Origin of the sequence: Lysobacter niastensis, from assembly GCF_031457115.1 — a bacterium.
Lineage (GTDB): Bacteria > Pseudomonadota > Gammaproteobacteria > Xanthomonadales > Xanthomonadaceae > Lysobacter_J > Lysobacter_J niastensis_A.
The window spans coordinates 546,224-1,457,175 of sequence record NZ_JAVDVY010000001.1; the positions used below are offsets into that span (position 1 = coordinate 546,224).

Below are 910,952 nucleotides of genomic sequence, written 5' to 3' on the forward strand. Positions count from 1 at the left end.
ACGATGACAGCAACAACCAGCGCGGTCCGAACTATTGGCTTTGACGTTTGCATGCTGGCGCCTAAGGCCTGAATTAAGCCGAGCCGAGAAGCGGCTTCAGCTTGAATGAATTGTCAGGCCGCAGCTAGTTAGCCTGGCAATCGCAGCCTGGCCCAGTGATCCTCTTGCAGCTATCCGGGGCCAGCCATTCCTCCCGGTACCCCTCGGCGCTCGGAGTCAGGCGGATGACCGCGCGACGTGCACCAATCAGCCATGAGTTGCCGAGCGGTGCGATGGAGTTTCCATACAGCAACCACCAATTCCCGTTACGGTAGATCTGCTGTTTTGTAAGAGCAGAGAGATCAACTCTTGTCACGCCGTTGGTAGTTAGGACGATCCAGGTTGTCTCGTCTTTTCGGAAGGCTGCATTTGGCGCTTCGCCAAGATCAATTACCTTCGAAAGTTGCCAAGAATCATCGTCCGATCGCCTTAGCCTAAGGACCTCACCTGAGTTGAGAGTCAGGTGCGCGAGCCCGGTTGCAACGAAGACATCATTACCTCGTCTGGTCAACGCGACTGGATTGGCGCTGGCAACCAGTACGCGGCGCAAGGAGCCGCGCGCTTCCCATTCAACTCTTCCTCCGAACTCGCCATGGTTGGTGCCGATAAGCCTCCCCCCTGCAAGTTCAAGCGTCACCTCTTTAGCGTGCTCGTAGGGCGAGATCACAGCGTCATGCACGGACTTCCCGTCCACAGCCCACTCGTCTTGGGAATAGTTGGAACAGCGCCATTCGTCCTCGTTCCTCGGCTGATCTATAACCGTCCAGCCTTTGGGTGGCGGCCCGAGGCCATCAACAACCACGGATTGCGGACCAGAAGTGGCTAACGCGGCGGCAAAGATAGCTTCTATCAACATGCCGACATCTCCCTTGCGGCCTAACGCCTGAATTAAGCCGAGCCGCGAAGCGGCTTCGGCTTGAATGAATTGTTAGGCGGCACGCCCGAAAACTCCGTGCATGACCTCTTCATATATCTCGACCAAGCGTTCATGCGTGATGCCATTGCATTGTTCGATGTGTAGAGGGTGATCTGACTGTGACACCTCAATGTACGGTCGGATACCGTTGTCCCGCAGATGCATTACGACGCGATGGTTGAATGTGTCCGGATAGCAAGGGAGAGCGGTCCCAAGATATCCGGGGAAGGGACCGATGTGGGATCGCTCTTTCTGGTTAAAGGCCTTGACCCACTGGTCAAAGTTGTCCTGGCTGATGTCGACCCACACGCCCCACACGAAAGGGTCCGCTTCGTCCGCAACAGGAATCTCCAGACAGCCGCGGACTAGAAAGCGCTCTCCGTCAACGACGCAATCGTCGCTGCCCAGGTCAACTCGGCTTTGACGCTCTTCAGGCGGGATCCATTGGGCAATCGCCGGCATGTCGGCCCCGAAGGTGGGTACACCCTCATGGATTTCCTCGCAGGTATTGCATCGGAAGCGAAACGTCATCTTGTGCCCCCTAACGCCTAGTAGACCCCACAACCGGCACCGGATGTTCAGTTTTCGCCTCGGCAGCGTCAAGCCGGAGCGGCCGTCCATATCAACGGGTTACATGAAAACGGATCGGCATGTAGCACGCCGCTGCCGCTCGGATCCGAAGGGATATCGGATATCCCCCGGGATTCGTCGGATAACAAAACAGCTTCTTGTGTTGCCACCGCATCGACCGGCAATCGGGGAGGCGCGCCCTCACCCGATGGGATGGTCGCGTATCCGGCTTATTCGACGATGATCGTTGCGCTACCCGAGAACGTCTCGACCGAAATATCGCCGCTGCCCTGGCCGTAGCGGTGCGTGAAGCTCGCGCCCGGGCCGTGTTCGGCGTGCTCGATCTTCGCGCCGGTCGCTTCGAGGTCGCCGCTGAAGGTTTCGCCGCGGACGTTGGCCGAGACCGACTTGGGCAGGGTCAGGCGCAGCGATCCGCTGACGGTGTCCAGAGAGATCTTGCCGGCTTCCGCGAGCGCCGTGGCGACGCGCATGTCGCCGGACACGGTCGAGCCTTCGAGCCGGCGCAGTTGGGTATCGAGCGTGCTCATTTCGATGTCGCCCGACACGCTCGTTGCCTCCACCTCGCCGTTGATGCGGCCGCGCAGGCGGATCACGCCGCTGACCGTTTCGGCCTGGATGTCGCTGCTGTTGAGCGTCAGGTTGAGATCGCCGCTGACGCTGTTGATGTCGGCCTTGCGCGGGGCAGCGGCCACGGCGACGTCGCCGCTGACGCTGTCGATGGACAGCTCGCCCGCCGCCAGGCCCTGCACGTCGACATCGGCGGCCACGGCACTGACGTCCAGGCTGGCCCGCAACGGCACCATCAGGCGCAGCTCGGTCGGCTCGCCACGGCCGCGGTTGAACATGCCGTATTCCTTCGGGTACTTGACCCGTACTTCCAGTCGCGAGCGGTCGCCTTCGATCTCCAGCTTCTCCGCGCCTTCGCCGAGGCTGCCTTCGATCTTCACTTCGGGTCGGTCCCAGGCGCGCACTTCGATGCGGCCCTTGAGGTTCTCGATCTCGACTGTGCCCGTCGGGTCGAGTGGACGGGTCTGGTCGATGGGGGTGGCTGCGATTGCCGGTTGGGCGGCCAGCAGCGCGACGCACAGCAGCAGGGGGCGGTTCATGGTCGTCTCCGGATCAGGTGTAGGCCCGACGCATCAGTTCGATGCGGCGTTCATAGGTGCGACGCAACTGCTTGAGCAGTCGCGGGGAAGTCGGGTCCTGGCGCAGCGCGTCCAGGATGATGCCGGCGTTGCGGTCGAGCTCGTCGAGCGTGGGCGCCAGCGCGGGAGGCAGCGGTTGGGTGTCGAGCTCACGCACGGCGGCCTGGTACTCGCGGCTCATATGCTCGGCTTCGGCGAGCATCAGGCCGTCGCGTAATGCGGGATTGGCCGGGCGGCCCTGCGTAGCGACTACCTGCGGATTCGTGCCCATTTGGGCCGGCTTGAGCCAGACCGCCGTGGCCACCACCAGCAGCAACGAGGCCGCCAGTGCCAGGCCGCCGACCCAGCGAGGTTGTCGCCGCGGACGAACGTCGCGTGGTTGCAGTCGCTCGGCGATGCCCGGCCACAGGTCGGTGGTCGGCGCCTGGTCCTGGCGCAGGGCGCGCAATTGCCAGCGCAGCGAATCGGGGAAAGAGTTCTGGTCGCTCATGGGGTGTCTCCCAGTCGAGTGCGCAGCAACTGGCGCGCGCGATGCAGTTGGGCTTTGGAACTTCCGACCGCCATGCCGAGCGACGCGGAGATTTCCTCGTGGGTCCATCCTTCGATGTCGAACAGCACCAGCACCGCGCGGGCGCGTGGCGGCAGCGATGCGACGGCGCGGCCCAGGTCCATCTTCAGGGCCGGGCTGTGGTGGGAATCGGAGCCTGAGCCGCCGACCTCGTGGAATTCGAGCAGCTCGTCGCTCTCTTCCTGCGGACGGCTGCGCCGGCTGCGCAGTTCCATCAGGGCGGTGTTGACCGCCAGGCGATGCAGCCAGGTGGAGAAGGCCGACTCGTGGCGGAAGCTGGGTAGCTGCTGCCAGGCGCGGACGAAGGCTTCCTGGGTCAGGTCGTCGGCGCGGTCGCCGTGCCGGCCCACCAGGCGCGAGATCACACCGTGCACGCGACCGGCATGGCGCCGGTACAGGCGCTCGAAGGCCGTCACGTCGCCGGCGACGGCGTCCTGGACCAGTGCGCGGTCCTCCGCGCCGGGTTCGGCGGAGGTGGTGTCGGGCAACCAGGCGGTCATGGCGGTCAGCATGACATCATGGATGCGCCGAGGCGCGGCAGCGTTTAAAGGCCCGTGGGGATGGGCTTCCGGGCTCGGTCCGATGACGCATGCACGCGGCTGGCGTGGCGGGCGTCGGCGGGCCGCAACCTCTCTCCCGCGTCGTTGATTCCTCTGGACCTGACGGATGGGCTGCCATGACCGACCGACCCGCAACAGTGCTGGCGACCTTCCTGCGTTGGGAGCAGGAGCAGCCGGACAAGGTGTTTCTCACCCAGCCCCATCCGGACGGCCGGGTGGTCGACACCACCTGGGCCGAGGCCGGCGACCAGGCCCGGCGCTTGGCGGCGTATCTGCGCTCCCTGCAATTCCCGCCCGGCAGCCGCATTGCATTGCTCGGCAGGAACAGCGCGCATTGGATCATCTCGGACATCGCGATCATGATGGCCGGGCACGTCAGCGTGCCGATCTACGCGACCATGGGCGCCGAGCAGGCGCGCTACATACTCGACCATTCCGAATCGAAGCTGCTGCTGGTCGGCAAGCTGGATGGCACAGCCGACAACTGGCCGAATATCGAAAAAGCGTTGCCTGACGACCTGCCGTTGCTGGCGCTGCCGATGTCGCCGCGGCGGGACATCCCGCAATGGGATGACGCGATCGCAGGGCATGAGCCACTGTCGCACATCCACGATGGCCAGCCTGATGAGCTGAGTTCCATCATGTACACGTCTGGCAGCACCGGAAAGCCCAAGGGCGTGATGCACAGCTACGGCGCCATGCAGGCGATCTGCCCGGCTATGATCCAGGTCATCGGTGGCGGTTCGCCACAGGATCGGGCTGTGTCGTACCTGCCGCTGGCCCACGTGGCGGAGCGGGCGTTCGTGCACTGCCTGTTGTACGTGGGCGGACGGATTTACTTCTGCAACAACCTGTCCACCTTTGCCGAAGACCTGCGGCGTGCGCGTCCGACGCTGTTCTTTTCCGTGCCGAGGTTGTGGACCAAGTTCCGGTTGGCGGTCAACGCCAAGCTCCCCGCGCACAAGCAGCGGCTGCTGTTCGCTCTGCCGCTGGTGTCGCATGTGGTCAAGCGCAAGATCCTGCGCGAACTGGGTTTGGATCATGCGCGCATCTGCTTTACCGGCTCGGCGCCGCTGTCGCCGGAAATCGTCGCCTGGTATCGCAGCCTTGGACTGGAGATGCTCGAAGGCTATGGCATGACCGAAGCCTACATCACCCATTGCTCAACACCGGGCCATGCGCGGCCAGGTTATGTCGGCACGTGCACCCCAGGTGCCCAGGCGCGCATCGACGGGAATGGCGAAATCCTGATCAAGAGCCCGAGCCAGATGATGGGGTACTACAAGGACCCGGAGCTGACATCGCGCGTCACGTCGGCTGATGGATTCTTCCTCACCGGGGATCGGGGCGAGCTCGACGCCGAAGGGCGCCTGCGTATCACCGGACGCACGAAGGAGCTGTTCAAGACCGAGCGCGGAGAGTACGTCGCGCCCGCGCCCATCGAGAACCTGCTTGGCGCCCACCCGAGGCTGGAGGGAGTGTGCGTGACTGGCGCCAATCATCCGCGGCCGTTTGCCTTGCTTATGCTGTCCGCCGATACGCAGCAGGCCATCAGCGACACGACGCTGGCGCGCGCGGACCTGGAGGCCGAACTCGGGACGCTGGTGAACCACGTCAATGCCACGTTGGCGAACCACGAAAAATTGAGTTGCGTCGTAGTGACCCGGCAGCCTTGGACGGTCGAGAACGGCATGCTCACGCCAACGTTGAAGATCAAGCGCGAGGCGATCGAGAGCCGTTACTTGCCCGGTGCCGATGCATGGTTGGCGACCGAGCGGGCGGTCGTTTGGGAGTGAGCTGATCGCATCGCGCGATCAGTCTTCCGCGCTGCCCTCGGCTGGCGGCGCCAGCATCGAGCGGGCCTGCTTCGACACGCTGCGCAGGTGCAGGTCCTGTTGCGGGTAGGGGATTTCGATGCCGGCTTCGACAAGCGCGGCGTGGACCCGCGTCAGCAGGGTGCTGCGGACTTTCACCCAGTTGTCGTAGTCGTGCGTCCAGGCGCGGATGGAAAAGTTGAGCGAGCTCGCGCCCAGGCCCGTGAACAGCACCGCCGGTGCCGGTTCCTTCGCCACCTGCGGCGTTTCGCTGGCCACGTGCGTCAGCAGCTCGACGACCCGATCCGGATCCGATCCGTAGGCCACGCCGAAATCGACGTCGAGTCGACGGTTCATGTCGAGCAGCGTCCAGTTGGTCACCTTCTCCGACAGCAGCGTGCCGTTGGGCACGATCACGTCGGCGCCGTCGAAGGTCTTGATGGTGGTGGCACGCATGCCGATTTCGCGCACGCGCCCGGAGGTGCCGGTGATGTCGATGACGTCGCCGGGCTGGATCGGTCGTTCGAACATCAGGATCAGCCCCGACACGAAGTTGTTGACGACGTTCTGCAGGCCGAAGCCGATACCGACGCCGAGCGCCCCGAAGACGATCGTGAGCTGGCTCACCTTGAAGCCCGCCGCGGACAGCGCGACCAGCAGGCCCAGCAGCAACAGCGCGTAATAGCTCAGCGAGGCGATGCTGTTGCCGACGCCGCGCGGCAGCGCCATCTTCGGCAGCAGTTCGTCCTGCAGCAGGACGCGGACGGTCCGGGCAGCCAGTGCCGCGATGTACAGCGAGATGAAGAACACCAGGACGTGGCCGAGGGTGATGGAGATCTCGCCAAACCCGAACTCATGCGTCAGCGCCGATTCGGCCACGGCGTAGGCGGGGCGGAAGACGCGGAACCGGGTCATCGTGAATACGACCCAGGCGATGACCGCGCCGAAGGCCAGCAGGCGGTAGACGCCTTGCAGGATGGGGGCGGCGTGGGTGCGGGTGAGCCGGAAGCGCGCGACGCTGCGCTGGGATACCAGCAACTGCAGCAGCGCGGAGATGACCGTGACGCCGGCGTACAGCACCAGGCCCATGTAGCCGCTGTCGATCACACCGCTCAGCAGCATTTCCGCCAGGGACACATTGCCGACGATATTGGAAACGGCCGACACGGCCAGCAACACGACGCTGACCATGGCGACCACATGCACGGCCTTGCCGAAACGGCCGGCGAGTCCCGAGTAATCCATGTGGCGCGCGCGCCAAAGCAACCACAGCACCAGAAACAGGGAAACGACGGCCAGGCCCAGGTAATACGAGCGATACAACACGTTGTTGGCGAGGAACAGGAAGCCCAGCCGTTCCAGGACATACAGGATCGTGGCGACGTATGGCCACGGCCCGAGCAGCCGGAAACCGTGTGGCGGCAGCAGGCGGAGCACCGGCACCAGCGCCACCAGCATCGCGAACTGCTGCAGCAGCAGCGGTGCATCGGGCTCGAACACCATCACGCCCATCATCGACAACAGCAACCACGACGACAGAGGCCGGCGCAGCACCCGCGCCGACGCCTCGCTTTGCGCAACGACGGGAACGGTCCTGCGGCTTCGGAAGCTGAGCCAGAGCAGCAGTGGAAGCAGCAGAAGCTGCAGCACGTTCAGCGCGCGCTGGTTACCGAGATTGGCCGCGCTGTATTCCTTGAGAAATCGCGTCTCGATCTCCAGGCCGGTGCGCACCGAGTCCAACGCGCCTTCCGGGGGGCCGGGCTGGTCCTTCAAATCCCACAGCACAGGTGCATCGAGACGCACCAGGCGACTGTCGATGTAGTCGATGGCGATGGCGACGGCTTTCTGGCCGCCCTCGATCCTGGATTCCAGGGCATTGGCGCGGCGGCCGAGTTGGATCAGTTTTTCGAGGGGGGGCGACAGCGCCCGCTCGGCGAGGTCGAGTTGCCTGGTGACCGCGTCGATCCGGTCGGAAAGCGCCGTGGCCATGCCACCCGTCGCCGCGGCCTTTTTGGTGGCCTCCCAGTCGGCGCGGCGTCGGGCCAGTTCGGCCGCGTCCTGCGAATAGGGTGCGCCGGCCTGTCGCATGTCCTGCTGCCAGCGATCGAACTGCCTGGCGTCGAATTTCCAATGACGCTCCAGGCTCTCCAGGCGCATCACGGGTAAGGTCTTGAGGTCGGCAGACCGGGACAGCTTCGCCTTCTCGTCGACCGAACGCTCGATCGCTTCCAGGCGCGGTAACAGGTTCCGGCTCGACGCGACAATCCGCGAGCGCTCGATCACCTCTTCGGCGAAGCGTTCATCGTCGTCGGCCCGGACCGGGATCTCCGCCATCGCAATGGCGCCCGGCCCCCTCTCTTTTTCATCGAGCAGGGCGGGCGCCTTCTGGGCCTGCGCCGACGGCACGCCGAGCAGGACCGCCAGGCACAGGACGCAGGCAAGCAATCCAAGGGGACGATGCATCCTGGCTCCGAACGGTCATTGCGGGCTGGCCACCAAGCAAACGAAAAACGACAGCCAAACATGCTCGTGTTGTCGCGGCGCACATCATGGCGGGATGCAGGGGCGCAACCGCTTCACGGGTTCGTCACGGGCCGCGAGCGACGCCGTCGGGCACGCCGGTGCCCAGTGGCGGGGGCGTGCAGCATGCATAGGGCCGGCATTCCAAGGTGTGGCCGCATGGTTTTCGGGAGACGGGCTTGACTCAGGTCAAGGGAATTCCTGCGGGTTTGCCTAACCTGTCCATATGGAAACGTCACGCCTTGCGTTCGAACCCGACCTGCTGCGCCGCTACGACCGGCCGGGCCCGCGCTACACCTCGTATCCGACAGCGCCGCAGTTCCATCTGCATTTCGGCGAAGCTGAATTGCGGCAGGCCGCCATCGCCAGCAATGGAGATCCGATCCCGCGCCGGCTGTCGCTGTACGTCCACGTGCCGTTCTGCATGAGCCCATGCTTCTACTGCGGCTGCAATCGCGTCATCACCCGCGATACGTCCCGTTCCGACGGCTACCTGGCGCGGCTGTACCGCGAGATCGACCTGACCGCGCAGCTGTTCGACCGCGATCGCGAAGTCATCCAGCTGCACTTCGGAGGCGGCACGCCCAACTTCCTGACGCCGGCACAGCTGCGCGAGGTCGTGGACACGCTGCGCCGGCAGTTCCATTTCTCCGATTCCCCCGACCGCGACATCTCCATCGAGATCGATCCGCGCTTCATCTCGCCGGACGATATCGCCGAGCTGGCCACCATCGGGTTCAACCGCGCCAGTTTCGGCGTGCAGGACTTCGACCCGGCCGTGCAGGTCGCGGTCAACCGCATCCAGAGCGTCGAGGAGACGCGTGCGGTGATCGATGCCTGCCGCGCCAGCGGATTCCGCTCGGTCAACGTGGACCTGATCTACGGGCTGCCGAAGCAGACGACGGCCGGATTCGACAAGACGCTCGACACGGTCGCGGCGATGCGCCCGGACCGCATCGCGGTGTACGGCTATGCGCACCTGCCGCACCTGTTCAAGCCGCAGCGTCAGATCGTTGCCGCGGACCTGCCGGATGCGGAGACGAGGCTGGCTCTGCTGCAGCTGGCCATCGCGAAGCTGACCGCCGCCGGCTACGAGTACATCGGCATGGACCACTTCGCCCTGCCCGACGACGATCTGGCGCGGGCGCAGGCGCGCGGCGGACTGCATCGCAACTTCATGGGCTACACCGTGCACGCAGACAGCGACCTGGTGGGACTGGGGGTGAGCGCGATCAGCCACATCGGCGACAGCTTCAGCCAGAACCCGCGCGACCTGCCGAGCTGGCAGGCCGCGCTGGACGATGGCCGCCTGCCGGTGCTTCGCGGCATGCGCCTGGACGAGGACGACCGGCTGCGCGCCGACCTGATCCAGGAGCTGATGTGCCAGGGCGAGATCCCGGTGTCCGCGCTGGAGCGGCGCTACGGCATCGACTTCGACAGCTACTTCGCCGATGCGCTCGCAAGGCTGGAGCCGCTGGTGGCCGACGGCCTGGTCCGCCGGGAGCGGGACCGGATCAGGGTGACGCCGCGCGGGCGCCTGCTATTGCGTAATATCGCGATGTGCTTCGACCGCTATCTCGACCAACCCGCCGCCGTCGCCGCGCCGAACTTCTCGCGCACGGTCTGAGCCTGTCGTGGACAAGGCTATGGAACGCGCCATGACGCAGGTGTTCCCGCGCACGGACAAGAGCATCGTGGCCGATGACGGCGACGCGCTGCATTTCTGCTCGACCTGCGCGTTCTCCCGCGCCTGCCTCGATGAGGGCATGGACAAGAGCGCGCTGATGGACCTGCACGTGCTGGTCGAGCACGTCGGGCCGTTCCACGCCGGCGAGCACGTGTTCCGCGAGGGCGATCCTTTCGACGCCATCGCCGCGGTGCGAGCCGGCACGGTCAAGACCTACGTGATCGACCGCGACGGGCGCGAGCACGTGCTCGGCTTCCACCTGCCGGGCGAGGTGATCGGACTCAACGCGATCGACGGCGATCACTACCCCTGCAACGCCGTCGCGCTGGACACGGTGATGCTGTGCCGCTTCTCGTTCCCGAAGATCGCGGTGCTGGCCACGCGCGTTCCCGGCCTGCAGCGGCAGCTGTTCCGGCTGCTCAGCCGCGACATCGGCCGCGCTGCCTTGCTGGCCGGCGACTGGTCGGCGGACCAGCGGCTCGCGGCGTTCCTGATCGGCCTGTCGCGGCGACTGGCCGCGCGCGGGTTCTCGCCCAACCGCTTCCAGCTGACGATGGCGCGTACCGACATCGCCAACTACCTGCGCCTGGCGCCGGAAACCGTCAGCCGCGTGCTGAAGCGATTCCAGGCGGACGGCCTGCTGAAGGTCGATCGCCGCGAACTGGAACTGGCCGGTCGTCCGGCGCTTGAAGCACTCGCCGCGCCCGTGCTGCGCGACTGATCAGTACCCCTAGTGGCGCTGCGCGCCGCATGCGGTTCTGCTTGACCTGAATCAAGGTGCACCGACCGGCGTCGGCCGGAACATGAGCGGGTCTAAAGGAGACTCGCCATGGGTAGTACCCGCAAGCTTTGGCTGGGCCTGGCCGCCCTGCTGATCGTTTCATTCTCGATATTGCTATGGGCCGGCGGCGAGATATTCCGCGCCGCGCCCCCCATGCCCGATGCGGTGGTCACGCAGGAAGGCAAAACCCTCTACACACGGGCCGACATCGAACGCGGCCGCCAGGTGTGGCAATCGATGGGCGGCATGCAGCTGGGCTCCATCTGGGGCCACGGCGGCTACGTGGCCCCCGACTGGAGCGCGGACTGGCTGCATCGCGAAGCCACCGCGGTGCTCGACATCTGGGCACGGGCCGATGGCGGCATGGCCTCGTACCAGGCGCTTCCGCCGGAAACGCAGGCCGCCCTGCGCGGCCGCCTGGAAGCATCGATGCGGCGCAATACCTTCGATGAGGCCACGCGAAAGATCGTGGTGGACCACGATCGCGCGCTGGCCATGTCCAACGTCGCCGCCCACTACGAAAGCCTGTTCGGCAACGACCCGGCCACGCAGGAGTTGCGCGAGGCCTATGCGATGAAGGAGGGCACGGTGCCCGACGCCGAGCATCGGCGCGCGCTGACCGCATTCTTCTGGTGGACGTCGTGGGCCGCGGGCACCGAACGACCGCGTGAGGAAGGCGATGCGGCGGCGGGTGCGAACGGCACGGCCAACAAAGGCGTGACCTACACCAACAACTGGCCCAGCGAGCCGCTGATCGGCAACACGCCGCCCGCGCCGTTGTGGACGTGGTCGGTCTTCAGCGCGCTGTTCCTGATCGCGGGCATCGGGTTGCTCGGCTGGTACCACGCGCGAACGCACGACAACGAGAGCCCGGTGAAGCTGCCGGCCTCCGATCCACTGGCCTCGCTGCGCATCACTCCCTCGATGCGCGCCACCGCCAAGTACTTCTGGGTCGTGCTGGCGCTGTTCCTGACGCAGATTCTGCTCGGCGCGATCACAGCGCATTACCAGGTTGAAGGCCAGCAGGCCTACGGCTATGCGCTGTCCAACGTGCTGCCGTACTCGATCACCCGCACCTGGCATACCCAGCTGGCGGTGCTGTGGATCGCGGTGGCGTGGCTCGGCACCGGCCTGTACATCGCGCCGGCATTGTCGGGGCATGAACCGAAGTTCCAGAGGCTCGGCGTCAATTTCCTGTTCGTCTGCCTGCTGGTCATCGTGGTCGGCGCATTCGCCGGACAGTGGCTGGCAGTGATGCAGAAGCTCGGCCTGGCCAACAACTTCTGGTTCGGCCACCAGGGCTGGGAATATGCCGACATGGGGCGCTTCTGGCAGTGGTTCCTCTTCATCGGCCTGCTGTTGTGGCTCACGCTGGTCGGTCGCGCGTTGTGGCCGGTGTTGCGCGCTCCGAAGAACGAGACCAAGGCGATCGTGGGCCTGTTGTTCCTGTCCACCGTCTGCATCGGCCTTTTCTTCGGCGCGGCGCTGATGTGGGGCGAGCACACGCATATCTCCGAGGTCGAGTACTGGCGTTGGTGGCTGGTGCATCTGTGGGTGGAAGGATTCTTCGAGGTGTTCGCCACCGCGGTGATGGCGCTGATCTTCGTCAAGCTCGGACTGGTGCAGGCGAAATCGGCTACGACCGCCGTGCTGTTCGCGACGATCGTGTTCATGTCCGGCGGGGTGCTCGGCACGCTGCACCACCTGTACTTCGTCGGCACGCCGACGGCGGTGGTGGCCCTGGGCGCGAGCTTCAGCGCGCTGGAAGTGGTGCCGCTGGCCTACATCGGCTTCGAGGCGCATCACACGTGGAAGCTTGGCAAGTCGACGCCGTGGATGGCCCGTTACCGCTGGCCGATCCTGTTCTTCCTCGCGGTCTCGTTCTGGAACCTGGTGGGCGCGGGGCTGTTCGGCTTCCTGATCAACCCGCCGCTGTCGCTGTACTTCATGCAGGGCCTGAACCTGACGCCATTGCACGGCCACACTGCCTTGTTCGGCGTGTACGGCATGCTCGGAATCGCGCTGATGCTGTTCTGCATGCGCGGCCTGCGCGGGCAGATGCATTGGGACACCCGCGCGCTGAAGACTTCGTTCTGGTGTCTCAATATCGGCCTGGCGCTGATGGCGCTGCTCACCTTGCTGCCGCTGGGAACGATGCAGCTGCTGGCGGCGATCGAGCACGGTTATGCCTACGCGCGCTCCGCCGAGTTCATGCAGCAGCCCATCGTCGACATGCTGATCTGGATGCGCGTACCGGGCGATACGATCTTCAGCGTCGGCGCGATCGCGATGGCCTGGTTCGTGTTCCGGCTGTGGGTGGCGCCGCGGCCCGCAGCCGAACTGGACGGCGTGAAGGCGCCCGAGCACTGAAGCGTCACTCCCACGCAAGGATGAGCCCCCGAAGCCTCCGGCCTTGTGCCGGAGGTTTCCCTTTGTATCCTGCCCGTGTCCCCGGCCTGACCTGGATCAAGGCAACGAACTCGCGCCGGCCGGACACTGCCGGCATGAACAGGCTCCCCGCTCCGTCGATCGCATCGCTCTCGCCCCGGCTTCTCGCACAGGCACCGCATCGGCTGTTGTTCTTCATCGGTGCCAGCAACCTGTTGCTGGCGATGGCCTGGTGGGCGGCCTGGTTGGCCGGCCAGCGTTGGCCGGCGTTGTCGATGCCGCAGCCGGCTCAATACGCAGGCTGGTTGCATGCGTTCGTGATGCAGTACCAGGTGCTGGCCAGTTTCATATTCGGCTTCCTGCTGACCGTGTTTCCACGCTGGATGGGGCTGCGCGAACTGGAGCGATGGCGCTACCTGCCGGTCGGGATCGGCGTGTTCGGCGGGCAGTTGGCGACGCTGCTCGGCGCGATGGGTTGGGAGGCCGGCATCTTCGTGGGACTGGTGATGACGCTGGCGGGATGGATCGCGGTCATCGCCACGATCGGGCCGTTGTTGTGGCGTGAGAAAGGCACGACCTGGCACGCGCGCGCCTGCTTCGCGGCGCTGTGCATGGGCCTGGCGGGATTGCTGGCGTGGACCGCGTTCGTACTCGGCGCGTCGCCGTTGTGGGCCTTCGCCAGCATGAAGATCGGCGGGTACGGTTTGCTGCTGCCGGTCTATCTTTCCGTCGCGCATCGGATGTTCCCGTTCTTCGCCAGCAATGTCGTGCCGGGCTACAAGCCGTGGAAACCGCTGTGGGTGCTCGCGCTCGCGCTGGCGTTGTGCCTGGCGCATCTCGCGCTGGAGCTGGTGCATGCCTATGCGTGGCTGTGGATGGTCGACGTCGCCTTGCTGGCGCTGACCGGCACCATGTTGTGGCGCTGGTGGCCACAAGGACCCAAGCCGGCGCTGCTGACGGTGCTGTTCCTGGGAATGGCGTGGTTGCCGCTGGCCTTCGCGCTGTACGCGACGCAGAGCATCGCCTATTCGCTGACCGGGGTGTTCGTGCTCGGCCGCGCGCCGGCGCATGCCTTGTTCATCGGATTCTTCGGCAGCGTGCTGGTGGCGATGGTGACCCGTGTGACGCAAGGACATTCGGGACGCGCGCTGGTGATGCCGGGCGTGGCCTGGTTCGCGTTCATCGCGATCCAGGTCGTGGCGGTGCTGCGCGTGTTCGCCGAGGTGGCGCCCGATCCGATGCGTTGGCATGTGATCGCCGCGCTCGGCTGGCTGCTGGCACTGACGCCGTGGGTGGCGCGGCTGGGCTGGATCTATCTGAGCCCGCGCACCGACGGCAAGCCGGGTTGAGGTGACACGGGAATGCTCGAGTTCTACGCGCAGATCAAATGGGCCCACGTTGCGGCCGTGCTCGCCAGCGGAAGCCTGTTCCTGTTGCGCGGCCTGCTGGTGCAGTTGAACCAGCCGCGCCTGGCGATGGCCGCGCCGCTGCGTTACCTGAGCTATTCCATCGACACCGTGCTGCTGACCGCGGCGCTGATGCTGCTGACGATCCTGCCCGGCGCGATGTTCGCCAACGGCTGGCTGGCGGTGAAGCTGTCGCTGCTGGTGGTGTATGTCGGGCTGGGCACGTTTGCGCTCAAGCGCGGACAAACGGTGCAGACGCGCCGCACCTGCTACGTGCTTGCGTTGCTCGTGTTTGCTTTCATGACGACCGTCGCCCGTGCCCACCATCCACTGGGCGCCGTATGGCTGTGGCTCGCCTAGCGGCTTGACGCACGTCAAGCGCACCGAAGGTTCCTGCCCAGGCCAAATGGCCATTTGATCTCGGTCAATCCGTTGGAAGTTCCGTAGGAACACCCTACGCCCCAAGCCGGCCACGACGGCCGGGACAACGAGAACCGAAGGGGTAATGCGATGCGACGTGCCAGCCGCAATCTAGTCATCGCCACCGCCGTCGCCATCGCCCTGGCTCTGCCAGGCTGCCGAGACGCCGGGGATGCCGAAACTTCCACAGACAAAGCCGCCGCCGCAAGCGACGAAACCGGCGGCTCCGCCAAGGGCGACTTCGGGCCACCGCAGGGCCAGCCAGTCGATGCGGTGCTGACGCAACCGCCGCAGGTGCCTCCGGCGACCGGCCGCAAGGCGCCGGCAAAAGTGATCGTCAAGCTAGACGTGATCGAGAAGGAGATGCCGATCTCCGAGGGCGTCACCTATACGTTCTGGACCTTCGGCGGCACGGTGCCCGGCAGCTTCATCCGCGTGCGCCAGGGCGACACGGTGGAATTCCACCTGCGCAACATGCCCGAGTCGAAGATGCCCCACAACATCGACCTGCACGGCGTCACCGGTCCCGGTGGCGGCGCGGCATCGAGCTTCACCGCGCCGGGACATTCTTCCCGCTTCACGTTCAAGGCGCTCAACGCAGGCCTGTACGTCTATCACTGCGCCACCGCGCCGGTGGGCATGCATGTCGCCAACGGCATGTACGGCCTGATCCTGGTCGAACCGCCGGAAGGCTTGCCGCCGGTCGATCGCGAGTACTACGTGATGCAGGGCGACTTCTACACGACCGGCAAATATCGCGAGAAGGGCCTGCAGCCGTTCGACATGGAGAAGGCGATCGAGGAGCACCCGACCTACGTGCTGTTCAACGGCAGCGAGGGCGCGCTGACCGGCGACAAGGCGCTGACGGCGAAGACGGGCGAGACCGTGCGCCTGTTTGTTGGCAACGGTGGCCCCAACCTGGTGTCGAGCTTCCACGTGATCGGCGAGATCTTCGACAAGGTCTGGTTCGAGGGTGGCACCCGCTTCCAGGAGAACGTGCAGACCACGCTGATTCCGTCAGGCGGCGCGGCAATGATGGACTTCCGCCTCGAGGTCCCCGGCAGCTACGTGCTGGTCGACCACAGCATCTTCCGCGCCTTCAACAAGGGGGCGCTGGCGATCCTCAAGGCCGACGGCGCGGACAACAAGGCGATCTACTCAGGCAAGGAAGTCGACTACGTTTACCTGGGCGACCGCGCCCAGCCCAACATGAAGGCCGTTGCCACGGCCGCGGCATCGGCCAAGGTGGGCGAGTTGACGGTCGAGGAGCAGATCAAGGCGGGACAGGCCTTGTTCGCAGGCACCTGCTCGACCTGTCACCAGCCCAACGGCGAGGGACTTGAAGGCGTGTTCCCGCCGCTGGCGGGCTCGAGTTACATCAAGGCCGACCCGAAGGCGGTGCCGCGCGTCATGCTCCATGGCCTGCAGGGGCCGGTGAACGTCAACGGCAAGGATTACAACTCGGTGATGCCGCCGATGACGCAGCTCACCGACGACGAAGTGGCCAACATCGCCACCTACGTGCTCAACAGCTGGGGCAACCCGGGCGGCAAGGTGACCAATGCGGAAGCCGCGCAGATCCGCCAAGCCAAGCCGGCCAACGCGTCGGAAGGTCACTGACCGATGCGCCGCCTGGCCGCCACGCTGATGGTCTTGCTGCCGATCGCCGGCATTGCCGGCGGCGTCACGGCCAGCCGCTACGTCGGGCTGCCAGGCGGCACGTTCCGCTCCGCGCTGCAGTACGAGGATGCCAAGGCAGGCGTGCGCATCGCGCCGTTCGCGCTGATGCGCGAGCCGGTGACCAACGCGCAGTTCCTCGCGTTCGTGACGAAGCATCCGCAATGGCGACGCGATCGCGCCGCCAGCGTGTTCGCCGAGTCGCGCTATCTCTCACACTGGCGCTCGGCCACCGAGTTGGGGCCGGCCGCGCTGCCGCAGCAACCGGTGACCTGGGTGAGCTGGTTCGCCGCCGATGCCTACTGCCAGTCGATCGGCGCGCACCTGCCGACATGGTCGCAGTGGGAGTACGCCGCCGCGGCCGACGAGACGCGGCGGGATGCTCGCCAGGATCCGGCATGGCGCGAGCGCATCCTCGCCTGGTACTCGCGCCCGTCGAACACGGCGCTGCCCAGGACCGGACTGCAGACGCCGAACGCATACGGCGTGCAGGACCTGCACGGCCTGGTGTGGGAGTGGACCGAAGATTATTCCGCGCTGCTGGTGTCGGGCGACAACCGCAACCAGGGCGATGCCGACACGGCGAAATTCTGCGGCGCGGGCGCGCTGTCGATGGACGACCGCGAGAACTATGCGGTGCTGATGCGCGTGGCGATGCTGTCCTCGCTCGAAGGTGCCGACGCCACAGCCAACCTTGGCTTCCGTTGCGCCAGGAGCGCGAAATGAAACCAGTCGTCCTGAAACTCCTGACCATCGCGGCGCTCGCCGCTTCCGCCGCTTCCGCGGCTACGCCGGCCGCGCCCGGCGTTGGCCTGAAAGCCCCGGCGCCGTTGCCGAGCGATTCGGTCTACCAGTTGCCACTGCCCCTGACCGACCAGGACGGCCGCACCGCCGACTGGCGGCAGAACCGCGGCAAGCCGCAACTCGTGTCGATGTTCTATACCTCGTGCCAATACATCTGCCCGCTGATCGTCGATTCCGGAAAAGCGATTGAGCGACAACTGACGCCGACGCAGCAGAAGCGTGTCGGCATCGTGCTGATCAGCATGGACCCGGCGCGCGACAACCCTGCTGCGCTTCGCTCGGTCGTCGACAAGCGCAAGCTGGACACGCAACGCTGGACACTGGCCGCTCCGCCGGTCGCCGACGTGCGCGCGGCGGCCGGCGTGCTCGGCATCCGCTACCGCCACCTCGCCGATGGCGAGTTCAACCACACCAGTGCGCTCGTGCTGCTCGATGCCGATGGCCGCGTCCTGGCTCGCACCGAACAGATGGGCAGCAGACCCGACCCGGAATTCATCGAAGCCGTGCGCCGTGCGGCTTCAACACCCTGACCGTTCCCGCTTTTTATCAATCCCGATTTGGAGATCATTGATGAAGTACACCCGCAGCATCCTGAGCGCCGTCACACTGATGTGCGCCGCATCGTTCGCCCATGCCGCGCCCAACTGCACGATCAAGTTGCAGGGCGATGACCGCATGCAGTTCGACCAGAAATCGATCACGGTGTCGGCAGCATGCCCGACCATCACGATCGAGCTGACGCATGCCGGCAAGCTCGCCGCGCAGGTCATGGGGCACAACGTCGTAATCAGCAAGACACCGGACGTGGCCGCCGTTGCCGCCGATGGCATGAAGGCCGGCGCCGCCGCGGGTTATGTGCAAAAGGCAGACGCGCGCGTCATCGCCGCCACGCCCGTTGTCGGTGGCGGCGCGAAGACGACGGCGAAATTCGCGGGCAGCAAGCTCAAGGCCGGCGGCGACTACACCTTTTTCTGCTCGTTCCCGGGCCACTCGTCCATCATGAAAGGCGTGCTGGTGGTTACGAAGTGATGGACCGAACATGAAAAAACGGCCGCGCGTGAGCGGGGCCGTTTCCTATTGGGAACCGTGGGCGGGATTCCACAGCGGGTCAGAGGATTTCAGGCGCCCGATGCGGCTGGAACAGCCTGGGTTCCTCATCGAACGCCACCCACTGAAAGCGATCGCACAGATCCTGCACCGCCGTCGAGTAATCCGTTCGCAGGGAACAGCGCATGGACAGCCAGGCGCCCTGCGCCGGGTCGTCATGCAATCGAAATTCCGCCCAGCCCTGGTCGAGCTCGGCAGTGGCTTCCGTGCCGGACGTCCAACGCAATCCCGGCAACGCTTGGTTGAGAGCTGCGATGGCTTCGTTCGCGCGCAATGGCAATACCGATGCAGCGTCGAGCTCCTTCGCCGCCAAGGGCAGGTGATGGGGCTTCATGAACGAATACGAGTAGGCCATGGCTGGGAAGTATCCCGATGCCTGATGGAGACGATGGATGCAACCATCTGGCCCGCGCCATTGCAAGCGGTGCCAAAAACAAGACAGCCCCGCGTGAGCGGGGCTGTCTGGACTGCCGGAGTCTGCGCTCAGTGGTGCAGCAGGATGTCGGCGATGATGCCGGTCGCCACCGCGATGAGGACGTATCGGCCATCGTCGCTGCGCACCCAGCGATGGCCGGGCGGCGGCGGGGCCAGGTCGTAATGGCGGTAGTCATCGACGTAGATGCGACGCTCCACGTACACCACGCCGCGTCGGTAATCCTTGTGCCAGCCCTTGTGCTTGCCGGGCGGATGGCCGTCGTGGTCGTCGTTGTAACCGTGGTCGTCGTCACGATCGTGGTGCTTGGGGCCCTTGGCGAAGGCCATGGGCGACAGGAAAACAAAGCCGATCAGGACGGCGGACAGCAGGCGTTTCATGGATCCCCCAGGTTTTTCGGTTTGGCGCTGCGATCCTATGATGCCGCCGGCTTTTGTCTCGATCGCGATGGGGAAACATTGACGGCCGTCGCTGTTCTGCGATGACGTCCTTCATCGCGCCTTTAGGAAAGCGCTTTCTGGCGCTCGCAAGGACCGGGGCGGCGCGACGGGCCCAGACCGCGCGTCGCCCCGGCAATCTCCCTGACGAGGAGGGCGCCAGTGTCAGGCGACGCCGTCGCAAGGACCGAGACTGGGCACATCGGCGGGCATGACGAACGATGCAGAGCGCGCCCGGCCCCATGTCCTACACTCGCCGGACATATCACCAGGGGGAAGGGGATGAAGCTTCGTGCAGTGGTGGCCCTGACGGGCCTGTCCGTGGGCCTGTTGTCCGCCATCGCCAGCCAGGCCCAGCAGGCGCCGCCGCCAGCCGCCGCGAGCCCGGCGAAGGTGTTGAAGGCGGCGCACCTGTTCGATGGCCGCAGCGGACGCCTGGAGTCGCCGGGCCTGCTGGTGGTGCAGGGCAACCGCATCGTCGGTGTCGGCTCGGCGGCTCCGGTACCGGCCGATGCGCAGGTGATCGACCTGGGCGACGCCACCCTGCTGCCCGGTTTCATCGACGCCCACACCCACATCGCCTCCGACCACGACGACAACTGGGCGCAGGGTTTCTACGACAACATGCTGCGCTTCCCCGTGGAGCAGTCGTTCCATGCGGGCCGCAACGCCAAGGCGACGCTGCAGGCCGGCGTCACCACGGCGCGCGAGGTCGGCGCGCCGGACTTCGTCGACGTGGCCCTGCGCAATGCCATCAACGGCGGCCTGGCCGAAGGCCCGCGACTGCTCGTCGCCGGCCACGCCATCGGCTCGACCGGTGGACACTGCGACAGCTCGCCGTTCCCACCCGACCGGGTCAAGCCGGCCGGCACGCTGGAAGGCGTCTGCAACAGCCCCGACGAATGCAAGCTGGCGGTGCGCGAGCAGATGAAGTTCGGCGCCGACGTCATCAAGATCTGCGCATCGGGCGGCGTGCTGTCCGAAGCCGATCCGGTCGATGTGCCGCAGCTGACGCCCGCCGAGCTGTCGGCGATCATCACCGAGGCGCACACCTGGGGCCGCAAGGTCGCCGCGCACAGCCACGGCGACGTGGCCGCCCGGCAGGCGGTCGAGGCCGGCGTGGATTCGATCGAGCACGGCAGCTTCCTGACCACGCAGACGCTGCAGCTGATGAAGAAGAAGGGCACCTATCTGGTGCCGACGCGCATGACCCAGGTCTGGGTGGTCGACAAGGCCAACACCTATCCGCCCAAGATCGGCGAGAAGGCCCGTGCCGCCGGTGCCGCGCACACGAAGATGTTCAAGGAGGCGCTGCGCATCGGCGTTCCGATCGCGCTGGGCACCGATGCCGCGGTGTATCCGCACGGTCTGAACGCCCAGGAGTTCGGCGACATGGTCGATCTGGGCATGAGCCCGGCCGCGGCGCTGATGACCAGCAGCCAGGGGTCGGCGAAGCTGCTTGGCGTGGACGGCGAGACCGGTACGCTCGAAGCGGGCAAGTTTGCCGACATCGTCGCCGTGCCGGGCAACGTGCTGGAGAACATCCGAGCGACCGAGAAGCCTGTGCTGGTGATGAAGCAGGGCACGGTCGTACGCGGAGGCGCGCAGTAAGCCGGGGCGCGCAGCAAGCCGGACAGCCTGAAGCCGTCATCCCGGCGAGCGCCGGGATCCATCTGCTGTTGCTAGCGGCCGGCTGGCCTGGTCCAGCAGGCGCTCCCGCGAAAAGCCGCCCTCATCCGCCCTTCGGGCACCTTCTCCCGCAAGCGGGAGAAGGACTCTCAAGGGAGCGGGCTCCGGGTGAAGAAAACGCCTTACGCCCCAACGCGCCTGCGCACTTCCCCGATATCCCGCACCGGCCGTACCTCGATCGAGCCGGTCTGCGTCCACGGGAATTCCTGTGCGATGCGCACGGCTTCGTCCATGTCCTCGGCCTCGATCAGGTTGAAGCCGGCGAAAACTTCCTTGGCCTCGGCGAACGGGCCGTCGGTGATGGCCACCTTGCCGCTGCGCGTGCGCACCGAGCGTGCCGTTGAAGGCAATTCCAGCTGCTGGAAGTCGAGCAGCTTGCCGCTGGCCTGCATGTCGTCGGCGTGCTGCAGGCAGCCGCGCATCATCGATTCGAATTCGCCTTCGGGCAGCGCCTCCAGCAGCGCCGGATCGGTGTAGACCATCAGCAGGAATTTCATCGGATCTCTCGACGGGGGGGCGTCCGCATTGTGCCGGCAAGGCGCGGGCATGTCGCCACGTCGTGGCAGGAGCCAATGATTCGCCCGCTGACGGGATGATTCTTCCCTGATCGGGCGGCTTATCGTTCGCCGGCGCGCGTCCTAACCTGTCGACTCCCCCACTTCTCCCATGTCGCCATGCTGACTCCCAGGCAAGCGCAGCTCGCATTCACGCCGCTGATGGTGACCGCGATGTCGGGCGTCATCAGTTTCGCGATGACCCTGTTGAATCACGGCGCGGAGCCCGGTCTGCTGCGGGTGTGGTTGCAGCAGTGGCCGGTGGCGTTCGCGGTCGCGTTGCCGGCGGCGCTGGTGATCGTGCCGGGCATGCGCGCTTTGCTGGCGCGGCTGACACGGGCCGACGCGTCAGACAGGGCGCGTCGGCTGGGCAGCATGGGCTGATCGCAGGCACGTGGAGCACGCCGTGGACGATCAAACGCTCGACAGTGACGCACTCCGCTACGATGGCGTGCAGTCATCGTTGCCAAAGGAACGCGGCATGCCGCCGGCCATCGACACGCCCGTCATAGACATCCGCGATCTCACCAAGACCTACGCTTCGGGATTCCAGGCGCTCAAGGGCGTCGATCTGCAGATCCGGCGCGGCGAGATATTCGCGCTGCTGGGGCCCAACGGCGCAGGCAAGACCACGCTGATCAGCATCGTCTGCGGCATTGTCAACGCCAGCAGCGGCAGCGTGCAGGCCGACGGCCACGACATTGTCAGCGAATTCCGCGCGGCGCGTTCCAAGATCGGGCTGGTGCCGCAGGAGTTGTCCACGGACGCCTTCGAAACCGTGTGGGCGACGGTGAAGTTCAGCCGCGGCCTGTTCGGCAAGTCGCCCGACCCGGCGCACCTGGAGCGGGTGCTGCGCGACCTGTCGCTGTGGGACAAGAAGGACAGCAAGATCATGACGCTGTCGGGCGGCATGAAGCGGCGCGTGCTGATCGCCAAGGCACTGGCGCACGAGCCGCAGATACTGTTCCTGGATGAGCCCACCGCCGGCGTCGACGTCGAACTGCGCCACGACATGTGGCAGATGGTGCGCCGCCTGCGGGCCAACGGCACGACCATCATCCTGACCACGCACTACATCGAGGAGGCCGAGGAAATGGCCGACCGCATCGGCGTGATCAACAAGGGCGAACTCGTGCTGGTCGAGGACAAGGCCACGCTGATGCGCAAGCTGGGCAAGAAGCAGCTGACCCTGCATCTGCAGACGCCACTGGATCGCATCCCGGAGGCGTTGGCGTCGTACCCGCTGGAGCTGACCGAGGACGGCCAGGCACTGGTCTACACGTTCGACGTGCAGGCGCAGGAGACCGGCATCGCCGCACTGCTGCGGCGCCTGCACGAGCACGGCATCGACTTCAAGGACCTGCATTCCACCGAGAGTTCGCTGGAGGAGATCTTCGTAAATCTCGTGCGCCACGGCAGGGAGGCGAGGGCATGAACGTTCATGCGATCCGCGCGATCTACCGTTTCGAGATGGCCCGCACCTTCCGCACGCTGATGGAGAGCATCGTCTCGCCGGTGCTGTCGACGTCGCTGTACTTCATCGTGTTCGGCGCCGCGATCGGCGCGCGCATGGGCGAGGTCGACGGCGTGGGCTACGGCGCCTTCATCATTCCCGGCCTGATCATGCTGTCGCTGCTGAGCGAGAGCATCTCCAACGCCTCGTTCGGCATCTACCTGCCCAAATGGTCGGGCACCATCTATGAGCTGCTGTCGGCGCCGGTGTCGGCGTTCGAGATCGTGGTGGGCTATGTCGGTGCCGCGGCGACCAAGTCGCTGATGCTGGGCACGCTGATCCTGGTCACCGCGCGCTTCTTCGTCGACTACGAGATCGCGCACCCGTTCTGGATGGTCTGCTTCCTGCTGCTGACGGCGCTGACCTTCAGCCTGTTCGGTTTCATCATCGGGCTGTGGGCCGACAGCTTCCAGCGCCTGCAGCTGATCCCACTGATGGTGGTCACGCCGCTGACCTTCCTGGGCGGCGCGTTCTACTCGATCAACATGCTGCCGCCGCTGTGGCAGAAGATCGCGTTGTTCAACCCGGTCGTGTACCTGATCAGCGGTTTTCGCTGGAGCTTCTACGGCATTGCCGACGTCAATGTCGTTGTCAGCACGTCGGCGATCCTGGGTTTCCTCGGTCTATGCCTGGCCGCGGTGTACTGGATCTTCCGCACGGGCTGGCGGTTGAAGGCCTGAGCGTTGCGGCTCAGGTCCCAGGTCTTGGTAGCTCCTGCGAGATCCAGCGGTCGATCATCGCCTTCTCATAGCGCAGTGTGTCGCTGTTGAAGTAGGGGTTGGCCGTCATCAGGTAGCCCATGTCCCTGATTTCGCGCTCGCCTTCGGCGAGGACATCGCCGCCGGCGCCGATTCGGCGGTAGTTGAACGTCATCCGCGGCGGGTAGATGTCGAGGATGAAACGCGTGTCGTAGAACTGCACGCCGCGCCAGGGCTCATAGGCGCCAGCACGGTCGATGTCGGTGATGTTCACCAGCAACTGCTCCCCCGGGGGGAGCCGTTTTTCAGCGCGTTCGCGCAGGTGCTGGGCCAACTGTTCGACCCAGTCGCCACGGCGCGACTCGAACTTGTTGAGGCTGTAGCGGATCTCGGTGAAGTTGGCCGGATCATCCCAGGTCACGCTGACCGGCCCCTGCTCGGGCAGGGCGCGTGGCGCGTCGGGGCCGGTGACGGTGCGGATGCGGGCAGAAGCAGTGCCGGACGCGGTGGCCACGGTCGCGCCGGTCAGGACCAGCGCGAGGGCGATGAGGGTGGAACGCAGGTTCATGGCGGACTCCAAGTACCTGTCAATGCCGGCCGATGCCGGTTTGGTTCAGGACTATTCTCCGCCCGGCGCGGCGCTACGTCACCGGACGCGCCCCCGCCGTACAGCCATGGTTTCGCCGGCCGGCCTCAGGTGAGGAACCAGGCCTCGACCACGCCCCTGAGCTTGGTGGTCATCGGGTTGCCGCGGCGGTCGAGCGACTTGCCCACTGGCAGGCGCACCCAGCCCTCGCTGATGCAGTACTCCTCGACATTGGTGCGCTCCACGCCGTTGAAGCGGATGCCGATGCCGCGCTCGAGGACGGACTCGTCATAGAACGGGCTGCGAGGATCATTGGAGAGGTGGTCGGGAGGCGTTTCGGTCATGGCAGGTCGGTAGGAGGGCGGCGCGGCGGCCAGATCAGGTGCACAGGATAAGGCGGACCGGCTCGGATCGCCCATCCGCCCCCTATTCAGGAGTGCTCGCCGCGCCCCTGCAGCTTGGCGATACCGATCACCGCCCGCACCTGTTCACGATCACGGTGGCGTGAAATCGCCACGGCCCCGAGTTCGATCGCGCGCTCGCGCAACTCGGATGGGACGTCGTAATGGGCGCCGCTGGTCTTGTCCTGGAACGACCGGCGGGGGATCTCCAGCCGGGCGGCCATGGCGTGCAGCTCCTCCAGCGTGTCGGCCATCAGGTGCGCCCAGCGCCGGCCGCGCCAGAGGTGGACCGCATCGTCGACATAGACTGTCATGGGGTTTTCGCGGGGGGCATGGGCGGGTTCCTCGGGGGGGCAGGCTGAACGTTCCAACCCGCCAGCGTTGCGTTTCTGGACGATTGCGACTAACGTGGCCGGGCTGAGTTAGTCAAGGGTCACCGTGGTTCGTGACCCGATGTAGATTTTGTTTCACTCATCGTTGCACCTCGTTTTCTCCTTGCAACCAGCGTCATGCCGCGAAAGCGGTCTTTAATCTATGTTTCAAGGAGCAAATTATGTCCAACCGTGAGAATGGCACCGTCAAGTGGTTCAACGACGCTAAGGGCTTCGGCTTCATCAGCCGTGAGAATGGCGAGGACGTGTTCGTCCACTTCCGTTCGATCCAGGGCTCGGGCTTCAAGAGCCTCCAGGAAGGCCAGAAGGTCAGCTTCACCGTCGTCCAGGGCCAGAAGGGCCTGCAGGCCGATGCGGTGCAGCCGCTGTAATCATCACCACGCTTCGGCGTAGTGAACGAAAAGCCCGGCTTCGGCCGGGCTTTTTTTATGCCCGCGCGGAGCCGACGGCAGTGTCGAGCCCGCATGTCCGGGGTGGTGTGGTGATGCAGGATGTCCCGATCCTGCCCTAGACTCCGGCCGTTCGAATCCAATGGAGCAAGGAGCAAGGATGCGCACCATCGCCGTGTTTGCCCTTTTGGGCGTTGCCACAGTCGGTTCCCATGCCGATGCCCGTTCGCCGGCTCCCGCCGCCCACTGCCTCGATGCGCGCCAGATGCAGGAGGCGCGGCAGGCTTCGCCGCAGACGCTCGCCATCGCGCTCATCGATGGAACGAAATTCCGCGTCGACTTGGCGCAAAGCTGTCCCGACGCCGTCAACGGCGGCCAGGCCAGCTTGCTGGCGCGCGAAGGCTGGGTGTGCGGTTTGAGTCCGGAGTTCGTTGAAGCGGGCGGACAGCGCTGTGCGGTCGCAGCGGTTACGCCGATCGATGCGCGCACTTACGCGCAACTTGCGCGTGCCGGCGCTCGGGACGACCAGGGCGTGAACACCCTCGATGCCGTGCAGGTGCACGCCGAAAAGCAGCACGGGTTCACCGCGTCGGCGTCGTACTGCCTCAACCCGCGCTGGATGCGCTCCTGGGCCGAGGACAGCAAGGGACTGATCGTGGAGATGTCGCCCAAGCGTGCCGGCGGCAACCGTTTCTATCGCGTCGAGCTGTCCTCTGCCTGCCCAGACCTGGCCGGGTCGCAGCAGATCGAGCTGCGTTCTGGCATGGGCATCGGAGTGGTGTGCGGCAATGCCGGCGACCAGGTGGTGGCGATCAACGATGCGCCCTTCGAGCGCGGTCGCCAGATCACCTCACGCGCCAGCCGCTTCGCCTGTCCGATCGCGGCGGTGTATCCCATCGATGGCGAGGGCTGACCGCTACCAGGTGTCTTCGAGCATGCGCGGTCGACACGCCAGCCACCCGCCCAGCAGCAACACCAGCAGACACAGGCCGAGGAAGGCGAAGGGCCAGGTCCAGCCGTGTGACATGTCGTGCAGCCAGCCGAACAGCACCGGCCCCAGGCAGCTCAGGCTGTAGCCCAGGCCCTGCATGAAGCCCGACAGCCGTGCCGAGCCGGCCGGCGTGCGCGTGCGCAGGTTGATCAGCGTCAGCGACAACGGGAACGAGCTCGGCCCCAGACCGAGCAGCGCCACCCACAGCATCGGCGCCGCCATCGGCGCCAGCAGCAGGCCGGCGAACGCGGCGACATAGGCCACCGTGCAGGCGATGACGATCGGATACGGATTGGCGATGCGCACCGCCACCGAAGGCAGGACCAATGCGCTGATCAAGCCCAGCGTCGAGAACAGCGCGACCATGCTGCCGCCCAAGGCCGGACTGGCGCCGGCTTCGACCAGCAGCTTCGGCAACCACGTGAACATCGAGTAGGTGATCAGCGAGGTCATGCCGAACATCAGCGCCAGGCCCCACGCGATCGGCGAACGCCACACGCGGCCCGCCGCGGTGGGCTCGGCCAGCTCGGGTGCCTCGTCGCCGGCGGCGACGGCGCGGTCATGCGTCCGGGCCAGCGCATGCGCCTGGCGTGAGTGGCCGAACTGCTCCATCCACAGCACCGCGATCCACGGAAGCACCGCGGCGGCGGCGATCAGCGACCACGCGCCGAGCGACACGCGCCAGCCGGCGCTCTGCGCCAGCGGCACCGCCAGCAGCGCCGGCAGGATCGTGCCCAGTTGCAGCACGGTGATGTAGAGCGTGCTGACCGTGCCGACGCGATCGGCGAAGTAGCGCTTCACCAATGGAGGCAAGACCACGTTGCCCATGCCCATGCCCGACAGCGCCACCGCCGAGGTCAGCAACAGCATCCACGTGTCGCCGACAAAGGCGCGCGCCAGCAATCCCGCGGTGGCCAGCAGCATCGCCAGCAGCGCCGTGCGTTCCAGGCCGATGCGATGGGCGATGCCAGGCGTGGCGACGCCAAATACCGCAAAGGCGGCGGTGGGCACCATGCCGAGCACGCCGGTCATGGTCGAACCAAAGCCCAGTGTCTGCCCGAGACTGTCGAGCAGCGGCGTCAGCGAGGTTACTGCCGTGCGCAGGTTGAACGCCGACAGCACGATGCCGATCAGCACGAGCGCGCGATCGCGCCATAGCGATGCGGTTTGCAGGGTGTGGCGTGCGGTGGCGGCGTCCATGACGTGATGTGCGTTCCGGCGGTGATGAGCGGCGCGGGATCGCAGGAAATAGCGGCGCCGGATTCGGGGAGTGGAGTGGGCGAAAGCGCCGCCACTCGCGCGGGGGTGGCCAGTGTGCGCCAGATGCATCCACCTCACCAGCCGGCTTGGGGAAACACTGGGTTCCATGCGGTGTGGGAGAACGAAGAAGGAGCGTTCGTCCTGAGCGTAGCGCTTGCGCCGAAGTCGAAGGACAGGCGGTGGTGTATCCAGTCGATGCATCCGTTCAGGACGAGGAAAGCCCAACCGCTCGGACAACGGCTCGCGCTGGATCATTCCAACGAGAGCTTCATCCGCACCTTGTCGTCCTTGCCTTCGACCTGCAGGTTGGCGGCGAGGAATACGCGCGCCGGATCGATCGCACCGCCCGCCAGCAGTGCCTCCTGCACGGCCGTCGCGCGCGCCTGGCCAAGCTTCACCAGCTCGTCCTGCGCGACGCGGTAGCGCGGCCTGAGTTGCTCCTCCAGCCATTCGATCTCGCTGTCCTTGCGCGAGGCCCGGCGTTCCTTGCGGGTCGTGTCCTCCTCGGACGCCGCCGCATCGGGCGGCCGCGGCCGGTTGCCGAAATCCTGCCGGTACAGGTCTTCCAGAACATCGATCTTGTCGCCGCGATCCAGTTCCGCGTACTTCGGCCCCTTCCTGCTGTCGATGCTGGCCAGCGCCGCCAGCATGCGCTGTTCGGTCAGCGCCGCGGCATCGGCTTCAATGCCCGGGCCAGCGGGAACGTCGAGCTGCAGCGCCGGTCGATCCGCCAATCCCTGTGCGAGCGAGGCCAGCGCGCTCTTCGCGCCTTCGGGCAGTTCGGCCGAGCCCGGTGCGAACTCGACGAACTGGGCCTGTTCGGCGCCCTTGAACAGCGAGCCGATGAAGTCGAACGGAGCGGTGACGATCTTCACCACCAGGTTCTTGATGATCTGCCAGATCACCGGCCAGAGGCGGAACTTGGGATCGTCCAGCGTGCCCGTCACCGGCAGGTCGAGGTTGATCACGCCATTGCGGTCCTTGAGCAGCGAAGTCGCCAGCCGGATCGGCAGCGACACCTTCTCCTTGCTGTCGGTCGCCTCGCCCCACTGCAACTGATCGACGACGATGTGGTGATCGGCGGCGAGCTTGCGGTCGTCGATCCGGTAGTGCAGCTTCGTGGTCAGCTTGCCCTTGGCGATTGCATAGCCGGCATAGCGGTCCGAGTAGGGATTGAATATCGGCAGTTCGATGTTGCGGAACTCCATGCCGATGTCGGTGTGCTGGTCGTACTCCAGCAGATTGGTTTCGCCGGTGATGCGCACGGGCGAGTACCGGTTGATGACGTGTCCTGCCAGGTCGATCTTCGCCAGGCGCGGACCGCCGATGGAGAGGCCGGTGATGCTGCCGCGCAACGCCTCGATGCGGGCCTGGAAGTTGGGCTGGATCGAGTAGTCGGCGAAGCTCATCGTCCCGGAGGCGAGCACCAGCTTGCCGATGGTGATCGGCATCGTCGGTTCGCTGCTGGCGGCTTTCGGCGCGGGCCGCGCGGCGTCCGGACGCAGCAACCTGGATCGTGTCGGTGTCGACTTCGTGGCAATGGATTTCCCAGTCGCGCCACCGGCAGCGGTTTCGGAATCGCCGAACAACGTGATCAGGTTGACGCTGCGATCCGGTGCAACGATCACGCGGGCGAACGGTCGCGCGATCCGGACCGTCCGCACGGTCAGCGCATCCGGACCGGTGGTGTAGTCAAGGTCGAGCGCGTCGAGACGATCCCAGGACACGAAGGGCCGCTTGCTGGCGGCTTCGATCAGCTCGAACGCAGTGACGTTGGCTTCACCGACAAAGCGGATGTCGGGACCTGGGGCGTCCTCGGGTTCCAGCGTCAATTCGCCCTCGGCCGCGGCGATACCGGATTTCAGTTCCAGCGCAGGGTAGTCCGGCAGATAGGGTTTCACGTCCAACAGCGGCAGTTTCGACACGTCGACCCGAAGCTTCGCCGCGGCCGTCTGCGGCACGACCTCGCCTTCGATCGTCAACGGCGCCTTGCCGTTGACCGTGGCATGCACGGTGATCGGCACGGGCTTGTCCAGGGCCAGGCTCAGGCCGGACGCGGTCAGCGCCAGCGGCGCCAGATGGAACGGAGTGGCCGGCGTGACCGTGCGGTCTTCCAGCGATACATCGGCCTGATCCAGCTCCAGTCGCCCCAAAGCGAACTTCCAGTCGTCGGCGGAAGCGCTTGCGGACGCAGGCGCTGCGGAAGCATCGGTGTCTTCCAGCAGGCGTTCGATGTTGAGCGAGCCATCGGCCTCGCGCCACAAGGTCGCCTTCAGGCCGCTGACGCGCAAGGTATCGATGGTGATGCGGCTCTCCTGCAACGACACGCGCGTATTGGCGAGCGTCGCCTTGGGCACCGACACCCAATCGTCATCGACGCCACGCGCGCGCAAGCCCAGTCCGGTGGCGCTGATGTCCGGAAGCGTCGCGTCCAGGCGCATGCCGGACTTGGGCACCACCGAGAAGCGATACTGGCCGCCCAGGTCGAAACGGCCCTGGGTCAGCTGGAATGGCAGCTCGTCGCCGATGAATTCGTACACGCTGCGCGCTTTCAGGGCCGAGATGCGCAGGCGGCCGTCTGATGCCAGCGGCCGTAGCGAGAGCTGCCCTGCCCACACGAAGCGCTCGCCTTCCTCGCTCGCGGCCGCCAGGCGGAAGCCCCCGCCCGCCGGTGTGGTGTGAAAGTCCTTCAACCGGAATTCGATCGGCGACAGAACCTTGATCAGTGGGCGCCTGCGGCTGCGGTCGGCGAAGTCGATGTGGCCGCGGTGGACGGACAGGTCCTCGATCCAGACATGCGGCAGCGGCTCGTCGGGCTGCTCCGGCTTGGGCAGCAGGTCGGCCAGATTGAGCGAACCGTCCGGGCGGATGATGGTGTCCGCGTAGGGGGCTTCCAGCTCGACCTGGCGGAAGGTGTAGGCGCGCCGCCACAGCGAGGAGGCCTGGAAGTCGAGGTACAGGCGGCGCAACGCGACGACCGGCCGCCGGCCCGACCGGCGGGCCTGATCGGCAATGGCGATGTCGCGCATGTCGAGTTCGAACGTGAACGGGTTGAACCGGATATCCCCCAGGCTCAGCGATTTGTGCAGCTCGGTGCTGACGTAATCGGTGGCTTGGGAGCGGATCAGCCGGGGCACCAGCCAGAAGCCGGCGGCCGCGTAGAGCCCGACCGCCAGCACCAGCAGGACCGGGATGAGGATCAGCCAGTTACGCAGCAGTCTCGCCGCGTTCAACGTAGTGCCCCGGCCGCCCCCATGGGGCATGGGGGACGGAGGGGCGGACGCCGGGCCATCGTCTTTCCCGACCGGTCGTCACAGGACCCGGGACTTTGGTCATGTAGATGCGGGGCCGCGCCCTGCCTAATATCGGCGGATTCCACCAGGCGTTCCTCATTATTCATGAAGTTTCCCGCCGTCTCCCTGCTGGCGCTCTCCATCGCGCTGGCCACCCAGCCCGCTGCCGCGGCCAAGTCCATCGCCCCCTTATTTGATCCTCAACGCCTGTCCAACGACGTGAAGACCCTGGCCTCCGACGAGTTCGAAGGCCGAGGCCCCGCGACGGCAGGCGAAACCAAGACCGTCGACTACGTTGTCGAACAGATGAAGCAGGCCGGCCTGCAGCCGGGCGGCGACATGACCGACGGCAAGCGCGCCTGGACCCAGGCGGTGCCGCTGGCACGCGCCGAGATCAAGGGCACGCCGCAGGTGTCGGTGAAGGTCGGCGGCAAGTCGCAGGCGCTGACGCAGGGCGAGCAGATCGCCGTGCGCGCTGCGCAGGACGGCTCGACCACGATCGACTTCAGCAACGCCCCGATCGTCTTCGCCGGATACGGCGTGAAGGCGCCCGAGCGCAACTGGGACGATTTCAAGGGCATGGACGTCAAGGGCAAGATCGTCGTCGTGCTGATCAACGACCCGGATTTCGAATCGGGCCAGGGCGACTTCGGCGGCAAGGCCATGACCTACTACGGCCGCTGGACCTACAAGTACGAGGAAGCCGCGCGCCAGGGCGCGCTGGGCCTGCTGATCGTGCACGAGACCGCGCCGGCCTCGTACGGCTGGGCGACGGTGAAGAACTCCAACACCAACACCATGTTCGACGTGGTGCGCGACGCGCCTTCTTCGGTGCACCCGAAGATGGAAGGCTGGATCCAGCGCGATTTCGCCGTCGAGCTGTTCAAGAGCGCCGGGCTGGATTTCGACGCACTGAAGAAGCAGGCGCAAACGCGTGAGTTCAAGCCGGTCGAGCTGAAGGGCGCGAGGCTCACCGCCAAGTACGACGTCGATCGCCAGATCATCACCTCGCACAACATCGTCGGCCGCATCGACGGCAGCAAGCGTCCGGACGAGACCGTCATCTACAGCGCGCACTGGGATCACCTCGGCGTCGGCCAGCCCGACGCCAAGGGCGACCGCATCTACAACGGCGCCGTCGACAACGCCACCGGCACCGCCGCGCTGATCGAGCTAGGCCGCGCCTACGCCAAGGCCCCCAAGCCGCAGCGTTCGGTGGTGTTCCTGGCCGTCACCGCGGAAGAGAAGGGCCTGCTGGGTTCGGAGTACTACGCCTCCAAGCCGCTGTACCCGCTCGCCACGACGGTGGCCGACATCAACATGGATGCGCTCGATCCGCACGGCCTGGCGCGCAACTTCACCACGTCCGGCAGCGCCAAGCAGGAACTGCTCGACCAACTGGTGGACACCGCCCAGAAGCAGTGGAACCTGGCCTACGTGACCGATCCTAAGCCGGAAGCCGGCCACTTCTTCCGCTCGGATCACTTCCCGTTCGCCAAGCGCGGCGTGCCGGCGATTTCGTTCGGTTCGGGCAATGACCTGGTCGACGGCGGCCTCGAGGCCGGCAAGAAGATGGAAGACGAGTACGTCGCCGACCGCTACCACCAGCCGGCCGATCAGTGGGAAGCGGATTGGACCTTCACCGGCATGGCTCGCGACCTGCAACTGCTCTACAAAGTCGGCCGCGACCTGGCCGACTCCAACCGCTGGCCGAACTGGGACGCCTCGTCGGAGTTCCGCGGCGCACGCGACCAGAGCGCCGACCAGCGCAAGTAACGCTCCACGTCATCGACCAAAAGCAGACGGGCGAGGCTTTGGCCTCGCCCGTTCTGTTCAAGGGGACCGATCAGCCGAGCTTGCGCGCGGCCACGTACGACAGCAGGTTGCCCAGGCCGGTGACGCCGAGCAGCACGCCGATCACGCCGGGCGTGACTTCGCGCCAGCCGAACGCTTCGATCAGCACGAAGCCCAACGCCATCGCCAGCAGCAGGATGCCCCAGCGCAGCGAGGCATGACGCCGCTGCAGCGCCTCGGCCTGCACCATCGTCCTGACCAGCTCCTCGGAACCGTTGCTGGCGATGACCTTGGCGCGTGTGCGGGCATCGACCACGGCCTTGATGGCATAGGTGATGCACAGGAACAGGGTGATCGGGATGAAGATCTCGTAGTTCATGGCCGGCTCTCGGTTGGGCGTGGTCGAAGTGGGTCAGTGGTCGAATTGGGGGTCTCGAGGCAGTAGATACGGCCAGCGGCGGGCCGGTTGCACAGGTGGCGAAAGCTCGCCGGGCTGCCGTCCGTCGGCGGGTGCAACCGAGGGCGTCCAGGCCGTATCCAAGAAGGTATTGCCGGCCGGATCGGCCGAGGGAACCCGGTTCACCCATGTATGGAAGCAGAAGCCAGGACAATGCAGCGGTCGGCAGAAGCACCGCATGGAGATGCCGCTGCCCGTCCGTACGAGCGTGAATCGATGACCGACGCTGCGCCCGCCCACGAAGACGACCGCAAGCTGGTGGAGGCCGTGCTGGCCAATACTCCGGGCGCGTTCGAGCGGCTGGTGCGCGAATACCAGGGCCTGTGCTGGCACATCATCCAGCGCATGGTCCGCCAGCCCGAGGACACCCGCGAGCTGTGCCAGGAGGCGTTCCTGCGCGTGCACCAGTGCCTGCACCAGTACCGCGGCGAGAGCGCGCTGAAGTCGTGGATCGGCCAGGTGGCGTACTCCGTCGCCAAGCGCCACCTGGAAAAGCGCCGCATCGCGATTGTCGATCCACCGGTCGGCGACGACGAGGACGGGTTGTCGCTGCTCGACCACGTCAGCGACGGCTTCGACCTGGAAGCGGCCTGCGCCGATGCCGAGATCGCGGCCGGCCTGCACGAGGAAATCGAGGCGCTGCCGCCGATGCAGCGCACTCTGCTGACGCTGTATCACCTGGATGAGGTCCCCATCGTCGAGATCGCCCGAATCACCGGTCTCGCCGAAGGTACGATCAAGAGCCATCTGTTCCGGACCCGGGCGCGCCTGCGCGAGCGCCTGCAGGCCCGGATGGGAGTCATCGTATGAACACTCGCAAGCCCCACGATCACGACCGCTTCGAACGCGAAGCACTCGAATGGCTGGCGCAGGAACGTGCCCGCGAAGAGGAGCGGCGCGGCCAGCCGCTGGCGCCTGCCGGACAGGACCCCGTCGAGCGCGCGGTCGCCGAGTACCGGCTGATCGCACGTGCGCTGCGCACGCCGGCGATGGAGCCGCTGCCGATGGACCTGGCCACGCAGATCGTTGGTCACGTCGCCTCCGTGCAGGCGCTGGGCGAACGCGTCGAGCGCTGGATGCTGCGGATCCTCGGCCTGCTGCTGGCGGCGATAGCCGCTGGCGCCGTGGGGATCTACGGCGCGAGCTGGGCGCCTGCGTTCGCCGAGCTGCTGCCCGATCTCTCAGGACAGGCCCTGGGCTGGGGAGCGCTGCTGGTCGTCTGCCTGGCGGCATCGTTCCTGGGGCAGGGCGCGGGACGCTGGCTGCTTCATGGAGACTCGCGGACCGCCTGAACAGGCGTGTGACCGTTGCTTATGGGCCATGCCGTTGGCCCCCGCAGCCCGGATGATGACTGGGCTCCGAGGGCCCGTCATGAATCGCCAAATCCTGGTTACTTTGCTCGCCGCCGCCGTATTCACCGCGTTGGCGGGCTGCCAACCCTCGACGACATCCGATGAGAACGCCACGGAAGCGCCAGCGACCACTGCCGCCGCAACGGAACCCGCTGCTGCGCCGGTGATGACTGAAACCACGGCGCCGATGACCGACCTGGAGCAACTCGCCCAGCGCCTGGTGACGCAGAGCGCGGCGGTCAAGGAGGGCGAGATCGTGTTGATCTACGGCCGCCAGCACGACGCCCAACTGCTCGAGGACATCGCGGTCAACGTGCGCAAGGTCGGCGCCTTCCCGATGGTCGCTTACAGCAGCGATCGCATGTCCAGGCGGCTGCTGTTCGACGTGCCCGAGCAGTACGACACGCAGACCAACGCGCTGGCGATGAAGCTGGCCGGCATCGTCGACGTGGTGATCAGCCTGGGCAACATGACCAACGAGAACCTGTTCGAAGGCGCCGATCCCAAGCGCATGGCGGCCCGCGCCAAGGCCGACGAGCCGGTCGCCAAGGCGTGGCGCTCGAACAACGTGCGCACGGTCGAGGTCGGCAACGAGATGTACCCGACGTCCTGGCGCGCCAAGCGCTTCGGCATGTCCGAGGAAGATCTGGCGCGTTCGTTCTGGAATGGCGTCAACATCGACTACAGCCAGTTGCAGACGCGCGGCGAACAGATCAAGGCGACGATCGCCGGCGGCGACGAGATCCACATCACCAACCCCAACGGCACCGACCTGAAGTTGCGCGTGAAGGGTCGGCGGGTGCTGGTCAGCGACGGCATCATCTCCGAGGCCGACCAGAAGGCCGGTGGGCCGTCGCTTGCGGCCTTCCTGCCGGCCGGCGAGGTCTACACCACGCCGGTGCCGGGCAGCGCCGAGGGCAAGGTCGTGCACTCGCGCAGCTACTTCCACGGCAAGCAGATCGACAACCTCACCGTGACCGTCAGCGCGGGCAAGGTCACCGGGATGACCGGCTCGGGCCCCGGCTACGAGGATTACAAGGCCGAGTACGACGCGGTAGCCGACGGGCGCAAGAACGAAATCAGCTTCGTCAATTTCGGCATCAATCCGAACGTAAAGCTGCCGGCATCGAGCCCGGTCGGTGCATGGATGCCGGCGGGAAGCGTGTCGGTCGGCTTTGGCGGCAATGCCTGGGCCGGTGGCGAGAACACGTTGTCCTACGGCACCGCCGTATTCCTGCCGGGCAGCACGGTCACGCTGGATGGCAAGACGATCGTCGAGAAGGGCGCGCTGAAGCTCTGAAGCGCAGAAGCGCTTGTAGCCCCTCTCCCGCATGCGGGAGAGGGATTGGGGTGAGGGCCGCTCTAGCCCTTGATGCACACCACCTGCCGCAGCGTATGCACGACCTCGACCAGGTCGGCCTGCGCCGCCATCACCGCTTCGATCGGCTTGTAAGCCGCCGGCGACTCGTCGATCACGCCCGCGTCCTTGCGGCACTCCACGTGTGCGGTGGCTTCGCGGTGCTGCTTGAGCGTGATCTGCGCGCGTGCCTGGGTGCGGCTCATCACGCGGCCGGCGCCATGGCTGCAGCTGTGGAAGCTGTCCGCGTTGCCAAGGCCGCGCACGATGTAGCTCTTCGCGCCCATGCTGCCCGGGATGATCCCGAGCTCGCCCTCGCGCGCGCTGACCGCGCCCTTGCGGGTGACCAGCAGCGACTCTCCGAAGTGGTCCTCGCGCTGGACGTAGTTGTGGTGGCAATTCACCGCTTCCTTGTCCAGCTGGAACTTCGGCAGGCGCTGGCGCATGTCGTGCAGCACCCGCGCCAGCATCGCCTCGCGGTTGGCACGCGCGTAGTCCTGCGCCCACGATACCGCCTCGACGTAGTCGTCGAACAGCGGCTCGCCTTCGAGGAAGAACGCCAGGTCCTTGTCCGGCAGATGGAAACCCAGCACGCGCTTCTCCAGCTGCCTGCGGGCAAGCTCGATGAAGTAGGTGCCGACCAGGTTGCCGGTGCCGCGCGAACCCGAGTGCAGCATCACCCACACCGCATCGGCCTCGTCCAGGCAGATCTCGATGAAGTGGTTGCCGCCGCCGAGCGTTCCGATCTGCTTGTCGACCTTGTCCGGACGGATCTTCGGATGGCGCGCGCGGATCGCCGCCAGCCGCTGCATCAGCCCCGAATGCGCCAGCTTCGTCTCGATGCTGTCCGGAATACGGCGGTGGTCGCCACCGGGCCCGTTGCCGACCGGCACGCCGCGTTCGATCGAGTTGCGCAGGTGGGCGAGGTCGTCGGGCAGGTCGCTGGCGCGCAACGTCGTGCGAACCGCGGCCATGCCGCAGCCGATGTCGACGCCGACCGCAGCCGGGATGATCGCGCCGCGAGTCGGCACGACCGAGCCCACGGTGGCGCCGATGCCCAGGTGCACGTCGGGCATGACGGCGACCCACGGCCCGACGAACGGGAGCGAGGCGATGTTGCGCAGTTGCTGGTGGGCCTGCGGCTCCAGCGGCACGCCGTGCACCCAGCCCTTGATCGGCGTGCTGCCCTGCGCGTGCAGGAATTCGTATTGGCTCTGCATGTTCATAAGGAATCCTTTCTTGATAAAGACTCCGCGTGGCGAATCCGTTCGCCACGCGAAGATTACTGCTTCAGGCTGACCAGTTGCTTGATGACGCCGTCCAGGCCGCCGAACACGGTCAACCTGTCGATCTTCTCGGTGACCTTCTCCAGGGCCTCCAGCTCCTTCAGGCGCATCAGCACCGGGCTCTCCTCGATCAGGCGCGCCGTGTTCAGCAACGAACGGGTGGCGTTGGCCTCCTCGCGACGGCGGATCACGTTGGCCTGGGCCGCCTTTTCCGCCTGCACGACGCTGTTGAGGATCTCCTTCATCTCGCCCGGCAGGATCACGTCCTTGACGCCCACGCCGAGCACCTCGATGCCCAACTCGGTCACGCGGCCACGCACGTAGCCGAAGATGTCGGCGTCGAGCGAAGCCTTGTCGCCGAGCAGCTCGTCCAGCGTCTTGGCGGCGATCGCCTTGCGCAGGCCGAACTGCAGCTCGCGGTACACGTAGTCGCCGTACTTGGCGACCCTGGTGCGCGCGGCCACCGGATCGGTGACGCGGATGCTCGCGGCCAGGTTGACGCGCAGGCTGACCTTGTCGCGGGTCAGCAACTCCTGGCCCGAGACTTCCAGTGACTGCACGCGCAGCTCGATCATCTCGACGCCGACGTTCTTCTGGAAGTTCCAGAAGGCGTAGGCGCCGGGTGCCAGCGTGCGCACCAGCTTGCCGTCGACGAACAGCAGGCCCGCGGTCTCTTCCGGCACGATCAGCGACACGGTCAGGCGCTCGAGCACGCCGAGCTGACGCAGGCGCTTGACCACGCGGGCCTCGACATCCAGGCCCTGTGCGATCGAGACCGCCTGCACCTCGACCGGCACCAGGCCCTTCCAGTACAGCCTGCGTGCACCCGGTGCGAGCACGTCCTCGAGCTTGCCGTTCTTCAGCACCAGGCCGACCTCGTCCATGCCCAGGTTAGCCAGGACGAAGTAATCGGCCAGGCGCTCGCGCAGCGCGGCGATCAGAACATCGGCATCACTGCCGGCGTATTCCGGCTTGGCGATGTTGTGCACGACGACTTCAACGCGCTTGAACGGGTCGAACCGGCGGTACACGCCCGGCGCGAGCACGCCTGCGAATTGACGGTTGCGATACACCAGGCCGCGCTCGCCGTCACCGATCACGACCCTCTTGGTCCAGAACATGGTGTGTTCTCCTTGTTGGCTCTGGTGGTCCGATCCGCTTGGTTGATGCACGCGATGGATCGGTTCTCGCGCTTTTTGTTTCTGCTCTTCTTGAGCGTTGGGAGTTCGGTATCGGGAGAAGCCCGCTGTCCCAAAGCGAACAACTCGTGTGAGAAAAAGCGGAAACGCCCCTGACGCCTGTGTCGCGGAGCCTGCGCGCTGTCTGCGCGGAGCGTCCGGCACCTGGACGCGGCTGGCGATGTCCTGCCTGGCCGCGCCTTGGTGCCGGAACCGCGCATGCGGGACGCGGGCCCGGCGACATCGCCGCTGCGGAGTTGCGTGCGCGATGCGGTGGGCTGCATCGCCTGGCGCAAAGCCACACGGGGCGTTTCCTGTGTGGGAACTTTCGTTCCCGGTAACGACGTGACAGGTCGTTTTGGAGCGGGACTCGAACCCGCGACAATCAGCATCAAAGCTGACGCTCTACCCGACTGAGCTATCCAGTGGTGGACGAACCGGAATCGAACCGGCGGCCAACGGCTTTCGCCGCTGCTCTGCCTCTGAGCTATCGTCCGCTCTCTCGAAACACCGTCTCGCGACTTGCGGCATACGCGGCGGCAAGGCCGTGCGCACCGGACGGGAGTTCAAGAACCCGTACCGCTGCAAGTGGTCCGACGATGTTTCGCATTGGCGCCTCGCGGCACCAATTCGTTGTACGGCTGCACCTGCTGCCGCCCGTGCCGAAGCATCCAGGCACGGCGCTTTCGCGCCTTCGCGGCGTTCCCTGCCTCGGACCAGCACTGTCCGGATGCTTCGGGGCGCGATGCAATCGCGTTTGATTGATCTGATTTCCGGCTTTGCGAACGGCAAAAAAAAACGCCCCCGGTTTTGGACCGAGGGCGTTCGCTTGCCTCGGGAGATCGGCGTGACCGACCTCCCTTGTGCAGGAGATCAGTCGATAAGAGCCAGGTCGATGAGACCGGCTTCGTCGCGCTTGCCGCGCAGCGACGGCGCGAGCGCGCACAGGCCGTGGCCGGATGGCCGCAGCCCGTACAGCCTGGCGATGTCGTTGAAGTGCGTCATGGACGAAGGGACCGAAAAACGCTCACGCGGGAGCGAAGGCCGCGCACGTTACGCCGATGCAATTTCGAATGCAACGACCGTTCGTCGGCGCGCGAACGGCCGAAACATACGGCCGCAACATCAAGATGATCGTATTGAGTGCTCAGCGCAGCAACGGCGCCAGTGCAGTCCACACGTGATCGCGCAGCTTCGGCTGCACGCTCGCCACGGGATGCAGGTTATCGGCCTGGAAGGCGTTGCGGTCGGTCGCGATCGGTTCGAGCAGGAACGGCAGCAGCGCCACGCCATGCTGTTTCGCCAGCGCGTTGAAGTTGTCGGCGAATCCCTGCGTATAGTCGCGGCCCATGTTCGGAGGCATGCGCATGCCGATCAGCAATACCTTCGCGCCACTGGCCTTGGCGGAACGGATCATGCGGTCGAGGTTGGCGCGCGTCTGCGACAGCGGCAGGCCGCGCAGGCCGTCATTGGCTCCCAGTTCGATCACCACGACAGCCGGCTTGTTGCGATGGAGTTCGCCGTCGATGCGCGCTGCGCCACCGGCCGTGGTTTCGCCGCTGATGCTGGCGTTGACCACGCGCCAACCCGGCTTGGTCCTGGCGATGCGATCTGCGGTCAGCGCGACCCAGCCCTGCGATGCCGACAGTCCATAGCCGGCGGAAAGCGAGTCGCCCATCACCAACACCGCGCGCGCGGCGGCGGGTGCCGTGGCAGCCTTGGCCGGAGTCTGCGCCGCAGCGGTCGCGGAGGCCAGGGCGAGCATCGCCGGCAGCAGAAGAGCAAGGACCCAACTGATGGCCCATTGAATGCCCGGCCGCAACACCGCATATCGCTGGTTCATGAGAACCGTGCCCGTGAAAGACGTACCCGTGTTGCGTGAAAGCCCTTTCCCTGAGAGGTTCCCGATGTTCCAGTGCATCCACCTTTTCTCCCGATGAGCAACGACACCACGATGGGGACGATCATGGCCGATTCCACTGCGCCCGTGGCCACTGCCGCGGCGCTCCAGGCAACCGGGCTCGGCAAGCGGGTGATGCTGCCGTCCGGCGAGCTGACCATTCTCGACGACGTCGCATTCTCCATCGCCACGGGTGATTCGGTCGCGATAGTCGGAGCTTCCGGTTCAGGCAAGAGTACGTTGCTTTCGTTGCTGGCCGGGTTGGATACGCCCAGCGACGGACGCGTGCTGCTCGACGGGCAACCGCTGTCGACGCTGGACGAGGATGGTCGTGCACGGGTGCGCGGCGAGAAGGTCGGCTTCGTGTTCCAGAACTTCCAGCTGTTGCCGTCGCTGACCGCGCTGGAGAACGTGATGCTGCCGCTGGAGCTGCGCGGCGATCGCGATGTCGAATCGCCGGCGCGTTCGATCCTGGAGCGCGTCGGCCTCGGCCCGCGCCTGGGTCATTACCCGCGCCAGCTTTCCGGCGGCGAGCAGCAACGTGTGGCATTGGCCCGCGCGTTCGTGACGCGTCCGTCGCTGTTGTTCGCCGACGAGCCCACCGGCAATCTCGACACGCACACCGGCCAGGCGATCATCGAACTGTTGTTCGAGCTCAACGCCGATGCCGGCACGACGCTGGTGCTGGTCACGCATGACGAACACCTGGCTTCGCGCTGCAGCCGCCTGTTGCGGCTCGACGGCGGCCGACTGGTGGCGTCATGAGCGCAGCCCCCGCAAGCCCGGCCCCGAAAAGAGCGGGCCTGCTGCAGACGCCACGGCTGGCCTGGCGCCAGTTGCGCCGCGACCTGGTCGCCGGTGACGTGCGCATCCTGATTGCCGCGCTGGTGCTGGCGGTGCTCGCGGTGACCGCGGTGGGTTTCGTTACCGACCGCGCCGAACGCGCACTGGCGATAGAGGCCAACCGCCTGCTGGGCGGCGACGCCGTAGTGCGTGCCGACGAACCGATCACGGGCACAATCCGCGCCGCGGCCAATGCCTCGGGTCTGCAAAGCACGCAGACGCAGGAACTGCAGACGATGATCCGCGTCGGAGAGCGTCTGCAACTGGGCGAGCTTCGCGCGCTGGGCGCGGGCTTTCCGCTGCGCGGCAGTTTTCGTATCGCCGATGCCAGTGGCGTCGAGCGCGATGCGGGCGCCGTGCCCGCGCGCGGCACGATCTGGATGAGCCGTTCCGGCGCCGACACGCTCGGTGCGCGACTGGACGACGACATCGCCATTGGCGACGCACGCTTCCGCCTCGCCGCGCTGGTGGTGCAGGAGCCCGACGCCGCGCTCGACTATTTCAACGTCGCGCCCAAGGTGTTCCTCAATCTCAACGACATCGCCTCGACCGGGCTGGTGCAGGAGGGCAGCCGAATTCGCTACCGGCTCGTCGTCGCCGGCAACGCGACCGCGGTCGATCGCTTCAACGCGACCGCGCGCGCGGCGCTCGGCCGCGGCCAGCGCCTGGAAACCATCGCCGATGCGCGACCCGAAATCCGCTCGGCGCTCGACCGTGCCGGCCGCTTCCTCGGCCTGGCGGCGCTGGTGTCGGTGGTGTTGGCGGCGGTCGCGGTGGCGATGGCGGCGCGACGACACAGTGCACGGCATCTCTCGGGCACCGCAGTGATGCGTTGCCTTGGCGCCACGCAGTCCACGCTGGTCGGCATCCAGGTCGGCGAACTGTTAATGCTGGGACTGATCGCGAGCACGGTCGGTGTGCTGCTCGCCTTCGCCTTGCAGTGGCTGGTGGGCGGCTGGCTGGCGCAGGCATTGCAGCTTTCCATTCCGCCTGCGGGCTGGCTGCCCGCGTTGCAGGGTTACGGCGTCGGCCTGATCGTGTTGATGGCCTTCGGCGCGCCGCCGGTATTGGCGCTGCGCCGCGTGCCGGCGCTTCGCGTGCTGCGCCGCGATCTCGATCCAACCGAGCCGAGCGCCTGGCTGGTCGCGATCGTTGGTCTGGCGGGGTTGGCCGGGTTGCTGTGGTGGAAGGCGGGATCGGCGACGCTCGGGCTGGCGATGCTGATCGGCATCGTCGCGACGCTGGCGGTGCTGGCCGTTCTGGCGTGGCTGATGATCTTCGTCGTGCGCCGCGTGCGCTCGCGCCTGCGCGGCAGCCTGCGTTACGGACTGGCCAACGTCAGCCGCCGCGCCGGCGCCAGCATCGCGCAGGTGTCGGCACTGGGCCTGGGCCTGATGGCGCTGCTGCTGCTCACTTTCGTGCGCACCGACCTGCTCGATCGCTGGCAGGTCGCGCTGGCGGACGATGCGCCCAACCGCTTCATCATCAATGTGCAGGATGACCAGGTTGACGCCGTGCGCGCCTTCATCGCGCAGCAGGGTCTGGGCGCGCCGACGCTGTACCCGATGATCCGCGGACGCCTGGTCAGTCACAACGGCAAGGCGGTGACCGGTGCCGACTACGCCGAACAAGGCGAGCGAGCGCAGCGCCTGGCCGAGCGCGAGTTCAACCTGTCGGTGACCGACCAGTTGCGCGACGACAATCGCGTGACTGCCGGCCGGTTCTGGGGAAACATCCGGACCGTGCGTCCGGAAGTGTCGGTGGAAGAGGACTTCGCGGAGCGGCTGGGCTGGAAGCTCGGCGACCGCATCGCCTTCGACATCGCCGGCCAACCCTTCTCGGCCACCATCACCAGCCTGCGCAGCGTCGACTGGGAGAGCTTCCGTCCCAACTTCTTCGTGATCGCCTCGCCCGGTTCGCTGGAGGGGTTTCCGGCCAGCCACATCACTGCCGTCAGCGTGCCGCCGCAACGCACGCGCTTCACCGCGCAACTGGTCGAGCAGTTCCCGAACCTGTCGGTGATCGATGTCGATGCGGTGCTCAAGCAGGTGCGTAGCACTGCCGACCAGGTCTCCACGGTGGTGGAAGTGGTGTTCTATTTCTCGCTCGCCGCCGGCCTGCTGGTCCTGATGGCGGCGGTCAGCGCCAGCCAGGACGAGCGCCTGCTTGAAGGCGGAGTGATGCGCGCCATCGGCGGCAGCCGTCGCCAGTTGCGCCTGGCGCAGGCATCGGAGTTCGCCGCCATCGGCCTGCTGTCCGGGTTGACCGCGGCGATCGCCGCGTCGGTGCTGGCAGGCGTGATCGCCACGCGCGTGTTCGACCTGCCGTGGCAGGCAGACTGGCGCCTGGCCGCGTTCGGAGCCGCGGTCGGCGTCGTCGCCGCGCTGTTTGCGGGGCTGTTCGCCACGCGCCGCGTGCTGGATGCGCCGCCGTCGGTCACGTTGCGCGAGTTGCAAGAGTGAAACGTGGCGAGCCAGGGGCACGCCTGCCGCCATGCACCCGTCGGCCCTGCCGGCGGGTCGGGCAGTCTCCAGCAGATGGCGTCGGACGTCGCGTAACTAGTTGAACACCGCCTGCGGTTGGGCATTGAAGCGGCGCCCGTAATCGCGTTCGCGTGCGACGCGCTCGACCTCGGCATCGGCCAGGTCGGGCGCGCCGTAGACGGCGTAGGCGATCTCGCCATCGCGCATACCGATCTGGTGCAGCCGGTAGCGCGGCTTGCCGCCACCGGTATTCTCGGGGTAGTGCATCGGGGGATCGCGGGTGTCGAGGTCGAGCTCGCTGTTGTCGACCAAGCCGCCGATGAAGAGGGCACGCATCGCGGTTCTCTCCTCTTGATGGGTGACGCCATCGTCGCTCCGGCCATGTTGATCTGGCATGAAAGCCGGGGTTTCGCATTTTTTCAGGCACGTGCGAAACGGCGCCCGCGTCCATATGCGGCCTCCGCGTACAATTGGCGGCATGACACCGGCAAGATCCCGCGATGCGCGCTGACGACGGCGATGTCGCCCTCCAGACCCTGCTCCTGCCGTTCATGGACGGATCACTGACGTGGCCTGAAGCGGGCGGCGCGCTGTTCCTGCGTGCCCGCGACGGCTGGCCGCTGCATCAGCGCGCCTGGCCGGGGCTGGTGTGCGAGCAGAGCTACAAGCCCGATGCCGATGCGCTGGAGCGTTCTGGCCTGCCTGTGATCGGCGATGAATCCGCGCCCGGCGAGGCACGCTATCCGCTAGTCCTGGTGCTGCCGCCGCGCCAGCGCGAGGAATCGCGTGCATTGTTCGCCCGCGCACTCGCAAGTTGCGCTCCCGGTGGACGCGTGGTCGCCTGCCTGGGCAACCAGGAGGGCGCCAAATCCGGCGAGGCCGACCTGGCTCGTATCGCCGGTCCCGTCTTCAGCCTGTCCAAGCACAAGTGCCGCGTGTTCTGGACCGCGCCGCTGCAAGGGGCGGCCGATCCGGCGCTGGCAAGGGAATGGGCGAAGGCCGACAGGCCCCGGCCCATCGTCGATGGCCGTTTCATGAGTCGTCCCGGCCTGTTCGCGTGGGACCGCATCGATCCGGCTTCCCGATTGCTGGCCGAACACCTGCCCGGCGACCTGGCCGGGCGCGCTGCCGACCTCGGCGCGGGCTGGGGCTATCTCGCCGCCGAGCTGTTGGCGCGTTGTCCCCACATTACGGCGCTGGACCTGTTCGAAGCTGAGGCGCGCGCGCTGGAACTGGCGCGGGTCAACCTGTCCGGCTTCGCCGATCGCGCCGCGCTGGACTTCCATTGGCACGACGTCACCAAGGGGTTGTCGCAGCGCTTCGACGTCGTCGTCAGCAATCCGCCGTTCCATGCGCACAACAGCGCCGACCGGCCCGACATCGGGCGCCGCTTCATCGCGGTGGCCGCGCAGGCGCTCAACCCGGGCGGCCGGTTGTGGCTGGTCGCGAACCGCCACCTGCCTTACGAGGCTGCATTGGGCACCAATTTCGGCAAAGTTCGCGCCGTCGCCGAACGCAACGGGTTCAAGGTGATCGAAGCCGTGCGCGCGGCCGATCGGCCCGTCGCGCGATGACACGGACACCTCCATGAAGTTGATCAAGCTGATCGCCAATCTCGGCTACGGCAGCCGCAAGGACGTCACGGCGATGTTCCGGGAGGGCCGCATCACCGATCCTCAGGGCGAGGTGCTGTACGCCGACGACAAGGTCGGGCACGAAGCGATCCACATCGACGGCGCGCCGCTGGACCCGCCCGCCGGCATGGTGCTGATGCTGCACAAACCGGTCGGCTACACCTGCTCGACCAAGGACCCGGGCCGCATCGTCTATGACCTGCTGCCGCCGCGTTTCCGCCTGCGCTCGCCGACGCTGTCCAGCGTAGGCCGGCTCGACCGCGACACCAGCGGCATGCTGCTGATGACCGACGACGGCGCGCTGCTGCATCGCATCGTCTCGCCCAAGGCGAAACTGGCGAAGGTCTACGAAGCGACGCTGGCGCACGACCTGCGCGGCGACGAGGCCGATGTGTTCGCCAGCGGCACCTTGATGCTCGAGTCGGAAACCGTGCCGCTGGCGCCTGCGGGGATGGAGACCGTCAACGCGCGCCACGCACGGCTCACGCTGACCGAGGGGCGCTATCACCAGGTGCGTCGGATGTTCGCGGCGGTGGGCAATCACGTGGAAGCGCTGCATCGCAGCCGCATCGGCGGGCTCGGGCTGGATGACTTGCCTGCCGGTCAATGGCGCCTGCTGGGTGCCGGCGACGTCGAGCGGATGTTCGGTGCCACGCCGTGACGCCATTCGACGCCGTCGTGGAACCGATCGCCTTCGTGCCGCAGGCCGTGCTGTTCGACATGGACGGCCTGATGATCGAGAGCGAGCGCGCCCTGCTGCAGTGCTGGCGCGAGGCGGCGCAGGAACTCTCGCTTCCGCTCGGAGACGAGCTGTGGCTGTCGATGATCGGCCTGCACGACCGCGCCTGCCACGAGATGCTGCACGCCTTGCTGGACGAAACCCAGGTGCAGACGCTGCTGAACCGGTGCCATGCCCTCTACGACAAGCACGTGCGCGCAGGGCTGCCGCTCAAGACGGGCGTGCTGGAACTGCTGGCATTGCTCGATTCGCGAGGCATTCCACGCGCTGTGGCGACTTCGACGCGACGCGAGCGCGCCTTGCAGAAGCTCGAACTGTGCGGCCTGTTACCGCACTTCCACGCGGTGGTGACCGGCAGCGACGTGGCCCATCCCAAGCCGGCGCCGGACATCTATCTGCTGGCGGCGCGCCAACTGGGCGTGGATCCGGCGCATTGCGTGGTGCTGGAAGATTCGGTGCCCGGTGTTCAGGCTGCGCTCGCGGCCGGCATGACGCCGATCCAGGTGCCCGACCTCGTCGTTCCGGGCGATGACGTGCGCGCGCTGGGGCATCGCATCGTCGAATCGCTGTTGCAGGCGCGCAGACTGATCGAGCCGGTGCTGAGGACGTAGGCGCATTCGCGTTCGCTCTGATGCGATTCCGCAAGCAGGCAGCGCAGTCCTTCACGGATCCCCCTCCGCTTGCGGGAGAAGGGAAATTCTGGAAGCCGCAGCTCTCAGACTTGCCGCACAGCGTCAATCTCTTCCGTTTGCTGGGGCGGTATGACGCGCTGAACTCAAGGTTCCAACAGCTTGCGCCAGCCCTCGATGCCCAGCTTCTCCAGCGTCTCGATGTTGCGCTCCACGATCACGTCCGGATCGGGAAAAGCCTCCACCGCACGCTCTACGCTGTCTTCGCGCAGCAGGTGCAGGGTGGGGTAGGGCGACCGGTTGGTGCAGTTGCTGGCATCGTCGGGTTCGGTGCCGGCGAACTGGTAGTCGGGATGGAAGCTGGCGACCTGGATCTCGCCCTCCAGCCCGAGTGCCTCGACCGCTGCATCGGCCTGGTCGAGGAAATCGTTGTAGTCGAGGAAATCATTGAGCACGTGCGGGTGGATCAGCAGCGTGGTGTCGGTCTGCTCCGGATCGGTCTGCGCCAACCTCACCAGTTCGAAAGCCAGCTCCTCCAGCAGCGCCTCGGGCGTGGTCGCCTCGCTCAGCACGAAGCGCACCTGCTGTTTGGCGTACACCGCCTTGGCGAACGGGCACAGGTTGAGCCCGATCACCGCCCGCTCGAGCCAGCGGCGGGTCGCGACGATGGGGTCTTCGCTGTTCATGGCGTGGTCCGATCAGTCGCGGAAATTGTCGTACTGCAGCGGGCGCTCGAACTCGGCGCCGCGCAGCAGGGCGATGGCCGCCTGCAGGTCGTCGCGCTTCTTGCCGATCACGCGCAGCTTGTCGCCGTTGATCTGCGTATCGACCTTGAGCTTGGCGTCCTTGATCGCGCCCTGGATCTTCTTGGCCAGCTCGCGCTCGATGCCCTGCTTGACCGTGACCTTCTGGCGCGCGCCGGCCAGGTTGGTCTCGATGTCGCCGAACTCCAGGCAGCGCGAGTCGATGCTGCGGGCGACGAGGCGCGCGCGCAGGATGTCGGTCATCTGCTTGACCTGGAAATCGCTGGGCGCGGACTGGGTGATGACCTGGTCCTCCAGCACGAACTTGGCATCCACGCCCTTGAAGTCGAAACGCGTGCCGAGCTCGCGGTTGGCCTGGTCGACGGCGTTGGTCAGTTCGTGCTGGTCGACTTCGGAGATTACGTCGAAGGAAGGCATGGAAGGCTCCGCGTGGGGCTTGCGTACAGGGCGCAAAGGGTAGCGCAGCGGGCCCGAACGTGCAGCCGTGGCACGCCGCGTTGCGCCGGTTGCGCACAGCCGGGCAGACAGACGGCGGCTAGACTTGCCTGCTCCACCAGGATTTCCGGATGCCCACATGCTGACCACGCCCGCTTACGCCGTCGCCGATGCGAAGTCGCCACTGGCGCCGTTCACCCTCCAGCGCCGCGAGCCGGGGCCGAAGGAAGTGCTGGTCGACATCCTCTACTGCGGCGTGTGCCACTCCGACATCCACCAGGCGCGCGGCGAGTGGGGCAGTTCGATCTTCCCGATGGTGCCGGGCCACGAGATCGTCGGCCGCGTCGCGCAGGTCGGCCCCCAGGTGAGCCGCTGGAAGATCGGCGACACGGTCGGCGTCGGCTGCTTCGTCGATTCGTGCAGGCAATGCGCCTCGTGCCGCGCCGGCGAGGAGCAGTACTGCGACTTCGGCATGAGCGGCACCTACAACAGCTACGAGCGCAATCCCGAGGACCGCCGCTTCGACAAGACCCGCCCCACCTACGGCGGCTATTCCACGCGCATCACGGTCGATGAGGCGTACGCGGTGCGCATTCCCGAGTCGATCCCGCTCGATCGCGCCGCGCCCTTGCTGTGCGCCGGCATCACTACGTATTCGCCGCTGAAGCATTTCGGCGTCAAGGCCGGCGACCAGGTGGCCGTGGTCGGCCTGGGAGGTCTGGGGCACATGGCGGTGAAGATCGCCGCGGCCATGGGTGCGCACGTCACCGTGCTCAGCAGTTCTCAGTCCAAGCGCGCCGATGCACTGGCGTTGGGAGCGCAGGACTTCGCGTCGACCCGCGACGGCGGCGTGTTCAAGACGCACGCATTGAAGTTCGACTACATCATCGACACGGTTTCCGCCGAGCACGACTACAACGCCTACCTGGAACTGCTGAAGATCGACGGGACGATGGTGCTGCTGGGTATCCCCGAAGTGCCGGCGCCGGTGGCCGCGGGCGTGCTGATCCGCAAGCGCCGCCGCCTGGCCGGCTCGATGATCGGCGGTATCCGGGAGACCCAGGAGATGCTCGACTTCTGCGCCGCCCATGGCGTCGCTTCCGACATCGAGCTGATCGGCATCGATCAGGTCAACGAGGCCTACGAGCGCATGCTCAAGGCCGATGTGCGCTACCGCTTCGTCATCGACATCGCCAGCCTGCGCGAAGCGGGCTGAGCGTTCCGTCGAGTGCTGTCGTCATCCCAGCGAAAGCTGGGATCCCCTTTGCCGTTGCTTTTGTTATGGCAATGGAAGCAACAGCCAAGGCTTCCGTCCGCTCACGCGGCCGGGTCACTTCGGGTCTAGGAAGTTGGTCGGCTGTTTAATGCAAACGCAAAGGCAAGACCAAGCCAAGTCCAGAGCCAAAGCCCGGCCTGGCGGCATGCGGGACGCATGACGGCAGCGCGCATGCGCGCACCAAAGTGGAAACCGTCACATCTCTTCACTTGCCCTGCACGCGCCGTTCGTCGGCATTTTCGATGAACAAAATGCGCTTCCCGTGATCGCAGTCACGCACTTCACGTGCCAGCACCAACCATGCCTTAACGGCGCACGATATCGCCGTTGTAGCGGCGAGTTAGCACCGAGCACGATGCGGACGCCGAAACCGCGGCGATCACTTCTGACGTGAGACGCGCCATGAACCTCAAGCCACGTACCTTCATTCTTGCCGCGGCCATCGCCGCCGCGTTGTTGACCATGGCGCCGGGCTTCGCCCAGGAGGCCGACCCCGATGCTCCGATCATCGCCGAGGCCACCGTGCCCAAGGCGCGCCTGGTCGATCGCTACATCGAACTGGCCGGCAGTCCCGAAGCCTCGGCCGACCTGGTTGGCGACCTGCGCACCGGCGGCGATTTCGTCGTCATCGAGGAAGTGACCACGACCACCACCAACCCCGATGGCACCACCACCACGGTGACCGCACCGGTTGAGCGCACCATCGTCAACCCGAACGGTGCGATGGGCTGGGGCGAGGTCAACATCACCCTGTCGCTGGCGCAAGCGATGATCGATTCCGGTGCCGCGCCGGACCTGCAATCCGCGTTGACGGGCCTGACCGTCACCAACGCCGACGGCACCGTCACCACCACGCCGGGCGTGCTGCAGCTGCGTGCCGACGGCGCCGGCTGGGGCAACATCGCCAAGCAGCTGGGCTTCAAGCTGGGTGCACTGGTCAGCGCTTCCAACCGCGGCGACAAGGCGGTGGCGGCCACGGGCCGTGCCGACAAGGCCAAGGTCGAGCGTACGCAGGACAAACCTGCCAAGCCGGAGCGCGTGGCGAAGGTCGAGCGTCCGGACAAGCCGGAAAAGGTCGACCGTCCGCAGCGTCCCGAACGCCCGGAACGCCCGCAGAAGCCGGAGCGTCCGGACAAGCCCGAGCGCGTCGGTCGCATCTGATCCGACGCATAACTTTGAAGCGCGTCTTCCGCGATGGGCGCCCCCGTGGCGCCCATCGCCTTGTATCGACCCGAGGATTTGAATGAAGCGGATGGCAATCCTGTGCGCCGGCCTGATCGCCGCCGGCGCGGCGCAGGCAGGGGATGGTTTCAGTCTCGGCATGGGCGTGGACTACAGCAGCGGCGACTACGGCACCGACGTCACCACCGACATCCTGTCGGTGCCGGTTGCCGGCAAGTACGTCTCCGGCGACTGGACCTACAAGGCCAGCCTGCCGTGGCTCGACGTCTCCGGTGACCCGGACGTGTTGCCCGGCCTGGGTCGCGTCGACAACACCAACCCGCAAGGCCGCGGACGCGGCAATGGCAACGGCAACGGCAACGGCAATGCGCCGACGCCGACGCCGGATGAACCGACCCAGGACGGCAGCGCGTCGGGCATCGGCGACCTGCGACTGGCGGCGACCTACGCCTTCGACACCGGTGGCCCGCTCGGCGTCGACCTCACCGGCAACGTCAAGATCGCCACCGCCGACGAGGACAAGAGCCTGGGCACGGGTGCCAACGACTACGGCGTCGCGCTGGATCTGTATCGCGATTTCGACGGCACCATGCTGTTCGGCGGGGCCAGCTACATGGTGCTGGGCGACTCGGACTTCATCGACGTCGATGCCGTCGGCGGTGCCAACTTCGGCGTCAGCCAGCAACTGGATGTGGGCAATCTGGGCCTGATGTACGACTTCCGCCAGGCCGCCTCGGACGACTCGGACGACCGCAGCGAAGTGATCGGCTTCTACGGCTTCGGCGCTGGCGAGGACGGCAAGATGCAACTCTACGGCAGCGCTGGCCTGTCGGACGGCAGCCCGGAATGGGGCGCCGGCCTGTCCTACACCCACACGTTCTGACCGGGCCTGCCCGAGTCGCGGCGACGGGCTGGCCGTCGTCACGCCTCGTGCCGCTATTGCCGTACCGGCCGCGAGCAGGCAGCGTGGTGGCTGGCGATGGCGAACGGTGGGCGGCAGATCGGTGGACAGGAAGATTCCTGAGGCAGGAAGCGAAGCGAAGGACCGGGCGGCGCGCATGCACCGTCGCCAGGGCCGGGCGATGCTGACGATGCTCGCCGCCGTCGCCCTGTTCGCGCTGATGGACGCCTGTCTCAAGCAGCTCGCGGCGCACTACTCGTCGTTCCAGGTCGCATCGCTGCGCGGCGCGGCTTCGTTGCCGCTGGTGCTGGTCTGGGCGCTGGTCACGGCCGGGGTAAAACCGCTGATCCACGTGCGCTGGTCGCTGCACCTGCTGCGTGGCGTGCTGGGTGTGGCGATGATGGCGGCGTTCGTCTACGCGGTCGCGCGGCTGCCGCTGTCGACGACCTACTCGATCTTCTTCGTCGCCCCGCTGCTGATCACCGCGATGTCGGTGCCGTTCCTCGGCGAGAAGGTCGGTCCGCGGCGCTGGACCGCGATCGCGATCGGCCTGGTCGGCGTGCTGGTGCTGCTGCGGCCGACCGGCGAAGGCCTGATCAGCCTGTCGGCGTTGGCGGTGTTGCTCGCGGCGGCGATGTACGCGGTCAGCGCGATCACCGTGCGCATCCTCGCGCGAACCGACAGCACTCAGTCGATGATGGTGTGGCTGATGGCGATGATCGCCATCGGCGCTGGCGTGCTCGCCTGGCCACAGTGGACGCCGGTGCGCAGTGAGGACTGGTGGCTGATCGCCGGCATCGGCGTTGCCGGCGCGCTGGGCCAGTACGCGATCACCGAGGCCTTCCGGCTGGGCGAGGCGTCGCTGATCGCGCCATTGGAATACACCGCGCTGGTGTGGGGCGTGCTGCTCGATCTCACGCTATGGGGGGTGCTGCCCGATGCGATCACGTGGTTAGGCGCGGGCATCATCATCGCCAGCGGCCTGTATCTGGTGCGTCGCGAGCGGGTGCACGCGGAAGCAGAGCATCCCTGACCGGATGCGGCAAAGAACAAAACGGACGGGCCGGGGGCCCGTCCGCATGGAGCAGATGCCGGTTTGGCAGATGCCGGTTAGAACCGTGCGCCGATGCCGACACCCAGCACGACCGGGTTCAATTCGGCCTTGCCGACGTTGACGCCATCGACGGCCACGTTCGGCTGGCCGGTGGTGTCCTGCAGGTAGCGCACGTCGGCGCGCGCGAACCAGGTCGGATTGATGTTGACGTCGACGCCGGCCGTGGCCATCGCGCCCTTGGCGGTCTCCACGCCGATATGCTGGCCGGCCAATGCGCCGGTCGGCTCGGCCTGTTCGCCGTCGGTGTTGGCTTCGAAGTAGCCCAGGCCCACGAACGGACGCAGGATGTTGTCGGCGCTGAAGAAGTGGTACTGGCCGCTCACCGCATACGGCTGGCTGTCGACGCTGGCGACCTTGCCATTGGCGGTCTTGACTCGGTGCCCGAACTTGTCGGCCGCACCCCACGCCTCGACGGCGATGTTGTCGGTGATGTACCAGCTCGCGCTCAGCGTCGCGGCGCCGTCGCCATCGACGTGGGTGCGGGTGCCGGCGATGGAAGGATTGCTGGTGGGCTCGGACAGCGCATATCCGCCGACGACAGCGAAGCGCTTGCCGCTTGCGCTCTCGGTGGTGCCCGTGTCCTGGGCGAAGGCGGCCGGGGCAGCGGCCAGGGTGGCCAACATGGCCAGGGTCAAATGACTGAAGCGCATCATGGAGAGATCTCCTCATTATTGGATCGACGCCTCGGGGGAGGCGCGCACACCCTAGCCACGCGCGGATGAACGTTGATTGCGATGCGGACGGCGCACCGCGGAACTATCGCGCCGCGTGGTGATAGCGCGCGCACGCGTTAAAGACACGGTGCGCATGAATCGTGTTTGACCGCTGAAAGCACAAGCCGTGGCGGGCAAAGTCGCGATCGCGAGCGCGGCAATCAGAGCGATGTGACTACAGCCTGCAGCACCGCCCGCAAGCCATTGCGGACAGACGCCCTCAGTCGCGGCAAGATAGGCGCCTGCCCCATGCCCGGGAGTCGACGATGCGCCGCCTGCTCGTAGTGTCCGTCCTGTCCCTGGCAAGCGCTCATGCGCTCGCCGCCGACGTGAAAAGCACCGACGTGAAAGTCTCGTGCAGCATGGACAGCGACTACGATCTGTCCATCAATGAACGCAGCGTGATCCTGACCCGCGACAGCGGCGTTCCGAAGGCCATCGTGATGCGCCAGGGTCGGCTCTTCATCGACGACCGATGGGTCACGCTGAGCACGGCGGACAGCCAGCGGATCCGCGAGTTCGAGAAAGGCGCGCGCGAAGCCATGCCGGAGGCGCAGGCGATCGGTCGCGACGCAGCCGATATCGCCTTCACCGTATTGGGTGAGGTGGCTGCCGGCTTCGCCAGCGATCCCAAGGTGGCGCAGGCCAAGATCGCCACGGCCCGCTCGCAGATCGACGCCCGCCTGGCGCGTTCGGTCACGCCGACACGGTTCGACGGGAGCGATCTGGGCGAAGGCATCGGCGCGGCGGTGTCCGAGGTCCTCCCGAGCCTGATCGGGGACATCGTAGGCGGCGCCATCAGCGCGGCCTTCAGCGGCGATTCCTCGCGGCTCAAGCGCCTGGAGAATCTGGATGCGCAGATCGACGAGCGGGTCGAGCCGCGCGCCCAGGCGCTCGAACGCAAGGCCTCGAGCCTTTGCAAGCGCATGGTCGAGCTCGATCGGATCGACGATGCGCTGGAGTACCGGCTCGCCGACGGCAGGCCGCTGGAACTGTTGCGCGCGCGGCAACAGTCGAACGACAGCCAGCCGCCAAGCCACGAGACACCGGCCGACTAGCCCTGCGCGCGGGCTCGGCCCGAACCTTGCAGGCGGGTCGTCTGGGGGCAAATACCGTGACGGAGGTCGGCTGCGGTTGGCGCAGTCCGTCGGCTACCCCCACAATAGGGTTTTCGTTTTCGCTGCACTGCGCGGAGCCCCCACACAATGGCTGAGCTTAAGGAAGCACGCGTCCCCGATATCGGGGATTACGACGGCGTGCCGGTGATCGAACTGCTGGTCGCGGTTGGCGACGAGGTCAAACAGGACCAGGGTCTGGTCACACTGGAATCGGACAAGGCCACGATGGAGGTGCCGGCGCCGTTTGCCGGGATCATCCGTGAGATCAAGGTCAAGATCGGCGACCAGCTGGCCGAAGGCAGCGTGGTGGCGATGATCGAGCCGGCCGAGGCCGCCAAGGCCGAGCCCGCTCCTGCCGCCAAGGCGCCGGAACCGCCGCGCGCCCAGCCCGCAGCGGCGGCAGCGCCGGTGAAGGCGGCCGAAACCGCCACGCAGGTCGAGCCGGTGGCCGTGCCACAGCAGGCCGACCGCATCGCGCAGGCCTCGATCGACGCGCGCCCGGGGACCGACCCGGAAGCGGTGCCACCGCGCACTCCGCCGGTGGCATTCAACGCCGATGAGCTGATGCCGGACAAGGTGCCGTATGCCAGCCCGGCCGTGCGCCTGTTCGCGCGCGAACTCGGCGTCGACCTGTCGCAGGTCGCCGGCAGCGAGCGTGGCGGCCGCATCAGCAAGGAAGACGTGCAGAAGTTCGTCAAGGGCGTGCTTTCGGGTGGAATGCCGCAGGGCGGTGCCGTCGCGGCGGCGGTGGCCGGCGGTGGTCTCAACCTGCTGCCGTGGCCGAAGGTCGATTTTGCCAAGTTCGGCGAGATCGAGACCAAGGCGCTGTCGCGCATCCAGAAGCTGTCCGGCGCCAACCTGGCGCGCAACTGGGCGATGATCCCGCACGTCACGCAGCACGACGATGCCGACATCACCGACCTGGAAGCGCTGCGCGTCGCGCTCAACAAGGAAAACGAGAAGAGTGGCGTCAAGCTGACCATGCTCGCCTTCCTGATGAAGGCCAGCGTCGCGGCGATGCAGAAGTACCCGACCTTCAACGCCTCGCTCGACGCCAGCGGCGAGAACCTGGTGCTGAAGAAGTACTTCCACATCGGTTTCGCCGCCGACACGCCCAACGGCCTGGTCGTGCCGGTGGTGCGCGACGTCGACAAGAAGGGTGTGTTGCAGATCGCGCAGGAAACCTCCGAACTGGCCAAGAAGGCTCGTGACGGCAAGCTCGGCCCGGCCGACATGAGCGGCGGCTGCTTCTCGATCAGCTCGCTCGGCGGCATCGGCGGCACCAAGTTCACCCCGATCGTCAACGCGCCGGAAGTGGCGATCCTCGGCGTGTCCAAGTCGGCGATGCAGCCGGTGTGGGACGGCAAGCAGTTCGAGCCGCGCCTGATCCTGCCGCTGTCGCTGAGCTACGACCACCGCGTCATCGACGGCGCCGCGGCCGCGCGTTTCACCGCGTACCTGGCGCAGTTGCTGGCCGACATGAGGCGCGTGCTGCTGTGAGCGTGCGCGCCTGGTGTCTGCTTGCCGTTGCGCTGGCCGTGCAGGCCGTGGTGGTCCCGTCGGCACGTGCCGATGACGACGAGGTCGAGGTCTGCCGCATCGATCTGGGCCGCGGCTGGCCGCCGGCCACGGAGAACTACGGTTCGGCCGTCGAAACGCTGTTCACCGGCGGCCTCACGCCGACGTTCAGCCTGACCCGCCTGCCCGTGCGCAGCGCCGAAAGCGCGTTGCAGCTGATCGCCGGTGAAGGCGAGGGCGACTGGACGCTGCGTTACGTCGAGGCCGACGAGCGCATCCAGATATGGACCGGTGGTCGCAAGGAACTGCGTACCACCCAGCATCCGGACGTGGCCTCGGTGCCGATGCCGGCCGCGCTGGCGCGGCGCGTGGTGGCGCAATGGCAGCGCGTGATGGACGCGCAGGTGCCGCGCGACCGCGTCGCGGAATTCCACGACGACGAAGTGGTGCTGTTCGTCGTCGACGGCGCCCGCATAAGTGGCCTGCAGCCCGCCTGCGGACCCATCGTCCAGATGATGGAGCAGGTCACGCTGATGATCGACGCGACCGACGACGGCGACGAAAAGCGCATCAAGCGCTGGCGCGCGCTCACCGAGTTGCTGGACCAACAGGAACAATCGCTCGCCGGCGCCACCGGCGCTGGCGCAGGAGACACGCATGGCGAGCATTGAAGTCAAGGTGCCGGACATCGGCGATTTCGACGGTATCCCGGTCATCGAGCTGCTGGTCGCAGTCGGCGACACGGTGCGCAAGGACCAGGGCCTCGTCACGCTGGAATCGGACAAGGCGACGATGGAGGTGCCGTCGTCGGCCGACGGCGTGGTCAAGGAATTGAAGGTCAAGGTTGGCGACAAGGTCGGCGAAGGTGCGGTGATCGCGATCCTGGAGAGCGCCGCGGCGGCTGAAGCGCCTGCCAAGCCGGCTGCTCCCGCAGCGGCTCCGGCTTCGGCGCCTGCGGAAACCGCGAAGCCGCCGGTTGCGCCATCGCCCGCGGCGCCGGCCGTTGCCGAAACCAAGCCGGCACTGGGAACGGGCCGCAAGGCCGACATCGAATGCCGCATGGTCGTGATCGGTGCAGGTCCCGGTGGTTACACCGCAGCATTCCGCGCGGCCGACCTCGGTCTCGATACGGTGCTGGTCGAACGCTACGCCACGCTCGGCGGCGTTTGCCTCAACGTCGGCTGCATTCCGTCGAAGGCGCTGCTGCATGCTGCCGCGCTGATCGAGGAGGCTTCGCATTCGGCCGACATCGGCATCGATTTCGGCAAGCCCAAGCTCGACCTGGCCAAGCTGCGCGACTTCAAGCAGAACAAGGTCGTCGGGCAGTTCACCAAGGGCCTGGCCGGCATGGCCAAGCAGCGCAAGGTGCGCACGGTGCAGGGCGTGGCGAAGTTCGTTTCGCCGCATGAGCTGGAGATCGTCGGCGACGACGGCAAGACGCAGTTGCTGCGCTTCGAGCACTGCATCATCGCCGCCGGATCGCAGGCGGTGAAGCTGCCGAACTTCCCGTGGGGCGATCCGCGCGTCATGGATTCGACCGATGCGCTGGAACTGACCGACATCCCGGCCAAGCTGCTGGTCGTCGGCGGCGGCATCATCGGCCTGGAAATGGCCACCGTGTATCGCGCGCTGGGCAGTGAGGTCACCGTCGTCGAGTTCATGGACCAGTTGATGCCGGGTTCCGACAAGGACCTGGTCCGGCCGCTCGCCGACCGACTGAAAAAGCAGGGCGTGGCCGTGCACCTGAAGACCAAGGCCGCGCAGGTCGAGGCTTCGAAGAACGGCATTACCGTGTCGTTCGAAGGCGCCGACGCGGGACAGGAGCCGGGCTTGAAGTCGGGCACCTACGATCGCGTGCTGGTGTCCGTCGGTCGCTCGCCCAATGGCGGCAAGCTCGATGCCGACAAGGCCGGCGTGCAGGTCACCGAACGCGGTTTCATTGCGGTCGACCGGCAGATGCGCACCAACGTGCCGCACATCTTCGCCATCGGCGACCTGGTGGGCCAGCCGATGCTGGCGCACAAGGCCACGCACGAGGGCAAGCTCGCGGCGGAAGTCGCCGCAGGCGAGAAACGCGAGTGGGTGGCGCGGGTGATTCCGTCGGTGGCCTACACCGATCCGGAGATCGCCTGGGTCGGCGTCACCGAGAACGAAGCCAAGGCCAAGGGCCTCAATGTCGGTGTCGGCAAGTTCCCATGGGCGGCGTCCGCGCGCGCGGTCGGCATCGGTCGCGGCGAAGGGTTCACCAAGCTGATCTTCGACGAGAAGACCCATCGCATCATCGGCGGCGCGATCGTCGGCGTGCATGCGGGCGACCTGATCACGGAGATCGCGCTCGCCATCGAGATGGGCGCCGAAGCGGCGGACATCGGCCACACCATCCACCCGCATCCGACCCTGAGCGAATCGGTCGGCATGGCGGCGGAGGTGTACGAAGGCACCATCACCGATCTGTACATTCCGAAGAAGAAAGCCTGATCGCGTAATCCGCGAATCGCGACAGCGAAAGCCCCGGTCCAAGGCCGGGGCTTTTTCTTGGTGAGTCGAAAAAGGCGAAGCCCCGGTGGGGAACCGGGGCTTCGGGGCCCGCCGCTGACCATTTGACGAGGAGTGAGTAGCGGCGGACGTTACAGAGTCGGACCGGCCAATCCCGGAAAGGTTCCGCTCAATCCTATTCCTGCCGCCGCCGACACGCATGAATCGGCTAGCCCCACGAGAGCCCGGTGGCCGCGAGCGCGATGGGGCGACGACGGCGACGTTCCAGCCGGCTCCATACCTTCTCGTGGAAATGGAAGGCGACCGTGTTGCAGGCCGGCTCGACCAGCGCCAGCGCACCGCCCACCCAGACGCTGCCGGTCATCAGGTAGCCGACCGTGAAGGCCACGGTGAAATGGACGGCGGCGAAACTCAGGGTCTTGCTCATGGCGGCTCCGCATGCGAGAAAATGAGAGTGGCTCTCATTTTCCTGAGGCGGCAGCAGAAATCTAATCGAATGTTCCGGTCGTCGCGATAGTCGAAATCTATCAGCCGCGCAACTCTCGGGGGTCTGGGCCGGACGGCCGCGAATAACCCCCGGCGGTTGCCCCGGGCAGCCCCGCCGTCTATACTTTTGCGGCTCAACCGGGCGCTTTTGCGCCTGCCCCCAGACCGACGAGTCCCGCGTGCACGATCCTTTGTCCGCAGGTCGCCGGCTGGCGTCGCGCGCGACTGCCTGGCAGGCCGGCGCGGCAGCGCTGGTCGCGCTGGCCTTCCTTCCCTTCGGGGCGCCTTCGGCGCTGGCGGCGGTGGTCGGAGGCGGTGCGGTCGTAGCGGGGACTGCGGTGGCGGCCCTCATGGCCCTCGGCGGCGGCATCCAGCCGGCCGGGATGGCGATAGGGCGGCTCGTCGCCGGTGTGATGTTGAAGTGGGTGGTGGTGCTTGCAGTTTTAACGCTCGGCATGGGCGTATTCAAGCTGCCGCCGCTGCCAATGCTGGTGGGAGTGCTCGCGGTGACGCTGGCATTCGTACTGGCCAACCTTTTGAAGAGATAGGTGTCTTTCGTGAGTGAACAGACCGGTTCGGGCGGCCTGAACGAATACATCCAGCACCACCTCCAGCAGAATGCTATCGAGCTGGGTGGTGGCGCGTTCCACATCGACACCTGGGCGGTGTCGCTGGTGCTGGGCCTGATCTTCATCGCCTGGTTCGGCTACTTCGCCCGCAAGGCGACCGCTGGCGTGCCCTCCAAGGGCCAGGCGTTCGTCGAACTGATCCTGGAGTTCATCGACGGCCAGGTGAAGGACAGCTTCCACGGCGACCGCCGCTCCATCACGCCGCTCGCGCTGACCATTTTCATGTGGGTCGTGATGATGAACTGCATGGACCTGCTGCCGCTGGATGCGCCGTACACGGCCATCAAGCTCGCGGCCGGCGCCGACGCCGCACACCACACGTTCTTCCGCTGGGTCCCCACCGCGGACCTGAACACCACGCTGGCGATGTCGACCACGGTGTTCTTCCTGATCCTCTACCACTCGGTCAAGGCCAAGGGCGGCTTCGGCTTCGGCAAGGAACTGCTGACCGCGCCGTTCCATGCGCACGGCACCGGCACCAAGATCGCGCTGGCTCCGGCCAACCTCGGCCTCAACGTCATCGAGTACCTGGTCAAGCCGGTCAGTCTCGCGATGCGACTGTTCGGCAACATGTACGGCGGCGAGCTCGTCTTCATGCTGATCGCCGGCCTGCTCGGTGGCAGCCTGCTGATGTTCGTGCCGGGCGTGCTGTTCAACGCCGCGTGGGCACTGTTCCACATCCTGATCGTGCTGCTGCAGGCCTTCATCTTCATGATCCTCACCGTCGTCTACATCGCCGGCGCGTACGAGAGTCACTGATCCGAGTTTTGCCAGATACCGCTTCACCTTTCCTTTTCCGCTTCACCCTTTAAACCCAAACGTTTCAGTAGGAGAAAACCATGGAATTCATCGCCAGTGTGCAGGGCCTGACCGCGATCGCGATCGGCATGATGGTCGGCCTCGGCGCGATCGGTGCGTGCCTCGGCATCGCGCTGATGGGCTCGAAGTTCCTTGAGTCGGCTGCCCGTCAGCCGGAGCTGGTGCCGATGCTGCAGGGCCGTATGTTCCTGCTGGCCGGCCTGATCGACGCGGCGTTCATCATCGCGCTGGCCGTCGGTCTGCTGTTCGCCTTCGGCAACCCGCTGCTGGGCGAAGTGAAGAATGCTGCCGCCGCCACCGCCGGCGCCGCGCACTAATTCACCGATAGAACCACGGAGCCGTCCGGCTTGCCGGGCGGCTCTCCCGGGCGTTCCCGCCCGCAGCGTCCCTTTGGAGCTGTCATGAATCTCAACATGACCTTCTTCGGCCAGATGATCACGTTTGCGATCCTCATCTGGTTCACGATGAAGTTCATTTGGCCGCCCCTGAACAAGGCGATCGAAGAACGTCAACACAAGATTGCCGAGGGTCTGGCCGCTGCAGAGCAGAGCCAGAAGAATCTCGCACAGGCGCAACAGAGCGTCGATGCCGAGCTGCGTGCGGCTCGCACCAAGGCCAACGAGATCATCGAGCAGGCGCATCAGCGCGCCAACCAGATCATCGACCAGGCCAAGAACGACGCACTCGCCGAAGCCACCCGCCAGAAGGCGCTGGCCGAAGCCGAGATCGCCGCTTCCGCCAACCGCGCCCGCGAAGACCTGCGCAAGCAGGTGTCGACGCTGGCCGTGACCGGCGCCGAGAAGCTGCTCAAGCGCGAAATCGATGCCAACGCCCACAAGGCGCTGCTCGACGAGCTGGCTGCCGAGATCTGAGCGAACTAGCGATGACCCAGGCACTGACCCTCGCCCGACCGTACGCCCGCGCCGCCTTCGGCTTGTCCCTCGAGGGCGGCCGCTCCGCCGCGTGGTCGCAGGCGCTTGCCTTCGCCGCGCGCGTGGCCGCCGATCCGCAGGCGCAAGCGCTGCTCAACCATCCCCTGCTGAGCCCGGCCGACGCCGTCGGCCTGCTCGCGATGGATGGCAGCGACGAGGCGTTCACCCGCTTCCTCGGCCTGCTGGCCGACAACCGCCGCCTCGCGCTGCTGCCGGAAATCGCCGGCCTGTTCGAGGAGCTGCGCGCCGAAGCCGAGCGCGTGGTCAAGGCCAAGGTGACCGCGGCCAGCGAACTGCCGGCAGCCGAACTCGAAGCGATCAAAGCCGCGCTGAAGAAGCGCTTCGGCCGCGAAGTCGAGATCGAGACGGCGATCGACGCGTCGCTGATCGGCGGCGCCGTGATCGACGCGGGCGAAGTGGTCATCGACGGCTCGCTCAAGGGCAAGCTCGAGCGCCTGCAGACCGCACTGGCGCAATAACGAATTCATCTAGGAACGACCCATGGCAACCACCCAGCTCAACCCGTCCGAAATCAGTGAACTGATCAAGACCCGCATCGAGAAGGTCAAGCTGACCGCCGAAGCGCGCAACGAAGGCACCGTGACCTACGTGTCCGACGGCATCGTGCGCATCTACGGCCTGGCAGACGCGATGCAGGGTGAAATGATCGAACTGCCCGGCAACACCTTCGCGCTGGCGCTGAACCTGGAGCGCGACTCGGTCGGCGCCGTGGTCCTGGGTGACTACGAGCACCTGCGCGAGGGCGACGTCGCCAAGACCACCGGCCGCATCCTCGAAGTGCCGGTCGGCAAGGAACTGCTCGGCCGCGTCGTCAACGCGCTGGGCGAGCCGATCGACGGCAAGGGCCCGATCGCCGCGTCGCTGACCGCTCCGGTGGAGCGCGTCGCCCCGGGCGTGATCTGGCGCAAGTCGGTCGACCAGCCGGTGCAGACCGGCTACAAGTCGGTCGACGCCATGATCCCGATCGGCCGTGGCCAGCGCGAGCTGATCATCGGCGACCGCCAGACCGGCAAGACCGCGATGGCCATCGACGCGATCATCAACCAGAAGGGCACCGGCATTAAGTGCGTGTACGTGGCGATCGGCCAGAAGGCCTCGTCCGTCGCCAACGTCGTGCGCAAGCTGGAAGAGAACGGCGCCCTGGCCCACACCATCGTCGTCGCCGCGACCGCTTCGGAATCGGCCGCGATGCAGTACATCAGTGCCTACTCCGGCTGCACCATGGGCGAGTACTTCCTCGACCGCGGCGAAGACGCGCTGATCGTGTACGACGACCTGTCCAAGCAGGCCGTGGCCTATCGCCAGATCTCGCTGCTGCTCAAGCGCCCGCCGGGCCGCGAAGCCTACCCGGGCGACGTGTTCTACCTGCACAGCCGCCTGCTCGAGCGCGCCGCACGCGTGTCCGAGGAGTACGTCGAGAAGTTCACCAACGGCGAAGTGAAGGGCAAGACCGGTTCGCTGACCGCGCTGCCGATCATCGAGACCCAGGCTGGCGACGTGTCCGCGTTCGTGCCGACCAACGTGATCTCGATCACCGACGGCCAGATCTTCCTGGAAACCGACCTGTTCAACGCCGGCATCCGCCCGGCCGTGAACGCCGGCATCTCGGTGTCGCGCGTCGGTGGCGCCGCCCAGACCAAGATCATCAAGAAGCTGTCGGGCGGTATCCGTATCGCGCTCGCCCAGTACCGTGAGCTGGCTGCGTTCGCGCAGTTCGCCTCGGACCTGGACGAAGCCACCCGCAAGCAGCTCGAGCGCGGCCAGCGCGTCACCGAGCTGATGAAGCAGAAGCAGTACGCGCCGATGTCGATCGCGTTGCAGGCGCTGTCGATCTACGCCGTCAACGAGGGCTACATCGACGAAGTGCCGATCAGCAAGATCCTGGCGTTCGAAGAGGGCCTGCACGCCCACTTCGTCAATACCCAGGGCGAGCTGGTCAAGACGATCAACAGCACCGGCAGCTGGAACGACGACATCGAAGGTGCCTTCAAGAAGGGCATCGTCGAGTTCAAGCAGACCGGCACCTGGTAAGCGGCGAACCGGCAGTCATCCGCGCGGGCTCAGGCCCGCGTCGTTGAGTCCAAGCAGAAGAGAGCAGCATGGCAGGCGGACGCGAAATCAAAACCAAGATCAAGAGCGTGCAGAACACCCGCAAGGTGACGCGCGCGCTCGAGATGGTCTCGGCCTCCAAGATCCGCAAGGCGCAGGATCGGATGAAGGTCTCGCGCCCGTATGCGCGGGTGATGAAGCAGGTGATCGGTCACCTGGCCCAGGCCAACTCCGACTACCAGCATCCGTACCTGGTCGAGCGCCAGGACGTGAAGCGCGTCGGCTACATCATCGTGTCGAGCGACCGCGGCCTGGCCGGCGGCCTCAACAACAACCTGTTCCGCAAGCTGATCGGCGAGTTCCGCAAGTGGCAGGAACAGGGCGTCGAGATCGACGTCGTCACCATCGGCCAGAAGGCTTCGGTGTTCTTCCGCCGCATCAAGGTCAACATGATCGGGTCGGTCACCCACCTGGGCGACCATCCGAAGCTGGAGCAGCTGGTCGGCGTGATCAAGGTCATGCTGGACGGCTACAGCGCCGGCAACGTCGACCGCGTGTTCGTCTGCTACAACGACTTCGTCAACACGATGACCCAGCGCGCGGCGTTCGACCAGCTGCTGCCGCTGCCGGCGTCGGACACGCCGGTCGCCAGGCACGACTGGGACTATATCTACGAGCCCGACGCGGCCAGCGTGCTGGACCACGTGCTGACCCGCTATGTCGAGTCGCTGGTGTACCAGGCGGTGCTGGAGAACGTGGCGTCCGAGCATGCCGCGCGCATGGTCGCGATGAAGGCCGCTTCGGACAACGCCACCAAGCTGATCGGCACGCTGAACCTGGTCTACAACAAGGCCCGTCAGGCGGCGATCACGCAGGAAATCTCCGAGATCGTCAGCGGCGCCGCGGCTGTCTGATCAATCCATTCCCGCGGCGCGGATCGAACCGCTGCCGCAACGCAGATTCAAGTTAGAGGAAACCACCATGAGTCAGGGCAAGATCGTTCAGATCATCGGCGCCGTCGTCGACGTCGAGTTCCCGCGAGAGTCCGTGCCGAAGGTGTACGACGCGCTGAAGGTCGTCAACACCGAAATCACGCTGGAAGTGCAGCAGCAGCTCGGCGACGGCGTCGTGCGCACCATTGCGCTCGGCTCGACCGACGGCCTCAAGCGCAACCTGGTGGCCAACAACACCGGCAAGGGCATCTCGGTACCGGTTGGTGCCGGCACGCTGGGCCGCATCATGGACGTGCTGGGTCGGCCGATCGACGAGGCTGGCGCGGTCGACGCTTCCGCGCACTGGGAAATCCACCGTGCCGCTCCGTCGTACGAGGACCAGTCCTCGGGTAACGACCTGCTCGAGACCGGCATCAAGGTCATCGACCTGATGTGCCCGTTCGCGAAGGGCGGCAAGGTCGGCCTGTTCGGCGGCGCCGGCGTCGGCAAGACCGTCAACATGATGGAACTGATCAACAACATCGCCAAGGCGCACGCGGGTCTGTCCGTGTTCGCCGGCGTGGGCGAGCGTACCCGCGAGGGCAACGACTTCTACCACGAGATGAAGGACTCCAACGTCCTGGACAAGGTGGCGATGGTGTACGGCCAGATGAACGAGCCGCCGGGTAACCGCCTGCGCGTCGCGCTGACCGGCCTGACCATGGCCGAGTACTTCCGCGACGACAAGGACGCATCGGGCAAGGGCAAGGACGTGCTGCTGTTCATCGACAACATCTACCGCTATACGCTGGCCGGTACCGAAGTGTCGGCGCTGCTCGGCCGTATGCCTTCGGCGGTGGGTTACCAGCCGACGCTGGCCGAGGAAATGGGCGTCCTGCAGGAGCGCATCACCTCGACCAAGACCGGTTCGATCACCTCGATCCAGGCCGTGTACGTGCCCGCGGACGACCTGACCGACCCGTCGCCGGCGACCACCTTCGCCCACCTCGACGCCACCGTCGTGCTGTCGCGCCAGATCGCCTCGCTGGGTATCTACCCGGCGATCGACCCGCTCGACTCGACCTCGCGCCAGCTCGACCCGAACGTGATCGGCCACGAGCACTACGATGTCGCGCGCAAGGTCCAGTCGACGCTGCAGAAGTACAAGGAACTGAAGGACATCATCGCGATCCTGGGCATGGACGAGCTGTCGGAAGAAGACAAGCAGGCCGTGTCGCGCGCGCGCAAGATCGAGCGCTTCTGCTCGCAGCCCTTCCACGTGGCCGAGGTCTTCACCGGTTCGCCGGGCAAGTACGTCCCGCTGAAGGACACCATCCGCGGTTTCAAGGGCATCGTCGAAGGCGAGTACGACCACCTGCCGGAGCAGGCGTTCTACATGGTCGGCGGCATCGAAGAAGCGGTCGAGAAGGCCAAGAAGATCACCGGTTGATCCGCTGACTTGTTGACTGACTGACCAGAGGAACCACGATGGCATCCACAATCCGTTGCGACATCGTCAGCGCCGAGCAGGAGATCTTCCACGGCGACGCCGAACTGGTGGTCGCCACCGGCGAAATCGGCGAGCTCGGCATCGCGCCGAAGCACGCGCCGTTGATCACGCGCCTGAAGCCGGGCAAGGTCGTGGTGACCCTGCCGGGCGGCGAGCAGCTGGACTTCGCGATCTCCGGTGGCATCCTGGAAGTGCAGCCGACGGTGGTGACCGTTCTGGCCGACACCGCGGTGCGCGCCCAGGACATCGACGAGGCTGCAGTACTGGCGGCCAAGGCCGAAGCCGAGCGCATCCTCGCCCAGAAGGATCCGAAGATGAGCATGGAAGAGGCGCAGTCGCAGCTTGCGATGAGCGTCGCCCAGCTCAGCGCGCTGGAGCGCCTGCGCAAGACCCTCAAGCACTGATCGCGGCTTGCTCAACGTTCAAGAAACGCCGGCCTAGTGCCGGCGTTTTTTGTTTGGCGGGCCGGTTGCCTCCTCCTGAGAAAGGATCGAGGGATTGGCTCCCGGCTTCAGCGCCGATAGATCCAGTGCCTCGACAACAGGAAACCCGCGGCGCTGAGTGTCAGATCGATCGCGGGCTTGGCCAGCCAGGCCCACTTCAGGCCCACGCTCGCTTCGACGTGAGCGACCGCCCAGGTGCTGATCGCGGTCGTGGCCAGCCACATCAGCACGAAGCGGAAGAACTGGCGTCGCCCGACTGCCGTGTCATCGCCCGCGAAAGTGAAGCGGCCGTTCATCCAGAAGCCGAGCGCCGCGCCACTGATGCGGCCGAGAACGTTGGCCGGTTCCACGGCCATGCCGAGCGCGCTGAGGGCGACGAATACGGCCCAGTCCACCCCCAGCTGCATCAGGCCGATGACGAAATAGCTGCCGCCCTGGCGGAGCAGCGGGGAGTGCGGAATCCATTTGCGCATGGGCCGATTCTAGACAAGGACCGGTGTAGACAAATACAGGTCTGGACAAAGGCGGTCTGGACAGGGCCGATCCATGGGCAAAGGCGGTCCTGGACAAGTCCGGCGCGCCGCGGCCATCGTTCGGTTAACCCCATGCGCGGCCGCGCCACATCGCGATTGCTAAGATTCAGCAGGCGCCGGACGGGCGCGGGATCGGGAAGGAAATATTCGGATGAGTCAGTTGCACGTGGTCATCCTCGCCGCCGGCGAAGGCAAGCGCATGAAGTCGGCCACCGCCAAGGTGCTGCAGAAGATCGCCGGCAAGCCGATGCTGGCGCATGTCATCGACACCGCGCGTGCGCTGAAGCCCGACGGCATCCATGTGGTGTACGGCCACGGCGGCGAGCAGGTGCGTGCCGCGTTCGCCAACCAGCCTGACCTGCACTGGGCGGAGCAGGCCGAGCGCCTGGGCACCGGGCACGCGGTTGAGCAGGCGATGCCGGGCGTGCCGCAGGACGCGCGCGTGCTGGTGCTGTACGGCGACGTGCCGCTGATCACGGCCGAAACGCTGCAGCGGCTGCTGGCCGCGCCGAGCCGTATCGCCGTGTTGGTGGCCGACCTGGCCGATCCGACTGGCTATGGTCGCGTGTTGCGCGATCCGGAAGGACGTGTCGCCCGTATCGTCGAGCACAAGGACGCCGATGAGGATCAGCGCCTGATCCGCATCGTCAACACCGGCATCCTGGTCGCCGACGGCGAGCCGCTGCGTCGCTGGCTGCAGCAACTGGATAACGGCAACGCCCAGCACGAGTACTACCTGACCGACGTGTTCGCCTCGGCTGCGGGTGAGTTCAGCGCGGCCGAAATGGTGCACGTGCACGACCCTGTGGAAGTGGAGGGCGCCAACGACCCTTGGCAGCTCGCGCAACTGGAGCGCGCGTTCCAGCGCCGCGCCGCGAAGGTGTTGTGCATGGCCGGCGCGCGGGTGGTCGATCCATCGCGTTTCGACCAGCGCGGTGAGGTCAGCGTCGGCCGCGACGTCGAGATCGACGTCGACGTGGTGTTCGAGGGCCGGGTCGAATTGGGCGACGGCGTGCGCATCGGTCCGTTCTGTCGCATCAAGGATGCGCGCCTGGGGTCCGGCACGGAGGTGCGCGCGCACTGCGATCTCGACGGGGTCGTGGTCGAGGGGGCGGCGATCATCGGTCCGTATGCGCGGCTGCGCCCCGGCACCGTGCTGGCCGATGGCGCGCACATCGGCAACTTCGTCGAGACCAAGAACACGCGCGTGGGCGTGTCGAGCAAGGCCAACCACCTGACCTACCTGGGCGATGCGGTGATCGGCAGCGGCGTCAACATCGGCGCAGGCACCATCACCTGCAACTACGACGGCGTGAACAAGTCGATCACGATCATCGAGGATGGCGCGTTCATTGGCTCCAACTCGTCGCTGGTGGCACCGGTGACCATCGGCAAGGACGCAACCATTGCCGCCGGTTCGGTGATCACGCGCACGGCGGAGGAAGGCAAGCTCACCGTGGCGCGTGCACGCCAGATGACGGTCGACGGCTGGCAGCGGCCCAAGAAGCAGCCCAAGGGATGAGCGCGGCGGTGTTCGCGGACATGTGAGCTGCACCCTCAACGCCGTCATCCCTGCTTTCGCTGGGATGACGTCCCACGGCCGTGATTGCAGGAGTGACGGCATGCCCGTGGTTGTCGTTCGGTAAGCCAGCCCATCCGCGCGTTCCCACCAGGTGGGCACCATGCCTTGCCCCGGCTGCGCTCACCACGCTATTCGACCGGCAGCACCAGGCTGACGCAGAGTCCACCGCCGTCGCGATTGGCCAGGGCGATGCGGCCACCGTGCGCCTCGGCGATCTCGCGCGCCAGCGCCAGGCCCAGGCCGCTGCCGGTGCGCTTGGTCGAATAGAACGGCACCAGTGCATTGGCGAGCACCGTGTCGGACATGCCGGGGCCGCGATCGCTCACGTCCACGCGCACCATCCGGCCGAACTGCCGCACCGCCAGCGTGACGTGGTCGGGCGATGAACCGGATTCGTGCGCGTTCTTCAGCACGTTGATCAGCGCCTGCTCGATCTGCGCCGGGTCGAAATGCGCGGGCGCCGACGGCAGCTCGGATTCCTGCCGGAACCCGTAGTGCTGCTGCAGCCTGGCCAGGAACGTGGACCATTGCACGGCCTCGGGCTCCGGCACGGGCAGCTTGGCGACGCTGGAATAGCCGCGCAGGAATCCGTGCAGGTGTCGCGAACGTTCCTCGATGGTATCGAAGATGCGGCCGAGCTTGTCGTACTCCGCGCGGCGCAGCAACTCGGCGCCGGAGTGCGACAACGAGGTGATCGGCGCCAGCGAATTGTTGAGCTCGTGGCTGATCACCCGGATTACCTTCTTCCAGGTGGCCACTTCCTGCCGGTTGAGCTCCGCGGTGAGGCGCTTGAACAGGAACAGCGTGTGCACGCGGCCGTTGAGGTGGAACTCGCGGCGGGCGAGGTGGTAGGTCTCTTCCTGGCCCGCGTATTCGAACGTGAACAACCGGTCGCGACCTTCGCCCAGCGCTTCGCGCAACGGTGCGGGCGTACGTTCCATCAGCTGCGCGAAACGCAGGCCCTCGACCTTGCGACCGTCGTTGAACAGTTGCCGCGCCGCCAGGTTGCCATAGACGATCGCGCCACGCGGCTCGGTCAACAGCAACGAGGTGGGTGTGTTCTGCACGACGGTATCCAGCAGCAGTTCGCGCTGGAACAGCGATTGGCGTTCCTCGCGCAGCACGCTGCCGAGTTCGTTGTGCGCTTCGACCAGGTCGTCCAGTTCGTCGTTCGAGCGTTTCGCGATGCTGAAGCTGAAGTCGCCGTCGCGGAAGCTCGCCACCGAGCCCGACAGCGCACGGAACAGGCTCAACTGCGGCGCCAGGTAGCGATGCGCGGCCCACGGCGCCAGCACGGCGCACAACACCAGTGCCGCGCACGCGCCCAGCAGCGGATCGTCGAACAGCCGTGCCAGCAGCACAGTCGCGCCGACCGCGAGCAGCATCGTTGCGAACAGCAGCAGCGCGAGCTTGCCGGTCAGCGAGAAGCGGTGGCGGGTCGGGCGCATGGCGTCACCGCGGGATGCCGAGCTTGTCCAGGCGCCGGTACAGCGCCTGCCGGCTCAGGCCGAGGTCAGCCGCGGCCTGGCTGAGCACGCCACCGGCGCGGCGCAGGGCCGCTTCGATCGTCTCGCGGTCGATCTCCTCATCGCCGGCGACGCGATGCGGCGCGGCGTTCGTGGGCAGTCCGAGCTCCTCGGGCGCGATGCGATCGCCCTGGCCCAGCAGCAGCGCGCGCTGGATCGCGTTCTTCATCTCGCGGACGTTGCCCGGCCAGGCGTAGCGCTGCAGCGCGGCGCGTGCAGAGTCGCCCAGCGTGCGCTGCTGCCCCTGCAGGAAGTGCTCGGCCAGGGGCAGGATGTCGCCGCGCCGTTCGGCCAATGGCGGCACCCGCAATTCGATCACGTTGAGGCGGTAATACAGATCCTCGCGGAACACGCCGTCGCGGATCATCGCCGGCAGGTCGGCATTGGTGGCGGCGATGACACGCACCTTCACCTGGCGCTCGCGGTTGGAGCCCAGGCGCTGGAACCGGCCGGTTTCCAGCACACGCAGCAGCTTCATCTGCCCGGCTGGCGGCAGGTTTCCGATTTCGTCGAGCAGCAGCGTGCCGCCGTCGGCCGCCTCGAACTTGCCTTCGCGCGATCGGTTGGCGCTGGTGTAGGCGCCGGCGTCGGCGCCGAACAGCTCGGCCTCGATCAGCTCCGAAGGCAACGCGCCGCAATTGAGCGTCACGTACGGGCCTTCGCGCACCGAGGAGTTGGCCTGGATGATCTCGGCGATGCGCTCCTTGCCCGAGCCGTTGGGGCCGCTGATCAATACCGGCACATCGGCACGGGCGACGTGGCAGGCCAGGCTGACCAGGCGCTCGCTGGCGGCGTCGGCGAACACGATGCCGCGCAGGTCGTAATCGCGCTCCAGTTGCTTGCGACGGCGGCGTTCGTCGGCGCGGCGTTCGGCCAGTGCGCGGTTGGCCTCGCCCAGTTCGAGCAGATTGGTGACCGTGGTCATCAGCTTGCGGTCGTCCCAGGGCTTGCCCATGTAGTCCGCCGCACCGGCCTTGACCAGCGCTACCGCGGACTCCAGTCGCGTCCATGCCGTCAGCAGGATGATCGGCAGGTCGGGAAAGCGGTCGCGGATGGTGCGGAACAGGGCGATGCCTTCCTCGCCGGACGTGGTGTCGGCGGTGAAGTTCATGTCCTGGATGACCAGGTCGATGTTCTCGTTTTCCAGCAGGCGCAGGCCGTCTTCGGGCGACTCGGCGCTGAGCACGCGCAGGTCGGCCAGCGAGAACAGCACGTCGAGCGCGACGTGCACGGCCTGGTTGTCGTCGATGACGAGGATGGTGCGCATCTAGGGCCTGTTGACACCTATGGATCAGGCCGCGCCGAGCCTGAGCACGTGCGAGGCAAGGAAGAGTGAGGAAGTGTATGTCGATACACGACCGCGCGATGACGCGGCATCGCGCGTGCTCAGGCCCGGCCCTTCGGGTTGCTCCTGCCAGGCCGCCATGCGGCGCCGCACGGCTTGACCTTGCAGGCAGCAAGGCGCGGCGCCACGCAGCACCACCTGACGGCCTGGGAGAAGCAACGCGGCCTGGTCCATAGGCGTCAACAGGCCCTAGCCTAGCAGCCATTGCCTCCTGTCCCGTGGGGCAGGGGAGGCTCCAAAAAGAGACCGCCCGGCCGCCGCACAGGGGCGGCGAACCGGGCGGGAGAGAGACGACTACACGGTGCGCGTGGCCACGGCCGGCGACACGCGGGTGGCGCGCGTGGCCGGACCGAACACCGCCAGCTGACCCAGCAGCAGGACGGTCAGCGCGCCTACCGGCGCGTAGTACCAGGCCAGTCGCGGCAGCTCGTAATGCTTCATCAGCCACAGGTTGAAGCCGTAAGTCAGCAGCAGGCCGAGCGCGATGCCGATGCCGACCACGATCAGGTTCTCGATCATGAAGTAGCGGCGGATGTCGAAGCGGCGTGCTCCGAGCGCACGGCGCGTGCCGATCTGCTTGATGCGACGCGTGACCCAGAAGCTCACCATGCCGACGATGCCCAGGCCGGTGACGGCCAGCAGCGAGAAGATCACCGTTGTCAGCACCACCGTCATCGCGCGGTCCTGGCGGTAGCTCTCGCCGCGCACTTCCTCGATCGAGCGCAGGCCACGGACGATGCGGCCGCTGTTGACCTCGCCGAGCTTGCGTTCGGCTTCCTTCATGATCTCGTCGCGACGGCCGGGTTCTGTGCGGACGAGATAACGCGAGCTGCTGGCATCGAACTCGCCGTGGTCGTACTGCGGCACCAGCATGGCCTGCTCGACCTTGTCCCACCCCACCCATGGTGCCTGCAGGCGCTCGATCACGCCGACCACCGTCACCGGCCCGTCCTTGCCGGGCAGGCTGCTGTACAGCGTCTTGCCCACCGCGCCGCCGGGGAACAGCTTGTCGGCCAGCGCCTGGGTAATGATCACCGAGTGCAGCGAACCCTTGTCGTCCTTGGTGCGCCCGCTGACATCGCCGGCGTTGAAGTTGCGACCGGCGACGATCCTGACGCCCAGCGTGTTCGCGCCGTGCTCGTCGACCATGTAGATCGCCGAGCCTTCGCGCTTGCGCTTGTCCTGCGGCACGCTGTCGGGCTGATCGGACAAACCCTCGCTCCAGCCGCCCTGCGACAGCGGCACGGAGTTGATCGTGGTCGCGTCGACGACGCCGGGAATCGAACGCAGGGCATCCAGGTCCTGGCGCAGGGTGCCGGGCAAGTCGAAGTCGCTGGCGAAGCCCAGGCTGGTCACGGTGAAGAGGTTGGCCTCGTCCATGCCGCTGGGACGGTTCACCTTCTCGATGCGCTGCAGGATGATGAACACGCTGTTGCACACGATCGCGAGCGTGATGGCCACCTGCAGCACGATCAGCAGCAAGCCGGTCTTGTTGCGCATCAGCGCGTTGAGTACGGGACGAAATTCCATGACAGGCTCCCTTACTGCGTTTTCAGTTGCGTGGCGGGCTGCACCTGGCAGGCGCGCCACGTCGGATACAGGCCCGCGACCAGGCTCGCGGCGAGCGCGATCAGCAGCGACAGGCCGACCATGGTCCAATCGAGCTGTGCCAGCTTCTCGATCGACGTGCCGGCGTAAAGCTTGCGCAGTGCCAGCAGGCCGATACCGGTGAAAGCCAGGCCGATGACGCCGCCACCGAGGCCGACCAGGCCGGCCTCGGTCAGGTACTGCGCGAACACCGCCGGCTTGCTGGCACCGACCGCGCGGCGCAGGCCGATCTCAGGCGCCTTGCCCATGAACTTGGCCAGCAACAGGCCCACGGTGTTGATCAGGCACACCACGAAGAACGCGAACGCCAGCCATACCTGCGTGCGTGCGTCGCGGCTGACCACGCGCTGCGACTCCAGCCATTCCGACACGCTGCGCAGCTTGTTGTTGATCGGGCGTGGAAAGCGTCCGTTCTTCTTCTGCTCGGCGACGTAGTTGTTGAGGAAGCTCAGGTAGCGCTGCGCGTCGTCCCCGTCCTTGACCTGCACCCACAGATCCACCCAGATGCACTCGGAACCCAGCAGGCCCTGGTAACCCGGATCGGAGCGGTCCTCGTAGCAGCTGTTGTTGGAGGTGCTGACCAGTTCCCTCTCGATGCCGATGCTCATCGGCACGAATACTTCATGTGGATCGTCGAAGGCGCCGCCGGAGACGTGGTAGACCAGCGGCGAGGGACGCCACTTCTCCAGCACGCCGACCACGGTGTAGTCCTCTCCGCCCATGCGCAGCTTTCGGCCCACGCTGTTCTCGCCGCCGAAGATCTTCTCGTTGGTCTCGGCGTTGATCACCGCCACGCGAGAGGCGTTGCGGTCCTCGGCCTCGCCCCAGCCGCCGCCGTACTTGAACGGAGGCTCGAAGATCGGAAAGAACCCGTTCGTCGTGAACAGCGCCTTGACCATGTACGGCTTGATCTCGCGCTGCGGCGGTTCCAGCGGCAGCACATTGGGGAAGAAGCCGGCTTCGTGCTCGGCCTTGTGCGCGGCCACCAGGTTGCGCACGTCCTGATAGGTCATCAGGTCCGGCGGCTCGCCCGGGTTATCGTCGTCCCAGGCATTGTTGGCGTCCCAGTTGTCGACCTGGACGCGGCGCACGATCTCGTCCTTATGCCCCATCGGGTTGGACGCCATCATGTGCAGCACGGTCATCGAGGTCATCGACATGCCGATGCCGAGCGCGATGGCCATCACCATCAGCGCGGTGAGGATGCGGTTGCGCTTGAGCGAGATCATCGCCAACCGCAGGTAGTAGGCGAGCATGGCGGTGTCCTCAGTTGGCCGGCACGGTGGCGGAAGACGGCATCACGTCGGCGCCAAGGCGCGGCGCATCGTCGAGGTCGGTCACCTGGCCGTCGATGATGTGGACATTGCGCTGCGCACGCGCGGCCAGCTCCGGGTCGTGGGTGACCATCACGATCGTGGTGCCCTGCGCGTGGATCTCCTCCAGCAGTTCCATCACGCCGCGCGCCATCAGCGAGTCGAGGTTGCCGGTCGGCTCGTCGGCCAGAAGCAACCGCGGCGAGCCGGCCAGCGCGCGCGCGATCGCCACGCGCTGCTGCTGGCCACCCGACAACTCGGACGGATAGTGCTTCATGCGCGATAGCAGGCCGACGCGTCCCAGCGCGTGCTCGATGCGCTGCTTGCGCTCGGCCGCGCCGAAGCCACGGTAGCGCAGTGGCACGTCGACGTTGTCGAACAGGTTGAGGTCGGGGATCAGGTTGAAGCCCTGGAAGATGAAGCCGATCTTCTCGTTGCGCAGGCGCGAGCGGGCGTTGTCGTCCAGCCCCCGCACCGACACGCCGTCGAGCAGGTACTCGCCGTCGCTGAATTCCTCCAGCAGGCCGGCGATGTTGAGGAACGTGGTCTTGCCGGAACCCGACGGTCCGGTGACGGCGACGAACTCGCCCTCGCGCACGTGGATGTCGAACCCGCGCAGCGCATGGGTTTCGATCATGTGAGTGCGGTAGACCTTGCTCAGTTGGTTCATTTTCAGCATGGCGATTACTCCGTAATGGTGCGCTGCGTTCAGTCGTTGACCAGCACCTGATCGGCGCCGTTGAAAGAGGTGATGTCGGAAATGACGACCTGCTCGCCGGGCTCCAGGCCCGACAGGATTTCCACGTCGGACAGGCTGCTGGAGCCGACGGTGATCGGGCGTTTGATGGCGGTATCGCCGTCCATGACGTAGGCGATGCGACCGCCGCCGGTATCCAGGAACGGGCCGCGCTGCACCATCAGCACGTTGGGCTTCTCCTCGATGAGGACGCGGGTGCTGACGCGCTGGTTCTGGCGCAGGCCGGAAGGACGACGGCCGTCGGTTTGCGTGTCCTCGAAGCGCACGCGCGCCATGACCTGGCCGTTGACCACTTCCGGCGACACCGCGCGCAACTTGCCGGCGTACTTCTGCGCGCCGTAGCTGATCTCCGCCGCCATGCCCAGGCGCAGGTCGTCGGCGTAGCTTTCCGGCACCGGCAATTCCACTTCCAGCTCGCGCAGGTCCACGACCACCAGCAGCGGCGCGTTGGCCGGCACCACCGTGCGGTCGGTGATCGCCACCGTGCCGACCACGCCGTCGACCGGCGAGCGGATGTTGAGTTCGTCGACCTGGCGCTGCAGCTCGGTCACGATCGCGCGCTGGCGCTGGGCCAGCAGATGCTTGTTGCGCGTGTCCAGGCCGGCGCCACGGTCCTGCAGGCCGTACTCACCCTTGGCATGCGACAGGCCGATGTCGGCCTTCTTCAGCGAATCCTGGGCGCGCGCGACGTCATTCTGTGAAACGGCGCCGCCGTCGAAGCCGCGCTGCTGGCGCTCCAGGTCGCGCAGGGCCGCGGTGCGGTCGATCTCGGCCTGGTCGAGCAGCCGGCGCGCCGTGGAGCGCGCGAGTTGGGCATCGAGGGCCGCACGGCTGGCCTCGGCTTCCAGGCTCGCCAGCGTCGACTGCTCCTGCACCAGCCGGCTGCGCAGCTCCGGACTGTCGATCTCGGCCAGCGGCTGCCCCTGCTTGATCTCGTCGCCCGCCCGCACCTTCAGCTTCACGGTGCCGGCGGCGGGCGCGTACAGGGTCGGGCTGACCGCGGCGACCATCCGTCCCTGAACAGAGACATCGCGCACCAGCGTCCCGCGACGGACCTCGGCGATGCGGACGCGTTCGGCACTGACCGACTGGCTGGCGCCCAGCCAGCGGCCGAGCGTGGGGATGGAGAGGGCCAGCAACAGCGCCACGCCGACGCCGCCGCCGATCAGCAGCTGCTTGCGGCGCGGGCTGACGGGGGGCGCGGCGATGACGCGGTCCTGTCCGGAGGTGTCGCGGATCATTCGATCGAAGTTTTCGCTGGGGAGTCGACCAATCGATGCAGAGACCGTGCCAAAGGTTTAACCCTTTCGATTCAGGCACTTGTGCGGCTGTCCGGGTGTCCGCCGTGTCCGGTGCGGACACTGCGGTGTCCGCTGGCCAGCGAACGTCCCGTAGCTCCCGGTAAACTAGTCATTCCCCTGCAGGAGTTCAGCCGGATGTGCGGAATTGTCGGCGCGATCGCGGATCGCGATGTGGTACCGCTCCTGATCGAAGGCCTCAAGCGTCTGGAGTACCGCGGTTACGACTCGGCGGGCATCGCCGTGCTGGACGGGCAGGACGTGCGCCGCGTGCGCCGCACCGGTCGGGTTTCCGAAATGGAGGCGGCCGCGCAGTCGGAGAACTTCCATGCCACCGCCGGTATTGGCCATACCCGCTGGGCCACGCACGGTGGCGTCACCGAGCTCAACGCGCACCCGCACATCAGCTACGGCGAACTGGCCGTGGTGCACAACGGCATCATCGAGAACCACGATGAGCAGCGCGAACGTCTGAAGGCCGCGGGTTACACCTTCGAATCGCAGACCGATACCGAAGTCATCGCGCACCTGATCCACCACTACCAGTCGCAGGGCGCCGACCTCTTGGCCGCGGTGCAGAAGGCGGTGCGCGAACTGGTCGGCGCCTATGCCATCGCCGTGGTCAGCAAGCGCGAGCCGGACCGCATGATCGCCGCGCGCATGGGTTGCCCGTTGCTGGTGGGCCTAGGCGAGGGTGAGAACTTCGTCGCCAGCGACGTCTCGGCGATCGTGCAGGCCACGCGCAGGGTGATCTTCCTCGAAGAGGGTGACACCGCCGAGGTCACCCGCGAGCAGGTGCGCGTGTTCGACACGCACGGCGCCCCGGTGCAGCGCGACGTGCACGTCTCCGACGTGTCGTTGGCCTCGCTGGAGCTGGGTCCGTACCGCCACTTCATGCAGAAGGAGATCCACGAGCAGCCGCGTGCGATCGCCGACACCATCGAGGCGGTAATGAGCGCCAACGCGTTCATCCCGCAGCTGTTCGGCGCCGATGCCGAAGCGGTGCTGCGCGAGGTCGAAGGCGTGCAGATCATCGCCTGCGGCACCAGCTACTACGCCGGCCTGACCGCGCGTTACTGGATCGAGGCCATCACCGGCCTGCCGTGCTCGGTCGAGATCGCAAGCGAATACCGCTACCGCAAGGTGGTCGCCAATCCGAAACATCTGGTGGTCACCATCTCGCAGTCGGGCGAAACGCTCGACACGATGGAAGCGCTCAAGTACGCCAAGTCGCTGGGCCAGGACAAGACGCTGTCGATCTGCAACGTGCCGGAGAGCGCGATCCCGCGCGCCAGCCGCCTGGTCTATTACACCCGCGCCGGCGCCGAGATCGGCGTGGCGTCCACCAAGGCCTTCACCACGCAGCTGGTCGCACTGTTCACGCTGGCCGCCACGCTGGCCCGACTGCAGGGCCGCCTGCCGCCGGAACTGGAAGCCGAGTATCTGGAAGCGCTGCGCCACCTGCCGGGCAGCGTGCAGCACGCGCTGAACCTGGAGCCGCAGATCATCGGCTGGGCCGAGCGCTTCGCGCCCAAGCAGCACGCGCTATTCCTCGGCCGCGGCATGCATTACCCGATCGCGCTGGAAGGCGCGCTCAAGCTCAAGGAAATCTCCTACATCCACGCCGAGGCGTATCCGGCGGGCGAGCTCAAGCACGGTCCGCTGGCACTGGTCGATGCGGAGATGCCGGTGGTGGTGATCGCGCCCAACGACAGCCTGCTGGAGAAGGTCAAGTCGAACATGCAGGAAGTGCGCGCGCGCGGCGGTGAGCTGTTCGTGTTCGCCGACGACGACAGCCAGTTCGGTTCGTCCGAGGGCGTGCACGTGATCCGCGCGCCGCGCCACGTCGGCGTGCTGTCGCCGGTGGTCCACGCCATCCCGGTGCAGTTGCTGGCCTACCACGCCGCGCTGGCGCGCGGCACCGACGTCGACAAGCCGCGCAACCTGGCCAAGTCGGTGACGGTGGAGTAATGCGGCGCCAACCGCACACAAAAAAGCCCCGCTCATCGCGGGGCTTTTTTTGCATCAGTGCCACGCCTTAAGCAGCGGGCGGCGCCACGTTGCCGGCGTTGCCGTTGCCGTTGCCGCTGGTCTCGCTGCGGCTGCCATTGCCTTCGAACCGCCGCCCCAGCAACTTGCGCAACGCCTCCACGCCTTCGCGTTTGCCCGCAGTCTTGAGATACGAATAGCCCTCCAGCGCGGCGACCATCACATCGCTTCCCAACGCCATGTCGGTGTGGTGCGCCTTCTCCAGTAGCTTGGTCAGGCGCACGACGCGCGCGTTGAGGGCATCGTGCGAGGCCAGGTCGCGCCGCATCTCTTCGATGTCGAAGCTGCGCGGCATCAGCGCCGCGTTCTCGGCGATCACATCCAGCGCCGTGCGGCAGAACGCCACCGACCCGTCTCCCATCTTGACCACCCGCTGCCGCTCGTCCAGCGACAGCGCGACCAGCATCGGTTCCAGTGCCGCAGTCAGCGCGTTGATCGCCGCATCCGCCTGCGCCCACTGCTCGGCCGACAGATGCTGCTGTGCGTAGTTCTGGTTCATCTTCCTTGTCTCCTTGTGGTAACGCTCCTGCACGGCCCCCATGGCCGTACGCGGCCAGCTTAATCCCCGTGGAGCAGCGCCCGCACGTGCGCGTACACCTGTGCGAGAAGTCACCTTTGATGCGCTGAGGGTGTACTCATCTCCTTCGCGCAGTCGCCTCATACCCTCCGTGCACGCACCCTGGCACGCCCGCGCGTTGAGCCCGACCCCTGCGTGCACGGTCCCTTCGCCTCCGCATGCGGAGGTGTCCTGGGGGTCGCGCGCAGGTCCCAGGCTCCGCCGCCAGCCGCCAACCCCTCCGCGCACGCACCTCAACCCCTGCGCCGACGCACGTCCCGACGGGGGGCGGCGCAGCCCGCTGCCTGCGTGCACGAAGGGTCACCGCCCGAACCGTGCACCTGGCCCCCTCCGCTCAAGGACCGCCAAGCCTCCGCGCGCGGAGGGTGTAGGTCGAGTGTGTGCACGCTGGACCCTGCGGTAGGGGGCGGCCGGCGGTCGGCATAACGCGCGAGCCAGGGGTGACACTTCGCATCACTGCGCGACAAAAGTGCGGTTTCGAACCTCCCGGCACCTTGCGTCGTTTCGGGGCGAAAGGCCGCCTGGAGTGACGACATGCGAAAGGAACATCCCGTCGCGCTCGCTCATTGCGTTGCGGTTGACCAAGCCGCTCACGTGCGGCGGAGGGCTGATGGATAACCTGTTGAAGCTGTTGGCATACCGGCGCTTGACGCACCAGGGGGCCAGCCTGAACATCCGGTGCTATACCCCGTATGTGGGGCCTACTAGGCGTTAGAGGTCACGCGATGAGCAATGCTGGCTGTGAAATATGCCGACATGGCGTGTCCTCCGGCGAGTACTCGCCCTTTGAGAGTGGGAGTGCGCAACCTGCACGTGTTGCCGACTCGATCGAGGCACAGGCACAACTGCATCACTGCAGTCTTTGCGGGGCGTGGTGGCAATTCAATGCCCGCGAGGCTCACGTCATTTCAGAGACTGAGGCAAAGCAGATATTCCATGCTTACTTCTCTCGGCGTTGATTCCCTCGGAGCGATGACCTCTAACAATTCATTCAAGCCGAAGCCGCTTCGCGGCTCGGCTTAATTCAGGCGTTAGGCGCCATGGCAACCTTCGACGGCCGTGAAAACCCCTACCAAGCACCGCAGGCTCAGATGAGCCAGGAGAGGACAATCGGCTCTCCTCGGCGCCGGTTCTTGCTTAGCTGTCTTGGTTGGTTCTTGCCGGTCCCTGCCGTGGCAATGCTTCTGTTCTATCTTTTGCCCAACTGGATTCTTGTAGTTCTGGTCAGCCTGGTCGTGCTGTGGATGGCAACGGTCACATGGGTCATTCGGGCTCATCGCAGCACCGGCTTCGCCTATCGGGCTACTGTGGCGGTCGGCCTCACCATTTCTCTAGCCATCTGTTTTGCGCTCGGCTCGGCTTTGCTTCTCGCCCCAATCTTTAGCAAACCCATAGATGTCACGCTTCCTCAGCGTGGCACCTAACAATTCATTCAAGCCGAAGCCGCTTCGCGGCTCGGCTTAATTGCGACACGGCACTGGTAAGTCACCCACGGATCGGAACGGGACAGCTATGCAGCCACCCTCATCGACGTCGCAATCGGCAGACACCCAGGCCGGTTCGGAAGGCGTTGCGCCCGGCATGGCGCAACGCGTCTTTGGACAATTCGCCTGGCAGCCGCCGGCCTGGCTGTCGTCGCTCACAACGAAACTTCGCCAGCGCCCGCGCCTGTATCTGGGCGCGCTTGCCGGGCTGATGCTGGTCGCCGGATTGGGGTGGTGGCTGGCGACGAGGCCGACACCGGTGGTGCCGGGAGCTCTGGAGGTCACAGTCGACGCACCGGACCTGACCGATTACACCAAGACGCCGGCCAAGATTGATCCGTTGCGCCTGACCTTCTCCGGTTCGGCCGCGCCCATCACCAAGGTGGGCGCCGTGCCCGAAGGCGTCGTCCTGGCTCCGGAACTCAAGGGCGCATGGGTCTGGCAGGACGACCACACCCTGGTGTTCACCCCGGCCGGCGATTGGCCGGTGGGTGCGAAGTACGAAGTCCGCCTCGACACCCAACGCGCCCTCGCTCGCGGCGTGAAGCTGGGCAAGGACGAATTCGAGTTCGAAACCTCGCCATTCAGGGCCTCTCTGGCGAAGAGCGAGTTCTACCAGGACCCGCTCGATCCGAACTTGAAGAAAGGGGTCTTCGAGGTCTCTTTCTCGCATCCGGTCGATGCCGCGCAGTTCGAACGCCGCATCCGTCTGCAACTGGCCGATGGCGCCGGCACCGCCCTGGCCGCACCCGAAAAAACTGTGAGCTACGACGAGCGACGCCTGAAAGGCTGGGTCCACTCGGCCCCGCTGCAGCTGCCGGAGAACGGCGGCACCCTGAAGCTGGAGATCGCCCAGGGTGTCACCAGCCTGCTCGGCGGCGACGGCACCCGCGAACCCGTCAGCGGCAATGTCGTGCTGCCCTCGCTCTACAGCGTCAACATCACCGGCGTCACGCCGACGCTGGTGGACAACGAGCGCTTCGAACCGGAACAGGTGCTCGTCATCGAGTTCAACAACGCGATGCGCGACACCGACGTCGCCGGCGCGGTGCGGGCCTGGCTGCTACCGGCGAAGAATCCCAAGGTGCCGCTCAAGCAGCAACCCGGCAACTACGACTGGTCGGAAGGCGAGATCGACGAAGCGCTGTTGAAGAAATCGACGCCGCTGCCGCTCACCGCCGTACCGACCGAGCGCGAGTACATCGAGACCCACAGCTTCAAGTACGTCGCGCCGCCCAACCGGCGCGTCTACGTGCGGGTGGCGAAGGGGCTCAAGGCTTTTGGCGGTTTCATCCTCGGCTCCAGCTACGCGACCGTCGCCGCCGTCCCCGAGATTCCGCCGCTGCTGCGCTTCGTGGGCGATGGCGCGCTGCTGTCGCTGCGCGGCGAGCATCGCGTCAGCATCGTGTCGCGCAACGTGCCCAACGCGCGGCTGGAGATTGCACGGGTGCTGCCCGAGCAACTGCAGCACCTGGCCTTCTCCAACGAAGGCAGTTTCGCGCAGCCCTACCTCTCCGGCATCGAGGCAGACGACCTGGTCGAGCGCGAGGAGCGGCGCCTGAAGCTGCCGGCCGACCAGCCGGCCAAGGCGCACTACGAGGGCGTGGACCTGGGCGAGTACCTGAAGCCGTCGCGGCGCGGCGTCTTCCTGCTCAGCCTGCACACGCTCGACGAAGAGGACAGCGAAAAGCCTTCGGCGCAAACGCTGCGTGATGACGCCGGCGAAGAACAGGACAGCCGCCTGGTGGTGCTGACCGATCTGGGCATGATCGTCAAGAAGGCGCTGGATGGCAGCCGCGATGTCTTCATCCAGTCGCTCGCACAGGGCACGCCGGTGTCCGGCGCGAAGGTGCGGGCCATCGCGCGCAATGGCGAAACGCTGGTGGAAGCCGATACCGATGGGGGCGGTCGCGCCCACCTTCCATCGCTGGACGATTTCAAGCGCGAGAAGCGTCCGGTGATGCTGACCGTGTCGCAGGGCGAGGACTTCTCCTTCCTGCCGATCGACGATCGCGGCCGCGCGCTGGATTTTTCCCGCTTCGACATCGGCGGCCAACCGAACGAGATCGAAGGTGGCGCGCTCGATGCGTTCCTGTTTTCCGATCGAGGTCTGTATCGCCCCGGCGACACGATCCATCTGGGCATGATCGTTCGCGCGGCGGACTGGAAGCGTCCGTTGACCGGCCTGCCGCTCGAACTGGTCCTGACCGATCCGCGCGGCACCGTCGCGCAGCGCAAGCGCCTGCGACTGGGCAGCGTCGGGTTCGAAGGCGTCGATTACACGCCGGCCGAGAGCGCGCCCAGCGGTACCTGGGAGGCCAGGCTGTACCTGCTCGGCAAGGACGACGACACCGCACCGACCAGCATCGGCTCGACGTCGGTGCAGGTGCGCGAGTTCGCGCCCGACACGATGCGCGTGCGCGCGCAGTTCTCCACGGAAAATCCGCAAGGCTGGGTCAAGCCCGATGACCTGTCGGTCACGGTGACGGCGGAAAACCTGATCGGCACTCCCGCGCAGCAGCGTCGGGTGGCCGCAACCATGGTGCTGCGGCCGTCGTTCCCGCGTTTTGCTGCGTACCCGGACTACCGGTTCTACGATCCGCAACGCGCCAAGGAAGGCTACGACGAGGAACTCACCGACGCGAAGACCGACAACGACGGTCGCGCGAAGTTCGTGCTCGACATGAAGAAGTACGAGCGTGCGACCTACCAGCTGAGCTTCCTCGCTCGCGCGTACGAGCCCGGCAGCGGCCGCAACGTCGCCGCGCAAGCCAGCACCCTGGTGTCGAACAACGACTTCCTGGTGGGCATCAAGGCACAGGATGACCTGGGCTATGTCGCACGCGACGCCAAACGCGCGGTGCAGCTGCTGAGCATCGGGCAGGACGGCAAACCCAGGCAGGTGACGGGGTTGCAGGCGGTGGTGGTCGAGCGCCGCTACGTCTCGGTGCTGACGAAGCAGCCATCGGGCACCTACCGCTACGTGTCCCACGAGCGCCGTTTTGACCGCAAGCGCTATGCACTGCAGCTCGCCGGTGGTCGCCAGGCGGTGGCGCTGCCGACCGGCCAGCCCGGCGATTTCGCACTGGAAATCCGCGGCAGCGACGACAAGCCGCTCAACCAGATCGATTTCCGCGTGACCGGCGCCGCCAACCTGTCGCGCGCACTGGACCGCAATGCCGAGCTGGCCCTGAGCCTGTCCCAGCCCAGCTACCGGCCCGGCGACACCATCGAAGTCAGCGTACGCGCACCCTATCCAGGCAGCGGCCTGATCACGCTGGAACGCGATCATGTGTTTGCCCACGTCTGGTTCCGTGCGGACACCACCAGCAGCGTGCAGAAGATCCAGATACCGGCGGATTTCGAAGGCAACGGCTACGTCAACGTGCAGTTCCTGCGCGATCCGAACTCCGACGAAATCTTCATGAGTCCGTTGTCGTACGGCGTGGTGCCGTTCGCGGTCGATCGTGCCGCGCGCACGCAACCGCTCGAGATCCGGCTGCCGGCCATCGCCAAACCGGGCGTGCCGGTCACGGCCGACATCACCACGACCGGCAAGGCCCGCGTGGTGCTGTTCGCGGTGGATGAAGGCATCCTGCAGGTGGCCCGTTACCGCGTCGAGCATCCGCTCGATCATTTCTTCAAGAAGCGGATGCTCCAGGTCGACACGGCGCAGATCCTGGACCTGGTGCTTCCCGAGTTCAGCCGGCTGGCGGCCGCGACCGCGCCCGGCGGCGACAGCGAGGGCGATCTGGCGAAGAACCTCAATCCATTCAAGCGCAAGGCCGAGAAGCCGGCGGTCTGGTGGTCGGGGATCATCGATGTCGATGGCCGCAGGCAGTTCACCTACACGCTGCCCGACCATTTCAATGGGCAGGTGCGCGTAGTCGCATTGGCGGTCACGCCGGAACGGATCGGGTTGAAGGAAACCACGCAGCTGGTCCGCGGCGATTTCGTCCTCACACCGACGGTGCCGACGCACCTCGCGCCGGGCGACGAGTTCGAGCTTCCCGTGGGTGTGGCCAATACCATCGCAGGCGCAAAGGCCGCAGCCGATGTGGCGGTGACCGTGAAGCTGCCGCCACAGCTGGCTCCGGTGGGCAGTGCGGCGCAATCGCTCAGCCTGCAACCCGGCCGCGAAGGCAGCGTCCGCTTCCGGCTGCGCGCAGGCGCCACGCCGGGTACGGCGGCCGTCGTGGTAGTTGCGCAGTCCGGCAAGTTCCGTGCGCAGCGCCGGATCGAGGTCTCGGTGCGGCCCGCCGTCACCGCGCGCCAGGACCTGCGAGTGGGACGCGCGGATCACGCCGTGGAACTGAAAGAGCTGCGCGCGATGTACAACCAGTTCGCGACGCGGCAACTGTCGGCCTCGGCTTCTCCGTTGCTCGCGGTCGATGGGCTGAGCGCGTACCTGCAGGACTATCCGCACCTGTGCACCGAACAGCTGCTGAGCCAGGCGATGCCGGCGCTGGTGCTGGAGGCGCATCCGGAGCTGGGCAAGGTCGTGACGTCGTCGAAGAAGCCGGCGATGGACATCATCGATGTGCTGCGTTCGCGCCAGAACAGCGAAGGCGGCATCGGTTTGTGGGCGGCGACGCCCGATGCCGACCCGTTCGTGACCGGCTACGCCGCGCTGTACCTGCTGGAGGCCCGCGAGCACGGCAAGCCGGTTCCCGACGACGTGATCGCCTCGCTCAATCGCTATCTGGAAGCGCAGGCCGCCGATCGCTCCGGCCATTCGCTGCCAGCGCTGCGCAGCCGCGCCCTGGCCGTCTATCTGCTGATCCGCCAGGGCCGCACGGCCAGCAACCTGCTCGGCGCCGTGCACGAGCAGCTCAAGCGCGACCAGCCCAAGGCGTGGGAAGACGACGTCGCCGGGTTGTTCGTTGCTACCAGCTACCAGCTGCTGCAACAGGACAAGGCGGCGCGGCCGCTCGCCACGAAGGCGATCGTGCGGGCCAATCGGTCCTCTCCAGTCGCGCCTATTCCTTACAGCGCGTTCTACGACGACGGCATCGCCCAGGCGTGGACGGTGTACCTGGTCAACAAGCACTTCAGCGCCCAACGCAAGCAGTTGCAGACCGTCGCACTGGAGCGCCTGCTCGACCCCATGCGCACCAATCGCTACAACACGTTGTCGTCGGCACTCACCGTGCTGGCGATGGACAGCTACGCCAACGCCTCCAAACAGCCGCTTCCGGCACTGCAGGCCGCAGGCAAGGACGGCAAGGCGCGCAACATCGGTGTCGCCCGGGGCGTGGTCGCACGCGGGACGTTTGCCGGCACCGACACGCGCCTTTGGGTGCGGCCGGCGGACAAGATGCCGGTGTGGTACCTGCTGAACCAGAGCGGCTTCGATCGCGTGATGCCAAAAGCGGTGCAGGACCATGGGCTGGAAGTCGTGCGCGACTACCTCGATGGTGCGGGCAAGCCGGTCGCGACGATCACGCAGGGTGACGAGATCACCGTGCGCCTGCGCGTGCGTTCGCTGGGCGTGTCCGCGCGCGGCGACATCGCGATCGTCGATCTGTTGCCGGGCGGTTTTGAGCCGGTGCTGCAGTATCCGGAAGCGGTAGCGCAGCCTCGGCCAACGCCCTCCGGAGAGTGCGAGGAATGCGAAGGCGAAGAAGGCGACGAATCCGGTTCGCCGAGTACCGCGCCACCAGCGCCGACGCTGGCGCTGCCCGGCTCGAGCTTTGCGCCGCAACATGTCGAGCAGCGCGAGGATCGCATCGTCCTTTACGGCTTCGTCGGTGCGCAGGTGACCGAGTTCCGCTATCGCGTTCGCGCTGGCAACACGGGCAAATTTGTTGTTGCCCCGATCTTCGCCGAGTCGATGTACGACCGCTCCGTTTATGCGCAGGGTGGCCCGGCCGGCTTCCTGCAGGTGAGCGCGCCCAAGCCATGAGCGACTTTTCCTTCGGTCGTCCTGTCCGAGCCGCCACGCCCGCGCGCGCGTGGTCAAGGGGCTGAGCCACGGGGCCAATGATGGTTCGTGTCGCGCCGCGTCGAAGGATTCCCCGATTGCGCACGCTGCTGGTTGCGTGCGCGGTCCTGGCCATCGCGCTGCTGGCCATCCGCTACTGGCCGCGCCCGCCGCTGTGGGATTCGGTACCGCTGTCGACCGCCGTCCACGACGACCACGACCACCTGCTGCGCCTTACCACCGCTGCGGACCAGCGTTATCGCCTGTGGGTACCGCTGGCGGAGATCTCGCCGACCCTGGTCGACGCCGTCCTGCTGCACGAAGACGCCTGGTTCCGGCGCCATCCCGGCGTCAATCCGGTCAGCCTGGCGCGCGGCGCATGGAGTACCTACGTAACCGGTTCGGCGCGCATCGGCGGCTCGACCATCACCATGCAGCTGGCGCGCCTGCACTGGCGACTCGACACGCGCACGCCACGAGGCAAGCTGGTGCAGATCCTGCGCGCCCTGCAGCTGGAGTCGTGCTACAGCAAGGACGACATCCTCGAGGCCTACCTCAACCTTGCGCCTTACGGCGGCAATATCGAAGGGGTTGGCGCCGCAAGCCAGATCTACTTCCGCAAAGCGGCCGATCAGCTCACCCTGCCCGAAGCCCTGACCCTCGCAGTACTGCCTCAGGCCCCATCGCGCCGCGGCCGGCTGTCCATGCACGGCGGCGATTCCGACGCTTATCCCGGTGAGGGACTCGAAGCGGCCCGTTCGCGTCTATACCGGCGCTGGCGCAGCGAACACGGTGGCGATCCATCGCTCGATGCGTTGATGCAACTGCCGCTGCGGCTGCGCACGTCCTCGAAACTGCCGTTCAAGGCGCCGCATTTCGTCGACCGCATCCTGGCCGATCGCAGCTGGCATCCGCAGGCGGGTTCGAACCTGCGCACCACGCTCGACGCGCGCCTGCAGCGCCTGCTCGAAGAGCGCGTCGCCAACCACCTGCAACGCGAGCGCGAACGCGGACTGCGAAATGCCGTGGCGATGCTGGTGGACACGCGCGACATGAGCGTGCGCGCGCTGGTCGGCTCAGCCGATTACTTCGATGCAAGCATAGACGGACAGGTCAACGGCACCTCGGCCAAGCGCTCGCCGGGATCGACGCTCAAGCCCTTCATCTACGCATTGGCGCTGGATCAGGGAGTGCTGCATCCGGCCACGGTGCTACGCGATGTGCCCACGGCCTTCGGTCCCTACACGCCGGAGAACTTCGATGGTCGCTTCCTCGGCCCGGTCACGGCCACGGATGCGTTGATCCGCAGCCGCAACATCCCCGCTGTCGGCGTCGCCTCCAGGCTTACGCAACCCAGTTTCTACGAATTCCTGCGCCGTGCCGGTATCGGCCGCATGGCGAGCGAGCAGCACTATGGCCTCGCACTGGTGCTCGGCGGCGGCGAGGTCAGCATGGAAGAGCTGGCGCGGATGTACGCGATGCTCGGCAACGACGGCCGCCTGCGCTCGCTGCGCTGGCGTCAGAGTGATCCCGAGGAAGTCGGCACGGCCCTGATCAGCCCGGAAGCCGCCTTCATCACGCGCGACATGCTGCGCCAGAACCCGCGTCCCGATGCGGGCGCGCTGTTCGCCACGGGCGGGCCACCGGTGTATTGGAAGACCGGAACGTCCTGGGGCTTTCGCGACGCGTGGAGCGCGGGCCTGGTGGGGCCTTACGCTTTGGTGGTGTGGCTGGGCAACTTCGACGGCTCCAGCAATCCGGCCCTGATTGGCGTGGAGGCCGCGGCTCCGTTGTTCTTCGACATCGTCGACGGATTGCAGGCCGCGCACGTCGACCTTGCCGAGCCGCCACGGCAATGGCCGCTCAACCTCAAGCGCGTGGAGATCTGCCGCGCCAGTGGCGATTTGCCCAACACCTGGTGCCCGCAGCGTGGCGACACCTGGTTCATCCCGGGCAAATCGCCGATCCGCATCAGCACCGTGCATCGCGCCGTGGCGATCGATCGCGCCACCGGCCAGGTCGCGTGCGGGCCGTTCAATCCGCGCACGATGCAGATGGAAGTCTTCGAGTTCTGGCCGTCCGACCTCGCCCGGGTATTCGCCCAGGCCGGCATGCCGCGTCGCCGGCCACCGCCAGGCAGCGATTGCGCCGGTTCGCAGGCCTGGCTCGGTTCGCCCCCTGGCATCACCTCACCCTACCGTGCGACCCGCTACACGATGCGGCTGTCCCATCCGGAGCAGGCCAGCCTCAACCTGGCCGCCACCGTCGATGCCGATGTGTCGCGACTGTACTGGTTTGCCGGCGGCAGTTTCATCGGCGACTCGGCGGCGGGCGATCCGGTCGCGTGGACGCCGCCGCATGCGGGACGTTTCCGGCTATCGGTCGTCGACGATCACGGCCGCGAGGATGCGCGCGAGATAGAAGTGGCGATCGTGCAGTGATTCAGCACTTGTCCGAACGCCCGGCCGCATAGCGCAGGCCTTGTCGCAGCGGCGCCAGGAAGTGGGGGTCGGCGTAGACAGCGTCATCATGGCCCAAGCCGGTGTACCAGCTGCGTCCGCCGTCGAAGGCGTGGCGTCCGGTGATCGGATGGTCCTTGCCATCGTGCCGCCCTGGTACGAGGCCTCATCCACGGTGGCGCGGACCTCGACCTGCCCGCGCGGGTTATTGCGGTAGTTATGGAGCTCGTCGCGGATCGGCCAGGGCGCGCCGGCGGGTTGGCCGCCGCGCTCCGGATGCACCGGGGGGCCGCGCGGTCCGCCCCCGCAGCCGGGTCGATCTCGACAGATCGGGAAAATTCATGGTCCCGTTCATCGTCGCTGCCGCCGTCCGAGCGCGCTCACATCAATGCCGCACTCACCATGCGCTACCGCATGGCGGCCGATACTTGATACCGATCATCCGCAAGACACCGAAAGTGCCGCAAACTCTACGGTCTACCCCAAGCGGCCCAGTCCAAGTCCATGTCACGCCCTGCTTCACTCGATACCTCGCAATTGCTCGCATGCGCCAACGGCGAACTGTTCGGTCCCGGCAATGCGCGCCTGCCGGCGCCGCCGATGTTGATGTTCGACCGCATCACCCGCGTCGACGAAACCGGCGGTGCGTTCGGCAAGGGCCAGCTGGTCGCCGAACTCGATATCCGCCCCGACCTGTGGTTCTTCGCGTGTCACTTCGAAGGCGATCCGGTGATGCCCGGTTGCCTGGGCCTGGACGCGATGTGGCAGCTCGCCGGCTTCTATCTGCCGTGGCTTGGCGAGCCGGGTCGCGGTCGCGCACTGGGCGTGGGTGAAGTGAAGTTCACCGGCCAGGTGTTGCCGACGGCCAAGCTCGTGCGCTACGAGATCGATGTGAAGCGCGTGTTGCGCGGCAAGCTGCGGCTGGTCATTGCCGACGGCCGCACCTACGTCGACGATCGCTTGATCTACGAGGCCGAAGGCCTGCGCGTGGGCTTGTTCCAATCGACGGAGAGCTTCTGATGCGCCGCGTCGTCGTCACGGGAATCGGTATCGTCTCACCGCTGGGCAACGACGCGGCGACGGTCGCCTCGGCGCTGCGCGAGGGGCGCAGCGGTTTGCGCGCGATGCCGGACTACGCCGAACGTGGCCTGCGCAGCCAGGTCGCGGGGGCGTGCGACATCGATCTGGACGCCGCGATCGATCGAAAGCTCAAGCGCTTCATGGGCGATGCCGCTGCCTATGCCTACGTGTCGATGCGTGACGCGATCGCCGACGCCGGCCTGGACGATGAGGCCGTGCGCAACCCGCGCACCGGCGTGATCGCCGGCTCCGGCGGCGGTTCGGCGCAGTGGCAGATCGAGACCGGCGACCTGCTGCGCGAAAAAGGCGTGCGCCGTGTCGGCCCGTACATGGTGCCGCGCACGATGTGCTCGACGGTGTCGGCCACGCTCGCCACCGCGTTCGGCATCCGCGGCGTGAGCTACTCGCTGTCCGCCGCATGCGCGACCTCGGCGCACTGCATCGGCGCCGCCGCCGACCTGATCAGGCACGGCGTGCAGGACATCGTCTTCGCCGGTGGCGGCGAAGAACTGCACTGGGGCCTGACCTGCCAGTTCGACGCGATGGGCGCGCTGTCCACGCAATACAACAACACGCCCGAGCACGCCTCGCGTCCTTACGATGCAGGCCGCGACGGATTCGTCATCGGATCCGGCGGCGGCATGCTGGCGCTGGAGGACTATGAGCACGCGAAGGCCCGGGGCGCGCACATCCACGCCGAGCTGGTCGGCTATGGCGTCACCTCCGACGGCGCCGACATGGTCGCGCCCAACGGCGAAGGCGCGGTGCGCTGCATGCGCATGGCCATGGCGGGAATGGAGGGCCAGGATGGAGATGTCGGCCGCATCGACTACCTCAACACCCACGGTACTTCGACGCCGCTGGGCGACATCGTCGAACTCGAAGCGGTGCGTGCCGCGTTCGCAGGCGACGTGCCGCCGCTGTCCTCGACCAAGGCGCTGACCGGGCATTCACTGGGTGCGGCCAGCGTGCACGAGGCGATCTACAGCCTGCTGATGCTGCGCGGCGGGTTCATGGCTGCTTCGTCGAACATCGAAACGCTGGATCCACGCGCCGAGGGCTTCCCGGTGCTGCGCGAAATGCGCGAGGCGCCGTTGCGCACGGTGATGTCGAACAGTTTCGGCTTTGGCGGAACCAACGCGACGCTGGTGTTCGCGAAGGTCTGATCCGCGGGATGGTGGGTGATGAAAACCCATCATCCGACATGCCGTACGAGACAGGTTCCACCATCCTGGTTTGGGTGTCCGTTGCCTTGGCGCGGACCCCATCCTCGCCTCCCCATTCCATTCGAGACGGGTTCGGCCCTCCACAATCGTGGGCGCCATTGACCTATGTCAGGTCGACCGGCGTCGCGCGGAGCCACGATGGAGACCGATCAACCACGGAGGTGCCGCATGCGATTCCTTCTGTTTCCGCTGACGCTGCTGTGCGTGACCGGCCTCATGGGCGAGCCGGCGCGCGCGCAGCACCACGCGTCGCATGACCAGGCGGGCGCCTCCCGTTCCATCCCGGCTGCGGGGCAGCGCTGGGGCACCGATGCGCCGCTGCGCGAGGGCATGCAGGGCATCCGTGTCGCGGTCGATGCGCTCGGCCATTATCAACACGGCCATATGGGCCCGGATCAGGCCGTGCTGCTCGCGGATAAAATCGAAGGCCACGTGCGCGACATGATCGCCCACTGCACGCTGGCGCCGGACGCCGACGCTGCGCTGCACGCGATCATCGCGCCGCTGCTGAGCAACGCCGGTGCGCTCAGGCGCGATCCCGGCGACCTGACCGTCATCGCGCCGATGCGCAAGGCGGTGGCCGATTACGCGCGCCAGTTCGACGATCCGGCCGCGCAGCGGGCGAAGTAATGCGGTATCGCTGCGCGGGCGCTTCGCCGGATTCCATGCAATTGCATCCGGCCTGATCCAGATCAATGGCAGTGCCTGCGCGGCCGGCGATGCTGAAGCCTCCGCAAAGAAGCGATGGTGCATCGATGATTTCTTCCCTCAACACCCAGCAGGTTTTTCCCTTCGATGCCCGTGGCATCGGCAAGCGCTTCCGTCATGCGGCGATCCTCGGCGCGCTCGATGCACTCAACCCCGGCGAGACGATGCGCTTCGTCAATGACCACGATCCGCTGCCGCTGCTCGTGCAGTTGCAGCAGCGCTATGGCGACGCGCTGCTCATCGAGTATCGCGCCCGTGAAGCGGGTGGCGTCATGATCGACTTCACCGTGGCCGGCGGCGGCCCCGCCGATGACGAAGGCGGCAACTGCTGCGGCAGTTGCGGCTGAGGCGGGCCTGCAATGACCGAGCGTATCGCCGGTTGGCGCTGCATCGGCTGCGGCAAGGTCGATGCGCCGCAGCCGTGCGTGGGCGTGTGCCAGGACCGCAAGGTTGAACTGGTCCTGGCCGGCGACTACGACGCGTTGCTGGCACGCACGCAGGAACTCGAATCGGCCCTGGCCCTGATCGCGCGCATCACGCCGCGTGAGGGCGAGTGGGAAGCCTCGTGGCGGGCGCTGCAGGAACGGGCGCGGCAGGTGTTGAAGTAATACCGCCGGCTTTTGAAAGCCAAAGGCCTTACGGCCAGTTGCCCGAAGCCATGCACTGGGCGATGCGTGCGCGCGCCGGCATCGGATCGACGCCGCGTGCGCGCAACCAGTCGCGATCGAACAGCGTCTGTTCGTAGCGCTCGCCGCGGTCGCACAGCAGGCTGACGATGCTGCCACGCTCGCCACGTGCGCGCATCGATGCGGCCAGTTGCAGGCAAGCGACCAGGTTGGTCCCCGACGAGCCGCCGTAGCGGCGTCCGAACAGTTCTTCCAGCCGCCATGCGGCGGCGATGGAGTCGGCGTCATCGACCTCGATCACCTGGTCGACCACGTCGAAGATGAAGCCCGATTCGACCCTGGGCCGGCCGATGCCTTCGATCAGCGTCGGCCGGCTTGCGCGTGCCTGCGGATCGCGCGTGTGCCAGCCATGGACGAAGCCGCTGCCGGCCGGTTCGGCGACGCACAGCCGGGTGCGCAGGCCGCGATAGCGCAGGTATCGGCCGATCGTCGCAGACGTGCCCCCGGTGCCGGCGCCGCAGACGATCCAGGTGGGTTCCGGATCGGGCTCGCGTGCCATCTGCTCGATGATCGACTCGGCGATGTTGTTGTTGCCGCGCCAGTCGGTGGCACGTTCGGCCAGGCCGAACTGGTCGAGATGGCAGGCGCCGCGCGCGGCGTGCCAGGCCGCGCGCGCGTGCACGTCGGCGGGATCGTCCACCAGGTCGCAGGTGCCGCCGAGCGCCTCGACATCGGCGATCTTGCGCGGCGCGGTGCAGGCCGGCATCACCGCGACGAAGGGCAGTCCCAGCAGGCGTGCGAACCATGCCTCCGAAATCGCCGTGCTGCCCGAGGAGGCATCGACGACGGTCTGTCCCTCATGCAGGCGGCCGTTACACAGCGCATAGAGGAACAGCGAACGCGCGAGGCGATGCTTGAGGCTGCCCGTCGGATGGGCCGCCTCGTCCTTGAAATAGAAGGCGATGCCGGGAAAGCCCGGCAGGTCCACGCGCAGCAGATGGGTGTCGGCCGAGCGCGCGGCTTCCTGCTGAAGTTTCGCCAGCGCGGCCCGGCTCCAGTCGCGCTGCGCGGCACACGTGGCGCGAACCGCATCGAAGGCAACGGGCGCGGTGATCGGGAGCGACATGGCGGCCGCCTCAGGCCAACGCACGCACGAGCGTGGCCAGGTAGTCGAAGTAGCGGTCGATGTAGCTGATGCCGTTCTCGCGGTCGATCAGGTAGGGGTTCATCAGCGTGTGCCTCAGGATCACCAGCCGGTCCGCATCCGGGCCGAAGGTCGCCGGGTCGAGTCGCAGTTGCACGACGATGCGTTGCAGTTCCGCCGCGGCGAGGGCGTCGGGTCGAAGCGTGGTCATCGAGCCGAAGAACTCCTTGACCTGCAGCGGCCGGTGCGGGTCGCAGCGCAGTTCCTCGTGCAGGCGTCGCGCGAATGCGTTGGCATGGCCGACGTCGCGGTTGCCGGCGGGATTGAGCGCGAGGCACACCAGGTTGCTGTCCGGCGCGAACGGCACGCAGGCGTGCACGATGTCGCCGAGTTCCTCGGCGAAACGTTCCGCGCGAGCGTGGAACGCTTCTGCGGCCAGCACCGTCTGTTTCGACAACTGGCCGAAGTGGGCGTGGTCCAGCGGCAGCACACGATGGGTGACGTACACGGCGGCCGCTGCGGCGCCGGCCTTGGAACCTTCCGGGACGAACTGGCCCAGGCGTCGGTAGCGCGCCATGTAGTCGGTGGCGCCTTCGCCGTCGAACACGTAGTCGGCCTCCTCGGCGAGCAGCGTCATCGCACGGTGATCGCGGCAGATGAAGGCGCCTGCGCCGTAGGGCAGGTAGCCGAGCTTGTGCGGATCGACGGTGACCGAATCCGTTTCGCCCAGCGCGGCGAATGCGGCGTGCACTTCCGGCTGCGGGAAACGGGCGAACTCCGAGCCGACCTCGGCGCGATCGCGCAGGCTGCCGTCGGGGTTGCGGAACAGTGTGGCGAGATAGCCGCCCCAGGCGCCGTCGACGTGGACGGTGAAGCCCAGTCCGCGCGAACGCATCGCGTCGCGCGCGGCGACCACCCGATCGACCGGATCAATGGTGCCGTATTCGGTGGTACCCAGCACCGCGACCACCATCAGCACCGGCTGGCGTTCGCGCAGGCAGCGCTCCAGCGCCTCCTGCAGGGCATCGGCGTCCAGGCGCATGCTGCGCTCGGGAAGCAGTTCCAGTTGTGCGCGACCCAGGCCGAGCAATTTGAGGCCCTTGCTCCACGAGTAGTGCGCGGTGACCGGCGCTAGTACGCGAGGCGGGCGCAGGTCTGTATGCCGCGCGAAGAAATCGGTCAGGCCCAGCGTCTCGATCCGTTCGGACTGCACCCGCATTTGCCAGGCGCTGCGTTGCAGGGACGACTGCGCGGCCAGCCAGCGTTGCCAGCGGCCCAGCAGCGCGATGGTGTCGTCGTTACCGAGATTGAATGCCTCCCAGTCGTCCTTCGGCACGCCGATGTCCGGCACGCCGGCGGCGCGCAGGGCCACCGGGAACGCCTTCGACGCCAGCGCCAGGCGCAACGCCTGGTAGTTGGCGAGCGTGCCGCCGGAGGTCAGGTGGCCGAAGGCGCACGCCTCGCGCGACGGATCGTCGGGGTAGCCGAGCATGCGGGCCAGTTGCAGGCCGGCGCGTATCTCCATTTCGACGGTGACGGGCGCGGCGTCCTCGCTGACGTTGTTCGGGTTGTAGGGCAGGGTGAGCAGCTGCGCGGCCAGTCCCGGCAGCAGCAGGTCCGAGGCCATGTGCCCGATGTAGCGCGGGCTGTGGAACGGCACCGACTTCTTCAGCGCCGCCGACAGGGTGTGCAGTTCGCGCCGCATGCGCGCCTCGAAGGCCTGGTAACCGGGCTGCTGCGCCGCGCGGGTGGGGATCGCCGGCGGGTCCTCCGGATGGAAGTTGCGCCGCCAGTACACGTGGTCGCGCAGGAATTCGACGACGAGCTTTTCCAGCAGGCCGTCGTTCTCGCCATAGGGGCCCAGGAAGCAGGCGTCGAGCGCGTCGCGGCCGAGGCGATCGGGCGCTTCCCCGATGGCATTGCGTGTGACCGCGAGGGGGATGTTCATGCTCGTCTCCGTGGCCGGCGCGGGCTGCCACCATGGCGCGGCGCGGACACGACCAGCGTATTGATCGCCGCGCACGGGGCGTTGATGCAGGTCAAGCGCGACGCCGGTGCCCCCGCGGAGCTAATCCAGTTGGTGGGGAGCCGCCGGGCAGGCCACAGAGGGCGGCATCGCCAGCCCTTTTTGTGGCCGGACATGGGCGCCTGGCGGATCGATTTCGACAACCCGAGAAAATTCATGACGTTGTAGCGGCGCTGTCATCGAATTGTGATGGCCGGGGTGGCGTTTTGATGGCCGGTTCAAGTCATCCGAAGGGGCGGCGCGCAGGTTGGAGCGGGGAGTTTCGGCAGGGGGCGGAGGTATGCACCGGGGCCGGCCCCGTCCATTCCTCTTGAGAACCGTCATGTCCGCGAAACTGCCGCACCTGCATCGCCTGCACCGCCATGCCCTGACTGCCGCGCTCCTATCGGCCCTTTCCATGCCGGTCTATGCCGGCGGCAATTGCCAGCTGGTCGACGCCGCCGGCGCGCCCATCGCCATCGACAGTTCCGCGCCGGGTGCCGAAGCCCTGGCCTGCGGTCCGGACGCCAAGGCCAACGGCGACGGCTCGGTCGCGATGGGCGACGAGACCACCGCCACCGGCAAGAACGCGACCGCCATCGGCTCGTGGATCGACCTGGACGGTGACGGCCTGGTCGATGCGAACGAGATCACCTGGGCCAACGGCGACAACGCCACCGCGATCGGCGCTGCCGCGCAGGCGCTGGGCAAGGCCTCCACGGTGCTCGGTGTCCGCGCCGTGGCCAACCTCGACAACAGCGTCGCAATCGGCAACCAGGCGCAGACCCAGGCGGTGGGCACCAGCACGGTGACCACGCGCGAGGGCGCCACGCGCAACGGAACCGGCACCGTGGTGACGACCAATCCGTCCACCTCGCTCCCGGCCTCGGGCAGCAACAGCATCGCGATGGGCAGCCAGGCCCGCGTCAACGGCAACAACAGCATCGTGATCGGGCCCAGCGCCAGCGCCGAAAAGATCACCAACACGTTCTCGGTGGCAGCGTCACCGGCGGGCAGCAAGGAAACGCAGACGACCACGGTCGGCACGGTGAACAACACCGTGGTCCTTGGCAACGCCTCGCGTGCCAACGGCGACGGCGTCACGATCATTGGCGCCAACGCCACGGCCGAGGCCTCCACTCGGGTCACCCTGAGCGGCTTCGGCGGCACGTACATCCTGACCAATGTTCCGGCGCCGGCCACCAACTCCACCGTCATCGGCAGCGGCGCCTCCTCCAAGGGCGTCAACAACGTCGTGATCGGCAGCGGTGCCGCGACCTCCGGCGCCGGCACCGACGCCACCGGCACGGTCGAACTGAAGGACCAGAACAGCACGGTCGTCGGTTACCAGGCATTTGCCGTGCGGGGCTGGGGTGCCGCGTTCGGTTATCACGCAACCGCGTACGGCCATAACACCACTGCGATCGGTACCGGTACCTACGCCATCGGCAACGGCTCGACCGCGGTCGGCGGGTGGTTCGACGTCAACGCGGCCTTCGGCGCCACCCCGGTCAACACCCCTCCGTCCGGCTTTTCCTTCGGCACCAATACGCCGGGCCTGGCATCGCAGGCGTTCGGCGCCAACGCCCGCACCTGGGGCAATTACGACACGGCCCTCGGCCCGGCGGCCCGCACCAGCGATTTCAACAGCGATGCTGGCGTGGCATACAACTCCAATGACCAGAAGGTCATCAACGGTTCGATCGCCGTGGGCTTCGTGGCCTTTGCCCAAGGCCATTCCAGCATCGCCATCGGCCAGCAGAGCCAGGCCCACGACTCCAACGCCGTGGCCATCGGCAGCGAAAGCGTGGCCTGGGGCATCGACAGCCTCGCCCTCGGCGACGCCGCCATCGCCACCTGGCACCAGGACATCGCCATCGGCAAGGGGGCGGAAGCATGGGGCGGCTTCGGCACCGCCAACACCGCCTTCGGCATCGGCGCCCACGTTGGCATGAGTGGAGGTGCGGACATCAACAACGCCATGGCCTTCGGCACCAATGCCGGCGCCATGGCCGACGGTGCCGTCGCCTTCGGCAATGCCGCACAGGCATTGGCGGCATCCGCTTCGGCCTACGGCGACAACAGCCAGGCGTTGGGCGTATACGCGACGGCCATCGGCTCCTATGCCTACGCGGGTGCCGACAACAGCCTGGCGACGGGCACCAATGCCTTCGCGCTCGGCCTCAACAGCTCCGCGTTCGGCTACAACAGCATCGCCCTGGAAGACGACAGCGTCGCGGTGGGCGCCTATTCCGTCGCCGATCGTGCCAACACCGTCTCGGTCGGCGCGATGGGCGCTGAGCGACAGATCACCAACGTCGCCGCCGGAACGCAGGACACCGATGCCGTCAACGTGGGCCAGCTGAACAACGTGCTGGTCGCCATCGGCGCCAGCAACGTCGCACAACTCGACACCGTGGCGGCCGCGCTCGGTGGCGGCGCCACGCTCGACGTCAATGGCTTGCTGGGCGCGCCCAGCTACACCATCCAGGGCAGCAGCTACAACAACGTCGGCGCCGCTTTCGATGCGCTGGACAGCGCGTTCGGCAACCTGAGCAACCGCATCGTGCAGTTGGAACAGACCCCGGGCCTCGGCCTGCCGGTCGGTACCGGCAGCGGCCTTGCGCTGGGTGAGGGCAGCCATGCCCAGGACAGCCGCGACACCGCGTACGGCAGTGGCGCCTCGGTCATGGCCGATGGCAGCACCGCGGTCGGCAGCAATGCTGTGATCGATGCGGCGGCGACCAACGCCGTCGCCGTCGGTGCCGATACCCATGTCAGTGCCGCCAGCGGCACGGCCATCGGCCAGGGTGCAACGGTCAGCGCCGACAACGCGGTCGCGATCGGCCGCGGCTCGGTGGCCGACCAGGCCAACACGGTATCGATGGGCTCGGCGAGCAACCAGCGCCGCGTCACCAACGTCGCCGCCGGCGCTGCGCCGACCGATGCCGCCAACGTGCAGCAGATGCAGGCCGCTGACGCGCAGACGCTGGCTACAGCCAACGCCTACACGGACACCACCGCGACGCAGACGCTGACGCGCGCCAACAGCTACACCGACAGCAAGATGCAGTCGCTGGATGACCAGTTCACCAACCTCAGCAACGACATCGGCATGCGCCTGGGCAAGCAGGACGAGCGCATCGACCGCGAAGGTGCGATGAACGCGGCGATGATGAACATGGCGATCAACGCGGCCAACAGCCGCAGCGAGCATGGCCGCATCGGCGTCGGTGCCGGCTGGCAGAACGGCGAAACCGCGCTGTCGGTGGGCTACTCGAAGCAGATCGGCGAGCGCGCCTCGTTCTCGGTCGGCGGCGCCTTCAGCAGCGACGACAGCTCCGCCGGCGTCGGCTTCGGCATCGACCTCTAACCCTCACGCGCCAAACGCGGCGCCCGCCCGGGCGCCGCGACATCTCTTCGCCACATCACCAGGAATCCAACATGATCCTCCGTCGTACCGCCCTAAGCCTGCTTCTCGCCAGCGCCTGCGTGCCGGCGTTCGCCGCCAACGCGCAGATCGATCTGTCGTCCATCAACGACGCCACGATCTCGCCACGCTTCATCGTCAAGTACCGCAACGGCAGCGCCGAACGCGTGCAGCCGGCCGCACGCCAGCGCTCGCTCGATGCCGCCACCGATCGCGCACGTCCCGGCATGGGCGCGCAGATCATCGGCCTGAAGGGCTCCGCCGCGCTGCGCGTCAGCACCCTGCGCGAGACCGCGAATGGCAAGCACGTGATCAAGGCTTCCCAACGCCTGAGCCGCAGCGAAGCCGAAACGCTGATGCGCGCGATCGCCGCCGATCCGAACGTCGAATCCATCGCGGTCGACGCGATCATGCGTCCGGCCGCGATGCCCAACGATCCAGTGCTGGCCACGCACCAGATGTGGCATTACGGCACCGGCACCGGTGGTGCTCGCGTCACCACGGCGTGGGGCGCAGGTGCCACGGGTGCGGGCGTGGTGGTGGCGGTGATCGACACCGGCGCGACCCATCACCCGGACCTGGAGCCCAACCTGTTGCCGGGCTATGACTTCATCTCCGATGCGTACCTCTCCGGCCGAGCCACCGACGAGCGCGTGCCGGGAGGCTGGGACCTCGGCGACGGTGCCCCGGCCGGCTATTGCGACACGGGTTCGCCGGCCAGCAACAGCAGCTGGCACGGCACGCACGTCTCCGGCACGATCGCCGAAGTGACCAACAATGCCGTTGGTGGCGCCGGTGTCGCCTTCGACGCAAGGGTCGTGCCGCTGCGAGTGCTGGGCAAGTGCGGTGGTTATACCTCCGACATCAACGACGCCATCATCTGGGCTGCAGGCGGCTCCGTGCCGGGCATGCCGGCCAATCCGTACCCGGCCGAAGTCATCAACATGAGCCTGGGCGGCAACCATGCCTGCGAAGCCGACACGCAGTCGGCCATCAACACGGCGGTGTCGCTGGGTACGACCGTGGTGGTCGCGGCCGGCAACGACAACTCCGATGTAATGGGCCATTCGCCGGCCAGCTGCCCGAACGTCATTTCCGTCGGCGCCAGCGGTTACGGCGGCCAGCGCGCCGGCTACTCCAACTACGGCGCCGGCGTCGACCTGTCCGCGCCGGGCGGTGCCGGTGTGGAAGGCAATCCCAACGGCTACATCTGGTCGACTCTCAACAACGGCACCACTGCCCCCAACGTTCCGATCTACGCCGGTTACACCGGTACCTCGATGGCGAGCCCGCATGTCGCCGGCGTGGTCGCGCTGATGCAGAGCGTGGCCGCGCAACCGTTGACGCCGTCGGTGGTCGAAGGCTTGCTGAAGGCCTCGGCACGTCCGTTCGTGGTCAAGCCGCCCGTGGCGGAGGGCTCTGGCATCCTCGACGCTGCAGCCGCCGTCGATCGCGCCAAGAACTTCGGCCAGCCGCTGACCGGTACTCCGCTGGTCCCCAATGTCGTGCAGGCGATGCCGCCGCTGGGTGCAGGCCAGAGCGTGATCTATGTGGTGGATGTTCCCGTCGGCGCCGCCAGCCTCGAGTTCACCACGTACAGCGGCCGCGGCACGCTCGCCGCGTACGCCAACTACGAGGCCGAACCGATGCCCGCCGCCAGCATCGCCTCATCGGTGCGCCCGGGTACGAACCAGATCATCACCATCAGCGCGCCTGCCGCTGGCCACTACTACTTCAAGGTGACCGCATCCGCCGCCGCGTCGGGCGTGATGGTGCGCGCCAAGGTGCTCTGATCGCAATGGCAGTATTGATCGGGGCGGGCTGTCGCCCGCCCCGGTCAGCATGATGGAGACGTGTCATCGCTGTTTCTTTATCGCTTCGCCGATTGAGTGTGTGGATGTTGTTGTCGTTGGTCGCGTGCCAGCCTATGCAGGAGCGCGCGCTTGACCAGGGCCTGGCGCGCGGGACTGCGCCGGATTCCGGGCGTGCCAGAAGGGAGTCGGTGCAGGCGCCACCAACGCTCGACATTGACCTGGCGAACGCAGCCGACCCCATTCGCCTGCAGGTCGGTCAGGCCGTGCGCGTCCACCTGCCGGCCAGTCCGGCCAGCGGCTATGGCTGGGAGCTGCAGGAACCGGCAGCGCTTCTGAGCATCGAGGCGGACCCGGGAGGCGACCCGTTGACGTTCACCCGATCCGGCTCTGACTCCAGAGTCATGTCGTGGCGTTTCCGCGCCCACGACAGGGGGAGCACATTGCTTAAATTCCGCTACGGCCGACCTTGGGAAACGCGGGCGGATAGCAGGCGGACCGAGACCTTCCACATCGACGTTCGCTGATCGCGACTGCGGCATATCCCCGGCACATCGCTTAGCATCGGAGTGCTGCCCGACTCCACCGATGTCGGGACGATCAAGAGGGACAGATCGGCCTCATGCGTCTCCCGAAGTACCGGTTCGGCCCATTCGAACTCGATGCGGCCTCGCGCGAGCTTTCGCGCGATGGCGAGCGCGTGGCATTGGCGCCGAAGTCCTTCGAATGCCTGGCCTACCTGATCACGCATCGTGATCGCGCTGTGGGGCGCGACGAGCTCATCGCCGCGGTCTGGGGCCGTGTCGAGGTCAGCGACGCGGTGGTGGCGCAGACGCTGCTGCGAGCGCGCAAGGCGCTCGACGATACGGGCAACAGGCAGTCCACGATCCGGACCGTATCGCGCTTCGGATACCAGTGGGTCGCGCCGGTGCAGGAAGTGCCCGCGTCAGGCGATGCAGTGGCGGATGCCGGTGTTCGGGACATGGCAGCGGAACCGGTATCGGATGCGGTGCTGGCGGCCCCGCCGCGCGACGGCGCCGCGAAGTCCCGTCGCGCACGTTGGCCCTGGTTGATCGGTCTTGCGCTGCTGGCCGGCGCCGCCGTTGCGCTCTTCCATTTCCTGTCGCCGCCAGACCGTGTCGCGCAGAAGAAAATCAGCCGCGATGTGGTGCTGGTGCTTCCGGTCGCCGTCGCGCCCGCTGGCAGCGATGACGCTTGGGTTCGCTTGGGCGCCATGGATTACATCGCCAGCCGCCTGCGCGGCAGCGGTATGACCGTGTTGCCCAGCGACCAGGCCATGCACCTGTCCAAGCAGATCGGCGACCACGGCCCGACGCTCGATGCTGCCGAGCTGCAGAAGCTCACGACGGCCAGCAGTGCCGGCGTGATCGTCTGGCCGGAGGCGACCCGGGACGGGAACGGTTGGCGTGTCCGCTTGAACCTGCACGACGCCAGCGGCCCGCACGCCATCGATGCGCGCGGCGCGACGCCCTTGGCCGCGGCAGCGTCGGCGACGGACTCCTGGTTGAGCAGGCTCGGACGGGTGCGCAAGGACAGCGACGCAGCGCCCAGCCCGTTGACCGAGCGCGTGCAGCGGGTCGATGCCGAACTGATCACCGGCCAACTCGACGCCGTGCGCAGGCTGATCGACGCCGCGCCCGCGAACGAACGCGATGATCCGCTGTTGCGTGTGCGCGAAGGCCAACTGGAGTACCGCGCCGGGCGCATGGATGCGGCTGCTGGAATCTTCCAGAAGTTGCTCGATCGCAGGCCGGAAGTGTCGGACGGAATCCGCGCCCGGGCACTGATGGGGAAAGGCGCGATCGCGATCCGCGGCGCCGACCCGGTGGCTGCCGAAGCCGATTACGCGCAGGCGCTGGCGGTGCTGGAACGCAGCGCGGAACAACGGGACGATCCCGCGTTGCTCGGCAATGCCTACAACGGTCGCGGCGTGGCGAGGATCCAGCAGGGAAAGATGCAAGCAGCGGTCAGTGACCTCGGCATGGCGCGGATTGCCATGCAGCGATCCGGCAGCATGGTCGAAGCCGCCGGGGTCGGCGTCAACCTGGCCATCATCGAGGTCCAGCGTGGGCACTATGCACAGGCCCTGCAGGAGTTCGACCGCGCCATCGCCGTGTTCGAGCGCTTCGAAGTGCGGGACTACCTGGCTGCGGCGTTGATGGGCAAGGCCAATACGCAGCTGAAGTTGGCCCAGCCCGCCGATGCCGTCGCCTCGATCCAGCGCACTGATGCCCTGAGCAAGTCGCTGGAAGACAACGACCTGGCGATCCGCATTGCGACGGTCCGTGTGGAAGCGATGCTCGCGGTTGGGCGCCTGGGCGAGGCCGAGCGCAGCATCGCGTCACTGCGGGCATTGGGCGAGCCCGAGACCAGTCAGGTCTTGCAGTCGCAGATGCTTCGACTCCGGATGGCGCAAGGCGACCTCGCGCAGGCAGGAGCGTTGGCGCGGCTGCTGCCCAATGCCGAGGAGGCCGTGCAGGATTCGCTCGTGCTCGCAGGGGTTCAGGGCGCGCTGAAGAATCAGGACCTGTCGACGGCGAAAGCCTGGCTGGACAGATCGACCGGCGAGAAGGACGAATCGATGCTGCGAACGCTGTCCCGCGCCCTGGTCGCGCGCGCGCAGCGCCGTCCCGACGACGCGCTGCAACTGGCGCGCGAGGCCAACGCGATGTCCGAGCGTAGCGGCGTCCCCGATGACAGGATCCAGGCCGGCGTGCTACTGGCCAGAGTGCTGCTGGAGCAGGGACAGACCGACCGGGCCTCCGCGGTATTGGGCGATCTCGATGCATTCTCGTCGTCCGACTATCGGGTGGCCTGGACCACCTTGGCCCTCTATCGGGCCCTCGGGGACGAGGGCATGGCCAGGAATGCGCTGACCCAGGTAGGAGTGCTTCGCGGAGAGCGGGATCCCGCTCTCGAGCCTGCGCTGTAGGGCGACACACCTTTTGCGCTGCCGGTCAACCGCCAGATCCGGCAAATAGCGACGGGGCGCCGAGTAATGAACACGTGGCGACCGGAACGACGTGCGGCACATTTCCGCCTCCGCAACGCACGACAGGGCAGGACATAGCCCGAACGTCACTTGACGAGCCGCGACCGCGCTCCGCACAGTCGGCGAGCTTCGCCGTCTTCTTCGCCTGGCGCATCGACCCGATGCCGCGCGGGCTCATCCGGGGGTACAACAAAAGTGGATAGACGCTCATTCCTCACGATGTCCGGCATTGGCGTGGCCGGGCTGATGATGCCGTTCGGCCGTGCCATCGCCGCCGAGGCCTTGCTGGTGCCGCTCGACGTGGCCAAGAAGAAGTCGCTGGCCGACGCCGCGCTGGCGGCCGCGACCGCGGCGGGCGCCTCGTACTGCGACGTGCGCATCGGCCGTTACCTGCGCCAGTTCGTGATCACGCGCGAGGACAAGGTCCAGAACGTGGTCAACACCGAGTCCACCGGCATCGGCATCCGCGTGCTGGTCAACGGCGCCTGGGGCTTCGCCGCGACCAATGACCTGAGCACCAAGGGCGTCGTCCAGGGCGCGCAGCAGGCCGCCGCGATAGCGAAGGCCAACGCCAGGATGCAGTCCGCGCCGGTGCAACTGGCCAAGGCGCCTGGCGTGGGCGAGGTGTCGTGGAAGACGCCGATCAAGAAGAACTCGATGGAAGTGCCGCTCAAGGACAAGGTCGACCTGCTGCTCGGCGTCAATGCCGCGGCGATCAACGCCGGCGGCAGCTTCGTCAACTCGATGCTGTTCCTGGTCAACGAGCAGAAGTACTTCGCCTCGACCGACGGCAGCTACATCGACCAGGACGTGCACCGCATCTGGGCGCCGATGACGGTCACCGCGATCGACAAGGCCACCGGCAAGTTCCGCACCCGAGACGGCCTGTCCTCGCCGATGGGCATGGGCTTCGAGTATCTCGACGGCGCTGCCTCGGGCAAGTTCGTCTCGCCCAACGGCGTGGTCAACTACGGCCTGTCCTACGACATGATGGAAGACGCGGTCGCCGCGGCCAAGCAGGCCAAGGCCAAGCTGACCGCGCCGTCGGTGAAGCCGGGCAAGTACGACCTCGTGCTCGATCCGTCGCACACCTGGCTGACCATCCACGAGTCGGTCGGACATCCGCTCGAACTCGACCGCGTGCTCGGCTACGAGGCCAATTACGCTGGCACCAGCTTCGCCACGATCGACAAGCTCAAGGACAAGTTCCGCTACGGCAGCGACAACGTCACCGTGTTCGCCGACAAGGTCCAGCCGGGCAGCCTCGGCGCGGTCGGCTACGACGATGAGGGCGTCAAGACCAAGCGCTGGAACCTGATCAAGGACGGCACGCTGGTCGACTACCAGGCCATCCGCGACCAGGCCCACATCCTGGGCAAGACCGAGTCCGACGGCTGCTGCTACGCCGACTCGTGGTCGAGCGTGCAGTTCCAGCGCATGGCCAACGTGTCGCTGGCGCCGGGCAAGGACAAGCTCAGCGTCGACCAGATGATCAAGGACGTCGAGAACGGCATCTACATCGTCGGCGACGGCTCGTTCTCGATCGACCAGCAGCGCTACAACGCGCAGTTCGGCGGCCAGCTGTTCTACGAGATCAAGAACGGCAAGATCACCCAGCAGATCGAGGACGTCGCCTACCAGATCCGCACGCCGGAATTCTGGAACGCCTGCGTCGCCGTCTGCGACGAAAGCGACTATCGCCTGGGCGGCTCCTTCTTCGACGGCAAGGGCCAGCCGGGCCAGGTCTCGGCGGTCTCGCACGGTTCGAGCACGGCGCGCTTCAACGGCATCAACGTCATCAACACCGCCCGCAGCCTCGGCTGATCGTGCCCGGAGACATCATTAAATGAGCATTTTCACCGAAGAGCAGGCCAAGGCCATCCTCGACAAGGTCATCAAGCTGTCCAAGGCCGACCAGTGCACGGCCCAGTTGACCGGCTCGATCGACGGCAACATCCGTTTCGCGCTGAACAACATTTCCACCAGCGGCATCGTGGACAACACCGAGCTGGCCGTGGAAGTGGCGTTCGGAAACCGCGTCGGCGTGGCCACCATCAACGAGTTCGACGACGCCGCGCTCGAACGCGTGGTGCGTCGCGCCGAGGACCTGGCGAAGCTGGCTCCGGAAAACCCGGAGTTCATGCCGGCCATCGAGAAGCAGACCTACAAGCCGAGTCCGACCTTCAGCGCGTCCACCGCGGCCATCACGCCGGAAGTGCGCGCCAAGGTCGCGGCCGACTCGATCGGTCCGTGCAAGGCCGAGAAGCTGATCGCCGCCGGCTTCCTCGAGGACGGCCAGAGCTTCGTCGCCTTCGCCAACAGCAAGGGCAACTCCGGCTACCAGCGTGCCACCAACTTCAACTACACCTGCACGGTGCGCACCGAGGACGGCCGCGGTTCGGGCTGGGTCGGTCGCAACGTCAAGGACGCCAGCGACTTCAAGGCCGACAGCGACATCCGCACCGCGATGCGCAAGGCCACCGAGTCGGCCGAGGCCAAGGCGCTGGAGCCGGGCAAGTACACGGTGATCCTGGAACCGGCCGCGGCCGCGGGCCTGATCTCGTTCATGATGAACTTCTTCGACGCGCGGCAGGCCGACGAAGGTCGCAGCTTCCTGTCGAAGAAGGGCGGCGGAAACAAGCTCGGCGAGCAGGTCTACGATCCGCGCGTGAATATCAGCGCCGACCCGTGGGATGAGCGCGCGCCGGTGCTGCCGTGGGACCAGGAAGGCCTGCCGCGCGAGAAGATGGCGATCGTCGAAAACGGCAAGGTCGTCGCGATGCAGTACTCGCGCTTCTGGGCCAAGAAGCAGGGCAAGCGCGCCGTCGGCGAGCCGGGCAACCTGCTGATGGCCGGTGGCGACAAGACCACCGCGCAGCTGGTGGCGAGCACGCAGAAGGGCATCCTGGTCACGCGCACCTGGTACATCCGCATGGTCGATCCGCAGACCGTGCTGCTGACCGGCCTGACCCGCGACGGCACCTTCTACATCGAGAACGGCCAGATCAAGCACCCGGTGAAGAATTTCCGCTTCAACGAGTCGCCGGTGATCATGCTCAACAACATCGAAGAACTCGGCAAGCCGGTGCGCGTGTCCGGCGACGAGTCCTCGTTTGTGATGATGATCCCGCCGATGAAGCTGCGCGACTTCACCTTCACCTCGCTCTCGGATGCAGTGTGATCTGCGGAGTGTTTGATCGTGCAACGTCGTGATTTCCTGAGCCTCACCGGTCTGGGTCTCGCCGGCTTGCTGCTGCCCCAGGGCCGCAGCATCGCCGCCGAGGCATTGCTCGAACCGGCCGACACCGCGCGGCGCCGGCTGTTGGCCGACGCCGCTCTCGGTGCCGCCCGCAGCGCCGGCGCGCAGTACTGCGACGTGCGCATCGGCCGTTACCTGCGCCAGTTCGTCGTCACCCGCGAGACGCGGGTGGAGAACATCGTCAACAACGAATCCTCCGGTGTCGGCGTGCGCGTGCTCGTCGACGGCGCCTGGGGTTTTGCGGCGTCCAACCAGATGACGACGGACGCCGTCGCGCAGACCACGCGCCTGGCCGTGTCGATCGCCCGTGCCAATGCGCGCAGCCAGACCCGCAAGGTCGAGCTGGCGCCGGTGCGCGGCGTCGGCGAGGTGCGCTGGGCCACGCCGATGCGCAAGAACGCGATGGCTGTGCCGATCAAGGAGAAGGTGGACCTGTTGCTGGGCGTCAACGCCGCGGCGATGAAGGCCGGTGCCGACTTCTTCAACTCGACGCTGTTCCTGGTCAACGAGCAGAAGTACTTCGCCTCCACCGACGGCAGCTACATCGACCAGGACGTGCACCGCATCTGGCTGCCGATCACCGCCACCGCGGTCGACAAGGCCAGTGGCAAGTTCCGCACCCGCAACGGCCTGTCCTCGCCGATGGGCATGGGCTACGAGTTCCTCGACGCCGATCCGGCCGGCAAGTTCGTCCTGCCGGGCGGCGTGATCGGTTACGGCAGCAGCTACGACGTGATGGAAGACGCCGTGGCCGCTGCGCGCGATGCCCGCGCCAAGCTCAAGGCGCCGTCGGTGAAACCGGGCAAGTACGACCTGGTCGTCGATCCGACCAACCTGTTCCTGACCATCCACGAGAATGTCGGCCACCCGCTGGAACTCGACCGCGTGCTCGGCTACGAGGCCAACTACGCCGGCACCAGCTTCGCCACGCTGGACAAGCGCGAGCAGGGCTATCGCTGGGGCAGCCAGATCGTCAACTTCGTCGCCGACAAGACGCGCCCGGGCAGCCTCGGCGCGGTCGGCTACGACGACGAGGGCGTCAAGACCAGGCAGTGGGACCTGGTGCGTGATGGCGTCCTGGTCGACTACCAGGCCACGCGCGATGAAGCGCACATCCTCGGCCACACCGAGTCGCACGGCTGCAGCTACGCCGACTCCTGGTCGAGCGTGCAGTTCCAGCGCATGGCCAACGTCTCGCTGATGCCGGGAAAGACACCGCTCAGCGTGGCCGACATGGTCAAGGACGTCGAGAACGGCCTGTACGTGCACGGCCGCGGTTCGTACTCGATCGACCAGCAGCGCTTCAACGCCCAGTTCGGCGGCCAGCTGTTCTACGAGATCAAGAACGGCAAGGTGACCGGCATGGTGGAGGACGCGGCCTACCAGATCCGCACGCCGGAGTTCTGGAACGCCTGCGTGGCGATCTGCGACGAGCGCGATTTCCGCCTTGGCGGCTCGTTCTTCGACGGCAAGGGACAGCCCAGCCAGGTGTCGGCGGTGTCGCACGGTTCGGCCACGACGCGCTTCAACGGCATCAACATCATCAATACCGCGCGTTCGATATGAACCGCGCGCAGTTCCTCCGCCTGATGCTGGCGGGTGCGGCGGGGGCGATGTTGTCGCCCTTGGCGCGCGCCGCCGGCGCGGAGTACGACTTCTGGCTGACCCGGCTGAAGTACGACTCGGGCGATTGGGACGTCGACCAGCGCATGCCGGCCAACCTGATCACCTCGCTGATCGACTACACCAACTTGCGCGTGGACCCGAAGGAACACGTGCTGGCGCTGGCCGATCCGAAGATGCTGACGGCGCCGTTCTGCTACCTGGCCGGTCACAAGCTGGTCGAGTTCAACCCGGACGAGCGCCGCAACTTCGAGCGTTACGTACGCAATGGCGGATTCGTGTTCGTCGACGACTGCAACCACGACATCGACGGATTGTTCGCCAAGTCGTTCGAGTCGCAGATGTCGTCGATCTTCGGTGCCAAAGCATTGAAGAAGCTGCCCAACACCCATCCGCTGTACCGCAGCTTCTTCGTGTTCAAGGACGGACCGCCGGCGACCGGCTTCGAGCTCAACGGCTGGGGCGACGACCTGGTGCACGACTACCTGCAGGGCATCGAGATCGACGGCCGTCTCGGCGTGCTGTACAGCAACAAGGACTACGGCTGCGAGTGGGACTACGACTGGCGCAACAAGCGGTTCCTGGCCGAAGACAACACCAAGTTCGCGGTCAATGTCGTGATGTATGCGTTGAACAGCTGATGACGTTTACGACGAGCGCCAGCACCCGATGCCGTCATTCCCGCCTTCGCGGGAACGACGAGGCAGTAACACCATAGGATCCGCCCATGAACGACACCCCATCCGAAGCCGACATCCAAGCCCAGCTCGCGCGCCTTGGCACGCTGCGCAACGCGATCGCGCAGGCGATCGTTGGCCAGGAGGCGGTGGTCGAACAGTTGCTGATCGGCCTGCTCGCTGGTGGCCACTGCCTGCTCGAAGGCGTGCCCGGCCTCGGCAAGACATTGCTGGTGCGCTCGCTCGGCCAGGCGCTGGAGCTGCAGTTCCGGCGCGTGCAGTTCACGCCCGACCTGATGCCCAGCGACATCCTCGGCACCGAGCTGCTGGAAGAGGACCACGGCACCGGCCATCGCCACTTCCGCTTCCAGCCGGGACCGATCTTCACCAACCTGCTGCTGGCCGACGAGCTCAACCGCACTCCGCCCAAGACCCAGGCGGCGCTGCTCGAAGCCATGCAGGAGCGCACCGTCAGCTACGCCGGCGTGACCCATACGCTTCCGGCGCCGTTCTTCGTGCTGGCCACGCAGAACCCGCTCGAACAGGCCGGTACCTATCCGCTGCCGGAGGCGCAGCTCGATCGTTTCCTGTTGCACATCCGCGTCGACTACCCGAGCGAGCGCGAGGAACACGACATCCTCGCCCAGACCACCGGCACGCACCACGCGCAGGTGCCGCGCGTGATGCACGGCGAGGAAGTGCTGGCGTTGCAGGCGCGCGTGCGTGAGGTGCACCTGGGCGAGGATCTGCTTGCCTGGATCACGCGATTGGTGCGCGCCAGCCGACCGAGCGAATCGGCGCCCGCCGAAATCCGGCAGTGGGTGAAGTGGGGCGCCGGCCCGCGTGCCGGCCAGTCGCTGGTGCTGGCCGCCAAGGCGCGCGCGCTGCTGCACGGGCGACTGGCGGCGACGCGCGAGGACATCGTCGCGCTGGCCGCGCCGGTGATGCGCCATCGCCTGCTGCTGTCGTTCGCCGCCGAGGCCGAACAGAAGAGCGCCGACGACGTGATCGCCGTGCTGCTGCGCAGCGTGCCGTTCACTTCCTGAGAAACCTGTTCGCGTGAGCGCCGGATCCAGCATCGCCGACTTCATTCCGCCGCAGGTTCGCTCGCGGCTGAAGGATCTGCGCCTGACCTCGCGCCGCGCCGCGGGGTTGCAGGGCATCGGCCTGCATCACAGCCGCAGCCGGGGTGCTGGCCTGGAGTTCGCCCAGTACCGCGCTTACGAACCCGGCGACGAACTGCGCCAGATCGACTGGAAGCTGTACGGCCGTTCCGACCGCTTCTTCGTGCGCGAGGCCGAGCGTGAAAGCCCGCTCGCGCTGTGGCTGCTGGTTGACGCGAGTGCGTCGATGGCGCAGGAAGACGCGGCGCGACCGGGCTGGTCGCGCCTGGCCGCGGCGAAAGGGCTGGCGGCCTGCATGGCCGAACTCGCGCTGCGGCAGGGCGATCGCTTCGGCATGATCACGCTGCGCGACGACGGCGTGCGCCTGTCCGCGCCCGCCACCGGGGTGCGCCAGCGCGATCGCTTGCTGCTGGAATTGCATGGCCTGTCCGCGCGCGGTGGCTGGCCCTCCGCAACGCAGTTGCGCCCGCTGTGGGAACGCATCGGCCCGGGAGACCTGGTCGTGCTACTCAGCGACACCTTCGACGAAGGCGCCGCCGACGTGCTCACGCGGCTCTCAGCGGCACGGCGCGAGGTCCTGACAGTGCGCATCCTGACCGCCGAGGAGCGGGACTTTCCGTTCCAGGGCGGTCACCGCTTCCACGATCCGGAAACCGGCGAGGAACTGCTGGGCGATGGCGCGGCGATGCGCGCGGACTTCATCGCGCGCTTCGGGCAGGCGCGCCGTGCCCTCGATGCGCGCCTGGACGCCAGCGGCATCCGCCACACAGAGTACGTGCTCGACCAGCCGCTGGACCTGCCGCTGCGCCGGTTGTTCGGCGCGCGCGACGCCGCGGAGTACGCGTGAACCTGGCGTTGCTGTTGCCGGCTGGACTGGCGGCGCTCGCGGCGCTGTTGCTGCCGTTGCTGATCCACCTCGCGCGTCGCAGCGAACAGCGACCGACCGCGTTCGCCGCGCTGCGCTGGCTGCGGCAGAAGCCCAAGCCGCGACATCGCATCCGCTTCGACGAATGGCCGCTGCTGATCGTGCGCTTGCTGTTGCTGAGCCTGCTGGCCCTGCTGCTGGCGCGGCCGGTGCTGTTCGGTGCGACCAGCGAAGACCCGTGGGTGGCGGTCATGCCGGGCATCGACCTGCAACAGGGACGTGCTGCACAGGCACCGGAAAACGCGCGCCGGCATTGGCTGGCGCCCGGGTTCCCCTCACTGGATGCATCGCAGCCGGAAATGACGGCCTCTGCGACAGGTGCGTCGGTCACCAGCCTGCTGCGCGAGCTCGATGCCAGCCTTCCACCGGGCGTGGCATTGACCGTTCTGGTGCCGGCCCAACTCGACGGCGTCGACGCAAAGCGACCCGTATTGAGCCGTCGCGTGGACTGGCGCGTCGTTGCCGGCACGGCACCAACGGCACAGGCAGCGAAGGCGCCGGCAACGAACACGGTGCCTGCGCCCGTCCTCAGCGTGCGCTATGCCGCCGATCGCGAAACCGCGCTGCGCTACCTGCGTGCGGCGAATGCGGCATGGCGCGAACCCAATAGCAAAGCATCCGCGCCCGTGCAGGATGTTGCGCCGGCCGGGCAGGCTTTGTCGGGAAAGTCGAAGACCTTGGTCTGGCTCGCACCGGGCCGGGTGCCGCAGGCGGTGAGCGACTGGATCCGGACCGGCGGCATCGCGCTGATCGATGCGCAGGCCACGCTGGCCGATGCGCCGCCCATGGCCGCGCTGTGGCGCGACGACACCGGCGCGCCGCTGGTCGAAGGCGCGCGCTACGGCAATGGCCGAGTGATGCGCCTGACCCGCGCGCTGACGCCGCAGGCGCTACCGGCGCTGCTCGAAGCCGATTTCCCACAGCATCTGCGCAGCCTGTTCGATGCTCTGAAGCCGGCGCCGGCGCGTGTCTTCGCCGCCGATCACGCGCCCGCGACCGGCGGCCCGGTGTTCCCGCAATCGCCGCGTGACCTGCAGCCCTGGCTGCTGGCGCTGATCGCATTGCTGTTCCTGATCGAACGCTGGATGGCCAGCGGTTCGCGGCATCGGGTGACGCCATGAAGGCCACGGCCATCCTTGGCCAGGCGTTGCGTAGTGCACGCCTGCGGCGCGGTCTCGATGCCGCGCTGCTTTGCCTGCCTTGGCTGGCTATCGCGCTGGCGCTGACATGGCGGCTGGCTGGGGCCGGAGCGACGCTGGCGCTGTTCGTGCTCGGCGGCGCGGCGATCATGGCGTTCTGCCTGCACCGCGCACGCCGGATCGATTCACGCTGGCTGGTGCGCGAACTCGATGCGCAGCGAGCCGACATGGAGGACAGTGCCGATCTGCTGTTCGCGCCCGCGGCGCGCATGACGGCGCTGGAACGCCTGCAGTTGGCGCGTCTGCAGCAGCGCATCGAGTCGTCAAAAACGGTTGACCTGCGCCCGTGCTGGTCGGGTCGCGCCATCGCCGGCGGGGTGGGCGTGGCCGCATTGGCGATCGTCGCCATTGCGTTGTGGCCGGCCCGGCAGCCGGTCACGCTGGAGAACGCACTGGCCAATATCGGCGTTGCTGTGGCCGCGCCGACGCACACGCGTGTGGTGCAACAGCAACTGCGGATCGAGCCACCGGGCTACACGCGCCTGCCGGCCCGCGAGGATGCCACGCTCGACGCGAAGGCCCCGCATGGCACGCGCCTGCAATGGGCGCTGCGTTTCGCCCCACAACCCGGCGCCGCGGAACTGGTTTTCCACGACGGCCGTCGCGTCGCGCTGGTGCGCGATGGCGACGATTGGCGCGCCAGCGACGTGCTCACCCGGTCGGCGCTGTACCGCATCGCGCTGCGCGATGCTCCACCGTTGCAGCCGGCCCCGGGCTCGTTGCATCGCCTCGATGCCATCGCAGACCGGGCACCGCAACTGCGCGTGCTCGAACCCGACCGCAGCCTGAGTCTGATGACGCAGGGCCAGCGCAACTGGGGGCTGGCGTTCGAGGCCAGCGACGATTACGGCGTGGCTGCCAATGCGCGATTGCGCATCACCCTGGCCCAGGGCAGCGGCGAGAACATCACGTTCCGCGAGCAGTTCATGACGCTGCGCGGAACCGGCCCGGCCACGCTCAGGCGCTACGCGCAACGCCTCGACCTGGGAGCGTTGGGACTGGCCGCCGGCGACGACCTGATCGTGCAGCTCAGCGTCGACGACAACCGCGTGCCGGCGCCGCAGAACGCGCGCAGCGCCAGCCTGATCCTGCGCTGGCCGTCCGACCTGGGCACCGAGACCACCGGCCTGGATGGCATGGTCAAGAAGGTGCTGCCGGCGTACTTCCGCAGCCAACGCCAGATCATCATCGACGCCGAGGCGCTGCTGAAGCAGCAACGCAAACTCGCCGCCGAGAGCTATCTCGAACGCAGCGACGGGATCGGCGTCGACCAGCGCATCCTGCGCCTGCGTTACGGCCAGTTCCTCGGCGAGGAAGCCGAAGGCGAGCCGAAGCCGCCGCCGACCAGCGATGCGCACGACGAGCCCAAGGACGATGCGACCACCGCCGAGCCCGCGGCGAAAGACGGACACGATCACGCACAGGAGGCGGCCCCGGCATTCGGCCAGGAAAGCGCGGTGCTGGAGGAATACGGTCACACCCACGATCACGCCGAGGCGGCGACGCTGCTTGATCCGGAAACCCGCACCACGCTCAAGGCTGCGCTCGACCAGATGTGGCAGTCGGAGCTGAACCTGCGCCAGGGTCATCCCGAGCGCGCGCTGCCGTACGCCTATCGCGCACTGAAGTTCATCAAGCAGGTGCAGCAGGCCACCCGCATCTACCTGGCGCGAGTCGGACCGGAACTGCCGCCTATCGACGAGAGTCGCCGTCTTGGCGGCGACCGCACCGGACTGGCGCGTCGCGACGATGCACTGGCGGCGGCCACCGCGGCCGAGCCCACGCTCGCCGGGTTGTGGTCTGCGCTGGATGACGTGCCGTCGTCATCGCGCAGCGAAGCGCCGGCCATCGACTTTGCCGAGTTGGAGCGCTGGCTGCGCGCCAACCAGGCGCGATTGGCCGATCCGCTGGCCTTCGTCGCCGCCATCGAGGCCCTGCGCGCGGATCCGGCTTGCGTGTCGTGCCGCCGCGACCTGCGCGCGCTGTTGTGGCCGCTGCTGCCGCGGCCCGCAGCGACCGTTCCCCGTCGCGACGACGGTGGCGATGCCGGCCGCCGTTATCTCGATGCCCTTCGCCAGGAGGAAGCGCGATGACTGCGTTCGACTTCGGTGGCCGAGAGGTCGATCTGGCTGTGCTGATTGCCGTGTTGCTGGCTACGGCGGCCGTGTTGGCGATCCTGCGTCTGATCTACCGGCAATGGCGCGCCGAGCCGGCACAGCGTTCGCGTGTGTGGCGCATTGCATTGCTGGTACTGGCGCAACCGCTGTGCGCCACGTTGCTGTATTACGCATTGCTGCCACCGACCACGCAGGGCGAAGCCGGCACGCTGGTCGTGGCCAGCGCCGGCACGAAGTCCGCGCAACTCAATGCACGCAAGGCCGGAGACGCCGTGGTAGCCCTGCCGGAGGCGCACGCGCTTCCCGGCATTGAGCGTGTGCCCGATCTCGCCACTGCGCTGCGAAAGCATCCCGGCACGCAACGCGTGCGCGTCGTCGGCGCAGGCCTCGAGGCCCGCGACCGCGACGCCATGCGCGGGGTGGCGCTGGACTTCGTTGCAGCCGCCTTGCCGCGCGGTCTGGTGGAACTTACGCCGCCATCGCGTGCCGTCGCTGGCGGCGAATTCCATGTCGCCGGACGCGCCGAGCGAATGTCAGGTGGATTCGCCGAATTGCTCGACCCCGCACGCCAACGCATCGACCGCGCCGCGCTGGCGCCGGACGGCCGCTTCGAGCTGACCGCGACCACGCGCGTGCCGGGCGCGGCGATTTACCTCCTGCGTCTGCGCGATGCGCACCAGCGGATCGTCGAAGAGACTGATCTGCCGTTGCTGGTCGAAGCCGATCCGGCGCCGCGCGTGCTGGTGCTGGCGGGAGCCCCCAATCCGGAACTCAAGTATCTGCGCCGCTGGGCACGCGATGCCGGCTTGGCAATGCATACGCAGGTCGGCGCGGGCGGCGGCATGCAACTGGGCGACGCGCCCATCCCGATCAACGCCGGCAACCTGGCCAGGTTCGACATGGTCGTACTGGACGAGCGCGCCTGGTCGGGGCTCGGCGATGCGCAGCGCGCCGCCATGAACGAAGCGGTTCGTGGCGGCCTCGGCATGCTGTTGCGCGTGACTGCGGCATTGTCCGAACCCGAACGGCGTCGCCTGCTTGCGCTGGGCTTCACCGCCCAGGACGGCCGCGATTCCACGACCATCCGCCTGTCATCGCGCAAGCGCGACGACGACGCCGAGCGGGCACGCATCGGCCCTGGCACGCAGGACTCGCCGCGGCCGCATGACGCGGCGGTCGCGGAGTTGCCGGAGCTGACCCGTCGCACGGTGCGCACCGCCGCCAGCGACGCGATGCCGATGCTGCGCGACGAAGCCGGTACGCCGCTCGGATTCTGGCGTGCGCAGGGGCGGGGCCGTGTCGCGGTATGGACGCTGACGGACAGCTACCGCCTGGTGCTCGCCGGACGCAGCGATGTGTATGGCGAACTCTGGAGCGAGGCCATCGCCACGCTCGCACGCGCGCGGCCACGTCAGGCCTTCGCGATGGACGGCGAGGCGCGGCAGGACCAGCGCATGTCGCTTTGTGGCGTTGCTGTCGGTGCCAGCGTGGTCTCTCCTGACGGGGCAAAGACATCGCTGTTGCCCGATCCTGCAACCGGCGCGAACAGTTGCGCCGCGTTCTGGCCGCGCCAGGCCGGATGGCATCGCCTGCAGTCCGGCGATCGCCAACAACTTTTCCATGTGCGTGCACGTAACGCCGCGATGGGACTGCATGCTGGCGAAGTGCGCGAGGCTACACAGCGGCTCGCTGCGGAGACAACCCGTGCCGTGTCTGACGCGACGACGACAGCGCGGGCGCTTCCGCAGCCGGGTGCGCGTTGGCCGTGGTGGCTGGGCTGGCTGCTGGCGAGCGCGGCCCTGTGGTGGTTCGAGCGTTCGCGTCTCGGCCGTGCTTACGGGATGTGAAGGGCCGCTTCCGGCGCGGACATTGAGCGGCCGCACGAAGTTGATCACGCTGTTGTCGGTGGCGGGACTCACCCATCGCCAGTCCTACGGCGACATCTTCGCCGTGACGGCGATCAAGTCGCTGGCGGTGTTCTTCGTGATCGGGGTCTACGCCGTCACCGGCATCGTCTAGTCCTCGTCGGTCAGGCGCAGCACCACCCGTCCCTCGATGTCGCCTTCGCGCAGGCGGCCGAAGACCCCGTTGATGTTGTCCAACGTGTCCACGCTGTACACCACGCGCACCTTGCCTTCGGCGGCGAACGCCAGGGCCTCCTGCAAGTCCTTGCGCGTGCCCACGATGGAGCCCCGCACGGTCTTCGCATTGAGCACGACGTCGAAGATAGGCAATGGGAAGTCACCCGGCGGCAAGCCGACCAGCGACATGGTGCCCCGCTTGTGCAGCATGCCCAGCGCCTGCGCGAACGCCGTACGCGACACCGCGGTCACGAGCGCACCATGCACGCCGCGGAACGCACTCTGGACCTCCTTCACGGGGTCCTGCGTGGCAGCGTTCACGACCATGTCGGCACCGAGCTTGCGCGCGAGCTCCAGCTTGTCGTCCGCCACGTCGACGGCGACGACGTGCATGCCCATGGCCTTGGCGTATTGCACCGCCACGTGACCCAGCCCGCCTATGCCCGAGATGGCCACCCAGTCGCCCGGCTTGCAGTCGAGCACCTTCAGGCCCTTGTACACGGTCACTCCCGCGCACAGGATCGGAGAGATTTCCGCGAAGTTCACCTTGGGCGGAACGTGGCCGACGTAACCTGGATCGGCCACCACGTACTCTGCATAGCCGCCGTTCACGGTGTAGCCAGTCATCTGCTGGCCATCGCACAGCGTCTCCCAGCCGGTGATGCAGTGTTCGCAATGGCCGCAGGCGGTGTGCAGCCAGGGCACGCCCACGCGGTCGCCCTCGCGCACGCCCTTCACGTCCGCGCCCACGGCGGCCACGTGCCCCACGCCCTCATGCCCGGGAATGAAGGGCAGGGTCGGCTTCACGGGCCAGTCGCCGTCCGCGGCGTGCAGGTCGGTGTGGCAGACGCCGCAGGCCGCCACCTTGACCAGGATGCGGCCCCGGGGCACCTGCGGAACGGGAACCTCCTCGATGACGAGGGGCTTCCCGAAGGAGTGCACGACCGCGGCTTTCATCACTTGCATGGCGTCCTCCTGCCCGATTGAGCGGACCACACAGCCAGCACCGCCGCCATTGCCGCAATCGATATGAGCTTCATGAGGACGCCTCGGGCGCTATCGCGGGTGACTGAAGTGTCTGGGCGCGGGAGTTAACATGGCGTAATAGCCAAGGCTGATCGACCGCTTTGGGTCGGAAGCGGACATCGAATGCACAACCTGGAGCAGCGGCACGGAAGCATCAAGTAACACCCCGGCGGGAAGTTCGGCTGCTGTTTGGGCATGGAGGTTGACGGTGGCGACAGCCGCGGCGCGGTCGCCACCGTTACCTGGGTTGCTGCGGTCGATCCTACGTCTTGCCCAGCAGCCGTTGGATCTGCGCCTCGGTCTGCTCGTAGTCGCCCTCGCCGAAGTGGCGATAGACGATCTCCCCGTGCTGATCGATCAGGTAGAGCGCCGGCCAGTAGCGATTTCCGAAGGCGTCCCAGGTCTTGTAGTCGTTGTCCTGCGCAACCGGGTAGGAGATGTCGAAACGCTTCACGGCCTTTTCGAGGTTGCCGAGGATGCGTTCATGCCCGTATTCGGGTGTGTGGACTCCGACCACGACCAATCCCTGATCCTTGTAGCGCTCGTGCCACTGCTTGACGTGCGGAAGTACGTGGATGCAGTTGATGCAGTCGTAGGTCCAGAACTCGACCAGCACGACCTTTCCGCGCAACTGCTCCAGCGAGAGCGCGCGGCTGTTGATCCAGTGAGTGATTCCCGTGAAGTCCGGTGCCTTGGGCGACTCGATCGCGACGCCGCGGGTCGGCTCCAGGGGATCCTCCTGGGCGCCGCTGGTGCAGGCGGCCGCCAGTAGGCAGGCGGCAAGGATGCTGATGGTGGGCTTGAACATGGTCATAGTCCTGTTGAAACGGAAGGAAGCCACTGCGTCGCCCAGGCGATGACGGCGACGTCGTAGTGGAAGAGCTGGAGCAGGGCGACGGCGACGGCGATCACGCCGAAGCTTTTGCGCAGCAGTTCGGCACTGCGAGTGAACGAAGTGAGCCTTTCGGAGACCCGGTTGCCGCCATAGGCGATTGCCAGCATCGGAATGCCGGCGCCGAGGGCGTACACACCCAGCAGCGCCATCGCTTTTCCCGGAGCTTGGGAACTGGCCGCGAGCGCCAGCACCGAGGCGAGGACCGGGCCCGCACACGGCGTCCAGGCCAGGCCCAATGACGCGCCTATCAACAAAGGTCCTGCCCGTCCGGCCCTGGTCTGCGGGCCGGGGGGGCGGCCATCGCGCCGGGCAAACCACCCGCGCAAGCCCGTTACCAGCCGATCGAAGGGACCGCTCCAGATGCAAGCAAGTCCGGCGGCGAGCAGCAGCAGGATCGAACCTGTGCGGATGCCCTGCTGCAACTCAGCCGACGATCCGGACAGGGCTCCCAGCAGCACGCCACCGGCGGCGAACGAGCCGACGAATCCGGCAATGATCAGCAGCGGTTCGAACCGTCCGCGGCCCGCCGTCGTCGCCAACACGATCGGCAGCACGGGCAGAATGCACGGCGAAGCGATGGTGGCAACGCCTGCCGCGCCGGCAAGAGCGAACTCGATCATCGGCGTGGCTCCCGCGCAGGTGTGGCGCGCGGCATCGAAGCCGAAGTGACGATCAGAGCCAGCATGCCGACGACCCCTCGTAGTCGGCCAGGCGCGCGCCGTCCACTTCCACGAGCTGGTCAAGACGCAGCGTCTCGCCCGTGCCCATCGACAGATACTCGGCGCCCTCGCGGGCGAATACGTCGGTGATCACGGTGTCGCGATCCTGATCGCCGCCGCTTTCGTCGCGGAAGCGGATGCGCGCGCGCTTGCGAAGGGTCGCCAGATCCTCGAGCCGATCGTGAAACTCGCAGCTGATCGGGTGATAGTGGGTTCGATCGTTAGTCATGGCTCTTGCCTCAACGTCAGTGGTCCGGCTTGCCGAAGCCGGCTCAGCCGAAGGATGGTTTTGATGGCGTCGCGCCTTGCCTGGCGGGCAAGCACAGAGGGGCGCTGGCGACCCTCGATTGCGTCGGGCGGCCGTGGGTGGCCGGCCGCCCTCCAAGGGCGACCAGCCACGATCAGGTCACGAAGTGGTGACGTTCACGGCGACGTCGATGTTGCCGCGCGTAGCCTTCGAGTACGGGCAGATCTCGTGGGCCATGTGGGCCAGCTTCTCGGCGACGTCCTGCGCAACGCCAGGCATGCGAATTTCGAACCGGGCCTCCAGCAGCCAAGCGTTTCCGGTCTGGCCCAGGTCGACTTCAATGTCCACGGACAGGTCTGCAGGGAGCGTGATGCGCTTCTGCGCAGCCACGAGTCCGATCGCGGTGATGTAGCAGGCCGACCAAGCGCCGGCGAACAACTGTTCCGCTGTCGGATGCGGGTCCACTGCCGCGTACACTTGCTCACGACCAACGTCGCTGGCGGAAAGCTCGAGATTGACGGTCCCGTGATCGCTGCCCGAAGGGGCCTGGTTGACCGTGGTGTGCGTCTTGCCCGTGAAGAGGACCTTGTCGATCTTGATCATGATGGATTGCTCTTTGTTTCTTGATGGGGGATGGTTGTGCATCGCATGCGTTTAGATCGTATGCGATGGATATACTGTAGTCCTGGGTCGGAGCCGAAGGCAAGGTGGGGAGCGCCCGTCGTTCAACCGTTATTAATCGTATCCGAATGTATCGCGTGCGATGTTATGGCATACCAGAAATCACTCCTTGATTACTGCGCCACCTGGGTGGGCGATGAAGAACACGGAATCCTATTGAAGAGCGGATACCGGGGATGCCGGTGTCTTCGAAGTGGTGGGCGCCCTTTGGGAAGTGCAAGATGGTGTTGTCTCCTGGGTTGTTACTGCATCGTAGTCGATTAGATCGCGTGCGATGGAGCGCACGTTAGGTCGGACGGGCAGGGACGTCAATCGGCCCTGTGGTCGTCGTTGCAGTTTGTTAAGTGTTTACGACTGAATCGCGTGCGCTGTAAATTCACGGGCCAGCGGTGTCGTTCCCAGGACCTGCGGGCCAGCGCCGGGCAGGCGATCCTTCCTGGAAGCCCGTTCAGGAAGCCGGTTATAACGGCACCGATTAACTCGCATGCGATGTATGATGCGCCATCGAACCTGGAGATCCCCGGATGAAATCGAAACCGAACGTACGCCCGGACGCGAAGTTGGCTGACTTTCTCTGCTTTGCGGTCTATTCCACCAACCTCGCGTTCGGCAAGGTCTATCGGCCGCTGCTGGACGAACTGGGCCTGACCTACACCCAGTACGTCACGATCGTCGCGCTGTTTGAGGAGGACGACCAGACGGTCGGCAGTCTCGGTGAGAAGCTCTTCCTCGAATCGAACACGCTTACGCCGATCCTCAAGAAGCTCGAAGCCATGGGCCACGTCGAACGCACGCGCGACCCCGCCGACGAGCGGCAGGTGCGCATCCGTCTGACACGCAGCGGCAGGCGCCTGCGTGAAAAGGCGTTCGGCGCTGATCTGACCGAGGCCTGCGGCATATCGTCCAGCGAGTTCAAGAGGCTGCAGAAGGAGGTCGTGGCCCTGCGTGCCAGTCTGCTCAAGTTCGCGCGCAAGGAAGATTGAATACGGTGTCACGCCGGGCCACGACCTCCGCGGTCGTGCCCGGCCAGAAGGTACTGCCCCGATCCTTGGTCGCAGCTCCGCGACCCTGGTTACCTCAGCGTCCTGAATCCAGCGCGGACTTCCTGGCAGAAGAGCTCCGGTTGTTCCCATGATGGGAAATGGCCGCCCTTGGGAAGCCTGTTGTAGTGCACCAGCCTGGGATAGGCCTGCTCGCACCAACTCTTCGGCGCCTCGTACAACTCGTCGGGGAACACACTGACCGCCACCGGGATGGCGACGCCCTTCACGCTGAAGTAGGGAGTCCTGTTCTCCCAGTACAGACGGGCTGCGGAAACAACCGTGTTGGTCAGCCAGAACAACGTGATGCTGTCGAGCACATCGTCCGGCGTGAGCCCTTCGGGCTTCCCGTCGATGGAGCGCGCGATCATCTCGTAGTTCCTGGGATACAGGTCGATCAGGTAGGCGGCCAGCCCCACGGGGGAATCAGTGAGGCCCGTCATCGTCTGCGGGCGGTCACCATTCATTCGCGCGTAGCCGATGTGCTGGTAGGCGAACGCGATCTGTTCGCACGCGCGCAGCTCGTCTTCGGATAGCCCGGGGGGCGGCGGATCGCCGTGCGAGAGCGCCCTGTCGATGTCCGGCGGGACCGCGCCCGCCATGTTGGTATGGATGCCAACTAGCCCCGGCGGCGTCTTCAACGCCATCTGGTCGACGACAATCGCACCCCAGTCGGTGCCCGAGGCGCCCCACCTGGTGTACCCGAGGCGCTTCATCAATTCGGTGTACGCATCGGCGATGCGCAGGGGATTCCAACCCGTCGTGTCCGGTCTGGCCGAGAAGCCGTAGCCCGGCATCGACGGAATCACCAGATGGAAGGCATCCGACGCGCTGGCGCCGTGCGTCGAGGGGTCGGTGAGCGGACCGATGATCTTCATCCGCTCGATGAACGTGCCGGGCCACCCGTGTGCCGCGAGCAATGGCAGCGCATTCTCGTGCCTTGAACGGGCATGGATGAAGTGAAAGTCCAGTCCGTCGATGGTGGTGAGGAAGTTAGGAACGGCGTTGATCTGCGACTCGACCATTCGCCAGTCGTACGCGGTCGCCCAGTGCCGCGTGAGCTTCTGCATCGTGTCGAGCTGCGCGCCCTGGGTCGAGTCCGTGACCGTCTCGCGATCCGGCCATCTCGTCGCCTCGATCCGCTGGCGAAGATCGGCCAGATCCGCGTCCGATGCCTTGAACTGAAATGGCCGTAGCTCGGTTGCGTTCATGGCTTATATGTACTCGAACCTTGCGGGCTGGGACTCGAAGACATGCAGTTGACCTCCGACCCGGACCGCTATCGCTCACGGTCCGGGCCGGGTCATTCATTGCGACAGCACGCGGCAAGGCGACCTCCCGCATCATCCGCCGCGGATCGCGAGTTCACCTCAGCGTCTTGAATCCGGCCCGCACTTCTTCCGAGTAGTACTTCGGCTGTTCCCAGGCAGCGAAGTGCCCGCCCTTGGGGAGCTTGTTGTAATGCACCAGCTTGGGATACGCCTTTTCGCACCAGCTCTTTGGCGCCTGGAAGAGTTCGTCCGGGAAGGCGCTGACCGCTACGGGAATCGTGACGCCCTTGACGGCGAAGAATGGCGTCTTGTTCTCCCAGTAGAGTCGCGCCGCGGAAATCGCCGTGTTGGTCAGCCAGAACAGGGTGATGTTGTCGAGTACGTCGTCCGGGCTCAGCCCTTCCGGCGTCCCATTGATCGATCGCGCGATCATCTCCTGGCTTGCGGGGTCGTGGTCCATCATGAAGGCGGCAAGGCCGACAGGCGAGTCCGCGAGACCGGTCAACGTCTGCGGCCGGTCGCCCATGAGCAAGGCGTAGCCGACGTGCTTGTAGAAGGCAGAAACCTGTTCGGCAGCGTGTTTCTCATCGCCGGTAAGGTCCGCCGGTACCGGATCGCCGCGGAAAAGCGCCTGGTCGAGCTCCGGCGGAATTACATTCGCCATGTTCGTATGGATGCCGACCAGGCCAGGCGGCGTCTTCAACGCCATCTGTTCGATCACGATTGCGCCCCAATCGCCACCCGCCGCACCCCACTTCTTGTAACCCAGGCGCGGCATGAGCGTGTTGTAGGCAGCGGCGATGCGCTGCGGGGTCCATCCCGTCGTGGTTGGCTTCCCGGAGAAGCCGTAACCGGGCATCGACGGGATCACCAGGTGGAAGGCATCGGCTTCGGTGCCGCCGTGCGCCGTCGGATCGGTCAGCGGGCCGATGATCTTCATCTGCTCGATGATCGAGCCGGGCCAGCCGTGCGCCACCAGCAGTGGGAAGGCATTCTCATGCTTGGACTTGATATGCATGAAATGGATGTCGAGGCCATCGATATTGGTCAGGAAGTTCGGCACGGCGTTGATCTGACCCTCGATCCTCCGCCAGTCGTACTTCGTGGCCCAGTGCTGGGCGAGCTTCTGGATGGTCGCGAGCTGCACGCCCTGCGTCGAGTCCTTCACGGTCTCGCGATCCGGCCATCTCGCGGCTTCGATGCGCTTGCGCAGGTCGGCCAGGTCGGCGTCAGACGCTTTGTACTGGAACGGGCGAAGTTCGGTGGATCCGCTGGCTGCCTTGGATTCTTGTGCGACTTCATTCATGGCATTTTTCCTTTCTGTGCAACTGAGCAGGCCCAGCGGAACGGCAGCAAGCGTTGTCGCCGCGGCACCGCAGAACCTGCGTCGAGTCAGGAGATCGGGTTGTTGAGGTGTCTTCTGCATACGGCTTCCTCTGGCGTGCAGACATCCTTCACGTGGGGGGAGCCCCCACATGACCCTCCCTCCTTTCAAAAAAATGCCACATCAAAATTTGACGTGACCAATCGGCAACGCGTCGAACTGCCGCTCTTTGATATTCATCAAGGCGCGCGTCATTCCGTACGCGGCACATTGGCGTGAACGACACGGGCAAACCGCATGCCACTTCCAGTCCAGTTGCGTGTTGCCGGTGGCATTCTCTGCCGTTCGCTTTGTACGCCGCGCCTATTCGGACTGCAACTGCCTTTTGTCAGTACTACGATTGCAATCCGGCGCAGCCATTCGGCTCGTCGTGTCGAGTTCCGTGCATGAGGTGTCGTCCAGGCGGTGCGACACTTCGCCACGACACGCCTCCCAGTACGCTGAAAGCAGGAAGGAGATTCATATGGGCACGATCCATGGCATGGCGGCGGCTTGTCTTGCCTTCGGCGCCGCGTTTGCGGCTCCGGCCACCCTGGCGCAACAGTCGGGCATCACACGTGACGACCTTCAGCGAAATGACCTTTCCGTTCCAGGTCGCCAGGCCGTGCAAGTACTGGTCAGCTTCGCGCCAGGTGTCGTGGCGCCAAACCATCACCATCCGGGCGAGGAGATCGTCTACGTAATGGAAGGCTCGCTTGAGTACCGTCTCGAGGGCAGGCCGCCCGCGACACTCAAGGCCGGGGATGTTCTGTTCATTCCCTACGGAATCAATCACGAGGTCGAAAACGTCGGGAGCGGAAAAGCGTCCGAGCTGGCGACGTACATCGTCGAGAAGGCCAAGCCGCTCGTCGTACCGGCGAAGTGATGTTCGGCAGGAGTTGCATGCGGTAGCCGTGCGATCCTTGCCTCGCCAGAGACCCTCGTGGAGGTACCTGGCGCACTCGTGCCAGCCATGCGCGATAGGGGCGTGACTGCCCCGGGCAAACCGCGTGCCATTTCAGTCCGCTGCGATGATGGCGGGAGCGGCATGGCGACCGGTTGCCGCACCTGCGGAGCAGGGCGGCTGAGTCGAACCGGATGCATAATCCGGCAATGCCTCTCAGGGAAGCGCCAGACTCGAGCGCCCCCCTTCCGACCGCGTTCGTGCTGGCCGGAGGCGGAAGTCTAGGCGCAGTACAAGTCGGCATGCTGCAGGCGCTGTTTACCTGGGGCGAAGTGCCGTCGTTCCTGGTTGGGACATCGGCGGGTGCGATCAATGCGGCCTACATCGGCAGCAATCCAACCTGTGAGTGTGCGGATGGGTTGGCTCATATCTGGTGCGCGGTTCGACGCCAGGATGTTCTTCCGGTCGACTTGCGCAGCATCGTGGCGGGGATGTTCGGCCGCCGCGATCATCTGGTGGATTCGCGCGGATTGCGGAACTTTCTGGAGCGCCACCTGCCTTATCGTGTGTTGGAACAGGCTGCGATTCCGGTCCACCTGGTCGCTTCGGAAGTGGTCACGGGCCAGGAGGTCGTGTTGTCGACGGGGCCTGCGGTCGAAGCAGTGCTGGCCAGTTCGGCCATCCCGGGCGTCTTCCCGCCGGTCAAGCTGGGTTCGCAGATGCTGATGGACGGGGGCGTGGCCAACAACGCGCCTATTTCCGTCGCGGTTGCCTTGGGCGCCGAGCGAATCATCGTGCTTCCAACCGGCTTCGCCTGCGCCCTGCCGGATGTACCGAGCGGTGCGATCGCACGCGCCATGCATGCGGTCAGCATGCTCGTGGCCAGGCAGTTGGTACGCGACGCCGAATATTGGATCAACAACAGCCGCATCGTGCTCCGCATCGTGCCAGCGCTTTGTCCACTGGCGGTGTCGCCCTACGACTATTCCGCTGCGAGGGACCTCATCGATCGGGCACGCGGCTCGACACAGCAATGGCTGGAAGGGGGCGGACTCGAACGTGCAACCATTCCAACGCAGATACAGGATCACCGGCATTAGCGGGGCAAGGTGTGCGGCCAAAAAAAAGAAGCCCGGCATATGCCGGGCTTCTGCTTTCCGTCAGGCGAGTGGGTTACTTGCGCGGTCCCGCAAGCGCCTTGACCAGCCCGTACCAGTGATCGAGTCCGTCGTAGTAGCCCTGTACCGGGATGCGCTCGTTCAAGCCATGCGCGAACGAATCGCTGTCCTTGATGAACATGCCGCTGACGCCGTACGTCGGAATGCCTGCAGCGCGCAGGTACAGGCCATCGGTGGCGCCCGATTCCTGGCTCGGCACGATCGGCACACCCGGATGGCGTGCATGCACCACCTGGGTGACCGCAGCCATCACGTCTGGCCGCAGCGGCGACGCGTCGCTCGCCGTTGGTGATCCGATCACGCTGACCTCGACCTTCTGGCCCACCACGTCCTGCAGCGACTTGCGCACGGCATCGATCGCGACGCCGGGGAAGATGCGGCAGTTGACGGTCGCAGTGGCCGACTGAGGCAACGCGTTGTCGGCATGGCCGCCGCGCAGCAGGGTAGGGATGCAGGTGGTGCGGGTCTTGCCGACTTCGTACGGCACCTTGGCCAGTACGTCGGCTGCAGCCTCGTCTTTCGGATTCGCAGCGAACTTGCGCATCGCCTCGCCGACTTCGCCAGGCGTTGCCGCACCGACGGCCTTGAACGCCGCCAGCGTGGTGTCGTTCCACATCGTCGGGAAGCGGTAAGCCTGCAACTTCTCCAGCGCGTCGGCCAGCTCGTAGATGGCGTTGTCGGCGCGCGGCTGCGAACTATGTCCGCCGGGGTTGTGCGTGGTCAGCTCGAAGCTGGCATACGTCTTCTCGGCGGTCTGCATGCTGTACATGCGCGGCTTGCCGTTTTCCTCCAGCGTGCCGCCGCCGCCGTCGCTGTTGAGCGCGTATTCGGCGTCGATCAAATCGCGGTGGTTGTTGACGAGATCGCGGATGGTCGCCATCTCGGTCTCCTCGTCGCCGCTGAAGAGGATGATCAGATCGCGCTTCGGCACGAAGCCTTCGGATTTCAGGCGCAGGAAGGTCGAAGTCAGCGTCGCCACGCCGTCCTTAACGTCGCTGGTGCCGCGGCCGTAGAAGTAACCGTTCTCCTCGATCAGCGTGAACGGATCGCGTTGCCAGTCCTCGGGCTTGGCGGTCACCACGTCCATGTGCGCCATCAGCGCGATGGGCTGGCCGCCACTGCCGTCGCCGCGATAGCGCACGACCAGCGAAGCGGTCTCGCCCAGCGGCAACACATGTATGTCGGCCTGCGGAAAGCCGGCGGCGCGGAATTGTCCGGCCAGGTAATCGACCATCGCCGGCACCTGGCCGAGGCCGACGGAAGTCTTGTAGGAGATCAATTTTGCAAAAATCTCGCGGGCCTTGGCATCGTTGGCATCGAGCTTGGCGGCCGGCGCCGCGGTGCACGGCGCGGCGATCGCCAACGCGAGCAGGGCGGCCATAAGGGGGGTACGGGACATGCGGACTCCGTTGAAAAGGGGGGCGTAAGGCATGGCGCGGTGATCTGTTGCCATTGCACGAAGAAAAAGGGCCGGCGACAACCTCCCCAGATTGCCGCCGGCCCCATCTCCACACAGGTCAGAACTTCTGCGAGAACCTCACGCCGAGCGTGCGCGGCTGGTTGGTCACGGTATAGACCTGACCGTTCGGGTACTGCGGCACGACGCCGGAAGCACCGCAGACGGTCTCCGCACAGTTGGTGAAGCGGTAGATGTCGGCGCGCTCATCGAAGACGTTGTTGAGGTACACGCTGACCGCCCAGTTGTCGCGGCTGAAGCCGGCCGAAAGGTCGGCGACGGTGTACGAGTCCAGGTCACCCAGGATCTCGCGCTCGACGAGGCGAAGGTCCGACGTGCGCTCGCCCGCATACACCACCGCACCTTGCACGAACGCGTCGTAGTTGCCGACGTTGAAGTTGTAGCGCGCGATCACGTTGCCCTTGAACTCCGGTGTCACCGGCAGCTGGGTGCCGTCCGGCGCTTCCGGGCCGTCGATCACATCGCCGTCAGGATTCAGCGAGCCGGCCGGGCAGTCGGTGACCGGTTTGCCATTGACGTCGGTAAAGCCGCAATAGTTCTCGGTCAGCTGGGCGTCGTAGAAGGCCACGCCGGCGCTGATCTGCAGGTTGTAGGTGGCGGCCCAGTTCACGTCCATTTCCAGGCCGTCGATGCTGGCCTGGTTGGCGTTCTTGATCTCGGTCAGGCCATTGGCGCCGAGGATGCTGAACTGGAAGTCCTCCCACTCCTGATGGAACACCGAGCCGTTGAAGGTCACCCGGTTGTCGAGCCAGCTGGTCTTCCAGCCCATCTCGTAGTTGGTCAGGTAGTCCGACAGGTACGGCGGCAGCGTGCCGCGGCGGTTGATGCCGCCCGGACGGTAGCCTTCTGACCAGGTCGCGTAGACCATCTTGGACGGCGTGATCTGCCAGGTGAGGTTGGCCTTGCCGAGGTTGCCGGACTCCTTGACCGTTTTGTTGAAGACCTCGCACGGCGCGCCGTTGAACGATGGCCAGTTGGCCGGGTCGTCGCCGAACTGCTCCGCGCATACCGCTTCGCCGTACGGTGCGCCGGGGAACCAGCCGTTGCTGAAGCCGAAGAAGCCCTTCAGGCTGTTCTCGGAGCGGAAATGGCGGCCGCCGATGGTGGCGATCAGCACTTGCGGGATGAAGTCGAAGGAGAGTTCGCCGAACACCGCCTCGTTCTTGTCCTCGCGCTCCTGCTTGGTCAGCCAGATCGTGTTGGGCCAGCCGGTGATCGAGAACTGCGCGCCGAAGCCGTCGATCTTGTAGCGCTGCTGGATGTCGTGCCTGTGGTCGTCCCAGTACAGGCCGGCCACGAAGCGCAGTCGGTCCTCGTTGGGCGAACTCAGGCGCAACTCGTGGCTGTCCTTCTTGTAACGGTCCTCACCCTGGATGTACTGCGACGGGTTGATGAAGTTTTCGTTGTCGTCGAAGGCGTTGTAGTACGCCAGCGTGTCGTACCAGAAGCCGTAGTCGTTGTAGTCGGAGTCCACATCGGTGTTGCGCTTGAGGTGGGCGTAGGCGTAGGTCAGGTCGAAGTTGCCGATCTTGCCTTCGACCGTCAGCGCGCCCTGCCACCAGCTGTCCTTCGAATGCTCCTTGTAGAAGTGGTTCAGTGCCAGATCGCCGACTGCCTCGTCGAAGGCGAACGAGCCATCGGCCTTCGCCGTCTGGCCCATGACCATCGGTGTGATCGACCAGGTATCAGCGAAGTCGACCTTCGCCGCCAGGCGCGCCCCGGTGGTGTCGACCTCGTTGTAGTCGTCCTGAGCGCGGCCCGTGCAGACCAGCAGGTCGGTGGAGGTGCAGTCGCGGTTGGTCAGCACGCCGCCCCAGCTGGCGCGCTCGCCGGTGTCCGGGTCGACGCGCACCGGGAACTGGCGGTCGCCCGGCTTGTTGTCGATGTAGCCGGCGTCATGCTGGTTCCAGCCGACCAGGCGGATGGCCGACGCGTCGCTCAGCGGGATGTTGACGAAGCCTTCCTCGATGTGGCCGATGCCGCCATGGTCGACGGCATTCACTTCGAGGTCGTAACCGGCGGAGTACTGGCCCGGGTCGGGTTTGTTGGTGATGATGCGCAGCGCGCCGGCCTGGGCGCTGGCGCCGTACAGCGTGCCCTGCGGGCCGGACAGCGCTTCGACGCGGGCGACGTCGTAGATGTGCACGTCGAGCGGGCCCTGGATCGTCGTGACAGGCTGCTCGTCCAGGTACACGCCGACGCTGGGCAGCGAGCCGGAGTGGTTGCCGTCGCCGCCGCTGGCCACGCCGCGCATGTAGATCTGCGAGAAGCCCGGGCCGAAGCTCTGGTAGGAGACGCTCGGCAGGTATTTGACGTAGTCCTCGAAGTCGGTGACGTTGAGCTCGTCGAGCTTCTGCTCGCCCAGCACCTCGATGCTGATCGGCACCTTCTGGAGGTTTTCGCTGCGCTTCTGCGAGGTCACGGTCACCGTGTCGAGCACGACCGCCTCGCGCTGCGCGGCGCTCTGCGGTGCGGCCGGCGCCGGCGTGGTCGCGTCCTGTGCGAACGCGGGCGAAGCGAAGGCCAGGCAGATCGCCGCGGTCAGCGGAAAGCGCCTGGGTATTGCGGTTGTGGCTCGTTTGAATGGTCTACTGCCGGACTTCTGCATCGTTCTACTCTCCCCAGACGGACGATCAAGAAAAAACGGGTAGTGCCACGCGCTAATCAGGCCCCCGGTGGCTCAGGGTAAGTGTCGAGCAGCGGTCCGAGTGCCGCCTTGAGCGGCTCCAGCCAGGGCTCGTAGTGACGCCATTGATCGAGTCCCTCGCGGAAGATCGGCCGGCGCACCTGTTCTGAGCTGGCCGTGCGTACCGGCCGCTCGTTCTCGAAAAAGCGCAGGCATTGCGCTTCGAAGGGAAGCCCGCAGTAGTCCAGCAGGCGACGCACTTCGTTGTCGGTGTCCTCGACCATGCGTTCGTAGATCACGCGGTGTACGCGGCCGGGCAGCACGGTGTCGAAATGCGCCATCAGCTCGACGTAGTCGCGGTAGAAGCGGCCGATGTCGTCGAGGCTGTAGCTGAAGCTCTGGCCGCGGGCGAAGTGCTGCTTGAAGTTGGAGAAGCAGCAGGCCAGCGGGTGGCGACGTGCGTCGATGATCTTCGCGTTCGGCAGCATCAGGTGGATCAGGCCGACGTGCATGAAGTTGTTGGGCATCTTGTCGATGAACAACGGTGCGTCGGTCTTGCGGTGGATGCGCGTGCGCTCCAGGTAACGCCGGCCCAGCGCACGCAGCGCGTCGGTGTCGAGTGTGGACAGCACGTCGTGATACGGGGCCGCACCGTGCGCATCCTTGCCAGCGAGGGCGCGCAGCTCGCGACTGATCGTGGTGACTTCCGGCAGTTCGGTCGTGCCTTCGACCTGGTTGTGGCTGGAAAGGATCTGCTCCAGCAGCGTCGAGCCCGAGCGCGGCAGGCCGACGATGAAGATCGGATCGCGCGCGCCGTCGCCGCTGCCATGGCGCTGCCCAAAGAATCCGCGGGTGTAGAGCGAGCGGATGTGCCGCACCTTGTCCGACGTCGCCTCGGCGCTGTAGCCCAGCTGCGCGTGGCGGACAGCGTTGCCGCGCTCGTAGTGGCGGAACGAGGCCTCGTACTGCGCGGCATCCTCCAGAGCCTTGCCGATGGCGAACTCCAGGTGCAGGCGGTGCTCGTCCGGCAGTTTCGGCCGGGCCAGCTGTTGCCGCATCGTGTCGAGGTCTTCCTCGCTGAAGCGGAACGTCTTGAGGTTGGCCAGGCTCCACCAGGCGTCGCCGAATGCCGGCTCCAACGCGATGCATCGACGGTAGGCGGCAATCGCTTCCTGCTGCCGGCCGGCGGTCTTGAGGGCGTGGCCGTAGCTGAGCCAGATTTTGGTCTGGCGCGGGTAGCGGCGCACGATGTCGTCGTATAGGCCCAGCGCCTGGTCGTAGTCGCCGATGCGGCACAGGACCACGGCCTTGAGGTTGCGATAGCCCGGGTTGTCCGGCGCGACCTTCAGCAGCGCGTCGAGTTCGGCCAGCGCCTGCTCGGGCTTGTTGCCGCGGTGCAGGACCAGCGCGTAGTGCTGGCGCGCGGCGTGGAAGCCCGGCGCGAGTTCGAGGCACCGCGCCAGCAGTTGTTCCGCGTCGCCGATCCGGTCCAGGCGCGCGGCCAGCTCGGCCAGCATGCGCAGCGCTGCGACGTCGTTGGGCAGCTTGCGCAGGTGCGCGCGCAGCAGTGCTTCGGCTTCGGGAATCCGGTTCTCATGCAGCGCCGCGCCGGCTTGCAGCAGCGCCGGGTCGCGGCTGGCGTAGCGCAGGTGCTGGCCGTAGGCCGCCTCCGCGCCGTCGCTGTCGCCCGCAGCGGTGAGGTGATCGCCCAGGGCGAGCCAAGCCGTGGGCAGGTCGGGCTTGATCGCGACCGCGCGGCGCAACGCCGCGAGTGCTTCATCGCCGCGACCAACCCGTCCCAGCGCGATGCCGAGTTCGAGTTGCGTGCGCGCCGATGCGGGTTGCGCGGCCGCCAGCGGTTCGAGGACCTCGAGTGCGGCGATCGCATCGCCACGGGCGCTGTGCGCAGCGCCGAGCACGAGTTGTGCGGTCGGATGACCGGGCACCGTGCGCAGGATTTCCTCGGCCTGCGCGGCGGCCAGGGACGGATCGGTGTCGAGCAAACGAGCCGCGTGCGCCAGGGCGATGTCCAGCGAGGCGGTGGGCTCGGGCGCTGCGCTCATGCGGTCTCGTCTCGGGAAGGCAAGGTCGGATCGTCGAATGTTTCCACCGGACTATGCCGAATAAGGTGGCAACAATCACGCGTTTCAAACGCAATGTGATGGAAGTAATGTCGGCTCACTCGACCCGCTCCAACGCGAGCGCCACGCCCTGGCCCACGCCGACGCACATCGACACCAGGGCGCGACGCCCGCCGCCGCGTTCCAGCGAGCGCATCGCGGTGAGCGCCAGCCGCGCGCCACTGGCGCCCAGCGGGTGTCCCAGGGCGATGGCGCCGCCGTGGGCGTTGACGTGTGCGGCATCGTCGGCGAGCCCGAGTGCACGCGTCACCGCCAGCACCTGCGCGGCGAAGGCCTCGTTGATCTCGATGACGTCGTAATCCGGCAATCGGTGGCCGTGTCGGGCCAGCAGTTTGCCGATCGCGGGCACCGGCCCGATACCCATCGTGCGCGGCGGAACGCCAGCCGACGCCATGCCGAGCACGCGGGCGCGCGGCGTCAGGTTCCAGCGTTCGATTGCCTCGGCGGACGCAAGCAGCAGGGCGCAGGCGCCGTCGTTGATGCCGGAGGCGTTGCCGGCGGTGATGCTGGTGCCGGCGCCGAGCAACGGGTTCAACGCGGCGAGCTTGTCCAGGTTGGTGTCGCTGCGCGGCTGCTCATCGGCAACGAGCTTGCCGACCGGCATCAGTTCGGCATCGAAGTAGCCATCGGCCGCCGCGCGCGCCGCACGCTGCTGCGAGCGCAGCGCGAAGGCGTCTTGGTCGGCGCGTTCGATGCCGTGCTCGTGTGCGAGGTTCTGTGCGGTCTGCATCATCGAGTCCACGCCGTGGGCGGCCGCCATCGCCGGATTGACGAAGCGCCATCCCATCGTGGTGTCCTCGGGCTTCTGTTCGCGGCCGAACGCGGTGTCGGCCTTGCCCATCACATACGGGGCGCGCGACATGCTTTCCACGCCGCCGGCCACGATCAGTTCGGCGTCGCCCAAGGCGATCGCGCGTGCGGCCAGCCCGACGGCTTCCAGCCCGGACGCGCACAGTCGGTTGACGGTGATGCCGGGCACCGACACCGGCAGTCCGGCGAGCAACGTGGCCATGCGCGCGACGTTGCGGTTGTCCTCGCCGGCCTGGTTGGCGCAGCCGAGGATGACTTCGTCGATGGCGGCGGCATCGAGGCCGGTGTGATGCTCGATCAGGTGCCGGATCGGCAGCGCGGCCAGGTCGTCGGCGCGAACCCCGGACAGGCCGCCGCGAAACCGGCCGAACGGCGTGCGCACGCCGTCGCAGAGATAGACGGGGCGCGCCGATGTCATGGCCGGGTGGCGATCACGGCGCCGCGGCCGGCAGGCGGTTGGCCGGCAGGCAGCATTCGATCGCCGCCGCTGTCTGCTGCAGTTGCGGCAGGATGTTGTCGATGGCGTGCTGCGCCGCATCGGGGTGGTAGGGCATGCTGACGTTGATCGCGGTGGCGATGCGCCCCTGCGCGTTGCGCAGCGGCACGGCAATCGAGCACAGGCCCAGTTCCAGCTCCTGCTCGACGTAGGCGTAGCCCTGCCGGGCCACGTCCTCGACGACGCGTCGCAAAGCGCGCAGGTCGGTCACCGTGTGCGGTGTGTTCTTGACCGGCTTGCACTGCCCCAGCCAGCTGTCCAGGTCGGGCTCGTCCAGCCCCGACAGCAGCACGCGGCCCATCGCAGCGCAGAACGCCGGCAGCTTGGCGCCCACGCCCAGCGTCACGCTCATGACCCGACGGCCGGGCACGCGCAGCACATAGACGATGGACTGACCGTCCAGCACCGCCATCGAGCTGCTCTGGTTGACGCGCCGCGCCAGGTCTTCGAGCAGCGGTTGCGCCAGGTCGGTGAGGTTGAGCGAGCCCAGGTAACCAAAGCCCAGTTCGAGCACGCGCGGGCCGAGCATGAATTCGCGACCGATCAGGCGCACGTAGCCCAGGTGTTCCAGCGTCAGCACCAGGCGCCGCGCGGCGGCGCGCGACAGCTCGGTGCGTGAGGCGATCTCGGCCAGGCTCAGGCGGATGTGCTCGCGATCGAACGTCGCCAGCACCGCCAGTCCCCGTGCCAGCGATTGAACGTAGTCCCCGCTGTCCTCGAATTGCTCCGAATTTCCTGCTTTCCTGGCCATGCCCTGGAAGGATCCCCTGCCGTTTTCCGTTAAGTCCGTCGTGATTCCGCGACGCGCTTTTGCCCCGCGAACCTTGCGGCCGCGGAGCGATTGACGGCGAGATTAGGGCTTCCGTAGAGTGGTGCGCAATACGCACATCTGTGCGCACAGCGCACAATCGACCGGGGGCGGGGATCGAGGATGGTGATGGCGGAACGCGACTGCGTGCTGCACAGCTGGTCGGTCCAGGCCGACTGGGATGCCCCGACCGTGGTCGGAGGCGAGGGCGCTCGCCTGCGCCTGGCCGACGGGCGCCAGATCCTGGACATGAGCAGCCTGGCCGAATGCAGCAACCTCGGCCACCAGCATCCGCGTCTGGTCGCGGCCATCCGTGAGCAGGCGCAGCGGCTGTGCTTCGTCACCAATGCCTGGGGCGCGACGCCCCGCGTCGAACTGGCGCAGGCGCTGCTGGATCGATCCGGGTTCGAGGGCGGCCGGGTTTTCTTCACCCTTGGCGGCGCCGACGCCAACGAGAACGCGGTCAAGATCGCGCGTCAGGCGGCCGGCAAGCCGCGGGGCGCGATCATCGCCCGCGACCGCTCGTACCACGGCGCCAGCCACCTGGCGATGGCGTTGTCGGGCGACACCCGCACGCGGGCCCTGGTCGATCCGGAGGCGTTCGGCGTGCATCACGTGCCGCCGCCTTATGCGTATCGGTGCCCGTTCGGAAGCAGCGACGAGACCCAGTGCGGAGAGCGCGCCGCCGATGCGGTCGCCGATCGCATCGACGAGCTTGGCGCGGAACAGGTCGCCGCGGTCATCGTCGAACCCAATGCCGGCACCAACGGCATCGTCGCGCCCGATTCCTACTGGCCGGCGTTGCGCCACCGCACCGCGCAGCGCGGCGTGTGGCTGATCGCCGACGAAGTGATGAGCGCATTCGGCCGCTGCGGACAATGGTTTGCCTGGCAGCGCCATGGCGAGGCCGGCCGGCCGGACCTGATGACGCTGGCAAAAGGCCTGACCGGAGCGGCGCTGCCGCTCGGCGCGGTGGTGCTGAGCCGCGAAGTGGCCGCGCGCATCGAGCACGAGATGCTTTACACCGGTCTGACCTACTGCGGGCATCCGCTGGCCTGCGCGGCCGGGCTGGCGGCGCTGGCCGCCTACGAGGAAGGCGACCTGATCGAGCGTTCGCGCTCGCTGGGCGCGGCGTTGCTGGCGCAGATGCGGCAGTTGCAGCACCGCCACCCGGTGATCGGCGACGTGCGCGGCGGACATGGCCTGTTCGCGGTGATCGAACTGGTCGCCGACCGCGAAACGCGCGCGCCGCTCGCGCCGTGGCCGCAGACGCCGCCGGCGCTCAAGGCGCTGGTCGACGAGGCGATGGCGCAGGGCGTGTCCTTCGCGACGCGCGGCAACCTGATTCTGCTGGCGCCGCCGTTGGTGATAGGAGAGGGCGAGCTGGCCGATGCGGTTGCGCTGCTGGACCGCCTGCTGGCCAGGTTCTTTCCGCATTGAGCTTCCCGCATTGAGTTTCCGCATCGGACAAGCAACGAGACCGACATGAGCTTCCGCCTGACCTACGCGACGATGTTCAACCCGCCCGAAGCGATGCACGAACGCTTCGATGCCGCCATGGCGCGTGTCGAAGCCGGACTCGGCGAACGCCACGGACTCTTCATCGCCGGTGAGGACCGCCCCGCGGCACGCTACGCGCAGCGCCACAGCCCCATCGACAACGAACTGGTCCTGGGCGAGTTCGCCCTGGCCGACGAAGCCGACGTCGACGCCGCGATGAAGGCCGCCCACGCCGCCTGGCCGAAGTGGCGTTCGCTGCCGGTCGCCGAACGCGCGCGGCTGGTGCGCAAGGTCGGCGACCTGATGGAGCAGCGCGTCTACGAGATCGCCGCGGCGCTGACGCTGGAAGTCGGCAAGAACCGCATGGAAGCGCTTGGCGAGACGCAGGAGACGGTGGACTTCTTCCACCACTACGCCGACGACTTCGAACGCCACGCCGGCTACGAGCACGAGTTGCCCAACGACCCGCTCGAAGGCGCGGTCTCGCGCAACCGCAGCGTGATGCGACCGCATGGCGTGTGGGTGGTGATCGCGCCGTTCAACTTCCCGCTCGCGCTCGCCGGCGGCCCGGTGGCGGCCGCGCTGGTCACTGGCAACACGGTCGTGGTCAAGGCCGCCAGCGACACGCCGTGGTCCGGACGACTGCTGGCCGACTGCATCCGCGATGCCGGACTGCCGCCGGGCGTCTTCAACTACGTGTCCGGTTCCGGCCGCGAAGTCGGCGAGGCGCTGGCCAACCACCCGTTGACGGCCGGCATTACCTTCACCGGTTCGGTCGGCGTCGGCATGCAGCTGCTGCGGCAGATGGCGAGCGGCGCCTACCCGCGCCCGTGCATCGCCGAGATGGGTGGCAAGAACCCGTGCATCGTCACGGACAAGGCCGACCTCGAACGCGCCGCCGCCGGCATCGTGCGTTCGGCGTTCGGCATGGGCGGCCAGAAGTGCTCGGCGCTTTCGCGGCTGTACGTACACGAGAGCGTCGCCGACGAACTGACCGCCAAAGTCATGGAGAAGATCGCCGCGATCCAGGTGGGCGACGCCCGCCGGCGCGAGCACTGGCTGGGCCCGGTGATCAACGAAGCTGCGTACTCCAACTACGCCAACTACGTGCAACTGCTGAAGGCCGGCGAGGCCAGACTGGTCAACGGCGGCCAGCGACTGCGCGAGGGCGAACTGGCGCGCGGCTGGTATGTCGAGCCGGTGCTGGCCGAAGCGGCGCTGTCGCATCCGCTGTGGAAGCAGGAGATGTTCCTGCCGATCGTGATGATGCATCGCTATCGCGATCGCGACGAAGCGATGCGACTGGCCAACGACACGGACATGGGCCTGACCGCCGGCTTCTACGGCGGTGCCGACGAGGTGCCGTGGTTCCAGGAGCACATCGAGGCCGGCGTCACCTACGCCAACCGCCCGCAGGGCGCGACCACCGGCGCATGGCCAGGCTACCAGCCGTTCGGCGGTTGGAAGGGATCGGGATCCACGGGCAAGGCGATCGCCTCGTTCTACTACCTGCAGCAGTACCTGCGCGAGCAGTCGCGCACCGTGGTGGATTAGGGCTGTTGACGCTATTGGGATAGGCCACGCCGCGCTCGAGCGCGTGCGGGGCAAGGAAGAAGGAGAGAACTTATGTCGAGAAGTGACCGAGTGATGACGCCGCCCCGCGCGCGCTCGAGCGCGGCCCTCCGGGTTGCCCTGTCCGACCACCTGGCGGCCGGACACGACAACGTGGCCTGTCCCGATAGCGTCAACAGGCCCTAAGCATGCAGTTCCTGTCGCTGAAGGACGCCATCGCCATGCACGTCGCCGACGGCGACCGCGTGGCGCTGGAAGGCTTTACGCATCTGATTCCCTTCGCGGCAGGGCACGAGATCATCCGTCAGGGCAGGCGCGAGCTGCACCTTATCCGGATGACGCCGGACCTGATCTACGACCAGATGATCGGCATGGGTTGCGCGCGTGCGCTGACGTTTTCGTGGGGCGGAAATCCCGGCGTCGGGTCGCTGCACCGCTTGCGCGATGCCGCCGAACACGCCTGGCCGCACGCGATCGAACTGGATGAGCACAGCCACGCCGGCATGGCCGCCGGCTACTGCGCGGGTGCGGCGAACCTGCCGTTCGGCACGCTGCGTGGCTACCTCGACAACGACTTGGACAAGAACAACCCGAAGATCCGTCGCGTCGACTGCCCATTCACCGGCGAACGCCTGGCGGCAGTGCAGGCGATCAGGCCCGACGTCACCATCCTGCATGCGCAGCGCGCCGACCATCATGGCAACATCGCCATCCACGGCATCGTCGGCGCCCAGCGCGAAGCGGCAATGGCGGCCAGAAAGCTGGTGGTGACGGTGGAGGAAATCGTCGACCGGCTGCCGGCGGCGATGAACTCGGTCGTACTGCCGCACTGGATCGTCGATGCCGTCGTGCATTGCCCCGGCGGTGCGTATCCATCCTACGCGCACGGCCATTACACGCGCGACAACGCCTTCTACCAGGGCTGGGATGCGATAGCGCGCGATCGCGAACGGTTCGCGCAATGGATGCGCGAGCACGTGCTCGAAACCGCCGACCATGCCGGGTTCCTGGCGCGCCTGCACGGGAAGGCCGCATGAACCACGCGACGCGCGACGAATGGATGACGATCACTGCAGCGCGCATGCTGTGGGACCGCTGCGTGTGCTTCGTCGGCATCGGCCTGCCCAGCGCGGCCTGCAACCTGGCGCGCCTCACGCATGCGCCCGACATCGTGCTGATCTACGAGTCCGGCACGATTGGTACCCGCCCGGACGTGCTGCCGCTGTCGATCGGCGACGGCGAACTGGCCGAGACCGCTGCATTCGTCGTGCCGCTGCCGGAGGTGTTCAGCCATTACCTGCAAGGCGGGCGTGTTGACGTCGGCTTTCTCGGCGCGGCGCAGGTGGACCGCTTCGGCAACCTCAACACCACCGTCATCGGGCCTTACGACAAGCCGGCGACGCGCCTGCCGGGTGCCGGTGGCGCGCCGGAGATCGTCGCGCACGCGCGCCAAACCTTCGTCATGCTCAAGGCGACCCCGCGCAGCCTGGTGCCGCAACTCGACTTCCGTACCAGTGCCGGCTTCCTCGACGGAAGCGGCGCACGCCAGCGCAGCACCGCGCGCGGCGGCGGCCCACGCGCGGTGATCACCGACTTCGGCGTGCTCACGCCGCATCCGCAGACCGACGAACTGCAACTGGGCGCCCTGTTCGAGGAGGCCACCGTCGAGGAAGCCCGCGCCGCGGTCGGTTGGCCGCTTGCCCTGGCCGAACGGGTGGACGTGATCGCCGCACCCACGACGGCCGAGCTGGACACGCTGCGGGCACTGCACGCGCGGACCGCGCAGGCGCATGGCCGGCCCGTGCAACCACCGGGACATGTGGCATGAGCGCGATAGGAGCTATCTTCGAGGCTTCCTTTGCCGATCGTTTCCGCGGTAGCGGGAAACCCGGATACCGCTCCTCCATTCTCAAAGCAGAAGACACCGGCTTCCCGCCTTCGCGGACCGGCAGCAGGATTTCCACATGACGCGAAACCGACACATCCTGACCGAACTGCCCGGCCCGAAGGCGCGCGCTCTGATCGCGCGCGACGCCGAAGTGATCTCGCCTTCCTATCCGCGTGACTATCCGTTCGTGATGTCGCACGGGCGCGGCACCGAAGTCTGGGACGTCGACGGCAACCGTTTCCTGGATTTCGCCGCAGGCATTGCGGTATGCAGCACCGGTCACGCACACCCGCAGGTCGTGCAGGCTGTGAAGGACGCTGCCGATCGCTTCCTGCACATCTCCAGCGACTACTGGCACGAGCAGATGGCGGGCCTGGGTGAGCGGCTGGCGCGGATCGCGCCGATGGGCGAGCCGGCGATGAGCTTCCTGTGTCAGTCGGGTACCGAAGCGGTAGAGGCATCCCTCAAGCTGGCGCGCTACGTCACCGGACGCTCGCGCTTCATCGGATTCCTCGGCGGTTTCCACGGCCGCACGATGGGTTCGCTGGCCTTCACCTCCAGCAAGTACACGCAGCAGAAAGGCTTTTTCGCCACGATGCCCGGCGTGACGCACGTGCCTTACCCGAATCCGTATCGCGCGATGTTCGCCGGCAGCGATCAAGGCAAGGCCGTCCTCGATTACATCCGCATGCTGTTCGAGCGCAGCGTGCCGGCGTCGGAAGTGGCTGCAATCCTGGTCGAGCCGATCCAGGGCGAGGGCGGCTATATCGTCCCTCCCGACGGGTTCCTGGCCGGGCTGCGCACGCTGTGCGACGAACACGGCATCCTGCTGATCTTCGACGAGGTGCAGTCGGGCATCGGCCGCACCGGGCGCATGTTCGCCAGCCAGCACTGGGGTGTGCAGCCGGACATCATGACCTTGGCCAAGGGCCTGGGTTCGGGTCTGCCGATCGGCGCGATGGTGGCCAAGAAGCGCCTGATGTCGCAGTGGAAGCGCGGCGCGCACGGCAATACCTACGGCGGCAATCCGATCGCCTGCGCGGCCGCCAACGCCACCATCGACCTGGTCGAGAACGGCATGATGGGCAACGCCGCCACCGTCGGCGCGCACTTCATGGGGCGGCTGCGCGACCTGGCGCGCGACTATCCGTGTGTCGGCGAGGTTCGCGGAAAGGGATTGATGATCGGCATGGAGCTGGTCGAGGGCGATGCCGAGCGCACGCCCGCACGCAAGCTCTGCGACGACGTCATCACCCGCGCCTTCCACAACGGCCTGCTGCTGCTGTCGTGCGGCGCCAGCACGGTGCGCTTCATGCCGCCGTTGAACGTGACGCGCGAAGAGATCGACGAGGCGCTGGTGCTGTTGCGCAGCAGCCTCGACGAAGCGCTGCTCGGGCAGGAGGACTGACCCGGTGCGGTCGCGACAGTGGGTGCTGGCCGCGGCGTTGCTGGGGGCCGTGGCCGGCATCGCATGGGCGGACGGGCGCGAACCCGTGCTCAAGCAGGTCGACCTGCCGCACAGCTATTACTGGCGCGAGCTGTACCTGCCGCAGCTGACGACGGGACCGTCGTCGGCTGCGTTCCTGCCGGACGGCAATGCGCTGGTGTACAGCATGGCCGGTTCGTTGTGGCGCCAGCGCATCGGCGACGACGAGGCCGTCGAACTGACCCATGCGGCGGGGGCTTATGACTATCAGCCTGATGTCGCGCGCGACGGACGCAGCGTGGTGTTCACGCGCTACGACGGCAAGGCGATGGAGTTGTGGCGGCTGGATCTGGCCAGCGGCCGCGCGCAGGCATTGACCCGCGATGGCGCCGTCAACGTCGAACCAAAGCTGTCACCCGACGGCAAGCGCATCACCTGGGTGTCGACGCAGGGCACCGGCCACTTCAACCTGTTCGTCGCCGACATCAGCGCGGACGGCCTGCGCAACGCACGGCCGCTGCTGGGCGAGCGCAAGAGTACGATCGACCGCTACTACTACTCGGTCTACGACCATGCGATCAATCCCGCGTGGTCGCCGGACGGCAAGTCGATCGTTTTCGTCGGCAACGCGGAGATCGCCTGGGGCAGCGGCGATCTTTGGCAGGTGGCCCTCGACAGGCCGGCACAGCCCAGGAAGATCCTGAGCGAAGAGACCAGTTGGAGCGCGCGTCCGGACATCGCGCCGGATGGCAAGCGCGTGCTGTTCGCCAGTTATCGCGGCCGCCAGACCCATCAGCTCTGGCTGACGACAGTGTCTGGCGCCGCGCCGCTGCCGCTGACCTTCGGCGACGACGAGAAGCGCAATGCGCGCTGGTCTCCCGATGGCCGCCGCATCGCCTACATCGGCAACGACGCTGCCGACGGCAACACCAGCCTGATGGTGATGGATGTCCTCGGTGGCGCCACACAGCGTGTGCAGGCGGGCAAACGCCGTACGCTGGCGCCCGCCGCGCGGCTGGTGCTGGACATCGTCGACGGCCAGGGACATCGCGTGCCCGCCCGGATTTCGGTGACCGGCAGCGACGGCCGCGCGCATGCGCCCGCCACGGCGTGGATGCATGCAGACGACGGCTTCGACCGCGCCAGGCTCGGCAGCGAAGCGCACTACTTCCACTGCGCTCCGCCGTGCGCGGTGGAAGTCCCGGCGGGGACGACCGAGGTGACCGTGCAGCATGGCTTCGCCCATGCGATCGGGCAGCGGCGCATCGACGCGAAGGCCGGCCGCGATATGCCGGTGCGCGTGGACTTGCACGCACAACCGCTTGCGCGCGAGTTCGGCGACTGGATCAGCGCCGACCTGCACGTACACATGAACTATGGCGGCCACTACCGAAATACGCCTCAGCGCCTGGCACGCCAGGCGCAGGCCGAAGACCTGGACGTAATCGAACAACTGATCGTCAACAAGGAAGAACGCATTCCCGACATCGCGCACTTCGGGCACAGCGACGAAGGCCTCGCGCCGACCCGGATCGATCATGCGCAGGAGTACCACACGAGTTTCTGGGGGCACCTGGGCCTGCTCAATCTTCGCGATCATTACCTGACGCCAGATTTCACCGCCTATCGTCACACCGCGATGGCCAGCCCGTACCCGCACAACGGCGTCATCGCCGATTTGGCGCATGCGCAGCAGGGCGTGGTCGGCTACGTGCATCCGTTCGACACGGTGCCGGATCCGGCCAAAGACCCGGTGCTCAGCCACCAGCTGCCGGCTGACGTGGCGCACGGCAAGGTCGACTACCTGGAGGTCGTCGGGTTCTCCGACCACAAGGCCACCGCGAGCGTCTGGTATCGCCTGCTGAACCTCGGCTTCCGTCTGCCCGCGGGCGCGGGCACCGATGCGATGGCCAACTACGCATCGCTGCGTGGGCCGGTCGGCATGAACCGCGTCTTCCTGGACACGGGCGGGCGACGAGACGACGCATCGCTGTTCTCCGCGATCAAGGCGGGCCGCGGTTTCGTCAGCAACGGGCCGATGCTGGGCCTGCTGCTGGACGGCCAGAAGCCGGGTGCGACCGTCGCGGGAGGCGCCACGGGAAAACATCGCTATCGCATTGCGCTGCGTTCGCCGGTCGCGGTCGATCACCTGGAGCTGGTGCACAACGGCGACGTGGTGAAGCGCTTCGACCTCTCCGGCGACCGCCACCAGCTCGACAAAGAGGGCGACATCGAGCTGGCCGAGGGCTGGCTGCTGCTGCGTGCCTGGAACGACGCGGCCGATCCGCTGCTGCTGGACCTGTATCCGTACGCGACGACCAATCCCGTGTGGCTGGGGCAGGGCGGCGCCGTGGCGGGCTCGCAGGAGGACGCGAAGTACTTCGTCGCCTGGATCGATCGCGTGATCGAAGCCGCCGACGCCCGCGACGATTACAACGACGAAAGCGAGAAGCGCGCCACACTCGATTATCTGCGCGATGCCCGGGCCACTTACACGCGCCTGGCGGAGGGGCGCTGAGCCGATGCGCAAGCTGCTGCTCGCCACGTTGCTGATCGCGGCGCCCGCATGGGCCGCGCAAACACGCTTCGGCGTCGACGACATCCCGCGCCTGGCCGACCTGACCGAGCCCGCGCTGTCGCCGGATGGCAACGCGGTGGTCTACACCGTCAGCACGGCCAACCGGGCCGAGGACAAGACGCAGTCGGACCTGTGGCGTGTGGGCTATGACGGTCGCGGCCGCATCCGCCTGACCGACACGCCCAAGCACAGCGAATGGCGGGCGCAATGGTCGCCGGATGGAAAGTCGATCGCGTTCCTGTCCGACCAGGGCGGTGAGGATGCCAAAACCCAGGTCTGGACGATGCCCGCCGCCGGCGGCAAGGCGCGCCAGCTGACGAAGTTCGCCGAGGGCATCGACGATTTCGTGTGGTCGCCCGACGGCAAGCGGCTGGCGCTGATCGCCCGCGATCCGGAGCGACCCGCCGGCACGCCCAAGCCGAAGAATCCGCCGCCGATCGTGACCGAGCGTTACCAGTTCCGCGAGGACGGCGTCGGCTATCTCGATCATCGGCGCAAGCACCTGTATGTGTTCGACATCGCCAGCGGCAAGGCCGAAGTGCTGACGCCCGGCGCGCACGACGAACAATTGCCGGCATGGTCTCCGGACGGACGCCTGATCGCCTACGTGACCAAGCGCGGCGTCGATCCCGACCGGCACCTCAACTTCGACATCTACGTCATCGAGCCCAGGGCCGGCGCAAGCGAGCGGCAGCTCACCACGTTCACCGGCTCCGACCTCGATCCGTATTGGGAAACGCGCCCGGCCTGGAGCCCGGACAGCACGCGCATCGCCTACCTGCGCAGCGGCGAGGACAAATGGATCTACTACGCGCCGTGGCAACTGGCCGTGGTCGATGTCGCGACCGGTGCCGAACGCATTCCTGCGCCGATCGACCGCTGCTTCACCAAGCCGCGCTGGGCGCCGGATGGGCGCAGTATCTATGCGCTGGTCGAGCAGAGCCGCGTCACCCATCTGTCCCGCATCGAACTGGACAGCGGCAACGTCAGCGAGCTGACGCAGGGCAGCCGTTTCGACTACGACCTGGATGTCTCGCGTGACGGGCGGGTAGTCGTGCTGGGTGACGGCGACCTGCATCCGTATTCGATCTCCGCCGTCGAAGCCGGTGGCCTGCGCGAGCTGGCGAACCACAACGAATTCCTCGCGGGCAGGACGCTGGCGCCTGTCGAGGCGATCCGCTTGCGCGGCGCCGACGGCGTCGAGATCGAGGGCATGCTGGTCAAGCCGCTTGGCTATCAAACGGGCCAGCGTTATCCGACCATCGTGCGGTTGCACGGTGGGCCGGTGTACCAGTTCAGCCATGAGTTCATGCCCGACTGGCAGGTGTATGCGGCCAACGGCTATGCCGTGCTGGCGGTGAACCCGCGCGGCAGTTCCGGGCGCGGCTTCGACTTCTCGAAGGCGATCTACGCGGACTGGGGAAATCTCGACGTGCGCGACGTGCTGGCTGCGGTCGATCACGTGGTCGCCATGGGCATCGCCGATCCGCAGCGTCTCGGCGTTGGCGGCTGGAGCTATGGAGCGATCCTGACCAATGCCGTCATCGCCAGCGATACGCGCTTCAAGGCGGCCATCAGCGGCGCCGGCGCATCGAACATGTACGGCATGTACGGCCACGACCAGTACATCCGCGAATACGAGCTGGAGCTGGGCACCCCCTGGGGCAATCGCGAGCAGTACGACCGCGCCAGTTTCCCGTTCCTGCATTCGGACCGCATCACCACCGCGACGATGTTCCAGTGCGCCGGCGACGACGCCAACGTGCCTTGCCTGGGCGCCGAGCAGATGTACCAGGCACTGCGTTCGCGCAACGTGCCCACCCGGCTGGTGGTCTATCCGGGCGAGGGTCACGGCCTGACGGTGCCGAGCTACCTGCGCGACCGGATGGCGCGCAATCTGGGGTGGTACGACCGGTTCCTGAAGGCGTTGCCGTGATGACGGCGTCCCTCCGACTGATGCTGGCCGTGATGTTGTCGGTCGCTTGCACCATCGCTGCGGCCGCCGAACCCCGTGCGCGCGACCTCGGCGTCCCCTTCGAGGGCACGCCGGGAGCGATCAACGCGATCACCGACGTCGGCGGTGTCAGCGTCGGCCAAGTCACGCTGATCGAAGACCTGGGCAACGGCCACAAGGTACGCACCGGCGTCACCGCGATCCTGCCGCGTGGCCGGGCCACGTCCGACACGCCCGTATTCGCTGGCTGGTTCGCGCTCAACGGCAACGGCGAGATGACCGGCACCGCCTGGCTGGAGGAATCGGGCCAGTTGGAAGGCCCGGTGATGCTTACCAACACCCACAGCGTCGGCGTCGTGCGCGATGCGGTAATTGCAGAGCGCGTGCGCGGCGGCGGCGCCGACGCCAGCGGTTACTGGTGGTCGCTTCCGGTCGTGGCCGAAACCTGGGACGGGCATCTCAACGATATCAACGGCTTCCACGTAACGCCGGAACATACGGCGCAGGCGCTGCGCGAGGCCAAGGGCGGCGCGGTCGCCGAGGGCAACGTCGGCGGCGGCACCGGCATGGTCTGCCACGAGTTCAAATGCGGCATCGGTACGGCTTCGCGACGTGTCACCGGCGACGGTCAGGACTACATCGTCGGCGCGCTGGTGCAGGCCAACTACGGCGTGCGCGACACGCTGCGCATCGCCGGCGTGCCGGTCGGACAGCACCTGCGCGGGGACCGCGTCTACACCGATCCGGCGCTCGCCATGGCGGGACATGACGTGCCAGGTGGCGATACGGGCTCGATCATCGTGGTCGTTGCGACCGATGCGCCGCTGCTGCCACACCAGCTCAAGCGCATCGCCAAGCGCGTCGGCATGGGCCTGGCGCGGATGGGCAGCTATGCCGGCAACGGTTCGGGCGACATCTTCGTCGCGTTCTCCACCGCCAACGGCGCGGCGGCCGCGGGCGGAAAGATCAACGACGCGCAGTTCGTCGGCAACGACCACCTCGACGGCCTGTTCGAAGCGACCGTGCAGGCCACCGAGGAGGCCATCGTCAACGCGATGGTCGCCGCACGCGACATGACCGGCGAAGACGGCCACTACGCCAAGGCCCTGCCGCATGCCGAGCTGGTTCGACTGCTCAAGCGCTATGGCCGCTACAAGTCGCCGAAGTAAGCCAACCCATCATCCTCGAGCCTAGCGACCCACCATCATGACCAGGATTACCGCCACCACGCTCGCCTCCTCATTGGCCCTGGTGCTCATGGGCGCCGCGCATGCAGGACAGCCCGCGGCCGCGCAGCCCAAGGCGACGGTCATCCGTGCCGGTCATCTGGTCGATGTCGACCACGGCAAGGTGCTCGCCGACCAGGCGATCCGCATCGAAGGCGAGCGCATCACCCGCGTGGAGCCTTACTCGGCCGCCGCTGTCGGTGACGCCAAGGTGCTCGACTGGTCGCGATACACCGTGGTGCCCGGGCTGATGGACCTGCACACGCATATCGCCGACGAGGGCCAGTCAGCCGATCCCGGCGCACCGTTGAAGAGTACCCCGGCTCGTGATGCCTTCATCGGCGCGAGGAACGCCCGAGATACCCTGCGTGCCGGATTCACCACGGTGCGCGATGTCGGCGTCTATCGCGGCTTCGCCGATGTCGCCCTGCGCGATGCGATCAACGCCGGATACGTGCCCGGGCCGCGGATGTTCGTGGCCGGCGCCTACATCACCATCACCGGCGGCGGCGGCGAGATCACCGGGTTGCCCAAGGGCACGGTAGTGCCGAACGAGTTCCGCGTGGGCGTGGCCGATTCGGAGCAGGAAGTACGGCAGAAGGTCAACTATCTGTTCGACCACGGCGCCGACTTCATCAAGGTGATCGCCACCGGCGCGGTGCTTACCGACGGCACTGACCCGGGCGAATCCGAATACAGCGAAGCACAGATCCGCGCCGCGGTGGAGGAGGCCGCCAAGCGCGGCAGCTTCGTCGCCGCCCACGCGCACGGAGCGGAAGGCATCAAGCGCGCGGTGCGTGCCGGCGTGCGCTCGGTCGAACACGCGTCCTACCTCGACGACGAGGGCATCGCGCTGATGAAGCAGCACGGTACCTGGTTGGTGGCCGACATCTACAACGGCGATTACATCGACACGGTTGGCCGCCAGGAAGGCTGGTCGGCGGAGAAACTGCGCAAGAACCTGGAGACCACCGACGTCCAGCGCCAGGGCTTCCGCAAGGCGGCCAAGGCGGGCGTGAATATCGGCTACGGCACCGACAGCGGCGTGTACCCGCATGGGGACAATGCCCGCCAGTTCGCCTACATGGTGCGGTATGGGTTGAGCCCGATGCAGGCGATCCAGTCGGCCACGATAGGGGCGGCACGTTCACTAGGACGCGAGGCTGAACTGGGCTCGGTGGCGCCCGGCAAGTCCGCCGACCTGGTCGCAGTGGCCGGTGATCCGCTCTCCGACATCAACACGCTGGAACACGTGCAGGCGGTGATCGCCCGCGGACAGCTGGTGTGCGCTGCCGATGGCGAACCGTGCGCGGATGGGGCACGCTGAGGCCGGCTGGGGAGAGCTGGTGTCACATCCACGACGGCGCATGCCGACCGGACCATAACTAGACGAGGGGCGGCGAATGCAGGATCAAGGCAACACGGCGGTGGAAGGCCAGGCGGGGCGCAAGCTCGGGTTCTGGATGTGCACCGCGCTGGTGGTCGGCAACACCATCGGCATCGGCATCTTCCTGCTGCCGGCTTCGCTGGCGCCGTATGGCTACAACGCCATGTTCGGCTGGGTGATCACCGTGGTCGGCTGCGTGGCGATGGCGCGGGTGTTCGCGCGACTGGCCCGCGACATGCCCGCCGCCGACGGTCCTTACGGCTACATCCGCAGCACGCTCGGCGAGGTGCCGGCGTTTCTGGCGATGTGGTCGTACTGGGTGTCGCTGTGGATCACCAACGCCGCCATCGCGATCGGCGTCGTGGGGTATCTGGATACGGTGTTTCCGGGGCTGGTGGGCATTCCTCCCGCGCTGCAGGCGCTGGCGCTGCTGTGGCTGTTCGTCGCCATCAACCTGCTGGGCGTGCGCACCGGCGGCCGCGTCCAGGTCGTGACCACCGCGCTGAAGCTGGTGCCGATGCTGGCGGTTGCCGCCCTCGGCGTGTGGCTGCTGATCACCCATCCGTCCAGCTACACCCAGCACCTGCCAACGGCCTCGGTGAGCCTGCATCCGCTGATGGCGGCCTCGACCATCGCCTTGTTCGCCATGCTCGGCTTCGAGTCGGCGACGGTGCCGGCCAACCGCGTGCGCGACCCCGGCCGCACCATCCCACGCGCGACCATCGTCGGCACGCTGTTGACGGCGGGCATCTACCTGGTGGTTTCGTCGATTCCGCTGCTGCTGATCCCCGTGAACGAGCTGGCCGCATCGAAGGCGCCGTTCTCTGATCTGCTCGATCGCATGGTCGGTGCCGGCTACGGGCGCGCCCTGGCGTTGTTCGTGATCGTCAGCGGCCTGGGCGCTCTGAACGGGTGGGTGCTGCTGGTCGGCGAACTGACCCGCACCATCGCCAGCAATGGCGGCCTGCCGACCGTGTTCGCGCGCAGCAACCGTTTCGGCGCTCCGGCGCACGCGCTGCTGGTCACCGGCGTGTTGGCCAGCGCGATGGTGCTGATGAACTACAGCAAGTCGCTGGTGCAGGGCTTCACCTTCATCACCACCGTCGTCACCGCCGCCAACCTGCCGCTGTACCTGTGCTGCGGACTGGCGCTGCTGGTGCTGTGGCGGCGCCGGCAGCAACCGGCGAGCCGCGACCTGCTGGTGCTGGCGATCCCCGGACTGGCTTATGTGGTATTCGCCTTCATCGGCGTGGGTCGCGAGCCGTTCCTGTGGGCGATCGCCCTGGCGCTGGCAGGATTGCCGGTCTATGCGCTGCTGCGCTTGCGGGCCGCAGGTTCGCGGATAGGATCGGCGGGTGCCGACGTCCTGGCGCCGCCCAACCAGAAGCACTGATCCAAATACCGAACCCGCGGCTCCTGTCGCCCCTGATCGAACCTGCGCCGAACCCTCATGCTGCAACTCAAACGCACCCCCTTCCACGAGCGCACGTCCAAGCTGTGCCTGCCGCAGAACTGGCGGCGCTGGGCCGGCCACATCGTCGCCGGCTCCTACGACCTGCATCTGGACCGCGAGTACTGGGCCATCCGCGACGCCGTCGCGATGATCGATGTCTCGCCGCTGATGAAGTACATGATCGAAGGCCCGGACGCCGCGCGCCTGCTGCACAAGCTGACCCCGCGCGACGTGCACAAGATGGCCGTCGGCCAGGTCGGCTACACCGGCTGGTGCGACGAGGACGGCAAGATGCTCGACGACGGCACCGTGTCGCGCCTGGGCGAGAACCTGTTCCGCCTGACCTCGGCCGAGCCGTCGCTGCGCTGGCTGTCGATGAACGCCGTCGGCATGGACGTGACCATCACCGAGGTCACCGAGCAGGTCGCGGCGCTGAGCCTGCAGGGGCCGAAGTCGCGCACGGTCCTCAATCGCGTCTGCGCCAAGTCGCTGGACAAGCTCAAGTATTTCCGCGTGATGCCCAACACGCTGGCCGGCAAGCCGGTAACCATTTCGCGCACCGGCTACACGGGCGACCTGGGCTATGAGATCTGGATCGACGTCGCCGACGCGCTGCATGTGTGGGATGCGCTGATGGCGGCGGGCAACGACTACGGCATCGTCCCGTGCGGCATCCTGGCGATGGACATGGCGCGTGTCGAAGCCGGGTTGTTCATGATCGACGTCGACTACACCGCCGCCAACCACGCCTGGATCGAAGGCCAGAAATCCACGCCGCTGGAGATGGGCCTGGACTGGGCGGTGCAACTGGACAAGCCAGGTTATTTCGTCGGCCGCCGCGCGCTGGAGCGCGAGAAGAGCGAAGGTTCGGCGTGGAAGCTGATGGGCTTCGAGGTCGATTGGGAATCGATGGAGCGCCTGTTCGCCGCTTCCGGCCTGCCGCCGCAGATACCGGGCATGGCGGTGCGCGGCAGCCTGCCGCTGCTGCAGAACGGGAATCAGGTCGGCTATGCCTCGACCAGCACCTGGTCGCCGGTGCTGAAGAAGTACATCGCCCTGGTCCACCTGCAGCGCCCGTACTACGAGCCCGGCACGCAGCTGCAGATGGAAATCACCGTCGAGCACAAGCGCCTGCATGCCAACGGCAAGGTCGTGAAGCTGCCGTTCTATGAGCCGGAGTGGAAGAAGAAGTAGCCGCAAACCCTACCCAAGCCGTCATCCCCGCGAAGGCGGGGATCCCGCACCTGACGCATGGATTCCCGCCTTCGCGGGAATGACGATCGAATTCGGATCCCTCGACAACACACCATGACCAATAACCAATACGACGCCATCGTCATCGGCGCCGGACACAACGGCCTGATCGCCGCCGCCTACCTGGCGCGCGCGGGCAAGAAAGTGGCCGTGCTCGAGCGCCGCGAAGTGGTCGGCGGCGCCGCCGTCACCGCCGAGCCCTTTCCCGGCTACCGTTTCAGCCAGTTCTCCTACGTGGTCAGCCTGCTGCGGCCGGAGATCATCCGCGACCTCGAGTTGCCGCGTCACGGCCTGAAGATCCTGCCGCTGCCCAGCACCGTCACGCCGATGGACAACGGCGACTACCTGGCGGCGTGGGATGACCACGACCTCACGCGCCAGGAGCTGTACCGCCACTCGCCGCGCGACGCCGAAGCCTCCGACGAATACGGCCGCGTGATGGCGCGCGCCGCCAAGGCGATCAAGCCGATCATTGGCCTGGTGCCGCCGGACCCGTCGTCGCTGAGCCTGCGCGACATGAAGGGCCTGCTGAGGCTTGGCCAGTACGGCAAGAGCCTGAGCGAGAAGGAGCTGTACCAGATCTCCAAGCTGCTGACCCAGTCGGCGGGCGACCTGCTCAACGACTGGTTCGAGTTCGATCCGCTCAAGGGCACCAAGTCGGCCAGCGGCATCATCGGCACCTTCCTCGGTCCGTACTCGCCGGGCACCGCCTACGTGCTGCTGCACCACTACATGGGCGAGATCGATGGCGCTTTCCGCGCCTGGGGCTTCTGCAAGAACGGCAACGGCGGCGTGACCCAGGCGATCGCCAGTTCGGCGCGCGCGCTGGGCGTGGAAATCCGCACCAATGCCGCCGTGCAGCAGGTCATCGTCAAGGGCGGACGCGCTGCCGGCGTGGCGCTGGCCAACGGCGACGAGCTGCGCGCCAAGGTGGTGATCTCGGCGGCCGATCCGAAGCGCAGCTTCCTGCAGTTCGTCGAAGACAAGCACCTGCCCGACGATTTCGTCCAGCAGATCCGCAACTTCCGTGTGCGCGGTTCCTCGGGCAAGGTCAACATCGCGCTGAGCGAGCTGCCGGACTTTACCTGCCTGCCCGGCGAGGGCCCGCTGCACCGTGGCGCGATCTCGATCAGCCCGAGCATGGAGTACATCGAGCGAGCCTACGACGAAGCCAAGTACGGTGAGTTCGCGAAGAACCCGTACATCGACATGATCATCCCGTCGATGATCGACCGCGACATGGCCCCTCCGGGGCACCACGTGATGTCGTGCTTCGTGCAGTACGCGCCGTACGACATCGAAGGCGGCTGGGACGACGCCAAGCGCGACGCCTTCGGCGAGACGGTGATCTCCACGATCGAGCGCTACGCACCCAACATCCGCCGCGCCATCGTCGGCAAGCAGGTCATCACGCCCAAGGACATCGAGAACATCGCCGGCATCACAGGCGGCAACATCTTCCATGGCGAGCTGCTGCTGCACCAATTGTTCTTCCTGCGGCCGGCGCCGCAATGGGCCGACTTCCGCACGCCGCTGCCGGGCTACTACTTCGGCGCGTCCGGCGCGCATCCGGGCGGTGGCGTGATGGGGGCGGCCGGCAAGATGGCCGCGCAGGAAGTCCTGAAGGATTGGAAGTAAGCCATGGGCGCAAACAACAAGTACGACGCCATCATCGTCGGCGCCGGCCACAACGGCCTGGTCGCCGCGAACTATCTCGCCAAAGCCGGAAAGAAAGTACTGGTGCTGGAGCGCCGCGAGCAGGCAGGCGGACAACTGGCGACCGGATCTTTCGACGGCCAGGCCTTCGATCCGCTGCACGCGGGCGCGCAACTGCGGCCCGACATCGTGCGTGATCTCGACCTGGGTCGCTTCGGCCTGTCCGATGCGGGCGCGGCCCATGCGAGCTACACCTCGCTGCTGCCCGGCGGCCGCCGCCTGCAACTGTCGACCAGGCCCGGCGATGCGCAGACGCTCGAATCCATCCGCCAGCTCTCTGCCGCCGATGCCGCGCGCTGGCCGGAGTTCGTTGCGTTCATGGATCGCGCCGCCGCGTTCCTGGACGCGGCCTACCGCACGCCTATGCCGCGTCTGCCGAATATCGGGTTCGCCGAAGGCTGGCCGCTGGCCAAGCTGGCGTGGACGCTGCGGCGTCTCGGCGGCAAGGACATGTTCCGGGTGATCCGGGCGATGTCGATGTCGGCGGTGGAGTTCACCGAGGAGTGGTTCGAGTCGGAGGAGCTGAAGGCGGCGATCGCCGCCGTGGCCATCCACGGCCATACGCTGGGTTCGATGTCGGCCGGCACCGGCTACACGCTGATGCACAACTGGCTCAACCGCGGTGGCCTGGCGCATCGGCCGGTCGCCGGCGGCAGCGGTCGCATCGCCGAAGCCTTGCTGGCCGCGCTGAAGTCGCGCGGCGGCGAAGTGCGCACCGCGGCCGGCGTGGCGCAGATCCTGGTCGACAAGCAGCGCGTCACCGGCGTGCGGCTGGAGGACGGCAGCCAGATCCTGGCGGACCTCGTGTTCTCCGCGGCCGATCCGCGCCGCACGCTGCTGGGCCTGGTCGGCGCGCCGGAGCTGCCGCCGGACTTCGTCTGGCACACGCAGTCGATCAAGATGCGCGGCTCGCAGGCCAAGGTGCACCTGCTGACCGACGGAAAGCACGGCATTCCGTCCGGAACGCTGGCGATCGCACCCACGCTGAAGTACCTGGAGCGCTCCTTCGACGCCGCGAAGTACGGCGAGATCGCCGAACGTCCCTATCTCGAAGTCACCACTGCAGGCGACGTCGTCTCGATCCACTTCCAGTCCGCTCCGTACAAATTGAAGGGCGGAAACTGGGAAGAGGCGAGGTCGCGTATCGAGATCATCGCCGTGGAAACGCTGGCGGCGCATTTCCCTGGACTGACGGCATCGGTACGCGCGCGGCAATCGATCACGCCGATCGACCTGGAGCGCGACTACGCGCTGACCGAAGGCGATCCCAACCACGGCCAGCTGATCCTCGACCAGATGTTCTTCATGCGCCCGATGCCGGGCTGGTCGAACCACGCCACGCCGGTCGACGGCCTGTACCTGTGCGGTTCGGGCGGGCATGGCGGCGGCGGCATCAGCGGCGCGACGGGGCGCAACGCCGTACAGGCGTTCCTCAAGACCTGATGCATGGGGCGGGCCCCGGCCCGCCTTCGAGGTGCGACCGCGCGCGAGCCGTTTGTCGTCCCAATCGAGAGGTCGACGCCCGGATGCGTTGAGCGCAGCAACGCCCATCGACAGGGACGACGTCGTATGAAATGAAACGGCGGCTGGACCTCTGCCCGGTCAATCGGTGCGCTGTTTTCAACACGGCAAGGTGGCCGCACGCGAGCGGACTCGAACCATGGCCGCGACGGCGCGTTCGTGTCGTTGGCGCAGGTATGAGGACCCATTCCTCCGTCGGTGCGACGTTGTACAGGATGCGGGCGAGAAGCCCGCTTCTCGAAGGCATCGTGCGGCACCGATCGGGGCTGATCTGCTTCGCATCCGTGGCGCTGTTCGCCACGATCTGCCTGCTCGCGCAATGGCTGCGCCCCGACCTCGATTGGCGCCAGGCACCGCTCAGCAATTACCTGAAGGGCCACTACGGCGGTTGGGTACGCGGCGCGTATTACGTGCTGAGCATGGCGCTGGTGCTGCTTGGCGCGGGCCTGTATGCCGCACTCAGGCCGCACGCCCGCAGCAGGGCCCCGATGCTGCTGCTGGTGGTGGCCGGCGTCGCGTTATGGGTCACCGCCATCACCGAGACCGATCTGCCGTACCTGACGCACGACCAGGAGAGTCAGTTGCACAAGCTCGCCGCGCTGACGACGTTCGTGAGCGTCACCACGGCCATGATGCTGCAGTCGTGGCGCTTCCATTACGACGCGACCTGGCGCCGGTATTTCGGCCTCGCGTTCCCGCTGGCCGTGGCGAGTTTCATCGCGCTGGCGGTCTACGCCTTCTGGCAGGAGCCGCCCGAGGGACTGCGGCAGAAGAGCGTGATCGTGTTGATCGTGCTGTGGCTGGGCCTTGCCGCCTGGTGGTTGCGTTGCCAGCAGCAGTTGGTGGTGGCGCAACTGGCGGGCACCGCAGGACGGGCAACGCCGCATCCGCCTGCCAGCTGAACCGCCGAATGCCGCGCGGCGGCGCTTACGCCCCAGCCATGAGATCCGCGTGCAACAGGCGATGGAACAGGTGCTCGCCGCCTTCGCGGCGCACCGACAGGCGTCCGGTCGAATAGGCGCGCGAATGCAGGCCGCGCTGCACGGACTTGCAGATCGCCATGTCCTCGTCCTGGATCTGCTGGCCGACGTCGATGCTGGCGCGGTTGTACTCGCGCGCGGCCTCGGATACGTCGGCGAACCAGAAGTCGAAGATCACCTCGGTCTTGTCCACGCCCATCGGCAACACGAGGTTGGTGTCCATCATTCCCTCGTACCAGTTGATCATGAAGTTGGGGTGGAGCCAGTAGTACAGCGCCCGGTCGCCCCTGCGCACCGCGGCATAGTCGTCCTGAGCCTTGCCGGTGGTCAGCGGACTCGATTGGAGGCAGAAGCGCTCGCCGTTCTCGATGGTGTAGTTCTTGTAGTCCAGCACGCTGTCCAGGCCCTTGTGCAGGTGCGGGACGTGGTAGCCGCCGTCGAGGTAGTTGTCGACGAATACCTTCCAGTTGCAGTCGAAGTAGTAATGGCGGCGCTCGAACCAGTGCAGGTTGGACAACTGCAGCGGACGGACCTGTTCGATCAGGTCCTGCCCCAGGAATTCCTCCAGGCTCGGACCCTGCGCATCCAGCCGAACGAACACCCAGTTCTCCCACACGGCCGTCGCCACCGGCGCCAGACCGTGCTGGCTGCGATCGAAGTGGCATTCGCTGTTGAAGCTGGGCGTGCCCTTGAGCGCGCCTTCCAGGGTGTAGGTCCAGCCGTGGTACGGGCAGCGCAGGTTCTGCACGCAGCCCGATGGTTCGGTCATCACCGCGGCCGCGTGGTGGCGGCAGACGTTGAAGAAGCCGCGCAGTTCGCCGTCGCTGCCGCGCACCAGGACGATGGGTTCGCCGGCGATCTCGCAGGTGACGTACTGGCCCGGTTCGCGAAGCTGGTCGACGCGACCGGCAAGCTGCCAGGTACGGGAAAAGGTCGTGCGCCGCTCGCGCGCGTAGATGCCTTCGTCGATGTACCACGACGACGGAATCGTCGAGGCTTCCTCCAGCGGAAGATTGGGATCGTACTGCCCGACCAACTCCATCACCGATGACTTCATTCGCTTGCCCTGTTGCGCGGGCCGATGCGGCCCATTCGTGTTGGACATCCCCTCGACATCCTTTTCCGGGGGCGGTGATGGTGTCAATGCGGGATGCGCAGTGCGCAGAGCGCCCTCAACCCAACCCTCTCCCGCAAGTGGGAGAGGGGGCAGGTTCCCGCGTCGGAGTGAAGTCGTGTCGCATCCCTTCTCCCGCTCGCGACAGAAGGGACCTCCAGATTGCTTTCCAGTTGGGTGCCCGAAGGGCGGATGAGGGTGATTGGCGTGCGGCTACGTGGGACCTCAAAAGAAAGGCCCGGCGTTTGCCGGGCCCTTCACTTGTCTGCGCAACCGCTCGTATCACTCAGCCGGTGCGTAACGCAGCGTCAGGTACCACTCGCGGCCGGGCTGGTTGTAGAACGCCACGGTCTCGTAATCGCGGTCGAACACGTTCGCCACGCGCGCCTGCAGCGACAGGGCGGACGTGAACGCGTACTCGGCGCGCAGGTCGAGCGTGCCGTAGCCGCCCAGGCGACGGCTGTTGGCCACGTCGTCGTAGCGCGAGCCTTCGCCGACCGCGGTCAGGCCGACGCGGAAGGCGCCGAACGCGCGGTCGACGTCCAGGCGGGCGCTGTTCTTCGCGCGGCGCGCCAGTTCGTTGCCCTCGAAGAAGCCGGAACGGTTCTCGGTGTCGACGTAGCTGATCGCGCCGGCGATCGTCCAGTCGGCGAGGACGGTATCGGCGCTGAGCTCGGCGCCGCGGATGCGGGCCTTGTCGACGTTGTTGGGCAGATTGACCGAAATGTCGAACGCGATCAGGTCGTCGACGTCGGTGCTGAAGGTGTCCAGGTGCGCGTTGAACGTCTCGCCGCGGAACGCCAGGCCCAGTTCCCAGGTCTTGGATTCTTCCGGGTCCAGGTTCGGGTTGCCGAAGAACGGGAAGTACAGCTCGTTGAACGTCGGTGCCTTGAAGGCGGTGCCGTAGCCGGCGGTGACGCGCCAGTATTCGGCGAAACCCAGGCCCCACGCCGCGCTGCCGGTGGTGTGGTTGCCGAACTGCTGGTTGTCGTCGTTGCGGACGCTGGCCTCCAGCGATTGCGTGTTGAACTTGCCCTGGTACTGCACGAACGCCGCCTTGTTGTCGCGCTCGGACTCGGCGTAGTCAGTCGTGCCCGAGACTTCATCACGCAGCCAATCCAGGCCGACCGTCAGCAACTGGTCCTGGGCGATGCCGAAGTCGCCCTGCAGCGTCGCGCTGTCGCGGTTGGTGCTGAAGGTGTCCAGGAACACGTCGTCGAGGAAGTTGTCGGATTCGTCCTTATTGCGGCCGGCGGTCAGGTGCAGGTCGACGCGCTCGGACGGCCGCCAGCGCAGCTTGCCGCCGATCACCTGCTGCACCGTCTCGGAGCGGTCGGTGAAATCGCCGTCGAATTCGTTGTCGCCTTCGTTGCGCAGGGCATGGCCTTCCAGGCTCCACTGCTCGTTGAAGTTGAAGCCGCCGCGCAGCGACAGTGCATCCTTCTCGTAGCCGTCGTGGTCGGGTTGCGAGTCGCGCGCGATGAAGCAGCCGCCGCCCTCGAACGTGACCGGGTCGAAGAGTCCGTAGCAGGCGTTGATGCCGTCTGTGCGGGTGTGCTGGAAGTCGGCACCGAACCAGCCGCGGTCGTTGCTGCCGCCGAAGCCCACGCCGAAGCCCTGCGTGTCGTTGCTGCCGACGTCCAGGCGCACGCGCGGCGCGAAACTGCCGCGGTCGCGGCGCGTGAACACCTGGATCACGCCGCCGATGGCATCGGCGCCGTACAGGCTCGAGCGCGGACCGCGCACGATCTCGACACGATCGATCATTTCGATCGGCAGGTCCTGCAACGATGCCAGGCCGGAGGTCGGCGAGCCGATGCGGATGCCGTCGACCAGCAGCAGCACGTGATCGGATTCGGTGCCGCGCAGGAACAGCGTGGTCAGCTTGCCCGGGCCGCCCTGGTTGCCCATCGAAATGCCGGCGCGGCCACGCAGCAGGTCCGGCAGCGAGCGCGCCTGGCTGGTCCGGATCTGCTCGCTGTCGATCACTTCCACCGGCGTCAGCGCGTCGTTGACGCTGACCGCGGTGCGGTTGGAGGTGACGACAACCTCGTCGAGGTTGGTGGCCGCGTCGTTGACCTGAGCATGTGCAGAGGCGGAAGCGACGAGCGCGCAGGCGGCGGCCAGGACGGTGATCGGGGAACGCAGTGACATCGGGTTTCTCCAGCGCACGGTCTTGGCCGTGTCGGTCGCAAGGGTGGAGCCGCGAGGAGAAGGGACAGGCCGCGTTGCGGGCGCACAGCGCCGACGTCGCCGCCGCGACGCCCTCCGCATCGCAACCAGTGAGGGCCATGGGGACCCATTGATTCGAGGCCGGTCTCCGGACTCGCGAGTGGAGGTGTCCCTCCGGCTGCGGCGCCTTCCCGTGCGATGCACAGTGGCGGATGCCGCGCTTTGACTCGCTTACCGTTGCGGGGGCAGTGCCGGAATGGCCGCTTGCGCTGGCGTCACCGGCTTCCCGTTTCAACCCGCCGGCAGGACGCCGCCGGGTCACCTCGAAGCGCGCGCAGTCTACGCGATCCGAAGGAACTGTCCAAAGAACGAAACGTCATGGCCCGATCCGATCGCGTGTGGGAGTGGTGGGAGGACGGGGAACCCGCCCTCACCGGCGGATCAGTCCTGATCGCCGGCGGCGTCGTCGAACAGGGTCGGCATCGCCATGGGCTCTTCATCCATCATCGTGGTGGTGCACGGCGAGGCGGCCGGCCGATGACGCGGCGGCGGCAGCAGCGCGGTGGCGGCTTCGGCGGCCTGGATCAATTCGTTGCGGCGCTCGTCCGGAATCTCCTGCCAGTGGCAGTCCAGCAGCGCGCCTTCGATCGCGTAGAGCAGGTTGAGCGTCGGTTTGAAGCCGGCGCGCTTGACGCGCATGAACGCCTCGACCGATCCGGCCGCGGCGATGTCCTCGGGCGTTCGCAGCCCCACTTGTCGCAGCCAGGCGGCGGACTTGGGCCCGATGTTGCGCATCTTCAATCCGTTCACGCGAGCGACTCCACGAACGCTTTCGCGATGTCTTCCAGTCCCTTCTGGTCCTGCGCGTCGAAGCGGTCCAGCTCCGGGCTGTCGAGATCGAGTACGCCAATCAGTTGGCCATCGCCAGTGAACAGCGGTACCACCACTTCCGAATTCGAGGCCGAATCGCAGGCGATATGGCCGGGGAAAGCATGCACGTCGGCGACGCGTTGCGTCTGCCGCGTCGTCGCGGCGGCGCCGCACACGCCCTTGTCGAGCGGGATGCGGATGCACGCTGGCAGGCCCTGGAAAGGCCCGACCACCAGTTCCTGGCCGTCGTAGAAATAAAAGCCCGCCCAGTTGAGCGCCGGCAGCGAGTGATAGACCAGCGCCGACAGGTTGGCGGCGTTGGCGATACGGTCGCGCTCGCCCGACATCAGTGCGCGCGCCTGCTCCAGCAGCTGCGCATACTGATCGGCCTTGTCGCCAATTAGACTTTGCGTGGTGAACATGATGATTCCTCGTCCCCAGTCTAGCAGTGCGGCCAAGCAGGACTCGTGCCGTTCATGACTCCGCGCGGCCTGTTCATCACCGGAACCGATACGGGCGTCGGCAAATCCGTCGCCACGGCGACGCTATTGTGCGCCTTGCGCACACGGGGCCTTCGTGCGATCGGCATGAAGCCGTTGGCCAGCGGATGCGAATCGACACCGTCGGGCTGGCGTAACGAGGATGCGCTGCTGCTGCAGTCGGTCAGCGATCCGGTACCCGAGTACGACCACGTCAACCCGTATGCGCTGCCTTTGCCGCTTGCGCCGGAACTGGCTTCGGCCGATGCAGGGATCGAAATCTCGCTGGCGACGATCCTCGCCGCGCACGCGCGCCTGGCCGCGCAGGCCGACACCGTCGTGGTCGAAGGCGTCGGCGGCTGGGCTGCGCCGCTGTCGGCCACGCTGGACCAGATCGACCTGGTGCGCGCGCTGGACCTGCCGGTGGTTCTGGTGGTCGGCCTGCGCCTGGGATGCCTCAACCATGCGCGCCTGACAGCGCGCGCGATCGCCGCCGACGGTGCGCGTCTGGTCGGCTGGATCGCCAACGAGATCGATCCGTCGATGCAATGCATCGACCAGAACTTCACGCTACTGCGGCAACGCCTGCCGGTACCTTGTTTGGGTCGGCTGCCTTATTCCCCCCATCCGGATCCGCAGCGTATGGCGCATTTGCTGGATCTGCCTGATGCCGCGGCCCCGTGACTTATGGGAGGTGGGCGCCGGGACGAGAATGCTAGACTGGCGAGTATAGGAATTAAACCAATCTGAGCAGCACGCTGCCTGGCAGCCGCTCGCCATGACAACTCCGGAGACCCCCATGGTCATGACTCCCCGCTCGGTGGCATTGGCCGCCGCGTTGGCATTCGCACTGTCCGCCTGCGGCGGCAAGGAACAGGCCCAGGGAGGCGGCATGCCGCCGCCGGAAGTCGGCGTGGTCAAGGTGAAGCCGGACAGCGTGGCGCTGCAGAAGGACCTGGTCGGTCGTCTGGCCCCCTACCGCAGTGCCGACGTGCGTGCCCGCGTGCCGGGTGTGCTGAAGCGCAGGCTGTATGAGGAGGGCACCGACGTCCAGGCCGGGCAGGTCCTGTTCCAGATCGACCCCGACCAGCTGCAGGCTTCGCTGGGCCAGTCGCAGGCCGCGCTGGCCTCGGCCGAGGCGACCTATGCCAATGCCAAGGCCGCGGCCGATCGCGCCCGCCGGCTGGCGCCGGCCAAGTTCGTCTCCCAGTCCGACCTGGACAACGCCCTGGCCGCCGAGCGCAGTTCCAGCGCGGCGGTGAAGCAGGCCCAGGCCGCCCTGGCCGATGCCCGCATCAATCTCGGCTACGCGACGGTGCGCGCACCGATCAGCGGCCGTGCCGGCAAGCAGCAGGTCACCGAGGGCGCGCTGGTGGGCCAGGACACGGCGACGCTGCTGACCACCGTCGACCAGATCGACCCGCTGTACGTGAACTTCTCGGTGAGCGTGACCGAGCTCGAACAGATCCGACGCACACGCACCGGCGCCGGCACCGGCGAGGGCGAGGTCGAGGTGATCCTGCCCGACGGCACCGCGTACCAGCGCATGGGCACCATGGATTTCTCCGGCGACGTCGTCGACCCGGCCACGGGCGCGATCGCGATGCGTGCGCGCATTCCCAATCCGGACAAGCGCCTGCTGCCCGGCACGTACGTCACGCTCAAGGCCACGCTCGGCGAGCAGGGCAATGCCTATCTCGTGCCGCAAGCCGGCCTGCAGCGCGATGCCAGGAGCGCCTTCGTGCTCGTGGTCGGCAACGACGGCAAGGTCGCGCGCAAGGATGTCGTCGCCGACCGCGTCCAGAGCGGCAACTGGGTGATCAGCAAGGGCCTGGCCGCGGGCGATCAGGTCATCGTGTCCGGCATCCAGCGTGCCCAGCCCGGCCAGCCGGCCAAGGCCGCGCCGTGGAAGCCGGCTGATACCGCCACGGCGGAAGGTCCGGCGCCGGCCGCGGCCGCGAAGGACCAGGCCAAGGACTGACCGCCATGTCCAGATTCTTCATCAACCACCCGGTATTCGCCTGGGTCATCGCGATCCTGATCTCGCTGTGCGGCGTGCTCGCCATCCTCAACCTGGGTGTCGAGTCGTATCCGACCATCGCGCCGCCGCAGGTCGTGGTGTCGACGAATTACCCCGGCGCCAGCGCCGAAACCGCCGAGGGCGCGGTCACGCAGGTGATCGAGCAGCAACTCACCGGCATCGACAACCTGGTCTATTTCAGCTCGTCGTCCAGTTCCAGCGGTGGTTCCAGCATCACCCTGACGTTCGCGCCCGGCACCGATCCGGACATCGCCCAGGTGCAGGTGCAGAACAAGGTCGCGCTGGCGACGCCGCGCCTGCCCACCGAAGTGACCCAGCAGGGCGTGGTGGTGGCCAAGGCCAACGCCGGCTTCCTGATGGTCGTGGCGTTGCGCGCGGACAGTGAGGCGTGGGATCGCGACGGGCTCAGCGACATCATCGGTTCGCGCGTGCTCGACCAGATCGCGCGCGTGCCGGGCGTCGGCAGCACCCAGCAGTTCGGCAGCGAATACGCCATGAACATCTGGTTGAACCCTGACCAGCTGCGCGGCTACGGCCTGTCGGCGAGCGAGGTGCTGGCGGCGGTCCGCGGCCAGAACGTGCAGTTCGCCGCCGGCAAGATCGGCGCCGATCCGGCGCCGGCAGAGCAGGGCTTCACCGCGACGGTGTCGGCCGAAGGGCGCTTCAGTACGCCCGAGCAGTTCGGCAACATCATCCTGCGCACCAACAACGATGGCACCGCGGTGCGGCTGCGCGATGTCGCCCGCATCAAGATGGGCGCGACGTTCTACGGCTTCGACAGCCGCTGGGACGGCAAGCCCGCCGCAGGTTTCGCCGTGCAACTGGCGCCCGGCGCCAACGCATTGGGCGTGGCCAAGGCGATCCGTGAGCGCATGGCAGAACTGGAACCGACGTTCCCGCAGGGCGTCACCTGGTTCTCGCCGTACGACAGCTCGACCTTCGTCGCGGTCTCGATCAAGGAAGTGATCAAGACGCTGGGCGAGGCGATCGTGCTCGTGTTCCTGGTGATGCTGATCTTCTTGCAGAATTTCCGGGCCACGCTGATCCCGACGCTGGTGATCCCGATCGCGCTGCTCGGCACGTTCCTGGGCATGTACCTGATCGGCTTCACGATCAACCAGCTGAGCCTGTTCGGCATGGTGCTGGCGATCGGCATCGTGGTCGACGACGCGATCGTGGTGATCGAGAACGTCGAACGCATCATGACCGAGGAGGGCCTGTCGCCGAAGGCGGCCACGCGCAAGTCGATGAGCCAGATCAGCGGCGCAGTCGTGGCGATCACGGTGGTGCTGGCGGCGGTGTTCATTCCCAGCGCATTCCAGGGCGGCAGCGCCGGCGAGATCTACAAGCAGTTCGCCATCACCATCGCCATGGCGATGGGCTTCTCCGCTTTCCTCGCGCTGGGCTTCACTCCCGCGCTGTGTGCGACGCTGCTCAAGCCGACCGCCGAGCATCACCGCGACAACTTCGTTTTCCGCAACTTCAACAAGCTCTACGACAAGGTCAGTTCGACCTATATCGGCCACATCGGCAGCGCAATAAGCCATGCGCCGCGCTGGATGATGGTGTTCGGCCTGCTGGTGGCGCTGTGCGGTTTCCTGTTCTTCCGCATGCCGGGCAGCTTCCTGCCGGAAGAGGACCAGGGCTATGCGATCGCACTGATCAACCTGCCGCCGGGTGCCTCGATCACGCGCACCAACACCGTGCTCGACCAGGTACGCGAAACGGTGAAGAAGGAAGAGGGCTTCGACGGCATCTTCACCGTGTCCGGCTTCAGCTTCGTGGGCCAGGGTGAGAACGTCGGCATCGCCTTCATCCGCCTCAAGCCCTGGGACGAGCGCAAGGTCACCGCGTCGGAATTCATCCAGAAGGCCAACATGGCGCTGTTCGGCATCCGCGACGCGCAGATCTTCGTGATCAACCTGCCGACGGTGAGTGGCCTGGGCCAGTTCGGTGGCTTCGACATGTACCTGCAGGATCGTCGTGGCCAGGGTCGCGACGCGTTGACCGAGGCACGTAACCAACTGCTCGGCAAGGCTGGCCAGAACAAGGCGCTGACGGGCGTGCGTCCCAACGCGCTGGAAGAGTCTCCGCAGCTCAAGCTCGACGTCGACCGCGTGCAGGCGCAGGCGATGGGCCTGTCGGTGCGCGATATCTACACCGCGATCCAGCTGATGCTGGCGCCGGTCTACGTCAACGACTTCGTCGATGCCGGCCGCGTCAAGCGCGTCACCATGCAGGCCGATGCGCCATTCCGCACCGGGCCGGGTTCGCTGACGCACTTCTATACGCCCAGCCCGAACCCCGGCAATGGCGTGGAGGACAACGATCCGGTCACCGGCTCGATGATCCCGCTGTCGAACGTGGTCAAGAACCACTGGATCATGGCCTCGCCGTCGCTGACCCGCTACAACGGTTACTCCGCCGTCGAGATCGTCGGTTCGCAGGCACCGGGCCACAGCTCTGGCGAGGCCATGCAGGCGATGCAGAGCATCGTCGAGAACGACCTGCCGCCGGGCTTCGGCTATGACTGGACCGGCCAGTCCTATCAGGAAATCCTCGCCGGCGCCCAGGCGCCGATGCTGATGGCGTTGTCGATCCTGGTCGTGTTCCTGTGCCTGGCGGCGTTGTACGAGAGCTGGTCGGTGCCGGTGGCGGTGCTGCTGGTGGTGCCGCTGGGCGCGTTGGGCGCGGTGATGTTCTCGATGCTGCGCGGCTTGCCCAACGACATCTACTTCAAGATCGGCCTGATCACGGTCATTGGCCTGGCGGCGAAGAACGCCATCCTGATCGTCGAGTTCGCCATCGAGCAGCGCAAGCACGGCAAGACGCTGCGCGAGGCGACGATCGAGGCGGCGCACCTGCGCTTCCGCCCGATCCTGATGACCTCGTTCGCCTTCATCATGGGTGTGTTCCCGCTGGCTATCTCCAGCGGCGCCGGCGCCAACTCGCGCCACGCGATCGGCACCGGCGTGATCGGCGGCATGATGTTCGCGACCTTCCTCGGCCTGCTGCTGATCCCGGTGTTCTATGTCGCGGTGCGCCGCGTGCTGGGCGACAAGCTGGACGAAGCTCCGAAGCTCGAACAGGATGAGGACGAGGAGCCGCAGACCAGGCCCGCGATGTAATTCCATCCGGCTCCGCTCGATGAGCCAACGACAAAGGCCCGCCTTCCAGCGGGCCTTTGTTTTGCATGATCGGTGTTGATGGCTGCCCGGTCGTCGGACAAGAAAAAACCCGGCAACCTGCGTTGCCGGGTTATCAATCCGCCGTGAAGCGGAGAGGAGAGAGTACTGGGGTGTACGTAACGCTTACTTGGCAGCGGCCTTGGTCGCGGTCGCGCCCTTGACGGCCTTTTCGACGTCGGCCAGCGTGGTCTTGGTGGCGGCTTCGAACTGCGACTTGGCCAGTTCGGTGATGGCGCCCTGCGCCTTCATCGTGCGACCGAACACTTCCTGGCCGGTGCTGACGCCGCGCTCGAGGTTCTCGCGGGCAACCTGCACGCCCTTCGGCAACAGGGTCTTGAGGCCGTCGAGATCGCGCACTTCAGCGGCTTCGCCGAAGAAGGCGAAGGTGGCGTTGACGCGCTCTTCGATCGCGGCCAGTTGCAGGCCGAACACGGCCGAGGCGTTGTCGAGGGCCAGGCGGTTGGCCTGTGCGGCCGTTTCCGCGAACTGGCGCGTAGCGGCGGCAAACTGTTCGTTGATCGGCTGGTACATGGCGAACTCCTGAGATTCCGTAGAGGGAAATCAATCCGGTTGTCGGATTGTGCGGTGCAGCATAATCCGGGTTTTGTTGCAATGCAACATCCGTGGCGGGTGGGTTCAGGGAGTGGTTGGGGAGGTCATGGCGGGCTGGCAGGATCCGGCGACAGCCGATGGGCTGAATGGATGACGGGCGACCCGGGCGTGCCCGCCTGGCACGGAGGATGGCCTTGCAGGATGACGAAACGATGATGGACCCCGATTCCCGGTACTCCGGCGCGCGTCCCGCCGCACGGTGTGGCTGCGCTGGTTGACCGGTGGAATGGAGCGGGTGCTGTGGAGCATCACGCCGCCGTCGGGGTGCGAGTGATGTGGGGCAGACATTGGCGCCGATCCCCGAAGCCCTGGCCGGGACCGGATGCGATCCCGCCGCGCCCGTCCTGGGCGCCGCCGCCCACGGGTCGGCTATCGGCGTGCTCAAGATGCTCGAACGCGAGCGCATCCCGGTCCGCGGTTTGACTGCTTCAGCGGCCGCGGTAGTGGCAGCCGGAGGTGCAGGTCTCATGCACCACCACTTCCGCCAGCAGCGGCAGTTGCGGCTTCAGGCGATCCCAGATCCATACCGCCAGCCGCTCGCTGGTCGGGTTGTCCAGGCCCTCGATATCGTTGAGGTAGTGGTGGTCGAGCTGGTCGTACAGCGGCTGGAACGTCGTCTTGAGGTCGGCGAAGTCCATCACCCAGCCGGCGTGCGGATCGATGTCGCCCTCGACGTGGAGTTCCACGCGGAAGCTGTGCCCGTGCAGGCGCGCGCACTTGTGCCCAGCGGGCACGTTCGGCAGCCGGTGCGCCGCCTCGATGGTGAATACCTTGAAAATCTTCATGTGCTCAGTTTACGCCGGGGCGGCCCGCGGTTGGCCCGGGCGGGTCATTGGCTGGCTGACGAGGCAGTAATCCGGCCACGGTTGCATGGCGTCCAGGCAGTAATTGATCCTCATGGAGTTGAGAAGGCTCGATGGTTCATGCGCCCGTGCAGCGAATTCCCCTCCCGCCTGAGGCTTCCCGGGTGCATTGGCTGCTCCAAGCCTCCTATGCGAGCGGGGAGGGGGCTTCAGCCCGTTGCTGGAGTGTTGTCGCATGACCGCGTTTCATCTGTACCGCACTGCTTTGCAGAGCTGATGAAATGCCTCCCCCAACGACCATCACGCTGCAGGAAAAATAAGACTCCCCCAATAGCCGATGAAGTCGCCAGGCAGCTTGCCCTGCGAGTGTTCGCGATGTTTGTTCTTCGTGCGATCAAGCGCCGAATGGATTGGGATGGGCGATGATCGGCAAGAACGGAGAGGTCCCAGATCTACACACCGGGACGGCCGCGCACGACAACTCAGAAACAAAAAACCCCGCGTCTCCGCAGGGCTTTCATCTCGACGCGTTTGGTGGCTATGGGTGGACTCGAACCACCGACCCCAGCATTATGAGTGCTGTGCTCTAACCGGCTGAGCTACATAGCCGCGGAGAATCGCCAATTATTCATGCCGCGATGGTCTCCGTCAATCGCCTCCCGCCGACTTGTGGTCATCGGTGACGGCGTGGCAGAGTCAGAGACAGTGAATTTGGAGTCCGCATCGTGATCGATCCGGACGGCTATCGCCCCAACGTCGGCATCGTATTGATGCACCCGGACGGACGTGTCTTCTGGGCACGCCGTGTGAACCGGGACGGCTGGCAGTTCCCGCAGGGCGGGATGAATACCGACGAGACCCCGCTCGAGGCTATGTACCGCGAGTTGCGCGAGGAAACCGGGCTGCTGCCCGAGCATGTCGAGGTGCTGGGGGCGACCCCGGGATGGCTACGCTACCGCCTGCCGCAACGTGCGATCCGGCGCCACGATCGTCTGGTCTGCATCGGCCAGAAACAGGTGTGGTTCCTGCTGCGCCTGACCGGGCAGGAGTCCGACCTGCGTCTGGATCTGACCGACAAACCTGAATTCGACCATTGGCGCTGGGTGGACTTCTGGTATCCGGTCGAGCATGTGGTCGTATTTAAACGCGGCGTGTACGCCAGCGCCCTGCGCCATCTGGCGCCGGCGGCGCGGCAGGTGGCCGGCGCCCAGGCCGTTCCGGCGCCCGGGCCGCGGCCGGACCCGGGGCGGAACCGCCCAAGGCGGCGCTTCCGCCCGCCGGGAGCGGCTGCCCGGGGCGGGACCGATCCTGCTGTTAATTGACAATCATTCTCATTCATGGCGGAATGACGCCCGCAGCCAATCCGGCTGCTTGCCCAGTCCGACCGCCGTGTACGTCTGCATCTGCAATGGGGTTACCGATCACGATATCCGCGACGCGGCCGAAGCCGGCTGCCGGAGCGTGACCGAACTGACGATGCGCACCGGCGCCGGTGCCAATTGCGGCAGTTGCCTGGACATGGCCGGCTCCCTGCTCGAAGCCGCCCACGCGGTCCGCGACCTGCCATTCGCGGTCCTGCAGGAAGCCGCGTAAGCGCTCCCAATCGCTACTGATTCCCGGTCGCGGATGCATACGATTCGCGTTCCGACGAGTGTGCGTGAACAGGCTTAAAGTGGCGCCCATCGAACGGGCAAGGGAGCCACGCCATGAAAGGCGACGCCAAGGTCATCGAGTACCTCAACAAGGCGCTCTATAATGAGCTGACCGCGATCAACCAGTACTTCCTGCACGCCAAGATGCTGAAGAACTGGGGTCTGAAGGAACTCGCCGAGCACGAGTACCACGAGTCCATCGACGAGATGAAGCACGCGGACAAGCTGTCCGAGCGCATTCTCTTCCTCGACGGATTGCCCAATTTCCAGGCGCTCGGCAAGCTACGCATCGGCGAGAACCCGCGCGAGCTGCTCAACTGCGACCTAGCGCTGGAACTGGAAGCGCTGCCGCTGCTGCGCGAAGCGATCAAGTATTGCGAGACCGTGGGTGACTACGTCAGCCGCAAGCTCTTCGCCGACATCCTCGATTCGGAGGAAGAGCACATCGACTGGATCGAGACGCAACTGGCGCTGATCGAACGCCTGGGCGAGCAGAACTACCTGCTGACCAAGATCGAGGAATAAGCGGGACTATCGCAACCGCTGCTGGACCAAACCATGACGCCGCCGGAGATCCCGGCGGCGTTCGTTTTTGTGGCCTCAGGCGGTGCCCGGCTTCGGCGTCCGCCGGAACAGCTTGCGCCAGACCCACCACAGCATCAGCGCGACCAGCGTCGACACCACCAGCGCGAGGCTGAGAGCGATCCAGGGATGGGCAAACACCAGCGCCAGGCCGCCGACGACCGCTACGTCCTCGCTCACCGATGCGGTCCAGTTGCTGACCGGTTCCGGCGAGGTATTGAGCAACGCGCGCGAGCCGGACTTGAGCACGTGGCTGGCCAAGGCGATGCCGGCGCCGGCGGCCATGGCGCCGGCACCGAGGTGGCCGTCCGGCGACAGCGTGGCCGCGGCGAGGAACGCCCCGGCGGGCACGCGCAGCAGGGTCTGCAGCAGGTCCCAGACCGAATCCACGCCCGGGATCTTGTCGGCGAAGAACTCCGCGGCCGCCAGCGCGCCCGATACGCCCAGTACCCAGGGCGATTGCGCCGGCTCCAGGGCCTGCGGAAGATCCACCCAGCCCATCGCGCCGGCCAAGCCGACGCCGAATACGGTGAGGTAGGCGCGGATGCCGGCCAGCCAGGCCAGCATCACGCCAATTGCGAACAGGTGCGCAGAGGACATGGCGGCATTCCCGCTAGACTCGGGGCGAGTATAGGGGGAAGTCGGCGGCGAGCCGCTTCGGCATGAGCAGATCCAGGGGCACGACAACACCGCGTTTAATGGTCGTCCAGCAACGCCAGGACAGGCGTCCGCTCGTCTGGACGGCGGCGGTCGCGGCGCTGTGGGCGGCATCGCTGGGGGCGATCTGGGCCTGGGCGACGTGGCGCGCCGCGCCGCAGTTGCCGCAACTGAGCGATGAGCTCGACAGCGTCCGCGGCGAGTTACGCCAGTGGCATCGCCAGGCCGAATCGCTGAAGCAGCGCGAGGCCACGCTGGAGCGTTCCGACCAGATCAGCCGCAACGCCAACCTGCAGATGCAGAACGCGTTGGCGGCACGAGAGCAGGAGATCGCCTCGCTGCGCGCCAATGTCGCCTTCTACGAGCGCCTGGTCGGCGCCACGTCGCAGCCCAAAGGGCTGAATGTCTATTCGGCGGCATTCACGCCGGAAACGGGTGGCACCTGGCGCTACCAGATGGTGCTGACGCAAAGCCTCAATCGCGGCGCGGTCAGCAATGGCAAGTTGCAGTTCGTGCTCGAAGGCGTCCGTCACGGCAAGCTGGCCACGATCGGCTGGGACGAACTTCACCAGCGCGCCGCCGCGCCACCGCAGAATTATTCTTTCCGCTACTTCCAGCAGGTCGACGGCAGCGTGATGTTGCCGGCGGGCTTCACGCCGCAGCGCGTGCGGGTGTCGCTGCACGGCGACAGCGGCACCGTGGAGCAGACGCTGGGATGGAAGCGCACCAACGTCACCGGGGAAACGTGAGCAACATGTTCAAGAACAAGCCGGCCCAGAACGCGGGCCAGATCGACACCCTCATCGGCCCGCAGGTCGTGATTCGCGGGGATCTGCATTTCAGTGGCGGGCTGTATATCGAAGGCCGGATCATCGGCAAGGTGATCGCCGATGAAGGGCAGCACGCGATCCTGACGCTGGCCGAGCAGGGCAGCATCGAGGGCGAGGTGCGGGCCCCGGTGGTGGTCATCAACGGCCAGCTCCATGGCGATGTTCACGCCGGCGACCGCGTCGAGCTTGCTGCCAAGGCGCGCGTGCGCGGCAACGTCCACTACCAGGTGGTCGAAATGACCGCCGGTGCGCAGCTGACTGGCCGCCTGATCCATGCCGACGCCGCCGAGACCGCATGGCCCGTAGCTGAAGCCATGGTGGACGCCGGAGCCCTGGCCGGCTGACCGTACGCCGGCAGCGAGGTAGGCTGGTCGCCGCACTCCCGTGGCGACCGGCATGGACTCACCCGCAACCGCTTCCTCAAGCCGCTCGACGACACGACGCTGGCAGATCGCTGGCGCGGTGACGCTGGTCGTGGCGCTCGCGTTTGGCGGCTGGGGTCTGTGGCGCGTGCTGGCGCCGGTGCCGGACGACCTGCGCACCCAGTTCGGCGATAGCCAGCGACGCGCCCGCCACCTCCAGACCGAGGTCGACCAGTTGCAGCAACGGGTCACCACGCTGTCGCGCTCCGACCAGATCAGCCGCGAAGCCAACCGCGACCTGCAGGGCACGCTCGCCGAGCGCGACGAGGAGATCGCCGGCCTGCGTGCCGACGTGGCCTTCTACGAGCGCCTGGTCGGGAGCACCTCACAGCGCCGCGGCCTGACCGTGCACGCGCTGCGGATGCAGCCGCAGAACGACACCGCCTGGCACTTCACCACGACGCTGACGCAGAACCTCAATCGCGGCGCGGTCAGTACTGGCCAGCTTACGTTGACCATCGAAGGCACCCGCGCCGGCCGGCTGGAGAAGCTGGCCTGGGCCGAACTGCGTCAGCAGCCCGAAGCGCCGGGGCTGGGGTATTCGTTCAAGTATTTCCAGCAGGTCGAAGGCGACGTGTTCCTGCCGCAGGGGTTTGCGCCGGTACGGGTCGCGGTGCGGCTGGCGCCGCAACAGGGCGCGGCGATCGAGCAGTCGTTCACCTGGGCCGACGCGACCCGCGAGATCGCGCCCACCACTGCGGCGCAGTAAGGACCACAGCCGCCGCGTGATGAATGGTCAAGCTTGAATGACGCGCCCGCGGGCCCCATCCTGAGCGGATGGAATCGCTTATCCCCACGCTCGCAACGCCGGATTACCAGTCGCTCGACCGTCCCCTGGAGTTCTCTCCCGCGGCGGCCGCCAAGGTCCGCGAACTGATCGCGGAGGAAGGTAACGCCGCGCTCAAGCTGCGCGTCTACATCCAGGGCGGCGGCTGTTCCGGCTTCCAGTACGGGTTCGAGTTCGATGAGCAGCAGGCCGAGGACGACCTGGCCGTGCTGACCGACGGCGTCACCCTGCTGGTCGATCCGCTCAGCCTGCAGTACCTGATGGGTGCGCAGGTCGACTACACCGAAAGCCTGCACGGTGCGCAGTTCGTGATCCGCAATCCGAACGCGAAGACGACCTGCGGCTGCGGCTCGTCGTTCGCGGTGTGAGCCAACCCACGGCACCTTTCGCATTCGTCGAGGCCGGCGCCGACGCCGCCTGTCGCAGCGCGCTGGATCGCGCTGATCGCCTGCGCAACGACACGGCCGCGCTGACGACCCTGTGGCCGCGGTCGCGGGTGATCCTGCTCGACGAGCAGGGGCTCGCGTACGCCGACGACGCGCGCGGGCTTTGCGCGCCTCGTGGCGAACAGATCAGCGAAGGCCCGGGTGGTGTCGGCGCGGCGGTCTTCCTCGGTCTGGATGCGCAGGGAGGCGGCTGGTTCGCGCTCGATGCCGCCCTGACCGCCTACGAGGCCCCGCAACTGATCGACCTGCGCAGCGCCGCCGCGCTGTGGCCGGCTTTCGAGGCCAGCGTGTTCGCGCAGGCACGCGCGCTGCAGCACTGGCGCCGGCGTCACCGCTATTGCGGCGTGTGTGGAGGCGAAGTGGCGTTCTCGCACGGCGGCTGGCAAGGTCATTGCGGCCAGTGCGGCGCCGAGCATTACCCGCGCACCGATCCGGCGGTCATCGTCGCTGTCAGCGATGGTGAGCGATTGCTGCTGGGCCGCCAGAGCACCTGGGCGCCGCGGCGCTATTCGGTGATTGCCGGCTTCGTCGAGCCCGGAGAAACGCTGGAGCAGACCGTCGCCCGCGAAGTGCTGGAAGAAGCCGGCGTGCGCGTGCGCCGCTGCCGCTACCTCGCATCGCAGCCGTGGCCGTTCCCCGGCGCGCTGATGCTGGGATTCTCTGCCGAAGCCGAACCCGACGAGCCGCAGGTCGACGACGAGCTCGAAGAGGCGCGCTGGTTCACCGCCGAGGAAGTGCGCGCGGCCCTCGCCCGCGGCGAGCCCGGTGGCCAGGCCGACGACGGCGGGCCGTTGTTGTCACCGAGCATCTCGATTTCGCATTGGCTGATCGTGCAATGGCTCACGCTTGCGCAGTCCGGGCGGCTCGCTTGAGCGTGGACGCGGCAGGCTAGAGGCATGGCAGGCTAGAATCGCGGCAGCATCCGTGCCAGGCCGGGAGAAGCACTGAATGTCCATCTCCGTCACCCTGATCGCCGTTGTCGTAGCGTTGCTGCTGGGACATCTGGCGCAGTCGCTGGCGGCCTCGGTGCGCCATTACGACTGGTTCTCCACCTGGCTGCGCTGGCTCGACGGACGCTTCCCGGATGGCAGCTTCTGGCGCGGGCGTTGGGGCATCGTCGTGGCATTGCTGCCGCCGGTGCTGGCGGTTGGACTGTTCCAGGCCGCCTTGGACGAGCCGTTGCTGGGCCTGGTCGGGCTCGTCTTTGGCGTGGTCGTCCTGTTCTATGCCTGGGGGCCGCGCGACTTGGACCTGGACGTGCAGGCGATCGTGGATGCGCCCGATACCGCCGCGCGTCGCGCTGCCGCGGCGCGGCTGTGGCCGGAAGGCGCCACGCCTGCGCTGGATGGCGCCTCGCTGGTCGAAGCAGTGTTCCGCAATGCATTGCTGCGCTGGTTCGGCGTGTTGTTCTGGTTCCTGTTGCTGGGGCCGATGGGCGCGTTGTTGTATCGCCTTACGGCGTTGGCCGCCGAAGGTCCCGGCGCCAGTTCGCTGCCGTACGAGACCCGCAGCGGTGCGCGCAGGCTGATGGCGATCCTGGATTGGCCGGTGGCGCAGCTGATGACGCTGTCGCTGGCACTGGTGGGCAACTTCGACACGGTGCTCGGCGTCTGGCGCGAGGCCGGCGGTGCCATGTTCCAGCTCGATACGCGTTTCCTCGGTGCGGCCGCGCGTGCCAGCGTCAAATGCGAACTGGCCGAAGAGGCTGCGGATTACATCGACGATGCGGGCAATGCCGAAGCCGGCGAGGGTGGCCTGCCGCCACCGCCACCGGCGCTGCAACCCAGCGGCGACGTGCCCGAACTGCGCGATGCGATGAGCCTGGTCTGGCGCATCCTGCTGGTATGGCTGGCGGTGCTGGCGCTGTTCGTGATTGCCGGCTGGGTGAACTGATCCACGCTCACTCCTTCGCTACGCGCCGCTAGCCGGGCGCCATCCAGGCGAACGCCGCCCAGGGCAGGTTGCGCAGGACGCCGAACGCGACCAGCAGCGCGATCCACGCCTTTCCGTTCATCAGTACGCGCGAGAATGGCGCGGGCAATGCCGGCTGTCGGCCGAGCTGGTGCCAGGTCATCGCCGGCAGCAGCGCGAGCATCAGCACGATCATCGGATTCATCGCCCATGCGCGCGCGACATCGGCGTGCAACAGCGCATGCAATGCGCGGGTCATGCCGCAGCCGGGGCAATAGAGTCCCGTCAACAAGCGGAACAGGCATTGCGGCAGTGGGCTGTCGGCGGCGTTCGGGTCGAACACGAACAGCAACCCGGCACCGGTCGCCAGGGCGGCGACCAGCAAAAGCGCGACTGCCGCCTTGCGCGTGGCGGGCGACAGCCGCGCGACCGTCACGACTGCGGTACCGGCTGCGCCTGCTGCAACTGTTGCATCTGCCGCATCATCTCCATGTACTGCGCGGCGCCGCCGGCGGCGATCCAGACGATACTGAGCAACAGACCGAGGATGCACAGGCCGGTCGTGATCCAGCACCAGAGTTTGGCGTTGCGTGAAGCTTCCGCGGCGCCAGCCAGGTCGCCTGCATTCAACTTGCTGTTGACCTGCGAGGAATACACGATCGCGACGATGCCCGGAATGGTGCCGACCACGCAGCACAGGCACAGCGAAGCGACGGTGATCAGGATCGACCAGACCAGATGGTTGGGCACCGACTGCGTCGGGACCGGTGGCGGCATGCTCATGAGTTCCCCTGCTTTGTGATTTTTAAGTGCGGCTTACGGCTGGAACAAGTGTTGATTCGTCGCCCGCAACCTCCGACGACGTCCCGGTCCGGATGCTAGCAGTGGGAGTTGGCCGCCGACAGTCAGGCGGTCGAGCGGACGCGGGTCACGCCGCGTCGCCGCGCAGCTCGCGCACCCGGGCCTCCAGCATCGGCGCGTCCACCGCGGCGCCATCGATCGGCGCATCGGCGATGACCTCGACGTGCGCGCGGAAGCGGCGCGGCACGCGCATGCGGCTCAGGCGGCCGTCGCGACGGCTCCACATGCTGCTCCACATGTTGCGTAGCGCCATTGGCACCACTGGCACGGGGCGGCCGCTTTCACTGGCACGTTCGAGGATGCGTTCGACGCCGGACTTGAACGGCGCGATCTCGCCGTCCCTGGTCAGGGCGCCCTCCGGGAAAATGCCGACGATCTCGCCCTGCGCCAGCGCCGCGTCGATCTCTTCGAACGCGCGCCGCATCAGATCCGGGTCTTCCTTGGCCCCGGCGATCGGGATGGCCTTGGCGGTGCGGAAGATCCAGCTCATCACCGGGATGTTGAAGATCTTGTGATACATGACGAAGCGCACCGGCCTGGGAATGCTCGCTGCCAGGATCAGCGCGTCCATGTAGCTGACGTGGTTGCACACCAGCAACGCGGGGCCTTCGTCGGGCACGTGCTTCTCGATGCCGTGCAGCTTCAGGCGATACAGCCCGCGCACCAGCACCCAGCTCAGGAACCGCATCATGAACTCGGGCACGATCGTGAAGATGTAGATCGCCACGACGATGTTGGCGATCGCCAGCGCCAGGAACACCTGCGGGATGCTCCAGCCCAGGTAGCGCTGCACGACGATGCCCAGGACCGCTGCCAGCACGATGAAGCCGGCGTTCTGGATGTTCATGCCGGCGATCACGCGCGACATCTCGTTGCGCGGCGTGCGGCTTTGCATCAGCGCGAACAGCGGCACGACGAAGAAGCCGGCGAACAGGCCGATGCCGATCAGGTCGATGACAATGCGCCAGCTGCCCGGTTGCTGCATGAAGCCCGACACGCTCAGGCCGGACGCCACGGCCGCGCCGTTGCGGGCGAAATACAGGTCGATCATGAAGGCGCTGATGCCGAACGCGCCCAGCGGCACCAGGCCGATCTCGACCGTGCGCGCGGACAGCTTCTCGCACAGCATCGAGCCGACGCCGGTGCCGATGGAGAACAGCGCCAGCGCGAAGATGTACAGCGTCTCCGCACCACCGAGGTTGACCTCGGCGTAGGTCGGCAGCTGCGAGGTCAGCACCGTGCCGACGAACCAGAACCATGACACGCCGAGGATGGCGTTGCGCACGGCCGGCTGCTTGCGCGCCAGGCGAATGATCGCCAGTGATTCGGGAACCGGATTCCAGTTGACCTTCAGATCGGGCGCGCCGGCTTCGGCGCGCGGGATGGCGCGGCTGACGAGGTTGCCGGTTATGGCGAGCAGGACCACTGCGGTGGCCGCCACGATCGGCCCCTGGTCGCCGGCCAGCTTGAAGATCAGGCCGCCGAGGATCATGCCGACGAGGATCGAGATCGACGTGCCCATCTCGACCAGTCCGTTGCCGCCGGTGAGCTCCTCGGGTTTGAGCACCGAAGGCAGGATCGAGTACTTCACCGGGCCGAACAGCGTCGATTGCACGCCAGTGGAAAACAGCGCCACCAGCAGTACGGGCATGTTCTGGGTGAGGAAGCCCACCGCCGCCAGCGACATGATCACGATTTCCATCGTGGTCGTGATGCGGATCAGTCGGGATTTCTCCAGCTTCTCGGCAATCTGCCCGGCAGTCGCCGAGAACAGGAAGTAGGGCAGGATGAACAACGCCGGAGCGAGGTTGGTGTAGAGCGTGCGTTGCTCCGGGCTGATGCCCAGCCAGAACAGCAGGCCGATGATCGCCTGGCGGTAGACGTTGTCGTTGAAGGCACCCAGCGACTGGGTCAGGAAGAACGGCAGGAAGCGACGTTGCTTGAGCAGTTCGAGCTGGTTGTGCGCCATGCGCTCATACGGTCCGTGTCGGTTCGCGCGAGACTAGCAGAGCGGATGGATCGGCTTCACTTCATGCAGGCCGACTGTGCTCGTCCTGCACTACGTGCCAGACCCTCGTCCGGCCCTGCGGGCCACCTTCTCCCGCAAGCGGGAGAAGGGACAACCCGAACAAGGCGGCTGCTATGGCCTCTCTCCGGTCGGACAGAGGTTGTGTGGGCAGGCAGGGACAGACCGTCAGGCCGGCTCCGCCTCCGCATCCTCGCGCTCGATCGCGCGCCAGCCGATGTCGTGGCGATGGAACTCGCCGTGCCAGGAAATGCCCGCCACTTCGGAGTAGGCGAGGCGTTGCGCCTCGGCCACCGAATCGCCCAGTGCGCACACGCACAGCACGCGACCGCCGGTGGTGACCACGTGCTCGCCTTCCAGCGCGGTGCCGCCGTGGAAGACCTTGGTGTCCTCGATGTCGGGCGCATCCCAGGCGCTGATGACATCGCCGGTGCGCGGCGTGCCCGGATAGCCTTCAGCGGCCATCACCACGCCCAGCGAAGAGCGTGGATCCCATTGCGCCTTGACCGCGTGCAACCGCTGGTCGATCGCCGCCTCCACCAGGTCGAGCAGATCCGAACGCAGGCGCAGCATCACCGGCTGCGTTTCAGGATCGCCAAAGCGCACGTTGAACTCGATCACCTTCGGGGCGCCGTGCTTGTCGATCATCAGGCCGGCGTAGAGGAAGCCGGTGAACGGGATGCCGTCCTTCGCCATGCCGCGCACGGTCGGCTCGACCACTTCGCGCATCACGCGTGCATGCACTTCCGGCGTGACCACCGGCGCCGGCGAGTACGCGCCCATGCCACCGGTGTTGGGTCCGGTATCGCGGTCGCCGACGCGCTTGTGGTCCTGGCTGGTCGCCATCGGCAACGCGGTGACGCCGTCGACCACCGAGATGAAGCTGGCTTCCTCGCCATCGAGGAATTCCTCGATCACCACGCGCGCGCCGGCAGCGCCGAAGGCGTAGTCGGAAAGCATGTCGGTAATGGCGGCCTCGGCTTCGGCCAGGCTCATCGCGACGATGACGCCCTTTCCGGCGGCCAGGCCGTCGGCCTTGATCACGATCGGCGCGCCTTTTGCCTGCACGTATTCCAGCGCGCGATCGGCTTCGGTGAAGACGGCGTAATGCGCGGTCGGAATGCCGTGCCGCGCGAGGAAATCCTTGGCGTACGCCTTGCTGCCTTCCAGCTGCGCGGCGGCGGCGGTCGGGCCGAAGATGCGATGGCCCTTGGCGCGGAAACGGTCGACGACGCCAGCCACCAGCGGCGCCTCGGGGCCGACCACGGTGACGGCGACGCTTTCGTCCTCGACCAGCGCCAGCAGCGCATCGATATCGGTCGCGGCGACGGCGACGTTGCGGCATTTGGCTTCGGTCGCGGTGCCGGCATTGCCCGGGGCCACCAGCACCTCGGTAACGCGCGAGGACTGCGCCAATTTCCAGGCCAGCGCGTGTTCGCGCCCACCGGAACCGATAACGAGGACTTTCATGCAGGCTCCTGCCAATGGCGCGTGTGGGGACAGAGATTTTACGTGACCCGGCCGGCCGCGGACGCAGGCAGGCGCGTGTCAGTGAGTCGAACGTCGTCGATGCCGGTGATCGGCCTGAATGAGCGCCGCAATCGGGAATGTTTGGCAGTTCAGGTCGAGGCTCAGCTCAAACCGAAGGCCGGGTGGTAGCGCACTTCACCTTGCGGAGTCGCTCCGTCCAGGGCCAGCGCCATGAAGTATTCAGCCGGAACGTTGGCCAGTCGCAGGCCCGACCCCGCGCGGAAGCCGAATTGCTGGTAATAGCGCGGTTCGCCCAATACCACGCAACCGGTGGCACGCAGGCGTTCCAGTTCAGTCAGGCCGGCACGCACCAGCGCCTTGCCGACGCCGTGGCGCTGGTCGCGCGGCAATACGGCGACCGGGCCCAGACCGAACCAAGCGACCGCGCCTTCGCCGCCCGGCAGGGACGAAACCGTGATCGGGGAAAACGCGATGCAGCCTGCGATGCGTCCGTCGATGTCGGCCACCAGCGACAAGGTCAGCGCACCGGCCTCGCGCAGCCCATCGACGATGCGCTGCTCGGGACGCCCGTTGCCGGGCTGGTCGGCAAAGGCCGCGCCGATGACCTGCCGAATCGCGTCGAGGTCATCCTGGGTTTCGGTGCGAATCCACATGGGGGCTCCGACTCCGGGCAATGCGTGCTGCGCCGAAGTCTGCCCCGCCTGTGGTGATGGGCGTGTCTGCCGCGCCCGTCGTATCAATGACGGCCGTATTGACGGACGTATCAGTGACGGAAGTGGCGCACGCCGGTGAACACCATCGCGATGCCGTGCTCGTCGGCGGCGGCGATGACCTCGCTGTCGCGCATCGAGCCGCCCGGCTGGATCACCGCCTTGATGCCGGCTTCGGCCGCCGCGTCGATGCCGTCGCGGAACGGGAAGAACGCATCGGAGGCCATCACCGAGCCCGGCACCACCAGGCCCGCGTCGGTGGCCTTGATGCCGGCGATGCGCGCCGAATACACGCGGCTCATCTGTCCCGCGCCGACGCCGATCGTGCGGTGGTCTTTGGCGTAGACAATGGCGTTGGACTTGACGAACTTGGCCACGCGCCAGGCGAACAGCAGGTCGTCGAACTGCTCCTTGGTAGGCGCCAGCTTGGTCACCACCTTCAGTTCGTCGCGACCGACCTCGCGGATGTCGCTGGTCTGCATCAGCAGGCCCGAGCCGACGCGCCTGATATCGAAGTTGTTGCGCCCCTCGCCGTGCGGGATGCGCAGCACGCGTACGTTGGCTTTCTTTTTCGCGTAGGCGAGCGCGCCATCGTCGTAATCCGGCGCGATCAGCACCTCGACGAACTGGCGGTCCAGGATCGCCTTGCCCGTGGCCGCATCGAGTCTGGTGTTGAAGGCAAGGATGCCGCCGAACGCGGAAGTCGGATCGGTGGCGTAGGCCAGTTCATAGGCATCGCCGCAGGCCACGCCTTCAGCCACGCCGCAGGGGTTGGCGTGCTTGACGATCACGCAGGCCGGACGCTCGAACTGGCGCACGCACTCCCACGCCGCGTCGGCGTCGGCGAGGTTGTTGAAGCTCAGTTCCTTGCCCTGCAACTGGGTGAAGGTCGCCAGCGTGCCCGGCACCGGATACAGGTCGCGGTAGAACGCGCCGTGCTGGTGCGGGTTCTCGCCGTAGCGCAGGTCCATCACCTTGACGAAGTTGCTGTTCTGCTGGGCCGGGAACAGCGCACGCGCGCCGTCATCGGGATTGATCGCCGAGAGGTAGTCGCTGATGCAGGCGTCGTACTGGGCGACGCGATTGAACGCGGCCACCGACAGTCGGAACCGCGTCTGCGCCGAGAGCGTGCCGTCGTTGCCCTGCAGCTCCTCGACGATGCCGGCGTACTGCGCCGGATCGGTGGCCACGGCCACGCGGGCGAAATTCTTGGCCGCCGAGCGCAGCATCGCCGGGCCGCCGATGTCGATGTTCTCGACGATGTCTTCCATCGAGCTGGCGGGATCGGCCGAGACTTTCTCGAACGGATACAGGTTGAGCACCAGCAGGTCGATCGGCGCGATGCCGTGCTGCGCCATCACCGCGTCGTCGGTGCCGGCGCGGCCGAGCAGGCCGCCGTGCACGATCGGGTGCAGGGTCTTGACGCGACCGTCCATCATTTCCGGGAAGCCGGTGACGTCGGACACGTCCTTGACCGCCAGGCCCGCATCGCGGATCGCCTTGGCGGTGCCGCCGGTGGAGAGCAGCTCGACACCTTGGGCGGCAAGCGACCGGGCCAGTTCGATCAGGCCGGTCTTGTCGGAAACGGACAGCAGCGCGCGGCGGATCTTCACCGGCGAGGCGGGCAGACGTTCGGAAGTCATGGGGGAGAGGACGGCGACGGGAAACGCCAATTATAGCGGGCGTGTCCGGCCGCACTTACCGCACGCAGGAAGGCGACCCGGGGTTGGCCCGGATCGCGGGGGGCTCAGCCGAGCCCGTAGTCCTTCAGTTTCTTGCGCAGCGTGGCGCGATGGATGCCGAGCATGGCCGCGGCGCGGCTCTGGTTGCCGTCGCAGTGCTCCAGTACCTCGGCGAACAGCGGAATCTCGAGCTCGCGCAACGCGATCTCGTACAGGTTCTCGGTGCCGGAGCCGTTGAGGTCGCCCAGGTAGCGACGGATGGAGTGGGCCACGTGGTCGCGCAAAGGCACGCGAGGTCGGTTGGCTTCGTTGGCAGCTGCGTTCAAATGACGTCCCCTGACATGATCCCGGTCTGGTCCCCTGCCGGCGCTGCGCGCTCGGCCTCAGACGGGATGGCGAGTCTAGCGCGGGGGCGTCGCGACAAACAACGCGACCGATACCCTCATCGGAAATCGAAGGTGAACGCCACGATCCGGGGCGCCGGTTCGATGACGTCCAGCTGCACGGCCGCGCTCTGGCCGGGGGCCAGAAGCTCGGCGCTGCCGCGGTCGCGATATTCGGCGGGAGCGAAGGCGCGTTGCCCGACCTGGCGGCCGTCGATATCCGACAGGCTCAGCACGATCGTCGGCCAAGGTTGGGGCCAGCGCGCGTCGTTGCGGAAGCTGGCGCTGACGGTCAGGACGCCGGCCATGCCGGTCTTGGGTTGCACGTTGCGGTCGAGCATGGTGAAGGCGATTGGTTCGCGCCACGGCGGCAGTTCGCAACCCAGGGCGCCACAGACCGCGGCCACGAGGGGACGCCAGCGCGCCTGCGCGGCCAGTTCCGCGCGTTGGGCGAGCAACAGTTGCAGCGTCAGTAACAGCACCAGCACGACGATGGCGACGGGGCCGCGCCAGTGGAGCTGCCGCGGCGGTGCAGGTTGGCGAACGCGGGCGAAACTGGGCGTGCCTCGCGTTGCCATGGCGCGACGCCGTGGCGGTGCCGGGCGAGCCATGGCCGGCGCGATGGACGATGCCGCGGCGATGGAATCTTCGAAGGTCGGCGCGGGCTCGGCGGAGTCCGTCGCGTCAGCCGTCACTGCATCCACCGCTACTGCATCAGGCGAAGCGGGAGCCGGCGATACAGGCGCGACATCGGTCGTCGGCTTAGTGGCAGGCTCGTTTCGCGCGACGGTCGACTTGCGCTTGGAGCCGCTTTCGGCAGCTTCGCGCTTGGGAGGAGTTGCGGCAGGAACGGGAGCAGCAGCGGGAGCGGGCTCCGGCGTCGGTGCTGCCACTTCCGGTGATTGTGCAGCAGCACCGGCCAGCGCCTCGTTCTTGGCCGAAGCCGCCTTCGGCTTGGCGGGCTTCGCGGCCGGTTCGGCCCGCAGCAACTCGTCGCAACGCGGGCAGCGTTGCTTCGGGTTGTGGCGGGTGGTGGCCAGGGCCACCAGGAAACCGCAATGCGGGCAGGGCGCGAACATGCGGTTATTCAACCATGCGCTGGTGTTGTCGACCTCAGCCGCGGCGCACGCCTGTGACGCGCATCCAGTCTTCCAGTCGGTCGGCGCGAAGCTCGTCGAAGTCCTGCGCGTAGCGCGCCAGTACCTCGTCCTCCTGTCCGGCGAGGATGCCGGACAGCGCGATGCGACCTCCCGGAGCCACGCGTGCTGCCAGCTTGTCGGCCAGCGCGATCAGCGCAGTGGCCAGGATGTTGGCGACCACCACCGGATAGGCGGCCTGCGGTTCGTCATCGGGCAGGTGTACCGCCAGCCGATCGCTCACGCCATTACGCTCGGCGTTGTCGCGCGTGGCGATCAATGCCTGCGGATCGTTGTCGACGCCGACCGCGTGGGCAGCACCGAGCTTGAGCGCGGCCAGCGCGAGAATGCCCGAGCCGCATCCGAAATCGAGCACGCGCGCATCGCGCAGATGGCCCAGCGTGGCCAGCCCGTCGAGCCATTGCAGGCACAACGCGGTGGTCGGGTGCGTACCGGAGCCGAACGCCAGGCCGGGGTCCAGGCGCACTACCGCGGCATCGGCGGCATCGGCGCCGTCAGGTAGTTCGCTGTTCCACGGCACGATCCAGGTACGCTCGCCGAACCGCAGCGGTTCGTACTGGTCCATCCAGGCGCGCTCCCAGTCCTGGTCTTCGACTTCGCGGAAGCTCGTGCGCGACCAGTCCAGCCCTTCGTCGGCGGCACTGAGTGCGTACAGCAGAAGTTCCTGCGGCGTGCCGCTTTCGAACAGGGCGGTCAGCACCATTTCGCCCCACAGCGGCGTTTCGCCGACGCCGGGCTCGAAGATCGCCTGCTCGTCGGCCGCGTCGGCATGGGCGTCGACGAGGGTGACGGCGAGCGCACCGACATTCTCCAGCGCGCGCTCGTAGCGCGGCTGCTGGGCTTCGGTGCAGGGCAGGGTGAGTTCCAGGAATGGCATGGACGGGCGTGTTGCGGGGGAGCGGGCATGGTGGGGCGCGGCCGTGGCGACGTAAAGAGCGTCCTGCGGCCGGGATGCTCGGTTCTGGCGATGACGTCGCCGCCGATGCGGCATCGGGGGCGAGTTGTCTCTAGAATGGCCGGCGCTTGTGCCTGCCCACCCGATCCAGGGGGCGCAGGGCAGGACGCAGGAATACCAGGACTCAGGGAAACAGGATGATCGTGCCCCAGGGCCGGTTCTGCCCGCGCAACGGCCTCGGCCGCTGACGGATGGTGCCGCGCATCGCCAACAAGCAGGTTTTTGGCTTCATCGCGGTCTCCGCGGTGCTGGCGGCGCTTTTCTTCCTGCGTGACCACAACTGGCCGCCCGCCGATCCGGCGGTGGTGGAGGTCGTCCCGGACCCGGTCATCCCGTTGGCGCGCGCGCTGGTTCCGCAAGCGACCGGGCGCCGCGATGACGTCGCGACCTATGGCAACGAAGTGGTCGCGCGGATGCCGCGGGTGCGGCGGGATTTCGAAACCGAGAATGACCTGTACGGGTATGTGCAACGGCTCGACCCGGCCATCCGTGCCTCCGACCCGGACGCGACCTGGATGGCCAGTCGCGCCTACGACTACTGCGCCGGCTTTGCAGCGGCGCCGGTGAACTACACGCGCGACACCGATGCGATCACGGCGCTGGGTTTGCGCACCTCGCAGGCGATGGCCGCCGCCCGCCAGCGCGTGAGCCAGCGTTGCGCGCGATTCGCGCCGCAGGACCGGTTGTTCAGCGCGGTGCTGCTCAAGCGCACCGAAGCGGCCCAGGCCGGCAGCCTGGCGGCGGAGGCCGCCTTGGCTGCGAGCGGGCGACCGCTCAGTGACGATGAAGCGTATCTGCGTGGCTTGGTGATGCGGGTTCGCCAATCGAAGGATCCGGAAGCCTATCTGGCGTTGTCGCCGGCCATGGGCATCGCCGCGAGCGGCAAACCTGAACTGGCCGACCAGGTCGCCGGTACGCAGCTCACCGAGCTGGCCTGGCAACTGGCCGCTTGCGAGTTGGGCATGGATTGCGGTCCCGATGGCGCGCTGATGACGGCGTATTGCGCCAACGGGGGCATCTGTTCACGCGAGCAGGGGCAGGATTTCAAGCGTTTCGTATACGACGCCGCCGTTCCGCGTCAGGGGGCGGAAGTGGTGGAAGAAATGGTCGCGTCGCTGTTGGGCGACGGGAGAGGATGATGATGAAGGACACTCGTACCATGCGCAGGGCCAAGGCCTGTTTCTGGCTGCTGTTGATCGGCATCTATTCGGTCGCCACCGCCGATGTCGTCATCGACGTCATCCGCGGGCAGGAATACCGCCAGTTCTCCACGGTGGCGGCGACCTCGGTCCACTCGCCGGCGCAAGTCCGGGCGGCGGGCGCGGCGCAGATCGCCGCGATATACCGTGCGCGCAGCGGCACGCCGTTTACCTCGTTGCCGCCGGGCAGCAAGTTCAAGGTGGTCTGGCCCGATGGCTCCACCGAGTACGTGCAGGTGGTCAGCCCGATCTCGAGCGCAGGCACGGAACTGCTCAAAGACGCGCAATCCGACGCGCAGGCGTCGGTGGCGGAATCCGATGCTGGGAGCGTCACGGAAGTCCGCTGAAGCTCAATACCGCTGCGCTGTTCGCGCAGCGGTTCGTCGAATCAACCAGCTTGCCCTCCCGTGTTCGGAGAGGGCACGGCCTGTCAGACGATCGACAGCGCCTTTTCCTTCTGTTCCTTCAGGCGCTTTTCCAGGTAGTGGATGTTCATCCCGCCCTGCTGGAAGCCGGCGTCCGACATGATCCGCTGCTGTAGCGGGATGTTGGTCTTGATGCCGTCCACGACCATTTCCGACAACGCCACGCGCATGCGCGCGATCGCGGTCTCGCGGTCGGGCCCGTGCACGATCAGCTTGCCGATCATCGAGTCATAGTTCGGTGGCACGCGGTAGCCCTCGTAGATGTGGCTGTCGACGCGCACGCCGGGGCCGCCCGGTGCGTGGAAATGCTGGATCAGGCCCGGGAACGGCATGAACGTGTCCGGATCCTCGGCGTTGATGCGGCACTCGATGGCATGGCCTTCCAGCACCACGTCGCTCTGCTTGATCGAGAGCTTGTGGCCGGCGGCGATGTTGAGCTGCTCGCGCACCAGGTCGATGCCGGTGACCATCTCGGTGACCGGATGCTCCACCTGGATGCGGGTGTTCATCTCGATGAAGTAGAAGTGGCCGTTCTCGTACAGGAACTCGAACGTGCCGGCGCCGCGGTAGCCGATGCGGATGCAGGCTTCCACGCAGACCTTGCCGATCTCGGCGCGCTGTTCCGGCGTAATGCCCGGTGCCGGCGCTTCCTCGACGACCTTCTGATGGCGGCGCTGCATCGAGCAGTCGCGCTCGCCCAGGTGGATCGCACCGCCCTGGCCGTCGGCGAGTACCTGGATCTCCACGTGGCGCGGGTTCTCCAGGAATTTCTCCATGTAGACCATGTCGTTGCCGAACGCGGCCTTGGCCTCGGACTTGGTGGTCTGGATGGCCGTGGTCAGGTGGGCTTCGGTATGCACCACACGCATGCCGCGACCGCCGCCGCCGCCGGCCGCCTTGACGATGACCGGATAGCCGATCTCGCGGGCGATCTTGACGTTGGTGGCCGCATCGTCCCCGAGCGGCCCGCCGCTGCCGGGCACGCACGGTACGCCGGCGGACTTCATCGCGCGGATCGCCTCGACCTTGTCGCCCATCAGGCGGATCGTGTCGGCCTTGGGGCCGATGAAGATGAAGCCGGATTGTTCGACGCGTTCGGCGAAGTCGGCGTTCTCCGACAGGAAGCCGTAGCCGGGATGGATCGCCTGGGCGTCGGTGACCTCGGCCGCGGCGATGATCTGCGCCATGTTGAGGTAGCTGTCGGTCGACGGGGCCGGCCCGATGCAGACCGACTCGTCGGCCATGGCGACGTGCTTGAGGTTGCGGTCGACGGTGGAGTGCACGGCGACCGTGCGGATGCCGAGCGCGTGGCACGCGCGCAGGATGCGCAGCGCGATTTCACCACGGTTGGCGATTACGACTTTATCGAGCATGGGGCTCTTCTCGAAAAACGGGAGTGGGAAGACGCAACAGGGAAACGATGGGTTGGGGAACGGTCGTTCCCTGTTCCCTGTTTCCCTACGGCCTTACCCGATAACGAACAGCGGCTGGTCGAACTCGATCGGCTGGCCGCTCTCGACCATCACCTTGAGCACGGTGCCGGCGACGTCGGCCTCGATCGGGTTGAACATCTTCATCGCTTCAATGATGCCCAGCGTGTCGCCGGCCTTGACCGCCTGTCCGACGGTGACGAAGGACGGCTTGTCCGGCGCCGGCGAGGCGTAGAAGGTGCCCACCATCGGTGCGCGCACGATGTGCCCCGGCGGAAGGTCGGCTGCGGGCTTGGGCGTGCCGCCGCTGGCCGCTTCGGTCGGGCCGTGCATCGGCATCATCGGAGCCGGTGCGACCGGAGCGTGGTGCGCGACCGGTGCGGCCACCATCGTGCCGCGAGGCGTGCGGGCGAGGCGGACGGATTCTTCGCCTTCCTTGATTTCGATCTCGGCGAGGTTGGATTCCTCGAGCAGGTCGATGAGCTTCTTGATTTTGCGCAGGTCCATGGATGGGCCTCTAGGTCGTGTGCCCGCGTTCGCGGACGGGTGAGTTGGAATCAGTGGGCCGCGCCGGCGGCAAGCCGGGACAGCGCAGCATCGAGGGCGTAGCGGTAGCTGTCGGCGCCGAAGCCGCAGACCACGCCGAGGGCGAGGTCGCTGAAATAGCTGGTGTGGCGGAACGGCTCGCGGCGGTGCGGATTGGACAGGTGCACTTCGTAGAAGGGGATGGCCACTGCCGCCAGCGCGTCGCGGATCGCCACGCTGGTGTGGGTGTAGGCGGCCGGATTGATCAGGATGACGGCGGTGCCGTCCTCGCGCGCGGCCTGGATGCGATCGACCAGTGCGTGCTCGGCGTTGGACTGCAGGCTGTCGAAGGCATGGCCCGCCGCTTCGGTGCGTGCCCGCAGGTCGGCATCGATCTGGGCGAGCGTGGTGTGGCCGTAGACCTCCGGCTCGCGCGTGCCGAGCAGGTTGAGGTTGGGGCCATGCAGGACCAGCAGTTGCGCCATCGAAGACCGGGTCACCCCGGAAAAGCTTGGAAAGGCCGGCAGTGTGCGCGATGCCAAGCGGGGTGTCCAGACGTTCGCTACCGTATCGGCGAAGTTGTCAGGAATTAAGCAGTTGTTTGAGTGGCCGCTCTAATTCGAGACCCAGTCCTCGATTTCGCCCGCCTGGAACGGCCCGATCTTCTGCTTGAGCAGCCGGCCATCCGCCGAAACCAGCACGGTATAGGGCAAAACCCCTTTGGGATTGCCCAGTTGCACGCCCGCGTCGCGGGGGCCGGCCTGGTCGAGCAGGATCGGGTAGTGGACCGGGATGCGCTGCAGGAAGTCGCGGACGGCCTGGACATCGTCCAGCGCGATGCCGACCACTTGGGTGCCGTTTGCACCCTGGGAGGCTGCAAACCGGTCCAGTTCGGGCATTTCCTGGATGCAGGGCCCGCACCAGCTGGCCCACAGGTTGATCAGCACGGTCTTGCCCGTGAAGCGGGCAGGCAGTTCGGTGGTTTTGCCGTCCAGATCCGGCAGTCGCACCGTGGGAATGACCTGGCCGCGCTTGGCGACCACCAGTCCGGCAGGCGGCGGCGGGGCGGTGGCGCCGATGGCGCCCTGCAAGGCGCGCTGGCCGATCTCGGTGCGAAGCAGCGGGCCGGGACCGTTCACCCAGAGCCCGACAATCGCACCGAGCACGCCGGCGACCGCGGCGACCAGCAGCACCTTGGTGGTCGATCCCATCGACATCAGCCCGTCGCCATCAAAGGGGCGGCTCAGCGCGACGCCCGTTGCGCGCGCTGCACGAACTTGTCGGATTCCTCGAAGCCGAACAGACGCAGTTCGCGGCGCTCGCTGCCGCCCGTGTAATAGAGCGTGGCCGGCGGGCCGATGATGCCCAGGCGCTTCATCAGGGCCTGATCGAGCTCGTCGTTGGCGGTGACGTCGGCCTTGAGCAGTACGAAACCGGACAGGGCGTCGTGCACCACGGCCTGCGGGAAGGTGTACTTCTCCATTTCCTTGCAGGACACGCACCAGTCGGCATAGAAGTCCAGCAGCAGCGGCTTGCCCGCGGCCTGGGCGGCGGCGACCTCGCGGTCGAGGTCTGCCAGCGACTTGATCTTGCGGAACGGCAGTTCGCGCGCCTGGCTGCCCGGGCCACTCAGGCCGGCCAGCGGCTGCAGCGGATCGCGGCTGCCGGCCATCGCGCCGACCAGTTGCGCGGTGCCGAGCAGACCCAGCAGCAAAGCGGCGGTCCAGCCCAGCACGCGTGCTCCGTCGCGGCGCACCGGCTTGAGCGCCAGCACCACCGCGGCCGCTGCGGCCAGCAGCAGCGCTCCCCACAACGCCAGCGTCGCCGGTGCCGGCAATATCCGCGACAGCATCCACACCGCCAGGCCCAGGAACACGAAGCCGAACACGCGCTGCACCGCCACCATCCACGGGCCGTTGGTCGGTAGACCCTTGCCGGCGGCGACGCCGAACACCAGCAGCGGCACGCCCATGCCCATCGCCAGCAGGAACAGGGCCGCGCCGCCGAATGCCGGATCCTGGCTCTGGCTGATGTAGAGCACGGCGGCGGCCAGCGGCGGAGCGACGCAGGGGCCGACGATCAGCGCCGACAGCGCGCCCATCACCGCCACACCCACCCACGAGCCGCCACGCTGGCGATCAGTGAGCGAACCAAGCCGGTTGCGCAGCGCCGCCGGCAACTGCAGCTCGTACAAGCCGAAGCTCGACAACGCCAGGGCAATGAAGAGCAGGGCGAAGGCGACGAGCACCCACGGCGTCTGGAAGGCGGCCTGCAGGTTGGCGCCCACCAGTCCCGCGATCACGCCGGCGACGGTGAACACCAACGCATTGGCCAGCACATAGACGAACGAGAGCGCGAACGCGCGGCGCGCGCCTAGTCCCGGGCCGTGGCCGGCGATCAGGCCGGACAGGATCGGGATCATCGGCAGCACGCAGGGCGTGAACGCCAGCAGCAGGCCGAAGCCGAAGAAGCTCGCCAGGGCCCACCAGCGGTTGGGGCCTGACAGGGCTGCGGCGAGGCGACTGTCTTCGGCGAGTTCGCTTCCGGTGGCTGCAGGGGGGGCCGCGGAGGTCGGTGCGGACGTGCCGGTGGCCGCCTGCGGCGATGCCGTGGCACCGCCGGCGCTGGCCGCTTCGGTGCTTGATGGCAGCCGTTGTGCAGGTTCCGGCGCAGTCGCGGCGGGCGGCGCCTGCACGAGGCCCGCCGGCAGCGCGATGTCGATGCTGCGGGTCATCGGCGGATAGCAGATGCCTTCGTTCTGGCAGCCCTGGAAAGTCGCTGTCAGTCGTAGCGGTGTGGCGTCGGCGCGAGTGCGGCCCAGCGGCACCGGCACTTCGATCTCGTCGAAGAACACCACCACATTGCCGAAATGCTCGTCGCGGTGGGCCACGCCGCGCGGCCAGCGCGGGGCCCCAAGGCTGATGCCGGCCCGCGTGGCGGCGGCATCGAGCTTCAGCGACGTCTTGTCGCGATACAGGTAATAGCCGCGTGTCGGCGTGAAGCGCAGCAGCAGGGTGTTGCCGTCGCTGGCAATGGCCTCGAACCGGAACGCCTGCTCCGGCGGCAGCGGCAGGGCGTCGGTCGCGCCGGCAGGATTGGCATTGCCCAGCAGGCCGCCCGGAGAGGCTGCGCCGGGAGCGCCAAAGGCGACCATTTGCTCGCTCGCGGCGGCACCCGGCAGCGCCACGGTGACGTTGCGGGTTTGCGGTGGATAGCAAATGCCGGCGTCGGCGCAGCCCTGGTACTTGATCTTCAGCGTGACGCTTTGTGCGCGGGCCTGGCCCGGCAGGATCGCGGTCAGCGACTGGCGGTAGGTCTCGACCTTGCCGAAGAACTCGTCCTCGTGCGTCTCGCCCTTGGGCAGTTGTAGTGCCTGCGCGGCGAAGCCGGCGTCGGCCTGGACGCCGATGCGGTGCCGGTAGAGGTAGTAGCCATCGGCGATGCGCCAATGCAGCGCGATGCGGTCGGGCGACGTCGCCTCGACGGTCAGCGCGAAGGCCTCGTCGACCGGCAACAGGTCGTCGGGATCGATCGCCGCCGTCGCGGGACCGGCCAGGCCGAGGCTGGCCAGCAGGGCGGCCAACGCCAGTCGGAAGGTGCCGGCGTGGCGGCGGAAGAAAGAGCGCGGGTTCGGGTCAGTCATCTTCACGGGTCTGTTCGGCCACCCAGTCGAGGTACGGGGTCAGGCCGCCGCGGATTTCGACCGCGATCGCTTCGGGCAGTTCATACGGATGCAGGGCCTGCAGTCGCGCGATCAGCGCGTCCTGCCGCCCGGCGGTGGTCTTGATCAGCAGCAGCACTTCCTCGGCCCGCTCGACGGCGCCTTGCCAGCGGTAGGTCGACTGCATTCCGGGCAGCCGGCTGACGCACGCGGCCAAGCGCTCCTCGACCAGTGTCGTGGCGATGGCGTCGGCGGTAGGCAGGTCCGGGCAGGTGCTCAGCAGCAGCCGCACGGTCGAGGCAGAGGGGGTCGGCATGAGGGGCGCCAGTGTACCGCCCGCCTTGGGATCGGGCTAACGCAGGCGAGGTGGCTCAGCGGCCTGGGTCGCGTCCGCCTCGCGCGCGTCCGGTGCGCTGCAGGGCCAATTGCTCGGCCAATTCCACCAGCGGCGCCTTGGCCAGCGTGGGCGCGTTGCGGAAGGCGGCCAGCAGGCGCAGTTCCAGCGGCTCGTCGACGAGGATCGCGTCGACCGCGGCGACCGAATCCAGCGCCGTGTCGGGGGACAGGGTCATCTTGCCGCGACCGGTGGCCAGCCACTCGAACTGCACGCCGGTCACCATCGCCACTTCGCGCAGGTGGGCCGCGCTGGGGAACTTGCCCTGCGCCGCCTCCCAATGCCCGACGGCACTGCGCTGGACTCCTACGGCCGTACCTAGTGCTGCCTGCGATAGACCGGCGTGGCGCCGGGCCAGGCGTATGCGTTGCTGCGGTGTCATATCGGCTCCAATGGCTCCATTTGGAACAAGACAACGATACTCACGACGTGAACAATAAACGCCTAAGGCTGTGCGCTTTCGGTAGCGCGTAGAATGTGATGCCTTGCCGAAAATCGCGGTTATTTCGGGTTTTCGCGTTGCGGATGCTACCTGTAGTCGACATTTTCGCAAGCGGGCCCCTCTAGGCAACGTGCCCCGATCTGCACATGATTGACCCACGCCGACAGGGACGTCGGCACTGACAAGGGGTCGGTTAGGTGATGGGCGCCGGACTGCGCCAAGCCGAGGATGACGGCCATCTCCACGCCACAAGGGCGCGTCCTTCGGGACGCGCCCTTTTTGCTTGGGTTCCCTCCATCGATTTGCTGGCGGGGCCTTGAAAGGTCCGAGCGCGCCCCCAATCTCACGCCCAGTCCCGGTTCGCCCGGGATTTCTTTGACCGGAAACTTGGCACTCGCCACGAGCGACTGCTAAAATTCCGAAACTTTCCCCGCCCATTCAACTACTTACGTACCAGCCTCGGAGGTTGTTGCCATGAATATCAAGCCGCTGTTCGACCGTGTGGTCATCAAGCGCATGGAAGAAGAAAAGATGTCCGCCGGCGGCATCGTGATCCCGGACTCGGCCACCGAGAAGCCGATCAAGGGCGAAGTCGTCGCCGTTGGTGAGGGCAAGGTGTTCGACAACGGCAACCTGCGCGCCCCGAAGGTCAAGGTCGGCGACAAGGTGCTGTTCGGCAAGTACAGCGGCACCGAAGTGAAGCTCGACGGCGTCGAGCTGCTGGTGGTGAAGGAAGACGACATCTTCGCGATCCTCGGCTGATCGCTGCGCTTCCCTACGACTTTTTTTCTGAATTCTTTTTGAGGTAATCCGCAATGGCTGCCAAGGAAATTCGTTTCGGTGAGGACTCGCGCGCAAAGATGCTGCGCGGCGTCAACGTGCTCGCCAATGCCGTCAAGGCAACCCTCGGCCCGAAGGGCCGCAACGTCGTGCTCGAGAAGAGCTTCGGCGCCCCGACGATCACCAAGGACGGCGTGTCCGTCGCCAAGGAGATCGAACTGGCCGACAGGTTCGAGAACATGGGCGCGCAGATGGTGAAGGAAGTCGCGTCCAAGACTTCCGACAACGCCGGTGACGGCACCACCACCGCCACCGTGCTGGCGCAGGCGCTGATCCGCGAAGGCATGAAGGCGGTCGCCGCCGGCATGAACCCGATGGACCTCAAGCGCGGCATCGACAAGGCCGTGATCAGCGCCGTCGAAGAGCTGAAGAAGATCTCCAAGCCGTCGTCGACGAGCAAGGAAATCGCCCAGGTCGGCGCGATCTCGGCCAACTCCGACACCAACATCGGTGACCTCATCGCCCAGGCGATGGACAAGGTCGGCAAGGAAGGCGTGATCACCGTCGAAGACGGTTCGGGCCTGGAGAACGAGCTCGACGTCGTCGAGGGCATGCAGTTCGACCGCGGCTACCTGTCGCCGTACTTCATCAACAACCAGCAGTCGATGCAGGCCGAGCTGGAAGATCCGTTCATCCTGCTGCACGACAAGAAGATCTCCAACGTGCGCGACCTGCTGCCCGTGCTGGAAGGCGTCGCCAAGGCCGGCAAGCCGCTGCTGATCATCGCCGAGGAAGTCGAGGGCGAAGCGCTGGCGACCCTGGTGGTCAACACCATCCGCGGCATCGTCAAGGTCTGCGCCGTCAAGGCACCGGGCTTCGGCGACCGTCGCAAGGCGATGCTGGAAGACATGGCCATCCTGACCGGCGGCACCGTGATCTCCGAAGAGGTCGGCCTGCAGCTGGACAAGGCCACCATCAAGGACCTCGGCCGCGCCAAGAAGGTGCAGATCTCGAAGGAGAACACCACCATCATCGACGGCGCCGGTGAGCACGTCGCCATCGAAGGCCGCATCAAGCAGATCAAGGCGCAGATCGAGGAGACCTCCTCCGACTACGACCGCGAGAAGCTGCAGGAGCGCGTGGCCAAGCTGGCCGGCGGTGTTGCGGTGATCAAGGTCGGTGCCGCCACCGAAGTCGAGATGAAGGAAAAGAAGGCACGCGTGGAAGACGCGCTGCACGCCACCCGCGCTGCCGTTGAAGAAGGCATCGTCCCGGGCGGCGGCGTCGCGCTGCTGCGCGCCAAGGCCGCTATCGCCGGCCTGAAGGGTGCCAACGAAGACCAGAACCACGGCATCCAGATCGCCCTGCGCGCGATGGAAGCGCCGCTGCGCGAGATCGTCACCAACGCCGGTGAAGAGCCGTCGGTCATCCTGAACAAGGTCCAGGAAGGCAACGGCGCGTTCGGCTACAACGCCGCCAACGGCGAGTTCGGCGACATGATCGAGTTCGGCATCCTGGACCCGACCAAGGTCACCCGCACCGCGCTGCAGAACGCCGCTTCGATCGCCGGTCTGATGATCACGACCGAGGCGATGGTCGCCGAGCTGCCGAAGAAGGACGAGCCGGCGATGCCGGGCGGCGGCATGGGCGGCATGGGTGGCATGGACTTCTAAGTCCACGCTGCTGGCTCCACCGCAATATCGAAAGGCCCGCTTCGGCGGGCCTTTCGTTTTGTTGTGCTGCGATATGTCGTGCTTGCCTTTAATGCTTGAGGTCTAGTCGGCCATACAGGCCGTGCTCCTCGTCATCCGGTCCGGCGGAGAAGAACAGCGTATTGACCGGCTGGTTGAGGAAGCCGTTGCCAAAGGCCAAGCCCCACAGTCCCTCGATCTCGATCGGGCGGAAGTTCTTGTCGCGCAGCGGCCCCAGCGGGAAGCCGAATACCGGCTCGTAGGCGTTGATGCGGCCGTCACCGAAGTTTCCTATCAGCAAGGCGTTGCTGAAGAATCCGAACTTCGCCGGCGCCAGCGCGACGCCCCACGGAGCATTGAGCGTGCCGCGGCTGGCGACGCGCCGGATCAGCTCCCCGTTCGGGGTATACACGTCGACGTAGCCTAGCCCCGGCCCCGTGACGTCCTCGGTCATCGATTCATCCTGTTTGGCATAGGTGACGTAAATGTTGCCGCCAATGGCGTGGATGCCGAATGGGGCGAAGCCCTTCGGAATGCCGTGGTCCTTGAACGAGCCCGTCGGCATCACCACGGGCTTGAACGAACTGTCGAATACGTCGACACGGGCGTGGAAGAAGTCGGCGGCATACAGCAACTGGCCGTTGCCGCCCGCGCTCAGGGCCAGGCCCGTGTAGTGCGCGCCGGTTGCCGAATTGTCTACGGCGATGACGGCATGGGTCACATCGACATTGGGCGCCCAGCCAGCGATCACGCCTTGCTCCGTGGCGAAGATGAAGCGGGCGGGACCGGTCAGTCCGTTCTTGGTGACCGTGAAGAAGTTGGACGCGTTGAAGACGATGCCGGTGGGCTCGCCTCCACCTTCGGTATCGCCAGGCGAGGGGATGTTCACGACCAATTGGTTCGCGTTGCCGTCGCCGTCGTAAAGCGTCGATACGCCGGCGTCGGCGTCGGCTACCCAGACGAAACCGAACGGGTTGAATGCGATGCCCCATGAATTGATCAGGTTGGGATCGGTGTGCTCGGCGGGGATGAATCCGTCGGACACCAGGTTGCGCTGTTCGAAGCGGAACCCGTCTGCGGCCTGCGCCGCTGGCGCGGCGGTCAAGGTCAGGGCGAAGGCGAGTGCCATGGGCGCGAAGAGGTGCGTGCGAAGACTTGCAAGCGACTTCATGTGCGGGCTCCCTGGAAAGTGACTGAAGTTTGGAAACGATTCGAAAACGAAACTTTCGCGAGCGCGGAGGCTGGATGTTGTCCGCGCTGCAGGCGTGTATTCCGGCCCGGTCGCGTTCGGTTCACCCTCACGCGCACACAACAAACCGATCACGCGACGCGTGCAAAATTGAACCCGGTTCGACGGTGCAGGTATTGACTGCCGAACGAGGATCGAACGCATGGCGAACAAGCCGGGCAAAAGCAGTGCACGCGGAGTCGTCCGCCGTGGCGCCGCGCCCGATGAGATCGCCTTGATGGATGGCGTGGCCGCAGAACGGATGGACGCGTTCGAAGCCCTGTACCGCCTGTATCACCCCCGGCTGACACGCTTCCTGCAGGGCATGACGAGGCGGCCGGCGCTGGCCGAGGAAGTCCTCGACGACACCATGCTGGTGGTATGGCGCAAGGCGCACACCTACAACCCGAGCGCGAAGGTGTCGACGTGGATCTTCGGCATCGCATACCGACAGGCGTTGAAGGCACTGCACCGGCTCGACGCCGGCATCGATGCCGCCGCATCGGTCAACGAGGATGCGTTGTTCGATCCGTCCCAGCCCGGACCGGATGGCGAACTGCAGCAGCAGGAGTTGCATGAGCGCCTGAGCCGGGCGATGAGCGCGTTGTCGGCCGAGCATCGCGCGGTGATCGAGTTGACCTACTACCTCGGCTACAGCTGCCGCGATGTCGCCCAGGTCATGGACTGTCCCGTCGACACGGTGAAGACACGTATGTTCTACGCGCGGCGCCGGCTGAAGTCGCTGCTGGGGCTCAGCCGGGAGGAGGCGATATGAGCGGCCGCGTTCTCAGGTTTGAAGGTTCCGTGCACAATCAGGCCATGCGCCTGTTGCCGTGGTACGTCAATGGCACGCTGCTGGCCGAGGAGTTGGACCTGGTCTGCCAGCACGTGGCGGGCTGCAGCGAATGCCGGCGCGAGGTCGATGAACTGCGTCAGTTGCAGGCCGTCTGCGCGCAAGTTGAAAGTCCCGCCGATGCGGCGCCATCGTTCGCGCGACTGAAACGTCGCTTGCAGCACGACCACGCTGGTCCTGCATCGAGATGGGATCGGCTGCGCAGCCACTGGATGCAGGCACCGACCTGGTTTCGGGTGACGCTGGCGACGCAGTCGTTCGTACTGTTCGCTTTGGGCGGCGTGCTGATCGGGCAGCAGATTTACGCTGTTCGCTCCGCCGAGCCTCCATCGTTCTACAGAACCCTCGGTGATGCCGTGCCAGGCGAACGCATCGTAAGCGGGAACGATGCACGGTTGGTGGTCATGTTCGACTCGCGCATCAGCCATGCCGAAATGCAGCGCCTGCTGCGGTTGAGTCGGGCGCGCATCGTCGATGGCCCGAACGACGCAGGCGCTTATGTACTGGCGGTCCGGGCGAACGGCGAGAAGGCCGCACTGGACGCCCTGCGCGGCGAACCCGGCGTGGCGCTGGTCCAGAGCCTAGGCAGCGGTGAAGCCGGAGACAAGCGATGAGCGTGCGCGCGCTATTGCTTTGGGCGCTCGTCATGGCAGCGGGGACCGGTCCGTTGGCCGCCGCGCCGCCGGTGGTCGCCATGGCCGAGCCATCCCCGGAGTCGGCATCGCCTGCCACCGGCGACGAGGCAAGCAGGCAAATATTGGTGATGCTTCGCGCAACCCCGCCGCACTACCGGCCTGATTCGGGTTACTCCGGCAGCTACGTCGCGGCACCCGACCGGCAGGCGCGCCGCCGGCTCGCGCGTGCGCTCGCCCGCGAACACGGGCTTCGCCTGGTCGACGACTGGCCGATGCCGACGTTGGGGCTGGATTGCTTCTTGCTCGAGGCCCAGTCGCACGAAAACAGTGAGCGCGTCGTACGCGAGTTGTCACGCGATCCGCGCGTGGAGTCCGTGCAGCCGATGAACCTGTTCCATCTGCTGAGCCTGGGCGATCCGCTGGCCGCAGCACAACCGGCGACCGCGCGCTGGCATTTGCGCGAACTGCATGCGGTGGCGACCGGAAAGCGCGTCACGGTGGCCGAACTGGACACGGGCGTGGATGTCGACCATCCCGACCTGCGCGGCCAGGTGTCGGTCGCCCGCGACTTCGTCGACAGCGCGATGCCGCCGGCTGAAACGCACGGCACGCAGATCGCAGGGATCATCGTGGCCCGCGCCGATGACGGCATCGGCATCGCCGGCATCGCGCCGGATGCGCGCCTGATGGCGCTGCGCGCCTGCTGGCAGCAACCCGGTAACAGCGGCACCGCCACTTGCAGCAGCTTCACGCTCGCCAAGGCCTTGCAGTTCGCACTGCAAAACAAGGCACAGGTGATCAACCTGAGCCTGAGCGGTCCATCGGATCGATTGCTGGGGCGTTTGCTCGACGCCGCGATCGGCGACGGTGTCATCGTGGTCGGCGCGGCCGATGCACAGGCCAGGGATGGCGGCTTCCCGGCGGACCATGCCGGCGTTCTGGCCATCGCGGGCGCGCCTGCCCGCGGCAGTGCGCGGGACGTATTGCTGGCGCCGGCGAAAGGCATTCCGGCCCCAACGCCCGGCGGTGGCTGGAGCCTGGTGTCGGGCCCCTCTTTCGCCGCCGCGCAGGTGACCGGCCTGGTGGCGCTGCTTCGCGAACTTTCGCCGGGATTGCAGGCCGCGCAGGCGCGCGCTGCGCTGGACCCGGTCACTGAGCTAGGCTTGCCTCCGAGGCGGCCTGTGCTGATCGATGCATGCGCCGCGGTCGTGCGCGTAGCCGGGCGCTGCGCCTGCGACTGCGCCGCAGCGCCGACAGTGGGTTGGATGCCGCGCCGCTGAGGTGCTTCCCTTGTTGTTGCGTGGCGCAGTGGCGCTGTGGGCCTTGTTGTGCGTAGGGACGGCCTGCGCGCAGGTGTCCGCGCGCGTCGCGCTCGTCTCCGACTACCGTTACCGCGGCGTTTCGCTGAGCGACGATCGGCCTGCGGTGCAGGCCAGCATCGGCTATGACCATGCCGATGGCTGGTACGCGGGTGTTTTCGCCTCCAGCGTGCGCATCGGGCCGGACTACGACACGCAGGCTCAGCTGCTGCCTTACGCCGGCTATGCACGCCGGCTACGCTCCGGCTTGAGCTGGGATGCGGGCGTCCAGTACGCGGTGTTTACCGGCAATTCCGACTACGACTATCCCGAGTTCCACATTGGCCTGACGTCCACTCACCTGAGCGCACGCCTGTACTACGCGCCTGACTACTTCGGAGTGTCGGCTCCGGTGCTGTATGGCGAAATCGATGCCGCCTATCCGGTGTCTGGCAAGGTGCGCCTGCTTGGCCATGCGGGATGGTTGCATCGCGGCAGCGCCGGCCGTCTCGACGAATATGTGGAGCGTCATCGCTTCGATGCGCGCATCGGCATCGGCGTGGCATCGTCGGGATTCGATCTGCAACTGGCCTGGGTGTTCACCGATGGGCAATCGGGACGATATCCGGTGTACGCCGTCTGCGAGGATTGCATCGATCGCATCGATAGCAGTGGATGGGCGCTGAGTCTGTCGCGTTCCTGGTAAGGCGACTGCATTGGCGCGCGTGCAATCGCACTTCACGACCTCTTCACATCAACGCTGTTAGCGGCAGTCTCCGCGTTGCGTTTGCTGCAATGCCGCACGCGCAACGCGTCGGGATCATCCACAATGCGGGTGGACAGGGGGCTGTTCGTCGCGACATCACCAAAGACCAAGGGGATCCGTTGTGAAGAAAACCGTACTGGCAGTTACGGCGCTTGCCAGCGCCTGCATGGCCGCACTCGCGGCACCGGGATCATCTGCACTGCAAGAGCTCATTCCATTGAATCCGGCCCCCGTGGTCGAATCCGATGCGCCTCGCGACGAAAGTCCGCAGCGCTGGTTCGTGGAACTGAGCGGCGCGCCCGCTGCAGAAGGCGGCAAGTCGGCGGCGCTCAAGAGCGAGAAGAAGGCTTTCCGCGACAACGCCGGCGCCGCTGGCGTGAAATACCAGGAACACTTCGCATTCGACGGATTGTTCAATGGCCTGTCGATCAGCGTGTCACGCTCGCAGCTGAGCACGTTGATGCGCATTCCCGGCGTCAAGGCGATCTATCCGGTCGAGACGGTGGCGATGCCGGATCCGGAAACCTCCAATCCCGAACTGGCCACCGCGCTGGCAATGACCGGCGCCGACATCGCGCAGAACGAGCTCGGCCTCGATGGCCGCGGCGTGCGCGTGGCGGTGATGGATACGGGCGTCGATATCGACCATCCGGATTTCGGCGGCAACGGCACCAATGGCAGCACGCCGTTCCCGACGGCGCGCGTCGTGACGGGCTGGGATTTCGTCGGCGATGCATTCAATGCCGACCCGGCTTCGGCGACGTACAACCCGGTCACCACGCCGGACGCCATCCCCGATGACTGCGCCGGCCACGGTTCCCACGTCGCCGGCATCATCGGCGCCGACGGCACCGTGAAGGGCGTCGCGCCGAAGGTCTCAATCGGCGCCTACCGCGTGTTCGGCTGCCAGGGTTCGACGACGGCCGACGTCATGCTCGCGGCAATGGAGCGCGCGCTGGCCGACGACATGGACGTGCTCAACATGAGCATCGGCTCGACCTACCAGTGGCCGGAATACCCGACCGCCAAGGCCGCCACGCGCCTGGTCAACAAGGGCATGGTGGTGGTGGCCTCGGCCGGCAACAGCGGCACGACGGGCCTGTACTCCACCGGCGCGCCGAGCGTGGGCGACAAGGTCATCTCGGTGGCCTCGTTCGACAACACGCGCATTACCTCTCCGGCCTTCACCATCACGCCGGATGGTCGTGCAATCGGATACAACGCCTCCTCCGATGCGCCGACACCGCCATCGGCTGGCACCGCATCGCTGCAACGCACTGGAACCGCGACTTCCGCGGCGGATGCGTGCACCGCATTGCCTGCCGGAAGTCTCTCCGGCCACGTCGCGTTGATCAGGCGCGGAACCTGCTCCTTCCATATCAAGTCGGCCAATGCACAGGCAGCCGGCGCGATAGCCGTGGTGGTCTACAACAACGTCGCCGGCCCACTCAGTCCCGCGGTTGCCGGTCCCGTGCCGATCAACATTCCGGTCATGGGCATCAACAACATCGACGGTGAAGTGATCGACTCAAGGCTGGCGAACGGACCGGTGTCGCTGACCTGGGGCGCGACCGCGAGCGTGGTCAATCCTACCGGCGGCCTGATCTCCTCGTTCAGCGCCTACGGCATGTCCCCGGACCTGCAGTTGAAGCCGGACATCGGCGCGCCCGGTGGTTCGATCTACTCGACCTACCCGCTGGAAAAGGGCGGCTACGCCAACATCAGCGGCACCTCGATGTCGTCCCCGCATGTCGCCGGTGCTGCGGCATTGCTGCTGCAGGCGGCGCCGAACACGCCGTCGCAAGCGGTCGGCAGGATCCTGCAGAACACGGCGGTGCCGAAGCCGTGGTCCGGCAATCCGAACCTGGGCTTCCTGGATATCGTGTACCGGCAGGGCGCCGGCATGCTGCGCATCGACGAGGCCATCACCACGGCCACGCGGGTTTCGCCGGGCAAGCTGTCGCTGGGCGAAAGCACGTCAGGGCCTGCAACGAGTGAGCTCACGCTGACCAATTCCGGCTCGACCCCGGTGACCTACGCGTTGTCGTCGGTCAATGGCGTGGCAACCGGCGCAAATACATTCACGCCGAGCTTCAACACGGCGGGGGCCGGCGTCGTATTCGGCACCAGCAGCGTCACGTTGCAGCCGGGCGCGACGGCCACCGTCGGCGTGACCATCACGCCGCCCCCTGCGCCAGCTGGCGGCCAGTACGGCGGCTACCTGGTCATGACCCCGAACGACGGCAGTGCCACGCTGCGCGTACCGTTTGCCGGCTACATCGGCGACTACCAGTTGCGCCAAGTGCTGGTGCCCACGGTGAACGGGTTCCCGTGGCTGGCGAAGTTCTCCGGTACCGGCTACACCAACCGGCCGGCAGGGGCCAGCTACACCATGGCCGGCAATGACGTGCCGTTCTTCCTGGTGCACCTGGATCATCAGTCGCGCAAGATGCGGTTGGACGTGACCGACGCGAACACCGGCAAATCCTGGCATCGCGCGCTGGAGGACGAGTACCTGGGTCGCAACTCGACCTCGACCGGCTTCTTCGCGCTGTCGTGGGATGGCATCACCACCGCCGGCAACAAGAGCTACACCGTGCCGAACGGGCAGTACCTGGTAAAGATGTCCGTGCTCAAGGCCTTGGGTGACGAGAGCAACCCGGCGCACTGGGAGACCTGGACCTCGCCGGTGATCACCGTCGCACGCCCGTAAGCGAGCCGTGGAAGAACTGAACAGGGGCCCGTGCGGGCCCCTGTTTTTTGGTCGGTTTATCAGCTGAACAGGGCGCTTTTTAAACTGTCCAGTTCTCTTTTGCAGTGCAGCGTGCAACCGAATAACGGTTCCTTCACGATCGACTCGCATCCCGACGTGGGGGAGGGAGCAGGCCCGCAACCGGTTCGACCGGGGCGGGCTTTTTATTTGCGCGTCTCTTGCGCGCTTTTTGCTTGGCGCCGTTGGTCGGTATTCCTCGAAGGCGTGTCCAGGTTGGCATGCAAAGTGGCTGCGACAGCGGCCTGAATTTCCGCGGCGCTGCGTATGTCTGGGCAAGAGGCATGCCGCCCTTCCGCGCGAGCAAACCTCGAATCGAAAGCGCAGGGGCAGCCCCGGGGTAGTGCGCGCTTTCATCCATACGTTGCTTCGAGGAATCCCCCAATGAGCAAGCTTGCACGGGCCATCACGGTGGCCCTGGTCACCATCGGTTTCGCCGCGTCGGCCCAGGCCGCCACCTATGTGGTCTCGGCGAAAAACCTGTCGTTCGACGCGCAACTGGCGCGTAAGGTCGAAGCCGCGGGCGGCACCATCACCGCGCGACTGCCGCAGATCGGCGTGGTTCTCGTCGAATCCAGCGATGCAGGCTTCGCCGCGCGTGCCGCGAAGATCCCCGCGATCCGTTCGGCGGTGCGGGACATCACCGTGCAATACAAAATCCCTGAGGCGATCGCCGACACAGGGGCCGATTTCGCCAATCCGCCTGCATCGGGCGAGGACGACACCCGCTTCGACCTGCAATGGGGAAGCGCGGCGATCGACGTGGCAGGCGCCTGGAACCAGGGATATCGGGGCGCCGGTGCAATCGTGGCGGTGCTCGACTCGGGCGTGGTCTGCCAGCATCCGGACATCGCGCCGAACCTGTTGCCGGACTCGACCTCGTTCGCTACGGGCGAAGGGCTCTGCTTCACCGTCCCCGGCGCATTCAATCACGGCACCCACGTCGCCGGCATCATCGCGGCGCCCGACAACGCCTTTGGCACGATCGGGGTGGCGCCGGAAGCGAAGATCCTGGCGGTGAAAGTGCTGTCGGCCTCCGGAAGTGGTGACTTCGCGTGGTTGATCGAAGGCCTCGTCTATGCCGCCGATCATGGCGCCGATGTCATCAACATGAGCCTGGGGGCCGACATCCCGGTCAATGGCAGGGGTGCGAACGAGGTCGCCGAACTGGTCAACGCGATCAAGCGTGCCGTGAAATACGCACGCAGCCAGAATGCGACGGTGATCGCCTCCGCCGGTAACGACGCGCGCGACCTCGACCACGACAGCGGCCTGAAGATCTGCGACACCGATGGCTGCTATGTCGCCAACCTGAAGGCCTTCCCCGCCGAAGTACCGGGCGTGCTGGCGATCTCGGCGACGGCGCCGATCGGTTGGGCCACGGCTCCGACCACGACCTCGTACGACAACCTGGCCTCGTACTCCAACTATGGCCAGTCGGTGATCGCGTTCGCCGCACCTGGCGGGGACGACTCCTACCCCGGTAACGAGAACTGTCTCGTCGGCGGCTTGACCCGGCCTTGCTGGGTGTTCGACCTGGTGTTCGCACCGGGCGGCTATACGAGCCCGACGATCGTGAACTACTTCTGGGCGGCCGGCACCAGCATGGCCGCACCGCACGTCTCCGGCGTGGCCGCGCTGATCATCGGCAAGCACGGCGGCGAGATGTCACCGGGTGAAGTCGAGAAGATCCTTCGCACGTCTGCCGAAGATCTCGGCAAGCCGGGCAACGACGACATCTTCGGCACCGGCCGCGTCAACGCGTCGCGCGCCGTGGAACTCTGATCGCCGACCGCATCGTTTCGAGTGCATCACCGGACGGCCGCCTTCGGGCGGCCGTCCGCGCTTTGGGCGACCCGGAATGTTGCGGAGCGCGCCGGCGCAATCGTTCTCAGGGGGGCATCGGATATTTCTCGGGGGGGCATCTGAATCCAGCGGCGGTTGGGCGTTATAACGTGCTGATTCGAGGTGGCCCGCGTCATGCATGCAGAAGATGCGCATGCCGGTCCAGTTCGATACCGAAGGGGAACAGGGACCGCGCCCTCAATCATCCGTTACGAGGGGATTTTATGAGCAAGCTTGCGCGGGCCATTACCGTGGCCCTGGGTACTATCGGTTTTGTGGCATCGGCCCAGGCGGCCACTTTTGTGGTCACGGCCAACCATCTTTCGTTTGACGGGCAACTCGCGCGCAAGGTCGAAGCCGCGGGCGGCACCATCACCGCGCGCCTGCCGCAGATCGGCGTCGCCATTGTCGAGTCCAACCGCAACGACTTCGCTGCGCGCGCGGGCAAGGTGCCGGGCGTGCGTTCGGCGGTATCCAACCTGTCGCTGCAGTTCGATGTGCCGACGGCCGAGTCGTCGCTGGTGGAAGACTTCAACAACCCGCCGGCATCGGGCGACAACGACACGCGTTTCGACCTGCAGTGGGGCAGCGCCGCCATCGACGTGGCCGGCGCCTGGAACCAGGGACAACGCGGGGCCGATACGGTGGTCGCCGTGCTCGACTCCGGCGTGGCCTGCCAGCACATCGACATCGCCGCCAACCTGCTGCCGGATTCGACCTCGTTCGTGCCCGGAGAGGGTGTCTGCCACAACACCGTTGGCACCTTCAATCACGGCACCCACGTGGCCGGCATCATTGCCGCGGCGGACAACGCCGTCGGCACGATCGGTGTCGCTCCGCAGGCGAAGATCCTGGCGGTCAAGGTGCTGTCAGGCGTGACGGGTGGCGGCGACTTCGGCGGCATCATCCAGGGCATTGTCTATGCCGCCGACCATGGCGCGGACGTGATCAACATGAGCCTGGGGGTCAGGGGTGGCCTTCCGGTCAATGGCCCGGGTGCGAACGAAGTGGCCGAACTCGTCAACGCCACCAAGCGTGCGGTGAAGTACGCGCGCTCCCAGAATGCGCTGACGATCGTTTCCGCCGGCAACGACGGGCGCGATCTTGACCACGACTCGGGCGTCGAGCTCTGCGATGCGGACGGCTGCTACCGTGCCAACCTGCAGGCATTCCCTGCGCAGCTGCCCGGTGCGCTTGCCATTGCGGCGACCGCTCCGATTGGCTGGGCCGTCGATCCTTCGGGCAACCTCGACTATCTGGCCAGCTATTCCAACTACGGCCAGTCGGTGATTTCGTTCGCGGCCCCTGGCGGTGATAGCGCGCTGCCTGGAAACGAGAACTGCACCGTGGCGGGAATCACGCGCCCGTGCTGGGTGTTCGACCTGGTCTTTGCGCCCAGCGGTTATGCCGCGGTGCCGGGTGGGATCGCCAACAACTACTCGTGGACCGCCGGCACCAGCATGGCCGCCCCGCACGTTTCCGGCGTGGCCGCGCTGATCATCGGCAAGCATGGCGGCGAGATGTCGCCGTCGGAAGTCGAGAAGATCCTGCGCGCGTCCTCCGACGACCTAGGCAAGCCGGGCAACGATAGCGAGTTCGGCGGTGGTCGCGTCAACGCATCGCGCGCCGTGCAGTACTGATCGTCCAGCATCGCTTCATCGTTCCAGCCAGACGGCCGCCTGCGAGGGCGGCCGTCTGCTTTTGGCCGTGCCAGAATGGCGCGGATGAGCCGCAGCGACGATGACCTGAAGGACAGTGCCGTTCACCCACTCGCGCGGAGTGCGTTGGCCACGCGTGCGTTGTCGCGCCTGCGCAATGCCCTTGGCGAAGCGGGGCGGATACTGGATGACGAGAACGTCGCCGAGCGCGTGCGCCGCGTGGCCGTCGCCAGCGACTTCGCGATCGATACCCTGGCCCGCCAGCCGGCCCTGTTGTCGAAACTGATCGCCGACCAAGGTGCGAACGCGGTCCAGCCGCCGTTGCTGGAGCCGTCGGTGCGCAGCGACTGGCCGGCGCTGCTGCGCCGCTACCGGACCGCGGAATCCACACGACTGATCTGGCGCGATGTGCTCGGGCTCGACGGCGTGGACGACACGCTGGCCGGCAGCACGCGCCTGGCCGAGCGTTGCCTGGAGACGGCACTGGCGGCGCTGGAAGCCGAGTTCGTGCAACGACACGGCGTGGTGCGCGATCGTGAGGGCCGCGAGCAGCGTCTGGTGGTGTTCGGCCTGGGCAAGCTCGGTGGCGAGGAACTCAACTTCAGTTCCGACGTCGACCTTGTCTACACCTACGAACACGACGGCGAGTCCGACGGCGAGCGGCCGCTGGCAGCGGAAACCTATTTTGCGCGGCTGGGCCAGCAACTGGCCCGGCTGCTCGACGAGATGACGGCCGATGGCTTCTGCCATCGCGTCGACCTGCGCCTGCGTCCGTACGGCAACGCCGGCCGCGTGGCCTGGTCGTTCGCGGCGATGGAACAGTACTTCCAGCATGAGGGCCGCGACTGGGAGCGCTATGCCTGGCAGAAGGCGAGGCCGGTGGCGGGCGACATCGAGGCAGGCGAGCGCTTCCTCGAGATGCTGCGGCCGTTCGTCTATCGGCGTTATCTCGATTACGGCGCACTCGATGGCTTGCGCGCGATGAAGGCGGCGATCAGCGCCGAAGTCGCGCGCAAGGAACTGGCGGACGACATCAAGCGGGGTCCCGGCGGTATTCGCGAGATCGAGTTTCTTGCGCAGGCTCTGCAGCTGATACGCGGCGGCCGCGAGCCGGCACTGCGCGGGCGACGGCTGCTGCCCACGCTGCAGGCGCTGGTGGAAGCTCACCACGTCGGCGAGGAGGCGGGCACGCAACTGGCCGATGCCTATCGTTTTCTGCGCGGCCTGGAAAACCGCCTGCAGATGCTGCGCGACGCGCAGACACACGCGTTGCCGGGGGGCGACGAGGATCGCGCGCGCATCGCCGTGGCGCTGGGGTATTCCGGATGGGAATCGCTGCGCAACGAGCTCGATACCCAGCGCGGGCGAGTCACGGCAGAGTTCGAGGCGCTGCTGGCGCCGCGCCGACGCGTCACCGATGCGGACGAGCTGACCGTCTACTGGCGCGCGTTGCCCGACAGCGGCGACAGCGCCGTGCTTGCGGCGGCCGGCTTCGATGAGGCCTCGGCCGCCGACGGCCTGCTGCGCGACCTGGCGCGCAGCCCGGGCGTGCGCGGGCTGTCGGACCAGGCGCGCACGCGCCTGGATCGCGTGTTGCCTGCGCTGCTCAACGCCGCCGCGCAGTCTTCCGAACCGATGCTCGCGCTGCGACGGCTGCTCGCGCTGTTGCAGAACATCCTCCGGCGCAGCGCCTACCTGGCCTTGCTGGACGAGCAGCCCGCGGCGCTGGCGCGCCTGGTCGAGGCGGTGTCGCGCAGCGCGCTGCTGGCCGAACGGCTCGCGGCGTATCCGCTGCTGCTCGATGAGCTTCTGGATGTCCGCGTGGTGGGCCCGTTGCCCGGTCGCGAGGCGCTGATCGCCGCATGCACGTCGGTCGAGGAAGAGGATGGCGATGCCGAGGCAACGCTTCAGGCGCTGAACGAAGTACGCCAGGCCCTGAGCTTTCGCATCGCCATGGCCGTGCGCGACGGTCGCCAGCCGGCGGTCGAAAGCGCGCAGCAGTTGGCGTGGCTGGCCGACGGCGTGGTGATGCGCGTGCTGGCGCTGGCCGAGCAGGAAGTCGCGGCCGCGCACGGACGCGTGCCCGGCGCCCGCTTCGCGGTGCTCGGTTACGGCAGCCTCGGCGGGGAGGAACTGGGCTTCGGCTCCGATCTCGACCTGGTCTTTCTTTACGACACGCCTGAAGGCGAAGGCGCGCACTCCGACGGCGCGAGGCCACTGGAGGCATCGCGGTGGTTCGCTCGCCTGGCGCAGAAGATCGTGGCGCTGCTCGGCGCCGTCACCGGCGCGGGCCGTCTGTTCGATGTCGACGTGCGGCTGCGGCCGGACGGCGCAAAAGGCCTGCTGGTATCGAGCCTGGCCAGCTTCACCGATTACCAGCGCACCCGCGCCTGGACCTGGGAACACCAGGCATTGGTGCGCGCGCGTGGCGTCGCCGGTGACGTGTCGCTGTGCGAGGAGTTCGAACGCGTGCGCTCACAGACGCTGTCCATCGCCCGCGAGATTTCCACGCTCAACGCCGATGTCGTGTCGATGCGCCGCCGCATGCGCGCCGAACTGGATCGCAGCGACGCGGCGGCCTTCGACCTCAAGCAGGGCGAGGGCGGACTGGTGGACCTGGAGTTCCTGATGCAGACCGCGGTGTTGCGCGCATCGAACGTGAATCCCGCGCTGCTGTTACCGCGCAATACGCCCGGGCTGATCGAGGCGGCACGCGAGGCCGCGCAGATCGATGCGGCCACGGCCGAGTCCCTCCACGATGCGCATGCGCTGCTGCTGGCGCGCGGGCTCGACTGCACGCTGGATCGTCGTCCGCGCCGGGTTCCGTGCGATGAGCGGATCGACGCGGCGCGCGCCGCGATCCGCATGTCCGCACGGGCGCAGGGGCTGGATTTCGCCGAGGAGTCTTAACCGGGCAGGTCCAGGCGGGCCTGCACCAGTGCGGCGACGCGCGCGGTTTCGCGCAGTGGCATCACATCCATGGGCAACGCCGAAGCGGCGACGAGGGCGTCGTCCTGCGCCAGATCGAAGAAGCGCACACGACCCAGGCCGTACAGGCTGTCCAGAAAATGCCGCGGCCGTCCGTCGATGCGTTCGGCGCCCGCGACCAACACCGGCGCCAGTGTCGCGGCCGCTTCGGAAAGCATGTTGACCGAGTCGGCAGTGCAGACGATGCGGTCGGCCCAGCCAAGCAGTCCCGCGTAGGGATTGGCTCCGTCCGCTTCGCTACACCACATCACGCCGGGCAATTGCGCGAAGCGGTCGCGCAGCCGCGCGCGAACCGTCGCCGGTGTGCGCCGCGACGCGGTGGCCAAAATGCTGCCGCCTTCGTAGCGGATTAGCCGCTCGACCTGGGCCAGCAGCGCTTCGAACATCGCGTCGTCGAAGCGCGCATTCGCGCTGGGGCCACCGATCAGCAGCGCCGTGCGTGGCGCGGGCAGGGCGGCGAATGCGGCGAACTCGCGGCGTGCTGCCGCCAGCCACAGGTCGTCGACCGGATGCAGGCTGCCGAACATCGTGATGACGTTGTCGCCACGGAGCCCGTCGTGCTGCGGCGCGATCACCAGGTCCCAGTGGTGCGTGGACAGGCGCGGGTCGAGGATCTGCACGGCCCGCGCACCGCCGGCACGCAACAGGCGCGTGGCCAGGGCGGCCTGGCGGCCACATCCGATGGCCACGGCGGGCGGACGCGGCAATGCCGCGGCGAATTCCTCGCCGAAGGCGCGCCGCGCCCCCGGCAACTTTCGCGGCGCCAGCCAGCGCCACGGCGCTTGCGATTGCAGCGACCACTCGCGAGCCGCCAGCCCGAGCGCATTGGCGAGCGCCTCGGCCTGGCGACGGTTGCCGGCATGGCCATCGGTCACGGTCCATGCTCCCGCCGCCGGTTGGGCGGCCGGCGCGACACGCTCCGGGCGGTTCGCGGCAGGATGGCTCGCAGTAGGGCTGCTTTGTTGCACGTTTGTGCTTAATCCGTTCCGAAGTCGTCGGCGGTTCTGCCCACGCCAGACTCTACACTTCCGCCACTCATCTTCTGCAACCTGACCGCGAATGACTGCGGTGCCTTCTGGAGCTTCCGATGTCCCAAGTCCTGTCCGACGCCGCCCTCGACCAGTTGTTCCGTACCGCCCGCACCCATAACGAACTGGGCGGTGAGGTCAGCGACGAGACCCTGCGCCGACTGTACGAGCTGGCCAAGTGGGGCCCGACCAGCGCCAACATGTCGCCGCTGCGGCTGGTGTTCGTGAAATCGCCGCAGGCCAAGGCCAGGCTGGCCCCGGCGCTGGACGAGGGCAACTACGCCAAGACGCTGGCGGCACCGGTGACGGCGATCGTGGGCTACGACATGGCCTTCTACGACAAGCTGCCGTACCTGTTCCCGCATGCCGACGCCAAATCCTGGTTCGACAGCAAGCCCGAGCCGGCGCTGGAAACCGCGGCCCTGCGCAACGGCAGCCTGCAGGGCGCGTATGTGCTGATGGCGGCGCGTGCCGTCGGCCTGGATTGCGGGCCGATGTCGGGCTTCAACAACGCGATGGTCGACGAAGCCTTCTTCGGCGGCACCCGCATCAAGTCCAATTTCCTGATCAACCTCGGCCATGGCGATCCGGCCAAGCTGTTCCCGCGTTCGCCGCGACTGTCGTTCGACGAGGCCGCGCAGGTCCTGTAACGCATAAGCGCTCGACTCAAGTACGCCCCATCAACCCCCCCGGAGATTTCCGATGTTCAAACGTCTTGCCCTCGCCGTGGTCCTGGCTTCCGCCAGCGCCGCCGCGTTCGCTGCACCCGTCACCTACAAGATCGACGCCAACCACACCAGCGTGGTCGCCAGCTGGAATCACTTCGGCTTCTCCAATCCGATCGCGAACTTCGGCCAGGTCGACGGTTTCATCACCTACGATCCGGACCACGTCGGCACTTCGAAGGTCGAGGTGACCATTCCGCTGGCCGGCCTGGATACGCGCGTGGCCAAGTTCGACGAACACCTGCGCAGCGCCGATTTCTTCGACGCAGAGAAGTACCCGACCATCACCTTCAAGAGCACCAAGGTCGAAGCCGCCGGCGACAAGAAGCTGCGCGTGTTCGGCGACCTGACCGTGCACGGAGTGACCAAGCCGGTCGTGCTCGACACCACCATCAACAAGATCGGCGAGCAGCCGATGGCCAAGCGCGCTGCCGCCGGCTTCGACGCCACCACCACGATCAAGCGCAGCGATTTCGGCGTCGACAAGTACGCCCCGAACGTCAGCGACACCGTCACCATCCGCATCACCACCGAAGCGGTGGTCCCGAAGGCCGGCGACGCCAAGTAATCGCGGCAGCATCGGCACAGACCGCGGGTCCGACCCGGACCCGCGATCCGCAGAAAAGGCGGCCGCCGTGAGCGCAGCGTTCGCGGCGTGCCTGCTAACCTTTGCCGATGATCATCGAACGCAACGCCCACTCGCGTGGCCTGGTCCAGGAAGGCTGGCTCGACAGCCGCCACACGTTCTCCTTCGGCAGTTACTACGACCCGGCATGGATGGGTTTCGGTCCGCTGCGGGTGATCAACGAGGACATCGTCGAGCCCGGCGCGGGTTTCCCGCCGCATCGGCACGCCAACATGGAAATCCTCAGCTACGTGCTGGAGGGCCGTTTGGCGCACAAGGACAGCAGCGGCGGAGGCGGGGTGATCCACGCCGGCGAACTGCAGTGGATGAGCGCCGGCCACGGCGTGGAACACAGTGAATACAACGGCTCTGAAACCGAGCCGGTGCATTTCCTTCAGATCTGGATCCAGCCCTCGCGGCTGAACCACCAGCCGGCTTACGCCCAGCGCGACGCGGTTGCCGCCGATGCACGCGGCTGGAACCTGCTGGCTTCGCCGGACGGACGCGACGGCAGCCTGTCGATCCGCCAGGACGCGTGGCTGCGCAGCGTCCGGCTTGATCCCCGCGAGACCGCCGCCCACGTGCTGGACCCGTCCCGCCTGTATTGGCTGCACGTGGCCAGGGGCACGATCCTCGCCAATGGCCGTACCCTGCATGCCGGCGATGCGCTGGGGTTCCAGGACGAATCCGGCCCACTGCGGCTGAACGGAGAGGGCGAACACCAGGCCGACGTGCTGCTGTTCGACCTCCCCCCGTAAGGCGCGGCCAGGCTCTGGGCGATGCGCAGGGCGGGCCTCGGCGAGCCGAAACGATGCGGCCAGGGCATCAAGGATGCGGCGGGCAAGGGCCCGCCCTACAATGGCGCTCCACGTTTCGCACTCCACGCATCATGACCGCAGCCAACGCCCATCCCACCCAGGCCAATGCCGAGCAGCGCTATGTCGTGCACCGCGGCGACCTGCCGCTGAGCTGCCCGATGCCGTCGATGGCGCTGTGGAACTCGCATCCGCGCGTCTATATGCCGATCGAGACCGAGCACGAAGTGCAGTGCCCGTACTGCGGCTCGCATTTCGTCCTCGAAGACTGATCCGGGATCGACGACGGTGACAGGCGTGTGCGTCGGATGACCGGGGCGCCCCTGACCGTCGTGCAACTGCTGCCGGCACTGGAATCCGGCGGAGTCGAACGTTCCACGCTGGAGATTGCCCAAGCGCTGGTCGGGGCCGGACATCGCGCGATCGTGGTTTCCGCCGGTGGCCGCCTGGTGCCGCGGCTGCAGGCGATGGGCGCCGAACACGTCACGCTCGACATCGGTCGCAAATCGCTGCTGACGCTGCGCCACGTGCGTACGCTGCGTGCGCTGCTGGCGCGCGAGCACGCCGACATCGTCCATGCGCGCTCGCGCCTGCCGGCCTGGATCGGCGCGCTGGCCCTGCGCGGGATGGCAGCGCCGCAGCATCCGCGGCTGGTCACCACCGTGCACGGCCTCAATTCCCCCTCACGCTACAGCGCAGTCATGGCTCGGGGCGAACGCGTGATCTGCGTGTCGCGCAGCGTGCGCGACTACGTGCTGCGACATTATCCCGACACCGATCCGTCGAAACTGCGGGTGATTCCCCGTGGCATCGACACGACGGCATTCCCGCGTGCGGCGAACCCGGATGCGGCGGCGCGTGGCTGGGCCGCTGCATTGCATCCGGCGCTCGGCGGCGAAGGGCCGCTGCTGTTGTTGCCGGGGCGAGGCACGCGCCTGAAGGGACATGCCGATGCCCTGGCGCTGCTTGGAAAGCTGCGGGGCGATGGACTCGATGCGCGCCTGTGGTTGCCGGGAGCACGCGAGCGCGGACGCGAACAGTACATCGCAGAACTCGAACGCGAGGCGCGATCGGGCGGATTCGCAGATTCGGTTGCATTCACGCCGGCCACCGACGAGATCGCGCGGGCCTATGCCGCATCCGATCTGGTCCTGCAGGTGTCTCGCAAGCCCGAATCGTTCGGCCGCACGGTGCTGGAGGCGCTGTCGGTCGGGCGACCGGTGCTGGGCTGGCGCCACGGCGGCGTGGGCGAGCTGCTCGATGAAATGCAGCCTGCCGGCGCGGCGACGCCCTTTGATGCCGCACAACTGCATCACATCGCACGTGAATTGCTGGCCCACCCGCCATCGCCACCGGCTACGATTCCCTACACTCTGAGCGCCATGCAGGAAGCCACGCTTGCCGTCTATGCCGAACTCATCGATGAGCGCGACTGATCCGACCTCCGCCACACCGGCCACGCCGTCGGGCTGGCGCTGGGCGCCTGTATGGATCCTGGCCTACGTCGCCTTGTGGCCCGCGCCCGGCTATGCCGAAGGCGTGCTCGTGCTCGGCGCGCTGGCGGCGATCATCAAGCTGGTGGCGACGCGTTTCCGCGGTGGCACCGCGTTGCTGACGGGGCCGGCCTGGGCACTGACCACGGTGCTGTTCTGCGCATATTGGCTGCCGGAACTGGTATCGGCGGTGGATGCCATCGATCCGGCGCGCGCGCTGCGCGAAGCCGTAGTGGACCTGCGTTACCTGCCGTTCCTGTGGCTGGTGGCGCTGGCGGTGGCCGACCCGCGCGGCCGACGCATCACGTTCGGCGGCTTGGCGGTGATCGTCGCGGTCTGGACCATCGACGCGTTGATGCAGGCGATGAGCGGCAGCAGTCCGCTGTTCTCCGCCATCGACGGGCTGAAGCACTCGATCAGCGGACATGGCATGTGCAGCCCGGAGGAAGTGTCCGGCGTGGATCGCCTCAGCGGCATATTGGGACCGTGCAACCTCAAGTTGGGGCAGGTGATCGCCAGCCTGTCGCCGTTCGCGCTGTACGCCGCGGGCCGTCGTTTCGCCACCGCGGGCTGGCTGGTGGCCGCCGGCGCTGTCGGCCTGGTCGTGTTGCTGGCGGGTTCGCGCGCGTCGTGGATCACCTATGCCCTGGTGCTGCTGTTGTCCGGTTGGCGTCTGCTGGGGTGGAGGAAGCTGACGATCGTCTTCGCCTTTGGCGCGATCACGGCCGTTGGGCTGTATTACGCCTCGCCGCAGGTGCACGATCGCGTCGCCCGCACGGCGCATGCGCTGTCCGCCAGCCAGGAGGGCTTCGACAGTGCCCTGTCCGGGCGCACGCGCATCTGGAGCGCGGCGCTGTGCATGGCGCGAACGCATCCGATCAACGGAGTTGGCGCGCGCGGTTTCCGCGAGGCGTTCCCAGCTTGCGATCCGGGCGTCGGACACATCGCCGCCTGGGGTGAGGGTCCGGCGTTGCACGCGCATCAACTGGTGCTGGAAGTGCTCAGCGAAACCGGCCTGTTCGGCATCCTGCTATGGCTGGCCGGCATAGCGCTGGCCTGGCGCGCGTGGCGGTTTGCCGGAGAACAAGCCCGCGAGCGCGCGCGTCCGGCGATGCTGGCGCTGGTGGTGACGGTGTTCCCGTTCAACACCCACCTGGCGTTCTATTCGACGTTCTGGGGCGGGCTTACGCTGTTGCTGGCGGCGTTGTACGCGGGCAGCCTGCTGGCGCGCGATACCGAGTCGCAGGCCGCCGACTAGGGAGCCGCGGCCGCAGCGTCCTTGCGATAGGGCGAGGTCTGGCCGGGAGGTCGGCGCTTGAAGCGGCGGTGGATCCACAGGTACTGCGTCGGCGCCTCGCGCACCATCGCCTCGATCGATGCGTTGACGCGGCTGCTGTCGTAGGTCGCATCCGTGGACGGGAAGTCCTGCAGCGGCGGGCCCAGCCGCAACACGTAGTGCGCGCCTTCGCGACGATGGAAGAACGGCATCACCGCGCAGCCGCTGAGCCGCGCGAACTGGTGGGTGGCGGTGATGGTCGCGGCCGGCACGCCGAAGAACGGCGCGAACACCGTGTCCTTGCCGCGCATGTCCTGGTCCGGCGCATACCACAGCAGCCCGCCCTGCTTGAGGTGGCGCATCGCCGGGCGGATATCCTCGTTGGTGAACATCGCGCTGGCGTAGCGCAGGCGGCCGCGCTTGACCGCCCATTCCATCACCGGGTTGCGATGACGGCGGTACATGCCGGCCAGCGGGATGTGGTCGCACATCAGGCGCCCACACATCTCCAGCGTCATGAAGTGCCCGGATACCAGCAACACTCCGCGGCCCTGGGCGCGCAGCGGCGCGATGTGCTCCAAGCCCTCGATGCGCACGGTGCGTCGCATCGGCGCGGCCGAACCCCACCATGCGCGGGCGAATTCGAACAGCCCGATGCCCAGGTCGCGAAAGCTCGCGCGCAGCAGCTGGTCGCGCTCGGCCTGCGACTTCTCCGGGAAGCACAAGGCCAGGTTGATGGTGGCGGCGCGGCGGCGTTCGCCCGCCAGCAGCCGGGCCAAGGCGCCGATGCCGCTTCCGATCAGGCGCTGCAGGCCCCAGGGCAGCCGCGCACCCGCGCACATCACGCCCAGGCCGAGCCACTGGGGCCAGTAACGTGGGCCCAGCGGCGGTGGCGGGGCGGTGGTTGCAGGGGAGGGCGATGACATGCGCGTGATTCTAGCGTCGTGCCTGCGATGACTGCCCGGATCGCGTGCGCTTGGTTATGCTTACCGCGATGCCGACGGACCCTTTCGAGCGCCTGTTGCGCGGCCTGTACTCGGCGGCGCTCTACCTGTTGGCGCCGATCACGGTCTATCACCTGATCTGGCGCGGCTTGCGGCAGCCCGCCTACTTCCAGCGCTGGCCGGAGCGTTACGCGGTCTATCGCGACGACCGTACGGCCCGGACGCTGTGGGTGCATGCGGTTTCCGTAGGCGAGGTCAACGCGGCGGTGCCGCTGGTGAACGCGCTGCGACGCAGCCGCCCCGACCTGCGACTGCTGGTCACCACGATCACACCGACCGGCTCCGAGCGGGTGCGCGCGCTGTGGGGTGACGGTGTCGAACACGTCTATCTTCCCTACGACCTGCCGGGTGCGGTGGGGCGTTTTCTCGATCACTACCGTCCGTGCACGGCCCTGATCATGGAAACCGAGCTGTGGCCCAGCCTGATGTTCGGTTGCCGCGAACGCAGCATTCCGGTCTACATCCTCAACGCCCGCCTGTCGGAGCGCTCCCTGCGGGGCTATCGCGTGCTGGCCCCGCTGGTCGGTCGCGCCCTGCGTACGGTGCACACCGTCGCCGCGCAATCGCAGGCCGACGGCCAGCGCTTCATCCGGCTGGGCGCGCGCGACGGGCAGATCGAGGTCGCCGGCAACCTCAAGTTCGACGTCGCCGTGCCCGAGGGGTTATCCGCATTTGCCGGCGAATGCCGGCAGCATTGCGGCGGTAACCCGGTATGGATCGCGGCCAGCACGCACGAGGACGAGGAAGCCGCCGTACTGGCGATGCATCGCCGCTTGCGCGCCCGGTTCCCGGGACTGCTGCTGTTGTGGGCGCCGCGGCACCCCGAACGCTTCCGCGCCGTCACCGAGCAGGCGCGCGGACAGGGCTGGCGCGTGTCGACCCGTTCGCAGGCGCGCTGGCCGCAGCCGGACGACGCGGTGTTCGTGATCGACACGCTCGGCGAGCTGATGAGCTTCTATGCCTGCGCCGATGTCGCCTTCGTCGGCGGCAGCCTGCAGCCCATCGGCGGCCACAACCTGCTGGAGCCGGCCGCGACCGGCACTGCCATCGTGACCGGACCGCACCTGCACAACTTCGTCGAGATCGCCGAGCGGCTCGATGCCGCGGGCGCATTGCGGATCGGTGCGGATGCCGATGCCGTGGAAGCCGCCTTGTCGGAGTTGCTGGCCGATCCTGCGCAGCGCGAGCGCATGGCGGCCAGCGGCCGCGAGCTGGTGGAAACCGGCCGTGGCGCGCTGGCGCGGACCCTGGACCTGCTGCAGCCGGCGTTGCCGTCCGTCGCAACCGTTTGACGACGATGGCCAGTGCCCACGCGGCGCAGGCATAAAAAAACCGCCGAGGTCATCGGCGGTTTTTTTGAGACCGAGGGGGTTAGCCCCGTCGCACGTCAGCCCCTGATGTCGGTAAGGGCGACCTGCCCCACGGCATCGACGGTGAGCAGGCGGTTGATGTCCTGCACGTCGTCGACATCGAGCGTGCCGGCGGCCTGCTCCAGCACCAGGCGGGCCTGCAGGTGGCGGTAGCGCGCACGGGCGTACTCGAGCTGCGCGGCGAACAGGTTGCGCTGGTTCTGCAGCACGTCGAGCACGGTACGCGTGCCGACTTCCAGGCCGACCTGCGAAGCGTCGTAGGCACTCTGCGCGGAGACCAGCGCCAGGCGGCGTGCCTCGACTTCGCTGACGCTGGCGACCAGGGTCTGGTAGGCGTTGCGGGTGTTGCGAACCAGGGACCGCTTCTGCTGCTCAAGTTCGTCGCTGGCGACGTCGCGCAGGGCGATGGCCTGGCGCACGCCCGACTGCGTGGCGCCGCCTGAGAAGATCGGCACCGACAGCGTGACACCCAGGGCGGGGCCGAACTCGCGGCTGTCGAGCTCGCGCGAACCCGCGATCAGGTTGCTGGTGCGATCACCCCAGGTGGTGCTGTCGCCGTAGCTGCCGTTGAGGTACAGGGTCGGGTAATGGCCGGCGCGCGCGGTCTGCACGTCCTTGGCGGCCGATTCGACCTGCAGTTCCTTGGCACGCAGCGCAGGGTTGTTGGCGATGGCTTCCTGCACCCAGCCTTCGGCGTCGCGCGATTGCGGCAGGTTCGGCTGGAAGTCCTTGGGCAGCGCCTTGAGCGTGTGCACCGGTTGGCCGGTCAGTTCGACCAGCGCCTGGTACGAATCCTCGACCGCGTTGCGGGCCAGGATGGTGTTGGCGCGCGAGCTGTCGTACTGGGCGCGCGCTTCATGCACGTCGGTGATCGGCGCCAGGCCGACTTCCAGGCGCTTGGAGGCGTAGTCGAACTGCTTCTTCAGGGCGGTCTCGGCCGCTTCGGCCGCCGCCAGCGACTCCAGCGCGATCAGCACGTTGAAGTAGGCGGTCGAGGTGCGGGTGATCAGGTCATCGCCGGCGGCTTCGAGCTGGAAGTCGCTGGCCGCGCTCAGCGCCTTCTGGCTCTGCAGGCGCGTGATGTTGCTGTGGTCGTAGATCATCTGGCTCAGCCGCACCTCGCTGCCGCGGGTGCTGGTGTCCGTTTCGGTGTTGCCGATGCTGATCGTGCCGTCGGGATTGGTGACGGCGTCGCCGCGGCTAAAGCTGCGGTTGCGCGTGAAGGATGCCGAGCCGTCGATCTGCGGCAGCATCGCGGCGCGCGCCTGCACCGCCCCTTCCTTGGTCACCAGGCGGCCGGATTCGGCGGCCGACAAGAGCGGATCGCTGCTTCGTGCCAGTTCGTAGGTCTGCAGCAGGTCTTCCGCGGAGGCGGCGGCCGGCAGCAGGGCGAGAGCCAGTGCGAGAACGATGGGGCGGCGGATCATGCGGGGTCCTTGTCCTTAAAACTCAAAGGTCGGCGCGGGAGCGGCGCCGGCGAGATACGGCAAATCGGTTTCGAACAACGATTGGATGCGCGGAGCGTTGACTTCGTTGCGTAGGAGAACGGCTTCCATCGCCGGCGAGCGGCCGCGGACGACGAACAGGCGTCCGCCCGGCGCCAGCCAGTCAGTGAACCGCGACGGGATGGCATCGACCGCGCCGGTCACGCAGACGACGCCGAACTTGCGGTCCGGCGCGTAGGCGAAGGCGTCGGTGGTGATCACCTGGGCGTTGTCGACGTGCTGCGCGACCAGCCGGGCACGTGCCGCGTCGGCGAGGTCGGCATGGCGCTCCAGGCTCACCACCTCGCGGGCAAGGCGGCCCATGCAGGCGGTCAGGAAGCCACTGCCGGTGCCGATCTCCAGCACGTCGTCGGTCGGGTCCAGCGCCAGCGACTGCAGGGTGCGACCTTCCATGACGGGCTTCATCATGTATTCGCCATGCGCCAGCGGCAGGGAGATGTCGGTATAGGCCAGGTTGCGATGGGCCGGCGCGACGAATTCCTCGCGCGGCATCGCGGCCAGGACGTCGAGCACGCGCGGATCGAGCACGTCCCACGGCCGAACCTGCTGTTCGACCATCAGTTCACGGGCTTTGGCGTAATCGATCGTGGTGCTCATCTCGTTCTCTGGCATGCGCGGGGAAACGCGCATTCTACCGGGCGGGGGCAACAGCCGGCGCCAAGGATCGCCGGCCGGTGCGGCCGCGACTGAGTGCCGGAAGTAACCAAGACTCACGGCAGCGGGCATCGCGCGGTCACCTCCGGACGGCGTATGCGCGCAGAAACAGGTCGACCGTGGCGGCCAAGTGTTTCTCGACGTCGATCTCGTCCGGCTGGGCGCAGCCGAATATCAGGAAGTCGTGCGGCTCGCCCTTGAGCAGGGCGAAAAACTGCGAGGCGGCCCGCTGCACGTCGGGTATGTCGAGGTCTCCGGCGGCGACCCGGCGCCGCAGCAGCGCGGCGAAATCGCCCTGGACGCGCACCGGCCCCGCTTCCCAGAACAGCTTCGGCAAAGGCGAGGCCGCCATCTGCGGCGTGCACAGCATGCGGTGCCCAGCGATGGACTCGGGCGAACTGATCATCGCGAAGAATGCCCGCGCGATGGCCATCAGCCGGTCGCGAAGCGGCGTGGTCGGCGAGGGCTCGAACAGCGAGGAAGGCAGCGAGGTGTCGCAGTGCGACTCCACTGCGGCGACAAACAGGGTGTCCTTGTCGCCAAAGTGGCTATAGACGGTGAGCTTGGAGACCCCGGCCTCGGCGGCGATCTGGTCCATGCTGACGCCGTCGAATCCCAGTTGGATGAACATCCGCTTGGCCGCTTCCAGGATGGCCGCGCGCTTGCTCAGATCCTTCGGCCGCCCCGGGCCGGCTGCCCGCGGCGTGACAGCGGTCTTGGAAACGGCGGGCTTACGCGAGGCGGTCATAAGGTAATACTAGACTAACGGGTTTGATATTTATACAGTACTGCCAGGTACATTAATTCACCCTGAGGTCACCCGCAAATGCGCAGCCGTCCCCCCGCCGCTGCCTTTCCCGCCGCGCCGGCATCGAGTCCGCCCAAGGGCCAGTCAGAGCGCCTGTTGCCGCTGATCGTGCTGGCCGTGACCGTGGCGCTGCTCGCGGCCTGCAGCCGCGAGGCCGCCCCCGACGAGGCCGCCCGGCCGGTGTTGGTGGCGCATCCCACCGCATCCACGCATACCGCCACCGCCTTTGCCGGCGAAGTCCGGGCACGCGAGGAAAGCCTGCTGTCGTTCCGGGTCGCCGGCAAAGTGGTGGAGCGCAAGGTGGACGTCGGCGAACACGTGCGCACCGGACAGGTGCTGGCCGTACTGGATCCCGGCGACCTGGAGGCGCAGGCGCGCGCGGCGCAGGCGCAACTGATTGCGGCGCAGGCCGAACTGGCCAGCGCACGCGCCGATCAGGCCCGCTTCGACAAACTCGCCAAGGACCAGCTCGTCAGCCGCTCCACGTTGGACGCTCAGAACGCCGCCGCAGAGGCGGCACAGGGACAGGTCAATGCCGCCCGCGCCAATCTCGAAGTCGCCCGCAACCAGGCCGCCTATTCGCAGTTGCGCGCGCCCCGCGACGGCGTGATCGCCACGCGCAATGCCGAATCCGGCCAAGTGGTGGCCGCCGGACAGACCGTGTTCTCGCTGGCCGCCGATGGCGTGCGCGAGATCGCGTTCGCGCTGCCCGAGGGCATGATCGCCGCCATCAAGCCCGGGCAGCCGGTGCTGGTGGAAGCCTGGTCGCAGCCGGGCAAGCGCTGGGCCGGCCGCATCCGCGAGATCTCGCCGGCCGCCGATCCCGCGTCGCGCACCTACGCGGCGCGTGTCAGCGTGGACGCGCCTGCCGGCGCGATCGAGCTCGGCCAGAGCGCGCGCGTCTACCTGGCCGGCAACGGCAACGGGGCGCTGAGCGTTCCGCTGGCGGCGCTGCAGCGCGCCGGCGACCGCAGCGCGGTATTCGTGATCGATGCGAAGACGTCCACCGCCAAGCTGGTGCCGATACAGACCGGCCCCTTCGGCGAGGATCGCGTGCCGGTGAAGAGCGGCCTGTCGCCGGACGCGTGGGTGGTCGCCGCGGGCGGCCATCTGTTGCGCGAGGGGCAGAAGGTAACGCCGGTCGATCGGGACAACCGCCCCGTAAAACCGAACTGAAAGATGTCGGCAGCAAGGATGCGCCCCACAAAACGATAGACGCGACGCCCGCACGGCACCTTCGTCCTTCCCTCGCTTGCGGGGAAGAGAGCGGGAAGGGGGCGACGCGCCAGGATCGGATAGCGGAGCAATCCCTCTCCCGTGCGCGGGAAAGGGTGACCCAACATAGGCAACCCAGATGCGCTTCAACCTCTCCGAATGGGCGCTGCGCCATCGCAGCCTGATCGTCTACGCGATGCTGGTGATGGCCATCGCCGGCGCGTTTTCGTACCTGCGGCTGGGCCGCAGCGAGGACCCGGCCTTCACCTTCAAGGTGATGGTCATCCGCACGCTGTGGCCGGGCGCCACCGCCGAGGAGGTCTCGCGCCAGGTCACCGAGCGCATCGAAAAGAAGCTGATGGAAACCGGCCAGTACGAGTTCATCCGCTCGTACTCGCGCGCCGGCGAGTCGCAGGTGATGTTCGTGGCCAAGGACTCGCTGCGCTCCAAGGACATCCCGCCGCTGTGGTACCAGGTGCGCAAGAAGGTCGGCGACATCCAGCCGACGCTGCCGGGCGATGTTGTCGGTCCGTTCTTCAATGACGAGTTCGGCGACACCTTCGGCAACATCTATGCCCTGACCGGCAAGGGCTTCGACTATGCAGTGCTGAAGGACTACGCCGAGCGCGTGCAATTGGCGCTGCAGAAGCAGCCAGACGTCGGCAAGATCGAGCTGTTCGGCGTGCAGGACGAGAAGGTCTGGGTCGAGCTGTCCAACGTCAAGCTGGCCACGCTCGGCGTGCCCGCCTCCGCGGTGCAGCGGGCCCTGGACGAGCAGAACGCGATGGTGCCGGCCGGTTTCTTCGAGACCGGCAGCACGCGCGTGCCGCTGCGCGTCGGCGGCAAGTTCGCCTCGGTCGATCAGATCCGCGAGTTCCCGATCCGCGTCGGCGACCGTACCTTCCGCCTGGCCGACGTTGCCGACGTGCGCCGCGGCTTCGCCGATCCGCCGGCGCCGCGCATGCGCTTCATGGGCGAGGATGCGATCGGCATCGGCGTGGCCATGAAGGAGGACGGCGACATCCTGAAGCTTGGCAAGACGCTGGAGGTCGAGTTCGCCAACCTGCAGAAGTCGCTGCCGGCCGGCATGCAGCTGCGCAAGGTCGCCGACCAGCCTGCGGCGGTGGAGGAGTCCGTGGGCGAGTTCATCCGCGTGCTGACCGAAGCCGTCGCGATCGTGCTGCTGGTGAGCTTCTTCTCGCTGGGACTGCGCACCGGCCTGGTGGTGGCGCTGTCGATTCCGCTGGTGCTGGCGATGACCTTCGCGGTGATGTCGTTCTTCGGCGTCGGCCTGCACAAGATCTCGCTGGGCGCGCTGGTGCTGGCGCTGGGTCTGCTGGTCGACGACGCGATCATCGCGGTGGAGATGATGGCCATCAAGATGGAGCAGGGCTTCAGTCGCCTGAAGGCCGCCGCGTTCGCCTGGGACAGCACGGCGTTCCCGATGCTGACCGGCACGCTGATCACCGCCGCCGGGTTCCTGCCGATCGCCACTGCCAAGTCGAGCACCGGCGAATACACGCGCTCGCTGTTCGAGGTGGTGACCATCGCGCTGATGGTGTCGTGGATCGCCGCGGTGGCGTTTATTCCCTACCTGGGCGACAAGCTGCTTCCCGACTACGGGCATGCGGCCAAGCCGCCGAAGCCGGGCTCGCTGTCGGCACGCTGGCATGACTTCCGTGTGCGGCTGGCCAACGGCCTCCCGGCGCTGCGCGACGTCCTGATGCCCAAGGCGCCGATCGACGGGCATGTCCACGACCCGTACGCGAGCCGCTTCTACACCCGGTTCCGCGCCTGGGTGACATTCTGCGTGCGCCGGCGCTGGCTGGTGATCGGCGTCACTGCCGCCGCGTTCGTCGCATCGGTCTTCCTGTTCCGCTTCGTGCCGCAGCAGTTCTTCCCGGATTCGACACGGCCGGAACTGATGGTCGACATCGAACTTGCCGAAGGCAGTTCGCTGCGCGCCACGACCACGCAGGCGCAACGACTGGAAAAGATCCTCGCGCAGCGCAAGGATCTGAAGAGCTTCGTCGCCTATGTCGGTACTGGCTCACCGCGCTACTACCTGCCGCTCGACCAGCAACTGCCTGCGGCCAACTTCTCGCAGTTCGTGCTGACGCCCAAGGACGTTCACGCCCGCGAGGAAATCCGCAGCTGGCTGATCAAGGACGTGTTTCCGCGCTTCCCCGAATTGCAGATGCGCGTGACGCGCCTGGAGAACGGACCGCCGGTCGGCTATCCAGTGCAGTTCCGTGTGTCCGGCGAGCACATCGAGCGGGTGCGCGAGATCGCCTACCAGGTGCGAGCGAAGTTCCGCGAGAATCCGCATGTCGCCAACGTCAACCTGGATTGGGACGAGCCCAACAAGGTCGTGCGCCTGACGGTCGACCAGGAACGCGCCCGCGCGCTGGGCGTCAGTTCGGCGCGGCTGTCGCAGTTCCTGTCCAGCTCGCTGTCCGGCTCGCACATCAGCACCTACCGCGAAGGCAACGAGTTGATCGAGATGCTGCTGCGGGGCCCGGCCGAGGAACGCCTGCGGCTGGACATGCTCGGCAGCCTGATGGTGCCCACCGAAAGCGGCCGCAGCGTCCCGCTGACCCAGATCGCCACGCTCGACTACGGCTTCGAGGAGGGCATCATCTGGCATCGCGACCGCGCGCCGACGATGACCGTGCGCGCCGACATCTACGACGGCACGCAGCCGGCGACGGTGACCGCGCAGATCTCGCCGACGCTGGACGAGTTGCGCGCCAAGCTGCCGTACGGCTACTCGATCGATGTGGGCGGCAGCGTCGAGGACTCGGCGCGCGGCGAGAAGTCGATCGCTGCCGGCATGCCGCTGTTCCTGTTCGTGGTGTTCACGCTCCTGATGCTGCAGCTGCGCAGCTTCACGCGCAGCATCATGGTGCTGCTGACCGCGCCGCTGGGATTGATCGGCGTGACGCTGTTCCTGCTGGTGTTCCGCGTGCCGTTCGGCTTCGTCGCGATGCTCGGCACGATCGCGCTGGCAGGCATGATCATGCGCAACTCGGTGATTCTGGTAGACCAGATCGAGCACGACATCGGCGAGGGCGCCGCGCCGTGGCAGGCGATAGTCGAGGCCACGGTGCGCCGCTTCCGCCCGATCGTGCTGACCGCGCTGGCGGCGATCCTGGCGATGATCCCGCTGTCGCGCAGCGCGTTCTTCGGGCCGATGGCGGTGGCGATCATGGGCGGCCTGACGGTCGCCACGTTCCTGACGCTGCTGTTCCTGCCGGCGCTGTATGCGGCGTGGTTCCGGGTGAAGGCGCCGGAGACGGCGTGACGGGACTGTCTGCCCGCAACAAACAGAAAGGGCGCCGCAGGGCGCCCTTCCTGTTTCTCCGGATCTTTCAGTCCCGCATCTCGACCACGCCGCACTCCGCCTGCAATTGTTCCAGCACCGCAGCCGTCGCCGCACGCGTTCCGACGCCATGACCGTCCGGTGCCAGGTCGGCCGTGAAGATTCCCGCGTCGAGCGCGCCGCTGACCGCTTTCTCGACGCACTTGGCTTCATCCTCCAGCCCAAGCGAGTGCCGCAGCAACATGGCCGCACTGAGGATGGTGGCGTAAGGATTGGCGATCCCGCGGCCGGCGATGTCGGGTGCGGAGCCGTGGATGGGTTCGTACAGGCCGATGACTTTCTGGTGGCTGTCCTTGGCGTTGCCATGCGCGCCGCTGGACCCCAGTGACGCCGACGGCAGCAAGCCGAGCGAGCCGGCCAGCATCGAGGCCTCGTCGGTGAGGATGTCGCCGAACATATTCTCGGTGACGATCACGTCGTACTCGCGCGGTTTGGCCAGCAGGTGCATTGCCATCGAGTCGACGAGTTGATGCTCGAGCGTGATGTCGGGAAACTCGTCGCGCGCCACTCGCGTGGCGACTTCCCGCCACAGGCGCGATGTCTCCAATACGTTGGCCTTGTCGACCGAGGTGACCCGCCCGCGAAGGCCGCGCGCCAGCGTGCAGGCGCGGCGAACCACACGCTCGATCTCCGCGACGCTGTACTCGCACAGGTCGCTGGCGGAGTCGGCCGTGCGTTGCTTCTGGCCGAAGTAGATGCCGCCGGTGAGTTCGCGCACTACGATCAGGTCGACGCCGGTCAGCAGGTGCGGTTTGATCGGCGACGCGCCGAGTGCGGCGGCGTGCGGTTTCACCGGGCGCAGGTTGGCATACAAGCCCAGCGCCTTGCGGATCGCCAGCAGTCCCTGTTCGGGCCGCACGGTGGCCTTCGGATCGGACCACTTGGGTCCACCGACGGCGCCGAGCAAAACCGCATCGGCGCGCTGCGCGGCGGCAAGCGTGTCGGCCGGCAGCGGTTCGCCGGTGGCGTCGATCGCGGCGCCGCCGATCGGTTTCTCCACGAACCGGAACTCGTGGCCATAGCGGCGGCCGACGGCGCGCAGCACTTCGACGGCGGCGGCAGTGACTTCCGGGCCGATGCCGTCGCCCGGCAGAACGACGATCTCAGCATGCATGGCGCCGGCTCCCATAAAGCGACTCCTCGTAACGTTGGATGGCGGGTTGTTGTTTGAGCAGATAGCCGAGCTGGTCGACGCCTTCGAGCAGGCAGGTCTGGGCGAAGGGGTCGAGCGGGAACCTCACGCGGGTGCCGCCTGGCAGGATCACGCTGCGGCTGGCAACGTCGATGCGCAGTTCGATGCCGGGACGATCGAGCAGTTCGTCTACGACGACCTCGTCCAGCACGATCGGAAGCAGGCCGTTCTTCAGCGCGTTGCTGCGGAAGATGTCGGCGATCTCGGCGCTGATCACCGCGCGGAGTCCGAGATCGGTCAGCGCCCAGGGAGCATGCTCGCGCGAGGAACCGCAGCCGAAATTGCGGCCGGCCACCAGGATCCTGGCGCCGATGCTTTCCGGCCGGTTGAACGGAAACTCCGGATCCGGCGAACCGTCGGCCAGAGTGCGCCAGTCATTGAACGCGTGCTTGCCCAAGCCCTTGCGTTCGGTGGTGGTGAGAAAGCGCGCGGGGATGATCTGGTCGGTGTCGATGTTGCGTTCGCGCAATACGACGGTGCGCGAAGTGAGTTCGGTGAAGGGACGCATCAGCAAGACTCCGGGGAAGTTGAGGCGTCGTCATTCCCGCGAAGACGGGAATCCACAATGGCTACGACGGGATTGGTTGCCTTCCGCGTGTGGATCGATGGATCCCCACCTTCGCGGGGATGACGATCCGAAGCAGTGGAAGCGGCATGCATCACGCGACCTCCAGTGCATCGAGCTCGGGCAGGTCCGCCGGAGCCGTGGTGAGATACGGCCGCGGATCGGTGATCTCTCCGGCCACCGCGCAGGCGGCGGCGGTCAGCGGCGAGGCCAGCACCGTGCGCGCGCCTTTGCCCTGTCGTCCTTCAAAGTTGCGATTGCTGGTGGACACGACCAATTGCCCCGGCCCGACGATGTCGCCGTTCATGGCAATGCACATCGAACAGCCGGGCTCGCGCCATTCCGCGCCGGCGTCGCGCACGATGCGGTGGATGCCCTCGGCTTCGGCGTCGCGCTTGACCTGCTCCGAGCCCGGCACGACCAGCATGCGCACGCGCGGATGCACCCGTCGCCCGTGTAGTACGCGCGCGGCTTCGCGCAGGTCCGACAGCCGTGAGTTGGTGCAACTGCCGACGAACACGACGTCGACCGGGCGTCCGGCCAGCGCCGCGCCCGGCTCCCAGCCCATGTAGTCGCGCGCCTTGGCCTCGTCGCTGTCGGCGTCGTCGGGAACGTGCGCGACGATCGCCGCCACCTGCCCGGGATGCGTACCCCAGGTGATGGTGGGCCGGATGTCGCGCGCATCGATGCGGACCTCGCGGTCGAACCTCGCGCCCTCGTCGGAATGCAAACGTCGCCATTGCGCGACGGCCTGTTCGAACTCCTCTCCCTGCGGCGCACGTGGCTTGCCAAGCAGGTAATCGAACGTGGTGTCGTCCGGCGCGATCAGGCCCGCGCGCGCGCCGGCCTCGATCGACATGTTGCACACCGTCATGCGCTGTTCCATCGACAGGGAGCGGATGGCCGAGCCGCGATACTCGATGACATGGCCGGTGCCGCCGTTGACGCCGATCACGCCGATGAGGTGCAGGATCAGGTCCTTGGCGCCGACGCCCGGCGCCAGCTCGCCGTCGACGGTGATCGCCAGCGTCTTGGGCTTGCGCTGCAGCAGGCATTGCGTGGCCAGCACGTGGCCGACCTCGCTGGTGCCGATGCCGAAGGCCAGTGCGCCGAACGCGCCGTGCGTGGCGGTGTGGCTGTCGCCGCAGACGATGGTCTGGCCCGGCTGGGTCAGGCCAAGTTCCGGTCCCATCACGTGCACGATGCCGCGCTGCGGGCTGTCGTAGTCGAACAGCTCGACCCCGAAGCGAGTGCAGTTATCCCGCAGTTTCTCGACCTGCGCGCGAGCATCGGCGTTGACGTAGGGGCGCTGTCCGTCTTCGTCGGGAGGCAGTGTCGGCGTCGAGTGATCGAGCGTGCCCTTGGTGCGTTCCGCACGGCGCACCGGCAAGCCGCGTGCGTCGAGTTCAGCGAAGGCTTGCGGCGAGGTGACTTCGTGGATCAGGTGCAGGTCGATGTACAGGACCGCCGGCGCCGAATCGCTTTCAGGCGCGACGACGTGGGCGTCCCAGAGTTTGTCGAACAGGGTTCGCGGTGTGGTCGGGGTCATTGGGCTCTGCTTCTGCTTCGGTTTGTTTTGATCCCATCGAGAGGGGCGAGGCACAGGCAAGGAGCAGCTACGCCATCGCCGCCACCCGCGCCGGTTGCCGCGTACGCAATACCCGGTTGGCGATATCAAGCCAGGCCAGCGCGCTCGCTTCGAGGATGTCGGTGCTGGTGCCCGAGCCGGTCAGCTCACGCCCGTCGACGCGCGCGGTGATGCTGGCCTGGCCCTGCGCGTCGTCGCCGGTGGTGACGCTGGAAACCTGGTAGCTCTCGATATCCAGTTCCAGCGACGTGGCGCGCGCCAGCGCCGCAAACAGCGCATGCACGGGACCGTCGCCGATCGCCGCTTCGCTGACCGTGGTGCCGTCGGCATCGACCAGTTGCACGCTGGCGGTCGGCAGGCTGTCCTGCGCGACGCCGGTGCTCACGTGCAGGCGCGCCAGGCGATGGCCGCGCGCGACGCGCGCATCGGCCCCCAGCACCAGGGCTTCCAGGTCCGCGTCGAACACTTCGCGCTTCTTCTCGGCCAGGGTCTTGAAGGCGGCGAAGACCGAGTTGAGCTGCGCTTCCTCCAGCGCGAAGCCCAATGCCTGCAGCCGATCGTTCAGTGCGGCGCGACCGCTGTGGCGGCCCATCACCATCTGCGACTGCGCCCAGCCGACGTCCTCGGGCGCCATGATCTCGTAGGTGCCGCGATGCTTGAGCATGCCGTGCTGGTGGATGCCGGACTCGTGCGCGAAGGCGTTCTGCCCGACCACCGCCTTGTTGCGTTGCACGGCCATGCCGGTGATGCGCGAGAGCAGCCGCGAAGTCGGCACCAGCCGGCGCGTGTCGATGCGGGTGTGCGCTTCGTAGTAGCCGCTGCGTACGCGCAGCGCCATCACCAGTTCTTCCAGCGCGCAGTTGCCGGCGCGCTCGCCGATGCCGTTGATCGTGCATTCGACCTGGCGCGCGCCGCCTTCGATGGCGGCCAGCGAGTTGGCCACGGCCAGGCCCAGGTCGTTGTGGCAGTGCGCGCTGAAGATCGCCTCGTCGGCGCCGATCACGTTCGAGTGCAGGTATTCGAAGAGCGCCCGGATCTCGCTGGGCGTGGTGTAACCGACCGTATCGGGGATGTTGAGCGTGCGGGCTCCGGCGGCCAACGCCGCGCCACAGACCTGCGCGAGGAAATCCGGCTCGGTGCGCAGGGCATCCTCGGCGGAGAACTCGACATCGTCGGCATACTGGCGGGCCAGCCCGACCCCCATCACCGCGCGTTCCAGGACCTGTTCCCGGCTCAGGCCGAGCTTGTGTTCCCGGTGCAGCGGGCTGGTCGAGATGAAGACGTGGATGCGCGGGTGCACGGCGCCTTCCAGCGCGCTCGCGCAGGCCGCGATGTCGCCGGCATGGCACCGCGCGAGGGTAGCCACGGTGGCGCCGCGTACCTCGCGGGCGATGGCGCGCACGGCGTCGCGGTCGGCATCCGAACTGGCCGGGAACCCGGCCTCGATCACGTCCACGCCCAGTTCGGCGAGGGCATGGGCGAAGCGCAGCTTCTGCGGTGAGGTCATGCTGCAGCCGGGCGACTGCTCGCCGTCGCGCAGGCTGGTGTCGAAGATGCGTACTCGGTTGGCGGGACTGCTGGAACCTGGGTTCATGCGTAGAGCTCCTCGTCGTGCGCGCGTGTGGCGAAGGCGGCGCGGGGCGGTGGGGTGGAAGCGGGAGGGATCGTGGCGATGGCGGGCTCCATCGAAAGCGGCGCGGAGGGCTCGCGATGGCGGCGGCGTGGTCGACGCGGCGCGCGCGGGCGCACGTCAGATAGCAGTTGTGCGAGTACGCCGGCATCGAGGTTGCCGCCGGACACCACGGCGCACTTGCGCTTGCTCGCTACGCGGCGACCGGCCGCCAGCGCCAGTGCGCCAGCGCCTTCGGCGATGACGTGCTCCTCCAGCGCCAGCCGCACCAGGGTTTCGCGCAGCTCGGCCTCGCGCACGACGACGATGTCGTCGAGCAGGTGTCCCAGCAGTCGTCGTGTCAGTTGGCCGGGCTCCTTGACGCGCACGCCGTCGGCCAGCGTCGCGGCCGGCTCGCACGGTTCGTTGTCGCCCTGCAGTACACGCCGCATCGAATCGACGCCTTCGACCTGGGCGCCGATCACGCGCACGCGCCGGGACGCTTGCGTCCCGGACAGACACGCAGACTTGAGTGCCAGTGCAACGCCGGAAGCGAGGCCGCCCCCGCCGATCGGCACCAGCACGACGTCTGGGCCGAGTGCGGCCAGTTCGAGACCCACCGTGCCCTGACCGGCGATGACGTCCGGATCGTCGAAGGCCGACAGCAGGCGATAGTCGTGCTGCGCGGCAAGCTCGATAGCGAAGGCCTTGGCTTCGTCGTAACTGTCGCCGTGCAGGCGCACGGTAGCGCCCCAGTGGGCGACGCCTGCGATCTTGGTCTGTGGGGCGGCGCGTGGCATTACGGTGATGGCGGCGATGCCGAGCCGATACGCGGCCCAGGCCAGTCCCTGGGCGTGATTGCCGGCGGATGCGGCGATCACCGTTCGCGTGTCGCCGCGCTCGCGCGCCGCCAGCAGCGCGTTGAGCGCGCCACGCACCTTGTACGAGCCGGTGCGTTGCAGGTTCTCCAGCTTGAGCCAGCAGCCGAAGCGCTCGGCGTAATGCAGCGGTGTCGGCGGCAAGTAGCGGCGCAGCCGAGCTTGCGCCGCCAGCACGTCGGCGGCGGTGACATCACACGGCGTGCCGGAAGCTACGTCTCCGTCCATGGCTAGACCACCGTCAGCCAGGCCGAGCGGCCGGGCTCCTCGCCGCGCACGACGCGGGCATAGAGCGCGGCCAGCTCGCGGGTGACGGGGTTGTCTCCGAACTCGCGACGGTCCAGCGTGCTGATCGGTGCCGCTTCGGCTGCGGTACCGCAGACGAACACTTCATCGGCATCGAGCAGTTCGTGGTGCGTGACCTGCCGCGACTGCGCGCCGCTCAGCGCGATCAGCGTGTCCCGGGTGATGCCGGGCAACGCGTCGCGGTGCTCGACCGCGGTCACCTGGCCGTTGCGCACCATGAACACGTTGGCGCCGGTGCACTCGACGACGAAGCCTTCCTCATCGACGAACAACGCCTCGTCGAAACCGCGCGACCTGGCCTCGCGCTTGGCCAGGATCGAGTTGACGTAGCCGCCGCACAACTTCAGCGGCGGCAGCGCCGTGGCCGGGTTGCGCCGCCACGGCGACACGGTGAGGCGCGTGCGCTCGCCGGACAGGTGCACACGCTGTGCCACCGTGGTGACCATGAAGTGCTGGGTCAGCGGCGACACGTCGAGCCCGAACGACGGGCCGGTCGCGCCGGTGCCGAACCAACTCAGCGGCCGGATGTAGGCATCACGGTGGCCATTGGCGCGCAGCGTCTGCACGGTCGCCTCGGTCGCCAGGGCAGCATCGAAGCGCAGGCCGAGCAGTTCGGCGCCCTTGCGCATGCGCTCCAGGTGCTCGGGCAGTCGGAACACGGCCGCGCCTTCGCGGGTGGCATAGCTGCGGATGCCCTCGAACACGCCGGTGCCGTAGTGCAGGGCGTGAGTGGACAGCGGCGCCTGCATGACGTCGGCGGCGGCGAGTTCGCCATCGAACCACAGCAGCAGCGTGTCGCTGCGGCGTGCATCGTCGAGCATCGACACCGGCATGGCGCCGCGTGCGCGAGTGGCCTGCTTCGTGGGGGAGGGAGTCACCGACATGGCGACACCTCCACGGCGAGGCAGTCGTAGAGCTTGGCGATCTGGCTCTGCAGCGTGTCGTCGGGGCGGTCACCCTCGACGGTCATGCGCAGGTACCAGCGGTCGCCGTCGGGCTGCGCCTCGCCATCGACCGCCAGTGGGCGGAAACCGCGCCGCTCGGCGGCACCCAGTACACGCGCCAGCGCGCCTTCGGCCTGACGCAGGGTGAGATCAAGCTGATATCGCATGGCGGGGCTCCTCGGCGGTGGGTAAGGTGGCGCGCGCTGCAATGGCGGCATCCGATTCCGGATCGAGCATCTGCGCGTTGTTGTGGTTGGGTGGCACCAGCGGCCAGACGTTGGCGGCCTGGTCGATGGCCACGTGCAGCAGCGCCGGGCCGGGTGCATCGAGCAGCGCCTGCAGCGCGTCCTCGACGCCTGCGGCGCGGTCCAGGTGCAGCGCGGCGATGCCGAATGCCCTGGCGATCGCGCCGAAATCGGGGTTGTCGGACAGGTCGACTTCCGAATAGCGCTTGTCGAAGAACAGCTCCTGCCACTGCCGCACCATGCCCAGCGCCTGGTTGTCGAGCAGCACGACCTTGATCGGCAGGCGATAGCGCGCAACGGTCGCCAGCTCCTGCACGTTCATCAGGAACGAACCGTCGCCGCTCACGCAGATCACCTGTGCCTGCGGCTCGCTCTTATCGGAGCGGGCCAGTTGCGCGCCGATCGCGGCCGGCAGGCCGAAGCCCATCGCGCCCAACGCACCGCTGGTCAGGTGTTGGCGCGGATCGGCGAAGCGCCAGTGCTGCGCGACCCACATCTGGTGCTGGCCGACATCGCAGGCGACGATGGCGCTGGGGGCCATCTCGGAAAGTCGCTTCAGCAGCGCCGGTGCGTACACGGTCTCGCCCGGTGCGTCGTAGCGCGCGGCATGCTCGCGGGCACGCTGCTGGCAGGTCGCGCGCCAGGCGCGGCGGGCAGCGCCGTTGCGGCCGTGCAGGTGCGCGGCGCAAGGCAGCGTCAGTGTGGTCAGCGTGGCGCGGATATCGCCGCGCACGCCGACATCGGCATGGCGCAGCTTGCCGATCTCGCAGGCGTCGAGGTCCATGTGCACGACGCGCGCGTTGGGAGCGAACTCGGCCAGCTTGCCGGTGGCGCGGTCGTCGAAGCGCGCGCCGACCACGATCAGCAGGTCCGATTCCTGCACCGCCAGGTTGGCGGCGCGGCTGCCATGCATGCCGAGCATGCCCAGGTTGAGCGCATGACCGCTCGGCAAGGCGCCCAGGCCCTTGAGCGTCAGCACGGCCGGAATCTGGGTGGCATCGACGAAGGTTCGGAACGCGGCCATCGCGTCGCCGAGCGCGATGCCACCGCCGCCATAGATCACCGGACGCTGCGCCTGCGAGATCAGCGCCAGTGCCGCATGCAGCGAGGCATCGATCGCCGTCGGCACCGCATCGACCGGCAAAGGCGTGTGCGGCGGAAGATGCGCTGCATCGCCGACCTGCACGTCCTTGGGCAGGTCGATCAGCACCGGGCCCGGCCGGCCGGAACGGGCGATGCGGAAAGCCTCGCCCAGCATGCGCGGCAGGTCGTCGACGCGGCGCGCCAGGAAGCTGTGCTTGACGATCGGCATGGTCATGCCGAACACATCCAGTTCCTGGAACGCATCGGTGCCCATCAACGCCGTCGACACCTGGCCGGTGATGATCACCATCGGCACCGAGTCCAGCATCGCATCGGCGATGCCGGTGACGAGGTTGGAGGCGCCCGGGCCGGAGGTGGCCACGCATACGCCGACGCGCCCGCTGGCCCGCGCGTATCCATTGGCCGCGAATGCGGCGCCCTGCTCGTGGCGGACCAGCACATGCTTGAGGTCCGACCCGTGCAGGGCGTCGTAGAAGGGCATGATCGCGCCGCCCGGATAACCGAACAGCGTGTCGACGCCTTCCGCGGCCAACGCCTGAACCAGCCAGCGGGCACCGTTCATCACGCGGCCTCGGTCTGCGTCGGCTGGGTGGCGGGTTTCACGGCCTGCGGCGCGGTCGCCAGCCACTTCATGTTCGCGCGCAGCTTCTTGCCAACCGCCTCGATCGGATGATCCAGGTCGGCCTGTTTCATCGCCTTGTAGTTGGCGTTGCCCGCCGCGTATTCGGCGATCCACTGGCGGGCGAAGGTGCCGTCCTGGATCTCCGTCAGCACCTTCTTCATCTGCGCGCGGGTGTTGTCGTCGACCACGTAGGCGCCCCGCGTGAGCGCGCCGTACTGCGCGGTCTCGCTGATGAACTCGTGCATGCGGGTGATGCCGCCTTCGTAGAACAGGTCGACGATCAGCTTCAGTTCGTGCAGGCACTCGTAGTAGGCGACCTCCGGCTGGTAGCCGGCCTCGACCAGCGTTTCCCAGCCGGCCTGGACCAGCTTGGTCGCACCGCCGCAGAGCACGGCCTGCTCGCCGAACAGATCGGTCTCGGTTTCTTCCTTGAACGTGGTCCTGATGGCGTTCTGGCGGGCGCCGCCGATGCCGGCGCAATAGGTCAGCGCGAAGGCCTCGGCATTCCCGCTGCGGTCCTGGTGCACGGCATAGACCGACGGCACGCCGCGACCGATCTCGTATTCGCGGCGCACCAGCGCGCCCGGACCCTTCGGCGCGACCAGAACGACATCAAGATCCTCGCGCGGCGTGATCTGGCCGTAGTGGACATTGAAGCCATGCGCGAACAGCAGGCACGCGCCCTGGCGGATATTGGGATCGATGACCTCGCCATACAGTTGCGGCTGCACCATGTCCGGGGTCAGCACGGCGACGAGGTCGGCATCCTTCACCGCTTCGGCCGGCGTCCTGACGGTGAAGCCGTCGGCCTTGGCCTTCAGTTCGGTCGGGCCGCCCGGTCGCAGGCCGATGGTGACGTCGAAGCCGGAGTCGCGCAGGTTGAGCGCATGGGCGCGGCCCTGGCTGCCGTAACCGACGATGGCGACGCGGGGTTTGGAGCTGGTGGTCATTGCGGTGTCCTTGGCTGGAAAGCGGGAGTGGGAAGCAGAAGGAACGGCGGTGATCAGGCGGGGATCGGTTCGTGCAGCGATGCGGTTGGGTCGCGTCGGGGCGAATCGACAAGGGCGGCCGCGATGCGGCGGTCGTCGAGCGGACCCGGTGCGGTTACGGCGCCACGCGAAGCTGAGCTGACCAGTTGGGCGTACTTGGCCAGCACCCCGGTTGTGACGCGCGGTGCGATGCGCGCGCATTCGCGAGCGCCCAGGTCGACATCGACGTCGATGCGGCGCGTGCCGACATCGATGCGCACGCGGTCGCCGTTGCGCAGGCGGGCGATGGGCCCGCCGCGCGCGGCCTCCGGCGCGATGTGGCCGACCATGAAGCCGTGCGTTGCGCCGCTGAAGCGGCCGTCGGTAATCAACGCGACGTCATTGCCCAGGCCCTGGCCGACCAGCGCGGCGGTCACCGCCAGCATTTCGCGCATGCCCGGACCGCCGGCGGGTCCTTCGAAGCGGATGACGACGACGTCGCCGGCCTGGATCTCGCGCGCCTGCACGGCGGCGAACGCGGCTTCCTCCGAATCGAACACGCGCGCGGCGCCTTCGAAGTGCTCACGCCCGTGTCCGGCAAGCTTGACGATGCAGCCCTCGGGGGCGAGATCGCCGTAGAGGATCGAATAGCCGCCGCGCGGCTTCAGCGGGTCGCCGACAGGGCGCACCACGTCCTGATGTGCGGGCGCCGGCACGTCGTCGAGCTCCTGGAAAAAGCTGCGGCCGGTGACCGTGGCGATGTCCTCGATCAGACCGGCCGCCCGCAGCTCGCGTGCCACCAGGGCGGTGCCTCCCTGCTCGAACATTTCCGCGGCGGTGTAGCGACCGCCGGGCTTGAGATCGGCGATCACGGGCGTGCTCGCGGCTGCCTCGAATTCCTCCAGTCCAAACGCCACGCCGGCCTCGTGAGCGATCGCCAGCAGGTGCAGCGCGGCATTGGTCGAACCCGCAGTGGCCGAGACCGCGCGAGCCGCGTTGCGCAACGCGGCGGGGGAGAGGATGGCGCGCGGTCCCGGCCGCCCTTCGCGCAGTTGCCGCATCACCAGTGCGCCACAGGCATGCGCGGCGGCGGACTTGTCGGGGTGGACGGCAGGAATATCGTTGAGCTGCAGCGGTGACAGGCCGAGGAAGGTCAGCACCATCGCCATCGTGTTGGCCGTGAACTGCCCGCCGCAGGCGCCGGCGCCGGGACAGGCGTGCGATTCGATGCGGTGCAGTTCGGCATCGTCGATGCGGCCGGCGGAGTGTGCGCCGACGGCCTCGAAGACGTCCTGCACGGTCAGCGCGCGCTCTTGCTCGCCTTCCCCCTCGACAGCGCGCCGGGATGGGCAGTGGCCGGGCATGATCGTGCCGCCGTAGAGGATCACGGTCGGGATATCCAGCCGCGCGGCCGCCATCGCCGCGGCCGGGATGGTCTTGTCGCAACCGACCAGCAGCACCATCGCGTCCAGGCAATGGCCGTTGACGGCCAGCTCGATCGAGTCGGCGATGGTCTCGCGCGAAGCGAGCGAGGCGCGCATGCCGTCGCTGCCCATGGCGATGCCGTCGGTCACCGCGATGGTGTTGAACTCGATGGGCGTGCCGCCGTGCTCGATCACGCCGGCGCGTACGTGCTGGGCGAGATCGCGCAGGGTCAGGTTGCACGGCGACACGTCGGACCAGGTATGGACGACGGCGACCAGCGGCTTGGCGATCGCGGCGTCGTCCAGGCCGGTGGCGCGCAGCATCGCGCGTGCCGGAGCGCGTGCGGGGCCCTGCTTGATGGCGTTGCTTCTCACGTGCTGCTGTCTCATCAGTGCGAGTCCCTCGCAAGAGCCCGCACATCCATGTGCGGACTTCTTAAGAAGCCAAGCCGTAAAAACAAAAACCCCGCGCCTTTTCGGGCGCGGGGTCTGGGTTCTTAGACCTGGGGTTTGGTGGTGTTACTTACGCAAACCCGTACTCCGCGCTGGCATGCCCGGTAATAAGTACGAGTACGAGTACAAGTGCGGCCGCGAGCGGCGCGAGCTTGATCAGGAGCGAAGCGTCGATGCTGGCAGCACGCAGCGCTTGCGCCTGGCCGTGCGGCCGGTGCGGTGCGTTCTGCGAGTGGATGCTGCGCTGCGTCATGGCATCGAGGTAAACATGCCCGTTCCGGGCATGTCAACAGTTTCGTTTGTAACGTCGTCGAGTTGTGATGGGGGTCAGGTGAGGTCGCTCAACCCTGCATGAGAAGGCTACGCAATGCCGCGTAGTCGGCGGCCAAAGGCTCGGCGAACGCAGGCCGCCCCAGTGTTTCGGCCAGTGCGGGTGGCGGTTCGACGACGTGGCCGACCAGGGGCTCGACGATGCTTTCGAACTTGGCCGGGTGTGCGGTGGCCACCACCGTCCACGGCCGGCTGTCGCCGCTCTCGCGCAATTGCCCGAGCACGTGCAGGCCAGTGGCGGTGTGGGGGCAGGGCACGATGCCGTGGCGCCTCGGTGCCTGTCGGATCGTGGCGCTGATGGCGGCGTCATCGACGGCGAAGGCGCGCAGCGCGGCGCGCAGTTGCGCATCGTCGCGGTGCCAGTGGCGCAGGCGCTCGAAGTTGCTTGGCGCGCCGACGTCCATCGCGTTGGCCAGTGTCGCTACGGTCGGCCGCGGCTCGTACGCCTCGCCGGCGAAATATCGCGGCAGCACGTCGTTGGCGTTGCTGGCCAGCACGATCTCGCCCAGCGGCAGTCCCATGCGACGCGCGACGAAGGCCGCGCAGGCGTTGCCGAGGTTGCCGGTGGGCACGATGACATTGAGCGGTTCGTCGTGTTCGGCATGAAATCGCAGGGCCGCGTGTGCGTAGTAGGCGACCTGCGGCAGCAGTCGGCCCAGGCTGATGCTGTTGGCCGAGCTCAACGGTACCTGCGCGCGCAGGGCATCGTCCGCCAGGGCCTGCTTGGCCAGACGCTGACAGTCATCGAAGCTGCCTTCGATGCGGAACGCGCGCACGTTGTCGCCCCAGCAACCCAGGCCATGCGCCTGCCTCGGCGACACGAGGCCGTCGGGGTAGAGGATCACCACGTTGAAGCCGGGGCGACGATGGAACGCGGCGGCGACGGCGGCTCCGGTGTCGCCGGAGGTCGCGACCACAATGGTCGTGGGAGTGCTATCGGCCGGCCGTAGTTGCGCCAACGCCGCGGCCAGGAACCGCGCGGCGTAGTCCTTGAACGCGGCGGTGGGGCCGTGGAACAGCTCGAGCAGGTGATCGCCGTCGTTGGCCAGCGCTCGCAACGGAGCCGGGAACGCATAGGCGTGTGCGCACAGTTCATCGAGGCGGTCGCGCAGCGTCGAGCCATCGAAATAAGGCGACAGCACCGCGCGCGCGGTGTCGGCGAGGGAGGCGGTCGAGGGCAGCGACGAGAGCGTCGGAATCTGTTCGGGCACGTACAGGCCGCCGTCGGGAGCGAGGCCGGCGACGAGTGCCTGATCGATGCCGTTGGGCGGGGTGTTGCCACGGGTGCTGATGAATTTCATGGGCGGTCCGCATCGGTCCTGTCAACGCGGGCCATCTTCGAGGACCTCCGCGCGCGGACCCGCCACCGGGGTGACATACGCCCGCGAGCCGTAGCCGGCCGCAGCGAACGCAGCTTGCATTGCAGGCGCCGCCGCTTCGGCGTCGGCCTTCGACGCAAACCATGCGAACGTGCTGGGACCCGCGCCGGAAATGCTTGCGCCGAGCGCCCCATGCGCCAATGCCGCGGCCTTGGCTTCGACGAAGCCCGGGATCAGCGGTGCTCGGCGAGGCTCAACCAGCAGGTCCTGCAAGCCTTCGCGCAACAGCGCGACATCGCCGCGTTGCAGGCCGGTCAGGAACAGCGCCAGATGCGCACTCTGCTTCACCACCAGCGACAGCGGATAGGGATCGGCGAGGACCGCGCGGGCGCGCCGGGTTTCCAGGGTCTGGTCGGGATGCACCACCACGGCGTGCAGCCAGCCGGGCACGGACAGAGGAATCATCCGCGTCGCCGTCGCCATCACCACGCCGCCGAGCAGCATCGGCGCGACGTTGTCGCCATGTCGGCTGCCGCTGGAAACGGATTCTCCGTCCAGCGCGAATTCGTACAGCGCCTCGCGCGGCAGCGGCGCATCGAGCAGTGCATTGGCCGCAACCAGCGCCGCGACGCACGATGCCGCCGAACCGCCGAGGCCAGAACCCAGCGGGATGCCTTTCTCCAGCTCAAGCTCGAAGCCGTACGTCAGGCCCAGGCCGTCGCGCAGGCAGATCAGCGCCTGTCCGGCGGTGTTGTGCCCGGCCTCCATCGGCAAGGAATCGGCACCGGTTACGTGGCCGCGGATCGCGGCGATGCGTACGGCCGGTTCGTCGATGCGGCGTACCGTCGCGATGTCGCGCACGCCGGCGATGGAATGGCCCAGCAGATCGAAGCCGACGCCGATGTTGCCGACGCTGCCGGGCGCAAAGGCGCGGACCTGTCGTGGCTCGATGGCACCGATCATGCGCGCGCCTCCACGTGCGCGTCGCCATGCATCAACGAAACGCCCGATGCGGAGCCCAGCGACTGCGCGATCGCCAGCACGTCGCCGAACACGCCGGCCGCGGTGACGTCCGGACCGGCGCCGGGGCCCTGCACCACCAGCGGGTTGTCGGCGTAGCGGCGCGTGCGGAACTGCACCAGGTTGTCGGTCAGGCGCGTGTGGCAGCAGGCATGATCGGGCGGCAGCGCCATCACGCCAACGCTGGCGCGGCCTTCGCGGTCGAGCCGGGCCAGGTGACGCAGCGCGCATTGCTGCGCGTCGGCTTCGCGATAGCGTGCCTGCATCGGAGCATCCATCTCGTCAAGACGCGCCAGAAACTCGTCGCGGCTGACATCGCGCAGCGCCAATGGCACCAGGTTTTCCACTTCCACATCCTCGAGCGACAGCGCGCGACCGGCCTCGCGCGCCAGGATCACCAGTTTGCGCGCGACGTCCAGGCCGGACAGGTCGTCGCGCGGATCGGGTTCGGTATAGCCCAGCGCCTGCGCCTCGCGCACCAGTTGCGAGAACGGCGCGCTGCCGTCGTAGCGGTTGAACAACCATGCCAGTGTGCCTGAGAGCATGCCGTCGATGCCGATCAGCTCGTCACCGGTGTCGAGCAGGCTGCGCAAGGTCAGCATGACCGGCAGGCCGGCGCCGACCGTGGCCTCGTAGCGGAAACGACCACCGCCGCAGCGGCCGGCGTCCTGGATGGCGGCATAGTGTGCCCAGGCGCCGCTGCCGGCGTGCTTGTTGGGCGTGACCACGTGGATGCCGGCGGCCAGCCAGCGCGGGTAGTGCGCGGCGACCTGTGCGCTGGCGCTGCAGTCGACGATCAGCGCATGCGGCAGGTGTTCGCCGCGGACGTGGTGGGCGAAGCGATCGAGATCGACCGGTTCGGCCCGCTCGCCGTCGAGTTGCGACGCGGCGTCGGCCGGGTCGAGGCCGCGTTCGTCCAGTAGCATCGCGCGGCTGTTGGCCAGCGCGCGCAGGCGCAGGTCGAGTCCCGAGCGCGAGCGCAGTGCCGGAAGTGCCGACGCCAGTTGCGACAGCAGCGCGCGACCGACCTGGCCTGGCCCGATCACACCGATCGAAAGCGTCTGCGGGGACAGCCAGAACGCCGCATGCGCAGCGCGCAGCGCACGCGTGGCGTCGTGCTCGCCGACCGCGACGGAGATGTTCCGCTCGCCCGCACCCTGTGCGATCGCGCGGACGTTTACGCGCGCCTGCGCCAGGCCGCCGAGCAGGCGCGCGGCGACGCCGGGCGTGCCGACCATGCCATCGCCCACGGCGGCGAGCACCGCGATGTCGCGTGTCAGCGTGACGGCTTGGGCCTGGCGGTCGGCGATGGCCTCGGCGAACGCGGAGGCGATCGCATCGCGCGCACGCTCGGCCTGGTCGGCGCGCACCACGCAGCAGATCGAATGCTCGGACGAACCCTGCGAGATCATCGTCACCGACACGTCGGCGCGACGCAGCGCACCGAACAGCCGCTCGGCCGCGCCCGGCACGCCGACCATGCCGTTGCCGACCAGTTCGACGATGGCCAGCTCGCGCACCAGGCTGATGCCCTTGACCGGAGCGCCGTCGAGCCTGCTGCCGGTACCGATCAACGTGCCCGGCAGGTGCGGCCGCCGGGTATTGCGGATCCACAACGGGATGCCGCGTTCCTGCACCGGGGCCATCGTCTGCGGATGCAATACCTTGGCGCCGAAGTAGGCCAGCTCACAGGCCTCGGCGTAGGACATCGACGGCAGGCATACCGCTTCCGGAACCAGGCGCGGGTCGGCCGACAGCACGCCGTCGACATCGGTCCAGATGGTCAGCGCGTCGGCGTCGAACAGGCTGGCGAAGATCGCCGCGGAGTAGTCGCTGCCGTTGCGGCCGAGCGTGGTGGCGCGGCCCTCGCCATCGCGCGCCACGAAACCGGTGACGACGACATCGCCTTGGCCATGAAGGGAATGCCACTGGACCAGACGCTCGCGGCTCGCCGCCCAGTCCACGGCCATGCCCATTTCGCCCGGATGCACGGTCAATACCTCGCGCGCGTCCAGCCGTTGCCAGCCGGCGGCATGCCCGCCCAACGCGGCGTGCATCAGCCTCGACGACCACACTTCACCCAGGCCGAGCAGGCCCTGGGCGACGGGTTCGCTGTCGTGTTCGCCGGCCGCGATCGCCGTGACCTGTGTGCGAAGTTGCGCGAACTCTGTCTCCAGCGCGGCATGCAGGCCGTGTTGATGGTGACCGTCGAGCGCATCGGCGGCGTCGAGGTGGCGCTGGCGCAGCGCGTGCCAATCGGGTGCCCAATCCCGGTCTTCGCACGCTGCTGCCAACAGCCCGATCAGCGCATCGGTGACGCCCTGCATCGCCGAGACCACGACAATGCGCCTGCGGGCGCCGTTTTCCATCAGCGGCACCACGGCGCGATACAGGGCAGGGTCGGCGAGGCTGCTGCCTCCGAACTTGTGCGCGTGGCACAGCGCAGCGGCGGGGAGGGGTGAGGCATCGGCGGACGGCATGGGCGGGCTCCGGGTGGGGCCTCCTCGTCCGTTGCGGGTGCCAGGCCTGCGCACCCGGTTCGGGTGCGGAGGCGTGGTCTTCGATCAGCTGGACACGCCCGTCCGCACCCCGAAGGGAGTGGTGCCGGTACCGGTCGTGGTAATCGCGATCAGGCCTGCCGCGACGGCGCCCGCGCCATGAGGCGGGAACCCGATCTGGGTCTGCAGCGGCATGTTGCGATGCGTCATGGGGTCGAGAAAAGCATGCGATTTCGCGGCCTGTCAACAGTTGCATGCGAAACCTGCGGGCTTGGAAAGCCCTCCAGGTTGGACCGGGCAGGGCGCGCATGGTCAAATGCACGCCGAAGCGGGGGTACCGGTGCGACACGCTAGTCCAGGTGGCAGCCGGTTGAGACAGACCCTTCGAACCTGATGCGGTTGAGACCGCCGTAGGGAAGCTTCGCGACACCGCCTTGCGCGGTGCGCGCCGCCGCTTCGTCCGCGCCGCGACGATCTTTCGGCTGCCACAGGGTCCAACGCGCCGCCGCGCGCGGGAACTTCGCAGCCATGTTGCGTCCGCTGTTTTCCAACGAAACAGGACGAATCCAATGAATGCGGTCCCCTCCGAGTTGATCCAACAGGCCGAGAAGCTGTCGGCCGACGTCACCCGCCCGATTCCGGGTTCGCACAAGATCCACGTCGAAGGGTCGCGTCCCGACATCCGTGTGCCGATGCGCGAGATCGCATTGGCGCGCACGCCGACGATGTTCGGCGGCGAGGACAACGCACCGCTGGCGGTGTACGACACCTCGGGCGCCTACACCGACGGCAACGCCGAGATCGACCTGGCGCGTGGCCTGGCGCCGCTGCGCGCGCATTGGATCGCCGAGCGCGGCGACACCGAGCTGCTGGCGAGCCTGTCGTCCGAATTCGGACGCCGTCGCGAGAACGATCCCAAGCTCGACGCCGTGCGCTTCCGCGAGCGCCCGCAGCCGCGTCGTGCCATCGGTGGCGCCAATGTCACGCAGATGCATTACGCGCGCCGCGGCATCGTCACGCCGGAGATGGAGTTCATCGCCATCCGCGAGAACCAGCGCTTGGAAGCTATCCGCGAGGCGCACCTGCTCAGGCAGCATCCGGGCGAAAGCTTCGGCGCGAACATCCAGAAGATCATCACTCCGGAGTTCGTCCGCGACGAAGTCGCGCGCGGACGCGCCATCATTCCCAACAACATCAACCACCCGGAAAGCGAGCCGATGATCATCGGCCGCAACTTCCTGACCAAGGTCAACGCCAACATCGGCAACAGCGCGGTGTCCTCGGGCATCGCCGAGGAAGTGGAGAAGCTGGTCTGGTCGATCCGCTGGGGCGCGGACACGGTCATGGACCTGTCCACCGGCAAGCACATCCACGAAACCCGCGAGTGGATCATCCGCAACTCGCCGGTGCCGATCGGCACGGTGCCGATCTACCAGGCGCTGGAAAAGGTCGATGGCCGCGCCGAGGAGCTGACCTGGGAGATCTTCCGCGACACGCTGATCGAGCAGGCGGAGCAGGGCGTGGACTACTTCACCATCCACGCCGGCGTGCTGCTGCGCTACGTACCGCTGACCGCCGGCCGCGTGACCGGCATCGTCAGCCGCGGCGGTTCGATCCTGGCCAAGTGGTGCCTGGCGCACCACAAGGAAAATTTCCTCTACACGCACTTCGAGGAAATCTGCGACATCATGAAGGCCTACGACGTGGCCTTCTCGCTGGGCGACGGCCTGCGTCCTGGCTCGATCGCCGACGCCAACGACGCGGCGCAGTTCGGCGAACTGGAAACGCTGGGCGAGCTGACCAAGATCGCCTGGAAACACGATGTCCAGACCATGATCGAAGGCCCCGGCCACGTGCCGATGCAGCTGATCAAGGAGAACATGGACAAGCAGCTGCGCGAGTGTGGCGAGGCGCCGTTCTACACGCTCGGCCCGCTGACCACAGACATCGCACCCGGCTACGATCACATCACCAGCGCCATTGGCGCGGCGATGATCGGCTGGTTCGGCACGGCGATGCTGTGCTACGTCACGCCGAAGGAACACCTCGGCCTGCCCAACAAGCACGACGTGCGCGAAGGCCTGATGGCTTACAAGATCGCCGCACACGCGGCCGACCTGGCCAAGGGCCATCCTGGCGCGCAGGCGCGCGACAACGCGATGAGCAAGGCGCGCTTCGAGTTCCGCTGGGAGGACCAGTTCAACCTGGGCCTGGACCCGGAACGCGCCCGCGAGTACCACGACGAGACCTTGCCGAAGGACGCGCACAAGGTCGCGCACTTCTGCTCGATGTGCGGCCCGCACTTCTGCTCGATGAAGATCACCCAGGACGTGCGCGACTACGCCAAGGAGCACGGCATGGGCGAGGACGCGGCGCTGGCCGAAGGCATGGCGGAGAAGTCGGCCGAGTTCCTGGCACAGGGCGCGCAGGTCTACCACAAGGCCTGAGCCTGCCAGACGCGGCCGTTGGGCGCGCGCGCTTGCGTCCATCCTAGGCAGGCCGGCAAGCTCGGCCTGCCAATCAACGGACACGAGGAACGGGCATGGGCGACGGCAGCAGGCAGGTGGTGAAGGCAGGGATCAGCTTCGGCAGCGCCCTGGCCATCGTGATCTCGTGGACGGCCAACAAGTCGCTGCTGTGGGCCATCGTGCATGGTTTGCTGTCGTGGCTGTACGTCATCTATTACGCCCTGCGCTACCACTTCCGGATGATCGGCTGAAGCGGACATGGCCGGCATGAGCGATCGCAGCTACTCGTCCCTGCGCTGGCGCGTGACCGCGCGGCGGCATCCATCGGCATTCCTGCTCGGCGCGCAGTTGTTGAGCATGGTGGTCTATCCGCTGTTCGACGATCTGCACGGCGGACGGGTCGTGTTCGGTGCATTCGGCGTGCTGGTGCTGGCGCTGGTGGTCTGGGTGGTCAACCGCAGTCCGGCCAATACCTGGATCGCGTGGTTGCTGGCCATTCCGGCCTTCGGGCTGTCGCTGTTGTCGGTATTGCTGGACAGCGAGATGTTGCTGGTCGCGTCCTCGGCGCTGGAGGCCCTGTTGTACTTCTATGCCGCAGGCAGCCTGATCGGCTACATGCTGAGCGATCACCGCGTCACCTCCGACGAGCTGTACGCCGCCGGCGCGACGTTCACGCTGCTGGCATGGGGTTTTGCCTACTGCTTCCTGGTCTGCCAGGCCTGGTATCCGGGCAGCTTCACCGGCGCGGTCGAACCGGAACGGCCCCGGCAATGGCTGGAACTGCTGTTCCTGAGTTTCACCAACCTGTCCGCCGTCGGGCTGGGCGACGTCATTCCCCTGGGCTCGACGGCGCGGGTGCTGGTGATGCTGGAGCAGTTCGCCGGTGTGGGCTACATCGCTGTGGTGGTCTCCCGCCTGATCGGCCTGACCATCCTGCGGCAGCCCCACTGACAAGCTCTCCGGGCGGGACGTACCGGCACGCCATGCTGGAACACTGAATTCCGTGGCCGTAGGGCGCGGGAGGGGGCTGCGAGCCCCGGGGTAATCGTCGGGACGTTAGAATGTTTTATCGTCCGGCGCTTTACCGGAACCCGTCTTCGCGCTTTGCCGCATGTGGCAGCTGAATGGACTATTCATTCAGGCACATGACGGAATCCGGGTCCGCGCGCACCATCCGCAGGATTCATGCCCCGCCCTACCGAACCACCGTCGCTGCACCCCCCTTCGGAGCGCCTGCGCGTCGGCGATTGCATCGTCGATGTGCCGCTGCGCGAGGTGCGTGCGCCGTCGACGCGCAGGCCGCAGCGGATCACGCCCAAGTCGATGGGCGTGTTGCTGGTGCTGGTCGAGAGCGCGGGCAAGGTGGTCAGTCGCGATGCGCTGCTCGCCGAGGTCTGGCCCGACACGCTGCCCACCGACGACGTCATCACCCAGGCGATCACCCAGCTGCGCAAGGCTTTTGGCCAGGAACGCGGCGACCCGCGCTATATCGAGACGATCGCCAAGAATGGCTACCGCCTGCTGGCGCCCGTGGAATGGCTGGCGGCGTCTGCTGCCAATGCCCCCGAGCAACCTGCGCCGGTGCCGGAAGCGGTCGGTGACGCCATCGCAGCGGTGCCCTGGCCGGCCACGCCACGGCGTTCGCACAGTGAGCTGATCGTCGCCAGTGCGGTGGTGTTGCTGTTGCTGGGGCTGGTGCTGCTGTTCGCATGGTCGCGCAACGGCAATGAGCGCGCGAAGATCGAACGCGACGCCTGGCTGCAGCAACCCCCGCCGGCCTCGCGTCCTTATCGCCTGATTACTTCGGCGCCCGGCTTCGAGTTGATGCCGTCGCTTTCTCCCGATGCCTCGATGGTGGCCTACGTCGCGGTGCCGGCGGATCAGCGCAATACCGCGATCCTGGTGCAGACCACCGATCAGAGCCTGCCCCGGCAATTGACGCGGCCTACGGGCGAGGCCGAGGACAGCTTGCCGGCATGGTCGCCCAATGGCCGCGAGATCGCGTACGTGCGGATGATCCCGGGACAGGAGTGCCAGGTGATGGTCGTCGCCGCCAGCGGCGGCGCCGAGCGCAAGGTCTCCGACTGCGATCGCCGCAGCGCGCCGACCTTCTCTTGGACTCCGGACGGCCGTGGCCTGATCTTCGGCAGCATGGTCACGGACGCCGGCTCCAGTGGGCTGCGCATCCTCGACCTGGCCAGCGGCGCCTGGCGCTCGGTGGAGTACCGCACCGGTGCCGACGATGTCGATCTGTCTCCGCGGTATTCCCCGGACGGGCGCTGGATCGTGTTCGTGCGCAACGGCCCGCTGGGCGACTTCTGGCGCCTGCCTGCGCACGGGGGGGAAGCGCAGCGGCTGAGCAACCTGCGCGCCGACATCCGCGGGTGGGACTGGCTGCCGGACGGCGCCGGATTGCTGTTCGGTCGAATGACCGACGGCATCGTCCGCATGAACAGGTTCGATTTCCACGAAGGCCTGGTCACCGATCTGGGCATCGACGACGTGTGGACGCCGACGGTGGCGCTGGCGCGTCCCGCGGCGGCTTTCGTGCAGCGCAAGCCCTATTACGGCCTGTTCCGGATAGCGCTCCCTGATCCGCGTCAGCCCGGCGTCCACGTGGCCGAGCCGATCTTCCCGTCGTCGGCCCGCGACATATCGCCGATGGTCTCGCCGGACGGTCGGCAACTGGCCTTCTTCTCGGACCGTACCGGCGTCCAGGCGCTCTGGTGGGCGGATCTGGCCAATCCCGATTCGCTGCGGATGATCGCCGACGTGCAGCCGCGCCCCCGCTACGCACCGGCCTGGTCCCCGGACAGCCGCCGCCTGCTGGTGACCGGCGTCGACACCACGGGCAGGTCGGGTATCTATGAGGTGATGCCCGCCAGCGGTCAGGCGATTCGCCTGCCGGTGCCGGTCCGTGACCCGGCCGAGGCGGTGTATGTGCCGGATCCGAAGCAATTGCTGGTCCTGGCCGGCGCCGGCGACGGACGCCTGCAATTGGCCTTGTTCGACCGAAGCGCCCAGCCCTGGCGGCGGGTGGCGAACCTGGACGACGTGTCGCACGTTCAACTCGACGTCACCGGCAAGCGGCTGCTGTTTACCCGCCAGACCCGCGCGGGCCTCTGGCAGGTTGATCTGGACCTGGATCCGGCAAGTGTCCACCAGGTCGATGGCGATGGTCCGGCGCCTGACCGCTACCGTCTGTGGAACGTCGCCGCCGATGGCCAGGTGGTTTATCTGGAGCAATTGCAAGGCTGCGCGGCCCGGCTTCGCCAGCTCGGCCGTCCCACTCCACCACCCGCCATTTGCCTGGATCAGACCCGTCGATCCGCTCCCACGGGCTTCAGCCTCGCACCGCGCGATGTGATCTATGTCTCACTCGCCGAATGGGACGGCGCCGACATCGGCTTCATGGAGCTGCCCTCGGAATCCGAAAAGCATGCGCCAGGTTGGTCCAGGTAGTTGATCCGAAAAGGAAAATACCTTTCGGACTTTTTTCGGTGAAGCGGTCGTGAAGATTTCGTATAACTCTCCTCCAACTTTCCGGATCGAACCACCCGCTTCGGGCAAACCATCCAGCCATTCTCAGCACAATGAGGTTGGCCATGGAGCAATCACAGTGGGCGGATCGCGGGCAACTGCTGCAGCTCGACTCCCCTGAAGGAACCAGCCAGGCAGGATGCGTGGGCATTTCGCGACTGGGCAGCATGCAGCTGTCCAGCAACCTGTTCTCGATCTGGGTCCAGCTCCGGGGCGCCTCCTGGGTCGAGGCCAAGGAAGGGCGGTTCCGTCTCCGTCAGGGTGAATGGATCGCCCTGGAAAAGGATTCCAAGCCGGTCATCCAGGCCGACCGCTTCGGCGTCTGCGTGGGCTTCACCCTGACGGCCGAAGCGCTCAAGTCGATGGCCCGCTTCTCCGATTGCGGTCTCTATGCTGGCCGCGGCCGCCTGTCGCGCCACGATGCCCGCGTCACCCTGCGCCTGTGGCGCGAGGCCTGCAGCCGGACCGTGCCTGCCGCCGCCGACGTGACCTGGCTGCGGCCGGCCCTGCTGCACCTGGCCGGCGTCCAGCGCGAGCTGGCCGCGCGCATCCCGCGTTGCCCCGGCCGCTCCCGCAGCCGCAAGCGCCAGGTGTTCGGCCGCCTGCAGCGGGCGCGCCTGTACCTGGAAGGCAACTGCGATCGGGTCGTGCGCATCAGCGAGCTGGCCGAGCTGACCAGTTTCTCCAGCTGGTACTTCTCCAAGACCTTCCACAGTCTCTATGAAGAGAGCCCGCAGGCCGCTTCGGCCCGCATGCGCCTGGAGCGCGCCGCTGACCTTCTGACCTCGACCACGATGATGATCGGCGAAGTCGCGGCAGCCAGCGGGTTCGATAACTGCTGCAGCTTCGCGCGTGCTTTCCGTGCGCGCTTCGGTGTTTCGGCAACGCGCTACCGCGGTGCGGCCGGGACCGCCGAGTCCGCAAGGTCTCCCCGTGCCAGCCGTAAAGCGGTGGTTCGCACCGGAACCTGAGAGTTCGACCGAACCGGCCAGCTGCCCTCAGCTGGTACTCACCGGGGCGTCGCACAGCCCCATCAGCAACGCGCCGCCTGCCGTGCGCGTTGCGTCTGGAACACGCAGCGATCTGCTCATGCCGACCACCGGTGGTGGTCGGCGAAATCGCCGTGGCCAACGACTTCAACCGCTCCACGGCTTCGCGCGCATTCCGCGCGCGTTTCGTCACGTCTCCGCCTGGCGCTGCTGAAGTGGTCCCACGATTGCACGGGCAGATTCCGCAAAGTCTCCAAGCGCCAATCGCAAAGCGATAGGCCGCACCGGAACGTAACTTTGCTGGGCGTTTAACAAAGCGATAACAGACGCGCCCATCCGAAAGTTTTTTCTGGAGAGAGATAGATGAACCATCGCAATTTGCGCACCGCGGTGCGCTTCGGCCTGCTTCCGGCCGGCATCGCGATCGCATTGGCGCCGGCATTTGCCAGCGCGCAGGAAGGTGGCCAGCAGGACGCCACCACGCTGGACAAGATCGAAGTCACCGGTTCGCGCATTCGCCAGGTCGACCTGGAAACTGCTGCACCGGTCCTTCAGCTGACCCGTGAGGACATCGAAGGCCAGGGCTTCAGCTCGGTCGCCGACATCCTCCAGAACATCACCGCCGCGGGCTCGCCGGCGATCAGCCGCACCTCACCGCTGTCCTCCGGCGAAGCCGTCGGTGGCCAGTACATCGACCTGCGCAACCTGGGTGCCAACCGCACCCTGATCCTGGTCAACGGCAAGCGCCTGGGCATCACCAACGACGGCCTGCAGGACGTCGCGCAGATCCCGGCCTCGATGGTCGAGCGCATTGAAATCCTGAAGGACGGCGCCTCCACCATCTACGGTTCGGATGCGATCGCCGGCGTGGTGAACATCATCACCCGCAAGAACTTCGAAGGCGCCGAAGCCAATGCCTACTACGGTCAGTACGACCAGGGCGACGGCACGCGTCAGGTCTACGACTTCGTGATGGGCTTCACCGGCGACCGCGGCTCCCTGACCGCCGGCGTCGAGTACTCGAAGGAAGATCCGGTGTGGGCGCGTGACCGCTGGTTCTCCGAAGTGCGTTTCCCGACCGGCGAGAAGAGCGCGCCGCGTCCGGGCGGCACCTCGGCCATCAGCCAGTACGGCCGTTTCACCTACGACACTGGCCGGGTCAATGCAGCCGGCAACCCGATCTTCTCCGGCCCGCTTACGCTCCGCCGTGACGTGGCCGGCCTGAATCCCGCCGACTTCGCCAGCTACCGTGCTTTCAGCAGCGCCACCGACAACTCGAACCCGAACCAGGCCTCCACGGTCTACTCGGGCATCGAGCGCCGTTCGGTCTTCCTGAACGGTCACTTCGACATCACCGACAGCATCGGTTTCGACACCGACGTGCTGTACACGGACCGCGACTCGTTCGCCCAGAACGCCGGCTATCCGATGCAGAGCGCCGCGTTCGACCTGTCCTCGGGCGGTCTGTCGATCGACAGCTACTTCAACCCGCTGGGCAACCAGGCCACCGGTGCGTTGCCGGCCGGCGTGTCGCCGCAGGCGATCCAGTACATCCGTCGTGGCTGGGAAGTGCCGCGCGAGGTGAACAACAGCCTGACCACCTGGCGTTTCACGGGTGCGTTCAGTGGCTCGTTCCAGACCGGTGATCACTACTGGGATTGGGATGCCGGCTATCTGTACAACCAGAACGAAGGCAAGCAGATCAGCACCGGCAACCTGAACACCCAGGCAGTCGGTCTGGCCACCGGTCCGTCGTTCTTGAACTCGCAGGGCGTGGTCCAGTGCGGCACCGCCGCCAACCCGATCCCGCTGGGCTTCGGACCGGGCGCCTGCACCCCGTGGAACCCGCTGGTTCCGCAGGGCTACGCTGCTCCGAACAGCCTCGCCGACCCCAACGTCCAGGCATTCCTGTACCTGCCGGGCCAGGCACTGTCGGAAACCGAGACCAAGTCGTACTTCGCCAACATCACCGGCACGCTGTTCGCCCTGCCGGCCGGCGACGTCGGCGTCGCGGTGGGTTACGAGTACCGCAATGAGAGCGGCTTCTTCTCGCCGGATGCGCTCGCCCAGACCGGTATCTCCACCGACCTGGCCTCCGGCCCGACCGGTGGTGGCTACTCGCTGGACGAGGTCTACGCCGAGCTCAGCATCCCGGTGCTGGCCGACCTGCCGTTCGCCAAGGAACTGAACATCAGCCTGGCGTCGCGCTACTCGGACTACAACACCTTCGGTGACACCACCAACAGCAAGTTCGGCTTCACCTGGAAGCCGCTCGACCAGCTGCTGGTCCGCGGTACCTGGTCGGAAGGTTTCCGCGCCCCGACCGTGGCCGACCTGTACGGTGGCGTCTCGCAGTCGTTCGAGGACTACACCGATCCGTGCGACACCCTGTTCGGTTCGGCTGCCGGCAGCGCCGCCTGCTTGGCCGACGTTCCGGCCGGTTACCGCCAGCCGGCGCAGGCCGGTGGCCTCGCCCCGGGCCCGGGCACGCAGTCGCCGATTCCGTTCCTGTCCGGTTCCAACCCGAACCTGACGCCGGAAACCTCGACGTCCAAGACGCTGGGCTTCGTGTGGAGCCCGACCTTCGCCGAAGGTCTGAACATGTCGCTCGACTGGTGGAACATCCGCATCGAGAACACGATCGTCGCGGACACCCCGACCGACATGCTCAACGACTGCTACATCCGTGGCATCTCGTCGCGTTGCGAAAGCGCGACGACGTTCCAGCGTGATCCCGCCACGGGTGAGCTGACGTTCCTGGCGTTCGGCGGCCGCAACGCCGGCTTCCAGGAAACCGAAGGCTTCGACTTCGACCTGAACTACTCGATGTCGACCGACTACGGCAAGTTCGGCCTGTCCTGGCTGAACACCTACGTCAGCAGCCTCGAGCTCAAGACCGACAACCTCGAAGGCGCCCCGCAGCAGCTCAACGGCTTCGGCGGCAACTTCCGTCTGCGTTCGAACATGAACCTGACGTGGGAGAAGGGTTCGTGGGGCGCGACCTGGGGCGTGCGTTACTACTCGGGCACCAAGGAAGAGTGCTTCTTCGCTGATCGCTGCTCGCTGCCGGACTACGCTGCTCCGGACACCGACGGCACGATCACTCCGATGAACGAGCTGGGCGCCAACACCTTCCACGACGTCCAGGTCCGCTGGAACGCTCCGTGGAATGCGACGGTGGCCCTCGGTGCCAACAACGTGTTCGAGCACTACGCCGCTCCGGCGTACGCCCAGCCGAACTCGGGCTTCTCGTACTACGGCGGTTTCGACATCGGCCGCTTCATGTACCTCAAGTACCAGCAGCGCTTCTGATCGGCTGCACGCAACAAGCAAGACCACTACGGCCCCGAAAGGGGCCGTAGTTTTTTGTGCGGCGACCGTGGGCGGTGATCGTCCGGGGCGGCGGGCTGTACGATAGCGGCTGATTTGTTTCCCGGGTCCGCAATGAAGCTGCAGGTGCCGTTCATCCAGTTGCCACTGTCCATCGACGCGGACGTGTTGGCGGCGGAAATCGCCGCATTGGGCGAGGGGCCGTGGCGCCCGCATCCGCAGGGTTTTCCGGGCAATTCGATGTTGCCGCTGGTGGCAGTGGGCGGCGATCCGGCCAACGAAGCCTTTGCCGGCCCGATGCGGCCGACCCCCGAGTTGTTGCAATGCCCCTATCTGACCCAGGTCTTCGCCAGTCTCGGCGCCACGGCCGGCCGCAGCCGCCTGATGCGCCTGTCCGGCATGGCTGAAGTGAAGCGGCATGCGGACCAGGGCTACTACTGGACCGAACGCGTGCGCGTGCACGTGCCGGTGATGACGCAGCCGACGGTTCGTTTCGAATGCGGTGACGCGACGATCAACATGGCCGCCGGCGAATGCTGGATCTTCGACACCTGGCGCCAACACCGCGTGCTCAACGACGCAGTCGAGTCCCGCGTCCATCTGGTCATCGACACCGTGGGTGGCGGCGACTTCTGGGATCTGGTCGGTCGCGGCAGGCCGCACGATGCGCCGCGGCTGGGCTGGCCGATGAGGGCGCTGACGCCCAAGCCGGGCGTGGTCGCGACGTTCCCGTGCGAGAGCGTCAACGTGCCGGCGGTGATGAGCCCGTGGGAAGTCAACGCACATCTGGGCCTGCTGTTCGCCGATGTGGTGCCGCATGCGAACCTGGCGCAGGTCCGCCAGATGTCGATGCGCTTCGCGCACACCTGGCAGGGCCTGTGGTTCGAGTTCGGCGAGCGCAGCGAAGGGCATCCGCATTACCGCGCTGCGCTGCAGCGCTTCCTTGACGATATCCGTACGCCTGCTCAACCGCTGTTGCTGCACAACGAACTGCGCTGGTTCAATGCACTGCAGACGATCGTGGCCAAATTCGCGGTCGGAGTACCTTCCGCGCCGACCTCCGGCGCAACCTCCGCAGCGGCCCAGCGCGACATCGGCGACAACGCCTGAGAATGCAATGAACAACATCCCCAACGCCGTCGACGACGAGTTCGACCGCCCGGTATTCATCGTTTCCTCGCCACGGTCCGGCGCGGAGTTGCTGTACGACACGCTGATGCGCGCGCCGCGCGTGTTCACCGTCGGCAGCGGCAGCCACAAGCTGGTCGAAGATATCGACGCCCTGCACGTGCGCGCGCACGGCTTCGACTCCAACCGGCTGTCGGCCGGCGATGCCACGCCGGAAGTCGTGGCACAGGTGCGCCAGGGTTACCGCGACGGCGCCGTCGATCGCGATGGCGCCCGTCCGCGCCGGATGCCGTTGCGCCTGCTCGACAAGACCCCCAAGCACTCGCTGCGCATCCCGTTCCTGGCCAAGGCATTCCCGCAGGCGCACTTCGTCTACCTGTATCGCGACCCGCGCGAAGCCCTGTCCAACATGCTGCTGGCATGGGAATCCAATCGCTTTTGCACTTACAAGTCGTTGCCGGGCTGGCCGCGACCGCACTGGTCGCTGCTGCTGACCCCGGGCTGGCGCGAACTGGCGGGCAAGCCACTGGCGGACATCGTGGCCGGGCAATGGCGTGCCGCCACCGAGGTCCTGCTGGACGACCTGGCCGCGCTCGAACCGACGCGCTGGCGCGTGGTGCGTTACCGCGACTTCATCGACAACCCGGCAGGCGAGATCGCGCGGCTGTGCCTGTCGCTGGACTACGCCTGGGACCGCCCGCTGGACGGCGGCCTGGCCGGACTGATCAAGCTGCCGACAACGGCCGATGCCGAAATCATCCGCAAGCACGCCGCCGACCTGCAACGCGCCTGGCCGTCGCTACAGGCGGTGGCCGATCGCGCCGCGCGCGTGGCCGGCGCGGTGGCGGTGCACTGACCAGCCCAAACGACGAAGGCCGCCCGATGGCGGCCTTCGTCTTCGCGGTCAGCGATCGGCAGACGGCCTCAGAACTTGGGCTTGTCTTCTTCGGCGTTGAAGCGGGCGATGGCGTCGTTGAGGATCGCCTTGGCTTCGACGGCGCCGCCGAAACCGTCGAGCTTGACCCACTTGCCCTTCTCCAGGTCCTTGTAGTGCTCGAAGAAGTGGCCGATGCGGTCGAGCCAGTGCTGCGAAACCTGGGCGATGTCGGTGATGTGGGCGTAGCCGCCGAAGATCTTCGGCACCGGCACGGCGATCAGCTTCTCGTCGCTGCCGGCCTCGTCGGTCATCTTCAGCACGCCGACCGGCACGCAGCGGATCACCGAACCCGGCACCAGCGGCAGCGGCAGGATCACCAGCACATCGGCCGGGTCGCCGTCGCCGCACAGCGTGTGCGGAACGTAGCCGTAGTTGCACGGGTAGCGCATCGGCGTGGACAGGATGCGATCGACGAAGATCGCGCCCGAAGCCTTGTCGACCTCGTACTTGACCGGCTCGGCATCCTTGGGGATTTCGATGATGACGTTGATCTCATCCGGCGGGTTCTTGCCGGTGGGGACGAGGTCCAGACCCATGCGTTGCTCCAACTGCTGTTGGCCGCGCGCGATGTCGCGGCCGGGTGGGGGCTTTTCAGGAAAGCGGGGCCGGCATTTTACGCGGCTGGCTGCTGCGGCGCAGCAGTCCAGGGCGGCCGCGGCCGCCCCTTCTTCACGGGGAGGCCTCTCCGGTGGGGTCACGCGCTGGCGCGGAATGGAACCCCTCTCCCGCGGGAGAGGGGTTGAGGTGAGGGCAGGCCGCCGGCAAGCGGCCCTTGGGACCGCCCTCGTCCCAAACGAAGACGGCGGCCCGAAGGCCGCCGTCCAGGTATTGCGAATCCACCAGTGCCTTACAGCAGCGGCACCATCAGCAGCGCGACGATGTTGATGATCTTGATCAGCGGATTGATCGCCGGGCCGGCGGTGTCCTTGTACGGGTCGCCGACGGTGTCGCCGGTGACGGCGGCCTTATGCGCGTCGCTGCCCTTGCCGCCGAAGTTGCCGTCCTCGATGTACTTCTTGGCGTTATCCCAGGCACCGCCGCCGGTGGTCATCGAGATCGCGACGAACAGGCCGGTGACGATCGTGCCGATCAGCAGACCGCCCAGCGCCTTCGGACCCAGCAGCAGGCCGACGATGATCGGTACCACCACCGGCAGCAGCGACGGCACGATCATTTCCTTGATCGCGGACTTGGTCAGCATGTCCACGGCCTTGTCGTACTCCGGCTTGCCCGTGCCTTCCATGATCCCGGGGATCTGGCGGAACTGGCGACGCACTTCCTCCACCACCGCACCCGCCGCGCGGCCGACGGCTTCCATCGCCATCGCGCCGAACAGGTAGGGGATCAGGCCGCCGATCAGCAGGCCGATGATCACCGTGTGGTCGGACAGGTCGAAGCGCAGCGCTTCGCTTGCCACGCCGGTCGCAGCCATCTTGGCGGCCGCGGCGCTTTCCAGGTTGTGCGTGTAGTCGGCGAACAGCACCAGCGCAGCCAGTGCCGCCGAACCGATCGCATAGCCCTTGGTCACCGCCTTGGTGGTGTTGCCGACGGCGTCGAGCGGGTCGGTGATGGCGCGCACTTCCGGCGGCAGTTCCGCCATCTCGGCGATGCCGCCGGCGTTGTCGGTGATAGGGCCATAGGCGTCGAGCGCGACGATCATGCCCGCCATCGACAGCATCGAGGTCGCGGCGATGGCGATGCCGTACAAACCACCCAGATGGAACGCGAACCAGATCGCCAGGCACACCGCGATCACCGGCATCGCGGTCGACTTCATCGACACGCCCAGGCCGGCGATGATGTTGGTGCCGTGGCCGGTGGTCGATGCCTGTGCGATGTGGCGCACCGGCTTGAATTGCGTGCCGGTGTAGTACTCGGTGATCCACACGATCGCACCGGTCAGCACCAGGCCGATCAACGCGCAACCGTAGAGGTTCATCGCGCCATGGCTGTTGTCGCCCATCAACTGCATGGTGATCGGATAGAACAAGATCGCGGCCAGCACCGCCGACACGATCACGCCCCGGTACAGCGCGCCCATGATCGAGCCGCCGGCCTTCACCTTGACGAAGAACGCACCGACGATCGAGGCGAGGATCGACACGCCACCCAGCACCAGCGGGTACAACACCGCGTTTTGCCCAGCCTCCGCCATCATCAGGCCGCCAAGCAGCATGGTCGCGATCACGGTGACCGCATATGTTTCGAACAGGTCCGCGGCCATGCCGGCGCAGTCGCCGACGTTGTCGCCGACGTTGTCGGCGATGACCGCCGGGTTGCGCGGGTCGTCTTCGGGAATGCCGGCTTCGACCTTGCCCACCAGGTCGGCGCCGACGTCGGCGCCCTTGGTGAAGATGCCGCCGCCCAGGCGCGCGAAGATCGAGATCAGCGAAGCGCCGAAGGCCAGACCGACCAGCGCGTGCAGCGCGGCTTCTCCGGTCACGCCCATGTGATGGGTGAGCACGACCCAATACCCGGCAACGCCGAGCAGGCCCAGGCCCACTACGAGCATGCCGGTGATCGCGCCGCCGCGGAACGCGACGTCCATCGCCGGGCCGATGCCCTTGCGTGCGGCCTCGGCGGTGCGCACGTTCGCACGCACCGAGACGTTCATGCCGATGTAGCCGGCCGCGCCCGACAGCACCGCGCCGATCAGGAAGCCGATCGCGGTGGGCCAGTTGAGGAAGAATCCGATCACCACGAACAGCACCGCGCCGGCGATGCCGATGGTCGTGTACTGGCGATTGAGGTAGGCGCGTGCGCCTTCCTGGATCGCGCCGGCGATCTGCTGCATGCGTTCGTTGCCGGCGGGTTGTGCGCTGATCCAGCGCGCGGAAATGACCCCGTAAAGGATCGCAATGACGGCGCATACCAGCGCCAAGGCCAAACCGTACTGCTCCAGCATGAACCCCTCCCCAGAGTGGACATCGGACGACAACGGACTTTTACCCTTCGATTTTTTGGCTGCCGGCTTCGCGAGTGGGGGCGCGCGGCAACGTTCCGACTATGGCACAGGGGCGATGACCGTGGAACCGGAGGGCTGGCCCGTGGAAGCGCGGCTCGTGAAACGACGGTTCAGCGCCTGCATGCCAGTCTGCGACCAGCATCACGCTGCGGAGCCAGTCCATGCGCCTTGTCCCTCTCACCCTGCTGCTCCTGTTTGCGGCCGCGTGGCCCGCGCTCGCCGACACAGCCGACGGCGATCCCAAGCCCGAGATCAAGCGCGATGCTGCCAAGCCGCAGCCCCAGAACAGCGTGCACACGCTGCGGCAGATCCCCGAGGCCTGTGCGCGGCTGGAGGGCATGTTCACCGGCCAGGCCGAGGATCCCTACACGTTCGCCGTGGTCCGCATCAGCCCGACCTGCCAGGCGCGAGCACGCTTTGTCGATGCCGCCAAGGCGAAGCCTTCGCAGGCCACGGGCTGGAAGTTCAACGACCTGATCCGCGTGCCCAATGCCAATTGCCCGTCGCAACAGGTGGTCGTGCGGGTGTGGCGCAAGCCGGCCGCGGTGGCTCCGCCTGCGCTCGATGCACAGGGCAAGTCACGCATCTATCTGGAGGAGCAGAAGCAAGCGGCGGCGGCCGGAAAGCTCGCGGCCGTGCCGATGTACGCCGCGACGATGGCGGTGGAGGGCCAGGCCTGTCGCTGATCGGAACCCTGCTGCCGTGGCGCGCCCGCCACATTACACTCGTGGTGCCGTCGGGAGGACGGCTTTACCAGGGGTGTTTGCATGTTACGTATGTTGCGCATTGCGCTGCTTTTCCTGTTGCTGTTTTCCCCATTGGCCTTCGCCAAATCCAAGCTCATGGAGCCGGCCGCCGATCAGGTGCCCAAGCCCGAAGCGGGCAAGGCACTGGTGGTCTTCATGCGGCCTTCGTTCTTTGGCGGGGCGATCTCGTCTTCGCTGTATGACGCGCCCGACGGCGCCACCCGCTTCCTTGGCGTGCTCAAGTACAAGGACAAGGTCGCCGTGCAGATGGACCCGGGCGAACACCGGTTGATGGTCGTCTCCGAGAATGCCGATTTCCTCGACGCCACTTTGGAAGCCGGCAAGACCTACTACGTGCTGGTGAAGGCGCGTCCGGGAGCATGGAAGGCGCGGTTTTCGCTGATCCCCGTGCACAACCGCGCCGACGCCGAATACAACCTGCAGAGCGCGGAGTTCAAGCAGTGGAGCGACGCGACCAGCTTCGTGTCGGTCACGCCGGAAGCCGAGAGCTGGTATCAGGAGAACCAGGCCAGCATCGAGGAGAAGAAGACGGACTACCTGCGCAAGTGGGAAAAGATGCTGCCGGAGGACCGCGCGGTGCTGGTGCTTCATGCGGAAGATGGCGTGACCTCGTAAGTCGCGATCTCGTAAATCTGATTTCGTAAATCCGACTTCGCGCGACGTCGAGATCCTCGCAGGTACGCACACGCAATCGGCTTGCCCGCCCCTCATGCGGGGGCGGGCAGCCGGTTCGCGTGTCATCAGACCTCGTAGGCGGGCAGCTTCCGCTCCACGGCCACGTTCTTCAGCTCGACATACTTGGGAATGCCATCGCGACCATAGGGCGGCGGCGCTTCGCCGCGGATCAGCGGTTCGAGGTAACGGCGCGCGGCCTCGGTGATGCCGTAGCCATCCTTGCGGATGAAGTTCGACGGCATCTTCTTCTCGTGGTTGGCGATCTCGTCCAGCGGCGCGGCTTCGATCTTCCAGCGATACGGCGAATCACTGGCGCGCACGATCACCGGCATCACCGCATTCATGCCTTTCAATGCGAACTGCACGGCCTTGATGCCGACGGCCTGTGCCTGGTCGAGGTCGGTCTTCGATGCCAGGTGGCGCGCCGAGCGTTGCAGGTAATCGGGCAGGGTCCAGTGCACCTTGTAGCCCAGTTCGTCCTTGACGCGTCCGGCCAGGAAGGAGGCGACGCCGCCCAGCTGGGTGTGGCCGAAGGCGTCCTTGCCGGCGCCGGCATCGGCGACGAAGCGGCCATCGGCGGTCTGGATGCCCTCGCTGGCAACGACCACGCAATAGCCCACGCGCTCGACGGTCGCCTTCACCCGGGCGAAGAAATCGGGCTCGTCGTAGGGGCGTTCGGGGAACAGGATCAGGTGCGGAGCCTGGTCGGGGTCCTGGCCTGCCAATCCCGACGCCGCCGCGAGCCAGCCGGCATGGCGGCCCATCGCCTCGTAGACGAACACCTTGGTCGAAGTGTCGGCCATGGCTGCGACATCGAGCGCGCACTCGCGCACCGAGACGGCGGTGTACTTGGCGGCCGAGCCGAAGCCCGGGCAGCAGTCGGTGACTGCCAGGTCGTTGTCGACCGTCTTGGGCACGCCGACGCAGGTCAGCGGATAGCCGAATTCGGCCGCCAGTTGCGACACCTTCAGCGCGGTGTCGGCCGAGTCGTTGCCGCCGTTGTAGAGGAAGTAGCGCACGTCGTGGGCCTGCAACACCGCCAGCAGGCGCTCGTACTTCGCCCGGTCCTGTTCCAGCGACTTGAGCTTGACCCGGCACGAGCCGAACGCGCCGCCCGGAGTATGGGCGAGCGCGCGGATCGCCGCCGCCGGCTCCTTGGACGTGTCGATCAGATCTTCACGCAGAGCGCCGAGAATGCCGTTGCGCGCCGCCAGGACCTTGACCCGGCGCGCCCGCGCGGTCTGGATGACGGCCGAGGCGGTGGCGTTGATGACAGCGGTGACACCGCCAGATTGCGCGTACAGCAAGGTTCCGGAGGCCATTTCCATTCCAGGATTGGGGCCGGGATGCGGTAAGCTGGCCGCGATATTTGGCCCGGCGGGGGCAGGTCGCGCGAGTGTAGCGCCGCACCCCGGGTCCTCGGCCTGCGGCGAAGTCCGGGGTCGCGCGGGTCCCTCGGACCGCACGAATTTTCTTGTTCTAGGAGTGAAGTTGATGCGATTGGTACTTCTGGGCGCGCCCGGTTCCGGCAAGGGCACGCAGGCCGCGCGCCTCAAGGAACATCTGCAGGTCCCTCACATCTCCACCGGCGACCTGTTGCGCGCCGAAGTCGCCGCGGGCACCAAGCTTGGCCTGGAAGCCAAGGAGATCATGGCCGCGGGCAACCTGGTCAGCGACGAGATCCTGCTGGGCATGCTCGAGGACCGCTTCTCCCGCCCCGACACTGCCGGCGGCTTCATCCTCGATGGCTATCCGCGCAACCTGGCCCAGGCCGATGCGCTGGACCAGTTGCTGGGCCGCATCCGCCAGCCGATGGACTATGCCGTGCAGCTGGAAGTGCCGACCGAACTGCTGGTCGAGCGGATCGCCGGCCGCGCCAAGGCCGAAGGCCGCGCCGACGACAGTCCGGAATCGGTGCGCAATCGCCTGCAGATCTACGACAACTCGACCGCGCCGGTGATCGAGTTCTACCGCCAGCACGGCCAGTTGACCGTCGTCGACGGCGTCGGCTCGCTGGACGAGGTGTTCAACCGCATCATCGAGGCGCTCGCGCCGGTGAAAGAAGTCGGTTGATGTGTTCGACCTCTCCTTTTGCGGGAGAGGCGTCGAGTAATCTCTTGAGCCCTTTTCCGCTTGCGGGAAGGGGTTCGGGTGAGGGCAGGCGCGAGTTCTGGAATCAGCGGGTTCTGGAATCAGGTAGTCCCGCTGCCCCCACACCTTCACCCCTTGCCCTCTCCCGCAAGCGGGAGAGGGGATCAGGTACGGTGCGGGAGTCGTTTCGCCGGACATGCCGGCCGCGTTTGGGAATACGGGATCTTGAAGCTACATATTCTGGGCATCGCCGGTACCTTCATGGGCGGCGTCGCCGCGCTGGCGCGCGAACTGGGCCATGAGGTCGAAGGCAGCGACCAGGCGGTGTATCCGCCGATGTCGACGCAGCTGGAACAACTCGGCATCGCCCTGAAGCAGGGATACAAGCCCGAACACATCGGCGCGGACTGCGACGAGATCGTCGTCGGCAACGCACTGTCGCGCGGCAACGCCGCGGTCGAGCAGGTGCTCGACGACGGACGTCGCTACACCTCCGGCGCACAGTGGCTCAGCGAGAACCTGTTGCCCGGCCGCGACACGATCGCGGTCGCCGGCACCCACGGCAAGACCACGACGACCACCATCCTGACCTACCTGTTGCAGGCTGCCGGGCGCGAACCGGGCTTCCTGATCGGCGGCGTGGCCGAGGACTTCGGCGTGTCCGCACGCGTTGGCGGCGGGCGCGAGTTCGTCGTCGAGGCCGACGAGTACGACACGGCGTTCTTCGACAAGCGCAGCAAGTTCGTCCACTACCGGCCGCTGGTGGCGATCCTCAACAACCTCGAATACGACCACGCCGACATCTTCCCGGATGTCGCCGCGATCCAGCGCCAGTTCCATCACCTGGTGCGCACCGTGCCGCGTCGCGGCCGCCTGATCGTCAATGGCGAGGACGGCCATCTGGCCGAAGTGCTGGCGATGGGATGCTGGACGCCGGTGGAAACCTTCGGCCTGGATGCCAGCCTGCTGCCGCAGACGACGCAGCGCGAAGCCCACGGCGACCGCGCCGACGAGCGGGTCGCCGCGCGCGCCGCGTTCGACTGGACCGCGCGCCTGATCAACGAGGACGGCAGCGCATTCTGGGTCGTGCACGACGGCGTCGAAGTGGGCGAGGTGCACTGGCCGCTGCTCGGCCGGCACAACGTGATGAACGCGCTGGCGGCACTCGCCGCCGCGCATGCGGTGGGAGTCGATGTCGCCATGGCCCTGCCGGCGCTGGCGCAGTTCCGCAGCGTGAAGCGGCGCCTGGAAGTCATCGGCCAGGCCGATGGCATCACCATCTACGACGACTTCGCCCATCACCCCACCGCGATCGCGACGACGCTGGCCGGACTGCGCGCGAAGGTCGGCGATGCCCGCATCGTCGTGGCGATGGAACCTCGCAGTAATTCGATGCGCCTGGGCGCGCACGCCGATTCGCTGGCGCCGTCGCTGGACATCGCCGATGCGGTGGTTTTCCTGCACAGGCCCGAGCTGGCATGGGATGCCGGCAAGGTCGTCGGCGCGTTGCGCGGCGAAGGCGTGGCCGTTCCCGATGCCGATGCGCTGATCGCCGCGCTGCGCGAACGTACGCGACACGGAGACCATGTCGTGTTCATGTCCAATGGCGGCTTCGACGGCGCCCCGCGCCGTTTCCTGGCAGTGCTGCAACACGGCTGAAGGGCCGCGCGCCGGCACGCTTGCCTGCGCGCGCAAGCGCTTTACACTAACTGCGATGCCGAATGCCTCGCCGATCGAGCCGCTAGGGTTGTTTCCGCTGCACACCGTGCTGGTGCCTGGTGCGTCGCTGGGCCTGCGCGTGTTCGAGCCGCGCTACCTCGACCTGGTCCGCGACTGCGGGCGTGCCGGCAAGGGTTTTGGCGTATGCCTGATCCTCGATGGCGAGGAAGTCGGCGCACCCGCGTCCGCGGCGGCCTATGGCACCGAGGCATTGATCGAAGACTTCGGCAGCGGTGACGACGGCCTGCTGACCCTCCAGGTGCGTGGCGCGCGCCGCTTCCATACCCAGCGGGTACGGGTGCGCGACAACGGCCTGCAGGTGGCCGACGTGGAGTGGTGCGATCCGGATCCGGGCGATGCGGTGCGGCCGGAGCACGGCCTGCTGGTGACGTTGCTGGAGCGGCTGATCGAGCGCATCGGCGGCGAGCATGCACAGGCGCCGAAAGCGCAGTTCGACGATGCCGCCTGGGTTGGCTGGCGCCTGGCCGAGTTGCTGCCGTTGCAGGACGAGGAGCGGCAGGCGTTGCTGCAGATCGACGACCCCCACCAGCGCCTGGATCGATTGCTCGCTTTACTTCCTTGAACTGCGGGTAGGAGAAGTGCGCAGCCGCAGCACCGGGGTTCCACTGGAGGGATGCGGCGCTTCTCGCGATTCGAAATCGCCCAGCACGGCCTTGACCATCGCATGGGCTTGGCCGTCGTCGCGCTCGGGCAGCCACAGCGCGGCGACTTCCAGCGGCCGCGACAGGCGCAGTGTCTGGGTGCTGCCAAGCCACAGCGGCGTACCGTCCTGAAGGACGGCCGGCGCCTGCCAAAGACGCAGCGCGTACTGCTCGTCCTCGGACTGGCCGTCATGCAGCAGCACCAGCGTTTCGGCGTGCGCGTCCAGCGTGGCCGGCAGCACCGGCTGATCGTGCGCCGGCGTGTCGTCATCGAGCAGTCCGACCGTCGCCACCCAGTCCGCCTGCGATTGCACGCGCCAGCCCTGTGCGACCAGGCGTGCACGTAGTGGTTCCAGTGGACCGGCGACCTGCACGTCCAATGGCCAGCGGCGACGGATGTCGCTTTCGTTGCGCTGATCCGGCAGCTTGGCCCAGTCCTGCTGCCACCACTGGTCGGGGTCCAGCACGATGGTCGGTGTCGCGGCTTCGAACTTGGCCAGCAGCGCGTCGGCGCTGCGCGGCGCATGCCACAGCGCGGCCAATGCGAACGTGCCATAGAACAGGATGGCCAGCGGACGCATCCAGAACGAGCGTGCGACGTGGCGGCGATAGGCGATGCCCAGCATCAGCAGCCACAGGATGCCGAACAGCGTGCCGCCGACCAGGTCGCTCGGCCAATGCGCGCCGAGATAAAGCCGTGCGAACCCGAGCACCGTGGTGACCACGCCGGCCAGCAGGTACGGCCACACGCGCGTGCGCCCCGGCAGCTCGCGTGCGATCAGCACGGCGAAGAAACCGAAGACGATCGTGCTCATCGTCACCGCGACCGACGGGAAACCGAAGCCGGCCGGGGCGGTCGGCGGGCGCGGCATGTCGATGGCCTGTTCCAGCAGCGAGGTCAGCACCAGGCCGAACACCAGCGCCGCCACCCAGTGCGCCGCCGCCATCCAGCGTCGGCGCCACAACAGATAGCCCAAGGCGACGGCGGCCGCAGGGCCCAGCACCGAGGCATCGCCCAGGCCCGCCAGTGCGGCCATCAGGCGATCCGCCAGCGGGTTGCGCAGGCTCCACATGAAGTCGTGGACGCGGTGATCGATCGCCAGCGGTCCGCCACTGGCCAGCAGCGATGCCAGCAGCGTGAACCAGGCCCAGCTGATCGCCAGCAGGCACACCGCAAGCATCACCAGCGACGGCGACTCCGGGCGGTTGGGATCGATCAACGCCGCGGCGTAGCGACCCAGGTGCGGATGCTCGCGGGTCCAGCGCAGCGCACGCGCGAGCAGGTTGTCGGCATGTGCGGCGAACCAGCGCCAGGTGTAGAGCACGCAGGCCCAGACCAGCGCGATCGCGACCACCAGCGTGGCCAGCGCGATCGCCAGCCGGTCGGCGACTGCGGCGACCGCGTCATAGGACGCTCCCAGCACCCAGCCGGGCGCCAGAAACGACGCCGACCAGATCGCGCAGGCGCCCAGGCTGGGCAGGGCGTAGCGGCGAAACGGCATGTGCAGCATGCCGGCGATGGCGGGCACGAACGGACGCACCGCGCCGACGAAGCGCGCGGTGACGATGCTCTTGACGCCGTGCCGGCGGAACATCGATTCGCCGCGATCCAGCCATTGCGGATAGCGCGAGAACGGCCAGCGGCTGCGCAGCTGCGGACCCCAGCGGCGCCCGATCCAATAACTCAGCGCATCGCCGATGAACGCCCCCAGCGTGGCGCACAGCAGCGCGTACGGTCCGTTGATGTGGCCCAGCCCGATCAGTGCGCCGACGGCGAACAACAGCGGCAACGCAGGTACCACGATGCCCAGGATCACCAGCGCATCGCAGAAAGCGATCAGGAAAATGAGAGCGCCGGCAGCGTTGGGGTTTGCGCTGATCCATGCGGTCGCGCTTTCGAGCCAGGCGGATTCCATCGGGCGATTATAGGCAGCACGCCGATGACACCGCGATGGCCGGAATGCAGGTCGACGATGCGCACGGTTCGCGGCCGGGGCGGGCGATTCCGTACACTGACGCCATGCCGTCCCGTGCCGAAGCCATGCAAGAAGCCATCGAAGTCCAAGCCCTCAAGGCCGACAGCTTCGGCCGGATTTCGCTGATGCGCGATGCGCGCGGGCTGTTCGTGCGCCGCGACCTGGGGCATGTGCCGCTGTGGTTGCGGCTGCCGGCGTGGTGGCTGGCCCGGCGCGAAGCGCGCGCGCTGCATCGAGTCGATGGCCTGGAGGCAACGCCGCAGTTGCTGGGATGGGACGGACGACGGCTCGACCGCAGCTACCTGGACGGCGCGGCGATGTACCAGCGCCCGCCACGAGGGGACGTGGCTTACTTCCGCCGTGCGCGACGCCTGCTTCAGCAATTGCATCGGCGCGGACTCGCGCACAACGACCTGGCCAAGGAGGCCAACTGGCTGGTGCTGGTCGACGGCAGCCCCGCCATCATCGACTTCCAGCTCGCCACTCGCGGCCACCCGCGCTCGCGCTGGATGCGATTGCTGGCGCGCGAGGACCTGCGGCATCTGCTCAAACACAAGCGCACCTATTGCCCCGCTGCATTGACCTGCGTCGAGCGCCGGGTGCTGAAGCGGCATTCCTGGCTCCGCGAGGCCTGGTTCGCCACCGGCAAGCCGGTCTACCGGTTCGTAACGCGCCGGCTGCTGCAATGGGAAGACAATGAAGGTCAGGGACCCAAGCCGTAACCGGCGAGCCCTGAACGGCCGGCCGACCTGGGCCAGGAGGAGGACACCCCCATGCGTACCCTGAGTGGCAAAACCCTGTTCATCACCGGCGCTTCGCGTGGCATCGGCCGCGCGATCGCCCTGCGCGCGGCAAGCGATGGCGCCAACATCGCGATCGCGGCCAAATCCGACGTGCCCAATCCCAAGCTGCCCGGCACGATCCACAGCGTGGCCAAGGAAGTCGAGGCCGCCGGCGGCAAGGCCCTGGCGTTGAAGTGCGACATCCGCGAAGAGGACGACGTCCGCGCCGCGGTGGCCGCCACGGCCGATGCATTCGGCGGCATAGACATCCTGGTCAACAATGCCAGCGCGATCTACCTGAAAGGCACGCTCGACACGCCGATGAAGCGTTACGACCTGATGCAGGACGTCAACGCGCGCGGCACGTTCCTGTGCTCGCAGGCATGCCTGCCGCACCTGCTCAAATCGCCGGACCCGCACATCCTGTCGCTGGCGCCGCCGCTCAACCTCGAACCGAAGTGGTGGGCGCCGCACACGGCCTATACGCTGGCGAAGATGGGCATGAGCTTCGTCACGCTGGGCCTGGCCGCCGAGTTTGGTCCGCAGGGCGTCGCGGTGAACGCACTTTGGCCGCGCACGGTCATCGCCACCGATGCCATCAACATGATTCCCGGTGTGCAGGCGGAGCAGTGCCGCAAGCCGGAGATCGTGGCGGACGCCGCGCACGTGGTGCTGGCTCGGCCGGCGGAAGGCTTCTTCGGACACTTCCTCATCGACGACGACGTGCTGTTCTCGGCCGGCATCACCGACTTCGCCCAGTACGCCGTCGACCCGAGAGCGCAGCATCTATTGCCCGACCTGTTCCTCACCGAGTCGCAACTGGCGAGGAAGCCGCGCTAACCATCAACCTCCTGGTGGCGGCAATGGCTGCCCGCAGCGAAGGCAATAGCCGGCCAAGGGGTCATGCCCTTGCTGGCCGCATCCGCCGCAGACGCGATGGTCCGCGTGGTCTTCGCGAACATCGCTGCGCAGGCCGCTCGCCAGTTCGGCCGTATAGATGCCGGTGGGCACGGCGATGATGCTGTAGCCGATCAGGATCAGCAGCGAGGTGATGAACCGTCCCAACGCCGACTGCGGAGCGATGTCGCCGAACCCGACCGTCGCCATGGTCACGATCGCCCAGTAGATGCTGGTCGGGATGTCGGTGAAGCCGTGATGGGGGCCTTCGACCACGTACATCAGCGCGCCGAAGACCACGGCGATGGTGACCAGCGCCGACAGGAACAGCAGGATCTTGCGCCGGCTGCGCACCAGTGCACCGATCAGCACGCTGCCTTCTTCGACATACTGCGTGAGCTTGAGCACGCGGAACAGCCGCAGCATGCGCAATACCCGCACCGCCAGCAGGCTTTGGCTGCGAGGCAACAGCAGCGACAGGTAGGTCGGCAGAATCGACAGCAGGTCGATCACTCCCCACAGGCTCAGTGCATAGCGCAACGGGTGGCGCACCACGATCAGCCGCATCAGGTATTCGATGCTGAACAGCAGCGTGAACCCCCACTCCAGCCGGTAGAGCAGGCTCGCATGACGGGCGTGGATCGACGCAACGCTGTCGACCATGATCACCAGCACGCTGGCGAGGATGGCCACGATCAGCAGCAGGTCGAAATTGCGCGCCAGGCGCGTGTCGTGGCGGTAGATGATGTCGAACCAGGTCCGGCGCCAACCCGATTCGCTGGCCGGCTCGTGTTGCGGATCGAGTTGCAGGCGCATGGGGACCCCTTGGCGAGGCAGGGCCGTGCGAGGCGGAGGCGGGCGATTGTGCCGGGCGACCGGTGTGCGCGGCGCGAGGGATCAGGCCCGGACGCGGGCTCCGCGATCGGCGACAATGGCGCCTTCAATCCCCCCCCATTTTCTCATGTCATGACCGCTTCAACGTCCGACCTGTACTCGCTCTCCGAACGCTACTACCTGCCGGTGTATCGGCCACGCCGCATCGTCCTCGACCACGGCCAGGGCGCGCGCGTCTGGGACCGTGACGGTCGCGAATATGTCGATTTCGGCGCAGGTATCGCGGTCAATGCGCTCGGCCACGCCCATCCGGCGCTGGTGGCGGCGCTGACCGAACAGGCCGGCAAGCTCTGGCACACCAGCAACGTGTTCGTCAGCGAGCCGCCGCTGCGCCTGGCAGAGGAACTGGTCGCTGCGTCGCGTTTCGCGCAGCGCGTGTTCTTCTGCAATTCCGGCACCGAGGCCAATGAGGCCGCGGTCAAGCTGGCGCGCAAATGGGCGACCGCACAGGGCCGTACGCCCGATCGCCGCGTCATCCTCAGTTTCCGCGGCAGTTTCCACGGTCGCACGCTGGCGGCGGTCACCGCGACGGCCCAGCCCAAGTACCACGAGGGTTTCGAGCCGCTGCCGCCGGGCTTCCGTTACAGCGAATTCAATGACTTGGAGGCAGCGCAGGCCGCCATGGCCGCCGGTGACGTCTGCGCCGTACTGGTCGAACCGGTGCAGGGTGAGGGCGGCGTCACGCCGGCCAGCGAGGAATTCCTGCTGGGCCTGCGCGCGCTTTGCGATCGCCACGGCGCCTTGCTGGTCCTCGACGAGATCCAGTGCGGCATGGGCCGGACCGGGCACCTGTTCGCCTGCCACGCGTTCGGCGTCACGCCCGATGTCGTCACGCTGGCCAAAGCGCTCGGCAGCGGCTTCCCGATCGGCGCGATGCTGGTGGGCGAGAAGGCGGCCGACGCGATGCAGTTCGGTGCGCACGGCACCACGTTCGGCGGCAACCCGCTGGCAGCGGCGGTGGCGCGCGCCGCGTTGCGGGAGTTGTCCTCGCCCGCCCTACTCGCCAACGTCGCCAGGCAGTCGCTGGCAATCCGCGACGCGTTGTCGGCGATCGACGCCGACCTCAAGCTGTTCTCCGAGATCCGCGGCTGCGGCCTGATGCTGGGCGCGCAGTTGCGCGAACCGTTCCAGGGTCGCGCCGGCGAGATACTGGACCGCTGCGTCGAGCACGGCCTGCTGCTGTTGCAGGCCGGTCCCGACGTGCTGCGCTTCGTGCCGGCGCTGAACATCAGCGATGCCGACATCACCGAAGGCCTGCAGCGGCTGCGCGCGGCGTTGACGGCGTTCGTGCAGCCGACTGGCTGACGCGCGGGCTGGAAGCCTCGACGCCGTCGCCGCAGCACGCGGTCGACGGCGTCGTTATGTTTACAGCGTGCCGAACGCGGCCTGCGCTGCTTCGAGCGTGTGCTTGATCTCGGCCGGGCCATGCGCGCTCGACATGAAGCCGGCTTCGAATGCCGACGGTGCCAGGTACACGCCGCGTTCCAGCATCGCGTGGAAAAACGTGTTGAAGCGGTCCGTATCCGATGCCTTGGCATCCTCGAAGGTCTCCACCGGTCCGTGGCGGAAATACAGGCCGAACATGCCGGGCGCGCGCGTGGTGGTGAAGGCGATGCCCGCTGCATGCGCGGCCGCTTCCAGCCCGTCGCACAACGCGTGCGTGTTGCGTTCCAGCGCGTCGTGGAAACCCGGTGCCTGGATGAGTTCCAACGTGGCCAGTCCCGCCGCCATCGCAACGGGGTTGCCGCTGAGCGTTCCGGCCTGGTAGATCGGGCCGCTCGGCGCGACCTGCTCCATCAGCTCTCGACGACCGCCGTAGGCACCCACCGGCATGCCGCCGCCGATGATCTTGCCGAAGGTCGAAAGGTCGGGCGTGATGCCGTAGCGCTGCTGCGCGCCGCCGAGCGCCACGCGGAAGCCGGTCATCACCTCGTCGAAGATCAGCACGGTGCCGTGCTTCGTGCACAGCTCGCGCAGATGCTGCAGATAGCCATCGCGCGGCAGGATGCAGTTGGCGTTGCCCACGATCGGCTCGATGATGAGCCCGGCAATTTCATTGCCGGCGTCGTTGAACAGGCGCGTCGCCGCGTCGAAGTCGTTGTAGGGAAGCGTCAGCGTCAGGTCCGCCAATGCAGCCGGCACGCCAGGCGAGTTCGGCAGGCCCAGCGTCATCACGCCGCTGCCGGCCTTGACCAGGAAGCTGTCGCCATGGCCGTGATAACAGCCTTCGAACTTGATGATGCGCGAACGTCCCGTCGCGCCGCGGGCGACGCGGATAGCCGATAGCGTGGCCTCGGTGCCCGAGTTGACCATGCGCACCATTTCGCAGCTCGGCACGATGCTCGTGATCGCCTCGGCCATCGTCACTTCCAGCGCGTTGGGCACGCCAAAGCTCAGACCGTCGCGCATGGTCTTCTCGACCGCGGTCAGCACCTGCGGATGCGCGTGTCCGGCAATCATCGGGCCCCAGGAGCCCACGTAGTCGACGTAACGATTGCCATCGACGTCGTAGAGGTAGGCGCCTTCCGCGCGCTGGGCGAAGAACGGTTCGCCGCCGACCGACTTGAATGCACGCACCGGCGAATTGACGCCGCCGGGAATCAAATCCTTGGCGCGGGTGAACAGGGCATGCGAGCGGTCTTGGTTCATGGCGTGGGGGCTTCTTTGAAACAGGAGAGGTAGGCGCGCACGGCGGCGGCAGGGTCGGGGGCGTCGAACACGCCGCTGATGACGGCGATCAGGTCGGCGCCGGCCTGGACCAGCGGAAGGGCATTGTCAGGCGTGATGCCCCCGATCGCCACCCGCGGCAGGCCGAACTGCGCGGCGTCGCGCAGCAGGTCCGGGGTGGCGCGACGGGCATGCGGTTTGGTCGGCGAGGGGTAGAACGCGCCGAAAGCCACGTAGTCCGCGCCAGCGGCCGCGGCGCGGCGCGCAAGTGTCAGATCGGCATAGCAGGAGGCGCCCAGGATGGTGCCGGCAGGCAGAGCCGCCCGGGCCGCGACGAGTTCGCCGTCGTCCTCGCCCAGGTGGGTCCCGTCCGCGCCGATCGCCGCCGCCAGGCGCCAGTCGTCGTTGATGATCAGCGGTACGCGCCACGCACGACACAGTGGCAGCAACTGCGTCGCCTGATGTTCTCTCAGCGGCCCGTCGGCCGTCTTGTTGCGGTATTGCAACCAGGCTGCGCCCGCCTGCAATACCGTTTGGACCCGTGCCAGCAGTTGCGTCGTGTCGTTTTCGTCGGGAGTGATGGCGTAAACCCCGCTTCGGGGCCAGGGCGAATTCATGCTCGGAGCTTCCGTGGGCGCGGGCGCGGTGGGACAATGCCCCCTTCGCAAACACGCATTATCCGCCCATGTCCGAGATTGCCGCGACCACCACCTTCCGCACCTGGATGTGCGTCGTCTGCGGTTTCATCTACGACGAAGCCCAGGGGTTGCCGGAAGAGGGCATCGCCCCGGGGACCCGTTGGGAGGACGTGCCGGACACCTGGACGTGCCCGGATTGCGGCGTCACCAAGGACGATTTCGAGATGATGCCGCTCTGAGGCGGCGCGTCCCGTTCAGTTTCCGGCCTCGATTCCGGGACCGAATTTCAGTTCCGCGCCATCTTTCAAGCCGATCCGCGCCGCTTCGCCGGCGTTGAGCTCAAGCACGTACCGGGCCGGAGCATTGCTGGGATAAGGCGGGCAGCGATCGCCAAGCGAACACGGCGGAACATCGCGCTGCTGCGACACCAGCTTGAGCGCATCGTCGAAATACAGGATGTCCAGCGGAATCTTTGTGTTCTTCATCCAGTAGGCGAGCGGTTCCTGACGCTCATGAATGAACAGCATGCCGTGATCGACGGCCAATTCGTCGCGGAACATCAGGCCGCGAGCGCGTTCGGCATCGTCGTCGGCGATCTCAATGGCATAACGCTGCCCTCCGAGTTCAACCCACAGGCCGGTTCCCGACGCGCAGCCGGCCAGGGCCAAGCCGCAAAAAACCAGCAACACACGCATTGCGGACATGATCAGCTCCATAAGCAGGCGAACAAGGGGCGAGATGGCGAACATCAGCGAGACGATGATCGGCAGTCAAGTTCGCTCGCGGAAAAAATCTTTGAAAAACCTCTTCCAAATTCCGTTGTGCATGTGCACAATGCGCGCCCCGCTGAGGTGAAGCGATTGATCGCGGCGGGGACGCGCAGAAAGGCGGTTTTGACCGGTTGACGGAATCGAAGCTTGCTGTAAGATGCGCGGCCCGCTGGAAGGGATGGCCGAGAGGCCTGAACGGAGCAGCGGGGAGCCAAAAAAGATGACCGGCACGGTGTTGACGGAATCGAAATTGGCTGTAAGATAGTCGGCTCCCTCGGGCACTTTGGTGATTCGGGGCGAGTAACGGGAAAGGCGCTGAGGCCGGCCCCGAGGATCTTTGACAGTGTGCGCAGGTGACTTGTGCGGGCGTCTGGCCGGTGGATGACTGTCCATCAGCAGACGTTCGTAACAGAGTCCAAAAGATTCAAGAAAGCATGCAAATGCGAGTACTCGAGTAAATAGGGCTCAGGAACGACGACTGCACTCAAAAAATTGACGAAGCCTTCGGGCCGAGTCGAAACATTTAAGTGAAGAGTTTGATCCTGGCTCAGAGTGAACGCTGGCGGCAGGCCTAACACATGCAAGTCGAACGGCAGCACAGCAGTAGCAATACTGTGGGTGGCGAGTGGCGGACGGGTGAGGAATGCATCGGAATCTGCCTATTTGTGGGGGATAACGTAGGGAAACTTACGCTAATACCGCATACGACCTACGGGTGAAAGTGGGGGACCGCAAGGCCTCACGCAGATAGATGAGCCGATGCCGGATTAGCTAGTTGGCGGGGTAAAGGCCCACCAAGGCGACGATCCGTAGCTGGTCTGAGAGGATGATCAGCCACACTGGAACTGAGACACGGTCCAGACTCCTACGGGAGGCAGCAGTGGGGAATATTGGACAATGGGCGCAAGCCTGATCCAGCCATGCCGCGTGAGTGAAGAAGGCCTTCGGGTTGTAAAGCTCTTTTGTCCGGAAAGAAAAGCATTCGGTTAATAACCGGGTGTCATGACGGTACCGGAAGAATAAGCACCGGCTAACTTCGTGCCAGCAGCCGCGGTAATACGAAGGGTGCAAGCGTTACTCGGAATTACTGGGCGTAAAGCGTGCGTAGGTGGTTTGTTAAGTCTGATGTGAAAGCCCTGGGCTCAACCTGGGAACGGCATTGGATACTGGCTTACTAGAGTGCGGTAGAGGGGTGTGGAATTCCCGGTGTAGCAGTGAAATGCGTAGATATCGGGAGGAACATCTGTGGCGAAGGCGACACCCTGGACCAGCACTGACACTGAGGCACGAAAGCGTGGGGAGCAAACAGGATTAGATACCCTGGTAGTCCACGCCCTAAACGATGCGAACTGGATGTTGGGTGCAATTTGGCACTCAGTATCGAAGCTAACGCGTTAAGTTCGCCGCCTGGGAAGTACGGTCGCAAGACTGAAACTCAAAGGAATTGACGGGGGCCCGCACAAGCGGTGGAGTATGTGGTTTAATTCGATGCAACGCGAAGAACCTTACCTGGCCTTGACATGCACGGAACCCTGCAGAGATGCGGGGGTGCCTTCGGGAACCGTGACACAGGTGCTGCATGGCTGTCGTCAGCTCGTGTCGTGAGATGTTGGGTTAAGTCCCGCAACGAGCGCAACCCTTGTCCTTAGTTGCCAGCACGTAATGGTGGGAACTCTAAGGAGACCGCCGGTGACAAACCGGAGGAAGGTGGGGATGACGTCAAGTCATCATGGCCCTTACGGCCAGGGCTACACACGTACTACAATGGTAGGGACAGAGGGCTGCAAACCCGCGAGGGCGAGCCAATCCCAGAAACCCTATCTCAGTCCGGATTGGAGTCTGCAACTCGACTCCATGAAGTCGGAATCGCTAGTAATCGCAGATCAGCATTGCTGCGGTGAATACGTTCCCGGGCCTTGTACACACCGCCCGTCACACCATGGGAGTTTGTTGCACCAGAAGCAGGTAGCTTAACCTTCGGGAGGGCGCTTGCCACGGTGTGGCCGATGACTGGGGTGAAGTCGTAACAAGGTAGCCGTATCGGAAGGTGCGGCTGGATCACCTCCTTTAGAGACTAAAGACAGCTAATTGCCTGTCAGACGTCCGCACAAGTGACCTGCATTCAGAGTTCCCGGTAACGCCCAGGGCGATTACCGCGGGAGCGTCCCGTTTTATATGGGGCTTTAGCTCAGCTGGGAGAGCACCTGCTTTGCAAGCAGGGGGTCGTCGGTTCGATCCCGACAAGCTCCACCAAACCAGCCGTGCACGACTTTTGGGTCTGTAGCTCAGGTGGTTAGAGCGCACCCCTGATAAGGGTGAGGCCGGTGGTTCGAGTCCTCCCAGACCCACCACCATTCCCGAGACGAACTCTGAACTGCGCACACACATGAAGATTTGAAACGGATGCGGCGTTGAGGCCGGATTCGTGTTCTTTGAAAATTGGGATGTAGCGAAACGTTTGAGATTTGAATGTCCAGACGTGTCGTAGAGGCTAAGGCGAGTGTCTTCGGACACTTTATTAATTGAGTCGTTATATTCGAGTTCGGGCTTTGTACCCCCGAACCCAATGACTCCGAGGCGACTTGGGGTTATATGGTCAAGCGAATAAGCGCACACGGTGGATGCCTTGGCGGTCAGAGGCGATGAAGGACGTGGCAGCCTGCGAAAAGTGCGGGGGAGCTGGCAACAAGCATTGATCCCGCAATGTCCGAATGGGGAAACCCACCTCGCAAGAGGTATCGCATGGTGAATACATAGCCATGCGAAGCAAACCCGGAGAACTGAAATATCTAAGTACCCGGAGGAAAAGAAATCAACCGAGATTCCCTAAGTAGTGACGAGCGAACGGGGACCAGCCCTTAAGTTGAATGAGTTTTAGCAAAACGACCTGGAAAGGTCGGCCATAGACGGTGACAGCCCGGTATGCGAAAGGGCTCATTCAATGAAATCGAGTAAGGCGGGGCACGAGAAACCCTGTCTGAACATGGGGGGACCATCCTCCAAGGCTAAATACTCCTGACCGACCGATAGTGAACCAGTACCGTGAGGGAAAGGCGAAAAGAACCCTGGTGAAGGGAGTGAAATAGATCCTGAAACCGTGTGCGTACAAGCAGTCGGAGCCCGCAAGGGTGACGGCGTACCTTTTGTATAATGGGTCAGCGACTTACTGTTTGTGGCGAGCTTAACCGTATAGGGGAGGCGAAGGGAAACCGAGTCTGATAAGGGCGCATAGTCGCAGGCAGTAGACCCGAAACCGGGTGATCTAGTCATGCCCAGGGTGAAGGTTGAGTAACATCAACTGGAGGCCCGAACCCACTCCCGTTGCAAAGGTAGGGGATGAGGTGTGATTAGGAGTGAAAAGCTAATCGAACCCGGAGATAGCTGGTTCTCCTCGAAAGCTATTTAGGTAGCGCCTCGGACGAATACTGCTGGGGGTAGAGCACTGTTATGGCTAGGGGGTCATTGCGACTTACCAAACCATGGCAAACTCCGAATACCAGTACGTACTATCCGGGAGACACACGGCGGGTGCTAACGTCCGTCGTGAAAAGGGAAACAACCCAGACCCACAGCTAAGGTCCCAAATTCATCGCTAAGTGGTGAACGATGTGGAAAGGCACAGACAGCCAGGAGGTTGGCTTAGAAGCAGCCACCCTTTAAAGAAAGCGTAATAGCTCACTGGTCGAGTCGGTCTGCGCGGAAGATTTAACGGGGCTAAGCGATGAACCGAAGCTTGGGGTGCATAACTTTGTTATGCGCGGTAGAGGAGCGTTCCGTAAGCCGATGAAGGTGGATTGAGAAGTCTGCTGGAGGTATCGGAAGTGCGAATGCTGACATGAGTAACGATAATGCGGGTGAAAAGCCCGCACGCCGAAAGCCCAAGGTTTCCTTGCGCAACGTTAATCGACGCAGGGTGAGTCGGCCCCTAAGGCGAGGCAGAAATGCGTAGTCGATGGGAAGCTGGTTAATATTCCAGCACCTCGCGTAAGTGCGATGGAGGGACGGAGAAGGTTAGGTCTACCGGGCGTTGGTTGTCCCGGAGAAAGGCGGTAGGTGTGGGTCTTAGGCAAATCCGGGACCCTTTAACACCGAGCACCGAGACGAGCTCATTAGAGCGAAGTGACTGATACCACGCTTCCAGGAAAATCTCCTAAGCTTCAGCTTACGCAGACCGTACCGTAAACCGACACAGGTGGGCAGGATGAGAATTCTCAGGCGCTTGAGAGAACTCGGGTGAAGGAACTAGGCAACATGGCACCGTAACTTCGGGAGAAGGTGCACCCCTTTTGGTGGCTCATGCGAGCTATAGCTGAGAGGGGTCGCAGTGACCAGGCCGCTGCGACTGTTTATCAAAAACACAGCACTCTGCAAACACGAAAGTGGACGTATAGGGTGTGACGCCTGCCCGGTGCCGGAAGGTTAATTGATGGGGTCAGCCGCAAGGCGAAGCTCTTGATCGAAGCCCCGGTAAACGGCGGCCGTAACTATAACGGTCCTAAGGTAGCGAAATTCCTTGTCGGGTAAGTTCCGACCTGCACGAATGGCGTAACGACAGCGGCGCTGTCTCCACCCGAGACTCAGTGAAATTGAAATCGCTGTGAAGATGCAGCGTTCCCGCGGCAAGACGGAAAGACCCCGTGAACCTTTACTATAGCTTTACACTGAACGTTGAGTTCGTCTGTGTAGGATAGGTGGGAGGCTATGAAACCCTGGCGCTAGCTGGGGTGGAGCCAACCTTGAAATACCACCCTGTCGTGCTTGACGTTCTAACCTAGGTCCGTAATCCGGATCGGGGACCGTGTATGGTGGGTAGTTTGACTGGGGCGGTCTCCTCCCAAAGTGTAACGGAGGAGCTCGAAGGTACGCTCAGCGCGGTCGGACATCGCGCACTGTGTGCAAAGGCATAAGCGTGCTTGACTGCAAGATCGACGGATCAAGCAGGTAGGAAACTAGGACTTAGTGATCCGGTGGTTCTGTATGGAAGGGCCATCGCTCAACGGATAAAAGGTACTCCGGGGATAACAGGCTGATACCGCCCAAGAGTTCATATCGACGGCGGTGTTTGGCACCTCGATGTCGGCTCATCACATCCTGGGGCTGTAGTCGGTCCCAAGGGTATGGCTGTTCGCCATTTAAAGTGGTACGCGAGCTGGGTTCAGAACGTCGTGAGACAGTTCGGTCCCTATCTGTCGTGGGCGTTGGAGATTTGAGAGGGGCTGCTCCTAGTACGAGAGGACCGGAGTGGACGAACCTCTGGTGTTCCGGTTATCACGCCAGTGGTATTGCCGGGTAGCTATGTTCGGAAGCGATAACCGCTGAAAGCATCTAAGCGGGAAGCGCGCCTCAAGATGAGATCTCCCGGGAGCTTGACTCCCCTAAAGGAACCATCAAGACCAGGTGGTTGATAGGCAGGGTGTGTAAGTGCAGCAATGCATTGAGCTAACCTGTACTAATGATCCGTGTGGCTTGACCATATAACCTCAAGTGGCCTTGGACTCGACGACGCGTCGACGTTCAGACCAAAAGTTTCGCTACAGTCCCAACCCATTCGCCGACGACGGGCATCCGTCCGAAGCACCCAACGAGAGCGTGTGCGCGACTCAGTCCACCGAGATCCGCGACCCTCCACCCTCTCCCTGGTGATAATAGCTGTGTGGAACCACCCGATCCCATCCCGAACTCGGAAGTGAAACGCACACGCGCCGATGGTAGTGTGGCTTAAGCCATGCAAGAGTAGGTCATCGCCAGGGGCTTTATCCCCAAAACCCCAGCTCTCGCGAGCTGGGGTTTTGTCTTTGTGCGGCCGGATAATCCGCGCGGCGGACAGGACATCTCGGGATGCCCCAGGCCTCTGGCTGGCGGTCTTCCTGCCCGTATCGATGGCGCCCCATTCCCGATAGCTGAGCATTATCTCCGCATGCTTCTCGGAGTCGTGAACCCCGCTGACTCTGATAATCCAGGCTGGCCAGCGTTCAATATTCCAGGCCTCCGCTGAGCGCGGATTGAGCAATATAAATCTGGCTGCCCAAGGGCGCGCGTTCCGGAGCCACACCGATTCGATAGCTCATGGGTAGGCCTGCCCCGCAATCCTGCCCGGAGCCCTGCTAACGAGAGCGACCAGCGAGCCGGATTAGGCATAGGGAAGACTGACCGCTGGCGGTTCCGTGGCACGGCGTGTGCCGCTCCCGCTTGTTACGAGGGCTTTCGTAGAGCCCCGGTGGACCACCATGGCCCTTAGAACTCCTCCTCGTCGCCGCAGCACGATCGAATCCGGACCGGTCAGCGGATCTTCCTTTGTGCCGGCGAGGCCCGCCGGCTAAGGGATCTGGAGTGGAATGCGGCGACGGATCGCACCGACGGGTGCTTACGCAGGTCAATAACCCGTTACGCCGCGCGATCCACTGGTAAGACTCAGAGGACGGTCGGCGGTTCCCCGCCCACGATCACGACATCCGCCGGTCGACGTGCGAACAGGCCGACGCTGACCACGCCCGGGATCTGGTTGATCGCCTGCTCCAGTCCGACCGGATCGACGATGGACAGGCCATGGATGTCGAGGATGACGTTGCCGTTGTCGGTGACCACGCCATGGCCGTCGGCGTCCTGGCGCCATACCGGCTGCGCGCGCGTCATGCCCTGGATCTGACGTGCGACCAGGCTGCGCGCCATTGGAATGACTTCGACCGGCAGCGGAAACCTGCCGAGCACGTCGACGCGTTTACTCGGATCGATGATGCAGACGAACTTCTCGCTGGCCTCGGCGATGATCTTCTCGCGGGTCAGCGCGGCGCCGCCGCCCTTGATCAGGCGCTTGTGCGGATCGCACTCGTCGGCGCCGTCGACATACAACGAAAGCGGCCCGGTGGCGTTGAGGTCGAGCACCTCGATGCCGTGGCTACGCAGGCGCTGCGTGCTCTGTTCCGAGCTGGATACGACACCCTTGATGCGGTCCTGGATACGGGCCAGCGCGTCGATGAAATACGCGACGGTCGAGCCGGTGCCGACGCCGACGATCATGCCGTCCTCGACATACTCGATGGCCTTTTCGCCGGCCAGGCGCTTGGCTTCGCTCATGGGTTATCCGATGTCATTCAAGGGAGAGGAGGTGCTTCCACTGCGCCGCCGTCACCGGGAACACGGAAAGCCGATTGCCACGACGGATCAGCGCGAATTCCTCGCCGAGGCGGTCGGCATGCTGCTTGATCTCGTCCAGCGAAATCGTCCGCCCCAGCTTGCGATCGAAAGCGACGTCGACCAGGAACCAGCGCGGTTCCTCGTGTGAGCTTTTCGGGTCGTAATAGTCCGACTTGGGATCGAACTGGGTCGCGTCCGGATAGGCCTTGCTGGCCACGGTGGCGGTGCCGACGATGCCGGGCACGGCGGTATTGGAATGGTAGAACAGAACGCCGTCGCCGACCTGCATGCCATCGCGCATGAAGTTGCGCGCCTGGTAGTTGCGCACGCCGTTCCACGGCTCGGTGCCGACGCGCTGCAGGTCGTCGATGGAGAAGGCGTCCGGTTCGGACTTCATCAGCCAGTAGCGGCGGCGTGCGCTCATCGGGGCGGCATCAGGCGGTTTCGGATGCGACATTGTAGGTCGCCGACTCAGTACAGACCGCGTCGAGGGCGACATCCCAGTCGGCGCGCTCTAGCGCATCCACGCGTTGGACTTCGAAGGCGGCCCCTACCAGCCATGGCGGTGCGGCCTGTTGTTGGCGGAACGCGAAGCTGCGGTCGTACCAGCCGCCGCCCATGCCGAGCCTGTGGCAGGAGCGGTCGAAGCCCACCAGCGGCGCGACGACCAGGCTCATCTGCCCGGCGTCGAGGAGGGCATCGGTGGAGAGATCAGGTTCGGGGATGCCGTGCCGATTGCTGACCAGCGGGTCGCCCGGACGCCATGGGGCGAAGCGGAGCTGGCCATCCTCATGCAGGACCGGCAGGCAGTACACGCATTCACGCGGTAGCCGCAGTTGCCAAACGTGCAGGGCGATCTCGCCATCCATCGCCCAGTAGCCGGCGACATAACCCGATGCAGGCGCAAACGGCAATGCCAGCAGCCGTTGCGCCAGGCGTTCGGCGCCGGCGATGCGTTCGCTCGCAGGCAAGGCACGGCGGCGGTCGCGGAGTTCGCGGCGCAATGCCGCGCGGTCAGCCGTCATGCGGCGCGGATCCCTGTTGTGAACTCGCTGTTGTGAACTCGGCGCGCGGGATGGCCGCCGCATGGACAAAAAAGAACAGGCGCGAAGTCGCGCCCGATCTTGGGTTGGAGCCGCAGGATAACGCAGCCCCGGAATGGGAAGTCCTCCGCCAATGGCGATGCTTGCGAAACGACCTTGAACCCGGGGTTCAAGTGGGGACGCTTGGATGCCGTCGGGCTTCCCGCTACAAGGCGGACCTGCACTCCGGGCTTCCGCCGCATCCCCGTGGTCGTCAATAAGGGACAAGGCGAATGTTTGCGCAAGCTGTCGTGCACAGCAGAGGACGTGGAAGAAGTATAGCGCGGGAGTCGGGTAGGGCGTGGCCGCTCGTCGGCACGAAAAAGGCCAGGTTCAGCGGGCCTGGCGTCAGCGCGCAGTGACGTCGAACAGGTCGTCGAGACGGCGGCGCAAGTCGTTGAGCGTGCGAGAAAGTTCGCGATCCCGGCCTTCGCCATCGCCGCGCACCTGCTGCAGTTCATGTGCAAGATTGAGCGCGGCCAACACGGCGACGCGATCGATTGCCGCCATACGGTTGCTGCCACGGATCTCGCGCATCTTCTGGTCGAGCAGCTTGGCGGCGGCCAGCAGGCTGTCGCGTTCGTCGGGCTCGCACCCCACCGTGTACTCGCGATCGAGCACGCGGATGTTGACCGGTTCGCTGGTGGAACTCATGGCGCGGAACTCACGTGTGCTGCTCCAGCGACTTCAATCGGGCGATCATCGCCTCCACGCGCATGCGCGCCTGTTCGTTCTTCGCCAGCAAGGATGAGCGTTCGCCGATCAGTTGCTCCTGCTGCTGGCGCAGGCTGCGGTTCTCGTCGCTGAGACGACGCGTCCGCTCGGCCAGCTCTTCGAGGCGGGCGGATAGCGACTGCAGTTCGGCGATGAGCTCGGCACGGTCCATGGCGGCACGATAGCAGGGCGCGCGGGCCGGTCAAGGCGCCCGCTCAGGGGGCCGCCCCAGCCGTGCTGAGGGCATTGGGGGTCCAGGTGCGAATGAAGGCGAAGCAGTGCTGCGCTTCCAGCGGCCTGGCCAGCCAGTAGCCCTGGATCTCGTCGCAGCCGTGTTCGCGCAGGAACCGCATCTGGTCGACGGTCTCCACGCCCTCGGCCACCACGGTCAGGCCGAGCGAGCGGGCCATGGTGATGACCGTGCTGGTGATGGCTTCGTCTTCGGGGTCGTGGGTCAGGTCGCCGATGAACTCCTTGTCGATCTTGAGCGTGTTGATCGGCAGGCGCTTGAGATAGGCAAGGGAAGAGTAGCCCGTGCCGAAATCGTCGATGGCCAGCCCCACGCCGATCGAGCGCAACGCCTGCAGCGTGGCCGAGGTCTGCTCAGCGTTCGCCATGACCACGCTCTCGGTCAACTCCAATTGCAACTGCTCGGCGGGCACGCCGCTTTCGATGAGCGTGCGCGCGACCGTCTTGGGCAGGTTGCCGCGCAACAGTTGCAGCGCCGAGACGTTCACCGCCATGGTCAACTGGTCAAGGCCGTTATGGCGCCAGCGCTTGAGCACGCTGCAGGCTTCGCGCAGCGCCCATTCGCCGATTTCCATGATCAGGCCGCTTTCCTCGGCCAGCGGGATGAACTGCGCCGGCGATATCTCGCCGTGCTCCGGGCTGTGCCAGCGCAGCAGGGCTTCAACGCCGGTGATGCGCGAAGTCGCCAACGACAGCTTGGGCTGGAACACCAGGCGCAACTCGCCGCGATCGAGCACCTTGCGCAGCGCCGCCGAGATGGTCGCGCGGCGGCGGATCTCGACGTCCATCACTTCGTTGTAGCGCATGTACGTACGACGCCCCGCGGCCTTGGCCTGGTACATCGCGGTGTCGGCGTGCTTGAGCAGGTCGGTCGGGACCTGCGCGTGCTCGGGGTACAGGCTGATGCCGATCGAGGGCGAGATGGAAACGTCCTGTCGCTCATCGATCTCCAGCGGATCCTCGAACGCCAGCAGCAGTTCGCGCGCGATCCGCTCGGCTTCGTCTGGACTCTTCAGGTTCTCGAGCACGACCGTGAACTCGTCGCCGCCGAGTCGCGCGACGGTGTGCTCGTTGCCCACCGCGTTGAGCAAGCGCGCCGCGGTGGCGCGCAGGATGCGGTCGCCGGCGGCGTGGCCGAGCGAGTCGTTGATGTCCTTGAAACGGTCCAGGTCTAGGAACAGCACTGCGATGTGCGTGCCCTGCCGGCGCGCACGCACGATGGCGCGCGACAGCCGCTCCGACAACAGCGTGCGGTTGGGCAGGCTGGTCAGCGTGTCGTAGTTGGCCAGGTAGCGCAGTTCCTGCTCGGCGCGCTTCTGGTCGGTGATGTCGGTGAGCACAGCGACGTAATGGCTGCGCTGGCCGCTGGCGTCCTGCACGGCGCTGCCCTGCAGCCAGCACAGGAATTCGTTGCCGTCCTTGCGCTGTTGCCATATCTCGCCCGACCACCGCCCGCTGCGCTCCAACTCGCTGCGCATATGCCGGTAGAACTCCGAGTCGTGCTGCATGCTGTCGATCAGGCTCGCGGAGCGGCCAATGACTTCGGTGTCGCTGTAGCCGGTCATGCGGGTAAAGGCGGGGTTGACCGACACAAACACGAAATCGCGGTCAACCACGCATACCGCTTCGGCCATGCTGCGCAGCACTTCGCTGGAGATGCGGCGCTCACGCTCGGCGCTGCGACTGGCGGTGATGTCGCGGGCGGTACCGGCCACGCGCTTGGCCCGGCCGGCGCTGTCGCGCTCGACCACGCGGCCGCGCGCGCGCACCCAGTTCCAGCCACCCGTGGCGACGTTGCGGATGCGGTGTTCGGAAAGGAACAGCGCCGCGTCGCCGCGCAGGTGCTGGCGCAGCAATTCGCGCACGCGCGACAGGTCGTCGTGGTGTATCTCGTGCTCGTCCTCGATGTAGGTCTGCACGCCAATGTCGGGGGCCTGGCCGCTCGCATCGTCGACGCGCATGCGGTGAAGTTCGCCGCGGACGAGGTCGTAATCCCAGAACTGTTCGCCCGATGCCCACAGTGCGAGTTTCAGGCGTTCCTCGCGTTCGCGGATCTGCTCGAAGTAGCCGCGCTCGCGCTCGCGTCGCTGGTGCCAACGCCAGCTGGAGGTCGCGCCCAACCCCAGCAGGATCAGTGCCGCGGCCGTGAGCGCCAGCGGGTGGCGCCACAGCGGCGGTGCGACGAACACCGGGATCTGCAGCTCCTGCGGGTTCCACACGCCATCGCGGTTGGTCGCCTGCGCGCGGAGCGTGTAGCGGCCCGGCGGCAGCCCGGTGTAGGAGATGTCCTGTTGCGCGCCATTGTCGACCCAGCCCTGGTCGAACCCGTCCATGCGGTAGCGGTAGCGGATGTTGGCGGTGGGCGCGAAATCGAGCGCGCCGATGCGCAGGCGCAACAGGTCCGATCCGTCGGGCACATCGAGGCGGGTCGGATCCCAGAGCACGCCCGCGTCGAAGGCATCGTCCGCCCCGACGCGTGCGGACAGCAGTCGCACCGGCGGCGTGTAGCGGGAGTCGGCCATGCGCCGCGGATCGAACAGGTTGATGCCGCGCACGCCGCCCAGCACGACTCGACCGTCGCTCAGGTAGGCGACCGCTCCGCCGTTGAATTCCAGGTCCTGCAGGCCGTCGGCGAGGCCGTATGCGCGGGCCTGGTCGGTGTCGCTGTCAAAACGCAGTACCCCCGCGTCCGTACCGAGCCAGAGCCGGCCGCTGGGCGCCTCGGTAATCGAGAACACGACCGGCACCGGACGGCCGCGCAGGGCTTCACTGAGCGGATGGGCAAAGTGGATCTGCTCGCCGGGGACTTCGATCACGCGGCTCAATCCGGCGTGCGTGCCTATCCATATCGCGCCGTCGCTGGCGATGTGCACGGCGCGCACGCGGTTGCCGGCCAGGCTGTTGGCGACATCGCTGCGATGACGGAAGTGGCGCAGTTGGCCGGTGGCGGGATCGAGCAGGTCGAGGCCATCGCTGGTGCCCATCCAGATTCGCCCGCGCCGGTCCTGCGCGATGGCGTGCACGGTCGGATGGCTCAGGCCGCTGGGCTGGCCCTCGCGATAGGCGTAGCGCTGCACATGGCCGTTGCGCGGGTCATAACGCAGCGCGCCGAGATTGTTCGTGCCGAGCCACAGCGCGCCATCGCGATCCTGCGTGATCGTGCGCAGGGTGGCATCGCGGTATTCGCCCAGATCGACCTTGTCGGACCGGCGCGTACGCGGGTCGTAGCGGATCAGTCCGTTGCTGGTGGCGACCCAAAGCTGGCCGTCCCCGGCGGGCGCGAAACCCACGACGCGATGCTGTGGCGGCATCGCCAGCGATGCACTGGCATCCTCGAAACGATCCTGCTCGAGCTGGTAGCGCAACAGGCGACCGTTGTCGGTGCCCAGCCAAAGGGCGCCCTGGTCGTCCTGGATGGCGGCCCGGACGCTGTCGTCCGCGGCCGGGTTGCGGTTGCGGCCGCTGTCGAGGTCGAAGACGTAGCGGAAGCGGCTGCCGCGGGGATCGGTGATCGAGATGCCGCGGAACTGTCCGCCCACCCACAACATGCCGCTGCGATCGATCAGCAGGCTGCCGATGGATTCGTCGGGCAAGGTGGCGTCGACACCGGCCTCCTCGCGCACCGGCTCGCCGCGACCGGTCGCCGGGTCGTAGCGAAGCAATCCTTCGCCGGCGATGGCCAGCCACAGGCGGCCGTCGGGCGCCTCGGCCAGCGCGCGCACATCGAATGCACCGGCCTCGTCGTCGCCGGGCCATACACGGATCAAGCTGCGGTGGTCGCTGTGCAGGCGGTACAGGCCATCGTGGCGACCGATCCATAGCTGGCCGCGATGATCCTGTCGGAGGCTGCGCGCCGGTTCGGCCGGCCCCACGCGGTCGGCGGTACCGTTGGGCGCAATGCGGTAGAGGCCGGCATTGCTGGCGAACCAGATCGTGCCGTCGCGAGCGGCCAGCAGGTTCTGCCAGGGCGCTTCGCGGGTGGTCTGCGGGTTGAGCCTGACTACCAGCGTGCGTCGGCCGGAGGTCGCGTCGAGTCGCTCCAAACCGGCGACGGTACCGACCCAGAGGGCGCCTCGGGACGGCAGCACCGCCATCACCTGGCGGTTGGCATGCTCGCCGTCGGTGATGCTGTAGCGGCGGATCTTGCCGTTGCGAAGGTCCAGGCGGGCGACGTACTCGGAGTACGTCCCGATCCACAGTGCCTGCTCGCCTTCCACGGCCAGCGCGGTCACGAAGCTGTCCGGGAGGGTTCCCGGGTCTCGCGGGTCATGGCGGAAGGCGACGTAGCGCTGGCCGTCGTAGCGGTGCAGACCGCCCTGCGTGCCCACCCACACGAAACCTTGCCGGTCCTGCGCCAGCGCCGTCACCGTGTTCTGCGTGAGCCCGCGATCGCTGCCCAGCCGGGTGAAATAGAAATCGCGCGTGGCCGCATCCGCCCGCGGGGCAATGCCCGCAGCGATCAGGATCAGGCCCAGAAGGCCTATGGCGGAAAGGGCAGGGAAATACCGGCGCACAGCGTGCAGTGTAGGCAGGCGCTCCTATCAGCAACAAGCTCGACAGCCCGACCCGTTGCTACACTGCTGCATCCCCCCATCAGCCGCTTTGCGGCCCGCCCGTGTCCAAGACCGACGCCATGCCTGCCGAACTCCCCGCCCTGTCCGCGATCGACGCCGAAAGCCGGCGATTGGAGCTGGCGACTTCGCCCTTCGAGCTCCATGGGGCGCTTTGCGGCTGGCTGGCAGGAGGCGGCGCTTCGGTACGTGAATGGCCCGCCAAAGTGCTGGCCGACGACGCGATCGCCGCGCCGGCCGAAGGCGGCGCGCTGGATGAACTGCGCCTGGCCAGCGCCTCGCAGCTGGACGACCGCAGTTTCGACTTCGCCCTGCTTCTGCCCGACACCGAGGCGTCGCTGGCCGAGCGCAGCGGGGCCCTGTTCGAGTGGTGCCGGGGCTTTCTCGGCGCCTTCGGCCTGGCGGCCGGCAACCGGCAGAAGCTTTCCGAGGAGGGGCAGGAAGCCCTGGCCGACCTCGCCAGGCTGGCCGCCGCTCAGCCGCAGGACGAGGGCGACGAGGACGATGAAGAGGCGTTGGTGGAGATCGAGGAGTTCGTGCGCGTGGCGGTGCTGCTCCTGCACGGCGACTGCGTCCTCGCCGCGCAGCATCGCCAGCGCCTGAATTGACGGCCTGGCCTGTCCTTAAGCGATCGATCAATCCCGCTTGGACGGGAATCCGAGCAAGAGCACACCGGCCAACCCCATGACCAAACCCCTCACGACTCCCGCCAAGGCCTACGCACGCCGACGCAGGCAGCTGATGCGCATGGCCGGGGATGACGCGATCCTGGTGTTGCCCGCCGCTGTCGAGCGCATCCGCAGCCGCGATACGCATTACCCGTACCGGCAGGATTCGGACCTGCTGTATCTCACCGGATTCCCCGAGCCGGAGGCCGTGCTGGTGCTGGTGCCGGGCCGCAGGCACGGCGAGGTGATCCTGTTCTGCCGCGAGCGCGATCCCGAGCGTGAGGGCTGGGATGGCCCGCGCTTCGGTCCGGAAGGCGCGATCGAGGCGTTCGGTCTGGACGACGCCTATCCGATCACCGATCTGGACGACATCCTGCCGGGCCTACTGGAAGGCCGCTCGCGCGTGTACTACCACTTCGGGCGCGACCAGGAGTTCGACCTCAAGCTGATCGGCTGGCTCAACCGGGTGCGCGCGATGGTGCGTCAGGGCGCGCAGCCGCCGCATGAATTCCTCGAACTGGGGCACCTGCTCGACGAGCTGCGCCTGTTCAAGGACCGCGACGAACTCAAGCTGATGCAGCGTGCCGCCGATATCAGCGTGATGGCGCACCGTGCCGCGATGCGCGTGGTGCGTCCCGGCATCCGCGAGTACGAACTGCAGGCGGAGCTCGAATGCGTGTTCCGCCAGCACGATGCCGAGCCGGCGTACAGCAGCATCGTCGGCGCGGGAAGCAATGCCTGCGTGCTGCATTACCGCTCCAACAGCGCGCAGGCGCTGGACGGCGACCTGGTCCTGGTCGATGCCGGCGCGGAATACCGCGGCTATGCCTCGGACATCACCCGCACGTTTCCCGTCAACGGCCGCTTCAGCAAGGAGCAGCGCGCGCTCCACGACCTGGTCGGTGCGGCGCAGGCCGCCGCGTTGGCGCAGGCGCGCCCCGGCGTCGCTTACGAGGCCGGCCATGTCGCCGCTGTCGAGACGCTGACCGAGGGCCTGCTCAAGCTGGGCCTGCTCAAGGGGCGCCTGGAAAAGAACCTGGCCGATGGCAGTTACAAGCGCTTCTACCGGCACAAGACCGGTCACTGGCTGGGCCTGGATGTCCACGACGTCGGCGAGTACCGCATCGATGGCGAATCGCGCCTGCTCGAGCCGGGCATGGTGTTCACGATCGAACCGGGCCTCTATGTGTCCGAGAACGATGAGACCGTCGATGCAAAGTGGCGAGGCATCGGCATCCGCACCGAGGACGACGTGCTGGTGACGCGCGACGGCTGCGAGGTCCTGACCGATGCGCTGGCCCGCAGCGCCGAGGAAATCGAGGAATACATGGCCGCTGGCGCCTAGCCAGGCCCGGCCAACCGCGCATGCCATGTCGACATGCGCGGTCAGGCGATCACGCGACTTCGGCGAAACCTTCGCGGGTCAGGTTGAGCGGCGCGGCTTCTGTGCAGACCACATCGTCCTCGATGCGGATGCCGCCGAACGGCTTGAACGCGTCCACGCGCGCCCAGTTGATGCTGTCGCCGTGGCCGTTCTTCTTCACCTCGTCGAGCAGCATGTCGATGAAGTAGATGCCCGGCTCGATGGTGACGACCATCCCTGGTTCCAGCTCGCGGGTCAGTCGCAGGTAAGGGTGTCCGTCGGGCTTGGCGATGGTGCCGCCTTCGTCGGACGCGGCGAAGCCGGCGACCTCATGCACCTGCAGGCCGATGCCGTGGCCGATGCCATGCGGGAAGAAAGCGCTGCTGACGCCGGTCGCGAGCGCGGTTTCCGGCGAGACCTTGATGACGCCGAAGTTCCACAGGATGCCGGCCAGCGCCAGGTGCGCGTCGACATGGATCTGCTTGTAGTCGACGCCGGCACGGACCTGGTCGCACATGCGCAGCTGCGCCGCGTCGACGGCGTCGATCATCGCCTGGAACTCCTGGCCGGCATCCAGCGCGTAGGTGCGCGTGATGTCGCAGGCGTAGCCGTGGTGGCTGGCGCCGGCATCGATCAGGAAACTGCGCACCTGCCGGGGCGGCACCACGTCGCGTTCGGTGTAGTGCAACACCGCGCTGTGCTCGTTGAGCGCGATGATGTTGTTGTACGGCAGCTCGGCCAGATCCTGGCCGGCGGCCTGGCAGTAGACCAGGTGGATGCCGAATTCGCTCGCGCCGGCGCGGAACGCGCGCTCGGCGGCACGATGCGCGCGCACGCCACGGCGCGTGGCCTCGCGCATCATCGCGATCTCATAGGGCGTCTTGTAGGCGCGGTGGTACTCCAGGTAGTTCACCACCGCGACCGGGTTGTTCGGAACGTACTGGTCCAGCGTGCTTTGCGGCTCGCCCAGGATCGCGCAGCGCGCGACGTTGGCGGGCAGGTGCTGCAGCGCTTCCTCGGGCCGGCGGATCACGACGATGTCGAAATGCTCGACCCAGTAGCCGCTCGGCGCCGACGGCACGACATGCCAATAATCGAACGGCTGCAGGAAGATCAGCTTCGGTTTCTGGCCGGGCGTGACCACCAGCCAACTGCCCGGGGCCTTGGTCAGCGGCAGCCAGGCCTTGAACTGCGGGTTCACCGCGTACGGATAGTCGCGGTCGTCGAACACGTGGTAGTGCAGCGTGCCGCTGGGCACGACCAGGTGGTCGAAGCCGCCGCGCTCCAGCGCCAGCGCGGTGCGGCGCTGCAGTTCGACAACGTGCTGCGGGTAGAGGGCGGAAACGGTGCTGGGAAGGGTCATCGCATGAGCGGCCTGGCGGAATCAGCCGCATTTTGCCGCAAATCGCCCCGGCCTATTTTGCCGAGGGCGGTATTGCAGGGACGGTTTATTCGTAGACCGCGCCAGGGGCGTCCAGCCACTGCCGCAACTGCAGCATCTGGCTTTCCAGCATCGTGATGAAGCGGAACCCGGTCCAGGTCTGGCCGGGCGCGCTCGCGTCGTCCTGCCAGAGCAGGTGTGCACCGACTTCGATCGGCAGGGCGCGGTCCGGTGCCTGGTACAGGTTGAAGCGGAATTGGTAGAGGCCGTCATCGACCAGCGGGGCGCTGGCGATCAGCAGCATGCCCGTCTCGGAGAGGTTGCCGAGGTGGCCGACGACGTTGTCGGTCATCGTATCGACGACCTGGATGGTTTCCGGCACCTTGCGGCGACGGACCCGGCGGAACTCGTCCATCATGCGGTGGTCTCCTCGGCCGGGCCGAGGCCGGCGAAGTTGCGCAGAGCGTTCACCGCGGCATGCCAGGCGCGGTCGACCAAGCGACCCTTGTCGGCGGTGACGATGTGGGCCTGCCCCGCGGCAAGCATGCGAGCCAGGCTGTCCAGCGATTGCTCGCCGACGCGTTGGCCGCGCTGGTTGACGAACAGGGCGTTATCGGTGACCGGGCTGTACCACGACAAGCGCCGACGGGTGACGTCGCCCTGCTGGTTGGTGACGAATTCGAACCACGTGCCGAACGGCAGCGCGCGCAGCTGGTCGTAGCAGCGCTGCTCGTGCTCGCTGCGGGGCGCCGGGACCTTCTTCGACGGACCGGTGTCCTCGCCCAAGCGGCCACGCGCCTTGAGCTTCATCGCCAGTTCCGTGCGCGACGCCGGATCGTCATCGTCGGGGTTGACGCCTGTGGTCAGGCGGCTAGCGATGGCGGCAGCTTCGTCGGCGTGATAGCCGACCAGGCCCAGCGCATGTTCCACCTTGGCGCCCAAGCCTCCTGGCACCTTGCCGCTGCGACCGCCGATCGTGGCCAGCACGATCTGGCGCGTCATTTCCTGGTGCTGCTTCCACTCCGACGATTCCTCGCCATGGCGCAGCAGGATCAGGGTCAGCACGTCGGCCCAGGCCTGGCTGAGCAGCGAGCGTGCGAAGCGCGGCACCTGCTGTCCCTGCGTCGCCGATACGATCTCCTCGGCAGCGCGGTGCTTGGCCAGTTCAAGCTTTTCCTTGCCGCGTGCCGCCTCGACGTGGCGGCGCTCGGTGACCTCGGCCTTGCGCGCCATGGCGCGCAGGTGTTGCTGCAGGCGCTGGTTGGCGGCTTCGAAGACGGTGGTGTCGCCGTGGTAATTCTCCACGACATGGTCTACGGCGCGCCGCAGTTGCTCGTCCAGTTGCGGGTCGGCCTCGTCCTCGGACATCCAGCTGGCGCCGGACTCTGCCACGGTGTTGAGCAACTGACGGGCCGGATGGCGCTGCTGCACGAAGAACGAACGGTCGAGCAGCGCCGCGCGCAACAGCGGTACCTGCAGGCGGTTCAGCAGGACGCTGGCGTTGCTGTCCTCGTGCAACTCATGCTGGATGGCCGAGTACAACATGCCCAGCAATTCGAAGGTGTCGTTGTCCTCGCGCGACAGCGCGGCAGGCTCGCCGTGCCGCTTGAGGCTCTGTGCGAGCAGTGCCTGCCGCACGTCGGACAGGTTGCGCGGCTGCACGCCGCTATTGGCCGCGTCGCCCTGGAAATTGCCCAGCGTCGCGATGACCTCGGCGGTCGGAATGGCCTTGGCGTTTTCCGTCCGTCGGCCCGGGCGGAGCTTGCCCAGCAGGTCGTGGCGGCCCGACAGCAACTGTTGCAGTAGCGCGATCGCCGCCCCTTCGTCGGCATCGTGGGAGCGATCGTTCTGGCCTTGCCAGGCGGTGTGGGGGCGCGGTCCGATTCGGGGCGGGGCGACCACGCCTTCGGCATTGAGCGCCAGACGCTCCTCGCGACGCGTCCGCGCGCTTTCCATCTGCGCCTGCGTCGTAGGCCGGGCCCGGATCGGCACGAAAGCGAGACTGGGCAACACGTTTTCCCGCGCCAGCAGCGCGTTCATCGTGTCGACCATCTGCGCATAGCCGTTCAGGACATGGCGGTCGAAGGTGCGGAACAGCAGCAACCTTTGCTCCATGCCGATCTGCAGGGTGTGGCTGGCGTCGCCGAGGATGCTGCACACGGAGTGCGGGCCGACCGGCAGTCGATCGGCCTCGAACGCCGGCGCGCCGCCGAGCACGCCGAAGCGCTGGCCGAGCAGGTGCAATCCGAGGCTGGCGCGGGAGGTGTGGCGGGCGGCGATGCCGCGCAGCACGCTGCCCTCGTCCATCTCGTTGTCTTCGACCAGGCGCAGGTCGCGGAAGGTCGGCACGGTGCGCGGATCGAGGACCTCCGGGAGCATGATCGGGTCGCGCACGCGGGTGAGCGCGGCCTCCAGTCCCATCAGGTAGTGCGGCACCAGGTCGGCGCGGTTCAGGCGAACGATCCGCAGCGTCTCGAAATGCAGCGACTGCTGCGCGGGGTTGCGTGCGTGGTCGGCCTGTCGGAACAGTTGCTGTTCGAACTCGCCGAGCATGCGCTCGAGCTGGCGCGCCATCTCATCGGAGACCAGGGCGTACAGATGTTCCAGCACGCGCCGTACCCGCCGCGGAAGCGCTGCCGTTGCGAGCGTGGGCCTGACGACGGTGGAGCCGAGCGGTTCGAACATAGCGTGTAGGGGCCTGCGCGGGACCTTTGGCGACGATCTAAACATGCCTGACAGCCGTCTGCCAGACCCGTCGGCGGCCGGCCTCTAGGTAAAAGCGTCGCCTCGCCGGGCAATCGGCCAGGCTCCAGGACCCGGCTCAGCCCGGTTCAGGCCTAAGAATCGAGGAATAGGGACACGACGTCGTTGGTGAAGCGCCGCCCCAACTCGGTCGGACGAATGCGACCGGCGGTGTCCTGCGCCAGCCAGCCGGCAGCGGCGGCCTGCCGCAGCCCCGGCTCGATCGCCTCGCGGCGCAAGCCGGTGCGGGCTTCGAATTCGCCGGCGGTGAAGCCGTCGACCAGCCGCAGCGCATTGAGCATGTACTCGAACGGACGTCGTTCCGGGTCGATCCGTTCGTCGCCGCCGATCGCGCCGGGATGCCCGGCCTGGACCAGGTACTGGCCGGGGTGCTTGACCTTCCAGCGACGCAGCACCGTCTGCTCGGCGCCGAGCGTCAGCTTGCCGTGGGCTCCGGCGCCAATGCCGAGGTAATCGCCGTAGCGCCAATAGTTGAGGTTGTGCGCACATTGCCGGCCCGCACGCGCGTAGGCGCTGACCTCGTACTGCGCGTAGCCGGCCTGTGCCAGCAGGGTCTGGCAATGCTCCTGCATATCCCAGCTGGCATCGTCGTCCGGAATTCCCGCCGGCGGGCGCGCGGCGAACATCGTGTTCGGCTCCAGCGTCAGCTGGTAATGGCTAATGTGCGCAGGCTCCAAGGCGAAGGCGCGCTTGAGATCCCGCTCGGCCATGGCCAGTGTCTGCTGCGGCAGCGCGTACATCAGGTCGAGGTTGAGATTGTCGAAGCCGGCATCCTGCGCCAGCTTCACCGCGGCTTCCGCCTCGCCGCTGTCGTGGATGCGGCCCAGCCGTTGCAGGCAACCGTCGTCGAAGCTCTGGATGCCGAAACTGAGCCTGTTCACGCCGGCGCTGCGGTACAACTCGAAGCGCCCGTGCTCTGCAGTTCCCGGATTGGTTTCCAGCGTGATCTCGCAGCCCGGCGCGAAGCGCAGCCTTGAGCTGGCGCCCTGCAGGATGCGGTCGATGAATTCCGGCGGAAACAGACTGGGCGTGCCGCCGCCGAAGAACACTGAGTGCACTGTGCGGCCCCAGGCCAGGGGCAGGTCGAAGTCGAGGTCGGCCAGCAGGGCGTCGACATAGGCGTCGTACGGCAGCGCGCCGCGACCCTCGTGCGAGTTGAAGTCGCAATACGGACATTTGCGCACGCACCAGGGCAGATGCACGTAGAGCGATAGCGGTGGCGTAGTCAGGGACACGACGTAATCAGATGAAGGAAGTCAGGCGGTGTCAGGCACGATGAACGTGCCGATGTGGCGTTCGGACAGCGTCAATGCGTCGCCTTGGGCATCGATCTGCGCGTAACGGGAATGCTGGTGCTGCTGGAATGCAGTGTAGTCCTGCACGTCGCGCCAGTGGTCCAGCGTCAGGTAATGACCGTGGCGTTCGCCTCGCAGCAGATCGGTGCGCAGGTAGCCGGGTTGCTCCCGGAACAGCCGCACCCATGCGCCGTGTTCGCCGTACAGCTGCTCGAACGCGGCTTCCATGCCGAGCCGCACTTCGTATTCCCAGACGGTCACGAACATGGCAGTTATTCCGGGGCCGGCAGCTTTGCGCGCAATGCCGCCAGGGCGCGGCCGCGGTGGCTGATGCGGTTCTTGCGTTGCGCATCCAGTTCGGCGGCGCTGATGCCCAGCTCGGGATCGAAGAACACCGGGTCGTAGCCGAAGCCGCCGTCGCCGCGGCGCTCGTGCAGGATCCGTCCGGACCAGACGCCTTCGGCGATGAGCGGCTGCGGATCCTCGGCATGCCGAAGCAGCACGATCACCGCGTAGAAGTGCGCGCCGCGCTGCGCCTCCGGCACGTCGCGAAGCGCATCGAGCAGTTTGTCGATGTTGGCCCCGGCATTGCCGTGGATGCCGGCATAGCGCGCCGAATACAGTCCGGGCGCGCCACCGAGCGCATCCACGCAAAGCCCCGAGTCGTCGCCCAATGCCGGCATTCCGGATTCGCGCGCTGCCTTGCGTGCCTTCAGTAGTGCGTTCTCGACGAAGCTCAGTCCGGTCTCGTCGGCATCGCCGATGCCGAGTTCTCCCTGTGTGACGAACTCGATCCCGCTGTCGCCGAACATCTCGCGGAACTCGCGCAGCTTCCCGGCGTTGCTGCTGGCGATCACCCATTTCATCGGGACGGTCATGCAGCAGGCTCCAGCAGATCCCAACGATTGCCGTACAGGTCTTCGAACACCGCCACGGTGCCGTATGCCTCGCGGCGCGGAGCCTCGAGGAAACGCACGCCGCGTGCGATCATCGCAGCGTGATCACGATCGAAGTCGTCGGTGTGCAGGAAGAAACCGACGCGACCGCCGGTCTGGTCGCCGATCCGCGCGCGCTGCGTGTCGTCATCGGCTTGCGCCAGCAGCAGCGCGGTTTCACTGGCGCCGCGCGGCGCGACGCGTACCCAGCGCTTGCCGCCGCCCAGCGCGGTGTCTTCGAGCAGCGCAAAGCCCAGCGCGCCGGTATAGAAGGCGATTGCCTCGTCGTAGTTGCGTACGACCAGGGTGATGTAGGCGATGCTCTGCTTCATGGTCTGCAATCTATGGAGAGCATGGGGCGGGCCTTGGCCCGCCATCGAACGTCGCGATCAGAGGGGCGGGTCAAGCCCCGTTCCTACGCGAGCGCTTCGCGTTGCTTGGCGATCAGCTCGGCGATGCCGGCCTCGGCCAGGTCCGTCAGCGCCTGCAGTTCATCGCGGCGGAAGGCATGCCCCTCGGCCGTGCCCTGCAGCTCGATGAAGCCGCCGCCGTCGTTCATCACCACGTTCATGTCGGTGTCGCAGTCGCTGTCCTCGGCGTAGTCGAGGTCGATCACCGGCACGCCGCGATAGATGCCGACCGACACAGCCGCCACCGCGCCGAAGATCGGGTCGCGGGAGATCTCCTTGCGCGCCCGCAGCCAGCGCACCGCATCGACCAGGGCGACGTAGGCGCCGGTGATGGCCGCGGTCCGGGTGCCGCCATCGGCCTGCAGCACGTCGCAGTCCAGCGTGATGGTGCGCTCGCCCAGCAGTTTGCGGTCGATGCAGGCGCGCAGCGAGCGGCCGATCAGGCGCTGGATCTCCAGCGTGCGGCCTCCCTGCTTGCCGCGTGCGGCTTCGCGATCGGAGCGCGAATGCGTGGCCCGCGGCAGCATGCCGTATTCGGCGGTGACCCAGCCCTCGCCCTTGCCGCGCAGGAACGGCGGGACCTTGTTGTCGACGCTGGCGGTGCACAGCACGCGGGTTTCGCCGAAGCTGACCAGCACCGAGCCCTCGGCGTGATGGGTGTAGCCGCGCTCGATGCGAACCTCGCGCATCTGGGCCGGGGAACGGCCGCTGGGGCGGGCGACGGTGCCCGCGGTGGAGCCGGCGGAAGAGGCGGTCATGGCCATGGGTACCGTTCTGAGGGCGCGCGAGTTTACCATTCGCCCCCTGTTGGCCTTGGATTTCCTGATGATCCGCAGCATGACCGCCTTCGCCAATGGCGAGCGCACAACACCCTGGGGTGCGCTCGGCTGCGAGCTGCGCTCGGTCAACCACCGCTTCCTGGAGCTGGGCGTACGCCTGCCCGAGGAGCTGCGCGTGCTCGAACCGGTGCTGCGCGAGCGTGTCGCCGCGCGGGTGGCGCGCGGCAAGCTGGACCTGACCCTGCGACTGCGCGCGCCGGAAGGCGAGGGCGCCCTCCAACTCAATCCGACCCGCCTGCGCGAGTTGAGCGAGCTGGCCCTGGACATGGAGGCGCGCTTCCCGCGTCTGCGCACCGGGTTCACCGAACTGTTGCAGTTCCCGGGCGTGCTGCAGGCGCCCTCGGCCGATCCGGTCGAACTCCAGGCGCAGGCGCTGGCGTTGCTGGACCAGGTGCTCGACGAGTTCGTGGCCTCGAGAGAGCGCGAGGGCGCCAAGCTGGCCGCGGTGATCAATGAACGTATCGACGGCATTGCCTCGATCGCGCGCGACGTGCGCACAATGATGCCGGCGATCCGCACCGGCCAGCGCGTCAAGCTGGAAACGCGGCTGGCCGACCTGGCGCAGCCGCTGGACCAGGGCCGGCTCGAGCAGGAACTGGTGCTGTTCCTGCAGAAACTCGACGTCGAGGAGGAGCTCGACCGCCTCGATGCCCATGTCGGCGAAGCACGGCGCGTGCTCAAGCTGAAGGAGGCCGTCGGGCGCCGGCTAGACTTCCTGCTGCAGGAGTTCAATCGCGAGGCCAATACCCTGGGCTCCAAGTCCGTCGACTCGCGCAGTTCCGCGGCGGCGGTGGAACTGAAGGTGCTGATCGACCAGGTCCGCGAGCAGATCCAGAACATCGAGTGACACGTAAGCCCCTCCTTCTCCCGCATGCTGGAGAAGGGAGCAGCAGAGCTTAAAAACAGGAATATTGATGCGCGGAACCCTCTTCATCGTCGCGGCCCCGTCGGGCGCCGGCAAATCCAGCATCGTCAACGCGGTGCTTGCGCGCGATCCGAACATCTGCCTGTCGATCTCGTTCACCTCGCGCCAGCCGCGGCCGGGCGAGCGCCACGCCGAGCATTACCACTTCGTCAGCGCGCAGGAATTCGAGGCGATGGTCGAGGCCGGCGATTTCTTCGAGTCCGCGCGCGTGCATGGCGACTGGAAGGGCACCGCCCGTCAGTCGGTCGAGCCGCAGCTCGCAACGGGCAAGGACGTGCTGCTGGAAATCGACTGGCAAGGCGCGCGCCAGGTGCGGTCCAAGGTCCCCGACGCGGTGAGCGTGTTCATCCTGCCGCCGTCGCGCGAGGCGCTGGAGCAACGCATGCAAAGCCGCGGGCAGGACAGCGAGGAAGTGATCGCACAGCGCCTGGCGGCCGCCCGCGAGGAGATGTCGCATTACGGCGAATTCGACTACGTGATCGTCAACGAGCACTTCCCGGTCGCCGTCGACGAGATGTGCGCGATCTTCACCGCCAGCCGGCTCCGCCGCGACCAGCAGGTCGCCCGGCATTCGCGCCTGATCACGGCCCTGCTCGCCTAGGGCGGGTCTGGGTCGCCTTCGTGCCGATCAAGGCGTGGTTGGACGGGTGAATGGGGTGCGAGCGGGGCTTGGAGCCCCTCAAGGACGGGCCAGGGCCGCCCTGTGTGAGGTAACTGACTGATTTATGGGGCTGGAGTTGCCCGGAAGCGGCCGCGCCAGTACAATCCCCGGTCCCTTAAAGCCTGTATGGACGGCCGCCCGGCCGCCAGGAGCCCCATGGCCCGCATCACCGTTGAAGATTGCCTGGAAGTGGTCAACAACCGCTTCGAACTCGTCATGATGGCCGCCAAGCGCGCCCGCCAGCTCGCCAACGGCGTCGAGCCGCAGCTGGACAACAGCGAGGCCAACGACAAGCCGACGGTGCTGGCGCTGCGTGAAATTGCTGCCCGCCAGATCAATCCGGACTACATCGACGCCGTCGAGAAGGCCGAGCGCGAGCGCAAGGAACGCGAAGCCCTGGAGTGGGCCGCCGCCGAGGTCGTGGCCGACGACGACATGTCAAAGGGCGACGACTGACGCGCAGTCGCACGTCATCTGATCGCATCATTTGATCGCATGAACGGCCCCGCTCAGCGGGGCCGTTTTGCGTTTGCGCGGCGGCTTTGTGGGTGGCCATCGGGTGATGGCCCGACGTGATGTTAAAAATGTGATGGTGGGCTCGTACTACCTGCATTGCGCGTCGCGCCATTGCACGCGTAGATTCCCGGTATGACCCCCGCTGCGTCAGCGCTGACCTTGCCCGCCATTCCCGCCTTCGACGAGGCGGAACTGCCGGACTACGTGCGCGACTTCGAGCGCACCGCCGATTACCTGCCCGAGCCCCAGCGCCAGTTGTTGCGTCGGGCCTGGGCTATCGGTGCGGCGGCGCATGCCGGCCAGACCCGCAAGTCCGGCGAGCCCTATATCACTCATCCGGTGGAAGTGGCCAAGGTCCTGGCCGAGCAGGGGCTGGACGTGGAGACGCTGGTCGCGGCGATCCTGCACGACACCATCGAGGACACGCCGCTGACCCGCGAGGCGCTGGCCAGCGAATTCGGCACCACGGTGTCGGAACTGGTCGACGGCGTCACCAAGCTGGACAAGCTGCAGTTCCGCGATCGCCAGGAGGCGACGGCGGAAAGCTTCCGCAAGATGTTGCTGGCGATGTCTCGCGACCTGCGCGTGATCCTGATCAAGCTCGCCGACCGCCTGCACAACATGCGCACGCTCGGCGCGCAGAGCATGGAGGCGCGCCATCGCATCGCCAATGAGACGTTGGATATCTACGCGCCCATCGCCCAGCGACTGGGCATGAACCTGATCAAGGCCGAGCTGCAGGACCTGGGCTTTCGCGCGCTGCATCCCTGGCGTCACGCGGTGATCTCCAAGCGCATCCGCACCCAACCGGTGGTGCGGCGCGAATCGCTGGTGCAGATCGAAGCGCACCTGGCGCAGCGGCTGGCCAAGGAAAAGCTGATGCACCGGCTGGTGAGCCGGGTGAAGTCGCCGTGGAGCATCTACACCAAGATGCGCAGCGAGCACAAAAGCTTCGCCCAGGTGATGGACGTGTTTGGCTTCCGCGTCGTCGTGCGCAACGTGCCGGACTGCTATCACGCGCTCGGCGTGGTGCACGCGGCCTACAAGCCGCTGGACTCGCGCTTCCGCGACTTCATCGCCATCCCCAAGGCCAACGGCTACCAGTCGCTGCACACGGTGTTGTTCGGGCCGTACGGCTCGCCGGTCGAAGTGCAGATCCGCACCGAGGAAATGGACCTGATCGCAGAGCGCGGCATCGCCGCGCACTGGTCGTACAAGCACGGCGGCGATGGTCCCAACAGCGCGCAGAGCCGCGCGCACAGCTGGATCGCGGGGCTGGTCGAATCGCAGCGCTCGACGGGCTCGTCGCTGGAATTCCTGGAGAACGTCAAGGTCGACCTGTTCCCGGACGAGGTCTACCTGTTCACGCCCAAGGGCGACATCATGGCGTTGCCGCGCAATTCCACTGCGCTGGACTTCGCCTATGCGGTGCACACCGACGTCGGCAACCGCGCGGTCGCCGCGCGCGTGGACAGCAAGCTGGTGCCGCTGCGCACCAAGCTGGCCAGCGGCCAACGCGTGGAGATCATCACCGCCAAGTCGTCGACGCCGAAGCCGCAATGGCTGGAGTTCGTCGTCTCTGGCAAAGCCCGCACCTCGATCCGCCAGCAGCTCAAGCAGCTCGAGCACGAAGACGCGGTGCAACTGGGCCACCGCATGATCGACCGCGCGCTGGAGGCGCAGGGCATCTCGCTCGACCGCATTCCACCGGTGCGGCTGGAGGCCTATCTCAACGAGTTCCGCTATCCCCGCCTGGAGGCCTTGCTGGCCGACATCGCGCTGGGCAACCGCATGCCGCAACAGGTGGCGCAGGCGTTGGCGCGCGAAGCGCCGGGCAAGCGCGGCTCGCGGCCTGCTGTACCTGCCGAGCCAATGTCGCAGGACAAGATCCTGATCACCGGCTCCGAGCGCGGCGTGATCAGCTTCGCCAACTGCTGCCTGCCGATCCCGGGCGACGAGATCATGGGCTACCACACCGCCGGCAAGGGCATCGTGGTGCACCGGCTGGATTGCCCCAACGTCGCCGATTACCGCAAATCGCCCGACCGGTGGGTACCGATCGGCTGGGACCGCGAGGTGGCCGGTGATTTCGCCGCGGCGCTGCGCATCGAGGTCGACAACCGGCCCGGCTCGCTGGCGCAGGTCGCCGCGGCCATCGCCGAGGCCGAATCCAACATCGATCGCGTCGAATACCTCGACCGCGACGCCAACGTGGCAGTGATGCGCTTCGCCATCGAGGTCAGTGGCCGCCGGCACCTGGCCGACGTGATGCGGCGGGTGCGCAGGCTCAACGTGGTGCTCGGCGTGCAGCGCATGTAGTCCATGGGCCGGTCCGTGACCGGCCGGCTTCGATAAACTGCGCTTCTTTGATTCCGGAGCGCGCCGCATGTCCCGCAAGATCATCCACACCGACAAGGCGCCGGCCGCGATCGGCCCGTACTCGCAGGCCGTGCGCGTCGGCGATACCGTCTACCTGTCCGGGCAGATCCCGCTCGATCCGGCCACCGGCCTGCTGATCGAAGGCGACATCTCGGCGCAGGCGCGACGCGCGTTCGACAACCTCAAGGCGGTGTGCGAAGCCGCGGGCGGATCGCTGTGCGATGTCGCCCGGCTCGGCCTCTACCTGACCGACCTGGACAACTTCGCCGCGGTCAACGCGGTGATGGGCGAATACTTCCAGGCGCCTTATCCGGCGCGTTCGACGATCGAGGTATCGGGGTTGCCGCGCGGCGCGGGCTTCGAGGTCGATGCGGTGATGGTGCTGGCGTAAGCCGCTGCAAGCGGCTTACGCCCCAAAGTTTGTTGCGCAAACTTTGGGCCCCGCGCCGTTGCTTCCACACCCCCGTTCGCACTACGTGCGAATCGCCCCCTCACTAAGGGGGCGACTGCGCCGCCTGCGGCGGCTTGCTTCGGTTCATGCCGCGCTTGCGGGAGAGGTGTTGGAGTGAGGGAAAGGGTTGGGCTGAGGAAGGGATGAGGGGCGGCGCTAGCCCTGCTACCGCATCTCCCGCGGCGCCACCCCCGTCCAGCGCTTGAACGCGCGACGGAACTCGCGGGCATCGCGAAATCCCACCGCCGCGCCGACGTGGGCGATGCTGAGGGTGTGGTCGGCGAGCAACGCGCGCGCTGACTCGGTGCGCACTCGGTCGTGCAGGGTGGTGAAGCTGGTCTGCGCGGCCTGCAACTGGCGACGCAGCGTGCGTTCGGTCAGGTGCAATTCTTCGGCGATATCGACCAGCCGGGGGTTTTCGGCCAGGCGCCTGCGCAGCAGCCGCTCCACTACCGCCACGATTTCGCTGCGCGATTCGCCGGCGGGCATCTGTTCGTCACACAGCGCCAGCACCTGTTGCGCGCTCAGGGTGTTGTGCGCCGGCATCGGCGCGCGCAGCCACGATGCATCGATCACGACCCGGTTGCGAGGGCTGCCGAAGCGGACCTCGCAATCGAAAAGCTCCGCGTAGTCGGCGCCGTAGGCGGGCTCGCGGTACGCCAACTCGACCTGTCGCGGGCGAAAGCCGGCGCCCAGCAAGCCGCGGCACAGCATCAGCGAGCTGGCGAACAGCTCCTCGCACAGGAACGGCTCCAGTTCCGCGTCCGCGCTTCGCATGCGGGCGATGAAGCCGACGCCGCCGGCGCCGTCATCGTCCAGGCCAAGCTCCATCATCGCCCCGGTGATCGGCGCGTAATGCACGCCCAGCTGCAATGCCTGCCCGAAGTCGGGCGCGGTCAGCATGGCCAGCCCGAGCAGGCCGAAATGGCCGATGTTCTGGCGCACGCCGAGCGTCAGGCCCGGGCCGCGGATGGGCAGGCTGCGCACGGCGCGACGAACGATCTGGCAGGCCTGGCGGTAGGACAGGTAGGCGGCGTTGTCGCCGCTGAACTCGGCTGGCCCCAGGCGCAGGCCGGCGAACCAGCCGTCGCAAGGCACGCCGGTTTCGGCCGCCATCGCCACCAGGCCCGCGATGATCCCGCTCTTGATGTTGGCGACGCCCAGTCGCGGGTCGTCGATGTCGAGATCTTGCATACGCGGCGGTAGGTTGTCCGGTTTCCCCCCCTGAGTATGCCGGCTTTGCCCTCCACGCACGCCGCCCGATAGTCACAGACTGAAGAGGGGGCCAGGGGACTGTCCGGCGCGACAACGCGTCCGGCGGCGACTGGCATGGGGCGGCGGATGGCCGCGCAGGACAGGATGGAGTTGGATGAAGCGGATCGTTATCGCCACGGCAATGACCGGTTGCATCGCGCTGGCCGCCTGCCAGCAGGCTGGGCAGGCCCCGGTGGCCGCCGACGCCCAGTACCAGAAGGTCCTGATCGAGCGCCTGCTCGACGCCAAGGCGGGCGATGTCATCGAGATCCCGGCCGGACGTTTCGCGTTTGATCGCAGCCTCACCTTGCGCGTGGACGGCGTGACCATCCGTGGCGCGGGCATGGACAAGACCATCCTGAGCTTCAAGGGACAGAAGACCGGTGCCGAAGGGCTGCTGGTCAATGCCGGCAATTTCACGCTTGAGAACCTGGCCATCGAGGACACCAAGGGCGATGGCCTGAAGGTCAACGAGGGCGAGAACATCACCATCCGCGGCGTGCGCGTGGAGTGGACGGGCGGCCCGAAGACCAGCAATGGCGCTTATGGCATCTATCCGGTGCAGACGACGAACGTGCTGATCGAGGACTCGGTGGCGATCGGCGCGTCCGATGCCGGCATCTACGTCGGCCAGTCGAAGACCGTCGTGGTGCGCCGCAACCGCGCCGAACGCAACGTGGCCGGCATCGAGATCGAGAACAGCATCGGCGCCGACGTGTACGAGAACACCGCCACCGACAATACCGGCGGCATCCTCGTGTTCAACATGCCCAACCTGCCGCAGCCGGGCCACACCACTCGCGTCTACCGCAACAAGGTCATCGCCAACAACACCGGCAACTTCGCCGCCAAGGGCGCGGCGGTGGCGAGCGTGCCGGCGGGCTCGGGCGTGGTGATCAACTCCAACGACCAGGTCGAGATCTTCGACAACGACATCGTCGACAACCAGACCGCCAACGTCATCGTCTCCAGCTATTACTCCACCGGCTACATGAACGAGCAGGGCGTCGCCAAGGCCTTCGATCCGTATCCGGAAGAGATCCACATACACGGCAACCGCTTCAAGGGCGGCGGCGACAAGCCCGACGGGCTCGACCTGAAGGCGTTGAAGGTAGCGATGTTCGGGTTGAACGGCCGCCTGCCGGACGTGCTGTGGGACGGCTACGTCAACGGCGCGCGCGCCGGCGGGCCGCAGGTATGCGTCGACAACGGCGCCGCGGCCACGCTCAACGCCGACGGACCCAACAAGTACAAGAATCCGCGCGTGGTGACCGAGGAAGTGCGCTGCACTTTGCCGGGCCTGCCGGTGGTGAACCTGCCCGGCAGCGACGCGGCGCCGTCCGCGAAGGTGGCACCGGCAGCATGAAGTTGAGGTGGATGATCGCCGCGGCCCTGCTGGCCGCGATGGCGTTGAGCGGATGCAAGCGTAGCCAGGCCCCGGTGCAGTTCCACGCGGACGGCCAGCCGGAGCGCCTGAGCGACTGGCACGTGCTGGCGGTCCAGGACGGGCGCCTGCGCCTCAATAAAGGCGTGGAGCCGTATGCGCTCAACACGGCCTTGTTCAGCGACTACGCTCACAAGCTGCGCACGCTGTGGCTGCCGCAGGGGAAGGTGGCGACGTACCGCGCGGACGCGGCGTTCGAGTTCCCGGTCGGCACGATCATCAGCAAGACGTTCTACTACCCGCGTGCCGGAGGCGGCGAGGATGCCGTGTTGCGCGTGGCCGAGCAGGTTGGCGAGAGCCGCGATGGGCTGGACCTGAGCCAGGTGCGGCTGATCGAAACGCGTCTGCTGGTCCGTCGTGAGCGCGGCTGGGTTGCCTTGCCTTACGTGTGGAATGCCGAGCAGACCGAAGCGACGCTCGCGCGCGCCGGCGACGCCGTGCCGTTGCGCATGCGCAAGCCCGACGGCAGTCCCGCGCAGCCCTTCACCTACATGGTGCCGGACGAGAACCAGTGCGCGAGTTGCCATGCCAGCAACAACACGACCCGTGAACTGCAACCGATCGGGCCCAAGGCACGCCACCTCAACCGCGACGATCCCTGGCATCCAGGCAAGAATCAGCTCGCGCGCATGGTCGAGCTCGGCCGCCTGCAGGGGTTGCCGGTGACCGGTGTGCCGCGCAACGCCCGATTCGACGATGCCTCCGCCAGCCTTGAGGATCGCGCCCGCGCATACCTGGACGTCAACTGCGGGCACTGCCACAACCCGAAGGGAGCGGCCGACACGTCCGGACTCTGGCTCGACACGGCCACCACCGAGCCGCGTCGACTCGGCCTGTGCAAGCCGCCGGTGGCCGCGGGGCAGGGCACCGGCGACCACCTGTTCGACATCGTCCCCGGACAGCCGGAGGCGTCGATCCTGGTCTACCGGATGGCCAGCCTGGATCCGGGCGCGATGATGCCTGAGCTCGGGCGCAACACGGTGCATGAAGAAGGTGTCGACCTGATCCGCGACTGGATCGCGGCGTGGCTGGGTGAATGCCGCAGCGAAGGGGCGGCGATCGCGCCTTCGAGCGGGATGCATTAGGGAACAAGCAGCACGTCATGCCGCGCGTGGGTGTTCCGCGTGCGGTCACAAAAACTAGAACGAAGTCATTGGGAGGGGAGTTCCGATGTCGCTACGCAAAAACCGGCTTGCGGCCTGCATGGGGCGAGCGTTGTTCGGCTGTGTGGTTTTCACCGCGGCCATGCCGCTGGCCATCGCGCAACAGGCGACCACGGCCGATACCGCGCCTGCCGCCACGCAGGTGACGGCCAAGCAGCTGGACACCATCACCGTCACCGCGCAGAGCCGTGAGCAGGAACTGCAGGACGTGCCGATCGCGCTACAGGTGGTTACCGAGCAGCTGCTCGATGACGTCACCGCGGAAAACCTCGGCGACATCGACAGCTTCGTGCCGGGCCTGGTGGTCAACAGCCAGCAGCCGACCCAGCCGGGCTTCCAGTTGCGCGGCATCAGCACCGACGACTTCGGCATCGGCACCGATCCTGCGGTCGGCGTCTACGTCGATGGCGTGTACGCCGGTCGTGGCGGCGGCGTGCTGCTGCCGTTCACCGACGTGGAGCGCATCGAGGTGCTGAAGGGCCCGCAGGGCACGCTGTTCGGCCGCAACACCGCCGCCGGCGCGATCTCGATCATCACCCACCGCCCCGGCAGCGAGGACGCGGCGCGCGCCAAGCTGCGCCTGGGCAACGACAACAAGCAGTATTTCGAAGGCATGGCGAACATCGCCGTCGGCGAAGACTCGGCCTTCCGCCTCAATGGCATCTACAACAAGAGCGATGGCTGGATCCAGGATGCCGTCACCGGACAGGACCTGGCGCCCGAGGACAACTGGGCCACGCGTGCCGCCTTCCAGACGCGCTTCGGCGACAACACCCGCGCCTGGATCAGCTGGGACCACGAGGAACTCGACCAGCTCGGCCAGGCCACCACCGGCATCGCACCGATCCCGCCGCTGCCGGCGTTGCCGCTGGCGCCCGCCGATCCGGCTTCGTTGCGCAATCCGCTCGACGTGCCGACCGCGATCGATGCGGTGGGCAATGCCGAGACCCGCGATTTCGATGGCGTGACCCTGATCGTCGACCACAACTTCGGCTGGGGCAGCCTGACCTCGACGACCGCGTGGCACGACTACGACTCGCTCAACCGCGTTGAAGAGGACGGCACCAACCTCAGCTACCTCTACGTCGATTCGACCAACACCGAGAGCAACGAGAACTTCTACCAGGAGTTCAAGTTCACCGGCAGCAGCGAGCGCCTGGACTGGGTGGCCGGCGTCAGCTACTTCCAGGAGGACGCCGACCAGACCAGTGAGGTCAACGCGCTCACCGACTCGGTCGATACCATCGCCAACAACCTGGGCCTCGCGCCGGGCGGACTGTATGGGCCGCTCACCGACGTGGCCAACATGTTCGGCATCCCGGTCAATCTGCGCGGCCTGCCGTGGAACGAGAAGTTCGTCAACACGCTGGAAACCAAGGCCTACGCCGCGTTCGGCGACGTGATCTGGCACGTCAACGACAAGCTCAACCTGACCGTGGGCCTGCGCTACACCCGCGACGAGAAGGACTTCACCTGGTTCAACGACCTGCGCAGCGCGCCGGAGCTCGACGCGCAGCTCGACCTGCTCGAATCGCTGGGCTTCTTCGACGCGATCGGCGTGCCCAAGGACCAGTTCGTGTTCGACATCGCCTTCATCGATCCGCCGGCGGTGATGAACAAGGGCACGCTCACCCGCGACAGCCAGTCGTGGGATGACTGGAGCCCGCGCTTCGTCGCTGACTACCACTTCCAGGACAACCTGATGGGCTTCGCCTCGCTGGCCAAGGGTTACAAGGCCGGTGGTTTCAACGCGCTGCAGATCGGCAGCGAGTTCGACAACGAGGACGTGTGGAACTTCGAGACCGGCATCAAGCACTCGCTGCCGGACTATCGCCTGAGCTACGGCGCCTCGGCGTTCTACTACGTCTACGACAACCGGCAGGCGGTCACGCTGGACATGAGCACGGATATCCCGCGCTTCGTGGTCGACACCTCCGACCAGGAAGCCTGGGGCGTGGATTTCGACGTCCGTTGGCAGGCGACCGATGGCCTGGGCTTCGACTTCAATGCCGAGTACCTGGATTCGACCTACAAGAACTACAGCAACCCGCAGGGCATCGACCTGAGCGGTCAGGCGACCGGTTCGCCGTACTGGTCGCTCGCGGCCGGTGTGAACTACGTCTGGCGCCTGGCCAACAGCAGCGACGTGCGCTTCGCGCTGCGGCATTCCTATATCGGTGAGTGCCGCCGCAACAGCGAATCGGACGTCCAGTTGAGCTGCGGAGTCAATCCGGCGCTCGACGTGGGTGAGGCGCAGAACCTGACCGACGCCCGCATTGCCTGGACTTCGCCCACCGGCCGCTGGGGCTGGGCGTTGTACGGCAACAACCTGTTCGACAACCAGTACGTGAATTCGCTGGGCACCTACGGCATGACCGTGCTCGGCACGGTGGGTGCGCGCGTGACCCAGCCGCAGACCTACGGCGTGGAGGTCAGCGTGCAGTTCTGATGCGTGTGGCCTGCGCGTGCCGCATGCGGCTCGCGCGGGCCTTTCCGACGGAAGGCTTACACTTTCCCGACCCCGGCGAGGTACGCGCCGGGGTTTTTTTTTGGTCGCCGATCCCGGCATGCTGTAGCGATGCCGACGCGCAAGGACGGGGCCACCGTCGATCTCCAGCCGCTGCCGATCACCACCTTGCCGGGGGTGGGCCCGCGCGTGGCCGAGAAGCTGGCCGCGCGCGGCCTGCTGACCCTGCAGGACCTGTGGCTGCAACTGCCCAGGCAATACGAGGACCGCACCGCGATCACGCCGATCCGGCTGTTGCAGCCCGGCGTGGCCGCGCAACTGGAGGGGCGCGTGGAGGCGGTCGAGCGCGGCTTCCGTTACCGCCCGATGCTGCGCGTGGCGATCGGCGACGATTCGCATGGCACGCTGGTGCTGCGCTTCTTCCACTTCCGCGCGGCCCAGGTCGCGCAGTTCCGACCGGGAGTGCGCGTGCGCTGCTACGGCACGCCGCGACCGGGCCAGCATGGCCTGGAGATCGTGCATCCCAGCTATCGCGTGCTCGACGACGAGGCCGATGCGGCGTTGGGCGAAAGCCTGGATCCGGTCTATCCGGCGATCGAGGGCATCGGTCCGGCGTCGCTGCGACGCCTGATCGGCCTTGCATTGGACCGCCTGCCCGACGAGCAGGCGCTGGAGCTGCTGCCGCGCGAGTTGCGCGATGGCTTCCGCCTGCCGTCGTTGCGCGAGGCGCTGCTCACCGTGCACCGGCCGGCGCAGGACGCCGACGTCGCCGCGCTGCTGGCAGGACGCCATCCTGCGCAGCGGCGGCTTGCGCTGGAGGAATTGCTGGCGCACCACCTGAGCCTGCGTCGCCAGCGCATCGCCCAGCAGGCGCACGCCGCGCCCGTGCTCGAAAAGGCGAAGCTGGCCGAGCGCCTGCGCAAGGCCCTGCCGTTCGCACTGACCGGGGCGCAGCAGCGCGTATTCGCGCAGATCCGTGCCGATCTCGCCAAGCCGCACCCGATGCTGCGCCTCGTGCAGGGCGATGTCGGCAGCGGCAAGACCGTGGTCGCGGCGATGTCGGCGATGCTGGCAGTCGAAGCCGGCAAGCAGGCTGCGCTGATGGCGCCGACCGAACTGCTGGCCGAGCAGCACCTCAATAACCTGCGCGGCTGGCTGGAGCCGCTCGGTGTGCGCGTGGCCTGGCTGGCCGGCAAGGTCACCGGCAAGGCGCGTGCGAAGGTTCTGGAGGAGGTCGCCTCCGGGCAGGCGCAGGTCGTGGTGGGCACGCATGCGCTGATGCAGGAAGGCGTGGCCTTCCACGATCTGGCGCTGGCCATCGTCGACGAGCAACACCGCTTCGGCGTGCACCAGCGCCTGGCGCTGCGCGACAAGGGCACCGGCGGCACCGGCAACGGTGATGCTCTTGTTCCCCACCAGCTGGTGATGACCGCCACGCCCATCCCGCGCACGCTGGCGATGGCGGCCTACGCCGACCTCGACGTGTCGGCCATCGACGAGTTGCCGCCCGGCCGTACTCCCGTGCAGACCGTGGCGCTCAGCGCCGAACGTCGCCCCGAACTGGTCGAGCGCATCCGCAAGGCCTGCGCCGAAGGCCGGCAGGCGTACTGGGTCTGCACGCTGATCGACGACAGCGACGAGGTCATCGCGCAGGCCGCACAGAGCACGTTCGAGGATCTGTCCAAGCGCCTGCCGGAATTGCGGGTCGGGCTGGTCCACGGACGCATGAAGGCCGCCGACAAGCAGGCGACCATGCGCGCCTTCAAGGACGGCGACATCGACCTGCTGGTCGCCACCACTGTCATCGAGGTCGGCGTCGATGTTCCCAATGCCTCGCTGATGATCATCGAAAACGCCGAGCGGCTCGGCCTGGCGCAGCTGCACCAGCTGCGCGGGCGCGTCGGGCGTGGCACCGCCGCGTCCAGTTGCGTGCTGTTGTACCAGCCGCCTTTGTCGCAGATGGCGCGGCAGCGCCTGGAGACCATGCGCGAGACCAACGACGGTTTCCTCATCGCCGAGAAGGATCTGGAGCTGCGTGGACCGGGCGAACTGCTCGGTACCCGCCAGACCGGCCTGGCCAGCTTCCGCGTCGCCGACCTGGCCCGGGATGCCGATCTGCTGCCGCAGGTCCAGCGCATCGGCGAACAATTGCTGGAGCGCTCGCCGGAACTCGGCGAGCGCATCGTCGCGCGCTGGGTCGGCAGCGCGACGCGCTACGCCTCGGCCTGATCATGCGCGGCGGTGCCCGGTTTCCGATCGGAAAAGAGCGGCCTGTAGCCGATAATCAAGCCGGTGTGATGGTCGCGCCCCATCCTCGTGCAAAATGTGGGTGATGGCGGATCCGTAATCGGCCGCTTGCATGCGGACTCGTATGGTCGTCGAGTCGCAGCTTCACGCCGGGCTTGGGCATCATGCGCAGTCCGCTCTCCCCCCAAGCCTTCCCCGCACCGTGATGCCAGAATCGATTCCCTCCGCCAGCCTGCGTCCCGGGCAGCCTTTCATCGCCGCCGATGTCGGTGGCACTTATGCGCGCCTGGGATTGGTGCAGATGGGCGAGGACGGCAAGGTGGCCGTGCTCGAATACCGCCGCTATGCCTGTGCTGCGCACCCGAGCCTGGCAGCGATCCTGCGCGCGTTCGCCGATGCCGTGCCGGTCGATGTGGATTCGGTGCGGGCCGAGCACGCGGTGGTGGCGATCGCCGGGCGCCTGGAGGGCGACACGCTGATCAACAGCAATCTTCCGTGGCCGGTGTCGTTGTCGCAGACCCGGCGCGATGCGGACATCGCCCATCTGGGCCTGCTCAACGATTTCGAGGCGGTCGCCTGCGCGATGCCGCACATCGATCCGGTCGCGATGACGCGCGTGTGCGGTCCGGACCGGCCCAGCGCCGGACCTGCGCTGGTGCTGGGGCCGGGAACCGGTTTTGGCGCGTCGCTTTGCCTGCCCAGCACATTCCAGCCCGGGTCGCCGCCGCGCGTGCTGGCCAGCGAAGCCGGGCATGCCTCGCTTGCCGCGGGCAACGAGCGCGAGCTCGACCTGGTCCGGCAGCTGCTCAAGCGCTGGTCGCACGTGGACAACGAGCGCGTGCTGTCCGGACCCGGGCTGATCAACACGTATCGGGCGTTGTGCGAGATCGACGGGCGCGTTCCCGAATTGGATTCGCCGGTCATGATCACTGCGGCCGCCTCCGAGCGCACCGATGCGCATGCCGTCGAGGCGGTGACGATGTTCTGCGCACTGCTGGGCAGTCTTGCCGGCGACCTGGCCGTCACCTTCGGCGCCGATTCGATCTACCTGGCAGGCGGCATTCCCGCGCAGATCGGCGATCTGCTGCTGGAGAGCGAATTCGCCGCGCGGTTCCTCAACAAGGGCGTGCTGGGCGAGGTGCTCGCCAAGGTGCCGGTGTGGCTGGTCGATCACGGCCAGTTGGGCCTGATCGGCGCGGCCGCGTGGTATTTCGAGCGGCAGGCCGAGTACTGATCGCACGTCACCCGCCCTGATTGCGCGAGTCCTGATCGCCGGAGTCCTGACCATGAGCAGCCGTCGCCAGTTCCTGCAGACCTCGTTAATGGCCGCTGGCGCGCTGGCGCTGCCGGGAGGACAGGTCGACGCGTCGAAGCCCGCCAACGCAATCGCACGCGTGGTGTCGACCTGGGATTTCGGCGTCGGCGCCAACCGTGTCGCATGGGGCGTGCTCGCGCGTGGAGGCAGCGCGCTGGACGCGGTGGAGGCCGGCGCGCGCTGGGCCGAATCCGACCTGTGCAATGCCACCGTGGGCCGCTGCGGTAATCCCGACCGCGACGGCGTGCTCACGCTCGACGCCAGCATCATGGATGGCGACGGCCGCTGCGGTGCCGTGGCCGCGTTGGAGGACATCGTGCATCCGGTCTCGGTGGCTCGGGCGGTGATGGAAAAGACGCCTCACGTGATGCTGGTCGGGCAGGGCGCGCAGCAGTTCGCCGTGGCCCAGGGTTTCGAGAAGACGCCGCTGCTGACCGACACGGCGCGCCAGGCATGGCGGGAGTGGCAGAAGACCTCGCAATACACGCCGCAGATCAATGCAGAACGCCGGCAGCGACCGGGCGATGCCAGCAACCACGACACACTCGGCATCCTTGCGCTGGATGCGGGTGGCCACCTGGCCGGTGCCTGCACCACCAGCGGCATGGCCTGGAAGATGCATGGCCGCGTCGGCGACAGTCCGATCATTGGCGCTGGACTCTACGTCGACAACGACGTCGGTGCCGCTACGGCCTCGGGTGTGGGCGAGGAGATGGTGCGCAACGCCGCCAGCTTTCTCGTCGTCGAATTGATGCGCCAGGGGCGCTCGCCGGCGCAGGCATGCCGCGAGGCGATCGAGCGCGTGGTGCGCAAGCGTCCGGAGGCGAGCAAACGGCTGCAGGTGTGCTTCCTGGCGATGAACCGGCAGGGCGAGGTCGGTGCGTTCGCCCTGCACAAGGGTTTCGTCTACGCCATGCACGATGGCGGCCCGGGTCCGCACGACCGCCTGCACGATTCGTCCTCGGTGTACGCCTCGGAACAGACATGAGCGCGCCGCTGCTCGAGATAGCCGCCAACTCGCTGGCCTCGGCGCTGGCGGCGCAGGACGGCGGCGCCGACCGGGTCGAGTTGTGCGAGAACCTCGGCGAGGGCGGTTGCACGCCGTCCTACGGCACCCTCGCGCGCACCCGCGACTGCGTGCGCATCCCGCTGTACGTGCTGATACGCCCGCGTCCCGGCGATTTCTATTACGACGAATTCGAGCGCGACGTGATGCTGCGCGACATCGAAGCCTGCGCGCGGTTGGGGTGCGATGGTGTGGTGATCGGCGCGCTCGATGCCGACGGCCATGTCGACACGGCCACCTGCCGTGAACTCATTGTGGCGGCGGGATTCATGGGGCTCACCTTCCACCGCGCGATCGATGTCGCGCGCGATCCCGCCCAGGCGCTGGAGGCGGCGATCGCACTGGGTTGCCATCGGGTGCTGACCTCGGGAGCCAGCACCACCGCGCTGGAAGGCGCCGATGCCATCGCAGCACTGGTGCAGCAGGCCGAGCATCGGATCCGGGTGATGGCGGGCGCGGGTATCAACGCGGGGAACCTGCGCGAAGTGGCCGGGCGCAGCCAGGCCGATGAGTTTCACGCCTCGGCGAAGGCGCTGCGGGTGTCGGCGATGCGTCACCGCAATGGCCTGCTGGCGGGTCTGGATCCGGATTGGCAACAGAGCGATCGGGAGATCGTCCGGACGCTGCGCCGCACATTGGATGCCGTGATTCGAAGCGACAGGCCCGCTGCCCCTTAGCATCCAGGGCCAAGGCCTGCTCTGCTGCGCCGCAGAATGCTTCCGCCGGTCGGATGTGTTTAATTTAGATCGATCTAAGGCGGCACGTTTTTAGGCATCGAGCAATTCAAGGATCCGGGGTCCAGAGCATCCGATGACAACGGCCAGGAAACCGCGCGCCCACCGCCAGGCCGTCACCGTCACCGATATCGCCAAGGGCTGCGGCGTATCGCGTGCGACCGTGTCGCTGGTGTTGCGCGGCAGCCCGCTGGTGCATGCCGACACGCGCGCGCGGGTGGAGGCCGAGCTCAAGCGCCAGCGCTACGTCTACAACCGTGCGGCGGCGAACCTGCGGCGGCGGACGTCATCGTCGATAGCGCTGGTGATCAACGACCTGTCCAACCCGTTCTTCGCCGAGTTCGCGGCGGGGGTCGACGAGGCATTGGGCGGCGAAGGCTATGTCACGCTGCTTGGCAGCACCGGGGAATCGCCCGAGCGCCAGCAGGCGGTTCTCGGCTCGCTGGTCGAGCACGCCCCTGCGGGCATGATCCTCTCGCCGGCCGAGCATAGCGACGGGCTGGCGTTGCGCCGGCAAGTAGGCGCCGGCGTGCCGGTGCTGGTATTCAACCGCGAGTTGAGCGGCGCCGATTGGGACTTCCTCGCCTTGGACAACCAGCGCGGCGCGCGCCTGGCCACCGAGCATCTGCTGTCGCTCGGACATCGCCGCATCGCCTTCTTTGGCGGACACGCCGACTCGAGTTCGTGCCAGCAGCGACGCGCGGGCCATGCCGAGGCGATGCGCGCGGCCGGCCTGGAGGCGGATCCCGACTGGCTGGTGGAGTGCAGCCCCACGCGCGCTGAAGCCGCTGGAAGGACTGGCGAGTTGTTCGAGCGTGCTCCGGGCGCGACCGCGGCGGTCTGCTACAACGACAACGTCGCGCTGGGGTTGATGCTCGGACTGGGCGCGCGCGGTGTGCGGCCCGGTGCGGAGTTCGCGCTGACCGGTTTCGACGACATCACCGAGGCCGCCCTGTCGACACCACCGCTCACCACGCTGGCCGTGCAACCACGCGAGTGCGGGCGCCATGCCGCGCAATTGCTGCTCGATCGCGTGCGAGAGCCCGATGCGCCGGTGAAGCGCGTGGTCGCGCCGGTGCGCCTGGTAGTGCGTGGCAGCAGTGGAGCCCAGGTCCCGTGAGCCAACCTTTCCTACGCCGTGTCCGCGGCTCCTCCTTCGAGTACTCCGGCCAGCCATGAGCACACAAACCCTGAACAACGCACCCAACACCCCCGACGCGCCCGATGTGCCGGCAGGCGCCGCGCAGGACACGCGCAACCGCGTGGCGCTGGTCGCGATGACCGCGATTTTCTTCATGTGGGGATTCATCACCGAACTCAACGGCGTGCTGATCCCGCACCTGCAGTCGGTATTCCAGCTGACGCATGCGCGTTCGATGTTGCTCGACTCGGCTTTCTTCGGCGCGTACTTCGTCATGGCAGTGCCGGCCGGCCGTGTCGTCGCGCGCGTGGGCTACAAGCTCGGCATCGTCATCGGCCTGCTGGTGGCCGGTGCCGGTGCGCTGCTGGTGCTGCCGGCGGCGCAGATGGGTTCGTTCAATCTGTTCCTGCCGGCACTGTTCATCCTGGCCAGCGGCATCGTGCTGCTGCAGGTGTCGGCAAATCCGTATGTCAGCCTGCTCGGTGCGCCGTCGCGCGCTGCCAGCCGGCTCAACTTCGCCCAGGCGGTCAACTCTCTGGGCCACACCCTCGGCCCATATGTCGCCGGGGCGCTGATCTTCAGCGCCACGCTGCTCAGTGCCGACCAGCTTGCGGCCCTGCCGGCCGCCGAGCGTGTGCAGAGCGTGCAGCCGCTCTACGTCGGCGTGGCGCTGGCGCTGATCGTGCTGGCGCTGGCGGTGTACTTCTTCCGCATGCCGGCGTTGACCGAGGCCACCGAACAGGCCGACCGCCAGCGACATTCGTTTGCGGAAGTGCTGCGCTACCCGCACGTTCGCTGGGGCGTGCTGGCGATCTTCTTCTACGTCGGCGTCGAGGTCACCGTGGCCCACTTCATGGTGACCTACGTATCGCGGCCCGAGATCGGTGCGATGGCGGAGGGCAAGGCCTCGTTGTATCTGTCGATCTACCACGGTGCGGCGATGATCGGCCGCTTCGTCGGCGCCGCGCTGCTGCTGAGCGCCAACCCGCGCCGTCTGCTGCCCGCGTATGCCGCGATCAACATCGGCTTGCTGCTGACCACGATGTCCACCGCCGGAGGCGTGGCGATGTGGTCGGTGGTGGCGGTCGGGCTGTTCAACTCGATCATGTTCCCGACGATCTTCACGCTGGCGATCGAACGCCTGGGACCGATGACCGAAAAGGCTTCGAGCCTGCTGGTGATGGCGATCGTCGGCGGCGCGGTGATCCCGCCGCTGCAGGGCTGGGTCGTCGATCTGTTCAAGGCCACGACAGGCAACGAGACGCAGGCGCTGCAGTACGCGTTCTTCGTCTCGGTGCTGTGCTATGCCTACATCGTCTGGTATGGGTTGCGCGGCTCGCGTCTGACATCGGCTGGCGCTTTGCCGCAGGGGCGGGGCTGACACAGCATGCGCAAGATCGTCTGTTTCGGCGAGGCGTTGATCGACTTCCTCGCCCAGCCGGGTATCGAGCCGGATGCGCCGCGTAACTTCGTGCAATACGCCGGCGGCGCTCCCGCCAACGTGGCCGTGGCCCTGGCGCGCCTGGGAGCGCGCTCTTGCTTTGTCGGCATGATCGGTCGGGACATGTTCGGCGATTTCATCGTCGACAGCCTGCAGCACGCCGGCGTCGACACCGCCTTCGTCGTGCGCACCGACCAGGCCAAGACCGCACTGGCTTTCGTCGCATTGGATGCGGAAGGTGAACGCAGCTTCAGTTTCTATCGACCGCCGTCCGCAGACCTTCTGTTCCGCGCCGAGCATTTCCAGGCGCAGTGCTTCGAAGGAACCGCCACGTTCCACGTCTGCTCCAACAGCCTGACCGAATCGGGCATCGCCGAAGCCACGCTGGAAGGGATGCGCCGCGCGAGGGCTGCGGGCGCACTGGTGAGCATCGACCTGAACCTGCGGCCGATGCTGTGGCCGGCCGATGCGAATCCACTGCCACGGCTGTGGCAGGCCTTGCATGCCGCCGACCTGGTCAAGCTGGCGCGCAATGAACTGGAATACCTGGCGGCCGGGTTCGGTGGCGGCGAGGCGGGTGAGCGCGCCGTCGTGCGCCAGGTACTTGCCGGCGCCGCGCGTTGGCTGGTCGTGACCGACGGCGCCGCTCCAATCCGCTGGTTCTCGCGCGATGCCGCGGGTGAACTCGAAGGATTCCGCGTCACGGCCGTCGATACCACGGCGGCGGGCGATGCCTTCGTCGCAGGCCTGCTTTTCCGGATGGCCGAACGGGGCATCGATGCCGCGCAATGGCCGGCCTTCGTCGCTGACCACGAGGCCATCGATGACGCGTTGCGATTCGCCGCCGCGGTCGGCGCACTGGCGGTAACCCGTCATGGCGCGTTCGCGGCGATGCCGTCGCGCGAGCAGGTGCGGCAGTTGATGGCCGCCCAGAACGTCAAGGAAAGCTGAGACATGCAACCCCAAAACCCCGACTTCCGCTCGCCGGACTTCCTGCGCGCGCATATCGCCCACACGATGGCGTTCTACCATCCGCGTTGCATCGATCCGGATGGTGGCTTCTTTCACTACTTCCGCGACGATGGCTCGGTGTACGACGCCGACCATCGTCACCTGGTCAGCAGCACGCGCTTCATCTTCAACTATGCGATGGCGGCGCGCGAGTTCGGCGCGGATGCGTCGCTTCGCGACCAATACCTCGCGGCGACGCGCCATGGCCTGCTTTACCTGCGCGAGATGCACCGCAACCCGCTTACCGGCGGCTACGCCTGGACGCTGCGCGACGGGACGGTGGAGGACGAGACCTACCACTGCTACGGTGTCGCTTTCGTGCTGCTGGCGTATTCGACCGCGCTCAAGGCGGGCATCGAGGAGGCGCGCGGCTGGATGGACGAGACGTGGCAGCTCCTGGAGCATCGCTATTGGGATGCCCCGCCCGGTCTGTACCGCGATGAGGCCGACGCCTCCTGGAACTTCAGCGCCTACCGCGGTCAGAACGCCAACATGCACATGTGCGAGGCGATGCTGGCCGCATACGAGGCCAGCGGAGAAACCCGCTATCTCGACCGCGCGCTGACCCTGGCCGACCACATGACGCGCCGGCAGGCGGCACAGGCCGGCGGACTGGTGTGGGAGCACTACGACGAAGACTGGAACGTCGACTGGACCTACCACCTCGATGACCCCAAGCACCTGTTTCGCCCTTGGGGGTTCCAGCCCGGCCACCAGACCGAATGGGCCAAGCTTCTGCTGATCCTCGACCGTCACGTGCAGGTCGACTGGCTGGTGCCGACCGCATGCCGTCTGTTCGATGCCGCATTGGCGCATTCCTGGGACGCCGAGCGGGGCGGCATGTACTACGGCTTCGCCTTCGATGGCCTCAGGTCAGCCGATCAGGGCAACGCGAAGGTCGAAGGCGAAGCTTATGTCTGCGACGACGACAAGTATTTCTGGGTGCAGGCCGAATCGCTGGCCGCGGCCGCATTGCTGGCGAGCCGTACCGGAGAAACGAAGTACTGGGACTGGTACGACCGTTTATGGACGTATTCCTGGAAGCACTTCGTCGATCACCGGTATGGCGCCTGGTTCCGAATCCTAGATGCCGACAACCGCAAGTACAGCGACGAGAAGAGTCCGGCCGGCAAGACCGATTACCACACGATGGGTGCCTGCTACGAGGTGCTCAAAGTCGTGCGTGCCACGGTGCCGTGACGAGCCCCCATCCACAGCCGCGACCGCGGCGACCCGACATGAAGTGGTGACCCCATGAAGAACAGAATCCGGTTCCGGCTGCTTGCGATCTTGCTGACCGGTATCGTCGGAACATCGGTGCAGGCAGCGCCGGCATCGTCGCGCGCCGCCGATGCCGTCAGCGACGCCGAGTCGGCCAAGCTCGCCGAACGAGTCAAGGCCGAAACCCGGCACGCCTGGCAGGGTTACAAGCGCTACGCCTGGGGACACGACGCGCTGAAGCCGCTCAGCCATGCGCCGCACGACTGGTATGCGCAATCGCTGCTGATGACGCCCGTCGATGCGCTCGACACGCTGATCCTGATGGGCCTGGACGAAGAGGCCAAGGAAGCGCGCGAACTGATCGCCTCGCGCCTGTCGTTCGATCACGACATGGAAGTGCAGAACTTCGAGGTGACGATCCGACTGCTCGGTGGGCTGCTGTCGGGGTACCAGCTGACCGGCGACGAGCGCTTGCTCAAGCTGGCCGACGATCTGGGCGCGCGCCTGCTGCCGGTGTTCGACTCGCCCACCGGCATGCCATATCGGTACGTCAATCTGCGCACCGGCAAGGTGCGGGACAAGGTCAGCAATCCGGCCGAAACCGGTACGCTGCTGATCGAGTTCGGCATGCTCGCCAAGCTCACCGGCAAGCAGGTCTATTACGACAAGGCCAAGCGCGCGCTGGTCGAAACCTATCGCCGCCGAGACAAGACCACGGGGCTGGTCGGCACGTGGATCGACGTGGAGAACGGGCAGTGGACCGACCGCGATTCGCACATCGGGGGCGGCATCGACTCCTACTACGAGTACCTCTACAAGTGCTGGCGCCTGTTCGGCGACGCCGATTGCAAGGCGATGTGGGACGACGGCATCGCGGCGGTCAATCGCCATCTCGGCGACGAAGTGCGCAAGGGCGAGTTGTGGTACGGCCATGCCGACATGACCACCGGAAAGCGCACCGCTACGGAGTACGGCGCTTTGGACGCGTTCATGCCCGCCTTGCTGGTGCTGGGCGGCGAGTTGGGGCGCGCCAGGCGCTTGCAGGATTCCGGACTGAAGATGTGGCGCCTGCACGGCATCGAGCCGGAGCAGATCGATTACGCGAAGATGCAAGTGACCTCGGGCGGCTATGCGCTGCGACCGGAGATCATCGAGTCTGCCTATTACCTGTATCGCTACACCGGTGACGCGAAGTACCGTGCGATGGGGCGCGAGTTCTTCGATGACTTCGTCCGCCACTGCCGCACCGCCGACGGCTATGCGGCGCTGAAGGACGTGCGCACCAAGGAGCAGAAGGACTCGATGGAGAGCTTTCTATTCGCCGAGACGTTCAAGTATTACTACCTGTTGTTTGCGCCGAAGGACACGCTCGAATTCGACAAGGTGACCTTCAACACCGAGGCGCACCCGCTGCGCCTGCCGGTAGCCAGGTGACAACTGCAGTGCGGGGCGCCGGAAAACGGCGCCGCGTTGCGGCCGTTACGCGACCGGCGGCGCTCGCGCATGACTCGCGCATAATGGGCTGATGACGAAGATCCCCCTGTTGATCGATACCGACCCGGGCGTCGACGACGCGCTGGCCCTGCTGATGGCGTTCAACGATGCGCGTCACGAGGTCGTCGGCCTGACCATCACCGCCGGCAATGTCGGCCTGCGCCACACCGTGGCCAACGCTTTGAAGGTGTGCGAAGTGGCAGGTGTCGGCGTGCCGGTGTTCGCCGGCTGCACCGGCCCGCTGCTGCATGCGGCGCCCGATGCGGCGTATGTCCACGGCGAGGATGGATTCGGCGACGTCGGCTATGAGCCGGCGCGGCGACAGGCCGAAGCAGAGCATGCGGCCCTCGCGATCCTGCGCCTGTCGCACGAGCACGCCGGCCGCCTGCTGCTGGTCGCGCTCGGCCCGCTGACCAATATCGCGCTGGCCCTCAAGCTCGACCCGACGCTGCCCGAGCGCGTGGCGCGGATCGTGGTGATGGGTGGTGCGGTGACCGCGCACGGCAACATCACGCCGGCGGCGGAGTTCAACATCTACTTCGATCCCGAGGCGGCGCATATTGTCTTCACCTCGTTCCCGCGGATCGAGCTGGTGGACTGGGAAGCGACTCTCGCCCACGGCCTGCTGCACCAGAAGGTAGTGGGATGGCTGCAGGCCGACTCCGAGCGGGCGCGGTTCTACGAGCGCGTTTCCAGGAAGACCCGCGAATGGTCGGAAGACCGGCGAGGGGACTACTGGCATAGCGCGGATGGCCTCGCGATGGCCTACGCCCTGGAGCCGGAAGGAGCGCTGGAGCAGGTCGATCGGCCCGTGGCGGTGGAACTGGAAGGACGCCAGGGGCGCGGTGCCACGGTCGTGGACTGGCAACGCCACACGGGACGTCCGGACCATGTCCGGATCACGCTGCGCTACGACCAGGCCCGGTTCGAACGCCTGGTCCAGGCGGCATTGGCCGCAGCTTGACCGATTTTTGGATTTTGGCGTTCCCGGGACTTGCCTAACCCCCGGGGCAGTCCGTATACTGCCGCGCTTTCCCGCATTGAATTGGTGAGTGCCATGAAGGCCGGCATCCATCCCGAGTACCGCGAAGTCGTCTTCCAGGACGTGACCACGGATTTCTCGTTCCTGACCCGCTCGACCCTTGGCAGCAAGGAGAAGATCAAGTGGGAAGACGGTAATGAGTATCCGCTGATCAAGGTCGATATCAGCTCGGCGTCGCACCCGTTCTACACGGGCAAGCACAAGATCGTCGACACCAGCGGTCGAGTGGACAAGTTCCGCAAGCGTTACGCGCAGAAGTAATACGCGTCGTAATGGCTGTGCGCACAACGGCTGCCCTCTGGGCGGCCGTTTGCGTTTGTGCGCGTGAAGGCGCTGGCGGCCGGCTCAGGCGCGAGGGCTTTGGGCTGATGTTGCCGTCACACCGCTGAAACAAACCGGTGCAGTAAGGCAGGGCCCACCGCCAAAGTCCGAACCTCTGCTCCAGGGTCGTTATGCGATAATTACTGGATCGCATTGTCCCGACCCTGTTCCCACTTCGCGCCGTGGCCCTCCCTGCGGCATGCAGACTTGAGGAGTGTTTTGTGTCTGATTCTATTAAGGCTGACTCCAAAAAGGCCGGCTTCGACCAGGTCACGGTGACCGCCGGCGACAAGAACGTCACCCTGCCGGTTCAGTACCCGACGCTCGGCGCGCCGTGCATCGACATCGCCAAGCTGCCGAAGGAAACCGGCGCGTTCACCTACGATCCGGGCTTCACCGCCACCGCCAGCTGCAAGTCGGCGATCACCTACATCGACGGCGATGCGGGTGTGCTGCTGTATCGCGGCTATCCGATCGAGCAGTTGGCCGAGAAGTCGAGCTTCCTGGAAGTCGCCTACCTGCTGATGAATGGCGAGCTGCCGACCAGCGACCAGTTCGCGGCGTTCGAGCATGAGGTCACGCATCACACGATGATGCACGAGGCCTTCCGCACTTTCCTGTACGGCTTCCGCCACGACGCGCATCCGATGGCGATGTTGACCGGCATGCTCGGTTCGCTGGCCAGCTTCTACCACAACGATCTCGACCTGGAAGATCCGGAGGAGCGCCGCCTGTCCGCGATCCGACTGATCGCCAAGGTGCCCACGATCGCAGCGGCCTGCTATCGCTATTCGATCGGCTGGCCGATCCGCTATCCGCGCAACAACCTCGAGTACACCACGCGCTTCCTGCACATGATGAAGGAAGTGCCGAGCGAGCCGCTGGAGCTCAATCCGGTCGCCGCCAAGGCGATGGACCTGCTCTTCATCCTGCACGCCGACCACGAGCAGAACGCCTCGACCTCGACCGTTCGCCTGGTCGGCTCGACCGGCGCCAATCCGTACGTCAGCGTCGCCGCCGGTGTCGCGGCGCTGTGGGGGCCGGCTCACGGCGGTGCGAACGAAGCCGTGCTGAAGATGCTGGCCGAGATCGGCAAGCCCGAGAACGTCGGTGCCGCCGTCGCCAAGGCCAAGGACAAGGAATCGGGCTTCCGCCTGATGGGCTTCGGTCATCGCGTGTACAAGAACTACGACCCGCGCGCGGCGCTGGTGCGCAAGATGACCCACGACGTGCTGGGCCAACTGGGCGTCAACGATCCGCTGCTGGAAGTGGCGATGCGCCTGGAAGAGGCCGCGCTGAAGGACGAGTACTTCGTGCAGCGCAAGCTCTACCCGAACGTCGACTTCTACTCCGGCCTCATCTACAAGGCGCTGGGCATTCCGGTGGAGATGTTCACCGTGATGTTCGCCATCGCCCGTACCGCCGGCTGGGTGTCGCATTGGCTGGAGCAGCAGAACGATCCGGAAAACAAGATCGGCCGTCCGCGCCAGATCTATACCGGCTCGGCCAACCGCGATTACGTCGGTATCGACAAGCGCTGATTTTCGAAAGCGCAGTCCGCATGCCCGGCGTCAGCGCCGAAGCAACCACGAAGCCGCGGCCCGACCGCGGCTTCGTCGTTTTCAGATGGCTGGTGTATGCGCTGCTGGCGGGCGATGTGGTCCTGTACGCGCGTTTCGGCCGCGCGACCGAGCTGCTCGACACGGCGGCCTGGTTCGTACTGCTATTGCTGTTCGAGTGGGAAACCGGCGGCTGGAATTTGCCGTCGCGATGGCGCCCGGCACTGCACGGCGTGCGCGCGCTGGCGGCGTTCGCCGTGGTCATGGCGTGTGTCGGATACGCGCTTGAACGCGTGTGGCTGGATTTCGCCAACGAGATGGTCTGGCTCGGCGTGATCGCGCTGCTCGAGTTGGAGGTGCGATTGCCAGCGGATGCCATCAGGCTGCATCGCATCCGACGCGCGATGGCCCTGGCGCTCTATCTGGCATTGGTCGGTTTCATGCTGACCTGGGCCGCGATGGGCATCGGCGACGAGGCTGCCAGTCGGGAAAGCATGCGCGCGGCCTGGCTCGATGCCTGGGACGCGCTGCTGTGGCTGGTCGCGTTCGTCGCGATCGAGCTCAACGTGTTCGGGCTGGCGCCTTCAAGGCCCAGGCGCGATCCGCGCGGCACTCACTCGCCGCGCTCGTAACCTTCGATTTCCTCGGTGGCCAACAACTGCCGCAATTGCGTCGCGGATGCCCGGCGCATCGGCTTCTCGTCGGTGCTCGATAGTGGCGCCTGGCGCAGCACGTCCAGCGGCAGCACGGTGACGTCGAAGGTGATCTCCTCGGCGCTGAACACCCACACCGGGAAGTCGCCAGTGCGTTCGCGGTCCAGGCGCAGGCGCCGGCTGCGCGCCTCGGCGGGAATACCGTGCTGGTCGAGGAAGCGCGGCGCAGCGTCGAGGTCGTCGCTGTACAGATGCAGCGTCACCGGACTGCGCGTGTCGGCGGTGCCTTCGAGCACCGGGCCAACCAGGCGCGGGTCGAAGTCGCGAAAGAACTCCAGCGCACGCAATGCCGCCTCGCGGCGTTGGCGCACGGCGGTGACGTTGTCGGGCTGGAACAGGCGTTGGTACTCGCGCAGTGCGTCCTCGATCTCGCGGTTACGTGGCAGCGAGGCGTCGTCGAAGATGCCCAGTCGCTCGGCGGCCTTCAGCTTGGCCTGGTGGTAATCGCGGATGCCACCTTCGGCCATCAGGCGCGCGGCCTCGTGCGCGAGCCGGTGGCGGCGCTCGCGGGTACGGGTCTGGGCGTGCTGGTGAGCGTGCTGTCGGGCGTGGGGCATGACGACCTCCGCGGCTGGCACGACGACGGCGAGGGCGCTCGCCGCGGCCGGCCGCAAGGGCCGGCAATCAGAAGATATCAAACGATTCTTCGGCCGGCATGGTTTCTTCCGGGCCGTAGTCGACGTAAGCCTGCATCCGTTCAAGATCTTCGTGCTTTACCCATTCCAGGACGCCGCCCGTTTCCGACGGCACCAGCGCGCCGTTGGCGCCGACGGCCACCTTGACCATGCCCTGCGGCGGCTCGTTGACCGCGAGCGGCTGGTCCTTCAACGCGACGCGCATGTAGTCGATCCAGATCGGAAGTGCCGCCTTGCCGCCGTACTCGCGGTAACCAAGCGACTCGAAGCCGTCGCGGCCCACCCACACCGTGGTGACGAGCGGGCCGCCAACACCCGAGAACCAGGCATCGCGGTGGTCGTTGGTGGAGCCGGTCTTGCCACCGATGTCCTCGCGCTCCAGCACCTTGGCCGCGGTGCCGGTGCCGCGCTGCACGACATCGCGCAGCATCGACACGATCTGGTAGGCGGTGCGGTCGTCGATGGCGCGAGGTGCGAGCACCATGTCGGCGCTGCTCGTCGGCGGCACGGCGGTGGGCTTGGGCTTGTCCTCGGCCGTCGCCGCGACCGGTGCCGTGGCGCCCCCTGCGGGGCCCAGATCGAAGCCGTCGACGACGTTCGAGGCCGGCGTCGCGATCGAGCCGTTGGCACGCGGGCCGCACTCGCGGCAGGCCACGGCCGGCTTTTCCTTGAACACGATGGCGCCGTCGCGATCCTTCACCTCGTCGATGAACCACGGCGTGATACGGAAGCCGCCATTGGCGAAGACCGCATAGCCGCGTGCCATCGACAGAGGCGTCAGCGACGCGGTACCGAGCGACATCGACAGGTTGGGCGGCAGTTGTTCCTGGTCGAAGCCGAACTGGCTGATGTACTTGCGGGCGAAATCGACACCGATGGCATCGAGCAGGCGCACCGACACGAGGTTGCGCGACTGCACCATCGCCTCGCGCAGGCGCATCGGGCCGGCGAAATTGCCGGTGTCGTTCTGCGGGCGCCACAGATGACCGCGGCGGTCCTTGAAGACCACCGGGGCGTCCAGCACGATCGAGGCCGGGTTGTAGCCGCGCTCGAACGCGGCCGCATACACGAACGGCTTGAAGCTCGAGCCCGGCTGGCGACGCGCCTGCGTGGCGCGGTTGAACTTGTTGCCAGCGAAGCTGAAGCCGCCGGAGAGCGCGCGCAACGCGCCGTTGGACGGTTCCAGCGATACCAGTGCGGCCTGTGCACGCGGCAACTGATCCAGTTTGTAGCTGGGTGCCGCCTGCGGCTGGTCCGGGGCGGCTGCGGCCGTCACGCGCTGCACCCGCACCATGTCGCCACGCTTCACCAGGCTGGCGGGACTCTTGTCGCCCCAGCCCTGGTTCGGGCCGAGTTCGATCTGCGTGCCGTCGCCCAGCACCAGCCGGACCTGGGTGTCGCTGACACCGAGCACGACCGCCGGCAGTTGGCCGGCCTGCGGTGCGATGTTGGCCAGGCGCGCGCGCGCGGTGGCGGCATCGTCCTGCGCGGGCAGCTCGAAATGCTTCTCGACCCCATGCCAGCCGTGGCGACGATCGTAGACGGCCAGGCCGTCGCGGATCGCCTGGTCGGCGGCGGTCTGCAGCACCGCATCGATGGTGGTGGTGACGTGGTAGCCCTTGGTCAGCGCTTCCGCGCCATAGCGAGCGACCATCTCCTGGCGGACCATCTCGGCCACGTACGGGGCATAGACCTCGACCGGGCGTTCATGCGGGGTGGCGTGCATCGGCGCGGCCTTGGCGTTCGCGGCCTCGGCGGGCGTGATGAAGCGCAGGTCGGTCATGCGGTCGAGGATGTAGTCGCGGCGCTGCTTGGCGCGTTCGGGATTGCTCAGCGGATTGCCGCTGGAAGGGAACTTGGGGATGCCGGCGAGCGAGGCCATCTCGTCCAGCGTCAACTGGTCCAGCTTCTTGCCGTAGTAGAACTCAGCCGCGGCGGCCACGCCGTAGGCACGGTTGCCGAAGAAGCTCTTGTTCAAGTACAGCTCGAAGATCTCGTCCTTGCTGAGTTCGCGCTCCATGCGCATCGCCAGCAGCATTTCGGCCAGCTTGCGGGTATAGCTGTATTCCGAGCTCAGGAAGAACTGGCGGGCGACCTGCTGGGTGATGGTCGACCCGCCCGGGACGCGCTTGTTGTCGGTCGTCGCCAGCAGCCATACCGCGCGGAACACGCCTTTGAAATCGACGCCATGGTGGTGATAGAAGCGGGAGTCCTCGATGGCGATGAACGCCTTCTTGAGCCGGTCCGGTACCGCCTCGATGGCGATGGGGTAGCGCCGGGTCTCGCCGAACAGGCCCATCAGGCGGCCGTCACGCGCGTACACGTACATGGGCTCCTGCATCTCGACGTTACGCAGCGTCTCGACATCGGGGAGCTTGGGGGCCACCAGGTAGTACAGGACGCCCAGGCCGACCATGCCTAGAAGGAACACGCCGGCGAACGCGAGGAGCGCCCAGCGCAACAAACGACCAAGACGGGGCATCAAAGCGGATTTCCGATTGCGGGTGTCGTAAGCGTGGAGTATAGAGGAGCGGAAGTGGGGAGCTTGGGGTGCGGGCCGGGGGCGGCGTCCGGAAATGGGACCGCATCCCGTTTGGCGGGGAAATGGGGTTCTGGTTGGCGCTATTCGAAAGAAGTGGTTGCCAGCTTGCGCAAAGTCCGTTATTTAAGGCGGGGCCACATGAAGTGCTCGTAAGCGCTTGTGGCAAGGGGAGAAAATCGTGGGGATAGTCACAAAAAGCCAGCCGGCACTGGTTGGCGTGGACATCAGTTCAACCGCGGTCAAGCTGTTGCAGCTCTCCAAGGCTGGCAACCGCTACCGCGTTGAGCATTACGCCGTCGAACCGCTGCCGCCCAACGCGGTGGTGGAAAAGAACATTGTTGAGGTCGAGGCCGTTGGCGAGGCGATCAAGCGCGCCGTGGCCCGGTCCGGCACGCGCGCCAAATTCGCGGCGGCGGCAGTGGCCGGCTCGGCGGTGATCACCAAGATCATCCCGATGGCGTCCGACCTCGATGGCGACGACCTCGAGAGCGAGGTCGAGCTGGAGGCCGTCAATTACGTCCCGTATCCGATCGAGGAAGTGAACCTCGATTTCGAGGTGCTGGGGCCGATGCCCGGCAACGCCGACATGGTGCAGGTGCTGCTCGCGGCATCGCGCTCGGAGAACGTCGAGGTCCGGGCCTCCGCCCTGGAGATCGGCGGCCTGACACCGAAGGTGATGGACGTGGAGGCCTTCGCGATCGAGAACGCCTTCGCGCTGATCGCCGACAACCTGAGCAGCCCGCGGGACGGGGTCATCGCGCTGATCGACTCCGGCGCCACGATGACCACGCTCAACGTGCTGCGCAATGGACGCAGCCTCTACAGCCGCGAACAGGTGTTCGGCGGCAAGCAGCTTACCGACGAGGTGATGCGGCGCTACGGCCTGAGCTACGAGGAAGCCGGCCTGGCCAAGCGCCAGGGTGGCCTGCCGGACAGCTACGAGGCCGAAGTGCTGGAGCCGTTCAAGGAAGCCATGGTCCAGCAGGTCAGCCGACTGCTGCAGTTCTTCTACGCCGGCAGCGAGTTCAACCGGGTCGACCAGATCGTCATCGCAGGCGGCTGCGCGGCGATCCCGGGCATCGCCCAGATGGTCGAGGAGCAGCTCGGCGTGCCCACCATCATCGCCAATCCGCTCGCCCACATGACGCTCGGTCCCCGTGTCCAGGCCCACGCGCTCGCGCAGGATGCGCCGGCGCTGATGATCGCCTGCGGCCTCGCCCTGAGGAGCTTCGACTGATGGCACGGATCAATCTCCTACCGTGGCGTGAGGAACGGCGCAAACAGCGCCAGAAGGAATTCGGGATGATGCTCGGTGGTTCGGCGCTTGGCGCCGTGCTGCTGGCCTTCCTGATCGTCAGCTTCTACAAGGGCCAGATCAGCGGCCAGAACGAGCGCAACACCTACCTGCGCGACCGCATCACCGAGGTCGACACGCAGATCAAGGAAATCGAGGAGCTGGACAAGAAGAAGGCCAAGCTCCTGGCGCGCAAGGAAGTGATCGAACAGCTGCAGGCCAACCGTTCGCAGATGGTGCATCTGTTCGATTCGCTGGTGCGCACGATTCCGGACGGCGCGGTGCTGACCTCGATCAAGCAGGACGAGAAGACCCTGACGCTGGAAGGCCGCGCCCAGTCCAATGCGCGCGTCAGTACCTACCTGCGCAACCTCGAAGGTTCAGGCTGGATGACCAATCCCGACCTGTCGATCATCGAGGCCAAGGGCAACGACAAGGGCCTGCCGTACGAGTTCAGGCTGCAGGTCCAGCTCGCCAATCCGAACGCGCCGAAGGATGAGGACGGTGACGGCAAGCCGGATGTACCGGCCGCGCCTGCGGCACCGGCGGCCACCACGCCCGCCGCGGCACCGACCAAGGGAGGAGCTGCGTCGTGAGCCAGAAGAAAGTCTCGCTGAAAGACCTCGACTTCAACAACATTGGCGGTTGGCCGCAGCAGGCCAAGATCGGCTTCTGCGTGATCATCGGCTTGCTGATCGTCGGCCTGGCCTGGTGGCTGTTCGTGCGCGACCAGCGCGAAGAGCTCGCCGGCCTGGAACGCCAGGAGTCGGACCTGCGCGTCGAGTTCGAAACCAAGCAGGGTCGAGCCGCGAACCTGGAGCCGCTCAAGCAGCAGCTCGCGCAGATGGAACAGCAGTTGCAGCAGATGCTGCGCCAGCTGCCGAGCAAGACCGAGATGCCCGACCTGATCGTGGACATCTCGCAGACCGCACTCGCCACCGGCATCAGCAACGAGCTGTTCCAGCCTGGTCCGGAAGTGCCCAAGGAGTTCTACGCCGAGAAACCAATCGCGCTGCGCATGGTGGGCACTTACCACCAGTTCGGCGGTTTCGTCAGCGGCGTGGCCTCGCTGCCGCGCGTGGTGATCATGACCATGCACGACATTTCACTGAAGCCGCGGGCCAAGGCGCCGAACGCCGTGATCACGCCCAATAGTCCGCTCGAACTGGCCGGCACCGTAAAGACCTATCGTTACCTGGACGAAGAGGAAGTGGCCAATCAGCAGAACACGGCCGGGTCCGCCAAGGTCGGACAGGGGGGAACCTGAGATGCGCGTGAATACCGTTCGCACCGGTTTCCGTCCCGGTCCGCTTGCACTCGCTTTGCTCGTCGCGATGGGCCTGACCGCCTGCTCGCGCGGAATCACCAGCACGCCCGGCGAAGCCCCCAACCTCGAAAAGTGGGTCGCGGAAGTCAAGGCACGCCCGGCGCCGCCGCTGGATCCGTTGCCTGTGATGCAGCAGTTCGAAACATTTGAATACGCCGCGCAGGGCATGCGCGATCCGTTCAGCAACGCCTTCACCGACGAGGGCGGCGGCAACGGACCGCGACCGGATGCGGCGCGTCGCAAGGAAACACTCGAGCAGTTCCCGCTCGACAGCCTGGACATGGTAGGTACGCTGGGCAAAGGTGCCGGTGTCATCGCGTTGGTGATGGCGCCGGACAAGGTGACCTATCGTGTGCGGCCTGGTGCGTACATGGGGCAGAGCGACGGTCGCGTGACCGCCGTCTTTGAAGATCGCATCGAGCTGGTGGAACTGGTGCCGGATGGCGCGGGTGGTTGGCTGGAGCGTCCAGCCACGGTCGCGTTGGAAGATCAATGATTGGGGGATTGTCATGATGACCGTATTCAACGCCACACGCTCGCGGCCTGCCCGGCGCCCCATGCTCCTGCTACGCAAGGGCAGCGTCGGCCTGCTGGTGGGCGCCGTCGCCGCCTTCAGCGCCGTGCACGCGGCCCCGCCGAGTGCCGCAGCGCCGACGACCGTGGCACCGACGCCCAGCCGTGACCCGGCCAAACAGCTGCCCGGCACGATCTCGGTGTCGAACATCGACTTCAAGCGGGGCGATGGCGGCGCGGGCCGCCTGATCCTGCGCTTCGACGGCGATGGCGCCGCGCCGGATCTGCGCAGCACCGGTTCGACCGTCACCATCAACGTGGGCAACGCGCAACTGCCGGCCAACCTGCAGAAGCCGCTCAACGTCACAGACTTCGCCACACCGGTGCAGCGCATCGACGCGCGTCCCGCCGGTACCGGCACGCAGCTGGTGCTGAACACCAGCGGCAACTACGAGTCGATGGCCTACCAGAGCGGGCGCGAGTACATCGTGGAGATCGTACCGCGTGCCGCTGGCGCCACCGCTTCGCGCGGCAAGGCCACCGGCAACACGGCGATGGGCGCCACGAACTCGACCACGTCCACGCGCGCTTACAGCGGCCGGCCGGTGACGTTCAACTTCCAGGACGTGCCGGTGCGCACGGTGCTGCAGCTGATCGCCGAGGAATCGAGCCTCAACATCGTCGCCGCGGACACAGTGCAGGGCAACGTGACGCTGCGACTGGTCAACGTGCCGTGGGACCAGGCGCTCGACATCGTCCTGCAGGCCAAGGGCCTGGATAAGCGCCGCAGCGGCAACGTGGTGTGGATCGCGCCGCAGGCCGAGGTCGCCAAGTACGAGCAGGACAAGGAAGACGCACGCATCGCGCTCGACAACCGCGTCGATCTGACCACCGAGTACATCCAGATCAACTACCACAACGCCGCGCAGATCTTCAAAGCGCTGACCGAGGCCAGAGGCGTCGGTGGCAGTGGTGGTGGTGGCGGTGCGGGTGGAGGCAACCAGGACAGCGGTTTCCTGTCGTCGCGCGGCCGCCTGGTTGCCGATGAGCGGACCAACACCCTGATGGTGAGCGACATCCCGAAGAAGATCGCGCAGATGAAGGAGTTGATCCGGGTCATCGACCGACCGGTGGATCAGGTCGTCATCGAGGCTCGCGTCGTGATCGCGGTCGAGAGCTTCTCGCGCGAGCTGGGCGCCCGGTTCGGCGTCTCCGGCTATACCCACGACGCCCAGGCCTTCTTCAACGGCAACATCCAGAGCAACATCGATACGCAGAACTCGGTCGTCGACGCGAACAACCAGAACAGCGCCACGCCGCCGCCGAACCCGCCTGTCCTGGGCACGATCACCCGCGGCCTGATGACCAACCTGGGCGTTACCAACCCGGCCGGCTCGGTTGCCCTGGCCATCCTCAACGCGGGCTACGCGCTGGACGTCGAGTTGTCGGCGATGCAGCAGGAAGGGCGTGGCGAGGTGATCTCCAACCCGCGCATCGTCACCAGCAACCAGCGTGAGGCGGTGATCAGCCAGGGCCAGGAAGTCGGCTACGTGACGATCTCGCCGCAGCAGGGCGGCAACGACATCCCGATCCCGAACGTGCAGTTCAAGGACGTGCTGCTGCAGATGAAGGTCACGCCGACGATCACCAACGACGGCCGCGTGTTCCTCAACATGGCGGTCAAGAAGGATGAAGTCGAAGGCTTTGTCGACACCTCCATCGGCCAGGTTCCGCAGATCAGCAAGCGCGAGGTCAACACCGCCGTGCTGGTCGAGGACGGCCAGACCGTCGTGATCGGCGGCGTCTACGAGTTCCGCGACCGCAACGACGTCAGCAAGGTGCCGTTCCTGGGCGACGTTCCTTTCCTGGGCAACCTGTTCAAGAAGAAGGGTCGCAACAAGGAAAAGGCCGAGCTGCTGATCTTCGTGACGCCCAAGGTGCTGCAGGTCTCGCAGCGCTGACAGCTCCGGCGGTGAACGCAGGGAGGGCCTTCGGGCCCTCTTTGCATTTGTGGCCGTGGGTGGGGCGCCCACGCCGCGACGGCGCCTGAACGCGTGCGCTGTCAGACTGAACCTCACGTGCGGGCATCGGTCAGAATTGTCCTGCCACAGTCTTCCGAGAGCGCAATGGATCTCAGCCCTCCCGATCTGCGTCCACGCAGCGAAATTGCCCGTCTGCACGACGTCTTCCGCGCGCTGCGCGATGCCCTCGCCGCCGAGATCATCGGCCAGGCGGCGCTGATCGAGCGTCTGCTGATTGCCCTGCTGGCCGACGGTCACCTGCTGGTCGAAGGTGCCCCCGGTCTGGCCAAGACCAGCGCGATTCGTGCGCTGGCGGCGCGGCTGGAGGCCGATTTCGCGCGAATCCAGTTCACGCCCGACCTGCTGCCGGCGGACCTGACCGGCACCGAGGTCTGGAGGCCGCAGGAAGGGCGGTTCGAATTCCAGGCCGGTCCAGTGTTCCACCCGATCCTGCTCGCCGACGAGATCAACCGCGCGCCCGCCAAGGTGCAATCGGCGCTGCTGGAGGCAATGGGCGAACGACAGGTCACGGTTGGCCGCGCCACCTACGCGCTGCCGCAGCTTTTCCTGGTGATGGCGACTCAGAATCCCATCGAACAGGAAGGCACGTTCCCGTTGCCGGAGGCGCAACTGGATCGCTTCCTGATGTACGTGCGCATCGGCTACCCCGAGGCGGCGGCCGAAGCGGAGATCCTGCGGTTGGCGCGATCGCGCGCCCGCGAATCGCTGCACGCCGCACCGCAGCCGCTCACCCGCATGCCGCTGGCCGATGTGTTCGCCGCGCGTCAGGCCGTGCTCGACCTGCACCTGGCGCCGTCGGTAGAGCGCTACCTGGTCGAGCTCGTGCTGGCTTCACGCAACGCGGCGCGCTATGACGCGGCGCTGGCGCGGCGTATCGCCTGGGGCGCCAGCCCGCGCGGGTCCATCGCGCTGGAACGATGCGCGCGCGCCCATGCCTGGCTGGCCGGCCGCGATTTCGTGACCCCCGATGACGTTCGCGCGGTGGCGCCCGACGTATTGCGCCATCGCATCCTGCCCAGCTACGAAGCCACGGCCGAGGGATGGGACGGCGAACGACTGGTCGGCGAATTGCTGCAGCGGGTGCCGTTGCCCTGAGCCCATGTCCATGCGAGGACCACACGACACTGTTGCTGCTCCCGAAGTAGCTGCCCACGCCGGCGATGGCATTACGCCTTGCCTGTCCGAGTTGGTCGCATTGCGAGCCGTCGCAGGCGGTCGTCGGCAGGCGCAGCGCGGCCGGTTAGGCGTCAGCGGTCATGCGCTGTCGCCGCTGCGCGGACGCGGCATGGAGTACGCGGAGTCGCGCGAATACTCCATTGGCGACGATGCCCGTCACATCGACTGGCGCCTGACCGCACGCACGGGGCGTGCCCACACCAAGCTGTTCCAGGCCGAGCGCGAGCGCCTGAGCCTGATCGTCGCCGATACTTCGCCATCGCTGTACTTCGGCACGCGAGTGCGCTTCAAGTCGGTGCAGGCTGCGCGCGCTGGTGCGGTGGCGGCATGGGCGGCCGTGCGCGACGGCGATCGCGTCGCGGCGTTGCGCGGCAGCCTGCGCGAGCCACCGGTGACACCGGCTGCGGGTCCCCGCGGCGCGCTGCGCGTGCTTGATGCGCTGGTGCGCTGGTACACGCGCCCACCGGCAGAAGATGCCGGCCTCGACGTCGCGCTGGACCACGCTGCACGTTTATTGCGCCCGGGTTCGCGCCTGGTGCTGCTGGCCGACCCGCGCAGCGTCGCAGCCATCGCGCCGCAGCGTTGGCCGGCGCTGGCCCAACATCATGAAGTGATCGTGCTGTTGCTGAGCGATCTGCTCGAGAGCCAGCCGCCGAAGACGATGCTGCCGTTCTCCAGTGGCGGCCGCCGCGTCGAGCTGGATCTGGCCGCTGCGACGTCGCGGCAACGCTGGCGCGAGGAGTTCTCCGCGCCGATCGAAGCGGCATTGCGGATGCTGCCTGCGCGCGGCGTGCGCGTGCAGGTGCTTTCCAGCCACGACGACAGCGAGTCCTGGCTGCCCTTGCTGGGACGCTCCCGACCGTTGGTGGCGTGAGGCGGCGATGAACGGGATTGTCCTGCGCGATATCCACCAGCCGCCAGCGCCTTCGTTGTGGCCGCCGGCGCCGGGCTGGTGGCTGGTCGCCATCGCGTTGCTGGGCGTGGCCGCATGGTGGTGGTGGCGCCGCCGCCAACGCGAACGCAAGCGTCTGGCCATGGCCTCGTTGTTCGACCGGACGCTCGAAGCCGCCACGACATCGGCCGACCAGGTCGCCGCCATGTCGGAGTTGCTGCGCCGCGCCGCACGGCGAGTGGAAGCATCCGCCGACCGCCTGCAGGGCGATGCGTGGCTGGAGTTCCTCGACCGCCCGACCACCAGCGGAAAGCGCAAGCGAGCGATCCACGACAAGCCTTTCGCACAAGGCGCAGGACGGCTGCTGCTCGACGGCGGGTACCGCCGTGAGGTCGAGCCGGAGCAGGTCGACGCGTTACGAGTGCTCGCGCGGCAACGGTTCCTGCAATGGATGGGCGCGGCATGATCGAGGCGATGAGCGCATCGCTGGCGTCCTGGCTGGGGCACTTCGCATGGCCCTGGTGGCTGCTCGCGCTGCCGTTGCCGTGGCTGGCCCGCATACTGCTGCCACCGCTGCGAGGCAACTCGGTGGCGTTGAAGGTGCCATATGGCGATCGACTCGACGCCGTGGCGAAAGCGGGCGGGCGTGGCGTGCTGGCCGGTGGCATCGGTCTGCTGCCGTGGCTGGCGTGGATCCTGTTGTGCGTGGCGGCCGCCCGCCCGCAGCAGCTCGGTGAAGCCGTGGAGCCGCCGCAGGAGGGTCGCGACCTGATGCTGGCGCTCGACCTGTCGGGCAGCATGAGCGAACCGGACATGGAACTCGGCGATCGGCCGGTCGATCGTCTCACCGCCGCCAAGGCGGTGCTGTCGGATTTCCTCGATCGACGCGGCGGCGACCGGGTCGGCCTGATCGTGTTCGGTCGTCGCGCCTACGCGCTGACACCGCTGACCCGTGACCTGACCTCGGTTCGCCAGCAATTGCAGGATGCCGTGATCGGCCTGGCGGGGCAGGAGACCGCGATCGGCGATGCGATCGGCCTGGCGGTCAAGCGCCTGTACGCACAGCCCGCGGAGCAACGCGTCCTGATCCTGCTCACCGATGGCGTCAACACCGCCGGTTCGCTGGAACCGCGCAAGGCCACCGAACTGGCACGCGACGCTGGTGTGCGCGTGCATACGGTGGCCTTCGGCGGCGACGGCACGATGTCGGTGTTCGGTTTTCGCTTGCCGATGCCCGGTGGCGGCGACGAAATCGACGAAGCTTCGCTGCGCGCCATCGCCTCGAAGACCGGCGGACGCTTCTTCCGTGCGCGTGATACCGCGCAGCTCGCAGGCATCTACGCCGAGATCGATCGGCTGGAACCGATCCGTCATCCGGGCCCGGCGCTGCGCCCGCGCATCGAGCGGTACTGGTGGCCCTTGGCCGCGGCCTTCGTGCTGGCCCTGCTCGCATTTGCGCAGCCCACATTGGTGCGTAGCAGGCGGAGGCTGGCATGAGCATGGACTTCTCCGCCCTGCACCTGCTGCGTCCGCACTTTCTGTGGGCGCTGCTGGCGCTGCCATTGCTGGCGGCCTGGTGGCGCGGGCGACGGCTTCGCGAGGGCGTCTGGCAATCGCTGGTCGATCCGCATCTGCTGCCCCACCTGCTGGAGAAGAAAGCGGACCGGCGCAGTCGCGTGGGTTTCGGTTTGACCGCGCTGGCCTACGGACTGTCGGTGCTGGCATTGGCCGGGCCGAGTTGGCGGCAGGGCGAGCAGCCGCTGTGGCAGACGCGTACACCATTGGTGGTAGCGCTGGATCTTTCCGGTGCCGCGCTGGCGTCCGACCTGCCGCCTTCGCGGCTGGCGCAGGCGCGTGCCAAGATCGCCACGTTGCTGCGCGAGCGGCAGGGCGGGCAGGTCGCTCTGGTGGCCTATGCAGGCGACGCTTTCACCGTGGCGCCATTGACCGACGATGCCGGCAACGTCGCCTTGTTCCTCGACGCACTGGCGCCAGAGGTGATGCCGGTGGACGGCCAGCGCGGTGACCGTGCCATCGCCTGGTCATCGCAGTTGTTGCGGCAGGCCGGATTCGCGAGCGGTCAGATCCTGTTGATGACGGACCACGCCGACGACGCTGCGCGCGTCGCGGCCGGCGAGGCGGCACGCGCCGGCTACCGCGTTTCCGTGATCGGTTTGGGTAGCGAGGAAGGGGCTTCGTATCGCCGCATGGACGGCAGCATCGACACTGCCCGTCTCGACGCGTCATCGCTGCGCGCACTGAGCGGCGGCGGCGGCGGCCGCTACTCGGCCCTGACACCGGATGACGCCGATATCCGCGCGCTGGGCGTGCTCGAGCCCGGCATCGACGATGCCGATGCCAAAGGCGGTCCGAAGGGACGCGTGTGGCGGGATGAAGGCTACTGGCTGTTGCCTCCGCTGATGCTGCTGGCGCTGTTTGCATTCCGTCGACGTGGCGCTGCCGCCCTGGTCGTGTTGTGCTTCGTGCTGCCATGGCAACCGGCGAGGGCCGTGGAGTGGTGGCAACGCGACGACCAGGCGGCGCATTCGCGGCTGGAACGCGGGACGAAGGCCTATCGTGCGGGCGACTACGCCGGGGCCGCGCAAACCTACCAGAGCGTCGACAGCGCAGACGCGCACTACAACCGCGGCAACGCGCTGGCCAAGGCCGGCGCGTATCCGCAGGCGATCGACGCCTACGACGAGGCCTTGAAGCGCGAACCGGGCATGGCCGATGCGATCGCCAACAAGCGCGCGGTCGAGGCGGCGATGAAGCGCAAGCCGCCATCCGGACAATCGGGACAGCAGAACCCGCAATCGTCGAAGGGCGGCCAAAGCCAGCCATCGCAAGGGCAGGGCGCGCAGGCAAAACCCCAAACTGGTCAGCAAAAGGACCGTTCGCAGGCGCAACAGCAGCCGCAGACGCCGTCGCAGGACCAATCCAAAGCCACGCCCGCCGACGCCAAGGCGCAACAGGCTGCCGATGCGGCGCAGCGCGAGCGCATGCAACGCGCGTTGCAGCAGGGCAAGCCGCAGGCAGGAGATCAGCGCAGTCCGGCGCGGCCGGCCAACGAGACGCCGCAGCAACGCGAGCGGCGCCTGGCCAACGAGGCCTGGTTGCGGCGCGTGCCGGACGATCCGGGCAGCCTGCTGCGCGAGAAGTTCAGGCTCGAGCACGAGCGCCGCCAACTGCGAGGGTCGCTGGAAGAATGATCGGGAGATTGGCCACGATGCATCCGCTGCAGCGCCGCTTCGCTTTCCTTTTCGGAGCGTGGCTGCTGCTGTCGATGATCAGCCTGGGCGCGTCCGCGCAGACGCGCGCCTGGCTCGATCGCGACAATATCGCGGCCGGGGAGACGGTCACGCTCAACATCGAGACGACGTCGGCGGTGTCCGTGTCGCCGGACTACACGCCGTTGCAGCGGGATTTCTTTCTCACCGGCCATACCAGCCGGCGCGAGTACGAACTGGTCAACGGCCGCAGCCGCACGCGGACCCTGTATGCCGTGGCCTTGCAGCCGCGGCGCGAAGGCCTCATCGCGATTCCGCCGCTGTCCGTGGGCGGCGAGCGCACCCAGCTGCTGAGCCTGCAGGTCGCGGCGCGCAGCGCGCAGGTGCCAGCGCGCGCCGGCGCCGACGTCTTCATCGAGAGCGAGGCGGACGATGAAGCGCCCTACGTGCAGCAGGCGGTGGGCTGGGTGGTGCGGCTGTATTCGGCGGCGCCGCTGGTATCGGGCCAACTCGACCAGATGGCACCCGACGGCGCATCGTTGCAGCGCGTTGGCGACGACGCGCAGTTCGTGCGCGAAATCGCCGGGCGCCGCTACAGCGTGGTCGAGCGACGTTTCCTGCTGATACCCGAACGTAGCGGCGCGCTGACCGTCCCCCCTGCGACCTTCGAAGGGCGCGGCACGGGAGGCTTCTTCGATGATCTGTTCGGCAACCGCGGCGGCGAGTTGCGCGCGCAGGCGGCGCCGCGGTTCCTGCAAGTGCGGTCCGCGCCGGCCAACGCGCCGCAGCCGTGGTTGCCTTTGCACGACCTGCAGTTGCGTTACCAGTCCACGCCGCAGGAACTGCGGACCGGAAGCGCGGCGACGTTGACCGTGGAAGCCGTGGCCGACGGTGCCACCGCCGCCCAAATGCCCGAACTGCAGTTGCCCGCGATCGATGGCGTGCAGGTATTTCCTGATCCAGTGCAGGCGGACGAGCGTTTCGTCGAGGGTCGTCCGCGCGTCAAGCTGACCCGTCGTTTTTCGCTAGTGCCCTCGCGCGCCGGGCAGGCGCAGTTGAGCGGCATGCGCCTGCAGTGGTGGGACGTGCGCGCGGGCGCGGTGCGCAGCGCCAGCCTGCCTGCCCTGTCATGGCCGGTCGCGGTCGGTGATGCCGCGTCGACGGACCAGAACGCAGCGAGCGCGTCGGCCGCTCCGGCAACCGTCACGGCTGCCGGCACCGCTGCCGTGCCTTGGGGCGCGATGCAGGGAGCCAACCGCAACTGGATCCTGATCGCGCTGCTGTTCGCCGCGCTGTGGTTGTTCACGCTGGTGTGGGGCCTGCATCGCCGGGCGCCAGCGGTTGCGGCTGCATCGAAGGAACCGGTCGACGCCATGCCCGCGGAGATCCGCAGCCAGGCCGATCTGAAGCGGGCGCTGGACCATGCCGATTTTGGCGAACTGGCCCAGACCCTGTGCGCGATGGCGAGGCCGCCGGCACAGGGCATCGACGAGGTGCTCGCCAGATTGGCCGACCCGCGCCAGCGCCAGGCCATCCAGGCGATGGAGCGGGCGCGCTGGGGCGGGGGCGACGGCCCGGCCGCACGCGGACTGCTGCGCAGCGCCTTCGCCCAGGGGCCGCGCTGGCGTACTGCTGAGTCGACGGCGCCTTCGCCACTGCCTCCGCTGTACCCGCAAGGCGAGGCAAAAGGCGGTCCGGGAGGTGGTTCGGGCGGATGAACCGGGTGGGCCTGGTGTAATCTCGCCGGCTGCCTCGCCCGAGAGAATTGCATGAGCCACGCCAGCCTGCCCGAGATCCCCCTGCCGACCAAGGGCATGCCGCTGCACGTCAAGGTGCTGATCGGCTTCGTCGCCGGTGCGGTGCTCGGCCTGTTCGCCCACTTCGTCGCGCCGGGGTCGCCGCTGGTGATGGGCCTGGTGGGATATGTGGCTCAGCCGATCGGACAGTTGTTCCTGGCACTGTTGTTCATGTTGGTGCTGCCGCTGATGTTCTCGGCGCTGGTGCTGGGCGTGGCGGAGCTGGGCGACGTCGCCAGCTTGGGCAAGCTCGGCTGGCGCACGCTGATCTACACCGCCGTGGTCACGCTGATCGCGGTCGGCATCGGTCTGTTGATGGTCAACCTGATCGGACCCGGCCACGGCCTGGACCGCGGCATGCTCGACCAGGCGATGGCGCAGGGCGCGCAGAAAGCCGGAGAGATCGCCGCGACCGGCCAGCAGCTCGACTTCATGAAGATGCTGCTCGGCATCGTGCCGAAGAACGTGCTGGCCGCCGCGGTCGACGACAAGCAGAAGCTGGGCGTGATGTTCTTCGCGCTGATGATCGGCATCGGCCTGGTGATGACGCCGAGCCCGGCCACGCAGGCATTCAAGCACGCGATCCAGGGCCTGTTCGAGATCTGCATGCGCCTGATCGGCATGATCATCAAGATGGCGCCGTACGCGGTGTCGTGCCTGATGTTCGCGCTGTGCGCGCAGTTCGGCTGGGAACTGCTGCTGGTGCTGGGCAAGTTCGCGTTCACCGTTGTCGCGGCGATCGCCGTGCACATGTTCATCGTGCTGCCGCTGTGGGTGAAGTTCATGGGCGGCATGAGCCCGCGCGCGTTCTTCCGCGGGAGCCAGGAAGCGCTGCTGACCGCCTTCGCCACAGCGTCCTCGACCGGCACGCTGCCGGTCACGCTGCGCGTGGCCGAGCAGAACCTCAAGCTGCCGCGCAAGGTCTCGCGCTTCGTGCTGACGGTGGGGGCATCGGCCAACCACCACGGCACGGCGCTGTTCGAAGGCATCACGGTGCTGTTCCTGGCGCAGGCCTTCGGCGTCGAGCTGACCCTGGCGCACCAGGTGATGGTGCTGGGACTGTGCCTGCTCGGGGGCATCGGCACCGCCGGCGTGCCGGCCGGCTCGCTGCCGGTGATCGCGATGATCTGCGCCGTGCTCGGCATTCCCGCCGAAGGCGTGGGCATCATCCTTGGCGTCGACCGTTTCCTCGACATGTGCCGCACCTCGCTCAACGTCACCGGCGACCTGGCCACGGCCGTGGTGGTCGCCAACCGCACCCGCGACATCACCGAGGGCGAGATCGGGGAACTGCCGGTCGAAGGCGTGCCGGAAGCGGCTTCCTGAGGGATCCGCGTCTCCTTCCCCGCCTGCGGGGAAGGCCGAGGGAAGCGGCGCGACGGCCTCCCCATCTGATTCCCTGGCTCTGCCCGACCGGCGGGTCGTGACGCCGGCGCTGCGCCCGCACATCGCCAGAGCGCATGTGTCCCTGCCCGGATGAAGGCGTCCTCCACGCCGCTTTCGGCATCATCCGGTGTTCCCGCAGCCCGCGTGGAGCGCCGACATGACAGCCGACGGGAAAGGCGACCGCCCCGGCAAGTCCGGATTGCCGCTGCACTGGAAGATGGCGATCGGCTTCACGGTCGGCCTGCTGCTGGGCTTGGCCGTGCACTACGTCATCGGCGCCGGCAACCCGGCCGTGCAGTGGTTCACCACGTACATCACCCAGCCCGCCGGCACGCTGTTCCTGCGCCTGATCTTCATGCTGGTGATCCCGCTGCTGTTCTCGGCCCTGGTGATAGGCGTGGCCGAAATGGGCGACGTGCGCGCGCTCGGCCGCATCGGCTGGAAAACGCTGGGTTACACCGTGGTCGTGTCCGGCATCGCAGTGCTGATCGGGCTGGTGCTGGTGAACTGGCTCAAGCCCGGCGCCGGCATCGACCCGGCGTCGGCGCAGCAGTTGCTGGCGGAGGGCTCCGAACGCGCCAGCGCCATCGTCAGCAGCACGCGCACACAGCCCAAGGGCCTGGAAATGCTGCTGGGGATCGTGCCGGACAACATCGTCCGGGCCGCGGCCGAAAACGCCATCCTGGCGGTGATGTTCTTCGCGCTGATGCTTGGCATCGGCCTGGTGCTGACCCGCACCGCGGCTACCGAGGTGCTGCAACGCGGTATCGAAGGATTGTTTGAAATATCGATGACGCTGATCGGGCTGGTCATCCGGCTGGCGCCTTACGCGGTGTTCTGCTTCATGTTCAACCTGGCCGCGCTGTTCGGCTGGGAGCTGCTGGCGCGTCTGGGCGCGTACGTCGGCGTGGTGGTGCTGGCGCTGGCGCTGCACATGTTCGTGGTCTATTCGCTGGTGCTGAAGTTCGTCGGTGGCTATTCGCCGGCGAAGTTCTTCAAGGGCGTGCAGGAGGCGATGCTGATGGCGTTCTCCACCGCCTCCAGCAACGCCACGCTGCCGACCGCGCTGCGCGTGGCCGACGAGGAACTCGGGCTTCCGCGCCGCGTATCGCGCTTCGTGCTGACCGTGGGCGCCACCGCCAACCAGAACGGCACCGCCCTGTTCGAGGGGGTGACCGTGCTGTTCCTGGCGCAGTTCTTCGGCGTCGAGCTGACGTTGGCGCAGCAGGTGACGGTCATGTTCGTCTGCATCCTTGGCGGCATCGGCACCGCCGGCGTGCCGGCCGGCTCGTTGCCGGTGGTGGCGCTGATCTGCGGCATGGTCGGGGTGCCCCCGGAGGGCATCGGCCTCATCCTGGGCGTCGACCGCTTCCTCGACATGTGCCGGACCACGCTGAATGTGACCGGCGATCTGATGCTGGCAACCGTGGTATCGCGCGGCGAGATGGAGACGGAGGACGCGTCCGGGCCCACCACGTAGGGCTGGCCTCGGCCCGCCACTCCGGAAATTGCGCAGGCGGGAGTACAAACCCGTCCCGCCTGCGGCGGCCGGGGCGACAGCGCGCCCCCCGGATGGGACAATAGCCGGCCCTCCCGCCTGGGCTGCCCTCCGGCGCCTTGCGGCCTCCGCCCCGCTCCCGAAGACCCGCTCCCGACGCCATGACGACGCCCAGCCGCCGCGACCTTGCCAACGCCATCCGATTCCTCGCCGTCGACGCGGTGCAGGCCGCGAACTCCGGTCATCCCGGCATGCCGATGGGCATGGCCGACATCGCCGAGGTGCTGTGGAACGACTACCTGAGCCATAACCCCAGCAACCCGAACTGGCTCAACCGCGACCGCTTCGTGCTGTCCAACGGCCACGGCTCGATGCTGCAGTACGCGCTGCTGCACCTGGCCGGCTACGACCTGGCGCTCGACGAGCTGAAGAACTTCCGCCAGCTCGACTCCAAGACGCCGGGCCATCCCGAGAACTTCATGACGCCGGGCGTGGAAACCACCACCGGCCCGCTCGGCCAGGGCTTCGCCAATGCCGTGGGCATGGCGCTGGCGGAGAAGCTGCTGGCGCAGCGCTTCAACAAGCCGGACTTCGACGTCATCGACAACCGCACGTGGGTGCTCCTCGGCGACGGCTGCCTGATGGAGGGCATCTCGCATGAAGCGGCCTCGCTGGCCGGAACGTGGGGCCTGCACAAGCTGGTCGCGTTCTGGGACGACAACAAGATCTCCATCGACGGCAACACCGATGGCTGGTTCACCGACGACACGCCCAAGCGCTTCGAGGCTTACGGCTGGAACGTCGTGCGTGGCGTCGACGGCCATGACAGCGACGAGATCAAGACCGCGATCGACACCGCGATGAAGTCCACCGACAAGCCGACGCTGATCTGCTGCCGCACCACGATCGGTTTTGGTTCTCCGGGCAAGGCTGGCAAGGAATCCAGCCACGGCGCGCCGCTGGGCAAGGAAGAAGTGATCGCCACGCGCGAGGCGCTGAACTGGCCGTACGCCGCCTTCGAGATTCCGGAAGCCATCTACGACGGCTGGCGCGTGCGCAGCAACGGCGGCCAGCGCGAGCAGCAATGGAACCAGTTGTTCGCTTCTTACACGCGGCAGCATCCCGAGCTGGCCGCCGAACTGATCCGCCGCTGGAAGGGCGAACTGCCGGAAGGCTTCGTCGCCGCCGCCGATGCCTACATCGCCAAGCTGCAGGCCGAAGGCCCGACCGTGGCCTCGCGCAAGGCCTCGCAGATGGCCATCGAAACGTTCGCGCCGCTGCTGCCGGAGCTGATCGGCGGTTCGGCCGACCTGGCGCATTCCAACCTGACCCTGTGGAAGGGCAGCAAGTCGGTCGTCAGCGACGATCCCAACGCCAACTACATCCACTACGGCGTGCGCGAGTTCGCGATGACCGCGATCAGCAACGGCCTGGGCCTGCACGAGTGCTTCATCCCGTACGACGCGACCTTCCTGGTGTTCAGCGACTACGCGCGCAACGCCGTGCGCATGAGCGCGCTGATGGGCGCGCACGCGATCCACGTCTACACCCACGACTCGATCGGCCTGGGCGAGGACGGACCGACCCACCAGCCGATCGAGCACCTGGCTGCGCTGCGCTACATCCCGCACAACGACCTGTGGCGTCCGTGCGACGCGGTGGAGTCGGCCGTGTGCTGGAAGGAAGCGATCGTGCGCAACGACGGCCCGAGCTGCCTGATCTTCTCGCGCCAGAACCTGGCCCATCAGCAGCGCAGCGAGCAGCAGGTTGCCGACATCGCGCGCGGTGGTTACGTGCTGAAGGATTCCAACGGCGCGCCGGAGATCATCCTGATCGCGACCGGCTCGGAGGTCGACCTGGCCGTGAAGGCCGCCGCGCAACTGGGCGACAAGGTGCGCGTGGTGTCGATGCCGTCGACCGACGTGTTCGACCGCCAGGACGCCGACTACCGCGAGTCGGTGCTGCCCAAGGCCTGCCGCAAGCGCGTGGCCATCGAGGCGGGCGTCACTTCCTTCTGGTTCAAGTACGTGGGGCTGGACGGCGCGGTGATCGGCATCGACGACTTCGGTGCCTCGGCACCCGCGGAGAAGCTGTTTCCGCACTTCGGATTCACCGTGGAGAAGGTGGTCGAGGCGGCGAAGTCGCTGGGCTGAACGTAACGCGCTGCCGCGCGCGATGCCTTGAAAAGACGCTCCCGATGGAGCGTCTTTTTTGCGGCCAACCCGTCAACCGAACCCGGTCGTGAGATGCGCTAACTTGCCGTCCGCGACAATGCCAGCGACAACAGTCGCGCCTGAAGCCATTGCCCGAGGCCGGAGGTGCGCTCCAGCCCCATCCGTGCCATCGCCTCGTGGTCGGTCGATGTGCCCGTGCCGATCGCCCGCATCACGGTCTTCAGCTTCGCCGTGCGGCTCGCGGTGTTGGCTTTGAGCCAGGACAGGGCCATGACCAGGCGCTGCTCTACGACGGTGAAGTCGCTGCCGAGCGGGTAGTCAGGCAACGTGCCGTCGGCGCGGAACGCCGACATCGCCGAGGCCAGGTGCCCGGGCAGGTTGTCGGCGCAGTGGGCGGGCAACGCGAAATCGCCGCGCAGCTTGCCATTGGCTTTCGCCGTTTCGATCAATGTTGCCTGGAAACGCGCGTCGGCGATGCCGGCCATCGCGATGATGCAATCCTCGTCGCTGCGTCCGCGCACGTCGGCGATGCCGTACTCGCTGATGTAGACGTCGCGCAGATGGCGGGGGATGGTCGTGTAGCCATAGCTCCATAGCAGGTTGGAGGTGTTGCGGCCGCCGGCCTCGCGACTGGCGCGCAGCATCAGCACCGAACGCGCATCCGGCAGCGCGTGCGCCATCGCCACGAAGTTGTACTGGCCGCCGACGCCCGATACCACGTGGCCGTTCTCCAGCGCGTCCGACACGGCCGCGCCGAGCGCGGTGGCCATCATGCAGGTATTGAAGAAGCGCGCGCGTCGCCGCTGCATGCGTTCGAGCGATTCGTTGCTGCCGTAGAGCTCGTTGACCTCGCTGACCCGCTTCATGCCGATGCCGCGGCACTGATCCTCGGGCAGGTTTCGCAGCCACTGGTAGAACTCGGGCGAACCGAGATAGAACGCGCCGTGCAGGAACTCGCCTTCGCGTTCTAGCCGCGCCAGGTCGTCGTCGCTGGCGTGGCCGCTGTCGACGCGTCGCATCAGCGCCTCGTCGTCCACGACCTTGCGCCTGATCACGCCCACCTCGACCAGGCGACGGAATCCTTCGTTGATCATCTCGCTGCAGCCGTACAGCCCTTCGACGAACGGACCCAGCGCCGGATCGTCGACCTTCGCCGCGCGGAGCGCATGCAGCACCCTGCGATAAGCGGCGTTGTCGGTGTGGCGCAGCACCAGCGCGTGGCACAGCGCATCGGCCAGCGCGCCGATGCCGATCTGCAGCGTGCCGCCGTCGAGCACCAGCGTGCTGGCGTGGAAGCCGATCGCGTAGTCCGCATCGCTGACCGGCTGCCGCGGCAGCCCGAACAGCTTGGGGTAAGGGGCGGGCGGCGCGACGACGATGTCGAAGAAGGCGGCCTCCACGCTGGCGCTGCCACCCAGCCACGGCAGCTCGGGGTCGACCTCGGCGACCAGCAACGGACGCGGCAGTCCGCGCGCGACCAGCGCGTCGATCGCATCGAACGTCAGGTCGGTGTTGCACGACAGCGACAGCCGCGTACCGTCGGCGGAGCGCGCGACCTTCTGCACGATCGCGTTGACGCCGCGATCGCCCAGCGCTCTTGCCACGTGCGTGTAGTTCAGGCTGGCGTAGCGCCGCTGGGCCTGCGTCGAGTGCAGCAGTGCGCCGGACTGCATGTAGAACTCCTCGACTTCCATGTGTGCCGGCAGCGCATTGCGCTTGAGCGCCTGTACGTAGGTCAGGCGCGGAAAGTCGTCGCCGAAGTGGCGTTGCACGAATGGCCGGATAAATCGCGCCTCCAGGCCCTTGCCGCCGCCCGGCGGGTCCAGCGACAGCGCCGTATACAGGTGCAGCCGCCGCGAGGGATCGCGTTCGACGCGCGCGTACAGGGCGTTGAGCAGCCGATGCGGCTTGCCCAGGCCGAGCGGGGCGCCCACATGCAAGGGGCCGTCGATGCGCGAGAGCATGGCTTCGATGGCGGCGTCGAGGGAATCGAGAAGGACAGGAGCGGCGCGGGCAGTCATGCGGTCAGACTAACGCCAGCAACCCGGGCCGCACGTGAGTGAAGCCCTCGGGCTCCTTCGGGGATCATCGGGTGCGGTCAGCTGCGATGGTCGTGTCGATCCAGCGCACCAGCGCATCGATCGCCTCCACCATGACCTCCGCGTCCTTGCGTCCCGAGCGGGCCGGAACGTGGAAGGAGTGGTCGGCGTACTCGAGCCAGTGCAGGGTGCCGCGTGCGCCCAGGCGCTCGACCGTCGCCTGCAGCAGCGATTGCACGGCCAATTCATCCCGGGTGCCCTGCAGGAACAGCATCGGCACCTCCACGTCGAACAGGTGTGCCGCGCGTTCGTCGGACGGCTTTCCAGCCGGATGCAGCGGAAAGCCCAGGAACGCCAGGCCACGGACGCCCGGCAGCGGCGAGGCAGCTTGGGCTTGCGAGGTCATGCGGCCACCGAAGGACTTGCCGCCTGCCAGCAACGGCAGTCCTGGCGCGAGCTCCGCTGCCCGCGCGACGGCAGCGCGCACGGTCGCCTGCGCCAGGCGCGGAATATCCGGTCGTCTGGATCCGCGTTCCATATACGGGAACTGGTAGCGCAGCGTGGCGACGCCCCGCGCGGCCAATCCCTCCGCGATGGCGGCCATGAACGGATGCGCCATGCCGGCGCCGGCGCCATGGGCGAGCACATAGCAGGCTCGTGCCTCCGACGGCGCGATCAGCAACCCGGAAACGTTCTGCTCTTCGTCCAAGGTGATGGAGACCTGCTGCACGGCCGGCGTCATGGCGTCGCCTCCGCAGCGAGCCGCAGCAGCGCCTGCGCGTACTGCGGCGCCGTCGGCTCATGCATGAAGTACACGTGGACGTCCTGCCACGACGTCGACATCAACCGTTCCGCCCAGCGCGCCAGGTCGCTTTCGGAATACTCCTCCAGGCGCAGGCGTACATAGCCCCACGGTGCGGTCTCCACCAATGGCGGCGGCGCGTCGTCCTCGCGTTCGGACAGGCACAGCGCGGCGGACGATTTCCGGAGCAGGACGTAGACCTCCTCGTCGAACCAGCTGTCGTGGCGGAACTCGAACGCGGCGCGATGGTCCTGCGGCAGCACCTGCAGGAATTCCTCCAGTCGCGGCAGATCCTTCTTCAGGAAGGGCGGCAACTGGAACAGCACCGGGCCGCGCTTCACGCCCAGCGTATCCAGGGTCTTGTACAGATAGGCCACCGAGTCGGCAGCCGCACCGGCCTTCAGTCGCGCATCGTGGGTGATGCGCCGCGACGCCTTGATGGCGAAGCGGAAGTCCGCCGGTGTCGCCTCGGCCCAATGCTCCAGCACCGATGGCCTGGGCATCTGGTAGAACGTGTTGTTGATCTCGACCGTGGGCAGGTGCTGCGCATAGAAGGCCAGCATCGCGTCGGGCTTGATCTTCTCGGGATAGAAGGGGCCCTTCCATTCCTTGAAGGAATAGCCGCTGGCACCGGCCCATAGTCGTGGTGCAGTCATCGTCCGGCCCCGCGCGAAGGTTCGAGATGGCCAAGCTCAGCGAATATTCCGCCAAGCGACGCTTCGAAGCCACCCCCGAACCGGGGCCGGTCGTGGCCGAAGGCGGCAGCGGGCCGCTGCTGTTCGTCGTCCAGCAGCATTCGGCGCGGCGCCTGCATTACGACTTTCGCCTGCAATGCGACGGCGTGCTGAAGTCCTGGGCGGTGCCGAAGGGCCCTTCGCTCGATCCCGCCGACAAGCGCATGGCGGTGTACGTCGAGGACCATCCCTTCGATTACGGCTCGTTCGAGGGTGTCATTCCACCTGGGCAATACGGCTCCGGCGAGGTCATCGTCTGGGATTGCGGCACTTACAGCCCCGACGAGGACGGCACCTGGTTCCACGACCGCGAACAGGCGCAGCGCCAAGTCCGCGAAGGATTGGAGAAAGGCAAGCTCAGCATCCAGTTGCGCGGCGAGAAGCTCAAAGGCTCCTTCGCGCTGGTGCGCACCAAGGAAGCCAATCAGTGGTTGCTGATCAAGCACAAGGACCGGTTCGTCACCAAGGACGACATCACCGCGCGTGACCGGTCGGTGCTGTCCGGCGTGACGGTCGCGGACATGAAGGTGGTTCCCGCGCATCGCATTCCCGCGGCGCAACTGGTGCCCGCGTTGCGGACCGGATCGGTGCAACCGATGCCGGCGAAGCTGGCGCCGATGCTGGCCGAGATTGGCGATGCGCCGTTCCACCGCGACGGCTGGATGTGGGAGCCCAAGCTCGACGGCTACCGCGTGATCGCGTTCATCGACCGGGACGGCGTGCGCCTGCGCTCGCGTCGCGGACTCGACCTGACTCCCGCGTTTCCCGCGCTCGTGAAGGAACTGGGCGATCAGGGGGTGGACGGCATGGTGCTCGACGGCGAGATCGTCGCCTTCGACGCGAACGGCACGCCGTCGTTCAACGCGCTGCAGAACCGTGTGCAACTGAAGTCGCAGGCGGAGCTTGCGGCTGCCGACCGCAATGCGCCTGTGGTGTTTTTCTGCTTCGACCTGCCGTATTTCGCCGGTGTCGATCTGCGCGAAGTGCCGTACCGCGACCGGCGCCGCTATCTCGGGCAGGCGCTGCTGCCGTCGCCGCTGGTGCAACTCGTGCATGCCGACGAGGACGGCATCGCATTGCAGCAGGCCGCGCTGGCCAGCGGTTTCGAGGGCGTGGTGGGCAAGCGGCTGGACAGCCGTTACCACGCCGGCCGCCGATCGCCGTCCTGGCTGAAAGTGAAGCCCGTGCAGAGCGCCGAGTTCGTGATCGGCGGCTACACCCAGGGCAAGGGCGCGCGCGAATCGCTCGGCGCGATCCTCGTCGGCTATTGGGAGGACGGGCAGTTGCGTCATGCCTCGCACGTAGGCTCGGGTTTCGACGCGCGCACGCTGGATCGGTTGCTGGCGCGGCTGGCGCCATTGAAGCGCCGCTCGTGCCCGTTCGCGGAAAAACCGGAGCTCAACAATCCGACGACCTGGGTCGAGCCGGAGCTGGTGGCCGAGGTCCAGTTCCAGGAGTGGACCGGCGACGGGCATCTGCGCGCGCCGGTGTTCCTCAGGATTCGCGACGACATCGATGCGAAATCGGTACGGCGCGTCGCGCTGGCCAAACCCACCGGGTCGTCATCCCCGCGGAGGCGAGGAACCAGCGACTTGAAGGCCGCAAAAGCACCAGATTCCCGCCTCCGCGGGAATGACGAAGGGCAAGCGAACGGGGGCGAGAGCGCCGGCGAGATCGACGGCATCCTCTCGCAGCTCGACAACCCGAAGCACGCCTTCGAACTCGCCACCGGCCCGCACCGCATCCGCCTCACGCACCTCGACCGCGTCTACTGGCCCGCCAACGAGGCACTGCAACAGCCGCCGTTGACCAAGCGCGACCTGCTGCGCTACCTCGCCCAGGTCTCGCCGCTGATGCTGCCGCACCTGGCCGACCGGCCGCTGACGATGATCCGCATGCCCGACGGCATCCTCGGGCAACGCTTCTTCCAGAAGCACTGGACGCAGGAGCGCCCCGGCTTCGCCGAGTCCGTCACCGTGTTCTCGGGACACAAGGACGAGGAGCACGAGTACCTGTTGTGCAACAACCTGCCGACGCTGCTGTGGCTGGCGCAGTCGGGCACGCTGGAATTCCACATCTGGCACTCGCGGGCCAAGCCCGGCCCCGACGCCGTATCGAAGTCCACCGATTACGCCAGCTCGCTCGAATCGCTGGAAGCGTCGGTACTCAACTATCCGGATTACGTGGTCTTCGACATCGATCCCTATATCTATTCCGGCAAGGAAGCGGCGGGCGCGGAGCCGGAGCTCAACACCGTGGCCTTCGACAAGGGTCGCGAGATCGCCTTCCACCTGCGCGAGCTGCTGCACGGCATGTCGCTGGAGCCCATCGTCAAGACCTCGGGCAAGACCGGGCTGCACGTGTTCGTGCCGATCAGGCGGACCATCGACTTCGACGCCGCGCGCGAGGTGTCCGAGCTGGTCAGCCGGCATCTGATGCGCCTGCACCCGCGCGACATCACCATGGAGTGGAGCGTGCCCAAGCGGACCGGAAAGATCTTCATGGACCACAACATGAACGTCCGCGGCAAGACGCTGAATGTGGCCTATTCGCCGCGCGGAGAACCGGGAGCGCCGGTGTCGATGCCGCTCACCTGGGACGAACTGGCCGACGCCCATCCGCTCGATTTCCGGCTGAACAACGCGATAGCCCGGCTGGCCCGCACCGGCGATCGCTGGCGCGACGCGCTCCGGCATAAGCAGGACCTTGGCCGGATCCTGAAGCTCGGTTCGTGAAAGGAAATAGCCTGACGTTCACGCCTTCGTCATCGCGCCAATGCGACACGGCAGGGACACTGGGCTCCTCAAGTGGACCGTTCCCGCCGAGGCGGGACGGGCGGGTATTCGGTATTACGGAGGCCGTCATGGCTGCGCGTTCGATTGCATCGCTGAACATCTCCTTTGGGCTGGTGTCGATTCCGGTGAAGCTGTACACCGCCACTGAATCCAGCCATGCGATCTCCTTCAACCTGCTGCACAAGACCTGCGGTTCGCGCCTGAAGCAGCAACTGCTGTGCGCGCGCGAAGACATCCCGGTTCCGCGCGAGGACATCGTCAAGGGCTACGAGTTCTCCAAGGACCAGTACGTGATGTTCGAGCCCGAGGAGTTGAAGGCGCTCGAGGAGGCCGGCACGCACGCCGCCGACATCACCGAGTTCGTGCCGATCGAGGCGATCGACCCGGTGTACTTCGACAAGGCCTATTACCTGGCGCCGGACAAGGGTGGCGCCAAGCCTTACGCGCTGCTCGCGCGGGCATTGCGCGAATCCAAGCGATGCGCGATCGGCCGCTGGGCGGCGCGCGGCAAGCAGTACATCGTGATGATCCGACCGGTCGAAGACGGGCTGGTCATGCAGCAGTTGCTCTACGCCAACGAGGTGCGCTCGATCAAGGACCTCAACATCCCCAGTGCCGAGGTCAAGGCGGCCGAACTCAAGCTGGCCGAGCAACTGATCGACCAGCAGGCGTCCGACACGTTCGATCCGACGGCCTACAAGGACGAAGTGCGCGAGCGCATCGAAGCGGCGGTGCAGGAGAAGGTCGCGGGCCACGAGGTCACGCTGGCCGAGGAGCCCGAGCGCGGCGGTGCGCAGATCATCGACCTGATGGAGGCGCTGCGTGCCAGCCTGGGGAAGAAGGCGCCTGCGGCCGCGCGCAAGACGGCGACGGCCGCCAAACCTGCGCGCAAGCCGGCCAAGGCGGCGCCGCAGGCCGAGGCCGCTCCGGAGAAACGCAAGGGCACGCGGCGGGCCAAGTGAGAGCCTGTCCCATGTCTTCGCATGGCCCGCGTTGCCCCGCAGAGGCCCCCAGGTGGTGGTGCGCGCCGCTGCGCCTTGCTGACTGCAAGGTCAAGGCGCGCGGCGCCGCATGGCGGCCTCTGCAGGGCAGGTCCCCAGCTCCGGCGCGGGCCATGTGAAGGCATGGGACAGGCTCTGATGCACCAGTACGGGGTGGGCGACGTCGAAAAGCTGCTCCGCCTGCCGCGCAGCACGGTGCGCGCGCTGGTCGATGCCGGCTTCGTGGCGCCGCTGCGCGGGCCGCGCAACACTTTGAAGTTCTCGTTCCAGGACCTGATCGTGTTGCGCACCGCACAGGCGCTGGCGGTCGCCAACGTTCCGAAACGACGGATCATGCGGGCGCTCAAGGAACTGCGCGGCCGATTGCCGGAGGCGATGCCGCTGTCCGGCCTGAGCATCGGTGCAATCGCCGACCACGTCGTCGTGCGCGAAGGCGGAAGCCGCTGGCATGCCGAATCGGGACAGTACCTGCTCGCGTTCGAAGGCGACCCGGCGCAGGGCTCGTTGCGCGTGATCGAGCAGGCGCAGGCCGTGGTGCCGGCCGAGGAGGGTGACTGGTACTCGCGAGGCGTCGCGCTGGAGCGCGAGGACGTTGATGCGGCGATGCTGGCCTATCGGCGCGCCATTGCCGAGGATCCAGATCATCTGCATGCGCGCATCAACCTGGGGCGGCTGCTGCACGACGCCGGGCACCTGGAACTCGCCGAGCGGGCCTACCGCGATGGCATCGATGCCGGTGGCCGGGATGCGTTGCTGTTCTACAACCTCGGCGTCCTGCTGGAAGACATGGATCGCAAGCCAGAGGCGGTGCACGCCTACGAGGCGGCGCTGCGCGAGGATCCGCAGTTCGCCGACTGCCACTACAACCTGGCGCTGCTGTGCGAGGAATTGGGAGAGCCGCGCCAAGCGATCCGGCACATGTCGCAGTACCGGCGGTTGGCGGGCGATTCAGCCGGTTAGCATCGCGGGGCGCGGACTAGGCTGTAAGCCTGCGCGCCAGTTGCGAGCCCGCCACCACCGTCACGACGAACACCAGCGCTTCCAGCGTTCCGTGCGCGAGGTTGGCCAGCGCCGGCCCCGGGCAATAGCCGGCGATGCCCCAGCCGATGCCGAACAACGCACTGCCGATCAGCAGCCGGCGGTCGATCGTCGACGACGGCGGTCCGGGCAGGGCATCGCCGGACAGCGACACGTCGCGTCGTCGCATCCACGCATATCCCGGCACCGTGATCGCGAGCGCACCGCCCATCACCAGCGCCAGCGAGGGATCCCATTGGCCGGTGAGGTCGAGGAAGTTCAGGACCTTGTCCGGGTTGGTCATGCCCGAAACGGCCAGGCCCAGGCCGAACAAGGCGCCGGCGATGGCGGCCAGGGCGATCCGCTTCATGCCACCGCTCCGATCACGTGGCGCACGACGAAGGTCGTGACAATGCCCATGCCCATGAACACCAGCACGGCGAGCAATGAACGCCTGGACAGCCGCGCCAGTCCGCACACGCCGTGTCCGCTGGTGCAGCCGCTGCCCCAGCGCGTGCCGAAACCGACCAGCAGCCCCGCGACGATCAGCCATGGCAGTGGGAAGTTGTCGCGACCGGGCGCACCCGTGAAGGCGAACCAGGCGCCGGCGCCGGCGATCAATCCGAGCAGGAACGCGAGCCGCCAGCCTCGTCCCTCGCGCTCATCGACAGCGCTGTTGAAGATGCCGCTGATCCCGGCAATGCGGCCGAGCGAGGCGAACAGCCAGGTGGCGGCCAAGCCGATCAATGCGCCGCCGATCAGCGCGGACAGGGGTGTGAAGGTCGTGGGCATGCAGCTGTGTCAGAAGCGGTCGAGCGGAATCTTGAGGTAACGCACGCCATTGTCCTCCGGCGGCGGCAACGCGCCGGCGCGGATGTTGGTCTGCACAGCAGGCAGGATCAGCACCGGCATCGCCAGCGTCGCGTCGCGCGCCTCGCGCATGGAAACGAACTCGTCCTCGCCGATGCCGTCGCGCACGTGGATGTTGTCGCGCTTCTGCGCGCCGATGCTGGTCTGGCAGGCCATCTCGCGGCCGCCGGGGCCGTAGTCGTGGCAGACGAACACCCGCGTGTCGTCCGGCAGGTCATCGAACAGGCGATGGATCGACCGGTACAGCGTGCGCGCATCCCCGCCGGGGAAGTCGCAGCGCGCGGTGCCGCCGTCGGGCATGAACAACGAGTCGCCGGTGAACAGCGCATCGCCGATCAAGAAGGCATTGCTGTCGGGCGTATGGCCCGGCACGCCGATCACGCGGACCTGCAAGCGGCCAACCGGGAACGACTCGCCATCGACGAACAGGTGATCGAACTGCGAGCCGTCGACGGGAAAGTGCTCGCCGAGGTTGAAGATGGGGCGAAAGGTTTTCTGCACGTGGCGGATGCCTTCGCCGATTGCCAGCCGTGCCTGCGGCCACACGGATTTCAGCCAATGCCCGGCGCTGAAGTGGTCGGCATGGGCATGCGTTTCCAGGATCCACTGCACCTGCAGGCCCTGGGCGTTGACGAAGTCGACCAGTTGCTGGGCCGAGGCGGTCGAAGTGCGTGCGGCCTTGGCGTCGAAGTCGAGCACCGCATCGATCACCGCGGCGGCGGTGCCGTCGGGCTCACGCACCACGTACGACCAGGTGTTGCTGTCGGCGTGGAAGAACGGTTGGACCTGGGGCTTCATCGCGGGCTCCTGCTCGAAGCGTGCGGGATATTATATTAGTAATTGCTAATTTAGCAATGGCGAATATAATGGCGTCGTCCGGGGTCATTCCGGATTGCAGCCATTGAGGTTTCAGTTGCCCAAAGTCCAACGTCCCAGCCGACCGCCGATGGCCATCGCGCAAATGCAGGCGCATGCCGCCGATGCCGCGGCGCTGCTGCGTTCGCTGGGCAACGAGCAGCGCCTGATGATCCTGTGTCTCCTGGTTGAGGAGGAACTCGGCGTCGGCTCACTGCTGTCGCGCATGTCGTTGTCGCAGTCGGCCCTGTCGCAGCACCTGGCCGTATTGCGCGACGCCAATCTGGTGCAGGCGCGGCGCGAAGGCCTGCAGGTGTTCTATTCGATGGCACCTGGCCCGGCCAGGGAAATCCTGTCCACGCTGCATTCCATCTACTGTGAGCAGCCATGAACGCATCCATTCCATTGCGCCTGTGGCGCGCGATCGCGGCCATCGCCGTGACCTGCGCCATGACGTCCGTGCTCGCTGCGCCACCCATCGCCACCGTTTCCGACACTTCAATGCAGACTTCCGTTCCGAACCTCCGCGAGCCCAATGATCGACTGCTGACCGGTGGTCAGCCCGACGCAGCGGCCTGGAAGCATCTCGCGGCTGACGGCGTGACCACCGTAATCAACCTGCGACCTGACGATGAAATGGCCGGGCGTGACGAGGCCGCCGAAGTGGTCGCGGCAGGGTTGTCATATCGCCAGATCCCGGTGGCCGGTGCTGCCGGCATCACCACAGAAAACGCCACTGCGCTGTGGACGGCCCTCGCGCAGGCGCCGGGCAAGGTGCTGGTGCATTGCGCGTCGGGCAATCGTGTGGGCGCCCTGCTGGCGCTGGGTGCCGTGGAGCAAGGCGGTATGGACAGCGAGCAGGCGCTGCAATTCGGCAAGGCCGCCGGCCTTACGGGCGCCGAACCGCGCGTGCGCGAGATCCTGGGGCTGCCGCCGGCCGATTGATTGGTGGCGCGCCGATCAGCGGCGCTTCGTGCCCAGCGCGGCGTTGAGCGTGGCGGCCAGATGCGCGCCGCCGTGGCGCAACTGCATTTCCGCCACCGGTCGCCAGGTTTGCACGTAGTCCTGGCCGACCACCGCCGCGGGCGGATAGAAACCGGGACGCACCACGATCGCGCACGAGGCTTCCGCCCATTGCGGGGAAGGCGGCGGCAGCGGCTGGCGCGCCATCGGCACGGCCAGCGGCATCGCCCTCAGGCGCTGCAGGTAAGCCGCTTCGTCGAGGCCGGCGTCGTTGAGCATGCCGCTGTCCCACAGCGAATGCAGGTTGCTGCCCTTGCCGTTGAAATTGATCTGCCGGTCGTTGCCGCCCTTGTCGTGGCCATAGCCGGCATGCAGCGGCTGGTGCACGTCGCCAATGAAGTGCACGACGAACTTCAGCGCCTGCAGCCGTATCGCCTTCGGTTGCGTGCGGTCGGCCAGGATCGCGGTCTGCGCGCGGATCGCCTCGACCACGCAATCGCTGCCGTTGGGGCAATGCATGGCCTGCACGTAGCGGCAGCCGTCCTCGGCGATGTTGACGTAATGCCACTTGGACGTGCGCTTGCCCAGGTCGGGATCGTTGTCGCGCAGTTCGTCGGCCCAGTTGGCGACACCGGCCAGTGTGGGCTCGGTTTCGCCGGCCAGCAGTTCGGCGATGGCGGCGCGGGTATTCGGCGTCAGGTCATCCCACGCCAGGTCGGCGACCAGGCGGTGGCCGAGGCGGCCCCAGGCGGACGCTGCGCCGGGGATAAGGCTGAGGACGAGCAGCAGGGCAATGAGGGCGCGGATCATGGCGCGCACTTTATCCGAGGCCCGGCGATGGAGGCTTGCGGTGTCTGCCGGGTTACGAGGTCGGATGAATGGCCGGGGCAGGGTAAGCCGGTTGCGGTTGGGGCGCCCGGCCCCCACAGCCGAACCGGCACCGCCTGTTAGAATGGGGGTTCCCGTCCATCCGCCGCGCCAGGGCGCGGCCGCAGGAGTTTTTCAGCTATGACCATCAAGGTAGGTATCAACGGCTTCGGCCGCATCGGGCGCAACGTGCTGCGCTCGGCCGTGCAGAACTTCGCTGGCGAGATCGAGATTGTCGCCATCAACGACCTGCTGGAGCCGGACTACCTGGCCTACATGCTGAGCTACGACTCCGTGCACGGCCGCTTCAAGGGCGACGTGAAGGTCGAAGGCAACACCCTGATCATCAACGGCAAGAAGATCCGCCTGACCCAGGAGCGCGATCCGGCCAACCTGAAATGGGACGAAGTCGGCGCCGACGTCGTCATCGAATCGACCGGCCTGTTCCTCGACAAGACCACCGCGCAGAAGCATCTCGATGCCGGCGCGAAGAAGGTCGTGCTGTCGGCCCCGTCGAAGGACGACACGCCGATGTTCGTTTATGGCGTCAACCACAAGAGCTACAACGGCGAAGCGATCGTGTCGAACGCCTCGTGCACCACCAACTGCCTTGCGCCGCTGGCCAAGGTGCTCAACGACAAGTGGGGCATCAAGCGCGGCCTGATGACCACCGTGCACGCCGCCACCGCGACGCAGAAGACCGTCGACGGCCCGTCCAACAAGGATTGGCGCGGCGGCCGCGGCATCCTCGAGAACATCATTCCGTCCTCGACCGGTGCGGCCAAGGCTGTCGGCGTGGTCATCCCGGAGCTCAACAAGAAGCTCACCGGCATGGCCTTCCGCGTGCCGACCTCGGACGTGTCGGTGGTCGACCTGACCGTCGAACTCGACAAGCCGGCCACCTACGCCGAGATCTGCGCCGAAATGAAGGCCCAGTCGGAAGGCGCGCTGAAGGGCATCCTGGGCTACACCGAGGACAAGGTCGTGGCGACCGACTTCCGCGGCGATGCGCGCACCTCGATCTTCGACGCCGAAGCCGGCATCGCGCTGGACGGCACCTTCGTCAAGCTGGTCAGCTGGTACGACAACGAATGGGGCTACTCCAACAAGTGCCTCGAAATGGTCAAGGTCGTTGCCGGCAAGTAATTGCAACGGGTTCAGACTGGACACTCCAAGGCCGGCATTGCCGGCCTTGGTTTTTTATGGCCTGGCCCTCATCCATTGCACGTCATGAGCGATACCACCGAACTCACCGAGCAGGACCTGGCGACGCTGGTCGACCGGTTCTATGAACAGGTCCGCGTCCACTCCGAGCTGGGCCCGGTCTTCAATGCCGCCATCGACGACTGGCCCGAACACAAGCGCATGCTGACCGCGTTCTGGTCTTCCGTGGCGCTGGGGACCAAGTCTTATCGCGGCAATCCGATGGCCGCCCACCGTCCGCATCCGATCCGTGCCGAGCATTTCGAGCAATGGTTGTCGCTGTGGCAGCGCACCGCAAACGAAGTGCTGGCGCCCGAGCACGCGGCGCAGGTGATGGAATACGCGACCAGGATCGGCCACAGCCTGCGCTACGGACTGGGTCTGCTCGATCGTGAGGGCTCGCGTCCGCTCGGCTTGCCGGTCGCCGGCGCGCGCTGAGGCGCGCTGCCAGCGTCCGTGATCACCCGAAGCTGTGCATCTGCGGCCACACGTCGGCCCAGCGCACACGCAGATTCCGGCAGATGAAGATCTCCGGATGATCGCGCGTCTCCTCGTTGAGCACGCCGAAGCGGTTGCTCACCCGTCCGACCGGCACGCACTCGCCCGGCGTGTCGGCAACGCCTTCGCGCGTATCGCCCAGCACGATCACGGTACGCGGAGGCGTGGAGCCATAGCCGCGATACCAATACGAGTTGATCGGGCTGATCGCGGTGGGAAGGCCGTGCCGCGGTCCGTACAGGTTGATCGCGCCGGCTTCGCCATAGTTGTTGGCGAAGATCGCGGTGTGCATGCGTTCTTCCGCCGGTAGCGACCGGTAGATGCGCGCAACCTCGGTGGTCAGCTCCTGCCAGCCGATCTGTTCGGCGAAGTTGTCGTGGACGGCGCGGCTGATGCGCCAGCCGGTCGAGTTCACCGGGGACAGCTGCAAGCCGAGCACGCCACTGCCCACCGCCATCAGGATGATCCATGTCGCCAGAGCGCCTGCGCCGATCCGGCGGATTCCTGTGCCCAGCGGCTGGCGCGCCCGCAGCCACCGTTCCGCCGCGACGCAGCCCGCAGCGGCCAGCATCGGATAAGCCGGCGCCATGTAGTAGGCGCGTCCCTGCGCCACCGCGAACAGCAGCAGCGGAACGGCGTACATCCAGGCCAGCACGCGATAGCGCCGCGCAGCGCCGGAGAACGCCAGCCAGCCCAACCCCATCAGCCAGATCGGCAATGCCAGCGGGCCGGCGTTTGCATAGAGCTGGCCGAGCAGGAAGTCGTCGGTGCGCCCGATGCGCATGTCGCGAGCATGTATCGCCTCCAGGAAGTCCAGCGACACGAACTCGTGCTGCCACTGCCAAAGCGCGTTGGGCAGGAACAACAGCAGCGACACGGCGACGCCGGCCCACAGCCAACGGCTGGTCAGGTGCGCCCGCAGCGGCGTGGCCAGCGTTCCAACGACGATGCCGGCCACGCAGAACAGCATCGTGTACTTGGTCAGCATGCCGACGCCGATCGCCGCGCCAATCGCAAGCCACCAGCGCGCATCGCCGCTGTTGACCAGGCGCAGCAGCAGCCAGGCCAGCAGTACCCACCACAGGTAGTCGATGCTGACGTACTGCATCACGCCGCCGGCGATCATCGAGAAGGGCATCAGCGCCGCGACCAGCGCGGCAATGATCTGTGCGCCGCGGCGGCCTCCCAGTTCGCGCGCGATCAGCGCGGCGAGCACCACGCTCAGGCTCTGCGCCAGTGCGGCGAACAGACGGAAGCCGGTCAGTGAGTCGCCGAACAGCTCCAGTGAAATCCGTGCCAGCGATGGCGTCAGCGGCGGATAGGCGACGTAGCCCCAGGCGAGTTGGCGGGCATCGTCGAGCAGGGCCAGTTCGTCTCGATGGAAGCCATACCGGGTATTGGTGAAAAGTCGAAGCAGCAACAATCCGAGTGCGATGGCGATCGGCCAGGCCAGATGGCGGCGCGGCAATGCAACGGAGGGGGTCTGCATGCGAGGGTTCCCGGCGACGTTGCAGTATTAACGGCGGAACAGGGCCGGCGCGCAATCCGGCGACCCCACGTATGCACCTGCTGACCGATATCAGGTGACGAGCACAGGTACCGTCGTCGGCTGGCCATCCCGATCCAGCGCGACCATCGTGAAACGTCCGCGGGTGGCGAGCTGCGCATCGCCCGACAGCAGGTCCTCCCGGTGCATCTCGACCTCGACCTGCAGCGAGGTACGCCCGGTACCGACCACGCGCGCGACCAGTTCGACCAGCGCGCCCTTCGGCACGGCGACGTGGAAATCGATCTGTTCCGAGCGCGCCGTCACCACGGTGCAGCGTGCGTAGCGCGAGGCGGCGATGAACGCGGCCTTGTCCATCCACGCCAGCGCCTGACCGCCGAACAGCGTGCCGAGGTGGTTGGTGTGGTCGGGGAAGACTATTTCGGTCATGCGGGCTTCGACTGGACGTTGTCGGGTACCCGTGCCCTCGCCACGGCCCTCTCCCGCAAGCGGGAGAGGGAGCGGAGCAGGAGCGGGCGCGACTTCAGAACGCGGCATCGAACGCGACCTCGCCCTGAACGCCAACCTGGTAGGCCGAGACACGCCGCTCGAAGAAGTTGGTCACTTCCTGCACGTCCTGCAGGTCCATGAAGGCAAACGGATTGGTCGCGCCGAAATGCCGGGGCATGCCGAGCTGGGCCAGGCGCTGGTCGGCGCAGTACTGCAGGTACTGGCGCATGTCCTTGGGCGACAGACCCGCGACACCGCCAGACAGCACGTCCTGGGCGAACTGCATCTCGCACTCGACCGCCTCCTCGAGCATCAGCACGACCTGCCGGGCGAGTTGGTCGTCGAACAACTCCGGCTCCTCGCTGCGCGCGGTCCTGATCACCTCAAACGCGAACGCCATGTGGCAACTCTCGTCGCGGAACACCCAGTTGGTGCCGGAAGCCAGGCCGTGCAGCAGGCCGCGCGAGCGCAGGTAGTACACGTAGGCGAATGCGGCGAAGAAGAACAGCCCTTCGATGCAGCAGGCAAAGCAGATCAGGTTGAGCAGGAACTGCCTGCGCTGCGCCGCGGTCTCGACCCGCCGCAGATCCTGGATCGAGTCGATCCACTTGAAGCAGAACTCGGCCTTGGCGCGGATCGAAGGAATGTTCTCCACCGCATCGAATGCCTTGGCGCGCGCGACCGGGTCGGGCAGGTAGGTGTCGAGCAGGGTCAGGTAGAACTGCACGTGCAGCGCTTCCTCGTACAACTGGCGCGACAGATACATGCGCGCCTCGGGCGCGTTGATGTGCTGGTAGAGGTTCAACACCAGGTTGTTGGCGACGATGCTGTCGCCGGTGGCGAAGAAGGCGACCAGCCGCTCGATCAAGTGACGCTCGGCGGGGCCCAGCTTGTGCTTGAGGTCGTTGACGTCGAGCGAGAAATCGACTTCCTCGACAGTCCAGGTGTTGCGGATCGCGTCGCGGTACATCTCGTAGAACTGCGGGTAGCGCATCGGCCGCAGGGTGAGGTCGAAGCCGGGGTCGAGCAGGCGGGCAGGCAGTTGTGCGGACATGTCGAATCTCTGGGTGATCCTGTCCCTTCAGCGGGCGGGCGGCGGCTCCTGGGGGAGGGAGAGTGCCGCCGGCGTCCGCCAGCTGAAGGGAAGGAAGGGGTAATCGAACCGAAGCCGGGCGCCGTCTTTGGCTTTTCGCCGTCATCCCCGCGTAGGCGGGGATGATCCACCGTGACGTGCACGGATTCCCGCCTGCGCGGGAATGACGGCATGGAGCGAAGGAGCTTTTACTGACACGCCTCGCACGCCTCCGGGTTCTCCAGCGAACAAGCCACGGCCTCAGCCGGAGTGACCTCCGGCTTCGGCGCCTGCGCCACGCCACTGCTGACCGTGGTCTTGGCGATCTTCGTGGCCGGCCGCGAACGCAGGTAGTAGGTGGTCTTCAGTCCCTTCTTCCACGCATACATGTACATCGACGACAACTGGCCGATGTTCGGGCTCTCGATGAAAAGATTCAGCGACTGGCTCTGGTCGATGAAGGCGCCGCGCTCGGCCGCCATGTCGATCAGCGAGCGCATCGGCAGTTCCCACGCCGTGCGGTAGACCTCGCGCAGCGAGGCGGGTATCTGCTCGATGCCCTGGATCGAACCTTCCGCCATCTTGATGCGATCGCGAAGCTCCGGCGTCCACAGGCCGAGCGCCTTGAGTTCCTCGGCCAGGTAGCGGTTGACCACCAGGAAGTCGCCCGACAGCGTCTCGCGCTTGAACAGGTTGGACACCTGCGGCTCGATGCATTCGTAGCAGCCGGCAATCGAGGCAATGGTCGCGGTCGGCGCGATCGCGATCAGCAGCGAGTTGCGCAGGCCGTGCTCGGCGATGCGCGCGCGCAGACTGCCCCAGGGTTCCGGTTCGCTCGGCGCGACGCCCCAGGCCTCGAACTGCAGCTCGCCCTGGGCGGCACGCGTGTCCTCGAAGCCGGGATGGCGGCCGCGCTCCATCGCCAGCTCATTCGACGCCGACAGCGCATGGAAGTAGATGGCTTCGGCGATCCGCCGCGACATCGCCCGCGCCGCCTCCGAGTCGAATGGCAGGCGCAGCTTGAAGAACACGTCCTGCAGGCCCATCACCCCCAGTCCGACCGGACGCCACTTGAGGTTGGCGCGGCGCGCGGTTTCGATCGGGTAGTAGTTGAGGTCGATCACGCGGTCGAGCTGGCGCACGGCGAGCCGCACGGTTTCGGCCAGCTTGTCGAAGTCGAAGCGTCCGGCTTCGCCGTGCACGGGGCCTTCTTCGAAAAGTTCGACGTGGTGCGAAAGATTGATCGAGCCAAGGTTGCACACGGCGGTCTCGTCCTGCGAGGTGACCTCCAGGATCTCCGTGCACAGGTTCGACAGATGCACGACGTTGCCATCGCGCAGCGTCTGGTTGCAGGCGCGGTTGGACTTGTCCTTGAAGTTCATCCAGCCGTTGCCGGTCTGCGCCAGCGTGCGCATCATCCGCGCGTACAGCTCGCGCGCCTTGACCTGACGTGTCGCCAGGCCGGCGGCTTCGGCGGCGCGGTAGGCGCGGTCGAAGGCCTCGCCCCACAGGTCGGTCAGTTGCGGCACCTTGTAGGGATCGAACAGCGACCACTCGCCGTCGGCCTCGACCCGGCGCATGAACTCGTCGGGGATCCAGTTGGCCAGGTTGAGGTTATGGGTGCGGCGCGCCTCGTCGCCGGTGTTGTCGCGCAGCTCCATGAATTCTTCGATGTCGGCGTGCCATGGCTCCAGGTAGACGCACGCCGCGCCCTTGCGCTTGCCGCCCTGGTTGACCGCGGCGACCGAGGCGTCCAGCGTCTTGAGCCACGGCACGATGCCGTTGGACAGGCCGTTGGTCGAACGGATCAGCGAACCGCGCGAGCGGATGCGCGTGTACGACAGGCCGATGCCGCCGCTGAACTTGCTCAGCTTGGCCACGTCCATGTAGCGCTTGTAGATGCTCTCCAGCGAATCCTCGGGCGAGTCGAGCAGGAAGCAGCTCGACAGCTGCTCGTGCGTCGTGCCGGAGTTGAACAGCGTCGGCGAGGACGGGATGTAGTCCAGCTGCGCCATGCGCCGGTACAGGGCCAGCGAGTCGCTCACGTCCTCGCTGAGTGCGCAGGCGATGCGCAGGAAGAACTGCTGCGGCGTCTCGATCACCGTGCGTGCGGTGGGATGGCGCAGCAGGTAGCGGTCGTACAGCGTGCGCAGGCCGAAGTAGTCGAAGCGTGCGTTGAGCGAATGGTCTATCGCGTCGTTGAGCTTGCGCGCGTTGGCCTGCACGAACGTGAGCAGGCGGTCGTTGATCAGCCCCAGCTCGTGGCCGCGCTGCACCGATTGCGAGAACGCATGGATCTCGATGCCGGCGACTTCCTTCTCGATCACGCCGGCCAGCAGGCGCGCGGCCAGGCGCCCGTACTCGGGCTCTTCGGCGGTCAGCAGTGCGGCGGTGCGGATCGACAGTTCGTCGAGCTCGCGCGTGGTCGCGCCGTCGTACAGGCCGGAGATCGTGCGCGTGGCCACGCGCATCGGATCGATGGAGAACAGCCCTTCGCAGTTGCGCATCACCGCGCGCACGATCTTGTTGAGGTCCACCGGCTCGCGACGGCCGCTGCGCTTGGTCACCGTCATGGTGAGGTTGGCGGTGGGAGGAGTCAGGGCGAAGCCGGGGCTGGCGTTGGCCGCGGGCGGGTTCGGCGAGGCGTGGGCCGGGGAAGAGGCCGCGGCAAGAGGTGCTTCGGTGATGACGGACATGATGGGCTCCGGTGCGTGGGCGCACGGCTCGTCGTCCTTCCCTCGAAGGGCGACGCGGGCGCGGAGTCCGGAGATTGGGATCAAGGCGTCGCGCAGCCCGAGACGGGCCATGACGGTCGTTCCGTCACCTCGCGACACCGACCGTCTTCCCTCCGAAGACTCGCTGGCCGGTCACCGCGCGGTGTGCAACGCGCGGTTGTCGGCAGGTCTTCGGACTCGGGACATGACGCGAGTGCCGCGTCGCCTACCGGAGGTCGCTTCCCAGACGCGTGCGCGCCCAGTGCCATGACCACCTTCGTTTCCCATACCGCTGCGGGGCAGCGCTGGATTCTCACCAGCTTCCCGTTTTAAGCCGACCGCGAGGTCGGCACCGACGGACACAACATAGTGGGGGTCATGGGATCCGTCAACGCAAAATGTTGTGAAGGGCCCGTAAAGTCCGGCGTGATGCGGATTTGCCGCGGACGCGCGCGAACGGGACAATACGCGCCCTCGCCGCGGCCCTTCGCGCCGCGCAGCGCTCCCCCTTCTCATCGCCAGACGGAACCGCCCATGTCCATCCTTCGCATGTCCGACCTCGACCTCGCCGGCAAGCGCGTGCTGATCCGCGAGGATCTCAACGTGCCCATCGAGGGTGGTCGAATCACTTCAGAACAGCGCATCACCGCCGCGCTGCCGACGATGAAGCTGGCGCTGGAGAAGGGCGCCGCGGTTATGGTGACCTCGCACCTGGGCCGCCCGAAGGAGGGCGCCTGGACGCAGGAGGACTCCCTGGCCCCGGTCGCCAGGCGCCTGTCCGAACTGCTCGGTGTCGACGTGCCGCTGGTGAAGGACTGGGTCGACGGCGTCGACGTGAAGCCGGGCCAATTGGTGCTGCTTGAAAACTGCCGCATGAATGTCGGCGAGGGCAAGGACGACGAAGCCCTGTCGAAGAAGTACGCCGCGCTATGCGACGTCTTCGTCATGGACGCCTTCGGAACCGCGCACCGCGCCCAGGCCTCCACGCACGGCGTGATCCGCCACGCCAAGGTCGCTGCCGGCGGCCCGCTGCTGATGGCGGAGCTCGACGCGCTGGCCAAGGCGCTCGACAACCCGGCACGCCCGCTGCTGGCCATCGTCGCCGGCTCCAAGGTCTCGACCAAGCTGGAGCTGTTGTCCTCGCTGGTGTCCAAGGTCGACCAGTTGATCGTCGGCGGTGGCATCGCCAACACCTTCATCGCCGCGATGGGCCACGGCGTGGGCAAGTCGCTGGTCGAGATGGACCTCATCGACACCGCCAAAAAGATCATGGCCGATGCCAAGGCGCGCGGCGCCGACATCCCGGTGCCAGTGGACGTCGTTGTCGCGCCGGCGTTCGCCGCCGACGCACCGGCCACAGTCAAGTCCGTCGATGCGGTGGGCGCGGACGACATGATCCTCGACATCGGCCCCAAGACCGCGGCGCAATACGCCGAGCTGATCAAGAAGGCCGGCACGGTGGTGTGGAACGGCCCGGTCGGCGTGTTCGAGTTCGATGCCTTCGGCAAGGGCACCGAAACGCTGGCACGCGCGATCGCCGCCAGCAAGGCGTTCTCCATCGCCGGTGGCGGCGACACGCTGGCGGCCGTGGACAAGTACGGCATCGAGAACGACGTCTCCTACATCTCCACCGGCGGCGGTGCGTTCCTCGAGTTCCTGGAAGGCAAGGAACTGCCCGCGGTCGCCGCGCTGAAGCAGCGCGCTTCGTGACGTAGGCCGTTCCTGTTCCCCCGGGACCCCTTTAGTATCGGGCCGGGGGAAAGGGAGAACGGCGGATGAGGATGCTTCTGGGGGTGCTGGCTTTACTGCTGGCAGGCGTCACGTACGCGCAGGAGGGGGAGTACCAGCGCGGCGAGTATCGATTCAAGGTGGGGCCCGAGCCGGCGTTCGTGCAGCGCCACGAGGTGCCGGCGGCGTGGGAGGCGGATGCTCCGGGCGCAACGGGCGTCCCCTGGCGCTACTGGCTGTACGACCTGCAGTCGGACAACCGCGGCGGGCGAACCCAGTACTACGTCGAGCACGTGTTCGAGCCGAAGTCCGCCTCGCTGCTCGGCGAGGCCGGTCGGTTCCAGATCCAATTCAATCCCGGCTATCAGCAACTGGCCATCCATCGCGTTGAACTTCGCCGCGGCGGCCAGTGGCAGTCGCGCCTCGTTCCTGACCGGATTTCGCTGGCGCGGCGCGAAACCGCGTTCGAGCAGGACATGGCCGACGGAGAGGTGACCGCGCTGATCGTGCTCGACGACGTGCGCGTCGACGACGTCATCCGAATCGGCTTCTCGATCACCGGCGGCAATCCCGTGCTGGCCGGCAACACGACCGACTCGATGGCGTTCGGCTGGCGCAACCCGGTCCTCGACACCTACCTGCGCGTGTTGTACGACGCCGGCAGCCAGCTGAACGTGCAGCGCGAGAACAACGCGCCGGTGCCGGTCATCCGCGACGTCGATGGTCATGTCGAATCGCAGGCCCACCGCCATGCCGTGCCTGCCTACGTCTACGAGGACAACTACCCGCTCTGGTACCAGCCGTACCCGATGGTGCGCGTCGCCCTCAAACGCAGTTGGGGCGACGTCGTCGACTGGGCGCTGCCGCTTTACCCTGCGGTCGGTGCGCTGCCGCCCGACCTCGAGGCGAACATCGCCCAATGGCGCAAGCTCGGCACGCCGGAGGCCAAACTGAAGGCGGCGCTGCGCGCGGTGCAGGACCAAATCCGCTACTTCGGCGTGGAGATGGGTGAGAACTCGCATCGGCCGACGCCACCGGCCGACACCTGGACGCGACGCTACGGCGACTGCAAGGACAAGACCTACCTGCTGGTCACGCTGCTCGGCCGCCTCGGCATCCCCGCGGTTCCCGCGCTGGTGTCGACTTCGCGCGGACGCGGCATTGCCGACTTCACGCCGGCAGCCTCGGTGTTCAACCACGTGATCGTGCGCGCGCAGGTCGGCAAGGACACGGTGTGGGTGGATCCGACTCTCACCGCCGAGGGCGGCGACCCGCGCGACAGCGACCAGAGCGTGTATGGCGTGGCCCTGCCGGTCGCGAAGGGCGTCACCGGCCTGCAGGAGATCCAGGCGCCACGGCGTTCCAGCGTCGAGGTCGTCATCAACGAACGCTACCAGCCCAGTGCCGATGGTCGCGAGGTCGCACTGAAGGTGGAAACGGTCTACCAGGGCTGGACGGCCAATGAGGCGCGCCGCTCCTTCGCCAGCCAGCGCATCGACGAGACGGCGCGCCGCTACGCCGACCACTACCGCCAGCGCTTCGGCGACGTGTCGCCGATGGGCGCGCCGACATTCGATGACGACAAGGAAAGCAACCGCCTCAAGGTGGTCGAGCAGTACGTGCTGCGCATGCCGTTCGAGAACGAGGGCGCGGTCAAGGCGCTGGACGTGTACGCGGAGGTCCTGTCCAAGGCGAGCGAGTTGCCGCCTTCGATATCGCGCGCGGGTCCGCTGTTCTTCGGCCGACCCCTGCGCTATCGCCAGGAAATGCAGGTCGACCTTCCCGAGAGGTGGAAGCCGACCTTCCATGCCGAGGGCGAGCGCTATTCGTCGGCCGCTTTCGCCTACTCGCGCGACGTGCAGGTCGATCCTGGCAGCGTGCGCCTGGTCTACGACATGCAGGTGCTGGCCCAGGATATTCCGCCGGAGAAGGTATCCCAGCACGTAGACGAACTGCGCAAAGTGCGCGACTCGCTGTCGGCCCGATTGCGCTTCCAGCCGCCGGCGGATGTCCAACGGGAAGATCGGGACGCACGCCTGAAGGCGCTGCTCAAGAACGTGATGGAAGAAGGAGGCGCACGATGACGAAGGCAGGTTTCCGGTTCCGCCCTCTGGCGGGCTGCGTGTTCGGCGTGCTGCTTGCGGCTCCTTTGGGATTGGCGGTGGCAGCGATGCCAAAACCGGTGTCGACGCCCGCGTCGACACCGGCGGTACAGGCCTTCGATCCGGCCCGCGCCTGGGAGAAGTTCCTTTCCGATGGCGAATATTCCGCCGCCTTTGCCACCTTCGCGGTGATGGAGGAGGTCGGTTACGACGGCAACGCGGTCGATCCGGAGAAATGCGCGAAGCAGGCCGCAGCGTTGCGACAGGCGGTGGCGGCGGCGCCGGTCAGCATCGCGATCAGGCATGTCGCCTACCTGTGTGCCCAGGGCGGCAAAGATGAAGCGGCGGCGGACCGGGAGATGGAAGCACTCGCCGCGCTGTCCCGGCATGCGCTGGCGCAGGCGGGCGACGCCGACGTCACTCATCCGATCCGTGTGCTCGCCCCTGTCGACGCAAGCGCACTGATGCGGGTCAGCGACATGGATGTGATCTATGCCTACTACACCCACATCAGGCCATCGCGTTATTTCCCGATGGTCGCGGCCGGTTGGGACGCCGAGGCCAAGATCGAACGGCATCTGGTCTTCGACTTCATCGACACCGACTACCGCATCGACCGCGAGAACCAGTATTGGGGCAACCCGTTGCTGCGCAACGGGCTCGCCGAGGGGCTCATCGACGGATGGGCCGGACAAGGCAACGAGGAGGCGAAGGACATCAAGGCCGTGCGCGATGCAGCAGACGTCGATGACACGGGCGAAAAGCTCGAAATACTGCGGCCTGCGGCGCAAGCCGGAGGCATCCAGGCGGCGTCCGCCTGGCTGGTGCTGTGCGATGGCTCGCAGCGGCCCGGCTGCGCAGAGGGCCTCGTCGACGCGCTGCTGACTCGCGCCGAGCGCAAGCAGGCATTGCCGATGCTGTTGCTCGCGTACGCCTATGCCAAGGGCATTGGCGTCCCGCGCGACGAGGATGCGGCGTGGAACCTGGTTGATGCCGCCGAGCGTCGCTGGCCGCGCGGTGCAGCCACAGCACAGTTCACCCGGCAGTGGCTGCTCAAGTCCGAAGACATCCCGGCGAAACTCAAGCAGCGCCTCGACAACGCCAGCGCCCAGGGCAGCCGTTACCCGCAACGCCTGACGATCAAGCGCAAGGTCAAGGCTGGCGGCGAAGCGCGCCTGAGCGACTCCGAAATCGCCTTCCTGGCCGATGCCGCGGAGAACGGCAACGGCGCCGGGTACGCCGTGCTGGCCGACTACTACGATCGCCTCAGGGAGCCTGCGAAGCGCATGCCCTGGCTGGAGAAGGCCGCGCTGGCCGGCGACACGTTGTCGCAGGCGCACTACTCCTCCGCGCTGATCTATGGCGATGTCGCCGACATCAAAGTGGATCCCGTGCGTGGACAGGCGCTTCTGCTCGAGGCCGCGCACGGCGGCCAGGCCTGGGCATTGCGCCACGAGGCCGACCGTCAGGCATCGCTGGCGAAGTGGGCCGACGCCGAGGCGTGGTTGATGCCCGCGATCCAGGCCGGCGACATCGATGCAATGCTCGATCTGGCCGATCTCTATGAGTACGAGCGTCCTGGCGTCAAGGGCAAGGTCGAGCGCGCGGTAACGATCTATCGCGCGCTTTCTGACTACAACGACTCGGCGACGGCACGCCGGAGGTTGGCCGACATGGCGATCGCAGGACGCGGCATGAAGAAGAACCCCAGTCAGGCCGAGCAGTGGCTTCGCGTCGATGCCGAGAAGGGCGACCACGAATCGGAAACCCGCCTGGGCACCGCCTACCTGTACGGCGACTTCGGCAAGGCCGACGAAGCCGAGGGAATCCGCTGGCTCCAACGTGCCATCGACGGAAAGGAGGAGGTCGCGTACACGCGCTATGCCGGCTGGCTCTACCATCGCAAGGGCACTGTGCAGGCGCGCGCGCAGGCGCTCGCGCTGTGGCACCAGAGCGGCGACGCCGGGTTCTCGCGGGCCTACAACGAGCTGGCATGGGCGTCGTGCACGTCGCCGCACGCAGACATGTACGATCCGGCGCGCGGCATGGAAACGGTGGCGAAGATGCCCAGGACCGACCTGCTGGACTTGCCCGAGCTGGACACGGTGGCCGCCTGCTACGCCGCCGACGGCGACTTCAAGCGCGCCGCGGAACTCCAGAGCCAAGCGCTCGAACGCCTGGTACCCCTGGTCAAGGCCGAGCCGGGCGTGTACCGGGGAATGGCGAAGGAGTTCCGCGAGCGACTGGTGCTGTACCAGTCGGGCAAGCGCTATATCGATTCCGACATGCAATGACCGCCTGGCCTTGACGGTTTCGGCGATTCCGTAACCAGCCCGCTTCGGCGGGCTGGTCTGTTTTTGGCGGGGTATTTTCAGACCAGTTCGGCGAATGCGCAGCGGGATGGCGCGGTTGAATGCGTATTCAATTCGAATGTCCCGACAGCTGTGCTAGCGTCGCTGGGTTCAATGGAATTGAGATCGATGACGACCACCTTTCGACGCACCAAGATCCTCGCCACCCTCGGCCCGGCCACCGATGCGCCGGGCGTGCTCGACGCGCTGCTCACGGCCGGCGTCGATGTCGTCCGCCTCAACTTCTCGCACGGCGATCCTTCCTCGCAGATCGCGCGCGCCCAAGCCGTGCGCGAAGCGGCGCAGCGCGTCGGCGTCGAGGTAGGCATCCTCGCCGACCTGCCGGGTCCGAAGATCCGCATCGAGCGTTTCGCCGAAGGACGCGTATTGCTCAAGGCCGGCGACCGCTTCGACCTGGTCGCCAGCACCGATGCGCCGCCGGGCACGCTGCGCGAGGTCGGTGTCAGCTACCTGGGTCTGCCCAACGACGTCGCCCCGGGCGACGTGTTGCTGCTCGACGATGGACTGCTGCAACTGCGCGTGAGCGCGGTGCAAGGCGAACGCATCGTTACCACCGTGCTCAACGACGGCGTGCTGTCCGATCGCAAGGGCCTCAACAAACAGGGCGGCGGCCTGTCGCTGGGCGCGCTGACCGAGCGCGACAAGGAGCTGATCGGCGTTGCCGCCGAGCTTGGCGCCGATTTCATCGCGGTATCGTTCTGCCGCAACGCGCAGGACATGGAGGACGCGCGCCGCATCGCCCGCGCCGCCGGCAGCGACGCCGCGCTCGTGTCGAAGATCGAGCGTACCGAGGCGATCGAGAACCTGGCCGAGATCGTCGATGCCAGCGACGTGGTGATGGTCGCGCGCGGCGATCTGGGCGTGGAGATCGGCGACGCCGAGCTGCCCGGCCTGCAGAAGAAGATCATCCGCGAATCGCTGGCGCGCAACCGCGTGGTGATCACCGCCACGCAGATGCTGCAGTCGATGGTCGACAGCCCGATCCCGACCCGCGCCGAAGTGCTCGACGTCGCCAACGCCGTCATCGACGGCACCGATGCGGTGATGCTGTCGCAGGAATCCGCCGCCGGCCGCTACCCGGTCAAGGCGGTGGAAGCGATGGCGCGCATCTGCCTCGGCGCCGAGCGCCAGTTCGACCACGACACCGACTTCGAAGCCGCGCCGCGCAACCTGGAACGCGCCGACCAGGCCATCGCAATGGCGGCGATGTTCCTTTCGGAGCACATCGGCGTGCGCGGCATCATCGCCATGACCGAGTCCGGCGGTACCGCACGGTTCCTGTCGCGTTTCCGCTCGCAGGTGCCGATCTTCGGACTGTCGCGCCACGACGGCGCGCGCCGGCGCATGGCGATGATGCGCGACGTCGTCCCGCGCGAATTCGACAGCCGGGGCCTGACCTCGCGCGACGCCGCGCGTGCATCGATCAAGCAGCTGTTCGACGCCGACCTGCTCAGTGTCGGCGATCGGGTGGTGTTCACCAGCGGCGACTACATGGAGCATCACGGCGCAACCAACACGCTGCGCCTGCTGCAGGTCGGGCCGGGAGGCTGCGCGGAGGGGCTTGGCGAGCTGTGATGATTAGCTGAACCGCCAGGAGGAGTGCTGGCCGACGCGTCGATCCAGGCGCGTTGGATAGACGCATTCCCCCAAGTGCGAGGTCGTCATGCTGCACGATCCAGCGGTTCGCCGCGGGTGCGTGAGTGACCGGATCTCGCGCTTCGTCGCGTTGTTCCAGCGCCTGGTCGGCTTGGCGATCTGCGCCTTGACTGCCTGCACCCTGGCCGCCTGCACCACCGTCGGCGTACATACCGCGCAGCGCTTCCAGGCCGGATACGGGGCTCCCGCGCAGATGCGGGTCTGCGTGTTGCAGGCTCCGGGCGTGGCACGCAAGCGCGTGGACAAGCTGATCGCGCAGGTCAACCGCGAATTCGCGCCTTACGCGATCGAGGTGACGGTCCAGTCGGTGCAGCCATGGAAGCGCCCATCCTTCACGCACAGCGGAATGATGGAAGATCTCACTCGGCGCGAACTCGATCCGTCCTGCGATCGGCTCATGGCATTCGTCGACCGCAATGCGGCGGATTTCCTCTGGAGCCTGGTGATGCCTGAAGTGCTGGGGGCCGTGGACGATGCGACCCACACCCGCGGATACATCGTCGCCAACCAAGTGAGTTTGAACCAGCTATTCCAGTCTCCTGGGGAGACGGCAGTCCATGAGTTCTATCACCTGCTCGGATGCCCCCACGCCCGGACCCTGCAGAACTGCTACGACCGAATCGCCGCGCTCAAGCAGCAATTCGTGACGGGGGCGGATTTCTTCCCGTCTGTGGGTGTCGATGGAACGCCGCTGCTGACGCGCAAAGCCGTGGATGCCGCCCTGCACGGCGCCATCATTGCCCAGGTCGAATCGGCACCCGGGCCATAGCGGGCGTTAACCTACCCCCGCTGCGGACCCCACCGCGACTGGTATTGAAAACCGGGGGGTCTGGTACGCAAGTGGTTGATTTCCGGTTGCCTTGGTCGGGCAGGAGCCCAAAGCTCCGGCTATAATGATGGGCTTCCCACCCGCTCCCGCAGGACGTCCCATGAGCATCGAACAGCTTGCCGAAACCGCCCAGGCCATGGTGGCCCCGGGCAAGGGAATCATCGCCATCGATGAGTCCAACAACACCATTGCCAAGCGCTTTGCCGGTGTCGGCATCGAAAACACCGAAGAACACCGCCGTGCCTACCGCGAGCTGCTGCTGAGCACGCCGAAGCTGGGCGACTACATCTCCGGCGCGATCCTCTACGACGAAACCATCCGCCAGGCGACGAAGACCGGCGTGCCCTTCACCAAGCTGATGATGGACAACGGCATCATCCCGGGCATCAAGGTCGACAAGGGCACCTTCGCGCTCGCCGGCTGCCCCGGTGAAGTCGTGACCGAAGGCCTCGACGGCCTGCGCGCGCGCCTGGAGGAGTACTACAAGCTCGGTGCCCGCTTCGCCAAGTGGCGTGCGGTCATCAACATCGGCGACGACATCCCGTCGGGCACCTGCATCGAGGCCAACAGCCACGCGCTGGGCCGCTATGCCGCGCTGTGCCAGGAGCAGGGTCTGGTGCCGATGGTCGAGCCGGAAGTGATCATGGACGGCAGCCACGACATCGACACCTGCTACGAGGTCACCGAGGTGACGCTGCGTTCGCTGTTCGCCTCGCTGTACGAGCACAACGTCGTGCTCGAAGGCACGATCCTGAAGGCCTCGATGGTCCTGCCGGGCACCACCAGCGGCGAGAAGGCCTCGGTCGAGGAAGTCGCCGCCGCCACGCTGCAGTGCCTGAAGTCGACCGTGCCGGCGACGCTGCCGGGCATCGTGTTCCTGTCGGGTGGCCAGAGCGACGAGGACGCCACCGCGCACCTCAACGCGATGAACATGATGGGCCCGAACCCGTGGCCGCTGTCGTTCTCCTACGGCCGCGCCATGCAGCAGGCCGCGCTGAAGCTGTGGTCGCAGGACCTGGTGAACAACCTCGCCAAGGCCCAGCAGACGGTCTACGAGCGCGCCCGCGATAACGGCCTGGCCGCGCTCGGCCAGTGGAAGAAGGCGGCGTAAGCCATTCTTTCGCAGTTCCAAAAAACGCCGGCCATGTGCCGGCGTTTTTTTTGCCGGACGCCCCGGCTTGCGTCCGGAACTTTCACAACCCGTGCAAATGCCTGTGCTAGTGTCCGGCCGGAACTGGGGCTGTACTTGACTAGTGCGGAGCCTGCCTTGGACCTGTCGGATGACGTCGCCAAACGCCGGGAGCGCGTCGCGTTCCTGCTGCTTACGGCCGTCGTGTTTCCCCTGTTGACGGTGATGATCGTGGCCGGTTACGGCTTCATGGTCTGGATCTGGCAGATGTTCACCGGTCCGCCGACGGGGCACTAGCCATGTCCGCCGCGCCCGATCGTTCCCGTCGCGCGCTTGTTTTCGGCCGGCAGCAGGCGGAGCCGCCGCTGCGGCCGCCCTGGGCACTGACCGAGTCCGACTTCCTCGATCGCTGCACCGGATGCGGTGCGTGCATCGATCGCTGTCCCGAGCAGGTCCTGGCCCGTGGCACGGCCGGCTATCCGGTGTTCGATCCCAAGCTGGGCGAATGCACGTTCTGCGGCGATTGCGAGCAGGCCTGCGTGCCGCGCGCGCTGGACCGCGATGCCGTTGCTTCGCCGTGGAATCATCTGGCGCAAGTGGGCGACGCCTGCCTGCCGCGGCATGGCGTGGTCTGCTCAAGTTGTCGAGATGCCTGCCCGGAGCGCGCGATCGCGTTTCCCCTCACCACCGCCTTGCCCACGCCCGTGATCGACGCCGCGCTTTGCACCGGTTGCGGCGCCTGCGTGGGCGTTTGTCCGGTCGATGCGATCACGTTGCATCGCGCCGACAGGGAGACCGCATGACCACCGCATCGGACGTCGAACTCCACATCGCCAGCTTCGTGGTGCAGCACCGCCCCGAGGCCGCCGCTGCGCTCACCGTGAAGATCGACGAAAGCGGCGACATGGAACTCGCCCGCGAGGGCGAGTTCCGCAGCATCGTGCTGTGCGAATGCGAGAACCAGTACGCCATCCTCGACCGCATCGATGAACTGCGCGCCATCCCGGGCGTGCTCAATGTCCTGCTGGTCTATCACCACGCCGAACCGCGCGAGGCATTGGAAGCATCGATGCCGCATGCGCCCGACGCCGGAGTCGCGCCATGACCACCCGTCGCGAATTCATCCGAAACACCGCCGTCGCCACGGCCGCCGCCGCGGCCGGCATGACCCTGCCTGGCGACGCGGCCAACATCGTCACCGAGGGCGATCTCACCGCGCTGAAGTGGGACAAGGCGCCGTGCCGGTTCTGCGGCACCGGCTGCGGGGTCAACGTCGCGGTCAAGAACGGCCGCGTGGTGGCCACGCACGGCGACGTGCATGCCGAAGTCAACCGTGGCATCAACTGCATCAAGGGCTATTTCCTGTCCAAGATCATGTACGGCTCGGACCGCCTGACGATGCCGCTGCTGCGCAAGAAGAACGGCGCCTACGCCAAGGACGGCGAGTTCGAGCAGGTGAGCTGGGACGAGGCCTTCGACGTGATGGCCGCACAGTTCAAGCGCGTGCTGAAGGCAAAGGGGCCGGGCGCGGTCGGCATGTTCGGCTCCGGGCAGTGGACGATCTTCGAGGGCTACGCCGCCAACAAGCTGATGAAGGCCGGCTTCCGCAGCAACCACATCGACCCCAACGCGCGGCACTGCATGGCATCGGCGGTGATGGGCTTCATGCGCACCTTCGGCATGGACGAGCCGATGGGCTGCTACGACGACTTCGAGGCAGCCGATGCGTTCGTGCTGTGGGGCTCGAACATGGCCGAGATGCATCCGATCCTGTGGACGCGGGTCACCGACCGGCGCCTGTCGCATCCGCACGTGAAGGTCGCGGTGCTGTCCACGTTCGAGCACCGCAGCTTCGAGTTGGCCGACATCCCGATCGTGTTCAAGCCGCAGACCGACCTGGTCATCCTCAACTACATCGCCAACCACATCATCCGCAGCGGCAAGGTCAACAAGGACTTCGTCGGCAAGCACACCAGCTTCAAGCGCGGCAACGACGATATCGGCTACGGCCTGCGCCCGGAGCACCCGTTGGAGGTGAAGGCGAAGAATGCCAAGGACCCGGGCGGCGGCAAGCCGATCACGTACGACGAATTCGCCGCCTTCGTCGCGCCTTACACACTCGAGAAGACCGTCGAGATGACCGGCGTCGAGCGCGGCTGGCTCGAGCAGCTTGCCGAGTTGTATGCCGATCCCAACGTCAAGGTCACCTCGTTCTGGACCATGGGCTTCAACCAGCACACGCGCGGCGTGTGGGCCAACAACATGGTCTACAACCTGCACCTGCTGACCGGGAAGATTTCGACGCCGGGCAACAGCCCGTTCTCGCTGACCGGGCAGCCGTCGGCATGCGGCACCGCGCGCGAGGTCGGAACGTTCTGCCATCGGTTGCCGGCGGACATGCTGGTGGCCAACCCCGAGCACCGCAAACACGCCGAGGAAATCTGGAAGATCCCGCATGGCATCATCCAGCCCAAGCCGGGCTACCACGCGGTCGAGCAGAACCGCGCGCTGCGCGACGGAAAGCTCAACGCGTATTGGGTGATGGTCAACAACAACATGCAGGCCGCGGCCAACCTGCGCGAGGAAACCTGGCCGGGTTATCGCAACCCGGACAACTTCATCGTCGTGTCCGATGCGTATCCGACCGTGACCGCGCAGGCCGCCGACCTGGTGCTGCCGGCGGCGATGTGGGTGGAAAAGGAGGGCGCCTACGGTAACGCCGAGCGGCGCACGCAGGTCTGGCACCAGCTGGTCAAAGCGCCGGCGCAGGCGCGGTCGGACCTGTGGCAACTGATGGAATTCTCCAGGCGCTTCACCACCGAAGAGTGCTGGCCGGCCGATATCCTCGCCGCCAATCCGCAGTTCAAGGGCAAGACGTTGTTCGACGTGCTGTTCCATAACGGCAATGTCGACCGCTTTCCGGTTTCGGACATCGAGCAGGGCTACGCCAACGACGAGTCGCAGGCGTTCGGCTTCTACGTGCAGAAGGGCCTGTTCGAGGAATACGCCGCGTTCGGCCGCGGGCATGGCCACGACCTGGCGCCGTTCGACGACTACCACCGCACGCGTGGCCTGCGGTGGCCGGTGGTCAAGGGCAAGGAGACGCGCTGGCGCTACCGCGAAGGCGCCGATCCCTACGTCAAGGCCGGTACCGGCTACCAGTTCTACGGCAATCCGGATGGCCGGGCGGTGATCTGGGCATTGCCTTACGAGCCGGCACCCGAGCCCCCGGACGCGGAATACGACATGTGGCTGGTGACCGGGCGCGTGCTCGAACACTGGCACTCGGGTTCGATGACCATGCGCGTGCCGGAGCTGTACCGCAGCTTCCCGACCGCAGTGATATTCATGAACCCTGACGACGCCAAGGCACGCGGTCTCAAGCGCGGCGACGACGTGCGCGTGGTGTCGCGTCGGGGCGACATGCGAACACGGGTCGAGACGCGTGGGCGCAACCGCATGCCGCCGGGCGTGGTGTTCGTGCCGTGGTTCGACGCCGGCCAGCTGATCAACAAGGTGACGCTGGACGCGACCGATCCGATCTCCAAGCAGACCGATTACAAGAAGTGTGCGGTCAAGGTGCTGCGCGCCTAGGAGGAGTGCGATGGACATGCGCAACAAGCCGTGGCTGCTCGGCGCCGCCCTCATCGTGCTGATGATGGTGCTGGTATTCCTGGCCGGCCTGATGCTTGGGCGCGGCGCGAAGGCGCCGACAACGCCCCCAGCCGCGCCCGCAGCCAAGGTGTCGACGACGAATGTTCACGCGGAATCCAGCGTGATCGGGCGGACCGCATCCAAGCAACTCGACGGATTGCGTCGCGGCGTGCCGGTGGACCAGGAGGCGGCGCCGCTGCCGATGGCGCGGGTCGAGAACGTCGATCGCAAGCGCCTGCGCGCCTATCCGATGCAGCCACCGACCATCCCCCACGCGATCGACGGCTACCAGGTCGACAAGAACAGCAACCGCTGCATGCTCTGTCACGCCCGCGCCAATGCCGAGAAGTTCCAGGCTCCACCGGTCAGCGTCACCCATTACATGGATCGCGACGACCAGTTCCTTGCCACGATTTCGCCCCGGCGCTATTTCTGCAACCAGTGCCACGTGGTGCAGACCGACGCGCCGGTACTGGTGACCAACACCTTCGAGGACATCGATGCAGTAATGGCGGCCGCGGCTGAATCGAAAGGAGCGCAGTGATGCTGCGGCGCATCCTGGATGTCCTGCAACCCTACTGGCAGACGCTGCGCTCGCCGAGCGTGCACTACAGCCTGGGCTTCCTGGTGGCGGCCGGATTCCTCGCCGGCATCTTTTTCTGGGGCGGGTTCAACACCGCGCTGGAGGCGACCAATACCGAGAAGTTCTGCACCGGCTGCCACGAGATGCACGACAACGTGTTCAAGGAGCTCAAGTCGACCATCCACTACAGCAACCGCTCCGGCGTGCGCGCGACCTGCCCGGACTGCCACGTGCCGCACGACTGGACCGACAAGATCGCGCGCAAGATGCAGGCATCCAAGGAAGTGTGGGGCAAGGTGTTCGGCACGATCGATACGCGCCAGGAATTCCTCGATCACCGCCTGGAACTGGCCATGCACGAGTGGTCGCGCCTGAAAGCCAACGATTCGCTCGAGTGCCGCAACTGCCACGACTACGATTCGATGGACCTCACCCGCCAGGGCTCGCGCGCGGCGCAGATCCACCAGCGCTGGCTGGGAACCGGGCAGCGGACCTGCATCGACTGCCACAAGGGCGTGGCGCACAGCTTGCCGGACATGACCGGAATTCCGCAGGGCTGAGGCCTGCTCCGCTCATGGCGCAGGCGCAGGCGCAGACGCCTGCAGTTCCACGCGATAGCGTTGCGTCATGGCGTCGCCGAAGCAGGCAAAAACGATGCGCGCCTGCGGATGCCCGATCAGCCACGCCCGCACTTCGGCGACCGCCAGCGGCACCGCCTGTTCGATCGGGTAGCCGTACACGCCGCAGCTGATCGCGGGGAAGGCGATCGACGACAGGTCATGCTCATCGGCCAGCCTCAGCGCATTGCGGTAGCACGAGGCCAGCAGCGCCGGTTCGCCGACCTCTCCGCCGTGCCATACCGGACCGACCGTGTGGATGACGTGTCGCGCCGGCAGCCGGTGGCCGGCGGTGATCCGCGCCTCGCCGGTCGGGCAGCGCACGCCGGGCCGGACCTGCGGCAGCACGCTGCATTCGGCGAGCAGGCCGGGGCCGGCTGCGCGGTGGATCGCGCCGTCCACGCCGCCGCCGCCGAGCAGGGTCTCATTGGCGGCGTTGACGATGGCGTCGATCGCCAGCTCGGTGATATCGCCCTGGTAAATCTCGATGGTCATGTGGGGCGGACCTCGGCCCGCCGTGGATCATGTGCGCTGTGCGCCAAATGCCGTCGTCGCAGTGTGGTTGAACGGCGGGCCAGGACCCTCCCTACAGGCCTGCCAGCCATTCGTCGTCGGAACCTTCGTTGACGCCCTCGAACAGGAACGTGCTCAGGTAGCGTTCGCCGGTGTCGGGCAGCATGGCCAGGATCACCGCGCCTTTGTCTGCATCCTTGGCGACCTCCAGCGCGGCGGCAACGGTGGCGCCGGCAGAGATGCCGACGAACAGGCCCTCCTCCTGCGCGAGCCGGCGCGCCGTATCGCGCGCGACGACATCGTCGATCGGCAGGATCGCATCGGCGACCTCGCGATTGAGCACTTCGGGCACGAAGTCCGGTGTCCAGCCCTGGATCTTGTGCGGCTGCCACTCCTTGCCCGACAGCAGAGACGCGCCGGCCGGTTCGCAGGTGGTGACCCGCACTTCGGGGCGCGCGACCTTGAGCACTTCGCCCACGCCGGTAAGCGTGCCGCCAGTGCCCCAGCCGGTGACGAAATGATCCAGGCGCTGGCCGGCGAAATCGCGCAGGATTTCCGCCGCGGTGGTCTGCCGGTGGTAAGCCGGATTGGCCGGGTTGGTGAACTGCCTGGCAAGAAACCAGCCATGCTGCTTGGCCAATTCCTCGGCACGACGCACCATGCCGCTGCCGCGCTCGGCGGCCGGCGTGAGGATGACCTTGGCCCCGTAGGCCCGCATCAGCTTGCGCCGCTCGATCGAGAAGGTTTCGCTCATCGTGGCGACGAACTTGTAGCCGCGCGCGGCGCAGACCATGGCCAGGGCCACGCCGGTATTCCCCGACGTCGCCTCCACGACGGTGTCGCCGGGCTTGAGCAAGCCCTTTTCCTCGGCGTCGAGAATGATCGCGATCGCCAGGCGGTCCTTGACCGAACCCCCGGGATTGAAGGCCTCGACCTTCACGTAGAGGGTGACGTGGGTTGGCGCCAGCCGGTGCAGGCGGACGACCGGGGTATGGCCGATCGTGTCGAGGATGCTGTTGTGGATCATGGGCGACTCCAGGGCATTGGGGCGGGGAAGTCGGCCCGGCGCGTGGATCGGGCTGGTGGGGCTCGCCGGGCGGGGGCGTACGCTTGATCGGTTTCGCAGGTTGCCACAGACCTGCCAGGCATGCAGGAGTGGCCTGCCAAGGCCGAATGCACCGATTGTGCACAGTTTGCGGTCAACGAACGGGCCACGCGGACGTTATTGGTCGACCGCTAGAATTGGCAGGTTAAGAATCGGCGGGTCAAGACAATCCCCGCTCGCCGGCAGCCCTGTTCAAAACCGGGACCGCCACCCGCTCAGATCGATCCGCCCAGAGAACCGCATGCGACTTGTTTCCGTGTTCCGCGCCAGTTGCGTCCTGGCCTTCGTCATCGCCCTGGCCGCCTGCGGCCGCGACGGCGCTGCGCAGCAGAACGGGGGCGGCGGCGATCGGCCGGTGCCTGTGACCACGACGCAGGTGCGCATGCAGCCCTGGAGCGACACGGTGCTCGCGCTGGGCAACGTCAAGGCGCACGAGTCCATCACCGTCACCGCCAAGGTCAGCGAGACGGTGGAGAAGGTCCATTTCGAAAGCGGCGACACCGTCGCCGAGGGCGCGCCGCTGATCACCCTGACCGGTAACCAGCAGCAGGCGGCGCTGCAGCAGTCCGAGGCCGCCGCGGCGGAGGCCGATCGTCTGTACCAGCGCCAGAACGAACTGGCCGCGCAGCAGTTGATCGCGCGCTCCTCCCTGGACACCCAGCGCGCCGCGCGCGATGTCGCCCGCGCCCGCGTCGCGCAGATGCGCGCCGACATCGGTGACCGGGTGATCCGTGCGCCGTTCGGCGGCGTGCTCGGCATCCGCCAGGTCAGCCCCGGCTCGCTGGTGACGCCGGGCACGGCCATCGCCACGCTCGACGACACCGCGCGCGTCTATGTTGATTTCCCGGTGCCGGAAGCAATGCTTGCGCAGGTGGCCGTGGGCCAGATCGTGTCGGGCACCAGCACTGCCTATCCCGGACGCAAGTTCGACGGCAAGGTCAGCACCGTCGACGCCCGCATCGACGAGGCCACGCGCGCCGTGACCGTGCGCGGCGACTTCGCCAACGACGATCGCGCGCTGCGCCCGGGCATGCTGTTGCAGGTGACGCTGACGCGTCCGCAGCGGCCGGCGCTGCTGGTGCCCGAGATTTCCATCGTGCAGGTCGGCACCGATTCGTTCGTGTACCGGGTCAAGTCCGACGGCACGGTCGAGCGCGCCGACGTCAAGGTCGGCACGCGCCGCGAGGGCCTGGCCGAAGTGGCCGAAGGCCTGAAGGTGGGTGACCGCATCGTCGTCGACGGCACCGGCAAGCTGCGCGTCGGCGCCCGCGTCACCGACATCAAGGCCGAGCCGGGCAAACCCGCCGCCAAGCAGGGCTGACTGCGATGAATGTTTCCGATCTCTCGATCCGCCGCCCCGTATTCGCCACGGTCATCAGCCTGCTGCTGATCGTGCTGGGCGTGATGGCGTTCTCGCGCCTGACGCTGCGCGAGCTGCCGGCGATCGATCCGCCGATCGTCTCGGTCGACGTCACCTATCCGGGCGCCTCCGCAGCGGTGGTCGAGACGCGGGTGACGCAGATCCTGGAAGACGCGCTGTCCGGCATCGAGGGCATCGAGACGATCGAGTCGCGAAGCGTCAACGGACGTTCGTCGATCAGCATCGAATTCACCCTGGCGCGCGACATCGAGGCCGCCGCCAACGACGTGCGCGACTCGGTCAGCCGCGTCACCAACCGCTTGCCCGAGGAGGCCGATCCGCCGCAGATCGAGAAGGTCGAGGCCGACTCCGATCCCATCCTGTGGCTCAACATGAGCTCCACGCAGATGGACACGCTGCAGCTGTCCGACTACGCCGAGCGCTACGTCGTCGATCGGCTGTCCTCGGTGGACGGCGTGGCCCAGGTGCGCATCGGCGGCCAGCAGCGCTACGCGATGCGGGTGTGGCTGGACCGCGACGCGCTGGCCGCGCGCGGCATCACCGTCAACGAAATCGAGAAGGCGCTGAGCTCGGAGAACGTCGAGCTGCCGGCCGGCCGCATCGAATCCAACACGCGCGACTTCACGTTGCGCGTGGCGCGCAGCTACCAGAAGCCCGAGGACTTCGCCCAGATCCCGCTGGGCAAGGGCACCGACGGGTATGTGGTGCGGCTGGGCGACGTGGCCAAGATCGAGCTGAACTCGGCCGAGCGCCGCGCTTATTACCGCAGCAACGGCGAGCCCAACATTGGCCTGGGCATCGTCAAGATCTCCACTGCCAACAGCCTGGACGTCGCCCGCTCCGTGCGCGAGCAGGCCGAGCGGATCCAGCAGACGTTGCCGGCCGGCACCAAGATCTTCGTCGCCTTCGACACCACCACGTTCATCGAGTCGGCAGTCGAGCGCGTGTACCACACGCTGATCGAGGCGATCGTGCTGGTGCTGATCGTGATCTGGCTGTTCCTCGGCAGCGTCCGGGCCGCGCTGATCCCGGCGGTGACGGTGCCGGTGTGCCTGCTCGCGGCGTTCATTCCACTGTGGCTGTTCGGCTTCTCGATCAACCTGCTGACGCTGCTGGCATTGGTGTTGTGCATCGGGCTGGTGGTCGACGACGCGATCGTCGTGCTGGAGAACATCCAGCGCCGGACCGACCTGGGCGAGCCGCGCCTGGTGGCGGCGGCGCGCGGCACCAAGCAGGTCGCGTTCGCGGTGATCGCGACCACTGCGGTACTGGTGGCGGTGTTCCTGCCGGTGGGCTTCATGGAAGGCAACACCGGCCGCCTGTTCCGCGAGTTGTCGGTGGCGCTGGCCGGCGCGGTGGCGATCTCGGCCTTCGTCGCGCTGACGCTGACGCCGATGATGTCGTCCAAGCTGGTGCGCCCGCATCGTGAGGAGAGATCCAATCCGGTCAACCGCTGGGTCAACGCGCGCCTGGACTCGGTCGGCAACCGTTACGGCGACCTGCTTTCGCGCCTGATGGATCGCCCGCCGATGCGGCTATTGGCGATCATGGTTTCGGTGATGGTGCTCACGGGCATCGCGAGCGTCGTGCTGTTCAAGTTCGTTCCGTCGGAGCTGGCGCCGCCGGAGGACCGCGGCTTCTTCCAGATCTCCATACTCGGGCCGGAGGGCGCGGGCTTCGATTACACGGTCAAGCAGGTCCAGCAGGTCGAGAAGATCGTCGCCAGCCACACTGGCGCGGAAGGCGTGATCCAGCGCTACAACCCGCGCGTACCGGGCGGGTTCGGCGCCAGCGAGGAGATGCACACCGGCCGTGTGTCGGTGTTCCTGAAGGACTGGGACCAGCGCAGCATCAGTACCGCCGACGTCGCCAAGCAGCTCCAGGGCGAACTCGCCCAGCTCCCTGGCGTGCGCGCAATGCCGCAGGTGAGCGGCGGCCTGGTGCGCAGCCGCGGCCAGCCGATCGCCATCGTGCTGGGCGGGCCGGAATACGCCGAGCTCGCGCAGTGGCGCGACAAGCTGCTCGCGCGGATGGAGCAGAACCCCGGCTTCTTCTCCGCCGATTCGGACTACAAGGAAACCCGCCCGCAGATGCGCGTGGAGATCGATCGCCAGCGCGCCGCCGATCTGGGCGTTCCGGTGGGCGACATCGGCCATGCGCTGGAAACGATGATGGGCAGCCGTCGCGTCACCACCTTCGTGCAGAACGGCGAGGAGTACGACGTGATCGTCCAGTCCGACCGCGAACTGCGCGCGACGCCGGCCGACCTGGCGGCGATCCAGGTGCGCGCGCGTGACGGCGGACTGATACCGCTGTCCAACCTGGTCACTTTGAAGGAACTGGCCGAACCCGGCAGCCTCAACCGCTTCAACCGCCTGCGTTCGATCACCATCAGCGCGGGCCTCTCGCCCGGTTACCGCATGGGCGATGCGATCGCATGGCTGGAAAAGGCCGTGCAGGAAGAGTTGCCCGAGCATGCCCAGATCGATTGGAAGGGTGAGTCGCGCGAGTACAAGCAGGCCGGCGGCGCAGTGATGCTGACCTTCACGCTGGCGTTGCTGATCGTGTTCCTGGTGCTGGCGGCGCAGTTCGAGAGCTTCATCCATCCGTTCGTGATCATGCTGACGGTGCCGCTGGGCGTGCTCGGCGCGCTGATCGGCCTGGCGTTCACGGGCGGCACGCTCAATCTGTTCAGCCAGATCGGCATCGTCATGCTGGTCGGCCTGGCCGCGAAGAACGGCATCCTGATCGTCGAGTTCGCCAACCAGTTGCGCGATGAAGGCCGCAGCATCCGCCAGGCCATCGTCGAGGCTTCGTCGGTGCGCCTGCGCCCGATCCTGATGACGTCGATCGCCACCGTGGTCGGCGCGGTGCCCCTGGTGCTGGCTGGCGGTCCCGGGTCGGCCAGTCGCGCGACCATCGGCATCGTGGTGATCTTCGGCGTGTCGTTCTCGACGTTGCTGTCGCTGTTCGTGGTGCCGGCGTTCTACGTGATGCTGGCCAGGTTCACGCGCTCGCCGGAAGCGGTTGCGCACGAACTGGAAAAGCTGGAGGCGGAGACGCCGCAGGTGAGCGGGCACGCCTGAGGTTGGCGTTGCCGTTGTACTCCCTCTCCCGCGTCGGGAGAGGGCTGGTGAGGAACGAGCGCCGAATGCGCGAGTGCCTTTGCCGTTGCTTCGTTCCTGAAACAACAACGGTCAAAGCTTCCGTTCGCCCAAGGGTGGCTCCGTCCGTCGGCCACAGCGTCATCCCGGCGAGTGCCGCGCCTCGGTCCGTGGCTTGCGGTAACCTTGTTCCCATGTCCACGCCGGTTTCCCGTTCCCGCTTTCACGATGTGGCGTTGCGCGGCGAAGGTTTCGTGCTGCGGCCGTGGCGATCCGACGATCTGGGCGCATTGCTCGAACATGCTAACGACATCCGCATCGTGCGCGGCCTCAGCGACCGGTTCCCGCATCCGTACACCCGCGAAGACGGCGAGCGCTTCCTCGCCGGAGACGTCGTCGATCTGCGCGATCCCGTCCTCGCGATCGAAGTCGACGGACAGGCCTGCGGCGGCATCGGGGCCCGTCCCGGGCACGGTGGACGGCGTCATGGCGCCGAATTCGGATATTGGCTGGGCCACTCGCTTTGGGGGCGCGGCCTGATGACACAGGTGGTCGCGCTGTATGCCCCCTGGGTCATGCAACAACTGGCGCTGCACCGGCTGCAGGCGACGGTGCTGGACAACAATCCTGCATCGGCGCGCGTGCTGCAGAAGAACGGTTTCGAGGAAGAAGGCGCACTGCGCTGCGCCGTGGTGAAGTTCGGCGAACTGCGCGATCTGCGCGTATTCGCAAAGGTAAAAAGGAGTCTGGAAGATGCAACGCAAACCGCCCAATGATCCGCCCGGCCGCCCGCCGCGTGGCGGCCCCCGTTCCGAAGGTGGTGGCTCGCCGTGGACGCGCACGCCCGCGCGCGAAGGTGACGCGCACCGGCGCGAGCGAGGCCCGGTCCGTCCACGCGAGCAGCATGCGCGCGTGCACCAGGCCCGCGAGCATCAGGCCCACGACGAGTCCCATGCCGGACACGAAGACACCTCCGCCTTGCGCGAGCAGCGCAGCGTCGAGTTGCGCCTGTACGGACTCAACGCGGTGCATGCCGTGTTCGCCCGTCGTCCGCAGGCGATCCGCAAGCTGTATCTGAGCGAGTCGCGCATTCCGGCGCTGCAGCCACTGCTGAAGTGGTGCGTGGCCAATCGCGTGGGCTACCGCGTGGTCGACGAGACCGATCTGCACAAGTTGGCCGCCAGCACCCACCACGAAGGTGTGGTCGCCGACGTGCTGCGCGAGGAGCCGCTGGCGTTGTCGACCTGGCTGCGCGATCTGCCAGCCGGACCGCAGTGCGCGTTGTGGCTCGACGGCGTCGGCAATCCGCACAACCTGGGCGCGATCCTGCGCTCGGCCGCGCATTTCGGTGTCGTCGCGGTGTTCTTGCCGAAGCACTCGGCGCTGGCGCTTTCCGGCGCCGCCGCGCGCGTGGCCGAAGGCGGCGCCGAAGCCGTGCCGATGGTGCGACTGGGCCGCAGCGACAACGCCATCGCGCAGTTGCGCGGCGCGGGGTTCACCCTGGCCGCGACCATGGTCAAAGGCGGCAGCGACCTGTTCGGCACCGAACTTCCCGATCGCGTGATCTACGTAATGGGTGCCGAAGGCGAGGGGATGGACCGCGAGCTGGCAGCGGCCTGCGACCTGCAGCTTTCGATTCCGGGCACTGGCGCGGTGGAAAGTCTCAACGTCGCCGCGGCGACCGCCGTGCTGTTGTCGGTCTGGCGGGCCGGGCATTGAGCATGGTCATAACGATGGCGTGGCGCTCGATGGGTGTGCTCAAGGAGCCGGTGGTTCGCAGGCGTAATGAGCGTAGCTGACGTTTTCCGCGCTCTCGGCGCCAGGCGGCCATGACAGTTCCGCGGATCGTACTGAGCCAGGCAAGCAGCCCCGAGCTTGTCGTTGTCGCTCGTGATCTCTTCCGCGAGTACGCCCGGGCCATCGCGACCGATCTGGAGTATCAGGGCTTCGCGGCTGAGGTTGCGTCATTGCCCGTGCCCTACGTGCCACCCAATGGAGCACTGCTCATCGCGCATGCGGGCGCCGCCGTCGCCGGTTGTGTTGCCCTCAGGCCGCTTGATGCACACACGGGCGAGATGAAGCGTTTGTACGTCCGGCCCGCCTACCGGAACCTCGGCCTCGGCAAGCACCTGGTTGAAGCGATAATTCGAGCGGCGCGCGAGGCCGGCTACCGCGAGCTCCGTCTGGACACGCTGCCGAGCATGGCATCGGCCCAGGCGCTGTATCGGCAACTCGGATTCGCCGAGATCCCGCCGTACAACGAAGCGCATCTGCCGGGCACCCGTTTTTACGCACTAAGCCTGACCGCCAAACCTGGTTCAAGATCAGGCATGGCACGATCCCCACTCCGGAACTGGGCAAAAGCGCTGAAGCGGCAGACGCTCGTCGTCTACTTCGCGGCGCGCGACCCGCGCACCACCTGGCCGGTACGGGTGCTGGCGCTGTTCGTCGCGGCGTATGCACTCAGCCCGATCGATCTCATCCCGGATTTCATTCCGGTACTGGGCTACCTCGACGACCTGATCATTGTTCCCTTGGGTGTCATGCTGGTCCTGCGCCTGGTGCCGCCCGAGGTCGTGCGGTCCGCCAAGGAACAAGCGCTGGCAGCAGTCGAGCGGCCGGTCAGCCGTGCCATGGCCGTGGCCATTGTGGCAATCTGGAGCGTGTTGGCGGGGGTGCTCGGACTGTGGGCGTGGCAGTCGGTGCGCACGTGATCATTCAATGAATCCGAAGCCATCCTCGTAGCGGAAGGGGCATGAAGAACATCCTGCTGGTTGGCCTCGGAGGTTTTGTCGGCTCGATTGCCCGCTACAAGCTGGGCGGTTGGCTGCTGCACATGACGGCCCAGGAGCGGTTCCCCTTCAGTACCTTCGCAATCAACGTGACCGGTTGCCTCGTCGTGGGCATCCTCGCCGGGCTTGCCGAGCGCTACGAGTTTTTCAGCCCCGGCACTAGGTTGTTCCTGTTCACCGGCCTGCTGGGAGGGTTCACTACCTTTTCCGCGTTCGGGTTGGAAACCATGTTCCTGCTGCGGCGCGGTGAGCCCTGGGTGGCCGCGACGTATGTCGGTGCCAGCATGGTGCTTGGCATCGGCGCGGTCTGGCTCGGCATCAAGTTCATCTCCTTGTTGCCGCGCTAGTACGTCAGTTGTTTGTCTGCGAGGTCGTTGTCCGCGAGTCAGCGCATCAGGGAGACGATATGGGCTGGTTGATCACCAAATACCTGCTGACGGCCGCCGTCGTCGTCATCGTGTCGGAGGCCGCCAAGCGCAGCGACCGGCTTGGCGGTTTCATTGCGGCGCTTCCGATGGTGACGGTGCTGGCCCTGATCTGGCTCTATGTCGAGAAGCAGCCTTCGACCAAGATCGCCAACCATGCGTGGTACACGTTCTGGTACGTGGTGCCCACGCTTCCGATGTTCCTGGCATTTCCGGCGCTGCTGCCCCGCATTGGTTTCTGGCCGACAATGCTGGCCAGCGTCGCCATCACGCTCGTGTCCTTCTATCTGTTCGCGCTGCTGGTTCGACCGTTCGGGATCGACCTGCTTCCCTGATGGGCGCACGCTGCCTACGACGCAGCGCTGCTCACAGCGTCCTGACGACCTCGCCACCGGATCGCTGGAGCAGGTCGGCCGCGATCTTCATCTGCTCATGCGAGAGCGCATGCACCACGACGGCGCATTTGCCTTCTTCCAGCGCACCCCGGATTTTCAGGATGTAGGGGTCGTGGTCCGGTCGAAGGGTGACCAGTCCTCCCAGGAATAGTCCCGCGGTGGCGCCGAAGAATACGAGAACTCCAGCCGCCATCACGGCCGAGTTGACGATGAACGGGATGCCCATCGAGAACAGGAGTGCAAACGCCAGGGCGCCTACGACCGCGCCAGCCAAGCCGAGCCACAGGTGCGCGCGGAGCATGGTCAGGAAGATTCCATGACTCTCCGGTTCCAGCTTCCGACCAACGCGCGGATCCCTTGAGGTAATCAACTGCACCTGGGAGCGGGGCAGGTCCAGTGAGCGCCGCAGATGATCGGCCACTCGTTGCGCTTCGACCTCGTTGCCCAGCACGGCGGCCACCTTGCTGTTCGAAACTTCGCCGGTGATGACATGTTCCGCCATGGCACGACTCCCATTGCAAACACCCTTTGGGAGGGTCGGACGTGCCGGGTCGCGTGTCCGTGAAATAAGGCATAACGCGGGCGCAAGGTTATGGCCGGGCTTACGTAGGTGATGCCGACGTGAGCCTTGCGACATGTTCAGTTGATCCGTCTTCAGGGACTGTGAGTCGGACCTGCTGATACGTTGCGTCGCTGTGCGCGGACCCAAGCAACATCCTCTCGACGCGGGGCGGCAATGCATGTGCCAAGGAAGCGCCGTACGGCCCGCGGATGGCCAATGCATTCGATTGATGGTCGCCGTGAAAAGCGCAGCGATTGGATTGTCGCGCGCGCCTGCGGGCTACTGCGTCGCCAATTCCCGCGCGGCGTTCTGCGGTGAAAAGGCGGTTGCCGCGATACGACCAGATTGTCGTACCGCGGCGTCCTTATCTGCGAATCACTTCGCGGCGGCGGCGTGGCCGGTGGTCGGCTTGCTGCCGAAATCACCCTCGGCCGAAGCGGCCAGGTACGCGAACACGGCATAGGCGGCCACGTTCTGCGCCAATGCCTTCGGGTCGATCTTGTCGAAAGTGTCGTCCGGCGTGTGATGCAGGTCGAAGTAGTCGGTGCCGTCCTGCGCCAGGCGCGCCCAGGCCAGGCCCTTCTCGGCGGACGGGCCGATGTCCGGGCCTGCACCGCCCTCGCCAGGCTTGTATTCGATGCCCAGCGGCGCCAGCGCCTGCGCGATCTGCGCGTCGGCGGCCTTGGCGTAGTCGGGCGCCGAGCTGGAATAGGCATAGATGCGGCCGGCGCCGAAGTCGCTCTCTGCGCCGATCTGGTGCTTGCCCAGGTTCGGCTCGTGCCGGGCCGCGTAGGCCTTGCCGCCGTGCAGGCCTTGTTCCTCATTGGCGAAGGCGACCACGCGGATGGTGCGCGCCGGGCGGTGCTTGAGATCGCCGATGAGCTTGGCGGCGGCCATCGTCAGGCTCACGCCCGCGCCGTCGTCGATCGCGCCGGTGCCCAGGTCCCACGAATCCAGATGCCCGCCGATCAGCACGATTTCCTCAGGCTTCTTGCTGCCGCGGATCTCGCCGATCACGTTCTGCGACGTGTAGGTGCCGTCCCATCCGCAATCCAGCGCCATGCGGACCTTGACCGGGCCACGCGCGAGCAGGCGCGCGAGCTGGTCGGCGTCGGGCACCGCGAGTGCGGCCGACGGGATCGGCGCAAGGCCCTCGTCGAAGCGGGTGATGCCGGTGTGCGGCATGCGGTGCGAGTCGGTGCCGGCCGAGCGCATCAGGTAACCGGCCGCGCCGGCGCGGATCGCCGCCGACGGACCGCGGCTGCGGACCTTGCCGCCCGGGCCGTAACCGGCGCCGTCGCGGGCTCGCTCCATGCGGTAGTCGATGAAGGCGATCTTGCCGGCCAGCGAACCCGGCGCGGCGGCTTCCAGCGCGGCCAGGTCGGCGAAGCGCACGACTTCGGCCTCGACGCTGCCGCCCGGGCTGCCGCCCAGCGCGGTCAGGCGCAGCGGCTGTGCACTGGCGCCCAGCACCTGTGCGCTCTCGCTGCGACGCTCCCACTTCGGAAAGGTCACCGGCTCGGTCCAGACGCGGTCGAAACCGAGCTCCTTGAACTTGGCCTGCGCCCAGGCCACGGCGCGCGCGTCGGCTTCGCTGCCGGCCAAGCGCGGACCGACCTCGGTGGTCAGCGATTCGGTGATGCGATAGCCCAGGTCGCTGGCCAGCGCGGTCTCGCGCAGCTTGGCCGCGCTGGCCATGGCCTGGTCGGGAATGCGGGTTTCGCGCTTGGAAATATCGGCGGCGAGGGCGGAGCTGGACAGCACGGCTCCGGACAGCAGCGTGGCGATGGCCACCGACAGCATTGCGCGCATTACGACGAATCCCCAGGCGGAAAAAACGAAGCCGCGAGCGTAGCAACTCGCGGCTTCATGCAGGGGTGCCTGTAGTCACGCGGGCTGTGCCGCGTTTGGCATTACGGCTGGCGCGTCTTCAGCGAGTCGCGGATCTCGCGCAGCAGCAGCACGTCCTCGGGCACGGCCGGCGCCGCGGCGGGGGCGCGCACTTTGTTGTAGGCCTTGAGGAACAGGAAGATGACGAAGGCGATCAGCATGAAATCGATGATGGTCTGGATGAATGCGCCGTACTTGATCGCCAACTCGGCGACCTCCTTGCCGGCGGCGTCCAGGTGCGCGGGCCGGATCACGTGCTTCCAGTCGCTGACGCTGGCACCGCCGGTCATCGCGCCGATCGCCGGCATGACGATGCCGTCGACCAGGGCGGTGACGATCTTGCCGAAGGCCGCGCCGATCACCACGCCGACGGCGAGGTCGACCACGCTGCCGCGCGCAATGAATTCCTTGAACTCGCTGATCATGCCCATCGTGCGTTCCCTTCCAGGGTGGACTGACCGGGGACTATACCGTCGGTGCGGTGACCTGGCCCTGCAACACGGCAATCCCGTCGAGCACGGCTTCGAAGCGGTCGCCCGGCTGCAGCGGCCCGACACCGGCCGGCGTGCCCATGAAGACGAGGTCGCCGGCGCGCAGTGCGAACAGGCGCGACAGTTCGTGCAGGATCTCCGGCACGTTCCAGACCAGGTCGGCGAGCGACCCATGCTGGCGGATCTCGCCGTTGACCTTCAGGCCCAGCGTGCGCGCGCCCAACTCGCCGGCTTCGGCCAGCGGGACGATCGGGCTGATCGGTGCGGAATGGTCGAACGCCTTGCCGGTATCCCACGGCAGGCCCTTGGCCTTGGCGGCGCCCTGCAGGTCGCGTCGGGTCAGGTCCAGGCCGACCGCGTAACCGAACACCAGCGCTCCGGCATCGGCCACGTCGAGCACGCCTGCGGGCGCGTCGCGTCCGATCGCCACGACCAACTCGACCTCGTGGTGCAGGTCGCGGGTGCCGCGCGGGTAGGGCACCACGCCGTCCAGGACGATGGCGTCGGCCGGCTTGCAGAAGAACACCGGCGAGCCGCGGTCGGCGGCGGACGTCGGCACCGCAGCGCCCATTTCGCGGGCGTGCTCGGCGAAGTTGCGGCCGACGCAGTAAATGCGGCGGACCGGGAATGTGCTGTCGGAGGGGAGTTGCTGGCTGCGGACGGGGATGCGCGGCTGCTGCGGCGCCGGGATGACGTCGCTCATGCGCGGCGGGTCAGCACCGGGGCGGCAACGGCCGGGGCGCGGACCACGCGGAACTCGCCCTCGACCACGCGCGGACCGTGCGCGACCCGCTGGCCGCGGCGCTTCCACATCTTCCACACCAGGCCCGCGGCGATCATCGCCGCGCCCAACACCACACTGAACATCACCAGCACGACCAGCAACGACAGCCCGACCAGACCCAGCGCGAAGCGCAGCAGGCGATGGCGGGGCTTGCGCGGCTCGAAGCCGTTCCGGAACAGATGATCGAAGCGGAAGCTCTGGGCGGACATTCTTGGCGTGAGACAATGCGGCTGGCGCCGGGCAGGCGAGTATCGGGCCAGGTATGAACGAGGGTGTGAGAACTTCGTTAAACAATGAGCATCCCGCGGCCGGGGAAACGGTCGCGTTGCTGCCCCTTGACCGCATAGCGGACGGCGGCTTCGCCGAAACCGAGGTCACCATCGACGGCGATGCCGAGTCGCTGCTGCTCTATCGTGACGGCGATCACGTGCGGGCGTGGCTCAACATCTGCCCGCATGCCGGCCGCCGCCTCGACTGGGCGCCCGGGCAGTTCCTCAAGAGCAAGGACGGCCTGCTGGTCTGCGCTGCGCATGGCGCCAGCTTCGAACTGCAGCGCGGCGAATGCGTCGCCGGCCCGTGCCGCGGCGAGGCGTTGCGTGCCGTGCCGGTGTCGATCCGCGAAGGCCAGGTCTTCCTCGGCGACTGATTCTGCAGTGATGACCGGCGCGAGGATCATTGCGCGGACGGCCTGACAGGCATCGGAGGCTCGGCATGGACAACTCGGTAGTCACCGCGATGGCCGCCCTGTTCGGCAGCCTGATCGGCGGTCTCACGACGCTGGCGACGGCATGGCTGAGCCAGCGCTACACCACCCGTAACCAGCGCCTGCGCGAGGAGATCGCCAAGCGCGAGACGCTGTACGGCGAGTACATCGACGAAGCCTCGGAGCGGATGATCGACGCACTCGGGCACGAGCTCGGGGACGCCAACCAGATCGTGCGGATGTATGGCCTGTTCTGCCGCATCCAGTTGGTGTGCAGCGGTCCCGTGCTGGAGACGGCGGAGCAACTGATGAAGAGGACGGCCGAGGTCTATGCCATGCCGAGCATCACCCTGGAGGACCTGCTGCGCGGCGCACGCGAAAGTACGGCGGAGAGCGATCCGATCGTCGCCTTCAGCCGGGCGTGCCGGCAGGAGCTGGAGGAGCTGCAGCGCCGATTGTGAGGCTCGTCCTCAAAGGAGGAACGAGCCAGCATTCCCGCACGTGCTCAGTACAGCAGGTTGACCATCAGCACGATCACCAGCGTGTAGATCAGCGACAACGGCCCGCCGATCTTCCACAGTTCCTTGCCCGTGTAGCCGGCCGGGCCCGTGATCATCGAGATCACCGGATTGGATGCGGTCATGAAGTTGTTGGACGCCGACAGCGCCACGATCAGCGCGAACGCGGTCGGGTTGCCGCCGGCCGCCAACGCCAGGTTCACCGCGAGCGGCACGACGACGATGGTTGCACCGACATGGCTGATCACCAGCGAGAACGCCGTCGTCAGCAGCCCCAGCGCCAGTTCCAGCAGCCATACCGGCGTGCCGCTGGGCAGCCGCTCCACGGAGTGCCCCGCGATCCACGCCGCCGCGCCGCTGGAGTCCATCGCCCATCCAAGCGGGATCAGGCACGCCATCAGGAACACGGTCTTCCAGTTGATGGCGGCATAGGCTTCGTCGATGTGCAGCACGCCGGCGACCAGCATGCCGGCCACGCCGGTCATCAGTGCGATTGACACCGGCAGCCGCGAGGACAGCGCCAGCAACATCGACACGGCGAAGATCGCCATCGCGATCTTGAACTTGTGTGGGCGCTGCTCGCCCTTGGGGTAGTCGGTGACCACCACCAGGTCCTTGCTTTCAGCCGCTTCGGCCAGGTCGGTCCAGATGCTGTGGAACACCAGCATGTCGCCGGCGCGCAGCGACACATCGCGCACGTTCTCGCGCAGCACGGTCTTGTCGCGGTTCACCGCCAGCAGGCTCAGGCCCATCTGCTTGCGCAGCTGCAGGTCGCGGCCGGTCTTGCCGATGAACTGCGACGTGGCCGGGATCACCGCCTCGGAGATGCCGGCCCGGCTCGGGTTGAACAGGTCGGCGAAATTGCGCAGACGTGAACTCAGGCGCAGCAGGTGGTTCTGGGCGAAGTCGCTGACCTGCTGCCTGGTCCCCATCGCGCCGATCACGCTGCCGACCCAGATGCGCTCGTCCGCCGGCGGTGCCAGGCGCGATTCGTCGCCGGTCTTGAGCGCCAGCAGCAACGGAGCGCTGTGCAGGGCCTCGGCCTCGCCCAGCGACATGCCCACCAGCGGGCTGTCGGCGGTGACGGTGAGCTCGTAGACGTCGCCGTCGATGCCATAGGCCTTGGCGAAGTAGCTCTGCGTGCGTGCCGGCGTGGCGCCCTTGCCGTCCTCGTCGCGCAGCTGCTTGTCGCCGAAGAAATGGAAGTACGCCAGCGAGGCCGCCAGCAGCCCCAGGCCGATCGGCAGCGGCGCGAACATCTTCAGCGGTTCCAGCGTCGCCGCGCCCGAGGGCAGGTTGGCGTTGGCGGCCAGCAGCAAGTCGTTGAGCAGGATCAGCGGCGAGTTGCCGACCATGGTCAGCGCGCCGCCCATCACGATTGCGGCGGCGATCGGCAGCAGCAGGCGCGGCAGGGTCAGGCCGGTGCGCGAGGACAGGCGCGCGGCGACCGGCATGTAGAGCGCCATCACCGACGGGTTCTGCATGATCGACGAGTTGATGCCCGCCACCGCGCAGGTCAACAACAGCAATCGCTGCTCAATACCCCGCGCGCGCCGCAGCAGCCAGCCGGCCAGGCGATTGAGGGCGCCGGTACGATCCAGCCCGGCGCCCAGGATCATCGTCGCGATGATGCTGATCACCGCGTTACCGGAGAAGCCGTTGAACAACTCGTCGGTCTCGACGATCCCCGACAGGCCCAGCAGCACCAGCACGACCAGGGCGACGACGTCGGCGCGGATGCGCTCGAACAGGAACATCACCATCGTGAAGCCCACCAGCCCGAGCACGAGCTTCATGTCAGTGGTGAGCGGCAGCGCGGTGTCCATGCCGTTATTGGGTCGGCTCGTCAGGTCCGGTCATAAAGAAGATCCCACACACCGTGGCCAAGTTTCTGGCCGCGGGTCTCGAAGTGGGTCTGCGGTCGCCATTCCGGCCGCGGCACGCTGCCGCGCGGACCGGCTCGATTGATCAGCCCCGGCGTCGCATCGAGCACGTCCCACATCTGCTCGGCATAGTCGTGCCAATCGGTAGCGAGGTGCAAGCGCCCGCCGACGGCGAGTTTGCCGGCGATCAGCCTGGCGAACTCGGTCTGGACCAGGCGGCGCTTGTTGTGGCGCTTCTTGTGCCAGGGATCGGGGAAGTAGATGCGGACCTCGTCGAGCGAGCCGTCGGCGATCTCGTTGCGCAGCACCTCGACCGCGTCGTGGTGGTAGACGCGCACGTGGTCGCTGCCGTCCTCGGCCAGCGCATTGAGCAGACGGCCGACGCCGGGCGCATGCACTTCGATGCCGATCAGGTTGCGGTCCTTGTCGTGCTGGCCGGCGTAGCGCAGTGCCTCGCCGTTGCCGAAGCCGATCTCGAGCACGCGTCGGGCCTTGCGGCCGAACACCGTGTCGAAATCGCGCGGCTGGCCGGTGTAGTCGAGGCCGAACCGCGGCCAGTGTGTGTCGAACGCGCGCTGCTGGGCCTCGGTGAAGCGGCCCTGGCGCAGCACGAAGCTACGTATCTGGCGGCGGCCTTCCTCGACGGTGAAGGGCTTGGGCGGGACTTTCCTCGAATCCTCTGAACTCATGGCGTCAGCCGATCAACCCATCGATCGGGCTCGACGCCGAAGCGAAGCGCTTGCGGGGGATGCGGCCGGCCTTGAAGGCGGCGCGGCCGGCCTCGACCGCCAGCTTCATGGCGTGGGCCATCAGCACCGGATCGCGGGCGCCGGCGATGGCGGTGTTCATCAACACGCCGTCGCAGCCCAGCTCCATGGCGATGGAGGCGTCCGAGGCGGTGCCCACGCCGGCGTCGACGATGATCGGCACCTTGGCGTTCTCGACGATCTCCAGCAGGTTGTAGCGGTTCTGGATGCCAAGGCCCGAACCGATCGGCGCGGCCAGCGGCATCACCGCCACGCAGCCGATCTCTTCCAGCCGCTTGGCCAGGATCGGGTCGTCGGAGGTATAGACCATCACGTCGAAGCCGTCCTTCACCAACTGCTCGGCGGCAGTCAGCGTCTGCACGACGTCCGGGTAGAGCGTCTTCTGATCGCCCAGCACTTCCAGTTTGACCAGCGTGTGGCCGTCGAGCAGTTCGCGCGCCAGGCGGCACGTGCGCACCGCGTCGTCGGCCGTGTAGCAGCCGGCGGTGTTGGGCAGGATCGTGTATCGGTCCGGCGGCAGCACGTCGAGCAGGTTCGGTTCGCCCGGGTTCTGGCCGATGTTGCTGCGGCGAATCGCGACGGTGACGATCTGGGCGCCAGCGGCCTGCGTGGCCAGGCGCGTCTGCTCCAGGTCGGTGAACTTGCCGGTGCCGGTCAGCAGTCGCGAGGAATAGGTCTTGCCGGCGATGACCAGAGCGTCCGTCGCCGTTGCGGAAGAAAGGAATGCGGTCATTCGCTCATGGTACCAGCGCGCCACCTGTCGGCCGAGTTCGACCGGTAGTCGTGGCAAGATGAAAAAACCATGAACGGTTGGCCTCGGGCTCCATTTGGCTGCGTATACGCCATGTGAGCGGCTCTCGCGAGCGTGGACGGGTATCCCCCTGTTCCCCGTCTGCCGGGTCGAGAACGCTTCGCGCGGTGCGATACCGTGCGTACGAAAAGGCACACCCGGCGCGAGCCGGCGTCGCAAAGCCGCGGGTCCCGCTCATTAGGTGGGATGGCCGGGTTCCCGTCCGTACGGTATTCACCGCGCGGTTTCTTCTGACAGACACGCCTCTCCCCTTCGGGGGAGTCAATGCGTGGCAGCGGTCCACCAGCCGCGTCGATGCCCCGCCGAAGCGTCAGCCGCCCCCGAGCGCGTGCACGATCTCGATGCGGTCGCCCATCGCCAGCGCATGCTCGCCGTGACGGCTGCGGGGAATGATCTCGCCGTTGACCTCGACCGCGACCCGGCGTTCGCCGAGTCCTTCCTGCGCCAGCAACTGCGAAACCGTCGTCATGGCCGCGATCGCGCGCGGCTCGCCATTGAGGGTGATATCCATGCCGGCATTGTCGCGCTGGGCCGCGCCCGCGGCCAGCCGGCACGGGACTTGCCGGGTTATGCCGCGCTGCCGCTTGTCATGGCGGCGTCGCGCGTGGTTCGATGCCAGCCATCCGCAGCCGTACGTGGGGCCGGCGGGTTGCGTCGAACCATCAAAAACCAACGGGGAAGAACAACCAGATGAAACCTGTCCGTACCATGCTGGCCATGGCGCTCGCGGCTGCTGCCGCCTCGGTGGCGCTGCCGGCCTCCGCGCAGACCTATTCGCAGACGATCTTCTTCGGCGACAGCCTCACCGACTCGGGCAGCTTCCGCCCGGGCCTGATACAGGCCGTGGGACCGTCGGGCGCGCTGCTGGGCAAGTTCACCACCAACCCCGGGCTGGTCTGGTCGGAATACGTGGCCGGCTTCTATGGCGGAAACTCCACCCCCGCCAACCAGGGCGGCACCAACTACGCCGTCGGCGGCGCGCGCACCGGCACCAACGGCGCCAGCCCGTTCGGCGCGATCCCGTCGCTCACGACGCAGATCAACGCTCACCTCGCCGCCAACGGCGGCCGCGCTGATTCCAACGCGCTGTACACCGTATGGGGCGGCGCCAACGACCTGTTCACCGCAGCCGCCGTTCCTCCGGCGCAGGCACCGGCCATCATCGGCGGCGCCGTCGCCTCGCAGGTCGGCAACGTCATGGCGCTGAGCAATGCCGGCGCTCAGTACATCCTGGTGCCGACCGTGCCCGACCTGGGCATCACGCCCCAGTTCCGCGCGCAGGGCGCTGCTGGCATGGCCGGCGGCACGCAGCTGTCCACCACTTACAACAACGCGTTGTTCAGCAGCCTGGCCAGCGCCAACCTGCGTGTCATCCCGCTCGACACCTTCCACCTGCTGCAGGAAATCGTCGCCAACCCGGCGCCCTATGGTTTCCGCAACGTGACCGACGTGGGGTGCCGCACACAGCCGGCACCGGCGGGCGCCTCGTCGCTGTTCTGCAACCCGGGCTCGTACGTGGCGCCGGACGTGCCCACGGGCTATGCCTTCGCCGACGGCGTGCACCCGAGTTCGGGGGCACACGCCATCCTGGCCGACTACGCCCTGTCGATCCTCGAAGCCCCGCGCCAGCTCGCGGTGCTGACGCACTCCGCTTCGACCGTCGGCCGCTCGCGCGCCGATCGCGTCGCCGCGCAGATCGAGCAGCGTCCGGAAGCGGAAGGCTCGCGTTGGTGGGCCGACGTTCGCATCGACAACCAGCGTTACGGCGATGCCGACAACTACGACGGCATGGGCCCGACCCTCAGCTTCGGCATGGACTGGGCCAGCGACGAACTGGTGTTCGGCGGTTTCGCCGGTTACGGCGTGCAGGACATCGACTGGGGCCTCAGCCGCGGCGACTTCGAACAGACGGACGCCACGTTGGGCGGCTACCTGGGCTGGTCCAGCGACGCGTTCTGGGCCACCGCCCAAGCCAGCTACACCTGGTTGAGCTATGACGTCGACCGCGACGTGAAGCTCGGCTCGGTCACGCGCACGCACAGCGGCTCGCCGGACGGCAGTAACCTCAGCCTGGCCGCCAGCGCAGGTTGGGACTTCGAAGCCGGCACGCTCAAGCACGGCCCGGTGATCTCGGTGGTCTCGCAGAGCATCGACATCGACGGCTACGACGAGAACAGCACCGAATCCACCGCGCTGACCTTCCTCGACCAGAAGTACGACTCGCTGATCGGGTCGGTCGGCTGGCAGCTGCGTGCCGAACTCGGCGACCTGCAGCCGTACGCGCGCCTGACTTACGACCACGAGTTCGAGGACGAGGAGGATCAGGTGTTCGCGCAGCTGCGCTCGATGCCGGGCCTGGCGCCGTACGCCGTGCCGGGCATCGAGTTCGACCAGAACTACGGCACGCTCACCTTCGGTGCGCGCACGCAGGTCTTCGGCATGGGCGCCGACATCGGCACCGCGCTCACGGTCGGCCAGAAGGGCGGCAACGACGCGACGATCTTCGTCAGCATGAACGGCACGTTTTAAGTAGCCTCGACGCGGCGTCGCCCCGGCGGCGCCGCGTTGCCAGCCTCCCGCAGCCGGCTTAGACTGGATGCGAAACGCGGGTGTAGTTCAATGGTAGAACTGCAGCTTCCCAAGCTGCTAGCGTGGGTTCGATTCCCATCACCCGCTCCAGATGCAAATGACGAGGCCCGCGAAAGCGGGCCTCGTCGGTTCTATTACGGCTTGAATGAATTGTTAGGCAGTAACCGATCCAGGTCAGTGCCGCCAAAGAACGCAACGAGCGCGGCGGCCAACCCGCATGTCGCTGCTATTGGGTAGTGATGAGGTGTGAACCAATCCCACCCCCAAAGCAGGAAGAAGACCAGAGCGGCCAGATAGCACAGGAAGAAAATGCAGCCAAGCGCGATGGCCCAACTGCGGGACAAGGCGGCTTTCCGGAACGACCATTCCGGGACGCTCAACAGGAGCGTGGCGAGCACAAGGGATCCCGCAATGATGGTGCTCGTTGCCGCCTCTGCTAGTGGGATGGCGATCGTGTCCGCAGTGGTTGGATAAACGCCCGCACGAAGATTGCCTGTGAGGGTGAACCATGTCGCCGCGTCGATGGCGGCGATGGCGGCGATGTATAGAGGCACCCGGATCAGACGCTTCATTGGAGCCTAATGCCTGAAGGCCGAACCGCTAAGCAGCTTCGGCTTGAATGAATTTTCAGGCATCAAGCCGGCTAGAAGGCCAGCGTGTACCTGCCCAGTGGACTCATGGATTGGCATGTCGAGCGTGATTGTGTTGAGGCCGATGTGAGCAGGAAAGTTGGACAGAACAATGTCCGCCCTATCTTGGCCCAGCCGATGGGTGGCCTGAAACAGGGGAAGCTACTGACGAGCTGTACGGCACCGACGCAAACGTCATTGCGGCCCAGCAGCTCATCCCCCTCAAAGAGAGCAAGTTCGACGCGCATGGATTTATCTCTTGATGCCTGACGCCTGAATTGAGCCGAGCCGCTATGCGGCTGGAATGAATTGTCAGCCGCGCCCACGCTATCAAAGCGGACGACTTCAATTCACCCGTTCATTGCGGTCGGAGCGGGCCGATCTAGATTGGCACCGCGGCTGAAGAACACGCCGGACACTACGAAATCCTAACGCCCGCATCCCCCGGACTGCTTGTATGCTGGCCGCGACGACGAGCTTGCAGATGCGGTCGGCCAGGGTCTTGGCCTTCTCTACACACTGCAACGGCGGCCTGCTTTACAGTGGCCGCCGTTTTGCCTTTGACAGGCTCGGGCCCAGGAGGCGCGATGGCGACGAAGATCGTGCTCGGTTGGCGTGAATGGGTGGCCCTGCCGGAGCTCGGCGTCGGCCGCCTGCGCGCCAAGGTCGACAGTGGGGCGCGCAGTTCGGCGCTGCATGTCGATGCGCAGTGGTACTTCCGGGAACACGGCGCGCCGTGGGTGGGCTTCCGGTTCAGTCCCGGCCACGGAGCCGGCACCGTCGAGGCGGCGGCGCCGATCTTCGACGAGCGCGAGGTGACCGACTCGGGCGGACACTGCACGCGGCGCGTGTTCCTGCACACAACACTGTCGTTGGCCGGCGTGGAGCGCGAGATTGAAATCAATCTGTCTGACCGGCGCGGCATGCTGTTCCCGTTGCTGCTGGGACGCACGGCGTTGGCCAGGGTCTATACCGTCGATCCGGCGCGTTCCTTCCTCCATGGACGCCAGCCCCTCGGGGCTGTCGGTGTCTCCAATCTGAATTCGCTTCGATGAAACTGGCCATCCTCTCGCGCAACACCAAGCTCTATTCGACCCGCCGCCTGGTAGAGGCCGCGCGCGACCACGGCCATAGCGTCCGGACCTTGGATCCGCTGCGCTGTTACATGCGCATCGCCAGCGACGGCTTTGCCATGCGCTACAAAGGCCTGCCGATTTCCGGCTACCACGCGGTGATCCCGCGCGTGGGCGCTTCGATCACCCGCTACGGGTCGGCGGTGCTGCGCCAGTTCGAGCTGATGGGCAGCTACACCCCCAACCCATCCGACGCGATCCTGCGCGCTCGCGACAAGCTGCGCTGTCACCAGTTACTGGCCGCGGAAGCAATCGGCCTGCCGATCACGGTGTTCGGCGACAACCCCGACGACACGCAGGATCTTCTGACGATGCTTGGCCCGCCGCCGCATGTGATCAAGCTGAACGAGGGCACGCAAGGCGCGGGCGTGATGCTCACCGAGAAACCATCGGCTTCGCGCGGCGTCATCGAGGCGCTGCGTGGCCTGTATGCGAACTTCCTGGTGCAGGAGTTCATCGACGAAGCCAAGGGCGCCGACGTTCGTTGCTTCGTGGTCGGCGGACGTGTGGTGGCCGCGATGAAACGGCAGGCGCCGAAGGGCGACTTCCGATCCAACCTGCATCGCGGCGGCACGGCCAAGGGAGTGCGGGCCAGTGCAGCCGAACAGGAGGTCGCGGTTCGCGCGGCGCAGGTGCTGGGCCTGGGCGTGGCGGGCGTCGATCTGATCCGCTCCAACCGCGGCCCGCTGGTGCTCGAGGTCAACGCGTCGCCAGGGCTGGAGGGGATCGAGGAGGCCAGTGGGGTAGATGTGGCGTCCGAAATCATCCGCTACGTCGCCCAACACGTCGGTCGGAAGCCGAGCAAGCACGCCGCGGTTCGTTAATTTAACGAAATATGGCGAAGATGTCGGCTGTTTAGCCGATATTGTCGGCAATATCCGGCCATCAGCGGTGGCCGCCGTTGATCAGGATCTGCTCGTTTAACGAATATTTAACCGCCGGATTTAACAACGGCTTAATCGATTCCGGCGTAGCTTAAGCACTGCCGCAGCACTGCCACTTCCAAGTTCAGTCGATCCTGGTCGGAAGCAGCCTACGGTAATCGGGGCAATACCTTTTTGGCCCAGGCGCGGTGGCCCCGCCTTGGGCCTTTGTTTTGTGCGCCGTTCGCTCCCGATGTTGGGCAGCCGCATGTTGAGCGGCGAGCAATCGGCGCGTGCGATCAGGGGTACTAACGCGATGGCGACGATTGCCGTCTTAACGTTTAGTCTTAACGTTTAGTCCGCATCTCTGGCGTCGCTGCCGGAACCTCGCCGCACCTGCGGGGTCGAAGGCCAACAATCAGGAAGGTCCCATGCGCATTCTCGTCATCGAAGACAACCAGGACATCGCCGCCAACCTCGGAGACTTTCTCGAGGACCGGGGCCACACCGTAGATTTCGCCGCCGATGGCATCACTGGCCTGCATCTGGCGGTGGTGCACGACTTCGATGCGATCGTGTTGGATCTGAACCTGCCGGGCCTGGATGGGCTGGAGGTTTGTCGCAAGCTGCGCAACGAGGCGCGCAAGCAGACGCCCGTCCTGATGCTGACCGCGCGCGACAGCCTGGACAACAAGCTGGCTGGTTTTGATTCCGGCGCTGACGACTACCTCATCAAGCCGTTCGCGCTGCAGGAGGTCGAAGTTCGACTGAACGCGCTGTCGCGTCGCGGTCGCGGCGTGCAGACGCGCGTGCTGACCGCGGGCGATCTCGAATACAACCTCGACACGCTGGAAGTGCGCCGGCAGGGCAAGCTGCTGCAGCTCAACCCGACCGCGTTGAAGATCCTGCAGGCACTGATGGAAGCCGCTCCGGCGGTGGTGACGCGCCAGGAATTGGAAACCCGCGTGTGGGGCGAGGAGTTGCCCGATTCAGACAGCCTGCGCGTACATATCCATGGCTTGCGCGCGGTGGTGGATAAACCCTTCGAAGTGCCCCTGATCCAGACCCGACATGGCATCGGTTACCGCATCGCCGCTCCCGACCACGGATAAGCGCGTGGCGCAGACGGGGGAGCCCGCGCCGACCAGGCGCAGGATGCGCTATCGGCGGCAGCTGCGCAGCCGCATCATCCTCGCCTTCGTCCTGCTCGGCTTCGGCCTGACCGCGCTGTTTGCGTGGGCGACCAACTGGACACGCACCCGCGTGGAGAACCAGCTGGTCGAGGACGTGATGAATCGCAATATCGAACAGGCAGCGCGCCAGTTCGAGCAGAACCCGGACAATCCGCAATTCGCGGTCGACCAGATTCGCGCCTATGTCTATACGCCCGAGAACTTCGACTCGGTGCGGGTCAACTGGCCGGAATGGTATGAGCTGCGCGACGGCATCTACGGCATGACCGGTGTCGGTGCCGACGGCGATCCGTTCGCCTACAAGCTGGCCGTGCGCAAGACACCCAAGGCGTGGTTCTTCCTGGCCTACGACATGTCGCAGGCCACCCACGGCGAGGAAAAGTTCAATCGCGCCATCTACGGCTCGGTCGTCGTATTCACGCTGCTGTCGCTGGTGGTGGGCTGGTGGTCTGCCTCGCGCGTGATGAGTCCGGTGTCGGAACTGGCCAGGCGCCTCAAGCGTTCCGGCCGCAGTTCCGAGCCGGAGAATTTGGCCCAGCACTTCCCCGACGACGAGGTGGGCCAGTTGGCCGAGGCGCTGGACGACTACGCCGAGCGCCTGACCGAAGTGGTCCAGCGCGACCGCGAGTTCAATGCCGACGTCAGCCACGAACTGCGTACGCCGCTGGCGGTGATCAGGGGCGCCGTGGAACTGCTGCTGTCGCGTCCCGAACTCGACGACAAGACCCGCACCCGGTTGCTGCGCATCCAGCGTGCGGAGCAACAATGCACCGATCTGATCAGCGCGCTGTTGCTGCTGTCGCGCAACGAGCGCGGACATGGCGCGACCGACGTAGGCAAGCTGGCCGAGCAACTGCTCGACGCACATCGGGCCCAGCTGGGCGGTAAGCCGCTCGAGTTGCGGGTCGAAGGCGAGCGTGGGCTGGTAGTGGACGCCCCTGAGGCCGCCGTGGCGGTGGCCCTGGGTAACCTGGTCGGCAACGCGGTGAAGTACACCACCCAGGGCGAAGTCGTGGTGTGGCTGGGCGGGCGCTCGGTCGAAGTGATCGATTCCGGCCCTGGCCTCAGCCAGGAGGACGCGGCCAAGCTGTTCGAGCGCGGCTATCGCGGCACCCATGCAGGGCACTCGCAAGGCGGCGGCATCGGCTTGTCGATCGTTCGCCGGCTCTGCGACCTTTACCGGTGGGACGTGCGGGTTCGGCCGGGCGAACAGCGCGGCGTCGTGGCCACGCTCACCTTCGAGGCCCGGCCTCCGGCGAAGACGAAGCCGGAGGCGTGACGCCTCCGGCGCATGCGCCTTACAGCGCTTCCAGCCAGCCGCGCTTGTCCGGCGTCTTGCCTTCGAACAGGCCGAAGAACAGCTCCTGGACGCGGCGGGTGACCGGCCCGGGCTTGCCGGTGCCGACCTGGCGACCGTCGACCGAGCGGATCGGGGTGATTTCCGCCGCTGTGCCGCACATGAAGAGCTCATCGCACAGGTACAGGTATTCGCGCGGCAGGTCGCGCTCGACCACCTCGACACCGGCGTCGCGGGCCAGGGTGATGATGGTGTTGCGGGTGATGCCGTTGAGCAGCGCGGCGCTGACCGGCGTGGTGTGCAGGGCGCCTTCGAACACCAGGAACAGGTTCTCGCCTGCGCCTTCACTGAGCAGGCCGGTGGAGGCCAGCGCGATGCCCTCGCCGAAGCCCAGGCGGCGCGCCTCGCGCGCGACCAGCTGGCCGGACAGGTAGTTGCCACCGGCCTTGGCGCCGGCCGGGAGGGTGTTCGGCGCGAAGCGCTGCCAGCTCGACACGCAGGCGTCGATGCCCTGTTCGAGCACGCTGGCGCCTAGGTACTGGCCCATCTTCCAGGTCGCCACCGCCAGGTCGGTCGGCGTGTCCGCCGACAGGCCGAAGCCGCCGAGGCCGCGGTAGGCAACCGGGCGCAGATAGTCGGTGGTGTTGTTGTTGGCGTGGATGACGTCGCGGCAGGCCTGGTTGACCTGCTCCACCGTGTAGGGCATCGCCATGTCGTAGATCTTGGCCGAGGCGAACAGGCGCGTGTTGTGGTCGGTCAGGCGGAAAATCACCGGGCCGTTGGGCGTCTGGTAGGTGCGGATGCCTTCGAAGACCGACGAGCCGTAGTGCAGGGCATGCGACATCACGTGGGTGGTGGCTTCGGCCCAATGCTTGATGGCGCCGTTGTGCCAGATCCATTCGGGGTATTGCATGCTCATGCCGGACTCTCGGGGGATGACGATACGGAAGCCCGCTAGTTTACTGGGCCTCGTCGGCAAAGACCCGTGACTGGGCACGGCGGCGGGCACGAAAAACGCCGTGTGCTCGCCCGCACGGCACCGAGGCGCCAAGGGCACCGCCCTACAGCTGGACCCACCAGCAGCCCAGGTGCTTGCGCAGGCCGAATACAGTGCGCGAGGGCGTGATGCCGTTGGCCTGGGTCTGCTCGACGCGCAAAGCGACCGGCGTCGAACGGACACTGGTCTGCGGGTAGTACTCCCCATCCACGCGGGTGGCCGCCTCGCCCACATCCGCGGCCCCTTCGCTGGTCGGCGAGTCGGGCATCACCGGAACCAGGTCGACCAGTGGTCGCTGCACCATCGCGTCGAGGCGATCCAGGATGGAGTAGGCACTGCTTCCGGACATGCCGGCCCAGTGATAGACGCCTGCAAGGCGGTTGGCGTCGTGCGCGTCGAAGGCGCTGGTCATCTCGTACATCAGGTCGTGCACGGTGCGCGCGCAGCCTCGATAAGCCGTGCGGCTGCTGGCGGCAGGCGAGGCGGGTCGCGCGGCCTGCTCCTGGGCGCCGATCTCGGCGCATTCGTGGTCGGTGAAGACGACCGCGCCGCCCGGACTGACGCATCGGCGTACCTGCGCAATCGCCGGCGACGACGCGAGCGCCGCGACCAGCAGGAGCAGGAGCACTCGCAAGGTTCGATGCATGGACTCAGCCTAGCCCCGCTGGCCGGCTGCGAACAGTGCGGCCCTTCACGAAGCGATCGTCATGACGTCCGCTGGAGGGTGACGAAGTAGCAACCCGAATAGCGACGCACGTCCAGGTCGACGACATTGGCTCCGCTGCCATTGGCAAGCAGCAGTTGCACGATGCCGGCGTTTCCTTCCATTGGCATGTCGGCGGGGCCGATCTGTGCATTGAAATAGTCGGCCCGCTGCACGGGCTGGTTGCTGAGTTGCCGCAACCGGTCCATGACGCGATGGCTCTGGCGATGGCTCATGCCCACCCAGTGGAAACTTTCGGCGAGGCGATTGACGTCGTGCAGCGCCCACGCGCCTTCCAGGTCGAGTGACAGTTGTCGTGGTGTCCTCGCGCAGCCGTCCACGAGCGGACGCCGCTTCGGCACCGTGCCCCGCGATGGATCGTCGAAACGGCCGGCGAAAGAAATCGACGCCGCCGAATACCCGGGCTCATACACGATGCGCGAGATCAACTCATGCGGTAGTGGCGTGGGCCGCGCGCCGGAGGCCGCACAACTTCGATCGGTGTACACCACCTCACCTTGGGCAGACTCGCAGCGCTGGAGGCTGAAAGCTTGCATTTCGGCGGCCGGCGACGATGCCGGCGCGAAGCTTCCCGCGACGGCGCCGAGAACGGCTGTGGCACTCAACGCGGGAAATCGCATCGCCATGCCGGCGGGAAATCGCATCGCCATGCCGGGAATGCTGCTCCGGCAAGCGTCAGCGCAAGGTGCTGAAATCCCATGCCGCGCTTAACCGTGAACTAACACAGCACGGCGATATTCCTGGTTCAACGCCTGTTCCGGTTGCTTAACCGGCGTGTCGCCGAGTGGATGGTTTATCGAATGCGGGCAAGCACGCTCAGCGTCGGCTTGGACAGATTGAGCGTGTAGAAGTGCAGCGCAGGGGCGCCGCCTTCCACCAATCGTTCGCACATCGAGGCCACCAGGTCGGCGGCGAATTCGCGGATCGATTCGACATCGTCGCCGAAGGCCTGCATGCGCTTGCCGATCCAGCGGGGGATTTCGGCGCCGCATGCATCGGAGAAGCGCCGCAACTGGGTGAAGTTGGAGATCGGCATGATGCCAGGCACGATCGGCACGCTTACGCCGATGCGGCGCGCGTCTTCGACGAAGCGGAAATAGGCATCGGCGTTGTAGAAGTACTGGGTGATGGCGCCGTCGGCGCCGGCGTCGATCTTGGCCTTGAAGTGGCGCAGGTCGGCGAGCGCATCGTCGGCCTGCGGATGGCATTCGGGGTAGCAGCCGACTTCGATATGGAAATAGCCGTCGTGGTCGCGGCGGATGAAATCGACCAGGTCGGTGGCATAGCGGAAGTCGCCGGGGTGGCCCATGCCCGAAGGCAGGTCGCCGCGCAGCGCGACGATGCGGCGGCAGCCCATCGTCTTGTAGCGCTCGAGCAGTTCGCCCAACTCCGCGCGAGTACCGCCGACACAGGACAAATGCGGCGCAGCATCGAAACCGTGCACCTGGTGCAGGCGCTCCACCGTTTCCGGCGTGTAGCTCAGCGTCGATCCGCCTGCGCCGAAGGTGCAGGACACGTACTCGGGATTGTGCGCCTTGAGCTTGGCTGCGGTCTTGTCGAGCTGCGCGCGCTGTTCGTCGGTCTTGGGCGGATAGAACTCGAAGCTGATCGGGGAGGCCATGCTCGGTCCAGACGAGGTGTGGCCAACAGTCTATCGCTTCATCGCGATGAAGGAAATAACGAGGGGCGACGCCACGCCTTCGCGCGCGATGGAGCCGCTCAAGGCTGATCCTGTTCCGAGGAATGAGCCGGGCTGGCGGGCAAAAAAACGGGCGCCGAAGCGCCCGTTTTCTTGCCATGAGTGGCCCGCGATCAGTAGCGGTAATGCTCCGGCTTGTACGGACCGTCCACCGACACGCCCAGGTACGCAGCCTGGTCGTCGGTCAGCCTGGTCAGCTTCACGCCGATCTTCTCCAGGTGAAGGCGCGCGACTTCCTCGTCGAGCTTCTTCGGCAGGATGTAGACCTTGGGCTCGTAGGTGTCCTTGTTCGCCCACAGGTCGATCTGCGCCAGCGTCTGGTTGGAGAACGAGTTGGACATCACGAAGCTGGGATGGCCTGTAGCGCAGCCCAGGTTGACGAGGCGGCCTTCGGCCAGCAGGAAGATCGAGTTGCCACCCTTGAAGGTGTACTTGTCGACCTGCGGCTTGATGTTGAGCCGGGTTGCGCCGGAAGTGTTGAGCTTGTCGACCTGGATCTCGTTGTCGAAGTGGCCGATGTTGCAGACGATGGCCTGGTCCTTCATCTGCGACATGTGCTCGAGCGTCAGCACGTCCTTGTTACCGGTCGTGGTGACGTAGATGTCACCGCGGCCAAGCGTGCTCTCGACGGTGTTGACCTCGAAGCCCTCCATCGCCGCCTGCAGGGCATTGATCGGGTCGATCTCGGTGACCACCACGCGTGCGCCGTAAGCACGCAGCGAGTGGGCCGAGCCCTTGCCGACGTCGCCGTAGCCGCACACGACCGCGACCTTGCCGGCCAGCATCACGTCCATCGCGCGCTTGAGGCCATCGGCCAGCGACTCGCGGCAGCCGTAGAGGTTGTCGAACTTGCTCTTGGTGACCGAGTCGTTGACGTTGATCGCCGGTACCAGCAGCGTGCCGGCTTCGGCCAGCTGATAGAGGCGGTGCACGCCGGTAGTGGTCTCTTCCGAGACGCCCTTCCAGTCCTTGACCACGCCGGCCCAGAAGCCCGGACGTTCCTTGGCCACGCGCTTGAGCAGGTTCTTGATGACCTGCTCTTCGTGGTTGCCCGACGGGGTGTTGACCCAGTCGGAACCGTTCTCGAGCTCATAGCCCTTGTGGATCAGCAGGGTGACGTCGCCGCCGTCGTCGACGACCAGTTCCGGGCCCTTGTTGCCCGGGAAGGTCAGTGCGTCGAGCGTGCAATCCCAGTACTCCTCCAGCGACTCGCCCTTCCATGCGAACACCGGCGTGCCCGACTTGGCGATCGCCGCGGCGGCATGGTCCTGCGTCGAGAAGATGTTGCACGAGGCCCAGCGCACGTCGGCGCCGATGTCCTTCAGCGTCTCGATCAGCACGCCCGTCTGGATGGTCATGTGCAGCGAGCCGGTCACGCGCACGCCCTTGAGCGGCTTGGTGGCGGCGTGCTTTTTGCGGATCGACATCAGGCCCGGCATCTCGTGCTCGGCGATGTCCAGTTCCTTGCGGCCCCACTCGGCCAGCGAGATGTCGGCAACCTTGTAGTCGCCTTCGGTGGAGAAGGTCTTGGGTACGGCGTTCATGGCAAAGCTCCGTTGGATTGAAGCGGGCGCCGTTGTTGCGGTCATCCCGCCGAGCCTGGCCGTGCTTGGGAGCGAATCAAGGCTCCTGTCACGGTCGCAGCGCCCCTCGGCGGGGGAATGGGTTCCGCGCCAGGCGCGGTCGGCCGCAGGTCGCGCGGCCGGAAGCAGCATTCTATCGTCACCGCGCCACGCGTTGATGAACCGAGCGGCGGATTACAGCGAAATGGAAACGGGCCGCGCATGGCGGCCCGTCGTTCCAGGCGCACTCCCGCAAGCGGGAGAGACGCCGATTACTTCTTCAGGCCGGCATCCTTGCGCAGGTCGTCGGCCTTGTCGGTCTTCTCCCACGAGAAGGCCGTGGCGGTGTGCTTCTTGCCGGCACCGTCGACGTAGCTGACTTCCTTCGGCTTGCGGCCGAAGTGGCCGTAGGCGGCGGTCGCCTGGTAGACCGGATGGATCAGGTCGAGCATCTTCACGATGCCGTACGGACGCAGATCGAAGTGCTTGCGGATCAGCTTCTCGATCTTGTCGTCCGGGATCTTGCCGGTGCCGAAGGTGGTGACCGAGATCGAGGTCGGCTCGGCCACGCCGATGGCGTAGGAGACCTGCACTTCGCACTTGTCGGCCAGGCCGGCGGCGACGATGTTCTTGGCGACGTAACGCGCGGCGTAGGCGGCCGAGCGGTCGACCTTGGACGGATCCTTGCCCGAGAACGCGCCACCGCCGTGACGGGCCATGCCGCCGTAGCTGTCGACGATGATCTTGCGACCGGTCAGGCCGCAGTCGCCGACCGGGCCGCCGATCACGAAGATGCCGGTCGGGTTGATGTGGATCTTGCCCTTGGGCAGCGTGTCGAGCCACTTCTTCGGCAGCACCGGCTTGAGGATGTGCTCGTACACGCCCTCGACCAGGTCCTTCTGCTTGATGCCCGGGTCATGCTGGGTCGACAGAACCACCGCATCGAGGCCGGCGACATTGTGCTCGGCGTCGTAGCGCAGTGTGACCTGCGACTTCGCGTCCGGACGCAGCCACGGCAGCGGCGAGTTCTTCTTCTTGCGGATCTTGGCCTGCTGCTCGACCAGGCGGTGCGAGTAGTAGATCGGCGCCGGCATGAATTCCGGGGCCTCGTTGCAGGCGTAGCCGAACATCAGGCCCTGGTCACCCGCGCCCTGTTCTTCCGGCTTCTTGCGGTCCACGCCCGCAGCGATGTCCGGCGACTGCTTGCCGAGCATGTTGATGATGGCGCAGGTGTGGCCGTCGAAGCCGACGTCGGAATTGTCGTAGCCGATCTCATTGATCACGCGACGCGCCAGCGACTCGATGTCGACCCACGCGGTGGTGGTGACTTCACCCGCGACGATGGCCGCGCCGGTCTTCACCATGGTTTCGCAGGCCACGCGGGCGCGCTTGTCCTGGGCCAGGATGGCGTCGAGGACCGCGTCCGAAATCTGGTCGGCGATCTTGTCCGGATGGCCTTCGGAAACGGATTCGGAGGTGAACAGGTAGCTGGACATCGAGGCTTTATCCTCGTATTCGGATGAAAGGATGGCCGACCATGATACAGGGTCCGCCGGGTCGGCGCATTGTGCGGCCTCGGGATGTTGCCCCGGGTTAAGGGCGGGGGCACGGCTGTCACCGGATTGAAGCCAAACCGCCACGCGCCTGTCGTCGCCGGAGAGCAGGCTGCGCGGCGAAACGCCCCGTCGGGGTGACCCGCGACGCCCGATGCTGCAGTTCGAACGCCGCCTGCAAGAGCGATTTCCGCACTGGTTCCGGGGCCGTCGGGCCACGCTGGCCAGACCGTTGCTGCGCACGATTGGCCGCTGGTCGCGTTTCGACGAGGTCGATGCCTTCCTGCACGCAAGTCGTGGTCTTCGCGACTTCGATTTCGTCTCGGCGGCACTGGACCACCTGCAGGCCCGTTACCACGCGAATCCGGCCGAGACCGCGCGCATTCCCGCCAGCGGCAGGCTGCTGATCGTCGCCAACCACCCTTCCGGTGCGCTTGATGCGCTCGCGCTGCTGGATCTGGTCGGGCAGGTGCGCCGCGACGTGAAGATCATCGCCAACGACCTGCTATCGGCACTGGAGCCGCTGTCGGGCCTGCTGCTGCCGGTGCGCGTCCTCGGCGGACGGCCAGGCGTGGAAAGCCTGCAGGCGATCGATGCCGCCCTCCGCGACGAGCAATGCGTGATCGTGTTTCCGGCCGGCGAGGTGGCGCGACTGGGCTTGCGCGGCGTCACCGATGGGCGCTGGCGCCGCGGTTTCCTGCGCTTTGCCCGCAGCAGCGGCGCGCCGGTACTGCCGGTGCGCATCGAGGCGCGCAACTCGGCGCTGTTCTACGGCGCCTCGGCGTTGTTCAAACCCGTCGGCACCGCGTTGCTGGCGCGCGAAATGTTCGCCCGAGGGGCGCGTCGGATCGCCTTGCGCATCGGCACGCCGCTGTCGCTGCCTGCCAACGGCGATCCGGAGCATCTGCTGCGGCAGGTGCGGCGTGAGTTGTTCTCGCTCGGCACGCGTCGCGGCGGACCCGCCCCGGAGGCTGCGGGATCCATCGCGCCGGACGCGCTGATCGATGTCATCGATCCGGCGACCGTGCGCGCTGGCATCGAGGCAATGGTCCTGCTCGGCCAGACTTCCGACGGCAAGCAGATTCGCGTAGGCCGCCTCCACGCTGGCTCCGGCCTGCTGCAGGAGATTGGTCGCCTGCGAGAGTTGACTTTCCGTGCGGTGGGCGAGGGCACGGGACAGCGCTTGGATGTCGATGTCTACGACAGCTGGTATGAGCACATCGTGTTGTGGGACGAAGCGGCATCCAAGATCGCCGGGGCCTACCGCATCGCGCGGGGCGCCCGTGTGCTGGCCGAGCGCGGATTGGACGGGCTCTATACCGCGTCGCTGTTCCACTACAGCGACGAGTCGATACCGCGCATCGCGCAGGGCATGGAACTGGGGCGGAGCTTCGTCGTGCCCGACTACTGGGGCAGCCGCAGCATCGACTACCTGTGGCAGGGTATCGGCGCGTACCTGGCGCACCACCGCAACGTGCGTTACCTGTTCGGTCCGGTGTCGATCAGCGCCGCGCTGCCTCTCGATGCGCGCGAGCAGATCGTCGCCTACTACGAGCGGTACTTCGGCAGCGCCGAACAGGACGCGGTCTCCAGGCAGCCGTTCGTATACCGTGCCGCGCCGCCAGCGTTCGACACGGTGGATGCGACGACGGCATTCCATGTGCTGAAGGCCAATCTCGACGCGCTCGGCGCGACCTTGCCGATGCTCTACAAGCAGTACACCGATCTGTGCGAGCCGGGCGGCGCGCGCTTCCTCGCGTTCGGTGTCGATCCGGCTTTCAGCGATTCCATCGACGGCCTGATCGAAGTCGACCTTCAGCGCATGCGTCCGAAGAAGCGCGAGCGCTATCTGGGGGCGATGCCGGACACCGGCACTGCACCGTCCACGGAGGCCACCTTATGACGCCGATGCCGACACGGCTGCCACCGCGTCGTCGAGCGGTATTCGTGTCCGACGTGCACCTGGGCTCCAAGCACTGCCATGCCGCCGAGTTCGCGGACTTCCTCGGCGGCCTGCGCTGCGATCGCCTCTATCTGGTGGGCGACATCGTCGACCTGTGGTGGATGGCGCAGCGCCGCGCCGCCTGGGGCAATGCGCAGCACCGGGTGATCGAAGCGCTGCACAAGCTGCGTCGCGACGGGACCGAACTGATCTACGTGCCGGGCAACCACGATCGCCCAATCCGCAGGTTCTGTGGACTGTCATTACCGCGCATGGCGATCCGTCGTCGCGCGATCCACGTCACTGCGGATGGAAGGCGCCTGCTGGTGACGCACGGCGACGACTACGATGGCATCACCCATTTCGGCGGGTTCCAGGAGCGCTTCGGGGACTGGCTGTATTACCGCATCCTTACCGGCAACCAGCTCTACAATCGCCTGCGCCGCCGCATGGGGCGGCGCTACTGGTCACTGTCGGAGTTCCTCAAGAGCCGCAGCGGCGCGGCTGAGCGTTACATCAACCGCTTCGTCCAGGCCGGTATCGACGATGCAGTTCGCCGCGGCCTCGACGGCATCGTTTGCGGCCACATACATCGCGCCGGGTTGCTGCGGCGCGATGGCTGCATCTATGCCAACGACGGTGACTGGGTCGAGAGCCTCACGGCATTGGCCGAAGACCCGGACGGAACGTTGCGATTGCTGGCGCATACCGGCGAGACGCTGGCGGAGTTGCCGCCGACAGGAATATTGCCAGCAACGTTGTCCCATGCGGCATGAGAACACGCGGCATGAGCGCCCCTTGGGGCGCATGCTCGGGCTTCTGGAAGGAATTTCTGGAAAGAACTTCTGGAAAGAAGATGGCACCGGATCCGGTGCCATGTGATGACCTAAGCTGCGGATGTTGTCAGGAATGTGGCATCGAATACGACTTTGTACATCGCCGCGTCGCCGCCCAGCACCAGGCTGGTACTGAGCGGCTATGGCACGTGGCTGTCAATGATGGTCAAAGCCGCTGATTCCTTGTTCAACGATCTGCGAAGTTGCGGTTTACAGCTTGACGAGCTTGCTCTCGCGGATCTGGAAGACGACCTTCTGTCCCTGCTCGTCCTGCAGTTCGATAGGCTGGCCGCTGATCAGCATCTGGTAGCGGACTTCGCCGACCGCGTCGACAAACTTCTCGAGCGAACGCTGATAGGTGTACGGATACTCGGCGAACGAGCTGCGGTTACCGACAATCATCTGGACCTTGCGTTCGCTCAGTCCGGTGATCTGGGCCAGGTCACCAACAGGATCTTCTTCCTCGGCCGCCCAGGCCGCTGGTGCGACGGTCGCCAGTGCGACCACGAGTGCTGCGATCTTGGCTTTCATGTCTGCCTCCGTGACCGGGACGTTGGGGGAAGGAGCACATGGACTGATCCCGGTGCATGTAGTTCCTCACAAGCGCGGGGGGAAAGACATCGCCCATTGGGTGCTATTACTTTCGACCTGCGTTGGCACGCATAAGCTCAGTTGCATGGCATGCAATCTGCGAAAGATCCCGATCGCAGCATTGTTCGTGGAATTGATGGGTGGCATGCGCTGCGTGACTGCGCGTGCGCGGGACAGTTGCCAGCGAAACAGTTTCAGGTGTTACGCACTGTGCCGGACACACGGCCCGCGCCGATCGCGCGGATTAGGTCGCTTCGAGATTGGCCGCACCACGGATGCGTCCCGATGGGGCCATTAGCGACGACACAGGTGCAAAACCGCAACGACGGCAGGCCATGACTTGCGTCATGCATGACCACAGTCATGTCGAAGTTCAATGCCCGGCGTGCCGGTTACTCCGCCAGGTCAATAGACCGTGGCCCGCGCCTGCACGAAGGAATAGAAAAACACCGCGTTGGGATCGTTCTGCACCTGGTGCATTTCGTGACGCATGCCGTCGACCACGTCGCACGTGACCTTGCCTGCGTCGATCAATTGATCGGCAGCCGACAGCAAAAGTTCCTCCCAGAACGCGATCATTGTCTTGCGCCTGGCTGGTTCCCGGTTGTCGTAATGGAACGTCTTGACCTCGGTGGTGACGTCGCGGAAACCGCCTGCCAGAAGCAGGTTTCCCAGTTTCGCGCCGACGAACGGATCGCCACCGCTTTCGTATTGGAAGTCGTTGAACGCCATCCAGTAGCGCCAGACATTCGGTGAGTACGGGTCCAGAAGGAACGACGCATTCATGACCTCGGTGATGTAAACGGGGGAGCCCGGGGCCAGCACGCGACGGACCTCGTTGAGCACGCGCGCAGGCGAAGGCACGTGCTCCAGCACCCAGCACAGGAACGCGGCGTCGAAGCTGCGCGGTTCGAACGGCAGGTCGGTGGCGTCGGCCTGCTGCAGCCGGTAGCGACCGTCCAGCCAGGGCATGCGACCCAGGTTCTCGCGGGCGGCGGCCAGTTGCGGCTCGCTCAGATCGACGCAGCTGACATGCAGATCGGGGAAGCGGCGCAGCAGGATTTCCGTTTGCGCGCCGACACCACTTCCGACCTCCAGCAGGCGTCGCGCGGCGCTGTAGTCGATGTTGTGGAAGATGGTCGCTTCGGCCAGGCGCGCCTGCTTCATCAGGCGTGCCTGTTCGGTGGCCGAGAAGCCGTGCAGGTAGGGGAATTCGTTGCTGCGGGACTGCTCGCTCATGACGGACTCACACGTGTGGCGTTGGGTTCATCCCGGGAATCGACCCCATTCGGGTAGAGACCCACACGGGGATGAGGACCCATGCGGGTGCCTTCCATTGTGCGGCGACGCCCGTTACGACGGTGAGCACGCCGCGCGCGAACGAGACGGGGCGCTGTCAGCCGCTCTCAGGCGGCTACCGGTAGCCGGGGCGGCACGCCGGCGATCAATGCATCGAAGTAGTCGCGGGTCAGCCGCAATTGCGCGTCTGCGGTTTCCGCATGGTTGACGACGGCGCGGAATGCGCCGTTTTCGGGCCGGTCCTTGGCGTACCAGCCCAGATGCTTGCGGGCGATTCGAACGCCCGACGGTTCGCCATAGAACTCGTGCAGATGCGCGAGGTGACCGAGCAGCACGTCGCGCACTTCAGCCAACGAAGGCGGCGGCAGGAGTTCGCCCGTGGCCAGGTAATGCGCGATCTCGCGAAAGATCCAGGGTCGCCCCTGCGCGGCCCGGCCGACCAGCACCGCGTCGCAGCCGGTGCGCGCGAGCACCTGCGCTGCCTTGTCCGGCGAATCGATGTCGCCGTTGGCGAACACGGGGATCGACAGCGCCGCCTTCACTTCGCCGATCGTGTCGTACTCGGCGACACCGGAGTACTGCTGGTCGCGCGTGCGCCCGTGCACCGCCAGTGCGGCTACGCCGGCTTCCTGCGCGATCCGCGCGATCGCCAGCGCATTGCGCTGGTCGGCGGCCCAGCCGGTGCGGATCTTCAGCGTCACCGGCACGTCGACCGCACGGACCACGGCGTCGAGGATGCGTGCGACCAGGGCTTCGTCGCGCATCAGCGCAGAACCCGCCCAGGCGTTGCAGACCTTCTTGGCCGGGCAGCCCATGTTGATGTCGATGATCTGTGCGCCGTGATCGACGTTGTAGCGCGCGGCATCGGCCAGGATCTCGGGCACGGTGCCGGCGATCTGCACGCTGATCGGCGCGGGCTCGCCGTCGTGGTCCATGCGGTGTCGCGACTTGGCGGTATTCCAGAAGCGCGGATCGGACGTGGTCATCTCGGACACGCACAGCCCGGCGCCGAGGCGCTTGCACAGCACCCGGAACGGCTTGTCGGTGACGCCGGCCATCGGCGCGAGGATCACGCGGGGCGCGATCTCGTGGGGGCCGATGCGGAAACTGGCGGGTTGCGGCGTGTGGTCCGGCATGGCGCGCATTGTAGCGGGCGCGCCGGAATGCCCGGGTTTAACGCCCTGATTCAATGACGGGCGCGCCGGCGGCGCCAGAACAGGAATCCGGTAACCAGCATGAACGCCGGCAGCAGTCCGGTGAGCGCGGTCAGGCATTTCATCAGCGTGCCGCCGACTGCGCCGGTGTGCAGCGGATAAATGGCATCGCTCATGCGCGAGCCCAGGCCGTTGCCGGTGGCATCGTAGGTCTTGAGCAGTCGCGCGTCGTCGGCATGGATCAGCACCAGGCTGCGGCCGACCGGATGCCACTCACCATCGGCTCGTGCGCGGAACGCGATGGTGCCGTCGCCGGGCTTTGGCGCGGACAGGCGGCTCAGGCGCGCACCCGGCAACGCGGTGTCGGCGCGATCGAGCACCGTCGCCCAATCGATGGACTTGCCTTGGCGTGGCGTCTTGGAGGGTTTAACCGGTTCGCCGCCGAACATCGCGATCAGCGCTGACTGGACAGCCTTTGAATAGACCATGCCGACGCCGGTCAGCGTGGCCAGCAGCAGCAATGGCAGCAGAACGGCGCCGGTGGTCCGATGCCAGGTCAGCCATCGCCTTACCGGCGGACCGGAATACATTTTCAGGTGCGCGCGCACGCGCCCATGCCTGGGCCACCACAGGTAAAGCCCGGACAGCAGCAGGCCCAAGGCAATGCAGCCGACGATCCCGAGCACTTTCTCGCCGGTCTCGCCACCGAGCAGCTTGGTGTGCCACGCGCGCAGCCACAGTACGGCGTCGTCGTCCTGGCTGCGGGTCAGCAGCCATGCGCCGTCCTCCGGCGCGAAGTAAGCGCGCCGGCCGCCCTTGAAGTGGCCCTCCCAGACCGGAAGCTCATCGCTCGGCAGGTCGAGCGAGTTGAGGCCTTCCGGCGACCAGCGCTCGATCAGCGCACCGAGCACATGGCCGTCGGCGACGGGCGCGTGCTGCGTCAGGGTCGGATGCTGCAGCGTCAGCAGCTCGTCCTGGAACACCAGCACAGTGCCGGCAAGGCCGATCAGTGCGAACAGCGTGCCCACCGTCAGGCCGACCCACAGGTGCAGCCACGACAGCGTCGCCCGCAGGCGGCGCCGATGACGGGTGGGGGAGTGCGGGATGGCGTTGGTGACCCGAGTGTCCATGGTGTGCAGTATCGGTCAGGGAGGTCTGTAGGGAGCGTCAGGGCTGGTACGTCAGAACGGGGCCGTCAGAACGGGGCCGTTAGAACCGGTGCGACCACCCGACCGTCAGCACGCGGCCGCGGCCGGCGACGTAGGTGTCGTTGCGTGGCGTGCTCTGCGAGTAGTAGGTGACGTACTGCTCGCCGAACAGGTTTTCCACACCGACGTTCAACTGGCCCAAGGGCAGTGCGAAGCGGGCCTGCAGGTCGACCGTGGTGTATCCGTCGAAGCTGGCCACCTGCACGCCGCGCAGGTCGAAATCGCGATCGAGCGAGCGGCTGGCCTGCAGGCGCGTGGAGACCGTTTCGGCCCAGCCCTGGTCCCAGAACGCGGTGACCCGGTCCGGGCTGACATTGATGCCGGGAAGGTCGCTGTCGACGCGATCGTCGCCGTTGCTGTCGTAGCGCGCTTCGGTGGCGGCATAACCCAGACCGACGCGACCCGCTTCGGAGAACTGGAACGCGACGTTGCCCTCGATGCCGTTGATCTCGGTGCGCTCGCGCACCACGTTGTAGGACTGGGTGGCGTTGTCGAAAGCCAGGCGCGAGCCCAGGTCGGAATCCGACCAGTAGGCCGCCAGGTGTGCGAGCCAGCGGCCGTTGTCGAAGTCCAGGCCGATCTCCTGGTTGTCGGCGATCACCGGCTGCAGATCGACCAGGTTGTCCACGCTCTGGCCGGGCGCGGTGATGGCGCGCAGCACGCGACCGATGTCGGCGACGGTGTAGCCCTCGGAATACGACGCGTAGAGCTTCAGCGAATCGGTGGCTTCCCACACGACACCCAGATTGGGCAGCACTTCGCTGGTCGAGGGCGAGCCGCCTTCCACCAGGTAGCGGGTCCCCTTCACGCCCGCAGGCGAAGTGCGCTGGTCCGGGATGGTGAGGTAATCATCGACCTCCAGTTTGCCGCGCTCGTAGCGCAGGCCGCCGCTCAGCATCACCGAATCGGCGACCCACCATTCCATCTGGACGAACGGCGACCACGACTCGTACGTGGTTTCCGGCACCCAGTCGATGTTGGCGCGCACCAGTTCCTGATAGGTCGTGTCGCGTGCGAGGTCGAGGCCCAGCGTGGCGCGCAGGCGCAGGCCGAACAGGTCGCCGCGCGACCAGCTGAACTTTCCGCCGAGCTTTTCGGATACGTTCTGCGACTGGTCGAACCAGTGGGGATCGCGGCCGTCGCCCCAGAAGTCGCCCCAATCGGTGCCGCCATAAAGCGCCTCGAAATCGACCCAATACAGCTGCGTTTGCAGGTAGCCGCCGGCCAGGTCCTTGTCGGTGTAATCCACGCTCAGCGATGTGGAAAGGTTGCGCGGACCTTCGCCTTCGCTGCCGCCGGGGGCCGACGTGGCCAGCTGGCCGGTGGCGATGTTGCCGTTGACGGTGTGGTAGTCGTTGTTGCCCTGCAGTTCGTATCGGTTGGCGGTGAAGTTCAGCCGCTGGTCTTCGCTGAGGTTCCAGCCGACCTTGCCGAACAGGTCGTTGCTACGGGAGTCCATCAGGTCGCCCTGGACATCGTTGACGGCGATCGCGTTGCCGTCGCCGTCGTAATACAGCCCTTCGCTGGCGTAGGAAGCGCCGCCGACGAAGTCGAAATCGCCGCTGCGCGTGCCGAATACATAGGAGCCGCGATAGCCGGTGCTGTCGCTCTCGTGCGGCAGCGCGGTGCTGGCGGCGACGTTGATGTCGTGGAAGGACTCGCCGCCCGGGCGCGGGGCGCGCTTGGTGATGATGTTGATGATGCCGCCCGAGGCGCCCAGGCCCTGCAGCGCGTTGGCGCCGTGGATCACCTCGATGCGCTCGATCATCGCCGGATCGATCGTGTGCCCATCGCGGCCGCCTTCGCGCAGCGGCGTGGACTGCGGCACGCCGTCGACCAGGTACAGCGGCTTGCGGCCGCGCAGGGTCTCGCCGCTGTTGCTCAGCTTCTGCCGGGAGGGCGAGAACGACGGGATCAGGTTGGCCAGGACCTGCGAGATGTCCTGGGTCAGCGCAAGCTGCTGCTTGAGCTGCTGCTGGTCGATCACCGTGATGGTGTTGGCCAGTGCCGCTTCGGAGTCGGGGATGCGGCTCGTGCTGGCCGAGACGGTGACCCGATCCAGCTCGGTGGCGTCATCGGCGCGCGCGACGGGCGAGACAAGGGCGGCGAGCAGGGCGCTCGCCAGAAGCTGACGACGGGGCATTACGCGGGATGTCCGTATGGGTTCAGGCTGTCATGTTAATGCGAACCATTCGCGTTTAACAGTCCGATAACCTCCTGCCTCCGAAGAGGACCAGTCCCGCAAAGCCAAAGGGGCGGGGCGCCGCCCGCAATATCGCGTGTCAAAAGGCGCCGAAGCGCTCGCGGACCTCAGCGTCCCGGGGCATGGACGTGGCGGCTCCGGCACGCTCCGTGGAGAGCCCGGCGTAGTGCACGGCATAACGCATGTGCTCGGAGAAGGCCGCGTCCGGCCTGGCGGCCAGTGAGGCCGCCAGGGCGCCATTGAAGGCATCGCCGGCGCCGGTGGTGTCGATGGCGTTCACCGTGGCGGCCAGAACGCGGTAATACGGGCCTGCATCGTTGCGAAGCATCTCCGGCGCATGCGACACGAAACAGCCAGCGGCGCCGAGCGTGATCACCACGCTGCCATGGGGCAACAGCCGGCGGCAGGCGGCGTGCAGCGTAGCGTCATCCTGCCTGGGGAGCGCATCGGCATCGATCCGCTCGCCGACATGGCGCTCGAGTTGCGCGCAGAACTCGGTTTCGTTGGGCGTGATCACGTCGGCCAGGGCTAGCAGCGACGCCGGAGCCACCGCATCGGCGGGGGCCGGATTGAGCAGCGTGAGCGCGCCCGCCCGGCGCGACTGTGCAAGCGCGGCTTCGACCGCCTGGACCGGAGATTCGAGTTGCGCCAGCACGGTGGCAGCGGCGGAGAACACATCGTCATGCTGGCCGACAAAGTCCGCGGAGAGTTCGGCGTTGGCCCCAGGGCCGATGACGATGGAGTTGCGGCCGTCGCTATCGACGTAGATTCCGGCGGTGCCGGTCGGCGCCTCGCAGGACAGGTCATGCAGATGGATGTCGTCCGCCGCGGCGAGGGCGCGTGCCAGCTGCCCGCCCAGGTCTTTGCCCAGCGCGCAGATGAAGCGGGTGTTCGCTCCGGCCCGTGCTGCGGCCGTAGCCTGGTTGAAGCCCTTGCCGCCCGGGCCGGTGTGGTAGTGGCCGCTCAGCGTTTCGCCGGGGCGGGGCAGCGAGGCCACCGTCCAGACGTGGTCGACGTTGAACGAGCCGACGACGACCACATTCGGGCGGCGGGCCTGTGTCATGGCATCAGCCGAAGTGTGTCAGCACGCCGGCGATGGTCGCGGTCATGAAGGTCGCGATTGAGCCGCCCAGCACCGCGCGCAGGCCGAAGCGGGCCAGGTCGTGGCGACGTTCGGGTGCAAGGCCGCCGATGCCGCCGATCTGGATCGCGATCGAGCTGAAGTTGGCGAAACCGCACAACGCGTAGGTCGCGATCAGGCGACCCTCGTCGGTCATGGCGACGCCGGCGACCTTGCCGTTGACGATGTCGGCCAGGTGCGCGTAGGCGACGAACTCGTTCAGCACGATCTTCTCACCGATCAGTCCACCCAGCGTGGTCGCATCCACCCACGGCGTGCCGATGACCCAGGCGAGCGGCGCGAGTACGTAGCCGAACAGCGTGGACAGGTCGGTCGGCTTGCCGATCGCGGCGGCCAGGCCGGTGGCGTCGCCGATCCACACCAGCGGCCAGTTGATCAGCGCGATCAACGCGATGAAGGCCAGCAGCATGGCGCCAATGTTGAGCGCCAGGCGCAGGCCGTCGCCGGCGCCGGCCGCAGCGGCGTCGATGATGTTGGCGGTGTTCTTCTCGACTTCCATCTTGACCGTGCCGCGGGTCAGCGGCTCGCCGGTTTCCGGCACCAGGATCTTGGCGATCACCAGTGTCGCCGGAGCGGCCATGATCGACGCGGCCAGCAGGTGCTTGGCGTAGAACGCCTGCGCTTCCGGATCGCCGCCGCCGAGCATGCCGACGTACGCGGCCAGCACGCCGCCAGCGATGTGCGCCATGCCGCCGATCATCATCGTGAGCAGTTCAGACTCGGTCATCTTCGGGATGTAGGGACGCACCGTCAGTGGCGCTTCGGTCTGGCCGATGAAGACGCTGGCGCAGACGCTGGTGGTCTCGGCGCCCGACACCCGCATGACCTTGGTGATCACCCAGGCCATGCCGCGCACAACCGCCTGCATCACGCCCAGGTGGTACAGCACGCCCATCAGCCCGGCGAAGAAGATGATGGTCGGCAGCACCTGGAAGGCGAAGATGAAGCCGAACCTGGAAGTGTCCATCAGGCTGCCGAAGATGAACTCCGAGCCCTTGCCGACGAAGCTGAGTACCTTGACGAAGCCGTGGCCGATCGAATCGAACACGTCGCGACCGCCGGGCACCAGCAGCACCACCGCGGCAAAGGCAACCTGCAGGCTGATGCCGGTGGCGACCAGCTTCCAGTCGACTCGGCGCTTGTTGTTGGAAAACAGCCAGGCTATGCCGACCAGCACCGCCAAACCAAACAGGCCGAAGGCCACCCGGACGATTGCTTCCACTCAGTACTCCCCCTGCCATCGGCGGGCGCCGCGGCTGATCTTGTTCGCATATCGGAAAAACGGACGTACCGCCCAGTTTTCCCCAGCCGGCGGCGCAGCCTAGTCCAGGCCCCCCCGCAGCGGCAAGCAGCAGCGAGCGGTGGTGGAAAGATCCGGTCGTTCAGCTATCGCGGGCGATCACCCGGTTGCGGCCCTGGCGCTTGGCCAGCCGCAGACGATGGTCGGCGCGGCGCAGCAGATTGGACAGGTCCAGTCCCTCGTGCGGATAGCCGACCAGCCCGGCGCTGAAAGTCAGCTGCATCGGTTCGGCGCCGCGTTCGACCTCGAAGGGTTTTTCGGAAACGGCCTGGCGGATCGCGTCGACCCGCTCCCACGCGGTGCCCAGCGGCTTGCGCAACAGCATGACGAACTCTTCGCCGCCCAGGCGCACCAGCCACTCGCCGGGCTCGGCCTGGTCGCGCAACGCGGAGACCACGTGCCTGAGCGCGCGGTCGCCGGCGTGGTGGCCGTTGTTGTCGTTGATCCGCTTGAAGTGATCCAAATCGATCAGCGCCAGCGTCAGGCTGCCGCCGTTCTCTCGGATGTGGTCGAACAGGCGTGGGACACGATGCTGCAGCCAGATGCGATTCGGCAGACGCGTCAGGCCGTCGGTGCCCGACATTTCCACCAGCCGCTGCATGCGGTAGACCACCATCGCCGTGATCAGCGTGACGATCATCAGCAGCACCAGGCGCTGCCCCTGGCTGGACAGGGTCACGGCGCCGTAGTCGGTGGACAACAGTTGCTCCGGCGAGGAGGCGACCGCGAACACGGCCAGCACGAGCATGGCGTACTGCGCGACGGCCAAGGCGCCCGCAAACAGGGTGACGCGACCGTCGCTGCGCAGCGCGGTCAGCAGGATAGCCAGCACATAGCCGCACCATACGATCAGGCTGTTCAGCGCTGCCGGCAGATGGTGGAAGGCCAGCACCACCAGGATCAGCGTAGTCACGCTGACGTCGTAGGCGGTGGTGACGAATGGCAGCCAGGGTAACTGCCGGCTTCGCCGGGCCAGCGCCAGCCACACCTGCGCGAAGACGTTGATGAACACGGCGCCGCCGAGCCCGATCATGGTTTCGCGGACGCCGCCGCCGCCGGCGGCATTGATCAGCGGCAACATCAGCAATGCCACGGCAATGACGGCGCGCAGCCGGGCCACCAGCAACTCGCCGCCGGCACCGACCTCGAGCAGGATCTCGTCGGGTCGTGCCATCAAGGCCGTGGCGATTTCACGCAGCTTGCCGACGTGCATGCTTCCCCCTGGCCGTCAGGCTTTGCGGCGAGCATAGCGCGCGTCGTGGCCGATCGGGATCAGCCCACTCCCTTCCAGGCAGCCCAGACGGCCAGCAAGCCGAACACGGCTGCGGCGACGTGTCGAGCGGCCTTCAGCGGCAGGCGGTCGGCGAATCGGCTGCCCAGCAGCACCACGGGGACGTTCGCCAGCAGCATGCCGACCGTGGTGCCGGCGACCACCTGCCATAGGGGCTGGTACTTGGCGGCGAGCAGCACCGTCGCGATCTGGGTCTTGTCGCCGATCTCGGCGACGAAGAAGGCCAGCGTGGTGGCGATGAACGCGCCGCGTGCCGGCAGTGTTTCGCCGTCGTCGAGCGTATCGGGCTTGAGCGTCCACAGAGCGATCGCGGCGAAGCTGCCGGCGACGATCCAGCGCAGGACATCCGGCTGCAACCAGTGCGCAACCAGCGCGCCGAGCCAGCCGGCCAGCGCATGGTTGAGCATGGTCGCGACCAGGATCCCGGCCACGATCGGCCACGGCTTGCGGAACCGCGCCGCCAGCAGCAGTGCCAGCAACTGGGTCTTGTCGCCGATCTCGGCCAACGCGACCACGCCCGTCGATACGGCGGCAGCGGAAAGGGGAAATGCTTCCATGTTGAGAGTTCCGGGGCCGGGCATTCGCGTGGACGCGAAGGCAAACGCCACGCGGCCCGGCCCGGCTTTCGCCAGATTGCTCGCGTAACGCCTGCCTTCGGTCTTGCCCGTGGTCGTGGCCTCAGCCTGCGACCGCTCCAGCGCCATGGCCTGTGGGCCAAGTGTGTTGACGCGGGTCCCCGCTGTACTCCTCGCATGCAACCGGCATACAAGGCGATGGACGGGTGAGCTACTCCCCGGAGGAGGAAGTGCGCGCATTCTACCAGCCGGTCCGGGCGGGCGACACCGCTAAACTGAACGCATTCGGTTCCAGGAGCCCCCATGCAATACCGTCGTCTCGGTTCGTCCGGCCTGCAGCTTTCGGCGCTGTCCTTCGGCGCGTGGCTCACGTTCGGCTCGCAAATCGGCCGCTCCACCGCCCGCGATCTGATCGCGACGGCCTGGGACCATGGCATCAACTTCTTCGACAACGCCGAGACCTATGCCAACGGCGAGGCCGAGAAGGTCATGGGCGACGTGATCGCCGACTTGCGTCTGCCGCGCGACGGTTACTGCGTGTCGAGCAAGGTTTTCTTCGGCGCAGTATCCGATCCGCGCCCGACCCAGAAGGGCCTGTCTCGCAAGCACGTGACCGACGCCTGCCACGCGGCGCTGAAGCGGCTGCGGGTCGAGTACCTCGACCTGTACTACTGTCATCGGCCGGACCCAGATGCACCGATCGAAGAAACGGTGCATGCAATGGATACGCTGGTTCGCCAAGGCAAGGTGCTGTATTGGGGCACCTCCGAATGGACGGCCGCGCAGATCCGCGAGGCGAACAAGATCGCGCGCGCGAACCATCTGTGCGCGCCCACCATGGAACAGCCGCAATACAACCTGCTGCATCGTGAAAGGGTCGAACTGGAATATGCGCCGCTGTATGCCGAAATGGGCCTGGGTACGACCATCTGGTCGCCGCTGGCATCGGGCCTGCTCACCGGCAAGTACAACGCAGGGGTTCCGAGCGAAGCCCGCCTTGGCCGGGAAGGGCTGGGCTGGTTGCAACGCACGGTGCTGGGCAGCGAAGGCGAGCGCTTGGCGCGTGCGCGTGGCTTCATCGATTACGCGGGCGAGATGGGCATCGCACCGGCGCCATTGGCGATCGCCTGGTGCCTGCGCAACCCGCATGTGTCCAGCGTGATCCTGGGCGCGAGCCGACCGGAGCAACTGCTGCAGAACCTGCAAGCGCTGGAGCTGGTGGAGCGCCTGGGCGAGGCGGATTGGCAGCGCATCGAGGCGGCCGTCCGCGCATAGCGGTTTGTTGACTCGGTAATGAGAATCATTATCATCTGTGGCTCGTCCAGAACGAGCCAAGCCCATGTCCCTGCGCGCACCGCTGCTGCATCTGAAGCCACGTTCCGATCGCCCGTCCTCCTTGATGAGCGCGCACGCCTCTCTCGCACCGATTCCGCTCCAAGGTGCCGTGGAGAGCAACTCCCTGCTGCGGGGCAGTCGTGAACTGCTGATCCGTCACGGTGACGAGGTCTATCGGCTGCGCCACACTCGGAACGACAAGCTGATCCTGACCAAGTGATTCCCGTCCGGGTTTGTACCGAACCGAATCAACGATTGAACAAGCGCTGAGATCGTCATCCCGCCGCGCTTCCCGATGCGAGCAGCGTGGCGAGGCGCACCAATCTCAGAACGGCCTCAGATCAACATCGTCAGAGCCGGCGCTTGCGGCGGCTTCGGCGGAGCAGGAGGTGCCGGCGGTGCCGGGACTCCGGCGGGCGGCACCGGTGCGGTTGGCGGCGTCAGGTGCGCGGGGGGTGCCGGTGGTGCAGGGGGCGCCGGCGGTGCGGGCGGTGCTGGCGGGAACTGCAGTTGCGCCAGCTTCGGCACCTTGACCTGGGCCGTTCCGGTCTTGCGATCACGCAGGTAGGTCACGCTTGCTTGGCTGTCGACGGGTTTATTGCGCAGCGCCGCCATCGCTTCGCGGGGTGAATTGACGGCCTTGCCGTCGATGCTTTGGATCACATCGCCAGCTTTCAGTCCCGCCAGTTCGGTGCTGGTGCTCAGCACCAGCACGCCACGATCCGCGCCGAAGTAGCGCCCGAGGTCCTTGTCCACGGTCGCCAGGTTGAGCCCGCTCCAGCGGAACGCCTCGGTCAGCATCGGCAGCCGGCAATCGTCGCCCTTGCAGTTCCCCGGGGGGCCGAGTCGGATGATCTCGCTGCGCACCTGCGGTGCCACGACCGGCGCCACGTGCATCTCGATCGCATCACCGTCCACGTTCCAGTCGGCCGCGCCGTTGCCGGTGACGATGTGACGGGTCATCACGGGACCTCCGTCCTGGTCTCGCACCAGCAGCACGCGGTCGCCTGGCTGCGGCGTCGCCTTGACCGTGGCGCTGCGGCCGTCGCGCTCGTAGGTCAATGCGACCGGCGTCTTGATGTCGATGGAGCGCAGGTTCTCGCGCGCCTGCGCCAGCCGCTGCTCGGGGTTTTTGTCGGTCAGGTTCTTTCCGTCGATCGCGGTGATGCGATCGCCGCTGCGCAATCCGGCCTTGGCGGCGCCGCTTTCGGGCGTGACCGCGGCGATACGCACGCCAGGGCCCGAATCCGGTGCCAGCACGACACCGAGCACGGGATGCGACTCGAAGCGGCGCTCGAAGACGAAGGTCTCGGCGCCGCCCTGTTCGCGGCTGAGTTCGGCGACCCGCTTGGCGGCGCGGTCGAGGTCGGCGCGAGCGGCGGCGAGTTCGCGGGCCTTATCGGGGTCGCTGGCTTTGTCCTGCGCACTGGCGGTGCAGGCGAGCAGCAGGCCGATCGACGCGGCGATCAGGGTCGGCTTGGCTTGGCTGAGCTTCATGGTGTGTTCTCGTCCTGCGTGGTTGAGTGGGTTCAGTCGACGCTGACCAGGGCGCCGTCATAGCGCTCGCCCTGCGCAGCGAGCCAGAGTTGGGTGGTCTCGACGCCAGCGAGGTCGCGCAGCGTGCGCACGCGCTCGCGCCACAGCGCCTCTCGTTGATCGAGGGGCAAGGAGTTCTGGGTCAGCCCGGCGTCGATCAGGCCGATGCGCTGGCCGAGTTCGTCGCTCATCACCGTCGCCGCTGCGCTGCCGACGCGGTCGTCGCGGGTCATGGCGATCAGCGCTTCCAGTCGCGCCGATTCGGCCTGCAGTTGCATCAGCGTGTCGGCGCGGTCATTGCTTGCATCGACCGTGGCGGCGGTAGTGCGGGCTGAGGTGCTGCTGGCGATAGCGTCCGTGCCCGGGCGCGAGGCCGTGTCGTGAATCGCCGTCGATGGAGCCGCCGTCGATGGAGCACGCTGCGTAGGCGCAGGGGCGCGCTTGGTCGTGGCCTGTCGCGATGCCGCGCGGACGGGTGCTGCATTGGCGAAGTCGGCGCTGGCATGGGCCACACCGGTCGCCAAGCGAGCGGTCGATGCGATCGCATTCGAAGGCGTTGCCGCCGCGACAGTGTCAGGTGAAGTGCGGGACACCGCTGCCGGCGGAGTCGCGGTCGACACCGTTGCGGGAAGGTCAGAATCAGGCGCCGAAGTGACGTGCTCGCGCATCAACAGCAGAGGGACCACCGCCACAGTGGCAAGCACGGCCGCAAGCGCCAGCCAGCGATTGCGCCTGTTTCGTGGGAGACGGATGGCGGCAGGCGAGTCCAGCGCCCCGGACAAGCGCGACCAGCCATCAGCCGGCGGCGTTTCCAATGGCAGCGCGGCGAAGGCGGCGTTCCAGTCGTGGGGCATCGTGTCTGGATGGGCAGTGTCAGGCATGGGCCCTCTCCCGTTGCAATCCGGTCTGTTCCGGTTCGAGCAGTTCGCGCAGGCGGCGGCTGCCGCGGGCGAGTTGCGATTTGGAGAAGCTCGGCGTGCGCTGCATCAGCGCCGCGATCTCCTCGTGGGTGTAACCCTCGGCGTGGTACAGCCACAGCACGCTGCGCGTGGCCGATGGCAGTTGATTCAATGCCCGTGTCAGGACGGCGGCATCGGCTGCCGCTGCCGGCAGTGGACCTGGGTCAACGACGTGCGCGCCGTCGTCTTCCAGCACCAGGTCGTTGGCGAAACGGCGCTGGCTGCGCAGGCGCATCAGCGCCTCATTGACGGCGATCTGCCGCAGCCATCCCCAGAACGGGCTGCCCTGGTGGCCGCGGAATTCGCCAATCTTGCCGAGCACCTTGAGCATGGTTTCCTGCAGCACTTCGGCCGCCTCCTCGCGATCGCCACCGATGCGCATGGCCAGGTTGAATACCGGCCGCTCGAACCAGCGGTACAGCTGCTCGAACGCCGCCCGCTCGCCCGCGCGCGCCCGTGCCAGCAGGGCGTCGGGTACGTCGATGGCGAAACTGCTCCGGGGGGAGGAGGGCGTCGCCGACGGCTCGGTGGAGTCGGTGTTTGGTGGCATGTCACATAGCTAGATGCAGCGGCCGGCAAAACCGTCGCACGGCCTCGACGGGAGGGGCTTCCACCTATACTCGGTCCCAATACAGGGAGGGGACACCATGAGTCTGGGTACGCTGTTGGCGGTGGTAGTGCTGTTCGCGGGCGTGGTCATCCTGTTCAAGACCGTGAGGATGGTGCCGCAGGGCTACGAGTGGACGGTGGAACGCTTCGGAAAGTACACCCATACGATGGACCCGGGGCTGCACTTCCTGATCCCGATCGTCTACGGCGTCGGCCGCAAGATCAACATGATGGAGCAGGTGCTGGAAGTGCCCAGCCAGGACGTGATCACCAAGGACAACGCGGTGGTCAAGGTCGACGGCATCGTCTTCTTCCAGGTGCTCGATGCCGCCAAGGCCGCCTACGAGGTCGCCCAGCTGGAAGTGGCCATCCTCAACCTGGTGATGACCAACATCCGTACCGCGATCGGCTCGATGGACCTGGACGAGTCGCTGTCCAAGCGCGACGAGATCAACACCAAGGTGCTGATGGCGGTCGACGCGGCGACCCACCCGTGGGGGCTCAAGGTCAACCGCATCGAGCTCAAGGACATCCAGCCGCCGCGCGACCTGGTCGATTCGATGGCGCGCCAGATGAAGGCCGAACGCGAGAAGCGCGCCAACGTGCTCGAGGCGGAGGGCTTCCGTCAGGCCGCGATCCTGAAAGCCGAGGGAGAGAAGCAGTCGGTGATCCTCGAAGCCGAGGGCCAGAAGGAAGCCGCCTTTCGCCAGGCCGAGGCACGCGAACGTCTGGCCGAGGCCGAGGCCAAGGCAACGCAACTGGTGTCGGACGCCATTGCCAGCGGCAACGTGCAGGCGATCAACTATTTCGTCGCGCAGAAGTACATCGAGGCGTTCAAGGCGCTGGCCGAGGCGCCGAACCAGAAGTTCGTGATGATGCCGATGGAGTCGGCGGGCGTGATCGGTTCGCTGGCCGGTATCGCCGAGTTGGCCAAGGAGGCGCTGGATCGACAGCCCACCCGCGCCGTGCCGCCGCTGCCGCGCACCGGAGGCTGACCCATGCAATGGAACTGGGAGACGGTGACCTGGGCCGCGGTGGCGTTGCTGCTGTTCGCGGCCGAAGCGCTTGCGCCGGGCGCATTCATGCTGTGGCTGGGTTTTGCCGCAGCCGCGGTGTTCGTGTTCGTGCTGCTGGTGCCCGGTGTATCGGTGTTGGCGCAGGTGGCGGTGTTCGTCGTGCTCAGCTTCGTATCCATCCAGGTGTACCGGACGTGGTTTCGTGGCCGCGAGCCCAGGAGCGATCAGCCGGTACTCAATCGCCGCGCGGCCGCGTTGATCGGGCGCGCCGTGCCGCTGGAGCGGGCCATCGTCAACGGCCAGGGCCGCGTGCAGATCGCCGATGCGTATTGGGACGTCACGGGTCCCGACTTGCCGGCGGGCACGACGGTGCGCATCGTCGCCGCGGATGGCATGACGCTGAAGGTGCAGCAGGTGGACAGCTAGCGCCACGTGCGCCGGCGTATGCGCAGCCAGCCGGCCAAGCCGCGCCGCATCTGGGATAATGCCGGGCTCCCCTTCACGCAGGCCCGGCCATGATCCAGAAGACCATCCTCAACGACGCCCACCGCGCTCTCGGCGCCAAGATGGTCGACTTCGGCGGCTGGGACATGCCGATCCACTACGGTTCGCAGATCGACGAGCACCACCTGGTGCGTCGCGAAGCCGGCATGTTCGACGTCAGCCATATGACCGTGGTCGACCTGCGTGGCGCCAAGGTGCGCGATTTCCTGCGCCGCCTGGTCGCCAACTCGGTCGACAAGCTCAAGGTGCCGGGCAAGGCGCTCTACACCTGCATGCTCAACCCGCAGGGCGGCGTGATCGACGACCTGATCATCTATTTCCGTACCGAGGACTTCTTCCGCCTGGTGGTCAATGCCGCCACGCGCGAGAAGGACCTGGCGTGGATCACCGGGCAGGCCAAGGCATTCGACGTGCAGGTCACCGAGCGTCCCGACTTCGGCATGATCGCCGTGCAGGGTCCGCAGGCGCGCGAGAAGGTGCTTGGCCTGCTGCGCGAGGAAGACCGCGCTGCCATCGCCAAGCTCGGCAAGTTCGCCGCCGGCGAAGCGCGCACGACGGGCGGCGTCGACGTGTTCGTCGCGCGTACCGGCTACACCGGCGAGGACGGCTTCGAGGTCGTCGTGCCGGAAGACCAGACCGTTGCGTTCTGGAACGAATTGCTGCAGGCGGGCGTGAAGCCGGCGGGCCTGGGGGCGCGCGACACGCTGCGCCTGGAAGCCGGCATGGCGCTGTACGGCCAGGACATGGACGATGCCGTATCGCCGTATGAAGCCGCGCTGGCATGGACGGTCGCGCTCGACGAGGGCCGCGATTTCATCGGTCGCGGCGTGCTGGAAGCGCAGAAGGCCGCTGGCGTGCCGCGCCAGATGATCGGCCTGGTCATGGACGAGAAGGGCGTGCTGCGCCACGGGCAGAAGGTGCTCACCGACAACGGCGAGGGCGAAATCCTTTCCGGCACGTTCTCGCCGACGCTGGGCAAGGCCATCGCCTTCGCCCGCGTGCCGGCCGGTGCGCCGGGCAACGTCCGCGTCGACATCCGCGGCAAGGAAGTGCCGGTGCGCGTGGTCAAGTTCCCGTTCGTGCGCGATGGCCAGCCACAGGAAGGCGTGCTGGGCTGAGCACTGTCCACTGATGCATGAAGCCGGCGAAAGCCGGCTTCATGCTTTGGGGCTTGCTGACCCGATGCATTGGCATGATCCGTGTGTGCACGGGTAGTCGGGCATCGTGCAGGTTTCAGATTCTGATGACTCACTGGTAGCGAGGCGTCCAGCGATGGCCATTTCCCCGACCGTGCTGACGGTCGACTATTTCTTCAGCCTGCTATCCCCGTATGCGTATCTCGGGCATGCGGCCCTGCTTTCGGTGATGCGGGAGGCCGGCACCAGGCCGCGCTATCGCCCGGTGCGGATCTTCGAGTTGTTCGCCGCCAACGGCGGGCTGCCGTTGGGGCAACGCGCGCCGGCGCGGCAGCGTTACCGGCTGGTCGAACTCCAGCGCTGGCGCGAGCAGCGCGGATTGCCGCTGAACCTCGCACCGAGGTTCTTTCCCGTCGATATTGCCCTGGCCGACCGCTGCGCCATCGCGTTGGTCGAGGCGGGCCATGATCCGGCCGGCTACATGGACGCCGCGTTCCGCGCGCTGTGGGCGCACGACCTCGATCTCGCCGATCCACAGGTGGTCGCGCGCCTGCTCGGCGGCCACGGCTTCGATGCGTCCGCCGTGATGGCCGTGGCGGCATCGCAGGAGGTGGGCAATGTGTACGACCTCAATACGCAGGCGGCGATCGCCGCCGACCTGCCCGGGCTGCCGGGCTATGTGCTCCATGGAGAGCCGTTCTGGGGCCAGGACCGGATCGATGCCCTGCGCGCGGCCTTGATCAGCGGTCGTGCACCCTACGTACCAGACTGAGATTGCGACCCTGTCGCACGGCGCGGCTGCGCCGCTAAACTAGCCACCGTCCCAGCCGTCCCCCGCAAAGTTCGAGGCCAACGCCATGAGTGAAATCCCCGGTGATCTGAAGTTCCTTAAATCCCACGAGTGGGTCCGCATCGATGGTGACGGCAAGGCCACCGTCGGCATTTCCGACCATGCCCAAGGCCTGCTCGGAGACCTGGTCTACGTCGAACTCCCCAACGTGGGCGACCGTGTCGAGGCGGGCAATGCCTGCGCGGTGGTCGAGTCGGTCAAGGCGGCCTCGGACGTGTACGCGCCCGTGACCGGCAAGGTCGTGGCGGTGAATGCCGCGCTGGCCGACAAGCCGGAAACGATCAACGAGGACGCGTACGGCGAAGGCTGGATCTTCACCGTCGAACTCGAAGAGCCGGAACAGCTCAACGAGCTGCTTGCCCCTGATGACTACGCCGAACTGCTGGAAGACGAAGACCACTAAGCCGTCTTCCCAGCCGTCACCCGAGACCGGCCGCCCAGTGCGGCCGGTTTCTTTTTTGGGGTGTGGCGTGCGTAAAACCGCATGTTTTCCCCGGGTGCGGCGCACACATTCCGGTCGAGCGATGCCGCGCCGAGCCGCTTCGCATCGAGGTGCCTGGTGCACGATCAGAACCCTGATCGGCATGCGTCCGCCGTCCTGGCCCTGGACGTTCTTTCCACTGCGATACGTGTGCGGACCCGAGTCGGACACGTGCCGCGCGGGGTCGCCGAGGCATGTCGATCTCGATGCGCCGATCGCTTCGACAGGTCCGATCGAATGACCGCGGGCGGAAATTTCTTTGCGCACTTTCGCGCAAATCGGCTTGTGCGACGCGAAATCGGCCGGTGTCGAAGCGAGGTTAATTGCAGGCCCCGATTCTGCCCCGCGCCAGCGTCCCGGAACGCAGCGGCGATACCTGCGAGTAACCGGCCACTCGCAATGCGTTGCGTATTGGAGCGCTGAAATAAAGCCTTTTTTTAAAACCGATTATTCGATCATCGCTGCAACGGAAAAACCGTGGCCATGTTTGATCGCCCTGTTCGACGCCTTCCGCATACCCCCGGGAAGAGGGTGACCACAAAAAAAAATCCCCGGACTTGTTGACAGTCCGAAAAACCGTGATTAGGTTTCGCCCAGCAGACGTTTCCTGCGGAAGCGAGTGAGCAAAGACAACGCGACAACACGCAGTGCTAAACGGACCTCCGCCCGGACATTCAAAACGGTGGAAGCAGGATTCGTTTCCCCTGCGGAATCGCACAAGGCAGATTTCTTGAAACCCGGTTCGCCTTCGGTGGGCCGGGTTTTTGTTTGGCCGCAAAGCGCGGTCAGCCACGTCCGTGCTGTCCTGATCGGACGTGGCGCCCATCGTCGGGAGGCGATGGGGATGCAGAGAATCCGTTGCGATGCGCTTGGCGCATCGCCGGCTGGAGGCGGGTCCGATTCCCGCTCCTTTGGTTCGACCTGGGCTGTAAACCCGAAAGACCACTGATCGACTACTGACGAGGAGCCATACCATGGCCATGAAGAAAGCTGCTAAGAAGAAACCCGCTGCCAAGAAGGCCGCCAAGAAGGCGGTGAAGAAGGCCGCCGTCCGCAAGGCCGTCAAGAAGGCCGGTGCCCGCAAGGCCGTCAAGAAGGCCGCTGTCCGCAAGGCTGTGAAGAAGGCCGCTGTCCGCAAGGCCGTCAAGAAGGCCGCTGTCCGCAAGGCTGTGAAGAAGGCCGCTGTCCGCAAGGCCGTCAAGAAGGCTGGCGCCCGCAAGGCCGTCAAGAAGGCCGCTGTCCGCAAGGCCGTCAAGAAGGCCGGTGCCCGCAAGGCCGTGAAGAAGGTCGCCCGCAAGAAGGTCGCGAAGAAGGTAGTCCGCAAGGCCGCTGCGAAGAAGGCTGTCCGCAAGGCCGCTGCGAAGAAGGTTGTCCGCAAGGCCGCTGTGAAGAAGGCCGTCCGCAAGAAGGCCGCGAAGAAGGCGGTTGCCGCCGCAATGCCGGCCACCCCGGCGCCGATGATCTAAAAAAAGAAAGTCCCGATTGCCGTAATACAGCTCTCTCCCCGCGCCCAGGCGGGGGGAGAGTTTTTTTTTGAGCATGAGTCCGGTGCGGACGCCGATGTTCACCAGTACTACGCATGTCAGCGGCACCTGATGCGACCCGTCGCGCTGAATGCAGTGCCATGGAGCCGTCACGTATTCGCGGTCGGATGGAGCAAACTCCCAGTTTGGCGTGCCGTGCCGGCTCAAGGTCATGGCGCTGTTGTTCTCAACTGCAGCATGCCGGAACAAGAATCCCTCATCCGTCCTTCGGGCCCGTTCTCCCGCAAACGGGAAAGGGAACATCCAGGCCATATCCCGCTTGCCCAGAAGGATGAGGGCCGCGATCAGCAGGCTTCAGGCGATTTTGATAATCCCGGGCCGTATGGGGCTCGCGCTGCCCTCGATTGCCTCTCGGGCGCGTGATGTGCACTCAGAGGGCGCATGGAGCGCCACACCACAATTGCGGCACGACCCTCTGTGTCGCTGGGCATCGATCTGCGCGTCTGGGTTCGAGCCCAACGCTGAAGTTTGTGATGGAGGCCGCCGCGTGGAGCAGGCCCCCAAAACAAACGGGCCGCGCAGAAGCGCGGCCCGAGTGCTGCGAAATGCGCAGTGGACGGACGTCAGTGCGGAGACGCGCTCGCGCTGGCGGCACTGGAACCCACGTTGCCTTCCGGATTGGCGGTGTCGGTGTCCGCATACAGGCCCGGGTCTTCGAAATCGACATCGAGCCAGCGCTGCGTCGGCAGGCCGAGCGCGCGGTCGAGGATCGTCGGCAGCATGCCCGTGGGCAGGGAGCTTTCGCTGTTCCACAGGATCGCGATGCCGAGATCCTGCTCGGGCAGCATCGCGACCAGTCCGCGGTATCCCTGCACGGCGCCGCCGTGGAAGACGACGCGGTGGCCGGAATAGTCGTAGACGCGCCAGCCCAGGGCATAGCCGGCCGAGGAAACGCGCTGACGACGCCATGCGGAGCCGCGGGTTTCGCTGGGGGTGTTGACCAGCGGCTGGTGCAGCGTCGCGAGCAGCGGCGCAGGCAGCACGTCAGGACGATGACCGGTGTGGGCCAGCAGCCATTGCGCCATGTCGGAGGCACTGGCGTTGACGCCTGCGGCTGGCGCGACCTGGTAATAGCTCGGCTTGGGCATCAGCGGCACCCAGCCGCCGCGGCCACGAACGTGGGGACGAGCCCAGCGCGGACTGGACTCGATGCCGTCGAGGCCGAGGCTGGCGTCGTTCATGCCCAACGGCTTGAAGATGCGGCGCTGCACCTCCTGGCCGTAGAAGTCGCCGGTCGCGGCGAAGACCACGTCGCCGATCAGGCTGAAGGCGATGTTCTGGTAGCCGTAGCAGCTGCCGGGTGCGCAGTTCATCGGCGCATTCGCCAGCCTCTGCGTCAGCGTGCGGTAGTCGACGTTGGCTTCGAGGTCGCGATCGAAGGTGTTGTGGGTGAGGCCGACGCGATGGCTGAGCAGATCGGCCACGGTGAGCTGGCGTGCCGCGTAGGGATCGCTGAGGCGAAACGTCGGCATGTAATCGACGAGCTTGCTGTCCCAGCGCAGGATGCCGTCATTGACCAGCAAGCCGGTCATGGTGCCGGCGAAGGCCTTGGACAACGATGCCAGGCGGAACACCGTATGCGCGTCTACTGGCTGCCCCGCGCGCACGTCGGTGATGCCGTAGCCGCGCGCGCTGACGATCTGCCCGTTGTGCACGATCGCCATGGCCAGGCCGGGCACGCGCCGGTTGGCCACCAGCTGCTGCGCCATGCCTTCGAAATGGCGAACGTCGAAACCCGGGGCCAGCGGTGCCGTCGCGCGCGCGGGGATGACCGCGGCGACCACGGGAGTCGCGACGGGCGCGAGGCTCGTTGTTGTTTGCGGCGCGGTGGCGTGCGAGGGCGCGGAAGGGTGCGGCGTGTTCCAGCGCAGCGAAGTCTGCGCTGTCGAACCCAGAGTCAGGCTGAGAAGGACGGCGAAAGTGCCGTAACGCCAGGCCTTCCGTGACCGCGGGTTCATGTCGAGATTCATTGGTCGCAGCCTGCGGGCGCTGAGATTGCGGCGATTCTAGCGCCGAATCTCAGGGTTTTGGGGAAAAGCCAACCTCAGCGTTTTGATTTTTACGGGGTTTTGATGGGGACGTCGCAGTTAACCAGGGATCGGCTGAACCGGCTCGGCGCATTCAGGGAAACCCTCGCATGAACGCCTCCTTCACATGATGGAACGCAAGCCCCGGTCCAAGCCGGGCATCAGCCGGCGAGGAGTCGTACTCAACCGACGCGAATCAGGTCCGCGGCACGTTCGGCGATCATCATCGTCGGGGCATTGGTATTGCCGCCGATCAGGGTCGGCATCACCGAGGCGTCGATCACGCGCAGCCCTTGCACGCCGCGTACCCGCAGTTGCGGGTCCACCACCGAGGCGTCGTCGCGGCCCATGCGGCAGGTGCCGATCGGGTGATAGATGGTTTCCGCCTTGGCTCGTATGAACTCCACCAGGCCGGCATCGTCGAGATCGTCGCGCGCCGGGAAGATCGGGGCACCCCGGAAATCGTCGAAGGCCGGCTGCGCCAGCAGTTCGCGCGAGAGCTTGGCGCACTCGACCATCATCTTCAGGTCGAATCCTTCCGCGTCGCTGAGGTAGTTGGCCTCGATGCGCACCTTGTCGGCAGCGCGGCCGCTGACCAGACAAACCCGCCCGCGACTGCGCGGACGCAACGGACAGGCATGGACGGTATAGCCGTCGCCAGCCAGGCGATGACGGCCATGGTTGTCGAGCATGGCCGGCAGAAAATGCAGCTGGATGTCGGGGCGCGCGTCCGGGGCGTGTTGCGAGCGCACGAAGCCGCCGGCCTCGGCGATGTTGCTGCTGCCCGCGCCACGATGGCCGCGCAGGTAGTAGTCGAAGGCGACCTTCACGTCGCTGACGCGGTCGTAGGTGATCGGCTTGGTGGAGTGCTGCAGCGTGCAGATGTCGAGGTGGTCCTGCAGGTTCTCGCCCACCTGCGGCGCGTCGTGCATGACGTCGATGCCGTGCCGGCGCAGTTGCTGGGCCGGCCCGATACCCGAGAGCATCAGCAACTGAGGCGAGTTGAGCGCACCGCCGCTGAGCAGCACCTCGCGGGCGGCTGGCTGGTGAAACGCCTTTCCGTGCGCGGTGTACACCACGCCACTGGCGCGACGCGCGCCGGCCGGGCCGTCGAAGGTGATGCGGTTGACGAGGGCGTCCGTGACGATGGTGAGGTTGTGGCGCTCGCGCACCGGATCGAGATAGGCCACGGAGCTTGAGCAGCGCGCACCGTATTTCTGCGTGACCTGATAGAAACCGACGCCTTCCTGCGAAGGCCCGTTGAAGTCGCGATTGACCGGGAAACCCGCTTGCCGTCCGGCTTCGATGAAAACCTGCGAGAGCGGGTTGGTATAGCGAAGATCGGACACGTACAGCGGGCCCTGATCGCCATGCAGCGCATCGCCCCCGCGTTCGTTGCGCTCGCTGCGCTTGAAGTAAGGCAGCACCGATGCCCAGCCCCAGCCCTCGGCGCCCAGTGCGACCCACTCGTTGTAGTCGGCCGGCACACCGCGCGCGTAGCACATGGCGTTGATCGAACTGGAACCGCCCAGGACCTTGCCACGAGGCCACCACAACGTGCGCCCGTCGAGCTGCGGCTCCGGTGCGGTCGCATAGTCCCAATTGAGCCTCTTGATGGCGCTCAGCTTGGCCAATCCCGCGGGCATGTGGATGAAGGGATGGCGATCGCGTGGGCCGGCTTCCAGCAGCAGCACCTTCACGTCCGGGTCTTCGGAAAGACGATTGGCGAGCACGCAGCCGGCGGAACCGGCACCGATGATGATGTAGTCGAACACGTCCATTCCTGCGCGCTCTGCGCCCTGCGCCTCTAAAGCCGGTTGAAGCCGTAATGCCGGCGGCTGGCCGACCGTAAGCGCCGCCATTAGAGCAAATGCTCCCCACGCCCGTTGGCAGGCATCCTCGCATGCTGCGGCGGCGGCCGCGGCGCTAGGCGCTATGGGCCAAATCGGCTAACGTGCCGCCACCAGTTTCGGAGCAGCGCCATGGCGCCCAGCCACGACGACGGCGTGTCCGCCCGGCGCATCCAGGGCGGAGAGTGGCAAGCGGTCGCGCTCTCGTTCCTGTACTTCTTCTGCGTGCTGGCGGCTTACTACGTCATCCGACCGGTCCGCGAGCAGCTTTCGGCCGCGGTCGGCTCGACCCAGTTGCCCTGGTTCTATGCGGCCACGTTCCTGGCCACCCTTGCCTTGACGCCGGTGTTCGGCGGCCTCGTCGCGCGCTATCCGCGACGGGTCGTGGTACCGGTGGTGTATGTCTTCTTCATCCTCTGCCTGTTCGGGTTCATACCGTTGTTCACGCAGGAAGGACTGCTCAGCCCGCGCGCGCTGGGCACGGTGTTCTTCGTCTGGGTCAGCGTCTTCAACCTGTTCGTGGTGTCGGTGTTCTGGAGCTTCATGGCCGACATCTGGAGCGCGGAGCAGTCGAAACGGCTGTTCCCGATCATCGCCGTGGCCGGCACCGCCGGTGCGGTCACGGGCCCCGCGTTGACCCACGCGCTGGTCGACGTGATCGGCGTGGCGCCGCTGCTGATGGTGTCGGCCAGCCTGCTGAGCGTCGCGGTCGTCTGCATCGTGCTGCTGGGACGCTGGGCGCGTCTGCATGGAGCGCGCCGGCACGAAGTCGCGCATGAGGCAGCCATCGGCGGCAGCATGTTCGATGGCTTGCGGCAGATCTTTGCAGACCCGTTCATGCGCGGAATGGCAGTGCTGCTGCTGTTGGCTGACGGCATCGGCACGGTCAACTATGCATTGGTGGCGGATTATTCCGGTGCCACTTTCACCGACGCGGTATCGCGCACGCGCTTCGCCGCCAATGTAGACCTGATCGCCAACACCCTGACGGCGCTGACGCAGATCACCATCACGCGCTGGCTGCTGCCACGCAAAGGGCCAGGCACGGTGATCATGATCTGGGCGCTGGTGAGCATCGGCGTGCTGTCCCTGGTGGTGTTCGCGCCCGATCCCCATGCGCCGCTGATCGGCTCGATGCCAGCCGTGGCGATAGCGCTGATCGTCAGCCGCGGCCTGGCGTACGGCATGGCCGAGCCGGCGCGCCACAGCCTCTATACCCGCGTCCCGCGCAGCATCCGCTACAAGGGCCAGAACGCGGTGGACACGGCGGTATGGCGGTTCGGCGACACCGCCATCGCGCTGGCGATGAATGGCCTGCGCTCGGTCGGCGTGGTCACGGCCGGTTTTGCCGGATTGAGCGCGCTGGCCGCCTTCACGGCGGCGACGATCGGCTGGCGTCTCTCGCGACGCGTGGAAGGCAGCGAACCCGCGGGTCCGGCGCAGACGGCCACTTCTTGACCTTCGGGTTCATGACCTTCGGGGCATGGCGCGCGCGCTGAACGCGTCGCACGCTGCGCGCTTACCACTGTGCAAGGCGCCAACCAATGACCGATCGCCGCGACTTCCTCGTCTCCGCCTTGGCTGGTTTGAGCCTGCTGGCCTTGCCCGCCCACGCGCGCAAGGCGGCCAAGCCGCTGAAGATCCTGGTGCTGGGCGGCACCGGCTTCCTGGGCCCTCAGTTCGTCGAAGCCGCGCGTGCGCACGGCCACACGCTGACGCTGTTCAACCGCGGCAAGACCAATCCCGAGCGTTTTGCGGACGAGAACTACCGCGACGTCGAGCAGTTGCACGGCGACCGCAAGACCGACATGTCGGCGCTCGAAGGCGACCGACGCTGGGACGCCGTACTCGACACGTCGGCCTACCTTCCCGCCGACGTGACACGATCCACGCAGTTGCTGGGCAAGCGGGTCGGCCAGTACGTGCTCGTCTCGACCATCTCGGTTTACGCGAAGAACGACACACCGGGGCAGGACGAGTCGGCGGCACTGATCGAATTGCCCGATCCCAACGTCACCGAGGTGACCGGCGAGACGTATGGCGGCCTCAAGGCGCTGTGCGAGAAGGCCGCACACGCGCAGATGCCCGGTCGGGTCACGGTTGTACGGCCGGGTTTGATCGTCGGTCCCGGCGACCACACCGACCGCTTCACCTATTGGCCGGCGCGCGCCGATCGCGGCGGCGAGATCCTCGCACCTGGCAGCGCTGCCGATCCGACGCAGTTCATCGACGTGCGCGATCTGGCCGCGTTCCTGCTGACGACCATCGAACGGCGCATTGTCGGCATCTACAATGCCGACGCGCCGGAGGGAAAGCTGACCATGGGCGCGCTGCTGCCGACCTGCCAGGACGTTGCGCGCGATATGAAGGCGCCGGCCTCGCGCCTGACCTGGGTGCCTGCCGATTTCCTGGAAGCGCAGAAGGTGTCGCCGTGGCAGGACATGCCGGCATGGATTCCGGCCCAGGGCGAGTACGCCGGTTTCGGTCGCCTCAGCAGCGCGAAAGCGCGGGCCGCGGGACTGACCTATCGGCCGCTGCGCGACACGGTGCGCGACACCCTCGTTTATTGGCGAGGCCTGCCTGAGGAGCGTCGCGCCAAGCCGAAGGCGGGTCTGTCTCCGGTGCGCGAAGCGGAAGTGCTCAAGGCGTGGCACCTGCGCGATGGCGCGCCGGGTGGATGACGTCGTCGCGTTGTCCTCCGGCAACGCGGCATCGCCATTGGCCTAGACTGGATTCCACTTCCTCCGTTCGGAGTCGCGCGCATGTCGATGCTGGCCACCGTGCTGATCTTGCTGGTCGCGCTGCTGCATCTTGGCTTCCTGGTCCTTGAAATGTTCCTGTGGACCCGACCGGCCGGGCTGAAGGTGTTCCGCCAGTCTCAGGCGCAGGCCGAGCAGTCCAGGGTGCTGGCGGCCAACCAGGGGCTGTACAACGGTTTCCTCGCCGCAGGCCTGGTGTGGGCGGCGATATCGGCACGCAGCGATGTCGCGCTGTTCTTCCTCGGTTGCGTCGTGGTGGCCGGGGCTTACGGTGCGGCGACAGTGAGCCGTCGCATCTTCTTCGTGCAAGGCGTACCGGCTTTGGTCGCGATAGCCGCGGTCTGCCTGGGCTGAAGCGGTGGCGCCGCGCCCGCGATGGCAGTGGTCACCGGGAGCGCAAGCGCTGTGCCTGTACCTGTGCACGGCTCCATGCGGTGCGGGCAGTGCCGAAGTGCCGGCACGCGTCCAGGTCGAGGAGCATGTCGAGTACTACCGGATACAGGGGCGGGACCTGCGGGAGTTGGCGGTGCAGATGCAGCTTCATGGCCCTGCGCACTCCACCTCTGGCCGTCGCACCGCCGGGACCACGCACTGGAGCATCACCTGGACCCACCGCATCGGCATGCGCGATGGGCAATGTGAGTTGGAGAGTCTGGATGTGGATGCCGTCATCCGGGTGACGCTGCCCCAATGGGACGGTGATCGCGGCAACAGCCCGACCGTCAGGGAGTGGCGCCGGTTTCTCGCCAGCCTGGAACTGCATGAGGCCACCCACGTGCGCCACGGCCGGGAAGCGACCTTCGCGATCCGTGACGCGATGATCGCAGCGCCACCGCAGGCGACATGCGCCTTGTTGACGCGGGCATTGGCGCGCACGGCCCGCAGTCAACTGCGTCGATACACTCTGCTTACCCGTCGCTATGACACGCTGACGGATTACGGGGCGGAGCAGGGCGTGCGGTTCGAGTTCTGAGTTTCGCGGCGGTTGAACGTCACCGCCTGGGCGATACCCACATGGCGATACGTGCGCGGAAAACCGTGTCGCCGGCACTGTTGGTCACGGCGACGGTGACAGGAAGGTCGTAGCCAGCCTTGGATTCCACCGCCGGAACGTCGGGTGTGGCTACGCCGTGCAGCGTGCCCGTCGCCTTCTTGAGGTACTCCACGGTCATGCCCTTGGGGATCCAGCGCATGCTGGCGGGAATGGTGGCGTCGGTCATCACGCCAGCGCTCAGCTCGGCCAGGTTGCACAGCGCGATCGCGTGCACGGTGCCGATGTGGTTGTGCACGCGGCGGCGGTCGCGGATGCGTACCTCGCAGCGGCCCGGCTCCAGTGAAACGAAGCGCGGCGCGATCGTGGCGAAGTAGGGCGCCTTCAGGCAGACCGCTCGCGAGAACAACCAGTGGCCGGCGGGCCAACGCGTGATGCGGCGGTACAGGGCGAGCACGGGGGCGGTCATTGGCAGTCTCCGGTGGCGCATACGACGACGGCGGGTCAGTGCCCGCCGTCGTGTTGGATCATCGACATTGCCGCGATCAGGCGGCGGCGCGACTGTCGTGCTGCGCGGAGCGATAGCCGGCCGAGCGCAGCTCCTCGGGGTCGAAGTCGTCGACGCTGATCGTGTCGATCGTCATCTCGCGCAGCTCTTCCAGCTGCTTGCGTTCGTCGGCCGTGATCCAGCCCTCGCGCACACCCTCGTCGAGTTGCTCGGGGAAGCTGAGCGCCTCGATGTCCTTGGTCTTGAGAGCCTTGAGGAACTTGCGTTCCACAGGCTCGGCCAACACCACCTTCTGCAGGTAGCTGTTGATGCGGCCGGCCGGGTTGTTGGCGCAGGGCGTGAGGAAGATGCCGGTAGCGAGCCGGTCGCGCGCTTCGTTCGGCGACATCAGCAACGACGCGGTCTTGTGGCCCAGGCGGTCGCTCGGCGCCTGCGCGCGGCGGCCCCACGGGAACACCAGCATCCACATCAACCAGCCGATCGGACGGATCGGGAAGTTGCGCAGCGCCGCCGAGAACGCGATCTCGATCTTGTGCACGCTGTTGTGGAACGACCAGGCCAGCAGCGGCTGGTCGGACACCGGGCGGCCTTCGTCCTCGTAGCGCTTGAGGATGGCGCTGGCGATGTAGAGGTGGCTGAGCACATCGCCCAGGCGGCCCGACAACGACTCCTTGAACTTCAGCTTGCCGCCGAGCAGCAGCATCGAGGTGTCGGCCATCAGCGCCAGCGCCGCCGAATAGCGGTTGAGCTTGCGGTAGTAACGGCGCGTATAGGCATCGCCCGGCGCCGCGCCGATCTTGGCGCTGGTCAGGCCATACCACCAGCTGCGCACGGCGTTGGAGATGGCGAAGCCGATATGGCCGAACAGGTTGCGGTCGAACTCGCGCAAGCGCTCTTCCGGATCGGGCAGCGTCGCCGCCTTCATCTCCTTGAGCACCCACGGATGGCACAGGATCGCGCCTTGCCCGAAGATCATCAGCGAGCGCGTCATGATGTTGGCGCCCTCGACGGTGATCGCGATCGGCGAGGCCTGCCAGCCGCGACCGAGGTAGTTCTTCGGGCCGAGGATGATGCCCTTGCCGCCATGGATGTCCATGGCGTCGGCGGCGGCCTGGCGGCCCATCTCGGTGCAGTGGTACTTGGCGATGGTCGACGGCACCGCAGGCAGTTCACCGCGGGCGACCGCGGCCGCAGAGGCCTGCGCCAGCGCACTGGCCGCATAGGCATTGCCGGCCAGGCGCGCCAGTGCTTCCTCGACGCCTTCGAAGCGTCCGACCGACAGACCGAACTGCTTGCGGATGCGCGCATAGGCGCCGGACACGACCGCCGCCATCTTGGCGCCGCCGCTGGCGGTGGAGGGCAGGGTGATCGAGCGGCCGATCGACAGGCACTCGACCAGCATCTGCCAGCCCTTGCCTGCATAGGCTTCGCCGCCGATCAGCTGGCTCAGCGGAATGAATACTTCGCGGCCGTGGATGGGACCGTTCTGGAACGGGGAGTTGAGCGGGAAGTGGCGACGACCGATCTCCACGCCCGGGGTGTCGCGCGGCAGCAGTGCCAGGGTAATACCGATGTCGCGCTTGTCGCCGAGCAATCCATCCGGGTCGTACATGCGGAAGGCCAGGCCAATCAGCGTCGCGACCGGGGCCAGCGTGATGTAACGCTTGTCGAAGGTCAGCTTCACGCCAACCACGCGCGCGCCGTTCCATTCGCCGGTGGTGACGATGCCGAAATCAGGGATCGAGGTGGCGTCCGAGCCCGCCCACGGACCGGTCAGGCCGAAGCAGGGCACTTCCCGGCCATCGGCCAGGCGCGGCAGGTAGTAGTCCTTCTGTTCCTGCGTGCCGTAGTGCATCAGCAGCTCGGCCGGGCCGAGCGAATTTGGCACGCCGACGGTGGAGCTGACCACCGAGGAGATGGAGGCCAGCTTCTGGATGACCTTGTGGTTGGCCAGCGCGGTGAAGCCCAGGCCGCCGTATTCCTTCGGCACGATCATGCCGAAGAAGCGGTTCTTCTTGATGAAGTCCCACAGCTCCGGCGACAGGTCGGCGCGGACGTGGGTGATGTCCCAGTCGTCGACCATGCGGCACAGCTCTTCGGTCGGGCCGTCGAGGAAGGCCTGCTCGTCGGCGGTCAGCGCGGGCTTGGGCTGGCTCAGCAGCACGTTCCAGTCGGGCTTGCCGGAGAACAGCTCCCCCTCGAAGCCGACCGTGCCCGCCTCCAGCGCGACGCGCTCGGTTTCCGACAGGGGCGGAAGGATCTTGGTGTAGAAGCCCAGCAGCGGCTGGGTGATGAACGGCAGGCGGAATTGCGGCAGCAACAACGGCACCGCGATCAGCGCGGTGACCAGGCCGGCAATCAATGTGGCGGTGCCACTGGCGCCGAGCAGCCAGCAGGCGACCAGCGCGGTGGCGGTCAGCGCGGCCCAGACCGGCAGCCGCAGCCGGTGATAGGCGGCGATCGCGCCGACCAGCAGGAAGGCAATAAAAGGAATCACGACACTCATGACGACGCTCCAGCAACGATGCGGCGGTGAAAATGGGGGCGGTGGATGAGTGCTGGGATGGGGCCCTGGGGGGTGTGGCCATTCAATCGCCTGCATCAAACACACAACATACGGACGAGTATGGTAACCTTCCTCGCCCGCTGTCAACCTCGCCTGAACCCACCTCAGGCTTGCGTACTGTTCCCGCCGGTGGCGTATGGTTAAAATTGTCACCTTATGAGCCTGACCGCCCAGAACAAACAAGAACGCACCGGCCGACTCAGCGCCGATGATTGGGCGCAGGCCGCCCTGGACATGATCGCCGAGCAGGGGGTCGCCGCCGTCGCGGTCGAGCCGCTGGCACGACGACTGGGCGTGACCAAAGGCAGCTTCTACTGGCACTTTCCCTCGCGCGACGCGCTGCTGGTCGCTGCGCTGGAGCGCTGGGAAAAGGTCGAGCAGGAAACCGTGTTCGGCCAGCTCGAGCCGATCCCCGACCCCCGCGAGCGCCTGCGCGCGCTGTTCACCCTGGTAGCGCATGAGTTCAAGTCGCACGTCATCTATTCCGAGCTGCTCAAGGCGCTGGACCACCCGGCCGTGCAGCCGGTCATCGGCCGCGTCTCCGAACGCCGGCTCGATTACCTGACGGCGTCGTTCCGCCAGGCCGGCCTGAGCCGCACCGACGCCCAGCACCGCGCGCGCCTGCTCTATGCCGCCTATGTCGGCTTCCTGCAGTTGAACCTGCAACTGCACCAGGCGCGCATGCAACACGACGAATTCGAGGCCTATGTCGAGCACATGATGGCCACGTTGATCCCGTCTACCTGATTTTCTTTTGTTTAACAGCCCCCTGGGCTGGAGGATGTTTTTCGTGAATGCCATTTCCCACGACGTCTCGAAACCTGCCATCGCGCCGGGAAGCGAAGGCAGCAAGCTGGCCGCGCTCAATGCGTGGGTCGCCGAGGTCGCCGCGCTGACCCAGCCCGACGCGATCCACTGGTGCGACGGCAGCGATGCCGAGAATGCCAAGCTGGTCGCGCAGATGCAGGCCGACGGAACGCTGATCAAGCTCAACGAGCAGACCCACCCCAACAGCTGGCTGCACCGCTCGCATCCGGACGACGTCGCCCGCGTCGAGCACCTGACGTTCGTCTGCACCAGCGAGCAGGAAGACGCCGGCCCGAACAACCACTGGATGTCGCCGGCCGACGGCCACAAGCAGATGGATGCACTGTTTGCGGGCTGCATGAAGGGACGCACGATGTATGTGATCCCGTACTGCATGGGCCCGATCGATTCGCCGTTGTCGCGTTGCGGCGTGGAGATCACCGACAGCCCGTACGTGGTCGCCAACATGCGCATCATGACCCGCATGGGCGCTCCGGCCCTGGCGCGCATTGAGCGTGAAGGCAAGTTCGTACGCGGCTTGCATTCGATCGGCGAGCTCGACCCCGAGCGTCGCTTCATCATGCATTTCCCGGAAGAGCTGACCATCAAGTCCTACGGTTCGGGCTACGGCGGCAACGCGCTGCTCGGCAAGAAATGCCACGCTCTGCGCATCGCCTCGCATCAGGCGCGCAATGAGGGCTGGCTGGCCGAGCACATGCTGATCCTTGGCCTGGAGAACCCGCAGGGCGAGACGCACTATGTCGCCGCGGCGTTCCCATCGGCCTGTGGCAAGACCAACCTGGCCATGCTGATTCCGCCGGAGGGCTACCGCGCCCAGGGCTGGAAGGTGTGGACCGTGGGCGACGACATCTGCTGGATGCGTCCGGGCGCCGATGGCCGCCTGTACGCGATCAACCCGGAAGCCGGTTTCTTCGGCGTCGCTCCGGGTACTTCGCGCAAGTCGAACCCGAATGCGCTGGCCTCGATCCGCCACGACACCATCTTCACCAACGTCGGCGTCACCGCCGACAACCAGCCGTGGTGGGAAGGCATCGACAATGGCGACACGCCGGTCACCGACTGGCGCGGCAATGTTTATGACGCCGCCAAGGGCCCGGCCGCCCATCCGAACTCGCGCTTCACCGTTTCGGCCAAGCAGTGCCCGAGCTACTCCGAGCAGGCCGAGAACCCAGCCGGCGTTCCGATCAGCGCAATCGTCTTCGGCGGCCGCCGCGCCTCGCTGGTGCCGCTGGTGTTCGAAGCGCGCGACTGGACGCATGGCGTGCTGGTCGGCGCGGCGATGGGCTCGGAGACCACCGCCGCCGCAACCGGCGCGGTCGGCGTGATGCGCCGCGATCCTATGGCGATGAAGCCGTTCTGCGGCTACAACTTCGCCGACTACTTCAGCCACTGGCTGTCGTTCGACAAGACCGGCGCCAAGCTGCCGAAGATCTTCCACGTCAACTGGTTCCGCAAGGGCGACGATGGCAAGTTCCTGTGGCCGGGCTTCGGCGACAACCTGCGCGTGCTGGAGTGGATGATCCAGCGCGTGAAGGGCGAGGCCGGTTCGATCGAGACGCCGATCGGCCACCTGCCGGCGGATGGCGACCTCAACCTCGACGGCATCACGCTGGGCGAGGAGGCGCGCGCCAAGCTGTTCGGTTTCGACCACGCCGGATGGCAGGCCGAGTTCGCCAGCATCGGCGAGTACCTGGACGAGTACGGTCCGCGCATGCCGCAGCAGCTCAAGGACGAACAGCAGCGCATCGCCCGGGACCTGGCCGGCTGAGAACCATCTGATGACAACAGCGAACCCCGCAGCCCTGGCAGCCAGTCGTGAACTCGTCATCGATGGCCGCCCGCTGCGGGTGTTCGACGGTCATCTGCCCAACGTCGGCGAATACGTGCGCGGCCTGTCGCGGGCCGCATTCACGCGCACCGAAGTCGCGCGTCCGGAAACGGCCGAGTACAAGCACTGGGCAACCGAAATAAAGCTCGACGCTTTGGCACAGCAGCCGATCTTCGATATCACCCGTCGCGCCGTACTCGGTTTCACGACGCCGTCGTTCGGATACAGGCCTTACCGCGCCTACACCAACGTCGCCAGCTTCGGCGACATGCTGTTTACCCACACCGACTGCCTGCCTGACCAGCACGACCTGACCGCGCTGTGGTATCTGTGCGAACACTGGGACCTGGAGTGGGGCGGCGAGACGATGTTCTTCGACGCGCAGGACGAGGTTGCCTGCGCGGTCCAGCCACGGCCCGGCAGGCTGGTCATCTTCGACGGCGCCATCAAGCACGTCGGCCGCCCGCCCAACCGCATCTGCTACGCGCCTCGGTACACCTTCGCGATCAAGTTCGAGAAGATCGCGGTGGCGGGCGCATGAACGCACAGCTCCCGCAACGGCTCTGGCGCCAGGGCGAAGACTACGCTCGGCAGGGACAATGGGCTGCTGCGCTCAAGGCCTACGACGGCCTGCTCGCGCAGGAGCCCGGCCACGTGATGGCGCTGTTGCGGGCTTCGCGCATGGCGCTCTCACTGGGCCGATATCGGCTCGGGCACGACTACGCGATGCGGGCGCTGGCCGCACGGCCCCGCGGCGACGAAGCGGTGATCATGCTGGCGCGCGCGCTGCGCATGTTCAACGAGCCGCTTGCGCTGCTGGAATGCGTGGAGCATTCGGCGTGGCGAGAATGCCGCTCGGCTGAATGGCTGACCGAGCTGGCGATGCTGGTCAGCACCATCGGCGACAACAAACAGGCGATGGAGCTGCTCGACCTGGCGATCCTGCGCGACCCCAAGCACCCTCCGACCCGCTATTTCCGCGGCGTCGTGCAGATGTTCTTCGGCGACATGGAGTCCGCCGAGCAGGAACTGGAGCGCTGCATCGCCCTGGTCCCGACGTTCGCGCAGGCGCACTGGGTGTTGTCGCGCCTGCGCAAGCAGACGGCACAGGCCAACCACGTGGCCCGGATGAAGGCCCTGCTGCAGCGTGTGCAGCCAGGTACCGACAGCGATGCCTACATGGCTTTTTCCGTGCACAACGAGCTTCACGACCTGGGCGAGTACGACGAAGCCTGGCAGGCCCTGGACCACGCCTGTCGCGTGAAGCGGCGCCTGACGCCGCACGACCGGCTGGATGCGCGGTGGATGTACGAGCGCCTCGCAGCACTGTGCGATGAGCAGTTCGTGGAGGCGTCGACGCAGGTCGACGGGTCGTTCACTCCGGTGTTCATCGTGGGCATGCATCGCTCCGGAAGCACGCTGCTGGAGCAACTGCTGGGCGGCCACCCGATGGTGTCCGACGGCGGCGAAACCTACTCATTCACCACGCAGATGCGTTACGCCACCGATTACCGCAATAAAGGCGTAGTGGACGCGGAGCTGGTGAAGCGCGCGCGCGATGCCGACTATGCGCTCGTCGCTCACCGCTTCTACGAGGCCAGCCGGTGGCGCACCAAGGGGCGCCCGTTCCTGACCGAGAAGCTGCCGTCGAACTTCCTCAACCTCGGATTCATCGCCAAGGCGCTCCCCCAGGCGCGCATCCTGCACATGGTGCGCGATCCGCTGGACACGTGCTTCTCAAATCTGCGCACGATGTTCTCGGACGTGAACACGTTCTCTTACGACCAGCGCGAGCTGGCCGAGTGGTACGGCCAGTACCACCGGCTGATGGCGCATTGGCACCGCGTTTTGCCAGGGCGCGTGATGGACGTGCACTACGACGCGCTGGTGGCCGATCCGGACGGTGTGATGCGGCAGGTGCTCGATTTCTGCGGGCTGCCCTGGGATGACGCGGCCACGTCGCTCGATCGCGCAGGCGCCGTGGCGACGGCCAGCAGTCCGCAGATGCGCGGCGGCATCATGAAGAACCGAGGGGCCGCATGGCGACCCTACGAGGCGTGGCTGAAGCCGTTGATCGACGGTTTGGCTGAGTTCCGCACACCGCGCGATTAGGGCAACACGCGTCAGCATGGAAATGCTGGCCGCCGTGGCTTGGGCCTTCGCGGGCGGCGAAGCTTGGCGCCTGGATCTTCGAAAACGCGAGCGCCTTGAGCGAGGGAGGCTCAGCCTTCCTTCATTCCGAACCAGCAGTTGAACGCAATGGTGATGCGCTCGTCATCGCCGTAGAACGGCATGACTTCATGTTGCAGCCACGACGGGAACAGCACCAGCTGTCCCGGCTGGAAACGCACGTTCCAGGTGCCATGGTGGTAAGGCGCGCGAAGCCGTGCGTTGCCCGCATCGAGGAAATAGTTGCTGTAATGGTGCGGGTTGTGGAATCGCAGCACGCCCGACTCCGGGCGGTCATCGGGCGTCCGGCCCGGGGCGACGCAGTACACCCCCGACCATGACGCCATCGGATGCGTGTGCAGGATCGTGAAGCCGCCGTGGCGGGTCACGTGGAACCACGTATGCGAGAAGATCTGCAGTCTTTGCATCTCTTCGGCGCTGTAGCCGTTGCTCTCCTGGATCATGCGTCCCAGTGCGCCCCAGCAGAACTGGCGCAACTGCTGGATGCAGGCTTCCGGCCAGGCAAAGAGATTGAAATCGCTCTCGAACACACCGTGTTGCTGCTTCAGCGACGGGGCCGGATTCGCGTAGCGGGCGCCCTGGTTCTCGCGAGCCAGCAGGAGCGCCTTGAGTTCGGCATTGAGCGTCTCGGCGTCAGGGTGCTGGTCCTGGCCGAACGGCACGGCGAACATCGGGTTGATTTCGAGAGCCATGGCGGAATCCGGGGAGTGAGCCGTTATCGCAATTGTAGCCCGCAAAAAACTACGGCCCCTTTCGGGGCCGTAGCAGTTGCAGCGTTTGGAACCGATCAGAACTTCTGCGCGTAACGCATGTAGAAGAACTGGCCCGGCACTTCGTACTGCGGGTCGAACGAGTTGGCGAACGTGGTGACCGAGACCGGCGGGTCCTTGTCGAACAGGTTGTTGATGCCGACGGTGATCTTGGCGTTCCACGGCGCGTTCCAGTAGGCGCTCACGTCGTGGTAGGTCACCGCGCCGATGTGGCGCTCGGCCGCATTGCGCTGGATCAGCGAATCGCCACCCGCCGTACCGTCCCACACGCCGTTGCCGTTGGTATCGTTCGGCACGGCAATGACGCGGTCGGGGTCGGTGCAGAGGAAGCCGTAGCCGTAGTCTTCCAGGGCCTGGCAGTTCTCGGTCTGCGACGAGTAGTAACGCACGTTCCAGGTCGCACCCCAGTCGCCCATTTCCCAACGGGTGGCCAGGTTGGAGCGGACGCGCCAGAAGTTGCTCTGGTTGACGCCGTCGTACTCGCCGACGTTGTTGCCACCTTCGTTGAAGAACAGCGGCTGGCCGATGTCCGGCACATCCTGCTCGTCTTCGCCGAACACGCCGTTGCCGTTGAGATCGCTCTCGTCCTTGGCCAGGTAGGTCGTGTCCCAGGTGAAGCTGAACTTGCCCCACGCGGTTTCCGGCAGGCGGTAACCGATGGTCAGGTCGTAACCTTCGACTTCACGACCACCGATGTTGGTGGTGGTGTTCAGCAGGGTCTGGATGTTGCCATCCGAACGACGGGTGTACAGGGCGCAGGTCGGGCCGGCGCCGCCGGAGTCCAAGCACTGCTGGATGATGCCTTCGCCACCGATGGTGGTGATGGCGTCTTCGATCTTGATGTTCCACCAGTCAAGCGCGATGTCCAGGCCTTCGACGAAGCTCGGGCTGTAGACCATGCCGAAGGTGATCGACTCGGACGTCTCAGGCAGCAGGTCCGGGTTGCCACCAACGGTGATGCGGATCTGCTGGTTGTCCTGCTGGTAACCGCCAGCCGGCACGCCTTCGGCCACGCAGCGGGCCTGGGCGGTCGGGATCTGGTTGCCGAAGTTGGCGTTGTTGCAGGGGTCGCTCAGGGTCGGGAACGAGTCGGCCTGACCGGTGAACAGCTCTGCAATCGACGGAGCGCGGAAGCCCTCCGACCAGTTACCACGGACCAGCAAGTCGTCGATGGGCTTCCAGCGGAAACCGAACTTGCTGTTGAGCGTATCGCCGAAGTTGCTGTAATCCGAGTAGCGGGTCGCCAGCGAGAAGTCGAGCAGCTTGGCGAACGGCACGTCGGCCAGCACCGGCACGGCCAGTTCGAGGTAGGCCTCGTCCAGGTCGTAACCACCGGCGGTGGCGGTACGGGCGTTACCCGTGGTGTTACCCGAGTTGATCAGGGCATCCGGCGAGTCGAAGCCGTCTTCGGTGCGGTGTTCCAGGCCGAACGAGAAGCCCAGCGCGCCACCCGGCATGTCGAACAGGTCGCCGCTGATGTTGGCGTAGTAGTTCTTCTGCGTGTAGCTGTACTCGTCGTGCGCGGTGAACGAGACGAAGTTCAGCATTTCCGGCGTGATGCTGCCGACGCCGCCGAGCAGGTTCAGCGGCACGCAGCCGGCGATGATCGCAGTCGGGGTGCCGCAGCGGGCAACGCCGCTGGCATCACGGAACGACGGGCCCAGCGCCTGCCTCAGCGCGATGACATTCATCAGGCCGAAGGTGGTGACGTGGGCCTTGTTCTCTCCGCGGAAGTAGCCGGCTTCCCAGTCGAAGTACTTCTCGCCGAAGGTCAGGGTGCCTTCAAAGCCGGCGTTCACCGCGAAGGTGTTGACGTCCTGGTTGAACGAACGGCCGCCGGTCTCGACGAAGCGGCGGTTGATGCGCGAGACGTCTTGGCCGAACGGGTTGTAGATGTTGTTGCGGCTGATGAAGACCGTCTGGCTCTGCGGGTTGGCACCCGGGGCCGTACCCAGCACCACCGGCATGGCCGCGAGCAGCTGCTCGGACACACGCTCGTTGTAGGTGATGGTGGTCTTGAAGCGGATGTCGTCGGTGATGTCGACCGACGCGTTACCGAAGACCGAGCGACGCTCCTGCGGGGTCAGCAGGTAGTTGTCCGGGGCGAAGTTGTAGATGTCGCCGGGGATCAGGAACGGACGCGGGGCGCTGTTGCCGCCCGGGTTGTACGTGAACGTGCCAGCACCACCATTGAAGTTGGTCTGGCCGCCGGTGCAGGTGTTGGTGGCGGAGTTGAAGCCACCCGGGCACAGGGCGAAACGGCCGCCCGGCGTAGTGCCGGAGCCGAACGCATTGCCGGTGCCGACGATCGGCTCCTTGGAGATGTCACGGTCGCCGGCCATGACCGGCTCTTCCTTGACATAACCAAAGCCCATCATCGCGGAGAAGCGGTCGCCGGTGCTGCCGATGGTGAAGTCGTAGGCCTGACGGGTGCCGTCGCCCTTGTCGAACTGACCGAAGTAGGCGTTGGCTTCAGCGCCTTCGAAGTTCTGGCGCAGGATCACGTTGACGACGCCGGCGATGGCGTCGGAGCCGTAGATCGTGGAGGCACCGTCCTTCAGGACTTCGATGCGCTCGACCGCGGCGGTCGGGATGGTGTTGAGGTCGACTGCGCCACCGAGACCGGTGCCGCCGACCCAACGCTTGCCATTGACCAGCACCAGGGTGCGGTTGGAACCGAGGTTACGCAGGCTGACGCGGGTTTCGCCGTTGCCGCCGTTGTTGAAGGTGCTGTTGAGGGTCGAACCGTTGGCGGTGATGTTCTGGATCACGTCGCCGACGGAGGTCAGGCCCTGGGCACTGATGTCGTCACGGCTCAGCGAGAAGATCGGCTGCGAGGTTTCGATGTCCGCACGCTTGATGCGCGAACCCGTTACTTCGATGCGATCCAGGGTGGTTGCTTCTTTCGGCTGCTCTTCCTGAGCAAATGCGACGCCGGTGCCGGCCGCTGCGGTGGCGCCCACGGCGAGCGCGAAAGTAATCGCGTCGCGGAGCTGGGTGGTCTTAAAGGTCATCTCTCTCTCTCCAAGGTGGTCTTGGGTAATCCCATGGGGGCCGCCGGGTGGCGCAAAACAACGTACCTAATTCGGCAAGGCCGTCCCGATACTAGCCCACGTGGGGCAGGAAATTAAAGTGTCGTTAACAAATAGGGTGTGTCTCGTTATCTCGTGAGACTTGCCCGATAAAACTACGGCCCCGTACGGGGCCGTAGGTTTGTTGCGTGCCGCGTCTTTATCAGAACTTCTGGGTGTACTTGAGGTACATGAAGCGACCGATATCGAAGCCACCGTAGTACGACACGTTGGCGCTCGGCTGGGTGTACATGATCGGGCCGACCTTGTCGAAGACGTTGTTCACGCCCAGCGAGATGTTGGCCTTCCACGGGGTGTCGTAGCGGAACTGGACGTCGTTGAACGTCGTGGAACCGTGGTTCTGGCGGCGCGTGATCGCACTGGTCGTACCCGTCACGTTGCCGGTCGGGGCGAAGTGGATCTCGTTGCACTCCAGGTTCGGCGTGGTCGAGCCCGGGATGAAGTACGTGCAGCCTTCATACATCGGCGAGTAGTAGCGGGTGATCCAGCTGACGCCGAACGCGCCCATCTGCCAACCCAGGTTGAGGTTGGAGCGGATGCGGAAGGTGCTCGTCTGCCCGACGTTCGACAGCGGAACCTGGGGATCGTCGCTGTTGGTGAAGTAGTCCTTCGACGTGTAGGTGCTGTTGGACACCACGCTGAAGGTACCGAACTGCTCGGTGTTCATGCGGTAGGCGATGTCGAAATCCCAGCCTTCAACCTTGCGGAAGCCCGCATTGCGGTTGCCGAAGCTCATGAAGTTGACGAAGCCAAGCGCAGGATCACGCGTAAACAACAGCGGCGAGCAGCGGCTGGTCAGGCCCTTGATGTAGCAGTCCTCGAGGATCGCGGTCGGCGTGTCGGCCACGATCGTGTCGTCGATGCGGATCTTCCACCAGTCGAGCGACATGTTGAGGCCTTCGGCGAAGGTCGGGCTCCACACGGCGCCGATGGTCTGCGACTTCGACAGCTCCGGCGTCAGGGTCGGGTTGGAACCCGTAGTGAACGCCACCGGCGTCTGCGAGTTCGGCGTGCCGACCGGTTGGAGGCCCTGGCCCAACTGACGGTAGGTGTTGGCGACCGCACCCATGGCCGCCACGCAGTTGGCGCGGGTGGTGGCGTTGTCACGCGAGCTGCCGAAGTTGGTGTCGCACGGATCGGTGAAGAACGAGAACGTCTGCGAGCCGCCGCCGAACAGGTCGCTGATCGTCGGCGCGCGGAAACCGTCGGCGTAGGTGCCGCGGATCAGCAACTGGTCGAGCGGCTTCCACTTCAGGCCGAACTTGTTGTTCGTTGTCTCGCCGAAGCTGTCGTAGTCCGAGAAGCGGCTGGCCAGGTTGACGCTCAGTTCGCGCGCGAACGGCAGGTCGGCCAGGATCGGAATCTGCAACTCGGCGTAGATTTCATCGACCGAGTAGCCGCCACGGGTCGGGCCGCCCGCCAGGTTGGTCGAACCAGCGGTCACGGCGAGCGCGTCCGGAACGAACTTGCCCTCTTCCTTGCGGTTCTCCAAACCGACCGCGAATGCGAGGTCGCCGGCAGGCAGGGTGAAGATGGTGCCCGCCAGGTTGGCCTGCATGTCCGTGGTTTCGGTGCGACCCGTCGAATGCTCTTCCTGGAACAGGTACCGCTGCAGTGCCTGGTTGTTGGTCAGGCCACCCGGGCCTTCAACGCCAAACGCCAGGAACGGATTGAACGGCACGCAGCCGGCGATGACGTTGCGCTCGTTGGCCGTGGTCGCCGGATTGTCCGGCGTGCCGCACACGACCTGGCCCGTGGTGGCGTCGAGGAACGACGAACCGACGGCGAGGCGGGTGTTGGCCAGGTTGAGGTTGCCGAACGTCGACTGGACCAGCTTGTTGGTGTTGTTGAGATAGTTGACGTCCCAGTCGAAGTAGTGGTCGCCGATCTCGAAGCTGCCTTCAAACGCGCCGGTGAAGCGATAGGTGGTCAGCTCGCTGTCCGAAATGCGCGGCTGTTCCCACGTACGACGCCACCAGTTGCCGATGGTTGCGCCCGTCGGATTGAAGAAGCTCGTCGCCGCCATCGGCGTGGCGAAGGACTGGGCCTGCATCGGGTAACCCGCGATGTTGCGGCTGCTCTCGCGGTTGGCGTACAGGATGTTGGTGCGGAAGCGGACGTTGTCGGTGATGTCGTAGAAGCCGTCCACGTACAACTGCTTCTGTTCCAGCGGCGTGTGCAGAGTGGTCTGCAGGTTGGTGTTGCTCTTGTCCAGGATCGAGCCGGGGGTGCAGCCGGTGGCCTCGGTTGCGCCCGCGCAGGTACCGATGACGGTGTTCTGGCGACGGTAGTCGTTGATGTTGCGGGGATTGCCGCCCTCGCGCAGCATCACGCGGGTGCCGGTCGGGATGCCCGGAACCGCCGTGGTCGCCGTCGTCACGAAACCGCCCTGCTGGCCGACGGTGGTCCAGGCGTCGGTCGGATGGCGGCTGGAGCGCGGGAACGCGCTGAAGTCGCGATCGGCAGACATGACCTCTTCTTCATTGGTCCACTCGGCGCCGATGGTGACCGAACCGCGGTCGCTGCCGAAGCCCATCAGGAAGTCGCCCTTGGTGATGGCGCCGTCGCCTTCGTCGTACTGGCCGTAGTAGGCGCTGGCGGCCACGCCTTCGTAGTTGGAGCGGGTGATGATGTTGATCACGCCGGCGATGGCGTCGGAGCCGTAGGTCGACGAGGCGCCGTCCTTCAGCACTTCGATGCGCTCGACCGACACGGTCGGGATCGTCGACACGTCGGACAGGCCGCTGGTCGAGATGCCCAGGCGCTTGCCGTTGACCAGCACCAGGGTGCGCTGCGCGCCGAGGTTGCGCAGGCTGATGAAGGTGCCGCCCACGTTTTCACCCGACGACAGCGGCTGGGCGCGGCTGATCGGCGGTGCGCCGGTGGCGGAGATGTTCTGCAGGATGTCGGCGACCGACTGGAAACCCTGCTTCTCGATGTCGGCGCGGGTGATCGTCAGGACGGGCTGCGCCGTCTCGGTGTCCACCTGGCGGATGCGCGTGCCGGTGACTTCGATTCGATCGAGCGTGGTTGCCTGCGGTGCCTCTTCCTGCGCGTAGGCCGTCCCCAGACCTGCGACGGCGGTGGTACCTACGGCCAGTGCGAAACAGATCGCGTCGCGGAGCGGCGTGGTCTTGAAAGTCATCTCTCTACTCTCTCCAAAAGATTCGGTCTTTTTGTTTCCCCAAGGCTCGACCGAAGCTGTCAAGAGTCTCGACACATCCGGCAAAGCTGACCCCGATCTTAACCAGATGTGTAGAGAAAGTGAAAGATGCGTTAAGTGTGTGATCCAGGTCGCACCCGCCCCCGTTATCAGCAAGAGCCGATGGAGGTAGGGAGTGCGGCGAGTGCGCCGCCGAAGGGCGGGCTTGCTGAACGGGGAGGCGTTGGACGCCAGTGCGGTGGAGCTAGGACCGGAAGGTGCAGGCCGGACGCGGTCCGGCGACCCTGATTACAGGTCTTGCTCGTAACGGACGTAGGGCATGGTGCCCTCGTCCTGGTCTTCATTCGCCGGAGCGAAGGGGTTCTTGCCACGGGTAACGACGTTTTCGGCGCCTACGGTGAGCTGGCCGCTCCACGGCGTGCGCCAGGTCAGTCCGACCCCAAGGCCCTGCCATTGGCCGGCTTGACCAGGGGTATCGACGACGCGGCCAATGATGCTGGCCCCGAAATCGCCGACGTTGGCCCCGATGGTGAGCGTCTTGCTGGTCCAGCGATCCGAAAGCTCAGCCGGCATGTCGCCAGCCGGAATCAGCCGGGCTTTAGCCATCGTGCCGCCGATCGACACGGTCGCCTCGCGGCCGATGTTCTTCTGCCCGTAAAGGGTCAGCGTGTTCTGGTCGAACTTGCTGACCTTGTTGTTGGGGCTCAGCCAGTTGGGAAGCGTGTCGCGGCCGGTACCTACGGTGAGGCCGACCTTGCCGCCAGGGCGGCCCAGGCTGGCGCCCGCCATGACCTGGCGGCTGCCGGAGCGGTCGTCGTTGTCCTGGTCGAGCGCGGCCAGCATGCAATGGTCTGCCAGGCCCCCGATGGAGTTGGCGAGGCCGGAGCTGCGGTCGCAGATCACGCCCAGCGTGTCGCCGGTATCCAGGCCGAATGCCGCATCGAGCGTGGTACTGCCGGCACGCCAGCGTGCGCCGGCGGTCGGGATGCCGGTGGGTTCCAGTTCCAGGAAAGCCTCCACCTTGCCGCTGGCCTTGTTCCAGACGGGCAGCATGGTCGTGTCGCGGGTCGCGGACTTGTTCAGCGACTGGGCATGCGCGCCTGCTGCCACGCCGAGGGCGAGCAACAAAGCGAACGGCAGTCGTAGCAGATGGTTCCGCATGGTCCGGTTACGACCGGCGCGAAGCCGGCGAGTTCCCCTATCCTTAGGCCCGAATTATAGGCGATTTATACTTCTTTAACAATCTGAGCGACCGTTACCCCCTACTGGACCCGGTCTGGAGCGTCCAGCTCGACCGAGGCCTTGGCGAACAGTGTGGCGATCTGGCGCTCATCAAACCGATACGTCTGTCCGCAAAACTCGCAACGCACCCTGGCCTCACCATCGGCCACGGCGGCGACCGCCTCGACCTCGCCCAAGGACACCAGCATCGCCTCCACCCGCCCCTGGGAGCAGGAGCAGGCAAAGCTCAGGGGCTTGTTTCCCAGCACTGAAACCCCGTCTTCGTGGAAAAGGCGGGTCAGCAGGGCATCGGATCGGACTTCCAGCAGCTCCTGGGGGGAAAGGGTGTCGAACAGAGCTCCGGCGCGGACCCAGCCGTCCTCGTCGCCCTCGTCGCCGGGCAGCTTCTGCAGCATCAGGCCGGCCGCCTGCCGTTCGTCGGCGGCCAGCAGCAGGCGCGTGGGCAGCTGTTCGGACTGCCGGAAGTAGTCTTCGAACGCACCGGCCAGGGAATCCGACTCCAGCGCGACCAGGCCCTGGTATCGCGTCGGGTCGCGACCGTTGGCGGTTGGCGGGTTCTCGATCGTGATGGCCAACACCGCGCTCGGCCCAAGGTCGCGCAGGTCGCGCGTCACCTCGCCTTCTTCCGCCAGTTGGGCGATACCGCGCAGGGTGCCGGCGGCGGTGCATTCGGCGAAGAGAGTGCGCAGTGCGCCATCGCCCCGCAGTTGCACGGACAGCCGCCCGTCGATCTTGGCGTGGCCGGTGAACAGCGCAGCGGCCGCCGTGGCCTCGCCAAGCAATTCAGCCGCGGCCTGGGGGTACTCGGCGCGTTCGCGGATCTGGTGCCAGGTGTCCTGCAGGTGCACGCGCACACCACGAACACCGGCGGTCTCGATCAGGAATCGGGTGAGTTGGTCGCGGTCGTCGGCGTGGGAGGCGGTCGGGTCGGTCATAGTCGTACTCATGCGGCTGCCGCGCGGCATCGCGGATAATGCGCGCGTCGATGTGAAGGGGGTTCTACCGGAGATGGGGATGCCATGCACCAAGGGCAAGCAGTGAGCGAGTCCGCGTCCGCGACCAGAAAACCACGTCGCTGGTGGCGCTGGCTGCTGGCCCTGCCGTTGCTGTTTGTCGCGGCGAGCGTGCTGCAGGTAGCCGCGCTGCGCTTCATCGATCCGCCGTTCAGCGCCTTCATGGTGTCGCGACAACTGGAGGCGTGGGGCGAGGGCGACTGGGGCTTCCGCATCGCCTACGACTGGCGTGACCTGGACGAGATCTCGACCAACGTGCCGGTGGCGCTGGTGGCCTCGGAAGACCAGAACTTCGCCGAGCATTTCGGCTTCGACCTGAAGGCGATCGAGAAGGCGCGCAAGGCCAACGAACGCGGACGCAAGATCCGCGGCGGCAGCACCATCAGCCAGCAGACCGCGAAGAATCTTTTCCTGTGGAGCGGTCGCAGCTGGATTCGCAAGGGCATCGAGGCCTGGTACACGCTGCTGCTCGAAGCGATGTGGCCGAAGCACCGCATCATCGAGGTGTACGCCAACATCGCCGAGTTTGGCGATGGCGTATACGGGGCGCAGGCCGCGGCGCGCACGTACTTCCGCAAGGATGCAAGCCGCCTCGGCGCCGCCGAGGCGGCGCGCATGGCCGCCGTCCTTCCGAGCCCGCGCCGCTACAGCATCGTCCGCCCCGGCCCCTATGTGCAGCGACGCAGCAAAGCGATCCAGAGGCAGATGCGCTACATCGGCGGCAACGGCTACCTGAAGCAGATCGACTGAAGTGCCCGCGCCCGCTGGCGGCAGGCACCCCGTTTTATCGCTTCAGCAGCAGCCTGAGGCTGGCGAGCAGGCATTGCCGGACCGTACGCGCGGCTTGGCCGCGCTATCGGTGATCTCCGGTGCGGCGGGGCCGCAGCAGGTATCTGTCGGCACCTCGGCGCCGGGCGCGTAATAGCTCGTCGCTTCGCCGTGGGTGTGGAAGGCCTCCCAGCGCACGCCTTGCGGATCTTCGGCCCAGAACTTGTCCGAACGCGCGTAGCAGCACGTGGTTCCACTCTCGGCTAGTGCGATCGAATCGGCGGCCTGCAGACGGGCGCCGACGGCGGAGAGCGCCTGCGCGTCGCCGGCCTGCAGGCCCAGGTGCGCAATTCCCGATTCGCCGGCCTTGCCGGTGGAGATGGCGAAGTTCACGCGCGGATCCTCCAGCAGCCACTTCGCGTAGTCCGGCTTGAGTACCGCCGGCGGCACTCCGAACAACTGCGTGTAGAAGGCGATATTGGCGTCGAGATCGGCCACATGCATATGCACGTGGAAGCGGTTGAGTATGTCGGTCGTGGTCACGTCGAGCTCCCTTGTTGTGTATTCCATATTTCCAGAAATATGGAAATATGTCAACGAAAGGGGGCCGGCCGCTACTATTCAGCGATGACCTGCGATCGCCTCACTGTCGTCATCTCTGCCTACAACGAGGCCGAAAGCCTGCCGCTGCTGCAGCCGCGTATCGCCGCCGTGCTGGATGCGCTGGCCGCTGACGGCGTGGATGGCGGGGTGTTGTACGTCGACGACGGGAGCAGCGACGCCACCTGGGAAGTCATGCAGCGGTTGGCGGCCGCCGATGGGCGCATTGGCCTGCTGCGGTTGTCGCGCAATTTCGGCAAGGAACTGGCGCTGACGGCGGGCCTGGACCGGATCGACGAAGGCGCCGCGCTGATCCTCGACGCCGACGGGCAGGATCCGCCGGAGCTCATACCTCAGTTCGTCGCCAAGTGGCGCGAAGGCTTCGACGATGTGCATGGCACGCGCCTGGAGCGGGAAGGCGAGGGGTGGATCAAGCGCAGTACCGCGCATGCGTTCTATCGGGTGATCGGACGACTGTCGAAGACGCCTATCCCCGCCGATACGGGCGATTTCCGGCTGCTGTCGCCACGCTCGCTGGCGGCGCTGCGCCAGCTGCGCGAGCGTCATCGTTTCATGAAGGGGCTGTTCGGCTGGGTGGGATTCAATCGCGTTGCGATCGCCTACCACCGCGAGCCGCGCGCGGCCGGTCGCAGCAAGTTCAATTTCTGGCGGTTGTGGAACCTCGCGCTGGAGGGGATCACCAGCTTCTCCACGGCGCCTTTGCGCCTTGCCACGTATATGGGCCTGGTGACGGCGCTCATCGCATTCGCCTATGGCTTGTGGGTGATCGTCAAGGCGCTGTTCTGGGGCGACGCCGTGGCCGGCTGGCCGACGATGATGGCGGTCATCCTGTTCCTTGGCGGCATCCAGCTGATCGCACTGGGCCTGATCGGCGAATACCTGGGCCGCCTTTACGAGGAGTCCAAGCAGCGCCCGCTGTATCTCGTCGACACCTGGATACCGGCGGCAGGAGTATCCTCGGCCCGAAACCCGCTTGCAGAAGGAGATGGCCATGCGCACCGTGCGTCAACTGCTCGAAGCGAAAGCGCCTGAGATCTACGCGATCGGCCCCGATTCGGCGGTCATCGACGCGATCCGGTTGATGGCGGACAAACGCATCGGCGCATTGCTGGTACTCGATGGCGGACGCTTGGTCGGCATCGTTTCCGAGCGCGATTACGCACGCAAGGTGGTCCTGCAGGGCCGTTCCTCGGCCGACACGCCGGTGCGCACGATCATGACGACCGATGTCGTCACCGTGGGACTGAGCGACAGCGCCGAGTATTGCATGCAGATCGTCACCGAACGCCGCTTCCGCCACCTGCCGGTGGTGCACAACGACGAAGTGCTCGGCGTGGTGTCGATCGGTGACCTGGTCAAGGCGGTGATCGAGGACCAGCAACTCGAACTCGACCAGTTGCAGACCTACATCCGCCACGCATAAGCGGCTGGCGTTACATCGCGTAATGGCCGCCGCACGAGGCATCCTCGCCGGGGCCCAGTTCCAGCGTCGCCAGCAGCGCGGCCGGCGGCGCGATCGACGCCAGCGTCAGAGCGATGCCCCCACGCAGGCCCAGCCGGCCGACATCCGGATGCAACTGTGGATGCTTGAACGTCCCATCCAGTTCCAGCGGCGTGCGGAAGGCCAGCAGGCTGCGGTCCTTCGGCCGCGGTTTGATGGTGAGATCGAGCGATTCGTCGCGCAGGTTGATCGTCCCCGATCCGACCAGGATCGTGTCGGTGGTATCGAAGGCGAGGGCGCGCGTGGTCATCATGCCGTTGTCGATGGCGAAATCGCCGAAGGCGCAGCGCAGCGGGATCATGCGGTCGCCGCCGAGCTTGAACTTGATGATCTCGGCCAGGTCGATTCCCGCCATTTCCATCAGCAGGTTGCTGATCCGGCCACGGCCGATGCCCAGCAGCGCATGGCCGTCGCTGCTGCCCAGAATCTTGGCGACCGAGTTGCCCTCGCCGCTGATCGACACCTTGCCGCCCAGATGGCCGATGGCGTTGTTGGCGAGCTTCACCTGCGGCAGCAGCTTGGACAGGTCCAGCCCGCGCGCGCTGGCGTCGGCCCGCGTCTTGATTGTCGAGGCGCGCGCATCCATGTGGACGATCGAGCGCACCGTGCCGCCAGCGACGCCGAAGTCGAGCGGATCCAGTCGCAGCACGCCATTTTCCAGCAGCAGGTGTGCGTCCATGTCGTCCAGCGGGAGCCTGGGCGCATTGATGCGACTGGCGCGCAGGCGCACGTCGGCGTCCATGGCGCGTAGCCTCTCCAGTTCGTAGGGCTTGTCCGGCAGCACGCGACCGCTCGCCTGCGAGCGAGCGGCTTGGGCGGCGAGTTCGGGGTTGCTGGTCTCGCCCTTGCCCGTCTGCGGGGCGCCTCCGACGAAGCCGGCCAGATCGTCAATGTCCAGTTGTTTCGAACGCAGGTCGGCACGGAAGTAGGGACGCGCGCCGCTCGTGTCGATGCTGGCGTCGCCGGCCATGTCGCTGTCGCCGACGCGGCCGGCGAACTTGCGGTAATACCACTGCTCGCCGTTGCGGCTGAAGCGGCCGTCGAGCTTGTAGGGCGGGGTAGGCGGGATGGCGATGCCGGTCAGCGGATACAGGTCTGCCAGGTCGCGGCCCGAGAGCGTCATCCGCAGGTCGAACACGTTCAGGCGCAGCGGGTCGTTGAGGATGCCGCGCGCGTGCGCTTGCGTTGCTCCGGCCGATCCGCGCAGGTCGATCTGGTAAGGCGCATCTCCCTCGCGCAGCGCGAGCGGCGATTGCGCGGTGCCCGTCACGATGAAAGCGTTGCCCTTCCAGCGGCCGCCGCCGGAAACCGCGATGGGAGCATCAGTAAGGGCATCAGCGCGGGCGGCATCGGCGTTGCTCGCGACCTTCACCTGCAAGTCGCTGCGCTGCCGGCTGTCGATGAAGCGCACGTGGCCGTCATCGACCCACAGTCGCCTCACGTCGGCGGCGCGCCCCGGCTCACCGAAGACCCAGTTGCCGGGGCCTCCCTTCGGGTCCGCCTCCAGCAGCAGTCGTGGCCGCGTCAGTTGGAGTTCGTAGACGCGCATCCGGCCGAGCAGCAGGGAGCCCAGTGCAACGCGCAGCCGCGCGCGTTCGGCACTTGCCATCGTGGGCTGCTTCGACCACGCCGCATTGCCGAATCGCACGTCATAGAGGGTGATGACAGGTGTGCGGCCAAGGTCGACGTCCATTTGTCCGGCGATTTCGAAGGCGCGGCCCGTGCGCGCCTCCACCAGCCGTTCCACCGGTCCTCGAAACCAGTTCCAGTCCCAGATCGCGATCAGCACCGCCAGTCCCAGCGCGATCAAACCCAGAGCGCTGAGCCAGGGATGACGTTCCGACCAGATGCGCGAGTCGGCATGACGTCGCCTTTTCTCCGGGCCGGGATACCCGTTGTCTTGCCGCGAGCCCATCTCGCCGCCTTGCCGCCTGACATGACGCTACCTTCGTCAGAAGGGGGTCAAGTGACAGTGAATTCGGCGTAGGTCGCGGCGTCGGCGGTTCAGCTAGGCACGCGCCGGCATGCGTTCATGTCGGCAGCGACGGCGTATAGATCACCTGTGCCATCACCGCCACGTAATGGCAGACGCTGCCACCCAACACGAACAGGTGCCATATCGCATGGGAATACGGCAGGGATGGCCGGTGATAGAAGACCGTGCCGAGCGTGTAGAACGCGCCACCGGCAAACATCCAGCCCAGCGTCCAGCCATCCAGTGCTCCCAGCAGCGGCTTGATGGCGACGATGACCAGCCATCCCATGGCGATGTAGATCCCCGTCGACAGCAGCTTGAAGCGCCCGGTGTAGAACAGCTTGAACACCACACCGGCCAACGCCAGGGACCAGATCGCCGCAAACAGGCTCCAGCCCCAGGGGCCGCGCAGGCCGATCAGGGTGAATGGCGTGTAGGTGCCGGCGATCAGCAGGTAGATGGCGCAGTGGTCGAATACCTTCAGGCGTCCTTTCACCACCGGGTGCTGGACGGCGTGGTACAGCGTGGAAGCCAGGTACAGCAGCAGCAGGCTGGTGCCGAAAACGATCGCGCTGGCGAGTTGCCAACCGTCGCCGTATAGCGCCGCCAGCGTGATCAATACTGCGCCGCCGGCGAGCGCGGCGGTGGCGCCTAGGCCGTGCGTGAGGGCATTGGCGAACTCCTCGCGCATGGAATGTGCTGGCGCGAGGGCGACGGAGGGCTGGGAGCGATGTGTGGCGGGCATAGGGCAGCATCGTAGCGCGCCGTGGAGCAATTGCTTGGGTGGCCCCCCGTTCATCGCGCTCCGCGAAGGCGCTGCATCCGGCGTGGACGTGTCCTTCAGACAGAGCCGGTAGCCACTATCATTCGGCGTCCACCCGAAACGACCCGGCTGCCGGGCCACCATGATCATTTCCCACCAGCACCGCTTCGTTTTCGCCGCGATTCCCAAAACAGGCACCCACTCGGTCCGCCAGGCGCTGCGCGAGCACCTCAGCGCCGACGACCTCGAGCAGGTCGGCCTGTTCGTGAACAAGCGCTTCCCGTTCGAGGAACTGGCCGCGATCAAGCACGGCCATATCAGCCTGGAACAGATCCGGCCGTTCCTCGGCGAGCAGGCATTCGCCGACTACTTCAAGTTCGCGTTCGTCCGTAATCCGTTCGACCGCTTCGTTTCCTATTGCGCGTTCATGACGCGTGCGGATGGCGCGTTCCTCAAGAATCCCCAGCATGTGATGCGCCATATCCTGTTCCAGGCGCGGCCGCTGCAACACGTGCTGTTCCAGCCGCAGCACACCTTCGTCACCGACGCGCAGGGCCGGTTGCTGGCCGACCGGATCGGGCGGGTCGAGGATATGCAGTCTTCCTACGACGCCATCTGCGAGCGCATCGGCATCCCCACCGCGTCGCTGGGGCAGGTCAACAGTTCGCGCCGCGGCAGCTACCGGGACTACTATGACCAGGCCCTGATCGACGGCGTGGCGGATTTCTACCAGCGCGACCTCGAATTGTTCGGATACGAGTTTTGAAGATGCCTTCCCCTGCCGCCATCCAGCCCAATCCGCGCAAGACCACCAGCGTCCGCCGGCTCGGGCGTGTCGACATAGCACGGCTGCGCGAAGCGGTGCTGGCGATCCCCGAATCGATGTGGGATGCCGAGAACGCCGACAAGCCCAACCGCTTCGAGGCGCTCGATCGGACGCGCCACATCGTGTTCCGCTTCGTCAGCAACTTCCACGACTGGCGGGATTCCTACGACCGGCCGCTGTGGGCGCAATGGCACACGCTGCTGGAGCCGGTGCTCGCGCAGGCAGTGGCGCCCTACGGCTACGCCCGTGGCGTATTCCCGCGCGTGATGCTGGCGAGGATGGCGCCGGGCGGAGTGATCAAGCCGCACCGTGACGCCAACCCTGCGGCAAAGTGGCCGCACAAGATCCACGTGCCGCTGCTGACCAACGAGCAGGTGACGTTCTTCGTCGACGGCGTCGGTTACCACTTCGAAGAGGGCGAGGCCGCGGAAGTCAGCAACATGGCCGTGCACGCGGTGGAAAACAACGGTTCGAGCGACCGCATCCACCTGATCTTCGAGTATTTCGATCCCGACCAGCCCGAGCCGGAATGGCTGGCGTCGGTGATCGACTCGGCGCGGGCGCGCGCCGTCGCCCGCTGAGGAAAGCGCTCCGACGCATCGGACGATGCGCCGGGCGCGCGCGGCACGTCACTTACCGGCAGTGCTTACTGCGGCATCGCCTCGGCGGCGGCCTGCATCGCCTGCATCTGTTCGACATAGCTGCCATAGCCCATGAAGAACATCGCGATGCCGACCACGCTGAGCAGCAGCGGAATCTTGTTCTCGGCGAAATTCAGCACGCCGTAGATCTGCGCGACGAACGGCACCAACAGCGAACCCAGGCCCCACAACACGCCGCTGGAGCGGAACGCGTTGACGACCAGCCACAGGCCGCCCACGGTGGACAGCAAAGCTCCCAACCAGAACATGGTGATCTCCCCTCGATGGTGGATGCCGGGATCCCCATCCCGGTCTCGGGATCCTAGCCCATTCAGGGAGTTTTTGTGACGTCAGTCAAAAGCCGCCGCGTGGGCATGCTCGCGGGTGGCGAGGAACTGCACGTCCGGGGCGCGCTCCTGCGCCAACTGAAGGTTGACGCGGGTCGGCGCCAGGTAGACCAGTTCGCCGGCGGCGTCGAGCGCCAGGTTCATGGCGTTCTTGTCGCGGAACTCCTCCAGCTTCTTCTCGTTGCCGCAGCGGATCCAGCGCGCCGTGGCGACGCTGACCTGCTCGAAGCTCGCATCCACGCCGTATTCGTCCTTCAGGCGATAGGCCACCACGTCGAACTGCAGCACGCCGACCGCGCCCAGGATCAGGTCGTTGCTCATCAGCGGGCGGAAGAACTGGGTCGCGCCTTCCTCCGACAACTGCGCCAGGCCCTTCTGCAACTGCTTGAGCTTGAGCGGATCTCGCAGGCGCGCACGGCGGAACAACTCAGGCGCGAAGTTGGGGATGCCGGTGAAGCTCAGCGCCTCGCCTTCGGTGAAGCTGTCGCCGATGGAGATGGTGCCGTGGTTGTGGATGCCGATGACGTCGCCCGGCCAGGCGTTCTCGGCGATCTCGCGGTCGGACGCCATGAAGGTCAGCGCGTTGGCGAGTTTGACCTCCTTGCCGCTGCGCACGTGGAAGGCCTTCATGCCGGCGCTGAACTGGCCCGAGCAGATGCGCATGAACGCCACGCGGTCGCGGTGCTGCGGGTCCATGTTGGCCTGGATCTTGAACACGAAGCCGGTGAGCTTGGGCTCGTAGGCGCCGACCTCGCGCGAGGTGGTCTCGCGCGGCTTGGGCGCCGGCGCGTGCTCGACGAAGAAGTCCAGCAGCAACTGCACGCCGAAGTTGTTGACCGCCGAGCCGAAGAACACGGGAGTCTGCAGGCCGGCCAGGTACCTGGCCGGATCGAACGGATGCGAGGCGCCTTCGACCAGTTCCAGTTCGTCGCGCAGTTCGGCCAGCATCTGCTCGCCGATGCGCTCGGCCAGGGCCGGGTCGTCGATCGAGGAGAAAATGGTGGAGTCCTGACGGGTGAAGTTGCGGCCCTGCTCGTACAGGTGCACTTCGCCGGTGATCAGGTGATACACGCCTTTCAGACGCGAGCCCATGCCGATCGGCCAGGTGATCGGTGCGCACTGGATGCCGAGCACGCTTTCCACTTCGTCCAGCAGATCGATCGGGTTCTTGCCCTCGCGGTCGAGCTTGTTGATGAACGTCATGATCGGCGTGTCGCGCAGGCGGCAAACCTCCATCAGCTTGATGGTGCGTTCCTCGACGCCCTTGGCCACGTCGATGACCATCAGCGCCGAGTCGACCGCAGTCAGCACGCGATAGGTGTCCTCGCCGAAGTCGGCGTGGCCGGGTGTGTCGAGCAGGTTGACGATGCAGTCTTCGTAAGGGAACTGCATCACCGAGGATGTGACCGAGATGCCGCGCTCCTTTTCCAGCGCCATCCAGTCGGATGTCGCGTGGCGGGCGGCCTTGCGGCCCTTGACGGAGCCGGCCATCTGGATGGCGCCGCCGAACAGCAGCAGTTTTTCGGTCAGCGTGGTCTTGCCGGCGTCGGGGTGCGAAATGATCGCGAACGTGCGACGGCGGGCGGCTTCGAGGGAAACGTCGGACATGGCTACGGCGCGCGCGGGCGCGTCGGGTAAGCGAGGGAGGTCGGCATTATACGGGCTGCCACGGGTGACTGCCCGAGCCGGGAAGGGCAGGTCAGGAGGCCTCAGTCCGGGCCTTGGCAGCAAATTCGCCGCTTATTCGGCATCCGGGCCGGGGCTTGGCCCAATCCTAGGGCGCACCACTGGCGATGCGCAGCGGGCCCGCCGGTCCACGCATGCGGAAGGGGATCGACTCCAGCCGCATGCCGCGGTTCACCTGCACGGCGAAGTGCAGGTGCGGGCCCGTGGTGAAACCGGTGTTGCCCGACAGCCCGATCTGCTGGCCCCCGCGCACCCGTTGGCCGACCCGGACCAGCACGCCCTCGGTGCGCAGATGCGCATACAGGGCCATCGTCCCGTCGTCGTGGAGGATGCGGACGAAGTTGGCGCGCCCACCGTAGCGTTCGCGATTGAGGCCGGCCTTGTCGAAGTCGGATTCGACCTGCATCACCACGCCCTCGCGTGCGGCCAGCACCGGCGTACCTTCGTCGGCGGCGAAGTCCACCGCGTAGCGGTTCTGCGTGTCGGTGTGGCTGAACTGGCCGCCGTAGCCCTGGTCGATGCGGAAATCGGGTTGGCTCAGGGGAAGCACGTACTCGACGTCGCCAGGCCGGGCATTGGGGTCGCCGGGCAGGCTGTCCATCCGCAACTCGAAATCGCCGCCGCGTCCGGGGTCGGCTGCCGTGAGCACGGCGACGAGCGCGCTGCTGCGTGGCTTCACGGTCGCGCGCGCCGGCAGCGGCGGATCGCCGACGATGTTGTTGGTGCTGGCGAAACTGAGCATCACTTCGATCGGCCCGGCCAGGGTGTTGTCGGCGTATGCCAGGTACCGGCCTTCGTCGCTTTCCACGCGCAGGCGCGCGATCGCGCTGGGTTCGACCTGAACACGGATCTCCTTGACCGACCCCGCACGCACCGCGTCGGAATGCTGCCCGCCGGGCGCGCTGTCGCCGTAGTGGGTGACGCCGTTGCGGTCGGTCCAGCGGTAGATCTTGGCGGCGTCCGCCACCGCCACGCTGCCGGCCAGGGCCAGCAGGCCCATTGCGATCGAGATGTTGCGGGGCGTGCTCATCGGGGCGGTCGTCGGTTGGGGGCGACATCGCCCGCGTCGGGCGCAGACCGACGCGGACGCCCTTAGCCTACTGCGTGCAGTCCTGTTCTAGCGAGAGGGTTTTGGCGACATCGCGCAGGTCGAAGGCGGTGACCGACTTGTCGTCGTGCACCGCGAACAGCGCACCGCCCGGGAAGCTCGGCGTCGCGGCAGCATGCAGCGCCACGCCATCGGTGTGCGCCGTCACCTTGCCCTCGAAGCTGCCGCGCGGTTGCAGCGTGACGCGGTCGAAGAGATGGAAGATCGTCAGCGGCGCCAGCTGGTCGACGGCGATCCAGTAACCGCCGCCGCCCGGGCAGGTCCACAGCGCCACGCCTTCGGCCTCGGCGCCGAAGCTGTCCTGCGGCAGGCTGCGCCCGGTGTACTTTCCGCTGAAGGTGTATTCGCGCAGCGTGGACAGGTGGCGACGGTCCTCGTCCGCGATCAGCAGGCGGTCGTTGACCGGGTCGCCTCCGATTGATTCGACCATGCGCAGCGCGGTGTCTTCATTGACGTCGCCGAACGAGCCGCCGTAGTTCGCGCGCAAGCGCCCGGCCTGGTCGAACTGCACGCGGTAACGGCGCACGCGCTGGTTCAACTCGGCGAACGGCGGCACCTCGTCGAACTTCTTGCCGTACATGAAACTGTCGGTGATGTAGGCCTCCAGCTCGCCCGGCTCGGTTTCGGTCAGCCAGATCCCGTAAGGGCTGCGCAGTTCCTTCTCGCCGAAGCTGCCGACCGGTTTGAAGTCGGGCAGGGACAGCACCTGCACGCGATGGTTGTCGCGCTCGACCACGAACAACTGGTCGCCGTACACGGCCAGGCCGTTGGGACGATCGAATTCGCCGGGCGACGCGCCCTCCTTGCCGACCTCACGCAGGCGTTCGCCGCTGTCGGCATCGAACACCACCAGGCGATGGGTCGACTTGGCCGAGGCAATGAGCCAGGTGCGGCCGTCTTCGGTCGGCCAGGTCGCCAGCGAGTCCAGTTCGTCCTGGGGGGTTTCGGCCGAGACGTAGCGCTCGGCAACGGTATTCACGGCGGGTGCCGCCTGTGTGCTCGGCGGCGCGGTGGTGGGGCGGGGTGCGGTGGTGCAGGCGGTCAGCAGGGTCGCCGCGAAGGCGATCGAAAAGAGCTTGGTCATCAGCGAAGTTTATTCGTGATTTATGAACACGTGCGAGGCCCGGGACGGTTCTTATGACAAATCGCTCTATGCGGATAAAGCGATTGACAAGAGCGGGAAGCCGCTGGCAGACTGCGTCCATCCATCGAGACCGGCAGAGGGACAGGCCCTTTGAAGCCGGGGCAACCCAACCCAGTGGAGCAACTGCTCCCGGGTGAAGGTGCCAATTCCTGCGACGGGTTCGCCTCCCAAGGCGCGCCGGTCCAAAGATGGTTGCGTTGTGCACCCCTCCTCCACGGGGTGCGCTCGGCGACTCGCAGGCTCGATGGCCCCTCCATTCCGGATGCACGCCATGAGTCTTGCCCCCGCTTCTGCCGCCCACGAACACGCCACCGTCGATCGCTCCGACGCCCCGCACGTGCTGGCACACGCCACTGCGCCCACGCCCATTGCCGATGCGGTGCAGGGCGAGTGCATCGTCGAACTCGAACTGCGCCACGCCGGCCGTCGCCGTGTCGGGCTGCGATACGAAATCCACGGCGATCGCGCGCTGCCGGCCGTATTCGTCGCCGGCGGCATCTCGGCGCATCGGCATGTCGCGTCCAGCCGGGCGTTTGCACAGGACGGCTGGTGGCAGGAGCAGGCTGGTCCGGGACGCGCACTTGATCCCCGCCAGCATTGCCTGGTCGCCTTCGACTGGCTGGGTGCGGAAGGCGACCTCGACGCGCCGATCGATCCGGCCGATCAGGCCGATGCCATCGCCGCGCTGCTCGATGCGATCGGCATCGCACACCTGCAGGCCTTCGTCGGTTGCTCCTACGGCGCCATGGTCGGCCTGCAGTTCGCCGCGCGGCACGGCTCGCGACTTGGGCAACTGGTCGCCATCAGCGGCGTGCATCGCGCGCATCCGTATGCCAGCGCCTGGCGCGCGCTGCAGCGTCGTGCCGTCGCGCTCGGCGCCCTGCAATGCGACGAGACCCACGGCCTATCGCTGGCGCGGCAGTTGGCCATCCTGAGCTACCGCACGCCCGAGGAATTCGCCGAACGCTTTGACGCCGCCCACGTCAGTGACGGCCGCGTGCGTGTCGGCGCCGAGGATTACCTGGATCACTGCGGCGCGAAGTATGTCGAGCGCACCTCGCCCACCGCGTACCTGCGCCTGTCCGAATCGATCGACCTGCAGTGCGTGGATCCCAGCGTGATCCGCCTGCCGGTGACGGTGGTGGCCGTGGCCGAGGACCGGCTGGTACCGCTGTCGGATGCCTACGAACTGGTCGAACGCCTGCGCGGTGAGACTCGTCTGCGCGTGCTGCGTTCGTTGTACGGCCACGACGCCTTCCTCAAGGAGGAGGCCGCTGTCGCCGCGGTTCTGCGCGAGGCGTTGGATGACGTCGAACTGGAGGTGGCCGCATGAGCATCCGCAACCGCTGTACCGCCGCCGTGCGCGCGGGCATCGACTCGGACACGGCTTACGGCGCAGTCACGCCGCCGATCGTGCTGTCATCCAATTTCAGCTTCGCCGGCTTCAACGAAAAGCGGAAGTACGACTACACCCGCAGCGGAAATCCCACGCGCGACCTGCTCGCCGAAGCCCTGGCCGAGCTCGAAGGCGGCGCCGGCGCGGTCATCACCGCCACCGGCATGGGCGCGATCACGCTGCTGCTGCACGCGCTGCTCAAGCCCGGCGACCGGCTGGTGGTGCCGCACGACGGCTACGGTGGCAGCTGGCGCCTGTTCAATGCGTTGGCGAAGAAGGGCGCGTTCGAACTGATCACCGCGGACCTGACCGATCCGCGCTCGCTCACCGATGCGCTCGCGGCCGGCCCGGCTGTGGTGTGGATCGAAACGCCGTCCAACCCGCTGCTGCGTGTCACCGACCTTCGCTTCGTCATCGAATCGGCGCAGGCACAGGGCGCGTTGACGGTGGTCGACAACACCTTCCTGTCGCCGGCGCTGCAGCAGCCGATCGCGTTCGGCGCGGACTTCGTCCTCCATTCGACGACCAAGTACATCAACGGCCACAGCGACGTGGTCGGCGGCGCCGTGATCGCCCGCGACGCCGGGCAGCACGAGCAACTGGTGTGGTGGGCCAACGCGCTCGGTCTGACCGGTTCGCCGTTCGACAGCTTCCTCACGCTGCGCGGCCTGCGCACGCTGGACGCGCGCCTGCGCGTGCACCAGGAGAACACCCACGCGCTGGCGGCGCTGCTCGACGCGCATCCCGCGGTGCGCACCGTGCACTACCCGGGGCTGGAATCGCATCCGGGCCACGCGCTGGCGGCACGGCAGCAGGACGGATTCGGCGCGATGCTCAGCGTCGAGATCGAAGGTGGCGAGCCGGCGGTACGTGCCTTCCTCGATGGCCTGCAATGCTTCACCCTGGCCGAGTCGCTCGGCGGCGTGGAAAGCCTCGTCGCGCATCCGGCGACGATGACCCACGCGGCGATGTCGCCCGAAGCCCGGGAAGCGGCCGGCATCGGCGATGGCCTGCTGCGTCTTTCGGTCGGTATTGAGCATGTCGACGACCTGCTGGCCGACATCGAGGCCGCGCTGGAGCGCGCCGAGCATGCGGTGATCGCGGTCGAACGGGCGAAACGGTGAGCCGGGCCGCCGCAGCCGCTTTGGGAGTGGCCCCGTTTGCCGAGCCGGCTGCCGCGCGGGTGGCGTTGCTCGGCACCGGAACGGTAGGCAGCGCCGTACTCGAGCGCCTGGCGTCGTGGCGGGGTTCGCCGTTTGCGGAGAAGATCTCGCTGGTGCACGTGGCCAACACGCGGCAGTCCGCGAGCGACCGCTCCGGCCTGGCACCTGCGGAAGCCCTGCACCGCCTGACGCTGGCGCCGCAGCGAAGTTCGCTCGAGGCCGTCGAAGCAGCGCTCGCCGGCGAAGGCGCGCGCATCGTCATCGACGCCACGGCCAGCGAATCGGTGGCGGAGCGCCACGCGCACTGGCTCGCGCGCGGTATCCATGTCGCCACCGCCTGCAAGATCGGGCAAGGCACATCGCTGTCGCGCTGGCGCGCGATCCGCGCCGCCGGCGCGGCCGGTGACGTGGGCTACGGAGACAGCGCCACGGTCGGCGCCGGGCTGCCGCTGCTGCGCTCGCTGCGCGAACTCCAGACGGGCGGCGATCGCATCCACGCCATCGCCGGCGTGTTGTCGGGTTCGTTGGCGTGGTTGTTCAATCATTACAACGGCATGCGCCCGTTCTCGGCCCTGGTGCGGCAGGCACGCGATGCGGGCTACACCGAACCGGATCCAAGGGACGACCTGTCGGGCGAGGACGTGCGCAGGAAGCTGCTGATCCTGGCGCGGACGGCTGGCGTCGAACTGGAAGCCGACGAAGTCGAGGTGACGTCGCTGGTGCCGCCGGAGCTGGCGATCCTGTCGCGCGATTCGCTGGATGCGGCCTTGCCGGCATTGGATATGCCGCTGCGTGAGCGTTACGCCGAGGCTTACAAGCGCGGCGAGAAACTGCGCTTCATCGCCCGCCTGCAGGATGGCCGCGCGCGTGTCGGGCTGGAATCGCTGCCACACGACCACCCGCTCGCCGGCGGTGCCGGCACCGACAACCGCGTCGCGATCTGGTCCGACCGCTATCGCACGCAGCCGCTGGTGATCCAGGGGCCGGGGGCGGGCGCGGAGGTGACGGCGGCGGGGTTGCTCGATGATGTGCTGCGGCTGAGCACTCGTTGAAAGGAACAGGAGGGGGTCAGCGAGGCGATGCCTTTCCTGGTGGGAGTCAATGCCCTGTCGAACCTCTGCGCAGGTCGCGCACGAGCGCCGCATCCACCGCGCTGCCCTGCACTCCGTAACGGGCACGCAGCCAGGTGGACAAGGCCGCCACGTCGGCATCGCTGAGATCCTGTGCGAAACCCGGCATGTCCTGCATCCGCGCCAGCCCCGGGAAGTCGTGCTCCGGCAGGCCGTCGAGGATCGCCACGACCAGGTTGTGCGGATCGGCATCGCGCAGGCTGCTGTTGCCGCGCAGCCTCACCGCCACGTTGGGCACGCCTTCGCCGTCGCGGCCGTGGCAGCCCGAGCACAGATCGAGGTAATGGCGACGACCCGGATCCGGACCTTGCGCGCCGGATGCAGTGTGGGCTTGCGCCATCAGCGGCTTGTCGCCGAGCAGGTACGTGGTCATGTCCGCCACGTCCGGCGCACTCAATCGGCTCGTGGACAGGCTGACCACCTTCAGCATTTCGTCCGATGCGACCGCATGCGACGTGATGCCGGTAGCCAGGTAATTGCGCATCGACGCCGCGTCCCAGCCGCGTGCCGAGAGGCCAGCCGGCGTGATGTCGGGCGCGGCGAAGCGGCCCAATTTGCTGTTGCCGGCCAGGGGGCGGTCACGATCGACCTGGCCGAACGTTCCGCGCGGGCTGTGGCATTCGCCGCAATGGCCCAACGTGTCCACCAGGTAACGGCCGCGTTGCCAGGACGGCGTCGCGCCCTGCGACGCGGGATGCGCCTGCGCACCGGCGAACAGCATGTTCCAAAGGTGGATGCCGCTGCGGATGTTGAACGGGAAGTGCACGCCGTTGCGCAGGTTGCGTTGCCGCACCGGCGGCTGGTTCATCAGGTAGGCATAGATCGCATCGCTGTCTTCGCGCTGCATCGTCCGGTAGGACACATACGGCATCGCCGGATACAACTGGTGGCCGTCGCGCGCTTCACCGCGAGTGAGCGCGTGGAAAAAGTCGTCGGCGGTGTAGCGGCCGATGCCGGTGTCCGGATCGGGCGTGATGTTGGTGCCGTGGATCGTGCCGAACGGTGTATGCAGCGGCACGCCGCCGGCGAAAGGCGCCCCGCCGTCCGCCGTGTGGCAGGCGGTGCAGTCGGCCGCTTCGGCCAGATAGCGTCCCTTTGACAACTGCTCCGCCGTGGCGGCGACACGCTGCGCCGGACCGCGACTGGACCACCAGCGCGACAGCCACGCGACCAGCAGCGCCACCAGCACGATGAGCACCAGCCAGGCGAGGATGCGCTTCCAGCCGGTGCGGGTCATGGCGTGCGCTCCCCGTCGCGCACCAGGCCCGGTGTCTTGAGTACGAGCTCCTTCACCGCCTGGTAATAACGGACATAACCGGTGCAGCGGCACAGGTGCGGCGCCAGGGCTTCGCTGATGGTGGCTTCCACCTGCTGCCGCTCGACAGGGGTTTTCTGCAGCCGCTCGATCAACACGGTCGCGGCGTTGACGAAGCCAGGCGTGCAGTAACCGCACTGGAAACTGAAGTGATCCAGGAAGGCCTGCTGCACCGGGGACAGTTCGGTGATGGCGCCGCTCGCGTCAAGCTTTGCATGTCCTTCCACGGTACGGATGCGCTTGCCGTCGAAGTAATGCGCGCCGGTGATGCAACTGCGCACTTCGCGTGGACCCTGCTCGTCGTCGACGATCACCGTGCAGGCCCGGCACACGCCCTGGCCGCAGCCGAAGCGAGTGCCGGTCAGGCCGAGGTATTCGTGCAGCACGTCGACCAGCATCATGTCTTCCGGGATGTCCACCGGCCCGTGGCTGCGGCCGTTGATGTGCAGCGTCAGCGATCCGGTACGCGCGGGTGTCGTACTCATGCCGGCTGTTCCTTGTCGGTCGTGGATGGCGCAGGCTCGATGCGGCCGGTGGCCAGCGCCACGCGCACCTTCTCCGCCGTCACCGGGAGTTCGCGGAAGCGCAAGCCGGTGGCGTGCGCGATGGCGTTCACTATGGCGGGCACCACCGCGATCATCACCACCTCGGCCATGCCCTTGGGCGGATCGGTGTCCGACATCGCGGGTAAGACTTCGCCGGTCTGTTTCCAGACCGCGACATCCTTTGCCAAGGGCAGCGTGTAGCGGTTGAAGTTCCAGGTGCCGTTGCCCGGGCCGTCCTCATACAGCGGGAGGTATTCGTGCAGCGCGTGCCCGATGCCCATCGCCAGGCCGCCCTGCAGTTGGCCGGATACGAGCTCAGGCACGATCGGATTGCCGCATTCGAGTACCGAATGATGATTGAGCAGTTCGATCTCGCCGCTGCCGGTATCGACCGCGACCTCGGCGATCGTGCCGATCGCGCTGTAATAGACCACGCCCGCATTGTTGCGCTGAGCGTCGGGATAGTGAGCCCGGGTGCGTTCGATCATGCGGTAGCCATTCTCAGTCGGCGTGCCCTTGCCCTGGACCTCTCCGTCGCCCCAGCGCAACGCGATGCCGTCCAACGGCAACCGCGCGTCCTCGCCATCGAGCGGGAACTCCGCTTCGGCCCATTGCCAGCGATTGAAGGTGTGCACGACCGCGCCGGTCGCCAGACCCAGTTCGAAGGCCTTGGCCGCCAGTTGCTCCAGCGGCAACGGCGTCAGTCCGCCGGCGGTGAGCTTGCCGGCCATCCAGCGCGCCTGTTCGCGCCGCACCGACAATGGCGACAGTTGGCCACCACCAAAGCCCTGGCCCCAGATCGCCAGGGCCGCGGGCCACAGTCCCTGGGTGAACAACAGGCGCGCCGCCTCGCGCGTCGCATGCCCGAAGAAATACGCCGAGTTGCTGGCGCTGCTGGGGCTGACGTAGTTCGGAGTCCAGCGTGGATTGCCGATGTTGCGGTCCTGCTCGGCCTGCTGCATCAGCCACGGATCGCCGGTGGCGAACATCGGCAATTCAGGCCATTGGGTCTCGCCGGTCCGGATTTCGTCGGCCGGGCGGCCGAGCCAGGGCACGCACAACGCGGACTGGCTGGTCGCCATCCCGGTGCCCATGTCGATGCCGATGTGGCGTAGAAGCACCTTGCCTTCGCGCGATAGGGATACTTCGGCGAATGCCGCTTCCGCACCGGTGCCGAAATCCTTCTGCACGCAGCCGAAACCCACGCCGTAGCGCTTGCCCGGATGCGCGGCCTCGTATTCGTGCTTGCGCTGTGCGCGCTGCTGCCACAGCGGGTGTGCGCGGCATCTGGCCAGCACCTCGTCGGCCCGCTGCGCGCCACCCGGAATCGCGCCCTGCGTGTTCTTCATTCCCGACTTGAACACGTTGCGCTGGCGCAGCTCGATCGGGTCCAGCTTGAGTTCGGCGGCGACCTCGTCGACCAGCATCTCGGTCGCGCCCATGCTCTGCAGCGTGCCGTAGCCGCGCGCCGAGCCGGCATCGAGCGCACGCGATGCGATGACCGTGCTGGCCAGGTCGCTACGAGGAAAATAGTAGATCGACTGCGCCGCCGTGGCGGCCACCAGGCATACCGACGGCGAAAAGTTCTGCCGCCCGCCGCCGTCGCCGAGCATCGTGCCCTGGAAGATCCCGAACTTGCCGCTGTCGCGGTCCACCGCGAGGCGATAGCGGATGCGGAAGCTGTGGCGCTTCAGGCTCGACTGGAACTGCTCGTAGCGATCGTTGGCCAGCCGCACCGGACGGCCGTCGCCGTACAGCCCCGCCATCAACGCGTAGAACGGAAACGCGTTGTGATCCTTCGAGCCGTAGCCGACGGTGTAGCACGGGTGAAGCACCAGTCGTTTCACGCCCAGCGCGCTGGCGGCGAGCATGCGGGCGCCGTCTTCGGCCACTTCCTGCGGCGATTGCGTGGCCGTGACCAGGTGCATCGTGGCGTTGGCGGCGTCGAACCATCCATTGCCGTTGTCCAGTTCGAAGGCCGCCGTGTCGATGGATTGCGAAAAGTACTCGCGCTCCAGCACCAGCGTGTCGGCGCCGGGCGTATCCAATGCCGAAGCCATCGCCTCGGCGTGGGCCATCCCCTTCGCGTCGATCGCACCAGTGGCGTCGCTCTGCGGCCATTGCGGGAGATTCTTGCGGTAACCCGCCGGGAACAGCGGCGTGTCCTTCAGGCTCGAATAGGTGTCGTCATCGAAGGGCGTTGCGCCGCCCACGCGCACGTAACGGAAGCTCGCCCATGGCGGGCGCTCCAGTGGCCCGGTCTGCGCGCCCCAGCGGATCAGGTCGTCTCGGAATTTCAGTGCCGTCTTGGCCGCGCGAAAGCGGGCGAAGTCGTGCCACACCAGCAGTGCAACGGCCTGGCCCAGGTAGGCCGGCGTCTTGCCCTCCGGCAGCAGCATGTCCTCGCCATAGAACGCAGGGAATGCCACGCCGTCGCGCTGCAGGTCGGCGGCGGTGACGATGCGGTCGGCTTTGAGCGCGTCGCCAAGCAGCGAGAGATCGAAGCCGGCATAGACGCGATCGGCCTGCGCGACCCGCAGCAGCATCGCGTGTGCCTGCTCGCGGGGCCAGCCGGGCAGGTCGCGGCTGCGCATGTCGTAGCTGAAGATCTTCTCGCCGGTGACCTTGGCCGTGGCATCGGTGCGGTAGCGGATGTGGCCGGTGGCTGCATCCCACGGCAGCGGACGCTGCCGTTCACGCTCGAACAGGGCCGCCAGCGCCGCACTGCCGGGTGCCGCGATGTAGACCGTGATGCCGGCCACGACGCTGCATTTGAGGAAGTCGCGACGACTCAAGCGGGCAGGCATGGGCGAGGCTCCGGCTGGCCTGGCCCGATAGTAACCACAGAACGCGAAAGCCGATGTTGCCGCCCGCCCCCGAAACCAATCGCTAAAAAGCCGCCGTCCCGCGGCGGCTTCGCTTACGCCATCAGCACTCGATGACGTTGACCGCCAGGCCGCCGCGGCTGGTTTCCTTGTATTTGTCCTGCATGTCGCGGCCGGTGTCGCGCATGGTCTTGATGACCTTGTCGAGGCTGACCTTGTGCTTGCCGTCGCCGCGCATCGCCATGCGGCTGGCGTTGATCGCCTTCACCGCGCCCATCGCGTTGCGCTCGATGCAAGGGATCTGCACCAGTCCGCCGATCGGGTCGCAGGTCAGGCCGAGGTTGTGCTCCATGCCGATCTCGGCGGCGTTCTCGATCTGGCCAGACGTGCCACCGAGCGCGGCGGTCAGTCCTGCCGCGGCCATCGAGCAGGCCACGCCGACCTCGCCCTGGCAGCCGACTTCGGCGCCAGAGATCGAGGCGTTCTCTTTGTAAAGGATGCCCACCGCAGCCGCGGTCAACAGGAACGTCCGAACGCCCTGGATGTTGGCGCCCGGGATGAAGCGATCGTAGTAATGCAGCACCGACGGAATGATGCCGGCCGCGCCGTTGGTCGGCGCGGTGACGACGCGACCGCCGGCGGCGTTCTCCTCGTTGACGGCGAGGGCGTACAGGTTGACCCAGTCCAGCGTGGTCAGCGGGTCTCGCATCGCCGCCTCCGGACGCGAGGACAGTTCGTGGTGCAGCGACGGCGCACGGCGCGCGACGTGCAGTCCGCCCGGCAGCGTGCCCTTCTCGCGGATGCCGCGCACGACACAGGCCTGCATGGCGTTCCAGATCTCGTCGAGTCCGGAGTTGATCTGCTCCGGCGTGCGCCAGACCTGCTCATTGGCGTACATCAGCTCGGCGATGCTGAGGCCGGAGCGCTCGGACTGCGCCAGCAGCTCGTCGCCGGAATGGAACGGGTAGGGGAGATCCGTGGTGTCGGCGACGATGCGGTCTTCCGCGGCCTCGTCCTGGTTGACCACGAAGCCGCCGCCGACGGAGTAGTAGTCGCGCGTGGCGATCACCTCGCCGTCCGCGTCGAACGCGGTGAAGCGCATGCCGTTGGTGTGGAACGGCAGCTTCTGCCGCTTGTTCATGATCAGGTCGTGCTTCTCGTCGAAGCCGATCTCGTGTTCGCCGAACAGGCGGATGCGCTTCTGGCTGCGAATGCGTTCGAGTGCGGCCGGAATCATGTCCGGGTCGATCTCATTGGGCCAATGCCCTTCCAGCCCCATCAGCACGGCCTTGTCGGTGCCGTGGCCGCGGCCGGTCAGCGCCAGCGACCCGAACACTTCGGCGCGGACGCGGGCGGTGCGGGCGAGGTCGCTGCCGTCACCGGGGCCGCCTTCGATCAGCCAGCGCTGGACGAAGCGGGCGGCGGCACGCATCGGGCCGACGGTGTGGGAGGAACTCGGCCCAATGCCGATCTTGAACAAATCAAAACTGCTGACGGCCACGCGCGGTACTCCTGAAGCCCCGCGAGGGATGGCAAGCGGGGCGATCCCGGTATTCTACGCGCCCCGATGGGCCTGGCCCGCCATACTGCTGCGCATTGCGATGTCCGACGACACTCCCGTGCTGATGCCCGAGCTGACGCTGTTCCAGCGCGATGACTGCCATCTGTGCGACCTCGCCCTGGAGGTGCTGGCCGCCGCACGCTCGCCGGAGTTCGAAAGTGTGTTCATCGACGAGGATGACGGACTGGAGGCGCGCTACGGCATCCGCGTGCCGGTGCTGCGCGACGAGGCGCGGGGGCTGGAACTGGATTGGCCTTTCGACGTCGAGGGCGTGCTGCGCTTTCTCGCCCGATAGCGAGGGCTCATCCATCAACCCTGCCGTTTGAAGTACTGCACCTCGCGCTCGTGTTTTTCCGCGGCAGCGCGCGTGCGGAAAGTGCCCAGATTGCGGCGCTTGCCGGTGCGGGGATCCTTCTTGCGCGAGTACAGCCGGTATTCGCCCGATGCCAGTTTGCGGATCATGCGCGATCTCCCGGATGAGATAGCGGCATGGAGACATGCGGCACGTAACCGCGCTGTCCAAGGCGCGTCGTGATCGCGTGAAGCGCCCTCATGAACGAACGGAGCCTTGCGGCTCCGTTCATGCTTCAGCGTCGTTGGCGCGTACTGCGGTCACTTCGCCGGCGCGAAAACCACCTTCGTGCTGACCGCCACTTCATTGGGGATCAGCGCGGTATCGGCCCAATCGCCGGTGCCGACGCCGAAGTCCAGGCGCTTCACGATGGCCTTGCCGTTGAGCACCGGCTGCGCGCCAGGCGTCCAGGTGAAGGTCAGCGTGACCGGTCTGGTCGCGCCACGCAGGCTCAGCGTGCCGTCTGCGGCGTACTGGTTGCCCCCCAGGCTGCGGAACTTCGTGGCGGTGAAGCGTGCCTGCGGGAACTTGCCGATGTTGAAGAAATCGGTGTCCTTGAGGGCGTCGTCACGATCGCTGTTGGCCGTGGTGACGCCGGCAAGCGGAATGACCACGTCGAGCTTGGACGTCGCCAGTTGCTTTGGATCGAAGCTCAGCTTCGTGTTGAAGCTGGGGAACCGACCGGTGAAGCCCTCGCCTTCGTACTTGCTGGCAAACGTCAGGCTGGAGCCGGCCGACTGCACGTAATCGGCCGCGAAGGCCGGGGCGGCCAGTGAAGTCGCGGCTAACAGGACAGCAGCCAGCGGAAGTTTGATCGACATCAACGGATCTCCGAAGCGGGGGAGTTGGGGGAGGGCGCGCGTCGGCGCGCCGGCAGCATGCGGGTCAGCGTTGCGTCATGCTGGAACAGATGGTGATAGAGCGCCGCCGCCGCATGCGCCGCGACCAGGGCGACCAGCACCCAGAACAGCCATTCGTGCCAGTCGCGCATCACCGGTTGCAGCGGCTGGCTGGGGGCGGCGAGCTTGGGCACCTTGAACAAGCCGAACCAGCGCAGCGGACGCAGCCCGCTGACCGAGTCGAACAGCCAGCCCGACAACGGAACGGCGATGGTCAGCACGTACAACAGCCAGTGGGTGATGCCGGCCACGCGCTCCTGCCAACGTGGCGTGCCCGGCACCGGACGCGGCGCGCCGGCATACCAGCGCCACAGCAGGCGGATCGCCACCAGTGCGAACGCGGTCAGGCCGGCCGACTTGTGCAGGTCATAGACCCAGAAATAACGCGGCGATTTCGGTAGTTCGACCATCACCAGGCCGACCACGGCCAGGAGCAGGATCAACGCCACGATCAGCCAGTGCAGCAACTGGCTGACTGGGCCCCAGCGGTCGGCGGTGTTCTTCAGGGTCATGGAGTCGGGTCCGGGGTGGGCTCGGGCGGCGTCTTTTCAGTAGAGGCCGGTGGGGCGGGTTCTGGTTCAATTGGCGGTTCAGCGGACGGCGGGGATTCCGCTTCGGACGGGAGTTGCGTCGACGAACCGCCGTGCACGGCCTCGGCCTCGATGCGCAGCTCGACGCTGTCGCCGATCACGTTCTTCCAGGCGTTGATGCCGAAATCGGAGCGGCTGAGCGTGCCGGTGGCCGAGAATCCGGCGGTGCGCCGGAACGGCGGCAGCGGATGGCGCTTGACCGCGTTGAGCGTGACATCCAGGCACAGCGGCCGAGTCACGCCGCGCAGGGTCAGCTCGCCGCAGACCTTGGCATGGTCGGCGTCGACCGGCTCCACCGTGGTGGAGACGTAATGTGCGTCCGGGTGCCGCTGGCCATCGAGCAGGTTGGTGGCCAGCACGGCGGTGTTCCATTTGGCATCGCCCAGGTCCAGCCGCTGCAGCGGCACGTGCACGTCGAGCCGGGCACCGTTCCAGTTGTCGCGATCGAACAGCAGCGTGCCGGTGCTGCCCGACACGGTGCCCAACGCCTTGGAGAAACCGGCGTGTTCGACCGCGAAAAGCACGCGTGTGTGCACCGGATCCAACTCAAAGGGTTCCGGGCCGGCGGCATGGGCGCTGGACCAGGCGCCGAGAAACAGGCCGAGCAGCGGGAAGGCAATGCGTTGCATGGGCTCGTACCGGTGGTGGGCCAGGTCGATTCTAGGAGGAGAGTTGCCGGGGGCGCACATCATGCCGGCGCAAGGACCGCCCTGAAGGCTTGCGCATGCAACGATGCGTTGCGAGGATTCCGATGCCCCTCGGGGAGCGGGCGAGAGGACGAAAGATGCGACGTTGCACAATGATCGTGCTGTGGATGCTTGCATTCGCGGCTGGGATGCCGGCATGGGCGGGGTTGCCGGAGACACCGCATCCGCGCCAGTTCACGGTCGCCAACGGGCTTCCGTCCAACCGCATCAACGGCATCGCCGAAGACCAGCACGGCTATCTGTGGATCGCCACCAGCGACGGGCTGGCCCGCTACGACGGCATCGATTTCCGCATCTGGCGAGTCGAGCAGGGATTGCGTGACAACTTCGTGTGGTCGGTGCATGTGGACGCTCGCAATCGCGTGTGGATCGGCACGCGCCAGGCCGGCGTCGCGATGCTGGATGCCTCGCGCAGCCGGTTCCGCTACTTCAACCGGGCCAACACCCCCGTCATCGCCAGCGACGACGTGTGGTCGGTCGCGTCGACGAAGGACGGCGCCATCTGGTTCGGCACGGCCGATGCTGGCTTGTACCGTATCGCGGCTGACGACAAGGTGACCCGCTTCATGCCGCGCGCCGACGATGCACGCAGCCTGCCCGATGCCAGCATCGGGCAACTGGCGCGTACTCCCGATGGCGCGCTGTGGATCGGCACCAAGGCAGGCGTGGTTCGCTGGAACGGGCGCGACTTCGAGCGGGTTCCGGCGTCGGCGTTGAACTCGCCCGCCATCAATGGACTCACCGTCGAGCCTGACGGCACCTTGTGGATCGGCACGCCCGAAGGCGTGAGTGTGCGCCGCTCCAACGGCAGCTACTCGAAGGCGCCATGGCGCGAGCAGGGTGTGAGCGACCAGATACTGCATGTGCTCCTGCGCGACCGCAGCGGCCAGTACTGGTTCGACATAGCCGCGGGGCTCGGCCGCGACGGCGATGGCGCGGTCTCGGTCGTGCCGCTCTACAGCGAGGCGGCCAATGGCCTGGTGCGGCCGTCGTGGGTCGGCGCCTACGAGGATCGCGAAGGCGGCGTGTGGTTTGCCAGCTACAACAGCGGGCTGTGGTACCTGCCGGCGAACTGGCGCCGCTTCGCCGCGTTGTCGCGTCGCCTGGACGACACAACCACGATCGCCAATGCGCATGTGCGTGGCATCGCACCGGCCGCCAACGGCGACATGTGGCTGGTGGGCACCGGTGGCGTGCTGGACCGGCTCGATCCCGAAAGCGGGCGCGTGCAGCACGTCTACCAGGACGTCGGCAAGGGCTACGTGCTGGCCAGTGTGTTCGAGGACCGTAGCGGCATCGTCTGGGTGAGCTACCAGCACGGGCTGGCGCGGATCGAACCCGTCACCGGGCGGCTGCAACGCTGGCATCGCGACGACCGCGTCGATGCAGCACTGGCCGGCGACGGCTATTTCGCCCAGACCTCGGACGGCCTGATCTGGATCGCCACGGAAGGCAGCGGCGTCCAGGCCCGCGACGGCGACGGCCGGGTGCAACTGACGGTCGTCCCCGGTGATGGACGCGGCCTGCCACGGGACATGGCGTTCCAGCAGATCGGCATTGCGCCGGACGGTGCGCTCTGGCTCGCCGGATCGCGCGGCCTTTATGCGTGGAATTCCGGTGCCCGGCGTTTCGAACCCGTGCCAGGCGCTCCCGGCGATCAGGTATACGGTTATGCCAGCGGGCCCGGGGATCGCGTATGGCTGGCCAGGCTCGGCGCTGTCGAGGCCTATCGCTGGGATGGCGCCGGCCTGAAGCTGGAATTGCGCATCGACGCCCAGCATGGCTTTCCTGCACTCGAACCCAGCGGCTTGACCCTCGATGCCGCAGGACTGGTATGGCTGACCAGCGTGCGTGGGTTGATCAGGGTCGATCCGGAGGCGGCGTCGGTGCGGGTCTACGGAGTGCGCGATGGTCTGCCGGGCCAGGAATTCGAGGACGCTCCGGTGGCTCGTCCCGGCGACGGCCGGATACTGGCCGGAAGCACCGATGGCCTGGTGCTGTTCGATCCTGCGGCAGTCCGGCCCGCGGACCAGGCGCCGCAACTGATCGTGGAAGCCATCGATGTCCGGCATGGCGATGAACGAACAGCCTTCACGCCGGGGCAGGCGTTTTCCATCAGCCACGACGATCGCGATCTGCGCATCGTGGCGCGCCTGCTGTCGTTCAACGACGCCCACAACCATGCCTATCGATTCCGCCTGAGCGGTTACGACCGCGACTGGGTCGATGTCGACTCGGCCGGCGAGCGCACTTTTTCGCAGCTCAGGCCCGGTCAATACCGGTTGGAAGTGAAGGCGCGCGCGGCCGACAACGTGTGGTCGCGCGTGCAGTCGATCGAATTCAGCGTGTCGCCACCATGGTGGCAGACGTGGTGGGCCATCGCCGGTTTCGCCGGACTGGGCGTCCTGCTGTTGTGGACCCTGGCCGATACCTATCGCCTCAGGCTCAAGCGCCGTCATGCCTGGCAGTTGGCCGAGCAGAAACGCAAGCTGGCCGAACACGCTTCATTGGCCAAAACCCAATTCCTCGCCACGCTGGGGCATGAAGTGCGCACGCCGATGACCGGCGTGCTCGGCATGAGCGAACTGTTGCTGGGTACGCCGCTGGACGCGCAGCAGCGCGGCTATGCCGAGTCGATCCACAATGCCGGCGAACACCTGCTGCGCCTGGTCAACGATGCCCTGGATCTGGCCCGCATCGAGTCTGGCCGCCTGGAACTCGCCGATGGAGTGTTCGACCTGCGTGCCGTGGTCGATGAGGCCGGTGCACTGATGGCGCCACTGGCCCAGCGCAAGGGTTTGGCCTTTGCAACGCATGTGGAACCCGACGCGCCGCAGGGATTGCGTGGCGATGCGATCCGGATCCGCCAAATACTGTTGAACCTGCTGGGCAATGCGATCAAGTTCACCGAGCAGGGGCGCGTCTGTCTGCGGGTGTCCGCGCTGACGCCACAGGGCGTGCGTTTCGACATCATCGATACCGGTCCGGGGCTCAACGAGGAACAGCAGGCACGATTGTTCCGGCGCTTCGAGCAGGCCGATGGTGCGCGCACCAGTGCGCGCTATGGCGGCAGCGGCCTGGGCCTGGCGATCTGCCAGGAACTGGCCGAAGCCATGTCGGGTCAGGTCACGGTCGACAGCCGTCCGGGAGAGGGTGCGTGTTTCAGCGTCAGCCTGCCGCTGTCGGAAGCCGAGATCCAGACCGTCGACGTGACGGCCGCCGCCGCAGCGCCGGCGTCGGTACGTCCGCTGTCGCTGCTGCTGGTCGAGGACGACCCGACGGTCGCCAACGTGATCGCCGGTTTGCTGCGCGCGCAAGGCCATCGCGTGACCCACGCGGGCCATGCGCTGGCTGCCTTGGCGGAAGTGGCGACGCTGCCTTTCGATGCCGCGTTGCTGGACCTCGACCTGCCCGGCATGGACGGCTTCGCGCTGGCGCGGCAGTTGCGGGCGCAGGGCTTCGACCGGCCGCTGATAGCGCTGACGGCACGGGCGGATGCGGAGGCGGTACCGCTGGCGCTGGCGGCCGGGTTCGACCGTTTCATGCGCAAACCGGTGACGGGCGCGCTGTTGACCGAATTGCTGGAAGACGCCGTGACCTGACCGGTTGCGGAAAAACTTTCCGGCCGCTCAGGCCAGCGCGTCGAGTCCGCTGCCGCAGCGGATGGGTGCAGCGACGACCAGTTCACCGGTTTCGCCGTACACGCGAACGACCACGCTCCGACGGCTGATCCTGGCGTGCAGATGGGCATCCCGCCGTCCCGCAGTGGCGGCTTCGTGCGGGGTCGAATGACAAAGGAGCGTGGACGGCGCCGGTACGCACGAGCCGGCGGAGCCGAATTCGCGGATTTCGACGCGGTAGCTCACTTTCTTGCCTCCGCCTGCCTGGCGTCGTGCGAGGAGTGGCCGGTTCCGGCGGGCGCTATGGCGTGGGCCATCAAAGCCAGCGCCGCCACCGTCAGCCAAACGACCAGGAAGCGGCGCGCGCCTTGCCGGATACGCTCGGCGCGGCGGTCGTTACGTGATGCGCGGTAAACGACATGCGCCATCGGAGGCCCTGCCCGGAAATCGTGCTGTGAAGCCACTGTTGAAGAAGGCGCCCCGGCCCAGCTGAACCCGTTGCTCAAGCGGGCGGCCTATATTCCTTTGCCGAGCGGTGATTCCTTGACCATCGCAAAGGCCGGGCTGCCGGGGCGCAGTCAGAATGCTGTACAGCCGGGAAACCTTCAGTCAGCGGACGGCGCGCAGCCGCGTAGGAAATTTCCTACGCGAGTCGCTCGTCCGCTCGATGGGATTCCGGCCCTAGCATCCTGACCGCACGCACAGCATGGCTGTCCCGCTGCCTACGTCGGGTGAAGACTGCCGACTCGATGGCTTGGCCGCTTGATGATCAGCGGGCGCTCAGTTCCTGCACAGCCGCGACCAGCGCGGCGACGTGATCGGGGCTCATGTCGGGCGACATGCCATGCCCGAGGTTGAAGACGTGACCCTCGCGCGACCCGCCATTGCCGGCCGCGTAATCGTCGAGCGCACGGCCGACTTCGCGACGGATCGCGTCCGGCTGCGCGTACAGCGTGACCGGATCGAGGTTGCCCTGGATCCCGACCTTGCCGCCGGTGCGGCGCGCGGCTTCGCCCAAGTCGACCGTCCAGTCGACACCGACCCCTTCGGCACCGCTGGCGGCCAGTTCCTCGAGATACGTGCCGTTGCCCTTGCCGAACAGGATCAGCGGAGCCTGCTCGTCGCCGCGCGGCAGTTCCTGCGCGATGCGCTTGAGGTAGCGCAGCGAGAACTCGCGGTACATCGACGGCGACAGCACGCCGCCCCAGGTGTCGAAGACCTGCAATGCCTGCGCGCCGGCCTGGCGCTGCGCGTGGAGATAGGCGATGACCGAATCGGTGACGACCTCCAGCAAGCGGTGCATCGCGGCCGGATCATTGAGCGCGAGCGACTTGACCTTGGAATAATTGTCGCTGCCGCCGCCTTCGACCATGTAGCAGGCCAGCGTCCACGGGCTGCCGGAAAAGCCGATCAGCGGCACCGAACCGTCGAGTTCGCGGCGGATCGTGCTCACCGCGTCCATTACGTAGCGCAGTTCGTTGCCCATGTCGGGAACCGCCAGCCGCGCGATGTCGTCATGGCTGCGGATAGGGCGTTCAAACTTGGGACCTTCACCTTCCACGAAGTACAGGCCCAGCCCCATCGCGTCGGGCACGGTGAGGATGTCCGAGAACAGGATGGCCGCGTCGAGCGGGAAGCGGCGCAGCGGCTGAAGCGTGACCTCGCAGGCCAGGTCCGGATTCTTGGCCATCGCCAGGAAGCTGCCGGCGGCGGCACGGGTGGCGCGGTACTCCGGCAGGTAGCGACCGGCCTGCCGCATCAGCCACACCGGCGTGCGGTCCACCGGCTGGCGGCGCAGCGCGCGCAGGAAGCGGTCGTTCTTCAGCGTGGCGGACAGGGTCGGGGCAGGGGCGGTGGCGGTCATTCGGGGTCTCGGGCGCGTGGGGTCGCGCGGGGCAGGTCGGCATTATCGCCGGAGCGCGAGTGGCGCGGGCTGGCGGATCGCCGCCGCGCGCCAACCCGGAGCGTTCCAGGCAGGGCCTTTATTTCGGGGCGTCGGCACCCTGCACGAACATCAGCTGGAAGCCGCGCTTGAGCTGCTGGTCGCGCGCGTGCTCCAGCGCGGTCAGGGCGCTGGTGTGGTCGAGGAACTGCTCGCGCCGCAGCGTGCTGCGACCGCCGATCTGGCCCGACTCGCGCACCAGCGTCCAGCCGCCGAGCAGGTCGGGCTGCAGCATCAGTTGCACGAAGCGCGGGGCCTCGCGGCCGTCCGGCCGTTGTTGCAGTAGCAGGCGCATGGGAAAGATTGTACGGGACGCGGAGAGAGCAGGTCCGCCCGGGTATCAGGACTCCGCTGTCCCGAGAACCAGCCGCCTCAAGGAGGTTGCGCGCGTCGGGCCGTCAGCCCGCGCGCAGCACCTCGAGCACGGCCTGATCCGGAACCCCGGACACCACCGTCGCATCGCCGATATGGTTCAGCAGGATGAAGCGCAGCCCGCCCGCCACGGCCTTCTTGTCCAGCCGCATCCGGGCCAGCAGCGCCGGGGCATCGAGTCCTGCGGGAATCGCGGTCGGAAGGCCCAGGTGTTGCAGCAGCGTCTCGACACGTCGGGCATCGGAGAGCGGCGCCCGGCCTACCGCGGCGGACAGCCTTGCCGCCAGCACCATGCCGACGGCGACCGCTTCGCCATGGTTGAGGGCATCGCGATCGGTGCCGGCGTAGCCCAGTTCGCATTCGATGGCATGCCCGAAGGTGTGGCCGAAGTTCAGCAGCGCACGTTCGCCGTGCTCGAAGGGGTCGCGCGACACCACCTCGGCCTTGTACTGACACGATCGCGCGATCGCCTCGGCGAGCGCGGCGTCTTCGCCGGCGACCAGGGCGCTGGCGTGCGCTTCCAGCCAGCTGAAGAAATTCTCGTCGAAGACCGCGCCGTACTTCACCACCTCGGCCAGGCCCGCGCGCAGTTCGCGCGCCGGCAATGTGCGCAGCACGGCGGTGTCGGCAATGACTGCGCGTGGCGCGTGGAACGCGCCGACCAGATTCTTGCCGGCGGGCAGGTCCACCGCGGTCTTGCCGCCGACGGAGGAGTCGACCATCGACAGCAACGTGGTCGGAATCTGCACCACGTCTATCCCGCGCATCCAGCACGCCGCGGCGAATCCGGCAAGGTCGCCGACCACGCCGCCGCCGAGCGCGATGACGGCGGCATCGCGGGTCGCGCCAAGCGCGGCCAGCGCATCCAGGCACTCGCAGAAACGCGCCAGCGTCTTTTCCTGTTCGCCTGCCGGCATCACGTATCGGGCCACGTGCAGCGCCGGCCGCCCAGAACGCAGTGCCGCCTCCACGCGGTCGGCATAAAGGGGCGCCACGTTGGCATCGCTGACGATCAAGGCATGCTTTCCGCGCAGCGTGTGGGCGATGCGCGCATCACCGAGCAGCCCGGGCCCGATCAGGATGTCGTACCGCGCCTCACCGTCGACCTTGACCGTATGCAGTGCGCTCATGACGGAACCCTCCTTTGGCTGCGTGCGGCGGCGATGGGCCAGTGGATTTCCAGCAGCTGCGCCAGCCTTTCGGCGGCCTCGGCTTCGGAATGGCCATTGGTATCGAAACGCAGGTGTGCAACCTGCGAATACAACGGCTCACGTACACGGGCCAGGTCGTGCAGGACCTGCTCGCGGTCGCCGCGGGCCAGCAGCGGCCGGGTGCGATCATGGGCCAGGCGTCGCAGTTGCTGCTCGACGCTGGCGTGCAGGTGCACGACGAAGCCGCGCTGGCGCAGCAACGCGCGATTGCCGGCATCGAGCACGGCGCCGCCGCCAGTGGCCAACACCAGGCCGTCGCCGCTCAGCAACTCGGCCAGTGCCACACGCTCGCGTTCTCGGAAGCCGGCCTCGCCTTCGCTTTCGAAGATGCGGTTGACACTGGCGCCGGCACGCGACTCGATGGCGTGGTCGACGTCGGCCAGGCGCAGTCCGAAGCGGTCGGCCAGGCTGCGGCCGATGCTCGACTTGCCTGCACCCATCGGGCCGACCAGGACCAGGTTGGATGCGGCTTCGGACGGGCGTGAGGCGGTGCTCATGACGCGATTGTAGCCAGCCGCCCGCCTGTGCGCCGTCCATGCGTGGCATTAACGCCGCGCGGCGTACGGTCCCGGTGCGCCGGAAATCCACCGCCGGCCACGGAGAATCGTCATGTCGGTAGCCAAGGTCATCGAGCTCAAAGCCGCGTCGAAGACGAGCATGGAGGATGCGGTCAAGGCCGGTCTGAAGAAATGCGCCGAATCGGTAAAGGGCATCCAGGGCGCCTGGGTCAAAGACATCAAGGTCGTGACCGACGAAAAGGGCAAAGTCACCGAATGGCGGGTCGACCTCAAGGTCACCTTCGTCATCGAGTGACCGGCCCGTGTCTCAGGGCTGAGGCCGGCGTCGTTCGTCCAGGCGCAGGGTGAAATCAGCCAGCCCAGGCAGGCGTCGCAGGGCCTGCCGGCTGACGCGCTCGAACAACTGCACGAAACGCTCCAGTTGTGGACGCGTCATGCCGATTGGCGCGCGCGCGCCGGCTTGTGCCTGCAGCGCCTTCTCCTGCTGCCAGCGCCATTCCGGCACGGTGGCGAAACTTGGGGGCTGCAGGAACAGCAGCCGATCCAGCCGCGCCCAGAGCGCGGGATAGTCGCGAGCAAGCGTGTCGTTGCAATAGCGTCGCCAGACGCCGTTGCGGTCCTCGTCGCGCTCCACCGCATTGATTGGCTCCAACAACTCGTCGGCCGTCTGTGGCGGCGTCTTCAGGAACCAGCCTTCGAACAGCACGAGGTCGACGTCGGCCGCTTTGGGCCAGCGCGATGGCGGCAGGCGGGTGTCGGCCAGCTTGTTGAAGCGCGGCAGGCGCGCCGGCAGGCCGACGCGCAGGCGGTCCAGCACATCGCAGGCAAGCGCCACTTCGTGCGTGCCGGGCGGGCCGCGCGTCGCCAACAGAGGGTGCACTTCGCGGGCCAGGCGCAGGCGTTCGCGACGGCCGAGGTAAACATCGTCGATGGACAACGTGGCCACGCGCAGTCCGCGTGTCAGCCCCAGGCGCGACACCTGCGTGGCGAGGGTGGACTTGCCCGATCCCTGCAGGCCCGCGATCGCGTAGATGCGCGCGCCGTGGGCCAGCGCATCGTCGAGGACCTGGCAGACGATGGCGTCATCGAAACCGACCGGGGTCGAAGGATGCAGTCGTGGCGACATCGGCCCACAATATCGCAATGACGACTTCCGCCTTGCTCAAAGAAGCCCTCGATACGTTCGCGCAGTTGTTTGAAGACGCGCGGGCCGCCGGCGAGCCCGATCCGACCGCGATGACGGTTGCCACAGCCTCGCTCGACGCGCGGCCGTCGGCGCGTACCGTGCTGCTCAAGGCCTTCGACCAGCGGGGCTTCGTGTTCTACACCCACCTCGACGGGCGCAAAGGCCGCGAACTGCAGGCCAACCCGCACGCGGCACTGCTGTTCTACTGGCCGCGCGTGCGCAGCGGCGTGCAGGTGCGGATCGAAGGACCGGTCGAGATCGTCGGCGACGCCGAGGCCGATGCCTACTTCGCCACTCGTCCGCGTGGCAGCCAGCTCGGCGCCTGGGCCTCGAAACAGTCGGAAACCCTGGATTCGCGCGATGCCTTCGAGCGGCGCCTGGACCAGGCCGAGCACGAGTTCGCCGGCCGCGATGTGCCGCGTCCCGAGCGCTGGACCGGGCTGCGGGTGCGGCCGCAGATGGTCGAGTTCTGGTACGGCGCCGACTTCCGGCTGCACGAACGCCAGTGCTACGAAATGGATGCGGCGGGCGACTGGCACAAGAGGATGCTGTATCCATGATCGGCCCGCGCCGCATCGTGTGCCTCACCGAGGAGCCGACCGAGACGCTGTACGCATTGGGTGAGCAGGACCGGATCGTCGGCATCAGCGGTTTCACGGTGCGTCCGGCGATCGCGCGCAAGGAGAAACCCAAGGTCAGCGCCTTCACCAGCGCCAAGATCGGCGAGATCCTGAAGCTGCAGCCGGATTTCGTCATCGGTTTTTCCGACATCCAGGCCGACATCGCCGGCGAGCTGATCCGCCACGGCGTCGAGGTGTGGATCAGCAACCATCGCAGTGTCGAGGGCATCCTCGATTACATCCGCCGGCTCGGCGCCATGGTGGGGGCCTCCGACAAGGCCGATGCCTACGCCGAGGCACTGCAACGCGGGCTGGAGGAGATCGAACGCGAGGCCGCGGACCTGCCGCGTCGCCCGAAGGTCTACTTCGAAGAGTGGGACGAGCCGGCGATCACGGGCATCCGCTGGGTGGCCGAACTGGTCCGGATCGCCGGAGGCGACGACATATTCCCGGAGCGTGCCGCCGAACCGCTGGCGCGCCAGCGCATCCTCGAGGATCCCACCGAAGTGGTTCGACGTGCGCCCGACATCATCCTGGGCTCGTGGTGCGGCAAGAAATTCCGCCCGGAAAAAGTGGCGGCACGCCCCGGCTGGGACGCGATTCCCGCGGTCCGCGACGGGGAACTGCACGAGATCAAGTCGCCCATCATCCTGCAACCGGGTCCGGCAGCGTTGAGCGAGGGCGTGCGGGAGATCGCGGCGCTGATCCGCGCCTGGGGTCGGCGGCAGGCTGGTTAGTCGGTCCTGTCGGGGAACTGCCCCCTCTCCCGCTCGTGGGAGGCTGGGGTGATGGCGATGGCGTCGGCGCCGGAAGCCATCAGAAGACTCGCTCAGCGAGGAAAGAAATCGCGCGCGAACTGCATCGTCGAAGTCGCTCCGCCATCCAGGGCCACCGTCAGTTCGAAGCGCAGCGTATCCGGCGGCGACACGTCCACCGTGCCGATGTAGTCGAGCAGCACTTCGGTGCCGGGGCCCTTGGTCCGCATTTCGCGCATCGTGACCGGCTGGCGGCGGCCGCGCAGGTCGGTCACCGTGGCGGTGATCCTCGCCGGCACTGCCGTTTCCTGGCCCGCCGGTCCGCGACGTATCGCGACCAGCAGCAACACGCTGCGATCGTCGCGGACGATGCCGTACTCGGCGGCGACCTGGGGCGGCAGCGTCGAAGTCTGCACCGCGCTGGCGCGAACGGTGGCATCGCCTGCCTGGCTGACGGCCTCCTGCGATCCGCCCGTGGTGGCAGGCGCGGGCGTGGTGGCCGAGGTCGGTGCGGGCGCTTCCCGCGAACACGCACCGAAGGCCAGAGCGACGGCGGCAACGGCGGCGAGGGTAATCCTGCGGGTCATGGTGTTCTCCTGGGCAGCGCTAGTCAGTCGTGCGCGGCCGAAAGCTGACGGCCGCGTTCGGTCGCCGCGGCAATGGCATCGTCGACCAATGCCCGGAAGCCGCCGGCCTCGAAGGTTTCGATCGCGGCCTGCGTGGTGCCGCCGGGCGAGGTCACGCGGGCGCGCAGCACCTCTGCCGGCTCGTCCAACCGGGACAGCATCGTCGCCGCGCCGAGCAGGGTCTGCCGGACCAGGGCTTGTGCGGCGTCCGGTGCCAGGCCCTGGCGTATGCCGGCCGCCGTCATCGCCTCGGCCAGCAGGAACACGTAGGCCGGCCCGCTGCCGGACACGGCGGTCACCGCGTCCATCCGGCTCTCGTCGTCGATCCACACGGTCGACCCGACCGCGTGCAGCAGCGCAGCGGCGCGCTCGCGCCCGGCCGTGTCGGTAGCGGCGTTGGCAAACAGGCCGGTGATGCCGACCCCCAGCAGGGCCGGAGTGTTCGGCATCGCCCGTACCACCGCCTGGCCGCCGCCCAGCCATTGGTCCAGTTGCTGAGTGCCGATGCCGGCGGCGACCGAGATCACCAGCGGATGCTGCGATTGCGCCTGGGGCGCCAACTCCTCGCACACCGCACGCATCACCTGCGGCTTGACTGCCAGCAGCCAGACGCTGGCTCCGTCGGCCGCGCCCGCGGCGGAGTCGTAGACGGCCACGCCGAAGTCGCGCTGCAGCCCGTCGCGCAATGCGTCGACGGGTTCGGCGACATGCAGGGCCGAAGGCTTGTGGCCGCGCGAGGCGAGGCCGCCGATCAGGCTGCGGGCCATGTTGCCGCCGCCGATGAATGCGATGGAAAGGGTCATGCGGGGGAGTGGCCTGTAGGGTCTGGAGTCTTGGCGGGGCGTGCGCCGAACAGGGCCGTGCCGACACGGACCATGGTCGCGCCTTCGGCAATGGCGATGGCGCAGTCGTCGCTCATGCCCATCGAAAGGGTGTCGATGTCCGGATGGTCATGGCGCAGGGCGTCGAACAATTCGCGCGTTCGGGCAAACGCATCGCGCCGCCGTTCGATGTCGGGATGCGGAATCGGGATCACCATCAGGCCGCGCAGCCGCAGGCGCGGTTCGGCGGCGATGGCGGCGGCCAGCGCCCCGATCTCCTCCGGCCGGCAGCCATGCTTGCTGGTCTCGTCGTCGATGTTGACCTGGACCAGCACGTTCAGCGGCGCCCGGTCGGCAGGCCGATAGCGGGCGAGGGCGGGGACCAGTTTGATCCGGTCCACCGTCTGTACCCAGTCGAACAGCGTCGCCGCTTCTTTCGCCTTGTTCGACTGCAGGTGGCCGATCAGGTGCCATTCCAGCGCGAGCGCATTCAGCTGGCCCTGCTTGACCGTGGCCTCCTGCACGTAGTTCTCGCCGAACGCGCGCTGGCCCGCGGCGGCCAGTTCCGCGACGGCGGTCGCATCCTGGGTTTTGGACACGGCCAGCAATCGAGGCACTGGCCGTTGTACGGCCCTCGCTGCGTTATCGAGTCGTTGCAAGACGTCATGCAGGGCGTGCGTGAGCACGTCGACAAATCCTGGTATGGGGGCTGGAACGGCGGTACGGGTCCGGGGCTATACTGCCCGCAGGGGTGGTTTCGCGCCAGTTTTCGCGGGCGCAGACACGTATCGGGTCATTCCGGATCTAGTAGTTTCCGCAGTGCGGGGGGAGCACGCATGGATATCGCCGAGCTGTTGGCGTTCTCGGTTAAGAACAAGGCATCCGACCTGCACTTGTCGGCGGGACTTCCGCCGATGATTCGCGTGGACGGCGACGTACGGCGCATCAACATCCCGGCGCTCGACCACAAGCAGGTGCACGCGCTGGTCTACGACATCATGTCGGACAAGCAGCGCCGCGATTACGAAGAGTTCCTCGAAGTCGACTTCTCGTTCGAGATCCCGGGCCTGGCGCGCTTCCGCGTCAACGCCTTCAACCAGAACCGCGGCGCGGGTGCGGTGTTCCGTACCGTTCCGTCGGAAGTGCTGACGCTCGAGGACCTGGGCTGTCCGCGCATCTTCAAGGAACTGATCGACCAGCCGCAGGGCCTGATCCTGGTCACCGGCCCGACCGGTTCGGGCAAGTCGACGACGCTGGCGGCGATGGTCGACCACGTCAACAAGAACGAATACGGCCACATCCTCACCATCGAGGACCCGATCGAATTCGTCCATACCTCGCAGAAGTGCCTGATCAACCAGCGCGAAGTGCACCGCGACACGCACGGCTTCAACGAAGCGCTGCGCTCGGCGCTGCGTGAGGACCCGGACTACATCCTGGTCGGCGAGTTGCGCGACCTGGAAACCATCCGCCTGGCGCTGACCGCCGCGGAAACGGGCCACCTGGTGTTCGGCACGCTGCACACCAGTTCGGCCGCAAAGACCGTGGACCGCATCATCGACGTGTTCCCCGCCGGCGAGAAGCCGATGGTGCGCTCGATGCTGTCCGAGTCGCTGCGAGCGGTGATCTCGCAGGCGCTGCTGAAGAAGGTCGGCGGTGGTCGTACCGCTGCGTGGGAAATCATGGTCGGCATCCCGGCGATCCGTAACCTGATCCGCGAGGACAAGGTCGCGCAGATGTACTCAGCGATCCAGACCGGCCAGAACCACGGAATGATGACGCTCGACCAGCACCTGCAGGACCTGGTCAAGCGTGGCCTGATCACACGTCCGAACGCACGCGAGTACGCCAAGGACAAGCGCCTGTTCGAATGATCCACCCGTCCGGCCGTGCTGCGGCGTAGAGCGCGCCGCAGCGCATGGAACGCAACAAGCCTCACGGAGGCATCGCATGAGCACCACCGCAACCACCATCGATTTCACCTCCTTCCTCAAGCTGATGGCGCACCAGAAGGCGTCGGACCTGTTCATCACCGCCGGCATGCCGCCGTCGATGAAGGTCCACGGCAAGATCTCGCCGATCACGCAGAACCCGCTGACCCCGCAGCAGAGCCGCGACCTCGTCCTCAACGTGATGACGCCGCAGCAGCGCGAGGAGTTCGAGAAGACCCACGAGTGCAACTTCGCCATCGGCGTGTCGGGCGTTGGCCGCTTCCGCGTCAGCTGCTTCTACCAGCGCAACCAGGTCGGCATGGTGCTGCGACGCATCGAGACCAAGATCCCGACCGTCGAGGAGCTCAACCTGCCGCCGGTCATCAAGACCCTGGCGATGACCAAGCGCGGGATCATCCTCTTCGTCGGCGCGACCGGCACCGGTAAGTCGACGTCGCTGGCGGCGATGATCGGCTACCGCAACATGAACTCGACCGGCCACATCATCACGATCGAGGACCCGATCGAGTTCGTGCACAAGCACGAGGGCTGCATCGTGACCCAGCGCGAGGTCGGCATCGACACCGACAGCTGGGACGCGGCGCTGAAGAACACCCTGCGCCAGGCACCGGACGTGATCATGATCGGCGAGGTGCGTACGCGCGAGGGCATGGACCACGCCATCGCCTTCGCCGAAACGGGCCACCTGGTGCTTTGCACGCTGCACGCCAACAACGCCAACCAGGCGATGGACCGTATCATCAACTTCTTCCCGGAAGACCGCCGCCATCAGTTGCTGATGGATCTCTCGCTCAACCTCAAGGGCGTGGTCGCGCAGCAGCTGATCCCGACGCCGGACGGCAAGGGTCGTCGCGTCGCCATGGAAATCCTGCTGGGCACGCCGCTGGCGCAGGACTACATCCGCGACGGCGAAATCCACAAGCTCAAGGAGCTGATGAAGGACTCCGTGCAGCTGGGCATGAAGACCTTCGACCAGAGCCTGTTCGAGTTGTACCAGGCCGGCGAGATCAGCTATGAGGACGCGCTGCGCTACGCCGACTCGCAGAACGAGGTGCGCCTGCGCATCAAGCTGGCCCAGGGCGGCGATGCCAAGACCCTGGCGCAGGGACTCGATGGCGTCGAGGTGGCCGAAGCGCGCTGACCGCGGTCATCGCAGTTCGGTACGACGACAAGCCGGGCCATGCCCGGCTTGTTCTTTTTGTGCATCCTCAACGCCGGTCGTGACGCGGACTTAACAGGTGCCCGTTGCATGCTGTGCGCGGGGACAATCCTGTGACGAACGAATGCGTGCGCGAGGGGGCGCAGGCAGTTCGACGGATGTCGTTGCATACCCGCCATTTCCAGCCCGGCCGCTACCCTCTCCGAATTCCTCCCTATTGGCGGCCGGGCTTTTCTGTTTCGCAGTCATGCGATGGGTCTGGGCCACGGCGTGGTTCAGCGGGGCGACGTCATCCACGGAGGTTGGAGCTTCCTGATGCGCGCGTACGCCGGGCAACTCTCGCGGTGGGCGCCGGGCAGGTAGCCCAGGCTCATCAGGAACTCGCCGGTGATCTCGCCGCCGGTGAACCGGAAGGTCTTCTTGAACAGCTTCACCCATGCCGCCTTGTCGCGTGCATGGCCCTCGACCCGGTGCTGTGCGTCGAGCCATTGCGCGAAGCTTCCGTGCTCGTCGCGAAGCCCTCGGATCACCTGCGCGTTATGGATGGCGGCATCGACCTTGAGCCGGTTGCGGATGATCCCCGGATCGGCCAGCAGGCGTTCACGGTCGCGTTGGCCATAACGGGCGACCTTGTCGATGTCGAAGCCATCGTAGGCGCGGCGGAACCCGTCGCGCTTTTTCAGCATCGTTTCCCAGCTCAGGCCGGCCTGGTTGATCTCCAGCACCAGGCGCTCGAACAGCACGGCGTCGCCGCGCTGCGGGAAGCCGTATTCCTGGTCGTGGTAAGGGCCATGCAGCGGATGGCCCGGTGCGAAATCGCAATAGCCCGACATCGAGCACCCTTACGGCGTTTTTGGCGTGGCGTACTGCGACAGGCCCAGCACCTCCAGGCCCTGGTCGAAGCGGATGTCGATCGGGATCTTCGCGTCCTTCAGGCGGGCGAGGTCAGCGGCCAGCTCGGGCTTGATGACACCCATGGTCTCGGTCATGCGCTTCGCGCCGGCATAATCGCCGTCGCCCTGGATGGTCAGCAGTTTGGCGCTGAGCGCATTCATGGCCGAGCGCATCTTCTCGAAGTCGACGCGGTAGCGGCCGTCGGCATCGCGGCTGAAAGCACCCTGCTCGGCGAAGAAGTTGAAGCGGACCATGTTGGCCTTGCCATGGGCATCGCTGGCGCCGAAGCGCACCGAACGCAGGATGCCGGCGAGGAAGGTGACATAGCCGTCCATCAGCTTGGTCTTGTCGAGCTCGCCCTGCTGGCTCAGCGCATCGATCATGTACAGGCCGAGGATATCGGCCTTGCCTTCCTCGAAGCTGGAGGCGTATTCCTTCAGCGCCTCGTCCACGGTGCCCTTGCCGTCGAGCGTCTTCTTGATGCCCAGGCCGTGCGCGACCTCGTGGAACATCACGTCCTCGAAGAACGCGTCGAAGGTGACGTGCTTGAGCTGATCCTGCACGATCAGCTGCTGCGCGATCGGCGTCAGGATGGCATCGAACTTGGCCTTCATGACGTTCTCCAGCTGAAGGCGCCGGGTGCCCTTCTTCAGCTGAACTTCCTCGTCGTTGGGCAGGTTGATGGCGATGGTCTTGGCGCCGACGTTGGCGTTGCCGCCGTAGTAGACGACCTGGTAGGCGTTGAGATCGGCATTGGATCCGGGCGTCTCGGCCTTGTACTTCGAGTCGACCGGCAGGCCCTTCTGCAGTACCGGCAGCAGCTTGGCGAAGCGGGCGAGCTTCTCGCTCCACTCCACGTCCTTGACCAGCACCAGGCCTTCGTAGGCGGCCTTGTAGCCGAACAACTGGTCCTCGTACGTCTCGATGGGACCGATCACGACATCGACCGGATTGGACTTCATGTCCATCCACGCCATGTCGCTGGGGCGGAAGTTGTCGGACAGCAGCGCATCGGCGCGCATGGTGAGGTAGCTGGCGAACGTCTTGTCGGCGCTGAGCGCGGAGGCATCGCGCAGCAGGGCCGCGGCGCGCTCGAGTTCAAGCCGGTAGGCCTGGTGGTACGGCACCGTGACCAGCTTGCCGTCCGTGCCGCGCCGCAGCAGCGTGTAGTTGGACGTCTTGTCGGGCAACGCAGCCGATTCGAACTCCTGCTTGCCCATGTCGACGGGATAGAACGGACCGCCGGCAGGACGCGGACCGACACCGGCGATGAACGGCGTGTCCTCGTTGAGCCGGTCCCACGGGCCGAAGTTGACCTCGACCAGCTCGCGCGTGGGGGCATCGGGCGCACGCGCCAGCAGTTGCTCGCGATCGCCGTCCCACGATTGCTTCCAGTAGATCGCGTTCATCACGTCGCTGGCTTCGACCAGCTTGGCGATCATGCGGCGGGTGCGCTCGTCGAACCTGGACAGGTCGGCCTTCAGCGCAACCCGGGCATAGTCGCCGGCATGCGCGGCGGCGTAGGCGGCTTCGGCAGGAGGCTGCTGCGGCGCGGGCGATGCGGTCACCGCCGGTTCCGGAGCCTGGCGCTGGCAGGCGCCCAGCGCGACAACGGCGAGGCAGGATAAGGCAAGGGGACGCAGGGAGAATGCGGGCATGTGGGTCATCGATGAGCCGGGGCCAAACGCCATCCTACGCCGACCGGCGAATGCCACGCGATCACACCCCGCGCGATAGAATATGGTCATGACTGCAATGCCGACGCCCCTCGCCAATCAGTTGCTGATCGCGCTGCCGGCCCTGGCCGACACCAATTTTTCGCGCAGCGTCGCGCTGATCTGCCAGCACGACGACGACGGCGCCATGGGCATCGTCGTCAACCGCGCGTCCGAGTACACGTTGGGCGAAGTTCTGGGGCAGATGGGCGTGGAAGGCGGCGACGAAGGCATGCGTGCCCAGATCGTCCTGGCCGGCGGACCGGTGCATCCGGAGCGCGGCTTCGTACTGCACGACGGCGGCCTGCATTGGGATTCGACCATGGCGATCGCCGACGCCCTGTTCCTGACGACCTCGCGCGACATACTCGAGGCGATGGCGAAAGGCGAGGGCCCAACGAATGCGATCGTGGCGCTGGGCTGCGCCGGCTGGGGGTCGGGTCAGCTCGAGCAGGAACTGACCGAGAACGACTGGCTGACCGCGCCGGCCGACCCCGAATTGCTGTTCGCCCTGCCGCTGGAATCGCGCTGGCAGGCCGCCGCCGGACGCATCGGCGTCGACTTCGCCCATCTGGCCGATTACTCCGGACACGCGTGATGGCGTCGTCGCCCGATCATCCTCCCGAAGAAACCCCTGGCACCAACCCTCCGCGAATCCGGCGAGACGGCACCGTGCTCGGCTTCGATGTAGGCGCACGCCGCATCGGCATCGCCGTCGGTAGCGCGTTTGGCCATGGCGCGCGCGCGCTGGCCGTCGTCGACGTGCATGCCAACGGCCCGGACTGGGCGATGATCGACCGCCTGCGCAAGGAGTGGCGGCCCGACGGCATCATCGTCGGCGATCCGATGACACTGGAGGGGGGCGACCAGCCCATCCGCCAGCGTGCCCATGCTTTTGCCCGCGAACTGCACGCCCGCTATCGGTTGCCGGTGGTGCTGGTCGACGAACGCCACAGTTCCATCGAAGCCGCAGAGCGCTTCGCCGCCGACCGTGCCGAGGGTCGCAAGCGCCGCCGCGATGCCGATGCACTCGACGCGGTCGCCGCGGCGGTGATCATCGAACGCTGGCTGGCTTCGCCGGACGATGCCACCGAACTCTCCGACCTGCCCGCTGCATGAACGCCTCCAACACCGCAACGCCGCGCCACCTGCTCACCCTGGATGGCCTGTCCCGTGACGTCCTGACCGCGCTGCTGGTGCGTGCGCAGGCCTTCGCCGAAGGACACTACGACCGCCGCGCCCTCGATGGCGTTGCCGTGTGCACGCTGTTCTTCGAGCCGTCCACGCGCACCCGCATGAGCTTCACGCTGGCCGCGCAGCGGCTCGGCGCCGACGTGCTCAACTTCGACGCCTCGACCTCATCGACCAGCAAGGGCGAAACCGCGCTGGACACGATGAAGAACCTGGAGGCGATGGGCGTACGCGGCTTCGTCATCCGGCACCGCGAAGACGGCGCTGTAGCGGCGCTGGCCGGGCACGCCAATCCGGGGACGTCGCTGGTTAACGCGGGCGACGGTCGCAGCGCGCATCCCACGCAAGGACTGCTCGACATGCTGACGCTGCGCCAGGCCAAGGGCGCGGATTTCTCGCGGCTGAAAGTCGCCATCGTCGGCGACGTGAAGCATTCACGCGTGGCCCGTTCCGACCTGCAGGCGTTGCGCGCGCTGGGCGCCGGCGAGATCCGCGTCTGCGGTCCGGCTGCGCTGCTGCCCGATGACGGGACGCTGCAGGGCTGCGTGGTCTCGCACGATCTCGATGCGGCGCTGGAAGGCGTCGATGCCGCGATGATGCTGCGCCTGCAGCGCGAGCGGATGGAGGAAGGCCTGGTCACGTCGCTGGACGATTATCACCGCGACTACGGACTGACCGCCGCACGCCTGCGCCGCGCAGCGCCCGACGCCGTGGTGATGCATCCCGGGCCGATGAACCGCGGCGTGGAGATCACCGACGAAGTCGCCGACGGCCCGCAGTCGCTGATCCTCAAGCAGGTCGGCAACGGCGTGGCGGTGCGCATGGCGGTGCTGGAAGCCCTGCTGCGCGGCTGATATTCGCCCCCTCCCTTTCGCCGAAGGCGACGGGGAGGGCCGGGAGGGGGCTTTTGTTTCCGCGCCCAGATTCGACCGCTCAACGCTCCTGCGCGAACAACCACATCCACAAATCGGGCGTGGCATAGGCCGGGTCCCAGGCGTTGTGGCCAGCGTCGGCGAATTCGGTGTAGCGCACGTTGCCGCCAATCTTGCGCAGCGCCTCGACCATGTGCCGCGACTGGTCCGGCGTGACCACGTCGTCCCTGGCGCCATGGAATGCCCATACCGGCAGGTGCTGCAGGCGCGCTGCCGCGGCTGCGAATGGATCCGGTGCTTTTGCGACCCCTTCGACCTGCAGAGGCTCTTTGATGGCGGGCTGGGTGATGCCGCCGCAGACCGGCACCAGCGCGGCGAACAGGCGCGGTTCCATCAGCGCCAACTCATACACGCCATAGCCGCCGCGCGATATGCCGGTGAGCGCGATGCGGTCGTCGTCGCCGTTGAACTCGCGCACGCTGGCCTGCAGTTCCGCCAGCGCCATGCGAGCCGTCGCCCCGCTCCAGGACTGCCCTTGCGACGCCTGCGGAAAAACGACGATGGCCGGGAAGTCGGCCAGGTGCTGGCGAACATGGGTGCCCAGCCCGACCTCGGTCTGGCGCTGGTTGTCGTCGCCGCGCTCGCCGGAGCCATGCAGGAACAGGATCACCGGCGGATGCCGGCCGCCGGCTTCGCGTGAGGGTACGAACACCTGGTAGCGATGGAGGGCGCCGTCGAGCACCAGCTCCTTCTGCACGAAACGGCCGGTCTCCGGTTTGGACGGTGCGACCGAACAGCCGGCAGCGAGCAGCAACGCGAACAGGGGGAGAAGCCAGCGAGAGCGAACGGTCATGATCGGGGGTCTGGTATTTCGGTGCGCGGATTTTCCAGACCGGCCCGATGGCGCGCCCGTGTCTGCGTCGCAGAAACGCGCGGTGACATCACGGCGACGGGATCACTGCAGCAGGAGCAGCGTCGCCAGGCCGAGGAAGGTGAAGAAACCCATGACGTCGGTCACGGTGGTCAGGAAGATGCTGCTCGCCAGCGCAGGGTCGAAGCCGAAGCGCTTGAGGGTCAGCGGCACCAGCACACCGGCTGCCGCTGCCGACAGCAGGTTGAGGGTCAACGCGATGGCGATCACCAGCGACAGGCCGATGTTGTGGAACCACAGCATCACGATCACCGCCAGCAGCGTGCCCAGAGCCAGACCGTTGAGCAGCGCCACGCGGATTTCCTTCCACAGCAGTGTGCGCACGTTGGAAGCACCGACCTGGCCTAGTGCGAGGCCACGCACCATCAGCGCCAGCACTTGGGTGCCGGCATTGCCGCCCATGCCCGCGACGATCGGCATCAGCACCGCCAGAGCGACCAGCCTGTCGATGGTGCCGGCGAATTCGCCGACCACGCTGGCAGCCAGGAATGCCGTGGCCAGGTTGATGGACAGCCAGATCAGCCGGCGGCGCATCGCGCGCCAGACCGGACTGAACAGATCCTCGTCCTCGTCCAGGCCTGCGGCGCCCAGGGCCTGGTGCTCGGCCTGCTCGCGGATGATGTCGACCACGTCGTCGATGGTGATGCGGCCGAGCAGGATGTTGCTGTCGTCCACCACCGGCGCGCTGAGCCAGTCGTGGTCGGAGAACTTGCGCGCGACTTCGCCGGCGGATTCTTCCACGTCGATGGCCGGCTGCTCGTCGTCGATCAGCTTGTTGATCGGAGTGCCGGGCTCGTTGGTCAGCAGTGCCGCGACCGCGATCCGGCCCAGGTACTGGTGGCGACGGCTGACCACGTACAGATGGTCGGTATGCTCGGGCAGCTCGCCACGCAGGCGCAGGTAGCGCAGCACCACGTCGATGGTGGTGTCGGCACGCACCGTCACCACGTCGGGGTTCATCAGGCGCCCGGCGGTGTCCTCCGGATACGACAGCACCTGCTCGAGCCGCTCGCGGTTCTCGCGGTCCATCGACTTGAGGACTTCGTCGATGACCGTATCGGGCAGGTCCTCGACCAGGTCGGCGAGATCGTCGATGTCGAGGTCCTCGACCGCCGCGATGATCTCGTCCGGATCCATCTCGGCCAGCAGGCCTTCTCGCACCTCGTCGCCGACGTGCACCAGCACCTCGCCGTCGTCCTCGGCATCGACCAGGCCCCACACGATCGTGCGCTTGGCCGGCGGAAGGGATTCGAGCAGGTTGCCGATCTCGGCCGGAGACAACGTGTTGACCAGCCGGCGCACGGGCCCCAGACGGCCGCTGTCGAGCGCGTCGGAGAGCAGGCGCAGCTGGCGCGCGGTCTTGTCGTGGCGGACGGCTTCGGCCATGGGAGTCCGTTGGCGGTCGCAACCACGATGGCGCGACAGGGTCAGGCGTTCATGCCGACATTATCGCCTCTCATATCCACTCTGCCCACCCCGGATCGACACGAAGGTGGTCCAGTGCGCGTCAGGGAGTGTTTTCCCTCAACCAGGCCTCGATCGAGGCGCGGTCGCGCGCGCGCAACAAGGCCGGCGCCTGGGCCTGGAGCCGCGACAGGTCGCAGGCGCGGATGCAGCGGCGCAGTTCCAGCAGCGTCGCCGGATGCAGGCTGAACTCCATCAGTCCCAGCGCCAGCAGCATCGGCGCGAAATGCGGATCGCCGGCCATTTCGCCGCAGACAGCCACCGGCTTGCCGCGCTTGTGGCCGAGCTGGATCACGCTGCGCAGCAGTCGCAACACCGCCGGGTGCAGCGGCGTGTACAACTCGCCCAGCGCTTCGTTGTTGCGGTCCGCGGCCAGCAGGTACTGGACCAGGTCGTTGGTGCCGATGGACAGGAAATCCACCGCGCCGATGAAGCTGGGCAGGGCGATGGCGGCGGCCGGCACTTCGATCATCGCCCCCAGCGGAACCTGATCGGCCACGGCGTGGCCTTGTGCGCGGACTTCCTCGATCACGAGCTTGAGGCGGCTGCGCACGGCGCGCACCTCCTCCCGCGAAGTAACCATCGGCAGCAGGATGCGCACCGGCCCGTAGCCGGAGGCGCGCACCAGCGCGCGCAGCTGCGTGTCCAGCAGGCCGTCGCGGGCCAGCGACAGGCGCACGCCACGCAGGCCCAGCGCCGGGTTGGGTTCATCGCGCAGCGCCAGGCCGGTGCGATCGGCCTTGTCGGCGCCCAGGTCGAGCGTGCGGATCGTCACCGCGCGGCCGGTCATGCCCAGCACGACGTCGCGGTAGACGCGGAACTGCTCCTCCTCGTCCGGCAGCTCGTGACGCTGCAGGAACAGGAACTCGGTGCGATACAGCCCGACGCCCGCCGCGCCCAGCGCATGCGCTTCGGCCACGTCCTCGCGCGACTCGGCGTTGGCGAACAGCTTGATGTCGATGCCGTCGAGGGTGCGGGTCGGCTCGCGGCGCAGGCGGTGCAGCTGCTTGCGCTCGCGCGCCAGGTCCCGCATGCGCGTGCGATGCGTGCGCAGGTCGTTGGCGTCCGGTTCCAGGACCACGCGACCGGTGCCGCCGTCGACGGCCAGCACGTCGCCGTCGTTGATCCGCTGCATCGCCAGCGTGGCGCCCACGACCAGAGGCAGGTGCAGGCTCCGCGCCAGGATCGCGCTGTGCGACAGCGCGCTGCCGGTCGTGGTGACGATGGCCATCACGCCCTGCGCCTGCAGCTGCGCCAACTCGGCGGGAGCGACGTTGTCGGTGACCAGGATCTCCCCGGCCACGCCCTGCACGCTGGCGTCGTGTCGATGCAGCGCGGCATGGATGCGGCCGATGACCTGGTCGACGTCTTCAATGCGGCTGCGGAAGTAGGCGTCGTCGAGCGTGTCGAACACCGAGGCGATCCGATTGCGCTGCAGCCGCAGCGCGTAGTCGGCGCTGTACAGGCCCTTGCGGATCAGTTCATCCAGGCCTTGCAGAAGCTCCGGGTCGTCGAGCAACAGTGCGTGCAGGTCGAGGAACTCGCCGACCTCGTGTGCGAGCGCGCCGTGCAGGCGTTCGCGCATGGCGTGCATCTCGCTGCGGACGTGGTCGATCGCGGCATGCAGGCGCTGGACCTCCGTCTCGGCCGCGGCTTTCGGGATCCGCTCCTCGGCGACTTCCAACACGTGAGGCAGGCGCACACGAGCACGGCCCAGCGCGCTTCCGCGCGACGCGCCATGTCCGATGAACTCCTGTCTCATGAATCGTCCCTATGCAGTGGTCGGGTCAGCTGTCTTCGTCGAATCGGCGATCGAACAGGTCAATCACGGCGTCGGCCGCGGCAATCTCGTCCTCGCCCTCCACGCGCAGCTTGACCGGCGTGCCCTGGCCGGCGGCCAGCAGCATCACGCCCATGATGCTCTTGGCATTGATCTCGCGACCCTTGGCGGTGAGCGTGACGCTGCTGCGGAAAGCGGCCAGCACCTGCACCAGCTTGGCGGTGGCGCGCGCATGCAATCCCAGGCGATTGGTGACGGTCAGTTCGCGTTCGATCATCGTGTATCCCTCAAGCCCGTCTCCAGCAGTCGCGCTTCATCCCGTCACGTTTCATCCAGTCACGTTTCATCCGGTGGTGCGTCCTCATGCCTCATCGATGATCACGCCGTTGCGGGTGCCGGCCGCCGCCACGGCGGGCAGCTCGTCGAGTTCCAGCTCGGCGTAGTTCATGACCCGAAGCAGCATCGGCAGGCTCAATGCCGACACCCGTCGTACGGGTGTGCCCAGGCGGGCGACCTTGGCCGCGAGGTTGCTGGGCGTGGCGCCGTACAGGTCGGTCAATACCAGCACGCCCTGGCCGCCATCGACGCGGCGTAGCGCGGCGCTGGCCTGGGGCAGCAGCGCATCCGGGTCCCCGTCGAACGGCACTTCCATCGCTTCGACGCGTAGCGGAAGCGAGCGCAGCAGTCGCTGCGCCACTGCGATGAGCGCGCTTCCGACGCCTTCATGGGTGATGAGCAGGATGCCGACGGCCATGCGGCCAACTTAACAGACCGGGGTTGCAAGTCGGAAGCATCGAGAGGGGGCGCACGCGACGTGGGCAGCCAACCGGCTGCCCACGGGATGGTGCAGGTGCCCGGGTTGCGATTACCGCGGCGGCGTAGGAGGTGTCCGCTCCTTCTCCTCCTCCTCGGTCGGGGTGTCGGCGGGAGGCGGTATCTGGGCTGGTGGCGAAGTGGCCGCAGGGGCGTCGGCAGAGGTGGCCGGAGCGGTCTCGGCAGGTGGCATAGGTTCCGCGGGTGGTGGGGTCTCGGCGGGCGCCTCAGCGGTCGGCGTTGCGGCGGCGGATGGCTCTTCCTTCTTCTGGCAGCCGGCTGTGGCGGCGACTGCGCCCAGCACCATCGCCAGGGCGACGGGGCCGACCCATTGATCGTGAATCTTCGATTTCATCGTCATGCTCCTTCGGCTGCATCGCGGCGGCCGTGGCTAGTACCGGGTGCCCGACTCCTTCATGTGCGCGGCGTTGCATTCTGCTTCGGACAAGCTGCCATCGCGGTTGGCGTCATGGCTGGCAAATAGGATTTCATCATGTGGCTCCCTGAGGTTGCGCGCATGCCTACGCACACTAGACCGTAGGCCAACGACAGGAAGCCGTATGCAACGCGCTTGCAAAGGTTTCGTTGCGCGATGTCGCGCAAGTCGTGCAGGTCAGGAGCGGTTTATCAAGCATTGCATGCGCCGAAGTGCCGTCGCGGCGTCGTCGGTTCAGCCGCTGCTGGTGTCGTCACTCCGGGACTGGCCTTCAGTCCAGTTCGCGATGATGCACGGCCACTTCCTGCCAGCCCCGGCTGCGCGCGTGCTCGGCCAGCCGCTCGGCCAGGTAGACCGAACGGTGCCGGCCGCCGGTGCAGCCGAAGGCGATCGTGGCGTAGCTGCGGGTGCTGTCTCCCTGCAGGCGCGGCAGCCAGGTGTCGAGAAAGGTCGTGATCTGCTCGAGGAACTTGCGCACGTCAGGCTGCGCTTCCAGGTACTCGCGCACACCGGCATCGCGACCGGACAGCGGGCGCAGGGTCGGGTCCCAGTGCGGGTTGGGCAGGCAGCGCGCGTCGAACACGAAGTCGGCATCGCGCGGCACGCCACGGCGGTAGGCGAAGGATTCGAACAGCAGCGACATCGTCGCATCGCCTTCGCTGCCGTAATCGCTGATGATCTGCCGGCGCAGCTGATGGATGTTGAGGCGACTGGTGTCGATCACCGCATCGGCGAGCTGTTGCAGCGGCTTGAGCACCTGCCGCTCCAGCGAGATGGCATCGGCCAGCGCCAACCCGAGGTGGCTCAACGGGTGCCGGCGGCGCGTGTCGGCGTAACGCTTGAGCAGAGCATCGTCCTGGGCATCGAAGAACACCAGCTTGGGATCGAGGCCGAGCCTGCCGACCGCCGACAGCGATTCGGGCACGGCGCTGAGGTCGCCGTGGCGGTTGCGCACGTCGATGCCGACTGCCAGCTTGGGAGCGACGTCGTCGCCCTGCAGGACGCTTTCGACGAACTGCGTCAGCAGTTCCACCGGCAGGTTGTCCACGCAGTAGAAGCCCAGGTCCTCGAAGGTTTTCAGGGCCACCGACTTGCCCGATCCGGACATGCCGCTGACGATGATCAGGGTCGGGGTGTTGTTGGCAGGGGTCACGGGGTTCCACGCTCGAGGAAGTGGCTGTGTCTTGCCATGAAGGCCGCGGCCGGGTCGACGCCCTTGGCGCGCAGGATATGGGCGCGTGTGGCCGCTTCGGTCAGGACCGCGAGATTGCGGCCGGGCATCACCGGCAGGGTGATCATCGGCACGTCCAGGTCGAGCACGCGACGCGCGCTCAGATCGCCGGTCAGGCGCTCCATGCCGCTGGGCTGCGGCTCCAGGTGCGGCCGGGTCAGGTGCACGATCAGGCGTAGGTACTTGTTCTTCTTGACCGCGGTGTCACCGAACATCTGGCGGATGTTGAGCACGCCCAGGCCGCGCACTTCGAGCATGTCCTGGATCAGTTCGGGGCAGGTGCCGTCGAGCACGTCGGGGGCGATCTGGGTGAACTCAGGCGCGTCGTCGGCGACCAGCCGGTGGCCGCGCGTCACCAATTCCAGCGCGAGTTCGCTCTTGCCCGACCCCGGCTCGCCGGTGATCAGCACCCCGATGGAATAGATCTCCATGAAGACCCCGTGCAGGGTCACCCTCGGCGCCAGCGTCCGCGCCAGGTGGTATTGCAGATGGTTGAGCAATTCGTGGCCTCTCCTTGGCGATATCCACAACGGCGTCTCGCTTTCCTCGGCCGCGCGGCGCAGGTCCTCGGGGCAGACCTGATCCTTGCTGATCACCAGCGCCAGCGGGCGGAACTGGATGATCTTCTCGATCGTTTCCCAGCGCATCCGCGAGTCCAGCGCATCCAGCCACGTCAGCTCCTCGGTGCCCAGGATCTGCACCTTGTTCGGGTAGACGGCATTGAGATAGCCGGCCAGCGACGGTCGGCGCGCGACGGTGTCGACTGCTTCGAGCACGCGCTCCTCGCCGCTGCGGCCGGCGAGCCAGCGCAGGGACAATCGTTCGCGCTGCTGTTCGAACAGTTCGCCGGCACTGATGCGGGCAGTCATCGGAAGGCCTCAGTTTGCCGGGCGTGGATCGGGTATACGGGATCCGGGTCGAATCGCAATGGTCGGGTTCCGCCACGGGGCATCGTCCGGCTCGGGCGAATGCTCGGCGACTTATGCCATTGACTGCAAGTGGCGGCGCCTGCAAGGGCAGGCTTGCGACCGAACTCGGTGGACGGATCGGAGCTGGACAGGTGCGGCATCGCCGCATCGCGAAGGTCGCGCTGCGCGCATTGGACGGAGGAATCGTGGGAGCTTGGCCGGCGGTCGCTTTGCCGCCGGCCAGCATGCGGATCAGGGTGCGTGGTGGCTATCCGAGGTGACGTCCGGAACGAAGCCGGGAACGCGCCTGCAGATCACGATCGATCCGCTTTGTGCAGTGGGCGGGTGCAGCTCAGCCGAACTGGCCGCTGCGCGCGACGCTCTCGCCGCGATGATGGTCGACGACCTTGCTTTTGTGCTTCATCAAAAGGCGGTCGAGCTTGTCGGCTAGCAGGTCGATGGCGGCATACATGTCGATGCCGGAAGCGTCGCAGTGAAGGGTACGGCCGGAGAGGATGACGGTGGCCTCGGCGCGGTGATCGGGCTTGTCGAGACTGAGTTGTGTGCGGACGTCGAAGGGTTGGTCGAAATGGCGTTGCAGTCGTTCCAGCTTACTTTCCATGTAGTCACGCAGGGCCGGGGTGACTTCAATCTGCTGGCCGTAGGTTTCGATGCGCATCGGAGACCTCCTGAACGTCGCGACGGAATTTATGTGACATCTGGACAGGGTCCAGGGTTCCAGCATCGCACGCCGCAGGCGTCGCGGAACAGCGTGCTGTATCGCAGATTGCGCGACTAGGTCGTAGCCGCGTCAGGATCGACTTCAGGCTCCTCCTGGCGGGTTCATCAATGTGATGCTTTCGGTTGCAACGCTTTCAACAGCGTTTCCTGAAGCACATGGACTAAGGCGCTGTCCGGAAACGATGTTTCAGCCGATCCGCACCCGATCCTGCGATGACGGGATGCTCATTGCTTCACGATACTTCGCCACGGTACGGCGTGCCACCGGAACGCCGGTGGCCTTTAGTGTTTCGGCCAGTCGCGCGTCGGATAATGGCTTGCGCGGATTTTCGGCGTCGATCAGTTGCCTGATCATGGATTGGATCGCCGTGCTCGAGGTTTCGCCGCCGGCTCCGGTCTCGATGCCCGAGGCGAAGAACGCGCGAAGGGGAACGGTTCCGCGCGGCGTGCGCGCGTACTTGCGCGCGATTGCGCGCGAGACCGTGGATTCGTGCAGGCCTACTTCAGCGGCGACTTCGCGCAGGGTCAACGGACGCAGGGCGCCGTCGCCGAATTCCAGGAAAGCGGCCTGTTGGCGGATGAGGCTGCGGGCGACCTTGAGCAGGGTATCGCCGCGTGCTTCCAGGCTCTTCAACAGCCACCGCGCCTCCTGCAGATGTCCGCGCAGGTAGCTGGCATCGGACGGGCTGGCGTATCGGATCATGCCTTCGTAGCCGCGGTGGATCGCCACGCGCGGACGCATGTTCTCGGCCAGAGTCACGCGCCACAGGCCGTGCTGGCGCCAGATCACGACGTCGGGCGCGATATAGGTATCGCTGGCGATGGCGCCGATCTGGGCGCCGGGACGCGGGTCCAGCGAGCGCAGCAGGTTCACCGCCAATTCCACCTCGCGGGTATCGCGCTTCAGTTCCGCCGCCAGGGCAGGGATGCCGATTTTGGGGAGGCGCTCCAGCGAGTCGTTCGCCAGCGTCCTGGCCAGTGTGCGGCCGGGGGTATCGTCCGGAAGCTGTTCCAGTTGCACGCCCAGGCACTCGCCGACGGTGCGCGATCCGACGCCGACCGGGTCGAAGCGCTGCACCTGGTGCAGCACGGTGAGCAACTCCTCATTGCCGGCATCGACCTGCGGCCGGAGCGATTCGGCGATGGTCTCCAGCGGCTGGCGCATGTAGCCGTCGTCGTCGATGGCTTCGATCAGGGCGACCCCGATCTGCCGGTCGCGAGGCGACAGCGGGCTCAGGTGCAGTTGCCAGAGCAGATGGTCCTGGAGGGTGTCGGCCTCGGCGACCTGTTCAGCCATGGGCACTTCGTCGTCGCGGTCGGAATGTCCGATCCGCTCGTACCAGGTTTCGCCATCCTTGTTGCCCCAGTCAGCTTCCGCCGGCGCCCCATCGTCGCCCGCGTCGCCATTGATCATCGGGGGATGGGGCACTTCCTCGGCCGACAGGCTGCCGATGGACGGGTCGGTCCAATCCAGCAGCGGATTGCTTTCGACGGCGTTGGTGAGCTCCGCTTCCAGTTCGACCGCCGACAGTTGCAGCAAGCGAATGGCCTGCCGCAATTGCGGCGTCATCACCAGATGCTGTCCTAACGCGGCTTGGAGACGGGGCTTCATTGTCGTGATCTAACGCGAGCTTGCAGGGACGGCGGCCGCAACGCGCCGCGCGAGGCGTCCCGACTACCATCGTTGCTGCGTGATCACCTGGGAATACCCGGATTACAGACGGAAGGTTTCGCCCAGGTACACACGCCGCACATCGGGGTTGGCCAGCAGCGCGTCCGGAGCCCCCTGCGCGAGCACGCCGCCTTCGCTGAGAATATACGCCCGATCGCAGATACCCAAGGTCTCTCGCACGTTGTGATCGGTGATCAACACGCCGATTCCGCGATTCTTGAGGTGGCGCACGATTCGCTGGATCTCGCCGACCGAAATCGGATCGACGCCGGCGAAAGGCTCGTCGAGCAGCATCAGGCGCGGCTTGGCGGCCAACGCACGCGCGATCTCGACGCGACGACGCTCGCCGCCGGACAGGCTGGCGCCGATCTGGTCGGCGACGTGGGTGACCTGCAGCTCGTCCAGCAGGCTGTCCAGCTCGCGTTCGCGGCCGGTCCGGTCCAGGTCCTCGCGCAACTCCAGCACCAGGCGGATGTTGTCGGCCACGCTTAGCTTGCGGAACACCGACGGCTCCTGCGGCAGGTAGCCGACGCCGTACTTGGCGCGTGCGTACATCGGTTCGGAGGTGATGTCTTTGCCGTCCAGCACGATCTGCCCGGCATCGGCCGGCACCAGGCCGACGATCATGTAGAAGCAGGTGGTCTTGCCGGCGCCATTGGGGCCGAGCAGCCCCACCACTTCGCCGGCGTCGAGGGTCAGGCCGAAGTCCTTGACGACCTGGCGCGCACGGTAGGCCTTGCGCAGGCCCTGGGCCACCAGCATCAGCCGCCCCCCTGTGGGGTCTTGGGCTGGATTCGCATCTTCACGCGGCCCGCGCCCTCGCCACCGCTGGTGACCTGGCTGGTCTTCATGTTGTAGACCACGCGCTCGCCATTGAGCGTGCCGCGGGGTTCCTCGATGGTGACCTGGCCGGTGAACACCACGACCTCGCCCTTGAGGTCGTAGTCGACCTTGTTGGCCACGGCGCTGAAGGGGGCCCCGCTGTCGAGCTGCTGCTTGAGCTTGACCGGACCCCCGGTCAGGACGGCGCGCACCGGTTCGCCACCCTGCTGGGTGATGGTGGCGGTGCTGGACCGGATGTCCAGCGTGCCCTGGGTAATGATCACGCCGCCGCTGAGGACGGTCGGGCGGCTGTCGTCGAGGGAGTAGTCGGAGTGCCCGGCATCGATATCCATCGGCTGGTTGCGATCCGACGAGCGCGCCAGCGCCGGCATCGGGACCAAAGACGCCGTGACCAGCGTCAGGCCCAGCAGGCTAGCGGGGAGTACGTTCATAGCGACCCTTGATGTCGGATTTGAGGGCAATGTTGTTGGCCTTGAGGTCGGCGTCGAGGCCGCGACCGCTAAGTGTAAATCCCGGCTGCCGCAGCGTGATCGGGGCGCTGGAGGTCGCTCGCTGTTCATCGGGAAAGACGTTGAGCTCCTCGGTGGCCACGCTGACGGGCTTGCCGTCCTTGTTGGTGCTTTGCGCGGTCACCTGGCCGCGCAGGCGCAGTTCCTTGCCCTCGGGGCTGACCCAACCGGTCTGGGAGCGGACCTCCCAGGGCTGGTTCTGCGAACCCTGCGCTGGCGGGATCACGAACAGCGGCGTGGCGATGGTCATCGTCTCCGCGTCGGGGTCCCGTTCCAGTTTGGGGGCGCGCAGCGTAAAGGACTCCTGGCCCTTCTTGTCCAGCGCGATCAACTCGAAATCGCTGAGCACGTAGTCGGGACGGCGTTGTGCCGCATTGCGCGCCGGCTCGCGGTCGCGCTGGAGCCAGCGCATCCATCCGGTGGCGAGTACTGCGACCAGCAGCAGTGCCGTGAAAATCCCGCGCCAGCTCACGCGTTGCCCTCGATGCGGGCGCCTTCGATCCGGGTGGCCTGCGCCAGCAACGCCTCGGCATGGCCCTGGGCCGCCAGCAGCAGGTCGCAGAATTCGCGTGCGGCGCCATGGCCGGCGCGCTGCCCGGTGCGCCAGTGCACGCGCTCGCCCACCCACGGATGCGCGCTGGCCGGGGCCACTGCGAAGCCGACCTGCAGCATCACGCGCAGGTCGGGCAGGTCGTCGCCCATGAAGGCGACTTCGTCCAGGCCCACGCCCACGCGCGCGGCGATGTCGCGCACGCAGGCCAGCTTGTCGGCGACCGCGGTGTGGACCTCGGCAATGCCGAGGTCGGCCGCGCGCTGCTCGGCGACCTTGCTGGCACGCGCGGTGACGAAGGCCACGGTGATGCCGCTCTTGCGCAGCAACACCAGCCCCTGTCCGTCATGCACGTGGAAGGCCTTCAGTTCAACGCCATTGCTGTCGAAGAACAGCCGGCCGTCGGTGAGCGTGCCATCGACGTCGAAACACGCCAGGCGGATGCGCGCGGCGCGTTCGCGGACGTCGGCGGGGTAATCGTTGAGGTGCGAGTAAGGCATGTCGGCAGGCGGCATCGGGCGATCACACCACCCGGGCGCGCAACAGGTCATGAATGTTGAGGGCGCCCACCACGCGGTGTGCGCCATCGACGACGATCAGGCCGCTGATCTTGTGAGCTTCCATCAATTGCGCGGCCTCCACCGCCAGAGCATCGGAACCGATGGTTTTTGGCGAGCGCGTCATCACCTCGACGATGCGGGCGTTGCGCACGTCGAAGCGATGGTCGTCGAGCGTGCGGCGCAAGTCGCCGTCGGTGTACAGGCCGATCAGGCGGTTGTCGTCGTCGACGATCGCGGTCATGCCCAGGCGCTTGCGGCTCATCTCCACCAGCGCCTCGCTGATGCTGGCGTCGGCACCCACGCGGGGCACGTCGTCGCCGGCATGCATGATGTCGGCGATGTGCAGCAGCAAGCGGCGGCCGAGCGCCCCGGCCGGATGCGAGCGCGCGAAGTCGTCGGCGGTGAACCCGCGCGCTTCGAGCAGCGCGACGGCGAGGGCATCGCCCATCGCCAGCGAAGCGGTGGTACTGGAGGTCGGGGCCAGCGCCAGCGGGCAGGCTTCGGCCGGCACACTGACGTCCAGGTGCACGTCGGCCTCGCGCGCCAGCGACGACCGGGTCCGGCCGGTCATGGCGATGAGCTTGTTGCCCTGGCGCCGGAGCACCGGCAGCAGCAACAGGATTTCGTCGCTCTCTCCGGAATAGGAAAGGGCCAGCACGACGTCGGCGTCGGTGATCATGCCCAGGTCGCCGTGGGCCGCCTCGCCCGGATGCACGTAGAAGGCGGGGGTCCCGGTCGAGGCCAGGGTCGCGGCGATCTTGCGGGCGATGTGGCCGGACTTGCCCATGCCGGTGCAGACCACGCGGCCACGGGCCGCCAGCATCAACCGGCAGGCCGCGGTGAAGTCGCCATCGATACGCCCGGCCACCGCCGCCAGGGCCTGGGCTTCGATGTCGAACACGCGGCGGCCGCTGGCGGCCAGGCCGGCAGCGCTGTCGTCGATGGGCGGTACGGGGGCGGTTGCCATTTCGGACCGATGGCCTTTCCGTTAGGCTAATTGACCAATTCTAAGCGGTTCACCCGCGAAAAGCCCGCCAGCGTCAAGCGGCGGACGATCCCACGACCGCGCGACCGCAGCGACCGCTGCGCGTTGCGCATCCATGCGAGGCCCAGCAAGTGAATGCCGACACCATCCGCCAGTTGATCGAACAAGGCCTGCCCGGCGCACAGGCGCAGGTGCAGGGCGACGATGGCGTGCATTTCGAGGCCACCGTGGTGGCTGAAGCTTTCCGCGGCAAGCTGCCGTTGGCCCGCCACCGCCTGGTCTACGCCACGCTGGGCGAGCGGATGGGCGGCGAGATCCACGCCCTGGCGCTGAAGACGATGACGCCGGAAGAAGCCGGGCGCTGATGTAGGGCGGGCCCTGGCCCGTCGAGAAGAACAAGGCACGGGCCAATGCCCGCTTCAAGATGAAAGGTGTCGGGCCAAGGCCCGGCCTACGGGAAAAACCATGCAGAAGATCGTTGTCGAGGGCGGCGCCGCACTGAACGGCGAAGTACAGATCTCCGGCGCCAAGAACGCCGTGCTGCCCATCCTGTGTGCGACTTTGCTCGCCGACGCGCCGGTCGCGATCAGCAACGTGCCGCACCTGCACGATGTGGTCACCACCGCGCGGCTGCTCGGCGAGCTGGGCGCGGGCATCACCGTCGACGAGGGCACGGCCGGCGACGGCCAGCCGGGTCGCGGCCGTGGCATCACCGTCGATCCGAGCACCGTCAACAGCCACGTCGCCCCGTACGAGCTGGTCAAGACCATGCGCGCCTCGATCCTCGTGCTCGGCCCGCTGCTGGCCAAGTACGGCCAGGCCGAGGTCTCCCTGCCCGGCGGCTGCGCGATCGGCTCGCGCCCGGTCGACCAGCACATCAAGGGCCTGCAGGCGCTGGGCGCCGAGATCAGCGTCGACCACGGCTTCATCAAGGCCCATCGCAACGGCCGCCTCAAGGGCACGCGTTTCGTGTTCGACGTGGTCAGCGTGACCGGCACCGAGAACGTGCTGATGGCCGCGGCGCTCGCCGAAGGCACCAGCGTGCTGGAGAACGCGGCGATGGAACCGGAGGTCGTCGACCTCGCCGACTGCCTCAACGCGCTCGGTGCGCAGATCGAACATGCCGGCAGCGGCCGGATCGTGGTGCATGGCGTCGAACGCCTGCACGGCGGCCATCACGACGTCCTGCCCGACCGCATCGAGACCGGCACCTTCCTGGTGGCCGCGGCGATGACCGGCGGCCGTGTCACCGTGCGCCGCAGCCGCGCCGACACGCTCGACGCCGTGCTCGACAAACTGCGCGACGCTGGCGGCGAGATCATCGTCGACGGCGATCGCATCACGCTGGACATGCACGGGCGTCGCCCCAAGGCGGTCAATGTCACCACCGCGGTGCATCCGGCGTTCCCGACCGACATGCAGGCGCAGTTCATGGCGATGAACTGCATCGCCGACGGCGTGGGCGTGATCAACGAGACGATCTTCGAAAACCGCTTCATGCACGTGCAGGAACTGCTGCGACTGGGCGCCGACATCCGCGTGGAAGGCCACACCGCGATCGTGCGCGGCGTCGAGCAGCTCAGTGGCGCGCCGGTGATGGCCACCGACCTGCGCGCTTCGGCCTCGCTGATCCTGGCCGGCCTGGTCGCCGACGGCCAGACCACGATCGATCGGATCTACCACCTCGATCGCGGCTACGAGAACATCGAGGAAAAGCTGTCGGGGCTGGGCGCGAATATCCGTCGCATTGGCTGATTGCCCGTCATGACTCGTCCTTCGCGATTCCCGATGCGCCGCCGCATCCTGCTCGGCGTCGTTGCCGTGATTCTGGCCGGCATGGGCTGGCTGCACTTCACCGGTGCGGCCGGTACCCGTGGCATGGCGCTGCGCGACATGGACTGGAACGCCGATGGCAAGGCCGGCATGGACGAGTGGCTGCAGTCGATCTACGCCGTGGTCGTGGACAAGACCGTGGACGGACCGCGCGAATGCAGCACCTATGCCTGGCGCAGCGACCGCCGCACGATCCGTGTCGATTGCAAGACGGTGGTGAAACCCGATTCCGAAGCGAAGTGATGCAGGGCGGGCCTTGGCCCGCCGTACATTAGCTGCACAACAAAAAGCCCCGCTCGCGCGGGGCTTTTTGCATGTGCCGTCATACCGCAGGACGACGTCTTTCCAATATCAGGGCGCCGACGCCATCCGCAGGTCGATCGTGTCCTGGCCCTTGTCGCGCTGCAGGATCCGTGCCGGCACCGGCATGCCCTCGACGATCCAGGCAATGGTCTGCTTGTTACCGGAAGTGCCGATAACCTTGGTCGCCTGCTGCTGCTTGCCGCCGATCGTGATCGATTCCTTGCCGGCGACGGTGTAGCTCAGTTGCTTGACGCGTCCATCCTCGACCATGCGGTAGTTCATCGGCTTGCCCGCCGCGACGTCGCGCACGATGGCCAGGTTGACGAGCAGGGCGTCGAGATCGCCGGCCTGCAACTTGATCGGTCCGGCGCGCTCGGGCTTCACGTCGCCGGTCCAGTTGGCGACGCCGCGCGACCAGTCGTAGTTCGCGATCTTGTTGGTTTTCTTCGTCAGCACGCTGGTCGTATCGTTGCCCGACAATGGCCGCCACTGCCCGCCGTTGTCCTCGAATACGGTCGACTGCCGCAACGTGGCCAGCGGACTGGTCACATCGAGGCTGTATTTCCACTTGTTGCCGCCGGCCGAGGCCAGGGTCATGCGGCCATTGCCCTGCATGCCCATGTAGTTGGCCTGGTAGTCGGCCGTGAACGGCTGCACGGCGGCAGCAGGCGGGCTCGATGCGGCCAACGCGGCGGCGACGATCGCCGAAGCGGTCATGGCGACCATCCTCCCGTGCAGCTTCGAAGTCGTGCTCATGGTCATCTTCAGGCTCCCTTGTACTCGACCAGTCGCAGGTCGTAAGTGTCTTGGCCATTCTCGCGTTGCAGGATGCGCACCGGGGTCGGTACGCCGTCCACCACCCAGATCACGGTTTCCTCGTTGCCGCTCTGCACGCGGTTGACGCGCATCGCGCTGAAGCTCATGTCACCGACCTTCACGCCTTCGGTGTCGGATGAAACCACGTACTCGTGGGGGCGGACGCGGCCGTTGTCGACGAACCGGTATTGCAGTGTCTTGCCGGGCTGCGCGTCGCGGATGACCGCCAGGTTGATCAGCAGGCCGCTCATGTCGCCGGACTGCAGCCCGATGGGCTTCTGGCGCTCTTCCTTGATATCACCCTGCCAGCGCGCCGTCTGTGAGCGCCAATCGTAGATGCCGATGGTCTGGCGGCGGGTGAACAAGGCCTTCTTGACCGTGCCCTGGGTGAGCGGCCGATAGAGGTCGCCGACCTGGTCGAACACCGTGCTCTGCTCGGCGTTGACGCCGGCCAGGCCCATCAGGCCGCTGGTGCCGTGGATGCCCAGGTCGACCCGCCAGCGCCTGGCATCGTTGCGGACCACCTGCATCGTGGCATCGCCCATTTCCTTGCCGCCGTTGAAGACCTGGTAGTGGGCGATGAACGGCTCCAGCGCCTGTGCGGGCAGGCTGCACGCCATGGCGGCTGCGACGATCAGGGCGGAGAAACGCGGTCGCGCACGGGTCATCAGGGAGTGGGGCATCAAGGGTCTCGGTGCGGTAGTTGGAGCCGGTTGTCGTCGCCCAGCCGCAACGGCGCATGCAGCACGACATCGTCGAGCTGCACGCCGGTGCTGCCCAGGGTGATGCGGCCATCGGCCAGCAGGCGCACGGTGTCCACCAGCAGCGGATGCTCGCGGCCGAGGACGCGCGCAGCGAGGGTCTGCTCATCGTCGCCGGCCAGGACCGGCACGCCCGCCTGTGCGATCACGGGGCCGCCGTCCAGCTCCGGCGTGACGAAATGGACGCTCGCTCCGTGCGTTGCCACGCCGGCATCGAGGGCCTGGCGGTGCGTGTGCAGGCCCTTGAAAGCGGGCAACAGGGACGGATGGATGTTGATCATGCGGCCGCGGCGGGCTTGGACTTCGTGTTCGCTCAGCAGACGCATATATCCGGCACAGACGATGAGATCGGGCTGAACATCGTCGATGCGGCTGAACAGGGCTTCATCGTAGGCCGCGCGCGTGTCGTAATTGCGCGGAGAAAGTGAAACCGCGGCGATGGCCGCCTCGCCAGCCAGCGCCAGCGCTCCGGCGCTGGCCCGGTCGGAGAAAACGCCGACGATGCGCGCGTTCAGCCGACCGGCATCGATGGCCGTCATCAGCGCCTTCAGGTTGGTGCCGCGCCCGGACGCCAGCACCGCGATCCGAAGCATCGTGTTCAGCCGATCCGCAGGCGTTCGCCGCCACCCGCCGAGGTGACCTGGCCGATCTGCCAATGCGCCAGGCCGAGGCGGTCGAGATCGGCATTGATCCCCGCCACGTCGCCGGGCGCGACCATCAGCACGAAGCCCACGCCGCAGTTGAAGGTGCGCCACATTTCCTCGCGCGGCACGTTGCCTTCGCGCTGCAGCCAGTCGAACACCGCCGGCAGCGGCCAGGACGAAGTGTCGATCTCCAGCCCCAGCGGCTGCGGCACCACGCGGATGATCTTCTCGATCAGCGCGCCACCGGTGACGTGGGCCATGGCATGGAGGTCGTACTTGGCCAGCAGTTGCAGCACCGGCTTCACGTAGATCCGGGTCGGCTCCATCAGTGCATCGGCCAGCTTGACGCCGCCCAGGTCGAGATCGAGGCCGCCGTTGTCGGACGTGACGCCGGCGCGGGCGAGGATCTTGCGGATCAGCGAATAGCCGTTCGAATGCGGGCCGCTGGAGGCGATGCCGATCAGCATGTCGCCCTCGCGAACGCGGCTGCCGTCGATGAGACGGGACTTCTCGACGGCGCCCACGGTGAAACCGGCCAGGTCGTATTCGCCCGGCGGGTACATGTCGGGCATCTCCGCGGTTTCGCCGCCGATCAGCGCGCAGCCGGCGATCTCGCAGCCCTTGGCGATGCCGCCGACCACGTCGACCGTGGTGTCCACGTCGAGCTTGCCGGTAGCGAAGTAGTCGAGGAAGAACAGCGGCTCGGCGCCCTGCACCAGCACGTCGTTGACGCACATCGCGACCAGGTCGATGCCGATGGTGTCGTGGCGGTTCAACTGCTTGGCCAGGATCAGCTTGGTGCCCACGCCGTCTGTGCCGGAGACCATCACCGGCTCCTTGTACTTGCCGGACAGGTCGAACAACCCGCCAAAGCCGCCAATGCCGCCGCCGAGCACTTCCGGACGCAGGGTGCGCTTGATGGCGGGCTTGATGCGCTCGACGACTTCGTTGCCCGCGTCGATATCGACGCCGGCGTCGCGGTAGGTCATCGGGGTGGGGGAGGTAGGCTGGGACACGGCGGCCTCGGCGGTCGCGGAAGATGAAGACGGCGATTTTAACAGTCGTGACGGCCGTGAATGGACGCGCCGACCTGGCTGCGGCACCATTTCCGCTCATTACGCACCTTAAGGAAGGCGATGGTTCGGGCAATCCGCACGGCGACACTCCATTCCAGGGTCTTGGGGTTGGGCATGGCGTTCGCCATGGCGATGCTGCTTTTGGCCAGTTTCAGCGCCGCGGCGCAGCGCGTCGAAGGCGACCGGGTCAAGGCCGAGGGCCTCTATGCCGCCGAGATTTCGGTCAACGGGCAGGGCGAAGCCGAGCGCAATACCGGCTTCGCGCGCGGGCTGGCCCAGGTTTTGGGGAGGCTGACCGGAGACCGCGGGGCGGCGTCCAAGCCCGGCGTCGGCCAGGAACTGCGCCGCGCCCGGGACTACGTCGAAGGCTACGACTATCGCCAGGACGAAGGCGTCTCCGCCCAGGGCGCGCCCACCTTCGGCACCACCCTGGTCATCCGCTTCGACGAGGAGAAGGTCAACGAACTGGCCGACATCGTCGGTTTGGCGGTCTGGCCGCAGCCGCGGCCCAAGCCGGTGCTGTGGCTGGCAATCGATGACGGCAGCGGCCCGCGGCTGGTCGGACTGAAGCAGGTCAACGCCGCGCGTCCGGCCCTCAATCGTGCGATCGACCGCGGGTACCGGCTGGGCCTTCCCGGCGGCACCGCGGCCGAACAGGCCGCGGTCGGCGCGATCTGGCGCGGCGACACCGCCGCCGTGGCCCGCGCCTCCAGCGCCTACAGCCCGCCGATGCAACTGGTCGGCAAGCTGTATCGCAGCGCGGGCGGCTGGACGGCGGACTGGATCTTCGTCGATGGCGGCAAGGTGCTGTCGACGTGGTCCGCCAGCGATGTCGATGCCCGCAAGCTGATGACCTCCGGCGCCGACGGCGCCGCCGATGCGCTGATCCGCCGCTACGCCAAGCGCGGCACCAGCCTCGGCCTGCCGGGCACGTACCGCGTGATCTTCAGCGGCATCAACAGCAGCGAGGATTTCATGCGCGTGTCGGGCTACCTGCAGAAGCTGCAGGTGGTGCGCAAGCTCACCCCGGTGCGGGCGTCGGCGCAGGGGCTGGAATTCGACATGGAGCTGCTGACCGGTACCGAGGGCCTGCGGCGCGCGATCCTGCGCGACAGCGTGCTCAGCGGCGGCGAAGGCGAGCCTCCGACCTTTACGCTCAACTGATGGGGCCGCACTGAATGGATTCCGCACCCGTCTACGAAATCGCGCGATTCCTCAAGCGGCTGCAGTGGACCGCGCTGGGGCTCGGCGCCGTCTGGCTGCTGTGGTTGCTGGCGCCGATCCTGACCCCGTTCGTATTCGCGCTGATGCTGGCGTGGCTGGGCGATCCGCTGGTGGATCGCCTGCAGCGCGCGGGGCGTTCGCGCAATGTCGCGGTCACGCTGGTGTTCACGCTGATGGCACTGCTGCTGGTGATGGTGCTGGTGGTGCTGGTGCCGTTGATCGAACGCCAGATCGCCACGCTGGTGACCTCGCTGCCGCACTACCGCGACTGGTTCATGCTGACCGCGCTGCCGTGGATCGAGGCTCGCACCGGCTACGAGATCACCGACTGGTTCGATCTCAGCCGCGTGGCCAGGCTCATCCGCGACAACTGGGAGAGCGCTGGCGGAGTCGCCACCACGCTGCTTGGCTATCTGTCGCGCTCGGGCTTCGCGGTCGTTGCGCTGGCGGCCAACATCGCGCTGTTGCCGGTCATAACGTTCTTCTTCCTGCGCGACTGGGACTTGCTGGTCGAGCGGGTCGCATCGCTCATTCCCCGCGATCACCTGGGCACGGTCAGCCGGCTGGCGCGCGAATCCAGCGACGTGCTGGGTGCGTTCCTGCGCGGGCAGTTCATGGTGATGCTGGTGCTGGGCGTGCTGTACGGCCTGGGGCTGTGGGGCGTCGGACTGGACCTGGGCATCCTGATCGGCTTCATCGCCGGAATTCTGACGTTCGTGCCTTACCTCGGCCCGGCCAGCGGCATCATCCTGGGCGTGATCGCCGCGCTGGTGCAGTACGGCGACTGGCAGCATGTCGTAGGCGTGCTGGTCGTCTTCGGCGTCGGACAGATGATCGAGAGCTACGCACTCACGCCCAAGCTGGTCGGAGACCGCATCGGTTTGCACCCGGTCGCGGTGATCTTCGCGGTGTTGGCCGGCGGGCAGTTGTTCGGCTTCCTCGGCATGCTGCTGGCATTGCCGGTGGCCGCCGTCGCCAATGTGCTGCTGCGCTATGCGCAGGATCGTTACCGCCACAGCAAGTTGTACGTCGGCGAGCATTCCGCGGGCACGCAGGTAGCGGCCGATCCACTGGCCGACCCGCACCTGGCGCCGCGGGCGGATCAGGACGAAAAGTAAGAGGCCCGCAGTGAGTGTTCCGCAGTTGCCGCTGACGTTGCGGTATCCCCCCGACCAGCGCCTGGACACTTTCGTCCATGCGCCTGCGGGAGCGGTCGAGCAGTTGCGCGCGCTGGCGACATCGCCGGTCGCGCCGCTGGACAACGTGCCGCTGGACAACGTGCCGCTGGACAACGTGTACCTGGCTGGGCCTTCTGGAGTGGGCAAGACCCATCTGTTGCTGGGTACCTGTGCCGCCGCGGAATCGGGCGGCTTGCGCGCCGCCTATCTTCCGCTGGTCGCCGCGGCCGGACGATTGCGCGATGCACTGGAGGCCTTGGAGGGGAACGACCTGATCGCGCTCGACGGCCTGGAGGCCATCGCGGGCAATCGCGACGACGAGGTCGCATTGTTCGATACGCACAACCGCGCTCGAGCCGCCGGCATCCGCCTGGTCTATTCCGCGCGCGACATCCCGGATGCGATCGGCCTCGGGCTGCCCGACCTGCGTTCGCGCCTGGGCCAGTGTTCGCGCATCACGCTGGCGCCACTCGACGACGAGGGGCGCCGTGAGGTACTGCGCCAGCGTGCGCAACGACGCGGACTGGTGCTGGAAGAACCGGCGCTGGATTGGCTGCTCAAACGCGTCGGTCGCGACCTCGGTGGACTGACCACGCTCCTGGATCGCCTCGACCGCGCCTCGCTTGCGGCGCAGCGACGCATCACCGTACCGTTCCTTCGGCAGACGCTGGGCAGCTGAGTTGCGGTCCGCCTGCGAGTGGCTTCAGGCGATGCCGGAAGCCAGCGACTCGTTCAGTTCCTGCAATCGCTGCGGCGTGCCCACGTCGGTCCATTGACCTCGGTGATGTTCGCCGCCGATGCGTCCGGCCGCCATGTGCGCACGCAGGATCGGCGCGAGACGGAAGCGCGGTGGTGTCTCACCGGCCCCGGCATCGTCGCTGTGCGAGCGCCAGTCGTCGAGAAGCTGCGGGCGGTACACGCCGAGGCCCGCGTAGGTGAGGCGATGCGCGCCGTCGCTGCGCACCAGTCCGTCTGCGTCGAGCGCGAAGTCGCCCTGCGTGGCCTGGGGCGGACGATCGACCATCACCAGATGCGCCAGGCCGGCGGGTTCGCGTGGCAGTCGGGCGAAATCGGCGTCGGTCCAGATGTCGCCGTTGACCAGCAGGAAAGGTTCATCGCCGAGCAGCGGCAGGGCATGCAGCATGCCGCCGCCGGTTTCCAGCGGACGCGTGCCTTCGTAGGAGTAGTGCAGGCGCAATCCCCAGCGGGCACCGTCGCCGAGCGCCTGCGGAAACTGGTCGGCCAGCCAGCTGGTGTTGATCACGACATCGCGCACGCCGATGGCCGCGAGCTTCTCCAGGTGCCAGACGACCAGCGGCTTGCCGGCCACCATCAGCAACGGTTTGGGCGTGCTGTCGGTCAGCGGTCGCATCCGCTCGCCCAGGCCGGCGGCGAAGATCAAAGCTTTCATCTGTCACGCCCCATTCAAGTCGGCAATCGCGGCCATGGCCGGGCGGATGCGGCGGTCGAGCAGATCGCGCAGCGGCGACAACTCGGGATAGCGCGGCAGTACTTCATCCAGATAAGCAATGAATCGCGGCGCATCGGGCAGGTACTTGGTCTTGCCGTCGCGATAATGCAGTCGCGAGAAGATGCCGAGGATCTTCAGGTGGCGCTGCACGCCGAGCCAGTCGGCATCACGAAGGAATTGCTGCAGCGGCGGCACCGGCAGGCCGGCTTCCAGCGCACGTGCGTGGTAGTGCGCGAGCCAGCCGTCGACCCGTTCCAGCGGCCAGCTGAGGAACGCATCCTTGAACAGGCTGATCGGATCGTAGGCGATCGGGCCGAGCACGCAATCCTGGAAATCCAGCACCGCCGGCCCGTCGGCCAACGGCATCAGGTTGCGGGGCATGAAGTCGCGGTGGGTCAGCACTCGCGGCTGCGCAAGGGCGTTGTCCATCAGGTGGCGCTGCACCAGTTCCAACCCCTCCAGGTCACCGCAATCGAGTTCGATGCGCAGATGGCGGCGCAGGAACCATTCCTCGAACAAGCCCGCATCGCGTTGCAGCAGCGCCTCGCCGAACTCGCCCATGCCCTGCGGCGCCGCGATCGCCTGCAACCGCAGCAGTTGGCCGATCGCGGCATCGAAATGTGCGTCGGCGCTGTCGGCGTCGATCAACTGCGCCAGTGTCGGCCCGCCCAGGTCTTCGAGCAGCAGGAAGCCGGCGTCGACATCCTGCACCAGCACCTGCGGCACCCGCACGCCGCCGTCTTCCAGCAGGTCGCGCATGCGCAACCACGGGCGGACGTCTTCGAGCGCGGGCGGGGAATCCATCACGATGCGACTGCCTTCGCGCACGTTCGCACGCCAATAGCTGCGGAATCCGGCATCGACGGAGGCGCGTTGCAGTTGAAGCGCGGGATCGCCGGTCGCGGCGCGCGCCCAGGCCAGTCGCGCGGCTTCGCGCGCTCCGGCATCGGCGGAAGGGGGGGCAACGGTCATGCAATCTCCACGCGGCGAAAGTCGCCGCATGCGCACAGGGTAGCGAGCCGTTGCGCGCCGGGGAATGCTGTGGGTCGACAAGTGCGAAGGGCGCCCCATCCGGCTCACAAGCCGGAGAAGCGAACCCCTCTCCCGCCTGCAGGAGAGGAAAGGGGTGAGGGCGCCTCAGGCCGCTTGCGCCTCCGCGTCCAGTGAAGCCAGCCATTCATCGTCGGAGCCGTCGCTGACGCCCTCGAACAGGAACGTCGACAGGTAGCGCTCGCCGGTGTCCGGCAGCACGGCCAGCAGTACCGAACCTTCCGGCGCGCTTTCGGCCACCTTGAGCGCGGCCGCGACGGTGGCCCCCGCGGAGATCCCGACGAAGACGCCTTCCTCCGCCGCCAGCCGGCGCGCGGTGTCGCGTGCCAGCACTTCATCCACGGGCAGTACTTCGTCTGCGATGGTGCGGCTGAGCACGGCCGGCAGGAAGTCCGGCGTCCAGCCCTGGATCTTGTGCGGCTGCCACTCCTTGCCCGACAGCAATGCTGCGCCGGCCGGCTCGCTGGCGATGATCTTCAGGTCCGGCCGCGCGAGCTTGAGCACTTCGCCCGCGCCGGTGATCGTGCCACCGGTGCCCCAGCCGCTGACAAAATAGTCCAGCCGCTTGCCGGCGAAGTCGCGCAGGATTTCCGGGCCGGTGGTGCTGCGGTGCCAGGCCGGATTGGCTTCGTTCTCGAACTGGCGGGCGAGGAACCAGCCGTGCTTGTCAGCCAGTTCCTTCGCCGTGCGCACCATGCCCGAGCCCCGCTCGGCGGCCGGCGTCAGGATGACCTTGGCCCCATACGCGCGCATCAGCTTGCGGCGCTCGATCGAGAACGTCTCGGTCATCACCGCCACGAACGGATAACCGCGTGCGGCGGCAACCAACGCCAAGGCGATGCCGGTGTTGCCCGAGGTCGCCTCCACGATCGTCTGCCCAGGCTTGAGCAGGCCTTTGCGTTCGGCATCGAGCACGATGGCCAATGCCAGCCGATCCTTGACCGATCCACCGGGATTGAAGGCCTCGACCTTGGCGTACAGCGTGACGTGTTTCGGGGCAATGCGGTGCAGTTTGACGATGGGTGTGTTGCCGATGGTGTCGAGGATGCTGTCGTACAGGGCCATGAGGTTGCTCCGTTCGGAATATCGATGGATTCTGTTTCGTCGTTTCAGGCGGCTTGCGCGATGTCGCTTGCCACCGCGCCAAGCGGCGCGTCACCGAACCAGTGCAGCTTGTCGGCCAAGGCGGCAACCTCGCCGACGATCAGCAGCGCCGGCGACTGCACGGCATGGACGCGGGCACGCTCGGCGAGCTCCGACAGCGGTCCGGTGACGACGCGTTGTCGATCACGCGAGCCGTTCTCCACCAGCGCGAACGGAGTGGTGGCCGCGCGGCCGTGCGCGATCAGGCGCTCGCCCAATGCGTCCAGGCCGGCCACGCCCATGTAGACCGCCAGTGTCTGGCGTTCGAGCGCCAGCGACGCCCAATCCAGTGTGTCCAGCGAGTCCTTGCAGTGTGCCGTGACCAGGCGCACCGACTGCGCATGATCGCGATGGGTGAGCGGAATACCGGCATAGGCGGCGCAGGCGAGCGCGGCGGTGATGCCCGGTACGACTTCGTACTCGATGCCGTGTGCGCGCAGCACTTCCAGTTCCTCGCCGCCGCGTCCGAACACGAACGGATCGCCTCCCTTCAGTCGCACCACTCGTTTGCCTGCGCGGGCGTGTTCGAGCATCAGCGCGTGGATCTGCTGCTGGGTGGCGTGATGATTCCCCGCCTGCTTGCCGACCTCGATGCGTTCGGCATCGCGGCGGGCCAGTTGCAGTACTTCGTTGCTGACCAGCCGGTCGTGCAGGATCACGTCGGCTTCGTTGAGCACACGCAGCGCGCGCAGCGTCAGCAAACCCGGATCGCCCGGTCCCGCGCCGACCAGCGCCACCGAGCCGCGCGGGGAGTCGGCGTCCTCGGCCAGCGCGATGCTGAACTCGCGTTCCGCGGCCAGATGCCGGCCTTGTCGCAGCAGGCGCGGTACCGGCCCGGCCAACAGGCGCTCGAAGAACCGGCGCCGCTCCCCGATCCGCGGGTGGCGGGTGCGGATGCGTTCGCGCTCGCGGGAGAGCAGCCGGGCCAGCGCCGCCAGGGAGGCATCGAGCGAGATTTCCAGTTGTTCGCGCAGATACCGCGCCAGCATCGGTGCGCCACCGCCGCTGGAAATCGCGATCTGCAGCGGCCCACGCTCGACGCGCGCCGGAATCTGCACGGAGGAGGCCTCCGCGTCGTCGACGACGTTGACCCAGATCCGCCGCGCCTGCGCAGCTGCGGCGACCGCACGATTGACCGCCTCGTCATCGGTGGCGGCGATGACCAGCCAGGCCTCGTCGAGCCACACCGACTCGAATCGTCCCGCCAGGTGCTCGATGCGGCCTTCGTCGGCCAACCGCTCCAGCGCCAAGGTGAGGTCGGGGGCGCCGACCCGCACCGTCGCGCCGGCCTCCAGCAGCGCCGCCACCTTGCGCTGGGCCACGCCGCCGCCGCCGACCACCAACACGGCGCGGCCACGCAGGTCGGCAAATACGGGAAACAGTGGACTGGTCATGGCGTCGATTGCGGCAGGGTCGGGCGGTACGGTGAACGCTATAGGCCGGGCCCTCGCCCCGGAAATGACGCTGCCTCCTGGGGGTATGCCGGAACGGCATGACGCTGGACATGCCCTCCCGGCCGGGTTAGGTTGTTCCATCCCTTTATGCGAATTGAGCGATATATATGAAGACCATGTGTTGTCAGGCAGCCGCGAACTCCCCCGCCACCCTCGTGATCCCCGCATCGCCTCCTATCCGGTTCGCTCCGACATGACCCTCACCCAGCTTCGTTATCTCGTCGCCATTGCCGATTCCGGCCTCAACATCACCCTCGCCGCCGAGCGCGTGCACGCCACCCAGCCCGGCCTGTCCAAGCAGCTCAAGCAGCTCGAGGACGAACTCGGCTTCCAGTTGTTCACCCGCAAGGGCCGCAGCCTGGAGTCGGTAGCCCCCGCCGGGGAACGCGTGCTGGCGCATGCGCGCCGCATCCTCGAAGAGGCGGGCAACATCCGCGCCTACGCCGCCAACGAGCGCGGCCAACATGCCGGCCGACTGGTCCTGGCCACCACCCACACCCAGGCGCGTTTCGTACTGCCGGAGATCATCGCCGCGGTGAAGCGCGAGTTCCCGCAGGTCAGCGTCCACCTGCAGGCGGCCGCCGACGGCGAGGTGCTGGAACAACTCGCACGTGGCGAAGCCGACCTGGCGCTGATCAGCACCGCCGGATCCGAGCCCGAAGGCGGCGTGGCCGTACCCCTGTTCCGCTGGCGCCGAGTCGTGCTGGTGCCGCGTACCCACCCACTCGCCGCGTTGGATCGTGCGCCGACGCTGATCGAACTGGCCGCCTACCCGCTGGTCAGCTACGAATCGTCCAACAAGCCCGAATCCTCCCTGCGTCGCGCGTTCATCGCCCGCGGCGTCGAACCGCAGTTGGCGATCACCGCGCGCGATGCCGATCTGATCAAGACCTATGTGCGAACCGGGCTCGGCGTCGGCGTGCTGGCCGAGATGGCGACCGGCGCGCGCGACGTCGATCTGAAGGTGCTGCCTGCGCCGGACGAGTTGCCGGAGTGCATCACCTGGGCCGTGATTCCCCGCGCACGCGTGCTGCGCGAGTACGCGCTGGCGCTGCTGCACGGCATCGCCCCGCAACTCGATCGGCGCGATCTGCGGCGCGTGCTGGAAGGCAACCTGGAACCGCGCTGGCCGGCCGCGCCGACCTGGCGGGAACTCAGTCAGCCGATCACCACCTGACCGTTCCATCCACCGCGGGCGGAGATGCAGGCGTCGACCGCCTGCATCTCACCATGCCCCGTCGAGTGGGGCGGGTGTTGAATTAATTATCGCGGGCCAAATCGATAGGTCGGCACGGGTTCGCTCAGTAACATGATCGGCCCCGACCACCGGAATGTGAGCGATGAAGTTCGTTGTGGCCACTTACGGAACCGAAGGCGACGTCCGACCGCTGGCGGCGCTGTGCCGCGCGTTGATGGATGCGGGCCATGAGGCGACGCTGCTGGCCGACCGCGCCACGCTGGGCATCGCGCAGACGCTCGGTGTGCCGGCCAGGGCGTTGTCCGGCGACATCAAGGGCACGTTGGACCCGTCTGCTGCGATATCCAACGTGGTGGGAAAGGACCATGGCCTCAACAGCACGGCCAAGGCATTGGCAGGAATCGCCAACGCCAATGCCGAGACCTGGCTGCGCGAGATCGTCGACGCCGCGGAAGGCAGCGATGCCCTCATCGTCTCGGCCCTGGCGGCCTTCGTCGGTCTGTCTGCGGCGGAGCACCTGGGCATCAAGGCGGTGGGCGTCGGCTTCATTCCGCTGTCGCCGACGGCCGAGTTCGCTTCGCCGTTCCTGCCGCCGTCGCGTGTCCCGCATGCGCTCAACCGGCTGAGCCACACCTTCGTCAACGCGATGCTGTGGCGCGCGTTCCGCAAGGCCACCAACGACGCCCGTGCGAAGGTGTGCGGATTGCCGGCGCGCAAGAAGAACTGGACCACACACCCGATGCTGTACGGCGTGTCGCCGAGCCTGGTCGCGCCGCCGTCGGACTGGCCCGCCAATGCACACGTCTGCGGGCAATGGCTGCCGCCCGAAGGCTCATGGTCGCCGCCGGAGGCGTTGACGGAGTTTCTCGCAGCCGGCGACGCGCCTGTCTATGTCGGCTTCGGCAGCATGGTCGGCTTCGACCGCAAGGCGCTGCTCAGCGAGGTCGTCGCGGCCGTCGGCGGCCGCCGCGTGCTGTTCTATCCGGGATGGAGCGGAATCGAAGGCCTGGACCTGCCCGGCAACTTCCATGTGCTGGGCGACACGCCGCATGCGTGGCTGTTCCCGAAAGTTTCGGCGGTCATTCACCATGGAGGCTCGGGTACCAGTCATTCCGCGGCGCGCGCTGGCGTGCCGTCGGTCGTGGTGCCCTTTGCAGGAGACCAGTGGTTCTGGGCCGACCGGCTCCGGCGCGCCGGCGTTGCCGCGCAAGCGGTGAGCGGACACCGCCTGAGCGCATCGGCGCTTGCGCGCGCGATCGAGTATGCCGGGCAGGCGCAGGTCCTCTCACGCGCCCGTCAGTTGGGCGAACGCATGCGCACCGAGAACGGACTGGTGGTGGCAACGAATACGCTGGAAGCAATCATGGCCGCCTGATGGCTCACGCCGCATTGGGCTCGTCGAAATGCAGACCGCACTCGCGCTTGAGGCCGAAGAAGCGCGTGTCTTCGTCGTTCATGCCTGGCTGCAGCGGCCGCGTGGTGTGCACGTCGCCGATCGAAACATAGCCCTGGTGCCACAGCGGGTGATAGGGCAGGTCGTGGCGTTGCAGATACTCCCACACGTCGCGATCGCTCCAGTCGGCGATGGGGTGCAGCTTCCAGCGGCCGTCGCGCAGTTCCAGGAATTCGATGCCGGCGCGCGTGCGCGCCTGGCTGCGACGCAGGCCGGCGATCCAGGTGCGGACTCCCAGTTCGTTCAGCGCGCGCTGCATCGGCTCGACCTTGCGCATCCTGTTGTAGCGGTTGATGCCTTCGAGGCCGTTTTCCCACAACTTGCCAAAGCGCGCTTCCATCCAGGCGATGCCGATCTGCGGGCGATACACCTTCAAGTTGAGCCCGAGGTGCTCGGTGAGTTGGTCCACGAAGCGGTAAGTCTCGGGGAACAGGTAGCCGGTATCGACCAGGATCACCGGCATCTGCGGTGCCTGCTGCGTGACCAGATGCAGCGAGACCGCTGCCTGTGCCCCAAAGCTGGAAGAAAGCGCATGCGCACCAGCGGTGTGTTCCAGCGCCCATGCGATGCGCTGCCCGGCGCTGCGCCCGGCCAGCCACTGGTTCAGCTCCGCCAGGGCGCGCGGAGACTCGGCGGCGGTGATGGGGTCGGGAGGGGCGCTCATGTCGCGTTCTCTGTACGCAGTTGCAGGGGGATGGTCGGACGCGGCGTGACGATGGCGCTGCGCACCAGGAAGTCGCCGAACCCTTCGTCGTCCTCTCGTTCGGTGGCATAGCGGGCGAACAGCGGGTCGAGTGCGGTCAGGATCTCCGGCTCGGCGATGTTTTCGCGATGAAGCGTGTTGAGCCGCTGGCCGCGATGATCGGCGCCGAGCATCAGGTTGTAGCGGCCGGGCGCCTTGCCGACGAGCGCGATCTCGCCGAGGTAAGGACGCGAGCAGCCGTTCGGGCAGCCGCTGATGCGCAGGTGGATCGGCGCATCGCCGATGCCGTGCGAGTCGAGCAGCGATTCGATCTTGCCGACCAGTTCCGGCAAGTAGCGCTCGGCCTCGGCCATGGCCAGGCCGCAGGTAGGAAGTGCCACGCAGGCCAACGCGTTGCGATGGAGTGGGCTGGCGGTGCCATGACCATCGAGGCCGTAGCGGGCAACCAGCGCATCGACGCGTTCGCGCAATCCGGCTGGAACTCCAGCGATGACGAGATTCTGGTTGGGCGTGAGGCGGAACTCGGCGCCTTCGCCCTCGTCATCGAGGAGTCTGGCGATCTCACGCAGGCCGCTCAGGTCGCTCCTGTCGTCGCGATCCCAGATGCGGCCTGCGGGAATTCTCAGTGTCAGATGCGCGCGGCGATCGCCTCCGGTGTCGTCATCGGACTGGATCCAGCCGAAGCGGTCGCCGTTGTGGACGAAATCGAACCGCCGCGCCGGGGAGAGAGGGAACCCGGCGCGGCGTTCGACCTCGGCCTTGAACCAGTCCAGTCCGCGATCGTCGATGGTGTATTTCAGGCGCGCGCGCTTGCGCATGGCGCGATTGCCGAAGTCGCGCTGCGCGGTGACCACGGCCTCGCCGATGGCGATCACCTGCTCGGGCGTGACGAAGCCGATCACGTCGCCCAGGCGTGGGTAGGTTTCCGGATCGCCGTGGGTGGCGCCCATGCCGCCGCCAATGGTGACGTTGTAGCCCACGACCTCGTCGTTCTCGACGATGGCGATGTAGCCCAGGTCCTGCGCGAACACATCGACATCGTTGTAAGGCGGAATCGCGAAGCCGATCTTGAACTTGCGCGGCAGGTAGGTGGCACCGTAGATCGGCTCGTCCTCGCTGCCGCTGCCAGCGACGCGCTCCTCGTCCAGCCAGATCTCGTAGTAGGCGCGGGTGTTGGGCAGCAGGTGTTCGGACAAGGCCGCAGCGTGCGAATGGACGGCGGCATGCGCGCGCGACTGCAGGGGGTTGGCCGCGACCGCCACATTGCGGTTCACGTCGCCGCAGGCGGCCAGCGTGTCGATCAAGGCGGCATTGATCGCCTGCATCGTCGGCTTCAAGTCGGTCTTGATCACGCCATGGAACTGGAACGCCTGGCGCGTGGTGATGCGCAGGCCGCGCTCGGCATAGGTCGTGGCGATGGCGTCGAGCTTGAGCCATTGCGCCGGCGCGACCACGCCGCCCGGCGTGCGGGTGCGGATCATGAAGCTGTAGGCCGGTTCGAGCTTCTGCAGGCGGCGTTCATCGCGGATGTCGCGGTCGTCCTGCTGGTAACTGCCGTGGTACTTGATCAGCGTCTGGTCGTCATCGCGGATGGCGCCGGTGACCGGGTTGGCGAGCGACTCCAGCAGCGTGCCACGCAAGCGGGCACCGTTGTTCTTGATGTCTTCGACGGAGTGGGTGCTCATCAGGTGAATCCTGGGCGTGGGGCGACGACGCGCATCAGTACACGTCCCTTGCGTAACGGCCCTGCTGCTGCAGGTTGGAGAGATATTCCTCGGCGGCTTCTGCCGACTTGCCGCCGTGCTCGGCGATCGTCGCCAGCAGCGATGCGTGCACGTCGCGCGCCATGCGGGTGGCATCGCCGCACACGTACAGGTGGGCGCCGCCTTCGAGCCAGTCGAACAGTTCGCGACCCTGCTCGCGCATCCGGTCCTGCACGTACACCTTCTGCGCCTGGTCGCGCGAGAAGGCGAGGTCGAGCCGGTGCAGGCGACCATCCTTCAATGCCTGCTGCCACTCCACCTGATAGAGGAAGTCGCTGCGGAAATACGGATTTCCGAACAGCAGCCAGTTGCGTCCGCCGGCACCAGCTGTCGTTGGTCGCGTCGCGGCGCGTTCCTGCACGAAGCCTCGGAACGGGGCGACGCCGGTGCCAGGGCCGATCATGATCACGTCGCGCGTGGTGTCGGCAGGAAGCCGGAAGCGCTCGTTGTGCTCGACGAACACCGACAGGAACGCACCGTCCGCGCTGGCCGCCAGTTGGTGCGAGGCAGCGCCCCAGCGCGTGCCGCGATCCACGGTGTATTCGACATGGGCCACGGTGAGGTGGGCTTCATCGCCCACTTGCTTGCGGCTGGAAGCGATCGAGTACAGACGCGGGGTCAGCGGACGCAAGGCGGCGACGAATTCCTCGGCGCTCCAGTCGGCCGGATGCTGTTGCAACAGGTCCAGCACCTGTGTCCGGCCCAGGAAGCCGGCAAGATTCGCCTGCTGTCCGGGTGCCAACAGGCCGTTGAGTTCTTCGCTGCGCGCCTGCGCAGCGTGGCTGGCGAGGAACGGGCGCGCCAGTCGGGTCAGTTCGCGCTTTTCGCTCAGCCATTGCCGCACGGGCAGGGTCTGGCCGTCGTGGGTGACCGCGGTAATTCCGTCGAGCGCAAGCGTGGTGAGCACCTCGTCGACCAGTTCGGGTGCGTTGCTGGGCCACACGCCGATCGCGTCGCCGGGCTCGTAGTGCAGGCCGGAGCTTTCCAGAGACAACTCGATATGGCGGATATCCTTCGTGCTGCCGCTACCCGTGATGCGCTGGTTGAGCAGCAGTTCGGCAGAAAAGGGCGCATCGCGATGGTGGTGCGGCGCTGAAGGTGGCAACGGCCGCAGCGGCGTGACGGTAGCCAGCGGCGCGGCCGGCTTGAGCGCCTCCTTGGCGCGGGCCAGCGCCTGCTCGACCCACGGCGTGGCGATGGTCTCCAGATCCAGGTCGGCGTCGCCGCGCGGCAGCAGCCGGGTCGCGCCAAGTTCGGCCAGGCGCGCGTCGAGCTTCTGCCCGATCGCGCAGAACTGCGGGTAGCTGGAATCGCCTAGTCCGAGCACGGCATAACGCAGCTGCTTCAGTTCAGGCGCGCGCCGACCGGAGATGAACTCGACCAGCCCGCGCGCATCGTCGGGAGGATCGCCATCGCCCTGGGTGCTGATGACCAGGTAGAGATTGCACTCGTCCTTGAGTTCGCGCGTGGGGTAGGCGTCGGCGCGCAGCAGGCGCACCGGCAGGCCGGCGGCTTCGCCCTGGCGTGCCAGTTGCTCGGCCAGGCGCTTGGCGTTTCCGGTCTGGCTGCCATAGACGATGGTCAGGCGGCCTGCGGGCGACGCCTCGGGGGCAGGCGATTCGTGGACGGGTGCGTCGTGGAAGGGTGCGATGGCGCCGGCGCGGCTGGCCAGACCGGCCGCGAAGCCCGAGAGCCACCACAACCCCAGCGTGTCCAGCCCCTCGGTGACCCGACCCAGCGCGGCCAGCCGCTCCTCGGTCAGGGGCGTGGTGAATGCGGCGGAGGCGAGGGACGAGGCCGACATCGGCGTACTGGCTGCTGTGCGGGGATGTCAGCAGGCTAGGCCCCGCCCGCGCCCAGCTGAAAGGAATCCGCGTTATGCACACATGCCGGGCGCTTATTTATGGGGCGGGCGTGGCAGGCTCCTACAATGTGGTCAGATAGCCGCGCCCTCCGTACCGGAGGCCTCCGGCCATGGTGCCGCGAACCCAGACCCAAAGATGACCCTGCCTGTAAACCTGAGCCACCTCGACCGCCTCGAAGCCGAGAGCCTGCACATCCTTCGCGAGGTTGCGGCCGAGTTCCGCAACCCCGTCATGCTGTACTCGATCGGCAAGGACAGTTCGGTGCTGCTGCACCTGCTGCTGAAGGCGTTCCACCCTGCGCGGCCGCCCATCCCGCTGCTGCACGTCGATACCGGCTGGAAGTTTCGCGAGATGATCGAGTTCCGCGATCGCCGCGCCAGCGAAACCGGCGTGGACCTGCGCGTGCACACCAACCCCGACGGCGTCGCCCAGGGCATCGGGCCGATCAGCCACGGCGCCACCGTGCATACCGACGTGATGAAGACCCAGGGCCTGAAGCAGGCGCTGGATCAGTTCGGCTTCGACGCCGCCATCGGTGGCGCGCGCCGCGACGAGGAGAAGTCCCGCGCCAAGGAGCGCATCTTCTCGTTCCGCAGCGCACAGCACCGCTGGGATCCGAAAAGCCAGCGTCCCGAACTCTGGAATCTGTACAACACCCGCATCCACAAGGGCGAGTCCGTGCGCGTGTTCCCGCTGTCCAACTGGACCGAGCTGGACGTGTGGCTCTACATCTACCGCGAGAAGATCCCGGTGCCGTCGCTGTACTTTGCCGCGCAGCGTCCGGTCGTGGAGCGCGATGGCGCGTTGATCCTGGTCGACGACGAACGCCTGCCGTTGCGCGCCGATGAAACCCCGACTGTCCGGCAGGTGCGCTTTCGCACGCTGGGCTGCTATCCGCTGACCGGCGCCATCGAATCGCAGGCCGACACGCTGGAAAAGATCATCGCCGAAATGCTGGTGGCGACCACGTCCGAACGCCAGGGGCGGGTGATCGACCATGATCCTTCGGCGTCGATGGAGAAGAAGAAGCAGGAGGGATACTTCTGATGAGCGTCGCCACCGACACCTCCGCTGCGGTCGCCACTTACCTGCAGCAGCACGAAACCAAGGACCTGCTGCGCTTCATCACCTGCGGCAGCGTCGACGATGGCAAGAGCACGCTGATCGGCCGCTTGCTGTACGAAACCCGGGCGCTGTTCGCCGATCAGTTGTCGGCGCTGGAATCGGACAGCCGCCGTCACGGCACCCAGGGCGATGCAATCGATTACGCGCTGCTGATGGACGGCCTGTCGGCCGAGCGCGAGCAGGGCATCACCATCGACGTCGCCTACCGCTTCTTCAGCACCGAGAAGCGCAAGTTCATCGTCGCCGACTGCCCCGGCCACGAGCAGTACACCCGCAACATGGCCACCGGCGCGTCCACCGCCGATGTCGCCGTGGTGCTGGTCGATGCGCGCAAGGGGCTGCTGGCGCAGACGCGACGGCACAGCTACATCGTCTCGCTGCTGGGCATTCGCCACGTGCTGCTGGCGGTGAACAAGATGGACCTGGTGGGCTACGACTTCGCGGTGTTCGACGAGATCGTCGACGGCTATCGCGAGCTCGCGGCGCAGTTGGGCATCGACAATTTCCAGGCGATTCCCCTGTCGGCCCTGCAGGGCGACAACCTGCTGCAAAGCTCGCCGCAGACGCCGTGGTACGACGGCCCCAGTGTTCTGGAGTACCTGGAGACGGTCCGGGTCGAGCGCACGCGCGGCGATGTGGGCTTTCGTCTTCCGGTGCAATGGGTCAACCGGCCCAACCAGGATTTTCGCGGCTTTGCGGGCACCGTTGCCGCGGGCACGGTGCGTCCCGGCGACGAGATCGTCGCGTTGCCGTCGGGGCGTCGTTCGAAGGTAGCCCGCATCGTCACCGCCGACGGCGACCTGGACATCGCCGGCGAAGGCCAGGCCATCACGCTGACGCTTGCCGACGAGCTCGACATCAGCCGCGGCGACGTGATCGCCGATGCGCACAAGCCGCCGCAGGTGTCCGACCAGTTCGCCGCGCACCTGCTGTGGATGGGCGAACAGGCACTGCTGCCGGGACGGCCTTATTGGCTGAAGATCGGCACGCGCACGGTCAGCGCCAGCATCACCGAGATCAAGCACAAGATCGACGTGAACACACAGGAGCCGCTGGCGGCCAAGCACCTGGAACTCAACGAGGTCGCCTACTGCAATATCTACCTCGACCAGCCGGTGCCGTTCGAGGCCTATGCCGACAACCGCACGCTGGGTGGTTTCATCCTGGTCGATCGCCAGAGCGACGCCACGGTCGCCGCCGGCACGCTTGATTTCGCTTTGCGCCGTGCCGGCAACATCCACTGGCAGCATCTGGACGTCGACAAGACGGCGCGTGCGCGCATCAAGGGCCAGCAGCCCCGCTGCCTGTGGTTCACCGGCTTGTCGGGGTCGGGCAAGTCGACCATCGCCAACCTGGTCGACAAGCGCCTGCATGCGATGGGGTACCACACCTTCATCCTCGACGGCGACAACGTCCGCCATGGGCTCAACAAGGACCTGGGCTTCACCGACGAGGACCGCGTCGAGAACATCCGTCGCGTCGCCGAGGTCGCCAAGCTGATGGCCGATGCCGGACTGATCGTGCTGGTGAGCTTCATCTCACCGTTCCGCGCCGAGCGGCGCATGGCACGGGACCTGTTCGCACCGGGCGAGTTCGTCGAGGTCTACATCGACACGCCACTGGCGGTGGCCGAGGAACGCGACGTCAAGGGCCTTTACGCCAAGGCGAGGGCAGGACAGCTGCGCAACTTCACCGGCATCGACTCGCCTTACGAAGTGCCCGAAGCGGCGGAGCTGGAGCTGGACACGGTCAGCGATCCGGCCGAGCGTTTGGCGCAGCGGGTGATCGATTACCTGATCGAGTGAGTGGCGCAGACGCGAAGCGAAACGCGGACGGATCCGTCGCAAACGAAAACCCCGGCCTGCGCCGGGGTTTTCGTTTTATCGCATTCGCGCTCAAGCCGATGGTTTGACCGTCTTGCTGCGAATCAGCTCGTAGATGAAGAGCAGCACGATGGCGCAGATGATGGAGACGATGAAACCGATCATTCCGCCGCTCTTGTAAAGCAGGCTACCGATATAGGCGCCTGCGATGCCCAACAGGATGGTGAGGATCCATCCCATCGGGTCCGCGCCCGGTTTGAAGAAACGCGCAAGGACACCGATGACCGCACCAATGATGATCGTGTACAGGATGCCGCCCATATCACTCCCCTCCAGGATGGTTGGTGACGCGACCGCATCCTAGCAGCTCCCCTGAACGGGGACCGGCCCCGGAGGGCCGGCCTAGGCGATCGCTCAGCAGCAGCCGTGATCGCCGTGATGCTCGCCGCCCGCTACCGCGGCCACGCCGGCGGTCTCGCCACGCTGGCTCGCCAGGTGGTGTTCGGCGATCACGCGCGAGACGCAGGCGGTGACGCGCTTGCCCATGGGGATGTGCAGGAACTCGTTGGGGCCGTGGGCATTGGAATGCGGACCCAGCACGCCGGTGATCATGAACTGCGCGCCCGGGAACTTCTCGCCGAGCATGCCCATGAACGGAATCGTGCCGCCTTCGCCCATGTACATCGCCGGCTGGCCGAAGAACTCGCGGCTGGAGGCGTCGATGGCCTTGGTCAGCCACCCCGACTGCGCCGGGGCGTTCCAGCCGGTCGAAGCCTTCTCCAGGTCCAGCGTGACCTGCGCGCCGTTGGGCGGATCGCGCAGCAGTTCCTTCCTGAGCAGCTCGCCGGCCTTCTTGCCGTCCATGGTCGGAGGCAGGCGCAGCGACAGCTTCACCGAGGTGTGGGGACGCAGGACGTTGCCCGCCGAGCTGAGCGGCGGCATGCCGTCCACGCCGGTCACCGACAGCGCCGGACGCCAGGTGCGGTTGAGCACCAGTTCGGCCAGATCGTCGGCCATCGGCTTCATGCCAGGCAGGAACGGGAACTTGTCGAACACGGCGGTATCCAGCACGCGCGCGGCTTCCTTCGCCTGGGCCAGGCGCTCGGCCGGGATGTCGGCGTGCAGGCCTTCGATGAGGATGCGCCCGGTGTCCTCGTCCTCGATGCGCGACAGGATCTGGCGCAGCAGGCGGAAGCTCGACGGCACGATGCCGGAGGCATCGCCGGAGTGGACGCCTTCGCTCAGCACCTTGACGGTGAAGTTGCCGCCGGTCAGGCCGCGCAGCGAAGTCGTGCACCACAGTTGCTCGTAGTTGCCGCAGCCCGAATCCAGGCACACCACCAGCGAGGGCTTGCCGATGCGGTCGGCCAGATGGTCGACGTAGGCGGGCAGGTCATAGCTGCCGGATTCCTCGCAGGCCTCGATCAGGATCACGCAACGCGCGTGAGGCAGTTTCTGCTCCTGCAGCGCCATGATCGCCGCCAGCGAACCGAAGATCGCGTAGCCGTCGTCGGCGCCGCCGCGGCCGTACAGGCGGTCGCCCTTGATCACCGGCTTCCACGGGCCCAGGTCGGCGTCCCAGCCGGTCATTTCCGGCTGCTTGTCCAGGTGGCCGTACAGCAGCACGCAATCCTCGTTGCTGCCGCCGTTGGCCGCCGGGACGTCGATGAAGATCAGCGGCGTGCGGCCTTCCAGGCGCACCACCTCGACCTGCATGCCCGGGATGGTCTGCGCCTTGGCCCAGCGTTCCATCAGCTTGACCGCGTCGTCCATGTAGCCGTGCTGGACCCAGTCGGCATCGAACATCGGCGACTTGTTGGGGATGCGGATGTACTCGACGAGTTGGGGGACGATTTCGTCGTCCCATTTCTCGCCGACGTAGCGGTCGACCTTGCTGGCGTCCATGGAACGGCCTCGAGCGGGGATAGGAGAGACCGTCATTCTACCGTTCCCACCCAGGTAGGACTTTTCCTACCCGGTGGCGAGGCGAGCGCCGGCTTCGGGGCGGCGGGTCGGACGATACGCTGGCCTCAAGGGGAGCTGGAGACTGTCCACACCGGCAGGACCTCGTTCCCGGGCTCGGAAGTCCGGGCCTGCCGGCGGAACGGAATCCACCTCCAAAGGAGACACCCATGAAGTCGTTCGCTCTTGCCTCGAAGTCCCTGATCGTGTCGCTGCTGATGGCCGCCAGCCTGTTGGCAGCCAGCGCCCACGCGGCTGACAAGGTCAACATCAACACCGCCGATGCGGCCACCATCGACCGCGTCCTGCTCAACATCGGCGCCTCCAAGGCCGAGGCGATCGTCGCCTACCGCAAGGCCAATGGCCCCTTCCGCAGCCCCGACCAACTGGCGCTGGTAAAAGGCGTCGGGCTGAAGACCGTCGAGAAGAATCGCGACCGCATCGTCGTGGGTGGCGTGGCGCCGGCCACGAAGCCCGCCGCCGCCGCGCCGCGCACGCCGGTCAGGCGCTGACCGTATTGCCGGCGCCGCACGGAAGCGGCTCGGCAGGGGCAGGAAGCCCGCAGGATTCGGGGGAGAGACCCTGGACAAGGACGTGCACCGCCCGGACGCAGACGGACCTGCGTCCGGGCGGCCTTTTTCGGGAGATCAGTTTTGCAGGAAGCAGCGCCCGGAGGCCGCCGCAAAGTCCCCGGATCGTTAGACTCTTGGGAGCTTCCACCGGACCGGTGCATGGAATTGGCAGACCTCAAGCGCTCGCAGGTGATCCCCGCCAACGAGTACCGCCGCGAACGTTGGCGCAACCAGTTGGGCTGGACGCGCGAAATCGCCCGCTGGCCCGAGGAGGGCGACTGGGTCTGGCGTCTGTCCATTGCTGAGATCGAGCGCGATTCGGCGTTCTCCGCATTCCTCGGTGTCGATCGCGAACTGGTCCTGCTGTCGGGCAATGGCCTGCGCCTGCGCTTCGACGATGGCCAGGTTCACGAACTGGAGCCACCGCACGGCAAGCTGCGCTTTGCCGGCGAGTCCGGCGTGGTCGGCGAACTGGTCGACGGGCCGACCCACGACTTCAACCTGATGTGGCGTCGCGACCGGGTGCAGGCGCAGCTCTGGCATCGCCCCCTGGTCGGACCGATGGTGATCTTCGTGGAGCCGCACACGACCTGGGTGGTGCACCTGATCGCCGGCCAGGCGCTCTTCGGCGATGCCTCGGGCCTGCCGCCGCTGATGACCGGGGACAGCGCGATCTTTACCGCGGGCCATGAGCGCATGCGCCATGTGCTCGATGGCGGCGGCGAAGTGCTGCTGATCAGGATCGAGCCGCGCGCCGACTGACGCGGGTTTCAGTAGACGCCGCGGCCGGTAGCGGCCGCCTAGCGCCATGGCCTGTAGCGCCTCGACGCCGACGGCCCGATCAGGCTGACCGCCGAACTGATCCGGTGCCAGCGGTGCATGGTCTTGAGCACCACGCAACGGGGCGATAGGGATCCGCACCGGCCCGAGCCCTGCGATCACGTTTCGGTCCAGCGCCGCAACAGGTTGTGGTAGACGCCGGTCAGTTGCACCAGCGCAGGATGCTCGGGCACGTCCTGCGTCAGCCGGCGAATCGACACGTCGAGTTCGAACATCAGCCGGCGCTGCGCGTCCTCGCGCAGCAGGCTCTGAATCCAGAAGAACGAGGCGATGCGTTCGCCACGCGTCACCGGCGTTACCTTGTGCAGGCTGGTGCCGGGATATAGCACCATGTCGCCGGCTTGCAGCTTGACGCTGTGCGTGCCGTAGGTGTCTTCGATCATCAGTTCGCCGCCGTCGTATTCCTCCGGCGCGCTGAGGAATAGCGTGGCCGACAGGTCGGTGCGGATGGGATCGACACCGCCGCGACTGCGGTCGTAGCGCACCGCATTGTCGACGTGGAATCCGAACGATTGTCCACCGGCATATCGGTTGAACAGCGGCGGATAGATCCGTTGCGGCAGCGCCGCCGAGAAGAATGTCGAGTTGCGTGACAGCGCTTCGAGGATCAGGCCGCCCAGCTCGCGGGCGACCGGATCGTTCTCGGGTAGCTGTGCATTGTCCTTGGCCAGGGCCGACTGGTAACCGGCGGTCATGCGACCGTCGGCCCAGGCGGCCTGTTCGAGCCTTTGCCGGCAATGGGCGACCTGCTCGGCGTTGAGGACTTGCGGAAGCTGCAGCAGCATGGCCTGCTCTCGATGACGCCGCGATGGGCGTCGCCTGGACGGATGGAGCGGGAATTAGAACCTGTAGCTGGCGCTCAGCACCACCTGGCGGGCGTCGCCCGGGGTGGCCCACCCATTGTTGCGCACGCGGATGTAGTACTCCTTGTCGAACAGATTGTTGGCGTTGAGCTGCAGGCTCAGGCGCTCGTTGACCTCGAAGGCGACCATCGCGCGGTGCGTGGTGTAGCCCTTGATGTCGCCGAGGTTGTTGAGCAGGGTCGTCGCGTTGCTGGTGTAGTACTCGTAGCCGCTCTGGTAGGTGATGCCATAGCCGAACGTCCACTGGTTCAGGTCGTAGGTGGTCCAGATGTTGCCCGCACGCTCCGGCGTGGCGCTGATGGGCATCCCCTTCAGCGGATCCGGGTTGGCTGCGGTGTTAGCGCAGGCCGGACGCGGACGGACGAGGCAATCGTTGGATACGCCCTGGAGCACTTCGCTTTCGAGATAGGTGAAGTTGGCGAAGACCGACCATTCGTGGGTGATCCGGCCGGCCACGCCCACGGTGATGCCGTCGACGCGTGCCTCACCATCGAGCTGCTGCTCTCCGCTCGGGTTGGCGGGGTTGCCCGGGTCGGCGACCTTGTAGTTCTGGCGCTCGTTGCGGAACACCGACGCGGTTACCGCGAGGTTGTCCATTACGTCCCACTTGGTGCCCAGTTCGTAGTTGACCGCAGTTTCCGGGTCGGCGCTGCAGTTGACCGTGCCGGCGGCGACAGTCGTGGACGAGGACAGGTTGCACGAACCGTTCACCGATGCCTTCGACGGCGTCTTGCTGTTGGAGTAGGACAGGTAGATCGTGCCGTTCTCGACCGGCTTGAATACCAATCCGGCACGGTAGGAGAACAGATCGTCGTCGTTCTCCGCCACCGGGGCGCGGCTGAGGATGGCACCGATGTTGCTGTTGTCCGGTCGCGGGTTGGCTGCTGTGGGCGCCGTGTAGGTCTTGATGTTCCAGATCGCGCTGTCGCCTTCGTTGTGTTCGTAGCGCGCGCCCAGGTTCAGCATCCACTTCTCGTCGAACTCGAGCGTGTCGAAAGCATAGATGGCCTGGTTGTCGAGCGTGCCCTCGGTGCGACCGGTCAGGAAAAAGTTGTACGGACCGGCGTACAGCGAATCCGGATTGGCGATGCTCAGCAACGGCAGCGTGGCCGGGGTGCCGTCGGCATTGCGCAGTACGGCGCCGCTGTCGAGGTCGAAGCTTTCGTGCGAGATCGACACGCCGGTTACCAGCGCATGCTCGATCGAACCGGTGCTGAAGCGCGAGGTCAGGTCGGTCTGGCTGATCGCGATCGCGTTGCGGGTGTCGCGGGAATGGCCGCGCGGACCCGTCGCAGGGATCAGGCCGGTACCCGGCACAGAGCCCCGCGCGCAAGGCGCGCCTGTGGCGGGGTTGATGCCGCTGTCCAGGCACCAGGTGCCCTGCGGGGCATCGACGATGCTGAGCTGGTCGACCTGCTGGAAGCGGGCCAGGCTGCGCAGCGTCATCGCGTCGCCGAAGTCGCGCTCGAACACGCCGGTCAGCATGTCGACGTCGATCTCCTGCGTATCGACGTTGTGGTAGCCGTAGTAGTTGCTCGGGTCCACGCCAGGCAGCGGACCGCCGAAAGCGCTGAAGTAGGGCACTCCGTACTGCGGGAAGTTGTCGTCGCTCTGATGGAAATAGCTGAGCGTGAAGCGCGTGTCGGTGCCTAGGCCGAACGCGATCGACGGCGCGATGCCCCAACGCTTGAAGTCCTCGTAGTCGCGGCCCGGCGCATCGTTCTGGTGGGCCATGGCGTTGATGCGGAAGGCGACGCCGCTGTCGAGGCTGGTGTTGCTGTCGACGGTGATGCGTCCGTAGCTGTCGGTGCCGGCACCGGCCTGGATCACGGTGAAGTCGTTTTCGCGAACGGCCTTGCTGACCAGGTTGATGTTGCCGCCGACCGATCCCGCGCCGGAATAGACCGAGTTGGCGCCGTTAACCAGCTCCAGCGCTTCCACATTGAAGGTGTCGGTACGGCTGTACTGGGCGCTGTCGCGGACGTTGTCGGTGGTGATGTCGCTGTTGGCGCTGAAGCCGCGCAGGTTGATGCTGTCGCCGTAACCGCCGCCGCCTTCGCCGGCGCCGAAGGTAATGCCGGGCAAGGTGGTCAGCACGTCGCGCAGCGACAGCAGGCCTTGGGCATCCATCACGTCCTTGGTGACGACCGTGATCGTCTGCGGGATGTCGAGCAATGGCTCGGTGTATTTGACCGAGCTGGGCTTCTCGACGCTCTGGCCGATCACTTCGACTTTGTCCAGGTCGGTCGCCTGCATGGGATCGCCAGCCGGCGCCGCCAGAGCGGGGGCGCTCAGTGCGAGGGAGAGGGCGCCTGCGAGCGGCGAGACAACGAACATCCTGTTGGTCATGGAATCCCCGAAATCAAAGCGATTGGCGCGGCGCTTCGTGGCCGCTTCAGTCAGCAATGGTAATGAGATCGATTCGCATTTGCAACGGAATGGACCGCGAAACCCGGCCAAATAGCCCCGGCGGCGGGTTGTGGGAGTGGTGATGGCCTGGTGAGCGCGGACCGGCACGTTTCTTGAAGCGTCAACGCCGATGGAACGCCAACGCGGCGAGGGCCCGTGGCGTCCCGGCGCCATGTTTTGAAACGTCAAACGCCGGCGGAACGCCGGCGCGCGCTTAGTTGCGGTCGTCCCGGGTCCAAACGCCGGTCTCATCGATCCTGACCGGGAATTTCGGCACCGGCTCGTAGGCCGGCGCGCACAGCGGTCGGCCGTCGCGCACGTCGAACCTGGCGCCGTGCAGCACGCACTCGATTGTCGCCTCCTCGCCGTCGAACGTGCCGGCAGAGAGCTCGTAGTCCTCGTGCGAGCACTTGTCCTCCAGGGCGTAGAAGTCGCCGTCGTAATTCAGCACCAGGATCGGCGTGTCGCCGTCCCAGACCACCGTGGTTTCGCCGGGCAGCAGTTGTGAGGTGGCGCAGACGAAGACCCAGTTCTCGCTCACAGCGCCTTCTCCAGGACTTCGAAACGCAGGTCGCCGCGCTTGGGCTGTCCGAAGCGCTCGTCGCCGTACGGGAACGGCTTGTGGATGCCGGTGCGGCGATAGCCGCGGCGCTCGTAGAAGGCGATCAGTTCATCGCGCACGTCGATGACGGTCATGCGCATCGCGCCCAGGCCCCAGTCCTCGCGGACAACGCGTTCGGCTTCTGCCAGCAGCAGCTTGCCGATGCCGCCGCCCTGCAAGGTAGGCGACACCGAGAACATGCCGAAATAGCCAGCGCCATCCTCGATGGCCACATGGGCGCAGCCGAGCAGTTCGTCGCCGCGCTCGGCCATCAGGATGACGCTCTGCGGCCGTGCGATGCAGGCGCTGATGTCGTCGGCGCCGGTGCGACGCCCGCCGAGCAGGTCGGCCTCGGTGGTCCAGCCCTGCTTGCTGACGTCGCCGCGGTAGGCGGACTCGACCAGATAGACGAGGGCGTCGATGTCGGCAGGGGTGGCGTTGCGGAAAGCGAGGGGGGCTTGCGTCACGAAAGAACACTCCAGAACAAAATGGCGAGCAGCAGCGCGATCAACGGAAGCACGATCCACAGCATTCGCCGGGCGGCGGTCATCAGTCCCGCGCGGCGAGCCTGCAGGGCTTCAGAGTGCTCGTTGATGCGCTGGGCGCGATCGTACTGCTGCTTGTACAGAGCGAACTGCTCGCGCTGCAGCGACAGGGCTTCCTCCTGCCGCTCGAGCTGCCGCCGCTGCTGGTCGCGGATTTCGCGAAGCAGCGACAGGGCTGCGGGATCGGTGCTCACGGGCGCTCCCAGGGATGGACCGGAACAGATTAACCGAGCAGCCGGTCTTAACCGAGCAGCTTGCGCACCTTGCCCAGCGCGGCGACGAAGGCATCGATCTCGTCGTGCGTGTTGTAGAACGCGAGCGAGGCGCGGCACGTGGCGGGGACGCCAAAGTGCTGCATCAGCGGGTGGGCGCAGTGGTGGCCAGAACGGATCGCCACGCCTTCCAGGTCGAGCAGCGTGGCCAGGTCATGCGCATGTGCGCCCTCGACCAGGAAGCTGATCACCGCCGCCTTGTCGCGGGCGTGGCCGAAGATCCGCAGGCCGGGGAGTTTCGCCAGTTCTTCGTTCGCGTGGGCCAGCAGTTCCTGCTCGCGCGCCTCGACATTCGCCATGCCCAGCGACGACAGGTAGTCGACCGCCGCGCCCAGGCCAATGAAGCCCGCAATGTTGGGCGTGCCCGCCTCGAACTTGTGCGGCGGGTCGTTGAATACGGTGCCTTCGAAGCGCACTTCCTTGATCATCTCGCCGCCGCCGATGAAAGGCGGCATCTGGGCCAGGTGCTCGCGCCGGGCCCACAGCGCGCCGGTGCCGGTCGGTCCGCACATCTTGTGGCCGGTGATGGCGTAGAAGTCGCAGCCGATCGCGGTGATGTCGAGGGCGCGATGCGGCGCCGCCTGCGAACCGTCCACGGCCGTGACGATGCCGCGGCGGCGCGCCTCGCGACAGATCTCGCGTACCGGGTTGACCGTGCCCAGCACGTTGGAGACGTGCGTCAGCGACAGCAGCTTCACTTCGGGCGTGAGCAGCGAATACAGCTGGTCGAGGTCGAGCTCGCCGCGCTCGTTGAGCTCGGCGACCTTGATCGTCGCACCCGTGCGCTGTGCCACCAGCTGCCACGGGACGATGTTGGCGTGGTGCTCCATGCGCGTCAGCACGATGGCATCGTCCGGCTGAAGGCGCGGCAGCGCCCACGAGTAGGCGACCAGGTTCAGTGCGAAGGTGGTACCGCTGCACAGCACCAGTTCGTCGCTGCGCACGTTGAGGAACTTCGCCAGCTTCGCCCGTGCGGCTTCGTAGGCGTCGGTCGCCTCGGTGCCCAGAGCATGCACGGCGCGGCTGACATTGGCGTTGTGGTGACGATAGAAGTCGTCGACCGCTGCGATCACCGATTCAGGTTTCTGGCCGGTGTTGGCCGAGTCGAAATAGACCAGCGGCTTGCCATGGACGTGCCGGGTCAGGAGCGGGAAATCGGCGCGGACGCGGGTCCAGTCGATGGCGCTGTCGGTTGCGACGTCCATGGCGTCCTCGCGGCTCATGCGATCTCCAGTCGGGTCAGGGCCGAATCCAGGCGCGCGGTCAACGCGTCGCGCAGGGCGGCATCGTCAAATACGCGCAGCGTTTCACGGCAGAACGCCGCGGTGAGCAGGGCACGCGCCTGGTCGGCCGGCACGCCACGGGTGCGCAGGTAGAACAGCGCGGTCTGGTCGAGCTGGCCGACGGTGGCGCCGTGCGCAGCCTGCACTTCGTCGGCGTGGATTTCCAGTACCGGCTGGGTATCGATCTCCGCGCCTTCGCTGAGCAGCAGGTTCTTGTTCGACAGCTCGGCGGCCGTGCCATCGGCACCTTCGCGGATCACAATGCCGCCGTGGAAGGCGGCCTTGGAGCGGCCGGCGCCCAGGCCGCGCCAGATCAGCTCGCAGGCGGTGTCTCGACCGACGTGATCGATGCCCAGGCGAGTGTCGAGATGACGTTTGCCATTGGCCAGCAGCACACCATTGGCGTGCAGCTTCGCACCCTGGCCGTGCAGGGCGACATTGAGTTCATGACGGGACAGGCCGGCGCCGAGTTCGAGATCGAGGCGGCGATAGTCAGCGTCGCGCGCCATGACGGCATCGGTACGTCCGAACAGGCTGGCGCCGAGGGATTCGTCCTGCACGCGAGCGTGGCGCAGGATCGCGCCCTGGCCCAGGTGGACGTGCGTCACGGCGTTGCCAAGGTGGTTATGCGGGCCATGGCCCAGGTGATGTTCGACCAGGGTCAGTTCGGCGCCTTCGCGCAGTTCGACCAGGTTGCGCAGGTGCCACGCGCGGTCGCCCTCGCTGGCCGTGCCGATGAAGACCATATGCACCGGCGAGGTCACGCGGACGTCGCTTTGCACACGCAGCACGCAGCCCTCGTCGGCGAGCGCGGCGTTGATACGGGCAAAGATCTCGTCGGCGCGCTCGTACTTGCGCGCCAGGAAGTTGGCGTCGCGTGGCTCGCCTGTGGCCAGCACCTGCGACAACGCCTGCAGCGTCACGCCGACCGGCAGCCCGCTGAGGTCGGTGTGGCCCGCGTCGAAGCGGCCGTTGACGAAGACAATGCGCGGCGCCCGGATATCCGCGAGCAACGCTGCGTCGAACGGCGCCGGCGCCGCATCGGCGGCCTTGAATGCGCGGCGTTCGAGCGAACGCAGCGGGGTGTATTTCCAGGCTTCCACGCGCGCATGCGGGATGCCGTCGCGCAGCGCGGCATCGAGCGCGGCCTGGCGGCTGTCGCGCAGGCCGGCGGCATCGCGTGCGGCGAGCGTGTCGAAAGCAGTCGCGAAGGAGTCGAGCAGGGCACTCATGTCAGACCGCCGCTTCCGGTGCAATGCGTTCCTTCACCCAGGTGTAGCCGTGCTGCTCCAGTTCCAGCGCCAGTTCCGGACCGCCGGTCTCGACGATACGGCCGTCGGCGAGCACGTGCACCACGTCCGGCTTGATGTAATCAAGCAGGCGCTGGTAGTGGGTGATGATGAGGAACGCGCGATCGGGCGAGCGCAGCGCGTTGACTCCGTCGGCGACTGCCTTGAGCGCATCGATGTCCAGCCCGGAGTCGGTCTCGTCGAGGATCGCCAGCTTGGGTTCGAGCAGGGCGAGCTGGAAGATCTCGTTGCGCTTCTTCTCGCCGCCCGAGAAACCCTCGTTGACTCCGCGGTGCAGCAGTTCGTCCTTCAGATGCAGCACGGCCAGCTTTTCGCGCACCAGCTTGAGGAACTGCATCGAGTCCAGCTCCGGCTTGCCGCGCACCTTGCGCTGGGCGTTGAGCGCGGTGCGCAGGAAGTAGGTGTTGTTCACGCCGGGGATCTCGACCGGGTACTGGAACGCCAGGAACACACCGGTAGCGGCGCGCTCTTCCGGTTCCAGCGTCAGCAGGTCCTGGCCCTCGAACGTCACCGATCCGGACGTCACCTCGTAGCCTTCGCGGCCGGCGATGACGTTGCCGAGCGTGGACTTGCCGGCGCCGTTGGGACCCATGATGGCGTGCACCTGGCCGGGCTGCAGCTCCAGCGAGAGGCCCTTGAGGATCTCCTTGCCGGCGACGGAGACGTGGAGGTTTTCGATCTTCAGCATGATGTTTTCCGTTTCACTTCTTTAGCCCCTCTCCCGCAGGCGGGAGAGGAGTTGGGGTGAGGGCCGTTGACGAAGAGCGCCCTCATCCGCCCTTCGGGCACCCTGCGACAAGCTCAGGGCAGGCCTTCTCCCGCGAGCGGGAGAAGAGAAAAAACAGCCAGGTCAGCCGACCGAGCCTTCCAGCGAGACTTCCAGCAGCTTCTTGGCCTCGACCGCGAACTCCATCGGCAGTTCGCGGAAGACGCTCTTGCAGAAGCCGTCGACGATCATCGACACCGCATCCTCCTCGCCGATGCCGCGCGAGCGGCAATAGAACAGCTGGTCCTCGCTGATCTTCGACGTGGTCGCCTCGTGCTCGACGGTGGCGGTCGGGTGCTTGACCTCGATGTACGGGAAGGTGTGCGCACCGCACTTCTTGCCGATCAGCAGGCTGTCGCACTGGGTGTGGTTGCGCGCGCCCTCGGCGTTGCCGAGCACCTTCACCAGGCCGCGGTAGGTGTTCTGGCCGCGGCCGGCGCTGATGCCCTTGCTGATGATCTTGCTCTTGGTGCGCTTGCCGACGTGGATCATCTTGGTGCCGGTGTCGGCCTGCTGGCGATGGTGGGTCAGCGCGACCGAGTAGAACTCGCCGGTCGAGTCGTCGCCCAGCAGCACGCAGCTCGGGTACTTCCAGGTGATGGCCGAACCGGTCTCGACCTGGGTCCAGCTGATCTTGCTGCGCGCACCGCGGCATTCACCGCGCTTGGTGACGAAGTTGTAGATGCCGCCGCGGCCTTCCTCGTCGCCCGGATACCAGTTCTGCACGGTCGAGTACTTGATCTCTGCATCGTCCATCACGACCAGCTCGACCACCGCCGCGTGCAATTGGTTCTCGTCGCGCATCGGCGCCGTGCAGCCTTCCAGGTAGGAGACGTAGCTGCCTTCCTCGGCGACGATCAGGGTGCGCTCGAACTGGCCGGTTTCGCTGGCGTTGATGCGGAAGTACGTGGACAGCTCCATCGGGCAGCGCACGCCCTTGGGAATGAACACGAAGCTGCCGTCGGAGAAGACAGCAGAATTCAGCGCGGCGAAGTAGTTGTCGCCGGTCGGAACGACGCTGCCGAGGTACTGCTTCACGAGATCGGGATACTCGCGGATGGCCTCGGACATCGAGCAGAAGATGACGCCCTTCTCGGCCAGTTCCTTGCGGAAGGTGGTGCCGACCGAGACCGAGTCGAACACCGCGTCGACCGCGACGCCGGCCAGCTTGGCGCGCTCGTGCAGCGGCACGCCGAGCTTCTCGTAAGTGTCGAGCAGCTCCTGCGGCACTTCGTCGAGCGAGGCGTACTTGGCCTTGGGGGCGCTGTAGTAGCTGATCGCCTGGAAGTCGATCGGCCCGATGTTGAGCTTGGCCCAGTGCGGGACCGGCATGGTCAGCCAGTGCCGGTAGGCGGCCAGGCGCCAGTCGGTCATCCACTGCGGCTCGTCCTTCTTGGCCGAGAGCGCGCGGATGATGTCCTCGTTCAGGCCGGGAGGCAGGCTGTCGGATTCGATGTCCGTGACGAAGCCGGCCTCGTATTTGCGGCCGAGCTGCTCATGGATCTCGCGGTTTTCGATTACTTCGGTGGCCATTGGGCTGCCTACGGGTTGTTCCTGCATGGCGATGCGGGCATCGCCTACGCGTTGGCCAGGTGCAGTTCGATGCGCCTGGCCGGATGTTCGGGAGGGGGCGGCGGCGCCAGCATCTGCGCCAGGGTCACGCCGCGCAGCGCTTCGATCACGACGTCGTTGATGCGCCGCCAGTTGGCGCGCACGCCACAGGACTGCTCGATGCCGCAGTTGCCGGTGTGGATGCTGCACTCGGTCATCCCGAGTGGCCCTTCCATGGCCTCGACGATCTCGAGCAGGCCGATCGCCTCGGCCGGACGGGCCAGCCGGTAGCCGCCGTTGGCGCCGCGGAAGCCTTCGACCAGATCGGCCTGGGCCAGGGGCTTGAGCACCTTGGAGACGGTGGTGGGCTCCAGACCGGCGCGTTCAGCCAGTTCCGAGGCGCTGAGCACGGCCTCGGAATGATGGGCGAGGACGGTCATGACGACCGTCGCGTAGTCGGTGAGTCGGGTAACGCGGAGCATGGCGGCGGGGGAGGTTGTAATCCGTACCGGAATTGTACGGTTTCGAGCCCGCGCGGCCAAGCACGAGTCCCCGATCATTCAGGCGGAAAGGGTATTTCCCCTGTTCAGGCGCCGGGATCAGGCCTTGGGAGGGCCTGCCGTCGGGAGCATGAGCTCGTAGTACGGAAGCGGCGGCTTCTCCCCAGGCGGCAGGTAGGCCGGGGCGGGCTCGCCGGCGGGCCCCAGCGACTTGATGAAATGGAAGATGGCCCGGCGATCGTCCTCGTTCATGGCGCGGACATTGAAGTCCGGCATGACCGGCCGGGTGCGGAGGTTGGCCGTGAACGTCAGCCATTGCGCCTCATCCATGGCGGCGATCCGCAGGCGCAGGTTGGTGGCGTAGGTCGTCCCCCATGGACCCTTGAAGCCGATCCGCGAGCCCATCAGCCATTGCGACGTTTCCATCCGGCCCTGGCTCTCCGGGTAGCCGGCCGTGTGGCAGTCGTTGCAGCCGGCGGTGCGGATCAGGTACTCGCCGCGCGATACCAGGTCCGTTGCGGCAGGGGCAGCGGCGGGTGTCGCCGTGGATGCCGATGCGGTAGCCGGAGCGTCGGTGGCGCGGCTCTGGCAGGCGGCAAGCATGGGCAGGGTCGTGGCGATCGCGAGTAGCAGGGCGGTTCTCATTGCGCTTCGTTCTGGATTGGAGAACGTCGCTAACGGAAGGCCGGACGCCAAGCGGACACTGCGATGGCGGTGGCGCGTCGATCCGGGTCAGAATGTCCGCTCTGTTCCCCCCTATCCGGAAAGTCCGCATGCCGCGCAAGATCGTCGCCCGCCGTTCCGCCATCCACGGCAATGGCGTGTTCGCCGCCGCCCCGATCGCCCAGGGCGAACGCATCATCGAGTACAAGGGCCGTCGTCGCACCCACGAGGAAGTCGATGCCGGCGACAGCGGCGACGTCGACACGGGGCACACCTTCCTGTTCACGCTCAACGACGAGTACGTGATCGACGCCAACTTCAACAACAACGACGCGCGCTGGATCAATCACAGCTGCTCGCCCAATTGCGAAGCGGTGCTCGAGGAAGACGACGGCGACGATCGTCGCAAGGACAAGGTGTTCATCGAGGCGATCCGTGCGATCGAGCCGGGCGAAGAGCTGTCCTACAACTACGGCATCACCCTGGAAGAGAAGCACACCAAGGAGCTGAAGAAGATCTGGGAATGTCGCTGCGGCTCCCCGAACTGCACTGGCACGATGCTGCAGCCCAAGAGTGACAAGAAGAAAAAGAAGGCCGCGAAGAAGGCCGAAAAGGCCGAGAAGAAGGAAAAGAAGGAAAAGAAGGAAAAGAAGTCCAAGGACAAGGCAGGCAAGGACAGCAAGAAGAAGTCCGGCAAGGAATGACGCCCGGCCCTCCCCATGCCGGGCGTGGACGACACGTACCAACGGGCAATGGTCCGGCCGGCGAGGCGTTGCGACACTGCCGACATGCGCCAGCGGCATGGTGGCGCGCCCCGAACTTAATCCAGGAGTTCCCATGAACCCGATCGAAGGCAAAGTCGCCATCGTGACCGGCGCCGCCAGCGGCATCGGCAAGGAAATCGCGTTCGAACTCGCCCGCGGCGGGGCAGCGGTCGCCATTGCCGATCTCAATGAGTCCGGCGCGCAGGCGGTCGCAACGGACATCAACGCCAGTGGCGGTCGTGCGATCGGTTTGGCCATGGATGTCACCGACGAAGCGGCGGTCGAGACGGGCGTCGCCCAGGTGGTCGCACAACTGGGTGGCGTCGACATCCTGGTGTCCAATGCCGGCATCCAGATCGTCAATCCGATCGAGCAGTTCGCGTATGCGGACTGGAAGAAGATGCTGGCGATCCACCTCGACGGCGCATTCCTGACGACCAAGGCGGTGCTGCCGCACATGTACGGCGGCGACGCGACGGGCAAGAGCCGTGGCGGCATGGTGATCTACATGGGGTCGGTGCATTCGCACCTGGCGTCCCCGCTCAAGTCGGCCTACGTCACCGCCAAGCACGGCCTGCTGGGCCTGGCGCGCACGCTGGCCAAGGAAGGGGCCAAGCATGGCGTTCGCAGCCACGTGGTATGCCCGGGTTTCGTCCGCACGCCTTTGGTCGACAAGCAGATTCCCGAGCAGGCGCGCGAACTGGGCATCAGCGAGGAAGAAGTCGTCAGCCGCGTCATGCTCGGCAACACCGTCGACGGCATCTTCACCACCGTCGAGGACGTGGCCAAGACCGTACGCTTCCTCGCGGAATTCCCCAGCGCCGCGCTGACCGGACAGAGCTTCGTGGTCAGCCACGGCTGGCACATGCAGTAACCCGCCAGGCATCTTTGCGATGCCGCTGACCAGGGTGTGGTCGCCATGGCGAACCTCACGCGCCGCGCGCCGGCCACACCGTAAAATGCGCGCCCCATGCATACCCGCACGTCGCTGCTGCACGGCCTTGGCTGGTTCGTACTGGCCAACGCCCTGCTGTTCGAGCTGATCACCGCCTGGTTCTGGCGCGGTGTGATCGAGCCGGCCGCTGACACGCCGGCCGCGGCCTACCGTGTACTGAACACCTTCGTGCACTGGCCGCTGTTGGCGCTGATCATGATGGGGCTGCCGACGGCCCTGGCCATCGTGTTGCTGCCGCGGCAGCCGGCGCTCAAGTGGGCGCCGTTGATCGTCGCGGCGCTGTCCGGCGGTATCGCGGCCTGCGTGATGATCCTCGATGCCGTCGTGTTCTCGCAGTACCGCATGCACCTGGGGCCTTATGTCTGGGGCCTGGTCGCGGGCGGCGCGGGCGGCGAGACCTTCCTGGTGTTCTCCCGGAAGCTGCCGTTCCTGCTCGGCGCCGGCGCGCTGCTGATCGTCGCCGCCGAGGGCGCTCTGTTCGCGCTGTGCCTGCGCCTGGCCGGGCGCCTGCGGCCGCTGGCGCGGCCGGTGTGGATCACCTGGGTGGCGTTGCTCGTCGGCGCCAACGCCTGGTACGCCTGGGCCGACGCGCACTACCAGGTCAACATCACGCAGGAGAGCGGCCACTTCCCGTTCTACCGGCCGATAACCGCCAAGCGCGTGTTCCGCAAGTTTGGCGTGACCGACTTCGAGCAGCGCCCGGCGTTGCCCAGCGCCAGCGACCGCGGGCTGTTCTACCCGAGCCAGCCGCTCGAGTGCGCGCCGCAGCGAAGGCCGAACGTCCTGCTGATCGTGGTCGACGCCTGGCGCGGCGACCATCTCCAACCGCAGTTCACGCCGAACATCTTCACGCTGGTGCCGGAGTCGCTGCGCTTCGAGCACCACGTCAGCGGCGGCAACGTCACGCGCTTCGGCCTTTTCTCGATCTTCTACGGCCTGTCCGGCAACTACTGGTGGCCGGTACTGGATCACCAGACGCCGCCGGTGCTCATGACCGAGCTGCGGCGTCAGAACTACGACCTCGAGATCCTCGGCAGCTCGCCGCTGGTGCACCCGGAGTTCGACCGCACCATCTTCAGCGGCATCCAGGGCCTGCGGCTGAAGACGCCCGGCGCCACTCCCTATGAACGCGACCGGCGCGTGGCCGCCGACATGGTCGAGTTCCTGTCCGATCCGGCGCGTGCGAAGAAGCCATTCTTCGGCTTCCTGTGGCTGAACTCGGTGCATTCCTACTCGATCCCGCCCGACTATCCGTTGCCGTTCCAACCGTCGTGGCGCGAGGTCAACCACATGGCGCTGGGGCCCGGCTTCGACAAAACGCCGTTCCTCAACCGCTACCGCAACGCGCTGCACTTCGTGGACGCCGAGGTCGGCAAGGTGCTCGACGCGCTGCGTGCGAGCGGCCTCGCTGACGACACGTTGCTGATCGTCACCAGTGACCATGGCGAAGAGTTCAACGACACCGGCAAGAACTACTGGGGCCACAACGGCAACTTCAGTCCGTACCAGGTGGCCGTGCCGCTGCTGGTGCGCGGGCCCGGCTGGCAACGCGGCGGCGTGGTTTCGTACATGACCACGCACAACGACCTGGCGCCGACCATCCTCACCGACGCGCTGGGCTGCACGACGCCCTCGGCGGCCTACAGCCTGGGTTGGCCGCTGCGGCAGACCGAGGGCCGACGCGACTTCTTTGCGGTGGTGGACTACAACGACACCGGCATGTATGAGCCGGACCGTATTACATTGTTCTCGCCGTTCGGCGGGTTCCCGGTCTACAGCCACGACTACGACCGGCTCGACGAGCCGCCGCGCATGGACCACGTGCGCGCGGTTACGCAGGACATGCTGCGCTTCAGCCGCAAGCCGGCCAAACCATTGCCTCGCTAGTCTTTGATTGCGGCGCGAGTCGGCGCATTCGCGCCAAAACCGTGCGCTTCCTCGCAGAACGACCAGCCAGGGTGGGCATACGCAGTGACCCGCCAAGCATCTTGCGATGCCGCTGGCAACCATTTGGTTGCCATGACTAACGCCAGTCGGTGAACAGCCTTCTTGCGGCTAATCTGCGCACCGCTCGAGCGTCCGTCGCTGGAGCCGGTCCCAAGGCCGAACGCTCCAGCACGACCGCGCCGGACTCCGACCTCGACCGAGGCACGACCGGGATCGCCGCCGTGATGCCTATCCCCCCGTTGGCGAGAAATCCGAACGATGCGTGCCTCGTTGTCCCTGTTTGTACTGACCGTGCTGGCTGTCCTGTCCGCTCCCGCGGCCGCGGCCACAGTCGCGATCGACGGTCGCATCGACGCGATCGAATGGCAGGGCGCCCGCCACGTCACCGACTTCCGCAAGGTGCAGCCGCTGTCGCGCGAACCGGGCACGCTGACGACCGAGGCATGGGTGATGGCGACCCCGGACGGTCTTGCGGTCGCGTTCCGCAACCTGCAGCCGTCGCAGACGCGTACCCGGCAGAAGGTGCAACGCGACTTCGAGGAGCAGGTCGACCGCATCAACCTGATGGTCGATTTCGACGGGGACGGCCGTACGGCCTACGACTTCACCGTGGCGTCCACCGGCGGCATCGCCGATTCGGTGGTCACCAACGAGAACCAGTTCAACGACGACTGGGATGGCCAGTGGCAGCACTCGGTCAGCGAAGACGAGGCCGGCTGGAACGTGGAACTGCTGATTCCGTGGTACACCGCGCCGATGCGCAGCGGCCGCGATGGCATGCGCACGATACGGGTCTACCTCGACCGTGTGATCGGGTCGACCGGTGAGCGTTCCGCGTGGCCGGCGGCGAGTTTCGAGTTGCCCCGCTTCCTGTCCGATTTCGCGCCGCTGGAAATCCAGCAGTACAGCCAGTCGCTGCTGGCGATCACGCCCTACGCATCGGGCCTATACGACAATGTCGCGCACGACAGCGACTTCGACGCGGGTGCCGACATCTTCTGGAAGCCCAACGGGCAGTTCCAGCTGACCGCGACGCTCAACCCCGACTTCGGCCAGGTCGAGAGCGACGACCTGGTCATCAACTTCAGCGCGACCGAAACCTTCGTCAGCGACAAGCGCCCGTTCTTCACCGAGAACCAGGGCATCTTCGAATTCACCACGCCGTCGGATTTCAGCCAGCTCCTCTACACGCGCCGTGTCGGCGCGCCTGCCGACGACGGCAGCGGCGAAGCCGGCGACATCACCGCCGCGGTCAAGCTCAACGGCAGCATCGGCGCGACCAAGTACGGTGTGTTCGCAGCCGAAGAGGCCGACGAAGTCGGACGCACGTTCGCGGCGCTGCGCCTGGTGCGCGACTTCAGCGAGCAGAACCTGGGCGCAATGCTGACTCGCGTGGAGCGCCCGTTCCTCGATCGCGAGGCGACCGTGGGCGGCATCGACCAGAACTGGCGGCCGACCGAACGCCTGAGCCTGCAGACGCGCGTGATCGGCAGCCAGATCGACCAGTCCGGCGAGACAACGCGCGATTCGGGTTTCACCACCTGGATCAAGTACCAGATGGACGGTGGCTGGCGCCAGGAGTGGATCGGCATGCACTTCGGCAACGAGCTGCAGATCAACGATTTCGGTTACCTGGCGCGCAACAGCACCAACTACGCCCACTGGGAGCTGCGGCGCCGCTTCACCGATCTGTCCGAGGATTCGCGCTACTCGTCCAAGGAATGGCGCTGGCGCGCCAGCACCAACCACAACGATCACGGCGAGCGCCTGGCCAACCAGTTCCGGATCAGCCGGCAGGGCGGGGTGGTCGACGGCAGTTCCGAGTACATGCAGCTCAACGTCAACAGCGCCGGTGTCAACGACCTTCTGACGCGCGGCCACGGTTCGGTGAACCTGCCGCCGAACTTCAATGCGTATTACGAGTACGTCCGGCCGCGCAAGGGCGACTGGGGGTTCGAGGTCGACGCCAACGTGCTCAGCGGTGGCCTCGCCGGCAACGACCAGGTCGGTTTCATTTTCGAGGTCACGCCGACCTATTTCATCAACGATGCCTTCAGCGTCTATGCCGGTGCGTACTACGAGCGCATACCGGCGTGGCTGGTGTGGCAACGCGACAACCTGATTGGCGAGTTCGACGAGCGCTGGCTCCAGTTCAACGCGGGGCTCGACTGGATGATGACCGACCGCCACGAGTTGCGGGTGAAGCTGCAGGCGATCGGCCTGGATGCGCCGCTGCGGCAGGGATATCGCGTCGATGCTTCCGGTAATTCGATTGAAACCGCCGAGCCAATCAACGATTTCAGCGTGCGCAACCTGGGCTTCCAGATCCGCTACCGCTACGAGCTCGCGCCGCTGTCGTACCTGTACGTGGTGTACGGTCGTGGCGGCTACCAGCAGGACGAGTTCTCCGGTGAGCCCAGGGAGTTGCTGCGCGACAGCCTGGAACTGCGCGACGACGAGCAGCTGGTGGTCAAGGTGAGCTATCGCTTCGAGATCTGATCAAGCCGGTCGATGGTCGCGAACCGATAGACGCGAGGCCGATCGACGCAACTAGCCGGTGCGTTCCGTCGCAGGCGGCCAGGCCTGTGGTTCGATGATGTCGAACAGGCCGTCGCGACGGGTGCGGCGGCCGAGACGAAGCAGTTCGTCGTCGCGGCTGACCAGCCAGCCCGCGCCGGCGTTTCGTGCCAGTTCGAGGAATTTCTGATCGTCGGGATCGCCGCAGCGGGGAAGTGGCGACAACGCTGCCTCCGATTCGCCCATGGGCACGCATTCCACGATCGCGTCGAATGCGGCAACCGCGCCGGCCCGGGCGGCGTCGTCCAGGGCCAGTTGCGGATACTGCAGCACGCGCAGCCACTCCTCCCGACACGCGGCGTCGGTCACCGCGTGCACCTGGCCGGATTGCAGCGCAGCCCCCAGCGCGACAACGCGCGGATCGCGGAACAGGAACAGGTCCAGGCAGACGTTGGTATCGAGCACCACGCGCGGGACCGCCTGCTTGCCCCCTGCGCTGCGGGCCGGTTTGTCCACGGTTACTGCGTCACTTCACGCAGGTCTGCCGAAGCGATGCGCCAGGCGCGCTGGTCGGCCGTGGCGCCGTCGATGACAGCCCGGCGCAGCGTGTAGGCGCCGACGAAACGGCGTTCGCGTCCATCCTGGCCTGTGACGGCAAAGGCCACCGGCACCTCGATGAAGCGCGATCCGGCGGCGGCATCCACGCGGCTGGCCGCCATGATCTCGACGGACACTCCACTGGTGTTGCCGAAACCGTCGGCGAATTGCTGTGGCGACTGGCCGCTGGCGCGGCCGGCGTCCGACCACAGCGCATAGGCGCGGTCGAAATTGCGGGCGTTGATGGCGGCGTAGTAGTCGCGCACCACCGCGATGGCATCTTGCGGCGTGGGCTCGTCCGCGAGCGGTACTTCGACCGATGCGACGGCCGCATCGGTGCCGGTCTCCGGCGTCGCGCCCTCCACGGGCACGCCCTCCACGGGCTCGACGTCGGCGCCCGTGTCATCGGGCAGTATCGGATTGCCGTTCTCGTCCAGCGCGAGCATGTCCTGTTGTGCCGCCGACGGCGGGCCGACCTGACCCGGTCCCGGCTTGGAGGGCATTCCGGTTACGCCGCCGCGCACGTTGACCCGCGGGGCGGGCAACGCCTCGTCGGCGACGCCATCGACGTGGCCACCTTTGTCGTTGTCGCCCCCGCAGGCGGTCAGCAGTACGGACAGGATGAGAGGGGCGAGGAACCGGCGGCTTTCAGGAGGCATGTCATTGGTCGAGGTGGACGGTTACGTGCCCGTTCGCGATCTCGGTGGCGCCGATGCGACGCGATCCGAGCCTGTCGAGCAGGCTGTTGTCGAAGCGGTACACAGGCTCCTGCCGCGCGTAATCGCCAAGCCAGGCATTGAGCAGGGCGCGAGAACTGCTGTTCATCACCCCGCCCAGTGCCGGCACGTCGACATTTTCGATCATTGGCTGGTCCAGGTGCAGCCCCCGGGTGGATGGGTCGTAGCGCAGCGCACTGGTCACGGCGAAACGGCCGGTGGGCTGGCTGCTGTCGCTGCCCAAGGCCCCCAGGCCGATGTCGAAATCCAGGCGCAGCCGGCTGCTGCCTTCCGGGATCGACAGGCGAGGGTTCATCAGTGTCATCGAGACCAGGCCGCCAAGCTTGTCGTAGTGCTTGGGGAAATTGCGGTTGAGCGACTGCTGCAACTGCAACTGGGTGAAGGTCACTTCGTTGCCGAGCAGGGCGCTGACGGTCGAACAGGCAGCCAGCAGGGCGCCTGCGGCAACAATGCCGGCGGCTTGAAGCAGGAAGCGGCGTCGCACGTTCATCGCAGGCTCCATCGGGACTGGCCGAACGATACGCGCGACAGATCGGCGGCGATAGCCGCAGACTTCGGGAGCGATGGCATCGACCGCGCCGAAAGCGCCGTGATGGCTCAATGCGGAGGGCGGACCTGCGGCAGGTGTGCCCAGTTGCGGGCCTTGGACGCCACGGATCGCACGCGGTTCAGGCCATGGGTCAGCCGTTCCACGCCCGAGTAGATGAGGTCGCGGCTGGAGGTCGGATTGGATTTGCCGAGCCACTCCAGGCCAGAAGCCTTGATCGAATCCACCAGCGGGGATTGCTCCGGCGGTCGCGGATGCAGCCCGGATTTCCTCAGGATCCGGTTCATCTGGTGCACGTGGGCGCGCCGGTCCAGATCGCGTGCGCAGATATGGATGCTCGCGCTGATCGAGATGTCCGAGCCATTGCGGACCCAATGCGGTGCCAGGGGCGGATGGTGCACGCCCACCCCAGGCACCAGCCGGAAGCACCGGCCGCGCGGCTGGTACTGCTCGCGGTAACGGGCCGCGTTGGTTTCGCCCAGATAGAAGCGTTCGATCTCGTCTGTCGGGAGGAGTTCTCGATCATGAGGATCGAACAGATAGACGTCCTTCTCCCCGGTTATCTGGCACAGGAAGTTCGCGTCATGATCGATGTGGTAGGGGGTTACCAGATGGGGCGCGGCGATGAACATCGAAAGATGGACCATCGTGACGCCGCCCAGGATCTCGTGCCCGAGCAAGGCTTCGGTATCGGCCACCACTTCCTGGCAAAGATCGTCGTAATCCCGATCGGCCTCGTTGACGTTGCTCAATTTGATGAACAACGCGGAGTCGCGGAGTTCCTCGAAGGCGGATAACGACTTCGGCCGCTCCATTTCTTTCACGTACGGTTTGTCGACGTCGTAGGCACCGGCGCGGACGCTGAATCGGTTGCCTATGCCGGCGTGGATCATGCGCTCGGCGGCGACCGCCAGTCGTGGCAGCGAGAACAGCGGGTTGTCCGCGAGCCGGTGGTGAAACGAGAAGGCAACATCGCCGAAAGACGCGCGGAAGCGGTCGCATTCGGTGTCGTAAAAGACGCCGAGGGGGCGGATGGACGCGTCGCTGTGTCCGCTGATGGAGGACATGCCTACTCCCCGCAGCAATACTCGTGATCGTGGGTGCAGTCTGCCGAGCCAATGCAAAGCAACGGCAACTGAATCCAATCTAGCACCGCGCTGGGTGCACTCCATCGGGTTCGACGGGGGATAGACGGGTGAGGTGTGCGGGGCAAGAGTTGCATCGCCGCGATGGCGGAACGACACACGCGGTCATTTTTCTGAAGCAGTGGTTCCGCTCTTGGCTTTGGCCTTGTTCTTCGACTTGGGCGGGACTGGCACGGGTTCGTCCTTCGGGCGGGCCGAGGTAGCCGGCGGTAAAGGCAGTGGCGGGGGAGCGCGCGTGCCCGTCGCGTATCGCGCGTAGTTCCGATACAGCGACTGCACCGCCGGCGTGCCATTGAGATCATGCGCGGCGGTGCCGCCCTGGCGCGGCTTGAGCACCGCGAACCAGCGGTTGGCGCCGACGATGTCGCGATCGGTCAGCGGGCGTCCTTCCGCATCGGTGGCGACGATGGTCAGCGTCACGGCGTGATTGACGTTTCCCCCGATCCCGTACAGGCGACGCTGCTTCGGGTCGGTCTTGACCACCAGGTCGCAATGCAGCGCGAGGGAGTCGCTGCTCATGTTGCGCACGTCGGCGATGGTGGAAAATGTACTCGAGCCTCGGGCCGTGCATAGCAGGTCGCCCGCTGCGGGAACGGTCTCCGCCAGGTCGTACGCCACGTAAGCGTAGGCCGGATCGCTGCCGTCACGCGCGCGCACCGCGGCGAGCACGTAGTCGTAATGACCGCCGCTGCGGTGGAACTGCTGGGGCGACCAACCCGACTCGCAGGCCAGCCATGAGATGAACGCGGCCGACCACGGCATCGCCCAGCCGGCTTCGTGCCAGCCGTAGTTGACGATGCTCTGCACGCGCATCGCTTCCTCGCTGCCGGTGGCGGCCCAGTATCCGGCGATGGTCGCGCGCACGGGGCCGTCGTCCTCCATCATCCCCAGTCGCGGCGCCTGCCGCAGCACCCGGTCGCCGATCGAGGCATTGCTGCGGGGGGCGATGATGTCGATGACTTCGCCGGGTTGCGCCAGGCGCGGCACGATCGCCGCCGGCTCCACCGACAGGTCCAGCACGGGCAGTCCGAAGTAGGCCCATTCCGCCGCGGCCAGGTCGATCATGCGGGTGCGCGGATCGCCGCTCACGCTGGGCATCGACGGACAGGAGGTCATCGCGATGCGGTAGCCGGAGGCGCGGGCCGGCGTGTAACCGCCATCGGGCGAGCGGCGGTACAGCGGCTCAAGCCGGCCCGGCGCGGTGCGCACCATCATCGGCGGCGATTCGCTGCCGTTGGAGTACTCCACGCGCAGGGCCGGATCCGGCGAGCCGGCCGGGCGGGGAAAGTTGGGAATGACGCGGCTGCTGCCAGCGACCTGCGCCCAGGTGGAAGCGGCCGGCAAGGCCGTGACGAGGATGATGGCCAGCAGTGCGAACGTGGGCACTGCGAACTTCGGCACTGCGAACGCCGGCAAATCCGGGGGGCTGGGTCGCATGTGCACGTTCCTTGCCGTGGGATGCCAGCTTCTTTCAGTCCATGTGAAGCCGGCATCGCGCCGCAGCGTCCCAGCGGCGGCGCTAGTCGTCTTCCGCCTTGGGCTTGTAGGCCTCCACGAGCTTCTGCTGGACGTTGGGCGGCACCGGTTCGTAGTGGCTGAAGTCCAGCGAATAGCGGCCGCGACCGGCGGTGACGGACTTCAGTTCGGCGGCGTAGCCTTCCAGTTCCGACAGCGGAACCTGGGCGCGCACGACGATCTCGCTGCCGCGCACGCTGTCGGTGCCGCTGATGCGCGCGCGCTTGCTGGCCAGTCCGCCGCTGATGTCGCCCATGTGCTGCTCGGGCGCGTTGACTTCCAGGTCGACGATGGGTTCCAGCACCTGCGGGCGCGCCTTGCCGATGGCGTCGAGGAACGCTTTCTTGCCCGCAGCGACGAACGCGACCTCCTTGCTATCGACCGGATGGTGCTTGCCGTCGTAGACGATCACGCGCACGTCCTGGATCGGGTAACCGGCCAGCGCGCCGCTGCGCAGCACCTGCCGTACGCCCTTTTCGACGGCGGGCAGGAACTGCCCCGGGATCGTGCCGCCCTTGACCTCGTCGACGAACTCGAAACCCGTGCCACGCGGCAGCGGTTCGATGCGCAGGAACACCTCGCCGAACTGGCCGGCGCCGCCGGTCTGCTTCTTGTGGCGATGGTGGCCCTCGGCCTTGCTGCTGACGGTCTCGCGGTAGGCGATGCGCGGCGGGCGCGATTTCACCTCCACGCCGTAGCGGTCCTTCAAGCGCTCCAGGTTGATGCGCAAATGCAGGTCGGACAGGCCGCGGATCACGGTCTCGTTGGTCTCGGCCTCGTGCTCGACGGCGAAGCACGGATCTTCCTCGGACAGCTTGTGCAACGCCGTGGCCAGCTTCTGCTCCTGGCCCTTGCTGGCCGCCTCGATGGCCAGCCCGAACATCGGCTTGGGGAAGTCCTGCGGCGCCAGGCGGATCTCGTCCTCGTCGTGGCTGTCGTGCAGCACCGCGTCGAAGTGAAGCTCGTCGACTTTCGCAATCGCGGCAATGTCGCCGGGAATTGCCTGATCGATCTCGACATGGTCCTTGCCGCGCAGCTTGAACAGATGGCCTACCTTGAACGGCTTCTTGCCGTCGTCGACGAACAACTGCGTGTCGCGCTTAACCGTGCCCTGGTAGACGCGGAAGATGCCGAGCTTGCCGACGAAGGGGTCGTTGACGATCCTGAAAACGTCGGCGACGACGTGCGCCTTCGGATCGGGCGAGGCCTGGATGCGCTGGCGGTCGGCGCCCTTCTCGAAGGGCGGTTCGTTCGCTTCGGCGGGATTGGGGAACCATTGCTCGGCGACTTCCAGCAGTTCCTTGACGCCGGCGCCGCTGCGCGCCGAGCAGAACAACACCGGCACCAGATGACCCTCGCGCAGGCATTGCTCGAAGGCGTCGTGCAGTTCCTCGCCAGACAGGCCTTCCTCGCCGAGATCGAGGTAGTGCTCCATCACGGTCTCGTTGATCTCGACGATCTGGTCGATGATCTTCTGGTGCCAGTCGGCCACCGGTCCCAGGTCGCTGTCGCCGGAGGTGCTGCCCAGGCAACCGATCACCTGCTTGCCGCCGTCGGCGGGCAGGTTCAGCGGCAGGCATTCGGGGCCGAAGGCTTCGCGCAGGTCGTCGAGCACGCGTGCTGCCGTAGCGCCCTCGTGGTCGATCTTGTTGATCACCATCACGCGGCACAGGCCGCGGGCCTTGGCGTATTCCATCATCCGGCGCGTGCCGTATTCCACGCCGCTGCCGGCATCGACGACTATCGCCACGGTTTCCACTGCGCCGAACGCGGACAGCGCCGGGCCGCGGAAATCCGGATAGCCCGGGGTGTCGATGAGGTTCACGTGGATTCCGGCGTGGTCGATGCTGGCGATCGCCGCGTCGATGGAGTGGCCGCGCTGCTTTTCGATGGGATCGAAGTCGGACACGGTGCTGCCGCGCTCGATGCTGCCTGCCGTCTGGATTGCGCCGCCGGCGTGCAGCAGGGCTTCGAACAGCGTGGTTTTGCCGGCGCCGGGGTGGCCTGCCAAGGCCACGTTGCGGATGGTTGCTGTGCTGTGGGACATGAGGCCGTCTCTCCCTGGACTGGGTCGAAAGAGGCCGTCATGGCTGTCCGCTTCGGAAGCCCTGCCGTCCGAGCAGGCGCTCGGCGGGCGGTCATGGCGGGGCCGGCGTGACACCGGGATCGCAAGACTCCCGCAAGGTTCCGGGCGGGTCAAGCGGCCCCAAGCTCCAAGGCTCACGTAGCCCGGCGGGGCCAGAGGCCAGCGGCCGGGAAAAGCGCGACACGCAGCACGCCTGGACGACATCCGATGCCACGCACCGCTCACGTCGCGGCGGGTAGGCTGTGCGTCCCCCACCCCGATGGAGTAGCGACATGGGTTTCAAGCGTTACGCGGAAGCGGTCTGGCAGGGCGACCTGCAGGCCGGCAAGGGCGCGATGAGCACGCCGCAAAGCGGCCTGTTCGCCGGCCAGAACTACTCCTTCAAGACCCGGTTCGGCGACGAGAAGGGCACCAATCCGGAGGAATTGCTGGCCGCCGCGCACGCCGGCTGCTTCAGCATGGCCCTGTCGGCGGTGCTGGGTAAGTCCGGTTTCACCCCGGACCGGATCGAAACGCGGGCCGAGGCGACGATGGATCCGGGCATGGATCCGGGGCCGACCATCACCGGCGTGAACCTGATCGTCAGCGCCAAGGTGCCCGGGATCAGCGCCGAGCAGTTCCAGCAGGTCGCCGAGGCGGCCAAGGCGGGCTGCGTGATTTCCCGCGCGTTGTCGGTACCGGTGACCTTGTCGGCGACGCTGCAGGGTTGAGCGGGTTGTCGATCCTCCAGGCGGCCGCTTGGCGGCCGCTGCCATGATCCGCCCCGAAGTCCCGCCATCTTTGCTAGGGCATGCCGTCCCCAGGCATGCCGTGCTCGTGCACGGCGCAGGCGGCGGCGCCTGGGAATGGAATGTGTGGCGCGCGGTGTTCGCCGCACGTGGCATCGACGCTGTCGCGCCCGACCTGCGGCCCGTCGCGGCAGGCCTGCCGGCGACCGGCTTCGGTGATTACGCCGCGCAGGTGGCGGAGGCCTTGCAGGCCCTGCCGCGGCCGCGCGCCGTGGTCGGCGCCAGCTTCGGCGGGTTGCTGGCGATGGCCTGCGCGGGGCAGGCAGATGCCCTGGTCCTGGTCAATCCACTGCCGCCGGCGCCCTGGTCGAGCCGGATGCCGGCGCGGGAATGGAACGACGTGGTGGCCTGGGGGCGCGATGCGCGCCTGGCGTCTACACGGCGGGCATTGCCGGATTCGGACGAGGCCACTGCGCTGTTTGCCCTGCGGCGATGGCGCGACGAGTCGGGCGCGGTGCTGCGCACGGCGCGACAAGGTATCGAGGTCGCGGCACCGGCGTGCCCGGTCCTTTGCATTGCATCCGGCCAGGACGAAGACGTGCCAGCCGCCGTCACCATGGAACTGGCGGAGGCCTGGAATGCCACCTTGCTGCGGTTGCCAACGGCCAGCCACGTCGGCCCGCTGCTGGGTCGCGGCGCCGCCCTGGTGGCGGAGCAGGCCGCCGCCTGGCTGTCGGCGAGGTAAACCGTCCCGCCTGAAGGACCGGGGAGGCGGCTGGATTCAGCACCGGTTGCTGCGTCCAATTCGACGATCCGCGCACGCCATTCCGGCGCTGGAGCCCGCGATGAACCGCCTGCCCGTCAGCCCTGTGCTGGCCTTGTCCGTCCTGGTGCTGGCCGGAGCATCCGGCCCGGCCTTCGCGCAGGGCTATCCCGACGACACGGTCTACAGCCAGCCGGCTTACGGCCAGACCAGCCAGTCCGATTACGCGCGGGTGATCCGGGTGGATCCTGTGCTCGATGGCTACGCTACGTCCTCCACGCAACGCTGTTACGAGCGTCCCACCTACGTCAACGGTGGCAACGACGATTACCAGGATGGCTATTACCGTGGCGACGACGGCTACTACGACCAATACGGCAACTACCGCCGCAATACATCCGGCACCGAGACCGGGCGCACGATGGCCACGGCGATCGGCGGCATCGTCGGGGCGGTGGTTGGCAGCCAAGTCGGTGGAGGAAGCGCGCGATACGCCACCTCGGCCATCGGCTCGCTGGTCGGCGGCATAACCGGTCGCCAGATCTACGAACAGAGCAAGCGCAGCGAGGACCGGGTCGGGGCGGTGCGGGTGTGCGACCCGGTTCCTGTCGGCGGCGTTCCGGCGGGTAACGGTGATTACTCCGGCGATCGCAGGGCGTACGACGTCACCTACGAGTACGCCGGCCGTACCTACGTCACCCGAACGAACTACCACCCGGGCGACCGCATCCGCGTCCGCGTCGACGTGCGGCCCGAATAAGTCGTAGCGAGGTGTGGGGAATGGAGGGGCCACGGATGGCCCCTTCGTCTTTGCGATCAGTCGTCGATCAGGGCCAGTCGATTGCGCCGCGCACGACGTTGCAGACCTGGCCGCCCGACCAGACATCGCCATCGGCATCGACGCTCAGGTGCAGGCGCGCATCGAATCCGACTTCGCGCCCCTGGCTGACGGTGTAGCGGCCGCCGCGGCCGGGCAGGGCGCCGTTGTGATTCAGCCATGCCGCCAGGGTCGCATTCGCCGCCCCAGAGGCGGCATCTTCGAATCGGGCCGGCGCGCCGACGAAGGCGCGCACCACCAGGTCGTAATCGCGTCCAACGTCGGCGCGGGCGAACGCGCACAGGCCCATGCTCTCGGTGCCTTCGGCCAACGCGGCGATCGCATCCCAGTGGGGCGTGGCGCTGCGCAACGCGGCTTCGCTGGCCAGTTCGGCCAGCCACCAGCGCCGTCCGCCGTCCATCAACGCGGGCGGCAGCGCACCAGGCGACAGGCCCTCCAGCACGTCGGTCAGGCGCGGATCGGTGGCTTGCGCGATCTCGACCACACGGGCACGTGGCGTGCGGACCGAAATCTTCCGCGAAAGGCCTTCGCCGTCGACGGCCAGCGGCAGCAAGCCCGCGACGCCCTCCTGCAAAAGATGCCCGCTGTTCAGGTCCGCCAGCCCGGCTTCCAGCACCACATGCGCGGTGCCAACGCTGGGGTGTCCGGCGAACGGCACCTCGCGGCGCGGGCTGAACATGCGGATGCGATAGCTGGCGCCGGGCTGGGTTGGCGGGAACACGAAGGTCGTTTCAGGAAGGCGCGTCCAGCGGGCGATCGCCTGCATCTGGACGTCATCCAGGCCTTGCGCGTCGAGCACGACGGCCAAAGGGTTGCCGGCGCCGGGGCGATCGGCGAATACGTCCAGTTGCAGATAACGGCGAAGAGTCATTCGGCGGGGGTCCGAGTGGATTATTCGACTAGAATTGCGGTCTTTGTGGCCGCTGCGCCCGCCCTGTACCGGTGCGGAGCGCGACATTCTAGGTTCTGTCCGGGCTGCGTGCCCGAACGGTTGCAGGCGTAATCAACTCATCAACCCTGATCATCACCCTGATCACATCACATCAAGAGGGCAGTTGCGGTGGCGGAAGCGAATCGCTGGGTAGTACTCAAGTTCGGTGGCACTTCGGTGTCTCGCCGTAACCGTTGGGACACCATCGGACGCCTCGCCTCCAAACGCATGGCCGAGGACGGCGCGCGCGTGCTGGTCGTGGTATCGGCGCTGTCGGGGGTGACCAACGAGTTGCAGGCCATCGCCAATGGGGATGGCATCGACGCGCGTATCGCCGCGCTGGTCGAACGTCATCGCGCGTTCTGCGGCGAACTCGACCTCGATGCCGATGCCGTGTTGGGCGAACGCCTGGCCGCGCTGCAGGCGCTGGCCGTCGATCCGCGCGCGGCCGCGCGCAGCCTGGACTGGCAGGCCGAGGTGCTGGCGCAGGGCGAGCTGTTGTCGTCCACGCTCGGCGCCGCCTACCTGCGCTCGCAAGGACACGAGTTCGGCTGGTGCGATGCGCGACAGTGGCTCGATGCAGTGTCGTTGCCCAACGCCAGCGCCTGGGCGCAGCGCTTGTCGGTGAACTGCCGACTCGACGGCGATCGCGGCTTGGCTGAGCGCAGCTTCGGCGAACGCTTCTCCGCGCAGGCGGCGCCGATGCTGATCACCCAGGGCTTCATCGCCCGTCACGGCGACGGTGGTACGGCGGTGCTCGGTCGCGGCGGCTCGGATACTTCGGCGGCGTACTTCGGCGCACTGCTCAAGGCGCAGCGCGTGGAGATATGGACCGATGTCCCGGGCATGTTCAGCGCCAATCCGCGCGATGTACCCGATGCGCGCCTTCTCACCCGCCTGCATTACGCCGAGGCGCAGGAAATCGCCACCACCGGCGCCAAGGTGCTGCACCCGCGCTCGATCGCACCGTGCCGCGACGCCGGCGTGCCGATGGCGATCCTCGACACCGAGCGCCCCGACCTGCCGGGCACGCGCATCGACGCCAGCGCGGCGACCGTACCGGGCGTCAAGGCGATCAGCCGCCGCAACGGCATCGTGCTGGTGTCGATGGAAAGCATCGGCATGTGGCAGCAGGTCGGCTTCCTCGCCGATGTGTTCGAACGCTTCAAGCGCCACGGCCTGTCGATCGACCTGATCGGCTCGTCGGAAACCAACGTCACCGTGTCGCTCGATCCGAGCGAGAACCTGGTCACCACCAACGTGCTGGAGGCGCTGAGCGCCGACTTGGCCGAGGTGTGCCGGGTCAAGGTGATCGCACCGTGCGCGGCGATCACGCTGGTCGGTCGCGGCATGCGCTCGCTTCTGCACCGCCTGTCGGACATCTGGGCGACGTTCGGCCGCGAGCGCGTGCACCTGATCTCGCAGTCGTCCAACGACCTCAACCTGACCTTCGTCATCGACGAGGCCGATGCCGACGGCCTCCTGCCGCACCTGCACGCCGAGCTGATCCGCAGTCGCGCCATGCCGGTGCGCGACGAGACGGTGTTCGGCCCGAGTTGGCGCGAGATCGCGCACGGCAAGCCGCAGCGTGCGCCGGCCTGGTGGCTGGGGCGTCGCGAGCAGTTGCTGTCGCTCGCGCAGCCGGGCACGCCGCACTATGTGTACGACCTGGCGACCGTGCGCGAGCGAGCCCGCTCGCTGAGCGCGTCGAACGCGGTGGATCGCTGCTTCTACGCGATCAAGGCCAATCCGCATCCGGCCATCCTCAAGACCATCGTCGGCGAAGGCTTCGGCCTGGAGTGCGTGTCGCTGGGCGAGGTCGAGCGCGTGTTCGCCACGTTGCCGCAGATCGACCCCGGCCGGGTGCTGTTCACGCCGAGCTTCGCGCCGCGGCGAGAATACGAGGCGGCGTTCGAACGCGGCATCATCGTCACGCTCGACAACATCGAGGCGCTGCAGCGTTGGCCGGAGGTGTTCCGCGGCCGCACGATCTGGCTGCGCATCGATCTGGGCCACGGCGAGGGCCATCACGAGAAGGTCCGCACCGGCGGCGTGGCCGCCAAGTTCGGTCTGCCGATGACGCGCTTCGACGCCTTCCTCGAGGAGGCGCGCAAGCTCGGCGTGCGCATCAGCGGCCTGCACGCGCACTTGGGCAGCGGCATCGAGGATCCGCAGCACTGGCGCGGCGTCTACGCGCACCTGGCCGGGCTGGCCGACAACGTCGGCACCATCGAGACCATCGACATCGGTGGCGGCCTGCCGATCCCGTACACGCCAGAGGCGCCGGAGTTCGACCTGGCCTTGTGGCGCAACGGCCTGGACGAGATCAAGTCGGCTTATCCGCGCTACGGGTTGGTGATCGAACCCGGCCGTTACCTGGTGGCCGAGAGCGGCGTGCTGCTGCTCACCGTCACCCAGACGGTGGAGAAGGACGGCGTGCGCCGCATCGGTTGCGATGGCGGCATGAACGCGCTGATGCGCCCAGCGATGTACGAGGCCTACCACGGCATCTTCAACCTCAGCCGCCTGGACGACGCGGCCACGGCGGCGTTCGACGTGGTCGGCCCGGTCTGCGAGAGCAGCGACGTGCTCGGCCGCGGCCGCACGCTGCCGCTGGCGACCGCCGAGGGCGACGTGATGCTGGTGGCCGATGCCGGCGCCTATGGCATGGCGATGGCCAACACCTACAACCTGCGGGCCCTGCCGGCAGAGGACGTGATCGAATGAGTGAGTGGAAATTCAACCGCGACGCGATCCGCGCGTTCCGCTTCGTGCGTTGCGGTCTCGATGCGCAGACCGGTGTCGCGCAACTGGTGTACGCGTTCGACGATGGTCCGGAGCTGGTCGAGACCGTCACCATCCCGGGTGCGCCATTCGTGCTCGAAGGCGCGCGCGCCGTTGCCGTGGAGCGTGCGCTGCGGCTGCTGCACCTGATAACCGGCGTGAGCTACTACAAGGCGGCGGTTCCGGAGGAGATCCGCATCGACTCCTACGCCATCGACGCCGACACCGCCGCGTTGCTGGAATTGATCTACGTCAACGGCCTGGGCGAGTTCGCTTATCGCAACGGCCTGAACCTGCACGGGAAGATCCGCTTCCCGGTGGCCGCGGGCGATGCCGAAGGCATGGCGCCGGCGCTGGGCCTGCGCGAGCACGCACTGGTCGCCATCGGCGGAGGCAAGGACTCGCTGGTCAGCATCGAAGCGTTGCGCGCGCTCGACATCGGCCAGACGGTCACCTGGATCGGCGGTTCGCAGCTGATCCGCGCCTGCGCCGAACGCACCGGCCTGCCCACGCTCAACATCGGTCGCGCGCTGGCGTCGCAACTGTTCGACTACAACCGCGAAGGGGCCTGGAACGGCCACATTCCGGTGACCGTGCTGAACTCGGCGATCATGGCACTGGCCGCGCTGCTGCACGGCGTCGACCAGGTGGTGTTCTCCAACGAGCGCTCGGCCAGCTACGGCAGCCTGATCGAGGGCACCGGCGAGGTGAATCACCAGTGGTCCAAGGGTTGGACTTGCGAGAAGGCGTTTGGTGAGTACCTGCAGCGTCACGTTGCGGCCGACCTGCACTACTACTCGCTGTTGCGTCCGCTCAGCGAACTGGCGGTGGCCCGCCAGTTCGCCCGCACCGACCATTACGACGCGCACTTCAGCAGTTGCAACCGCAACTTCCACATACTCGGCGAGCGTCCGGCCAATCGCTGGTGCGGCGTCTGTCCGAAGTGCCATTTCGTGTTCCTGGCGCTGGCGCCGTTCATGTCGAAGCCGCGCCTGGTCCGCATCTTCGGCCGCAACCTGCTCGACGATCCTGCGCAGACCGATGGCTATGACGCGCTGCTGGAGTATCAGAACCACAAGCCGTTCGAGTGCGTCGGCGAAGGTCGCGAATCGCGTGCGGCCATGGCGGCGTTGAGCGAACGTCCGGAGTGGCGCGAGGACGCGCTGGTGGAACGCTTCGCCAGCGAGATCCGCCCGCAACTGAGCGAAGAGGAGCTGCGCATCGAACCGCTGCTGGTGATCGACGACGAGCAGCGCATCCCGCCGAAGTTGTGGGAGCGGCTGCGTGCGCATCTCGCAACTTGACGGTAAGGGGGTCGCGCTTTGGGGCTGGGGCCGCGAAGGCCGCGCAGCCTATCGCGCGATCCGTTCGCGCCTGCCGGAATTGCCGCTGACGGTGTTCTGTAACCCCGAGGAGGCGAGCGAGGCCGCCTCGCTGGGCGATACGCATCTGGTCACGGACACCGATGCCACCGCCGAGCGCCTGGGCGCGTTCGACGTGGTGGTCAAGTCGCCCGGCATCAGCCCTTACCGGCCCGAGGCGATCGCGGCCGCCGAACGCGGTACGCGCTTCATCGGTGGCACGGCGTTGTGGTTCGGCGAGCATGTGGGCGCCGACGGCGTCGTTGCGCGCACTGTCTGCGTGACCGGCACCAAGGGCAAGAGCACGACGACAGCGCTGCTGGCGCACCTGCTTCGCGCCGGCGGGCATGTCACCGGGCTGGCCGGAAACATCGGCCTGCCTTTGCTGGAAGTGCTCGACCCGGAGCAATCGCCCGAGTTCTGGGCGGTCGAACTGTCCAGCTACCAGACCGGCGATGTCGCGCTCAGCGGAGCGCATCCGCACATCGCCGTGGCGCTCAACGTATTTCCCGAGCACCTGGACTGGCACGGTTCGGAAGCGCGCTATGTCGAGGACAAGCTGCGCCTGCTGACCGAAGCTGCTCCGAAGATCGCGGTCGTCAACGCCAGCGATCCGCGCCTGGCCGCACTGCCGCTGCCCGGCAGCGTCGTGCTGCGATTCGGCGACGATAGTGGTTGGCACCTGCGGGAGGACGATCTGTATCGCGGCGGGCACTTCGTCATGGACACGCGCGCGCTGCCGCTGCCCGGACGTCATAACCGCGGCAACCTGTGCGCGGTGCTGACCGCCATCGAGGCGCTGGGCCTGGATGCGGCCGCGCTCGCGCCACATGCCGCTTCGTTCCGGCCGCTGCCGCATCGGCTGCAGTCTCTGGGCACCTGCGATGGCATCACCTACGTCAACGACTCGATCAGCACCACGCCGCACGCCAGCCTGGCCGCGCTGGACTGTTTCAGCCAACGTCGCGTCGCGATCCTGGTGGGCGGGCACGATCGCGGCCTGCCGTGGGAGGACTTCGCCGAGGCCATGCGCGAACACGCGCCGCTGGCCGTGATCACGATGGGCCAGAACGGGCCGCGGATCCATGCGTTGCTCGCGCCCGTCGCCGCGCAGGGCGGGTTCGCGTTGAATGAGGCTTCGGACCTGGCCGACGCCATGGCCCAGGCCAAGGCCCTGCTTGGCGACGATGGCGTCGTGCTGCTGTCGCCGGGCGCACCCAGCTTCGGCATGTACCGGGATTACGTGGCGCGCGGCCGGCATTTCGCCGAGCTGGCGGGCTTCGACCCCGATACGATCAACACCATCCCCGGACTGGGCATCGCCTGAGTTTTCGTTTTCGTCTCCGTCACGCGGGCAGAGTAGGCTGCGCGCGAACCCTTGGGGAGACGCCGTCATGCCACGCCTGGTTCATCGGTCGATTCGAAGCCCGATCCAGCGCCTGATCCTGTCCGCGGTCCTGGCGCTCGGCTCGTTGCCGGCCACCGCCGCCATGGTCGACAAGCCGGTCGACTGGACGATCGGCAAGGATCGCTTCACCGGCGTGCTGGTCTATGACGACGTCAACGCGATCCCGCGCCCCGGCCTGGTGATGGTGCCGAACTGGCAAGGCATCAATCCATCGGCCATCGAGAAGGCCCGGCAGATCGCAGGCGACGACTACGTCGTGCTGGTCGCCGATGTCTACGGCAGCAGTATCCGGCCGAAGAACGACGAGGAGGCCGGCAAGGTCGCCGGGCCGCTGCGCGACGATCGCCCGACGTTGCGGGCGCGCGTGGAGAAATCGGTGGCCGTGCTCAAGGCGCAGGCCGGCAAGGTACCTGTCGATGCAAAACGGATCGGCGCGCTGGGCTTCTGCTTCGGTGGCACCACCGCCCTGGAGCTGGTGCGCGGCGGCAGTGAGCTGGCCGGCGTGGTCAGCCTGCATGGCGGCCTGTCGACGCCGCTGCCGGCCAAGGACGATGCGGTGCGTACGCCGGTGCTGGTGCTCAACGGCGCCGACGATCGCGGCATCACCGACGAGGACATCGCCGCGTTCGAGAAGGAGATGGACGCCGCCGGCGCCGACTGGCAGTTCGTCAACTTCAGCGGCGCCGTTCATTGCTTCGCCGAGGCCGATGCCCACAACCCGCCAGGCTGCGTCTACAACGAACGTGCCGCCAAACGCGCCTACGAGATGATGTTCGACTTCTTCCGCGAGCGCTTCGCAGCGAAGTAAAGCCCTGTCCGGATGCCGTGCGCGGCCATCGTTTGCGGGCCAAGGCCCGCCCTGCGCATCACTTCAGGATCGGCCCGGGCAAGCGCTTCGCACCCGGGGATGCAGATCAGTGGTCGCGGCTGACGGCGTAGCGGGCCAGGCCGCGCAGGGCCAGGGTGTAGTCATTGTCGGCGAGGCCGTCCAGCGCCCGCTCGGCGGCAGCGGCGTATTCGCCGGCGCGACGGCGGCTGTAGTCGAGCCCGCCCGTGGCGTGGATGGCGGCCAGCACTTCGGGCAGCGCTTCGGTGTCGCCCTGTTCGACGGCGTGGCGCAGGCGAGCTCGGGTAGCCTCGTCGCTATGGGCGATGGCGTGGATCAGCGGCAGCGTGGCCTTGCCCTCGGCCAGGTCATCGCCCAGGTTCTTGCCCAGCGTCTGTGCATCGGAGGCGTAATCGAGCACGTCGTCGGCGATCTGGAAGGCATAGCCCAGGTTCAGGCCGTACTCATGCAGGGCGTCGCAGGTGGTCCCATCGGCGCCGGAGAGCAGGGCGCCCAGGCGCGTGGCCGCGGCGAACAGCACCGCGGTCTTGCGGTCGATCACGCGCAGGTAGGCGGCCTCGTCGGTGTCCGGGTTGCGCACGTGCAGCAGCTGCAGCACCTCGCCCTCGGCGATCTGGTTGGTGGTGTCGGCGAGGATCTGCATGACCGGCATGCGTTCCAGCTCGACCATCAGCTGGAAGCTGCGCGAGTACAGGAAGTCGCCGACCAGCACGCTGGCGGCGTTACCCCAGACCGCGTTGGCGGTCTTGCGGCCGCGGCGCAGGTCGGATTCATCGACCACGTCGTCGTGAAGCAGGGTGGCGGTGTGGATGAACTCGACCACGGCAGCGAGCTGGTGCGCGTCCGGACCGCGATGCCCCAGCGCCCCGGCGGCGAGCAGCAGCAGCATCGGTCGCAGGCGCTTGCCGCCGGCGCCTACGATGTACTCGGCGACCTGGTTGATCAGCACCACGTCCGAGGCCAGCCGGCGCCGGATCAGCGCATCGACCGCCGCCATGTCCTGTTTGGCCAGGGACTGGATAGCGCCCAGGTCGGGGACGGACAGGGTCGGGAGGCTCGATTGCATGGGCGGACCGGCTCGGTGGGAGCAGGATTATACGGTGCCGCGGCGGTACGGCTGGGCCGTGATCAGGCAAAGGCCTACGCGCCAGAGCGTGTCGGTCCGACGGCTCGGAGGCCCGCTATACTGCATTGTCAGTCGCCAGACCCGGCGACATCGAGAGGACACGCAACCCATGGCACGCGGCATCAACAAGGTCATCCTGGTCGGCAACCTCGGCAACGACCCCGAAACCAAATATACCCAGGGCGGCATGGCGGTGACCAAGGTCAGCCTGGCCACCACCAGCGTGCGCAAGGACCGTGAGGGCAACACCCAGGAGCGCACCGAATGGCACCGGGTGACCTTCTTCGGCAAGCTCGGCGAGATCGCCGGCGAATACCTGCGTAAGGGCAGCCAGGTCTACGTCGAAGGTTCGATCCGCTACGACAAATACACCGGCCAGGACGGCACGGAGCGCTACTCCACCGACATCATCGCCGACGAGATGCAGATGCTCGGTGGTCGTGCGGAGGGTGGCGGTGGCGGTGGCGGCCGGGGCGAGGCCCGCGGCGGTGGGGAACGCAGCGAGCGCCCGTCGCGCGCACCCGCACGCCAGGAGTCGGCCCCGCGCCGAGAGGCCGCACCGGCCAAGTCCAACGACTTCGCCGACGATTTTGCGGACGACGACATCCCGTTCTGATGGCGCAGGCCATTTTTGAAACTGTCAATTATTAAACGGAGTTTTTGAGTGCTCACTTGGCTTGTGACCGGCGGAGCCGGTTTTATCGGCGGTAATTTCGTTCTCGACGCGGTCAGGCAGGGCGTGAAGGTAGTCAACCTCGACGCTTTGACGTACGCAGGCAACGTCGACACCTTGGCAGACGTGCAGGGAAATCCGAGCCACGTGTTCGTGCAGGGCGACATCGGCGATGCGGCCCTGGTCGAACGTCTGCTGGCGGAGCATCGTCCCGACGCCGTGATCAACTTCGCCGCCGAAAGCCATGTCGATCGTTCGATCGAGGGCCCGGCGGCGTTCGTGCAGACCAACGTGGTAGGCACGCTCACTTTGCTGGAGAAGACCCGCGATTACTGGAAGTCGCTGGACGAGACCAGTCGCGCGGCGTTCCGCTTCCTGCATGTCTCGACCGACGAGGTCTACGGTTCGCTAGGCGATACCGGCAAGTTCACCGAGGAAACGCCCTACGCGCCGAACTCGCCGTACTCGGCATCGAAGGCGGCTTCCGACCATCTTGTGCGGGCCTTCCACCACACGTACGGCCTGCCGGTACTGACCACCAATTGCTCGAACAACTACGGTCCGTACCAGTTCCCTGAGAAGCTCATCCCGCTGGTGATCGCCAAGGCGCTGGCCGGCGAATCGCTACCGGTCTATGGCGACGGCAAGAACGTGCGCGACTGGCTGTTCGTCAACGACCATTGCGCCGCGATCCGCCGCGTGCTGGAAGCCGGGCGCCTGGGCGAGACCTATAACGTCGGTGGCGATGCCGAACGCCAGAACCTGGTCGTCGTCAAGACGATCTGCAAGCTGCTGGACGAGCGTCGACCGCTGGCTGACGGGCGCGCCCGCGAATCGCTGATCACCTTTGTCGCCGACCGGCCGGGCCACGATCGACGCTATGCCATCGACGCGTCCAAGCTCCAGAATGAACTCGGCTGGGCTCCGACGGTGACCTTCGAGCAGGGCATGGCCCAGACGGTGGACTGGTACCTGGCCAACCAACCGTGGGTGCAGCGCGTGCTCGACGGCAGCTATCGTCTTGAACGCATCGGACAGGCCTGAGGAGCAGCGCATGGACCGCAAGGGCATCATCCTCGCCGGGGGATCCGGCACGCGCCTTTACCCGATCACGCAGGGCATCAGCAAGCAGTTGTTGCCGGTGTACGACAAGCCGATGATCTACTACCCGCTCAGCGTGTTGATGCTGGCGGGGATCCGCGAAGTGCTGGTCATCAACACGCCGCACGAGCAGCCGCTGTTCCAGACGCTCCTCGGCGACGGTTCGCAATGGGGCATGCGGATCGAATACGCCGTGCAGCCGAGCCCGGATGGTCTGGCGCAGGCCTACTTGATTGGCCGGGAGTTCGTGAACGGCCAACCGAGCTGTCTGGTGCTGGGGGACAACATCTTTCATGGCCCGGGTTTGACCGAGATGCTCAAGCGCGCCGGTCAGCGCGACCAGGGTGCAACGGTATTCGGTTATTGGGTTAAGGATCCGGAACGCTACGGTGTTGCCGAATTCGACGGCAAAGGCAAGGTCGTGGGGCTCGAGGAGAAACCGACCAAGCCGCGCTCCAACTACGCGGTTACGGGCCTGTACTTCTACGATGGACGTGCCAGTGATTTCGCTGCGCAACTAAAGCCTTCCCCACGTGGGGAACTCGAGATCACCGATCTCAACCAGTGCTACCTCGACGAAGGGTCGTTGCATCTGGAGCAGTTGGGCCGCGGCTACGCCTGGCTCGACACGGGTACCCACCAGTCGCTGCTCGAAGCTTCGAACTATATCGAGACCATTGAGGCGCGGCAGGGCCTTCGCGTCTGCTGCCCTGAGGAGATCGCCTGGAGCAACGGGTGGATCAACGCCGATCAGCTCAATGCGCTGGCCAAACCCCTGGCCAAGAACGGATATGGCCAATACCTGTTGAGCCTGGTCGACCGCGGTCACGTACCGTGAAGGTCATTGAAACCGATTTGCCAGGCTGCCTGGTGATCGAGCCGCGCGTTTTTGGCGATGCGCGCGGCTTCTTCTTCGAGTCGTTCAATCACGACAAACTCGCGCAGCACGGTCTGCAGCCGCAGTTCGTGCAGGGCAACGTCTCCTCGTCCACCCGGGGCGTGTTGCGCGGGTTGCACTACCAGTGGCCCAATCCGCAAGGCAAGTATGTCTCGGTGGTCGAGGGCGAGGTCTGGGACGTCGCCGTGGACATCCGCCGCGGTTCGCCCCATTTCGGACGCTGGACCGCGGTTGTTCTGAGTGCGGAAAACAAGCGGCATTTCTGGATTCCGGAAGGCTTCGCGCACGGGTTTGTCACCTTGAGCGAGCGGGCTGTATTCAGCTATCTGTGCACCGCAACCTACGATGCCAGCGCAGACGCCAGCATCCGCTGGAACGATGCGCGCCTGGCGATCGACTGGCCGGTGACCGATGTCAACCTGTCCGACAAGGACGCACGCGCGCCCTTCCTCGATGAAGTGGCGGACGAGCGCCTGCCTATCTACGTGCCATGAAGCTATTGCTGCTGGGAGCCAACGGTCAGGTCGGCCACGAACTGCGCCGCAGCCTTGCACCGCTCGGCGAAGTGGTTGCGACTACGCGCAGTGGTCTGCTGGACGAGGGCATCGCCTGCGAACGCTTCGATCTGGCCGACCTGGACGCGATCGGACACTTGATCGAGCGCGTGCACCCCGACGTCGTGGTCAACGCCGCCGCCTACACCGCGGTCGACAAGGCCGAGGACGAAGCGGTGGCCGCCTTTCTCACAAACGCGCAAGGGCCGGGCCGGCTGGCCGAGGCCTGCGCGGCGCGCGGTATCGACCTGGTGCATTACTCGACCGACTACGTGTTCGACGGCCAAGGTACGCGGCCTTATCGCGAGGACGACCCGACCGCGCCGCTGGGCGTGTACGGAGAGAGCAAGCTGGCCGGCGAGCAGGCCATCGTCGCCAGCGGCGTGCGCCATCTGATCCTGCGCACGGCCTGGGTGTACGGCCTGTACGGCCAGAACTTCCTTCGGACCATGCTGCGAGTCGGCGCCGAGCGCGACGAGTTGCGCGTGGTCGCCGACCAGCGCGGCTGCCCGACGCCGGCTTGGCTGATCGCCGATGTCACGGCCAAGGTGCTGCAGCAGGGTATCGCCACGCCCGGGGTTCGACACCTCGTAACGGCGGGCGAAACCAGTTGGCACGGCTTTGCCGAAGCGATCTTCGACGAAGCCGTAGCGAATGGCGCACTGACACGGCGTCCCGTGGTCCACGCCATTACCACCGCCGACTATCCGACTCGGGCGCAGCGACCGGCGTATTCGGTACTGGACTGTCGCCGTTTGTGTGACGAGTTCGCCATTTCCTTGCCGGACTGGCGAAGTGCGTTGTCGGCAACTCTCGCCGGACAGGCCTGACATCCCCGCGCCGTCGCGATAGCCTTGGTGCAGGCGGCACGTCGGGGGACGAGCCGTGGGCAGGACGGACCTGACAACAAAAGGACGGGGGCACAGATGAAGCAAGTGATGATGGCGGCGCTGCTGGCGCTGTCGATGACGGCGCACGCCGCCGGCGTGGATGTCGGCGCGTACGTAAAGAAGGACCAGTTCACCGACATCAAGGTTTCGCCCGGAGGGCAGTATTTCGCGGCCACGGTACCCTTGGAGGATCGGACGATCCTGGCCGTGATCGAACGCAGCACCAACAAGCTCATCGGCAGTTTCAAGCTGGGCGAGCACACGGACATCAATGACTTCGCCTGGGTCACGCCCGAGCGCCTGGTAATCGGCACGTCCGAGAAGTTCGGCCTGCTGGAGGAGCCCGAGCTCACCGGCGAGTTGTACGCCATGAACGCCGACGGCAGCAGGCTGGAAATGTTGGTGGGGCAGCGCGTCGACGACGGCGGTCCGGGTACGACGATCAAGCCCAAGAAGGGCAACGACAAGGTCGCGGCCTTCCTGATCGATGCTGTGCCGGCGGGCAAGGATGCGCGCACCGTGCTGATCTCGGCGCAACCTTATGTGGACAGGAACGCCCCGGGTAGGGACGTATTCACGACGGTCGAGCGCATCGACCTCTTCACCGGGCGCATGCAGCGAGTGGCGACGGTTCCGGTGCGGAACGCGGACTTTTATCTGGACAATAAGGGGGCGGTGCGCTTCGCCCGTGGCACCAGCAGCGACAACGTCAGGAAACTATTCTACCGCGCCGACAACAACGCGGACTGGGACCTAATCACCATCGAGAAGGGTGGCCTGTTCGAGACACCGGTCGGATTCTCCGCGGACGACAAGATCGCTTATTTGAGGGTCGAGATGCCCAGTGGTCCTGACGCCATCGTGGCGTTGGACTTGGTCACCCGGAAGCGCACGGAAGTCCTGCGCGACGACGATACCAATCCAGGTCAGATCATCTACCGCAACGGCACACGCATTCCGATCGGCGCGTATTTCTGGGACGGCAAGCTGCGCACTGCGTTCTTCGATCCGTCTGCACCGGAGGCTCGCCTGCAGCACAGCCTGGAGGCGGCATTCGCAGGAGACGGCGTGGTGATCACCTCGCAGACCGCGGACAGTGGCTTGGCCCTGGTCGAAGTGTTCAGCGACCGCAATCCCGGCGATTTCTACCTGTTCGATACGGTGGCCAAGAAAGCCTCACACGTGCTCGCTCGCCGTCAATGGTTCGACCCTGAGCAGCAGGCGCAGATGCAGCCGATCACCATCACCGCGCGCGACGGCATGAAGCTGCATGGCTACGTCACCCGGCCAAAGGGGGCCGGAGAGAGGCCGCTGCCGATGGTGGTCATGCCGCACGGCGGACCCTACGGCATACGCGATGCGTGGGCGTTCAATGACGAAGGGCAATTGCTCGCCCAGGCAGGGTACGCTGTGCTGCAGCTGAACTACCGCGGCTCGGGTGGCTACGGCCGGTCGTACGAGTCGGCGGGTGGACGCGAATGGGGCGGCGAGATGCAGGACGACCTCACCGATGCCACTCGCTGGGCAATCACGCAGGGCATTGCCGACAAGTCGCGCATCTGCCTGTACGGCGCGAGCTACGGCGGTTATGCCTCGCTGATGGGCGTGGCCAAGGAGCCTTCGCTCTATGCTTGTGCAGCGGGCTATGTCGGCGTCTATGACCTGCCGAAGATGCAGACCGACGACAAGCGCGAGAACGTGCGCGTGGGCAACTGGTCCAAGGAGTGGGTCGGCGATGCGGCCAGCCTTGGAGCGGTCTCCCCCAATCGAATTGCCGATCGCATCAAGGTACCGGTGTTCCTTGCGGCAGGCGGCGAGGATGAGATCGCGCCCATCGAGCACAGCAAGATGATGGAGGGGGCGCTGCGCAAGGCCGGCGTTCCGGTGGAAACCCTCTACTACGACACCGAAGGCCACGGCTTCTACAAGCCCGAGCACCAGCAGGAGTTCTACACCCGACTGCTGGCCTTTCTGTCGCGCAGCCTCGGCGGCGGGGTGGCGATCACCGGCGGTGGCGAAGCCAAGAACGCCAAGTAACGGCGCGAGCAGTAGCGGATAAGGAAACGGCGCCCGAGGGCGCCGTTTCCTTTTGCACCAATGAAAGCACGAGGCGCGTTACTTCACCCCATGCATCATTCGCCGCAACAGCGGCGACACGGCGAACGCCAGCACGGCCCAGCCGATGCCGATCCACATCAACAGCTCGAACAGGTGGGCGTACTTCTCGCCGGCCATGGCGAAATCCAGCGCGGTGCCTTCGGGGATGTCGATCGCTGCCAGCTTGCCGAACAGCGCGGCCAGCGTTTCCGAGAACGCGGTCGCCAGGAACCAGGTGCCCATCATCAAGCTGACCACGCGCGGTACCGACAACTGCGTGACCGCGGACAAGCCGACCGGATACAGGCACATCTCGCCGAGCTCCAGCAGCAGGTAGGCCAGTACCAGCCACCACACGCTCGCCAGCTCGCCGGTAGCGCCGGCGTGCTGCGCGGCCCACACCAGCGGCAGGAAGCTCAGGCCCGCGAAAAGCAGGCCGAATGCAGACTTCGTCGGCTTGGACGGATCCAGCCCGCGCTTGTCCAGGCGCGTCCAGATCACCGCGAACATCGGCGCCAGCAGGACGATGAACATCGAGCCCAGGTAGGTCAGCGATCCGGCCGTCTGCGGCAGCAGCACGGCGTCGTGCACCAGTGCGGCCAGCATCGCCAGCATTGACAGGATCAGCAGCGAACGCGGCCAGGGCGAGGCGGGCGTACGCTCGGAGATCGACGACGCCAGGACGAAGGCGACCGGCGCGAACAGCAGGGCGGGGATCGACCACGGCCACGGCGTTCCGTCGCGAAGGACCATCGACGGGAACAGATCCTTTCCGAGCAGGCGGTCCGTGAAAGTCACCCACGAGCCGTAGGTCTGCTCGTACAGCGTGTAGAAGATCAGCGCGGCGAAGATCATCACCATCATCGCGCCCATGCGCTGTGCTTCGACCTTCGTGCAACCACGGGTGACAAAACCTGCGTACCAGAAGCCCACGACCAGGAACACCACCGACATCAGCACCAGCGCCAGCGTCGCTTCCTCGACGAAGAAGTCGAGCACGCCGTAGCGCGACGACAGCCAGTTCACCGCGATTCCCATCGCGGCAAACACCAGCAGCGACGGCGCGTAGGCCGACAGCGGCCTGGGTGCGGCGTCGTCGCGACGCAGGCCGTGCCACATCGTCCAGGCGATGCCGACCAGGGCCATCACCACGATGTAGTAGGTCCAGCGGATGGTGTCGGGACCAAGGCGGATCGCGGTCACTGCGTGCATTAGCCAGGCCACCGGCAGCAGGCCGGCAATGGCCAGCGCATAGATCGTCCACTCGCGCGAACGGCTGAGCGGCCTGGGCGGTTCGGCGATCCCACGCAGGTATTTGCGGCCCCACAGGAACTGCGCGAGACCGAGCATCATGCCGATGCCCGCCGCGCCGAACCCGTACCTCCAGCCGTAGGTCTGGCCCAGGTAACCGCACACGATCGACGCGAACAGGCCGCCGAGGTTGATTCCGGCGACGAACAGCGAGAAGCCCGAATCGCGACGGGGATCATTCGGCGCGTACAGGCGACCGACGATCGTCGAGACATTGGGCTTGAGGAAGCCCACGCCCATGATGATCAGCGACAGCGACAGGTAGAACACGCGCAGCGCGCCCTCGTCACGGACGACGACGCCATTGACCGTGGTCGCGGCGTGGCCTTCGACCGCCATGCCGATGTGGCCGGCCACCAGCAACAGGCCACCGAAGATCACCGCCTTGCGCATGCCCAGGAAGCGGTCGGCGAGCAGGCCGCCGATCACCGGCACGCAATACACCAGGCCGCCGTAGGCGCCCAGCACGTCCAGGCCGGCGCGGTCGCCGAAGCGGTGGTGCTGCAGCAGGTACAACAGCAGCAGCGCCTTCATCCCGTAGAAGGAGAAGCGCTCCCACATTTCGGTAAAGAAGCAGACGAAGACGCCTTTGGGATGTCCGAACAGCTCGTCGCGGGGGTCGCGAGTGAAGGGCAGGTCGGGACTGGCGGGCACGGGCGGCTTCCTTCGGAGGTCGGGCGAGTATAGCCAGCAGGCTCCGGCGGCCGTCGAATGGCCTTGCCGAGCACTTACCGCGGCCGGCCCGCGGATGCGATCATCGGCCGATTGCCCCGATCCGCTATTCGCCCGGAGATGCCGATGGCTTCGCCTTCGCCCGCAACACCGCAATTGACCTTCCGTGCCGTGCTGCTGGCCGTCGTGCTGGCGATGATCCTCGCCGCCGCCAATGCCTACCTGGGCCTGTTCGCGGGCCTGACCATCGCCACCGCCATCCCGGCGGCAGTCGTCTCGATGGGCGTGCTGCGCCTGCTCGGTGGCGGCACCATCCTCGAAAACAACATCGTGCAGACCGGCGCCTCGGCCGGCTCGTCGATCGCGGCGGGCGTGATCTTCACGATCCCGGCGCTGGTGATCATGGGGTACTGGCCGGACTTCAAGTACTGGTGGGTGCTTGGCATCGCCGGCCTCGGCGGTCTGCTCGGCGTGCTGTTCTCGGTGCCGCTGCGCCGCTCGATGATCGTCGAGGAGCCGCTGCCGTTTCCCGAAGGCAAGGCCGCGGCCGAAGTGCTCAAGGCCGGTGAGAACCCCGGGCCGGGCCTGAAGATCCTCGCGCTGGCCGGTTCCATCGGCGCGCTGGTCAAGCTCGCCGCCGAAAGCGGCCTGCGCATGATCCCCGACAACGCCGTCGGTTCCGGCTTCATCGGCAAGTACCTGGGCTACATGGGCACCAATCTGTCGCCGGCACTGCTCGGCGTGGGTTACATCGTTGGCCTCAATGTCGGCATCGTCGTGCTGTCGGGCAGCATCCTGTCCTGGAACATCGCCATACCGATCTACCAGGCCTTGTTCATGGGCAGCGATCCGGAACTGGCCGCGCGCGTCGCCGACGGCAGCGCCGCCGACATCGCCGGCGCGATCTGGTCGGCCAAGATCCGCTATCTCGGCGTCGGCGCCATGCTGATCGGCGGCATTTGGACGCTGTTCTCGCTGCGCAACTCGCTGGCATCTGGAATCAAGAGCGGCCTGGCCGCCGCACGCAAGGGCGGTGGCCTGGCGGTCGCCGAGACCGAGCGCGACCTGCCGATGAAGTGGATGCTGGTGGCGCTGGTCGCCTTCGTCGTGCCATTGGCATTGCTGTATCAGGCCATCGTCGGCAGCTGGATGGTGAGCATCCCGATGACCATCATCATGATCGTCGCCGGCTTCCTGTTCGTGTCGGTGTCGGCGTACCTGGCCGGCCTGGTGGGTTCGTCCAACAACCCGGTGTCGGGCATCACCATCGCGACCATCCTGTTCGCCTCCGTCGTGCTGGTGCTGCTGCTCGGACGCGATTCGCCGATCGGCGCGGTCGCCGCGATCATGATCGGCGCAGTGGTGTGCTGCGCGGCCGCGGTCGGCGGCGACAACCTGCAGGACCTCAAGGCCGGTTACATCGTCGGTGCCACGCCGTGGAAGCAGCAGCTGATGCTGGGCATCGGCGCGTTCTCCTGCGCGCTGATCATGGCGCCGGTGCTGAACCTGCTTTCTGCTGCCTACGGCATCGGCGCGCCGACGCCGGAACATCCCAACTCGCTGGCCGCGCCGCAGGCAATGCTGATGGCGTCGGTGGCCAAGGGCCTGTTCGGCGGCAAGCTGCCGTGGACGATGATCGCCATCGGCGCGGGCATCGGCGCTGCGACCATCGCCTTCGACGAATGGCTGAAGGCGCGCAAGTCGCACTTCCGCGTGCCGGTGCTGGCCGCCGCGATTGGCATCTACCTGCCGCTGGAACTGATGGTGCCGATCTTCCTCGGCGGCCTGCTCGCCTACATCGTCGAGCGTCGTCATGGACTGAGTCTGGACAGCGACGAAGCCGATCGTGATCGCGCGCATCGCCCGGGCACATTGTTCGCCGCCGGCCTGATCACTGGCGAGGCGTTGACCGGCATCCTGATCGCGATTCCGATCGTGGTCTCCGGGCGCGCCGACGTGCTGGCGCTGCCGGAGGCCTGGCATTTCGGTTCGCTGGTGGGACTGGTCGTGCTCGCCGTCGTCGCGTGGCTGCTCTATCGCGTCAGCGTCCGCAATGGCGGCGCTGCGGAGTCTGTCGCCAAGCCCAGCGCCTGATCAACACCTTCTCCCTCCCTTCGCCGATGGCGAAGGGAGGGTTGGGGAGGGGTGCTCCTCTTGCTGCGCCAACAAGCCGAAGCAAACGCACTCCCTCCCAAACTCCCCCTGCTCGCTGCGCGGGCAAGGGGAGGGTGAAAAGCAAAAGCCAACTACTGCTTTCCTTGTATCGAGAGAATTCCATGTCACCACGTCACGCCCTGCTTCCACTCGCCCTGATGCTGGCCTGCGCTTCGTCGCAGGCCCTGGCCGCCCGCGGATTCGAAGTCCGCGATATGGCCAAGCTCGACCGCGTCTCCTCGCCGACCCTGTCGACCGATGGCCGTCGCGTGGTGTTCGCCAAGCGCGTGATGGACTACGCCGCCAACAAGGCGTCGACGTCGTTGTGGATCGAGGACCTGTTCGCGCGTGACGCCGCGCCGCCGGTGCGCCTGACGCCGGAAGGCTGGAACGTCAACTCGCCGAGCTTCTCCGCCGACGGCCAGACCGTGTATTTCCTCAGCGCCAAGTCGGGCAGTTCGCAGCTCTACGCGATCCCGGCCGGTGGCGGTACGCCGAAGCAGCTCACCGCATTCGATGCCGACGTCGCCGGTTACAAGCTCTCGCCGGACGGCAAACGCGTCGCCTTCAACGTGGAAACCTTCGTTGAGTGCAAGCAGGACCTGGCCTGCACCAAGAAGAAGATGGACGAGCGCGGCCAGCAGAAGAACACCGGCATGGTGTTCGACCGTATCTTCATCCGTCATTGGGATGCCTGGAACGATGGCCGCCTGAATCGCCTGTTCGTCGCCGCGCTTCCGACCGACGGCAAGGCGACGAGCGCCGCGACGCTGGTCAGCGGCGACGTCATCGGTGACGTGCCGTCGCGACCGTTCGGCGACAGCGCCGAGTACACCTGGTCGCCCGATGGGCAGAGCCTGGTGTTCAGTGCGCGCCTGGCGGACGCGAAGGAGCCGACCTCGACCAACTTCGATCTGTACCAGGTCAACGCCGACGGCAGCGCGGGTGCGAAGAACCTGACGACGGACAATCCCGCCTGGGACACCGGCGCGGTGTTCAGTGGCGATGGCAAGACCCTGTACTACCGCGCGATGAAGCGTCCCGGTTTCGAGGCCGACCGCTTCGGCTTGTTCGCCCTGGACCTGGCCAGCGGCCAGCGTCGGGAAATCGCGCCGGCATGGGATCGCTCGGCCGACGGCATCGCCTTGTCCGCCGATGGCAAGACGATCTACACCACCGCCACCGACCTCGGCGAGCACCCGCTGTTCGCGGTCGACATCGCCAGCGGCAAGTCCACCAAGGTGGTCGGCGAGGGCAGCATCTCCGCCTTCCAAATGGCCGGCCCGACGCTGGCGCTGACCCGCAATACGCTCAAGAGCGGCGACGTGCTCTACACGACCAGCACCGACGCCAGGGCGCCGTTGCGCGCGATCACGGCGGCGACCGGCGAGACGCTCAAGGACGTGGCGTTCGGCGAGTTCGAGCAGTTCAACTTCAAGGGCTGGAACGGCGACACGGTGCACGGCTACGTGGTCAAGCCGTGGAATTACGTCGAAGGCAAGAAGTACCCGGTTGCCTTCCTGATCCACGGCGGCCCGCAGGGCAGCTTCGGCAATGGCTGGAGCTACCGCTGGAACCCGCAGACCTACGCGGGCCAGGGCTATGCGGTGGTGATGATCGATTTCCACGGTTCCACCGGCTACGGCCAGGCCTTCACCGATGCGATCAGCCAGCACTGGGGCGACCGCCCGCTGGAAGACCTGCAGAAGGGCTGGGCCGCCGCGCAGCAGAAGTACGCGTTCCTCGACGGTGGCAACGCCTGCGCGTTGGGCGCCAGCTACGGCGGCTTCATGGTCAACTGGATCGCCGGCAACTGGCATACCCCGGCGTCCGGGGCGTGGAAGTGCCTGGTCAACCATGACGGCGTGTTCGACCAGCGCATGATGGGCTACGCCACCGAGGAGCTGTGGTTCACCGAGTGGGAGCAGGGTGGCACGCCTTACGACGTTTCGAAGAACTACGAGAAGTTCAACCCGGTCAACCACGTCAAGGAATGGCGCGTGCCGATGCTGGTGATCCACGGCCAGCAGGATTTCCGCATCCCGGTCGAGCAGGGCATCGGCGCCTTCACCGCGCTGCAGCGCCAGGGCATCGAGTCGAAGTTCCTGTATTTCCCCGACGAGAACCACTGGGTGCTCAAGGCGCAGAACAGCGTGCAGTGGCACGATACGGTCAACGGCTGGCTGAAGCAGCACATCGGCCAGGCCACGCCGTAAGTCGGGTGCCGGGGGTGTCCCCCGGGCCGGATGGTTGACGCGACGGCGTCCAGGGGTTGAACCTTGGACGCCGTCTGCTTTCAGGGGGAGCTCATGGGCGACATTCCCAAGCCGGATCGACAGGTCCCGTCTTTCCAGATACAGCCTCTGGAGGGTTCGCCCCAAACCGGGCGCCTTCCGCAGGAGCTGTCCTTCAAGGAGCGGCTGCTGCAGGAGCAGGCGACGCCGGACGCGCCCGCCTCGGGCCAACCCGCCACGTATCAGGGAACCGAGCGCCGAAACGGCAAGGAACGGCGACAGGGGAATGAACGCCGCGAAGAGTTCCGCTTCGAGCCGGGCAAGGATGACCGCCGCAAGGGCAAGGACCGGCGCAAGCACAGCCGGTTGGACGACACGCTGCTGCGCTGAGCGAGCGCGCGCACCACAGCCTCAGCATGCTGCGGCGCGCCATCGCGTAGCGGCGCCACTACCAGCGTCAGCAACAGCGCGAACGGCCCTTGCCGTAACGCGCCAGCATGCGCTCGTGGAAGAACTCATCGCGTGTCATCGGGACGAGCGCGGGATGGTGCCGGCGCATGTGGTCGACGTAGTTGTCGTAGTCGGGTATGCCGATGGCCAGGCGCGCGGTCTGGACACTGGCGCGCCACCAGCGCGCCAGTAATGAGCGGGCCAGCATTCCGATGTCAGCGACTGACCGCATCCATCGCGACATAGTCGCTCTCCTTGGTGGTGGGAGCCTGGCTGGCACGCGCCGCCAACGCTGCGCGCACGCCGAAGAAGACGGTCGCCAGCAGCACGGCAATGAATAGTGCGGCCAGTCCGGCGTCCACGTAGTTGTTGAAGATCACACGTTGCATGTCCTCCATGGACTTCGCCGGGGCCAGCACTTCACCGCGCGCGGCAGCGTCGGCGAACTTGCGGGCGTTGGCGATGAAGCCGATCTTCGGGTCTTCGTGGAACAGCTTCTGCCAGCCGGCCGTCAGCGTGCAGGTCAGCAGCCACGCGGTCGGGACCAGCGGCACCCACAGGAACTTCTCGCGCTTCATCTTGACCATCACCACACTGCAGAACACCAGCGCGATGCCGGCCAGCATCTGGTTGGCGATGCCGAACAGCGGCCACAGCGTGTTGATGCCGCCCAGCGGGTCGACCACGCCCTGGTAGAGGAAGTAACCCCACAACGCGACCGCAAGGCCGGTGCAAGCGACGTTGGCTGGCCAGCTATCGGTGCGCTGGAACGGCGTATATGCCAGGCCTATCAACTCCTGGATCATGAAGCGCGCCACACGCGTACCGGCGTCGATGGTGGTTAGGATGAACAACGCCTCGAACAGGATCGCGTAGTGGTACCAGAACGCCATCATCCCTTCGCCACCGACCAGGCCGTGGAGGATCTGCGCCATGCCGACCGCGAGCGTCGGCGCGCCACCGGTGCGCGACAGGATGCTGGCCTCGCCGATCTCCCTGGCGGTGGCGGTCAGCACTTCGGGGGTGAGCACGAAGCCCCAGCTCGAGATCGCCGCCGCCGCCGATTCCGGCGTGGTGCCGATCAGCGCCGCCGGCGCGTTCATCGCGAAGTACACGCCAGGCTGCAGCACGCACGCGGCGATCAACGCCATGATCGCGACGAAGGCTTCCATCAGCATGCCGCCGTAGCCGATCAGCGGTATCTGCGATTCGTTCGAGAGCATCTTCGGCGTGGTGCCGGAACTGATCAGCGAATGGAAACCCGAGACCGCACCGCAGGCGATGGTGATGAACAAAAACGGAAAGAGTTTGCCGCTGAACACCGGACCGGTGCCGTCGATGAACCTGGTCAGCGCCGGCATCTGCAGGTCGGGCCTGGCGACCAGGATCGCCACGGCCAGCACCAGCACGGTGCCGATCTTGAGGAACGTGGACAGGTAGTCGCGCGGCGCCAGCAGCAGCCACACCGGCAACACCGCGGCGACGAAGCCGTAGCCGATCAACAGCCAGGCGAGAGAAGTGGCCTTGAGGCGGAACACTGCCGCCCAAGCCGGATCGGACGCAACGAGGCCGCCCAGCCAGATCGACAGAAGCAGTCCCGCGAAGCCGAGCACCGATACCTCGAGGATGCGACCCGGGCGGAAGTAGCGCAGGTACACGCCCATCAGGATCGCAACCGGGATGGTCATCGCCACCGTGAACGTGCCCCATGGGCTTTCGGCCAGCGCCTTGACCACCACCAGCGCCAGCACCGCCAGCAGGATGACCATGATCATCAGGATGCCGACCATCGAGATCATGCCGGCGGAGGGGCCGATCTCGGCGCGGATCATCTCGCCCAGCGAACGTCCGTCGCGGCGCGTGGAGAAGAACAGCACCAGCATGTCCTGCACCGCGCCGGCGATGACCACGCCGAACAGGATCCAGAGCGTGCCGGGCAGGTAGCCCATCTGCGCGGCCAACACCGGGCCGACCAGCGGGCCGGCGCCGGCGATCGCGGCGAAGTGGTGGCCGAACAGCACAGCCCGTGGCGTCGGCACGTAGTCCAGGCCGTCGTTGCGGCGCCAGGCCGGAGTCGCGCGGCTGGCATCGACCAGCAGGGCGTTGCGTGCGATGTACAGGCCGTAGAAACGGTAGGCGATGGTGAATACCGACACCGCCGCCACCACCAGCCACATCGCGCTGATGGTTTCGCCGCGGTGCAGCGCTATGGTGCCGAGACAGAACACGGCCAGGACCGCGAGCGCGGCCCAGCCAAGCCAGGACAAACCTTTCATGACGCCCCTCCGATGGATCATCGAAGAGTCGCGCCACAGGAGTTCGGGGTCAATGCGCAATGCGGCATGCCGCCTGCGACTTTGGCTAAACGTGCGGCAGGTCGCGCCGCAGGGTGATGAGCGCTAGAGCCACTTGGCGCGGCGCAGGTACCCGTACAGAACGAGGACCACGACGATCGTCACGCCGACCATGACCGCGTAGCTGTGGCGTCCGGCCAACTCCGGCATGTGCTTGAAGTTCATGCCGTACCAGCTGGCGATCAGGGTGGGGGCTGCCAGCAGCGCCGCCCAGCCAGCCAGTCGCTTGACCACCTCGCCCTGCTGGATGGTGACGAGCGACAGGTTGACGCTCATGGCCGCCGTCAGCATTTCGCGCAGCGTGTCGGTGACCTCGTTGATGCGCACGGTGTGGTCGTGCACGTCGCGGAAGTAGAGTTGGCTTTCTTCGTCGATGATGTTGCTGCGCAAACGCGCCAGCTGGCCCAGGATGTCCTGCAACGGCGATACGGCCATGCGCAGCCGGGTCAGCTCGCGCTTGAGGTCGTAGAGTTTTCGGACCGTGTCCTTGCGGAAATCCTCGGCGAAGATGTCGTGCTCCAGCTCGTTGAGGTCGCTGCTGAACTCATCGACGATCGGGGCGAAGTTGTCGACGATCAGGTCCAGGACCATGTACAGCGCCGCGCCCGGCCCGTGCGCCATGTCCCCAGGCTCGCGCTCCAGGCGCGCCCGTGCCGGCGCATAGCTGACCGAGGCGCCGTGTCGTACCGTCACCAGGTAGCGTGGTCCGACGAACAGGTGCGTCTCGCCGAAGCGGATGTGCGAATCCACCGACTGCGCCGTGTGCACGACGATGAACAACGAGTTGCCGTAGTTTTCCAGCTTCGGGCGCTGGTGCGCGTTGTTGGCATCCTCGATGGCGAGGTCGTGCAGGCCGAACTCTTCCTGCAGCTTTTCGAGGATGCCCTCGTCGGGCTCGTACAAGCCGACCCAGACGAAGCTGCCGTCGTCCTCCGCCAGCACGTCGCTGATCGCGTCGAGGCTGATGTCGCGACGCTGGCCGTCGCGGCTGTAGACGGCGCAATTGATCACGCACAGGGGCAGGGTTGGATCCTTCATGGCGTGCATCCTGCCCCCGCGCCGCAGGCGCGGCAAGCGCTCAGCGCCGGCGGAAGGCCTGCAGCAAACCGAGCTGGATCGGCAGCAACAGCGAGATCCAGTGTGCGTTGCGCTGGGGCAATACGGGCAGCCAGTACATGAACAACCCGAGCACGGCGCCGGCGGCGATGACGGCCAGCCATCGCACGAACCACGGGCCGGGATCGCGGCCGCGCAGCACGCGCCAGGCACCCGGAAGCAACAGCCAGCTCAGCGGGCTCAGCAGCAGCAGGTTGTGGTTGGCCCAACCATAACGATGCGCGGTGCCGAACCAGATGAACAGCATCAGCGCGGCGAGCACACCTGACAGCAGCCAGAACGGCAACGCGACCGCCGCGAGCGCGCGCGGTCGGCGACGACCCAGCCAGATCGCGCCGATGCCGATCGCGATGCCGGCCAGTGCCCACGGCCACCAGCGCGGCGGTGCGTCCTGCGGCTCGGGCGGCAGCAGGTGCGGCAGTACGGGCTGGTCGCCGAGGACCAGCGGACGGCCATGGCCGTTGGTGGTTTCGCGCAGGGCATCGGCCAGGCGCATCGGAACGAAGGATTCGTTCCACACCGGCTGCGGCAGGTCCGCGGCCGGACCCAGGCCCAGGTCGAAGCCCAGCCACATCCACCACGCCGGCCGCGCCAGCCGCACCGCCTCGCTGCGGTAGGTACTGCCGTGCGAGCGTCCTTCGATCTGGCGGCGCAGGCCGCCGCCGAGCGTGCGATCGATGGCATCGCGAACGCGCGTGGAGCAGTTGTCGTCGAAATACTGGTAGCGGTAGAAGGCGTTCTCGGGCTTGGCGTTCTGCGCGAGCGCTGCGGCGAGTTCGTTGGCTTGCCTGTCGTCCAGGTCGAGCCACTGCACGTCGACGCCACGACCTTCGTCGCGGTACTGCGCCAGGTCCTGCTCGAACGGCAGCGCCGCCAGCCGGTAGCGCATTTCGCCGCGGATGAAGCGGCCGAAGAAATCCTCTTCGGTCGGATCGAAGAAGCCGAAGTTGTAGGACATCGCCGCACCGGTGTCGGCATCGACCACCACCAGTGCGTTGTGCCCGAACCGCTCCCAGAAGATTTCGCCCGGCTGCATCGTGGCCACGCCGATGCGCGGCGCGGCGGCGAAGGCAGGCGTGGCGGTGAAGGCATTGACCGCCAGCAGCCAGAGCAGACAGGTGACCAGCAGCCGCCGCACGCGGCCCGCGTTACGCATCGCCCAGCACGCCGACGTGGAAGGCGTGCACGCGGCGCGCATCGGCGCTGGAGACGCGGAACACGAAGCGGCCGAGCGTCAGCTCCTCGCCGGATTCGGGCAGGTGGCCGATCGCGGCGGTGATCAGTCCGCCGATGGTGTCGTACTCGTCGTCGTCGAAATCGGCGCCGAAGCGCTCGTTGAAGTCCGAGATCGGCGTCAGCGCGTCGACCACGAACTGGCCGTCGGCCTGCGCCGCGATCAGCGCGTTCGGGTCCTCGGCGTCGTCGTGCTCATCGTCGATCTCGCCGACGATCTGCTCCAGCACGTCCTCGATCGTCACCAGGCCGGCGACGCCGCCGTGCTCGTCGATGACGATCGCCATGTGGTTGCGCGACTGGCGGAACTCGCGCAGCAGCACGTTCAGGCGCTTGGATTCGGGGATCAGCACCGCCGGGCGCAGCAGCGAGTGGATGCTGCCGGGGCCGTAGTCGGCGACCACGCCGCGCAGCAGGTCCTTGGCCAGCAGTACGCCCAGGATCTCGTCCTTGTCCTCGCCATGCACCGGAAAGCGCGAGTGGCCCGATTCGACCACCTGCTTCATCAGGTCGATGAATTTGCCGTCGGCCGGCAACGAGACCATTTGCGCGCGCGGGATCATCACGTCGCCGACGGTCATGTCGCCGATCGCGATCGCGCCTTCCATCATGCGCAGCGTGTCTGCGGCGATCAGGCCGTCGGCCTGCGCGTCGCGCAGCAATTCGACCAGGTCTTCGCGGGTGGTGGGCTCGCCGGATAGCGCCGAACTGATGCGTTCGAGCCATGACCTCCGCCGTTCCTGCGGTTCCGGCGCGTGGAAGCTACTACTGTCGTCCTCGGACATTGCGTTCTTGAAGGCGCCCGTGGGGAAGGGCGTCCCGATCAGTCTAGCGCATGCCGGGAGGGGCGGCAGGAAGCCGGCCGGGGAGCGGGCCGGCTCAGGCGCGGTAAGGGTCGGCGATGCCCATGGTCGCCAGGATCTCGCGCTCGAGCTGTTCCATGCATTCGGCCTCGCGCTCGTCGTCGTGGTCCCAGCCGAGCAGGTGCAAAGCGCCGTGGACGGTCAGGTGGGCGTAGTGCGCGGCCAGCGGCTTCTTCTGCTCCTTGGCCTCGCGCGCCACGACCGGGGCGCACAGCACCAGGTCGCCCAGCAACGGCATCTTCACGTCCTTGGGCAGGCCTTCGGGCAGTTCGGCCGGGAAGCTGAGCACATTGGTCGCGTAATCCTTGCCGCGGTAGTGCCGGTTGAGCGCGCGTCCCTCCTTGCTGCCGACGATGCGGATCGCCAGGTCGGCTTCGCGGATGCGGTTGGCCAGGGCGGCGGCCACCCACTTGCGGAAGCTGATCGCGGCGGGGATGCCGATGCGCGGCACGGCGTAGTTGATCGTCACATCCAGGCGAATGGGGCCTTTGGTCATGGTCGAGAGCCTGTTGGATGCTCAGTGGGACGGGCCGGTGGCGGCGTCCTGCTCGTCGCGTGCGTCGTAGGCGTCGACGATGCGCGCCACCAGCGGATGGCGTACCACGTCGCGGGATTCGAAGAAGGTGAAGCTGACGCCGTTGATGTTGCGCAGTACTTCCAGCGCGTCCTTCAGGCCGGACTTCTGGTGCTTGGGCAGGTCGATCTGGGTCATGTCGCCGGTGACCACGGCGGTGCTGCCGTAGCCGATGCGGGTCAGGAACATCTTCATCTGCTCGATCGTGGTGTTCTGCGCTTCGTCGAGAATGACAAACGCATCGTTAAGCGTGCGTCCGCGCATGTAGGCCAGCGGCGCGATCTCGATGACGTTCTTCTCCAGCAGCTTGACCACCTTCTCCACGCCCAGCATTTCGTAAAGCGCGTCGTACAGCGGGCGCAGATACGGGTCCACCTTCTGGGTCAGGTCGCCGGGCAGGAAGCCCAGCTTTTCGCCGGCTTCCACCGCGGGTCGCACCAGGATCAGCCGCTGCACGCGCGATTCGTTCAACGCTTCGACCGCGCTGGCCACGGCCAGGAAAGTCTTGCCGGTACCAGCCGGGCCGATGCCGAAGTTGATGTCGTGCGTGGCGATGGCGTGCAGGTACTTGGCCTGGTTGGCGCCACGGCCGCGGATGGTGCCGCGCTTGACGCGGATGTTGACCTCTTGCGGTTCGACGCCATCGCTGGCGACGGCGTCGGCGTCGATCTCGGTCAGGCGCAGGTGGATGTCCGGTTCCGACAGCGTTTCTTCGGCGGCATCGCGCCACAGGTCACGCAGCAGTTTCTCGGCCTTGCCGACGGCGACTTGCGGGCCGACCACGCGGAACACGTTGCCGCGGTTGGCGATCTCCACGCCCAGGCGCAACTCGATCATGCGCAGGTGGCCATCGAACGGGCCGCTCAGGTTGGCCAGGCGCTCGGTTTCGGCGGGCTCGAGGACGAATTCGGAGGTGGTTCGCGATGGCATCAGAACGAAAGGTCTTCCATGGGCCGCGCGGTCGTTCGCGCGAGGGGGGTGTCAGCTTGCGCTCGCATGGCGAATTTCGCAAAGGGACGCGGTCAGTTGTCCGGGTGGTCTCGCGAGTGTTTGTGGACTCGCGCGATGTCGATGATGCCAATCACGCAGACCGCCACGGAGCCCGCCAACCACAGCCATGCAACAGAATCGGAAGCGATGTCGGCGTCGCGTGCCGCCTTCATGCCGTATCGGAGCAGACCGAGCACGCCGAGTCCCAGGAACCAGAGACCCAATGCGAAGCGACGCAGGGCAGGGGGGCGGGGCGAGTCGGGCGACATGGGGCAACGATAGACCAGCCCGCCGGCCGCGTGCCTTGCCCGGCAAGGCGGCGTGCCGGGCCGGGGCAGTAAATGCGGCCTGAACGCTCGTCGGTTCGAGGTTGAAATCTAATTAATCACATAATTAATATTTCTCCCCATGAGTCAGACCAAGCCCCAGAAGGCGCCCGTCAAGGGGCGCGGAAAGCCCGCTGGTACGGGCAGTACCGTCGGCCGGGCGCCGGGTCGCCCCGGTGCCGACAGTCCCGACTTGCGCGAACGCGTGCTCGACGCAGCCATCGCCTGTTACACGCGCCAGGGAATCGCCGCCACGTCGCTGCGGAGCATCGCGGCCGAGGCGGGCGTCAATCCGGCGCTGCTGCATTACTACTTCGGCGACAAGGAACAACTGCGCGAAGCCATCATCACCGAGCGTGTGCTGCCAGCGTTCTCCACGCTGCGCGAGCCGGTAATGGCGGCCGGAGAGGATGTCGCGGGCCTGGTGGCGGGGTTCGTGCAGGGCGTGGGCCGGCTGGTGGCCGAGCATCCCTGGTTGCCGGCGCTGTGGGTGCGCGAGGTGCTGTGCGAAGGCGGTGCGCTGCGCGACGTGCTGTTCGAGCGCATCGGGCCGCAACTGCCGCAGTTGATGGCCGCGCGGTTTGCCCAGGCGCAGCAGCGGGGCGAACTCAACGAGGACCTCGACCCGCGCCTGCTGATGGTCTCGCTGGTCGGCCTGACGCTGTTCCCGGCCGCCGGCGCGCCCATCTGGCGACGCCTGCTGCAGGCAGAGGACCTGGATTTCGATGCGCTGCGCCGGCACACGCTGGCGTTGCTGGACCGTGGCCTGGGTTGCGGCTGATTGCGTGAGGTAGAGATGAGCACTGTCACCGGAGTCGCGACCTTGAAGCGCGCACGAAGCCCCCTGTGGTTGCTGTTGGCGCTGGCCCTGACCGGCTGCAACGACGAAAGCCAGCAGGCGCTGGGCACGCTGGAATGGGACCGCATCGCACTGCCGTCGCCTGCGGCGGAGAAGATCGTCCGCATCGATGTGCGCGAGGGGCAGCGCGTGGCCGCGGGTGCGCGGCTCGTGCAGCTTGAACTGACCCGCACGCAGTCGCAGCTGACGGCCACGCAGGCGCAGGCGCGGCAGGCCGGCGACGTGCTCGCCGAACTGCAGGCCGGCCCCCGCCGCGAAGATATCGCCCAGGCGCGCGCCAATCTCGCCGCGGCGCAGGCCCGTGCCGCCAACGCGCAGGCGTTCTTCCGCCGCATGCAGCCACTGGGGCGGCAGCAACTGGTGTCCGCCGCCGAAGTGGATCTCGCACGCGCGGCGGCAGAAAACGCACAGGCGGAAGTGCGCGCCGCCCAGGAGGCCTTGCTGGAACTCGAACGCGGTACGCGCAGCGAGCAGATTGCGCAGGGCGAGTCGGCGGTCGCGTCGGCCAAGGCTCAGGCCGCGGTGCAGGCGGTCACGTTGGAGAAGCTGGATCTGATCGCGCCGCGCGCCGGTGTCGTCGACAGCCTGCCGTACCGCCTCGGCGACCAGGCCCCGGTGGGCGCGCCACTGGCAATCATGCTCGTGGGCGATGCGCCGTACGCGCGGGTCTACGTTCCCGAACCGATCCGCGCCAACGTGCGCGTCGGCCAGAGCGCGCAGGTGCACGTCGACGGCCGTGACGAACCGTTGCAAGGGCGGGTGCGGATGATCCGCAACGAGCCCAGCTTCACGCCTTACTACGCGCTGATCGGCAAGGACGCCGCGCGCCTGAGTTATCTGGCCGAAGTCGAGCTGACCGGACACGATGCCGCGCAACTTCCGTCCGGTTTGCCGGTGCGGGTCGAGTTCACGAAATGAGCGGCGATACCGCCCCCGCCATCCGCGCGCGCGGGCTGACCAAGCGGTTCGGCACGCTGGTGGCGGTCGACCATGTCGATCTGAGCGTGCCGCGCGCCAACGTCTACGGGTTCCTTGGGCCGAACGGTTCGGGCAAGACCACTTCCATCCGCATGCTCTGCGGCCTGTTGACCCCGACCGAGGGCGAGGTGGAAGTCCTGGGGCTGCACATTCCCGCGCAGGCCGAGGCGCTGCGCCGCCGCATCGGCTACATGACGCAGAAGTTCTCGCTGTTCGACGATCTGAGCGTGCGCGAGAACCTGGAGTTCCTCGCCGCAGTGCAGGACATTCCGCGGGCGCAGGCGGCCAAGCGCATCGACGAGCTGCTCGGGCAGTACCACTTCCAGGATCGCCAGAACCAGCTGGCCGGCACGATGAGCGGCGGCCAGAAGCAGCGCCTGGCGCTGGCCGGCGCGGTCATCCACAAGCCAGAACTGTTGTTCCTGGACGAGCCGACCAGCGCGGTGGATCCCGAGTCGCGCCGCGATTTCTGGGAAAAGTTGTTCGACCTGGCCGACGCCGGCACCACGATCCTGGTCTCGACCCACTACATGGACGAGGCCGAGCGCTGCCACCGCATCGCCATCCTCGATCGCGGCGTGCTGGTCGCCGACGGCACGCCAGACGAACTGACGCAAGCTTTGGCGGGCCGTACCGTCGAAGTGATCGCGCAGCATCCGCGCCGCGCGAAGCAGTTGCTGGTCGGCGTGCCCGGCGTGCTCAGCGTGGCCCAGATCGGCAATGGCCTGCGCGTGCTCAACGACCGCAACGGCGATGCCGCCGAGCGGCTGCGCAAGGCGCTGGCCGAAGCCGGCCTGCAGGCGGAAGTCGCCGATTCGCACCCCAACCTCGAGGATGTGTTCGTGTCGGCCACGCGCGGCCGCGACGACGAGCAGGGGAAAGCGGCATGAGCCTGCGGCGCCTGCAAGCGATCGTCGTGAAGGAGCTGCGGCAGATGCGTCGCGACCGCATCACGCTGGCGATGATCGTCGGCATCCCGGTGATGCAACTGGTGCTGTTCGGCTACGCCATCAACCTCAACCTGCGCGGCCTGTCGGCGGGAGTGGCCGACCAGGCCAACACCGCGGCATCGCGCGCGGTGGTGATGGACATGGTGGCGACCGGCGTGATCGAGCCGACCGTCAGCGCCCGCACGCCGCAGGAGCTGATGGAGCGCTTGCGTCGCGGCGAGATCAGCGTGGGCGTGGTCGTCCCTCCCGACTTCGAGCGACGCCGCTTCGAAGGGCGCGAGGCGGTGCAGGTGCTGGTCGACGGCAGCGACACGGTAGTACAGAGCGCGGCGGTCCAGCTGGCACAGATGCCGTTGGATACCAGGCCGATCATCAACACCCGGCCACTGCGCGAAGGCAGCACCGGCCCGGTCGCGGCCGGGCAGATCAGCGTGGTGAGCTTCTACAACCCGGAGCGGCGCTCGGCGATCAACATCGTCCCGGGGCTGATCGGCATCATCCTGACGATGACGATGGTGATGTTCACCGCCGTGGCGATCGTGCGCGAGCGCGAGCGTGGCAACATGGAGCTGTTGATCGCCACGCCCGTGAGCAGCAGCGAGCTGATGGTCGGCAAGGTGTTGCCCTATGCCGGCATCGGCCTGATACAGACCACGCTGGTGCTGCTACTGGGCGTGTGGCTGTTCGATGTTCCGATCCGCGGCAGCCTGGTTGACGTGTATGCGGCCGCGGTGCTGCTGATCATCGCCAACCTCACGCTCGGCCTGCTGATCTCGACCAAGGCGCAGTCGCAGTTCCAGGCGATGCAGATGACGTTCTTCGTGTTCCTGCCGTCGATCCTGCTGTCGGGCTTCATGTTCCCGTATGCCGGCATGCCCAGGATCGTGCAGTGGCTGGCCGAGGTGTTGCCGCTGACGCATTTCCTGCGGCTGATCCGCGGCATCATGCTGCGCGGCGCCACGCTCCCGGAGCTGTGGCCGGAAGTGCTGGCGTTGCTGGCTTTCATCACGGTGATGATGACGGCGGCGATCCTGCGGTTCCGCAAACGCCTGGACTGAGTGGTCCGCATTGGCGCGGCACCGGCTTCCTTTCTTAACGATGGGCGTGCGAGCGGGATCAACGCGATCGATCGTTGGAATGTGTCGATCGATCGACACCTAAAAACGCAAATGGGATGTTTCCTATGTTGGGCTAGCGCGCGCATAACTAAGTTAGGCCTCCTTTTATTGAGGCTCGATCGTGTCTACAAAGAACCTGCTGCTGCCCCTGGCCCTGCTGTTGTCGCTCGTGCTGGTCGCGGGCTGCGCGGCCGGGAAGGAAGAGAGCGCCTATCTCGCCCAGCCCAAGGCGGGTGATCTGTACGCGGTCGAGCTGTCCCACTTCTCGGGCAGCGAGTTCGGCGAAGACGAAACCAGCTACGGACTCATGAAGGTGATCCAGGTGACGCCGGACCAGGTCGTCTTCGTCACCGAGAACGCGGGTTGGCCGAATCCGCAGAGCGCGCGCAACGATCTGCACGGCGATCTTTCCGGCATCACCTGGGACAACTCGGAGAAAATCCCGGTCAGGCGCGCGGACTTGCCCGGGTACTACGGCAACAGGATCATCGAAATCCGACGAATGGATACCGCCCCGGTCACGGCATCCGGGGAGGGGTGATCCGATGAAGAATCTGGGTGGGTGGCTCTTTCTGCTTGGCCTCGGCTCGTTCGTTCTGAACTACTTCAACTTTGAGTTCAAGTTGTTGCGCTGGATCGATTACTGGGGTTATGCGCCGGGGATCGCGATTCGAATTGGGCTGATCGCAGTGGGCGGTGTCCTATGGCTACTTGGTCGTCGCCCCGAGCCGGAGCGCTGATAGACGCTTTGCCGCTCCTGTTCCCAAGCCGGCGCCGCTTGCGCCGGCACGAGGGTTTGCGCAAAGTCCGGGGCAGTGCTCGGATTGCCTGGGGAGGCGGAATGCGCAAGCAGCATGGGAGATTGTGGTCGGCGGCATCGGGCCTTGCGGTAGCGGCGCTGGCGTTCGCAGCGCCCGCCTTCGCCGCGGAAGTGACGGTATTGAGCGCGGCGCGGATCCACACCATGGAAACCGCGCAGCCGATCGTGCAGGCGCTGGCCTACGACGACGCCGGACGCATCCTCGCCCTCGGCGACACCGCGGGACTGCTCAAGCGTTATCCGAAAGCGAAGCGCCTGGACGCGGGCAGCGCGACGGTGGTGCCCGGTCTGATCGATGCGCATGGCCACGTCGAGGGACTTGGCCTGTCGATGCTGACCGCCGACCTCGTAGGCACGCGGACCAGGGCCGAAGTGCTGCAGCGGCTGCAGGCGTTCGCTCGGCAACTGCCGCCCGGTGCCTGGCTGATCGGCCGGGGCTGGGACCAGAACGACTGGCCTGAGCAGCGCTTCCCGTCCGCCGCCGACCTGGATGCGACGTTCCCGGATCAGCCCGTCTGGCTTGAGCGCGTCGACGGCCACGCCGGCTGGGCGAACAGCGCGGCGATGCGTGCAGTGAAGCGCGAACTGTCGGGAGCGTGGCAGCCGGAGGGCGGCCGCATCGAGCGCGATGCCAACGGCAAGCCGACCGGGATCTTCGTCGATGGCGCGACCGCGCTGGTCGATGCCGCGCGTCCCCCGATGGACGAGGCCACCGCCGAACGCGCGCTGGCGCTGGGAATGCGATCGGCCGCCGAGCACGGCCTGACCGGCGTGCACGATGCCGGCGTCGATCTCGCCGAACTGCATCGCTATCAGCGCATCGCCGACCGTGGCGAGATGCCACTGCGCATCACGGCGATGGCAGCGGGCGACGGCGACGCACTGGAGATGCTGTGTCACGACGGCCTGTACCGCCACCCGTCTGCGCGCCTGCAGATGCGTACGGTCAAGCTCTATGCCGACGGTGCGCTAGGCAGTCGGGGCGCGGCGATGTTGCAGCCCTACAGCGATGACCGCGCCAACCGCGGCCTGATGCTGATGTCGCCCGAGGCGATGGCGACTGCCGTCGCCAAGGCCAAGCGCTGCGGCGTGCAGGTAGCCACGCACGCCATCGGCGATCGCGGCAACCATGATGTGCTCGAAACCTACACTCGCGTGCTCGGCGCCGATGCTACTGGCGACCATCGCTGGCGCATCGAACACGCACAGGTGTTGGCGCCACGGGATTTGCCGCGATTGGCGCAATTGCACGTGATCGCTTCGATGCAGCCGACCCATGCGACCAGCGACATGCCCTGGGCCGAGGACCGCGTCGGCCCGCAGCGCATCGTCGGCGCCTACGCCTGGCGCCAGTTGCGCGACAGTGGAGCGCGGCTCGCATTGGGCTCGGACTTCCCGGTGGAATCGGTGGATCCGCGTCTGGGGCTGTATGCCGCCGCCACTCGCACCGATGCGCAGGGCTTGCCGGTCGGCGGCTGGCATCCGGAAGAGAAGCTGACCGCGTTCGAGGCGCTGCGCGGCTTCACGCTCGATGCGGCCTACGCCGGCTTCGCCGAGGCCGAGGTCGGCAGTCTCGCCGTGGGCAAGCGCGCCGATTTCGTGCTGCTCAAGGAAGATCCGCTGACGATCGATCCCGCGAAGCTGCGCGATCTCACGGTGCAGGCGACCTATGTCGATGGTCGCGCGGTGTACAGCGCCTCCAAGTAGCCGAGGCGTCTATCCCTTCTCCCGCCAGCGGGAGAAGGGCTTCAAACGACCTCGAGCGCGTCCGCCATCGCCACGCGCCCGCGCAGCGAGTTGCTCATCGCCTCGGTGATGACCACGTCGACGAACTGGCCGACCAGGCGCGAATGCCCCGGGAAGTTCACCGAGCGCATGTTTTCGGTCTTGCCGGTGAGCTCGTTCGGGTTCTTTTTCGACGGACCTTCCACCAGCACGCTCTGCACGCTGCCCACCATGGCATCGGAGATCGAGCGCGCATGCGCGTTGATATGCGCCTGCAGGCGCGACAGTCGAGCGTGCTTCTCCTCGCTGGAGACGTTGTCTTCCAGGTCGGCGGCCGGGGTGCCCGGGCGACGGGAGTAGATGAAGGAGAACGACTGATCGAAGCCGACGTCCTCGATCAGCTTCATGGTCTTCTCGAAGTCGGCTTCGGTTTCGCCCGGAAAACCGACGATGAAGTCGGAGGAGATCGAGATGTCCGGCCGCACCGCGCGCAGCTTGCGGATCTTCTGCTTGAACTCCAGCGCCGTGTAGCCGCGCTTCATCGCCGCCAGCACGCGGTCGCTGCCCGCCTGTACCGGCAGGTGCAGATAGTTGGCGAGCTTGGGCACGTCGCGGTAGGCCTCCACCAGAGAGTCGGAGAACTCCAGTGGGTGCGAGGTGGTGAAGCGGATGCGGCCGACGCCTTCGATCTCGGCGATGGCGCGGATCAGCAGGCCCAGGTCGGCGATTTCGCCATCGACATAAGGCCCGCGATAAGCGTTGACGTTCTGGCCCAGCAGGTTGATCTCGCGCACGCCCTGCGATGCGAGGTCGGCGACTTCCACCAGCACGTCCTCGAACGGCCGGCTGATCTCCTCGCCACGGGTGTAGGGCACCACGCAGAACGAGCAGTACTTGCTGCAGCCTTCCATGATCGAGACGAATGCGCTCGGGCCCTCGGCGCGCGGCTCGGGCAGGCGATCGAACTTCTCGATCTCGGGGAAGCTGATGTCGACCTGCGGCAGGCCGGTCTCGCGCTTGGCGCGGATCAGCTCGGGCAGGCGGTGCAGCGTCTGCGGGCCGAACACCAGGTCCACGTACGGCGCGCGCTTGACGATCGCCTCGCCCTCCTGCGACGCCACGCAGCCGCCGACGCCGATCACCACCGGCCGGTCGCCCTGCTTGAGCGACTTCCAGCGGCCGAGCTGGCTGAAGACCTTCTCCTGCGCCTTCTCGCGGATCGAGCAGGTGTTGATCAGGATGACGTCGGCTTCCTCGACGTTGGTGGTCAGCTCCAGGCCATCGCTGGCGGCGAGCACGTCGGCCATCTTGGCCGAGTCGTACTCGTTCATCTGGCAACCGTGGGTCTCGATGAAGAGCTTCTTGGTGGGCTGGGCTAGGGGCTGGCCGGCCGGGGATGTCGTATCGGTCATGTCTCGATCCGGGAGGGGCGGCGGTTAATCCGCGCCGGAGGGGCGGTAGTTTACCGGCGCAACCGGGCCTGCGGGCCGGTTTGCCGCCCTGGTCACGTTTCCGCGGTCATCAGCCATCAAGGCCTTGGCAAGGTCTGTGCGACGGGAGACACTCGCGGCATGAGGGGGGGCGCACTGCTGCTGGGGATCAGTTGTCTGCTGCTGGGCGCTCCAGCCGTGGCCGGTGCCCTGTATCGCTGCGAGGCCGCCGACGGCAGCCGCAGCTACGTCAGCAAGCCCGTCAGGGGCGCGCGCTGCACGGTGGTCAGCCAGTACCGGCCATCGAAGGAAACGGCGTCCCGTCCGGCCCCGCCGCCGTCGCCGCCAGCGGCTCTGCCCGCCGCCGTCGGGGCGGTCACGTCCGCCAGCGTGGTGACCGGCACGCCGGCCGCATCCGTGCCCAGGCAGGCAGGCGATGCCCCAATGAAGGCGCGGTTCCTGCGCATGGGCTCCACGACGACCTACTCGTATATCGACGCCAACGGCGTACGCAACTACAGCAACCGGCGGCCCGCAGGCGTGGCCAACGTCAAGGTGACGAGGGTCGACTTCCCGATCTTCCAGATCGAGAACTGCTACGCCTGCGGAGCGCTGCCTGGCGTCAATTTCGGCAAGATCCGGCTCAACACCACGGCCTACAACTCGGAAATCGCCAGCGCTTCGGCCCAGTTCGGGGTCGAGGAAGCGGTCGTCCGGGCCATCATCCACGCCGAGTCGTCCTTCAACCCGGGGGCGCTGTCGCGAGTGGGGGCGCAGGGCCTGATGCAGCTGATGCCGGCCACCGCGCGCCGTTTCGGCGTCGGCAACGCCTTCGATCCCGCGCAGAACATTCGCGGCGGCGTGCAGTACCTGGGCTGGCTCCTCAAGCGCTTCAACGGCGATCTCAGGCTTGCCGCAGCCGGGTACAACGCGGGAGAGGGGGCTGTGGACAAGTACAAGGGCGTGCCGCCCTACAGCGAGACCCAGCGCTACGTGCAGCGCGTTGCGGTGCTGGCCGAGCGTTATCGGGGGTCGGCGCCGGTCGTGCGCTGAGGTGCCGGACCGTTCCGAATCCGGGCATTCCGGGCCGGGAAGGAGCCGTGACGGCTGCGGCGGATTGTCGGGCCATTCACCGTTCCGTTACACTTCCTCGTCTTTTTGAGCCGCAAGCCGTCGCCAGTGGCGCGTGCGATGCGGCGAAACTTCGTTCTCTAAAGTTTTGCGGAGTGCCGGATGGCCAACCAAGGGATCAAAGATCCTAAAAACGATCCTGTGAACACTGGCCGCCGCCGGTTCCTGACTGCCTCCACGGCTGTGGTTGGTGCGGTCGGAGCCGGGTTCGCGGCGGTACCGTTCATCAAGTCGTGGAACCCCAGTGCGCGGGCCAAGCTGGCCGGCGCGCCGATCACGGCCGACATCAGTGCCCTGACCGAAGGCCAGCGCATCGTCCTGGAATGGCGCGGCCAGCCGATCTGGATCGTCAAGCGTTCCAAGTCGATCCTCGAAACGCTGCCGACCCTCGACAGCCGCCTGCGCGATCCCAAGTCGGAAAACAAGGATCAGCAGCCCGCCTACATCAAGGGCGAGCTGCGCTCGATCAAGCCGGAAATCTCCGTGCTGGTCGGCCTGTGCACCCACCTGGGCTGCTCGCCTGAAATGAAGGCCGAGATCCGCCCGGAGCCGTTCGATCCGGAGTGGAAGGGCGGCTACTTCTGCCCCTGCCACAAGTCGCGCTTCGACATGGCCGGGCGCGTCTTCCAGGGCGTGCCGGCACCGACCAACCTGGTGGTCCCGCCGCACCATTACGAGAACGACAACACGATCGTGATCGGCGTGGATCCCACGCAGTCCAGCAGCACGGGAGCGGCGTAAGTCATGTCCAACATCATTACCCGCACCGCCAACGGCGTCATGGATTGGGTCAACGCGCGCGCTCCCGGCATGATGCCGATGTACCGCAAGCACATGACCGAGTACTACGCGCCGAAGAACTTCAACTTCTGGTACTACATGGGTTCGCTGGCGCTCCTGGTGCTGGTCAACCAGATCGTCACCGGCATCTTCCTGACGATGCACTTCAAGCCGTCCGCGGCCGAAGCGTTCTCGTCGGTCGAATACATCATGCGTGACGTGGAGTGGGGCTGGCTGATCCGCTACATGCACAGCACTGGCGCGTCGATGTTCTTCATCGTCGTCTACCTGCACATGTTCCGCGGCCTGATGTACGGCTCCTACCAGAAGCCGCGCGAACTGGTGTGGATCCTGGGCATGCTGATCTACCTGGTGCTGATGGCCGAAGCCTTCATGGGCTACGTGCTGCCGTGGGGCCAGATGTCGTTCTGGGGCGCCAAGGTGATCATCTCGCTGTTCGGCGCGATCCCGATCATCGGCAACGGCCTGACCGAATGGATCATGGGCGACTACCTGCCCGGCGACGCCACCCTGAACCGCTTCTTCGCCCTGCACGTGATCGCGATGCCGCTGGTGCTGCTGCTGCTGGTCGTGCTGCACATGGGCGCGCTGCACGAGGTCGGTTCCAACAACCCCGACGGCGTCGACATCAAGAAGGGCCCGAAGGGCAACCGCTGGGATCCCACCAAGCCGGCCGACGGCATTCCCTTCCACCCGTACTACACGGTCAAGGACATCTTCGGCGCCTGCTTCTTCCTGATCATCTGCGCCTTCATCATCTTCTTCGCGCCGGCCTTCGGTGGCTGGTTCCTGGAACATGACAACTTCACCGAGGCCAACCGCCTGGTGACGCCGGAGCACATCAAGCCGGTGTGGTACTACACCCCGTACTACGCGATGCTGCGCGTCATTCCGCACAAGCTCAGCGGCGTGATCGTGATGTTCTCGGCGATCGCGGTGCTGTTCGCGGTGCCGTGGCTGGACAAGTCGCCGGTCAAGTCGCATCGCTACCGCGGCTGGATCACCAAGGTGATGCTTGCGATCCTGGCCATCTGCTTCCTGTGGCTGGGCAAGATCGGCGCGGGTCCGGGTACCGACCCGGTCGAGACGATCATCGGTCGCGTGCTGACGTTCCTGTACTTCACTTTCTTCATCACGATGCCGATCTGGACCAAGCTGGACCGGACCAAGCCGGTGCCGGAACGGGTGAAGATGCATGACTGACCTAATCGCCCAAGGCCCTGAAGCACACAGCCGCTCCGTCCTGAAGATGCCCATCGTGAAGAAGCTCGCCACCTTCGCCGCCGGCCTGCTGGTCTCGGCCAGCGCGTTCGCCTCCAGTGGCGGCAACCTGCAGCCCTCGGGTACCGACCTGGGCGACACCGCGTCGCTGCAGCGCGGCGCCCAGCTGTACATGAACTACTGCTCGGGCTGCCATTCGCTGAAGTACCTGCGTTACTCGCGCATGGCCGAGGACCTCGGCCTGAGCGAGGACGAGGTGATGGAGAACCTCAACTTCACCGGTGCCAAGATCGGCGAGCAGATCCAGGTCAGCCTGACCCCGGAACACGCCAACCAGTGGTTCGGCAAGATGCCGCCGGACCTGAGCCTGATCGCCCGTGTCCGCGGCAGCGACTGGATCTACACCTATCTGAAGTCGTTCTACCTGGATGAGTCGCGCCCGCTCGGCTGGAACAACCAGCTGTTCCCGAACGCGTCGATGCCCAACCCGCTGTGGGAGCTTCAGGGCCTGCAGCACGCCGAGTACGGCGAACCCGACAAGGCCACCGGCGACCGTCCGGTGCATGGCCTGAAGGTCGCCACGCCGGGCAAGCTGGACAGCGCCCAGTTCAACCAGGCGGTGCGGGACATCACTGTATTCCTCGAGTACGCCGGCGAACCGGCCGCCCTCAAGCGCCAGAACCTGGGCGTGTGGGTTGTCCTGTTCCTGGTGGGCTTAACACTGATCGCCTACCTGCTCAAGCTTGAGTACTGGCGCGACGTGGATAAGCACTGATCGCATACCGTCCACTGAAAGGCCCGCTTGATCGCGGGCTTTTCATTGCATGGCAGGGGATGCGAAGCTCGAGGCCGTGACGACCGTCCACACGGGGTGGATGGCGTCTTGCTACTGGCGGATTCCGGTGGCTGGAGAGGTCGATGATGGCGGCGAGCCCACGTATGCGTAATGCGCTGACCCTGTTTTCTTCCACCGACTGCGTGCTGTGCCACCGCGTGCGCCTGGTGCTCGCGGCCAAAGGCGTCACCTACGACCTGATTCCGGTCGACCCGCAGAATCCGCCCGAAGACCTCGTCGACCTCAACCCGTACCACTCGGTGCCGACCCTGGTCGAGCGCGACCTGGTGCTGTACGCAGCGAGCGTGGTCAGCGAGTACCTCGACGAACGCTATCCACATCCGCCGCTGATGCCGGTCGACCCGCTTTCGCGGGCACGCCTGCGTCTGGCGATGCTGCGGCTGGAGCACGACTGGGTGCCGCAGGTTCAGGCCATTCAGCTGGGCAACAAGGTCCAGGCAGAGGCGGCGCGCAAGCGCCTGAAGGAACTGCTGACCGCCTCGGTGCCGCTGTTCAAGGCCAGCAAGTTCTTCCTGAACCCCGAAATGAGCCTGGCCGATTGCGCCATGGCGCCGATCATCTGGCGGCTGGATGCGCTGGGCGTGCCGTTGCCGAAGGACGGCAAGGCCATCGAGGATTACGGCAACCGGATCTTCCGCAACCCGGGTTTCACCCGCAGCCTGACCGAGCAGGAACGCAAGCTTCGCGAGCTACCTGCCTGATTGCGCTCCCGGCATTCCGCGGCATGGTGCCGCTCGTATGATGGGGATGGAGCGCGCGTTGCGGACGCTGCATGGTCCGCTGGAGAGCCTGCTCGGCGTTAGACTGTGGGCATGAGTGAAGACAGTTCCCTGATGACCAGCCACCGTCCGTACCTGTTGCGGGCGTTGTACGAATGGATCGCCGACAATGGCATGACGCCGCACCTGCTGGTGGATGCCACGCGACCGGCCGTGCAGGTGCCGATGCATGCGGTCAAGGACGGCAAGATCGTGCTGAACATTGCCGAGCGCGCCGTGTCGCACTTGGAGATGGGCAACGACACGATCCGCTTCAGCGCCCGCTTCGGCGGCGTCAGCCATCCGGTGTCGGTCCCGGTCGGCGCGGTGCTGGCGATCTATGCCCGCGAGACCGGGCAGGGCATGGCCCTGCCGGACGAGGCGCTGGCGTCCGGCGGCGAGGCCGAGGACGATGCCGTTGAGTCCTCTCAGGACCACTCGCCGCATGGCGATGACGACGGCCCCGATACTCCGGCACCGCCGCGGCGAGGTTCGCACCTGCGCATCGTCAAATGACGTTTTGGCCCCGCTTCAGCGCGGCTTCGCCGAAACGTCATCCCCGCGAAAGCGGGGTTCCACCCAGTCCGAGACGGGCATCTGCAAAGGCCCGGATTCCCGCCTTCGCGGGAATGACGCCCCGATAGCGAAGAGCTGGCTACTGCGCTTCAGCGCGGCCTTGCCTTAACGTCATCCCCGCGCCCGGAATGACGTCAATGCAACGGCGCCACGTTGCGCGTCACCGGGCCGCTGAACGCGATCAGTCGATCGCCGCGGAGCACCAGTCTCCCGACGTGGCGATCTTCGCCGTCGATGGAATAGTCAAAGCGGAACGTACGTTCCCAACCCAGCCAGCCGTTGTCGTGACGGCACAGCTTCAGGCCGATGGCGTGCACGCTTTGGTCCAGCCACTGCACGCCGGCGGCTTGGCAGGCGTCGCGCCCGACTTCCTCGGCGCGTTCAGCTGCGGCGCGCCCGGCGCTCCAGAATGCGAACACCGTCGCAGCGACGATCATCAGGATCAGTAGAGTCGGCATGCATCTACTGTGGTGGCACGAGTGCGAACTCGCAAGCCTCCGCAGAGTGCAAGTGGAGGGGGCCACTGTCCGCATGAAACTCGTATTTCCCGATGGCGATCATCCGCAGGTCCTGCTGGGCCTGGGCATCAACCGGGTCGGTTCCGACCCCGAATCCAACATCGTGCTCGATCGTCCCGGCGTGCTGCCTCAGCACTGCCAGCTGCACGTGTCCAACAACGGCGTGATGCTGGATGTGCCGCACGGCATTCCGGTCAGCGTCAACGGACGCCGCGTCGATGGCCTCATCGCGCTGCGCCCCGGCGACAGCATGGCCTTCGATCGCGTCCATGCGCGGCTGGCTTCGCTGGAGACCACGCCGGGCCTGCGGCCCGATGAGAGCCCATTGGACGCACCGGCGGCCAACGACGACCCGGGCGTGACCGCGGTGCGTGCGGCGACGCCGCGCTACGTCCTGCGCGGCCTGTCGGGCAACGCAGTGGGCCAGCAGCTTCCGATTCACGGCGTCGTCACGATTGGACGCGCGCCCGAATGCCAGCTGCGACTGGACGACGAAGGCATGTCGCGACGACATGCACGGCTGCTGCCTACCGAAACGGGCATCCAGGTGGAGGACCTTGGCTCGACCAACGGCACCTACATCAACGGCAAGCGCGTGCTGCGCGGCGAGGCCAAGGTGGGTGACGTGATCGCGTTCGATGCCCTGCAGCTTCGCGTCGCCAAGCCGGGCCAGAAGGCCGGACCGGTTCAAGTCGTCACCAAGCAGGTCGTGCCCAAGTCCCCGCGTCGCCGCGAGAGCCACCCCGGCGATCGTCAGACCTGGTTGTGGCTGGGCGTAGCCGCCGTAATCGCGTTGGCTGCGGTGGCCGGGGTCTGGTTGTTGCGTTGACGATGCGGTTGCCGCAAGGCATCCGTCATTGCGCGGATGCCGGCGGCGGTCCCAGTTTCAGCGACAGGTCGATCGCGCGGACATGCTTGGTCAGTCCGCCGATCGAGATGAAGTCGACGCCATCTTCGGCGATCACGCGCAGCGTGGTCATGTCGACGCCGCCGGATACTTCCAGCGGGATCGTGCCGTTGAAGGGAGCGGCCTTGGCGATGCGCACGGCCTCCCGCCTCATGGCCGCGTCGAAATCGTCGATCAGGATGCGGTCGCAGCCTTCGCGCAAGGCCTCTTCAAGCTGGGCGATCGATTCGACTTCCACGATCAGCGGCAACGACGGATGCATCGCGCGCGCCGCGCGGATCGCCGCGGTCAGCGTGCCGGCCGCGCGCACGTGGTTCTCCTTCAGCATCACCGCGTCGAACAGGCCGATACGGTGATTGACGCCGCCGCCCACGCGCACGGCGTACTTCTGCGCCAGGCGCAGGCCGGGGATGGTCTTACGCGTATCGAGAATCCGGGTCCCGGTACCGCTGACGGCCACGACGTATTCGGCGGTGGTGGTGGCGGTGCCTGAAAGCGTCTGCAGAAAGTTGAGCGAGGCGCGCTCGGCGCTGACCAGAGCGCGGGTGCGGCCTTGCAGGGTTGCCAGCACGGTGCCCTTGTCGACGCGGTCGCCTTCGGCCACATGCCAGTCGATGCGCACGTCGGGGTCGAGCGCGCGATGGCAGGCGTCGAACCAGGGGCGCCCGCATACCACGGCGTTTTCCTTGCACAGAAGGTAGGCGCAGTCCGTGTCGTCCGGCAGCAGCGCGGCCGTCACGTCGCCGGCGCCCAGGTCCTCGGCCAGAGCGAGGCTCACATCACGGGCGATCGACTCGGCGGGCGGCGGGGCAAAGCGGGGGCTCATGCGGCGGGAAATCCTTCGACCTGGACCGTGGCGATGGCCTCTTCGGCCAGCAGCACCGGTATGCCGTCGTCGATGCGGTAGACGGTCTTGCGGTCACGGGTGACCAGCGCTTCGCCCAGGGCGTCGGCCTGTGCGCTGCCGTCGCCACGGACGATGCCGCCGGCCGCGATGGCGGCGTTGAGTGCCTGCAGGCCACGGCCGTCGAGCAGTTGCAGGGGCTGGCGCGTGGTGGGGCAGACGAGCAGGTCGAGCAGCTTGCGGTCCATGGGCGGTGAAGCTCCGGCGGAAGGCCGGTAGAATACCGTTTTGCCGCAGGGTCGAACCATGACAAACGCATCGCAGGCGCCGCTGGTCGGCATCGTGATGGGCTCGCGCTCCGACTGGGAGACGATGCAGCACGCCGCCGCCAGGCTCGAAGCGCTCGGTGTCCCGCACGAGATCCAGGTCGTGTCGGCACACCGCACGCCGGACCTGCTGTTCGACTACGCGGCCAATGCCAAGGCACGCGGCCTGCGCGCGATCATCGCCGGCGCCGGCGGCGCGGCGCACCTGCCGGGCATGCTCGCGGCCAAGACCGCGGTGCCGGTGCTGGGCGTGCCGGTGCAGAGCAAGGCGCTCAATGGCATGGATTCGCTGCTGTCGATCGTGCAGATGCCGGCGGGCATTCCCGTGGCGACCTTCGCCATCGGCAATGCCGGCGCCGCCAATGCCGCGCTGTTCGCAGCCGCATTGCTGGCGCACGACCAGCCGGGCATCGGACAGGCGCTGGAAGATTTCCGCAAGCGCCAGACCGACGACGTTCTCGCCAACGGCGATCCGCGGCAATGAGGGTGTGTCATGCCGCTTGCCATAGATCGCGTTGCCCCGCAGCCGCCGTCAGGCAAGGCGTGCGCCGCAGCGCCGCAGCCGTCCTGCGGCCAAGGCGCGCAACGCAGTGTGGCGGTGGCTGCGTGGCAACCCGAAGGGCCGTGGTTGTGCGCCCGCATCGCCGCGTCATCGCTCAGTCGTGGATCGACATCCACTCCTTCACTCTTCCTTGCGCTGCAGGCGCACAATCACGGCGCGGTCTATGGCAAGCGGCATGACACACCCTAAGGTAGGCATTCTCGGTGGCGGTCAGCTGGCGCGCATGCTGGCGCTTTCCGGCGCGCCGCTCGGCCTGCGCTTCCTGGTGATGGACAACGTCGCCGACGCGTGCGCCGGACAGTTCGCGCCGATGGTGGTGGGCGACTATCGCGATGAGGCGGCGTTGACCGAATTCGCCTCGAAGGTCGACGTGGCCACGTTCGACTTCGAGAACGTGCCGGCCGAATCGGCGCACTGGCTCAGCGATCGCGTCACGGTGTTCCCGAACCCGCGTGCGCTGGCCATCGCACAGGATCGGCTGGCCGAGAAGACACTGTTCGTCGAGCTCGGCATCCCGGTGCCGCCTTTCGCGGCGATCGACACCCGCGAGCAGCTCGGTGCCGCACTCGAACAGATCGGCACGCCTTGCATCCTCAAGACGCGCCGGCTCGGCTATGACGGCAAGGGCCAGTTCCGCATCAAGACGCCGGCCGACGCCGATGCCGCCTGGGAAGCGCTCGGTGCGCAAGCCGGCAAGGTCGGCCTGATCCTGGAAGGTTTCGTGCATTTTCAGCGCGAGCTTTCGGTGGTGGCCGTGCGCGGCCGCGAGGGCGAGTTCCGCACCTGGCCGCTGACCGAGAACTGGCATGTCGACGGCGTGCTGTCGGCCAGTCTGGCGCCGGCCAGCGTCGATGATGCGATGACGCAGACCGCGTTCGAACATGCGCGCAAGCTGGCCGAGGCGCTCGACTACGTCGGTGTGTTCGCGCTGGAGTTGTTCTGCCGCGATGGCGAACTGCTCGCCAACGAGCTCGCGCCGCGCGTGCACAACTCCGGCCACTGGACCATCGAGGGCAGCGAGACCTCGCAGTTCCAGAACCATCTGCGCGCCGTGCTCGGCCTGCCGTTGGGCGATACGCGGATGGTCGGCGTGGCCTGCATGCTCAACTGGATCGGCGAGATGCCCGATGCCTTGCCGGTGCTGCGCGAACCCGGTGGTCATTGGCACGACTACGGCAAGGAGCCGCGCGCCGGCCGCAAGGTCGGACATGCCACGTTGCGTGCCGATTGCGGACAGGCGCTTGCGCAAACGCTGCAGCGTGTCGGTGATGCGCTTGGCCGCGAGGCGCAAGTGGCGCCGGTGATCGCGGCGCTGGCTCGCTGATCTCTGCGACCATCGCAGGACAAAGAAAAACGGCCGGGGAAACCCGGCCGTTTTTTATCGCGCGATGGGCGCCGCTTACTTCATGTTGGAAGCGACGAAGTCCCAGTTGACCAGGTTCCAGAACGCCTCGACGTACTTCGGGCGGGCGTTGCGGTAGTCGATGTAGTAGGCGTGCTCCCACACGTCGCAGGTCAGCAGTGCGATGTCTTCACCGGTCAGCGGCGTGGCCGCGTTGGAGGTGCTCACCAGCGCCAGCGAACCGTCCGGGCGCTGCACCAGCCAGCCCCAGCCGGAGCCGAAGGTGCCGACGGAAACCTTGGTGAACTCTTCCTTGAACTTCTCGAAGCTGCCGAACGCCTTGTTGATGGCGTCGCCCAGCTTGCCGCTCGGTTCGCCGCCGCCCTTCGGCGACAGGCAGTTCCAGTAGAACGTGTGGTTCCAGATCTGCGCGGCGTTGTTGAACATGCCGCCCTGTGACTTGCGGATGATCTCTTCCAGCGGCATCGAGGCGAACTCGGTGCCCTCGATCATCTTGTTGAGGTTGTCGACGTAGGTCTTGTGATGCTTGCCGTAGTGGAAGTCGATGGTCTCGCCGGAAATGTGCGGCTCGAGCGCGGTTCGGTCGTAGGGCAGGGCGGGCAGTTCGATGGCCATTGCGGGCTCCTGAAGGGCTGGCTAGGGGGTTGCCGGGGTGAGGTCCGGGGGATGGACGCGACCGCGGCTCGGGAAGGCTTACAATTACATTCTATCCCCACGCTCCGTTGCTGTGCCGTCAATGGCCGAGCAACAGACATTCGCAGGAGTTTCACCCATGTCCGTGATGGAACGGATCCAGGCCGAAGTCGAAAGCCACCCGATCGTGCTTTTCATGAAGGGCACTGCGCAGTTCCCGATGTGCGGCTTCTCCAGCCGCGCCGTGCAGGCGCTCAAGGCCGCCGGCGCTTCGCAACTGCACACTGTCAACGTGCTCGAGGATCCGGAAATCCGCGCCAACCTGCCGCGCTATTCGAACTGGCCGACGTTCCCGCAGCTCTTCATCCACGGCGAGTTGATCGGTGGCTGTGACATCACGCTGGAGCTCTTCGAGTCCGGCGAACTGGCACGCATGATCAGCGAGACCCAGCGCCAGTGAGCGCCATCGGACCCGACCAGCCGCGCGCGCTCGATGGGCGCGTGATTCTCGTGACCGGTGCGCACGGCGGGCTCGGCAGTGCCGCAGCCCAGGCCTGTGCGCGTGCCGGGGCCACGGTGGTGCTGCTCGGCCGCAAGCTGCCCAAGCTCAACCGCATCTACGACGCCGTCGCCCAGTTCGGGCCCGAGCCGCTGATGTACCCGCTCGACCTCGAAGGCGCCGCGCCCGACGACTACGCCGAATTGGCCGAGCGCCTGCAAGGCGAGGTGGGGCGCCTCGATGGCGTGCTGCATTGCGCCGCGGATTTCGCCGGACTGACGCCGCTGGCGCAAACCGACCCGGCCGCGTTCGCCCGGGCGATCCACGTCAACCTGACGGCTCCGTGGTGGCTGACACAGGCGTGCCTGCCTTTGCTCGGCCAGGCCGACGACGCCGCGCTGGTGTTCGTCCTCGACGACCCGGCGCGGGTGGGGAACGCCTACTGGGGTGGCTACGGGGTCGCCAAGCACGGCCTGGCCAGCCTGGTCGGGATGCTGCACGCCGAACTGGCCAACTCGCGGGTCCGCGTCGCCGGCCTGCAACCGGGTCCGATGCGCACGCCGCTGCGTGCCAAGGCCTACGTCGAAGAGAACGACCGCGCCGCCGTCGATCCGTCGGTGTATGCCGACGCCTGCGTGGCACTGCTGTCTCCGGCCGGCGCGGGTCATCGCGGACAGGTGTGGAACCCCTTGTCGTGACGGCACGCCCATGACAATCGCCTCGGCAGCGTTGCTGCTGTTCCTGATCCTCGACCCGCTCGGCAATGTGCCGGTCTTCCTCAGCCTGTTGCGCAGCCTGCCGCCGAAACGGCAGCGCTTCGTGCTGGCCCGCGAGCTGCTGATCGCGCTGGCGGTGCTGATGATGTTCCTGTGGGGCGGCAAGTACGCCCTGGAAGTGATGCACCTGCGCCAGGAGTCGGTGTCGATCGCCGGCGGCATCGTCCTGTTCCTGATCGGCATCCGCATGATCTTCCCGTCGCCGGAAGGGCTGATGGGCGAGATCCCGGGCGGCGAGCCCTTCATCGTGCCGATGGCCATCCCGCTGGTGGCCGGCCCCTCGGGCATGGCCGCGGTGATGCTGATGGGCAGCAACGAGCCCGAACGTCTGGGCGAGTGGAGCCTGGCGTTGCTGATCGCCTGGGGCGCGACGGCAGCGATCCTGTTCTCGGCGACGATGCTCTACAAGCTGCTGGGCATCCGCGCTCTGACCGCGATCGAACGGCTGATGGGCATGCTGCTGGTGGCCATTTCCGTCCAGATGTTCCTCGACGGCCTGGGGACTTACCTGCAGATCACGCCCCCCTGACGGCCCGCGGCGTTTAACGACTTTTTTTGACGCCCGTCACGGCTCTGTAACAACTCCGTCCTAGCCTGTTAAACTGCTGTTAACCCGGCAGGGGTGCCTACCGCCGGGTCAGGGGTTTTCCGACTGTGTCCGCGAGAGACGCCAGACCCACATGGCGCCCGTCCTTCTACTGCCACGATTTTTTACGCATTGAGGCCAATGTAATGACCCACCCGAACCGTGTCCGGTTGTCCAAGCTCACGCTTGGCCTGCTTGCCGCTCTTGCTGCTGCTCCTGTATTTGCCCAGGCCACGTCCGCCGGTATCGCCGGTCGCGTCGTCGGCGCAGACGGCCAGCCGGTGGTCGGCGCCGAAGTCATCATCACCCATACCGAATCGGGCACCGTCAGCCGTGCCGTGACCGGCGAAGACGGCCGCTACAACGCCCGCGGCCTGCGCGTCGGCGGTCCGTACACGATCACCACCAGCACTGGCGCCGGCGCCGGCAGCCAGCAAGGCGTCTACCTCAACCTCGACAAGGTCAACCAGGTCGACGTGACCGTGGCCGGCAGCAGCAGCGTCACCACGCTGGAGTCGGTGCAGGCGATCTCCTATGGCGGCTCGGAAGTGTTCAGCGCGACCAAGATGGGCGCCGGCACGACCGTGACGCGCGAGCAGATCGAGACGATGCCGTCCATCAACCGCAACATCCAGGACTTCGCCCGTCTGGATCCGCGCGTGGTGCAGAGCGACAAGGCCCGTAACGAAATCTCGGTCGGCGGCCAGAACCCGCGCTTCAACGTCATCCGCGTCGACGGCGTCAGCAGCGCCGACTCGTTCGGCCTGGAATCCAACAGCCTGCCGACGCCGCGCCCGCCGTTCTCGATCGACATCATCGACGAAATCGCGGTCGACGTCGCCAACTACGACGTGACCATCTCCGGCGGCACCGGTGGCGTGATCAACGCGGTCACCAAGTCGGGCACCAATGAGTTCCACGGCTCGGTCTACGGCATCTACCGCGAGAACGACTGGTCCGGCAAGAACCAGAACGACATCCGCCCGGCGCTGTTCGACAACGAGCAGACCTACGGCGCGACCTTCGGCGGCCCGCTGGTCAAGGACAAGTTGTTCTTCTTCGTCAACTACGAGAACTACACCGGCAAGGACCTGTTCACCGGCAACTCGGGCTTTGGTCCGATCGGATCGGGCGAGAGCAACATCGTCGGTATCACCCAGGCGCAGATCGACCGCGTGATCGCGCTGTCGCAGGCCAAGGGTTTTGATCCGGGCACCCTGGCCAAGCCCTCGCTGGACACCGAGAGCGAGGAGTTCGGCATCAAGTTCGACTGGAACATCACCGATTCGCAGCGCGCCAGCTTCCGCTACGGCAAGACCGAGCAGAACACTCCGTTCCTGCAGGGCTTCAGCAACTCGTCGCTGGCCTTGAACACCTACCACTACGTCCGCGATTTCAATCTGGAGACGTACACCGCGCAGTTGTTCAGCGACTGGACCGACACCTTCTCGACCGAAGCCAAGGTCTCGTACCGCGACTACTCGGCCGTTCGCAACCCGCTGGCCGACCTGCCGGCGATTGCGATCCGCATCGGCAGCAACACGCTGAACTTCGGTACCGAAGAGAACACCCACGCCAACGTCCTCGAGACGCAGACGTGGAACGCGTTCTTCGCCGGCAACCTGTTCCTGGGCGACCACACCGTCAAGTTCGGCGCCGACTACGAGTCGAACGAGGTCTACAACCTGTTCGGTCGCCGCGTGAACGGCGTCTACACCTTCAACTGCATCAACGCTCCGGGACCGGTCGGCCAGCCGGTTGTCCCGGACAGCTGTCCGCAGTCGTATGAGGCCGGCATCTCGAGCCGCTACCAGCTGTTCTATCCGGCCGGCGGCGACCTGGACGCCATGGCCGCGGTGTTCACCCAGAAGAATCTTGGCTTGTTCCTGCAGGACAGCTGGGCGGTCAACGAGAACCTGACGCTGACCTATGGCCTGCGTTACGACCGCTCGATCGTCGATGACAAGCCGCCCTTCAACGCCGCGGCATCGTCGGCGTTCGGCGTGCGCAACGACAACACCATCGATGGCAGCGACCTGTGGTCGCCGCGCTTCGGCTTCAACTACACCTACGACACCGAGCGTCCGACCCAGGTGCGCGGCGGTTTCGGTCTGTTCAAGGGCGCCGCGGCGACGGTGTGGCTGGCCAATCCGTATGCCAACAACGGCCTGACCTACACCGACTTCTTCGACTCCAATGGCACCAACGTCTTCTCGCCCGATCCGAACGGCCAGTTGCCGATCGCGCAGACGGGCGGCGTGCCCGGCACCCAGTCGGTGGACTTCCTCGACAACGACCTCGTCCAGCCGTCGGTGTGGAAGGCCAACCTGGCGTTCGATACCGAGCTGCCGTGGTGGGGCGTCGTCGCATCGACCGAGCTGGTCCTGACCTCGGTGAAGGACGCCATCTACTACCAGCAGCTGAACCTCGGCGCGCCGACCGCGGTGGGCCAGGACGGTCGCCTGATCTACTGGAATAACGCTACCGGCGCCGTCGCCAACAGGACCAACAACGGCCTGCGCCCGAACAGCTGGAACGTCAACGGCGTGGTCACCAACGGTGACGCGCGCTTCAACCGCAACCGCACCTTCAACGACGCGATCATCGCCAAGCGGACCGGCAAGGGCGAAAGCCAGCAGCTGACGGTCGGCCTGGACAAGCAGTTCAACGACAGCGACTGGGCCTGGGCCGCGTCGTACACGTACACCAACGCCAACGAAGTCAGTCCGCTGACCAGCTCGACCTCGAGCTCGCAGCTGGGCAACACCTCGATCTTCCAGGCCAACGAGGAAGTCAACTCGACCTCGAGCTACGAGATCAAGAACCGTTTCCTGGCTACGCTGCAGTGGAAGCACGCGTTCTTCGGCGACAACGACACCATGGTGTCGATGGTCTACGAAGGCCGCTCGGGTCGTCCGTACAGCTACAACTTCGACAACGACGCCAACGGCGACGGCCGTCTGAACGACCTGCTGTACATCCCGAAGGGCCCGGGCGACGTGGTGTTCGGTTCGCCGGCCGAAGAAGCGGCGTTCTGGAGCTTCGTCGCCAATGACGACTACTTGAACACGCACCGTGGCCTGGTCGCCGAGCGCAACGCCGCGCACGGACCGTGGGTCAACCAGTTCGACCTGCAGATCTCGCAGGAATTCCCGGGCTTCTGGGAAGGCCACAAGGCCGAGCTGACGCTCGACGTCCTCAACATCGGCAACCTGATCGACAAGGATTGGGGTCGCGTGGAAGAGGTGTCGTTCCCGGCCATGCGCGGCGTCGTCGAGTACGGCGGCATCTGCGGCGCCGGCGGCGCTCCGCTCACCGGTGTTTGCGCCGGCAATGCTGGCAAGTACGTGTACCGCGTCAACACGCCGGACAACCTGACCGTCTACGACGACAAGGGCATCTCGCGTTGGGCCGCCCAGATCAGCTTCCGCTACAAGTTCTGATCTCTGCCGCAGGCAACAAGCAGTACAGAAAACGGCCGGGGATCCCCGGCCGTTTTCTTTTGTGGGGGCGGCTGCGATAGAGTCGTAGCCGATAACACGACGAAAGAAAGAGAAAGATGAGCGCCAAAATCGACACCAGCCTCCCCACCGTCAACGCCCGCATCTATCCGCGCGGCGGTCTCGACGTGCTGTCCCGCGACGAAGTCGCACGCCTGCGCGATGCCTCCACGGGCATGCACGACCTGCTGCGCCGATGCGCGCTGGCCGTGCTGACCAGCGGCAGCGCATCCGACGATCCGCGCGCGGCGCGCGAGTTGTATCCCGATTTCGACATCCAGGTGCACCAGCAGGACCGCGGCGTCCGCATCGACCTGGCCCATGCGCCGGCGATGGCTTTCGTCGATGGCGAGATCATCCACGGCGTCGCCGACCTGCTGTTCGCCGTGGTGCGCGACCTGGCCTATACCGCGATCGAGCTGCGCGCCGATAGCGGCCGCGACCTGGAAAGCACCGACGGCATCACCGACGCCGTGTTCGGCCTGCTGCGCAACGCCCGCATCCTGCACCCGACCGAGCCGAACCTGGTGGTGTGCTGGGGCGGTCATTCCATCTCGCGTGACGAGTACGTCTACACCAAGCAGGTCGGGTACGAACTGGGCCTGCGCGGCCTGGACATCTGCACCGGATGTGGCCCGGGTGCGATGAAGGGCCCGATGAAGGGCGCCACGATCGCCCATGCCAAGCAGCGCCAGCGCCGCAGCCGCTACATCGGCATCACCGAGCCGGGCATCATCGCGGCCGAGTCGCCCAACCCGATCGTCAACCACCTGGTGATCATGCCGGACATCGAGAAGCGCCTGGAGGCCTTCGTCCGCCTCGGCCACGGCATCATCGTCTTCCCGGGCGGCGTCGGCACGGCCGAGGAGATCCTCTACCTGCTGGGCATCCTGTTGCGCGAGGAGAACGAGGGATTGCCGTTCCCGCTGATCTTCACCGGGCCGTCCGCATCGGCGCCGTACTTCGAGCAGATCGACAAGTTCCTGCGGCTGACGCTGGGCGAGGCGGCCACCTCACGTTACGAAATCGTGATCGGCGACCCGATTGCCGTGGCCAAGCGCATGGCGGCCGGCATCCGCAAGGTGCGCGAGAACCGCATCGCACACAAGGACTCGTTCTTCTTCAACTGGTCGCTCAAGGTTCCGGTGGAATTCCAGCGTCCGTTCGTCCCGTCGCACGAGGCCATGGCGACGCTCGACCTGCACCACGGCCGCAAGCCGCATGAGCTGGCGGCCGACCTGCGCCGGGCCTTCTCCGGCATCGTGGCCGGCAACGTCAAGGAAGACGGCATGCGCCGCATCGAGGCGCATGGTCCGTTCGAGATCCATGGCGACCCCGGCATGATGCAGTCGCTGGATGCGTTGCTCAGGGCGTTTGTCGAGCAGCGGCGGATGAAGATCGCCGGGGAGTACAAGCCCTGCTATAGGGTGCTGGCCTGATCGGTTACAGGCAGTTGCCACCGCCGCCGGCAGTCTTCTGCGGCGGCACACCTGGCCGGGCCGAGACGTCCAGGGCCAGGGTGTAGGTGCCGCAACGGTCGCCCGTCTGGGAACCTTTTGGCGTAGCGGTCAACGTGTAGGCCGATGCGGAATTCACCGTTACGGCGAAGTCGTAATTGCTCTGCGCGCCGTTGAACAACGCGGCCGTCGTGCCCGTGACTTCCGCCAGCGTGCCATAGGTGGTGTGGTTGGATCGCCACCGCTCCTGGCGAAGCTGCAGGTCGCCCAAAACCGTGACGGCCTCCGAACGGCGGCTCTTTTTGATCTGTTCTGCGAAGGAAGGAATAGCGATTGCGGCAAGGATGCCCACGATGGCGATCACGACCACCAGTTCGATCAACGTAAAGCCAGACTGTTTCATCGCAGGGTCCCCAAAACCTCGATGCGGAATCGTAGCACCCGTCGGTCGGTCTATCGCGACTGCGCAGGGCGTTCATCCAGCCCGCGGGCCCGTTCGTCCGGCAGGACATTGCCGCTGGCTCCCCGTCTTGCTTAGATGGCATGGGAAAAGGGGTCCAGGCCATGCGCGCGGCAAAGACAAACGGATTTACCTTGGTGGAACTGATGGTGACGCTCGCCGTGCTGGCGATCCTCGCCGTGCTCGCTGTTCCGTCCTTTACCGATTTCCGCCAACGCAGTGCATTGCGTGGCGCCGCCGATCAGGTCGTGTCCTTCGTGGGCGATGCGCGATTCGAGGCACTGCGTCGCAATTCGGACGTGAAGGTCGGTTTCAGGACCAACGTGGCTGGCGAATTCTGCATTGGCGCGGCGACCACCACCGACCCGAGCGATGACACGCCTTGCGACTGCTTCACCGCGGGCGCCTGCGATGTCAGCGCCTACCCGACTGCCCAAAGCGAGTGGCGAGGGGCGAGGGTGCCGTCGAACCCCACCATCGGCGATACCGATTCCGATACCGATGGGGTGGTCGTCATCAATCCCAAGCGCGCCAACCTTACTGAGGCCGGTGACGCCGGTCGCATTTCCCTGCGGTCGCCGATCGGGTCGCAGGACTACCGGCTCGACATCATTGTCGACCGCAACGGACGTGCGATTTCCTGCCAGCCGGCGGCGGCGCCTTCCAAGATTCCCGAATACCTGGATCGAGGGTGCTGATGATGGCCGCAGCGCGCAAACAGGCCGGCTTCACGCTGGTGGAGTTGATGGTGGCGCTGGTCGCCGGGATGATCGTCGTCGGTGCGGTGCTGGCCTTCGCTTTGTCCAGCATTCGCGCCAATTCCGAATACGTTCGTTCGACGCGCCTGACCCAGGAGCTGCGCACCAGCCTGGAGACGGCCACCGACGACCTCAGGCGGGCGGGCTATGACGAGGACGCGATGCGCTACGTTTCGCGCCCTCCGACGTTCACCGCGGCCTCGCCTTTCTCCAGGATCTTCCTGAGCACCAACGGTTCCTGCGTGATCTACGCATACGATCGCGAGAACGGTGGGATGGGCGTGCTGAACCTCGATAACGGCGAGGTCCGCGGCATCCGGCGCGTCGTCGCCACCATCAACGGCCGCCAGGTGGGCGTGCTGGAGATGGCCGAGAGCGCGACCGGCGTGCAGCCGGACTGCGGCGGCGCGGCGGTCGATTACTCCAGCTACCCGGCTTCCTGCAGCAGCGGCGGCTGGTGTCCTTTGTCGGACCCCAGGGTGGTCGACATCACGGCGTTCCAGGTGGTGAACGATCGAGCAGCGACCGGCGGCGTGCCGGGCCTGATAGCGGCTGCCGGCACCGCGGTATTGCCTATGCAGTTGCGCAAGATGCAGGTCACGCTGACCGGATCGCTGGTATCCATGCCGGGTGTGTCCCGCACCATCACCACCGACGTGCGCGTGCGTGCGGACTGCGTCCGAGCCGCCGCCTCAACCAATTGCATCGCCGTTCCGAACGGGACGTAAGGGATAACAGGATGAACGCGCGAAACCCCCGCTTTCCACCGCAGTGGCCTCGTTCGCAGCGAGGCATCACCACGCTGGCGATCACCCTGATCCTGTTGGGCATCGTCACCGTGATCGTGCTGTTCGCGACCAACGTTGCGTTCTTCGAGCAGCGCACCTCTACGAACCAGAACCGCGCCGTATCGACCGAGCAGATGGCCGAATATGCCGTCAGCCTCGGCGGGCAGTTCCTCAACGCCAATCGGGCCGTGGTCGTCAAGACCGCGACTGGCGGTTGGCTCACCGGGGGTACCACGCGCTGGGTGCAATGTCCGAGCGGCACACTCTCCGCCGGCCACCCGTGCTCTGCGGAACGTGATCCGGTGCGCCGCGCGGGTCTGTACTACTACGACAACGATACTTCCACGCCGGCAGTGGAGGGCATTCCCTACGGTACCTTGACCGCCTCGGTCGGCGGCATCCTCACCGGCGCCGATACCAGCAGCCGTTTTACCGGAGCGACCACGCTCAACGCATTGCTGTGCCGCGTGGGCTATTCGGCCACCAATCCGACGGTGCCGGAGTGCCAGCTCAACCCGACGGCGGCAGGCAACGTGGCCGTCACCCTGATCGCGAATTCCCAGGTCGCCGGCGAAAGTGCCGCGGCGACGGTCAAGGAGACCTGGGCCACGGCGATGACCATGAATCCCTCCGCGCCGGTGCCACTGATCGCCTCGGGCCTGGTGGAGGGCCTGGGTAATGCCCAGGTGGTGGCGGCCCCCAATGCGGGCGGTTACGGCGTCGCGGCGTCGATCTGGTCGCCCAACGACATCGACATCGGCACCAGTGGCGCCAGCGCCTGCGGCGCGGGCGGCCTGGGTAGCGTCAGCACCTGCCACATGGGCGAATACCTGCAGTCCACGCCCCGCACCGACCTCAAGACCACTTGTGCGACGTCGAACAACGCCTGTGGCTGCCCGTCGGTCAGTGCGAGCGGTGTCGACTTCCTCTCCGGTCACTCGCAGAGCGTTCGCAAGGAGAACCTGGATATTCTCGATCGCGACGGCAACTGCGGCGCACTGCCTGACATCACGTTCTTCCCGCGCGAGCCCTACGACGATCCCAACGACCCGACCGACGACTCGTTGTTCGAATACATCTTCGATATCGACTACGTCATGGCCGAAGGCGGTTCGACAGTGCTGACCAACTGCGGGCCCAGCGGGACGGACAATTGCGCGGCATTCGCGCTGATCAACGACTACAACGCCACCGTACTGCCGAACTGCAGCAGCCTGGGCACGTCGTCGAGCGGCATCTTCTACGTCACCGGCGACTGCGATCTGAACTCGACGGGTTCGGCGACCGGTTCGGTCATCCTGGTGGTGGACGGCGAGGTCAGGATCAACGGCAACGTGGACTTTTTCGGCATGCTGTTCGCCCGAAGCAACAACAACACGGCGAAAGTGCGCGGAAACGGCAACGTGAAGATCTTCGGCTCGCTGGTGGTGGAGGGCGACGTCAAGATCACCGGCAGCATCGACCTGATCTACGACAGCACGAGCGCCTCCGGCAATGCCGGCGGCGTGATTCCGGACAGCGTCAAGTTCGGTCGTGTGACAGGCAGTTGGCTCGACAGCCAAACCGGAATCTGAGGGCGCACCCATGAAATTCCATTCCCCGAATCGACGCGCCCGCGGCTTCAGCCTGCTGGAAGTGCTGATCGCTGTGGTGGTTCTTTCGTTCGGCCTGCTCGCTCTGGCCGCGTTGCAGAGCCGGATCTTCCAGGCTTCGGCCGAGGTCAAGGCACAGTCCATCGGTCTGGCCCTGGCCAAGGGCAAGCTGGAGGACATGCGCTCGTTCATGACCATGGCCCAGTACCAAGGCCTCAACACGGGCTCGGACTCGGCGACGACGGTCGATGGCACTGCCTTTACCAGGTCCTGGACGGTAAAGCGCTACGCCGTTCCGGTGGCGGGCGGTGGCACGACCTTCCAGCAGTACGGCACAGTGACTGGTGCATTGCCCGCGGCCTACGCGCCCAATCGTGAGTTCAAGACCGTCGAGATGGCGGTGACCTGGACCGATGCCTCGGGGCAGGCGCGAGCGGTGCGGATGGAGGACGCGATCGCGGGCATCGATCCTCAGGATTCGGCACGCAATCAGCGCTCGCGTAGCGGGCGGTCGCGAGGCCCCAAGGTCCTGATCTACGATCCAAGCACGGAAAATGGCGTGATTCCCATCGCCGTCGGCGACGGGACCTCGACCGCAGCCACCAACCCCAAACCGGTCAACGTGTCCCGCACCGGGGACGACGCGGTGGAAACCCGATACGACGTCCTGACGTATGCCGCCTTGAGCGGCGGAAACGCGCAGGCGCAAACCCGCGTCGAAACCTCAGTGGTCGGCTGCACCTGCACCAATACGCCGACAACCGCGGCTGCGTACCGACCGACCTATTGGAACGGCACGCGCTACGCGGTGCCGGAGGTGGCCAACTACTCGGCGCGGGCTCGTCCCGCCAATGGCGTCACGCAGAGTCGCTACTGCACCGCATGCTGCGGCAGTCATCACGATCCCTCTGGCACTACCGAAAAGAAGTTCTCTCCTCGCCTTACGACGCATCTGCATTACCGTCTGAACAACGGAGCATTCGAGGTCGCCGGGGCAGGAGATAACTACCTGGAGGCATGCCGCCTGATCCGCGTGGATGGCATCTTCGACGTCGCCGCCGACCTGTCGAACGACTACACCAATCTCCTGGCGACGGCGAGCAGCGCAAGTACTCCTGCCCCAGGCGGTGTTGCCGTCACGAACTATCAGAATTTCGTACTGGATTACCTGAACCACCGCTACGTTGTCCAGAATCCGGGTGCCCAGACCGCCAAGACTGTTTACAACGACCGCGTGTCGCCGGCGCCCGCAGTCGACGCCACCACGCATCAGTTGGACAGTCCCGCGGAATTGAATATCGCAGCCACCAACGACACCAAGTGGCTGCATGCGCGCGGCCTCTACGTCGATTATCTGGAACAGGAAGCGGTCGATGCCGTCATCGACGCGAAGAGTTCATGCGGTAGTTCGGCGACGCCTGCGCAACTGCGCGATTGCGTCCTGCGGGTCCTGCCGTTCACGTCCATCAACCTGACCGAAATTGCGGAATGGACGCCCATCACCGGCAGCCAGGTGAAGGTGACGAACGACGACTTCTCCACGTCGATCGCGATCGACACGCCGGTGCGCGGCAAGGTCACGCCTGGCAGCAACCCGACGCCCAACCAGGTGACGGACGTCTTTGCGCGGGTCGGCTCTTCCAATTCGGGCATCGCCATCTTTGGCGACATCAGTCCGAACGAGGATGAGCAGATCTACAACCCCGACGTGACGGGTTTCTGGCGCGACCAGCAGGCTTTCCGCGTCAGCAACAACAGTGGTGGCGGGCAGCCGGGCGGCACCTTCTATGTCAGCTTCGGCAACTACGCCATTGCCAGCAACGACCCGCCGCAGGCCGGCTTCACGTACGGCACGCGCAGCGAACCCTGCAGTGGCAGCCATCCGGTCCCGTGCACCACCCAGCAGGGTGAAAACCTGCCCAGTGCACTGACGGTGCGCGTCGGCAATTACAACAAGAGCGGCACCATCGACATCCCGAACCCGTGCCGCAACAACGGCAACACAACGATGCCTTACCGTGTGGACTTCGACGTGACCGCGTTCACCTCGAGCAATGGGTCGGCGACGTTCACTTCGGTGGCCGGGACGGTGATCAACCCGAATGAGGTGGGGGTGATCCCCATCGGTGAATACACTGAAGTGGGTGTTTCCACCATCGCCCAGAACGACACGATCACGGCGACGTTCGGCGGCCCGACCTACCTGTGCCCGTCCAATTACCCGAGCCCCGGCGGCAACAGCAACAACCCCGACAGTCGCTATCAGTGCACCGGTAATGGTTCGAATGCGGCTCCTAACTGGTCGACCACGTGGGTCGCCTGCCCGAGCCAATCAGGTGTTCCGACGTTCCCGTGATCGACGGGCGCCGGTGAGCCAAAAGGCGCGCGTCTGGGGTTGACCAGGCGCGCTCGGCCAAGCATCATATGCAGCCCCGCCCGAATAGCTCAGCCGGTTAGAGCACTTGACTGTTAATCAGGGGGTCGTTGGTTCGAGTCCAACTTCGGGCGCCAGATTTGAAACAAAAAGGCTCGCCATCAGGCGGGCCTTTTTTGTTTGCTCGACTCCGGCGCTGCGCGACCGATCACAGGCGTCCGGTCACCGTCCATGGACGCATTCCGATGCCGCCGTCGGCGTAGGCACGCCCTGACGCATGCGACCACTGTTGGACAGTATCAAGGCCGTTGCCTTGGCCGAGCCGCGTCCGTCGCAGAGTGTGAAGGTCACGTTCGAGCCGGCGTTTCCGCCGTTGGCTTGGATGACCAGCCGGGTACGCCCGGAGGTCGATCTCAGGTGAACGCCCCCCTCCAACGGGGAGCTGCGCCGGACCAGTGTCTCGTTGGCATCGTGGGTTCGGTCGCCGTCCAGGTCGGCGAATACGATCCAGCCGTGGCTCCAATCGACACTTCCGCTGCAAAGGTCCATGCCGGTGCTGGAGCAGATCACGGTGTCGGTGCCGGTGATCGTGGCGTGGCGGCCGGCATCGATGAAGGTTTCCACCAAGGCGGCCCTTACGATGCCGTGGCTCACGGCAGCCCGGGCATCGGTAAATGCCGGTATGGCCACGGCAAACAGCACGGCGGCCACCGCAAGCCCGATGACCAGCTCTAACAGGGTCAAGCCGGCATCCTTGCCGCTCATGGAGGTGAGTCCTTTCCTGGGAGCCGGCAGGTTAGAGGCTTAACGCGTTCAGCCGGCATAGGTCCTGCCTTCCAGGCCGGGTAGGAAAACCGACCTGAGCCCCCATCTTCTTGGCGGACTACACTGTCGGATTACCCCGCATTGACCCCGATGAACGACATCGACCAGCCCGCCGGATTCCAGCTCGTAGCGCCTTATCAGCCCGCCGGCGACCAGCCGCAGGCGATCGATCGGCTGGTCGACGGGTTCGAGAACGGTCTGTCAGCGCAGACCATCCTGGGCGTCACCGGATCCGGCAAGACCTACACTGTGGCCAACGTCGTCCAGGCGGTGCAGAAGCCGACACTGGTGATGGCGCCCAACAAGACTCTGGCGGCGCAGCTGTACGGGGAGTTCAAGGCGTTCTTCCCGCACAACGCGGTCGAGTATTTCGTCAGTTACTACGACTACTACCAGCCCGAGGCCTACGTGCCGTCGAGCGATACCTTCATCGAGAAGGACAGCTCGGTGAACGAGCACATCGAGCAGATGCGGCTGTCGGCGACCAAGGCGCTGCTCGAACGACGCGACACCATCATCGTGTGCACCGTGTCGGCCATCTACGGCCTGGGCGATCCCAACGAATACTTCCGCATGGTGCTGCACATGGTGCGCGGCGAGCGCATCGACCAGCGCGAACTGATCCGCCGCCTCACCGAAATGCAGTACACGCGCAACGACACCGAGTTGCGCCGCGCCACCTATCGCGTGCGCGGCGAGGTGATCGACGTGCATCCGGCCGAAAGCGATTCCGAAGCGCTGCGGATTGAGCTGTTCGACGGCGAGATCGAGCAGCTGACCCTGTTCGACCCGCTCACCGGCGAGACGCTGCGCAAGGTGCCGCGCTACACGATCTACCCCGGTTCGCACTACGTCACCACGCGCCGCACCGTGCTCGACGCGATCGAGACGATCAAAGCCGAGCTGCGCGAGCGGCTTGAGCAGCTGTATTCGCAGAACAAGCTGGTCGAGGCGCAGCGCCTTGCCCAGCGCACCCAGTTCGACCTGGAGATGCTGGCCGAGGTCGGCTACTGCAACGGCATCGAGAACTACTCGCGGCACCTGACCGGCCACATGCCGGATGAGCCGCCGCCGTGCCTGTTCGACTACCTGCCGCCGGATGCGCTGCTGGTGGTCGATGAGTCGCACGTGACCGTTCCGCAGATCGGCGCGATGTACAAGGGCGACCGCTCGCGCAAGGAGACGCTGGTCGAATTCGGGTTCCGTCTTCCCTCCGCACTGGACAACCGGCCGTTGCGGTTCGAGGAGTGGGAGGGTCGTTCGCCGCGCGCGATCTTCGTCTCGGCCACGCCGGGTCCGTACGAGTTGCGCAAGTCCGAGGACCAGATCGTCGAGCTGGTGGTGCGTCCGACCGGCCTGATCGACCCGGAGGTCGAGATCCGTCCGGTCGGTACCCAGGTCGACGACGTGCTGGGAGAGATCCACGACCGCGTGGCGATGGGCGATCGCGTGCTGATCACCACGCTGACCAAGCGCATGGCCGAGAACCTCACCGAGTACCTGGGCGAGCACGGCGTGCGCGTGCGCTACCTGCACTCGGACGTGGACACGGTCGAACGCGTGGAGATCATCCGCGACCTGCGCCTGGGCAAGTTCGACGTGCTGGTCGGCATCAACCTGCTGCGCGAGGGCCTGGACATGCCGGAGGTGTCGCTGGTGGCGATCCTCGATGCCGACAAGGAGGGCTTCCTGCGCTCGGCCGGCTCGCTGATCCAGACCATCGGCCGCGCTGCGCGCAACGTGCGCGGCAAGGCGATCCTCTATGCCGACCGCCTCACCAATTCGATGCAGAAGGCCATCGACGAGACCGACCGCCGCCGGCAGAAGCAGGTCGAATACAACACCGAGCACGGCATCACGCCCAAGTCGGTCGCCAAGCCGATCGTGGACATCATGGAAGGCGCACGCGCCGAGCCGGGCGAGGTCGCCAAAGGGCGCGGCAAGGCCAAGCGGGTCGCCGAGAGCCTGGCCGATTACGCCAAGCTCAGCCCCAGCCAGTTCGCCGCGCGGATCAAGGCGCTGGAACAGCAGATGTACCAGCATGCGCGCGACCTGGAGTTCGAGGAGGCCGCGGCCGTGCGCGATCAGTTGCGTCGCCTGAAGGATGCTGGATTCGCCGCCTGATTCTGAATCGGCTCCGCACAGGGCGCGCAAGAGGGCACCACGGACGCCCGAGGTGCGGGATTTTTCGCTCCGGCTGTTGATGCCAGCGAGCCGACGGGCTAAACTGCGCGCCCCTCGTCGAGCAATCTCTGACGACGAAAGGGCGGTTAGCTCAGCGGTAGAGCACTACCTTGACATGGTAGGGGTCACAGGTTCGAACCCTGTACCGCCCACCAATTAAATCAACGGCTTCGGCCGTTTTTGATTGACAAAATCCGGCTCAGTACGGAAAAAGTACGGAAAACCGCCCTGTAGCAGGGGCGGTTTTTTCGTTTCTGTCCCACGCGAGATCGCCGGCATGTCGGCGGCGGGTGCAGGCGAAGCTCGTGCCGGGGACGGCGGCCCAACGGCGTGGCGCTTCCGATTAGGGAACGGCCAGCCTCAAGCGGTTTCGCGACGTGGTGGAGTCTAGGTTTGCCTCGACGAGGTCGGAGGCGTGGCGCGCGCGCGAGGCCACGGCGACACCACTACGACTATTCCCTTGGCAGGCGCTGACGTGCCCTTCGGGCCAGGCCCGTACGGCAGTTCCTCCCCGTCCAGGCGGAAGGTTCGGCGCGGGCGCGGGAAGGCGACCACATTCGGTGCGAGCCAGTAGAGGGCGGGCCATTCCATGGAGTCCATCATCCGCCAACGGCCATGACCGGCCGGTCAACGGCCTGGTCTACCCTGGGCGCAAGTCCTCAATCCGGATCCGTCGCTGCAAGATCTGCTGCGTTGGTACGCATCGGAGTTCGTCAATTCGCACGATCCCTTTGCGTAGTGCAGCGTTGCATTGCGTGGCACAGGTTCCCTTACGCCACGACTGCGGCTTGGCCGCCAGGAGAGGCATGCACGCACGCAAAGGTCCAGGCGCAATGCGAAGGGCTAGGGGGGCTGGCTGCCACGCGATCGCGTGCCGGTCTTCTCAAGCGCGGCGCTTTGATAGAGAAGAAGATGGCGGATCCGCGCGAGCCCAATCTCCTCTATGTGGCCTGGCGAGGTGATCATCAGGGCTGGGCACTGGAGTGGTGGCTGGCGCAGTTGCAGAACAAGCGGTTGGCGTCGCGCCTCGTTAAGGGTATCGAAATCATCGCCGCCGCTTGCAGTCGTCGTTCAGCGTCCGCTTCTGGCCGATAGCGGCCATCGAGGCGAGCCGATCCCTCGCGAAGCCGAACTTGAGGAAGGCCGCGTAAATCTCTATCTCGCACGCGATTGACCGGTGCACCTTGCAGCCGACGCACCATCGCGAGGGTGAGGGGCTCGCTAGCGCTCGTTATCAGCCAAACGCTGTGCGAAACCCTTGATCGCTTCGATCATCGGTGCCGTCTCGCCTAACCACCACCAATGCGCGGTCCCGGGCAATTCGAGCCACTGGGCGTCGGAAATGGCAGCTGCGACATGGCGGCCGGCGTCGACGCGCACGGCGCGGTCGCCTGTTCGATGCATGACAAGCGTCGGCACGCGCACCTGCGGCAGCAAAGCGCGTACGTCGCTCAGCGCGAGCGTGCGCAGGACGGCGTGCATGCAGCGCGGGCTGGAGCCGAGGCGCAGCATGCGCGCCCACCAGCGCCGCACCAGCGGATCGCTTGCGTGGTCGGGCGCGAAGGTGTCGATTGCAGCCGGGCGCCCCCATTGCGCGACAAGCGTATCGAGCCAACGTTCATAGCGCTCGGCGGTCAGTGCCCACGGATAGTCGTGCGCCGCGGTACCTCGGGCAAGCGTTGCCCAAAGGGCCAGCCCCGCAACGCGTTGCGGATGCTCGACCGCGAGCCGGATCGCGATCGGTCCGCCTTCGGACACCGCGAACACGAGCGCGCGCCGGCTGCCCACCGCGTCGAGTACCGCCAGCGCATCGGCGCTACTGACCGATGTATCAGCGGGATCGACGGTGCGATCGGAGAGCCCGACGCCGCGCCGGTCGTAGAGGATGAGCCGAAAATCGCGCGCGAGTTCGCGGAAGAAGGCAGCGGGCCCGCCAGGCTCCCAAGCCTGCTCCAGATTCGAGATGAAGCCGCTGATAAGGAGCACATCGAGCGGACCGGCGCCAAGCACTTGATAAGCGAGATGAACATCGCCGCTGCGCGTGAACCGCACTGCCACACCCGCGGGCGAGTCGTCGGCAAGCGTCATCGTGGCGGCGTCACGCCCGCGGATCTGCTCGGCGAGGTTGAGCGTTGCGACTTCCGGCTCGACGCCCAGCTCGTCGTGCAGGATCTGCCGGCATCGCTCGAACTGCTGCAATGCTGCGCGGGGCTGTCCGACAGCGGCATACAGTCGGATGAGTCGGCGCTGCGCATCTTCGTTCAGAGAATCGATCGCCACCAGCTCTTGCGCATAGTGGAGCGAGCGCTCGTGCTGCTGTGCGCCTTCGAACCGCGTGACGAGCTGCGCCAGCGCCTGCGCGCGCGCCTGGTGCAGCGATTCGCGCTGTCGTTGGAGCCACGCCGACACTTCGTCGCATTCGTCGAGCGCCAACCCCTCCGCGAACTCGGCGGCGGCCAGACCCGTCGCGTGCTCGAGGGCGGCGAGGCTCTCGTCGCTCGCGTCCTCAGTCGGGCGATACAGTCCCTGCGCGAGGGAGCGGCGCAGCGAGGCGATATCGGTGGCGGCACACACATCGCTCGCGAGCGCGACGGCCTGACGATCGGTGACAAGCGCGTTGCGCCCCAAATGGCTCGACATCTCGTGCAACAAGCGGCGCATGCGCCCGCGCGCGTCAACGTCGTCGGCATCGGGCCAGAGCATTGCAGCAAGGCGGGCGCGACTCATCGGACGCGCCTCGGCGGCGAGCAGAGCGAGGAGCGCCTGCTCGCGCCGTGCGCCCGGCTCGAACGTCCCCGATTCTCGTTCGAGCCGCACCGGCCCGAGCACGCGAAGCGCGAGACGTGCCGACACCTCAATGGTCATGCGACGGCCCGCTCGAGGCATTCGACGTTGACTCGGCGCAATTGTGGGCGCACCCAGGCGACGATTTCAGCGACCACCTCGTCCGGACTCCGCGCCCAGGAAAAGTGACGCCGCCACGGCGCGTCTGCCGTGACGCCGTCGATCTGCCGGCGCTCGATCGCGCAGGATGCGAGCTTCGCGAGCAGTTCGGTCGTCGCGCCCGTCGGCGCCACGGGATCGGCACGGATTTCGACCGACAGGACGGGCAGCACGATGTCATTCAGTGCCTCCTCGTAGTCGATTCTACTGCCTGCACAGCGATACCGGCCGGTGCTGGCGTTGTAACTCCAATCGGCCATCAATCGGCGCGGCTGGTCGCCGCCGAAGCCCAGCAGCCGGCCGGGGTACCAGGGCAGCAATGCAGCCACGGTTCGGACGGCCCGCACCGCGATGCCCGCGCGCCACCGCAACGCTTTTGGCCACACCCGATAGTGCGCGGTGCCGCTCGCCACCAAGATCAAGCCCGCGAGGCCGGGCGCCATGTGCGCTGCCGCGAGGCTGCCGAGCTGACCGCCCAGACTATGACCGACCAGATAAATGGGCCGACCGGGAAACTGCGCGGCGATCGAGGCGGTCAACGACGGGATGTCCTGCGCGACGATTTCCTGATAGCCGAATCGCGCGCCGCGTCGTGCGAGCGCCTCGCTTTGGCCCTGTCCGCGCAGATCCGTCAGCACCGCCACGCCCTTGGCGGCTTGCGCAAGCGCTTCCGCGAACGGCGTATAGAAGCTCGCGGCGACACCCATCGCCGGCAGGCACACGAACACCGGGCCGCGCGCGTGCGGCCGGGAATGATTGAAGATGACGACGAGCGCTGCCTGATCGTCATCGGCGAACCATGTTCGGCTGGGATCGAAGATCGTCATGAGCGGCTCCAGATTCGCTAAGGAGCCGTGAGCGTAGCGAGCGAGCGTCCGCTGATCGTCCGCTGGCAGCTCTCGGCTCGGGGCGTGAAGCCGGTCGAATCAGCTCCGGGGATCAGGCAGCATGGGACGGAGTGTCATGGAACTGGGCTTTGGAGATTTCGGCACTGCGCATACGACGTGGACCTATACCGGCCGATGCTCGGACCAGTCGTTCTCGACATGACCTTCTAGGCGCGTCATTCGCGAAACGACGTTCCGGCATTCTGGGCGCCGAAGCATCACCTTTGCTCCGGCCAGGAGGTCGCCCACCCCACGTCGTTTAGCGGTGACGAAGGTGTCAGCTTTACTGCGCTCGCCGCAGTGGCGGCTGGGTCCATTTGCCATTGACGGCCTCTTCTTTTGGCCAATAGAGGCGCAGCGCCATCGCAAACGGACCTTTCGGTGCAGGTAGCCAGTTGCTTTCCTTGTCCTTGCCTGGGGATTCGTTCTGAATTAGCAACGTAAGCCCGCCATCGGCATCGCGCTTGAACTGTGGAAGCATTGGCGAATTGAGCAGGTAACGATTGATCGGATTGGCCACGAGAAGACTTGACGGCATTTCGTACATCGTCAGCGACCAGAAGGCATTGACGGGCGGTAGTTGGCCCGGCCCAAAGCGCAGCGTGTAACGGTTGGCTCCGTCCAGTTTCTGCTTCGTCTCGTCCAGCGCGTAATACCCATAGATCGCTTCCTGTTTTGCATTTCCATAGAGGCCGAGTACGGCGCCCGTGAAGCGGTACAGATAGTTGTTCTTCAGCGATTCCCGAGAGCCGAACACGTCGCCAGAATTGATCTTCCCGTCAGCCCACTCCTTCTGCATCCCGCCCAAGGCAACCCAGGCGTCGGCCATGCCCTGCTGCAGGGCGGCCTTCACTTCTGGCGACAGCTTGCCGACGTCCAGCGTCTTCCCGGCACCTACACCGATCTTCGCGAAACGTGTCATGAGGTCCGTCTCGGATGGATGCGTCGGGGTGAACTGCAACATAAAGTTCAGGGTGTTGAAGAATTCAAGCGAGGTCTTTTCGTCTGCTGGACTGAGCGGCTTGATGAAATCGATGGCCGGTGCTGCTTTTGGTGCCGCGGTGCCAAGAAATGCCGACAGCGTCTGCACTTTGTAGCCCGCCTGGACCTTCTTCACGTTGTCCAGATCGCTGGGACTGAAGAGCTGCGTGCGATAGATGACAAAGGCGAACTCCGTCTCGGAGCGAAATGCTTTCTTCACCCCTTTGGGCGTCTCGCCTTTCCAATTGGGGCCAGCGACAAGGTAGCTGCCGCCATCGTTGCCTGTGGTGCGGCTGCCGATGTAGTCGAAGACGAAGGTATAGGCGTCGATGAGCTGGATGCTGAAGTAGCGCTTCTTGTCGATCGGCGGTGCGGTGAGGACGACGGGCTCCGTGCGCAGGTCCAACCCCACGAACGAATACGGCGTGTCCGAGTTGGGCGATTGAATGGCCTTGTCCGCGGGCGTGTGCGTCGCCCTGCCGGGCGTCGGGCGCAAACGGCTGGCCTTTCACGATGCCCAGCGGGGCGCAGAATCCTGGTGAAGCATGGCGTCACCCGGTGGGGTTACCGCATGCGGCCAGATCGATGCCTTTGAGCCTCAGGAAGTCGTCAAACGACTTGTCGGGCCGGAGAGCCTTCAGTGATGGTTGCCGCAAGATGCCGGCCGAAAGCCGGTGGCAAATGCGCCGCTCCCGCGGACCAGGGAACGACTGCTAATGACCCAGAGCGGTCGTCACGTGAGCTGAACAATTCCCGGTGTAATCGAAGGCGTCCCCCTCCGAGAAGAATGCCATGGGCTCATCAACGCACTGGCTGTGGGCGCAGACCGCCCTGGCCGTCCCTGTCCTGCTGTTCGGTCTGGCCGCTTGCCAGAAGAAGGCCCCCGAGACCGCCCAGCCTTCTGCCACCGCACCTGAGGCCGCGACGTCCGCGGCGCCTGCGACGGGCGCGGTCACGCCGGAAGAAGCGCGCACCATCGCCAAGGAGGCCTACATCTACGGTTTCCCGATGGTGGACAACTACCGCATCCAGCACGCCTATTTCGTCGACACCAAGAACCCCGAATACAAAGGCCCCTGGAACACGCTCGTCAACATCCCGCGGGTCTACACGCCGAAGGACACGGCGATCCAGACGCCCAATTCCGACACGCCGTATTCGATGGTGGGGATGGACCTGCGTGCCGAGCCGATGGTGCTGACCATTCCGCCGATCGACAAGAAGCGTTACTACGCCGTCCAGATGATCGATGCCTATACCTTCAACTTCGCCTACATCGGCAGCCGCGCCACCAGCGGCGAGCCCGGCAACTACATGATCGCCGGCCCGAACTGGAAGGGCGAGACCCCCAAGGACATCAAGCAGGTCATCAAAGCGGAAACGGACTTCGTGATCGGCGCATATCGCACCCAACTGTTCAACCCGGCCGACCTCGACAACGTGAAGAAGGTGCAGGCCGGCTACAAGGCGCAGCCGCTGTCGGCGTTCCTCGGCCAGCCCGCGCCGCCGGCGGCGCCGGTCGTCGAGTTCATCCAGCCGCTGACGCCGGAGGAGCAGAAGACGTCGTTGAAGTTCTTCGACATCATGAACTTCATCATGAAGTACACCCCGCCGAATCCGACGGAGACGGACGTGCTGGCGCGCTTCGCCAAGATCGGCGTAGGTCCCGGGCAGACCTTCAATGCGGACGCGCTGTCGCCGGAGATCAAGGCCGCGATCCAGGAAGGGATGAAGGACGCGTGGGCGGACTTTGCAACGCTGCAGAAGAAGATCGACGCGAAGGAAGTGACGTCGGGGGATTTGTTCGGTACGCGCGAGTACCTGAAGAACAATTACCTCTATCGCATGGCGGCGGCCGTGTTGGGCATCTACGGCAATTCCAAGCAGGAGGCCATGTATCCGGTCTACCCGGTCGATTCGACCGGCCAGAAGCTGGATGGTTCCAAGCGCTACACCCTGCGCTTTGCCCCGGGCCAGCTGCCCCCGGTCAATGCGTTCTGGTCGCTGACGATGTACGAGTTGCCACAGAGCCTGCTGGTGGACAATCCGATCAACCGCTACCTGATCAACTCGCCGATGCTGCCGCAGTTGAAGAAGGACGCCGACGGCGGCCTGACGCTGTACATCCAGAACGAGTCCCCCGGCAAGGACAAGGAATCCAACTGGCTGCCCGCGCCGAAGGGACCGTTCGTGATGTTCATGCGCCTGTACTGGCCGAAGGAAGAAGCGACGAGCGGCAAGTGGACCGCGCCGCCGCTGAACGTGGCGTCCTGACGAAAGAGCGTTGCGCGCTGTTGGTCCGTCGCGGGAAATATCAGGACGTAACCGTCCCGTGGGATGTCCGCTTCCGACCCGAAGCGGACATTCGGCGCCGTCTCCGGCGTGTCCATACCGTTCGGGCGGGCTATCCATCGGCTTGCACATCGCATGTCCATCGATGAACTTCCGGCAATGGAGTCTTCGGACTCGTCGCGAAATCGGCCGAAGCAGCATACGGCCGTATACTCGACCGCGACTCAGTCCGCCGGGGAACCTCATGCTCGCACCGCTGCTCGCGCTGGGCCTTGCGACCGGCGTCGCCGCCGCACCCGCCGCTGCCGACTTCGAGCGCGTGGTGCAGGCGAACCTGCCCGAGTTCCTCGAACTGTTGGCGATTCCCAACGTCGCCAGCGAGCCCGCCGACATCCGCCGCAATGCCGCGTTCCTCGAGGTTGCCCTCGAACGCCGCGGCTTCAGCGTGCAGCAGCTCGACAACCCCGCGCGACGGCCGCTGGTATTCGCCGAGATGCGCAGTACGCGGCCCGACGCTAAGACGGTGTTGTTCTACATCCACTTCGACGGCCAGCCGGTGGTGCCGGAGGAGTGGGCGCAGGCCAGTCCCTTCGTGCCGGTGGTGAAGCAGCGCGTGGGCGAGTCGTGGCAGGTCGTGCCGACCGCGCGCCTGCAGCAGTTGCCGCTGGATCCCGAGCTGCGCGTGTTCGCGCGCGCCGCGTCCGACGACAAGGCGCCGATCGTGATGGTGCTCAATGCCATCGACCTGCTGCGCGAACGCGGTGCCACACCCGCGCAGCACATCAAGCTGCTGCTCGACTCCGAGGAGGAGATGTCCTCGCCCAGTCTGGCCGGCGTCGCCGAACGCCATAGCGCGCTGCTGACTGCGGACGCTCTGGTCATCCTCGACGGGCCCGAGCATGCCTCCGGCCGCCCGACCGTGGTGTTCGGCAACCGCGGCATCGCCCAGGCCACGCTCACGGTGTACGGGCCGAAGGCGCCGCTGCACAGCGGCCACTACGGCAACTACGCGCCGAACCCCGCGATCCGCCTCGCGCAATTGCTGGCCGGCATGAAGGACGAGGACGGGCGCGTGCTCGTCGCAGGCTATTACGACGGCGTGCGCCTCGATGACAGCGAACGCGCGAAGCTCGCCCGCACGCCCGACGACGAGCCGGCGCTACGCAAGCGCATCGGCATCGCGCAGGCGGACCGGGTCGGCGCCACCTACCAGGAAGCGTTGCAGTATCCGTCGCTCAACGTGCGCGGCCTCGCGTCCGCTTCGGTCGGTGCCAAGGCGGCCAATGTCGTGCCGAGCGAGGCAGTCGCCGAGCTCGACTTCCGCACCACGCCGGAGACCGACGGCGCGCACCTGCAGGACCTGGTGCAGGCGCACATCGAGAAGCAGGGCTACCACGTCACCGCGGGCCCGCCGACCGATGACGAGCGCGCGCGCTATCCGCGCCTGGCCAGTTTCGTGCGCGGCCCGGTGCAGCGCGCCGTGCGCACGCCCGACGACGCGCCGCTGTCGCGCTGGGCGATCGCCGCACTGTCGGCGCCGCAGGTGGCGGCGGGCGTCGAGCCGGTGCGCATCCGCATGATGGGCGGCACGCTGCCCACCGACGTGCTGGTCGATGCGCTCGGCTTGCCGTTCGTGATGGTCTGCACGGTCAACGCCGACAACAACCAGCACGCGCGCGACGAAAACATGCGCCTCGGCAACTTCGTCAGCGGCACCCGCGCGATCCATGCGCTGCTGACCACGCCACTGGACTGACCGCCCCCCGGCGCCCGCTTCTGCGCGAAGGCCGCGAAGGCCTCGCGCGCTTCCGGGCCGCGCAGCCTTTCGAGGAATTGCGACAATTCGGGCCGGCAGCTGCCCGGGTGTTCGGGCGTTCCAGCCCTGCGGGGGCTTGGGGCGCGTGAGCCCCCGTGTTGAGAACGGCATCCGCTCGCGACCGTGGCGACGCCTCTGACCTTGTGAGACTGCTCTTGGTCGGCTATGCGAGGCGCCGCATCAGCCTGGGTCAGGGAGGACCAGGAGGAGAGTTGCCGTCGGTCGCCGGCGCCGCTGCCGGCGTCGGCAACAGGCCCAGTTGCTTCATCAGCCCAAGCGAATCGGCGCATGTCCATTCTTCGGCGATTCGCCCGTCCGCGATTCGAAACAGCGTCGTGCCCGTGGCTTGCACTGCGCGACCGGTCGCCGGAATACCATTTCCGGTGCCGGTGTTGGTCCCGCGCGCGGTCCAGCGCACGGCCACCAGATCGCGCTCGGCAACCTGCTTGTCGACCGTGATCTTGAGATCCGGAAACGCCTCGCGCCATCCCTTGGCTTCGGCCATGCCATCGGCGTGGGTGAAGGTTGTCCTGCCGCCGTGCCCAACGAAGCCTGCACTGTACGGCACTTCGAATCGACCCTGATTGAGGCCTTCCTCGTACACCCTGCGGGTGATCGACTTGTTGAGCTCCACAGACTCGGCGGGAACGCCGTCGGACGCAGTGGCCTCGCACGGAATCACGCCGGTGAGGGCGACGATTGTTGCCACTGCGGACAGCAGGATGTTGAACGTCTTCATGACCATCTCCGAAACGCGGAAGTGCGTGCTGCGGATGATGAGGTCCCGTACGACCGCTCGCGCCCCCCTTGGTGTCGGGCGGACGCGGCGGTGGGATGAGTAGCGGCTGCGCAGTGACGGGAGCGTGTCGTACGTCGGCGCTACCGGCATGTTGTCCATCGTGGTTGCAGGATGCGAGCTGAACTTGGCGATCGGGCCGATCTACCGCAGTTGCGGGGCGCAACGGACGCGCGTGGCCACGCAGCTCGACCAGCGTCCACGGGTGCCGTAGGGCTTCATGCAGCGGCTGCGCTGGCCGCGATCCTTGCAATTAACGGTTGAGATCGCCCATCCCAGGCGGCGGAGCGCGCTCTATTGCGTCGCCTGACCAGGGAAGCGAGCCGTGCGGAAAACAGCGCTCAGCGAAGCAACACTTCGAGCGCCGCCCGGTAACGGCGGCTGCCGTTGACCTGCGCGCCGTTCTTGAGGAGAACGACGAAGTCGCCATTGAACAGTGGCTGGACTTCGCGAATCCGGGCGATGCTGACGATCGCCGCGCGTGATACCCGGATGAAGCGTTGCGGGTCCAGGCGGGACTCGAGGCTGGTCATCGTCTCGCGCAGCAGGTGCTGTTTCGCGCCTGTGTGGATCTCGACGTAATTTCCCGCGGCGACGATGCGATCGACCTCGTCGATGTCGAGCAATCGAACGCGACCCTCGGATCGGATTGCGAGTCGCGAGGGGTAACGCTGCAGTTCTCCCCGATCGATCGACTTCAAGGCCTCGGAAACGCGGCGGACAAAGCCGTCATCGGGATGGGCCAGGTGGGAACGAGCGCGCTGCAGCGCACGGCGAAATCGTTCCGGATCGATCGGCTTCAGCACGTAGTCGATCGCTTGAGCATCGAACGCCCGCACGGCGTGTTGATCGAACGCGGTTACGAACACGACCGCCGGCATGCGGGTGCCCCCGATGGCTTCAATGACGGCGAACCCATCGAGTTCGGGCATCTGCACATCGAGGAAGACGAGATCGGGCGAATGCGCGCTGATTGCCGATACAGCCGCTCCACCGTCACTGCACTCTGCGACGACTTCGATGTCCGGCTCCTGCCGCAGCAGCCGCAATATCCCGCGGCGGGCGACCGGTTCATCGTCAACGATCAGTGCGCGGATGGTCATGCGACAGTGCGCCAAGGCAGCTCGATCTCGGCGATGACGCCGCCGTCATCGGAATTTCGCACCTCGAAGCGTTGCCTGTCCTCATACAGCAAGCGCAACCGCGCCCTCGTGTTCGCCAGGCCGACGCGTTCGGTCGTCGCCGATGGTAGCCCTCGGCCGTCATCGACGACGCACAGCATCAGGGAGTCGCCATGCCGGTCCGCTTTGATTTCCACTCGCCCCGGTCCGGCGCGCGTGGCTAGGCCGTGGCGCAGCGCGTTCTCGACGAGGGGTTGGAGGATCAGGTTTGGAACCCGCGCTTGGAGAACCTGATCAGGAATGAGGATCCGGTAGCTCAGGCGCCCGCCGAAGCGGGCCTGCTCGATCTCGAGATAGTTCTCGAGAAAGGCGATTTCTTCGCCGAGCGTCACCTCATGCGCCTCGGTGCTGTCGAGCGAGAGGCGCAGCAACGCGCTGAGCCGCAGGAGGACCCGATCTGCTGCGTCGACATTCTCGTGCATCAGCACCGAAATCGTGTTGAGCGCGTTGAAGAGGAAGTGTGGCTGCAGCTGGGTGCGCAGCGTCTGCAGGCGGGCATCGGCCAGTTGCGCTTCAAGGCGGAGTCGCCGGCGATCCTTTTCCCGGGCGGTCCGCACGAGTCGCTCCACATGTGCCGCGGCGACGATCAGCCAATAGACCGGGAGGTTCAGCAGATATGTCGTGCCAAGCAGCCGGCTGAAGGTGCCGAGCCAGGTGGGTTCGACCTGGGTCGCACCGATGACGGGCGCCGCCAGCGCGAAGACCGCCAGGTTGAGCAGGGCGCAGGTCGCCGAAGCGACGCCGTGTACCGCTAGCGCGGCAAGGATGTGCGGTCGCTGGAGCGGGAACCGAGCCTCGAGTCGGAGCGCGATCGGCGTGAGGGCAGCCCAAACCGCAGCCCAGACGAGCCAGATGGCACTGGCACGTGCCCAAGCCAACGATTCGCCGCGCACCTGTGCAGCAAACCAGGCCTGCCCGGCGAAGAGCATCGCCACCAGCGCCCATGCCCCCAGAATGGCCACGCCCCGACGGCCGATTCCGGACCCGTTCTCCACCGCCGGTGTCGCCATTTAGTGCTCTTCTCCAGAGAGTTGTGCAACCGGCCGGGCTGCTTCCCGTCGCCGACCCCGTCGCCGGCGTTGGCAGCATACCCAATTGCTTCATCCGCCCGAGCCAGTCGCTCATGTCCATTCCTCGCGCGATGCGTGGTGCCATCGTCCCTTGGTTGCAGGTTCCTGAAGCCCAGGGAGGGACGACCGGGGGCCGCAGTGGGGTGAGTGGAGGCTGCAGCCACAGAGGGCTCGTCGTCGGGGTGTGAGCCAGTGCCGGCCTGCGCGTCCGTCTACCGCCGCAGGTTGCAACGGCCTTGTGCAACGCAACCCGCCGTTGCACTTGCACGTGCTCTATCACTGACCGCCTCTGGCCGATAGCGGTCATCACTTCGAGTTCAGCGCTACGGCGGGCCGAACGTCTGCTATCGGCCAGAAGCGGACGCAATCTGGCCGTCTCCGAGGCTGATCCGAGCGGCGGACATCGGCATGTTCGACTTTGAGAGTGCAGCGCAGGTACCCGATCGTGCGGCAGCGGACGCACAAGAGCCACCGGAGCGAAGCGCACGACGCTGGCACCAGCGACCCCGCAACATTGCTCGCATTGACCGGCACCACCAATTCATTCGCGTAGCCATGTCTCATGGCATGGGATAGGAGTGTCGTCCGCACTTATGCTTCCGCGCATGCACGGGCACTCCCGCTGGTGCAAACACGGAGATGCAATGCATGGGATTGACGTTCAAGGCAGTGCTGCTGGCAACGACGATAATGGCTGCAACGGTTGCGCATGCAGGTGAGGCGCCGGTGCAACGCCACGGCTACGTGCTGAAGGCCGAGCAAACCGGCAATGGCCCCGTGGACGTCGTCTTCGAGTCGGGTTTCGGCCAGGGCGCGGGCGTGTGGAAAGCCGTCATCGCTGATCTCGGCGAGCAGTGCCATTGTGTCGCGTATGCACGCGCCGGGCTGGGCAAGTCCGGGACGGACGGCAAGACCAAGACAATCCAGGCACATGTCGAAGATCTGGGTGCGATGATCGACTCGCTCGCGCCGGGCCGCAAAGTCGTGCTCGTCGGTCACTCTTATGGCGGCCTGCTCGTGACCGAGTTCGCGAAGCAGCATCCGGAGCGCATTGCCGCATTGGTCCTCGTCGACCCCGCGACGATGAGCCAGCGCCGCGCGTACATGGCGGCTGACCGCAATCGCGTGCTCGCCGACGACAAGGCGCTGCTCGGCATGCTGCCGCCGGCGATGGGTGCGGATTACCGGTTGCTTATCCAACAGCTGGACAGCGCCGACGCTGCGTCTGCACGTGCGATGCCCGACCTTCCGGTGGCGCTGCTGACCTCGACGCAGATCGCGGCTGATCCGATGGTGTTGGAGGAAACGGCCCAGGGCAAAGCCATCTGGAAGGCCCAGCATGCAGCCCTGTTTGCCAGCTTCTCCCGTGGCAAACACCAGTATTTGGCGACGGGCCACAACATCCATCGGGAGGATCCGAAGGCGGTCGCGGACGCAATCCGCGACGTCGTGGCGTCGGCGTCCAAGCCGACGAACTGATCCCTCGGACGACCGGGAGAGCGTGGCCGCAATCAATGGACGCGGCCACGCCTTCAACGTGCTGCGCTGTCGTCTCCCGGTACGGATTGGGCCTTCAACGGAGCCTTGCGGCCCACAAGCTTGTCCTTGTTCCAAGGGACTGGGTTAGCGCCAGCGTTCTGCATGTCGGACTCCAGGGTGGGAGGTTCGAACATGCCTCAAATGCCCAGGGGGCTGCCCGATGGCCGCTACCGACCCATTGCGGACATTCGGTCTGCAGTTCGTGCGGTCGCGCTTGGTCCGGTTATTCGCCGGCTTGTTAGCCGGACGCAGGCTCGGGCACGGATAGAGTGGGCCCGGGGCCTTGCCGCAGGGAGGTGACATTCGCGAACGAGCCGTGCGTCCCGGTCGAAGGTTCGCCGGCGCCGGGATCGATTGCAGAAGACCTCGACACAACCCGCTTGGCCGCTTCGGCCCCTCGGAGACGTTCGCGGATTTCGAAGCGACATTCGGACGCTCCCGCAGGGGCGGTCTGCCAACGTGGCGCTTGAGGGTGGAGACATGTCCGTATTCGCGGAGCTGAAGCGTCGCAACGTGGTGCGTGTCGCCGTGCTGTATGGCCTCGCGGCCTGGCTCATCCTGCAGGTCGCGGAGGTGCTCTTCGGCCTCCTCGATCTGCCGACCTGGGCCGGCAAGCTGGTTCTCGGATTGCTTGTGCTCGGTTTTCCCCTGGTGCTGATCTTCTCCTGGGTCTACGAGCTGACGCCGGAGGGCCTGAAGCGCGAACACGAAGTCGAACGCCACCAATCCATCACCCGGGAGACCGGCCGGAAGATCAACTATCTGATCGGCGCCCTGGCGGCGATCGCTATCGTGATGATCGTCGCCGAGCGATTCGTTCCGCGTGCAGCGCCCAACCCCGGCGCGACGCAAGCAGGTGCGCCGAGCGCGAGCGCGCCCGTCCTTGCCGCGACGAAGTCCATCGCAGTGCTCCCGTTCGCGGACATGAGCGAGGGCAAGGACCAGGAATATTTCGCCGATGGCCTGTCGGAGGAACTGCTCAACCTGCTGGCCAAGATCCCCGACCTGCGGGTGGCCGCGCGCACCTCGGCCTTCAAGTTCAAGGGCGAGAAGGTCGACCTGCAGGACGTGGCGCGCAAGCTCAATGTCTCGCACGTGCTCGAAGGCAGCGTGCGCAGGTCAGGCAACAAGGTCCGCATCACGGCGCAGCTGATCAAGGCGTCGGACGGCTACCACGTCTGGTCGCAGACCTACGATCGCACGCTCGATGACATCTTCGTCGTGCAGGACGACATAGCCGGCGAAGTGGTCAAGGCGCTGAAGCTGACCCTGCTCGGCACGACGTCGGCGACGCGTTCGAGGCCGACGGACCCGGAGGCCTACAACCTCGCCTTGCAGGGACGTTTCTTCGTCGGACGGCGTAGCAAGGAGGACCTGGAGCGTGCGGTCGATTACTTCCAGCGGTCGCGTGAGCGCGATCCCGGCTATGCCCCGGCCTGGGCAGGGTTGTCGCAGGCATACGCGCGGCAAGCCGACGGCGGTTTCCTGCCGATCGCGGACGGCCATCGACAAGCGCGCGGGGCCGCGGAGAAGGCGCTGGCGCTCGATCCGCAACTCGTCGACGCGCACCTGGCGATGGGCTGGATCCAGCTCTCTCACGACTTGGACTGGGCGGCCGCGGACGCCAGCTATCGCACAGCACTCGACCTCGAACCCGGCAACGCCGAGGCCCTCAGGCACGGCGGCTGGCTGGCGGGCAACCTCGGACACTGGGACGAAGCGATCGACCTGATGCACAAGGCCATCGAGCGCGACCCGCTGCGGCCGAATTCCTACACCTACCTCGGCTACCTGTTTCTGGCAGTCGAGCGCGACTCGGAGGCCGAGGCCGCATTCCGCAAGGCCCTGGAACTCGATCCCGACGGAGCCGCCCGGCACCGGACGATCGGGTTGGCCCTGCTCCTGCAGGGCAAGACCGACGCCGCGCTGCGGGAAATGCAGCAGGAGACGGACGAGGGTTGGCGGCTCGCGGGATTGCCGCTCGTATTTCACGCGCTCGGCCGGCGCGGCGAGTCCGACGCGGCGCTGGCGGCCCTGAAGGACAAGTACGCCGGGGACTCTGCCTATCAGATCGCCGAAGTACACGCCTTCCGCGGCGAGGCCGCCCTGGCGTTCGAGTGGCTCGAACGCGCCTATGCCCAGCGCGACGCCGGCGTACCGGAGATCAAGTGCGACCGGCTGATGCGCGGGCTCGTCGGCGATCCGCGCTACAAGGCGTTTCTCAGGAAGCTGAAGTTGCCCGAGTGATTGTGCCCGCGATCGCGAATGTCCGCTCCTGGCCGGTAGCGGACATCGGGGTTACCCGGGCGCCGGGGCCGGGGCTAACGTCCGCTTTCGACCCGAAGCGGACATTCGTTATCTGAAGACGTATGCCCGATGGTCAGAACTCGATGCTGGCCAACACCATGAACGGATCGCCTTGGAGTCGGTTCTTGACATCGAACCGGTAGCGAAATGACTTCGGCGTGGGCGTGGGCGTCGGCGTCGGCGTCGGAGTAGGTGTTGCCGATGCGTCCTTTGAAGCGAGGCTGGGGCATCGGCAGGATGTCTGACAACAAAGGAGCGCCGGGCCGGTCGTCGTGCTTTTTCGTTCCCATTTCGAACTTCCTGTGGAACAAGAACGCACGCGAAAAAATGCACTCCCGGGCGTTACCTTCACGTCAATTCAACCCGGTCCTGGGCACTTTCCAAACGCATTGCCGCAAAGATGCCTGTAGCACTCCCAGTGCGCCCTTCCGGAGGCGATCGATGAGCGAGAAAGGACCGAACATCGTCTATTTCCTGGTCGACAACCTCGGCTTTGGTGAGCTCGGATGCTACGGCGGTGGCATCCTCCGCGGGGCGGATACCCGGCGCATCGACGCATTCGCCGGTGAGGGCAAGATGCTCCTCAACTTTGCACCGGAGGCGCAGTGCACGCCATCGCGCTCCGCCCTGATGACCGGCCGCTATGCCATCCGCTCGGGGAATCACACCGTCGCCATGGCCGGCAGCGAGGGTGGACTCGTGGCCTGGGAAAGGACCATGGGCGATGTACTGTCGGAACACGGCTACGCGACTGCCTGCATGGGCAAATGGCACATCGGCGCATCCGAGGGACGCTGGCCGATCGACCATGGTTTCGACGAGTGGTATGGCATTCCCAGGACCTGGGATGAAAGCCTGTGGCTCGACGACCCCTGGTACGACCCGGCTCGCGACCTGGTCAGCCATGTCATGGAGGGGCGCAAGGGAGAACAGGTCTATCCGGTTGCGCAACTGACGCTGGATGTCCGCCGGGATATCGACACAGAGTTCCTTGCCCGCAGCAAGGACTTCATCAAGCGCAGCGTGGATGCGAAGGCGCCATTCTTCCTCTACTTCAACCACTCGTTGATGCACCTTCCGACGATTCCGCGGCTGGAGTTCAAGGGAAAATCCGGACAGGGAGACTGGGCGGACTGCCTGCTTCAGCTCGATGCCGATTTCGGCACGATGCTCGATTACCTGGATGAGTTGGGCATCGCGGACGACACCATCGTCGTCTTTTCCGGAGACAACGGTCCCGAAGAAGTACAGCTGTGGCGCGGCCATTCCGGGTTCTTCGCGGGCTCCTACTTCACCGGGATGGAAGGTTCGCTGAGGACGCCCTGCGTGGTGCGTTATCCGGGCAGAGTTCCGGTCGGCGCGAAGAGCAACGAGATCGTGCACATCACCGACATGTACACCACGCTATTGCGATGGGCCGGAACGGATGCGCCGCAGGATCGGGTCATCGACGGCGTCGACCAGCGCGATTTCCTGGAGGGACGGCAGGAGACATCCGCTCGCGAGGGCTTTCCCTACTGGATGGGCGACGTGCTCTACGGCGTGAAATGGCAGAACTTCAAGCTGGCGATGTATTCCCAGAAGACGCTGACCGAGCCGGCGCAAAAGCTGGCCTCGCCGTATCTGATCAACCTGATGACCGACCCGGGGGAACGGGAAGCATTCGATCTGCCCTACCTGCATTCCTGGGTGGGCGTGCATTTCGCGAAGATTCTTGGGGATTTCGCCCGCAGCGTGAAGCGTGAGCCGCCGATCCCGGCCGGCGCGCCGCTGGACCATGTCCCGGTGTCGAAACGCTAGCGACGCGACGAGGGCCTACTTGCCATCAGTGCCTCCGCTGGAGGATGACCGGACGTGAATGCGCCCGCCTGCGTTCGATGAGTGTGAATGTCCGGTTCTGGCCGGAAGCGGACACTTGGGCCAGGGTGGTCGCCGGTTGGCGACAGACGTCGGCTTCCGAGTCCTGCAGTCCCTGGAACCTTCTGATGGGTGGACGCATCCGATTGGCGACGGGCGCGGTGCTTTCGCCAACGTCTTAGGATGGCGTCGGATGCGGGGCAGCGCTACGCTCTCCTGGTCGTATCCGTTGGTGGCGTATGGAAAAGGTGGATCGCTATTCCGGTATCGTCAGGAACATGGGGACTCAGGATCTCGACCTACTCGAATGCCTGCTGCGCATCGACCAGAACCTCTCCCTCGATGACAGGGCCTCCGCGCTGCTCGACCGTCTCGTCGAAGGCGGATTGGTGGACAGGGAAGGCGCGTTCCTCGCGCTGACGACGGCTGGCATCGAGCGATGTCGCTCACTGCAGCATCGCATCGCCTCCGACGAGGAAGCCGCAAAGGTGCTCGCCGCTCGCGGAATAGCCTTGGCTGACATCATGAGCCGCAAGTAAGCAGCCGTACTTTGTTGGTTCCTGGTTTACCTGACGCCAAAGGCACCGGTTGAGCGATCACCTTGACCACGCGCTTCGCACAGCGGCGTGAAGCGCATCGATTGACGCTGATTCGATTTCAGTGGCGCTCACATTAGTCCATGGCCTGCGTTCACACGTGGCTCCATGAATGAGCGGTCGTGCGACGATCCATCGACGCCTTCGCAGCCCATGAACACACGCGTCTCTATAAGTGATTCCGTTATTCACCAACGGACTCAATCATGGCACGTACATCAACGTTCGATCAGGCACAGCTACACGAACTGCTTCTGCAGGCACTGGAAACGGAGCGCGGTGGCATCCAGGTTTACACTGCGGCAATTCGTGCGGCCAAGAACCCTGAACTCAAGAAGGAATGGCAGGAATACCTGGACCAGACGAGGACCCACGAAGAGGTGCTCACCCGCGTTTTCGGTGAACTTGACATCGACACCGAGGCGCAGAGTGCTGGCCGTTCGGTCGTGTCGCACCTTGGCAAGGCGCTGGTTACTGCGATCGAGATGGCGATCAAGGGAGGCGATCCTGCCGCCGCTGAACTTGTGGCTGCAGAGTGCGTGGTCCTCGCCGAAACCAAGGATCACCAGAACTGGGAGTTGATCGGCCACGTTGCAAAACATGCCAAGAGCGACTACGCGCGACTGCTAAAGATGGCGTACGACGCCGTCGAGAATGACGAGGACCATCATCTGTATCACACCATGGGTTGGGCGCGTGAACTGTGGATTGACTCATTGGGCTTCCCTGCCGTGATTCCGCCGCCGGAGGAAGTCAAGAAAGTGGAGACTGCAATCGGCGCCTCGCGCGCGGAACAGGCTCGAGACGAGATGCTGAAGCGGCATTGACTATCGCAGTCAGTGCGCCCTCCAACGGAAGCGCTGACCGCTGCCATCTACCGCCGACCGTTGGCATCAACAGCATTTCAAACGATGGCCACTTTTCAAACGGTTGCCACTTTCGACCATGGCAGACGTCCGACATGTCCCGCCTCTCCCGGCGAACTCAGCGCCGCCCTGTTAAGTCTGGGAATGGAAGCCGGCGATACGCCTGTCCGATCCCATGAAGTGGTTTCACATGCCACTGCCGGGGGATGTCGTATGTACGTTTGAGTGGACGCGACCGAGCTTCTGCAAACCATCTTCGATAGCCCGAGCCAGCACGGGATCATCGTCACTGACCTCAACGGCATGGTCTGGCTGTGGAATCGGGGCGCCCAGAACATCTTCCAGTATGAGAACGAGGAGATCGTCGGCAACGATATACGTGTCCTTTTCACGCCTGACGACCGGGCTCACAGGGTGCCGGAAGAGGAAATGAAGAAGGCGCTTGAACGAGGATTCGCCGGCGATTTTCGATGGCACATGCGAAAGGATGGTTCGCTGTTCTGGGCCGATGGCATGCTCTACCCGGTCCGCAGCCGTGCCGATGAACTGCTGGGCTTCGTCAAGATCCTTCGCGACGCCACTGCAGAGAAGGCAACCGGCGATGAAACATCCCGGCAGGCACTTGAGGACAGCCTGACCGGCTTGCCAAACCGCATGGAGTTCCAGCATCGCTTTGTCGATATGCGAGCATCGGCCGAGCGACATCACAGTCTCCTTGCCCTGCTCCTTCTGGACCTGGATCACTTCAAGGAAGTAAACGACAGCCGTGGCCATGCGGCAGGGGATGCGCTGTTGCAGCAGGCCGCCCATCGGATGCGTTCGGTGTTGCGCGATACGGACTTTGTCGGGCGGCTTGGGGGCGACGAGTTCGTGGTCCTGCTCCCCGACTTGGAGTCGTCCGAACAAGGCGGCTCTGTGGCCGAGCATCTGATGGAGGAACTGGCGCGTCTCTTCAGCATCAATCAGGAAGCCATCCAGATCGGCGCAAGCATAGGGATAAGCGTCTTTCCCCAGACCGCACAGGAATTGGAAGAGCTGTTCGATCAGGCCGACCTGGCGCTCTACCAGGCCAAGGCCGATGGCCGTTCGGCGTATCGCTTCTATACCCCGGAAATGAACAAGGCCGCGCATCGTCGCAGGCAGTAACGCGGCGTCGTAAGATCCGGGATCGGGCCTTCAGCCAGCGTACAGCCCCACATCGCTCGCAGGGACGACCGGAAAGGACCGATGCCCGGCGGATGAGCGCGCCATAGCCACGAAGCTTGTCACCAATGGACCTCAGGCGCCGGTGCTGGGCGCCCCCGACCGAGCGCTGTCATGACGGCGAATGACTGCTTCTGGCCGGAGGCGGACATAGATCGGCAGTCCACCGCGGCGAGTCGGCTAATGGCCGCTTCCGACCCGAAGCGGACATTGCGCGCGGTGCGGTAGTGATGCCGGGAGGGACTATGTCGACCGTCTAGACGCATTGGAGGAGAGCCGGTATAGCTTTCCTTACTGATGAGGTGGGAGGAGTCGAAAAAAGTCTTCGAAGATCGGTCGGTGCAAAAAACGGCCCGCTATTTTGGGATTCAAGCCGCAACTCGCGAGTTGCCACTCCTTCACAATCCATTTACGTATTCGGACGCAATCTGCCGGAGCTCACCAGCTTAAATCCGCGATATTTCCGATATCCCAGACGAAGGAGAATGTTCATGACCAAGCAAAATCTGGCGATGGCGCGTACGCTCGGTGTGGCGATCGTCGCTGCCGTGGGCCTTGGCGGCTGCGCCACCTATAAGGAAGAGTTTGCAACGATCAACTCGCGCCTCGATTCACTCGACGCGAAGGTCCAGAGCGCAGCCCAGAGCGCCGAATCCGCCAATCAGTCCGCGCAATCCGCCAATCAGTCCGCGCAGCAGGCCAACCAACGGCTGGATTCATTGGAAACCCGCGTCCAGCAGCTCGAAACGTCGCCGCGCCGCAAGCCGCGCGGTTAGTCGCTCTTGCGCAATTTCTGACGAACGGTATGAGCTCCTTCCCGGTGGCCTCTGTTGGGTCACCGGGTCTTTTTTCTTCACCCAGTCTTTGTCCCAAGGAATCGTCCCATCGTTACGCGCCTACACCCTGCGATCCGGGCCGCTTATGGTGGCGCGATGGTGCTGGCGCTGGCGTGCGCCAGCTTCGGCGTGGCCAGCGCCGAGGATGCCGCCGCGCAACCGGTGGCCGCCGTCGACCAGCTTCCGCCAGGCCAAGAAGTATCCAACACAGTGATTGAGCTCGCGGGCTGGGTTGCCGCAACCAAGGACAGCCAGGGCTATCCGTTCGCGGTTATCGACAAGGCTGCTGCACAGATATTGGTGTTCGGCGGCGACGGCCGGCTTCGCGGCGCAGCGCCTGGGCTCTTTGGTTCGGCGATCGGCGATCATTCGGCCCCCGGCATCACCGGTCTCGCGCTTCGCGAAATTCCGGGCCGGGATCGCACGACGCCTGCTGGTCGCTTTGTGGGCGGTTTCGGCCCATCAACCGACGCTGGGCGCGTCCTGTGGGTGGACTACGATTCCGCGGTCTCCATGCACCCTACGGCTACTGGCGTCCCGGCCGAGAAGCGCCCCGAACGCCTTGCATCGCCTTCGCCGGACGACAACCGCATCACCCATGGCTGCATCAACGTCTCGCCCGAATTTTACGCGCAGATCATCGGTCCGACGTTCGAGCGGGGCGGGGTGTTCTATATCTTGCCGGACACGGCGCCGCTAGGGGAGACCTTTCCGGAGTTCGTGCAAAGTCGCGCTACTGCGCAACACAACGATGGAAGACGTGCACGGTCCGCCCACCAGTGAAGGGCGCGTTGGCGTGTTGCCTTTGGCGTGCGAGACAGCGCAGCAGCTGACGCTGCTCGTGGCCCGGCCTCTTCTGCTGGTGTGCACAGCACAACGCCGTGGCTTCCCATGCGGTGGGGATCAGGTCAGGCGTTACGTCTAATCTTGGCAGCTCGTCGACCCACCAAGGTCCAGGAGCATGCGTCCTTAACTCAGACATCCGTCTCCTCGGCATTGCTCCGTCGAGTTTGCTCAGTGAGCAGGTCTGACAATTTATCAAGCCGAAGCGGCTTCGCGGCTCAGCTTAATTCTGGCGTTGGTCTATGTCCGCTTCTGGCCGATAGCGGACGCTAATGTCCGCTCTGGACCCAAGGCGAACGTGCAAGCCTCAGGTCGCCGCTTTCGCCCCTTTCTCGGGATGAATCTCGACGGTCACCTGATGGATCCTGCCGGTGAACTTGAAGGGAAGCTGGTAGGTCCAGTCGACCGCCGAGCCGTTGTCCATGCCCACGTCCAGGCCTTCGCCAATCGAGAACTGGATGGGCACGGTTTGTTCAAGGCGCCCGCTCGCGACGGGCTTGCCGTTCGCTCTCAGCGTCACATTGCCGCCCTTGCCCATGCCACCGCCGTCGTACGCGAACTCCACGACCAGCGTCGTCCTGCCCTTCGGAAGAGGTGCATCGGCCGCGAACGTCGGCCGTTCCCTGCCCAGATAGTTGTAGACGAAGGTGGGCTTGCCGTCGCGCAGGTAGAGCCCATAGCCGCCCTCAGATCCGCCTTGCGTGACGATCATGCCCTGTGCGTTCTCGCCCACTTCGATCTCGGCCGTGATCGTCCACGACTTGTTGAGCATCGGCAGGCAGGCCGCGTCCGGCAGGGCGCGCATTCCTTCGTAGTAGGTCGCCTTCGTGCGCTTGCCGACCAGGCTGGGGCGTCCCATCGCTTCGGCGTTCATGCGGATCACGGCGCGCCAATCGAGCGGCAACACGTTGTACTTCGACGCCTCCACCCACCACAGATCCTGCAGCTGGCGCAGCTTGTCGGGGTGCTTGCCGGCCAGGTCGTTCGCCTGCGAGAAGTCCTCGTCGAGCTTGTACAGCTCCCAGACCTGCGAGTCCGGATTCCAGTTCTCGTCGCGGTTGGGTTCCCACGGCGCGAACGAAGGCGCCGAAGCCATCCAGCCGTCGTGATAGAGCCCGCGGTTGCAGCCCAGTTCGAAGTACTGGGTGCGCCGCCGCGTCGGCGCCGTGGCGTCGTCGAACGTGAAAGCGAAGCTGATGCCTTCTATGTCTTTCTGTTCAATGCCGTTGAGCTCGCGAGGCGCGGTAACGCCGCACAACTCGTAGATCGTCGGCACCAGGTCGATCACGTGCAGGAACTGGTCGCGCAGGCCGCCCTTGTCCTTGATGCGCTCCGGCCAGCTGATGATCATCGGATTGCGCGTGCCACCGAAATGGCTCGCCACCTGCTTCGTCCACTGGAACGGCGTGTTCATCGCGTGTGCCCACGATGAAGGGAAGTGATTGAAGTGCTTTGGCCCGCCCAGTTCGTCGATGACCTTCAGGTTGTCATCCCACTTCTCGGGGAACCCGTTGAAGAACAGGTTCTCGTTGAGCGAGCCCTCCAGCCCGCCTTCCGCGCTGGAGCCGTTGTCGCCGGCGATGTAGATGATCAGCGTGTTGTCGGCATCCGGCAGCGCCTTGACCGCGTCGATCACGCGTCCCATCGCTGCGTCGACCTGCGCGCCGTACGCGGCGAACACCTCCATCATCCGCGCATACAGGCGTTTCTGATCCGCGTTGAGGTCGTCCCACGCCGGCAGGCCTGGCGAGCGTTTGGTCAGCTTCGTATCCTTCGGCACCACGCCGAGCTTCTTCTGGCGCTCCAGCGTCTGCTCGCGGTAGGCGTCCCAGCCCATGTCGAACTGGCCCTTGAACTGGTCGATCCACGACTGCGGCGCCTGATGCGGCGCGTGCGTGGCACCCGGTGCCACATAGAGGAAGTACGGCTTGTCCGGCGCGATGCTCTTGGCTTTGCGAACCCAGGCGATGGCGCGATCGGCGAGGTCTTCGGTGAGGTGGTAGTCCGGGTCGTCCGAGGCCGGAACGAGGTCGCGGTTCTCGAACAGCAGCGGGTTCCAGTGGTTCATGTCGCCGGCATTGAAGCCGTAGAAATAGTCGAACCCCAATCCGTTCGCCCAGCGATCGAACGGGCCGGCCGCACTCAACTCCCACGTCGGCGTGTTGTGGTTCTTGCCAACCCAGGCGGTCATGTAGCCGTTCTGGCGCAACACTTCGCCCACCGTTCCACAGCTGCGCGGCAGCACGCAGCAGTAGCCGTCGTAGCCCGTCGCCAGTTCGGTGATGCCCGCGAAGGAAGTCGAATGATGGTTGCGCCCGGTGATGAGGGCGGCGCGCGTGGGACTGCACAGTGCGGTGGTGTGGAAGTAGTTGTAGCGCAGACCCTCGGCGGCCAATCGGTCCATCGTCGGCGACGGCACGCCGCCGCCGAACGTGCTGAACTGGCCGAAACCGACATCGTCCAGCAGGATCAGGACGATGTTCGGCGCACCTGCAGGCGGCTGGACCGGCTGCGGAAACTGCGCCGGGTCGGAGTCCAGGTACGTGCGGCCCACTTCGCCGGTGAAGTGGAAATCAGGACGGGGCAGGGTCTCGGGAGTGCCTGCCGTGATGGGTTTCGCATCGCGCTTGCTGGCCATGTCCGACTCCATGTCAATGCCCGGGCCCGTTGGCCGAAGGCGGAAGCACGAAGGGTGTGCGATGTGCCGTTCACGGCTCGTGATTCCCTGCGGCAGCATCCGGGCGATAGGGGGCACGAGGCAGGGCGTGGCGGTGAGTCGACTGCTGATGTCCGCTCTCAACACGAGGCCACATGAAAAGGTCAGCGAAGTTCAGTGGGTGATCGAGCCATTCCGGTTACATGTGGAAGAGGATCTTCGCGAATTGGTCGGACTGCTGTTGTCTGCAAACTTCTTCCGACCCGAAGCGGGGCATATGCAGGGCTGTGTCGACGGCTCTGGCCTTAACGAACTTGAAGGCCACCTTCACGATCGTCGGCGCAAAGTGACGAGCCTAACGGCATGTCCGGGCGCGTTCATCGCACCGTTGACGGGCCCCATCACTGGAGCTGTGGCCATGGCAAACAAGAAGGACGCGACACCCGAAAACGTCGATACGATCCCGCGCCAGATCCTGCCCATTCCAGACGCGAAGTTCGTTGGCCTCACCACCTACGACGCAAAAGATCCGAACACGAACTACCCGCCGATCAAGGCGCTGCGGCCGCCGAAGGCCGCACCCAACGTGCTGATCATCCTCGTCGACGACGCCGGCTTCGGTTCGTCGTCGGCCTATGGCGGCCCTTGCAACACCCCGCATTTCGAGAAGCTCGCGGCCAATGGACTCAAATACACGCGCTTCCACACCACCGCACTGTGCAGCCCCACGCGCCAAGCGCTGCTGACCGGGCGCAACCACCATTCCGTCGGCATGGGCGCCATCACCGAGATGGGCACCTCCGCACCGGGCAACAGCGGTGTGCGCCCGAAGGACAAAGCGCCGCTGGCCGAGGTCCTCAAGCTCAACGGGTTCTCCACTGCGCAGTTCGGCAAATGCCACGAAGTGGCGCTGTGGGAAGTCACGCCCGTCGGGCCGTTCACGCAATGGCCGACCGGCTCGGGCTTCGAGCACTTCTACGGGTTCGTGGGAGGGGAGGCCAACCAGTACTACCCTGGCCTATACGAAGGGACCAAGGCGGTGGAACCGCCGAAGACGCCGGAGGAGGGCTACACGCTCAACAACGACCTTGCCACGCGTGCGGTCACCTGGATCCGGCAGCAGAAGGCCTTGATGCCGGACAAGCCGTTCTTCGTCTACTACGCGCCAGGCGCGACGCATGCGCCGCACCACGTGCCGAAGGAATGGTCGGATAAGTACAAGGGCAAGTTCGACGGCGGCTGGGACAAACTGCGCGAGGAAATATTCGCGCGGCAGAAGGCATTGGGCGTGATCCCCAAGGACGCGGTGCTGACCAAGCGCCACGACGAGATCCCCGCCTGGGACGATATGCCCGCCGATCTGAAACCGGTGCTCGCCCGACAGATGGAAATCTACGCCGGCTTCATGGAGCAAACCGATCACGAGATCGGACGGGTAATCGCCGCGGTCGAAGACCTCGGCCTGCTGGACGACACCCTGATCTACCTGATGATCGGCGACAACGGCGCCTCGGCCGAGGGCACCATCAACGGCTGCTTCAACGAAATGACCACACTCAATGGCATGCCGGCCATCGAGACGACGGAGTTCCTGCACAGCAAGATCGAAGACTTCGGCACGCCCAAGGCCTACAACCACTACGCCGTCGGCTGGGCGCACGCCTTGTGCACGCCGTACCAGTGGACCAAGCAGATCGCCTCGCACTGGGGCGGCACCCGCAATGGCCTCATCGTGCACTGGCCCAATGGCGTGAAGGGTAAAGGCGAGTTGCGCCACCAGTTCCACCACGTCATCGACGTGGCCAAGACGATCTTGGAAGTCTGCCACCTGCCTGAGCCCACCATCGTCAACAGCATCACCCAGGCGCCCTACGAGGGGTTCACGATGGTGCCGACGTTCAATGATGCCAAGGCGGAGGAAAACCACATCGTCCAGTACTTCGAGATGATGGGAAACCGCGGGCTCTACCTGAAAGGCTGGACCGCCTGTACTCGTCACCGTACGCCCTGGAAGGCCGACCCGCCGCCGCCGTTCGACGAGGACGTGTGGGAGCTATACGGCCCCGACGATTGGACCCAGGCCAACAATATCGTCGCCAAGAATCCGCAGAAGCTCGCCGAGTTGCAGCGCCTGTGGCTAATCGAGGCCACCAAATACAACGTCGTTCCCCTCGACGACCGTGGGTTCGAACGTGTCAATCCTGACATCGCCGGGCGACCGCAGGTGATTACCGGTAATAGGCAGGTGCTGTTCCAGGGCATGCGCGTGACCGAGGCATGCGTACTGACGCTGAAGAACAAGTCGTACTCGGTCACTACACAGGTAACGGTGTCCGAGAAGGGGGCCGAAGGCGTGATCGTCACGCAGGGCGGCGAGTACGGCGGCTGGACGCTGTACTGCAAGGAAGGAAAGCTGAAGTATTGCTACAACTTCTTCGGCATCGAGTACTACATCATCGGCGCCGACCAGGCAGTCCCCGCGGGTGATCACCAGTTGCGCGTCGAGTTCAAGTACGACGGCGGAGGCCTCGCCAAAGGCGGCGACGTGACGCTCTACTACGACGGCAAGGCCGTTGGTAAAGGCCGTGTCGAGAAAACCCAGCCGATGGGCTATTCCGCCGACGAGGCCTGTGACGTTGGCGGCGACACCGGCTCGCCGGCATCGCATGAGTACGGAGCGACCGGTAACTCGTTCACCGGGACCATCCACTGGGTGCAGATCGATGTCGGCGAAGATGACCACAACCATCTGATCACCGCCGAGGATCGCTATCGGATCGCGATGGCACGGCAGTAGCAGGGATTGATGGATTGTCCTTGTTCGAGAGCGCACGTAAGCAAGATGAGTCCCAGCGCTATGAGTGCGCTGGGACTTGCATCGGAGCTGATGTCCGCATTTGGCCGCGAGAGTACATTTTCTGCGGCCGCGCCGAGCGGGTCGTTCAGTCTTTGCCGATGTCCTTTGTTGCACGGCCGGGTTGGGCGGCGATGGAGTCGCCTGGGGGAGGCCGTCGCGGCCCAGCGGATCCGGCGTGATGTCCGCCGTGGACGGCTCCCGCGTGGGGAGCTGTCGCGTTGCCATGACCGTGCCTACTTCGCGATCGCTCCGGCCGGTGCCTGGGCTTTGCGCCGACGCGTGTCTTCCAGCAGTTGTTCGCGCGCTGCAGCCTGCAGCTCATCGATGCTGACCGCATCCGGTGCCTTGCCCATGCTCCGGGTCAGGTCGGCGACCACGCGCTTGTTGGCGTAGGTGTGCGGCGAATTCACGTCGTCGCTCTGCGCGGTCATCATGTAATCCAGTCGCTTGAGGCCGACCTCGCGACCCTGTGCCAGTTCGACCAGCTTGGCGCGGTACTCCAGCTCCCAGGACGCGATGCCCGGATAGGCATTCTGGTCGGCGAAGTGCTGGGTTTCGTGGCCGAGGAACACGACACGGAACTCCTCGCTGTCGAGTCCCTGGCTGTATCGGGGCACGACCGCGTACAGGGTCTTGTCGGTCGCCCAGCCGCCGGCCGAACCGCGCTCGCAGCGCCCGTAGGCCATCCAGCCGCGACTGACGAAATCATCCAGCAGTTCGACACGGACCGTGTACGGGCCATCCGGCAGCTGCACGTCGTACATCCGCGTTTCCTGCTTGCGCCACACCATCAGCTCGCGCAGCGGCGGCGTGCGACCGAGCTGGGCGTGAAAGCCGCGCTGCTCCAGTTGCGTCTGCAGGAACGGTTCGATCTCGTCCATGGTCGTGGCCTTCGCCGCGCCCGAGCCCAGGCGCTTGTGCAACTTCGAAAGCAATGCTGCTTCCTGCGTCGCGCGCTGCGTCGGTGCGGCCATCGAGCGCCACCAGTAGTCCTGGTAGTCATCGAGCACACCGCGCAGAAAGGTGTCGTCGACGGCGGACGTGGTCAACACGGGCTGCTTCGCGTGGTATCGCGCGAGCATGCAGGCGCGGTAGTCCGCGTCCTTGCCCTGGAACTCGACGGCCGGCGTGGCCTCCAATGCCGCCAGCGCGCGCGCACTGTCGGCCTGCAGGATGGCGCTGGTGGATTCGGCGATCGCAGCGATGGCGGTCTTGCTGCTGGTCGGCGCTTCGGCCGCGGCGGCGGCGAAAGCCGCGCAAAGCAGGGCAGACAACAGGATGAGGGTGGCCTTGGGCTTCATCTGGCTTGGATTCGCGGATGGCGGTCGGGGAGCCGCCTTCGCCCCTATTGCAGCCGAAGGGCGCTCGACCGGTCTTGAACGGAGTTGATCTGGGCGGCGGTGGATCTCAGTCCTCGCCGATGTCCTCGTTCCACCCTCCGTCTGATGCGTGCGATCCCGGGTGGCCCGGCTCCATTCGCATCTCGCGAAAAGACAAAAGCCCCGGGGAAACCCCGAGGCTTTTGCTTGACTCGTCACTCCCGTCGGTAAAACGAGAGAGTTCGCGCGAGTGGGGCGCGACGCGCCCCACTGTTGCTGGTTCCCGCTTATTGCATCGTGACCGCATCCCACGCCGCAGCGACGGCGTTGTGGTTCGCCGAACCGGCGCCGTACAGGTCGGCTGCTGCGTTGAGCGTGGCAACGCGCGCACCGGCGTAGTCGGTGTTCGAGACCATGTACACCGTCAGGGCGCGGTACCAGATCTGCTGGGCGGCTTCGCGACCGATGCCGGCCAGCGTGGTGTTGCCGTTGCAGACCAGGCTGCTCGGGGTCAGGTTCGCCGGGGTACCCGCACCGTAGCCCTCAGGCACCACCGCGCCCTCGGCGAGCAGGTAGTAGAAGTGGTTGGCCACGCCCGAGGAGTAGTGCACGTCCATGGCCTTGAAATTGGCCAACGAGATGCCGTTCGACGGGGTGGTGGGGCTCGGGTAGCAGTCCGGCGAGATGCCGTCGAGGTTGGGCTTGAACATCCAGCGGATCGCCTTGTTCCAGGCCGGCGTCACGAAGAGGCCTTCGCCGATGATGTAGTTCGGCGGCTGCTGCGCGTTGTTGACGTAGTACTCGACCATGGTGCCGAGGATGTCGGAGTTGGCCTCGTTCAGGCCGCCCGACTCACTGCTGTAGATCAGGCCGGCGGTCACGCTGGTCAGGCCGTGGCTCATCTCGTGGCCCATGATGTCGAGCGTCACCAGCGGGCGGATGGAGGTGCCGTTGCCGTCGCCGAAGGCCATGCAGAAGCATTCATCGCTCCAGTAGGCGTTGACGTAGTTGATCGAGTAGTGGACCGCACCGAACGCGCCGACGCCGTCGCCGCGGATGCCCTCGCGGCCGAACTTCTCCTTGTAGAAGTCCCAGGTCTTGGCGAAGCCGTAGGACGCATCGACGGCGGCGCTCACGCGATCGGTCGTCGCGCCGTTGCCCCACTTGTTGTCGGCATCGACCACCAGGGTGCTGGCCTCAGTGCGGTAGCCGTTACCCGCGTCGGTGATGTGGGTGTTGCCTCGGGTCGGGTCCTTCATCTCGAAGATACGACGGGTGTTGTTCCACTGGGTGCCCAGCGACAGCACGCCGGCGATCAGCGAACGACCGGTGCCGGTCGTCGCGGTGACGTTCGGCGGCGGCGCAGGCGTGCCGGTGACGCCGCCGGTGCCCGGCAGGGTGCCGGTCTTGATCGCGTCTTCCTTGCCGAGGATCGCGCCGTTGAGGGCATCGACGTAGTAGTGCATGCGCGTCGGCGTGCCGTCGGTCTTCGTGCCGGCGTACAGCACGTCGTAGGCCAGCTTGGGGCTGGCGCCACGCGCGTAGACGACCAGGCTGGCGCTGGGCACGGCCTGGAAGCCGGTGCCGAACTGCACGCCTGCGGCGGTGATCGCGGCGTCGACCGTCAATGCCGGCGTGATGCCGACGTTGATCGGCGCCACCAGGGTCAGGCTGGCGTCCTGCAGGGTGCCGGCGCGGGAGTGCACGACGATGTCGCCACCGAGCACGGGCAGGCCGCCGTAGGTGCGGTCCATGCGCACGTGCTCCGTCCCGTTGCGATCGACCGTCACGCTGCGCGCGCTGAACGCGTCGGCAGCGGACAGGCGGGTCGCCGTCGGGTTCTGGCGGATGGCGACCAGGGCGCGGTCGACCACGGCCCCGTTGATGGCCGCGGCAGACTGGCCGGCGGCTCCCATGAGAATGGCCACGGACAGGGCCTTAGCTAACGACGACATGAATTCCCCTCGAAACTCGAAATGATTTGGATGTCACGAACGGTCGCGACCCAAGCAGACTCGGGCTTAAACCAGCGTCCGGAACTCCCCACCTCGGGGGGGTGAATCGCCCCGGTCGGGTGGTCCACTGGCGATCCGGGCGCGCGCGCGTGATGAACACGCGAGGAAGGCCGTCCGGGCTCCGCACCGATGCCATGGAAGGTGCCCGGCGCCCCCCCGACCCGGACCTTCTTCATGCAGCAAAACGACCTCTCGGCCCTGTGGCAGCAGGCCCTCGTCCATTTCCAGCACAAGCGCTACGCCGAAGCCGAAGCGCTGTGCATGGAGCTGATCCGGCACGCGCCCGAGCGGCCCCTGGCCTACGCGATGCTGGCGCAGACCTGCCACGTCGCCGGCCTGACTCGCGAGGCCACCCACAACGCCTTCCTGGCGTGCCAGCGCGCACCGACGGCCAGTTCGCAGGAAATCCTCGAAGTCGCGGAGGTCCTGGTCGAAGTCGGCGAGCACCAGCTCGCCCATGCCCTGCTGGGCTTCATCGATCCCGAGCTGCCGGCCAACGCCGGTGGCCTGGTTGCGCTCGCCCGCCTGTACAGCAGCCTCGAGGACCAGACGCGCGCGCTGCGCTGCATCGAACTGGCGCGCGCCGCCGGCCACGATGGCCACGTCGTCGCCCATATGCAGGGCATTTTGCAGAGCTTCACCGGCCCGATCGACGCCGCGGTCGCGGCCTGCGAGGAAAGCGTCGCCAAGGCCCCCACCTACGGTCACGGGCACTGGTCCTGCGCCCAGTTCGGCCGCAAGGAAGGCGCGCGCGAGCGCGTGGCGCGCATGCGCGCGGCGCTGGAGCAGCCCGGACTTGAGAACGACGACGTCACTTACCTGCACTACGGCCTGTTCAAGGAGTTCGACACCCTCGGCGAGACCGACCAGGCGTGGGCGTCGCTGATGGCCGGCGCGCAGGCGCGGCGCAACGTCACCGTGCACGACGCCGCGCAGGAGACCGCCGCCTATGACGGTCTGATCGCGGCCACGTCGGGCGGTTTTCTCGACCAGTGCGCGGACGTGCCGACCGACACCACGCCGATCTTCGTGGTGGGCATGCCACGCACCGGCACCACCCTGCTGGAGCGCATCCTCGGCAACCACCCGCAGATCAAGACCTGCGGCGAGCTCAACGACTTCCGCGATCAGATGCAGTGGGTCAACAACCGCCGGCTGTCGCTCACGCTGAAGCAGGACATCGGCGAGTACGTCGCGCGCCTGGACGCCAACCTGCTCGGCCAGCGCTACCTGGCCAAGACCGCGTGGCGCGCCGAAGGCAGCACCTTCTACGTCGACAAGCACCCGATGAACTTCCAGTGGTGCGGCGCGATCCTCAAGGCGCTGCCGCACGCCAAGATCATCCATCTGCGCCGCCATCCGCTGGACAGCTGTTTCTCCAACCTCAAGGAGCTGTTCGCGCACAAGTACTACCCGTACAGCTACGCGCTGGACGAGCTGGCCACGCACTACCGCAACTACGCGCGGCTGATGCGGCACTGGCACGCCATCGCCCCGGGCCGGATCCTCGACGTGCGCTACGAGGACCTGGTGTCGCAACCGGACGTCGAGGCGCGGCGCGTGCAGGCCTACCTGGGGCTGCAGGAGGTCGAGGGCGTCACCGACATCCTCGCCAACAAGACCGTCACCACGACCGCCAGCACGCTGCAGCTGCGCCAGCCGATCCACACCCGCAATGTCGGCGGCTGGCGGCGTTACGCGGCCGGCATGGCGCCGGTGCAGGCGCTGCTGTCGGACCTGGTTCGCGCCTATGAGGATGAGGCCGCGGGCGCCGACGTACTGCCGCTTGCAGCGGCCAGCGGGGCCTGAGCCCGCGCGGGGCCGTCGCCAGCGGGCCCGTTAAGGCTTGGCGCCTGAACCAAGCCGAGCCGCGACGCGGCTTCGGCCTGAATGAATTGTCAGGCCTCGTCATCTGTCCAAGCTAGCGATGCAATACGCCAGCCAGAATCGAGCGCGACCAGTTGAAAGCATTTTGTGCCGGCGCCAGCGTATACATTGCCGTTCAACAGACCCGCTTTGCGATAGCGCGATGTGCGGACAGCAATGCCGCCAAAGATATTGGTAGTAGAGCTGGTCTCCGCCTCGTGGAAATTTACGAGTGAGCCCCCCGTAAGCAGCTCAATGCGCGGCCGTGCGAACTCACCGGCCGTATAGAGCTGGGTATCTGACTTTGAGGAACGAGCAATCACGGCTTTTTCGGCAAAGCAGCCCAGGACAGAGGCGAGGGCCGGTGTGCGATTGCGATTGTCAAAGGCTGCGAAGAAGCCCGCGATGAGCTTGTCTATCTCTTCCTGAGCACAAGAGTCTTTCATACGAGGCCTAACGCCTGAATTGAGCCGAGGCGCGAAATGGCTTCGGCTTGAATGAATTGTCAGGCATTACTGCCGAGTAGTCTCAACTGCCTCGATGCGTACCGTAGACGTCTTGGCCGCGAGCGCAATGATCTCGTCCGCAGACATGCCGGCCACCCGATCTTTAATGCGCCCCACTGACGGAGCCTTCAGTTCCGGGTTATTGATCACCTCATAGACGCTATTGACGCCCACCATGTTGAGCATTACGACCGCTAGCCCGAGCTGCCGCTTCTTGGGTTCGGAAAGCTGCCGCATCATTGCCTTGTAAGAGGCCTCGGCGGCTGCTTCGCTAGAAGCATCGATGCGTGCCACAGAGTGGCTACCCCCCGATGCGGCACATCCGCCCAAGAGGATCGCAAAGCCAAGGGCAAGAGCAGCTTTTCTGAGCATCGTTGAACTCTCCATGTAAGGCCTAACGCCTGAACTAAGCCGAGCCGCGAAGCGGCTTCGGCCTGAATGAGCCGCTCCATTGCACACGTTAGCCAATGGAATTGCCTATAACTGTGCCAGTGATTGCGCCAGCAAACACTACCGCACCACCGGTCCAATGCCGCCACCAGAACGCCGGGAGTGCCGCGATGAGCTGCTTCTTAGCCTCAACCATCTCGGGGCTGTCATCTGAGTCTATGTATCGCTGGGGATTTGTCATGAGCCTGAGTTGCTGTTCATGGCTTAGCTGAGTGTCGTTCCAGTCGTGGTCTTTCCATGCCACTGCTTCAACACGCTTCTGAAGGGACCGGCCTTGCCGCATGTTTCGCAAAATAAGCCCCATGCCAGGCAGCGCACCTAACAAGAAGCCGATTTCACCGTAGCTCATAGCGACACCTCAAGCGGCCTGACTACCTGATATACGGACCCGTCAGAGGGATGGGCCGCTGCCCCCCGCCGGGCGTCTGTCTGGGACAGGCGTATAGTGGAAGCGCACCCGGTGATTTGTCGCCTCATCGTCGCTCCCAGAGCTTCCGTGCAGCTCTCTGCATACGAGAGGCCTCTTATGTCCTATCGACTTTACGCAGGCGAGAATCGTGCTTGGCTCGTCGTGCCAGATTGCATGCTACCTCCGCACTACGCCACTGATTTGCACGGGCCGCTATCCTTCTTAGGTGAAGCGGATCCAATGGTGCTGAGCCCCACCGAATCGGCGGAAATCCAAGCGGCCCTTGAAGCCCAATTATTCGCCGAGATTTCCGAGCAGGTTGCACAGTTGCTCGCTGCTTCGATCCCCGAGAATTGCATAGCGCACGCCAATTGAGCCGAGCCGCGAAGCGGCTTCGGCTTGAAGGAATTGTTAGGCCGATACACGGTGAGCCACCACGCCAAAGCTGCCCCGACGAATGTGCCAAATACCCCGCCCGCCAGCAAGCCCGCGATCCACTCCCATAGCGGCAGCGACGAAAAGCCGCTCAGTTCGTTTGCTACATAGCCCAAGCCCCACGAGCAACATATGCAGACGTTTGTTTCGCTCGGCTACTTGAAAGACACCGGGACGCCGAAGGGTCGAGGCGTGTTCGCCTCTCGCCCGATTACCGAAGGCGAGGTCGTGGAGCTTTGCCCCGCCCTTGTGCTGACGCAGCTCAGAGCATTGCCGAGAGCGCTGCGGAACTACGTCTACTGCTGGAGCAAGCTCGCCAAGGGCCCTCCATCGTCTGCGCTCGCGCTCGGCTATGGCAGCATGTACAACCACGACAATCCTTCCAACCTCCGCTATGAAGCCCTTCCGGATACTGGCTGCATGCGTTTCATCGCCGTGCGCCATATCGAGGCGCACGAGGAGTTGACCATCAACTATGAGGCAGAGGGAGGCGGCTTGGAATCGGACCTCGGCAATGGTTGGTTCGATGGAGCGGGCATCCCCACGCCCCCTAATCCACTACCCGAAAGGCGGAGGGCTTAGTGCCGGCGCCCGCTGTCGGATATGGGTTAACCCCAGCGGGTCTGGCAGTTTTGGGCGGGGCTGTCCCAAATTTGTCTCACAGGTCGTTATTGAACATTGTCCACATGGCGAGGGAAGTACCGTGAGCACCGTACAGTGGCATGAGCTTGGGGAAGTCGGAGTCAGGTTGAGCCACATCTGCGCCGTGTCGATAGTTAAGCCAAACGGAGCAGACGGGTTCGGCTACACGGTACACATGATCGGTGGGCAAAACTTCAACATTCTCTTTGGAGAGCAGTCGGCCGCTGAGACAAGTAGGGATAAGCTTATCCAGATCTTGGCCGACCTCGTCCCGGGCTGAGTCTCACTGCAGGCAAACAACCTAAAACCAAGCCGCGAAGCGGCTTCGGCTTGAGTGAATTTGTTAACTGCCTGCAACTCGCCGAAGCTCGTGAGCCAGTGCGATCAGCCAAGGCCGCAGGTCTTGCTCGGCACCTGGCCAGTATTCGCACCCAAGCTGGGACAGCTTAGCGGCAAGGCTTGCATCATCTGGCTCCGATTGCACGAGAGCAAGAATTGAGTCTGCGGCCGAGGTTGCCGCCGCTGATCCATCTGACTCCGCGAATTGTCTTGCAACGGCTTGCCAGGACTCTGCATCAAGTTGCCAGTCTTGGTGGAACCATGCGCCGAAGAATTGCTCGAGGTTTTGCATGGGGACTCTCGCTAACGCCTGAGTAGCCGAGCCACGAAAGTGGCTTCGGCTTGAATGAATTATTAGGCCGGGTGCCCAAAGACCAAGAAGCTAGCACCGCGGGGTCGCATCGGACGCCAACGATCTGATCACCGCGGCAATCTCGCTCAGATCATTGTTGAGCTGATGATCTCGACCTGGCAAGTGACGGAGATGGGCTTGTGGAATCGCGTGCGCAAACAGTTCGGCGTGCGACGGTGGCGCGGTGTCATCGTCGAGACCATGGTAGAGATAGATTGGGACTTCTCTGGGAAGCTTCCCGCCGAGTTCGGGCTGAGGTTTCCAGCCGTCGCTCTGCCAGCCACCCTCGCCAACAAAAGGTGCCGCGATCAGGAAGATCGCGCCAAATTCCCGCTTTCGCGGGTGCTCAGCGAGAGCATTGATCAGTATTGTTCCACCTATCGAGTGACCGATGAGGACCGCGTCGTCGTTCAGGGCCGCTAGCTCCTTCTCAAGCGTCGCCTTCCATTTGACGTAGCTCGGGTCATCTTCATTGGGCATGCGTGGATAGCGGATCTCGTAGGTGGGCCCTAGCTCGGACCTCAGACTCTCTACAAGTTTGGCGTCCCAGTCATCATGAGTGCCTTCGCCTCCGCCTTGGACGAACAGCACCTGACGCTTTATGCGCATAGCTGCATCTCCTGGCACTGCGGCATGGAGCGGCTTGAGTGAATTGTCAGGCCTCTACAGTCACGAACAGTGCGGTAGGGCCTAACGCATGAGTTAACCGAGCCGTGAGCTGCGGGAACCTAGCTGCCGAAACCCCATATGAGGGTAACCACAAGAATGGCCGCGAAAGTCACGGACGCAACCAGGCCGATGACTGCGATGACGAGGGTCGTGGACTTTGGCGCGGCTAGGCGGCTGAACATTGCAACCAGCAGCCCGGTTGCCATGGACCCAAGAGTAAGGGGAAGGTAACCGGCGGGCTCGCCAGTGCGATGCGCATAAATGTATTGGAGCAATGTGGCGCAGGCAATGATGACGCTGCCGATTGCAGCTAGCAGTACGTACCAACGAGCACGTCTTTCCATTGGGGCCTAACGCCTTAATTGATCCGAGCCACGAAGCGGCTTCGGCTTGAATGAATTGTTAGGCCTCACTGGAAAATGGCCCAGAACAAGGACACACCAAACAGCGCCCAACCAAAGAACTTCCCGACCTCGGCAAAAATGCGGTAATGCCTTTCGTTGTTACGGCGGTCGTAATGATCCGCCACAACTGACAGCATGACTATGCAGGCGCAAATCATTGCCCCGCACATGAGCCAGGCCGGGACGTCATGGAGATGGACTCCCCGTGATCGCTTGCCAGGAATATAGAGATCATTGACCCACACGCCGTAGCCGCCATATGCGAAGAGAAGCAGCGAAAAGATGATGTGGTTGGCGCGCTCGCCACTAGGGATGAGGTTGGGAATGTAGCGTCCGTTCTCGTCGTATTTTGGCTGCGGCCAATCTTCCTCGATGTCGTCAACCGCAGCAGAGTTCTCAGCTTGTGGCGGAGACGGAAGAGTTGATCCTAACAGCTCGTATGCGGAGCACAGATTTGCATAATTCTTCGGGTACTTATGCTTGTTGATGCCAGCGAATGCTTCCTCAAGTTCGAGAAGTGTGTACCTGGAGTAGTCGATATCGCCATCATGCATAGCGGGGCCTAACGCCTTAATTAATCCGAGCCACGAAGGGGCTTCGGCTTGAATGAATTGTTAGGCCGCGGGTGCATGACCTATCTACTCGTTGGACATGTTGCCAAGAACGACCTGCTCTGTGATGCGCACATGCGCGTCGGTGACATGGACACCATAGGTGCCCAAGTCCTGAAGGCATTCGCCGACATCTACGCCTGGCATGGGCTCACCTTCCCGCATTTCAACGGTTTTGAAATGAGCCCATGGGGAAAACTTCTGAGGAAGATTGACACCGGACTCATCCTGGCTAAAGCCAAAGATACGGCCGGGTCCACGAAACAAATGTACGAGCATGCAGAACACCTGTTGTTTTTTAAGGTAAGCGGTCGTGGTTCAGAACGGCCTAACGCCTGAACTATGCCGAGCCGCGAAGCGGCGTCGGCTTGAATGAATGGTTAGCCGCGCTCGCGCCGGTAGTGCATGGCGACCGCGCCGCTGCGGAGCGGCTTCGCGGAGACCAGATCGAGCCGTCGCGTACTAGGCAGTCCACTCTGGTACAGGGTCGGGCCGTGGCCGGCGATCCTGGGGTGGACGAGGAACATGTACTCGTCGATCAAATCCAGCCGATCCAGCTCGGTCGCGAGCTTGCCGCTACCAAGGAGCACACCGGCCGGAGTCGCGTCCTTCAGTTTCTGCACCTCCGTGCGAAGATCGCCGGCGATGTGGTGGGTATTGTTCCACCGAAAGTCCTTTCGCGTCGACGACACCACGTACTTCGGCTTGGTCTCCAGCTTGACCGCCCACTCGCGGATCGCGGGCGGTGCCTCCACGTCGCCTCGGGCGACTGCCGGCCAGTAACTCTCCATCATCTCGTAGGTAACGCGGCCCCACAGCATCGCCCCGCCTTCGTCCATGAGGCGGGTGAAGAAGGCATGTGTCTCGTCGTCGGCGATCCCCTCCCGGTGGTCGACGCAACCATCGAGGGTGACGTTGATGCTGAAAGTCAAAAGCCCCATGACTGCGAATTCCTCGTAGCACCTAACGCCTGAACTAAGCCGAGCCGCGACGCGGCTTCGGCTTGAATGAATTGTTAGATTTCATGGCGACTAGCGTATCTGACCAGTCACAATCGTTCCAAACGGCGATTCCACCGTTTCAATGAATATCGCGGAGCCGCTCCCGTAGGCAACCGGATAGCTATTGCCTATGCACCGAGACATGCTCAATGGGCCGTCTCCTGTCTGGATGGAGGCATGTAGCCTTGCGCACTGGCCGGACCGTCTGCGCGTAAATGCTCGGTTGGAGTATGGCTCCCAGTTATTGACGACTCCCAAGCGGTACTGGGATTGACCCGAGCCAACTGCGAAAAAAGGCGCCACGCAGTAAACGAGCGCCAAGTACGTAAAAACCGCCATCATTACTAAGACCACCGTACGTAGCCCGCGATTGTCACGTCTTCCGAATGATCTTGATGATGGTTTTACTTCGTAAGGAGCAATCCCATTCCTAAGCCAAATAGCTGATAGGAGCGCGATTGGCGCAGCCAATGCAAACGTGATGAGCTTAGGGTAGAAAGACTCCGTGCTCATACTCGCGACCGCGATCGCCATAATGAAAAGACTGATTGCGTTTGCGACAATCTTTCTCATGAAATCTAGCGCCTGAGTTAAGCCGAGCCGCGAAGCGGCTTCGGCTTGAATGAATTGTTAGGTGCCATGCCGGGACACCTCAAGCACCACCTTTTGGATCTCTCGCTCGGTGAGGCCCGAAACGCCAATAGAGCAGGACTTGATGCGGCCGTACCCATCCAAGAAGAACACCGCACTCTCTCCGGGAAGGATTGCGGAGCCGCACTCAGCTCCGCGCACTTCACCGCCAGGGAAATGCCCCTTGTAGTCATGGAGGACAGCGACGGTTGGCTGGTCATGAACCTCGTTGGCATCCAGTAGCGGCGGGGCGACAGAAATGACCCGGCCAAAGAAGACGTACGTGGAGCCTTGATACTTGGTACGCGCCCAGTCGACTGGATCCGAGGTGACGGCGTTGCATGTGCATTCCTGGGCCGACGAGAGACCCGGAAGAAAAAGAAGCAGAGCTGCGATGAACAATCTCATGGCACCTAACGCCTAGCAGTCCCCGAATCCGGGGGATAGCGCCGGATGTTCAGGCTCCCGGGAGGGGCCGTCAATGGTGGGGGCGCCTGCAGCATCAAGACGTTGTCCTCCGTTTCCGAGCGGCGTGTTTGGGGCATCGTTCAACTCCCGCACCCGAAAACGGGCGGATAAAAGATATCGCCTCGGTTATGGGGGATAGACACCTGCGAATTCGCTGGCGCTATCGGCGGCAGCCCTGGTGCACAGCTTCCACCGACCGGGCAACGGCCATGCGCAGGGGATCGGCGCCATTCGCTGGCGGGGATAGCGCTCGCACGTCTTTCAGACTTATCTGATGCGCCTGGCCCGCGCGATGTGGTCGGGTGGTGGTGTGGCGTCAGCGGGCGCCACGCAATCGGTTGAATCCACAAGGAGCAAGTGATGAGCCAGAACCTGATTTCCCTGCACTGGACCGATGAGGACCTCGGTGCGATCGACGATGCGTTGAGCATCCTGGAAACGCGCATGGGCGCACTGCTGTCCCTGCAACCGGACGAGCGTCGCGCCCTTGCGAAGATGGGCGACAAGTCCGAGGCGTTCTGCCGGCAGACCTTGCACGTGCTGGCGCAGAACCGGCAGGTGGTGCCCCCCAGCTTGAACCTGGACGAGGCACAGGCCGATCTGCGCGCCATCGATGTCCTGCGTCCGCGCCTGGTGCGCATGCAACAACTCAGCGACCGCCTGCGGGACACGGACATTGCCCTGGGCAGTGACGTTATGGGCGCCGCGCTGGAGGGCTATGCGCTGTTGAAGGTATCGGGCAGGAACCAGGGACTGGAGACCCTTCGGCAGAGCCTGTCGGCGCGTTTCGGCAAGGGCGGGCGCCGGGCCGCCGAACCCGCCACGTCGGCCTGACGGCGGCGTGATGCCGGGCCAGGTCTCGCTCGCGGGGCCTGGCGCGGCACCGTTGCGGCGGCAGGCTGCCGCGACGCGGAAGTTTTCTCCGTCGATGGAGCGTTTGTCTCCGTTGACGGAGCTTTTTTCTTGATGGGTGAGGCTTCTTTCCCTATCGACGGAGCTTTCTTCTCCATCGATGCCGCGCTCCAGCGGTGATCGCCCGGCCCGGAGCTGTGCCGGTGCGGCTTTTCTCTGCGGCGATGGACAAGATTTCACCATCGGCCGGGCTTTTTTCTTCATGGATGCAGTTCCCCATCTGCATCGCCCGGGCTTTTCTCTCCGCTGATGCAGCTCGGCACTGCACGGTCGAAGAAGGAAGTCACAAAGGCGCGGCGTTTCCGCACGATGCCGCCTACTGCGGCCGGACGCTCGACGTTCATGAGGCCACTGGGAATGGATCCCCGCCTTCGCGGGGATGACGAGCGGACGCGGAAGACGGGCAAGCCGGAAGCGGGCAGGGCGCCGCCGGCTTGCAAACTCAATTCCGCCTGCAACGGCAGGGCGTGAAATTCCGCCTGCCGCGGCAGCCATCCCCAAAACAAAAACGCCGTGCCGGCCCGCGCGAACGCGGAACCGACACGGCGTGCCTGTGCGGCGCCCCCCCCGGAGCGCCGCGGACCCCTGTCTTACAGATCGATACCGAAGCCGACGCCGGCCGAGGTGTCGTCGCTGCTGAACGCTCCGCCGACCGAGAACGATGCACGCTCGCCGATCTGCTTGGAGTAGCCGACCGACAACGCGCTTTCGCCGTTCTGCCAGCCTGCGCCGACGCCGATGCGGCCATGCTCGCTGCGGCTGTTGGCCGCGTTGATCGCCATGTTCATCATCGCCGCGTTCATCGCACCCTCGCGGTCGATGCGCTCGTCCTGCTCGTCCAGGCGCAGGCCGATGCCGGTGAACTGGTCGTCCAGCTGCTGCACGGCCGCGTCGGTGTAGCTGTTGGCGCGGGTGAGCGTCTGCGTGGCGGTGGTGTCGGTGTAGGTGCGGGCCGAGGCCAGCGTCTGCGCGTCAGCGGCCTGCATCTGGCCGACGTTGGCGGCGTCGGTCGCGGCGGTGCCGGCGGCGACGTTGGTCACGCGACGCTGCTGCGTGGCGCTGCCCATCGACACGGTGTTGGCCTGGTCGGCCACCGAGCCCTGGCCGATCGCCACGGCACCCGCGGCGCTGACCGTGGCGCCCTGGCCAATGGCGGTGCCGCTGGCGGCGCTGACGTGGGTGTCCGCACCCACGGCGACCGCATTGGTCGCGGCAGCATCGATCACGCTGTTGCTGCCGAGCGCGGTGCTGCCGTCGGCATGCACGGCGGCGCCGGTGCCGTAGGCGGTGTCACGAGCGTCTTCCGCGTGGCTGCCGCTACCGATGGCCAGGCCGTTGCCGTCGCCCATCGGCAGGCCGTAGCCCGGGCTGCTCTCCATCCAGTCCATGCGCGTGGTCAGGCTGCTCAGCGACGAGTCGAACGCGGCGAAGGCATCGCCGACGCTGTTGTAGCTGCCGCCCTGGATGTTGTAGGTGGGCGAACCGAGCAGACCGTTGCCGTCGATCATGGCGCCGCCACCGAGCGCGGCAGCCACGCTGTCGAGCTGGGCGAACGTGTCCGCGCCGATTGCGGCCAGCCTGGTGTCGAGCTGGGCGAGGTTGACCGCATCGGTGTCTTCCGTACCCGCTGCGACGTTGGTGATCTGGCGTTCGGCACCAGCGGCGCCAACCGAGACCGTGTTGGCGCGATCGTTGTACGAACCGGCGCCAAGCGCGACGGCATTGTCGACGCCGATGTCAACCTTCGCGCCCGAACCGATCGCGGTGCTGGCCACGCCACGCGCCTTGGCATTGGCGCCGAGCGAGGTCGCATCGTCCGCCGAGGCCGAGGCCGAGAAGCCGACTGCCGTGCCGTTCACGATCTCGACGATGTTGCCCGGACGGCCACCTGCGCCGGTCCAGTCGAAGTCGCCGCCCGCAAACGCCCACGTACCCAGCGCCGTCGTGCCCTGGCCGAAGGCCAGCGCCGAACCGAACGCCGCGCTGTAGTCGCCGCGCGCTTCCGACAGGAAGCCGACCGCGGTGCTCTCGTAGCCGTAGGCGAACGCGCCGCCGCCGAGCGCGGTGGAGAAACCACCGGTCGCCTGCGCGCCGGTGCCGAAGGCCGACGACCAGGAACCGGTCGCCTTCGATTCCGCGCCCGATGCGATCGAGCGGCCGCCAGTGGCGTAGGCGGCATCGCTGCCGTCGAGGGCGCCTTCGGCAACGAAGTATTCGCTGACGCCGGCCATGGACGAGGCGAGCGAGTCGAGCTGCGACTTGTTCACCGCGTCGGTCGATTCGGTACCCGCGGCGACGTTGGTGATCTGGCGCTCGGCACCGGCGGCGCCGACCGAGACCGTGTTGTCGCGGTCGGCGATCGAGAACGAGCCCAGTGCGACGCTGTCGATGCCGGTGGCCTGGCTGTTCATGCCGATGGCCGAAGCGCCGTCGCCCGAGGCGGTGGCGTAGTAACCGGTCGCGTTGCTGCCCAGGCCGGTGGCCATGCTGTAGGCGCCGACGGCGCTGCTGTAATCGCCGAGCGCAGTGGCGGTGTCGCCGAGCGCGGCGCTGGAAGTACCGCCGGCCACGGCCAGCGAGCCCACGGCGGTGCTGAACTCACCGACCGCGAGGCTGTAGGCGCCGATGGCGCTGCTGTAGCCGCCACGGGCCTCGGCGTAGGTGCCTTCGGCGGTGCTCATCCGGCCCAGTGCCGTGCTGTAGGCGCCGGTGGCGCTGGCGTAGTCGCCGGCGGTCCAGGAATAGGCACCGGTGGCGTTGCTGAACTTGCCGAACGCATTGGAATAGGCGCCCAGCGCCGTGCTGGCGAAGCTGTAGGCATTGGCGAGCGCGCCAATGCCCGTGGTGTAGTCCTCGGCCGCCGTGGCCAGGTAGCCCATTGCGACACCGGCCTGTCCGCTGGCCCAGGAGTAGGAGCCCACGGCAATGGACTCTTCGCCGATGCCCGCCGCGGAGTAGCCGATGGCGGTGGCGTCGAAGCCGTTGGCGTATGCCTCGTTGCCGATCGACATCGAGAAGGCGCCCGTGGAGTACGCGCCGGTGCCGATCGCGATGGCGTAGTTCTCCAACGCACGGGCATAGGAACCCACGGCGAGCGTGTTCTGCTTCGTGGCGTGCGAATCGATGCCGAGCGCGATGGCGAACTTACCGGACGCCTCGGTCGCGGCGCCGACGGCCGTGGACATGGCGGGACCCGTGGCCCGCGCCAGGGTACCGATGGCGGTGCCGTACGCGCCGGCCTTGGACATCGCGCCGAACGCGGCGCCGTACTTGTCGATCACCTGGGCGCTGTTGCCGACGGCGGTGCCGCTGGTGCCGAGGGCATTGACCGAGGCGCTGTGGCCCGCGGCAAAAGAGCTCGAGCCGAGCGCGTTGGCCTGGCGGCCGACGGCGGTGGCGGAAGTACCGCCGGCGTTGGCAAGCCGGCCGAACGCCGAACTGCTGGTGTTGCTGGCGATGCTGCCCACGCCGACCGCGGTGGCGTCGGTGTTGCTGGCAGTGGCGCCCTTGCCGAAGGCCGAGGCATTGCTGTTGCTGGCGATGGCGCCGGAGCCGAAGGCCGAGCTGTCGTTGCCGGTGGCGCTGGCGCCGTTGCCGACCGCAGTGGCGTTGTTGACGGTGGCGGTGGCGCTGCCGGCGGTCGCGCCGTTGCCGATGGCGGTGTTGTTGCTGCCGCCCAGGGCCCGGGCGTTGTAGCCGAAGGCCGAGCTGTTGATGCCGGTGGCGGTGGCGAGGTTGCCGACCGCGGTGGCGAATGCGCCGGTGGCCGAGGCGCCGCTGCACTGGGTCCGGTCGGGGGTGGTGCCGGCGCAGTCCTGCGCGAAGGCCGCCGGTGCGGCCATGGCCAACAGCACGGCCGCGGTGAGGGTCGCGCGGACCGGAGTCTTGTTGTGACGACGAGCGGTATTCACGAAAAAAATTCCCCAAGAAAAAATGAATCGGCGACGGCCGAACCAGCGTTGGGCCATTGCGCCAACGGGGGCCGACATTGCAGTCAACCCCGGTGGCTGACACCCCCCGCACAGGGGGGCGCGTCGGGGGGCGGAACACGCGCCAATGACCCTCCCCCCACTGACCGGTACCTCCGCGTGCGTCAGCTGCTTCTCGCTTCATCCCTCGCCCTGGCCTCCGTCGTCGCCGGAACCGCGTTCGCAAAATCGCCCGAGCCGTCGGCGCCCAGTCCGGCCGCACAGGCGGACGTGCAGCGCTCACCCGCCGCCAATGAAGCGGTGCAGGTGGTCGATACCTTCCTGACCGCACTGGCCGGCGGACGGCTCGAAGCCGCGCGCCAGTTGATGACGCCAGACGCGATGGTGCTTGCCAACGGCCACGTGCTCGGCGATCGGGACACTTACATCAACGGCGCGGCGAAAGGCGATGCGGTCGCGCTCGGCACCGTCGAGCACAAACTGCTACGCCGCGACGTCAAGGCCGGCGCCAACCTCGGCTGGGTCGTGAGCGAAAGCAGCCTGCGTTATCCGAACAACGCTTCGGCGGTCGAAGTGATGACCGAAACCATGCTGCTCACCCGGACGGCCGATGGCTGGAAGATCACGCACATCCACTGGTCCGGCCGACACGCTGGCTGATTCCATCCGGGACGGTGAAGGTATGCGGCGATATCGCTTGAGCGCAGCGACTGCGGACGGTGGTCCTGCGGCACTGGGCCACCAGATCAGGCTTCGGATCGATCCCATGGCAGGCGCTCTGGGTCGGGTGAAAACCCCTTTCGGACAGTCGGGTAAGCTGCGGCTGCGCGGTGCCCCCGTCCGACAAGCCGTCATGTCCGACTCCGAGATCACCCTCAAGATCACGCCGCCGCGCCTCCCGCGCGGGGCGGTGGAGCGCGAGCGGCTGATGGAGTTCTGGGACGACGTCCACGAACGCACCGCCATCCAGCTGGTCGCGCCCGCCGGCTTCGGCAAGACCACGGTGCTGCTGCAGTGGCGGCGCCGCTGGCTGGAACACGGTGCCGTCGTGGCCTGGGTGGGCTGCGATGCCGAGGACGATCCGGCCCGCTTCGTCACGGCGCTGAGCCGATCGGTGCACAGCGCGAGCGGTCGGCTCGGGCCGGGCTCCACCCGCTCCGGCATCGCGGCGCTGACCGACCTGCTGTCGGAGATCGCCCAGCGCGGCGCGCAGACGGTCATCGTCATCGACGAAGCCGAGCGCCTACCGGCGGCGACCGTGCGCACTTGCGTGCAGTACCTGCTGTTGAACGCACCGGCAAACCTCAGCGTGGCCATCGGCTCGCGCGCGGCGTTGCCGCTGCGCGTCGCCGAACTGGCGGCAAAGGGCAATCTCGCGACGCTGTCCACCGACGATCTGCGGCTGCGTTTCGAGGAGTCGCTCTCGATCCTGGAGAAAAGCCTCGGCCCCAAGCTGACGCTTGACGAGCGAGCGCTGCTGCACGAAGCCACAGAGGGTTGGCCGATCGGCCTGCAACTGGCGATCGCAATGGCCGAGCACGACGCGGATCCAGGTGCGGCCGTGCGTTCGCTGTCGGCGCGGCGCGGCCACCTGCAGGACTACTTCGTTGAATCGCTGCTCTCGCGCCTGCCTGCATCGACGGTGGCGTTGTTGACGCGCATCGCCATCCTCGACGATGTCAACGCCGAGCTGTGCGAGCTGGTGAGCGGCCAACCTGACGGCGACGCGCAACTGCAGCAGATCATCGGCGAGACGCCGATCGTGATCGTCGGCGAGGATACGGACTGGGTCCGTCTGCACCCGCTGGCGCGCGACTTCCTGCTCAGCCGGTTCGAGCAACTGCCGCGGCACGAACAATCGGAACTGCATGCGCGCGTGTCGCACTGGTATGCCAGGCACGAGCGGTTCCACGAAGCTGCCCGGCACGCGCTGGCGGCGGGCGATGACCTGCTGTCCCAGACCTACGCGTCGCGATCGCTGTGGACGCTGGGCACGCAGGGCAAGATTGCCGAGGCGAGGGAATGGCTGGAGCGGATCCCCGCGGCCATGCTTGCGCGCGATTCCGGACTGAAGCTGGGGGCGGCGTTCGTACTCGCGGCGACCGACCGCAACGCCGACGCCCTGCCGATCGCGCGCGAGGTCATCGACGATCCCGCCGCGTCGCCGGCGTCCCGTGTCGAGGCGTCGCGGGTTGCGGCCGGCGCCACCATCTATGCCGACCATCTCGGCCTGCTCCCGGAGTTGCTGGCGCGTTGGCTGCCGATGCTGCCCGAGCACGGCGAGCCGCTCTACGCCGTTTCAAGCCTCAACGCGCGTGCGATGGCGGCCTTGCATGCCGGCGACACCCGCACGCTGCGCGAACTGTTGGACCAGGCCGAGCATCACGGCGAAACGGGCTCGTTGCGGCTGGCTGCCGGGCTCGGTCGCATGCTGCGCGCAATGAGTCACCTGTGGGATGGCAACCCCGAGCTGGCCGCCGCCACCTTGCGCCACGTCGTCGCGCAGTCGGAACAGGAGAGCGGGCGTCGCAGCATGGTCGCGTCGCTACAGGCCTCCGTGCTGGCCGCCGCGCTGTTGCGCGTCGGGCGCCCGGGCGAGGCGCTGTCGCTGCTCGCGAACCGGCTCGACGTCATCGAGCAGTGGGGCGCGCCCGACAACATCCTGCTGGCCTACCAGACGCTCGCGCGGAGCGCCCTGGGCGAAGGCGACGAGCGGCGGGCGCTGCAGGTGCTGGAAGAGATGGATGCTTTGGCCGAGCGCCGGCAACTGCCGCGCCTGCGCATCCACAGTCTCGCCGACCGCATCCGCATCCACGCGCCGCACAATGCCCGGGAAACCATCAGCGCGCTGACGAAGGCGCTCGACGAGACCGTGGCCGAGATGCAGCGCGACGAACTTCGTCCGCTGCTTCCGGAGTGCCAGCTCGCGGCCGCGATCGCCAAGGCCGATGCCGCGCTGGCACGTCATGCCGTGGACGAAGCCGAACGCCTGCTCGATGCCGGCGATGCGCTGGCGACTTCGCTGCGTCGCCACGGCGACACGCGATCGATCATGACGCTGCGTTCGGTAGTCGCATGGAAACGCGGAGACGAGACGGCCAAGCCATTGCTGAAGGAAGCCATTCACCTGGCCACCGTGGCCGGCGATGCCTGGCTGCTGGTCCATGCCCATCCGCTGGCGTTGGACATGGCCAAGGATTGGGAGGCGGGCGTCGTCGTCGCTGAACCGAAACCCGCTCGTGCATCAAAGCTCGCGGCGGGTCCGCGGCCTGCGGTGGAAAGACCGCTGCTGGTGCGCAACGGCGTGCTGACGTCGAAGGAATCCGAGGTGCTGGGCCTGCTGGCCAGGGGGCTGTCGAACAAGGCGATCGCGCGCATCCTCGATGTCAGCGGCGAGACCGTCAAATGGCATCTCAAGAACCTGTTCCAGAAACTGTCGGCCACCACCCGCAAGCATGCGGTGGACCGGGCGCGCCTGCTGGGGTTGCTGCAGGAGGGATGAGGCGGCCCGGACGGGCTTCTGCCTCCCGGGAATGCCGGGCTGGACGGATGCTTTTCAAATCAACGGGTTGTGGGTCGCGCAGGGCCTGCTACGCATGCCGCGGCGCGCTCCCGGCGTTGACTTGACTGCGTCCAGCCACAACTATTGTCTGGTGTTCCGGCCACCCGGCCGGAGTCAGAACAAAGGTGGCCCGCGGCAAAACCGCCGGTCGAGCGTGCGACATGAGCACTACCATTCTCCACCGCTGAACGCCGACGACGCCCCTGAATGACGGCGCCGCGGCGCCGTTTTTGTTTCTGGCCCTGTGCCACACCTTCATCGCAAGCGCGCAACGCGCGCCCGCCATATCGCAGCAGACCATGATCGCCATTACGCTCCCCGACGGCAGCCGCCGCGAATTCGAACAACCCGTATCCGTCGCCGAGATCGCCGCCTCGATCGGCGCCGGCCTGGCCAAGGCCGCGCTGGCCGGCAAGGTCGACGGCAAACTCGTCGACACCACCTACCGCATCGCCAACGACGCCTCGCTCGAGATCGTCACCGAGAAGCACCCCGACGCCCTCGACGTGCTGCGCCACTCCACCGCGCACCTGCTGGCCCAGGCCGTGCAGCGCCTGTTCCCGGGCGCGCAGGTCACCATCGGCCCGGTCATCGACAACGGCTTCTACTACGACTTCGCCTACGAGCGCCCGTTCACGCCGGAAGACCTGCCGGCGATCGAGGCGGAGATGCAGAAGATCGTCAAGGAATCGCTGCCCGTTTCGCGCAGCGTGAAGTCGCGCGACGACGCAGTCGCGTTCTTCCGCGGCATGGGCGAGGAATACAAGGCCGAGATCATCGAGTCGATTCCCGCCAACGAAGAGCTGTCGCTGTACTCGCAGGGCGAGTTCATCGACCTGTGCCGCGGCCCGCACGTGCCGGGCACCGACAAGCTGCGCGCGTTCAAGCTGATGAAGGTCGCCGGCGCCTACTGGCGCGGCGATTCCAACAACCAGATGCTCAGCCGCATCTACGGCACCGCCTGGCTCAACGACAAGGACCTCAAGGCCTATCTGACCCAGCTGGAAGAGGCCGAGAAGCGCGACCACCGCAAGATCGCCAAGCAGCAGGACCTGTTCCACCTGCAGGAAGAAGCGCCGGGCCTGATCTTCTGGCACCCCAAGGGCTGGTCGATCTGGCAGGTGGTCGAGCAGTACATGCGCAAGGTCTACCGCGACAGCGGCTACCAGGAAGTGCGCTGCCCGCAGATCCTCGACGTGTCGCTGTGGAAGAAGTCCGGCCACTGGGACAACTACCAGGAGAACATGTTCTTCACCGAGTCGGAAAAGCGCACCTACGCGATCAAGCCGATGAACTGCCCGGGCCACGTGCAGGTGTTCAACCACGGCCTGCACAGTTACCGCGACCTGCCGATCCGCTACGGCGAGTTCGGCGCATGCCATCGCAACGAGCCGTCCGGCGCGCTGCACGGCATCCTGCGCGTGCGCGGCTTCACCCAGGACGACGGACACGTCTTCTGCACCGAAGACCAGATCGAGTCCGAAGTGACGGCGTTCCACCGCCAGGCCATGGCGGTTTACGAGACGTTCGGCTTCTCCGACGTGCAGCTGAAGATCGCGCTGCGTCCGGAGCCCCGGCTGGGCGATGACGCCACCTGGGACAAGGCCGAGGACGCGCTGCGTTCGGCCCTGCGTGCGGCCGGCGTGGAGTGGCAGGAGCTTCCGGGCGAGGGCGCCTTCTACGGCCCCAAGATCGAATACCACCTGCGCGACGCCATCGGCCGGACCTGGCAGCTGGGCACCATGCAGGTCGATTTCATGATGCCGGGGCGCCTGGGCGCCGAGTACGTGGACGAGCACAGCCAGCGCCGCCACCCGGTGATGCTGCACCGGGCCATCGTCGGCTCGATGGAGCGCTTCATCGGCATCCTGATCGAGCACCATGCGGGCCAGTTCCCGTCCTGGCTGGCCCCGATCCAGGCCGTGGTCATGAACATCACCGACGCCCAGGCCGATTATGTCGCCGAGGTCCGGAAATCCCTTGCAAATCAAGGGTTCCGGGTCGATGCCGATTTGCGGAACGAAAAGATCGGCTATAAGATTCGCGAGCACACGCTGCAGCGCGTGCCATACCTGCTGGTGGTCGGAGACCGCGAGAAGGAAAATGGCCACGTCGCCGTGCGCACGCGAGGAGGGGAGGACCTGGGGACGATGACCGTCGCCGAGTTCGCCTCGCGTTTGCGCAGTGAGGGCGTACAGTAACGCCCGCAGCGTGTCAGGTCCGGTCGCGCCCCCGCGACCGGTACGACCCCCACCGGAGATTGCAACATCAGTACCCCCGAAAAGCCGAACCGAAAGAACCAGGAAATCCGCGTCCCGCGCGTGCGTGTCATCGGCAGCGATGGCGAGATGATCGGCGTGCTGACGCGCGACGAAGCGCTGCGCATGGCCGAGGAGGAGGCCCTGGATCTGGTCGAAATCCAGCCCAACGCCGATCCGCCGGTCTGCAAGATCATGGACTTCGGCAAGTTCCGCTTCGAGCAGCAGAAAAAGGCCAACGAGGCCAAGAAGAAGACGAAGCAGGTCGAGATCAAGGAACTCAAGTTCCGTCCGGTCACCGACGAAGGCGACTACCAGATCAAGCTGCGCAACATGCGCCGGTTCCTGGAAGAGGGCGACAAGGTCAAGGTCAACATCCGGTTCCGTGGCCGCGAGATGAGCCATCAGGAGCTCGGTCGCGAAATGGCGGCCCGGATCGAGGCGGACTTGGGCGACGACATCGTGATCGAGTCGCGGCCGCGCCTGGAAGGCCGCCAGATGGTCATGATGATCGCGCCGAAGAAGAAGTAACCCGCGCGATATCCCCTCTCCCGCCTGCGGGAGAGGGCTGGGGTGAGGGGGCGCCGGAAGGCGCCTTCTTTGCTTTGGAAGCCCTGGCCTGTCTACGCGGGCGGGGATGGGGCGGTCAAAAGCCCCTGATTTTCAAAGGAAAGATTGCAACGCCCGTCACGAGCCCGCATAATACGCGGCCCGGTTCGCCGGGTTTGCAGTTGTTGTATCAGGAACCTGTCTTGATTCTTTAAAGATCAAAGACTTACAAGCCGGCAAGGGCAGGACGGAAAGAGTGGCGACAGCCACCGCCCAGGCCAGTCACGAAATCCGAAAGGACATCGCAATGCCCAAGATCAAGACCAATCGGGCGGCGGCCAAGCGCTTCCGGAAGACCGCTTCCGGCAAGTACAAGTGCGGCCACGCCAACAAGAGCCACATCCTCACCAAGAAGGCGACCAAGCGGAAGCGCAACCTGCGGCAGACGAACCATGTTCGTGCCGAGGACGCGGGCCGTCTGGACCGCATGCTTCCGTATTTGTGAGGAGACTGAAAAATGGCACGAGTTAAGCGTGGTGTTACGGCGCGTCGCCGTCACAAGAAAATCCTGAAGCAGGCCAAGGGCTACTATCACGCCCGTCGCAAGGTCTTCCGCGTCGCCAAGCAGGCGGTGACGAAGGCCCTGCAGTACGCCTACATCGGTCGCAAGCAGAAGAAGCGCAATTTCCGTTCGCTGTGGATCACCCGCATCAATGCGGCGGCCCGCATCAACGGCATGAGCTACAGCCGTTTCATGAACGGCCTGCTGAAGGCCGGCATCACCCTCGACCGCAAGGTGCTGGCGGACATCGCCGTGCACGACGCGCAGGGTTTTGCGGCGCTGGCAGAGAAGGCGAAGAGCGCGCTCGCGGCGTAAGTTGGTCGGTCCACGCCTCCCGATTCGTCGGGAGCAGCGCGGAGCGCACAATGCAGTACACGCATGGGGAAGGGCGCAAGTCCTTCCCCATGTTCGTTTTTGGGTCGTGGTTTATTGCCGTCGTTCCCGCGAAGGCGGGAATCCAGTGTCTTCGTAGCGTGGGGCCTCGGTCATACGGTCGGAGCAGCGGCAAAGCCACTGGATCCCCGCCTGCGCGGGGACGACGAAAGTGGTGGTCTGGGAGACTCGCCGGTTTATGAGTGGAATCGAATCACTGACGCAACAGGCATTGACCGACATCGCCGCGGCGGACTCGCCGGATGCGATCGAAGCCCTGCGCGTAGCGCTGCTCGGCAAGAACGGCAGTGTCACCGCCCAGCTCAAGCAGCTCGGCGCATTGCCGCCCGAACAGCGCAAGGCCGCCGGCGAAGCGATCAACACGGCGCGCGATGCGCTCGCCGCGGCGCTCACCGAGCGCAAGGTCGCACTCGACGATGCCGCGCTCGATGCGCGCCTGGCCGGCGAAACCGTCGACATCACCCTGCCGGGCATCAATGCCTCGCGCGGCGGCCTGCATCCGGTCAGCCGCACGCTCGAGCGCATCGCCGACATCTTCGGACGCCTGGGCTTCGAACTCTCCGATGGCCCCGAGATCGAAGACGACTGGCACAACTTCGAGGCGTTGAACTTCCCGCCGCACCATCCGGCGCGGGCAATGCACGACACCTTCTACTTCGGCGACGGACGCCTGCTGCGCACGCACACCTCGGGCGTGCAGGTGCGCTACATGGCCGACCACCAGCCACCGCTGCGCATGATCGCCGCCGGCAAGGTCTATCGCAGCGACAGCGACCAGACGCATACGCCGATGTTCCACCAGGTCGAGGGCCTGCTGGTCGACGAACACGCAAGCTTCGCCGACCTCAAGGGCACGCTGGCCGAATTCGTCCGCGCGTTCTTCGAGCGCGACTTCGAGATGCGCTTCCGCCCGAGCTATTTCCCCTTCACCGAGCCCTCGGCCGAGGTCGACATCGCCTGGCAGCAGCCCGACGGTTCGACGCGCTGGCTGGAAGTGCTGGGTTGCGGCATGGTCCATCCGAACGTGCTGCGCAACGTCGGCATCGATCCGGAGAAGTACACCGGCTATGCCTTCGGCCTGGGTGTCGAGCGTTTCGCGATGTTGCGCTACGGCGTGGACGACCTGCGCAGCTTCTTCGAGAACGACGTGCGCTTCCTGCGCCAGTTCGCATAGGGCGGGCCTGGGCCCGTCACCCTTGAAAGCTTGATGGCGGACTTCGGCCCGCCCTACGGACAACCGGTGGGCCACGGCCCGCCCTACGGGTAACAAGACATGAAGTTCTCCGAAAACTGGCTGCGCCAGCACGTTCCGACCAACGCCACGCGCGATGAACTCGCCGCGACGCTGACCGCGATCGGCCTGGAAGTCGAGGACGTGGCCGAGCTGGGCGAGTCGCTGGATGGCGTCGTCGTTGCGCAGATCCTCAGCGCGGAAAAGCACCCGGAAGCCGATCGCCTGCAGGTATGTCAGGTCGACACCGGCAACGGCACGGTGCAGATCGTCTGCGGCGCGCCGAACGCGCGCGCGGGCCTGAAAGCGCCGCTGGCGACCGTGGGTGCGAACCTGCCCGGCGGCATCGCGATCAAGGCTGCGAAGCTGCGCGGCGTCGAGTCCTTCGGAATGCTGTGCTCGGCCAAGGAGCTGGGCGTGGATCCGGATGCGTCCGGCCTGCTGGAACTGCCGGCCGATGCACCCGTTGGCGCGCCGCTTGCACACTACCTGGGTCTTCCCGACGCCACCATCGAGATCAAGCTCACCCCCAACCGCGCCGACTGCTTCAGCGTGCGTGGCATTGCCTACGACGTGGCCGCCGCGGCGGGTGGCGAGGTGGCCGCGTTCGAAGTCGCGCCGGTTGCGCCGCAATCGCAGGCGCGCCTGGCGGTGGAGCTTCACGCGGGCGCCGACGCGCCGCGCTATTGCGGTCGGGTGATCGAGGGCGTCGACGCTTCGGTGCCGACGCCGGTGTGGATGGCCGAGCGCCTGCGCCGCAGCGGCATCCGCCCGGTGTCGCTGCTGGTCGATGTCACCCAGTACGTCATGCTCGAACTCGGCCAGCCGATGCACGCGTTCGATCGCGACATGCTCAAGGGGCCGGTAGGCGTGCGTCGTGCCCGCGCTGGCGAAAGCGTGAAACTGCTCGACGGCCGCGATGTCGTGCTCGACGGCCAATTCCTGGCCATCACCGATGCAGACCGCGTGGTCGCGCTGGCCGGCATCATGGGTGGCTTCGACACGCGCGTGACCGACACGACGAAGAACGTCTTCCTGGAAGCCGCGCACTTCGCGCCGTCCGCCATCATCGGCCGCGGCCGCAAGCTGGGTCTGCATACCGATGCCGCCCACCGATTCGAACGCGGTGTCGCGCCGGTACTGCCCGCCACCGCGATCGAATACGCGACCCGCCTGATCATCGACATTGCCGGCGGCGTGCCGGGACAGGTCGTCGAAGCGGCGCTGCCCGAACATCTGCAGCAGCCGCATCCGATCCTGTTGCGCCGCGCGCGCCTGGCCCGGGTGCTTGGCCTGCAGATTACCGACGAGCAGGTCGGTCGCATCCTGCATGGCCTTGGCCTGTCCGTGGAGAACGTAGCCGAAGGCTGGCGCGTCGTGCCGCCAAGCCGTCGCTTCGATCTGGCGATCGAGGAGGATCTGATCGAAGAAGTGGCGCGCATCCATGGTTACGACGCCATCCCGACCACATTGCCGGGAGGGGCCTCGCGCCTGGTTGCGCCGAGCGAGACCCGCATCGACGAAGCCGCCGTGCGCCGTCAACTGGCGGCACGCGATTACCTGGAGGCGGTGAACTACGCCTTCGTCGATGCGCAACTGCTTGAGGCCTGGAATCTCGACGCCGGTGGCGTGCCGCTGGCCAACCCGCTCAGCGCCGAACTCGGCGTGATGCGCACGGCGCTGCTGCCGGGGTTGGTGGCCGCGCTGGGTCGCAACGCGGCACGTCAGCAGGCGCGGGTCCGTTTGTTCGAGCTGGGCCGGGTGTTCGCCGCCAACGGCAACGAGGCGCCGCTCGAGACCCGTCGCATCGCGGGCGCCGCCATTGGTTCCCCCCAGGCGGAGCAGTGGAGCGTGCCGTCCCGGGGCCTGGGCTTCCATGACCTCAAGGGCGACCTGGACAGCCTCGCCGCGCTGGCCGGGGCCGAGCTCGAATACCGCGCCTCGCAGCCGGCCTGGGCGCACCCCGGCCGTTCGGCCGACGTGTACCGGGACGGAGTTCGCCTGGGTTGGATCGGCCAGTTGCATCCGCGCCTGCAGCGCACCTTGGACCTGGACGCCGAAGTGATCGCCTTCGAACTCGATTTCGGCCCCCTGTTCAGTCGGACCGTCGCCCAGGCAACCCACCTTTCCAAGTACCCGTCCGTCCGACGCGACTTGGCGTTCGTCGTCGCGGAAAAGGTCAGCTGGGCCGAGGTTTCCGCGGCCGTTCGGTCCGCCGCAGGCCCGGCCCTGCGCGATCTGGTGTTGTTCGACCGCTACCAGGGCAAGGGCGTGGAACCGGGATTCAAAAGTCTCGCTATGGGCTTGATTCTGCAGGATGAAACGCGCACCCTGACTGACCGCGACGTGGACGCGGCGGTGGCCTCGGTGACCGAGGCGCTGCAGCGCAGCCACGGCGCCGTGATCCGCGGTTGAGGTAGGGCGGTTGAGGCTGGGAAGGAGAGCAGATGGCACTGACCAAGGCTGAAATGGCGGAACGCCTGTTCGACGAAGTCGGGCTGAACAAGCGCGAAGCGAAGGAGTTCGTCGATTCGTTCTTCGACGCCCTGCGCGAGGCACTCGAGCACGGTCGGCAGGTCAAACTGTCGGGCTTCGGCAATTTCGACCTGCGTCGCAAGAACCAGCGTCCCGGCCGCAACCCGAAAACGGGCGAAGAGATCCCGATCTCGGCGCGGACCGTGGTGACCTTCCGCCCCGGCCAGAAGTTGAAGGAACGCGTGGAAGCCTACGTCGGAGGTGAGCATGCTTGATCCGGGCAGCAATCGAGAACTTCCGCCGATCCCGGCCAAGCGCTACTTCACCATCGGCGAGGTCAGCGAGCTGTGCGACGTCAAGCCGCACGTGCTGCGCTACTGGGAGACCGAGTTTCCGACGCTCAATCCGGTCAAGCGCCGCGGCAACCGCCGCTACTACCAGCGCCACGAAGTGCTGATGGTCCGGCAGATCCGCGGCCTGCTGTACGAACAGGGCTATACCATCGGTGGCGCGCGCCTGCGCCTGGAAGGCGAGGCGGCCAAGGACGAGTCCGCGCTGAGCTCGCAGATCATCAAGCAGGTGCGCATGGAGCTGGAAGAAGTCCTGCACCTGCTGCGTCGTTGAACCGCTCCAGTCTTTTCAACGGAGATCCGCCGACGCATGGCGGGATCCGGCGTTAAACCGCTATACTTCACGCCCGCCTGAGGGCGGACATCGCACACGTCGGGGCGTAGCGCAGCCTGGTAGCGCATCTGCCTGGGGGGCAGAGGGTCGTCGGTTCAAATCCGGCCGTCCCGACCATCTAATCAACGATTAGGTGAAGTGCGAAAGACTTCCGAGCCGATCTCCTTAGCGCCGCCTGGCGCCGCTCACTCTCTCTGCGCGGGCGAGGCAGCCTCATCATCAGAATCCTGCGGTCCGTCACAGACGGTTAATTACCGTTCGTCGAATCCACCGGTTGTCCACAGGGTTATCCCGATTGCCCACAGGGTTATCCGTCGCGCAGTCAGGTAGACGCGCGTAGCGTCGATGACGTGACAGGGGCCTTTGCCGGGGGGTATCAATGAGTCGGAGCAGCATCCAGTACAGACATGCGATGGAGCGCTACGTTTCGCTTGCGAATCCGCAGGAGATAGCAGACCTGATCGATGACTATCTGTTAGCACGCAACTACAGTCTCACCGAACAGAGCCGCGAACTTGTCCGGAACGTCCTCGTTCCGTTCCGGTCGCATCCGCCGATGCTGCGGGCGGACCTGATCGCGTTCCTCGACACGATGGTGGCGCCGGCCCGTTGAAACCGGGCGGCGTTGCGTTGCGCCGCGTCGAGGGCGTTGATATGCGGACCGGTAACGGTCCGCTTTTTTTTGTGTGTGTTTGGGAACCGGACACCACCGTGGCAGTCTGATCGTCTAACCGATCGAAGCAGCAAGGACGTCCATGCGCCGAGTTCTTTTGGTTTCCTGCCTGACCTTCATGGCCATTTCCCGAGCGTTCGCGCAGGAGCAGCCGCCTTCCGAGGCGCCGATCCGCGATCTCGACACCGTCGTCGTCAGCGGCGTGCAGCCGGGGCCGGGGATGTGGAAGGTCTCGAAGGGTGATCATGCGCTGTGGGTTCTCGGCACGATATCGCCGCTGCCCAAGCGCATGGAATGGGAGGCGCGCGATGTCGAGGCGGTGATCGCGCAGGCGCAGGAATACATCGAATCGCCGGGAGTGAGGATCGATGCCGACGTGGGTTTCTTCCAGCGCCTGACCCTGCTGCCCAAGGCCTTTGCTGCGCGCAAGAATCCGGACGGCCAGACGCTGCAGCAGGTGGTGCCGGCGGACATGTACGCTCGCTGGCTGGTGCTCAAGCGCAAGTACATGGGCAATGACGCCGGAGTCGAACAATGGCGCCCCATGTTCGCGGCGATGGAGTTGTACCAGGAGGCGATCGAAGACACCGGCCTGAAACAGAGTGGCGTGGTCGCGCCTGTGATCGATCGCGCGGTCAGGCGGTACAAGGTCAGCAAGACTTCACCGCTGGTAACGATCGCCATTTCCGACCCGAAGGTGGCCCTGACGGAGTTCCGCGAGTCGAGGCTGGACGACCTGGATTGCTTTGGTAAGACCCTGCAGCGGCTGGAGTCCGACCTGGGCACGATGCGTGAGCGCGCCAACGCCTGGGCGATAGGTGACCTGGAAGCCTTGCGCGCGCTCCCCTACAGCGACCAGAACGAGGCTTGCCTGCGCGCCGCCGCACAGGCCGGCGTGTTGCGCAAACGCGCTGGTGACATCGAGGCGCAGGTGGAGGCACGCTGGCTGGGAACCGCTGAAAAAGCGCTGGCCAACAATGCCGTCACCTTCGCCGTGCTGCCCATGCGGGAGTTGCTCAAGCCGGACGGTTACATCGCCAAGCTACAGGCCAGGGGCTACACGGTGGAGGCGCCCTAACGCGGTCGTGCGCGGCAGGCGCCATCGCGAGATCACCCTGGCGGCATCACACGGCGCGCTTCAGCGCCCAGTACACAGCCTTGGCCCGGGAGTAGATCGGCGAATCGCCCGCTACCGACGACCGGAAGAAATCGATCGCCTTCATCTCCATCCTGTGGCGCCAGAACTCCATCGGGTCGCGCTGGCGATACGCCTCGAAATACTCGTCGAGTTCCTCGCGCGTATTCGCCTCGGCCTGGTCCGAGTAGCGCGCGACGTAGGGCGTGAAGTCCGGATAGAGCCCGGAGCGCGGCCAGGTGCCAATCAACGTGGTCTTCATGAAATTGCCAATCAGTAGATCGTCGAAGATCCGGTACTCGACTGCGGTCATGAGCGAGTTGCGCGGCACATCGAAGCGCAGGCTACGGTCGTGGCCTCGCCCGAGCGGGATCTCGAAATCGTTTGCGCCGACGCGCAGCACGACCGAATCGAGCCAGGTCGCCAGATGTTCGACACGCTGGAAGTAAGCGCGGCATTGGATCTGGTCGTCGGCACTAAGCACGTCGCCCCAGTCGTCGCCGAATTCGATGGGCGCGAACACGCGGCCGTCGTTCGGCCTCGGGTCGATGGGATAGTGTTCGTCGTTCTCGCAGTTCCAGCGCGTGAAGGCGGGTAGCAGTTCCACAGTCTTCGATTCGAAGCCGGTGGCGAAGTCCGAGATGGGCGTGGTGTATTCATGGGCCCACAGGGAATCTGCACGTTGGTACTTGTGCATCGTCGAGAACGGGATGTAGTGAGTGACACCGTAACTCTCGGCGCTTTGCTTGACCATCCGTCCGACCGGAAGCTTCAGTCCAGCCTTGGGGACGATGAAGCTTCCATCCTCCCGGTAGTAGTTGATCATGTCCGCATCGCCGTAGCCGATCAATGCGAGCAGGAAGCTCTTGTCGAACTCCTTGATCACTCGCCGGACATGGCGGCCCCAGCCGCGGTCGATTGCGTCGTTGGTGTTGACCAGCAGGCGCCCGCCGACGTCGATCAGCAGGATCGCGTCCTGGTAGTAATCGGACAGGCATTGCACGCGCACGTGCGGCGACAACGTGACCCATTCCTTCTGCGGCAGCACCTTCACCGTGTGGCCCATGCGCTCCAGGTCATCGTGGATCCGCTGCCCGCGATGGTCGGGCAGCAGGATGGTGCGGCCGAGGAACAGTGGCAGCGATTCCGGATTGAGATGGTCGGGATGACCGTGCGAGAACCAGACGAAGGGCGCCTGCCTCGCCGCCTGCATCTGCGCCGGCGGGATCTCATGGCTGAGCGTCCAGCTTCCGAAATAGCTCGATCCTTCTATCCACGGATCGGTGGCGAGCAACGGCATGCCCTGGTCATAGACCAGGATGGTGGCGTTGCCGATGGTTTCGAATCCGCACCGAAAGGGTGCCGGTGTGCCCACAGCTCAATCTCCTGCATCAGGAACTGCTGGACCGCGCCCTTCGCGGTGTACTCAGCATCCCGCTCTACAGTGTGGCTTGACGCGACTCGTTGCGCTGAACGGCCACGGTGCATCGATGGGTGTCACCCGGAATTTTTCAGAGCGCAGCGCTTCGTGGCTTGGTATTTGCCAGATCGGGCCAACGCTGCATCACGGCTTCGCGGATGCCGGCGACGTCGAGGCCCGCTTCCTCGAGCAGTTGTTCGCGGCTGGCGTGATGCTGGAATGCATCGGGCAGGCCAAGGTGCAGGACCGGCAGCGTAATGCCTTCGGATGCGAGCAGTTCGGCAACGCCGGAACCCGCGCCGCCAGCGACCACGTTGTCCTCGATCGTCACGAAGACGTCGTGGCTGTTGGCGAGTTCGAGGATCATCGCGCGGTCGAGCGGCTTCACAAAGCGCATGTTGACCACGGTCAGGCCGAGTTCCTTGCCGACCTTTTCCGCGGCCGCCACGACCGCGCCGAAGGCGAGCAGGACGATGCCGCGGCCGCGACTGCGCAACTCCGCCTTGCCGATCGGCAGCGTGTCCAGCGTTGTCTGCACGGCCACGCCGGGGCCGGTGCCGCGCGGGTAGCGCACCGCTGCCGGGCCGGCGTATTGGAAGCCGGTGCTGAGCATCTGCCTGCATTCGTTCTCGTCGGCCGGCGCCATCACCACCATGTTCGGTACGCACCGCAGGTAGCTCAGGTCGAGGTTGCCGGCGTGGGTGGCGCCGTCCGGACCCACCACGCCGCCGCGGTCGATCGCGAACAGCACATCGAGGTTCTGGATGGCGACGTCGTGCACCAGTTGGTCGTAGCCGCGCTGCAGGAACGTCGAGTAGATCGCCACCACCGGCTTGGTGCCTTCGCAGGCCATTCCGGCGGCGAGGGTGACGGCGTGCTGCTCGGCGATGGCGACATCGAAATAACGCTGTGGGTATTCCCTGCTGAAACGCACCAGGCCGGAGCCTTCGCGCATCGCGGGGGTGATTCCCATCAGCTTGTCGTCCGCAGCGGCCATGTCGCACAGCCACTCACCGAAGACGTCGGTGTAGGTCGGTTTCTTTGCGCCGGGCTTGCTGACCATGCCCTGGGCCGGGTCGAACGGACTCACGGCGTGGTAGCCGATCTGGTCGCCCTCGGCGAGTTCGTAGCCCTTGCCCTTGGTGGTGATGATGTGGAGCAGCTGCGGGCCCTTGAGTCCCTTGAGCGTCTTCAGCGCGCCCATCAGCGCTTCCATGTCGTGGCCGTCGATCGGGCCGGTGTAGTGGAAGCCCAGTTCCTCGAAGAACGTGGAGGGCACGAACATGCCCTTCCAGTGTTCTTCCCAACGCTTCACGAACCGGGCCGGAGCGCCGTGCTTGTCGCCCAGCAGTTTCTTGCCGCCTTCGCGGATCGCGTTGAGCGTGCGGCTGCCGGTCAGGCGACCGAGCATGCGCGTGACCCCGCCGACGTTCTCCGAGATCGACATCTGGTTGTCGTTGAGGATGACCAGCAGGTTCGGCTCGATGCCGCCCGGCTCGTCGCCCATGCCGCCGGCGTGGGCGAGCGCCTCGAAGGCCATGCCACCGGTGATCGCGCCATCGCCGATCACTGCCACGACCTTGCGTTCGTCGCCCATCCGCTGCAGCGCGATGGCCATGCCCAGCGCCGCGGAGATCGACGTGGACGAATGCCCCACCCCGAAGGTGTCGTACTCGGACTCCTCGCGCTTGGGGAACGGCGCAACGCCGTCCCTCTGCTTGACAGTGTGGATCGTGTCGCGCCGCCCGGTGAGAATCTTGTGCGGGTAGCACTGATGGCCCACGTCCCAGACCAGACGGTCGACCGGCGTCTCGTACAGCCAGTGCAGGGCGACGGTCAGCTCGATGACGCCCAGCCCTGCGCCGAAATGGCCGCCGACCCTGGCGACCTGTTCGATCAAGTAGGCGCGCAGTTCGTCGGCGATCGCGGTCAGTTCCTCTTCCGGGAACTGGCGCAGGTCGGCGGGAACTTCGATGCGGGAGAGACGCGGGTAGCGCTGCTGATCGATCATTACGACGGGATCTGGCGATTAGCCGCCAATTGTCCCGCCGTAGCCGCGCCCCGGCAAGGCGCGGCTGCGCAGGCGACCGCGCTCAGCGGCCGCGCAGGCGACCGAACAGGCCGCTGGGCTTGGGCGGATCGGTTTCGGGCTCGGGTTCGCGGAAAGGCTCGGCGAACCCCGTCGCCAGGTTGGCATTGACGAAATCCGTGGCCTCTTCGAGGGTCACGCCGCTGGCCTCGGCGATCTCCGGCAGTGTCGCCGGGCCCTTCATCATCGCCGTGGCGACGCGGAAGTGCTTGGGGAACTCGCGTTCGGTCTGCGGCCATTTGAGCAACTGATAGCGCGCGGCCGCATCGAAGCCCGACGCCAGGCGGCCACGGTCCGCCAGCAGGGCGCCGAACCAGAGCAGGCGGCTCAACGGCTGGGCGGTGCCCAGCGCTGCGACCTGTCGGTCCCAATCCGTCGAATCCACCGCAACGAACGACTCTTCGCCGAGTGTGGTTTGGAGGATGCCGGCCAGCGGCTTGAGCAACGCCGGACCGTGATACTGACGGCGCGTCGTATCGATGAGCAGCACCTGGGAGTCGCGCTCCAGCCGGACGCGGTCCGCCAGGGTTCCGGCTATCAGCCAGTCCACGAGCGTGCGCGCGGCCGGGGCCGACGGCGCGGGCGCCTGTGCCGCAGCAACCGGCGACTGGGCCGCAGGTTCGACGGCGGGCGTGGCCAGGTTCGCGGACGGGGCGACTGCCAACGATTCCACCGTGGCCGACGGAGTACTGGTCGGGGCTGTGGCCTCTTCAACAGAAGCGGCCTCGGCCGACGTCGTGGCCTCGACAACGGGCATCGGCTCGGGCGTCTCGACGACGGCGGGGGTCGAAACGCGCACCTCCGGGGTGCCCGAGTCGAGCTGCTGCAGCAGCGCCCTGAGTTCGTTGCCACCGAAGGGCTTGCCCAGCCGGTACTCGGTCTGGACCCGCGATGCGGAAGTCAGGCCGATCACGGTCTTGCCAGCACCATGCAGGCGCAGCCAGCTCATCGGGCCGTACATGCTGTCCATGTCGACCACGACATAGTCGGCTACTGCATCAGGAAGCAGTTGCCAATGGCCTCCGACTTGGGCGTTGGCGTCAGCGAAGGCCGCCTGCAGTGCTGACTCCGTAACCGGATCCATCCCGGTGAGACCCAAAGTGGGGCGCATTCGTCGCGTCCAAATATTTGCAAAGGTCCGCCGAGTGTTGCGGACAACCCCACCGCCGTCAACGCGCTGCCGAGGGGGGCAGGGCACCGTGGATGTCTATGGCGCCGAAGGACCCCACTCTTGGCGGTCAGGTCACCAGTCGCGATTTCTGTGGCAGTTGGCTGCGCAGGAAGGTCATCTGGTCGGCCAGGATGTTGCGGTTGCTCAGGATCAGGTGTTCGACCCAGCTTGGCCGGTAAGGGACCGCCAACAGCGGCATGCTGGCCTGCTGCGGGGTCCGGTTGCCCTTGCGCGAATTGCAGTGGAAGCAGGCGGCGACGACATTCTCCCAAAGATCGCGGCCGCCCTTGGAGACCGGCATGACATGGTCGCGGGTCAGCTGCGGGCGGTGGAACTCGTTACCGCAGTACAGGCACAGATAGCCATCGCGTGCGAACAGCGCGGCATTGGTCAAGGCTGGCGTCGGATCCCACGAGTGTGCGTGCGCATGACCACGTGCGGCGACGATCGGATGCAGCGAGATGGTGCTCTGCTGGCCGGTGCGCCGGCAGGTGCCGCCATGAACCTCCAAACAAGGGTCGCCCAACGTCCAGGCAACCGCATCGCGAACGTACAGGCAAGTGGCTTCTTGCCAACTGATCCAGTCCAAGGCGCGGCCGTGCGCATCGAGCGACAACAGGCGCACCGCATTGAGTCGCGAGACCGGGTTTGGGCTGTTATTGCCGGAGACATCGAAAGTGGCCGGGCCAGGCTGAATCGAATCAGCAAGGGTGCCGGCTTGGACCAGGCGAAGCTTCGCTCTATCGGTCTCCATCGGGTATTCAGCTTATACCCGAAAGATGACGATTTGCACACGGGGCAGGCGGACGCAGGTTGCCGACTCGCTGCGACCACAGTCTGTCTTGGATATTTCGACTGGAGGTTTCAGCCAGTCAGGCTCGATTTCACCGTGACCGCGCGCACAACTTGCAGCTGTCGAAACCAGCCCCGCTTCATCGGAGCGGGGCATGGCTCGCGCACGGGCATCAGAACGCGTCGGCTTCCAGTGTGGTCAGCGTATCGGCGCCACTGGCGACGGCAGCGGCGTGAGCCAGCGTCCGCGGCAGGATCCGCCCGTAGTAGAAGCGCGCGGTTTCACGCTTGCCGGCCTTGAAATCGGCTGGCTGCGAAGAGGCCTCGCTGGCCGCCACGCTGCGCGCCCACCAGTAGGCGAGCACGACGTAGCCCGAATACATGAGGTAGTCGTACGACGCAGCACCGATCTCGTCGGGATTGGCAGCGGCCCGCTTGCCGACCTGCACGGTCATCTGCTGCCATTGTGCGGCTTTCTCGCGCAGCGGGCCGATGAATTCGGCAACCGCGGCATTGCCCGCTTGTTCCTCGCAGAATTTTTCCACCTGGGCCAGGAACACCTTCAGGCCCGCGCCCTGCATCTGCAAGACCTTGCGACCCAGCAGGTCGAGCGCCTGGATGCCAGTGGTCCCCTCGTACAGCGTGGTGATGCGCGCATCGCGGGCCAACTGCTCCATGCCGTGCTCGGCGATGTATCCGTGACCACCGAAGCACTGCAGTGCGTTGTACGTGCACTCCACGCCCCATTCCGTCAGGCAGGCCTTGACGATCGGCGTGAGGAAGCCGAGCAGGGCATCGGCCTGTTCGCGCTCTGCGGTGTCGGCCCCATGCGTGGCGATGTCGACCTGCAGGGCGGCGTCGTAACCCATGAGCCGTCCGCCTTCGACCAGTGCCTTGCACGTCAGCAGCATGCGGCGCACGTCGGGATGGACGATGATCGGATCGGCCGGCTTGTCGGGGAACTTCGGGCCCGACAGCGCGCGCATCTGCAAGCGCTCGCGCGAGTAGCGCAGCGCGTTCTGCAGCGCACGATCGGACACGCCCAGTCCCTGCAGGCCCACCGCAAGCCGCGCGGTGTTCATCATGACGAACATCGCCATCAGGCCCTTGTTCGGTTGCCCGACCAAATAGCCCTGCGCGCCATCGAAGTTCATCACGCACGTGGCCGAGCCGTGGATGCCCATCTTGTGTTCCAGGCTGCCGCAGCGAACGGCGTTGGCTTCGCCCATGTTGCCTTCACGATCGACGCGGCGCTTGGGCACGACAAACAGCGAGATGCCCTTGCTTCCGGCGGGCGCGTCCGGCAGGCGTGCCAGCACCAGGTGGACGATGTTGTCGGTGAAGTCGTGCTCGCCGGCGGTAATGAAGATCTTGGTGCCGGCGATGGCGTAGCTGCCGTCGGCCTGCGGTTCGGCGCGGGTCTTGAGCAGGCCGAGGTCAGTGCCGCAATGCGGCTCTGTCAGGCACATCGTGCCGGTCCAGCGGCCTTCGATCAGCGGCTTGAGGAACGCTTCCTGCTGCCATGCCTCGCCGTAGTGCAGCAGGGCTTCGGTGGCGCCATGCGAGAGCAGGGGGAAGTTGCCCCACGACAGGTTGGCCGCGTCGATCATTTCCTTCAGCGGAACGCCTGCCGCGTGCGGCATGCCCTGGCCGCCGAACTCGACCGGGGACGTCAGTCCGGCCCAGCCGCCGTCCACGTACTGCGCATAGGCCTGCTTGAAGCCGGCGGGCGTGGTGACCGCGCCGGTATCGCGATCGAGCTTGCAGCCCTCACGGTCGCCCACCGCATTCAGTGGCGCCAGCACGGTGCCGGTGAAGCGCGCGGCTTCGTCCAGCACGGCATCGAGCACGTCACGCGTCGCTTCTGCATAGCCCAGGCGCTGGAACACGGATTCCGCACCTAGCACGTCGAACAGGGCGAAACGCATGTCGGCAAGGGGGGCTTGGTAGGTGCTCATGATGGATCTCGATTACTCAAGTGGCGGGTGCTGGGCAGGATGTCCATCAAACGCTTGTTTGGTTTTTGGGTCAAGTGTTCGGGGGGGGCGGGCCTGGCGGAGAAATGGGGGGCTGGCGCCTAGCGCAGGACGCCCGGGAGACCCGGTGCGGGGCTCAGGGCGCTGGTGCGCTTGATATCGAAACTGCGCTGCTTGGCTTCGTCGGGGGTGACATCGATTCGACCTTCCAGCGAGTAGGCGATGCTGCGCCCCCCGGCGAGGGCGTCGGCTACGGCGAACTTGGCGGCAGCGGCGGGCTTGAGGTCGATGGTGACCACGTCCGCCGACTCCGGTCCGATCGAGATCGCCGGCTGCGCCAGCAGGTGCCCGGCGAGTTCGTCGCCGAATTGGAGGGTCAGGTCGAGGGAATCGAAGCGCATCGGGATGCTGCTGAAGTTCTCTATGCGAACTTCCGCCGACCAGCTGCCGTCGGCGCGGACGCTCAGCTGCTGGAGTCGGGCAGAGGGTTCGGATACACGGCGTACCGGTCCGCTTGTACAGGCGGCCAACAGCAGACCCACCACCAGCATTGCTCCCAAGGCCCGCCCCAATCCCCACATCGCCTTCATGCCGCAGCCACTCCGTCACGATCCGAAAAACGAGAATACACCGGGGTAGGGGCAACGAGCGCGACGCTCCGACGGGTCGGAGGGCATCGCTGTCGCTGACGACTGGATGGAAGTGGCGGTTTGCGCAAACGCGGTCCTCAGCATCTCGTCCAGCGCGATGCAAATAATCGGGTGATCATCTGCGATGAGGATTCGCATGGATCCCTCTCGGTGCGGCGGCATCCCGCACGTTGCGTTCTTCGGATCGGTACGACGTCGCAACGATATCGCAGCCGCGCAACGGCGCGGTCGGGTTCGCGTCCGCCTGCATGCGGAGCGTCGTGATCTGCGGGGGGTCACCGCCTGGATTGCGTTCTGCGCAGTTGGCCCGAGACGCCAGCATTTGCCATGCGATTGGGCCGGATGCAAGCCCGCCGCAGGCACGAATTCCGCGTTCCGGATGCTTGCCAGTTCCGCTCGATGCCCGTATCATCGCGCACCTCACACGGCCTGCCGTGATGCGGCCGGGTAGCTCAGTTGGTAGAGCAGGGGATTGAAAATCCCCGTGTCGGGGGTTCGATTCCCTCCCCGGCCACCATTTGCGGTGGACTTTGAGTACAGGCGAAGGGTTGCGCGAAGGCGCAGCCCTTTTGCGTTTCTTGGCATGCCGTTGTCCTTACGTTCGCTGAACACGTTCGGCGGGGATAATTCGCGAGGCAACGGCGAGCGCATCATGGACTTGAACCCGCCAGCGCCAGGCCGGAATCCACCAGCGTCCGGTTGGCGAGGAGTCCGACGATGAAGATCCTCCTGTTCGCGATCAGCCTCCTGTTCGCTTTCTCCGCCTGTGCCAGCGATCCGAAGATGCGCGAAGCCGACCGGCTCGAGTTGTACCGCGCCAACGCCGGCGCCTCGGTCGAAAACTTCCAGTATTTCGGACGCCTGGACGGCTGGACGCCGCTAGGCGAGAACGCCGTGGCGATATGGACCCGCCCCAGCGAGGCCTATCTGCTGGAACTCAACGGCACCTGCCCGGAGCTGGACTTTGCCCAGGCCATCACCGTGACCAACCAGTTCGGCCGGGTCTACCGGCGTTTCGACAAGGTGATCGTGGTGGGGCGCGGCGCCGACCAGATTCCCTGCTGGATCGAGGACATTCGTCCGGTCAACGTCAAGGCGCTGAAACAGGCCGAGCAGGAGAAGCGTGCGGCCGATACGGCTGCACGTGAAAGCTGATCACTGTCCCTTACGCGATTGCCCCAACGGGCCGCGTCAGTCCTCCGGCGGAACGTAGCCGGCGGGTTTTGCCGCGTCGCGGCTGAAGAGGAACTTCTGCATCTCGCCTTCGAGGAAGGCACGATGCTTGGGATCGAGCGGCGAGAGACGGTTCTCGTTGATCAGCATGGTCTGGTGTGCCAGCCACGCCGCCCAGGCCGTCTTGCCGATGTGGGCGAAGATGCGCTTGCCCAGTTCGCCCGGCCACGGCACGAAGTCCAGGCCTTCGGTTTCGCGTTGCTCGTATTCGCAGTAGATGGTGCGCGGCATGTTTCAGGATTCCGGTATGCACGATTCCAGCGGGAGGCTGGCTTCCAGGAGCTTGCGAATCGGGGCGGGGATGCCCAGCGTGGCCAGCTCCTCGCGGGCGACCCAGCGCAGGTCGTCATTGTCGCCGATACGGTTGCGCAATGACGCGCCGCGCCAGCGCAGTGGTTGCAACTGCAGCTTGTAATGGCTGAAGGCGTGCGCGACAGGTGCAAGCGCCTGCGCGCGCGAACGCTCGCCGGTCAGATGGGCGTCGAACCACTGCATCGCCAGGGCTTCATCTTCCGTCTGCGGCAGCGTCCACAGCGATGCCCAGATGCCGGTAGGCGGGCGACGTTGCAGCAGGATGCGACCGTCTGCGTCTTCCGCCCAGAGCACATGCGCGTATTTCTGTGGCGGGGTCTTGCCGGGCTTGGCAGTCGGAAGTTCTGTGGTACGTCCTTCGCGGCGCGCCACGCAATCCTGTTGCAACGGACACAGCACGCATGCGGGATCGCTGCGCGTGCATAGCGTCGCGCCAAGATCCATCTGCGCCTGGGTGTAATCCGCCATGCGCGCATCGGGCAGGTCCGGATTTGCGACGTGCTCGTCGGCCAGCTTCCACAGACGCTTCTCCACCACGGGAAGCCCCGGCCATCCGTCGATCCCGTGATAGCGGCTGAGCACGCGCTTGACGTTGCCGTCGAGGATGGCGAAGCGGTCGCACCAGGCCTGCGAGAGGATCGCGGCAGCCGTGCTGCGGCCGATGCCGGGCAGGGCGGTCAGCGCATCGATGTCGCGGGGCAGGTCGCTGCCGTGTCGTTCGACGCAGAGCTTGGCGGCAGCGTGGAGATTGCGTGCACGGGCGTAGTAGCCCAGCCCGGACCACAGGGCGAGCACGTCGTCGAGCGGCGCCCGTGCCAGGTCGCAAAGCGTCGGCAGTGCCGCGACGAAACGCTCGAAATAAGGTGCAGCGGTCTTGACCTGCGTCTGCTGCAGCATGATCTCCGACAGCCATACGCGGTACGGCGTGCGCGGGTGCTGCCAGGGCAGGTCGTGGCGGCCGCTGACGTCGAACCAGGCCAGCAGGCGTGTAGCGAAGGTGTCGGTCATGGTGAGGTCGGTGCGTCGTCGCCGAACTGGATTTCGATGCCTTCCAGCACTACGCCGGCGATTTCGATCCGCGGCGAGGCGAGGCGGCCGTCCAGCGGCGGCAGCGGTGAGCCCTGCGCGCCGGCGTCAATCCAGTTCAGCATCTGCGGCAGGCGAAAACGGCCGTCGAAGGCGGTGCCGTCGCGATGAAGTTGCAGCGAGGTGACCGCCGACAGATCGGCTTGTCCGCGGTACATGAGTTGGAAGGGAAGGGACGATGTCGATTGCCCGATCGGCGCTGGCAACGCCGGCCAGGATTCGGGCCATTGCGCGATGTCGCCGTCGAGTTGCATGGCCAGGGCGTCGCCGAGCTCGAAGCCGCCACGGGCGTCCAGCGTTGGAATCAAACCGTGTCCCCGCACAGCCAGGCCGAGCGGCGCGATGTCGAGATCGCCTTCGTGCATGCGCAGTCGGCCGGCCAGGCCGAGTACGAACGGTTGGTCGGCATCGCCATTGCGGTAATGCGCATCGGCAGCCACGCGCAGACGGTCCAGGCCGACGCCGTCGTCGCCGCTGTGCAGGCGGCCGGACAGCGTGGTGTCCGTTGCGAGCGTCCACGGCTTGGATTGGATCGAGATGTCGCCTGAAAGACCGACACCGGCGCCCGCAGCGGGCCGTGTCATCGCAGCATCGAGGTCGAATGGAACACGCACTTCGCCGCTGATGAGGCGTCCGCGCAACTGCGCCTTAGCCGGTTGTTGCGGATGCAGGTCAGGCAGATCGAGATCGATGGCTTCGACCGACCAGCCGTCGCCCGTCACGCGTCCGCGCACCATGTGCAGACCATCGGTGAGCGTGGGGATGCGCGTTTTCGATGGCGGGCGCGTCGCCAGCCAGCGCTGCAGCGCGGCAATATCCACCTGTGGCGCATCCAGTTCGATGCGCGTGATCGTCAGGTCGGCGCCACGGGCGCGCACGGTCGACCAGGGAAGCTCCAGCCTGATGCGCTCGGCGCGCAGCAGCGGCGTGCTGGCACCGGGCTGGCGCGCGACGACGTCGCGAATGGCAAGCATCGGCGTACCGCGCAGGCGGTACTCGCTGGCTCCGCGCGCCGTGATCTCAAGTCCGAGCGCATGGCCAACCTGGCGCAGGATCAGCCCCGCGATCTGGCTGGGTTGCGATACCCAGCGCAATGCCAGCAGCAACAACAGCACGATGACCGCGATTGCGATCCACACCACCGGGCGGCGGGAGCGTGGGCGTTCCTGTTGGCGGGTCTCCGGCGCGGGCATGCGCGGGCGATCGGTGGCGCTAGGCGCCGAGCGACTCGGGCAGCAACGCGTCCACGAACGCCTCGGCGTCGAACACGCGCAGGTCCTCCGGACGTTCGCCGATGCCGGCGTAGCGGATCGGAATGCCGAACTCGCGCGCCAACGCGAACACCACGCCGCCCTTGGCTGTGCCGTCGAGCTTGGTCACCACCAGCCCGGTCACGCCGACCGCTGCATGGAACTGGCGCAGCTGCGACAGCGCGTTCTGGCCGGTGGTGCCGTCGATCACCATCAATACTTCGTGCGGGGCGCCGGCGTCGAGCTTCTGGATCACGCGCTTGATCTTGCCCAGCTCGGCCATCAGGCCCTGCTGAGTGTGCAGGCGGCCGGCGGTGTCGGCGATCAGCACCTGGGTGCCGCGTGCCCTGGCCGCCTGCAGCGCGTCGAAGGCAACCGAAGCTGCGTCCGCGTTCTGGCCCTGCGCCACGACCGGCACGCCATTGCGGTCGCCCCAGGCCTGCAACTGGGCCACCGCGGCGGCGCGGAAGGTGTCGCCGGCGGCGAGCATCAGAGGGCGGTTCTCGTCCTTGAAGCGTTTGGCGAGCTTGCCGATGGTGGTGGTTTTGCCTACGCCGTTGACGCCGACGGTCAGCAGCACGAAGGGCTTGGCCTCGGTGTCGATTTGCAGTGGCTGCGCCACCGGCCGCAGCATCGCCAGCAGGTCGGCGCGCAATGCGGCGAGCAGCGCACGCGCGTCGGCGAACTCGCGCGCCTTCATGCGCTTGCGCAGCGATTCGATCAGCTGCGTGGTGGCGGTGATGCCGACGTCGGCGGTGATCAGCGCGGTCTCGATCTCGTCGAGCAGGTCGTCGTCCAGGCGCGGATGGCGCGAGAACAGGCCGTTGAAGCTGCGCGCGAAGGTGCTGCCGCGCAGGCGTTCGCGCCAGCCGGACTTGCCCGGGGCGGCGGGCGCCTCGGAGGCGGTTGGCGGTGCCGGTTCGGGCGCGACGTACGGCGCCTGGGAAGGCGCCTGCTGCACCGGCTCAACGTCGAGCGCCGCGGCGATCACTTCGGCGGGAACCGGCTCCAGGCTTTCCGCCCGAAGGTCCGGGCTGTCGGTTGGACGATCGGCTGGACTATCGATTGGACCGTCGATTGCACGATCGGCTGGCAGGTCGTGCGATCCGGCGTCGGGGAATGCCGCGGCCAATTCCTCGATTCGGGAGTCCTGCTCGCTGGAGCCGGACTTTGCCGCATCGGTTGGGGTCTGGGGTTTCTTGCGGCGGAAAAAACTGAGCATCGAAGGCGAATCGGCGAATGCGCGAGAATGCGCACATGCTAGCACCGGCCCTCCGACGCGCCCGATGAACAGATCGCCACCACGACGCCCATCCGCCGCCACGCCGGGCAAGGTTCGCCTGATCGGCGGTCGCTGGCGCGGAACGCGCCTGGAGGTGCCGGACATGGCCGGACTGCGGCCGACATCCGACCGTGTGCGCGAGACCTTGTTCAACTGGCTGATGCCGGTACTGCCGGGAGCCAAGGTACTGGACCTGTTCGCAGGCAGCGGTGCGCTTGGCCTGGAGGCGCTCTCGCGAGGGGCCGCGTCGGCGGTGCTGGTCGAACGCGATCCTGCCCTGGCGGCGGCGCTGCGCACCCTGGTCGCGCGTTTGCCGGGAGGCGAGGCGGCCGATATCGTCCAGGCCGACGCGCTAGCCTGGCTGGCCACCCCGCCGACGCGGGCTTTCGACCTCGCCCTCGTCGATCCGCCCTTTGCCGCCGGACTGTGGAATGCGGCGCTGGAGCGGCTGATGCCCTGGCTGGCGCCAGCGGCATGGCTGTACCTGGAATGCCCGCACGATGCCGGCGTGGGGCTGCCGGAAGGTTGGGCGCTGCACCGGGAAGGCCGGACCCAGGACGTCCGTTTCGCGGTCTACCGGCGACAACCGGCGGCCGCTGCTACACTTTCCGACAACCCGGCAAGCGGCATGCCATCGCCTCAGACCATCGAATGACTTCGGCCCGAAACCGCATCGCCGTTTATCCCGGCACCTTCGATCCGATCACCAACGGCCACATCGATCTTGTCGATCGAGCCGCGCCGCTGTTCGAGCGGCTGATCATCGGTGTCGCCGAAAGCCCGGGCAAAGGACCGGCGCTACCGCTGGACCTGCGTGTCGACCTGGCACGCAAGGCCGTGGCCCACCACCCCCATGTCGAGGTGCGCGGATTCGATTCGCTGCTGGCCCATTTCGTCGCCGATGTCGGCGGCGGGGTGCTGCTGCGTGGGTTGCGCGCGGTGTCCGACTTCGAATACGAATTCCAGCTGGCGAGCATGAACCGCCACCTGATTCCGGAAGTGGAAACGCTGTTCCTCACTCCGGCCGAGCAATACGGATTCATTTCCTCGTCGCTGGTGCGCGAGATCGCACGCCTCGGCGGTGATGTCTCCGGTTTCGTACCTCCCGCCGTCGCTGCTGCGCTGAAGGCGCAGTGGAAGCGCGCCCATTCCTGAACTCCCACCTCACACCAACTCAAAACCAGGGGATTTCCTCCATGAAGAACGCCACCCGCCTGCTGCTGATCGCCTGCCTTTCGCTGCCCTTCCTTGCCGCCTGCAAGAAGGAAGAGCAGAAGGTCGCCGCCGTCGAAGCGCCGCTGACCGCACCGACCACCAGCGACGAGAACGCGTGGAACGCCTACCTGACCGACGTGGTCAAGCGCAATCTCGACGGCGTCAGCAACACCTACGTGTACGTGCTGCCGGCGGAGGGTTCGCAGGACTTCCAGGGCTACTACGACCGCCAGCTCGAGAAGGCGCAGACGGACATCTCGCGCGGCATCCTGGAAGGCAACCTGCTGGCCTTCGGCTCGCCGACCTCGGCCAAGACCGCCGACCTGACCATTGCCGCCTTCTCCAAGGCCCAGCCCGGTTCGATGAAGGGCGTGAAGGTGCTGTTCATCGGCGCGGCCGCCGACAACGATCGCGTCAAGGCTGCCGTGGCACCGGCAGGCGTCGACTACAAGTTCGTCGAAGCCAAGTAACGATCCGGCCCGCGCCCGCGTTGCGGGCGCGGCTTTGCCGGATCGTCATCCCCGCGAAGGCGGGGATCCAGTGTCTTTTGCCCCAACCCACCGCCTGACAGCTGAATCGTCATGCCCGAGAAAGCCACTGGATTCCCGCCCTCGCGGAATTGACGAGTAAAGTCGAACAGACGCCCTGCAAGGCGCCGTCGGCACCAGAGATTCATGTCCCTCAAGATCAACGAGCTCTGCGTCAACTGCGACGTCTGTGAACCGGCCTGTCCGAACCAGGCGATTTCGCAGGGCGAGACCATCTACGTGATCGATCCGGCGCGTTGCACCGAGTGCGTCGGCCACTTCGACGAGCCGCAGTGCGTCGTCGTCTGTCCGGTCGAGTGCATCGACCCCGATCCGGACCACCCCGAATCCCACGAGCAGCTGCTGGCCAAGCTGGCCAGGCTGCAGCAGGAGCCGACCTGATGCATCCAGCGTTGCGTGCGCTGTCAACGAGCTTGTTGTCCGCCTGTCTGCTGTTCACCGCAACGCTGCCACTGCAGGCAGCTCCCAAGACCACTCCGACCGCCGCAAGCGCCGCGCGCCCGCCCGGCACGGCGATCGCCAGCGCCCACGCACTGGCGACCGATGCGGGCCTGGAGATCATCCGCGCCGGCGGCAATGCCTTCGATGCCGCGGTCGCGGTGTCCGCTGCCCTGGCCGTGGTGGAGCCGATCAGCTCCGGCATCGGTGGCGGCGGCTTCTTCCTGCTGCACGATGCCAAGAGCGGCAAGGACATCTTCGTCGATGCGCGCGAAACCGCGCCGGCATCGGCAACGCCCGCCGCGTTCCTCGACGAGAAGGGCGAACTCAACCGCGACCGCGCCACCAACGGGCCGTGGTCGGCCGGCATTCCCGGCCTGCCGGCGGCGCTGGTGCACGTGGCGAAGAAGTACGGCCGACTGCCGTTGAAGACGTCGCTGCAACCGGCGATCCGCATCGCCCGCGAAGGTTTCGAAATCTATCCGCGCCTCGAACGCGGCTATGGCAGCCGCCGCCAGGTGATGGAGCGTTATCGCGGTACGCGCGAAGTGTTCCTTGCCGACGGCACGCCGCCGACGGCGGGCGAGATTCTCAAGCAGCCTGACCTGGCCCGCACGCTGGAGTTGCTGGCCGAGAAAGGCTTCGATGGCTTTTACCGTGGCGAAGTCGCCAGCAAGCTGCTGGCCGCGGTGAAGGAAGAGGGCGGCCAATGGCGCGCCGACGAGCTGACCGGCTATCGCGTCAAGGAACGCGAGCCGCTTCGCTTCCAGTATCGCGACTGGGCGATCACCACCGCGCCGCCGCCGTCGTCGGGTGGCGTGGCGATCGCCGAAATGCTGCAGATGCTGTCCGGCTGGGACTTGACCAAGCTCGATGCGGCGCAGCGCACGCACCTGATCGCCGAAGCGATGCGACGCGCGTTTCGCGACCGCACGATCTACCTGGGCGATCCGGACTTCGTGAAGATGCCGCTGGCGCGCCTGACCAGTTCCGACTACGCCGCCGGGTTGCGCGCCACGATCCATCCGTCCAAGGCCACGCCCAGCGATCTGCTGCCGGGCCAGCCGGCGCCGCTGGAAGACGATGAGACCACCCACTTCTCGATCATCGACGCGAACGGCAACCGTGTGTCGGTGACGCAGACGGTCAACCTGCTTTACGGCTCGGGCATGGTGGTGCCAGGCACGGGCGTGCTGCTCAACAATGAGATGGACGACTTCGCGCTGCGTCCTGGCACGCCGAATGCGTTCGGCGTGATGGGTTTTGCCGCCAATGCGCCGGAGCCAGGCAAGCGCATGCTCAGCTCGATGACGCCGAGCTTCATCGAGTCCAGGGACAAGATCGCGGTGGTCGGCGCCCCCGGCGGCAGCCGGATCATCACCGAAGTGCTGCTGGGCATCCTCGGCTATGACTGGGGACTGGACGCGCAGGGCGTGGCCGCCTTGCCTCGCATCCACCACCAGTGGATGCCCGACGTGATCTCGGCCGAAAAAGGCGCGCTCGATGCCGAAACCGTGGCCGCGCTGGAGGCGATGGGGCACAAGGTCAACGCCGGAGAGAACCCCTGGGGCAACCTGCAGACGGTGTCCTGGGACAAGCGCAGCAATACGCTTGAAGCCGGCACCGATCCGCGCAATCCCGTTGGCAAGGCGGCGGTAGTGGAGTCCGCTCCCGTGCGCTGAGCACGTAATCGTGCTGCAGCGAGCCGAGTTCAGTTCCGGCGCGCTAAAATCCACTGATCAGAAGCGAACCGGTGTGCAGGACATGAAACTCTGGTCGGTACTGGGCAACAGCCAGAAACTCGATGGCGGCGCGATGTTCGGCAATGCGCCTCGGGCGATGTGGGCCAAGTGGGCACCGCCGGACGAGCAAAACCGCATCGACCTGGCCTGCCGTGCGCTGCTGGCCAGTCCGTTGAACGGAAAGACGGTGCTGTTCGAAGCCGGCATCGGCGCCTTCTTCGAGCCGAAGTTGCGCGAGCGCTACGGCGTGGTCGAGGAGCGTCATGTGCTGGTCGACTCGCTGGCCGCGGCGGGCTTCCAGCCGGACGACATCGACGTGGTCGTGCTGTCGCATCTGCATTTCGACCATGCCGGCGGCCTTTTGGCGCCCTGGGCAGAAGGTCAGGCGCCGCACCTGCTGTTCCCCAACGCCAGCTATCTGGTTGGCCGCGAGCATTTCGAACGAGCCAAACAACCGCATCCGCGCGATCGCGCCAGCTTCATACCGGAGCTGGTCGGCCTGCTGGAGGCGACCGGTCGCCTGGAGTTGGTCGATGGCCAGTACTCGAAGATGCTCGGAAAGACCGTTCGATTCCATTACAGCGATGGCCACACGCCGGGATTGATGCTGGCGGAGATCGTCGGGCCTGAAATGGTGAATGGCGAGCCGCATGGCGGCGTGGTGTTCTGCGCCGACCTGATTCCCGGGCGGCCGTGGGTGCACGTGCCCATCACCATGGGCTACGACCGCAACGCGGAACTGCTGATCGACGAGAAGAAGTCGTTCCTGGCCGACAAGCTCGCGCGTAACGTCCATCTGTTTTTCACCCACGATCCGCAATGCGCGCTGGCGCAGGTCACGCAGGACGAAAAAGGCAAGTTCGGTACCGTGCACGAGGTGGCCGAGCTGCATGCGAGGACGCTGACGGCATGACCCCCGCCTGGGCGAGGGCGGCGCTCGCACCGATGCTGATGCTGGCGACGGTGGCGATGGCGCAACCGGCGCAGTCGGCGCAATCGGTACAGCCCGTCGCGCCGATCGAGCCGGTGGACGACCCACAGCCTGGCGAGGCGTTGCGCGATCGCGATTTCGGCGTGGTTTCGCGGCAGTTCGGTCTCGATCGTCAGGTCGAGATGTACCAGTGGCGCGCCGATGGTGAAGGCTATGCCCGGGTATGGAACTCCGCGCCGATCGACTCCTCCGGCTTTGCTCCGGGGCACGAGAATCCGACGAAGATTCCACTCGACAGTCGTCGCTGGTGGTCCGACTCGGCCACGCTGGACGGCCAACCACTGGATCTGGCGGTGTTGCAGGTCCTGGGCGAGTGGCACGTCTTCCGCCCGAGCTTCTCGCGGCTGCCGGCCAACCTGGCCGCGTCGTTCCAGCCGGAAGGCGATGGCCTGGGCAGTGCCGAGAACCCCCTCGATCCGCAGATCGGCGACCTGCGAGTGCGCTGGCGTGAATTGCGTCTGCCACCGCTCGCAGGACGGGTGGAATGGCGCGGTGGCGGCTGGCGCCTCAGGCCCGATGCGATGCAGGGAAGGCCGCCGGACGAGGAGCCCGCATCCGGTCCGAATGGCTCAGGAGCACTGTCGCGCACCACGACGTGGCTCGTGGGCGGTTTGATGGCGGTGATGCTGGTCGTCGTACTGCTGCGACGGCGCCACCGCCGCGCGCACGCCAGCCGCGCAAAGTCGCCGTAGGGCGGGCTTGAGCCCCGCTTTGCTTCGGCGGTGGTTTCCTCGCGAACAAAGGTGGGCCAAGGCCCACCCTACGGTTAGAAGACGTGCATTCAGTAATGCTTGGTGCCGAAGATCTTGTCACCCGCATCGCCCAGGCCGGGCAGGATGTAGCCCACTTCGTTCAACCGCTCATCGATCGAAGCGGTGTAGACCTCCACGTCCGGATGCCGTGATTCGAGCGCCCGCAGTCCTTCCGGCGCGGCAACCAGGAACAATCCCTTGATGCGCTTGCAGCCCGCCGTCTTGAGCATGTCGACGGTGGCGATCAGCGTGCCGCCGGTGGCCAGCATCGGGTCGAGGATGATCGCCGTGCGCTCGTCCATGCGGCCGGTGAGCTTCTCGTAGTAGCCGACCGGATGCAGCGTCTTCTCGTCGCGCTGCAGGCCGACCACGCCGACCTTCGCCGCCGGGATCAGCTCCAGCACGCCGGGCAGCATGCCCAGTCCGGCGCGCAGGATCGGTACCAGCGTGACCTTGGCGCCCTTGATGCGTTGCGTCGTCACTGGCCCGGCCCAGCCCTGGACCACGAAGTCCTCGGTTTCCAGATCGGCCGTTGCCTCGTAAGTCAGCAGTGTGGCGACCTCGGAGGCGAGTTCGCGGAATTCCTTGGTGCTGATGTGGCCCACGCGCATCAGGCCGAGCTTGTGTTGCACCAGCGGATGGCGGACTTCGACGATTTTCACGGGCGTGCCTGGCAGTGGAGGCAATGGAGGAGGAGAGTGTGCCCTCTCCATGACGCTTCGCGCCTCTCCCCTGAGGGGAGAGGCGATCCCGGCAAGGTCACACCGTACCGCGCCCGCTCGCAAATGACCCATCCCACTCTCCCTGCGGGGGAGGGACGACCGCCGCAAGGCGGTCAGGGAGAGGGGGATGGGGTCAAGCTGCCGCCGCCTGCTGCGCGCGCGGACCTTCCTTCAACGCGCGCGCGACCATCGATACCAGCAGGTCGATCTCCTCGCTGGTGATGGTGAACGTCGGCGTGAAGCGCAGCGAATTGACGCCGCCGTGGATCACGCCGAGGCCATGTTCGCGCAGCCATTCCTCGGTCGAGCCGGCGCCGTAGCACTTGAACTGCGGCGCGAGTTCGCACGAGAACAGCAGGCCGGTGCCCTGCACCTTGGTGATCATGCCGCCGAGTTCGGCCTTGAGCTTCTCGAGCTTCTCCAGCGCCTCGGCGCCCCGCGCGCGGATGTTCCCGCGCACGGCCGGCGTGACCTGTTCCATCACCGCGCAGGCGACATCGAGCGCACGCGGGTTGGTGGTCATGGTGTTGCCGTACAGGCCCTTCTTGTAGAGCTCGGCGGCGCGCGTGCCGACTGCCAGCACCGACAGCGGGTACTGGCCGGCGTTGAGCGCCTTGGAGTACGTCTCCATGTCCGGCGGGTCGAGCTTCTCGAAACCCGGGTAGTCGATGATCGACAGCACGCCGTGCGCGCGCAGGCCGGCCTGGATCGAATCGACCAGCAGCAGCGATCCATGCGAACGGGTCAGCTCGCGCGCGGCGGCATAGAACGCCGGCGGCACGCTGCGTCCCGGGTCGCCTTCGCCCATCACTGGCTCAAGGAACATCGCCTCGATGAACCAGCCGTTGGCGTCGGCATCGGCGAAGACCTGCTTGAGGGCATCGATGTCGTACGGCTCGACGGTGAGCAGCGTGTCCTCGCCGCGGAAGCTGGCCAGGTACTGCATGTAGGTCTTGCGCGAGGAGTCCGAATACAGCGCAGGGCGCTCGGTGCGGCCGTGGAAGCTGCCCTTGACCACGACGCGCTTGATCGTGCGGCCGGCATGCCTGCCGCCTGCGTCGGTCATCAGCTTGGTGTTGACGTCGGCGATGCGTGCGGCGAGCGAGACCGATTCGGAGCCGGAATTCAGGCACAGGAACTTGTCGTACGGGCAGCCGCCGCGAGCGACGCCAATCGCGGCGCGGATCGCGCGATCGAAGCGCAGTTGCGACAACGACGGGGTCATGATGTTGGCCATCGCCTGCGGCTTGGCCATCGCCGCGATCACGGCCTTGGGCGCATGACCGAAGCCGAGCATGCCGTAGCCGCCGGAGTCGTGCAGCACCGCGCCCTTGAGCGTGACGATCCACGGGCCGCGCGCGGCCAATGCGACGTACGGGTTGACCGCGTCGTCCGGATAGAAATTGATGTAGCCGGCCTGCACGGCCTGGACCTGTGCGTCCTCGTCGAGATCGAGCAGGTCGGCGAAGTCGTCCTTCAGGCGCTCGTATTCCTGCCCGGCAGCCTCGATGACTTCGATCAGTTCGGCGTGGCTGGTAGCGAAACGGACGACCGTGGCGTCGTCCAGGCCCAGGGTGCGGCGGCGACCCTGGTGGGCGCGCAGCGGGGCGAGTCGGTCGATGACGGCCATGGGGATTCTCCTGGGTTCGGGCGCAATCTTCTTATTATCTGAATTAAATCGTCGAAAGACAGTAGAACTTTGTACGAAATATCGGATAATTTCGTCGATTCGACGAGAATGGGCGTACACAATGAAGATCACCGATGAAGACCAGCAACTTTTGTCGGTGCTGCGGGAGAACGCGCGTGCCTCGACAGCCGAGATCGCGCGCCGGCTGAAGCTGTCGCGGACCACCGTGCACAGCCGGATCGAGCGGCTGGAACGACAGGGCGTGATCGACGGCTATACCGTGCGCGTCCACGACGAGGCCGAGCGCGGCCACATCCGAGCCCACATCATGATCACGGTGCTGCCCAAGCAGATGGCCGCGGTCGTCGCCGCGCTGCATGCGATGCCGGAGGTGCGCGCGCTGCATTCGGTCAGCGGCCCGTTCGACCTGGTCGCGCTGGGGGTGGCGCCGTCGGTGGCGGCGATGGATGAGCTGACCGACCGGATCGGCGGTATCGACGGGGTCGAGCGGACGACCTCGTCGATCGTCCTGTCTGCGAAATTCGAGCGCTAGGCCGGGGCGCCGGGCCGGGACGGCGAGGCTTCGCACCGGCGGACCTCTTACAATGGCCGGTCCTGTCGCCAGCCAGCCGCCCCAGTCCTCTTGAAGAAGTCCGATTTCCATTATGAGCTGCCGCCGGAGCTGATCGCCCAGGTGCCGCTGCCCGAGCGCTCGGCCAGCCGGTTGCTGGTGGTGCCGCCGTTGCGTGTGGGTGCCCCAAGCGGGCATTTCGAGGACCGCGCATTCCAAGATCGCGCGTTCCAGGACCGCGCGTTCCAGGACCGCGCGTTCCAGGACCGCGCGTTCCAGGACCGCGTGTTCCAGGACCTGCCCGGGCTGCTCGCGCCGGGCGACCTGCTGGTGTTCAACGACACACGCGTGATTCCGGCGCGCCTGTTCGGGCAGAAGACCAGCGGAGGCCGGGTCGAAATCCTGATCGAACGCCTGCTCGGCGGCCATGAGGCCCGCGCCCAGTTGGGCGTGAGCAAGTCGCCCAAGGCCGGCGCCCGCATCCTGCTCGATGCCGGCGGCGAGGCCGAGGTGCTGGGACGCGAGGGCGAGTTCTACCGGCTGCGCTTCGACATCGGCGAGTCGCTGGAAAAGTGGCTGCTGCACGCCGGGCGCCTGCCGTTGCCGCCGTACATCCAGCGCGACGCCGGCAGCGAGGACGACACCCGCTACCAGACGGTGTTCGCGCGCGAGGTTGGCGCGGTCGCCGCGCCTACTGCCGGGCTGCATTTCGACGAGGCGCTGCTGGAGGCGCTCAAGGCGCGCGGCGTGGAGTTTGGCCATGTCACCCTGCACGTCGGCGCCGGCACGTTCCAGCCCGTGCGTGTGGAGGAACTCGACCAGCACGTGATGCACAGCGAGTGGCTCAACGTCGGTGCCGGGCTGATCGAACAGATCCGCCGCACCCGCCAGGCCGGCGGGCGCGTGATCGCGGTGGGCACGACGGTCGTGCGTGCGCTGGAAAGCGCGATGCGGGATGGCGAGCTCAAGCCCTATGCGGGCGAGACCCGTCTTTTCATTCTGCCGGGGTACCGCATCCGTTCGGTCGATGCACTGATCACCAATTTCCATCTGCCGGAAAGCACGCTGCTGATGCTGGTGTCTGCGTTTGCCGGCAAAGCCCGCGTGTTCGCGGCTTACGAGCATGCAATACGCGAGCGTTACCGTTTCTTCTCTTACGGCGATGCGATGTTGTTGTACCCGGAATCGACGTCATGACATGTCGCCGCGGGAACCTCATTGACGTCCTCCCGGCGAACGCCGGGATCCATTTCGATTTTTTCCTGGCTTTAACCTTGGACAGCATCAGCAACAACAAAATGGATCCCGGCGTTCGCCGGGATGGCGGACAAATCGGACGTCGAGCGGAAACCGTCGCATGAGCCGGATGTCCTTCGAGCTGTTGCGCACCGACGGCACTGCCCGCCGCGGCCGGCTGACGTTTCCGCGCGGCACCGTGGAGACGCCGGCCTTCATGCCGGTCGGCACCTACGGTTCGGTCAAGGGTGTGATGCCCGAACAAGTGCGTGAGCTGGGCGCCGAGATCATCCTGGGCAACACCTTCCACCTGTACCTGCGTCCGGGCCTGGACGTCATCGCCGACCACGGCGGCCTGCACGGCTTCGGCCGCTGGGACGGCCCGATCCTGACCGACTCGGGCGGCTTCCAGGTGTTCTCGTTGGCGCACAAGCGCAAGATCACAGAGCAGGGCGTGACCTTCGCCGCGCCAACCGACGGCAGCAAGGTCTTCCTCGGGCCCGAAGAGAGCATGCATATCCAGAAGGTGCTCGACTCGGACGTGGTGATGATCTTCGATGAGTGCACGCCTTACCCGGCCACCGAGGAAGTGGCGCGCAAGTCCATGGACCTGAGCCTGCGCTGGGCCGAGCGCAGCAAGCGCGCGCACGAGGGCAACGACGCGGCGCTGTTCGGCATCGTCCAGGGCGGAGTACATCCGGCGTTGCGCGATCGCTCGGCGGACGGGCTCAAGGCGATCGGATTCGACGGCTATGCCATTGGCGGGCTGGCCGTCGGCGAGCCGGAGGCCGAGCGCAACCACATGCTCGAGCACACCTGCCCACAGTTGCCCGAGGACCGGCCGCGCTACCTGATGGGGGTGGGGCGGCCCGAGGACCTGGTCGAGGGCGTGGCCCGCGGCATCGACATGTTCGACTGCGTCATGCCCACCCGCAATGCGCGCAATGGCCATTACTTCACCTCGTTCGGCACGGTGCGGGTGCGCAACGCCAAGTACGAGCGCGACACGCGGCCGATCGAGGAAGGCTGCGATTGTTATGCCTGCACCCGCGGTTTCAGCCGCAGCTACCTGCGCCATCTGGACCGTTGCGGCGAAATGCTGGCGCCGATGCTGGGCACCCTGCACAACCTTCGTTACTACCAGCGCCTGATGGCGCAGATGCGCGAAGCCATCGCCCTGGGAACCTTTGCCGCCTTCCGCGAGTCGTTCTACGCAGCCCGCGCCGAATAGCCCATTCGCGGGAGGTGGATGAGGGCAGGCCCGCCAACGGCAAAACGCGCCCTCATCCGCCCTCCGGGCACCTTCTCCCGCCGGGCGGGAGAAGGAGAACGGGGCCTCGTGGCATAATCCCCCGCTATTTTTCGATTCAGGACATTCGTCATGAACCTGCTTGACCTCGTGATCTCCCCCGCCCATGCCCAGGCTGCCGGCCAGCCCGCAGGCGGCGGCATGATGACGCTGCTGTTCCCGATCCTGCTGATCGGTGTCATGTACTTCCTGATGATCCGCCCGCAGATGAAGCGGCAGAAGGAGCATCGCGCCATGCTGGAGAAACTGTCCAAGGGTGACGAGGTGCTGACCAACGGCGGCATCGCCGGCACCGTCACCGACATCGGCGAGAACTTCATCACGGTCGAGATCGCCGACAACGTGCGCATCCGCCTGCAGAAGGGCGCGATCGCCAACGTGCTGCCCAAGGGCACCTTGAAGTCGGCCTGAGCCGTCGCCACGACATTTGATGCAACGGCGGCCGGAGGGTCGCCGCAGGGGCCCTAGATGCTGACTTACCCGCGCTGGAAATACTTCGTCATCCTGATCGTCTTGCTGTTGAGCGCGGTGTATGCCGTGCCCAACATCTTCCCTCAGGATCCGTCGGTGCAGGTCACCGCCAACCACGGCGCCAAGATCGACCAGGCGCTGCGCACGCGCGTCGGAAACAGCCTGGGGAAGGCCGGCGTCTCGCCCAAGGCGATCGAACTGGATGATCGCAAGGGCAACCTGCTGGTCCGCCTCAATAATCCCGACCAGCAGGTCAAGTCCGCCGATGCGCTGCGCGATTCGCTCGGCAACGAGTATGTGGTGGCGCTGAACCTGGCCTCGAACGTGCCGAACTGGCTGGAGAAGATCGGAGCCAAGCCGATGCTGCTCGGCCTGGACCTGCAGGGTGGCGTGCACTTCCTGATGCAGGTCGATCAGAAGGCTGCGCTGGACAAGCGCCTGGAGGCGACGGCCGAAGACATGCGCGTGGTGCTGCGGGACGGCCACGTCCGCTACGAGTCGGTCGAGCGCCGCGCCAACAACACCCTTATCGCCACGGTGGGCAACCCGGCCGACGCGGAGAAGGCGCGCGAGTTGATCGCCAAGAACCAGCCGAACGTGCTGGTTGAGGTCCAGGGCAATTCGGTCGCCGCCAAGGTGCCGGACGCCGAGTTGCAGCGCATGGCGCTCGACGCGATCGAGCAGAACATCGGCACGCTGCGCAACCGCATCAACGCACTGGGCGTAGCCGAGCCGATCATCCAGCGCCAGGGCAGCGACCGCATCGTCGTGCAGCTGCCGGGCGTGCAGGACACCGCCCAGGCCAAGCGCATCCTCGGTGCCACGGCGACGCTTGAATACCGCGCCGTGGTCGAAGGCAACGCGTACGACGCAGTGTCCAGCGGCGTGGTGCCGCCCGAGGCGCGCGTCTATTACCGCAAGGATCCGGGTCCGGACGGCAAGCCGATGCCGATCCTGCTCAACAAGCGCGTGATCGCTTCCGGCGACCAGCTCGTCGGCGCGACCTCGGGCATGGATCCGCAGAGCGGCAGCCCGTCCGTATCCGTGCGCCTCAACGCCGTGGGCGGCCAGCGCATGTTCGACTTCACCAGCGAGAACGTCGGCAAGCCGATGGCGGTGGTGTACATCGAACGCGTGCCGGAAGTGCGCGTGGTCGACGGCAAGGAAGTGCGCACGACCAAGATCAACGAGGAAGTGATCTCGGTGGCCAACATCAACGGCGTGTTCGGCAAGGACTTCCAGACCACCGGCCTGGATAGCAGCAAGGAGGCGGCCGACCTGGCGCTGCTGCTGCGCTCGGGTTCGCTGGCGGCGCCGATGGACTTCATCGAGGAACGCATCGTCGGCCCGAGCCTGGGTCGCGAGAACGTCGAGCGCGGCCTGACCGCGGTCCTGTATTCGTTCGCGTTCGCGCTGATCTTCTTCCTGTTCTATTACCGCATGTTCGGCGTCATCACCTGCCTGGCGCTGCTGCTGAACATGCTGATGCTGATCGCGGTGATGTCGTTGTTCGGCGCCACGCTGACCTTGCCTGGCCTGGCGGGCATCGCGCTGACGGTGGGCATGTCGGTGGACGCCAACGTGCTGATCAACGAACGCATACGCGAGGAGTTGCGACTGGGGTTGCCGCCGCAGACCGCGATCGCCGAGGGTTACGAGCGCGCCTCGGGCACCATCGCCGACGCCAACCTCACCGCCATCCTCGCCGGCATTGCCCTGTTCGCGTTCGGCACCGGTCCGGTCAAGGGCTTCGCGGTGTCGATGCTGGTCGGCATCCTGACCTCGCTGTACACCGCGGTCGGCGTCTCGCGCGCCCTGGCCACGCTGTTCTACGGTGGTCGTCGCAAGCTGAAGTCCATCTGGATCTGACGGGAAGTTCCTGAGCATGAAACCTTTCAACGTCTTCCCCTACGACTCCAACATCAACTTCATCCGCCTGCGCTGGTTGTCGCTTGGCGTGGCCCTGGCGATCATGCTGGTCGCCATCGGCGCCATGGCCACCAAGGGCTTCAACTTCGCCCTGGACTTCACCGGCGGCACCGTCACCGAGCTGCGTTTCGACAAGCCCGTGGACGTGGACGATGTCCGCGCCCGCCTGGAAAAAGTCGGCTACGGCAACGCCCAGGTGCAGAACTTCGGCAGTGGCAACGACCTGCTGATCCGCCTGCAACCGAAGGAAGGCGCGGCCGCCAGCAACGCCAACACTGCCGCCGACGTGCAACGCGCGCTGGCGTTCGAGGGCAACCCCGGCAAGGTGCTGCGCAGCGAGTTCGTTGGTCCGCAGGTCGGCAAAGACCTGGCGATGAACGGCTTGTGGGCGCTGATCTTCGTGGTGGTCGGCTTCCTGGCGTACATCTCGTTCCGCTTCGAGAAGAAGTTCGCCATCGCCGCGGTGCTGACCACCCTGCACGACGTCGTGGTGGTGTGCGGCTGGTTCGCGCTCAGCGGCCATGAGTTCGACCTGACCGTGCTGGCCGGCGTGCTGTCGGTCATGGGTTACTCGATCAACGACACCATCGTCGTGTTCGACCGCGTCCGCGAGAATTTCCGCTCGATGCGCGCCTCGCCCGACGAGATCCTCAACAAGTCGATCAACCAGACGCTGTCGCGTACGGTCATCACTTCCTTCGTCGCGTTCCTGACCGTGTTTGCGCTGTATGTCTACGGTGGCGGTTCGCTGCGGGGCATGGCCGAATCGCAGATGATCGGCATCGTCATCGGCACGCTGTCCTCGATCTTCGTGGCATGCCCGCTGCTGACGCTCGGGTTCCTCAAGGTCACCAAGCAGGACCTGATGCCCAAGGCCAAGGACGAGGCGGCGCTGGCGCGCCGGCCGTAGTTCTTCCGGTCGTCCGGATGCGAAAAAAGGCCGCGCGTTTGCGCGGCCTTTTTCATGGGCGATATTCCCGGGAGTCAGCAGAAGGGCCCCGGCGTTCGCCCGGATGACGGCTCCCTGTCGTCGGAAATCCGGCTTGAGCCGACACTCCCGACACGAAAAAGCCGCGCAACGCGCGGCTTTTTCGCATCAACGTGGCACAGGCCCCAGCGATCAATCGAACGCCGACGCATACCCCGTATTGACGATCTTCGTCTGCAGCGCGTCGCAGATCTTCAGGTTGCCGGCGACCAGCTGGCGCGGCATGTGGCCACGGGTGTCCATCGGCCCGGTGGCGCGGCCGCGGAAGTCGACGACCTTGCCGCCGGCCTCGCGCACCAGCAATGCGCCGGCGGCGATGTCCCACGGCTTCACGCCGGCTTCGAAATAGGCGTCGGCGCGGCCGCAGGCGACGTAGGCCAGGTCGAGCGCCGCCGAACCGGTGCGGCGGATGTCCTCGGCCTCCAGCAGCAGCGCGTCCACGCACTTGAGGTGGGCACTGGTGCGCGCGCGCTCGCGCGGCGGAAAGCCCGTGATCAGCATTGCTCCGGCCAGGTCCTTGCGCTCGGCGACGCGGATCTTGCGGTCGTTCAGGGTGGCGCCGCTGCCGCGACTGGCGGTGAATAGCTCGTTGCGCAGCGGGTCGAAGATCACGCCATGGGTCGGTTCGCCGTTCTCGACCAGGGCGATGGACACGCAGAAATGCGGGATGCCGTGCAGGTAATTGCTGGTGCCGTCGAGCGGGTCGATCACCCAGGTGTAGCGGCTGTGGCCGCTGGCGCCGCTTTCTTCGCCGAGGATGGCGTAGTCGGGCGTGGAGCGGCGGAATTCCTTGATGATCTCTTTCTCGGCCAGGCCATCGACTTCGCTGGCGTAGTCCATCCGGTCCTTCTCGACCACATTGAGCGCGTCGAGCTTGTTCATGTGCCTCAGCAGCACGTTGCCGGCGGCGCGGGCGGCCTTGACCATGAGGGTGACGGCGGGTTTCTGCATGGCGAACGGCCTCGGGCGGGGGAGGTTGGGACGGACTGGCGGCGGCAAAGAGCAGGCCGGTTCGTTGACCGGGGCGCGGAGTTTACCATTGCGCGGCATGAGTACCGAATCCCAATCCCCCCCTCCGGCCGCCGCGCCGCCCTCCGCCGACCGCGTGCGCATCGTCCTGGTCGGCACCCAGCACCCCGGCAACATCGGTTCAGCCGCCCGGGCGATGAAGACCATGGGCCTGTCCCGGCTGTTCCTGGTGGCGCCGGAGAAGGCGCCCAACACCGAGTCCTACGCCCTGGCAGCGGGTGCCGACGACGTGCTGGCCGCGGCGACGACCTGCGCGACGCTGGCCGAAGCCGTGGCCGATTGCCGGCTGGTGCTGGGCTGCACCGCGCGCAGCCGCCGCATCGCACTGGAGGAGCTGTCCCCCCGCGAGGCCGGCGAACGCGCTGTCGCCGCCGCAAATCGCGGCGACGAAGTGGCGCTGGTGTTCGGGCGTGAACGCACTGGCCTGGACAACGACGAATTGCAGCTGTGCCACGCGTCGGTTCACATCCCGGCCAATCCGGACTACAGCTCGCTGAACCTGGCTGCCGCGGTGCAGGTGCTCAGCTACGAGTTGCGCCTGGCGCTGCTGGCGGCGACGCCTCCGCAAGCATCGTCCGAGTTGCGCGAACCGCCGGCCTCCCACGCCGAAATGGAAAGCTTCTTCGCCCAATTGGCGCAAACGCTGGATGCGATCGACTTCCACAAGGGGCGCGCCCCTGAATCGGCGCTGCGCAAACTGCGCCGGATGTTCCTGCGGGCCGAACTGGATGCGCGCGAGGTCCGCATCCTGCGCGGCGTGCTGGCCGATGCGCAGCGCATGGCGATGCTGGCGGGACAGTCGTCCCGGGATTAGGCGACGACTGGGGATCTTTTCTCCATTGATGTGGAAGGGGAGAAGGAATGCCGGGATCAGCACATGCTGACGCAGACCCCAGCCCGCTTTTCAAGGGCCTTCTTCCGCATGGCGGCCTGCGGTCGCCTGCGCGGACGATCGGTGTATCGGCCAACGGCGGTTTCGATTAGGCTGCATCGGTCACCGCACTGGTTCTTCCGCTTGATCCCCAGCGTGCGCCGTACCGTCCTGCTGACCCTGCTTGCCTTGGCGACCTTGTTGCCCGGTTTGGCGTCGGCCCAGTCGACGACGCTGGTGGCCTCGCATCCGATAACGGTCACCGCCGCGTCGGCGCCCGACGACGGCGTCCTGGTGATCGGCCGCATCAGCGACGATCCCAAGGCGCATTACGAGCAGCTCAAGCCGCTGCTGGACTACGTGGTGCCACGCATGGCCGATGTCGGCATCCGCGAAGGCCGCATCCTGATGGCCAAGGACGTGCAGCAGATGGCGAGCTATCTGCGCCGCGGACGGGTCGACTGGGTCACCGAGACCGCCGGCACCGCGATGCTGCTGCGCCAGCGCGCCCAGGCCCAGCCGCTGCTGCTGACCGAACGCGACGGCACCAGCCATTACCACAGCGTCTTCTTCGCCCGCCGCGACAGCGGCCTGCGCTCGCTGGACGACCTGCGCGGGCATAGCGTGGCGTTCCAGCGATCGTCCTCGACCAGCGCCTATTTCGCCCCGGTGGCCGCGCTGCTCGGGCGCGGGCTGCCGCTGGAAATCCTGCTCTCGCCCACCGATCACATCGCCACGGGCGCGGTCGGATACCTGTTTGCCCGGTCCGAGCTGAACATCTCGACCTGGGTGCACAAGCGCCTGGTCGACGTCGGCGTGATGAGCAACATCGACTGGGACAACCCGCAACGGGTGCCGGCAGCATTCCGCCGTGACCTGATGGTCATCGGCCGGACCGAGGACGTCCCGCGCGCCGTCGAAGTGGTACGCGGTGGGATGAACCCGCGGGTGCAGGCCCGCCTTCGCGAAGTGCTGATCGAGGCGGCGGGCGATCCCGATGCCGGCGAGGCGCTACTGAGATTCTTCAAGACCACCCGTTTCATGCCGATCGATCCGACTTCGCAGCATGCGCTCGACCGGATTTCCGCGGGCGTGGCGCGCGTCCGTGCGGAGGTGGAATGAAGTTGCGTTACGGCTTGCAGGCCAAGTTCCTGACATTGATGGGTTTGACGCTGCTGGTCGTGCTGGCATTGGTCGCGCTGCTGTGGAGCCGCCAGGAGCGCATGCAGCGCGAGGTGGAGTTCGTCAGCCGCGACGCCATGCAGAGCATGGCGGGCGAGACCATGCGCCGCCGCGGCGAGGGCATGGTCGCGCAATTGGCCGACTCGCTCGCCAACCCGCTTTACTACTTCGACCTGGATGCGATCGGCGTCCTTGGTCGCTCGGTGCTGCGCCAGCCGGGCACGCGCTACGTCATCGTCTACGACAGCGACGGCAACGTCGTCCATGACGGAAGCGAGGAGATTCCGAGCTACGGCAAGCGCATGGACGATCCGATGGCGTTCGAGGTGATCGCCGCCAGGAACACCCATGCGCAATGGGGGGATGACGTCATGGACGTCTCCTCGCCGATCATGATCGGCAGCGAGCGCATCGGCGGTGTCCGCGTCGGTTTCGACCTGGATGCCGCGCGCACCGTGCAGGACGCCGCCGTGACCAGCCTGCGGCATCGGCTGGAAGAGCTCGGCGACCGCCACCTGGTGTGGGTGGGCGTGCTCGGCATGGGCCTGCTGGCCCTGGGTGCGGTGATGTTGTGGCTGATGCAGCGCTTCCTGGTACGACCGATCAGCCAGTTGGCCGACGCCGCCCGCCAGATCGAGGCCGGTCGTTTCGACACGCAGCTGCCCGAGACCAGGAGCCAGGACGAGGTGGGTGACCTGATCCGCGCGTTCGGAAGAATGGGGCACAGCGTGGCGCGCCACGACCGCGACATCCGCCGCATGGCCTACACCGATGCGCTGACCGGCCTGGCCAATCGCCTCGCTTTCCGCGAGACGCTGGATGAGCGGCTGTTGCAGTTGCGCGGCGCCGGCCGCCAGCTGGCACTGTTGTTCGCCGACATCGACGATTTCAAGCGTGTCAACGACACCCTCGGCCACGATGCCGGCGACGAAGTGCTGTTGCAGTTCTCCAACCGCATCCGCGAGACCGTCCAGCGCCTGGGCGGCGACGATGCCGTGCTGGCGCGCTTCGGTGGCGACGAGTTCGTGATCCTGGTGCAGGCCGGACAGACGCAGGACGGCGACGTGCGCGGCTTGGCCACGCGTCTTGCCGAGAACATGGTGGCGGAGCTGGGGCTTCCGATCCGCGTGCAGGACCGTCAGGTATTCCTGGGCACCTCGATCGGCATCACGCTGTTCCCCGAGGATGCTTCAGGCGCGACCGCGCTGATGAAGAACGGCGATATCGCCATGTACCAGGCCAAGGTCGCCGGCAAGAACTGCTACCGCTTCTACAGCCGGGCGATGGACCAGGCGGTGGAGCGCCGCGTGCACCTGGAGCACGAGTTGCGCGGCGCCTGGGACCGCGGCGAGCTGAGCCTGGTGTACCAGCCGGTGTATCGCCTCGCCGATGGTTTGATGGTGGGTGCCGAGGCGTTGTTGCGCTGGCAGCACCCGCAGCAGGGCCTGATCGCGCCGTCGGTATTCATCGATGTCGCCGAGCAGAGCGGACTGATCGAAACACTGGGGCCGCAGGTCCTGCGCACCGCCTGCCGCGACGCGGTGGGCTGGCAGGAGGCGAGGGCATCGGGCGAGCCGATGTTCGTCTCGGTCAACGTCTCGCCACGCCAACTGCGCAGCGGCGACCTGCCTCAGTCCGTCGCCGAAAGCCTTGCCGACACCGGCCTGGATGCCAACCGCCTGCACATCGAGTTGACCGAGACCGCGGTGATCGGCGACGAAGTCCACGCCAGTGCGTTGCTGTCGCAGTTGCGCGCCTTTGGCGTGAAGGTGTGGCTGGACGACTTCGGCACCGGCTTCTCCGGGCTGAGCCACCTGCGCCGCGTCCCGGTCGACGGCGTCAAGATCGATCGCAGCTTCATCGCCGACGTGCTGCGTGATCCCGACGACCTGGCGTTGACCACGGCGATCATCGCCATGGCGCATTCGCTGGGTATCACGGTGGTGGCCGAGGGCGTGGAGCGCGAAGGCCAGTACGCGATCCTGCGCGAGCGCGGCTGCGACCTGGCGCAGGGCTATTGGCTGGGGCACCCGGTGTCGAACGACGAGTTCATGACGCTGCTGCACTGAGCGTGTCAGAGCGCCAACGGGGCTGCCTGCCATTCCCATGACTGGCGACGCGGTCGAAGGGCGGGGAGATGGCTGCTCAGGGCAAACGTGAAGCCTGGTTGGTCCGCCGATCTTCGACTGCCTGCGCTTCTGTCCACCTGGAGGGAGGGCGCTCCCTCAGGCCAACCTGTCCAGCAACTGTGCAGCGAATGCCGCCAGGTTGCCGGACAGCACGCCGGCCACCGTAATGGCCAGGGCGCCAGCCACCCACGCCACGATCATCAGATGCCCATCGCGCTCCAGCAGCGCCAGTGCAAACAGCAGCAACAGGGCGCCGAACAGGTAGTTGGTGAAGGGGATCGGCAGCGACAGCAGCAGGCCGAGAACGATCAGCAGCAAGCCGGTGAACGAACTGGTGACGAAATGATCCAGCAGGGTGGTCGCGCGCGGGCGAACGACCCGCTCAAGGCGCTGGAGCCAAGGCGATAGCCTCTCGCGAAAACTCATCAGCGCGTGCCGGTGCGGCCCGCGATCGGCGAGGAAGCGCGGCAGCCATGGGCGATGCAGACCGATCAGCAGTTGCAGGCCGATCAGGATGACCAGTGGCCCGCTGACCGCGCCGCCCACGCCCGGAATCGGAATGAAGGCGGGCAGGGTAGCCAGGAACAGCAACATCCCGAACGAACGCTCGCCCAGTCCGCCGAACAGGTCGCCGAGCTTGAGTACTTCCTGTGGATCACCCTCGGCGAAAGAATCGAGCAGGGCACGGGTGCCGGCCTCGGGTGATTCCTTGTCGTGGTCAGCCCGATGCTTCATTTTCGTCCGTGTCGGTTTCGATGCGCTTGTACAGCAGCAACTTGTCGATGCGCGGCCCGTCGAGGTCGACCACCTCGATGCGCCAAGCGTTCCAGTCGAAATATTCGCCCACGTAGGGGATTCGCCCGAAGTGCGCGATCACCATGCCGGCGGCGGTGTGGAAGTCGTGCTCCTCTTCGTCGGGCAGGATGCCGCCGCCGAGCAGTTCGCGCAGGTCTTCGATCGGCAGTGAGCCGTCGAGCAGGAACGAGCCGTCGGCACGCTCAACGACCGGGCCTGCGTTGTCGACGATCTGGGCCGGCAGGTGCTTGCCCGACTGGCCAGCGACGGTATGGATCCGTCCGACGATGGCGTCCATCAGGTCGGCTACGGTGACTATCCCGCTGATCTCGCCGTATTCGTCCACCACCAGCGCCATCGACTGCTGTTCCTCGCGGAATATCTCGAGCAGTTTCATGGCATGGGTCGACTCGGAGACGAACAGCGGCTCGCGCAGTTCCTTGAACAGGTCCGGCGCCTTCTCGTCGAGGCGATCCAGCAGCGACTTCACTTCCAGGATGCCGAGTACCTCGCTGTCGTCGCCGCGGTAGACCGGATAGCGCGAAAACGGTGTCTCGCGCATCGACGCCAGGTTCTCGGCGAAATCCGCGGCGGCGTCGAGCCAGGCGATGCGCATGCGCGGCGTCATCAGGCTTTCGGCGCTGCGGTCGCCCAGGCCGAGCACGCGGTTCATCATCTTGCGTTCGTCGGCGTCGATCACGCCCTGCTCGTGGCTCTCGCTGACCAGCAGGCGGATCTCCTCTTCGCTGATCGCACTGCGGGCGTCGTCGCGGATGCCGAGCATGCGCAGCACGCCGCGATTGATCCAGCCCAGTGCGGCTACTACCGGGCGCGCCGCGCGCGACAGGCCGTAGAGCGGGATCGCCACCTGGCACGCGATGCGCTCGGGGTTGGTCAGCGCCAAGCGTTTGGGAATGAGTTCGCCGAAGATCACCTGCGCGGCCGTGATCAGGCTGACCGCGGTGCCGATGCCGATGGCGCGGGCGTATTGCGCCGCTTCCGGCCAGGCATGCCCCAGCCAGCCGGCGATGGCCAGGCCGATCGCTTGGCCACCGAACACGCCGGTCAGCACGCCGATCAGCGTGATGCCGACCTGGACGGTGGACAGCAGGTTGTCGGGATGCTCGGCCAGGGCCAGCGCCAGCTGGGCGCGTCGGCTGGGATGAGCGGGGTTTTCGGCCAACTGCTTCAGGCGCAGCTTGCGCGAGGTCATCAGCGCCATCTCCGACATCGCGAAGAAGGCATTGAGGACGATCAGGGCGAGAACGATCAGCAGCTCCAGCATGGGGTCCGTTCCGGGGTGGGGCAGGCTGGGCGGCGCGTGGGGGAGCGATCAGTCGGCAGCAGGGGAAGCGACAGGATCTGGGCAGGCGGCGGTTTTGGGTCGTCGTCCATCGGGTCGATGTGCAGGGGCGATGTGCCGGGTAGTAGCGACGGGGCCATCTTAACAGGCTGTCTCGGACCGGCCCGGTGAAGGCTGCGCGGGGTCGGCGGGCGCGCGAAAGCGCCCCCAAACCGTCATAATCGCGCCCGCTGACCCCACCGCGCCGCCATTGGGCGCACAACCAGGCATCTACCGCATGTTCTCCCTGCAAACGATTTTCGGCCAAGGCAACCAGTTCTACACGCTGCTGGAAGAGGCCGCCGTCGCGGCCCACGACAGCACCAAGGCCCTGCATACCATGCTCAAGGATGCCGACCGGCAACCGGCGCTCGACGCCTTCAAGCTGGCCCGGTCGCGTGAGCGCAGCGCCGCCGACAAGATCAGCCAGGAACTGGTGAACAGCTTCATCACCCCGATCGAGCGCGAGGACATCGAGGCGCTGGGTTCGGCGCTGTACAAGATCCCCAAGCAGGTCGAGAAGTTCGCCGACCGCTATGCGCTGGCGATCCGCCACCTCGAGGGCATCGATTTCGCGCCGCGCGCGGCCATGCTCGAACAGGCCGCCGCCGTGGTCGTGAAGATGGTGCACCAGGTGCGCGAGATGAAGCTGGAGCCGATGAAGGCGCTCAACGACCAGCTGCGCGCGATCGAGAACGAGGCCGACCGCCTGATGCTCGAGCTGTACCGCGACATCTATTCCGGTCGCCTGGACAACCTGCAGATGTTCCTGCTCAAGGAGTTCTTCGAGATTCTGGAGAAGGCCATCGACCGCTGCCGCGAGGCCGGCGTGGTGGCCTACGAAATCGTGCTGAAGAACTCGTAAGGGGCCGGGCCGATGTTGACCCTGGTCCTGGTGGTGGTGCTGGCCGCGCTCATCTTCGAGTACATCAACGGCTTCCACGACACCGCCAACTCGATTGCGACCGTGGTCGCGACCAAGGTGCTCTCGCCGATGCAGGCGGTGGCCATGGCCGCGGCGACCAACCTGATCGGCGCGCTGTGGGGCACCGCGGTGGCCAAGACGATCGCCTCCGGCCTGCTCGATTCGGGCGTGGTCGAGGTGACTTCGCAGCTGATCCTGTGCGCCCTGGGCGGCGGCATCGTCTGGAACCTGATCACCTGGGCGATGGGCCTGCCGTCCTCGTCCTCGCACGCGTTGATCGGCGGGCTGTGCGGCGCGGCGTTCGCTGCGGCGATGAACAACCCGCACGCGATCATCTGGTCGCAGCCGGCCGATCCGTGGTTCAAGAGCGCGGGCCTGCTGTGGAAGGTCGTGGTGCCGATGTTCAGCTCGCCGCTGCTGGGCTTCAGTGCCGGCTTCCTGCTCATGGGCCTGCTGTTCGCGATCATCTCCGGCATGGCCGCCAGCGGAGGCGTGCTGGCGCGCCTGGCGCGTCCTCGCTGGGTCAATGCGTTCTTCGGCAAGGCACAGCTGGCATCGGCGGCCTACATGGGCTTTGCGCACGGCTCCAACGATGCGCAGAAGACCATGGGCATCATCGCGCTGGCGCTGGTGAGCGCGCAGGCGGCGGGCACGCTGGACAACCTGCCGTCGTGGCTGGCGTTCCTGCATCCGTCGCACCACGCGATCGTCGACAAGGACATCGATACCTGGATCAAGGTGACCTGCGCCATGGTGATGGCGGCCGGTACCGCCGCCGGCGGCTGGCGCATCATCAAGACACTCGGCCACAAGCTGGTGAAGCTGCACCCGATCCATGGCTTCGCGGCCGAAGCCAGCGCGGCCACGGTGATCACGCTCGCATCCTCGCTAGGCATCCCGGTGTCGACCACCCACAACATCTCCGCCGCGATCATGGGCGTGGGCACGGCCAAGCGCTTCAATGCCATCAAGTGGACGGTGGTGGAGCGCATGATCTGGGCATGGATCCTGACCATCCCCGCTGCCGGCGGCATCGCCTACTTGTTCTACAAGTTGCTGGCGATGATGGGCTGGACCTGACGGTTTCCGAAGTCCGCAACAGAAAAGGCCCGCGCATGCGGGCCTTTTCGCTTGTCAGGGTTGCGATGCTTGCTCAGAACAAGTCGCCACCCGCCGAAAGCATGCGTTCCATGCGATCGCCGAGCCCGCCGATCTCCAGCACCAGGCGGTCGATTTCGGACGCATCGAGACCGTCGTAGGGTCGGTTCTCGCACAGTTGCAGGTGCGGGATGCCGTCGAGGTCGCCGATGGCGAGGTAACCGACCCGGCTCTGCCAGTTGAAGATCAATGCGCGCTTTGCATCCAGGCCTGTGATCGGCGAGACCGCCGTGCTGACCCGCAGGTAGGGGCGGCCATCGTCGTCGTCGAGCTCGGACAGGAAGATCGCCTGGTGGCGTGTTCCCTGTTCCAGCGACATCTCGATGCAGATGACGTCGACGTCATGCTCGGTAATGCGGAAGTCGCTGCTCTTGAGGTGGCGGCGGATGGTATCGAAATTGCGCACGGGTGGCTCCTGCCTGAGGCTGCCCCGGTATGCTACCGCGATGAGCAATCAAGATGCCGGCAAGGACGCGGCTGCGCAGCGCATCCTGGCCGCGATCCGTGCGATACCCCGTGGTCAGGTCGCCGGATACGGCGAGGTGGCCCGTCGTGCCGGGCTGCCCGGGCGCGCGCGCTTGGTCGCGCGCCTGCTCAGCCAGAACGACGACCGCGACTTGCCCTGGCATCGCGTACTGCGTTCGGACGGCCGGATCGCCTTTCCAGAAGGTTCCAAGGGCTTCCGTGAACAAAGCCAGCGCCTGCGCGCCGAGGGGGTGCGTGTCGAGGCCGGGCGCGTGCGCGGCCAGCGTGCGGCGGCCACGCTCGACGAGCAGATGTGGGGCGATGGCATGCTCGCTCCCCCGGCGTCGGCCAGGCCGGTTCGCAAGAGCCGGGCCGCGTCGACCGGCGGCAAGCGCGCACGGAGCTGACGCCGACGGAGGCACGTCGCCGCGTACCGGCTACCATGTGCGCTCCCGAGGAGCCGCAATGTTTTCCAATCTCCCCCCCGTCACCAAGGCGTTGCTGATCGCCAACGGCCTGGTATTCCTGTTGCAGTTGTGGCTGGGCGAGCCTGCGCTTGCCCAGTTCGAGCTATGGCCGCCGGTGGGTGGCGATGATCCCTACGCCTACACCTTCCTGCCGTGGCAGGTGGTGACCTACGGCTTCATGCATGGCGGCTGGCCTCACCTGCTGTTCAACATGCTGACGCTGGCGATGTTCGGCGCGCCGCTGGAGCACGTGTGGGGGCAGCGCCGCTACTTCACGTACTACCTGGTCTGCTTGGTCGGCGCCGCCGTGTGCCAGCTTGCCGTCGGCGCATGGACGGTGAGCCAGGGCGGCGAAGCCTACCCGACGGTGGGCGCATCAGGCGGCATCTTCGGGCTGCTGCTGGCCTACGGCATGTTGTTCCCGAACCAGCGCGTGATGCTGCTGATTCCGCCGATCCCGATGAAGGCGCGCACGCTGGTGATCGTCTACGGTGCGATCGAACTGCTGCTGGGAATCACCAACGTGATGCCGGGCGTGGCGCACTTCGCGCACCTGGGTGGAATGTTGTTCGGCTGGTTGCTGATCCGCTACTGGCGCGGGCAGCCGCCGTTCGGGCGCAAGGGGCCGCCGCGGATGCGGGTGGTGCGATAGCGCTTCACGCTTGACCTTTCGCGCCTCGCGCGAGCGTCGCCGCCACTTTCGCAGGAAACATTGCAGTAAAAAAAACGGCGCGAAGTTCGCGCCGTTTTTTTTGCGAGCGGCCGTCGGCTACGGGAACAGCTTGATCTGCTTATCCGCCGCAACCTGCATCGACGCCCCCGCCTTGCAGCCGAATGCTTCGCCGAAACCGGGCTGGCTCATCAGCGGCGCATTCGTGCGCCACTGTCCCGGCGCATGCACATCGGTCGCAGCGCGCTCGGTCGCGGCGGCCGGGCTCAGGTGTTCGGCCCACAGCGAAGCCCAGCCCTTGTAGAAGTCCTGCTGCGTCGTCTTGCTGGCGGAAGGCTGCGCGTTGCGGAACGCGGCCCAGGCCAGTTCGACGCCGGCCAGGTCGGCGATGGCGTCGTCGCGCACCTGCGTGCCGTTGACGCGCGTGCCGGACAGGCCGGGGTAGGCGAAGCCGCCGTACTGCGCCGCCACGCGGTTGCCGAACGCGTCCCATGCGCTGGCTTCGGACGGCGTCCACCAGTCGCGCAGTTCCTGTTTTGCATCGACCAGTCGGCCGCGATTGTCGAAACCATGGCTCAGTTCGTGTCCGACCAGCGCGCCGTAAGCGCCGTACTGAGCGGCGATGTCCTTGCCGGTGTCGAGTACCGGCGGCTGCAGGATCGCGGCGGTGACGATCAGGCGGTTCTGGGCGATGTCGTAGGCCAGCGCCGGCTGCTGCGGCAGCACATCCCAGCGGCGGTCGGCGTTGCCGCGGCCGATGCGCTTCATTTCCTCGCGATGACGCCACGTCGATGCGATCAGCATGTTGCTGCCGAAGCTGCCGCGGCCCATCGGCTGCACGCTGTAATCGAGGTCGCGCCTGGGCGCGCCGATCTCGATGGCGAGCTTGTCGAGCTTGGCCTTGGCCTCGCTCTTGGCGGGAGCGCTGAAGCGGCTGTCGCGATCGATCGCGGCACCGAGCGCGCCGCGCACCTGCGTGGCGATTTCCTCCGCGCGTGCGCGCGTGGGAGCCGACAGGTAGCGGCGGGTGTACTCGCGCCCGAGCATCGGGCCGGCGGCGAGATTGATCGCGTCCAGCACCGCCTGCTGCCGCGACGGCGCGGGCCGGCCACTGAGCAGGCGACCGCGGAAGTCGTACTCGGCGTCGCGAAATGGCTTGGCCAGGTAAGGTGCCATCGAGTCGCCCACGCGCCAACGCAGGTACGCCTTCCATTGCTCGGGCTTGAGGCTGCCCACCAGGTTATCCAGTTGTGCGAACAACGCAGGATTGGCGATCGACACGCTGTCGTCGGAGACGCCCTGCGCCTTGAGGAACTCGGCCAGCTGCAATCGCTTGTACTGCTTGGCGGCCTTGGCGGCCTCCACCGGGCCGTAGTTGTTGCGCGGGTCGCGCAGATCGAGCAGCGGCCGCGACGCCTGGGCGATGCGCGTTTCCAGATCGATGACCTGGCGGGCTTCGGCAGCGAGCTTGTTCTGCGGGGTGCCGGTCAGCGCGAGGATCTTCTCGACGTAGCTCGTGTACTGGCCCATCAGCGCACGCGTGTCGGCGTCAGTGCGCGTGTAATAGGCCGGATCGGGCAGGCCCAGGCCGCCCTGGCTGAAATAACCGATGTGGCGGGTCAGGTCCTTCAGGTCGATGTCGGCGCCGAAGTTGAAGACGACCGGAATGCCGACCTGGTGCAGCGCCGCGATCGAGGCGGGGATGTCCTTGGAATTCTTGATGGCGTTGATGCGGCCCAGCAACGGCGCGATCGGCTGCGCGCCGTCACGCTCGACCGCTGCTTCGTCCAGACCGCTGGCCCAGAAGTCGCCGAGCAGCTTCTGCACGTCGCCTTGCGGCGAATTCATCGCGTTTTGCAACAACTCGATCTGCTGCGTACGTGCGCGCTCGTTCAGTTGTCCCAGCGCCGATACCGAGGCTGCCGTGGACGAGAGTGTGTTGGCGCGCAGCCAGTCGGCATTGGCGCTGGCGTAGAAGTCGGTGCAGGCGTTGGCGGTAGCCGGCGCTTTCGACTTCGCAGGAGCGCGTTTCTTCTGGGCATCGGCGGCCGGGGAGGCCACTCCCGCGATCAGAGCCAGGACAAGGGCGCAGGCAAGCGGGCGAGCGGTGGCCATCGCGGATCATCCATGCAGTCGAAACCGGGCCGAGTGTAGCAGCGGGTTTTCGCAGGCGATGTGCACGCCGGGCGCATGGCCGGCCTTCGTTCAGGGCTGTCCCGCCAATAAGCAAAAGGCCCGGAAAACCGGGCCTTTTGCTGTTACCTGATGTCGCAAACGGTTACCAGATCACGACCTGCTTGTCGCCCTCGCGGACCATCGGCTGGCCCGGCTTGCACGAGAACGCCGCGGCAAAGGCCGGCAGGTTCGACGGCGCGCCGACCGCACGGAACGTGGCCGGAGCGTGCTCGTCGGTGTTGACGCGCAGCTTCAGCTCGTCGTCGGTGAAGTTGCGGCGCCACACCGTGCCCCAGTTGAGGAAGAAGCGCTGGTCGCGGGTCAGGCCGTCGGACTTCGGATCTTCCTTGCCCTCGGTGGCCTTCTTCATCGCGTCGTAGGCCGTGGCCAGACCGCCCAGGTCGGCGATGTTCTCGCCCAGGGTCAGGTCGCCCTTGACCTTCATGCCCGGCGCCGCCTCGTAGCCGTTGAACTGCTGCACCAGCTTGTCGGTGCGGCCGGAGAAGCTCTTGGCGTCGGCGTCGGTCCACCACACCTCGAAGTTACCGCCCGGTCCGAAGCGGCTGCCCTGGTCGTCGTAGCCGTGGGTCATCTCGTGGCCGATCACCGCGCCGATGCCGCCGTAGTTGGTGGCGTCGTCGGCGTTGGGATCGAAGAACGGCGGCTGCAGGATGGCGGCCGGGAACACGATCTCGTTCTGCAGCGGGTTGTAATAGGCGTTGACCATCTGCGGCGGCATGCCCCATTCGGTGCGGTCGACCGGCTTGCCGATCTTGCCCATCATCCACTTGTAGTTGAACTCGTTGGCGGCCAGCACGTTGCCGATATAGCTGTCGCGGCCGGTGCTCAGGCCGTTCCACTCACGCCACTTGTCCGGGTAGCCGATCTTCGGGGTGAAGGCGGCCCACTTCTCCATCGCCTTCTTCTTGGTGTCGTCGCTCATCCAGGCCAGGTTCTGGATGCGGCCCTTCAGCGATTCGGACAGGTTCTTCACCAGTTCCTGCATGCGCGCCTTCGATTCCGCCGGGAAGGCGACCTTGACGTACATCTGGCCCAACGCTTCGCCGGCCTGCTGTTCGATCGTCGACAGCACGCGCTTGCCGCGCTCCTTCAGCTCCTTCTGACCGCGCATGGTCTTGTTGTAGAAGTTGAAGTTCTCATCGACGAAGGCATCCGACAGATACGGCGAAGCCTGATCGATGGTGTGGAAGCGCAGGTAGCTCTGCCACTGCGCGGCGGGCACGTCGGCCAGCATCTTGCTGACTTCGGCGTGGAAGGCCGGCATCGCCAGCGAGAACATCTTCGGCACTGCAACGCCCTGCGACTCGATGAACTTCGTCCACGGGAAGTTCGGCGCCAGCTTGTCGGCCTCGGCCGGGGTGACCGGGTTGTAGTAAAGCGAGACGTCGCGCTGCAGCGTCTTCTTGTCGACCGAAGCCTTGGCCAGGCGGGTCTCGAACGCGATCACGTCCTTGGCCTGCTTGGCGGCATCGGCAGCCGGGACGCCGCTCAGCTCCAGCACCTTGGCGACGTGCTGCTCGTACGCGGCCAGCTTGTCCTTCTTGTCGGCGTCGAAGTAGTAGGGCTTGTCCGGCAGGCCCAGGCCACCCTGCGAGGCGTAGGCGATGTTGTTCTTGGAATCCTTGAAGTCGGCTTCCGGACCGAAGCCGAACAGGACGTTCTCGCCCTTGGCGGCGCTGGTGCGCAGGTACTCGGCGATCTTCTCCTGGCTGTCGAGCGCGGCAATCGCGTCGAGCTCGGACTGGATCGGCTTGATGCCCTGTTCGTTGATCTTGGCCGCATCCATGCCGGTGGCCCAGAAGTCACCGACGATCTTCTCCACGCCGGCGGCCTTGGTGTCGGCGGCGGCCTGCTCGGCGAGCTGGCGCTGCACGGCGATCGAGCGCTCGTTGAGCATTTCGAACGCGCCCCACGAGGTGCGATCGCCCGGGATCGGGTTGGCGGCGAGCCACTTGCCGTTGACGTAGCCACCGAAGTCGGTGCACGCGTCCTTGGTGGTATCGAGATCGGCGACGGCGAAGCGGTTGACGCCCGGCAGCTTGCTCTCGTCGAGCTTGTAGGCAGTGGCTTCGGCCGGCTTGGCGGCGTCGGCGACCGGTGCGGCCTCCTCCTTCTTGGCGCACGCCGACAGGGCGGCGGCGACGGCAACGGACAGCATCAGGATTTGCGGTTTTTTGAGGCTCACAACGGGCTCCGGCCGGACTGGCGTTAGGGAGATCTGGGACAACCCCGGGTGGGGCATCGGCGGACATTAGCTGTGATCGGGCCCGGGCGGGGGTGTCGAAGGTCACGTTGGGCTCTCTGTCGTCGTGCCGGACCGCGAAAAAGTAGGGGGCAGGACGCCGGTCCATGCTCCGGAGGATGGCGGCGGTGGGGGGCGTCCACCGGTCACGCCATGACCTCCACGCGTGCTACGGTCGGGCCGTTCCACGACGAAGCGCAAAGAGGACGGCCATGCGTGTGCACTTCCATGGAGCGGCGGGCGAGGTCACCGGTTCGCTGCACGAAGTCGATGCGGAGGGACGGCGACTGCTGCTGGACTGCGGCATGATCCAGGGCAGTCCCGAAGCCGAACGGCGCAACTTCGAACCTTTCCCGTTCGAACCGGCCGCGCTGGATGCGCTGATCATCAGCCACGCGCACATCGATCACATCGGCCGCGTGCCGTTGTTGGTCAAGCGCGGGTTTCGCGGGCCGATCTATGCACAGGCGGCGACCGCGGCGCTGATGCCGGTGATGCTGCTCGATGCGGCCTCCATCTCCGAAGGAGAGGCCGAACGCGCCAACCGGCATCGCCGCAATAGTGAGCCCGAGGCGCTGCCGCTGTACACACGCGAGGACGTGCAGGCAGCGATGGAGCAGGTGCAACCGCTGCCCTACGACACGCGGCGTGAGATCTTTCCTGGCGTCGAAATCGCCTTCCGCGAAGCCGGCCACATTCTCGGCTCGGCCAGCGTCGAGTTGTGGACGCATGGCCGCGACAAAGACGGCCGCAAGCTCGTGTTCTCCGGCGACATCGGCCCGAGGGGCACGCCGATCCTGCGCGATCCGGCCAGCATCGACCGCGCCGACCTCGTGCTGATGGAATCGACCTATGGCGACCGCCTGCATCGCGATCGCGCCGATACCATCCGCGAGTTGGGTGGCATCCTCGATGCAGCATGGCGCGATGGCGGCAACGTGTTGATTCCGGCCTTCGCCGTCGGGCGCAGCCAGGAGTTGCTGTACTGGTTCGCGCGGCACTGGGAGGAATGGGGGCTGGCGCGCTGGCGCATCTTCCTGGACAGTCCGATGGCGGCGAAAGTGGTCGACATCTATGACCGCCACGCCGACCTGTTCGACGAGGATGCCAAGCGCGTCTGGCGCGAAAAGCCCAATCCTTTCCGCCTGCCCAACCTGCACGTCACGGCGAGCCGGGAAGAGTCGATGGCGATCAATCGCATCGACAGCGGAGCGATCGTGATAGCCGGCTCCGGCATGGCCAATGCCGGCCGCATCCTGCACCACTTCCGCCATCGCCTGGATCGCCGCAGCACGCATGTGGTGTTCGTCGGGTATCAGGCCGAAGGCACGATCGGACGTCGTCTGGTCGATGGTGCGCGGTGGATCCGCATCCACGGCCGCGACGTGCGCGTCAACGCGCAGCGACACACCGTGGGCGGGCTGTCGGCGCATGCCGACCAACGCGGGTTGATCGATTGGTACGGCGTGATCGCCGGTTCCGGCAACGGCGGTCATCCGCCGCTGGCGTTGGTGCACGGCGAGGACAAGGCACGCGAGGCGCTGGCCGGCGAGATCGGTGAACGTTATGGCGTCACGGCAACGCTGGCGAGGCCGGGGGCGGTGCTGCAGGTGTAGGCTTCATGCGTCCGCAACGACGACGGCTTACGCCCGGCGCACCGCGATCGTTTCCCACACCGCCACGATCATCAGCACCGTCGTCGTCGCCGTGCCGAGCGTCAGCGGCGAGAACGTGTGCGAGTAGGCCAGCGGCGTCAATGCGGCCAACATCGCCAAGCCGGCGCAATGCGAGAATGGCGGCCCGCGGCGGTCGTTGCTCACCCATTTGAACAATGCGTTGCCGGTGATGTAGATCGCCGGGCCGCCCAGGATGGTGGCGATGGCGTCGTTGTCGTGTCCGCTGAAGTGGTTCGGATGTGCCAGAACCAGTTCATCGGCCACGGCGCTGACGATCACGCCCGCGATGATCAGCAGGTGCAGGTAGGTGTAGGCCAGCCGTCCCTGTCGTCCCGGATCGTCCGAGTGGGCAATGCGATGGCTGGCGCGCTCGGCGCCGGTGTCGAAGTAGATCCACCACATCGCCACGCTGCCGAGGAAGGCGACGACGAACGCCGCCATCGTGGCCGTGTTCCATTCCTGCTGGGCGAAGGCGCTGCCAGTGACGAGGATCGACTCGCCCAGCGCAATGATCACGAACAGTGAGCAGCGTTCGGCCAGGTGGCGGCCATCGATGTCCCAGTCGGCGGTGGTGGAACGGCCCAGTCGCGGCACCCAGAAGTACAGCGCCGGCGATATGTATTCCACGGCGACAGCGACGATCCAGCAAGCGGCGCGGGCAGGACCTTCGGCCAGGCCGCCCAGCACCCAGAACACGCCCGAGAGCAGCAGCCACGCCGCGATCCGCAGGAAGCTGAGGTAATGGCTCTGGTGATGGCGGCGCATCACGAAGGCCACGAACAGCGTGCGACCGACCTGCATCGCGGCGAACACCACGCCGAACACCAGTCCACGATCCCCGAAGGCCTGCGGGATCGATGAGGACAGCACCAGCCCGCCCAGCATCAGCGCGAACAGCATCACGCGAACGGGCAGGCGGTCCGGGTCGAGCCAGTTGGTGACCCAGGAGGTGAAGATCCACAGCCACCACACCGCCAGGAACAGCAACAGCGTGCGCAGCGCGCCCGCGGTCGTGAGGTCCTCCAGCAGCGTGTGCGAGAGCTGGGTGACGGCGAACACGAACACCAAGTCGAAGAACAGCTCCACCGGGGCGACGCGGTGGCTGTCTTCGTGGTCGCGCTGGCGTAGCAGGGACGTGGGCACTGCCGATACTCCCGTTGGTCGCGCCGATGGGCCGTTCAGGTAGGCCGATCTTAACCAGAGCCCATCGGGGGGCGGGGGCGAGGGTGGCGGCCGGGGGCGGTTTCGCGTAGAGTCCGCCCCGTTCAGCGCACGGCTGCCTCCCCGCAAGGGGTACGTTTCCCAGGTATGCCCGCCGTAGGCCCCTTAGCGGGGCCGCTCAAAAACGGCTTTTATCCCGCACGTCTTTCGTCGCGCAGACACGGCCCGGAGCTTCCGGCAGCCGTCCAATTCGATTACTCGCAGCGCGGTTCAAGGGAACGCTGGAGTCATCACGCGACCGTATTCGGCGCGTCCACGAACTGTGGACGCCCGTTGGCTCGCGGGCCAAAGGAGTTTCACCACATGACGTTCGAATCCCTCGGGCTTTCGCCCGCGCTGCTGCGCGCGCTGACCGAACAGAACTACGCCACCCCGACGCCGATCCAGGCCGAAGCCATTCCGCTGGCGCTGGCCGGCCACGACCTGCTGGGCGGCGCCCAGACCGGCACCGGCAAGACCGCCGCGTTCGGCCTGCCGCTGCTCAACCGCCTGTCCAAGCAGACCGCCGCCAACGGTTCCCGCCGTCCGCGCGCGCTGATCCTGGTGCCGACCCGCGAGCTGGCGGTGCAGGTCACCGAAAGCATTCGCGGCTACGGCAAGCATCTGCGCATGAACATCAGCGCGATCTACGGCGGCGCCGGCATGGGTCCGCAGGTGGAGATGTTCCGCCGCGGCGTCGATGTGCTCGTCGCCACCCCGGGCCGCCTGATCGACCATATGGAGCGCGGCACCGCCAAGCTCGATTCGATCGAGATCCTGGTGCTGGACGAAGCCGACCGCATGCTCGACATGGGCTTCCTGCCGGCGATGAAGCGCATCCTGGCCAAGCTGCCGCGCGATCGCCAGACGATGCTGTTCTCGGCGACGTTCGAGTCGCAGCTCAAGCAACTGGCGCTGGAGTTCATGCGTGAGCCCAAGCAGGTGCAGGTTGCGGCGCAGAACACCATCGCCGAGACCATCGCCCATCGCGCCCACGTGGTCGATGTCGCGCGCAAGCGCGACCTGCTGGTGGATATCCTCAGCAAGCGCCACACCGATCGCGTGATCGTGTTCGGTCGCACCAAGCACGGTTGCAACCGTCTGGCCGAGCAACTGGAAGAATCCGGCCTGGCTGCGGTGGCGATCCACGGCAACAAGAGCCAGGCCCAGCGCCAGAAAGCACTGCGCGACTTCAAGGCCGGCAAGGCACGCGTGCTGGTCGCCACCGACGTGGCCGCGCGCGGCCTCGACATCCCGGATCTGCCGCTGGTCATCAACTACGACCTGCCGATGGTCGCCGAGGACTACATCCACCGCATCGGCCGTACCGGCCGCAACGGTGCCAGTGGTGAAGCGGTGTCGTTCGTCGCGCCGGAAGAGGGCGGACTGCTGCGCCAGATCCAGCGCATGCTCAAGGCCGACGTGGAGCTCGCGGTGGTGGAAGGTTTCGAGTCGAGCCGTCCGATCCAGCTCAACGCGCCGCTGCCCAAGCCGGGCGGTCGCCAGAACCAGGGTCCGCGCAAGGCCCATCGTCCGCACGGCAAGCCGGCCCCGCGTCACGCGCATGCCGGTCCGAAGCAGCACCGCAGCGGCGGTCAGGGTCGTGGTTCGCGCAGTGGCTTCGGCGGCTGATCGACACCTTGGTGATGCAAAACGAAAGCCCCGGGAGACCGGGGCTTTTTTTGTGGATCGACCGGCGCATCAACGCTGTGCCGAGGGCGCGCTTTTCGTTTCCAAGGACGTTGGCGCCGGATGGCTGGATCCCCGCCTTCGCGGGGATGACGGCTGGAATCCCGTGCGTCCGGAAGCTCAGCGCCGGAAAAGAAGAAGGCCGGCAGTGCCGGCCTTCTTCAGCGTCATGACGAACCGGTTCAGCCCTTCTTCGCTGCAATCCAGCGATCGATCTTGGCTTCCAGCACGGCCAGCGGCACCGCGCCGTCCTTCAGCACTTCGGCGTGGAACTCGCGCACGTCGAACTTCGGCCCCAGTTCCTTCTCGGCCTTGGCACGCAGTTCCTTGATCTTCAGCTCGCCGATCTTGTACGCCAGCGCCTGTCCCGGCCACGCGATGTAGCGCTCGGCCTCGGCGGTGGCCTGGGTATCGCTCTCGGCCGAGTTGTCGCGCATGTACTGGATCACCTGCTCGCGCGTCCAGCTCTTGCTGTGCAGGCCGGTGTCGGTGACCAGGCGGATCGCACGCCACAGTTCGTTCTGCAGGTAACCGAAGTAGTCATACGGATCGGTGTACACGCCCAGCGGCTTGCCCAGCGATTCGGCGTACAGGCCCCAGCCTTCGCTGAAGGCGCTCTCGCCGCCCCAGCGGCGGAACGCCGGCAGGTTCTTCAGCTCGATCTGCAGTGCGATCTGGAAGTGATGGCCCGGGATGGCCTCATGCAGGTACAGGTCCTCGGCGTCCCAGGTCTTGCGCGTGGGCAGGTCGTAGGTGTTGACGTAGAAGATGCCCGGGCGCGAGCCGTCGTCGCTCGGCGGATAGTACTGGCCGCCGGCCGCGGACTTGGCGCGGAACGGCTCGACCGGGCGGATCTCGAACGGCGCCTTCGGGATCAGCGAGAACTGCTCGGGGATCTTCTGGTTGATCTTGGCCTCGAGCGCGCGGTAGTCCTTCAGCAGCGCGTCCTCGCTCTTGAAGTTGAAGCGCGGGTCTTCCTGCATGAACTTGAAGAAGTCCTGCATCGAGCCCTTGAAGCCGACCTGCTCCATGACCTTCTTGATCTCGCCATGGATGCGCGCGACTTCGTCCAGGCCGATCTGGTGGATCTGCGCCGGAGCGAGGTCGGTGGTGGTGCTCTGCTTGGCGTTGAACGCGTACCACGCCGCGCCACCCGGCAGCTTGTCGAGGCCGACGCTGTCGCGGGTCTTGGGCAGGTATTCGTCGTTGATGAAGACACGCAGCTTCTTGTACGCCGGCATCAGCTGCTCGGCGATCAGCTTGCGGTAGGCATCCGTGAGGCGCTGCTTGTCGGCGTCGGAGAAGTCTTTCGGGAAGCTCTTGACCGGGCCCCAGAACAGCGTGTCTTCCGGCTTGTCCTTGATCAGCGCATCCAGCTGCGGGATCACCTTCACCATCAGCGCGCGCGGCTGCACCACGCCGGCCGTGACGCCGTCGCGCATGTTGGCGATGTCGGTGTCGAACAGCACCGGCAGGCGGCCCGCGCGCTTGAGCCAATCGTCGTAGTCCTTGACCGTCTTGAACGGCTGCGCGCCGGTGCCGGAACCGAACTGCACCGCGAGCGTGGCGAGGCTGTCCATCTGGTTCACCGGCAGCTGCCAGGTCGGGTACTGGTAGGACTCCAGCGCCTCCTTGGCATCGTCGACGAAGATCTCGTAGCTCAACAGGTCCTGGCCATCGAGGCCCTGCGGACCGATCGCCTCGATCTTCTTCAGCCAGTCGCTGGTGAAGCGCTTGCTCTCGTCGCGGTACTGCGCCGAGCCGTAATCGGGCAGTTCGGCGTTGTAGCGCGGATCGCCCTGGAACGTGGCCAGGACCGGGTTGAGCTTGAGGTTTTCTTCCCAGTATTCGGCGTAGAGCTTGTTGAGCTGTTCGGCCTTGGCCTTGGCATCGACCGTCGTGGCCTGGGGAGTGGCGGTGCTGGTGGTGTCGGGCGAGGGCGCGCGGTCGCAGGCAGCGAGCGCGGCGGAGACGGCGAGGGCGAGCAGGATGGGGCGGAGCGTCACGGATACCTCCTGGGTGAGACGGTCGGAAGGGCCGATGCTGTCATCGGCCCCGCATGGCGGACTGTAACGCCGCTCAGCCGCGCTTGGCGGCGATCCAGCGGTCGATCTTGCCTTCCAGCACTTCCAGCGGCACCGAGCCGTCCTTCAGCACTTCGGCGTGGAACTCGCGCACGTCGAACTTCGGGCCCAGTTCCTTCTCGGCCCTGGCGCGCAGTTCCTTGATCTTCAGCTCGCCGATCTTGTACGCCAGCGCCTGGCCGGGGATGGCCATGTAGCGTTCGGCTTCTGCGGTGGACTGAGTTTCGCTTTCGGCGGAGTTGGCGAGCATGTACTGGATCACCTGCTCGCGGGTCCAGCCCTTGCTGTGCAGGCCGGTGTCCACGACCAGGCGGATCGCGCGCCACAGCTCGTTCTGCAGGTAGCCGAAGTACGAGTACGGATCGGTATACACCCCCAGGTCCTTGCCCAGCGACTCGGCGTACAGGCCCCAGCCTTCGCTGAAGGCGATCTCGCCGCCGAAGCGGCGGAACATGGGCAGGTTGGTCAGCTCCTGCTGCAGCGCCAGCTGGAAGTGATGGCCCGGGATGGCCTCGTGCAGGTACAGGTCTTCGGCGTCCCAGGTCTTGCGCGTGGGCAGGTCGTAGGTGTTGACGTAGAAGATGCCGGGACGCGAGCCGTCCTCGCTCGGACGCATGTAGGAGCCGCCGGCGGCCGACTGCGCGCGGAACGCCTCGACCGGGCGGATCTCGAACGGCGCCTTCGGGATCAACGAGAACTGCTGCGGGATCCGCTGGTTGATCTTCGCTTCCAGGCCGCGATAGAACGCCAGCAGCGCCGGCTCGTCCTTGAAGCTGAAACGCGGGTCGTTCTGCATGAACTTGAAGAAGTCCTGCATCGAACCCTTGAAGCCGACCTGCTTCATGACGCCGCCGATCTCGCCGTGGATGCGGGCGACTTCGTCCAGGCCGATCTGGTGGATCTGTTCCGGCGTGAGGTTGGTCGTGGTGGTGTTGCGCGTGTTGAACGCATACCACGCCGAACCGTTGGGCAAGGCGCCCAGGCCGGACGTAGTGCGGGCCTGGGCCATGTACTCGTCGGCGACGAAAGTGCGCAGGCGCTTGTAGGCCGGCATCAGCTCGCCTTCGATCATCGCCTTGTACTCGGCGGTCAGGCGCTGCTTGTCGGCGTCGGAGAAGTCTTTCGGGAAGTTCTTGACCGGACCCCAGAACAGCGTCTGGTCGGCGCTGTCCTTGATCAGCGCGTCCAGCTGCGGCACGACCTTGGCCATCAGCGCCTTGGGCTGGACCACGCCGTGCTTCACGCCTTCGCGCGAGTTGGCGATGGCCTGGTCGAAGATCGCCGGGATCTTCGACGCGCGCTTGCGCCAGTTCTCGTAGTCGGCGACGGTCTTGAACGGCTGCGCACCGGTGCCCGAACCCAACTGCACCGCGGTCGAGGCGAAGTTGTAGAACTGGTTGATCGGCTGCTGCCAGGTCGGGAACTGCTCGCTCTCCAGCGACAGCTTCGCGTCGCGCACGAAGATCTGGTAGCTCAGCAGGTCCTGTCCGGTCAGGCCGTCGGAACCGACCGATTCGACCGTCTTCAACCAGCGCGAGTTGAACTCGTGCTCCTTGGCGCGGTAGTCGGCCGAGAGGAAATTGGGCAGCTGGTCGTTGTAGCGGCTGTCACCCTGGAAGGTCGCCTGCAACGGATTCAAGCGCAGCAGTTCTTCCCAGTACTGTGTATACAGCGCGTTGAGCCTGGCCGGCTTGGCCGCCTGCTGGCTGGCCTGCGGTGCATTGGCGGCGAACGCTGGGGCGGTCGCGGAAACGACCGTCAGGGCAATGGCTAGGGCGAGCGGACGCAACGGCATGGAGTTCCCCGGAGAGCGAAAGGCCAAGCATGGCCGACGCTTCCGGGACCGCCCCGGGCCGGAAGTCACGGAAAACGTGACGGCGGTCCGGCCAGGCCGGTTGACGTCAGGCGGCCGCTTCCTCGCGCAGGCGGCGCGCCCGCGCCTCGCCCAGGAACGCGGTGATGCCGCCGCGGACCAGGTAGATCAGCGGGATCATCGCCACCGCGGCGAGCATTTTGTACAGGTAGTTGACCGAACTGACCGCCAGGAACAGCGAGGTCGGCCACTTCTGCGGCCCGAGCACGAAGGCGATGTACAGCACCACGAAGCTGTCGACCAGTTGCGACACCGCGGTCGAACCGGTGGCACGCAGCCACACATGCTTTTCGCCGGTGGCGTTGCGGATGCGGTGGAACACCGCCACGTCGATCAGCTGGCCGAGCATGAAGGCCACCAATGAGCCGGCGATGGTCCACAGGCCCTGCCCGAACACGGCCGAGAACGCGGCCTGGTAGTCGTGCACGCCCTGCGGCCGCGCGGCCTTGACCCACCAGTCCGCCGGCGCCAGCGAGATCGCGGCGAAGGCGAACAGGAATCCATAGACGATCAGCGCCGCCGCCAGCCAGGAGATCAGGCGCACGCCGCGTCGGCCGAAGAACTCGTTGATGACGTCGGTCATCAGGAACACCACCGGCCACAACAACGTGCCTGCGGTGAAGCTGAGCGAGCCGCTTTGCCCGAACAGATTCCATTGCAGCGGCGCGATGCCCAGCGTGTCCTCCAACGCGAAGATCTTCACGCCGATGAACTCCGCGAGCACGGCGTTCACGCAGAAGAACGCGCTTAGCACGATGAACAGCCAGAGCGCCCGGTCATCGAGAGTGCGGGCGTCGAGCGTGCGGGCGGCGGCACTCATGCGGTCGGCGCGGCCGGCGGGGTCGGTGGGGTCGGTGGGGAGAACGGGATGGTGTCCGGAGCGACGGCGCCGCCGGAGATGATGAAGCCCATCGCCTGGTCGACGGTCCAGTCGGTAGGCGTGATCTTCTCCACCGGGACGATTTCCAGGTAACCCGAAGTCGGGTTGGGCGTGGTCGGCACGTACACCGCCGCCAGCTCGCGTCCGGTGCCCTGTTCGCGGATGACGCGCGTGACGAAGCCAATCGACTTCATCTCGGTGTGCGGGAAATCCACCAGCACCACGCGCTGAGTGCCATCGGGCTTGGTTTGCAGGATGTCGAGCAATTGCCGTGCACTGCCGTAGATGGTGTTGGCCAGCGGAATGCGCTGGATCAGCGCTTCGAACCAGCGCAGCATGCGCTGGCCGATGACGCGCCGCGCCATCACGCCCGAGAGCAGGATCACCGCCACCGTCGCCAGCAAGGCCAGCGCGGTCTGCACCCACGGCTGGGTCAGCCAGGACAGCGACGGATCACGGCTGGCCAAGTTTTGCAGCGCCGGGTCGATCAGCGGCCGACTGATGTCCGAGAGCAGGACGAAGACGAACTTGACCACGACCCAGGTCAGCCAGATGGGCAGCAGGGTCAACAGGCCGGTGAGGAACAGGCGTTGCAGGGTGGGTTTGCGCATGGGGGCCGATTGTATAGGCCCCAAGCTCCAGGTGAGTGCGTCGGGGCGTGCCCGATCCGCGCGTTCCTATAGTTCGCGCACCAGGCGGAAACCCACGTCGTCGTAACCGCGCGCGGACGTCAGCGCACGCTGCTGCTCGGACTTGCGCCACGACGAGCCCACGGCTTGGCGCTGCTGGCAGTTGCGGCCACAGTCGCGCAGCCACAGCGAGATATCCCGGCCGCTGACCTCGGCGGCGGCCTTGCGCGCTTCCTCGGCATTGGGAAGACGGTAGCGATGCCCGGTCTGGCGGCTATACCACAGCGCATAGGCCTCGGCGTCCTCGAACGATACGCACACGACCGGTTCGCCATTGCCCTGGGTGAAGCCGGGTGCCTGCCAGCTGCGGGGGGACAGCAATCGCAATACCGAGGCCCGCTCGCGGCACAGTGCGGCCGCGCGGCCGGTGGCGGACGTGAAGCGCTGGTAGTCGCCGCGGGTGACCGGCTTCTGGCTGATCGCGAATGCACCCGTGGAGCCATCGCGCAACACCGCGCCCGCCGGATCGCCAGGAAGCACCTGACCCTTGCGCGGAACGGCCTTCGCGCTGGCGACCATCTTCGCCGCGGTCGCGGTGGGGACATCGAAGTCGGGTGCGAGTGCGGCCACGCGCTGGGCCGACTCGCGGTCGTAGCGCTTCACTGCCTTGTCCATTCGCGCCTGCAACTCGGTCAAGGCCGTCTTGCGCAATGCCTGCTGCTCAGCACTGTTGCCATTGCCGGTCTGCTCGCCGAGCGCGACGGCCGTGGCGAAATAGTCGCGTGCCCGCGTGTCGTTGCCGCTGCGCAGGTTGCGAGCGAGTTCGTCGCCCAGGGCGTTGGTCAGCTCCCCGATCACCCGATGCACTTCCGGATTGGTGCTGTCGGCATGCCAGGCTGCAAGCGCGCTGGAGTAGGCGTTGCCATCCTCCGGGGCGGTCAGTTTGCGTTGCGCGATCTGCCGGCGCGTGTCGTCCAGCGCGCGTTGCAACGGGGCTTCGGGAAGCGGCGCCATCATCGCGTCGGTGGGATCCGGAGCGATCACGGCAGGCGTCGGTGCCGAGGCGTCGACGCGGAAGAAGCTGTCGCTTCCATCGCGGCCCATCAGCCACAAGGAGCCCAAGCCTGCGGCTGCCAGCAGTACCAGGCTGGCCCAGAGCCTCGTAGGCGATTGCGTCAGCGACATCACCCGCTCGCGCGCTGCATCCAGGCGCGGCCAGACGCGGTGCTGCTCGATCGCGGTCAAGGCCTCGCGCATATGCGCGACGCTCTGGAAACGGTTGAGCGGACCCTTGGCCAGCGCGCGGTTCATGAAGCGCTGCCAGTGGCGCAGCGATGCCGGAAGTTTCGGGATCGGGTCCTGGGCGTGCATCACCGCCATCGAGAGCGCATCGCCGGCCTGGTAGGGCAGGTGTCCGGTGAGCATCTCCCAGGTCAGTACGCCCAGGCTGTAGAGATCGGCGCGTCCATCGACGTCCTCGCCACGCGCCTGCTCGGGTGCCATGTAGGCGGTGCTGCCGATGGCCAGGCCGGCTGCGGTCACGCGCGGGCCGAAGCCGCGGCGCAGTGCGATGCCGAAGTCGGCAAGCAACGGCCTGCCGCTGTCGTCGAACAGCACGTTCTCGGCTTTCACGTCGCGATGGATGACGCCGCAACTGTGCGCGTATTCGATCGCCGATAGCAGCGCGCGCAGGATGTCGATGACGCGTGCCTCGTCGGTCACGCCGTTCTTGCCGATGAAGCTGCGCTGGCCTAGGTGGCCGCGCGCCAGGTGCGGCATCGAGTAATAGGGCAGGCCGTCGCCGGTGCGACCGACTTCGTAGATGCTGACGATGTGCGGGTGTTCGAGTCGCGCGATGGTGCGCGCCTCGTTCTCGAAGCGGCGTCGACTCACTTCATCCGACAACGCCTGCGCCTGCATCACCTTGATCGCGACCTCGCGCGACAGCGCGAGCTGCTGGCCGAGGTACACCGTCGACATGCCGCCGTGGTTCAACACGCGCAGCACCCTGTAACCGGCGATATCCGGCAAGGGCGGTGCGTGGCGGTCGTTGTTCGATACGGTGGTTGACATCGCCGCCCCCCGAAGCGGATACGTCAAAAATCAAACAATACGCCCATCGCGTCAAGGACTCGACAACGCCGCTCACGCTCCTGCGATTTCCGAGGTGACGCCCTGCGTCACTTGTGGTTGCGATGGGTGGGTTTACGACGCACGTAGAGCTGTTTTCGCACCCGCGCCACCACATCGCCTTCACGGTCGATCACCTCGGTGTCGAACCAGCGCAGGACTTTCTCGCCGCCGGCGGCGTCCCGGCGCAACTGGTCGAGCGTGGGCTCATCCAGCCGGAACTGGGCATGCACGCGGCCGCGACCAGGCTTGACGAACTCGATCGTGCCGGCCTTGTCCCACACGTAGTAGTCGCGCCCCATCGCCTTCATCGTCAGCAGCATCCAGAACGGATCGGTCATCGCGAACAGGCTGCCGCCGAAGTGCGTGCCGACGTAGTTGCGGTTCCAGGGGCGCATGCGCAGTTCGACGCGCGCATGGCGGTAGTCGTCGGCGATGTCGGTGACATGGACGCCGGCAAAGGAGAATGGCGGCCACAGGTTCAGGATGTGGCGCAGGAAGCGGGCTTTCATTCGCGATGCAGGGGCAAGAGGGGGTTCTCAATCTTGCCATACGCATGCGTATTGCTGAAGCCGGCACTGCGTCCGGTGTTCGCTCAGAACAGCAGCGAGGCCATCCGGCGACGGTAGCGACCGACCAGGTCCTCATCCTCGACGATCCGGAAGGCGTCGATCAGCGCCTTGCGCGGCAGGCCATCGGAATAGCTCCGGTCGCGACGCAGCATCTCCAGGAACTGCTCGAGCCCCGCTTCGGATTCGCCAGCGACCAGGCGCTGCACGCCCAGCAGGTGGCGCGCGCGCAGGTCATCCGGATTGCCGGCGATCGCCGCTTCCAGCACCTCGCTCGACGGCGCGTCCTTCAACAGGGCGGCAAAACCCAGGCGTGCACGTGCGCGTTGCGTGCGCTCGTCGGTGGCGAGGTTGGCCGGCAAAGCATCGAGCAGCTGCTCGGCTTCGTGCGCGGCGCCGGTACGCAGCAGGGCCAGGGCGAGATCGAGCTTGAGCTCGTCCTTGTCCGGCTGGGCCGCCACCTCGCCGCGCAGGCGCACGACTTCGGCGTGCGGATCGAGTGGCGGCGCGGCTTCGGCAGTGGTGTCGTCCGCCGCTTCGGCCGCTTCCGCGGGCTCGATGCCGTGGTGCGTCAGGAACTCGCGCAACTGGCCTTCCGGCAGCGCGCCGGGGAAGCCATCGACCAGCTGCCCGCCCTTGACCAGGAACACGGTCGGAATCGAGCGCACCTGGAAGGCGCCAGCCAGTTGCTGTTCCTTGTCGACGTCGACCTTGGCCAGTTCGAACGCGCCGTGATATTCGCCGGCGAGTTTTTCCAGAATCGGCCCCAGCGTCTTGCACGGACCACACCATTCGGCCCAGAAGTCGACCAGCACCGGCGTCTGCATCGATTTCTGCAGTACTTCGGTCTCGAAGTTGTCGGCGGTGGCGTCGAAAACGTGGGGCAGGGCGGTGTCGGCGGTCATCGGTACTGGCTCGTGTAGCGTTGTCGCAGGTATGGGGGCGGCACCGCGGGCAGGCAAGGCGTGCATCGGACGGGTGCCGGAAGGTTGCGCACGCTAGCATGGCGGCATGACCCGCATCCTTTCCCGCCATGACAGCCACCTGGGCGTGCTGGCGGCGACCTGCAGCATCCTCGCCGTGATCGGTTTCGGCGTGGCGCTGGACGGCTACTCCCACGTGGTGCATCCACTGGCGTTGCTCGGCGCCCGTGGCGTTCCGGGCGCAACCGCATTCAACCTGCTCGGGTTCGTCGCGCCGGGACTGCTCGCCGCCGCGGTGGCGCTGCGCATGCGCACGCGCCTGCCGAAGCAGGGTGGCTGGGCCGGCGGCATCGGCGCCGCGCTGCTGCTGCTGTCGGCGTTGGCATTTGCGGCGCAGGGGCTGCTGCCGCTGGATCCCCATGACCTCGACGGCCCGGTCAGCCAGTGGCATGCGACCTGCTGGACGCTGTGGTGGATTGCATTCCTGCCCGGCACGGCCCTGCTCGCGCTGGGACTGCGGCGTAGCGACGGCTGGCGAGGCTTGGCGCGGTTGGCCGCGGTCGCCGCGGTGGGCGGACTGGTGCTGACGGTGGTGTCCGGCGTGCTGGTGCCGGGCCCGATCGCACAGCGCCTGCTGCTGGCGCTGTGGTGGTGCGTGATAGTCGTGGCGTCGCGATCGCGCTGATCGCGACGCCGGTTGACGGCCCTCAGCCCTGCGCGGGCTGGCGATACACCACGCCGTCCTTCATCACGAAGTCGACTTTCATCACCGCGCCGATGTCGTCGACAGGATTGCCGGGCATGGCGACGATGTCGGCGCGCTTGCCTGCTTCGATGACGCCCTGGTCGTCGACGCCCAGCACTTCGGCGGCACGGATCGTCGCCGACTGCAGCGCCACGGTCGCGGGCATGCCGGCTTCGACCATGTAGATGAATTCGTGCGCGTTTTCTCCGTGCGGACCCACGCCCATGTCGGTGCCGAAGGCGATCTTCACGCCGTTCTTGTAGGCGCGCGCGGCGGTGTCCTGGATCAGCGCGCCGATCCGGACCGCCTTCGGGCGCACCACTTCGGGGAAGTAGCCATCGATCTTGGCCTTGTCGGCGACGAAGCGCCCGGCGGAGATGGTCGGCACGTACCACGTGCCCTTCTGCTTCATCAGCGACATGGTGTCCGGGCTCATGTAGGTGCCGTGCTCGATCGAGGTGACACCGCCGAGCACCGCGCGGCGGATGCCTTCGTCGCCGTGCGCATGCGCGGCTACCTTGTAGCCGTAATCCTTGGCGGTATCGACGATGGCCTTGACCTCATCGACCGTGAACTGTGGCGCGTCGCCGGATTTGGCGTAGGACAGCACGCCGCCGGTCGCGGTGATCTTGATCAGGTCGGCGCCGTCCTTGTAGTGCTGGCGCACGGCCTGGCGCGCCTCGTCGACGGAATTGACCACGCCTTCGGTGGGGCCGGGCGGACCGACCAGGTGCGCGAGCGCGTCGTTGTAGCCGTTGGTGGGATCGCCGTGTCCGCCCGTGGTGGAGATGATGCTGCCGGCGGCCCAGATGCGCGGTCCATCGACCAGTCCCTGGTTAATGGCATCGCGCAGGTGCAGCGATACCTCGCCACCGAGGTCGCGCACGCTGGTGAATCCGGCGAGCAGGGTCTTCTTCGCGTAGCCGACCGAGCGGAACGCGAAGTCGGTGTCGTCGAGGCGGAAGCCTTCCGAGTAGCTCTGCTGACTGGACTGGCTGCCCAGGTGCACGTGCAGATCGGTCCAGCCGGGCGAGCAGGTGTGGCCGGACAGATCGATGACCTGAGCGTCGGCGACGCTGGCGCGGCCGGGCAACACTTCCGCGACCTTGCCATCGCGTACGACCACCGTGCGAGCGTCGAGCAGCTTGCCGCTGCGGGCATCGAAGAACTGGCCGCAGTGCAGGGCGCGGACGGGTTCGGCGGCATGGGTGGCCAGGCTGGCCGTTGCGGCGGCCAGCGCCAGTGCGACAGTCTTCAACACGGATCATCTCCCCAGATGGATGATCCGATTGAAACACATGGCGATCGGCCGCAAGCGCGCAGTGGGATCACGACAGCATCGGCAAAGCTTCCGTGGCGGCCTGGAAACCTTGGCTTGCGTCAGCGGGCAATGACGCGGATCGCCACTTCGCGTCCGAGCAGGCACGCGCCGACCACTTCCCAGTCCAGGTGCTGTGCAGCGGCAAACTCGGAGAAAGCTTTGAGTTCGTGGTCGGCATAGCCCGGATACGCCAGCAGATCGTCGAACACGAGCACGCTTCCGGCCAACAGTCTGGGTTCCGCCGCCTGCAGCACCGTCCGGGTGGAGCTGTAGAGATCGCAGTCCACATGCAACAACCGGACCGCGCCGGGTTGGCTGGCGAAGAAACCGGGCAGGGTGTCCTCGAACCACCCGGCATGCAGGTGCACGTTGTCGCCTGCGCGCGGCAGCCGTCCGGCCGTGCTGTAGGCCCCGGCCCCTTCATGGGCGCTCCACGCTTCGGGGAGCCCCTGGAAGCTGTCGAAACCGTGCACCGGGCCCGGCGTGGAGCGGGCGATCAGTCGCAGCGAGCGTCCGAAATAGACGCCGCATTCGAGCGTGATGCCCTCGGCAGGCGCCAGCGCGAGCGCCCGTTCCAGCACGCGGGCAGGCAGGCCGATGTGCACATCGGGCGCACAACGTTGTTGCATGACCCAGCGCAGGCTTTCGATGCGGGCCTGGTGGCGCGGATCATCGCCTTCGGCCTGGGGCAGACGCCCCGACTGGATGGCGGCGATGGCCTGGTCGAACTCCCCGCACAGGCCCCGGCCCAGGTGGGGCTGCAGCAGCGAGCGCGCCGCATCCAGATCGTCCGGCACCTGGTCGAGCGCGGCGTGCAGCGCCACGTCGGGATCGTTTCCATGCAACTGCAGTGCCAACGCCATCGCAGCCGATTCGAGCGAGCGCTGCCCCAGCATCGACGCGGCGCGCAGCAAAGCCACGTGGGCATCGCCGGATTGCAGGTTGCGGTCGCGGGCCAGGATGAAATGTCCGAGGGCTTGCTCGTAATCCCCGCACATCCATTCCCCTCGCGCCAGCGCCAAGGCCGTATCGGCGGAGTTTTCCGCGGCATGGCGCTCCGCCAGGCCGCCCAGCCATTGGCGCCGGGCCTGGTCCAGTTGCTCGGCAGAACGTGACAAAGCGGCTCCGAGGTGGGTTTGTGAGGGCGCCATGGTACCCGCGCGCGTAGCGGCACATGGTGCGCTGCGGTAGGCTTCACAGTCTTTCCCCCGACGTCCCCGCCGCCGTGTCCAGCGAAGCCGTTACCGAAATCCGCCCCTTCGAACCGCAGGCGATCGAGACCGCCGCCCAGCTCTACTGGGAGTCGACCCGCGCCTTCGAGGTGACGGAGGACTCGGGCAAGCCCAAGTACTACTGCCTGTCGATGCTGCCGTATCCGTCCGGCGCGCTGCACATGGGCCACGTGCGCAACTACACCATCGGCGACGTGATCAGCCGCTACAAGCGCATGACCGGCTACAACGTGCTGCAGCCGATGGGTTGGGACGCGTTCGGCCTGCCGGCGGAAAACGCCGCGATCAAGAACAAGACCGCGCCCGCGAAGTGGACCTACGCCAACATCGCGCACATGAAGGCGCAACTGAAGCAGATGGGCTACGCGATCGACTGGTCGCGCGAGTTCGCCACCTGCACGCCGGACTACTACGTGCACGAGCAGCGCATGTTCGTGCGCCTGATGAAGCTGGGCCTGGCCTACCGCAAGAACTCGGTGGTCAACTGGGACCCGGTCGACCAGACCGTGCTGGCCAACGAGCAGGTGATCGACGGCCGTGGCTGGCGTACCGGCGCGGTGGTGGAGAAGCGCGAGATCCCGCAGTGGTTCCTCAAGATCACCGACTACGCGCAGGAACTGCTCGACGGCCTGGACACCCTCCCGGGCTGGCCGGACGCGGTCAAGACGATGCAGCGCAACTGGATCGGCCGCTCCGAGGGGCTTGAGATCCGATTCGACGTGGTCGATGCCGATGGTCGCGCAGTGCCGCCGTTGTCGGTGTTCACCACGCGTCCGGACACCCTGATGGGTGTGACCTTCGTGTCGATCGCGGCCGAGCACCCGCTGGCGCAGGCAGCCGCGGCCAAGGATGCCGACCTCGCCGCATTCCTGCAGGACCTGAGGAAGGGTGGCGTCACCGAGGCCGAACTGGAGACGCAGGAAAAGCGCGGCATGGATACAGGCCTGCGCGCGGTGCATCCGATCACCGGCGAGCAGTTGCCGGTTTACGTCGCCAACTTCGTGCTGATGAGCTACGGCACCGGCGCGGTGATGGCGGTGCCTGGCCACGACCAGCGCGACTGGGAATTCGCCAGGCGCTACCAGTTGCCGATCAAGATGGTGATCGTGCCGATCGAGGTGCGCGACGCCATCGGCGAGATCGGACAACACATCGCCCGCCACGACGACCCGATGCGCAGCGCGCTGGGCGGCGCCGGGTCGGTCGATGTTTACGAGACCAGCGCGGCCGTGCAGGTCGTCGAGGAGTTCCAGCACCGCATCGCCGAGGAATCGGGCTACACCGAGCGCGGCTGGCTGGTGAACTCGGGCGAGTTCGACGGCATGGATTTCCAGCAGGCGTTCGATGCGCTCGCCGCGCGATTCGAGGCCGAGAACCGCGGCCAGCGCCGCGTCAATTTCCGTCTGCGCGACTGGGGTGTCAGCCGCCAGCGCTACTGGGGTTGCCCGATTCCGGTGATCCTGTGCCCGAATTGCGGCGACGTCCCGGTGCCGGAAGAGCAATTGCCGGTAGTGCTGCCCGAAGACGTGGCCTTCAGCGGCGTGGCATCGCCGATCAAGGCCGACCCGCAGTGGCGCAAGACCACCTGCCCGCAGTGCGGCATCGCGGCCGAGCGCGAGACCGACACCTTCGACACCTTCATGGAGTCGAGCTGGTACTACGCGCGCTACACCTCGCCGGGCGCGGAGCAGCAGGTCGACGAGCGCGCCAAGTACTGGACGCCGGTCGACCAGTACATCGGCGGCATCGAGCACGCGATCCTGCACCTGCTGTACTTCCGCTTCTACCACAAGCTGATGCGCGACCAGGGCCTGGTCGCATCCGACGAGCCGGCGATCAACCTGCTGACGCAGGGCATGGTCATCGCCGAGACCTTCTACCGCGAGAATGCCGACGGCTCGAAGGAGTGGATCAACCCGGCCGACGTCGAGGTGATCCGCGACGAGCGTGGTCGCATCACCGGCGCGACGCTGAGTGCCGACGGCCAGCCGGTGGTGATCGGCGGCATCGAGAAGATGGCGAAGTCGAAGAACAACGGCGTCGATCCGCAACTGATGGTCGGCAAGTTCGGCGCCGATACGGTGCGCCTGTTCTCGATGTTCGCCGCGCCGCCCGAGCAGTCGCTGGAATGGCACGAAGCCGGCGTCGAAGGCATGGCGCGCTTCCTGCGCCGCTTCTGGCGCGAAGTGATCACGCATGCCTCGCAGCCCGATCATCCGCGCGTCGATCCGTCCAAACTCGATGCCGCGCAGAAGACCATGCGCCGGCAGCTGCACGAAACCATCCAGAAGGTTGGCGACGACTACGGCCGCCGCCACAGCTTCAACACCGCGATCGCCGCGCTGATGGAACTGCTCAACCACATCGGCAAGTTCACCGACATCAGCGAGCAGGGTCGCGCGGTGCGCCACGAGACGCTCGAAGCGATGGTGCTGCTGCTCAATCCGGTCACGCCGCACGTGTGCCATGCGTTGTGGCAGGCGCTGGGCCATCGCGAGACGCTGCTCGAGGACGTGCCGTTCCCGCAGCCTGATCCGGATGCGCTGACGCGCGATGCGGTGACGCTGGCGGTGCAGGTCAATGGCAAGCTGCGCGGCACGATCGAGGTGCCCGTCAGCGTGAGTCGGGAAGACGCCGAGCGGCAGGCCCTGGCCGAGCCGAACGTGGCCAAGTACCTGGAGGGCCTGGCCGTGCGCAAGGTGATCGTGGTGCCGGGCAAGATCGTCAACATTGTTGCGGCCTGAATGCCTCGGCTTGCCGGTGGTGTCGGCCTCGTCCAGACTGCGCGCATGACCTTCCGACCGTTGCTCCGACACCCGCTGCTGCGCATGGTTCCAGTGGCTCTCGTGCTGGCCCTCTCGGCCTGCGGCTTCCACCTGCGCGAGGCGCTGGAACTGCCGCCGGACCTGGGCGCGGTGAAAGTGGTGTCGGTGGACCGCTACAGCCCGCTGGCCGAATCGCTGTCGCAGTCGCTGGCCCGCGCCGGCGTGCCGGAGGCCACCTCCGACATGGAAGAGGTGACGGTGCTGGACCTGCTGGCCGAGCGCTGGGGCGATCGCCCGATCGCGCTGGACTCACTCGGCCGCGCGCAGGAGTACAGCCTGCGCTACGCCGTGACCTTCGAGCTGCGACGGGCCGACGGCTCCACGGCGGTGCCGCGACAGACCATCGAACTGGCGCGTGACTACGTCTCCAACCCGACCAACTCCACCGGCACCGAGGGCGAGCGCGAAATCCTGCAGCGCGAGCTGCGGCGCGAGATGTCCGCCTCGGTGCTGCGTCGCCTCGGCGCGGTCGCGCGCGGCGGCGGAATCATGGGCGACGGTCCGGGCCCCGGCGAGGTTCCGGTAGCGGCCGATGCGGCCAAGGCCGCGCTGGAAGCAGCCGACGCGATGGACAATCCGCCCGCGCATGCGCCTCCTTCCGCCCCGCCTGAAGAGAAGAAGCCGCGCTGATGGAGCTCAGGCCCGAACAGCTGGTCAGCCAGCTCGGCCTCGATCAGCCCGCACCGCCGCCGCTGCGCCCTGCCTACCTGATCGCGGGCCCCGAGCCGTTGCGTGTGCTGGAGGCCGCCGACGCCGTGCGCGCTGCGGCACGCCAGCAGGGCATCAGCGAGCGCGAAGTATTCGAGGCCGAGGGCAACCAGCGCGAACCGGACTGGAATGCGCTGGAATCCAGCTTTCGCGCGCCCAGCCTGTTCGCCAGCCGGCGACTGGTCGAGCTGCGCCTGCCCAGCGGCAAGCCGGGCAAGGAAGGCGCAGAAGTCATCTCCGCGTTCTGCGCCGACCCGCCGGGCGACGTCACCCTTCTGATCACCGCCGGGGAATGGAGCAAGCAGCACGGCGGCAAATGGAGCGAAGCGATCGGCCGCATCGGCCAGATCGCCATCGCCTGGGCGATCAAACCGCACGAGTTGCCGGAATGGATCGAGCGGCGCCTGCGCGCGCGCGGCTTGCGAGCCGATCGCGACGCCGTGCAGGGCCTGGCCGAACGCGTCGATGGCAACCTGCTCGCGGCGGCACAGGAGATCGACAAGCTGGCACTGTTGTCCGACGGGTCGACGCTCGATCGCCAGGCCATGGAGGAGCTGGTGGCCGATGCCGCGCGCTTCGACGTGTTCCGCGTGATCGACGCCGCCATGAACGGGCAGGGAGCACAGGTGTCGCGCATGCTCGCCGGATTGCGTGCCGAGGGCGAGGCGGTGCCGGCGTTGCTCGGCATGGTCGTGCTCGAGTTGCAGCGCGGCGCCGCCCTGGCGCGCGTGGAGGCGCGCGGCGGCAATCTCAACGCCGAGTTCAAGGCGCAGCGCATCTGGGATTCCAAGCAGCCGATGTACCGGCGCGCTCTGCAGCGCCATGACGTACGGCGCTGGGAAGCCTTCGTGGCCCAGGCCGGGCAGGTCGACCGCATCGCCAAGGGCCGTGGGCGTCCCGGCCTGGAGCCGGGCGATCCGTGGATCGCGTTGGAGCGCCTGCTGCTTGCCGTCGCCGAACCGCGTGCCGCCCGGCTGCTCGCCGGCCCGGGTGCATGACGCTGCACGTCTACTACGGCGGTACCTTCGACCCGGTCCACAACGGCCATCTGGCGATCGCCACGGCGGTTCGCGATGCGCTGGATGCGACCGTGCGACTGCTGCCGGCCGCCGACCCGCCGCACAAGGACGCGACCCATGCCGACGCCGACCAGCGTGCACGCATGCTCGACCTGGCGGTGGCGGGTGAACGGGGCCTTGCGGTGGACCGCCGTGAGCTGCATCGGGAAGGGCCGTCATACACCGTCGATACGCTGCGCTCGCTGCGTGCCGAACTCGGCGATCAGGCGCCCATCGTCTGGATGATCGGCACCGACTCGTTGCTGCAACTGCATACCTGGAGCCGCTGGCGGGACCTGTTCACACTGGCCCATGTCCTGGCGGTGGCTCGGCCCGGAGCCCATGCGGATGCGCAATGGGTCGCGGCGAGCGCGCCAGCTGTGCATGCGCAAATCGCGCCCCGCTGGCGCGAGGCCACGACGCTGGGGGAGTCGCCCTCGGGCGGATTCGCCCTGTTCGAGGACCTGCCGTTGCGGCCGGAGTCGTCCACGGAGCTGCGCCGGCGCATGGCGGCCGGCGAGCCCTGGGATGAATGGGCGCCGCCCGCAGTGGCTGAATACATCCGCCGCCACGGCCTGTACGGCGTCCGGGCGACGCGGCATGCTTCGTTATAATCATCACGTAAACCCGCTTCGATAGCCCCAGAGTCCAGCTCCCTTGACCAGCCAAGCCCACGTCATCAAGACCCGTATGCCCAGTCCGCCCCCCGCGACGGACGTCCTCCTGAAAACAGTGCATGCCGCGGTCGAGGAGCTCAAAGCCAAGGATGTCGTCGAGATCGATGTACGGGGCAAGAGCAGCGTCACCGATTACATGGTGATCGCCTCGGGCACCTCGACCCGCCACGTCAAGTCGATCGCCGACGAAGTGGTCAAGTTCGCCAAGAACCTCGATGTCATGCCGCTGGGCGTGGAGGGCGAGCGCGAGGCCGAATGGGTGCTGGTGGACCTCGGCGACGTCGTGGTGCACGTGATGCTGCCGCGCGTGCGCGAGTTCTATGCGCTGGAGCGCTTGTGGACGGTCGGCGACCAGCCGCCGCGCGAGTACGAGGACGAAGTCGAGACCGGTGCAGAGCAGCGGTATTGACGCGCGGCTGGCACTGCGCTGATTGAAGGAACGGCGCCTTGGGCGCCGTTCGCTTTTGGGCAATTTGGTTGGACTGCTCAAGCACTCGATAACGTCATCCCAGCGAACGCAAGCTTTCGAGGCCAAGGCCAAAGCCGCTTATAGGTTCCCGCGCTCCCACGGCCCGGTGATGGCCACCGTAATCCCCGGTGTCTGGATGTTGACGAATAACGTGCGGCCTTCAGGGCTCCAGCAGGCGCCGCAGAATTCGCTGTCGCGGTAGTCGCCTTCGGCGACCTGCTTGCCCGCGTTTGCGATCCGGGTCGAGGTCAGTTCGACGTTGTTCTTCACCAGATGGAAGGGCTCGCCAGCGCGGGTCAGGCCGACCAGGCGGGTGCCTGGGCCGTACGCATCGGGACTGCCGGACGGTGCGGCGTCGGGGTCCTCGCACAGCACCACGCCACCGCGCGGGCTGACGGTGATGTTGTCGGGATTGTGTGCCGCGCTCTGGTCGCTGCTGACGAACAGCGCGCTCAGGCGCTGCGATGCAAGATCCAGCACCCACACGGCGCCGTAACCGCGGCCGCGACGGCCGCGCGCGTCGATGCCGGTGCTGGTGTCGACGATGAACATCCTGCCATCGGCATGGAAGATGCCTTCGCCACGGCTCATGCGCAGCGCGCCGTCGCTCCACGCCTGCGCGAACGGTCCGCTGAGCGTGTCGCCCGCGGAAATGTCGGGGAAACCCGTCGGAGCGAGGATCGAATCCAGGTCCGGATCGGCGATGTCGACCCATTCCAGCACGTACTCATCGCCGATCTGCGCCACGACGAGGTCGGCATTCGCACGGCCACGCACACGCGCCGCCTGCAGTCGGCCGCCATTCTCCAGCGAGCCCGGGCGGCCCGCGCGGTCGTTGGGGATGAAGCGGTACAACGCCGATTTGTTGCGGTCGTCTTCGGTCAGGTAGAGGTAGCCCGTGCGTGGATCCACCGCGACCGCCTCGTGGCTGAAGCGACCGAGCGCGACGAGCGGTCGACCGCTGGTGCGCTCGGCATCCGGATGCACCTCGAACACGTAGCCGTGCTTGCGTCCGGTGCTGGACAGCGCATCGGTCTTGATCTCCTCGCAACTCAGCCACGTGCCCCACGGTGTGCGGCCCCCGGCGCAATTGACCAGCGTGCCGCCCAGGCTGGCTTCGGCCTCGAGCCAATCGCCGTCGCGGAAATGCAGCGTCGTGGTGCCGCCGCCAGGGCGCAGCCCATCCGTGCTGATCGAACCGGCGTCATAGGTGCCGGGGGCGAGGATGGGGGCCGCACTGGCGCCGATTTCGTGGTTGCGGATCAGTGTCAGCGCGGGCCCATGTCCTTGGCCGCGGCCGTGCCGGCTCAAGCCCAGCGCCAGGCCCTGCGCCTGCATGACCGCCATGCCGTCGTGCCGCGGCGGTACGGGCTGGCCATCGGCCATGCGGTCGCCGGTCCAGGCGAACGAGCTGTAGCTGAAGCCGGCAGGCAGTTGCAGCAAGGGCAGGCCGGTGGTGCGGTCGGCGACCGGGGCTAGTGCGCCATAGCGGCTCGGAACGGGGGCGGACCAGGTCGAACCCGTGGCAGCGGCGCGTGCCTGGCGCGAGTACAGCGCACCGAGGCTACCGATCGCGCCCATCGCCATGGCGGCGGCGCTGCCCTTGAGGACCTGGCGGCGGGAGAGGTGGATTGCAGACATCTGCGGCTCCTGCTTGGCTGGGGGAGGTGAAACACCCGCGAGGCTAGGAGCGCTCGATAACCGTCGTATGACGCCGCCATGTCAGTGCGTCGGAATGTGATCGCCGCCGTGAAGTTCGGGTGACGCTATGACTCCACTAACATGACGCCATGAAGGCCAAATTGATCGCCGTGGGCGAACGCGCGCCGCGCTGGGTCGCGGAAGGATTCGCCGAATACCAGAAGCGCCTGTCGCACTGGCTTCCGTTGGAGCTGGTGGAGGTTGAGCCTGGATTGCGTGGCAAGGGACGCGATCCTGCGCGTGCAATGCAGGAGGAAGGGGCGCGGGTGTTGACGGCGCTGCCGAAGCTGCCGCATGTGATCGCTCTGGATGGACGCGGCAAGACCTGGTCGTCCGAACAGCTCGCGCAGCGTCTTGAACACTGGCGCGGACAAGGCCGCGATCTCGCCTTCCTGATCGGCGGTCCCGAAGGCCACGCGCAGGAAGTGCTGGCGCGTGCCGACGAGAGCTGGTCGCTCGGGCCGCTGACGCTGCCGCACATGCTGGTGCGGCTGGTGGCGGCAGAACAGCTGTATCGCGCGGCGGCGTTGCTGGCGAATCATCCGTATCACCGCGCTTAGGCGGGATTCTCCGCGCATTCCCCGACAAACCAGACTCACTGAACCGTCATCCCGGCGAAAGCCGGGATCCATCTTGCCGTTGCTGTTTTGCCCGACCTTGTCTTGCTTGATTGTTTTTCGGGCCGATGCAATTCCAAGCAGGCGAGGCAAAAAGCAGAGCAGATGCAAAATGGATCCCGGCTTTCGCTGGGATGACGACAGCGGGGGCGGGGGAATCGCTTGGCGACGCGGGCCGACCAGGATGAAACAGCCGAAGTTGCATCGCCCCTTCGGCTGTCCCAAGCAGAGACAGTCGCCGCTACAGCACGAACTCGATCGGCACGCGGCCTATCGCCTGCACGGCCTGTCCATCGCGCATCGCCGGACGGAACGTCCAGCGGGTCATCACCACGCGCCGCGCGGCCTGGTCGAGCATGCGGTGGCCGCTGCTTCGGACGATCGTCACCTCGATGGGCCGGCCATCGACACCCACCAGGATTTCCAACTCGACGATGCCGGTAAGACCATCCCGCACGGCCTGCGGCGGATAAGGCGGAGCCGGAGACATCAACGCCTGCAACGATGCGCCCGCCATCGGCATGCCACGGTCGAACGGTTCGACGCGGGCGAGCGAGTCGTCGGGGACTTCAGGCAATACCGGCGAAACGAGGTCATCCGCCTGCACGGGAACGATCGGATCGACCGGCGCCGTTCTGGCTTCCATGCGCTGGCGTGTCGCCGTAGTGGACCGCGGCCGGGGCTTGTCGTTGGTGAACTGCACCAGCTGCGGTCTGGGCTTCTCCCGCTGGATCCAGACCGCCTCCGTCCCGGGCTCAGGGGGCGCCAGCGGTGCCGGCGCGTTCAGCGGCACCAACAGCAGCATCAGCAGCACCGCATTGACCACGACGGTCCCGGCCTGGGCCGCGATGCGGTTGACGTCGAGCGAGGTCGCGGGGAACCGGAACACGCCGGCCTGCGGATGGGAAATCGCGTACGCCATGGGCCACCTCCTGGTTGAGCGCAGTCGAAAGGTCGGACTGCATCCAGGCGAACGCACCAGCGATGGCGACGGGGTTGATGGAAGACGCGCTGTTCCTAAAAAACGAAGGCCCGCGCATGCGGGCCTTCGTTGCATTTCCAATCCGACGGGCTTACTTGCCCAGTTCGAACACCACGTCGAGGTTGACCGACAGCGTGCTCTCGCCCGGCTCGATCGGCGGAGCCGCCGAGTCGCGCTCCATCTTCGCCATCGCCATCATCGGCATGGGCATCGGCGGACGGAACCCGCTGCCTTCGCTGATGCTGACGATGCGACGCACGCGCACGCCCAGCGTCTTGGCGTACATCTCGGCGCGGGCCTGCGCCTTCTCGACCGCGGCGCGACGCGCTTCGTCGTAGCCCGCGTCCTTCTTCTTGTCGTCGATGTCGAAGCTTGGGCCATTGATCTGGTTGGCGCCGACGGCGACCAGCGCATCGAGGATCTTGCCGAGCTTGCCGATGTCGCGGACGGTGATGTTGACCGTGTTGCTGGCCTGGTAACCAGTGATCCTGGGCGGCTGGTTTTCGGTGTAGTGGTATTGCGGGTTGAGGTTGACCCCGCTGGTCTGGACGTCGCGATCGGCGATGCCGGCGGCCTTGATCGCGGCCACGACCTTGTTCATCTGCTCGGCGTTGGCGCGCATGGCGGCGTTGGCGTCGGGGGCCTGGGTGACCACGCCGGTGGACAGCGTGGCGATGTCGGGCACGCGCTTGGCCTCGGCCTGGGCGGACACGTTGAGCAGGGTGCCGTCGGTGGGGACGTACGCGGGCACCGACTGGGCGGAGGCGGTCATGGCGGGCAGGGTTCCAAGAGCGAGTGCGGCCGCCAGGACGAGCGGGCGCACGAAGCGTGAAGAGGAAGGTGAGCGGGTCCGGCTCAGGTGCTGCATGTAGAACTCCATCGGTGGGGAAAGGGTCTTGTCGATCCGGTGAACGATTCGTGAGCCCGGTCGGGGTTACGGAGTGATCCGCGGGGCGGCGCTCAGTCAGCGCGGGTTATGCTTGCAAGAATGTTATATCTCGCCTCCCAATCTCCCCGTCGCCGCGAACTTCTGGCCCGTCTTGGCCTGGATTTCGGCGTGCTCGATCTTGACATTCCCGAGCATCGCCAACCCGGTGAGCCGGCGGAAGAATACGTGCGTCGGGTCGCCCGCGAGAAGGCCGGCGCAGGATTGCTCAAGGTGGTGGCTAACCCGTCAGCCGTAGTGCTGGGTTCCGACACCGAAGTGGTGCTCGACGATGAAGTCTTCGGCAAGCCTCGCGACGCCGACGACGCGGCTTCCATGCTCCGGCGCCTGGCCGGGCGTACGCACCTGGTGATCTCCGCCGTCTCGGCGGTGTCTGCCGGGCGCGAGGCGCAGACCGTGTCGCTGTCGGAAGTCAGTTTCGTGCCGCTGGACGATTCGCACATCGCCGCCTACATCGCCAGCGGTGAATGGCAGGGCAAGGCCGGTGCCTACGGCATCCAGGGCGCGGCGGAAGTTTTTGTCGAACGCCTGTCCGGCAGCTTCTCCGGCGTGATGGGCCTGCCGCTGCACGAGACCGCGAAGCTGCTGGAAGGATTCGGCTACGGGCCATTCCCTGTTGTGCGCGATCCCGTGGTCCGTGCCGGAGTGGCATCGTGACCGAAGAGATCCTGGTCAACGTCACACCGCGCGAGACCCGCGTGGCCGTCGTCGAGAACGGCATGCTGCAGGAGCTGCACATCGAGCGCGGCTGGCGTCGCGGCGTGGTCGGCAACATCTACAAGGGCAAGGTCCAGCGGGTGATGCCGGGCATGCAGGCCGCGTTCGTCGAGATCGGCCTGGAGCGCGCCGCGTTCCTGCACGCCGCCGATATCGTCAAGCCGGCGCAGGTGTCCGAAGGCGAGGGCGACCAGGCGCCGCTGCCGCCCACGCCCACGCGGCCCATCGGCGAACTGCTGCGCGAGGGCCAGGAAATCATCGTGCAGGTGGTCAAGGACCCGATCGGCGGCAAGGGCGCGCGCCTGACCACGCAGTTGAGCATTCCCTCGCGCTACCTGGTGCTGTTGCCGCGCACGCGCGTGGTCGGCGTGTCGGCGCGCATCGAGGACGAGGCCGAACGCGCGCGCCTGAAGAACCACGTCAGCACGCTGGCGCCCTCGGGCGAGGCGCACGGCTACATCGTGCGCACCAATGCCGAAGGCCAGCCCGAGGAAGCGCTGGCTGAGGACATCGCCTACCTCAGCCGCGCCTGGGCGCTGATCGCCGAGCGCTCGCAGAGCGCGCGCGTCGGCGAGCGCGTCTACGAGGACCTGAACCTGCCGCTGCGCGCGGTGCGCGACCTGATGCGCCGCGACGTCGAGAAAGTGCGCGTGGATTCGCGCGAGACCTGTGACCGCCTGCGCGTGTTCGCCGCCCAGTACATGCCGGGCCTGGACGAGAAGATCGAGCACTACGCTGGTGCAAGACCCATTTTCGACCTGTACGGCGTCGAGGACGAGATCCAGCGCGCGCTGGACAAGGAAGTGCCGCTGAAATCCGGCGGCTACCTGGTCATCGACCAGACCGAGGCGATGACCACCATCGACGTCAACACCGGCTCGTTCCTGGGCCAGCGCAACCTCGAGGAAACGGTGTACCGCACCAACCTCGAAGCGGCGCAGTCGGTGGCCAGGCAGCTGCGCCTGCGCAACCTCGGCGGCATCATCATCATCGACTTCATCGACATGCTCGATCCCGAGCATCGTCGCCAGGTGCTGCGCCAGCTCGAAAAATCGCTGACGCGGGACCATGCCAAGACCACCGTGTACGAATTCTCGCCGCTGGGCCTGGTGGAGATGACGCGCAAGCGCACCACCGAGAGCCTGGAGCGGCAGCTCAGCGAGCCCTGCCATGAGTGCGGCGGCCGCGGCATGCTGAAGACACCGGAAACGGTGACCTACGAGATCTTCCGCGACATCGTCCGCCAGGTGCGCCAGTTCGACGCGCAGCGCCTGCTGGTGATCGCCTCGCCGAAGGTCGTGGCGCGCATTACCGACGAGGAATCGGCCGCGGTGGCCGAGCTGGAGGAATTCCTCGGCAAGTCGATCCGCTTCCAGGCAGACGACCAGTATGCGCAGGAGCAGTTCGATGTCGTGCTGCTTTGACGCGTTCGCTGCACACTCCTGCGTGCGGGACCGGGCCAGGTTGAGGGCCGTTCTTTCCCGGCTTCGCTTCGCTGCAGCTACTTCTCACCCCAACCCTCTCCAGGGCGCAGGAACGCTGTAATGCCGACGCCTTTGCGACGTCGCATACGCCTGGCCCGCCGCGGCTTCGTCTATGGCGTGGCCGTGGCGCTGGTGTTGATCGCGGTGCTGCTCGGTGCGCTCAGCCAGGTGCTGCCGATGGCAGAGCGTCATCCGCAGCGCGTGGCCGCATGGTTGAGCCAGCGCGCGGGGCAGCCCGTCGCGTTCGATCGCATCGACACCGCCTGGACGCGCCGCGGTCCGTTGCTGCGCCTGGACAACCTGCGCATCGGCAGGGGCGCGCAGTCGTTCGTCATCGGCGACACCGAGATGCTGGTGTCGATCTATGCCGGCCTGTTGCCGGGCCATCCGTTCTCCGAACTGCGCCTGCGCGGCCTGGACCTGACGCTGCAGCGCACCGATGACGGGCGCTGGCAGGTGCGTGGCCTGCCGGGCCAGCAACAGGCGGGCGGCGATCCGATGCATGCGCTGGAGCGCCTGGGCGAGTTGCAGGTGATCGGCGGCAAGCTGGCGGTGCAGGCGCCGGCGCTGGGTATCGATGCGCGCGTGGAGAAGATCGATCTGCGCCTGCAGGTCCTGGGCGACCGTGTCCGAGCAGGCGCGCGGATCTGGGCCCGCCCGGATGCCGCCCCTCTGGATGCGGCGCTGGATTTCGATCGCAAGCGCGGCGACGGACGGGCCTACGCCGTGGCGGCGCGGGCCGATATCGCGGCATGGTCGGCGTTGACACGGATGGCCGGCGTGATCGCCGAATCCGGGCACGGACGCGCCGAAGCGTGGGCGGAACTGCGCGGGCATCGCGTCTCGCAGGTCACCACCGTGGTAGCGCTGGATGGCGTGGGCCTGCGCGGCCGCGCCGACGCTTCGTCGCGAGCGTCCGCCATCCCGCGAGTGCGATTCGAGCGCGTCGAGGCACGCGCCCGCTGGCGCCTGGTGGACGGTGGCTGGCGCTTCGATGCGCCCAGGCTGCGCATCGGCAGCGGCGCCCAGTTGCAGACGCTCGACGGCCTGATGGTCGCCGGTGGGGAGCGTTATGCGCTGCACGCCGACCGGATCGATGCGGGTCCCCTGTTCGCCGTTGCCGCGCTGAGCGATCGCATGGCCCCTGGCCTGCGTCAGTGGGTGAAGACCGCGCAGCCGCGCGCTTCGCTGCAGGACATCGACCTTGCGGGCAAGCGCGGCGGTCCGATGCGGGCCAAGGCCCGCATCGCCTCGTTCGGATTCGCGGCGGTCGGTAATTCGCCCGGCGTGCTGGGACTGGCAGGCGATCTTCAAGGCGATGCCGATGGATTCATGCTGCGCCTGGATCCCCGATCAGCGATGACCTTCAACTGGCCGCGCGGGTTCGGGGTGGCGCACACCGTCCACCTGACCGGCCTGATCAGCGGCTGGCGCGAAGGCAATGGCTGGCGCATCGGCACGCCGGCATTGCGCATAAAGAGCGACACACTCGGCGTCACCGCGCGCGGCGGCATGTGGTGGCAGGGCGACGGATCGCGTCCGTGGATGGACCTCGCCGCCGATATCGACGAAACCGCGATCCCGGTAGCCAAGGGTTTCTGGGTCCGTCACAAGATGCCCGCGTCGGTAATCAAGTGGCTGGATGACGCGCTGCTCGACGGACGGTTGCAGAACGGCCGTGCCATCGTGACGGGCGATCTCGACGACTGGCCATTCGTGGCCCACGACGGCCGCTTCGAAGCCAGCGCGCACCTGGCGGGCACGGCACTGAAGTTCCAGCCCGGCTGGCCGGCCGCGGACTCGGTTGAGGGCGATGTCCGCTTCGTCGCCGACGGTTTCGACCTCACCGGCAAAGGTCGCCTGCTCGGCGTCGAACTGCAGCAGTTGCAGGCCGGCATCGACCATTATCGCGACGGCGACCTCACCGTGAAGGCGCAGGGCGGCGGCGATGCCGCGCAACTGCTCACGCTGCTGCGGCAGAGTCCGTTGTACGCCACCTATCGCGACACCTTCGACAACCTCAGCGCACGCGGCGCGGCCAAGGTGGGTTTCGACCTCGACCTGCCGCTGCGACATGGCGAGCATCCGCGCATTGGCGGCACGGTCGAACTCAAGGATGCACGGCTGACCGAACGTCGCTGGAAGCTCGATCTCGAACGCGTCAACGGCAGCGCCGAATACTCACAGGGCGGGTTCCGCGCCGACAACCTGCGCGTGCTGCACGAAGGACGTCCCGGCGAGTTGGCGCTGCGCGCCGGCGATTTCACCCGCGACAAGAACCATGTCTTCGAAGCCGGGCTGGATGCGATGTTCGGTGCCGATGCGCTGCTCGATCGCGCCCCCGAAATGGCCTGGCTCAAGCCGCACATGGAAGGCCAGTCGTCGTGGACGGTGGGCGTGCTGATTCCCAGGCCCGCTCCCGGCAAGGAAGTCGCTGCACTGCTGCAATTGCGCTCGTCGCTGGTCGGCACCGAACTCACCCTGCCCGAACCCCTGCGCAAGCCCGCCGGGGAAGCACTGGCCACCAGCGTCGAGACGCCACTGCCGATGGGCAGCGGCGACATCCTGGTCAACCTGGGCCAGCGCATCGCCGTGCGCGCGCGCAGCGCAAACGGCCAGACCGGCGTTCGCATCGCGCTGGGCAGCGCTCGTGTCGACGAGGCCGCGCCCGCGCACGGCCTGGTGGCGACGGGCCGCGCGCAAGCACTGGATGCGATCGACTGGATCGCGTTGATGCACGGGGGCGAGGGCGATGGGCTGCCATTGCAGCGCATCGACGTTGTGGCGCAGAAGCTCAACCTGCTCGGCGGCGCCTTCGCCGATACGCGTGTGGTTGTGGTGCCGGCCTCGCGCGGCGCCACCGCCGTGCAGACCGAAGGCGAATCGCTGGAGGGCGCGCTGCTGATCCCGGCGGGCGAGGGCGCCACGATTGCCGGTCGTTTCGACCGATTCCACTGGCGGGCGCCGAGCGGCGCGGGCGCGAGCCCGGCGACCGTTACGGCGTCGACGGACAGTACCGGGGCCGCTGCACCAGCCCCCGCCGATCCGTTCAATCCGGCGAAGATTCCGCCGCTGGCCATCGACTTCACCGACCTGCGCGTGGCCGATGCCAAGCTCGGATCAGCCCGACTGCGCACGCGCCCGACGGGCAACGGCCTGCACATCGACCAGCTGCAGACGCGCGCCGACAAGCAGCGCATCGACGTCACGGGCGACTGGACCGGACGCGGCGACAGCGCCAGCACGCACATGGACATCCGCATCGCCAGCGAGGATTTCGGCGCCCTGATGGGCGGCTTCGGGATGAGCAATCGCTTGGGCGGCGGCGAAGGCACGATGCAGTTCGACGCCGGTTGGGCCGGCAGCCCGGCTTCGTTCAACCTGGCGACGCTGGAAGGCAGCCTGGTCATGGATATCCGCAACGGTCGCCTGCTGGAGGTCGAGCCCGGCGCCGGTCGCGTGCTCGGCCTGCTGAGCCTGGCCCAGCTTCCCCGTCGCCTGATGCTGGATTTCCGCGATTTCTTCTCCAAGGGTTTCGCCTTCAACCAGGCCGGCGGTCGGGTCGACTTCAGCGGCGGCATGGCCCGCACCGACCAGCTGACCATCGATGGTCCGGCGGCGGCGATCGGCATTCACGGCACCGCCAACCTGCGCGCGCAGAGTTTCGACCAGACCATCGAAGTGCGGCCCAAGGCCGGCAACCTGCTGACCGTGGCCGGCGCGATTGCCGGCGGGCCGGTCGGCGCGGCGATAGGCGCCGCCGCCAACGCGGTGCTGCAGAAGCCGCTGGGACAGATGGCCTCGCGCACCTACCGGGTCACGGGGCCATGGAAGGAGCCCAAGGTCGAGGTGATCGGCAGCGAGCAGAGCCGAGCGTCCTCGGTCCCGGACGAGCCGCCCCCGGCTGAAGCTGTCCGTTAACGCAGGCCGGCAGCCGTTGAACCGGCAGGCTATGGCCGCATCTCTGAGGGATGCGGCTGGGCCGAGCGATCCGCAGCGGCCCCTTCGGCTTCCGGCAGGCGCCCGACCCGCGCAGACGCCGTATAACGTCCCCTCACCTGAACGAAATCCTCCGATGAACCTACCGATCCAGATCGCCGAAACCCGCCTGCTGCTGCCTGCCGGGCTAGATGCCGGCGGACTCGAGCGCACCTTCGGCACGCTGCTGGGACCGGGCGTGGACTTCGGTGACCTGTACTTCCAGCACGCCCGCCGCGAGAGCTGGACGGTGGAGGACGGCATCGTCAAGGACGGTGCGCATTCGATCGAGCAGGGCGTGGGCGTGCGCGCGATCAGCGGCGAGAAGACCGGCTTTTCCTATTCCGACGAGATCAACACCGAGGCGCTGCTGGCCGCGTCGAAGTCGGCGCGTGCCATCGCCCGCGACGGCGCGACGCAATCGACGCGCTCGCTGGTGCGGGGAGGCGGCCGCAGCCTGTATCCGGCCGAGGATCCGATCGACGGCTACGGCAACGAAGCCAAGGTCGAAACGCTGCGCCGCATCGACAAGATGCTGCGCGCCGCCGATCCGCGCGTGCAGCAGGTGATGGTGAGCTTGTCCGGCGGCGTCGACACCATCCTGGTTGCGCGCAGCGACGGCGTGCTGGCGGCCGACGTGCGCCCGCTGGTGCGGTTGAACGTGCAGGTCATCGTCGAGCACAACGGCCGCCGCGAGAGCGGATACGCCGGCGGAGGCGGGCGCTACAGCTACGCCGAGCTGCTCGACGGCGACAAGCCCGAAAGACTGGCCCGCGAAGCGCTGCGCCAGGCGCTGGTGAACCTGGAAGCCATCGATGCGCCGGCCGGCGTGATGCCGGTGGTGCTCGGTAGCGGCTGGCCCGGTGTGCTGCTGCACGAGGCTGTGGGCCACGGCCTGGAGGGCGACTTCAACCGCAAGGGCACATCCACGTACGCCGGTCGCATGGGCCAGCGCGTGGCATCGCCCGGTGTCACCATCGTCGACGACGGCACGCTGCCGGGACGTCGCGGCTCGCTCAACATCGACGACGAAGGCACGCCGACGCACTGCACGACGCTGATCGAGGACGGCGTGCTGGTCGGCTACATGCAGGACACGCTCAATGCGCGCCTGATGGGCATGGCGCCGACGGGCAACGGCCGCCGCGAATCGTTCGCGCACCTGCCGATGCCGCGCATGACCAACACCTACATGCTGGCCGGTCCGCACGATCCGGAAGAGATGATCCGCTCGGTGAAGAAGGGCCTGTACGCGGTGAACTTCGGCGGCGGACAGGTCGACATCACCAGCGGCAAGTACGTGTTCTCGGCGACCGAGGCCTACCTGATCGAGGACGGGAAAATCACCGCGCCGGTCAAGGGCGCGACGCTGATCGGCAACGGCCCGGAGACGATGCAGCGGGTCAAGATGATCGGCCACGACCTCGCCCTCGACGAGGGCGTGGGCGTGTGCGGCAAGGACGGACAGAGCGTACCGGTCGGCGTCGGACAACCGTCGCTGCTGATCGACCAGATCACCGTGGGCGGCACGCAGGCGTGATCAGGCGTGCTTCGCCCGTTGAAGGGTCAGCCATGAAACTGCCCGCCGCGAAGTGCTATCCAACTAACCCCGTTCGTCCTGAGCGTAGCGGCGCAGTCGCGAAGTCGAAGGGTGGACGGACCGAGACCGTTACGGATCCGCGCCGCTCGTCCTTCGACACCGCTTCGCTGCGCTCAGGGCGAACGGTGAACAGGAGCTTCGCTTCCGGCGCCTTAATCCTGGCCTTCGTCGAGCGCGTCGTCGTCACGCTCATCGGCGACATCGTCCGCGCCGCCCGCAGCACCACCCAGCAGCATCTCGCGCAGCGCCCGGTACAGCTCGCGATAGGCGCGCGGCGGTTTGTTGCGCTTGCGTTCGTCCAGCGCACTGCGCGCCAGCTGACGCAGCTTTTGCCGGTCCGCGGTCGGGTACTCGTCGAGCAGTTCCGCGAGCGCCGCGTCGCCCTGGTCGAGCAGACGCTCGCGCCAGGTCTCGATGCGATGCATCGCCGCGACCTCGCGCCGGGCGGCATCGCCGCTTTCATCGAGCGCGTCGCGGAGGGCTTCCAGCACCTCATCGTCCTCGCGGCGCATCTGCTTGGCCAGGTACGCCAGCTGGCGCTTGTGCGCGATGTTCGCGGTGATGCGCTTGCATTCGCGGATGTGCGGCAGCAGCGAGTCGGGCACGGGCAGCTTGGCCAGCTGCGCTTCGGTCAGCGATACCAGTTTCTCGCCCAGGGCCAGCACCTCCAGCGCTTCGCGCCGGTTCTGGCTGCGGCTGGGGCTCAGGAACTCCCCGCTTTCTTCGTCTCTACCACGCATCGCAAGATTCCCGTATTTCCGATCCAGCGCAGCGAACCCGGTGTCGTGTTCGCCGCGCGGTCGTTACAAAGCCACTTTTCCCCGGGCGGCGCCCGGGGAACGACGGTACAAGGATAAGCCATTGAACGTGATCGCTCCTTCCAACGCGCCGCAATACGCGGCCTCCCTCGGTGACAGCCATGCCCGGCTGGATGCGCTGGCCGATTTGTCGCAGCGCCTGCTGGAACGCTGCCGCGCCCGCGGCGCCAGCCAGGCCGAGGTGTCCTGTTCGGAGGAATCCGGCCTCAACGTCAACGTCCGCATGGGCGAGGTCGAGACCGTCGAATCCACCCGCGACCGCGGTATCGCCGTAACGGTCTATTTCGGCCACCGCAAGGGCAGCGCCAGCACCGCCGACCTGCGCGAGGACAGCCTCGACGCCACCGTCGAGCAGGCCTGCGCGATCGCGCGCCATACCGAGGACGACGCCGCCGCGGGCCTGGCCGACGCCGCGTTGATGGCCACGGACATGCGCGAGTTCGACGCCTGGCATCCCTGGGTCATCGATGCCGACCGCGCCATCGACCTGGCCCTGGCCTGCGAGCAGGCCGGCCGCGAGTCCGATGCGCGCATCGAGAACTCCGACGGCGCCTCGGTCGGCACCGGCGAGAGCATCGGCGTCTACGCCAACTCGCACGGCTTCATCGGCCGCGAGCGCAGCACGCAGCACAGCCTGGGGTGCGCGTTGATCGCCGGACGCGGCGATGCCATGCAGCGCGATGGCTGGTACAGCATCGGACTGTCGGCGGACGATCTCGAATCGGCGGCGACGATCGGCCGCAAGGCGGCTCAACGCGCGGCATCGCGCCTGGCGCCGCGACAGATCGCCACCGGCGAGTATCCAGTGCTGTTCTCCAACGAGATGGCGCGATCGCTGATCGGCCATCTGCTTGGCGCCGTGTCGGGTGGTGCGCTCTATCGCCGCGCCAGCTTCCTGGTCGATGCGGCCGGAACCCAATTGTTCCCGGACTGGTTCGCCATCGACGAACTGCCGTTCCTGCCACGCGGCTTCCGTTCCAGTTCGTTCGACGCTGAAGGCGTGGCGACAGTCGAGTCGCCGCTGGTGAAGGACGGCGTGCTGCAGCGCTACATCCTCAGCAGCTATTCGGCGCGCAAGCTCGGCCTGACGACCACGGCCAACGCCGGCGGCGTGCACAACCTGCAGGTCGAGGCCAATGCCGGCGATTTCGAGTCCATGCTGCGTGGCATGGGCCGCGGCCTGCTGGTCACCGAACTGATGGGGCAGGGCGTCAACACCGTCACCGGCGATTACTCGCGCGGTGCGGCGGGTTTCTGGATCGAAGACGGCCGCCTCCAGTATCCGGTCGACGGCATCACCATCGCGGGCAACCTCAAGTCGATGTTCGCGGCGATCGAAGCCGTCGGCAGCGACGTCGATCCGCGTTCGCACGTGCGCACCGGTTCGATCCTGGTCGGGCGGATGACCGTGGCGGGCGAGACCTGAGAGCGCCCGGCGCTCGATGCTCGACGCGGGAGGCGCGAGCCTACAGCCCTGAAGCCGTCATCCCAGCGAAAGCTGGGATCCATTTTGATTTTGCTCTTCCCCGGCCAAGGCAACTGCAAGTGGATCCCTGCTTTCGCTGGGATGACGCCAAAATGGACACCCAACCGGCTTCACTTGACCCGGTCATCTTTGCGGCCGAGAGTGTCCTGAAACCTTCCAAGGAAGTCGTCATGAGCGAAATCAACCAGGCACCCGACAGCGGCACCGCAAGCGGTGTCCCGGCCGATCAGCGGCAATGGGCGATGTTCGCGCACTTGTCGGCCATCGTCGGCGCCCTGCTGACGTCCGGCGTCGGCGGCTGGGGCACGTTCCTCGGCCCGCTGATCATCTGGCTGGTCAAGAAGGAGACCATGCCGTTCGTCGACGACCAGGCCAAGGAAGCGCTCAACTTCAACATCACCGTCGCGATCGTGTTCTTCGCATTGTGGGTGCTGGTGTTCATCACGCTTGGCATCGGTTTCCTGATTGCAATCCCGGCCTGGTGCGTCGTCGGCATTGCATGGCTGGTGTTCGCGATCATCGCGGCGGTCAAGGCCAACGACGGCATCAGCTACCGTTATCCATTCACGCTGCGACTGGTGAAGTAGGGCGACCTGCGGGCCGGCTGGAGTCTTTCCGCCGGCTCGCTCCCTTCGGTTTTCAGCACGTCTCAATCGTTCGCCCTGAGCGTAGCGACGCAGTCGCGAAGTCGAAGGGCTGATGACGGGCGAGTCTGCTGGCCGCCCGACCTTCGACTTCGGCCTGGCGGCCTACGCTCAGGACGAACGAGGAGAGGGCTGTCGAAAGGAGCAAAGCGAACTGCAGCGCGCCAGCGCTGACAGGTATCAGCGGTCGCGCTCGATCGCCATGCGGCCAAGCGCAGCCAACGCGCCGGCACGTTCGCCGAACGGGGCGATGGCGTCCGACATCGCCGTGCGCAGTTCCTCAAGGCGGGCGTGCGAGGCCGCCAGTCCGATCAACGCCGGAAACGTCGCCTTGTCCTGCGCCTGGTCCTTGCCCGCGGTCTTGCCGAGCGTGGCGCTGTCGCCCTCGATGTCGAGGATGTCGTCGCGCACCTGGAAGGCCAAGCCCAGTGCCGCGGCGTAGCGGTCCAGACGCTGCAGGTCGTCGTCGCCGGCATGGCCGCACAGCGCGCCCATGCGCACCGCGGCGCGGATCAGCGCGCCGGTCTTGAGCGCATGGAGGCGTTCGAGACCAGCGACGGGCAGCGCGCTGCCGTTGCCGGTCGCCGCCAGGTCCAGCGCCTGTCCGCCGCACATGCCCGCGGCGCCGGAGGCCACGGCCAGCGTTCGCAACAGTGCGACGCGGGTGGCGTCGTCGACCTTCGTGCCGGCCAGCACCTCGAAAGCGAGGGACTGCAGCGCATCGCCGGCCAGGATGGCGGTGGCTTCGTCGAACGCGACATGCACGGTCGGCTGGCCGCGACGCAGGGCGTCGTCGTCCATGGCCGGCAGGTCGTCGTGGACCAGCGAGTAGGCGTGGATCAGTTCGACCGCGCTCGCGGGCGCGTCCAGAACGTCGTCATCGACGCCGAACAGATGTCCCGCGGCATGCACCAGCAGTGGCCGCATCCGCTTGCCGCCGAGCAGCACGGCGTGGCGCATCGCGGCGTGCAGCGCCTGCGGCGAGGATTGCGGATCGGGCAGGGCCTGCGCGAGTGCTGAGTCGGCGCGCTCGCGCCAGCCAGACAGAAGGTGACCGGCCTGGACTTGACCCGTCAAAACCGGGTCAGACATCGCCGGGCGTTTGCGGCGGCAGCGCGGTGAATGGCTCGGCGCTGGCCGGTTCCTGCGGATCGCTGAGCAGGCGCACGCGCAGTTCGGCCTGCTCCAGCGCGGTCTGGCAGCGGCGGTACAGGCCTACGCCGCGTTCGTAGGCGGCCAGCGATTCCTCCAGGCTCATCTCGCCGTGCTCCATCTTCTCGACGAGCTGTTCGAGCGCGTCCAGCGACCGTTCGAAATCGGCGACCGGAGAGGGTTCGTTGTCGGGCTTGCGTGGCATGCGCGAAGTTTGCGACCCCATCGGCAGGCGGTCAATCGCTGGCAGCCTTCAATCGTCGGTGTAGGCGGTTTGAGACGATGGCCGGCGGATGCGACGGCCTATTGCTCGTCCCAGCGCAGCCAGGCTCCGCATTCGCGCAACCAGGCATCGAAATCGGCCGAGTAAGCCAGGTCGGCGACGGCGAGCAGGCGGCCGTCGGCATCGGACAGCAGCGGCATGCGCTCGCGCACCCACGGCGGCACGCCGAGGTCCTGCAGCACGTGCTTGAGCGAGTGCGAATGGGAACGCCCCGACAACACGATGCGTTCGCCGCCCTGGCGCGCGCCGACGATCACGTCCGCGCCGAATCCGCCGATGCCTTCGAGCCTCAACAGCCCGCCGAGAGGCAAGGCTAACGGTGTACGGCCGTCCCAGGCGCAGCGCCAGTCCGTCGGCAACGGCGGTCGCGCCGGCCCGGCGTGCAGCAGGTCGCGCCAACTGCGCACGACCGCCCCGTGCCAGGAGAACTCGGCCTCGGCATCGGCGCGGGCGCCGAGCACGTCGGCTTCGATCTGCGCGATGGCGTGTGCGGGGAGCGGCGGCAGGCCGAGGCGTGCCGTCCAGGTCCTCAGCACGCGGGCACGGCGCGGGGCAGGCAGTGCGGACAGGCGGCTGCGCACCAGGCAGTTCGGATCCGCCGTGCTGACATCGGCGAGCGCCGCGAGATCGGATTCGGCGAGCAGGTCGCCGGCATCGGCGCAGCGCGTGGCCGATTGCGCCAGTGCAGAATGCGCATGCGGCCAGCGCTGCCGTAGCAGCGGCATCACCTGCTGGCGCAGGAAGTTGCGGTCGTACGCGGTATCGGCATTGCTGGGGTCATCGATCCAACGCAGGCCATGCGCATTGGCGTACGCGGCCAGCGTGTCGCGCCCCTGATCGAGCAGAGGGCGCCAGAGGCGTCCATGGCCAAACCCGCGCCAGCGACGCATCGCCGCCAGGCCTTCCGGACCTGACGCGCGCAACGCGCGCAGCAGCAATGTCTCGGCCTGGTCGTCGCGGTGATGCGCCAGTGCCAGCACTTCGTCCGGCGCGAGCGTCGCCTCGAACGCGGCATGGCGCGCCGCGCGCGCGGCCGCCTCGAGGCCCTGTCCGTTGCGTTCGACGCTCACCTTCATCACGGTCAGCGGAACATCCAGCATCTCGCAGGTCCGCCTGCAATGCTCCGCCCACGCATCGGCCTGGGGATGCAGGCCGTGGTGCACGTGCACCGCCCGCAATCCCTGCGCGACGCCGTCGCTCGCCAGAAGATGCAGGAGGACCGTCGAATCCAGGCCGCCGCTGAATCCCGCGCACACCGGCGCATCGGGCCGGTCGTGGAGGGCGTGGGACAGTCCGGTGGCGTCGACGGTAGCCATGCGCTGATGGTGCCACGGCCATGGAATGCAGCAACCCATTGGTGAGGCTGCGTTGGTGTGATCGGCGCCTCATTATGGATACGTCATCACAAGAGACTCACGCCGTGGCCCGGCTTTTCGACCCTCTACAACAGCGTTCGCTGACCCTGCGCAACCGACTGGTGGTTTCGCCGATGTGCCAATACTCGGCGGTCGATGGCGTGCCCAACGACTGGCATCTCGTGCATCTGGGCAGCCGCGCCGTCGGTGGCGCCGCGGTGGTCATTGCCGAGGCCAGCGCCGTCACCGCGCAAGGGCGTATTTCGCCAGCCGATACCGGCCTGTGGAACGACCATCAGGCTGAGGCCTGGGCGCGCATCACCTGCTTCATGTCACGTCAGGGGGCGATTCCCGGTGTGCAGTTGGCGCATGCCGGGCGCAAGGCCAGTACCGCGCCGCCGTGGCTGGGCGGAGCCGCGGTTTCCCCGGAGGAAGGCGGCTGGACGCCGGTGGCGCCGTCGGCGCTGGTCTTCAGCGAGACTTCGCCGCTTCCGCATGCGCTCGACGACATCGAGCTGCGCAATGTCATCGACGACTTCGCCAGCGCCGCATGGCGCGCGCTGGCGGCCGGATTTCGCGTGATCGAGCTGCATGCCGCGCATGGCTATCTGCTGCACCAGTTCCTGTCGCCGCTGTCGAACCGTCGCACCGACGCCTTCGGCGGCAGCTTCGACAATCGCATGCGGCTGTTGCTGGAGGTGATCGACGCGGTTCGCAAGGTCTGGCCCGAGCGCCTGCCGCTATGGCTGCGCGTGTCGGCGACCGACTGGGTGGAAGGCGGCTGGGATCTGGAGCAGAGCATCGAGCTGGCGCGCATCGTCGCCACGCGCGGAGTCGACCTGATCGACGTATCCAGCGGCGGCCTCGTGCCCGGCGCGAAGATTCCGGTGCAGCCGGGTTACCAGGTGCCTTTTTCCGCGCGCATCCGCCGCGAGGGCGGCATCGCCACCGGCGCCGTCGGTCTGATCACCGAGCCGCATCACGCGCAGGCGGTGATCGATCGCGACGAAGCGGACGTGGTGCTGCTTGCGCGCGAATTGCTGCGCGATCCGTATTTCCCGCGCCGCGCAGCACAGGAACTGGAGGGCGAGCTGCACGCGCCCGAGCAATACCTGCGCGCGTGGTGATGTGCTCTCAGCCCTCTCCCGCCTGCGGGAGAGGGGTTGGGCTTACGCCGCCTCGTACGCGCCGTAACTGCGCAGCCTGCGGTAGCGGCGATCCAGCAGATCCTCGGTGGACAGCGCATCCAGCGCCGCCAGCTCGTTGAGCAGCACGGCCTTCAGGCGCGTGCCCATCTGCTTGGGATTGCGGTGCGCGCCGCCGATAGGCTCGCGCACGAGCTTGTCGACCAGGCCCAGTTCGAGCAGGCGCTTGGCGGTCAGGCCGAGTTGCTCGGCGGCGTCCTTGGCCTTGTCCGAGGACTTCCACAGGATCGAGGCGCAGCCTTCCGGCGAGATCACCGAATAGGTGCTGTATTCGAGCATCAGCGTGCGGTCGCCCACGCCGATCGCCAGCGCGCCGCCGGAGCCGCCTTCGCCGATCACGGTGCAGATCACCGGGATTTTCAGCTCGCTCATTTCCAGCAGGTTGCGAGCGATCGCCTCGGACTGGCCGCGTTCCTCGGCGCCAACGCCCGGATAGGCGCCTGGCGTGTCGATGAAGGTCAGCAGCGGCAGCTTGAAACGCTCGGCCAGCTTCATCAGGCGCAGCGCCTTGCGGTAGCCCTCCGGACGCGGCATGCCGAAGTTGCGCTTGATCTTGCTCTTGGTATCGCGGCCCTTTTGATGGCCGATGATGACCACACTGCGGCCGTTGATGCGGCCCAGTCCGCCGACGATGGCGGCGTCGTCGGAGAACGCGCGGTCGCCGGCCAACTCCTGGAACTCGTCGCAGATGATGCGGATGTAGTCGAGCGTGTACGGACGCGCCGGGTGGCGCGCCAGCTGCGAGACCTGCCAGGGGCTGAGGTCGCGGAAGATCTGGGCGGTGCGTATGCGCAGCTTGTCCTGCAGCGCGTGCACTTCGGCGTCCACGTCCACGGCCGGCGCGTTGCTGGCATGGCGCAGTTCCTGGATCTTGGCTTCCAGGTCGGCGATGGGCTGCTCGAAATCGAGGTAGTTCGGATTCATGCGGGGGCCAAGGGCCGTAAAAGGCACAGTCTAGCCGAGGCAAGGCAACCGTACCGAGACGTGTGGCAATTGTGCCCGATCGGACGCAATCGGGTCCGGATAGGCATTGAAAACGACTTCATCGCGCCGATCGGCCGATTACGCGCCGCTGCGTGCTTGAATCGGCCGGGAAATCGCCTGGGGAACGTGCATGCCGATGGGAATCGCGGGGAAGTGGATGGGGGGCGCAGCGGCCGTGGTCGCGCTGCTTTCGGCGGCGGTCATCGCGCCGGCCCAGGCGCAAGGCTGGCGGTACGTCGGGGATGTCGACCGTGTCGAGGAGTTGGCTGACGGCGTGGTGGTCTCGTGCGGGACCGCCCGGGTTCGTGTCACCGCCTTCGCCGATGGCGTGTTCCGGGTCCAGTTGGCCCCGGCCGGCGCTTTTGACGGCGATGCCTCCTGGGCGGTCGTGCAGCCGGCCGCACGTGCGAAGGTGTCGGTGGATGACCGTCGCGACGCGGTAGTCGTCAGAAGCGGGGACATCATCGCGACCGTGCGCAAATCGCCGCTGCGCGTCGAGTTCGCCGATCGCTCCGGGCGCGTCCTGCTGGCCGATGCACACGACGCGCCGATGGCGTGGGCCGACACGGCACACGGCCCGCGCGTGCGCACCTGGAAGGCGATGCCGGCCGACGAGCATTACTACGGACTGGGCGACAAGGCCGGTCCGCTGGACCGCCGCGGACGCGCCTTCACGATGTGGAACACCGACGCCTACGCCTGGCAAGGCCATACCGATCCGCTCTACAAGTCGATCCCGTTCTTCATCGGCCTGCGCCAAGGCACGGCGTACGGCGTGTTCTTCGACAACACGCACCGCAGCAGCTTCGATTTCGGCAAGGAGTCCGAGGGGTATTTCTCCTTCGGCGCCGAAGGCGGCGAACTCGACTACTACTTCATCGCCGGGCCGCAGCCGGCGCGCGTGCTGGAGCGCTACACCGCGCTGACCGGACGCACGCCGCTACCGCCGATGTGGGCGCTGGGCTTCCAGCAGTCGCGCTACAGCTACACGCCGCAGGCTCGGGTGCGGGAGGTCGCGTCGATGCTTCGCAAGGAGCGCATTCCTGCCGACGCGATCTACCTGGATATCGATTACCAGGATGGCTACGCGCCGTTCACCGTCGACCGCAAGGCGTTCCCTGACTTCGAGCGGATGATCGCCGACTTGCGCGCGCAAGGACTGCGCACGGTGCTGATCACGGACCTGCACATCAAGCACGATCCAGGGAAAGGCTACGCCCCGTTCGATTCCGGCTTGCGCGAGGACGTCTTCATCCGCAATCCCGATGGGACGCTCTACATCGGTCCGGTGTGGCCGGGCGACAGCGTGTTCCCGGACTTCACGCTGAGCCGCGTGCGCGACTGGTGGGGCGGGCTGTACCGCGACTTCGTGTCGATGGGCGCGGCCGGCTACTGGAACGACATGAACGAACCGTCGGTGTTCCGAGTGCCCGGCAACACGATGTCGCTGGACGCCGTGCACCGCCTGGACGATGGCGACAAGCGCGACCACCGCGCCATCCACAACGTCTATGGCATGCTCAACGCACGGGCGACCTACGAAGGTCTGCTGAAGCTGCAACCGGACCAGCGCCCGTTCGTGCTCACGCGCGCAGCCTACGCGGGCGCGCAGCGTTATGCCGCGACGTGGACCGGCGACAACACCGCCAGTTGGCACCACCTGGCGCAGAGCACGCCGAACCTGCTGAGCCTGGGACTGTCGGGCTATGCGATGGCCGGCGACGACATCGGCGGTTTCATCGGCTCGCCACCGCCGGACCTGCTGACGCGCTGGTTCCAGTTGGGCGCCTTCAACCCCGTGTTCCGCAACCACGCCGCCACCGACACCCGTCCGCACGAGGCCTGGGTGGACGGACCAGCACACGAGGCGCTGCGCCGCCAGGCGATCGAACAGCGCTATCGCCTGATGCCGTACCTCTACACGGCGGCCGAGGAAAACGCTCGCACCGGACTGCCGATCATGCGGCCGGTGTTTCTGCAGTATCCGCAGGCGGAAAGCTTCTATGGCAACGACCGCGACTTCCTGTTCGGCGCCGACCTGTTCGTGGCGCCGGTCGCCAGCGAACTGCTCGATGCGCATGCGGTGTCGCTGCCGCCGGGGCATTGGTACGAGCTCGGTACTTCCCGTCGCCATGCCACGCCGAAAGAGCCGCTCAAGATCGATCCGCGCCCGGACACCGTGCCGCTTTACGTGCGTGCCGGCGCGATCGTGCCGATGCAGCCGCTGGTGCAGCACACCGGCGAACAGCCGGTCGGGCCATTGCAGTTACAGGTCTACCTGCCGATGGCCGGCGAGGGCGTGTGCGCCGGCTCGCTGTATCAGGACGACGGCATCAGCGAAGCGTTCCGCCGGGGAGCTTTCCTTCGTATCGGCTACGCCTGCGAGGTGTCACGGCGTGGTGCGGCGATCAATGCGCATGTCGCCCACGATGCTCATGCGCCATGGTGGCGCGATGTCGAACTGACGTTGTTCGGTGTCGAACGCAAACCTGCGTCGATGCGAATCGATGGCCAGTCGGTTGCGGACTGGCACTACGACGCGCAGGCGCGAAAGCTGGTTGCGACGGTGCGCGATGCGCGACGCGACTGGCGCGTGGAATTGTCGTACTGATTCGCTGCTTTTCCTTCTCCACGTGTGGGAGAAGGTGTCCGAAGGGCGGAGTCGTACTGATTCGTAGCTTTTCCTTCTCCCCTTGCGGGAGAAGGTGCCCGAAGGGCGGAAGAGGGGGCTGCTCTTGCCTCGGCGTGCCCACTCCCTGCCGCCTGGGAGGGGGCGTCAGTTCGACCAGGGCCGCGACAAGGTCAGCTTCACCGCGCGCACGCCCGGCATCGCGCGCAGCGCGCCGGGCAGGTCCGCATCGACGCGAACCGAACTGGTGCCGTTGAGATCCAGCATGCCCGCCGCGCCCGCGCGCAGCAGGTCCAGGCGCAGCGGCGTGGCACCTGGTCGCTTTTGGGCCAGCAGGTTGTCGATGCGCTGCCAGGTTCCGGGAACCCGCAGGTCGAGTCGCAGCGACAACCGCTGCGCATGCTTGGCGCAGATCTGCTCGTAGTCCCAGCAGCGTGAGGCGCGCAACGCGAAGCCGCCGCTGAAGCTGTCCTCGCGCAATCCGCCCTGGATCACCAGCAGGCGGTCGCGCACCAGCATCGCCGCGAACTCGCTGTAGTTCTCGGCGAAGAACGCGCACTCCAGGCGACCACGCCCGTCCTCGATCTGCACGAACATCTGGCTGTCGCCCTTCTTGCGCAGACCGATGACCTGGCCGGCGACGACGGTTTCGACTTCCTGGCGCCAGCTTCCGCGGGTAGGCTCGGGGCGGTTCTCCCAGATCTTGTCCAGGTCGCCCAGATCGTGCCCGACCAGTCCGCGCAATTCATCGCGATATGGATCGAATGGATGGCCGCTGAGGTAATGGCCCAGCGTCTCGCGCTCGCCGTTGAGGATCTGCGTCAGCGGCCACTCGTCGGTCTCGGGCAGGTCGATGTGCAGCGCCGGGGTAGCGGTCTCGCCGCCGCCGAACAGCGACACCTGGCCGGCGGCGCGCTCCCGGGCGAGCTGATCGGTGGCCTTGAGCACTTCAGGCAACTGCAGCATGAGGCTCGCGCGATTTTTGCCGAGCTTGTCCAGCGCGCCGGCCTGGGTCAGCGCTTCCAGCGCACGACGGTTGAGCTTGCTGCTGTCCACGCGCTTGCAGAAATCGAGCAGACCCGCGAATGACCCTGCGCGGCGCGCGTCGACGATCCCCTCGCAGGCGCCACGGCCCACGCCCTTCACCGCGCCGATGCCGTAGCGGATGGTCGTACTGTCCTTGGCCTCGAACATGTAGGCCGATTCGTCGACGTCCGGCGGCAGCACGGTCAGGCCCATCACCCGGCATTCGTCGAGGAAGCCGGTGACCTTGTCGGTGTTGTCCATGTCCGAGGACAGCACGGCGGCCATGAACTCGGCAGGGTAGTGCACCTTCAGCCAGGCGGTCTGGTAAGCGACCAGTGCGTAGGCGGCCGAGTGCGACTTGTTGAAGCCGTACTCGGCGAACTTCTCCATCAAGTCGAAGATCGGGCTGGCCTGCCTGGCCGCGATGCCGCGCTCAGCGCAACCGGCCTCGAACTTGGCGCGCTCCTTCGCCATCTCCTCGGGCTTCTTCTTGCCCATCGCGCGACGCAGCATGTCGGCGCCGCCGAGCGTATAGCCCGCCAGCACCTGCGCGATCTGCATCACCTGTTCCTGGTACACGATGACGCCGTAGGTCGGCGACAGCACCGGTTCCAGCGATTCGTGCGGGTAGGAGACTTCGGTATTGCCGTGCTTGCGGTCGACCCATTCGCGATCCATCCCCGAACCCAGCGGGCCCGGACGGAACAGCGCCGCCAGCGCGATGATGTCTTCGAACGTATCGGGCCGCGCGCGCTTGAGCAGCTCGCGCATGCCGCGCGATTCGAACTGGAACACCGCGACCGTGTCACCGCGCGCGAACAGTTCGTAGCTCAGTTTGTCGTCCAGCGGCAGCGCTGCGATGTCGAGCGGCTCCTGGCCTTCCGACGCGCGCCGTTGGTTGATGGCCTTGACCGCCCAGTCGATGATCGTGAGCGTGCGCAGGCCGAGGAAGTCGAACTTGACCAGGCCGACGGCCTCGACGTCGTCCTTGTCGAACTGCGTGACCGGATTCCTGCCGCGACCTTCGCCGTCGTGTTCGGCGAACAGCGGGCAGAAATCGCTGAGCGGGCTGGGCGCGATCACCACGCCACCGGCGTGCTTGCCGGCGTTGCGGGTCAGGTCTTCCAGGCTGCGCGCCAGGTCGAGCAGGTCGCGGACGTCGTCTTCCGAGTGGTAACGCGCGATCAGGTCGGGTGAGGCGAGGGTGTTGTCCTTCCTGGCCGCTTCCGACTCGCCCAGTGCATCGTCGAGGCAGATACCCAGCGTGTTGGGAATGAGCTTGGCGATGCCGTCGACGAAGCCGTACGGGTGGCCGAGCACGCGGCCGGAGTCGCGCACCACGGCCTTCGCCGCCATGGTGCCGTAGGTGATGATCTGGCTGACGCGGTCGCGGCCGTACTTGCGCGCGACGTAGTCGATGACCTCGTCGCGGCGGTCCATGCAGAAGTCGATGTCGAAGTCGGGCATCGACACGCGTTCGGGATTGAGGAACCGCTCGAAAAGCAGGTCGTACGGCAGCGGGTCCAGGTCGGTGATGCCGATCGCCCAGGCGACCAGCGAGCCGGCGCCCGAACCACGGCCAGGACCGACCGGAATGTCGTGGTCCTTGGCCCAGTTGATGAAGTCGGCCACGATCAGGAAGTAGCCGGGGAACCCCATCTTGATGATGACGTCCAGCTCGATTTCCAAGCGCGCGTCGTAGTCTTCGCGGGTCTTGCCGGGCGCCAGCGGATTCTTATCCAGGCGCTTGTCCAGTCCCTCGCGCGCGCTGTTGCGCAGCCAGCTCTCGATGGTGTGCTCGCTGGGCACCGGGAACGCAGGCAGCGCGTATTCGCCCAGCTTCATCTCGACGTTGCAGCGGGTGGCCAGCGCCACCGCGTTGTCGATCGCGTCGGGAACGTCGGCAAAAAGCTTTGCCATTTCCTGCGACGACTTCAGGTACTGCTCGGCGCTGTAGTCCTTCGGACGCTTTGGATCGTCGAGCACGCGCCCGGAGGCGATGCACACGCGCGCCTCGTGCGCCTCGAAGCCGTCGGCGTCGATGAAGCGCACGTCGTTGCTGGCCACCACCGGCAGGCCGCGCGCGGCGGCGGCATGCAGGGCGAAGGCGTTGAACGCTTCCTCGCCATCGCGGCCGCTACGGGTCAGTTCCAGATGCAGGCGATCGCCGAAGGTGCCGCGCCAGTCGGCCAGCCACGCCTCGGCCAGTTCGTGGCGGTTGCTGGTGGCCAGTCGTCCGGCCAGGCTCTGGCGGCCGGCCAGCGCGAACAGGCCGCCGTTGTCCTCGCGCAGCCAGTCGGGACGGATGGCGACGCCGTCGAGGCGATGGCCTTCCATCCAGGCGCGGGAAAGCAGGCGCGACAGGGTCAGGTAGCCGACGCGGTCGCGGCACAGCAGGGTCATGCGCGAGGGCGTCTCGTTACCGTCGGCCAGACCGATGTCGGCGCCGATGATCGGCTTCAGGCCGGCGCCTTCGGCGGCCTTGTAGAACTTGACCGCGGCGAAGAGGTTGTCGAGGTCGGTCAGTGCGACCGCAGGCTGGCCGAGCGCGACGCAGCGCTTCACCAGCTCGCCGATGCGGATCGTCGAGTCGGCGAGCGAATACTCGCTGTGCAGGTGGAGATGAACGAAGGGTGCGGACATGCGAAGCCGGGCGTGCCAGCAGGCAGGTTATCAGCACGGCCGCAGGGAACAAGCCTTGACAGGACCGGCGCGAAGGGGAGGCACGTGCCCCCCGTAACTGGCGATCCGGGCATCGTCGATTCCGGAGCCTTCGAACCTTCAGCCGACCCGGAACAGCGTCGAGGTCGTGATCCACGGCGGCGCGTAGTGCGCTTCACGCACCGCATGCGTCTGCTGCCACAGCGCCAGTTCGTCGAGCCGGTCGTTGACCCATTGTTGGCGCTGCTCGGAGGCCCCGCCGCCGGGATGGGCAAGCTTGCGGTAGGCGCAGAAGTCGCGGAAGTCCTCGATCTCGCTGGCGAAGGCCGGCCAGGACAGTTCGATCAGCAGCACGTCGTCCAGCTGGCCGAGCATCGGCACGCGGTCGGCGATCAGGTCGTCGTCGCGGTCGATGTAGTCGAGCAGCTTGGCCACGCGCGCACGCATCGCGTAATCGCTGTCCCATGCCGGATCGGTGACCATTGCGCGCAACTCCTGCACGCGCTCCAGGCGGGAATCTATGACGTGATGGGCATTGTCGGCGGACAGGTTCAAAAGCCAGTCCACCAGTTGTTGCAGGCGTTCGATGTCGACGCGCGGCGCATCGGCGTGGATCTCGTGCAGCAACGCATCGAAATGCGCCACGGCCGCGGGCGACAGCGGCACCGCATCACTGTGTGAACGCATGCCCAGGCCACTGTAGAGGTGGTCGAACGGCAAGGGTTCAGAGGTGGGAGTGGGATGTGGCATGCGCATGGCGCACCTCGCTTCCGGCCCATTGGTCGGAGCCCGCGCCGCGGCCGGCATTCAGCGCGAGCCGTTCCGCCATCCCTCTGCCGGGGGATGCAGGATCATCATGCGCCCTTGCGGCCGTGTTGTCCTGCGCCTGAAGTCGCCGTGACCGATGGGGCTTGGCGGAAGGGGGAACGAAAGAGGCCACCCGTCGGGTGGCCTCTTCGCGCTCTTGAGTCATCGCGGTGCGAACCATAAATAGCCCTGAGTTGTTGCTTCAGTGGACGAAGAACAGCGGGGTGGATGCGGACAGGTAGCTGCTCTCGCGAACCTTGCGCTGGTGTTCGGCCAGCACGGCTTCGTCATAGCGGGCCTGCTCATAGTCGTCGCGGGTGAAGGCGAACCCGTTGACGGCGCATCCGCGTTCGCGGGCCTCCATGGAGCGCAGGCGGCAGAAGTCCAGGTAGTCGTCGACTTCGGCGGCCAGCTGCGGCCACGCCGTTTCCACGACGATGGCATCGTCCATGCGCCCGACCTTGGGCAGCCAGTCAGGAAGCAGGTCATCATGGCCGCGGGCGTAATCGACAATCGTTTTGGCGGTATTGACAGTATCGTTGGCAGGTGCCCACGATCCGTCGGCGACCATCTGCTCGACCGCCGCGATCTTGGTCAGGCGCTCGCGGATGCAGGCCGGGGCGGAGTCCAGGATGCTGCGATCGCACAACTCGCGGGCAGCGGAGACCAGCTGGTCGCGATCGAACGAGTCCTGCCTGCCAAGCTTGGCGAGCAGCTGGTTGAAGCGATCGACGCTTTCCATGGTCAGGTCGAAGCCATTGATGAGGTGCCGGCGGCCCACGCCAATGAACGGGCGGTACAGGATCGCGGGCAGCGGGTTCGGAATGGAGATGCTGGCGTTCATGGCGTAACTCCGGGAGGTGGTGGGCGTCTCTTGCGGCGCCGGGACAGAGTCCTCCACCGGCGTTCGCCAGTCATGAGGCCGGGATGCGCCTTCGCGCATCCTCCCCGCAGGTTGATGAGGTTCCTATGAGGTTTTGCCGATGGAGCCGATCGGGATGCCAGGCCAAGGTGGGCCGACCAGCGAGATCTACCGCTTCGACGACATCGTCGTCGACGCTGGTGCGCATACAGTTCTACGCGCGGGACAACCGCAGACCATCGAGCCCAAGGCGTTCTCGGTACTGCTGGTCCTGCTCAGGCACAAAGGTGAACTGGTAGCGCGCGACGATCTGCTGGACGAAGTGTGGGGACATCGCCACGTCACCCCGGGCGTGCTCACCCGGGTGATTGCGCAGCTGCGACACGTGCTCGGCGACGACTCGCAGCACCCCCGCTACATACAAACCCAGCATGCGCTCGGTTACCGGTTCATCGGTCTGCCACGGCGCGATTCCGATTACCCCGATACGTCCGTGAATGCGCTGGGAGAATCCGAGCCCGCGGAAACCATCGTGGCGGTGAGGCAGTCGGTGCCGGCGTCATTGAAGCTGGCCGCCAACGAGCCGCATCCCCCGAATGGGGGGCTTGGGCCTGAGCATGACCGCAGGCACGACGACCGCCACCATCCGCAGTTGGTCAGTGAGCAGGTGGAGAGTCGCGGTGTGCGCCGGATTATGGCGAATCTGCTTGGCTGGGGCGGATTGCTTGCTCTGCTCACCGCGTTGGCGATCTGGATGGCGCAACGCGCGCAGCCTGCCCGCGCGGCCGAGGCGTCCATCGCGGTGTTGCCGTTCACCAGCCTCAGCGAGAACAAGAGCGACGGCTACTTCGCCGATGGATTGACCGTGGAAATGCACGATGCGCTGGCGGGCGTGCCGGGATTGAAGGTGATCGCCGCCCCCCAGAGTGGTGGGGTGAAGCAGGGTGACGCCAAGGCGCTGGGCGCGCAGCTGGGCGTGGCGACGCTGCTCGACGCGAGCGTGCGCCGCGAGGGAGCGCGCGTGCGCATCAATGCACGGTTGACCGATGCACGCACCGGTTTCACGTTGTGGACTCAGAGCTACGATCGAGAGACCTCCGACGTGTTCGGCCTGCAGAGCGAGATCGCCAACGAAGTCGTGCAGTCGCTGCTGGGTGTGCTGCCGAGCGACGGACAGGCGCTGGCGCGGCGCCTGGCACCCACGCGCAACATTGCCGCCTACGACGCCTACCTGAAAGGGCGCCAGCAGCTGCAGGAGCGCGTGGGCGATGCCAACCCCGACAGCGCGATCAACTACTTCCGCGGCGCACTGGCCATCGATCCCGGTTTCGCGCGCGCCCAGGCGGGGATCTGCCGGGCCGAAATTACGCGATTCGAAGCCGCACGCGATGCGACCGCTTTCGATCGCGCCCAGACGGCATGCAAGCGCGCATCCGGCATGGACCCCAGCCTGCGCGAAGTCAGCCTGGCACTGGGTGAGTTGCATCGCACCCGAGGCGAGTACGACCAGGCGATCGAGCATTACACCCACGCGCTGGAGGATCCGTCCTTGCGCGCCGATGCCTATCTCGGCCTGGCCCAGTTGGCGAGTGCGCAGGGGCGCAATCCACTGGCGACGGATTACTTCGAGCGCGCACGCAAGCTTCGTCCACGCGATCCTCTCGTGTTTCGGGAGCGCGGCTATCACCTTTACACCAGCGGCGACGTGGCCGGAGCCATCGAGTCCTATCGAACCGCGGCCGCGCTGCAGCCGGGCGATTACCGGACCTGGTATGCCTTGGGCGGCCTGTATCAGGTCAAAGGCGACAACGTCCAGGCCAGTGCGGCTTTCGAGCGCTCGCTGCAGATCAAGCCCAACTATCCTGCGCTGAGCAACCTGGGGACGCTCAAGTTCGACAGCGGCGCCTATGCCGAAGCGGCGGACCTGTACCGTCATGCCGTCGAACTGGACCCGAGCGACTTCCGCCTCTGGGGCAACATCGGCGACGCCCTTTCGGCGGCGTCGGTGGATCCCGTCGAGGCGCAGGAGTACTACCGGGAGGCTGCCTTGCGGGCGGAGCGCTACCTGAAGATCAGGCCCGACGATGCGCAGGGTTTCGCGCAACTGGCCTGGTACAGCGCCAACCTGGGCGACAAGACAAAAGCGCGGGACATGCAGGGCAAGGCCGAGGCGCTGGCGACCGAGCGTGGCGAGGTCGCGCTGTGGGGCGCGCAGACGATGGCGGTACTGGACGATGCCGAAGCGGCTCGCGAACAGATGGCCAAGGCGCGTGCCGAAGGAATTCCGCAGCAGCGGATCGAATCGATTCCCGTGCTGCGGCGACTGCTCGGCGAGGTTGCATCCGTGCCCAAGCCTTCGACGAAGCAGTGATCACAAGAATCAAGGACAGGGGACCACCCACTCGCGAGGTCGCACCATGCCTAGCATCATCATCAGAAGCGGAAATCCTCCCACCGCCACTCCGGACGAACTGGAAGTCGGACCCGGCGAGGACTTCGAATTCGAAGGAGATACCGCCTTCACGATCGAGTTCACCGAGGACTCTCCCGACAAGAATGACCCGGACAAGAAACGCAAGTCGTCCAAGAACAACGGGAAGGACAAGATCAAGATGAAGGCAAAGGACATCAAGAAGAAGTACCCCTACCAGATCGTGATCGGCGACTCGTCCGCCGACCCGGCCATCATCATCAAGTGATCCGAATGAGCGGCACGCCCTGGTGGATGCGGCACCCGACTGCGGCGCCGGGATCAACAGGCAGGCAGTGACAGTTGACACCGAACTGGGGGCTCAACAACAAGAAAGGTGCAGGTATGAGAGTCGAGGTGATAAAAATAAACGGGAAGATCGATCGGAAAGACGTGGAGGTCTATCCGGGCGAGAGGTTCCTCTTTCAATGCCGCCAAGCGTTTGAGGTTATTTTCTCCGGTGATTCGCCGGACTGGGGTAACCCGGACCCGCATCGAGCCTCATTTCCGGAAGGCAATGAGCATGTCATCAGGATGACCGCTCGCGATAAGGCGGACAGATACCCCTACGTGCTCAAGGTCAACGGCGTGGCGATCGACCCGGCCATCATCATCAAGTGATCGCGAAAGGAATCTCGCCGCACGTCGTGATCGAAGCGACATCCGGAGCATCGATGCCCAATGCCGCACGCACCGGCGCGAAACTGCGCCGATGCTGTTCGCAGGGGCCGTGTGCGGCCAGGGCGGCGAGGTGGGCCGGGGTTGAGTAACCCTTGTGCTCGTCGAACCCGTACTGCGGCCATCGCGCATGCAATTCGAGCATGTGCCGATCGCGCGCGACCTTGGCCAGGATCGAGGCGGCCATGATCGAGCGGTCGCGGGCGTCGCCGCCAATCCACGCCTCGGCCGGGCACGGCAGGCGGCGCGGCAGGCTGTTGCCGTCGATGCGTGCGATGTCGGCGGCGTGCGCGACGGCGGTGATGACGCGCGCCATGCCGGCCATCGTCGCCTGGAAGATGTTGATGCGGTCGATCTCCTCGACCTCGACGAACTCGATATGCCAGGCCACCGCGCGTTCGATGATGCGCTCGTAGAGCGCCTCGCGGCGCGCAGCGGTGAGCTGCTTGGAGTCGTCCAGTCCGTTCACTGGCGTGCGGCCGGGGGCGAACACGACCGCCGCCACTACGACTGGGCCGGCGAGCGGCCCGCGACCGGCCTCGTCGACGCCGGCGATGCGCAGCAGGCGGCTGTCGCGTTCGCTGGGCAGGCCCAACTGAAGCTGGCCGACGTCATCGGCCATGGGGCACCGCCAGCAGTTCGGCGACCGCATCGGCCGCCTGCGCGGAGGCGTCGCGGCGCAATTGCAGGTGCAGATCGCGGAAGCGCGGCTGCAAGGCCAGGGCCGCGACCGGATCGCGCAGCCAGTGCAGCACCGCGGCGGACAACTTGACCGGCTCGCAGTCGCGCTGCATCAGCTCCGGCACGATCTGCTCGCCGGCCAACACATTGGGCAGCGAGTAGCTGTCGACCTTGAGCAGGCCCAGGCCCTTCACCAGCGCATAGGTGGTGGGCGCCACCTTGTAGGCGACCACCATCGGGCGCTTGGCCAGCATCGCTTCCAGCGTCGCGGTGCCCGAGGCCAGCAGGATCACGTCGCTGGCCGTCATCAGCATGCGCGCCCGGCCCACCAGTTCGCGCAGCGCCCGTGACAGCGCGTCGCGGTCGGGATGTGCGTTGAACACGCGCTTGAAGGCGGCGTGGGCGTGCATGTTCGCCATCGGCACGACGATCTGCAGTTGTGGGATTTCGGCCAGCACACGCGCTGCGGCCGCGAGGAAATCGGGACCCAGGCGCTCGATTTCGCCGACCCGCGAGCCCGGCAGCAGCGCCAGCACGGGACGGTCGGGGTCCAGGCCCAGTGTCCGTCGGGCGCCGATCGGATCCGGTTCGAGCGGCATCTCGTCGGCCAGTGGATGCCCGACGAAACGCGCATCGACACCATGGCGTGCATAGATGGCCGGTTCCATCGGAAACAGGCACAGCACGCGATCGGCGCTGCGTCCGATTTTCTTCGCGCGCCCCTCGCGCCAGGCCCATACCGACGGACTCACGTAATGGACCGTGCGAACGCCACGCCGCTTCAGCCACTTCTCCACGCCGAGATTGAAATCGGGCGCGTCGATGCCGATGAATACATCGGGCTTCCAGGCCAGCACTCGGGTGCGCAACTCGCGCCTCAGGCGCAGCAGGCGGGGCAGGTGGCTCAATACTTCCGACAGGCCCATCACGGCCAGTTCCGAGGCATCGAACCAGGCGTCAAGGCCCGCGCCACGCATCGCATCCCCGCCAATGCCGGCAAATTCGGCATTGGGGTAGCGTTTGCGCAGTTCGTCGATCAGGCTGGCGCCGAGCAGGTCCCCGGAGGCCTCCCCGGCGACCAGGGCGATGCGCCTGGGACGAGCGAGTCCTGCAGGCTGCGACGGAGGCGATGCGGGAATCGACAAGGCGGACTCGGGGCGGCGTTTTGCGTGGACGCTATTCTGCCCTTGTCCGCCGCAGGCGGGGTAGCGCAGCGCGTCCCAGTCAGGCGAAGGTGCGGACGAGGCCGTCCGCAGGAGCGTTCAGCGCAGCAGCGGACGGTCGCCGGCGTCGATGAACTCCAGCACGGCGCGCACGTCTTCGCTGCCGTCGGCCAGTTCGGCAAGCTTGGTGCGCGCTTCGTCCAGCGAGGCGCCGGACATGTACAGGGCACGGTAGGCCCGCTTGATGGCGCTGATGCGTTCGGCGTCGAAGCCGCGGCGCTTGAGGCCTTCGCTGTTGATGCCGCGCGGGCGGCCGTAGCCTTCCTGGGCGACCATCACGAACGGCGGCACGTCGCCGTTGACGAACGCGCCCATGCCGATGAACGCGTGCGCGCCGATACGGCAGAACTGGTGGATGCCGGCGAAGCCGCTGAGGATGACGTGGTCGCCAACGGTGACGTGGCCGGCCAGCGTCGCGTTGTTGGAGAACACGCAGTGGTTGCCGACGACGCAGTCATGCGCCACGTGGGTGTAGGCCAGCAGCCAGTTGTCGTGGCCGATGCGGGTGACGCCGCCGCCGCTGCCGGTGCCGCGGTTGATGGTGGTGAACTCGCGGAACAGGTTGCGATCGCCGATGACCAGCTCGACGCGTTCGCCCTGGTACTTCTTGTCCTGCGGTTCGCCACCGATCGCGCAATGGCCGATGAAGCGGTTGTCGCGGCCGATGCGGGTCGGCCCCTGGACGCTGCAGTGCGGACCGAAGCGTGTGCCCTCGCCGACTTCGACCTCGTTGCCGATATAGCAGAACGCGCCCACGTGCACGCCGGCGCCGAGCTTCGCGCCCGCGTCGACCACCGCGCTGGGATGGATGAACGCGTCCGCCATGATCAGGCTTGGACCTCGGCGCACAGGATCTCGGCGCAGGCGGCCTGTTCGCCGTCGACGCGGGCGATGCAGGTGTACATCGCCATGTTGCGGATCACGCGCTTGAGCGTGACCTCGAGTTCGAGCCGGTCACCCGGAACCACCATTCGCGAGAACTTGGCGCCGTCGATCTTGACCAGGTAGAACAGCTTGCCCTCGGTGCCGGACTGGTGGGAGAGCTGGGTCAGGATGCCGCCGGCCTGCGCCAGTGCTTCGATCACCAGCACGCCCGGCATCACCGGATGCCCCGGGAAATGGCCATTGAAATACGGTTCGTTGATGCTGACGTTCTTGTAGGCGAGCACGCGCTTGTGCGCCTCGAACTCGACCACGCGGTCGACCAGCAGGAACGGATAACGATGCGGCAGCATCGCCTGGATCGCAGTGACGTCCAGAGGGAGTTGCAGAGAGTTCATCATGATTCCTTGTCGGCAGCATTGACGCGCCTGGTAAGCGCATCAAGCTGCTTGAAACGGGCGGCGTTCTTGCGCCAGCTGCGATTGTCCATCAACGGCGTGCCCGACGAATACTCGCCGGGTTCACGGATCGAACTGGTGACCAGGCTCATGGCGGTCACCACGACCTTGTCGCAGACCTCCAGGTGCCCGAGTACGCCGGCGCCGCCGCCTATCAGGCAGTAACGGCCGATCCGCGCGCTGCCGGCAACGGCCGAGCAGCCCGCCATCGCGGTGTGGGCGCCGATGTGGACGTTGTGGCCGATCTGGATCTGGTTGTCGAGGCGGACGTCCTCCTCGAGCACGGTGTCGTCGATCGCGCCGCGATCGATGCAGGTATTGGCGCCGATCTCGCAGTCATTGCCGATCACCACGCCGCCGAGCTGCGGCACGTTGAGCCAATGACCTGCTTCCATCGCCAGGCCGAAGCCGGCGGCGCCGATCACCGCGCCCGGATGCACGACCACGCGCTGGCCCAGGCGGACGCGCGCGACCAGGGTGACGCGTGCGACCAGCTCGCTGGCGGAGCCGACGACGCAATCCTCGCCGATCACGCAACCGGCGCCGATCACGGCGCCGGCCTCGATGCGGCTGCGCGCGCCGATGCTGGCGTGCGGGCCGATATACGCGCTGGCATCGACCTGTGCGCTGTCGTCGATCACCGACGAGGGATGGATCCCGGGTGTGCGCAGCGGCCGCGGCTCGAACAGTGCGGCCAGCTTGGCGAAAGCCACGTACGGGTCCTTGGCGATCAGTGCCGTGCCGGAAAATCCGTCGGCATCCTCTTCGCGCATGACCACCACGCTGGCGTGGCTGTCGGCCAGCTGGCTGCGATATTTGGGATTGGCCAGGAACGCCAGCTGGCCCGCCTGCGCGCGCGCCAGCGTGCCGACGCCGCGGACCCGCGCCGAGCCGTCGCCGCGCAGGCCGAGCGCGAAGCGCCCGGCGAGTTCGGCGGCGTCGAACGAAACCTGTGACACGGGAATGCCTTTGCGTGCCGGCGGGACTTAGAACGAGCCGCCGAAGGTGAACTGCAGGCGTTCGATCTCGTCCTCGTCTTCCTTGCGCAGCGGGAAGGCATAGCTGATCGAGATCGGACCCATCGGCGAACGCCACATCAGCGCCACGCCGGCCGAGGAGCGCAACTCGCCCGCATCCCAGTTGTCGATTCCGTCGTAGACGTTACCGACGTCGAAGAACGTCGAGACACGTGCCGCCGGGGTGTCGAGCAGGGTGGGGAAGTACATTTCCAGCGAACCGATCGTCTTCAGCGAGCCACCGATGGGCTGCGAGAACGTGCTGCCCGGGAACGGCACGTCGCGCGGGCCCAGGGTGTTGTCGGTGAAGCCGCGCACCGAGCGCACGCCACCGGCGTAGAAGTTCTCGAAGAACGGCAGGCCGTCGGCGGTAACCACGCGCGTGGTGCCGTCCGGATCGGTCAGCACGCGCGTGGTGGCATCGCCGTAGCTGTCGCCGTAACCGAGCTCGGTGCGCGTGTTGAGCACGAAGTGGCGCGACAGGGGCCAGAACTTGGAATAGTTGTAGTTGAGCTTGTAGTACTCGACCGTCGAGCCCGGCAGCGCGACTTCCGCCGAGATGCGCTGGACGCTGCCGCGCGTGGGGGTCAGGAAATTGTCCAGTGCCTGGCGCGCCCAGCCCAGTTCCATGCGCCAGGCATGGAAGGTGCGCTGGCCGAGGGCGTCGATGTAATCGACGATGCTCTCCGGCGTCGAGCCGCGGAAGGTGAAGATCTCGTTGCTGTCGATGCCGAGCATCGCCGACACGGAGTCGGTCTCGGTGATCGGTATGCCCAGCACCATCTGCCCGGCACCGCTGGTGCTGGTGTACTGGGCGGTGTTGTAGTCGGAGTTGTCGAACTCGCGCCACCACAGGTTGTAGCCCAGCGACACGCCGGTGTCGGTGAAGTACGGGTTGACGAACGAGAAGTCGTACCGCTGCAGGTAGTCACTGCGCTGCGCCTGCACCGAGATGCGGTTGCCGCTGCCGAGGAAGTTGGTCTGCGACAACTGGACCTGCGCGGTCAGACCGGACAACTGCGAGAAGCCCAGGCCGAACACGAAGCTGCCCGAAGTGGTTTCCTTGACGTTGTAGACCACGTCGACTTCGTCGCTGCTTCCGGAGACCGGCTGCGTCTCGACATCGACGGTCTCGAAGTAGCCCAGGCCCTGCAGGCGGATCTTGGAGCGGTCGATCGCCGCCTGCGAGTACCACGAGCCTTCGAACTGGCGCATTTCGCGACGCAACACTTCGTCGCTGGTGCGGTTGTTGCCCTTGAATACGACGCGGCGCACGTTGACGCGCGGGCCGGGTACGACCTGCATGTTGATACCGACGGTCTTGCTTTCCTTGTCGACGTCCGGGATCGGATTGACCTGCGCGAAGGCGTAGCCGATGTTGGCCAGCCGCGCGGTGATCGCCTCGGAGCTGAACTCCAGCAGGCGGCGCGAGAAGATCTGGTCGGGCTTGACCACCACCAGCTTCTCGATCTGTTCCTTCGGCAGGATCGTGTCGCCGGTGACCTGCACGCTGGACACCTTGTACTGGTCGCCCTCGCTGATGCCGGCGGTGATGAACATGTCCTGGCGGTCGGGGCTCATCGAAACCTGGGTGGAGTCGATGCTGAAATCGACGTAGCCGCGGTCGAGGTACCAGGAGTTGAGTTTTTCCAGGTCGCCGGACAGCTTCTCGCGCGAGTACTGGTCGTCGCGGCGGTACCAGCTGAGCCAGTTGTGCTCGGCCGACTCCCAGCTTTCGACGATGGGCTTGTCCTCGAACTTCTCGTTGCCGATCAGGTTGATGTGGCGGATCTTGGCCGCCTTGCCTTCCTTGATGGCGATGGTGACGTCGACGCGGTTGCGATCCAGCCGCGACACGGTGGGCGTCAGTTCGACGTTGTACTTGCCGCGGTTCTGGTACTGGCGGGTCAATTCCTGGGTGACGCGGTCCAGGCTGAGGCGGTCGAACGTCTCGCCCTCGGCCAGGCCGATGTCCTTCAGGCCCTTCATCAGGTCCTCGGTCTTGAGGTCCTTGTTGCCGGTGACGGTGAGCTTGTTGATCGCCGGGCGCTCGGTCAGCGTGACGATCAGGATGCCGCCCTGGCGGTCGATGCGGACATCCTCGAAGAAGCCGGTCTTGTAGAGCGCGCGGATCGCCTCACCGGTGCGTGCCTGGTCGACCGTGTCGCCACGCTCGATCGGCAGGTAGGTGAATACCGTACCGGCGGAGATGCGCTGCAGGCCATCCAGTCGGATATCGGTGACGGTGAAAGGCTCCACCGATCCCTGGGTGACCGCCGACTGGGCCCAGACGGGGAACGCCGGGGCCGAGACGAGGGCCGAGGCGAGGGCAAGGGCAAGCAGGCGGCGGGCAGGGTGTCGCGTCATCATCACGTCCGGTTGGGATTCTTTTTTGCCTGGCGCGGGACTGGCCGGCGCAGGGCTTGGGGTCGAGACTTCCTGTCCACGGGGCAAGGCCGGCATCAGCGCACCAGGTTGTTCACGATGTCGTTGTAGAACGCCAGACCCATCAGCCCCGCGATCAACGCCAGACCGATGTACTGCCCGGCGGCCATGACGCGTTCGCTGACCGGGCTGCCCTTGACCAGCTCGATAAGGTAATACAGCAGGTGACCGCCGTCCAAGATTGGGATCGGCAGCAGGTTCAGGATGCCCAGGCTGAGCGACAGCAGGGCCAGCATCGACAGGTACCACGCCGCCCCGTGCTGGGCGTAGGCGTTGGCCGCGCGCGCGATCGTGATCGGGCCGGCGACGGTGTTCTGCACCGAGACGCGGCCGCTGAAGGCCCGGCCGATCATCGCGACCAGTTCGCTGGCCTGGTGCGCCGTTTCGCGGAACGCCGCCGGAATCGCCGCGACCGGGCCGTAGCGCAGCACCGCGTCCTTGCTCGGTTCGGCCGGGGCCGTGGAGGCCAATCCCAGCCCCCAGTAGTAGGAACCGTCCGCGGCGCGCATGCGCGCGGGTGCGAGCTCGAAAGCGAGGCGATCGCCGTTGCGCTGCACCTCCACCATCGCCGAGCCGCCACGCTGGCCCAGCTTCTGGACCGCCGGACGGATGTCGTCAAAGGATTCGATGGGCTCACCGTCGATCGCGGTGATGCGGTCGCCTTCGGCCAGCACGCCCCAGGCCGGCGTGTCCGGTGCGACACGGCCGACCACCGTCGGCATCAGCGCATGGCGCGGCGTCAGGCCGGTGACTTCCACGGCGCGGCGCTCGTCGAAATGCTCGGGCAGTTTCGACAGGCGCAGTGTGCGCACGACTTCGTCGGTGCGCCCGTATGGTCGGATCTTTAGCGCAATGTCGCGATGATCGAGTGCGGCGGGAATCAGCGCCAGCTGCGCCTCGCTCCAGGTCGGCGTGGCGCGGTCGTCCACGGCCAGCACCGTATCGCCGTGGCTCAATCCGGCCGAGGCGGCGAGGCCGGTGGCCTGGCCGACGACCGGGGCAAAGTCGGGGCGTCCAATGACGAACATCGCCCAGAACAACCCCACGCACAGCATCAGGTTGGCGATCGGGCCGGCGGCGACGATCGCGATGCGCTTCCATACCGATTGCCGGTTGAAGGCGCGCGGGATGTCGGCCGGAGGCACCTCGCCTTCGCGCTCGTCCAACATCTTGACGTAGCCGCCCAGCGGAATCGCGGCGATCACGTATTCGACACCGTCGCGACCGCGACGCGTCCACAAGGCCTTGCCGAAACCAATCGAGAAGCGCAGCACCTTGACGCCGCAGCGGCGCGCGACCCAGTAGTGGCCGAACTCGTGGAAGGTGACGAGCACGCCAAGACTGACGATCAGCCACCAGACCGAGCCGAAGAATTCGCTCATGCGCTTGCCCTGGTGGTGGCCTGTTCGGCGTGCCGCCGCGCCTGCGCATCGGCATCGCGCAGTGCCGCCAGCGATGAGGCCGGGGTGGGAGGAAGCGCGGTGAGGGTGTCCTCGACCAGCGCCGGTATCGCTAGGAAACCGATCCGGCGCTGAAGAAACGCTGAAACGGCGACCTCGTTGGCCGCGTTGAGCACGGCCGGGGCCGTGCCGCCGGCGGCCAGGGCCTCGAAGGCCAGGCGCAGGCAGGGGAAAGCGGCCAGGTCCGGTGGCTCGAAATCGAGGCGGCCATGGGCCAGCAGGTCCAGGCCGCCGACGCCCGAGGCCATGCGCTCGGGCCAGCCGAAGCCCACCGCCAGCGCCGTACGCATGTCCGGCAGGCCCAACTGGGCGAGCGTGGAGCCGTCGATGAATTCGACCAGCGAATGCACCAGGCTCTGCGGGTGCACGAGCACCTGGATGCGGTCGCCGTCCACGCCGAACAGGTGGTGCGCCTCGATGACCTCCAGGCCCTTGTTCATCAGCGTGGCCGAGTCGACCGAGATTTTCGGGCCCATCGACCACTTGGGATGGGCGATGGCCTGCTCGGGAGTGACCCCGGTCAGTTCCTCGCGGCGGCGACCGCGGAATGGCCCGCCCGAAGCAGTCAGAAGAATGCGTTTGAGGCCGGCGTGCGCGTGCGCGTCGGGCAGGCACTGGAAGATCGCGTTGTGCTCGCTGTCGACCGGCACGATGGTGGCGCCCGCCTCGTGCGCGGCCTGCATCAGCAGTTCGCCGGCGAGCACCAGCGATTCCTTGTTGGCCAGCAGGATGCGCTTGCCTGCGCGCGCGGCTGCCAGCGTGGACGGCAACCCCGCCGCTCCCACTATCGCGGCGACCACGGTGTCGCAGGCGTCGCCAGCCACCAGCGCTTCGAGCGCGTCGTCGCCGGCGTGTGCCTGGGTCGACAGACCGGCGTCGCGCAAGCCGTCGCGCAGCGCGGGGAAGCCGATGTCGTCGGCGATTACCGCGTGCTCGGGACGATGCGTGCGGCACAGCGCCAGCAATGCGTCCACATTGCGGCCGGCGGCGAGCACGGTGGCCCGCAGCGATTGCGGATGGCGCGCGATCACGTCCAGCGCGGAAGCGCCGATGGATCCGGTGGCACCCAGTACGGCTACGCGACGCATCATTACAGGCCCGGCCCGATCATCCAGCACGATCATTCATCTCGATCAGAAGCCCAGCACGGCCTTGCCGAGGGCGAATACCGGCAAGGCCGCCAGGACGCCGTCGATGCGGTCGAGGATACCGCCGTGCCCCGGGATCAGGTTGCCCGAATCCTTCACGCCGGCATGGCGCTTGAGCAGGCTCTCGAACAGGTCGCCGATCACCGAGAACAACACCGCGAACAGGGCGACCAGCGCCACGGCCGGCAGTTGCGAAGGGTTCGCACCCGCGAACAGGGCAAACAGCACGCCGACCACGATGCCGGCCACGACACCGCCAAGCAGTCCTTCGATGGTCTTGTTAGGGCTGACGCGCGGCGCCAGCTTGCGGCCCGCGAAGAAGCGGCCGCCCAACTTGCGGCCGGCGAAATAGGCGCCCGAATCGGCCGCCCAGACGATCGCGAGCGAGGTCAGCAGCCAGCGATGACCATTGGGCTGGCTGGCGTGTATCCAGGCCAGCGCACACCACGCCGGGATCATGCTCAACGCGCCCGCGGCGAGCTTGAAGACGCGGGCATGCGTGTCGTGGTCGCTGGCGAAGTCGTAGCGACCCAGCCACAGCAACGCCACCAGCCACCAGACCACGCCGATCACCGACACCAACTGGAACAGCACCAATGTGTAACCGACGCTGGAGCGCGATGCCCACACCAGCGCGACCACCAGCGCCAGGTTGGCCGCCAGCAGCACGGTGCGCGACAGCGTGTCCTCGATCTCGGCCAGGTCGAACCACTCCCACAGCCCGATCATGAACAACACGGCTGCCAGCGCCACCAGCCACGGCGTCGGCAGCAGCAGGATCGCCGCAATCGCCAGGGGCGCCATCACCAGTGCAGCGAGCAGGCGGGTTCGGGTCATTCAGGGGTCTCGGTTTGGGTCGTGGCAGCCGTCGGGGCCACTTGGGAGCCGGTCAGGCCGAAGCGGCGTTCGCGGCCGGCATAGTCGTCCAGGGCGCGCTGCAGTGTCGCCACATCCAGCTCGGGCCACAACAGATCGGTGAACCACAGTTCGGTGTACGCCAGTTGCCAGAGCAGGAAATTGCTGATGCGGGTCTCACCGCCGGTGCGGATGAACAGATCCGGCGGCGGCAGGTCGGCCAGACAGGTGCGTGCGGCCAGGGCGGCCTCGTCCACGTCCTCCGGTGCCAGCCGGCCGGCCGCGACGTCCTGCGCCAGCGAGCGCGCGGCCTGGGCGATGTCCCAGCGGCCGCCGTAGCTGGCGGCGATGGTCAGGTGCAGGCGGCTGTTGGCCTGCGTGCGCGACTCGGCACCTTCCATCTGCCGACGGATCGCATCGCTGAAACGGCTGCGATCGCCGATGAAGCGCACGCGCACGCCACGGCGATCGAGTTCGTCGACTTCGCGTTCCAGCGCTCCCAGGAACAGCTTCATCAAGCCGCCGACTTCGTCCTCGGGGCGGCCCCAGTTCTCGCTGGAAAACGCGAACAGGGTCAGCGCCTGGATGCCACGCTCCAGGCAGAAGTCGATGCAGACGTTGACCGCGCGTGCGCCGGCGCGATGGCCGATGATGCGCGGCCGGCGACGGCGTTGGGCCCAGCGCCCGTTGCCGTCCATGATGACGGCCAGATGGTGCGGGACGCGCGCGGGCGCGGCATTGGCGGATTCGGAAGACATGGCGGGACGGGTAGACCCGTCAAACCGCCATAAGTTCTTGCTCTTTGGCCTTGACCACTTCGTCGACATCCTTGATCGCCGAATCGGTGATCTTCTGGATCTCGGTTTCGGTGCGGCTCGCGTCGTCCTCGGTGATCTGCTTTTCCTTCAGCAGTTCCTTGACCTGGTGGTTGGCGTCGCGACGGATGTTGCGGATCGCGACCTTGGCGTCCTCGCTCTCGCTGTGCACCAGCTTGGACAGCTCCTTGCGGCGCTCCTCGGTGAGGGCGGGCAGGTTGAGGCGGATCACGGTGCCGGCGGTGGTGGGGGTCAGGCCGAGGTCAGAGGCGAGGATCGCCTTCTCCACGGGGCCGACCATCTGCTTCTCCCACGGCGTGATCGTCAACGAGCGCGCGTCGGACACGGCCACGGTGGCGACCTGCGACAGCGGCATGTCGGAACCGTAGTAGTTGACCTTCAGATGATCGACCAGCGCGGTCGTGGCGCGGCCGGTGCGGATCTTGATCAGGTCGTGGCGAAACGCATCGACGCTCTTGGCCATTCGGGTCTGGGCGTCTTTCTTGATCTCGTTGAGCATCGCCGGCTCCTGTCCTGTAACGGTAATCGCGGGATTATATAGAGCGGGGCCCGCGGCCGCGAACCGGCACCTTCGAGGCGGCTGTCAATGTCCGTGCGCGTGGCCGTGCGGGGCTCGCTCGTGGCGGTCGTGCTCGCAGCCGCGGCCACGCTCGACCTGCAAGGTCGGATGGTTGATGCCGAAGCGATGGTCGAGTTCGTGGTTCAGCTCGTCGATGAAGGCGTCGTGGTCGCGGTCGTCGGGCCGCACCAGATGGGCCGTCATGGCGATCTCGCCCGCGCCCAGCGACCAGATGTGCAGGTGGTGGACCGCCACCACGCCTGGCCGGGATGCCAGGAACTCCTGCACCTGCGTCTGCTCGATGCTGGCGGGCACGGCATCCATCGCGGCATTGAAGCTTTCGCGCAGCAGGCCGAACGCGCCCAATGCGACCACCACGCCGATCAGCAAGGCCGTCACCGGGTCCAGCCACGTCCATCCCAGCCACCACATGCCCGCGCCGGCGACGACGGCCGCCAGCGACACCGCTGCATCGGCCAGCAGGTGCAGGAAGGCGCCACGGCGGTTGAGGTCGTGGTCGTGCCCGTGGCGCACCAGCCATGCGGCGCCCAGGTTGACGGCGATGCCGACGGCGGCCACGAGCATCACCGGCAGGGCGGGGATTTCCGGCGGGGCGCTGAAGCGGCGCACCGCCTCCCAGGCGAGTGCGCCGGAGAACGCCACCAGCAACAACGCGTTGGCCAGCGGAGAGAGCAGGGTGGCGCGGCGCCAGCCGTAGGTATGTCGCGCCGTGGGCGTGCGCTTGGCCAGCACGGCCGCGCCCCAGGCCAATCCCAGGCCGAGCACGTCGCCCAGGTTGTGCAGCGCATCGGACAACAGCGCCAGCGAGTTGGTGGCGAAGCCGTAGCCCGCCTCCAGTATCGTGTAGGCGAGATTGATCAACGTGACCGTGGCGAAGGCCCGGGTCGTGTTGAGGCTGTGGTCGTGATGTGAATGGCCCATGCGGCGAATCGTGGCATGCCGGGCCCATGAACACTATTACGGCGTTACCGGGCTGCGCCCGGGAACCCCCAAAGTTTGCTGCGCGAATTTCGGGTCCCGCTGTGCGCTTCCGTACCCCATTCGCACCTGCGGTGCGAATCGCCCCTGACTTAGGGGCTGGGCTTCGCGTCAGGCGTTGTTGCGACCGTGCACGAGCGTACCGATGTCCTCGCCGTGCAGGATCTTCAGCAACTGGCCCGGATGGCCCATGTCGAAGATGCGCAGCGGCAGGTCGCTGTCGCGGCACAGGGCGAAGGCGGCGGTATCCATGACCTGCAGGTCGCGCATGATGACCTCGTCGTAGCTCAGCTTCTCGAAGCGCACGGCGTCCTTGTGCTTCTTCGGATCCTTGTCGTACACGCCATCGACCTTGGTGGCCTTGAGCAGCAGGTCGGCGCCGATCTCGATCGCGCGCAGCGCCGCGCCCGAGTCGGTGGTGAAGAACGGGTTGCCGGTGCCTGCGGCAAAGATGGTGAGGCGGCCCTTCTCGAGATGACGCACGGCGCGCCGGCGAATGTAGTCCTCGCACACGTCGTTGATCTTGATGGCGCTCATGACGCGGCACTTGGCGCCGAGCTTCTCCAGCGCGTCCTGCATCGCCAACGCGTTGATCACCGTGGCGAGCATGCCCATCTGGTCGCCGGTGACGCGGTCCATGCCGCCGGCGGCCAGGCCGGCGCCGCGGAAGATGTTGCCGCCGCCGATGACCAGTGCGATTTCGGCGCCCGCCTGCTGGGCTTCGATGACCTCGCGCGCCAGGCGGCTGATCATCTTCGGGTCGATGCCGTAATCCTCGTCTCCCATCAGCGCCTCGCCGGACAGTTTGAGCAGGACACGGCGATAGGCGAGCTGGGACATGGCGACCTCGGAGGAGTGGCGGGCGGCGGGATTGTACGGGATAGGGCTGTGGGGCCGGCGTGGCGACGTGGCGGCCCCACCGGGAACCCTTGGGCCCCACAAAAAGGAAAGGCCGCGATCGCTCGCGGCCTTTCCGGTGCTGCGTGAAGCGGCGGCTTACGCCAGGCCGGCCTGCTTCATGACTTCGGCGGCGTAGTCCTCGACCACCTTCTCGATGCCTTCGCCGACCACCAGGCGCTGGAAGCCGACCACGTCGGCGCCGGCGGCCTTGACCGTGGCTTCGACGCTCAGGTCGCTGTTGAGCACGTACGGCTGGCCGTACAGGGTGACCTCGTTGATGATCTTGGCGATCTTGCCGCTGATGATCTTCTCGAGGATCTCGGCCGGCTTGGACTTGTCCTTCTCGGACATCTTGGCCAGTTCGATTTCCTTTTCCTTGGCGACGAACTCGGCCGGCACGTCGGCGGCCTTGTTGTGCGGAGGGTTCATCGCGGCGATGTGCATCGCCAGGCCGCGGGCCAGTTCGGCGTCGCCGCCCTTGACCTCGACCAGCACGCCGATCTTGCCGCCGTGCACGTAGGCAGCGACGTTGTCGTTGCTGCTGACGCGGGCCATGCGGCGGATCTGGATGTTTTCGCCGAGCTTGGAGATCGCGGCGGCACGGGCTTCCTCGACGGTCTCGCCGGAGGCCAGCTTGGCGGCCTTCAGGGCTTCGATGTCGGCGGCGCCGGAGGCCAGGGCGGCCTGGGCGACGGCGTTGGCGAAGGCCAGGAAGTTCTCGTCCTTGGCGACGAAGTCGGTCTCGGAGTTGATCTCGACCAGCACGGCCTTGCCGCCGTCCTGGGCCACCGCGACGCGGCCTTCGGCGGCCACGCGGTCGGCCTTCTTGTCGGCCTTGGCCAGACCCGACTTGCGCAGCGCTTCGGCTGCCGCGTCGATGTTGCCGTTGGTCTCGGTGAGCGCCTTCTTGCACTCCATCATGCCGGCGCCGGTGCGCTCGCGCAGTTCCTTGACGAGGGATGCGGTGATTTCAGCCATGGGGTTTACCTCGTAATGTGTGAAAACGTCATCCCCGCACGAGCGGGGATCCATGGCGCCGTGGCGCCGCTGGACTCCCGCCGGAGCGGGAGCGACGAGCAAAATCGGTGCGGCCGCGCAGCATGGCGCGGCTGCATGACGCGGGTCTTACTCAGCGTCCTTCTTGGCCGCCTTCTTGGCCGGGGCGCGTCCACGCGGGGCCTTGCGCTCGGCACCGGCTTCCTCGCCCTCGGCCTCGGCGAAGTCTTCCTCGCGCACGCTGGCGGCCGACGGAGCGGCGGCCTTGCCTTCGAGCACGGCGTCGGCGGCGGCGCGGGCGTACAGCTGCACGGCGCGGATGGCGTCGTCGTTGCCCGGGATGGCGTAGTCGACCAGGGCCGGATCGTAGTTGGTGTCGACGACGGCGATGACCGGGATGCCAAGCTTCTTGGCTTCCTTGATCGCGATGTCTTCGTGGCCGATATCGATCACGAACAGCGCGTCAGGCAGACGGTTCATGTCCTTGATGCCGCCCAGCGAGGCTTCCAGCTTGTCGCGCTCGCGACGCAGGCCCAGCACTTCGTGCTTGACCATCTTCTGGAACGTGCCGTCGGTCTCGGCGGCTTCCAGATCCTTCAGGCGCTGCACCGACTGCTTGACCGTGCGGAAGTTGGTCAGCGTGCCGCCCAGCCAACGCTGGTTCATGTACGGCATGCCGCAACGCTCGGCTTCTTCCTTCATGGAATCGCGCGCCGAGCGCTTGGTGCCGAGGAACAGGATCATGCCGCGCTTCTGCGCGACGCCCGAGATGAAGTTCATCGCGTCGTTGAACAGCGGAACGGTCTTCTCGAGGTTGATGATGTGGATCTTGCCGCGGGCGCCGAAGATGTACGGGCCCATCTTCGGGTTCCAGTAACGGGTCTGGTGACCGAAATGGACGCCGGCTTCCAGCATCTGGCGCATGGTGATCTGGGGCATTGCTTTAACTCCAAGGCAGTGGAACCGGCCGCCGGTTTAGGTGATGGCGGCTGTCCACGACAGGGCCGGGGACGATGGTTCCGGGGTTGGGCCTCCCCACTGCTTCCGTGGCCGAACCTTCATAGCCGGACGGCTAATCAGGCACCCCGGCACGGAGGGTGGCAGTGGGTGTGTATTCGCCTGCACGGGAGCCTTAGGGCCTCGTGCTTTCGCCCGGCGTGGGCGGCGCGGCAGACTCGTTAATGCACGGGTCCCGCCGCAGAGCCCCGGAATTGTAGCCGCAACAGGCTGTTAGGGACAACATTCCCGGTTCGTGGACCCTGAACGGCCCGCGGATAGGCGATAATGGCCCATGGCCATCACCATCAAGACCCCCGAAGAGATCGAGAAGATGCGCGTCGCCGGCCGCCTGGCCGCCGAGGTGCTCCAGGTCGTCGCCCCGCACGTGAAGGCGGGCGTGACCACCGAGGAACTGGACCGCATCTGCCACGATCATATCGTCAACGTCCAGCAGGCGATCCCCGCCAATGTCGGCTACAAGGGATTCCCCAAGACCGTTTGCACCTCGGTCAACAACGTCATCTGCCACGGCATCCCGAGCGAGGCCAAGGTCCTCAAGGATGGCGACATCATCAATATCGACGTCACCGTCATCAAGGACGGCTGGCACGGCGATACCAGCCGCATGTACGTGGTCGGCACGCCATCGGTGATGGCCAAGCGCCTGGTCGACGTCACCCGCGAGGCGATGTTCCGCGGCATCCGCATCGTCAAGCCGGGCGCGACGCTGGGCGATATCGGCGCGGCGATCCAGCAGTACGCCGAGGCCGAGCGTTTCAGCGTAGTGCGCGAGTACTGCGGCCACGGCATCGGCCAGATCTACCACGAAGACCCGCAGGTGCTGCACTACGGCCGCGCCGGCGAGGGCCTGGTGCTGAAGCCCGGCATGACCTTCACCATCGAGCCGATGATCAACGAGGGCGCACGCCATACCAAGCTGCTCCCGGATGGCTGGACCGTGGTCACCAAGGACCGCAAGCTCTCGGCACAGTGGGAGCACACCGTGGTGGTGACCGATAACGGTGTCGAGATACTGACCCGCCTGCCAGGCGACGATAACGATCTATGAGGGCCTGTTGACATATGCAAAGCAGGTCGCGTTGGGTCTCAAGGGCTGCCAGGTGGTGTTGCGCGACGCAGCGCCTTGCTGATTGCAAGGTCAAGTCGTGCGGCACCGCATGGCAGCCCTTGAGGCCCGACCCGGAGGGCCGGGCCGGAGGGCGCGTGATGCCGCGTCATCGCTCGGTCGTGTATCGACATACACTCCCTCGCTCTGTCCTTGCCTCACGCGCCCTCCGGTCCGGCGCGGCCTGCTTTGCATATGTCGACAGGCCCTAACCCCGATGCCGCCGAGACCGGGATGGCGGCGCGTGACCCGTCGCGCCCGGCGCCGGACGGCTCGGACCGGGCGCTGGCGATCCGCAACGCGCTGGCCGAGGTGGACGCTTCGCTGGCGCTGCGGTTCGATGCCGAAGCCAATGCCGATATCGATCGCCTGCTGCGCGCGCGCAGCGCGGCGATGGATGCGCAGGTACGCCTGGCGTGGGCCGACTGCATCGACGCCGATGCGCCGCTGGCGCTGTTCGCGGTAGGCGGCTACGGCCGCGGCGAACTGTTTCCGCAATCGGACATCGACCTGCTGGTGCTGGCCGACGCCGATGCCCAGCAGCGCCACGCTGATGCATTGTCCTGTTTCATCACGCTGCTGTGGGACGCGGGCCTGCCAGTAGGGCATGCGGTGCGTTCGATCGCGCAATGCACCGAGGCGGCCGCCGACATCACCGTGTTGACCGCGATGCTGGAAGCGCGGCCGCTGATGGCCGACATCGAGCATATCCATGCGCTACAGGCCGCGATCGCGCCAAGCGTGGTGTGGCCGGCACGCGAATTCTTCGCCGCCAAGCGCGAGGAGCTGCGCCTTCGCCATGCGCGTTACGGCGACACCGCCGATAACCTGGAGCCAAACCTGAAGGAGGGCCCCGGCGGCCTGCGCGACGTGCAGACGCTGCGTTGGATGGCGCTTCGCATCGTCGGCACCGGCGATCTCGAATCGCTGGTGGCGATCGGCCAGTTCGGCGCCGATGAGCTGGCCACGCTCGAACGCGAGCGCCGCGCGCTGTCGCGTCTGCGTTTCGGCCTGCACCTGGTGGCGGGCAAGCGCGAGGAGCGGTTGCGTTTCGATTACCAGAAGTCGCTGGCCGATCGCCTGGGTCACAGCGACAACGCCGACAACCTCGCCGTCGAGCAGATGATGCAGGGTTTCTACCGAAGCGCGGCACTGGTGCTGCGCATCGGCGAGCGCCTGCTGCAGCGGTTCGAGGAGCAGATCGACGGCGAACCCGTGCCGGTGCCGCTGCCCGACGCGGATGGCGCGTTCGAGCTGCGGCGCGATTACCTGGCTGCGCGCAGCCCCCGGTGGCCGCGCGATGCGTCCGACATTTTCTCGTTGTTCGCGGTGTGGGCCGCGCACGACGAGATCCGCGGCTTGCATTCGCAGACGGCACGCGCGCTGGCCGAGTCGCTGTCGCGCGTGCCGGCGTTCCAGCAGGCAGAGCCGGCGTTGCGCGATCGCTTCCTGTCGCTGCTGCGCGGGCCCCATCCGGTGCACGCGCTGGAGCGCATGGCGCGCCTGGGCGTGCTGGGGCGCTGGATTCCGGCGTTCGCGCGCGTGTCCGGCCGCATGCAGTTCGACCTGTTCCATGTGTACACCGTCGATCAGCACACGCTGGCGGTGCTGGGGAACCTCGCGCGATTCGCCTCCGGCATCGTCGACGAACGCTTCAGCATCGCCCACGAAGTCTGGCCGCGCCTGCGCAAGCCGGAGCTGTTGCTGCTGGCCGGCCTGTTTCACGACATCGCCAAGGGGCGCGGCGGCGACCATTCCGAGTTGGGCGGCGAGGATGCGCGCATCTTCTGCAGCACCATCGGGCTGTCGCAGGCGGATACCTCGCTGGTGGAATGGCTGGTGCGCCAGCACCTGCTGATGTCGATGACGGCGCAGAAGCAGGACATCGTCGATCCCGACGTGATCCATCGTTTCGCAGGCAAGGTGGCCGATCGCGAGCATCTGGATCATCTGTACCTGCTGACCTGTGCTGACATCTCCGGCACCTCGCCCAAGCTGTGGAACGCCTGGAAGGACCGGTTGCTGGCCGACCTCTACACCGCGACGCGACTGGCGCTGCGCCGCGGCCTGGAAAATCCGGTGGCCGCCGACGAGCGTTCCGCCGAGACGCGAGAGGCCGCGCGCGCGATGCTCGCCTCGTTCGGTGTCGCCGATGGCGAGATCGCGGCCTTGTATGCGCGCATGCCCGAGGTCGGCTTCCAGCGCGGACGCCCCGACCAGATCGCCTGGCAGGCGGGATCGCTGCGTGGCGTCGCCATCGGCGAAACGCGTGTGCGCGCGCGCTCGGTCGGGCGCCATGCCGGTGCGCTGGAGGTGTTCGTGCATACCCCCGATCGCGACGGCCTGTTCGCAGCGATCGTCGCCACACTCGACCGGCTCGGCCTGGCGATCCAGCAGGCGCGCGTGCTCGACGGACCGCACGGCGCGATCTTCGACAGCTTCGAGGTGATCCCGATCGATCCACGCAATCCTCCCACCGTGGAGGACGTCGAAGGCCGACTCACGGCGGTGCTGGCCGGTCCGCTCGACCAGGTGCGGCCGGTGCGCCGGGCGCAGCCGCGGCATCTGCGGCATTTCCGCATCGCGCCGCAGGTCGGCTGCAACACGATCGGCGAAGGCACCCATCGCGTCCGCACCATGCTGAGCCTGGTCTGCAACGACCGCCCGGGCCTGCTGGCCGATGTCACGCGGGCCATCCGCGACCAGTCGCTGCGGGTGCACGACGCCCGCATCGCCACCTTCGGCGAGCGCGCCGAGGACGTGTTCCAGATCACCGCCACCGATTCCGACGGGCGCGACAGCGCGCTCGACGCCACGCAACAACAGGCCCTGCGCGACGCGCTGCTGGCCTGCCTCGAAGGAGACCATTGATGACGCAGAAGAAGTCCGCCGCCAAGACCGCACGCAAGAAGGCGGCGCCCAAGAGCGCTCCGCAGGGACCGGGCATCGACGAGCTGAAGTTCATGATCGACAGCGCGTTCGAGCGCCGCGCGATGCTGACGCTGGACGAGATCGAAGGCTCGACGCGTCCGACCGTGGAGCGGGTGATCGACGGGCTGGAGAAGGGCGACTTCCGCGTGGCCGAGCCGGACGGCCAGGGCGGCTGGACCGTCAACGAGTGGCTGAAGAAGGCAGTGCTGCTGTACTTCCGCGTTAACGACATGCAGGTCGTCGAGGGGTTCCCGGCGCCGTATTGGGACAAGGTGCCTTCGCGCTTCGAGGGTTATGGCGAAGCCGACTTCCGCAAGCTGGGCGCGCGCGTCGTGCCCGGCGCGGTCGCCCGTCGCGGCGCCCACATCGGCAAGGACGTGGTGCTGATGCCGAGCTTCGTCAACATCGGCGCGCACGTGGGCGAGGGCACGATGGTCGACACCTGGGCCACGGTGGGCTCGTGCGCGCAGGTCGGCAAGCACTGCCACCTGTCCGGTGGCGCGGGCATCGGCGGCGTGCTGGAACCGCTGCAGGCCTCGCCGACGATCGTCGAGGACCATTGCTTCATCGGCGCGCGCTCGGAAGTTGTGGAGGGTTTCGTGGTCGGCCATCACAGCGTGATCGGCATGGGCGTGTTCCTCGGGCAGAGCACACGCATCTACAACCGCATGACCGGCGAGGTCAGCTACGGCTCCGTGCCTCCGTACAGCGTCGTGGTGTCCGGACAGTTGCCGGCCGCGGACGGCTCGCATTCGCTGTACTGCGCGGTCATCGTCAAGCAGGTGGATGCCAAGACGCGTTCGAAGACCAGCATCAACGACCTGCTGCGCGGGTTGGCGGAGTAACGCGTCCCGCGCCGCGCACTTCCCCGGCAAGAACTGCTGTACGTCGGCCTGGATTCCCGCCTTCGCGGGAATGACGGCTTCCACAACAGAACGCGCATCTGCGAACAAATGACGACGACGCTTTACGGCCTCTCCAACTGCGATACCTGCAAGAAAGCCCGCAAGTGGCTCGACCGCTTCGGCGTCGCCCACGCCTTCGTCGACTACCGCGACCAGCGCCAGTCGCCGGAAACGCTGGTGGGCTGGAAGGACCAGCTCGGCGGCTGGGACGCGATGATCAACAAATCCTCGACGACCTGGCGCACGCTCCCGCCGAATCGCAAGGAACCGGCTTCGGATCCCGAGTGGAAGCTGTTGCTGAAGGAATACCCGCAACTGATCCGTCGGCCGGTCGTGGTCACCGATGACGGCCAGGTCAGCCAGGGCTTCAGCGACAACGGATTCAAGAAACGTTTCGGAGTCGGCGCATGAGCGACGCGATGATCGCGACAAGTGATGTGCTCGAACTGACCCGCAAGCTGATCGCGCGCAGGTCGGTGACGCCGGACGATGCCGGTTGCCAGGAGTTGATCGCGCTGCGCCTGGCGCGCACAGGATTTGCCTGCGAGCGCATGCGCTTCGGCGACGTCGACAACCTGTGGGCTGCGCATGGCGATGGCGGCTCGACGCTGGTGCTGTTGGGCCATACCGATGTCGTGCCGCCCGGGCCACGCGAGTCCTGGAGCAGCGATCCATTCGAGCCGGAGATCCGCGACGGGCTGCTGTACGGCCGTGGCGCGGCGGACATGAAAGGCAGCGTCGCGGCGTTTGTCATCGCGCTGGAGCGATTCGTCGCTGCTCATCCGGATCATCCGGGTCGCGTGGCCCTGCTGCTGACCTCGGACGAGGAGGGCGATGCCATCGATGGCGTGCGCAAGGTGGCCGACGCTTTTCGTCTGCGCGGCGAGCGCATCGACTGGTGCATCACCGGCGAACCCTCGTCGATGGCGCGATTGGGCGACCTGTTGCGCGTCGGTCGCCGCGGCACGCTGTCGGCGACATTGACCGTGCGCGGCATCCAGGGTCATGTCGCCTATCCGGAGAAGGCGCGCAATCCGATCCACCAGGCGATGCCGGCGCTGGCGGAACTGTCCGCGCGGCGCTGGGACGAGGGCTACGAAACATTCCCGCCCACCAGCCTGCAGGTCAGCAACATCCACGCCGGCACCGGTGCCAACAACGTCATCCCCGGCGAGCTGCAGGTGCTGTTCAATCTGCGCTACAACCCGACCTGGAACGCGGCGCAGCTTGAGCAGCAGTGCGAGGACGTATTGCGCCGCCACGGGCTGGATTACGCGGTCCACTGGCATCGCGGCGGCGAGCCTTTCTACACGCCGGAAGGACCGTTGCGTGCGGCCGCGCGTGAGGTGCTGGGCGCTTTTGCGGGCGCGCCTCCGGAAGAAAGCACCGGCGGCGGCACTTCCGATGCACGCTTCATCGCGCCGCTCGGCGCGCAGTGCATCGAGATCGGGCCGGTCAATGCCAGCATCCACAAGGTGGATGAGCACGTTTCGATTGCCGACCTGCAATCGCTGCCGGATCTTTATCAGGCGCTTATCGAGCGATTGATGCTGCGGTAACTGATACAGCCTTCTCGGCAAGCCGCCCCACGACCGGAATGGCTTTGGGGATTTTCCGACTCGCCATCCATGGCTCGGTCGAAAAACGCGCACATCCTTGTGCGGCGCCCTTCGGGTCCAGCTCGTGATCATCCCCTCACCGAGCCGGCAACAGCTTCAACGTGTGCTGCGCTGCGCCCGGCAGGAACGGCGTCGGCCGACCCCGCACCCAATCCTCGTGTCCCGCGCCCCAGTACGGAGACAGCGGATGGCCGCTCTGGCCGCCTGGCATGTGGGCAATGCCGTCGGCTTCGTGTCCGGGCGACACCACCATGCGCTCGGAGGCGCCGAACTTCGGGCCCTGCACGCGGGGCATGCCGCTGTCTCCGGGCAACGGATCGGCCGGCATGCACAGCGCGGGCTTGGCGAAGCCGGGCAACGCCATCGCCAGCGGGTGGCAGATCTTGGCGGTGTTGCGCTCGCCCCAATTGCGGTCCGGCAACGGTCCCTGCTTCTTCAGGTCGTCGCGCACTTCTCGTGCGGCGTCCTCGAACAGCGCATCCCAACTGGCGAACCGGCGCGGCAGCAGATGCATCGGGCGTTGCGTCACCAACGGCCAGGCGACGCCTTCGAACTGGCCGACGCCGGGCATCTCGAAGTCCTCGCCCATCTCCACGCGTGCCGGCGCGGTCAAGCCATCCAGCAAGCGGTCGTGCACCGCCAGCCGCCATGCACGCACGATGCGGTAGCTACTCGAATCGGTGCTGGCGCGTCCCTGCCACGTGGCGGCCGCTTCGGCCAGATCGTGCAATGCGGGAGTGGTTTCCTTCGTGCCCTGTTCGCGCAACAGGCGCCACCAGCGCGTCAGGAACACCGCGCGATCGTCGAGCTGGATCGCCATCAGGTCGTGTTCGGTCAGCGTCTTCTTCGCGAACAGGTCGTCGCGGATCTGCCGTGCGCGGGCTCCGTTCGCATAGCCGCCATCGCCGAGCCGAGCCAGCAGGTCGCCGTCGACGACGCGCGCATTGGCGGTCCACAGGCGCTGCAATGAGCCGGCGGGCAGGGCGATGCCGGTAGCGGTCGTGATCGGCCACGAAGCGCACGAACCGGCCGCCATGACGGTGGCGGCGTCGCAGGAAGCCGAGCGCAGTGGCGCCGGTCCGAGCAGGCGCCAGGTGATGCGGCCGCTGCGGTCGCCGATCACCAGGTTCTGGCCCGGGATCGCCGTACTGTCAGCCATCTTCAGTGCGTCGTCGAGCGAATGCGCATGCAGGAAATCGCTCAATCCCAGCGTCAGCGAACCCGGCAGGTGCGCCACCCAGCGCAGGGCCAGGCCGCTGCCGTCTTCGTTGCGATGCAGGATCGGGCCCCATTGCGTCTCTTCCACCGGCAGGATCGTGTCGTCCTGACCCGCAACGCGGATGTGTTCCTCGAAACGACGACGACCCGCGCACGGCGCCGCGCAGGCCGGTTCCTGCTGCCAGTCGAGCCAGTCGCCATAGCTGTTGGTGAAACCCCAGGCGACCTGGCCGTTGCTGCCCACCACCAGCGATGGCAGGCCAGGCAGGGTGAAGCCGGTGGCATCGACGCGGCCGTTCACGGCGCGGGCATCGGGATAACGCAGTCGCGCACGGAACCAGATGTTGGGCGCACGCAGGCCCAGGTGCATGTCGTCGGCGATGATCGCGCGACCGTCGCCGGTCAACTCGCCCGATACGGCGAAGTTGTTGCTGCCCACGTCCGACGGTTGAGGGATCTCCGGTCGTTTGCTGTCTTCAGGCATAGGCAGCTTGCGCAGGTCCACCGCCAACGCATCCGGCAGCGTCGCATCGCCACGCGGTGTGCCGATCAGCGGGGCATCCCAACTGGTGCCGTCGCGGGCCAGCAGCGCATATAACGTTGGCGGCAGGTGAGGACGGAGCTTCCATAACGCCAGTTCGCGGGTGTTGTCGGCATCCTGCAGGTCGAAATACATCGCGTAACCGGTCAGCGCAGAGTCTTCCAGGCGCCACGGCGCGGGCTGCTTGCGCAACAGCAGATAGGGCCATGGACGGGTCCTGAGGCTGCGCAGTCCGGCATTGACGCCATCGACGTAGGCCTGCGCTATCGGGCGCTTGTCGCCGAGAATGCTGTCGAGGTTGAGCGTCACGCGGGCGCGCATGCGATGCACGCGGTGCTCCTTGTCGGTGTCGATGGCGATCGGCCCGAACAGTTCAGCCAGCTCGCCCGCCGCGGTGCGGCGAAGCAGGTCCATCTCGAAATAGCGTTCCTGCGCATGCACGTAGCCGAGCGCGCGCATTGCGTCGTTCTCGTTGGCGGCATCGATTGTGATGACCCCGAGGGCGTCGCGGTTGATGGTGACCGGCGCCGACAGGCCGGGAAGCGCCAATTCCCCCTGCAGCGGCGGCAGGCTGCCGCGCAGCAACCACCACACCGTCACGAACAAGGCCAGCAATACCAGCAACAGAGCCAACAGGCTACGTTTGATCCATTTCGACATGATGGTCCTCCCCGACCCGCGAGCTTAGCCGATGTCGTAAAGGGCATCGTGGCCACGGCGGGGGCTGGCGGGCCACTTGCAACCGGCGCCGTCCTCAAGCAGGATCGGACCATGCCTTTCGTTCCCGCCTTCGCCAATGCGACCCGTGCCGCCCTTCGCGGCCGCATGTCCGTGGCCGGCCCGCTAGTGATCGGCGCGACCAACAACAATCGCAATAACGCCAGCCTCCCGCGGGCCGGCGATTAGCGCGCGCAATACTGCCTAATCGTTCCAGGAAGCCCGCACTGCGAAGTGCGGGCTTTTTCGTTTCTGGCGTCCCCCAATCCCCTCCCACGTCGTTATCACCTTCAAGGAGTCCTCCCATGTGCTCGATCCTCGGCATCTTCGGCCTGCAACCCGGCGACGACGTGCAGGCCTTGCGCCGGCGCGCCCTGGAACTGTCCCAACGCCAGCGTCATCGCGGCCCCGACTGGAGCGGCGTGCATCTGGACGAGGGGGCCATCCTCGTCCACGAGCGGCTGGCCATCGTCGACCCGGCCGGCGGCTCGCAGCCGCTGCGTTCGGCCGACGGCGAGCTGGCGCTGGCGGTCAACGGTGAGATCTACAACCACCGCGAGCTGAAGAAGCAGCTGGCCCGGCCCTATGAGTTCCAGACCGCTTCGGACTGCGAGGTGATCAACGCGCTGTACCGGGAACGGGACGACATCGCTGGCTGGCTGAATGCTCTCAACGGCATCTTCGCCTTCGCGCTGTGGGACCGCGCGCGCCAGCGCTTCGTGATCGCGCGCGATCCGATGGGCGTGTGCCCGATCTACTGGGGCCACGATCGCGACGGACGCCTGTGCGTCGCATCGGAGATGAAGGCGCTGTCCGATACCTGCGCCGACGTCGCGCAGTTTCCGCCGGGCCACTACTACGACAGCGTCACCGGAGAGCTGGTGCGCTATTACGTCAAGCCCTGGCGCGACTACGACACCACGCAGGGCGTGGAGGTCGGTAAGCAGGAACTGCGCGAAGCCTTCGAGCGCGCCGTCCATCGCCAGCTGATGAGCGACGTGCCCTACGGCGTGCTGTTATCGGGCGGCCTGGATTCGTCGCTGGTCGCCGCCGTGGCCGCGCGTTACGCCCGTCGCCGCATCGAGGAGGACGACCAGTCCGAAGCCTGGTGGCCGCGCCTGCATTCCTTCGCGATCGGCTTGCAGGGATCGCCGGACCTGGCGGCCGCCGAGGTCGCGGCCGAGGCGCTGGGCACGGTCCACCACGGATTCACCTACACGTTCGAGGAAGGACTCGACGTGCTGCCGGAGGTGATCCGCCATATCGAGACCTACGACGTCACCACCATCCGCGCTTCCACGCCGATGTTCCTGCTGGCGCGCCGGATCAAGGCGATGGGCGTGAAGATGGTGCTGTCGGGCGAGGGCAGCGACGAAGTGTTCGGCGGCTACCTGTACTTCCACAAGGCGCCCAACGCACGCGAGTTCCACGACGAAACCGTGCGCAAGCTCGACGCGCTCTACAACTACGACTGCCTGCGCGCCAACAAATCGATGATGGCCTGGGGCGTGGAGCCGCGCGTACCGTTTCTTGACGTCGAATTCCTGGACGTGGCCATGCGCATGGACGCCCGGAGCAAGATGGCCGGCCGGCAACCGAACGGAACGCATCGCATCGAGAAGGCGATCCTGCGCGAGGCGTTCGAAGGCTATCTGCCCGATTCGATCCTGTGGCGGCAGAAGGAGCAGTTCAGCGACGGCGTCGGCTACGGCTGGATCGACGGCCTCAAGGCCCATGCGCAGGCGCAGATCAGCGACCGCGTGTTCGCCGCGGCTGCCAGCCGCTTCCCGGTCAACCCGCCGCAGACCAAGGAGGCCTACCTGTACCGCCACATCTTCGAGCAGTTTTTCCCCAGCGCGGCCTGCGCGGAGACGGTGCCGGGCGGAAAGTCGATCGCGTGCTCGTCGCCGGCGGCGATCGCATGGGATGCGGCGTTCGCGAACGCAGCCGATCCGTCGGGGCGCGCAGTGGCGGGGGTGCATCAGGCGGCGTTGGGGTGAGGAACGGGCGGCTCGCCAGCAAGTGCGGCCGCAAGTACCTTTACCGAACCAACGACTGCAAGGGATGTGCTTATGGATCGTCGCCGGTTCCTGGCTGCGAGTGGATTGATGGCGGCAACGCCCGTGTGGTCGCACGCGGGCGGATCGGTGGCCAGGGAAGACGCGAAGGCGGGACTCTTTAACGAGGTCAACTTCGTCCATGACGGGCTCGGGCTGACGCCGCGCGAGTACGCCGCGGTGCTGGGCGAGGCGACAGCGACGCGCGATCTGTCTGAAGACAATTACTCCAATGGAGGGGTCGTCGCAGAGCTGGAGGAAAAGTTCGCCCGGACGCTCGGCAAACAGGCCGCCATCTTCATGCCGACGGGCACGCTGGCCAATCATCTGGCCTTGAGGAAACTTGCCGGCAACGATCGCCGTGTACTGGTCCAGGCGGAAAGCCACTTCTACAACGACAGTGGCGACTGCGCCGAGGTGCTGAGCGGCCTGAACCTGATTCCGTTGGCCGAAGGACGCAGCACGATCGAGTTGACGGACGTGGAGCGCTGGACCGTGCGTTCGGGCGGAGGGCGGGTGGCGATGAACGTCGGGGCGATCTCCATCGAGACTCCGGTTCGGCGCAGGGACCATGAGATGGTGGAATTCGGCGAACTGGAACGTATCAGTCGCTACGCGCGCGAACGGGGTATCCGATTGCACCTGGACGGTGCGCGCCTGTTCAACCTGCCGTACCACTCGGGCAGGAGCGTGAAGGACTACGCCGCCCTGTTCGATACGGTATTCGTCTCGCTGTGGAAGCACTTCAACGCGACGACCGGTGCCATCCTCGCCGGAAGCGCGTCGTTCATCGAGGGGTTGTTCCACACGCGCCGCATGTTCGGCGGTTCGTTGCCGCAGGCATGGCCGGTGGCGGCGGTTGCGCTGCAATACGCAGACCGTTACGAGAACGACTATGCGCAGTCATGGCGAGCAGCCGATCGCCTGATCGCCCTGCTCAAGCCGGAGCGGCGGTTCGAAGTGCGCATGGTGCCGAACGGAACCAGTCGTTTTTTCCTGAAGGTCGCGGGCGTGGATCCTGGCGCCATGGTCGAGCGCGCCGCTCGGCGCGGCGTGCTGCTTCCATCCGCCGGTCGCGAAGCCGGCGTGTTCGCCATGCAGGTGAACCCGACGATCCTGCGCTCGACACCCGAGGCACTTGCACGGGTCTTCATCGACGCCGCCAAGGGTTAGGCGGTTGGCGTCCCGCCCATGCGCTGTAGCCGATACACCACCGTCTCCAGCGCGGTGACGCCTTCGGCAATGAAGATCGGCTGCTGGTCCAGGATGTCGCGCCGCTCCAGCGTGGCGACTTCCCAGTCGTGACCGAAAAGCTTGCGTACTTCATCCTCGCGCACGCAGAACGGCGGGCCGTCCTTCTCGTGTTCAGGGTACTCCAGCGTGATCAGCAGGCCCCGGCACCGCGATGGCAAGCGGGCATAGAGATCGCGCACGTAGCGCCGACGCAGTTCAGGCGGTAATGCGATCAGGGCTGCGCGGTCGAACACCGCGTCGCACCCCGACAAGGCGGCCTCATCCAAAGCGAACGCGTCGCCGCAGATCAGCTCGATGGGGCCACTGCGGTAATGCCGGCCATAGCGGGACTCCTCGACCTGCGGCGTCAGCCCCTGCTCGGTGAAAAACTGCTCGACCGCCACACGCGACAACTCTACGCCCAGTACCTGCAGGCCCTGCGCGGCGAACCAGTCCATGTCGAGCGTCTTCCCAGCCAACGGCACGAACACGCAACTGCCGGGCGCAATGCCCAGCGAAGGCCAGTGCTTGAGCAGCAGCGGCGTTGGCTTGCCCTGATGGAAGCCGATCTGCTGGTCGTGCCAGCGCTGATGCCAGAACGCGGGTTCCATGACGTTAGTCGACCGCCAGGCCTTCCACCTTCTGCCGCGCCCCCGCAGCCTTTGGCAGCGAGGATGGCGAACGCGCCGCAGCACCCGGGGAGAAGGAGTTACTGGACATCGAGGCCTTCCACCTTTTGCCGCGCCCCCGCAGCCTTTGGCAGCGAGGATGGCGAACGCGCCGCAGCGCGCGGGGAGAAGGAGTTACTGGACATCGAGGCCTTCCACCTTTTGCCGCGCCCCCGCAGCCTTTGGCAGCGAGGATGGCGAACGCGCCGCAGCGCGCGGGGAGAAGGAGTTACTGGACATCGAGGCCTTCCACCTTTTGCCAACCCCGCGGCAGCAGACCACCGCGGCTCGCGCGGGCACCGAGGTAGGTGTCCAGGTCCTTCCACGACAACGACATCGTGCGCGATCCGGATTTCACCGTCAGTGTCGCGCCCGGCGCGACCACGGCGACGGCGACCACGCGTTCGGTGCCGAGCTTGGCCTTGGGGATGTCGATCAGCTTGTTGCCCTTGCCCTTGTCGAGTTCGGGCAGCTCGCCGACCGGGAATGCCAGCAGGTGGCCGACGTTGGTCACCACGGCGATGCGGTCCTGCTCAACCTCGCCGACAGGCGCCGGCGGCAGCACCTTGGCGCCCGGCGTCAGCGACAACATCGCCTTGCCGGCCTTGTTGCGGCCGGTGAGGTTCTCGAAGCGGGTCACGAAGCCATAGCCGTGGCTGGACGCCAGCACGAAGCGGGTGTCGTTGTCGCCGCTGGCCAGCGCCTGGAACGAAGCGCCCGGTGCCGGCGAGAAGCGGCCGGTCAGCGGCTCGCCATTGCCGCGCGCGGACGGCAGCGAATGCACGACGGTCGAATACGCGCGGCCGGTCGAGTCGAGGAAGGCGACCTGCTGCGTGCTGCGGCTCTTCACCGCGCCCAGTAGTTCATCGCCCTCGCGATAGCTCAATGCGCTGGCATCGACGTCGGCGCCCTTGGCGGCGCGCACCCAGCCCTTTTCGCTGAGCACGACCGTCATCGGTTCGCTGGCGACCAGTTCGGTTTCCGACAGCGCCTGCGCCGCGCCGCGTGCGACCAGCGGCGACATGCGGGCGTCGCCGAACTTCTTCGCATCGGCGAGCAACTCGTCCTTGATGAGCTTCTTCAGCTTGGCCTTGCTGTCCAGCGTGGCGATGATGCGGTCGCGCTCGGTTTCCAGGTCGGCCTGTTCGCCGCGGATCTTCATTTCCTCCAGGCGTGCCAACTGGCGCAGGCGCGTCTCCAGGATGTAGTCGGTCTGCTCCTCGCTGAGGTCGAAGCGCTTCATCAGCACCGCGCGCGGTTCGTCCTCGGTGCGGATGATGCGGATGACTTCGTCGAGGTTGAGGAAGGCGATCAGCAAACCGTCCAACAGGTGCAGGCGGCGCTCGACCTTTTCCAGCCGGTGCTTGAGGCGGCGCACGACCGTGTCGGTGCGGAAGCTCAGCCACTCGCTCAACAGCGCCTTCAGGCCCTTCACCTGCGGGCGGCCGTCCAGGCCGATCACGTTGAAGTTGACCCGGAAGCTCTTCTCCATGTCGGTCGTGGCGAACAGATGGCCCATCAGCTGGTCGATGTCGACGCGGTTGCTGCGCGGCACCAGCACGATGCGGGTGGGGTTGGCGTGGTCGGACTCGTCGCGGATGTCCTCCAGCCACGGCAGCTTCTTGGCGCGCATCTGCGTGGCGATCTGTTCGATCACCTTGCCCGGCGATGCCTGGTGGGGCAGCGCGGTGATGACGATGTTGCCGCCGTCTTTCTCGTAAGTAGCGCGGGCGCGCACGCTGCCCAGGCCGGTTTCGTACATCGCGATCAGGTCCGCGCGCGGCGTGATGATCTCGGCGGTGGTCGGGTAATCCGGGCCGAGCACGTGCTCGCACAGGTCGCGCGTGGTGGCGTCGGGGTCATCGAGCAGGCGAAGACAGGCACTGACGACCTCGGTGAGGTTGTGCGGCGGCACGTCGGTGGCCATGCCGACCGCGATGCCGGTGGTGCCGTTGAGCAGCAGGTGCGGCAGGCGCGCCGGCATCCAGGTCGGCTCTTCGAGGGTGCCGTCGAAATTCGGCGTCCAGTCGACCGTGCCCTGGCCCAGCTCGCCCAGCAGGACCTCGGCGATCGGGGTCAGCTTGGATTCGGTGTAGCGCATCGCCGCGAACGACTTGGGGTCGTCGGTCGAGCCGAAATTGCCCTGGCCCTCGACCAGCGGATAACGGTACGAGAACGGCTGCGCCATCAGCACCATCGCCTCGTAACAGGCGCTGTCGCCGTGCGGGTGGTATTTGCCGATGACGTCGCCGACGGTGCGCGCGGACTTCTTCGGCTTGGAGGCCGCGTTGAGGCCGAGCTCGCTCATCGAATAGATGATGCGGCGCTGTACCGGCTTGAGCCCGTCGCCGAGGAAGGGCAGGGCACGGTCGAGCACCACGTACATCGAATAATCGAGGTAGGCGCGCTCGGCGTACTCGCGCAGGGGGATCTGTTCGAAGCCGTGGAAGACCGGGCGGACGGTATCGTTCATGGAGCGCAACGTACTCGGAAGAATTTCTGTGGCGATTCTAAATGGACGGCGGGCTCAGCGATGCAGTTCGCCGGCGGCCTCGGGCTGATAGCGGATCGACAGCACCTTCAGCAGCAAGGTGCCGCCGGGCGCCGGCCATTTGATTTCGTCGCCGATGCGCATGCCCAGCAGCGCGCTGCCGACCGGGGCGAGGATCGACACCTTGTCGAGACTGCCGTCGGCTTCACGCGGGTAGACCAGGGTCAGCTCGCGTTCCTCGCCGGTTCCGTGCTGGCCGTCGACGATGAGGAAGCGTGCGGTCGAGTTCATCGTGATCACGTCCGCCGGCATCTGCGCCGGCTCGACCACATCGGCTCGGTTCAGTTCGGCCTGCAGGGCCGCGGTGTCGAGGCCGTGGTGGGCCGGCTGTTCGAGCAGGGCTTCGATGCGTTCGACGTCCAGGCGGGACAGCAGCAGCGGTGGGAGGTTGGCAACGGTCATGGGTTCTCCAAAGCAGTGCGGGCGGCGCACCCGGTGCGCCGCCCGCATAGTCGTGATGTTTCCGCGACCATAGCCCCGTTGCGCGAGTGCTTCAACCCGTCTGTTTCCAGGGGTTCATCGTGCGGAAAATAGGACGGATCCAGACAGCGGGCGCGGGCCTTCGGGACGACCGCCGACCTTCTTCGATTTCATTTGTCACAAGGCGTTGACAACGTCCCCGACGCACTGCAACATACGCGGCCTCGCAACGGCTCACGCCGATGCGGAAGGCCCAGGTGGCGGAATTGGTAGACGCACTAGTTTCAGGTACTAGCGGGTAAAACCGTGGAGGTTCGAGTCCTCTCCTGGGCACCAACACAGAGTTTCGGGGCATCTCATAACGTCCCGAGAATCAACAGAAACCCGCCAGTTTGGCGGGTTTTTTGTTTCTGGTGATCTCAGGTCGTCCCGTTGCAGCGCGGCCCGGCTGGGGGCATATTTGGGGGCATCTGGGCGTGGGGGCACATTGGGCCCACTTTTGACGGCCATCGGGGTGCCATGGCGACCGCAACCAACAAGCTCACCGCGCTGTCCATCAAGTCGGCCCGCGCCGGCAAGCATGCCGATGGCCTCGGTTTGTACCTCGAAGTGACCGGGAGCGGTGGCCGATATTGGCGAATGAAGTACCGATTCGCCGGCAAGGAAAAGCGCTTGGCGTTCGGGGTCTATCCCGAGGTCGGCCTCGCTGAGGCGCGCGAGCGGCGGGACGAGGCACGCCGCGTCCTGCGCAACGGCCAAGACCCCTCGGCTGCGCGCGCGGCGACCAAGGCGGCGGCCAAACGGGATGCCATGGCAGGGTTCGAACTCGCGGCTACCGCGTGGCTTGAGCACAAACGACCGGGCTGGGCGCCGGAGACCTACCGCAAGGCCAAGTACGTCACGGAGATGTACCTCATTCCAAAGCTGCGCCGGCGTTCGGTTGCCACCTTGACCACTAAAGATGCCGTGGCGGCTTTGGTCGAGATCGGCAAGGGGGCCCCAGCACTCGCGGCAAAGGCCCGCCAGTACTTGCAAGGCATCACGCGCTACGCCGAGCAACACGGGCTCCGGGAGGACGGGCGTGTTCTATCGCTTCGGGGGGCAGTGCCCACCCATGAAAAGGGCCACATCCCGGCAGCCACCAACGTCAAGACAATCACGACGCTGGTGAAAGCCATCGAAAACTACCCGACGCCCGTGACCCGCGCGGCGTTGAAGCTGGCGATGCTGACGGCAATGCGCCCTGGCATTGTCGCCGCCGCGCGTTGGGACGAGATCGACCTGGACGTGGGGGAATGGCATGTCGCTGGCCACCGCATGAAGACCAAGCATGACCACCTCGTTCCTCTGCCGACGCAAGCCATCTCGGCCTTGCGTGAGATGCAGGCCTACAAAGACGGGCGGATGTACGTCTTCCCACCTCTGGCCCGCCAAGCCACCCCGCACCTGCACCGCGACGCGCTTAGCGCAGCGCTACGTCGCCTCGGATTCCAGGGGCAGCACGCTACACACGGCTTTCGCGGAATGCTGCGAACCGTCGCTAGGGAGCGGCTAAACGTGGATATCGATGTCCTGGAGGCTCAGCTTGCTCACGCTAAGCGCGGTGATGTGCAAAAGGCCTACGACCGCACGACCTTTGGTGACGCGCGCCGCGAGGCGATGCAGGCCTGGGCGGATTACCTCGACAACCTCAGGCAAGTAGCGTAACGCCGGCAATATCAAAGGATTCGTCGTGCTTAGAAAGATTAGCTACCTAGAGCAGATAGAACGAGCGATCTCAGAAGCTGAGGGGACGATCAAGGAGCATTGGGAGAAGGGCCCGGAGCTCCTGGAAGGAGCAGCTATCGAGATCGGTGTGGACCTCGACATGTTCGAAATGGATTCCTTGGCGTTGCCAGACCCGGATGCTGAGGCGTTTGTGTTTCGAGGATACTTTGAGCGGTTTGAGGCCTTCTTGGCGACCGCGGGGTTTCCAGGCTGGAATCCCATAGGGAGCGATCTGGATTACCTGACCAAGCAAGAGCTTTCATTGGCATACGGCTTGGTACTTGTTGAGGCTGCGCAGTGGTCGGTGGCCGCCATCAAGCAAGGAGAAGCTGAGCGATGGGGCGCACTGGTGTTGACAATGACGGCCCTTGGGAAGTTGTTGGTAGTCGGAGTAGGGGGCGGAACTAACACAGAGCCGCCGAGGAAAAACCTGGCTCAGTTAGGTGGTTTGGCGAGGGGAAGAAAGTACGGCCCCATCAAAGCTTTCGCCATTCGAAAGTATCAAGAGCGTACTTGGAAGTCTCCGCTCCAAGCGGCTAGGAAGATATGGCGCGAGGTCTTCGATGAAGCAATGAGCCGGGAGGTTCCCATGTCTGAGCTTCGAGCTGAGCAAACAGTCTATGAGTGGCTGCTGGCATATACGGGTGCGGGTACTCGTACCCGTTAACCGGTTCGCGGCTAGTTCTGGCCATGTTCCCTCCGGGATCGTGTGCTCGCTGCAGCTCGCAGCCGCCTAGGCCATCCCGGCGAGGCGTCTTCTCCCGCGAGGCACTCGTATGTCCAGCAAACGCATTATCCGGCCCCACGAAGCTTGGGCCATGGCAGGCTTTTCTCGCTCGACCGCCTACAGGCTCGAAGCAGAGGGGCGGTTTCCAAGTCAAGATCGGGCTGCACGCCACCGGCTACCTGTTGAACGAAGTCGAAGCCTGGATTGATGCCAGGGGGGCTGAGCGAGAGTCGACGGAGGGCGCCAAGTGAGCGCCGCTGGGGATGGATCCGTCGCCTACGCCATGATCCAAAGGCCGGTGCACTGGTCGGAACACCAACATGCTCTCGTATTGGAGGCATGCCGCCGACCAAGTCTTGAGCGAGCGATGAGGGCCTATGCATCGTTGAACGAAGTCCAGAGGCACCTCCAGGCTTGGGCCGATCTGGGGGCTTTTGAGGACGAGGGGTATGGCCGGTGATCGCGGAAAGGTGATTCCCGAGCGGAAGCGCCGAAAAATAAAGGGTCGCAAATCCGCGCCCTTCATTGGGATCCCGCGGGACGTGCTGGATTCGGCCGAGTTCGGCGCCTTGAGCCCTCAAGCCACCAAACTGCTGCTCGAGCTCGCTCGCCAGTACCGCGGGAAGAACAACGGCGACTTCTCGGCGTCCTGGGGCCAGCTCTTGGAGCGGGGATGGCATAGTCCGGGGACGCTCCAGCGCGCCAAGAAGGAGATCGTCGCCAGCGGATTCGCTGTTGTGACCCGTCAGGGAGGCCGCAACCGATGCTCGCTCTATGGGGTGACCTGGTGGGCGATCGATGATTGCAATGGCAAGCACGACGAACGGCCAACCCATGCCGCTCTGCAGCTTTGGAAGAAAACGAAACCTCTAGTCCCTATGCGTACGAATGTGGACCCCAGAAGTACCAGTTGGACATCGGACGGGGCCAGTCCCGACCTGACTGGTCCCGTCGCGTATCAGTCGGCCGCCTAGCGCGCGGTCCACTAGTCCAAGGAAGTACACCTTCTTAGATCTACCAGGGGATTCCGGAGGCGGGGAGTGTTCGACGCAAAGACCATCAGCAGGATCATCGGTCGGAGGCAATTGAAGCCGTCAGCTTGCCTAGGGAGGAAACGATGACGCTCTGGCACAGAGCAATCCTAGGAAATTGCCCAAGATGGCCGGCGACGGAAAGAACTGGCCTAGCCCGCCCTTGTGCTCGACACCTCGGGGGGCCTGTTCAACCCCAGAACGATTCGCCGTTCGTGCGGTTTCTTCCGTAGTGCCATCGGTGCACCGCATCGCGGACATGGCTCACTTGCCTGGGTGCTCGTGGGAGTCAACCCAGGCTGCTGGCGTTCGGTTGGCGAGGCAATGGGCGGATCCGCGATCCTGCTGAGGCACTACAACGGACGCGAGCACGGAGACCCTGGGGCCCCTCAGCCGTTCCGTGCGAAGGCCGTGCTTGGCATGGCGAAACGTATGCGCGCGCACGCGCGCGAATGACTTTGGTGAACCGTTATGACACTCATCAGTAGCTGTTGCGGCGCCAGAACACGCGCCGGAACACCTTGTCGGACGAAACCCATTCCAGGGCGCACACGATGTCGCTGGCACGGGGGGCGTTCGACCGGCCCCAAAACGCCTGAGGGAAGGGCCAAGGCCGCCCTGAACCTCCCCCGTATCCGAGCGGCCCGAGTCGCAGCGGAACGCGGTTAGCATTCTCAGTGCATGCGCTTGGAACGGTGATCGCCATGTGGATGGCACACATGCTGGCCTAAGGCTGTGCCGTGCGAAGGCCTTGTGCACGCGCGCGAATGCTTTAGTGAGAACGCGCGGGTCCGAGCGCCAATACCTCTTGGTGGGAACCTCCGACTTCCCGGCGTTCACGAAGCCATAGACGTGCACTTGGTTGTGACCGCGGTCAAGCGGTCGTTCGCGTTCCGCGGTTCCGCGCCGACAGCTAGAGCCTGTCCAGCGGGCTAACCGTTCGGCGAATCGCCTGGTGGACATGCGTGTAGATCATCGTGGTCTTGAGGTTACGGTGACCCAGCAATAGCTGGATCGTCCGGATATCCGTGCCTTCGGCCAACAGATGGGTGGCGAACGAGTGGCGCAGGGTATGTACCGAAGCGTGCTTGTGGATTCCGACGTCACCCAACGCGAGCTTGAAGGCGGTCTGCACACTCGATTCCGACGCATGCCAGCGCAGGATCCGGCTTGTCTGGGGGCAGGCGCGGGTCACCCGGGACGGGAACACGAACTGCCAGGCTAGGCTGCGGGTGGCATTAAGGTATTTGCGGTGCAGGGCGTCCGGGAGGGGTGCAAAGCCCCGGCCGTGGGCGAGGTCGCGCTTGTGCAGCGCGGCGACGCGCACCAGATGCTGTTGCAGCGGGTGTGCGAGCCGCTCCGGCAGGACAGACCCCCGATCTTTGCCGCCCTTGCCGGCGCGAACGTTGATCGTCCCGGCGCGAAAGTCGAGGTCTTTGACCCGAAGGGTCATGCACTCGGTGATGCGCAGGCCAGCGCCATACAGCAACTCGGCGATCAGCCGCGAGGTGCCGTGCATGCCGGCGAGAACGTCGCGGACTTCTTCGTGCGCCAGGACGACGGGAAGCCGAGAGCGTCGCTGCACCCGCCGCAACCCGGCGAGGTGGCCCACCTCCACCTCGAGTACGTCGCGGTAGAGGAACAGGACGGCGTTGAGGGCCTGGGATTGGGTCGAGGCCGCCACCTGCCGGGCGGTCGCCAGGTAATTCACGAAAGGCGTAATGCCCGCAGTACCGACGGCACGAGGATGCTGCTTCTGGTGGAACAGGATGTAGTGCCGAATCCAGAACCGGTAGGCCTCTTCGGTGCGTCGGCTCAGATGGCGTCGGCGGCAGACGGTCGATACCTGGTCCATGAGCCGCGGTGGTTGGATCGGGACGGCAAGCTGGTCACCCCATTACGGTCGCTCCATGAGGCGGAAAAGGCATGAGAGTAGGCGAATAAGCTCATCCGCTGGGTCCGGTTATACGCCGGCTTGTTAGCCGGACCCTGCTTGCATAAGCTCAAGCCGAATCAGGGGGTTACAGCCCATCCGCTGGGGTGTGGCGTAAGACGTATAACCGGACCCACGGGTCCGTCTATTAGGTAGTTATGCGGCACCGGCGAAAGCAACTCTCGTCGGGCTCCTTCGGCCAATCTCCCGCATCGTTCGCCGTCGGCTCCGGCTTGTAGTCCTTGCGTTCGCCACGTCGGGTCTGGTGGCGCTTCACCCTTCGGCTGCGCCATTACCGCATCCCAATTCCCTTTGCTTCGGTGCCATCCCTCGCCATGGGGCGCTGGGCAAGCCCAACGTCAAAGGCTGTGGCATCCTTGCCTTGCGGGTCGCCCTGGGGAGTGGCGGTTCAACGTTCTCAGCCCTCTGGGCCGTGCCGCATAACAATTCATTCAAGCCGAAGCCGCTTCGCGGCTCGGCTTAATTCAGGCGTTAGGCGCGCAAGATGCCGCAAACAAGCAAAAATCTAAATACATTCTTCTCTCGCGTCGTCGCAGGCGCGCTTGCGCTTTGGAGCGCCCTCTGTCTCTACGTCGCAGGCGCCGGCATATTGAGTGGACAGATCGACCAACTCACTCGGTACACGTCGCGATCGGTCGCCCTCGCAAAGGATCCGATATGGTTTGGCGTAATGGTCCTGGGCTGGATATTTATCGGCGTCATCTTCATGCGGTTAGCCTGGCGTGCGTGGCATTCTGACTAGCGCGCCTAACAATTCATTCAAGCCGAAGCCGCTTCGCGGCTCGGCTTAATTCAGGCGTTAGGCGGTTGCTGCTGAAGGACCTTGCCTGTTCTTCCATCGGCAGGGTCATCGAAACGTTTGTGGTCGGCTCCGGCCAGCAGTCCTTGGCAATCCCGCACTGGGTTCGCGCGCCACGCTGCTCGGATTTCTGGCGCTCCGCCGCGCTCTCATTGCCTTGGACTTCGGCCCGTTTTCGCGCCCAGGTTCACGGGTAAAGCCCAACAGCCTGGCTCTGGCCGGCCCCCGTCCTTCGATGGCATGCTTGGCTCAGCGGCGGTGGGGTCTGCTGCTTCCTTGGGCATCACCGCCTAACAACTCATTCAAGCCGAGCCCGCTTCGTAATGGCCGCGAGCGGGCAGTTCATCGGGGCGGGCCGGCTTAATTCAGGCGTTAGGCCGCGTAGCAAATGACCGATCCGTACAAACCGCCCGCATCTCCAACTTTCGATCCCGCCGAGGACATCAAGCGGGTATCCCACTCCGTTGCCGCCTTCATTTCCGGCATCCTGCTGTTCCCAGCCGCCCTTATCGGAACGCTGCGTCTGCTCTTGCCATTGGATGCGAATCGCTTCGGCAACGCTGGATTCTGGTCCGCTGTCGCGCTTGGTAGCCTTATCGCAGCCATCGGGGTCTTCCCGTTCAAGCGGATGCCTCTTTGGCTCGCCGGGATTCTGGGGCCAATTGGTGCATTGGGTATTCTTCTTACCTGGGTCGCCTGGTTGTTCATCACCGGCGCGGCCTAACAATTCATTCAAGCCGAAGCCGCTTCGCGGCTCGGCTTAATTCAGGCGTTAGCTGCCATGTCCGATGTATCGGAACGTCCACCATCCATCACTACGTCGGCTCTGGCGACCACCGCTTCCTCGCTGGTGCTGGTGGGTACGCTGCTGAAGTGCCCACTCTGGCCAGGCGTTTTTGTCGCTGCGCTTGGCGGATTCTGTATATTTCTTGCAGAGTTTCGATACTTCAGGCCTTACAAGAAGCATCTTGGCTCTATTGGATTTGTAATGGCTTTGTTGCCGGCATTGTCGGGGCCACCCCTTTGGGCTCTCCTCCAGCTTCTGGCCTCTTTGGCGCTCGCCTGGTCATTGTCCTGTCTCCTTTTCGCCAGGTGGCTTACGGGGAAGGCTATCGCAGGCAGCTAACAATTCATTCAAGCCGAAGCCGCTTCGCGGCTCGGCTTAATTCAGGCGTTATGCGGCACCGGCGAAAGCAACTCGCATCGGGTTCCTTCGGCCACTCTCCCGCATCGTTCGCCGTCGGCTCCGGCTTGTAGTCCTTGCGTTCGCTCACGTCGGGTCGGGTGGCGCTTCGCCCTTCGGCTGCGCCATTACCGCATCCCAATTCCCTTTGCTTCGGCGGCATCCATCGCCATGGGTCGCTGGGCAAGCCCGACATCAAAGGCTGTGGCATCCTTGGCTCGGCGGGTCGCCCTGGGGAGCGGCGGTTTCAATGCCCACAGCACTTCGGGCCGTCCCGCATAACAACTCATTCAAGCCGAAGCCGCTTCGCGGCTCGGCTTAATTCAGGCGTTAGACCTGCTATGAAGCCTCTCGTTATCCCACCTGCTGCACAACGCGATGACAATTCCATCCAGATGCTCAGCGCGTGGATCGCTGAGCGCGGGCAGCACTGCACGATTAAGGTCGGCCTGTGGCAGGACAACGGCCGTGAGGAGGCTCCTGCCTGGGGAATCTTTCTGGCAGATACCATTCGCCACATCGCCAATGCACTCCAAGAGCAGTACGGCCAATCTGCGCCAGATACTATTGCAGCCATCCTGGAGTCGCTCCACGACGAATTGGGCGACCCCACGTCTGATGCCAAAGGCGCCTTTCGTCATGGTCACGGGTAGCAGGTCTAACAATTCATTCAAGCCGAAGCCGCTTCGCGGCTCGGCTTAATTCAGGCGTTAGGCCTATGAATCGCTTCGTTCGGCTTTCCGCACTCGCTGCAACCGCAGGAACGGGGCTCTCCGGCCTCATCGGCTGGTGCCTGGTCTGGTTTGCGCCTGGTTCTTGGGCAACAACCGCATATATTCGTCCCGGCGAACTGATCGCGCCTCTGCTCACGGGCATCGTGCCGACATCGTTCCTGCACTCAGTCGTTCCAGAAGGCGGCGCCGCGGCGTTCGTCCTTCTGATTCTTGTTGGGTCATTCGTTTTCTGGGCCCTTGCACTTTCAATCGGCCTTGGCATTGTCCTTTTGGCGTCGCGCAGGCCTAACAATTCATTCAAGCCGAAGCCGCTTCGCGGCTCGGCTTAATTCAGGCGTTAGGCTCATCTAGGGGGAAAGATGACAGGCAATCCATATCAAGCACCCACTTCAGTTGGTCAGGCTTTTGGGGACAAAGCGACGAAGTTGAGCATCAGTGAAACGCTGCCTGTCTGGTGGAGTTTTGTTTGGCGCGCAACCATTTATGGGTTTGTATTCGGCGTTCTGTTGGGCGCGATTGGCGGGGTCTTTGCCGCAGTTCGAGGCGTTCCCGAGCAGGCGCAGATGTATGGTGCTGCTCTTGGCTATCTCGGAACAATTCCAGCATCAATGCTGGCGCTAAAGCAGGCATTGTCCAAGCATCTTGTCTCGCTTGCGGCATTGATTGGCCAGCGCGCCTAACAATTCATTCAAGCCGAAGCCGCTTCGCGGCTCGGCTTAATTCAGGCGTTAGGCCCCTATGCAAGCAGCATTGGAACTCGGAAGCTCGCTAGAACACGACGGAGACGAGCTCGTCAGGTATTCCGTGCGCCTCACAAACCCCGACTTTTCTGCAAGCACTTCTGTTTGGGGCAACGTCGGTGACCATCTCACTTTTGCTGCAGCCCTCGAAGGCTTCCCAGCTTCTTCTTCCTCGGTGGTTCGCTACAGGCTTGGCACTCCTGGCACGGGCTGCTGCGAGCTGGAGTTCTTCTGCACAGATGCACTTGGTCATATCGGTGTGTGGGCCAACATCGAGTCAACCTATCCGGTCGGCCGGTCAACTCAGCACGAGACGGCCAAGCTCTTCATGCGCTGTGACCCAGCTACGATCGACGACTTCGTTGCCGGGCTCCGGAGATTCGTGGCAGGCTCGCCCAATCGGGCCGAGCTCTCCGGGCTAGGGCCCTAACAATTCATTCAAGCCGAAGCCGCTTCGCGGCTCGGCTTAATTCAGGCGTTAGGCAGCAGGGAGCCCATGTCGCCACTTATAGAGACGAATCGGAGACGTCTTACCACAGCCCTGGCGGCTGGCGTTTCGTCATTTGTCGCGCTCAGCACCTTGTTCCTAGCGACCATGCTTCAGCACTATCAGGCAATTGACTTACCCTACCTTTCGTTTGGCGTATTACGCATCTCGGCAACTTCCACAGTGGTTGCTGCCTTGGCTTGCCTTTCAGCACGGCATCTGCACCGCCTTCTGGCAGCAGTTTTGTTCGGCTTGGTTGCCGGCCTCGCAGGTGGGGTGGCGTTTGTCGCCGCTGCTGCCTAACAATTCATTCAAGCCGAAGCCGCTTCGCGGCTCGGCTTAATTCAGGCGTTAGGCACCATGGGAAAGTACACAGCAATCTTGTGGGCTCTGCTTCAGGTCGCGTCCGGACTTGCCGCCTTTTGGGTCGGCCGCCGCATTGCCCTTTGGGCCATGGCTGATCCGGTCGCCAAGGCACCAGCCGAGGCTCTCGCAATTCTTCCGGCGCAGTGCCCCGCCTTCCGCGCCACGCACGGCACCTACTTTTGTGAGCCCCTCGGCGTCACCTCGAGCCAACCGGTCTGGCTTCTGGCCGCCATTGGCGTTCTGGTATTTTCCATTGCCTTGACCATCTACCTAGATGCGTCAGGCCGTGGCTTGTCGTCGCTGTCTCGCAAATTCAATTTTCCTTGGCATCAGGGCTCGCGGCCTGGTGCCTAACAATTCATTCAAGCCGAAGCCGCTTCGCGGCTCGGCTTAATTCAGGCGTTAGGCCGCTCATGAGCATAGAGGCGTTTGACAACATCCTGCTGGAAGACACATTTGTTCTCTCGTGGCATCAAGCCTCTGATTCGCTCACCTTCAACGTCCTAGCGAGCCTTCTGCAGAGCCATCCGGAGGCATCACCACCCCCCAATGGTGAGTGGGCCTGCTATAGGCCTGGCGCCATCGCGTTTTCTGGAGTTTCGGCGGTTCGCGGCCTACTCCCGCAAGAATCAGTCATCCCCACCGCAGACCCGGACGGTAGCGTTGATTACGGTTGCATCGACGAGCTGTCGCTTGTCCGGCCGGGCGAGTACCGTATCGCTGGGGAGTTCGGTGTAGTCACAGTGGCCGCAAGCGAGGTTTTACTTGTCCTCGACGCAGCGGCCTAACAATTCATTCAAGCCGAAGCCGCTTCGCGGCTCGGCTTAATTCAGGCGTTATGCGGCACCGGCGAGAGCAACTCGCATCGGGCTCCTTCGGCCACTCTCCCGCATCGTTCGCCGTCGGCTCCGGCTGGTAGTCCTTGCGTTCGCTGACGCCGGGGCGGGTGGCGCTTCGCCCTTAGGCTGCACCATTACCGCATCCCAGTTCCTTTCGTTTCGGTGCCATCCCTCGCCATGGGTCGCTGGGCAAGCCCCACGTCAAAGGCTGTGGCATCCTTGGCTCGCGGGCCGCCCTGGGGAGTGGCGGTTCCAATGCCCACAGCACTTCGGGCCGTCCCGCATAACAACTCATTCAAGCCGAAGCCGCTTCGCGGCTCGGCTTAATTCAGGCGTTAGGCCGCGCATGAAGACCATCTTCAAACTGGCAGCTTGGATTCTCGCCAATGTGGCTACAGTGCCATTGGTTTTCTTTGCCTCGCTCAGCTACTGGACCTCAATCGTCCAGGAGGAGTACCGCACTGGCGTCCGTGTCTCGACAGATGGAGACACTGTGATGATCCCTGCCATAGAGTACACAGTTGCCTGGGCAATGCTGCTAATAGCAATCAATCTTTTGGTGGCGGTCATTCTCGCTGTTAGGTTCTATCGGCGGCGGCCTAACAATTCATTCAAGCCGAAGCCGCTTCGCGGCTCGGCTTAATTCAGGCGTTAGGCCATGGAACGACCAGTTCGGTTTATTGGGGCAGGATTCGTCGTTCTGCTCGTTCTTGCCGCAGCTTGGGGTTGGTACGCCACTCACCCCAACCTTTGGCCTGAGTACCGCCAGGCATCCACACTTATTGCTGCAATTGAGCAGTTTCGGTCCACTCGTGGCCGCCTTCCTGTCGGCGTTTCCGAGCTACCCCCTGCAGGAGTTTCAGAGACCGGCCCCGTCTTCTATCAGCCCACCGGCATCGACGCCTACGAGGTGTGGTTTGGCCGCTCGCTGGGTGAGTCCTATACGTATGATTCGTCCACACGGTCATGGCACTAGGGCCATGGCCTAACAATTCATTCAAGCCGAAGCCGCTTCGCGGCTCGGCTTAATTCAGGCGTTAGGCCTCTATGCGATATATCTCCATCCTTTCAGCACTGCCTCTTCTGGCGGCCTGCGCCTCCAATAGTGCCGGCAATGCCCCCGCCGCGCAGGCGCCAAGTGATATCCCCACCATCACCTACTACGATCTCAACAATGATGGTGTCGCAGACCTTGAGCTTCACGAGCCTGGTCATTGCGATGACTGTGATTGGGCTCTCGTTGACTCCGACTTCAATGGCCACTACGAGAAGCGCGTTAGGTGGAGCTTCGCTTTGATCAAGGAGGCAGTCGATCTACCTGTTCCCGGCAACGTAGCTATAACGGCTGGCCAACCAGCGCTGTCCGGCTGGGCAGACTAATGGCTACGAGGCCTAACAATTCATTCAAGCCGAAGCCGCTTCGCGGCTCGGCTTAATTCAGGCGTTAGGCCCCTCCATGCGTGATGGCGACATCGATTATTCCAAGTACACACTTCTCGAACTGGAGGAGGCGCTCGCCGGCATCAATAAGCATCAATATCCCAGGAACTATGCAAATCTTCGCTCAGCGTATGAGCAACTGACCACAACCCTTGCGGAGACCTGTCCGCAAGCTTCGGCCACTGAGATCTACGCTGCGGAGCGTGAACCTCTCTTAGGACGGAAATGGGAGAAATTCTGGGACTCGCGCCCCGTCGCTGGAATCGGGGGCGCTATCTGCATTTGGTGGGCGTATGACCTCATCACTCAACCAGACTCCTGTCACCCCGGAAAGAGGCTAATGGGAGTCATCGTTAATGCCATATGCGAGAGTCTTGGCCATGCAGCCGCGGCGAGTATTCCACTTGTTCTGGGGTTCATTTCAGTGGCCTATGCCGTGTTCCCCAAGCGACGGGCAGGGGCCTAACAATTCATTCAAGCCGAAGCCGCTTCGCGGCTCGGCTTAATTCAGGCGTTAGGGCCCACATGAGAGCTCCCAACTGGCTCAACTGGCGCTTGACACTACTCTTTGCTGTCTTGGGGCCGTTTGTGGGCGCCATGCCTTTGCTCATCAGCGTCGCAGTAAGTGGGGAGGCGTCGGCCAACTTGGACTTGGTGCCCCTTTTTCTGGCTTGGGCCTACTTCTTCGGCACTGCGCCCGCTGTTCTTACCGGCCTGCTGCTGCCCGCCGTCGTCGGTCTGCTACCCAAGCCGCACCGAGACAAAATCTGGCTGCAGCTTTTAGTTGCCTCGGCTACTGGGTTCGTCATCAGTTGGCTGCTCTTCGCCGCTCTTACCCCGTTTAGTGCGGGTAAGCTGGCTATGCTTGGCGCTCTGAGCGCGCTGGTGTGCATGCTCTCGGGTCTGCTACTGCGGGTGGGCCCTAACAATTCATTCAAGCCGAAGCCGCTTCGCGGCTCGGCTTAATTCAGGCGTTAGGCCGCATGAGAAGCCTCCACATTCTTGCTGCGATAGCCACGGTGGTCTGGAGCCTGCTCGTACTAGCTGGGCACAGATTGCTTGATGGCGTTGAACAGCAACACGTCGTCGGCTACCCCGCACAGGGCCAGCTTCTCTATTACCAATACATTCCGCTTGGCGTAGTTGGGGTAGTTGTCGCCGCATGGGCTCTCGCCCGTTACAAGCAACTCAGACACCTCGCGTGCGCGGTTCACGTCTTGGCTCTCCTAGTACTCCCGCTGTACCTTCTCTTCTACATGGGCGGCATGTGATTCGGCCTAACAATTCATTCAAGCCGAAGCCGCTTCGCAGCTCGGCTTAATTCAGGCGTTAGGCCGCATGAAAGTCTTCCTCTCGATCGTTAAGTGGATCTGGTGGCTTGGCCTGGCATATCTACCGCTGAAGCTCTGGTCACTGGAGCGCAGCTACATGGATCGCATCGGGTGCCCACCGCGCGGTGATTGCTATGCGCCTGGTTCGGAGATCCTGCTGGACTGGGACTTGTTGATCATGGGCGCAGCCCTGTTGGTGTGGCCTGTCTGCCTCTGGTTCTTGGTCGTCGTCCCGCTTCGTGCCTTTTGGATTAGGCTGCGGCCTAACAATTCATTCAAGCCGAAGCCGCTTCGCGGCTCGGCTTAATTCAGGCGTTAGGTTTCAGGACAGAGCATCGATGCGGAAAGTCAATTACAGCGAACCCTTCTCCTTCAACAAGCTCTTTGTCTCCTACCTGATCCTTTGCGTCTCTTTGTGGGCCCTGTTCCCTACGCAACCTGATCTGGCAGCGGTATTGGGGGATTGGCGCGAGTACATCCCAATGGCAAAGATGCTCGCGTACCCGGGGCAAGCTCCTTATACGGATAGCTATCTCGCGGTGTGCTGGCTGTTGATGATCCCCTGGCTTATCTCAACAAAGCTTCGGTACCGCAAATACTCCATGGCTCCCAATGTCCCTAGCCACATCCTGTTTTTGTACTTCATGTTTGTGGTTGGCATTGCAGCCGCACTCTTCTATATGTGCTTCATAGCCGAGGCTGACGCTAGTCCGTCGAGTTGGCGCGAGAGCCTCCTGAGTGCCGCTACTTCTAGCAGACTCATGGGCGCAGCAATAATCGGCGCAATTATGGCGTTCAACTTCTTGTTGACCACGCTGGTGCTGGTCAAGGCTCCTCAAGACTTCCTCTCCCTTTCAGAGTAGATAGGCTGCCCGCTTGGATATTTCGGCATGAAACCTAACAATTCATTCAAGCCGAAGCCGCTTCGCGGCTCGGCTTAATTCAGGCGTTAGGGCGCAGAGATGCTTCGCCTTCTCAAGTGGGTCCGGTCTGCCGTACAAGGCGCTGCGGCGCTCTCGGCAATGGTCGTGGTCGTGTACCTGGTCCGATTCCAAGGGATCCCGGCATCGGCCATTGAAAGCCTCTTTCTCTTTGCGGCGTTCGGAGGGGCCTTAGGGTCGCTCGAGTACCGCCTATCGCTCGCCGTTCCAGCGCTGACACAGCATGCGTTTGCTTGCTGGGGTCTGTCGGTTGGCTGGGGCGCGCCCCTGCTGCTGACTGCCTCGGTTGTTCGGTCTGGTGCCTTTTCGGTCATGCCAGGTCAGGTCGTCGGTTCAATCGCTGTTGCTGCAGTCGTGTCTGCTATCGCGCTCTTCCCGTTATGCTGGCTACAGGGCAAGTGGCTTCCCCGGCATGCGCCCTAACAATTCATTCAAGCCGAAGCCGCTTCGCGGCTCGGCTTAATTCAGGCGTTAGGCACCTATGCAACCCAAACGCATGCCAAGCCCTCAATACCTGATTGCCCATGCCTGCTTTGAGTGCCGCAAGAGCTTCAAGGTGGCTCCGCGCCCGGATGACTCCACTGTCTGCCCAAACTGCGGCAGCTCGCTTCATCAAATGGGGCGCTCGTTCAAGGCTCCGGCGGCAAGGGACAAGGAACAATGGGCCAAGGTGCAGGCGCTCTACAACGCCGGATTCCGCTTCTTTAGCTACCGCAGCGTTGACGGCCCGCCACTTCCGGCCAGGCTCTCGGACGTTGAAGCCTTTATCCGTGACAATCCGGCGCACCCACTTCGCGTGGCGGTGCCTAACAATTCATTCAAGCCGAAGCCGCTTCGCGGCTCGGCTTAATTCAGGCGTTAGGCGCCATGACCATTGCTCTAGGAATCTTGCTGCTGATTGCCGGTATAGCTTTAGGGTTTCGTGGGCTCCATGTTTGGATCCACTGCGGCTACGACTGTACCGTGCTGCCCCAGCCAAAGCTGGCCGCAATCATTGCTATGCCATTGGGTGTGGCGCTGGCCGTGATCGGCGCCGGCATACTGTTAGCGGTTTTGTTCATCCACGCACATCGGCATGGCTAGTATTGCGCTATGGCTCCGGGCGTTACCAATGGCGCCTAACAATTCATTCAAGCCGAAGCCGCTTCGCGGCTCGGCTTAATTCAGGCGTTAGGCCGCGGAAAGACATTGCGAGACATTGACGCAATCATCAAAGCACTTACCGTTGCTCATCCTGGGCTGGTCGTTGAGCAATTGCGGGTGCTGCACCCCGGCGCTGATGACGACGGCTTGTGGTTCTTCCGACACCCGGCCAGCCCTTACGAGGTGCAGCTTGAGTCGCCTGCTGGCGCTTGCCCATTCCTGTTTGAGACGGACGCTCACGCTTCATCCGCCACTGCCGTTACAGTTGCAGAGGCAATCTCGTTGGTTGCGGGCGGCTTGGGTTTGGCTGCGCCCGCGGCCTAACAATTCATTCAAGCCGAAGCCGCTTCGCGGCTCGGCTTAATTCAGGCGTTAGGCGCCACATCCGATATGGTCACAATGACGCGTTTCACCATTTGCATGCTCATCGCACTTATTTCGCCAGCCACCAGAGCTGCTGAAAATCAAGGTGAGGCGGCCGCGAATCTTGAACGCTCCAATTCGTTCCTGACCGAGAACCGCAGCAACAAAGGTGTTACCGAGACACCGACGGGGCTGCAATACAGAGTGCTTGCGCATGGCTCCGGTTGCCGACCAGAACCTGCCTCTACTGTGAGGCTTCACTACCAAATGTCGCTTCTCGGTAGCAAAGCAATCCTAGATGACAGTCACCGCGCGAGCGACGAGCCTGCATCCTTCGATCTTAGGCAGATGATCCCCGCCTGGGAGGAGGCAGTACCTTTGATGCACGTGGGCGATACTTGGGAGCTATACGTCCCGCCGTCGCTCGGATACGGCGCAGTCGGTTCACCGCCATACATTCCGCCAAACACCGTCATCGTCTTCCGGGTTGAATTGGTGGATGCATTGCAGTGTGCTGGCGCCTAACAATTCATTCAAGCCGAAGCCGCTTCGCGGCTCGGCTTAATTCAGGCGTTAGGCACGGGGAGAGTCTCTATCGTGGATCCGATCGAAAGGCGTGGGCGCATTTACGTGGCCTTGTTCATTGCAGCCCTGGTTCTCTTCGACCTACTCATTAAAGGTCTGTTCTTAGCTGCTGGGAGCTTGCGCTGGAGCCAAGCCGTTGGAACATTCATCACCGTTGTTACCTGCTGGTTCCTCTGGCGTGGCTCACGCGGTGCTTACTGGTTCTTGATGGTTTGCTTGGTGGCAGCAGCCAGCTACGCCTTCTTTATGTTCCTCAAGACTTCCATCGCAGCCGTGGCAGTGGTAGCTGCTCTTGCTGCCATACTGGCTCTGGCTCTGGCGGCTCCGGCCACTCGCAAGTTTTCCGCCCACCAGCGTGCTGCCCGAGCCTAACAATTCATTCAAGCCGAAGCCGCTTCGCGGCCCGGCTTAATTCAGGCGTTAGGCCGCATGAAAGTCTTCCTCTCGATCGTTAAGTGGATCTGGTGGCTTGGCCTGGCATATCTACCGCTGAAGCTCTGGTCACTGGAGCGCAGCTACATGGATCGCATCGGGTGCCCACCGCGCGGTGATTGCTATGCGCCTGGTTCGGAGATCCTGCTGGACTGGGACTTGTTGATCATGGGCGCAGCCCTGTTGGTGTGGCCTGTCTGCCTCTGGTTCTTGGTCGTCGTCCCGCTTCGTGCCTTTTGGATTAGGCTGCGGCCTAACAATTCATTCAAGCCGAAGCCGCTTCGCGGCTCGGCTTAATTCAGGCGTTAGGGGGTAGCGTGGAGGACTACATCACACCTATTGAGCTGGTGATGCTTCTCGCCGTGTTGTGGCTGCCCGTTTTTGGCGTAGCCGCATTGGTTCAGTGGCGCCTTCCTGCTACTCGGCGCAACCCAATCTCCTGGCTCGGAGCCGGGCTGTTACTTGAGGCGGTTGCTGCGTTCTGCATCTGGCTGTCCCCGCTCCACCATTACTTCCTCAGCCTGGATTTCCTTGGCAACCTCGCTATCGGCAGCATTCCCTTGCAGGCGGCCGTGCTGGCGGCTGTTGCAGTTACTGCTCTCATCTGGGTGGTTGGCGCTCGTGGCTTGCTGCCTGCCCCCTAACAATTCATTCAAGCCGAAGCCGCTTCGCGGCTCGGATTAATTCAGGCGTTAGATGCTGCAGCCAACTCACTCATTGCTTGTTGCATTCGTCGCAGCGGCTGGCCTTACCGGCTGCCCTGGAAAGTATTCCTCCTGCCAGGGGCCCGTTGTAAGCCATCCTGACGGAAGATGCTCGGCCTACTACTATCAAGCTGACTTTGGCAGTGGTGGCGCAATGACTCAGGCTTCAGTGTCCTGCAGAATCAGCCCAGGCAACCCGGGTGGCGGCGTGGCCGCGTTTCAGGGCATATCACATGGCATTGGGCTGCGCTGGATAGATAGCCACACCTTGGAGGTCGCGGTGCCAGCCGGTGCCCGGCTAGAGCAAAAGCGAACAGGGGGCACGTATAACGGTCTCCAGCTTCTCTACCAATACCGCACTTTGCAGCCCGGCGAGCCTGCTTACAATGGTTGCGGCGTTGAGGCGCCCTCGGCAGCATCTAACAATTCATTCAAGCCGAAGCCACTTCGTGGCTCGGCTTAATTCAGGCGTTAGGCCTCATGAAGAACCACTCCTGGCTCATACCAATTGCTTGCCTTGGCTGCTCATTCGTAATGGCGGCTGTCTTTCTCCATTACATCCATGCTCGTCACGCCGGCATACCCGGAGGGCCCATTGCTTGGCCCTTAGGCTCTCTCGCAATAGGCTTCATCGCTAGTCTCAGCTATTACTTCAATCGTCCCAGGCGCGTCGGTGCAGCCGTAGCTTGTGGCGCAGGTGTAGCACTGGCGTCCGCTATCAGTCTGATTGTTGTCCTTGCCATTGGTTTTGGCAGTTAGGGCTCGCGCGTGAGGCCTAACAATTCATTCAAGCCGAAGCCGCTTCGCGGCTCGGCTTAATTCAGGCGTTAGGGCTCAGGGGGAGTTCATGCCGACAATCGCTGTTCCTCGCAGCGCCATCGCGGCTCTTGCGGCGTTCTATGCGCTCACTCTTACGATCTGGCTGCTTCTGATCGGCGGCTTCGATGACCCACACTGGATCACCTTCTCTCTATCGTCCGTTGTCGCTGCCGTGTTCGTTTCTTTCGGCGTTTCACTCGGGGCCACGCTGAGGTTCTTCGGCGCCAAGCATCCCGCCTGGCTTGGCCGCACACAGGCCGCTTACCTTGCGGTTGCTGGCCTACTGCTCCAATCTTTGCTCGCCGGGACGTTGGCACTCGTCGGAGTCTGGCCGCACAAAGATCTCTGGTTCTTAGGCGTCATTCCTTTCCTATGGCGGGGCTGAGCCCTAACAATTCATTCAAGCCGAAGCCGCTTCGCGGCTCGGCTTAATTCAGGCGTTAGGTGCCATGGAATTTTCACGCGAGGTCAAGGTCGAGCTAAATTGCCTCCGCATCCGGTCGGAGCATGGACTCATCCGCTGGGCCGAGTCCGCGTTTCAGCTCCCTCCAGCAAGGCTTCCTTACACCGAGTACACCGCGGACTTTGTGTGCGGCTGCATTGCTGGACACGCGGCCGATACGCGCACCTTCTTTATCGTCAACCTCAAACATGCGTGGTTGGCGTCTTACACGGTTCGGAAGTTGCTGTTCGGGCCGGATGGATGGAGATCGAGACTTGGCTACCGCCTCATGCACGACGACGGAATTGCCGTCCACTTTGGCACCTAACATTTCATTCAAGCCGAAGCCGCTTCGCGGCTCGGCTTAATTCAGGCGTTAGGCCCGACACCCCACCCTGCATCTACCTCCGCAGTGACCTATGACCTTGGAAGATCAGCCTTGCCGCCCGATCGTTGCAACGGGGAATCGCAATATAAAAAACCTAGGGCCGCCGTGCGGCACCTAGGTTGGGTCGGTGTTCAGCAGGTCAAGGTGTTGTCAGTGTGCCTGCCGTGCAAAGCGCGGAAGTGGCTGCATAGACGTTCGCCGGCTCAGCACCGTTGTTTCTGTATTCGATTGTCCAGCCGCTATTAGTGCCGTCATAGGCAAGCGAAGAATAAACAAGCGTCGCATTTGGAGGGATACTCGTTGCCGATCCGCTTAGTACCGTCTCGCCGGGCAAACAAACACTGGTTACGCCGCCTGTCTCGCCCGGCGCTAGCACGAAACTGCGGCCGTACTCTCGCAGGACTACCTTCAGTCCAGGCGTCGGTGTCGGTGTCGGTGTCGGTGCGGGTCTAACATCGGCCAAGGCCGTAGATGCCAACACCATGCCTGCGAGAAGTCCCCCTACGATCACGATCGTCTTCTTCATGCAGCCCCCAATCTGGAGCGCCCGGAATTAGGCGCGTCGAGAGAGTATCGTGGAGGCTATCCTGTAAAGTTCGACACAGTTCTCAACTGCTGCTGGCTCCATGGAGGGCGCTACCGTCGTTGGCACGGGCAAAGTTGTTGCCGTGGATCACGGGCATGGCGCCTAACAATTCATTCAAGCCGAAGCCGCTTCGCGGCTCGGCTTAATTCAGGCGTTAGACGATGGGTGGGGATCTCACGACTTTGGATCAAAAGATCGCGGATGACATCCGGGAATACGGTTGGCATTGCCTGCATGTCTTCCCCACTCAAGATGGTCAAGACTGCTTCACCTACTCCATTGGTTTCAGCGAGTCCTATGGAGCGCCGGAGGTTCTGATCTTCGGCCTTGAGCGGCAAAAGGCCCATTCTCTGCTTGACGAATGTGCCCGACTGTTCAGGGACGGCCACGCAATCAGCCCGGATATCGAGGATCCAAATATCCTTGCCGGCGGCTACATGGTGGTGTTTAGGCCCGTGCGCCAGGACTGCTTCAGGGAATACTTGGGCGGGGCTTTGCGCCATTACCGCGGAAGGCCATTTGGTGCGGTCGTCATGTTCCTTCCGGACCGGGAGCACCGATTTCCGTGGCAACCTGGCTACGATTACATTCCGGCCGATGAGCCACTGGCCATCGTCTAACAATTCATTCAAGCCGAAGCCGCTTCGCGGCTCGGCTTGATTCAGGCGTTAGGCCATGGAACGACCAGTTCGGTTTATTGGGGCAGGATTCGTCGTTCTGCTCGTTCTTGCCGCAGCTTGGGGTTGGTACGCCACTCACCCCAACCTTTGGCCTGAGTACCGCCAGGCATCCACACTTGTTGCAGCAATTGAGCAGTTTCGGTCCGCTCGTGGCCGCCTTCCTGTTGGCATTTCCGAGCTATCCCTTGCGGGGGTTTCAGATGCCGGCCCTGTTTTCTATCAGCCCACCGGCATCGACGCCTATGAGGTGTGGTTTGGCCGCTCGCTGGGTGAGTCCTATACGTATGATTCGTCCACACGGTCATGGCACTAGGGCCATGGCCTAACAATTCATTCAAGCCGAAGCCGCTTCGCGGCTCGGCTTAATTCAGGCGTTAGGTTGCTAGTGAGGACTTCTCGCAGCTCATGATTGAATTGAGAAAACCTCGGACAGACGACGAGGACGCCTTCCTTAAAGCGCGTTCCGCAGTTCCTGCCGACAATCCAACATTCCTGCGGGACTACCGCCAGGACATGACATACATCGATTTTCTTCGGGTCCTGGACGATCACCGCGCCGGGCGTGGACTGCCGCCCGATGTGGCGCCATCTTCCTTTCTGTTCGCGTTTGACCACGGACGCATCGTTGGACGCGCTTCTATTCGCCACACACTCACTCCACTACTCGGGAAGGTGGCTGGACACATTGGCTACGCGGTTCTTCCGGAGTTTCGGAATCGCGGCTACGCGACGCAGATCCTTCAAGCGTCGGTGCGCTTCGCGCACGATGAGCTTGGCCTGGGTCGCGTCTTGGTGACGTGCGACGACGACAACGCCGCTTCCATTCGCGTGATTGAGAAGAGCAACGGCGTCTTTGAGGATACTTATCAGGACGCTACGTTACGCCGCCCCAAACGACGCTATTGGATTGACACATCTGGGGCGCAACCTAACAATTCATTCAAGCCGAAGCCGCTTCGCGGCTCGGCTTAATTCAGGCGTTAGGTGCCATGACAACCTTCGACGGCCGTGAAAACCCCTATCAAGCACCGCAGGCTCAGATGAGCCAGGCGAGGACAATCGGCTCTCCTCGGCGCCGGTTCTTGCTTAGCTGTCTTGGCTGGTTCGTGCCGATCCCTGCCGTGGCAATGCTTCTGTTCTATCTTTTGCCCAACTGGATTCTTGTAGTTCTGGTCAGCCTGGTCGTGCTGTGGATGGCAACGATCACATGGGTCATTCGGGCTCATCGCAGCACCGGCCTCGCCTATCGGGCTACTGTGGCGGTCGGCCTCACCATTTCCCTAGCCATCTGTTTTGCGCTCGGCTCGGCCTTGCTTCTCGCCCCAATCTTTAGCAAACACATAGATGTCACGCTTCCTCAGCGTGGCACCTAACAATTCATTCAAGCCGAAGCCGCTCCGCGGCTCGGCTTAATTCAGGCGTTAGGCCGCATGTACGGATTCCCTGCTGACCTAGATCTTTCTTCTGCACTAGGACAAGAGACCACGCAGCTTTGCGTTGGCCCCTACGATCTGCAGTTCTCCTTTGGCCCGGTCACATTTGCAATCCAGTCCAGGGTAGAGGTAAGGCGCAACGGCGGCTTGATCGGGAGCTGGGAAGCCGGCGGCTGGCCTGAGTCGGCTTTCTATCAGATGCTCAACACGGCCTTACAGGCATTTGTCGTGTTGGATCCAAAGCGCCTTAGTCTTCGGCTCGCCAACGGGCTAGAGTTGCAACTACTCGACACTTCGGAACAGTACGAGTCCATGCAGATCTACGTAGGCGGCCTGGATGGCGCTCACATCATCTAGGCTGCGGCCTAACAATTCATTCAAGCCGAAGCAGGCGTTAGGCCGCATGGATAGCCAAATTCCCAGCTCACCACCCAACCGCATTGTTCCGGCATCGCTATTAGTAGCTCTTGGTATTCTGAGCATCGCAATAAGCTTCTATTCGCAGGCTAGTGCCCTTAGCTACCCCGGGACTGCTCCGACTGGTACTCCTTTTTGGCTGCCTTCCTCAAGCGCTCTTGCTTGGCATTCTTTCGTGCATCGCGTCGCGCAAACTCTTCTTAGCAGGCTCCGTCATTCCAGTCATTTCGTGGTTATTCGTGTCGGAGTTGATGGCCCGTGTGCTTGCGGCCTAACAATTCATTCAAGCCGAAGCCGCTTCGCGGCTCGGCTTAATTCAGGCGTTAGGCCGCTATGACAAGGTTCGCCAAGTTCGTGGTTTGGTGCGGTGGAATAGGCGCATTCGTTCCGTTGGCCGTTTTCTCCATTTCTTTGGTCGTGCCTATCTTTCCTACAGCGCTGCTGCTCGTAGTGCTGATCCTTTGTCCGCCTTATCCGCTGTTCCTGGCAACTGCGGCGTGTTCTCCGCTTGATTCGTGCTCGCGGGGGACACTCGCCATGGTTGTCCCCCTTAATGCCAGCCTTTACATATTGGTCGGCGCTTTGGCATGGTTCCTTCGTAGGGCGGCTGCATCGGGGCTTGGTCGTGGCGCGGCCTAACAATTCATTCAAGCCGAAGCCGCTTCGCGGCTCGGCTTAATTCAGGCGTTAGGGGGCTATGTGCGATTGGCCATTGCATCAGCCATTTTGCTGGCGACCTCGGGCCTGGCACTTAGTGCTACCGAGCATCCGACCGAACTGTGCGAGCTTGAGATTCAAGTAGTTCACGCGCCCTACTTGATGCAGTTTGGACAGGAGATCCTGCCAAACGGCATATCCAAGTTCACCTGCACGCTTTCTATTGGCGGCCTAAGCCTGTCGCCCCAGGAACGAATGCAGGCCCTTGAGCCGTTGTGCCGGAACTTCATTGCCGAAGCCATGGCCACGGCAACGAGGTGCACGGGCGTCACCTTTCCCGACACTGCCATGTCCCTTCAGTTGCGGCAGCGGTCGGGGTCTGACATAAACGGGCCGTTCTTCCAGTTGGCGGGGGCTTCGGTTCGGTGCGGCCCCTAACAATTCATTCAAGCCGACGCCGCTTCGCGGCGCGGCTTAATTCAGGCGTTAGGCCGCTCATGAGCATTGAGGCGTTTGACAACATCCTGCTGGAAGACACATTTGTTCTCTCGTGGCATCAAGCCACTGATTCGCTCACCTTCAACGTCCTAGCGAGCCTTCTGCAGAGCCATCCGGAGGCATCACCACCCCCCAATGGTGAGTGGGCCTGCTATAGGCCTGGCGCCATTGCGTTTTCTGGAGTTTCGGCGGTTCGCGGCCTACTCCCGCAAGAATCAGTCATCCCCACCGCAGACCCGGACGGTAGCGTTGATTACGGTTGCATCGACGAGCTGTCGCTTGTCCGGCCGGGCGAGTACCGTATCGCTGGGGAGTTCGGTGTAGTCACAGTGGCCGCAAGCGAGGTTTTACTTGTCCTCGACGCAGCGGCCTAACAATTCATTCAAGCCGAAGCCGCTTCGCGGCTCGGCTTAATTCAGGCGTTAGGCCGCTATGGGCGATATCGCAGTTGATCAATTACATGAAAGACTTTGCGCACAACTGGATCCCCATGTGCGCAGTCGGATTGACATGAAAGTGGTCGGGCCGAGCGGCCTATCGGTCAAGATTGATGGTGAAAACTGCCTTACCTCTATCGGTGTGTGGCCAAATGGCTGCTGCGATGTGGACTATCTGTACGTTTCCACGGAGCGCGGGGAGTTCAAGCACTTCGAGTTTGAAGACACAGATTCTGCGTTTCCAACGGTTCTCCGCGAGATCAACTTGGCTGTGGAGCGCGCGTAGTGCAATCAATCGCGTCGCGGCCTAACAATTCATTCAAGCCGAAGCCGCTTCGCGGCTCGGCTTAATTCAGGCGTTATGCGGCACCGGCGAGAGCAACTCTCTTCGGGCTCCTTCGGCCACTCTCCCGCATCGTTCGCCGTCGGCTCCGGCCTGCAGTCCTTGCGTTCGCTCACCTCGGGTCGGGTGGCGCTTCGCCCTTCGGCTGCGCCATTTGCCCGTCCCAATTCCCTTTGCCTCGGCGGCCACTCTCGCCATGGGCCGTCGGGCAAGCCCAACTCCAAAGGCTGTGGCATCCTTGGCTCGCGGGTCGCCCTGGGGAGTGGCGGTTCAATGTTCTCAGCCCTCAGGCCATGCCGCATAACAATTCATTCAAGCCGAACACCAATCGCTACGCGCTTGGTGTCGGCTTAGTTCAGGCGTTAGGCCCTAATAGGAACCGACGTGACTCCCAAACAAGAAAAGCGCTTTCTTCTCGGTGTTCTTCAGCAGATCGACGGCCCGCGAACCCCGCGGTCACTCGGCTTGCTCGCGAAAGCCATCATTTGGCTTTGCTTGGTGGCTGCCACAATTGTTGCCCTCCAGGTATTTGGAGAGCCGTCCAAGACACAACTTGTGGCGGCGTTGCTTGGGCTTGTTGTTGGTGGCATCGGCATGTTCATAATCACCGCCAACGTATTCGGTCAGCACATTCTCGCTGCATGCCGCCTCGCGGACCGGAACTTGGTTGAGGCTCGCTTGCGTGAGCTTGGGGCCTAACAATTCATTCAAGCCGAAGCCGCTTCGCGGCTCGGCTTAATTCAGGCGTTAGGCGCATGAAGCTCGCCTCCTTACCAGTTCTGATTGCTCTTCTGACTGGATGCGCTGCGACGCCGGCGGCTATTCGGCCACCTTCGGACTCAGGCCTTGCTCATCTGGCCACTGATGGCGCATATGTCACGCAGGTCCTTTTCCCGGATGGTGGCTCCGCGCTACCGCCGAAGCCGCCTGGTGACCTAGATCCGTTGGTGGCACTCACCAACCTGGACATTCGCCCTGGTCAGTACACAATCATGGCGGGCTGCATGGGCATCAAGGACGGTGGAGTTCTGTCGGTTGTGGTGCATCTCGTGGCTGGTCAGCGTTACATTCTTCGCTGCGCCAAAGACCCGCTTCGGTTGGTTGTTGGCGCCTAACAATTCATTCAAGCCGAAGCCGCTTCGCGGCTCGGCTTAATTCAGGCGTTAGGCACCCCTATGCTGATACTCGGGTTTGCCATTGTTGGAATACTCGGCATCGTGTTGGCGGCCATTGCAGCCGGCTCCAATAAGCGGCGGGCCGCAGGCGGTGCTGCTACCCCACGCTGGCTCATCGCTCGCCGGTGGTCTGGCCCGCTCGGCCTGTTACTCGGCATTGGCAGCTACTTCATCTCATACCCTTTGCAAGATCAGGGTGAGACCTGGCGGGTAATGGGATTTCCGTTCTTCGCTGCTGCCTTCGACCCGCGCGGCGCCGACTACGTCGGTATCACCACCATCCCGGCCATCATCGGCAACTTCGTATTCTTCCTTGCGCTCCCGCAACTCATACTGTGGGCCACTGGGCGTTCCCGGGTTCGGGGTGCCTAACAATTCATTCAAGCCGAAGCCGCTTCGCGGCTCGGCTTAATTCAGGCGTTAGAGGGCGGGGGAGAGTTCAATGCGATGGGCAATCCTGGCCTTGGCATTGTTATGTGCGGGCTGCTCTTCTTTAGCACCAAAGGGCTGTTTGGCTGACTCGCTAGGCCAACTGCAGTGTGCAGGCGGAATCTGTTTGCAATCTTTTGACGGTGAAGTCTTCTACAGAATGGCTGGGCAGCCCGTCGGGGTTGATAGGATGACTGAGGGCCTGAAACTCGACCCGATGCTTTCCCATGTCTGGTACATGTCGAGCACGGGTAAGTTCCGGCTCTACGAGGGATCCAACGCGATCGGAAACATGTACGAATTCTCTCGAGCCGCAGATGGTTGGAAGGTTAAGTTTGAGCACGAACCGTATTTCTGCCTCCAAGCCACAAAGCCGCCCTCTAACAATTCATTCAAGCCGAAGCCGCTTCGCGGCTCGGCTTAATTCAGGCGTTAGGGGGCAGCGTGGAGGACTACATCACACCGATTGAACTGGTGATGCTTCTCGCGGTGTTGTGGCTGCCGGTTTTCGGCGTAGCCGCATTGGTTCAGTGGCGCCTTCTTGCTACTCGTCGAAACCCAATCGTCTGGCTTGGTGCTGGGCTGTTGGTTGAGGTAGCTGCTGCATTCTGCATCTGGCTGTCCCCGCTTCACCGTTACTTCCTCAGCTTGGACTTCCTTGGCAACCTCGCTATCGGCAGTATTCCCTTGCAGGCGGCCTTGTTGGCGGCTGTTGCGGTTACTGCTCTCATCTGGGCGGCGGGCGCTCCTGGCTTGCGGCTTGCCCCCTAACAATTCATTCAAGCCGAAGCCGCTTCGCGGCTCGGCTTAATTCAGGCGTTAGGCCGCATGCCACACCTCAGCGCAGATTGGCCAGATGACACAGATGGCGGAGTCTTCCGCAATCTCGCAGCCGACGGCTTCGACTTTTCCGTACCGCACTCCGTCGACTACAACGTCGACTTCGAGAGTTGGCCTCCGCCGGATGCGGCGCTTGAATGGCTGCGGGCCCAACACGGTGAGCTCGGCCTTTACCCACCCGGTGAAGATATGGCTGGCTATGTCCAGTTCCAGGTTCTAGACCGTCTTACCTATGAGGGTGTCACGTCCATCCAGCGGCGGGTCACTGCGGCCATGGAGCCATTTGGCGGCGTTTGCGAGTCGTGGCGCGTCATGCACAATGCGGCCTAACAATTCATTCAAGCCGAAGCCGCTTCTCGGCTCGGCTTAATTCTGGCGTTAGGCGCTATCCGACATGGCTCGACTGCTCATATCGCTGGTCATTGGGTTCTTGGTAACCGTGGCGTTTTCCTTTGCCACCTGGCCTGCTATGAGCTATGGCCAATTTTCGCTGGCCAAGGCTCTGTTCTGGCAGGAGCCACTCTTGCAATCACTCCCGACATGGCACGCCATCGTGTCTCCGGAAAGCCCTTTGTTCTCATCTCTTACATTCTTAGGTGCATTTCCCCTAGGCACTCTTGTCTACGGAGCCGCCGCTTACGCTTGGCTCCGCCGGCGTGCGCCTAACAATTCACTCAAGCCGAAGCCGCTTCGCGGCTCGGCTTAATTCAGGCGTTAGGGCCACATGACCGGTCTACGGCAATTTGCAGCAGTGGAGCTGGTCGCGTTTCTAGCGGTGCTAGCTGTTGCTGGGGCCATGGCGGCCTTCGGCTACGCTGATTCGTTGCTCCACACCAACTCCGTTGTGGACCCTGGTTCAACCGCTTGGTTGGGTTTTGCTTATACGGCTCTAATTGGCGGGCCTTTCGTTGTGTTCCTCGGTGCTCCTGTCTATTACGTTCTGTTGCAGCGCAACCTAGTCCAGTGGCGCTACGTGTTGCTGGCCGGCGCAGCCCCGGGGCTAGTAGTCTCGCTGGCGTCCCTCTCAATGGGTTTCTGGGCAATCCTGTGTGGCATCGCCGTCGCTTCACTAACGCATGCCGCGTGTCGTAGGGTGGGCCCTAACAATTCATTCAAGCCGAAGCCGCTTCGCGGCTCGGCTTAATTCAGGCGTTAGCTGTACAGGAAGCTCATGCGCGCATACAAGGCTTTCGATGAGTCAGGCATTGAGGAGCTTGGCCCTGTTTCAAAGGATCAGGTTCCGGCTCTAATCGCGGCTGCGGAGGCCTCTCTTTCAGGCGAGTCCTTTGGTGTCGGTCTGTATCGCAGCAAGAAGGACTTCATGGAGGTTCGGCCCGTTGGCAAGTCCGAGTACCTGATATGGTCCGACCGCATCTCTGACGGTGTGGGCGTCCTAGGATGGCTCACCCGCAAACAGCACATAGAAAAGATCGTCAATGGCCAAGCCCAGGCCATTGAGGCAGCTCTCTATTACATGGACTTCTCACGTGACGCTTTTGAGCGCAAGTACAGCTAACAATTCATTCAAGCCGAAGCCGCTTCGCGGCTCGGCTTAATTCAGGCGTTAGCCCTTGAACAAAGGACCGGCCGTGAACGACTCCAACCCATACGCCCCGCCAGCCAGCAAAGGCTCACCCCTTGCATCGTCTCGCCGCGCCATCGGGTCGAGCAACGATCCGAATTTCTTTACTCGCTGCTGGGGAGGCTCTGCCAGGTTGTGGCACGCCTACTGGGTGCTCGGCATTCTTGGGCAGTTTGTTGCGCTGCTTGTAATTACGCTCATGAGCGCCGCTGTGGCCCCGCGGCCTGGCTCATCTGTCATCTTGGCTGTGCCTTGGGGGGTTTACTCGCTTTACGTCATATTTTCCTGGATCTGCATTTGGCGTTGCGCACATAACACTGACAATCAGATATGGGGCGGTCTAGCTCGCGTCTGCGTGTGCTTTTCTGCTCTGTCTGTCGTTGTCGTGCTGTCCCGTACAGCCCCGGCGTGGGGCTAACAATTCATTCAAGCCGAAGCCGCTTCGCGGCTCGGCTTAATTCAGGCGTTATGCGGCACCGGCGAGAGCAACTCTCGTCGGGTTCCTTCGGCCAATCTTCCGCATCGTTCGCCGTCGGCTCCGGCCTGTAGTCCTTGCGTCCGCCCACGTCGGGTCGGGTGGCGCTTCGCCCTTCCGCTGCACCACTACCGCACCCCAATTCCCTTTGCTTCAGCGGCACCTCCCGTCACGGGCCGCAGGGCGAGCCCAACGTCTAAGGCTGTGGCATCCTTGGCTCGCGGGTCGCCCTGGGGAGTGGCGGTTCAACGTTCTCAGCCCTTTGGGCCGTGCCGCATAACAATTCATTCAAGCCGAACGCCAATCGCTACGCGCTTGGTGTCGGCTTAATTCAGGCGTTAGGCGCACACGGGGAAGTGCACATGCTCGAACCAGTTGACCTCATCCGCCCAGCACTCTGGGTAACCCGGGCCCTTTGGTGGCTCGGCTGGGAATTCATGGTCCGGACTGTTGGCTGGTCAATTGGATGGACTATCTGGCGCGTTCTTACGTTCGGCCGGTTTCCGGATACTGGTTTCAGGGATCTTGATGAGACGTCAGAGTGGACCAGCCTTCTCGTAGAGCTGACTGGCTTGGCTGCCCTAGGCTGCACAATTTGGTTGCTCTCGCGCCATGCTCCAATGTGGTGAGAGGGCGCCTAACAATTCATTCAAGCCGAAGCCGCTTCGCGGCTCGGCTTAATTCAGGCGTTAGGCCTCGAGCAGACTCTGCAGATATTTATGGACAAGAACCTTTCAACTGCGTGGCGCTTCTTTATTGTCGAAGTGGTCGTATTCGTCTGCACCGCCTTCGCCCTGAAGCAGTTCGGCTATCCAAATGAGTGGCTGCTCATCCCGCTTTTGCTCTTTAACCTGCTGCCAGCGATTTATGTGGCCAAGGCTGCAAGAGCGCTTGGAAAGAGCGCCACCCTATTCGGGGTAGTCGCGGCCCTGGGCCTTCCTGGCATGTTCTTCGCACTTACGCTACTCCGCAGTGCCGCAATACCTGTCGAGCTAGACCGGGAGCATCGCTAATGGCTTCGTGGGCGAGGCCTAACAGTTCATTCAAGCCGAAGCCGCTTCGCGGCTCGGCTTAATTCAGGCGTTAGCGCTCATGGAACTAGCCGCCCTGCCTCTCACGGTATCGTCCAGCCGAGATGTCGGCACCGGAATGCTGCACAACATTACCTCGCTGGCTGAGCCACTACGCTCAACGCTGTCGGACTTAGTCTCCGCATTGTCTGTCGGCGTAGAGGTCGCAGTACCTGACCCTGACGATAACGATTGCTCACTTGATGTTCGTCGGGCAGACAGCGGCCTTCTCGTAAAGCGTGGGCGCCATGGCGCCCATGGATCATGGCGGCCGGCGAGCCATAGTGAGGCGGTAGAGTTACTCTTCCAGGGCGCCTCTCGTTCGGAGGGCGCACGCTCCGGGCTATGGGTTTGGGTTCCCACCCATGAGCGCTAACAACTCATTCAAGCCGAAGCCGCTTCGCGGCTCGGCCTAATTCTGGCGTTAGCTTGCCCATGACACATCAATGCAGCGTGTGCGGAACACAACATGACGAATGGCCGCCTGGATACGGATTTTCCCAACCAGACGCTGTCTGGGAACTATCTCCGGAGCAAAAAAACGGCCGTGTCATGGAGACACCGGATTTCTGCTGCATCGACGGCACTCGCTGTTTCGTTCTAGCCAATTTCCAGATCCCGGTCTCTGGACTTGAGTCCCCGTGGATTCTCTCCCTGTGGGCAGAGATCTCGCAAAGTGATTTCAGTCAGTTCCTTGGTTCATATGCCGTAGCCGTCTCCGGCTCAGTCGATGGCATCCTTTGCAATCATCTAGGCGCCTTCCCCGGAGCTGTCGGAAGCAGCGTCAAGGTGCATCTCGGATCATCCAAGGCACGCCCAGCGCTAGAAGCAACTGATCTCAACAGCGACATTGGCAGGGCTCAACACACAGGCCTAAGCCAACAGGAGCTCCATGACAAGCTTGCTGCCATGGGCTATGACTGGGAAAGCTAACAATTCATTCAAGCCGAAGCCGCTTCGCGGCTCGGCTTAATTCAGGCGTTATGCGGCACCGGCGAGAGCAACTCTCGTCGGGTTCCTTCGGCCAATCTTCCGCATCGTTCGCCGTCGGCTCCGGCTTCTAGTCCTTGCGTTCGCTCACGTCGGGGCGGGTGGCGCTTCGCCCTTCGACTGGGCCATTACCGCATCCCAATTCCTTTTGCTTCGGTGGCATCCATCGTCATGGCCCGCTGGGCAAGCCCAACCTCAAGCGCTGTGGCATCCTTGGCTCGCGGGTCGGCTTGGGGAGTGGCGGTTCTACGTTCTCAGCCTTTTGGGCCGTGCTGCATAACAATTCATCCAAGCCGAAGCCGCTTCGCGGCTCGGCTTAATTCAGGCGTTAGAACTCATGGACCCACGCTGGAATGCATTTGCAGCGATCTGCCACGATGAGTTTCACAGCTGCCCCTTCGCAGCAGAGCTTATTGCGGCTTGCGGCGGCCATGAGGACATTGCCTGGGCTACGTACTTCCATTTGCAGAGCGACTCTTTGGCGTGGCTCGCTCGCGAGGTGCCCGCCCTTGACGGGAGCACGCCAAAGTCCTTACTTGCGGCCGACCAAGCGGATGCGGTTAGGCATTGCTTGTGGTCGATGCCGGGCTGAGTTCTAACAATTCATTCAAGCCGAAGCCGCTTCGCGGCTCGGCTTAATTCAGGCGTTAGGCCCCCAAGGACAGATCATGGACGGCTCGGACAAGGCACATCTGGAATCTGAAGCTGCCGCAATCGTCGGTCACATTGTCTTCGCTCTCTCCCGTCTTGAGTTCGATGTCGGCCTGTACCTGCGCAACGCTGTAGGTGGCTCCGATGTCGATGCCGTTAACCCATTAATTTCCCGACTCTCCTTTAAGGGGAAGATCGACTCCCTGCGTGAGGTCGTGGAGCACAAGTTCGCAGGCCATGACGCTTGCGTTCTTGGCTTCCGGCAGTGGTATATCGCTATGGACGGGTACCGTTCTAAGCGCAATTCATTTGTTCACGGCCGCTGGGCATTCCATGGGGAGCACGCCATCAATGTCGCACCTGGTCTGCCAAACTCGCGGCCGCAAAAGGAGATGCGCTACCTAATCTCCGATCTAGCGATCGAGTTGTCCGAGGTAAGGGAGATCGTCGCTTCATTCGGCCGGTGGCGGCACACGTGGCCTCTCTGATGGGGCCTAACGATTCATTCAATGCGAACCGCTTCGTGGCGGCATAATTCAGGCGTCATGCCTCATTCCTCAGATCGCCTCAAACAGTTGATCCAATCGAACGCAGGGGAGATTTCGCGGTTGCACTCCCGCGTGCACGAGGCGTTCGCACAGCGGGATCGAAACCCTGAGAAACGCCGAGAGTGGGAGCGCGCCTGCGAGGTCTTCCACTCCAGATACGACGAGCTGGCCTTTCCAGGAGGTTTTGATGGGGCGCTCGACCGCATCGTGGCTGGCGATCCTGAGTCCATGGAGGCAGCGATCTGCTTCCTTGAGCTTCGTCCCTATTTCTTCCGGTCTGGCTATATGTTTGAGTCCATACTGCGCAAGGCTAAGCGCGCACCGCTCTCTCAGGAGCAAGCCGCTAGGCTGCAGCATGTCGTACAGGCCTTAGCTGCATGGCGTGCAAGAAAGGCCGCCGCAAATGGGGCATAACAATTCATTCAAGCCGAAGCCGCTTCGCGGCTCGGCTTAATTCAGGCGTTGGGGCTCATGAATAACCGCTTGATCGCAACCCACGAAGAAGCGGCAGAGCTGGAGAAGGTCGTCGTCCGATCGGCGGGAAGGGCTCTACAGCAGATTGCTGAGTTGCATGGCACGTCAGATGTCTTGCACACACTCTGGTCAATGAAATTTCGCCCTATTGGCTGTGACCCATTGGATCCGTGTGCATGGCCGGTGATGGCGGCTCAGACAGCATCTTCGACAACATTCAGATCAGTTCCGTGTGACTCCTAGCCTGTGACTGCTAGCTAGATCCCGCTTCCGATCTTTGCGCACGCCTTGCACTCAGTCGGGGCAGGGGGCGCTGATGGCGGTACTGCTGAGGTCGGAAGCAGGGCATCGGGCGACTTCCCCGTCCGAACAAACGCCACGATCTCGTCTGCGTGTTCCTCGATTAGCCCCTCTCGCTGTGAAGAGGGCGGTGGGGTTCTTAGAGTCCACCACTATGGAGCCGAGCAATGTTCCGTCACGCGCCGTGACCGTGACACTGCTCTTGATGTGATCCTGTCCGGCCATAACGCCGACCAGTGCCCGAGCCGCGCCGTGGCGCATGCGGTAGTAGTCGATGCGGATATTGATGCGGTTCGCGCCTTGGTCGTTTTCGACGGCCAGCGCGGACGCAAGCTGCTGACGAAGGCGGGAGATCAGGATCGTCCGACCCTCCGGCGTCATCCCGCCGTAGTTGTCGATCTCATAAGCGAATCGGTCGCTTGGGCCGCCGCTATATGCGGAGCGGACGCTGGAAGAGGTTCCAGCGCATCCAGATACGACCAACATCGCTACCAGTGCAATCCACCGCATGACGACACCCCCTAGGTGATCGCGCGGACGATACCACCATCCTCCTCGGGGCCGGTGGCGTAAGCACCGAGGAGCAAAACAAGTAGGGGGGTTAGCTCCCAAACGGAACCGTGGGACGGTGACGCCAAGCAATCGGCGTAGCCCATGCGGTTAGCCATTGCCTAGCCTGTTCCGGACTGCCCGCTGTAGCGCCCTGTTTGGGCCTGCCTGGCGCGCGTGCCACGGTGCGCCACTTGCCGCTGGACAGTTGCACGGCGCGGCCTAGAGGCTCCGTGAAGCCGTCTATGGTCAGCTCGTACCCATACGAGGCTGCCGGACGCCAAATGAGGGCGGGGTGGGGCGGGCGCATGGCCGGATTGTTCAGCCCTGCTGTCACGGACGTTGCGACGCGACTAGCCTGCCGAGAGCCGAAAAGTGCAATGACACCAGTTCTTGGGTTGCGGCGGCGGAGGATTTGCTCCAGAGCATTTGTGCGTGCCGCCCAGCTTCTTGCACATCGCCTCCATGCCTGTACAACTAAATATATCGTCTTGGTCCGAATTCTCGTCGCACGCGCAGTAAGTTCCTCCGCCGGGTCTAGGAGTGCAAACGTATCCGTTGTTCACCATGGCGACAGCCGGTTGAATTGCCGCCACCTCTTGGGGTGTCACTTCCGCTTGTTCAGCGCTGTTGTTGGGTGTGGTGCACGCGGCAAGAAGAAAGAGTAGCCCGCCGACACCAGCTAGTTTGATGCACATGAGCGTGCTCCAGAGGGCGAGAAACCTCGCCACTGCAGGGAACGCGTGGCAGCATCCAACCCGGTCAGGCCGCCAGGCGATGCTCGTAGTAGGGGCGCTCCCGGTCGTCTAGGATCGCGTACAGCGCCGCGAAGTTCTTCGGATCCGGGTTGAGCCAAGCGTCCACGTGCTCGGGCTTAATCGGAATGATGCAACGGTCATGGCCAGCCGCCGCTACTTCTGGCGGCGGGTTGTCGGTGATAGCAGCGAAAGAGAGCAGGTCAGGACCGCCCGGACCTTGCCAGTGCGACCATAGGCAGGCGACCAGCATGTCCTGCTGCGCTTGTGGCCGGAACTCAAGCACGACGCTCTCATCCTTCTCCCCTGGCGCCAGTTCGCGGCCCTCCACCTTGTGTCTGCTCACGTTCTCGTAGAACGCATTGACTACGGTGATGCCGTGCGAATAGCCGAATAGGTCGCCCCAGAATCCTTCCAGGTTGTCACGCCTGGCGTTGTAGGTGCCTGGGTACTTGAAGTCGTAGTCCGCTGGCTTGCCCGCCAACCGGCACTGGTAGCGCATAGGCTTGACCACGCGCTGGCCGTTCTCCATGACCATGACCGGGGCGTACCAGCCCGGGAAGATTCGCGAGTCCTCACCAATTAGTTCGGTGCGCTGCAAGTCGGACAGCTTGCCCTTCGCCCACTCGATCTTGTCGGTGGAGATTCGAACGTCCTCTTGGGCCTTCTTGGTGGTCTTCGTCAGCAGGGTCCGCTGGGCGTCAGCGAGGCGCTTCGTCTGCTTGAACAGTTCCTGCTCAAGCTTGGCCGCTTGCTGGGTATTGAACTCGCCCACGAGGCGCCGGATCTCGGCCACCTCATCGCCGGGCGTGCCGGCGAACTCGGCGTCCATGGCCTTCGGGATCTTGGTCCGGCCGCCGTCCTCCTGGCGCTGCCAGTAGAGGCGCACGAAGTCTCGGATGCTCAGGGTGGCCCCGAACTCCTTCGTGAACTTGCGGTAGTCCTGCCGGATCTGGGCGGAGTAGCACATGGCGGCGCCTTCGCTTCGGTACACCCAAGTGATCGTAACGGCAGAGGCTCCAGCGTGTGGCCGCGCGGGCGGATGTGGTTCCGCTGGGTCCGGTTATACGCCGGCTTGTTAGCCGGACCGAGCTTGCATAAGCTCAAGCCGAATCAGGGGGTTACAGCCCATTCGCTGGGGGTGTGGCGTCAGACGTATAACCGGACCCACGGGTCCGTCTATTAGGTAGTTAGCACCCATGTCCAAGATTCTCGCATCCGTATTCCTAGCGTTCTTGTGTGCGGCATGTGGCTCAACGAAGCATGACGCTTCCTTCTTGGAGCCAAAGAGTGGCGCATCAATAGCATCGAGCTGGACGCAGCGCATCCGTACTTGGCCGAGTACAACCGCACGGTGATCGTCAGAAAGATTGGGCTCAAGGAGGCACGGTACAAACTCGCGAAAGACACTGGCGGCTATTCCGCAACCAACTTGTACGCTTGCTCTGACACCATCGTGATGCTCGACAGCTATTCAGAGTTTGTGGTGGTCGATACTTCCACCGGAAATATCAGTTCCGGCAAATGTTCTGGTTCGCCTATTTATCTTGGAGTATTCGATGGCGGAGGCAGCAAGCCATGGTCGTTCTATCCAGCATCACAGCGCCCAGAGACCAAGCTCGTTATGCGTGGTGGTTGATGGGTGCTAACAATTCATTCAAGCCGAAGCCGCTTCGCGGCTCGGCTTAATTCAGGCGTTAGGGCGCACGTGAAACTTACTCGTAGACATGCATTCGGTATCTGCCTCTACGCGTCAGCGGCGGTAAGCGCATTCTTTGCTTACCGCTCTAGCTGGAATGCGGGCTGCCTCTTTGATGGCAAAAGTGGCATAGGCTCACTAGAGGCGGCAGATCCTTTTCTCACTGCATCATGGTGGGCCGTGCTGGCTGCGCTCATTCTCATAGTGAGCGCCGCACCAGTGGGCTGGGCTAAGTCGCGCGAGAGCGCCGTAGGCTTCTGTGGGTTGGGGCTGATCGTAGCAATCCCGTTACTATTCAGTCTCATGTGGGTTGCAGAGAGTGCAGGGGTTCAAGCCTGTGCGCCCTAACAATTCATTCAAGCCGAAGCCGCTTCGCGGCTCGGCTTAATTCAGGCGTTAGATGCCATAGGAGTTGTGTCGTGACTTTTGAATGAGATCAAAGACTTCCTTCTCTGGTGCTTGGGCCTCAATTACGCAATTTTGTTCATCTGGTTCCTGGCTTTTGTTTTTGCCCGTGACTGGATGTATGCAGTGCATGGCCGCTGGTTCAAGCTCTCTGCTGAGACATTTGATGCAATTCATTACTCAGGCATGGCCGTGTACAAGATCGGCATTCTCCTTTTCAACTTGGTGCCACTGGCCGCAATTTTCCTGATTCCTTGAGGAGGTCGGATGGCATCTAACAATTCATTCAAGCCGAAGCCGCTTCGCGGCTCGGCTTAATTCAGGCGTTAGGGCCATATGCGTCTTCGATTAAAGACAGCGTCTTTAACCTTGCTCATCGCGCTTGGCGTCACCGCTACCTATTTTTCGCTCACGCCGCTAGCCCTGCCAGGCGTCCAAACGTCTACGGGCATCTGCGATGAGTCCCCCTCTATGGAGACCAAGGTCCAAAGCAGTTGGTCCGGTCCTATATTTCAGCTTGCCATCGATCAACCTGAAAACTGTGGCGTGGCCCTTCATTCGGCCTCAGTCCAGCGCATTGGTAGCCATTTGTTTGTCCGCACCAAGTACCGCTCACCCTCTGGCATGTACACGTCGTGCTATTGCCGGCACCGGGCCAACCTCAGCATCCCGGGCCTCCCGCGCCAAACATTTCGGGCTCACGTATATTCGTGGCCCTAACAATTCATTCAAGCCGAAGCCGCTTCGCGGCTCGGCTTAATTCAGGCGTTAGGCCCCAATGAAGATTGTCGCTTTCTACATCAAGCAGATCATTGGCCTTGGCACAGCCGGCTTCTTTGCCTGGCTATGTATCGGTTGGTGGAATATGGGGTGGTTCTGGGCAAGTGACGCTCACTACGCTTGGCTGATAGCTCTTGCTGCTGTTGCTTTCTTTCTCGTGCTGATTTGCACGCCCATCCAACTTGCATTGACAAAAGTTCACAGCGATTGGGTCGCGTACCTTGCTGGCGCACTTGCTGGGCCACTTGCGGTGGTGCTGCATCTTGCTCTCAACACACACTTCCAGCTCACGTGGCAAAGTTACCTGGCGCGCCAAGCTTGGATGCATCTCATATTTGGACTGCTCGGCCTGTGGTTCTCGGTAAACTACCGGCGCCGGCTTGGGCCTAACAATTCATTCAAGCCGAAGCCGCTTCGCGGCTCGGCTTAATTCAGGCGTTAGGCCAGGGCAATGTAACCAGACACTCATGGAATTCACTCTTGAACTGATAGCCCGATTTCTGTGCTTACTTGTTGCGTGCACGTTTGCTTATGCTGGCTATCGCGCGTTGCGGGGTGGCAAGGCAGAGTTCCATGGGCTAGTGGTCATGAGGAAGGAGCGTCCTTTTTTCCTTGGCTTGATCGTCCTGGCGGCTGCCGCATCTGCCGTGGCTCTGTTCGTAGTTGCGCTTCAGTGGCCTCGGATTATGTCGGCTGGGGCCTAACAATTCATTCAAGCCGAAGCCGCTTCGCGGCTCGGCTTAATTCAGGCGTTATGCGACTAATTGCGGCTTCAATGTGCCTTGCACTATCCGGTTGCGCCTCGCAGCCGCAAGCGTCCGTGTCTTCGGACAATTGCCTCACGGAGGAGCCAGCGGGCTGGAGTCCACTTGTGAGCCCGCCTCCGGACGCAGCTCTTCTCAGGTCTCTTGCTAAGTCCTCGCTTTCCAATCCACCCCAGAAAGTAGAGGAGCGCTGGTACGCTGCAAGCGACAAGCTGTTGTACTGCCGACGCGAGAATTGGTGCATTGCAGAGACTTGGTCGTTCGCTCATTCGGCAGGCACTTGGCGACTCGTAGACCAGCACTCCTGGGTCTGCGTTACGTCGCATAACAATTCATTCAAGCCGAAGCCGCTTCGCGGCTCGGCTTAATTCAGGCGTTAGGCCCCTATGAAGACTCTCGTAATTCCACCTGCAGCGCAGCGAGACGAGAACTCCATCCAGATGATTAGTGGTTGGGTTGCTCAGCGTGGGCTTCACTGCAGCCTCAACGTGGGCATGTGGGAGGCCCAAGGCCACAACGAGGCCGCTGCTTGGGGGATCATGCTCGCGGACGTAATCCGACACGTCGCCAACGCCATGCAAGAGACAAATGGGGCAGACCCAACAGAAACGGCGCTGCAAATAGTTGAGTCCCTGTGGGTCGAGTTCAAGGATCCAACGTCTGACGTACAGGGCAACTTCCATCCAGGTCACTCTTGAGTGGCCTAACAATTCATTCAAGCCGAAGCCGCTTCGCGGCTCGGCTTAATTCAGGCGTTAGGCGCACCATGATCACGCGATCACACAGCAGTGCAGTCCACCTACTTTTGGCGCTGCCGGCGGCTGCCTACACATCGGGCACCCTCATTATGCTCTTGATGGGTGGGGCGGAGTTCGTTGAACAGCCCTTTGAGCGGCGCTCGCTCGGTGAGCTCGTGCTTGTCCCATTTATCGCTCTGGTGCCAGCCCTCTATATCCTGCCAATTGCTTCTATTGTCGGAATTCCGGCTTATTTTGTACTGCGGCGCATGAATCTTTTAAGGTTACGCTTGTTCATCACGCTAGGCGTTGTTCCTGGTCTGCTTGTCGGGCTCACAACTCTCTCCAAGGTCCATTCGCTGTTGTTTGTGTTGGCGTTCGCAGTCTTTGGGGCTTTGTCTGGAGCCATCGCCTATGGGGTGCTGGCCTTTATGGCAAACCGCAAATCAGCATTGGCGTGAACTGCCTCGTGCTTGGCTGGGCGGCGCCTAACAATTCATTCAAGCCGACGCCGCTTCGCGGCTCGGCTTAATTCAGGCGTTAGGGCCCACATGAGAGCTCCCAGCTGGCTCAACTGGCGCTTGACACTGCTCTTTGCTGTCTTGGGGCCGTTTGTCGGCGCCATGCCTTTACTCATGAGCGTCGCAGTCAGTGGGGAGGCGTCGGCCAACTTGGACTTGGTGCCCCTTTTTCTGGCTTGGGCCTACTTCTTCGGCACTGCGCCCGCTGTTCTTACCGGCCTGCTGCTGCCCGCCGTCGTCGGTCTGCTACCCAAGGCGCACCGAGACAAAATCTGGCTGCAGCTTGTAGTTGCCTCGGCTACTGGGTTCGCCATCAGTTGGCTGCTCTTCGCCGCTCTTACCCCGTTTAGTGCGGGTAAGCTGGCTATGCTTGGCGCTCTGAGCGCGCTGGGGTGCATGCTCTCGGGTCTGCTACTGCGGGTGGGCCCTAACAACATCATTCATACCCAGATGGCACTCCGCCCGGGGTCACCTTTGAGCCAGCTACGGAGGGTTCCGGCATTGACGCAGAGCCGCCCAATACTGCTGGCAAAGGATTCCTGCGGCAGCTCGTAAGCGCAATTGAGGAGTCAGACCGAGTTGTCGCCATTGAGCATTCCTATCTCTACGATGGTAGCGACCTTAACAAGCACTTCCTGCCGGAGAGGTCGTACAAGTCAGTGGTCCTCACGGACGCTGATAGAGCCCGGCTAGCTGCAGCACTCAGCTCTACCAACTCACATGTGAGCATGTGGGCGGCAGCCTGCATCTTCGAGCCGCATCACCGGCTTGAGTTCTACACAAAATCAAATAAGACGCGCACGCTGGAGATCTGCTTTCAGTGCGCTCAGCTCGAGTGGGAGGGGCAGCAATCATCGGCTCCTCAAGCCATTTACGGCACCTATGAAAGATTCGTCGAGAGCGTCGGGATGCAACCGGAACGTGACTGGACAGCGCTTGCACGCTCTCGGCCATAGGTCTAACAATTCGTCCAAGCCGAACCCGCTCCGCGGGTCGGCTTAGCTCAGGCGTTAGGTGCCGCGCATGCCCTGGTGGTTATACGCATATCTCGGCGGCTACGGCGCCTTTACATTCTTCTGGGTGCGCGACGAGATCCGCGACCGGGGATCGAAAGGCTTCCTTGCTGCAGAGCTCCTGTCAGACAGTTGCATGGTCCTGGTCGCACTGGGCTATTGGCTTTTGCCGGTGCGCGCCTTCCTCGGCAAGACGGCATCTATCGTGTTTGTGGCCGGCCTAGCTTGGCTCCTTGTTGCCGGCACCCGGGACATTCGCGAGACTTGGCCAAGCAAAGATGGGGTTCTGGTACAGGCTGGAACCGCACTCTTTGTGGTGGGGCTGTATGGTCTTTTCTGTGGTCCGCTGCTTTACTGGGGCTTCTCGTATGCGGTGCTTGGCAACACGGGCGGCACCTAACAATTCATTCAAGCCGAAGCCGCTTCGCGGCTCGGCTTAATTCAGGCGTTAGCGCCCATGAGCTTTGGTGAGTTCGCTGTAGGTCACATTCTGATCGCCGGCTGCGCTGGCCTTATTGCAATGCGGCACATCGCCAGGTGGAAGCTGTCTACTGAGTCAATCGATAGCCCAAAGCTTGTTACTCGTTGGACCTATCGATATCTGGTCTTTTCATTCTTCTTCTTGCTTGCATCCCTGCTCGTAGCGCCGATAACCACTTGGCAACTAGTAAAGATCCCCGCGTTTCAGGCAATCGTTTCATCACACCCTTGGCTGCTTCTGGTTCTAACCGCAATCCCGGCGTACGGTCTCTACTACTTGAACCGCAGATACCTAGTCTGGTGTGACCCCATTAAGATCGGCGCGAGACGATCAGCCCTCGAGTACTGGCGCTCAAAGACTGGGCGCTAACAATTCATTCAAGCCGAAGCCGCTTCGCGGCTCGGCTTAATTCAGGCGTTAGGCCGCGGATCAAACATGACTCAGACCCTAAAGCTTTCCTGGACGCGCTTTGCCTTCTGCTTCGCGGTCATCGGCATCGTTCCTGCCCTGCTGATCACCTCAAACATCAACAGCAGAGACTCTTGGGCAGCTACAGCGGCGGTCTGCCTATTGTTCCTTTCACTTGTCGTCTTCTTCTCGCTTGGTTGGGCTCGGCTCCGGAAGGCAAATGCCGCTCAGCCAATCCTTGCCACAGAGACTGACCGTATTCGTCGGCTGCTCGTTGGCCCTTTCGTTCCGGCGGCAGTCTGGTTCGCAAGCACCATCCTTGCAATCATTGCTTTGGCGGTCGCATCGGCCCTCCTCGGGCGCGCGGCCTAACAATTCATTCAAGCGCGAAGCCGCTTCGCGGCTCGGCTTAATTCAGGCGTTAGGCACCACAACAGACATGATTGATACTCCCGAAAAGCCGTACCAAGAGACTGTGAGCTGCGAGGCTCGCCAGGATGAGGGAGTTATCTTCATCAAAGTCGTAGCAATGCCGTACGAGGCTGCGGTCGAGTTTGACGTCACACAGGCGCGGGCTTTTGCGCAGGAAATTCTGTCAGCCGTCGCCATCGTTGAGGCCGGCTGGGTGGGCAAGTCCGAGGGTGCGCCAAATGCTGGTGGTGCCTAACAATTCATTCAAGCCGAAGCCGCTTCGCGGCTCGGCTTAATTCAGGCGTTATGCGGCACCGGCGAAAGCAACTCGCATCGGGTTCCTTCGGCCACTCTCCCGCATCGTGCGCCGTCGGCTCCGGCTTGTGGTCCTTGCGTTCCCTCACGTCGGGGCGGGTGGCGCTTCGCCCTTCGGCTGCGCCATTGCCGCACCCCGATTCCCTTTGCTTCGGCGGCACCTCTCGTCATGGGCCGCAGGGCAAGCCCAACGTCAAAGGCTGTGGCATCCTTGGCTCGCGGGTCGCCCTGGGGAGTGGCGGTTCAACGTTCTCAGCCCTTTGGGCCGTGCCGCATAACAATTCATTCAAGCCGAACACCAATCGCTACGCGCTTGGTGTCGGCTTAATTCAGGCGTTAGCGCCCATGGCAGACATTCTTGAACTCAGGGAAGGATCGGGAGCTCTCCGGGCATTTGAAGTGCCTGATTCACTCACAAATTTGTGGGCGTTGCGCCGCGAGTTGGAAACGGTCCCAAACCTGATTTTCCCGGACCGCTCCAAGAGGCCCACATTCCTTTCCGCGCCTTCGGTCTGCGAGTTCCTCTTTCAAGAGGTCAGGTATGAGATCTACCACATGAACGATGGCTTCTGGATAGGTCCAGCGAACGACACAGTTGCATCTTCCCTAACGGAGTCCTTGCTCAAACACGTCCGTTACCGGGTTGTTGGTCGTCGCTGCCATCGACTCGCTGCAGCCTTGCTCCCAAGCTAGGATGGGCGCTAACAATTCATTCAAGCCGAAGCCGCTTGGCGGCTCGGCTTAATTCAGGCGTTAGGGCTCGTGACAAACATCCTCGTAGCCGTACTTCTGCTCGCCGGCCAAGCGACCGGGTCTGACTATGAGCCCGCCGAGTGGTTCAGGGACAGCCGCGTCCTGTCCTGTTCCCCCGAAAGCCTCTCTGTATCGGACACGCTCGTGCTAACTCTTGGGCAGGGCCATGGCCGCGAGTTGGCTATCCGTCGCGTCTCAGACAACACCTGGTACTTCCTAGTTGTGGGGCTGCCTGCTGACGATGAGTCGCAACTGATGTCCCCTGATCAGTTCGCCGCCGCTACGCGGGCGGAGATACCTGCAACATTCCAGGCTCGCACTTCAGGTGGCCCGCTTGAGCCTGTGCTCAATCGCCCGGGCAAGTACGAGGCGTATGTTTCTGACATCCTGGAGTCGGAGGTTGGGGGCCATGTCTGTAGCTTCAACTACACCGGCATGAGCCCTAACAACTCATTCAAGCCGAAGCCGCTTCGCGGCTCGGCTTAATTCAGGCGTTAGGCGGCAGTGAGCACGGCTTTACGGGGGGCATCGTCTGATGGGTAGGCCGCTGGGGCCTAAGCAATTCATTCAAACCGAGCTATGCCCTCGGCCGAGCAGCGTCGATGTCGGGCCCAGGCACTTCCTCCGAGGGGCAGGGTTTCCACCTACGCATCCGCGGTTGTTGTGGCTGGATTCGCCAGCCCTTTGAGGCGCGCCGACGTCCGCTTTCTAACGGCCGATGACCTGGACTCCACCCGGTTAGCCGCGTCGTAGATGGCGAACATGCTGATGGCACCCAAGTCGGCCTGTCGCGCATGGCTCGCCAGGTATTGCGCCGAACGGGGGCTGACCTCATTCCGGGCGCATACCAGCCATGCAACGGCTTCGGCCTCGAGTTCACGCTCGGCGTGACCTAACCCTCGGCGGCCGGCCCAGCGTCCATCCGGATGCCCACCTAGGTGCCCGCAGTACACATGCCCCAGCTCATGGGTCAGGGTTGCTAGGCGGCTCGGTTCGTCCAGATTGGCGTTGACGACGATGTCCCATCGGGCGGCACTCCCCTTCTCCCAGACCTCGCGCGCTGTGATCTGGTGCCCGACCTGCGCAAACCCCGCCAGGGCCTGACCAAACGCGGTTTCTTGCACCCGGACCCCCTGATCCGTTGCGGTATGCCTAATCTTTTCGTAGGTAGCTCGTGACTTCGGACCCGTGGCAAACAGGCTGCTGGAATCGGCGCCATCAACAGCTCGCCCCTCCGTGTCCTCCATGGCATAGACGAACGAGACCGGCCCGAAGGGCTGTAGGATCACTAACGGACGTGCGCCGGGCTTTGGGCATCGCCCAATGTCCGCCCACTTCCTGATCGTGGCGACCGCCGTGAGCCCAGGCTGCTGTACGCGAAGCAACATCGCGTTGTAGACGGAGAGATTGGAAAATCGCTCGGCGAAGGCCAGGAACTGGAGGAAAGCGAGGTCAGACTCCGTTCTCAGGGCATCCTGGAACAAGGAATCGATCGCGCCTTTGCAGTCCTCGTAGTTGAGGAGGCGATGGGGCGTCTTGGGAACCTTGTCCATCGGCACCTCCAATGGAAAGGTCAACTGCATCATGGCGCTGTCTCACCGACTGCAACCATTGAAAGTACGTAGCAAGTCGAACACCGCGGCCACTCGGAGCCCCGGGAATAGCCTTCTTGCGCCAGCCGGCGCGTGCACTCCGCCGGCTTGGGGTCGTAGGCTCAGGAAGGCATCCTGACGCGCGCGAGCGCGCGAAATGATTCGGTGTCGCGCGGCGGTTGCCAGCCACCGGGCCCTTCGGCCGAGCCGCTCAAAAAGCCCAGCGTGGCCTGTCGGCAGAGGAGGCGCTGGTCGGTAACGCAACGAGCGTTACCTCGCCGTTACCCAGCGCAAACCTGTGCACAGGACTCCGTCTTCGCCGGGCAAGTTGTCGTTTGTGCGCATCGACCCGGCAATGATTGTGCAGCCCAGCGGGCTTTGTCGCTTCCAAGTAACGAACAGCACCATTGGAGGGGGCATATTTGGGGGCATGTAACTTTGCGTAACTGCAAAGAACCTATTTTCAAGTAGGTTCATCGCATTGTTCGAGTCCTCTCCTGACCACTACAAAGCGGTCGTTGCAAGCAGAAAACGCAGGCAGCACCGATCTTCAGACCCGCCGAATGGCGGGTTTGTCGTTTCTGCGGCAGCCGATTTCTTCCCGGCGATCCAGTCCGGTTTTCCGGCTACGAAAACAGCCCGGCGACGTCGCGTTCATGCCGATGTGCGACCATGGCTGAATGAGCAAGAAACCCCCGAGTCGCGGCAAGTCCGGCACCTCCGCACGCAAATCCGCCGGCCCCGCCGGCAAAGCCAGCAGCAAGCCCGCGGCCAAGCGCCCAGGCTGGCTTCCGGAGAACCTCCAGCACGGACCGCCTGCCCAGAAGGGCGGCAAGTCGCCTCGCGATGCAGGCCCGGCACGTGCCGGCCGAGGTGGGCCGCCTGCGCCCTTCCATGACCCCTATGCCGAGCGAGAGGCCAACCGCTACGCCCAGCCGATCGCCAGCCGCGAGGTCATCCTGCAATGGCTGGAGGCGGCCGATGGGCCGCAGCCGGCCGAGGCGCTCGCGCAGCACCTGCACCTGACCGAACCGGACCGTTTCGAGGCGCTGGGCAAGCGGCTGGGCGCGATGGTTCGCGACGGCCAGTTGCTGCGCAATCGCAAGGGCGAATACGCGCCGGCGCAGCATATGGACCTGGTGCCGGGCGTGGTGATCGCCAACCCGGACGGGTTCGGCTTCCTGCGCCCGGAGGCCGGGGGCGACGACCTGTTCCTGCCGCCGTTCGAGATGCGCAAGGCGATGCACGGCGACCGCGTGCTGGCCAGCGTCACCGGCGTCGACCGGCGCGGTCGCCGCGAAGGCGCGATCGTCGAAGTGCTGGAGCGCCGGCTCAACCGCCTGATCGGCCGTTTCGTCATCGAGGCAGGCATCGGTTATGTCGTGCCCGACGACCGGCGCATCCAGCGCAACGTGATGATTCCGCCGGACGCGCACATGGATGCGCGCAACGGCCAACTGGTGGTGTGCGAGCTGGTGCAGGCGCCCGATCCGCAGCGTCCACCGATCGGGCGCGTGCTGGCAGTGCTGGGCGACCGCCTGACTGCCTCGCTGGCAGTGCAGGCGGCGATCCACGGACACGATATCCCGCACGAGTTCCCGCAGGCCGTGCTCGACGAAGCCGCGGCGGTGCCGCTGACCGTCGATGAGGCGACCGCGGCGCAGCGCGTCGACCTGCGTGAGCTGCCGCTGGTCACCATCGACGGCGAGGACGCCAAGGACTTCGACGACGCGGTGTATTGCGAGCCCAACCGCAACGGCTTCCGCCTGGTGGTGGCAATCGCCGACGTGTCGCATTACGTGCGTCCCGGGACGCCGCTCGACGAGGAAGCCACGAAACGGGCGACGTCCGTCTATTTCCCCGGCTTCGTCGTGCCGATGCTGCCGGAGACCCTGTCCAACGGCATCTGTTCGCTCAATCCCAGGGTCGACAGGCTGTGCTTCGTCTGCGACATGCAGATCGACCGCGACGGCGTGGTCACCCAGTCGAAGTTCTACGAGGCGGTGATGAACTCGCACGCGCGCCTGACCTACACCCAGGTCTGGAACGCGGTCGGCGAGGGCATCCCGGACGATGCGCGCGAGGATGCACTGGGCCGGATCGGCTCGCTGCTGCCCAACGTCCAGCGCCTGCACCAGCTCTACCAGATCCTCGCCAAGGCACGTGAGCGCCGCGGCGCGATCGAGTTCGAGTCCAGCGAGGTGCGCTTCGTGCTCGGTCCGCAGGGCGAGGTCGTGCAGGCCGGCATGCTGCAGCGTAACGACGCGCACAAGCTGATCGAGGAATGCATGATCGCCGCGAACGTCGAGGCGGCGAAGTACCTGCATGCGCACCACGTGCCGGCCCCGTATCGCATCCACGATCGCCCGCCGGAGCAGAAGTACGCGGACCTGCAGGAGTTCCTGAAGGAGTTCAAGCTGCGCATGCCGCCGTGGTCGAAGGTCGAACCGCGCGATTTCACGGCGTTGCTGAAGAAGATCCGCGAGCGTCCCGACGCCGCGCTGCTCGAATCGGTGCTGTTGCGCAGCCAGTCGCTGGCGGTGTACTCGCCCGACAACGTGGGCCACTTCGGCCTGGCGCTGGAGTGGTATGCGCACTTCACCTCGCCGATCAGGCGCTATCCCGACTTGCTGGTACACCGGGCGATCAAGCACGTACTGAGCGGAGCCAAGCCGGAGAAATTCCAGTATTCGCCCAGCGGGATGGCCGCGCTGGCGTTGCAGTGCTCCGAGCGCGAGCGCCGTGCCGACGAGGCCGAGCGCGAGGTCGACGAACGTTACCGCGCGGCCTGGATGGAGCAGCACGTCGGCGGCGAGTTCGAGGGCACGATCAGCGGCGTGACCAGCTTCGGACTGTTCGTGGAGCTGGACGATTCCAAGGTCAACGGCCTGATCCACGTGACCCAGTTGCCGCACGACTATTACCATTTCGACCCGATCCGCAAGACGCTGGCCGGCGAGCGCACCGGGCGCGAATTCCGGCTCGGCGACCGCGTCAACATCGTGGTGATGAAGGCCAGCGTCGAGGACCGCAAGATCGACTTCAAGCTGGTGGAAGAGCGGGGCGCCAAGGCGCTGCCACCGCGAGGGCAACCGGCGCGGCGGGTCAAGCAGAAATATTGAGCAGGGCGGGCCCTGGCCCGCGTCGCGAGATGTTTTCCCTCGATAATGGCGGGCCAAGGCCCGGCCTATGGGACGACATCGGCACAGGCGCCTTCCGGCGCCCATAACATGGTGTGGAAACGCAATGAGTCAGAAGCAGTGGATCGCCGGCATCAACGCAGTGGCGGCTGCGCTCGAGCACGATGCCGAGCACGTGCGCGAGGTGCTGATCGAAGCCGGCGCCAAGAACCCGCGGTTGACCGAGATCGAGGCCAATGCGCGGCGCCTTGACATCGACGTGCGCCGCGTCGCCACCCAGGCGCTGGACGGCGTGGTCGGCAACCTCCGTCATCAGGGCGTGGTGGCCCGCTATGCCGCCGCCAAGACCTGGAACGAGAATGAGCTCGAAGGCCTGGTCGAGGCTGCCGAAGGTCGCGCGCTGCTGCTGATCCTCGACGGCGTGCAGGACCCGCACAACCTCGGCGCCTGCCTGCGCAGCGCTGCCGCGGCCGGGGTGACGGCGGTGATCTTCCCCAAGGACAAGGCCGTGCAGGTCAACGCCACCGTGCGCAAGACCTCGGCCGGCGCCGCCGACAGCATCGCGGTGATTCCGGTGACCAATCTCGCGCGCACGATGCGCGACCTGCAGAAGCTCGGCGTATGGCTGTACGGACTGGCCGGCGAAGCCGAAACCTCGCTTTACTCGCTGGACCTGCGCGGCAACATCGGCTTGGTGCTGGGCGGCGAAGGCGACGGCCTGCGTCGCCTCTCGCGCGAGAACTGCGACCAGCTGGTGAAGATCCCGATGCCGGGTGCCGATAGTGCGGGCGTGGAGAGCCTGAATGTTTCCGTCGCCGCCGGCGTGACCCTGTTCGAGGCGGTACGCCAGCGCGGCATGCCCGTGAAATAATCGCCGTCACCAGGAAGCGGGGACGACCCCGCCACTCCAATCCCATCCGGGGACGGCCCCAATCGATTGGAGCGCTGTCATGGCCTGGATCATCCTCGTACTCGCCGGCCTGTTCGAAGTGGGCTGGGCGATCGGCCTGAAGTACACCGAGGGCTTTACCCGCCTGTGGCCTACCGTGGGCACGGTCGTTGCGATGGCGATCAGCCTGGGCTTGCTCGGCGTGGCGATGAAGTCGCTGCCGGTCGGCACCGCTTATGCGATCTGGGTCGGCGTCGGCGCGGTCGGCACCGTGATCCTCGGCATCGTGCTGTTCCAGGAGCCCGTCAACGCGCTGCGCATGCTCAGCGTCGGGCTGATCATCGCGGGTCTGGTCGGACTGAAGCTGGCTACGCCCTGACGGGGCGACCTGATCAGGGAGCGCAGGGATCGGCCGGGTCGACCTCTTCGGTCCGCGGCGCGACGAGCGGCAGCGGCGACGGCCAAGCGTTGACGATCTTGCAGAACAACTGCGCAGTGCGCTCGGTGTCGTACACGGCCGAGTGCGCTTCCTCGCCGTTCCATTCCAGTCCGGCGGCCTGGACCGCACGAGCCAGAACCGTCTGGCCATAAGCGACGCCGGCCAGTGTGACGGTGTCGAACACGCTGAAGGGGTGGAACGGATTGCGCTTGTGTCCGCTGCGCGCCACCGCGGCATTGAGGAAGTTCAGGTCGAAGTGCGCGTTGTGGCCGACCAGGATCGCGCGCTGGCAGCCGTGTTTCTTCAGCGCGGCGCGAACCGGGCCGAACACGCAGTCCAGCGCGACGCGCTCGGATTTGGCGTCGCGGAACGGGTGGTCGATGTCGATGCCGGTGACTTCCAGCGACTTCGGGTCGATCTCCATGCCCTGTGCCGGAACCACGTGGCTGCTGGTCAGCTCGCCGACGACGAGCAGGCCGTTCTCGTCCATGTCGATCGGCGCGACGGCGATCTCCAGCAAGGCATGCCGGTTCCAGTCGAAACCGCCGGTTTCCACGTCGACGACCACCGGCAGGAAGCCGCGGAAACGGGTGGCCAGGCGGGGTACGGCAGCGGCGGTGTCGGCATTGGGCATGGCGAAAGCCTAGCAGACGCCCGCAAATCCCTTGGCGCGGAGCGTCAGGACGAAGCCGGCGCGCTGCCCAGGATCACCCCGGTGGCGCGCAGCTGTTCGAGCAGTTGGCGGCCTTGCTCCAGGAAGGAGGCGACATCGTCGCTGCCGGCTTCCTGGGCCAACGCCTGCAACTGGTCCTGCCCACTCAGGCCGGACGACTCGCCCAGCCGCTGCAGCAGCCGGTACGCCAAGGGACTGAGCAACGAAAAACGCACGTCGCCGTCGCTCTCGCGGCGCAGCAGCAGCAGGGTGGGCTCCGCGGGCGGGACGGTGGGCTGGTACTCCGGCCCGATCCGGTGCACCGGCCAAAGATAGGCCAGAGGCCAGGCCAGAGCAGACAGCACCGGCGCGTCGTCCAACAGGTCGCCTTGCGGATCGTAGGATGGCGCCTGCGCCTGGGCGATCTGCAGGGCGAGTTCGACCCACTCGTAATGCGCGAGTTCGAGCAGGAAGGGCTTTTCCAGGAGCAGCGAATGGCTGGATTCGCGTGCTTCGAGGAAGCGCAGGAACTCGCGCGGCAGTTCCGGGAACAGCGGTGTCTGGCAACGGTGGTCGCGGAAGAACTCGCGCACCAGTCCCTTCCAGGCGGACTCGCCCAGCAATCGGCGGATCACCGGGAAATTTCCGGCAAGCAGGCTGTCGACGTTGTTGAACAACAGATCGCGGTAGATCGCCAGCCGCCGCTCCTCGATGCCGGCGGGCGCCGGCTGGCCCTGCGGATCGCGCAGGTGCCGGGTCAACGCGAACTGCTGCGCACGCAGGCGGGAAGGGGCTTCAGGCGCGTGCATGGCGTGAGGTTGAGGTCGCGCTGTCGCCAAGGATGCGCCGCACCGAATCGAGTTCGGTCACCAGTTCGGCATAGGGCGGGATGTTGAAATCGCGCTCGAGCAGCGTGGGGCGCGGGCCGAAGCGCCGATAGGCCTCGCCCAGCAGTTCCCACACCTCGTTTTTCACCGGCGCGCCATGCGTATCGACCTTCAGGTCTTCGGCTTCGTCGTAATGGCCGGCTACATGGATGTAGGCGATGCGCTCGCCCGGCAGCGCCGCCAGGAAATCATGGACGTCGTAACGGTGATTGATCGAATTGACGTAGGCGTTGTTGACGTCGAGCAGCAGGTCGCAGTCGGCTTCCGCCAACACCGCATTGAGGAATTCGATTTCGCGCAGGGGGCGCTGGTCCGCGTCGACACTGGGCGTCGCGTAGTAGGACACGTTCTCGACCGCGATGCGGCGGCCGACGATGTCCTGCGTCTGGCGGATACGCGCGGCGACGTGGTGCACGGCTTCGTCGCTGAAGGGGATCGGGAGGAGGTCGTAGAGCTGACCGTCGTCGCTGCAGTAGCTCAGGTGCTCGCTGTAGATCGGCACCCTGTAGTCGTCCAGGAAATGCCGCACGCGGGTGAGGAAGGTTTCATCCAGCGGCGCGCAGCCACCCAGCGACAGCGACAGGCCGTGGCACACCAGCGGAAAGCGCGCGCTGAGGCGCTCCAGAGCCTCGCCGAAACGGCCGCCGACACCGATCCAGTTTTCGGGAGCGCATTCGAGGAAGTCGAAGTCGCGCCGGGGGCCGTCGTACGCCGCCTCCTGCAGCGGGCCCAACAGGGCCCGCCGCAGGCCGAGGCCGACGGCATCGCTGGCGATGGAGCGCGCTGCGGTCATGCGGTCTGCGCGGTTGGCTTACGCCATGCCTCCGCACTTGCCTTCGCCGCATTTGCCTTCCATGTCGGCCTTCTTCTCGTCGCCGCCGCACTTGCCTTCGCCACACTTGCCTTCGCCGCACTTGCCTTCCATTCGCGCCTTGTGCGTCTTCATTTCGGTGGCGTCGATGGAGCCGTCCTTGTTGGCGTCGAGGGTGGTGAACTTGCTTTCTTCGCCCTTGTGCGCGGCGGTGAACTCGGCCTTGGACACCTTTCCGTCCTTGTTTGCGTCCATTTCCATGCCGCACTTGCCTTCGCCGGCCTTGGCCGCCTGCTCGCCACCGAGCATGTAGCCGGTCGCCAGGTCGGTCATCGCGAATGCGGATGACGACAAGGCCAGGCCGCCGACGAGGGCGGCGCCGATCGCCAGGGCGACGGGTTTGTTGGTTTGCTTCGACATGTCTAAAGCTCCAGTTGCGGTGGAAGCGGGCAGGCCCGCAGGGTGACGGTCCGGACCAGGTCGGGCCGATGGGAAGCTCATGGATCCAGGTACTCGCGCCAAAGCACGCGCCCGATGCAGGCGCGACTTTACCGCTTCCCGGGTGATATGGAGCCGCGGTGCCATTTTCGAACCCGACCATGTTGCGCACGTCGCGTGACCCGCACATAAGCCAAGAGTTGGGGGATACGGACAAAGATTCGGCGCGGATGGGCATCCGCGCCGTCAGGTTTACTACGTGTTCAGTTTTGTGGCCTCGGCGTCAACGCCTGTCACGGCGTGACGGTCGTGCTGCTGTCGTCGCGCTTCTCGCGCGGGGGCAGCAGTTCTTCGCCCTTGACCAGGAACCAGACGTTCTCGGCGATGTTGGTGGCGTGGTCGCCGATGCGCTCGATGTTCTTGGCCATGAACAGAAGATGCGTGCAGGCGGTGATGCTGCGCGCGTCCTCCATCATGTAGGTGAGCAGTTCGCGGAACAGCGCCGTATAGGCGACGTCGATATCGGCGTCGCGGGCGCGCACACGCTGTGCCGCCTCGATGTCGCTGTCACGATAGGCCTGCATCACATCGCGGACCTGCTGGACGGCGAGGGCGCCGATGGCCTGCAGGCCGCTGACGTGCGGCAGCGGCGGCAACAGGTTGAGCGCGGTGGAGCGCTTGGCGACGTTGGCGGCGTAATCGCCGATGCGCTCGATGTCGGCGGTGATGCGGATCGCGGCCAGAATCTCGCGCAGGTCGCGCGCCATCGGTCCGCGCAGCGCCAGCTTCATGACGTCGTGGCTGACTTCCTGCTCCAGCGCATCGATCGCCTCGTCGTTGGCGATGATGCGCTCGGCGGCCTTGTCGTCGCGTCGCTGGACGACGTCGAGCGCGGCCTGCAGCTGCGCGGCGGCCATCTCGCCCATGCGCAGGGTTTCGTTGAGGAGTCGGCGCTGCTCTTCGTCGTAGCTTTTGACGATGTGATCGTGCATTGGATTGCCCATGTCTGGTGTCCTGTCGGTTACGTCGCTAGACGCATCTGCTCCGCCGTCCATGGCGGAAACGTGCCGGCTTCGGGTCCGGCCCGGCCATCCATGGCCGGGGCGTTCGGCAGGCCGCGCGGCAGTGCCGCGCAAGCGGCCTGCGTCACCCAAATCGACCGGTGATGTAGTCCTCGGTCTGCTGCTTGGTCGGGTTGGAGAAGATCGTCTCGGTGCTGCCGTGTTCGACCAGGTCGCCCAGGTACATGAAGGCGGTGTAGTCCGACACGCGCGCCGCCTGCTGCATGTTGTGGGTGACGATGGCGATCGTATAGTCCTTCTTCAACTCCTCGATCAGCTGCTCGATGCGGCTGGTGGAGATCGGGTCGAGCGCCGAGGTCGGTTCGTCGAGCAGCAGCACGTCCGGTCGCAGCGCCACGGCGCGGGCGATGCACAGGCGTTGCTGCTGGCCGCCCGACAGGCCCAGCGCGCTCTGGCCGAGCTTGTCCTTGACCTCGTCCCACAGCGCGGCCTGGCGCAGCGCGTGCTCGACGCGCTCGTTCATCTCGCTCTTGGACAGCTTCTCGTGATGGCGGATGCCGTAGGCGATGTTCTCGAAGATCGTCATCGGGAACGGCACCGGCTTCTGGAACACCATGCCGACCTTGCTGCGCAGCCGGTTCATCGGGTACTTCGGGTCGAGGATGTTCTGCCCGTCCAGCAGCACCTCGCCGCGCGCTTCGAGTTTCGGATACAGCGCGTAGATGCGGTTGAAAATGCGCAGCAGGGTCGACTTGCCGCAACCGGAGGGCCCGATCAGCGCGGTCACGCGCTTTTCCGGGATCTCCAGGTCGATGTCCTTCAACGCATGGAACTTGTCGTAGTAGAAGTTGAGACCGCGAGCGGCGAGCTTGACCGGCGCTGCGACGGCGAGTTCTCGCTGCGTGGTGGCGACACTGAGGCGGGCGTCGTTCATGGACGGAGTCCGGGAGATGTTAGTCATGGCTGATCTTGTTGCGCAGCACGATGGAACGGGCCACCAGGCTGACGATGAGGACGAAGACGGTGAGCACCAGCGCGCCGGCCCAGGCCAGCACCTGCCAGGACTCGTACGGGCTGCCGGCGAACTGGTTCATCACCACCGGAACGCTCGCCATCGGTTGCAGGACGTTGGCGTTCCAGTACTGGTTGCCGAACGCGGTGAACAGCAGCGGAGCGGTTTCGCCGGAGATGCGGGCCAGCGCCAGCAGCACGCCGGTGACGATGCCGGCCGATGCGCTGCGGTACAGCACCTCCACGATCACCTTCCACTGCGGCACGCCCAGCGACAACGCGGCTTCGCGCATCTGCGCCGGCACCAACCGCAGCATCTCGTCGGTCGTGCGCACGACCACCGGCAACACGATGAAGGCCAGCGAGATGGCGCCGGCCAGCGCCGAGAAGTTGCCGCCGGTCTGCATCACTACCAGCGTGTAGACGAACAGGCCGAGCACGATGGACGGAGCCGACAGCAGGATGTCGTTGACGAAGCGGACCACGATGCCGATCTTGCGGGCGTTGCCGTACTCGGCCAGCCAGGTGCCTGCAGCGATGCCGAGCGGCGTGCCGATCAGGATCGCGATCACGCACATGACGGCGCTGCCGAAGAAGGCATTCATCAGGCCGCCTTCCTGCATCGGCGGCGGCGTGCTCTGGGTGAACAACGCCCAGTTGATGCCGCCCAGCCCCTTGGACACCAGCGTCCACAGGATCCAGCCCAGAAAGAACAGGCCGAACAGCGCCGCGGCGCAGGCGAGGGTGACCGAGATGGCGTTGACGATGCGACGGTTGCGATACAACGCATCGGCCGTTTTGATCTCTTTATCGGTGGCGACCATTAGTTGCCCTCCTTGCGCGACAGTTGCATCAGCATCAGGCGGGCAACGGCCAGCACGACGAAGGTCACGATGAACAACACGAAGCCGAGCAGCAGCAGCGCCGAGCGGTAGGTTTCGGTGGCTTCGCCGAAGTCGTTGGCGATCAGCGCAGCGATGGTCGTGCCCGGTTCGAGCAGCGAGGCCGAGAAGTTGACACTGTTGCCGATCACGAACGCCACGGCCATGGTCTCGCCCAGGGCGCGGCCGAGGCCGAGGAAGATGCCTCCGATCACCGCCGAGCGGGTGTAGGGCAGGACGATGTCCCAGCTGACTTCCCATTTCGTCGAGCCCAGCGCATAGGCCGATTCCTTCAATCGCGTCGGCACGGTCAGGAAGACCTCGCGCATCACCGAGGAAATGAACGGGATCACCATGATCGCCAGCACGATGCCGGCGGTGAGCATGCCGATGCCCAGCGGCGGCCCCTGGAAGAACTTGCCGATCAGCGGCCAGGTGCCGACGTTGTCGTTGAGCCACGGGGTCACGTACTCGGTCATCACCGGGACCAGCACGAACAGACCCCACATGCCGTAGATGATCGACGGGATGCCCGCGAGCAGTTCGATGGCCGTGCCGATCGGGCCACGCGCCCAGCGCGGTGCGACCTCGGTCAGGAAGAAGGCGATGCCGAAGCTCACCGGTACCGCGATCAGCATCGCGATCATCGCCGTGACGACGGTGCCGTAGATCGGCACCAGCGCGCCGTACTTGTTCTCGACGGGGTTCCACTCGGACGTGATGAAGAAGTCCAGGCCGGTCGTGGCCAGCACCTCGCGGCCACCCCACAACATCGACAGGGCGGCGCTGGCGAGCGCGAACAGCACGAACACGACGGTGCCGATCAGCACATAGCGGAACAGCCGGTCGTTGCGCGCGTCTTTGTCGTCGCGCCGGCTGTCGATGGCGTTGGCGGGGAGGGTGGTGGAGGTCATGGGGGAGGAATTGAGGGCCTGTTACTCGTCATCCCCGCATGAGCGGGGATCCATTTGCGCTTTCATGCGGTTGCCATCGGGTTCATGGCAACTGCGCCGTGGATCCCCGCCTGCGCGGGGAAGACGTTCTGGCAAAGCCGCGCGCAGCGCGGGCCAGAACGTCACTTGAATTCCGCTGCCCAATACGCTTCCACCTGCTGCACCAGTTCCGCGGGCAACGGTACGTAGTCGAGTGCCTGGGCCTGGTTCTGGCCGTTCTCGAACGCCCACCTGAAGAAGGCGATCGTGTCGGCGCTGCGCTTGGCGTCCTTGGGCTGCTTGTACATCAGGATGAAGTTGGTGGCGGCGATCGGCCAGGCGTCCGCGCCGGAGGCATTGGTGATCACCAGATTGAAGTCCTTGGCGTTCTTCCAGTCAGCGGCGGTTGCCGCGGCCTGGAACGACTTGGCGTTGGGCTGCACCCAGTTGCCGGCGGCGTTGCGCAGCGAGGCGTAGGCCATCTTGTTCTGCGCCGCGTAGGCCAGCTCGACGTAACCGATCGAGCCCTTGATCTGCTTCACGTACGAGGCCACGCCCTCATTGCCCTTGCCGCCCACGCCGCCCGGCCACTTCACCGAGGTGCCTTCGCCGATCCTGGCCTGCCACTCCGGGCTGACCTTGCTCAGGTAGTTGGTGAAGTTGAAGGTCGTGCCCGAACCGTCGGAGCGGTGGACGATGTTGATCTTGGTCGCCGGCAGCGCGACGCCGGGGTTGAGTGCAGCGATGGCGGGGTCGTTCCAGGTCGTCACCTTGCCGAGGAAGATGTCGGCCAGCAGCGGGCCGGTCAGGCGCAGCTTGCCGGCTTCGATGCCTTCCAGGTTGGCCACCGGCACCACGCCGCCGATGGCCGACGGGAACTGGCCCAGGCCGGCAGCCGCCAGATCTTCGGACGACAGCGGCTTGTCGGAGGAACCGAAATCGACGGTCGCGGCCTTGATCTGGGCGATGCCGCCGCCGGAGCCGATCGACTGGTAGTTGACCTTGGCGCCGGTGGCCTTGTTGTAGTCGTCCGACCACTTCGAGATCAGCGGATAGATGAAAGTCGCGCCGGCGCCGGTGATCTGAGCGGCGACCTGGTCGCCTGCCTGGGCCGGAGCGGTGGCGGCGCTGCCCTCGGGCGCGGCAGTCTGCGCGTCGCCTGAAGGCTTGCAGGCGGCCAGGGGCAGGGTCAGGGCGAAGGCGAGGGCGGCGAGACGGGCCGACGACGGGTTCATGCGCAACTCCGGGGGTGGGTAAACCGGGCTCCAGCCCGGGCTGCGCCATTGGATGATCTTTTTGTTACACCCCGATGACATCGAACGGTCACATTTCTGTAGCGTCCGTCCGGGCAAGAAAAAAGCGGGCCCGCAGGCCCGCTTTGTTCAGGTTCGGCTGCTGGCCGGATGGCTCAGTAGTTCATGTTCGCCGACCAGTACGTCTCGATCTGCTGCACCAGGGCGTCCGGCAGCGGGACGTAGTCCAGCGCCTTGGCCTGGGTGTCGCCATTGGCGTAGACCCAGCGGAAGAATTCCTTGGCGTTCTTGGCGCCGTCGGCGTTCTTGGGCTGCTTGTACATCAGGATGAAGTTGGTGGCGGTGATCGGCCAGGCGTTGGCGCCCGGGGCGTTGGTCATCACCAGGTAGAAGTCCTTGGCGTTGCCCCATTCGGCGCTGGCGGCAGCGGCCTGGAAGGTCTCGTCGGAAGGCAGCACGAAGTTGCCGGCGGCGTTCTTCAGGCGCGAGTAGGCCATCTTGTTCTGCAGCGCATACGACAGCTCGACGTAGCCGATGCCGCCCTTGATCTGCTTGACGTAGGCGGCGACGCCTTCATTGCCCTTGCCACCGATGCCGAGCGGCCACTTCACGGCGGTTCCTTCGCCGACCTGCGACTTCCATTCCGGGCTGACCTTGGACAGGTAGTTGACGAAGTTGAAGGTGGTGCCCGAGCCGTCCGAGCGGTGCACGACGGTGATCTTCGCGTCGGGCAACTGCACGCCGCCGTTGAGCGCGACGATGCGGGGATCGTTCCACTTGGTGACCTTGCCGAGGAAGATGTCGGCCAGCACCGGGCCGTCGAGCTTCATCGCGCCCGAGGCCACGCCCGGCACGTTGACGACCGGCACCACGCCGCCGATCACCGACGGAAACTGGGCCAGGCCGAACTTGGCCAGCTCTTCGGGCTTGAGCGGGGCGTCGGAGGAGCCGAAGTCCACGGTCGCGGCCTTGATCTGGGCGATGCCGCCGCCGGAACCGATCGACTGGTAGTTGACGCGCTTGCCGGCAGCCTTGGCGTAGTCGGCCGACCACTTCGACATCACCGGGTAGACGAACGAAGCGCCTGCGCCGGTGACATCGGCGGCCTGCGCGTTGGCGACGAACGCAGTGGCGAGCGCCAGCGTCGCGAAGCGGACATGGATGGATTTGAACACGATGGTCTCCTGGAGAGAGGCGACGGACTGCGTCCGCCTGCCGCGCATTTCATAACGGTTGGATGACAGCCCCGAGTCCAGAGAATGACAGCCGTGTGACAACGTCTAGGCCGTTCACGGCCGCAACAAAAAGGGGCGCGGCGAAGGCCGCGCCCCGAAATGAAGCTGAGGATCAGGGGGAGGGAGATGCTTACGAGTACGGATGCTTACCAGTAGAACTGGACGCGGGCCTCGAGGATGTCCGGGTTGTCGTCGATCTCGCGATTGACCAGGACATTGTTGTCGGCCGGATTGACAGCGTACGGAGCGGCCGGCGTGCGAACGAAGTAGCGCGAGCTGTCGACCTTGACGTAGTTCAGCATGAACTTGAAATTGGAGCGCCAGTACCAGTTGACGCCAACCGTCCAGGTGTCCATCTCGCCGCCGAGCACGCCGTCGACGCGCGAGGCCGCCGTCGGAGTGGTGCCGGGGATCGCGGTGCCGTCGTTCAGATCGATCGTGTCGTAGCGCAGGCCGACCTGCCACATGCCGGAACCGGGGTTGTCGGGCAACGGAGTGGTGGGTACGCCGTCCTTGTAGCCCCAGGTCTCGCCGGTGATGTTCCACAGGCCGCTGACGTACCAGCTGTTGCCGTCGAAGTCGTGCGACTGCAGTGCGTTGCCGTTGAAGTAGCGCTCGACCTTGGACTGCATGTACTCGCCCTGCAGCTTGACCGGGCCGGTCACCCACATCGCTTCGCCGCCGATGGTCTTCTGGCGATCGGCGTTGGTCATGTTGCCGGTGTCGACCAGGCGCTGGCCGGCCAGGTCGGCATCAGGACGTGCGCGCAGGCGCACGGTGTCCTGGAAGGTGTCGTAGTCGACGTACGACAGACCGAAGTGCAGGATGCTGCCCTTGTCGTTGAGTGGTGCCCAGTTGCCGCGCACACCGTAGCCCGGGCCGTGCGGCGTGGGGGCCGGATGCTCGGTCAGCTCACGGGTGAAGTAGCTGGCGGTCACGCCCCAGTCGTTGTCGCCGTAACGGTAGGCGGCGCCGAGGCGGCGGGCCACACCGAAGGTGTTGGTGACCATCGCCTTGGAGATGAAGTCGTTGTTCTTGGTCGAGGACAACTCTTCCAGGCTGTTGGGCTGCTTGAACTGGCCCAACTGGAAGAAATGGTTGCCGTTGCCGCCGAGCTTGTACTTGGCGTTGACGTCCAGCCACTTGTCGGCCTTGGCGTCGTAACCGATGACCCATTCGAAGTTGCCCGGGCCCTTGCCCTTCAGCACCAGCTCGGCGCGACGCATTTCGTTGTCGGCGCTCGTGCCGTCGGGGGAGTCGCCATTGAGGTTGGCGAAGTCGCTGTTGAAATCGTTGTAGTCGGCCTGGACCAGGCCTTCGAACGAGATCTCGGAACCGCCGATGACATCGAGAGCGATTTCGGCGTGCGCGGCCGGCGCGACCACTGCGGCGAGCAGCGCGACGGACAGGGTGCTGCGGGACAGTTTCATGGGAGGGTGCCCTGAGGCGTTGGAAGATGCGCGCAGACTAGGACGTGAAGATTGCGTAAATATGACAGGGCTGACTTATTTCCCTGTCATGACGGGTGTATGACCGCCAGGGCTTTTCGCCTTATTCGGCAAGGGTTGCCGGGTCGCCGGGTGTCTTTTCCTTGAAACGGCACAGGTCGCGGATCGCGCAATGCGGGCAGTCCGGCTTGCGCGCCTTGCATACGTAACGCCCGTGAAGGATCAGCCAGTGGTGGGCGTCGTGCAGGTAGGCCGGCGGCACCACCTTCACCAGGCCGTCCTCGACCGCGCGCACGTCCTTGCCCGGGGCCAGCCCGGTCCGGTTGGCGACCCGGAAGATATGAGTGTCGACCGCCATGGTCGGCTCGCCGAAAGCGGTGTTGAGCACCACGTTGGCGGTCTTGCGACCCACGCCGGGCAGGGCCTCGAGCGCGGCACGCTCGCGCGGCACTTCGCCGCCGTGGTGTTCGATCAGTTGCTCGGCCATCGCCACCACGTTGGCGGCCTTGGTGTTGTACAGGCCGATGGTAGAGATGTAGGGCTTCAGCCCCTCTACGCCCAGCGCCGCGATCTGCTGCGGTGTATTGGCGACCGGGAACAGTTTGCGCGTGGCCTTGTTGACGCCGACGTCCGTGGCCTGCGCCGAAAGCGTCACTGCGACCAGCAGCTCGTACGGCGTGCGGAACTCCAGTTCCGTGGTGGGCTTGGGATTGAGTGCCTTCAGCCGCGAGAACATCTCCTCGATCTGCGCGGCGGACAACAGGCTGATGCGGCGGCGTCCGACCGGTTTCTTCTTCCTGACGACAGGGGTCATGGCTTGTGGCGTTCCGCGGCTTTGGCTCGTGCCCGCGCGAGTGCGGCGGCAGCAGCGGACGGCAGGGCTGGCCGGGCAGGCTCGGTTACACCGGTGCCGGTATCGCTCCCGGCACTGGGGGCAGCGGGTCGTGCGGTTTGCCGCTGCCTGTCGCGCTCGGCCTGGCGGCGTTGCAGGCGGGCTTCGCGAGCGCGGTGCCGTTCGCGGGCAGCGAGGGCGGTGAGCCGCACTTCGCGTGCCTCCAGCAGGCGCGACCGACAAGACGCGTCGCAGCCCTCGCAGGCCACGTTTTCGAGCAATCCCAGTTCGATCGCCCGGTCCAGGTCGTCCGCGGCCAGCGCCGCGACAATCGCGTGCGCGGCCGCGCCCTGCGGCGACCTGCAACCGCACAGGCAGTTCGGCAAGGAGGACGCCGTCGCGGTCACTGGCCGGAGAAGGCGGGCTTGCGCCGTTCCAGGAAAGCGGCCGTGCCCTCGCGCATGTCCTGGGTGGAGAACATCAGGCCGAACTGCGCGGTCTCGTACTCCAGGCCTTCCTCGATGCCGCATTCGCCACCGACGTTGACGCAGTCCAGCACGCCGCGCAGGGCCAGCGGCGCCGAGTTGGCAAGCTGGTCGGCGAGTTTCATCGTCTCGGCCTCCAACTCCGCCGCCGCGACCACGCGGTTGACGATGCCCAGTTCGCGGGCGCGGACGGCATCGACCGGCGTGCCCACCAGGCACAGCTCCAGCGTGGCCGCGCGCCCGGCCAGGCGCAGCAGGCGCTGGGTGCCCCCGAAACCGGGAATCAGGCCCAGGTTGATTTCGGGCTGGCCGACCTTGGCGGTATCGGCGGCGATGCGCAGATGGCAGCCCATCGCCAGTTCCAGGCCGCCGCCCAGGGCGAAGCCGTTGACCATGGCGATCACGGGTTTGGGCATTTTCTCGATCCGGCGCATCAGCTTCTGCCCGCGCAGCGAGAAGTCCCGGCCCTGCACGGGAGTCAGCGTGTTCATCTCGGCGATGTCCGCCCCGGCGACGAAGGCCTTGGCGCCGGCGCCGGTCAGGACCACGCAGCGCACGGCCGGTTCGGCCGCGGCTGCCTCGAAGGCGGCCCGCAGCGCGTCCAGGGTGGCGGCATTGAGCGCATTCAGCTTGTCAGGGCGGTTGACGGTGATCCGGCGCACGGCGCCATGGTCGGTGGTCAGGACGGGCGATTCGGACATGGGGATTCCTGAAGATTGGCGAGGCCTGCCCCTGCCGCGGAACTTCAAGCGGGGCGAGGAGTCTAGGAGGGCGGTGTCAGTGGCGATTAAGCCGGGGCACCGTTATCCTAGCGCGTCCATCCGGGCGGGTTCGACCGCCCCGATCCATCACGGAGATTCACCGAATGAAGTTGCGTTTGATTGCTGCCGCCGTCGCGGCCCTGGCACTGACCGCCGGCAACGCCGTCGCGCAGGACACTTCGACCGAGAAGGGCAAGCTCAGCTATGCCCTCGGTTACGACCTGGGTCGCAACGCGATCGAAAGCGGTGAACAGGTCGATGTGAACACCATCGTCAAGGGCCTGCAGGACGGCTATGGCAAGAAGCAGCCTGCCGTGCCGGTCGAGCAGCTGCGCACTGCCGTGCAGAACATGCAGCAGCGCCAGCAGGCCAAGGCCAAGGCCGCGTGGGACAAGGCCGCCGCCGAGAACAAGACCAAGAGCGATACCTTCCTCACCCAGAACAAGGCCAAGGCCGGCGTGAAGAGCCTGCCGAGCGGCGTGCAGTATCGCGTTGTCGAGAACGGCACCGGCGCCAAGCCGACCCAGACCAACACCGTGCAGCTGGAAGTCGCCGGTCCCTACGCCTGGGGCGAACGTCCGCAGCAGGCGCGTCCGGCGCAGAACATCCAGGCCATCAAGGTCAGCGAGATCGAAATGCCCGCCATGCGCGAAGCGCTGCTGCAGATGCCGGCCGGTTCGAAGTGGGAAATCACGCTGCCGCCGGACAAGGCCTACGGCGCCGATCCGCGCACGCCGTTCCCGCCGAACGTGGCCGTGCAGTTCGAAGTCAAGCTGGTCAGCGTCAAGTAAGTCCAGCGAAATCCATCCTGTTGCGCCGGCTTGCCGGCGCAACTTTTTTCTGGCGCCGCGATACGCGATGCCGGGCAAGGCCGCCCCAGGGCCGTGGTCGTGCTACATGAACTTTCCCTTCCGCGCCGTGCTGAGCCCTTGCATCGGCGTTTGCAGTCTCGCCGACGATGGGCTGTGCGAAGGCTGCCATCGCACCTCCTCCGAGATCGCCCGCTGGTCGCAGATGAACGACGACGAGCGCCTGCAACTGATGGAAAACGTCCTGCCGGGACGCGAAGCGCGCCGCTGAATCCATGACGCCTCCCGTCTCCGACCGCCCCGACCTGATGGCTGCGCTGCATCCTCTGTCGCAGGTGCCGGATGGGCCGGTGTGGAACCGGGCCGAGCTGGCCGATTTCATCGCCCCGGATACCGCGCTGATCGAGGCGGCGGTGCTGGTGGGGCTGGTGCCGCGCGAGACGGGAACGAGCGTGCTGCTGACCCGCCGGACTGACCTGCTGCGCCATCATGCGGGACAGGTGAGCTTCCCCGGCGGCCGCGTCGAATCCGACGACGCCGACGTGGTGGCCGCAGCCGTGCGTGAGGCGGGCGAGGAGATCGGCCTGTCGCCGACGCAGGTCGTGCCGCTGGGATACCTGGACCCGTTGGCGACCATCACCGGCTTTCGCGTGACGCCGGTGGTGGCGACGATCGCCAGAGACTTTGTCGCCCGGCCCGATCCGGACGAAGTGGCCGAGGTGTTCGAAGTGCCGCTTTCCTTCGTGCTGACCCCGTCCAACCTGGTGGCCAGGACGGTCGAACTGCGCGGAAGGCCGCGTCATGTGCTGGAATTCGTGAACTGGGAAGTGTCCACCCAGCGTATCTGGGGGGTCACCGCGTCGATTCTGTGGAACCTGCGTGTTCGCCTGGGGGGCGAGGGTTCCCAACTCTAAGGGGATCATGATGGGCGGTTGGACGAATCTGGTGCAGGCGGAAACCCTGGCGATCGCGTTGAGTCGCCCGGATCTGGCAATCATCGATTGCCGTTATTCACTGGCAGCGCCGGGCGCTGGCGAAGCCGGCTTCCTTCAGGGGCACATTCCGCACGCGGTCTACGCGCATCTGGACCGCGACCTGTCCGACATGGGCAAGGTCGGGCAGGGCCGGCATCCGTGGCCGGAGGTGAGCGATTTCACCGCGAAGCTGGGCGCATGGGGCATCGGCCCCGAACACCAGGTCGTTGCCTACGACGACGGCGACGGCGCGTATGCGGCGCGCCTGTGGTTCCTGCTGCGCACGCTGGGCCATGAGAAGGTCGCGGTCCTCGATGGCGGCTGGGCACGCTGGACCGCATTGGGCCTGCCGGTCGACACGCAGCATCGTGCGCCGGCGCCAAGGCGCTATGCCGCCGCCGAGTTCGACCGCTCGCGCCTGCTCGATGCGGAGCAGGTGCAGGCCCGTCTTGAAGCTGGCGAGCTGCTGCTCGACGCGCGCGCTGCGCCGCGCTTTCGCGGCGAAACCGAACCGCTCGACCGCGTTGCCGGACATGTGCCCGGTGCGCGCAACCGCCCTTACGCGGACAACCTCGTCGAAGGCCGCTTCAAGACCGCGGCGCAGCTCGCCGATGAATTCCGCGCCGTGCTCGAAGGTCGCGCGCCGGATCAGGCCATCATGATGTGCGGCTCCGGCGTGACCGCGTGCCATCACCTGCTGGCGATGGAACGTGCGGGCCTGCGAGGAGCGCGCCTTTTCACCGGTTCGTGGAGTGGCTGGATCGCCGACCCGCAGCGTCCCATCGCCACCGGCGAGGCGTGAAAGAAGTCACGCTGTAACCTGGCCGTAACCATTCGAGCCGATCCTTGCGCGGTTTTCGCACAGGGGAGTGCGCGCGATGTTGCGTGCGATTGGCTTTGCATTGGTTTCGCTTTGCTTACTTGCCGCTACGCCGGCGCATGCGCAGGACGACAGCGTCGAGCGGGTGCGCATCCGCGGCTCGCAGACGCTGGCGAGCGGTTTGGTTCCGGCGGTCGCGTCATCCTGGCTGCGCGATATCGGTTACGGCGATCTTCGGGTAGTGCGCAAAGGGGCGGCGCTCACGGAAATCCACGCGGTGCGCGATGACGTGCCATTGATCGTCGAGATCGGTGCCAGCAGTTCCGCGCAGGGCTTCACCGATCTGGTCGACGGCAATACCCAGGTTGCGATGATGACGCGCCGCCCGTCCCCCGCCGAGCTCGACGCAGGATGGCAGTTGGGCGATCTGGCCTCGCAGGACCAGGAATTCGTGCTGGCCCTCGATGGCGTGGCCGTCGTGGTCAACCAGCGAAATCCGATCGCCGGACTGAGCCTGGCGCAACTGCAGCGGATCTTCGCCGGACAAGTGCGTGACTGGCGCGAAGTGGGCGGTGTCGCGGGCGCACTGAAGCTGCACATGGCGCAGCGTCCCGGTGCCGCGCAGGACTTGATGGGCGAGCGCGTGATGCGCGGCGTACGCTGGGCTCCGGCACAGAAGCACGGCGACGTGCGCGGCCTCCTGGCGGCCGTGGGAGCTGACGAGCGGGCCATTGGATTTGTCGATTTGCAACAGGTGCTGCCGGCCGGCGTTCGCCCGGTCGCGTTGTCCGACGGCGGTCGCGCCATCGCGCCGACGCAGGTCGCGGTGATGAGCGAGGACTATCCGCTGACGCGCCGGCTGTATCTGTACGGAAGCCAGATGATGGGCGCGCTGGCGCGCAGTTTCGCGCTGTACGCCATGACGCTCCCGGGCCAGCACGCGGTCGAGCGCGCTGGCTATCGCGCGGTCACTCTCCGTCCGGGCCGCGCCTTGGCCACGCAGGCCGGGCCCGTGGATTACCGGCAGCTCGTGCGCGATGCCGTCCGGATCCCTCTGAGCCTGCGTTTCAACTTCGCAGGCAACAACGACAGCGGCGTGGCGGCGAGCGTCTACGACAGTCGCTCCGTGCGCGATATCGAGCGCCTGGCTGCATTGATGCGGCAACCTGGGCTGAGCGATCGCAGCCTGATCGTGATCGGCTTCGCCGACGTGGGCGCCGGCTCGCCGGCCGCCGCGATGATGATGAGCAACGACCGCGCCGACCTGGTCGCGCACGAATTGATGGCATTGGGATTACGGGTGGTGCACGCCCGCGGCATGGGCGCGCTGTTGCCGCTGATGCGTTCCGCGGGCGATGCCCGTTACCGCAACGAGCGCGTGGAAATCTGGCTGCGCTGAGCGGTGCCCGGCCTGGCGCCGCGTCATCGCGGCATCAGGCCTTGCCGAGCTTGGCGATGAGCGCGTGCAACGCGGCCTGCGTGCCGGCGTCGTACCAGGCCGAAATGAATCGGTCGAGACCGATATTCCGCGGTTGGAGGGCTTCGATCATGTCGGCGCGGGCGACTGCACGCGTCTGCAGCATCGCCTGCGACGGCAGGGTCAACAGCTGCTCCAGCCACGTGCGCGCGCGCTGTGCGACGGCTTCGATTTCGACCAGTTCGTCCACCAGGCCCAAGCGCAAGGCTTGTTCGGACTCGACCATTTCTCCGGCCACCAGCAGGCGCTCGGCACGGTACGGTCCGATCACGCGACGCATCAGCCGCTGGATGCCTTCCGGCGCGACCAGCCCCACCTGGGTTTCGTTCAGGCCGATGCGGAACGGCCCCGACGCCATGACGCGGTAGTCGCAGCACAGCGCCAGCACGCAGCCACCGGCGGGCGCGTGGCCCGCGATGGCCGCCACGACCGGTATCGGGCACGTGGCCAGCACCATGGCCGCGTCGAAGAAGACCTCCCAAGCCAGCGTCAGCGCATGGCGGTCCTCGCCGAGCGACAGCAGGTGTGGGACGTCGAGCCCCGCGGAGAAAACATTAGGGCCGCCGGCCAGCACGATGCCGCGCGCGCCTTCCGCCACCGCCATCGACAGGGCCGAGGCCAGGTCGTGGCACAACGCGGGATTCAACGCATTGACCGGCGGGCGGGCGAGTCTGACTTCGACGATGTCGCCTTGACGCTGGGTTACGACCAGGCTCATGCGGGCTTTCCTTTTCCAGAAGACGGGGGCGTCGACCGGCGATGCCGACGGCGGGCTCCCGGTATCATAGGCCCATGCATTCGATCCGCACCCACTTCGCCGTGCTCGCGCTTGTCGCGGGCTCCCTCGTCGCCACCTCGCCGGTCCGCGCAGGCGAATGCCTTCCGAACGTGCGCGAAGGCTGGGTGCGGATGCCGCCCGCGGCGATGCCGATGATGGCGGGATTCGCAACGATCGAGAACCGCTGCACTGCGCCGGTCACCGTCGTCGGCGTCAGCAGCCCGGCCTTTGCCGACGTGTCCCTGCACGAGACGCGCATCGTCGACGGTGTCAGCCGCATGCGCGCTCTGCCCGAGTTGCGCATTGCCCCGGGCGACGCGGCCACGCTGAAGCCCGGTGGCATGCATCTGATGTTGATGCAGCCGCGCGCCGCCTTGAAGCCGGGCAGCAAGGTGGTAATCGAGTTCGCGCTGAAAGACGGAAAAAAGCTGCTCGGCGAATTCGTGGTGCGCAAGCCCGGCGAATGACGTAGGGCGGGCGTAAGGCGGGCTTGAGCCCGCCGTGCGATCAAGGTGGCCGAGGCCCACCCTACGAACAGGCGACCCGCACGGCTTCCGGCAAAGGCGCGGCGCGGCCGGTATTTCGGTCGATCCACACCATCACCACGTGTCCGTCGCAATAGAGCACTGCGGGATCCTTCGCATCGACGATGCGATGAGCCACGCTCAGGCTGGTGTTGCCCAGCCGCTCGACGAACAATTCGATGGCGACCTCGGCGGGCCATTCGATCGGCCGCCGGTAGTTGAGATTGGCGGCAGCGACGACCGGTGCGACATGGTCGTCCAGGCCCTGGCCAGGCACCGTCATCATCCATTGCAGGCGCGCTTCTTCGAGGTAGCTCAGGTACTGCGAATTGTTGACGTGATTGAACGCGTCCAGGTCGCGCCAGCGCACCGGCAGCGGCACGCGAATCAGCGTGACGGGGGCAGGCGCGGCGTCGGAAGCGCCCGCCGGCTCGACGACGGGTTTGTCCGCGACGGCTACTGCGGTGTTGGCGGCCTTCGCGGCTTTCTTTGCGGCCGGCTTTCGCTTGCGCGCAGCCGGCTTCTTCGTTTTGGGGGAACCGGCGTCACTCATGCGGCGGATTTCTTCTTCTTCGATTTCTGTTGGGAGTCGCCCGGCTTCACGCCCAGCAGCGGCGCCAGGAAACGTCCCGTATGCGAATGCGGCAGCGATGCGATCTGTTCCGGCGTACCGGTCGCCAGGATGGTGCCGCCACGATGGCCGCCTTCCGGCCCGAGGTCGATCACCCAGTCGGCGGTCTTGATGACGTCGAGGTTGTGCTCGATCACGACCACGGTGTTGCCGTCGTCGCGCAGGCGGTGCAGCACCGCGAGCAGGTGCTCGATGTCGTGGAAGTGCAGGCCGGTGGTTGGCTCGTCGAGGATGTACAGCGTGCGACCGGTGTCGCGCCGCGAGAGTTCCTTCGACAGCTTGACGCGCTGCGCCTCGCCGCCGGACAGCGTGGTCGCGCTCTGGCCCAGCTTGATGTAGCTCAGGCCCACGTCCATCAGCGTTTCCAGCTTGCGCGCGATCGCCGGGATGGCCTCGAACAGGCCCAGCGCATCCTCGACGGTCATTTCCAGCACGTCGTTGATGTTGTAACCCTTGTAGAGGATCTCCAGCGTCTCGCGGTTGTAGCGCTTGCCGCCGCATACGTCGCAGGGCACGTACACGTCCGGCAGGAAGTGCATCTCGACCTTGATCAGGCCGTCGCCCTGGCAGGCTTCGCAGCGGCCGCCACGCACGTTGAAGCTGAAACGACCCGGTGAGTAACCGCGAGCGCGGGACTCAGGCACCTGCGCGAACAGCTCGCGCAGCGGTGTGAACAGCCCGGTGTAGGTGGCCGGATTGCTGCGCGGCGTGCGGCCGATCGGCGACTGGTCGATGTCGACCACCTTGTCCCACAGCTCGATGTTCTCGTAGGCGCGATGCGGCGCCGCCGTGTGCGAGGCGCCGTTGAGCTCGTTGGCCGCGATTGCGTACAGCGTGTCGTTGATCAGCGTCGACTTGCCGGAGCCGGACACGCCGGTGACGCAGGTGAACAAGCCGCTCGGAACCGCCAGGTCGACGTCCTTGAGGTTGTTGCCGGTCGCGCCCTGTAAATGGAACGTGGTCTTCGGGTCGGGCTTGAGGCGCTTGGCCGGAATCTCGATGCGCTTCTTGCCGCTCAGGTACTGGCCGGTGAGCGAGCGCGGCGCCTTCAGCACATCGTTGAGCTGGCCGTGCGCGATCACTTCGCCGCCGTGGACGCCCGCGCCCGGGCCGATGTCGACGATGTAGTCGGCCAGGCGGATCGCGTCCTCGTCGTGCTCGACGACGATGACGGTATTGCCCAGATCGCGCAGGCGGGTGAGGGTGCCGAGCAGGCGTTCGTTGTCGCGCTGGTGCAGGCCGATCGACGGCTCATCGAGCACGTACATCACGCCGACCAGGCCGGCGCCGATCTGCGAGGCCAGGCGGATGCGCTGCGCTTCGCCGCCGGACAGCGAGTCGGCCTTGCGTTCCAGGGTCAGGTAATCGAGCCCGACATCGACCAGGAAGCGCAGGCGATCGGTGATCTCCTTGACGATCTTGGTGGCGATCTCGCCGCGCCAGCCGGGAAGGTTGAGGCTCTTGAAGAAGGAGAGCGCCTCGTCGACCGGAAGCACCACGATCTGCGGCAGTTGCTTCTCCGCGACGAACACGTTGCGCGCGGCGCGGTTGAGGCGCGCGCCGCCGCAGTCGGTACAAGCGCGCTCGCTGATGTACTTGGCCAGTTCCTCGCGCACCGCGGCCGATTCGGTTTCTTTGTAGCGGCGCTCCAGGTTGGGCACGATGCCCTCGAAGCGGTGCTTGCGCTGGCTGCGTCCGCCGCTTTCGGTGAGGTAGGTGAAGGGGATCAGTTCCTCGCCGCTGCCGAACAGCACCGCGTCGCGCACCTTGGCGGTCAGCGATTGCCACGGTGCATCGACGTCGAACTTGTAGTGCTTGGCCAGCGACTGGATCAGCTGGAAGTAGTAGGCGTTGCGGCGGTCCCAGCCGCGCACGGCGCCGGCCGACAGCGACAGCTCCGGATGCACGACGACCCGCGACGGATCGAAGAACTGCGCCACGCCCAGGCCGTCGCAGGTCGGGCAGGCGCCCATCGGCGAGTTGAACGAGAACAGTCGCGGCTCGAGTTCCGGCAGCGAGTAATCGCAGACCGGGCAGCTGTACTTGGAAGAGAACAGCAGCGGCGGCGCTTCGGCATTGTCCAGCGACATGACCTGGGCCATGCCGTCGCCCAGCTTGAGCGCGGTCTCGAACGATTCGGCCAGGCGCTGCTTGATGTCCTCGCGCGGCTTGAAACGGTCGATCACGGCCTCGATCGTGTGCTTCTGGCGCAGCGCCAACGGCGGAACCGCGTCGATCTCGTGCAGTTCGCCATCCACGCGCACGCGCACGTAGCCCTGGGCACGCAGTTGCTCGAACACCTGGGCGTGCTCGCCCTTGCGATCGCGGATCACCGGCGCCAGCAGCATGTAACGCTGTTCGGAATCCAGGGCGATGACCTGGTCGACCATCTGGCTGACCGTCTGCGCCTCCAGCGGGTAGCCGTGGTCAGGGCAGCGTGGCGTGCCGACGCGCGCATAGAGCAGGCGCAGGTAGTCGTAGATCTCGGTGATCGTGCCGACCGTCGAGCGCGGGTTGTGCGAGGTCGATTTCTGCTCGATCGAGATCGCCGGCGACAGGCCTTCGATGTGGTCGACATCGGGCTTTTCCATCACCGACAGGAACTGCCGCGCATAGGCCGACAGCGATTCGACATAGCGACGCTGGCCCTCGGCATAGATCGTGTCAAAGGCCAGCGACGATTTGCCCGACCCGGACAAGCCGGTGATCACGATCAGCTTGTCGCGCGGCAGGTCGAGATCGATGTTCTTGAGGTTGTGCGTCCGCGCGCCGCGGATGCGGATGTAGTCCAGCGCCATGGGTGCCTGTGTGGGGTAGGGCGGCCGTCCGTACGACGGCGAACCGATGAGCCTATCGGGTGCCGCCTACGGGGGCAAATGCACGATTACCCAGCAGTCATCCACCAGCGCTGTGCGACCCGCCCCAAGCCAATTCAGTGCTCGGACCAGGGCAGGTCGTCCTTGTACGAGCGGTCGATATTGGCCAGGTCGTTACTGAGTTCGCTCATCCAGGCCCGGTACCGGCTGCCCAGGACCTGTTCCTGGGGCGCCTCGTCGGTGGGTTGCGGGGCCGGTGGCGGATGCAGGTGCAGGTGGCGTTCGATCTGTTCCCAAAGATGCGTTTTCATGGGGAAGTTCCCCCGTTCAGCTTGGTTCCGGGCGGCCGGATCGGGTCGCCAAGACCAGTAGACCACCCGGGACGTTAACCGACGGTATTTCGGCGAGTGGGGATGGTTGCCGTAACCCGCTGAAAGCCCTACAATTCCGCTTCTGTCCGCCCTCGATGGCGCGGCAGGCGACCAAAATAACTACAGAGGAATCTGGTCATGTACGCAGTTGTAGTCACCGGCGGTAAGCAGTACCGCGTAATGCAGGGCGAAACCCTGCGCGTCGAGTTGCTCGATGCCGAAGTCGGCAGCGAGATCAAGCTCGACAACGTTCTGATGCTGGGCGGCAGCGATGGCGTGAAGGTCGGCGATGCCCTGAAGGGTGCCACCGTCTCCGCCAAGATCGTCGGCCACGGCCGCGCCGACAAGGTGCGCATCGTGAAGTTCCGCCGCCGCAAGCACCATCGCAAGCAGATGGGCCACCGCCAGCATTACACCGAAATCGAAATCACCGGCATCGCCGGGTAATTAGGAGAGAGCAGCCATGGCACACAAAAAGGGCGTAGGTTCCACCCGTAACGGCCGCGACTCCAACCCGAAGTACCTCGGCGTGAAGATGTACGGCGGCCAGGCCATTGAGGCCGGCAACATCATCGTCCGTCAGCGCGGCACCCAGTTCCACCCGGGCGCCGGCGTCGGTCTCGGCCGCGACCACACGCTTTTTGCGCTGGTCGACGGCAAGGTCGAGTTCTCGACCAAGGGCCCGAAGAAGCGTCGCACCGTCAGCGTCGTCGCCGAGTAACTCGCGACAGGCTGCAGCGAGGGGCCCCGCTTCGGCGGGGCTTTTCGTTTGTGGTTCCGCTCGTCGTCATTCCACCCGCGAAAGCGGGATAGCTTCAACCCGGCGTCAGCCGGGGATCGTGCGGCCTCCCTGCGAGCGGGGCCGCGGCGTTTCGCCTTCGCGGCGATGACGGCAAAGCGATAAGCTCGCTCCGCTTCCCCAGCTGAATTCCCATGAAACTCGTCGACGAAGCCGAAATCCAAGTCATCGCAGGCAACGGCGGCAACGGCTGCGTCGGATTTCGCCGCGAGAAATTCATTCCGCTGGGTGGCCCCGATGGCGGCGATGGCGGCGACGGTGGCAGCGTCTGGCTGGTCGCCGACGAAAACCTCAACACGCTGGTCGATTTCCGCCACCAGAAGCAGTTCCGCGCCAAGCGTGGCGAGAACGGCATGGGTCGGCAGATGTACGGCAAGGGCGGCGACGACCTGGTCATTACCGTTCCGGTCGGCACCGTGGTCACCAACGTCGAGACCGACGAGGTGATAGGCGACCTGACCCGCCATGGCGATCGCCTGCTGGTCGCCAAGGGCGGCAAGGGCGGCCTGGGCAACATGCATTTCAAGAGTTCGATCAACCGCTCGCCGCGCAAGGCGCTGCCGGGCCTGCCCGGTGAGGAGCGCGAGCTCAGGATGGAGCTGAAGCTGCTGGCCGACGTCGGCCTGCTCGGCTTCCCCAACGCCGGCAAGAGCACGCTGATCCGTGCCGTGTCGGCAGCCACGCCGAAGGTGGCCGACTATCCGTTCACCACGCTGTACCCGAACCTCGGCGTGGTCAGCGTCGAGCCCCACCGCAGCTTCGTCATCGCCGACATTCCGGGCCTGATCGAAGGCGCGGCCGAGGGTGCGGGCCTGGGCACGCAGTTCCTCAAGCATCTCCAGCGCACGCGCCTGCTGCTGCACCTGGTGGACATCGCGCCGATGGAGGGCGGTGTCGAGGGCGTCAGCCCGGCCGACCAGGTCCGTGCGATCGAGCGTGAACTGGAAAAACACGACCCCGAACTGCTGGACAAGCCGCGCTGGCTGGTGCTGAACAAGGCCGACCTGTTGCTCGAAGAAGAGCAGCAGGCCGCGGCCAAGGCCGTCATCGACGAACTGGGCTGGAAGGATCGCTGGTATCTGGTGTCGGCGATCGGGCGCGAGGGCACTTGGCCGATCATGCTCGACGTAATGGCGTTCTTCGACCGTCAGCGCGAAGCCGCGCTCGATGCAGCGCGTTCGGCGGGCGAACATGCGCCCTGAGCGCGTCGCGCGCGCAACAAAAAACCCGGCGGTCGCCGGGTTTTTGTTTACCGCTACCGCGCGACGCGCCTTGTGGCGCGCCGCCGGCGTGGCATCAGGCCGCGAGGGCCTTGATGCGGGCGGTCAGGCGGCTCTTGTGGCGAGCGGCCTTGTTCTTGTGGATGAGACCACGCGAGCTGAAGCGATCGAGGATCGGCTGAGCGACTGCGAACGCGGCCTGGGCACCGGCGGCGTCGTTCTCGCCCAGGGCCTTGAGCACCTTCTTCACAGCGGTACGCAGCATCGAACGCTGGCTGGCGTTGCGGGCATTGCGGACGACGGTCTGCTTGGCGCGCTTTTTGGCGGACTTGATGTTTGCCACGGCAAATTCCTGGAAACTGGTAAGAGAAAGATGGGATTGCGGAAAATCAGACCGGAAAGTATGGGGGATTCAGTGGGTTGCGTCAACCGTTGTTACCGAGGGGTTTGGGCGTGACCGCACCGAAGATGATCAGGGGGCTGCTGTCGTTCAGCAGCATGACGATGGTGTCGCGCGTCCTGGGCCTGATCCGGGATATCGCCATCAACCAGGCCTTCGGCGCCAACGCCGGCACCGATGCCTTCTGGGTGGCGTTCCGCATTCCCAACTTCATGCGCCGGCTGTTTGCGGAAGGCTCGTTTTCGACGGCGTTCGTGCCGGTCTTCACGGAGATCAAGGAGACCCGGACGCACTCCGACCTCAAGGAACTGGTGTCGCGGGTATCGGGCACGCTGGGCGGGGTGCTGCTGATCCTGACGGCGCTGGGACTGATCTTCACCCCGCAGATCGCCCAGTTGTTCAACCTGGGCGCGCACCATGATCCGGCCAAGTTCGAGCTTACCGTCGAGCTGCTGCGGCTGACGTTCCCGTTCATCCTGTTCGTGTCGCTGACCGCGCTGTCCGGCGGCGCCCTCAACAGCTTCCACCGCTTCGGGTTGCCGGCCTTCACGCCGGTCATTCTTAACCTGAGCATGATCGCCGGCGCGCTGTGGCTGGCGCCGAAGCTGGAGGTGCCGATCCTGGCGCTGGGCTGGGCGGTGTTGTTCGGAGGCATCGCGCAGTTGCTGTTCCAGTTGCCGGCGCTGGCCAAGCTCGATCTGCTGGCGGTGCCCAAGTGGGGCTGGCGCCATCCCGACGTGCGCAAGGTGGTCAAGCTGATGGTGCCGACGCTGTTCGGCTCGTCGGTCGCGCAGATCAACCTGCTGCTGGATACCGTGATCGCGGCGCTGCTCTACACCGGCTCACAGACCTGGCTGTCGCAGGCCGACCGCTTCCTGGAATTGCCGCTGGGCGTGTTCGGCATCGCGTTGGGCACGGTGATCCTGCCGACGCTGTCTCGCCATCACGTCAATACCGATCACGCCGGCTTTTCCAAGGCGTTGGACTGGGGGCTGCGCACCACCCTGCTGATCGCCGTGCCGGCCATGATTGGCCTGATGCTGCTTTCCCAGCCGCTGGTGGCGACGCTGTTCCAGCACGGCAAGTTCACCGCTTTCGACACGCGCATGGCGGCGATGTCGGTGTTCGGCCTGAGTTTCGGCCTGCCGGCCTTCGCGTTGGTCAAGATCGTGCTGCCGGCGTTCTACGCCCGGCAGGACACGCGCACTCCGGTACGTGCGGGCGTGGCGTCGCTGATCGCCAACATGGTTCTCAACGGCCTGTTCCTGATGGTGCTCTACTTCGTGTGGACGACACCGCAGGCGCGCAGCGAGGGCGTGATGGCGGCACTCGCGCAGACCCCGGGCCTGCATGTGGCGCTCGGGCTGGCCAGCGCCGCCGCCAGCTACATCAACCTGGCGATGCTGTGGCACTGGCTGCGCAAGGCTGGCGTTTACGACCGGCAGCCGGGTTGGGCGCGTTACCTGCTGCGCCTGGGCACGGCCTGCGCGGCGATGGCCTTCGCGCTGCTGGCCGCGTTGTACTGGACGCCGGATTTCACCGCCATCGGGAAATGGGAGCGCATCGGTTACCTGGCGGCGCTCGTGGGCGGCGGCGCCGCGGTTTACCTGCTGGCGCTGCTGGCGATGGGATTCCGCCCCCGCGATCTGCGCGAGCACTGAACAGCCCGGTGACGTATCCCTTTGATCCCTTTATGAATCGGCATCGCGGCTATACTTCAGGGCAATGAGCAGGCTTTTTCGTGACGTCGAGGGCGGGCCCCGGTGCCCGCACGGCAGTGTGGTCTGCATCGGCGCTTTCGACGGCCTGCATCTCGGGCATCAGGCGTTGGTGCGCCACACGGTCGCGCGCGCACGCACGATCGGTTTGCCGGCGGTAGTGCTGAGTTTCGAGCCGTTGCCGCGCGAGTTCTTCGCGCAGGCGGCACCGCCGCCGCGTCTGCTGCTGCCGCATGCCAAGGCCGAGCAGTTGTTCTCGCTGGGCGCGGAGCAGGTCGGCCTGCTGCGTTTCGATCGGCGTCTGAGCAGCCTGACCGCCGAGCAGTTCGTCGCCACGGTGCTGGTCGGGCGCCTGTCCGCGAGCGAAGTCTGGGTGGGCCCGGAGTTCCGGTTCGGCAAAGGGCGGGCGGGCGACATCGCGCTGCTTCAGCGCATGGGCGATATGCACGGCTTCGTGGCCGGCGAGATCGAACCGGTGATGCTGGAAGGCGAACGCGTGTCGAGCACCCGCATCCGCGAGGCGCTGGTGTCGGGCGATTTCGCGACCGCGGCGCGTTTCCTCGGTCGGCCGTACGCGATCGATGGGCATGTCGTTCCGGGCAAGCAACTCGGCCGGACGCTCGGCTTTCCCACCGCCAACCTGCGCTTCGCCGGCAAGGCTCCGGCGCTGTCGGGCATCTACGCCACCCGGGTGCACGGCGTCGCCGATCATCCATGGCCATCGGTGTCGAGCCTGGGCACGCGGCCGACCGTGGCCGGCGTGGAGCCGTTGCTCGAAGCACATCTGTTCGACTTCGACGAGGAGCTGTATGGCCGACGCATCGAAGTCGAGTTCGTCGCCAAGTTGCGCGATGAAGTGAAATTCGCGGATCTGCCGTCGCTGACCGCGCAGATGCACCACGACGCCGAGCAGGCGCGTGCCATCCTCCTGAAACATCAACACGGTTCGACAACGAGCCATCGCGTGAGCGCCCGCTGTGACCAGTAACGATTCCAACCAGTACAAGTCCACCCTGCATCTTCCCGCGACGGACTTCCCGATGCGCGGCGACCTGCCCAAGCGCGAACCGGAAACGCTCGCGCGTTGGGAAAGCGAGGGGCTGTACCAGCGCATTCGCGAGAAAACAGGCAAGCGCGAGCGCAGCTTCGTGCTGCACGACGGTCCGCCGTATGCCAACGGCTCGATCCATCTCGGCCACGCGGTCAACAAGGTGCTCAAGGACGCAGTGGTCAAATCCAAGCTGTTGGCTGGATTCGATGCGCCCTACGTGCCGGGTTGGGACTGTCACGGCCTGCCGATCGAACACCAGGTCGAGAAGGCGCACGGCAAGGTCGGCGACAAGCTCGATGCGGCGCAGTTCCGCCAGAAGTGCCGCGAGTACGCCGCCGAGCAGATCGACCTGCAGCGCCGTGACTTCAAGCGCCTGGGCGTGCTCGGCGACTGGGAGAACCCATACCGCACGATGGATTTCCGCTACGAGGCGGACATCATGCGTTCGCTGGCGAAGATCGTCGAACGTGGCCATCTGGTGCGCGGCGCCAAGCCGGTGCACTGGTGCTTCGACTGCGGTTCGGCCCTGGCCGAAGCCGAGATCGAATACGCCGACAAGCAGTCGTGGGCCATCGACGTCGCCTACGACGCGAAGCGCCCGAGCGCGCTGGCCGCATTGTTCGGCGTGACCGTGGGGGACGACGTGCGCGTGGCCATGCCCATCTGGACGACCACACCGTGGACCCTGCCGGCGAGCCTGGCCGTGTCGGTCGGCCCCGAACTCGATTACGTGCTCGTCGAAGGACCGCGTGCGGCCGATGGCGGCCGCCGCCTGCTGGTGCTGGCCGAGGCGCTGGTCGGCAAGGCGTTGGCGCGCTATGGCGTGGAGGACGTGACTGTGCTCGGTCGCGCACTGGGCAACGACCTTGAAGGACTGTTGCTACAGCATCCGTTCTACGCCGAGCGCGAATTGCCGGTGCTGGTCGGTGACCATGTCTCCGCCGAGGATGGCACCGGCGTGGTCCACACCGCGCCGGGTCACGGCCAGGAAGACTATGCCGTCGCGTTGAAGTACGCGCTCATCGATCGCTACACCGCCGCGCAGATCAACCCCGTCGATGCACGTGGCGTGTACCTGCCGTCGACGCCGCCTGCCGACGGCCTGACCCTCGCCGGTCTGCACATCTGGAAGGCCAACGAGCCGATCGTCGATGTCATCCACGCAAGCGGACACCTGCTTGCGTCGCACAAGCTCACCCACAGCTATCCGCATTGCTGGCGCCACAAAACGCCGGTCGCGTTCCGCGCAACGCCGCAGTGGTTCATCTCGATGGAGCAGGCCGGCTTGCGTCGCGATGCGCTCGCCGAGATCGGCAAGGTCGCCTGGATTCCGGAGTGGGGCGAGGCGCGCATCTACAACATGATCGAAGGCCGCCCGGACTGGACGATCTCGCGCCAGCGCTTCTGGGGCGTGCCGATCGCGCTGTTCTTCCATCGCGAGACCGGCGAGCCGCATCCGCGCTCGGCCGAGATCATGCGCCAGGTCGCCGAGAAGGTGGAATGGGAAGGCACCGACGCCTGGTACGCGATGACTGCCGAAGAACTGCTGGGCGATGAGGCCGCCAGCTACGAGAAGGTCACCGACATCCTCGACGTCTGGTTCGATTCCGGCGTCAGCCACGAGTGCGTGCTCGGCCAGCGCCCGCAGGACGGCTTGCACAAGCCCGCCGACCTTTACCTGGAAGGCTCGGACCAGCATCGCGGCTGGTTCCACAGTTCGCTGCTGACCGGCGTGGCCATGGACGGCGTGGCGCCGTACCGCCAGGTGCTGACGCACGGCTTCACCGTCGATGCGCAGGGCAAGAAGATGTCCAAGTCGCTGCAGAACACGCTGGCGCCGCAGAAGGTCATCGATGCGATGGGCGCGGACGTGCTGCGCCTGTGGATCACCTCGACCGACTACCGCAACGAGATGTCCGTCTCCGACGACATCCTCAAGCGCAATGGCGACGTCTACCGCCGCATGCGCAACACCGCGCGCTTCCTGCTGGCCAATCTCCACGGGTTCGATCCGGCGTTGCACCTGCGCCCGCTGGAGGACATGGTCGCGCTGGACCGCTGGATTGTGCACCGCGCCGCGTTGCTGCAGGACCGCATCGCTTCGGCCTACGAGCGCTACGACTTCGCCGAGATCGTGCAGATGCTGTCGAACTTCTGCAGCGTCGATCTGGGTTCGCTGTACCTGGATGTCACCAAGGACCGTCTGTACACGATGCAGGAGGACTCGCGCGGACGCCGTTCGGCGCAGAGCGCGATGTACCGCATCGCCGAGGCGTTCGTGCGCTGGATCGCGCCGATCCTGAGCTTCACCGCCGACGAGATGTGGCGCCACCTGCCAGCCAATAGCGGTACCGGCAAGCGCGAGGACAATGTGCTGTTCACCACCTGGTACGACGGCCTGGCCGTGCTGCCAGAGGACGCGCCGCTGTCGGCCGAGGATTTCGACCGTCTTCTGGTGCTGCGCGAGGAGATCAGCAAGACACTGGAGCCGATGCGCGCCGCCGGAGAGATCGGTGCCGCACTGGAAGCGGAGATCAGCCTGCGTTGCGGCGTTGCCGACCAGAACTGGCTGGCCCCGCTGGCCGAGGAGCTGCGCTTCCTGTTCATCAGCGGCGACGTCGAGGTCATTGCCGACGATGCCGCCAAGGACATCGCCGTGCTCGCCACGCCCTCCACCAAGACCAAGTGTGTGCGTTGCTGGCATTACCGTGCCGATGTCGGCAGCGATCCCGCGCATCCGGAGCTGTGCGGACGTTGCGTGACCAATGTCGCCGGTGCGGGCGAAAACAGGGAGTGGTTCTGATGACGCCAGTGCGTCCCAACGCGTTGTCTTGGCTGGTGCTGTCGGTCGTGGTCATCATGCTCGACCAGGTGACCAAGCTGTGGGTGCTCAGTTCACTGCCCGAACACACCGCCGTGCCGGTCATCGAGGGCGTCTGGAACTGGTACCGCACCTACAACACCGGCGCGGCATTCAGCTTCCTCAGCGATGCCGGCGGCTGGCAGAAGTATTTCTTCGTCGTCCTGGCGCTGGCGATCAGCGCACTGCTGGGCTACTGGCTCTCGCGCACGTCGCGCCGCGACTGGAAGAATGCGTTGCCGTACTCGCTGGTCATCGGCGGGGCGCTGGGCAACGTGATCGACCGGTTGCTGCACGGCCACGTGGTCGACTTCATCCAGTGGTACTGGCGCGACCATTACTGGCCGGCCTTCAACATCGCCGATTCGGCGATCGTCGCCGGGGCCATCGGCATCGCGCTGTTCGGCCTGTTCGGCAAGGACGCCCGGACCGGCAGGTAAGGGTTGGGGCCGGAGAAGGGAGAGTACAATTCACTTCCCCGCCCAAAGGCCCGGTCGACGTACTGGACTGTCGAATCTATGGATGTATTGCTCGCCAATCCCCGCGGTTTCTGCGCCGGTGTCGACCGCGCCATCGAGATCGTCAAACGCGCCATCGAGACGCTGGGCGCGCCGATCTACGTGCGCCACGAGGTGGTGCACAACCGCTTCGTGGTCGACGACCTGAAGCATCGCGGCGCGATCTTCGTCGAGGAACTGCACGAGGTGCCCGACGGCGCCACCGTGATCTTCAGCGCGCATGGCGTGTCCAAGGCCGTTCGCGAGGAGGCCCAGCATCGCGGGCTGAAGGTGTTCGACGCCACCTGTCCGCTGGTGACCAAGGTCCACTTGGAGGTGGCCCGCCAGTGCCGTGCCGGCCGCGACATGGTCCTGGTCGGCCATGAAGGCCATCCCGAGGTCGAGGGCACGATGGGCCAATGGAGTCGCGAAGCGGGCCTGGGACGCATTTATCTGGTCGAGGACATCGACGATGTCGCCGAGCTGGTCGTCGACCAGCCCGACAACCTGGCCTACACCACCCAGACCACGTTGTCGGTCGACGACACCCGGGTCGTGATCGAGGCGCTGAAGGCCAAGTTCCCGGCGATCCAGGGACCCAAGAACGACGACATCTGCTACGCCACCCAGAACCGCCAGGATGCCGTGCGCGAACTGGCTTCCCGCTGCGACCTGGTGCTGGTGGTGGGCTCGATCAACAGCTCCAACTCCAATCGCCTGCGCGAGCTGGCCGAGCGCGAGGGCGTGGCGGCCTACCTGATCGATGGGGCGGTCGAGATCGACCCGGATTGGGTGCGCGGACGCCAGCGGATCGGCGTGACCGCCGGTGCCTCGGCGCCCGACGTGCTGGTGCGAGGCGTGATCGAGCGCCTGCGCGAGTTGGGCGCGCAGCACGTCACCGAGCTCGACGGAGAGCCGGAGGACATGGTCTTCGCGCTGCCCAAGGAGCTGAGGCTGCAGTTGGTCAATTGACCGGAACGCCGCGCAGCGCCTAGAATTCGCGGCTCACGGAACGTTCCGTAGGTCCGGCCGACCAAGCCGGAACCCAAGAGATTCGCCGGAATAGCTCAGTTGGTAGAGCGGCGCATTCGTAATGCGTAGGTCGTAGGTTCGATTCCTATTTCCGGCACCATAAAAATCAAGGGCTTGCAGCGCAAATTCGGCCTGCAGGCCCTTTTTATTTGGTGCTGCGTAACGACACGATTGTCGATGCTGCCGGCGGAGTTGCCGGCCTTCGTGCGCGCGGACATTAACGGCTGAGATTGTGTTACGTGCGCCCGCATCGGTAGCCTATTGCACGATGTCTATCCTTCTTCGTCTCCGCTTGCCGCAGGCCCTGCACGTTGTCGTGCTGGGGCTGTTGGTGCTGGGCATGGTGATGAAGCCGGTTCTGGCGTCAGCCTGCGAGATCAGTGACGCCCAGCAGTTGCTGGCGACGCAGTATCAGCCGGCCGTGGCGCAGGTGCCGCACTCCGGGACTGAAAACTGTTGCCCTGCGCAGAACTGCAACGAATGTTGCGCGCACACCGTCGCGATGACGCCACCGCTGAAGGTGTTAGCGACATTCCAGACGGCCACAAGGCTGTCGCCCGGGCCTTCGCTGAAGTTCGAACCGACGGCCTACCCGGTGGGCTTCCGACCTCCGATCGTGATGTGACGTTGTCCGCCGGCTTGCCGGCCGATCCCGTTGTCTCACCGGAGAAACTCCAATGTGGTTGCGTCTGGTGGCCATGGCCACCTTGGCGCTTGCGCCGTGTGCCTCTGCACTCGGGCAGGCGCGTGAACGACTGACTCTCGATGCCGCGTTTGCGCGGGTCGATCAATCCCATCCCGAGCTGCGCCTGCTCAGCGTGCGCCGTGATGTCCTTGTCGCCGGGTTGGACCGGGCAAGCCTGCGGCCGCCTGTCGTCGCGGGGGCCGAACTCGAGAATGCCTTTGGCAGTGGCGATGCCAGCGGCCTGGAAAGCGTCGAGCTCACCCTGACGCTCGCGTCGGTGCTTGAGCGCGGCGGCAAATTCGATGCACGACGTGCCCTGGCGCAAAACCGCATCGACGCGCTGGCGGTCGAGCGCGAGGCGCAGCGGCTGGATCTGCTTGCCGAGGTGGCCCGACGCTATCTCGCCATGGTGGCGGCGCAGGAGCAGGGCGACATTGCCCGGTTGGATATCCGCCAGCGTCAGCGCACGGTCCAGGCTGCGAGGCATCGCCTGCAGGCCGGCGCGTCGCCCGAATCGGTGTTGCTCACCGCGCAGGCGGCGCTGGCGCGGGCTGAGCTGGACCTCGCCAGGTCTTTGCAGCGCGCGGTCGCGGCCCGCCAGCACCTGGCGGCGCTGTGGGGGGAGCGGGACCCCCAGTTCGAAATCGTGGCGGCCGATCCGCTCTCGCTCCCGCGCCTGGAGAATTTCGCTGCCCTGAGCGACCTGCTCGATCGCACTCCGGAGCTGGCCCGGTTCGCCGATGAGCGTCGCATCCGCGAAGCGCGCCTGCAGCTGGCACGCAGTGAAGCCGCGCCCGACCTGGGCTGGCAAGTCGGTGTTCGCCGATTCCAGGCGACGGACGACGTCGCGCTGGTCGGCAGCCTGTCGATGCCGATAGGCAGTCGTCGCCGCGCCGAACCGGACATTCGCGAGGCCGAAGCCGAGGTCGTATCGCTGGAAATCGAGCGCGAAGCCAAGGGCCTGTCGCTGTATTCGACCCTCGCCGAGACCCACGGCCGCTATCTGTCGGCTCAGTTGGAGGTCCAGCGGCTGGAAGCCGATGTGATCCCAAAGCTGTCCCGCGCCGAGGCCGCCGCAGAGCGCGCCTATCGCGCAGGGGCCATCAGCTACCTCGAATGGGCGCAACTGCAATCCGAAGGCACCGCCGCCCGCAAGCAACAACTCGACGCCGCGCTGGACGCACAGCGCGCCCTCATCGAAATACAGCGCCTGACCGGAGAACCGTTCGTGACCGATCCGGTGCAGCGCGAGCAGGGAGAAACACCATGAACTGGAAGCGTTGCACCGTGACGGTGCTATTGATCGCGTTGCTGTCGGCCTGCGGCGATCGTTCGCAGGGGGACGGCGCGGCCGACGGCGACAACACGCATGATGCCGATGCCGGGGACGGCAGTACGCATGTGGAAAGCCAGGAGCATGCGCAGGCACCTGAGCAAACCAGAATTGTCGCGCAAACGGCGCAGGCCGCCGGCATTCGGGTTGCGATCGCGGGTCCCGGAGTGATCGCCGACGAGCACGAGGTGCAAGGGCTTCTGACGCCGGTGGAAGGGCGCGCCGCCAAGGTCATGGCGCGCTTCCCGGGGCCGATCCGCGCGTTGCACGCCAATGTGGGTGACCGGGTACGCGCCGGCCAGCCATTGGCGATCATCGAAAGCAACCTCAGTCTGTCCGACTACGCCGTCCCGGCGCCACTTTCCGGCGTCATCCTTGCGCGCAATGCAACGGTTGGCGCGGTGGCCGACGAGGCCATGCCCCTGTTCGAGGTCGCCGACCTGTCCGAGCTGTGGGTCGATCTGCACATCTTCGGCAGTGACGCCCAGCACATCGCCGCGGGTGTTCCCGTGGCGGTGACGCGAATGAGCGACGGCGTGACCGCGGAAACCACGCTGGAGCGTGTGCTGCCCAGCACCGCGACCGCCAGCCAGAGCACCGTCGCACGCGCCACGATCAGGAACCTCGACGGCCTCTGGCGTCCTGGTTCGGCGGTCAAGGCGCGTGTCACCGTCGATCGACAGTCGGTTGAACTGGTAGTGCCCCTGACCGCGCTGCAGACCGCGGACGGGGAGGACGTGGTGTACGTGCGGCGGGGCGACGTCTATTTCACGCGCCCGGTGAAAGTCGGGCGCCGTGATGCTGCACGCGCCGAGATTCTGTCTGGTCTGAAGGCCGGGGAACAGGTCGTGGTCGAGCAGAGTTTCCTCATCAAGGCGGACATCGAGAAATCGTCCGCCGAGCACGAGCACTGAGGGACCGCCATGCTCGACAAGATCATCCGATTCTCGATTGCACATCGATGGCTGATGCTTCTGCTCACCCTGGCATTGGTCGGGCTGGGTGCGTGGAGCTTCACCAGGCTGCCGATCGACGCCACACCGGACATCACCAACGTCCAGGTGCAGATCAACACCGAAACACCGGGCTATTCGCCTTTGGAGGCCGAGCAGCGCGTCACCTTCCCGATCGAGACGGCACTGTCGGGCCTTCCGAACCTGGACTACACCCGCTCGCTGTCGCGCTACGGGTTGTCGCAGGTCACCGTCGTATTCCAGGACGGTACGGACATCTACTTCGCGCGACAGCAGGTGTCCGAGCGCCTGCAGCAGGCGAAGTCGCAGCTGCCGGGTGGCCTCGAACCGGAAATGGGACCCATCGCCACCGGCATGGGCGAGATCTTCATGTACACGGTCGAAGCCGACGCCAAAGCGCGCAAGAGCGACGGCACGGCCTACACGTCGACCGATCTGCGCACGCTCCAGGACTGGGTCATCAGGCCGCAACTGCGCATCACGCCCGGCGTGACCGAGGTCAACACGATCGGCGGCTTCGAGCGTCAGATCCACATCACGCCTGATCCGGCCAAGCTGGTCGCCCTGGGCTTCACCCTGCACGACGTCGTGGGCGCCATTGCGGCCAACAACAAGAATGTGGGCGCGGGGTATATCGAACGCAACGGACAACAGTTCCTGGTGCGAGTGCCTGGACAGGTGTCCGATCTCGATGGCATCCGCGACATCGTGCTCGATCGGCGCGAGGGCGTACCGATCCGTGTACGCGACGTCGCCGTGGTGGGGGAGGGGGAGGAGCTGCGAACCGGTGCCGCGACGCAGAACGGACGCGAAGTGGTGATCGGCACCGTCGTGATGCTGGTCGGCGCCAACAGTCGTGTTGTGTCGCAGGCCGCCGGCGCCAGGCTGGAGGCGGCGAACGCGAGCCTGCCAGAAGGAGTCAGGGCCGAAGCGGTCTATGACCGGACTGCGCTGGTCGATCGCACCATCAAGACCGTGGCCAGGAACCTCATCGAGGGCGCGCTATTGGTGGTCGTGGTGCTGTTCCTGCTGCTCGGAAACGTCCGGGCTTCGCTGGTGACTGCGGCCGTCATTCCGTTGGCGATGCTGTTCACCATCGTCGGCATGGTGCGAGGCGGCGTGTCGGGCAACCTCATGAGCCTGGGTGCGCTCGACTTTGGCCTGATCGTCGACGGCGCAGTGATCATCATCGAAAATTGCCTGCGCCGCTTCGGTGAGATGCAGCACCAGCTCGGGCGCGCGTTGACCGATGAGGAACGCTTCGACCTGACCGCGTCTGCCACGACCGAAGTCATCCGCCCCAGCCTGTTCGGCGTCGGCATCATCACCGCCGTATACCTGCCGATATTTGCGCTGAGCGGGATCGAAGGGAAGCTTTTCCATCCCATGGCGATCACGGTGGTGTTGGCATTGACGGGAGCGATGATGCTCTCCCTTACCTTCGTGCCCGCAGCCGTCGCGACATTCCTCGGCGGGCGCGTCGAGGAGAAGGAGAACCGGATACTGGCATCGGCCAGGAGACGCTATCGGCCGCTGCTGGAGTGGTCGCTGCGTCGACGGATGCCGGTGATCGCGGGCGCCGCGGTGCTGGCAGTCCTGTGCGGTTTGGTGGCCCCGCGGCTGGGTACCGAGTTCGTCCCCAACCTGGACGAGGGCGACATCGTCGTCCAGCCCATACGCATTCCCGGCACGAGCCTGAGCCAGGCCGTTGGCATGCAGGAAATCCTCGAAGCCAGGCTCGGAAGGTTCCCCGAGGTCGAGCGCGTTTTCTCGAAGCTGGGTACGGCCGAGGTCGCCAGCGATCCGATGCCTCCGAATGTCAGCGACACGTTTGTCATGCTCAAGCCGCGCGATCGTTGGCCCGACCCGCGCAAGTCCAAGGACACGCTGCTCAAGGAGGTCGAGTCGGCGATAGCGGAGATTCCGGGAAACAACTACGAGATCACCCAGCCGATCCAGATGCGGACGAACGAGCTGATCTCGGGAGTGCGCTCCGATGTCGCGGTGAAGATCTATGGCGACGATCTCGACCAGCTCGTAAGGCTGGCTGCCCGGGTGCAACGGGTGGTCGCGACTGTTCCGGGCGCTGCCGACGTCAAGACGGAGCAGGCGACCGGTCTGCCGCTACTGACCGTGTTGCCCGATCGCCAGGCACTGGCGCGCTACGGTCTCAATCCTGGCGACGTGCAGGACACGGTAGCGACGGCGGTGGGAGGAGAAGTGGCCGGCCAGCTGTTCGAGGGCGACCGACGCTTTGACATGGTGGTGCGACTGCCTGAAGGCCAGCGCCAGGACCCGGCGGCACTGCATGACCTGCCGATTCCGCTGGGCCGGGGCGGCCAGGCCGATGAGTCGGACCGCGAAGCCAGTTGGCAGGCGGGCACGCCGCGCACGGTCCCACTGCGCGAGGTAGCGAAGATCGAATCGAAGCTGGGGCCCAACCAGATCAACCGCGAGAACGGCAAGCGCCGGGTGGTGGTCAGCGCCAACGTGCGTGATCGCGACCTGGGCAGCTTCGTGACCGACCTGCAACGGCGCGTTGGCTCGCAGGTGACGGTACCGACGGGCTATTGGATCGAGTACGGCGGCACGTTCGAACAGCTGATCTCCGCCAGTCGACGCCTGGCCATCGTGGTGCCCGTGACGCTGGTGATCATTTTCGGATTGCTGTTCATGGCGTTCGGGTCGGCCAGGGATGCGGCGATCGTTTTCAGCGGCGTGCCGCTGGCATTGACCGGGGGCGTGATCGCGCTGGCCCTGCGCGGCATCCCGCTGTCGATCTCGGCGGGAGTGGGCTTCATTGCCTTGTCGGGCGTGGCGGTGCTCAACGGTCTGGTGATGATCGCCTTCATCCGCAAGCTGCGGGAGCACGGTGCCCAACTCGACGATGCGATCATCGACGGCGCGCTCGGTCGCCTGCGACCGGTGCTGATGACCGCGCTGGTCGCCTCGCTGGGTTTCGTGCCGATGGCACTCAACGTCGGTGCCGGATCTGAGGTCCAGCGTCCCCTGGCGACTGTGGTGATCGGTGGCGTGATCTCCTCGACGCTGCTCACGCTGGTGGTCCTGCCGGCGCTGTACCGATGGCTTCACCGTAGCTCCGCGGCGCCAGCTCCGGGCTGACCACTGGGCGTCCCTGGACGGTAGCGAGGTTCGTAATGCGCAGGTCGCAGGTTCGACTCCTGTTTCCTTCACCATGGGACCCCGACGGCAACCAACCGCCGTCCAATAATCCGAAGGCCTTGCGCCAGCCGACTAAAAGCCCCGCCAAAGCGGGGCTTTTAGTTTGTTATGTGCGGTGCGCCCCGCTATCTGCCGCGTCCTGAACCGTTTCATACAGCTGCAATGACACATTCACCGTTTCTTAGCCAAAGCCTCGCCACCATGGCGCCTGTTTTGAGTGGATCGACAGGGTGTTGGCCATGCGGATGGATGTTTTCGTAGTGGGCAAGGATGACGGTTATGTGGTCGCCCCCAGTGGCGCGGCCTTGCCGGACGAGGAGATGTCGGCGCTGGGTGAGCTGCGTTTTGGCTGGATCATTGACAGCGATGCCGCGATGCCCCGGCTGGACTGGCAGGGCATCGCCAAGGACATCGACGCGCGCGGGTACAGCATCGTCCCACAAGGGGATGTCGCCGGCCTGCTCGGCGCCCCCGAGCATGAGTTGAGCGCGCTCTACCCGGAATTCCACCGGCGTTTCGCGGCTTAGCGCGGCGGCGAGCCGCTGGGTCTCGCGTGGCGAGACGCCGCACCGGTACAGTGCAGGCACGTCCCTGTCGTGCCTGCCTTACATGACCAAGCCTGCGATCAAGTCCGCCAGCAAAGCCCGCACCGCCTACGTCTGCTCCGAGTGCGGCGCCGACCACAACAAATGGCAGGGCCAGTGCGGCGAGTGCGGGGTCTGGAACACGCTGGGCGAATTCGTAGTCGAACCCGCCGGCAAGTCGGCCGGCGGCGTCGCCGCCAGCCGGCGCAGCAGCTGGGCCGGGAAGGCCGATGCGCCCGCGGTCACCGCCCTGAGGGACGTGAGTCACTCGGAAGAGGCGCGGGTCGGCACCGGCATCGGGGAGTTCGACCGCGTGCTGGGCGGCGGGCTCGTGCACGGTTCGGTGGTGCTGGTCGGTGGCGACCCGGGCATCGGCAAGTCGACGTTGCTGCTGCAGGCCATCAGCAAGATGGCGCAGACGCTGCCCGGACTGTACGTGACCGGCGAGGAATCGCTGGCCCAGGTCGCCGGCCGCGCCGCGCGCCTGGGCGTTCCGGTCGATGGCGTGCACGCACTGGCCGAGACCGGTGTCGAACGCATCCTCGAGCACGCGGTGAAGATGCGTCCGGGCCTGATCGTGGCCGACTCGGTGCAGACCCTGTGGACCGAGGAGCTCAGTGCCGCGCCGGGTTCGGTCAGCCAGGTGCGCGAGAGCGCCGCCCGGCTGGTCCGCTACGCCAAGGAAACCGGCACCGCGGTGTTCCTGGTCGGGCACGTCACCAAGGAAGGTGGCATCGCCGGTCCGCGCGTGCTCGAACACATGGTCGATGCGGTGCTGTACTTCGAAGGCGAGAGCGGCAGCCGCTTTCGCGTACTGCGCGCGTTCAAGAATCGCTTCGGTGCCGTCAATGAGCTGGGTGTGTTCGCGATGGGCGAGAAAGGCCTGCGCGAGGTTCCCAATCCTTCGGCCATCTTCCTGTCCGGCAGCGAGCGCCCGCAGCCGGGCAGCTGCGTGATGGTCACGCGCGAAGGCACGCGGCCGCTGCTGGTCGAAGTGCAGGCGCTGGTTGATGCCTCGCCGCTGTCCAACCCGCGCCGTGTCGCGGTGGGCATGGAAGGCAACCGCCTGGCGATGCTGCTGGCAGTGCTGCACCGACATGGCGGCATCGGAGTCGGCGACCAGGACGTGTTCGTCAACGTGGTCGGCGGCATCCGCGTGCAGGAAACCGCCGCGGACCTGCCTGTGCTGCTGGCGGTGCTGTCGTCGTTGCGCGACCGGCCGCTGGAGGATCGCACCGTGGCCTTCGGCGAGGTCGGTTTGTCGGGCGAGATCCGGCCGGTGCCCAATGGCGAGGAGCGGCTGAAGGAAGCTGCTACGCATGGCTTCAAGCGCGCGATCGTGCCCAAGGCCAATGCGCCCAAGTCCGGGCGCGTTGGCGAGATGGAAGTGATCGGAGTGGAACGGCTCGCGGACGCGTTGCAAGTCGGAACTTGAAGCACCCTCGAGGGTGGTAGGTCAGTGGCCGCCCGCGGCCTCCGCGGCGCCACCGACCTTCGGCGTGAACGGCGGCTTGGCGAACCACACGAACACGATCACCGCGAGGAAGATCAGCCCCAGCAGGTGGAAGATCTCGTTGAAGCCGATCTGCGTGGCCTGGTTGGAGATCATCCGCTCCAGCATCGCCGCGCCCCGCTGCAAGTCGCCTCCTCCCAATCGCGCGATCATGCCGGTGGTGGCCGGGTCGTAGGCAGACAGCTTCTCGGTGATGTGCGCGTGGTGGACGGCGCCGCGCTCGGTCCATGCGTAGGTCGTCAGCGATGCGGCGAAGCTGCCGCCCAGCGTGCGCATGAAGGTGGCCAGACCCGAGCCGGCGGCGATCTCGTGCGGTTGCAGGTCCGACAGCAGGATCTGCAGCACCGGCATGAAGAACAGCGCCACACCGAAGCCCTGGAACAACTGCACCAGCGCGATATGGTGGAAGTCGACGTCGAGGTTGAAGCCCGAACGCGCGAAGCTGGTCATCGACATCGCGATGAAGGCGATCGTCGCCAGCCAGCGCAGGTCGAACTTGTGCGCGTAGCGCCCCACGAATGGCGTCAGGATCACCGGCAGGATGCCGATCGGCGCGGTGGCGAAGCCAGCCCAGATCGGAGTGAATCCAAGGTTGCGCTGCAACCACAGCGGCACCAGGATGCCGACGCTGAAGAAGGCGGCATAAGCCACCACCATCGCCGCCGTGCCGGCGCTGAAGTTGCGGTGGCGGAACAGGCGCAGGTTGACGATGGGGTCCTTGTCGGTGAGTTCCCAGATCACGAACACCACCAGCGAGATCGCCGAGACGATGGCCAGCCACACGATGAGCTGCGAGCGGAACCAGTCCTCGTCGTTGCCCAGGTCGAGCAGGATCTGCAACGCACCGACACCGATCACCAGTGTGATCAGGCCGACGTAGTCCATCTTCGGCTTTTCCAGCCGCTCGGGGCGTCCACGCAACTGGCTGCCGACCACCGCGCTGGCGAACAGGCCGATGGGCACGTTGATGAAGAAGATCCATTCCCAACTGTAGTTGTCGGTGATCCAGCCACCGAGGATCGGGCCTGCAATCGGCGCGACGACGGTCACCATCGCCAGCAGTGCGATGGCCTGCCCGCGTTTGTGTGCTGGATATATCGAGATCAGCAGGGCCTGCGTGATCGGGTACATCGGCCCGGCGACGAAACCCTGCAGCGCACGCGCCGCGACCAGCAGACCCATGCTGCTGGCCAGGCCGCACAGCAGTGACGCGATGACGAACAGGAACGTCGCCCACACGAACAGTTTGCGCTCGCCGAAGTGACGCGTCAGCCAGCCCGTGAGGGGCAGGGCGATCGCGTTGCTCACCGCGAACGAAGTGATGACCCATGTCGCCTGGTTGGCGCTACCGCCGAGATTGCCGGAGATCGTCGGCAGCGAAACATTGGCGATCGTCAGGTCCAGCACCTGCATGAACGACGCCAGCGCCAGGCCGAGCGTTGTAAGCGCGATGTTGGGTGGACGGAATCCTGCCTGCGGCGCCGGCGTGGCCGGCGTCGCGTTGGCTGTAGTGGCCGACATCGAAAGAGACCCTGTGATTGATCAGCTACGACTGATCAGCTATGACGGCCGTCGGCCATGTTGCTGCGAATGACGTTCTGGATCAGCGCGTCCGCATCGGCCAACTGCTTGGCGTAGGCATCGGTCGTCAACACGGGCTTGCCGGCGGGGGCATCCGCAAGCACCGCGCCGTTCTGATCCCGGATGCCGACGTCCACGCTCATGCTCAGGCCCAGGCGCAGCGGGTGGCTGGCTAGTTCCTGCGAATCGAGTTCGATGCGCACCGGCACGCGCTGCACGATCTTGATCCAGTTGCCGCTGGCGTTCTGTGCCGGCAACAGCGCAAAGGCACTGCCGGTGCCCAGGCCAAGACTGTTGAGCTTGCCCTGGTAGGTGACGTCCTTGCCGTACAGGTCGGCATGCAGTTCGACCGGTTGGCCGATGCGCATCTTGGCCAGTTGCGTTTCCTTGAAGTTGGCTTCAACCCAGACTTCGTTGAGCGGCACTACCGTCATCAGCGTCGTGCCCGGCTGCACGCGCTGGCCGAGCTGCACGGCGCGCTTGGCGACGTAGCCGGTCACGGGCGCGACGATCGCCGAGCGCTGCAGGTTCAGATAAGCCTGGCGCACCTGCGCGGCCGCGGCCTGGACCTGCGGCTGGTTGCCGACCTGGGTGGCGTCGACGAGCGCGCGATTGCGGGCGAGATTGCCGCTGGACGAGCGCAAGCCGGCTTCGAGCACGGCCAGTTCGTTGCGTGCATGGGCCAGTTCTTCGGCCGACACCGCGCCGTCACTGACCAGGCCTTCGCGACGCTTGAGGTCGGCGCGTGCGCGTTCGACGCTGGCCTGGCGCGCGGCGAGATCGGCCTGGCCGGAATCGACCGCGCTGTACAGGCCGCGCACCTGGCGCACGGTGTTGGCGAGGTTGGCGACGGCCTGTTCGTAGGCAACCTTGGCGTCGTTCGGGTCCAGTTGCACCAGCACCTGTCCGGCCGTCACCTTCATGCCGTCGTCGGCGCCGATGCTGACGACCGTGCCGATGGTCTGCGGCGTGATGCTGACGACGTTGCCCTGGACGTAGGCATCGTCGGTGTCCTCGTGCCAGCGTGCGACCAGCAGATACCAGGCCACCCAGGCCAGGCCCGCGATCACGACCACCGTCGCCAGGATCATCAGCGCCTTCTTGCGCTTGCCGTTGCTCTGCGCCGCGACGGCGCCGTTGGGATTCATTTCGGTGGTCATGGCGTGGGGGCCTTGGCGAGATCGTTGGAGTCGTTCGAATCGTTGTTCAAATCGGGAGCAGCCAGGACCAGACCGCCGCCGAGGGCGCGATCGAGGTCGATGGATGCGGCCACGCGTTGCGCGCGCAGCACGGTGAGCTGCTTGTCGAGGTCGAGCAGCGGGCGCTGCGCGGCAAGCACGTCGAGTTGCGTGCCAAGGCCAGCGCGATAGCGCTTGGAGGCGATGTCCCAGGCCTGCTGCGCGGCATCGCGTGCACGCGTGGCCGAGACGATCTGCGCATCGAAGGAGCGTGCCGACTGCACGGCGTCGGTCACTTCGCGCACGGCGCCCACCAGCGTCTGGTTGTACTGGGCGACGGCGAGGTCGTACTCGGCATCGCTGCGGGCGAGCTGGTTGCGCAGGCGTCCGCCGTCGAAGATCGGCAGGCTCAATGCCGGGCCACCCGCCATCAGCAGCGCATCGCTACTGAACAGGTCGCCGACGTTGTCCGCCGCCAGACCGACGATCGCGGTGAGGTTGAGCGTCGGATAGAACGCGGCCTTGCTTGCCTTGATGCCGTGTCGGGCCGACTCCACGCGCCAGCGCGCGGCGACGACGTCGGGGCGGTGGCCCAGCAGTTCGCTCGACAGCATCGACGGCACCTTCGGCGAGGCGGCCTTCAGCAAGGTCGGGCGGGCGATGTCGCGGCCGCGATCGGGTCCCTTGCCGAGCAACGCGGCGAGCGCGTTCTGCGTGATCTCGACTTCGTGTTCGCTGGCCTGGATCTGCTGCTCGGCGCTCGCCAGCGCGCTTTCGGCCTGGCGGATCTGCAACTGGTTGTCGAGGCCTGCGGCCACGCGCTGGCGACCGAGTTGCAGCAGCTTGTCGGCGCGCTCGTGGTCGGCGACGGCGACGTCGCGCGCGGAGAACGCCTGCGCCAGCATCACGTAGGCGCGGGCGATGTTCGACGACAGCGTCAGGCGCGCGGCCTGTGCGTCGACTTCCGCGGCCCGGGCCTGGCCCACGGCGGCCTGCCAGCGGGCGCGTTCGCCGCCCCACAGGTCGAAGGTGTAGTTGAAGCCCAGCCCCAGCACGCCCACGCCCAGGTAGCTGCCGCCGAGCGGCTCCGGCGCGATGGTCTCCGGCAACTGCACGCCCGAATATTGCGCGGTGCCGGTCAGGGTCGGTTTGCGTGCGGCATCGACCAGGCCGGCCTGGGCGACGGCCTGGCGCACGCGCGCGTCGGCGGCGTCCAGGCTCGGCGTGCCTGCCAGCGCTTCGGCGATCAGCGCATCGAGCTGCGCATCGCCCAGCGATGTCCACCAGTCCTGGGTGGGGAATGCGGCATCGGACGCTGCCGCGCCGGACAGGCTGCGCTGCGTCTGCAGCGAGTCGGCATCGAGCAGGCGTCCTTCGGGCGCCAGGCCGCGCGAGCTTGCGCAGCCGGCGAGGATCAGCGCCACGGTCAATGCGGTCAACACGGGCTTCAGCCCGCTGGGCGGGCGAGGGGGGAGGAAGGCCATGGGTCAGGAACCGGTAAAGGAAAGGTTGTCTCGCACCTGCTCGATCAGGCGCGTGAGCTGGTTGCGCTCGTCTTGGCTCATGCCGGTCATCGCGCGCTCGAGCACGCGCTGGCCGCACTGGTTGACGTCCTGCCACATCGACAGGCCGGCATCGGTGAGATGGATGTTCAGGGCGCGGCGGTCGGCGGGGTCGGCGACGCGGGCGATGATGCCCTTGGCCTCGAGCTTGTCGAGCAGGCGGGTCATCGCGCCCGGATTGAGCTCGGCGAAGCGCGCCAGGTCGGTCACGCCGGCCGGGCCGCTGGAAAGCATCTTCAGGGTGACGTACTGGCTGAAGGTCAGCTCATGTCCGGCAGCCGCCAGTTCGTACTCCAGGCGCGCCCACATGGCATCGCGGGCCTGGCGGAACAGAAGGCCCAGGCTGGAGCCGCTGCACGAGGAGAGGGGCGCATTCATCTGGCGCATGTTCTTAGCCCGAACAATAATTGTCAAGGCAAATATTGTTACGGCAAGGGTCCGCCGAGCCCGACTGAAGGGTGGTCAGCTTGGCCGGGCGAGGACCAGTTCCAGCACGAACTTGCTGCCGAAGAACGCCAGGATAAGCAGCCCCATGGCGGCCAGCGTCCACCGCACGGCGACCGCGCCACGCCAGCCATAACGCCAGCGGCCAAGCAGCAAGCCGCCGAAAGCGAGCCAGGACAGCACGCTCAGTACGGTTTTGTGGACAAGGTGCTGGGATAGCAGGTTTTCGACGAACAGCACGCCGGTCAACAGGGTCGCTGTCAGCAGCGCAAAACCGACCGCGATGGTACGGAACAGCAGGGTTTCCAGTTCCACGAGCGGGGGCAGGGCGCGCAGCCACTGGTGGAATTCGCGCCGGCGCAGGGCGCGCTCCTGCAGCCACAGCATGATGGCCAGCAGTGCAGCGATGGCGAGCGTTGCGTAGGCGAGCAGGGCCAGCCATGCATGCAGCTGCAGGCGCCAGTCGAGCGTTTCGGCCAGCAGATGGCCATGGTGCTGGTAACCGAACAGCGTCAGCGCGGCTAGCGGAAAGACCACCACGCCCAGCGCCGCCATTCGCCCTGCAGCGCCGACCAGGCTCGTCAGCGCCGCCATGCCCAGTCCGACCAATGACAGCGCCGCGAAGAAATGCAGATCGGCGCCGCCGGCATTGCGCCAGGCGATCAGATGCGCGGTGCCATGCAATGCCACGGCGGTGACCGCCGGCAGCAGCCACAGGCGCATTCGATGTCCGTTACCTTGGCTGACTCCGAGAACCAGAAGGCCGGCTGCCAGCAGATAGAGTGCGATCGCGATGAGAACGATTGTCATCGCCTCAGTGTCGCACAGCGGCGAGACGAACCGCAGGGACGTGGTTGGCAGGACTCGGTTGTAGTGGGGCGGGCTATACTTCGCGCCCCGTTTTTCGGTTCTCCTCAGGTACTCCCGCATGTTCGAATCCCTGACCCAGCGTCTCTCCGGCACCATCGAGCGCCTGCGCGGCCGCGGCCGGTTGACCGAGGAGAACATCCGCGAGGCGACCCGCGAGGTGCGTATCGCGCTGCTGGAGGCCGACGTCGCCCTGCCGGTGGTGCAGGCGCTGATCGAGCGCATCAAGGTGCGCGCGGTAGGCCAGGAAGTGCTCAAGTCGCTGACTCCGGGCCAGGCCCTGATCAAGGTCGTGCGCGACGAGCTCACCGCTGTGATGGGCTCGCAGGCGTCGGACCTGAATCTCAACGTGCCGGCCCCGGCGGTGATCCTGATGGCCGGCCTGCAGGGTGCCGGCAAGACCACCACGGTCGCCAAGCTCGCCAAGCACCTGAAGGAAAAGCGCAAGAAGAAGGTGATGGTGGTGTCGGCCGACGTCTACCGTCCGGCCGCGATCGAGCAGCTCAAGACGCTGGCGCAGCAGGTCGATGTGCTGTTCTTCCCGTCCAGCGCCGACCAGAAGCCCGAAGCCATCGTCAGGGCCGCCATCGACGACGCGCGCAAGTCGTACGTTGACGTGCTGCTGGTCGACACCGCCGGCCGCACCAGCATCGACGAAGCGATGATGGCCGAGATCAAGGCGTTGCACGCCGCGGTCAATCCGGTGGAAACGCTGTTCGTGGTCGACTCGATGACCGGTCAGGACGCCGCGGTCACCGCCAAGCATTTCGGAGAGGCGCTGCCGCTGACCGGCGTGGTACTGACCAAGACCGACGGCGACGCCCGGGGCGGCGCCGCGCTGTCGGTGCGCTACATCACGCAGCGTCCGATCAAGTTCATCGGCGTGGGCGAGAAGCCCGACGGCCTGGACGTGTTCCATCCGGACCGCATCGCCAGCCGCATCCTCGACATGGGCGACGTGCTGTCGCTGGTCGAGCAGGTGGAGCAGCAGGTCGACAAGGACAAGGCGCAGAAGCTGGCCGAGAAGGTCGCCAAGGGCAAGAAGTTCGACCTCAACGACATGAAGGACCAACTCGAGCAGATGCAGAACATGGGCGGCCTGCACGGGCTCATGGACAAGCTGCCGGGCATGGGCCAGATCCCCGATGCCGTGAAGAACCAGGTCACCGGCAAGGAAGTGCCGCGGATGGTGGCCATCATCAACTCCATGACCAGGAAGGAGCGCCGCAACCCGGCGCTGCTGAACGGCTCGCGCCGCGCCCGCATCGCCAAGGGTTCCGGCATGACCCCGGCCGACGTCAACAAGCTGATGAAGCAGTACCAGCAGATGGAAAAGATGATGAGCAAGCTGTCCGGCGGCGGCATGAAGGGCCTGATGCGCGGAATGAAGGGCATGATGGGTGCCCGCGGCGGCATGCCGTTCAGGTAATCCCTCTCCCGCCTGGGCGGAGAAGGGCGATGCTTCCCCTTCTCCCCGTGCGGGAGAAGGTGTCCGAAGGGCGGAATGGGGTGCGCGAAGCGCGAGAGACCCCGGAATCCCAGGGGTTTCCTCGTCCCGATCAATGGCTTACAATTTCCGGCTTACCTCGCCATTCCGGCGACTGGGCTCCACAGGAAACACCGAACCATGGTCAAGATTCGTCTCGCTCGCGGCGGCGCCAAGAAGCGCCCCTTCTACCACGTCATCGTCACCGACAGCCGCAACGCCCGTGACGGCCGCAACATCGAGCGCGTGGGCTTCTACAACCCAGTCGCCCAGGGCGCCGAAAAGCGCGTCGAGCTGAACGTCGAGCGCGTCAAGCATTGGGTCGCCAACGGCGCGCAGCTGACCGACAAGGTTGCCGTGCTGTACAAGGAAGCGGCCAAGACCGCTACCGCAGCCTGATCCGCAGGCCGCGCGTTTAAACGGCGCGCGGCCGCCTCACGATGAAAGATACCGGGCGTCGCATCCTGTTGGGCAGGGTGGCCGGCGCCTTCGGCATTCGTGGCGAAGCGAAACTCGAGTCCTGGACCGAGCCGCGCAGCGCGATCTTCCGTTACCAGCCGTGGATCCTGCGCGACGCGCGCGGTAACGAGCGCGAGATCACCGGCGTTCGCGGCAAGGAAAGCGGCAAGCATGTGGTCGCCACGTTTCCCGATGTCGCCGATCGCGACGCGATCGAAGCGATGCGCGGGACCGAGATTTACGTCCCGCGTTCGGCGCTGCCGCCACCGAGCGAAGGTGAGTACTACTGGGTCGACCTGGAAGGCCTGAAAGTGGTCACGGTCGACGGCGTTTCGCTCGGCACCGTGTCGCACCTGTTTGCCACCGGCGCCAACGATGTGCTCGTGGCCCGCGATGACGAGCGCGAGCGCATGATCCCGTTCGTGCAGCCGCAATACGTGACCTCGGTGGACTTCGGGGCCGGCGTGGTCACGGTCGACTGGGATCCCGATTTCTAGGGTATTTTTGCGCGTCATTCCCGCGAAGGCGGGAATCCAGCGCCTTCGCGCAGTCGCGGTCCGGGGCTCGGTCTCTGCGACTGCCTTGATAGGGCAGATGTCGCTGGATGAGCTGCACGGTCTCCCGCCAACGCCCTTGGGTACAAACCGCATGCGCATCGACGTCGTCAGCCTGTTCCCCGAATTCATCGCCCAGTGCGCCGCGTTCGGCGTGGTCGGGCGGGCGGGCGAGCGCGGCCTGCTGTCGCTGCATGGCTGGAATCCGCGCGACTACGCCGAGGGCAATTATCGCCGCGTCGACGACCGTCCGTTCGGCGGAGGGCCGGGCATGGTGATGCTGATAGAGCCGCTGCGCGCCTGCCTGAGGGCGGCCCGAGAAGCGGTCGACGTACCTGCCAGGGTCATCTATCTGAGCCCGCAGGGCGCTCCGCTGACCCAGGCCAAGGTCCGCGAACTGGCCGGTCGTGAGCGGGTGATCCTGCTGTGCGGCCGCTATGAGGGCATCGACGAGCGCCTGATCCAGGCCGAGGTCGACGAGGAGCTGTCGATCGGCGACTACGTGCTGTCCGGTGGCGAGCTGGCCGCGGCCGTGGTGGTCGACGCGGTTGCCCGGTTGCGCGAGGGGGTTCTGGGCGATGCAGAGTCGGCGGTGCAGGACAGCTTCGAGGACGGCCTGCTGGATTGCCCCCACTACACCCGTCCGGTCGAGCACGAGCTTGGGTCGGTGCCGCCGGTATTGATGTCCGGCAACCATGCACAGATCGCCAAATGGCGGCGGATGCAGGCGCTGGGGCGGACCTGGCAACGCCGCCCGGACCTGCTGGACGAGGCCACCCTGTCCAAGGCCGACCGGAAGCTGCTGGACGCCTTCCGCGCCGAACTGAACGGGGTGGGGGAGCCGCTTCCCGTCCAGGCCCCCGCCAAAAACACGTAAGCACCAGTCGCGCAAAGGAAAAATGCCGCTATAATGCGCGGCT

At 66.2% G+C, this 910,952-nt stretch carries 804 protein-coding genes, 12 tRNA genes, 3 rRNA genes, 1 other RNA gene, 5 pseudogenes and 6 riboswitches; of the genes and pseudogenes, 458 read left to right on the forward strand and 367 right to left on the reverse strand.

Annotated elements, in window-relative coordinates:
- Window positions 1-124 precede the first annotated feature (124 nt).
- From J2X06_RS02575 to J2X06_RS02595, 5 genes are all read right to left on the reverse strand, one after another.
- Window positions 125-895: a hypothetical protein gene (locus tag J2X06_RS02575; RefSeq protein ID WP_310057879.1), complete on the reverse strand. Its 771-nt coding sequence runs from the start codon at window positions 893-895 to the stop codon at window positions 125-127.
- A 72-nt stretch (window positions 896-967) separates the two neighbouring features.
- Window positions 968-1,486 carry a DUF2199 domain-containing protein gene (locus tag J2X06_RS02580; protein ID WP_310057882.1) on the reverse strand — a complete coding sequence of 173 codons (519 nt, stop codon included), beginning with the start codon at window positions 1,484-1,486 and terminating at the stop codon, window positions 968-970.
- Between the two features lie 269 nt (window positions 1,487-1,755).
- Window positions 1,756-2,652 (reverse strand): DUF4097 family beta strand repeat-containing protein, encoded by an 897-nt coding sequence (locus J2X06_RS02585; protein WP_310057884.1) that lies wholly within the window; start codon window positions 2,650-2,652, stop codon window positions 1,756-1,758.
- Between the two features lie 13 nt (window positions 2,653-2,665).
- Entirely contained in the window at window positions 2,666-3,181 is a 516-nt protein-coding gene (locus J2X06_RS02590; RefSeq protein ID WP_310057887.1) for a hypothetical protein, read from the reverse strand.
- A complete protein-coding gene (locus tag J2X06_RS02595; protein WP_430539478.1) occupies window positions 3,178-3,771 on the reverse strand; it encodes an RNA polymerase sigma factor in 594 nt (197 codons plus the stop codon). The genes J2X06_RS02590 and J2X06_RS02595 overlap by 4 nt, the downstream gene beginning before the upstream one ends.
- A 92-nt stretch (window positions 3,772-3,863) precedes the next feature.
- On the opposite strand from J2X06_RS02595, the gene J2X06_RS02600 reads away from it, so the two are divergent.
- Window positions 3,864-5,615: an AMP-binding protein gene (locus J2X06_RS02600; protein WP_310057890.1), complete on the forward strand. Its 1,752-nt coding sequence runs from the start codon at window positions 3,864-3,866 to the stop codon at window positions 5,613-5,615.
- A gap of 18 nt (window positions 5,616-5,633) precedes the next feature.
- Here the strand turns inward: J2X06_RS02600 and J2X06_RS02605 are convergent, their stop codons facing one another.
- Window positions 5,634-8,096, reverse strand: coding sequence for a mechanosensitive ion channel family protein (locus tag J2X06_RS02605; protein ID WP_310057893.1), 2,463 nt, complete (start codon window positions 8,094-8,096; stop codon window positions 5,634-5,636).
- A gap of 283 nt (window positions 8,097-8,379) precedes the next feature.
- Between J2X06_RS02605 and hemN the strand changes: the two genes are divergently transcribed.
- The 9 genes from hemN to azu all read left to right on the forward strand — a co-directional run bounded on the left by hemN (window position 8,380) and on the right by azu (window position 18,345).
- Complete coding sequence (gene hemN, locus J2X06_RS02610) at window positions 8,380-9,780, forward strand: oxygen-independent coproporphyrinogen III oxidase (RefSeq protein WP_310057896.1); 1,401 nt, start codon at window positions 8,380-8,382, stop codon at window positions 9,778-9,780.
- A 31-nt stretch (window positions 9,781-9,811) separates the two neighbouring features.
- Window positions 9,812-10,561 (forward strand): cyclic nucleotide-binding domain-containing protein, encoded by a 750-nt coding sequence (locus J2X06_RS02615; RefSeq protein WP_310057899.1) that lies wholly within the window; start codon window positions 9,812-9,814, stop codon window positions 10,559-10,561.
- A 108-nt stretch (window positions 10,562-10,669) separates the two neighbouring features.
- A complete protein-coding gene (locus tag J2X06_RS02620; RefSeq protein ID WP_310057901.1) occupies window positions 10,670-12,991 on the forward strand; it encodes a nitric-oxide reductase large subunit in 2,322 nt (773 codons plus the stop codon).
- A 134-nt stretch (window positions 12,992-13,125) separates the two neighbouring features.
- The gene (locus tag J2X06_RS02625; RefSeq protein ID WP_310057903.1) at window positions 13,126-14,358 is read left to right on the forward strand and encodes an NnrS family protein; all 1,233 of its coding nucleotides are present in this window, start codon (window positions 13,126-13,128) and stop codon (window positions 14,356-14,358) included.
- A 12-nt stretch (window positions 14,359-14,370) separates the two neighbouring features.
- Window positions 14,371-14,775, forward strand: coding sequence for a SirB2 family protein (locus J2X06_RS02630; RefSeq protein ID WP_310057906.1), 405 nt, complete (start codon window positions 14,371-14,373; stop codon window positions 14,773-14,775).
- A 150-nt stretch (window positions 14,776-14,925) separates the two neighbouring features.
- A complete protein-coding gene (gene nirK / locus J2X06_RS02635) occupies window positions 14,926-16,455 on the forward strand; it encodes a copper-containing nitrite reductase (RefSeq protein ID WP_310057909.1) in 1,530 nt (509 codons plus the stop codon).
- 3 nt (window positions 16,456-16,458) lie between these two features.
- Complete coding sequence (locus J2X06_RS02640; protein WP_310057912.1) at window positions 16,459-17,238, forward strand: formylglycine-generating enzyme family protein; 780 nt, start codon at window positions 16,459-16,461, stop codon at window positions 17,236-17,238.
- Window positions 17,235-17,846, forward strand: coding sequence for an SCO family protein (locus tag J2X06_RS02645; RefSeq protein WP_310057915.1), 612 nt, complete (start codon window positions 17,235-17,237; stop codon window positions 17,844-17,846). The genes J2X06_RS02640 and J2X06_RS02645 overlap by 4 nt, the downstream gene beginning before the upstream one ends.
- Window positions 17,847-17,886: 40 nt before the next feature.
- Window positions 17,887-18,345 carry an azurin gene (gene azu / locus J2X06_RS02650; protein WP_310057917.1) on the forward strand — a complete coding sequence of 153 codons (459 nt, stop codon included), beginning with the start codon at window positions 17,887-17,889 and terminating at the stop codon, window positions 18,343-18,345.
- Window positions 18,346-18,424: 79 nt separating this feature from the next.
- Here azu and J2X06_RS02655 read toward each other — a convergent pair whose 3' ends face one another.
- Complete coding sequence (locus J2X06_RS02655) at window positions 18,425-18,778, reverse strand: hypothetical protein (RefSeq protein WP_310057920.1); 354 nt, start codon at window positions 18,776-18,778, stop codon at window positions 18,425-18,427.
- A 128-nt stretch (window positions 18,779-18,906) separates the two neighbouring features.
- A complete protein-coding gene (locus tag J2X06_RS02660; protein ID WP_310057924.1) occupies window positions 18,907-19,236 on the reverse strand; it encodes an RcnB family protein in 330 nt (109 codons plus the stop codon).
- 339 nt (window positions 19,237-19,575) lie between these two features.
- Here J2X06_RS02660 and J2X06_RS02665 point away from each other — a divergent pair, with 339 nt between their 5' ends.
- Window positions 19,576-20,904 (forward strand): metal-dependent hydrolase family protein, encoded by a 1,329-nt coding sequence (locus tag J2X06_RS02665; protein ID WP_310057926.1) that lies wholly within the window; start codon window positions 19,576-19,578, stop codon window positions 20,902-20,904.
- Window positions 20,905-21,104: 200 nt separating this feature from the next.
- On the opposite strand, the gene J2X06_RS02670 is transcribed toward J2X06_RS02665, so the two are convergent.
- Window positions 21,105-21,479 carry a YciI family protein gene (locus J2X06_RS02670; RefSeq protein WP_310057929.1) on the reverse strand — a complete coding sequence of 125 codons (375 nt, stop codon included), beginning with the start codon at window positions 21,477-21,479 and terminating at the stop codon, window positions 21,105-21,107.
- A 177-nt stretch (window positions 21,480-21,656) separates the two neighbouring features.
- Between J2X06_RS02670 and J2X06_RS02675 the strand changes: the two genes are divergently transcribed.
- The 3 genes from J2X06_RS02675 to J2X06_RS02685 all read left to right on the forward strand — a co-directional run bounded on the left by J2X06_RS02675 (window position 21,657) and on the right by J2X06_RS02685 (window position 23,729).
- The gene (locus tag J2X06_RS02675; RefSeq protein ID WP_310057932.1) at window positions 21,657-21,920 is read left to right on the forward strand and encodes a DUF2798 domain-containing protein; all 264 of its coding nucleotides are present in this window, start codon (window positions 21,657-21,659) and stop codon (window positions 21,918-21,920) included.
- A 97-nt stretch (window positions 21,921-22,017) separates the two neighbouring features.
- Window positions 22,018-22,971 carry an ABC transporter ATP-binding protein gene (locus J2X06_RS02680; RefSeq protein ID WP_310061169.1) on the forward strand — a complete coding sequence of 318 codons (954 nt, stop codon included), beginning with the start codon at window positions 22,018-22,020 and terminating at the stop codon, window positions 22,969-22,971.
- The gene (locus tag J2X06_RS02685; RefSeq protein WP_310057935.1) at window positions 22,968-23,729 is read left to right on the forward strand and encodes an ABC transporter permease; all 762 of its coding nucleotides are present in this window, start codon (window positions 22,968-22,970) and stop codon (window positions 23,727-23,729) included. The genes J2X06_RS02680 and J2X06_RS02685 overlap by 4 nt, the downstream gene beginning before the upstream one ends.
- A gap of 10 nt (window positions 23,730-23,739) precedes the next feature.
- On the opposite strand, the gene J2X06_RS02690 is transcribed toward J2X06_RS02685, so the two are convergent.
- The 3 genes from J2X06_RS02690 to J2X06_RS02700 form a co-directional block, all read right to left on the reverse strand.
- The gene (locus tag J2X06_RS02690) at window positions 23,740-24,315 is read right to left on the reverse strand and encodes a DUF3016 domain-containing protein (protein WP_310057938.1); all 576 of its coding nucleotides are present in this window, start codon (window positions 24,313-24,315) and stop codon (window positions 23,740-23,742) included.
- A 125-nt stretch (window positions 24,316-24,440) separates the two neighbouring features.
- Window positions 24,441-24,677, reverse strand: a complete 237-nt coding sequence (locus J2X06_RS02695; protein WP_310057941.1) for a DUF3297 family protein — start codon at window positions 24,675-24,677, stop codon at window positions 24,441-24,443.
- 86 nt (window positions 24,678-24,763) lie between these two features.
- Window positions 24,764-25,048, reverse strand: a complete 285-nt coding sequence (locus J2X06_RS02700; protein ID WP_310057943.1) for a DUF4031 domain-containing protein — start codon at window positions 25,046-25,048, stop codon at window positions 24,764-24,766.
- A 239-nt stretch (window positions 25,049-25,287) separates the two neighbouring features.
- Between J2X06_RS02700 and J2X06_RS02705 the strand changes: the two genes are divergently transcribed.
- Both J2X06_RS02705 and J2X06_RS02710 read left to right on the forward strand, forming a co-directional pair.
- Window positions 25,288-25,497 (forward strand): cold-shock protein, encoded by a 210-nt coding sequence (locus J2X06_RS02705; RefSeq protein ID WP_137832843.1) that lies wholly within the window; start codon window positions 25,288-25,290, stop codon window positions 25,495-25,497.
- Between the two features lie 178 nt (window positions 25,498-25,675).
- Window positions 25,676-26,428: a DUF6491 family protein gene (locus J2X06_RS02710; RefSeq protein ID WP_310057946.1), complete on the forward strand. Its 753-nt coding sequence runs from the start codon at window positions 25,676-25,678 to the stop codon at window positions 26,426-26,428.
- A 3-nt stretch (window positions 26,429-26,431) separates the two neighbouring features.
- Here the strand turns inward: J2X06_RS02710 and J2X06_RS02715 are convergent, their stop codons facing one another.
- Both J2X06_RS02715 and J2X06_RS02720 read right to left on the reverse strand, forming a co-directional pair.
- Window positions 26,432-27,706 carry a CynX/NimT family MFS transporter gene (locus tag J2X06_RS02715; RefSeq protein ID WP_310057949.1) on the reverse strand — a complete coding sequence of 425 codons (1,275 nt, stop codon included), beginning with the start codon at window positions 27,704-27,706 and terminating at the stop codon, window positions 26,432-26,434.
- Between the two features lie 311 nt (window positions 27,707-28,017).
- Complete coding sequence (locus tag J2X06_RS02720; protein ID WP_310057952.1) at window positions 28,018-30,999, reverse strand: DUF748 domain-containing protein; 2,982 nt, start codon at window positions 30,997-30,999, stop codon at window positions 28,018-28,020.
- 165 nt (window positions 31,000-31,164) lie between these two features.
- Here J2X06_RS02720 and J2X06_RS02725 point away from each other — a divergent pair, with 165 nt between their 5' ends.
- Complete coding sequence (locus tag J2X06_RS02725) at window positions 31,165-32,835, forward strand: M28 family metallopeptidase (protein WP_310057955.1); 1,671 nt, start codon at window positions 31,165-31,167, stop codon at window positions 32,833-32,835.
- A gap of 70 nt (window positions 32,836-32,905) precedes the next feature.
- Here the strand turns inward: J2X06_RS02725 and J2X06_RS02730 are convergent, their stop codons facing one another.
- Window positions 32,906-33,232 carry a DUF6249 domain-containing protein gene (locus tag J2X06_RS02730; RefSeq protein WP_310057958.1) on the reverse strand — a complete coding sequence of 109 codons (327 nt, stop codon included), beginning with the start codon at window positions 33,230-33,232 and terminating at the stop codon, window positions 32,906-32,908.
- Between the two features lie 294 nt (window positions 33,233-33,526).
- On the opposite strand from J2X06_RS02730, the gene J2X06_RS02735 reads away from it, so the two are divergent.
- From J2X06_RS02735 to J2X06_RS02745, 3 genes are all read left to right on the forward strand, one after another.
- Entirely contained in the window at window positions 33,527-34,120 is a 594-nt protein-coding gene (locus J2X06_RS02735) for an RNA polymerase sigma factor (protein WP_310057961.1), read from the forward strand.
- Window positions 34,117-34,602: a hypothetical protein gene (locus J2X06_RS02740; RefSeq protein WP_310057964.1), complete on the forward strand. Its 486-nt coding sequence runs from the start codon at window positions 34,117-34,119 to the stop codon at window positions 34,600-34,602. Before J2X06_RS02735 ends, J2X06_RS02740 begins: the two co-directional genes overlap by 4 nt.
- A 79-nt stretch (window positions 34,603-34,681) precedes the next feature.
- Window positions 34,682-35,962, forward strand: a complete 1,281-nt coding sequence (locus J2X06_RS02745; protein ID WP_310057967.1) for an aminopeptidase — start codon at window positions 34,682-34,684, stop codon at window positions 35,960-35,962.
- Window positions 35,963-36,024: 62 nt separating this feature from the next.
- On the opposite strand, the gene J2X06_RS02750 is transcribed toward J2X06_RS02745, so the two are convergent.
- From J2X06_RS02750 to J2X06_RS02775, 6 genes are all read right to left on the reverse strand, one after another.
- Window positions 36,025-37,245: an RtcB family protein gene (locus J2X06_RS02750; protein WP_310057969.1), complete on the reverse strand. Its 1,221-nt coding sequence runs from the start codon at window positions 37,243-37,245 to the stop codon at window positions 36,025-36,027.
- Window positions 37,246-37,301: 56 nt separating this feature from the next.
- Window positions 37,302-38,426, reverse strand: a complete 1,125-nt coding sequence (locus J2X06_RS02755; RefSeq protein ID WP_310057973.1) for a slipin family protein — start codon at window positions 38,424-38,426, stop codon at window positions 37,302-37,304.
- Between the two features lie 416 nt (window positions 38,427-38,842).
- Window positions 38,843-38,907, reverse strand: a tRNA-OTHER gene (locus tag J2X06_RS02760).
- 2 nt (window positions 38,908-38,909) lie between these two features.
- Window positions 38,910-38,979: transfer RNA gene (locus J2X06_RS02765), tRNA-OTHER, on the reverse strand.
- 377 nt (window positions 38,980-39,356) lie between these two features.
- On the reverse strand, window positions 39,357-39,488 hold the full coding sequence (locus J2X06_RS02770; RefSeq protein ID WP_310057976.1) for a hypothetical protein: 132 nt from the start codon (window positions 39,486-39,488) through the stop codon (window positions 39,357-39,359).
- Window positions 39,489-39,630: 142 nt separating this feature from the next.
- A complete protein-coding gene (locus J2X06_RS02775; protein WP_310057979.1) occupies window positions 39,631-40,326 on the reverse strand; it encodes an arylesterase in 696 nt (231 codons plus the stop codon).
- A gap of 123 nt (window positions 40,327-40,449) precedes the next feature.
- Here J2X06_RS02775 and J2X06_RS02780 point away from each other — a divergent pair, with 123 nt between their 5' ends.
- Together J2X06_RS02780 and J2X06_RS02785 are read left to right on the forward strand one after the other, a co-directional pair.
- Window positions 40,450-41,148: an ABC transporter ATP-binding protein gene (locus J2X06_RS02780; RefSeq protein WP_430539479.1), complete on the forward strand. Its 699-nt coding sequence runs from the start codon at window positions 40,450-40,452 to the stop codon at window positions 41,146-41,148.
- Window positions 41,145-43,688, forward strand: a complete 2,544-nt coding sequence (locus J2X06_RS02785; protein ID WP_310057982.1) for an ABC transporter permease — start codon at window positions 41,145-41,147, stop codon at window positions 43,686-43,688. Before J2X06_RS02780 ends, J2X06_RS02785 begins: the two co-directional genes overlap by 4 nt.
- A 96-nt stretch (window positions 43,689-43,784) precedes the next feature.
- On the opposite strand, the gene J2X06_RS02790 is transcribed toward J2X06_RS02785, so the two are convergent.
- A complete protein-coding gene (locus J2X06_RS02790) occupies window positions 43,785-44,045 on the reverse strand; it encodes a hypothetical protein (protein ID WP_310057983.1) in 261 nt (86 codons plus the stop codon).
- 164 nt (window positions 44,046-44,209) lie between these two features.
- Here J2X06_RS02790 and J2X06_RS02795 point away from each other — a divergent pair, with 164 nt between their 5' ends.
- From J2X06_RS02795 to J2X06_RS02805, 3 genes are read left to right on the forward strand one after another with little or no spacing between them, the layout of a single operon-like run.
- Window positions 44,210-45,283 (forward strand): class I SAM-dependent methyltransferase, encoded by a 1,074-nt coding sequence (locus tag J2X06_RS02795; RefSeq protein WP_310057985.1) that lies wholly within the window; start codon window positions 44,210-44,212, stop codon window positions 45,281-45,283.
- Between the two features lie 13 nt (window positions 45,284-45,296).
- Window positions 45,297-46,004, forward strand: a complete 708-nt coding sequence (locus tag J2X06_RS02800; protein WP_310057988.1) for a pseudouridine synthase — start codon at window positions 45,297-45,299, stop codon at window positions 46,002-46,004.
- Complete coding sequence (locus J2X06_RS02805; protein WP_310057990.1) at window positions 46,001-46,693, forward strand: HAD family hydrolase; 693 nt, start codon at window positions 46,001-46,003, stop codon at window positions 46,691-46,693. The genes J2X06_RS02800 and J2X06_RS02805 overlap by 4 nt, the downstream gene beginning before the upstream one ends.
- A gap of 164 nt (window positions 46,694-46,857) precedes the next feature.
- Here the strand turns inward: J2X06_RS02805 and J2X06_RS02810 are convergent, their stop codons facing one another.
- Window positions 46,858-47,397: a DUF1415 domain-containing protein gene (locus J2X06_RS02810; RefSeq protein ID WP_310057993.1), complete on the reverse strand. Its 540-nt coding sequence runs from the start codon at window positions 47,395-47,397 to the stop codon at window positions 46,858-46,860.
- A gap of 12 nt (window positions 47,398-47,409) precedes the next feature.
- Window positions 47,410-47,892, reverse strand: coding sequence for a YajQ family cyclic di-GMP-binding protein (locus J2X06_RS02815; RefSeq protein ID WP_310057997.1), 483 nt, complete (start codon window positions 47,890-47,892; stop codon window positions 47,410-47,412).
- Window positions 47,893-48,049: 157 nt separating this feature from the next.
- On the opposite strand from J2X06_RS02815, the gene J2X06_RS02820 reads away from it, so the two are divergent.
- From J2X06_RS02820 to J2X06_RS02835, 4 genes are all read left to right on the forward strand, one after another.
- Window positions 48,050-49,126, forward strand: coding sequence for an NAD(P)-dependent alcohol dehydrogenase (locus J2X06_RS02820; protein ID WP_310057999.1), 1,077 nt, complete (start codon window positions 48,050-48,052; stop codon window positions 49,124-49,126).
- Window positions 49,127-49,588: 462 nt separating this feature from the next.
- The gene (locus tag J2X06_RS02825) at window positions 49,589-50,347 is read left to right on the forward strand and encodes a hypothetical protein (RefSeq protein WP_310058002.1); all 759 of its coding nucleotides are present in this window, start codon (window positions 49,589-49,591) and stop codon (window positions 50,345-50,347) included.
- Between the two features lie 82 nt (window positions 50,348-50,429).
- On the forward strand, window positions 50,430-51,251 hold the full coding sequence (locus J2X06_RS02830) for a transporter (RefSeq protein WP_310058006.1): 822 nt from the start codon (window positions 50,430-50,432) through the stop codon (window positions 51,249-51,251).
- A gap of 175 nt (window positions 51,252-51,426) precedes the next feature.
- On the forward strand, window positions 51,427-52,302 hold the full coding sequence (locus tag J2X06_RS02835) for a DMT family transporter (RefSeq protein ID WP_310058008.1): 876 nt from the start codon (window positions 51,427-51,429) through the stop codon (window positions 52,300-52,302).
- A 77-nt stretch (window positions 52,303-52,379) separates the two neighbouring features.
- Here J2X06_RS02835 and J2X06_RS02840 read toward each other — a convergent pair whose 3' ends face one another.
- Complete coding sequence (locus tag J2X06_RS02840; RefSeq protein ID WP_310058011.1) at window positions 52,380-53,036, reverse strand: OmpW/AlkL family protein; 657 nt, start codon at window positions 53,034-53,036, stop codon at window positions 52,380-52,382.
- A 326-nt stretch (window positions 53,037-53,362) separates the two neighbouring features.
- Here J2X06_RS02840 and J2X06_RS02845 point away from each other — a divergent pair, with 326 nt between their 5' ends.
- From J2X06_RS02845 to lpdA, 4 genes are all read left to right on the forward strand, one after another.
- The gene (locus J2X06_RS02845; RefSeq protein ID WP_310058014.1) at window positions 53,363-54,154 is read left to right on the forward strand and encodes a DUF2884 family protein; all 792 of its coding nucleotides are present in this window, start codon (window positions 53,363-53,365) and stop codon (window positions 54,152-54,154) included.
- A 147-nt stretch (window positions 54,155-54,301) separates the two neighbouring features.
- Window positions 54,302-55,714, forward strand: a complete 1,413-nt coding sequence (locus J2X06_RS02850) for a dihydrolipoyllysine-residue acetyltransferase (protein ID WP_310058016.1) — start codon at window positions 54,302-54,304, stop codon at window positions 55,712-55,714.
- Between the two features lie 2 nt (window positions 55,715-55,716).
- Window positions 55,717-56,403 (forward strand): hypothetical protein, encoded by a 687-nt coding sequence (locus J2X06_RS02855; protein ID WP_310058020.1) that lies wholly within the window; start codon window positions 55,717-55,719, stop codon window positions 56,401-56,403.
- Entirely contained in the window at window positions 56,390-58,210 is a 1,821-nt protein-coding gene (gene lpdA, locus J2X06_RS02860) for a dihydrolipoyl dehydrogenase (protein ID WP_310058021.1), read from the forward strand. Before J2X06_RS02855 ends, lpdA begins: the two co-directional genes overlap by 14 nt.
- Window positions 58,211-58,436: 226 nt before the next feature.
- Here the strand turns inward: lpdA and J2X06_RS02865 are convergent, their stop codons facing one another.
- Window positions 58,437-58,655, reverse strand: coding sequence for a DUF2061 domain-containing protein (locus J2X06_RS02865; RefSeq protein WP_310058024.1), 219 nt, complete (start codon window positions 58,653-58,655; stop codon window positions 58,437-58,439).
- A 238-nt stretch (window positions 58,656-58,893) separates the two neighbouring features.
- Here J2X06_RS02865 and J2X06_RS02870 point away from each other — a divergent pair, with 238 nt between their 5' ends.
- From J2X06_RS02870 to J2X06_RS02910, 9 genes are all read left to right on the forward strand, one after another.
- Entirely contained in the window at window positions 58,894-59,262 is a 369-nt protein-coding gene (locus J2X06_RS02870) for a hypothetical protein (protein WP_310058026.1), read from the forward strand.
- Between the two features lie 9 nt (window positions 59,263-59,271).
- The gene (atpB, locus tag J2X06_RS02875) at window positions 59,272-60,102 is read left to right on the forward strand and encodes a F0F1 ATP synthase subunit A (protein ID WP_310058028.1); all 831 of its coding nucleotides are present in this window, start codon (window positions 59,272-59,274) and stop codon (window positions 60,100-60,102) included.
- An 80-nt stretch (window positions 60,103-60,182) separates the two neighbouring features.
- Entirely contained in the window at window positions 60,183-60,479 is a 297-nt protein-coding gene (atpE, locus tag J2X06_RS02880) for a F0F1 ATP synthase subunit C (protein WP_158732391.1), read from the forward strand.
- Between the two features lie 84 nt (window positions 60,480-60,563).
- Entirely contained in the window at window positions 60,564-61,034 is a 471-nt protein-coding gene (locus J2X06_RS02885) for a F0F1 ATP synthase subunit B (protein ID WP_310058034.1), read from the forward strand.
- An 11-nt stretch (window positions 61,035-61,045) separates the two neighbouring features.
- Window positions 61,046-61,573, forward strand: a complete 528-nt coding sequence (locus tag J2X06_RS02890; RefSeq protein ID WP_310058037.1) for a F0F1 ATP synthase subunit delta — start codon at window positions 61,046-61,048, stop codon at window positions 61,571-61,573.
- Window positions 61,574-61,595: 22 nt separating this feature from the next.
- Window positions 61,596-63,146 (forward strand): F0F1 ATP synthase subunit alpha, encoded by a 1,551-nt coding sequence (gene atpA / locus J2X06_RS02895; RefSeq protein ID WP_310058040.1) that lies wholly within the window; start codon window positions 61,596-61,598, stop codon window positions 63,144-63,146.
- A gap of 68 nt (window positions 63,147-63,214) precedes the next feature.
- Complete coding sequence (gene atpG / locus J2X06_RS02900) at window positions 63,215-64,078, forward strand: F0F1 ATP synthase subunit gamma (RefSeq protein ID WP_310058042.1); 864 nt, start codon at window positions 63,215-63,217, stop codon at window positions 64,076-64,078.
- A 67-nt stretch (window positions 64,079-64,145) separates the two neighbouring features.
- Complete coding sequence (atpD, locus tag J2X06_RS02905) at window positions 64,146-65,546, forward strand: F0F1 ATP synthase subunit beta (protein WP_310058044.1); 1,401 nt, start codon at window positions 64,146-64,148, stop codon at window positions 65,544-65,546.
- Between the two features lie 38 nt (window positions 65,547-65,584).
- On the forward strand, window positions 65,585-66,010 hold the full coding sequence (locus tag J2X06_RS02910) for a F0F1 ATP synthase subunit epsilon (RefSeq protein ID WP_310058046.1): 426 nt from the start codon (window positions 65,585-65,587) through the stop codon (window positions 66,008-66,010).
- Window positions 66,011-66,117: 107 nt separating this feature from the next.
- On the opposite strand, the gene J2X06_RS02915 is transcribed toward J2X06_RS02910, so the two are convergent.
- Window positions 66,118-66,522, reverse strand: coding sequence for a GtrA family protein (locus J2X06_RS02915; protein WP_310058049.1), 405 nt, complete (start codon window positions 66,520-66,522; stop codon window positions 66,118-66,120).
- A gap of 211 nt (window positions 66,523-66,733) precedes the next feature.
- Between J2X06_RS02915 and glmU the strand changes: the two genes are divergently transcribed.
- Window positions 66,734-68,104 (forward strand): bifunctional UDP-N-acetylglucosamine diphosphorylase/glucosamine-1-phosphate N-acetyltransferase GlmU, encoded by a 1,371-nt coding sequence (gene glmU / locus J2X06_RS02920; RefSeq protein ID WP_310058052.1) that lies wholly within the window; start codon window positions 66,734-66,736, stop codon window positions 68,102-68,104.
- A 188-nt stretch (window positions 68,105-68,292) separates the two neighbouring features.
- Here the strand turns inward: glmU and J2X06_RS02925 are convergent, their stop codons facing one another.
- The 6 genes from J2X06_RS02925 to J2X06_RS02950 form a co-directional block, all read right to left on the reverse strand.
- Entirely contained in the window at window positions 68,293-69,612 is a 1,320-nt protein-coding gene (locus J2X06_RS02925) for a sensor histidine kinase (RefSeq protein ID WP_310058055.1), read from the reverse strand.
- 4 nt (window positions 69,613-69,616) lie between these two features.
- On the reverse strand, window positions 69,617-70,957 hold the full coding sequence (locus tag J2X06_RS02930; RefSeq protein WP_310058058.1) for a sigma-54-dependent transcriptional regulator: 1,341 nt from the start codon (window positions 70,955-70,957) through the stop codon (window positions 69,617-69,619).
- Window positions 70,958-71,329: 372 nt separating this feature from the next.
- On the reverse strand, window positions 71,330-72,565 hold the full coding sequence (locus tag J2X06_RS02935) for an ABC transporter permease (protein WP_310058061.1): 1,236 nt from the start codon (window positions 72,563-72,565) through the stop codon (window positions 71,330-71,332).
- Window positions 72,566-72,576: 11 nt separating this feature from the next.
- Window positions 72,577-73,899 (reverse strand): ABC transporter permease, encoded by a 1,323-nt coding sequence (locus J2X06_RS02940; RefSeq protein ID WP_310058063.1) that lies wholly within the window; start codon window positions 73,897-73,899, stop codon window positions 72,577-72,579.
- 10 nt (window positions 73,900-73,909) lie between these two features.
- The gene (locus J2X06_RS02945; RefSeq protein ID WP_310058066.1) at window positions 73,910-74,635 is read right to left on the reverse strand and encodes an ABC transporter ATP-binding protein; all 726 of its coding nucleotides are present in this window, start codon (window positions 74,633-74,635) and stop codon (window positions 73,910-73,912) included.
- Window positions 74,636-74,664: 29 nt separating this feature from the next.
- Window positions 74,665-75,954, reverse strand: coding sequence for an efflux RND transporter periplasmic adaptor subunit (locus J2X06_RS02950; protein ID WP_310058069.1), 1,290 nt, complete (start codon window positions 75,952-75,954; stop codon window positions 74,665-74,667).
- 195 nt (window positions 75,955-76,149) lie between these two features.
- Between J2X06_RS02950 and glmS the strand changes: the two genes are divergently transcribed.
- Window positions 76,150-77,982: a glutamine--fructose-6-phosphate transaminase (isomerizing) gene (gene glmS, locus J2X06_RS02955; protein WP_310058072.1), complete on the forward strand. Its 1,833-nt coding sequence runs from the start codon at window positions 76,150-76,152 to the stop codon at window positions 77,980-77,982.
- Window positions 77,983-78,049: 67 nt separating this feature from the next.
- Here glmS and J2X06_RS02960 read toward each other — a convergent pair whose 3' ends face one another.
- Window positions 78,050-78,559 (reverse strand): hypothetical protein, encoded by a 510-nt coding sequence (locus J2X06_RS02960; protein WP_310058073.1) that lies wholly within the window; start codon window positions 78,557-78,559, stop codon window positions 78,050-78,052.
- Window positions 78,560-79,677: 1,118 nt separating this feature from the next.
- Here J2X06_RS02960 and J2X06_RS02965 point away from each other — a divergent pair.
- The 3 genes from J2X06_RS02965 to pbpC all read left to right on the forward strand — a co-directional run bounded on the left by J2X06_RS02965 (window position 79,678) and on the right by pbpC (window position 88,485).
- On the forward strand, window positions 79,678-80,061 hold the full coding sequence (locus J2X06_RS02965; protein WP_310058076.1) for a hypothetical protein: 384 nt from the start codon (window positions 79,678-79,680) through the stop codon (window positions 80,059-80,061).
- 88 nt (window positions 80,062-80,149) lie between these two features.
- On the forward strand, window positions 80,150-86,026 hold the full coding sequence (locus J2X06_RS02970) for an alpha-2-macroglobulin family protein (protein WP_310058079.1): 5,877 nt from the start codon (window positions 80,150-80,152) through the stop codon (window positions 86,024-86,026).
- 116 nt (window positions 86,027-86,142) lie between these two features.
- Entirely contained in the window at window positions 86,143-88,485 is a 2,343-nt protein-coding gene (pbpC, locus tag J2X06_RS02975) for a penicillin-binding protein 1C (protein WP_310058082.1), read from the forward strand.
- A 1-nt stretch (window position 88,486) separates the two neighbouring features.
- On the opposite strand, the gene J2X06_RS02980 is transcribed toward pbpC, so the two are convergent.
- Window positions 88,487-88,630, reverse strand: coding sequence for a ThuA domain-containing protein (locus J2X06_RS02980; protein WP_310061174.1), 144 nt, complete (start codon window positions 88,628-88,630; stop codon window positions 88,487-88,489).
- Window positions 88,631-89,007: 377 nt separating this feature from the next.
- Between J2X06_RS02980 and fabA the strand changes: the two genes are divergently transcribed.
- The 5 genes from fabA to J2X06_RS03005 all read left to right on the forward strand — a co-directional run bounded on the left by fabA (window position 89,008) and on the right by J2X06_RS03005 (window position 92,125).
- A complete protein-coding gene (gene fabA / locus J2X06_RS02985; RefSeq protein WP_310058084.1) occupies window positions 89,008-89,523 on the forward strand; it encodes a 3-hydroxyacyl-[acyl-carrier-protein] dehydratase FabA in 516 nt (171 codons plus the stop codon).
- Window positions 89,523-90,749 (forward strand): beta-ketoacyl-ACP synthase I, encoded by a 1,227-nt coding sequence (gene fabB, locus J2X06_RS02990; protein WP_310058087.1) that lies wholly within the window; start codon window positions 89,523-89,525, stop codon window positions 90,747-90,749. The genes fabA and fabB overlap by 1 nt, the downstream gene beginning before the upstream one ends.
- 198 nt (window positions 90,750-90,947) lie before the next feature.
- On the forward strand, window positions 90,948-91,439 hold the full coding sequence (locus J2X06_RS02995; RefSeq protein ID WP_310058089.1) for a DnrO protein: 492 nt from the start codon (window positions 90,948-90,950) through the stop codon (window positions 91,437-91,439).
- Window positions 91,440-91,528: 89 nt separating this feature from the next.
- Complete coding sequence (locus J2X06_RS03000; RefSeq protein ID WP_310058091.1) at window positions 91,529-91,864, forward strand: DUF2249 domain-containing protein; 336 nt, start codon at window positions 91,529-91,531, stop codon at window positions 91,862-91,864.
- 12 nt (window positions 91,865-91,876) lie between these two features.
- Window positions 91,877-92,125, forward strand: coding sequence for a hypothetical protein (locus J2X06_RS03005; protein ID WP_310058093.1), 249 nt, complete (start codon window positions 91,877-91,879; stop codon window positions 92,123-92,125).
- 28 nt (window positions 92,126-92,153) lie between these two features.
- Here J2X06_RS03005 and J2X06_RS03010 read toward each other — a convergent pair whose 3' ends face one another.
- Both J2X06_RS03010 and J2X06_RS03015 read right to left on the reverse strand, forming a co-directional pair.
- Window positions 92,154-93,269: a PLP-dependent cysteine synthase family protein gene (locus J2X06_RS03010; RefSeq protein WP_310058096.1), complete on the reverse strand. Its 1,116-nt coding sequence runs from the start codon at window positions 93,267-93,269 to the stop codon at window positions 92,154-92,156.
- Window positions 93,270-93,279: 10 nt separating this feature from the next.
- Complete coding sequence (locus tag J2X06_RS03015) at window positions 93,280-95,235, reverse strand: pyridoxal phosphate-dependent decarboxylase family protein (RefSeq protein WP_310058099.1); 1,956 nt, start codon at window positions 95,233-95,235, stop codon at window positions 93,280-93,282.
- A gap of 400 nt (window positions 95,236-95,635) precedes the next feature.
- Here J2X06_RS03015 and J2X06_RS03020 point away from each other — a divergent pair, with 400 nt between their 5' ends.
- From J2X06_RS03020 to J2X06_RS03085, 14 genes are all read left to right on the forward strand, one after another.
- Window positions 95,636-98,665 (forward strand): YadA-like family protein, encoded by a 3,030-nt coding sequence (locus J2X06_RS03020; RefSeq protein WP_310058101.1) that lies wholly within the window; start codon window positions 95,636-95,638, stop codon window positions 98,663-98,665.
- Between the two features lie 71 nt (window positions 98,666-98,736).
- Window positions 98,737-100,515 (forward strand): S8 family peptidase, encoded by a 1,779-nt coding sequence (locus tag J2X06_RS03025; protein ID WP_310058106.1) that lies wholly within the window; start codon window positions 98,737-98,739, stop codon window positions 100,513-100,515.
- A gap of 104 nt (window positions 100,516-100,619) precedes the next feature.
- The gene (locus tag J2X06_RS03030) at window positions 100,620-101,060 is read left to right on the forward strand and encodes a protease inhibitor I42 family protein (RefSeq protein ID WP_310058109.1); all 441 of its coding nucleotides are present in this window, start codon (window positions 100,620-100,622) and stop codon (window positions 101,058-101,060) included.
- A gap of 95 nt (window positions 101,061-101,155) precedes the next feature.
- Window positions 101,156-103,486: a winged helix-turn-helix domain-containing protein gene (locus J2X06_RS03035; protein WP_310058113.1), complete on the forward strand. Its 2,331-nt coding sequence runs from the start codon at window positions 101,156-101,158 to the stop codon at window positions 103,484-103,486.
- Between the two features lie 255 nt (window positions 103,487-103,741).
- Window positions 103,742-105,370, forward strand: a complete 1,629-nt coding sequence (locus J2X06_RS03040) for a TldD/PmbA family protein (protein WP_310058115.1) — start codon at window positions 103,742-103,744, stop codon at window positions 105,368-105,370.
- Between the two features lie 22 nt (window positions 105,371-105,392).
- Complete coding sequence (locus tag J2X06_RS03045; protein ID WP_310058118.1) at window positions 105,393-106,727, forward strand: TldD/PmbA family protein; 1,335 nt, start codon at window positions 105,393-105,395, stop codon at window positions 106,725-106,727.
- 18 nt (window positions 106,728-106,745) lie between these two features.
- Window positions 106,746-108,371, forward strand: coding sequence for a TldD/PmbA family protein (locus tag J2X06_RS03050; protein ID WP_310058121.1), 1,626 nt, complete (start codon window positions 106,746-106,748; stop codon window positions 108,369-108,371).
- On the forward strand, window positions 108,368-109,069 hold the full coding sequence (locus J2X06_RS03055; RefSeq protein ID WP_430539481.1) for a DUF4159 domain-containing protein: 702 nt from the start codon (window positions 108,368-108,370) through the stop codon (window positions 109,067-109,069). Before J2X06_RS03050 ends, J2X06_RS03055 begins: the two co-directional genes overlap by 4 nt.
- An 86-nt stretch (window positions 109,070-109,155) precedes the next feature.
- On the forward strand, window positions 109,156-110,151 hold the full coding sequence (locus J2X06_RS03060; protein WP_310058123.1) for an AAA family ATPase: 996 nt from the start codon (window positions 109,156-109,158) through the stop codon (window positions 110,149-110,151).
- 13 nt (window positions 110,152-110,164) lie between these two features.
- Window positions 110,165-111,076: a DUF58 domain-containing protein gene (locus J2X06_RS03065; protein WP_310058126.1), complete on the forward strand. Its 912-nt coding sequence runs from the start codon at window positions 110,165-110,167 to the stop codon at window positions 111,074-111,076.
- Window positions 111,073-112,275 (forward strand): BatA domain-containing protein, encoded by a 1,203-nt coding sequence (locus J2X06_RS03070; RefSeq protein WP_310058129.1) that lies wholly within the window; start codon window positions 111,073-111,075, stop codon window positions 112,273-112,275. Before J2X06_RS03065 ends, J2X06_RS03070 begins: the two co-directional genes overlap by 4 nt.
- A complete protein-coding gene (locus J2X06_RS03075; RefSeq protein ID WP_310058132.1) occupies window positions 112,272-114,446 on the forward strand; it encodes a hypothetical protein in 2,175 nt (724 codons plus the stop codon). Before J2X06_RS03070 ends, J2X06_RS03075 begins: the two co-directional genes overlap by 4 nt.
- Complete coding sequence (locus J2X06_RS03080; RefSeq protein ID WP_310058134.1) at window positions 114,443-116,317, forward strand: carboxypeptidase regulatory-like domain-containing protein; 1,875 nt, start codon at window positions 114,443-114,445, stop codon at window positions 116,315-116,317. Before J2X06_RS03075 ends, J2X06_RS03080 begins: the two co-directional genes overlap by 4 nt.
- Before the next feature lie 22 nt (window positions 116,318-116,339).
- On the forward strand, window positions 116,340-116,489 hold the full coding sequence (locus tag J2X06_RS03085) for a hypothetical protein (RefSeq protein WP_310058137.1): 150 nt from the start codon (window positions 116,340-116,342) through the stop codon (window positions 116,487-116,489).
- On the opposite strand, the gene adhP is transcribed toward J2X06_RS03085, so the two are convergent.
- From adhP to J2X06_RS03110, 5 genes are all read right to left on the reverse strand, one after another.
- Entirely contained in the window at window positions 116,486-117,517 is a 1,032-nt protein-coding gene (gene adhP, locus J2X06_RS03090; protein ID WP_310058139.1) for an alcohol dehydrogenase AdhP, read from the reverse strand. The two genes, J2X06_RS03085 and adhP, sit on opposite strands and share 4 nt — an antisense overlap.
- Before the next feature lie 322 nt (window positions 117,518-117,839).
- Complete coding sequence (locus J2X06_RS03095) at window positions 117,840-118,385, reverse strand: thioredoxin family protein (protein WP_310058141.1); 546 nt, start codon at window positions 118,383-118,385, stop codon at window positions 117,840-117,842.
- A gap of 2 nt (window positions 118,386-118,387) precedes the next feature.
- Window positions 118,388-119,092 (reverse strand): cytochrome c biogenesis CcdA family protein, encoded by a 705-nt coding sequence (locus tag J2X06_RS03100; RefSeq protein WP_310058143.1) that lies wholly within the window; start codon window positions 119,090-119,092, stop codon window positions 118,388-118,390.
- 52 nt (window positions 119,093-119,144) lie between these two features.
- Window positions 119,145-119,420 (reverse strand): hypothetical protein, encoded by a 276-nt coding sequence (locus J2X06_RS03105; protein WP_310058147.1) that lies wholly within the window; start codon window positions 119,418-119,420, stop codon window positions 119,145-119,147.
- A 177-nt stretch (window positions 119,421-119,597) separates the two neighbouring features.
- Window positions 119,598-120,041, reverse strand: a complete 444-nt coding sequence (locus tag J2X06_RS03110) for an Ohr family peroxiredoxin (protein ID WP_310058150.1) — start codon at window positions 120,039-120,041, stop codon at window positions 119,598-119,600.
- 602 nt (window positions 120,042-120,643) lie between these two features.
- Here J2X06_RS03110 and J2X06_RS03115 point away from each other — a divergent pair.
- Window positions 120,644-121,102 carry a MarR family winged helix-turn-helix transcriptional regulator gene (locus J2X06_RS03115; protein WP_310058153.1) on the forward strand — a complete coding sequence of 153 codons (459 nt, stop codon included), beginning with the start codon at window positions 120,644-120,646 and terminating at the stop codon, window positions 121,100-121,102.
- An 89-nt stretch (window positions 121,103-121,191) separates the two neighbouring features.
- Here J2X06_RS03115 and J2X06_RS03120 read toward each other — a convergent pair whose 3' ends face one another.
- Both J2X06_RS03120 and J2X06_RS03125 read right to left on the reverse strand, forming a co-directional pair.
- Window positions 121,192-122,370, reverse strand: coding sequence for an epoxide hydrolase family protein (locus J2X06_RS03120; protein WP_310058154.1), 1,179 nt, complete (start codon window positions 122,368-122,370; stop codon window positions 121,192-121,194).
- A gap of 154 nt (window positions 122,371-122,524) precedes the next feature.
- Window positions 122,525-123,736: an epoxide hydrolase family protein gene (locus J2X06_RS03125; RefSeq protein WP_310058157.1), complete on the reverse strand. Its 1,212-nt coding sequence runs from the start codon at window positions 123,734-123,736 to the stop codon at window positions 122,525-122,527.
- A gap of 541 nt (window positions 123,737-124,277) precedes the next feature.
- Between J2X06_RS03125 and J2X06_RS03130 the strand changes: the two genes are divergently transcribed.
- On the forward strand, window positions 124,278-124,679 hold the full coding sequence (locus tag J2X06_RS03130) for a cupin domain-containing protein (protein WP_310058160.1): 402 nt from the start codon (window positions 124,278-124,280) through the stop codon (window positions 124,677-124,679).
- A gap of 227 nt (window positions 124,680-124,906) precedes the next feature.
- Window positions 124,907-125,797 carry a patatin-like phospholipase family protein gene (locus J2X06_RS03135; protein WP_310061180.1) on the forward strand — a complete coding sequence of 297 codons (891 nt, stop codon included), beginning with the start codon at window positions 124,907-124,909 and terminating at the stop codon, window positions 125,795-125,797.
- A gap of 73 nt (window positions 125,798-125,870) precedes the next feature.
- On the opposite strand, the gene J2X06_RS03140 is transcribed toward J2X06_RS03135, so the two are convergent.
- The 5 genes from J2X06_RS03140 to J2X06_RS03160 all read right to left on the reverse strand — a co-directional run bounded on the left by J2X06_RS03140 (window position 125,871) and on the right by J2X06_RS03160 (window position 134,176).
- On the reverse strand, window positions 125,871-127,274 hold the full coding sequence (locus J2X06_RS03140) for a M20/M25/M40 family metallo-hydrolase (protein ID WP_310058163.1): 1,404 nt from the start codon (window positions 127,272-127,274) through the stop codon (window positions 125,871-125,873).
- Between the two features lie 118 nt (window positions 127,275-127,392).
- Window positions 127,393-129,960 (reverse strand): TonB-dependent receptor, encoded by a 2,568-nt coding sequence (locus tag J2X06_RS03145; protein ID WP_310058165.1) that lies wholly within the window; start codon window positions 129,958-129,960, stop codon window positions 127,393-127,395.
- Window positions 129,961-130,016: 56 nt separating this feature from the next.
- Window positions 130,017-132,041 (reverse strand): tetratricopeptide repeat-containing sulfotransferase family protein, encoded by a 2,025-nt coding sequence (locus J2X06_RS03150; protein WP_310058167.1) that lies wholly within the window; start codon window positions 132,039-132,041, stop codon window positions 130,017-130,019.
- A gap of 115 nt (window positions 132,042-132,156) precedes the next feature.
- A complete protein-coding gene (pcaF, locus tag J2X06_RS03155; RefSeq protein ID WP_310058170.1) occupies window positions 132,157-133,347 on the reverse strand; it encodes a 3-oxoadipyl-CoA thiolase in 1,191 nt (396 codons plus the stop codon).
- Window positions 133,348-133,360: 13 nt separating this feature from the next.
- A complete protein-coding gene (locus J2X06_RS03160) occupies window positions 133,361-134,176 on the reverse strand; it encodes an IclR family transcriptional regulator domain-containing protein (RefSeq protein WP_310058172.1) in 816 nt (271 codons plus the stop codon).
- 186 nt (window positions 134,177-134,362) lie between these two features.
- Between J2X06_RS03160 and J2X06_RS03165 the strand changes: the two genes are divergently transcribed.
- The 14 genes from J2X06_RS03165 to J2X06_RS03230 all read left to right on the forward strand — a co-directional run bounded on the left by J2X06_RS03165 (window position 134,363) and on the right by J2X06_RS03230 (window position 154,610).
- Window positions 134,363-135,673: an aspartate aminotransferase family protein gene (locus J2X06_RS03165; protein ID WP_310058175.1), complete on the forward strand. Its 1,311-nt coding sequence runs from the start codon at window positions 134,363-134,365 to the stop codon at window positions 135,671-135,673.
- 45 nt (window positions 135,674-135,718) lie between these two features.
- Window positions 135,719-137,287 carry an aldehyde dehydrogenase family protein gene (locus tag J2X06_RS03170; RefSeq protein ID WP_310058179.1) on the forward strand — a complete coding sequence of 523 codons (1,569 nt, stop codon included), beginning with the start codon at window positions 135,719-135,721 and terminating at the stop codon, window positions 137,285-137,287.
- A gap of 206 nt (window positions 137,288-137,493) precedes the next feature.
- Window positions 137,494-138,342 (forward strand): CoA transferase subunit A, encoded by an 849-nt coding sequence (locus J2X06_RS03175; protein ID WP_310058181.1) that lies wholly within the window; start codon window positions 137,494-137,496, stop codon window positions 138,340-138,342.
- Window positions 138,339-139,133, forward strand: coding sequence for a CoA-transferase subunit beta (locus J2X06_RS03180; protein ID WP_310058185.1), 795 nt, complete (start codon window positions 138,339-138,341; stop codon window positions 139,131-139,133). The genes J2X06_RS03175 and J2X06_RS03180 overlap by 4 nt, the downstream gene beginning before the upstream one ends.
- A gap of 136 nt (window positions 139,134-139,269) precedes the next feature.
- Window positions 139,270-140,601 carry an acetyl ornithine aminotransferase family protein gene (locus J2X06_RS03185; RefSeq protein WP_310058188.1) on the forward strand — a complete coding sequence of 444 codons (1,332 nt, stop codon included), beginning with the start codon at window positions 139,270-139,272 and terminating at the stop codon, window positions 140,599-140,601.
- Between the two features lie 4 nt (window positions 140,602-140,605).
- Complete coding sequence (locus J2X06_RS03190; protein WP_310058191.1) at window positions 140,606-143,137, forward strand: CehA/McbA family metallohydrolase; 2,532 nt, start codon at window positions 140,606-140,608, stop codon at window positions 143,135-143,137.
- Between the two features lie 4 nt (window positions 143,138-143,141).
- The gene (locus J2X06_RS03195; RefSeq protein WP_310058194.1) at window positions 143,142-145,133 is read left to right on the forward strand and encodes a S9 family peptidase; all 1,992 of its coding nucleotides are present in this window, start codon (window positions 143,142-143,144) and stop codon (window positions 145,131-145,133) included.
- On the forward strand, window positions 145,133-146,320 hold the full coding sequence (locus J2X06_RS03200) for a P1 family peptidase (RefSeq protein ID WP_310058197.1): 1,188 nt from the start codon (window positions 145,133-145,135) through the stop codon (window positions 146,318-146,320). Before J2X06_RS03195 ends, J2X06_RS03200 begins: the two co-directional genes overlap by 1 nt.
- Before the next feature lie 37 nt (window positions 146,321-146,357).
- Window positions 146,358-147,704, forward strand: a complete 1,347-nt coding sequence (locus tag J2X06_RS03205; RefSeq protein ID WP_310058200.1) for a metal-dependent hydrolase family protein — start codon at window positions 146,358-146,360, stop codon at window positions 147,702-147,704.
- A 76-nt stretch (window positions 147,705-147,780) separates the two neighbouring features.
- A complete protein-coding gene (locus tag J2X06_RS03210) occupies window positions 147,781-149,157 on the forward strand; it encodes an APC family permease (RefSeq protein ID WP_310058202.1) in 1,377 nt (458 codons plus the stop codon).
- Window positions 149,158-149,214: 57 nt separating this feature from the next.
- Window positions 149,215-150,411, forward strand: coding sequence for an aminomethyltransferase family protein (locus J2X06_RS03215; protein ID WP_310058203.1), 1,197 nt, complete (start codon window positions 149,215-149,217; stop codon window positions 150,409-150,411).
- 114 nt (window positions 150,412-150,525) lie between these two features.
- A complete protein-coding gene (locus J2X06_RS03220; protein WP_310058206.1) occupies window positions 150,526-152,109 on the forward strand; it encodes a phytoene desaturase family protein in 1,584 nt (527 codons plus the stop codon).
- A gap of 3 nt (window positions 152,110-152,112) precedes the next feature.
- Window positions 152,113-153,630, forward strand: a complete 1,518-nt coding sequence (locus J2X06_RS03225) for a phytoene desaturase family protein (protein ID WP_310058209.1) — start codon at window positions 152,113-152,115, stop codon at window positions 153,628-153,630.
- Window positions 153,631-153,956: 326 nt separating this feature from the next.
- The gene (locus J2X06_RS03230) at window positions 153,957-154,610 is read left to right on the forward strand and encodes a DUF998 domain-containing protein (RefSeq protein WP_310058213.1); all 654 of its coding nucleotides are present in this window, start codon (window positions 153,957-153,959) and stop codon (window positions 154,608-154,610) included.
- Window positions 154,611-154,635: 25 nt separating this feature from the next.
- Here the strand turns inward: J2X06_RS03230 and J2X06_RS03235 are convergent, their stop codons facing one another.
- The 4 genes from J2X06_RS03235 to J2X06_RS03250 form a co-directional block, all read right to left on the reverse strand.
- A complete protein-coding gene (locus J2X06_RS03235) occupies window positions 154,636-155,793 on the reverse strand; it encodes an aromatic ring-hydroxylating oxygenase subunit alpha (protein ID WP_310058216.1) in 1,158 nt (385 codons plus the stop codon).
- A gap of 291 nt (window positions 155,794-156,084) precedes the next feature.
- Complete coding sequence (gene btuB / locus J2X06_RS03240; protein WP_310058220.1) at window positions 156,085-157,956, reverse strand: TonB-dependent vitamin B12 receptor; 1,872 nt, start codon at window positions 157,954-157,956, stop codon at window positions 156,085-156,087.
- 140 nt (window positions 157,957-158,096) lie between these two features.
- A riboswitch (cobalamin riboswitch) is annotated at window positions 158,097-158,315 on the reverse strand.
- Window positions 158,316-158,415: 100 nt separating this feature from the next.
- The gene (locus J2X06_RS03245) at window positions 158,416-158,784 is read right to left on the reverse strand and encodes a TfoX/Sxy family protein (protein ID WP_310058223.1); all 369 of its coding nucleotides are present in this window, start codon (window positions 158,782-158,784) and stop codon (window positions 158,416-158,418) included.
- Entirely contained in the window at window positions 158,781-159,266 is a 486-nt protein-coding gene (locus J2X06_RS03250) for a GAF domain-containing protein (protein ID WP_310058226.1), read from the reverse strand. Before J2X06_RS03250 ends, J2X06_RS03245 begins: the two co-directional genes overlap by 4 nt.
- Window positions 159,267-159,320: 54 nt before the next feature.
- Between J2X06_RS03250 and bioD the strand changes: the two genes are divergently transcribed.
- From bioD to J2X06_RS03265, 3 genes are all read left to right on the forward strand, one after another.
- On the forward strand, window positions 159,321-160,007 hold the full coding sequence (gene bioD / locus J2X06_RS03255; RefSeq protein ID WP_310058229.1) for a dethiobiotin synthase: 687 nt from the start codon (window positions 159,321-159,323) through the stop codon (window positions 160,005-160,007).
- 115 nt (window positions 160,008-160,122) lie between these two features.
- Window positions 160,123-161,304: an efflux RND transporter periplasmic adaptor subunit gene (locus J2X06_RS03260; protein WP_310058232.1), complete on the forward strand. Its 1,182-nt coding sequence runs from the start codon at window positions 160,123-160,125 to the stop codon at window positions 161,302-161,304.
- Window positions 161,305-161,309: 5 nt separating this feature from the next.
- Window positions 161,310-164,492 (forward strand): multidrug efflux RND transporter permease subunit, encoded by a 3,183-nt coding sequence (locus J2X06_RS03265; RefSeq protein WP_310058235.1) that lies wholly within the window; start codon window positions 161,310-161,312, stop codon window positions 164,490-164,492.
- 183 nt (window positions 164,493-164,675) lie between these two features.
- On the opposite strand, the gene J2X06_RS03270 is transcribed toward J2X06_RS03265, so the two are convergent.
- From J2X06_RS03270 to J2X06_RS03280, 3 genes are all read right to left on the reverse strand, one after another.
- Window positions 164,676-165,083: a phasin family protein gene (locus J2X06_RS03270; RefSeq protein WP_310058239.1), complete on the reverse strand. Its 408-nt coding sequence runs from the start codon at window positions 165,081-165,083 to the stop codon at window positions 164,676-164,678.
- A gap of 509 nt (window positions 165,084-165,592) precedes the next feature.
- Window positions 165,593-165,949: a 6-carboxytetrahydropterin synthase QueD gene (queD, locus tag J2X06_RS03275; RefSeq protein WP_310058242.1), complete on the reverse strand. Its 357-nt coding sequence runs from the start codon at window positions 165,947-165,949 to the stop codon at window positions 165,593-165,595.
- A 550-nt stretch (window positions 165,950-166,499) separates the two neighbouring features.
- Window positions 166,500-166,576: transfer RNA gene (locus J2X06_RS03280), tRNA-Met, on the reverse strand.
- Window positions 166,577-166,692: 116 nt separating this feature from the next.
- Between J2X06_RS03280 and J2X06_RS03285 the strand changes: the two genes are divergently transcribed.
- From J2X06_RS03285 to bfr, 3 genes are all read left to right on the forward strand, one after another.
- Window positions 166,693-167,289 carry an RNA pyrophosphohydrolase gene (locus tag J2X06_RS03285; RefSeq protein ID WP_430539482.1) on the forward strand — a complete coding sequence of 199 codons (597 nt, stop codon included), beginning with the start codon at window positions 166,693-166,695 and terminating at the stop codon, window positions 167,287-167,289.
- A gap of 67 nt (window positions 167,290-167,356) precedes the next feature.
- Window positions 167,357-167,560, forward strand: a complete 204-nt coding sequence (locus J2X06_RS03290) for a (2Fe-2S)-binding protein (protein WP_310061186.1) — start codon at window positions 167,357-167,359, stop codon at window positions 167,558-167,560.
- A gap of 113 nt (window positions 167,561-167,673) precedes the next feature.
- Window positions 167,674-168,144, forward strand: a complete 471-nt coding sequence (gene bfr, locus J2X06_RS03295; protein ID WP_310058244.1) for a bacterioferritin — start codon at window positions 167,674-167,676, stop codon at window positions 168,142-168,144.
- Window positions 168,145-168,219: 75 nt separating this feature from the next.
- On the opposite strand, the gene J2X06_RS03300 is transcribed toward bfr, so the two are convergent.
- Entirely contained in the window at window positions 168,220-168,801 is a 582-nt protein-coding gene (locus J2X06_RS03300; RefSeq protein WP_310058247.1) for a DUF4126 domain-containing protein, read from the reverse strand.
- 98 nt (window positions 168,802-168,899) lie between these two features.
- On the opposite strand from J2X06_RS03300, the gene J2X06_RS03305 reads away from it, so the two are divergent.
- The 6 genes from J2X06_RS03305 to J2X06_RS03330 all read left to right on the forward strand — a co-directional run bounded on the left by J2X06_RS03305 (window position 168,900) and on the right by J2X06_RS03330 (window position 173,236).
- Window positions 168,900-169,607, forward strand: a complete 708-nt coding sequence (locus J2X06_RS03305) for a DUF6776 family protein (RefSeq protein WP_310061190.1) — start codon at window positions 168,900-168,902, stop codon at window positions 169,605-169,607.
- Window positions 169,608-169,612: 5 nt separating this feature from the next.
- Complete coding sequence (locus tag J2X06_RS03310; protein WP_430539483.1) at window positions 169,613-170,032, forward strand: bactofilin family protein; 420 nt, start codon at window positions 169,613-169,615, stop codon at window positions 170,030-170,032.
- Between the two features lie 52 nt (window positions 170,033-170,084).
- Window positions 170,085-170,819 carry a DUF6776 family protein gene (locus J2X06_RS03315; RefSeq protein ID WP_310058249.1) on the forward strand — a complete coding sequence of 245 codons (735 nt, stop codon included), beginning with the start codon at window positions 170,085-170,087 and terminating at the stop codon, window positions 170,817-170,819.
- Between the two features lie 68 nt (window positions 170,820-170,887).
- Window positions 170,888-171,265, forward strand: coding sequence for an iron-sulfur cluster insertion protein ErpA (gene erpA / locus J2X06_RS03320; protein WP_310058250.1), 378 nt, complete (start codon window positions 170,888-170,890; stop codon window positions 171,263-171,265).
- Window positions 171,262-172,215 carry an NAD(+) diphosphatase gene (gene nudC / locus J2X06_RS03325; protein ID WP_430539484.1) on the forward strand — a complete coding sequence of 318 codons (954 nt, stop codon included), beginning with the start codon at window positions 171,262-171,264 and terminating at the stop codon, window positions 172,213-172,215. Before erpA ends, nudC begins: the two co-directional genes overlap by 4 nt.
- An 82-nt stretch (window positions 172,216-172,297) precedes the next feature.
- The gene (locus J2X06_RS03330; RefSeq protein ID WP_310061196.1) at window positions 172,298-173,236 is read left to right on the forward strand and encodes a hypothetical protein; all 939 of its coding nucleotides are present in this window, start codon (window positions 172,298-172,300) and stop codon (window positions 173,234-173,236) included.
- Between the two features lie 28 nt (window positions 173,237-173,264).
- On the opposite strand, the gene J2X06_RS03335 is transcribed toward J2X06_RS03330, so the two are convergent.
- The 9 genes from J2X06_RS03335 to prmA form a co-directional block, all read right to left on the reverse strand.
- Window positions 173,265-173,690: a DUF2752 domain-containing protein gene (locus tag J2X06_RS03335; RefSeq protein WP_310058253.1), complete on the reverse strand. Its 426-nt coding sequence runs from the start codon at window positions 173,688-173,690 to the stop codon at window positions 173,265-173,267.
- The gene (locus J2X06_RS03340; RefSeq protein WP_310061198.1) at window positions 173,687-174,031 is read right to left on the reverse strand and encodes a CD225/dispanin family protein; all 345 of its coding nucleotides are present in this window, start codon (window positions 174,029-174,031) and stop codon (window positions 173,687-173,689) included. Before J2X06_RS03340 ends, J2X06_RS03335 begins: the two co-directional genes overlap by 4 nt.
- A gap of 151 nt (window positions 174,032-174,182) precedes the next feature.
- A complete protein-coding gene (locus J2X06_RS03345; protein ID WP_310058255.1) occupies window positions 174,183-176,084 on the reverse strand; it encodes an MFS transporter in 1,902 nt (633 codons plus the stop codon).
- Between the two features lie 225 nt (window positions 176,085-176,309).
- Complete coding sequence (purD, locus tag J2X06_RS03350; protein ID WP_310058260.1) at window positions 176,310-177,611, reverse strand: phosphoribosylamine--glycine ligase; 1,302 nt, start codon at window positions 177,609-177,611, stop codon at window positions 176,310-176,312.
- 161 nt (window positions 177,612-177,772) lie between these two features.
- Window positions 177,773-178,285: a GNAT family N-acetyltransferase gene (locus tag J2X06_RS03355; protein WP_310058262.1), complete on the reverse strand. Its 513-nt coding sequence runs from the start codon at window positions 178,283-178,285 to the stop codon at window positions 177,773-177,775.
- Window positions 178,286-178,395: 110 nt separating this feature from the next.
- On the reverse strand, window positions 178,396-179,985 hold the full coding sequence (gene purH / locus J2X06_RS03360; protein ID WP_310058265.1) for a bifunctional phosphoribosylaminoimidazolecarboxamide formyltransferase/IMP cyclohydrolase: 1,590 nt from the start codon (window positions 179,983-179,985) through the stop codon (window positions 178,396-178,398).
- A 104-nt stretch (window positions 179,986-180,089) separates the two neighbouring features.
- Complete coding sequence (gene fis, locus J2X06_RS03365) at window positions 180,090-180,350, reverse strand: DNA-binding transcriptional regulator Fis (RefSeq protein WP_310058268.1); 261 nt, start codon at window positions 180,348-180,350, stop codon at window positions 180,090-180,092.
- Between the two features lie 116 nt (window positions 180,351-180,466).
- Window positions 180,467-181,486, reverse strand: a complete 1,020-nt coding sequence (locus tag J2X06_RS03370; RefSeq protein ID WP_310058272.1) for a DUF3426 domain-containing protein — start codon at window positions 181,484-181,486, stop codon at window positions 180,467-180,469.
- 34 nt (window positions 181,487-181,520) lie between these two features.
- On the reverse strand, window positions 181,521-182,441 hold the full coding sequence (gene prmA, locus J2X06_RS03375; protein ID WP_310058274.1) for a 50S ribosomal protein L11 methyltransferase: 921 nt from the start codon (window positions 182,439-182,441) through the stop codon (window positions 181,521-181,523).
- 269 nt (window positions 182,442-182,710) lie between these two features.
- On the opposite strand from prmA, the gene J2X06_RS03380 reads away from it, so the two are divergent.
- Together J2X06_RS03380 and J2X06_RS03385 are read left to right on the forward strand one after the other, a co-directional pair.
- Window positions 182,711-183,658, forward strand: coding sequence for a hypothetical protein (locus J2X06_RS03380; protein WP_310058276.1), 948 nt, complete (start codon window positions 182,711-182,713; stop codon window positions 183,656-183,658).
- 2 nt (window positions 183,659-183,660) lie between these two features.
- Window positions 183,661-184,065 carry a hypothetical protein gene (locus J2X06_RS03385; RefSeq protein WP_310058278.1) on the forward strand — a complete coding sequence of 135 codons (405 nt, stop codon included), beginning with the start codon at window positions 183,661-183,663 and terminating at the stop codon, window positions 184,063-184,065.
- 83 nt (window positions 184,066-184,148) lie between these two features.
- Here the strand turns inward: J2X06_RS03385 and accC are convergent, their stop codons facing one another.
- The 7 genes from accC to J2X06_RS03420 form a co-directional block, all read right to left on the reverse strand.
- Window positions 184,149-185,516 (reverse strand): acetyl-CoA carboxylase biotin carboxylase subunit, encoded by a 1,368-nt coding sequence (accC, locus tag J2X06_RS03390; protein WP_310058281.1) that lies wholly within the window; start codon window positions 185,514-185,516, stop codon window positions 184,149-184,151.
- 93 nt (window positions 185,517-185,609) lie between these two features.
- Window positions 185,610-186,080 carry an acetyl-CoA carboxylase biotin carboxyl carrier protein gene (accB, locus tag J2X06_RS03395; protein ID WP_310058284.1) on the reverse strand — a complete coding sequence of 157 codons (471 nt, stop codon included), beginning with the start codon at window positions 186,078-186,080 and terminating at the stop codon, window positions 185,610-185,612.
- A 50-nt stretch (window positions 186,081-186,130) separates the two neighbouring features.
- Complete coding sequence (aroQ, locus tag J2X06_RS03400) at window positions 186,131-186,583, reverse strand: type II 3-dehydroquinate dehydratase (RefSeq protein WP_310061201.1); 453 nt, start codon at window positions 186,581-186,583, stop codon at window positions 186,131-186,133.
- A 129-nt stretch (window positions 186,584-186,712) separates the two neighbouring features.
- Entirely contained in the window at window positions 186,713-187,315 is a 603-nt protein-coding gene (locus J2X06_RS03405) for a TlpA family protein disulfide reductase (RefSeq protein WP_310058287.1), read from the reverse strand.
- Window positions 187,316-187,341: 26 nt separating this feature from the next.
- The gene (dsbD, locus tag J2X06_RS03410; protein WP_310061205.1) at window positions 187,342-189,741 is read right to left on the reverse strand and encodes a protein-disulfide reductase DsbD; all 2,400 of its coding nucleotides are present in this window, start codon (window positions 189,739-189,741) and stop codon (window positions 187,342-187,344) included.
- Window positions 189,734-190,075, reverse strand: coding sequence for a divalent-cation tolerance protein CutA (gene cutA / locus J2X06_RS03415; protein ID WP_310058290.1), 342 nt, complete (start codon window positions 190,073-190,075; stop codon window positions 189,734-189,736). The genes dsbD and cutA overlap by 8 nt, the downstream gene beginning before the upstream one ends.
- 55 nt (window positions 190,076-190,130) lie before the next feature.
- Window positions 190,131-190,535, reverse strand: a complete 405-nt coding sequence (locus J2X06_RS03420) for a helix-turn-helix transcriptional regulator (protein ID WP_310058293.1) — start codon at window positions 190,533-190,535, stop codon at window positions 190,131-190,133.
- 534 nt (window positions 190,536-191,069) lie between these two features.
- Here J2X06_RS03420 and groES point away from each other — a divergent pair.
- Window positions 191,070-191,357 carry a co-chaperone GroES gene (gene groES, locus J2X06_RS03425; RefSeq protein WP_310058295.1) on the forward strand — a complete coding sequence of 96 codons (288 nt, stop codon included), beginning with the start codon at window positions 191,070-191,072 and terminating at the stop codon, window positions 191,355-191,357.
- A gap of 53 nt (window positions 191,358-191,410) precedes the next feature.
- Window positions 191,411-193,048 carry a chaperonin GroEL gene (gene groL, locus J2X06_RS03430; RefSeq protein ID WP_310058298.1) on the forward strand — a complete coding sequence of 546 codons (1,638 nt, stop codon included), beginning with the start codon at window positions 191,411-191,413 and terminating at the stop codon, window positions 193,046-193,048.
- 88 nt (window positions 193,049-193,136) lie between these two features.
- Here the strand turns inward: groL and J2X06_RS03435 are convergent, their stop codons facing one another.
- The gene (locus J2X06_RS03435) at window positions 193,137-194,237 is read right to left on the reverse strand and encodes a TIGR03118 family protein (protein ID WP_310058300.1); all 1,101 of its coding nucleotides are present in this window, start codon (window positions 194,235-194,237) and stop codon (window positions 193,137-193,139) included.
- Between the two features lie 220 nt (window positions 194,238-194,457).
- Between J2X06_RS03435 and J2X06_RS03440 the strand changes: the two genes are divergently transcribed.
- From J2X06_RS03440 to glnE, 8 genes are all read left to right on the forward strand, one after another.
- Window positions 194,458-195,069, forward strand: coding sequence for an RNA polymerase sigma factor (locus J2X06_RS03440; RefSeq protein ID WP_310058303.1), 612 nt, complete (start codon window positions 194,458-194,460; stop codon window positions 195,067-195,069).
- Window positions 195,070-195,098: 29 nt separating this feature from the next.
- Complete coding sequence (locus J2X06_RS03445) at window positions 195,099-195,761, forward strand: anti-sigma factor family protein (RefSeq protein ID WP_310058306.1); 663 nt, start codon at window positions 195,099-195,101, stop codon at window positions 195,759-195,761.
- Window positions 195,758-197,062 (forward strand): S8 family peptidase, encoded by a 1,305-nt coding sequence (locus tag J2X06_RS03450; protein WP_310058309.1) that lies wholly within the window; start codon window positions 195,758-195,760, stop codon window positions 197,060-197,062. Before J2X06_RS03445 ends, J2X06_RS03450 begins: the two co-directional genes overlap by 4 nt.
- A 10-nt stretch (window positions 197,063-197,072) precedes the next feature.
- On the forward strand, window positions 197,073-197,786 hold the full coding sequence (locus tag J2X06_RS03455) for a TorF family putative porin (protein ID WP_310058312.1): 714 nt from the start codon (window positions 197,073-197,075) through the stop codon (window positions 197,784-197,786).
- Window positions 197,787-198,063: 277 nt separating this feature from the next.
- Window positions 198,064-200,559: a S8 family serine peptidase gene (locus J2X06_RS03460; protein WP_310058315.1), complete on the forward strand. Its 2,496-nt coding sequence runs from the start codon at window positions 198,064-198,066 to the stop codon at window positions 200,557-200,559.
- A gap of 441 nt (window positions 200,560-201,000) precedes the next feature.
- Window positions 201,001-202,401, forward strand: a complete 1,401-nt coding sequence (locus J2X06_RS03465; RefSeq protein WP_310058318.1) for a S8 family serine peptidase — start codon at window positions 201,001-201,003, stop codon at window positions 202,399-202,401.
- Window positions 202,402-202,685: 284 nt separating this feature from the next.
- The gene (locus J2X06_RS03470) at window positions 202,686-204,101 is read left to right on the forward strand and encodes a S8 family serine peptidase (RefSeq protein ID WP_310058320.1); all 1,416 of its coding nucleotides are present in this window, start codon (window positions 202,686-202,688) and stop codon (window positions 204,099-204,101) included.
- A gap of 84 nt (window positions 204,102-204,185) precedes the next feature.
- Window positions 204,186-207,029, forward strand: a complete 2,844-nt coding sequence (gene glnE / locus J2X06_RS03475; protein ID WP_310058323.1) for a bifunctional [glutamate--ammonia ligase]-adenylyl-L-tyrosine phosphorylase/[glutamate--ammonia-ligase] adenylyltransferase — start codon at window positions 204,186-204,188, stop codon at window positions 207,027-207,029.
- Here glnE and J2X06_RS03480 read toward each other — a convergent pair.
- Complete coding sequence (locus J2X06_RS03480) at window positions 207,026-207,982, reverse strand: mitochondrial fission ELM1 family protein (protein ID WP_310058324.1); 957 nt, start codon at window positions 207,980-207,982, stop codon at window positions 207,026-207,028. The genes glnE and J2X06_RS03480 overlap by 4 nt on opposite strands.
- A gap of 212 nt (window positions 207,983-208,194) precedes the next feature.
- Between J2X06_RS03480 and J2X06_RS03485 the strand changes: the two genes are divergently transcribed.
- The 6 genes from J2X06_RS03485 to J2X06_RS03510 all read left to right on the forward strand — a co-directional run bounded on the left by J2X06_RS03485 (window position 208,195) and on the right by J2X06_RS03510 (window position 213,051).
- A complete protein-coding gene (locus J2X06_RS03485; RefSeq protein ID WP_310058327.1) occupies window positions 208,195-208,785 on the forward strand; it encodes a malonic semialdehyde reductase in 591 nt (196 codons plus the stop codon).
- A gap of 52 nt (window positions 208,786-208,837) precedes the next feature.
- Window positions 208,838-209,428, forward strand: a complete 591-nt coding sequence (locus J2X06_RS03490; RefSeq protein WP_310058329.1) for a YceI family protein — start codon at window positions 208,838-208,840, stop codon at window positions 209,426-209,428.
- Between the two features lie 107 nt (window positions 209,429-209,535).
- Window positions 209,536-210,243 carry a pirin family protein gene (locus J2X06_RS03495; RefSeq protein WP_310058332.1) on the forward strand — a complete coding sequence of 236 codons (708 nt, stop codon included), beginning with the start codon at window positions 209,536-209,538 and terminating at the stop codon, window positions 210,241-210,243.
- A 131-nt stretch (window positions 210,244-210,374) separates the two neighbouring features.
- On the forward strand, window positions 210,375-210,572 hold the full coding sequence (locus J2X06_RS03500) for a zinc-finger domain-containing protein (protein WP_310058335.1): 198 nt from the start codon (window positions 210,375-210,377) through the stop codon (window positions 210,570-210,572).
- 36 nt (window positions 210,573-210,608) lie between these two features.
- Window positions 210,609-211,736 carry a glycosyltransferase gene (locus J2X06_RS03505; RefSeq protein WP_310058338.1) on the forward strand — a complete coding sequence of 376 codons (1,128 nt, stop codon included), beginning with the start codon at window positions 210,609-210,611 and terminating at the stop codon, window positions 211,734-211,736.
- The gene (locus J2X06_RS03510) at window positions 211,708-213,051 is read left to right on the forward strand and encodes an O-antigen ligase family protein (RefSeq protein ID WP_430539485.1); all 1,344 of its coding nucleotides are present in this window, start codon (window positions 211,708-211,710) and stop codon (window positions 213,049-213,051) included. Before J2X06_RS03505 ends, J2X06_RS03510 begins: the two co-directional genes overlap by 29 nt.
- Here J2X06_RS03510 and lpxL read toward each other — a convergent pair.
- Complete coding sequence (gene lpxL / locus J2X06_RS03515) at window positions 213,048-213,995, reverse strand: LpxL/LpxP family Kdo(2)-lipid IV(A) lauroyl/palmitoleoyl acyltransferase (protein WP_310058346.1); 948 nt, start codon at window positions 213,993-213,995, stop codon at window positions 213,048-213,050. The genes J2X06_RS03510 and lpxL overlap by 4 nt on opposite strands.
- 68 nt (window positions 213,996-214,063) lie before the next feature.
- On the opposite strand from lpxL, the gene waaA reads away from it, so the two are divergent.
- The gene (gene waaA / locus J2X06_RS03520; RefSeq protein ID WP_310058349.1) at window positions 214,064-215,365 is read left to right on the forward strand and encodes a lipid IV(A) 3-deoxy-D-manno-octulosonic acid transferase; all 1,302 of its coding nucleotides are present in this window, start codon (window positions 214,064-214,066) and stop codon (window positions 215,363-215,365) included.
- A 95-nt stretch (window positions 215,366-215,460) separates the two neighbouring features.
- Here waaA and J2X06_RS03525 read toward each other — a convergent pair whose 3' ends face one another.
- The 3 genes from J2X06_RS03525 to J2X06_RS03535 form a co-directional block, all read right to left on the reverse strand.
- On the reverse strand, window positions 215,461-216,870 hold the full coding sequence (locus tag J2X06_RS03525; protein ID WP_310058353.1) for a TolC family outer membrane protein: 1,410 nt from the start codon (window positions 216,868-216,870) through the stop codon (window positions 215,461-215,463).
- 15 nt (window positions 216,871-216,885) lie between these two features.
- The gene (locus tag J2X06_RS03530) at window positions 216,886-217,545 is read right to left on the reverse strand and encodes a protein-L-isoaspartate O-methyltransferase family protein (protein WP_310058356.1); all 660 of its coding nucleotides are present in this window, start codon (window positions 217,543-217,545) and stop codon (window positions 216,886-216,888) included.
- A gap of 136 nt (window positions 217,546-217,681) precedes the next feature.
- The gene (locus J2X06_RS03535; protein WP_310058359.1) at window positions 217,682-218,350 is read right to left on the reverse strand and encodes a TetR/AcrR family transcriptional regulator; all 669 of its coding nucleotides are present in this window, start codon (window positions 218,348-218,350) and stop codon (window positions 217,682-217,684) included.
- A 78-nt stretch (window positions 218,351-218,428) separates the two neighbouring features.
- On the opposite strand from J2X06_RS03535, the gene J2X06_RS03540 reads away from it, so the two are divergent.
- Both J2X06_RS03540 and J2X06_RS03545 read left to right on the forward strand, forming a co-directional pair.
- The gene (locus J2X06_RS03540) at window positions 218,429-219,586 is read left to right on the forward strand and encodes an efflux RND transporter periplasmic adaptor subunit (RefSeq protein ID WP_310058360.1); all 1,158 of its coding nucleotides are present in this window, start codon (window positions 218,429-218,431) and stop codon (window positions 219,584-219,586) included.
- 178 nt (window positions 219,587-219,764) lie between these two features.
- The gene (locus J2X06_RS03545; RefSeq protein ID WP_310058362.1) at window positions 219,765-222,929 is read left to right on the forward strand and encodes an efflux RND transporter permease subunit; all 3,165 of its coding nucleotides are present in this window, start codon (window positions 219,765-219,767) and stop codon (window positions 222,927-222,929) included.
- Between the two features lie 67 nt (window positions 222,930-222,996).
- On the opposite strand, the gene leuB is transcribed toward J2X06_RS03545, so the two are convergent.
- From leuB to J2X06_RS03620, 15 genes are all read right to left on the reverse strand, one after another.
- Window positions 222,997-224,121, reverse strand: coding sequence for a 3-isopropylmalate dehydrogenase (gene leuB, locus J2X06_RS03550; protein ID WP_310058364.1), 1,125 nt, complete (start codon window positions 224,119-224,121; stop codon window positions 222,997-222,999).
- Window positions 224,111-224,707: a 3-isopropylmalate dehydratase small subunit gene (gene leuD, locus J2X06_RS03555; RefSeq protein WP_310058366.1), complete on the reverse strand. Its 597-nt coding sequence runs from the start codon at window positions 224,705-224,707 to the stop codon at window positions 224,111-224,113. The genes leuB and leuD overlap by 11 nt, the downstream gene beginning before the upstream one ends.
- Before the next feature lie 151 nt (window positions 224,708-224,858).
- Window positions 224,859-226,313, reverse strand: coding sequence for a 3-isopropylmalate dehydratase large subunit (gene leuC, locus J2X06_RS03560; protein ID WP_310058368.1), 1,455 nt, complete (start codon window positions 226,311-226,313; stop codon window positions 224,859-224,861).
- Between the two features lie 67 nt (window positions 226,314-226,380).
- On the reverse strand, window positions 226,381-227,946 hold the full coding sequence (locus J2X06_RS03565; RefSeq protein ID WP_310058370.1) for a 2-isopropylmalate synthase: 1,566 nt from the start codon (window positions 227,944-227,946) through the stop codon (window positions 226,381-226,383).
- Window positions 227,943-229,067, reverse strand: coding sequence for a threonine dehydratase (locus J2X06_RS03570; RefSeq protein ID WP_310058371.1), 1,125 nt, complete (start codon window positions 229,065-229,067; stop codon window positions 227,943-227,945). Before J2X06_RS03570 ends, J2X06_RS03565 begins: the two co-directional genes overlap by 4 nt.
- 2 nt (window positions 229,068-229,069) lie before the next feature.
- Window positions 229,070-230,029 (reverse strand): aminotransferase class IV, encoded by a 960-nt coding sequence (locus tag J2X06_RS03575; RefSeq protein ID WP_310058373.1) that lies wholly within the window; start codon window positions 230,027-230,029, stop codon window positions 229,070-229,072.
- Window positions 230,020-230,256 (reverse strand): ACT domain-containing protein, encoded by a 237-nt coding sequence (locus J2X06_RS03580; protein ID WP_310058375.1) that lies wholly within the window; start codon window positions 230,254-230,256, stop codon window positions 230,020-230,022. Before J2X06_RS03580 ends, J2X06_RS03575 begins: the two co-directional genes overlap by 10 nt.
- Window positions 230,240-232,000 carry an acetolactate synthase 2 catalytic subunit gene (ilvG, locus tag J2X06_RS03585; protein ID WP_310058377.1) on the reverse strand — a complete coding sequence of 587 codons (1,761 nt, stop codon included), beginning with the start codon at window positions 231,998-232,000 and terminating at the stop codon, window positions 230,240-230,242. Before ilvG ends, J2X06_RS03580 begins: the two co-directional genes overlap by 17 nt.
- The gene (ilvC, locus tag J2X06_RS03590; protein ID WP_430539535.1) at window positions 232,000-233,064 is read right to left on the reverse strand and encodes a ketol-acid reductoisomerase; all 1,065 of its coding nucleotides are present in this window, start codon (window positions 233,062-233,064) and stop codon (window positions 232,000-232,002) included. Before ilvC ends, ilvG begins: the two co-directional genes overlap by 1 nt.
- Window positions 233,064-234,842, reverse strand: a complete 1,779-nt coding sequence (locus tag J2X06_RS03595; RefSeq protein WP_310058380.1) for a dihydroxy-acid dehydratase — start codon at window positions 234,840-234,842, stop codon at window positions 233,064-233,066. Before J2X06_RS03595 ends, ilvC begins: the two co-directional genes overlap by 1 nt.
- Before the next feature lie 133 nt (window positions 234,843-234,975).
- The gene (locus J2X06_RS03600) at window positions 234,976-235,158 is read right to left on the reverse strand and encodes a hypothetical protein (protein ID WP_310058382.1); all 183 of its coding nucleotides are present in this window, start codon (window positions 235,156-235,158) and stop codon (window positions 234,976-234,978) included.
- 88 nt (window positions 235,159-235,246) lie between these two features.
- Window positions 235,247-236,536, reverse strand: coding sequence for a threonine synthase (thrC, locus tag J2X06_RS03605; RefSeq protein ID WP_310058385.1), 1,290 nt, complete (start codon window positions 236,534-236,536; stop codon window positions 235,247-235,249).
- Window positions 236,537-236,557: 21 nt separating this feature from the next.
- Window positions 236,558-237,517 carry a homoserine kinase gene (locus J2X06_RS03610; RefSeq protein WP_310058387.1) on the reverse strand — a complete coding sequence of 320 codons (960 nt, stop codon included), beginning with the start codon at window positions 237,515-237,517 and terminating at the stop codon, window positions 236,558-236,560.
- On the reverse strand, window positions 237,514-240,054 hold the full coding sequence (gene thrA / locus J2X06_RS03615) for a bifunctional aspartate kinase/homoserine dehydrogenase I (protein ID WP_310058389.1): 2,541 nt from the start codon (window positions 240,052-240,054) through the stop codon (window positions 237,514-237,516). The genes J2X06_RS03610 and thrA overlap by 4 nt, the downstream gene beginning before the upstream one ends.
- An 84-nt stretch (window positions 240,055-240,138) precedes the next feature.
- Window positions 240,139-240,282: a hypothetical protein gene (locus J2X06_RS03620; RefSeq protein WP_310058392.1), complete on the reverse strand. Its 144-nt coding sequence runs from the start codon at window positions 240,280-240,282 to the stop codon at window positions 240,139-240,141.
- A 110-nt stretch (window positions 240,283-240,392) separates the two neighbouring features.
- A riboswitch (TPP riboswitch) is annotated at window positions 240,393-240,507 on the forward strand.
- 134 nt (window positions 240,508-240,641) lie between these two features.
- On the opposite strand from J2X06_RS03620, the gene thiC reads away from it, so the two are divergent.
- The 8 genes from thiC to J2X06_RS03660 all read left to right on the forward strand — a co-directional run bounded on the left by thiC (window position 240,642) and on the right by J2X06_RS03660 (window position 252,383).
- Window positions 240,642-242,519: a phosphomethylpyrimidine synthase ThiC gene (gene thiC, locus J2X06_RS03625; protein WP_310058393.1), complete on the forward strand. Its 1,878-nt coding sequence runs from the start codon at window positions 240,642-240,644 to the stop codon at window positions 242,517-242,519.
- 95 nt (window positions 242,520-242,614) lie between these two features.
- Window positions 242,615-242,791, forward strand: a complete 177-nt coding sequence (locus J2X06_RS03630) for a hypothetical protein (RefSeq protein WP_310058396.1) — start codon at window positions 242,615-242,617, stop codon at window positions 242,789-242,791.
- Window positions 242,792-242,807: 16 nt separating this feature from the next.
- Window positions 242,808-243,491 (forward strand): ion channel, encoded by a 684-nt coding sequence (locus J2X06_RS03635; RefSeq protein WP_310058398.1) that lies wholly within the window; start codon window positions 242,808-242,810, stop codon window positions 243,489-243,491.
- Window positions 243,492-243,725: 234 nt separating this feature from the next.
- Complete coding sequence (locus tag J2X06_RS03640) at window positions 243,726-246,002, forward strand: winged helix-turn-helix domain-containing protein (protein ID WP_310058401.1); 2,277 nt, start codon at window positions 243,726-243,728, stop codon at window positions 246,000-246,002.
- A gap of 143 nt (window positions 246,003-246,145) precedes the next feature.
- Window positions 246,146-247,051 carry a helix-turn-helix domain-containing protein gene (locus tag J2X06_RS03645; RefSeq protein WP_310058404.1) on the forward strand — a complete coding sequence of 302 codons (906 nt, stop codon included), beginning with the start codon at window positions 246,146-246,148 and terminating at the stop codon, window positions 247,049-247,051.
- 381 nt (window positions 247,052-247,432) lie between these two features.
- The gene (locus J2X06_RS03650; protein WP_310058407.1) at window positions 247,433-250,381 is read left to right on the forward strand and encodes a TonB-dependent receptor plug domain-containing protein; all 2,949 of its coding nucleotides are present in this window, start codon (window positions 247,433-247,435) and stop codon (window positions 250,379-250,381) included.
- Window positions 250,382-250,513: 132 nt separating this feature from the next.
- On the forward strand, window positions 250,514-251,509 hold the full coding sequence (locus J2X06_RS03655; RefSeq protein ID WP_310058410.1) for an aspartyl/asparaginyl beta-hydroxylase domain-containing protein: 996 nt from the start codon (window positions 250,514-250,516) through the stop codon (window positions 251,507-251,509).
- Window positions 251,510-251,516: 7 nt separating this feature from the next.
- Entirely contained in the window at window positions 251,517-252,383 is an 867-nt protein-coding gene (locus J2X06_RS03660) for a sulfotransferase family protein (RefSeq protein WP_310058413.1), read from the forward strand.
- A gap of 68 nt (window positions 252,384-252,451) precedes the next feature.
- Here J2X06_RS03660 and ppa read toward each other — a convergent pair whose 3' ends face one another.
- Window positions 252,452-253,000 carry an inorganic diphosphatase gene (ppa, locus tag J2X06_RS03665; RefSeq protein WP_310058416.1) on the reverse strand — a complete coding sequence of 183 codons (549 nt, stop codon included), beginning with the start codon at window positions 252,998-253,000 and terminating at the stop codon, window positions 252,452-252,454.
- Window positions 253,001-253,311: 311 nt separating this feature from the next.
- Window positions 253,312-255,369, reverse strand: coding sequence for a sodium-translocating pyrophosphatase (locus tag J2X06_RS03670; protein WP_310058419.1), 2,058 nt, complete (start codon window positions 255,367-255,369; stop codon window positions 253,312-253,314).
- A 221-nt stretch (window positions 255,370-255,590) separates the two neighbouring features.
- Here J2X06_RS03670 and J2X06_RS03675 point away from each other — a divergent pair, with 221 nt between their 5' ends.
- A complete protein-coding gene (locus J2X06_RS03675) occupies window positions 255,591-256,115 on the forward strand; it encodes a hypothetical protein (RefSeq protein WP_430539487.1) in 525 nt (174 codons plus the stop codon).
- An 81-nt stretch (window positions 256,116-256,196) separates the two neighbouring features.
- Window positions 256,197-256,811, forward strand: a complete 615-nt coding sequence (locus J2X06_RS03680; RefSeq protein WP_310058422.1) for a hypothetical protein — start codon at window positions 256,197-256,199, stop codon at window positions 256,809-256,811.
- A 125-nt stretch (window positions 256,812-256,936) separates the two neighbouring features.
- Here J2X06_RS03680 and J2X06_RS03685 read toward each other — a convergent pair whose 3' ends face one another.
- Window positions 256,937-258,193, reverse strand: coding sequence for a 6-phosphofructokinase (locus J2X06_RS03685; RefSeq protein WP_310058425.1), 1,257 nt, complete (start codon window positions 258,191-258,193; stop codon window positions 256,937-256,939).
- Window positions 258,194-258,365: 172 nt separating this feature from the next.
- On the opposite strand from J2X06_RS03685, the gene J2X06_RS03690 reads away from it, so the two are divergent.
- The 3 genes from J2X06_RS03690 (at window position 258,366) to J2X06_RS03700 (ending at window position 261,264) form a co-directional block, all read left to right on the forward strand.
- Window positions 258,366-258,944: an adenylate kinase gene (locus tag J2X06_RS03690; RefSeq protein ID WP_310058429.1), complete on the forward strand. Its 579-nt coding sequence runs from the start codon at window positions 258,366-258,368 to the stop codon at window positions 258,942-258,944.
- A 279-nt stretch (window positions 258,945-259,223) separates the two neighbouring features.
- On the forward strand, window positions 259,224-260,621 hold the full coding sequence (locus tag J2X06_RS03695) for a Mur ligase family protein (RefSeq protein WP_430539536.1): 1,398 nt from the start codon (window positions 259,224-259,226) through the stop codon (window positions 260,619-260,621).
- A gap of 55 nt (window positions 260,622-260,676) precedes the next feature.
- The gene (locus tag J2X06_RS03700) at window positions 260,677-261,264 is read left to right on the forward strand and encodes an LON peptidase substrate-binding domain-containing protein (protein WP_310058432.1); all 588 of its coding nucleotides are present in this window, start codon (window positions 260,677-260,679) and stop codon (window positions 261,262-261,264) included.
- Here the strand turns inward: J2X06_RS03700 and J2X06_RS03705 are convergent.
- A complete protein-coding gene (locus J2X06_RS03705; protein WP_310058434.1) occupies window positions 261,253-263,259 on the reverse strand; it encodes a bifunctional DedA family/phosphatase PAP2 family protein in 2,007 nt (668 codons plus the stop codon). The genes J2X06_RS03700 and J2X06_RS03705 overlap by 12 nt on opposite strands.
- A gap of 125 nt (window positions 263,260-263,384) precedes the next feature.
- Between J2X06_RS03705 and J2X06_RS03710 the strand changes: the two genes are divergently transcribed.
- Entirely contained in the window at window positions 263,385-264,041 is a 657-nt protein-coding gene (locus J2X06_RS03710) for a serine/threonine protein kinase (RefSeq protein ID WP_310061214.1), read from the forward strand.
- Window positions 264,042-264,092: 51 nt separating this feature from the next.
- On the forward strand, window positions 264,093-264,941 hold the full coding sequence (locus J2X06_RS03715; protein ID WP_310058436.1) for an SDR family oxidoreductase: 849 nt from the start codon (window positions 264,093-264,095) through the stop codon (window positions 264,939-264,941).
- Window positions 264,942-264,944: 3 nt separating this feature from the next.
- Here J2X06_RS03715 and J2X06_RS03720 read toward each other — a convergent pair whose 3' ends face one another.
- Window positions 264,945-265,814: an ion transporter gene (locus J2X06_RS03720; RefSeq protein WP_310058440.1), complete on the reverse strand. Its 870-nt coding sequence runs from the start codon at window positions 265,812-265,814 to the stop codon at window positions 264,945-264,947.
- A gap of 150 nt (window positions 265,815-265,964) precedes the next feature.
- Between J2X06_RS03720 and J2X06_RS03725 the strand changes: the two genes are divergently transcribed.
- The gene (locus J2X06_RS03725) at window positions 265,965-267,197 is read left to right on the forward strand and encodes an acetylornithine/succinyldiaminopimelate transaminase (RefSeq protein ID WP_310058443.1); all 1,233 of its coding nucleotides are present in this window, start codon (window positions 265,965-265,967) and stop codon (window positions 267,195-267,197) included.
- 60 nt (window positions 267,198-267,257) lie between these two features.
- Here J2X06_RS03725 and hemL read toward each other — a convergent pair whose 3' ends face one another.
- Window positions 267,258-268,541, reverse strand: a complete 1,284-nt coding sequence (gene hemL, locus J2X06_RS03730) for a glutamate-1-semialdehyde 2,1-aminomutase (protein WP_310058445.1) — start codon at window positions 268,539-268,541, stop codon at window positions 267,258-267,260.
- On the reverse strand, window positions 268,538-269,176 hold the full coding sequence (gene thiE, locus J2X06_RS03735; RefSeq protein WP_310058448.1) for a thiamine phosphate synthase: 639 nt from the start codon (window positions 269,174-269,176) through the stop codon (window positions 268,538-268,540). The genes hemL and thiE overlap by 4 nt, the downstream gene beginning before the upstream one ends.
- A gap of 68 nt (window positions 269,177-269,244) precedes the next feature.
- On the opposite strand from thiE, the gene J2X06_RS03740 reads away from it, so the two are divergent.
- Window positions 269,245-269,436 (forward strand): rubredoxin, encoded by a 192-nt coding sequence (locus J2X06_RS03740; protein ID WP_137832669.1) that lies wholly within the window; start codon window positions 269,245-269,247, stop codon window positions 269,434-269,436.
- A gap of 15 nt (window positions 269,437-269,451) precedes the next feature.
- On the opposite strand, the gene J2X06_RS03745 is transcribed toward J2X06_RS03740, so the two are convergent.
- Complete coding sequence (locus tag J2X06_RS03745) at window positions 269,452-269,901, reverse strand: DUF192 domain-containing protein (protein ID WP_310061216.1); 450 nt, start codon at window positions 269,899-269,901, stop codon at window positions 269,452-269,454.
- Window positions 269,902-270,491: 590 nt separating this feature from the next.
- Here J2X06_RS03745 and J2X06_RS03750 point away from each other — a divergent pair.
- The 5 genes from J2X06_RS03750 to rrf all read left to right on the forward strand — a co-directional run bounded on the left by J2X06_RS03750 (window position 270,492) and on the right by rrf (window position 275,717).
- Window positions 270,492-272,036: ribosomal RNA gene (locus tag J2X06_RS03750) — 16S ribosomal RNA — on the forward strand.
- Window positions 272,037-272,144: 108 nt separating this feature from the next.
- Window positions 272,145-272,220, forward strand: a tRNA-Ala gene (locus tag J2X06_RS03755).
- Window positions 272,221-272,241: 21 nt separating this feature from the next.
- Window positions 272,242-272,318: transfer RNA gene (locus J2X06_RS03760), tRNA-Ile, on the forward strand.
- A gap of 243 nt (window positions 272,319-272,561) precedes the next feature.
- Window positions 272,562-275,441: ribosomal RNA gene (locus J2X06_RS03765) — 23S ribosomal RNA — on the forward strand.
- A gap of 161 nt (window positions 275,442-275,602) precedes the next feature.
- Window positions 275,603-275,717: ribosomal RNA gene (gene rrf, locus J2X06_RS03770) — 5S ribosomal RNA — on the forward strand.
- The 16S, 23S and 5S rRNA genes sit together here with 2 tRNA genes alongside, the layout of an rRNA operon.
- A gap of 661 nt (window positions 275,718-276,378) precedes the next feature.
- Here the strand turns inward: rrf and rpiA are convergent.
- The 7 genes from rpiA to J2X06_RS03805 all read right to left on the reverse strand — a co-directional run bounded on the left by rpiA (window position 276,379) and on the right by J2X06_RS03805 (window position 283,660).
- Window positions 276,379-277,041 (reverse strand): ribose-5-phosphate isomerase RpiA, encoded by a 663-nt coding sequence (rpiA, locus tag J2X06_RS03775; RefSeq protein WP_310058451.1) that lies wholly within the window; start codon window positions 277,039-277,041, stop codon window positions 276,379-276,381.
- A gap of 13 nt (window positions 277,042-277,054) precedes the next feature.
- Window positions 277,055-277,525, reverse strand: coding sequence for an EVE domain-containing protein (locus tag J2X06_RS03780; protein ID WP_310058453.1), 471 nt, complete (start codon window positions 277,523-277,525; stop codon window positions 277,055-277,057).
- A 10-nt stretch (window positions 277,526-277,535) separates the two neighbouring features.
- Window positions 277,536-278,126: a 5-formyltetrahydrofolate cyclo-ligase gene (locus tag J2X06_RS03785; protein WP_310058456.1), complete on the reverse strand. Its 591-nt coding sequence runs from the start codon at window positions 278,124-278,126 to the stop codon at window positions 277,536-277,538.
- A gap of 138 nt (window positions 278,127-278,264) precedes the next feature.
- Window positions 278,265-278,451: non-coding RNA, 6S RNA (gene ssrS, locus J2X06_RS03790), on the reverse strand.
- Window positions 278,452-278,531: 80 nt separating this feature from the next.
- Window positions 278,532-278,837: a cell division protein ZapA gene (locus J2X06_RS03795; RefSeq protein ID WP_310058459.1), complete on the reverse strand. Its 306-nt coding sequence runs from the start codon at window positions 278,835-278,837 to the stop codon at window positions 278,532-278,534.
- A 10-nt stretch (window positions 278,838-278,847) separates the two neighbouring features.
- Entirely contained in the window at window positions 278,848-279,069 is a 222-nt protein-coding gene (locus tag J2X06_RS03800) for a TIGR02449 family protein (protein ID WP_310058462.1), read from the reverse strand.
- A 43-nt stretch (window positions 279,070-279,112) separates the two neighbouring features.
- Window positions 279,113-283,660, reverse strand: a complete 4,548-nt coding sequence (locus J2X06_RS03805) for an EAL domain-containing protein (RefSeq protein WP_310058464.1) — start codon at window positions 283,658-283,660, stop codon at window positions 279,113-279,115.
- A 119-nt stretch (window positions 283,661-283,779) separates the two neighbouring features.
- Between J2X06_RS03805 and J2X06_RS03810 the strand changes: the two genes are divergently transcribed.
- Together J2X06_RS03810 and J2X06_RS03815 are read left to right on the forward strand one after the other, a co-directional pair.
- Window positions 283,780-284,325 carry a UPF0149 family protein gene (locus tag J2X06_RS03810; RefSeq protein ID WP_310058466.1) on the forward strand — a complete coding sequence of 182 codons (546 nt, stop codon included), beginning with the start codon at window positions 283,780-283,782 and terminating at the stop codon, window positions 284,323-284,325.
- 76 nt (window positions 284,326-284,401) lie between these two features.
- Entirely contained in the window at window positions 284,402-285,730 is a 1,329-nt protein-coding gene (locus tag J2X06_RS03815) for an aminopeptidase P N-terminal domain-containing protein (RefSeq protein WP_310058469.1), read from the forward strand.
- A gap of 49 nt (window positions 285,731-285,779) precedes the next feature.
- Here J2X06_RS03815 and pepQ read toward each other — a convergent pair whose 3' ends face one another.
- The 8 genes from pepQ to rph form a co-directional block, all read right to left on the reverse strand.
- Window positions 285,780-287,111: a Xaa-Pro dipeptidase gene (gene pepQ, locus J2X06_RS03820; RefSeq protein ID WP_310058472.1), complete on the reverse strand. Its 1,332-nt coding sequence runs from the start codon at window positions 287,109-287,111 to the stop codon at window positions 285,780-285,782.
- An 85-nt stretch (window positions 287,112-287,196) separates the two neighbouring features.
- A complete protein-coding gene (locus J2X06_RS03825) occupies window positions 287,197-287,547 on the reverse strand; it encodes a PilZ domain-containing protein (protein ID WP_310058475.1) in 351 nt (116 codons plus the stop codon).
- Window positions 287,544-289,859, reverse strand: a complete 2,316-nt coding sequence (locus J2X06_RS03830; protein WP_310058478.1) for a DUF1631 domain-containing protein — start codon at window positions 289,857-289,859, stop codon at window positions 287,544-287,546. Before J2X06_RS03830 ends, J2X06_RS03825 begins: the two co-directional genes overlap by 4 nt.
- Before the next feature lie 107 nt (window positions 289,860-289,966).
- Window positions 289,967-291,127 (reverse strand): radical SAM family heme chaperone HemW, encoded by a 1,161-nt coding sequence (gene hemW, locus J2X06_RS03835; RefSeq protein WP_310058480.1) that lies wholly within the window; start codon window positions 291,125-291,127, stop codon window positions 289,967-289,969.
- Between the two features lie 21 nt (window positions 291,128-291,148).
- On the reverse strand, window positions 291,149-291,454 hold the full coding sequence (locus J2X06_RS03840; protein ID WP_310058483.1) for an antibiotic biosynthesis monooxygenase family protein: 306 nt from the start codon (window positions 291,452-291,454) through the stop codon (window positions 291,149-291,151).
- A gap of 5 nt (window positions 291,455-291,459) precedes the next feature.
- On the reverse strand, window positions 291,460-292,053 hold the full coding sequence (gene rdgB / locus J2X06_RS03845; protein ID WP_310061218.1) for an RdgB/HAM1 family non-canonical purine NTP pyrophosphatase: 594 nt from the start codon (window positions 292,051-292,053) through the stop codon (window positions 291,460-291,462).
- An 8-nt stretch (window positions 292,054-292,061) separates the two neighbouring features.
- Window positions 292,062-292,454, reverse strand: a complete 393-nt coding sequence (locus tag J2X06_RS03850; RefSeq protein WP_310058487.1) for a VOC family protein — start codon at window positions 292,452-292,454, stop codon at window positions 292,062-292,064.
- A gap of 83 nt (window positions 292,455-292,537) precedes the next feature.
- Complete coding sequence (rph, locus tag J2X06_RS03855; protein ID WP_310058489.1) at window positions 292,538-293,290, reverse strand: ribonuclease PH; 753 nt, start codon at window positions 293,288-293,290, stop codon at window positions 292,538-292,540.
- 67 nt (window positions 293,291-293,357) lie between these two features.
- Between rph and J2X06_RS03860 the strand changes: the two genes are divergently transcribed.
- The 5 genes from J2X06_RS03860 to J2X06_RS03880 all read left to right on the forward strand — a co-directional run bounded on the left by J2X06_RS03860 (window position 293,358) and on the right by J2X06_RS03880 (window position 298,243).
- Complete coding sequence (locus J2X06_RS03860; protein ID WP_310058492.1) at window positions 293,358-294,218, forward strand: YicC/YloC family endoribonuclease; 861 nt, start codon at window positions 293,358-293,360, stop codon at window positions 294,216-294,218.
- Window positions 294,219-294,285: 67 nt separating this feature from the next.
- Complete coding sequence (gene gmk / locus J2X06_RS03865; RefSeq protein WP_310058494.1) at window positions 294,286-294,897, forward strand: guanylate kinase; 612 nt, start codon at window positions 294,286-294,288, stop codon at window positions 294,895-294,897.
- 216 nt (window positions 294,898-295,113) lie between these two features.
- On the forward strand, window positions 295,114-295,413 hold the full coding sequence (rpoZ, locus tag J2X06_RS03870) for a DNA-directed RNA polymerase subunit omega (RefSeq protein WP_310058497.1): 300 nt from the start codon (window positions 295,114-295,116) through the stop codon (window positions 295,411-295,413).
- A gap of 192 nt (window positions 295,414-295,605) precedes the next feature.
- Entirely contained in the window at window positions 295,606-297,792 is a 2,187-nt protein-coding gene (locus J2X06_RS03875; protein ID WP_310058500.1) for a RelA/SpoT family protein, read from the forward strand.
- Between the two features lie 67 nt (window positions 297,793-297,859).
- Window positions 297,860-298,243 (forward strand): RidA family protein, encoded by a 384-nt coding sequence (locus tag J2X06_RS03880; RefSeq protein WP_310058503.1) that lies wholly within the window; start codon window positions 297,860-297,862, stop codon window positions 298,241-298,243.
- Window positions 298,244-298,468: 225 nt separating this feature from the next.
- Here the strand turns inward: J2X06_RS03880 and J2X06_RS03885 are convergent, their stop codons facing one another.
- Window positions 298,469-299,497 (reverse strand): AraC family transcriptional regulator, encoded by a 1,029-nt coding sequence (locus J2X06_RS03885; protein ID WP_310058506.1) that lies wholly within the window; start codon window positions 299,495-299,497, stop codon window positions 298,469-298,471.
- A gap of 175 nt (window positions 299,498-299,672) precedes the next feature.
- On the opposite strand from J2X06_RS03885, the gene J2X06_RS03890 reads away from it, so the two are divergent.
- The 16 genes from J2X06_RS03890 (at window position 299,673) to J2X06_RS03965 (ending at window position 319,855) form a co-directional block, all read left to right on the forward strand.
- Entirely contained in the window at window positions 299,673-300,923 is a 1,251-nt protein-coding gene (locus J2X06_RS03890) for a parallel beta-helix domain-containing protein (protein WP_310058509.1), read from the forward strand.
- Entirely contained in the window at window positions 300,920-302,086 is a 1,167-nt protein-coding gene (locus tag J2X06_RS03895) for an SO2930 family diheme c-type cytochrome (protein WP_310058511.1), read from the forward strand. Before J2X06_RS03890 ends, J2X06_RS03895 begins: the two co-directional genes overlap by 4 nt.
- An 85-nt stretch (window positions 302,087-302,171) precedes the next feature.
- Complete coding sequence (locus J2X06_RS03900) at window positions 302,172-304,613, forward strand: TonB-dependent receptor (protein WP_310058514.1); 2,442 nt, start codon at window positions 302,172-302,174, stop codon at window positions 304,611-304,613.
- A gap of 129 nt (window positions 304,614-304,742) precedes the next feature.
- The gene (gene recG / locus J2X06_RS03905; protein WP_310058517.1) at window positions 304,743-306,860 is read left to right on the forward strand and encodes an ATP-dependent DNA helicase RecG; all 2,118 of its coding nucleotides are present in this window, start codon (window positions 304,743-304,745) and stop codon (window positions 306,858-306,860) included.
- A 223-nt stretch (window positions 306,861-307,083) separates the two neighbouring features.
- Window positions 307,084-308,112 carry a glucokinase gene (locus J2X06_RS03910; RefSeq protein ID WP_310058520.1) on the forward strand — a complete coding sequence of 343 codons (1,029 nt, stop codon included), beginning with the start codon at window positions 307,084-307,086 and terminating at the stop codon, window positions 308,110-308,112.
- Between the two features lie 52 nt (window positions 308,113-308,164).
- A complete protein-coding gene (locus J2X06_RS03915) occupies window positions 308,165-309,181 on the forward strand; it encodes a N(4)-(beta-N-acetylglucosaminyl)-L-asparaginase (RefSeq protein ID WP_310058523.1) in 1,017 nt (338 codons plus the stop codon).
- Window positions 309,178-309,936 carry a copper homeostasis protein CutC gene (locus tag J2X06_RS03920; protein ID WP_310058527.1) on the forward strand — a complete coding sequence of 253 codons (759 nt, stop codon included), beginning with the start codon at window positions 309,178-309,180 and terminating at the stop codon, window positions 309,934-309,936. Before J2X06_RS03915 ends, J2X06_RS03920 begins: the two co-directional genes overlap by 4 nt.
- A gap of 133 nt (window positions 309,937-310,069) precedes the next feature.
- Window positions 310,070-311,113 carry a LacI family DNA-binding transcriptional regulator gene (locus J2X06_RS03925; RefSeq protein ID WP_310058530.1) on the forward strand — a complete coding sequence of 348 codons (1,044 nt, stop codon included), beginning with the start codon at window positions 310,070-310,072 and terminating at the stop codon, window positions 311,111-311,113.
- Between the two features lie 106 nt (window positions 311,114-311,219).
- Entirely contained in the window at window positions 311,220-312,515 is a 1,296-nt protein-coding gene (locus J2X06_RS03930) for a sugar MFS transporter (protein ID WP_430539537.1), read from the forward strand.
- Window positions 312,516-312,521: 6 nt separating this feature from the next.
- Complete coding sequence (locus tag J2X06_RS03935) at window positions 312,522-313,526, forward strand: carbohydrate kinase family protein (RefSeq protein ID WP_310058536.1); 1,005 nt, start codon at window positions 312,522-312,524, stop codon at window positions 313,524-313,526.
- Between the two features lie 3 nt (window positions 313,527-313,529).
- Entirely contained in the window at window positions 313,530-314,786 is a 1,257-nt protein-coding gene (locus J2X06_RS03940; RefSeq protein WP_310058538.1) for an AGE family epimerase/isomerase, read from the forward strand.
- A 54-nt stretch (window positions 314,787-314,840) separates the two neighbouring features.
- The gene (locus J2X06_RS03945; protein WP_310058541.1) at window positions 314,841-316,241 is read left to right on the forward strand and encodes a glycoside hydrolase family 47 protein; all 1,401 of its coding nucleotides are present in this window, start codon (window positions 314,841-314,843) and stop codon (window positions 316,239-316,241) included.
- A gap of 91 nt (window positions 316,242-316,332) precedes the next feature.
- The gene (locus J2X06_RS03950; RefSeq protein WP_310058544.1) at window positions 316,333-317,265 is read left to right on the forward strand and encodes a nucleoside hydrolase; all 933 of its coding nucleotides are present in this window, start codon (window positions 316,333-316,335) and stop codon (window positions 317,263-317,265) included.
- Between the two features lie 93 nt (window positions 317,266-317,358).
- On the forward strand, window positions 317,359-317,604 hold the full coding sequence (locus tag J2X06_RS03955; RefSeq protein WP_310058547.1) for a type B 50S ribosomal protein L31: 246 nt from the start codon (window positions 317,359-317,361) through the stop codon (window positions 317,602-317,604).
- Between the two features lie 281 nt (window positions 317,605-317,885).
- Complete coding sequence (locus J2X06_RS03960) at window positions 317,886-319,205, forward strand: citrate synthase (protein ID WP_310058550.1); 1,320 nt, start codon at window positions 317,886-317,888, stop codon at window positions 319,203-319,205.
- Window positions 319,206-319,225: 20 nt separating this feature from the next.
- Window positions 319,226-319,855 (forward strand): hypothetical protein, encoded by a 630-nt coding sequence (locus tag J2X06_RS03965; protein WP_310058553.1) that lies wholly within the window; start codon window positions 319,226-319,228, stop codon window positions 319,853-319,855.
- On the opposite strand, the gene J2X06_RS03970 is transcribed toward J2X06_RS03965, so the two are convergent.
- Together J2X06_RS03970 and J2X06_RS03975 are read right to left on the reverse strand one after the other, a co-directional pair.
- On the reverse strand, window positions 319,837-320,493 hold the full coding sequence (locus tag J2X06_RS03970; protein ID WP_310058555.1) for a hypothetical protein: 657 nt from the start codon (window positions 320,491-320,493) through the stop codon (window positions 319,837-319,839). The genes J2X06_RS03965 and J2X06_RS03970 overlap by 19 nt on opposite strands.
- Window positions 320,494-320,560: 67 nt before the next feature.
- On the reverse strand, window positions 320,561-323,053 hold the full coding sequence (locus J2X06_RS03975) for a penicillin-binding protein 1A (RefSeq protein WP_310058557.1): 2,493 nt from the start codon (window positions 323,051-323,053) through the stop codon (window positions 320,561-320,563).
- Between the two features lie 238 nt (window positions 323,054-323,291).
- Between J2X06_RS03975 and J2X06_RS03980 the strand changes: the two genes are divergently transcribed.
- The 14 genes from J2X06_RS03980 (at window position 323,292) to tkt (ending at window position 340,420) form a co-directional block, all read left to right on the forward strand.
- Window positions 323,292-324,350, forward strand: coding sequence for a pilus assembly protein PilM (locus tag J2X06_RS03980; RefSeq protein WP_310058560.1), 1,059 nt, complete (start codon window positions 323,292-323,294; stop codon window positions 324,348-324,350).
- Window positions 324,350-325,003, forward strand: a complete 654-nt coding sequence (locus tag J2X06_RS03985; RefSeq protein WP_310058562.1) for a PilN domain-containing protein — start codon at window positions 324,350-324,352, stop codon at window positions 325,001-325,003. Before J2X06_RS03980 ends, J2X06_RS03985 begins: the two co-directional genes overlap by 1 nt.
- On the forward strand, window positions 325,000-325,674 hold the full coding sequence (locus J2X06_RS03990; protein ID WP_310058565.1) for a type 4a pilus biogenesis protein PilO: 675 nt from the start codon (window positions 325,000-325,002) through the stop codon (window positions 325,672-325,674). The genes J2X06_RS03985 and J2X06_RS03990 overlap by 4 nt, the downstream gene beginning before the upstream one ends.
- Window positions 325,675-325,741: 67 nt before the next feature.
- Window positions 325,742-326,230, forward strand: coding sequence for a pilus assembly protein PilP (locus J2X06_RS03995; RefSeq protein WP_430539538.1), 489 nt, complete (start codon window positions 325,742-325,744; stop codon window positions 326,228-326,230).
- Window positions 326,231-326,246: 16 nt separating this feature from the next.
- Window positions 326,247-328,208, forward strand: a complete 1,962-nt coding sequence (locus J2X06_RS04000; RefSeq protein ID WP_310058572.1) for a type IV pilus secretin PilQ — start codon at window positions 326,247-326,249, stop codon at window positions 328,206-328,208.
- 165 nt (window positions 328,209-328,373) lie between these two features.
- Window positions 328,374-329,384, forward strand: a complete 1,011-nt coding sequence (locus tag J2X06_RS04005; RefSeq protein WP_310058576.1) for an AAA family ATPase — start codon at window positions 328,374-328,376, stop codon at window positions 329,382-329,384.
- 10 nt (window positions 329,385-329,394) lie between these two features.
- Entirely contained in the window at window positions 329,395-330,339 is a 945-nt protein-coding gene (locus J2X06_RS04010) for a DUF58 domain-containing protein (RefSeq protein WP_310058580.1), read from the forward strand.
- A 7-nt stretch (window positions 330,340-330,346) separates the two neighbouring features.
- Entirely contained in the window at window positions 330,347-330,823 is a 477-nt protein-coding gene (locus J2X06_RS04015; protein ID WP_310058582.1) for a DUF4381 domain-containing protein, read from the forward strand.
- Window positions 330,820-331,854, forward strand: coding sequence for a vWA domain-containing protein (locus J2X06_RS04020; protein ID WP_310058584.1), 1,035 nt, complete (start codon window positions 330,820-330,822; stop codon window positions 331,852-331,854). The genes J2X06_RS04015 and J2X06_RS04020 overlap by 4 nt, the downstream gene beginning before the upstream one ends.
- The gene (locus tag J2X06_RS04025; protein ID WP_310058587.1) at window positions 331,851-333,569 is read left to right on the forward strand and encodes a VWA domain-containing protein; all 1,719 of its coding nucleotides are present in this window, start codon (window positions 331,851-331,853) and stop codon (window positions 333,567-333,569) included. The genes J2X06_RS04020 and J2X06_RS04025 overlap by 4 nt, the downstream gene beginning before the upstream one ends.
- Before the next feature lie 17 nt (window positions 333,570-333,586).
- Window positions 333,587-335,305 carry a BatD family protein gene (locus J2X06_RS04030; RefSeq protein ID WP_310061221.1) on the forward strand — a complete coding sequence of 573 codons (1,719 nt, stop codon included), beginning with the start codon at window positions 333,587-333,589 and terminating at the stop codon, window positions 335,303-335,305.
- A gap of 51 nt (window positions 335,306-335,356) precedes the next feature.
- Window positions 335,357-336,709, forward strand: coding sequence for a dicarboxylate/amino acid:cation symporter (locus tag J2X06_RS04035; protein WP_310058590.1), 1,353 nt, complete (start codon window positions 335,357-335,359; stop codon window positions 336,707-336,709).
- A gap of 217 nt (window positions 336,710-336,926) precedes the next feature.
- Window positions 336,927-338,249, forward strand: coding sequence for a dicarboxylate/amino acid:cation symporter (locus J2X06_RS04040; protein ID WP_310058593.1), 1,323 nt, complete (start codon window positions 336,927-336,929; stop codon window positions 338,247-338,249).
- Window positions 338,250-338,428: 179 nt separating this feature from the next.
- Window positions 338,429-340,420, forward strand: coding sequence for a transketolase (gene tkt / locus J2X06_RS04045; RefSeq protein WP_310058596.1), 1,992 nt, complete (start codon window positions 338,429-338,431; stop codon window positions 340,418-340,420).
- A gap of 98 nt (window positions 340,421-340,518) precedes the next feature.
- Here the strand turns inward: tkt and J2X06_RS04050 are convergent, their stop codons facing one another.
- From J2X06_RS04050 to J2X06_RS04060, 3 genes are all read right to left on the reverse strand, one after another.
- Window positions 340,519-342,462: an acetyl-CoA hydrolase/transferase C-terminal domain-containing protein gene (locus tag J2X06_RS04050; protein WP_310058599.1), complete on the reverse strand. Its 1,944-nt coding sequence runs from the start codon at window positions 342,460-342,462 to the stop codon at window positions 340,519-340,521.
- Window positions 342,463-342,526: 64 nt separating this feature from the next.
- Complete coding sequence (locus tag J2X06_RS04055) at window positions 342,527-343,222, reverse strand: alpha/beta hydrolase family protein (protein WP_310058601.1); 696 nt, start codon at window positions 343,220-343,222, stop codon at window positions 342,527-342,529.
- Window positions 343,219-343,938: a DUF72 domain-containing protein gene (locus J2X06_RS04060; protein ID WP_310058604.1), complete on the reverse strand. Its 720-nt coding sequence runs from the start codon at window positions 343,936-343,938 to the stop codon at window positions 343,219-343,221. Before J2X06_RS04060 ends, J2X06_RS04055 begins: the two co-directional genes overlap by 4 nt.
- Window positions 343,939-343,964: 26 nt before the next feature.
- Here J2X06_RS04060 and ligD point away from each other — a divergent pair, with 26 nt between their 5' ends.
- From ligD to J2X06_RS04075, 3 genes are all read left to right on the forward strand, one after another.
- Window positions 343,965-346,751: a DNA ligase D gene (gene ligD / locus J2X06_RS04065; protein WP_310058607.1), complete on the forward strand. Its 2,787-nt coding sequence runs from the start codon at window positions 343,965-343,967 to the stop codon at window positions 346,749-346,751.
- Between the two features lie 128 nt (window positions 346,752-346,879).
- Window positions 346,880-347,773 (forward strand): Ku protein, encoded by an 894-nt coding sequence (locus J2X06_RS04070; protein WP_310058609.1) that lies wholly within the window; start codon window positions 346,880-346,882, stop codon window positions 347,771-347,773.
- 177 nt (window positions 347,774-347,950) lie between these two features.
- Window positions 347,951-348,772, forward strand: coding sequence for a tetratricopeptide repeat protein (locus tag J2X06_RS04075; RefSeq protein WP_310058613.1), 822 nt, complete (start codon window positions 347,951-347,953; stop codon window positions 348,770-348,772).
- Window positions 348,773-348,788: 16 nt separating this feature from the next.
- On the opposite strand, the gene J2X06_RS04080 is transcribed toward J2X06_RS04075, so the two are convergent.
- Genes J2X06_RS04080 through J2X06_RS04090 form a run of 3 tightly spaced genes read right to left on the reverse strand, consistent with a single transcriptional unit; the run spans window position 348,789 to window position 350,497 of the window.
- Window positions 348,789-349,199, reverse strand: a complete 411-nt coding sequence (locus J2X06_RS04080; protein WP_310058616.1) for a DUF6691 family protein — start codon at window positions 349,197-349,199, stop codon at window positions 348,789-348,791.
- Window positions 349,196-349,621: a YeeE/YedE family protein gene (locus tag J2X06_RS04085; protein WP_310058617.1), complete on the reverse strand. Its 426-nt coding sequence runs from the start codon at window positions 349,619-349,621 to the stop codon at window positions 349,196-349,198. Before J2X06_RS04085 ends, J2X06_RS04080 begins: the two co-directional genes overlap by 4 nt.
- Before the next feature lie 9 nt (window positions 349,622-349,630).
- Window positions 349,631-350,497 (reverse strand): MBL fold metallo-hydrolase, encoded by an 867-nt coding sequence (locus J2X06_RS04090; protein WP_310058619.1) that lies wholly within the window; start codon window positions 350,495-350,497, stop codon window positions 349,631-349,633.
- Window positions 350,498-350,645: 148 nt separating this feature from the next.
- On the opposite strand from J2X06_RS04090, the gene J2X06_RS04095 reads away from it, so the two are divergent.
- Together J2X06_RS04095 and J2X06_RS04100 are read left to right on the forward strand one after the other, a co-directional pair.
- A complete protein-coding gene (locus tag J2X06_RS04095) occupies window positions 350,646-350,945 on the forward strand; it encodes an ArsR/SmtB family transcription factor (RefSeq protein WP_310058622.1) in 300 nt (99 codons plus the stop codon).
- Between the two features lie 14 nt (window positions 350,946-350,959).
- Entirely contained in the window at window positions 350,960-351,499 is a 540-nt protein-coding gene (locus J2X06_RS04100) for a protein tyrosine phosphatase family protein (protein ID WP_310058627.1), read from the forward strand.
- Window positions 351,500-351,514: 15 nt separating this feature from the next.
- Here J2X06_RS04100 and J2X06_RS04105 read toward each other — a convergent pair whose 3' ends face one another.
- Window positions 351,515-352,327, reverse strand: a complete 813-nt coding sequence (locus J2X06_RS04105) for a S1/P1 nuclease (protein ID WP_310058628.1) — start codon at window positions 352,325-352,327, stop codon at window positions 351,515-351,517.
- A 198-nt stretch (window positions 352,328-352,525) separates the two neighbouring features.
- Here J2X06_RS04105 and gap point away from each other — a divergent pair, with 198 nt between their 5' ends.
- Together gap and J2X06_RS04115 are read left to right on the forward strand one after the other, a co-directional pair.
- The gene (gap, locus tag J2X06_RS04110; RefSeq protein ID WP_310058630.1) at window positions 352,526-353,530 is read left to right on the forward strand and encodes a type I glyceraldehyde-3-phosphate dehydrogenase; all 1,005 of its coding nucleotides are present in this window, start codon (window positions 352,526-352,528) and stop codon (window positions 353,528-353,530) included.
- An 84-nt stretch (window positions 353,531-353,614) separates the two neighbouring features.
- Window positions 353,615-354,025, forward strand: coding sequence for a group III truncated hemoglobin (locus J2X06_RS04115; protein ID WP_310058633.1), 411 nt, complete (start codon window positions 353,615-353,617; stop codon window positions 354,023-354,025).
- A 22-nt stretch (window positions 354,026-354,047) separates the two neighbouring features.
- On the opposite strand, the gene J2X06_RS04120 is transcribed toward J2X06_RS04115, so the two are convergent.
- The 4 genes from J2X06_RS04120 to J2X06_RS04135 all read right to left on the reverse strand — a co-directional run bounded on the left by J2X06_RS04120 (window position 354,048) and on the right by J2X06_RS04135 (window position 359,726).
- Window positions 354,048-355,574, reverse strand: coding sequence for a glycosyltransferase family 39 protein (locus tag J2X06_RS04120; RefSeq protein WP_310058636.1), 1,527 nt, complete (start codon window positions 355,572-355,574; stop codon window positions 354,048-354,050).
- 90 nt (window positions 355,575-355,664) lie between these two features.
- Entirely contained in the window at window positions 355,665-356,021 is a 357-nt protein-coding gene (locus J2X06_RS04125; protein ID WP_310058639.1) for an acyl-CoA thioesterase, read from the reverse strand.
- Between the two features lie 94 nt (window positions 356,022-356,115).
- Window positions 356,116-357,135: a ribonucleotide-diphosphate reductase subunit beta gene (locus J2X06_RS04130; protein WP_310058641.1), complete on the reverse strand. Its 1,020-nt coding sequence runs from the start codon at window positions 357,133-357,135 to the stop codon at window positions 356,116-356,118.
- Window positions 357,136-357,362: 227 nt separating this feature from the next.
- Window positions 357,363-359,726: a ribonucleoside-diphosphate reductase subunit alpha gene (locus J2X06_RS04135; protein WP_310061223.1), complete on the reverse strand. Its 2,364-nt coding sequence runs from the start codon at window positions 359,724-359,726 to the stop codon at window positions 357,363-357,365.
- Window positions 359,727-360,033: 307 nt separating this feature from the next.
- Window positions 360,034-360,239, reverse strand: a riboswitch (cobalamin riboswitch).
- 162 nt (window positions 360,240-360,401) lie between these two features.
- Here J2X06_RS04135 and J2X06_RS04140 point away from each other — a divergent pair.
- From J2X06_RS04140 to J2X06_RS04195, 12 genes are all read left to right on the forward strand, one after another.
- Window positions 360,402-361,577, forward strand: a complete 1,176-nt coding sequence (locus J2X06_RS04140) for a phosphoglycerate kinase (protein WP_310058644.1) — start codon at window positions 360,402-360,404, stop codon at window positions 361,575-361,577.
- A gap of 65 nt (window positions 361,578-361,642) precedes the next feature.
- Window positions 361,643-363,679, forward strand: coding sequence for a DUF3857 domain-containing protein (locus J2X06_RS04145; protein WP_310058645.1), 2,037 nt, complete (start codon window positions 361,643-361,645; stop codon window positions 363,677-363,679).
- On the forward strand, window positions 363,676-365,991 hold the full coding sequence (locus J2X06_RS04150) for a tetratricopeptide repeat protein (RefSeq protein WP_310058648.1): 2,316 nt from the start codon (window positions 363,676-363,678) through the stop codon (window positions 365,989-365,991). Before J2X06_RS04145 ends, J2X06_RS04150 begins: the two co-directional genes overlap by 4 nt.
- Before the next feature lie 186 nt (window positions 365,992-366,177).
- Window positions 366,178-367,644: a pyruvate kinase gene (gene pyk / locus J2X06_RS04155; RefSeq protein ID WP_310058651.1), complete on the forward strand. Its 1,467-nt coding sequence runs from the start codon at window positions 366,178-366,180 to the stop codon at window positions 367,642-367,644.
- A gap of 88 nt (window positions 367,645-367,732) precedes the next feature.
- Window positions 367,733-368,494, forward strand: coding sequence for a hypothetical protein (locus J2X06_RS04160; protein ID WP_310058655.1), 762 nt, complete (start codon window positions 367,733-367,735; stop codon window positions 368,492-368,494).
- 160 nt (window positions 368,495-368,654) lie between these two features.
- Window positions 368,655-369,665 (forward strand): class I fructose-bisphosphate aldolase, encoded by a 1,011-nt coding sequence (locus J2X06_RS04165; protein WP_310058659.1) that lies wholly within the window; start codon window positions 368,655-368,657, stop codon window positions 369,663-369,665.
- A gap of 156 nt (window positions 369,666-369,821) precedes the next feature.
- Window positions 369,822-369,980: a periplasmic nitrate reductase, NapE protein gene (gene napE / locus J2X06_RS04170; RefSeq protein WP_310058660.1), complete on the forward strand. Its 159-nt coding sequence runs from the start codon at window positions 369,822-369,824 to the stop codon at window positions 369,978-369,980.
- Between the two features lie 2 nt (window positions 369,981-369,982).
- Window positions 369,983-370,486: a ferredoxin-type protein NapF gene (gene napF / locus J2X06_RS04175; RefSeq protein WP_310058663.1), complete on the forward strand. Its 504-nt coding sequence runs from the start codon at window positions 369,983-369,985 to the stop codon at window positions 370,484-370,486.
- The gene (locus tag J2X06_RS04180) at window positions 370,483-370,788 is read left to right on the forward strand and encodes a chaperone NapD (RefSeq protein WP_310058666.1); all 306 of its coding nucleotides are present in this window, start codon (window positions 370,483-370,485) and stop codon (window positions 370,786-370,788) included. Before napF ends, J2X06_RS04180 begins: the two co-directional genes overlap by 4 nt.
- Window positions 370,785-373,277 (forward strand): periplasmic nitrate reductase subunit alpha, encoded by a 2,493-nt coding sequence (napA, locus tag J2X06_RS04185; RefSeq protein WP_310058669.1) that lies wholly within the window; start codon window positions 370,785-370,787, stop codon window positions 373,275-373,277. Before J2X06_RS04180 ends, napA begins: the two co-directional genes overlap by 4 nt.
- A gap of 10 nt (window positions 373,278-373,287) precedes the next feature.
- Entirely contained in the window at window positions 373,288-373,881 is a 594-nt protein-coding gene (locus J2X06_RS04190; protein WP_345784501.1) for a nitrate reductase cytochrome c-type subunit, read from the forward strand.
- Window positions 373,881-374,480 carry a NapC/NirT family cytochrome c gene (locus J2X06_RS04195; RefSeq protein ID WP_310058673.1) on the forward strand — a complete coding sequence of 200 codons (600 nt, stop codon included), beginning with the start codon at window positions 373,881-373,883 and terminating at the stop codon, window positions 374,478-374,480. Before J2X06_RS04190 ends, J2X06_RS04195 begins: the two co-directional genes overlap by 1 nt.
- Window positions 374,481-374,492: 12 nt before the next feature.
- On the opposite strand, the gene J2X06_RS04200 is transcribed toward J2X06_RS04195, so the two are convergent.
- Together J2X06_RS04200 and cysK (J2X06_RS04205) are read right to left on the reverse strand one after the other, a co-directional pair.
- Window positions 374,493-375,032, reverse strand: coding sequence for an O-acetyl-ADP-ribose deacetylase (locus J2X06_RS04200; protein ID WP_310058676.1), 540 nt, complete (start codon window positions 375,030-375,032; stop codon window positions 374,493-374,495).
- A gap of 91 nt (window positions 375,033-375,123) precedes the next feature.
- A complete protein-coding gene (cysK, locus tag J2X06_RS04205) occupies window positions 375,124-376,077 on the reverse strand; it encodes a cysteine synthase A (RefSeq protein WP_310058678.1) in 954 nt (317 codons plus the stop codon).
- Window positions 376,078-376,396: 319 nt separating this feature from the next.
- Between cysK (J2X06_RS04205) and J2X06_RS04210 the strand changes: the two genes are divergently transcribed.
- From J2X06_RS04210 to J2X06_RS04240, 7 genes and pseudogenes are all read left to right on the forward strand, one after another.
- Window positions 376,397-377,476, forward strand: coding sequence for an efflux RND transporter periplasmic adaptor subunit (locus J2X06_RS04210; RefSeq protein ID WP_310058680.1), 1,080 nt, complete (start codon window positions 376,397-376,399; stop codon window positions 377,474-377,476).
- A 5-nt stretch (window positions 377,477-377,481) separates the two neighbouring features.
- Window positions 377,482-380,622: an efflux RND transporter permease subunit gene (locus tag J2X06_RS04215; RefSeq protein ID WP_310058683.1), complete on the forward strand. Its 3,141-nt coding sequence runs from the start codon at window positions 377,482-377,484 to the stop codon at window positions 380,620-380,622.
- Window positions 380,623-380,834: 212 nt separating this feature from the next.
- Window positions 380,835-381,416: a GNAT family N-acetyltransferase gene (locus J2X06_RS04220; protein WP_310061228.1), complete on the forward strand. Its 582-nt coding sequence runs from the start codon at window positions 380,835-380,837 to the stop codon at window positions 381,414-381,416.
- Window positions 381,394-382,359, forward strand: a pseudogene (locus J2X06_RS04225) (TrmH family RNA methyltransferase). Before J2X06_RS04220 ends, J2X06_RS04225 begins: the two are co-directional and overlap by 23 nt.
- Window positions 382,360-382,469: 110 nt before the next feature.
- Window positions 382,470-383,354: a GNAT family N-acetyltransferase gene (locus J2X06_RS04230; RefSeq protein ID WP_310058687.1), complete on the forward strand. Its 885-nt coding sequence runs from the start codon at window positions 382,470-382,472 to the stop codon at window positions 383,352-383,354.
- 41 nt (window positions 383,355-383,395) lie between these two features.
- Window positions 383,396-383,779 (forward strand): fluoride efflux transporter CrcB, encoded by a 384-nt coding sequence (gene crcB / locus J2X06_RS04235; RefSeq protein ID WP_310058689.1) that lies wholly within the window; start codon window positions 383,396-383,398, stop codon window positions 383,777-383,779.
- Between the two features lie 59 nt (window positions 383,780-383,838).
- Window positions 383,839-384,192: a DUF3147 family protein gene (locus J2X06_RS04240; protein ID WP_310058692.1), complete on the forward strand. Its 354-nt coding sequence runs from the start codon at window positions 383,839-383,841 to the stop codon at window positions 384,190-384,192.
- 31 nt (window positions 384,193-384,223) lie between these two features.
- Here the strand turns inward: J2X06_RS04240 and J2X06_RS04245 are convergent, their stop codons facing one another.
- The 5 genes from J2X06_RS04245 to J2X06_RS04265 form a co-directional block, all read right to left on the reverse strand.
- Complete coding sequence (locus J2X06_RS04245) at window positions 384,224-384,754, reverse strand: hypothetical protein (RefSeq protein WP_310058694.1); 531 nt, start codon at window positions 384,752-384,754, stop codon at window positions 384,224-384,226.
- Between the two features lie 435 nt (window positions 384,755-385,189).
- Window positions 385,190-386,626: a M28 family peptidase gene (locus tag J2X06_RS04250; protein ID WP_310058697.1), complete on the reverse strand. Its 1,437-nt coding sequence runs from the start codon at window positions 386,624-386,626 to the stop codon at window positions 385,190-385,192.
- Window positions 386,627-386,727: 101 nt separating this feature from the next.
- A complete protein-coding gene (gene mscL, locus J2X06_RS04255; protein ID WP_310058699.1) occupies window positions 386,728-387,135 on the reverse strand; it encodes a large-conductance mechanosensitive channel protein MscL in 408 nt (135 codons plus the stop codon).
- A 34-nt stretch (window positions 387,136-387,169) separates the two neighbouring features.
- Window positions 387,170-387,898, reverse strand: a complete 729-nt coding sequence (locus tag J2X06_RS04260; RefSeq protein ID WP_310058701.1) for a fumarylacetoacetate hydrolase family protein — start codon at window positions 387,896-387,898, stop codon at window positions 387,170-387,172.
- Entirely contained in the window at window positions 387,895-388,188 is a 294-nt protein-coding gene (locus J2X06_RS04265; protein WP_310058703.1) for a hypothetical protein, read from the reverse strand. Before J2X06_RS04265 ends, J2X06_RS04260 begins: the two co-directional genes overlap by 4 nt.
- Window positions 388,189-388,241: 53 nt before the next feature.
- On the opposite strand from J2X06_RS04265, the gene J2X06_RS04270 reads away from it, so the two are divergent.
- Both J2X06_RS04270 and J2X06_RS04275 read left to right on the forward strand, forming a co-directional pair.
- Window positions 388,242-388,625: a Rieske (2Fe-2S) protein gene (locus J2X06_RS04270; protein WP_310058705.1), complete on the forward strand. Its 384-nt coding sequence runs from the start codon at window positions 388,242-388,244 to the stop codon at window positions 388,623-388,625.
- 65 nt (window positions 388,626-388,690) lie between these two features.
- Window positions 388,691-389,143, forward strand: a complete 453-nt coding sequence (locus tag J2X06_RS04275; RefSeq protein WP_310058707.1) for a hypothetical protein — start codon at window positions 388,691-388,693, stop codon at window positions 389,141-389,143.
- Window positions 389,144-389,187: 44 nt separating this feature from the next.
- Here the strand turns inward: J2X06_RS04275 and J2X06_RS04280 are convergent, their stop codons facing one another.
- The 4 genes from J2X06_RS04280 to thiS all read right to left on the reverse strand — a co-directional run bounded on the left by J2X06_RS04280 (window position 389,188) and on the right by thiS (window position 393,172).
- Entirely contained in the window at window positions 389,188-391,026 is a 1,839-nt protein-coding gene (locus tag J2X06_RS04280) for an SLC13 family permease (RefSeq protein WP_310058709.1), read from the reverse strand.
- A 20-nt stretch (window positions 391,027-391,046) separates the two neighbouring features.
- Window positions 391,047-391,772, reverse strand: coding sequence for a tRNA (guanosine(46)-N7)-methyltransferase TrmB (trmB, locus tag J2X06_RS04285; protein WP_310058712.1), 726 nt, complete (start codon window positions 391,770-391,772; stop codon window positions 391,047-391,049).
- A gap of 4 nt (window positions 391,773-391,776) precedes the next feature.
- Entirely contained in the window at window positions 391,777-392,583 is an 807-nt protein-coding gene (locus J2X06_RS04290) for a thiazole synthase (protein ID WP_310058715.1), read from the reverse strand.
- A gap of 198 nt (window positions 392,584-392,781) precedes the next feature.
- Window positions 392,782-392,864, forward strand: a riboswitch (cyclic di-GMP riboswitch).
- Window positions 392,865-392,971: 107 nt separating this feature from the next.
- The gene (thiS, locus tag J2X06_RS04295) at window positions 392,972-393,172 is read right to left on the reverse strand and encodes a sulfur carrier protein ThiS (protein WP_310058718.1); all 201 of its coding nucleotides are present in this window, start codon (window positions 393,170-393,172) and stop codon (window positions 392,972-392,974) included.
- Window positions 393,173-393,372: 200 nt separating this feature from the next.
- Between thiS and J2X06_RS04300 the strand changes: the two genes are divergently transcribed.
- Together J2X06_RS04300 and J2X06_RS04305 are read left to right on the forward strand one after the other, a co-directional pair.
- Window positions 393,373-395,190, forward strand: coding sequence for an autotransporter domain-containing protein (locus J2X06_RS04300; protein ID WP_310061230.1), 1,818 nt, complete (start codon window positions 393,373-393,375; stop codon window positions 395,188-395,190).
- Window positions 395,191-395,266: 76 nt separating this feature from the next.
- A tRNA-Gly gene (locus J2X06_RS04305) sits at window positions 395,267-395,340 on the forward strand.
- A 44-nt stretch (window positions 395,341-395,384) separates the two neighbouring features.
- Here J2X06_RS04305 and J2X06_RS04310 read toward each other — a convergent pair.
- A complete protein-coding gene (locus tag J2X06_RS04310; protein WP_310058721.1) occupies window positions 395,385-395,822 on the reverse strand; it encodes a hypothetical protein in 438 nt (145 codons plus the stop codon).
- A 644-nt stretch (window positions 395,823-396,466) separates the two neighbouring features.
- On the opposite strand from J2X06_RS04310, the gene J2X06_RS04315 reads away from it, so the two are divergent.
- The 4 genes from J2X06_RS04315 (at window position 396,467) to J2X06_RS04330 (ending at window position 400,347) form a co-directional block, all read left to right on the forward strand.
- Entirely contained in the window at window positions 396,467-396,934 is a 468-nt protein-coding gene (locus J2X06_RS04315) for an ATP-dependent zinc protease family protein (RefSeq protein WP_310058723.1), read from the forward strand.
- Window positions 396,931-397,836: a 30S ribosomal protein S6--L-glutamate ligase gene (gene rimK / locus J2X06_RS04320; RefSeq protein ID WP_310058724.1), complete on the forward strand. Its 906-nt coding sequence runs from the start codon at window positions 396,931-396,933 to the stop codon at window positions 397,834-397,836. The genes J2X06_RS04315 and rimK overlap by 4 nt, the downstream gene beginning before the upstream one ends.
- Before the next feature lie 470 nt (window positions 397,837-398,306).
- Complete coding sequence (locus J2X06_RS04325) at window positions 398,307-398,987, forward strand: response regulator transcription factor (protein ID WP_310058727.1); 681 nt, start codon at window positions 398,307-398,309, stop codon at window positions 398,985-398,987.
- A gap of 43 nt (window positions 398,988-399,030) precedes the next feature.
- Window positions 399,031-400,347, forward strand: coding sequence for a sensor histidine kinase (locus J2X06_RS04330; RefSeq protein ID WP_310061232.1), 1,317 nt, complete (start codon window positions 399,031-399,033; stop codon window positions 400,345-400,347).
- Window positions 400,348-400,366: 19 nt separating this feature from the next.
- Here the strand turns inward: J2X06_RS04330 and J2X06_RS04335 are convergent, their stop codons facing one another.
- The 6 genes from J2X06_RS04335 to metK all read right to left on the reverse strand — a co-directional run bounded on the left by J2X06_RS04335 (window position 400,367) and on the right by metK (window position 406,843).
- The gene (locus tag J2X06_RS04335; protein WP_310058730.1) at window positions 400,367-401,284 is read right to left on the reverse strand and encodes a branched-chain amino acid transaminase; all 918 of its coding nucleotides are present in this window, start codon (window positions 401,282-401,284) and stop codon (window positions 400,367-400,369) included.
- A 142-nt stretch (window positions 401,285-401,426) separates the two neighbouring features.
- The gene (locus J2X06_RS04340; protein ID WP_310058733.1) at window positions 401,427-401,990 is read right to left on the reverse strand and encodes a hypothetical protein; all 564 of its coding nucleotides are present in this window, start codon (window positions 401,988-401,990) and stop codon (window positions 401,427-401,429) included.
- A 77-nt stretch (window positions 401,991-402,067) separates the two neighbouring features.
- Entirely contained in the window at window positions 402,068-402,736 is a 669-nt protein-coding gene (locus J2X06_RS04345) for a hypothetical protein (protein ID WP_310058736.1), read from the reverse strand.
- 143 nt (window positions 402,737-402,879) lie between these two features.
- The gene (gene metF, locus J2X06_RS04350; protein WP_310058739.1) at window positions 402,880-403,707 is read right to left on the reverse strand and encodes a methylenetetrahydrofolate reductase [NAD(P)H]; all 828 of its coding nucleotides are present in this window, start codon (window positions 403,705-403,707) and stop codon (window positions 402,880-402,882) included.
- A gap of 191 nt (window positions 403,708-403,898) precedes the next feature.
- Window positions 403,899-405,329, reverse strand: a complete 1,431-nt coding sequence (gene ahcY / locus J2X06_RS04355) for an adenosylhomocysteinase (RefSeq protein WP_310058741.1) — start codon at window positions 405,327-405,329, stop codon at window positions 403,899-403,901.
- 17 nt (window positions 405,330-405,346) lie between these two features.
- A riboswitch (S-adenosyl-L-homocysteine riboswitch) is annotated at window positions 405,347-405,443 on the reverse strand.
- A gap of 176 nt (window positions 405,444-405,619) precedes the next feature.
- A complete protein-coding gene (gene metK / locus J2X06_RS04360) occupies window positions 405,620-406,843 on the reverse strand; it encodes a methionine adenosyltransferase (RefSeq protein ID WP_310058745.1) in 1,224 nt (407 codons plus the stop codon).
- A gap of 211 nt (window positions 406,844-407,054) precedes the next feature.
- Between metK and J2X06_RS04365 the strand changes: the two genes are divergently transcribed.
- Both J2X06_RS04365 and J2X06_RS04370 read left to right on the forward strand, forming a co-directional pair.
- Window positions 407,055-408,803: a lysophospholipid acyltransferase family protein gene (locus J2X06_RS04365; protein WP_310058747.1), complete on the forward strand. Its 1,749-nt coding sequence runs from the start codon at window positions 407,055-407,057 to the stop codon at window positions 408,801-408,803.
- Window positions 408,804-408,808: 5 nt separating this feature from the next.
- A complete protein-coding gene (locus J2X06_RS04370; RefSeq protein WP_430539539.1) occupies window positions 408,809-409,618 on the forward strand; it encodes a UDP-2,3-diacylglucosamine diphosphatase in 810 nt (269 codons plus the stop codon).
- Window positions 409,619-409,888: 270 nt separating this feature from the next.
- On the opposite strand, the gene J2X06_RS04375 is transcribed toward J2X06_RS04370, so the two are convergent.
- The 9 genes from J2X06_RS04375 to J2X06_RS04415 form a co-directional block, all read right to left on the reverse strand.
- Complete coding sequence (locus J2X06_RS04375; protein ID WP_310058752.1) at window positions 409,889-410,209, reverse strand: hypothetical protein; 321 nt, start codon at window positions 410,207-410,209, stop codon at window positions 409,889-409,891.
- Between the two features lie 465 nt (window positions 410,210-410,674).
- On the reverse strand, window positions 410,675-411,508 hold the full coding sequence (locus tag J2X06_RS04380; RefSeq protein WP_310058754.1) for a class I SAM-dependent methyltransferase: 834 nt from the start codon (window positions 411,506-411,508) through the stop codon (window positions 410,675-410,677).
- A 167-nt stretch (window positions 411,509-411,675) separates the two neighbouring features.
- Window positions 411,676-412,704 carry a tRNA dihydrouridine synthase DusB gene (gene dusB / locus J2X06_RS04385; RefSeq protein ID WP_310061233.1) on the reverse strand — a complete coding sequence of 343 codons (1,029 nt, stop codon included), beginning with the start codon at window positions 412,702-412,704 and terminating at the stop codon, window positions 411,676-411,678.
- Between the two features lie 50 nt (window positions 412,705-412,754).
- Window positions 412,755-413,852, reverse strand: a complete 1,098-nt coding sequence (locus tag J2X06_RS04390; RefSeq protein WP_310058757.1) for a PepSY-associated TM helix domain-containing protein — start codon at window positions 413,850-413,852, stop codon at window positions 412,755-412,757.
- Window positions 413,853-413,931: 79 nt separating this feature from the next.
- Entirely contained in the window at window positions 413,932-416,073 is a 2,142-nt protein-coding gene (locus J2X06_RS04395; RefSeq protein WP_310058759.1) for a TonB-dependent receptor, read from the reverse strand.
- Window positions 416,074-416,212: 139 nt separating this feature from the next.
- Window positions 416,213-417,196, reverse strand: a complete 984-nt coding sequence (locus J2X06_RS04400; protein ID WP_310058762.1) for a ribokinase — start codon at window positions 417,194-417,196, stop codon at window positions 416,213-416,215.
- Between the two features lie 4 nt (window positions 417,197-417,200).
- Complete coding sequence (locus tag J2X06_RS04405; RefSeq protein WP_310058765.1) at window positions 417,201-418,496, reverse strand: NupC/NupG family nucleoside CNT transporter; 1,296 nt, start codon at window positions 418,494-418,496, stop codon at window positions 417,201-417,203.
- 160 nt (window positions 418,497-418,656) lie between these two features.
- The gene (locus J2X06_RS04410) at window positions 418,657-419,787 is read right to left on the reverse strand and encodes a GGDEF domain-containing protein (RefSeq protein WP_310058768.1); all 1,131 of its coding nucleotides are present in this window, start codon (window positions 419,785-419,787) and stop codon (window positions 418,657-418,659) included.
- 59 nt (window positions 419,788-419,846) lie between these two features.
- Entirely contained in the window at window positions 419,847-420,422 is a 576-nt protein-coding gene (locus J2X06_RS04415) for a TMEM165/GDT1 family protein (protein WP_310058770.1), read from the reverse strand.
- A gap of 321 nt (window positions 420,423-420,743) precedes the next feature.
- Here J2X06_RS04415 and J2X06_RS04420 point away from each other — a divergent pair, with 321 nt between their 5' ends.
- Both J2X06_RS04420 and hemP read left to right on the forward strand, forming a co-directional pair.
- Window positions 420,744-421,715: an aldo/keto reductase gene (locus J2X06_RS04420; protein ID WP_310058773.1), complete on the forward strand. Its 972-nt coding sequence runs from the start codon at window positions 420,744-420,746 to the stop codon at window positions 421,713-421,715.
- Between the two features lie 175 nt (window positions 421,716-421,890).
- A pseudogene (gene hemP, locus J2X06_RS18000) lies at window positions 421,891-421,995 on the forward strand (hemin uptake protein HemP); the annotation flags it as partial.
- A gap of 116 nt (window positions 421,996-422,111) precedes the next feature.
- Here the strand turns inward: hemP and J2X06_RS04430 are convergent.
- Genes J2X06_RS04430 through J2X06_RS04440 form a run of 3 tightly spaced genes read right to left on the reverse strand, consistent with a single transcriptional unit; the run spans window position 422,112 to window position 424,820 of the window.
- Window positions 422,112-423,272: a PDZ domain-containing protein gene (locus J2X06_RS04430; RefSeq protein WP_310058780.1), complete on the reverse strand. Its 1,161-nt coding sequence runs from the start codon at window positions 423,270-423,272 to the stop codon at window positions 422,112-422,114.
- 32 nt (window positions 423,273-423,304) lie between these two features.
- The gene (locus tag J2X06_RS04435) at window positions 423,305-424,192 is read right to left on the reverse strand and encodes a hypothetical protein (protein ID WP_310058782.1); all 888 of its coding nucleotides are present in this window, start codon (window positions 424,190-424,192) and stop codon (window positions 423,305-423,307) included.
- Complete coding sequence (locus J2X06_RS04440; RefSeq protein ID WP_310058784.1) at window positions 424,185-424,820, reverse strand: RNA polymerase sigma factor; 636 nt, start codon at window positions 424,818-424,820, stop codon at window positions 424,185-424,187. The genes J2X06_RS04435 and J2X06_RS04440 overlap by 8 nt, the downstream gene beginning before the upstream one ends.
- Before the next feature lie 97 nt (window positions 424,821-424,917).
- Here J2X06_RS04440 and J2X06_RS04445 point away from each other — a divergent pair, with 97 nt between their 5' ends.
- The 6 genes from J2X06_RS04445 to J2X06_RS04470 all read left to right on the forward strand — a co-directional run bounded on the left by J2X06_RS04445 (window position 424,918) and on the right by J2X06_RS04470 (window position 430,332).
- Complete coding sequence (locus J2X06_RS04445) at window positions 424,918-425,874, forward strand: SPFH domain-containing protein (protein WP_310058787.1); 957 nt, start codon at window positions 424,918-424,920, stop codon at window positions 425,872-425,874.
- Window positions 425,875-425,877: 3 nt separating this feature from the next.
- Window positions 425,878-426,321 (forward strand): NfeD family protein, encoded by a 444-nt coding sequence (locus J2X06_RS04450; protein ID WP_310058789.1) that lies wholly within the window; start codon window positions 425,878-425,880, stop codon window positions 426,319-426,321.
- 89 nt (window positions 426,322-426,410) lie between these two features.
- Complete coding sequence (gene gcvT, locus J2X06_RS04455; protein ID WP_310058792.1) at window positions 426,411-427,517, forward strand: glycine cleavage system aminomethyltransferase GcvT; 1,107 nt, start codon at window positions 426,411-426,413, stop codon at window positions 427,515-427,517.
- Between the two features lie 154 nt (window positions 427,518-427,671).
- Entirely contained in the window at window positions 427,672-428,307 is a 636-nt protein-coding gene (locus tag J2X06_RS04460; RefSeq protein WP_310058795.1) for a 2-hydroxychromene-2-carboxylate isomerase, read from the forward strand.
- 85 nt (window positions 428,308-428,392) lie between these two features.
- Complete coding sequence (gene gcvH / locus J2X06_RS04465; RefSeq protein WP_310058797.1) at window positions 428,393-428,788, forward strand: glycine cleavage system protein GcvH; 396 nt, start codon at window positions 428,393-428,395, stop codon at window positions 428,786-428,788.
- Window positions 428,789-429,840: 1,052 nt separating this feature from the next.
- The gene (locus tag J2X06_RS04470; RefSeq protein WP_310058799.1) at window positions 429,841-430,332 is read left to right on the forward strand and encodes a hypothetical protein; all 492 of its coding nucleotides are present in this window, start codon (window positions 429,841-429,843) and stop codon (window positions 430,330-430,332) included.
- A gap of 641 nt (window positions 430,333-430,973) precedes the next feature.
- On the opposite strand, the gene J2X06_RS04475 is transcribed toward J2X06_RS04470, so the two are convergent.
- Window positions 430,974-432,368, reverse strand: coding sequence for a serine hydrolase domain-containing protein (locus J2X06_RS04475; protein WP_310058802.1), 1,395 nt, complete (start codon window positions 432,366-432,368; stop codon window positions 430,974-430,976).
- A 251-nt stretch (window positions 432,369-432,619) separates the two neighbouring features.
- The gene (locus J2X06_RS04480) at window positions 432,620-434,212 is read right to left on the reverse strand and encodes a GMC family oxidoreductase (protein ID WP_310058805.1); all 1,593 of its coding nucleotides are present in this window, start codon (window positions 434,210-434,212) and stop codon (window positions 432,620-432,622) included.
- A 207-nt stretch (window positions 434,213-434,419) separates the two neighbouring features.
- Between J2X06_RS04480 and J2X06_RS04485 the strand changes: the two genes are divergently transcribed.
- From J2X06_RS04485 to J2X06_RS04500, 4 genes are all read left to right on the forward strand, one after another.
- A complete protein-coding gene (locus tag J2X06_RS04485; protein WP_310058807.1) occupies window positions 434,420-435,745 on the forward strand; it encodes an NTP/NDP exchange transporter in 1,326 nt (441 codons plus the stop codon).
- Between the two features lie 86 nt (window positions 435,746-435,831).
- On the forward strand, window positions 435,832-436,968 hold the full coding sequence (locus J2X06_RS04490; protein ID WP_310058811.1) for an NAD-dependent epimerase/dehydratase family protein: 1,137 nt from the start codon (window positions 435,832-435,834) through the stop codon (window positions 436,966-436,968).
- Between the two features lie 81 nt (window positions 436,969-437,049).
- Window positions 437,050-437,400 carry a DUF1304 domain-containing protein gene (locus tag J2X06_RS04495; protein WP_310058813.1) on the forward strand — a complete coding sequence of 117 codons (351 nt, stop codon included), beginning with the start codon at window positions 437,050-437,052 and terminating at the stop codon, window positions 437,398-437,400.
- Between the two features lie 97 nt (window positions 437,401-437,497).
- On the forward strand, window positions 437,498-438,019 hold the full coding sequence (locus J2X06_RS04500; protein WP_310058815.1) for a DUF922 domain-containing protein: 522 nt from the start codon (window positions 437,498-437,500) through the stop codon (window positions 438,017-438,019).
- 19 nt (window positions 438,020-438,038) lie between these two features.
- On the opposite strand, the gene J2X06_RS04505 is transcribed toward J2X06_RS04500, so the two are convergent.
- Window positions 438,039-438,506, reverse strand: a complete 468-nt coding sequence (locus tag J2X06_RS04505) for a hotdog fold domain-containing protein (protein ID WP_310058817.1) — start codon at window positions 438,504-438,506, stop codon at window positions 438,039-438,041.
- Between the two features lie 76 nt (window positions 438,507-438,582).
- Window positions 438,583-441,051 carry an acyl-CoA dehydrogenase gene (locus J2X06_RS04510; protein ID WP_310058820.1) on the reverse strand — a complete coding sequence of 823 codons (2,469 nt, stop codon included), beginning with the start codon at window positions 441,049-441,051 and terminating at the stop codon, window positions 438,583-438,585.
- Between the two features lie 216 nt (window positions 441,052-441,267).
- Between J2X06_RS04510 and J2X06_RS04515 the strand changes: the two genes are divergently transcribed.
- The 4 genes from J2X06_RS04515 to J2X06_RS04530 are packed head-to-tail and all read left to right on the forward strand — an operon-like array spanning window position 441,268 to window position 445,879.
- Window positions 441,268-441,858, forward strand: coding sequence for a TetR/AcrR family transcriptional regulator (locus tag J2X06_RS04515; protein ID WP_310058822.1), 591 nt, complete (start codon window positions 441,268-441,270; stop codon window positions 441,856-441,858).
- 43 nt (window positions 441,859-441,901) lie between these two features.
- A complete protein-coding gene (locus J2X06_RS04520; RefSeq protein ID WP_310058823.1) occupies window positions 441,902-443,707 on the forward strand; it encodes a phosphoenolpyruvate carboxykinase (GTP) in 1,806 nt (601 codons plus the stop codon).
- 10 nt (window positions 443,708-443,717) lie between these two features.
- Window positions 443,718-444,308 carry a 2OG-Fe(II) oxygenase gene (locus J2X06_RS04525; RefSeq protein ID WP_310058827.1) on the forward strand — a complete coding sequence of 197 codons (591 nt, stop codon included), beginning with the start codon at window positions 443,718-443,720 and terminating at the stop codon, window positions 444,306-444,308.
- Window positions 444,305-445,879: a tetratricopeptide repeat-containing sulfotransferase family protein gene (locus J2X06_RS04530; protein ID WP_310058830.1), complete on the forward strand. Its 1,575-nt coding sequence runs from the start codon at window positions 444,305-444,307 to the stop codon at window positions 445,877-445,879. Before J2X06_RS04525 ends, J2X06_RS04530 begins: the two co-directional genes overlap by 4 nt.
- 110 nt (window positions 445,880-445,989) lie before the next feature.
- Here the strand turns inward: J2X06_RS04530 and J2X06_RS04535 are convergent, their stop codons facing one another.
- The 5 genes from J2X06_RS04535 to J2X06_RS04555 all read right to left on the reverse strand — a co-directional run bounded on the left by J2X06_RS04535 (window position 445,990) and on the right by J2X06_RS04555 (window position 455,159).
- Window positions 445,990-446,649 (reverse strand): putative 2OG-Fe(II) oxygenase, encoded by a 660-nt coding sequence (locus J2X06_RS04535; RefSeq protein WP_310058833.1) that lies wholly within the window; start codon window positions 446,647-446,649, stop codon window positions 445,990-445,992.
- 95 nt (window positions 446,650-446,744) lie between these two features.
- Window positions 446,745-449,741, reverse strand: coding sequence for a TonB-dependent receptor plug domain-containing protein (locus tag J2X06_RS04540; protein ID WP_310058836.1), 2,997 nt, complete (start codon window positions 449,739-449,741; stop codon window positions 446,745-446,747).
- Window positions 449,742-449,961: 220 nt separating this feature from the next.
- Window positions 449,962-452,964, reverse strand: a complete 3,003-nt coding sequence (locus tag J2X06_RS04545; protein ID WP_310058839.1) for a TonB-dependent receptor plug domain-containing protein — start codon at window positions 452,962-452,964, stop codon at window positions 449,962-449,964.
- 306 nt (window positions 452,965-453,270) lie between these two features.
- Window positions 453,271-454,107, reverse strand: coding sequence for a hypothetical protein (locus J2X06_RS04550; RefSeq protein WP_310061236.1), 837 nt, complete (start codon window positions 454,105-454,107; stop codon window positions 453,271-453,273).
- A 137-nt stretch (window positions 454,108-454,244) separates the two neighbouring features.
- Window positions 454,245-455,159 (reverse strand): Hsp33 family molecular chaperone HslO, encoded by a 915-nt coding sequence (locus J2X06_RS04555; protein WP_430539540.1) that lies wholly within the window; start codon window positions 455,157-455,159, stop codon window positions 454,245-454,247.
- 84 nt (window positions 455,160-455,243) lie between these two features.
- Here J2X06_RS04555 and mtgA point away from each other — a divergent pair, with 84 nt between their 5' ends.
- The gene (gene mtgA, locus J2X06_RS04560; protein WP_310058844.1) at window positions 455,244-455,987 is read left to right on the forward strand and encodes a monofunctional biosynthetic peptidoglycan transglycosylase; all 744 of its coding nucleotides are present in this window, start codon (window positions 455,244-455,246) and stop codon (window positions 455,985-455,987) included.
- Between the two features lie 42 nt (window positions 455,988-456,029).
- On the opposite strand, the gene J2X06_RS04565 is transcribed toward mtgA, so the two are convergent.
- A complete protein-coding gene (locus J2X06_RS04565; protein ID WP_310058847.1) occupies window positions 456,030-456,548 on the reverse strand; it encodes an ArsI/CadI family heavy metal resistance metalloenzyme in 519 nt (172 codons plus the stop codon).
- Between the two features lie 84 nt (window positions 456,549-456,632).
- Here J2X06_RS04565 and J2X06_RS04570 point away from each other — a divergent pair, with 84 nt between their 5' ends.
- Together J2X06_RS04570 and J2X06_RS04575 are read left to right on the forward strand one after the other, a co-directional pair.
- On the forward strand, window positions 456,633-457,658 hold the full coding sequence (locus J2X06_RS04570; protein WP_310058849.1) for a glycosyltransferase family 2 protein: 1,026 nt from the start codon (window positions 456,633-456,635) through the stop codon (window positions 457,656-457,658).
- A complete protein-coding gene (locus J2X06_RS04575; RefSeq protein ID WP_310058851.1) occupies window positions 457,618-458,049 on the forward strand; it encodes a CBS domain-containing protein in 432 nt (143 codons plus the stop codon). The genes J2X06_RS04570 and J2X06_RS04575 overlap by 41 nt, the downstream gene beginning before the upstream one ends.
- A 10-nt stretch (window positions 458,050-458,059) precedes the next feature.
- Here J2X06_RS04575 and J2X06_RS04580 read toward each other — a convergent pair whose 3' ends face one another.
- Both J2X06_RS04580 and trhA read right to left on the reverse strand, forming a co-directional pair.
- Complete coding sequence (locus tag J2X06_RS04580; protein ID WP_310058853.1) at window positions 458,060-460,042, reverse strand: AsmA family protein; 1,983 nt, start codon at window positions 460,040-460,042, stop codon at window positions 458,060-458,062.
- 115 nt (window positions 460,043-460,157) lie between these two features.
- Entirely contained in the window at window positions 460,158-460,793 is a 636-nt protein-coding gene (trhA, locus tag J2X06_RS04585) for a PAQR family membrane homeostasis protein TrhA (RefSeq protein WP_310058855.1), read from the reverse strand.
- Window positions 460,794-461,007: 214 nt separating this feature from the next.
- On the opposite strand from trhA, the gene J2X06_RS04590 reads away from it, so the two are divergent.
- Both J2X06_RS04590 and J2X06_RS04595 read left to right on the forward strand, forming a co-directional pair.
- Window positions 461,008-461,631 carry a sulfotransferase family 2 domain-containing protein gene (locus tag J2X06_RS04590; RefSeq protein WP_310058857.1) on the forward strand — a complete coding sequence of 208 codons (624 nt, stop codon included), beginning with the start codon at window positions 461,008-461,010 and terminating at the stop codon, window positions 461,629-461,631.
- Window positions 461,632-461,633: 2 nt separating this feature from the next.
- Window positions 461,634-462,272 (forward strand): aspartyl/asparaginyl beta-hydroxylase domain-containing protein, encoded by a 639-nt coding sequence (locus J2X06_RS04595; RefSeq protein WP_310058859.1) that lies wholly within the window; start codon window positions 461,634-461,636, stop codon window positions 462,270-462,272.
- Between the two features lie 65 nt (window positions 462,273-462,337).
- Here J2X06_RS04595 and J2X06_RS04600 read toward each other — a convergent pair whose 3' ends face one another.
- The 4 genes from J2X06_RS04600 to J2X06_RS04615 form a co-directional block, all read right to left on the reverse strand.
- A complete protein-coding gene (locus J2X06_RS04600; RefSeq protein WP_310058862.1) occupies window positions 462,338-462,601 on the reverse strand; it encodes a hypothetical protein in 264 nt (87 codons plus the stop codon).
- Window positions 462,602-462,682: 81 nt separating this feature from the next.
- Entirely contained in the window at window positions 462,683-464,287 is a 1,605-nt protein-coding gene (locus tag J2X06_RS04605) for a peptide chain release factor 3 (protein WP_310058865.1), read from the reverse strand.
- 166 nt (window positions 464,288-464,453) lie between these two features.
- On the reverse strand, window positions 464,454-465,395 hold the full coding sequence (locus J2X06_RS04610) for a peptidoglycan DD-metalloendopeptidase family protein (protein WP_310058868.1): 942 nt from the start codon (window positions 465,393-465,395) through the stop codon (window positions 464,454-464,456).
- 67 nt (window positions 465,396-465,462) lie between these two features.
- Window positions 465,463-466,557: a phytase gene (locus J2X06_RS04615; protein WP_310058870.1), complete on the reverse strand. Its 1,095-nt coding sequence runs from the start codon at window positions 466,555-466,557 to the stop codon at window positions 465,463-465,465.
- Between the two features lie 118 nt (window positions 466,558-466,675).
- Window positions 466,676-466,812, forward strand: a riboswitch (SAM riboswitch).
- 76 nt (window positions 466,813-466,888) lie between these two features.
- Here J2X06_RS04615 and metX point away from each other — a divergent pair.
- The 3 genes from metX to J2X06_RS04630 are packed head-to-tail and all read left to right on the forward strand — an operon-like array spanning window position 466,889 to window position 470,228.
- Entirely contained in the window at window positions 466,889-467,950 is a 1,062-nt protein-coding gene (gene metX, locus J2X06_RS04620; protein ID WP_310058872.1) for a homoserine O-succinyltransferase MetX, read from the forward strand.
- Window positions 467,947-469,137, forward strand: coding sequence for an O-succinylhomoserine (thiol)-lyase (locus J2X06_RS04625; RefSeq protein ID WP_310058874.1), 1,191 nt, complete (start codon window positions 467,947-467,949; stop codon window positions 469,135-469,137). The genes metX and J2X06_RS04625 overlap by 4 nt, the downstream gene beginning before the upstream one ends.
- A 26-nt stretch (window positions 469,138-469,163) precedes the next feature.
- Window positions 469,164-470,228 carry a homoserine dehydrogenase gene (locus J2X06_RS04630; RefSeq protein ID WP_310058877.1) on the forward strand — a complete coding sequence of 355 codons (1,065 nt, stop codon included), beginning with the start codon at window positions 469,164-469,166 and terminating at the stop codon, window positions 470,226-470,228.
- Window positions 470,229-470,274: 46 nt separating this feature from the next.
- Here the strand turns inward: J2X06_RS04630 and J2X06_RS04635 are convergent, their stop codons facing one another.
- From J2X06_RS04635 to J2X06_RS04650, 4 genes are all read right to left on the reverse strand, one after another.
- Window positions 470,275-471,543 carry a cytochrome c gene (locus J2X06_RS04635; RefSeq protein WP_310058880.1) on the reverse strand — a complete coding sequence of 423 codons (1,269 nt, stop codon included), beginning with the start codon at window positions 471,541-471,543 and terminating at the stop codon, window positions 470,275-470,277.
- Entirely contained in the window at window positions 471,540-472,106 is a 567-nt protein-coding gene (locus J2X06_RS04640) for a (2Fe-2S)-binding protein (RefSeq protein ID WP_310058883.1), read from the reverse strand. The genes J2X06_RS04635 and J2X06_RS04640 overlap by 4 nt, the downstream gene beginning before the upstream one ends.
- Window positions 472,103-474,973, reverse strand: a complete 2,871-nt coding sequence (locus J2X06_RS04645; protein WP_310058885.1) for a xanthine dehydrogenase family protein molybdopterin-binding subunit — start codon at window positions 474,971-474,973, stop codon at window positions 472,103-472,105. The genes J2X06_RS04640 and J2X06_RS04645 overlap by 4 nt, the downstream gene beginning before the upstream one ends.
- A 121-nt stretch (window positions 474,974-475,094) precedes the next feature.
- Window positions 475,095-476,492 (reverse strand): L-serine ammonia-lyase, encoded by a 1,398-nt coding sequence (locus tag J2X06_RS04650; protein ID WP_310058887.1) that lies wholly within the window; start codon window positions 476,490-476,492, stop codon window positions 475,095-475,097.
- Between the two features lie 100 nt (window positions 476,493-476,592).
- Between J2X06_RS04650 and J2X06_RS04655 the strand changes: the two genes are divergently transcribed.
- The gene (locus tag J2X06_RS04655; protein ID WP_310058890.1) at window positions 476,593-476,847 is read left to right on the forward strand and encodes a glutaredoxin family protein; all 255 of its coding nucleotides are present in this window, start codon (window positions 476,593-476,595) and stop codon (window positions 476,845-476,847) included.
- A 14-nt stretch (window positions 476,848-476,861) separates the two neighbouring features.
- On the opposite strand, the gene J2X06_RS04660 is transcribed toward J2X06_RS04655, so the two are convergent.
- The 4 genes from J2X06_RS04660 to J2X06_RS04675 form a co-directional block, all read right to left on the reverse strand.
- Entirely contained in the window at window positions 476,862-477,014 is a 153-nt protein-coding gene (locus J2X06_RS04660; RefSeq protein ID WP_310058893.1) for a hypothetical protein, read from the reverse strand.
- A 150-nt stretch (window positions 477,015-477,164) separates the two neighbouring features.
- Entirely contained in the window at window positions 477,165-477,725 is a 561-nt protein-coding gene (locus tag J2X06_RS04665; RefSeq protein WP_310058896.1) for a YceI family protein, read from the reverse strand.
- Window positions 477,725-478,315: a cytochrome b gene (locus J2X06_RS04670; protein WP_310058898.1), complete on the reverse strand. Its 591-nt coding sequence runs from the start codon at window positions 478,313-478,315 to the stop codon at window positions 477,725-477,727. Before J2X06_RS04670 ends, J2X06_RS04665 begins: the two co-directional genes overlap by 1 nt.
- Window positions 478,312-479,022, reverse strand: coding sequence for a YceI family protein (locus J2X06_RS04675; RefSeq protein WP_430539491.1), 711 nt, complete (start codon window positions 479,020-479,022; stop codon window positions 478,312-478,314). Before J2X06_RS04675 ends, J2X06_RS04670 begins: the two co-directional genes overlap by 4 nt.
- A 155-nt stretch (window positions 479,023-479,177) precedes the next feature.
- Here J2X06_RS04675 and J2X06_RS04680 point away from each other — a divergent pair, with 155 nt between their 5' ends.
- Entirely contained in the window at window positions 479,178-482,702 is a 3,525-nt protein-coding gene (locus tag J2X06_RS04680; RefSeq protein WP_310058900.1) for a two-component regulator propeller domain-containing protein, read from the forward strand.
- A 27-nt stretch (window positions 482,703-482,729) separates the two neighbouring features.
- On the opposite strand, the gene J2X06_RS04685 is transcribed toward J2X06_RS04680, so the two are convergent.
- The 5 genes from J2X06_RS04685 to J2X06_RS04705 all read right to left on the reverse strand — a co-directional run bounded on the left by J2X06_RS04685 (window position 482,730) and on the right by J2X06_RS04705 (window position 486,742).
- Window positions 482,730-482,966 carry a hypothetical protein gene (locus tag J2X06_RS04685; protein ID WP_310058903.1) on the reverse strand — a complete coding sequence of 79 codons (237 nt, stop codon included), beginning with the start codon at window positions 482,964-482,966 and terminating at the stop codon, window positions 482,730-482,732.
- A gap of 523 nt (window positions 482,967-483,489) precedes the next feature.
- Complete coding sequence (hemE, locus tag J2X06_RS04690; protein ID WP_310058905.1) at window positions 483,490-484,584, reverse strand: uroporphyrinogen decarboxylase; 1,095 nt, start codon at window positions 484,582-484,584, stop codon at window positions 483,490-483,492.
- 118 nt (window positions 484,585-484,702) lie between these two features.
- Window positions 484,703-484,957 (reverse strand): WGR domain-containing protein, encoded by a 255-nt coding sequence (locus J2X06_RS04695; RefSeq protein ID WP_310058908.1) that lies wholly within the window; start codon window positions 484,955-484,957, stop codon window positions 484,703-484,705.
- 103 nt (window positions 484,958-485,060) lie between these two features.
- On the reverse strand, window positions 485,061-486,164 hold the full coding sequence (aroB, locus tag J2X06_RS04700; protein ID WP_310058912.1) for a 3-dehydroquinate synthase: 1,104 nt from the start codon (window positions 486,162-486,164) through the stop codon (window positions 485,061-485,063).
- Complete coding sequence (locus J2X06_RS04705; protein ID WP_310058915.1) at window positions 486,161-486,742, reverse strand: shikimate kinase; 582 nt, start codon at window positions 486,740-486,742, stop codon at window positions 486,161-486,163. Before J2X06_RS04705 ends, aroB begins: the two co-directional genes overlap by 4 nt.
- A gap of 112 nt (window positions 486,743-486,854) precedes the next feature.
- Between J2X06_RS04705 and J2X06_RS04710 the strand changes: the two genes are divergently transcribed.
- The gene (locus J2X06_RS04710) at window positions 486,855-487,058 is read left to right on the forward strand and encodes a dodecin family protein (RefSeq protein WP_310058917.1); all 204 of its coding nucleotides are present in this window, start codon (window positions 486,855-486,857) and stop codon (window positions 487,056-487,058) included.
- 12 nt (window positions 487,059-487,070) lie between these two features.
- On the opposite strand, the gene J2X06_RS04715 is transcribed toward J2X06_RS04710, so the two are convergent.
- Window positions 487,071-487,889 carry a kinase gene (locus J2X06_RS04715; protein WP_310058919.1) on the reverse strand — a complete coding sequence of 273 codons (819 nt, stop codon included), beginning with the start codon at window positions 487,887-487,889 and terminating at the stop codon, window positions 487,071-487,073.
- Between the two features lie 17 nt (window positions 487,890-487,906).
- Between J2X06_RS04715 and pdxH the strand changes: the two genes are divergently transcribed.
- Together pdxH and J2X06_RS04725 are read left to right on the forward strand one after the other, a co-directional pair.
- Window positions 487,907-488,509 carry a pyridoxamine 5'-phosphate oxidase gene (gene pdxH, locus J2X06_RS04720; protein ID WP_310058922.1) on the forward strand — a complete coding sequence of 201 codons (603 nt, stop codon included), beginning with the start codon at window positions 487,907-487,909 and terminating at the stop codon, window positions 488,507-488,509.
- A complete protein-coding gene (locus J2X06_RS04725; RefSeq protein ID WP_310058924.1) occupies window positions 488,506-489,306 on the forward strand; it encodes a cobalamin-binding protein in 801 nt (266 codons plus the stop codon). The genes pdxH and J2X06_RS04725 overlap by 4 nt, the downstream gene beginning before the upstream one ends.
- A gap of 92 nt (window positions 489,307-489,398) precedes the next feature.
- Here the strand turns inward: J2X06_RS04725 and J2X06_RS04730 are convergent, their stop codons facing one another.
- The 3 genes from J2X06_RS04730 to J2X06_RS04740 are packed head-to-tail and all read right to left on the reverse strand — an operon-like array spanning window position 489,399 to window position 491,457.
- On the reverse strand, window positions 489,399-489,911 hold the full coding sequence (locus J2X06_RS04730) for a DUF4426 domain-containing protein (RefSeq protein WP_310058926.1): 513 nt from the start codon (window positions 489,909-489,911) through the stop codon (window positions 489,399-489,401).
- Between the two features lie 23 nt (window positions 489,912-489,934).
- A complete protein-coding gene (proC, locus tag J2X06_RS04735) occupies window positions 489,935-490,753 on the reverse strand; it encodes a pyrroline-5-carboxylate reductase (RefSeq protein ID WP_310058929.1) in 819 nt (272 codons plus the stop codon).
- Window positions 490,750-491,457 (reverse strand): YggS family pyridoxal phosphate-dependent enzyme, encoded by a 708-nt coding sequence (locus tag J2X06_RS04740; protein WP_430539492.1) that lies wholly within the window; start codon window positions 491,455-491,457, stop codon window positions 490,750-490,752. The genes proC and J2X06_RS04740 overlap by 4 nt, the downstream gene beginning before the upstream one ends.
- 150 nt (window positions 491,458-491,607) lie before the next feature.
- Here J2X06_RS04740 and J2X06_RS04745 point away from each other — a divergent pair, with 150 nt between their 5' ends.
- Together J2X06_RS04745 and J2X06_RS04750 are read left to right on the forward strand one after the other, a co-directional pair.
- Window positions 491,608-492,645 (forward strand): type IV pilus twitching motility protein PilT, encoded by a 1,038-nt coding sequence (locus tag J2X06_RS04745; RefSeq protein WP_310058932.1) that lies wholly within the window; start codon window positions 491,608-491,610, stop codon window positions 492,643-492,645.
- A gap of 76 nt (window positions 492,646-492,721) precedes the next feature.
- Window positions 492,722-493,864, forward strand: a complete 1,143-nt coding sequence (locus J2X06_RS04750) for a PilT/PilU family type 4a pilus ATPase (protein WP_310058935.1) — start codon at window positions 492,722-492,724, stop codon at window positions 493,862-493,864.
- 293 nt (window positions 493,865-494,157) lie between these two features.
- On the opposite strand, the gene J2X06_RS04755 is transcribed toward J2X06_RS04750, so the two are convergent.
- Both J2X06_RS04755 and J2X06_RS04760 read right to left on the reverse strand, forming a co-directional pair.
- Window positions 494,158-494,715, reverse strand: a complete 558-nt coding sequence (locus J2X06_RS04755) for a DNA-3-methyladenine glycosylase I (RefSeq protein WP_310058938.1) — start codon at window positions 494,713-494,715, stop codon at window positions 494,158-494,160.
- Window positions 494,716-494,724: 9 nt separating this feature from the next.
- The gene (locus tag J2X06_RS04760) at window positions 494,725-496,434 is read right to left on the reverse strand and encodes a dipeptidyl-peptidase 3 family protein (protein ID WP_310058941.1); all 1,710 of its coding nucleotides are present in this window, start codon (window positions 496,432-496,434) and stop codon (window positions 494,725-494,727) included.
- Between the two features lie 88 nt (window positions 496,435-496,522).
- Between J2X06_RS04760 and J2X06_RS04765 the strand changes: the two genes are divergently transcribed.
- The 3 genes from J2X06_RS04765 to J2X06_RS04775 are packed head-to-tail and all read left to right on the forward strand — an operon-like array spanning window position 496,523 to window position 498,536.
- Window positions 496,523-497,089 carry a YqgE/AlgH family protein gene (locus J2X06_RS04765; protein WP_310058944.1) on the forward strand — a complete coding sequence of 189 codons (567 nt, stop codon included), beginning with the start codon at window positions 496,523-496,525 and terminating at the stop codon, window positions 497,087-497,089.
- Window positions 497,089-497,610: a Holliday junction resolvase RuvX gene (ruvX, locus tag J2X06_RS04770; protein ID WP_310058947.1), complete on the forward strand. Its 522-nt coding sequence runs from the start codon at window positions 497,089-497,091 to the stop codon at window positions 497,608-497,610. The genes J2X06_RS04765 and ruvX overlap by 1 nt, the downstream gene beginning before the upstream one ends.
- Window positions 497,607-498,536 (forward strand): aspartate carbamoyltransferase catalytic subunit, encoded by a 930-nt coding sequence (locus tag J2X06_RS04775; RefSeq protein WP_310058950.1) that lies wholly within the window; start codon window positions 497,607-497,609, stop codon window positions 498,534-498,536. Before ruvX ends, J2X06_RS04775 begins: the two co-directional genes overlap by 4 nt.
- A gap of 79 nt (window positions 498,537-498,615) precedes the next feature.
- On the opposite strand, the gene J2X06_RS04780 is transcribed toward J2X06_RS04775, so the two are convergent.
- The 15 genes from J2X06_RS04780 to J2X06_RS04850 all read right to left on the reverse strand — a co-directional run bounded on the left by J2X06_RS04780 (window position 498,616) and on the right by J2X06_RS04850 (window position 511,959).
- Window positions 498,616-499,407 carry an alpha/beta hydrolase-fold protein gene (locus J2X06_RS04780; protein ID WP_310058953.1) on the reverse strand — a complete coding sequence of 264 codons (792 nt, stop codon included), beginning with the start codon at window positions 499,405-499,407 and terminating at the stop codon, window positions 498,616-498,618.
- 102 nt (window positions 499,408-499,509) lie between these two features.
- Window positions 499,510-500,871, reverse strand: coding sequence for a magnesium transporter (gene mgtE / locus J2X06_RS04785; RefSeq protein ID WP_310058955.1), 1,362 nt, complete (start codon window positions 500,869-500,871; stop codon window positions 499,510-499,512).
- A gap of 121 nt (window positions 500,872-500,992) precedes the next feature.
- Window positions 500,993-502,711 carry a phosphoenolpyruvate--protein phosphotransferase gene (gene ptsP, locus J2X06_RS04790; protein WP_310058958.1) on the reverse strand — a complete coding sequence of 573 codons (1,719 nt, stop codon included), beginning with the start codon at window positions 502,709-502,711 and terminating at the stop codon, window positions 500,993-500,995.
- A gap of 25 nt (window positions 502,712-502,736) precedes the next feature.
- Window positions 502,737-503,006: an HPr family phosphocarrier protein gene (locus J2X06_RS04795; RefSeq protein WP_310058959.1), complete on the reverse strand. Its 270-nt coding sequence runs from the start codon at window positions 503,004-503,006 to the stop codon at window positions 502,737-502,739.
- Between the two features lie 84 nt (window positions 503,007-503,090).
- Window positions 503,091-503,483, reverse strand: coding sequence for a PTS sugar transporter subunit IIA (locus J2X06_RS04800; RefSeq protein WP_310058961.1), 393 nt, complete (start codon window positions 503,481-503,483; stop codon window positions 503,091-503,093).
- A 111-nt stretch (window positions 503,484-503,594) separates the two neighbouring features.
- Window positions 503,595-503,897 (reverse strand): hypothetical protein, encoded by a 303-nt coding sequence (locus J2X06_RS04805; RefSeq protein ID WP_310058964.1) that lies wholly within the window; start codon window positions 503,895-503,897, stop codon window positions 503,595-503,597.
- 352 nt (window positions 503,898-504,249) lie between these two features.
- A complete protein-coding gene (gene rapZ, locus J2X06_RS04810) occupies window positions 504,250-505,101 on the reverse strand; it encodes an RNase adapter RapZ (protein ID WP_310061239.1) in 852 nt (283 codons plus the stop codon).
- Between the two features lie 26 nt (window positions 505,102-505,127).
- Complete coding sequence (gene hprK, locus J2X06_RS04815) at window positions 505,128-506,078, reverse strand: HPr(Ser) kinase/phosphatase (RefSeq protein ID WP_310058966.1); 951 nt, start codon at window positions 506,076-506,078, stop codon at window positions 505,128-505,130.
- Window positions 506,079-506,469: 391 nt separating this feature from the next.
- Window positions 506,470-506,796: a ribosome hibernation-promoting factor, HPF/YfiA family gene (hpf, locus tag J2X06_RS04820; RefSeq protein WP_310058969.1), complete on the reverse strand. Its 327-nt coding sequence runs from the start codon at window positions 506,794-506,796 to the stop codon at window positions 506,470-506,472.
- A 249-nt stretch (window positions 506,797-507,045) separates the two neighbouring features.
- Window positions 507,046-508,470, reverse strand: a complete 1,425-nt coding sequence (locus J2X06_RS04825; protein ID WP_310058972.1) for an RNA polymerase factor sigma-54 — start codon at window positions 508,468-508,470, stop codon at window positions 507,046-507,048.
- Window positions 508,471-508,572: 102 nt separating this feature from the next.
- Window positions 508,573-509,292, reverse strand: coding sequence for an LPS export ABC transporter ATP-binding protein (lptB, locus tag J2X06_RS04830; protein ID WP_310058974.1), 720 nt, complete (start codon window positions 509,290-509,292; stop codon window positions 508,573-508,575).
- Window positions 509,292-509,804 carry a lipopolysaccharide transport periplasmic protein LptA gene (lptA, locus tag J2X06_RS04835; RefSeq protein ID WP_310058977.1) on the reverse strand — a complete coding sequence of 171 codons (513 nt, stop codon included), beginning with the start codon at window positions 509,802-509,804 and terminating at the stop codon, window positions 509,292-509,294. The genes lptB and lptA overlap by 1 nt, the downstream gene beginning before the upstream one ends.
- Window positions 509,785-510,354: an LPS export ABC transporter periplasmic protein LptC gene (gene lptC / locus J2X06_RS04840; RefSeq protein WP_310058979.1), complete on the reverse strand. Its 570-nt coding sequence runs from the start codon at window positions 510,352-510,354 to the stop codon at window positions 509,785-509,787. Before lptC ends, lptA begins: the two co-directional genes overlap by 20 nt.
- Window positions 510,351-510,932 carry a KdsC family phosphatase gene (locus J2X06_RS04845; protein WP_310061242.1) on the reverse strand — a complete coding sequence of 194 codons (582 nt, stop codon included), beginning with the start codon at window positions 510,930-510,932 and terminating at the stop codon, window positions 510,351-510,353. Before J2X06_RS04845 ends, lptC begins: the two co-directional genes overlap by 4 nt.
- Window positions 510,933-510,954: 22 nt before the next feature.
- On the reverse strand, window positions 510,955-511,959 hold the full coding sequence (locus J2X06_RS04850) for a KpsF/GutQ family sugar-phosphate isomerase (protein WP_310058982.1): 1,005 nt from the start codon (window positions 511,957-511,959) through the stop codon (window positions 510,955-510,957).
- 149 nt (window positions 511,960-512,108) lie between these two features.
- On the opposite strand from J2X06_RS04850, the gene J2X06_RS04855 reads away from it, so the two are divergent.
- The 3 genes from J2X06_RS04855 (at window position 512,109) to J2X06_RS04865 (ending at window position 514,053) form a co-directional block, all read left to right on the forward strand.
- A complete protein-coding gene (locus J2X06_RS04855; RefSeq protein ID WP_310058985.1) occupies window positions 512,109-512,342 on the forward strand; it encodes a BolA family protein in 234 nt (77 codons plus the stop codon).
- A 100-nt stretch (window positions 512,343-512,442) separates the two neighbouring features.
- A complete protein-coding gene (murA, locus tag J2X06_RS04860) occupies window positions 512,443-513,732 on the forward strand; it encodes a UDP-N-acetylglucosamine 1-carboxyvinyltransferase (protein WP_310058989.1) in 1,290 nt (429 codons plus the stop codon).
- Between the two features lie 9 nt (window positions 513,733-513,741).
- Window positions 513,742-514,053 carry an EF-hand domain-containing protein gene (locus tag J2X06_RS04865; protein ID WP_310058992.1) on the forward strand — a complete coding sequence of 104 codons (312 nt, stop codon included), beginning with the start codon at window positions 513,742-513,744 and terminating at the stop codon, window positions 514,051-514,053.
- Window positions 514,054-514,161: 108 nt separating this feature from the next.
- Here J2X06_RS04865 and J2X06_RS04870 read toward each other — a convergent pair whose 3' ends face one another.
- The 4 genes from J2X06_RS04870 to purM are packed head-to-tail and all read right to left on the reverse strand — an operon-like array spanning window position 514,162 to window position 517,323.
- A complete protein-coding gene (locus J2X06_RS04870; protein ID WP_310058995.1) occupies window positions 514,162-514,869 on the reverse strand; it encodes a DUF3108 domain-containing protein in 708 nt (235 codons plus the stop codon).
- Window positions 514,870-514,877: 8 nt separating this feature from the next.
- On the reverse strand, window positions 514,878-515,612 hold the full coding sequence (locus J2X06_RS04875; protein WP_310058998.1) for a DUF3108 domain-containing protein: 735 nt from the start codon (window positions 515,610-515,612) through the stop codon (window positions 514,878-514,880).
- Window positions 515,612-516,283 (reverse strand): phosphoribosylglycinamide formyltransferase, encoded by a 672-nt coding sequence (purN, locus tag J2X06_RS04880; protein WP_310059001.1) that lies wholly within the window; start codon window positions 516,281-516,283, stop codon window positions 515,612-515,614. The genes J2X06_RS04875 and purN overlap by 1 nt, the downstream gene beginning before the upstream one ends.
- Before the next feature lie 5 nt (window positions 516,284-516,288).
- Window positions 516,289-517,323, reverse strand: coding sequence for a phosphoribosylformylglycinamidine cyclo-ligase (purM, locus tag J2X06_RS04885; protein WP_310061244.1), 1,035 nt, complete (start codon window positions 517,321-517,323; stop codon window positions 516,289-516,291).
- Between the two features lie 147 nt (window positions 517,324-517,470).
- Between purM and J2X06_RS04890 the strand changes: the two genes are divergently transcribed.
- The 3 genes from J2X06_RS04890 to hda are packed head-to-tail and all read left to right on the forward strand — an operon-like array spanning window position 517,471 to window position 520,491.
- A complete protein-coding gene (locus J2X06_RS04890; protein ID WP_430539493.1) occupies window positions 517,471-518,574 on the forward strand; it encodes a DUF2066 domain-containing protein in 1,104 nt (367 codons plus the stop codon).
- Between the two features lie 14 nt (window positions 518,575-518,588).
- Window positions 518,589-519,752 carry an AI-2E family transporter gene (locus tag J2X06_RS04895; protein ID WP_310059006.1) on the forward strand — a complete coding sequence of 388 codons (1,164 nt, stop codon included), beginning with the start codon at window positions 518,589-518,591 and terminating at the stop codon, window positions 519,750-519,752.
- A 10-nt stretch (window positions 519,753-519,762) separates the two neighbouring features.
- The gene (gene hda / locus J2X06_RS04900) at window positions 519,763-520,491 is read left to right on the forward strand and encodes a DnaA regulatory inactivator Hda (protein ID WP_310059009.1); all 729 of its coding nucleotides are present in this window, start codon (window positions 519,763-519,765) and stop codon (window positions 520,489-520,491) included.
- Between the two features lie 24 nt (window positions 520,492-520,515).
- Here hda and murU read toward each other — a convergent pair whose 3' ends face one another.
- The 4 genes from murU to cysG form a co-directional block, all read right to left on the reverse strand.
- Window positions 520,516-521,223 carry an N-acetylmuramate alpha-1-phosphate uridylyltransferase MurU gene (gene murU, locus J2X06_RS04905; protein ID WP_310059012.1) on the reverse strand — a complete coding sequence of 236 codons (708 nt, stop codon included), beginning with the start codon at window positions 521,221-521,223 and terminating at the stop codon, window positions 520,516-520,518.
- A 3-nt stretch (window positions 521,224-521,226) separates the two neighbouring features.
- Window positions 521,227-522,255 (reverse strand): aminoglycoside phosphotransferase family protein, encoded by a 1,029-nt coding sequence (locus J2X06_RS04910; RefSeq protein ID WP_310059015.1) that lies wholly within the window; start codon window positions 522,253-522,255, stop codon window positions 521,227-521,229.
- Between the two features lie 165 nt (window positions 522,256-522,420).
- Complete coding sequence (gene cysK, locus J2X06_RS04915) at window positions 522,421-523,398, reverse strand: cysteine synthase A (RefSeq protein WP_310059017.1); 978 nt, start codon at window positions 523,396-523,398, stop codon at window positions 522,421-522,423.
- A 44-nt stretch (window positions 523,399-523,442) separates the two neighbouring features.
- On the reverse strand, window positions 523,443-524,870 hold the full coding sequence (cysG, locus tag J2X06_RS04920; RefSeq protein WP_310059019.1) for a siroheme synthase CysG: 1,428 nt from the start codon (window positions 524,868-524,870) through the stop codon (window positions 523,443-523,445).
- 253 nt (window positions 524,871-525,123) lie between these two features.
- Between cysG and J2X06_RS04925 the strand changes: the two genes are divergently transcribed.
- Both J2X06_RS04925 and J2X06_RS04930 read left to right on the forward strand, forming a co-directional pair.
- Window positions 525,124-526,107 carry a LysR family transcriptional regulator gene (locus J2X06_RS04925; protein ID WP_310059020.1) on the forward strand — a complete coding sequence of 328 codons (984 nt, stop codon included), beginning with the start codon at window positions 525,124-525,126 and terminating at the stop codon, window positions 526,105-526,107.
- A 163-nt stretch (window positions 526,108-526,270) separates the two neighbouring features.
- Window positions 526,271-527,503, forward strand: coding sequence for a glycosyltransferase (locus J2X06_RS04930; protein WP_310059022.1), 1,233 nt, complete (start codon window positions 526,271-526,273; stop codon window positions 527,501-527,503).
- Between the two features lie 4 nt (window positions 527,504-527,507).
- Here the strand turns inward: J2X06_RS04930 and J2X06_RS04935 are convergent, their stop codons facing one another.
- Genes J2X06_RS04935 through J2X06_RS04945 form a run of 3 tightly spaced genes read right to left on the reverse strand, consistent with a single transcriptional unit; the run spans window position 527,508 to window position 531,851 of the window.
- Window positions 527,508-528,245 (reverse strand): phosphoadenylyl-sulfate reductase, encoded by a 738-nt coding sequence (locus J2X06_RS04935; protein WP_310059025.1) that lies wholly within the window; start codon window positions 528,243-528,245, stop codon window positions 527,508-527,510.
- The gene (gene cysI, locus J2X06_RS04940) at window positions 528,242-529,969 is read right to left on the reverse strand and encodes an assimilatory sulfite reductase (NADPH) hemoprotein subunit (protein WP_310059028.1); all 1,728 of its coding nucleotides are present in this window, start codon (window positions 529,967-529,969) and stop codon (window positions 528,242-528,244) included. Before cysI ends, J2X06_RS04935 begins: the two co-directional genes overlap by 4 nt.
- A 34-nt stretch (window positions 529,970-530,003) precedes the next feature.
- Window positions 530,004-531,851, reverse strand: a complete 1,848-nt coding sequence (locus J2X06_RS04945) for an assimilatory sulfite reductase (NADPH) flavoprotein subunit (protein WP_310059031.1) — start codon at window positions 531,849-531,851, stop codon at window positions 530,004-530,006.
- Window positions 531,852-532,047: 196 nt separating this feature from the next.
- Between J2X06_RS04945 and cysD the strand changes: the two genes are divergently transcribed.
- Window positions 532,048-532,959 carry a sulfate adenylyltransferase subunit CysD gene (gene cysD, locus J2X06_RS04950; protein ID WP_310059033.1) on the forward strand — a complete coding sequence of 304 codons (912 nt, stop codon included), beginning with the start codon at window positions 532,048-532,050 and terminating at the stop codon, window positions 532,957-532,959.
- Complete coding sequence (cysN, locus tag J2X06_RS04955) at window positions 532,959-534,842, forward strand: sulfate adenylyltransferase subunit CysN (RefSeq protein ID WP_310059036.1); 1,884 nt, start codon at window positions 532,959-532,961, stop codon at window positions 534,840-534,842. The genes cysD and cysN overlap by 1 nt, the downstream gene beginning before the upstream one ends.
- Before the next feature lie 90 nt (window positions 534,843-534,932).
- Here the strand turns inward: cysN and J2X06_RS04960 are convergent, their stop codons facing one another.
- Together J2X06_RS04960 and J2X06_RS04965 are read right to left on the reverse strand one after the other, a co-directional pair.
- Complete coding sequence (locus J2X06_RS04960; protein WP_310059038.1) at window positions 534,933-535,181, reverse strand: GlsB/YeaQ/YmgE family stress response membrane protein; 249 nt, start codon at window positions 535,179-535,181, stop codon at window positions 534,933-534,935.
- A 93-nt stretch (window positions 535,182-535,274) separates the two neighbouring features.
- A complete protein-coding gene (locus J2X06_RS04965) occupies window positions 535,275-536,765 on the reverse strand; it encodes a M20 family metallopeptidase (protein ID WP_310059042.1) in 1,491 nt (496 codons plus the stop codon).
- A gap of 227 nt (window positions 536,766-536,992) precedes the next feature.
- Here J2X06_RS04965 and J2X06_RS04970 point away from each other — a divergent pair, with 227 nt between their 5' ends.
- Both J2X06_RS04970 and J2X06_RS04975 read left to right on the forward strand, forming a co-directional pair.
- Window positions 536,993-537,334, forward strand: coding sequence for a ComEA family DNA-binding protein (locus J2X06_RS04970; RefSeq protein WP_310059044.1), 342 nt, complete (start codon window positions 536,993-536,995; stop codon window positions 537,332-537,334).
- A gap of 219 nt (window positions 537,335-537,553) precedes the next feature.
- Complete coding sequence (locus J2X06_RS04975; RefSeq protein ID WP_310059048.1) at window positions 537,554-538,156, forward strand: HutD/Ves family protein; 603 nt, start codon at window positions 537,554-537,556, stop codon at window positions 538,154-538,156.
- Window positions 538,157-538,332: 176 nt separating this feature from the next.
- Here the strand turns inward: J2X06_RS04975 and J2X06_RS04980 are convergent, their stop codons facing one another.
- The 11 genes from J2X06_RS04980 to J2X06_RS05030 all read right to left on the reverse strand — a co-directional run bounded on the left by J2X06_RS04980 (window position 538,333) and on the right by J2X06_RS05030 (window position 548,979).
- Window positions 538,333-539,019, reverse strand: coding sequence for a Fe2+-dependent dioxygenase (locus J2X06_RS04980; protein WP_310059050.1), 687 nt, complete (start codon window positions 539,017-539,019; stop codon window positions 538,333-538,335).
- Between the two features lie 54 nt (window positions 539,020-539,073).
- Complete coding sequence (locus tag J2X06_RS04985; RefSeq protein ID WP_310059053.1) at window positions 539,074-541,446, reverse strand: TonB-dependent receptor; 2,373 nt, start codon at window positions 541,444-541,446, stop codon at window positions 539,074-539,076.
- 274 nt (window positions 541,447-541,720) lie between these two features.
- The gene (locus tag J2X06_RS04990; protein ID WP_310059055.1) at window positions 541,721-542,047 is read right to left on the reverse strand and encodes a non-heme iron oxygenase ferredoxin subunit; all 327 of its coding nucleotides are present in this window, start codon (window positions 542,045-542,047) and stop codon (window positions 541,721-541,723) included.
- Complete coding sequence (locus tag J2X06_RS04995; protein ID WP_310059058.1) at window positions 542,044-542,574, reverse strand: GNAT family N-acetyltransferase; 531 nt, start codon at window positions 542,572-542,574, stop codon at window positions 542,044-542,046. The genes J2X06_RS04990 and J2X06_RS04995 overlap by 4 nt, the downstream gene beginning before the upstream one ends.
- Complete coding sequence (locus tag J2X06_RS05000; RefSeq protein WP_310059060.1) at window positions 542,571-542,846, reverse strand: hypothetical protein; 276 nt, start codon at window positions 542,844-542,846, stop codon at window positions 542,571-542,573. The genes J2X06_RS04995 and J2X06_RS05000 overlap by 4 nt, the downstream gene beginning before the upstream one ends.
- Window positions 542,847-542,893: 47 nt before the next feature.
- A complete protein-coding gene (locus tag J2X06_RS05005; RefSeq protein ID WP_310061248.1) occupies window positions 542,894-544,129 on the reverse strand; it encodes a cysteine desulfurase in 1,236 nt (411 codons plus the stop codon).
- 14 nt (window positions 544,130-544,143) lie between these two features.
- On the reverse strand, window positions 544,144-545,439 hold the full coding sequence (sufD, locus tag J2X06_RS05010; RefSeq protein ID WP_310059063.1) for a Fe-S cluster assembly protein SufD: 1,296 nt from the start codon (window positions 545,437-545,439) through the stop codon (window positions 544,144-544,146).
- A gap of 1 nt (window position 545,440) precedes the next feature.
- Entirely contained in the window at window positions 545,441-546,205 is a 765-nt protein-coding gene (sufC, locus tag J2X06_RS05015) for a Fe-S cluster assembly ATPase SufC (RefSeq protein ID WP_310059066.1), read from the reverse strand.
- 162 nt (window positions 546,206-546,367) lie between these two features.
- On the reverse strand, window positions 546,368-547,816 hold the full coding sequence (sufB, locus tag J2X06_RS05020; RefSeq protein WP_310059068.1) for a Fe-S cluster assembly protein SufB: 1,449 nt from the start codon (window positions 547,814-547,816) through the stop codon (window positions 546,368-546,370).
- A 44-nt stretch (window positions 547,817-547,860) separates the two neighbouring features.
- Window positions 547,861-548,316 (reverse strand): SUF system Fe-S cluster assembly regulator, encoded by a 456-nt coding sequence (locus tag J2X06_RS05025; RefSeq protein ID WP_310059071.1) that lies wholly within the window; start codon window positions 548,314-548,316, stop codon window positions 547,861-547,863.
- Between the two features lie 117 nt (window positions 548,317-548,433).
- On the reverse strand, window positions 548,434-548,979 hold the full coding sequence (locus J2X06_RS05030; RefSeq protein ID WP_310059072.1) for a cytochrome C: 546 nt from the start codon (window positions 548,977-548,979) through the stop codon (window positions 548,434-548,436).
- A gap of 128 nt (window positions 548,980-549,107) precedes the next feature.
- On the opposite strand from J2X06_RS05030, the pseudogene J2X06_RS05035 reads away from it, so the two are divergent.
- From J2X06_RS05035 to J2X06_RS05050, 4 genes and pseudogenes are all read left to right on the forward strand, one after another.
- Window positions 549,108-549,569 (forward strand): annotated as a pseudogene (locus tag J2X06_RS05035) (SET domain-containing protein); the annotation flags it as partial.
- A gap of 265 nt (window positions 549,570-549,834) precedes the next feature.
- Window positions 549,835-550,635 carry a 3-hydroxybutyrate dehydrogenase gene (locus tag J2X06_RS05040; RefSeq protein ID WP_310059075.1) on the forward strand — a complete coding sequence of 267 codons (801 nt, stop codon included), beginning with the start codon at window positions 549,835-549,837 and terminating at the stop codon, window positions 550,633-550,635.
- A 96-nt stretch (window positions 550,636-550,731) separates the two neighbouring features.
- Window positions 550,732-552,603, forward strand: coding sequence for a sulfatase-like hydrolase/transferase (locus J2X06_RS05045; protein ID WP_310059078.1), 1,872 nt, complete (start codon window positions 550,732-550,734; stop codon window positions 552,601-552,603).
- A 318-nt stretch (window positions 552,604-552,921) separates the two neighbouring features.
- The gene (locus J2X06_RS05050; RefSeq protein WP_310059082.1) at window positions 552,922-555,162 is read left to right on the forward strand and encodes a DUF5916 domain-containing protein; all 2,241 of its coding nucleotides are present in this window, start codon (window positions 552,922-552,924) and stop codon (window positions 555,160-555,162) included.
- Window positions 555,163-555,213: 51 nt separating this feature from the next.
- Here J2X06_RS05050 and J2X06_RS05055 read toward each other — a convergent pair whose 3' ends face one another.
- From J2X06_RS05055 to fusA, 6 genes are all read right to left on the reverse strand, one after another.
- Window positions 555,214-555,696 carry a PIN domain-containing protein gene (locus tag J2X06_RS05055; RefSeq protein WP_310059084.1) on the reverse strand — a complete coding sequence of 161 codons (483 nt, stop codon included), beginning with the start codon at window positions 555,694-555,696 and terminating at the stop codon, window positions 555,214-555,216.
- A 2-nt stretch (window positions 555,697-555,698) separates the two neighbouring features.
- Entirely contained in the window at window positions 555,699-556,436 is a 738-nt protein-coding gene (locus J2X06_RS05060) for a hypothetical protein (RefSeq protein ID WP_310059086.1), read from the reverse strand.
- 1 nt (window position 556,437) lies between these two features.
- The gene (locus tag J2X06_RS05065; protein ID WP_310059089.1) at window positions 556,438-557,004 is read right to left on the reverse strand and encodes a DUF1439 domain-containing protein; all 567 of its coding nucleotides are present in this window, start codon (window positions 557,002-557,004) and stop codon (window positions 556,438-556,440) included.
- 107 nt (window positions 557,005-557,111) lie between these two features.
- The gene (locus J2X06_RS05070; protein WP_310059092.1) at window positions 557,112-558,128 is read right to left on the reverse strand and encodes a cupin-like domain-containing protein; all 1,017 of its coding nucleotides are present in this window, start codon (window positions 558,126-558,128) and stop codon (window positions 557,112-557,114) included.
- Between the two features lie 183 nt (window positions 558,129-558,311).
- Window positions 558,312-559,643: a DUF2272 domain-containing protein gene (locus tag J2X06_RS05075; RefSeq protein WP_310059095.1), complete on the reverse strand. Its 1,332-nt coding sequence runs from the start codon at window positions 559,641-559,643 to the stop codon at window positions 558,312-558,314.
- A gap of 82 nt (window positions 559,644-559,725) precedes the next feature.
- Complete coding sequence (fusA, locus tag J2X06_RS05080; protein WP_310059097.1) at window positions 559,726-561,768, reverse strand: elongation factor G; 2,043 nt, start codon at window positions 561,766-561,768, stop codon at window positions 559,726-559,728.
- A 311-nt stretch (window positions 561,769-562,079) separates the two neighbouring features.
- Here fusA and J2X06_RS05085 point away from each other — a divergent pair, with 311 nt between their 5' ends.
- The 3 genes from J2X06_RS05085 to J2X06_RS05095 all read left to right on the forward strand — a co-directional run bounded on the left by J2X06_RS05085 (window position 562,080) and on the right by J2X06_RS05095 (window position 564,058).
- The gene (locus J2X06_RS05085; RefSeq protein WP_310059100.1) at window positions 562,080-562,517 is read left to right on the forward strand and encodes an OsmC family protein; all 438 of its coding nucleotides are present in this window, start codon (window positions 562,080-562,082) and stop codon (window positions 562,515-562,517) included.
- A gap of 100 nt (window positions 562,518-562,617) precedes the next feature.
- On the forward strand, window positions 562,618-563,280 hold the full coding sequence (locus J2X06_RS05090) for an alpha/beta hydrolase (protein ID WP_310059103.1): 663 nt from the start codon (window positions 562,618-562,620) through the stop codon (window positions 563,278-563,280).
- 100 nt (window positions 563,281-563,380) lie between these two features.
- The gene (locus J2X06_RS05095) at window positions 563,381-564,058 is read left to right on the forward strand and encodes a glycine zipper 2TM domain-containing protein (protein ID WP_310059106.1); all 678 of its coding nucleotides are present in this window, start codon (window positions 563,381-563,383) and stop codon (window positions 564,056-564,058) included.
- Between the two features lie 67 nt (window positions 564,059-564,125).
- Here J2X06_RS05095 and J2X06_RS05100 read toward each other — a convergent pair whose 3' ends face one another.
- Window positions 564,126-565,007, reverse strand: coding sequence for a PhzF family phenazine biosynthesis protein (locus J2X06_RS05100; protein ID WP_310059109.1), 882 nt, complete (start codon window positions 565,005-565,007; stop codon window positions 564,126-564,128).
- Window positions 565,008-565,196: 189 nt separating this feature from the next.
- Here J2X06_RS05100 and J2X06_RS05105 point away from each other — a divergent pair, with 189 nt between their 5' ends.
- The 4 genes from J2X06_RS05105 to J2X06_RS05120 all read left to right on the forward strand — a co-directional run bounded on the left by J2X06_RS05105 (window position 565,197) and on the right by J2X06_RS05120 (window position 571,428).
- Window positions 565,197-567,794 (forward strand): bifunctional aspartate kinase/diaminopimelate decarboxylase, encoded by a 2,598-nt coding sequence (locus J2X06_RS05105; RefSeq protein ID WP_310059112.1) that lies wholly within the window; start codon window positions 565,197-565,199, stop codon window positions 567,792-567,794.
- A complete protein-coding gene (gene murL, locus J2X06_RS05110; protein ID WP_310059115.1) occupies window positions 567,791-569,155 on the forward strand; it encodes a UDP-N-acetyl-alpha-D-muramoyl-L-alanyl-L-glutamate epimerase in 1,365 nt (454 codons plus the stop codon). Before J2X06_RS05105 ends, murL begins: the two co-directional genes overlap by 4 nt.
- The gene (gene murD, locus J2X06_RS05115; RefSeq protein WP_310059118.1) at window positions 569,136-570,539 is read left to right on the forward strand and encodes a UDP-N-acetylmuramoyl-L-alanine--D-glutamate ligase; all 1,404 of its coding nucleotides are present in this window, start codon (window positions 569,136-569,138) and stop codon (window positions 570,537-570,539) included. Before murL ends, murD begins: the two co-directional genes overlap by 20 nt.
- Window positions 570,540-570,606: 67 nt before the next feature.
- Window positions 570,607-571,428, forward strand: a complete 822-nt coding sequence (locus tag J2X06_RS05120; RefSeq protein WP_310059121.1) for a dienelactone hydrolase family protein — start codon at window positions 570,607-570,609, stop codon at window positions 571,426-571,428.
- A 106-nt stretch (window positions 571,429-571,534) separates the two neighbouring features.
- Here J2X06_RS05120 and J2X06_RS05125 read toward each other — a convergent pair whose 3' ends face one another.
- Window positions 571,535-572,533, reverse strand: coding sequence for a polyprenyl synthetase family protein (locus J2X06_RS05125; RefSeq protein WP_310059123.1), 999 nt, complete (start codon window positions 572,531-572,533; stop codon window positions 571,535-571,537).
- Between the two features lie 169 nt (window positions 572,534-572,702).
- Between J2X06_RS05125 and ssb the strand changes: the two genes are divergently transcribed.
- From ssb to J2X06_RS05155, 6 genes are all read left to right on the forward strand, one after another.
- The gene (gene ssb, locus J2X06_RS05130; protein WP_310059125.1) at window positions 572,703-573,209 is read left to right on the forward strand and encodes a single-stranded DNA-binding protein; all 507 of its coding nucleotides are present in this window, start codon (window positions 572,703-572,705) and stop codon (window positions 573,207-573,209) included.
- Between the two features lie 48 nt (window positions 573,210-573,257).
- Window positions 573,258-574,310 (forward strand): dTDP-glucose 4,6-dehydratase, encoded by a 1,053-nt coding sequence (gene rfbB, locus J2X06_RS05135; RefSeq protein WP_310059127.1) that lies wholly within the window; start codon window positions 573,258-573,260, stop codon window positions 574,308-574,310.
- A 10-nt stretch (window positions 574,311-574,320) separates the two neighbouring features.
- On the forward strand, window positions 574,321-575,205 hold the full coding sequence (rfbA, locus tag J2X06_RS05140; protein WP_310059128.1) for a glucose-1-phosphate thymidylyltransferase RfbA: 885 nt from the start codon (window positions 574,321-574,323) through the stop codon (window positions 575,203-575,205).
- Window positions 575,202-575,759, forward strand: coding sequence for a dTDP-4-dehydrorhamnose 3,5-epimerase (rfbC, locus tag J2X06_RS05145; RefSeq protein ID WP_310059130.1), 558 nt, complete (start codon window positions 575,202-575,204; stop codon window positions 575,757-575,759). The genes rfbA and rfbC overlap by 4 nt, the downstream gene beginning before the upstream one ends.
- The gene (gene rfbD / locus J2X06_RS05150) at window positions 575,756-576,649 is read left to right on the forward strand and encodes a dTDP-4-dehydrorhamnose reductase (RefSeq protein WP_310059131.1); all 894 of its coding nucleotides are present in this window, start codon (window positions 575,756-575,758) and stop codon (window positions 576,647-576,649) included. The genes rfbC and rfbD overlap by 4 nt, the downstream gene beginning before the upstream one ends.
- 96 nt (window positions 576,650-576,745) lie before the next feature.
- On the forward strand, window positions 576,746-578,746 hold the full coding sequence (locus tag J2X06_RS05155) for an alpha/beta hydrolase family protein (RefSeq protein WP_310059133.1): 2,001 nt from the start codon (window positions 576,746-576,748) through the stop codon (window positions 578,744-578,746).
- A 78-nt stretch (window positions 578,747-578,824) separates the two neighbouring features.
- On the opposite strand, the gene J2X06_RS05160 is transcribed toward J2X06_RS05155, so the two are convergent.
- Window positions 578,825-580,753: a peptide MFS transporter gene (locus tag J2X06_RS05160; protein ID WP_430539541.1), complete on the reverse strand. Its 1,929-nt coding sequence runs from the start codon at window positions 580,751-580,753 to the stop codon at window positions 578,825-578,827.
- A 162-nt stretch (window positions 580,754-580,915) separates the two neighbouring features.
- Between J2X06_RS05160 and J2X06_RS05165 the strand changes: the two genes are divergently transcribed.
- From J2X06_RS05165 to J2X06_RS05175, 3 genes are all read left to right on the forward strand, one after another.
- Window positions 580,916-582,883 (forward strand): OPT family oligopeptide transporter, encoded by a 1,968-nt coding sequence (locus J2X06_RS05165; RefSeq protein ID WP_310059138.1) that lies wholly within the window; start codon window positions 580,916-580,918, stop codon window positions 582,881-582,883.
- Between the two features lie 182 nt (window positions 582,884-583,065).
- Window positions 583,066-585,159: a S9 family peptidase gene (locus J2X06_RS05170; RefSeq protein WP_310059140.1), complete on the forward strand. Its 2,094-nt coding sequence runs from the start codon at window positions 583,066-583,068 to the stop codon at window positions 585,157-585,159.
- 93 nt (window positions 585,160-585,252) lie between these two features.
- Window positions 585,253-585,567: a hypothetical protein gene (locus tag J2X06_RS05175; protein WP_310059143.1), complete on the forward strand. Its 315-nt coding sequence runs from the start codon at window positions 585,253-585,255 to the stop codon at window positions 585,565-585,567.
- Window positions 585,568-585,634: 67 nt separating this feature from the next.
- Here the strand turns inward: J2X06_RS05175 and J2X06_RS05180 are convergent, their stop codons facing one another.
- The 8 genes from J2X06_RS05180 to J2X06_RS05215 all read right to left on the reverse strand — a co-directional run bounded on the left by J2X06_RS05180 (window position 585,635) and on the right by J2X06_RS05215 (window position 593,026).
- A complete protein-coding gene (locus J2X06_RS05180; RefSeq protein WP_310059146.1) occupies window positions 585,635-585,835 on the reverse strand; it encodes a YbdD/YjiX family protein in 201 nt (66 codons plus the stop codon).
- A 7-nt stretch (window positions 585,836-585,842) separates the two neighbouring features.
- On the reverse strand, window positions 585,843-587,903 hold the full coding sequence (locus J2X06_RS05185; protein ID WP_310059149.1) for a carbon starvation CstA family protein: 2,061 nt from the start codon (window positions 587,901-587,903) through the stop codon (window positions 585,843-585,845).
- A 123-nt stretch (window positions 587,904-588,026) separates the two neighbouring features.
- Complete coding sequence (corA, locus tag J2X06_RS05190) at window positions 588,027-589,028, reverse strand: magnesium/cobalt transporter CorA (protein ID WP_310059151.1); 1,002 nt, start codon at window positions 589,026-589,028, stop codon at window positions 588,027-588,029.
- A 31-nt stretch (window positions 589,029-589,059) separates the two neighbouring features.
- Window positions 589,060-590,253: a DUF4105 domain-containing protein gene (locus J2X06_RS05195; protein WP_310059155.1), complete on the reverse strand. Its 1,194-nt coding sequence runs from the start codon at window positions 590,251-590,253 to the stop codon at window positions 589,060-589,062.
- Window positions 590,246-591,115 (reverse strand): HlyC/CorC family transporter, encoded by an 870-nt coding sequence (locus J2X06_RS05200; RefSeq protein ID WP_310059158.1) that lies wholly within the window; start codon window positions 591,113-591,115, stop codon window positions 590,246-590,248. Before J2X06_RS05200 ends, J2X06_RS05195 begins: the two co-directional genes overlap by 8 nt.
- A 94-nt stretch (window positions 591,116-591,209) precedes the next feature.
- On the reverse strand, window positions 591,210-591,689 hold the full coding sequence (gene ybeY, locus J2X06_RS05205) for an rRNA maturation RNase YbeY (protein ID WP_310059160.1): 480 nt from the start codon (window positions 591,687-591,689) through the stop codon (window positions 591,210-591,212).
- Window positions 591,690-591,710: 21 nt separating this feature from the next.
- Window positions 591,711-592,697 (reverse strand): PhoH family protein, encoded by a 987-nt coding sequence (locus J2X06_RS05210; protein ID WP_310059164.1) that lies wholly within the window; start codon window positions 592,695-592,697, stop codon window positions 591,711-591,713.
- A 92-nt stretch (window positions 592,698-592,789) separates the two neighbouring features.
- Window positions 592,790-593,026: a hypothetical protein gene (locus tag J2X06_RS05215; RefSeq protein ID WP_310059167.1), complete on the reverse strand. Its 237-nt coding sequence runs from the start codon at window positions 593,024-593,026 to the stop codon at window positions 592,790-592,792.
- A gap of 139 nt (window positions 593,027-593,165) precedes the next feature.
- On the opposite strand from J2X06_RS05215, the gene J2X06_RS05220 reads away from it, so the two are divergent.
- From J2X06_RS05220 to J2X06_RS05250, 7 genes are all read left to right on the forward strand, one after another.
- Window positions 593,166-593,864 (forward strand): TetR/AcrR family transcriptional regulator, encoded by a 699-nt coding sequence (locus J2X06_RS05220; protein ID WP_310059169.1) that lies wholly within the window; start codon window positions 593,166-593,168, stop codon window positions 593,862-593,864.
- Window positions 593,865-593,906: 42 nt separating this feature from the next.
- Window positions 593,907-594,860: an HlyD family secretion protein gene (locus J2X06_RS05225; RefSeq protein WP_430539496.1), complete on the forward strand. Its 954-nt coding sequence runs from the start codon at window positions 593,907-593,909 to the stop codon at window positions 594,858-594,860.
- Between the two features lie 20 nt (window positions 594,861-594,880).
- Window positions 594,881-595,810, forward strand: a complete 930-nt coding sequence (locus tag J2X06_RS05230) for an ABC transporter ATP-binding protein (RefSeq protein WP_310061250.1) — start codon at window positions 594,881-594,883, stop codon at window positions 595,808-595,810.
- On the forward strand, window positions 595,807-596,928 hold the full coding sequence (locus J2X06_RS05235) for an ABC transporter permease (protein WP_310059175.1): 1,122 nt from the start codon (window positions 595,807-595,809) through the stop codon (window positions 596,926-596,928). The genes J2X06_RS05230 and J2X06_RS05235 overlap by 4 nt, the downstream gene beginning before the upstream one ends.
- Before the next feature lie 181 nt (window positions 596,929-597,109).
- Window positions 597,110-597,529, forward strand: coding sequence for a hypothetical protein (locus J2X06_RS05240; protein ID WP_310059177.1), 420 nt, complete (start codon window positions 597,110-597,112; stop codon window positions 597,527-597,529).
- Between the two features lie 4 nt (window positions 597,530-597,533).
- On the forward strand, window positions 597,534-597,728 hold the full coding sequence (locus tag J2X06_RS05245; RefSeq protein WP_310059179.1) for a hypothetical protein: 195 nt from the start codon (window positions 597,534-597,536) through the stop codon (window positions 597,726-597,728).
- A 101-nt stretch (window positions 597,729-597,829) separates the two neighbouring features.
- Window positions 597,830-599,515, forward strand: coding sequence for an amidohydrolase (locus J2X06_RS05250; RefSeq protein WP_310059182.1), 1,686 nt, complete (start codon window positions 597,830-597,832; stop codon window positions 599,513-599,515).
- Window positions 599,516-599,556: 41 nt separating this feature from the next.
- On the opposite strand, the gene miaB is transcribed toward J2X06_RS05250, so the two are convergent.
- Window positions 599,557-600,945, reverse strand: coding sequence for a tRNA (N6-isopentenyl adenosine(37)-C2)-methylthiotransferase MiaB (miaB, locus tag J2X06_RS05255; RefSeq protein ID WP_430539497.1), 1,389 nt, complete (start codon window positions 600,943-600,945; stop codon window positions 599,557-599,559).
- A gap of 159 nt (window positions 600,946-601,104) precedes the next feature.
- Here miaB and J2X06_RS05260 point away from each other — a divergent pair, with 159 nt between their 5' ends.
- From J2X06_RS05260 to J2X06_RS05285, 6 genes are all read left to right on the forward strand, one after another.
- Window positions 601,105-602,016 carry a lytic transglycosylase domain-containing protein gene (locus J2X06_RS05260; protein ID WP_310059184.1) on the forward strand — a complete coding sequence of 304 codons (912 nt, stop codon included), beginning with the start codon at window positions 601,105-601,107 and terminating at the stop codon, window positions 602,014-602,016.
- A gap of 180 nt (window positions 602,017-602,196) precedes the next feature.
- Window positions 602,197-602,835, forward strand: a complete 639-nt coding sequence (petA, locus tag J2X06_RS05265) for a ubiquinol-cytochrome c reductase iron-sulfur subunit (RefSeq protein WP_310059186.1) — start codon at window positions 602,197-602,199, stop codon at window positions 602,833-602,835.
- Window positions 602,836-602,838: 3 nt separating this feature from the next.
- Window positions 602,839-604,098: a cytochrome b gene (locus tag J2X06_RS05270; protein ID WP_310059187.1), complete on the forward strand. Its 1,260-nt coding sequence runs from the start codon at window positions 602,839-602,841 to the stop codon at window positions 604,096-604,098.
- Window positions 604,099-604,144: 46 nt separating this feature from the next.
- Window positions 604,145-604,891, forward strand: a complete 747-nt coding sequence (locus J2X06_RS05275) for a cytochrome c1 (RefSeq protein WP_310061253.1) — start codon at window positions 604,145-604,147, stop codon at window positions 604,889-604,891.
- A gap of 146 nt (window positions 604,892-605,037) precedes the next feature.
- Complete coding sequence (locus J2X06_RS05280) at window positions 605,038-605,673, forward strand: glutathione S-transferase N-terminal domain-containing protein (RefSeq protein WP_310059190.1); 636 nt, start codon at window positions 605,038-605,040, stop codon at window positions 605,671-605,673.
- Between the two features lie 111 nt (window positions 605,674-605,784).
- Window positions 605,785-606,246 (forward strand): ClpXP protease specificity-enhancing factor, encoded by a 462-nt coding sequence (locus J2X06_RS05285; protein WP_430539498.1) that lies wholly within the window; start codon window positions 605,785-605,787, stop codon window positions 606,244-606,246.
- Between the two features lie 194 nt (window positions 606,247-606,440).
- On the opposite strand, the gene J2X06_RS05290 is transcribed toward J2X06_RS05285, so the two are convergent.
- Window positions 606,441-606,764, reverse strand: coding sequence for a DUF3301 domain-containing protein (locus J2X06_RS05290; protein WP_310059194.1), 324 nt, complete (start codon window positions 606,762-606,764; stop codon window positions 606,441-606,443).
- A gap of 73 nt (window positions 606,765-606,837) precedes the next feature.
- Between J2X06_RS05290 and J2X06_RS05295 the strand changes: the two genes are divergently transcribed.
- The gene (locus J2X06_RS05295) at window positions 606,838-607,653 is read left to right on the forward strand and encodes an FHA domain-containing protein (RefSeq protein WP_310059196.1); all 816 of its coding nucleotides are present in this window, start codon (window positions 606,838-606,840) and stop codon (window positions 607,651-607,653) included.
- A 25-nt stretch (window positions 607,654-607,678) separates the two neighbouring features.
- On the opposite strand, the gene nadC is transcribed toward J2X06_RS05295, so the two are convergent.
- Window positions 607,679-608,557: a carboxylating nicotinate-nucleotide diphosphorylase gene (nadC, locus tag J2X06_RS05300; protein WP_310059199.1), complete on the reverse strand. Its 879-nt coding sequence runs from the start codon at window positions 608,555-608,557 to the stop codon at window positions 607,679-607,681.
- The gene (locus J2X06_RS05305) at window positions 608,554-608,823 is read right to left on the reverse strand and encodes a Trm112 family protein (protein ID WP_310059201.1); all 270 of its coding nucleotides are present in this window, start codon (window positions 608,821-608,823) and stop codon (window positions 608,554-608,556) included. Before J2X06_RS05305 ends, nadC begins: the two co-directional genes overlap by 4 nt.
- 58 nt (window positions 608,824-608,881) lie before the next feature.
- Between J2X06_RS05305 and purE the strand changes: the two genes are divergently transcribed.
- Both purE and J2X06_RS05315 read left to right on the forward strand, forming a co-directional pair.
- The gene (gene purE / locus J2X06_RS05310) at window positions 608,882-609,385 is read left to right on the forward strand and encodes a 5-(carboxyamino)imidazole ribonucleotide mutase (protein ID WP_310059204.1); all 504 of its coding nucleotides are present in this window, start codon (window positions 608,882-608,884) and stop codon (window positions 609,383-609,385) included.
- A gap of 253 nt (window positions 609,386-609,638) precedes the next feature.
- Window positions 609,639-610,787: a 5-(carboxyamino)imidazole ribonucleotide synthase gene (locus J2X06_RS05315; protein WP_310059207.1), complete on the forward strand. Its 1,149-nt coding sequence runs from the start codon at window positions 609,639-609,641 to the stop codon at window positions 610,785-610,787.
- Between the two features lie 75 nt (window positions 610,788-610,862).
- Here J2X06_RS05315 and J2X06_RS05320 read toward each other — a convergent pair whose 3' ends face one another.
- Window positions 610,863-611,441 (reverse strand): superoxide dismutase, encoded by a 579-nt coding sequence (locus J2X06_RS05320; protein WP_310059210.1) that lies wholly within the window; start codon window positions 611,439-611,441, stop codon window positions 610,863-610,865.
- Window positions 611,442-611,598: 157 nt separating this feature from the next.
- On the opposite strand from J2X06_RS05320, the gene grxD reads away from it, so the two are divergent.
- The 5 genes from grxD to ppnN all read left to right on the forward strand — a co-directional run bounded on the left by grxD (window position 611,599) and on the right by ppnN (window position 618,259).
- A complete protein-coding gene (gene grxD / locus J2X06_RS05325) occupies window positions 611,599-611,919 on the forward strand; it encodes a Grx4 family monothiol glutaredoxin (RefSeq protein ID WP_310059213.1) in 321 nt (106 codons plus the stop codon).
- Window positions 611,916-612,656: an SDR family NAD(P)-dependent oxidoreductase gene (locus J2X06_RS05330; protein WP_310059215.1), complete on the forward strand. Its 741-nt coding sequence runs from the start codon at window positions 611,916-611,918 to the stop codon at window positions 612,654-612,656. The genes grxD and J2X06_RS05330 overlap by 4 nt, the downstream gene beginning before the upstream one ends.
- A 10-nt stretch (window positions 612,657-612,666) precedes the next feature.
- Complete coding sequence (locus J2X06_RS05335; RefSeq protein ID WP_310059218.1) at window positions 612,667-613,263, forward strand: YhgN family NAAT transporter; 597 nt, start codon at window positions 612,667-612,669, stop codon at window positions 613,261-613,263.
- A 203-nt stretch (window positions 613,264-613,466) separates the two neighbouring features.
- The gene (locus J2X06_RS05340; RefSeq protein WP_310059220.1) at window positions 613,467-616,763 is read left to right on the forward strand and encodes a TonB-dependent receptor; all 3,297 of its coding nucleotides are present in this window, start codon (window positions 613,467-613,469) and stop codon (window positions 616,761-616,763) included.
- Between the two features lie 116 nt (window positions 616,764-616,879).
- Window positions 616,880-618,259 carry a nucleotide 5'-monophosphate nucleosidase PpnN gene (gene ppnN, locus J2X06_RS05345; protein WP_310059224.1) on the forward strand — a complete coding sequence of 460 codons (1,380 nt, stop codon included), beginning with the start codon at window positions 616,880-616,882 and terminating at the stop codon, window positions 618,257-618,259.
- Between the two features lie 4 nt (window positions 618,260-618,263).
- On the opposite strand, the gene J2X06_RS05350 is transcribed toward ppnN, so the two are convergent.
- Window positions 618,264-618,680, reverse strand: a complete 417-nt coding sequence (locus tag J2X06_RS05350; RefSeq protein ID WP_310059228.1) for a type IV pilin protein — start codon at window positions 618,678-618,680, stop codon at window positions 618,264-618,266.
- Between the two features lie 161 nt (window positions 618,681-618,841).
- Here J2X06_RS05350 and J2X06_RS05355 point away from each other — a divergent pair, with 161 nt between their 5' ends.
- From J2X06_RS05355 to J2X06_RS05375, 5 genes are all read left to right on the forward strand, one after another.
- Window positions 618,842-619,435, forward strand: a complete 594-nt coding sequence (locus tag J2X06_RS05355; protein ID WP_310059231.1) for a prepilin-type N-terminal cleavage/methylation domain-containing protein — start codon at window positions 618,842-618,844, stop codon at window positions 619,433-619,435.
- On the forward strand, window positions 619,435-620,223 hold the full coding sequence (locus J2X06_RS05360; RefSeq protein ID WP_310061258.1) for a PilW family protein: 789 nt from the start codon (window positions 619,435-619,437) through the stop codon (window positions 620,221-620,223). Before J2X06_RS05355 ends, J2X06_RS05360 begins: the two co-directional genes overlap by 1 nt.
- Window positions 620,224-620,234: 11 nt before the next feature.
- Window positions 620,235-621,857 (forward strand): hypothetical protein, encoded by a 1,623-nt coding sequence (locus J2X06_RS05365; protein WP_310059234.1) that lies wholly within the window; start codon window positions 620,235-620,237, stop codon window positions 621,855-621,857.
- 10 nt (window positions 621,858-621,867) lie between these two features.
- A complete protein-coding gene (locus J2X06_RS05370; RefSeq protein WP_310059237.1) occupies window positions 621,868-624,231 on the forward strand; it encodes a prepilin-type N-terminal cleavage/methylation domain-containing protein in 2,364 nt (787 codons plus the stop codon).
- A gap of 78 nt (window positions 624,232-624,309) precedes the next feature.
- Window positions 624,310-624,386, forward strand: a tRNA-Asn gene (locus J2X06_RS05375).
- Window positions 624,387-624,471: 85 nt separating this feature from the next.
- On the opposite strand, the gene J2X06_RS05380 is transcribed toward J2X06_RS05375, so the two are convergent.
- A complete protein-coding gene (locus J2X06_RS05380; RefSeq protein ID WP_310059240.1) occupies window positions 624,472-625,014 on the reverse strand; it encodes a GspH/FimT family protein in 543 nt (180 codons plus the stop codon).
- A 150-nt stretch (window positions 625,015-625,164) separates the two neighbouring features.
- On the opposite strand from J2X06_RS05380, the gene uvrB reads away from it, so the two are divergent.
- Window positions 625,165-627,198 (forward strand): excinuclease ABC subunit UvrB, encoded by a 2,034-nt coding sequence (uvrB, locus tag J2X06_RS05385; protein WP_310059243.1) that lies wholly within the window; start codon window positions 625,165-625,167, stop codon window positions 627,196-627,198.
- A 140-nt stretch (window positions 627,199-627,338) separates the two neighbouring features.
- Window positions 627,339-627,413: transfer RNA gene (locus J2X06_RS05390), tRNA-Val, on the forward strand.
- A 1,066-nt stretch (window positions 627,414-628,479) separates the two neighbouring features.
- On the opposite strand, the gene J2X06_RS05395 is transcribed toward J2X06_RS05390, so the two are convergent.
- The 3 genes from J2X06_RS05395 to J2X06_RS05405 all read right to left on the reverse strand — a co-directional run bounded on the left by J2X06_RS05395 (window position 628,480) and on the right by J2X06_RS05405 (window position 632,565).
- Entirely contained in the window at window positions 628,480-630,123 is a 1,644-nt protein-coding gene (locus tag J2X06_RS05395; protein WP_310059245.1) for an alpha/beta fold hydrolase, read from the reverse strand.
- On the reverse strand, window positions 630,120-631,028 hold the full coding sequence (locus J2X06_RS05400) for an alpha/beta hydrolase family protein (RefSeq protein ID WP_310059246.1): 909 nt from the start codon (window positions 631,026-631,028) through the stop codon (window positions 630,120-630,122). Before J2X06_RS05400 ends, J2X06_RS05395 begins: the two co-directional genes overlap by 4 nt.
- Window positions 631,029-631,371: 343 nt before the next feature.
- On the reverse strand, window positions 631,372-632,565 hold the full coding sequence (locus tag J2X06_RS05405) for a DUF1254 domain-containing protein (protein ID WP_310059249.1): 1,194 nt from the start codon (window positions 632,563-632,565) through the stop codon (window positions 631,372-631,374).
- Window positions 632,566-632,861: 296 nt separating this feature from the next.
- Here J2X06_RS05405 and J2X06_RS05410 point away from each other — a divergent pair, with 296 nt between their 5' ends.
- Window positions 632,862-634,343 carry a DUF1254 domain-containing protein gene (locus J2X06_RS05410; RefSeq protein ID WP_310059252.1) on the forward strand — a complete coding sequence of 494 codons (1,482 nt, stop codon included), beginning with the start codon at window positions 632,862-632,864 and terminating at the stop codon, window positions 634,341-634,343.
- A 262-nt stretch (window positions 634,344-634,605) separates the two neighbouring features.
- Window positions 634,606-636,117, forward strand: coding sequence for a M20/M25/M40 family metallo-hydrolase (locus tag J2X06_RS05415; RefSeq protein ID WP_310059254.1), 1,512 nt, complete (start codon window positions 634,606-634,608; stop codon window positions 636,115-636,117).
- 250 nt (window positions 636,118-636,367) lie between these two features.
- Here the strand turns inward: J2X06_RS05415 and J2X06_RS05420 are convergent, their stop codons facing one another.
- The 3 genes from J2X06_RS05420 to J2X06_RS05430 form a co-directional block, all read right to left on the reverse strand.
- Complete coding sequence (locus J2X06_RS05420) at window positions 636,368-636,916, reverse strand: ester cyclase (protein WP_310059257.1); 549 nt, start codon at window positions 636,914-636,916, stop codon at window positions 636,368-636,370.
- 398 nt (window positions 636,917-637,314) lie between these two features.
- Complete coding sequence (locus J2X06_RS05425) at window positions 637,315-638,076, reverse strand: LytR/AlgR family response regulator transcription factor (RefSeq protein ID WP_310059259.1); 762 nt, start codon at window positions 638,074-638,076, stop codon at window positions 637,315-637,317.
- Window positions 638,073-639,164: a sensor histidine kinase gene (locus J2X06_RS05430; RefSeq protein ID WP_310059263.1), complete on the reverse strand. Its 1,092-nt coding sequence runs from the start codon at window positions 639,162-639,164 to the stop codon at window positions 638,073-638,075. The genes J2X06_RS05425 and J2X06_RS05430 overlap by 4 nt, the downstream gene beginning before the upstream one ends.
- Before the next feature lie 708 nt (window positions 639,165-639,872).
- On the opposite strand from J2X06_RS05430, the gene J2X06_RS05435 reads away from it, so the two are divergent.
- The 8 genes from J2X06_RS05435 (at window position 639,873) to J2X06_RS05470 (ending at window position 649,211) form a co-directional block, all read left to right on the forward strand.
- Entirely contained in the window at window positions 639,873-640,703 is an 831-nt protein-coding gene (locus J2X06_RS05435) for an alpha/beta fold hydrolase (protein WP_310059266.1), read from the forward strand.
- 573 nt (window positions 640,704-641,276) lie between these two features.
- Window positions 641,277-643,010 (forward strand): tetratricopeptide repeat protein, encoded by a 1,734-nt coding sequence (locus J2X06_RS05440; protein WP_310059269.1) that lies wholly within the window; start codon window positions 641,277-641,279, stop codon window positions 643,008-643,010.
- A 261-nt stretch (window positions 643,011-643,271) separates the two neighbouring features.
- Window positions 643,272-644,870, forward strand: a complete 1,599-nt coding sequence (locus tag J2X06_RS05445) for an arylsulfatase (protein ID WP_310059272.1) — start codon at window positions 643,272-643,274, stop codon at window positions 644,868-644,870.
- 296 nt (window positions 644,871-645,166) lie between these two features.
- Complete coding sequence (locus J2X06_RS05450; RefSeq protein WP_310059274.1) at window positions 645,167-645,466, forward strand: hypothetical protein; 300 nt, start codon at window positions 645,167-645,169, stop codon at window positions 645,464-645,466.
- A gap of 263 nt (window positions 645,467-645,729) precedes the next feature.
- The gene (locus tag J2X06_RS05455) at window positions 645,730-646,350 is read left to right on the forward strand and encodes a DUF892 family protein (RefSeq protein ID WP_310059276.1); all 621 of its coding nucleotides are present in this window, start codon (window positions 645,730-645,732) and stop codon (window positions 646,348-646,350) included.
- Window positions 646,351-646,614: 264 nt separating this feature from the next.
- The gene (locus tag J2X06_RS05460; RefSeq protein ID WP_310059279.1) at window positions 646,615-647,535 is read left to right on the forward strand and encodes a sensor domain-containing diguanylate cyclase; all 921 of its coding nucleotides are present in this window, start codon (window positions 646,615-646,617) and stop codon (window positions 647,533-647,535) included.
- A gap of 542 nt (window positions 647,536-648,077) precedes the next feature.
- Window positions 648,078-648,368 (forward strand): hypothetical protein, encoded by a 291-nt coding sequence (locus J2X06_RS05465; protein ID WP_310059282.1) that lies wholly within the window; start codon window positions 648,078-648,080, stop codon window positions 648,366-648,368.
- 156 nt (window positions 648,369-648,524) lie between these two features.
- Window positions 648,525-649,211: a hypothetical protein gene (locus J2X06_RS05470; protein ID WP_310059285.1), complete on the forward strand. Its 687-nt coding sequence runs from the start codon at window positions 648,525-648,527 to the stop codon at window positions 649,209-649,211.
- 367 nt (window positions 649,212-649,578) lie between these two features.
- On the opposite strand, the gene J2X06_RS05475 is transcribed toward J2X06_RS05470, so the two are convergent.
- Window positions 649,579-651,909 (reverse strand): arylsulfatase, encoded by a 2,331-nt coding sequence (locus tag J2X06_RS05475; RefSeq protein ID WP_310059288.1) that lies wholly within the window; start codon window positions 651,907-651,909, stop codon window positions 649,579-649,581.
- Here J2X06_RS05475 and J2X06_RS05480 point away from each other — a divergent pair.
- Window positions 651,881-654,724 carry an arylsulfatase gene (locus J2X06_RS05480; RefSeq protein WP_310061261.1) on the forward strand — a complete coding sequence of 948 codons (2,844 nt, stop codon included), beginning with the start codon at window positions 651,881-651,883 and terminating at the stop codon, window positions 654,722-654,724. The genes J2X06_RS05475 and J2X06_RS05480 overlap by 29 nt on opposite strands.
- A gap of 293 nt (window positions 654,725-655,017) precedes the next feature.
- Here J2X06_RS05480 and J2X06_RS05485 read toward each other — a convergent pair whose 3' ends face one another.
- A complete protein-coding gene (locus J2X06_RS05485; RefSeq protein WP_310059290.1) occupies window positions 655,018-656,085 on the reverse strand; it encodes a hypothetical protein in 1,068 nt (355 codons plus the stop codon).
- Between the two features lie 305 nt (window positions 656,086-656,390).
- A complete protein-coding gene (locus J2X06_RS05490) occupies window positions 656,391-658,058 on the reverse strand; it encodes a M4 family metallopeptidase (RefSeq protein WP_310059293.1) in 1,668 nt (555 codons plus the stop codon).
- A 234-nt stretch (window positions 658,059-658,292) separates the two neighbouring features.
- Here J2X06_RS05490 and J2X06_RS05495 point away from each other — a divergent pair, with 234 nt between their 5' ends.
- The gene (locus tag J2X06_RS05495; protein WP_310059297.1) at window positions 658,293-659,927 is read left to right on the forward strand and encodes a tetratricopeptide repeat-containing sulfotransferase family protein; all 1,635 of its coding nucleotides are present in this window, start codon (window positions 658,293-658,295) and stop codon (window positions 659,925-659,927) included.
- Window positions 659,928-660,016: 89 nt separating this feature from the next.
- Here the strand turns inward: J2X06_RS05495 and J2X06_RS05500 are convergent, their stop codons facing one another.
- From J2X06_RS05500 to J2X06_RS05510, 3 genes are all read right to left on the reverse strand, one after another.
- Window positions 660,017-660,430, reverse strand: a complete 414-nt coding sequence (locus J2X06_RS05500) for a hypothetical protein (protein WP_310059299.1) — start codon at window positions 660,428-660,430, stop codon at window positions 660,017-660,019.
- Window positions 660,431-660,496: 66 nt separating this feature from the next.
- On the reverse strand, window positions 660,497-660,862 hold the full coding sequence (locus tag J2X06_RS05505) for a DUF6694 family lipoprotein (protein ID WP_310059302.1): 366 nt from the start codon (window positions 660,860-660,862) through the stop codon (window positions 660,497-660,499).
- Window positions 660,863-660,950: 88 nt separating this feature from the next.
- On the reverse strand, window positions 660,951-661,289 hold the full coding sequence (locus J2X06_RS05510) for a hypothetical protein (protein WP_310059305.1): 339 nt from the start codon (window positions 661,287-661,289) through the stop codon (window positions 660,951-660,953).
- A gap of 177 nt (window positions 661,290-661,466) precedes the next feature.
- Here J2X06_RS05510 and J2X06_RS05515 point away from each other — a divergent pair, with 177 nt between their 5' ends.
- Window positions 661,467-661,724 (forward strand): hypothetical protein, encoded by a 258-nt coding sequence (locus J2X06_RS05515; protein WP_310059307.1) that lies wholly within the window; start codon window positions 661,467-661,469, stop codon window positions 661,722-661,724.
- A gap of 192 nt (window positions 661,725-661,916) precedes the next feature.
- Window positions 661,917-662,366: an SET domain-containing protein gene (locus tag J2X06_RS05520; RefSeq protein ID WP_310059310.1), complete on the forward strand. Its 450-nt coding sequence runs from the start codon at window positions 661,917-661,919 to the stop codon at window positions 662,364-662,366.
- Window positions 662,367-662,769: 403 nt separating this feature from the next.
- Here J2X06_RS05520 and J2X06_RS18005 read toward each other — a convergent pair whose 3' ends face one another.
- The 3 genes from J2X06_RS18005 to J2X06_RS05530 all read right to left on the reverse strand — a co-directional run bounded on the left by J2X06_RS18005 (window position 662,770) and on the right by J2X06_RS05530 (window position 664,744).
- Complete coding sequence (locus J2X06_RS18005) at window positions 662,770-663,057, reverse strand: contact-dependent growth inhibition system immunity protein (protein WP_430539500.1); 288 nt, start codon at window positions 663,055-663,057, stop codon at window positions 662,770-662,772.
- 90 nt (window positions 663,058-663,147) lie between these two features.
- Window positions 663,148-663,726 carry an alpha/beta fold hydrolase gene (locus J2X06_RS05525; RefSeq protein WP_310059314.1) on the reverse strand — a complete coding sequence of 193 codons (579 nt, stop codon included), beginning with the start codon at window positions 663,724-663,726 and terminating at the stop codon, window positions 663,148-663,150.
- 469 nt (window positions 663,727-664,195) lie between these two features.
- Window positions 664,196-664,744 (reverse strand): hypothetical protein, encoded by a 549-nt coding sequence (locus J2X06_RS05530; RefSeq protein WP_310059318.1) that lies wholly within the window; start codon window positions 664,742-664,744, stop codon window positions 664,196-664,198.
- A 75-nt stretch (window positions 664,745-664,819) separates the two neighbouring features.
- Here J2X06_RS05530 and J2X06_RS05535 point away from each other — a divergent pair, with 75 nt between their 5' ends.
- Window positions 664,820-665,140 (forward strand): hypothetical protein, encoded by a 321-nt coding sequence (locus J2X06_RS05535; protein ID WP_310059320.1) that lies wholly within the window; start codon window positions 664,820-664,822, stop codon window positions 665,138-665,140.
- Window positions 665,141-665,181: 41 nt separating this feature from the next.
- On the opposite strand, the gene J2X06_RS05540 is transcribed toward J2X06_RS05535, so the two are convergent.
- Window positions 665,182-665,742, reverse strand: a complete 561-nt coding sequence (locus J2X06_RS05540; protein ID WP_296902064.1) for a dihydrofolate reductase family protein — start codon at window positions 665,740-665,742, stop codon at window positions 665,182-665,184.
- A 690-nt stretch (window positions 665,743-666,432) separates the two neighbouring features.
- Window positions 666,433-666,840 carry a hypothetical protein gene (locus tag J2X06_RS05545; RefSeq protein WP_310059324.1) on the reverse strand — a complete coding sequence of 136 codons (408 nt, stop codon included), beginning with the start codon at window positions 666,838-666,840 and terminating at the stop codon, window positions 666,433-666,435.
- A gap of 420 nt (window positions 666,841-667,260) precedes the next feature.
- On the opposite strand from J2X06_RS05545, the gene J2X06_RS05550 reads away from it, so the two are divergent.
- Window positions 667,261-667,734, forward strand: a complete 474-nt coding sequence (locus tag J2X06_RS05550; RefSeq protein WP_310059327.1) for a hypothetical protein — start codon at window positions 667,261-667,263, stop codon at window positions 667,732-667,734.
- A gap of 668 nt (window positions 667,735-668,402) precedes the next feature.
- On the opposite strand, the gene J2X06_RS05555 is transcribed toward J2X06_RS05550, so the two are convergent.
- Entirely contained in the window at window positions 668,403-671,723 is a 3,321-nt protein-coding gene (locus tag J2X06_RS05555) for a YadA-like family protein (RefSeq protein ID WP_310059330.1), read from the reverse strand.
- A gap of 177 nt (window positions 671,724-671,900) precedes the next feature.
- Between J2X06_RS05555 and J2X06_RS05560 the strand changes: the two genes are divergently transcribed.
- The 13 genes from J2X06_RS05560 (at window position 671,901) to J2X06_RS05620 (ending at window position 685,206) form a co-directional block, all read left to right on the forward strand.
- Entirely contained in the window at window positions 671,901-672,401 is a 501-nt protein-coding gene (locus J2X06_RS05560; RefSeq protein WP_310059333.1) for a nuclear transport factor 2 family protein, read from the forward strand.
- Between the two features lie 193 nt (window positions 672,402-672,594).
- Window positions 672,595-675,243, forward strand: coding sequence for a LuxR C-terminal-related transcriptional regulator (locus tag J2X06_RS05565; protein WP_310059336.1), 2,649 nt, complete (start codon window positions 672,595-672,597; stop codon window positions 675,241-675,243).
- A 359-nt stretch (window positions 675,244-675,602) separates the two neighbouring features.
- Window positions 675,603-677,504, forward strand: a complete 1,902-nt coding sequence (gene thrS / locus J2X06_RS05570) for a threonine--tRNA ligase (RefSeq protein WP_310059339.1) — start codon at window positions 675,603-675,605, stop codon at window positions 677,502-677,504.
- Window positions 677,505-677,570: 66 nt separating this feature from the next.
- A complete protein-coding gene (infC, locus tag J2X06_RS05575) occupies window positions 677,571-678,092 on the forward strand; it encodes a translation initiation factor IF-3 (RefSeq protein WP_310061264.1) in 522 nt (173 codons plus the stop codon).
- A 325-nt stretch (window positions 678,093-678,417) separates the two neighbouring features.
- The gene (gene rpmI / locus J2X06_RS05580) at window positions 678,418-678,615 is read left to right on the forward strand and encodes a 50S ribosomal protein L35 (protein ID WP_027083463.1); all 198 of its coding nucleotides are present in this window, start codon (window positions 678,418-678,420) and stop codon (window positions 678,613-678,615) included.
- A gap of 12 nt (window positions 678,616-678,627) precedes the next feature.
- Entirely contained in the window at window positions 678,628-678,987 is a 360-nt protein-coding gene (rplT, locus tag J2X06_RS05585; RefSeq protein ID WP_194929360.1) for a 50S ribosomal protein L20, read from the forward strand.
- A 256-nt stretch (window positions 678,988-679,243) separates the two neighbouring features.
- Window positions 679,244-680,239, forward strand: coding sequence for a phenylalanine--tRNA ligase subunit alpha (gene pheS, locus J2X06_RS05590; RefSeq protein WP_310059405.1), 996 nt, complete (start codon window positions 679,244-679,246; stop codon window positions 680,237-680,239).
- A 99-nt stretch (window positions 680,240-680,338) separates the two neighbouring features.
- Window positions 680,339-682,711, forward strand: coding sequence for a phenylalanine--tRNA ligase subunit beta (gene pheT, locus J2X06_RS05595; RefSeq protein WP_310059408.1), 2,373 nt, complete (start codon window positions 680,339-680,341; stop codon window positions 682,709-682,711).
- 32 nt (window positions 682,712-682,743) lie between these two features.
- The gene (locus J2X06_RS05600; RefSeq protein WP_194929363.1) at window positions 682,744-683,046 is read left to right on the forward strand and encodes an integration host factor subunit alpha; all 303 of its coding nucleotides are present in this window, start codon (window positions 682,744-682,746) and stop codon (window positions 683,044-683,046) included.
- Window positions 683,039-683,395 carry a MerR family transcriptional regulator gene (locus J2X06_RS05605; protein ID WP_194929364.1) on the forward strand — a complete coding sequence of 119 codons (357 nt, stop codon included), beginning with the start codon at window positions 683,039-683,041 and terminating at the stop codon, window positions 683,393-683,395. The genes J2X06_RS05600 and J2X06_RS05605 overlap by 8 nt, the downstream gene beginning before the upstream one ends.
- Window positions 683,396-683,495: 100 nt before the next feature.
- Window positions 683,496-683,572: transfer RNA gene (locus tag J2X06_RS05610), tRNA-Pro, on the forward strand.
- A gap of 295 nt (window positions 683,573-683,867) precedes the next feature.
- Window positions 683,868-684,068 carry a hypothetical protein gene (locus J2X06_RS05615; protein ID WP_310059417.1) on the forward strand — a complete coding sequence of 67 codons (201 nt, stop codon included), beginning with the start codon at window positions 683,868-683,870 and terminating at the stop codon, window positions 684,066-684,068.
- 142 nt (window positions 684,069-684,210) lie between these two features.
- Entirely contained in the window at window positions 684,211-685,206 is a 996-nt protein-coding gene (locus J2X06_RS05620) for a TraB/GumN family protein (RefSeq protein ID WP_430539501.1), read from the forward strand.
- 46 nt (window positions 685,207-685,252) lie between these two features.
- Here J2X06_RS05620 and J2X06_RS05625 read toward each other — a convergent pair whose 3' ends face one another.
- The 6 genes from J2X06_RS05625 to J2X06_RS05650 all read right to left on the reverse strand — a co-directional run bounded on the left by J2X06_RS05625 (window position 685,253) and on the right by J2X06_RS05650 (window position 693,292).
- Window positions 685,253-686,638 carry a hypothetical protein gene (locus J2X06_RS05625; RefSeq protein ID WP_310059421.1) on the reverse strand — a complete coding sequence of 462 codons (1,386 nt, stop codon included), beginning with the start codon at window positions 686,636-686,638 and terminating at the stop codon, window positions 685,253-685,255.
- A 136-nt stretch (window positions 686,639-686,774) separates the two neighbouring features.
- The gene (gene dxs / locus J2X06_RS05630; protein ID WP_310059422.1) at window positions 686,775-688,694 is read right to left on the reverse strand and encodes a 1-deoxy-D-xylulose-5-phosphate synthase; all 1,920 of its coding nucleotides are present in this window, start codon (window positions 688,692-688,694) and stop codon (window positions 686,775-686,777) included.
- Between the two features lie 82 nt (window positions 688,695-688,776).
- The gene (locus J2X06_RS05635) at window positions 688,777-689,883 is read right to left on the reverse strand and encodes a hypothetical protein (RefSeq protein WP_310059423.1); all 1,107 of its coding nucleotides are present in this window, start codon (window positions 689,881-689,883) and stop codon (window positions 688,777-688,779) included.
- 127 nt (window positions 689,884-690,010) lie between these two features.
- Window positions 690,011-690,697, reverse strand: a complete 687-nt coding sequence (locus tag J2X06_RS05640) for an HNH endonuclease (RefSeq protein WP_310059424.1) — start codon at window positions 690,695-690,697, stop codon at window positions 690,011-690,013.
- Window positions 690,698-690,908: 211 nt separating this feature from the next.
- On the reverse strand, window positions 690,909-692,693 hold the full coding sequence (locus tag J2X06_RS05645) for an acyl-CoA dehydrogenase C-terminal domain-containing protein (RefSeq protein ID WP_310059426.1): 1,785 nt from the start codon (window positions 692,691-692,693) through the stop codon (window positions 690,909-690,911).
- A gap of 119 nt (window positions 692,694-692,812) precedes the next feature.
- The gene (locus J2X06_RS05650) at window positions 692,813-693,292 is read right to left on the reverse strand and encodes an LEA type 2 family protein (protein WP_310061267.1); all 480 of its coding nucleotides are present in this window, start codon (window positions 693,290-693,292) and stop codon (window positions 692,813-692,815) included.
- A gap of 510 nt (window positions 693,293-693,802) precedes the next feature.
- Between J2X06_RS05650 and J2X06_RS05655 the strand changes: the two genes are divergently transcribed.
- Window positions 693,803-693,878, forward strand: a tRNA-Phe gene (locus J2X06_RS05655).
- 200 nt (window positions 693,879-694,078) lie between these two features.
- On the forward strand, window positions 694,079-694,516 hold the full coding sequence (locus tag J2X06_RS05660) for a DUF6491 family protein (protein WP_310059429.1): 438 nt from the start codon (window positions 694,079-694,081) through the stop codon (window positions 694,514-694,516).
- A 36-nt stretch (window positions 694,517-694,552) separates the two neighbouring features.
- Here the strand turns inward: J2X06_RS05660 and J2X06_RS05665 are convergent, their stop codons facing one another.
- Genes J2X06_RS05665 through ftsY form a run of 4 tightly spaced genes read right to left on the reverse strand, consistent with a single transcriptional unit; the run spans window position 694,553 to window position 698,464 of the window.
- Window positions 694,553-694,825 carry an oxidative damage protection protein gene (locus J2X06_RS05665; RefSeq protein WP_310059433.1) on the reverse strand — a complete coding sequence of 91 codons (273 nt, stop codon included), beginning with the start codon at window positions 694,823-694,825 and terminating at the stop codon, window positions 694,553-694,555.
- A 3-nt stretch (window positions 694,826-694,828) separates the two neighbouring features.
- A complete protein-coding gene (mutY, locus tag J2X06_RS05670; RefSeq protein WP_310059435.1) occupies window positions 694,829-695,914 on the reverse strand; it encodes an A/G-specific adenine glycosylase in 1,086 nt (361 codons plus the stop codon).
- The gene (locus tag J2X06_RS05675) at window positions 695,911-697,185 is read right to left on the reverse strand and encodes a hypothetical protein (RefSeq protein ID WP_310059436.1); all 1,275 of its coding nucleotides are present in this window, start codon (window positions 697,183-697,185) and stop codon (window positions 695,911-695,913) included. Before J2X06_RS05675 ends, mutY begins: the two co-directional genes overlap by 4 nt.
- 19 nt (window positions 697,186-697,204) lie before the next feature.
- Window positions 697,205-698,464, reverse strand: coding sequence for a signal recognition particle-docking protein FtsY (gene ftsY / locus J2X06_RS05680; RefSeq protein ID WP_310059438.1), 1,260 nt, complete (start codon window positions 698,462-698,464; stop codon window positions 697,205-697,207).
- A 64-nt stretch (window positions 698,465-698,528) separates the two neighbouring features.
- On the opposite strand from ftsY, the gene rsmD reads away from it, so the two are divergent.
- From rsmD to J2X06_RS05715, 7 genes are all read left to right on the forward strand, one after another.
- Entirely contained in the window at window positions 698,529-699,179 is a 651-nt protein-coding gene (rsmD, locus tag J2X06_RS05685) for a 16S rRNA (guanine(966)-N(2))-methyltransferase RsmD (protein WP_310059441.1), read from the forward strand.
- The gene (gene coaD, locus J2X06_RS05690) at window positions 699,176-699,679 is read left to right on the forward strand and encodes a pantetheine-phosphate adenylyltransferase (protein WP_310059444.1); all 504 of its coding nucleotides are present in this window, start codon (window positions 699,176-699,178) and stop codon (window positions 699,677-699,679) included. The genes rsmD and coaD overlap by 4 nt, the downstream gene beginning before the upstream one ends.
- A gap of 41 nt (window positions 699,680-699,720) precedes the next feature.
- The gene (locus tag J2X06_RS05695; protein WP_310059447.1) at window positions 699,721-700,209 is read left to right on the forward strand and encodes a hypothetical protein; all 489 of its coding nucleotides are present in this window, start codon (window positions 699,721-699,723) and stop codon (window positions 700,207-700,209) included.
- A gap of 204 nt (window positions 700,210-700,413) precedes the next feature.
- On the forward strand, window positions 700,414-700,668 hold the full coding sequence (locus J2X06_RS05700; protein ID WP_310059450.1) for a YfhL family 4Fe-4S dicluster ferredoxin: 255 nt from the start codon (window positions 700,414-700,416) through the stop codon (window positions 700,666-700,668).
- On the forward strand, window positions 700,668-702,407 hold the full coding sequence (gene ggt / locus J2X06_RS05705; protein ID WP_310059453.1) for a gamma-glutamyltransferase: 1,740 nt from the start codon (window positions 700,668-700,670) through the stop codon (window positions 702,405-702,407). Before J2X06_RS05700 ends, ggt begins: the two co-directional genes overlap by 1 nt.
- Window positions 702,408-702,489: 82 nt before the next feature.
- Window positions 702,490-703,380, forward strand: a complete 891-nt coding sequence (locus J2X06_RS05710) for an MBL fold metallo-hydrolase (RefSeq protein WP_310059455.1) — start codon at window positions 702,490-702,492, stop codon at window positions 703,378-703,380.
- Window positions 703,377-704,150, forward strand: coding sequence for a TMEM43 family protein (locus tag J2X06_RS05715; RefSeq protein ID WP_310059458.1), 774 nt, complete (start codon window positions 703,377-703,379; stop codon window positions 704,148-704,150). Before J2X06_RS05710 ends, J2X06_RS05715 begins: the two co-directional genes overlap by 4 nt.
- A gap of 89 nt (window positions 704,151-704,239) precedes the next feature.
- Here J2X06_RS05715 and upp read toward each other — a convergent pair whose 3' ends face one another.
- Window positions 704,240-704,872, reverse strand: coding sequence for a uracil phosphoribosyltransferase (gene upp / locus J2X06_RS05720; RefSeq protein ID WP_310059460.1), 633 nt, complete (start codon window positions 704,870-704,872; stop codon window positions 704,240-704,242).
- Between the two features lie 193 nt (window positions 704,873-705,065).
- Window positions 705,066-706,562: an aminotransferase class III-fold pyridoxal phosphate-dependent enzyme gene (locus J2X06_RS05725; protein ID WP_310059463.1), complete on the reverse strand. Its 1,497-nt coding sequence runs from the start codon at window positions 706,560-706,562 to the stop codon at window positions 705,066-705,068.
- Window positions 706,563-706,683: 121 nt separating this feature from the next.
- On the opposite strand from J2X06_RS05725, the gene J2X06_RS05730 reads away from it, so the two are divergent.
- From J2X06_RS05730 to secF, 6 genes are all read left to right on the forward strand, one after another.
- Window positions 706,684-707,115 carry an Lrp/AsnC family transcriptional regulator gene (locus J2X06_RS05730; RefSeq protein WP_310059466.1) on the forward strand — a complete coding sequence of 144 codons (432 nt, stop codon included), beginning with the start codon at window positions 706,684-706,686 and terminating at the stop codon, window positions 707,113-707,115.
- 90 nt (window positions 707,116-707,205) lie between these two features.
- Window positions 707,206-708,330, forward strand: a complete 1,125-nt coding sequence (gene queA / locus J2X06_RS05735) for a tRNA preQ1(34) S-adenosylmethionine ribosyltransferase-isomerase QueA (protein ID WP_310059470.1) — start codon at window positions 707,206-707,208, stop codon at window positions 708,328-708,330.
- Window positions 708,331-708,490: 160 nt separating this feature from the next.
- Window positions 708,491-709,600: a tRNA guanosine(34) transglycosylase Tgt gene (gene tgt, locus J2X06_RS05740; RefSeq protein ID WP_310059473.1), complete on the forward strand. Its 1,110-nt coding sequence runs from the start codon at window positions 708,491-708,493 to the stop codon at window positions 709,598-709,600.
- Between the two features lie 150 nt (window positions 709,601-709,750).
- Window positions 709,751-710,089, forward strand: a complete 339-nt coding sequence (gene yajC / locus J2X06_RS05745; protein WP_310059475.1) for a preprotein translocase subunit YajC — start codon at window positions 709,751-709,753, stop codon at window positions 710,087-710,089.
- A 57-nt stretch (window positions 710,090-710,146) separates the two neighbouring features.
- The gene (gene secD, locus J2X06_RS05750; protein WP_310059478.1) at window positions 710,147-712,018 is read left to right on the forward strand and encodes a protein translocase subunit SecD; all 1,872 of its coding nucleotides are present in this window, start codon (window positions 710,147-710,149) and stop codon (window positions 712,016-712,018) included.
- Between the two features lie 10 nt (window positions 712,019-712,028).
- Window positions 712,029-712,988 (forward strand): protein translocase subunit SecF, encoded by a 960-nt coding sequence (secF, locus tag J2X06_RS05755; protein ID WP_310061270.1) that lies wholly within the window; start codon window positions 712,029-712,031, stop codon window positions 712,986-712,988.
- 210 nt (window positions 712,989-713,198) lie between these two features.
- Here secF and J2X06_RS05760 read toward each other — a convergent pair whose 3' ends face one another.
- A complete protein-coding gene (locus J2X06_RS05760) occupies window positions 713,199-714,017 on the reverse strand; it encodes an inositol monophosphatase family protein (RefSeq protein WP_310059481.1) in 819 nt (272 codons plus the stop codon).
- Between the two features lie 97 nt (window positions 714,018-714,114).
- On the opposite strand from J2X06_RS05760, the gene J2X06_RS05765 reads away from it, so the two are divergent.
- The 3 genes from J2X06_RS05765 (at window position 714,115) to J2X06_RS05775 (ending at window position 718,217) form a co-directional block, all read left to right on the forward strand.
- Window positions 714,115-714,909, forward strand: coding sequence for an RNA methyltransferase (locus J2X06_RS05765; RefSeq protein ID WP_310059484.1), 795 nt, complete (start codon window positions 714,115-714,117; stop codon window positions 714,907-714,909).
- A gap of 258 nt (window positions 714,910-715,167) precedes the next feature.
- On the forward strand, window positions 715,168-716,088 hold the full coding sequence (locus J2X06_RS05770; protein ID WP_430539542.1) for a phosphate/phosphite/phosphonate ABC transporter substrate-binding protein: 921 nt from the start codon (window positions 715,168-715,170) through the stop codon (window positions 716,086-716,088).
- The gene (locus J2X06_RS05775) at window positions 716,085-718,217 is read left to right on the forward strand and encodes a putative bifunctional diguanylate cyclase/phosphodiesterase (protein WP_310059486.1); all 2,133 of its coding nucleotides are present in this window, start codon (window positions 716,085-716,087) and stop codon (window positions 718,215-718,217) included. The genes J2X06_RS05770 and J2X06_RS05775 overlap by 4 nt, the downstream gene beginning before the upstream one ends.
- Window positions 718,218-718,373: 156 nt before the next feature.
- Here the strand turns inward: J2X06_RS05775 and J2X06_RS05780 are convergent, their stop codons facing one another.
- Both J2X06_RS05780 and J2X06_RS05785 read right to left on the reverse strand, forming a co-directional pair.
- Entirely contained in the window at window positions 718,374-719,012 is a 639-nt protein-coding gene (locus J2X06_RS05780) for an exopolysaccharide biosynthesis protein (RefSeq protein ID WP_310059488.1), read from the reverse strand.
- Window positions 718,996-720,357, reverse strand: a complete 1,362-nt coding sequence (locus J2X06_RS05785; protein ID WP_310059491.1) for a hemolysin family protein — start codon at window positions 720,355-720,357, stop codon at window positions 718,996-718,998. Before J2X06_RS05785 ends, J2X06_RS05780 begins: the two co-directional genes overlap by 17 nt.
- 295 nt (window positions 720,358-720,652) lie before the next feature.
- Between J2X06_RS05785 and J2X06_RS05790 the strand changes: the two genes are divergently transcribed.
- Together J2X06_RS05790 and J2X06_RS05795 are read left to right on the forward strand one after the other, a co-directional pair.
- Complete coding sequence (locus J2X06_RS05790) at window positions 720,653-721,279, forward strand: DUF47 domain-containing protein (RefSeq protein ID WP_310059494.1); 627 nt, start codon at window positions 720,653-720,655, stop codon at window positions 721,277-721,279.
- Between the two features lie 12 nt (window positions 721,280-721,291).
- The gene (locus tag J2X06_RS05795; protein ID WP_310059497.1) at window positions 721,292-722,419 is read left to right on the forward strand and encodes an inorganic phosphate transporter; all 1,128 of its coding nucleotides are present in this window, start codon (window positions 721,292-721,294) and stop codon (window positions 722,417-722,419) included.
- A 73-nt stretch (window positions 722,420-722,492) separates the two neighbouring features.
- Here the strand turns inward: J2X06_RS05795 and J2X06_RS05800 are convergent, their stop codons facing one another.
- Window positions 722,493-722,903: a hypothetical protein gene (locus J2X06_RS05800; protein ID WP_310059500.1), complete on the reverse strand. Its 411-nt coding sequence runs from the start codon at window positions 722,901-722,903 to the stop codon at window positions 722,493-722,495.
- 40 nt (window positions 722,904-722,943) lie between these two features.
- Here J2X06_RS05800 and J2X06_RS05805 point away from each other — a divergent pair.
- Together J2X06_RS05805 and J2X06_RS05810 are read left to right on the forward strand one after the other, a co-directional pair.
- A pseudogene (locus tag J2X06_RS05805) lies at window positions 722,944-723,282 on the forward strand (MGMT family protein); the annotation flags it as partial.
- A 145-nt stretch (window positions 723,283-723,427) separates the two neighbouring features.
- Window positions 723,428-724,081, forward strand: coding sequence for a rhomboid family intramembrane serine protease (locus J2X06_RS05810; protein ID WP_310059502.1), 654 nt, complete (start codon window positions 723,428-723,430; stop codon window positions 724,079-724,081).
- A gap of 117 nt (window positions 724,082-724,198) precedes the next feature.
- Here the strand turns inward: J2X06_RS05810 and J2X06_RS05815 are convergent, their stop codons facing one another.
- Window positions 724,199-726,214 carry a M13 family metallopeptidase gene (locus J2X06_RS05815; protein WP_310059505.1) on the reverse strand — a complete coding sequence of 672 codons (2,016 nt, stop codon included), beginning with the start codon at window positions 726,212-726,214 and terminating at the stop codon, window positions 724,199-724,201.
- Between the two features lie 163 nt (window positions 726,215-726,377).
- On the reverse strand, window positions 726,378-728,456 hold the full coding sequence (locus J2X06_RS05820; protein WP_310061276.1) for a M13 family metallopeptidase: 2,079 nt from the start codon (window positions 728,454-728,456) through the stop codon (window positions 726,378-726,380).
- Between the two features lie 293 nt (window positions 728,457-728,749).
- Here J2X06_RS05820 and J2X06_RS05825 point away from each other — a divergent pair, with 293 nt between their 5' ends.
- Window positions 728,750-730,153, forward strand: coding sequence for an MBL fold metallo-hydrolase (locus J2X06_RS05825; RefSeq protein WP_310059509.1), 1,404 nt, complete (start codon window positions 728,750-728,752; stop codon window positions 730,151-730,153).
- 27 nt (window positions 730,154-730,180) lie between these two features.
- Here the strand turns inward: J2X06_RS05825 and J2X06_RS05830 are convergent, their stop codons facing one another.
- Window positions 730,181-731,356 carry a low temperature requirement protein A gene (locus J2X06_RS05830; protein WP_310059512.1) on the reverse strand — a complete coding sequence of 392 codons (1,176 nt, stop codon included), beginning with the start codon at window positions 731,354-731,356 and terminating at the stop codon, window positions 730,181-730,183.
- 381 nt (window positions 731,357-731,737) lie between these two features.
- Between J2X06_RS05830 and J2X06_RS05835 the strand changes: the two genes are divergently transcribed.
- The gene (locus J2X06_RS05835; protein ID WP_310059515.1) at window positions 731,738-733,045 is read left to right on the forward strand and encodes a DEAD/DEAH box helicase; all 1,308 of its coding nucleotides are present in this window, start codon (window positions 731,738-731,740) and stop codon (window positions 733,043-733,045) included.
- A 239-nt stretch (window positions 733,046-733,284) separates the two neighbouring features.
- Here J2X06_RS05835 and J2X06_RS05840 read toward each other — a convergent pair whose 3' ends face one another.
- The 7 genes from J2X06_RS05840 to trxA all read right to left on the reverse strand — a co-directional run bounded on the left by J2X06_RS05840 (window position 733,285) and on the right by trxA (window position 742,172).
- The gene (locus J2X06_RS05840) at window positions 733,285-735,108 is read right to left on the reverse strand and encodes a DUF885 domain-containing protein (RefSeq protein ID WP_310059517.1); all 1,824 of its coding nucleotides are present in this window, start codon (window positions 735,106-735,108) and stop codon (window positions 733,285-733,287) included.
- A 73-nt stretch (window positions 735,109-735,181) separates the two neighbouring features.
- Window positions 735,182-736,981, reverse strand: a complete 1,800-nt coding sequence (locus tag J2X06_RS05845) for a DUF885 domain-containing protein (protein ID WP_310059519.1) — start codon at window positions 736,979-736,981, stop codon at window positions 735,182-735,184.
- A 106-nt stretch (window positions 736,982-737,087) separates the two neighbouring features.
- Window positions 737,088-737,879: a queuosine precursor transporter gene (locus J2X06_RS05850; protein WP_310059522.1), complete on the reverse strand. Its 792-nt coding sequence runs from the start codon at window positions 737,877-737,879 to the stop codon at window positions 737,088-737,090.
- A complete protein-coding gene (locus tag J2X06_RS05855; protein WP_310059524.1) occupies window positions 737,876-738,550 on the reverse strand; it encodes a DUF502 domain-containing protein in 675 nt (224 codons plus the stop codon). Before J2X06_RS05855 ends, J2X06_RS05850 begins: the two co-directional genes overlap by 4 nt.
- Before the next feature lie 66 nt (window positions 738,551-738,616).
- Entirely contained in the window at window positions 738,617-740,641 is a 2,025-nt protein-coding gene (locus tag J2X06_RS05860; RefSeq protein WP_310059527.1) for a bifunctional serine/threonine-protein kinase/formylglycine-generating enzyme family protein, read from the reverse strand.
- A 107-nt stretch (window positions 740,642-740,748) separates the two neighbouring features.
- Entirely contained in the window at window positions 740,749-741,210 is a 462-nt protein-coding gene (locus tag J2X06_RS05865; RefSeq protein WP_310059530.1) for a DUF4442 domain-containing protein, read from the reverse strand.
- Between the two features lie 83 nt (window positions 741,211-741,293).
- Window positions 741,294-742,172 (reverse strand): thioredoxin, encoded by an 879-nt coding sequence (gene trxA, locus J2X06_RS05870; RefSeq protein WP_310059533.1) that lies wholly within the window; start codon window positions 742,170-742,172, stop codon window positions 741,294-741,296.
- A 106-nt stretch (window positions 742,173-742,278) separates the two neighbouring features.
- On the opposite strand from trxA, the gene J2X06_RS05875 reads away from it, so the two are divergent.
- A complete protein-coding gene (locus J2X06_RS05875; RefSeq protein WP_310059535.1) occupies window positions 742,279-742,875 on the forward strand; it encodes a DUF998 domain-containing protein in 597 nt (198 codons plus the stop codon).
- 22 nt (window positions 742,876-742,897) lie between these two features.
- Here the strand turns inward: J2X06_RS05875 and J2X06_RS05880 are convergent, their stop codons facing one another.
- On the reverse strand, window positions 742,898-744,196 hold the full coding sequence (locus J2X06_RS05880; protein WP_310059537.1) for a metal-dependent hydrolase family protein: 1,299 nt from the start codon (window positions 744,194-744,196) through the stop codon (window positions 742,898-742,900).
- 119 nt (window positions 744,197-744,315) lie between these two features.
- The gene (locus tag J2X06_RS05885) at window positions 744,316-745,374 is read right to left on the reverse strand and encodes a class I SAM-dependent methyltransferase (protein WP_310059540.1); all 1,059 of its coding nucleotides are present in this window, start codon (window positions 745,372-745,374) and stop codon (window positions 744,316-744,318) included.
- A 56-nt stretch (window positions 745,375-745,430) separates the two neighbouring features.
- Here J2X06_RS05885 and leuS point away from each other — a divergent pair, with 56 nt between their 5' ends.
- The 5 genes from leuS to rsfS are packed head-to-tail and all read left to right on the forward strand — an operon-like array spanning window position 745,431 to window position 751,165.
- Entirely contained in the window at window positions 745,431-748,232 is a 2,802-nt protein-coding gene (gene leuS, locus J2X06_RS05890; RefSeq protein ID WP_430539502.1) for a leucine--tRNA ligase, read from the forward strand.
- 45 nt (window positions 748,233-748,277) lie between these two features.
- Window positions 748,278-748,943: an LPS assembly lipoprotein LptE gene (lptE, locus tag J2X06_RS05895; protein ID WP_310059543.1), complete on the forward strand. Its 666-nt coding sequence runs from the start codon at window positions 748,278-748,280 to the stop codon at window positions 748,941-748,943.
- The gene (holA, locus tag J2X06_RS05900; protein ID WP_310059545.1) at window positions 748,943-750,019 is read left to right on the forward strand and encodes a DNA polymerase III subunit delta; all 1,077 of its coding nucleotides are present in this window, start codon (window positions 748,943-748,945) and stop codon (window positions 750,017-750,019) included. Before lptE ends, holA begins: the two co-directional genes overlap by 1 nt.
- Complete coding sequence (gene nadD, locus J2X06_RS05905) at window positions 750,016-750,693, forward strand: nicotinate-nucleotide adenylyltransferase (protein ID WP_310059548.1); 678 nt, start codon at window positions 750,016-750,018, stop codon at window positions 750,691-750,693. The genes holA and nadD overlap by 4 nt, the downstream gene beginning before the upstream one ends.
- A 43-nt stretch (window positions 750,694-750,736) precedes the next feature.
- Window positions 750,737-751,165 carry a ribosome silencing factor gene (rsfS, locus tag J2X06_RS05910; protein WP_310059551.1) on the forward strand — a complete coding sequence of 143 codons (429 nt, stop codon included), beginning with the start codon at window positions 750,737-750,739 and terminating at the stop codon, window positions 751,163-751,165.
- Between the two features lie 138 nt (window positions 751,166-751,303).
- On the opposite strand, the gene J2X06_RS05915 is transcribed toward rsfS, so the two are convergent.
- Complete coding sequence (locus J2X06_RS05915; RefSeq protein WP_310059554.1) at window positions 751,304-752,866, reverse strand: alkaline phosphatase PhoX; 1,563 nt, start codon at window positions 752,864-752,866, stop codon at window positions 751,304-751,306.
- Window positions 752,867-753,015: 149 nt separating this feature from the next.
- Between J2X06_RS05915 and rlmH the strand changes: the two genes are divergently transcribed.
- Complete coding sequence (gene rlmH, locus J2X06_RS05920; protein WP_310059557.1) at window positions 753,016-753,486, forward strand: 23S rRNA (pseudouridine(1915)-N(3))-methyltransferase RlmH; 471 nt, start codon at window positions 753,016-753,018, stop codon at window positions 753,484-753,486.
- Between the two features lie 298 nt (window positions 753,487-753,784).
- Here the strand turns inward: rlmH and J2X06_RS05925 are convergent, their stop codons facing one another.
- Both J2X06_RS05925 and J2X06_RS05930 read right to left on the reverse strand, forming a co-directional pair.
- Window positions 753,785-754,465 (reverse strand): energy transducer TonB, encoded by a 681-nt coding sequence (locus J2X06_RS05925; RefSeq protein WP_310059561.1) that lies wholly within the window; start codon window positions 754,463-754,465, stop codon window positions 753,785-753,787.
- Window positions 754,466-754,616: 151 nt separating this feature from the next.
- Complete coding sequence (locus tag J2X06_RS05930; RefSeq protein WP_310059564.1) at window positions 754,617-755,393, reverse strand: SIMPL domain-containing protein; 777 nt, start codon at window positions 755,391-755,393, stop codon at window positions 754,617-754,619.
- Between the two features lie 120 nt (window positions 755,394-755,513).
- Here J2X06_RS05930 and J2X06_RS05935 point away from each other — a divergent pair, with 120 nt between their 5' ends.
- The 4 genes from J2X06_RS05935 (at window position 755,514) to tldD (ending at window position 763,190) form a co-directional block, all read left to right on the forward strand.
- Window positions 755,514-756,128, forward strand: a complete 615-nt coding sequence (locus J2X06_RS05935; RefSeq protein ID WP_310059567.1) for a Maf family protein — start codon at window positions 755,514-755,516, stop codon at window positions 756,126-756,128.
- Window positions 756,125-757,612 carry a ribonuclease G gene (gene rng, locus J2X06_RS05940; RefSeq protein WP_310059568.1) on the forward strand — a complete coding sequence of 496 codons (1,488 nt, stop codon included), beginning with the start codon at window positions 756,125-756,127 and terminating at the stop codon, window positions 757,610-757,612. The genes J2X06_RS05935 and rng overlap by 4 nt, the downstream gene beginning before the upstream one ends.
- A gap of 120 nt (window positions 757,613-757,732) precedes the next feature.
- Window positions 757,733-761,593 carry a YhdP family protein gene (locus J2X06_RS05945; protein ID WP_310059570.1) on the forward strand — a complete coding sequence of 1,287 codons (3,861 nt, stop codon included), beginning with the start codon at window positions 757,733-757,735 and terminating at the stop codon, window positions 761,591-761,593.
- Window positions 761,594-761,747: 154 nt separating this feature from the next.
- Complete coding sequence (gene tldD / locus J2X06_RS05950; protein ID WP_310059573.1) at window positions 761,748-763,190, forward strand: metalloprotease TldD; 1,443 nt, start codon at window positions 761,748-761,750, stop codon at window positions 763,188-763,190.
- A 212-nt stretch (window positions 763,191-763,402) separates the two neighbouring features.
- On the opposite strand, the gene yjgA is transcribed toward tldD, so the two are convergent.
- A complete protein-coding gene (gene yjgA / locus J2X06_RS05955; protein WP_310059576.1) occupies window positions 763,403-763,990 on the reverse strand; it encodes a ribosome biogenesis factor YjgA in 588 nt (195 codons plus the stop codon).
- Between the two features lie 121 nt (window positions 763,991-764,111).
- Here yjgA and pmbA point away from each other — a divergent pair, with 121 nt between their 5' ends.
- Both pmbA and J2X06_RS05965 read left to right on the forward strand, forming a co-directional pair.
- Window positions 764,112-765,494, forward strand: a complete 1,383-nt coding sequence (gene pmbA / locus J2X06_RS05960) for a metalloprotease PmbA (protein ID WP_430539503.1) — start codon at window positions 764,112-764,114, stop codon at window positions 765,492-765,494.
- Between the two features lie 230 nt (window positions 765,495-765,724).
- Window positions 765,725-766,141: a DUF4870 domain-containing protein gene (locus tag J2X06_RS05965; protein ID WP_310059579.1), complete on the forward strand. Its 417-nt coding sequence runs from the start codon at window positions 765,725-765,727 to the stop codon at window positions 766,139-766,141.
- A gap of 237 nt (window positions 766,142-766,378) precedes the next feature.
- On the opposite strand, the gene J2X06_RS05970 is transcribed toward J2X06_RS05965, so the two are convergent.
- The 3 genes from J2X06_RS05970 to tilS all read right to left on the reverse strand — a co-directional run bounded on the left by J2X06_RS05970 (window position 766,379) and on the right by tilS (window position 768,949).
- Window positions 766,379-767,275, reverse strand: coding sequence for a polyprenyl synthetase family protein (locus J2X06_RS05970; RefSeq protein ID WP_430539504.1), 897 nt, complete (start codon window positions 767,273-767,275; stop codon window positions 766,379-766,381).
- Between the two features lie 7 nt (window positions 767,276-767,282).
- Entirely contained in the window at window positions 767,283-767,555 is a 273-nt protein-coding gene (locus J2X06_RS05975) for an exodeoxyribonuclease VII small subunit (protein WP_310059582.1), read from the reverse strand.
- A 98-nt stretch (window positions 767,556-767,653) separates the two neighbouring features.
- Window positions 767,654-768,949 (reverse strand): tRNA lysidine(34) synthetase TilS, encoded by a 1,296-nt coding sequence (gene tilS / locus J2X06_RS05980; protein WP_310059585.1) that lies wholly within the window; start codon window positions 768,947-768,949, stop codon window positions 767,654-767,656.
- A gap of 74 nt (window positions 768,950-769,023) precedes the next feature.
- Between tilS and J2X06_RS05985 the strand changes: the two genes are divergently transcribed.
- Window positions 769,024-770,115 (forward strand): NADH:flavin oxidoreductase/NADH oxidase, encoded by a 1,092-nt coding sequence (locus tag J2X06_RS05985; RefSeq protein WP_430539505.1) that lies wholly within the window; start codon window positions 769,024-769,026, stop codon window positions 770,113-770,115.
- Window positions 770,116-770,157: 42 nt separating this feature from the next.
- Here J2X06_RS05985 and J2X06_RS05990 read toward each other — a convergent pair whose 3' ends face one another.
- Entirely contained in the window at window positions 770,158-771,117 is a 960-nt protein-coding gene (locus J2X06_RS05990) for an acetyl-CoA carboxylase carboxyltransferase subunit alpha (protein ID WP_310059591.1), read from the reverse strand.
- A 190-nt stretch (window positions 771,118-771,307) separates the two neighbouring features.
- Here J2X06_RS05990 and J2X06_RS05995 point away from each other — a divergent pair, with 190 nt between their 5' ends.
- Window positions 771,308-773,788 carry a glycoside hydrolase family 31 protein gene (locus J2X06_RS05995; protein WP_310059596.1) on the forward strand — a complete coding sequence of 827 codons (2,481 nt, stop codon included), beginning with the start codon at window positions 771,308-771,310 and terminating at the stop codon, window positions 773,786-773,788.
- Between the two features lie 165 nt (window positions 773,789-773,953).
- Here J2X06_RS05995 and dnaE read toward each other — a convergent pair whose 3' ends face one another.
- From dnaE to J2X06_RS06010, 3 genes are all read right to left on the reverse strand, one after another.
- Window positions 773,954-777,475: a DNA polymerase III subunit alpha gene (dnaE, locus tag J2X06_RS06000; RefSeq protein ID WP_310059599.1), complete on the reverse strand. Its 3,522-nt coding sequence runs from the start codon at window positions 777,473-777,475 to the stop codon at window positions 773,954-773,956.
- Between the two features lie 138 nt (window positions 777,476-777,613).
- Window positions 777,614-778,249 carry a hypothetical protein gene (locus J2X06_RS06005; RefSeq protein WP_310059601.1) on the reverse strand — a complete coding sequence of 212 codons (636 nt, stop codon included), beginning with the start codon at window positions 778,247-778,249 and terminating at the stop codon, window positions 777,614-777,616.
- Window positions 778,250-778,502: 253 nt separating this feature from the next.
- On the reverse strand, window positions 778,503-779,144 hold the full coding sequence (locus J2X06_RS06010; RefSeq protein WP_310059603.1) for a hypothetical protein: 642 nt from the start codon (window positions 779,142-779,144) through the stop codon (window positions 778,503-778,505).
- Between the two features lie 139 nt (window positions 779,145-779,283).
- On the opposite strand from J2X06_RS06010, the gene J2X06_RS06015 reads away from it, so the two are divergent.
- The 3 genes from J2X06_RS06015 to J2X06_RS06025 all read left to right on the forward strand — a co-directional run bounded on the left by J2X06_RS06015 (window position 779,284) and on the right by J2X06_RS06025 (window position 782,253).
- On the forward strand, window positions 779,284-781,533 hold the full coding sequence (locus J2X06_RS06015; RefSeq protein ID WP_310059604.1) for a tetratricopeptide repeat protein: 2,250 nt from the start codon (window positions 779,284-779,286) through the stop codon (window positions 781,531-781,533).
- Window positions 781,534-781,579: 46 nt separating this feature from the next.
- Window positions 781,580-781,861, forward strand: coding sequence for a hypothetical protein (locus J2X06_RS06020; RefSeq protein ID WP_310059606.1), 282 nt, complete (start codon window positions 781,580-781,582; stop codon window positions 781,859-781,861).
- Window positions 781,862-781,935: 74 nt separating this feature from the next.
- Window positions 781,936-782,253 carry a hypothetical protein gene (locus J2X06_RS06025; RefSeq protein WP_310059608.1) on the forward strand — a complete coding sequence of 106 codons (318 nt, stop codon included), beginning with the start codon at window positions 781,936-781,938 and terminating at the stop codon, window positions 782,251-782,253.
- Here the strand turns inward: J2X06_RS06025 and J2X06_RS06030 are convergent.
- The 15 genes from J2X06_RS06030 to rpsB all read right to left on the reverse strand — a co-directional run bounded on the left by J2X06_RS06030 (window position 782,246) and on the right by rpsB (window position 797,707).
- The gene (locus tag J2X06_RS06030; protein WP_310059610.1) at window positions 782,246-782,932 is read right to left on the reverse strand and encodes a ribonuclease HII; all 687 of its coding nucleotides are present in this window, start codon (window positions 782,930-782,932) and stop codon (window positions 782,246-782,248) included. The genes J2X06_RS06025 and J2X06_RS06030 overlap by 8 nt on opposite strands.
- Complete coding sequence (gene lpxB, locus J2X06_RS06035; protein ID WP_310059612.1) at window positions 782,922-784,136, reverse strand: lipid-A-disaccharide synthase; 1,215 nt, start codon at window positions 784,134-784,136, stop codon at window positions 782,922-782,924. The genes J2X06_RS06030 and lpxB overlap by 11 nt, the downstream gene beginning before the upstream one ends.
- A gap of 117 nt (window positions 784,137-784,253) precedes the next feature.
- Complete coding sequence (gene lpxA, locus J2X06_RS06040) at window positions 784,254-785,039, reverse strand: acyl-ACP--UDP-N-acetylglucosamine O-acyltransferase (RefSeq protein ID WP_310059614.1); 786 nt, start codon at window positions 785,037-785,039, stop codon at window positions 784,254-784,256.
- 2 nt (window positions 785,040-785,041) lie between these two features.
- Window positions 785,042-785,497 (reverse strand): 3-hydroxyacyl-ACP dehydratase FabZ, encoded by a 456-nt coding sequence (fabZ, locus tag J2X06_RS06045; protein WP_310059616.1) that lies wholly within the window; start codon window positions 785,495-785,497, stop codon window positions 785,042-785,044.
- A complete protein-coding gene (gene lpxD / locus J2X06_RS06050) occupies window positions 785,494-786,513 on the reverse strand; it encodes a UDP-3-O-(3-hydroxymyristoyl)glucosamine N-acyltransferase (RefSeq protein WP_310059618.1) in 1,020 nt (339 codons plus the stop codon). Before lpxD ends, fabZ begins: the two co-directional genes overlap by 4 nt.
- A 27-nt stretch (window positions 786,514-786,540) precedes the next feature.
- The gene (gene bamA, locus J2X06_RS06055) at window positions 786,541-788,937 is read right to left on the reverse strand and encodes an outer membrane protein assembly factor BamA (protein ID WP_310059620.1); all 2,397 of its coding nucleotides are present in this window, start codon (window positions 788,935-788,937) and stop codon (window positions 786,541-786,543) included.
- A 95-nt stretch (window positions 788,938-789,032) separates the two neighbouring features.
- Window positions 789,033-790,397, reverse strand: coding sequence for an RIP metalloprotease RseP (gene rseP / locus J2X06_RS06060; RefSeq protein WP_310059622.1), 1,365 nt, complete (start codon window positions 790,395-790,397; stop codon window positions 789,033-789,035).
- On the reverse strand, window positions 790,394-791,566 hold the full coding sequence (locus J2X06_RS06065) for a 1-deoxy-D-xylulose-5-phosphate reductoisomerase (protein WP_310059624.1): 1,173 nt from the start codon (window positions 791,564-791,566) through the stop codon (window positions 790,394-790,396). Before J2X06_RS06065 ends, rseP begins: the two co-directional genes overlap by 4 nt.
- Window positions 791,567-791,608: 42 nt before the next feature.
- Entirely contained in the window at window positions 791,609-792,460 is an 852-nt protein-coding gene (locus J2X06_RS06070; RefSeq protein ID WP_310059625.1) for a phosphatidate cytidylyltransferase, read from the reverse strand.
- The gene (uppS, locus tag J2X06_RS06075) at window positions 792,457-793,236 is read right to left on the reverse strand and encodes a polyprenyl diphosphate synthase (protein ID WP_310059627.1); all 780 of its coding nucleotides are present in this window, start codon (window positions 793,234-793,236) and stop codon (window positions 792,457-792,459) included. Before uppS ends, J2X06_RS06070 begins: the two co-directional genes overlap by 4 nt.
- Before the next feature lie 19 nt (window positions 793,237-793,255).
- The gene (gene frr, locus J2X06_RS06080; RefSeq protein ID WP_310059629.1) at window positions 793,256-793,813 is read right to left on the reverse strand and encodes a ribosome recycling factor; all 558 of its coding nucleotides are present in this window, start codon (window positions 793,811-793,813) and stop codon (window positions 793,256-793,258) included.
- A gap of 84 nt (window positions 793,814-793,897) precedes the next feature.
- The gene (locus J2X06_RS06085; protein WP_310059631.1) at window positions 793,898-794,815 is read right to left on the reverse strand and encodes a cation diffusion facilitator family transporter; all 918 of its coding nucleotides are present in this window, start codon (window positions 794,813-794,815) and stop codon (window positions 793,898-793,900) included.
- A gap of 168 nt (window positions 794,816-794,983) precedes the next feature.
- The gene (gene pyrH / locus J2X06_RS06090; protein WP_310059632.1) at window positions 794,984-795,712 is read right to left on the reverse strand and encodes a UMP kinase; all 729 of its coding nucleotides are present in this window, start codon (window positions 795,710-795,712) and stop codon (window positions 794,984-794,986) included.
- Window positions 795,713-795,868: 156 nt separating this feature from the next.
- A complete protein-coding gene (gene tsf / locus J2X06_RS06095) occupies window positions 795,869-796,750 on the reverse strand; it encodes a translation elongation factor Ts (RefSeq protein ID WP_310059634.1) in 882 nt (293 codons plus the stop codon).
- A gap of 147 nt (window positions 796,751-796,897) precedes the next feature.
- Entirely contained in the window at window positions 796,898-797,707 is an 810-nt protein-coding gene (rpsB, locus tag J2X06_RS06100; RefSeq protein ID WP_310059636.1) for a 30S ribosomal protein S2, read from the reverse strand.
- Window positions 797,708-798,059: 352 nt separating this feature from the next.
- Between rpsB and map the strand changes: the two genes are divergently transcribed.
- From map to dapE, 5 genes are all read left to right on the forward strand, one after another.
- The gene (map, locus tag J2X06_RS06105; RefSeq protein WP_310059638.1) at window positions 798,060-798,836 is read left to right on the forward strand and encodes a type I methionyl aminopeptidase; all 777 of its coding nucleotides are present in this window, start codon (window positions 798,060-798,062) and stop codon (window positions 798,834-798,836) included.
- A 252-nt stretch (window positions 798,837-799,088) separates the two neighbouring features.
- Complete coding sequence (glnD, locus tag J2X06_RS06110) at window positions 799,089-801,764, forward strand: [protein-PII] uridylyltransferase (protein WP_430539506.1); 2,676 nt, start codon at window positions 799,089-799,091, stop codon at window positions 801,762-801,764.
- Window positions 801,764-802,669 (forward strand): 2,3,4,5-tetrahydropyridine-2,6-dicarboxylate N-succinyltransferase, encoded by a 906-nt coding sequence (gene dapD / locus J2X06_RS06115; RefSeq protein ID WP_310059641.1) that lies wholly within the window; start codon window positions 801,764-801,766, stop codon window positions 802,667-802,669. Before glnD ends, dapD begins: the two co-directional genes overlap by 1 nt.
- Before the next feature lie 108 nt (window positions 802,670-802,777).
- Window positions 802,778-803,140, forward strand: a complete 363-nt coding sequence (locus J2X06_RS06120; RefSeq protein ID WP_310059645.1) for a Spx/MgsR family RNA polymerase-binding regulatory protein — start codon at window positions 802,778-802,780, stop codon at window positions 803,138-803,140.
- Complete coding sequence (gene dapE, locus J2X06_RS06125; RefSeq protein ID WP_310059648.1) at window positions 803,137-804,288, forward strand: succinyl-diaminopimelate desuccinylase; 1,152 nt, start codon at window positions 803,137-803,139, stop codon at window positions 804,286-804,288. The genes J2X06_RS06120 and dapE overlap by 4 nt, the downstream gene beginning before the upstream one ends.
- Window positions 804,289-804,424: 136 nt before the next feature.
- On the opposite strand, the gene J2X06_RS06130 is transcribed toward dapE, so the two are convergent.
- The gene (locus tag J2X06_RS06130) at window positions 804,425-806,767 is read right to left on the reverse strand and encodes a penicillin acylase family protein (RefSeq protein ID WP_310059651.1); all 2,343 of its coding nucleotides are present in this window, start codon (window positions 806,765-806,767) and stop codon (window positions 804,425-804,427) included.
- Between the two features lie 111 nt (window positions 806,768-806,878).
- Between J2X06_RS06130 and J2X06_RS06135 the strand changes: the two genes are divergently transcribed.
- From J2X06_RS06135 to J2X06_RS06145, 3 genes are all read left to right on the forward strand, one after another.
- Window positions 806,879-807,013, forward strand: a complete 135-nt coding sequence (locus J2X06_RS06135) for a hypothetical protein (RefSeq protein WP_310059653.1) — start codon at window positions 806,879-806,881, stop codon at window positions 807,011-807,013.
- A 116-nt stretch (window positions 807,014-807,129) separates the two neighbouring features.
- Complete coding sequence (gene asnB, locus J2X06_RS06140) at window positions 807,130-808,824, forward strand: asparagine synthase B (protein ID WP_310059656.1); 1,695 nt, start codon at window positions 807,130-807,132, stop codon at window positions 808,822-808,824.
- A gap of 108 nt (window positions 808,825-808,932) precedes the next feature.
- Window positions 808,933-810,054: a threonine aldolase family protein gene (locus tag J2X06_RS06145; protein ID WP_310059659.1), complete on the forward strand. Its 1,122-nt coding sequence runs from the start codon at window positions 808,933-808,935 to the stop codon at window positions 810,052-810,054.
- Here the strand turns inward: J2X06_RS06145 and J2X06_RS06150 are convergent.
- From J2X06_RS06150 to rnk, 3 genes are all read right to left on the reverse strand, one after another.
- On the reverse strand, window positions 810,051-810,725 hold the full coding sequence (locus J2X06_RS06150; RefSeq protein WP_310059661.1) for a thiopurine S-methyltransferase: 675 nt from the start codon (window positions 810,723-810,725) through the stop codon (window positions 810,051-810,053). The genes J2X06_RS06145 and J2X06_RS06150 overlap by 4 nt on opposite strands.
- Window positions 810,726-811,011: 286 nt before the next feature.
- The gene (gene parC, locus J2X06_RS06155; protein WP_310059663.1) at window positions 811,012-813,255 is read right to left on the reverse strand and encodes a DNA topoisomerase IV subunit A; all 2,244 of its coding nucleotides are present in this window, start codon (window positions 813,253-813,255) and stop codon (window positions 811,012-811,014) included.
- 54 nt (window positions 813,256-813,309) lie between these two features.
- Complete coding sequence (rnk, locus tag J2X06_RS06160) at window positions 813,310-813,735, reverse strand: nucleoside diphosphate kinase regulator (RefSeq protein WP_310059665.1); 426 nt, start codon at window positions 813,733-813,735, stop codon at window positions 813,310-813,312.
- A gap of 269 nt (window positions 813,736-814,004) precedes the next feature.
- Here rnk and J2X06_RS06165 point away from each other — a divergent pair.
- From J2X06_RS06165 to J2X06_RS18015, 6 genes are all read left to right on the forward strand, one after another.
- A tRNA-Leu gene (locus J2X06_RS06165) sits at window positions 814,005-814,089 on the forward strand.
- A 183-nt stretch (window positions 814,090-814,272) separates the two neighbouring features.
- A complete protein-coding gene (locus tag J2X06_RS06170; protein WP_310059668.1) occupies window positions 814,273-815,460 on the forward strand; it encodes a tyrosine-type recombinase/integrase in 1,188 nt (395 codons plus the stop codon).
- 25 nt (window positions 815,461-815,485) lie between these two features.
- Window positions 815,486-816,187: a hypothetical protein gene (locus J2X06_RS06175; protein ID WP_310059669.1), complete on the forward strand. Its 702-nt coding sequence runs from the start codon at window positions 815,486-815,488 to the stop codon at window positions 816,185-816,187.
- 109 nt (window positions 816,188-816,296) lie between these two features.
- On the forward strand, window positions 816,297-816,455 hold the full coding sequence (locus J2X06_RS18010; protein ID WP_430539507.1) for a helix-turn-helix transcriptional regulator: 159 nt from the start codon (window positions 816,297-816,299) through the stop codon (window positions 816,453-816,455).
- A gap of 241 nt (window positions 816,456-816,696) precedes the next feature.
- A complete protein-coding gene (locus tag J2X06_RS06180) occupies window positions 816,697-817,221 on the forward strand; it encodes a hypothetical protein (RefSeq protein ID WP_310059672.1) in 525 nt (174 codons plus the stop codon).
- A gap of 528 nt (window positions 817,222-817,749) precedes the next feature.
- A complete protein-coding gene (locus J2X06_RS18015) occupies window positions 817,750-817,947 on the forward strand; it encodes an HGGxSTG domain-containing protein (protein ID WP_430539508.1) in 198 nt (65 codons plus the stop codon).
- 244 nt (window positions 817,948-818,191) lie between these two features.
- Here J2X06_RS18015 and J2X06_RS06185 read toward each other — a convergent pair whose 3' ends face one another.
- A complete protein-coding gene (locus J2X06_RS06185) occupies window positions 818,192-819,133 on the reverse strand; it encodes an integron integrase (RefSeq protein WP_310059675.1) in 942 nt (313 codons plus the stop codon).
- Between the two features lie 1,286 nt (window positions 819,134-820,419).
- Here J2X06_RS06185 and J2X06_RS06190 point away from each other — a divergent pair.
- The 8 genes from J2X06_RS06190 (at window position 820,420) to J2X06_RS06225 (ending at window position 826,786) form a co-directional block, all read left to right on the forward strand.
- Window positions 820,420-820,755, forward strand: coding sequence for a hypothetical protein (locus tag J2X06_RS06190; protein ID WP_310059678.1), 336 nt, complete (start codon window positions 820,420-820,422; stop codon window positions 820,753-820,755).
- A gap of 800 nt (window positions 820,756-821,555) precedes the next feature.
- Window positions 821,556-821,867, forward strand: coding sequence for a DUF5076 domain-containing protein (locus tag J2X06_RS06195; RefSeq protein WP_310059680.1), 312 nt, complete (start codon window positions 821,556-821,558; stop codon window positions 821,865-821,867).
- A gap of 65 nt (window positions 821,868-821,932) precedes the next feature.
- A complete protein-coding gene (locus J2X06_RS06200; RefSeq protein WP_310059682.1) occupies window positions 821,933-822,277 on the forward strand; it encodes a hypothetical protein in 345 nt (114 codons plus the stop codon).
- Between the two features lie 30 nt (window positions 822,278-822,307).
- On the forward strand, window positions 822,308-822,628 hold the full coding sequence (locus tag J2X06_RS06205; RefSeq protein ID WP_310059684.1) for a hypothetical protein: 321 nt from the start codon (window positions 822,308-822,310) through the stop codon (window positions 822,626-822,628).
- Window positions 822,629-823,535: 907 nt separating this feature from the next.
- Window positions 823,536-823,895, forward strand: a complete 360-nt coding sequence (locus J2X06_RS06210; RefSeq protein ID WP_310059686.1) for a hypothetical protein — start codon at window positions 823,536-823,538, stop codon at window positions 823,893-823,895.
- 59 nt (window positions 823,896-823,954) lie between these two features.
- The gene (locus J2X06_RS06215; RefSeq protein ID WP_310059689.1) at window positions 823,955-824,329 is read left to right on the forward strand and encodes a hypothetical protein; all 375 of its coding nucleotides are present in this window, start codon (window positions 823,955-823,957) and stop codon (window positions 824,327-824,329) included.
- Window positions 824,330-824,726: 397 nt separating this feature from the next.
- Window positions 824,727-825,023, forward strand: a complete 297-nt coding sequence (locus J2X06_RS06220; RefSeq protein WP_310059691.1) for a hypothetical protein — start codon at window positions 824,727-824,729, stop codon at window positions 825,021-825,023.
- Between the two features lie 1,322 nt (window positions 825,024-826,345).
- Window positions 826,346-826,786 carry a hypothetical protein gene (locus J2X06_RS06225; protein WP_310059694.1) on the forward strand — a complete coding sequence of 147 codons (441 nt, stop codon included), beginning with the start codon at window positions 826,346-826,348 and terminating at the stop codon, window positions 826,784-826,786.
- 74 nt (window positions 826,787-826,860) lie between these two features.
- On the opposite strand, the gene J2X06_RS06230 is transcribed toward J2X06_RS06225, so the two are convergent.
- Window positions 826,861-827,034 (reverse strand): hypothetical protein, encoded by a 174-nt coding sequence (locus J2X06_RS06230; protein WP_310059697.1) that lies wholly within the window; start codon window positions 827,032-827,034, stop codon window positions 826,861-826,863.
- 124 nt (window positions 827,035-827,158) lie between these two features.
- On the opposite strand from J2X06_RS06230, the gene J2X06_RS06235 reads away from it, so the two are divergent.
- From J2X06_RS06235 to J2X06_RS06250, 4 genes are all read left to right on the forward strand, one after another.
- Window positions 827,159-827,458 carry a hypothetical protein gene (locus J2X06_RS06235; RefSeq protein ID WP_310056664.1) on the forward strand — a complete coding sequence of 100 codons (300 nt, stop codon included), beginning with the start codon at window positions 827,159-827,161 and terminating at the stop codon, window positions 827,456-827,458.
- A gap of 31 nt (window positions 827,459-827,489) precedes the next feature.
- On the forward strand, window positions 827,490-828,014 hold the full coding sequence (locus J2X06_RS06240; RefSeq protein WP_310059698.1) for a hypothetical protein: 525 nt from the start codon (window positions 827,490-827,492) through the stop codon (window positions 828,012-828,014).
- Window positions 828,015-828,573: 559 nt separating this feature from the next.
- A complete protein-coding gene (locus tag J2X06_RS06245; protein ID WP_310059701.1) occupies window positions 828,574-828,942 on the forward strand; it encodes a hypothetical protein in 369 nt (122 codons plus the stop codon).
- Between the two features lie 17 nt (window positions 828,943-828,959).
- The gene (locus tag J2X06_RS06250) at window positions 828,960-829,175 is read left to right on the forward strand and encodes a hypothetical protein (RefSeq protein ID WP_310059704.1); all 216 of its coding nucleotides are present in this window, start codon (window positions 828,960-828,962) and stop codon (window positions 829,173-829,175) included.
- A gap of 87 nt (window positions 829,176-829,262) precedes the next feature.
- Here the strand turns inward: J2X06_RS06250 and J2X06_RS06255 are convergent, their stop codons facing one another.
- Window positions 829,263-829,475: a hypothetical protein gene (locus J2X06_RS06255; protein ID WP_310059706.1), complete on the reverse strand. Its 213-nt coding sequence runs from the start codon at window positions 829,473-829,475 to the stop codon at window positions 829,263-829,265.
- 159 nt (window positions 829,476-829,634) lie between these two features.
- Here J2X06_RS06255 and J2X06_RS06260 point away from each other — a divergent pair, with 159 nt between their 5' ends.
- From J2X06_RS06260 to J2X06_RS06285, 6 genes are all read left to right on the forward strand, one after another.
- Window positions 829,635-830,123, forward strand: a complete 489-nt coding sequence (locus tag J2X06_RS06260) for an FKBP-type peptidyl-prolyl cis-trans isomerase (RefSeq protein ID WP_310059709.1) — start codon at window positions 829,635-829,637, stop codon at window positions 830,121-830,123.
- 72 nt (window positions 830,124-830,195) lie between these two features.
- On the forward strand, window positions 830,196-830,555 hold the full coding sequence (locus tag J2X06_RS06265; RefSeq protein WP_310059712.1) for a hypothetical protein: 360 nt from the start codon (window positions 830,196-830,198) through the stop codon (window positions 830,553-830,555).
- 57 nt (window positions 830,556-830,612) lie between these two features.
- Window positions 830,613-830,912, forward strand: coding sequence for a hypothetical protein (locus tag J2X06_RS06270; RefSeq protein WP_310056664.1), 300 nt, complete (start codon window positions 830,613-830,615; stop codon window positions 830,910-830,912).
- 20 nt (window positions 830,913-830,932) lie between these two features.
- Entirely contained in the window at window positions 830,933-831,259 is a 327-nt protein-coding gene (locus tag J2X06_RS06275; protein WP_310059715.1) for a hypothetical protein, read from the forward strand.
- 907 nt (window positions 831,260-832,166) lie between these two features.
- Window positions 832,167-832,523 (forward strand): hypothetical protein, encoded by a 357-nt coding sequence (locus J2X06_RS06280; protein WP_310059718.1) that lies wholly within the window; start codon window positions 832,167-832,169, stop codon window positions 832,521-832,523.
- Between the two features lie 64 nt (window positions 832,524-832,587).
- A complete protein-coding gene (locus tag J2X06_RS06285; RefSeq protein ID WP_310059722.1) occupies window positions 832,588-832,908 on the forward strand; it encodes a hypothetical protein in 321 nt (106 codons plus the stop codon).
- 199 nt (window positions 832,909-833,107) lie between these two features.
- On the opposite strand, the gene J2X06_RS06290 is transcribed toward J2X06_RS06285, so the two are convergent.
- Window positions 833,108-833,494: a hypothetical protein gene (locus J2X06_RS06290; RefSeq protein WP_310059724.1), complete on the reverse strand. Its 387-nt coding sequence runs from the start codon at window positions 833,492-833,494 to the stop codon at window positions 833,108-833,110.
- 221 nt (window positions 833,495-833,715) lie between these two features.
- Here J2X06_RS06290 and J2X06_RS06295 point away from each other — a divergent pair, with 221 nt between their 5' ends.
- The 6 genes from J2X06_RS06295 (at window position 833,716) to J2X06_RS06320 (ending at window position 837,962) form a co-directional block, all read left to right on the forward strand.
- Window positions 833,716-834,174, forward strand: coding sequence for a DUF4262 domain-containing protein (locus J2X06_RS06295; protein ID WP_310059727.1), 459 nt, complete (start codon window positions 833,716-833,718; stop codon window positions 834,172-834,174).
- Window positions 834,175-834,639: 465 nt separating this feature from the next.
- Complete coding sequence (locus tag J2X06_RS06300) at window positions 834,640-835,206, forward strand: GNAT family N-acetyltransferase (RefSeq protein ID WP_310059730.1); 567 nt, start codon at window positions 834,640-834,642, stop codon at window positions 835,204-835,206.
- A 17-nt stretch (window positions 835,207-835,223) separates the two neighbouring features.
- A complete protein-coding gene (locus J2X06_RS06305) occupies window positions 835,224-835,607 on the forward strand; it encodes a hypothetical protein (RefSeq protein ID WP_310059732.1) in 384 nt (127 codons plus the stop codon).
- Between the two features lie 57 nt (window positions 835,608-835,664).
- Window positions 835,665-836,024, forward strand: coding sequence for a hypothetical protein (locus J2X06_RS06310; protein WP_310059735.1), 360 nt, complete (start codon window positions 835,665-835,667; stop codon window positions 836,022-836,024).
- 1,214 nt (window positions 836,025-837,238) lie between these two features.
- On the forward strand, window positions 837,239-837,613 hold the full coding sequence (locus J2X06_RS06315; protein ID WP_310059739.1) for a hypothetical protein: 375 nt from the start codon (window positions 837,239-837,241) through the stop codon (window positions 837,611-837,613).
- Between the two features lie 58 nt (window positions 837,614-837,671).
- The gene (locus J2X06_RS06320) at window positions 837,672-837,962 is read left to right on the forward strand and encodes a hypothetical protein (protein ID WP_310059742.1); all 291 of its coding nucleotides are present in this window, start codon (window positions 837,672-837,674) and stop codon (window positions 837,960-837,962) included.
- A 513-nt stretch (window positions 837,963-838,475) separates the two neighbouring features.
- Here J2X06_RS06320 and J2X06_RS06325 read toward each other — a convergent pair.
- Window positions 838,476-838,730, reverse strand: coding sequence for a hypothetical protein (locus tag J2X06_RS06325; protein WP_310059745.1), 255 nt, complete (start codon window positions 838,728-838,730; stop codon window positions 838,476-838,478).
- A gap of 44 nt (window positions 838,731-838,774) precedes the next feature.
- Between J2X06_RS06325 and J2X06_RS06330 the strand changes: the two genes are divergently transcribed.
- The 8 genes from J2X06_RS06330 to J2X06_RS06360 all read left to right on the forward strand — a co-directional run bounded on the left by J2X06_RS06330 (window position 838,775) and on the right by J2X06_RS06360 (window position 845,719).
- Window positions 838,775-839,134 carry a hypothetical protein gene (locus tag J2X06_RS06330; RefSeq protein ID WP_310059748.1) on the forward strand — a complete coding sequence of 120 codons (360 nt, stop codon included), beginning with the start codon at window positions 838,775-838,777 and terminating at the stop codon, window positions 839,132-839,134.
- Window positions 839,135-839,194: 60 nt separating this feature from the next.
- Window positions 839,195-839,566 carry a hypothetical protein gene (locus J2X06_RS06335; protein ID WP_310059751.1) on the forward strand — a complete coding sequence of 124 codons (372 nt, stop codon included), beginning with the start codon at window positions 839,195-839,197 and terminating at the stop codon, window positions 839,564-839,566.
- 501 nt (window positions 839,567-840,067) lie between these two features.
- On the forward strand, window positions 840,068-840,394 hold the full coding sequence (locus J2X06_RS06340) for a hypothetical protein (RefSeq protein ID WP_310059754.1): 327 nt from the start codon (window positions 840,068-840,070) through the stop codon (window positions 840,392-840,394).
- A gap of 57 nt (window positions 840,395-840,451) precedes the next feature.
- On the forward strand, window positions 840,452-840,793 hold the full coding sequence (locus J2X06_RS06345; protein WP_310059755.1) for a ribonuclease E inhibitor RraB: 342 nt from the start codon (window positions 840,452-840,454) through the stop codon (window positions 840,791-840,793).
- A gap of 841 nt (window positions 840,794-841,634) precedes the next feature.
- Window positions 841,635-841,979: a hypothetical protein gene (locus tag J2X06_RS06350; RefSeq protein WP_310059758.1), complete on the forward strand. Its 345-nt coding sequence runs from the start codon at window positions 841,635-841,637 to the stop codon at window positions 841,977-841,979.
- 1,260 nt (window positions 841,980-843,239) lie between these two features.
- The gene (locus tag J2X06_RS06355) at window positions 843,240-843,533 is read left to right on the forward strand and encodes a hypothetical protein (protein ID WP_310059761.1); all 294 of its coding nucleotides are present in this window, start codon (window positions 843,240-843,242) and stop codon (window positions 843,531-843,533) included.
- A gap of 492 nt (window positions 843,534-844,025) precedes the next feature.
- Window positions 844,026-844,523: a DUF2199 domain-containing protein gene (locus J2X06_RS18020; RefSeq protein WP_430539543.1), complete on the forward strand. Its 498-nt coding sequence runs from the start codon at window positions 844,026-844,028 to the stop codon at window positions 844,521-844,523.
- Between the two features lie 725 nt (window positions 844,524-845,248).
- Entirely contained in the window at window positions 845,249-845,719 is a 471-nt protein-coding gene (locus J2X06_RS06360) for a hypothetical protein (protein WP_310059764.1), read from the forward strand.
- Window positions 845,720-846,547: 828 nt separating this feature from the next.
- Here J2X06_RS06360 and J2X06_RS06365 read toward each other — a convergent pair.
- Together J2X06_RS06365 and J2X06_RS06370 are read right to left on the reverse strand one after the other, a co-directional pair.
- Window positions 846,548-847,063: a DUF4410 domain-containing protein gene (locus J2X06_RS06365; RefSeq protein WP_310059767.1), complete on the reverse strand. Its 516-nt coding sequence runs from the start codon at window positions 847,061-847,063 to the stop codon at window positions 846,548-846,550.
- An 801-nt stretch (window positions 847,064-847,864) separates the two neighbouring features.
- Window positions 847,865-848,827: an SOS response-associated peptidase family protein gene (locus J2X06_RS06370; RefSeq protein WP_310059770.1), complete on the reverse strand. Its 963-nt coding sequence runs from the start codon at window positions 848,825-848,827 to the stop codon at window positions 847,865-847,867.
- A gap of 363 nt (window positions 848,828-849,190) precedes the next feature.
- Between J2X06_RS06370 and J2X06_RS06375 the strand changes: the two genes are divergently transcribed.
- The 9 genes from J2X06_RS06375 to J2X06_RS06415 all read left to right on the forward strand — a co-directional run bounded on the left by J2X06_RS06375 (window position 849,191) and on the right by J2X06_RS06415 (window position 856,630).
- Entirely contained in the window at window positions 849,191-849,496 is a 306-nt protein-coding gene (locus J2X06_RS06375; RefSeq protein WP_310059773.1) for a hypothetical protein, read from the forward strand.
- 486 nt (window positions 849,497-849,982) lie between these two features.
- Entirely contained in the window at window positions 849,983-850,219 is a 237-nt protein-coding gene (locus J2X06_RS06380) for a DUF6868 family protein (RefSeq protein WP_310059775.1), read from the forward strand.
- 520 nt (window positions 850,220-850,739) lie between these two features.
- Window positions 850,740-851,171: a hypothetical protein gene (locus J2X06_RS06385; RefSeq protein WP_310059781.1), complete on the forward strand. Its 432-nt coding sequence runs from the start codon at window positions 850,740-850,742 to the stop codon at window positions 851,169-851,171.
- Between the two features lie 720 nt (window positions 851,172-851,891).
- Window positions 851,892-852,203 carry a DUF5076 domain-containing protein gene (locus J2X06_RS06390; RefSeq protein WP_310059783.1) on the forward strand — a complete coding sequence of 104 codons (312 nt, stop codon included), beginning with the start codon at window positions 851,892-851,894 and terminating at the stop codon, window positions 852,201-852,203.
- Window positions 852,204-852,271: 68 nt separating this feature from the next.
- A complete protein-coding gene (locus J2X06_RS06395) occupies window positions 852,272-852,703 on the forward strand; it encodes a hypothetical protein (RefSeq protein ID WP_310059787.1) in 432 nt (143 codons plus the stop codon).
- Between the two features lie 1,083 nt (window positions 852,704-853,786).
- On the forward strand, window positions 853,787-854,176 hold the full coding sequence (locus tag J2X06_RS06400) for a hypothetical protein (RefSeq protein ID WP_310059789.1): 390 nt from the start codon (window positions 853,787-853,789) through the stop codon (window positions 854,174-854,176).
- A 516-nt stretch (window positions 854,177-854,692) separates the two neighbouring features.
- Window positions 854,693-855,037 carry a hypothetical protein gene (locus J2X06_RS06405; protein WP_310059792.1) on the forward strand — a complete coding sequence of 115 codons (345 nt, stop codon included), beginning with the start codon at window positions 854,693-854,695 and terminating at the stop codon, window positions 855,035-855,037.
- A gap of 67 nt (window positions 855,038-855,104) precedes the next feature.
- A complete protein-coding gene (locus J2X06_RS06410) occupies window positions 855,105-855,332 on the forward strand; it encodes a hypothetical protein (RefSeq protein ID WP_310059794.1) in 228 nt (75 codons plus the stop codon).
- Between the two features lie 821 nt (window positions 855,333-856,153).
- Window positions 856,154-856,630, forward strand: coding sequence for a hypothetical protein (locus J2X06_RS06415; protein WP_310059797.1), 477 nt, complete (start codon window positions 856,154-856,156; stop codon window positions 856,628-856,630).
- Between the two features lie 158 nt (window positions 856,631-856,788).
- Here the strand turns inward: J2X06_RS06415 and J2X06_RS06420 are convergent, their stop codons facing one another.
- Window positions 856,789-857,730: an ImmA/IrrE family metallo-endopeptidase gene (locus J2X06_RS06420; protein WP_310059800.1), complete on the reverse strand. Its 942-nt coding sequence runs from the start codon at window positions 857,728-857,730 to the stop codon at window positions 856,789-856,791.
- Window positions 857,731-858,416: 686 nt separating this feature from the next.
- On the opposite strand from J2X06_RS06420, the gene rnr reads away from it, so the two are divergent.
- The 3 genes from rnr to sugE all read left to right on the forward strand — a co-directional run bounded on the left by rnr (window position 858,417) and on the right by sugE (window position 862,144).
- The gene (gene rnr / locus J2X06_RS06425) at window positions 858,417-860,858 is read left to right on the forward strand and encodes a ribonuclease R (protein ID WP_310059803.1); all 2,442 of its coding nucleotides are present in this window, start codon (window positions 858,417-858,419) and stop codon (window positions 860,856-860,858) included.
- Between the two features lie 124 nt (window positions 860,859-860,982).
- Window positions 860,983-861,747, forward strand: coding sequence for a 23S rRNA (guanosine(2251)-2'-O)-methyltransferase RlmB (gene rlmB, locus J2X06_RS06430; RefSeq protein ID WP_310059806.1), 765 nt, complete (start codon window positions 860,983-860,985; stop codon window positions 861,745-861,747).
- A 79-nt stretch (window positions 861,748-861,826) separates the two neighbouring features.
- On the forward strand, window positions 861,827-862,144 hold the full coding sequence (gene sugE / locus J2X06_RS06435; protein ID WP_310059809.1) for a quaternary ammonium compound efflux SMR transporter SugE: 318 nt from the start codon (window positions 861,827-861,829) through the stop codon (window positions 862,142-862,144).
- Between the two features lie 13 nt (window positions 862,145-862,157).
- Here sugE and rnt read toward each other — a convergent pair whose 3' ends face one another.
- The 14 genes from rnt to J2X06_RS06505 all read right to left on the reverse strand — a co-directional run bounded on the left by rnt (window position 862,158) and on the right by J2X06_RS06505 (window position 874,792).
- Window positions 862,158-862,838, reverse strand: a complete 681-nt coding sequence (gene rnt, locus J2X06_RS06440) for a ribonuclease T (RefSeq protein WP_310059811.1) — start codon at window positions 862,836-862,838, stop codon at window positions 862,158-862,160.
- 44 nt (window positions 862,839-862,882) lie between these two features.
- Window positions 862,883-863,665 (reverse strand): HvfC family RiPP maturation protein, encoded by a 783-nt coding sequence (locus tag J2X06_RS06445; RefSeq protein ID WP_310059816.1) that lies wholly within the window; start codon window positions 863,663-863,665, stop codon window positions 862,883-862,885.
- On the reverse strand, window positions 863,652-864,536 hold the full coding sequence (locus J2X06_RS06450; protein WP_310059819.1) for an HvfB family MNIO-type RiPP peptide maturase: 885 nt from the start codon (window positions 864,534-864,536) through the stop codon (window positions 863,652-863,654). Before J2X06_RS06450 ends, J2X06_RS06445 begins: the two co-directional genes overlap by 14 nt.
- Window positions 864,537-864,554: 18 nt before the next feature.
- Entirely contained in the window at window positions 864,555-864,974 is a 420-nt protein-coding gene (locus J2X06_RS06455; RefSeq protein WP_310059822.1) for an HvfA family oxazolone/thioamide-modified RiPP metallophore, read from the reverse strand.
- 311 nt (window positions 864,975-865,285) lie between these two features.
- Window positions 865,286-865,996, reverse strand: a complete 711-nt coding sequence (gene phoU, locus J2X06_RS06460; protein ID WP_310059824.1) for a phosphate signaling complex protein PhoU — start codon at window positions 865,994-865,996, stop codon at window positions 865,286-865,288.
- Window positions 865,997-866,138: 142 nt separating this feature from the next.
- Window positions 866,139-866,948, reverse strand: coding sequence for a phosphate ABC transporter ATP-binding protein PstB (pstB, locus tag J2X06_RS06465; protein WP_310059827.1), 810 nt, complete (start codon window positions 866,946-866,948; stop codon window positions 866,139-866,141).
- A 19-nt stretch (window positions 866,949-866,967) separates the two neighbouring features.
- Window positions 866,968-867,849 carry a phosphate ABC transporter permease PstA gene (gene pstA, locus J2X06_RS06470; RefSeq protein WP_310059831.1) on the reverse strand — a complete coding sequence of 294 codons (882 nt, stop codon included), beginning with the start codon at window positions 867,847-867,849 and terminating at the stop codon, window positions 866,968-866,970.
- The gene (pstC, locus tag J2X06_RS06475; RefSeq protein ID WP_310059833.1) at window positions 867,849-868,820 is read right to left on the reverse strand and encodes a phosphate ABC transporter permease subunit PstC; all 972 of its coding nucleotides are present in this window, start codon (window positions 868,818-868,820) and stop codon (window positions 867,849-867,851) included. The genes pstA and pstC overlap by 1 nt, the downstream gene beginning before the upstream one ends.
- Before the next feature lie 161 nt (window positions 868,821-868,981).
- Window positions 868,982-870,073, reverse strand: coding sequence for a phosphate ABC transporter substrate-binding protein PstS (gene pstS / locus J2X06_RS06480; RefSeq protein ID WP_310059836.1), 1,092 nt, complete (start codon window positions 870,071-870,073; stop codon window positions 868,982-868,984).
- A gap of 173 nt (window positions 870,074-870,246) precedes the next feature.
- Window positions 870,247-871,266 (reverse strand): phosphate ABC transporter substrate-binding protein PstS, encoded by a 1,020-nt coding sequence (gene pstS, locus J2X06_RS06485; RefSeq protein WP_430539509.1) that lies wholly within the window; start codon window positions 871,264-871,266, stop codon window positions 870,247-870,249.
- Window positions 871,267-871,472: 206 nt separating this feature from the next.
- Window positions 871,473-872,756: an OprO/OprP family phosphate-selective porin gene (locus J2X06_RS06490; RefSeq protein ID WP_310059839.1), complete on the reverse strand. Its 1,284-nt coding sequence runs from the start codon at window positions 872,754-872,756 to the stop codon at window positions 871,473-871,475.
- A gap of 121 nt (window positions 872,757-872,877) precedes the next feature.
- On the reverse strand, window positions 872,878-873,588 hold the full coding sequence (gene nth / locus J2X06_RS06495) for an endonuclease III (protein ID WP_430539510.1): 711 nt from the start codon (window positions 873,586-873,588) through the stop codon (window positions 872,878-872,880).
- Complete coding sequence (locus tag J2X06_RS06500; RefSeq protein ID WP_430539511.1) at window positions 873,585-873,992, reverse strand: hypothetical protein; 408 nt, start codon at window positions 873,990-873,992, stop codon at window positions 873,585-873,587. The genes nth and J2X06_RS06500 overlap by 4 nt, the downstream gene beginning before the upstream one ends.
- Before the next feature lie 17 nt (window positions 873,993-874,009).
- Window positions 874,010-874,792 (reverse strand): enoyl-CoA hydratase/isomerase family protein, encoded by a 783-nt coding sequence (locus J2X06_RS06505; protein ID WP_310059841.1) that lies wholly within the window; start codon window positions 874,790-874,792, stop codon window positions 874,010-874,012.
- A gap of 164 nt (window positions 874,793-874,956) precedes the next feature.
- Here J2X06_RS06505 and J2X06_RS06510 point away from each other — a divergent pair, with 164 nt between their 5' ends.
- From J2X06_RS06510 to J2X06_RS06525, 4 genes and pseudogenes are all read left to right on the forward strand, one after another.
- Entirely contained in the window at window positions 874,957-875,643 is a 687-nt protein-coding gene (locus J2X06_RS06510) for an FKBP-type peptidyl-prolyl cis-trans isomerase N-terminal domain-containing protein (RefSeq protein ID WP_310059844.1), read from the forward strand.
- Window positions 875,644-875,749: 106 nt separating this feature from the next.
- A pseudogene (locus tag J2X06_RS06515) lies at window positions 875,750-876,575 on the forward strand (CoA pyrophosphatase).
- 10 nt (window positions 876,576-876,585) lie between these two features.
- On the forward strand, window positions 876,586-877,437 hold the full coding sequence (locus J2X06_RS06520) for a sulfurtransferase (RefSeq protein ID WP_310059847.1): 852 nt from the start codon (window positions 876,586-876,588) through the stop codon (window positions 877,435-877,437).
- Between the two features lie 76 nt (window positions 877,438-877,513).
- Entirely contained in the window at window positions 877,514-878,854 is a 1,341-nt protein-coding gene (locus J2X06_RS06525) for a substrate-binding domain-containing protein (RefSeq protein ID WP_310059850.1), read from the forward strand.
- A gap of 34 nt (window positions 878,855-878,888) precedes the next feature.
- Here the strand turns inward: J2X06_RS06525 and J2X06_RS06530 are convergent, their stop codons facing one another.
- Window positions 878,889-879,650, reverse strand: coding sequence for an enoyl-CoA hydratase/isomerase family protein (locus J2X06_RS06530; protein WP_310059854.1), 762 nt, complete (start codon window positions 879,648-879,650; stop codon window positions 878,889-878,891).
- A 41-nt stretch (window positions 879,651-879,691) separates the two neighbouring features.
- On the opposite strand from J2X06_RS06530, the gene J2X06_RS06535 reads away from it, so the two are divergent.
- On the forward strand, window positions 879,692-880,177 hold the full coding sequence (locus tag J2X06_RS06535) for a copper chaperone PCu(A)C (RefSeq protein ID WP_310059857.1): 486 nt from the start codon (window positions 879,692-879,694) through the stop codon (window positions 880,175-880,177).
- Window positions 880,178-880,238: 61 nt separating this feature from the next.
- Here the strand turns inward: J2X06_RS06535 and J2X06_RS06540 are convergent, their stop codons facing one another.
- From J2X06_RS06540 to J2X06_RS06550, 3 genes are all read right to left on the reverse strand, one after another.
- Complete coding sequence (locus J2X06_RS06540; RefSeq protein ID WP_310059860.1) at window positions 880,239-880,787, reverse strand: acyl-CoA thioesterase; 549 nt, start codon at window positions 880,785-880,787, stop codon at window positions 880,239-880,241.
- Entirely contained in the window at window positions 880,784-883,663 is a 2,880-nt protein-coding gene (gene uvrA, locus J2X06_RS06545; protein WP_310059861.1) for an excinuclease ABC subunit UvrA, read from the reverse strand. Before uvrA ends, J2X06_RS06540 begins: the two co-directional genes overlap by 4 nt.
- Before the next feature lie 134 nt (window positions 883,664-883,797).
- Window positions 883,798-883,992, reverse strand: a complete 195-nt coding sequence (locus J2X06_RS06550; RefSeq protein WP_310059863.1) for a hypothetical protein — start codon at window positions 883,990-883,992, stop codon at window positions 883,798-883,800.
- A gap of 198 nt (window positions 883,993-884,190) precedes the next feature.
- Between J2X06_RS06550 and rplU the strand changes: the two genes are divergently transcribed.
- The 3 genes from rplU (at window position 884,191) to cgtA (ending at window position 886,053) form a co-directional block, all read left to right on the forward strand.
- A complete protein-coding gene (gene rplU, locus J2X06_RS06555) occupies window positions 884,191-884,499 on the forward strand; it encodes a 50S ribosomal protein L21 (RefSeq protein WP_310059864.1) in 309 nt (102 codons plus the stop codon).
- A 16-nt stretch (window positions 884,500-884,515) separates the two neighbouring features.
- Entirely contained in the window at window positions 884,516-884,773 is a 258-nt protein-coding gene (gene rpmA / locus J2X06_RS06560; protein ID WP_158985443.1) for a 50S ribosomal protein L27, read from the forward strand.
- Between the two features lie 212 nt (window positions 884,774-884,985).
- Window positions 884,986-886,053 (forward strand): Obg family GTPase CgtA, encoded by a 1,068-nt coding sequence (gene cgtA / locus J2X06_RS06565; RefSeq protein WP_310059867.1) that lies wholly within the window; start codon window positions 884,986-884,988, stop codon window positions 886,051-886,053.
- Window positions 886,054-886,147: 94 nt separating this feature from the next.
- Here cgtA and rpsT read toward each other — a convergent pair whose 3' ends face one another.
- Window positions 886,148-886,414 carry a 30S ribosomal protein S20 gene (gene rpsT, locus J2X06_RS06570; protein ID WP_310059870.1) on the reverse strand — a complete coding sequence of 89 codons (267 nt, stop codon included), beginning with the start codon at window positions 886,412-886,414 and terminating at the stop codon, window positions 886,148-886,150.
- Window positions 886,415-886,539: 125 nt separating this feature from the next.
- Here rpsT and murJ point away from each other — a divergent pair, with 125 nt between their 5' ends.
- The 12 genes from murJ to radA all read left to right on the forward strand — a co-directional run bounded on the left by murJ (window position 886,540) and on the right by radA (window position 901,823).
- Window positions 886,540-888,132: a murein biosynthesis integral membrane protein MurJ gene (gene murJ / locus J2X06_RS06575; RefSeq protein ID WP_310061298.1), complete on the forward strand. Its 1,593-nt coding sequence runs from the start codon at window positions 886,540-886,542 to the stop codon at window positions 888,130-888,132.
- A 64-nt stretch (window positions 888,133-888,196) separates the two neighbouring features.
- A complete protein-coding gene (locus tag J2X06_RS06580; protein ID WP_310059873.1) occupies window positions 888,197-889,177 on the forward strand; it encodes a bifunctional riboflavin kinase/FAD synthetase in 981 nt (326 codons plus the stop codon).
- A 52-nt stretch (window positions 889,178-889,229) separates the two neighbouring features.
- Entirely contained in the window at window positions 889,230-892,043 is a 2,814-nt protein-coding gene (gene ileS, locus J2X06_RS06585; RefSeq protein ID WP_310061302.1) for an isoleucine--tRNA ligase, read from the forward strand.
- A complete protein-coding gene (lspA, locus tag J2X06_RS06590; RefSeq protein ID WP_310059876.1) occupies window positions 892,043-892,540 on the forward strand; it encodes a signal peptidase II in 498 nt (165 codons plus the stop codon). The genes ileS and lspA overlap by 1 nt, the downstream gene beginning before the upstream one ends.
- A 78-nt stretch (window positions 892,541-892,618) precedes the next feature.
- Complete coding sequence (gene ispH, locus J2X06_RS06595) at window positions 892,619-893,569, forward strand: 4-hydroxy-3-methylbut-2-enyl diphosphate reductase (protein ID WP_310059878.1); 951 nt, start codon at window positions 892,619-892,621, stop codon at window positions 893,567-893,569.
- 84 nt (window positions 893,570-893,653) lie between these two features.
- A tRNA-Thr gene (locus J2X06_RS06600) sits at window positions 893,654-893,729 on the forward strand.
- 192 nt (window positions 893,730-893,921) lie between these two features.
- Window positions 893,922-894,254, forward strand: a complete 333-nt coding sequence (locus J2X06_RS06605) for a hypothetical protein (RefSeq protein WP_310059882.1) — start codon at window positions 893,922-893,924, stop codon at window positions 894,252-894,254.
- A gap of 52 nt (window positions 894,255-894,306) precedes the next feature.
- Window positions 894,307-895,584: a TolC family protein gene (locus tag J2X06_RS06610; protein ID WP_310059885.1), complete on the forward strand. Its 1,278-nt coding sequence runs from the start codon at window positions 894,307-894,309 to the stop codon at window positions 895,582-895,584.
- Window positions 895,581-896,561, forward strand: a complete 981-nt coding sequence (locus J2X06_RS06615; RefSeq protein WP_310059889.1) for an efflux RND transporter periplasmic adaptor subunit — start codon at window positions 895,581-895,583, stop codon at window positions 896,559-896,561. The genes J2X06_RS06610 and J2X06_RS06615 overlap by 4 nt, the downstream gene beginning before the upstream one ends.
- Window positions 896,562-896,570: 9 nt before the next feature.
- On the forward strand, window positions 896,571-899,744 hold the full coding sequence (locus J2X06_RS06620; protein WP_310059892.1) for an efflux RND transporter permease subunit: 3,174 nt from the start codon (window positions 896,571-896,573) through the stop codon (window positions 899,742-899,744).
- Window positions 899,745-900,049: 305 nt separating this feature from the next.
- Complete coding sequence (locus J2X06_RS06625; RefSeq protein ID WP_310059894.1) at window positions 900,050-900,331, forward strand: hypothetical protein; 282 nt, start codon at window positions 900,050-900,052, stop codon at window positions 900,329-900,331.
- An 82-nt stretch (window positions 900,332-900,413) separates the two neighbouring features.
- On the forward strand, window positions 900,414-901,823 hold the full coding sequence (gene radA, locus J2X06_RS06630) for a DNA repair protein RadA (RefSeq protein ID WP_310059898.1): 1,410 nt from the start codon (window positions 900,414-900,416) through the stop codon (window positions 901,821-901,823).
- A 21-nt stretch (window positions 901,824-901,844) separates the two neighbouring features.
- On the opposite strand, the gene J2X06_RS06635 is transcribed toward radA, so the two are convergent.
- From J2X06_RS06635 to J2X06_RS06655, 5 genes are all read right to left on the reverse strand, one after another.
- The gene (locus tag J2X06_RS06635) at window positions 901,845-903,422 is read right to left on the reverse strand and encodes a DHA2 family efflux MFS transporter permease subunit (RefSeq protein ID WP_310059901.1); all 1,578 of its coding nucleotides are present in this window, start codon (window positions 903,420-903,422) and stop codon (window positions 901,845-901,847) included.
- Between the two features lie 35 nt (window positions 903,423-903,457).
- The gene (locus J2X06_RS06640) at window positions 903,458-904,642 is read right to left on the reverse strand and encodes an HlyD family efflux transporter periplasmic adaptor subunit (RefSeq protein ID WP_310059904.1); all 1,185 of its coding nucleotides are present in this window, start codon (window positions 904,640-904,642) and stop codon (window positions 903,458-903,460) included.
- Window positions 904,639-906,144 (reverse strand): efflux transporter outer membrane subunit, encoded by a 1,506-nt coding sequence (locus tag J2X06_RS06645; protein WP_430539513.1) that lies wholly within the window; start codon window positions 906,142-906,144, stop codon window positions 904,639-904,641. The genes J2X06_RS06640 and J2X06_RS06645 overlap by 4 nt, the downstream gene beginning before the upstream one ends.
- 3 nt (window positions 906,145-906,147) lie before the next feature.
- Window positions 906,148-906,600: a MarR family winged helix-turn-helix transcriptional regulator gene (locus J2X06_RS06650; RefSeq protein WP_310059907.1), complete on the reverse strand. Its 453-nt coding sequence runs from the start codon at window positions 906,598-906,600 to the stop codon at window positions 906,148-906,150.
- 84 nt (window positions 906,601-906,684) lie between these two features.
- Window positions 906,685-907,476 carry a cytochrome C assembly family protein gene (locus J2X06_RS06655; RefSeq protein ID WP_310061308.1) on the reverse strand — a complete coding sequence of 264 codons (792 nt, stop codon included), beginning with the start codon at window positions 907,474-907,476 and terminating at the stop codon, window positions 906,685-906,687.
- A 118-nt stretch (window positions 907,477-907,594) separates the two neighbouring features.
- Here J2X06_RS06655 and ffh point away from each other — a divergent pair, with 118 nt between their 5' ends.
- The 4 genes from ffh to trmD all read left to right on the forward strand — a co-directional run bounded on the left by ffh (window position 907,595) and on the right by trmD (window position 910,909).
- Window positions 907,595-908,962: a signal recognition particle protein gene (ffh, locus tag J2X06_RS06660; RefSeq protein WP_310059910.1), complete on the forward strand. Its 1,368-nt coding sequence runs from the start codon at window positions 907,595-907,597 to the stop codon at window positions 908,960-908,962.
- A gap of 198 nt (window positions 908,963-909,160) precedes the next feature.
- Window positions 909,161-909,418 carry a 30S ribosomal protein S16 gene (gene rpsP / locus J2X06_RS06665; protein WP_310059913.1) on the forward strand — a complete coding sequence of 86 codons (258 nt, stop codon included), beginning with the start codon at window positions 909,161-909,163 and terminating at the stop codon, window positions 909,416-909,418.
- 41 nt (window positions 909,419-909,459) lie between these two features.
- Complete coding sequence (gene rimM, locus J2X06_RS06670; protein WP_310059916.1) at window positions 909,460-909,975, forward strand: ribosome maturation factor RimM; 516 nt, start codon at window positions 909,460-909,462, stop codon at window positions 909,973-909,975.
- Between the two features lie 151 nt (window positions 909,976-910,126).
- Window positions 910,127-910,909 carry a tRNA (guanosine(37)-N1)-methyltransferase TrmD gene (gene trmD / locus J2X06_RS06675; RefSeq protein ID WP_310059919.1) on the forward strand — a complete coding sequence of 261 codons (783 nt, stop codon included), beginning with the start codon at window positions 910,127-910,129 and terminating at the stop codon, window positions 910,907-910,909.
- Window positions 910,910-910,952 lie beyond the last annotated feature (43 nt).

What these genes read in the sequence shown, in the direction of transcription:
- J2X06_RS02575 (WP_310057879.1), bottom strand. Translation starts at nt 895, where the DNA reads ATGTTGATAGAAGCTATCTTTGCCGCCGCGTTAGCCACTTCTGGTCCG.
- J2X06_RS02580 (WP_310057882.1), bottom strand. Translation starts at nt 1,486, where the DNA reads ATGACGTTTCGCTTCCGATGCAATACCTGCGAGGAAATCCATGAGGGT.
- J2X06_RS02585 (WP_310057884.1), bottom strand. Translation starts at nt 2,652, where the DNA reads ATGAACCGCCCCCTGCTGCTGTGCGTCGCGCTGCTGGCCGCCCAACCG.
- J2X06_RS02590 (WP_310057887.1), bottom strand. Translation starts at nt 3,181, where the DNA reads ATGAGCGACCAGAACTCTTTCCCCGATTCGCTGCGCTGGCAATTGCGC.
- J2X06_RS02595 (WP_430539478.1), bottom strand. Translation starts at nt 3,771, where the DNA reads ATGCTGACCGCCATGACCGCCTGGTTGCCCGACACCACCTCCGCCGAA.
- J2X06_RS02605 (WP_310057893.1), bottom strand. Translation starts at nt 8,096, where the DNA reads ATGCATCGTCCCCTTGGATTGCTTGCCTGCGTCCTGTGCCTGGCGGTC.
- hemN (WP_310057896.1), top strand. Translation starts at nt 8,380, where the DNA reads ATGGAAACGTCACGCCTTGCGTTCGAACCCGACCTGCTGCGCCGCTAC.
- J2X06_RS02615 (WP_310057899.1), top strand. Translation starts at nt 9,812, where the DNA reads ATGACGCAGGTGTTCCCGCGCACGGACAAGAGCATCGTGGCCGATGAC.
- J2X06_RS02620 (WP_310057901.1), top strand. Translation starts at nt 10,670, where the DNA reads ATGGGTAGTACCCGCAAGCTTTGGCTGGGCCTGGCCGCCCTGCTGATC.
- J2X06_RS02625 (WP_310057903.1), top strand. Translation starts at nt 13,126, where the DNA reads ATGAACAGGCTCCCCGCTCCGTCGATCGCATCGCTCTCGCCCCGGCTT.
- J2X06_RS02630 (WP_310057906.1), top strand. Translation starts at nt 14,371, where the DNA reads ATGCTCGAGTTCTACGCGCAGATCAAATGGGCCCACGTTGCGGCCGTG.
- nirK (WP_310057909.1), top strand. Translation starts at nt 14,926, where the DNA reads ATGCGACGTGCCAGCCGCAATCTAGTCATCGCCACCGCCGTCGCCATC.
- J2X06_RS02640 (WP_310057912.1), top strand. Translation starts at nt 16,459, where the DNA reads ATGCGCCGCCTGGCCGCCACGCTGATGGTCTTGCTGCCGATCGCCGGC.
- J2X06_RS02645 (WP_310057915.1), top strand. Translation starts at nt 17,235, where the DNA reads ATGAAACCAGTCGTCCTGAAACTCCTGACCATCGCGGCGCTCGCCGCT.
- azu (WP_310057917.1), top strand. Translation starts at nt 17,887, where the DNA reads ATGAAGTACACCCGCAGCATCCTGAGCGCCGTCACACTGATGTGCGCC.
- J2X06_RS02655 (WP_310057920.1), bottom strand. Translation starts at nt 18,778, where the DNA reads ATGGCCTACTCGTATTCGTTCATGAAGCCCCATCACCTGCCCTTGGCG.
- J2X06_RS02660 (WP_310057924.1), bottom strand. Translation starts at nt 19,236, where the DNA reads ATGAAACGCCTGCTGTCCGCCGTCCTGATCGGCTTTGTTTTCCTGTCG.
- J2X06_RS02665 (WP_310057926.1), top strand. Translation starts at nt 19,576, where the DNA reads ATGAAGCTTCGTGCAGTGGTGGCCCTGACGGGCCTGTCCGTGGGCCTG.
- J2X06_RS02670 (WP_310057929.1), bottom strand. Translation starts at nt 21,479, where the DNA reads ATGAAATTCCTGCTGATGGTCTACACCGATCCGGCGCTGCTGGAGGCG.
- J2X06_RS02675 (WP_310057932.1), top strand. Translation starts at nt 21,657, where the DNA reads ATGCTGACTCCCAGGCAAGCGCAGCTCGCATTCACGCCGCTGATGGTG.
- J2X06_RS02680 (WP_310061169.1), top strand. Translation starts at nt 22,018, where the DNA reads ATGCCGCCGGCCATCGACACGCCCGTCATAGACATCCGCGATCTCACC.
- J2X06_RS02685 (WP_310057935.1), top strand. Translation starts at nt 22,968, where the DNA reads ATGAACGTTCATGCGATCCGCGCGATCTACCGTTTCGAGATGGCCCGC.
- J2X06_RS02690 (WP_310057938.1), bottom strand. Translation starts at nt 24,315, where the DNA reads ATGAACCTGCGTTCCACCCTCATCGCCCTCGCGCTGGTCCTGACCGGC.
- J2X06_RS02695 (WP_310057941.1), bottom strand. Translation starts at nt 24,677, where the DNA reads ATGACCGAAACGCCTCCCGACCACCTCTCCAATGATCCTCGCAGCCCG.
- J2X06_RS02700 (WP_310057943.1), bottom strand. Translation starts at nt 25,048, where the DNA reads ATGACAGTCTATGTCGACGATGCGGTCCACCTCTGGCGCGGCCGGCGC.
- J2X06_RS02705 (WP_137832843.1), top strand. Translation starts at nt 25,288, where the DNA reads ATGTCCAACCGTGAGAATGGCACCGTCAAGTGGTTCAACGACGCTAAG.
- J2X06_RS02710 (WP_310057946.1), top strand. Translation starts at nt 25,676, where the DNA reads ATGCGCACCATCGCCGTGTTTGCCCTTTTGGGCGTTGCCACAGTCGGT.
- J2X06_RS02715 (WP_310057949.1), bottom strand. Translation starts at nt 27,706, where the DNA reads ATGGACGCCGCCACCGCACGCCACACCCTGCAAACCGCATCGCTATGG.
- J2X06_RS02725 (WP_310057955.1), top strand. Translation starts at nt 31,165, where the DNA reads ATGAAGTTTCCCGCCGTCTCCCTGCTGGCGCTCTCCATCGCGCTGGCC.
- J2X06_RS02730 (WP_310057958.1), bottom strand. Translation starts at nt 33,232, where the DNA reads ATGAACTACGAGATCTTCATCCCGATCACCCTGTTCCTGTGCATCACC.
- J2X06_RS02735 (WP_310057961.1), top strand. Translation starts at nt 33,527, where the DNA reads ATGACCGACGCTGCGCCCGCCCACGAAGACGACCGCAAGCTGGTGGAG.
- J2X06_RS02740 (WP_310057964.1), top strand. Translation starts at nt 34,117, where the DNA reads ATGAACACTCGCAAGCCCCACGATCACGACCGCTTCGAACGCGAAGCA.
- J2X06_RS02745 (WP_310057967.1), top strand. Translation starts at nt 34,682, where the DNA reads ATGAATCGCCAAATCCTGGTTACTTTGCTCGCCGCCGCCGTATTCACC.
- J2X06_RS02750 (WP_310057969.1), bottom strand. Translation starts at nt 37,245, where the DNA reads ATGAACATGCAGAGCCAATACGAATTCCTGCACGCGCAGGGCAGCACG.
- J2X06_RS02755 (WP_310057973.1), bottom strand. Translation starts at nt 38,426, where the DNA reads ATGTTCTGGACCAAGAGGGTCGTGATCGGTGACGGCGAGCGCGGCCTG.
- J2X06_RS02770 (WP_310057976.1), bottom strand. Translation starts at nt 39,488, where the DNA reads ATGACGCACTTCAACGACATCGCCAGGCTGTACGGGCTGCGGCCATCC.
- J2X06_RS02775 (WP_310057979.1), bottom strand. Translation starts at nt 40,326, where the DNA reads ATGAACCAGCGATATGCGGTGTTGCGGCCGGGCATTCAATGGGCCATC.
- J2X06_RS02780 (WP_430539479.1), top strand. Translation starts at nt 40,450, where the DNA reads ATGGCCGATTCCACTGCGCCCGTGGCCACTGCCGCGGCGCTCCAGGCA.
- J2X06_RS02785 (WP_310057982.1), top strand. Translation starts at nt 41,145, where the DNA reads ATGAGCGCAGCCCCCGCAAGCCCGGCCCCGAAAAGAGCGGGCCTGCTG.
- J2X06_RS02790 (WP_310057983.1), bottom strand. Translation starts at nt 44,045, where the DNA reads ATGCGTGCCCTCTTCATCGGCGGCTTGGTCGACAACAGCGAGCTCGAC.
- J2X06_RS02795 (WP_310057985.1), top strand. Translation starts at nt 44,210, where the DNA reads ATGCGCGCTGACGACGGCGATGTCGCCCTCCAGACCCTGCTCCTGCCG.
- J2X06_RS02800 (WP_310057988.1), top strand. Translation starts at nt 45,297, where the DNA reads ATGAAGTTGATCAAGCTGATCGCCAATCTCGGCTACGGCAGCCGCAAG.
- J2X06_RS02810 (WP_310057993.1), bottom strand. Translation starts at nt 47,397, where the DNA reads ATGAACAGCGAAGACCCCATCGTCGCGACCCGCCGCTGGCTCGAGCGG.
- J2X06_RS02815 (WP_310057997.1), bottom strand. Translation starts at nt 47,892, where the DNA reads ATGCCTTCCTTCGACGTAATCTCCGAAGTCGACCAGCACGAACTGACC.
- J2X06_RS02820 (WP_310057999.1), top strand. Translation starts at nt 48,050, where the DNA reads ATGCTGACCACGCCCGCTTACGCCGTCGCCGATGCGAAGTCGCCACTG.
- J2X06_RS02825 (WP_310058002.1), top strand. Translation starts at nt 49,589, where the DNA reads ATGAACCTCAAGCCACGTACCTTCATTCTTGCCGCGGCCATCGCCGCC.
- J2X06_RS02830 (WP_310058006.1), top strand. Translation starts at nt 50,430, where the DNA reads ATGAAGCGGATGGCAATCCTGTGCGCCGGCCTGATCGCCGCCGGCGCG.
- J2X06_RS02835 (WP_310058008.1), top strand. Translation starts at nt 51,427, where the DNA reads ATGCACCGTCGCCAGGGCCGGGCGATGCTGACGATGCTCGCCGCCGTC.
- J2X06_RS02840 (WP_310058011.1), bottom strand. Translation starts at nt 53,036, where the DNA reads ATGATGCGCTTCAGTCATTTGACCCTGGCCATGTTGGCCACCCTGGCC.
- J2X06_RS02845 (WP_310058014.1), top strand. Translation starts at nt 53,363, where the DNA reads ATGCGCCGCCTGCTCGTAGTGTCCGTCCTGTCCCTGGCAAGCGCTCAT.
- J2X06_RS02850 (WP_310058016.1), top strand. Translation starts at nt 54,302, where the DNA reads ATGGCTGAGCTTAAGGAAGCACGCGTCCCCGATATCGGGGATTACGAC.
- lpdA (WP_310058021.1), top strand. Translation starts at nt 56,390, where the DNA reads ATGGCGAGCATTGAAGTCAAGGTGCCGGACATCGGCGATTTCGACGGT.
- J2X06_RS02865 (WP_310058024.1), bottom strand. Translation starts at nt 58,655, where the DNA reads ATGAGCAAGACCCTGAGTTTCGCCGCCGTCCATTTCACCGTGGCCTTC.
- atpE (WP_158732391.1), top strand. Translation starts at nt 60,183, where the DNA reads ATGGAATTCATCGCCAGTGTGCAGGGCCTGACCGCGATCGCGATCGGC.
- J2X06_RS02885 (WP_310058034.1), top strand. Translation starts at nt 60,564, where the DNA reads ATGAATCTCAACATGACCTTCTTCGGCCAGATGATCACGTTTGCGATC.
- J2X06_RS02890 (WP_310058037.1), top strand. Translation starts at nt 61,046, where the DNA reads ATGACCCAGGCACTGACCCTCGCCCGACCGTACGCCCGCGCCGCCTTC.
- atpA (WP_310058040.1), top strand. Translation starts at nt 61,596, where the DNA reads ATGGCAACCACCCAGCTCAACCCGTCCGAAATCAGTGAACTGATCAAG.
- atpG (WP_310058042.1), top strand. Translation starts at nt 63,215, where the DNA reads ATGGCAGGCGGACGCGAAATCAAAACCAAGATCAAGAGCGTGCAGAAC.
- atpD (WP_310058044.1), top strand. Translation starts at nt 64,146, where the DNA reads ATGAGTCAGGGCAAGATCGTTCAGATCATCGGCGCCGTCGTCGACGTC.
- J2X06_RS02910 (WP_310058046.1), top strand. Translation starts at nt 65,585, where the DNA reads ATGGCATCCACAATCCGTTGCGACATCGTCAGCGCCGAGCAGGAGATC.
- J2X06_RS02915 (WP_310058049.1), bottom strand. Translation starts at nt 66,522, where the DNA reads ATGCGCAAATGGATTCCGCACTCCCCGCTGCTCCGCCAGGGCGGCAGC.
- glmU (WP_310058052.1), top strand. Translation starts at nt 66,734, where the DNA reads ATGAGTCAGTTGCACGTGGTCATCCTCGCCGCCGGCGAAGGCAAGCGC.
- J2X06_RS02925 (WP_310058055.1), bottom strand. Translation starts at nt 69,612, where the DNA reads ATGCGCCCGACCCGCCACCGCTTCTCGCTGACCGGCAAGCTCGCGCTG.
- J2X06_RS02930 (WP_310058058.1), bottom strand. Translation starts at nt 70,957, where the DNA reads ATGCGCACCATCCTCGTCATCGACGACAACCAGGCCGTGCACGTCGCG.
- J2X06_RS02935 (WP_310058061.1), bottom strand. Translation starts at nt 72,565, where the DNA reads ATGGAATTTCGTCCCGTACTCAACGCGCTGATGCGCAACAAGACCGGC.
- J2X06_RS02940 (WP_310058063.1), bottom strand. Translation starts at nt 73,899, where the DNA reads ATGCTCGCCTACTACCTGCGGTTGGCGATGATCTCGCTCAAGCGCAAC.
- J2X06_RS02945 (WP_310058066.1), bottom strand. Translation starts at nt 74,635, where the DNA reads ATGCTGAAAATGAACCAACTGAGCAAGGTCTACCGCACTCACATGATC.
- J2X06_RS02950 (WP_310058069.1), bottom strand. Translation starts at nt 75,954, where the DNA reads ATGATCCGCGACACCTCCGGACAGGACCGCGTCATCGCCGCGCCCCCC.
- glmS (WP_310058072.1), top strand. Translation starts at nt 76,150, where the DNA reads ATGTGCGGAATTGTCGGCGCGATCGCGGATCGCGATGTGGTACCGCTC.
- J2X06_RS02960 (WP_310058073.1), bottom strand. Translation starts at nt 78,559, where the DNA reads ATGAACCAGAACTACGCACAGCAGCATCTGTCGGCCGAGCAGTGGGCG.
- J2X06_RS02965 (WP_310058076.1), top strand. Translation starts at nt 79,678, where the DNA reads ATGGCAACCTTCGACGGCCGTGAAAACCCCTACCAAGCACCGCAGGCT.
- J2X06_RS02970 (WP_310058079.1), top strand. Translation starts at nt 80,150, where the DNA reads ATGCAGCCACCCTCATCGACGTCGCAATCGGCAGACACCCAGGCCGGT.
- fabA (WP_310058084.1), top strand. Translation starts at nt 89,008, where the DNA reads ATGTCACGCCCTGCTTCACTCGATACCTCGCAATTGCTCGCATGCGCC.
- fabB (WP_310058087.1), top strand. Translation starts at nt 89,523, where the DNA reads ATGCGCCGCGTCGTCGTCACGGGAATCGGTATCGTCTCACCGCTGGGC.
- J2X06_RS02995 (WP_310058089.1), top strand. Translation starts at nt 90,948, where the DNA reads ATGGAGACCGATCAACCACGGAGGTGCCGCATGCGATTCCTTCTGTTT.
- J2X06_RS03000 (WP_310058091.1), top strand. Translation starts at nt 91,529, where the DNA reads ATGCTGAAGCCTCCGCAAAGAAGCGATGGTGCATCGATGATTTCTTCC.
- J2X06_RS03005 (WP_310058093.1), top strand. Translation starts at nt 91,877, where the DNA reads ATGACCGAGCGTATCGCCGGTTGGCGCTGCATCGGCTGCGGCAAGGTC.
- J2X06_RS03010 (WP_310058096.1), bottom strand. Translation starts at nt 93,269, where the DNA reads ATGTCGCTCCCGATCACCGCGCCCGTTGCCTTCGATGCGGTTCGCGCC.
- J2X06_RS03015 (WP_310058099.1), bottom strand. Translation starts at nt 95,235, where the DNA reads ATGAACATCCCCCTCGCGGTCACACGCAATGCCATCGGGGAAGCGCCC.
- J2X06_RS03020 (WP_310058101.1), top strand. Translation starts at nt 95,636, where the DNA reads ATGTCCGCGAAACTGCCGCACCTGCATCGCCTGCACCGCCATGCCCTG.
- J2X06_RS03025 (WP_310058106.1), top strand. Translation starts at nt 98,737, where the DNA reads ATGATCCTCCGTCGTACCGCCCTAAGCCTGCTTCTCGCCAGCGCCTGC.
- J2X06_RS03030 (WP_310058109.1), top strand. Translation starts at nt 100,620, where the DNA reads ATGTTGTTGTCGTTGGTCGCGTGCCAGCCTATGCAGGAGCGCGCGCTT.
- J2X06_RS03035 (WP_310058113.1), top strand. Translation starts at nt 101,156, where the DNA reads ATGCGTCTCCCGAAGTACCGGTTCGGCCCATTCGAACTCGATGCGGCC.
- J2X06_RS03045 (WP_310058118.1), top strand. Translation starts at nt 105,393, where the DNA reads ATGAGCATTTTCACCGAAGAGCAGGCCAAGGCCATCCTCGACAAGGTC.
- J2X06_RS03055 (WP_430539481.1), top strand. Translation starts at nt 108,368, where the DNA reads ATGAACCGCGCGCAGTTCCTCCGCCTGATGCTGGCGGGTGCGGCGGGG.
- J2X06_RS03060 (WP_310058123.1), top strand. Translation starts at nt 109,156, where the DNA reads ATGAACGACACCCCATCCGAAGCCGACATCCAAGCCCAGCTCGCGCGC.
- J2X06_RS03075 (WP_310058132.1), top strand. Translation starts at nt 112,272, where the DNA reads ATGAAGGCCACGGCCATCCTTGGCCAGGCGTTGCGTAGTGCACGCCTG.
- J2X06_RS03080 (WP_310058134.1), top strand. Translation starts at nt 114,443, where the DNA reads ATGACTGCGTTCGACTTCGGTGGCCGAGAGGTCGATCTGGCTGTGCTG.
- adhP (WP_310058139.1), bottom strand. Translation starts at nt 117,517, where the DNA reads ATGCAAGTGATGAAAGCCGCGGTCGTGCACTCCTTCGGGAAGCCCCTC.
- J2X06_RS03095 (WP_310058141.1), bottom strand. Translation starts at nt 118,385, where the DNA reads ATGTTCAAGCCCACCATCAGCATCCTTGCCGCCTGCCTACTGGCGGCC.
- J2X06_RS03100 (WP_310058143.1), bottom strand. Translation starts at nt 119,092, where the DNA reads ATGATCGAGTTCGCTCTTGCCGGCGCGGCAGGCGTTGCCACCATCGCT.
- J2X06_RS03105 (WP_310058147.1), bottom strand. Translation starts at nt 119,420, where the DNA reads ATGACTAACGATCGAACCCACTATCACCCGATCAGCTGCGAGTTTCAC.
- J2X06_RS03110 (WP_310058150.1), bottom strand. Translation starts at nt 120,041, where the DNA reads ATGATCAAGATCGACAAGGTCCTCTTCACGGGCAAGACGCACACCACG.
- J2X06_RS03115 (WP_310058153.1), top strand. Translation starts at nt 120,644, where the DNA reads ATGAAATCGAAACCGAACGTACGCCCGGACGCGAAGTTGGCTGACTTT.
- J2X06_RS03120 (WP_310058154.1), bottom strand. Translation starts at nt 122,370, where the DNA reads ATGAACGCAACCGAGCTACGGCCATTTCAGTTCAAGGCATCGGACGCG.
- J2X06_RS03125 (WP_310058157.1), bottom strand. Translation starts at nt 123,736, where the DNA reads ATGAATGAAGTCGCACAAGAATCCAAGGCAGCCAGCGGATCCACCGAA.
- J2X06_RS03130 (WP_310058160.1), top strand. Translation starts at nt 124,278, where the DNA reads ATGGGCACGATCCATGGCATGGCGGCGGCTTGTCTTGCCTTCGGCGCC.
- J2X06_RS03135 (WP_310061180.1), top strand. Translation starts at nt 124,907, where the DNA reads ATGCCTCTCAGGGAAGCGCCAGACTCGAGCGCCCCCCTTCCGACCGCG.
- J2X06_RS03140 (WP_310058163.1), bottom strand. Translation starts at nt 127,274, where the DNA reads ATGTCCCGTACCCCCCTTATGGCCGCCCTGCTCGCGTTGGCGATCGCC.
- J2X06_RS03145 (WP_310058165.1), bottom strand. Translation starts at nt 129,960, where the DNA reads ATGCAGAAGTCCGGCAGTAGACCATTCAAACGAGCCACAACCGCAATA.
- J2X06_RS03150 (WP_310058167.1), bottom strand. Translation starts at nt 132,041, where the DNA reads ATGAGCGCAGCGCCCGAGCCCACCGCCTCGCTGGACATCGCCCTGGCG.
- pcaF (WP_310058170.1), bottom strand. Translation starts at nt 133,347, where the DNA reads ATGACATCGGCGCGCCCCGTCTATCTCTGCGACGGCGTGCGCACGCCG.
- J2X06_RS03160 (WP_310058172.1), bottom strand. Translation starts at nt 134,176, where the DNA reads ATGGCCAGGAAAGCAGGAAATTCGGAGCAATTCGAGGACAGCGGGGAC.
- J2X06_RS03165 (WP_310058175.1), top strand. Translation starts at nt 134,363, where the DNA reads ATGGCGGAACGCGACTGCGTGCTGCACAGCTGGTCGGTCCAGGCCGAC.
- J2X06_RS03170 (WP_310058179.1), top strand. Translation starts at nt 135,719, where the DNA reads ATGAGCTTCCGCCTGACCTACGCGACGATGTTCAACCCGCCCGAAGCG.
- J2X06_RS03175 (WP_310058181.1), top strand. Translation starts at nt 137,494, where the DNA reads ATGCAGTTCCTGTCGCTGAAGGACGCCATCGCCATGCACGTCGCCGAC.
- J2X06_RS03180 (WP_310058185.1), top strand. Translation starts at nt 138,339, where the DNA reads ATGAACCACGCGACGCGCGACGAATGGATGACGATCACTGCAGCGCGC.
- J2X06_RS03185 (WP_310058188.1), top strand. Translation starts at nt 139,270, where the DNA reads ATGACGCGAAACCGACACATCCTGACCGAACTGCCCGGCCCGAAGGCG.
- J2X06_RS03195 (WP_310058194.1), top strand. Translation starts at nt 143,142, where the DNA reads ATGCGCAAGCTGCTGCTCGCCACGTTGCTGATCGCGGCGCCCGCATGG.
- J2X06_RS03200 (WP_310058197.1), top strand. Translation starts at nt 145,133, where the DNA reads ATGACGGCGTCCCTCCGACTGATGCTGGCCGTGATGTTGTCGGTCGCT.
- J2X06_RS03205 (WP_310058200.1), top strand. Translation starts at nt 146,358, where the DNA reads ATGACCAGGATTACCGCCACCACGCTCGCCTCCTCATTGGCCCTGGTG.
- J2X06_RS03210 (WP_310058202.1), top strand. Translation starts at nt 147,781, where the DNA reads ATGCAGGATCAAGGCAACACGGCGGTGGAAGGCCAGGCGGGGCGCAAG.
- J2X06_RS03215 (WP_310058203.1), top strand. Translation starts at nt 149,215, where the DNA reads ATGCTGCAACTCAAACGCACCCCCTTCCACGAGCGCACGTCCAAGCTG.
- J2X06_RS03220 (WP_310058206.1), top strand. Translation starts at nt 150,526, where the DNA reads ATGACCAATAACCAATACGACGCCATCGTCATCGGCGCCGGACACAAC.
- J2X06_RS03225 (WP_310058209.1), top strand. Translation starts at nt 152,113, where the DNA reads ATGGGCGCAAACAACAAGTACGACGCCATCATCGTCGGCGCCGGCCAC.
- J2X06_RS03235 (WP_310058216.1), bottom strand. Translation starts at nt 155,793, where the DNA reads ATGTCCAACACGAATGGGCCGCATCGGCCCGCGCAACAGGGCAAGCGA.
- btuB (WP_310058220.1), bottom strand. Translation starts at nt 157,956, where the DNA reads ATGTCACTGCGTTCCCCGATCACCGTCCTGGCCGCCGCCTGCGCGCTC.
- J2X06_RS03250 (WP_310058226.1), bottom strand. Translation starts at nt 159,266, where the DNA reads ATGTTCACCACGCAAAGTCTAATTGGCGACAAGGCCGATCAGTATGCG.
- bioD (WP_310058229.1), top strand. Translation starts at nt 159,321, where the DNA reads ATGACTCCGCGCGGCCTGTTCATCACCGGAACCGATACGGGCGTCGGC.
- J2X06_RS03260 (WP_310058232.1), top strand. Translation starts at nt 160,123, where the DNA reads ATGGTCATGACTCCCCGCTCGGTGGCATTGGCCGCCGCGTTGGCATTC.
- J2X06_RS03265 (WP_310058235.1), top strand. Translation starts at nt 161,310, where the DNA reads ATGTCCAGATTCTTCATCAACCACCCGGTATTCGCCTGGGTCATCGCG.
- J2X06_RS03270 (WP_310058239.1), bottom strand. Translation starts at nt 165,083, where the DNA reads ATGTACCAGCCGATCAACGAACAGTTTGCCGCCGCTACGCGCCAGTTC.
- queD (WP_310058242.1), bottom strand. Translation starts at nt 165,949, where the DNA reads ATGAAGATTTTCAAGGTATTCACCATCGAGGCGGCGCACCGGCTGCCG.
- bfr (WP_310058244.1), top strand. Translation starts at nt 167,674, where the DNA reads ATGAAAGGCGACGCCAAGGTCATCGAGTACCTCAACAAGGCGCTCTAT.
- J2X06_RS03300 (WP_310058247.1), bottom strand. Translation starts at nt 168,801, where the DNA reads ATGTCCTCTGCGCACCTGTTCGCAATTGGCGTGATGCTGGCCTGGCTG.
- J2X06_RS03305 (WP_310061190.1), top strand. Translation starts at nt 168,900, where the DNA reads ATGGTCGTCCAGCAACGCCAGGACAGGCGTCCGCTCGTCTGGACGGCG.
- J2X06_RS03310 (WP_430539483.1), top strand. Translation starts at nt 169,613, where the DNA reads ATGTTCAAGAACAAGCCGGCCCAGAACGCGGGCCAGATCGACACCCTC.
- J2X06_RS03315 (WP_310058249.1), top strand. Translation starts at nt 170,085, where the DNA reads ATGGACTCACCCGCAACCGCTTCCTCAAGCCGCTCGACGACACGACGC.
- erpA (WP_310058250.1), top strand. Translation starts at nt 170,888, where the DNA reads ATGGAATCGCTTATCCCCACGCTCGCAACGCCGGATTACCAGTCGCTC.
- J2X06_RS03340 (WP_310061198.1), bottom strand. Translation starts at nt 174,031, where the DNA reads ATGCCGCCACCGGTCCCGACGCAGTCGGTGCCCAACCATCTGGTCTGG.
- J2X06_RS03345 (WP_310058255.1), bottom strand. Translation starts at nt 176,084, where the DNA reads ATGGCGCACAACCAGCTCGAACTGCTCAAGCAACGTCGCTTCCTGCCG.
- purD (WP_310058260.1), bottom strand. Translation starts at nt 177,611, where the DNA reads ATGAAAGTCCTCGTTATCGGTTCCGGTGGGCGCGAACACGCGCTGGCC.
- J2X06_RS03355 (WP_310058262.1), bottom strand. Translation starts at nt 178,285, where the DNA reads ATGTGGATTCGCACCGAAACCCAGGATGACCTCGACGCGATTCGGCAG.
- purH (WP_310058265.1), bottom strand. Translation starts at nt 179,985, where the DNA reads ATGACTTCCGAACGTCTGCCCGCCTCGCCGGTGAAGATCCGCCGCGCG.
- J2X06_RS03370 (WP_310058272.1), bottom strand. Translation starts at nt 181,486, where the DNA reads ATGTTCGCGCCCTGCCCGCATTGCGGTTTCCTGGTGGCCCTGGCCACC.
- prmA (WP_310058274.1), bottom strand. Translation starts at nt 182,441, where the DNA reads ATGCCATTCCTGGAACTCACCCTGCCCTGCACCGAAGCCCAGCAGCCG.
- J2X06_RS03380 (WP_310058276.1), top strand. Translation starts at nt 182,711, where the DNA reads ATGGTGCCGCGCATCGCCAACAAGCAGGTTTTTGGCTTCATCGCGGTC.
- J2X06_RS03385 (WP_310058278.1), top strand. Translation starts at nt 183,661, where the DNA reads ATGAAGGACACTCGTACCATGCGCAGGGCCAAGGCCTGTTTCTGGCTG.
- accC (WP_310058281.1), bottom strand. Translation starts at nt 185,516, where the DNA reads ATGCTCGATAAAGTCGTAATCGCCAACCGTGGTGAAATCGCGCTGCGC.
- accB (WP_310058284.1), bottom strand. Translation starts at nt 186,080, where the DNA reads ATGGACCTGCGCAAAATCAAGAAGCTCATCGACCTGCTCGAGGAATCC.
- aroQ (WP_310061201.1), bottom strand. Translation starts at nt 186,583, where the DNA reads ATGGCGCAACTGCTGGTCCTGCATGGCCCCAACCTCAACCTGCTCGGC.
- J2X06_RS03405 (WP_310058287.1), bottom strand. Translation starts at nt 187,315, where the DNA reads ATGTCGATGGGATCGACCACCAAGGTGCTGCTGGTCGCCGCGGTCGCC.
- dsbD (WP_310061205.1), bottom strand. Translation starts at nt 189,741, where the DNA reads ATGACTGACCCGAACCCGCGCTCTTTCTTCCGCCGCCACGCCGGCACC.
- cutA (WP_310058290.1), bottom strand. Translation starts at nt 190,075, where the DNA reads ATGCCGACCCCCTCTGCCTCGACCGTGCGGCTGCTGCTGAGCACCTGC.
- J2X06_RS03420 (WP_310058293.1), bottom strand. Translation starts at nt 190,535, where the DNA reads ATGACACCGCAGCAACGCATACGCCTGGCCCGGCGCCACGCCGGTCTA.
- groES (WP_310058295.1), top strand. Translation starts at nt 191,070, where the DNA reads ATGAATATCAAGCCGCTGTTCGACCGTGTGGTCATCAAGCGCATGGAA.
- groL (WP_310058298.1), top strand. Translation starts at nt 191,411, where the DNA reads ATGGCTGCCAAGGAAATTCGTTTCGGTGAGGACTCGCGCGCAAAGATG.
- J2X06_RS03435 (WP_310058300.1), bottom strand. Translation starts at nt 194,237, where the DNA reads ATGAAGTCGCTTGCAAGTCTTCGCACGCACCTCTTCGCGCCCATGGCA.
- J2X06_RS03440 (WP_310058303.1), top strand. Translation starts at nt 194,458, where the DNA reads ATGGCGAACAAGCCGGGCAAAAGCAGTGCACGCGGAGTCGTCCGCCGT.
- J2X06_RS03450 (WP_310058309.1), top strand. Translation starts at nt 195,758, where the DNA reads ATGAGCGTGCGCGCGCTATTGCTTTGGGCGCTCGTCATGGCAGCGGGG.
- J2X06_RS03465 (WP_310058318.1), top strand. Translation starts at nt 201,001, where the DNA reads ATGAGCAAGCTTGCACGGGCCATCACGGTGGCCCTGGTCACCATCGGT.
- J2X06_RS03470 (WP_310058320.1), top strand. Translation starts at nt 202,686, where the DNA reads ATGAGCAAGCTTGCGCGGGCCATTACCGTGGCCCTGGGTACTATCGGT.
- glnE (WP_310058323.1), top strand. Translation starts at nt 204,186, where the DNA reads ATGAGCCGCAGCGACGATGACCTGAAGGACAGTGCCGTTCACCCACTC.
- J2X06_RS03485 (WP_310058327.1), top strand. Translation starts at nt 208,195, where the DNA reads ATGTCCCAAGTCCTGTCCGACGCCGCCCTCGACCAGTTGTTCCGTACC.
- J2X06_RS03490 (WP_310058329.1), top strand. Translation starts at nt 208,838, where the DNA reads ATGTTCAAACGTCTTGCCCTCGCCGTGGTCCTGGCTTCCGCCAGCGCC.
- J2X06_RS03495 (WP_310058332.1), top strand. Translation starts at nt 209,536, where the DNA reads ATGATCATCGAACGCAACGCCCACTCGCGTGGCCTGGTCCAGGAAGGC.
- J2X06_RS03500 (WP_310058335.1), top strand. Translation starts at nt 210,375, where the DNA reads ATGACCGCAGCCAACGCCCATCCCACCCAGGCCAATGCCGAGCAGCGC.
- J2X06_RS03505 (WP_310058338.1), top strand. Translation starts at nt 210,609, where the DNA reads ATGACCGGGGCGCCCCTGACCGTCGTGCAACTGCTGCCGGCACTGGAA.
- J2X06_RS03510 (WP_430539485.1), top strand. Translation starts at nt 211,708, where the DNA reads ATGCCGAACTCATCGATGAGCGCGACTGATCCGACCTCCGCCACACCG.
- lpxL (WP_310058346.1), bottom strand. Translation starts at nt 213,995, where the DNA reads ATGTCATCGCCCTCCCCTGCAACCACCGCCCCGCCACCGCCGCTGGGC.
- waaA (WP_310058349.1), top strand. Translation starts at nt 214,064, where the DNA reads ATGCCGACGGACCCTTTCGAGCGCCTGTTGCGCGGCCTGTACTCGGCG.
- J2X06_RS03525 (WP_310058353.1), bottom strand. Translation starts at nt 216,870, where the DNA reads ATGATCCGCCGCCCCATCGTTCTCGCACTGGCTCTCGCCCTGCTGCCG.
- J2X06_RS03530 (WP_310058356.1), bottom strand. Translation starts at nt 217,545, where the DNA reads ATGAGCACCACGATCGATTACGCCAAAGCCCGTGAACTGATGGTCGAA.
- J2X06_RS03535 (WP_310058359.1), bottom strand. Translation starts at nt 218,350, where the DNA reads ATGACCGCCTCGCGTAAGCCCGCCGTTTCCAAGACCGCTGTCACGCCG.
- J2X06_RS03540 (WP_310058360.1), top strand. Translation starts at nt 218,429, where the DNA reads ATGCGCAGCCGTCCCCCCGCCGCTGCCTTTCCCGCCGCGCCGGCATCG.
- J2X06_RS03545 (WP_310058362.1), top strand. Translation starts at nt 219,765, where the DNA reads ATGCGCTTCAACCTCTCCGAATGGGCGCTGCGCCATCGCAGCCTGATC.
- leuB (WP_310058364.1), bottom strand. Translation starts at nt 224,121, where the DNA reads ATGCATGCTGAGATCGTCGTTCTGCCGGGCGACGGCATCGGCCCGGAA.
- leuD (WP_310058366.1), bottom strand. Translation starts at nt 224,707, where the DNA reads ATGCGTCCCTTCACCGAACTCACTTCGCGCACCGTCGTATTGCGCGAA.
- leuC (WP_310058368.1), bottom strand. Translation starts at nt 226,313, where the DNA reads ATGACCCCGACCACACCGCGAACCCTGTTCGACAAACTCTGGGACGCC.
- J2X06_RS03565 (WP_310058370.1), bottom strand. Translation starts at nt 227,946, where the DNA reads ATGAACCCAGGTTCCAGCAGTCCCGCCAACCGAGTACGCATCTTCGAC.
- J2X06_RS03570 (WP_310058371.1), bottom strand. Translation starts at nt 229,067, where the DNA reads ATGGACGGAGACGTAGCTTCCGGCACGCCGTGTGATGTCACCGCCGCC.
- J2X06_RS03575 (WP_310058373.1), bottom strand. Translation starts at nt 230,029, where the DNA reads ATGTCGGTGACTCCCTCCCCCACGAAGCAGGCCACTCGCGCACGCGGC.
- J2X06_RS03580 (WP_310058375.1), bottom strand. Translation starts at nt 230,256, where the DNA reads ATGCGATATCAGCTTGATCTCACCCTGCGTCAGGCCGAAGGCGCGCTG.
- ilvG (WP_310058377.1), bottom strand. Translation starts at nt 232,000, where the DNA reads ATGAACGGTGCCCGCTGGCTGGTTCAGGCGTTGGCCGCGGAAGGCGTC.
- J2X06_RS03595 (WP_310058380.1), bottom strand. Translation starts at nt 234,842, where the DNA reads ATGAGACAGCAGCACGTGAGAAGCAACGCCATCAAGCAGGGCCCCGCA.
- J2X06_RS03600 (WP_310058382.1), bottom strand. Translation starts at nt 235,158, where the DNA reads ATGACGCAGCGCAGCATCCACTCGCAGAACGCACCGCACCGGCCGCAC.
- thrC (WP_310058385.1), bottom strand. Translation starts at nt 236,536, where the DNA reads ATGAAATTCATCAGCACCCGTGGCAACACCCCGCCCAACGGCATCGAT.
- J2X06_RS03610 (WP_310058387.1), bottom strand. Translation starts at nt 237,517, where the DNA reads ATGATCGGTGCCATCGAGCCACGACAGGTCCGCGCCTTTGCGCCCGGC.
- thrA (WP_310058389.1), bottom strand. Translation starts at nt 240,054, where the DNA reads ATGCCGTCCGCCGATGCCTCACCCCTCCCCGCCGCTGCGCTGTGCCAC.
- J2X06_RS03620 (WP_310058392.1), bottom strand. Translation starts at nt 240,282, where the DNA reads ATGACGCATCGCAACATGCCGCTGCAGACCCAGATCGGGTTCCCGCCT.
- thiC (WP_310058393.1), top strand. Translation starts at nt 240,642, where the DNA reads ATGAATGCGGTCCCCTCCGAGTTGATCCAACAGGCCGAGAAGCTGTCG.
- J2X06_RS03630 (WP_310058396.1), top strand. Translation starts at nt 242,615, where the DNA reads ATGGGCGACGGCAGCAGGCAGGTGGTGAAGGCAGGGATCAGCTTCGGC.
- J2X06_RS03635 (WP_310058398.1), top strand. Translation starts at nt 242,808, where the DNA reads ATGAGCGATCGCAGCTACTCGTCCCTGCGCTGGCGCGTGACCGCGCGG.
- J2X06_RS03640 (WP_310058401.1), top strand. Translation starts at nt 243,726, where the DNA reads ATGCCCCGCCCTACCGAACCACCGTCGCTGCACCCCCCTTCGGAGCGC.
- J2X06_RS03645 (WP_310058404.1), top strand. Translation starts at nt 246,146, where the DNA reads ATGGAGCAATCACAGTGGGCGGATCGCGGGCAACTGCTGCAGCTCGAC.
- J2X06_RS03650 (WP_310058407.1), top strand. Translation starts at nt 247,433, where the DNA reads ATGAACCATCGCAATTTGCGCACCGCGGTGCGCTTCGGCCTGCTTCCG.
- J2X06_RS03655 (WP_310058410.1), top strand. Translation starts at nt 250,514, where the DNA reads ATGAAGCTGCAGGTGCCGTTCATCCAGTTGCCACTGTCCATCGACGCG.
- J2X06_RS03660 (WP_310058413.1), top strand. Translation starts at nt 251,517, where the DNA reads ATGAACAACATCCCCAACGCCGTCGACGACGAGTTCGACCGCCCGGTA.
- ppa (WP_310058416.1), bottom strand. Translation starts at nt 253,000, where the DNA reads ATGGGTCTGGACCTCGTCCCCACCGGCAAGAACCCGCCGGATGAGATC.
- J2X06_RS03670 (WP_310058419.1), bottom strand. Translation starts at nt 255,369, where the DNA reads ATGCTGGAGCAGTACGGTTTGGCCTTGGCGCTGGTATGCGCCGTCATT.
- J2X06_RS03675 (WP_430539487.1), top strand. Translation starts at nt 255,591, where the DNA reads ATGCGCCTTGTCCCTCTCACCCTGCTGCTCCTGTTTGCGGCCGCGTGG.
- J2X06_RS03680 (WP_310058422.1), top strand. Translation starts at nt 256,197, where the DNA reads ATGTTACGTATGTTGCGCATTGCGCTGCTTTTCCTGTTGCTGTTTTCC.
- J2X06_RS03685 (WP_310058425.1), bottom strand. Translation starts at nt 258,193, where the DNA reads ATGGCCTCCGGAACCTTGCTGTACGCGCAATCTGGCGGTGTCACCGCT.
- J2X06_RS03690 (WP_310058429.1), top strand. Translation starts at nt 258,366, where the DNA reads ATGCGATTGGTACTTCTGGGCGCGCCCGGTTCCGGCAAGGGCACGCAG.
- J2X06_RS03695 (WP_430539536.1), top strand. Translation starts at nt 259,224, where the DNA reads ATGGGCGGCGTCGCCGCGCTGGCGCGCGAACTGGGCCATGAGGTCGAA.
- J2X06_RS03700 (WP_310058432.1), top strand. Translation starts at nt 260,677, where the DNA reads ATGCCGAATGCCTCGCCGATCGAGCCGCTAGGGTTGTTTCCGCTGCAC.
- J2X06_RS03705 (WP_310058434.1), bottom strand. Translation starts at nt 263,259, where the DNA reads ATGGAATCCGCCTGGCTCGAAAGCGCGACCGCATGGATCAGCGCAAAC.
- J2X06_RS03710 (WP_310061214.1), top strand. Translation starts at nt 263,385, where the DNA reads ATGCAAGAAGCCATCGAAGTCCAAGCCCTCAAGGCCGACAGCTTCGGC.
- J2X06_RS03715 (WP_310058436.1), top strand. Translation starts at nt 264,093, where the DNA reads ATGCGTACCCTGAGTGGCAAAACCCTGTTCATCACCGGCGCTTCGCGT.
- J2X06_RS03720 (WP_310058440.1), bottom strand. Translation starts at nt 265,814, where the DNA reads ATGCGCCTGCAACTCGATCCGCAACACGAGCCGGCCAGCGAATCGGGT.
- J2X06_RS03725 (WP_310058443.1), top strand. Translation starts at nt 265,965, where the DNA reads ATGACCGCTTCAACGTCCGACCTGTACTCGCTCTCCGAACGCTACTAC.
- hemL (WP_310058445.1), bottom strand. Translation starts at nt 268,541, where the DNA reads ATGAACCAAGACCGCTCGCATGCCCTGTTCACCCGCGCCAAGGATTTG.
- thiE (WP_310058448.1), bottom strand. Translation starts at nt 269,176, where the DNA reads ATGAATTCGCCCTGGCCCCGAAGCGGGGTTTACGCCATCACTCCCGAC.
- J2X06_RS03740 (WP_137832669.1), top strand. Translation starts at nt 269,245, where the DNA reads ATGTCCGAGATTGCCGCGACCACCACCTTCCGCACCTGGATGTGCGTC.
- J2X06_RS03745 (WP_310061216.1), bottom strand. Translation starts at nt 269,901, where the DNA reads ATGTCCGCAATGCGTGTGTTGCTGGTTTTTTGCGGCTTGGCCCTGGCC.
- rpiA (WP_310058451.1), bottom strand. Translation starts at nt 277,041, where the DNA reads ATGAGCGAAGCCAAGCGCCTGGCCGGCGAAAAGGCCATCGAGTATGTC.
- J2X06_RS03780 (WP_310058453.1), bottom strand. Translation starts at nt 277,525, where the DNA reads ATGAGCGCACGCCGCCGCTACTGGCTGATGAAGTCCGAACCGGACGCC.
- J2X06_RS03785 (WP_310058456.1), bottom strand. Translation starts at nt 278,126, where the DNA reads ATGACGGCTGACCGCGCGGCATTGCGCCGCGAACTCCGCGACCGCCGC.
- J2X06_RS03795 (WP_310058459.1), bottom strand. Translation starts at nt 278,837, where the DNA reads ATGAGTTCCACCAGCGAACCGGTCAACATCCGCGTGCTCGATCGCGAG.
- J2X06_RS03800 (WP_310058462.1), bottom strand. Translation starts at nt 279,069, where the DNA reads ATGGACCGTGCCGAGCTCATCGCCGAACTGCAGTCGCTATCCGCCCGC.
- J2X06_RS03810 (WP_310058466.1), top strand. Translation starts at nt 283,780, where the DNA reads ATGCCTGCCGAACTCCCCGCCCTGTCCGCGATCGACGCCGAAAGCCGG.
- J2X06_RS03815 (WP_310058469.1), top strand. Translation starts at nt 284,402, where the DNA reads ATGACCAAACCCCTCACGACTCCCGCCAAGGCCTACGCACGCCGACGC.
- pepQ (WP_310058472.1), bottom strand. Translation starts at nt 287,111, where the DNA reads ATGACCCTTCCCAGCACCGTTTCCGCCCTCTACCCGCAGCACGTTGTC.
- J2X06_RS03825 (WP_310058475.1), bottom strand. Translation starts at nt 287,547, where the DNA reads ATGATGGACGAGTTCCGCCGGGTCCGTCGCCGCAAGGTGCCGGAAACC.
- J2X06_RS03830 (WP_310058478.1), bottom strand. Translation starts at nt 289,859, where the DNA reads ATGTTTAGATCGTCGCCAAAGGTCCCGCGCAGGCCCCTACACGCTATG.
- J2X06_RS03840 (WP_310058483.1), bottom strand. Translation starts at nt 291,454, where the DNA reads ATGTTCGTGACCGTCTGGGAATACGAAGTGCGGCTCGGCATGGAAGCC.
- rdgB (WP_310061218.1), bottom strand. Translation starts at nt 292,053, where the DNA reads ATGAAATGGGTGATCGCCAGCAGCAACGCCGGGAAGCTGCGCGAGTTC.
- J2X06_RS03850 (WP_310058487.1), bottom strand. Translation starts at nt 292,454, where the DNA reads ATGAAGCAGAGCATCGCCTACATCACCCTGGTCGTACGCAACTACGAC.
- rph (WP_310058489.1), bottom strand. Translation starts at nt 293,290, where the DNA reads ATGACCGCCTCTTCCGCCGGCTCCACCGCGGGCACCGTCGCCCGCCCC.
- J2X06_RS03860 (WP_310058492.1), top strand. Translation starts at nt 293,358, where the DNA reads ATGATCCGCAGCATGACCGCCTTCGCCAATGGCGAGCGCACAACACCC.
- gmk (WP_310058494.1), top strand. Translation starts at nt 294,286, where the DNA reads ATGCGCGGAACCCTCTTCATCGTCGCGGCCCCGTCGGGCGCCGGCAAA.
- rpoZ (WP_310058497.1), top strand. Translation starts at nt 295,114, where the DNA reads ATGGCCCGCATCACCGTTGAAGATTGCCTGGAAGTGGTCAACAACCGC.
- J2X06_RS03875 (WP_310058500.1), top strand. Translation starts at nt 295,606, where the DNA reads ATGACCCCCGCTGCGTCAGCGCTGACCTTGCCCGCCATTCCCGCCTTC.
- J2X06_RS03880 (WP_310058503.1), top strand. Translation starts at nt 297,860, where the DNA reads ATGTCCCGCAAGATCATCCACACCGACAAGGCGCCGGCCGCGATCGGC.
- J2X06_RS03885 (WP_310058506.1), bottom strand. Translation starts at nt 299,497, where the DNA reads ATGCAAGATCTCGACATCGACGACCCGCGACTGGGCGTCGCCAACATC.
- J2X06_RS03890 (WP_310058509.1), top strand. Translation starts at nt 299,673, where the DNA reads ATGAAGCGGATCGTTATCGCCACGGCAATGACCGGTTGCATCGCGCTG.
- J2X06_RS03895 (WP_310058511.1), top strand. Translation starts at nt 300,920, where the DNA reads ATGAAGTTGAGGTGGATGATCGCCGCGGCCCTGCTGGCCGCGATGGCG.
- J2X06_RS03900 (WP_310058514.1), top strand. Translation starts at nt 302,172, where the DNA reads ATGTCGCTACGCAAAAACCGGCTTGCGGCCTGCATGGGGCGAGCGTTG.
- recG (WP_310058517.1), top strand. Translation starts at nt 304,743, where the DNA reads ATGCCGACGCGCAAGGACGGGGCCACCGTCGATCTCCAGCCGCTGCCG.
- J2X06_RS03910 (WP_310058520.1), top strand. Translation starts at nt 307,084, where the DNA reads ATGCCAGAATCGATTCCCTCCGCCAGCCTGCGTCCCGGGCAGCCTTTC.
- J2X06_RS03915 (WP_310058523.1), top strand. Translation starts at nt 308,165, where the DNA reads ATGAGCAGCCGTCGCCAGTTCCTGCAGACCTCGTTAATGGCCGCTGGC.
- J2X06_RS03920 (WP_310058527.1), top strand. Translation starts at nt 309,178, where the DNA reads ATGAGCGCGCCGCTGCTCGAGATAGCCGCCAACTCGCTGGCCTCGGCG.
- J2X06_RS03925 (WP_310058530.1), top strand. Translation starts at nt 310,070, where the DNA reads ATGACAACGGCCAGGAAACCGCGCGCCCACCGCCAGGCCGTCACCGTC.
- J2X06_RS03935 (WP_310058536.1), top strand. Translation starts at nt 312,522, where the DNA reads ATGCGCAAGATCGTCTGTTTCGGCGAGGCGTTGATCGACTTCCTCGCC.
- J2X06_RS03940 (WP_310058538.1), top strand. Translation starts at nt 313,530, where the DNA reads ATGCAACCCCAAAACCCCGACTTCCGCTCGCCGGACTTCCTGCGCGCG.
- J2X06_RS03945 (WP_310058541.1), top strand. Translation starts at nt 314,841, where the DNA reads ATGAAGAACAGAATCCGGTTCCGGCTGCTTGCGATCTTGCTGACCGGT.
- J2X06_RS03950 (WP_310058544.1), top strand. Translation starts at nt 316,333, where the DNA reads ATGACGAAGATCCCCCTGTTGATCGATACCGACCCGGGCGTCGACGAC.
- J2X06_RS03955 (WP_310058547.1), top strand. Translation starts at nt 317,359, where the DNA reads ATGAAGGCCGGCATCCATCCCGAGTACCGCGAAGTCGTCTTCCAGGAC.
- J2X06_RS03965 (WP_310058553.1), top strand. Translation starts at nt 319,226, where the DNA reads ATGCCCGGCGTCAGCGCCGAAGCAACCACGAAGCCGCGGCCCGACCGC.
- J2X06_RS03970 (WP_310058555.1), bottom strand. Translation starts at nt 320,493, where the DNA reads ATGCCCCACGCCCGACAGCACGCTCACCAGCACGCCCAGACCCGTACC.
- J2X06_RS03975 (WP_310058557.1), bottom strand. Translation starts at nt 323,053, where the DNA reads ATGCCCCGTCTTGGTCGTTTGTTGCGCTGGGCGCTCCTCGCGTTCGCC.
- J2X06_RS03985 (WP_310058562.1), top strand. Translation starts at nt 324,350, where the DNA reads ATGGCACGGATCAATCTCCTACCGTGGCGTGAGGAACGGCGCAAACAG.
- J2X06_RS03995 (WP_430539538.1), top strand. Translation starts at nt 325,742, where the DNA reads ATGGGCCTGACCGCCTGCTCGCGCGGAATCACCAGCACGCCCGGCGAA.
- J2X06_RS04000 (WP_310058572.1), top strand. Translation starts at nt 326,247, where the DNA reads ATGACCGTATTCAACGCCACACGCTCGCGGCCTGCCCGGCGCCCCATG.
- J2X06_RS04005 (WP_310058576.1), top strand. Translation starts at nt 328,374, where the DNA reads ATGGATCTCAGCCCTCCCGATCTGCGTCCACGCAGCGAAATTGCCCGT.
- J2X06_RS04010 (WP_310058580.1), top strand. Translation starts at nt 329,395, where the DNA reads ATGCGAGGACCACACGACACTGTTGCTGCTCCCGAAGTAGCTGCCCAC.
- J2X06_RS04015 (WP_310058582.1), top strand. Translation starts at nt 330,347, where the DNA reads ATGAACGGGATTGTCCTGCGCGATATCCACCAGCCGCCAGCGCCTTCG.
- J2X06_RS04020 (WP_310058584.1), top strand. Translation starts at nt 330,820, where the DNA reads ATGATCGAGGCGATGAGCGCATCGCTGGCGTCCTGGCTGGGGCACTTC.
- J2X06_RS04025 (WP_310058587.1), top strand. Translation starts at nt 331,851, where the DNA reads ATGAGCATGGACTTCTCCGCCCTGCACCTGCTGCGTCCGCACTTTCTG.
- J2X06_RS04030 (WP_310061221.1), top strand. Translation starts at nt 333,587, where the DNA reads ATGCATCCGCTGCAGCGCCGCTTCGCTTTCCTTTTCGGAGCGTGGCTG.
- J2X06_RS04035 (WP_310058590.1), top strand. Translation starts at nt 335,357, where the DNA reads ATGAGCCACGCCAGCCTGCCCGAGATCCCCCTGCCGACCAAGGGCATG.
- J2X06_RS04040 (WP_310058593.1), top strand. Translation starts at nt 336,927, where the DNA reads ATGACAGCCGACGGGAAAGGCGACCGCCCCGGCAAGTCCGGATTGCCG.
- tkt (WP_310058596.1), top strand. Translation starts at nt 338,429, where the DNA reads ATGACGACGCCCAGCCGCCGCGACCTTGCCAACGCCATCCGATTCCTC.
- J2X06_RS04050 (WP_310058599.1), bottom strand. Translation starts at nt 342,462, where the DNA reads ATGACTGCCCGCGCCGCTCCTGTCCTTCTCGATTCCCTCGACGCCGCC.
- J2X06_RS04055 (WP_310058601.1), bottom strand. Translation starts at nt 343,222, where the DNA reads ATGACGCCGGCCGTGCAGCAGGTCTCCATCACCTTGGACGAAGAGCAG.
- J2X06_RS04060 (WP_310058604.1), bottom strand. Translation starts at nt 343,938, where the DNA reads ATGACTGCACCACGACTATGGGCCGGTGCCAGCGGCTATTCCTTCAAG.
- ligD (WP_310058607.1), top strand. Translation starts at nt 343,965, where the DNA reads ATGGCCAAGCTCAGCGAATATTCCGCCAAGCGACGCTTCGAAGCCACC.
- J2X06_RS04070 (WP_310058609.1), top strand. Translation starts at nt 346,880, where the DNA reads ATGGCTGCGCGTTCGATTGCATCGCTGAACATCTCCTTTGGGCTGGTG.
- J2X06_RS04075 (WP_310058613.1), top strand. Translation starts at nt 347,951, where the DNA reads ATGCACCAGTACGGGGTGGGCGACGTCGAAAAGCTGCTCCGCCTGCCG.
- J2X06_RS04080 (WP_310058616.1), bottom strand. Translation starts at nt 349,199, where the DNA reads ATGAAGCGGATCGCCCTGGCCGCCATCGCCGGCGCCTTGTTCGGCCTG.
- J2X06_RS04085 (WP_310058617.1), bottom strand. Translation starts at nt 349,621, where the DNA reads ATGCCCACGACCTTCACACCCCTGTCCGCGCTGATCGGCGGCGCATTG.
- J2X06_RS04090 (WP_310058619.1), bottom strand. Translation starts at nt 350,497, where the DNA reads ATGAAGCCCCAGGTCCAACCGTTCTTCCACGCCGACAGCAACACCTGG.
- J2X06_RS04095 (WP_310058622.1), top strand. Translation starts at nt 350,646, where the DNA reads ATGGCCATCGCGCAAATGCAGGCGCATGCCGCCGATGCCGCGGCGCTG.
- J2X06_RS04105 (WP_310058628.1), bottom strand. Translation starts at nt 352,327, where the DNA reads ATGATCCGCGCCCTCATTGCCCTGCTGCTCGTCCTCAGCCTTATCCCC.
- gap (WP_310058630.1), top strand. Translation starts at nt 352,526, where the DNA reads ATGACCATCAAGGTAGGTATCAACGGCTTCGGCCGCATCGGGCGCAAC.
- J2X06_RS04115 (WP_310058633.1), top strand. Translation starts at nt 353,615, where the DNA reads ATGAGCGATACCACCGAACTCACCGAGCAGGACCTGGCGACGCTGGTC.
- J2X06_RS04120 (WP_310058636.1), bottom strand. Translation starts at nt 355,574, where the DNA reads ATGCAGACCCCCTCCGTTGCATTGCCGCGCCGCCATCTGGCCTGGCCG.
- J2X06_RS04125 (WP_310058639.1), bottom strand. Translation starts at nt 356,021, where the DNA reads ATGACCGAAATAGTCTTCCCCGACCACACCAACCACCTCGGCACGCTG.
- J2X06_RS04130 (WP_310058641.1), bottom strand. Translation starts at nt 357,135, where the DNA reads ATGTCCGCACAACTGCCTGCCCGCCTGCTCGACCCCGGCTTCGACCTC.
- J2X06_RS04135 (WP_310061223.1), bottom strand. Translation starts at nt 359,726, where the DNA reads ATGACGGTGACCAAGCGCAGCGGCCGTCGCGAGCCGGTGGACCTCAAC.
- J2X06_RS04140 (WP_310058644.1), top strand. Translation starts at nt 360,402, where the DNA reads ATGTCCATCCTTCGCATGTCCGACCTCGACCTCGCCGGCAAGCGCGTG.
- J2X06_RS04145 (WP_310058645.1), top strand. Translation starts at nt 361,643, where the DNA reads ATGAGGATGCTTCTGGGGGTGCTGGCTTTACTGCTGGCAGGCGTCACG.
- J2X06_RS04150 (WP_310058648.1), top strand. Translation starts at nt 363,676, where the DNA reads ATGACGAAGGCAGGTTTCCGGTTCCGCCCTCTGGCGGGCTGCGTGTTC.
- pyk (WP_310058651.1), top strand. Translation starts at nt 366,178, where the DNA reads ATGACGACCACCTTTCGACGCACCAAGATCCTCGCCACCCTCGGCCCG.
- J2X06_RS04160 (WP_310058655.1), top strand. Translation starts at nt 367,733, where the DNA reads ATGCTGCACGATCCAGCGGTTCGCCGCGGGTGCGTGAGTGACCGGATC.
- J2X06_RS04165 (WP_310058659.1), top strand. Translation starts at nt 368,655, where the DNA reads ATGAGCATCGAACAGCTTGCCGAAACCGCCCAGGCCATGGTGGCCCCG.
- napF (WP_310058663.1), top strand. Translation starts at nt 369,983, where the DNA reads ATGTCCGCCGCGCCCGATCGTTCCCGTCGCGCGCTTGTTTTCGGCCGG.
- J2X06_RS04180 (WP_310058666.1), top strand. Translation starts at nt 370,483, where the DNA reads ATGACCACCGCATCGGACGTCGAACTCCACATCGCCAGCTTCGTGGTG.
- napA (WP_310058669.1), top strand. Translation starts at nt 370,785, where the DNA reads ATGACCACCCGTCGCGAATTCATCCGAAACACCGCCGTCGCCACGGCC.
- J2X06_RS04190 (WP_345784501.1), top strand. Translation starts at nt 373,288, where the DNA reads ATGGACATGCGCAACAAGCCGTGGCTGCTCGGCGCCGCCCTCATCGTG.
- J2X06_RS04195 (WP_310058673.1), top strand. Translation starts at nt 373,881, where the DNA reads ATGCTGCGGCGCATCCTGGATGTCCTGCAACCCTACTGGCAGACGCTG.
- J2X06_RS04200 (WP_310058676.1), bottom strand. Translation starts at nt 375,032, where the DNA reads ATGACCATCGAGATTTACCAGGGCGATATCACCGAGCTGGCGATCGAC.
- cysK (WP_310058678.1), bottom strand. Translation starts at nt 376,077, where the DNA reads ATGATCCACAACAGCATCCTCGACACGATCGGCCATACCCCGGTCGTC.
- J2X06_RS04210 (WP_310058680.1), top strand. Translation starts at nt 376,397, where the DNA reads ATGCGACTTGTTTCCGTGTTCCGCGCCAGTTGCGTCCTGGCCTTCGTC.
- J2X06_RS04215 (WP_310058683.1), top strand. Translation starts at nt 377,482, where the DNA reads ATGAATGTTTCCGATCTCTCGATCCGCCGCCCCGTATTCGCCACGGTC.
- J2X06_RS04220 (WP_310061228.1), top strand. Translation starts at nt 380,835, where the DNA reads ATGTCCACGCCGGTTTCCCGTTCCCGCTTTCACGATGTGGCGTTGCGC.
- J2X06_RS04230 (WP_310058687.1), top strand. Translation starts at nt 382,470, where the DNA reads ATGACAGTTCCGCGGATCGTACTGAGCCAGGCAAGCAGCCCCGAGCTT.
- crcB (WP_310058689.1), top strand. Translation starts at nt 383,396, where the DNA reads ATGAAGAACATCCTGCTGGTTGGCCTCGGAGGTTTTGTCGGCTCGATT.
- J2X06_RS04240 (WP_310058692.1), top strand. Translation starts at nt 383,839, where the DNA reads ATGGGCTGGTTGATCACCAAATACCTGCTGACGGCCGCCGTCGTCGTC.
- J2X06_RS04245 (WP_310058694.1), bottom strand. Translation starts at nt 384,754, where the DNA reads ATGGCGGAACATGTCATCACCGGCGAAGTTTCGAACAGCAAGGTGGCC.
- J2X06_RS04250 (WP_310058697.1), bottom strand. Translation starts at nt 386,626, where the DNA reads ATGCGCGCAATGCTGTCGGTGGCCATCGCCACGCTGCTGTCCGGAGCC.
- mscL (WP_310058699.1), bottom strand. Translation starts at nt 387,135, where the DNA reads ATGGGCATGATCAGCGAGTTCAAGGAATTCATTGCGCGCGGCAGCGTG.
- J2X06_RS04260 (WP_310058701.1), bottom strand. Translation starts at nt 387,898, where the DNA reads ATGAGCGACGTCATCCCGGCGCCGCAGCAGCCGCGCATCCCCGTCCGC.
- J2X06_RS04265 (WP_310058703.1), bottom strand. Translation starts at nt 388,188, where the DNA reads ATGTCCGCCCAGAGCTTCCGCTTCGATCATCTGTTCCGGAACGGCTTC.
- J2X06_RS04270 (WP_310058705.1), top strand. Translation starts at nt 388,242, where the DNA reads ATGAACGAGGGTGTGAGAACTTCGTTAAACAATGAGCATCCCGCGGCC.
- J2X06_RS04275 (WP_310058707.1), top strand. Translation starts at nt 388,691, where the DNA reads ATGGACAACTCGGTAGTCACCGCGATGGCCGCCCTGTTCGGCAGCCTG.
- J2X06_RS04280 (WP_310058709.1), bottom strand. Translation starts at nt 391,026, where the DNA reads ATGGACACCGCGCTGCCGCTCACCACTGACATGAAGCTCGTGCTCGGG.
- trmB (WP_310058712.1), bottom strand. Translation starts at nt 391,772, where the DNA reads ATGAGTTCAGAGGATTCGAGGAAAGTCCCGCCCAAGCCCTTCACCGTC.
- J2X06_RS04290 (WP_310058715.1), bottom strand. Translation starts at nt 392,583, where the DNA reads ATGACCGCATTCCTTTCTTCCGCAACGGCGACGGACGCTCTGGTCATC.
- thiS (WP_310058718.1), bottom strand. Translation starts at nt 393,172, where the DNA reads ATGGATATCACCCTCAATGGCGAGCCGCGCGCGATCGCGGCCATGACG.
- J2X06_RS04310 (WP_310058721.1), bottom strand. Translation starts at nt 395,822, where the DNA reads ATGAAGCGTCTGATCCGGGTGCCTCTATACATCGCCGCCATCGCCGCC.
- J2X06_RS04315 (WP_310058723.1), top strand. Translation starts at nt 396,467, where the DNA reads ATGGCGACGAAGATCGTGCTCGGTTGGCGTGAATGGGTGGCCCTGCCG.
- rimK (WP_310058724.1), top strand. Translation starts at nt 396,931, where the DNA reads ATGAAACTGGCCATCCTCTCGCGCAACACCAAGCTCTATTCGACCCGC.
- J2X06_RS04325 (WP_310058727.1), top strand. Translation starts at nt 398,307, where the DNA reads ATGCGCATTCTCGTCATCGAAGACAACCAGGACATCGCCGCCAACCTC.
- J2X06_RS04330 (WP_310061232.1), top strand. Translation starts at nt 399,031, where the DNA reads ATGCGCTATCGGCGGCAGCTGCGCAGCCGCATCATCCTCGCCTTCGTC.
- J2X06_RS04335 (WP_310058730.1), bottom strand. Translation starts at nt 401,284, where the DNA reads ATGAGCATGCAATACCCCGAATGGATCTGGCACAACGGCGCCATCAAG.
- J2X06_RS04345 (WP_310058736.1), bottom strand. Translation starts at nt 402,736, where the DNA reads ATGGCGATGCGATTTCCCGCCGGCATGGCGATGCGATTTCCCGCGTTG.
- metF (WP_310058739.1), bottom strand. Translation starts at nt 403,707, where the DNA reads ATGGCCTCCCCGATCAGCTTCGAGTTCTATCCGCCCAAGACCGACGAA.
- ahcY (WP_310058741.1), bottom strand. Translation starts at nt 405,329, where the DNA reads ATGAACGCCGTACCCAAGACCTTCTCCACCGAAGGCGACTACAAGGTT.
- metK (WP_310058745.1), bottom strand. Translation starts at nt 406,843, where the DNA reads ATGTCCAGCTACCTGTTCACCTCCGAATCCGTTTCCGAAGGCCATCCG.
- J2X06_RS04365 (WP_310058747.1), top strand. Translation starts at nt 407,055, where the DNA reads ATGCTGCAGTTCGAACGCCGCCTGCAAGAGCGATTTCCGCACTGGTTC.
- J2X06_RS04370 (WP_430539539.1), top strand. Translation starts at nt 408,809, where the DNA reads ATGCCGACACGGCTGCCACCGCGTCGTCGAGCGGTATTCGTGTCCGAC.
- J2X06_RS04375 (WP_310058752.1), bottom strand. Translation starts at nt 410,209, where the DNA reads ATGAAAGCCAAGATCGCAGCACTCGTGGTCGCACTGGCGACCGTCGCA.
- J2X06_RS04380 (WP_310058754.1), bottom strand. Translation starts at nt 411,508, where the DNA reads ATGAGCGAGCAGTCCCGCAGCAACGAATTCCCCTACCTGCACGGCTTC.
- dusB (WP_310061233.1), bottom strand. Translation starts at nt 412,704, where the DNA reads ATGCCGGACCACACGCCGCAACCCGCCAGTTTCCGCATCGGCCCCCAC.
- J2X06_RS04390 (WP_310058757.1), bottom strand. Translation starts at nt 413,852, where the DNA reads ATGGACACTCGGGTCACCAACGCCATCCCGCACTCCCCCACCCGTCAT.
- J2X06_RS04395 (WP_310058759.1), bottom strand. Translation starts at nt 416,073, where the DNA reads ATGCCCCGTCGTCAGCTTCTGGCGAGCGCCCTGCTCGCCGCCCTTGTC.
- J2X06_RS04400 (WP_310058762.1), bottom strand. Translation starts at nt 417,196, where the DNA reads ATGACACAGGCCCGCCGCCCGAATGTGGTCGTCGTCGGCTCGTTCAAC.
- J2X06_RS04410 (WP_310058768.1), bottom strand. Translation starts at nt 419,787, where the DNA reads ATGCACGTCGGCAAGCTGCGTGAAATCGCCACGGCCTTGATGGCACGA.
- J2X06_RS04415 (WP_310058770.1), bottom strand. Translation starts at nt 420,422, where the DNA reads ATGGAAGCATTTCCCCTTTCCGCTGCCGCCGTATCGACGGGCGTGGTC.
- J2X06_RS04420 (WP_310058773.1), top strand. Translation starts at nt 420,744, where the DNA reads ATGCAATACCGTCGTCTCGGTTCGTCCGGCCTGCAGCTTTCGGCGCTG.
- J2X06_RS04430 (WP_310058780.1), bottom strand. Translation starts at nt 423,272, where the DNA reads ATGAAGCTCAGCCAAGCCAAGCCGACCCTGATCGCCGCGTCGATCGGC.
- J2X06_RS04435 (WP_310058782.1), bottom strand. Translation starts at nt 424,192, where the DNA reads ATGCCTGACACTGCCCATCCAGACACGATGCCCCACGACTGGAACGCC.
- J2X06_RS04440 (WP_310058784.1), bottom strand. Translation starts at nt 424,820, where the DNA reads ATGCCACCAAACACCGACTCCACCGAGCCGTCGGCGACGCCCTCCTCC.
- J2X06_RS04445 (WP_310058787.1), top strand. Translation starts at nt 424,918, where the DNA reads ATGAGTCTGGGTACGCTGTTGGCGGTGGTAGTGCTGTTCGCGGGCGTG.
- J2X06_RS04450 (WP_310058789.1), top strand. Translation starts at nt 425,878, where the DNA reads ATGCAATGGAACTGGGAGACGGTGACCTGGGCCGCGGTGGCGTTGCTG.
- gcvT (WP_310058792.1), top strand. Translation starts at nt 426,411, where the DNA reads ATGATCCAGAAGACCATCCTCAACGACGCCCACCGCGCTCTCGGCGCC.
- J2X06_RS04460 (WP_310058795.1), top strand. Translation starts at nt 427,672, where the DNA reads ATGGCCATTTCCCCGACCGTGCTGACGGTCGACTATTTCTTCAGCCTG.
- gcvH (WP_310058797.1), top strand. Translation starts at nt 428,393, where the DNA reads ATGAGTGAAATCCCCGGTGATCTGAAGTTCCTTAAATCCCACGAGTGG.
- J2X06_RS04470 (WP_310058799.1), top strand. Translation starts at nt 429,841, where the DNA reads ATGGCCATGAAGAAAGCTGCTAAGAAGAAACCCGCTGCCAAGAAGGCC.
- J2X06_RS04475 (WP_310058802.1), bottom strand. Translation starts at nt 432,368, where the DNA reads ATGAACCCGCGGTCACGGAAGGCCTGGCGTTACGGCACTTTCGCCGTC.
- J2X06_RS04485 (WP_310058807.1), top strand. Translation starts at nt 434,420, where the DNA reads ATGGCGCCCAGCCACGACGACGGCGTGTCCGCCCGGCGCATCCAGGGC.
- J2X06_RS04490 (WP_310058811.1), top strand. Translation starts at nt 435,832, where the DNA reads ATGACCGATCGCCGCGACTTCCTCGTCTCCGCCTTGGCTGGTTTGAGC.
- J2X06_RS04495 (WP_310058813.1), top strand. Translation starts at nt 437,050, where the DNA reads ATGTCGATGCTGGCCACCGTGCTGATCTTGCTGGTCGCGCTGCTGCAT.
- J2X06_RS04505 (WP_310058817.1), bottom strand. Translation starts at nt 438,506, where the DNA reads ATGACCGCCCCCGTGCTCGCCCTGTACCGCCGCATCACGCGTTGGCCC.
- J2X06_RS04510 (WP_310058820.1), bottom strand. Translation starts at nt 441,051, where the DNA reads ATGAGTGTCGTGATTCCTTTTATTGCCTTCCTGCTGGTCGGCGCGATC.
- J2X06_RS04515 (WP_310058822.1), top strand. Translation starts at nt 441,268, where the DNA reads ATGAGCCTGACCGCCCAGAACAAACAAGAACGCACCGGCCGACTCAGC.
- J2X06_RS04525 (WP_310058827.1), top strand. Translation starts at nt 443,718, where the DNA reads ATGACAACAGCGAACCCCGCAGCCCTGGCAGCCAGTCGTGAACTCGTC.
- J2X06_RS04530 (WP_310058830.1), top strand. Translation starts at nt 444,305, where the DNA reads ATGAACGCACAGCTCCCGCAACGGCTCTGGCGCCAGGGCGAAGACTAC.
- J2X06_RS04535 (WP_310058833.1), bottom strand. Translation starts at nt 446,649, where the DNA reads ATGGCTCTCGAAATCAACCCGATGTTCGCCGTGCCGTTCGGCCAGGAC.
- J2X06_RS04540 (WP_310058836.1), bottom strand. Translation starts at nt 449,741, where the DNA reads ATGACCTTTAAGACCACCCAGCTCCGCGACGCGATTACTTTCGCGCTC.
- J2X06_RS04545 (WP_310058839.1), bottom strand. Translation starts at nt 452,964, where the DNA reads ATGACTTTCAAGACCACGCCGCTCCGCGACGCGATCTGTTTCGCACTG.
- J2X06_RS04555 (WP_430539540.1), bottom strand. Translation starts at nt 455,159, where the DNA reads ATGACCGACCCGACCGCCTCCCACGCCGACGACCGCGACCAACTCACC.
- mtgA (WP_310058844.1), top strand. Translation starts at nt 455,244, where the DNA reads ATGCACCAAGGGCAAGCAGTGAGCGAGTCCGCGTCCGCGACCAGAAAA.
- J2X06_RS04570 (WP_310058849.1), top strand. Translation starts at nt 456,633, where the DNA reads ATGACCTGCGATCGCCTCACTGTCGTCATCTCTGCCTACAACGAGGCC.
- J2X06_RS04575 (WP_310058851.1), top strand. Translation starts at nt 457,618, where the DNA reads ATGCGCACCGTGCGTCAACTGCTCGAAGCGAAAGCGCCTGAGATCTAC.
- J2X06_RS04580 (WP_310058853.1), bottom strand. Translation starts at nt 460,042, where the DNA reads ATGGGCTCGCGGCAAGACAACGGGTATCCCGGCCCGGAGAAAAGGCGA.
- trhA (WP_310058855.1), bottom strand. Translation starts at nt 460,793, where the DNA reads ATGCGCGAGGAGTTCGCCAATGCCCTCACGCACGGCCTAGGCGCCACC.
- J2X06_RS04590 (WP_310058857.1), top strand. Translation starts at nt 461,008, where the DNA reads ATGATCATTTCCCACCAGCACCGCTTCGTTTTCGCCGCGATTCCCAAA.
- J2X06_RS04595 (WP_310058859.1), top strand. Translation starts at nt 461,634, where the DNA reads ATGCCTTCCCCTGCCGCCATCCAGCCCAATCCGCGCAAGACCACCAGC.
- J2X06_RS04600 (WP_310058862.1), bottom strand. Translation starts at nt 462,601, where the DNA reads ATGTTCTGGTTGGGAGCTTTGCTGTCCACCGTGGGCGGCCTGTGGCTG.
- J2X06_RS04605 (WP_310058865.1), bottom strand. Translation starts at nt 464,287, where the DNA reads ATGTCCGACGTTTCCCTCGAAGCCGCCCGCCGTCGCACGTTCGCGATC.
- J2X06_RS04610 (WP_310058868.1), bottom strand. Translation starts at nt 465,395, where the DNA reads ATGAGCACGCCCCGCAACATCTCGATCGCAATGGGCCTGCTGGCCCTG.
- J2X06_RS04615 (WP_310058870.1), bottom strand. Translation starts at nt 466,557, where the DNA reads ATGACCAAGCTCTTTTCGATCGCCTTCGCGGCGACCCTGCTGACCGCC.
- metX (WP_310058872.1), top strand. Translation starts at nt 466,889, where the DNA reads ATGAGTCTTGCCCCCGCTTCTGCCGCCCACGAACACGCCACCGTCGAT.
- J2X06_RS04625 (WP_310058874.1), top strand. Translation starts at nt 467,947, where the DNA reads ATGAGCATCCGCAACCGCTGTACCGCCGCCGTGCGCGCGGGCATCGAC.
- J2X06_RS04635 (WP_310058880.1), bottom strand. Translation starts at nt 471,543, where the DNA reads ATGACCCGCACCGGCTGGAAGCGCATCCTCGCCTGGCTGGTGCTCATC.
- J2X06_RS04640 (WP_310058883.1), bottom strand. Translation starts at nt 472,106, where the DNA reads ATGAGTACGACACCCGCGCGTACCGGATCGCTGACGCTGCACATCAAC.
- J2X06_RS04645 (WP_310058885.1), bottom strand. Translation starts at nt 474,973, where the DNA reads ATGCCTGCCCGCTTGAGTCGTCGCGACTTCCTCAAATGCAGCGTCGTG.
- J2X06_RS04655 (WP_310058890.1), top strand. Translation starts at nt 476,593, where the DNA reads ATGTCCGACGACACTCCCGTGCTGATGCCCGAGCTGACGCTGTTCCAG.
- J2X06_RS04660 (WP_310058893.1), bottom strand. Translation starts at nt 477,014, where the DNA reads ATGATCCGCAAACTGGCATCGGGCGAATACCGGCTGTACTCGCGCAAG.
- J2X06_RS04665 (WP_310058896.1), bottom strand. Translation starts at nt 477,725, where the DNA reads ATGTCGATCAAACTTCCGCTGGCTGCTGTCCTGTTAGCCGCGACTTCA.
- J2X06_RS04670 (WP_310058898.1), bottom strand. Translation starts at nt 478,315, where the DNA reads ATGACCCTGAAGAACACCGCCGACCGCTGGGGCCCAGTCAGCCAGTTG.
- J2X06_RS04675 (WP_430539491.1), bottom strand. Translation starts at nt 479,022, where the DNA reads ATGCAACGCATTGCCTTCCCGCTGCTCGGCCTGTTTCTCGGCGCCTGG.
- J2X06_RS04680 (WP_310058900.1), top strand. Translation starts at nt 479,178, where the DNA reads ATGCGACGTTGCACAATGATCGTGCTGTGGATGCTTGCATTCGCGGCT.
- hemE (WP_310058905.1), bottom strand. Translation starts at nt 484,584, where the DNA reads ATGACCGCCACCGCCCCTGCCCCGACCCTGTCCGCCACGCTGAAGAAC.
- J2X06_RS04695 (WP_310058908.1), bottom strand. Translation starts at nt 484,957, where the DNA reads ATGCGCCTGCTACTGCAACAACGGCCGGACGGCCGCGAGGCCCCGCGC.
- aroB (WP_310058912.1), bottom strand. Translation starts at nt 486,164, where the DNA reads ATGAGCGCACTGCATACGGTCAAGGTCGACGGTGAGGCGCGGTACGAC.
- J2X06_RS04705 (WP_310058915.1), bottom strand. Translation starts at nt 486,742, where the DNA reads ATGAGCACCGCCTCACGCCCGTCCGAAGCCGCATCCAACCTGGTCCTG.
- J2X06_RS04710 (WP_310058917.1), top strand. Translation starts at nt 486,855, where the DNA reads ATGTCGGTAGCCAAGGTCATCGAGCTCAAAGCCGCGTCGAAGACGAGC.
- J2X06_RS04715 (WP_310058919.1), bottom strand. Translation starts at nt 487,889, where the DNA reads ATGTCGCCACGACTGCATCCTTCGACCCCGGTCGGTTTCGATGACGCC.
- pdxH (WP_310058922.1), top strand. Translation starts at nt 487,907, where the DNA reads ATGACGACTTCCGCCTTGCTCAAAGAAGCCCTCGATACGTTCGCGCAG.
- J2X06_RS04725 (WP_310058924.1), top strand. Translation starts at nt 488,506, where the DNA reads ATGATCGGCCCGCGCCGCATCGTGTGCCTCACCGAGGAGCCGACCGAG.
- J2X06_RS04730 (WP_310058926.1), bottom strand. Translation starts at nt 489,911, where the DNA reads ATGACCCGCAGGATTACCCTCGCCGCCGTTGCCGCCGTCGCTCTGGCC.
- proC (WP_310058929.1), bottom strand. Translation starts at nt 490,753, where the DNA reads ATGACCCTTTCCATCGCATTCATCGGCGGCGGCAACATGGCCCGCAGC.
- J2X06_RS04745 (WP_310058932.1), top strand. Translation starts at nt 491,608, where the DNA reads ATGGATATCGCCGAGCTGTTGGCGTTCTCGGTTAAGAACAAGGCATCC.
- J2X06_RS04750 (WP_310058935.1), top strand. Translation starts at nt 492,722, where the DNA reads ATGAGCACCACCGCAACCACCATCGATTTCACCTCCTTCCTCAAGCTG.
- J2X06_RS04755 (WP_310058938.1), bottom strand. Translation starts at nt 494,715, where the DNA reads ATGTCGGGCTATTGCGATTTCGCACCGGGCCATCCGCTGCATGGCCCT.
- J2X06_RS04760 (WP_310058941.1), bottom strand. Translation starts at nt 496,434, where the DNA reads ATGCCCGCATTCTCCCTGCGTCCCCTTGCCTTATCCTGCCTCGCCGTT.
- J2X06_RS04765 (WP_310058944.1), top strand. Translation starts at nt 496,523, where the DNA reads ATGACTGCAATGCCGACGCCCCTCGCCAATCAGTTGCTGATCGCGCTG.
- ruvX (WP_310058947.1), top strand. Translation starts at nt 497,089, where the DNA reads ATGGCGTCGTCGCCCGATCATCCTCCCGAAGAAACCCCTGGCACCAAC.
- J2X06_RS04775 (WP_310058950.1), top strand. Translation starts at nt 497,607, where the DNA reads ATGAACGCCTCCAACACCGCAACGCCGCGCCACCTGCTCACCCTGGAT.
- J2X06_RS04780 (WP_310058953.1), bottom strand. Translation starts at nt 499,407, where the DNA reads ATGACCGTTCGCTCTCGCTGGCTTCTCCCCCTGTTCGCGTTGCTGCTC.
- mgtE (WP_310058955.1), bottom strand. Translation starts at nt 500,871, where the DNA reads ATGGCCGAAGCCGTCCGCCACGACAAGACCGCGCGCCAGCTGCGCCTG.
- ptsP (WP_310058958.1), bottom strand. Translation starts at nt 502,711, where the DNA reads ATGAGACAGGAGTTCATCGGACATGGCGCGTCGCGCGGAAGCGCGCTG.
- J2X06_RS04795 (WP_310058959.1), bottom strand. Translation starts at nt 503,006, where the DNA reads ATGATCGAACGCGAACTGACCGTCACCAATCGCCTGGGATTGCATGCG.
- J2X06_RS04800 (WP_310058961.1), bottom strand. Translation starts at nt 503,483, where the DNA reads ATGGCCGTCGGCATCCTGCTCATCACCCATGAAGGCGTCGGAAGCGCG.
- J2X06_RS04805 (WP_310058964.1), bottom strand. Translation starts at nt 503,897, where the DNA reads ATGAAATCGAAGATTCACGATCAATGGGTCGGCCCCGTCGCCCTGGCG.
- hprK (WP_310058966.1), bottom strand. Translation starts at nt 506,078, where the DNA reads ATGACTGCCCGCATCAGTGCCGGCGAACTGTTCGAACAGCAGCGCGAA.
- hpf (WP_310058969.1), bottom strand. Translation starts at nt 506,796, where the DNA reads ATGCGCATCGAAACCTACGGCCAGCAGATTGAAGTCACCCCGGCCCTG.
- J2X06_RS04825 (WP_310058972.1), bottom strand. Translation starts at nt 508,470, where the DNA reads ATGAAGCCCCGTCTCCAAGCCGCGTTAGGACAGCATCTGGTGATGACG.
- lptB (WP_310058974.1), bottom strand. Translation starts at nt 509,292, where the DNA reads ATGCTGGTGGCCCAGGGCCTGCGCAAGGCCTACCGTGCGCGCCAGGTC.
- lptA (WP_310058977.1), bottom strand. Translation starts at nt 509,804, where the DNA reads ATGAACGTACTCCCCGCTAGCCTGCTGGGCCTGACGCTGGTCACGGCG.
- J2X06_RS04845 (WP_310061242.1), bottom strand. Translation starts at nt 510,932, where the DNA reads ATGCCTTACTCGCACCTCAACGATTACCCCGCCGACGTCCGCGAACGC.
- J2X06_RS04850 (WP_310058982.1), bottom strand. Translation starts at nt 511,959, where the DNA reads ATGGCAACCGCCCCCGTACCGCCCATCGACGACAGCGCTGCCGGCCTG.
- murA (WP_310058989.1), top strand. Translation starts at nt 512,443, where the DNA reads ATGCAGAAGATCGTTGTCGAGGGCGGCGCCGCACTGAACGGCGAAGTA.
- J2X06_RS04865 (WP_310058992.1), top strand. Translation starts at nt 513,742, where the DNA reads ATGACTCGTCCTTCGCGATTCCCGATGCGCCGCCGCATCCTGCTCGGC.
- J2X06_RS04870 (WP_310058995.1), bottom strand. Translation starts at nt 514,869, where the DNA reads ATGAGCACGACTTCGAAGCTGCACGGGAGGATGGTCGCCATGACCGCT.
- J2X06_RS04875 (WP_310058998.1), bottom strand. Translation starts at nt 515,612, where the DNA reads ATGCCCCACTCCCTGATGACCCGTGCGCGACCGCGTTTCTCCGCCCTG.
- purN (WP_310059001.1), bottom strand. Translation starts at nt 516,283, where the DNA reads ATGCTTCGGATCGCGGTGCTGGCGTCCGGGCGCGGCACCAACCTGAAG.
- purM (WP_310061244.1), bottom strand. Translation starts at nt 517,323, where the DNA reads ATGACCTACCGCGACGCCGGCGTCGATATCGACGCGGGCAACGAAGTC.
- J2X06_RS04890 (WP_430539493.1), top strand. Translation starts at nt 517,471, where the DNA reads ATGGTTCGGGCAATCCGCACGGCGACACTCCATTCCAGGGTCTTGGGG.
- J2X06_RS04895 (WP_310059006.1), top strand. Translation starts at nt 518,589, where the DNA reads ATGGATTCCGCACCCGTCTACGAAATCGCGCGATTCCTCAAGCGGCTG.
- murU (WP_310059012.1), bottom strand. Translation starts at nt 521,223, where the DNA reads ATGAAAGCTTTGATCTTCGCCGCCGGCCTGGGCGAGCGGATGCGACCG.
- J2X06_RS04910 (WP_310059015.1), bottom strand. Translation starts at nt 522,255, where the DNA reads ATGACCGTTGCCCCCCCTTCCGCCGATGCCGGAGCGCGCGAAGCCGCG.
- cysK (WP_310059017.1), bottom strand. Translation starts at nt 523,398, where the DNA reads ATGGCCCTGTACGACAGCATCCTCGACACCATCGGCAACACACCCATC.
- cysG (WP_310059019.1), bottom strand. Translation starts at nt 524,870, where the DNA reads ATGACCAGTCCACTGTTTCCCGTATTTGCCGACCTGCGTGGCCGCGCC.
- J2X06_RS04925 (WP_310059020.1), top strand. Translation starts at nt 525,124, where the DNA reads ATGACCCTCACCCAGCTTCGTTATCTCGTCGCCATTGCCGATTCCGGC.
- J2X06_RS04930 (WP_310059022.1), top strand. Translation starts at nt 526,271, where the DNA reads ATGAAGTTCGTTGTGGCCACTTACGGAACCGAAGGCGACGTCCGACCG.
- J2X06_RS04935 (WP_310059025.1), bottom strand. Translation starts at nt 528,245, where the DNA reads ATGAGCGCCCCTCCCGACCCCATCACCGCCGCCGAGTCTCCGCGCGCC.
- cysI (WP_310059028.1), bottom strand. Translation starts at nt 529,969, where the DNA reads ATGAGCACCCACTCCGTCGAAGACATCAAGAACAACGGTGCCCGCTTG.
- J2X06_RS04945 (WP_310059031.1), bottom strand. Translation starts at nt 531,851, where the DNA reads ATGTCGGCCTCGTCCCTCGCCTCCGCCGCATTCACCACGCCCCTGACC.
- cysD (WP_310059033.1), top strand. Translation starts at nt 532,048, where the DNA reads ATGACCCTGCCTGTAAACCTGAGCCACCTCGACCGCCTCGAAGCCGAG.
- cysN (WP_310059036.1), top strand. Translation starts at nt 532,959, where the DNA reads ATGAGCGTCGCCACCGACACCTCCGCTGCGGTCGCCACTTACCTGCAG.
- J2X06_RS04960 (WP_310059038.1), bottom strand. Translation starts at nt 535,181, where the DNA reads ATGGGCGGCATCCTGTACACGATCATCATTGGTGCGGTCATCGGTGTC.
- J2X06_RS04965 (WP_310059042.1), bottom strand. Translation starts at nt 536,765, where the DNA reads ATGGACGCCAGCAAGGTCGACCGCTACGTCGGCGAGAAATGGGACGAC.
- J2X06_RS04970 (WP_310059044.1), top strand. Translation starts at nt 536,993, where the DNA reads ATGAAGTCGTTCGCTCTTGCCTCGAAGTCCCTGATCGTGTCGCTGCTG.
- J2X06_RS04975 (WP_310059048.1), top strand. Translation starts at nt 537,554, where the DNA reads ATGGAATTGGCAGACCTCAAGCGCTCGCAGGTGATCCCCGCCAACGAG.
- J2X06_RS04980 (WP_310059050.1), bottom strand. Translation starts at nt 539,019, where the DNA reads ATGCTGCTGCAGCTTCCGCAAGTCCTCAACGCCGAGCAGGTCGCCCAT.
- J2X06_RS04985 (WP_310059053.1), bottom strand. Translation starts at nt 541,446, where the DNA reads ATGACCAACAGGATGTTCGTTGTCTCGCCGCTCGCAGGCGCCCTCTCC.
- J2X06_RS05005 (WP_310061248.1), bottom strand. Translation starts at nt 544,129, where the DNA reads ATGGACGTCGCAACCGACAGCGCCATCGACTGGACCCGCGTCCGCGCC.
- sufD (WP_310059063.1), bottom strand. Translation starts at nt 545,439, where the DNA reads ATGAGTGCCCTGCTCGACTCCTTCGCGACTGCTTTCGACACGCTCGCC.
- sufC (WP_310059066.1), bottom strand. Translation starts at nt 546,205, where the DNA reads ATGCTGAAGATCGAAAACCTCCACGTCTCCGTCGCCGGCAAGGAGATC.
- sufB (WP_310059068.1), bottom strand. Translation starts at nt 547,816, where the DNA reads ATGGCCACCGAAGTAATCGAAAACCGCGAGATCCATGAGCAGCTCGGC.
- J2X06_RS05025 (WP_310059071.1), bottom strand. Translation starts at nt 548,316, where the DNA reads ATGCTCCGCGTTACCCGACTCACCGACTACGCGACGGTCGTCATGACC.
- J2X06_RS05030 (WP_310059072.1), bottom strand. Translation starts at nt 548,979, where the DNA reads ATGAGAACCGCCCTGCTACTCGCGATCGCCACGACCCTGCCCATGCTT.
- J2X06_RS05040 (WP_310059075.1), top strand. Translation starts at nt 549,835, where the DNA reads ATGAACCCGATCGAAGGCAAAGTCGCCATCGTGACCGGCGCCGCCAGC.
- J2X06_RS05045 (WP_310059078.1), top strand. Translation starts at nt 550,732, where the DNA reads ATGCATACCCGCACGTCGCTGCTGCACGGCCTTGGCTGGTTCGTACTG.
- J2X06_RS05050 (WP_310059082.1), top strand. Translation starts at nt 552,922, where the DNA reads ATGCGTGCCTCGTTGTCCCTGTTTGTACTGACCGTGCTGGCTGTCCTG.
- J2X06_RS05060 (WP_310059086.1), bottom strand. Translation starts at nt 556,436, where the DNA reads ATGCCTCCTGAAAGCCGCCGGTTCCTCGCCCCTCTCATCCTGTCCGTA.
- J2X06_RS05065 (WP_310059089.1), bottom strand. Translation starts at nt 557,004, where the DNA reads ATGAACGTGCGACGCCGCTTCCTGCTTCAAGCCGCCGGCATTGTTGCC.
- J2X06_RS05070 (WP_310059092.1), bottom strand. Translation starts at nt 558,128, where the DNA reads ATGTCCTCCATCAGCGGACACAGCGACGCGTCCATCCGCCCCCTCGGC.
- J2X06_RS05075 (WP_310059095.1), bottom strand. Translation starts at nt 559,643, where the DNA reads ATGCGACCCAGCCCCCCGGATTTGCCGGCGTTCGCAGTGCCGAAGTTC.
- fusA (WP_310059097.1), bottom strand. Translation starts at nt 561,768, where the DNA reads ATGTCCCACAGCACAGCAACCATCCGCAACGTGGCCTTGGCAGGCCAC.
- J2X06_RS05085 (WP_310059100.1), top strand. Translation starts at nt 562,080, where the DNA reads ATGGGTTTCAAGCGTTACGCGGAAGCGGTCTGGCAGGGCGACCTGCAG.
- J2X06_RS05095 (WP_310059106.1), top strand. Translation starts at nt 563,381, where the DNA reads ATGAACCGCCTGCCCGTCAGCCCTGTGCTGGCCTTGTCCGTCCTGGTG.
- J2X06_RS05100 (WP_310059109.1), bottom strand. Translation starts at nt 565,007, where the DNA reads ATGACTCTTCGCCGTTATCTGCAACTGGACGTATTCGCCGATCGCCCC.
- murL (WP_310059115.1), top strand. Translation starts at nt 567,791, where the DNA reads ATGAGTGAGTGGAAATTCAACCGCGACGCGATCCGCGCGTTCCGCTTC.
- J2X06_RS05120 (WP_310059121.1), top strand. Translation starts at nt 570,607, where the DNA reads ATGCCACGCCTGGTTCATCGGTCGATTCGAAGCCCGATCCAGCGCCTG.
- J2X06_RS05125 (WP_310059123.1), bottom strand. Translation starts at nt 572,533, where the DNA reads ATGCAATCGAGCCTCCCGACCCTGTCCGTCCCCGACCTGGGCGCTATC.
- ssb (WP_310059125.1), top strand. Translation starts at nt 572,703, where the DNA reads ATGGCACGCGGCATCAACAAGGTCATCCTGGTCGGCAACCTCGGCAAC.
- rfbA (WP_310059128.1), top strand. Translation starts at nt 574,321, where the DNA reads ATGGACCGCAAGGGCATCATCCTCGCCGGGGGATCCGGCACGCGCCTT.
- rfbD (WP_310059131.1), top strand. Translation starts at nt 575,756, where the DNA reads ATGAAGCTATTGCTGCTGGGAGCCAACGGTCAGGTCGGCCACGAACTG.
- J2X06_RS05155 (WP_310059133.1), top strand. Translation starts at nt 576,746, where the DNA reads ATGAAGCAAGTGATGATGGCGGCGCTGCTGGCGCTGTCGATGACGGCG.
- J2X06_RS05165 (WP_310059138.1), top strand. Translation starts at nt 580,916, where the DNA reads ATGGCTTCGCCTTCGCCCGCAACACCGCAATTGACCTTCCGTGCCGTG.
- J2X06_RS05170 (WP_310059140.1), top strand. Translation starts at nt 583,066, where the DNA reads ATGTCACCACGTCACGCCCTGCTTCCACTCGCCCTGATGCTGGCCTGC.
- J2X06_RS05175 (WP_310059143.1), top strand. Translation starts at nt 585,253, where the DNA reads ATGGGCGACATTCCCAAGCCGGATCGACAGGTCCCGTCTTTCCAGATA.
- J2X06_RS05180 (WP_310059146.1), bottom strand. Translation starts at nt 585,835, where the DNA reads ATGCTGGCCCGCTCATTACTGGCGCGCTGGTGGCGCGCCAGTGTCCAG.
- J2X06_RS05185 (WP_310059149.1), bottom strand. Translation starts at nt 587,903, where the DNA reads ATGAAAGGTTTGTCCTGGCTTGGCTGGGCCGCGCTCGCGGTCCTGGCC.
- corA (WP_310059151.1), bottom strand. Translation starts at nt 589,028, where the DNA reads ATGCACGCCATGAAGGATCCAACCCTGCCCCTGTGCGTGATCAATTGC.
- J2X06_RS05195 (WP_310059155.1), bottom strand. Translation starts at nt 590,253, where the DNA reads ATGCGTAACGCGGGCCGCGTGCGGCGGCTGCTGGTCACCTGTCTGCTC.
- J2X06_RS05200 (WP_310059158.1), bottom strand. Translation starts at nt 591,115, where the DNA reads ATGTCCGAGGACGACAGTAGTAGCTTCCACGCGCCGGAACCGCAGGAA.
- ybeY (WP_310059160.1), bottom strand. Translation starts at nt 591,689, where the DNA reads ATGACCAAAGGCCCCATTCGCCTGGATGTGACGATCAACTACGCCGTG.
- J2X06_RS05210 (WP_310059164.1), bottom strand. Translation starts at nt 592,697, where the DNA reads ATGCCATCGCGAACCACCTCCGAATTCGTCCTCGAGCCCGCCGAAACC.
- J2X06_RS05215 (WP_310059167.1), bottom strand. Translation starts at nt 593,026, where the DNA reads ATGTCGCCCGACTCGCCCCGCCCCCCTGCCCTGCGTCGCTTCGCATTG.
- J2X06_RS05220 (WP_310059169.1), top strand. Translation starts at nt 593,166, where the DNA reads ATGAGTCAGACCAAGCCCCAGAAGGCGCCCGTCAAGGGGCGCGGAAAG.
- J2X06_RS05235 (WP_310059175.1), top strand. Translation starts at nt 595,807, where the DNA reads ATGAGCCTGCGGCGCCTGCAAGCGATCGTCGTGAAGGAGCTGCGGCAG.
- J2X06_RS05245 (WP_310059179.1), top strand. Translation starts at nt 597,534, where the DNA reads ATGAAGAATCTGGGTGGGTGGCTCTTTCTGCTTGGCCTCGGCTCGTTC.
- J2X06_RS05250 (WP_310059182.1), top strand. Translation starts at nt 597,830, where the DNA reads ATGCGCAAGCAGCATGGGAGATTGTGGTCGGCGGCATCGGGCCTTGCG.
- miaB (WP_430539497.1), bottom strand. Translation starts at nt 600,945, where the DNA reads ATGACCGATACGACATCCCCGGCCGGCCAGCCCCTAGCCCAGCCCACC.
- J2X06_RS05260 (WP_310059184.1), top strand. Translation starts at nt 601,105, where the DNA reads ATGAGGGGGGGCGCACTGCTGCTGGGGATCAGTTGTCTGCTGCTGGGC.
- petA (WP_310059186.1), top strand. Translation starts at nt 602,197, where the DNA reads ATGGCCAACCAAGGGATCAAAGATCCTAAAAACGATCCTGTGAACACT.
- J2X06_RS05270 (WP_310059187.1), top strand. Translation starts at nt 602,839, where the DNA reads ATGTCCAACATCATTACCCGCACCGCCAACGGCGTCATGGATTGGGTC.
- J2X06_RS05275 (WP_310061253.1), top strand. Translation starts at nt 604,145, where the DNA reads ATGCCCATCGTGAAGAAGCTCGCCACCTTCGCCGCCGGCCTGCTGGTC.
- J2X06_RS05280 (WP_310059190.1), top strand. Translation starts at nt 605,038, where the DNA reads ATGGCGGCGAGCCCACGTATGCGTAATGCGCTGACCCTGTTTTCTTCC.
- J2X06_RS05285 (WP_430539498.1), top strand. Translation starts at nt 605,785, where the DNA reads ATGAGTGAAGACAGTTCCCTGATGACCAGCCACCGTCCGTACCTGTTG.
- J2X06_RS05290 (WP_310059194.1), bottom strand. Translation starts at nt 606,764, where the DNA reads ATGCCGACTCTACTGATCCTGATGATCGTCGCTGCGACGGTGTTCGCA.
- J2X06_RS05295 (WP_310059196.1), top strand. Translation starts at nt 606,838, where the DNA reads ATGAAACTCGTATTTCCCGATGGCGATCATCCGCAGGTCCTGCTGGGC.
- nadC (WP_310059199.1), bottom strand. Translation starts at nt 608,557, where the DNA reads ATGAGCCCCCGCTTTGCCCCGCCGCCCGCCGAGTCGATCGCCCGTGAT.
- J2X06_RS05305 (WP_310059201.1), bottom strand. Translation starts at nt 608,823, where the DNA reads ATGGACCGCAAGCTGCTCGACCTGCTCGTCTGCCCCACCACGCGCCAG.
- purE (WP_310059204.1), top strand. Translation starts at nt 608,882, where the DNA reads ATGACAAACGCATCGCAGGCGCCGCTGGTCGGCATCGTGATGGGCTCG.
- J2X06_RS05315 (WP_310059207.1), top strand. Translation starts at nt 609,639, where the DNA reads ATGACACACCCTAAGGTAGGCATTCTCGGTGGCGGTCAGCTGGCGCGC.
- J2X06_RS05320 (WP_310059210.1), bottom strand. Translation starts at nt 611,441, where the DNA reads ATGGCCATCGAACTGCCCGCCCTGCCCTACGACCGAACCGCGCTCGAG.
- grxD (WP_310059213.1), top strand. Translation starts at nt 611,599, where the DNA reads ATGTCCGTGATGGAACGGATCCAGGCCGAAGTCGAAAGCCACCCGATC.
- J2X06_RS05335 (WP_310059218.1), top strand. Translation starts at nt 612,667, where the DNA reads ATGACAATCGCCTCGGCAGCGTTGCTGCTGTTCCTGATCCTCGACCCG.
- J2X06_RS05340 (WP_310059220.1), top strand. Translation starts at nt 613,467, where the DNA reads ATGACCCACCCGAACCGTGTCCGGTTGTCCAAGCTCACGCTTGGCCTG.
- ppnN (WP_310059224.1), top strand. Translation starts at nt 616,880, where the DNA reads ATGAGCGCCAAAATCGACACCAGCCTCCCCACCGTCAACGCCCGCATC.
- J2X06_RS05350 (WP_310059228.1), bottom strand. Translation starts at nt 618,680, where the DNA reads ATGAAACAGTCTGGCTTTACGTTGATCGAACTGGTGGTCGTGATCGCC.
- J2X06_RS05355 (WP_310059231.1), top strand. Translation starts at nt 618,842, where the DNA reads ATGCGCGCGGCAAAGACAAACGGATTTACCTTGGTGGAACTGATGGTG.
- J2X06_RS05360 (WP_310061258.1), top strand. Translation starts at nt 619,435, where the DNA reads ATGATGGCCGCAGCGCGCAAACAGGCCGGCTTCACGCTGGTGGAGTTG.
- J2X06_RS05365 (WP_310059234.1), top strand. Translation starts at nt 620,235, where the DNA reads ATGAACGCGCGAAACCCCCGCTTTCCACCGCAGTGGCCTCGTTCGCAG.
- J2X06_RS05370 (WP_310059237.1), top strand. Translation starts at nt 621,868, where the DNA reads ATGAAATTCCATTCCCCGAATCGACGCGCCCGCGGCTTCAGCCTGCTG.
- J2X06_RS05380 (WP_310059240.1), bottom strand. Translation starts at nt 625,014, where the DNA reads ATGAGCGGCAAGGATGCCGGCTTGACCCTGTTAGAGCTGGTCATCGGG.
- uvrB (WP_310059243.1), top strand. Translation starts at nt 625,165, where the DNA reads ATGAACGACATCGACCAGCCCGCCGGATTCCAGCTCGTAGCGCCTTAT.
- J2X06_RS05395 (WP_310059245.1), bottom strand. Translation starts at nt 630,123, where the DNA reads ATGACCATTGAGGTGTCGGCACGTCTCGCGCTTCGCGTGCTCGGGCCG.
- J2X06_RS05400 (WP_310059246.1), bottom strand. Translation starts at nt 631,028, where the DNA reads ATGACGATCTTCGATCCCAGCCGAACATGGTTCGCCGATGACGATCAG.
- J2X06_RS05410 (WP_310059252.1), top strand. Translation starts at nt 632,862, where the DNA reads ATGGGCTCATCAACGCACTGGCTGTGGGCGCAGACCGCCCTGGCCGTC.
- J2X06_RS05415 (WP_310059254.1), top strand. Translation starts at nt 634,606, where the DNA reads ATGCTCGCACCGCTGCTCGCGCTGGGCCTTGCGACCGGCGTCGCCGCC.
- J2X06_RS05420 (WP_310059257.1), bottom strand. Translation starts at nt 636,916, where the DNA reads ATGAAGACGTTCAACATCCTGCTGTCCGCAGTGGCAACAATCGTCGCC.
- J2X06_RS05425 (WP_310059259.1), bottom strand. Translation starts at nt 638,076, where the DNA reads ATGACCATCCGCGCACTGATCGTTGACGATGAACCGGTCGCCCGCCGC.
- J2X06_RS05430 (WP_310059263.1), bottom strand. Translation starts at nt 639,164, where the DNA reads ATGGCGACACCGGCGGTGGAGAACGGGTCCGGAATCGGCCGTCGGGGC.
- J2X06_RS05435 (WP_310059266.1), top strand. Translation starts at nt 639,873, where the DNA reads ATGGGATTGACGTTCAAGGCAGTGCTGCTGGCAACGACGATAATGGCT.
- J2X06_RS05445 (WP_310059272.1), top strand. Translation starts at nt 643,272, where the DNA reads ATGCGTCCTTTGAAGCGAGGCTGGGGCATCGGCAGGATGTCTGACAAC.
- J2X06_RS05450 (WP_310059274.1), top strand. Translation starts at nt 645,167, where the DNA reads ATGGAAAAGGTGGATCGCTATTCCGGTATCGTCAGGAACATGGGGACT.
- J2X06_RS05455 (WP_310059276.1), top strand. Translation starts at nt 645,730, where the DNA reads ATGGCACGTACATCAACGTTCGATCAGGCACAGCTACACGAACTGCTT.
- J2X06_RS05465 (WP_310059282.1), top strand. Translation starts at nt 648,078, where the DNA reads ATGTTCATGACCAAGCAAAATCTGGCGATGGCGCGTACGCTCGGTGTG.
- J2X06_RS05470 (WP_310059285.1), top strand. Translation starts at nt 648,525, where the DNA reads ATGGTGCTGGCGCTGGCGTGCGCCAGCTTCGGCGTGGCCAGCGCCGAG.
- J2X06_RS05480 (WP_310061261.1), top strand. Translation starts at nt 651,881, where the DNA reads ATGGGTTTCGCATCGCGCTTGCTGGCCATGTCCGACTCCATGTCAATG.
- J2X06_RS05475 (WP_310059288.1), bottom strand. Translation starts at nt 651,909, where the DNA reads ATGGCCAGCAAGCGCGATGCGAAACCCATCACGGCAGGCACTCCCGAG.
- J2X06_RS05485 (WP_310059290.1), bottom strand. Translation starts at nt 656,085, where the DNA reads ATGAAGCCCAAGGCCACCCTCATCCTGTTGTCTGCCCTGCTTTGCGCG.
- J2X06_RS05490 (WP_310059293.1), bottom strand. Translation starts at nt 658,058, where the DNA reads ATGTCGTCGTTAGCTAAGGCCCTGTCCGTGGCCATTCTCATGGGAGCC.
- J2X06_RS05495 (WP_310059297.1), top strand. Translation starts at nt 658,293, where the DNA reads ATGCAGCAAAACGACCTCTCGGCCCTGTGGCAGCAGGCCCTCGTCCAT.
- J2X06_RS05500 (WP_310059299.1), bottom strand. Translation starts at nt 660,430, where the DNA reads ATGAAAGACTCTTGTGCTCAGGAAGAGATAGACAAGCTCATCGCGGGC.
- J2X06_RS05505 (WP_310059302.1), bottom strand. Translation starts at nt 660,862, where the DNA reads ATGCTCAGAAAAGCTGCTCTTGCCCTTGGCTTTGCGATCCTCTTGGGC.
- J2X06_RS05510 (WP_310059305.1), bottom strand. Translation starts at nt 661,289, where the DNA reads ATGAGCTACGGTGAAATCGGCTTCTTGTTAGGTGCGCTGCCTGGCATG.
- J2X06_RS05515 (WP_310059307.1), top strand. Translation starts at nt 661,467, where the DNA reads ATGTCCTATCGACTTTACGCAGGCGAGAATCGTGCTTGGCTCGTCGTG.
- J2X06_RS05520 (WP_310059310.1), top strand. Translation starts at nt 661,917, where the DNA reads ATGCAGACGTTTGTTTCGCTCGGCTACTTGAAAGACACCGGGACGCCG.
- J2X06_RS18005 (WP_430539500.1), bottom strand. Translation starts at nt 663,057, where the DNA reads ATGCAAAACCTCGAGCAATTCTTCGGCGCATGGTTCCACCAAGACTGG.
- J2X06_RS05525 (WP_310059314.1), bottom strand. Translation starts at nt 663,726, where the DNA reads ATGCGCATAAAGCGTCAGGTGCTGTTCGTCCAAGGCGGAGGCGAAGGC.
- J2X06_RS05530 (WP_310059318.1), bottom strand. Translation starts at nt 664,744, where the DNA reads ATGCATGATGGCGATATCGACTACTCCAGGTACACACTTCTCGAACTT.
- J2X06_RS05535 (WP_310059320.1), top strand. Translation starts at nt 664,820, where the DNA reads ATGACCTATCTACTCGTTGGACATGTTGCCAAGAACGACCTGCTCTGT.
- J2X06_RS05540 (WP_296902064.1), bottom strand. Translation starts at nt 665,742, where the DNA reads ATGGGGCTTTTGACTTTCAGCATCAACGTCACCCTCGATGGTTGCGTC.
- J2X06_RS05545 (WP_310059324.1), bottom strand. Translation starts at nt 666,840, where the DNA reads ATGAGATTGTTCATCGCAGCTCTGCTTCTTTTTCTTCCGGGTCTCTCG.
- J2X06_RS05550 (WP_310059327.1), top strand. Translation starts at nt 667,261, where the DNA reads ATGAGCCAGAACCTGATTTCCCTGCACTGGACCGATGAGGACCTCGGT.
- J2X06_RS05565 (WP_310059336.1), top strand. Translation starts at nt 672,595, where the DNA reads ATGTCCGACTCCGAGATCACCCTCAAGATCACGCCGCCGCGCCTCCCG.
- thrS (WP_310059339.1), top strand. Translation starts at nt 675,603, where the DNA reads ATGATCGCCATTACGCTCCCCGACGGCAGCCGCCGCGAATTCGAACAA.
- rpmI (WP_027083463.1), top strand. Translation starts at nt 678,418, where the DNA reads ATGCCCAAGATCAAGACCAATCGGGCGGCGGCCAAGCGCTTCCGGAAG.
- rplT (WP_194929360.1), top strand. Translation starts at nt 678,628, where the DNA reads ATGGCACGAGTTAAGCGTGGTGTTACGGCGCGTCGCCGTCACAAGAAA.
- pheS (WP_310059405.1), top strand. Translation starts at nt 679,244, where the DNA reads ATGAGTGGAATCGAATCACTGACGCAACAGGCATTGACCGACATCGCC.
- pheT (WP_310059408.1), top strand. Translation starts at nt 680,339, where the DNA reads ATGAAGTTCTCCGAAAACTGGCTGCGCCAGCACGTTCCGACCAACGCC.
- J2X06_RS05600 (WP_194929363.1), top strand. Translation starts at nt 682,744, where the DNA reads ATGGCACTGACCAAGGCTGAAATGGCGGAACGCCTGTTCGACGAAGTC.
- J2X06_RS05605 (WP_194929364.1), top strand. Translation starts at nt 683,039, where the DNA reads ATGCTTGATCCGGGCAGCAATCGAGAACTTCCGCCGATCCCGGCCAAG.
- J2X06_RS05615 (WP_310059417.1), top strand. Translation starts at nt 683,868, where the DNA reads ATGGAGCGCTACGTTTCGCTTGCGAATCCGCAGGAGATAGCAGACCTG.
- J2X06_RS05620 (WP_430539501.1), top strand. Translation starts at nt 684,211, where the DNA reads ATGCGCCGAGTTCTTTTGGTTTCCTGCCTGACCTTCATGGCCATTTCC.
- dxs (WP_310059422.1), bottom strand. Translation starts at nt 688,694, where the DNA reads ATGATCGATCAGCAGCGCTACCCGCGTCTCTCCCGCATCGAAGTTCCC.
- J2X06_RS05635 (WP_310059423.1), bottom strand. Translation starts at nt 689,883, where the DNA reads ATGCGCCCCACTTTGGGTCTCACCGGGATGGATCCGGTTACGGAGTCA.
- J2X06_RS05640 (WP_310059424.1), bottom strand. Translation starts at nt 690,697, where the DNA reads ATGGAGACCGATAGAGCGAAGCTTCGCCTGGTCCAAGCCGGCACCCTT.
- J2X06_RS05645 (WP_310059426.1), bottom strand. Translation starts at nt 692,693, where the DNA reads ATGAGCACCTACCAAGCCCCCCTTGCCGACATGCGTTTCGCCCTGTTC.
- J2X06_RS05650 (WP_310061267.1), bottom strand. Translation starts at nt 693,292, where the DNA reads ATGTGGGGATTGGGGCGGGCCTTGGGAGCAATGCTGGTGGTGGGTCTG.
- J2X06_RS05660 (WP_310059429.1), top strand. Translation starts at nt 694,079, where the DNA reads ATGAAGATCCTCCTGTTCGCGATCAGCCTCCTGTTCGCTTTCTCCGCC.
- J2X06_RS05665 (WP_310059433.1), bottom strand. Translation starts at nt 694,825, where the DNA reads ATGCCGCGCACCATCTACTGCGAATACGAGCAACGCGAAACCGAAGGC.
- mutY (WP_310059435.1), bottom strand. Translation starts at nt 695,914, where the DNA reads ATGACCGACACCTTCGCTACACGCCTGCTGGCCTGGTTCGACGTCAGC.
- J2X06_RS05675 (WP_310059436.1), bottom strand. Translation starts at nt 697,185, where the DNA reads ATGCCCGCGCCGGAGACCCGCCAACAGGAACGCCCACGCTCCCGCCGC.
- ftsY (WP_310059438.1), bottom strand. Translation starts at nt 698,464, where the DNA reads ATGCTCAGTTTTTTCCGCCGCAAGAAACCCCAGACCCCAACCGATGCG.
- rsmD (WP_310059441.1), top strand. Translation starts at nt 698,529, where the DNA reads ATGAACAGATCGCCACCACGACGCCCATCCGCCGCCACGCCGGGCAAG.
- coaD (WP_310059444.1), top strand. Translation starts at nt 699,176, where the DNA reads ATGACTTCGGCCCGAAACCGCATCGCCGTTTATCCCGGCACCTTCGAT.
- J2X06_RS05695 (WP_310059447.1), top strand. Translation starts at nt 699,721, where the DNA reads ATGAAGAACGCCACCCGCCTGCTGCTGATCGCCTGCCTTTCGCTGCCC.
- J2X06_RS05700 (WP_310059450.1), top strand. Translation starts at nt 700,414, where the DNA reads ATGTCCCTCAAGATCAACGAGCTCTGCGTCAACTGCGACGTCTGTGAA.
- ggt (WP_310059453.1), top strand. Translation starts at nt 700,668, where the DNA reads ATGCATCCAGCGTTGCGTGCGCTGTCAACGAGCTTGTTGTCCGCCTGT.
- J2X06_RS05710 (WP_310059455.1), top strand. Translation starts at nt 702,490, where the DNA reads ATGAAACTCTGGTCGGTACTGGGCAACAGCCAGAAACTCGATGGCGGC.
- J2X06_RS05715 (WP_310059458.1), top strand. Translation starts at nt 703,377, where the DNA reads ATGACCCCCGCCTGGGCGAGGGCGGCGCTCGCACCGATGCTGATGCTG.
- J2X06_RS05725 (WP_310059463.1), bottom strand. Translation starts at nt 706,562, where the DNA reads ATGGCCGTCATCGACCGACTCGCCCCGCTGCGCGCCCACCAGGGTCGC.
- J2X06_RS05730 (WP_310059466.1), top strand. Translation starts at nt 706,684, where the DNA reads ATGAAGATCACCGATGAAGACCAGCAACTTTTGTCGGTGCTGCGGGAG.
- tgt (WP_310059473.1), top strand. Translation starts at nt 708,491, where the DNA reads ATGAGCCGGATGTCCTTCGAGCTGTTGCGCACCGACGGCACTGCCCGC.
- yajC (WP_310059475.1), top strand. Translation starts at nt 709,751, where the DNA reads ATGAACCTGCTTGACCTCGTGATCTCCCCCGCCCATGCCCAGGCTGCC.
- secD (WP_310059478.1), top strand. Translation starts at nt 710,147, where the DNA reads ATGCTGACTTACCCGCGCTGGAAATACTTCGTCATCCTGATCGTCTTG.
- J2X06_RS05760 (WP_310059481.1), bottom strand. Translation starts at nt 714,017, where the DNA reads ATGCAGAAACCCGCCGTCACCCTCATGGTCAAGGCCGCCCGCGCCGCC.
- J2X06_RS05765 (WP_310059484.1), top strand. Translation starts at nt 714,115, where the DNA reads ATGAGTACCGAATCCCAATCCCCCCCTCCGGCCGCCGCGCCGCCCTCC.
- J2X06_RS05775 (WP_310059486.1), top strand. Translation starts at nt 716,085, where the DNA reads ATGAAGTTGCGTTACGGCTTGCAGGCCAAGTTCCTGACATTGATGGGT.
- J2X06_RS05780 (WP_310059488.1), bottom strand. Translation starts at nt 719,012, where the DNA reads ATGAAGCATCGGGCTGACCACGACAAGGAATCACCCGAGGCCGGCACC.
- J2X06_RS05785 (WP_310059491.1), bottom strand. Translation starts at nt 720,357, where the DNA reads ATGCTGGAGCTGCTGATCGTTCTCGCCCTGATCGTCCTCAATGCCTTC.
- J2X06_RS05790 (WP_310059494.1), top strand. Translation starts at nt 720,653, where the DNA reads ATGTTCTCCCTGCAAACGATTTTCGGCCAAGGCAACCAGTTCTACACG.
- J2X06_RS05795 (WP_310059497.1), top strand. Translation starts at nt 721,292, where the DNA reads ATGTTGACCCTGGTCCTGGTGGTGGTGCTGGCCGCGCTCATCTTCGAG.
- J2X06_RS05810 (WP_310059502.1), top strand. Translation starts at nt 723,428, where the DNA reads ATGTTTTCCAATCTCCCCCCCGTCACCAAGGCGTTGCTGATCGCCAAC.
- J2X06_RS05815 (WP_310059505.1), bottom strand. Translation starts at nt 726,214, where the DNA reads ATGGCCACCGCTCGCCCGCTTGCCTGCGCCCTTGTCCTGGCTCTGATC.
- J2X06_RS05825 (WP_310059509.1), top strand. Translation starts at nt 728,750, where the DNA reads ATGCGTGTGCACTTCCATGGAGCGGCGGGCGAGGTCACCGGTTCGCTG.
- J2X06_RS05835 (WP_310059515.1), top strand. Translation starts at nt 731,738, where the DNA reads ATGACGTTCGAATCCCTCGGGCTTTCGCCCGCGCTGCTGCGCGCGCTG.
- J2X06_RS05845 (WP_310059519.1), bottom strand. Translation starts at nt 736,981, where the DNA reads ATGCCGTTGCGTCCGCTCGCCCTAGCCATTGCCCTGACGGTCGTTTCC.
- J2X06_RS05850 (WP_310059522.1), bottom strand. Translation starts at nt 737,879, where the DNA reads ATGAGTGCCGCCGCCCGCACGCTCGACGCCCGCACTCTCGATGACCGG.
- J2X06_RS05855 (WP_310059524.1), bottom strand. Translation starts at nt 738,550, where the DNA reads ATGCGCAAACCCACCCTGCAACGCCTGTTCCTCACCGGCCTGTTGACC.
- J2X06_RS05860 (WP_310059527.1), bottom strand. Translation starts at nt 740,641, where the DNA reads ATGTCAACCACCGTATCGAACAACGACCGCCACGCACCGCCCTTGCCG.
- J2X06_RS05865 (WP_310059530.1), bottom strand. Translation starts at nt 741,210, where the DNA reads ATGAAAGCCCGCTTCCTGCGCCACATCCTGAACCTGTGGCCGCCATTC.
- trxA (WP_310059533.1), bottom strand. Translation starts at nt 742,172, where the DNA reads ATGACCGCCGACACCGCCCTGCCCCACGTTTTCGACGCCACCGCCGAC.
- J2X06_RS05875 (WP_310059535.1), top strand. Translation starts at nt 742,279, where the DNA reads ATGACCCGCATCCTTTCCCGCCATGACAGCCACCTGGGCGTGCTGGCG.
- leuS (WP_430539502.1), top strand. Translation starts at nt 745,431, where the DNA reads ATGGTGCGCTGCGGTAGGCTTCACAGTCTTTCCCCCGACGTCCCCGCC.
- lptE (WP_310059543.1), top strand. Translation starts at nt 748,278, where the DNA reads ATGACCTTCCGACCGTTGCTCCGACACCCGCTGCTGCGCATGGTTCCA.
- holA (WP_310059545.1), top strand. Translation starts at nt 748,943, where the DNA reads ATGGAGCTCAGGCCCGAACAGCTGGTCAGCCAGCTCGGCCTCGATCAG.
- nadD (WP_310059548.1), top strand. Translation starts at nt 750,016, where the DNA reads ATGACGCTGCACGTCTACTACGGCGGTACCTTCGACCCGGTCCACAAC.
- J2X06_RS05915 (WP_310059554.1), bottom strand. Translation starts at nt 752,866, where the DNA reads ATGTCTGCAATCCACCTCTCCCGCCGCCAGGTCCTCAAGGGCAGCGCC.
- rlmH (WP_310059557.1), top strand. Translation starts at nt 753,016, where the DNA reads ATGAAGGCCAAATTGATCGCCGTGGGCGAACGCGCGCCGCGCTGGGTC.
- J2X06_RS05925 (WP_310059561.1), bottom strand. Translation starts at nt 754,465, where the DNA reads ATGGCGTACGCGATTTCCCATCCGCAGGCCGGCGTGTTCCGGTTCCCC.
- J2X06_RS05930 (WP_310059564.1), bottom strand. Translation starts at nt 755,393, where the DNA reads ATGCAGCACCTGAGCCGGACCCGCTCACCTTCCTCTTCACGCTTCGTG.
- J2X06_RS05935 (WP_310059567.1), top strand. Translation starts at nt 755,514, where the DNA reads ATGTTATATCTCGCCTCCCAATCTCCCCGTCGCCGCGAACTTCTGGCC.
- J2X06_RS05945 (WP_310059570.1), top strand. Translation starts at nt 757,733, where the DNA reads ATGCCGACGCCTTTGCGACGTCGCATACGCCTGGCCCGCCGCGGCTTC.
- tldD (WP_310059573.1), top strand. Translation starts at nt 761,748, where the DNA reads ATGAACCTACCGATCCAGATCGCCGAAACCCGCCTGCTGCTGCCTGCC.
- yjgA (WP_310059576.1), bottom strand. Translation starts at nt 763,990, where the DNA reads ATGCGTGGTAGAGACGAAGAAAGCGGGGAGTTCCTGAGCCCCAGCCGC.
- J2X06_RS05965 (WP_310059579.1), top strand. Translation starts at nt 765,725, where the DNA reads ATGAGCGAAATCAACCAGGCACCCGACAGCGGCACCGCAAGCGGTGTC.
- J2X06_RS05975 (WP_310059582.1), bottom strand. Translation starts at nt 767,555, where the DNA reads ATGCCACGCAAGCCCGACAACGAACCCTCTCCGGTCGCCGATTTCGAA.
- tilS (WP_310059585.1), bottom strand. Translation starts at nt 768,949, where the DNA reads ATGGCTACCGTCGACGCCACCGGACTGTCCCACGCCCTCCACGACCGG.
- J2X06_RS05985 (WP_430539505.1), top strand. Translation starts at nt 769,024, where the DNA reads ATGGATACGTCATCACAAGAGACTCACGCCGTGGCCCGGCTTTTCGAC.
- J2X06_RS05990 (WP_310059591.1), bottom strand. Translation starts at nt 771,117, where the DNA reads ATGAATCCGAACTACCTCGATTTCGAGCAGCCCATCGCCGACCTGGAA.
- J2X06_RS05995 (WP_310059596.1), top strand. Translation starts at nt 771,308, where the DNA reads ATGCCGATGGGAATCGCGGGGAAGTGGATGGGGGGCGCAGCGGCCGTG.
- dnaE (WP_310059599.1), bottom strand. Translation starts at nt 777,475, where the DNA reads ATGTCCGCACCCTTCGTTCATCTCCACCTGCACAGCGAGTATTCGCTC.
- J2X06_RS06005 (WP_310059601.1), bottom strand. Translation starts at nt 778,249, where the DNA reads ATGCGCATGCCACATCCCACTCCCACCTCTGAACCCTTGCCGTTCGAC.
- J2X06_RS06010 (WP_310059603.1), bottom strand. Translation starts at nt 779,144, where the DNA reads ATGAACGCCAGCATCTCCATTCCGAACCCGCTGCCCGCGATCCTGTAC.
- J2X06_RS06015 (WP_310059604.1), top strand. Translation starts at nt 779,284, where the DNA reads ATGGAGCCGATCGGGATGCCAGGCCAAGGTGGGCCGACCAGCGAGATC.
- J2X06_RS06020 (WP_310059606.1), top strand. Translation starts at nt 781,580, where the DNA reads ATGCCTAGCATCATCATCAGAAGCGGAAATCCTCCCACCGCCACTCCG.
- J2X06_RS06030 (WP_310059610.1), bottom strand. Translation starts at nt 782,932, where the DNA reads ATGGCCGATGACGTCGGCCAGCTTCAGTTGGGCCTGCCCAGCGAACGC.
- lpxA (WP_310059614.1), bottom strand. Translation starts at nt 785,039, where the DNA reads ATGGCGGACGCGTTCATCCATCCCAGCGCGGTGGTCGACGCGGGCGCG.
- fabZ (WP_310059616.1), bottom strand. Translation starts at nt 785,497, where the DNA reads ATGATGAACTCTCTGCAACTCCCTCTGGACGTCACTGCGATCCAGGCG.
- bamA (WP_310059620.1), bottom strand. Translation starts at nt 788,937, where the DNA reads ATGACGCGACACCCTGCCCGCCGCCTGCTTGCCCTTGCCCTCGCCTCG.
- rseP (WP_310059622.1), bottom strand. Translation starts at nt 790,397, where the DNA reads ATGAGCGAATTCTTCGGCTCGGTCTGGTGGCTGATCGTCAGTCTTGGC.
- J2X06_RS06065 (WP_310059624.1), bottom strand. Translation starts at nt 791,566, where the DNA reads ATGATGCGTCGCGTAGCCGTACTGGGTGCCACCGGATCCATCGGCGCT.
- J2X06_RS06070 (WP_310059625.1), bottom strand. Translation starts at nt 792,460, where the DNA reads ATGACCCGAACCCGCCTGCTCGCTGCACTGGTGATGGCGCCCCTGGCG.
- uppS (WP_310059627.1), bottom strand. Translation starts at nt 793,236, where the DNA reads ATGTCTTCCGAATCCGCCAATGCCGCGCCCGCGCGCGTCCCGCACCAT.
- frr (WP_310059629.1), bottom strand. Translation starts at nt 793,813, where the DNA reads ATGCTCAACGAGATCAAGAAAGACGCCCAGACCCGAATGGCCAAGAGC.
- J2X06_RS06085 (WP_310059631.1), bottom strand. Translation starts at nt 794,815, where the DNA reads ATGGGCCATTCACATCACGACCACAGCCTCAACACGACCCGGGCCTTC.
- pyrH (WP_310059632.1), bottom strand. Translation starts at nt 795,712, where the DNA reads ATGTCCCAGCTCGCCTATCGCCGTGTCCTGCTCAAACTGTCCGGCGAG.
- tsf (WP_310059634.1), bottom strand. Translation starts at nt 796,750, where the DNA reads ATGGCTGAAATCACCGCATCCCTCGTCAAGGAACTGCGCGAGCGCACC.
- rpsB (WP_310059636.1), bottom strand. Translation starts at nt 797,707, where the DNA reads ATGCCCCAGATCACCATGCGCCAGATGCTGGAAGCCGGCGTCCATTTC.
- map (WP_310059638.1), top strand. Translation starts at nt 798,060, where the DNA reads ATGGCCATCACCATCAAGACCCCCGAAGAGATCGAGAAGATGCGCGTC.
- glnD (WP_430539506.1), top strand. Translation starts at nt 799,089, where the DNA reads ATGTCGACAGGCCCTAACCCCGATGCCGCCGAGACCGGGATGGCGGCG.
- dapD (WP_310059641.1), top strand. Translation starts at nt 801,764, where the DNA reads ATGACGCAGAAGAAGTCCGCCGCCAAGACCGCACGCAAGAAGGCGGCG.
- J2X06_RS06120 (WP_310059645.1), top strand. Translation starts at nt 802,778, where the DNA reads ATGACGACGACGCTTTACGGCCTCTCCAACTGCGATACCTGCAAGAAA.
- dapE (WP_310059648.1), top strand. Translation starts at nt 803,137, where the DNA reads ATGAGCGACGCGATGATCGCGACAAGTGATGTGCTCGAACTGACCCGC.
- J2X06_RS06130 (WP_310059651.1), bottom strand. Translation starts at nt 806,767, where the DNA reads ATGTCGAAATGGATCAAACGTAGCCTGTTGGCTCTGTTGCTGGTATTG.
- J2X06_RS06135 (WP_310059653.1), top strand. Translation starts at nt 806,879, where the DNA reads ATGCCTTTCGTTCCCGCCTTCGCCAATGCGACCCGTGCCGCCCTTCGC.
- asnB (WP_310059656.1), top strand. Translation starts at nt 807,130, where the DNA reads ATGTGCTCGATCCTCGGCATCTTCGGCCTGCAACCCGGCGACGACGTG.
- J2X06_RS06145 (WP_310059659.1), top strand. Translation starts at nt 808,933, where the DNA reads ATGGCGGCAACGCCCGTGTGGTCGCACGCGGGCGGATCGGTGGCCAGG.
- J2X06_RS06150 (WP_310059661.1), bottom strand. Translation starts at nt 810,725, where the DNA reads ATGGAACCCGCGTTCTGGCATCAGCGCTGGCACGACCAGCAGATCGGC.
- parC (WP_310059663.1), bottom strand. Translation starts at nt 813,255, where the DNA reads ATGAACGATACCGTCCGCCCGGTCTTCCACGGCTTCGAACAGATCCCC.
- rnk (WP_310059665.1), bottom strand. Translation starts at nt 813,735, where the DNA reads ATGACCGTTGCCAACCTCCCACCGCTGCTGCTGTCCCGCCTGGACGTC.
- J2X06_RS06170 (WP_310059668.1), top strand. Translation starts at nt 814,273, where the DNA reads ATGGCGACCGCAACCAACAAGCTCACCGCGCTGTCCATCAAGTCGGCC.
- J2X06_RS18010 (WP_430539507.1), top strand. Translation starts at nt 816,297, where the DNA reads ATGTCCAGCAAACGCATTATCCGGCCCCACGAAGCTTGGGCCATGGCA.
- J2X06_RS06180 (WP_310059672.1), top strand. Translation starts at nt 816,697, where the DNA reads ATGGCCGGTGATCGCGGAAAGGTGATTCCCGAGCGGAAGCGCCGAAAA.
- J2X06_RS18015 (WP_430539508.1), top strand. Translation starts at nt 817,750, where the DNA reads ATGACACTCATCAGTAGCTGTTGCGGCGCCAGAACACGCGCCGGAACA.
- J2X06_RS06185 (WP_310059675.1), bottom strand. Translation starts at nt 819,133, where the DNA reads ATGGACCAGGTATCGACCGTCTGCCGCCGACGCCATCTGAGCCGACGC.
- J2X06_RS06190 (WP_310059678.1), top strand. Translation starts at nt 820,420, where the DNA reads ATGACCGATCCGTACAAACCGCCCGCATCTCCAACTTTCGATCCCGCC.
- J2X06_RS06195 (WP_310059680.1), top strand. Translation starts at nt 821,556, where the DNA reads ATGAAGCCTCTCGTTATCCCACCTGCTGCACAACGCGATGACAATTCC.
- J2X06_RS06200 (WP_310059682.1), top strand. Translation starts at nt 821,933, where the DNA reads ATGAATCGCTTCGTTCGGCTTTCCGCACTCGCTGCAACCGCAGGAACG.
- J2X06_RS06205 (WP_310059684.1), top strand. Translation starts at nt 822,308, where the DNA reads ATGACAGGCAATCCATATCAAGCACCCACTTCAGTTGGTCAGGCTTTT.
- J2X06_RS06210 (WP_310059686.1), top strand. Translation starts at nt 823,536, where the DNA reads ATGGGAAAGTACACAGCAATCTTGTGGGCTCTGCTTCAGGTCGCGTCC.
- J2X06_RS06215 (WP_310059689.1), top strand. Translation starts at nt 823,955, where the DNA reads ATGAGCATAGAGGCGTTTGACAACATCCTGCTGGAAGACACATTTGTT.
- J2X06_RS06220 (WP_310059691.1), top strand. Translation starts at nt 824,727, where the DNA reads ATGAAGACCATCTTCAAACTGGCAGCTTGGATTCTCGCCAATGTGGCT.
- J2X06_RS06225 (WP_310059694.1), top strand. Translation starts at nt 826,346, where the DNA reads ATGAGAGCTCCCAACTGGCTCAACTGGCGCTTGACACTACTCTTTGCT.
- J2X06_RS06235 (WP_310056664.1), top strand. Translation starts at nt 827,159, where the DNA reads ATGAAAGTCTTCCTCTCGATCGTTAAGTGGATCTGGTGGCTTGGCCTG.
- J2X06_RS06240 (WP_310059698.1), top strand. Translation starts at nt 827,490, where the DNA reads ATGCGGAAAGTCAATTACAGCGAACCCTTCTCCTTCAACAAGCTCTTT.
- J2X06_RS06245 (WP_310059701.1), top strand. Translation starts at nt 828,574, where the DNA reads ATGCAACCCAAACGCATGCCAAGCCCTCAATACCTGATTGCCCATGCC.
- J2X06_RS06250 (WP_310059704.1), top strand. Translation starts at nt 828,960, where the DNA reads ATGACCATTGCTCTAGGAATCTTGCTGCTGATTGCCGGTATAGCTTTA.
- J2X06_RS06260 (WP_310059709.1), top strand. Translation starts at nt 829,635, where the DNA reads ATGACGCGTTTCACCATTTGCATGCTCATCGCACTTATTTCGCCAGCC.
- J2X06_RS06270 (WP_310056664.1), top strand. Translation starts at nt 830,613, where the DNA reads ATGAAAGTCTTCCTCTCGATCGTTAAGTGGATCTGGTGGCTTGGCCTG.
- J2X06_RS06280 (WP_310059718.1), top strand. Translation starts at nt 832,167, where the DNA reads ATGCCGACAATCGCTGTTCCTCGCAGCGCCATCGCGGCTCTTGCGGCG.
- J2X06_RS06285 (WP_310059722.1), top strand. Translation starts at nt 832,588, where the DNA reads ATGGAATTTTCACGCGAGGTCAAGGTCGAGCTAAATTGCCTCCGCATC.
- J2X06_RS06290 (WP_310059724.1), bottom strand. Translation starts at nt 833,494, where the DNA reads ATGAAGAAGACGATCGTGATCGTAGGGGGACTTCTCGCAGGCATGGTG.
- J2X06_RS06295 (WP_310059727.1), top strand. Translation starts at nt 833,716, where the DNA reads ATGGGTGGGGATCTCACGACTTTGGATCAAAAGATCGCGGATGACATC.
- J2X06_RS06300 (WP_310059730.1), top strand. Translation starts at nt 834,640, where the DNA reads ATGATTGAATTGAGAAAACCTCGGACAGACGACGAGGACGCCTTCCTT.
- J2X06_RS06305 (WP_310059732.1), top strand. Translation starts at nt 835,224, where the DNA reads ATGACAACCTTCGACGGCCGTGAAAACCCCTATCAAGCACCGCAGGCT.
- J2X06_RS06310 (WP_310059735.1), top strand. Translation starts at nt 835,665, where the DNA reads ATGTACGGATTCCCTGCTGACCTAGATCTTTCTTCTGCACTAGGACAA.
- J2X06_RS06315 (WP_310059739.1), top strand. Translation starts at nt 837,239, where the DNA reads ATGAGCATTGAGGCGTTTGACAACATCCTGCTGGAAGACACATTTGTT.
- J2X06_RS06320 (WP_310059742.1), top strand. Translation starts at nt 837,672, where the DNA reads ATGGGCGATATCGCAGTTGATCAATTACATGAAAGACTTTGCGCACAA.
- J2X06_RS06330 (WP_310059748.1), top strand. Translation starts at nt 838,775, where the DNA reads ATGAAGCTCGCCTCCTTACCAGTTCTGATTGCTCTTCTGACTGGATGC.
- J2X06_RS06335 (WP_310059751.1), top strand. Translation starts at nt 839,195, where the DNA reads ATGCTGATACTCGGGTTTGCCATTGTTGGAATACTCGGCATCGTGTTG.
- J2X06_RS06345 (WP_310059755.1), top strand. Translation starts at nt 840,452, where the DNA reads ATGCCACACCTCAGCGCAGATTGGCCAGATGACACAGATGGCGGAGTC.
- J2X06_RS06350 (WP_310059758.1), top strand. Translation starts at nt 841,635, where the DNA reads ATGCGCGCATACAAGGCTTTCGATGAGTCAGGCATTGAGGAGCTTGGC.
- J2X06_RS06355 (WP_310059761.1), top strand. Translation starts at nt 843,240, where the DNA reads ATGGACAAGAACCTTTCAACTGCGTGGCGCTTCTTTATTGTCGAAGTG.
- J2X06_RS18020 (WP_430539543.1), top strand. Translation starts at nt 844,026, where the DNA reads ATGACACATCAATGCAGCGTGTGCGGAACACAACATGACGAATGGCCG.
- J2X06_RS06360 (WP_310059764.1), top strand. Translation starts at nt 845,249, where the DNA reads ATGGACGGCTCGGACAAGGCACATCTGGAATCTGAAGCTGCCGCAATC.
- J2X06_RS06365 (WP_310059767.1), bottom strand. Translation starts at nt 847,063, where the DNA reads ATGCGGTGGATTGCACTGGTAGCGATGTTGGTCGTATCTGGATGCGCT.
- J2X06_RS06370 (WP_310059770.1), bottom strand. Translation starts at nt 848,827, where the DNA reads ATGTGCTACTCCGCCCAGATCCGGCAGGACTACCGCAAGTTCACGAAG.
- J2X06_RS06385 (WP_310059781.1), top strand. Translation starts at nt 850,740, where the DNA reads ATGAAGATTGTCGCTTTCTACATCAAGCAGATCATTGGCCTTGGCACA.
- J2X06_RS06390 (WP_310059783.1), top strand. Translation starts at nt 851,892, where the DNA reads ATGAAGACTCTCGTAATTCCACCTGCAGCGCAGCGAGACGAGAACTCC.
- J2X06_RS06395 (WP_310059787.1), top strand. Translation starts at nt 852,272, where the DNA reads ATGATCACGCGATCACACAGCAGTGCAGTCCACCTACTTTTGGCGCTG.
- J2X06_RS06400 (WP_310059789.1), top strand. Translation starts at nt 853,787, where the DNA reads ATGCCCTGGTGGTTATACGCATATCTCGGCGGCTACGGCGCCTTTACA.
- J2X06_RS06405 (WP_310059792.1), top strand. Translation starts at nt 854,693, where the DNA reads ATGACTCAGACCCTAAAGCTTTCCTGGACGCGCTTTGCCTTCTGCTTC.
- J2X06_RS06410 (WP_310059794.1), top strand. Translation starts at nt 855,105, where the DNA reads ATGATTGATACTCCCGAAAAGCCGTACCAAGAGACTGTGAGCTGCGAG.
- J2X06_RS06420 (WP_310059800.1), bottom strand. Translation starts at nt 857,730, where the DNA reads ATGATGCAGTTGACCTTTCCATTGGAGGTGCCGATGGACAAGGTTCCC.
- rnr (WP_310059803.1), top strand. Translation starts at nt 858,417, where the DNA reads ATGAGCAAGAAACCCCCGAGTCGCGGCAAGTCCGGCACCTCCGCACGC.
- rlmB (WP_310059806.1), top strand. Translation starts at nt 860,983, where the DNA reads ATGAGTCAGAAGCAGTGGATCGCCGGCATCAACGCAGTGGCGGCTGCG.
- sugE (WP_310059809.1), top strand. Translation starts at nt 861,827, where the DNA reads ATGGCCTGGATCATCCTCGTACTCGCCGGCCTGTTCGAAGTGGGCTGG.
- rnt (WP_310059811.1), bottom strand. Translation starts at nt 862,838, where the DNA reads ATGCCCAATGCCGACACCGCCGCTGCCGTACCCCGCCTGGCCACCCGT.
- J2X06_RS06445 (WP_310059816.1), bottom strand. Translation starts at nt 863,665, where the DNA reads ATGCACGCGCCTGAAGCCCCTTCCCGCCTGCGTGCGCAGCAGTTCGCG.
- J2X06_RS06450 (WP_310059819.1), bottom strand. Translation starts at nt 864,536, where the DNA reads ATGACCGCAGCGCGCTCCATCGCCAGCGATGCCGTCGGCCTCGGCCTG.
- J2X06_RS06455 (WP_310059822.1), bottom strand. Translation starts at nt 864,974, where the DNA reads ATGTCGAAGCAAACCAACAAACCCGTCGCCCTGGCGATCGGCGCCGCC.
- phoU (WP_310059824.1), bottom strand. Translation starts at nt 865,996, where the DNA reads ATGGGCAATCCAATGCACGATCACATCGTCAAAAGCTACGACGAAGAG.
- pstB (WP_310059827.1), bottom strand. Translation starts at nt 866,948, where the DNA reads ATGAACGACGCCCGCCTCAGTGTCGCCACCACGCAGCGAGAACTCGCC.
- pstA (WP_310059831.1), bottom strand. Translation starts at nt 867,849, where the DNA reads ATGGTCGCCACCGATAAAGAGATCAAAACGGCCGATGCGTTGTATCGC.
- pstC (WP_310059833.1), bottom strand. Translation starts at nt 868,820, where the DNA reads ATGACCTCCACCACCCTCCCCGCCAACGCCATCGACAGCCGGCGCGAC.
- pstS (WP_310059836.1), bottom strand. Translation starts at nt 870,073, where the DNA reads ATGAACCCGTCGTCGGCCCGTCTCGCCGCCCTCGCCTTCGCCCTGACC.
- J2X06_RS06490 (WP_310059839.1), bottom strand. Translation starts at nt 872,756, where the DNA reads ATGAAACTGTCCCGCAGCACCCTGTCCGTCGCGCTGCTCGCCGCAGTG.
- nth (WP_430539510.1), bottom strand. Translation starts at nt 873,588, where the DNA reads ATGACCCCTGTCGTCAGGAAGAAGAAACCGGTCGGACGCCGCCGCATC.
- J2X06_RS06505 (WP_310059841.1), bottom strand. Translation starts at nt 874,792, where the DNA reads ATGTCCGAATCGCCCGTCCTGACCACCGACCATGGCGCCGTGCGCCGG.
- J2X06_RS06510 (WP_310059844.1), top strand. Translation starts at nt 874,957, where the DNA reads ATGAAGTTGCGTTTGATTGCTGCCGCCGTCGCGGCCCTGGCACTGACC.
- J2X06_RS06520 (WP_310059847.1), top strand. Translation starts at nt 876,586, where the DNA reads ATGGGCGGTTGGACGAATCTGGTGCAGGCGGAAACCCTGGCGATCGCG.
- J2X06_RS06525 (WP_310059850.1), top strand. Translation starts at nt 877,514, where the DNA reads ATGTTGCGTGCGATTGGCTTTGCATTGGTTTCGCTTTGCTTACTTGCC.
- J2X06_RS06530 (WP_310059854.1), bottom strand. Translation starts at nt 879,650, where the DNA reads ATGAGCCTGGTCGTAACCCAGCGTCAAGGCGACATCGTCGAAGTCAGA.
- J2X06_RS06535 (WP_310059857.1), top strand. Translation starts at nt 879,692, where the DNA reads ATGCCGACGGCGGGCTCCCGGTATCATAGGCCCATGCATTCGATCCGC.
- J2X06_RS06540 (WP_310059860.1), bottom strand. Translation starts at nt 880,787, where the DNA reads ATGAGTGACGCCGGTTCCCCCAAAACGAAGAAGCCGGCTGCGCGCAAG.
- uvrA (WP_310059861.1), bottom strand. Translation starts at nt 883,663, where the DNA reads ATGGCGCTGGACTACATCCGCATCCGCGGCGCGCGGACGCACAACCTC.
- J2X06_RS06550 (WP_310059863.1), bottom strand. Translation starts at nt 883,992, where the DNA reads ATGAAAACGCATCTTTGGGAACAGATCGAACGCCACCTGCACCTGCAT.
- rplU (WP_310059864.1), top strand. Translation starts at nt 884,191, where the DNA reads ATGTACGCAGTTGTAGTCACCGGCGGTAAGCAGTACCGCGTAATGCAG.
- rpmA (WP_158985443.1), top strand. Translation starts at nt 884,516, where the DNA reads ATGGCACACAAAAAGGGCGTAGGTTCCACCCGTAACGGCCGCGACTCC.
- cgtA (WP_310059867.1), top strand. Translation starts at nt 884,986, where the DNA reads ATGAAACTCGTCGACGAAGCCGAAATCCAAGTCATCGCAGGCAACGGC.
- murJ (WP_310061298.1), top strand. Translation starts at nt 886,540, where the DNA reads ATGATCAGGGGGCTGCTGTCGTTCAGCAGCATGACGATGGTGTCGCGC.
- J2X06_RS06580 (WP_310059873.1), top strand. Translation starts at nt 888,197, where the DNA reads ATGAGCAGGCTTTTTCGTGACGTCGAGGGCGGGCCCCGGTGCCCGCAC.
- ileS (WP_310061302.1), top strand. Translation starts at nt 889,230, where the DNA reads ATGCGCGGCGACCTGCCCAAGCGCGAACCGGAAACGCTCGCGCGTTGG.
- lspA (WP_310059876.1), top strand. Translation starts at nt 892,043, where the DNA reads ATGACGCCAGTGCGTCCCAACGCGTTGTCTTGGCTGGTGCTGTCGGTC.
- ispH (WP_310059878.1), top strand. Translation starts at nt 892,619, where the DNA reads ATGGATGTATTGCTCGCCAATCCCCGCGGTTTCTGCGCCGGTGTCGAC.
- J2X06_RS06610 (WP_310059885.1), top strand. Translation starts at nt 894,307, where the DNA reads ATGTGGTTGCGTCTGGTGGCCATGGCCACCTTGGCGCTTGCGCCGTGT.
- J2X06_RS06615 (WP_310059889.1), top strand. Translation starts at nt 895,581, where the DNA reads ATGAACTGGAAGCGTTGCACCGTGACGGTGCTATTGATCGCGTTGCTG.
- J2X06_RS06620 (WP_310059892.1), top strand. Translation starts at nt 896,571, where the DNA reads ATGCTCGACAAGATCATCCGATTCTCGATTGCACATCGATGGCTGATG.
- J2X06_RS06625 (WP_310059894.1), top strand. Translation starts at nt 900,050, where the DNA reads ATGGATGTTTTCGTAGTGGGCAAGGATGACGGTTATGTGGTCGCCCCC.
- radA (WP_310059898.1), top strand. Translation starts at nt 900,414, where the DNA reads ATGACCAAGCCTGCGATCAAGTCCGCCAGCAAAGCCCGCACCGCCTAC.
- J2X06_RS06635 (WP_310059901.1), bottom strand. Translation starts at nt 903,422, where the DNA reads ATGTCGGCCACTACAGCCAACGCGACGCCGGCCACGCCGGCGCCGCAG.
- J2X06_RS06640 (WP_310059904.1), bottom strand. Translation starts at nt 904,642, where the DNA reads ATGACCACCGAAATGAATCCCAACGGCGCCGTCGCGGCGCAGAGCAAC.
- J2X06_RS06645 (WP_430539513.1), bottom strand. Translation starts at nt 906,144, where the DNA reads ATGGCCTTCCTCCCCCCTCGCCCGCCCAGCGGGCTGAAGCCCGTGTTG.
- J2X06_RS06650 (WP_310059907.1), bottom strand. Translation starts at nt 906,600, where the DNA reads ATGAATGCGCCCCTCTCCTCGTGCAGCGGCTCCAGCCTGGGCCTTCTG.
- J2X06_RS06655 (WP_310061308.1), bottom strand. Translation starts at nt 907,476, where the DNA reads ATGACAATCGTTCTCATCGCGATCGCACTCTATCTGCTGGCAGCCGGC.
- ffh (WP_310059910.1), top strand. Translation starts at nt 907,595, where the DNA reads ATGTTCGAATCCCTGACCCAGCGTCTCTCCGGCACCATCGAGCGCCTG.
- rpsP (WP_310059913.1), top strand. Translation starts at nt 909,161, where the DNA reads ATGGTCAAGATTCGTCTCGCTCGCGGCGGCGCCAAGAAGCGCCCCTTC.
- rimM (WP_310059916.1), top strand. Translation starts at nt 909,460, where the DNA reads ATGAAAGATACCGGGCGTCGCATCCTGTTGGGCAGGGTGGCCGGCGCC.
- trmD (WP_310059919.1), top strand. Translation starts at nt 910,127, where the DNA reads ATGCGCATCGACGTCGTCAGCCTGTTCCCCGAATTCATCGCCCAGTGC.